Genomic DNA, 922,746 nt, shown 5'->3' on the forward strand with positions numbered 1-922,746 from the left:
TTCAGGCTTGATGACGACATGCTGAAGACAATCCAAGTGGCGAAGAAACCGGGTAAGAAATTGCCGGTTAAGACTTATCTGTTCTTTTTCGCATTGGCAGTCATATTGATTTTCTATTTGCGAAACAAATTCTTTAAAAAAGACAGGCGTCCTGATCCGGCTTTGCGTCCGAATGTTTCCGTCAGTAACGACAAAATGGTGATTGTTGCAGGAGTTGATGAAACACAAATGGCTTTAATGTTGCGTACGTTTACGGAAATATATAATGCCCGCAGTTACGAAGCTATTATCCGGATGCATACGATGAGTACCCAGGTATTTGCCCTCACTTTTCCGTATGACATAAGCTGGGATATTTTCTTGGAATTGCTTGACCATCTGATATATTTTGACGAAAGTGAACATAAAGCACAAACCAGGGCATGGCTGACTTTGCCGGAACAATGCAAACCGGTCGCAGGCGAACATGCTATGTTCTTCACCAAAGAGGATGATAAGGATTTTGACCCTGTCCGGCTCACTACCCAGCATAACCATGGCTGGAAAGTCGATTATGAAACCGAACAGTTAGTAGCAACGGAGGTCCTGGAAGAATATGTTAAACCTCCGTTTGCTTATTATGAGGTGATACAAAAGAATTTTGTCGAATTTGATTGAGTCTGGATCAAATATCTTTTAAATTTGTTGATTCTATCCTCAAATGACGTAAGTCTGAACCTGATACGCCCTGGAACACCTGTAAACCGAATTCCGGAATGACAGCCAGGATATGGTCGAACACATCGGCCTGGATGTCTTCATATGGAATCCAGTCTGTGGTGGATGCGAAGAAGTATAGCTCCATGGGAATACCCTGTTCTGTCGGTTGCAGTTGGCGAACCATGCAGGTCATGTTCTGGCTTACATTGGGATTGCTTTTCAGATAATTCACCAGATAAGCGCGGAAGACACCTATATTTGTCTGGCGTCGTCCGTTTACCCAAATAGAAGCGTCGATGCTGTGTTCTTTATTATAGGCCTCCAACTCTTCCTGCTTCGTATCGATATAATCGGTGAGTAATGATATTTTACGGAATTTAGCCAACATTTCCGGTGTACAGAAATGTACGCTGTTCATGTCGATATTGATGGAACGCTTCACACGGCGCCCTCCCGATTCTTTCATCCCCCGCCAGTTCTGGAAAGAATCGCTGACCAGTGCATAAGGCGGTATGGTGGTAATTGTGTTGTCGAAATTGCGAACTTTAATAGCATTCAGCGTCACTTCAATCACTGTTCCGTCAGCCCCGTATTTTGACATCGTTATCCAGTCGCCCGGACGTAGCATATCATTGGCTGATAGCTGAATACCGGCCACAAAGCCAAGTATCGTATCCTTGAACACCAGCATTAGGATGGCAGCCGAAGCACCCAGTCCGGCAAATAACGTAGCGGGCGATTTGCCGATCAGGATACTGATAATGATTATTCCACCGACAAAGAACATAATCACCTGAATGATTTGTACAAACCCTTTCAATGGTTTGTTCTTCATCGATTCTTTCCGGTTGTATATCTCTAATAATAAGTTCAGTGAAGCATTGATGAATCGTAGTACAACGGCCACAATGTAAACACTGCATACCATCTGAAGGATACCGAGCAAAGTAGGCATTTCCTCTTTGGGTAGTGCCAGCGGAAGCATGATATAAACCAGGATCGCGGGGATCAGGTGCATCAGCTTATTGATGATCTTCCGTTCTACGATCAGATCGTCCCACTGGTTTTTGGTTTTTTGAGCAAAACGCTTAAATAATTCGAGGAAGATATAGCGGCAAGTGTAATCGATACCGACAGTTATCACTATTAGAAGCAGCAATACGACCAGGTTGTCCCAAATATTTGCAGAGTCGTGTACTAATCCCCATTTAATCAGGTAACTGTTAATCCATTGTTGTAATTCACTCATATATTTGTATTTAAAGTTGTGAACACAAATGTAGGGAAAAAATCATTGCTGCCCAAGTTTACATTAATCAGAGTATTGATACACTTTTAGTTCAAACAGAGGAATCATCGCAAAGAAATGATCGAATATATCCGACTGGATGCGTTCGTATTCTTTCCATACTTTATTGCGGGAAAAGAAATAGATCTGGATAGGCACACCGTATTCTGTCGATTGCAACTGGCTGATGATCAGGTCGAGGTCGGTGTTTACAACCGGCAGACTGGTCAGGTAACGCTCTACATAGACACGAAACATCTGCGAGTTAGTCGGTGTCACACCTTCGTCCGGCTTATAGTCGGCCAGCAGGGGAATCTCTTTCCGCATGTTATCCAGCATTTCAGGTGTACAGAATTTGATTGTGTTCAGGTCGAGAAAGATGGATTTCATGACACGCCGCCCGCCCGATTCAACCATTCCCCGCCAGTTCTGGAAAGAGTTGTTGACCAGTGTATAGGGTGGGATAGTGGAGATTGTATTGTCGAAGTTCTGTATTTTAACGGTGTTCAAAGTGATTTCCTGTACAATCCCGTTTGCGTTGGACCCCGGGACTGTAATCCAGTCGCCCGGGCGTAACATATCATTGGCTGATAACTGTATGCCCGCAACGAATCCGAGTATCGTATCTTTGAATACCAACATCAGGATGGCGGCCGAAGCGCCCAGTCCGGCAAACAATGTGGCTGGTGATTTGTTGACAAGAATGGCAATAATCACAATCCCTCCAATGAAAAAAGCCAGCACCTGAAGTACCTGCACGAATCCTTTTATCGAACGGTTCTTACTGACCTCCCTGTGATTATATATATCCATTGCCACCAGGATAAATCCGTTGATGGCCAGCAACAGAACAAATACAATATAAACGGCGCAAACTTTTTGCGAAATCAACAACAATTCTTTTCCCCGGATAAAAGCCATCGGCAATAAAGCATAGACTAAAATTCCGGGAATGGCATGCACCAGATTATGTATAACTCTCCTCTTAATCAACAAAGTATCCCAGAAATAATGACTTTTCTCCGATAACTTCCGTACACTGCCGACAAAAATGTACTGACATAAGTAATCGACTCCTACAGCTACCGTGATCAGTAGTACGGCAATAATCATTTCATCGAATGTATTTGCGATTTTCGCATCCACGCCCCAGCCGACGAGGATTTTGTTCATCCAGCTACCTAAATTTACCATGTTGTTATCTCTCTTTTATAATGATAACATTTACAACTGCATTTGGTTTAAATAATAAAAAAGTCTAATCAACCCCTGATAACAAAAAGGAATCCGGTATCTTTGTAGACCATAATACAAAGATGTATGGTAATATATCCATGAAAACATTATTAATGATGATGTTATTTGCAAGTTGTTCGAATCTGTTTGCGGCTCAGAATACAAAAGCGCTGGAAGTAAAAGAACATAAACTAAAAAACGGATTGACAGTCTGGCTGAATGAAGACCATAGCCAGCCGAAAGTATTCGGTGCCGTTGTCGTAAAGGCAGGAGCGAAGGATTGTCCGGATACCGGAATTGCCCATTATTTTGAACATATGATGTTCAAAGGAACCGACAAAATCGGAACCGTCGATTACGATGCGGAGAAAACGTTGCTGGATTCTATCGCACTGAAATATGACGAACTGGCGGCTACGGAAGATGAAGCGGCCCGCTCCCAGATACAGAAAGAGATAAACGAATTAAGCATCCGTTCTTCCGACTATGTAATTCCCAATGAGTTCAACCGTTTGATTTCCAAATATGGCGGTTCGGGTTTGAATGCCGCAACGTCTTATGATGCAACTATCTATTTCAATACCTTTTCCCCGCAATATATGTCCCAGTGGGCGGAAATCAACAGCGAACGCCTGCTGAATCCGGTCTTCCGCCTGTTCCAGAGCGAACTGGAAACTGTTTATGAAGAGAAAAACATGTATGGTGATTTCATCGGCGGGCCTGTTATGGACCGGTTGCTTGCCCGTTATTTTGCCCCGCATCCGTATGCTTATCCGATAATCGGCAGTACGAAGAACCTGAAGAACCCACGCCTGACAGAGATGCGGAAGTTCTTTGAAGAATATTATGTGGCCTCCAACATGGGGCTGATATTAAGCGGTGATTTTGATACGGAGGCTGTATTGCCGGTTCTGGAAAAAACTTTTTCCCGTATCCGTCCGGGAGAAGCTCCCAAACACGATATTGTGGCCCTTCCGCCCTTTAAAGGAAAGGAGAAAATGAAAATAAAATTCCCCGTACCTCTAGTGAAAGCAATGGGAATGGGGTTCCGTGGCGTTCCGGCCAATCATGAAGACCAGGTGGCGTTGGCTGTGGCGGTTAATATGCTGAACAATGCGAACGGGACCGGTTTTCTGGATAAACTGATGGTAGACCGGAAGATTATGGCGTCGATGGCTATGAATGAAAGTATGAATGAAGCCGGGATACTGGCCGTTGCCGTTATCCCCAAGTTGATGTTCCAGACTTATGGCGGAGCCGAAAAACTGGTTTGGAAAGAAATCAACCGGGTGAAAGAAGGGGATTTCAGTGACGAGATATTCAATAGCCTGAAGCAGGAGCAACGCCGCCAATATGCCTCAAACCTGGAGAATATAGATTCGCGTGCCCGGATTATGATGTCTTTGTATTCGCAAGGTAAAAGCTGGGAAGATTATTTGCAGGAAGTTTCCGGTATCGATGCTTTGACAAAAGAAGACGTAGTCCGTGTGGCCCGTAAATATTTCAGTGAAAACTATTTATGCGTTACAAAGACGACAGGCAAATATCCGAAGGATAATTTGACGAAACCGGATTTCAGTCCGATTGTACCCAAAAACTCGGAAGCTTCTTCCGAATATGCTAAACAGTTGGAACAACTGCCGGTACAAGAGGTGAAGCCGCGTTTCATTGATTTTCAGAAAGATGTAGAAACAGTGAGTCTGACTCCCTTAGCCACTTTATATGCAACGGCAAATCCTGTTACGGATATATTTACCCTTAACCTGGTTTATCAGGTTGGAACGTTGGAGCAACCCAAACTGATGCATCTGGCTAATTACCTTCAGTTTTTGGGTACGGACTCTCTGTCGTTCCATGAATTCCGTACGCGGTTGCAGGTCCTGGGCAGTACGATTTCTTTCGATGCCACCGACAAGCAGTTTTTCATGCGGATTACCGGCTTCGACAAACATTTTAAGGAAACGGTTCAGCTGGCCGGCGATTTTATCAGGCACGTAAAAGCTGATGATAAACAAATCCGTCAGGTAATAAATGATGCGAAAGTCACCGAGAAGGCTTTCTTCGAATCGAGTGATAACATCGCAAATGCGTTGCTCGAGAAAGTGAAATATGGCGAACAATCCCGGTTTCTTACTAAGTTATCTCTCTCTGAAGTCAAGAAATTGAAAGGAAAGGAACTTTTGGATGCATTTGTCCAGGTCCGTCAGACGGAATGCGATTTGCTTTATTGCGGAACATTGCCCGTCGCCCAGGTCAGGGAAGAGATAGAAGCCTTCCTTCCGTTGAAGGAGATAACCGTAGCGGTTAATGCTCCCTATCATCGGGATGCAAAGAAATATGACAAGCCGACCGTTTACTTTATGGATATGCCGACAGCCTCGCAGAGTATTGTTTACGGCTATGCAAAAGGAGAGGTGACAGACGATGCCTGGTCGCGCCATGCCGCCCGGTTATTCTCCGTTTATTTCGGAGGCGATATGTCGTCGCTGATGTTTCAGGAAATAAGGGAATTCCGTTCGCTGGCTTACCGAGTGAGCGGCCGGTATATATTGCCGCCTCATAACCTGGAAGGAAAAGCCGGTGAGTTTGTCACTATGCTTTCCACACAGAGCGACAAGACGCTGGATGCTTTGGGGATAATGAATTCCCTGATTCACGAAATGCCGGAGAAAGAGGAAAGGATTTCTACCGTAAAGCAATCTATCGTTAACCAGGTCAATAATGATTTTCCTTCCTTCCGGGAAGTGCCGGAAAAGGTTGCCGGTTTTCGAAGGAATGGCTTTGACAACGACCCGAGCGAAGCCTTATTGTCTGGTATCTCGGATATGGATATGAAAGATATTATCCGTTTCTACCGGCATAATGTCCGCTTGAAACCGGTTGTTTATGTCATTGTAGGCAATTCCCGGCGTATCGATATGAAGCAACTGGAAACCTATGGCAATGTGATAAGATTGAGAAAGAAAGATATATATAAATAATGTATAGTAAAGACGAATTAAAGAACCTGAAACTGGAGTTTTGGGAGAGTTTCGCCGCTTATTGTGAAGTGCAGCCTTATTTGCGGGGACGTAAAAAGATATGGACTTTGTATGATACCAAAGTGAAAGGAGTAGAATTGAAGTTCGATATCAGCCGCAACGGTGCTTATGTGATTCTTGAAGTGAATCACCGGAGTGAAGAGCTCCGGCTTGAAATGTACGAACGCCTGACTTGGTATAAGGAAATGCTGGAACAGGACTTTCCCGGAGGTCTGACCTGGGATATTTGTTTTGTAAGGGATACGGGGAAAGAAGTAGCCCGTATTTATACCGCCAGGGAAGGACTAGACTTTCACCGTCGGCAAGATTGGGGAGAGTTCTTTACTTTTATGGCGTCGCAGATGTATCTGTTGGAACGTAATTTTATGTCGATAGCTGAATATTTGAGAGAGTAAAAAAGATGGCACATTCAAATCATATGATTTATCAGGTGGCTGGCATTGCGGCGGTAAGTCTGCTGACAGCCTGTTCGACGCAACAGCAAGATGTTAACTTGCAGGAAGTCGGAGTCAGCCATGAATTGGCCCGTTTCAGAAAAGAGCATTTCGGTCAAGTCAGATATAACTTGTTTTTCTCCATTCCTGAATCCAGGCAGGAGCCGGTCAGGGGCAAGGCTGTCATACAACTGTCGCTGAAAGAAAAACTGCCGCTTATTATTGATTTCAGGGGAGATGCTTCACAGGTCGCTTCTGTCTTGCTGAATGGTGGGGAAGTGCCTTATGAGGTAAAAAATGAACATATTATCATCCCGGCAGAACGGAGCGTCGTCGGAGAGAATAAAGTATCTGTAGAATTTACTCCTGCCGACCAGTCTTTGAACAGGAGGGACGAGTTTCTTTATACTTTGCTGGTTCCTGACCGGGCGCGGACTGCGTTTCCCTGTTTCGACCAGCCGGATATGAAGTCGTTATTTACGCTGACGCTGGAAGTTCCGGAAGCATGGCAAGCCGTTACGAACGGTGCCATAGAGAAAACAGATACCCTATCCGTTCCCGGACGCAAGTTGATTTCATTCAGGGAAACAGAACCGCTGAGTACTTATTTGTTCGCCTTTACTGCCGGAAAATTTATTCGCGAAACATACACCCGGGATGGAAGGGAAATCTCCTTGTACCACAGGGAAACAGACCCGAAGAAAGTCGCCCAATGTCCCGAGATCGCATCGGAAGTCTTTGACGCTTTAACATGGCTGGAAGATTATACCGCCATTCTGTATCCTTTTGCCAAGTATGATTTGATAATCCTTCCCGGTTTCCAGTTCGGGGGAATGGAGCACACTGGGGCAACGTTCTATACCGACCGCCGTATGTTCCTGAATGAGAACCCGACATTGAACGAGCAGTTGAGCCGCAGTGCCCTGATTGCTCACGAAACAGCCCATATGTGGTTTGGCGATTATGTGACCATGCAATGGTTTGACGATGTCTGGACAAAGGAAGTGTTTGCCAATTATTTTGCTTCGCAAATTGTCGAACCGCTATATCCGGGTGTAAACCATGCTCTGAATTTCATGCAGGATTATATTCCTCCCGCTTATGCGGAAGACCGTACTGCCGGAGCAAATCCAATCAAACAGGAACTGGATAATCTTCGTAATGCCGGCCTGGTCTACGGTAACATCATCTATGATAAATCTCCCGTCGTCCTGGAAATGCTGATTAAAAAGATGGGTAAGGAATCTTTCCGGAAAGGCATTCAGGAATATCTGAAAACATATGCCTACGGAAATGCCTCTTGGGAGGGCCTGATTGGTATTCTGGATAAATATACGGATGACGATTTGTCCGGCTGGAGTCATATTTGGGTAAATGAAAAAGGCATGCCTGAGATTGCCGCTTCCATTGTCGGCAATAGCCTGGTCGTTTCGCAGAAAGACCCTTTCGGCAGAGGGTTGAACTGGCCGCAGGACCTCACTTATCTGATTGTTCCCAAAACAGGGGAACCGGAAGAAATTTCAGTTTCTTTCGGGAGAAATTCAAATTCCATCCGGAAGAAATTGAAAACGGTCCCGGAAGAGGGGAGTTTCATTATTCCGAATACGGATGGAAAAGGGTATGGCTTTTTCCGGTTGAACGAAGCGGATGCCAAGGCTTGTGCCGCCTATCTTTCGGTTTGTGAAAATGAATTGCTGAGAGGTTCCCTGTTAATCACATTGTATGAAAATCTGTTGAACCGGACGATTTCGCCCGAATCATATATGGAGGCTATGTTGAATTATCTGCCGAAAGAAGATAATTCGTTGTTATTCTCGGCCGCTTTAGGGTATATCGGTAATTGTCAGCGTTTATTTCCGGCGGATGCTGCCCCTCTGGAAAAAACATTAGGACAGATTGTGGCGACCTCTTCCGTTCCTCAACATCGTTTGCAGGCGTTCCGCTCGTATCGTTCCATAGCAGAATCGCCGGAAGCAATCGCCGCATTATATGACTTGTGGAAGAAGCAGCAAGCTCCCGCCGGCTGTTCGTTAAGTGAAAACGATTATATCAGTTTATCTTATACGTTGGCCCTTCATTTGCCGAAGCAGGCGGATGAGATTATAAACAGCCAGCAATCGCGTATAACTAATCCTGACCGGAAACGGGAGTATGCCTTTATTTTTCCTTCCGTCTCACCGCATAAAGAAGTGCGCGACAGTGTTTTTGCCTCTTTGCTGGTAGCAGAAAACCGTCGGGTAGAACCCTGGGCATCTGCTGCTTTGGCGAATCTGAATCATCCGTCACGGCAGAAAGAAGCGGTAGCCTATATCCGTCCGGCACTGGAAGCGATGCAGGAAGTGCAGCGGACTGGAGATATATTTTTCCCGACAGCCTGGGTTCGTGCCTTGCTGTCAGGCCATACGTCGCCGGAGGCAAGGGCAGAGGTTGATGCTTTTTTTGCCTCTCACCCGGATTATCCGCCGATGCTGGCAAACAAAATACGGCAACAGGCGAATCATTTATATATAATTGAACACTAAGCATAAAAGTCGTGTAGAAAAAAAGTGTGCGTATCGGCTAATCTTTTGATAGTTTTATTTGCATTTTCAATTATTATTGTAACTTTGTGGCATCAATAAAATAACAAATGAGAAGAAAAGTATCACATCACCATCATCATCATTACAACGGGCAGTAGTTCGGTGGGCTGATTGGTGTGCAGATACGCATAATATAATTAGATAAGGCTTGCCGTTATACGGTAAGCCTTATTTTGTTTTCGGAAAGCATATAATTATTAAAACAAAAATAAACATGTTACGAATTGCAGTACAATCAAAAGGTCGTTTATACGATGAAACAATGCTATTATTAGAAGAAGCGGGTATCAAACTGAACAGAGGAAAGCGCATTTTGCTGTTATCGGCAAAAGGGTTTCCGGTAGAAGTTCTGTTCCTGCGTGATGATGATATTCCTCAGTCTGTCGCCAATGGCGTTGCCGATATAGGTATTGTCGGTGAGAATGAATACGTTGAAAAAGGGGGAGAAGCACGTTTGGTTAAACGATTGGGATTCAGTAAATGCCGTTTGTCACTGGCTATTCCTAAAGATGAAGACTACAAGGGAGTAGAATGGTTTGAAGGCAAAACAATCGCTACTTCTTATCCTGGCATCCTGAATACTTATCTGAAAGAAAAAGGTGTAAAAGCCGATATGCATGTCATCAGCGGTTCTGTTGAAATAGCTCCGGGTATTGGTCTGGCAGATGCAATTTTCGATATTGTTAGTTCCGGTAGTACGCTGGTCAGCAATCGCCTGAAAGAGGTGGAAGTGGTTATGCAAAGCGAAGCGCTTCTGATTGCGAACAACAATCTGTCGGAAGAAAAGCTGGCGATACTCGACGAACTGTTATTCCGCTTCGAAGCTATCCAGGTTGCTGAAGGCAAGAAATATGTATTGCTGAACGCACCGAAAGATAAGTTGGATGAAATCATAGAAGTATTACCCGGTATGAAGAGTCCGACGGTGACGCCTTTGGCTAACGGTGATTGGGTATCCGTCCAGTCTGTCATAGCCGAGAAACATTTCTGGGAAATTATAGGTAAACTGAAATCACTCGGGGCCGAAGGTATCCTCGTTATCCCGATTGAGAAAATGATACTTTAATGTCGAGTCAGTTTCCTGAGCACGGAATTACGAGGAAACTGTAATTAGCTGACAATTAATAAATAAGGTCTTTTTCGTTTGTTCCTGATAATTTGTATCTCACATGGTTATCCATGTCTCATTTCTGACAATAATATAAACAAAACAACAATATGGAAGTAATTAAATATCCCTCAAAAGCAGACTGGCCTTCTTTGGTGAAGCGTCCGGCTTTGGATGTTACTACTTTATTCGATACGGTCCGGACTGTATTGAATGAAGTGCGTAGTGAAGGGGATACCGCCGTTAAGCGTTACGAAGAGAAGTTTGACAAGGTCACGCTATCCGGTCTTCAGGTGTCGGAAGAAGAAATAAAAGAAGCTCGCGAACTTGTTTCCGAAGATTTAAAACAAGCTATTCGCACAGCAAAGGCAAATATTGAAAAGTTTCATGCCTCCCAGCGTTTTACCGGACAAAAGGTGGAAACGACCTCCGGAGTAACCTGCTGGCAGAAAGCAGTTGCCATAGAAAAGGTCGGCCTGTATATTCCGGGAGGAACGGCCCCTTTGTTCTCAACCGTATTAATGTTGGCGGTTCCTGCACATATCGCCGGATGTAAGGAGATTGTATTATGTACTCCTCCGAACCGGGAAGGAAAAGTGCATCCGGCCATCCTGTTTGCCGCAGAAACGGCAGGTGTCAGCAAGATATTCAAAGCCGGAGGAATACAGGCTATTGCGGCCATGGCATACGGCACGGAATCTGTCCCCAAAGTCTATAAGATATTCGGCCCCGGAAATCAGTACGTGACAGCAGCCAAACAGCTTGTCAGCTTGAAAGACGTTGCCATCGACATGCCCGCAGGCCCTTCCGAAGTGGAAGTCATTGCCGACGGAACAGCAAATCCGGACTTTATTGCCGCCGATTTCCTTTCACAGGCAGAGCATGGAGCAGATAGCCAGGCTATGCTGGTTACATCGGCAGAAAGTATCGTATCTCCTGTAGTTGATGCCATCCAACAGCAATTATCTGAACTGTCCCGTAAGGATATTACTGCAAAAGCATTGGAACATAGCCGTATAATCGTCCTGAAAGACGAACAGGAAGTAATCGCTTTCACGAATATGTATGCCCCGGAACATCTGATTATACAAACGGAGAACTGCGCTCATATCGCTGAACAGATAGAGAATGCGGGAAGTGTCTTTATGGGACCCTACACTCCTGAAAGTGCCGGTGATTATGCTTCGGGCACGAATCATACGCTTCCGACCAATGGCTATGCCAAGGCTTACAGCGGTGTAAACCTGGACAGCTTTATCAAAAAGATAACCTTCCAGGAAATCACTGCCGAAGGTATTAAGAATTTAGGCGGCACAATCCAGACGATGGCCGGTAACGAGCAACTGGATGCACACCGCAATGCAGTAACAATAAGATTGAAAACAATATGATGGATTTAAAAGACCTGGTAAGACCTAATATTTGGGCGTTGAAACCCTATTCCTCTGCAAGAGACGAGTTTCACGGAAGTGCATCTGTTTTCCTGGATGCAAATGAGAATCCTTATAACGAGCCTTATAACCGTTATCCCGACCCCTTACAGTGGGAGTTGAAAGAACGGATTGCCGAATTGAAAGATGTAGACCGCAATTCCATCTTTCTGGGCAATGGCAGCGATGAGCCGATAGACCTTGTTATCCGTGCATTCTGTGACCCGGGAATTGATACGATTGTCAGTATCGCTCCTTCTTACGGTATGTATGAAGTTGCTTCCAACGTTAACAACGTGGAGTTCAGGAAAGTGACTTTAACTCCTGATTTCGAACTGGATGCAGAAGCATTACTGGAGGAAGTGGACGAATGGGTGAAAGTAATCTTTCTTTGCTCGCCGAACAACCCGACGGGAAACAGCCTGAACCGGGATGAAATATATAAGATACTGAATAACTTTGAAGGAATAGTCGTACTGGACGAAGCCTATATCGACTTTTCGGCAGAACCTTCTTTCCTTCCCGAACTGAAGAAATTCCCGAATCTGATAATTTTGCAAACATTATCCAAAGCATGGGGAGCCGCAGGCCTCCGGTTGGGCATGGCTTTTGCTTCTCCGGAAATTATTGCAATATTGAACAAGATTAAATATCCTTACAACGTCAATGTGCTGACACAGAAACAGGCGTTGGACTTGTTGAATAATGAAGGCCAGATGTTGGAACAGTTGCGCCGTATCATGTCCGAACGTATCCGGTTGCAGGCAGCTTTGCCGGAACTGCCGATTGTCCATAAAATGTATCCGACCGATGCAAACTTTATCCTGGTAAATGTAGGCAAAGCTGACTCCGTATATAATAAACTGGTGAAGAAAGGCGTTATTGTACGTAACCGGAATAATGTGACATTGTGTAACGGCTGTTTGCGTATCACTGTTGGCACACCGGAAGAAAACGATGCCTTATTGAAGGCTTTAAAAAGTTTGTAAGCATGAAAAGAGCTCTCTTTATCGATAGAGACGGAACATTGGTGATAGAACCTCCTGTTGATTACCAGCTGGATAGCCTGGAGAAACTGGAGTTCTATCCTAAGGTATTCCGCAATTTATACTTCATACGTAAACAGCTTGATTTTGAGTTTGTCATGGTGACAAACCAGGACGGATTGGGTACCTCTTCTTTTCCGGAAGATACATTCTGGCCGGCTCACAACAAGATGCTGAAGACATTGGAAGGTGAGGGGATTGTCTTTGATGACATGCTGATCGACCGCTCTTTCCCGGAGGATAATTCTCCCAACCGCAAACCGCGTACCGGAATGCTGGGTAAATATCTAGCCGGCGAGTACGATTTGGCAAACAGTTACGTGATAGGAGACCGCCTGACGGATATGGAACTGGCTGCAAACCTGGGTGCAAAAGGTATATGGCTGCGTCCTTCGGATGAAGAGGCGGACAGGTTGCTGGCCGGGAATCCTTCTCTTTCCCCTGTACTTATTACGGATGATTGGGATAAAATTACCGAATATCTTTTTGCCGGCGAACGCCGTGCCGTTGTGCAGCGCACCACCAAGGAGACGGATATTTACGTAGAAGTAAATCTGGATGGAAACGGAAAGACAGCGGTTTCGACCGGATTAGGCTTTTTTGACCATATGCTGGACCAGATAGGAAAACATTCCGGTATGGATTTGGTTATACGTGTAAAGGGTGACCTCGACGTTGATGAGCATCATACAATTGAAGATACGGCGATTGCCCTGGGTGAAGCCTTGCTGAAAGCCTTAGGCGACAAGCGCGGCATCGAACGGTATGGCTATTCTTTGCCGATGGACGATTGCCTGTGCAGTGTGGCTCTCGACTTCGGCGGACGTCCCTGGCTGGTCTGGGATGCCGAGTTCCGTCGTGAAATGGTTGGAGACATGCCGACGGAGATGTTCCTTCATTTCTTTAAAAGCCTGAGTGATGCCGCCCGCATGAATCTGAATATTAAGGCAGAAGGGACGAATGAGCATCATAAGATAGAAGGTATTTTCAAGGCTTTGGCACGTTCTGTAAAAATGGCTATACGCCGTGATATTTATAAATATGAATTACCGAGTACAAAAGGTTTGTTATGATGAATAAAATGAAATACTGGATGATAGCCGCTGTCACAATTTTGATGGCTGCATGTAGTAATGATACGGAGCATAAGTTGGAAGGCAAATGGCAATTACAGCAAGTGGAAGCTAATGGCGATGTGATACAGGCTGATACGGTATTTTATAATTTCCAGAATATTTTATTTATGTATCAGGTGTACATCCCGGCTGAAGACAAATATGTTTTGCAATATGGTTTCAATACGATAAAGGATGAAGACCAGTTGGAATTGGAATTGGCAGACGACCCAGGTCCTGCGGCAAACTATTTGCACTACACCGACTGGAAGTCTAAAACACGTACATTCTCCATAGAGAAACTGAGCGGAAAGCAACTGATTTTAAACAGTGAAGGGAAAAGGTATATATTCCGGAAATTCTAAATTATAGAAATACGGTTTACCTAAATAAAAAGAGAATGCTGGCTTTTCCTGCATTCTCTTTTTATTTAGGTTTATTATCATCGTTCTTTCTCTGCAATCAAATCTGCAACTTCGGCCCTCACCTCACGAATTAAATCATCCGGAGCTATCTGAACCTGCAATCCTCGTTGTCCGGCACTGATATATATAGTATCATATTGCCCGGCAGATTGATGGATATAGGTCGGGAAATGTTTCTTCATTCCGATAGGGGAACATCCTCCCCGGATATACCCGGTTAAAGGCAATAATTCTTTCACCGGGATCATCTCACATTTTTTGTTGCCCGATACTTTGGCTGCCTTTTTCAAATCCACTTCATCAGCTCCGGGGATAACACAGACAAAATATCCGCTTTTATCTCCGTGAAGGATTAACGTTTTGAATACCTGTTCTACGTTTTCTCCCAATTGCTCTGCCACATGGGTGGCGCTTAAATCATTTTCATCGACTTCATAGGGAACCAGCTGATAGGCTATTTTAGCTTTATCCAACAGCCTGGCCACATTCGTTTTGTTTATTTTCATACTACAATCCTTTCATAGATAACTGAACCCGTTTACGGACCAGGTCTACACTCAAAACTTTCACTTTAACATGCTGATGGATAGAAACCACCTGTGTCGGGTCGCTGATAAAACGATCGGCAAGTTCCGAGATATGAACCAATCCGTTCTCTTTTATACCAACATCAACAAAGCAACCGAAGTTCGTAATATTGGTTACAATTCCCGGTAAGACTAGCCCTTCCTTCAGGTCTTCTATCGTTTTAACGGTAGGGTCGAAAGAAAAGACCTGGATAGCCTGGCGCGGGTCACGACCGGGTTTATCCAACTCTTCCATGATATCAAGCAGAGTCGGCATACCGACTTTCTCTGTAATATATTTCTTAAGGTCGAGCTTCTTCTTTAATTCTTTATTGGTAATCAACTCTTCCACGGTACATTTTAAGTCCTTGGCCATTTGTTCCACAATCGGATAACTTTCCGGGTGAACGGCGGAATTGTCCAAAGGTGTTTTGCCACCTTGTATGCGAAGGAATCCGGCACTTTGCTCAAACGCTTTTTCACCCATACGCGGCACCTTTAACAATTCACGTCTGGATTGGAAAGGACCATGTTCGGCCCGGTAGTCAATAATATTCTGTGCCAGTGTCGGTCCTAAACCGGAGATATAAGTCAGCAGGTGCTTACTGGCCGTATTCACATTGACTCCCACCATATTTACGCAACTTTCCACAGTCTGGTCCAGGCTTTTCTTTAAAGCACTCTGGTCGACATCATGTTGATACTGGCCGACTCCGATACTTTTGGGATCGATTTTTACCAGTTCTGCCAGTGGGTCCATCAACCGGCGTCCGATACTGACGGCACCCCGTACGGTCACATCATATTCAGGAAACTCATCCCGGGCAATCTTTGAGGCAGAATAGATGGAAGCTCCGTTCTCACTGACAACAAACACCTGTACTTTCCGGTCATAACGGAGATTAGTAATGAACTGTTCCGTTTCGCGGCTTGCAGTTCCGTTGCCGATAGCGATAGCATCGATGGCATAAGTCGATACCAATTGAGAGACTTTAGCTGCGGCTTTACTCTTTTCATTCTGCGGCGGATGCGGATAGACGGCTTCGTTATGAAGCAGGTTACCCTGGGCATCCAGGCAAACTAATTTGCATCCGGTACGATATCCGGGGTCGACACCTAACACTCGCTTTTGTCCTAACGGCGGTGCCAGTAAAAGCTGCCGCAAGTTCTCTGCAAAAACACGGATGGCCTCTTCGTCGGCTTTCGTTTTGCTCAGATTGGCATATTCCGTTTCTATGGAAGGCTTTAGCAGACGTTTGAAAGAGTCGTCTACCGCATTGGCTACCTGGTCGGAAACTTCGCTGTTCCCTTTCACGAACCGTCTTTTCAAATGGTCGAGTGTAGTATCGACATCGGGTGATATGCTGACTCTGAGGATACCTTCCGCTTCTCCGCGGCGGAGGGCCAGCAAGCGATGGGAACTGCATCGGTTCAGCGGTTCACTGAAATCGAAATAGTCCCGGTATTTGGCTCCTTCTTCCTCTTTTCCTTTAATAACTTTAGAAGAAATAATCCCTGTATGGGCAAAAGAATTACGCACGGCGTTACGTGCCCCTTCATTTTCGTTTACCCATTCAGCGATAATATCTCGTGCTCCTTGCAAGGCTTCTGCTGCATTCTTTACTTCTCCTTTGATAAAACTCTTCACCCGGGCCAGCAAATCCGGTTCGTTTTGTATCATGATAATTTTGGCAAGCGGTTCCAGCCCTTTTTTACGTGCAATCTCAGCCTTAGTCACCCGTTTGGGTTTGTAGGGCAGATAAAGGTCTTCTATCTCGGTGCTATCCCAGGAATCTTCGATTCGTTTCTTGAGTTCAGAGGTTAGTTTCCCTTGTTCTTCGATAGAACTTAATATGGTATCTTTCCGTTTTTTGAGTTCAGTCAGCTTATCCAGTTGGTCTTTGATATTCCCGATCTGGACTTCATCCAGTCCTCCGGTAACTTCTTTCCGGTAACGGCTGATAAAAGGAATGGTCGCCCCTTCATTAAGCAACCCGATCGTTCTTTCGACCTGTCCAGCCGGAATGTTTAAGGAGTGGGAGATAAGTGAATGGAATAATGTTGTCATAATTCTTTCATTTCTATTTATAGCCTACAAAGATAATCTTTTGCCGTTTATTTTACTTTTGTGGGAAGTTCTTTCTTTTAATATTTGTTACTCTCGTTTATTTTCAAGACTTTTGTGAGAATATAAACATTAAGTCCTCAAAGCTGTATGATACCAGTAGATTCAAATGCTGATGCATTGGAGCAAAAATATAAAGATTTATCCGGGTTACTTTCGAACATAGTAGACTCAGTACCAATGTACTTCTTTGTTAAGGATACTGGAGATGACTTCCGTTATGTTTATTCCAGCCCGATGATGAATCAGATATATGGTCGTTTTCACAATGATGTTGTCGGGAAAACGGACTTTGATTTGTTTGTTGACCCTGTTGCAGCGCAGTCTTTCAGGGATATGGATGAGAAGGTACTTCAAACGAAAGAGATGCAACGCTTTGTTGAACAGATGCTCGACCCCAAAGGTGTAGTGCGTTCTATGGATACCATGAAATTGCTGGTACCCCGCGAAGGAAAAGCGCCTTTTCTATTGGGTATGTCCTGGGACATCACCAAACAACGGCAGATAGAAGAAGAACTGCATGAAAATAATAAAAGACTGGCCTTATCCTGTATGGCAGGCCTTATCTATCCGTGGATATGGGATGTCGTGAATGAAACGGCGGAGCTTTCTCATGTAGAGAACGGTGAAATGATTCATGCTTATATTTCCCACGAAAGTTTTACTGAAAAAATCCATCCGGACGACCAGCAAATGTACCGGGATGTTGTGACGGCCTTTGCCCAGGGTGAGATAGAATCATTACGCCTGAGTTTCCGTTGCCGTTATTTTTCGGAAGAATATGTCTGGCTGGAGAAAATCGGTGAAGTATATGAATATGGTAAAGACGGTAAACCCCTGAAAGCTATTGGTATCCTGCGGGATATCACGGTGGATAAACGCCACGAAGCAGATGTACAGGCGAAACGTCTAGCAGAGGAGAGTAACCGGATGAAATCAGCCTTTATCGCCAATATGAGTCATGAAATACGTACGCCTTTAAATGCGATTGTCGGTTTCTCTACTTTGATGGCCCAGGCGGAAACGGATGAAGAAAAACAGGAATATCTGAAGATTATTGAATCGAGCAATGAATTTCTGTTGCAATTGATTGATGATATTCTCGATATTTCAAAGATAGAATCGGGTAAGCTGGAGTTCATTTATTCAGACTTCAGTTTAAATAGTATTTTCAAACCGCAGGAGCCGGCTTTCTTACGGCGGGTAAATGCCGGGGTAAAGGTGGTTTTTGAAAATGACGGAAGCGACTACAGTATCATTTCTGAAAAGACAAGACTTACACAGGTGTTGACTAACTTTTTGTCTAATGCGGTCAAATTTACATCGGCAGGAACGATACGGTATGGTTATCATTTGACTGATAATGGCATTTATGCTTATGTCAGCGATACCGGTACCGGCATAAAGAAAGAGGACCAGGTTACCATTTTTGACCGGTTTGTCAAACTGGATAGGTTTAAACAAGGGACAGGACTTGGATTGTCTATCTGTAAGACAATTATAACGATGTTGAACGGAGAGATAGGTGTCGATTCAGAGGAAGGCGTAGGTTCTACATTCTGGTTCTCAATCCCCTGTAATCCCGTAAAAGTTAATTGATTATCGGTAGCCGGATAATAACGGAAGCAAAGCGCTCTATCTCTTCCTGATTGTGTGATGTGAAGATGACAGTGCGTTTATATTCTGTTTGTCGTTCAATTATGCGGTCGATGATGCGGATTGCGAGTGGCTTGTCCAATCCTTTGAAAGGCTCGTCAAGAAGCATAACAGTAGATGGATATGCCAATGCCCGGGCAAGGACTACGCGCTGTTGCTGGCCGTAACTCAGTTCGTTAGGATAACGTTCCGTGAAAGTTTCCATCTCGACTATTCTCAATGCTGTTAATGCTACCTGTTCCGCATAAGTTTGTTTATAGAGCGATGCTAACGGTAGGCAAATGTTTTGCAGGACAGTTAAATGGGACAGTAGTTCCGGCTCCTGGAATACAACAGCAAACTTTTCTTCCCGATGAGATATAATCTTTCCCTCGATTGGTTTCAATGTTCCGTCCAGCAGATTCAGTAAAGTTGTTTTTCCGCTTCCTGACGGAGCCTTTATACCATAAATGATGCCGGGTTCAAAAGTATATGAGAAATTCGATAGTACTTTGGTATCATCATATTGAAATGTAACGTCTGCTGCTTCTATGGGACAAGGGTGGGGAAGTTCTTCCTTTTCCGGTTTTCCATTGCTATACTGTATGTTCCATGTAACCAGTGTCAACCGGCTGATTCCTTTGTCAAACAGGAAACTAATCAAGACGGCAATAACAGTCCATGCAATCAATTCGGGAACCGATATGAACAACTGTGCACGTTTCATTTCCCCGCCGATACCGAAGGCGCATTGTGAAAGTACCTCGCCCATAATAATAGCACGCCAGCCGAATCCGGTAGCAGACGCCAGCCCACTGAATAAAAAAGGTTTCAGTTGGGGATAATATATATGTATCAGTTTATTCTTGCGATTGATTTTGAACTGAGCCGCCATTAGGGAAAGTCCGGGCCGCAGACTGATGATTCCTTTCGTCAGGTTTTCCGTTAATAAAGGAAACATGGTCAGAAAAGCAATTATTAACGGTATTCCTTCCGGGTCAAGAAAGATTAAAGCCAATAAGATAAAAGAGATGACCGGAACGGAACGCATGATTGTCAGCAGGGGACGGAATAACTCATAAAGCAATTCGTAACGGGCAAATAAGAAAGCTGTCATCACCGCGGCTCCCAATGATAGAATGATACCGGAAATACCGCGCAGGATGGTAGCCGATATGCTTTTATAAAAAGTATCGGTACCGAATAGCTGAAATAAGGCTTTTATCAGTTCAGGAACGGACGGAATCAATTCCGGCTGGTCCATTGAAGAGGCTATTAACTGCCAGATAAGCAGCAGCAAGCAGACTGATACACATGAAATTAATCCTTTTTTCATCGTTCTCCTGAAATAAAGCCATTGTCCGGAAGTTTTCCTCCTATGGCTTTCGGTTCATATTGCTCTATCAGCCGAAGGAAATCAAGTATGCTTTCTTTAGCTTCTCCGGTTGATAAATAGTTAATACGGCATCTCTCTATGCTTTCCGGAGTGAGTGTTCCCAGGGCAAATATATTGCGGCTCTCCAGAATATCTATTGCTTTTTGAGGTTGACTGACGGCAAACTGACAGGACTCGTTCAACAAGCTATCCAGCAATGTTCTTTTATCGTTTAACGAAGGTGCATAGACAATCGCAGTCTGGGCAAATCCCGGAGAGGTACTGTCCGGATTGTTAAGACTCGTTTTTATAGATAAAGTACTGTCTTTCCGAAGTATCACGCTTAGAAACGGTTCTGCCAGGACAGCCGTCTGAATCTGTCCGGCTAGCAATCCCTGGCTTATTTCACCGGGAGTAGTAAACGAATAATTCAATGAATAAGATAATCCTTTTTGATGTAAATAGTAGCGGGTCAGGATATCGGGAGTTGTGCCTGCACCGAAGACATATAAAGTCTCCGTTTCCGGTGATTGATTCCGTATCCCTTGCTTTTCGACAAGATACAGATTTCCCCAGACAGGGCATCCGAGTAAAGAATATTTCAATCCTTTATTATAAAGATTGGCTGCATTAATCATAGGAAGGGCAGCCAGGTCCGCTTTCCCTTTTATTAATAATGCCTGCATCAGTTCCGGAGAGTCGACTATATCTACAGACAACCGTTTTCCTTCTATCTCCGGCGAATCCTCCATCATCTTTGCAAACGCAATAACGGAAGGTCCGCGAAAAACAGCCACATGAAGCACATCATTCTCCTTTTTCCCATTATTGCAGCTGCATAGAATCAGCAGAAGTAAACAAAAGTATTTGATCATCTTTTTTGTTGCAAAGGTAGGAAATTAGGATTAATAGTCATGTAAAATAAGAGGTCGATTAAAAAAAGTATGGAATAGGAGAGGTCTATAAAAAATTAAAGCCTGTCTCACGACAAGCCCTAACCAACTTTGTTAACCTTAAATCTAATACTATTATGAAAAAACCACAGTACAAAAGTACGGATCTTTTCATAAGTAGCAATAGTTAAAATGCTAATATATGTTTTCTAACATGCAATAAATACTAATGTATTCCATATTATATCTTATTAGTCTTTTCCTGCGTCATCAGGCTGACAACGACAATAGCAATAACAGACAACGGGAGAGCAAATAGAATAGGATCTATCGCAAACCAGGGATATACATCGATCAGTACATCTTTTCCCGTCAATGTTTTACACAGACCAACCGCACTGGCTTCTGCCTTATGGAGAAACAGCATGGCAAACATACTTGCCAATGCACCTGTCCAGAGACTGGCTAAAGCTCCTTGTTTTGTTGCCTTTTTCCAATACAATGAACAGAAATAGGCGGGGAGGAATGTCACTGCACAAACACCCATAAATAAGGCTGTCCCTCTGGCTATAATACCGGCACTCAACGTATAGCAGATAATATAACTCAACAGGATAGAACATAAAACTCCGATACGGACTCCCATCGTTGAGTTTGTATTTTTACGGCGTCCCAGGTTCGAAAATGCATCCGCCCCGAATGCAGCTCCCATCGTATGGAACTGTGCACTCAATGTGGACATACTGGCCGACAGGATACACAGCATAAATACGGCACTAAACCATTCCGGCATAGCACGGTCAATAAACAACGGGATAATTTTATCCATATCTTTGATGGCTTCCGAAGCGACAACTCCTTCTGTCTTCATAAAAAACAGATTCGACAATGCTCCTACATGGTAAATAGCTCCTACAGTTACAATCAGGAACACGCAACCGATAAGTACTCCGCGATTCAGCTGTTTGGTACTTTCCACCATCATGAAGCGTACAACTAACTGAGGCTGTGCCAGACAACCTATCCCGACACCTAAGATAAGCGATGTGACCAAGGTATACCATTGGGGAGAACCGGTGACCGGCATCGCCGTCCATCCCTGGTGTCCCAACTCTTTGAAACGGTCGGGGACAAGCGGTGCAATCTCCGTCAGTTTCTGGTTCGCTTCAATGAAGCCCATGTCCATGACTTTGTAAAACCAGAATAAAAGGAATAACATACAGCCGAACATAATCACAGCCTGTAAGGCATCTGTATATAAAACTCCTTTTATACCACCGGTAATTACATAAGCAGCCACAATCAAAGTAAATATCAATAAAGCCAGATGCAGGTCGATATGGAACATCTGTTCGATGAAAACAGCGCCTCCTTTCATGACAACGGCCGCATACAATGGCATTCCTATAAAAATGATAGTAGCTATAAATATCTGTATACTACGCGATTTATAGTGCATCCCCAATAATTGTGGAAATGTACGCGCATTATGCTGTTCTCCTAATTTACGGGTTCTTCTACCGAAGAAGATAAAGGCTACAACCACTCCCATAAACATATTCAGCAGACATAGCCACTGGATACCCATACCGAAAGTAGCTGCGACACCACCAAAACCTACGATAGCCGATGCAGAAATAAATGTAGCTCCATAGGAGAGGGCCATGATAATAGGATTGACCTTTCTTCCTCCTAGCAGATAATCACTGGCATTTTTAGTCTGTTTATATCCGATATAACCTAACCAGGCAATGACAAACATGTAAAGGATAACAACAATTCCAAGGGTAAGGGTACTCATTTATCAGGTTGTTTAGGGTTATCACTCTCTTTATCTCCTTTATTCCAATTGGTAATTCCGAACCATAAAGAAAAAATTAAACACGCGAAGGCTAACAGGTAGGCTAACCAGATACCGGGATCTTCTATTCCGAACATTTGTTATTTGTTTTATTATAATTTCATCAAGTCGCTTTCGCAAATGCATTCCAGATTCTGACGACGGATTACTTCACGGGCTGCTTCCCGGTTATTGGTACGAAGAATAAGGATCGATTTGTCATTCAGTGAAAAACAATACATATATTCTATGCTCAGACCGGCTTTTGTAAAATGTGTCAATGCCTGTGCAAAACTTCCGGCACAAGAGTTGGTCACGATAGCCAGTACGTCCGTCAGATTCGCACTTACATTGTTGCTTTTCAATATCTTGTATGCTTTCTGCGGATCGCTTACAATAATACGCAGAATGCCATATTCAGACGTATCCGCAACAGTAGCAGCAATGATCCGTATATTTTCTTCAGCAAGCAGAGCCAGGATTTCACTTAGCTTTCCATATTTATTCTCCAGGAAAATAGAAATTTGATTTACTGTCATAGCTGTATCTTTTATTTGTTGAACAATTGTTTTAACAGAACTTACGCAAGTCTTTTACCCTTACGGCTTTACCTTCCTGAACGGGCAATGAGCCTTTGGCTACCAGTTTCAGGCGCGGAGTCAGCAGCAACTCATCTTTCAGCTGTCGGGTAATGTCTTTTGCAAGACGTTGCAAGACGCTGTAATCGTCGGTAAACAGGTCGCTCAGTTCTACTTCGATCAGCATTTCGTCACTGTTGTTAACCGTTTCGAGTGTGATCAGATAGTTGCTTCCCAGTTCTTTGAACTGCATCAGAATCTTTTCGATCTGGATCGGGAAGAGATTCACACCTTTCAGGATGATCATATCGTCGCTACGTCCTTTGAAGCGGGCCAGACGTTTATGCGTTCTTCCGCAAGGACATTCGCCCGGGATAATGCAGGTCAGGTCATGGGTACGGTAACGTAACAGCGGCATGGCTTCACGATTGATTGTCGTTAATACCAGTTCGCCTACTTCCCCTTCCGGAACAGGCTGTAATGTCTGGGGATCTACAATCTCCACAATCGTATAGTCTTCCCAGATATGCAATCCGTTTTGCTCCGTACATTCGAAAGCAACACCGGGACCATTCATTTCAGACATACCGAAACAGTTATATGCTTTTACACCTAATAGTTGTTCGATGCGTTTGCGTTGTTCTTCCGAATGAGGCTCGGCACCGATACAGACCGTGTGCAGTTTGGTGTCTTTGCGCGGATCCAGTCCCATTTCATACATTACTTCAGCCAGGCGGGTGGCGTAGCTGGGAATGATATGCAGGCAAGTCGTTCCAAAATCGGTAATAAATTTGATCTGACGTTTGGAATTACCGGCGGCGGCAGGAACGGTTAATGCTCCGAGTTTTTCTGCGCCATATTGAAATCCCAAACCACCGGTGAACATACCATATCCGGAGGTATTCTGGAAAACATCTGTATCACGTAAACCGACCATATACATGCAGCGTGCCACCTGATTGGCCCATTGGTCCAGGTCCTTTGCCGAATGTAATACGACGGTAGGATTTCCGGTTGTACCGCTGGAAGAATGTACTCTTACGCAATCCTTGATAGGAATAGCTGCCATTCCGAACGGATAATTATTACGCAGGTCGTCTTTCGTTGTGAAAGGGATTTTTTGCAGATCATCCAATGACTGGATGCTGTCTGCCGTTATACCGTTGTCTTTAAGAACTTTACTGTAGAAAGGGGAGTGTCCGGCTAATTCTATTGTTTGTTTCAGTCGTTCCAACTGTAGTTTATTCAGTTCTTCACGACTCATCGTCTCAATATCTTTCTGCCAATACATCATAGCTTTTTCGTATTATATTGTGTTTAATTCATGAAATTAGACTGCAAATGTATCTTTTATTTTGATTAGATGCAGCATTTTTGCTCAAAATTATAAAAACAGGTAAATTAAATGTTGATTTTCTAAGGTTCCTGAAAAAATATCTTTACATTTGCCTCCAGCAGTAAGTTACAATTATAAACCTTGATTTCTAATATATGAACATGTACGAAAACCTTTCAAAAGAAGAACTGATCCAGCGCATTAAAGTGTTGGAAACGGATTTGGCAGCATCGGTCATGAAGAATGCTGAGATAGAGAAAATGAGCGAGAATCTTCTGAATCAGCGCAAAATTAATTTCCTGAATATCTTAATGAATACTATTCTGTCAAATATCTTTGTCGTTATAGCCGTAAAAGATGTTTTCGACAGTTTTAAATATATTTACTTCAATCAGGCGGCCGAAGACTTTATGGGGGCTAAATCTTCCGAGGTGTTAGGTAAGACAGACTTTGATCTGTTTTCTGATCCGCGAAGGGCGCATGAAATCCGTACGGAAGATTATTCAACGATCAACCACGGACGAATCCATAAATCGGTGGTTGAATATGAGAAACCGAACGGTGAAATCCGTATTGTGAACATCATCCGTTTATTGATAACCAACCCGGACCCGGGAGCTTCTCCTTTGTTATTGGCTATGCTTTGGGATATTACGGAACAGCGGCAAAATGAACTGGATCTGATCAAGGCTCAGGAGGCGGATAAAATGAAGAATGCCTTTATCGCTAATATGAGCCATGAGATCCGTACGCCATTGAACGCGATAGTCGGTTTCTCCCGGTTGATTACCGAAACGGATAATGCCAGTGAACAACAGGAGTATCTTACAATTATCAATAACAACAGCGACCTGTTGCTCCAATTGATCAACGATATTCTGGATTTTGCAAAGATAGAATCCGGAACGTTGAATTATAACCTGTCGTGGGTGGATCTGAAAGATGTCTGCCAGGAAGTTTATATTTCGCAATCATTGAAAATGACTTCGGATGTGGCATTGCTGTATAATGGAGATATGTTGCCTTCTGTCAGGTTAAGGACAGATACACAGCGTATTGAACAGGTATTGCTGAATCTTTTATCCAATGCTATAAAATGTACGAATCAGGGATTTGTCTCTTTGTCGTATGAGGTGGAGGGTGATTTTGTAAGGGTTTCTGTCACTGATACCGGTATTGGCATCGATAAGGAGAAGCAGGCATCTGTATTCGAGCGGTTTGTAAAATTGGATGATTTCAGGCAAGGGACCGGCTTGGGACTGTCTATCTGTAAGATGATCATAGAAAAGTTAGGCGGAGAAATAGGCCTTCGGTCGGAGTTGGGCAAAGGGTCGACATTCTGGTTTACGCTGCCATTAGCAGTTCCGGAAGAGTCTGAAAAGAAAGAAGCAGGCAATGAAATTCCTATGGAGATCATTCCGGATGCTTTGCCAGGGCAATATACAATCTTGATTGCAGAAGATGTGTTGGAAAATTATCTTTTGCTACAAGCAGTCTTAAAGCAACATTATCGTCTGATTTATGCGGAAAACGGACAGATTGCCGTACAGCAGTTTAAGGATTACAAGCCGGATATTGTTTTGATGGATATAAAAATGCCGGTGATGGACGGTTATGCCGCCACGTGTAAAATACGTGAATTATCTTCAGATGTTCCTATTCTGGCTCTTTCTGCATTTGCATTTGATGAAGAAAAAGAGAAAGCGAAGTGTTGCCGGTTTAATGATTATCTGGTCAAACCCGTAGATATTCCTTTGTTGAAATATAAGATCAAGTATTATCTCAATAAAAAATAATATAATATGAAGCAAGCGTTTATATTCCTGGCTACAGGATTTGAAGAAATAGAGGCGTTAGGCACAGCCGATATTTTACGTAGGGGAGGTGTCAGAGTCTCTACCATCTCGATTAACGGTGAAACCCGGGTAATGGGGGCGCATAATATCCCGGTGATAGCAGATTACCTGTTTGAAGAGGCCGATTTTAGTGCGGCAGATGCTTTAATTCTTCCGGGAGGTATTCCGGGAAGCAATCATCTGAATACTTGTACCCGCCTGAAAGAACTTATACTGGAAAAGAATAAAGAAAATATAATTCTGGGAGCGATCTGTGCAGGACCTATGGTTTTAGGCGGCTTAGGATTATTGAAAGGACGTAAGGCCACTTGTTTCCCGAACTTCGAACCGACTATGATAGGAGCCATCTCTACCGGTAATGGTGTTGAGCAAGATGGAAATATCATAACCTGCCAGGGGCCCGGTTTTGTATTCGAATTTGGATTATCCTTATTGAAGGTTTTACGGGATGATGAAATAGCGGGAGAAGTGGCGGATGCCTTGCTGGTAAGAAACTGAAAATAAAAGTAACGGGAGTTATTAATAACAATAGCTCCCGTTATACAACCACCATAATCAGAGTTACTTGACTATTACAGGTTTATTGACTAGCTTTAACAATCCCCCCGGCCTCCTCTCCAGATTGGAACTTCATAATAATGTTTCATCAAATGCACTGTCATACTATCATGTTTTTATATAATGCACATATAATCAATATGTTATATAAAAATATGATAGTATGATAGTTCTTTTATGTTTATGATAGTTATGAAAAACGCTCTCCATTTTTTTTATGGCTGTGTTCATAAGTATCTCCATATTACAGCAGCATAGATAACACGTATATCCGGTAAAGGGTTGCGGGGCCTTCTTTGTGCATTGAAGACTTGAGAAAATTTAGCCGATTTTCACTTAATCGCACAAATATCACACGCAACGCAAGGCTTCAAATCAAAAGCCTTTTCGGTTGCAAATATACATATTAATAATATTTCAACCAATGATAATCCATCTCTTATTTTAGTTTATCCTTATTAATTCTCATCAAGGGCAAAGAGTTGATTTATTATTTTTAATGTAGTTGTTTCTGCTTTTAGTCGGATTCTAACAATTTTCTTACCTTTGATGTTACATTGTTATATTATCTGTTGATTTGATAAAAGTAAAGAATGAAGATGGATGAAACGGTATATTTGTATAAAGGTGAAGTCTTTTATTTTAAGGATTCTCCCCTGAAGTTTGATGAATCTTATAGTTATTATCCCGACGGGGCATTGGTGGTCTGTCAAGGAAAAATCATAGAAGCCGGAGCTTATGAAAATATAAAAGAGCGTTATCCGGAGGCATTCGTTACTGATTATTCCGGGAAACTTCTGATGCCCGGCCTGATCGATTCACATATCCATTATCCTCAGTCGGAAATGATAGGTATGTATGGCAAACAGCTGCTCGATTGGCTGAACGAATATACGTATCCCACGGAAGAGGCTTTTGGAGATTCTGAATATGCCGGACGGGTAGCCCGTTTCTTTGTAAATGAACTTTTTCGCAACGGCACTACGACCTGTATGGCTTATGCTACGGTTCATAAAGACTCTGTTAATGCTCTCTTTTCGGTTGCTTCCGAATATAACATGCAAATGCTGACCGGTAAGGTCCTGATGAACCGTAACGCACCGCAGTCTTTGATGGATACTGAAGAAAGCGGGGAGGCTGATAGCCGGGAGTTGATCGAAGCCTGGCATAAAAAAGGACGTAATCTTTATGTGATTACTCCCCGTTTTTCTATTACTTCCACTCACGGTCAATTGATTAGTGCCGCCCGTTTGCATGAAGAATATCCCGATACTTACATTCAAACGCATTTGTCGGAAAACCGGAATGAAATAGATTCAGTCCTTGAATTGTCTCCGGAATGTTCTGACTATCTGGAAGTTTATGAACGGGCAGGATTAGTTACCGAACGTTCCGTATTCGGCCATTGCATTCATCTATCCGATTCGGAATGTCGCCGAATGGCCGAGGCTGGAGCGATAATAGCCCAATGCCCCACGTCAAACTTGTTTTTGGGAAGCGGCCTGTTCGATATGCAACAGGCAAACCGGATCAATATCCAAACGACATTGGCTACAGACGTTGGTGCCGGCACATCTTTCTCTTTATTCCGGACCATGGGAGAGTCCTATAAAGTACAACAACTGAACGGGTATCCTATGTCTGTATTCGAATCATTATATAAATGTACGCGCGGTACGGCTAAAGCCTTGAAACTGGATGATAAGATAGGCAGTTTTGACCAGGGCAGGGATGCTGATTTTATTGTAGTTGATTGTACGGCTACTCCTTCCCAGCAAATGCGGAAAGAATATCTTGAACGTAAGGGGAAATGGAATCTTGAAAACAAATTGTTCGGTATCCAGACGTTGGGGGATGACCGTAATATTGTTGCAACTTATGTGGCGGGGAATCCTGTTTACCAGTCAGATACGTGCAATCATCAGAAAACAGGTATGTAAAACGACTGTAATAATAATCCAAAGGCGTTCGGCAGTAGCCGGACGCAATTTGAAAAAACGATATTCCAGTCCTCCATGTTTACATGTGGAGAGGCAGTCGCCGCAATAAGTACAGGTGTAACCGATTTTTCCTTTTTCTATATTTTCTTTGTGCAACGCATCATATTTGCATGATTTCAGACAAGCCATGCAGTGTGTACAGTCTGTATTGAGTTTTACCCGGAAAGGAGAGAGGTACTTCATAAAAGACACCAGTGTTCCTATCGGACAATAACTACTGCAATGGATCATCTTTTTCTTCCGGCGTGATAGTATCAACATGATACCCAGTCCGATAATCCCGACAATCAGTCCGGCAACCGTTGCCGTCCATCCGCTTGCCCCGGATAACCGTAATGCAATAGCCCCTGCTATTACCAGAAAAAATACACTGTAACGTAATTGCTTATGATAGCGAAAAACATTCTTTTCTGTCTTCCCTTTTGCGCTCCATGCATCAAATGCCCCGAAATAACAAAGCTGGCTGCACCAGGCAGGTCCCGAAAGCAGCAACGTACTCAGGAAAAGTATCGGCATAAACAATCCCTCCAACCGGTAAATCGGGCCGGCCAGTATGATTGCCGGAACGGGTAAATGCAACTTTCCGGTCATCAGAAAGACAGAATCGACAGTTACGCCTAAAAGTAACTGCCCGAAGAAAACAATAGAAAAAAGCAACCACGCCCGGACTCGCCATTTGGGACGTTCTTTCCGATCCTGCATTTTATAACTGAGCAGTGCCCCGTAAATAATGGCGATACCAACCTGTATCCATCCTGCGGATGGCATAAGCCGTTCCGATAGCAGCAATGGTTTTTCAGGAACGACCTGCACGATCGTCAATAAAATAGCAATCAGTATCGCCGTTATAGCTGAAGTATAAAGAAACTGTTTATTCATCACCCACAAGTTCCGGAAATCCATTCTTCAAGACTTCTTTCGCTTTTTCATAATCACTCTCAAAAACATATATCTCGATCTGGAATCCCGGAATATTCCCGAATACCGTAGAAAGATGTTCGTTCTTGAGAAAAGATTCTATACCTTCATTTCTTAACGCGCTTTGTAACAGGCTAGCCTGAACATTATTATCCGCTGTTGATAAAAGAATCGTTTCCATACTATTGAGTTTTATGTATTACTACTTCTACAAAGATACTTTTTTTATCCCTAAAACATATTGTATGGATGAAATAATAAAGAACCGGATGATGTTATTTTTCCGTGATTCTCCGCGTGTTCTGTGTTGTCTGTGTACCATTAAAATGGCTATTCCGCAAAAAATATACATTGATGTATTATACATTGATGTATATTTTGTATATTTGTCTTATCTATTAATTGAATTACAGATTGTGAGTTCACCTTTTCAATATTGAATACAATAATAATATGAAACTCCTGAAAGTGTTGTTACTATGCCTTTTCTCTTTTGTAACGCTGCAAATCATTGCAGAGAAGAAGGCTTCGTATGTTCAAAACCCTCAGGAGGTTAATCTTTCAGATTTTCGGGGACAAGCAATTCAGCCTGCTGTTTTTCTGATTCGTGATATCCAACCGGTCCCCGTATTATTTAATAGTCTTGACTGGTTCATTCTGTTGTTGATCCCAGTAGTATTATTAATTGTCAGTCTTTCAAGCAGACTGTACCTGCACAAACTTTTTGATCAGGAAAAAGTCTTCTTACGATATAAAATATTCCTTTGGCAGAAGCGGTATTCCTGCTTCACCCTTTGCTGCATGCTTAATTAAATCTGTTTCAGGAAAAATTTGAATCCCTGCTGTCGTCTGGCAGGGGAAACGTTTGGTGTATCCGGTGGATACATCTAGTTGCTTTATTACCTGAAATACAAACTAAAACAAATTATTATGCATGTCATATACAGGAATTTTATTTCCGCACTACGATTCAATAAAACAGCAGCCATACTGAATATTATGGGATTGGCGATTGCCTATATCGTTTTTGCAACGATTTATGCACAGGTTGATTTTGCCAATAAATTTGACCGGTTCCATCCACAAGTGGATCATATTTACAGGGTAGACTGTAAAACCCCTGCATCTGTATGGTCCGTACATTCCAGATTGCTGATCGATGCTTTTGTGTCTACTTCTCCTTATATACAGAAAAGTACGTTGATCAATCCCTTTATCGGAGAATGTTATTTTACGACCGATGTCAACGGTAACCAGACTGGTTTCAAAGAAACGGTACAAACTTGTTCTCCGGATATCACCGGGATATTTGATTTTGTTTTCCGCGAGGGGACTCCCGATTGTTTGAAGCAGCCGGAGATGTGCCTGATACCCGAAAGTCTGGCCCGCAGGATATTCGGGAGTATTTCAGTTGTCGGAAAACAATTGACGGCAGAAGGAAATATCTGGACGAAAGACAGGAAATCATTGACCGTAGGAGGTGTCTATAAAGATTTTCCGGAAAATAGTCAGCTGGCAAATGCTGTTTATACGACAGTTAGTCCCTCTTACCAGTATGAATCATGGGATGATTATACCTATGTCTGTTATATCCTTGTCACTCCGGGAGCGGATAAGAAGGAGATATGTTCCGCTTTTGCCCGTTGTTTCAATGTGGAAGATGCACCGGACTATAAAGAAGCGGAAGTCAAGCTGACGAACCTGGCGGATATCTATTATGAGCCGGTCACTTCCCAGATGAAGTTTATCAAATCAGGAAAGAAAGAAAACATGAACCGGATGCTGATGGTGGCTTTTCTGGTGGCGTTGATTGCGATGATCAATTATATCAACTATTCGGTGGCCCTTATACCTTACCGGATTAAAAGCATCAATATCCGGAAGATTGCCGGGGCATCGGTTGCCAGGCTGCGTTGTGCCCAACTGTTTGAATCCGTTGTGATTTCGCTGGTGGCTTGCCTGCCAGCCGTATTGTTGAACTTGTCTCTTGATATACCGGTTCTCTTGCGGCTGGTTTCTTTGTCTTTGGCGGTAGGATTCATTGCGGGTATCTATCCGGCCGTTAGCGCCACTTCCATTTCCATGCAGATGGCATTGAAAGGTTCTTATGGATTGTCTCCCAAAGGTTTGGCATTAAGGAAAATGCTTATAGGTATCCAATATATAATTTCTTTTACTTTGGTTATTCTGGCATTTGTGATCTATCAGCAGAACAGATATATGGAATCCCGTTCATTCGGATATGGTAAAAACCGTATTGCAGTAGTTGTGCTGAATGGGAAAACGGTCGGGAAGATCGACCTGTTCACGAATGAATTGAAGAAATATTCCGGTATTGAAGATGTTGCTTTTTCTTCCGCAAAGGTCGGAGCAGAAGAGTTATACCGGGGCGGCGGAGCAGAAAAGAATAACGAAATGATGTATTTTCATTATTTGAATGTTTCGCCCAACTTCCTGTCAGTGATGGATATCCCGGTAATGGAAGGAAGGTATCCCCGTCAGGAAGATCGGCAATCCAAAGAGTTATTATTCGTCTTTAACCGGAAAGCGAAAGAAGAATACGGACTGGAGGTCGGGGACAGGCTCATTACCTACTGGAAGGATAAAGGAATGGTTATCGGGATCACGGATGAATTGAAAATAAATTCTTTGCGGACCGGTGCTTACCCGTTGGCTTTCGTCATTAATGAAAAGAATGCCGGCATGCCGGTTGCCTGTATAAAGATAAGGCAAGGGGCGGATATGGAAAAGGCGACAGAGCATATACGGCAAACATTTAAAGAGATCGATCCTGCTTATCCTGTTGAAATAGAGTATTATGAAACGATTATCAGGCAACTTTACCGGGATGAAATACGTACCGGACGGATTGTTTCCGCCTCATGTCTTGCCTCTGTCCTGATCTCTTTGTCGGGTATTTTGGGATTGGTATTATTTGAAACCCAATATCGGCGTAGGGAGATTGCGATACGGAAAGTACTCGGTGCGACCGTAAAAGATGTTTTATACCGGTTTAACAGGACGTATCTGATGGTATTGATCGTGAGTTTTGTTATCTCTGTACCTGTATCCATCTATTTTGCAGGTGAATGGTTGAAGAATTTTGCATATAAAGTTCCGCTAGACTGGATGGTTTATGTGGTATCGTTCTTCTCCATCCTGCTGCTAACTGTTTTTGTTGTTACCCTGCAAACCTGGAGGACGGCAAACGAAAATCCAGTGAAGTCCTTGTCTTTCAATTAAGTGTAGGCTTGTTTTTTATTTATTAACTCGCTGGTGTGTTGTTTATAAGAGCGTCATTACTGTTTTTTTGACGCTCTTATAAACAGATTATTCTCGGATCTACAATATCTTAGGTAAAGTATAAACAGCTATTTTACGGTAACCTTGTTTGACGATTTTCTTTCCGGCAATCAACTCCTTGATATCTTTCAATGCCAGGTAACGCGTACATTCATTTATTCCCATACAATCGGAACTCATGATCGTTTCATGTTTTTCAAGATATTGAATGATCCTGGCTTTCCGTTCTTCACCGTTGTATTTGACGGGTTTCGATGATCCCGGCTTTCTTTCCACGTTCATGCAACGAAGCCGTTCTGTGATCTCTTTTGAGCAACGGAAATTTACCGATTTAAAAGTGATATCTTCTGCGCGTACTTGCCGGGGATTCGTTATTTTAGGACATTTCAGTGAGACGGAAAAATGTCCCAGACCTTCCAGTTCAACTTCATCGCCATCTTCCAGATACGATACGAGTACATCGGCAAAAGCCTGCAATAGCCCTTTCACATCTCCCGGGCTGAAGGAAGTACATTCGGATATTTCCCGTGTGACCCGGTCGATCCGTATGGTTCTTCCCGGTATGATCCGGGCATGAAGAATATCACTCTCTTTTTCTCCCTTATGCGGAGGATTCCTGAAAAGTCCGTATTGTGCGGTCATAATACTAGTGTGTTTTAATTGTAAGGTTACTACTTTCAAATCCAAACATCCGTATCTTCTATATTTTTGACCCAGGTCGAAAACATTTACTACCTTGGTCAAAAACGTTTAGCACCTAGGTCGAAAACGTTTGTTATCCAGGTCAAAAATATAAAAGGTTGGGAACAAATATATTGAAAGATAAGAGGAAAAACAAGGAAAGAAGGAAGAAATATATCAGGAATTCACCGGATTATTTGCTTTCTGTAGGTAAAAGGAGTAAATTTATTGTACTTTCGCATTGATTTTACTGAAGTTTCACGGGTATAAAGAGAAGAGGATGGGCTCAAAAGCATCTATATGGAATCCCTGGCATGGCTGTCACAAATTAAGTGAAGGCTGCCGGCATTGCTATGTTTATCGTTCGGACGGTAAATATGGTAAAGACAGTTCTGTTGTCGCTAAAACGGAAAAGTTTAATCTGCCTTTGCAACAGAAAAAGAACAAAACCTATAAGATACCTTCGGGAAACCTTGTTTATACTTGCTTCACATCGGATTTTCTGGTAGAAGATGCAGATGAATGGCGTGAAGAAGCCTGGGAAATGATACGAAAACGACAAGACCTTCATTTCCTTTTTATTACCAAGAGGATCGACCGGTTGCATGAATGTCTTCCGGCTGACTGGGGAGATGGGTATGACCATGTAACTATTTGCTGCACCATGGAAAACCAGGACCGGATCGATTATCGCCTGCCTATCTATAAAGCCGCTCCGATAAAACATAAAATCATTATTTGCGAACCGCTTCTCGGTCCGATTGATTTCAGGGGTGAATTGGGCGATTGGGTGGAACAGGTGGTGGTCGGTGGGGAATCCGGAAAGGAGGCCCGTGTTTGCAATTATGATTGGGTATTGGATATCCGCCAGCAGTGCATAGAGAAAAATATCAACTTTTGGTTTAAACAAACAGGCGCTTATCTGTTGAAAGATGGGCGTGAATATAAAATAGCCCGCCAATTCCAACACTCACAGGCAAGAAAGGCGGCTATTAATTTTGAGGTAGATAAACCTTAGAAATAGTGATTTAATTTTTTGACATACCTTCCCCAAATCTTACCCGTAAGATCCTCAGACATCAAGAATAACGAATAAATAGGCGGTAAATATGATAAATTAATAGAGCGTTATTATTCTTTAAATAAGTGAAGTAAAAACACTATAAATATTAAGATGACTAGAAAAAACGATCGTTTATTTTTGTCTGTAAAAGTAGATTATTTATCCTAAACGAACAACTTTTATGAATATTATTTACGTCTTGTATTTCATAGTTTAATATAATATATCCACTAAAATGCTCAGTAATAATGGAATGACTAAAAAAAACGATCGTTTTTTTTAGTCATTCTGATTTTATACATAAAGTTCATTAATCATCACAGAGAGTTGCAATATGTAGTTAATAACGCTAGTAAACAAGACAAATCATGAAAAAGAAGCGAAAATTAAGAGTAAATGTAATCTTATTTTTACCAGAGAGAAATGTTTTTATCGATTGTTTAACCGAATAATTAAAAGTATGACAAACAGAATTAACCTATTTCGAGGCTTGATAAAACCTCACGAAATGAATTATCTGAAAATAGGAGGTATCGGTACCTTACTATTATGTATGTCACCGCATTTCGTTATGGCTGATACCGGTAATGATGCGGCAGTAACGATCACCCAACAGAAGGGAAATACCGTGACAGGTGTTATTACAGACGATACGGGTGAACCTCTTATCGGAGTGAATGTAAAAATTAAAGATTCAACGGTCGGTACTATTACTGATTTTGAAGGTAAATTTACATTGGAAGCTCCTGTTGGCAGCCAATTGGAAATTTCTTACATCGGGTATAAACCCCAGATTATTACTGTAGGAAATGCGCCTGTTAAACTAAAGATGAAAGAAGACTCACAGGCTTTGGATGAAGTCATTGTCGTCGGTTACGGAACGACTTCTACCCGTAAAATGGTAGGCGCAGTCACCTCCATGAAGACAGACAAAATCGATCAATTGCCTTTTAGTAACACGGCCTCTGCATTACAGGGACGTACGCCGGGTGTTATCGTTCAGCAAGGTGGCGCGGAACCGGGATCTACTCCAACTATTTCTATTCGTGGTGGTGGTACTCCTTTGTATGTTATCGATGGAGTAGTTCGCGAAGCACAGGATTTCAATAGCTTGAACTCTTCTGATATTGAAAAAATCAGTATTTTGAAGGATGCCAGTGCAACGGCGGTATATGGTGCCCGTGCCGGTAATGGTATCATTATGGTACAGACCAAGAGGGGAAAAGAAGGTCAGACTAAAATAGAATATACGGGAGGACTCGATTTCAGTTCGCCTACTGTTTTGCCGGACAGAGTGAATACGGCGGAATATACAGGCGCCGCCAACCAGGCCGCAGCCTATGATGGGATAGCCCCGGTATATCCTGCTGATGTTATTGCGACTCTGCCGGATACCGATTGGCAGAAACTTGCACTGAGGAATAATGCCATCCAGCAACGTCATGCCCTTTCTTTCTCCGGTATTAAAAACGGAGTTAATTACTATACGGCACTGGGCATTTTAGATCAGGGATCTTTATTCAAGGAAGGTCATAATGATAAATATACACGTTATAATCTCCGCAGTAATGTTTCAACAACATTCGATCCGATAGGATTGGAAGTCGGTTTGAATATTGACGGTGCATGGGAAAGAAAGCATCCGACTATTAAAGGCGCTTATGCCGTTTGGCGTGATATCAATGCTGCCAAACCAACTATCGACGCTTATAATCCGGATGGGACATTTAGTGCTTTATCATTGCATCCGCTGGCTTATCTTGATAAACGCTCAGGCTACAATAATAATGACGATAAATATGCAAATGTCCAGGTGTATGCCAATTGGGCTGTACCGTTTGTAAAAGGTTTGAAAGCCGGTTTCACAGGTAATTTCCGTATCGCAGATTCTAATTCGAAATCATTTAACGCCAATGCTCCTCAATATACCAGTGACGGCTCGATGGTTCCCAAAGATTTCCGTTCACTCAGGATGTCTAATTCATGGGGATGGCGTAACTCGTTCGATGTAAATGTACAATACGGGAAAACATTCGGCAAACATAATTTTGAAGTACAAGGTGTTTATACGTTCCAGCAGACATTCGATGAAAATTTCTGGGTATATCGTGAAGGTTTTATCTCTTCCGACTTCGACCAGTTATTTGCAGGAGATGCTTCTACACAGCAAAATTCAGGTTTTGCAGAGAAAAGTGCCCGTGTCGGTTATGTGGGGCGTGTAAAATATGATTATGCAGGCAGATATCTGTTTGAAGGAAACTTCCGCATAGACGGCTCCGATAACTTTGCCAAAGGGTCTCGTTTCGGATTTTTCCCTTCTGCCGCTTTGGCATGGGTGGTTTCGGAAGAAGGTTTTATGAAAGAACTGAATGAAAGAAACATTCTAAACTTCTTTAAGATCAGAGCTTCTTTCGGACAGGTCGGTCTGGAAGGTCTGGAGGATTTATCCGGTGATAATTACCGGAATATGCGCTTCAGATATGTCCCGGCTTACAGCTTTAACTCTAAGGGGTATGTTATCGATGGCAAATTCGTTTCCAGTTTCTCGGAAGGACCTTTGGTTTCGAATGATTTGAGTTGGTATACTAAAGATGTATGGGATATCGGGGTCGACCTGACAACCTTACAAAACCGTTTGTCGGCATCATTCGATTATTTTTACTATCGAACTAAAGGGTATTTGATTTCTCCGCAGAACAGATATACTACACCTCTGGGAAAGGATTTGCCGCAGGTGAAATCAGAGAGTGTGCATCGTCGTGCCGGATTTGAAATGAATTTCCGTTGGAAAGATGCTGTTCAAGAATTTCATTATGAAATAGGTTTCAATGTGACCGGTTACAATGAATTATGGGAGAAAAAGGAGGATGAATCGTTATCCAGTTTGATGAATCCTAAAAAGCGTGTTACCCACACAAAGAATTTTTACGGAACAGCTTATCGAAACGATGGTTTATACCAAAGCGGGCAACAGATATTGGATAGTCCGCGGCGAGAAGCCTCCAACGAGTTGAAACCGGGTGATATCGCTTATCAGGATATTAATGGTGACGGTAAAATTGACGGAGAAGACCAGGTTCGTATCGGTAAACCAACTTTCCCGTCTGTAAGTTATGGTATCGATTTCAGTTTGGATTACAAGGGGTTCTTTGTCAACGGGTTATTCCAGGGTACCGGAGAACGTTACCGGGCGCTTGATGAATTCATGAGAGGAACACATACTGAGGCATTAACATATAAATTTCAGTTGGATTACTGGCGTCCTGATAATACGGATGCAATGTTTCCGCGTATGTCTACTATGACTGGTCTGAACGGAGATAACAACTATGGGGTCGGTTCGGATTTCTGGTATCATAATGCATCCTATTTCCGTTTGAAGAGTCTGCAGGTAGGATATGATTTCAAAAAACTTCTATTGAAGGATAATAAGCTGTTTTCCTCTTTGCGTCTGTCTGTCTTGGGAACAAACATCTTTACGATTTCGGATGTGAAAGATTTCTATGACCCGGAACTAAATGCGAATAACGGGTATGCATACCCGACACAAAAGACGTATTCTATTGTATTAAATGTCGGATTCTAAAATAACAGAAAAATGAAACGAAATAAATTGGGCAAATTATTTATAAGTGTTATGGCGTTGATGAGTATGACATCTTGCCATGACTATTTGGACAACACCCCTTTGGATAAGTTTCCGGAGGATGCTGTTTGGAGCAAACCGGCATCGGCACAACTGTTTGTTAACGGTACGTATTATATTATCAAAGATTTTCTGGTCGGAAACGACGACTGGAATGACAATACCATCGTTAATGCGGAAAAAGCCGACGCTCTGATCCGTGAACAGATCACTGAAGATAATGATTATGGTTGGAATAAATACGGAGACATCCGCCGTTGTAACATTATTCTTGAAAAAGTAGCTGCTGCAACAGGCTTCACACAGCCGGAGCGGGATCTGTTGATGGGAGAAGGTCATTTTCTCCGTGCTTCGGTCTATTTTTCCCAAGCGCGCAAATTCGGAAGATTAATGATTGTGGACAAGGTGTTGACTCCTGATGACGATATGGAGTTGTCGAGAACTAAGACGATTAAAGAAACGTATGATTTCATCCTGAAAGATCTGGATGAAGCGATCGAACGCCTTCCTGTCGATGTGGCATCCGGACGTATCAGTAAGGGGGCTGCTTATGCGCTTAAAGCTGAAGTTTGCCTGCAAGGTGCAGCCTATCTGGATGATACTAATGAAAAGAGAGATTATTATACACAGGCTAAAACGGCCAGTGAAAGCTTGTTCGGTCTGAATAAATATTCGCTGGACCCGGACTTTAAGGGGTTGTTCAATGATTATTCGGTCGGAACGAATTCGAGCGAAATAATACTCGGCGTATATAATATTTCTGAAAATACAAGTTTCCAAAATACTTGGATGCAAGAACTTGTTCCCAATATGAACATGGACAAAGCGATTGACGGCGTATGGGAAAAATGGCCTCTGGATAAAAATTTCGAAGGATGGATGGACAGAGCTCCTTCACAGGAAGTGACTGATGCTTTTCTGGTAATAGATAAAGACGGAGTGGCCAAACCGTGGAATGAGGCTTCGTATTATACCGAAGATTTCAAACAGGGGAAATTATGGGTGAATGATGCTATTTACGGATATCGCGACAAACGTTTTGCAGCAACTATCGTGTACGATTCCTGTCGTTTTTTCACTTCGCTTGTGACTACCCGCCTGAAAGGCAATATTCATTACTTATCTAATAAGGAACAGGCACGTCATGTGACCAAGAGCGGATATGTTTATCGTAAGGGAGTTTATGAAGATAAATGGCTGTGGTACTCTGATCCGACCAACTATCATTATGTCGTTCTTCGTTTAGGCCGCTCATATTTGAATTATGCAGAAGCGATGCTTCGGTTGGGGGATAAAAGTTCTGCTATTGAGTATATCAATAAGACCAGGGATGTTCACGGAGGATTACCGGGACTGACTGCAACTACCAGTCTGGAAGATGTCTGGAAATACTACAAAATAGAACGCCGGGCTGAATTGGTACAGGAGAATGACCGTTATTGGTCGTTATTACGTTGGGGTAAGGAAGAGGGATTAAATGTTATTCCTGAACTGAATACGACTCCTACCGCTATAACGATATCAGAAGATGGTCGTACTTTTTCAATCGGAACGGTACAAGCTGTAGAAGCTGCTAATGCACGTGTGTTTACTAAACGCCGCTATCTGCTCCCGGTTCCAAGAAGCGAACGTAATGAGAATCCGAATCTGGCTGACGATCAGAACCCCGGATGGTAATGTTATAATAGAATGAACAACTAAAAAAGTATGAAAATGAAATATTTAAAATGTATATTGCTGTTTTTTGTCTGCATGTCATTCTTTTCATGCCTGGAATCGGGTTTGGAAGATTTGCCTAGTTATGAAGATGCTGACATCAAGGCGTTTACTTTCGAATATCGCTGGATGGTCAAAGAAGGTGACAGTGAAAAACTAAGGGTACAGAAAATGGATGCAGATATAGACATTAATGTTGAGAATACAACTGTTACCTGTAATATCACAGTACCTGCCGTGAATGGAACATTTACTCAGGAGATACGAAATCAGGTTACGTTGAGTAATTTAAATGCATATTGCACTATTTCTACAGCTGCTACTATTACTCCCATTGGAGATACTCCCATGTTGGGCAAGATAGGAGATTTTTCAAAAAGCGATATGCAATATGAAGTGATTGCTGCCGATGGGAATACAACTAAAACTTGGAAGCTTGTTATTGATGGTTTTAACAAGTAATGATTTGGCGGAATATTAATTACGAATGGCTGTCCCCATTTTTTGGGGTACGGCCATTTGTTTTATTTTAAATTTCTACATGCAATGCAGGTTTTAAAATACCTGCATTGCGTTTTTAACACTTGTGACTCCGATTAAACGGTCATATTGCGTTCCCATCGGACGGTAATAGACGTAAATGGTGTATTCGTTTTCCGCCTGGTAATAATTGCCTTCTATCGGGCCGGTTTCTCCGACTGTGCTGCCGTTGGGTACGAATAGGTATTGATAATTATAACTTCCTTGTTTCAGGAGTACTGCTTTTTCGTACTGGTGGGTTTCAAAGTTATATCCCATTTTACTCTTTTCATCGAGGACATTGTGGAACAGTTCGCCGTTCAGATAGACATTTCCGTCAAGGAACGGATCGCAAGCCAAAGCGAAATGCACGATACAGTAATCTGCTTCCGTATCCGGGTCGTCACAACTGCTGCAACGGATAAAGAAACGGCCGTCCTGGTCCTGATCGTACTGATAGGTCTGGTCGCTGCGCTTATGATCGGTCATCAGTTCTACATTATAATAAGGATTGTGGTACGAAATGCTTTCTATGTGCATCCCGTTATATTTCGTGCTCAAAAATTCCATGCGGCGGTATTCGTTTCCGGCAGAGAAGATCAGACTGCGATTGTTTGTGTAACCAATCTGATTTTCAAGAATAGTCGTCGGTTGAAGCCCTGATACGGCATTATCGCGTCGGTTATCCTGATAGACATGTATTTTCAGGTCTGTTTGCGGATAAGGTATCGGGAAGTTTTTGTTATTGACCGTGAAACTTACCTGTTGGTGAGTCTGGTTCGTATCGATATCCGTATTTCCGCTAACGGAGGCCGAAATGCCGACCATCGGTTCCACAACCGAAAAACAAGCGGTAAGGACTATCTGGTCGGGGATGTCTTCGTTGTAGATCTGCACGGCATAATTTCCCGAAACTTTGAACTGGATGTCTTCATTCGGAAGCAGCAGGTTGTAGTTTGTGTACTGCGTTGTGGTGTTAATGGAATTGGCGAAGTCATCTATCGTTAATCCTTGAAAACCACTCATATATTGAATGGGAGAGAGGATGGACCTCTGCCAGTTGGCATCACAATGAATGATAGAATAGGAATAGCGCACGCCTCCCTGTTCCAACGCATCGAAGTTGATCTGGATCTGTTGATCTCCGTTTAGTTCGATATAAGGCTCGGAAATAAACTCTCCGGCCACCTTCACCTGAAGGGTTTTTATCAGCTTGCTGTTAACGTCGGTAAAGTACGTTTGCTGAGCATTGGCCTGCATTGTAGCGGCACAAAACAACAAAAATAGTAAACAATACACTCTCATTTTCATATATCTTTCTTTGACGGTACAAAATTATGGAATTATTTCTCTAATTATTTCTTTAATCCTGCTTTAAAGCATAAAAATTTATGTACTTTTGCGGGAAAATTACATATAAACAATTTTAGTTGTATCATGGCAAATGTGATTAAGATTAAAAAGGGTTTAGACATTAATCTGAAGGGTAAAGCTTCGGAAGTACTGCTAAACGCCGGGAAAAGTGATAGCTATGCTATCGTTCCCGACTATTATAACGGTATTACCCCCAAAGTTGTTGCCAAAGTAGGAGAAAAAGTCAAAGCCGGTTCTGTATTGATGATCGATAAGAACCGCCCGGAGATCAAGTTTGTTTCGCCCGTGAGTGGCGAAGTAACTGCCGTAAACCGAGAAGAGAAGCGTAAAGTGCTTAGCATCGTTGTTAAGCCGGATACGCAGATCGAATATGAAGATTTCGGCAAGAAAAATGTGTCTTCACTGAAGAGTGAAGAGGTAAAAGAAGCCCTGCTCAATGGTGGTATGTGGCCTTTTATCAAACAGCGTCCGTACGATATCGTAGCTACGCCGTCAGATGAACCGCGCGACATTTTTGTGTCGGCTTTCTATTCTGCACCGTTGGCCCCGAATTTCGATTTCATCCTGAAAGGACAGGAAGCTGATTTCCAGACCGGGTTGGATGCATTGGCAAAACTTACCAAAGGTAAAGTGTATGTCGGTGTCAGAAATGGTTCTACCGTGAACGTGAAAGGAGTTGAAACAGTTGAGTTTGAAGGTCCGCATCCTGCTGGAAACGTAGGTGTGCAGATCAATCATATCAAGCCTGTCAACAAGTCGGAAGTTGTTTGGGTAGTAAACCCGGCAGATGTGATCGTTATCGGTCGCCTGTTCAATAAAGGCGTGGCTGATTTCAGCCGTTTAGTCGTATTAACCGGTTCTGAAACAACAGAAAGAGGTTATATCAAGACTATTTCCGGTTGTACGATCAACAGTCTTGTTTCAGGAAAGATCCTGGAAGGCAAGGAAGACCTCCGTATTATCAGCGGTAACGTGCTGACCGGTACTAAAGTTCGTAAGGACGATTATCTGGGTGCTTATGATAACCAGATCACTGTGATTCCGGAAGGAGACAAAACTTACGACTTCTTTGGTTGGGCAACTCCCGGGTTTGGAAAATACAGTGTAAGTCACTCTTTCTTTACATGGCTGGCTCCTAAAAGCAAAGAGTATGTAATTGATGCCCGTATCAAGGGTGGCAAACGTGCCATGATCATGTCGAATGAATATGAAAAAGTGTTCCCGATGAGCATTTATCCTGAATACCTGTTGAAAGCTATTATCGCTTTCGATATTGATAAAATGGAAAATCTGGGTATTTATGAAGTTGCTCCGGAAGATTTTGCACTTTGTGAATTTGTTGACACATCCAAGATTGAGATCCAGAAGATCGTACGTCAGGGATTGGATCTGTTATACAAGGAAATGAATTAATAACATAAAAAATTAGAATACATTGAAAGCGTTAAGGAATTACCTCGACAAGATTAAGCCTAACTTTGAGGAAGGCGGAAAGCTGGCGATGTTCCGTTCTGTATTCGAAGGTGTTGAAACATTCTTATTTGTTCCGAGCACCACTTCGAAATCAGGCGTGCATATTCACGACTATATCGATTCTAAGCGTACTATGACTGTGGTTATTATCGCTTTGTTGCCTGCTTTGCTTTTTGGTATGTACAACGTCGGTTATCAACACAATCTGGCTGTTGGTGCTGATCCGGGATTTTTGATGACCTTCATCTTCGGTTTTCTGGCCGTACTGCCTAAGATTATTGTTTCGTATGTAGTTGGTCTGGGTATCGAGTTTGCTGTTGCCCAGGTGAAAAAAGAAGAAATTCAGGAAGGTTTCCTGGTTTCCGGTATATTGATTCCGATGATTGTTCCCATCGATACTCCGCTGTGGATGATTGCTGTGGCTACGGCTTTTGCAGTTGTTTTTGCCAAGGAAGTATTTGGTGGTACAGGTTACAACGTGTTTAACGTTGCATTGGTTACCCGTGCCTTCCTGTTCTTTGCATATCCGGCTGCCATGTCTGGCGACCAGGTATTCGTTCGCACTGCCGATACATTCGGTATGGGTGCCGGACAGGTAGTTGACGGTTTCTCTGGTGCAACACCGCTGGGACAGGTTGCTATCGCCGGTAAAGAAATGATCGGTTCGTTCCAGGCAGTTGACGTATTAGGTCAGCCGATTTCAACCTGGGATATGTTCCTGGGATTGATTCCGGGTTCTATTGGTGAAACTTCCGTACTGGCTATCCTGATCGGTGCTGTGATATTGCTGTACACTGGTATTGCCAGCTGGAAGACAATGGTTTCCGTATTTGTAGGTGGTGCGTTTATGGCCGCTATCTTCAATATGATCGGAACAACGGTTGCTATGTGTGTATCTCCTCTGGATCATTTGTTCTTAGGTGGTTTTGCCTTCGGTGCCGTATTTATGGCTACAGACCCTGTAACATCTGCTCGTACTGAAACAGGTAAATATATCTATGGTTTCCTTGTAGGTGCTATGGCTATCATTATCCGTGCGTTGAACCCGGGTTATCCTGAAGGTATGATGCTTGCTATCCTGTTGATGAACGTATTTGCTCCGCTGATTGACTATTATGTAGTTGAAGCAAACATTAACAGAAGAATCAATCGTGTAAAACTGAATAAATAAGAAGGAGTATGGCAACTAAAAAATATAAATGTAAAGTTTGCGGTTATATCCACGAAGGAGACAAAGCTCCGGATGTATGCCCTTTATGTGCAGCCCCTTCTTCAGATTTTGAAGAGATCAAACCAGAAAAGAAAGGTGGTATGAACAGAGATAGTAATGCATATACTATAATATATGCATCTGTAATGGTTCTTCTGGTAGCGGTTGTGTTGGCTTTCACTTCACAGTCACTGAGAAGTTTCCAGAAAGAAAATGAAGATAATGATAAGAGACAGCAGATCTTGCGTTCTATCAATGTTTCGGTTCCGGCCAATGAGGCTAAAGCGAAATATGGAGAATTGATCAAGGAAGCTTTCCTTGTTAATGAAAACGGAGAGAAAGTTGAAGGGGATGCTTTTACTGCAACAGCCGATCAACACCCAGTATATGTGGCAAATGTTAATGGTGAAACAAAATATATCATGGCTTTGTCCGGAGCGGGTCTTTGGGGTCCGTTATGGGGGTATATTTCTGTAGATTCGGATAAGAATACTGTTTTTGGTGCAGACTTCAGCCATCAGGGGGAAACTCCAGGTTTGGGTGCTGAGATCGCAAAACCTGCATTTAGTAACGAGTTTAAAGGTAAGAAGCTGTTTATGGACGGATCTTTCAAATCCATAGCTGTAGTTAAGCCGGGTAAAAGCGTTGCCGGACAGGATTATGTGGACGGTATTTCAGGTGGTACGATCACTAGTCAGGGGGTTGACCATATGTTATTTAATAGCCTGAGTGGTTATGTTAAGTTTTTAACCTCGCAAAATCAGTAAAAGATGGGATTAATGTCAAGTAAAAATAAAGAAGTACTGTTAGGCCCGTTGAGCAAAAACAACCCTGTTATCGTTCAGATGTTGGGTATTTGTTCTGCACTGGCTGTAACATCTAAACTTGAGCCGTCTATTGTTATGGGTATTTCCGTGACGGCTGTTGTGGCTTTTGCCAACGTGATTATTTCGTTACTGCGTAATACAATTCCTAACCGTATCCGTATTATCGTACAGTTGGTTGTTGTTGCTGCGCTGGTAACTATCGTAAGTGAAGTCTTGAAAGCGTTTGCCTATGATGTGAACAAACAGCTTTCTGTGTTCGTTGGTCTGATTATTACTAACTGTATCCTGATGGGACGTCTGGAAGCATTCGCCCTGGGTAACGGTCCGTGGGAGTCTTTCCTGGACGGTATCGGTAATGGTCTTGGATATGGTTTGATTCTGGTGATCGTAGGTTTCTTCCGTGAATTGCTGGGTTCAGGTACATTACTTGGATTCCAGGTGATTCCGCAGGCATTCTACGACTTCGGCTATGTAAACAACGGTTTGATGATTCTGCCTCCGATGGCTTTGATCGTAATTGCCGTGATTATATGGGTTCACCGTTCAAAGAACAAAGAACTTCAAGAAAATTAATGCAAACTATTAAACGAATAATAGAATGGAAGAATATTTAAGCACGTTTGTCCGCTCGATCTTCGTAGACAACATGATTTTCGCATACTATCTGGGTATGTGTTCTTTCCTGGCTGTTTCCAAGAACGTAAAGACTGCTTTAGGATTGGGTATGGCTGTAACGTTCATCCTGGTATGTACGTTACCGATTAACTATATGCTCGAAAATTATATTTTGAAAGAAGGCGCCATGAGCTGGTTGGGCGCTGAATATGCAGGTGTGAACCTGAGTTTCCTTTCACTGATCATTTTCATTGCCATCATCGCTTCATTTACGCAGTTGGTTGAAATGGTTGTAGAAAAGTTTGCTCCGGCCCTGTATGCTTCTCTGGGTATCTTTTTGCCGCTGATCGCTGTAAACTGTGCTATCCTGGGTGGATCTCTGTTTATGCAACAAAGAGCATTTCCTAATGTGGGAGTTGCTACTGTATACGGTTTAGGTTCTGGTATCGGTTGGATGCTGGCTATCGTTGGTATGGCTGCAATCCGCGAAAAATTAGCTTATTCAGATATTCCAAAGCCTTTGAAAGGGCTGGGTATCACCTTTATCATTACCGGTCTGATGGGTATGGCATTTATGTGCTTTTCCGGACTTAAGATCTAAGTATTAACGCATTAAACAAAAATAAAGATGATTATATTAATGTCGGGCGGACTTACCATTGCAGTGGGAGCGGTTGTATTCCTGGTGATTACACTGATCCTTGTAGGTGCGCTTTTATTTGCGAAAGCAAAATTAATACCATCGGGCAATGTGAGGATGGTTGTTAACGGAGAGAAGGAATACGACGTTCCTATCGGGGGAACCGTATTGAATACACTTCAGAGCGAAGGTATTTTCCTGTCATCTGCTTGTGGTGGTAGCGGTAGCTGCGGGCAGTGTCGTTGCCAGGTGCCGGAAGGTGGCGGAAACATTCTTCCTACGGAAGTTGGTTTCTTTTCCCGTAAGCAGATCAAGGATCATTGGAGACTGGGATGTCAGACGAAAATAAAAGAAGATATCAAAATCAAAGTTCCTGATGAAGTATTCGGTGTAAAAGAATGGGAATGCGAAGTGATCAGCAACAAGAACGTGGCTACTTTTATCAAGGAGTTTATCGTGGCATTGCCTAAGGGTGAACACATGGATTTCGTTCCGGGTTCTTATGCCCAGATCAAGATCCCTGCATATACGATGGATTATGACAAGGATATCGATAAAGATCTGATCGGTGAAGGTTACCTGCCAGCATGGAAGAACTTCGGTTTGTTCGGCTTGAAGTGCCAGAACACTGAACCGACTATCCGTGCTTATTCAATGGCTAACTATCCTGCTGAAGGCGACCGTATCATGTTGACTGTACGTATCGCTACTCCTCCTTTCAAACCGAGAGAACAGGGTCCTGGATTCCAGGATGTAATGCCGGGTATCGCTTCTTCTTATATCTTTACCCTGAAACCGGGTGACAAGGTAACAATGAGCGGTCCTTACGGTGATTTCCATCCGATCTTCGACTCTAAGAGAGAAATGATGTGGGTCGGCGGTGGTGCCGGTATGGCTCCGTTGCGTGCTCAGATTATGCACATGACTAAGACACTGAAGACTACAGATCGCAAGATGTCTTATTTCTATGGTGCACGTGCTTTGAACGAAGTATTCTATCTGGAGGACTTCCTGGAAATAGAAAAGGAATTCCCGAATTTCACATTCCACCTGGCGCTTGACCGTCCTGATCCAGCTGCTGATGCAGCCGGAGTAAAATATACAGCCGGTTTCGTTCATCAGGTAATTTACGATACTTATCTGAAGGATCACGAAGCTCCGGAAGATATCGAATACTACATGTGTGGTCCGGGCCCGATGTCGAAAGCAGTAGAAAATATGCTTGACAATCTGGGTGTACCTCGTGAAATGTTACATTTCGATGACTTCGGTGCATAATTGAAAGGTCGATTATAGATCTACATAACGGAAAGGGAGGAAAATTAAAGTTTTCTTCCCTTTTTTCTTTTCTGTTCTATTTATTAAAAAGCCATATAAAATACATATACCCAATTTATTATATAGTTCTGAAACCTGAATTTCAACAAATTTTCTATAGAAAAACGAATAAAATGTACTTTCCTATGTAATATCATGCAGCATTTTTCGTTCTTATTACATCTTAGCTAATAGAGACATAAAAATTGAGCAAGATTATGAAGCCGTTGATTTTATCTTTTTTTGCAGTCATACTGGGTTACTCTCTTCTTTTCAATGAAAAAGAAGAAATCAGCCAGCCGATCCATGGGATTGATAATTCAGTGTATATCCATAAAGCGGATACGCCGAGAATCGATTCTATCGCTATCTATCATAACAGAACCGCTTCTGTTTTATAAAAAATACTCCTAATAGCAATATTTATTCTGTAAATGTTTGTTTATTAAATAAATATTGCTATGTTTGTTCCGTATAATTGTTAACATACGGAAATGCTATACCAGTTTATTACTATATATACTTCTGACTTTTGGATGACAATGCTCTTGGGAGTGTTGGCTTTTTTGTGTTTGCCTGTTGTCACAGGTGAAATAAGCCAGTTTTTTCAAACTGATAATGCGACCCGATTAATTCCGGTTGCTTCTGATTCTGTTTTTGCGGAGGAACAGGAAGGAACAACTGAATATAAGGTCTGCGTTACACCTCATATATTTCAAACTAAATTTTTGATAAGGAATTACAGTCACTGGTTGGGCTGACGAACCCTTGTCCGGCAACCATACGTTGAAGGATAAGGGGAGATGCTTTGTGTAAAAAATGTAATACTTGTTTATCTGTCTGTTTTCAGGTAAATAAGAATAAAGCTATTGTCTCTTCTTATCTGTTTTTCTCATTCCAGCTCTTTATATTCAGGGATACCTTCCAAAAAAGAATAAGTGAAATTTTCGTAGTCTATTTTACAGCAGAAATGGCTGATGCCGTTGCTGACTGCGAGGTAACGTACATGCAGCACCATGTTGTAACGTACTATCTGATCGAATACAGCACTCGTTATCTCAATGGAGGGGGCTTTGTACTCAACGATCATTAAAGGGGCTAAAAAGCGGTTGTATGCGACTGAATCGCATCGTTTGGATGTTCCATTTAATTTTAATGGAACTTCATTTGCTAATAGTTCTTTGGGATATCCTTTATGCGTAATCAGATAATTTACAAAGTGTTGGCGGACCCATTCTTCAGGAGTCAGTGCAACATATTTGCGGCGTACGGGATCGAATATAGTGTGCTTCCCGTCTTTTTCCTTTACTTTCGCAGCGAATGTTGGTAAGTTTAATGACAGCATTTATTATATTTGTCGTTTATATTATACACAATAATTATACCCTCAAAGGTAATGATTTATGAAAACAAAACAAGAAATCGTTGAAAATTGGCTACCTCGTTATACGGAACGTAAGCTGGAAGATTTTGATAAGTATATACTACTCACGAACTTTACCAAATACGTAGAACTATTTGCCGAGAATTTTAATGTTCCTATACTCGGACTGAAAAGCTCGATGCCGAATGCTTCGGCCGAAGGTATTACTATCATTAATTTCGGGATGGGAAGTGCAAATGCTGCAACGATCATGGATCTTTTATCGGCTGTAACCCCCAAGGCTGTGCTGTTTCTGGGAAAATGCGGAGGATTGAAAACAGCTAATAATCTGGGAGACTATGTTCTTCCGATTGCAGCGATCCGTGGAGAAGGAACTTCCAATGAATATCTGCCGCCGGAGGTACCTTCGCTTCCCGCTTTTTCCATGTTGCGTGCCATCTCTTCTGCTGTCCGCGACCAGGGAAAAGATTACTGGACCGGGACGATTTATACAACCAACCGGCGTGTCTGGGAATATGATACGGCATTCAAAGATTATTTGAAGCGGACACATGCGACCGGCATAGATATGGAGACCGCCACATTACTCACTGCCGGCTTTGCAAACAAGATTCCGACCGGTGCTTTACTGATGATCTCGGATAAGCCGATGGAGGAAGACGGTGTGAAAACAGAAGCCAGCGACCGTATCGTTACCCGTAGCTTTGCTCCGGAACATGTGAAATTGGGTATTGAAGCACTCCATCAGATCATAGATGAGAAGAAAACGGTACGCCACATCCGTTTTAGTTGGTAATAATTAAGTCTTTATTATGGCAAAAAAAGAAAATACGTTTGAAGAAATATGCCGGGATATCGTGGCCAAGAAGTTCCAGCCCGTTTATATATTAATGGGTGAAGAACCTTTCTTTATGGACCGGATAACAGACCTGCTTATTGAAAATGTGCTTGCCGAATCCGAGCGCGACTTTAATCAGATGATTATGTATGGGGCGGATACGGATGCGGCTATGATTATAAATGCAGCCCGCCGGTTTCCGATGATGTCGGAATATCAGTTGGTGGTTGTGCGGGAAGCCCAGTTGGTCCGTGATATAGAATTGCTGACCAACTATGTGAAAAATCCGCTTAAGTCGACTGTGCTGGTTGTTAACTATAAGTATAAGAATCTGGACAGGCGGAAAACATTGGCCGCTGCAACCGAAAAGAACGGGATTCTATTCGAATCGAAAAAGATTCCGGATTATAAAATGCCGGGGTTTATCGTCTCATTTATGCAGCAACGTTCCATAGGAATCGATCAGAAGGCCGCTCAAATGCTCTCAGACTTCCTTGGAAACGATTTAAGCCGTCTAAGTAAGGAATTGGACAAGCTGGTATTGATCTTGCCTGAAAAGGCTCCAAAACGCGTCACTCCGGAACTGATAGAACAGAATATAGGAATCAGTAAAGAATACAATAACTTTGAGTTAATAAAAGCACTTGCTGTAAAGGATGTTTTAAAAGCAAACCGGATTGCCCAGTACTTTGAAAAGAACCCCAAGAGTAATCCTATACAGATGACCCTTCCTGTAATTTTTAATTATTTCTCCAACCTGTTGATTTGTTATTATACGAAAGACAGATCGGAAACCGGATTGATGACAGCTTTAGGATTAAGAGGAACTTTTCAGGTAAAAGATTATATGACCGGATTGAGAAATTATCCGGCTATGAAAGTTTTTAATCTGATAAGTGATATCCGGACTACCGATGCCAGATCGAAAGGGGTAGATAATTCTTCCGCATCTGATGCTGATCTGCTCAAGGAATTATTATATAAAATTCTTCATTAGCATAAAATGTACTTAACAATAGAAAAACTGTATGTGTCACTAAAAATTTGAATTAGTGCACATGCAGTTTTTGTTTTTTATCGTTATTTCTCTGGAATGCTCGGATTTATGAACCTTCAAAATGACCTTCTTTATTTTGTTTTTCAATAGCTTAGTTTACATTTTACCCCTCTGAGAATTCAATATTTCTTTCTTCCCGTATAATTGTTCACAAATATCACGAAAAAATCAAGTTTTAGAGTGAAGGATACAAAAGTATCCACTTTCTTCCTGAATTATTCACATAGGATAGGACAAATTGTCAGAAACATTTTTCAACAGTGTATTGCTTATTTACAATAATAACAAATATGTCTGCTGTAACATTTGTGTCGGATCAGATATGTTTACGTAAATAAAACAAGTGCGTTACTTATGTATTTATAGTGGTGCAAATACAAATGTAACCAATATACATTACTAATATAAATCAATAAAAATAGGTTTAAATACTGTTATTGCAAATATGTATGATAAAATATCAAAACCCAGCCTGTTATCTAATTAAATTAATCGTTTACATTAATTTATGGCAATATTCTCGTATATAAATGTGAAATAGAAGTCATTTTAGCTAAAATAATAATCTTTAATCACCTATACAACAGGTTTTTATTTAATAAAATCATCAATGCTACTTTAATCTCTTTTAGAGGCTTGTTATAGGGGTTTACAAAAGTATGCGTTATATTATTATACTGTGCGTTACAAATATATCCGTATATGATTATAAAAATAAATTGCACAATTGGAAATAATGATTTATATTTGTATCAGTATATAATTCTATACTATATTCATGTAAACAGACAGATTGGCAGTGATTTTTGGTCAATAAATCGTATTTTGGTAATGAAAGAACGTATTTTAGCAGTAATGGAACACGAAGGATTGACTCCTTCTAAATTTGCCGAAGCAATCGGTATCCAACGTTCGGCTATGTCGCATATTATATCCGGCAGAAATAATCCGAGCCTGGATGTACTAATTAAAATATTGGAACGGTTTACATACGTAGACTCCGACTGGCTTTTATTTGGTAAAGGCACTATGATGCGTGAACATGTGTTAACTGAGCCCAATTTGTTTACAAATACGACGATAATTCCGTCCAACGTACAAGATTCTCCCGAATATCGCAAGGAAATTAGGGTTGAAACACCTGTAAACACTACTAAACAGCCTGTTATTGAACAGATTGTATGCCAGGATAAGCCTTCCAGAAATGTGAGCAAAATAATGATATTCTATTCAGATAATACGTTTGAGACTTTTACCCCCGAAAAAAACAAGAAAGACTAACCCAACATTGTTATATACATCTTATTCATGTATCTTTGTATAGAAATTGAGTAATCATATTATATGAAGAAGTACATGTTAGATATGAAGGTAACTGAAAACAACCGCCTTCATAAAAATTATTGCCTGCTAAAGTTAACCTGCGACGACACTTTGCCGGAAATGCTTCCCGGCCAGTTCGTTCAGGTGCTCGTGGATAACTCTCCTACAACATTTCTTCGCCGGCCTATTTCAATCAACTTTGTAGATAGAACAACCAACGAATTGTGGTTGCTTATCCAATTGGTTGGCGATGGTACACGTTGTATGGCGGAATACCGTCCCGGAGATATTGTAAATATCATGTTGCCATTGGGTAACAGTTTTACAATTCCTGCCAGTGAAGATAAAAATCAGAAATTACTGCTTATTGGCGGTGGTGTCGGTACTGCTCCGATGTTATGCCTGGGATCAGCCTTGAAGAACGCCGGTTTTGAACCGGTATTTCTGTTGGGAGCCCGTTCAAAGGATGATGTGTTGCAGTTGGATGAGTTTGCGAAGATAGGAACTGTTCACATAACTACCGAAGACGGCACTTTGGGTGAAAAAGGCTATGTAACAAATCATTCCGTATTGAAAAATGTTCATTTTGACCGGATTTACACATGTGGACCGAAGCCGATGATGGTAGCTGTTGCCAAATATGCCGCCGCTGAATCGATCACATGCGAAGTCTCATTGGAAAATACAATGGCTTGTGGTATAGGTGCTTGCCTATGCTGTGTGGAAAATACCCAAGAAGGTCATGTATGTGTTTGTACTGAAGGTCCCGTATTTAATATAGAGAAATTGAGATGGCTGAATTAAATGTAAACATAGGAAATTTGCAGTTAAAAAACCCGGTAATGACTGCTTCGGGTACATTTGGATACGGAGTCGAATATTCAGACTTTATGGATATTTCAAGACTGGGTGGTATTTTTGTAAAAGGAACAACCATCCAACCACGTGAAGGAAATCTGTATCCCCGCATGGCGGAAACTCCTTCCGGAATGTTAAATGCGGTAGGCCTGCAAAATAAAGGAGCACAATATTTCGTCGATCATATCTATCCTGCTATTAAGGATATCGATACGCATATGATCGTAAATGTGAGCGGTTCGTCGGTGGAAACATACGTGGAATGTGCAGAAAAAATAGCTGAACTGGATAAAATTCCGGCTATCGAACTTAATATTTCCTGCCCGAATGTGAAGCAAGGTGGTATGGCTTTCGGGGTTACAACCTGTGGTGCTGCCGAGGTTGTGAAGGCTGTCCGTAAGGTTTATCCCAAGACCCTTATTGTAAAACTTTCTCCTAATGTAACCGACATTACCGAGATAGCCAAAGCGGTCGAAGCCGAAGGTGCCGACTCTGTTTCACTTATCAATACCATGCTTGGCATGGCCATTGACGCAGAGAAACGTAAACCTATATTATCTACAATAACCGGTGGCCTTTCCGGTCCTTGTGTAAAGCCGGTTGCCCTGCGTATGGTATGGCAAACTTACAAAGCAGTTAAGATTCCTATCATCGGTTTGGGAGGTATTTCCAACTGGAAAGATGCCGTCGAGTTTATGTTGGCCGGAGCTACTGCCATACAGATTGGAACCTATAATTTTATAGATCCGACTGTCTCTGTAAAAGTGATCGATGGCATGAATGAATACCTGGACAGACATGGATTCAAATCTGCCAAAGAGCTTATAGGGGCTTTGGATGTATAAACCTATTGATTAAATAGAAAGACTTCCTTGTTTTATTTGACAAGAAAAGGGACTTATTATTTATCCAATCCGGGTGTTACCGATAGATACACCCGGGTGTAACCATAGTCGACATCCGGGTCTCAAAGTACCTGACACCCGGGTGTCAATTTGTTTTAATACTTACCTTTGTCAAAAAAGACAGTAGGTTTCATGAAAAATACAAGTATCATCGGATAACTGACTACACTATTGATCTCACTGGTTATATCCTGAAAAGCATGACAGTTGTATGATAGTATAATGATAGTTTTATGATAGTTGAAGGATGTTTTTTAGCTGTGTAAACCTTTAGTAAACAGTAAGATGCAGGAAAATTATGATAGTATGATAGTTGTTTTCAATTTTCAAGTAGAGTAAATACGTATTGTAAACCAAGTAAAATAATGAAATGAAAAACAAATTATTTCTTTTAATCTGCCTGATTGTTATATCTATATCGTTGAAAGCCAACGATAAAACAATTATTCCTATTACAACAGACAATATCAGTCTGATTTATAAAGTAGGTAATAACGGGCGTTTGTATCAATCATATGTAGGGCAAAAACTCCGTTTTGATAGTGATATCGACCAGTTGCCTATGCTTGGCGAGGCTTATATCACACATGGTATGGAAGATTATTTCGAACCGGCTATCCGGATATTGCACAATGACGGCAATCCTTCCCTGTTGCTGAAGTATGTATCTTATAAAACCAGCGATTTGCAACCGGGTGTTACGGAAACCGTTATTAAACTGAAAGACGACGTTTATCCCGTAACGGTTGATCTTCATTTTATTGCTTATGCCGAAGAAAATATAATCAAAACATATACCGAGATATCTCATCAGGAGAAGAAGCCGGTTGTGCTTTATAATTATGCTTCTTCTTTGCTTCATTTGAATGCTGGTAAATATTTTCTGACAGAATTTGCCGGAGACTGGGCACATGAAGTCAACATGACGGAACAACAGCTTTCATTTGGTAAAAAAGTATTGGATACCAAATTGGGAAGCCGTGCCAATATGTTCAATTCGCCTTTCTTTTTGCTTGCACTGAATGAGGAATCAAAGGAAAATGAAGGAGAAGTCCTTTTCGGAACCATTGGTTGGACGGGGAATTTCCGTTTTACTTTTGAGATGGATAATTTGAATAATTTGCGTATCCTTTCCGGCATAAACAACTATGCTTCAGAATATTCGTTGAAGCCACAGGATATATTCCGGACTCCTGAGTTTATCTTTACTTTCAGTGCGGAAGGGAAAGGAAAAGCAAGCCGCGACTTCCATAAATGGGCCCGTAAATATCAGGTAAAAGACGGCGATAAACCGCGTATGACTTTGCTGAATAACTGGGAAGCCACTTATTTCGATTTTGATGAAGACAAGCTGGTCGATATTATGGACGAAGCCAAATCGCTGGGAGTTGATATGTTCCTGTTGGACGACGGATGGTTTGCCAATAAATATCCCCGTAGCAGTGACCGTCAGGGCTTGGGTGACTGGGATGAAACAGTGACGAAGTTGCCGAACGGCATCGGTAAACTGGTGAAAGAGGCAACCGACAAAGGTATAAAGTTCGGATTATGGATTGAGCCGGAGATGGTGAATCCTAAAAGCGAACTCTATGAAAAACATAAGGATTGGGTAATTCATCTGCCGAACAGAGATGAATATTACTTCAGAAATCAAATGGTATTGGACCTTAGTAATCCGAAAGTTCAGGATTATGTATTTGGAATTGTAGACAATCTGATGACGAAATATCCGGGTATCGCTTATTTTAAATGGGATTGCAACAGTCCGATTACCAATATTTATTCTCCTTATCTGAAAGATCAGCAGTCTCATTTATATATTGAACATGTAAAAGGATTGTATAATGTTTTGGAACGTGTAAAAGCCAAATATCCGAACCTGCCGATGATGCTTTGCTCCGGTGGCGGCGGACGTTCTGATTATGAAGCGTTGAAATACTTCACCGAGTTTTGGCCAAGCGATAATACGGATCCGATAGAACGTATCTTCATCCAGTGGGGGTATTCTCATTTCTTCCCTTCCAAGACAATGGCTGCCCATGTGACAAGCTGGAATAAGAATGCAAGCGTGAAATTCCGTACGGATGTTGCGATGATGGGTAAATTGGGTTTTGATATCCGTATTCATGATATGACTCCGGCAGAACAGGAATATTGCAAAGGGGCGGTGAAGAATTTCAATCGTTTGGGTAGCGCTATTTTGGATGGCGACCTGTATCGTCTGGTGTCTCCTTACGAAGGAAATCATTCTGCTGTGATGTATGTGAATGAAGCGACGGATAAGGCTGTTCTTTTCGCTTTCGATATCCATCCCCGATATGCGGAAACGTTACAACCTGTACGTTTGCAAGGGTTGGATCCGGAAGCTCAGTATGAGATAAAAGAGATCAATTTGCTTCCGGATACCAAATCTATATTAAAATGTAACGGAAAGACGTATTCCGGTGAATATCTGATGAAAGTCGGTATTCCGGTATTTTCCGGTAGGCAATTAGCTAGCTGGGTGATTGAAATATCGAAAAAATAAAAGGATATATTCATTAATAGAAAACGGAGAGGCTTGATAAATAAGTCTCTCCGTTTTTTATTATTGGATATGGATAAGCGTATTTTTATATCTTCTTTGCGGATAATAAAGTAACCAATAGAGAAGCACAGCAAAGAAAGACTCCTACACCGGCAGTCCCGGCCCAGCCAAACAACTGCCAGGCGGTTCCGGAAAGAAAAGTACCCAACGAACCTCCGACAAAATAGGTTGTCATAAATATGGTATTGACCCGGTTGGAGGCGGCCGGGCATAATTCGAAAATACTGGATTGATTACTTAACTGGATGCATTGCATGCCAATATCTATAATAATTATGCCGGCTATGATAGAGGTATAAAAGTTTCCTCCGAAATAAAGTAATAACCAGGCTAGCAGTATCAAACCACATCCCCAGAAATTAAAAGCTCTGACTCCCACTTTCCTGACATATTTTCCAACCAACGAGGCCGACATGGCCCCGGCTACGCCGCAAAGTCCCAACATACCAACCACATCGCTGTTTGCAAAGAAAGGTGCTTGTCCCATTTTGAATGCCAGACACGACCACATAGCCAGAAAAGAGCCGAAAGCCAATCCTGACCGGACTGCATAAATCCGTAAAGCCGGATAATCCTTTACTAAGGATAGAAGAGATTTCATGAGGTCGGCGTATTTCCCTTTAAAAGTAGGGCGTATATCCGGCAAAACGGTAACCACTACGATGCTGCACACAACCATTAGTACGGCAGCAATGTAATACATTTCACGCCAGCCGAACAATTCTCCGACCACTCCGCTAATGACCCGTGAAACCAATATTCCGGATAGTAATCCTGAAACGACCAGCCCTACGTTACGTCCTTTGTTTTCCGGTTTTGAATAAATGGCGGCGATGGGTATGAATATCTGTGGTATTACCGAACAAATGCCTGTAAATAATGAAGCAGTCAGGATTATATGAATGTTGGGCGCTGTGGCAATGCATAAAAGTGAAAGTACCAAAAGAGCAAAATTGGTGACGATTATCTTTTTACGTTTATACATATCGGCCAGTGGCACAACGAATAACAATCCTAAAGCATAACCAATCTGTGTAACCATAGCAATCAGGTTGGTCGTAAATTCAGATACGTCGAGATCATGCCGTATCATATTTAAAAGAGGCTGGTTGTAATATAGATTGGCGACCGAAATACCGGCAACAATAGATAATGTCCAGAGGATCAAAGGTGGAAGTCCACCGTTTTCTTTCAATGTTTGTTTCATAAGCTGTCTTTTAAGCCGGCAAATTTACCCTAAATAATTGAAACGATAAAGCCTTTTTCTAAAGGGATACAGCTTTGGAAAAGTATATAGGGATATTCAAATAAATAGTTATATTTGCCAATAATAAAGAAGAAAAATATGATTGACCAAATTAATGATATATTACAGAATACAACTATAACTCCGACTACTGCGGCTGTGAAATTATTAGTCAGTTTCTTTTTAGGTGCGATTATCGGTGTGGAGCGCCAGTTTCGCCGTCGGGAAGCCGGAATGCGAACCTTTACACTGATCTGTATGGGGTCGGCAGCAGCTATGCTGATATCTATCTGGATACCGCAATGTTATCCTAACTTCCTGAATGGTGATCCCGGGCGTATTGCTGCCCAGGTACTTACCGGTATCGGTTTTTTGGGTGCCGGGGCTATTATGCAAAGCCATGGGAGTATTCATGGATTGACAACAGCGGCTTGTATCTGGGTTGTTGCCGTAATCGGTCTGGCCGTGGGAGCGGGGATGTATGTTCCGGCATTGATTGGGACAGGCCTTACATTAGTTATATTGGTTAGCCTTGAAAGACTTGAAAAAAGGATGTTCCTGAATGGGGTAAATAAGATCCTGACGATTATTTGTACGACCGCAACTCCTGATTTAAAGGCTGTCCGCAAAATACTTGAATCAAAGAACATTTATATTGTAAGTGTTTCCTTTGAATCTATTTATGAACAGAACAAGTCTATCATAACCTATAAAGTGAATGTGAAAGCCCAGTCGTCTTATATGAATTTATTCAGTGAGATCAGGACATTAGGATATGTTTCTCAAATAAGATTGATGGCCTGAGCCGTCAATCCAATTCGTTTTTCAGCATTCGTCCTGCTATACGGGCTGCATCTTCCACATATTTACTACAAGGACGTTTTGCATAATATTCAGCCGTTCTTGCAGAAGGTTGCGGAGCAGTCTGGCTGGCTTCTGCGGCAGGCAAAAGGCTGCGGCAAATGATCGTACCATGCTTTTCCTTGAACAGGTCGGACATTTTTTGAACCATTGCATAGTTCTTTGTTCGGGCTTCCTGATCCTGTTGGTCCAATACCGGATATTTGAATCCGGCCAGCATAGCCATGGCACTGACTGTTCCGCATACCTCCCGCATCCGGCCAACGCCACCACCAAAAGATACGGACATCTTCTTTGCCATTTCCAGGTTCAGTTCAAAAACATCCGAATAAGCCAGAAATACCGACTGCGCACAGTTGTATCCCGACTCAAAATTCTGAACGGCAATTTTTACACGTTCTTCAATATCAAACTCCTTCATAAAAGAGAAGTGTTATTTAGAATTCATAATCAACACATGCTCTGTCGGCTTTTACCGGGCCGATAATCCCTTTTGAAACAGCTACGTGTTCAGGGTGGTTGGCATATGTCTTTACATCTTCGAGCGAATCGAGTTCTGTAGTCAGGATAACGTCCCAGGTTTCTTCGGGGTTTATATTGAAATCGACACGGATCAAACGTAAAACATCGATCTTGTCGATCAACGCTTCCAGACCTGTTTTGATTTCCTGCATTTTTGCCAGTTTATCGGCAGGAGTTGCAAACTCCGTCAGCTTAAACATTACAATGTGTCTTACCATAAACGCTTTTATTAATTACATTTGTTCGTCCAAATAGGAATCTTTGTATCCCAGGAAATATAAAATACCATCCAGACCGATCGTGGAGATGGACTGCTTGGCTGTTTCTTTTACTTTTGGTTTGGCATGGAAAGCGATACCTAACCCGGCAATGCTGATCATCGGCAGGTCATTTGCCCCATCACCGACAGCTACGGTCTGACGGATATCGACATTCTCAACCTGAGCGATCAGGCGAAGTAGTTCTGCTTTCCGCTTGCCATCTACGATATCTCCGACATAACGTCCTGTCAGCTTTCCGTCTTCAACTTCAAGCTCATTGGCATATACATAATCAATATTGTATTTCTGTTTCAAGTAGTTACCGAAATAGGTGAATCCACCGGAGAGGATAGCGATCTTGAAACCAACCTTTTTGAGGATACGCATCAGACGGTCTACACCTTCCGTAATGGGCAGGTTTTCAGCAATCTCCTGCATAACGGAGACATCCAATCCTTTTAATAAGGCACAACGTTGGCGGAAACTTTCGCTGAAATCAATTTCTCCCCGCATGGCGGATTCGGTAATCGCTTTGACCTGGTCGCCGACACCGGCACGAACAGCCAACTCATCGATTACTTCAGTCTCAATAAGAGTTGAGTCCATATCGAAACAGATAAGGCGACGCATACGGCGATACATGCTGTCTTCTTGAAAAGAAATATCCATTACCTGTTCGGCCGAGAGCTTCATGAACTCTGCTTTCATCAACTCTTTGTCGCGAGGAGTTCCACGTACAGAGAATTCGACGCTGGCTTTGGGAGTACGGGCATCTTCATCCAAAGGAATACGGCCGGTCAGACGTTTGATGTCATCTATATTCATTCCCTGTTCGGCAACGATACGGGTTACGCCCGCTATCTGTCTTGCAGTTAACTTTCTTCCCAGAATAGTGATGATATAACGGTTCTTTCCCTGCATATCAACCCATTTCCTGTATTTTTGCTCCGTGATCGGATTAAAACGGATATTCACATCCAGCTCATAGCTTTTAAAAAGTAACTCTTTCAGGATATCTCCGGAATTACCTTCGCAACTCTGGAAAAGGATTCCCAGTGATAAGTTGTCATGGATATCAGCCTGGCCGATATCGAGAATCACTGCATTATTCTTTGCCAGTATCTCTGTCAGGGCGGCAGTAACCCCCGGACGGTCGGCTCCGTTTATATTTATCAGTATAATTTCGTCTTTTTGTCCCATGTTTTTTGTTTTATAAGGCAAAGGTAAATAAGTTATATGCAAATAATGGCATTTAGATAAACAAAAATTCAAATGGAATTGTTATTTTTACAGAGACGTTATATTTAATTTAGAACCTGGCAACCTTAATAAGTCCTGACTGGCAGGCAAATGAGATGAAGATTCAGTTTGAAATTAAGGAAAAGCTGCCTGAGATTATTGCCGAAGTACGGCATTCAGACAAATGGCAAACAACAGTAGTGGAAAAAACGCATGGACTGGAGAGGGTTACTATCAAAGACCCTAATTATGATTCAGAAGCTTGTATCGAGATCTGGGAACATGAGATTCACGTCCGTACGGCATGGTCAAATTACACCTACCGTGTTTTTAAACGGGGTGATTCTTGCTGGTGCGAGTATATCGGAGCCTACAGAGGACTGCTGGAGCAGACCTTACTCCCTACATTGACTCCTAAAATGAACATTCTTGATTCGGTAGTTATTGAAAGTTCGTTGACAGGTAATAAAAAAGAAACATTGCGAACCTACAGTTCGGAAAACCTCAAACTGAAGAACTTCCGTCGCGATAATTTCAAAGAAGAGTATAACAGAACATCATTACAGGACCATCCAACAATTGTTTACGATGAATATATCAAGGAAGGGATGCCGATGCCTTCGCCGTATGATGATTAGTAAAATAAAAAAGCCCGGTTTCAAGCCGGGTTTTTTATTTTCGGATTCTCTTTACCGGAAAGCGGCTGAATTAGGTTTAATTTGAAGAAAAGTGAAAGATTATTCGTATTTATCCCTGTGCCTAATCCTAAATTTATGTTATAAAGCAACCATTTTAGTGGATTTTCATGCGATAAAACATATAAAAAATCTTGCTTTTTAGTCGATTTATGTTATATCGTTTGGAGGTAAAGGTATTTTGCGCTTATCTTTGCCAGCGTTAAGAACAAGAATGTAGCTCTTTAGCGAAGGAGAAACGCTTGTTTACTTCCTGAAAATCAGGAGTCGGACATAAAGGATGGCAGACGAAAACCGCCCGCAGACCGGTAAGTAAGCTGTAGAAGAGTATCGTCCGATTAAGTTTAACGTAAATAATAAATTATGAAGGTAAGAGCTTATGTTCTCATTGTAACGGTTGCGTTGGCAACAATGTCATCCGGTACAAAAGAAGCAAGACCTACCGTGGGTACTAATCCTGGTGATCTGGCTCCGAGAATAGAGTCTTTGGGAGGCGAAAGTGATTTCAGTTTCCAAAATCATTCTGGACGTTACACGTTGCTGAATTTCTGGGCAGCTTACGATGCTGAATCGCGGGTCCGTAACGTTCAATTATGGAATGAAGTAAACAAACTAAGTTCAGACAAAATTGCCATGTATTCTGTTTCTCTCGACGAGAAAGAATCAATCTTTACCGAGACGGTAAAGGCAGATAGGCTTAGCGGCACAAAGCAATTTCATGAAGGACTTGGAAAAAAGTCAGCGTTGTATGGAAAGTTTAACCTACAGAAAGGTTTGAAGAACTTCCTGATTGACGACAAAGGAGTTATTATTGCAGCAAATGTTACTCCGGATAAACTGACTGACATTTTGAATAGAATTTAATCAGTAGATTATTATTTTAAAAAAGAGTTGTTCCGCCCAACGAGGAACAGCTCTTTTTTTGTATTTTTGTTTTCTAATTATTACCAAACAAATAAACACATTAAAATGTACAAACAGTTTATCGCAGCATGTTCCCTGACCGGAGCTTTAATGCTGAGTTCATGTTCACCCACGACCCCTGTGGCACATGATGTTTCTATTATTCCTATTCCCAAAGAGATTAAGAATGCCAATGGGCAGTTTACTTTGAAAGATGGCATGACAATTGGTGTGGCTGATAAGCAGTTATTGCCGGCTGCAAACTATCTTTCCGGCCTTTTATCCCGTTCAACCGGCTATATATATAATGTACGCGAGGGAGACGGTGATATATCTTTGGCTGTAAGTGATATTGCCGGTCAAAATGAAGGTGCCTATTCTTTGGACGTTACTTCCGGTAAAGTTCAGATCAAGGGAAATACCTATGGCGGTGTTATTTCCGGTATTGAATCTCTTCGCCAGCTTTTGCCGGCAGAGATAGAGTCGCCAGCGGTGGAAAAGGATATTAATTGGAGTGTTCCGGCTGTTCAGATCACTGATGCACCCCGTTTCGGTTGGAGAGGGTTGATGTTGGATGTTTCCCGTCATTTCTCTACTAAAGAAGAAGTGAAGGAACTGTTGGATATGATGGCTCTTTACAAACTGAACAAATTCCACTGGCATCTGACCGACGACCAGGGATGGCGTATCGAAATAAAGAAATACCCGTTGCTGACAGAGAAAGGGGCTTGGCGTACCTTTAACAATCATGACCGGGAGTGTATGAGATTAGCAAAAGAGCAGGATAATCCCGATTATGAAATTCCGGCTGAAAAGTTACGTATCACTCAGGGCGATACTTTGTATGGTGGTTTCTATACCCAGCAAGATATTAAAGAAATCGTTGAATATGCCGGTGTACGTGGTATCGATGTAGTTCCGGAAATAGACATGCCGGGACATATGCTGGCGGCGGTAAGTAATTATTCAGGTGTTTCTTGTTTTAATCAGACAGGGTGGGGAACGACTTTTTCTTCTCCGGTTTGTCCGGGTAAAGACTCGGCTCTTGAATTTTGTAAGAATGTTTATAGCGAAATCATTCCGCTTTTTCCTTATAAATATATCCATCTGGGAGCCGATGAAGTAGAAAAAACGAACTGGAAGAAATGTCCGGATTGCCAGAAGCGAATGAAAGATAACGGGCTGAAGACAGAAGAAGAGTTGCAGTCCTGGTTTGTTCATAACATGGAGAAGTTCTTTAATGATAACGGAAAAGAAATGATCGGCTGGGATGAAATCCTGGAAGGCGGTTTGTCTCCGACGGCAACAATTATGTGGTGGCGTACCTGGAGTCCGAATGCAGTTCCTGACGCAACGGCACAAGGCAACCATGCAATCATGACTCCGAATGCTAATTTCTATTTTGACTATCAGCAGGATAAAAATTCATTGTCCGGTGTATACAATTACAATCCGATGCTTGAATCGTTGAATGATGCACAGAAAGCATTGATTTTGGGTATACAGGCAAATCTCTGGTGCGAATATATCCCATCCCGCGAACGGATACAATATATGATTATGCCCCGTATGATGGCATTGGCAGAACTGGCCTGGAGCGATCCTTCCGTAAAAAGCTGGGATGGATTTAAAGAAAGACTGGTAAAGCAATTCCCGCGTTTGAATATCATGAATGTAAATTACCGTATGCCGGACCTGGAAGGATTCAACAACACAAATGCATTTATCGGTGAAGGTACAGTGGCAATTACTTGTCTTGATCCAAGTGTTGAAATCCATTATACAACGGATGGCAGCATCCCGACTTTGGAATCGCCTCAGTATAACGGTCCGATCAAGGTTACGGAAACGACAGACTTCACTTTCCGCTCTTTCCGTCCGAACGGTAAGAAAGGTGATATCGTGAAGACGCGTTACGTTAAGAGCGAATATGCTCCGGCTGCGGATGCTACACCTTCCAAGAAAGGTTTGCAGGCTGTATGGCATGAGTTTAAAGGTAACAAATGTGCCGATATTGATAATGCTCCGGTAAACGGTACGTATGAAATATCTGAAGTGACTATCCCGAAAGAAGTGAAAGGTAATATCGGTTTGGTCGTTACAGGATATTTCAATGCTCCGGAAGATGGTATTTATACTTTCAACCTGTTGTCTGACGATGGCAGTACATTGAAGATTAACGGAGAATTGGTTGTTGACAATGACGGGCCTCATTCACCCCGTGAAGTAACCGGACAGAAAGCATTGGCAAAGGGACTTCATCCGATTGAAGTTAAGTATTTCGACCATAATGGCGGTATGCTTCAGCTAAAGGTTTTGACGGCTGATGGCAAAGAACTGCCGGTTAATGCAGATATGTTTGCTTATTGATCAGGTAACGACTAGAAATATAAACGCCCCGTAAAGATTAGAGATGCTTTATGGGGCGTTTTGTTTTATATTCAACTATTTCTTATTTACCGCAGTGCTTCCACTTCTTCCGTGTGTAAAGGAATCTTTTTTCCTAACAGACGGGCACCGTCTTCTGTAATCAGATAATCTTCTTCGTTACGGATGCCGCTGAAGTCTTTGTAAGTTACCAGCTTTTCATAATTGATAAATTCGGTGAACTTATTCTGGCTTCTCCAAAGATCCATCAATTCAGGGATAAAGTAGACACCCGGCTCGATAGTAAGAACGAATCCCGGTTCCAGTTTACGTCCCAGGCGGAGAGACTTACGGCCGAACTCAGTACTCTTCGGTTGTCCGTCGTATCCCACATATACTTCACCCAGGTTTTCCATATCATGTACATCCAATCCCATCATGTGTCCCAGGCCACAAGGCATGAACATTGCATGAGCTCCGGCCTTTACAGCTTCCATCGGATCGCCTTTGACAAAACCAAGATCCTTCAAACCTTCCATAATGACTTTGCAGGATAGTTCGTACACATCGACGAAAGGAATACCTGGACGCAATGCTGCAACAGCCGCTTCGTGAGCCGCTACCTGAATATCATAAATATCTTTCTGGCGAGTCGTGAATTTGGAATCAGCCGGAATGGTAGAAGACATATCACCCGCATATCCCATTTCCGTTTCCGCACCGGCATCAAGCAGCAGCATATCACCACTCTTAATCATATTGCTATGGTCGTGGTTATGCAGCGTCTGCCCGTTGATCGTTGCGATAATGGGGAAGGAGAGTTGATAGTCATTCGCATAAGCCACTTCAGCCACGGCAGCAGCCACCTCACTCTCACGGATTCCCGGACGTACGGTGCGCATGGCAGTCAGATGCATGTCGGCAGTAACCACACAAGCCTTTTCGATTTCGACAATCTCTTCCGCAGTCTTATAATTACGCTGATTTACTACGCCGAAGATGAAAGGCACCGAAGGTTGTTCCGTTCCCGGCACGATACCCAGCCATTGGAACAGTTTGATCTGATGTTCCGCACGGTAAGTCGGCAGGTAATGGATACGCTGGCTTTTCTGTTGTGCTGCTTTCAGATACGATTCAATTTCCTTGAAGGGACGAACTTCGGTGATACCGGCTGCTTCGCTTTTCTCCTTCAGTGTCGGCTGAGTTCCCATCCATACGATTGCATCGATCGTCAGTTCGTCACCGAAAATGATTTCTTTATCATTGTCAATATCAATAATGGCGGACAGACCGGCATAAGGAAGCCCGAAGAAATACAGGAACGTGGAATCCTGGCGGAAGTGATAGGTGTTGTCTGCATAATTCATTCCCGACTCATCGTTTCCGAGGAAAAGCAACAGGCCTGAACCTATTGTCTGTTTTAGTTTGGCCCGGCGGCCCATATAGGTTTCTTTACTAAACATAAGAATAGAATTTTATTTATTGCTACCAAAGATAGTAATTAATATAGACTAACAGACATCTATTAAAAAATATTTCTTACATTGGCATCACGAAATTAAACCTTGCATGCGATTATGAAGATTCAGCAAATACAAGAACTTACCGATGCGACCGTGGCATGTGGAAACGATAAGCTGGGCCATGAAGTACAATGTGCTTTTGCCAGCGACCTGATGAGCGACGTTCTGACATTGTGCTGTGATGAAATGATTCTCATTACCGGACTTTGCAATTTGCAAACGATCCGTACAGCCGAAATGGCCGATGTCGATTGTATCCTTTTCGTCCGTGGCAAGAAAGCTACGCCGGAGATGTTGCAACTTGCGTCCGAGAACAATATGATCTTGCTTGAAACCTGTCATTCCATGTATCATGTGGCTGGCGAGTTGTATTGCAGCGGTCTTGTGCCGGTCTATTAAAGAAAGGAGAGGATATGCAGCTAACGTTTGAATTGGAAGGAGGAAACTTCTCGAAGGCCGGATATGCTTCCAGCCAGATAAAGAAGATACTGAAACAGTTATCGATCGATTCCCGTGTCATCAAGAGAGTGGTCGTGGCGCTCTATGAAGCGGAAGTGAACGTTGTTGCCCATGCCTGGCGCGGGAAAGTGGCGGCAGAACTGGATGCGGATAAGATTACGCTGACATTGAAAGATGAAGGTCCCGGCATTCCGGATATTCCGCAAGCCATGCAGGAAGGCTTTTCCACGGCTTCGCCGGCTGTGCGTGAAATGGGGTTTGGGGCAGGAATGGGATTGCCCAATATGAAAAAGAATGTAGACGAATTAACTATAGAGAGCGAGGTAGGCGTAGGAACAATCGTACGCATGGTTACCTGGTTCAGGAAAAAGGAGTAGAAGACCATGGAAGATACTAAATTTTATCATGCCCTGAAGATCGACAAGGAGCGGTGCATCGGTTGTACACATTGTATGACGAAATGCCCGACCCGTGCAGTCCGTATCCGGGATGGGAAAGCCGTAATCCGCAAAGACTGGTGTGTCGATTGCGGGGAATGTCTGAAAGCATGTCCGCCAGAAGCCATTTATGTGGAGCAGGACGACTTCCAGAAGATATTCGACTACGAATGCCGCGTGGCACTTGTTCCCACCGTTTTCATCGGACAGTTTTCCAAATATACGACGGAAGAAGAAATATTCAGCGCCTTGTATGAGTTGGGATTCACCCATGTCTACCAGGTTGAGTTTACGGCCGATATGATTCACCGTGAGATGCTCCGACAGATGGAACAGGCCGAAGAAAAGCCGGTGATCAGTTCTTTTTGTCCGGCGATTGTGCGACTGATACAAATTCGCTTCCCGGCTTTGGTCGATAATATCCTGCTGGTGAAAAGTCCGGTGAATGCAACTGCTACCTATTACCATCAGGTACTGACGGAGGAAGGTCATTCCCCGGATCAGATCGGCCTCTTTTATGTCACTCCCTGTGCCGCCAAGATTGCCGCCTTGAAAAGCGCTGACGGGTATTCGTCCACCATTAACGGCGTGATCAATATGGATACCCTATATAATAAGGTATACCATATCCTGCAAAACCGACCGAAAGGATATAAGCCGGATTGCGTGCTTCCGCCCGCCCTGACAAAGAAAGAAATGCGATGGAGTCAGACAGGAGGGGAGGCCAAACACTTCTCCGGCCGTTGCCTGGCCATCGACGAAATACATAATGTGATTGATTTCCTGGAACGTATGGAAACGACAACGGAGGTCCGTAATGTGGACTTCCTGGAACTCCGTGCCTGCGACCGCAGTTGTGCCGGAGGCGTATTGGCCGTTGCGAACCGCTTCCTTACGGCCGAACGGATCATGAAGCGTTCGATGAAACGTGATAAGGCACCGCTCATTTATGCCTCTGAACGATTGGGAGCATTGGCTTATTTGAAGCAGCACATCACAATCCGTCCGCTCCAACCCAACCCGAAGTTGCTTTATGACGGTTCCATCGAGGAAGTCCTGAAAAAGATGGAACAGGTGCGCCGTCTGATGTGTTATCTGCCGGGAATCGACTGTGGCGCTTGCGGAAACCCTAATTGCCAAAGTCTGGCAGAAGATATCGTCCGTCACGAGGCCCAGTTCAGTGACTGCATTTTCATGCAGCGCAATATGGAGAAGCATGGCAAACTGGATCAGGAGCATGCCTTCCGCCTCGTCGAAAAGATCTGGGGAAAAGATCGTTTAAATAAAGACTGTTATAAGAAAGGAGCTAAATATGAAGGTCAGTGATCTTGTAAAAGAATTGAATCTTACCGTTTTTTGCGGAGAAGAGAATCTGGATACGGTAATCAAAGGTGGCTATACCAGCGACCTGCTGAGTGATGTAATGGGACATATGGAAGAGGGTATGTTGTGGATCACCATGCAAACCCATCAGAATATTGTTGCCGTTTCCACGCTGAAGGATGCTGCCGCCGTCTTGATTGTCAATGGCGCTTCGCCGGATGAAGAAACATTGCAAAAGGGGAAGGACGAGGATATTCCTTTGTTGGGAACATCTCTTTCTGCTTTTGTTATCAGTGGAAAAGTGTATCAACTGTTACAGAACGGATGAATCTCTACCGGGCCGATCTACATATTCATACCTGCCTTTCGCCTTGTGGAAGCCTGGATATGAGTCCCACGGTCATTGTCGAAACGGCACTTGCCCGCGGATTGGATATCATTGCCATAACCGATCATAACACGACTTTGCAATGTCCTGAAATACAATCGTTGGGAGCTGAAGCCGGATTGACTGTCCTTGCCGGAGCCGAAGTCTGTACCCGTGAGGAAGCGCATTGCATTGCCCTTTTCGGAAGTGATGAAGCCCGTGCCGCTTTCCAGCAATATCTGGAGAAACATCTACCGCCTGTTCCCAATGATCCCGGCCGTTTCGGCGACCAGGTCTGGGTAAACCGGAAAGATGAGATAATGGGAGAGGCCCCGTACTTATTGCTTTCCGCACTCGACCAGAACGTCAATCAGGTGGCTGCATTTGTAAAGGAACTGGGCGGCCTTTTTGTTGCTGCGCATGTGGAGCGGCCTTCTTTCAGCCTGATCAGCCAGTTGGGATTTATTGATCCGTCATTATCGCTGGATGCAATAGAATATACGGATGCTTCCCGTTTCGCCCGGCTTTTGTCGGAGCAGAAGTATTTATCGAACTACACATCCTATCCGGCTTCCGATGCCCATTATCCGGAACAAATCGGGACTAAGCCCTGTTTGATACGGGCCGCTGCACCTTTATTCGAAAACATCAGGATGGCTTACGCCAAAAGTCAGGAACATTTAGTCTTTTCCTCCGCATAATTAAAATAGGAAGATATACTATACATAAATGTAAGGTATATTCTACATATAAGTAAGGCTATACTTGCCAATATGCAAGGCATGCCTTCCTTTTATAAAATAAAGGAGAAAAAAGTTTAATATTCAGCATATCAGGAAATAAATATCAGGATGAATACACTTACATTTCATATTACGGATATAGCATCAAACAGTGTTCGTGCCGGTGCGACTCGTATCTTATTGGATATTGCTATAAATGAGGAGAATACAACCATCCGTATTGCAGACAACGGTTGTGGAATGGATGCAGAGACGATTGCCCGGGTAACGGATCCGTTCTATACGACCCGTACGACCCGAAAGGTAGGTCTGGGAATCCCTTTCCTGATACAAAATGCGGAACAGACCGGAGGTTTTGTCAAGATAAGTTCCCAACCGGGGGTGGGGACGGAGGTTACAGCTTGTTTTATAACCGCTAACATTGATTGTCCTCCCTGGGGAGACCTTCCCGGAACATTCGCCATGTTGATAAGCGGCAATCCGGAAATTAATGTCCACTTTTCATATAAAAAGGGAGAACAGCTTTTTGAAGTGAGTACGGAAGAGTTGCGGACTGTCTTTGAAGATATACCGCTAAGTCATCCGAAAGTAATACTTGCCATAAAGGAGATGATTGCAGAGAATCTGGCGTGATTCAACTATGCTTAGTCTTACTCTTGTAGTAATTGTAACGTTCCATCACTTCACGCACATAATTGAATGTCTCCGAACCGCGGAGATATCCATGTTTGCAGACAGGGTCGTTATAGTATTCGGGATCGCTTTTCAGGCGGATATACTCGGCAACATTATCTTCCCAGACATTCGGGTTCTTTCCATACTTTTCGGCCAGGCGTTGAGCGTCATAGACATGTCCGATGCCGGCATTATAGGAGGCTAATGTAAACTTTATCTTTTCCTGCGGGTCGGTAATCTCGGAAAAGCCCTGGCGGAATTTACGCAGGCAATCTACACCTGTACGGATTCCGATATCCGGGTCTTTCAGTTCGTGGGGAGTAACACCAAGCGCTTTTGCCGTGTTCGGCATGATGCCCATCAGACCTTCGGCTCCTGCCCAGGATACGACGGAAGGGTTGAAATGGGATTCCTGATAGGAAATGGAGGCAAGCAGCTGCCAATCCCATCCGATGTTTTTGGCATGCCGACGGAACAAATCGTCATAAGGAGAAATATGCCCGTTCTTTACCGGGGGAAGATCTGCCGTTAACGGCTGCTTACCTAGCTCGAAATAACGTTTCACTACTGCCCGGTAGACGTGCGAGCCAGATTTATCCGATGCCCATGCATTGATCGCTTCGGCCAGTTGCGGACTGCTTTTACGAACCAGCCAGGAAGAACGCTGCATGAAGCTGACTTTCAGTGAGACATTGATATTCCAAAAGTAGGTCTTATTCAGACGAGCGATATTATCGTCACTGATGGTATAAGGAATTTCACCTTGCGAGACCATCGCTATCAGGTCTTCGGTTGTTACCGTGTCTTTCTTTATGTCTTTTATATGGATGCCGCCGCCTAATTCTTTATCCAGGTTTTTAAGGCGTTCGTAATACTTTGTATCGGGTTTCACATATACGTCTTTCCCGATTAGTTGGGTGACATCTTTAAGAATCGTATCGCCTTTGTTGGCACGCTGAACCAATACCTGGCTGGTGAGTTCTTCCCGTCCGCAGTAGAGATAATTTTCTTTCAGGTTATTGCTTACCTGGATGGGATAGGCAATAACGTCGGCTTCTCCGGCTTCGAGCATTTCGATCAGGCGGGTGGCATTTTCGGCCACTTTGATATTCAGCTTCAGTCCTTCGGAACGGGCAAAGTCTTTTATCAGGTCGTATTCGTAACCCATTGGCTCCATTTTATACTGGAAATAAGACGTGGAACTGTAGAGTGTGACAGCTGTGATTTCGCCCTGTGCCTTCAACTGGGGGAGGTCCATAGACACAAAATCGTCTTCCTTCTGCTCTTGCTTCTTGCCGGAACAGCTACTCAAAAGCAAAGTGATACACAAAAGGGAGACGATTTTCCTATACATTAATTATATATGTTACTTTTTCTTCTCTAATAAAACGACATTCTCCACATGATGTGTATGTGGGAACATATCGACCGGACGAACCTTCTTCACGTCGTACTTCACGCTAAGCAGGCTCAGATCGCGGGCCTGTGTTGCCGGGTTACAACTTACATAAACGATACGCCCCGGTTCGGCGAAAAGGATGGTGTCGATTACATCATCGTGCATCCCGGCACGTGGAGGATCAGTAATAATAACATCCGGACGGCCATGTTGGTTTATGAAATCTGCCGTCAGGATATCTTTCATGTCTCCGGCGTAGAACAGCGTATTGTCAATCTTATTCAAAGCCGAATTAACTTTGGCATCTTCGATTGCTTCCGGTACGTATTCGATGCCGATTACTTTCTTAGCCTGGCGGGAAACGAAGTTGGCAATCGTTCCGGTACCGGTATAAAGGTCGTAAACCATTTCATTACCAGTCAGTCCGGCAAACTCGCGGGCTACTTTATATAAGTTATAAGCCTGTTCACTGTTCGTCTGATAGAACGATTTCGGACCAACCTTGAACTGAAGGCCTTCCATCTCTTCAATGATATGGTCTTTACCACGGAATACCAGCACTTCCTGGTCGGTGATCGTGTCGTTGCACTTTTCGTTTATGACATATAATAAGGAAGTGATTTCCGGGAATTGTTCTGCCACATGAGACAGCAGGGCTTCGCGGTGTTCCTTATCTTCATGGTAGAATACGACAACCACCATCAGGTCGCCCGTCGATGCCGTACGTATCATTAATGTACGGATAAAACCTTCCTGGTTCCGCAGGTCGAAGAAAGGATATCCTTCGTGTGACAAGCAATATTCTTTGATGTAAAGGCGGATACGGTTGGAAATATCATTCTGCAACCAGCATTTGTGTATATCCAGCACTTTGTCGAACATGCCGGGAATATGGAAACCGACCCCGTTCATGCAATCGAAAGTGGCTCCGGATTTTACTTCTTCTTCTGTCAGCCATTTCTTGTTGGAGAATGTGAATTCGAGTTTATTCCGGTAGAAGGTGGTGCGTTCGGAACCCAATATAGGCAAAATCTCTTCCATTTCTATCTTTCCGATACGGGTGAGATTGTCTATAACCTGCTTATGTTTGTACTTCAACTGCGCTTCGTAGGGCAGATGTTGCCATTTGCAACCGCCGCAAACACCGAAATGTTCGCAAAAAGGAACGGCACGTTCCGGAGAATATTCGTGGAAGTACACTGCTTTACCTTCGGCATAACTGTTCTTTTTACGGGTGAGCTGGATGTCTACTACGTCGCCGGGAGCAACAAAAGGAACAAACACTACTTTCTCATTTACTCGTGCAATCGCCTTACCTTCAGCGGCTACGTCTGTAATTGTTACCTTTTCCAACAAGGGTAACTGCTTCTTATTTCTTGCCAATTTTATCTGAGTTTTAAATTTTTCCCACGCAAATGTACATATTTAGGTAATACGAATAATAAGGAATAGCTATAAAACACATAAAATTGTTTAACTTTCTATATCTTTCATACTCTGAAATAGCATATATTTGCAGCATTGCAATGTAGAGATAGCAAAACTGAAATCTAATAAACATAATACTGTCTGACACATGGAAAGAAAAAGAGTCTACACATTCGGAAATGGAAAAGCCGAAGGAAAAGCAGATATGAGAAATCTGCTGGGTGGTAAAGGTGCAAACCTTGCCGAAATGAATTTGATTGGGGTTCCGGTTCCTCCGGGATTCACTATCACAACAGAAGTTTGCTCGGAATATTATGAACTGGGCCAGGACAAAGTCGTAGAACTACTGAAGTCGGACGTTGAAAAAGCTATTGCTAATGTAGAAACGTTGATGAACTCCAAGTTCGGAGATGTAGAAAACCCGTTGTTGGTTTCTGTCCGTTCCGGAGCACGCGCTTCTATGCCGGGTATGATGGATACTATCCTGAACCTGGGATTGAACGACGAAGTAGTAGAAGGGTTGACACGTAAAACCGGTAACGCTCGTTTTGCATGGGACTCTTATCGCCGTTTTGTACAAATGTACGGTGATGTGGTTCTGGGTATGAAACCGACCAGCAAGGAAGACATCGATCCATTCGAAGCAATCATCGAAGAGGTGAAAGAAGCCAAAGGGGTGAAGCTGGACAACGAACTGACTGTCGACGACTTAAAGACATTGGTTACAAAGTTCAAAGCCGCAGTAAAGAAACAAACAGGAAGCGACTTCCCGACTTGTGCTTACGAACAGTTGTGGGGTGCTGTCTGTGCCGTATTTAACTCATGGATGAACGAACGTGCTATCCTGTACCGCCAGATGGAAGGTATTCCGGCAGAGTGGGGAACAGCCGTAACTGTTCAGGCTATGGTATTCGGTAATATGGGTGAAACTTCCGCTACCGGTGTATGTTTCTCTCGTGACGCCGGTAACGGTGAAGACTTGTTCAACGGTGAATACCTGATTAATGCACAGGGTGAAGACGTTGTGGCCGGTATCCGTACTCCGCAGCAGATCACTAAAATCGGTTCACAGCGTTGGGCTGAACGTGCCGGTATTCCTGAAGAAGAAAGAGCTGCCAACTATCCTTCAATGGAAGAGGCTATGCCTGAGATCTATAAGGAACTGGATGCTTTGCAGACGAAACTGGAAAATCATTACCGCGACATGCAGGATATGGAATTTACCGTACAGGAAGGTAAACTGTGGTTCCTTCAGACTCGTAACGGTAAACGTACCGGTGCTGCTATGGTAAAGATTGCTATGGATCTGTTGCATCAGGGAATGATTGACGAAAAGACAGCTCTGGCACGTATCGAACCGAATAAACTGGATGAATTGCTTCACCCGGTATTTAATAAGGCTGCGCTGAAGAAGGCTAAAGTATTGGTAAAAGGTTTACCTGCATCTCCGGGTGCTGCTACCGGCCAGATTGTATTTTTTGCCGACGACGCTGCTGAATGGCATGCTGCCGGAAAACAGGTTGTTCTTGTGCGTATCGAAACATCTCCGGAAGACTTGGCCGGTATGGCTGTTGCCGAAGGTATCCTGACAGCTCGTGGAGGTATGACTTCTCATGCAGCCGTTGTTGCCCGTGGTATGGGTAAATGCTGCGTATCGGGAGCCGGTGGTTTGAATATCGACTATAAGAAAAAAACAATCGAAGTAGGAGGTATCACGCTGAAAGAAGGTGACTTCCTGTCTATCAACGGTTCTACCGGAGAAATCTTTGAAGGACAAATCGAAACGCAGGCTGCTGAATTGTCGGATGATTTCGCTGAATTAATGAAGCTGGCCGATAAATATACCAAACTTCAGGTTCGCACAAATGCAGATACTCCTCATGATGCAGAGATTGCCCGTGCATTCGGAGCAAGCGGTATCGGATTATGCCGTACGGAACACATGTTCTTCGAAGGCGAAAAGATCAAAGCAATGCGTGAAATGATCCTGGCGGAAGATGCCGAAGGACGTAAGAATGCATTGAAGAAGATTCTGCCTTATCAGCAAGCAGACTTCAAGGGTATCTTCAAGGCTATGCATGATCTGCCTGTTACCGTTCGTCTGCTCGATCCTCCTTTGCACGAATTTGTTCCTCACGATCAGAAAGGTCAGGAAGAAATGGCTGAAGCAATGGGTATCTCCGTAAAAGAAATTCAGCAGCGTGTTGAATCGCTTTGCGAACATAACCCGATGTTGGGCCACCGTGGTTGCCGTCTGGGTAATACATATCCTGAAATCACTGAAATGCAGACACGCGCTATTTTAGGTGCTGCGTTGGAATTGAAGAAAGAAGGTATTGTGGCTAAACCGGAAATTATGGTTCCGCTGACCGGTATTCTGTATGAATTTAAAGAACAGGAAAAGGTAATCCGTGCTGCTGCTGAAAAGTTATTTGCCGAAGTAGGAGACCGTATCGACTTTAAAGTAGGTACAATGATCGAAATTCCTCGTGCAGCCTTGACTGCCGACCGTATCGCTTCTTCTGCCGAGTTCTTCTCATTCGGAACAAACGACTTGACTCAGATGACATTCGGTTATTCCCGTGACGACATCGCTTCCTTCCTGCCGATTTATCTGGAAAAGAAGATTCTGAAGGTAGACCCGTTCCAGGTATTAGACCAGAATGGAGTAGGTCAGCTGGTAAGAATGGCTACGGAAAAAGGACGTGCTATCCGTCCGGATCTGAAATGTGGTATTTGTGGTGAGCATGGTGGCGAACCGTCTTCAGTTAAGTTCTGCCACAAAGTTGGTTTGAATTATGTATCATGTTCTCCGTTCCGTGTGCCTATTGCTCGTGTTGCCGCAGCACAGGCCGCTATTGAGGATTGATCTGAAAAAATAATAAATAATGCGATTAAGAAGGGTATTTTTTTTGAATATCCTTCTTAATTCGTTTTAAAATGTACGTATTATTGGTTATTTATTTCTTTATTTTCAAATAATAATTACTTTTGTACTAATGATTTTATATTATCCATTAATGTATAAAGAATTATATGGCACGTACAGTAAATTATTCAAAGAAGATTGGGAAAATTAAAGCTCAGTTGGATGAGCTAGTTAAGGACATTGAAAATGGTTCTAAGAAAGGAGAAGAAGTTGTAGAACAGAAAACAAAGACTAAGATTTCTGATATCGATTTCGAAACTGAGGACCTGGCTACCTTAATGAAAATTCAGACGCGTTTAGTGCGCGCAATTAATGCAAAAATGAAGAATTAAATCGAATGCAGGTTTTATACCTTCGATAAAAGAGGGATATTCCATCCAATGGAGTATCTCTCTTTTTTTATTAAATAAGATCATATCCGCCACTCATTTGAACCAAAAGAGGTTTTAAAATGTATTATATAGACGAATAATTATAAAATGGCTGGTTATGGAAACTAAATTACTCAAAACAACACAATTGCTGGTATTTATCTATGTGATTTTCTTCTTTGCCGGATGTTCCAAAAACACAATAATCCTGGAGGTCGGTGATGAGAATAAACCTTCGGGAGGGAATAATACGGAAGGAACTAATCTGGTGACCTTCAATGCTTCAATTGAAGGTCGTAATTTGATGACACGTGCAATGTCACCCATGAATCAGGGAATAAAAAGCAAAGTATTAGTATTTGAACCCTCTACCCAAAACGGGACAAAAGGAACTCCTTCGGCACAGGGATTATACATCACTTCTGCTCCCGGAGTATTAACCGGAGTGGATGGATATAAAATGTATCTGGGAAACGGCATTTTTGACTTTTATGCAGTATCGGATAATTTTTCTACTATACCGCCTACATTCTCGGCCGGAAAATCGGAACCTTTATTCAATGGGATCGATTACCTTTGGTGGCATAATCCGAATCTGGATGTGGCAAGTTCACAGATCAATATACCGATTGTCTATTTGCATGCAGCGACACAAGTAGTTATTGAAATATCGGAAGGAGAAAGTATTCGATTAAACAAATTAATTTCAGCAACGATCACTCCGCCGGAACCGGGAGCAAGCATGGATTTGGCAACGGGAACCATACCTCCGGCAACTACATTCGACAGACCAGACAAAATGGGTATAAATGGTTTTCTGGCTCAGTATATCATGCTTCCGCTGGAAACATCCGAACCGATGTCTTTGACTTTGGAGATAATGGCAAACGGAGAAAGTGCATCACGAATTTATACCGTTGATGTTCCTGTTCCCGACGGTGCATTAAAAGCCGGTAATTCATATTTATTTAGTGCAATAATCGATGGAAACACCGTTACATTTTCAAGTGTGAATGTAAAAAACTGGACTGAAGTTGATGAAACAGGCAATCCTCTTTATCCTACTTTGGAGTGAGATTTGTTTCCTATTTTAAATTATACCTGCAAAAGCATTGAAATTTAACATAAACTTATTCCAGGCAAAATGCTTAGTATTTAGGAATGAAAGAGGAATATTTGTGAAAAATATTCCTCTTCCCATTTATATTTCTTTATAAAATATAGCCGGGGTAAAGATAAAATGCCGTATATTTGTTACTTGATGAAAATTAAAAAAACAATATCAACGTATGGAGCGGTATTTAATAATTAAGACGAGGGATGAGTTGTTACGGATAAAGATAGGGCAGATACTCTACTTTGAAGCTGATAGAAATTATACTAAATTACTATTATCCAATGGAATCCAGTTTACGTTTGCGATTAATATCGGTAAGATAGAAGAGATACTGGAGAAGCAGGTAGAGGGATGCAACAAGATATTAATGAGAGTAGGAAAAAGTCACATCATCAATAAAAATCATATCCTGCAAATCAATTTACCCAAGCAAAAACTGTTATTATTGACAGAAGAAGGCAAGCCCAGGGAACTTATAATATCCAAAGATCCTTTAAAAGTACTAAAAGAATCGCTGGAAAAGGAAATGGGTAAACCGGAAGAACCAAAGGAAGTGAAAGATGAAGATTAAAATCGGTAAAGCTGAAGATAATGATTTTATAGTGAATGATCCTCATGTTAGCAGACATCATGCTTGTCTGGTTCGTGAGGATCATGGCTGTTGGTTGTTGGAAGATCTCGGCTCTACTAACGGAACTTTCGTCAATGGTTCACAGATCGTCAAGAAACGTATTACACCAACGGACAAGATTATTCTTGGTACCGGGTATGTGCTGAACTTGACTGAAGCGCTTAAATATAATAATGATTATAGTGAAGAGTTTGCTGCACTGAAGAAAGTGTATGACGATTATGTTCAAGAAAAAGTTAAGATACAGTCGGCTAACCAGTTTAAAACCAGATTATTCCAGTCTCTTCCTTTTGCGCTGCCCGGTGTGATAGGCGTTGTGATCGGATTTCTGGGCAAAGGAAGTCCGGAGTTCTTGGCTATAAGTTTGTTTATAACTATCTGTGCCCCGACGATAGGCATTTACCTGGGTGCAAAGCAGGCATCCAAGACTCCTCAACAGCTTCAGGACATTGCAAACCGGTTTAAAATAGACTATGTATGTCCTAAATGCGGTACTTTTCTGGGGGAAATTCCCTGGGAATCTCTGAGGAACAGGAAACAATGTCCTGTTTCTTCCTGTAAAGCAAAGTGGGTCAGTGAATAAGTTGTTTCGTATCTCAAAAGCGGACAGTTTGTACATAAAACCCAAACCTTTGATTATAAGAGAATATTAGATGTTAATTTAATCCATTACTTTTCCTACTTTTGTTTCCAGAAAGAATAATTTTAATTCAAACCAGTATGCAAGAGGAGGAATACACATTTGTTACACTAGACAGTGACGACTCCGTATTTAGTGATGCGGTAGTTGTAGATGTGGATGGGGAAAACGATTTATCTGGTATCGTAATGATTGATGACGATAATATGGATGTTTCAGATTTTATTACATTATCTGACGACACAATATTCTTGTCGGATGCAGACGTGCATGATACTTTCTCAACTGATATCGACGGAGCAGATTTATCATTTATGCTATGATTTCAGTTAAATGTCCACATTGTCACGTAGGATTAAAGGTAGACGAGGGGAAACTTCCCCTCGATCTGACCTCCTTTAAATGTCCGAAGTGTAAACAACCGATTCCTGTCTCTTTGCTTCAACTGGGAAAACAAGGACTTGATGCGGATCAGGATACAATTCTTGTCAATCCGGTTTCGAATGGTACGGGACAGCTTACAGTTGTTGGAGATTCGGCTACACCGGAACAAATTTTCCCTCTCAATGAAGGTATTGCAATCATCGGTCGTAAATCTAACGCTTCGAACGCTACAATAGGAATTGCAACGGCTGATAAGTCGATGAGCAGGGAGCATATACGAATAGAAGTTAAAAAAGACCCGAAAGGAGGGTATAAACATTTTCTTTCTGACAATAATAGTAAAAACCATACGTTATATAATAGCAATTACCTTGAAAATGGAGAGGTCGTAGTGCTTAAGAACAATGACGAGATCATTATCGGCCATACGGTTCTCCGCTTTAATGAATAAAATCTGTTCGTGCTATGAATATAACGATTGGCAAGCCTTGGGCCGTTTGTGAAAAAGGCGGTAGACAAAACAACGAGGATTCTATTTACCCCTTACCGGAAAGGGTAAACTCCAATCAGAAATTATTTCTGGTCTGCGATGGTGTCGGTGGCTCAGAAAAAGGAGAGATTGCAAGCTCATTAGCGTGTGAATCTTTTCAGACATTCTTTTCCACCTTCTTAGAGGATGAACCTACCGAAGAGTTTGTTAATAAAGCTGTCGGTTACACGGAGGTACGCTTTGACGATTATGTGAAAAATCATCCGGAAGCAAAGGGTATGGCTACCACATTAACGATGGTTTCAGTCGGAGCTTCGGGAATAACACTGGCACATATTGGGGATAGCCGTATTTACCAGTTCCGCCAGGGAGAAATTATTTATCAGACAGAAGACCATTCGCTGGTTAATTCGCTTGTCAAACTGGGGAAAATAAGCAAAGAAGAAGCATTGACCCACCCGCAAAAAAACGTAATAATTCGTGCCATACAGGGATCGGAGCATCCGACAGAAGCCGATGTAGTCCTTTTAAAGGATATACAAGCGGGCGATTATTTCTTTATGTGTACCGACGGTGTGTTGGAAAGACTTAAAAACGAAGATCTTTCTTCTATTTTCTCTACTTATAACAATCCGGAAGACATCAAAGACGGTATTATGGCTGCCTGTTGCGGAAAGACCAGAGATAACTTTTCTTTTTACATTTTACCAGTTCAAAATGTAGGTGAATCTATCGGAATAAAACAAAATATTCTCTCTTTCCTTTATTCTTTTATATAAATAACGTAATTTTGGCAGATTAAAAAGAATAGCGCGAGAAAGTTATGAATTTGCCAAACGGATATCCTCTTCAAAACGGAAAGTATCGACTTACTCATGTAGTTGGTCAGGGCGGCTTTGGTATAACTTACAAAGGCGTTTGGTATACAGAAGTTAAGGGACCGCTAGGAACGATCAAAACGGAAGTTCCTATATGTGTAAAAGAATATTTTTTTAAAGATTACTGTTACAGAGATCCTGACTCTTTCGCTGTCAAGGTTCATTCTGAAACGGGCAGGGCTCTTTTTGAGAAGTTTAAAGAGAAACTGATCAAAGAAGCTAAAATCCTGTCTGATGTTCATCATCCCCATATTGTGAATGTATTGGAAGTGTTTGAAGAAAATGACACGGCCTATATTGCTATGGAGTATATTTCAGGTAATAGTCTGAAATATAAGATGGATAAGGAGGGCATAATGCCTGAAGCGAGAGTTCTCAGATATATGCATCAGATAGGAGAGGCCCTTCAGTTTGTCCATGAGAAGAATATTCTTCATCTGGATATCAAACCTAGCAATATATTGATTGATCAGGCTGGGAAAGCGCGTCTGATTGATTTTGGTGTGAGTAAACGGTATGATATCGAGCAGCAGGAAACGAGTACCACGATGTTAACTTTATCGAAAGGGTTTGCATCTATTGAACAGTATGATAATGAAGGTACACAAAGTTTTTCCCCTTGCCCGGATATTTATTCGTTGGGAGCAACCATGTATAATCTGCTGACGGGGAAGATTCCTACAGAATCCATTCTTCGTGCAGCACGTCCGTTGCCTTCCCCCCGGGATTTGAATCCCTCCATTTCTGCAAAAACGGAAGCGGCTATTATCAAAGCGATGGAGATTGTTCCGGCTGACCGTTTCCAGTCAATGTCGGAAATGCTGGCTGCATTGGATTTTCCGGAAGTTGAAGAAGAGGAGATAAAGAAAGATATTTCTTCCCCCGAATATTTCGAAGAAGATGAGACAACGATTCTGTTTACGACCCGTTTGCCACAATCCGGAAAGGATGAAGGGGATGAGACTGTACTGAATAACGTCGATATACCGGCAGTACCTAAAAAGAAAAAAAGAAAAGTAACGTTAATCTCTTTACTAATTATTATATTTGCAAGTATAGGTTCAGCGGTGGCTCTTTTGGTACAGCGCAGTAAAGCTGTTCCTCCTGTTGCTGAAGTTTTGAATTCTGTTCCGGAAGGGAATAATAATCCTGTATCAGATTCGACTGTTCCTGTTGTTATTGACGAAAACAATACATCGGGAGTTGTTGAAGCAGAACCTGAAACTGAATCTGAATCTGAATCGAAGAAAGAGAGCACCGGCGTTCGACCGGACTCACAGGAAAAGAAGATTGTTAAACCGGAAACGACTCCGAAACAGACCGATCCTGTAAAGCAGAAAGTCGAACCTGTCGTTAACGATATAAAGCAGCCGGTAACAGCACCATCAGTTCCTACTGAAGCAGAGATGAATGCAGAGTTTGAAGCATTGATCGCTTCCGGTAAAAATAAAATGGCAGCATCGGATGCATCCAGTAATGCGGCTGATTTTATAAAAGCAACAGAGGAGATTGCCGATGCCGGTACTGATTTCAGTAAGGCTGCCAAGATCAAGATGACAGATGAATTGATTAGTCTGATTGAAAAACGTAAAGTCAAAGAAGAAGAGATACTTTTGGCTGGCAGAAAAGCACTGTATGATGAAGTGAAGCCTTTTGGGGAACTCATGATCGTTCAGAAAAAGGAGACACAAAAGTTTGGAGCTATCGATGCCAATGCGAGAGAACGTATCAAATGTAAGTATTTGGCTGCCTATCAAACCCAGCAAGGGTATAGGGCGTTTCTTAGAGAGGATGATCTGTTCGATATTTATAATGCAGAAGGTATAATGATTAGTGAACGTTTACCGGATTATTATTAATTGTATTTATGAAAAGACTTTGGATATTTATCTTATTTGTTGCAGTGTTGCCGGGATATATGATGGCACAGCAACAAACTGAATATAACAGAAAAGGCGACGAGGCAATGAGGCGTCAGGATTACAGGATGGCGACAATGTGGTATGAAGAGGGTGTCATACAATGTGATTCGTATAGCATTGATCAATTGACAACTATATGGAAAAACAATAAAAAGATGCGTTCTTCCATGCGTAGTCTGATGAGTCGATGTTTTGATTGCCTGAGAGACAAAGCGACAATAGAGAGCGATACAACAGCAATATCGCAATTGATCCATTATTATACGGAAGGCATCGGGACGCAGGCTAATGAGGAACGTGCCAGAAGTTGGAGTAATCGTTTGGAAGAACTTCGCCGGCCGATGGAGCTGATCTCTTATATACCCCAAAAAGAAAAAAAGCCGAGAGAACCCATGAAGTTCTTTGTCGGTTATGCTTTTTCAATTGAAGCTCCTTATGGGTTAACCGTTGGAGGTGTCGGGGAAAGGTTCGGTTGGTACGCTCGTTTTAAAACCAATATGTCATTTGATAACTACACCTATGAATGCCGGGGAACGGATGAATTTGTAAGTTATCCGGATAATACATCCTTGAGATTTACAAACGAAAAGAAAGTGAACAGTTTAGCTGCCTCTGCCGGTCTTGTCGTTAAATGTACTCCCTGGCTATATACTTCTGTCGGTTTGGGATATGGTAAACGGGAATTGTTATGTGAATATCAAACGACCAGTTGGGATGATGTTAGTATACAGAAAAACGACTGGGCTAAAAATACAGATTACTCTCACGAAGGAGTTGTTGTAGACTTGGACTTTATGGTAAAATTCGGTTCTGTGTTTGTTAGTGCCGGATGTAATACTTTGAACTTTAAATATGTAGATTTGAATGCAGGTGTTGGTGTATTCTTTTAATTGATAGGCTTATGAAACAATTATACTTTATAATAACTATATTGTCTTTACTATTATTTGGTTGTTTGGAAGATCCGGAGATGAATACCGGATTGCAAAATGCATTGAAACCAGAGTTTGAAAAGTTTAGTGGAGATGACATTACAAAGACGGCGACAACGATTCTTGCTAAAGCTACCATAAAGAAGGAAAATGGCTCTCCGGTTACTGAACGCGGATTTCAGTATTGGGAAGAAAAAAGTTCCAGCACCCGAAAAGTTACTGATGAAGAAAAAGAGGGTAAAGGAACATATAGCTTAACGATAAGTCAACTGACGGATGGTGAAACTTACATGATATGTCCTTATGCGATTAATGGAGTTGGCACCAGCTATGGAGATACGATTAAAGTCAATACAAATCCCGGTACCGGTAGGGTTAAGACATCGGTTATTGATGATGAATCTGTTGATGCTACTTCGGTAGATGTAAAAGGTATTATTGCGGAGAAAGGAGAAGGCGATTATGAAGACTATGGTTTTCGTTTGTTTAATGCGGAAAAAGACACGACATTCAATAAGGAGAGAGGTGTAGAACTTCGGGATGATAGTGTTTTAGTATATACTATTAAAGGATTGGAACCCAATACGGAGTATTTTGTAGAAGCCTATGTGAAGAATAAATTTGGAACATTCAGTTCTGATGGTAAAGTAAAATTTACAACAAAAGACGGCCTTCCTAAATTAGGCAGTATTAGTATCAAGGGAGAAGCTGCATATGATTATGTAGATTTAAGAGCACAACTGATTAGTGAAGGTGATTCTGCTGTTAAAGAGTTCGGTTTCTGCTGGGGAACAGATATTAAAACGCCAGGAAGACCGAATATTGAGGAAGATAGTACAGTTCAAGCCCTTTCCTTGGGGGATGATAACTTCTTTGAAGCTCGGATAGAGAACTTGAAAGCGGCAACAAATTACTATGTTATTGCTTATGCAACAAATGCTTTCGGAACACGATACAGTAATGATACGATCAGAGTTGTAACGAAGAGAGATCTCCCGACTATATTTCTCAATGACCCTTCAACTTATGTTATAGATACAGGAGTTGTTACTATTGGTGGAGAATTGCAAAGTGAAGGGAAAACACCTGTGACTAAATTAGCTATTTATTATTCTTCTACCTCTGCCCCTGGTCCGAAAAATTATGAAGGGAAAAAAGAGTTTACCACTGCTGATCTTGATGAAGATAAGAAATTTAATATTTCTATTGAAGGAATAAAGGGAGGTAAGAATTATTATCTCAGGGCATATGCAACCAACGAATCAGGTGATACCCCAAGTAATGAGGTCAAGTTTACTACTCCTTCAATATTTGGAAATGATCTGGCTACTTTCCCAGGAACCGGACGTGTTGAGTTTGCTACATTCTGTGCGAATAATCAGATATATGTTTTGGGAGGATCTTCTGGTACCGGGTATGTTAAAGATCTTTACGGTTATAGTCCGAGTGAAAATAAATGGGCCGCTTTGGCTTCTTATAAAGAGAGTGCGTATGGTGTTTCAGTCTGTACACAGGATGATAATGTTTACGCTGTAGCTGGTATTACAAGTGCCAGGTGGTATACTGAATTGTATACTTATAGTAGTAATACTTGGACTCAGTTTGCTTCATTGGAAAGTGATAAGAAGATGGAATGTATCTTTCCGACAAGTTTTGTTTATAAAGATTCAATCATCTTAATCGGAGGAGAAAGTCTTGGTGAAAGCAATCTGGCTGTGCGGGATACCATATATCGGTATGATATGATCAATCAGGAATGGGCCGGTTGTGGAAATTTCCCGGTTCCTATAAAGGCTGGCGTTTCTATTACTTCTGGTGATAGTGTATTCGTCGGACTCGGCAATAAACCGGAAGATGGTCCGGATGAACGGGGATTGTGGATTAATACTTCTGGTAATTGGAGTAACTGGACTCGGTTAGCAGAGACTCCGCCTGAGATGAAAAATGTTTGTTCAGGTGTTTTGTTCAAAGATTGCTTATACTATATAGACAATGGTGGTGTTATTTGGCGTTTTAATTTGACAACGAAGGACTGGTCCAAAATGTCCAGCTTCCCTAAAAAGTTGACTAATACGCCTGTCGATTATAGGATATTCTTGTTGAATGATACCATATACATCTTCTTAATCAATTATTATTCTTCTTATTTGAAAACGTACGATCCTTTATGGGATGTACCGCAAAAATAGAATCGACATGAACAGGACTGACATCTTAAACCAGATACAAAAAAACGTAGAACGTTTGTCGGCTTCCGATCTGCCGGAGTATAAATATATTCCGCTGCATCAGAAGCCATCACCTTCAGTTCTTTCGCTTCGGGAAGTTATGTTGTTGCTTCGGAAAGTTATCTTTCCGGGGTTCTTCGGTTCCGAGCAGGAGGCACAGGTTGATTCTATTCAATATTATACAGGGGTATATCTGGAACAAATTTATGATTTGCTCCACGAACAGATATATAATGGTTTGTGCTTTGAAGTAGACCGTTGCTGCGATTCAAAGGACCGGGCATCCCGGATTGCGATAGACTTTATAAATAAGATACCTCATATTAAATATCTGCTTTCAACAGATGTCAAAGCTATTCTGGATGGTGACCCGGCAGCAAAGAGCCTTAGCGAAATAATCTTCTGTTATCCGGCTGTACATGCTATTCTTCATCAACGGGTTGCTCATGAATTATTAAAGTTGGGCGTCCCTGTGTTGCCCCGTATTATCACGGAGATGGCCCATTCCGAGACTGGTATCGATATTCATCCGGGGGCGCAGATTGGAGAATATTTCAGTATAGACCACGGTACCGGTATCGTGGTGGGACAAACAGCCATTATAGGTAATCACGTCCGTTTGTACCAGGGAGTTACTTTGGGAGCCAAAAACTTTACACTGGATGAAGAAGGATTACCTATCGACGTTCCCCGCCATCCGATCATTGAAGATTATGTGACTATTTACTCCAATGCATCTATCCTGGGACGTATTACGATTGGAAAAGGTTCAGTGATAGGCGGTAACATTTGGCTAACCCACAGTGTGCCGCCAAACTCCAAAGTCCTTCAAACCCGAGCGGTGGAAGACAAGTAAATCTTTTTTATTTTTAGGATAAAACACAGTCGTAATTTAAACAGAAATACGTATGTTTGCGTCATACCCATGTGGTAATAATGCCTTAAATGTGTACGATGATGAACAAAGTAAAAACGTTAGATGACCTTCGGAAGATGCGCGAATCTTTACGCGCTTCCCTCGACTTACGTGAGAAAAGTAACAATCCCGAGCAGATGGTTCAGATAAAGGTTGCCATGGCAACCTGCGGTATCGCAGCCGGAGCCAAAGAAGTTATGAGTTATTTTATTGAAGCTCTCGACCGGGAACGTGTAGATGCCCTGGTCACTCAAACCGGGTGTATGGGCTATTGCTATGCAGAACCGACAGTGGAGATTACTGTTCCCGGCAAAGAACCGATCGTATTTGGTCGTGTCAACAAAGCCAAAGTTGACGAGATTATAACCTGTTACATCAAACAGGGAATTTTGCTGGATGACATCATACCGGTCAACTATAACGCGGTCGGACCTGAATAACAAACCAATACAAATACTTACATAATGGCACAATATAGCAACTATATTCTGGTGTGTGGCGGTACAGGCTGCCGTGCATCACAAAGCGAACTCATACTTCAAAATCTGAAAGAGGCTGTCAGGGAGAACGGATTGCAGGAGAGTGTGCAGGTAATCCGTACCGGTTGTTTCGGCTTTTGCGAGAAAGGTCCGGTAGTGAAACTGATTCCGGATAATACATTTTATGTGGAGGTTACTCCCGAAGATGCAAACGATATTGTAAACGAACATCTGATAAAAGGACGTAAAGTAGAGCGGCTGCTTTATGTAAACCCCGAAACGAACGAACAGATACTCGACTCCAAACACATCAACTTCTATAAAAAACAATTGCGTATAGCCTTGCGTAACTGTGGTTTTATCAATCCCGAAAACATAGACGAATACATTGCCCGCGACGGTTATATAGCTTTAGGAAAAGCCCTGACCGAGATGACGCCCGATGAAGTGATTAAAGAGATTCTGGATAGCGGATTGCGGGGCCGAGGCGGCGGCGGTTTCCCTACCGGACTCAAATGGCAGATTACCCGCAAGGTGCAGGCTCCGCAGAAATATGTAGTCTGCAACGCCGATGAAGGCGACCCGGGAGCGTTCATGGACCGTTCTATCCTGGAAGGCGACCCGCATTCCATTGTGGAAGCGATGGCTATCAACGGATACTGTACCGGTGCCAGTAAAGGACTTGTCTATATCCGGGCCGAATATCCGCTGGCCGTAGAACGTTTAAAGATAGCGATACAACAAGCAAAGGAATATGGCTTCTTAGGAGAAAACATATTTGGTACAGACTTCTCTTTCGATATCCAGATACGTTATGGTGCCGGTGCTTTTGTTTGCGGAGAAGAAACAGCCCTGATACATAGTATGGAAGGGTTACGCGGTGAAGCTACAGTTAAACCGCCATTCCCCAGTGAACATGGATATAAAGGTTGTCCGACTAATGTAAATAATGTGGAGACCTACGCCAATATCCCCGTTATCCTGCTGAAAGGAGCCGGATGGTTCAGCAGTATAGGAACGGAGAAGAGTAAAGGAACCAAGGTCTTTGCCCTAGCGGGAAAAGTAAACAACGTCGGTCTGATTGAAGTCCCGATGGGAACGACGCTTCGTGAGGTGATATTCGGTATCGGCGGGGGAATAAAAGACGGAAAGAAATTTAAAGCCGTACAGACCGGAGGCCCTTCCGGCGGATGTCTTACAGAAAAGCATCTGGACTTGCCAATCGACTACGACAACCTGATAGCGGCCGGTTCCATGATGGGGTCGGGCGGTATGATTGTGATGGATGAAGACGATTGTATGGTGGCGATGGCTAAGTTCTATCTGGATTTCACCGTCGAAGAATCCTGCGGCAAATGCGCCCCTTGCCGGATTGGAAACAAACGGCTGCATGAGATACTCCAAAAGATTACATCGGGCAGAGGAACTATCGAAGACCTCGATAAGCTGCGTAACCTGGCCATGGTTATAAAGGATACCGCTCTCTGCGGACTGGGACAGACCTCTCCGAACCCTGTCCTTTCTACCATGGATAACTTCTATGACGAATACCTGGCACATGTCGATGAACAACGTTGTCCTTCCCACCAGTGCCGCGAACTTACCCAGTACTTTATCAATCCGGAGAAATGCAAAGGCTGTACGATGTGTGCCCGAATCTGTCCGGTACATGCCATTACCGGCAGCCGGAAGGTTCCCCATACTATCGACTCGGATGTTTGTATCCGTTGCGGATCATGTATAGAGAAATGTAAGTTCGACGCTATTTACGTACATTAAATAGTTGACAGTGAATAATTGACAGTTGACAGAAAAGATATGGAAAACATAAAACTAACAATAGATAACAGAGAAGTGGAAGTCCCGAAAGGTACTACCATCCTCGACGCAGCAAAGAGCATGGGAATCCGTATCCCGACACTTTGTCATATGAAACTCGAAGATTTGCATTACGAGAACAATCCCGGCGCCTGCCGTATCTGTGTAGTGGAAATTGAAGGCCGCCGTAACCTGGCCCCGTCCTGTAAGATGGAATGTACGGAAGGAATGGTTGTAAGGACCCATACTCCCCGGGTAATGAATGCCCGGAAGACAGTGATGGAACTGATTCTGTCCAACCATCCGGCCGGTTGCCTTACCTGTAGCAGCAACGGATATTGCGAACTGCAAACAATAGCCCACGACCTGGGTATCCGTGAAATACGGTATCAGGGAGAACAATCCACCTTTGAGATAGACCGTTCTCCTTCCATCGTCCGTAACATGAATAAATGTATCATGTGCCGCCGTTGCGAAACGATGTGTAACAATATTCAGACAGTAGGAGCCTTGACGGCCGTCAACCGTGGTTTCAACGCAGCCGTCTCTACAGCCTTTGAGCGTGATATCGCCGGAAGTACCTGTTCTTATTGCGGACAATGTGTTTCCGTCTGTCCGGTAAATGCCCTGAGTGGCCGTAATACTCAGCAGCCAGTATTGGATGCATTGGCTAATCCGGCTAAGATTGTGATAGCCCAGACTGCTCCGGCTGTACGCACCGCCCTCGGACGTGACTTCGGCTGTGAGCCGGGCACACTGGTTACCGGGAAGATGGTATCGGCTCTTCGCCAGCTAGGTTTTGACTATGTCTTTGATACTGACTTTGCAGCCGACCTGACCATAATGGAAGAGGGAACGGAACTTCTTCAGCGTCTCAGCAAATATCTTTCAGGGGATGAAGAAGTAAAAATACCGATGATGACCAGTTGCTGTCCCGGTTGGGTCAGCTTTGTCGAGCAGCACTTCCCGGAGTTGCGCGAACATCTGTCTACAGCCAAAAGTCCGCAACAGATGTTCGGAGCCATAGCCAAAAGTTATTTTGCAGAAAAGCTGGGAGTAGACCGTAAAGATATAGTTGTTGTCTCCATCATGCCTTGCCTGGCAAAGAAATATGAAGCCAGCCGTCCGGAGTTTGCCGTAGAAGGGAATCCGGATGTAGATATCTCCATCTATACCCGTGAACTGGCCCGTCTGATTCGTTATGCCAATATAAACTTCAACGAACTTCCCGACAGCGACTTCGACCATCCTCTCGGCGAATCGACCGGTGCCGGAGTTATCTTTGGAACTACCGGAGGAGTTATAGAAGCCGCCTGCCGTACGGCTTATGAACTATATACGAAGAAGCCGCTCGAACGAATCGAGTTTAAGGAATTGCGCGGACTGGAAGGTATCCGTAGCGGAACGATTAACTTTGACGGCGTTCCCGTGAAGATAGGTATCGCCCACGGTCTCGGTAATGCCCGTAAACTGGTTGAAGAAGTAAAAAGCGGAAAGTCTCCTTATCATGTTATCGAGATAATGGCCTGCCCCGGTGGTTGCATCGGAGGTGGCGGCCAACCGTTCCATCAGGGAAGGATGGATGTTTTGCGTAAACGTGCCGCCGCCCTTTACAGCGAAGACGAAAGCAAACCGCTCCGCAAAAGCCATGAGAATCCGTATATTCAGCAGTTATATAAAGAATATCTGGGCGAACCCTGCGGACCAAAGGCGCATGAATTACTGCATACTCATTACTTCGACCGCAAAGAAGTAGTCAATATGTTTTTGGAAACTGATAAAGACGAATAAGCCATGGAAAAGATACATTTGCCCCAACCGAAAGTAAACGAACTGCATGCCATCTGCAAAGAGCATGACAACGACCCCGGCGAGCTAATCAATATCCTGCACGCAGCACAGGAAATCTTCGGTTACCTTCCCCGTGAAGTGCAGGAAATGGTAGCGGCCGAATTGCATATTCCTGTATCCCGAGTGTATGGTGTAGTCACCTTTTATTCGTTCTTTACCATGACTCCAAAAGGGAAATACCCGATTTCCGTCTGTCTGGGAACCGCCTGTTATGTGCGGGGAGCCGAGAAAGTACTGGACGAATTTCAGCGTCAACTGGAAATCAAGATAGGAGAGACCACCTCCGACGGTTTGTTTTCTCTGGACTGCCTGCGTTGTGTCGGGGCCTGCGGACTGGCTCCCGTAGTGACGATAGGAGGTAAAGTCTACGGAAGAATTACACCGGAAAAGGTACGGGATATCCTGTCGGAATACTATATCCGCGAAGAATAAGAGTTTTTTCGTTCAAAAGTCTTTGCAGGTTCACTTGTATGCATGAGCGCTTTATTATCAACAGATGGCAAGGCAGAAGTAGTTGTAGGAATAAGCCTTTACCGGATGACAGATGACAGACGATATTGCAAATAGAACTTTTATTTGCAATGCTGTAAGTGATTTATAGACAGTTGTATACGAGTGAATATGACAGATGGCAGATAAAATCCGGAAACTTTTGTGTAGAGAGAAATATTTACTTATATAAAAGGGAAATGAGTAGTTAACAACTAGCTCGTTTCCCTTTATTTTTTATCTCAAAGAAGCATAGAAACTAATTGAAAAGTAGTAACAACGTAAGATTACCCTGTACACCTTACTCTAGTAGGCTGTACAGGATAGTTAAGCAAGGTGTACACCGTAATCGATTATCCTGTACACCCTGGTATTAGTGAGTCCTGACCTTTATATTAGTTTGTCCAGACCTATGCCTTAATAGTTAGGGACCTGGTGTTTAGAAACGGCTGATGGAACCGCCGCCTCCCGAGCGTCCTCCGCCCCAGGAACCGCCACCACCACCGCCAAAGCCACCGAAACCACCTCCGAAGCCTCCGCCTCGTCCGCCACCACCAATAATGATAGGGCCTGTACTACGTCTTAGCCGGCTGATGTTCCGATTTTTCTTTTCGGTATAACCGCAATTCTTGCAACGATACGTATCTTCTGCCAGTCCTTCCGACTGGTAAGTAGCCCGCTGTATAACTTGCTGGCCGACATATACCAACGTCTTTTGTCCGCAACGGGGGCAGATACGGGGACGGTATTTGAGGAAAGAGACAAGAATAAAGATTCCGGCAGGAAATACAATCATCATAATCATGAATAACCACAGGAAAAGATTATCGTCTTCCGACTGCCTGCTAGTGTTTCCTCCCGTCATGGCGGCACGCTCATAATCGCTTGCCATCAGGTATTGCTTTACGGCGGCTACGCCTTTCAGCATACCGGTACTATACTCACCCGCTTTCAGGTCCGGAATCATATATCTCTGTTGCAGACGATAGCAGATTGCATCCGGGAGCACTCCTTCTATGCCGTAACCTGTCTCGAAAACGACGGAGCGTTGTGTAGGTTCGGTAACAAGCTGTATCAGGAGTCCGTTGTCTTTGTCCTTTTTTCCCAATCCCCAGTGTTGGAACAGGTCGGTGGCAAACATGCGGGCATCGTTATCGCCGATACTTTCAACGGCAACGACGGCAACTTCTATTCCCAGGCTGTCTTCTACAATCTGCAACAGGCGGTTGATGCGGTCGACATCCTGAGGCTGTATGATTCTGTCGGGGTTGCTCACGTGATTATTCCGGTCGGAAAGGCGTACGTTAGGTATCGTTTCGACTGTATAATCTTTTGCCGCAGAAAGCTGTAACGGGAAAAGGGATACGAGCAGCAAGACTGCCAGCCATAGAGCCGGCAGACGTTTACCCGTTAGTATTCTATTCAGATTTCTCATCCTTTACCTGAACTTATCGGATTAGAATTCAACTTTCGGAGCTTTCTCCGCACCGCTCTCCGCACTGAAATAGGCTTTCGGCTGGAAACCGAACATACCGGCCAGGATATTGGTCGGGAAACTGCGGATATAGGTATTATAAGACTGCGCCGTTTCGTTGAAACGCTTGCGTTCTACCGAGATACGGTTTTCTGTGCCTTCCAGCTGTGCCTGCAATTCGGAGAAGTTCTGATTGGCTTTTAGGTCCGGATAACGTTCGATAACGAGCATCAGGCGGGAGAGGGCACTGCTCAGTTCCCCTTGCGCAGCCTGGAATTTCTTCATCGACTCTTCGTTCAGGTTGGATGGGTCGATGGTTGTTTTGGTCGCCTCGGCGCGGGCGCTTACCACACCTTCCAGGGTCTCCTTTTCATGCGTTGCATATCCCTTGACTGTATTTACCAGGTTAGGAATAAGGTCCATACGGCGCTGGTATTGGTTCTCCACCTGGCTCCAGGCAGTTTTTACTCCTTCATCTTGTGTAACCATTGTGTTGTAAGTACCTTTTACCCAGGAGTAACCGGCAAATAAAAGTACCACGATAATGGCAATTGTGATCCACAAAGCTTTGTTCTTAAACATTTTCTTTTTGCTTTAATTGTTATACATAGTGTTGCAAAGCTATATAAAAAACAGGAGAGGAGAAGAAACTGTTTTGCACAATTATCGTTTGGGACGAAATTTATCAGTATTGTACCAATGGGAGAATCATTGCAGACAAAGTAATATAGACACAGCCTATCTCGCCATAAATAAAACTTATCAATCTTGTGAAGATATCTTAATAAATATATCTACTTTTGCAGGAAACAAATCTCAAACAACCAATAATTATGCGTAACACTAGTTTTAGTAAGATGGCGGTACTTCCTGCCGGACTGCTTACGTTGGCTTTGACAATGCCTTCGTGCTCATCCAATGAGTACAAGAAACATGAGGGCGACAAGGCAAAACAGGTAGCTTCGATTATCCGTAACAACGGATGTATGGAATGTCACTCGGCTACCGCAAATGTTCCTTTTTATGGAAAGTTGCCGGTTATCGGTCCGGTTGTGCAGGCTGATATGAAAGAAGGTACACATTATCTGGACCTTACAGCGATGTTAACAGCACTGGATAACGGACAGCCTGTGTCGGAAGTCGATTTGGCGAAAGTGGAGAACACTGCCCTGAGCGGTTCGATGCCCCCAGCCAAATATTACACAGTGCACTGGGGAACCAGCCTGAATGACGACGAAAAAGCGGTCATTATCGCTTGGGCGAAAGATGTCCGTAAGAACAATTATGTATCGCCTACCGTAGCAGAAGAGTTTGCCAATGAACCGGTTCAACCGTTGATGGCTGCTATCCCGACCGATTCGGCTAAGGTTGCTTTAGGATTTGATTTGTATCACGACACACGCCTGTCGGGTGATAACACGGTTTCGTGTGCCACTTGTCACGGATTGAATACGGCCGGAGTAGACCGCAAGCAGTTCTCGGAAGGTATCCATAGCCAGTTCGGCGGAGTGAATGCACCGACCGTTTATAATGCGGCACTCAACTTCGTGCAGTTCTGGGACGGACGCGCTGCCGACCTGAAAGAGCAGGCTGCCGGACCTCCTTTGAACCCGGTGGAAATGGGTAGCGCTTCATTCGACGAAATCTGTGCCAAGCTGGCTGAAGACAAGGAGTTGAGCAAACGCTTCCTTGAAGTATTCCCTGAAGGATTTACGCAGTCGACGGTAACGGAGGCTATCGCTGAGTTTGAAAAGACGTTGCTTACACCGAGCCGTTTCGACAAATACCTGCAAGGAGACAAGAATGCCCTTACAGCCGAGGAACTGGAAGGTTACCAGTTGTTTAAAGACAATAAGTGCGCGACTTGCCATGTCGGTATGAACTTGGGCGGACAGTCGTATGAATATATGGGTATCAAGGATAATTATTTCGATTACCGCGGCACTGGCTTGACGGATGGTGACAACGGACGCTGGGCAGTAACCAAGAACGAGGCTGACCGTCATAAATTCAAGACACCTACGCTGCGTAATGTAATGCTAACAACACCTTATATGCACGACGGTTCGATAACCACAATAGAGGATGCTATCCAGGTGATGCATGAGTTCCAGATTGGAAAACGTATCTCGGATGCCGAAACGGCGAAGATTGTGGCGTTCCTCGGTACGTTGACCGGCGAGTATAACGGAGAGTTGCTTCAATAATACAAATTAGTTATATAATGCACATGCCCTTCCGCTTGTTCCATATCGTTCTTCTGCTGATTGCTTTGCAAAGCACAGGGGGCGTATGGGGACAGGAGGAGGGGCTTGCTTCTTATTACCACGAACGTTTTCACGGTCGGAAATCATCGAGCGGCCGTATCCATGACAAAGACGAGATGGTTGCCGCCCACCGCACTCATCCTTTCGGTACTTATCTGCGTGTCACCAACCTTGAGAATATGAAAAGCGTGATAGTCTGCGTCACCGACCGCGGTCCACACCGTAAGGGGCGGATTATCGACGTATCCTCGGGCGCAGCAAAACTGCTCGGGTTCAAGAAGAAAGGGCTTGCCCGTGTACGGGTGGAAGAAGTCCCCGGCCCTATAGATTTGCGCTGGCTGGAACTTATCTATCCTAAATTTCCTCCGACACTTACCACGGAGGATATGATGCCTAAACCTCCATACCGCATGATAATAAATGATTGAAGCGGTTCTAATCAAATTTTAATTTCAACTAAGAGGATTCTAATCGGATACGTAGGGACGTAAAACGCCCCGCCCTATACCTTTGCGCTCAAAAAAAAGAGATGCACATGGGTAAACGATTCATTCTTTTATTACTTGTCTTACCGGTATTCTGCTATGTCACCAGGGCAGAAGGCCAATCCGTCAAACTTACTTTACAGGAAGCTGGGCAGCGCTTTGCCACCTGCAATCTCGAACTGATTGCGGAGCGTTATAATATCGACATTGCCGAGGCTGGAGTTATCCAGGCCAGGTTGTTTGAAAACCCGGTCATTTCGCTGGAACAGAATGTCTACAACCGTCTGAACGGGAAGTATTTCGACGTCGGGAAGGAAGGCGAAGCTGTGATAGAGATTGAACAGCTAATCTATATTGCAGGACAACGCAACAAGCGGGTGCGGGTAGAGAAGCTAAATAAGGAGATGGCGGTCTACCAGTTTGAAGAGGTGTTGCGCACGTTGCGTAGCGAGTTGAACAGCAAATTCATTGAGATTTATTATACCCGGAAATCACTCTCGGTCTATGACAAGGAGATAGATTACCTGGAACGACTGCTGGAAGCGATGAAGGAGCAGAATGAGAAAGGAAATATCTCCCTGCTCGAAAAGTCGAGGATACAGGCACTTTTGCTTTCTCTGCAACAGGAGAGGAATGATGCGTTGAACCGGCTTATCGCCTTGCAAGGGGATATGCGGTTGCTGCTGGGGTTGGAGGCAGACGAGACGTTTGAGCCGGTCTTCGATGCGTCGGTACTGAAACAGATGGATACCGGGGCAGTCCCTTTTGCGGAACTGTCGGAGCGGCTTGCCGGGCGACCGGATATGAAGATGGCGCGGACGAATATACAGGTGTCACGTGCCAATGTGAGCTTACAAAAGTCGCTGGCCTTTCCCGAAGTAAGCCTGAAAGGGTCTTATGACAGGGCGGGTAACTTCTGTGATAATTACTTTGCCGTAGGACTGAGCATCTCGGTTCCTGTCTTCAACCGCAATCAGGGGAATATCAAATCTGCCCGCCTTGCCGTACTGCAAAACACGAATCGGGAAGAACTTGCCCGCCGGCAGGCGGAAACGGAGCTTTTCACCAGTTATGCACGACTGGAGAAGGCGGTCAAACTGTATCGTTCTTCCAACTTTGAACTGGAACGCGACTTCGGGACTATCATCGAGGGGGTAAACAGCAACTACCAAAAGCGTAATATCAGCCTGCTGGAGTTTATCGACTATTACCAGGCGTATAAAGAAACCTGCCTGCAACTTTACCAGACGGAGAAAGATGTGTTCCTCGCCATGGAGGAAGTCAATACTGTGACGGGCAGCGACGTGTTCAGCTATTAATGACTAATGAATATTGAATATAAGGATATGAGAAATAGAATGAAAAAGAATTGTATTGTATGGATGCTGTTGTTGCCGTTACTGATAGGGTGCGGTAGGAAAACAGGCGGGCAGGAGGAAGCGCCGGCACCTTTGATGTTGACCGACAGTTTGCAGAAAGTGGTTTCGGTCGAGACTGTGCATGAGATGCCCCTGAGCAATGAGTTGCTGTTGAATGGGCGTGTCGGTTTCAATCCGGAACAACTGGCGCGTGTCTATCCCATCTTCGGAGGAAATATCACGGAGGTGAATGTCGAGATGGGCGACTATGTAAAGAAAGGAGATATACTCGCCGTTATCCATAGCAGCGAAGTGGCTGATTACGAGAAGCAGCGCAAGGAGGCGGGGCAGCAGATTATACTTGCCGACCGCAATTTGGAAGCTACACGGGATATGTTCAACAGCGGAATGGCTTCCGAACGTGATGTCCTTCAGGCGGAACAGGAAGCGGTAAATGCCCGGGCCGAACAGAAGCGGATTGACGAAGTGTATGCCATCTACCATATTACGGGTAATTCTACTTACGAGATACAATCGCCTGTCTCCGGTTTCGTTATCGGGAAGAATGTAAGCCGCAATATGCAGATACGTTCAGACCAGACGGAGGAGTTGTTCACGATTTCGGGATTGGATAACGTCTGGGTGATGGCCGATGTTTACGAGAGCGATATCAGCAGGGTTGGCGAAGGAGCGGCAGTCCGCATAACGACACTGGCTTACCGGGACAGGGAGTTTACCGGAACGGTTGACAAGGTCTATAATATGCTGGATAGCGAGAGCAAAACAATGAGCATACGGGTTAAGTTGAAGAATGAAGATTACCTGCTGAAACCTGGCATGTTCACCAATGTCTATGTGCAGACTGATGCGAACGGGAAGGTGATGCCCCGTGTGGAGGCCCGTGCCGTCATATTTGAGAACGGTCGTCATTTTGTTGTGGGGATAGGCAGCGACAATGTGTTGCAGACTCGTGAAGTGACGGTATTCAAACAGACCGATAAGTACTGTTTCCTGGAAACCGGGCTGAAAGAGGGCGACCGGATTATCGACCGGAATGCTCTTTTGGTTTATAACGCTTTAAAGTAAACGAGGAACGATGCATACATTTATAGATAACATAATAGCTTTCTCGCTGAAGAATAAATTCTTTATCTTTTTCTGTACCGCCATAGCCGTGATAGCGGGAGCAGTGAGCTTTATCCATACGCCTGTCGATGCCTTTCCCGATGTGACGAATACGAAGGTGACAATCATTACCCAATGGCCGGGACGCAGTGCGGAAGAGATAGAGAAGTTTATCACTATCCCCATCGAAATAGCGATGAATCCGGTGCAGAAGAAGACAGATATCCGCAGCACGACGCTGTTTGGCCTCTCGGTCATCAATGTGATGTTCGACGATGACGCGGATGACTTCTATGCCCGCCAGCAAGTATATAACCTGTTGAACGATGCCGATCTGCCGGAGGGTGTCACGCCGGAGGTACAGCCTCAGTACGGACCGACGGGGGAGATTTTCCGTTATACGCTGCGGAGTGATAAACGGACAGTGCGCGAACTGAAGACGTTTCAGGACTGGGTAATCGAGCGTAAGCTGCGGGCAGTACCGGGAGTGGCGGATATCGTCAGCTTCGGTGGCGAGGTGAAGACGTTTGAAGTGAGTGTTAACCCGAATCAGCTAATCAATTATAACGTGACATCTCTGGAACTGTTCGACGCGATTGCAAAGAGTAATATTAATGTAGGGGGCGATGTGATAACCAAAAGTTCGCAGGCTTATGTGGTACGCGGCATCGGACTGATTAACGATACGAAGGAGATTGAGAATATCGTAGTCAAGAACATCAACGGCACACCTATCCTGGTGAAACATCTGGCAAACGTCCACGAATCGAGTTTGCCCCGGTTGGGACAGGTGGGACGCATGGAAGAAGACGATGTCGTGCAGGGGATTGTCGTCATGCGGAAAGGAGAGAATCCGGGCGAAGTGATTGCCGCCCTGAAAGAAAAGATAGCGGACATACAGGAAAATGCGTTGCCGGAAGATGTGCGGATTGTGTCGTTCTACGACCGTGAGGACCTGGTGGACCTGGCGGTACGGACAGTGACGCATAACCTGGCCGAAGGTATTTTGCTGGTAACTTTCATTGTGTTGATTTTTATGGCAGACTGGCGTACAACGGTGATTGTATCCATTATTATCCCGTTGGCGCTGCTCTTCGCCTTTATCTGTCTCCGGGCGATGGGAATGAGTGCAAACCTGCTTTCGATGGGGGCGATCGACTTCGGTATCATTATCGACGGGGCGGTCGTGATGGTGGAAGGGTTGTTTGTGGCTCTCGACCGGAAGGCGCGTGAGGTGGGAATGCCTGCCTTCAATGTGATGAGCAAGATGGGACTGATTCGCCAGACGGCCAAAGACAGGGCGAAGGCGGTGTTCTTCTCCAAGCTAATCATTATTACGGCACTGGTTCCGATATTCGCTTTTCAGAAGGTGGAAGGGAAGATGTTCAGTCCGCTGGCATATACGCTCGGGTTTGCCTTGCTGGGGGCTTTGATATTTACGTTGACATTAGTCCCGGTGCTTTCTTCGATGCTGTTGAAAAGGAATGTGCGTGAAAGGCATAATCCGTTTCTGGCGTGGATAAACCGGGTATCTGTTTCTATATTTGACCGTTGCCATGCACATAAGAAGACAACTATCGGTATCGCTTCGCTGGTGGCTGCCGTTGGTTTGTGGTGTTTTACTTTGCTGGGGACTGAGTTTCTTCCGCAGCTGAACGAAGGTTCTATTTATATCCGTGCCACCTTGCCGCAGAGTATTTCCCTGGATGAGTCCGTTAAGCTGGCAAACCGGATGCGCCGCGAACTGGCGTCGTATCCCGAAGTACGGCAGGTGCTTTCGCAAACGGGCCGTCCCAACGACGGAACGGATGCGACAGGCTTCTACAATATCGAGTTTCATGTAGACATTTATCCTGAAAAGGAGTGGGCCAGCAAATTGACTAAGGCGGGATTGATTGAGAAGATGGAGGACGACCTCGCTATCTATCCGGGCGTAGACTTCAACTTCTCCCAACCTATCACCGATAATGTGGAAGAAGCTGCCAGTGGCGTGAAAGGTTCGATTGCAGTGAAAGTGTTCGGTAAAGACTTGTACGAGTCGGAAAAGAAAGCCGTCGAAGTCTTTAAAGTCCTGGAAACCGTCGAAGGCATCGAAGACCTGGGAGTCATACGCAATATCGGGCAACCGGAACTGCGTATCGAACTCGACGAATCGCGTCTGGCCCGTTACGGAGTGGCAAAAGAAGATGTGCAGTCCATTATCGAGATGGCGATAGGGGGCAAGAGCGCCTCGTTGCTTTACGAAGACGAACGGAAATTTAATATCATGGTGCGCTACGAATCAGCCTTCCGCCGGAGCGAGGACGAGATAGGAAAAATATTGGTTCCGGCCCGCGACGGGACGATGGTGCCCATCAAAGAGTTAGCCGACATCCATACGATAACCGGCCCGCTGATTATCTATCGCGATAACCATGCCCGTTTCTGTGCCGTTAAATTCTCCGTCCGTGGCCGCGATATGGGTACGGCAGTAGCCGAAGCACAGCAAAAAGTCGACCGGCAGGTGAAGCTACCGGAAGGTTATACCCTGAAATGGACGGGGGATTTTGAGAACCAGCAGCGTGCTACGAAACGACTGGCACAGGTGGTTCCGGTGAGTATTGCCATCATCTTCGTCATCCTGTTCGTGCTGTTCGGCAATGCCCGCGATGCCGGATTAGTGCTGTTGAATGTACCCTATGCGGCTGTGGGAGGGATTGTCGCTCTCCTGCTTACCCGCTTCAACTTTTCGATTTCGGCAGGTATCGGTTTTATTGCGCTGTTTGGTATCTGTATCCAGAACGGGGTTATCATGATTTCCGATATAAAAGGTAACTTGAAAAATCGTACACCTTTGCCGTTGGCTGTAAAACAAAGTGTGAAAGACCGTGTCCGCTCCGTGCTCATGACGGCTTCGATGGCAGCTATCGGACTGATGCCCGCCGCCCTCAGCCACGGTATCGGCTCGGAAAGCCAACGCCCGTTAGCCATCGTCATCATCGGCGGACTGATAGGGGCTACTTTCTTCACGCTCTTTGTCTTCCCACTTATGGTGGAAGCCTTTTACTGCCGGATGCTGTATGATAAAGATGGAAAGTTATTACAGCGTAGATTGTAAATCGTATATTTGTAATCTGAACGACATAAATGGCAAATCAGATGGCTAAGATATTATTGGTAGAAGATGAAGTGAATATCGCCTCTTTCATAGAGAGGGGGTTGCAGGAGTTCGGTCATGAAGTAAGCGTGGCTTATGACGGTATGGCGGGTTGGGAGTTGTTGCAGAAAGAGAACTTCCAGTTTTTGATACTGGATATAATCATGCCCCGGATGAACGGGTTGCAATTGTGCCGCCAATACCGCCAGTTGTACGGATACCAGTCGCCTGTGATTATGTTGACGGCGTTGGGTACGACAGACGATATTGTTAACGGTCTCGATGCCGGTGCAGACGATTACCTGGTCAAACCTTTTAGTTTTCAGGAACTGGAAGCACGTATCAAAGCTCTTCTGCGGCGGATTGGAACGGAGACTGCCACGGCTTCCTTGCGCTGTGGCGACCTGAGTCTCGACCCGACCAGCCACCGGGCGTTTCGTAACGGTACGCCGATAGACCTCACGGTCAAGGAATACCGCTTGCTGGAATATTTCATACTGAATCAGGGTACGGCCTTGAATCGCCTCACCCTTTTGAAGCATGTATGGGATAAAGATTTCGATACTAATACAAATGTAGTCGATGTCTATGTGAATTACCTTCGCAGTAAGATAGACAAGGACTTCGACCATAAGCTGATTCGTACCGTTGTAGGTATCGGTTATATGATGGAAGCATGAAAACAGGGAATAAGATAGCCTTCTTCTATACGGCGATGACGGTGGGTATCATTGCGCTTGTCACGGTTGCCTTTTATTTTATTGCGACAAACTATATCAGCCGCCTCTATTATTCTTATCTGACGGAAAAGGCCTATGCAACAGCCGAAAAACATTGGGAGAAGGATGAAGTGGACGAGGAAAGTTATGCCCGGATACAAAAACGGTATGAAGAGACTTTACCCGTTGCCACCGAGATATTACTGAATGCGGACAGTGTGGCGGAGACGCATGTAACGTTGGTCCGTTATCTGACGGAAAAAGAGATTGAACGGTTATATAAGGGCGAGGTAATCACTTTCCATGAAAAGGAGAAGGTGGGAGCAGCACTTTATTATCCGGATAACGAGGGTAATTTTATTGTCCTTGTTATCTCCAACAACCAGTATGGCGGAGATATCCAGCAGCGTATCGGTTGGTTGCTGCTGGCTTTGATTGTTATAAGTGCGGTACTGATTTATTTTGTCGGAAAGCTCTATGCAATCCGCATGGTCGACCGTATCGATGCTGCTTATCAAAGTGAGAAGGCGTTTATCAGTAATGCCTCGCATGAACTGAACAATCCGCTTACTGCTATACAGGGAGAGTGTGAGATTAGTTTGCTAAAGGAACGTACTCCGGCAGAATACCAGTCCGCATTGAAACGTATCGCTTCGGAAAACAAGCGTATCATACAGTTGATGAAGCATTTACTCTTCCTCTCGCACGGGGATAAAGAGATACTTAAAAATGCGACCGAGACTATTATGCTGGCCGATTTCCTGATGCAGTTTGTCGGTAACCGTATCAAGTTCACGACAGATACTTTTGCCTTCTGCCTGACGGCAAACCCTCATTTATTAAAGATAGCCATCAGTAATATACTGAATAATGCCTGTAAATATTCAGGGGAAGAATCGGTCGAGATGCGTTTGATGGGGTCGGTCCTCGAAATAAAAGATACGGGAATTGGCATCCCGGTGGAAGAATTGGAGCGTGTCTACCAGCCTTTCTACCGTGCCTCCAATACCCGAGAGTTTTCCGGACATGGCATCGGGCTTAGTTTGTCATTGCGTATACTGACGACCTATGGGGCTAAAGTTACGATTGATTCGGAACTGAATAAAGGGACAAATGTTATCATAGACTTTGGATAATAAAGAAAAGGAGAATTAATTATGAATATATATGTATATATCACAGCGTTAGGGATGGTTCTCATTGGCCTGTATTTTGTTTGGCGGGAAAATAAAAGAGAGCGTAAAGCCGAACAAAAAAAGCAAGAGTGTAATAAGCAACAACCTGAAGAATAAGAAACGCGAAGAAAATAAAGACATTAAGAAGGCTATAGAGGCTTTTCATCCGGGCCGGCTAAGTAATATTTAGCCGGCCCTGTTATTTTCAGGTCTTCGGGACGTACTCCTTCCGCTTCTTCGGGAGTTATCAGTCCGCGGTCGATGAGACGATTTATAATTACGTTATAAAATTCAGTATAATATGGTTTTAACTGTAATCCGTCAAAGCAATACCGGACATGTTTCGGTTTGGGGATTATGCTGGCAAGGAAGATACATTCTCCCAAAATCAATGCCGAAGGTTCTTTAGCAAAGTAGAAATAATGCTTTTTCTCAACATTCGATATGTTTAATCTGTTTTAATAAAAAACAAATAATATGTCATACAAGATTGCATTTTTTGGAGCTAAACCATACGATATAGCTTCTTTCGATAAAGTAAATGAAAAGTATAATTACGATATCAAGTACTTTAAGGGGCACCTTAATCCGAATAACGTTGTCCTGACGCAGGGTGCCGATGCTGTCTGCATCTTTGTGAATGATACGGCCGATGTGGCTGTTATAGATGCGATGGCCGATAACGGGGTCAAACTGTTGGCTTTACGTTGTGCCGGTTTTAATAATGTAGACCTGGAAGCGGCTAAAGGTAAACTTCCGGTTGTCCGTGTGCCGGCTTATTCTCCTTACGCCGTAGCCGAATATTCGTTGGCTCTGATGCTTTCGTTAAACAGGAAAATCCATCGTGCTTATTGGCGGACACGTGATGGTAATTTCTCGTTGAACGGCTTGATGGGATTCGACATGCACGGCAAGACTGTCGGTATTATCGGTACCGGAAAGATTGCCAAGATATTGATACGGATATTGAAAGGACTGGGTATGCATATCCTTGCTTACGATGTTTATCCGGATTATAAATTCGCAGAAGAGGAAGGAATTACTTATACGACGCTGGATGAATTATATAAAAGTTCGGACATTATCTCGCTTCACTGCCCGCTGACGGAGCAGACCCGTTATATCATTAACGATGATTCAATCGCTAAGATGAAAGACGGCGTAATGATTATCAATACCGGCCGTGGGCAGTTAATTCATACGAATGCCCTGATTGAAGGATTGAAAGAAAAGAAGATTGCGGCAGCCGGACTGGATGTGTATGAAGAGGAAGGAGATTACTTCTATGAAGATAAATCCGACAAAATTATTGACGACGATGTGCTGGCGCGTCTATTGTCTTTCAATAATGTGATTGTCACCTCTCATCAAGCCTTCTTTACCAAGGAGGCAATGCATAATATTGCGGAAACGACCTTGCAGAACATCGAGGATTTCCGTCAAAACCGTCCTTTAGTGAACGAAGTTATTCTGTAAACAGACTATTTTTTTATCGCTGATTTATTATATTTTTGTGGCCATTGTCCGGTGTGAGCCAGGCAATGGCTTTTTAAATTTAATAATTATGATAATAGATAATCAGACAGGACTTGTATTGGAAGGCGGAGGGATGCGTGCCACGTTTACGGTCGGAGTATTGGACTGTTTTATGGACCACAATATCTGGTTCCCTTATACGATAGGGGTATCGGCTGGCGCCAGTAACGGCATATCTTATGCGTCCCGGCAGAGAGGACGTTCGCGTTTCGGCAATATAGATTTATTGAAAAAGTATAATTATATCGGTCTCCGCCATTTCCTGCGCGGCAAGGGATATATCGATATGGAATATTTATTCTATGTTTATCCTGATAAATACTATCCGCTGGATTACGATACTTATTTTAAATCGAAAGAACGTTTCGTGATGGTTACCAGTAACTGTCTGACCGGGAAGGCGGAATATTTCGAAGAGAAGAAAGATAAAAACAGGCTGGTAGATATTTGTTGTGCCTCCTGCACATTGCCGGTTCTTTGTCCGGTTGCCTATGTGGACGGCGTCCCGATGGTCGATGGCGGAGTTTGTGATGCCATTCCTATCCAGAGGGCTATTGATGACGGTTTCCGGAAGAATGTGATAATCCTCACAAGAAATAAAGGATACCGTAAAAAGGATAAAAACTTTTATCTGCCGGGATTCATCTATAAAAAATATCCGGCCATACGGGAACAGCTCAAACTGAGGTATAAACGTTATAATGAAGTACTCGATTATATCGACCAACTGGAAGCCGAAGGTAAAGCATTCGTGATTCGTCCTGAAAACAAAATAGAGGTGACGCGAACAGAAAATAATCTGGAAAAGCTGGAAGCGTTATATAATGAAGGATATGCTTTGGCTGAAAGGTTAATAGGGACGGCCCTGACAGCCGCCCTATAACAGTTTTATTCTTTACATTCCTTATGCAGGTCTTTGCTTAAACGCATGGCGCAGAAGTTCGGACCGCACATCGTACAATATTCCCCGTCGGTAACAGCGCTTTCCTTATAATATTGCAAAGCCCGTTCCGGGTCGAGTGACAGGTTGAACTGGTCTTTCCAACGGAAATCAAAACGTGCCTTACTTAATGCGTTGTCACGGACCTGTGCTCCGGGATGTCCTTTTGCCAGGTCGGCGGCATGGGCGGCTATCTTATAGGCAACCACTCCGTTGCGTACATCTTCTTTGTTTGGCAATCCCAGGTGTTCTTTCGGGGTTACATAGCAAATCATAGCTGTGCCATACCAGGCAATTTGTGCGGCACCGATAGCCGATGTGATATGGTCGTATCCCGGGGCGATATCCGTTGTCAACGGGCCTAATGTATAGAACGGGGCACCGTGGCAGGCATATTGCTGTTCTTTCATGTTCTCATGAATCTTGTTCATCGGGACATGACCCGGACCTTCGATAATAACCTGAACGAATTTCTCCCAGGCAATCTTTGTCAATACACCCATCGCATGCAGTTCGGCAAACTGCGCTGCATCGTTGGCATCATAGATGGAACCGGGACGAAGACCGTCGCCGATAGACACAGCAACGTCATATCTGCTCAGGATATCGCATATTTCTGCAAAATGGGTATACAGGAAGTTTTCTTCATTATGCAGCTGCATCCATTTAGCCATAATGGAACCACCACGCGAAACAATACCTGATAAGCGGGTCGCTGTCAAATCGATATGTTTTTTCAATAGTCCGGCATGAATGGTGAAATAGTCCACACCCTGTTCAGCCTGTTCAATCAATGTATCGCGATATACTTCCCAGTTCAAATCTTCCACATTTCCGTTCACTTTCTCCAAAGCCTGGTAAATAGGAACTGTTCCCATCGGAACCGGACAGTTACGGATAATCCATTCACGTGTCTCGTGAATATTGTCACCCGTCGAAAGGTCCATCAGGGTATCGCCACCCCATTTACAACTCCACACCGCTTTTTCAATCTCTTCACTGATACCGGAAGACAATGCTGAATTACCGATATTGGTATTTATTTTCACCAAAAACTTCTTACCGATAATCATCGGTTCCGCCTCCGGATGGTTGATGTTGGACGGTATGATGGCACGTCCGGCAGCAATTTCTTTACGGACAAAGTCGGGAGTGATATAAGATTTCAGTCCCAGGGCTTCGATTTGCTGGTTTTCACGTATGGCCACATATTCCATTTCCGGAGTAATGATACGCCGTTTGGCATAATACATCTGGGTGATATTCTTACCTTCTTTGGCACGGTAGGGAAGGTGACGCTTCGGGAAACGTATCTCGTCCAGACTTTTATCTTCCAGACGGGCACGGCCATATTCGGAAGACAACTCGCTCAGTTGTTCGATATCCTTACGTTTCGAACACCATTCTTCGCGGACACGGGGAATACCGGCATTTATATCGATATTTATTTTAGGGTCGGAAAAGGGACCGCTTGTGTCATAGACAATCACCGGATTGTTTTTCTTGAAAACTTGCTCTCCGTTTTCGTCGATAGTGACGGTATCCAGAAGTTTGATTTTACGCATACCCACTTTTATCTTGTTGATTTCGCCCGGGATATATATCTTTTCCGATGCGGGATAGGTAATACGCATGTTTTTCTTGCTTGCCATTACAGTATGTTTAATATTTATTTATCTCATTAATAAAACGACGGGTCTCTTCTACGGGGTCTTCTGCATGGATAATCGCTCCCGATACGGCTATTCCGGTAATTCCGGTCTCCATTAACGGGGTAACATCTTCCAGGCAGATTCCTCCGATTGCAAATATCGGAATTTTATAGCCAGCCTCCTTACATTGCTGCACTATTTTTCTGTATCCTTCCAGACCGAGAACGGGACTGAGTTTCTTTTTCGTTTCCGTATAACGGAAAGGCCCCAGGCCGATATAGGAAGCTCCTTGTCCGACAGCATGCTCGATATCCTCAAAGGTATTGGCAGTGGCGCCGATATAGAAGGTTTCGCCCGGAAATAACTGCTCTTTTGCCATTTCCCATGCGGCGGATACTGATATATCTTCTTTCCCCAGGTGAACAGCGTTCGCCCCGCATCTCAAAGCAATCCGTGCATTATCGTTTATACAATAGATGCATTTGTTTGTATGCTCATTGATTAGTTGCCCGATTTCCCTGGCTGTAAAAATATTCATGTTTCCTTTCATCCGTAGCTGTACCCATGAACAACCGCCGTCAAGAACCATTTTGACTTCTTCCCGTTCCGTGTATTTAGAAGTACCGTGGGTTATAAACATCAGGCGTTCACCACTGCCCTGTGGAATAAATTGTCCTTTATCTTCGTGCTTGCGCAAATGATATTCTATTGCCATATATCCAGTTGTTTGTATCGTTTTATTATAGATGTCTCGTTTATTACAGAAGGGGCCTTGCCCCACAAAGCTCCCAGAATGGCAGCTCCACCGAAATGTAAGGAGGCAATCAGCGGAATGTTCTTTTCTTCTATTCCACCCAGGGCAATTACCTTTTCGTTGATTATGCCCGAAGCAGCCGCCTCCCGTAATCTCTCCATCGGAAAGCCGTTTCCGTATCCCTCTTTGGATATACTTTGAAAGATGGGGCTCAGAAATACATAATCCAACTGTTTGTTATCCTGCACTTCCTGCAAGGAATGGCACGAACGGCTTATGCTTCCGGCAAAACCTTCCGGCAGGGTATTATTCCGGCTGTTCAAATGGATGCCGGCCAACCGGTATCCGGTTGTGAGTTCGAAATGCTCGTGCAACACAATCCGTGAATGATATTCGGCAGGGATAGCGTCCAGTAAGAGACGAAACCTGTCGATGTCGCTTTGGGGTTTCCGCAGATGTAAACGCTGCATTCCTTCCCTGAACAAATGGGTTATTATCCGGCTTTCCCCTTCAAAAAAGAAAGGAGTTGTGATTACGAACAGCTTCATACTATCCTTTTATCTCTGTTTTTACTAAAGGAACCGGAGCAAAGAAATGGTTCAGGGGACCATGCCCGTGTCCTGTCCGTACATCTTTGCCTTCAGTAATCGCTTTTGTTATATACTCTTTAGCCAGTCTGACGGCATCCGGCAGGCTCTTACCCAAAGCCTGATAAGCGGCAATAGCAGAAGACAACGTACAACCGGTGCCGTGGCCGTTGGTCGTAATTACAGTTTCCGCCGAAAGCCGGAGAGGGGAAGCCTCCGATACATATAATATATCAGTCATCTCTTTTCCTTTTAAATGCCCTCCCTTCATTAATACGGCACGGCAACCTAAAGACAGCAACTTCTCTGCCGCCTGGCACATCTCTTTTTCGGAAGTTATCTTCATTCCGGACAAGAATTCAGCTTCGTCGATGTTGGGAGTGACCAGCGATGTCCGTTTGAACAGTTCCCGGACAATTATGTCTATGGCATCATCCTGCAATAATTTATTACCGCTGGTCGAAATCATCACTGGGTCCAGGATAATACGCGACGGTGAATAAGTATCGATTGCATTTACGACGATTTCTGCCGCCGTTTTATTATGCAGCATTCCTATTTTGACTGCATCGATGGTAATATCTTCAAAAACCGCATCCAACTGGCCTTTCAAGACTTCCGGAGAGATGGCTTGTATGCCTCTGACACCTTGTGTGTTTTGGGCCGTAATGGAGGTGATTACGGAAGCTCCGTAAACTCCCAATGCTGAGAATGTTTTAATATCTGCCTGTATCCCGGCTCCTCCGCCGCTGTCGGAACCAGCAATGGTTAACGCAGTCGGATAACGATATAATGTATCTGTTTTCATATTTACACACGAAAGGAGGGAAAAGCCTTGTCTGTCTTTCCTACGGCGGCATTACCCGCATCAGGTTCACAGGGTATAATCTCAGCCCGTTTACAGTATGGCACCCCTTTTCGTGTACAAAGGTAGAAAGATTGATAAGAGAAAACAAAAGTGAAATGTTAAATTTAAGAGTGAATTGATAGGTTTAAAAAAATAATCCAGTATATTTGCATCTACAATTCCGGTTATAACAGCTTTTCTTCCGGGTTGTATTTCCTTTTGGCATAATAGTCATAAAAAGACAAATCATGTTGATAAAAACAGGCTTGTATGTTATTACCGGTGGACCAGGAACGGGTAAAACATCATTAATTGAAGAACTTAAAATAGTTGGATATCAAACAGTAAAAGAAGTAGCACGGGATATTATCAAAGAACAACAGCAACAGGGTGGAGACGCATTGCCCTGGAAAGATACCGTTTTATATACCAGTATGATGCTGGAACGTTCTGTTGAATCATATCTGGCTCATAAAGAAAATGAAGGCATATTATTTTTTGACAGAGGAATCCCTGATACACTGGCATATGCAAGGTTGATTGGGTTAACCGACCGGAAAGAAATAGAATTGGCTGTCGATAAATACAGGTATAACAGGCAGGTATTCATACTTCCTCCCTGGGAAAATATATATCATACGGATAAAGAACGTAAACAATCATTTAATGAAGCGATAGATACATATTATGTAATGAAAGATGTCTACAAAGATGCAGGATATACATTGATTGAAGTCCCGAAACTTCCCGTTACGGAAAGAAGGAATTTTGTTATTAGTAGTATAAATTCATTTTAAAACATCTATTTTGGGTCTTTTAAGTGAGATTTGTTGTCAATTGGAATATAATCGGTTCAATTTGGAACATTCATAAAAAAGAATCTGTTATAATTTTGCGGAGTTTAACGAGGGAGTTAATAAAATAATGGGGAAAAAGATTGTTTTTATTCTGGCACTTGTTTTGGTTGCATTTGCATCAAAAGCCCAGAACACTATAATAAGTGGAATAGTAACGGACTCTATTACAGGAGAAACGTTACCATATGTTTCAGTTATACTGAAAGGTACAACTATCGGGACAACGACTGATGATGACGGTAAGTTTACGTTGACTACCTCGTCCAATGCACGGACTCTGTCCGTTTCATATCTGGGATATACCGAAAAAGAACTGAAAGTGGCTATAGGTAAAAAGAATTATTTTAAAATACCTTTGGCCCCTTCCAGTATTGATTTGGGTGAAGTCATTGTAAAGCCGAAGAAAGAGAAGTACAGCAAGAAAGAAAATCCAGCCGTGGCTTTTGTCAAGAAGGTTATCGAATCTCGCGAAAGTAATGATCCCCGTAATCATGATTATTTCAGTTACAGCCAATATGAAAAGATGGTTTTCGCGATGAACGATTATCAGCCGAAACCTAAAAAAGAGAATGGTAAGGGCGGGAAATTCGATTTTCTGATCGATTATATCGATACGCTGGATGTCGGAAAGACCATTTTGCCAGTGTCGGAGAAAGAAAAGGTGGAAGGCATTTTCTATCGGAAAGATCCTAAAGTAGAAAAAAGAGTCGTGCTGGGAGCAAAGGCGGCCGGTGTAGATGAAATATTTTCACGGGATGGTATGCAGCAGTTTCTGGGAGAGGTGTTCCGTGAGGTGGATATCTTCAAGAATGATATTCCTCTTTTCCTGCAACGTTTTGTAAGCCCGTTGTCTAGCATGGGGCCGAACTTTTATAAGTATTATTTACTTGACACCCTGGATGTGAACGGACAGAAATGTGTAGACCTGGGATTCGTTCCTTTCGTTTCTGAAGGTTTCGGATTTACCGGACATCTTTTCGTTACGCTCGATTCGACTTATTTCGTTAAGAAAGCAATCCTGAATGTTCCTAAAAACATCAACCTGAACTTCGTCAGCGGAATGACTATTGAGCAGACATTCGAAAAGACGGAAGATGGTACACGTATTATTACCAAAGATGATATAAATGTCGATTTCAAGCTGACGGAAAAATCGAAGGGAATGTATGCCCGAAGGTTGAACATATACAGCAACCATTCTTTCCTTCCGCCCGAAAGCGATGAGATATTTAAGGAGAGCGCTCCGATTATCACATTGCAGAACGCCTATAAGCAGACAGAAGATTTCTGGGATTTGAACCGTCCGGAAGAAGCCGGTAAACGAAAACAGAATACGGTTGAAAAATTGATGGAAAAGTTACGTTCGGTTCCTATTTTCTATGTAACAGAAAAAATTGTTACAATCCTGACTTCCGGTTACATAGGAACCAGCACTGACCCCGCTAAAAATAAATTCGAATTCGGACCAGCCAATACCTTTATCAGTGGTAACGCGATCGAAGGAGCCCGTTTCCGTGTCGGAGGAACTACTACTACTGCTTTCAGTAAAAGATTATTCCTGGAAGGATATGCCGCTTATGGTACAACAGACCGGAAAATCAAGTATGATGCCTTGATAGAGTATTCATTCAATGACAAGAAGGAATACCGTAAAGAATTTCCGGTTAATTCTATCCGTCTGGAATATCTTTACGATATCAACCAGTTGGGACAGCAATATATGTACACCAACAAAGATAATATCTTCCTGGCCTGGAAACGTCAGAGAGATACCCGTGCAACTTATCTGAGAAATGCCGAACTGACTTATTACCGCGAACATTATAATGGTATCGCTTACGGTGCGGTTTTACGTAATAAAAAGGAATATTCGACAGACTATGCCGTTTTCGACCGGATAGAGGAAGATGGCCGCATTACTCCTATAAAGTCTTACTCGATGACGGAGCTGGAATTCAAATTCCGTTATGCCCCGAACGAGAAATTCTATCAGACCCGTAACTATCGTTATCCTATTACTTTCGATGCTCCGGTAATTACATTGAACCATATTACTGCCAGAAAAGGGGTGTTAGGTGCTGACTATACCTATAACCGTACAGACCTGGGTATTCAGAAACGTTTCTGGTTCTCGGCCTTCGGATATCTTGATATTATCGGTAAAGCAGGTAAGGTGTGGGACAAAGTTCCTTATCCGTTATTGATATTGCCGAACGCGAACTTATCCTATACAATCCAGCCTGAATCATACACCAATATGAATGCGATGGAGTTCATCAGCGACGAGTATGCATCCTGGGACGTTACTTATTTTATGAACGGACTTCTTTTGAACCGTCTTCCCCTGATAAAGAAACTGAAATGGAGAGAGGTTCTTTCATTCCGTGGAATGTATGGTCATCTGACCGATAAGAATAATCCTTACTATGGTGGCAAAGATTTGTATCTGTTCCCGGAAGGTTCTTATACATTGGGTAATACGCCTTATATGGAAGCCGGAGTAGGTATTGAGAATATCTTTAAGTTCCTTCGTCTCGATTATGTCTGGCGTTTGACCTACCGCGATAATCCGGGTATTCAGACAAAAGGTGTACGCTTCTCGATGAAGCTATCGTTTTAACGAACACACTTGCGAACCGAAATAAAAAACATCCGTCGTCATTTACTCTAACTAATGACGGCGGATGTTTTTTTATGCAGTTCCCTCAGAATTTCCTAAGCAGGAAACGCTGGTTTCCTAGTAAGGGAACTACAGTTTCCAAACGAGGGAATTACGAGGAAACTGTAATCGATTGACAAATAGCCTACTAAGACTAAAATGAAGATTCGGTTAAAAAGCCTCTGTCATGTTCATATAAACCTGAACTCCATCCAGTCCCGGCTCTTTACCGATGTCGAGTCTGAAGTTCTTGCCCGGTTGCATTTGCACACGTAATCCGGCACCGAAATTCAGCTTCCATTTATCCCAGTCGAACGGAGTGTCACCGATTGTTCCGGTTCCCATCCAGGCAACAAAACCGCATTTAGCCCAGAAGTTTCCGCTTTTGTATTTTTCCGGTGAGCCGAACATATGGCGGTATTCCAATATGCCATAGGCCATGGATTTATCCCGGTATTTACCCCAGTAATATCCGCGCAGGTCGAAGGGCGAACCGAAAGAAGGTAATTCGGAGTAGGGGACATCTCCCATGCCTATCTGGCTTTTAGCGATCCATGCCAGGGTACTTCTCGGGCGGAATACATTCACAAAATGCCGGTATTCAAGTTCCAGTATTTCGTAGTTATAGGCACCTCCAAGATATTTTCCGAATGCTTTCATATTCCCGCTTAACAAGACTCCTTTTGTGGGGGTGGCGACATCGTTTCTTGTGTCGTATTGAATCAAGCCTCCGATTCCCACGTTCAGGTATTTCCGTTTGAACTGATTGAAATAGTAGTCTTGCTCCATCACCAGATTTATATCCGATGCATTTGTAAAGTTGATATCGAACAGTCCTCCCAAGTAAAAATGCGGACGGACTTCCCAGACAAAACGGGGATATATCTGGAAATAACTTCTATGGTAGCGGGTTGTCGAGTCGCTTCTGTCTACATGTTCAATGGTTTCATAGCCTTTGCCGTAATAATGGGCCGGTTCGTTCCTGTATCCGTAGCTGGCATAAATACGGAACTTATTCTGGTTAAAGAAGAAAGTTCCGGCTCCTGCCACCACGATCGTACCGTTTATTGAGAGGTTGATTCCTGCCGGAAGGAAAGAACGCTGCGAAATCGTATCGTTTTTGTTCATCCTGAAACTGGCCAGTACGGCACCTCCGACACCTAGCGATGCTTCCGGAGTATAGGACGGACCACCCAGGACAGACCACCAGATCTTTTTATAGGCCCTGATGGAATCTTTGCGTAACTGACGGTAATAACGTTGCAATTGCTTTTCGTTAAGCTGTTGCCCATCAACAATAACAACCTCTTTTGAGACAGTGTCGTTCGGCGTTAAGTTCTGTGCCTTTCCCGGCAAAACAGAGACAAACAGGAGTACTCCTGTAAAAGCGATTAAATGTTTAAACATTGACTGTTCTTTATTTTAGGTTGCAAAAGTATGAAAAAGAAAACATACCAACACCTTTTTTGTTCACAGCCTTTGGAATACTTTAGGTTTCTTCAGATTCTTTCATTGGAATGCTTAACCAGAACAGAGAGCCTTTGCCTTCTTCTGATTCCACTCCGATGCTTCCTCCGAACTTTTCGGCAATCATGGCGCAGATAGGAAGCCCCAAACCTGTTCCCTGGGCGAATGTATTCAGTTTGACAAAGCGGTCGAAAATCTTATCTTTCTTATCCTGAGGTATACCTATTCCGGTATCTTTTACATAAAAACGAATGGCTTTGCCTGATTCTTCGATCGTATACCCAAAAGAGACAGCCCCTTCAGGTGTAAACTTCAGGGCATTTGTCAGGAAGTTGATCATGACTTGCATCAGCCGGTTACGGTCTGTGTAAATCAGGCATTGAGGCAATTTCTCGTCAAATGAAATGCTGACAGCTTCGGATTTGTTCTTTAAAATCATCTGGCTGCAAATTTCTTCCATTAATTCATTAATATCAATCTGAGAATAGGTAAAATCCAGGGAGCCGGATTCGATCTTCGCCATATCGATAATATCGTTGATCAATTGAAGCAAGAGTTCGTTGTTTGTCGATATGATATGAATAAACTCTTGTTTCTCTACAGGATCATCTGTCTCTGCCAGTAAGTTGGAAAAGCCGACGATTGCATTGAGGGGAGTCCGGATTTCATGGCTCATATTTGCCAGGAAAGCCGATTTCAAACGGTTGGCTTCATCTGCTCTTTTCACCTCAAACATCAAATGTTCTATCCTTTTTTTATCGGATATATCTTCGACCTTCATTAGTCCGCCAACAATGTTGGTATCTGTATGGTCAAAAAGAGGGATGGCACTGATCTCTACCGTTATGTCTCCTTCGGTAAATTCGTGGCGGACCGATTCTCCTTTTGTTATAGCTTCACTGAGAGCGCAACGGGGACAAGGTTCCGTTCTTCCCCTGACTGTTTCGTAGCAGACCTTTCCCGGGGTATAACGCCGGCCTTTGGCTATTTTATGCAAGTTTGTGGTAGATTCCCATTGAACCCGGTATTCTTTATCTATATAGATGAGTCCGAAGTTAATACTTTCGAGCACCATGTTCTGGGTTTTAGCTGCATCTTCCAATTTCTCTTTTGCTTTGATGAGTTCCCTTTCGTACTCTTTCATTTGGGTAATATCCCAACGGGCAACCAACAGCAAATGACTATGACCATGGGCTATGATGGATTTATTTACAATCGTATTATGCAAAACACCATCCGGGGTTACGTAATCTTCTTCGGCCCTGTAATTTTTCCCTTCTTTGACTAGTTGTTCATCTATTTTCCGGTATCGCATTCCTCGTTCAGGACCAAAAATGTCGAAGTCAGAAAGTCCAACTATCTCTTCCCGGGGAGTACCGGATTGTAACTCTGCTTCCTTATTCCAGAATACGTATTTATAATCATCGTCGATATTTTTTACAAAAAGGGGAAAAGGCAGATTCTCTAAGATATCGAGGCTGAACAACGCTTCTTTTTCTTTGTTGTTTTCCTGCATATCGTCCAATAGGTCTTTATACCGTTTCTTTTCACAAACGAGTTTCCTGTTTTTGATTGCTAGCAAAACAACCAGGATAAAGAGGGCCAAAATAAGCACCAAGTATCCTGCGGTTCCTGTTGGCAGCATCGATAGTATAGAATTCATCAATACAAGTATGTTCATAGAGTGATATTTATTTGTCTTACCCTTTCATTTTCGGCAAATTTATCATTTATATTTTAATTAATCTCTGAATGCTGCTGAATTTCATAATATTTTCGCTATTGTAGCACTAAATCTTAACACAATAAGCCTGCCACACACCTTGTAGTCTGAGAAAATAATTTTACATTTGAAGTTGTAAACTGAGAGAAAGTAAAGTATGAAGAAAGTAGCTGTTCTGGTAACCTTTTTGCTGATCGTCCTGCAAGCGGCCGATGCGCAAAAGGTGGGACTGGTATTAAGTGGTGGAGGAGCTAAAGGTGCTGCGCATATCGGAGTCATTAAAGCCTTAGAGGAGAATGATATACCTATTGACTATATAACCGGTACATCTATAGGTTCCATTATAGGTAGTTTATATGCCATGGGATATTCTCCTGATGAGATGCTGGAATTAATGTTATCAGAAGAATTTAGTTACTGGCAGACCGGTACCGTAGAAAATGAATATAAATATTACTTTAAAAGACCGGACCCGACTCCTGAGTTCGGCCATTTTTCTATTGATATGACCGATTCATTGCAAATCAAGGCCAACTTTTTACCGCAAAGCCTTATCAATCCGATCCAGATGAATCAGGCGTTTATGGCATTGTTCTCGCAGGCTACCGCTAAAGCCGGATGGAATTTTGACAATCTGTTTGTCCCGTTCCGTTGTGTCGGTTCTGACATCTATAATAAAAAGGCTATCATATTCAAGAACGGAGATCTGGGAGATGCTGTCCGTGCTTCCATGACTTTCCCTTTCTTTTTCCAACCGATCTGGAAAGACAGCATTCCTCTGTTTGATGGCGGTATTTACGATAATTTCCCTGTCGGACCGATGAAAGAGGCTTTTCATCCTGATTTTATTTTCGGATCGACTGTTGCCGGAGGAAATAACAAACCTTCCAATAATGCTTATAATCAATTGGAAACGATGATTATGCAGAAAACGGATTATGATGTTCCGGAAGAAGATGGCATGATGGTTAAATTCAGTTTCCCGACTGTTTCATTGCTGGACTTCCAAAAAGCAAAGGAATTGATGGATATCGGTTATAAACGTACGATGAGTATGATCGACTCGATCAAGCAAAGAGTGCCCCGCAGGGTTCCGCTTACGGAAGTTAATATGCGCAGGGTTGCTTATAAGGAAAGTTTGCCGCCGCTGATCTTTCAAAATATATATGTAACCGGCGTTTCCGAATCGCAGCGTAAGTATATCGAGGCACAACTGCATCGTGATATGAATCATGAATTTTCGATGGAAGAATTTAAGCGGGCTTATTTCAAGATGCTCACATCTTCGAAGATACGGGAAATTATGCCCCATGCTGTTTACAATCGCAGGGAGAAAAAGTTTGACCTCTATCTGGATGTAAAGATGAAAGAAGAAATAACGGTCGGTTTCGGAGGTAATATTTCATCGCATCAGGCAAACCAATTGTTTTTAGGATTGGGTTATCAATATTTAGGCCGTTTTGCCGCCGATGTTAATTCTAACTTTCAGGTAGGTAATTCTTTCAGTGGAGTTATGCTGAACGGACGAATCTATTTGCAGACCAGGATTCCAACCTATCTTAACTGGCAGGGGGTATATTCCGATAAAAGATATCAGGAAAGTCAGTCGCTGTTTTACGAAGATGTGTTACCGGCCTTCATTAAACAAAAAGAATTGTATATGAAGCTAAAGCTGGGATTCCCGTTCCTGAACAGGGCAAAATCAGAAATCGGTTTTGCATACGGGCAATTGAATGATTACTATTTTCAGAGTAATAATATGTTGTTCCCTAATTCTAAATTCGATCATAGCTGGTACAATCTGTTCAGCGGTTCGCTGAGTATAGAACGGAATTCACTGGATGCTAAACAATATCCTATAGCCGGGCGGAAACAGTTCCTGATCGCTCAATATGTTACAGGTACTGAGAATTATGATCCGTCTCCTACATCCCAAAGTCAGTCAATCAGAAAGAAAGTTTACAGTTGGCTTCAATTAAAAGGGGAGTGGCAGCACTATGAAACATTAAGTAACCGTTTCAATCTGGGATTCCAGGGAGAATTGGTCATATCCAGCAAAAACCTGATGAATAACTATACGGCATCGGTATTGCAGGCTCCGGCTTTTACGCCCACGCCGCATAGCCAGATTGTTTTCAATGAGGCTTTCCGGGCCAATCAGTATTTTGCAGCAGGCATTTCACCAATCTATAAGTTTAGCAAATTACTTCATTTCCGTCTGGACTTGTACGGCTTTGCTCCTTTATATGAAATAAAGAAAGAAACTAATGCGGACAATCCTTATATGGCAGTTCCTTATTATGGCAAGTTTCTTCATTCATTTAAGTACATGGGAGAGGCTGCCCTGGTGTTACAGTTACCTTTTGCCTCTATCAGCCTGTATGCCAATGGGTATAGTTATCCGGCAAAGAATTTCAACTTCGGACTGAACATCGGTTACTTGATCTTCAATCCAAAAATGTTAGATTAAATTGAAAAAAAGATGTACTAAAGTCTTGCAAGTTTAAAAGAAAACACTACCTTTGCACTCGCAATCACGAAACAATGGCCGCGTAGCTCAACTGAATAGAGTAGCTGACTACGGATCAGCCGGTTACAGGTTTGAATCCTGTCGCGGTCACCATTCGAGATTACAGTTTAAACAGAAATAAAGATTGGCCGCGTAGCTCAACTGAATAGAGTAGCTGACTACGGATCAGCCGGTTACAGGTTTGAATCCTGTCGCGGTCACTATCCGAATTAAAGTTTAAACAGAAATATAAAGATTGGCCGCGTAGCTCAACTGAATAGAGTAGCTGACTACGGATCAGCCGGTTACAGGTTTGAATCCTGTCGCGGTCACATAAAAATAAAAAGCGTTGAGATACTATCATCTCGACGCTTTTCTTTTTATACCTACTTCTTATCATTTCAGTTTTTCCTTTTGCAGTGCATTTTTTAATATAAGTTTATCCAGAGATTGATTTTTCTGATTTACTGTTGCTAATGCACACCGTCTGACTACGTTGGCTATCGAACCTCCCGAAAGTTCTGTTCTGGCAGCCATGGTAATCAGGTCTTCGTCTACATCCTTCGGCCAACCTTTCAGCATTTTTCGCCATATTTCAGCGCGTAGTTCTTCAGTCGGCATTGGAAAGTAAATCACTGATTGGAAACGGCGGGAGAATGCTTCGTCGATGTTCGAACGTAAGTTTGTTGCCAGAATGACCATGCCGGGAAAGTCTTCTATACGCTGTAAGAGATAAGCCACTTCCTGATTGGCATGACGGTCATTGGAGGTGTTGGTGGAAGTACGTTTGCCAAACAGGGCGTCTGCTTCATCAAAGAAGAGAATCCAGTTCCTGTTTTCAGCGAGATCGAACACTTTAGCCAGATTCTTTTCCGTTTCCCCGATATATTTGGAAACGATCATGGATAGGTCTATCCGGTATACATCCATATTATTCTTCTTACCCAGCAATGTCGCCGCGAGTGTTTTCCCTGTACCCGGAGGACCGTAAAACAGCGAACGATATCCGGCTTTCAGGATACGCGACAACCCCCAGTCTTCCATGATGGTCTTACCGGAAGAAATCCATGTATTGATCTCTTCCAGTTCAGTCGTCACCTGGTAGTCCAGCACCATATCTTCCCAGTCCAGTTCCGTGGTGATACGTTTGGCAGGGAAGCCGGTGGTATAATCGGGCTTATATTCTACATCGAGTTGTACGCGGCTCAGGAATTCCTCAGATACACGGAGTTGGCTGCTGAGCAGTGGCTCTCCTTCGCCTGCACCTTCCAGCCGCAGGATATTTTTTCCGTAGAACCAGTGGCTTTTTGAGAACATATGGATAACCTCCTTACGTTTCTCCACGTCCTCCCCGGCAAGGATGAATGAAGCGGTTTCACCCGTAGGAAGGAATCCTCCGTGCGACAAACCTTTCCAACCGCCGAACTCGGTGTACTGGCGGTCAAAGTTCTTGTTCTGCACAAAGAAGATGTCCAGTATTTGCGGACAGATATGGGGCATCAAGGCAAGCATGATAACGATTCGTTCTTCAAAATTGGTGTCCATTTGTCCTGTCACCGCCTCCATCCAGCCGTTTCGGGGCGGATACACATCCTTTAGCTGCTTGTACTCAGATTCCTGATGGAAGTAAAGCAGGATGGCGACAGTTAATACTTGGTTGAACCATTCAATATACTCACGCATAATTCTTCATTAAAGACTGTTCGCTTTTGCGCCCATCACGTCGGCTTCGTGTTCCAGTGCGACATTGTCATTCACCGGCATTCCGCCTACTTCGGTGGTAGGTTCCACACGGCCAGCCATCTGCTGGGCCACGTGCCATGCCTCATGGGGCAGGTGTTGTTCCTGTCCCGGAGCTACATGGATGTCCGTACCTTGTGTATAGGCGAGCGCCTGTACTGTAGCCGGCTTGTCCGAATTATAATGTATCTTTACATCATCCATCGCGAGGCCGGAAAGTTCTTCCACGCCGACTTTCAAGTGGTCGGGCATGCCGGTTTCATTCTTTTTCTGAACGGGAGCTTCAAACCAGCCTTGCAGGGCGGCTTCGTCTTCATCTACTTCGCGCTGGACTGGCTGTTCGAATTTACCTTGAAGCATGTCTTCTTCATCCTCTTCCCGCTGGAGAGCTTGATTGAACTTGCCTTGCAGGGTATCTTCTTCGTCTTCTTCCACCTGTTGCAAGACCGGGTTCATCGGACGGTTATCCACGAATTGCAATGTGCCGCCACCATCCAGTTTCTGCTGGATGGTGCGTGCCGTCTTCTCTTGATATACTTTTTCAGTTGCCATTTTATATATATTTTTTTCGTCAATTTATTAGAATTTTTGTTTCTCGCGCCACATGACCTGTACATATTTCTTTAGCCACGGGAAGTGTATCTGCCTGAAGCTCCACGGGATGGATTCAAGCAGGATGTCATGTGTCTTTTCTTCCATCGTAAGCAGCCACCGTTCCTCCTGCTGTTCTAATGTGCCACTGCGGGCAAGGAAACTCTGGCGGAAGCCCCTTACCGATGTGCCGTCCATACTTGGCCAGTTAGCCTTTATGCCTGCCACCATGGAGTCGATGGTCTGCTTTTCTTCACTGGTAAGAGGCAGCTGTTTCGGGATCGGTATATGTTGGAGCAATCCGACAAGTAGCCGATTGAAGACCAGTTCTGTTTCTCGGTATTCCCGTTCCTCTCCGTAGACGATATATTGAAGTAGGAATACGGCGCGAATTTTCAAAGCTGTATTCCTGAGCGATTTCCGTTCATCATCCAGATAGCCGAGCATGGCAAACAGTCGGCTGAACCAGGGAGCGAGCAAGCAAAGGCCTGCATTTTCCACCAGAAGGAACTCCAGAGTTTCTGTCGCTTCGTCCGTTCCGACTCTCCCGTCCTTTGACAGCTGCAACGTCTCACAGAGTTGCAGCAATAATTCCTCCTTTACGACTTCCTTCTTTTCCAGCAGTGACTGCACCCATGAACGGACCGTTTCTTCGGGACTTCCATATATCCATTCATCCGTACGGCTCTTTATGATGTAGGTAGCCAATGCCTGTCGCAATTCGCTCTTCTGAAATGTATTCCTTTTTGACAAGTGTTCCAGAATCTGCCGGAAAAGCTCTGCGTCGGAAAGAGAAAGGCTTGCCGCCAGACGCAGCCAGTCTTCGATATCCAGCCATGCTATCCATTTATCCGGCGGCAACATATTTTGCGATACCGTTTTTTGTATATATTTCAGCAATTCTTCCGGTTGGAAACGCATGTAATTGCGCAGCCATCTTTTTCGGGTATCTTCCGGTAGGCCGTTGTCCGCGATCTTCTCCAAAGGTAACGAGATATTGGATTTACCGAACAGACGGGAAAAGAAAAACGCTTCCATTTCATCCGGTGTCTGCCTTTTCCAGTCCGTTTCTTTAACCCATGACAGCAACGCCCGGATAAATCCGGTGACAGATATCCTATCGGAAGGACCATCAAGAAACCAGGAAGTCAATCGTTGGAACACACCGGCTTGTTCGAATCCGGCTGTAGCGGACAAACAGACTGTCCATCTCTTTGCCATTATCCGGTCCGAAACGAAAGCAATCCGTTCTATTTCAGACAGGTTGGCATCCTTCTCTAACCAAGTCAGCAACTTTTCCGGTTGTTGGTCTATCAAGAAGTTGACAGATTGCTGGAATGTCGCATCACTGTTGCTTGCATTCGACAATATTTTGTTTATATCGTCTGAAGCCATGTTGTTTTCACTACTACTCATATTTGAAATAATTTTATTGGTAAATGATATCCATAATATATTATTGTGATAATCTGTTTTGCCGGTTTGTATGAAATAAAAGAAGGCAAGGAACTTTCCTGCAATCTCGTTAGCCGTCAGTGTTCTGCCTGATGTATCGCGGTCCTGCAAGTAAAGCAGCAGAGCTTTCGAGAGTGCAAGTGGCAGGGAAAGACTGCTTCCGACAATCCGTGACAATTCCTCCTCCTGATGTTGCAGCTGCTCCATCAACTGCGATAATACGGAGGTCTGGTAGAAATCCGTCTTCGCCATGCCCTGTAGCATAAGCGGGGCAGGTACATATCCGGCGATTGCCGTTATGTATTGACTCTCATGCGGCAAATCGCGGAGCAGGTGTATCCACTTCGCCGGTTGTTCCGTTATAGTGTGTCGTAACAAACCGGATTTATTCTCATAGGGTATGGAAGTGCCATCCAGCCATTCAATAAAGTCATCCGCTGTATTCCAACGACTTTTAAACAGCATTTGAACGGCATTTGAATCGTTTTCCGCTTGTCGTAGCCATTCCTTGTAATCGGTTTTCATAAGCCGGATTTGCCGGGATTCATTATCCACCAGCAGATGCAGGATTTCTTCTGTGGCAGGAGAGTCCGTATGTCCCATCTCTCGCCAAAGAGCAAGAATGACCTCCGATATTTCTTCTCTGCCAACAAGGTCTGCGAATAAAGAACGGATATATTCCACTACCGGTTTCTTATGTGTCTCTTGTAACCGTATCGTTTCGACCAACCATACAAGTAGGCGAGCTTTCAAAGGTTTTGAACCTCCTTTCCAATAAGAAGACAAAGCACGTTCGTGTGCCATCAATCCATCGAAGAGGGACAATAACAGGGCGGTATTTTCGAGTCCTACCAGCCGGACGGTGGACTGTCGAAGTACTTCTTCCCATATCGGTTGGCTTATCAGGCGGCAGAGGGAGTTCGATAATCCACATGCATGGAGCAGTCGTACCGCTTCAGCGTAATCCTTTGACGATTGTTCCAGAAAACAGACAAGTAATTTGCGTTTTATATCATCTGTCACGACGGACACTGATAATATTTCTTGTAGTCTCTGAATACTCCATCTTCCGCTCTGTTCGAGACCTAGTCCTTCTTTTATTTCCTTCAAAGGCTGGGAGGCGGATAATCGGGTAACGATTGCTTCATCCTCCTTGCCTGTCAATTCCTGATAAAACAGATTCAACAATTGGTCGAATCTGTTTGGTAGCCGGTAGTATCCTTTCCGAATCCACATCAGTACCGATTGTCGGAGCAGAAGCTCCAACTGAGTTTCGGTTATGCCTTTTAACCAATCACTTTCTTCTGAATATTGTTGCCGCAGGTAATTCCTCATCACTTCTACCGCTTGCAGGGTGTTAAAAGAAAGAGCGGCAAGCATACAGTTCATTGTATCAACCTCGATCAGAGCAGCTACAATAGCTATTCCTGTCATATTTGGGGTTATTCCCAATCGGAGCCATTGGATGAGTATCTCCGGTTGTTCTTTGACGATTGTGCGGATGAACATTCGTTTGTCCGCATCGCTACATTTAGCATCTTGTAGTATATCCATAATGTCTGTTGGATCTTTCAAACCGGACGATGCTTTATCTTCAACGGACAAAGTGTTTTCCTTTGTTACGGCTGGTTGGTGTAGTAGGGACAACTGCAAGAAGATGCGGTACAGTTCCTGACTGAAATACCCATCATGCGTAGGCGAACCATCCGCACGGTAGGGTTGGAGATAGTAGATAGTATTCAGTACATCAATATAATAAGTCGGACCAAACACTTCCAGAAGAAAGCTAACGGTCAACTCCGCCTTTGAAAGGTAGAAAGAGTAGTTACGTTTCCGTATAAATATCAGCAGCCGATGATGCAGGTGGTTAGTAAACTCCGCCTTGCCACCGAACATAGCAATGCCGTTATAGGGATAATAGCGTATCAGCCACTCATACAGATAGTGCCAATAGGGAGGCAAGTCCACCTCGGCGTGCTCCTCTGCTTCCGTTACCATGATTTGTTTGACGGATACGCTGTCGAGCAGTTCCGCCATTTCCCCCAGGGAGGCATCATCTGTCGCTTCATGGATGAAACGTACGGGAATACCAGGTCTTGTCTCCAGCAACCGGGTTAGGAAGCGATGTTTTCCATGCAGACCGGCGGAGGGTTCGGATAGTGACGCGGCATAGATGCGGAGAAGCACGTCCGCATTGTCCGCCTGCCAGAGCAGTCGGTGAAAGACGTGTTCCTTCTCTAAGCAGAGACTAGCTATCCGGATGATATACTGCTCCGGTGCGGAGTGGGACAGTAGCCAGCCTAATTCTTCCGACAAGCTGAAATCTTCATCCGCCCATTCTGCTTTCGGGTAGCCGTATTCCAGGTAGAAGAGCAGATTGTCCAGCCGGGATCCTCCGTTTTCCTCCGTTTCGCTCTTCCTTTGGAGCCCCCCTGTCGGTAACGCCTTCAGCAATACCTCTTTCAGTCGCCTAGGAAATTCCCGGTAGAAATATTCCTCGGGGATGCTTCCCAGATCCAACTCCAGTTGTTCTATTTCGTATAATACCTTTTCCTTGTTGTAGGTTGAAAGGCATTCCTCCACTACCTGTTCGAAGCAGTGGCGGCAAAAAACATCCCAACCCGCATATAGTTCGTGTGCGAATTTTTCATCCGGAGTGGTAAACTCAAACGATATGTTGTCAATTCGTATCATCTAACAATTGTTTATATTCAGCTTTTTCCAATATTTCGTCTATATGGCTTTGGAGGATTTCCGCATCATCCTTGTATTGTCTCGCCAATGCTTTCTTCCATAATAAATAGCAGTCTTCAAACTCCTGCATAGAGGCAGTATCCAGCCAATAAACCGTGCCTGTCAGATGAGCCGGTAACAGGGAACGTAACAGTTCACGACACGATTCGCGGAATCGGGGGGCATGAAAACGTGCTGTCCATCCCGGTAATACCAGTTGTAATGTGAACGGACGTTTGATGTCCGACAATACAGGTTCTATAATATAAAGCGTTTCCGAGGCACGGTTCAACTCCAGCAGGTAACGGCGCAGGATATTGGCGAGCAGGTTCAATTGTTTTTTGTCATCTGTACGTCCCAGGTTCATCCAACTATCTTCTTCCCGGTCGTGGAATACAAGCATGTATTCATTCTCGGCAGCCTGAACAATGCGGTAATTGTCCAGGCAGATGCCACCACGGAATAAACCGCTACTGATGAAGTTATGGTTGAACACAGGCAACTCCTTCCGCAGCATGCTATATTGTTCCAGTTTTTCTTTTTTATCTTCCGGTAAAAGCACAGGATAGACTACCTGTACATTTTCTGTATAGGACATTTTCTCATAGATAAGTCTGGACGTCAGTTTGTCACGGAACCGTTTGTCTTTTTCGTCGGTTTTCATCAGAATGAGATTGTGTCCGGGTAAAACGTTGCCTACCGGCCGGTTTTCATTCCGGTTGATGCCCATCATACGGCAAAACCATTCCTTTACCACGATGATATTCTCTTTTCCGTCCGAATCGGTTATATTTCTTGCTCCGGCACGGTTCTTTGTGAGACGTGCTATGTTTTGCAGGAAATCCATACGCCGGTGCAGGGTTTCTTCTTTAGTTTCACCGTATCCACCGTATTCTTTCATCCAGTCCGGATAGCTTTCCACTCCATACAGCCGGTCAAGAAAATCCAGGTAGCGGCTTTTCCGTTCATAGATAACCTTTGCCGGAAGTTCTGTTCCGTTTATTATCGACAATAACCGGGGAAGTTTCTTTACTTCTTCCAGTCCGTCTTCAATCACCTTGTCGTACAATTCCAGATAGGTTTCAAAAGAGGATGAACCGTCCTGATTACACGAAAACCAATAGCAGGCGGGAAAGTCTTTTGCCAGGGGATAATGGGAGAATATATCCCGGTATGTACCTTGGGGGATTCCCCAGTCATATCTCTTTTGCACGTTTTTCATCTCTCGGTTACGTCCTTTCGTATGGTAGAAGCTTTCCAGTAATGCCCGGAATTTCTCCACATCCACCCGCATAACGGACCGGCCACAACGGATACATGCCGTGAGTTCTTCTTCTTTCTTCGGAATTTTGAGGCTGAACCCTTGTGTGAAATAGCTCAGCGGCTCACCATCCTTCATCAGGTAGCAGGTACTGAAGGACCGAATACCATCCGCCGCACGTAGTTGTTTATAAAGCTCGTATTCAGTATTTTGTAGTTCCGGTATTTCGACACGTATGGCATCTTTCGAACCTTCCAGCCAGTTCTCGGGAGATATACCGGCCGCTGTCTGATCATCCGGTGTCAAGATACGTACTGCACCGGACAGGTAACGCAGGATGGTCCAATATACCTCAGCCAACATGAGTGTAGCGTCTTTGCCCGGTTCTATCTCAAAATCAGCATGAAATTCCAACTCTTCCGGTTGTGAGATTTCAATCCGGTCAAGATGTTCACACAGGTTCCGATGGCTTTGATAGATCGTTTCTATCTGCTGCCTGATTGTTTCAGGATTACCCTCGAACGGAGAAAGGACGGCTCTGATGGTATAGCCTCCGGTGGCCCGATCAGCATCCAGCCAGATGTTTTCTAGATCAGGGATATGGGAAAAGAACAGTTTCCGGTAATCTTCAGTAGTGACAGGAGCGGTGGTATAAACCTCTACAGGACGGTAAAGTCCAAACCATTCCGGATTAAACTCTCCGTTCTCCCCAGTCAGATAATCTTGATGGGGGAAACTGAGTTTGTAGTCGGTTTCAGCTAATGCATAGGAGGCTATGTCCATCAACGTCACGCCAGGGTCATGGACGTTATAATCGGTCCACACCATTCCTGACATCCGTTGTACGTCATCCAGCATTTGCTGCCATAATCCGGAGTAGAGACTTTCGCCTTCTTCCAGCTGCTCGATATAGGGTCCTTTTTCATCCATAATTCCCGTGTTCCTGATGATTCGTTCGTCTTATCCTTTGTACATCTCCACAATCCGACAGTGCAGTTCTCCGGATGGGAGCCGCTTGTTGGTACGTATTTGCAGGTGGAGTTTCTTTTCCTGTTGCAACCAGCGCAAACGGATATTGCCGGACCATCCCCACCAGTGCTTCTCCGGCGATTCGATGCGCTGGTCCATATAATTCAGCCAGATGGCAGTAGCGCGTGTCAGCCTGCACAATCCGGTTCCTTGTTCCCGGAAAGAAGCATAGATGCTATACACACGGCAACCGAAGCCTTCGTGCGAAATGTCCACCGGCAAGTCGTACCACTGTTTGTTGGCTGGAAAAACCAAATAATCATCTCCTGAAGGTACCGGCGTTTCCCCACCTTCTATATGCAGACTACCGTACAGGGTAACGTTTTTGTCCTGCCTCAGGCAAAGTATCGTTTCATCTTTTCCGTTTTTAAAAAGCAAGTCTTTTTCCGGCGTGACACTCAACTCCCATGCTGCAGGTTCCCCTATAGCCGTATGAAGGTCGATGTCGAGCTTCCCGTCCTGCGGAGGATAAAAAGCCCAGCCATTCCCGGTGCGGATTACCTGCCCGTCGTCCACTATATTCGGTACGGAGTCTATCAGCTCGGCAAATTGCTCCTCGGTGGGAACATCGCCTTTCTCGAAATAGCTTTTCAGCGTCTTTCTGTTTTTCTGTTCCATATTCATTATCCTATTATGAAGTTTCCTCCGATTTCTGCTTCCTCGATACCGTCGTGAGGAGAAAGCGTTTCAATCTTTTTTATATCCGGTAGCAGAATGCTCCAGGGCATGTCCCCTTTAATGAGGATGTCATCTGTGTTATAGTCCACATGGGGCAGGCTCTTTCCGTCTATTTCCAAAAGCGACAGCCGCATCACATCCTCATGGTTCGCCAGCCTGGCATGTATCTCCTTGTAAGAATAGCTTTGCCGGAACGTGGGGAGATCACCTTTCCTTTGCCATGGCGCAAGGTAGTTCCATACGATTTGGGTCAGTTGGCGAAGTGTCCTGGCTTCATCCTTCACTTTGTCCCATAAAACGACTTTGCAACGGACCTCCACTCGCTGGTAGGAGGGATTGACTACTTTCAGCCGTACAAAGGGAGATACGTACCTCCGGATCAAACGTTGTATCTCTGCCAGTTTCCAGGGAGAAGAAAGGAAATAGCGGCTGTCTTCCATCCGGCTGAATACCATCAGGTTTACCGCCGCCGGATTTTGTCCCGGTGGGTAGCTGACACATTGGGCCTTGTCTATCTCCGGGAAATGTTCCAGCACGAGTTGTTCGTAGTCTTTCATTGTGACAGCACGGTGGCGGTTATGGAAGCGTGCGCTTTGATGTGCGGCGAACTGTGTTTCTGTTTCTTCCGGTGTACCACCAAAACCGGATAGAGGTTGGACGACGGAGGCTATCCGTTGATCCTCCTCTGCCATTTCCCGGATCGTTCCGGCTGGGAGTGGTGTGCCGTTACCGTTTTGTGCTTTTACCCGGATGCAGTTCGTCCGGATGCTGCGTATGGCAAGACAGGCGGAAATGTCGCCCGTCACGGAGGCACGGAGCCAGATTCTGCCTTGCTTGTCCATCCGGTCATCGGTTACTTTTTCCGGCAGTTCGATTTCAATGAAACCGCTTTGTGTCAGCCCTGCGGTTTCTTCCGCTACCACCATTTCCACAGGGAGGGTTCCCCATCTCGTACCGTTCCACTGTTCCCATGCCAGTTGGGTCGACTGATCGGGGTGCGGAATATCATACGGTATCCTTTCTTCGGGCAGTACCATATCTACATACATTCTGATGGTCCGTTCTTCCTTTGCGTTCAGAAAGGCAAAGTACAACAAATGGTCTGCGGGAGATGCGGGCAAGAACGGCTGCGTCATGTTTCCGTCCAAAAGGAATGCCTCCTGGTCCGACAATGCCGTAATGTGCTCCAACTGTATGGAAGATGTTCCGGTATCGGTCAGTGTGATTACTTCCGAAGCGATGTAAGATAACTCCACGTCCGCAAGCATCGGGACGGTAGGTTCTTTAGGCAGAGGCTTGCGTTTTTTCTCTTTGCAGCGGCTGTTTTCTATCATGATGGAGGTGAACCTATTGCGGTAAGCATCTGTACCAAAGCCTATAGAGGGCGCTTGCAGGGTAACCCGGAAGAAGCCGTCACGCTCACGGCTATATTCATAAGCGGCTTGTGCATCCGTTGAAAAGTCAAACAGGATATTCGCCTGGGCAAGTGAATGTTTTTCCTCGCTATCGGAGACGAACAGAGGCTGTTTGTTTCCTGTATAGGAATGCCACGAGCCACCTTTTTGGTATTCGGTTACCACAATAAATGAACTTGCATCTACGCCATATTCCTGATATAATTCGTTAAATTCCGCCTCCGTTCCGGCCATCTTCTTCCAGTGACCTTTCAAGCGGACTTCCTGCAAAGGTTTCAACTCTAGTTCTTCATGACCGAATAAGAACCATGCACCACAATCTCCCTGTATGCCGAATGGTGAAAATTGTTGTTCGGTATCCACTTCGCCTAATTCGTTGCAAAAAGTGAAGTTGCGGATGCCGATAACTTTCGTCTGTATCTCCACGGCTTCAAAATTCAGTTTTTTCGCCCACAGGTAAGGACTGTTTGTATTATTCGTCAGGATACGGAGAGCGGGATATTCTGTGGTCGCACCGTGTATTTCTTCGATGCAGGAAGCGGATGCTATGTCCTTGCTACCTATCGTGAAGGTGAAGCAAAGGCAGTGGCCGTCGATACGGCAGGTGGCGGACTGTTGTGTCCAGCCCTCTGCTGTGGATAGTTGCAGGAAGAAGCTGTTTTCGACAAGTATATTCGGTACAGGACTGTCGGCTGCCAGGCGGAAACGAATGTTGACCTCTCGTTCTCCTTCACTCAGCACCAACATGGGGGAGGTTATCTGCCAGCCAATACGTAGTTCTTCGCCATGAGCGAACAGCGATCGGGCTGTCGTTATATTCTGGAGCGGAATGGATTGCTTGTACAATCCGAAAGCCTCTTTTACGGAAGCATATACGGCATTTACCTCCGTGCATTGCATGGGGCAGATGTAGGCTTCTTTCTCCGTGCGGTAAATCAGGTCTTCTCCGGCGGCGTTTTGGCCGGCGGGGAACGACATGCCTTGGGGGAGATTGAAGGCTTCAGCTTCGGCTGTCGGAGTGATGACAACGTAGGTGCGGTCTTGCTCGATAGCTTTCGGCACGGCGTGCAGGATGTCGCGGCGATAGATGCCGGGCAGGTCGGCAAGCCGGCTGTTGAAGGCATCAGCAACGTTACCGTAGTTTTTGAGATAGGCTATCAACAGGGACAGGGCCGGTTCCGTGTCACCGCTTTCTTCCGCCTGTTTCAGGTAGCGGTCGGCATTCGACTGGAGGTCGGTCACGGTACGGAGCATCCGGTAGTAGCTACGTTTGTCCGCTTCGCTTCCGTTGGGTAACGATTGCTCCAGGAGTTCTTTTAACTGTCGGGCTATCTCGACGGCGGAGTTGCTGTTGCTATCGGTTTGCCATGTGTTGTTCAGGTAGTTTTCCAACCGTACCACCCATCCTTCGATGTCTTTTTGCAGCTTTGCGGCATAGTAGATCTGCTTTGCGGTGCCTTGTGCATCAGCAAAGGTGTCGCCATAGCCTGACAGTTTCTTGCGTCGGATGTCGGCCATCACGGTCAGCACGTTGTTTTCCAGCAGGGGCAGGAGGAGACTTACCCGGCTCGCCCGTATCAGCTGGTGCAGGAGCGTACGCCAGTCGGCGGTCAGTGCCGGGAAGTCGTCTAGTCTCGCCAGATCGGCTTCGTAGTCGGTGCGGAGCGTACCGCTGTGTTCGTTGTCCGTTGTCATATATATCGATCCTCTTTGAAAGACAACCGCCCCGCTATCGGGGCAGCTGTCTTTAGCATGTAGATTCACTCTGTTCCCGGTTGCTTTTTGTTAAACATCTTTTTCCAGAATGGCATATAACTCTGCATTTTTTATGGTTACACATTTGTTCCTTCGTTAATGTAGAACGGATAGACCATGTTGTTGCGGTTGTTGGTACGGATAACGGTATAAGTCAGCTGTATCAGCAACAATCCCTCGTCAGCCTGTTCCTCAAACGACACATCTTCCAGCGAGATGCGTGGCTCGAAGAGGATGATGGCCCGGGTGATGTCGTTGCGCATCTTCGTAATGGTTTCCGTAGTTATCGGCTCAAAGGCATACCGGCGAAGCGGACAGCCGTAGTCGTAACGGTTCACACGCTCGCCCGGCGATGTGCTGAACAGTATGCGCAGGCTTTCCTCGATGTCCTGTTCGTAGGCAGACATCTTTATACCACTGTCCGTCAGTTCGGGCGGAAAGCTCCATCCGCGCCCCAGGAACGCATCGGCATTCAACAGATTTTTCTGTTCGTCCATATTCTTTTATCCTCCTATCATTACCGTGGGGCATCCTATCACTATTGTACCTCCGTGTGCCGTGGAGTCACCCATACGTGCGGCAGGTTTACCACCTATCATAACCGTGGACGAGCCTTTCACAATCGTGTCCGGCGGACCGACGCAGACACACATATCGCCTACTGTTGCGGCGGGCATTTTCCCTATCAATACATTGGGCACACACGGACCTGTTACGGGGCCACCCACATGTGGTATCGGCGAGGGAAACGCCGGGGTCTGCATGGGGCAGGTGTGCATATCAGTTATTCTTGCTGCCGGTGGCATATTATTCTCCTTTCTTTTTTAGTTTATCATTACCATGGCTCCTTTCACGGTGGTCTGACCGCTGGCGGAGAGTTCCGCCGTAGCATTGCCTTTTACCGAGGCACCGATTTTTGCCTGCACTTTCACGTTCAATCCTTCCAGGCTGACGTCCTGCTTGGCAGTTCCGCTGAGCTTCATCGTGGCATCCATATTGATGTTGCCTTTAGCTTTCATCGTGATATCTTTGGAAGACGAGAGCGTAATGCCGCCCTTGTCCATCGTGATTTCGTTCTTATTTTCGTCGGTCAGCTTGATATGCTTCCCGTCATCACTCATCTGCACCGTGTTCTTGCTGGGGGTAGAGATCGTTATCACTTTCTTTTCCTCGTCAAACTCGATCCGCATCTTCTCGCGGGTGACAATGGCTTTGGTGTTGTTCTTCGCCTCGTATTCGTAGGGAGGCTTGTGCTTTTGGCCGTAGATCGAGCCGAGGATGACAGGATGGCCGGGGTCCTGATTCATGAAACCCACCAGTACCTCGTCGCCCGGTTCAGGCAGAAAGAAGGTGCCCATGCCTGCGGTGGCGTACATCGTGGAGAGGCGTGCCCAAAGCAGCTTGCTCTTGCCATCCATCCACGGCAGTTCTATCTGGATACGGTATTCTTTCAGAGGGTCGCCGTCCAACTTCCGGACTACCGCAGCATGCAGTCCCTGCAATCCGGGAAGAAAACCTGCTGCGGAGGGAGATACCACGTCCGGCTCGTCAGTAATGTTCACAGGCGATATGCCTGCACCTGCTTCGGTTGTCCATTCGTTGTCCTCGATGGTATGCGTCACCGAACCGACGAACAAATTACCGTTAAACCGATAGCCAAAGCCTTTCAACTCAATGAGGCAACCCGGTTTCGCCTTCGCAGAGCCGTAAAAGCTGACAGAACCCTGGTAGCGGGCCAGTCCGGCTTTCAATGCCATGCCGTCTGCCCATTGCTTGAGTGCCTTTTCGTCCGTCGGCGCGTCGGTCTGAAGCAGCAGGCTATCACCCGAAGCGATGTTCTTAGGCTGTAAATCTCCCTGCTTGTTGAGTGAGGGCGTGGAAGCGGACACTTTGACTGCCTTCTGCGTTTTGGGGCACCACGATACTGCCTCGTACTGTGTGAACTGATCGTCTGAGGAGAGTTCGAGATCGAAGGCGGTGATATCCGTGCCGTAAGTAACTGTTAGAACGGGAGATGCGTTTACTTCCGGTTTCTTCACTTTAATCTTACTGCCTTCGGTGTAAACGAACAGTCCGTTGGCGTCGGCACGGGAGAGGGCAAAGTCCCAGTCAGAGCAGTAATACTGCACCAGTGTAGGGTGCTGGTAACTCGTAGCATCTACATCTACACTGCCATAGGCGGCGAGCACTTCCTTGATGATGTCATTGTCGTTCTTCTTCTCGAAGATGCGGTTTTTGCGTCCCTGCGTTGCGGAATAGGTGTTGTTGCGGCACTCCACCACCATACAGGAGCGGAAGTCTTTGTCTGCGAGGATACGCAGTCCGATGATTATGCCTTCAAACAACGTTTCCTCCTTATTTACGCCACCTGCATCCAGTCGTATGGTGTTACCTGGTTTGAACAATGAGTCGTCACTTTCATCGAAAGTCTGCTTGTCCATGTTGCCTGCGTTAAACTTGAGTGTCGCTTTACCGATTCGGTTCAGTTCCAGCCGCACGGTAGCAGACACTAACGAATAGGTGTCTTTCAGTTTCGTTCCGTTGCAATAAACGGAACAAGATAGTACACGGTCTTTATTTACAGAGGGTGATTCTGCCATATTCTTATGCTTTTTTTAACATCGGCAACAGAATTTCCGTACCTGCCGGTATATTTCTGTAGCCGTTCAAATTATTAAATCTTGCAACTTGCCCCACCAGGAGCGGGTCGCCGTAAACTTCGTAACAAAGGGCAGACAATGTCTGTCCTTCTTTCAGTGTGACCAGCCGTGACACATCGGGCGAATGTTTGGAGAAATGCTTCTTCTCCTCCTTTTGGCTGCAATAGCCCGTCAGCGTCACTTTCAGTTCGGCACGGAGCGGGATGCTGTCCGGATCAAACAGGGAATATTCCGTTTCCAGCGTCTTGAGTTGGCCGAAAAAGGTGATGTCACCGTATTGTACCTTAACGAACGAAGGGCGGTGTCCTTCGGTGTTGTAATCGTAAAGCCGTTGTTCGAGTTCGTTTACCGCATCATGCACGGGTTTCTTCTCGTCATCGTCCTCCATGGCGTTGGTCATGTCGAATAGACAATCGAAACTGAAGGTTTCGGGCTGGTAGCGCACATAAACGTTCGATCCGTTCAGGCTCCCCAACTGCTTGTCCTCTGCATAGCGGATCCCTTTGGAGAGCTTTACCTTGGCCGGGTTGACAGGCAGTTCCAGCGCGGATTTACATTCACTGTTGAAATCGCCGTCCGTATAGGCTGTAATGATCATCTTCCCCATGTTACACCTTTTTTATTATTTCCGTCTCCTGTTGTTACCGCTCATTTCTTTTCCGTCGCTGTCCGACAGGCCAGCCAATTCTTTCTTCTTTGGATATCCTATCCAATATGCGGTCTTCTACCTTCCGGAGAATTTCTTCCGGAAGTTCAGCTTCCGGAACAACGCGTTTCTCTACCACGGTACGGATACGCATTTCCTTGATGATAACAGCCATAATATCAAATATTAAATTTTTATACGATCCATCCGGTTACAGCTTATTATGACCGATTCTGTGGCCAGACCACTTTTTTCGGCATTTAAAGCATCCAGGTTCCACTGTGTGGGATAGGCATGCGAACATTTCCATCCCACCAGGGGATTTCCGTCTTTCCCCAGCAACTTTACAATCATATCGTATGGAATCATTCTCTTGCCCTTGTCAGCCTGTAAGCATTCATCTACCCATTCAGTGAAAGTATCATCACTCTCTAGTGGAACAGGGCGTTTGAGTGTTATGGTTCCATATTTGACTCCACCAGGCATTTTAATCCACATTCCTGAATCACTGGTTTTTTCTTCGGTACTCAGCTGCATATTCAGACCGGACACTTCCGTAAATGAGGCCTGGAAGCGATCAAACTTACTCTGAAATTCCACCAGAAAGTAGAAGTTCACAGGAAGTGTCCAGTCTGCTGCAGCGTTGTCTGCCATACTACTTGACAGTTACTCCTTCGTGTGCCAGAATCAGGGTTTCTATTGCCGCCGTGTTGCCGTCGGCCTTGAAACCTTCCACCGTAATTTTCTTGGGCCATGCATTGGTCAGTTCCCAGGTCTTCACAGGTTTGCCCGATTCGTCCAGCAAGCTGATCGTTACCGTTGCACGTTTGATCGTATTCAACTTGATGCTGTTAATCCAGTCCCACATCGCCTTGTCATCTTTGAAGATGCCTTTCTTCAAGGTTACGTCGCTAGCCTTTCTCATTCCCGGCATTTTCTGTTTAGTGAAAACCGGACTGTCGCCTGCACGATATTCTATCATATCATATTCTGTTTCAAGACCTGATACTTCGCTACATGAAATATCTCCTACATCAGTAACTGATACCTTGAAGTAAAAACTCGGTAACGGCCACGCCTGTGTAGTCCCGCTTTGTGCTGCTCCATCTTCTGCCATAATATTCTATTTTTTTTATTGTTAATTATTTAAATCCCGATTAATCTCAGCTTTTTTGCATCTGTTGCTGGAAGGTGATTTCGATGAACTCTGCCGGATGCGAGATAGCAACCAGCACTGTGATGCGCATGATACCTTCCAATATATCTTCCGCTGTCATGGTGTCACCAAGTCCGACATGTACTTCATAAGCATCTTCGGGACTGGCACCAGCCAGTCCTCCGCGTTTCCACACGCTGCGCAGGAAATTCTCAATCATGCACTTCATGTTGATCCATGTATTGGCATCATTGGGTTCGAACACGTAAGCACGGGCAGCATTTTTAACTGATTCTTCCAGAAAAGTCATTGTACGGCGTACATTAATATAACGCCAGTCCAAAGAATTTCCATTCAATGTACGTGCACCCCATACTTTGATACCTTCGCCAACAAAAGACCGGATAGCATTGACTGCTTTCCCGTCCATCGGCACATTCATCTCTTCCTGGGTCTTATTATCGATCACTTCCGAAGGCTTATTCACATAGTTGACCGAAACGTTGGCCGGTGCTTTCCATACACCACGTGTATTGTCCACCATTGTATAAATGCCTGCCATAGCAGCAGAAGGAGGTAACAGGTTCAAATAGTCTTTCACCTTCTTCGCCAGTAGCTGGTATTCCGGCCAGTTCTGCATCAGGGCATTGTGGAGGTCATTCTCCATTTGAGACAGTTCATTCTTTGTGAGAGGAACTTCTTGCGGAGTTTTCCCATCTTTATCCAATACCGTTTTTGTCCCTTTTTTGATAGCAGATAAAGCGTCTTTTATAAATTTATAAACATCTGAATCTACATTATAAAAAGGTGCTAAACTGAATGTATCCGGATTAAAATTCTCAATATCCCATGTCAATATTTTTCCTGTAATATCATTGTCTGAGAGTACAGATGTTTCCAACCACGGATAATAGGCTGCCGCATACGAAATATTATTGGTACCAATTGCCTCACGAAATGTTTCTATCGGTTTATCTATAATCTTATTCCCTTTTTTCAAAGGAATATCCAGAAGAACAAAATACTTTTTACTGTCACACAGATTCAACAGGTCAGTATAGATGTTCATACAAGTATCTACATTCACCGCTTCAGGAACAACCAGCATAGTTATGTCCTGTACTTTCTTGATATTGGAAAATATGGTTTCTTTGCTTTTATCCGTATAAACGTCTGATAAATTCTTTTCGTAATTGCCAATAGATATTACATAACAAGTACCGCCACCATTAGCAAAAAACATTACCATATTGTAATATAAGGTGCATAATTTACTTTTCAGTGTTGCTTTCAGACCGCCATTTATTGTCGCATCATAAACTGATAAGGTTTTATCGGCCTCCTCTGTTTTTATGACCGACAGCGTAAACTGCGGAGTCGGGGCACCACCGAAATACTTTCTATATTCCGTTATCGATGAAATTTTCATCGGTTTGAAATCCAAAGAGTCCGTTCCGTTCAATGCCTTTTCTGTAAGGCCTATGAACACAGGAATAGCTGTTTCGGCTTCAACTATAGAATTAGGGAAAGCGTTCTTCTCTTTGATATAAACGCCAGGGGTTTTGTATTCTCCCATGATCTTCGATATTTTAGTTCAACAATCGGTTATTAACTCTTTTGTGCCTGCTGCTGGAAAGTAATCTCAATAAATTCCGCCGGATGTGTAACGGCGACCAATACTGTGATTCGCATGATGCCTTCCAGAATATCTTCAGCCGTCATAGTGTCACCAAGTCCGACATGTACTTCATAAGCATCTTCAGGTGTAGCTCCAGCTAATCCACCACGTTTCCATATACCACGCAGGAAATTTTCTATCATAGATTTCATATTGATCCAGGTACCGGCATCATTCAGTTCGAACACATAAGCACGTGCAGCATTCTTCACGGATTCTTCGAGGAAAAGCAATGTGCGGCGTACATTTATATAACGCCAATCCAAGGAATTACCGTCCAGCGTACGTGCTCCCCATACTTTGATACCTTCACCCTGAAAGGCACGGATCACATTAATGGCCTTGCCGTTCATCGGGGCATTTAAATCTTCCTGTTCCTTGTCGTCTATGTTTTCAGCCGTACTTTCCACGTAGCTTACAGATACATTTGCCGGAGCTTTCCATACACCACGTGTATTGTCTACCCTGGTATAGATACCAGCCATAGCTGCGGAAGGAGGGAGGAGGTTCAGATACTTTTTCAATCCCTTCATAGCATATTGGTAAAGAACAGAACCATTGAACAGTGCCTGGTGGAAACTGTTTTTGTCTACCACATATAATGTAATAACTTTCTTTTCTGGATTAGGATCTGCCGCAGGGATAGTTTCAACAGTTACTGTTATACCTTTCCCTAAATCTTTTTCCAAAAGCTCCTTTGTTATATCTACATATGCATATTCTTTTTCTTTGATTGTCAGCCCTTTACCCGCTTCTACTTCTACGGAAGATGGGTGCATGAACTTTTCTATTATTGCCTGGAGATTTCGATCTACATCGGAGAATTTGTCTCTATAGATATAAAATGTATCCAACCATGTAAACATTTCACCGTCAATATCCCTGTCGCCCAACACTGAAGTATTCAGCCATGGATAGTAAGCTGCCCCATAAGACATATACTCACTGCCGATACTTCCCTGGAAGGTTTCCATCCGGGTATTCAATTGATCGTTATTGGGATATTTAGGAGCTATATCCAGAATTGTAAAACGGTTAGCCATTTCCCCGCAATGTTTCAGCATATTCTGTTGTATGTTGGTACAAACACCTGTATTCTCTACTGCTTCCGGAACAATAATCATTGTAATTTCCTGTTCTTTCTCTAAATTTGTCAAGGCAGTGGTTACTTTTGTATCATCCAATGTATCTTTGCCATACGTTCCGACAGATATAATATAGCATGTTCCACCGCCATTGGCAAAGAACAATGACATATTATAGTACAAGGTATATTTGTTTTCGCCATTAATGTAGAAGGCATAGTTGACGGCATAATCTTTCTCAAAGGGTTCGGTTGCAGGTTTGGGGATGATTGGGAATTTATTTTTCTCTTCTGATTTCACATCATACTGAAACACTTTTGATTCCGGATTCAGTACTGCATTTTCCGGGACGACCTTGCCATTTTTTGTTGTTGCATCCGGATTATACCTTTTTATATCCACCGTGAAACTCAGCTCCGGTGCCCCACCAAAATACTTTATAAACTCCGTCATCGACGAAATTTTCCATGGCTTATTCTTCAAGTCATCGTTTCCATTCATCGCTTTTTCGGTAATACCGATAAATGCGGGGATGGCGGTCGGTGCTTCCACCACCGAGTTAGGGAAGGCGTTCTTCTCTACGATATAAACGCCGGGTGTTTTCATGCTTCCCATGATTATTCGTTTTTAAGATTAATAATTATTGTTCTCTAATAACACAGACCTCTCTTACGGTATAAGGAGATTCTGATTGGTGTTTACCTATTTGCGGCGGTGAAATGAACCGACTTTCCAACCGTGTACCAATGAAAAGTTGTATTGTAATGTCGTAATGCTCTTTCAGTCTTATCCGCTCTGCAGAAACAATTCTCCATACATTTTTTCCAAAAGTTGTTTTCTCATACTTTTCCGGTGGACAGAAAGCCATTATGTTTTCGCGACTTTTCAGGTTGAGCTCTTTTCCACGCATGTCATTCTCATCCCTGAATACACAGAGATATTCCCAATAATAAGCGGGTGAACTAAACCGGATGGTGAATTCCGGGTACCGGAGCATTCGCAATTTCTCCGGTGCAGTTTCCACCGGTTTCAGCGTTATACGGCAGAACTCATCTTTCAGTTTTTGCCCGTTCGTTTCCTTTTTCCAGACATAGTTGGCATTCACTTCCACAACTCTGTTTTCTATATTGAACTTGTACAAGCTCCCCAAATCATATCCCTTATTCTCTATCTGTTGCAGAAAACAGGGATCCTTCACAATCATTGACAACTCCAGTACATCTTCATCCATAAATCCCGGCAAATCATCGAGCATTATCCATTGCCACTCGTTCGCGGAGACTGCTCTAAACATTACTCCCCGCCGTTTCATCAACTCTTTGGTCTCAGGCGTCGGCTGCAAACTCACAAATCTGTTTACAGACGGATTGTAGTAATCGTGTTCGATACGTATCGTGGCTATAGCAATATATCGGCTCATCTATTTTCCTCTGTTCTATTTTGTTAAACGCACATTCGGTTCACGGGCAATACTGCTGCTGCCACTGGCTTCTTGCGCATCGATGGTCAGGCGACGCAGCTTACACATTACCGACGGGTAATATTGTCCGCCCAGTGTAGTCCAGAAGTTATTGATGTCCTGTGCGGACAGTGTTACGATTTCTACCGTATATTTCTGCCCGTCCAGTTCAAAAAAGGGATGCGACTGAATGAAAAGTAACGTTTCAGATAAGACGGATAATGACTCGGCATAGCGTTTTTCATCATATACAGCGGCTAGCATCAAATCCAGATTCAGCAACAGCGACGGATAATTTCGCATATACTCCGAACCGCTACGACTGAGACCAGCCGAGATCCCTCCGGCGGCTTCCCGCTCTATATTGACTAACGAGACAATCAGCTTGCAAGGTCTTTCTTCCGGACCGTTGCCTATAAAACCCGCTTCTGCCACACCTTCAGGCTGGGGAAACCTTTGCCGTAAATACTCATCCAAACGAGCAGCAAAATGTGTCAAAATCTTTTTTATCATGGCTTCTTTAGATTTATTGAAGCGGAAAGGTATAAAAAAGGCTGAAAGAAACGAAGAGAAATCCGCAGACGACAGAAAATCGGTGATGAAATGCATGAAAAAGGGCATGAACAGAAACCAGTAGTAAAACCGGAATTCATTCATGCCCGTACAGAGTTGGAATTTAAGACTATCGGTCAAAGGCCATTTTTTTACGTATTCAGTTTCTGCAGCAACATTTTGCCGGGTCTGAACTTTACACTTCGGCGTGGTAATATCGGAACCGTTTCTCCGGTGCGCGGATTCCGGCCTTCCCGTTCGGTTTGTTTCCAAAGGTTGAAGCACCCGAATCCCTGGAGTATGATGCCGTTACCTTCGTTCAACTCTTCAGCTATTACTGTTTGCAACGCTTCCAGATGCTCGCGACACTCCTTCTGCGGAACAGAAAGACGGGCGGCTATTTTATTTATCAGATCTGCTTTATTCATATATCCAATTCTCCCTGGTTTAAAGAAAGCCCGGTAAAACAAGTCCACCAGGCTTTCATAAGTTTATAAAAACGGACAGTTCATTCACTGTACGACAACTTCGGCCGGTTTGGTCGTTACAACCTCCACTACGTATTTATCAGTAGCGTCGAGCTTGTTTGTCACAGTGATCTTACCGCCTGTCTGAACATTGCCGATAGCCGTTTTGACTTTACCTGTGATGATTGTCTGCTTCCAGCCGTTGGCTTGTGTCGAACCGTTTCCGGCTTTGGTTTCAAACCAACTGCCATCTGTTGCAATATCGACTCCTTCCGGCGAAGAGACGGTCAGGGTGAAAGAGTTATCTTCCACATCTGCCAGACTTACTAACGGAATACTGCCTCCTGTACCTCCGGTCATGTTGACCGTGTTATCGCTGCGGGTTCCCATTTTGAAATCGTCCTGCGACAAATCTTTCAAAGCCGGGTCTTTCAATACGACTTTCACTACAGTCTCGCCCTTGGAGGCAGTCGAAGCGAAAGTAACGGTTGTAGTAGCAGGGAGCGGTGTTTTGACAGCCGGAAGAGTCAGGGTATAATCGCCTTCGGCAGTAGTAACAGGACCGTCTGCCTGTAGCCAGGTATCTCCTGACTTTACGGTTGCTGTACTGCCCGTTTTCTCTGCCTTGCTGTCCGGATCGATACGTGTTTCGGCTACGGCATGCAGTTTGATCGTCTGGGCTGCTACATTATATATAGTAGCGGTCAGTGTCGACGGGTCGAACTTATTATAGTTACCTTCGACGGTTGTCAGGCTTATGACAGGGCCCGGTGTGGCGATTACCTTGATCTCTTTGTTCATGCCACTGGCCGGATTGGTCAGGCGGATAATGATATCTTCCTGTTTGCCGTTTCCCAGCACTGTCTCATCCACCTTATAAACATATTTGGTTTCCTGTGAGGCGGCTTTTGTTACAGGGCCGCTGTTCTCTTCGTCTTTGACCAGCCATTTAACGGCAGTCGCCGAGTGGTAAACCAATTCGTCTTCCAATTCCGTATTCGAACCCATTGTGAACGCAAACTTGCTACCGTTTGCTGCCAGGACGGAGACACGTCCGTCGCCCATAACATAAGCATCCTGGCTTTCGGCTGCCAGAAGCGTTACCGGTGTTTTCTTATCGAACTCATTATCCGGTTTATACGGATCGAGGTCGCCCGGCTCATCCCATTCGGCTACCTTCAGGTTGAAGTCCAGATGGTATTTGTCCGCTTTCGTTATAGCGATCGTGTAGCGGTGGTTGTATGCTACTTCGATATAAGTACCCACGCCGTTAACCATCTGCTGGAAAGGAATCTTATAGGAAACATCCGTACTTTCAGTCTTGTTGACGGCATATTTACCTTTCAGCATCAGATAGCCGTTATCCTCTTTCGGGCTGGGGTAGGTATAGAAAGCACCCTGTGTGAGACTGGTGGTTCCGGCCGCTTCGTCGTCAGCCTGCTGGTTTTCGGCATCAATTTCCCTTTCCGGGTAAGTGATCAGCTTATCGGCATCCGTTACCAACGTCTTGATGGGGAAGAACTGGGCTGCGCTTTGGCCTCGTCCCATCGAAATCTTCTCGACCGTGAATTTTGATTTTTCCGCATCGTTGATAACATCGAAACGTGCCACCATACGCGACAGTTTCAATCCGATCTGGGTACGGGCGGAAGTCCCGAAATCAGTCAGGTCGAGCGGTGTCGTGTAAGCGCCCGACATCGGCAGGGGAGATTCCAGCACGTCGTCGACAGTCGGAGGATCGGTTGTTACATCGATCAGCTTCGTGTGCAATGTTTTAAACTCATCCTCGGTAGGGATTCCTGCCGTCACGACATTGTCCGGCATGCCGGGTTTACTCTGTTCGAGCGATTTGAAATTATCGAACAGGGTCACGGCATCGCCATCTGTTTTATATAACTTACTACAGTTTGCCACGCAATAGAGTTTTATGAATAATCCTTTATTGAGTTTCAAAAGTCCGGAGGTCGTACCTGCGTTCACGTCATCTGTCAGATTGAAGCTGTATGCCTTTCCGTTGGGTAAGGTCACAATGTCAGCCTCATCGCGGAAATAATGAAGTTCCTAGAACGTATAGGTACCATTCTCTTCTTTCGATCCGAAGACATATACATCCAACGAATAGATATAATTCTCTACAGCTGTCGCAATCTGTTCACCGGCTTTTGTACCGGGAGCTTTCAGGACCAGGTTATTTTTCAGTGTCAGAAGCACTTCCCTGCGTGTAGGATCATCCGTCCCTCCCTGATCGGGAGGGGTCGGATTTACTACCTCATTTTCCTCGGAACAACCGGCGAGGATGAACAGGCCGGTAGTGAGGATAGAAAATAGATATTTTATATTCATGTCCTGTCAATTATTATTGTTTTTTCAATGTGATCGTTCTGCTTCCGCCATTCGGAATTGCACTGGTGATCGTGATTGTTATATCTGCTGTTTCATCGCTATTTCCACAACCATTTTGTGTAAATTCGATCGCAGCAGTTCCGCCTTCAGCAATTTCGGTAGGCGATTCCGTATGATTCAGCCAGGTCGATGTATTTCCTGTGTAGGCAATCGTACTGCCCTTGTATCCTGTAACAGCGATTGCAATAGGTACATATTTATGAGTATTGTCAGATGCGCTCGTATAAATCACATTTATCTGATCCTTATTACTTCCGTCCAGCGTAGCGGCATCATTATCTGCACCCAGTGTAAACGCCGGTATCGGGTCTAACCAGGTAATCGTCAGCGTCGCATTACGGCTTTCAGCGCCTGCTGTTGTATTTTGGGCGATGACTTCCGTTGTTGCGGCTGTGAGTGCAGTGGCATTGTTTACTTCAATTTCATAAAGACCTTCACCTTTATTGGAAATCGTTAATCCGGAGGTTGTCTTTTCGAGGAAAGTCATTGCTTCTGGACAAGTTACTTTGATCGATATCTTACTGCCGTTTGCTTTGTACATGCTGGCTGTCGAAGCATAATCGGCGATAACCGGTGCTTCATTGAAATCACTTTTCGCCCCACCGGTGGCTTCTGCAAACTTCGGTTTGCTTGCTGCCTTGTGCATAGTAACCGTCAAGACTTCGCTTGTATTCAGCTTATTGATGAATGTGATGTCGAAGTCTGTAAAGTCAGTGACTCCGCTGGTTGCTTTGACAGTATAAGTCATAACGCCATCGGTAACCGTTTCACCATCTATTGTCAGCCATTTACCGCTGGGGATATTGGCTGTTGCGCCTTCCGGAGCAGCGATCTTCAGGTTGTATGTGTTGGCTGCCAGCAGGTCGATATCTGTTTCTACCTTATAGGTCGAAACATCCGAATGACTGATTGTTGCATACGTGGAATTATTTTCCAGTGTGGCGGATAATCCTGCAGCTACCGCTGTGACCGTCAGAGTTGTTTCGGCAGACGCTTCCTCGCTGTTCTGGAATTTGATTGCGTATTCATTACCGTCAGTCAATGCCTTTGCCACCTTGATCGTAAAGGTCGAGTAATAGCCTTCTTTTACAGCTTCGCCTTCCTGTACAAACTCTCCGTTTTCCGGCAATACCAGCTTGGTGCCTTCGATACACATCGCTTTTACTTTAATATAGCTGCCTACAACATTATACATATTGGCTGTAAACAGGTTATAATCGACCGTATTTCCGGTGCTGCCGTCTCCGCCTGTTGCCAGGGTCGGTTTAGCTTTCGGTCCGTAGAAAGTAAGTGTTGTCCAAAGAGCCGGATCGTAAGAGGCTGCTTCGTTGATGAAGACCACATTGACAGGCAGTTCGCCTGTCGCTTTATCTACAGTCATTTCGAAAGTAGTGTACCATACACCGTTCTCTTCTTTATATTCAGGCTTAGCAATTTCCAGCCAGTCGGGAGAGGCTGTTTTTGTCTCGGCGGCCGATTTTTCTACACGTATTTTACCGGTAGCGGCAATCGTTGTTTTAAATACGCTGCTTTCTTCTACGGTAAATGCTGTTTTTGAATCATTGATTGCTACCGGGATATTACCGGTTGTTGCTTCAAACACCGGAGCATCATTATCCGGTTTCACTACAATACCGCCGCCCGATGTCCAGTCCACAACTTCAAAAGTACCGAATATATTACTCTGGGTCACATCCGTGATACGGAGTTTATAGCGGTTGTTGGCAGCTATCGCGATATATTCACCCTTATCGGCTCCTTCGGGGGTGCGGACGATAGGCACATGGTAAGTGACGTCTACCTGTTTGGAAGTTGCCGGACTTTTATACGTACCGTCAATGATCAGGTAGGTCTGATCCGTACTCAGGTTAGGGTAGGTGTAGAGCGCACTCTCGGTCAGACCTTCGTTGGCCCCGGCCAACTTGTCGAACTCGACGGCGGCATAGGGGGTGAGGGTTGTTTTCAGATCGGCTTCTTCTACCTTTTCAGGTGCCGTTCCCCAAAAAGCACCGACTTTACGGCCCTGTGCCAGCGTCAGTTTCTGAATCGTGAGGTTCGACTTGGAGGCCGTGTTGTCGATATCGAAACGGGCTACGATACGTTTCAGGTCGATATCGACTTTAGAGACACTGCCGCTGATCTTGGTCTGTCCCTCACCGGTCATTAGAAGCGGTGTAGCGATGATACCGCCGGTAGCGGCATCCGTACCCAGCACTTTGGTGAATGAGGCGCGGAAAGCAGTTTCGGTAGTTGCTGCTGCCGCATTGCTAATTTCAAAAACACCATCTCCGTTATCGGCCGTAGTGGCAGGAACCATGCTACCGTTCCATGCGGTTTTTGCCGTACCGTCTTTCTGGTAAAATTCCCCGTCGGTCGTGGCATGACCTTGTGCGTCGATAGCTCCGTTGTTTGCGATGCAAAGGAGTTTGATGTAAGACAATCCTTTTAACTCGTTCGGATAGATGGAGGCTTTCCATCCCGTTCCGGCGTCCTGCTTTTTGAAGTTGGTCTTCGGGTTACCGGAGGCGTCTTTGTCTTCTGAATCGAAAGTGGTGCCTTCGTTCCAGGTTTCCATGTAGTAGTAGCTGCCGGCTTGTCCGGTAGCAGAAGCGAAGAGATAGACCTGGAGTTTGTCTATCTTGTTTTCACCTTCAGAAGCAGTCGCCTTGGTATACTCCTGGCTCTCTCCGGTTCCGCTGAAGACGATCTGCAACTCGGAACGTCCGGCAATACCACTGGTGTCGCCTCCGTTTGTTTCATCGTCTGAACAGCTTGCTCCCAGTCCCGCGAAGGCAAGGAGCAGCATTAAACTTTTTACGTTCATGTTCGTTTGTTTTTTTGTTAAACAATATATGATTAATAAAATTTCGGGTTTTGTACAGGGTGGTTGTACAGTACTGTACAAGGAGGTTGTATAGCGTTGTACAATCACTCTGTACAGGGTTATACTATTCGATCTCCGGACGGTCGCCGCCACCTCCACCGCTTTCGCCGACATGGACCTCTACCGACGCCGAACGGGGTTCTTTCAGCAGCGTGCGGCCGCTATATTGGGTGGTGACGGTCAGTTCGTATTTACCGTCTTTCAGGTCGGAGGGGAGCAGCAAGATCAGTTCCGACGGATTGTTGGTGGTTATCTGGTCGGCATCGAGTTTAATCACGGCTTTGTCTTCGCCGGTCAGGGTAACGCCTATCGCTTCATTGGTACCGACAACTTTGAGGTTGGCACCGCGCACGAAGAAGTTGCGTCCCGGTGTCATGGTACCGTCTTTCAGACCCGTCTTCCGGTCTTCCGTTCCGATGATGTACATCACGTCGGCCTTTTCGCCCAGGATAGCGATCGACGTTTTGGCACTTTCCTCACGAACCACCTTGTTCTGGGTAAAGGCCACGTAGATGCTGTTCTTTTCGGGATTCCACCGGCCATCTTCTGCCAGGCCAAGCAGACGAGGCACGGCGTAGAACAATCCTGTGTTGAGTTGCCAGCCGTTCATCAGCAAACGGGCACAGATGCGTTCGAAGAGAGTAACTACGTGTACGATCGTTTCAGGTCGCAGGCCGGTGTCTTCGGCACGCATTTCTTCGTAGATCTTGTTGATGTCGGCTTTACCGGTGGTTTCAAGGATAAAGATCTTGTCTTTGGGATCAGGGGTCACCGTATTGGGGGCCATCCATACTTTCAGTGTATTTGCCATATCGTTTAATATTGTGGTCCGGCACAGATAAAGTGCCGGACCGGTTTATACCAGTGTTTTATTTGTTTCAATTTCATATATAAATGCACACGAAATGCGGCACAACCCTTTGTCGGGGGCTGTGTAACGATCGGTGCATCTGTTATAGGTTACAGATGCGATTGCTAAAAAAACAATCCCATCATGTCAAAGAACACTTTTGTCAGAAATATAGCTGAAGCCTATTTCTGTTTACTTTCAATTAGTTGCTAGGTACTTATATTATTGTTTGATACAACGTACTTGACGCCTATCTGTTTTAGGATCGTATCCAACAGCGCCACTACTACTTCCAACAAACATATAGTATGCTAAACTCTCATTGTATTCATTTGATGACCAATGAGTGTGAGCTGTATTGAATACTTTGTTATTTTTTAACTCCTGATATCTACTTCCTGTATTCGTAGTAGGAAATGTACTATTTACCCCTACGATTTTAAACCATTCCGTATGAGTCGGTACACGCCATCCAGAGGGACATTTAGATGATAAGTTACTATTCCATTGACAACTTTCATCTGCATTTACTGGAGCAATATAATATCCTGAATATTTCCAAACATACTGACCTTTATAATCGCGTGATACATTTATGGAATAAGTTGCTGTTTTACTTTCATCCGACTTGTTTTTCACTCGGATGGTCGTAGAACCGGTATATTTAGCTGTAAATGTGAGTCTATTACCATTTTGAGAGATACTGGCAATATTGCTATTATCAATCGTATAAACGAATCCGCCGGCAGGAGGTGTAACCGTAACATCTACCGATGTTGAATTTTCATTCTTTATATTAGCCAGCGTTCCACTGGTAGAACTCAACTTGGGTGCTGTAAATCCGGTGGGGATTACTTTTATTTCTTTATTTTCTCCGTTCGGTATCTTATTCGTTAGCAGGATAGTGGCCGGTTTCATGACACTACTTATATTCGTACTTATTTGAGTAATCAAAATACTGCCATCTCCTTTTATTTCAGGGTTTGTAATATTGAACCATGGGTCGCCGCCTCCCCAGTCTTTCACAGAAGCCTTAACTCCTATAGCAGATGAATGCACACTAATCGCAGTGTTTCCACTGGTTGCTGCCTGTAGTGATACTTCATTATTTGCCGTAATCTCACTACTCAGTAAATTGATTGTAATCGCCGTTGTCAGATCGCTTATTCTGTTGTTTTGAAAAACAACACTACCTTCGCTATCACCAATGCCTGTATTTAATGATTCTTCTTTTATAGTAAGTTCGTAGGCGTTTTTTAATAGGGTTGTTTCAGTATTTTTTATCTCCAACCAGTCCGGTTTGCTTTTGATCGTTATTCCGTCCGGGCAGGTTATGCTTACATTAATTTTACTATCGACTACTTTATACATAGTTGCTTTTTGTTGCTTCACATCCAATGTATTGCAATTACCGGGAGCCTGCTGAATATCGTTTAATAGCGGTGAAGTGACTGCTTCAACAAACAAAACAGTTTCCGCCCCATTCATCGTATTGGTAAATCTTACAACGACGCGAGGAAAACGGGGTTTGTCATAATTCTCTTTTATAGTAAATTGGTAAGTGCAAACGGGTATGGTGGCTTTTGTTGTGTTTGTAATTGAAGGCTCAGAAATTTCCAGCCAATCGTATTGTTGCGACTCCGGACCGCCAGCATATGTTTTTTGTATATTCAATGCTGAATTGGTCTTGATGTTGATATCGATACTACTCCCATTCTTGACCGACATATTGATGGTACGGGTATCCGGATCGTATACGGTTTCATCGGTGAATGTGGGAGGGATGGCCACGTCAAGTTCTCCGCTACCGTCTTCCGGTTTGTATTCGTCGATGTTTCCGTCATCCGCCCAATCAGCGACTGTTAATGTGAAATCCAGATGATAATCGTCTGCTTCGGTGATGCCGATCGTGTACCGGTGGTTATTATTTATTTCGAGAAAAGAGGAACTGCCATCAGCCGCCTGCTGTGTAAAAGGTATCTGGTAAGAAACCTCTTTGCTTTCTGTTTTATTTATTCTGTACAATCCTTTCAATGTGAGGAAACCGTGATCGTTTTTAGGCGAGGGATAAGAATAGAAAGCACCAGTCTGCATACCCTTATTCGCTTTTTCTCCGCTGAAAGTACGTGAGGGACAGGTGATGAGTTCACCTGTGGCAGCTTCGGGAACCGTGCCGTAAATGCGTATAGGGAAGAAGGTCGCGCCGCGGCGGCCGTTGCCCATCGAGATCGATTGGATGGTGAAACGGGAAGTTTCCGCATTATTAACGATATCGAAACGTGCGGCGAGACGGGTGAGTTTGAATCCGGTCTGTACCCGGGCAGAAGAGCCGAGATCGGTCAGGTCGAGCGGTGTTGTCTGTGCGCCGCTCATAGCCAGCGGAGTGCACAGCGTATCGCCGGGTACCGTAGCCGACAGCAGTGCGGTATGATAGGTTTTGAAAATGCTTTCCGAAGGTTGTCCGGGTGCCACTATTTTCGCGGGATTATTGCCATCTGCTTCCGATAAGACCAGCGGTGTGAAGGCAGCATCGGTCAACGGTGTACCGTCGCCGCTGGCCGGGTCGACCAGCATCGTGTTGTTGGCGATGCAGTACAGTTTTACGAACAACCCCTTTTTCACTTTGAGCAGTCCTGTTGTCGTTTCGTCGTTATCGTCGTCTACCGCCAGTTGCAGTTCTTCAGCTCCCGCAGGCAGTGTAGCTTCTGCTTCTGCACGATAGGCGAAACGTTGGAGGAGGGTGTAGTTGTCACCGGCTTCGCTCTCGGAGGCAAACACATAGACATCGAGTGTTTCGATCGCATTCTCATCCGCCGTGGCAATGGTTTCCGCCTTGGTGGCGACCGGCTTCAGGGCCAACTTGTTTTTTAATGTGAGCAACACTTCACGGCGTCCGGCATCATCGGTTCCGCCCGGCTCCGGCTGATTGCCGCCGGCATGTTGCGTCTCTTCCGAACAGCCTGCTAAAAAGGCTGCCAGCATGAGGGTGGTGCATTTTGTCAATAGTTTCATATTCACCTTGTTTTTAAGTATGTTTTATTGTTTCTGTTTTAATATTCAATTATCCGATCGTTCCGCCTTCATCCCAGTCTGAAGCCGTAGCCTGCGTTACAATAATTTTGTCATCGTATACACTTACCAGAAGATCAAATTCCTGCTCCATATTGGTATCCATGTTGACGGATTGTTTATTGAAAAAGAGGTTCAGATCCAAATCCTTAACGATCTGTTCTCCATCTTTCCAAAGGCTCCATAACTGATGGGTGGAAGCGGTATAACGGAAGGTGACAAACTCTCCGATCACTTCTCCGTCGTAACTCAAAGCCGCCCTTGTCTCATGGTAGGTGATACCGCCTGTGATACGGGGAATGATATATTGCCCGTCCCCCGAAGGGATCGTAGCCTCATTTCCTCCGGTAAATCCGTAAACAGCCGGAATCCCTTTGAGCCGCATCCTGAAAATGCCGTCTGCGGGTGGTTCGCCTGTCATCCACCGCACCGTCACAGAGAGGACGGCATGGGCGTGGGACAGGTAAACGCGTCGACGCCGGGTCGCCCCGTTTTGCAGGGTGAATGCGGTTGTCCCGTAATACAGACGGCTTGTATTGCCCCGGTATCCGGGAGGGATGCCTGTCTGTTGGGCACTGAGTGTCATTTCGTTCATATTCATATCGTTTTCATTTTGAATTTGTATCGTTTCGTTGGCATTGCTTTCGTCCGAGAGGTTCCCCCAGAGAACCAATGTATAATCGCCGTCGGGCAGGTTGCCGTTCCAGCCTGCTACGCTGTCGCCTTTGAGGGTGATAGTGGCCAGCAGGTTCCCTTTTGCGTCGAAAAGGTATTGCCGGAGGTTGTCGACATAAGTCGGCAACGTATTTTCGGTGCTGCTACCCGCATACCAGTATTCCATCCTGACATTGTAAGGACAGACGAAAGGTTCGTCGCCAAAAGAACAGCCTGAGAGCATGGCTGCCAGTATGCTGCATATCATCCAAAACCTTCCTGTCTGTATCCTTCCCACTACTTCGTATTATTAATATTAATCCAGTATGAATTTCTATTTCTTTTATTCGTCTTCTATTCTGTTAATCCTTCGGCAAATTGCAGGTTTCTGCGTGCCTTGCGGGGTTCAACCCCTACGGCTTTCCGGAACCAGACTGTCGCCCCTTCCGGATTTCCTTCCATCAGCATAAGCACGCCCAGATTATTCCAGGCACGCGGGTCGGCCTCTACTTTGCGGAGATATCCCCATGCCGATTTCAAATCGCCTGTCAGCATTACGGCGGAGGCCGTGTTGACGTTCGTTATCACATCGTCCGGGAAATGGAATGCCGCCACTTCGTAGACTTCGCGGTATTGTTCCGTTCCGGGACGGTAATAGCGGGTGACACTATACATTTCTTCCAGGCTCAGCAAGTCGGGATGGGTATAGATCATCTCCGATGCTTCTCCGGCATTAAGGGCACGAATGCGGTATTCCACCACGAACTCGATACGCCTGAGCAGGGGAAAAAGCCTTTTCAGCATGTCTTTATAAGGAATGCCTCCCTGCAAATTCATCAACTGTTTTTCGCGGCCACTGAAAATGCCAAACCGGCGTATGATGTCGAGGGCTGCCGTATAATAAGAGGGTTTTGTGCTTAGCAGCAAATCTTCCAGGCCGTTCCAGTCTTCCGCCACGGATGAGACGTCGAACAGGCGGGCGGGGATGCCGTACGCTTTTTGCACATACCAGGCAAACAGCCTGGAACGGTTGGCTGCCAGCTTTTCATTATCTCCGTAGTCTCCGTCGGGCGAAGCATATCCTTTCACTTCTATACGTTCCAGTTCGGAGTAACCTTCGGCCAGGACCGGAAGCAAGCTGGCGTCGATCTTGCCGATCTCTTCCCGGTTGTTTTTAAAGTCGGGATATACTTCATCTTTGCCGAGCGGATAATCTATATAGAGAGTTGTGCTTTTGCTGCGGTGTTTGTTCTCCTGCTTCGGGTCGGGCGTGAGGAACGAGACCATCGACGCATAAGTATTGACATCTGCCGTGTTCAGGGAAATCTGTTCCCGCGCTTGACGCGGGACATGGTTGTCTCTTTGAACGGGTTTGTCCTTATGCGATTCCGCATCGAATGCAGGAATGGGGTTGTTTTTTGCGAGTTGTACAGTGGAAACCGACAGGTTGCGTTTCAACGTATCTACTCCCAGCAGTTGCAGGTCGCAACAGTCTTTTATTTCCTGGCGGAGCAGCAGGGAGGCCTGTTGCATCCAGGAGGTATAAGGAATGGATATCCGGTAACGGACATTTTTGGAACCGGTCCGGTTGTTGTCGAGTAATATAAGATAAGGAATTTCGCGGTTCTCCGCAGAGGTTGCCAATGCACGTTCGCGGCGTTCAAAACGGAAACGTTTACCACCGGTGATCACAACGGAAGGTAATGTAATCTTTTGGGAAGAACCTTTCTTTCCTGCCAGTTCGGGGGTAAAGATAACGGCTGCCAATGAGTTAACATGTACGCTGTTCAAATCCATCTCCAGCCAGAGATGCAAGCTGTCGTTCTTCACGGTGACCGATTGGGGAACGATACGTATGCCTTCGGCTGCTATTTTTCCGGTAAGTCCGGAAAGACAGGCAACGACGAAAGTAAACATTATTATATGTAGCAGATAATTTTTCATAAGGATAATCTTTAGCGCAGGAAGTAAATGATGGAGAATCCGAGACGGCTAGGACCTATGTAGCTGCGCGTGTAACTCCCTTCCCGTTCACCGCAATCGGCACAACGGAATTTGTCGTATCTCATATAAGCATATCCGGCACCGATCATCGCTTCCAGTCCCCAACGTTCGCCCAATGCCCAATGGTAGCCATATGTAACGCCACCACCATAGAGATCTCCCCGCAATATATGGTCTTTTAATCCGGATATAAAAGGTATTTGCCCGATGTTGAAATGTCCCCAATGTCCGTGTACACCGATAAAATGTCCTTCGAACTTACGACAAAACCAATAACGGACTTCGGGTTGAAAGAGATACATATTCAATTTCATGTCATTGCTAAATTTCCAAGCATTGTATGCTCCCCATAAATCGAGTGTGATCTGACGAGTGATTCCGAACTCAACGCCGACGTTCGGAGTTGTGGTTGCCCAGAATAATGTGTTTGTTTTCAGTGCGGTTTGCTGAGCGTGTATACCAGTAGGTAAACAATAAATAACAAACATTAGTATGTGTAGTTTTCTTAGCATATACCCTATTTATATTTTGATGGAAATACGTTCCGTCTATTCGTAAGAGTTGGAACAGTCTTTCGTGCCAAATTCGAAAGGCTTTGATATTAATGACAATCCAATAGGATACGGAAGGGGAGGAATCTCCTGCTGTGAAACAATTCATGAAACAAATGGTCTTATTTCAAGATGGAATGGCTGATTATTAAGATGATTTGTGTGAAAAGTACGAGATACATCTGGGGCTTGTATATAAAAGTTCAGAGATATGAATAAAATAACCGATTACAGAAAGGATGCAGATGAAAATCAAAGCAAGTTTGATGATCGGTATTGTGAAACAATCTGTAAACAGCTGATATGTAGTAATTAAGATATCTATTTTAGTTGTAAAAAGAAGCAATTAGCTTCCTGGGAGAGTACAGATGAACACTCTGCATTTCCTTAATAATTGTATAATATTCAGGTTAATATTGAATATTATAGGTTCTTATGTTCAAAATAATATAGAAAACATTTGCTATTAAAGAAAACGTTACTACTTTTGTGACGTGTTAACATCACAAAGGAATATCCATTCCAACTATTACGAATAGACGGAATGGTAATTTACCTATAACATCCTCTTTTCGAAATAAGATTCAGCATGTCCGTTTCCTACAATCACTTTTCTATTAGCTCTATCCAATTTTGAATTATCAAGTGATGCTATATAGATGCGTGTCGTGTTGACGGAAGTATGCCCCATGCAATCGGAAATGACTTCCTCAGTTACTCCTTTGAGTTTAGCGATGCTTGCCCAACTATGGCGTGCCACATAGGTAGACAGGTGAGTGCCTATTTGATTTCCTAATATGTTAAGCCTTTTATTTTGTAGACGGAGGGCACTGTCGTATTCCTTCCAGGAGGCATCGGCATTTTTTAGCACCGGGAAAAGATAAGGTTGTCCGGGTTGGTGATATTTGCGTATGATCTTCAACATGACGGGAAGAAGTTCCACTTTAAGTACTTGGCCGGTTTTTCTTCGCACATAGATTAACTTATTGCCATGGATATTAGCCAAAGTAAGGTGAGCCAAATCTACAAAAGCCATCCCCCTGACAAAAAAAGAGAAAAGGAAGAGATCGCGTGCCAGGCTGAGTCCCGGAGCATTCTCCAGGTTCAGGGCCTCCAACTTGTGGAGATACTTTTCCGTTATAGCCCGTTTCTCTGTCTTATCGATCTTTGTATTGATGTTCCTGAAAGGAGAAGGGCGCTGCTCAATGACCTGTTCCCTGACGGCGAAGTTCCATACGGCTTTCAGATTCCTGCAATGGAAAGCAATCGTGTTTTTAGAGAGCTTCCTGTCTGTGAGGTATTTTTCAAAGCTGATGATAAGATCTTCGTCCACGTCCTTAATGGGAATATCTTCTCCCTGGAGGAAGTTGCGGAATGTTTTGTGAGTGTTCTGATAGTTACGAATAGTGGTCCCTGACCGCTGGCCTCTTTTCTTCTCAATGACCAGTTGAATGTATTCCAGCCATAGGGTGTAACACTTGCGGTTCCGGAAATCGTGGACAATCCTTTCGGCAGAGCACTCTTTTGTGTCTTTCAGATGCTGAACGATTTCCTCCATCTCTGCCAGGTTCCGTTCGAGTGCTTCTTTGATAAGCATCAGTGCCTTGATACGTTCGTTCCCTGCATCCGGAGGGATAAGAATGGTTTGCGTTGTTTCTATCCATTCCTGTTCTGTTAGTTTAAGATCCAGCACGACCCTTTTCACAACGCGGTTATAAATGATTTGCAGGAACAAGGGCATTCTTTTGCCGGGAATGACAGAAGTTTTTCTTTTTACTTTTACTGATACATTTGTCATATAATTCTATTGTTGGTGGAATAATATAACAAATGTAGCTGTTAGATAGCCTGATGAGATATAAAAACAATTGCCGTCTGCTATTGCAAACGACAATTGAATAAGAAAGGATAAGTATGTAGTAAGGGATAGTTCTGCCATAAAAGTAGTTTATGGATATGGATTTATAACCATAATGCGGGTAGATGACAGATTTTGTTTGTAAACGGTACGTTATGGCGGTTAAGTTGCATTCAACAGAGGACAGTTTCCTCCGGATTTTGTTTCTTGGGATGCTGTTTCAGATACTCGTTAGGAGTAAGGCCGGTCTTTCGTTTGAAGTTACGATAAAAGGCATCGGTAGAGGCGAAGCCTGCTTCTTCGGCTAAATCGGATAATTTCTTTCCGGAATGGATCCGCCCAAGTAAATAATCAATACGGAAATCATTGATCCATTGGTTGTAGTTGTTTCCATAGCAGGTATTAATACATGATGACAGATATGTATGATTGGTTTTCAGCATTTCCGCCAGTGATTTAAGTCTTATGTCTTTATTAAGGTATAGTTTTTGGAGACGGACTTTCTCGTAGGCGGCATGGTAGAGTTTTTCTTCGGGGGTAAGAGATTTCTCTTTCTCCGGCGTAGCTGACGACTCGAGTTGTTCTGCTTCTTTTTCCTGTTTCATGATAACATCCAACCGTTTCTTCCGCTGATAACAAATGTAACCGACAGCACATATAAGGAAAAAGAATAAGATTGCACAAGTTGTTGAAACGACAACCATACGATGCGAGTTGGCCAATGAGGTTTCCTGTAGCTTATTTTGATGCTCTAAATCGCTAATTTGCAGTCGACTTATAAAGTTTTTACTTTCACGTTCTTTGTCGGCTTTATTAATGATTTGCAGGAGGGAGTCCCGAAACATCAATAAATCAACAGCTTTTTCATATTGCTTGGTAGCCCGACAAAAAGAACTGTAGCGAGCAAGGGCATCCACTTGTTTTTCCATGCGACTGGGATCCTTAGCTGCCTTTTTCATCAAAGGCTCTACTAATAAAAAAGATTTACCTGCTTTTTGATAGTCACCACTTTGTTGATATAATGTAGCTAAAGAAGAACAAGTAGGTAAAAAATAAAAGGGGAGGGATGCTTTAATGTTATTCTTTTGAAGACGTTTAGCTTGATTCTGAAATTCTCCCATTGCTTTATCTAAAAAAACAAGGGCTGAATCTATATTGTGTTCCGTAATATATGTATCCGCAATATTGCAATTAAGAATCATTCCACTCCCGTTTTTTTTAGTCTGATCAATCTTTGTCAAATAGAGACGAGCGCTGTCAGGTTTTTGAAGTTCTAAATAGCACATTGATAATAAGGAATAAACAGAAGGAACGAATGAGATCATGGAATCTATGCCTATTTCATTTATATAATCCACCATCTCGGCATATTGTTTAGAATCAGTGAAGAACTTTATTAATTGTCTTGAACATTTATTTCTCAAATCTATAAGATGGTTATCTATTGCTAACTGATAAGCTTCTTTACATAAAGAAATCCCTTTTTCCTGATCTCCTAATATTCTTAAATGATTAGCTATAGTGAAAAGATCCTCTATTACAAGTTCAAGTTTGTCTGCTGCACGATGCTCTGCAAGCAATTCAAACCAAATTGGTAAATATTGTTTGTGTAGTCCTCTTCTCCCTAACAAAATTGCTTTTATTTTCTTTATTTCCCATTTCTCTTTTTGTGAAAACGAATAAGTAGTCTCCAGATTTTCACTTAGTTGAATACCCTTTGTATCTGCATCAGGTTCTCTCTGCTCACTTAATTTTTTATACAAACTGAGTAATCGCAATAATATTTTCTTTTTCTCTTTTTTTGAAATAAAAGGAAGACCTTCTAATAAAATACGTTCTTGTTTTTGTATTCCACCTGTTTCTTTTTCATCCCGACAGGATATTCGGAGCAAGATTGCCGCTTGTTGTCTGGATGGTAGTTTTTGTACATCATGCCATAAAGAATCAAATGATGAAGATAAAATAGGCGTTATTGCCAACTCTTTATCCAGCATATCGGTTTTGTTCTGAATTTGATTTGTACAGCTAATGCACATGAAAATAAAAAGAAACAGATGAAATGCTTTCATAGATCTGATTAAGTCAGTACAATAGCATCGGAAGCACAGGCATCAGCGCAATCACCACACCAATCACATTCAAGCTGACTGCAAATTATTATTCTTTTATCTTTGATACTAAGTAGTCCGATTTTACATGCATCCACACACTCGCCACAGACATTACATTTTTTGTAGTCAATAGTCCACATTGTTTTTGGACCATCACCTTCACTAATTGTTTTCCCTTCGTTGTTTTTCATTGTTTTGTTATTTTAAAATTGTTTGCCAAAACTACACATTCTATTTAAAATAACAAACCAATATTAGCTGTTATTTTTTTTGAATCGGTATAAATCGTATTATCAGGCGTCTTTTCAAAATCAAAAGCCAACTGAATGAACCAACGAAAAGATGTTGATCGTGTATATGTAATAGAAGAATGTACCCCCCAACGTGACATTGTTTCATAATCGAACATCTGTTGTAATCTGCTGTGATTCTGCCATAGCGTAATTTCCGGAGCATTTTCACCAGGAGATAACTGTTTCTCATCCATGATCGTTCCTCCACCTTTTCCATACTGACCACCCAGAGATAAATCGAGGGATGCATCCGGCAATAAAATATTTTGAACAAACGTAGTATGGACTGTAAATCGATGAATCGGTTGCGTGTATTCCGCCGGATAAAACAGCAGAGCCGTTTTTGCCTGACGATACGTAATTCCTGAAAGGATAGAGAAACGGGAATGCCAGGCATCACGCAACTGATAATATCCGTAGGTCAGAGCATACCGGCTTGTGCGTCGGGTAGAACGAAGTAACCTACCGTCCGATTGCCAGGTATTGTATTCCACCTGATGTTGTAACGGGTCAAAGTTATCAGCATGATTAAATGTAGCTAACCATTCCCATTCATGCTTGTGGTCAGGGCATACTTTTTGCAATTTACCTTTGTACTCCACCTGCCAGCTATCCGTTTCGCCTTCTTTTTTATTTTTTATACGGTCACTCTCTACAGTCTGCCATGCAGCACTTCCGCTAATGTCTTGATATAATTGGAAAGAACCACGGTTGAAATGAAGCTGTAAAGCTCCGCCAACCTCCTGTCCTGAATAATACCAGTTTACATTTTCACCCCATGATAAGGTTTTAAAGAATCCAAGGGGATAAGCGACCAGGACAGGATAAGTGGTATGGCTTCCCATATTCTGGTAATTAACGGTTTCCTTTCGGCGAACATAAAGCAGAGAGGCGCCCAGGTGCAGGTTTCCGTACAAGTATCCTACTCCCGGAGTAAGTCGCCATTCCATCCACTGGTTTTTATTTCGCGGATCAGTGTCTTTTGCAGTCAGTTGTACCCGATAATCTGCTTTTGCTCCCAACAACCAGCGCGGATGGACCGGCAGGGAAAAGCCACCGGCTAACTGATACTCTTCCGAACGCTGTTTTCCACTAATGGAATCACACAAGTTCACGGCTTGCCAGTAATCGCCTGTCATCCCATTCCAGTTCTGTTGCCGATTCTGAAACTGTGTATAGCCTATCTTTCCATAAATCGAAACTTTGTCCACCGTTTGAAATGATTCGCTATACACAGAGTATATATCCGCTGAAGCCGGAATACTGACGTTGCCAAAATTCCCTTTATGATGGCTATAACTCGCTTCCGCTACTGAGAAAGAGCGGAAACGGTTGAACGACAATCCCACAGGATTAGTTCCGGTCAACCAGTAGTTTTGTCTGTACACTTCTTCTGTAGAAGGTATAGATAACGTATCGGTTTGAGCGGAAACCGTCATTGATAACGAAAGGAATAATCCGAACAGTATTTCCCGGCTTCTCATGCCTTTATTTTGTTTTTAGAGTAGCTAAAGTTACTTCCATATCTTCGGCTGAGTTATTCGTGTCCTGATAAACAGCACGTCCGTCTGTCGTTCCTGTTTTCTTCCGGATAATCGACCGGCCTGAATACCGGTCGCCTGGAATATAGCATTTCCCATTGTCGAGCCCATTAGGTACTCGTTTAGGAGAATTGACATCCTTCACGCATTCTATACAGTCTATTACCCATTCCTGAGGAACCATCAGATAACGTTTTTCCTGATTCGACGCTTTGGGCCGTGGTTTACGGTTATCCGGGTCCTGCACATATTCTTCCGGAGAATCCTGCAAACTGAACACCATAAACGTAGGACCAAAAACAGGGAGGGAATACATCACCAATGACGGATTCAGATTGGCAAGCAACGTCATCGGTTTTACACCGGCTGCAATTGTTTGCCGGTCAAGAGAAACATCCCAGAATCCCCAATCGACTCCGGACAGGTCTACGGAATTGGCATGCTGATATTCGCCACTCGTGTGATCCACCGCATTCGTGGCGATGGTTATTTCTTCTCCCGGTGCCAAAGGATATTCCTTGCCACTTCCCGGAAATTGCCAGGTCAGATCATTTACCGGAATCCGTTTCATATCCGTATAGTTCATCCAAGGGGATTCTAGATTATTACCCGGATCTACAATACCGAGACACAAACCATCCAGATAGATTGTCTGGTCCGAATTATTATATAAGGTTACATACTGGTCATCCTTATATTCTTCGTTATTCAATCCCTTGCAACCTCCAAAATAAATCTCTTTAATAACGAGGGCACTGGTTTTAGCCAACGACAGAGGAAGTTCTATAACCCCTTGCGCTTCATCCTGGTCAGAGAGCAGCGATAATGATTCTATTCTTCCGCTAAAAACAAGCCCGGAAGCAGCCTGATAATGTACCGAAGCAGCGTAGTAACCAGGTTCAACACTAAATAAAGCTTGTCCTGTCGATGAACAATGCAAAGAATACACCGTTCCCTGATCTTTGTTGGTCAGTGTTACTTCCATCTCTTCATAAGGCAACGTGGAATAACCTTCGGGAGGTAACAGCTGAATATGAACACTGGAAGAACGATTCCCATCTTCCGAACAGGAAGCAAGGAAGAATACTAAAACAAGTAATAAGTAAAAACCTTTTTTCATTTGATATTTGTTTTCGATATTAAAACTCTTTTAAAACCGGATCGTCATCTCGGCTCCATAATATAAACCGGGATTTTGAATCGTATACTGTTGTGTACTGCGGGTATATTTCTTTGGATTCGATTGTGTGAAATTATTGGCACAAAAAGCCACCGATACATAGCGGCCTATATTTTTCGTCACCCGGAGATTCAGCAGGAAATAAGGACCGAACGAATCCTCCTGATACCGGGTCTCTGTCCCTGCATCCAGCACCAGGTCTGCGAAACGTTTATCGTTTGCCATTTCCGGAGTGAACGGATGCTGTACGCCTTCGCTATCCATATAATATACCGGGTTAAGATGTTTATGGTGCTCGGTGTCGGTCATCGGATCTCCATCTATCCGGTTTCCGTTATCATCAACCAGATAAACGGGATTATTGTAATTACTCTCCATGCTACGGCGTTGTTTATCCATCCATACGGCTTGTAATGTCAACGTGGTGATCAGACCGATGCGGGGTAATTGGGTAATGAACTGGAAGCGGGTATTGAATTGTTTCCATATCCGCAGGTTGGAAGCAAAGTGGTCCGATTCGTAAATGCCAACGTACGGATATGATTTGCCATTAAAATCTGCCTGTGGATATATGGCCGAAAGGGCGGTATTCTTTTCATGCAGATTCAGATAGCTGCCGCTGATAAGCAGCGATGTATGCAAAGAGTTCCAATGTCCTACGTCGAGCGTATATTCGATACCTTGTTTCAATTGCTCGATACCATTCTCAGGAGAGGTGTAAGTGGCAAAAGTCGCATGAGTAGTGTAGGAGAGAGGTTTCCCGTTGTTCACTATGCCATCGGAGGTCAGTTCGGGATGTTCTCCCCTGCCGATCAACTGATCGTAACGGCGGTATGTAAACGGTTCAGCTTGCTCTGTCGTGCTGAACCCGTTGCGAAGATGCTCCCTGAACCATACGACATCGGCTGTCATTTGTCCGAGTCGTAAATTAAGTCCTAATTCAAATTTCCGGTTTACCGGCAGGCGCAGATCAGGATTAAAAGTCCGGCTGGTCACGAAAGTATGCATTACGGTCAGCCGTTCGCCGTTCTCTATGTCATTATAAGTGAAGCAGTTTTGATCGGTATAGGATTTGTCCGGATATAAATACGCCAATACGGGCATCTTATGCATCAATCCCCAACCGGCACGTATACTGAGATGTTTCAGCATAGCATCGTCTTTCCGTTCCACCAGGATTTGCCTCACATTGATACGCGGGTCTGCTGCCGGAGCATAGTGTAACGCCTTTGTTTGCAGTTTGGTAAGACGTACACCCAGCTGTAGCTCAGTCCGCATCTTTCCTGAATGGAAAGTGACTTTATCTTCAGTGAAGGCTGTATATTGATGTACGAAAGGAATGCTGCTAAAAGAGCGGGTACGCATCCGGAGCATTTCCAATGTCGGACGGAGCGGATCAAACCGAATGCCTTCTCCACGGTTACCTTCCGTTCCTATTTCCACACCTGCCATGAAATGATTATATACATTATTATATAGCGTATTCCTGAGATTTGCCGTAAGTGAAGCATCCGCAGATAAAGGTTTCCCTTCTACCGAAAGGTCACTGAAATAGTTGGGTGCCAAAAAGACGCCCGCCTGTTCACCCGGCAAGCGGGTATAAGTAGTAACTTGCTGCGTCCCCGAATAGTATGTGCTCGATTTGTTCTTTTGACAACTGTAAGTCAGCCCGGCATGATACTCGAGATTCGAAATCCAGGATTTGTTCAAATCCCACCGGCCGTTTGCCGAAAAGGAGAAACCTCGGTTGAAGGCTTTCTGATATTCTCCGTCAATCGTATTACGTCCTCCGCCTCCTTTATCCTGTATCCAGTATCCCCGCAAATTAGTACGGAGTGTTGCTGTTTCAAAATCTTTCGCATGAGCAATTTGAACACCTACCCGTTGAAATGTCTGTTCCGGTAACCGGGGATCTTGTGATGAAAGTGCATAATCTGCTCCCAGATGGAGAATGCCTCCATGAGTTCCAATTTCCATTCCTTTACTTATGGAAGCCAGTTTTTCAGTAGCCGTGAAGCGGAGTCCCACTGCATAGGGTTGCACCCCAGCCTTTGAGTTTACCAGTACTATGCCGCTGGTAGCATCCCCATAGCGGGCAGAAGGTACACCGCGTATTACCTCTACAGACTCGATGGAAGCCGGAGAAATCGAACGTACATCAAATCCGGAAAGGACCGAACTGTTAAAGAGACTGCCTTGCCCTTCAAGCCCGAGCTGCTGCATATTCATATTATTGTTCATTCGCATTCCATCCACCAGTATGGCTGTTCCCAATGCATTTGTCGTATTCTCGTATGTAGCACTGCGGATCGTAAAAACTGCCGGAGAATTCAAATCGGGATTGCGGGTAAGTACGCCAGGCAATAATTGGGACAGATCAGACAGGTCGGTAGCTTGTATATGGCGGATCGCATCCTGACCAATCAATGAACTGGTACCGGGGGCATCAGGCTGGGTTGCTGTGACAACCACCTCCCGAAGCCGGACGTTACGGAGAGTGTCGGATGGTGCCAATTGTTCTTGCCCGTTAATTATCAACGAACAAAAGATGAAAAATAGTACCCCTAAAGCTTTCGTACAACAAATCTTACTCATCTTCTCACCTTATAGATAACCTAGCATTAAAGCCTTACGGCAGCACAAAATAAGTTATTTTATTTTGTACAATTATTGTCTGAGGATAAAAAAATCAAAGAAAGCTGCATTTCTCAACTTTAGTCAGTACATTTGTGACCAACAAGTTTATTATGTCATTACTACTATTTAAGATATTAGTTATTTGTACCTCCTTACTCGCCTGGGCTGTTTTAATCATTGCCGGGATTTGTTTGCTACAATATAGCAGATATAACAAAAAGGTCATACTTTTAACTTCCATAGCATGGGTTCTTTGTTTAGTTTCTTTTTATAATAGCTGGTATGAAGGACTCTTTCTTTTCAAAAAGATCGCTCTTATTCCCTGCGTGAACAGTTGGGCTTTCACATTACTTACTCCTTTGTTTTACCTGTATTTTCGTTTCAGGATAACTAACCAGTTACCGGATGCACGGCAATGGAGACGGCATCTGCTTCTCCCTGGAGTCTTGATCGGCGTTTATATCGGGATGACTTTGTTCAATCCGGTTCCCGATAAGCTAATTTATAGCTGGTCTGAATTCGGACTCAATAATTCTGCCTGGTGGCCCTATTTCCGTATTGGTTGCTATTTATCTTTAGCTGTACAATTATTAGTTTATCTTCCACGTATTTTGAATGGAGTAAATGATGATAATACTCCACAAATGCAACTTATTAGAAAGGACTTATTCTATCTTTTATGTTTCTATCTTATTTCTATAATAAGTATGTTTACTTCCTGTTATGTATGTAATATTCTATATAATATATCAACTATTTTTATAGGTGGATATCTATTGAATCAATCTGTATTTTACCGGACTGTAAAACGTAAAATAGGTTTTTATCTATTACCCCATTTTTTCACCAAAACCAGACAGAAGAACGAGATCCCCATTCCACTTACTCCGGAAAAAGAAGAAGAGGAGGTGATCCGTTTATTAAAATCACCCAAATACTTGCATGATCCTAATTTGACACTTAAAATATTAGCAAGTGGACTGGGTATGAATGCGACTTCGTTAAGTTTATATTTCAGTCAGCAGTTGGGAATGCGTTTCCCTGAATATGTAACCGCTCTTCGTTTGGATGAAGCGGAGATATTACTTTTGAATTCAGATATAAAGGTGATCGATGTTTCTGAATTAGTCGGTTTTCAAACGTCATCATCATTCTATCTGGCTTTCAATACCCGACATCATATGCCTCCTTTGCAGTGGAGAAAGAAAATGAAGGCGAAGTCCTGACAAAGGTATTCTCAAATTATATATTTCTTTCTTAAATCGTAAACTTATACCATTTGATATATAATCATAGTCTCTTGTTAATCAATTAAATATATGTAAAATTAAATAAGAAATCCATTGGAACTATCCGACACCCTTTCCTAGTACCTTTGTATACATAACCGGGGCCCATAAAGCCTCTTTAATATGATACAAAATGAATACACTCAACTTTGACGAACGAACATTACAGGAGGCTACTGCCAATGCTGTAGGAGGTGTGGATAAAAACGTAGTGGATAGTATATTTATCAGAATACAGGATCACTTCCGAAAAATATTGTTCAGTGATATCCTCTATATAGAAGCATCAGGCAGTTATTGCACTTTCTATTTACAGGCAGGTGCTAAAGCGACAGTTGCATACACACTGACGGATACAATGCAACATCTGTCGAAAGATTTGTTTATCCGGGTACATCGTTCTTATATTGTCAACAAGAATCATGTCGTTGGTTATATCGGTAATATATTTTATATTGGCGATCAAACGGTCCCTATCGGCAGACAATATAAAAAAGATGCGTTATCTCGTTTCAATATGTTGGGAACAATTAGTTGAATAACAGATCTAAAAAACAATTGAATAAAACGAAGATTGTAACCTAAATTGTTAATATAAGAACGATAATTATGGTAGAACAAAAACAAGATACTACAGATGCTTATGCGATAAAACTTGATGCGCCTGCTTTTTTGGAAAACAACAAGGATGAAGTCGAACTTGAAACTATAGAATTCACATATGATAAGTTAGAACGTAAACAATAAAAAATTATTACAATGGAAAATTCAAATGCACAGATTTTTAAAGTGAAAAATGCCGGGATCGTTTTAACAACTCCCTTTTTACCAATGTTTTTTTATCGGTTAGGATATTTAGCGGATTCCCGTAGAGAGTTTATTGATAAAGAAAAGCAGATTCGGGGAATTTTTTTGTTACAGTATCTGGCTACATATTCATTAGAGGTAAAAGATTCTGAATTAATGTTATTTAAGATAATGTTAAATTATCCGCTATCCGATCCCTTGCCTTGCAATATTGAACTGACAAGTAAAGAAACTTCTTTAATTGATGAACTGTTGAACAGCCTAAAGATAAATTGGAGTAAAATGAAAAATGTTTCTAATAGAGGCTTTCAGGAAACATTCCTGAGACGGGAGGGAGTATTGGAGGATATGTCAGATTATTGGAACCTGAAAATGGAAGAAAAACCTTACGATGTTTTGTTGGATTCAGTTCCCTGGTCATATTCAATGGTGAAATATCCTTTTCAGGAAAAACTTATACGGGTTAATTGGAGAAATTGATATTCTTTCTAATATAGAAAAAAGACATTATTATATGTAAACAAAAATGCTATGTCTTAAGTGAGACATAGCATTTTTGTTTTAGCAGATTTAATCTGCTTCGTCTGTTACACTATTCATTTTAAATTCAGCACACTCTTATCGCCTGTAATTTCTACTTTTGCAGGAGTAGATTTACGAGTGCAGTAGTCAAACTCTGCCGATTTATCGCCGCTGAACGATTTCCATTTCAGTTTCAGCTTAACAGTCTTACCTTCTGTGTCCGGCAGTTCATCCAGTTTGAAAGCGACCAATCCGTCACCTTCTGTTCCGTAGACATCTCCGTAAGCATTGTGACGAAACTCTACTTCATAAGGATTAGCCGGATCTTTACTTACCAGTAAGTTTACGAAATGAGCCTTGCTACGATCTCCCCACAATGTTCTGAAACGGAGTGTCAGGTAGCCATCTTCTGCAATTGTTACCCAGTCCTTAATCATTTCTACCGGGTCTGTTCCATATACAGAATCGTTATCCACTCCCAGATCCGGAGCGATTTGTTTTGTCAGAATACTGTCTATCCAATTAACATGGACAGCTTTAGTATAGCCTTCACTAGGTTCGTTTACTACACTGAAATTGACCAGTGCTCTAACTTCTTTATCTCCGTAAGGCGAAGAGGTCAGATTTGCCGGTAATAATGTTGTTGAGTCATCCAATTGCAGGAAGAATGAGTTATCACTAACCGGTTTTACTGTCACAAGGGCGTTTGGCGTTAGATACCCATAATAATAGTTATCATCATCATCCAAACAAGATTGAAAGGTTAAAGAAGTAAATAAAACTCCCGTGGCCATTAAAAATAATTTCAACGTCTTCATAGCTTAATATCACTAAATTATTAAATGTTTATACCAATGAAGATGGATAAGAGCCTGAAAATGCTGCAAGAGAAGTTGATAAAATATATTAATAGAAATTTATACACCTATTGTATCTCCTGATCAAAGAGAAAAGGTATGCCTTGTAGTCCTGTGAAAGATTGTGCCACTTTTTCATGTGCCTGAACGTGATTGTTAATGTGCGTAAAAAAAGGAAAGAGAGTATATGAAAAATACGGTAAAAATAAAAAGCAGAGAGTTTGAACGACAGTTTGAATCTCAACGGGAAGCGAAAAAAGTGAAAATACCTTTCTTTTATAAGAAAGAGAGACTGTATCAAAATGATTGATAATCTAACGTTATCGGCGGCTAAAGTAGCAACTTTTAACGACCGGGGCAAGGTTTTCAGGTAGTATTTTGCTACAATTTGATAATATTGAAATAACGCCATCCTTTTGGGCGTAGAAGTTTTTTGATTTACTGCAGAGTGTAATGTGTTGAAAAACAACGATTACACGGATAGCGTCAGTCCCAACTCTCTTTCTTATAAAAGAAAGAGATTCTGACGAAATGTTAAAACGGCGCTTTTGATGTAGTAAATTAATGATAAAAGGATGGCAAGTATAGGACAAAAATTAGAAACGAAAGGAGTTATTATGACACTCTTATCACTGGTATTAATAAGCACAGGTTGCGAAGACAAAATCGACTCTCCGACGGTAAATCCGTCGGAAGGAAAGACGGTGGAAGTAACGCTCAATCTCGGTATTGCCGACGAAGAAGACGGGGCAGGAGCAACCGCTTCGCCGACCAGTAAGGCAGGTAGCAACAGCCGTTCGGCTTTGGAGGCCGTTCCTGTTTATGGTATGCAGACCAAATCAGGAACAGATATTCCTGACAAACTCTACAATCTGGAAATCTGGCAATATGATGGAAGTGGAAAGCAGATTGGCGGTAAAGCACTAGGTAACGTCACTGTCGGTTCAACTTTTACAGCTAGCCTGAAGCAGGCAACCGGATGCAAACTTTTGCTTGTCGCCCGGGGGGCTTCCGCCGATTTCGAATCACTATCCGGTAAAACATTATCTGAAGTGCAGAACATGACAGTGAAAGCGAAGGAAAGCAATATCAATGCCATTGCGCCCAATGCTATCGGTAACAGTCTGGCCAATATGACTTATTACCTCTATTTGGAAAACGTCAATATCACCTCCGCCGGTAAAATCGAAAGTCCGGCAGGCCAAGACGTCCGCCTGTTGCTCAAACGGCTGGCCACAAAAGTAGAATTAAACTGGACTTTTGCCTCGGACATGACTCAAAAAGGCTATACCCTGAAAGAAGTCAAACTCTGTCAGGTTCCTGCCCATTACCGCTTGACAGGAACAGAACTGGATAATGCCAACAGCGCGAAGACCGTTTGGATTCCCGCCAATGCCCGCGGCATATCTTCCTATTCCAATTCCCCTTATTACCGTAATAAGACGAACGCCAACCCAGCAGCCACTTATGCCGAGTTTGTGGTAGACAACAGCGAAAAGAAAGAACGCCTCTACTACCGTGTCTATTTAGGCGGCAACGAAACCGACGATTTCAACCTACTGGAAAATACCAACTATCATTGGACAGTCAATATCAATAAGGCCGACTATGTCAACGACCCACGCATCCAGTTGCTCGACCAGACACCGGTAAAAAGCACCAACGAACAACCGACTTCCAACTGCTTCATGATGCTTCCGGGTACGAACATCTGCTTTAACCCCTATAAACATGAAGCGGGAGTGAATGGGTGGAATACCGAACTGACAACCGATGGTTCGATCAAGGATGGAAAAGAAATTAAAAAGGTGAAAATACTCTGGCAAAACAAAGATGCCGGAACCAGTGGTGAACTGGTAATGGGTTATCCGATAAGTGAGAGTGACCACAGTAATCTGGTGAAACTCACGAATGGAGATATTGCGAAAGATGCACGTATCCATCTGAAAGTACCCGTTACCAACGGAGGAAACGCTTTGATAGCCGCATATGGTACGGATGACAAAATCGCTCTCTGGAGCTGGCATATATGGGTTTCAGATTACGTGCCGGCATTACTTGGGAGTTTTACTGCTGGTGATGCTACTAGCCGGACCAAGGCTATCGAAGCAGCTCAGAATACCACCCGGGGCGGAATAGTACATACTTATCAAGGTGCCAGCTGGACACAAGAGTCGGGTGCTTTCTATAAAAAAGTCATCATGGACCGTAACCTGGGTGCTTTCGAGAACTCGGATGCCCAGTTCGACCCGGCTATCCACAAACTGACATTCGACATCGTTCCGACGAAGAAACTTCGCGATGCCTTGAAAAACGTAAAAGTGATCAACATGGGCACAAAAGCCGACGTGGCCCGTATCAGGCTTGTTACCGATACCCTGACCGGCCTGTTCGACGGATCGATTACGGCAAGCGAAGATATTATGATTACGGGCAATAACATCAAAATAACAGGCGACGAGGCTGTGGTAGGCGTTTTCTTCGTTGCTGGCGACGGCACAACGACCAAAGTGACCCGCCGTCTCACCCAGAACGACCCCAGCAAGGTGATCGCCCGTGTTCCGGCGTTGGCCAACGGCAGCTATACATTGCGTATCGTCACACAGTTCAGCCAAAGCAGTACGACTTTGAAAGAAGCACGTACCCTGGAATATCCAACGAAACTGGTGGTAGGCGACTCCGGCAGCGGAGATCGTCCTGAAATCGAATGATTTGCTGGGTGGGTCGATGTAGCGTTGCATCGACATCAAGTGCAGCGTTGCATCGACATCGAGTGTAACGTTGCACTTACACCCAGTGCAACACGGCATCGACTGTCGATGCAAAAACAAGCGTTCTTTGACATGATGAGATTGATAAAGAAAAGAAATAATGTGCCAATGTGCCAATTTAGAAAGAAATGAACTATTTACTATATCCATTGGTATATGCAACATTAGCATATTATTCTTATCTTTGTGTTCGTGCTTAAAAACAACAGAGACATGGAAACAACACCGATCAGAAAACTCCCGGTAGGGATACAGGATTTTACCTCTTTGAGGGAAGACGGATATCTATATGTAGATAAGACTGCATTGGTTTACAAAATGGTAACGACCGGCAAACCTTATTTTCTGAGCCGCCCGCGCCGTTTCGGTAAAAGCCTGCTGCTTTCCACGCTCGAAGCTTATTTCCTCGGACGGAAAGACCTGTTCAAGGGACTGGCTATCGAACAACTGGAGAAAGAATGGAAAGTGTATCCGGTGCTTCATCTGAGTCTCAATGCGAAATTCTACGAAACGAAAGAGAGCCTGGAACAAATACTGGATGATCACCTGGTTGCTTGGGAAGATAAATATGAAATCACAAAAAAGAAGGAATCAACTAATTACGAAGGTCGTTTCATGCAAATCATCCAACAAGCCTGTGAGAAAACAGGGGAGAAGGTAGTCGTTCTGATCGACGAATACGACAAACCTCTGTTACGTACATTATTTAATGATGACCTGCACAACGTTTACCGCGAAATGCTGACCGGCTTTTACACCGTCCTGAAAGATGCTGACCGCTACCTGCGTTTTGTATTTATCACCGGAGTGACAAAGTTCTCGCAACTAGGTATTTTCAGTAACCTGAACCAACTGATAGATATCAGTATGGCTCCCGATTATGCAACGGTTTGCGGTATGACAAAGGTAGAAATCGAACGCGACTTCCAACCCGAACTGGCTGCCCTTGCCGCCATGAACAAGCTGACATACGAACAAACAGTAAATGAACTGACGAAACGTTACGACGGCTATCATTTCTCGGAGTTCCGGACAGAGGGTATCTTTAACCCTTTCAGTGTATTGAATGCATTACTACAGAAACGTTTCAGCAGCTATTGGTTTGCTACGGGAACCCCTACGATGCTGGTCGATATGCTGAAAAAGACAGACTACGATCTGCGCCAGCTGGACGGCATAGAAGTGCCGGCAGCCGCACTGACCGACTACCGGGCGGATTTTCAGAACCCGGTGCCGATCATTTATCAGAGTGGGTATCTGACGATCAAAGATTATGATTCAGAATTCAACTTTTTCCGTCTTGGCTATCCGAATGCCGAAGTGGAATATGGATGGTTAAACTTTATCACACCGTATTATACGTCTTTATCGGAAGCGAATGCTCCGTTTTATATCGGTAAGTTCAGCCAGGAGTTGCGTGCCGGTGATGTCGATGCATTTATGGAACGGCTGCGTGCTTTCTTTGCAGACATTCCCTATGAACTGAACGACCGGACCGAACAGCATTACCAGATAATCTTCTATCTGGTCTTCAAACTGTTGGGGCAATATATAGAAGCCGAAGTTCGCAGTGCCCGAGGGCGTGCGGATGCAGTGGTAAAAACAACCGACTACATCTACGTATTCGAATTCAAACTGGACGGTTCGGTAGACAAAGCCCTCCAACAGATCGACGACAAAGGCTATCTGATCCCATACACAGTCGATGGCCGCCAGTTAGTCAAAGTCGGCGCCGACTTCAACAAAGAAGACCGCAATATCGGTGAATGGAAAGCCGTTTTCTGTTGATAGGCGGGGTTCGCGGCAGGTGAAAATATAGAAATAAATGAGCTATCCCGTTCCCGTGCCCGACACGGGATCGCAAAGGCACAAACCGTATCCTATATGTATGGTTCACCGATAGGATCGGGTGACTATGTAGTCAATGAGGCCGGTACTGCTGTGGCTGCCGATGATATAGGCTTGACTCTTTACCGCGGAGAATATGATATTTACCTGGTATCCTATAATAGTCAGGATTTTTATCCAACAGCTAATGGGGCAAAGAATCTGATCGAAGTATCCAACGGCAAAGATTTTATGTATTCAAACCTCAAAGGCATCTCTGTCCAACCGACATCGGCTGGCGAAAACATGATGTCGGTTACCTTGCCTGAACCGTTTACACGGCTTTGCTCGAATGTGGTCATAAAGGTACAAGCGAATCGTACCCAACCGGTTTCCGTATCAACATTAGCTGTTTCATCAGTAAATATTACTAAGCTCTCCTGTAATTTATCCTATCAGATGGGGGAAACGGTCTGGAACAATGGTGAAACTGTTCCACAAACAGGTACTGCCGGATTGGGTGAGACAGACTTCTCTAATGGCAACAATGATAATGTACAAGCCGGTCGTGAAAATACAACACCTTTAGTGATACTGCCATTGATAGGAACCGATCCGTTGGAGTTCGAACTCAATCTGAATATAGGTTATATGAAAAATGGTAAACTGACACATAAAATATTCCCCTACAGGCCAAAGGTATATAAATCATTCCTTCCGGGAATGACATACGAGTTCGAATTCACGTTGACATTCTTCGGAGACCAGGAACCGACAGACCTTTCACTGGCTATTCTGGAATATACGACTGTAAAATTTTCGACAGACGAAGTCGGCAAATAATAAAAAGGAGGAAAAGAAATGAGGATGAAACAAGTGGCGATGCAACCGTTAAAATATATAACCTTCCTCAAAATATGGCAACCTATAGGGCAGCAGGGACAAATGAAAAAACTTATCCTACTGCCACCCAGCAGGGAAAGAATCAGAAAGAAAATGGTCCGGGAAGTGAGTCCGACAAGTTAGCCGGATGTACTTATATTGAACTGGCCGGTATTTACAAATATGATCCATCACATACCGACGGTGTAAAAGTGAAATATACTTTTTACCTGGGAGGAAACTTCACGAACGACTATAACATAGCCCGCGATTATTCTTATGACATTACATTCAGGATTGCCGGTCCCAACAGTGCCGACGTGCGTGTAGAGATCACCGATGGGAATGTGGCTATTTTTGATGAAGTAGATGTAATAAAAAATATCATTGTTGATTTTTAAGTTATGAATAAGATTGAATTTGCTAAAAGAATTGCTGCCCGTTTATCTATCTCACAGAGAGAAGCTCTAACGTTTATCGGTACTTACGAAAATATACTTGCGGATGCCCTTATTGATGAAGGGATGATGGTCAGTCAGGGGTTCGGAACCTTCACATTATGGTCGCAAAGCGAACGGCCGGGACGGAATCCCAAAACAGGCATACCGGTAACCATTCCATCGCGTAACAGTGTAAAATTCAAACCGGGCAAAGGCTTGCTCGAATATCTGAATAGTAAAGGAAAACGTAAAGATTGAAGTCTACATTAGAGAGGCTGCAAAAGTAGAGGAGGTATACCAAAGTTCACTGCCCTGTCATCCCGGATCAAGTCCGCCATGACAAAACAAGGTTATGGCATACCTCCTTTGACACTTTTATATTATCAACTTGTTGCAAACATCAGCAACCGCGTTGCCAGCGACGTCAGTACATTCTTCCATCTGCTACCAGAAGAAGGCTGGGGTTGCCGGACTACAACAGGAGGGGTTGATACTGGGGCAGGGGGCGCGGGTACGGGTTCGGAAGGTTCCTGAAGTTGTTTTTTCCGGCTACCACGAACCAGATGATCCAGCATATCTTCGGAGGCCTTATCCATCTTTGATTTGGATAACTGCCCCAGATATATTTGTGTCGTTTGCAGAGACATATGACCGAGCGACTGGCTGATAACCCCTATCTCCGAACCCGACTCCAGCATCAGCGACGCCCAACTATGGCGCATCACATAAGTGGTCAGGGGATAAGGAAGGTTCAGTCTGTCACCGATCTCTTTCAGATACTCGTTCACACGATGTAAAGACGATTGAGCCGTCAATACACCTTTCCCAACCAGCTTTTCGTGCAGGAACGGGAATACCCAGCGAGAATCTTTCCGTTTGTACAACTGCATGATATGGTGCATTTCCGAAGTGATCTTTACCTGTAGGACAGCCTGTGTCTTGCTACGGTTATATTGGATATATCCGTAATGCACATTGTCCTGTTCCAGTTTATAGGCATCTACGAAACACATGCCGCGGGCATAGAAAAGAAAAAGGGAAAGATGAAGAGCCTCCAGTTGCTCCGGTCTGTCAGACAGATCGAGACGGGCCAGCCTCTTGATGTCACGCTCGGGAAGAGCCCGTTTACGGGTGGAAGGGACTGTGATATGCAGTCCCGCAAAAGGATTTCCGGCAGGATCATGATAATGCAGATCTTTTTTTATATTATTATAGATCGCTTTCAGATTGCGCAGGTAAAAGTCCTGGCTGCCGGGACTAAGTTCATCATTTCTTGATTTCTTATCCTGCAACAGCCACATGACAAATTCCTGTACCAACCCTGCCGTCAGGTCTGCAATAGTCAGTTCCCTTACTTTACGACCTTTGTAGGCCACAAACTTATTCCATGCACTTCGGTAATTGGCAGCGGTCCTGTCCCTGCCTGCTTGTATCTTCCGCTCGATCAGGCGATTTACGCAATCGCGTAACGGAGGATAAATCTGCTTAAATTCTATATCCATCATAATTGTTGATTTAGTTCGGCAAAAATGCAAGTAAATTCAATAAAATATCCGGTATATAGAAACAAAAAGAAAACAAGATAGTTTGACTATCAAGCTGAATTGAATGAAAAAGGATCTGAAAATATCCTTATTATAGTAACTTTTTACTCGTGCAGCGCTTCAATCAACAGAGTGATATTGGCTGTAAACAACCTGACGGATATAGCCAACAGGATAATGCCGAAAAACTTACGGATGATATAGATACCGCCTTTTCCCAGCAGATGTTCCACCTGCTTAGTCATACGCACCACAAAATATACCCATAGCATATTCAGTATCAAAGCGACTACAATATTGATACTGGCATACTCGGCCCTCAATGAAAGCAGGGTTGTAAACGAACCGGCACCGGCCAGCAAGGGGAAGACCAGAGGCACCAGCGTGGCTTCCTTGATCGGTCCGTTATTCTTGAAGATCTCGATATCCAGTATCATTTCCAACGACAGCAGGAAAATAACGAATGCACCCGCCACAGCAAACGATTCGATATCCACATGGAATAGTTTCAAGAGAAAATCGCCAGCATAAAAGAAGCCGATCATCAGGATAAAAGATATAACCGTTGCTTTTAAAGCATTCACGTCTTTTCCTTTTTCCTTCAGATTGATGATAATGGGGATGGAACCAATGATGTCGATTACGGCAAACAGTACGATGAAAGCACTTATCATCTGTTGAAAATTAAAATCTGCGAACATATCCGGTCCTCCATTTAAAGTTATTATCTGTGAAGGTACTAATTTTCAGTAAGAACACGTATCTTTGAATCCGATATTAACAAAAAAATTATGGGCATAGTAATTGGTATAGACGTAGGAGGGAGCACTACCAAAATAGTGGGGATCGACGATAAGGAGATCCGGAATCCCATGTTTGTCAAGGCAACCGACCCGGTAACATCGCTGTTTGGTGCTTTCGGTAAGTATTTATATGAGAATGATATTCCCCTTTCCGACATAGAGAAAGTGATGCTCACCGGTGTGGGCAGTGCATACATCAATCAGCCGCTCTATGGTTTGCCTACAGCCAAAACAGATGAATTTCTGACTAACGGACTCGGGGCGCAGTATCTGACGCAGCTGGATAAGTTGATCGTTGTCAGTATGGGAACGGGGACTTCGTTTGTAAAAGTGGACGGTCCACTGATCGAACATATCGGCGGTATAGGGATCGGTGGGGGTACCATACTGGGGTTATCCCGCCTGCTACTTAAAACGCAGGATTTTCACCAGATTGTCAAGCTGGCCCTGAAAGGAGATATAACGACTATAAACCTGCAAATCCAGGATATCTGTAATATACCTTTGCCCGGACTGCCTCTGGATGCGACAGCCTCTACTTTCGGAAAGGCGGGAGCCAATTCATCGCAGGAAGACGTAGCGTTGGGTATTATTTACATGGTACTTCAATGCATCGGGCAATCAGTGATCCTTGCTGCACTGAACAGCGACATACATGATTACGTCCTGATCGGGAATCTGACGAAATTGCCGCAATGTGAAAGTATTTTTCCCCGGCTGGAAGAAATGTACGGGGGGCATTTCCTGATACCGGAATATGCAGAATACCGGACGGCGATCGGTGCGGCACTGACCTATATTAATAACCGGCAACATCAGGAGATAAAATAGCCGGATAATAAAAAAGCGTCAGCAGGCATATGAACCTTACTGACGCTTTTGATGATATATTATCCAAAGTATAGTCCTTGTTGTATTCCGTTGCTTACCAATATCTGCCCGTTTTTACGTTGTATGTAAATTTTGTTTTCTCTGGCCAGCCATCCGATTGCTAAGGTGGTATCTTCGTGGCTCAGGTCAATCCGTCTGCTCAGTTCTGGTATTGTCAACTCTCTTCCTTCATTCAGCACATGCCAGACTTTGCCGGCATTTTCTCCGATCTTCTCTAGTTCCATAATTATAATTTTATTAGATAATACATGTCCTCTTTCTAGAATAAAACAAAAGAGAACTCTTTCGGTTCATTTTTTCTTTCTTTGTTTAAACTTTTGCAAAGTACATAGATTTGAACGGAACGATCAATACCTATTATTGGGTTTCTATGTCCTGTTTTTGCGATTATTGGTGTAGAAAACTCAAATATGCTATCTTTGAAAATCATTTATCAGGACAATATGGAGGCAAACATACAAATATTTGACATTCCCACGGATTTTATTGCAGGCGACAATATCACCGGAGACATGCTGAATCGCTACGTGCGCTTTTCATGTAAAATGAAAGCAGTGCTTTTTGCATTTTGTGTAGAAGGTTCTGTCCATGCTACAATCAACCTGTCTGAATACACAATCAAAAAAGATGATTTTATCACATTAACGCCGGACAGTTTCGTCCAGCTCAATGACGTTTCTCCGGATGCTCATTTCTTCTACGCCTGCTTTTCGCAGGATTTCATGGAGAATAATAACCTGGTCTTAACAACCGTACGGTTACTTCCTATACTGGCTGAGAATCCGGTCATCTGTTTATCGGAAGATCTTTCACAGTTATATCAGGATATCTTCAAACCGTTGATCCATGCTTATTCATTGCCTTGTACGCTGGAGAATAAGGAGATCATTAAATCCGTTTTCACTATTTTTATGCAAGGTACGGCCGAATTGTATAAGAATCACGGCAAGTGGAAAAGCGCATTGCATTCACGCAGTAAAGTGATGTGCCGTGAGTTTATCAAACTGGTCATGTCGAATTATACGAAACAACGGAGCGTTGCTTTTTATGCGGAACATCTGGGTGTTACCGTTTCCCATTTTTGTTCGACCATAAAAAAGGAAACAGGAAAGACGGCGCTCGAAATAATAACCGCCATTGTTATGATGGACATTAAAGCACAGCTGAAATCAACGGAACTTCCGATCAAGGAGATTGCCTTTTCGCTGGGATTCAACAATATGTCGTTCTTCAACAGATATTTCAAAAGGCATACCGGCATGACACCACAGGAGTACCGCAACAGTTAAACTGTAACTTTTTTCACTGCGATTTCAGTAACCGGAGAAAATCATCTTTATAGCTGGAGGATATTTCTATCTCCGTATTATCTTCCAGGACGATGTAACCGCCGGAGTTTTTGTGGTATGACCTGACACAATGAAGATTGATTATATGTGATTTGTGTACACGGACAAACGGGAACGGCAATATCTCGCTGAAATATTTCAGAAAACGGCAGACCATCTTCTTGCTTTTATCTTTCAAATAGATGTCGGTGAAATTTCCGTTTCCCTGCAACCGGATGATATCTTCCATCTTTATCACTTCAAATCCTTCGAGAGTAGGGAGGATCACCTGGCGCTTCTCCGGTTTCGGCTCGCGCATGTTTTCAATCAGAATCTGATTGCGATTGAATATCTCCCGGTTGACGATGTGTTGCTGTACCTTATTTACGGCAAGGATCAGTTCTTCGATGCTGACCGGTTTCAGCAGATAGTAAGCTGCACTCTGGTTCAACGCCCGGAGTGAATATTCAGAAAAGGCGGTGACAAATATGGTTTCGAAATACAGGTCTTTACATCCTTCCAATACGTCGAATGCATTGCCGTAGGGCATTTCCACATCCAGAAACACCAATTGCGGTTCCAGTTCATGGAGTAAAGGGACGGCCGATTTACAGTCGTGGGCTTCTCCGACCACTTCGATGACCGGACAGTATTTTGCCAGATAATTCTTCAATGCCTCACGGGCAGCCGATTCATCTTCAACGATGACGCTTCTTATTTTCTGTAGCATTTCCATATTCAGAGTCTTCTGTTTTTATATATCGTTCAGACAAAGATACTATTTTAAGCCATAAAAAAAATCCCCTGTTCCGGACAATTATACCGAAACAGGGGATTCTGAATTTTATCTATGGCAAGTTCTTAGAACTTAGACATATTCAGGTCTTTATCAACCAGTATGCCATCGATGGCCTTCAGGTTGAACTTGACTTTGCGTTTTGCTTTCAGCTTCAGGATGAACAGGTCGGTTGTACCTTCCAAGACTTCCTTGTCACCGAGATTAACGAAAGTAGGATACAAGGCCTTCTGACCATTTGTATGCAGACGGTCGTAAGTAAGGTTCTCCATGACTTTCAGGTTCAACGGTTCTATGCCGACAAATTCGTAATCCTGCTGGTCGTACGGCAAAGCGAAACTCAATGCGTTAACCGCTTTGAGGTCTGTACCTGTAACCTTGACTTCCACGATCTCGTCTTTGTTGTAGGACTGTTTAGGTGCGCTGATCCCGATCGTTCCGGCTACTTTTGCAGTATCCTGTTCTTCGATGCCGCCATCCAGTTGAGTGGCAACGACGGATATATCGTAAGCATCGATCAGGTCGTTCTGATTGATATCGCCGGCACTTACATAATCGAAGTCGCTGTCACCTTTACGCAGACCTGTGTAGTTCATGTAAGAAGTCAGGTCATTGCTGTCGATCTTCTTGTCGTTGTTGATATCGCCCGGCAGGTAGCTTTCTGTTCCCGGTACCTTGAAGACGTACAATTCGCGGCCTGAACCGTAATTGCCGACACCTTCCGTTACATTCAGTTTGATGTAGCGGGCTTTCGGTTTATCCTTGAATTCGAATATCTTCACATCACCGTTGCGTTCGAACTTGAAGGAATCGACCGGTATCCAGTTTTCTTTATCCATACTGTAAGAGACGAAACCTCTCAGCATTGTTCCGTTACCGCCGTCCTGACGTGACAGATAATGGAATTTATCCAGCTGGTTAACCGTGCGCAAGTCGATGATCATATCGAACGGTATAGCATTCTTGCGGTATTTCGTATGGAACATGTCTCCCAGTTCAGCAAAGTCGAACAAACGGAAGATTTCGAAACCACCCTGTTCTTCGGCAGTCACTTCACCCCGGATTCCCTTGATAGCAAACTCGAGCGGGTTCGATTTCGTCTTCACATTGAAGGAAGACCAATCGGAATAACCGTTCTTATTTACAGAACGAATCTTGAAGGCATAATCAGTTTCGGCTTCCAGTCCGTCGAACAACAATTCTGTATTTCTGATAGTCGTGTACAACATATCGTTGAATTCAATTTCGTAGAAGTCGGCACCTGCCACTTTATTCCAGGTCGGTTTCAATGAATAGGCTTCCAGGTTTTCATCTGTAACCTGTGCAACAGGAGCGGCCAGTGTACCGGTCGAAACACGGTGGCTGTTACCCATATCGAATTTGTAACCCTCAAAGCTGATGCTTGTTTCGTTCGCTGTGATATCCGCAGAAGCGAGCTTTACCAATAACTGCGGGTTCTTAGTGATCGTTACCTTTTCAAACTCGCTTCCTTTCGTTGCAAACTTGTTCAGGTTGGGTGTTGCATCATAGAAATAAACGTTTTCACCTTTCAGGAATTCGTCCATCGAACGGGCTTCCGTCAGCTTTACCTTGTTTTTACCAACTTTGGCAGCCACTTTTTTCGGCATTTCGGAAACATTGATACGGAGTTCGGTTGCTTTATCTTTTACGAAACCGTCAAAGCTGCCTACTGCCGGCCGGATTGTAATCGTTACATTATTCTTACTGCCTACTTCCGATTCGATCCGGGTCGTTACACCTTCACCTTTCAAATAGGCTTGTGTCGTGCCATCGTCGTCATATTCAGTAAACGAACTGTTACCGTCCGGATAAATTTCATAAACGCGCAGGTTCTTATTGATCTCGGTAACATTATTATTAGGGTTAGTCATCGGAATGATGGCGCCGCTCTTTACAAATACCGGCAACTTCCATAACGGAGAAGCAAAATTGTTGACAACACAGTTGCCTTCATATTTTTCTCCGGTAAAATAGTCTACCCAGGTTCCTTCCGGTAGATAAATGCCGTCGCGTATATCGTTACCTTTTTCATCTGCCTGTGTTTCCTGATAGATAGGGGCAACCAGGAAATACGGTCCGTACATGAACTGATATTCGGTTGCTTTACCATAAGTATACTGATTCGGGTATTCCAGGAACATGGCACGGATCATCGGCTTACCATCTACTGCTTCCTTTGCAATGCTGTAGGCATAAGGCATCAACTCCGATTTCATTTTCAGATACCAGCGGTTGATAGATGTTGCCGGTTCGCCAAGGGCATGCGGATATTTCTCATTGGCACCCCAACCGTCCATATTCAACTGCATCGGCGTCCAGGTCTTCCACTGGAAATCGCGTGTGTTCATTGCCAGGTTCTTTCCGCCGAAGATACCATCCATGTCGGAAGTGATATTCGGTTGTCCGGATAATCCCGAACCGATATAAGTCGGGATATGGAAACGGATATATTCCCACTGGCCGCCTGTCTGGTCGCCCGACCAGATACCGGCATAACGTTGCGTACCGGCCCAACCGTCAAGGGAGATAATGAAAGGACGCGCATCGTTACCATAATAAGGCATGATATGACCTACGTCAGCCACACCGTTCAGTCCGAATGAATAACCGGCACCTACCCAAGCCACGTCGGTCTTCAAAACACGGACACCGGCATCGCGCACTTCTTTTACGATATCACGCTGTAACAAGGCACTGATTTCGGGTTTCGGATGCAAATCCGACTGTGTCCAAAGTCCGATTTCGACACCATTTTTATGAGCATAATCAGCCAGACTTTTCAGGTTCTGGATATTTCCGTCCAATGTTTCGGTCTGTCCGTATCCGGCACCGTAACCGTCGTTTGGCAATAACCAGCCGAACGGCATATCGTGGTTCTTGTAGCGGTCGATCACGGCACGGGCGGAGAACTGGTAATTGTTCTTTTCGCCGTTCAGGGATTCTTTTACACCACCGTTGTCTTTCTGGCTTTCCTTGTAACGTTTGCCGTCTTCAAAAAGGATACCTTTCTCGTCTTCCACCCAGTAGTCGCGGTTATAAGCATTCAGGTGTCCCTGATAGAAACCGAACTTCGGTAATAAAACCGGATTACCTGTCAGCTGATAGAAATCGTTCAACAGGGATACGGCACCGTCATTGACCATATAGAACGCATCCAGGTAATCGGTATCATGTGACAATATTACTGTCCCTTTTTCGGCTGCACCGAAATCATATTTACCTTGTTTGAAGGTGTACCACATAAAGCCGTAGCCATTGGTAGACCAATAATAGGGGGCAGGCGAGGCAACGCCGCCATCGGTCCAGCTGTTCTGGTTTTCGATAGCGATCGCTTTTCCTTTATGCGAGAAGCGCCCGTTCTGTACACCACCGCCATAGAAGTATTCGCCGGGATTTTCCTTTAAGGTAAGGATTGTTTTTCCCTTATCATAAAGAACAGGTTTTACCTCCTCCAGGACAACTTTGTCTGTTGCCAGATTGGTCACCTTCAACAGGGAAGTGCTTTTATCCAGTTCCAGTCTGATCTCTTTGGTGCTGATAGAAATAGTCTTATTATCTTCTTTCAGCGTTAACGGAGATACCGGTTTTCTCGGGTTATCGACCAGGATCTGTGCTTCCGGTTTGGCCTCCGGGTCACGGATGATCCCTCCGTTGACGTCCTGAAATACTCTGAAGATGTTCTCTCCATAAAAGTCAAAGGCCATTCTCTGATTATCGGAGAACAGGAGTTCAACAGTCGTAGGATTGATCTGTTTCACACCGACAATTTTCTTATCCTGCTGTATTTCCATACATACATTGTCGGCTCTTTGTATGGCTTGCATGGATAAGGGTGAAAACAAGGGGAAGGCCAAAGCGAGTATGAGCACTTTCCTTTGTTTCATTTTTCTAATAGTGTCATTCATGTTGATGTTGTTTTAACGAATAAATGATTTAAGCAACAAACTTACAGGATATAATTATCATTAGCAAAAAATAATAAATATATCCTATAACAAAATTTCATGCGCAATCAGACAATAAGGGGGAATCTGAGCAGGACGATCACGCCTGTATCTTCATCATCTCCTTCCTTCTCAGTAATTTCGATCGTGATATGCATACCGTACAAGCTGTTCAATAGGTTGATACGCTCACGGGTATTAGTCAGGCCGCGTGAATGATGCTCTTTCTGGTGCCGGGTTTTAAGCTCGTTGCTTTTTTTCAGTCCGATCCCATTGTCTTCGATTTTAACACAAAGACTATTGCCTTCCGGCTTTACGGACAGTTTCAGCAGGCCACCGGACTCTTTATACCGTAAGCCATGCCAGATCGCATTTTCCAACTGGGGTTGTATCAGCATGTTAGGCACAGATATATGGTCGGTGTCAAGCGATTCATCCACATCTGTCTCGTAAACAAACTTATCGCTGAAACGCATGTGTTCCAGATCGAGGTATTCTTTCAATTGTTCGAGCTCCGTCGAGAGCGGCGTAAAGTCTTTATTGGAGTTTTCCATTATATTTCGCATCAGGCGGGAATAGGAGGAAAGATACTTATTCGCCTCCAACTCATTATTCTGGGCAATAAACTGATTCACACTATTCAGGCTGTTGAAGATGAAATGAGGATTCATCTCACGGCGCAACGACTGGAGGGCTATCTTTTTATTCTTCCGTCTGATGGAATACCAGGCTTTGACGATAAACACGAGAAAAATAAGGATCAGGACAATCGAGCCGATCAGTACATAGTTGAAGGTGTTTTTCTTTCTGATCAGTTCGTCTTTCAGGATACGTTCTTTCTCCAACTGGGCGATACGGGCTTCATGTGCCTGAAAGAATTTCTGGTCTATCAGTGTGCTGTCCGATTTAACCAGCGGTTCCAGTTTTTCCATAAAGTCTGCATATAAGTCCAAGGCTTTCCGTTGCTGGTTCCCTTTCCTGTATTGCTCGACCAGCTGTTCCAGGCTTTTCTTAGCCTCTATCGTATGGCCCTCCTTCAACGCCATATCATAGGATTGCTGAAGGGAGGCGAGAGCTTTTACCTGTTGGCTATCGGCGGCATATACTTTGGCAATTTCTCTTTGTACCTTGATGGTTTCTACCGGTTTGTCCTTCACTTCAGACAATATGCTGTTCAGGTTACCTATGGCGGCTTCCTTATTATCCATGACCAGGTTGACATTTGCCATCTGATGGAAGGCGGCGACCCGATCCTCCTGTTGTTCCGGTTTGTAGGAGGTGTTCAGTAATTCAATATTTCGCTGTATATAAGGAGATTGTGCAACTGGGTTTGAGATATTCTTTAACCGGTTCACATCATTCGTATTCAGTTCAATAAAATTAGTGTCCTGTGACAGGTGGGCGGCATTGCCATAACTTAAAATAGCCTCTTGTATCTTCCCTTGTATCTCCTGTATCCTTGCCATTTCACGGTCAACCCGTGCTATCTTTTCATTGTTTTTGATTTTGTAAAACAACTGGCGGGCACTGATAAGATAATTCATTGCTTTCTCGTATTCCCCCTGTATCATGAGTGTTTTTGCCAGTGCTTCATAATCCGTCGCAACCGAATAATCCGACTTTCCGCTTTCCAGTGACGTGGAGAGTTTCATCACTGCTTTTCTGGCACTGTTTTGATAGACAGGAGGAACGGAATCCTGTGCTGTCATTGTTATGCAGGGACCTGTTAGCAGCCATATTGTCAAATATATAATCAGTCTGTTCATATCATGTTTTATTGAGATTGTAAAGTAAATATAAGTAAAACATTTATATCCTATATTTCACCAACTCAAAACGCCGGTTCACACATTCTTCCCGGAATCTTAATTATTAACATTCTATTTTTGAGCCATAAACCTATTAAAAAAATTCCGAATATGAAAAGAATTATTCTACTATGTGTCTTATTCACAGCATTAACAACATCAATAGGCTGCATACTGGAAGCCAGAAACGTAACGGCGAATGCAGAGCCTGCCAGTACACCGGTCACAAATGCCGTAACTGCCAAAAAGACGAAAATACAGGTTGCTATCCTGCTGGATACTTCCGGCAGCATGCAGGGACTGATCGAACAGGCTAAATCCCGTCTGTGGAATATAGTCAATACACTCACGACGCTGAAATATAAGGGAGAGACACCGGAAATAGAGATTGCCTTATACGAATATGGCAGTTATATGCTGTATAAAGGTGATTATATCCGGCAAATAACCCCTTTGACAGTCGATCTCGACCTGATCTCGAAAGAATTATTCGCCCTGACAACCAGCGGAAGCGAAGAGTATTGCGGTACAGTCATCCAGCGGGCAGTAAAAGAGTTGGAGTGGGGGCAAAACGAAGCGGATATGAAACTGGTCTATATTGCCGGCAATGAAGAGTTTACGCAGGGTTCTGTCTCTTACAAAACGGCTATTGCCGATGCCTTGAAGAAGAATATATTTGTCAATACAATCCATTGCGGTGATGAAGAAATCGGTGTCCGTGACTATTGGAAGGATGCCGCTTTGAGAGGAAACGGCAAATTCTTCAATATAAATGCCGATGCGACTGTCCGTGCCATCAAAACACCTTTTGACCCGCAGATCATCCTATGCAACAATAAGTTGAACGATACTTATATCAGTTATGGCTCTACCGGGAGAGAACGTAAAATGAATCAGATTGCCCAGGACAAAAATGCCGGTACAATATCGTCGGCCAATTATGCCGAACGTGCCGTAAGCAAATCCGGATCTGCTTACAAAAATACGTCATGGGACCTGGTAGATAAGATGAAAGAAGACCAAAACGTCTTGTTGAGCATCAAAAAGGATGAACTGCCCCAAGAACTGCAAAACAAGTCTACAGAAGAAATAAAGAGCATCATCACCCAAAAGGAAAAGGAGAGAACAGCTATCCAAAAAGAAATAGCCGAACTGGCAATCAAACGCCAGGCTTATATCGAAGAGCAACTTAAAAAGGAAGGAGATGACAGCGGAGACGATCTGGGTAAAGCAATCACCAGCTCCATCCTGACATTTGCCAACCTGAAAGGGTATACGGTGGAAGCAGAATGATGACTAGTCTCTACATGTTCCAATTACATAGTTTTTCTGTAAAAGACCGTTCACCCTTCACCTTTACAATAGTAACAAACTGTCATATAGATTACTATAAAGGTAAATAGTAGATGAATGAATAAAGAAAAAGGTGAACGGTTACTTTAAACCATTCACCTTTTGAAATATAAATGAATACATACCGAGGAAGTAAGTTCAGAGTTATTGGAAGATAAGGCGTGAAAAGGTAGTTGTTTGCTTATTGACGTAGGTCATTAAGCTTGCCGATATACGTCGCAATGCTTACCGAACCACGTCGACAAGCTTAACGACGTAGGTCGGTAAGTCAATAGCTTATTGTACCAGAGATAAAAGTAAAAGACTTTTGAGTTAATACATAATAGCCTGGCTATTACTGTGCAGTAATATAAAACAAAAAAGGTGAAGGGTTTAAAGCAACCCTTCACCTTTTCGATCAATCATTCACCTATCATTCACCTCTATAGCAATCTGTATAATAACATATTAATGCCAAGCAGGCGAAGGGTGAACGGTTTATATGATATTTTATACATAGTGAGTAACTCACTTATTTATCCGATCAGCTGAACACTGCGTTTAATAAATTTGCTCAATGCTTCACCCTTCAGCATACCGTTGGCAAGCAGTGCCAGGTCGATTAACTGGCTGACCAGCTTATTGCTACCTGCATATTCTGCCAGGATTGCATTACGTTGCGAAGTCAGTTCGTCGATCTTATGGTTCGTGTTTGTCATATCTTCTTTTTCAGCAGAAGTAATCTCTTCTTCCTTTTTCTTGTTCTGCGCTTCACGAAGGTCTTCCTGACGTGCTTTCCAACCTTTCAGGTCCGCTAGGATCGGTTTCAGTTTTTCTTCGCAGTTCTGTTCTTCCTCAGAAAGTACCTTCTTAACCAATTCGTGATCGGTATTCAACACAAGATTGTAGTTGTCAGGCATTTCTCCGTAGAATGACATTCCCGGCTGCATAGCAGACATTTCACGCATACGACGCATATATTCGCTCTGGGTCAGCATAACCGGATTAGAGTTTTCACCCAATGCTTCGAATGTAACGATGAAATCGGTCTTTTCGATCTTCGGCAGTTGGCTTTTGAACATTTCCTGCAAAGCATTCTTCTGGTCTTCATTCAGTGTAACCTGACCAACGTTATCCTTACGGATCAGATTGTCGATCGTATCGCTGTCCACACGAACAAAACGGGTTTTGTCGAATTTCTGTTCCATCTGGCTGATAGCATGGACATCCAGCTGACCGTCCATAATCAATACACTGTATGCTTTATCTTTAGCGGCCTGGATATAGCTGTACTGGTCGTTTACATTCGTAGTGTACAGATAGATCAGGTTTCCTTCCTTATCTGTCTGGTTGGCTTCCACCAATGCTTTATATTCTTCAAATGTATAATATTTACCGTCTACGTCTTTCAGAAGGGCGAACTTGGCACCACGATCATAGAACTTTTCGTCGCTCAGCATACCGTACTGGATAAACAGTTTCAGGCTATCCCATTTTTCTTCGAACTGAGGACGGTCGTTTTTAAACATTTCTTCCAGGCGGTCGGCCACTTTCTTTGTGATATGATTGGAAATTTTTTTCACATTCTGGTCGCTCTGCAAATAAGAACGGGAAACGTTCAATGGAATATCCGGAGAATCGAGTACGCCGTGCAACAATGTCAGGAATTCAGGAACGATACCTTCTACAGAATCGGTTACAAATACCTGGTTGCTGTATAACTGGATCTTATTGCGATGCAGGTCGAGGTTACTCTTGATGCGCGGGAAGTAGAGGATACCGGTCAGGTTGAACGGATAATCCACATTCAAGTGAATCCAGAACAATGGTTCTTCCGACATTGGATACAGGTCGCGATAGAATTTCTTATAGTCTTCATCAGTCATATCGGCCGGTTTGCGAACCCATGCCGGAGTGATATCGTTGATGATGTTATCTTCGTCGGTATCGACATATTTACCGTCTTTCCATTCCTGCTTTTTACCGAATGCGATAGGAACGGGGAGGAAACGGCAGTATTTTGTCAGCAGGCCGCTGATCTTGTCTTTATTCAGAAAGTCCTTGTTTTCGTCGTCGATATACAGGATAATATCTGTACCACGGTCGTCTTTCTGTGTTTCTTCCAACGTATATTCGGGAGTTCCGTCGCAACTCCATTTCATAGGAACAGCGCCTTCTTTATAAGATTTGGTTACAATTTCCACTTTCTTTGAAACCATGAAAGAAGAATAGAAACCAAGACCGAAATGTCCGATAATAGCAGCTGCATCGTTCTTATATTTTTCTACGAACTCTTCAGCACCGGAAAATGCGATCTGGTTAATGTATTTGTCAATTTCTTCGGCTGTCATACCGATACCACGGTCAGAAATCTTGATGATCTTGTCGTCGAAACTAACCTGAACGGTCAGGTCGCCCAGCTCTCCTTTAAATTCACCGACAGATGCCAGGGTTTTCAATTTCTGTGTAGCATCCACAGCATTCGATACTAATTCACGAAGGAAGATTTCGTGATCACTATACAAAAACTTCTTGATGATAGGGAAGATGTTCTCACTTGTAACACCTATGTTTCCTTGTTTAGCCATTTTGTTTATATTTTTAATGTTATAATAATTCGTTTGACGTTACGATATAAACAAAAAAAATGCCAGATAGGTTCTATCTGACATTTTGACTTTATTACCGGAAGAAACGACTTATTCCTGTCCTTTCTTTTGTACGGATGTTACTATTTTCTGTTCATCTTTATTGAAGTCTACAACGATCTTGTCGCCTTCGCCAACGGATGCACGGATTATCAACTCGGCCATTTCATCTTCCAGATATTTCTGGATGGCACGCTTCAGCGGACGGGCGCCAAACTGCACATCGTAGCCTTTCGTTGCAATGAAATCTTTTGCCTCGTCGGTAAGTACCAGTTCGTAGCCCAGACCACAAACACGTTTGTAAAGTCCTTGTAACTCAATATCAATGATCTTGTGGATCGCATCTTTATCAAGCTGGTCGAACATGATGATATCGTCGACACGGTTCAGAAATTCAGGAGCGAATGCTTTATTCAGTGCTTTCTGAATCACACCACGAGAGAAGTCCTTATCCATTTCACCGGCTGCCTGCGAACTGAATCCGACGCCACGGCCGAAGTCTTTCAACTGACGTGTTCCGATATTGGAAGTCATGATCAGAATCGTATTCTTGAAGTCGATCCGTCTGCCAAGACTGTCAGTCAGGCGACCTTCGTCCAATACCTGCAACAGCAAGTTGAATACATCCGGATGCGCTTTTTCGATCTCGTCGAGCAATACAACGGAGTAGGGTTTACGACGAACCTTTTCCGTCAGCTGGCCACCTTCCTCGTAACCTACATATCCCGGAGGTGCACCGATCAGGCGGGAAACCGCGAACTTTTCGAGATATTCACTCATATCGATACGAATCAATGAATCAGCCGAATCAAACAGATATTCAGCCAACTTTTTAGCCAAGTGAGTTTTACCTACACCAGTTGGGCCGAGGAACATAAAGGTTCCGATCGGTTTGTTCGGGTCTTTCAATCCTACACGGTTGCGCTGGATCGCTTTTACGATCTTCTGGACGGCATCGTCCTGGCCGACTACCTGCTTCTTCAAGTTGTCTGCCATTTCCAGCAGTCTCAGGTTTTCTGCTTTGGCAATACGCTGAACAGGTACGCCTGACATCATGGCTACCACTTCAGCTACTTTGTCTTCGTCTACTGTTTCACGATGTTCCTGCAATTCCTGTTCCCACTTAGCTTTCGCTGCTTCCAGCTGCAACAGATACTGACGTTCTTTATCACGGAAACTTGCAGCCAGTTCGAAGTTCTGTGACTTTACGGCAGCCAGTTTTTCGGTTTTCGTATCTTCTATTTTTGCTTCCAGTTCCTCGATACTCTTCGGTACTGTAATATTAGATATATGTACGCGAGAACCGGCCTCGTCCAAAGCATCGATTGCCTTATCCGGGAAGTTACGGTCGCTGATATATCGTTCCGTCAGCTTTACACAAGCATCCAGCGCCTCGTCCGTATAGATCACATTGTGATGTTCTTCATAACGGGGCTTGATATTTTTCAGAATCTGCAATGTCTCTTCTGCTGTTGTCGGGTCGACAATCACTTTCTGGAAACGACGTTCCAAAGCACCGTCTTTCTCGATGTTTTTACGATATTCATCCAGCGTCGTAGCACCGATACATTGTATTTCACCACGTGCCAGCGCCGGTTTCAGCATATTGGCAGCGTCCATAGAACCGGAAGCCGATCCTGCTCCGACAATGGTATGTATTTCATCGATAAACAGAATGATGTTCGGATTCTTTGAAAGTTCGTTCAAAATTGCTTTGATACGTTCTTCAAACTGTCCGCGGTATTTTGTTCCGGCCACGATAGAGGCCATATCCAGACTGATCACCCGCTTATCGAACAACACACGTGATACTTTACGCTGGATAATGCGCAGGGCAAGTCCTTCTACAATAGCAGACTTACCCACCCCCGGTTCACCGATCAGTACCGGATTGTTCTTTTTACGCCGGCTTAAAATCTGTGCCAGGCGTTCAATCTCTTTCTCACGACCAACAATCGGGTCCAAGCGGTTTTCGGCAGCGGCACGTGTCATATCCGTACCAAAATTGTCCAATACCGGAGTATCGTTCGGTGACTTGGACTGTGCGGCACCGGTACCTGAAGAGGAGCGGGGGGATTCCTTACGTGAAGAGAAATCTTCTTCTTCATCGTCCTCGTCATCCGTATAACCGTCACTGATTTCGTCTATCTCTTCCAGTTCTTCCATACGGTTCATGTTTGTTCCGTTTGCCAGATTGTTATATACGTTACGGTAGTTTATACCGGCTTCACCCAATACTTTGGCGGCAACATTGAACTCTTCTTTCAGAATAGCAAGAAGCAGATGTTCCGTACCCGTCTCGTCTGTTTTAAACAAACGTGACTCTAGCATACTCATGCGCAATACGCGTTCAGTTGTTTTACTGATGGCTATATCGTGTAATTCGGACTCTTCAGTTTCAAATGTATTTTTGATCTCCTGCTCAATCCTCTTCTTTATATCGAATACGTCGGCATGCAAATCATGCAGCAACTGCATGGCTTTGCCATCACCGTCGCGGATGATACCAAGCATTAAGTGTTCCGGCCCGATATAACTGTTCTGAAGCCTGGCGGCTTCTTCGCGGCTATACTCTATAACGTCGATCAGCCTTTTCGAATAATTATTTTTCATATTATATGAATCCTTATCTATTATAATAATGTACTGTGAATGCAAAATTAATAAACTCTCTATATATACCTAACAAATTTCATGCCATTATTCCTTAAGAAACCCCCAATATTTCTGAATAATAAAATTTCAGCGTAAAAACTTTCGTGATAATGGGAAAAGCGTTACCTTAGTGCACTTTTTAAAAGGTGAGATATTGAGTGTAATTAATATAAAACTAAATGGTTGATCAAGACAGAATTATTAAGATTAACATCGAGGAGGAAATGAAATCGGCATACATTGACTATTCAATGTCTGTTATTGTTTCGCGCGCCCTTCCGGATGTTAGGGATGGTTTTAAACCGGTTCATCGTCGTATTTTGTTTGGAATGAATGAATTGGGTAATACATCCGACAAACCTTATAAAAAATCTGCGAGAATTGTTGGTGAAGTTTTAGGTAAATATCATCCACATGGCGACTCGTCCGTCTATTTCGCAATGGTTCGTATGGCACAAACATGGTCTATGCGTTATACGTTGGTTGATGGACAGGGAAACTTCGGTTCAGTGGACGGTGACAGTCCTGCCGCTATGCGTTACACCGAGGCAAGATTAAGTAAACTTGCCGAGGAAATGCTCCGGGATATCGAGAAGGATACGGTAGATTTTCAGTTGAACTTCGATGACACACTGAAAGAACCGACTGTATTGCCGACCCGTATTCCTAACCTGCTGGTAAATGGTGGTTCTGGTATCGCAGTTGGTATGGCAACCAATATGCCGACACACAATTTGAGTGAAGTACTCGACGGATGTATTGCCTATATCGACGCTCGCGGAGATATTGATGTAGAAGGATTGATGCAATACATCAAAGCGCCCGACTTCCCGACTGGTGCTACAATTTACGGATATGCCGGTGTAAAAGAAGCATTCGAAACCGGTAGAGGACGTATCATTCTTCGTGGTAAAGCAGAAATTGAAGTAGAAAATAATCACGAAAAGATTATTATCACTGAAATCCCTTACCTTGTTAATAAGGCAGAACTGATCAAGTATATAGCCGACCTGGTTAATGACAAGCGTATCGAGGGTATTTCTAATGTAAACGATGAGTCAGACCGTAACGGTATGCGTATCGTCGTCGACGTGAAACGTGATGCCAATTCAGGCGTTGTACTGAATAAATTATATAAGCTGACTGCCCTGCAATCTTCTTTCAGTGTAAACAATATCGCTTTGGTTAACGGCCGTCCGAGACAGTTAAACCTGAAGGATATGATCAAGGCTTTTATTGAACATCGCCATGAAGTTGTTATCCGTCGTACCCGTTTCGAACTGAAGAAGGCTGAAGAAAGAGCGCATATCCTGGAAGGTTTGATCATTGCTTCTGATAATATCGACGAAGTAATTGCTATCATCAAATCATCCAAGAGCCCGAACGAAGCCATCGAACGTTTAATGGAACGTTTCTCTTTATCGGATGTTCAGGCACGTGCAATCGTTGAAATGAGACTTCGCCAGTTGACCGGACTGGAACAGGACAAACTGCGTGCAGAATACGAAGAAATTGAAAAGTTGATCGCCCGTTTGAAAGAGATTCTTGAAAATGAAGATGTTCGTATGGACGTTATCAAAGGAGAATTACAAGAAGTAAAAGATAAGTTTGGCGACGAACGTAAAACAGATATCGTATATGCTTCGGAAGAACTGAATCCTGAAGATTTCTATGCCGATGATGAGATGATCATCACTATTTCCCACATGGGATACATCAAACGTACGCCGCTGAGTGAATTCCGTGCACAAGGACGCGGCGGAGTAGGAGCGAAAGGCTCGGTAACACGCGACGAAGACTTCGTGGAATATATCTATCCGGCTTCTATGCATGCCACTTTGTTGATCTTTACAGCAAAAGGCAAGTGCTACTGGCTGAAAGTATATGAAATTCCGGAAGGAGCTAAGAATGCAAAGGGTAGAGCCATCCAGAACTTATTGAACATTGAAGCGGATGATAAAGTAAACGCCTTTATCCGCGTGAAGAAGCTGACTACCGACACCGAATTTATCAATTCACATTATCTGTTGTTCTGTACCAAGAAGGGTGTTATCAAGAAAACATTGCTTGAAGCATACTCACGTCCGCGTCAGAATGGCGTAAATGCGATCACATTGCGTGAAGACGACGGCCTGATCGAAGTATGTATGACCAACGGAGACAACGAAGTACTGATTGCTAACCGTAACGGACGGGCTATTCGTTTCCACGAAAGTGCGGTTCGCGTCATGGGACGTACTGCTTCCGGCGTTAGAGGTATGACATTGGATAATGATCCTTCCGACGAAGTGGTAGGTATGGTATGTATCAAGAATAAGGAAACCGATACTGTACTGGTTGTATCTGAACAGGGTTACGGAAAACGTTCGAATGTGGAAGATTACCGAATGACTAACCGTGGCGGTAAAGGTGTCAAGACGATCAACATTACTGATAAAACTGGAAAACTGGTTGCCATCAAGAATGTGACAGAGGAAAATGACATCATGATCATTAACAAGTCAGGTATCGCTATCCGTATGAAAGTAACAGATCTGAACGTCATCGGCCGTGCAACTCAAGGTGTTCGCCTGATCAACCTGGGTAAACGTAATGATGAAATAGCCTCGGTATGTAAGGTATTGTCCGAACCGGATGAGCAGGTAGATGAAGAAAGCGCTGAACTGGATGCTCAGAATGAAAATAATGAAGAATTAACCGGTTTTGATGGATCTGAAGATATCGCAAATGATACTGAAGAGACAACAAATGAATAATTTAAACAAATAGAAATATTAATCTCAAATTACTATCACAATGAAACGATTATTATTAACAGTTGCACTATGTGTTGCAGCATCATCTGCCTCTTTCGCTCAAAAGAAAGCCGTTAAGGAGGCGCAAGGAATAGCAAAAGGAGACAAGGCAGACTTCACTGAAGCAAGAGCCTTAATCAAAGGTGCTTTGGAAAATCCTGAAACAAAGGATGACGCCCAGGCATGGTATGTTGCAGGTTTTATCGAAGACCAGCAGTTCAGTGCTGAAAGAACAAAACAGATTTTAGGACAACAGCCGAATGAACCAGTTATGTACGAAGCATTAGGTGCTATCCTTCCTTATTTCAAGAAGGCTTACGAACTGGATCAGCTTCCTAACGAAAAAGGTAAAATCAAACCTAAATATTCTAAAGACATTAAGAGTATTTTAGGTGCTGACCATGTATATTTCTTTAACGGTGGTGCTTACTATTTCGATCAGAAGGATTATAAGAAGGCTTATGACTTCTTCAACCAGTATCTGGAAATCTCTGAACTGCCTATGTTCGAAGGAACTCAGACTGCTGAAAAAGATTCTACTTTCATGACTGTTCAGTTCTATGCAGCTGTTGCAGCTACTCAATTGCAGGATTCTCCTATAGCAATCAAAGCTCTGGAACGTGCAAAAAGTTCAGATTTCAGACTGAATGATGTTTACCAGTATTTGTCTTACGAATACAAACAGGCTGGTGACAGTGTAAACTATGTTAAGACTCTTGAAGAAGGTTATGCAAAATTCCCCAATGAAGAGTTCTTCCTGATGAGTTTAATTGACGCTTACATCCAGTCAAGTCAAAACGAAAAAGCAATAAGTTATCTGAACACTGCAATTGCACAGAAACCTTCTGATAGTCAGCTGTATCATGCATTAGGAATTGTTTACGAAACAGGTATTAAAGATTATGCAAAAGCAGAAGAAACATTTAAGAAAGCTTTAGAAGTCAATCCGGAAAGTGTTGAATCGATGTCTGCTTTGGGACGTATATATTACAACCAGGCTGTAAACAAACAGGGTGAAGCTAACATGATCAATGATAGCAAGAAATATCAGGAAGAATTAACTATTGCAAAAGATCTTTTCAAACAAGCTCTTCCTTATTTCCAGAAAGCTCACGAAATGAAACCTAGCGAATCAGAATATATGGTTGCTTTAAGAGGTATCTATTATAATCTGAACATGGGTCCGGAACTGGAAGCTATCGAAGCTGAAATGAACAAATAATAATCATTTCATTATATATAAAAATAGCCGTCTCTGTTGAGATGGCTATTTTTATATATATACTCGGGATCAGCTATTTTCTATCAGTAGTGATACAGCCCTTTACAGATAAGGGATAATCGTTATATAAATACCTGTAATAATTGCAGACGTAATAACACCTGAAATATTAGCACCTAACGCATCACCTAAAATGAAAGAGTCCGGGTTCTCTTTACTTACCAGCTTCTGTGCTACTTTAGCAGTAGTAGGAACACAACTGACAGCAGCAATACCGATTACCGGGTTATAATTTCCGCGTTTAATGAAATACATGATATATCCGCCAATGATACCTCCGATACCAGACAATAACAATGCAGTAATTCCTAATACCAATAATTTCAAGATCTTGGGATCAAGTAACAACTTAGCATCGCACAATACACCCAATAACAACCCCAACATGAAAGTCGAACCATACAATAACGGACCACTGACAAAATCATAAATATGCTTCATGCCTGATTCGCGAACGGCAACACCCAGGAACAATGAAAAGAAAAGGGGAGAGGCCACAGGGAATAAAAAGCATAAAACAGCACACAAAATAACAGAAAAAGCCAGTTTAACTTTAGCATCGTAGTTTTTGGGAGGTTTTGTAGTGGTCATTTTTATGGCACGCAAACGCTGCGGGATCAGGAGTTTGACCAGATAAGGATATCCTCCGTAGGTCAGTCCCAGATATAAATAAGCAACAACAGTAATAGGAACAAATAAATGTTTGGCCAGGATCAGGGATGTAAACAAAACCATCGGACCATCTGCACCGCCAACCATCGCAACAGAAGCGCTCTCACTTAAAGACAAACCAAAAGCGCTGGCAATAGGTAACGTCAGAAAAGTTCCCAGTTCCGCACAAAGAGCCAGGAAAAGACTGGCAAAAGGCTTCTGAAGCAGAAAGCCCACATCCAATAATGTTCCAATTCCCATAAACACAAAACAGGCAATCAAGCCATTACTGAAAGTCAGCGTATATACGGGTTGAAGAAAATCAATCTGCATTGTATTCATCAACTCGTCTGTATCTGAAAGCATAGGATCCAGGAATAAATTACCTAATACACCTTCCGGCATGATTAAAGTACCACAATTGATTGCAACCATTCCTAATCCCATCGGGATCATAACCATCGGCTCCAGGACTCCTTTCCAGCCTAAATAAACGAGTAGGCCGCCAAGTGTAATCAAAAAAACACGCGCAACAGCCAGTATCCATCCACCGGCAACCATTGTTCCAAAGCCTTGGAACAAACTAAAAAAATCAACATTTTCCATATCTGTTTTTATTTTTCGATAGAAGGATTCTCCTTTTTGTTTGTATTGTTCTTTCTCATTAGCTGTTCCTCTTTTTTGAGGTACATAATGCGAGTATCCTGTGGATAATAATAATCCATCAGATCCAAATGAGAAGCGCCATGACTTACGCCATGATAATATCCGGACGGTTTTATGTGGAGAAGATCGCTGTTTACACCACGACGGAATTCTTCGCGTTCGTCATCAGTCACATCTTCTTCATTATTTACCACATCCAGCCCTAATATTTCACCAATTTTGGCACGCAATTTATTTAGTTTGCCGAATTGCATCAGTTCATCACTGTGAGAATGGTGAAATTCCAGGGAGTCGGCCCAAACAGCAATAAGCTTGATTACACCGGCAACAACAAAACCGATAATGAAGGTCAGAGCCATCATTTCAAGGGTTGAAAGTAATAGACTTAACATAATTATTTAATTTAAAATCCAATATAATACCTTAATTAGGTACATGATTAGTCATTATTAGTCATTATTAGTCATTATCTGCCAATTCACGTGCAGACAATAAAAAAGAATAAAAAGAAAGATGTTAAACTAAATAATTATTTTCCGCAGTACGTAGACCCAATGGCCTGATCGTATACGAAGAGTGGAGAATTTTACTGATTGTGATATTAAAAATGTTTCAGATACTTTATTCAGAATATTTTGTTCCTTCTGAAGAAACAACTCCAAAAGACGGGTAGTCACTTTAAACGGACGTTCGCATCGGGTTGGCAACACCTGGCTACGAGTAGTAAGACAATAGACTGAATGATAGCTTTGACTTAAATCATAATTCTTTAACTCGTCTTGGAATGGATGTTTTTCCTTACTGCAGACAAAAGTCGTTTTCGCAGGAGACAAAATATTTTCATCTTCAGTCTTTATCTGCATATTCAAAAGAAGCAGAAACAGAAACGATACTATCAACAATACTTTTTTCATCGCGGTGCGAAGTTAGAATAGTTATTTAACATACAACATAATTTTGTCAATAAAAGTTGAAAATAATTTGCGTGGGATAGTCCCAGGATAACTTCTTATAATTCTATTAAACATAATGGGAATTATAAGAAATAGTAACAGAAAGATATCAGGAGCTATTCAGGCATAAAAAATCCGTATATAACTTCACAGTTACATACGGACCAAACAAATAACAAACTCTACTTATATGAAAAAACAAATACTACTAACATAATTATTACAGAATCTTTTTTCAAGCTCTGTTTATCATTATAACAATGATATGCTTTATTTGGTTCTGACTACAGAATAATTTTCTGCTATTTTTTTCTGGGGTTATTAAACGATCCCTGAAAATTATCTCTGTAGAGAACTTTATTTTATTCGATATTATAACAAAACGTCATTTATTTATGTTCCGGAATCATATACTAATAAATACTAAAAAGGCATGTATGTATCTTTTTTGATACTCTACATGCCTTAAACTCTCTCTGTATTATACTTTTCAAACGAAAGCAATATGCATCTCCATATATCTGTTATTCGGTCTGTTAACGAGATTTTCCTTTGCGATCTTTTCGCAATCCTCAATATCCATACCATTTTCAGGAATACTCCAGTACCACAACATAGGTGCTTTTTCTCTTTCAGCTGTTTCCATTTTTTTCCATTTTAAATTCAACTTCATCTATGAGACAGAAAAAAAGAAAATACCCCTATCAACTCACAGACTTTTTTTGAATGACAGATGCATTATTTTGTTTAATCGTTTTTTCCAGCATCCGGAGTTAGCTCCTGTGTTAAAGAATCGGCTAGTTCTTTATTGTATTCTTTGAGTAAATCAATATCATGTATATCACTGATATCGAGTATTTCACGAATTAATTCAACTTTACCATTTTCCAATTCAGTGCTAGGTATCATACTTTTGTCGTTTTAGATTGATTAATATTGTTTTAACTTTCATCTAACAATATTAATTTCACATTGTTCACATACACAATCTCTTTTAACGAAAAAAGGTGATCATCGTTAAATAAATGACCACCTTTCTCTTATAACTGAAATAAAATTTTATTTAGCTGCTTCGATAGATGCTTTTCTAAATTCTTTCAGTAACTTTTCAAGTTCCAAAGAAGCTTTGCGAGCACGTGTACCTGCTGCTTTGTTACCATTTTCAACCTGTGCATTAGCATTTGTGCTAAATTCCCCAATCGCTACATTAATTTTGTCTACTAACTCTTTCATTTTACTTTTGATATTTCTTATTATTAAATCGAAGCACAAAAATATAAATAATTATATCATGGGCAACAAAAAATTGACAAAACATATCTGTTCAAGTGCTGAATATTAATAAAAGACCTATTAAACAGCACTCTCCTACTTATTTAAAGCCTCCAGTAACTGTTTGCCAGGTTTAAATTTAACACTTTTCCGGGCTTTTATGGTTACAGGCACACCGGTTTTTGGGTTACGACCAGGACGTTCGGTCTGTTGCCAAAGGGTGAATGTGCCGAAATTCTGGAAAATAATGCTGTTGTCTGTCAGAAGCGCTTCTTCAAAAACTTCTTCCAATGTGTGGATAAACCGTAATGCCTCCACTTGCTTAATAGACATTTTGCTGGATATTTGTTTGGATAGTTCTACTTTATTCATATCTGTATTATTTTAATTCTCTTTTAAAAACTTACTTCATTCTCTATTGTATCTACATCATCGAATACGGCAACATTGCCATCCGTAATCTTCACACGGAGATCAGCACTGTTAGCTCCTTTTATATTGATGGTCAGATCATAATGGTGATCCCGTTGGATGTTATAATTATTTGTCAGGTTATCACCCAGGTAAAAACGATATTCGACTTTTATCCCATTTGCGTGGCTACTGCTGTACTTATAGGTGCCCTTTAAAGTAAGATACGTACAACCGGTCAGTTTACCATCCGGAGTTGAAGTGGTAACAGACGTACTGCCAGGACCATTGGATTCTTTGTTTTTTCCTTCGAACGATTCGGAAAGACCCAATCCCCGGAGGTTTTCCGGCATACAGAAATAAGCAGAAGAACCTGCTGTAGAAGTTAAACCGCTAAAATCCGTCTCAGTTGTCTTCATAGTTGTGCCGTCAATTGTTGCCGGATACTTGCTGTTGCTACTGCCTCCTCCAGCCGTATATAAAGCTATTTTCGTGGGAATATTGGTAATTGTTGCAGTCATATCAGATAATGATGCACTGGCATCATTAAATTGAACTCTAACCGTTACTTTAGCATAAGCCCTGAATAACCGGGATACAAAGACTACCTTTTTGTTTTCTTCCGTGTCCCCGGAAGAAGCTGTTGGTGAATACGCGGAGGGACCCGAAGTCAATAAAGTAGGCACCGAACCGGTAGATGGTGTAAAATCGACTGTTGTCTCTTTCAACTCTGCCTCAGTACCCTCAAAGTTTCTTAAGAGAGCTTCTCCCCCATTGACAATTATATAAAAACGACTTATAATATCAGAAAACTTTTCGGCTTCTGATGTAGCATCAGTATTAATCCTGACCATATAGTCGTTTTCCTTGACAAAATCTTTATCATCGCTTGTATTGTCGACTTTATAAAGCTTTTTAATAAAATTTCCGCTAGCGTCATATTGTAATATCCAGACATTTTTAACGCTTGTTGCTTCATTTTTATCACCGATCGTTGGTGTCGTTGCTTTCGTCTCTACGCTGATCGCTTCCGGCAGTTTCAAGCAAAATTGAAAACTACAGTTTCCTCCACTGCCTGCATTGCCAGATTCTTCCGTTGATTCACACCCTGTAATTACCAGGTTAAAAACTACTACCAACGGTAATAATAAATAGTATATATGTTTGTTTTTCATACCCAACAGTTTAAATTATTCACCGACCTCGTCTGTCGACTGGTCTACTTTCGTATAATCAAGTAATGATATAGTGATATCGCCCGGATTCAATATACCGAAGAAAGTCAGTGTGAACTCGAATTTATATTGCATTCCCTTCAATAATGTTTTTGAGGTCGTGGCAGTATATGTAAATATACCCTCCTGAATACCAGCAACGCCTTCTTCCGTATAAAATACTTTCAATGTAATTATAAACTCAAGAGGCTGACTGCCATCAACCGGCAGTAACACTATCGGATCATTATTCTTATGAGGTTTACTCCAGGCATTCACCGTATAAGAAAAATTCGATACTGTATATGAGTCTGTATAGCCAGCCCCCGGTCGCCAGTCTTTTTCCCCTAAATAATAAGTTAAGGGAACTGATAAGTTTTTTATCTCTATTTTCTGAACTATCAAATCACTTATTTTAACAGGTGATTCTTTCGCTTTTACCCACAGATCTACTTTTGAACCTAGACGGACAAACGGTCCTGTCATTGAAACCTCCATTTTATTATCTCCGTCATTTTGCGGTTGCACGACCAGACCTTTGATCTCGTTATACATGAAATCGTAACCATTACGTACTTCTATTTCACCCGCACTGGGATCGGGAGCCGTTTCACTGTTATACGAAATAAAGTAAAGGTCATATTCACCGCGATAAAGAGACATATTGCCGTCGGCTGTTTTATCATCTGCTATCGTACAGACACTTTTGCCAAGCGGTTCCGGTAATTTTTGTGTGGATGCATCCACAGCTGTTCCGGCTTTATAAGCCAGAACAGTGAATTTTGTACCGGGATCGAGGTCTACCAGAGTGGTAGCACCCAACGCCTTCGTTAAAGAAGCCTCATACAGTTTAAATGAGAGTTCAACCGGTTCTCCCTCTCCTTGCGGCTTCTGCCTGTTGTCATTATCCGGTAATCCCGACGTACATGCCAGCATCATCAGGGCCAGACAAACCGGTAAAAGAATGTTTATTCTTATCTTCATAATCTTTCTGCAATTCGTTAAATACCAATATTCGTATCCTGGCTGGCATCGCTTTTCCAGTCTTCCACCTTAAAGTTTTTCAATATCCCACCGATTTTGTTGACTGTGATGGAGTACATATAATGTTTGCCCGCTTGCCATTGGACAGGAGTAGCGGAGGCCGTTTTAAAGGTGCGCAATTCAGTACTGCCCTCGCTGCTGACTGCTACAGTCAGGCTGAAAGAAAGTACCGATTCGGTCGCACTCATCGGAGCCATCAGGCAGGATACGTTCGGGGAAGACAGTGAAGTAGACAGTTCTTTCGAACCGTTCAACGTAACGACAGACGTAGAGACCAGACCGTTCAATACCCCATCCGTCAACTGCATGCTGCCTTCGCCGACCTGCAACTTATTTGTATTACTCTGGATACTGATCTGCTTCAAATAAAGGCTTTCACTAACATCGGTCTCTTTGTCTATCCTGAAACTCACTTTTGCCAACGCATGATTCATCGTCAACGAAATAGCACGATTCGTCTGGGTAATCCCTGCCTGTTTTGTGGCATAGAGATAATCTGTTTGCTGGCTTCCGGTAAAGTCGAGCCGCTGGGTCTCATCCGAATCGCTTCCTTTTCTGACGGATACCGGAATGGTCAGGTTGCTGCCGGATGTTATATCCGCATCCGGATAACAGGCATAGACGTCAGCACTCCCATTTGCCGTTGTTATCTCCACTGAGGCTGTGCTCGACCAGCTTCCGTTACTTTGGGTAAACAGCAAAGTAGGCGTCGATGTATTATAGGCGGTCAGCGCATCGGCATTGGCCACATATAATTTTACCTGATTGATGGAAGTCACGATTCCACGGGTCTGTATTGTTTCCGCCAATCCGACCGAAACCAATTGGAGAGCGGAAGAAGACGGTTCGCCGTTATCCGGCAGGCTGTCCGTGCATCCGGCACAGGTTGCCAATAACGCTGTTAATGTATATAAATTCAATTTTCTCATATTCTTTTATGTATTAAGTTGCATTTAAGTCTCCCCCGGATTCCGCACTACCGTCAGAAGCAAACGGAGTCACATTTACACTGTTAAGTATCAACTTATTCGTAGATGTAAAATTGTATATGTAATTATTAGCGGCTTCCAGCTTGATGCTCGATTGAGCATAAGATTTATCTATCTCCCCAGCAGAGACGGTTATTTGGTAAACAGCCCCGGCGTTAGCACGGATAATACCGATATATGTATGATTTGTTCCGGAAGCCGTTACCGGCAAAAGCTGGATGGTCTCATTGGTTCCGCCGTCAGTACGCAGAGAATTTCCTTCCAACTTAATGCCGTTTCCGGTCGTAATGCTCGCATACTCCACATTAATCGTGATCTTGGCCGCCACCGGGGCAAAGACAAAGTCGACACGGTTGCCGACAGCTGCTTTTGAAGAGATAAGCTGGTTACTTTCCCAAAATGCAGTCGGGGTTGTCTGATCTTGTTTTATCCCACTGAATGTAGTCGGAAACGAAGCCGTATAGGTCTCGTTTTCGGTAGTAATGGTGATACCATCTCCAGTGCCGGGCAGCCATTTCGAAGTGCTTCCGGAGTCACTATACTTATAAACCGTAGCACTACCACTTGCGGATGCCCCCGAATAGATATTGATCTGGTCGTTTGCAACGAAGGTCCGTTTGTCGTAGTCTGACTCATGGGCATCGGTCGCCCGTGTTACCGGGGTGGCTATTTCTGCTGTTACTTCCAGCGGACGGCCTATTCCTGTCTCTTGTTCTCCGGACGTACAAGAGGACAACAGGAGCAGCAAGACGGCTATCTGTATGCCCGGTGATCGTTGTGTTGTGTTTATTCTTTTCATATCTGTTCTTTTTCTATGATAATGATCCGGTATGAGTTTGATTCGGTGTCCACGGTTTTATTTCGCTGCCGACAGGCACCAGGATATTGTTCTGGATAGTAAGCGTATACTCATACTGCGAACCGGCTGTCAGCGTGCAGCCGGACAAGGTCGTTTTATAAGTTACATTCTTGTAGGTAACGTTGACGGTAATATCCGTAGAGGTCCCTTTGGGATAAACGATGCCGTGCCAGGTATAGTTGTTGGTATCCGGACGATAAAGCGTTACGATCTCCTGTACGCTTCCCCCTGTCAGCAATCCCGGCGCCTGCACCTGAATACTAAAATCGCCCGAAAAGGCAGGGCCACCCTCTGCCGGTTTAAATATCAGCGTCAATTTCGTATTTACATGTTTGAATGTGAAATCAATGGTTTCGCTGCTTGCCGGTAATATCTCCGTTCGCAGCAAATTGCTTTTTAAATAATTGGTCGCAACGCTTTGTGAAGATTGAATGCTGGTGTAATTTGTCGGATATACAGCCTGATAAGTAGCTCCCGCCTGCAGGGTAAGCGCCTTGCCGGACGGCGGTGTCCAGATTCCGGACGACAACGTATATTCTATTACATTGTCCGCTACTCCTCCATATTTTTTTGTGATCCGAATCTTATCGCTATTAACGAAGGTACTCCGGTCATAACTATTATCTGCGGCAATCGTTTTACTGCCGCTTTCCGTCAGTATTCCGCTGAAGCGGTCTATCGATGCCAGTATTTTCACAGGATTACCCTCCCCGGCAGGCATAAGGATTGTTTCATCTGAACAGCCGGATCCGATAGCTGCCAGCCATACAGCGGCCACCAGTGCCATGTTTTTATGTATTGTTATTCTTTTTCTCATCATATTCTCCTTTCATCATTTAAAAACCATCCGGGCGAAGTGTACCGTTCCCGGTAACCTTTTGCCATCCGTCTATTGTTATGTCTTCAACGACAATGGCCCTATCGGATAAGATCAGACTATAGGTATAGCGATAGCCCCTCTCCCATTGCATCTGTTGAAAATTGGCAGCTTTGACAATCAGGTGGCGTTCATTTGCCGTATCTGTCGTTTTCCCGAGCACGATGGTCAATGAAACATCTGTTGGTTTGCTGGCCAGCGGAGCGACCAGGCCATAACCGACTATTGCCGGAGTTCCATTCTCACCACATTTAACGGCTGTGGTCGTTGGGGCAGGAGTGAAACTTAATACTCCTGTTCCAGCCGTTACGCCCAGGGTACCGTCTTTTAGTTTCATCGTGGTCGTTGCACTGTTTGCCGTAGCGGCAAATATGTTTGAAGCAGCGTTGAGCGTGATCTTCTTAACATAGTCGTAATCGTTATCGACCAGACGTCCCGAAGCACTTTGCAGCTTAAACACGATCTGCGCCAATGCATGTTGCAGATGAATAGTGGGCGAAAAAGCCCCCTCGGCATTGCTGGCTGTGATCGATGTCTTGCTACCGATATCGCTTGAACCTGAACCGTACAGATAATCAACAGTGTTGCATTGCCAGCTATTTTCGCCGTTGAAAGTCATATCGGTCGGTATCGTTACCTCAATCGTATGCTCATCGCTGGTCGTAGAAGGATTGAACGTTGCATCTGAGGGACTGAAAGCGAAAACACGCGCCTGAAGGTTGTAAAGGTTTACGGCAGGTGCACCTGCCCAGCTCAAGGTTCCTTCACCTTTGGCTTTGAAGAGGGAAAGTCCGTCTTTCAATTTGTTATCCGGATCTTTCACACCCTGGTAAAAAGGATAACCAGCACTTTCCGTTACATAAAGCATGACAGAGGATATTTTATCCTTACCAGTTACGGCTTCCGACGATTCCAGGCCGTTCACGACAGAACGGGTCGACGGTTGACCGGTATAGAAACGGGGTTGCAGCAAAACTGTTTCTCCCCGGTTACCGGAAGGGCCATTGTCTACCCCATCCTCTCCGACCGTGCAAGCGGGCAACAGGAGAAACAACAGGTACCCCAGGAAGACACACTGCCGTAAAGGTGGTGCAGCCAGACAAATGGATTGTTTGTTTTGTTTCATATTGATTCTATTTTTATTTATATCGTTTTTATTGATGTATCAAATGTTTGTATCGGGAATCTGGGCGGCATCCTGCCAGCCGACGACATTAATTCCCGACAGTTCAAGACCGGTCGGTTTAATCGTTACCGTGTAGGTGTAGATTTTGCCTCTCTCCCATTGATTGGTACAAGCCACCGACATCGGTTTTCCATCAACAGTCAATGAAATGGTGCCTGACAAAGATGTTTCTTTACAGGGTATAGCATAGTTCGTAATGGTCAGTGTAGCACTTGCATCGGTTGTAGCCGTTGCAGACGTCAATGTGTATTCATATGACTGATCGGTAGCGGAACTGCCGGTGTTATCCAGGTCGAACAGTTCACCGTTTGTTAGTTTCATGCGGGTCTTGCTGCCCAGCACAGGTATTTTGGAGGTGTATTTTACAGAGGTGACTGCGGCGGCTCCTTTGTAACTGTTTTCTTTCTTTATGACAAGACGGAGTTTGGCAAAAACATGTTTCAGGCCGATGCTGACTATTTGGCCAGGGCCTTTGTTTCCGTTCGGCATATTGTTTCCGTTGTTGGCGTAAGGTTGTTTTTCCTGATAAGTATCGTTTTTGTATTCGACACCATACATGTAGTCGTTTTCCGGCTGGGTAAGGTCTACTTGGTTGCTAGCGGCAGTCTTCGAACTGGTATATTCAATAGCTGCAACCGGCACGGGAACGGTCGGAACCGGATCGGTTAAAGTGATTGAACCTGTTAACGGATCGTTCTTAATATCGCTGTTCCCATTCGCCGGAGCGGGATGGCAGGAGAAAATGATTGCTTTCTCATTGTTCAGCCAGATGGTCTGGTCGGTCGGCACATTTTCCGGTTCGAGCGAAGTGATGCCATTTGCTGTAGCAGGCTTATATTTTCCGTAAATACCTGCCGGACGGATACCGTAGGTCTGTTGATCGGTTTCAGCATTGACGGCGTAGATACCGACGCTGGTCAGATCGGAAGCGTCGTCGATAGCGGCACGCGTCAGGGACACACCGGCTACACGCAGGGTAAGGCTTACCGGACTGTCGATATTTTCTTCCTTTGAACAGGAGGTCAAAAGGGAGATCGTCAGGATGGGTAATAACAGGTAATTATACGGTTTCATAATCTTTTATTCGTTTAATAAATTGTTTCGTTTCTTTCTTTATTTACGGTGAACTGAGGGTATCTATTTCCCCTCTCGAGAGGGGAAAAGTTACTCTCAGCTCCTAATTGACAGGGAGTTCTCCGGTTGTTGCACCATTCCCCCAGCCTTCTACTGTTATGCTGGATAGGGTTAATTCCTTACCACTTAGTTTGGCCGTGTAAAGGGTGTTTGTGCCTTTTGCCCAATTTACAGCATCAGAAGTAGCAGCCAGGTCGACAGCATAAACAGTATTGTCTATTGTAAATTCTACCTGTATCGTATTTTTTGCTCCGTTATGAGGTAAAACAAGAATACTGAATTTAGATGAAGCATCTTTAGCTGCATCCGCACCAGCTAATCCGGATCCGCCTTGCTTTTTCAATGTGTAACCATCACCAATAAAACGCGTGAATGTGACAGTTTTTTCTGCATTGGATGTTATTGTTCCATCTTTAATTGCCATAACAGGATTGGAACCCTGGCTTAAAGCCGTATTACTTTTATTCTTCAAAACAATTTTTGTCAGTTTACCTGTATTGGCATAAGTTCCATCATTATATATACGGAAACTGACCATTGCCATAGCATGTTTCATTTTTAGTGCTACGGAAGCATCCGGAGAACCTGCCGCCTTTCCATTGCTGGCTGTTGCCGGATTTCCGTTATTGTCTGCATCTTCCGCCCACATATAATCGACTTCTCCGGGAGCAGATAAGATCGTTGTCCCGGAAGCGTTGTCTGTTGTTGGGATCGTATTATTTGTATCCTTACTATCTGATGTTCCCGGAAAGACTGTAACTGGTATTGTTGAATTTTCAGCTACAGTGGTTAATTTTAATGCAGTGCCACTAGCAGCCATCTCCCCACCGGCTCCAGGTGTATATGCCGGATGATACCCATAGATCGTGGCTGTTTCGCTAGTCAGATAAATTTTATCGGTACTACTAGCCCAAGTTCCATTTTTCGTATATAACGCGTAATTATTAGTGTTTCCGTATGACGTTGTTGGTCCTACTGCATACACTGCAATACTTTTAAAATTGGTATCATCGGTACCTTTGTTTATCGCACTCTTTGTCAGTGCCACACCGGCAGTTATTCCCAGTTCGACGGCATCCGGATCGTCATTCGGATTGTAGGGTGCGTCTTCGTTGCTGCAACTACCGGCAGACAGGGTAGCCAGAAGCATCAGGTAAACAGGTAATTTCGTTTGTTTCATTTCGTTCGTTTTTTATACTTGTTGTTTTTATTTCTTAAGGTTATTCAACCAGATTCAGATCGTCGTTTTGTATCACCGGAACCCATCCGGATACAGTAACAGAAGAGATACCCAGTTCCTTGTCACCTATATTCAGGGTGATTTCGTGAGAAGTTCCACCGGCAAAAGACAGGCTTCCTCCGTCTGATTGGGCGGTGATCTCAAGATCTTTGAATGTCCCGATGGAGGTTTCGACTGTCAGCTTATAAGCATCGGAAGTGCCGGTAAGCGGCGGCAAAAGCAGGGAGTTGGAAAGAGAGGTTGCTGTCGTACCGCTGATCTCTGTTCCACCGTCCGGGAGTTCCAAAGATAACTCACCGCTACCAGAGAAAGAGGTTTCACCATTGGTTAGAGCCAGTGTGACACTGTTCGTCACCGTAACGGTTATCTTCTTGACTTTCACGCTTAAACCACCGGTTACTTTCTTCATTGCTTTAAATGTCAACTGCGTAAGCAAATGCTTATAAGTGAGTGGAGTACCGGTGCCGTCCGTATTACTGAAACGACTTCCGTCCCACCGATTACCGGAGATTTGAGAGGCATACATCAGGTCGGTCTGGCCGGCGAGGGTGTATGTAACCTTACCATCATTATCGCTATACGAAGATGCTTTGGGAGCCACGGCAATCAGGTAAAGCCAGTCTCCGTTTTCCGGGTAAGTAGGATTATTTGACAATGGAACCATACCGTTAGTCTGTACCTCCGTGTCTATCTTCCATTCTTTTGCATTAGCCGGAGAAGTGAGACCGGTGTAATCACCGCTGCGCATAGAGGCAAAGACGGTGGTGGCGAAAGCCTCGGTGATCGTCTGATCGGCTTTCGTTTCCACTGTCGCATTCCCCCGGGCATGCAGTTCGATCGGGACTTGTTCAGGCTCGGATTGCTCCGAGTCTGAACAGCCTGATACCAGCAATAATGCCGGGAATAAAAGCAGATATATACGTTGTCGCTTCATTCGCTTTTTGTTCGTGTTTGGCGGGATTATTGAATGTCAACTTTTCCGGCGTCACCTGGTTTCCAAGCTTCGATCTTGGCTGATGCTTCGATACCGACAGCTCCTTGTGCTGTTTTCGGCGGAGTGATATTGAAAGTTACCTGATGGGAGAATCCTTCTGCTGTAGACAGGTTGGAACCGTCTTCTTTCTTAATCTTCAAATTCGTATATGACTGAATGGCTCCCTCTACCGACAGGTCAATATTTACCAATATATCTGTTGCAGGTTTCACCATGACAGGAACACTAGGTGCACAAGCTGTTGTGGAAAGCGCCGTATTACAGCCTGCAACCATTAAGTTGGCTGCATCTTTCCAGTTAACTGTACCTGTATTAAATGCTAAAGAAGCCGGAACTTGCGCATTTTGGATCGTAATCTCTTTCACACTGACAGTTTTATTTTCCCATTCAGTGCCGGCTAATTCACCGGAAAGTTGAGCAACAAAAGTAAGCTGGGTTGTCTTGTGCTGGAAATTAAGAGCGGCTTTCGTTTTATCCGATTCGGTTCCATTACCGGCAGCTTGCTGACCGGCAAACATCACATCCTGAAAACCGTCTGCTTGAGTAAACGTAACAGTTGTTCCGCTTACAGTTCCTTGAGGAGCAACACCTAATATCCAGGTTTTATTTGGATTGGCACCACCATCTACCGGATAATACAACGTCGGTGTCAATACAATGCCATTTGCTGTCGTACTTGCCGTAAACTGCGTGTTGGCATAGTTTGCACGATCACCATCGCTGGCAAACTTGCTTTCATTGTTCAGCGTATTATCTTTCTTCGGAACGAAAGAGTCAAAATCAGGTGCAGATGCGCTACTACTGTTGCCGTCCACCATAATAATAACAGCATCCATTTTGTTACCCGGTATGATCGCTGCTTTCGTCTCTACCCCGGTCACTGTTTGACTGATCTGGACAGGCACCGCATTTGCCACCTCGCCGTTGTTAATCACATTCTCTTCGTCATTTGAGCAGCTTGCCATTATCAGGGCCAATGCTGCCATACTTACTAAACTCTTTTTCATTTGTTTTACTTGTATAAATTAATAATGTGTGAAATATAAATTCTATCGTTGTTTGTAAGGATCTACCGTTACGCCTCCCTGGTCACCCGGATTCCAGTCGGTCACTTTGACGGTGACTGTTACCTTGATGTTGTTTTCAGGTTCGGGTTCAGGCGTGTCCGGTTCATCCGGGATATCCGGATTATCAGGCTCGTCCGGGTCGTCGGGTATATCCGGCGTGTCGGGGACTTCCAGCGAGATCTCTACCTCGTAGGCGCTGCCACCTTCACTACCACCCGCTTCAAACTTAACGGGAAGGTTTTTGAATGTCTTGTCGTTCGACGGATTGCCGTCCACATTCAGCACCAGGTCGAGCGTTAGCGTCGCTTCCGGTTGTACCAGAACGTAGCCGGGCAATGTCACGGTTCCGTTGGTGATCGGGAAACCACCGGTGCCGGGATCGGTATATACTATTACCGGTCCGGCATTCCCTAGAGGTTCTATCGCTTCCGAACCGAGGTCGACAACCGCTGTCGAGGCAAGGCCATTGATATGGACCGAGCGGATACGGTAACTGTCGGTTGTTCCTTTCAGTTTCAGTGTAAAGTTCAGTTGCGAAAGCAGGTGGCGGTATGTGAGCGGTGTCTTTATGGCATCGAACTGTTCGGTTATCGAGCCGCTTTGTTCTACCGAAAGCATCAGATCCTCCTGTCCGGTAAGGGTATATTCTACTTTGCCGTTGTTGAGTGGGGCTGCCGGGTAATAGCCACGCAGATAAACAGGCGAACCGTCGGCCGGATAATAGCGTTCGGGAGACAGGACAATTTCGTTATCGGTAGCTTCGCCCTCCCAACTATCGGAATATTGACCGGCTGTGTTTCCGGCTGCAATATTGACGGGTGTACCGTCGAAAGCATCGACGGTGGCACGGGTACGGATACCTGTATATAAATGTATAGCGACTTTGGCAATTTCTTCCGGGATGGTAACGGCCAGGTCGAGGGTGTCGGCACCTGCTTCAGTTGCCCGGTAGAGCTGTGACGAGACATCTTCACTGTAGATTTGCTTTTTCCCGTCCGTACCTTGCCAGGATAATGTCAGAAGATGGGTGTCGCTCGATGTACTGGGATCGACGTCTTCCGGCCAGGCAATACCGAGGATACCGGCTGTTGTGCTACAAACCTTCTGTGCATCGGGAGTCGGGAGAAGCATGCCGAGAGTCGCGGAAGATGTTATTTCTTCTGTAGCCAGATTTACTCCCCTGACAATGCCCTGCAAGGTAGCATCCAGCGAACCGGCGATCTGTCTGCCGGGGGCCGTCACCGTGAGACGCAGTATCTTACGGATATCTTCGGGTTGAAGGGTCAGTTCATTCGTCTTTCCTTCGGTAAGGGATATGCCCGAACGGCCGGCTACATAGACAGGAGTGTTCAGCGCAGGCATTATTGTTGATCCTTCAGGGACACGAACTGTTGCGGTAGCCGTGGCAAAGCCGTCGGTACCGTCTATCGTGACCGCTTCCGGATCGTCGGTCGTGAGCAGGGCGTCATACTGTCCGGCAGGCAGCCATTTATCGAGTTTGCCTGTCGCATTTGCTGCGTCGAACCGGCTTTCGAGCGGTTCCGTCAGTCCGTCGCCAAAGATGCGGAGAGCCAGTGCCTGTGCGCCGGGGTTTTCGACCGTGACGATGAGTTGTCCCTCCCCTTCATGCTCAGGTTCAGGTTTGTCGTCATCATGACAGGCGGCCAATAAAACGAAGGCGGCAGCCAGCAGGAACGGTTTAGCAACTAAGTTATTCAGTCTCATATTTTTCGTTTATAAATTATTCGTAGACACACGAAAAGCGGCACGACATCCTCCGGGGATGCCGTGTAACGATCGGTGCATCTGTTTTATTTATCGTTTACAACAGATGCGATTGATAAAGAGGGAAGAAATAATGGGCCAATGTGGCAATATGCCAATGGAGATAGCAATAGGTTCAGAATTTGTCAAAATTGAGCTATCTTGTCCCCGTGCTTGACACGGGGCCGCAGAAGAACCAGCAGTATCAAAAGATACATATAGGATACGGTTTGTGCCTTTGCGATCCCGTGTCGGGCACGGGAACGGGATAGCTCATTTATTTCTATATTTTCACCTGCCGCGAACCCCGCCTATCAACAGAAAACGGCTTTCCATTCGCCGATATTGCGGTCTTCTTTGTTGAAGTCGGCGCCGACTTTGACTAACTGGCGGCCATCGACTGTGTATGGAATCAGATAGCCTTTGTCGTCGATCTGTTGGAGGGCTTTGTCTACCGAACCGTCCAGTTTGAATTCGAATACGTAGATGTAGCCGGTTGTTTTTACCACTGCATCCGCACGCCCTCGGGCACTGCGAACTTCGGCTTCTACATATTGCCCCAACAGTTTGAAGACCAGATAGAAGATTATCTGGTAATGCTGTTCGGTCCGGTCGTTCAGTTCATAGGGAATGTCTGCAAAGAAAGCACGCAGCCGTTCCATAAATGCATCGACATCACCGGCACGCAACTCATCCCAAAACTTACCGATATAAAACGGTGCAATGGATTCCGATAAGGGTGTATAATATGGAGTAATGAAATTCAACCATCCATATTCCACTTCGGCATTCGGATAATCGAGTATGAAGAAATTCTTTATAGGATCATATCCCTTAATCGTCAGGTATCCACTCTGATAAATGATCGGCACCGGGTTATGGAAGTCTGCCCGGTAGTCGGTCAGTGCGGCTGCCGGCACTTCTATGCCGTCCAGCTGGCGCAGATCGTAGTCTGTCTTTTTCAGCATATCGACCAGCATCGTAGGGGTTCCTGTTGCGAACCAGTAACTGCTGAAACGTTCTTGAACCAGTGCATTCAGTACGCTAAAAGGATTATAGATACCGTCCGCCAGGAATTCCGAGAAATGATATCCGTCATAACGTTTCGTCATTTCATTTACTGTTTGTTCGTATGTCAGCTTGTTCCTGGCGGCAAGGGCAGCCAGCTCGGGTTGAAAGTCGCGTTCGATTTCTACCTTTGTCATACCGCAAATCGTTGCGTAAGCAGGAGCCATACTGATATCCATCAGTTGGTTCAGATTACTGAAAATACCCAGTTGCGAGAACTTTGTCACTCCGGTGATAAATACAAAACGTAGGTAGCGGTCAGCATCTTTCAGGACGGTGTAAAAGCCGGTCAGCATTTCGCGGTAAACGTTGTGCAGGTCATCATTAAATAATGTACGTAACAGAGGTTTATCGTATTCGTCGATCAGAACGACTACCTTCTCCCCTGTTTTCTCACAGGCTTGTTGGATGATTTGCATGAAACGTTCTTCATAACCTAACTCTTCATCTGTTTTACCGAATAGTTTTTCCCATTGAATAAAATGACCTTCCAGTATTTGTTCCAAACTCTCTTTCGTTTCGTAGAATTTCGCATTGAGACTCAGATGAAGCACCGGATACACTTTCCATTCTTTCTCCAGTTGTTCGATAGCCAGTCCCTTGAACAGGTCTTTCCGTCCGAGGAAATAAGCTTCGAGCGTGGAAAGCAGCAGGCTTTTGCCGAAACGGCGCGGGCGGCTCAGAAAATAAGGTTTGCCGGTCGTTACCATTTTGTAAACCAATGCAGTCTTATCTACATATAGATATCCGTCTTCCCTCAAAGAGGTAAAATCCTGTATCCCTACCGGGAGTTTTCTGATCGGTGTTGTTTCCATGTCTCTGTTGTTTTTAAGCACGAACACAAAGATAAGAATAATATGCTAATGTTGCATATACCAATGGATATAGTAAATAGTTTGAGATTTGTCTAAATTGCCACATTGGCTCATTATTTCTTTTCTCTTTATCAATCTCATCATGTCAAAGAACGCTTGTTTTTGCATCGACAGTCGATGCCGTGTTGCACTGGGTGTAAGTGCAACGTTACACTCGATGTCGATGCAACGCTGCACTTGGTGTCGATGCAACGCTACATCGACCCTCCCTGCAAATCATTCGATTTCAGGACGATCTCCGCCGCCGGAGTCGCCTACCACCAGTTTCGTTGGATATTCCAGGGTACGTGCTTCTTTCAAAGTCGTACTGCTTTGGCTGAACTGTGTGACGATACGCAATGTATAGCTGCCGTTGGCCAACGCCGGAACACGGGCGATCACCTTGCTGGGGTCGTTCTGGGTGAGACGGCGGGTCACTTTGGTCGTTGTGCCGTCGCCAGCAACGAAGAAAACGCCTACCACAGCCTCGTCGCCTGTTATTTTGATGTTATTACCCGTAATCATAATATCTTCGCTTGCCGTAATCGATCCGTCGAACAGGCCGGTCAGGGTATCGGTAACAAGCCTGATACGGGCCACGTCGGCTTTTGTGCCCATGTTGATCACTTTTACGTTTTTCAAGGCATCGCGAAGTTTCTTCGTCGGAACGATGTCGAATGTCAGTTTGTGGATAGCCGGGTCGAACTGGGCATCCGAGTTCTCGAAAGCACCCAGGATACGCGGGGAGAACTGGCAAAGGTCCGTTGTCACGCTATCGCCGTTCAACAGGGCTTCGAGAATGATATCACTGTCCTGCGACGTTACCGAAAGAATGGTCGGCAACTTCAGCTCAGAGCCGGTGCGTTTGATTTCCCGGGCCGTATCTTCTTTGGTCAGGGTTTTCGGACCGGTTTTCACTTCGGCAATACAGTCTTTTGTATTGTCTTTTGTCAATGGGTTATCACGCAGATAAAATTCCCAGTAATACTCTTTGTTGTAATCTTCCATGATGTTTCATGTTTAATTGTTAATACTAATACTGTTTTATTTGTTCCGGCACGGGGTCGGACTTTTAATTTTTGTCACGCAGGGTGAATATTATTTATCTTGAATGCAACGAATGTTATTTGCATCATAATTGTCTTTATTTACAAAAGTGATTCCGTTTGTTGATTCTGCTCCACCGTTTCCTTGCGCATAGAATATTTGATGCGTCTGGTTTGTTTGGAGATATACAGCGTAACCAATATTAGCAATATGACTTACCGACACTGGATAACCAGAAAATCTCATATAAGTCCGATTGCTTGTCCCGTCATATTGGAAAAGAGCTCCTCCTTCTATTTTATAGTTAGATAGGATTGAATTTTGATTTGGCTGATTATAATCAACTAAAATTTGTAACTCATTTTTAGATGGAACCCGCCAGCCGGCAGGACACGGATCATGTATAGTTTTATCAGTGCTCCAGGTTGGTACGGGACTAAAACGTGCCCACTCATGATTCCAGCCACTACCAAGTGATTCAGGATGTTGATATGCATACAGTAAAGAAGTCATATCCAAACTTGACGGCATTATCCAAGTAATACCATCCGGCTCATACCGATTCAGACAATGTCTAGGCGGTTGTTTTCCGTCAATTGTAAAATGATATTGAGTTCCTAAATCTTCTGAAGGGTAGCTTCCGGGAAAAGGATCTTTACGACCTTTCTGATAATGGAATCCATTGGCACGCGACATATTAACAATCTGTTTAGGAACTGAAACATATCCGTCATAAGCACCCAAGCAACGGTCCATTATCGGATTATAACTAACACCATTTCTATCCAACTTAAGGATACGCTTATTCTCCGGTGTAAGAATTGTTTCGTTGGCTGTAGCCGAAGGAGAATAATTCGTTATCCAAACATGCCATGACCAAAGTATATTTCCATCAATATCACAGGCTGCTATTACACCACTACCTCCAGTAGTATTGGGAGCCACGCGACAATAGATTCGTGCATTTCCAAAATCACCACCATTTTTAAGATCAACAATATTTGTATGATCGTCAGAAGATGTTACGACCCCTAATGCCGGGTCACCAACATCACCGTTTTCTTTAGTCTGCCATAATACTTTTACCGATTGAATCTTTTTTGTAGAGCTCCACTCCTGCAGTAATGAATTGTCTACCGAAATACCCTTTACATAATAGGTATAAGGATTAAAACAGAAAGCACCACCGGGAGCTACCATAAAACAGTTTGCGGTCGGAACCAAATTGTTATTATTCTCGGATGCCGCTATCGGATCGATAATTGTTACACGGCGGTCATTGACAGGTAGGTCAATATGACTGATCTTTACCGTATAATTATAGTCCGTATTACCATACAAATTGAAGTCTGTCGATTTTGAACCACCCAGATAGACACGATAACTCAACTTCTTCTTGAGGTCAGAAGTATTGGCAGCAATAAAATCGACATATGAACTGCCTGTCGGGGCATTCGATTTGATACGGTACGTCTGGGAGGTGGCTGATGAATTTGTTCCACGCACATTGGCCGGTATCCAGCAAGAATACTTCCCGGTACCTATTTCGGTACTCGTTAATTGTACGGTTATATATTGGTCCAGTAAAGAAGGATATGTTTTATCATCTTTATCAGGGGCGGCCACCACTTTATAATTAAGAGGGATACTTTGCAAAAGGATTTGTTTTAACTGATAACCACTGTATGAATAAGACCAGTTCAGTATCAAACGGGTTGCCAAACGACGAAGTAACAAACGGACATCCTTACCTTCAATACTTTTAATCGTATTGTTTTCTACGCATACATGTTCCAAATGCAGAACATAAGGCATCTGGTTCATATGATCCTGATTGAACGGATTTAACTCGGATATAACGGAGGCGTCAATACTTTTAGTTTGGGCAGATGTAAGATTGCCAGTATCCAATGTGGTACTTGTATTACTTTTACCCCATGCTACGACCACCAGTTGGCAGTCGATATTTGCTGTCAGAGTCAATTTAAGGGCAGAACCGATCTCTTGTTCCGCAATTACATTCGACATACCTCCTATGCGATTGCCGGAACGATCGTATTGTTGTATTTCCAAATTATAGAGTTTGTCCGGTTTCAGAGAACTCTCCGCTCCTTTCGTTGCCATTGCAGGTTGGAGAGCATAATTGAAAGCGGTAACACTTGATTTAGTTTCCGATGGCGCGGACAGGGTATATCCGTCTGTTTCATCTGCCAAGCCAATATTAAGCGTTACTTCCACCGTCTTTCCTTCCGACGGATTCACCGCCGGACTGTCGATTCGTTCCTCGCAACCAGTGCTTATTAATACCAGTGATAAGAGTGTCATTATTACTCCTTTCGTTTCTAATTTTTGTCCTATACTTGCCATCCTTTTATCATTAATTTACTACATCAAAAGCGCCGTTTTAACAGTTTGTCAGAATCTCTTTCTTTTATAAGAAAGAGAGTTGGGACTGACGCTCTCCGTATAACCGCTGTTTTTCAACACATTACACTCTGCAGTAAATCAAAAAACTTCTACGCCCAAAAGGATGGCGTTATTTCAATATTATCAAATTGTAGTAAAATACTACTTGAAAACCTTGCTCCGGTCGTTAAAAGTTGCTACTTTAGCCGCCGATAACGCTAGATTATCAATCATTTTGATACAGACTCTCTTTCTTATAAAAGAAAGGTATTTTCGCTTTTTTCTCTTCCCGTTGAGATTCAAACTGTCGTTCAAACTCTACGTTTTTTATTTTTACTGTATTTTTCATATACTCTCTTTCCTTTTTTTACGCACATTAACAATTACATTCAGACACACGAAAAAGCAGCGCAACACCCGACAGGGTGCTGCGTAACTATTGGGTGCATCTGTTATTTTTTACAGATGCGATTGATAAGATTCAGGGGGAATGTTAGAGTTGCTCGATCTCTTCGGAAGTAAGACCGGTTGCCTTTGAAATATCTTCTAAAGACAGACCTAAGGATTTTAAGTTTTGAGCTATTTCTCGGCGTTCTTCTTCACGACCTTGCTTTATACCTTTTTTTATACCTTTCTCTTCGCCTTTGATTTCGCCATCTTCAAAACTGGCATCAATGGCAGAAAGCAAATCGCGTTCGACAGCCAGACTCAGTTCGTACTCCAAACGTTCGTTGGCAGACATACGTTCTATTTCCACGATGCTTTTGAGCTTCTGGAATAGTTGGTTGTTGAGTTCATCCGGTAAACGTTCCATTATTTCGATATTATTTAAGACATACAACCATTTTAAGTAAATGGTCTTGCATTCCGACAAAGGTAATACAAATTTCGGCATTTCTAAATACACTTCGTTCAGCGTTTCGCTGAAAGGTATTTTCAGTTCACGGTCCATCCGTACCACATCCCAGCGGTATTTATCCGGATACCCGGGAGACATCACATAATTAAGGATACAGACAATATATACCTTATTTATATTGTAATCCCAATGTTTCTTACGCTCTTCTTCCGTCAAATGTGACAGTTTTTCACGGCCTACAATAGACTGTTGCTGGATAGCAAACGAAGCATAATACAGGATACGGTCGGAAAAGTATTTCTGACGGGTCTTCTGCATCTCCACAATAAAGAACTCCCCCTTCTCATTCTCACAAAAAATATCAAATACTGCACGACGCTGATCCTGCTTCAGGCCCAGCATTTCGACATTGCGAAAAGTGATGTTGATGATTACTTCGTCATGGAGAACTCCATTTAGAAAACTGATGATTAAGTCTTTACTGACTTCACTCCCGAAAATGAGTTTAAACCCGTAATCCGAGAAAGGATTAATAAATTTGCTCATAGTTATATGTTTTTAGTTGCGCCCATAGTGAGCGTGCGACAAATATATGCATTTATTTTCATAAGATGCAAGATATATGCTCTAAAAACATACGAACTGCTATACATTATATATATATGATCCTTTTTCAGTCTACGAAAGGGCCTCACTCCCCTTTTTTATCTTATCAATCTCATCATGTCAAAGAACTCGTTTTTCCCCGGTTGCTGGCAGGTCCGGGGAAGTACCTCACACACTCTTTTCTAGCTATCAGTGAAAAAAGGCTTATTCCTGAACGCAACGGAACGGATTACTTTCTCCGGTACGACCTCCTTCCTGTAAATTGTTCGTCCATTCGTTATTTGAATATCTGGAGTAAAAAAAACGATAATATCCAGAGTATAAAGTCATATTACGAAACCCGAGATAACCTTGGTCTGGTTGTGTCAATACTCCATTACCTCTCCATGCTGTTACTGGAAACCAAACTGTATTATGTATCGTTTGAGGAGTAGGAATTCCGGGTGTACCAGATATATTATACAAACGCCCTCCTTTCGTATGACTACTACCATTTTGTACAAAATTTCCATTTGCATTAAACCAATATGCATTAGCCGTATTAATATCATTTACAACAGACTTGTCAGGTATCATCCAACCATCGGGACAAGGGTCATACAGCGTTTTTTTTCCTTGATTATCCCATAGAAAAACAGAAGCATCTGTTGTTTCAGAGTCATTATACCACGATAGAGTACCTATTATAATGTCTTTAGGATGCTCTATGACCCATGCTAGCGTATTCCCATCTGTTTTGGGTATTTCTGAATAGTTAACACATTCCAGACTAATAGCCTCTCCATCAGCATTATAAATAACATCTTTTTCATTTGCAGTACCATCTATTGATCCGAAAAACGGATCTTTTCTACCCCAATAATATATATAGCCGATTCGATTACCAAATTCCAAATTTGAAGCATTTTTGCCGGGAAAACCTCCTCCCAGAGCACAGAGGTTTCGGTCCATCATCACTTTATTGGCATACATACCTCCTGTTTTAAAGGCACTTCCCGCATACTGATGGACACTGCCGTTTCGTGTACGTTTTTGAGCTTCCACATAATTTATTGAAGAAGTTATACCTCGAGGTACATAGTCGGTTATCCAAAGATGCCAACTCCATACAATCGTTCCATTACTATTGTAAGCCGCTACCAAGGCATTTCCTCCTCGTGTCACAGGTGCTTTAACGGATATTCGGGCATCATTAAGTGAATTTCCACTTTCTATATTTGCCAAGTTCTTATGATTGGTAGTTTGGTCAATTGCATATCCTAAAACCAATTCACCTACAGTTCCGGCATCTTTTGTTTGCCAAATGACTTTTACGTCAGTAATTGTTTTATCGACATTCAATGTATTGCCATCCGTCAATTGGTAATTCCATTCATTAGTACCGGATGTGTGTTTATAAGGATTAAAACAAATGTTCGTACCCGGAACCATCATAAAACAATTAGCAGCCGGAACAATGTTCGTACTTTTAACAGGTGTCTGATCAAGTAAACGGATACGAGGATCATGTATAAAATCCGCTGTATTGATCTTTACTATCCAATGGTAATTCGTGTTTTCTACCAGATTCAAATCGGTTGTCGTATTTCCTCCCAGATAAGTTCGGTAATAAAGCCGCTGGTCATTTTGTCCGTTGACAGCGGTATGGTCAACCACAAACTCGATGTAGCTAGTAGCCGGATTGACATACTCTTTTGTTCTATAATTAGAAGAGGTAATGATAGAAGCACTCCCTTGTGCGTTGGCCGGAACCCATACTTCATAATGACCATTTGCGCTGGAAAGGCCTGAGCCGGTTAGCCGGAACCCGTCTATAAAATCAGTCAAGCCACCGGGATAAACTATTCCCCATTTTGTTTCTTCCCTTTTAGGGCGTATGGAGTATTGTTTCGGCTTTTGGAAAAGACGTACTTCACGAAGACTGTAATTTTGTTCTACGAGTGTCTTACTAAACTCCCAACTAATTGACAAACGGACTGCCAGTCGTTTCATAAGAATTCGAGCGTCTTTTCCATCTATACTTTGTAGTTTGCCATCCACGATCTTGACCTTTTCCAAATGGAGAAAATAAGGCATTTGATTTATATCTGTTATCTTTTCGATTGTTTCAGATGATGCAATAACATCATTCAAACCGTCAAGACTCTTTCCGTTTATCGACCCTGCCACATTTCCGGAACCTCTTGCTAAAAAGAAAAGTTGACAGTCTTCTAAATTATTTAATTCAAAACTGACGTTAGTTCCGGGATTTACAATTCCAAGATTTTTATACTGCAGTAGCACACCTTCAGTATTATATTGACAAACTTCTAGATTATAGAGTTGATCCGGATGATTGTTTGCTACTGTTTTAGTTTTTGGATAAGGGGCAAATTGTACATCAAATGTATTACTTTCATTTCCAGACTTTGTAGTTGGAAAGAATGATGCAGCATCTATTTCTTCTGCAAAACCAATATTTAATGTTACTTCTATCATTTTCTCCTCCGACGGATTCACCGCCGGAGAGTCGATTTGTTCTTCGCAACCTGTGCTTATTAATACCAGTGATAAGAGTGTCATTATAACTCCTTTCGTTTCTAATTTGTGTCCTATACTTGCCATCCTTTTATCATTAATTTACTACATCAAAAGCGCCGTTTTAACAGTTTGTCAGAATCTCTTTCTTTTATAAGAAAGAGAGTTGGGACTGACGCTCTCTGTATATCCGCTGTTTTTCAGCGTGTTATATGCAAATTAAATCAATGACCTTTTATGCCTTTCAGGATGGTGTTATTTCAATTTTATCAAATTGTAGCAAAATAGTACTCCGAAACCTTGCCCCGGTCGTTAAAAGTTGCTACTTTAGCCGCCAATAATGATTGATAATCTAGCATTTTGACACGGCTCTCTTTCTTATAAAAGAAAGAGATTTTTCTCTCCTCTCTCTTCCCGTTGAGTTTCATATTATCATTCGACTCTCCGATTTCTATTTTTACCACATTTTTCATACTCTCTCTTTCCTTTTTTTACGCACATTAACTATTACTTTCAGACAAACAAAAAACTGCGTTGCTGGAAGGTTCTGGGAAGGGATCTTTTTCAACTGTCGCTTATTCCCGTTCCTGACAGCAACGAAGAAGCAAGGATTCACGCGTATTACCACCAGAAAATCGCCACATTGCTGATGGCGAGGAATAGATGTATTTCCCTCTGTTGTTATTATTACTATCTACCGCATCTCCACCCCAAAAATGCATCCCTGTATTAATGTCTGTCATCCCACCTAACTCCCAATAGCCTGCCAGATAAAAGTAAGCCGTGTTTTTCCCTTCTTTACCGTAATAGACAACATATCCGCCATCTTTAACCCCGGTCCCGTTTTTTAGCCTCGGATAATACAATGCGCCACTGGTCTGACCTGTGAGTAATGGTTTATAATTATCTCCGTTTGCAACGCGCCATCCTGCCGGACAAGGGTCGTGAAAACCTTTAGTAGTTCCAGCTCCCCAGGCATTCTTATATTCCTCTGTTTGACTACTAATCCAGGAATAGTCACTCTCAATACCTGTTTTATACATATTTCCAGGATCTTTATAAGCATCCCGATAAGAAGCTCTGCTTTTTACAAGCCCAGTTGGATGAAACGTGATTCCATCCCCTTCGAACAAGCTCAATAGTCCTTTAGTAGGAGCATCTTTTTTTATACTTGTATAGGAAATTCCCGAGATTTTGGTGTTTGAATAACTACCTATAAAAGGGTCTTTCCTGCTCCATTGATAATAAAAACCATTCGTCTTTGATTTTTCAAGTTCATTGGGTGGAAAGTCTATATAACCTGCTATCGCCCCTAGGTTGCGATCCATCATAGGCAGGTAGGAAGATGAGTTATATTCAAACTTTAGTTTGCGTTTGTTAACTGGAGTCTGTACATCCACATCGCCCCTTGGATCGGGTTTATAATCAGTTACCCAGATGTGCCAGCTCCACAGAATTTGACCACTTGCATTATAAGCGGCAATCGCTCCGCTACCGCCCGTAGTATTCGGAGCTACACGACAGTAGATATATGCCTGATTGACATCGGTTACCGGAGATGCGGAAGACAAATCACCTCCACCTATCATCTTTAGATCGACAATATTCGTATGGTCATCGTTGGAGTTTACAATACCTAATACAGGGTCGCCCAAATCACCGTTTTCTTTGGTTTGCCAGATAACTTTGACAGATGCAATTCCGCCTTCATCGCCAGCCCATCCTTTTAAAGTAGTATTCACGTTATTATCGTTTCCGTTTATCTGATATTTAAACGGATCGAAACAGAACGCACCACCAGGTGCTATCATAAAACAATTAGCGGTAGGCACAAGATTGCTGTTGCTCTGGGATGCCAGTATCGGATCGATAATTGTTACACGACGGTCGTCAACCGGAAGTCCCTGATGTTTGAAAGAAATAGTATATGAATAGTTTGTATTGCCATACAGGTTGAAATCGGTATAGGCCGGTCCACCAAGATAGAGACGGTAGTTGAGTTTCTTTTTGGGATCAGTTTTATGAACTGCAATAAAGCTGGCATAGCTGCTACCCGTCGGGGCATTAGCTTTGATACGGTATAAGGCACTATTGGATTCATTATTTGTTCCACGTACGTTGGCTGGAATCCAACGAGTATATTTTTTAGAAGCAATCTGGTCTGCGGTTAATTGTATGACAGTGTACTGGTCGAGCAAAGAAGGATAAGTGTCGTTCTCCTTCTCGTCGGGTTTTGGGATTACATTATAATTAAGAGGAATGCTTTCCAGTAAGATTTGTTTCAGGCTATAGTCTGTATTATCCGGATATTCCCAATTTAGCGTAAGGCGGGTAGCCAGACGTTTGAGAAGAACACGTACGTCTTCCCCGTTGGCATTGCTGATAATACCGTTTGCTCCACTACCTGTTATGTTTACATGTTTCAGATGGAGAATATAAGGCATGGTGCTCATATCATTATCTTCTATTGATTGGATAACGGAGGCATCAACTGATATTTCCTGCGCTTTGGAAAGAGCTACTGTTCCTAAGGATTTACCGCTATTTTTCCCCCAGGCAACAAAAACAAGTTGGCAATCGGTTGCTGTTTTTAAATTGACTGTTAGCTTTTTGCCTATGGTTTGATCCTGGGGACCATTCCCGTTAAGATAGTTACCCCCCTGATCGTATTGCCTGATCTCCAGTTGATAAAGGGCATCCGGTTTTGAGCTTGTCGTGCTACGGGTTGTTTCCGTTGGAACCAATTCCATATTGAAGGCTCCTTTCTTTTGAGAGAATGCTTTGGTGGATGCAGACAGATTGTAGCCATCTACTTCATCAGCCAGACCGATTGTCATACTGACTTCAACGGTCTCTCCCTCCGACGGATTCACCGCCGGACTGTCGATCCGTTCCTCGCAACCAGTGCTTATTAATACCAGTGATAAGAGTGTCATAATTACTCCTTTCGTTTCTAATTTTTGTCCTATACTTGCCATCCTTTTATCATTAATTTACTACATCAAAAGCGCCGTTTTAACATTTTGTCAGAATCTCTTTCTTTTATAAGAAAGAGAGTTGGGACTGACGTTTTCTGTATAACCACTGTTTTTCAACGTGTTATATGTAAATTAAATCAATGACCTTTTACATCTTTCAGGATGACGTTATTTCAATTTTATCAAATTGTAGCAAAATAGTACTCCGAAACCTTGCCCCGGTCGTTAAAAGTTGCTACTTTAGCCGCCAATAATGATTGATAATCTAACATTTTGACACGGCTCTCTTTCTTATAAAAGAAAGAGATTTTTACTTTTTTCTCTTCACGTTGAGATTCAAACTGTCGTTCAAACTCTCCGCTTTCTTTTTTTACCATATTTTTCATACACTCTCTTTCCTTTTTTTACGCACATTAACAATTTCGTTCTGACACACAAAAAGTTGCGCAACACCCGGCAGGATGCTGCGTAACTATTAAGTGCATCTGTTATTTTTTACAGATGCGATTGATAAAATTCAGGGGAATGTTAGAGTCGCCCGATCTCTTCGGAAGTAAGACCGGTTGCCTTAGAAATATCTTCTAAAGACAGACCTAAGGATTTTAAATTTTGAGCTATTTCTCGGCTCTTTTCTTCACGACCTTCTTCACGACCTTTTTTTATACCTTTCATTTCGCCATCTTCAAAACTGGCATCAATGGCAGAAAGCAAATCACGTTCGACAGCCAGACTCAGTTCGTACTCCAAACGTTCATTGGCAGACATACGTTCTATTTCCACTATGCTTTTTAGCTTCTGAAATAGTTGGTTATTGAGTTCATCCGGTAAACGTTCCATTATTTCGATATTATTTAAAACATACAACCATTTTAAGTAAATGGTCTTGCACTCCGACAAAGGTAATACAAATTTCGGCATTTCTAAATACACTTCGTTCAGCGTTTCGCTAAAAGGTATCTTCAGTTCACGATCCATCCTCACTACATCCCAGCGGTATTTGTCCGGATACCCGGGAGCCATCACATAATTAAGGATACAAACAATGTATACCTTATTTATATTATAATCCCAATGCTGTTTACGCTCTTCTTCCGACAAATGTGCTAATTTCTCACGGGTTACAACAGACTGTTGCTGGATAGCAAACGAGGCATAATACAGGATACGGTCGGAAAAGTATTTCTGACGGGTTTTCTGCATCTCCACTATAAAGAATTCACCTTTCTCATTCTCACAAAAAATATCAAATACTGCACGACGCTGATCCTGTTTCATGCCCAGCATTTCGACATTGCGAAAAGTGATGTTGATGATTACTTCGTCATGGAGGACTCCATTTAGAAAACTGATGATTAAATCTTTACTGACTTCACTCCCGAAAATGAGTTTAAACCCGTAATCCGAGAAAGGATTAATAAATTTGCTCATAGCTATATGTTTTAGTTGCGCCCATAGTGAGCGTGCGACAAATATATGCATTTATTTTCATAAGATGCAAAATATCTGCACTAAAAACATACGAACTGCTATACATTATATATAATCCTTTTTCAGTCTATAAAAGAGCCTCACTCCCCTTTCTATCTTACCAATCTCATCATGTCAAAGAACTCGTTTTTCCCCGGTTACTGGCAGGTCCGGAGAAAGGACCTTTTTATAGGTTATTACCGTTCCTGAATGCAGCGGAGTGTATGTGCATCAGAAGTGTACCAATCAGATGATACAGAAAAGCACTTATAACCTTGTCCGTTTACATTCCATCCATAATTAAAACTGTAACGATAATCTGCTGTCCAGATATTAGCTTGCTGCCCCACAAACGAGAAGTTTTCAGCCGTTCGCAAATAACCGGCAAGCCTCAAATATGTAGTATGTCCTTTATCATCATAAGTAACTTGATACCCACCGTCACTTTGCCCTTTCAGTAGGTCTGCCTCACTCAATGTTGAACGATGGAAAGAACCACCACTACTATAAAGATAATCCCCCTTAAACAAGGCTCGGAAGTTTTCTTTCTTCGGAAGTCTCCAACCAGCCGGACAAGGATCATTTACCGTTTTGAGGTCGGGTTTCCAAAAGGAACTAAAATCACTGTCAGAACACCATGCGATCCCTTTATAATAATAGATAGTCGGATTTTGATAAGCCTTCCTTAATGTTGCAGATTCAGTTCTTGTATCACACGGAATATATTTCAATCCATCCGGTCCGTAACGATTCAGCATATTTTTCACCGGATCAGTAGAATTCACACCTAAAATCGTATTTAGGTCCAATGAACTGTAACTACTTGGAAACAAATCTTTTCTTCCCCATTGATAGTGGAAACCATTTGTCTTTGATTTTTCCAGAGGAGTTGGTGGAATTGTATCATACCCGGTAATAGCTCCCAGGTTTCTGTCCATCATCGGTAGCTGATCCGGTGCACTATTTCCTATATATTTTTGTTTTCGCTTGTTGGCAGGTTCCAATACATTGAAATTACCAGTCCGGTCAGGGTTATAGTCTGTTATCCAAATATGCCAACTCCAGAGGATATTATCTTTGGCATCACAAGCTGATATGACTCCGCTTCCTCCCGTTGTATTCGGAGCTACACGGCAAAAAATACGACCTTGATCTTTTCCAGTCAAAGGACTGGTCATTAAGTCCAGATTATCATTTCTTTTGATATCTACAATATTGGTATGATCATTTTCTGCATTGACAATTCCCATTACAGGATCGCCAACATCTCCATTTTCCTTTGTTTGCCACAATATTTTAACGGATACGATACCACCATCAGATTCATTAGCCCAGTTTTTCAATTTGGAATTTTCTTCATTATCATTACTGTTTACAGAAAAACTAAATGGATCAAAACAGAAAGCTCCACCAAGAACCACCATGAAACAGTTGGCGGTCGGAACCAAATTGTTATTATTCTTAGATGCCGCTATCGGATCAATAATCGTTACACGGCGGTCATTGACAGGTAGGTCAGTATGACTGATTTTTACCGTATAATTATAGTCCGTACTACCATACAAATTGAAGTCTGTCGATTCTGAACCACCCAGATAGACACGGTAACTCAACTTCTTCTTGGGGTCGATAGTATTGACTGCAATAAAATCGACATATGAACTGCCTGTCGGGGCATTCGATTTGATACGGTACGTCTGGGAGGTGGCTGATGAATTTGTTCCACGCACATTGGCCGGTATCCAGCAAGAATACTTCCCGGTACCTATTTCGGTACTCGTTAATTGTATGGTTGTGTATTGGTCCAGTAAAGAAGGGTATGTCTTATCATTTTTATCGGGCGTAGCCACTACTTTATAATCAAGAGGGATACTTTGCAAAAGGATTTGTTTTAATGCATAATCTGTATACGAATAAGTCCAGTCGAATGTCAGCCGAGTTGCAAGGCGACGCAGCAACAGGCGGACATCTTCACCTCTAATACTTTTAATCGTATTGCTCTCCACACAGACACGTTCCAGATGCAAAACATAAGGCATCTGATTCATATGATCCTGATTGGACGGATTAAATTTAGATATAACAGAAGCTTTAATACTTTTAGTTTGGGAGGATGCCAGACTACCAGTACCCAATGTTGTGCTGGTGTTACCTTTTCCCCATGCAACAATCACCAGTTGGCAGTCGGAGTTTGCTGCCAAAGTTTGACTAAAAGCGGAACCGATTTCGTGATCAGTAACATCACTTGCATTCATTCCTCCTATGTGATTGCCATTCTGATCGTACTGTTGTATTTCCAGGTTATAGAGCTTGTCGGGTTTCAGGGAACTCTCCGCTCCTTTCATGGTTACTGCCGGTTGAAGTGCGTAATTGAAAGCGGCTGCATTCGATTTTGTTGTTGATGGTGCCGGCAAAGTATATCCGTCTGCTTCGTCAGCAAAGCCGAGATCGAGCATTACTTCCGACGGATTTACCGCCGGAGGGTCGATCCGTTCCTCGCAACCAGTGCCTATTAATACCAGTGATAAGAGTGTCATAATTACCCCTTTCGTTTCTAATTTTTGTCCTATATTTGCCATCCTTTTATCATTAATTTACTACATCAAAAGCGCCGTTTTAACAGTTTGTCAGAATCTCTTTCTTTTATAAGAAAGAGAGTTGGGACTGACGCTCTCTGTATATCCGCTGTTTTTCAGCGTGTTATATGCAAATTAAATCAATGACCTTTTATGCCTTTCAGGATGGTGTTATTTCAATTTTATCAAATTGTAGTAAAATACTACTTGAAAACCTTGCTCCGGTCGTTAAAAGTTGCTACTTTAGCCGCCGATAACGCTAGATTATCAATCATTTTGATACAGACTCTCTTTCTTATAAAAGAAAGGTATTTTCGCTTTTTTCTCCTCCCGTTGAGATTCAAACTGTCGTTCAAACTCTTCGTTTTTTATTTTTACCGTATTTTTCATATACTCTCTTTCCTTTTTTTACGCACATTAACAATGAATTTATTTCTTTAGATCAGCCTGATAATCGGCTGGCTCCCGGTCAAAAATATTATCTTGAATACAGCGGACAGAAAAGCCGTATATACGATGATCATTCAATTGAAAGCAAAGATTTACTTTTCCTGCTACTGTGTTATCGGCTGATATTTGATTAAATTCCAAAAAAGGCATGTTACCAGGCTTATTATTTTGAGTGGATGACCATAAGTAAAGCGCATTATTACTATTGTTAGCTCTGTAGTTAGCACTTGCCTGTTCCCGGAGAGATACCCCTGGAAAGAATGCCGATTTCTTGGAATTATTCTCTTTGCTTTCTCCGCTTCCTCCAATATAGAGATAGCCCGAACCCGGGAAAGAGGACTTATTCTTTCCTTCTGACATTTCATGCAATGCTGTACCATCATAATATAAAATATTGCCAGGGGTTAAGAGATCATCACTATTAGTCTTTGCTGTGACATAAGAGCTATTTGAAAAGCCAAAACCAGCAAACAGCGCACTTTTTGCATCACCATCACGTTGATCATAACCACCTGCGGTCTGATTGGCATTATTCAGATATTCACTGGACGGTACTCGCCAACCTTGCGGACAAGGATCGTAGATTGTTTTTGCCTTATCTCCATTCCAGGCATTCGGTTTGTTCGCCATTGCATCATCATTTCTACAAAAGGCCAAGGGGTGTTCAATTGTTTGCTGATAGGTAGTGAATGAAAAGCTTCTGTCTATACTCACTTCTACACCATTCCCGTTATAAATAGTTTTTGCTTCGTTTGTTGTTCCATCGGCAGAACTAAAGAACGGATCTTTCCGGCCACCCTGATAGAGCAACCCAAAAGTTCTTACGCCATCCAATTGATTTGTCTGCATGCCGGCCCGGATAGCTCCCAAATGACGATCCATGATGACGCATCTGTAAAAAGCACCGTTCGGATCAGTCCATGAGATACCTCCATAAACTTGTACCATTCCTTCCTGAGTTGCATTTTGTGCGGCCTCAATAGCTTTATTGCGATTTATTGTTGTGATATCGCCAGACAGTCCAACCGGCACATAATCGGAAATCCAGATGTGCCAACTCCAAACGATTGTACCACTACTGTTTTTGGCTGCAATCACCGCGTTTCCTCCGTTGGTAACAGGTACTTTTACATGGATACGGGCGCTGTTTATATCATTGCCGTTAGTCAGGTTGACCAGATTCTCATGGTTATTGTCGTCTATGACATATCCCATAACCAGATCGCCACTGGTTCCCGCATCTTTCGTTTGCCAAAGAACTTCCACATGGTCTATTGTTTTTTGAGACTGGATAATAGCACCGGTTGTTAACTCCGTATTCCAGCCGTTTGTGCCGGCTTCATGCTTATAAGGGTTGAAGCAGATGTTCGTACCCGGACGCATCATGAAGCAATTAGAGGTCGGTTGCAGGTTACTACTTTCAACCGGGGTCTGATCAAGCAACTGGATGCGTGGATCGTTAGTATAGTTAGCATTATTGATATTCACCGTCCAATGATAGTTCTTATTTTCCAACAGATTGAAATCATCCGTTTCGTTACCACCCAGATAAACACGGTAGTAGAGACGTTCTTTCTTTTCGCTGTTGTCTACTACAAACTCGGCATAGGTAGCTGCTGGATTGGCATTTGTCTTATTCCGATAATAAGGGGAATTGGAATAGGGAGATATGCCTCGGGCGTTGGCGGGAATCCAGACGGTTTGCGTACCTTTGGCATCTGTCAATTCTGTTCCTGTCAGACGGTAAAGGTCGACAAACTCAGCAACGGAGCTCGGATAGACATCGCCCCATTTATCAGTTTTCTCTGTTTGAGGGACCAGGCGGTAATGCGCCGGTACCTGGCAGAGTTTGACTTCTTTCAGGGTGTAACCTTTATTGGTCATTTCCTGAGCAAAAGTCCAGTCTAACTGAACTTTTACCGCCAGCCGTTTGAGCAGCAGACGAACGTCTTTGCCCGTCGGACTTTCGATTTTACCGTCGGAGGTGATATTGACATTTTCCAGCAAAAGATAATAGGTCATATTGGCCAGACCGTTACCGGTGGCATTGGTAGCAATCTTATTGATATTACTTTTTTTAGCTTCCACTTTCAAATCCTGCACAGCGGATAAAGTTTTACCGGACAACGATTCGAAATCAGTAGAAGCTCCACGGGCGACCAGCAGTAGTTTGCATCCGGTGGCCAGAGTCAGGCTGGCAGTAAAAGTAGAACCGATAGTGACATTCCCTAATGCTTCACCGCCAATCTTGTTTCCACTTTCATTATACTGCCAGATTTCCAGATTGTAGAGTTGATCGGGAATATCCGTACCAGATTTAGTCTGTACATCGGCGACAGATACGACCTCAAAGGCCGAACCGCTGTAGCTGCTACTGCCTGCCTTACTGGTTGGCGAAGCGCTTGCACCTGTCCCATCCTCTTCGTCGGCAATACCGATATTGAGTGTTACCTCCACCGTCTTTCCTTCCGACGGATTCACCACCGAACTGTCGATTTTATCCTCGCAACCAGTGCCTATTAATACCAGTGATAAGAGCGTCATTATAACTCCTTTCGTTTCTAATTTGTGTCCTATACCTGCCATCCTTTTATCATTAATTTACTACATCAAAAGCGCCGTTTTAACATTTTGTCAGAATCTCTTTCTTTTATAAGAAAGAGATTTGGGACTGACGCTTTCTGTATAACCGCTGTTTTTCAGCGTGTTATATGCAAATTAAATCAATGACCTTTTACGTCTTTCAGGATGACGTTATTTCAATTTTATCAAATTGTAGCAAAATAGTACTCCGAAACCTTGCCCCAGTCGTTAAAAGTTACTACTTTAGCCGCCAATAATGCTTGATAATCTAGCATTTTGACACGACTCTCTTTCTTATAAAAGAAAGAGATTTTTCTCTCCTCTCTCTTCCCGTTGAGTTTCATATTATCATTCGACTCTCCGATTTCTATTTTTACCACATTTTTCATACTCTCTCTTTCCTTTTTTTACGCACATTAACTATTACTTTCAGACACACAAAAAGCGGCGCAACACCCGGATGGGGTGCTGCGTAACTATTGGGTGCATCTGATTATATTTTACAGATGCGATTGATAAGATTTTTGGGGAATGTTAGAGTTGCTCGATTTCTTCGGAAGAAAGACCAGTCAATTTGATTATTTCAGATAAAAGAATACCTGATTGTTTCATCGAAAGAGCGACTTTACTAATGCCTTCTTTTAAACCTTCTTCACGACCTTTCTCTTCACCATCTTCAAAACTGGCATCAAGGGCAGAAAGCAAATCACGTTCGACAGCCAGACTCAGTTCGTACTCCAAACGTTCATTGGCCGACATACGTTCTATCTCCACAATGCTTTTCAGCTTCTGGAATAGTTGGTTGTTGAGTTCATCCGGGAGCCATCACATAATTAAGGATACAGACAATATATACCTTATTTATATTGTAATCCCAATGCCGTTTACGCTCTTCTTCCGACAAATGTGCTAATTTCTCACGGGTTACAACAGACTGTTGCTGGATTGCAAACGAGGCATAATACAAAATACGGTCGGAAAAGTATTTCTGACGGGTCTTCTGCATACATTATATATAATCCTTTTTCAGTCTACAAAAGGGCTTCACTCCCCTTTCTATCTTATCAATCCCATCATGTCAAAGAACTCGTTTTTTCCCGGTTGCTGGCAGGTCCGGGGAAGGGACCTTTTTTATACATCAACGGTTACTCCCGTTCCTGGATGCAGCGGACAAGTAAAGATTCCCGTTCATTACCATTATTAAGAAATTTGCCGGTATTATCCCCTCCCATAATTAAATGGGATCCGCCATGGCCACTTGTTCCGCTTAACGCATCTCCACACCACATGTACATATTGCCATTAATACTAGTCAGACCATACTGAGACCAGTAACCTGCCCGATAGAAGTAAGTTGTGTTTACACCATCTCTATCATAATAGATTACGTATCCGCCGGATCCCATCTCTTTAATCCTCAGAGCTCCCATACCACCAGAAGTGAATAATTGTCGATAATTAGCTGTGTTTGCAATGCGCCATCCTACCGGACAAGGATCATGAAGACCTTTGCTGTTACCAGCTCCCCAGGCATTTCTATATTCTTCTGTAGCAGAATCAATCCATTGACTGGCACCTGTAGGTATTTTATACATATTCCCCGGATCTTTATACGCTTCCCGAAAAGAAACCCGCTGTTGTATAACCGACATCGGATAAAAAGTAAGTCCGTCCGCCCCAAATAGGCTCAAAAGTCCTTTTGTAGGAGCATTTGCTTTTATTTCTGTATTTAAAACTTGCGAGATATTAACATTGGAGTAACTCCCTCTGAAAGGATCTTTCCTGCCCCATTGATAATAAAAACCATTCGTCTTCGATTTCTCCAGTTCATCAGGAGGTAGTGTTATATATCCTGCCGCTGCACCCAAATTACGATCCATCATAGGCAAATTGCCGGTATAACTGCCATATTCAAATTTCAGTTTTCGTTTATTTACCGGAGTCTGTACATCTTGATTCCCTGTCGCATCCGGATTATAATCTGTTACCCAAATATGCCAACTCCATAGGATTTCATCACTTTCATTATAAGCTGCTATGGCTCCGCTACCGCCTAGCGTATTCGGTGCAATGCGGCAATAGATACGAGCATTCTCAACACTTTCTCCATTTGTTATATCAACAATATTGGTATGGTCGGTTGATGAGTTGACAACTCCGAGTATCGGATCACCAATATCGCCGTACTCTTTCGTTTGCCACAAGACTTTTACATATTTGATGGGGGTACCGATTGATGAGCCGTTAATATTACACCAATCAGAACCTGCCAATGTCGTATTGTTTTTTGTTGTCCCTCCTACATTATATTTATAAGGGTTGAAGCAAAATGCCCCACCGGGAGCTACCATGAAACAGTTGGCTGTCGGTACAAAGTTGCTGTTATTCTCAGAAGCCGGAATAGGGTCGATAATTGTTACACGACGGTCGTTGACAGGATAGTCGGTATGGTTGATCGTTACCTTATAATTATAATCCGTATTGCCATACAGATTGAAGTCCGAAGATTCAGAGCCACCCAGATAGACACGGTAACTCAGTTTCTTCTTTGGTTCAAATGTATTGGCTGCAATAAAATCGACATATGAACTACCCGTCGGGGCATTCGATTTGATACGGTATCTCTGAGAAGTGGCCGCAGAGTTTGAACCGCGCACGTTAGCCGGAACCCAGCAAGAGTATATCTGGGAATCTATTTCATCTGCTGTCAACTGTATAGTAGTGAACTGGTCCAATAAGGAAGGATAAGTTTTGTCGGTTTTATCGGGGGCTGCCACTATTTTATAATTAGTAGGGATACTTTGCAAAAGAATCTGTTTTAACTGATAACCGCTGTATGAATAAGTCCAATCTAGTGTTAGCCGGGTTGCCAGTCGACGCAGCAGCAAACGGACATCTTTATTCTCGCCCTCGATGCTTTTGATGGTGTTGCTTTCTACACAGACATGTTCCAGATGCAAGATATATGGCATCTTATTCATATCGGATTGAGTGGAAGGATTTAGTTTAGATATAACAGAAGCGTCAATGCTTTTTTCCTGGGCGGAAGCCAGTTTATCGGTTCCCAGCGTAGTTGTATTTCCGCTACCCCATGCCACGATCACCAGTTGGCAGTCGGAGTTTGCTGTCAAAGTTTGACTAAAAGCGGAACCGATTTCGTGATCAGTAACATCACTTGCATTCATTCCTCCTATGCGATTGCCGGAACGATCGTACTGTTGTATTTCTAATTTATAGAGTTTGTCCGGTTTCAGGGAACTCTCCGCTCTTTTCGTTGCCATTGCCGGTTGGAGAGCGTAACTGAAAGCTGCTTCATTCGATTTAGTTGTCAATGGTGCAGACAGGGTAGATCCGTCTGCTTCGTCGGCAAAACCGATATTGAGCGTTACTTCCACCATCTTTCCCTCCGACGGATTCACCGCCGGAGGGTCGATTTGTTCCTCGCAACCAGTGCTTATTAATACCAGTGATAAGAGTGTCATAATTACTCCTTTCGTTTCTAATTTGTGTCCTATATCTGCCATTCTTTTATCATTAATTTACTACATCAAAAGCACTATTTTAACATTTTATCAGAATCTCTTTCTTTTATAAGAAAGAGAGTTGGGACTGACGATTTCCGTACAACGTTGTTTTTCAACGCATTAAATACCGCAATGAATCAATAAACTTTTACACCTTTCAGGATGGCGTTATTTCAATTTTATCAAATTGTAATAAAATAGTCCCTCAAAACCTTGCTCCGGTCGTTAAAAGTTATTACTTTAGCTGCCGATAACGCTAGATTATCAATCATTTTGATACAGAATCTCTTTCTTATAAAAGAAAGGTATTTTCCTCTTTTTTCTCTTCCCTTTGAGATTCAAACTGTCGTTTAAACTCTCCGTTTTCTATTTTTATCGTTTTTTTCTGACTCTCCCTTTCCTTTTTTTACGCACATTAACAATACGGGGGTACTACTAAAAAATGCACACCAAAAGCTGTACAACTCCAGCTAGGAATTGTATAAAAAAAGCCCCGGCAAACAACTACCGGGGCTACGATTCTCTTATATATTTTAAGTATTAAGCATGCATCACCAATAACGGTGTATCGGTGTGAAATAGCATCTTACGTGCAATCGACGGGTTGAACATACGTGCCAGAATATTGCGACGATATGTGCTTAATGCAATCATGTCGATTTGTTCATCGCGGACAAACTTTTCGATAGCCAGCAACAAATCGCCGTCGGCCAGTACCGTATGGGTAATGTTTGCATCCGGATATTGTTTCAGGAAATATTCGCGGACACCAGTCAGACGTATTTCGTTCCATTCGTCTTTACTTGTCGATATATTGAACAGATGAATATGAATATCATATCCCTTCACCAGGTCCATAAATTCATCGAAAGCCACCAGGTCGCGCTGGTTGAAGGAAGTAGCGAATGCAATATTTTTGGCTTCGCCAAAATCATTGAAGCGTATGTTTTCCGGAATTGCCAAAACAGGTACTTTGTTCACTTCTATCACTTCTCCGGTGACACTGCCGATCAGATCCATATCTTTCTGGCTCTTTCCACGCGTACCCATGACAATAAGCGTAGGATGATATTCCTTACAATATGCGAGAATCTCTTCTTCAGGCAGACCTTCCCGTAATACATAATTATATTTTACCTTAGGCAATTCGCCAGCCTGCATCTTACGGTTGATCAATGTGCAAATGTTCTCCATATCAATTTGTACACGTTTCAACACGTTCTGTACAGACTCTTCTTCATTTACCTGGTAAGCCAACGTGTCTCCCATCGGAATTGCCGAAGGAAAATATGGGCTGAAATAAGCATGCATGATCATTACTTCTGCACCTGCATGATAGGCATAATTAATACCCAGTTCACAAGCCTTAATGGAATAATCAGAAAAATCAACCGGGATCAGGATCTTTTTCACCTGCGGGGCTGCAACTTCTTCCTGCGTATCCTCACTGAGCCACTTACTGTCCTCTATTATGCGCAAGGCATGAGGCAGATCACTTTCCTTAATTCTCACACGCACTCCTGCCGAAACGACCGGTTGAATCTGATTTACATTATGTATATAAACTTCAATTCCTTCCGTTTCAAGTATTGTTTTGAGAATCTGAGCTTTCTCGAACGTGTGAATAGCTAATGTTACTAATTTATCTTCCATACTCGTGTGTTTTTATAGATTAAACAATCGGAAAATGCTAATATCACTAATAAAAAAAATCCCACAGCGTTTTTGTTTAGTCAGCTATGGGATTTTTTATGTACTGTAAAATTCTTTACGCCTGCTGTGCTTCAGATACATCCTCTGTTTCCGCCAGTATCTGTAAAGCACGTTCAAATATTGTTGTATCATCCAGAACTACCAAACCACCATCTGGTCCGGGTTCGATATGTATCCCACAGCTTTTACCATCCTTATAATTATATCCACCAAAATAATTACGAACAGTTTCAACTGATAAACCTAACTCATCTGCAATACGATGAGTACTACCGTCAGGCAGACGGTCTTTAATTCTGCGCAATTCATTAAAAGTGATTGTCTTTGTCATGGTTTCCTTATTTTGAAGGTTAATACTTCGTTTATTAATTAATGGCACTAACTTAAGCAATATAAATCAGAGGGACAAATTATTTCGTTAAAATAAACCTTTTAGCAAACATGCTTTACGACATGTGTTATATTTAACTGTAACTGCTTATTTTATCTTAAACAGGCAACTAATTGAACATTAAATACTGCTATTATTAAAACAGCAATGAAAATCGCATATACGATCAGACGCTTCTGCCCGACCGAATATAGCTCACTGGCATTACTGTTTGTACCGGTAACTACCGGACGGACTTTGACATATAGCCAATATACCAACCAGCCAAAGAATACTCCTGCGATCGCTCCGGGAACAATATCCGAAATAAAATGGACCCCCAGATATACACGGGTATAAGCGGTAAGAGCAGCCCAAAGGAAGATCGTCCATGTAAACAGCCGGTAACGGAACAACAATGACATAAAGGTCGCAAAACCGAAAGCATTAGCAGCATGGCTGGAAATAAAACCGTATCGGCCGCCCCGGTAATCAAAGACAGTTTTTACCTGATCCATAAAATCCGGATGATGTGTCGGCCGGAAGCGGGTAAAAATGGGTTTGCACACATGTGAAGCAAACTGGTCACAAAGAGTTATTACCAGCACTATCGCCAGTAATATCAGGATAGATTCCCGCCATTTCTTCTTATACAGCAGTACGACCAATATAAAAAAGGCTAACGGCAGCCAGACTGCCTTACCCGAATACAACCACATAAAGCGGTCAAGGAAAGGAGAATCGCTGCCGTTAAGCATGAAGAACAAATCCCGTTCGTAAACTAATATTTTTTCTACCATCAGATTGTTTCTATATCTTTTGTCGGCATCCAGCCAACATTACCATCTTCCAGTGCTATTTCACTCCAGTCGCCTAATGTACTTCTGACAGACACTTTTGTTCCTTCATGCAGAACGAACAAATCCGTACCACTTGCATCCGGAGAACTTTTCACTGTTACTGTCGGAGCAAAAACAATAGCATGTGTACGGTTTACCAGTTCGCTCTTCTGATTTGCGGCAAAGATATTTGTCATAATCACGCAAAGCAAAAGTAACACACCGATATAGAAACCGACTTTCTTCAGGCGAATCTGCCTTGAAAAGAAAAACAGGATCAGGCATCCGATGAATAAGATGAAACAAACGATTCCCATTTTAGCCCAGGAGTCAGCTGCTCCCATATTCTGAATGGATTCGAACCATCTGCTCAGGAAAAATCCGTCTACCGGTTCAATCTTGTCAACAGTCTTCTGACGTGCCATCTGTAAGTTGAAACGGACATCGGCGTCACCCGGATCAAGAACCAGCGCCCGCTCATAATTCAATATTGCAGAGGCAATCTTTCCTGCTTTGTAATAAGCGTTCCCCAGATTATAATAAATCTCCGGTGAGTCGCCATTACTTTTCAGTATTCCTTCATATAACTCGATTGCTTTTCCATAATCTTCTTTGGTATACGCAGTCTCAGCTTCCTTTATCGCTGCATCCTGCGCATAAGCAGTCCATGCCAGACACTGAATCAATAGAAAAAACAATATATTTTTAATCTTTATATTCGTTTTCATCTTATTGCTTTTTAATTGTATTCTCCATCTTACCAATGGCATCTACGGTTAACTCATATAACTTATCCATAGCATCCGAAGCCTGAGCCGGCGCATAGCGGGCAAATTCGCAGGTGTTCAGAATATCCATAAACTCATTTGTTAAGGTATCATCCACACCAAATTTGGCCAATTCGGTTTCCACATTATCTTTGGTCAGACTTGCCTGAGGAATATTCAGTTTATCACTCAAATATCCCCACAAAGCCCGGAGAACTTCATCATAGAACTCTTCTTTCTTGTTTTCCTTCATCAGCTTGCCGGCATTCTTCAATCTCCTGACAGCGATTTTATTTGCCTTTTTAGTACGAACCAATGCTATGTTGGCATTTTCCTTTACTTGCTTGCGATAAATAAAGAAGAAGACAATAAACAGGATGGCCGGTACCAGATAGCACATGTAATACATGAACGATCCAAAGAAAATATCGTTGTTGGCAATGAAATTGAAATCTTTCACTTTCAGGAAACGGATATCTTTACCCAGATACTTCACACTCTCTTTATTGCTGAAATTAGACACGACCGGAGAATTACTGCTTCCCCCCTCGCCTTGTTCTACATGAAGCTTGTAAGGATCGGACTTCAATGTCTTATAAGTACCTGATTTAGGATCGAAATAAGAGAAAGAGATAGCCGGTATCTCAAAATCTCCGGCATAACGGGGAATAGCCATGTATTCGATCGTTTTGCTTCCACTTACTCCGGCAGTTGTCGTTCTGACATCTGTTTCCTGTTTTGGGTCGAAAGTATCGAAATCATTCGGGAAAACAACTTCCGGATTCTTGATCAGTTTGATATTTCCGTTACCGGAAATCTTCACTTTAATAGTGACAGCATCATTTGTCTTTACATTATTGGAATTAATATCCGATGTCATGGTGAAATTACCTACCGCACCGGAGAACGATGCCGGTTTACCGGAAGGCAATGGCTTCACATCTATTGTAGCAGGACTCGATACCAATGCTTTCCGTACTCTGTCGTACATGTCATCGAAACTATCAAAAATGCTGCTTATTTTCCGTTGGGTCGGAATACTGATAATAGCGTCGAACTTACCGCTTTCTATTGTCAGTTTTCCTGAACGTTGCGGATAAAGGACTGTTTGTTTCAAAACAACGGTGAAATAATTACGACCGTTATAATGTTCCTGCGACCATTGCTTTTCCTGCGGCAACTCTATCTCCTGAGCAAGAAATCCTTCAAACTCCGGAAATTTTACTCCTTCCAGTCCGCACATGCGTGCTGCATATAATTTGAAAGTGACCAGAAAACCTTCCTGTTCATACACATTCCGGTTTGAAACTTCCATTCTTACAAAATAATCATCCTTGCCTATACCTGTTCCGGCTTGTCCGCCATTTGCTTCGGCAGCCTTGTCCGGAGGAAGTACTTTTACACTTAACGAGTTGGATGTGTAATTCGCTCCTTTTACCTTGATAGAAGCTGCCCCGATATTAAACGTACCCTCTTTCTTCGGCATCAGGATATAAGTAAATGTGTAAGCGACTTCCGAAGAAACATTTCCATTAATAATCTGAGTACTCGAACTTGTGGCAAGAGACGGCCCCATCAGTACTTCGAAATCCGTAAGTTCGGGTATCCGCAAATCGCTTGCCTTCGCTTCAGCATTTACGGTATACGCCAATCTGAATTGTTGCCCCATCACAACAGCATTCGGAGCGACTGCCTTAAAGGTCACATCAGCGGCCTTTGCCATCACCCCGGCTGTTAGAAATAGAACGAATAAGAAAGCTAATCTTCTCATTATATTGTTGTTTTTTCTGTTTTCTGTATCAATTACCACTCTTTATCTGTTTTGCGACGTTGTTGCTGTTGTGCCTGTGCTTTCTTTACTTTCTCCTGCGTATCCTTTTCATCCTGCAGGAAGGCATCGAGCATCTGCTGCGCATTGTCCCGACTCATCTGTTCATTTTGCTGCTGTTCTTGCTGAGTCTTATTTTCTTTCTTGTCGTCTTGCTGCTGCTGCTGGTCTTGTTGCTGTTGATCGTCCTTATTTTCCTGATCTTCGTTCTTGTCCTGGTTCTGCTGATCCTGGTTTTGATCCTGATTCTCATTCTGTTGATTTTCCAGCAACTTCTGGGCTAATGCCAGATTGTAGCGGGTCTCGTCATCAGCCGGATTCAAACGCAAAGACTGTTTGAATGCTTCCACACTTTTGTCATACTCTTTATTCTGCATGCTAATGTCGCCCAGATTATGGAATATATTTGCAAGACGGGCTTTTCCTTCTTCAGTTTCAGCCATCTTTTCAGCAATACCGGTCAGCAACTGGTATTGCTCAGCTGCTTCAGGAAACTTTTTCTGTTTGTATAAGGCGTTCCCCAGATTGTAAGTTCCTTCAACCGAACGGGGATTTACTTCCAGACTTTTACGGTAAGCAATTTCCGATTCGGTAAACTTTTCGTTGCCATACAACTTGTTTCCTTCACGTACGTTCTTACGTTCAGCCTTTTGGGCAAACACCGCTCCCGAGCAAAACAGGAGCGCTCCCATCCATATCATTGATTTTCGTATACGTCTCATCTTATCCATTGAATTAAGAGAACAATTTTACTTTTCTGAAAATTCGGTTCTTCCTGTCTAAGGTAAGGAAGTCTACGATCAACAGGATCAATGCGATCCATGCCAGTGTCTGAAATTGTTCGTTGTATTCGGAATAGACTTTGCTGTCGAGTTCCGATTTATTCATCTTCTCTATCTCTTTCTGCAATGCTTTCAATGCAGAGTTGGTATTGTCGGCACGGACATACATGCCATGTCCTGCGGCTGCGATCTCCTGGCACATTTGTTCGCTCAACTTCGTGATAACGACATTGCCGTCTTTATCCTTCATATAATTGTTGGCTCCTGCAACAGGAATCGGGGAACCTTTCGGATCACCCATGCCGACAATATTCACATGAATGCCTTTTTCGGCAGCAGCGGCAGCGGCTTTTACAGCATCGCCTTCATGGTTCTCACCGTCCGTGATCAGGATAATTGTCTTATCGGATGTTTCACTGGGAGTGAATGAACGCATAGCCAGATTGATAGCCGAACCAATAGCCGTACCTTGTGTCGACACCATCGACGGGTTGATGGATGACAGGAACATCTTTGCCGAAATATAATCGGAAGTGATCGGCAGCTGGGTGAAAGCGTCACCGGCAAAAACGATCAACCCCATCTTGTCATCCTTAAAACCATCCGTCAGTTTCGACAACATCTGTTTAGCTTTATCCAGACGGTTGGGTGATACGTCTTCGGCCAACATGGAGTTGGAGACGTCCAGGCAAACCATTATTTCGACGCCCTGGCGTTTTACGGTTTCCAGTTTAGAACCAAACTGCGGTCCCGCAATAACAAAGATAACCATCGTGATGGCTCCGAACAATAGCCAAAACTTCAGATGCTGGCGTTTGGGAGATACCTCCGGCATCAACTCTGCCAACAATTCGGGATTACCATATTTCTTTATTGCTTTTTTCTTCAGGATGATTGCATATACATAAAATGCAATCAACACCGGAAGGATGAAAAGCAAGTACAAAAAGTCCGGATGTGCAAAACGAAACATAAGCCTTTATATTTACGGTATATTTCTTAACAATGTATTTCTCAATAAAATCTCAACCAAAAGCAAAGCGAATAACAACAAGGCCCAGTTCTTATATTCCTCCTGTTTCTTGCTATATTGCTGAACGCTGATCTTGGTCTTTTCCATCTTGTCGATCTCCGAATAGATTTCTTTCAGACTGGCATTATCCGTTGCACGGAAATACTGTCCGCCGGTCGTTGCCGCAACCTGTTTCAAGGTCGCTTCATCGATCTCGACTGGAATATCCTGATATTGTACCCCGAATGCCGTTTGGAACGGATAAGGAGCCATACCTTGTGTCCCTACCCCGATCGAATAAACCCGGATACCGAATGTCTTGGCAATCTCTGCAGCCGTTACCGGAGCAATCTCACCCGCATTATTCACACCATCGGTCAAGAGGATAATCACTTTTGATTTAGCCTGACTGTCTTTAATACGACTTACCGCATTAGCCAATCCCAGGCCGATGGCAGTTCCATCCTGGATGATTCCCGGTTGAATGTCCTTGAACAGGTTTAACAACACCGTATGATCAGTCGTCAGCGGGCATTGTGTGAAACTTTCAGCTGCAAAAACAACCAACCCGATATTATCGTTCGGACGACCGTTGATGAAGGAAGCCGCCACATCTTTGGAGGCCTCCAGGCGGTTCGGTTTCAGGTCCTGTGCCAGCATACTACTGGAAATATCCATTGCCAGCACAATATCGATACCTTCTGTCGAGGTGTTTTGCCAGCTATTCGTCGACTGCGGACGAGCCAGTATGATAATAAGTACCGCCACTGCCGCCATCCTTAATATAAAAGGAACATGTCTCAGGTATACTTTCCATGAAGTTGCTCCCGGTGCATCGAATGCTTCCGAAGATGATACCTGCAAACTAGCCTGACTTTTGCAGAGCTTCCAGATATACCATCCTATCATCGGGATAAGCAGCAATAACAAATACAGATATGTAGGATTTGCAAATACCATTTTATTCTTTTGTTATATTAGAATCGTTTGTTTCAGTTGCTTTCCCTTCCGTCTCTGCTTCGGGAACGGCAACTTCTTCAATCTTCGTCTGATTAATAAATAAGTATGCATTCACCATACTCAGATCATTCTCATCAGGCAGCGGATTCATTTTTGCGAATTTCACGAAATCAGACAAATTAAGTATCTGTTTCAGATTTTCGTAAACCGAATCAGCTTCGTGCTGCTTGCGGATAATGTCCAGGATCTCGCCGGAAGTCATTTCCATCGCATTGATATCGAAGCGGTCTACGATATAGCGACGCAATGTCTCGGTGATTAACGTATAATACTCCTTGCTACGCCCCTGCTGCCAGAGTTTCTGTTGCTTGATCTCATCCAGTTCCTTGATAGCCTGCTCGTGAGGCGGGAGCTTCGGTTCCGGTTTCTTGAATGGGATAAGAGATTGCTTGTTGCGTATACGTTTAATAATATAGGCAATCACGCAAATCAGGAACAGAGCCAGCAATATGCCATAGATAAGCGGATAGTAGTCTGCCAGCACGAAAGGCGGTTTCCATATATCCTTTATATCATAAAACTCTTCCGGTTTATCCACATTCACAGGAATGGTCGAAACTTTCAGGGCCACCTGGTTTGAATAAACAGTATCGACTCCGTCGATTACTTTGAGTGGCGGCAACAGATACAATGACGAATCGAAAGAAGTTATCAGAATATCCTGCTTGATCAGCAGGCGGTCGTTCTCGATAACCGACGAATCCGCTTTGGAAAGGCTCAGCACTTCTACCCCACGCATCAATGTGTCGTTGGGGATCACTATCTGAACCAGTTTGTCCTTGTCTGTCGTAACCGTCAAATGTAAAACAGTCTGTTCTCCGATCAGGATGGCAGCCGAGTCGATCTTTACATCGATCAATGTCTGCTGTGCCACCATCTTCCCTCCTGCCAGCAGGAACAGAAGAAGGAACAGAAAGCTTTTATTTATTATTTTCTTTTGCATGCTTAACTACGTTTATCAAAAAGAGCAATCAATGCCTTCACATAATCATCTTCCGTACGAATAGAAACCGAATCCACCCGGCATTTCTTGAACGAATCGCTCATGATAGTCTGCCGGCGGTTCCACCATTCCTTATAGGCTTCGCGAACACGGGCGGAAGAACTGTCGATCCAACGTTCTGCACCGGTTTCAGCATCTTTTATCTTCATCAATCCGACAGACGGAAGTTCGGTTTCGCGACGGTCGTACACCTGGATAGCCACCACGTCATGTTTACGGTTGGCAATCGTCAGGGCATCCTTAAAACCGTCCTTATCGATAAAGTCGGATATCAGGAAAGTCGTACAACGTTTCTTTATGGCGTTGGTCAGGAATTTCAAAACCTGAGCGATATCCGTCTTCGTATCCTGTGGCTTGAAGTCGATCAGTTCGCGAATGATATAAAGAATATGTTTTTTCCCCTTCTGAGGCGGAATAAATTTCTCGATCTTATCAGAGAAGAACACCACACCGATCTTATCGTTATTTTGTATAGCCGAAAAAGCCAGTGTCGCAGCGATCTCCGTAATAACCTCTTTCTTCATTACGTTCACGGAACCAAAGTCTCTACTACCCGATACGTCGATCAGCAACATCACGGTCAGTTCGCGCTCTTCTTCGAACACCTTTACATAAGGGCGCACATAGCGGGCGGTCACGTTCCAGTCGATATCGCGGATATCGTCGCCGTATTGATACTCGCGCACTTCGCTGAACGCCATACCACGGCCTTTAAAGGCAGAGTGGTATTGTCCTGCAAAAATATTGCGGGACAAGCCGCGGGTCTTTATTTCAATTCGCCGAACCTTCTTTAATAGTTCACTTGTTTCCATTTTTCTTCAATTTGTGCTTTCAAAACTGATGTAAAACCGTTTCCCAAGTTGGGAAAGCATTTTACAAGGGTGAAAAACCGTTTCCCAAGTCGGGAAAGCATTTTACAAGGGTGAAAAACTGTTTCCCAAACCAGGAAAGCATTTTGCAAGGGTGTAAAGTCGTTTCCCACGCCGGGAAAGCATTTTACAAGGGTGCAAAGTCGTTTCCCAAACCGAGAAGGCATTTTTCACCAGTAAAAAAGCATTGCCAGAACCGAAGGTTAAGGCACCTCTACCTTATTAAGGATTTCGCTGATCACCTCTTCGGATGTCAGGTTATTCGCTTCCGCTTCGTAGCTCAAACCGATACGGTGGCGCATCACGTCGTGGCATACGGCACGGATATCTTCCGGAATCACATAACCTCTGCGTTTGATAAATGCATAAGCACGGGCAGCCAGCGCCAAATTGATGGAAGCACGGGGAGACGCACCGAATGCAATCATATTGGAAAGGTTTGCCAGGCCATGTTCCTGCGGGAAACGGGTTGCAAACACGATGTCGACGATGTAGCGTTCGATCTTTTCATCCAGATATACTTCACGCACCACTTTACGTGCTTCCAGTATCTCGTTCTTTGTCAGGATCGGTTTGATATCCGGTTTGATGCCGGAGATATTCTGACGAATGATCAGTTTTTCTTCCTCTTTCTTCGGATAGTTGATGATCACTTTCAGCATGAAACGGTCTACCTGCGCTTCGGGCAGCGGATAAGTACCTTCCTGCTCGATCGGGTTCTGGGTTGCCATTACTAGGAAGGGTTCCGGCAACTTATACGTGTTTTCGCTGATTGTCACCTGACGTTCCTGCATGGCTTCCAACAGTGCACTCTGTACTTTGGCCGGTGCACGGTTAATTTCATCCGCCAACACAAAATTAGCGAAGACCGGGCCTTGTTTTACCTGAAATTCTTCGCTTTTCTGACTATAAATCATTGTACCGATCACGTCAGCCGGCAGCAAGTCCGGCGTAAACTGTATACGGCTGTATTTGGCATCGATCAGTGAGGCCAATGTTTTAATGGCAAGTGTTTTAGCCAAGCCGGGAACACCTTCCAGCAGGATATGCCCATCTGAAAGCAGACCGATCATTAACGATTCAACCAAATGCTTCTGTCCAACAATTACCTGGTCCATGCCCATCGTAATCATGTTTACAAACGAACTTTTACTCTCAATCCGTTCGTTCAACTCACGAATGTCTACTGTCTGACTCATAGATTTTTTTCTTATTTATATTGTTATTGTTTCTGCTTGTTTTTATAGTTGCACAAAATTAGAAATGTTAAATTCGTATCCTTCACTTTTGCAGTTAAATAATACTAACCGAAGCGAGAACTATTTTGTTTTATTTTACTTAAAATCGTGGATTTTAGTTACAATTTTCCGGACAATATTTCTGTCTGACGTGCAGCGGCTTTCTCTGCGGAAGCACGGCTATGTTTGTCTATCCCGTACAGTTCCGGTGCAGGCACCTGTATCTCAGTACCTACGGGGACATTGTTCGGATCCTTGATGACTGATTTATTATATTCATACAGGTAAACCCAGAATATTTTACTCCCATAATATTCAAGAGAGATCAAGGTCAGACGGCTTCCCGGTTCTATTTTTACTTTTGCCAGTATTTTAGGTGTTTGTGCCGCAGGCTCGACTACCGGCGCTACGGATTCGACGGAAACAGTATCCTTCTCCTCTACCGTTTCAGGTTCCGCTTCTGTTACTTCGGGTTCTTCCACACGGGTCGTATCCTCAGGAACAACAGCTGTTCCCGGCAACGACATACCTGTCAGGACAGTCGATCCCGACGTATCAGATCCCAGGAATAAACTCCGGTTAAGATACAGGAAGATACCTGCTATTGCAACAATGGCAACGACACCGACGGATACCAGTATTTTGATCCAGGAAGAAGCCGTCGGCTCCTCGTCTTCAATCTGAAACCCGTCCATGCCAGGATAATTGGCAACAGAAGGTTCTTGCTTCGTCTCTTCTTCTAACTGGTCTGAAGATGTATTTTCCGGTTCGGTTTGCTCAGGAATATCATTTTCTGCCGGAGAGGGCTCGTCCGGGACTATCGATTCTTCGATTACTTCTTCCGGTTCATTTTCTGCGGGTTCTTCGACCGGCTGCTCAACCTCCGGAAGTTCTTCAGAAACACAGACATCATCTGTCGGCTGCAATGGCTCCGGTGTTTCAACGATCACTTCTTCGCTTTCCTGAAGGATTTCTTCGACAGATTCATCTTCCGCTTCTTTGTCTTCCACCGTATTGGATACGTCCAGATCGGTAAAGTCAACATCTTCGTTCAATTCCGTAGTTTCAAAAAAAGAGAACGGTTTATTTACCAGTTCACGTAATTCTTTATCAGGGAGGAAGGAAAACTTATAATGTGCAGGTATCAGGAAACGCTCGCCGGTATTCACATGGATACTCTCCCGTTTTTCTACCAAAACGATTTTAAAACTACCAAGTCCTTTTATTTTAGCTACTTTATCGGTAAAAACTCCTTGTGATACGATGGCAATAAACTCTCTCAGGAACTGCTCGGCGCTATTCCTATCCTTTCCGGTACGCTCGGCCAGTAAACCGGCCAGATCTTGTATTGTCAGCCGACTATTCATTGTCGCTCAATTCTTTTAGTTTGGATTTCAGGGTCGCCCCCGGCTTAAAGACAGGAACCAGTTTGGGTGGGACCAGATAACGTTTTCCACTTGCAGGATTAACAGAGATACGTTCCGCTTTCTTCTTGACTTCAAACAGCCCGAATCCCTGTAAATAGACAGCATCATTATCCGCCAGTTTCGAACCGACCACAGCCCCAAAAGCGGCTAACATTTCTGTTACCTCTTTCGACGTCCATCCCAGTTTTACAGATAATTCTGTAATCAGTTCCTTGTTTTTCATACTTGCTTCATCTATAGATTCAGCCACGATATTAGTAATTTTTTTGTAAACAGACAAACTTCTTAATGCTTTTTATATCAAAGCAACACTTTTCCGTAAAGGTCGAAAGCCTGTGATTCTTCGATATTTACGTTGTAAAACTCTCCCGGTTTCAATGAGTGCTCTTTAAAAACAATCACTTCAGGGTCCACCTCCGGAGAATCGAATTCGGTACGACCGATATAGCCGTCTTCCTCTTCCCGGTCGATTATTACTTTAAAAGTTTGACCCACTTTCGACTCATTCACCCCGGCAGATATTCTTTCCTGTATCCGCATGAGATAATCCAGACGTTCCTGTTTGACTTCGTCGGGGACATCATCCGTATAATTTTTGAATGAATAGGTACCCTCTTCATGGCTATAGGCAAAAGCACCCATACGTTCGAAACGTGCCTTTTTGACAAACTCGACCAGTTCTTCAAAGTCCTGCTCCGTTTCACCCGGATGGCCCACCATCAAGGTTGTACGGATATGGATACCCGGAACTTCTTCACGGATGCGTTCCAGCAAAGCATACGTTTCTTCCTTCGTGATATTGCGGCGCATTTTTGTAAGCATCGGATCGCTGATATGTTGTAAAGCGATATCCAGATATTTGCAGACATTTGCACGTTCACGCATCACCCGCAACAAATCATAAGGGAAATGGGTTGGATAAGCATAATGCAAACGAATCCATTCCACTCCGGGGATATCAGAAATACGTTCGACCAATTCCGGCAACGCGTACCTTTTATATATATCTTTTCCGTAATAAGTCAAATCCTGGGCGATCACCTGAAATTCTTTTACACCCTGTGCCACAAGCAAACGGACCTCTTCTTCTATCTGCTCCATCGGAAGGGACTGGTAATGTCCGGTACTGATAGGAATGGCACAATAGGAACAAGTTCGGTTACACCCCTCCGCTATTTTCAGAAAGGCATAATGTTTCGGGGTGGTCAATACACGGTCGGAAGCCAGTTCACGATGATAAGACTTACCGATATCTGTAAGGAGTTGCTTCCAGTTGAATTTACCGTAAAAACGGTCTACCTCCGGCAATTCCTGTTTCATTTCCTCCAGAAAACGTTCGGTGAGACATCCCATTACATACAACTGGCCGATCTTTCCTTTTTTCTTGGCTTCACCCAGTTCCAGAATCATGTTGATCGATTCTTCCTGCGCATCACCGATAAAACCGCAGGTATTAACGACAACGATCTCCCCGTTTATTTTATGCGGATCATGCTCCACCGTATAACCGTTAGCTACAAACTGACGCATCAACTGTTCAGAATCGACCAGATTCTTCGAACATCCAAGCGTTATGATATCTACTTTATTTTTCCTCATATTATTTTATGAACTGATAGTAACTAGTTCCCCTCTTGAGAGGGGATAAGGGGTGTGTTATAATTCTGTCCAAAAACAGGCTTTAACACACCCCTGCCCCCTCTCAAGAGGGGAAAAGTTACTCTTATCTGGTATTATTATTCTCCAAATAGCGAATCGACAAATTCCTTTTTATTAAAGACCTGCAAATCCTCCATTCCTTCACCCAGGCCGATATACTTCACCGGGATACGGAAATGGTCTGAAATACCGATCACTACACCACCTTTAGCCGTTCCGTCCAGTTTCGTTACAGCCAGGGCATTCACTTCAGTTGCAGCAGTAAATTGTTTTGCCTGTTCAAAAGCATTCTGACCTGTCGAACCGTCCAGGACCAACAAAACTTCGTGAGGAGCATCAGGGATAACCTTCTTCATCACATTCTTGATCTTGGTCAACTCATTCATCAAGTTTATCTTGTTATGCAAACGGCCGGCCGTATCGATGATAACGACATCCGCTCCATTTGCCTTGGCTGAACTAAGCGTATCAAACGCTACGGAAGCCGGATCAGACCCCATCTTTTGTTTTACGATAGGCACGCCTACCCGTTCACTCCAAATGACAAGCTGTTCCACCGCTGCAGCACGGAATGTATCGGCTGCTCCCAAATAGACATTCTTTCCGGCTTTCTTAAACTGGTAAGCCAGCTTTCCGATCGTAGTAGTCTTACCGACACCGTTCACACCGACTACCATAATTACATAGGGCTTTTTATCTTCCGGCACAGTAAAGCTTTCGGCATCTTCCGTATTGTTTTCGGTAAGCAGAGTTGCGATTTCATCGCGCAACAATGTCGTCAGTTCCTGGGTAGTTACATATTTATCCCGGGCTACGCGCTTTTCGATACGCTCAATGATCTTCAACGTCGTATCTACACCGACGTCGGAAGTGATAAGCACCTCTTCCAGATTATCCAATACTTCATCATCGACCTTGCTCTTACCGGCAATAGCCCTGGTGAGTTTAGAAAAAACATTTTCTTTGGTCTTAGATAACCCTTTGTCTAAAGTTTCCTTTTTTTCTTTACTGAAAAAGCTAAAAATACCCATATATTAATTCGCTTAATTTATTTCTGCTTAGAATGAGGCTGCTAAGTTACAACTTTTTTAGTTGACAGATGACAGTTGACCGTGGAAAGTTATTTGTTTTCCGCAAAAACAGCCCTGCCACCTGCTTGTTGCAACTTAACCGTTTCTTCCTTTATAGTCTTCGTAACCGAATGTTCTGTAGACCACCAGTTCATCATCCTTACTCCAGAGAGCCAATGACGGATGCGGTATGCCGTTGAACATGGATGTTTTGACAATCGTATAGTGAATCATATCTTCAAAGACGATCTTGTCCCCTATCTTCAGCGGTTCATCGAATGACCAGTCTCCCATATAATCACCACTCAGACAGCTGTTTCCGCCGATTCGGTAAGTAGGTTTTCCCTCTACCGGATCTGTAGCATTACGGATAACCGGTTTATATGGCATCTCCAGGCAATCAGGCATGTGGCAGGTAAACGAAGCGTCAATTATAGCCGTCTTTATTCCGTGGTTTTCAACGATATCCACAACGGTTGTCAGGAGAAATCCCGTTTGCCATGCAAAGGCACTTCCTGGCTCCATAATGATCTCTAAATTAGGATACTTAGCCTTAAAACCATGAAGTAATGATATCAGATGCTCCGTATCATATCCTTTGCGAGTCATCAGATGTCCGCCCCCCATATTCAACCATTTTATATGCGGAAGAAAACGTCCGAAACGCTTCTCCACTTCTCCCAATGTTTTTTCCAGATCGAACGAAGTCGATTCGCATAATGTATGGAAATGCAATCCTTCCACTCCTTCCGGTAACTTTTCACCCAGCAGGTCGGCTATAATGCCCATCCGCGAACCGGGCGCACAAGGATTATACAATTCCGTTTCCACATCCGAATATTCCGGATTAATGCGTAAACCGCACGATACCCGATTCCCGTCTGCTTTCACCATCGGATAAAAACGCTCGAACTGAGACAAGGAATTAAAGGTTACATGACTACTGTATTTTAATATGGTAGGAAAATCCATTTCCGTATAAGCCGGCGAATAGGTATGTGCCGGACTTCCCATTTCTTCAAAAGCCAATTGTGCCTCAAACTTCGAACTGGCCGTCGAATACGGTATATACTCACGAACGATCGGAAAAGATTTCCATAAAGCAAATGCTTTAAATGCAAGAATTATATTCACTCCTGCCCGCTCCTTCACACTTTTGATCAGTGCCAGGTTATTACGAAGCAGCTTCTCTTCCATTACATAACAAGGAGAGGGTATTACGTTGAAATCGATCATTTAGTTTCTTTATTCTATTAAACAAGCTACAAAGATAATCTTATATTCATAATATCCCACCTTATAGACCTGAAGAAGATTTGTATGGTAACTAATTTGTTTTTGAGGACGTCGAAAACAAACTACATAGTAATAAATCCAATAAGCATATCCATTATCTGTCAACTATGACAATATAGCTTTTCTTCCCTTTTAACAATGAGAATAAAGGATGCTATTTAGTAACATTATAGTGTCACCCACTTTCACTCAGTAAATAGTTATACTCACAGCTCTCAACTTAGGCTTGGCTAATTTTTATCTAACTATTGTACTTACACAAGGTATAGATTTTTTATTCGATTCAAACTTTCTTATTTGATATAAAATAGTATATTTGTTACTTGTATAAGTATCCTGTAATTCTGAATATCATGAAACAACTATTATTACTTCTACTTCCTTTTTTATGTCTGTGTTGTAATTCATCCGACAAAGAATATGAAGATTACTCAAAAGAAGTTCTTATTACCGGGAAAATTTTGAACAGAGATTTTTACCCGCAGGAAAAAGACTTAACACTTATCGTTCCTTTTTTCCGGGATCAGGAAACGAAATATGTTGTTCCTATTGCAGAGGACGGTAGTTTTTCATTTCATTTTTCTCCTTACGCTAAACTCCGGAATGTACAGATCAATAAGTTTGCAGACCATATATTAGTCAGTCCAGGCGATAGTTTGCATGTGGAGATAGACTTTAAAAACATACTTAATCCGAAGATTTTTGGAGATGCAGAGAAAAGGAATCAGGAAACAAATACTTTCGTACAGAGCGGACGCTATTATATAGAACACTATTCGATCAGAGGAGATCTGGAACCGGAGGCTTTTGATGCAGAACTGCAACAAGAATATCAACTACGACAAGAACGCAGACAGGAGTTTCTCGAAAAATACAAACCGGATGAAGAAATACAGCAATACACAAACAAACTCCTGGAGATCGATTATTATTGCACACTAATAAGCTACCTGAATAACCGGAGCTGGCAAAATAAAGATATCTCCAGATACAATAAACAGGAAATATTTGTTAAGACCGATTCTCTTTTCGAAGGGGAAATCATTCCGTCAAATATATTCAAACTGACAGAGATCGTTAACTCTTTTATCTCTTACCCAATATATAAGATGAAGAAAGAGAAGACTAATCTCGATGATATCATAGCAGCCTACCCTACCGGAAAGAATATCAGGCAATATCTTTATGCTGCATCAATCTCACAATCGTTAATAAGTAACGATACAACACTCTTTTCCAGTCGGCAAAAACAGCTCGATTCAATTGTGCATATTCCTGTTTTAAACCGTGAACTTCATCTGGCTTATCAAAACAAAAAAGATTTTCTGAAAAATCCCCGTACCGTATCCAATTATATGCTTTATGGGAACTATTCTGATATGCCAAACTCAAAGATTGACACAGATTTTATGAAACCCATTTATGAAATACTGGACAAATATAAGGGAAAAGTAATCTACCTGGATTTTTGGACTACATCATGCCCCCCTTGCCTGAAAGAAATGGAACCACTCAAAAAACTTCGTAAAGAATATTCTCCGGGAGATGTCGTTATAGTAAGTATTTGTGCCGGCGGTCCCAAAAAGACATGGGAAGATTTAGTGAAACGGCTGGATCTGCAACAGCCAGGCATCGATTGCCTGTATCAAACAGACATTTCGGATGAGAACTCTTTTTATAAAATATTGAACCGACTGGAATTAAAAGGTTACCCTCATTATCTGTTACTCAATCGGGAAGGGATCATTGTGGATTATGGGACAGTGGTACGTCCCAGTGATCCGCGAACCAAACAGAAAATAAACAGTTTATTGTAAGCGTTTATCCGATAATCGTCAACCTGGCAAACTTCAATAGTAACTGTTTTTGTCCGAAATGGGTGAATGCTACCGTTGCTTTTGCATTTCCGCCATCGCCTTCGATAGCAATGACTTCTCCTTCTCCAAAACGGTCGTGACGTACTTTTGCTCCGACACGTAAACCGGAAAGGTCGGATGCAGGAGCAGAAGACGACGCCGGAGTGGATGTTGTTGTTTCTACTTTTGTCAAACGCTGGCGTTGCTGTGCCTGTGCCACAGGAGAGATAAAAGAAGGTTCTTCCTTCTCCACTGCACGTGGCTGCTGAAAAGGTGAAGTAAATGCCGGACGCTGGAACCGTTCGCGGGCAGCAGCAAAAGTATCTGCCGACGAATCCGCCGGAACATCCAAGAAGCGCACATCAATATCTTTCAGAAAACGGCTGGGAGAACACATGGCGCTTTGCCCGTTCCGGAAACGACTTTTGGCATAAGTCAGCACACAATTTTCTTCGGCACGGGTGATCGCTACATAGAACAAACGACGTTCCTCTTCTACCGCACGCGGATTATCCTTGGACATAGATGATGGGAACAACTCCTCTTCCAAACCGACAACAAACACATTTTTAAATTCCAGTCCCTTAGCGGCATGTACGGTCATCATCGTTACTTTATTAGCCTGCTCGTCTTTGTCATTATCCTGGTCGGTCAGCAGGGATACCTCCGAAAGGAAGTCTGCCAAAGAAACCTGTTCGACTCCTTCTTCACGTCTCAACTCACAGAACTCGGCAATACCTTTCAATAACTCCTGTAAGTTTTCCTGCTTACTAATCCCTTCCACCGAACGGTCCTGAAAAAGAGAACTGACAATCCCACTCTCCTTGACCACTATTGCTGCCATTTCTTCGGCGGACAAGCGAGTGTTCTGCTCTATGAAACGTTCAATCATCTCACGGAAATCAGTCAGTTTCTTCGCTGTCCCGCTATTGATAGGCAAGGCGTAGTCGATAGGAGCATTCAGTACCGTCCAAAGACTTACGTTATTTTCCGTAGCTGCTTTTATCACTTTATTGACAGTCGTATCTCCGATGCCGCGCGACGGATAATTGATAACACGCTTAAATGCTTCTTCATCATGAGGATTCACAATCAGGCGCAGATAAGAAATGATATCTTTTATTTCCTTCCGCTGATAAAATGACAAACCGCCATATATTTTATAAGGAATACCTCTTTTACGGAGTGCCTCTTCCAGGATACGCGACTGTGCATTCGTCCGGTACAGGATGGCAAAGTCTGCATAATCATAATCTTTGCGCAACCGCAACTCATTGATTGCAGAAGCAACAGCATATCCTTCCTCATAATCTGAATAAGAAGCAGAGATACGCACTTTGCTACCCTCCTCCTTTTCCGAATAGACATTTTTATGAATCTGTTCTTTGTTCTTATGAATCAGACTGTTTGCCGCATTTACAATATTTTGTGTAGAACGGTAATTACGCTCCAGTTTAAAGATACGGCATCCGGGATACTGATTTTTGAATTGCAGGATATTGTCGATATTGGCACCACGGAAAGAATAGATACTTTGTGCATCATCCCCTACCACACAGATGCGGCGATGCTGCTCACAAAGTCTTTGGACTATCAGGTGCTGCGCAAAGTTCGTGTCCTGATACTCATCAACCAACACGAACTGGAAGAAACTGCGGTATTTCTCCAACACCTGCGGATGGTCACGGAACAGGATATTTGTCTGAAGCAACAAATCATCGAAGTCCATGGCACCGGCCTGCTGGCAACGGTTCTGATACCGTTTATAGATTTCACGCAGTAAAGGAACTTTCGAATCTATGTCATGCTGCATCAGTTCCTTGCTTTGTTCGTAGGCTTTCCAGGTAACCAGCGCATTCTTGGCATTAGAGATACGGCTTTGCACCATGCCGAGGCGATATACCTTATCGTCCAGCTGCATCTCTTTAATGATAGCTTTCAGCAGGCTCTTCGAATCTGTCGTATCGTAAATGGTAAAGTTGGAAGGATACCCGATATGCTCCGCTTCATAACGCAAGATACGTGAGAAGATAGAGTGAAACGTCCCCATCCACAGACGGCGGGCCGTCTGGTCACCGGTAATGGCGGCGATACGTTCCTGCATTTCACGGGCTGCCTTATTAGTAAAAGTCAGTGCCAGGATACTTTGAGGTACCACCCCCAGATGTACCAGATAAGCAATCTTATAAGTAAGCACCCTGGTCTTACCCGAACCGGCACCGGCAATCACCAATGACGGACCTTCGTTATATTCCACAGCTTCGCGCTGACTTTCATTCAGTTTATTCAGATATTCTTCCACGTACCTTTTCTTTTAGGAACACAAAGGTACTAATTTTTATTTATTCGGATTTCATTAAATCATCATTCCTGTTATTTAAAGGGATTCGCGCAAATTGATACGATTGTGTTAGCAAGGATTACAATAAATTATTACCTTCGGACGTTAATAAAAGAAAAACGATGAACACACGGTTAGCAGCAAATCTATCGGTACTCTTTACAGCTTGTATGCTTGTACTATCATTCAGTTTCGGCTTTCACAACTACTCGGAGGCACAGAAAGCAATCGTTTCGGACCTGAACCAGGCATTGCAGCAGACCATTATGCAAAATTCCGAGCTATGGATGAATCAGGATACGCTCAAAACCTATTCGCGCCTGTCCGCCGTCTTCGGAAATCCCGTTTCCATCGAAAGTTATAACAAAGATTTTGCCGAAGCATTGAAGCTCGAGCAATTAAAAGATAAAAGCGGCATCATCGTACATGTAAAAAACAAGAAAGCCATAGATAAACCGGCAACAGACGCAACGCCGGGAAAAGACCAGACCAAGAATTACCTGGCAAGTGATACCATTATCTGGTTAAGTGCAAATCTGAACCTCCCCGAATCCTCCCTGGAAGATTTGGGAATCTCTTTTCAGGGGTATGTAAACTATTCAGCCTCCGACGTCTTGGCGCTGACAGACAAGAAAGTTCCCCTCCTGCTCCTGTTGTTTGCCCTCATGGCAGGTTGTCTTTCGTGGTTTTTAATGCGGCGCAAGCAAGCTGAAGCTCCTGTACAAAAAGAAAACCTTATCGCTTTCGGAAATCTTACTTTCTCATGCGACAAGGCTTGTTTCTATAAAGAAGATCAGGAAAAACTACGGTTAACCCCGCAGCAATATAAAGTAATGGAAATGTTCTACCTTACCTCTTCCCATATATTAGCACGCACTGATATTTGCGAAGCCTTATGGCCCGGCAAGGAGAATGCCGACGAAACGCTGAACACCCTGATACGCCGCCTCCGCCCGCTTATCGAGGAAAACAGCAATCTCAAAATAACGACAGACCGCGGACGGGCTTACCAGCTGGAAATCAAAGAACCGGTAACAGAGACCTATACCCAGACTGCCTGAACAGGGAGAAACTTTTACACGTAAAAGAATAATTATGAACAAAAATCAGCAACCGGAATGGCTTGAATGGGCCAAGGAACTACAATTTATCGCACAAGCGGGGTTAACATATTCAAAAGATGCTTTCGATATCGAACGGTTTGAACGCATCAGGGAAATATCGGCCGAAATAGTCAGCCGGCAAACCGGTTTGCCTTTGGAGAAAGTAAAGGACTTGTTTTGTAACGAAGAAGGTTTCCAAACACCTAAGCTGGACACAAGAGCTGCCATCTTTAAAGCCAACAGGATATTGCTGGTCAAAGAGAAAAACGGTACCTGGTCGTTACCCGGAGGTTGGGTGGACGTAAACCAGACCATAAAGTCGAACACGATAAAAGAAGTAAAAGAAGAAGCCGGCTTGGACGTCGAAGCAACCCGGATTATAGCGGTACAGGACCGGAACCTGCATAATCTGCCTCCCTATGCTTATAATGTCTGCAAAGTTTTTGTCCTCTGTGAAGCCAAAGGCGGAGATTTCCAGCCCAACATAGAAACGATAGAAAGCGGTTATTTCAGCCTCGATGAAATTCCCCCGCTAGCTGAAGAAAAGAATAATAAGGAACAGATAGAAATGTGCTTTGCCGCCTACCGGGATAAAGACTGGGAGGTACAGTTTGACTGAAAACCACGAATATCAATCATAAAACGTAAAACCATGAAGACAAAGTATCTATTAGGGATTTTGTTTGTAACAATGTTCACCGCATCATGCAACAGAACCATCGATAACAAGCACAGGTCATTGACTATACAAACAAAAGGTATAGAGTATGATTCTTTGTTCATCCGAAACACGGAGATTCCGCCTTTCTTTATAAAAGGGGAAAAGGCGGATAGCATCACATGGACATTTCAGATACCGGACAGCCTGTATAAAACGACAGCGTCTTTTGAGATACTCCCCAAGCCTTTTGACTGGAAGACTCTACACGATGTACGGTCATCATCTTTTCTGCTTCCTGGTGTCAGCCTTGCCATAAGCAACTTCCTGTCCAGAAAGAAATTTATCAGAAATTAAAAGATAAAGTAGATTTCGTAACCATATCCATAGATGAAAAGAAAACAATCAAACAATGGCAGGAATTTGTGAAGAAAGAGGAATTACCCTGGAGAAGCCTGCTAGCTTACCAGGATATAGCCGGAGTACGTGGCAAATATTATGTACCTCACATTCCGCATACCATATTAGTATATCCCGACGGCAATTTCGAACCATTCAATTTATGGGAAGAAAATGAGATAAACAAGTTATATGCATTAACAGGAAACTAAGCAACACTTGCCGTCAGAATGAAAGTTGTACCAATATTACGGATATTGTTACCCTAATTACATGTCCCTGTTTTTAGATGTAAATCTCTTTGTATCTTTGTTACTGTTCAAATACTTACGACTTTGAAAAGTAAAACGATAAAAATAGGAACGGTTCACCAATGTAACTGCTACATGGGCAGCAAGACATTGCATCCTCTGGTCAGCGTCATCGACTTATCCGACAGCAACCTGACGCAGCAAAACATCAAGTTAGGCTTTTATGCCGTCCTGTTAAGGGAATGCCGGTGCGGGGATTTCCTGTACGGACGGCAATATTATGACTATTCTGACGGTACGCTCCTGTTCCTCACACCGGGAGAGACCATTGCGATAGATAACTGCTTATTGCCGCAGAAAGGCAGGATGCTGGCATTTCATCCGGACCTTATCGGTTGCACTTCGTTGGGGCAGAATATACAGGATTACTCATTCTTTTCTTATCACAAAAATGAAGCCCTCCATATCTCGGCACGTGAGAAACAGAAAGTATCGGAATGTTTCGATAATATCCGTGAAGAGTTACAGCACGCCATAGATTGCCACAGCAAAACGCTGATAACAAAATACATCGAGTTGCTGCTGGATTATTGTACACGTTTCAACGAACGCCAGTTTATCACCCGTTGCGAAGCCAACAAGAAACTGCTCACCAAATTTGAGAAGATACTAAATGAATATTTCGAAGCAGACCGGGTGAAACGCAACGGTTTGCCTTCGGCTGAATATTGTGCGGATTTACTTCAGCTGTCACCCTCCTACTTCACGGATTTGCTGAAATATGAAACGGGGAAAAACATAAAGGAACACATACAGTTCAAACGTATCGAAATCGCCCGACAACGACTTCAGACAACCCACAAAACCGTCAACCAGATTGCTGACGAACTAGGCTATTCTTCAGTCCAGTATTTTACCCGGTTGTTTACCAAAATAGCCGGATGTTCACCCAACGAATACAGGCATCCCAACTGATACATTACATATCACTATCTTGCTTTTCGATGGAGAAAGGAGGAGGGATGAATAAAAGTTTCTTGCGGAGGAAACAAAAGTTTTGTGCGGTGGAAACTTTTGTTTTCTCAGCACAAAACAAAAGTTTAGACAGCAGAAAAACAAATAAACTATACCTGACAGCAATTATGGACATAGAGATAAATGTAATACCCCACAAGTGTAAGATGGTTGCATGTTGTATTTGAAAAGTAACAATAATGGTAGATATATCCCTGCTATTGTAGATACATTTATATCTACATTCATATCATAGTCCGCTAATAAACAATAAATTACAACAGAAGTTGTAGATATTGCAGATAAGAACCTTTGAACTAAATCAATTCCGTCAATAGTTTGTCGTTTATTGTTCCAACAAACCTTCCAGATAACGTTCGGGCGGTAATCCGATGCGCTGCATGAATCCGGCAAGGGCACTAAAATTCAATCCTTCTTTCTCACTGTTAAGCAAAGCAACCCGGCGAATCACACTTAACGGCAAAGAAATAGGAACGGAAGGCTGTAACTGTCCGTTATCGTACCGGTAACCGGCTTCGGACGGACTGCGGAGGACTGCCAGCCGCCATTCTTTTTCCGGAGCAGACAATGGTTTCTTTACTTCCAGGCAGGCATTGCATAAAAGAGAAAAGAAACGCGAATCGGCAGTAAAGCCGCTGTGTTCTTCATCGAAAAAGAATTTATCGTACTCGCGGTCCATCTGGGTAATGAAATTATCGAGTATCCGTTTTTCGTCGTATTTACAGCGTACCAGGAATATGTTTTCAAAAAGACAATGTTCGGCTAATTGCTCATAGTCAAACGATAACCTCAGATAAGGCTGTCCGGCTGACTGTACCTTTTCAGGCAGGACGGTTTCATTCTCATAGAAGGAGAACTTATAAAGTTCCATCTCCGGCCCGATCAGCATCCGGCGCTTTTCACGAAAAAAAGGAATAGCCTGTTTGCTGCTTTCCAAAGGAATACCTTTTTGTGCCTCATATGCTCCGATAGCCTTCCGGAGCAGCGATAATCCATATTGATATTCTTCTTCAGGAACCGTATATAATAAATTCTCAGCCTGTAAAATAAGTGCCGGTTCGCCGGCCGGTCCGGTGCATCCTTCAACGAACGATTGCAATGATATATAGCCTGATAATTCCATTAATTTAATATTTTTTGTAGGCAAAGATACACTATAATTCAGAGAATTACTACCTTTGTTTCAACTATAAACAATTCTAATAACCAATTACAAGAAGATGAAACGTCGTGATTTCTTAAAGACCAGTGTAGTAGCTGGCGCCGCTCTCTCAATAGACTTTACCGGGTTGCAAGCTGCGTTGTCCAGCAATACGATGGCAGTAGAACAAGCTCCCGAAATGGTCGCCGTAATGGGTGGAGAGCCCGAAGTCATGCTTGACAAAGCATTGGAGACCCTGGGGGGAATCGGTAAATACATCAAGAAAGGGCAAAAAGTCGTTATCAAACCGAACATCGGCTGGGACCGTACACCGGAACTGGCAGGAAACACTAATCCGGGACTAATCAAGGCATTGGTAAAGAAGTGCCTGGAAGCCGGAGCTGAAAAAGTGACTGTTTTCGACCATACCTGCGACAACTGGCAGAAATGTTACGAAAGCAGTGGCATCGCTGCCGCCGTCAAAGAAGCCGGAGGTATCATCATGCCCGCCAACGATGAGAAGTACTTTAAAGAAGTATCCATCCCCAACGGGGTAAAAGTAAAGTCTGCAAAGATACATGAAGCGTTGATTGAAGCGGATGCGTGGATTAATGTGCCTATCCTGAAGAACCACGGCGGAGCGAAACTGTCGTGTGCCATGAAGAACTATATGGGTATCGTCTGGGACCGCCGTTTCTTCCATCAGAACGACTTGCAACAATGTATCGCCGACATCTGCACCTGGCAGAAGAAACCGGTATTGAACATTGTGGATGCTTACCGTATGATGCATCAGAACGGACCGCAGGGTAAAAGCGCTGCCGACGTAGCTACATTGAAATCCATGATTGTTTCCCCGAATATCATTGCTATCGACACGGCTGCCCTGGCTTTGTTCAACCAGGTAAAGAAACTGGATATGGAAGCCGTAAGCCATATCAGCAAAGGCGAAGAATTGAAACTGGGAACAACGGATTTGAAGAAAGTCAATATCAAACGTATTAAGATTTAATGAAGCGATTAAATTATCAGAAAGGAGTGAGAGTACTTCTCGCACTCCTGTTTTTTATACCCATACTCTTGTTTTTTCTTGATTTCACCAACAAGATGCCGGTGGATGTACATAAGTTTCTGCATATCCAATTATTGCCCGCAGTATTAGGCGGCATGTTTGGTATTGTTGCAGTATTACTTATTATGACATACCTTTTTGGACGTATATACTGTTCAGCCATTTGTCCGGCCGGGATTCTGCAAGATATCATCAACCGTTTGTTTTGTATTAGTAAAAAGAAGAAAAAAGGTGTTCGCCGCTTCAGTTATCATAAGCCAATGAACTGGCTACGATATTCAATACTGGCCCTAACAGTGGTGACTACCGCATTGGGATTTTCCGGGTTATGTTTATTGCTCGACCCTTATAGCAATTTCGGTCGTATAGCAGCAAACCTGTTTCGTCCTGCTGTGATGTGGGGAAATAATGTATTAGCCGACTGGCTGATGAAGATGGATAACTATTCTTTATTCCATGTTACAATCAGTACGGTTAGTATTGCCGGATTAATATCTGCCATTGTTGCACTGGTCGTATTTATTGTAATGGTTATTTTCCGGGGGCGTTTGTTTTGCAATACATTATGTCCCGTTGGAGCCTTACTCAGTCTGGTATCACGTTATTCACAAATGCGTATCTCGTTTGACAAGGAAGCCTGCAACCATTGCGGCAACTGCGAACGAACCTGCAAGGCGGAAGCTATTAATGCAAAAGAGATGACGGTCGACTCATCGCGTTGCGTGGATTGCTTCAATTGCGTTTCTTCCTGCTCCAAAGGTGGATTACAATACCGTTTCAAACCGGCTTTCCATAAAGAAAATGACAATCTTGTCCCCGTGCCTGACACGGGGCCGCAGAAGGACAGACATTCTCAATCTGCTGCCGATACGGGCAGTTCCAATGCGATCCCGTGTCAAGCACAGGAACGGACAAGTGCTTCTAACAGCCGCCGTACCTTCTTGGCAACCGGAGTAACGGTTGCTGCAACATTGCCTGTTGTTTCGGCTATAGCAGATGGCGTCGGACAAGCCAAAGGACATGGTCAAGGCAACGGCCACGGAAAGAAAAAAGGCCGGAAGAAATGGCCGCCCATCACCCCTCCCGGTTCCCTGAACCTGGAACGGTTTAAAGACAAATGTACGGGATGCCATATCTGTGTCGTGAAATGTCCCAGCCAGGTATTACGTCCGGCAGGGCTTGAATATGGTTTCGACTATCTATTGAAACCACGCATGGCTTATATCAGCAGTTATTGTAACTATGAATGTACCATTTGCTCGGAAGTCTGTCCGGCCGAAGCTCTCAAACCGATTTCCGTAGAAGAAAAGAAATCGTTGCAAGTCGGCATTGCCACCTTCTTTATCAACCGTTGTATCGTGAAGACGGAAGGGACCGATTGCGGTGCCTGCTCCGAACACTGTCCGACACAAGCGGTGCATATGGTTCCTTATGAAGGGACGCTGACTATTCCCGAAGTAAATCCGGACCTGTGTGTCGGTTGCGGCGGCTGCGAATCCATCTGCCCGGTACGTCCGATGCGTGCCATTATCGTAAAAGCAAACACGGTGCATCAGACCATTGTTTTGCCGGAAGAGGAAGATGTTAAAAACGTAGAAGTCGATGACTTCGGATTCTAACGGAAAAATGCTACCTTTGCAAGCAAATTTTGCAGAATGAAATTCGAATTACAACACAACGATACTAAAACAAATGCAAGGGCGGGCTTGATTACAACCGACCACGGGGTAATCGAGACGCCCATTTTTATGCCTGTCGGAACACAAGGCACAGTGAAAGGAGTCCACATGACCGAGTTGAAAGAAGATATCGATGCCCAGATTATCCTGGGTAACACTTATCATCTTTATCTTCGTCCGGGTCTTGAAATACTGGAAAAGGCAGGCGGACTTCACAAGTTCAATACATGGGACCGTCCTATCCTGACCGACAGCGGTGGCTTCCAGGTGTTCTCGCTTTCCGACAACCGTAAACTGCATGAGGAAGGTGCCGAATTCCGCTCGCATATCGACGGTTCGAAGCATCTCTTCACACCAGAGAAAGTAATGGATATCCAACGTATCATCGGAGCCGATATCATTATGGCTTTCGACGAATGCTGTCCGGGTGATGCCGATTACGACTATGCCAAGAAATCACTGGGACTGACCGAACGCTGGCTGGACCGTTGTTTCGACCGTTTCAACGCTACGGAACCGAAATACGGATATCAGCAATGCCTCTTCCCGATTGTACAGGGTTGCGTATATCCGGATCTGCGCCGTCACGCCGCTGAAAACGTTGCCAGGAAGGGAGCTGACGGGAATGCCATCGGCGGACTGGCTGTCGGCGAACCGACCGAGAAGATGTACGAAATGATTGAGGTTGTAAATGAAATATTGCCGAAAGACAAGCCCCGTTACCTGATGGGTGTCGGTACGCCGATAAACCTGCTGGAAGCTATCGAACGCGGCGTGGATATGTTCGACTGCATCATGCCGACCCGCAACGGACGCAACGGGCAGCTTTTCACCCGTTTCGGCACCATCAATATCCGTAACAAGAAATGGGAAGACGACTTCTCTCCCATCGACTCCGACGGAAACTCATATGTGGATACGCTTTACAGCAAAGCCTACCTGCATCATCTGGTCAAAGTAAACGAACTGTTGGGCTTACAAATCGCCTCCATCCATAACCTCGCCTTTTACCTTTGGCTGGTGAAAGAAGCACGCAGGCACATCATTGCCGGCGATTTCGCTACCTGGAAAAGCGGCATGGTGCAACAACTTGACAACAGACTTTAAAAGTTGACAGTCAACTAAAAAAGACATTCGCATGAAATTCAAATTAAGACGGATAGACTGGTATATCATCAAGCAATTTCTCGGGACGTATGTTTTCGCGATTATACTGATTATCTCTATCTCGGTAGTTTTCGATATAAACGAGAAGATTGACAAGTTCCTGAAGCCGGACGTGCCCCTGCAGGCCATTATCCTGGATTATTACATGAACTTTATCCCGTACTTTGCCAACCTGTTCAGTCCGCTGTTCACGTTTATTGCGGTTATCTTCTTCACCTCCAAGCTGGCAGACAATTCGGAGATTATTGCGATGCTTGCCAGCGGCATGAGTTTCCGGCGGCTTATGTTGCCGTATGCTATTTCGGCGGGTATTATTGCGATAGCCAGTTTTATATTGAGCGCGTTCATTATTCCTCCGGCAAATATTACACGTATTGACTTCCAGAATAAGTATATCCGAAATAAAAAGGTAGAATATGCCCGCAATATCCAGATTGAAGTGGAGCCGGGCGTGATTGCCTATTTCGACCGCTACGATGCGCGTCCGAATATGGGTTACCGTTTCTCTCTGGAACATTTCGAAAACAAGAAGCTGGTATCCAAACTGACTGCCAACTCCATCAAATACGACTCTCTGTACAAATGGACTGTCATCGATTATATGATACGTGATTTCGACGGAATGCGCGAACATATTACCGAAGGTTCCCGCAAGGACACTACGCTGACGATTATTCCTTCCGACTTCCTGATTTCCGTCACCGACTGCGAAACGATGACTTCACCGGAGTTGGCAACCTATATCGAACGTCAGAAAACGCGTGGTATCGGTAATATCCAGACATTCCAGATAGAATATCATAAGCGCTTTGCCTCCATCATGGCGGCATTTATCCTGACCTCCATCGGGGCGTCTCTTTCTTCGCGCAAAATCAAAGGGGGAATGGGATTGAATATCGGTATCGGACTGGCACTGAGTTTCTCCTATATCCTGTTTACGACAGTGACATCGACCTTTGCAATCAACGGATATGTGAGTCCGATGGTGGCGGCCTGGATTCCGAATATCCTTTATACGTTTATCGCCATTTATCTGTATCAAAAGGCGCCGAGGTGATACCAAGGTCCCGAACTAAAAATTGATGTTACAACACTCAATAAGGGTATTTATTTTGTTGTAGCTAGTGATAGAGTAAATAAAGTAAGACTATAATTATAAACTAATTACATAGATGTATTAAAATAAATCACCCATTGATCAAGCAGCTTCATTGCTTTCTTAATCAATGGGTGAAAAATTATTTCTATATTAATTGTAAAGAAAAATCTTATTCAGAAATAACCTCAAATTCATCTATAATTAACGTACTACCTGCAGCTCCTTTGAATGCATCTCCTTCTGCACTAGAAGAGCAAACGATAGCTAATTTATATTTCTTTGAAGCATCGTAATCTTTTTTCCACTTAAATTCTAGGTCGAATGCTGTATATTCGGCTTTATCGCTACCATCAGCTAACCTAGCTTCTGCTACAATCTTTTCAGAACTATTAATATCATGACCAGTCAATACATCATTATCGTTTTCAATTTCAAACAGAATGGCAGCAATTGAACATTTATCTTTCTGATCCAACGTCTCTGTAGCTTTGCCATTATAGAATGGACCTTCACCTGCTGTATACTTATAATAACCTTTAAAACGCAACGGTTTAGAATCAAATGGTATACCAAATTTCGTACTACTTAATTGATCTGACGGATTCAAATCGAAGATTCCTGTAAACAAAGAACCTGAAGTAATAACAGGAGCCATATTAAAACCTGCACCTTCTGTATAAAGAGTAACTAATTTCGCAGCTGCTGCACCTTCTTTAGCATCATCAGTTTGTAAAACAGGGAAACCTCCTTTATAACCTAAAATAACCAACAACGTAGCTCCACCATTACTGGAAGCCAATTTATCAACCGGATTTGGGGTTAAATAGACTCCTTTACCTGTACCTGCTTCCACCCATTCATCAAAAGAATATTTTAATACTTTTCCTGCTACAGAAACGGTATAAGTAGTAGTAGTTATTCCATCTTCCGAAGTCACAGTATACGTCACCGGCTTAGAAAAATCCTGAGCTACTCCGCTTGCCGGACTAATAGTCGCTTTTTCAGAAATCTTAATTGTAGGAACCAAAGCAGCCAATCCTTCCGCTTTGATGGTATCTGTTACCATAAATGTAATACTAGTTCCATCAATAACAGGCTGTGATACCACTTCTTTGCTATCGAAAGTAAACTCCGTAATCTTAGCTTCCGAACTTTGATCGGAAGCTAATTTTGTACCTACAAAATCAACCTTTACTGTGATAGCAGCACCTTCCTGAGTTGCTTTTACATTGATAACCATTTCGAGTTTTTCACCAGTAATTGTTCCGTTCATAACAACGTCACAATCACCAACCATAGGTAAGGATAGCTTTTGTTCGCCATCAAACTGACAAGCGTTATCGCCCTGTTTTTCTACATTACATTTGTCTACGGAAATGTTTCCGAGCGCCATCGCACCGAAGCTGAAGTTCTTCAGTTCCATCTTGATCAGGTTATCTCCAACCTTTGTCACATACACTTTTTGGGGAAGATCAGCACCTACTTTCGTACCATCCAGGTCTACGTCCAGTGTTCCTTTGTATACACCGTCAAATTCTGTTCCGATAGGTTCTACCTTATCGTCATCACTACAAGCCGAAAACAGGCCTAGCATGCAAAGCAAGCCGAAGAAATACATTAATTTTGTTTTCATAAATCTGTTAGTAAACTAATACCTTTTAATTAATAATAATGTTCTAGTTTAATAGATTGCGAAGATAAGAACATTTTTTTTGTAAATATACCTCTCCTAAGAAATCCTTAAAAGTAGAACATTCTTTATTAATAAAATCCCCTATAAAATGGAGTAAAATAACCAAAATATTATCTATAGCTAAAAAAAGGGGGCAAAACACAGACACACCTTAGAGTGATTTGTAACCCTGTAGGCGGTTACGGTGGACCAACCACCATCGTATGCACAGCATTGTGTAAAGCACTTCAATTAACTCGGAGCTTCACGCATTCGTTGTGCCCATCTCAGAGAGATAAAAAAAAGATAGAGATGTATACATTTTGACACACCCCCATCTTTTTTATCATACGAATTTTACAAATCGTATATTACAAACAGGCTCTATTATTAGTTAGCTTTTAAATCCAAACCAAGGTCAAATGCATCTGTTTTATCCCAATTTTGAGGAATATTAATCAAAAGTAAAAGAGCGGCAGTTGCTTCTTCCGGAATTATTTTTGCTTCAGACAACAACATCCAGACCTTAATTAACTCAGCATTCATTCCTGCTGTTTCTTCTGCATTAGGATCATACACGAGTGGAGTAAACGCACTTTTATCAAGATACATCTGCGTATTTCCATTGTTATTGCTAACATTCATAGGAACTCCATTGTTAATCCAATCTTGCAGCATAATAATAAGTTCGTCACTAATAGAACTAAAATCAACGTCCAACATTCTCCCCAACAGAGTTTTTATCACAGCAGGCTCACCTTGGAGAACCTGAGAAATGATTTCAGACATACCATCCGCATTTTCCCCCATCGACTGTGAAATAATAGCAGTGATATTTAATTTCACATACAATTTGTTGTCTTTCACAAACCAATGAGCCAGATTTTTAGGAGATTCCAACCAACCGTTCGTGGGAATTAAAGCATTTACCTCTTCAGCTGTCGGTGCAGGACGATTAAACATCAGCATAGCCATGATCATCTTCTCGTCAAATTGAATAGCTCCTTTGTAATAATTGGCAGTAATATTACCATCTGTTTCAAGTGTCACGGTTTGTAATAGCTGAGGGAAAATAATACCTCCTATGGTTCTTATTAAACCAGAAAGAGAACCGGCTGCATTATATTCCGGTGCATTCCAATTCATATATAATCCACCGGTTAAAGCTCTTACTGCGCCATCTATTTGACCGGTTGTATAATCCGCCAATCTGTATGTTTTTGCCCATCCGTTCGGATCATTCATCACGACAGTCAGTTTCAATGTCATAATTTTATCTTTTACAGAACCGGCATATTCTACATTTGCATAAGTAGTTGTTGCTGTTCCTGAAAATTCACTATTCTTAACCTCTACATTAGAGATTGTTGTTTCATTTTCTCCCGGGATTATATTGTTCAATAAAAGTTTCCCATCGGTACTGCCTGTTGCTGAGAAAGTCACAGTCTTTCCCGTCAAAGCCATTTCTCCGTATGAGAGCACCAAATTTTCACCACTGTATTCGCCTACCAACTCTTGCCAACTCTTGTCAACTTGCTTTTCATCATCGTCACTACATGCCGTAAACAAACTAAAACAACAGATCAATGTAAAAAAATAGAATAATTTCTTACTCATAATAAATACGTTTAATATTAATATTAATGTTTAATAGCCCACGAAGATAAGAACATTTTTTTTTAAACATACCTTATATTAAGTAGTTCTTAAAAATAGAACATTTTTTATTAATAAAATCTCATATTAAGTAGAGTAGAATCACCCAAATGTGAGGTACCTGTTAGAATAGAACCATGCTCTGGGCGAACAAAGCGAAGGCTGCGACCCTTACGGATGGCAGCCTGCCAGGTTTCTAGTATAAAGACTAAATACCTATTTAGAAATTTGTGTATAATGGTAATATTGATTTATTTAATTCCACAAACTGGAAATATGATTATTCTTTTACCATGTTTATACCAAGTTCCACCTTTGTTGTCCCACCAACAACATCGGGTAGTTATTTGAGCATACCTTCCAACATCGAACCGAACATTTCCATGCCCGGAGTAGAACTGGCGGCATCAACAATTTGTTTGATGACATCTTCGTCTTGTAACAACGGCATGAGGGCGTTCAAAAGCTTCAAATTATTTGATAATAATTTTCTTCTTTGTTATGTCGTTACCGTCAATAATATTGACAAAATATATACCACTTTTTATTCCATCTAGATTAATTTCTAACCGATTTAACTGTGAAGGCATTTCTTTCTTTAAGATTAATAAACCTTGTTGATTGAATATTTGAATTAATGAACTATTATTAATTAGTGTATCTTTTATTTTATTCTTTGAAATGACTAAACTGTTTGAATAATTACTGATTGTGTATATATTACTTGATCTTTTGTTTATATTAAGTTTAACAAAATGCCCAAACGCTCCACCATGTATAGTATGAATGCCTGTAGATATAGTATCTGTGTTAATAATGTATCTATTTACAGTATATGCATCATATTTCTTATAATCAAGATTCCAAAAAAACACCTTACCATCAGATATATTAACGTATGGAGATTTAAGAGTGTATTCAACTATTCCATGACTTATATTGGTTGGTCCATCTATATAAAGCTTCATACGAACGGGAGTACTTATAATTTTAGAATCGGTAATGCCATTATATGTAAATTCTAATTTATAATTAAAAAACCATAAAGGATAATTAGGCTTTACTACAATTTTATTTGTATTTTGACCACTAATAATAGTACCGTTATTTATACTCCATTTATATGTTGCCCCTGCAATATTTTCTGCAGCAATTGTATACGTTTTCTGGTCGCTGTAGTCTACTGAATCTGGAAATTCAATAAATTTCAGATATGCAATGTCTAATTTTTTATATTTATAAGTTGTAGTTCTACTTAATAATGAATTTTTATCTGAAATAGCTTGAACCTTTATATCTCCTTCATAATATAGTTGTTTGGGACTAGATGTTATTTGCATCAAAACCATATTCTTTTGTTGTAGATATAGTTCTTTTTTTGCACGGAAAGTTCCACTTATCCCCCCTTCAGTCGTACATCCTGAAGGTATAGTCCATTGGTAATAAGAACAATCTTTTACATCAGAAAATATTAAACAATCATCGAATTGAATACCAAATAATGTCCCTTTTCCTCTAAATTCAGGCCTAGGAGGAGCTACTTGCACTGTTGTTTCAATAGATTTTCCATTGTTATTTCTTACTACAATTTTCCCTTCAGGTGTAATACCCCAAGTGATATTTACGGTAGAAGATCCAAAGGCGGGAAGTGCATTTCCATATGTAACATCCCAACTTAAATGACCATCAAGACCTGATACAGTGTATTGAGCACTTTCTCCTGAATAAGCTTGTACTTTTGATGGAGAAATTCCTGGTCCCTCTATTTTTTGTGCTTGCACTGTATTATTTATAAAAACTACAGCGAATACTATTATTAAACAAAAATAATTTTTTATTACAATCATCACTTATTTATTTTGAGTTTGCAAAAAACAGTTGTCTTTCTGACTAAATTTCCACATCAGTCGGATAGTTTCTTTCTTTGTGTTTACAAAACTCAAAAAAGATATATCCGACCGATTTAGTAGCTACACTAGAATTTTGTTGTGTAACTAGGGGTTATTTCTTTAATTCCAAACCGAAAGAGAGTTCGGAAGTTCCATTCACGATAGGTGCGATCTGTTCGATAATACTATCAACTATTGCCGGAGTAAGTATAGCTGCCATACCACCGGAAGTACCCATACCTGCCATTGCATCTTTAAGCATTCCCATTAAAAACTCGTTGTTCATAAGCACTTTCAAGATCGGCAAAAGGAAATCCTGATCAATAGAGATATTGACTGTCCCATTTTCAATCGTATAATTCAATGGGAAACCTTCGCTGAGTGCACTCATCAAAGGTGTTTGCATCAATTCCGTCATCAAACCTAGCAGTACTTCTGAATTGCCAGCTTTTGTAGCTGCCTGGATGATCATGTCGATATTAAGAGTCACATACAATTTGTCGTTCTTGATGTAATAATTGGCAAGGTTGATCGGTGATTCAACATCTACACCAGCCTTGTTTTTATATGTGGCAACGATATTACCATCGGCTTTGAAAGTAACATCCGACAATACCTTCTTTAATTCTGGAGAAATAAAGAACATATTGATCAGAAAAGACGCATCTTTCATCGGCCAAGGTTCATCAATCAAGCCAGGGATTGTAATACCTGTCGTTGAAACCCAATTGAAAGTAGAACCAGCCATTTCCCATAGACCACCTTCCTGCAACGGATTCGTTGGCATCGTCACATCCAGCGAAAGTGTCATTTTGTCTTTCTTTACTTCACCGGTATATTTCACTGTACGCCCGTTGGCTTCGTTTGTTCCTTCGAACATATAGGTTTCGCCTACCTGTGTCAAAACCACGTTGTTTAACGTAGTAGTCACTTCTCCAGAAATAACGCCCGGAGCGTAAGATATTGTAGGCAAATCTGATTTCGAACCGCCTCCGAGTAAACCACCCAACGCACTCATATCCAAAGTACCCCTCATGGTGATAGTAGCCGTTTGTCCGTCTTTCGTGTCGAAAACGACTTCCTTTCCCAAAAACGGACTGCCACTGTATTTCAAATCCAAAGTTTCCCCCTTGAAAGAGGTATTCACGCCTTCCAACACATTTACATCCTCATCATCACTACAAGCGGTGAAAAAACTTAGCATGCAAAGTACAGTAAATAAATACAATAAATTTTTCTTCATCCTTTTTATAAGTTTAATATTAACCGGGGGTAAATATAGGTATTATTCCTTTTCAAAGTTAAGATCTGTAAAAATAATTATGCCATTCATACTTAGCAAATCTCTATTGATTTTTAGCACTATGACCTTGCTAGGTAAAAATGTGCAAGTTGAACCAGACAACAAACCTGCTACCACACCTCCTAAAGAAGGTGGCAACGACATCAAGATCAAGTAATAAAGAAAAGGCAGCTGGAATAAACCAACTGCCTTTTTTCATTCAAAAAATCGTAATGCTATCATTGCTTTTGCAGGATCAAGGTTACATTTACATCATCCGTCTTTTCGAGGATACCCGGAATTTGTGCCATAACAGCCTTGAAATTATCAGGTAATTTTCCCAAAATCAAACCGGACAAATCTTCATCGGTCAGCAAAGCAAACAGTTTTCCCAATACGTCATATCCGAGAGTGACTTGCGCCGTTCCGTTAGAAACGCTGTAACTCAAAGGAACACCGTCCGAAAGGTAAGGTGCGATCAGCTTAATCGCTTCCAAGAATTTCAAGATTTCACTGCTACCTATATCCGCTTTAGACTTGTTAGCCTCTACAGTTGCCAGGATCTGAGCAATATTTAATTGCACATACAATTTATTATTTTTGATGTAATACTGTGCCAGGTTAAGCGGGGAAGACTGCCAGTCGAATGCTCCTTTTTTCATATAACGGGCAGTAATGTTTCCGTCTTCTCCGTATGAAATGCTTTTAAGTACTTGATGCAGCATAGGGCCTGCAAACTGCCCAATCATAGGTGCAGCCATCGATACAGGAATCGGGCCGGAGATTCCGGAGATGCCTAAACCACTCAGGTCGATCGTTGCGTCGCCTGCCGACCAGACAAGGTTCAACGGCTGCTGTACTGCCAGGTTCCAGTTACCAGTCAGGTCATTCTTCGGCATGGTTACGTTCAGAGAGAGGACCAGCTTGTCTTTTTCCACGCTGCCGGTGTATTTTACTTCACGTCCGTTGCCTGAATCTGTTCCTTCAAACGTATATTTCTCTCCGGATAGAGTCAGGGGGACATTCGATATCGTCGTAGTAATTTCTCCCGGAATTACGCCGGGAACCAGATTAGGAATTAATGCGGATTTCGATCCGCCATTGATAAGTCCGCTAATGACACTCATGTCAAAAGTACCTTTCATCGTGAGTGTAGCCGTCTTACCGTCTTTTGTCTCAAAAGAAATTTCCTTGCCCAACAAAGCGACATCGCTATACTTCAAATCAAGATTTTCACCGGAGTAAGTGGCATTTACTTCCAAGCCATTCGGATCTTTCGAATCATCATCGCTACAAGCGGTAAACATATTTAACGTACAAAGCACGGTAAACAAATACAAAAAACTTTTCTTCATAACTCTCTTTTCTTTATTATAAGTTGCACAAAGATAAATGATTTGCTTGTTAGAAGAGGTGTGTTTGATTTAAAATTATCAATCATCTATGCCAATAGAAATAGCTGAACTATAACATTCTCCCCATAAGAGTGGGTGTTTTTCCCCGTTGCAATGGGGATTATTCCCCCTAGTAGTGGGGAATAATCCCCACATAAACAAAAAAGGTGGGGAATTTCTAAAGGAGAACTCGCCTCGGCTAATAACAGTTTGCTTCCTTTCATTTGTTCTAAAAAAGAAATGCAGAAAACTCAAATATTGTCAAGTTCGAACTATCCGATTATTGACCGGTTGTACCTGGCTCCCCTCTTGAGAGGGGGAAGGGGGTGTGTTACAGTTTCGCTCTATAACTAGCTTTAACACACCCCTTATCCCCTCTCAAGAGGGGAATTGGTTACTCTCGTCACTATAAACAGATAGATCAATTTTTTTTAAATATAAACAATCTCATTTCTTAAAATAAACCATCTTTAAAACCCAAAAAGCGCCGGCAATAAATATTGCCAACGCTTTCCGAAAACTTAATCTATATACTAATTACTCTACCACCAACATCTTATCATTGACAGCCATCTTGTCGCCAGCCGTTATATAAACCTCTTTCACCACCCCGTCTATCGGGCTGCGTATCTCGTTTTCCATCTTCATGGCAACCAGGACACAGAGAGGGGTTCCGGCTTTTACTTCGTCGCCGGGTTTTACATTTACTTTCAGGATTACTCCCGGCATCTGGGCCGTGATGACCTGGCGGCCGACAGCTACCGACTGGATACGCGACAGGCGCATCTTCTTCAGTTCGTCGATCACCTGTACCTGGAAGTAGTCGCCTTTGTTCTTTACTTCGTACATGTCATCGCGGATATTGGTGATCTGTACGCCATGCGATTTATGATTCAGGATAATGGAGTGGATACTGTCGCCACCTACATTATAATCGACATCATATATCTTTCCGTTTACGGAAACTTTCTTTACCGGGCCGTCTTCCAGTATCTCCACTTTAAATTCGGTGTCCGGCATATCATTTACTGTTGCAAAATAAGTTGCTAATGCTTTCGGCATAATCTTGTCCTCCCCTTTTTAATAGTTATTGGCAGTCATCTGCAATTTACCGTAATATTTCCATAAGGATTCACCGACCAGCGGAACTGTTGTCATACGGGCGGCAGCCTCTTTCTCCTGTTCAAAATGTTTGATCGCGGCGGCGATAACGGCAACCAGCGGGTCATTATTCTGACGACGTTTCAAATCTTCCTTATCGAACTTGGTGTCGATAAAGGTCGTATCGTAATTCCCTTTCAGGAACGTTTCGTTGTGCAACACACGCTGGTGGAACGGGATAGTCGTTTTAATACCCAGTATCTTGTATTCACGAAGGGCACGGGCCATATTGGAGATGGCCGATTCGCGATTACGTCCCCAGGTGCACAGCTTGGCGATCATCGGGTCGTAATGCAGGGAGACTTCAAATCCGGCATAGGCAGCACTGTCCAGGCGGACATTACGTCCTTCGGGAGCTTCGCGCACTTTAATGATGCCGGGAGAAGGCATGAAATTGTTTTCCGGGTCTTCGGCATAGATACGGCATTCGATGGCGGCACCGCGAAACTCTACATCTTCCTGTTTGTAGGGCAACGGATTTCCGGCGGCAACCAGTATCATATCACGTACCAGGTCGACACCCGTAACCTCTTCCGTCACCGGATGCTCCACTTGTAGGCGGGTATTCATTTCCAGGAAATAGAAGTTCTGATCTTTATCCATCATAAACTCCAATGTTCCGGCACTGTAATAACCGATCTTTTTACAGGCTTCGACTGCCACGGCAAGCATCTTTCTGCGGGTTTCTTCCTTGACAAAAGGCGACGGAGATTCTTCGATCACTTTCTGGTTACGGCGTTGGATGGAACATTCGCGTTCATATAAATGGATCACATTTCCATACTTATCGCCTAAAACCTGTACTTCGATATGGTGCGGATTCTCAATATATTTCTCGATATAAATGGCATCGTTTCCAAACGAATTTCCGGCTTCGGAACGTGACAGGCGGAAGGCTTCTTCCAGCCCTTCTTCATCACGAACCAGACGCATTCCCTTACCGCCTCCTCCGGCTAACGCCTTCAGCATAATCGGGTAGCCGACTTCTTTGGCGACCTTACGCACTTCGTCGATATTGTTAACCGGTTCTTCCGTCCCGGGAACAACCGGCACACCGGCTGCTTTCATGATCTTACGGGCTTCCGTCTTGATTCCCATTTTGGCTATCACATCGGCACTCGGACCGATAAAGATGACACCTTCTTCTTCGCAGCGACGGGCAAAATCGGCATTCTCCGAAAGGAAACCGTAACCCGGATGGATAGCTGCACCCGTTTTCTTGGCAATCGCAAGAATCGCATCGGGTTTGAGGTAAGAAGTATCTGATTCATCTTCAGAGATACAATAGGCTTCTTCGGCATACCGAACATGCAAGGCTCCCCGGTCTACATGGGTGTAAATCGCAACGGTGGGTATATTCATTACGCGGCAGGTACGAAAGATTCGCATCGCAATTTCGCCGCGGTTGGCTACTAGTACTTTCTTAATCATAATCGTTCGCGTATTAAAGTGGTAAATTGGAATGTTTCTTCGGCGGGTTGGACTGCCGTTTGTTGGCTAGCAACTCGAAGCTGCGGATCAGGCGGGCACGGGTTCCCGACGGTTCGATGATTTCGTCGACATACCCCAGTTCGGCTGCCCGGTATGGGTTGGCGAACTTTTCACGGTAATCGTCCTGTAGTTCCTTACGTTTCTTTTCCACATCTTCCGCTTTTTTCAGTTCTTTACGGAAAAGGATATTTACAGCGCCATCCGGTCCCATAACAGCAATCTCGGCAGTCGGGTAAGCGAAATTGATATCGCCGCGGATATGTTTGGAACTCATCACATCATAGGCACCGCCATAGGCTTTACGGGTAATGACCGTTACTTTCGGCACTGTCGCTTCGCAATAAGCATAGAGCAATTTGGCCCCATGGCGGATAATGCCTTCATATTCCTGATTGACGCCCGGAAGGAATCCCGGAACATCCACAAAGGTCAGCAGCGGTATATTGAACGCATCACAGAAACGGACGAAACGGGCGGCTTTTACTGAAGCATTAATATCCAGCGTTCCTGCCAGAGCTGCCGGCTGGTTGGCTACCACACCGATCGTTTTTCCATTCAACCGGATATATCCGATCACAATATTTTTGGCATATTCTTCCTGTACTTCAAAGAAGTTATGATCGTCGGCCACCGATTCGATCAGTTCCTTCATATCATAGGGCTGATTCGGGTTGGTCGGGATCAGATTATTGAGTTGTTCGTCAATGCGGTTGGCACTATCCGTCGTAGGAATGAAAGGCGGTTCCTCCATATTATTGCTGGGGAGGAATGACATAAGTTCACGTATCTTCAGGATACAATCCATATCATTATCGCCGGTGAAATGAGCCACGCCTGAACGGGTGCTATGTACTTCCGACCCCCCCAGGTCCTGCATGGACACTTCTTCCTGGGTGACACTCTTTACCACTTCCGGCCCGGTAATAAACATATAACTGGAATCTTTCACCATAAAAATAAAATCGGTCAACGCCGGTGAATAGACTGCTCCTCCGGCACACGGTCCCATAATGGCACTGATCTGCGGGATTACCCCCGAAGCCATCGAATTGCGTAAAAAGATTTCAGCATATCCCGCCAACGAACGGACACCTTCCTGGATACGGGCTCCTCCGGAATCATTCAGTCCGATAACAGGCGCACCGAGTTGCATCGCCATATCCATGATTTTACAAATTTTCCGGGCATACGTCTCTGAAAGGGCGCCTCCGAAAACGGTAAAATCCTGGGCAAATACAAATACGGTACGTTTACCGATTAAACCATATCCCGTTACAACCCCATCTCCTAACGGGCGTTGTTTTTCGAGACCAAACTCTGTACACCGATGAGTTACAAACTTGTCGACTTCTACAAAGCTACCTTTCTCAAGGAGTAATTCGATTCGCTCGCGGGCTGTTAACTTGCCTGCTGCATGTTGTTTCGCGATACGGTCTTCGCCGCCTCCCAGCTCTGCCTGATGGTTCAGAGCCGCCAATTGTTCAATTTTCTCTTTCATGGCGATGTCGGTTTTTATTGATTGATGAACTTTAATTCACTTGCAAATCTGTCTTTTGCAAAAATAAGATGAACAGACGGCTTAAACTGTGTGATAAATTACACCGTGAAAACACTTCATGTCTTAATTCCCTTACAATGTAAACATTTGAAACCACGAAACAGTTACGGAATTTGATCGAATTTATCAATGAAAGTATTGATGAAATTTATCCAAGCCGCTTTTAATGCATAAAAAAACTCCCAACGGCACCCTGTATGCCATTGGGAGGTCTGAAATAAAGTAAAACAACAATCTTTCTAACAGGATTTACCTGTCATAATATCTAATACCAATTTATCTGTTTCTTCCATTCCGCGGGAACCTATCGCCGTCAGGTTCGAGATCGACTTGTCCACATCTTCGTCGATAATACCTTCAACCGGAGTCACCACCTTATTCTCCATGGCCATCAAAGCTGAGATCATGGCAGTAGAGACACCGCTCGACACCTTCAATGCACAACTTGGTTTTGCCCCGTCGCAGATCATTCCGGTAATATTTCCGATCATATTCTTGATTGCATACGATATTTGCATCTTGCTTCCTCCCATCAGGTAAGTGATGCCGCAACTGGAACCCGTGGCAGCCACAACGCATCCGCATAATGCAGAGAGACGTCCCAGGCTCTGCTTGATATAAATAACCATCAGATGGCTGAGCATCAGGGCACGTATCAACTGCTCTTCCGTACATTTGATATCTTCCGCAAACGAAAGGACCGGCAACGTCGCCGCAATTCCCTGGTTGCCGCTGCCGGAGTTACTCATAACCGGGATCATCGCCCCGTCCATACGGGCATCGCAGGCGGCAGCTGTCATCACCAACATGTGGGTATAAGCAGAGTCGCCCATATATTTCTTGCCGTATTCGCCGGAAACAGTTTTGCTGACGGTATGCCCATAGTGTCCCTGTATGGAAGCCTGGGCGGCTTTCTTATTCAGATCTGCCGTTTCAAGGATAAAACGGATATCATCCAGCGGCATTTCCATCGCAAACTCATATACGGTAGAGAAAGAGAGTTTCAATTCATCTCCGCCGCATGGCTTATCGTCCGTTGCATCCGACTGACGCAGATCGGTCAATACTTCCCCGTTTTTCTCTACATATATAATATGTGTATGTTCATGGCAAATAATAACCCGGGAAGTCTGGTCGCCTGCCGTGCAGATCACTTCGATATATAACTTGTCGACATTTTCCTTCAGGGCAATATGGATGATCTTTTCGTCTATCATGGCTTTTCCGGCCTGTAATGCTTCCGGTGTGATGTCACGCAGCACTTCCAGTTCGTACGAAGATTTACCGATCAGTGTTCCGAGAGCGATCGCGATAGGCAATCCCACCATTCCTGTTCCGGGTATCCCCACTCCCATTGCATTCTTCAGGATATTGGCACTGAGTAATACGTCTATCTTTTCCGGACGTTCGCCCAATACCTCGGCAGCTTTCGCGGCAGCCAAAGCCACAGCAACCGGTTCCGTACAGCCAATAGCGGGGATTACCTCCTGATGGATCAGTGATATGATTTGTGATTTTGTTATATTATCCATGACAGCGATGTTTTATGCGTTAGATTATTCATGTTTCCGGCAAAGGTAATGATTTCTAATTTATGTTATATGTTTTGCTAAATTAAGAATGAAAATAATATCTTCGCACCGCCTAACTCACAGGGTGATAAAGGCTACTAAAGGCTTCTTCAGCATAGAATATCCGGAATTATGGATTCCATTGGTTCTTTGCTTCACCTGCCTGCTTTGTCTGTTCACCGGACGAGTCTTGTACGTGGTCACCGGCAAGCTCCGGCAGAAATGGACAGGCCGGGATACCAACAAGCCGCAACCGCTCACGGTCCGGTGGGGAAACGGCAAATGGAAACAGGTGACGGATACGGCAGTCGGCCTATGTATGAGTTCGTTTATCATAACCGGATTGCTCTCCATGTCGCCTATCCCGAAATGGCTGGGCGATACTCATACGGCAGCAGAACAGGACCGGCTGCATCCGCCTCTCCTACTGGATAATTTTAGTATGGAACCTTACCTGCTTTTGCAACCGGATGCTTACGGGACATCTGCTAATGACGGGGAGAAGATCTGTATGCTAAAGTTGTGCTCCTATCTGAATAAACCGCTGGTAGAGATTATACGTCAAAAGGGGAATAATGCCGTGCAATCTGAATATATTTATGCTGCGAATAACGTTCCGCAACGTTTTATTGTCACACGCCCCGACATCGTGCATTCGCTGCAAAAATTATACGGGCCGAAAATACCGTTGTTACGCATATCGAAGCTGAAAGAGTATGATGAATATTATCGGCCTGAGTCCGAATCGAAAACATTACCCTTGCCGGTATACAAAGTGGAGGTCGACAACAAAACGCAGGACCTTTATTATTTCCCGTCCTCTGCCCCGACTTATTATCACTATAATTCGAACACGAAACTGAGGAAAAAGATATCAGATTTTGCCACGTATTGAATTATAAGTAATTTTGGCTTCGTTTTCTAATCATAACACAAAGAATGAATCAGATATACGAAGAACGGCTGGGAACAGACCGTATGCTACCTCTTATCTTCCGGATGGCACTGCCTGCGATAGTTGCCCAAATGGTAAACCTGCTCTACAATATTGTAGACCGTATTTATATCGGGCATATTCCGGGAATAGGCACACCGGCACTTGCCGGCATCGGGGTAGCCGGTTCGATTATTATCCTGATTTCCGCATTTTCATCCATTGTTGCAGGCGGAGGTGCTCCGCTTGCAGCAATTGCCCTCGGACAGGGAAACCGGCAGCAGGCCGGAAAGATACTTGGGAACGGCTTTATACTATTGCTGATCTTTACCGTGCTGACTTCCACCCTCGCCTATATTTTCATGAAGCCGATCCTGCTGTTCACCGGAGCCTCGGAACAAACACTCGGATACGCCACCGATTATCTTTCTATCTATCTGATCGGTACGTTATTCGTCGAAATATCGGTAGGCTTAAATACTTTCATCAATACGCAAGGACGTCCGGGTATTGCCATGTGGTCGGTAATGATCGGCGCCTTCCTCAATATCATGCTCGATCCGCTTTTCATTTTTGGTTTCAACATGGGAGTAAAAGGAGCGGCATTAGCCACGATTATTTCACAGGCCGGCAGCGCCATCTGGGTGTTGTCTTTTCTGACTTCTTCCCGCGCCTCCCTTCGGCTCGAAAAGCAGTATATGAAACCGGACAGGAAAGTGATCGGGGCGACTCTGGCTTTAGGCATATCGCCTTTTATCATGGCCAGTACGGAAAGCCTGGTAGGTTTTGTGCTGAACGGTATGTTAAAGACATTCGGCGATATTTACGTGAGCGCGTTGACCGTTATGCAAAGTTCGATGCTTTTTGTCAGTGTTCCGCTGACCGGCTTCGCCCTGGGGTTCGTGCCTATTGTCAGCTATAATTACGGGCATGGGAATAAAGAAAGGGTAAAAGAATGTTTCAGGATCGTAGTGACTTTCATGTTCCTGTTCAATTTTGTCCTGATGTTGCTGATGATTCTGTTTCCTTCCGTCATCGCTTCGGCTTTCACTTCGGATGAAGAACTAATACAGACTGTGAAGCAGGTTATGCCTGTATTCCTGGCTGGTATGACCATTTTCGGCTTGCAGCGTGCCTGCCAGAATATGTTCGTTGCCCTGGGCCAGGCTAAGATTTCCATCTTTATCGCATTACTCCGCAAAGTTATCCTGCTTGTTCCGTTAGCCTTGATCTTACCGCATTTTATGGGAATGATAGGCGTCTATGCGGCAGAGGGTATTTCCGATGCAGCGGCGGCTATCTGCTGTACGATCATTTTCTTTATACAATTTCCGAAGATACTGAACAGGATAACCGGTGTATGATAAATTTCACTCTTTACCCAACGTTTCAACGGTAAATGTTTCCGCCTCCGTGCCATTGCCGCGTCCCTCTTTCAGACGTACACTGAAAACAACTGTGCCTGTTTGTAATTCGGGAGAAGCATGTACTGTGACTTCGTAAGTGATGGGAGTATCATGGGCAACCCGGGCAATCCGGACAGGTTCGGATAGTTCCAGGTTTTCTCCTTCTTCCAGTTTGACTACCGGAAGTACATTCAATGCATCCTGAAAACTGTTATTCACGATTACAAAAGAGATACGACAGGTTTCTCCCGCATCGATCTTTTGATTATAGGTGATGCTATCTTCATCCAGAAGAATATCCTCTATCTGCAAGTCCGGAAGAAGGACGTGAGACGACGGTGTATATTTTGGACTTCTCCTTACAATATGCGTTTCCTCTTCCGTACTGGCTGCAATCGAAGCACCGGCAACGCCACCCACAGCCGTTCCTATAAACGCACCTATTTCAGCACCATTCTCATCATTCTCATCATTGATCGCCTCTCCGATCAATCCACCGAAAAGCCACCCGATAAAAGAGCCGACCTGTGCGCCAAAACCGACCCGGTCTTCACTACTCATATTCCTCATAGAGCCGCAACCCGGCAGAAGCAATAAAGAGAGCATTATGGATAGAATCACATTTCTCATATAAAAATCCTTCAGTTTGACTTTATGACATCGGAAAGAGCAAAAACCCCCATTCAATTCCATTTTTTTATGTAAGTTTGCGGCCAGTTAAACAAAGAATAATGATCAATCAATTCCAGACACCATCCGCAGATCTGCAACGCCAATATGACCTCCTTCAAATGGAGTATGAATATGAGAAAGAGACGTACAGGCAACAAGCCGAACGGGTGGGTATTCACAGGAAAATACAACAGGGACTTTGCTGGTATCCTGTGATTCCGGGAAAAAGTTATTATAATTCGCTCAATCAGCTCGTCATTGAAATAGAACGCAGGGACGATAAGGAGATCGAACATAATTTTGAATACGGACGTCCGGTTTGTTTCTTTACAACAAACGGAACCGGCAGTCCGCGTTATCTGAATTTCTCCGGCATCATCAGCTATGTACAGGACGACCGGATGGTCGTCGTCCTTCCGACACCTTCAGCTTTATTCGACCTGCAAAACGTGAACAGTGAACTGGGTGTTCAACTCTACTTCGACGAGACAAGCTATAAAACGATGTTCAATGCACTATCCGGTGTAATGAAAGCAAAAAATAACCAGCTTGCCCATCTGCGTGATGTGTTGCTGGGGAAGACACCGGCCAGCCGGAGAAACCTGTTCCCGATACGTTTCCCATGGTTAAACACAACCCAGGAGGAGGCGGTCAACCATGTGCTGTCGGCTAAAGAAGTATCTATCGTACATGGCCCTCCCGGAACCGGGAAAACAACGACACTGGTCGAAGCGATCTACGAAACGCTGCACAGGGAAAACCAGGTAATGGTCTGCGCCCAAAGCAATACGGCTGTCGACTGGATATCGGAAAAACTGGTAGACCGGGGCATCAACGTGCTCCGTATCGGCAACCCGACACGGGTGAATGACAAAATGCTTTCATTTACGTATGAACGGCGCTTCGAGTCGCATCCCGACTACTCCGAACTTTGGGGAATCCGCAAAGCAATCCGGGAGATACAATCCTCTTTCCATAAGAAAAGTCACAGCGAAAAGGACACGGCCCGTAACCGTCTTTCCCGCCTGCGCTTCCGTGCCACCGAATTGGAGGTGCAGATAGACGCCGACCTGTTCAGCGAAGCCCGCGTCATAGCATGTACGCTGGTGGGTTCTGCCAACCGGGTGCTGACCAACCATAATTTTACCACCCTCTTTATCGATGAGGCAGCACAGGCACTGGAAGCTGCCTGTTGGATTGCCATCAGCAAAGCGGACAGGGTGATTCTGGCAGGCGACCATCACCAACTTCCTCCTACTATTAAATGTATAGAAGCTACCCGCGGCGGACTGGACCGTACTTTGATGCAGAAAGTAGCAGCCGGCAAACCTGAGACTGTCTCCCTGCTTAAAGTACAATACCGGATGCATGAAGATATCATGCGTTTCTCGTCCCGCTGGTTTTACCAGGATGAGTTGCAGGCTGCGCCGGAAGTAAAGTACCGCGGTATCCTCGCCTACGACACACCTGTCGTGTGGTTCGATACGGCAGATTGTGATTTTGAGGAAGATCAATTATCCGAAAGCCAGAGCCGGATCAATAAAAAAGAGGCGGAACTGCTGGTGGAGCAACTGCAAGCCTATATCGAAAAGATCAGTAAAGAACGCGTACTGGACGAAAGCATCGACTTCGGACTGATCTCTCCCTACAAATCACAGGTGCAATATATCCGTGGCTTGATTAAACGGAACTCTTTTTTCAAACCCTTCCGCAAACTGATTACCGTCCATACCGTAGACGGTTTCCAGGGCCAGGAGCGCGATGTGATCATGATCAGCCTGGTACGTGCCAATGATCAGGGAAATATCGGTTTCCTGAACGACCTGCGCCGCATGAACGTTGCCATCACCCGTGCCCGAATGAAACTGATCATACTAGGCGATGCCTCCACGTTGACAAAACATTCTTTTTATCGGGAATTATACAAATACATCACAGCCAACGGCCATGTGATCCCATTAAAACCCGCAACAGAAACAGACGATTCTATTCACCGGAAATAAAATAAAGATGAACTATAAACTACTGGTCCTCGATCTGGACGGAACACTGACAAACAGTAAAAAAGAGATCACGCCTTTCACCCGGGAGGTATTAATAAAAGCCCAGCAACAAGGTCTCCATCTGGTTCTGGCCTCCGGACGCCCTACTTACGGTATCGTTCCACTGGCAGAAACGCTGGATATGAAAGAGTACGGAGGTTTCATCCTCTCTTTTAACGGAGGAAAAGTGATCGAAGTGAAAACCGGAAAGGTCTTTTACGAACAGGCCCTGCCACCAGACGTCATGCCCCTGATCTATCAACGTTCGTATGAAGCCGGACTGACAATCCTGTCTTACAACGGCAAATACATCCTGACCGAAAATGCAGCAGACAAATATGTTCAATACGAATCATTCCTGACCAAAATGAAGGTAAAGGAAACCGACGACTTCCTGCACAATCTACGGCTCCCAGCCGACAAATGCCTGATAGTCGGAGAACCGGAAGACCTGGTTCCGCTAGAAGAAAAACTGCGTCAGGAACTGGGCCTTCGCCTCAATGTCTATCGTTCGGAACCGTTTTACCTGGAAGTCGTGCCCAAAGGGATCGACAAAGCCGCTTCGCTGGAACGCCTATTGGAACGTGTGCAGATAAAAAGAGAGGAAGTTATCGCCATCGGTGACGGCTACAATGACCTTTCCATGATCAAATTTGCCGGACTCGGCGTTGCTATGGCAAATGCACAGCCTCCCGTAAAATCAAATGCAGATCGGATCACTGCATTTACGAATGATGAGGATGGCGTTGCACATTTCATTCATGACTTACTCAATAGTAATACCCACCAAAATATACATGAAATAGGTTAAAAAGATACTAACAAGATGGTCTTTATTTTTATTGGATGCGTTTATAAACCAGGATTTTTATGTAGATTTGTAATCTAAACAAAAAAACAGCAAGCCATGAAGTACAAATTATTGGTTTTAGACGTAGACGGGACATTGCTCAACAGTGAAAAAGCAATTACTGCCCGTACCCAGGCTGCTTTACTGAAAGTTCAGCAAATGGGAATACACATTGTATTGGCATCCGGCAGACCCACCAACGGGGTTATGCCGCTCGCAAAGGCTCTGGAACTGGATCATTACGGTGGTTTCATTCTCTCATATAACGGTGGCCAGATCATCAACGTACAAACGGGTGAACTGCTCTTCGAGAAACGTATCAACCCGGAGATGCTGCCTTACTTGGATAAGAAAGCGAAGAAAAACGATTTTGCCATTTTCACATATCATAAAGACTATATCCTGACAAATAAACCCGACAACAAACATGTGCAGGAAGAAGCCGCGCTAAACAATATGCGTGTGATCGGTGTTGATAATTTCCCGGAGGCAGTCGACTTCAGTCCTTGCAAGTGTGTGCTGGCAAGCGATAACGAAGAAGAACTGGTAGGATTGGAAAATCACTGGAAGAAACGGCTGGACGGTGTATTGGACGTATTCCGTTCGGAAGATTTTTATCTGGAGGTGGTTCCCCAATCCATCAACAAAGGAAACACTTTAGGCGTATTGATGGAAAAGCTGAAAATTACGACCGAAGAAGTCGTAGCGATCGGCGATGGAATTGCTGATGTCCCCATGTTACAGCTTGCCGGGACCAGCGTAGCGATGGGCAACGCCCGTGATTCGGTTAAGGTCTGTACGGATTTCACCACACTGACCAACGATCAGGATGGTGTGGCAATAGCCGTAGAAACCGCTATCCTTGCTGCCATCAAACCGACAGAAGTTCCTTTGGACCAATTGAATATACGGGCTAAACATGCACTGATGGGTAACTTGGGTATTCAATATACTTATGCATCCGAAGACCGTGTGGAAGCGACAATGCCGGTCGACGAACGTACACGACAGCCTTTCGGCATACTGCATGGCGGAGCGACTCTGGCATTGGCTGAAACAGTTGCGGGATTAGGCTCCATGATACTGGCTAAGCCGGACGAGATTGTAGTCGGAATGCAGGTGAGCGGCAGCCATATGTCGTCGGCCCACGAAGGCGATACGGTACGTGCCGTCGGGACAATTATTCACAAGGGACGTTCTTCACATGTATGGAATGTAGATGTGTTTACCTCTACTGATAAATTGGTATCATCCATACGTGTCGTAAATAGTATATTAAAAAAGAAATGATAGACTCACTGATCAGGCAGGGCCGGAGTTTTGCAATCTATCGTATCCCGGGGGAAGAAGAACCCCGGTTCGTGATGCAAGCCTCCGGTTCTGCCCGTCTTTTATATAACATCGAGGACCTGAATGAACAACAGGGCTTCGTCATCGCTCCGTTCCGGGTCAGCCGGGAATGTCCCATCGTGCTGATTCGGCGCGATTATAGCGAATTGCCGGATAACAGTCAACCGGATTACATCCGAATGGATTTGGAGTTTCATCCGAATGGAACAGAAAACCCATCCGAACGGAAGACAAAAGACAACTATACACATTGTTTCGATTCCTTTATCAAGCCTTTGCAGGAGAGACAGCTGGACAAACTGGTACTTTCGCGCAGTCTGACACTCGACAGGGAATCCGGCTTTTCGCCTGCAAAGGCTTTTTATAAGGCCTGCAAACAGTATATCCGTTCTTATGTTTACCTCTGCCATACACCGGAAACGGGCATCTGGCTGGGAGGAACCCCAGAAATTATCCTCTCGGGAGAAAAGGGCGAATGGCATACGGTTGCGCTGGCAGGAACACAGCCTTTACAGAACGGCGAACTGCCGACTTATTGGGATGAGAAAAACAAAAGGGAACAACAACTAGTCTCCAATTATATCCACGACCAGCTAAGTTCACTGGGTATCGAATCGACGATGGAAGGTCCCTATTCGGCACGTGCCGGGGCTTTATGTCATCTGAAAAGTGATTTCAGGTTCCGGCTGGACAGTAACGATAAGCTGGGTAGTTTGTTGAAACTGCTACACCCTACCCCTGCCGTTTGTGGATTGCCCAAAGATGACGCCTACCGTTTTATCCTGGAAAATGAAGGTTACGACCGCCGTTACTATTCCGGTTTTATAGGTTGGTTGAACCCGAAAGGCAGAACCGACCTGTATGTAAATCTGCGCTGCATGAATATCAATAAGAAGACACAGACACTCTATGCCGGAGGAGGATTGCTCTCCTCTTCAGAATTAAGCGACGAATGGCAGGAAACGGAAGACAAACTGCAAACGATGCGGGCCTTATTATGATAGACAGGCGTTTTGCGTTAGATATTATATGTACTTTTGTAAGCAGAATAAGATAAATATAATATATGTATACCGATAAGAAAAACATTCTTCAGTTAGTGGCCTTGCTCAAGGAGCATAGTATAAGTAAAATCGTATTATGTCCGGGAAGCCGTAATTCGCCTATCGTACATACATTGGCGAATCATCCGTTCTTCACCTGCTATTCCGTCACCGACGAACGAAGTGCCGGATTCTTTGCCATGGGTCTGGCATTGCACGGAGGAAAACCGGCAGCCGTTTGCTGTACTTCGGGTACGGCTTTGCTGAATATCCATCCGGCTGTGGCGGAAGCCTACTACCAGCATGTTCCTCTTATCGTCATATCGGCAGACCGTCCGGGAGCCTGGATAGGCCAAATGGACGGACAGACTTTACCGCAACCGGGCGTATTCGGTTCCCTGGTTAAGAAATCGGTCAATCTGCCGGAAATTCATACGGATGAAGATGAATGGTATTGCAACCGTCTTGTCAACGAAGCATTGTTGGAGTTGAATCATCATGGAAAAGGACCGGTTCATATCAATGTGCCGATCTCCGAACCTTTGTTCCAGTTCACTACTCCCGAATTGCCGGAAGTGCGCGTTATCACCCGCTATCAGGGACTGAATGTGTACGACAGGGAATACAATACCCTGATCGAACGGTTGAACAGCTATAATAAACGAATGATCATTGTCGGCCAGATGAGCCTGATTTATCTTTTTGAAAAGAAGATATCCAAGCTACTTTATAAACATTTCGCCTGGCTGACCGAACATACAAGCAACAAGACCATTCCGGGCATCCCGGTCAAAAACTTCGATGCAGCCATTTATGCCCTGCCTGAAGAAACGCAGGAAAAGATGGTTCCCGAACTGGTTATTACCTACGGCGGACACATCGTATCCAAACGTTTAAAGAAATTCCTACGTAATAATCCGCCGAAAGAACATTGGCACGTATCGGCCGATGGTGAAGTGGCTGACTTATACGGTGCAATGACTACCGTAATAGAAATGGACCCGTTCGAGTTTCTTGAAAAGATTGCTTATCTGCTGGAAAATAAGCCGACAGAATTTCCACGTGTCTGGGAAAACAATACGAAGAGTCTGCCGGAACCGGAGTTTGCTTATTCGGAAATGGCAGCAATCGGTCGTTTGCTCAAGTCATTGCCGACTCCGTCTGCCTTACATTTAGGCAATAGTTCGACGGTACGATACGCTCAATTGTTTACGTTGCCCGAAGAAGTTGAAGTTTGCTGCAACCGGGGAACAAGCGGTATAGAAGGTTCATTATCCACGGCTATCGGCTATGCGGTAGCATCCGACAAATTGAATTTTGTGGTGATAGGCGATCTGAGCTTCTTTTATGATATGAACGCGCTTTGGAACAGCAACTTCGGCTGTAACCTGCGCATCCTGTTACTGAATAACGGTGGCGGCGAAATCTTCCAGGCACTGCCCGGTTTGTCGATGTCAGGAAAGACACACCGCTTTGTAACGGCTACACATAAGACTTCGGCCCAGGGCTGGGCTACCGAACGGGGATTCCTCTACCAGGGCGTACACGACACGGCAGAATTGGAAGAAGCCATGAAAGTGTTCACCGATCCGAATCCGATCAATCAACCCGTATTGATGGAGGTATTCACCGACAAAGATGAAGACGTCCGCCTGCTGAAAGAATACTACCATAGTTTAAAGACGTTATAATAAACAATACTCTAAATAAAGATTTTATGTCAACACAAAGAGAATGGAAACAGATAAAAGAATATGAAGAAATCTTGTTTGATTTCTACAATGGTATTGCCCGTATCACTATCAACCGCGAACGTTACCGTAATGCCTTCACTCCCACCACGACAACCGAAATGAGCGATGCGCTTTACATTTGCCGGGAGCGTCCGGATATTTGTGTCATCGTCTTGACCGGAGCTGGCGACACCGCTTTCTGTGCCGGTGGAGATATGAATGTGAAAGGTCATGGCGGGTATATCGGTAAGGACGGCGTTGCCCGTTTGAATGTACTCGACGTACAGAAACAGATTCGTTCCATGCCTAAGCCTGTCATCGCAGCCGTCAATGGTTTTGCTATCGGCGGAGGTCACGTTTTGCATGTCGTTTGCGACCTTACCATCGCTTCTGAAAATGCCATCTTCGGGCAGACGGGTCCTCGTGTGGGTAGCTTCGACGCTGGTTTCGGTTCGTCGTATCTCGCCCGTATTGTCGGCCAGAAAAAAGCACGCGAAATATGGTTTCTTTGCCGGAAATACAATGCGCAGGAAGCACTCGACATGGGACTGGTAAACAAAGTCGTTCCCCTGAATAAGCTGGAAGATGAATATGTGGAATGGTCTGAAACCATGATGATGCACAGTCCGCTTGCCTTGCGTATGATCAAAGCGGGACTGAATGCCGAACTGGACGGCCAGGCCGGTATCCAGGAGCTGGCAGGCGATGCCACCATGCTTTACTACATGACCGACGAAGCCCAGGAAGGCGGCAAAGCATTCCTCGAAAAACGCCGCCCGCGTTTTGAAGATTATCCCAAATTTCCGTAATCAGAACTAAACTATATATTAAATAAAATGGAACAATACCTTAAACTACAACAAGACTATCGCCAATGGCTAACTGAATTAAAGGAGAATATCCGGAAAAGCCAGATAAAGGCGGCCATTGCTGTAAACAGCGAATTAATCCACCTTTACTGGAGCCTTGGCGAACAAATTGTGGAGAAACAACAAAATGCTCAATGGGGAAGCGGATTTATAGAACAATTGAGTAAGGATTTGCAGGCTGAATTTCCTGATATAAAAGGGTTGTCAGCTGTCAATCTTAGACGTTGCAAACGATTTTATCTTTTTTATAATCAAGAGAATACAATTTGGTCACAGCTTGTGACCAAATTGTCAGACTCCACTATCTTTGAAATACCTTGGGGACATCATATTCTTTTATTAAGCAAAATAGGCTCTCCCCAGGAAGCCCTCTTCTATATCCACAAAACCATCGAAAATGGTTGGAGCCGTTCCATTTTAGAATATCATATAGAAAAGGACCTGTTTCACCAACAAGGGAAATCAATCAATAACTTCACTCAAACATTACTTCCCCCTCAAAGTGAACTGGCAAACGAATTATTGAAAGATCCTTATCATTTCGATTTCCTTCAATTATCGGAGAAAGCATTAGAACGGGATATTGAATGCGGCCTGGTCCAACAAATATCTAAATTCCTACTTGAATTGGGCAAAGGATTCGCTTATATGGGACATCAATATCTTCTGAAAGTTTGGAAAAAGGAATATCGCTTGGATCTTTTATTTTATCATACCCGTCTAAAAGCATACATTGTCATTGAACTGAAAGCAAAGGAATTTGAACCTGAATTTATTGGGAAACTTAATTTTTACATTTCCGCAATAGATGAATTAGTACGTGATAAGTATGACCGCCCAACAATTGGGATATTACTTTGCAAAGGGAAAGATGATTATGAAGTTGAATTTTCCCTTCGCGATATAAACAAACCTATTGGAGTAAGTTCATATACATATAATGAATTACCTAAAGAATTACAGGATGCTTTACCAAACTTTAAAGATCTAAACAATCAACTGAACGATTATATTAAACAGAATAATGAGAACAACGCATTATAGAATCCGGATAATTCCTAAAGTTTTACACTTCAAGCAACCGGCAGGGACTTCACGGGGGACTTATACGATTCGAAAGAGCTGGTATTTGGTTCTTACCGCTGATGAAATGCCCGGACGATTCGGGATAGGTGAATGTGCTCCACTCCCTAAACTGAGTTGTGATGATCTGCCAGACTACGAAAAAAAACTGGCAACCATTTGTCACCAAACGGAACAGAACGGAATGCCCGATACCGAAGCTCTGCGTTCCTATCCCTCCATCTTATTCGGACTGGAAACGGCTTTCCGCCATTTCCAAACAGGTAATTTTGCACTTTGGGATACAGACTTTTCACGAGGTAAAGCCGGTATCCCAATCAATGGCCTGATCTGGATGGGTGACTATAAAAAGATGCTGGAACAAATCGAGGTCAAAATGCAATCAGGCTTTCGCTGTATTAAGTTGAAGATTGGGGCAATTAATTTTGAAGAGGAACTGGCTTTATTAAAACATATCCGTGCGCATTTTTCTGCTAAAGAAATAGAATTACGGGTAGATGCAAACGGAGCCTTCTCCCCTGACGATGCCCTGAACAAGTTACAACGGCTTGCCGAACTGGACCTGCATTCCATCGAACAGCCTATCCGCGCCGGGCAGTGGGAGGAAATGGCACGACTCACTTCTGAAACACCTTTACCTATTGCTTTGGATGAAGAACTAATCGGCATCAATACAATAGAAAGGAAAAAGGAACTCTTATCAGTTATCCGTCCGCAGTATATCATACTGAAACCGTCTTTACATGGCGGGATAAGTGGCGGACAGGAATGGATCGACGAGGCTGAACAACAAAAGATAGGCTGGTGGATTACTTCTGCATTAGAATCGAATATCGGACTGAATGCCATTGCACAATGGTGTGCAACATTCAATAATCCTTTACCGCAAGGACTGGGAACAGGGGCTTTATTTACGGACAATGTGGAGATGCCGCTCTCCATTCGCCAGGATTGTCTCTGGTACGATCCGAAGAGTAACTCATTCCCCTCGGGGGCAGGGGGTGTGTTAATGCCTGTTCCGGAACGAAATGATAACACACCCCTTATCCCCTCTCAAGAGGGGAAACAGTTACTTACAGATTGTAATAAACAACAGTTACAACTAGAGGACGGAACGGTTTGTACAGCAGAAAATATACAGCAATTAATAACTAATCTACCTGCCGATGCACCAGAGATACGTCGGGATTTATACAAGTTCCTGGCCGACTGGTTCAACGAATCTCCCTACATCACCGTTCATACTTCCGGCTCTACCGGAACTCCTAAAGAGTTCTCTGTCCGCAAAGAACAGATGATGCAAAGTGCTATCCTTACCTGCTCTTTCCTTCATCTGCAAAAAGGAGATAACGCACTGTTGTGTATGCCATTGCAATATATTGCCGGCAAGATGGTGGTCGTACGGGCCTTAGTTGCCGAATTGACTCTCATTCTGCGCACGCCTTCCAGTCATCCGTTGGCTGATGTAGAGATTCCGCTTCGCTTTGCAGCCATGATACCGTTACAGGTATATAACACGCTTCAAGTACCGGAAGAAAAAGAACGCCTATGCCGGACAGAGATACTAATCATAGGGGGAGGCGCCATAAATAAAGAACTGGAAGCAGAGGTCAGGACATTACCCAATATCGTCTACTCGACCTATGGCATGACGGAAACACTTACTCATATCGCATTGCGCAGGCTGAACGGCCCGAGGCTTCTTCAGCCTACACCCCTTTCCCTTCCGTACAATTGTCTTTATCGTCTGAGGATACACTCATTATCAACGCACCACTGGTTTGCGACGAGACATTAGTGACAAACGACATCGCACAGTTGCATCCGGACGGTACTTTCTCCATTCTGGGAAGGAAAGACAACATCATTAATACCGGAGGTATAAAAGTACAAATCGAATCAGTGGAAGAAACACTACGTTCAATAATTTCTGCTACCTTTGCGATAACGGCTATTCCACATCCCGGATTAGGAGAAGCCATTGTGCTACTGATGGAAAAGACGGCAGACATTGAAGGCCTTTCTGATAGAATAGCCTCTCTCCTGCCTAAATACCAACAGCCTAAATATATCCGGCAGGTCGATGCCATCCCACTCACCGGCAGTGGTAAAACAGACCGGACAGCCTGTCGTTTATTGGCGGCAAAGCTAATCTGATTATCATTTAAAACACTATACTTATGAGGTATTTTGCACTTACCGTATTATCATTCCTAACCCTTTCGCCCGCCTACGGACAGAGTGGGGAAAGTTGCCGGTTCGCACCGGACCCGACGCTTCAGAAGCCGGAAGTCTATGCCGGATATGATTGCGTCAATCTGTTGGACAGCACGTCCGTAACCGTACAACCGACCGGTTCCGGTTCATTTTCTGTCTGCAAGACTATCAAAATTCAGACTCCCCGGGGAGCAGTGAGTAACCGTATCATCAAATATGATTACGACCCGCTGACGGCTTTCGCACAATTCAAGAGAGCGACCGTCTACCGTGCCAACGGCGATGTAATCAACCTGGACGTTACACAAACCTGCGACTATGCGGCTCCGGCCCGCGCCATCTATTGGGGCGCCCGCCAGATCATGCTTGAAGTAGGCCAGCTGAATCCGGGAGATATCATCGAATATGAAATCGACAAGAAAGGTTTCACCTACGCCCTGCTGGCCGACGGCAGCGATGACGAATCCCGCTTCATCCCTCCCATGCGCGGACAATTCTATGACATCGTTCCTTTCTGGGTGACGGAACCGACCGTACGTAAAGTATATAAAGTATCCATTCCGATGGAGAAAGAAATGCAGTTCCAGTTCTATCAAGGCGACTGCGCCTCTTCCATGCGCTATGAAGATGGTCGGAAAGCCTATACCTTCTCCACCAACAATGTGATGCCGACCAAACGTGAACCTAACATGGTCGACCTGTTCGATGCCGCTCCGAAACTGATGATGTCGTCCACTCCTAAATGGCAGGATAAATCATTATGGTTCAATAAGGTTAACGAAGATTACGGAAGTTTTGCTCCACTGCCGGAAGCACAGAAAAAGGTAGACGAGCTTATCAAAGGGAAGAAAACAGAAATGGAAAAGATAGCCGTCCTCACCCACTGGGTTGCCGACAATATCCGTTACTCCGGCATCTCGATGGGCAAAGGCGAAGGTTATACCCTTCACAATACCAAGATGAATTATACCGACCGTTGCGGTGTCTGTAAAGATATTGCCGGAACGCTGATATCCTTCCTCCGTATGGCAGGTTTCGAAGCCTATCCCGCTATGACAATGGCAGGCAGCCGTGTGGAAAGTATTCCGGCCGACCACTTCAACCATTGTGTAGCCGTCGTTAAATTATCCAGTGGTACATATATGCCGCTCGACCCGACCTGGGTTCCTTTCTGCCGCGAACTATGGAGCAGCGCCGAACAACAACAGAACTACCTGCCGGGAGTTCCCGAAGGTTCCGACCTTTGCCTGACTCCCGTTTCCGCTCCGGAAAACCATTATGTACGTATCAAAGCAAACAATAAACTGGATGCCAAAGGCACACTGACCGGACAATTCACCATCACGGCCGAAGGACAATCGGACAGCAATATCCGCGGCATGTTTACCCGTGGCTGGCAGTCACAATGGAAGAACATGCTTGAAAGCCAGTTGCTGAACGTATCCTCGAAAGCCCGTCTGCTTAGCGTGGATTATGGAAAAGATCCGAAAGACTATCAAGCGGCTCCCATCAAAATCACTTTCCGCTATGAAATACCGGAATATGCTATCCCAGGTAAAGAGGAACTGGTCTTCAAACCGATGGTAATTAACAACCTGTACAATCAGGTAAAGAGTTATCTGCGCATCAATACCGACCTGCCCGAACGCCAGTATGGTTTCAAGGATGGCTGTTCACGTCTGGTGGAACTGGACGAAACCATCCAGCTACCGAAAGGATACACTTTGTTAAATGAGGCAAAGAACGAAAGCAAGCAAAGCGATGCCGCCGACTTCGAAGGCTCATTGAGCCAGAACGGCGATAAAATAACGCTTCACCAGAAGCTGGCTCTAAAGAAACGTGTATATGAAGCAGCCGACTGGGACGGTTTCCGTTCTGCCGTTAATGCACACAAAAGTTTCGGTGATTATTTAATTATTAAAAAATAAAAGACAATGACTAATATACTACATAAACTGGCACTGCTTCTCTGCCTGCTGGCTATTACAGCATCCGCATTTGCCGGCCCGGAAGCTGAATATAAGAAGCTGTCGAAAGCATATACATTGAATGCAGACGGAAGCCAGGAGTTCCGCTACAACATGGAACTTACGCTTTTCACACATACGGCCATGAACGGTACTTACGGGGAAAGTTTCATCGTTTACAATCCGCAATACCAGGAACTAAAAATTAATTCCTCTTATACCAAACAGAAAGACGGCAACATTGTCAAAACGCCCGACAATGCTTTTGTGGAAGTACTTCCCCGGACAGCAGCCGATGCTCCGGCTTACAACCATCTGAAAGAAATGGTCGTTGTCCATACCGGTCTGGAACTGGGAGCAACCATCTATCTGGATTATACGCTGACTTCCAAACCGGGGTATCTGCCGGAGCTGGATATTTATAACGAGCTATTACAAACCTCTCCGGTAAAAGAATATACCATCAGTCTGTCTGCACCGGAAAGCAAACCGTTATCCTACACTTTGCAGTATAACAATGCCAAGCCGGCCGTCACAACAGCCAACGGCATGAAAACCGTTACCTGGAAATTACAGAACCTGCCGGCTTCTTCCCGCGACCCGTTCGTTTCGGCTGCCAATGGCGACGTTCCTTTCCTGACTGCAACCACTTATGCTTCGAACGGAGACGCATTGAAAGCATTGTATGCACAGTTCACTCCCGCCAGCGACGTCCAGTTGACTGCCATTGCCGAAAACCTGACAGAAGGTAAAAAGAACGATACGGAAAAACTACAGGCTATCCTGAAACACGTAACGGAAAACCTGGGTTACAGTCGCCTTTCGTTGCCGGATGCAGGATATAAAATCCGTTCGGCAAGCGATGTAATCTATTCTGCCTACGGAACCGAAGCTGAAAAGACAAACCTGCTGAACGGCCTGTTAAATGCAGCAGGCATCAAAGCCGAAACGGCAGCATCCTACAGTGTGAATGCCGAACCGGCCAGTTGTGGGCTGAATGCAATAAAAGAACTGGTCGTTATTGCCAATGCAGACGGTAAACAGTATATCATGTCTCCATCATCCAATAAAATGGCAGCTGCGGGTTCAAATAACCTGACACCGGTCATCAGCCTGACCAAAGGTACGCCTGTAACAATCAGCACCCCGTCTACCGACCTCACTTATAAGGTTGCCCTTTCCGTCTCTCCGGAAAAAGCAGATGCAAAAGTAGATGCAACTATCGGCAACGCTTACCTCCCCTATTACGGAGCTTATCTGTCTACCTATGCCGGTGCTGATAAGGAAGCAAAAGAATCGAAGACCAGCAACGGAACGACAATCTCCTATACAGCTTCCCAACCTTTAAAAGCGAACAACGGATATGTTATGGTTTCACTGCCCGATGCCCCGGTCAGCCTGGCACATAGTTACTACTGCAATATGAACAATAGCCGTAAGGAAAACCTGCTGTTGCCCTGCAAAGCAAACGAACGGTATACCTATACTGTTCAAGTACCGGAAGGGATGAAACTAGCTACTCCGGAAGCAGTTAAAACAATTGAAAACGCTGCCGGTAAGGTAGTCATCTCCGTTAAGCAAAACGGAAACAACGCAGAGGTAGAACGCTCTTTGCTACTGAACAAACAGCTCTATACTCCCGCTGAATTCGGCAACTTGCGCACCCTGTTGACCGAATGGGGAAATCAGTCCGGCAAAACATTGTTATTGTCAATTAACTAAGCGAATACAATCAGTAATTTAAACAAGGATGGAATGAGATAATTCTACTGTTCCATCCTTGTTTTTTTGTTGAATATTAATAACTTTACAGTCAAATATTAATATCTTAAACCGTTGATCTATGCAAATACTATCAAATCTACTCCTGACACTATTATTATGTTGTATTCCGGGATTTACTTACGCGCAAAGCTTATCTCTCGAGTTATATCCCCAACCACAACAAATTGTTATATCCAACCAGCAATATGTGCCGTCTCATGGATATACATTACAGGGTATCAGCAATCCGGACGCTGACGCAGTGAAAATACTGAAAGAAGCATTGCCCTTCGTCCAATCAGGCAAGTCATTACCGCTGGAAGTCAAAAAGCTGAAAGCCAGAACACCCGAAATGGAACGTTCAGGTGCTTATATCCTGGATATTTCAAAAAAGAAAATCACTATCGAAATTGTGGACGACCGTTCATTATTCTATGCCGCCCAAACACTCAAACAACTGGTCGGCTACAATGAAGCAGGCAAACGCACACTTCCGTTATGTACGATTACCGACTATCCTGACGTACTCCATCGGGGAACTGTCGAAGGCTTCTACGGTACTCCCTGGAGCCATGACGACCGTATCAGCCAACTTCGTTTCTACGGCCAGTTTAAGATGAATACTTACATCTATGGTCCGAAAGACGATCCTTTCCACAGTGCCAGCTGGCGTGAACCCTATCCTGCCGACCAGGCAAAGCAGATTAAAGAACTGACAACCGAAGCTGCCCGCAACAAGGTAGACTTCGTCTGGGCAATCCATCCGGGACAGGATATCAAATGGAATGCAACCGACAGTAACAACGTGATCACCAAGTTCGAACAAATGTACGACCTCGGTGTACGTGCTTTCGCTGTCTTCTTTGACGACATTTCCGGTGAAGGAACAAACGCAGCCAAACAAGCTGGCCTGATGAACTTCATCCAGAAAGAATTTATTGAAAAGAAAAGCGACATACAGCCATTAATCATGTGTCCGACCGAATACAACCGTTCATGGGCACGGACCGATTATCTCGATATCCTGGGCGAACAACTTCACCCGGCTGTCCATATCATGTGGACCGGGAATCGTGTTGTAGACGATATTACCCTGGAAGGTCTTGAATGGGTCAACAAGCGTATCCGCCGTCCCGCCTATATCTGGTGGAACTTCCCGGTAAGCGATTACTGCCGTGACCACCTTTTGATGGGACCCGCTTATGGTCTGGACACTCAGGCTTCCAATGCGATGTCCGGTTTCGTTGCTAACCCGATGGAACGCGCTGAAGCCTCCAAAGTCGCCTTGTTCGGTGTTGCCATGTATAGCTGGAATATACACAGTTACGACCCGCAACTGGCTTGGGAAAAGGCTTGCGAATATTTAGTACCCAAAGCAGCCATCGCCTTCAAGACATTCTGTGAGAATAATAGCGATCCGGGACCTAACGGTCATTTATATCGCCGTGAGGAATCTACCCGCTACCAGGCACAGGCCGACAAATTCCTTACCGGTTACCGCAACGGACAGTTCGGCGAAAGAGATGCAAACCAACTGGGTGCCTTATTCGCACAGATACAGGCTGCTCCCGAGTTGATATACAATCAGGGAGACAATAAAGCACTGATTAAAGAAATCAATCCCTGGCTTATGCAGTTCGAGTTACTCGGAAGATGCGGTTCCAATGCTCTGCGTATGGCTCACGCCTGGTATGAAAAAGACCGCCAGAACACCTGGCAACGTTTCCTCGAAGTATCTGCCGTTATGGACAGTATGAAACTGGTTAACCGTACTTTTAACCAGAATCCGTATCAGAAAGGTGTAAAAGTAGGTTCAAGAGTCCTGATGCCGCTTATTGAAGGTTTATACAGACAGACCAGCCGCAACCTACTTTCGACAGCCGATACACCTTCCAACGAAATCAGAGTTAGCACAGCTTCTACCATTACTAATATAGATCAGCTGAAGAATCAACCCTGGTCGGAAGACGAGAATCTGATAGCCTATGTCCCCATGCTTGAAGTGGTAAAAGTCGAACCTAACCAGTATCTCGGCCTCGGATGGGAAATACAAAAGGACGCCGAATCTTTCACGTTCAACTTACCTCAAAGTAATGTGGACGGACGTGTATTCGAATGGTCGGAAGACGGTAAGACATGGACTATCCTTTCTGATATTCCTGCCGACCGGACAAAGTTCACCGTTACTACAATTCCTCTGAACGCTCATTTTGTCCGGATGCGCAACAATTCCGGCAAACAGATGGAACTGAAGGTTGCCGCTTTTTCCGTAAAGACAAAGGAAGCACCAGAAATCAACGAAGAATTGATGATGTACGATCTCAATCTGAGTACTTATAAAACGTTGAAACCGGGCGAAAAGGTTGAAGTGAAATGTAGCGGTGTAGACAAGTATATCGAATTCTTCTTGTCCGGCAGTAACGATAGTATGGTTTCCATCTCCGGTGTCAACAATGACAGCGAAAACAATATGCTATATTGTGGCTACGTCGGCTATGTGAAGCTGAACAAAATTTCATTTGATGATATGCAAACGCTGATAATCACCCCGGCAGGTAAAACTCCGGTACAAATTCACCAGATTGTCAGAGAGTAAATCATAAATTTCTTCCGGGAATAGCGTCGCTTCGTTATTCCTTCATTTAACCGACAACATATTAACACATTACAGGTGACGCAGATATAGCAATCGGCGTCACCTGTTTCATTTGAGAACATTTATATCTTGTCCTAAAGAATACAAACCGGACATTTTGGCTGGTAATAACGAGACCACAGACCTTAAATAGCATGAAAGAGAAAAAGGATAACGGGCTAATTTTCAGCCTATTGCAGTTTCATAATTTTTTTTAATAAGGAAACGCCAGTTCCCCTATAAGGAAACTGGCTCCAGACAATATGTCATAAATCTTTCGTATTCATTCCTCTTCGGTATTTCATGCAGGTGTTGTACATTCACATTTTACTCCATAATAATCACGACCGGATTATCTTCTTCGCCTACTTTTCTTAAAGCTGTGACTTCCTCCGGTAAATCATTTTTATCTCCATTCTCTTCAAACCATGAAACGACCTGATCTGCCGAAATGATCTGAGCAAACTCGCCATCGGGAGAAACTGATTCAGGTTGTAAAGAAAGGAAACCGTCCAGATCGTTTTCAAAAGCGGTGTCATATTTAGCGACTTTGACTATTCCACTTTTCTTATCGAACATAGCATTATAAATAAGCTTATCCTTATACAGATCCACAATGAAACGTAAAAGAAAAACATCTTTCCCTTCTAACATTTCTGTCGGATAAGCTACATGAGTCTTTTCCTTATTGAAACGTTCCTTTGGATTCCAATAATAAGATGCCATATCCAAACGACGGACAGGTAATAAAGCATCTGCCGTTACCTGATAAATTGTATCATTGAATTGTTCCATAAAGAACAAATCTTTCCCCTGGTGCCAGAAGAAACGGTCACTTACCGGATAAGCAGCCATTTGTCCATCCTTATAACTTATAATAATCATACCACCGCCAAAACCTTTACTATGAGTGACACTGAGTGATTCTATATCATCTGGATTCACCTTCAATGACATCGTATCTTTGCCGGATGGTAAAAACTGATTAATGATCATTGTATCACGGAATACAATCACCCGGTCGGGATCACCGTTACCTGCTATAGAATGAGCGACAAGTGTCTGATTATCTAAATAATTAAAGACTGTAAAGGCAGGAAATACAGAAGTATTAACCGGGGTTTTCTTTTCTCCGTAATAAGAACCATCAGCATTATAAATAATAAGTTTCTCATTCCAACCGCTAAAATAAATCCGGTTATTCGGATAGTCCAGCCAACACCCTCTCACATCGCTATATCCTTCAGGATCATTGCCAACATGCCCCACAGAGGTTAAGAAGCGACCGGTTGCCCTGTCAAACAGAAAACATTGTTTTTGAGCAGTTGTCACCAACAATTTGTCATGTAGGATCTTCACGGACGGATTCTGCCCTACCAGACAACTGTCATTCGTTTCCAACGCCACATAAGATACTTGTTTGAAACAGTCGGAAGCCTTCAATCCGGAAGGAGCGTCGAGAGCGGCTCCTACAGGGATTACGGTTATTTCTCCATCCGTTGTCTTACTTTCATTGCAGGCGGTAAGAAAAAGACAGGCGGCAAAAGCTGCCTGATATAAATAGGTCTTCATCATTTCACTTCTTCTTTGTGGATGCATTTTTCGTTGTTATCAGAATAACACCGTCTTTTCCTCTCTCTCCATATAATTTTACTGAAGATTCATCCTTCAACACAGATATAGATTCAATAATATTAGGATTCAACTTATCTATAGCATCATCCTTTATTTGTTCTACTCCGTCAATAATTATGAGAGGCTTTTCTTTTCCGATCTGTCCGTCCCTGATACGGATTTTTACGTCCCCAGGCAGACGATCAGACAAACGACCATAACCGACCACCTTTACATCGTCCTCTTTTATTTTGCCGGAAGCAATAGCACCCTTAGTAACGACCGAGATCACACCTTGCTTGTCCGAAGCATTATATTTAGTCAGGATTTCTTCACTCTTATCTTTTGGACTCATACTAAAACTATGAATGTTCTCCGGACTCACTTTATCCAGCTCCTCATAAGTAGCTACTTCATTATCAATCAGGATCAGGTTACGAGACATCTCTACTCTCTGTTTGATATTTCTCATCCGATCTTCGGCGTCTTTCGAGAAATTATCCAGTTGTTGTTGCATAACCTCCAGCGGATTTTCCGTTTTCTCTTTTTCCTGTGTAACAGAGTCCTTATTTGCCTTCGCTTCCGTCTTTATTACTTTTACTACTTGAGGGGCAGATGCCACAACCTCTTTTATGGCAGGTTTCTCTACAGGGGCAGGGACAACCTCGACTACCGGTTCAGCTTTTTTAGGCTCGATAACTTCCTTAACCGGAACAATTTCGCTAATTTTGGCACTTGAAATCTTTCCCAGTTCACGAGAGATTTCGGGACGGGCAAAAGCTACAACCGCTACAGCTGTCAGCGGAAGTACATAGAGATACTTTAATCTCGCCCACGGATTCGATTTTCGTTTTAACATCATAGTAATTCGTTTTTTTAGTTTACTGTGATTAAAGCTGTTGGCCATAGAAGTGAAGCGCTGTGAACCAACAGCTTTTTTTATTAATAATAATTGATAATGTTTCGCGTCGATGCCATGATTGATCACACTTTCATCAGCCTCGTATTCATGAATATTCTCCAATTCCTGTTTTAGTAACCAGACAGCAGGATTGAACCATTGAAGAATGACGCAAAAGCTACAGATCAGCATATCGACAGAGTGACGGGCACGGATATGCGCCATCTCATGCGTCAGTATCTCTTCACCGCTTTCTTCCATATCTTTTTGCGAAATGACAATGTATCCCATCCAACTGAACGGACATACAGTCTCATCCGTAACCACCAGTTTGCTACCATCGGGAAGCACCTGCTTCTCTCCCATCCCGATCATCCGGCATATGCGGATTGTCGAATAAAGGAAGCGGGCAAAAAAGAAAACACAGCCTACCAGATAAACTACAAACAGTAACGGAAGCCAGAATGACTGGGAGGTCTGTACCTGTATCTCTGTCTGCATTTGTGCCATCTGTAAGAGATATTCCAGATTCTGCAAGGGGCGCTGTATGGCAACCGGTTCATCGGTCATAATACGGATAAATGGAATGGCAACGGAAAGAATGATTACCCCTAACAAGGCAATCCGGTTAAAGCGGTGAAACGTTTCACGGCTTAACAACAGTCTGTAGAACAGATAAAAAGCTGCCAGACATACAGACGATTTAAGGATATAAACAAAGAAGTCTCCCATAATTGTCAGTTTTTATTTCCTTGTTCCACTTCGTCCAACAACTTCCGAAGTTCATCCACAGAGATATCTTCCTCCTTAATCAGGGAAGAAACAACGCCCAGATAAGAGTTATTGAAATATTTGGCAATAACATTCTTCAATGCACCTTTGCTGTACTCTGTCTCACTAACGGCGGCATAATACTGATAAGTATTGCCGAAAGTGTTATGTGAAAGGAATCCTTTATCCTCCAATCCCCGGACAATCGTCGATAATGTATTGAAATGAGGTTTAGGTTCCTCATAATATTCCAGCAGTTGTTTTACAAAAAGAGGACCTTTCTCCCAGAAATAGCCCATGATCTCTTCTTCTTTTGCAGTCAGTCGTTTCATAATTCCTGTTGTTTCGGGCAAAGTAACTAAATGTTTTAGTTTGAAAACTAAATCACTTAGTTAATAAACTAAAAGAAGTCGTTTTTCTTCCTCTTCTTCCTTTTTATTGGATTATTTTTCTCTATCTATGTTCCATTTTTGTGGTCGGAGACCTGTACCCCCTTCTGTTATTTCATCCGCGAGGAACCAAATAACAATGTCTATTTATGTAAAAAGAGGCTCCTGCATTCTATACAGGAGCCTCTTGGTTTTTTATCGTTTCGGAATGTCCACCGACTTATCCGATTTTCCCAGCAAATGTTCTGAGAAGTAATCGACCATACGCCAATAGAAGTATTCATCCATATCACCGAAACCATGACGCTGTTGCGGCAACAGCAACATATCGAAACGTTTATTGGCACGGATCAGTCCGTCTACCACACGCATCGTGTTACCCGGATGCACGTTGTTGTCGATATCTCCGTGAACCAGCAGCAGATGCCCTTTCAACTGCTTGGCCAGTTCGGGATTGCTCTTGATACTGTATGTAAATGTCGTATCGCCTTTTTCTGATACCACTTCTTTTACGCCATGATGCGTTTCACTCCACCAACGGTTATAAATCTTATTATCATGATTACCGGCACAAGATACGGCCACCTTGAAGAAATCAGGATATTGCAGGATAGCTGCGGTCGACATAAAACCACCACCCGAGTGTCCGTGAATACCGACACGGTGGATATCAATGTACTTATGTTTATCCGCCAACTGGATAATAGCAGCTTTCTGATCAGCCAGCCCATAATCACGCAGATTTCCGTATCCGAAGTTATGATACCATTTCGAACGGCTCGGATGACCGCCACGGTTACCGACTGATACGACAATAAAGCCAGCCTGTGCCAAACGGTCGGTACGGACGCTCATACGGGTAAACGGATAGCGTGTCGCTTCAACCTGCGGACCTGGATAAACGTAGTCGATAATAGGATATACTGCTGTCGAATCGAAATTGAAAGGCTTATACATGACACCGTAAAGATCCGTTACGCCATCGGCAGCTTTTACCTTAAATGGTTCCGGGAACTGGTAACCGGCAGCAAACAGTTGCGAGAAATCGCTTTCTTCCAGTTCCATCACTTTACGACCGGTATTATCCAACAGATCCGATTTCGGAACAGTGTTGATACGGGAATAATTATGGACGATGAATTGGGCGTTATCATCTACACGGACATCATGGAAATAATCGCCGGCAGAAACCATCTGCAAACCGCTTCCGTCGAGGTTAGCCCGGTAAAGATGTTCATAATAAGGATTCTCCCCTTTTTCTCTTCCGTTGGCAAGGAAATAGACAACGCGTTTGGCTTCGTCGACCTTCACGATCTGGTCTACATGCCAAGGGCCTGATGTGATGCGGTTCTTCAGATTACCTTTGTCGTCATAAAGATACAGATGCGCCCAACCGTCGCGTTCGCTCCAATGGATCAGTTCTTTTCCGTTATTAACAGCAGCCAGTGGACGGAGTTCGATATACGTATTCATACGTTCTTCGATAATCGGACGGATAGAGTCTTCACCGATCGTATAAGTACAGACGTCGATGCGATGCAGGTCACGACTGGAACGGGTAACGAAGAAACGGTTATTATCACCCAACCAAATACTGGGCAGTTCTTTCATATCACGCTGTTTATGCAGGCGGGGCCGATAAGCCATACGTATTGTCTGGTCTTTGAATGCTTGCGTATTGATCTCTTTGTAAGAGTCGTTACTCATGTCAAACAGATACAGATGACTGACAGGAGCTTCCTTTTCACCCGGCATCTGGTATTTATAAGTCTCTAATGTCGGTCGCGGAGTGGCCATAGCATTGATCACCCACAGGTCTTTCACCTTGCGGTTATCTGAAATAGAGATTACAAAATGACGGGAATCGGGCGACCATAACAGATAACCCGGGTTCTTCCTTTTACCGTTACATAAGGTATCTGTATTCAGAAGACTGTAAGGCTGACCGAAACCGAAGTCTTTTACACCGGTTGTCGTCAGTTGTATCTCTGTGACCGTACTGTCTTTATCATCTTTCTTCAGTTTCTCATAATCTTCACGCGACATACGATACAGATTCAGGTCTTTGGCATAGACTACCGTTTTACCGTCCGGTGAGATAGAGGCCCAGTTTGGATATTCCGTATCCTTCTTTTTGTCTGCCAGATAGGTCAATTTACGTGTCGGATAATCATAGGAGAAATAGAATACCTCCTTTTTCGTCTTTTTGTCTTTATCCGTGCTGTCCTTTTTGGCGTCTTGTGAAGAGGTAATTTGGAAAGTAAAAGTACGTCCGTCCTCTCCCGTCTCCAACTTCTGGATAGGCAACTGTTGAGCCGTATACGGATCCTTAACGATCTCAGTCAATTCGGCAGCCAGCTTATCCTGATCGAACAAAGGACGTTTCGTCTTTGCGGAAGGATCAACCACATACCAGACATTACCGTTTCCTGTTTTATATTCATACCAGAAGCAGTTACCAGCCTTAAACCAATGCGGGTCCACCGAAGTGGAAAACAACATAGTCGATAATTTATTACCCGCAAAACGTTCAGCCTGCGTATAACCCGGTAGCGGATCGTCTGCCGAAGTTGTTTGCGCACTTGCGCCAAAAGAAAGAAGAAGTCCTGACGCGACTAGAAGTAGATGTTTTTTCATATTTTACAAATTGTGTTATATTGTTATTACATATGGAAGATGCCATAAAGCAGCTAACTGTTCATTTCATGATAACGACAACCGGATTGTCTTCCTCCCCCACTTTACGAAGTTGTTCCACATCGTCCGGCAGGTTTCGAACTTCCGGATGCTCCTCAAACCAAGAAACGATTTCACCCGGCTGAATAAGTTGTGCGAACTCACCTTCGCTATTGGATGTCACAGGTTGAAGAGGCAAAAAACTACCCAGATCGTTTATCAGCCCACTATCATAAGGGGCCACCATCACCTTTCCGGATCTTTTATTGTAGACCGCATTATAAGCCACCCGTTCCTTTTCATGATAAAGATTCCTGCAAAAACGGAATAAGACGATCTGCCCGTTCTCGAAAAAGTCAAGCAGGTAGAAACCTTTGTCTTTATGCGCATAATACCGATCGGCTACATCCCAATGGTATGATCCCAAATCCAACAGGCGTTCCGGATGCAGACCGTCCGGCATCACCCGGTAAATCGTGTCGTTGAAATTTCCCTTAAAGAAAACATCTTTGCCGAAATGCCAAAAGGGACTCTTATTCTCACTCGCTACGAGACTACTTTTCCCGTCATCCAGGATAATATATAACTTATGCCCTCCTGTTCCCTCTGTTGCAATAGAGAACTTGTCGACATCAATACCCAAGCGAGGAGTATGTTCGTTTGCCGGTTCACTATTAGTCGGGAAAACAGATAAGACCGAAGTGTCTCGTATAAAAGTAATGCAGTCCGGCGTTGTTTCTGTGGCGTATGAATGAACCAACAACGTCTCCTTATCCCAATAATCATATTCCAATGGGCAAATGGAGCCTTCCGGAAGGGTCAAGACCTCAGGCTGTTTCCGGATAAAACGATTGTCCAGATCGTAAACCGTCATCTTCCTGTAGTCGATCGACGGGAAATAAAGTTGTTCCGCCGAACCGTTAAGCCATCCATACATTTCCCTGCAAGCTTCAGGATCATCACCTACATGACCGATCGAATGAAGAAATTTCCCCGTCTGTTTATCAAAGGCAAAACACTGTTGGTGCGAAGTCATCACTATAATCCGGTCGGAAGCAATTTGTATCAAAGGATCGTTACCGATCAGACAACTGTCCGAAGTTTCCAAAGTCACATAATGTACTTGGGAGAAACAATCTGAAGCCTTCAACTCCGTTTGGTTTTCAAAAGCTGTTGCCAGTCGGATCGTTTCGAGTTCTCCGGTTTCCGTCTGACGGCCACTGCAAGAGGCTAAAAGGCCCAAAAAGAGAAATACTCCTCCTAAAAGTTTTCGTTCCATATTCTATTTTCCATAATAACTTAAAAACTTCAATCAGCCAAGGTTAACGCATAATTGTGTTATACTGTTTGCTTGCTTTCATGCAAAAGTATATAAATATTTTGTTTCTCAAATGAAAGAATAAAAAAATCCCCTACTCTATCGACCGATAAAGCAGGGGATTAAGATATTGTTAACTACTCTATTATACCGGAAGAGTGCCGCCGATCAGGATAACAACCAGCAAAGCCAAGATTGCATACAACTCAGGGAATACGGCCATAACCATTGTTGCACCGAATACGTTGTGACCTGCACCTACACCGGCGATACCGTTTGCACAAACTTCTGCCTGACGGATAGAAGAGAACAAACCTGCAAAACCTAATACCAAGCCTGCGCCGAAGATAGCTGTTGCATTCAACATTGTAATGCTGTCAACCAGGAATTTCTGCATCATGAAATAACCCACGAATCCGTACAAACCCTGTGAAGAAGGCAACGCACTTAATGCGATGTAAGTACCCAGTGCATCCGGGTTCTTCTTCATTGCTCCTACTACTGCGTTACCGCAGATTGTTACACCATAACTACTGCCGATAAAGGTTAAACCTGTCATCAACGCAATACCCAGATAAGCTAATAAAATTGGTTCCATAATGAAATTTGTTTGTTTAATTATTCTTTTGTTATTATTTAAATCACGTTTTGTTTATGCTTTCTTAAAAGGTTCGTACGCCTTACCACCGCCTTCGAACTCTGCATTCTTATAATACTCCACGAAGATCAGACGAAGCGGGTGAACCAGCGAACTGATAGTACACAGACCGATGTTGATCGCATGACCGACCAAAAGGATCAGCAACATACAAATCACACGTAATACTACGTTCAGACCTTCTGTCATATCCACAGCCAACGAATTGAATACGCCTCCCAGGATCGCACCGGTCAGACCGATCGCGAACAGACGGATATAAGACAAAGTATCACCCAACAGCCCGGAAGCCATATTGTAAGTATTCCACAGACCTGTACCGAAGTTCAGGAAGATATTCTTGCCCGGCGTATTGTAAAGGAAAGCGACCAGCAATCCAAGCCCGGCTATTACCAGGAATACATTTTTCACCATTTCGGGCAACTGTACATTCAACATCGGCAAGCCGAATACCAGACACAATGCCAGGATAATGAATACCCATGCCAACGGTGCAATACCATATTTCTTCCCTTTCTGAGACATGATCTTCAGCGCAGCAATTGTCTTTCCGAACAGGATCTGCACCAATCCGATAATGATAGAGAATGTCATCAGGTTATCGCTTGATACAAAGTAGTCTTTTACCGAAGCAAAAGCAGGTATGTCGACTAAAGCGATACCGAAGAACGAACCTGTACACGTACCGACGATCAGCGCCGCCAATCCGAGATACTGGAACAGACTCAGGAACGGTTTGAAGTCCGGATTGACTTTCCGTTTCAGGATCGTACAGGCTATCATTACCAGTAACCCGTATCCGCCGTCACCGAAACAAAGTCCGAAGAACAGCATAAAGAACGGGGCAAAGAATGGTGTCGGGTCGAACTCGCCATAGTTAGGCAAAGAGAACATCCGGGTGATCGGTTCGTATAGCTTGGCAAACTTACCGTTCTTCAACAGGATAGGTACCTTGTCACCTTCTTCTATCTCCTGTGCCTGATAGAAGTAATTATCCTTTTCCAGCGCTTCTTCCATTGCCCGGGCTTTCTCGGTCGGAACCCAGCCTTCCAGCAACATCAGCTTTTCCCCTGCCTGACGGTCTGTCTGCACCAATACATTCGACAGATTGAACTCGTTTTGCAGGTTCTTATCGAACAGGTCGAGGGTATTATAATCGGATGCAGCCAGTTTTTTCATTTCGGCATCCAATGCTTTCATTTCCTGCTGTAACAGATCGAGACGTGCATTCAGTTTTTGCAAACCTCTGTCCGGCATCTTCGGACGCTCCGCATCTATATCGATATGTGTACCTTCCTTTGTTATTGTAACAAAATAAGTTACCGACTGGAAGTTATTGATCAACACAGCATTATACTCGTCTCCCCATTTCGGTTCATACTTAGCGGTCGGACAAGTCCAGAACGTAATATCATATCCAGCCTTCTTCAAACGATTGAAGTTAGCCCAACTGAAATCACCCCAGATCTCCATATAGGCAATATCCTTTTCAAGAGATGCCTTAACAGACTGGAGCTGCACTTTCTTATCCTGCAATCCTTCTATTTTCTGTACCAACTTCATTCCGGCTTTCTTGTCCAGTTCACGGGCAGGTGCCAACTGAACATCTTTCAACTGACTATTTAGGTTCTTGAAGAAACGCATTAACAGATTGACACGCTTCCGTATAGCCAGAATATCCTGAAGTTCCGCATTATCGAGAATAGACTTGTTTTCCTTCACGTGCACAACGCCCAGTTCGCGCAGTTGTGCCAGAAACGTATCATATTCCCTATGATATACCATAAAGGCATATTTGCTCATCTTTACTATCATACGCCAGCCTCCTCTTTATGTTCTTCTTTCGCTTTACGCTTCTCCTGGTTAGCCCGCATGATCTTCTGTGACGACTTGGAGAGGCTCTCTTCGTCCTCCATAAACCGTTTCACTTTCCGGATCGCATCTTTATAGCCGGGGATCTGTACCTTCTCAAAAAGGTTCACCTTTTGAGTAGTCTTCTTCCTGGCATGCTCCAACAACTCCAGCTTCATTCCCGAAAACTCTGCTTCTATCCCGGTACGCGCCAACTGCTTCAGCAGTTCGACACCATCGGTAAACCAAGCAGGGGAATTAAAGAGACTATAATGTCCGATCTCGAACTGTATCTCGTTGAGGACAGGAACGATCACCCCGGCGATTTTCTTCGTCGTGAGCGTCACATCCTTTACAGCGATCAGTTCGGGAGAGAACTCATTCCACAAAGCCACCATATTTTCGTAGCTCTGTATCTCCTGTTCCAGCTGAAGTTCCAATTTAGTCACTTCATCCTTGGTCCGCTTCACTTCGATACGCAACGCACTTTCCTTGCTCTTGATCGTAGGCAGGGAACGCTCGCGCATCTTCAGTTGCTTTTCCAGTTGCTGAAGAGAGGTTTTATTATATTGAAACTTTATTGCCATATTATATCGTTTTATATTCCATTCGGACGGAACTTTATTTTCTCTCGAAAGAAATTATATTTTCATCCGAATGGGACGGTCATAAGACCTCCTTATTTCTTCCAGTATTTGTCTACCAACTCTTGCTTGATATTCACTTCAGCCGGCTTGAAGTATTCGCCGAACAAACCCCATGCCACATCGAGCATTTCGGTTGTGTCGAGGTTAACGTCAATAGCCAATAGCTTTTCTGAATAATCCTTTGCAAAAGAAAGCGTACGGTTGTCGTAGTCTGTCAGGTCGAAACCGTTCTCCATCTTCGTCTTTGCGTTGGCAGCATCGGCATACAGACGAACGGCGGCGTTCATCACCTGCGGGTGGTCTTCGCGTGTCTTCTTTCCTGTTACCAGCTGTTTCAAACGTGACAAGCTTCGGAACGGATCGACGATAACCTTACCGACATCACTATCGCGGCGCAGGTATAACTGACCTTCGGTGATATAACCGGTATTATCAGGCACAGCGTGCGTAATATCGCCACCCGACAGGGTTGTTACCGCAATAATAGTGATAGAACCGCCGGCAGGGAACTGTACTGCTTTTTCGTAAATCTTTGCCAAATCGGAATACAACGAACCCGGCATAGAGTCCTTCGAAGGAATCTGATCCATACGGTTCGATACGATTGCCAGAGCATCCGCATAGTTGGTCATGTCAGTCAACAGTACCAATACCTTTTCGTTCTTCTGTACAGCGAAGTATTCAGCCGCACAAAGTGCCATATCCGGAATAAGGATACGTTCTACGGACGGGTCTTCGGTTGTATTGATAAAGCTCACGATACGGTCAAGTGCGCCGGCGTTGCTAAATGTATTTTTAAAGAACAGGTAGTCGTCGTTGGTCATACCCATACCACCGAGGATGATCTTATCCGATTGGGCACGCAGGGCTACCATTGCCATTACCTGGTTGAAAGGCTGATCAGGGTCAGCGAAGAACGGTATCTTCTGACCGGTTACCAACGTGTTGTTCAGGTCGATACCGGCAATACCTGTAGCGATCAGTTCAGACGGCTGTTTACGACGCACCGGGTTTACCGACGGACCGCCGATCTCCACTTCCGTTCCTTCAGGGATAGGGCCACCGTCGATCGGATCACCATACGCGTTAAAGAAACGTCCGGCCAACTGGTCACCTACTTTCAGCGTAGGCGCCTTGCCCATGAATACTACTTCGGCATTCGTACGGATACCTTCCGTACCGGAGAACACCTGCAACGTAACCTCGTCGCCGATGATCTTCACCACCTGTGCCAACTTGCCGTCTACGGAAGCCAGCTCGTCATACCCAACTCCCGTTGCTTTCAGCGAACAGGTAGCTTTCGTGATCTGGGTAATCTTCGTATATATTTTTTGAAATGCTTTTGTTGCCATACGTTCTGTTATTTTTCCATGCGCTCTGCGAGCAGGGCGTCAAGTTGATCGTTGAACTTCTTAAACTGGTCGCTTTCGTATTCGGAATAGTTCATCTGTTTGAAGACGTTGATCATCTGTTTGAAATATTCCATTACTTCAAGGAAGGTGTCGAAACGGAATTCCGCATGACAGATCTTCACCACCTTATCCAGCATAAATTCCTGACGAGCCAGCGGTGTCACGGCATCGATCGCATCGAAAGCATCCTGTTGCAGGATCACGAAGTCGATCAATTCTGACTTCCAGAAAGTAACATGGTATTCCACCGGTACACCGTCATCACCCAGGATGTTGATCTGCTCAGCGATTTCCTTACCACGCAACATACGGGTCTTGATCTCGTTCACCTTGTCGATCCATTCCGGAGAGATATGTTTGGCGATATATTCCTGGAATTCGGGATATTCCAGATATTTCGAATAACTGTCGATCGGGTTCACAGCCGGATAACGTTTGCGGTCGGCACGTTCCTGCTCCAAAGCGTAGAAACAGCGGGCAACCTTCTTCGTATTTTCCGTTACCGGTTCCTTCAGGTTACCACCGGCGGGCGATACCGTACCGATAAAGGTTACCGAACCTGTCTTTCCATTGTTCAATTCAACGAAACCTGCACGGGCATAGAAGTTAGCCACGATAGCAGACAAGTCCATCGGGAACGCATCCGGTCCGGGAAGTTCTTCCAAACGGTTGGACATCTCACGCAACGCCTGTGCCCAACGGGAAGTAGAGTCCGCCATCAACAATACCTTCAATCCCATGCTACGGTAATATTCTGCCAATGTCATGGCGGTATATACAGATGCTTCACGGGCAGCCACAGGCATGTTTGAAGTATTGGCGATAATGATGGTACGTTCCATCAGCTTACGTCCTGTATGCGGGTCGATCAGTTCGGGGAACTCGGTAAAGATTTCCACAACCTCATTCGCACGTTCACCGCAGGCAGCGATAATAACGATATCGGCTTCGGCCTGTTTGGAGATAGCGTGCTGAAGCACGGTCTTACCCGTACCGAACGGACCGGGGATAAATCCCGTACCGCCTTCTACGATCGGGTTTACCGTATCGATGGTACGAACACCTGTTTCCAACAGTTTGTATGGACGCGGTTTTTCTTTGTAACAAGTGATGGCTCTCTTTACCGGCCAACGCTGTATCATATTCACATCGATATCCTTACCATCTTCGTCAGTCAGAACGGCAATCGTCTGATTAATGGTATATTGTCCGGCTTCCACCAGGCTCTTTACAGTATAAGTTCCTTTAAACGTGAAAGGCACCATGATCTTGTGCGGCTGGAAGTTTTCATCCACTTCGCCCAACCAGTCACCTGCGGCCACCTGATCACCCACTTTCGCCAGCGGTTTGAAGTCCCACAGTTTATCGTTATCCAGTGCAAATGTATATTCACCACGTTTCAGGAACACGCCGTCCATTTTATCCAGGTCATTCTGCAAACCGTCGTAGTTACGCGACAGCATACCCGGCCCCAATGTTACTTCAAGCATGTGCCCTTCAAACTCGGCTTCGTCACCTACACGCATCCCACGTGTACTTTCAAATACCTGAACAAAGGCATCCTTCCCTATTACTTTAATAACCTCCGCCATCAGCTTCACGCCTCCTACGGAAATGTAACAGATTTCATTTTGAGAAACCGGCCCATCCACCTCTACGGTCACCAGGTTGGATACGATTCCTTTTACAATTCCTTTCGTAGCCATAATTATTTATTATTGTTTCTTTTAAATTCTTCCAACGCATTCTCACTACCATGCTTCATTGCTCCTACTATTTCGCGGAAGGTCTTCTCGCCCGTCACCTTATCCAAGGTAACCCAGCGTTCGATCATTTCCAGCTTCAGCAAGTAGGCGAACACACTTTCTATATCGAAAGTTTTGAAGAACGTATTATCGTCCAGCCATTTCCATTTCAGCAAATCCACTTTCTTTTCGCGGGCCATCAGGTCCGGTTCTTCGGCAATGCGTTGCAGGTCGGGCAGATAGTCCACCGTATCTCCCAGTCCGAAGTCACGGGCATTGGAAGTACGGATAGCTTCGGCTACCTCGTTGTGTCCCACTATATAGTCTGCTTTATCAAATCCATACTTACGGCAAGTAATAGCGGTCAGCATGTTATTGATATTGAGGTTCAGTTCAAACCAGCTACGGATAAAACCGTTGCTACATTTCATTGCATAGTCGTAATAAAGGGCTGCCAGGCGGTCTTCCCAGGAGATCGTCTGTTTTTCCTCTTTTTTCAGGCTATCCAGATACAGTTTGAAGAACTCGATGAAATAAGGAGGGATCCGTTTGTTCTTCGGCGGCTTTTCACCATCCTTCAAAGCATCAAACAGACTTTTGTACTCATCGTATGTAATACTTCCCTTCTCGTCCGGGTCGCTATCCGGCCGCTGTGAGAAAGCCAGCAGGTTCTTATTATCGAATTTGAGGAAAAACAAGTCTACCAACTTCTTATCACAAGACGTAAGAATACCGTCCAGTTCCTTTCTGAATTCAGAAACGGAATAGGTCAGTTTACTATCATCCAATGATATATTAGGGAGTCCGGCAATCAGACAGTAGTATTTACTCATATCAGAACAACATTTCTACCAGCCCGGGACGCAGGAATTCTTTGAAGAATGCAACAAATTCGTCTTCCCCGAAACTTACTTTATAAGAACCGTCGGCAGGAACAATCGTAAAGCCGGCATTCTTTCCGCTTACTTTCTCGATCTTTACGCCGCCGTCCAGCAAAGATTTGGCATTTGCCTCGAAATACTTGGTCAATGCGTCCGCATCGGCAGTCTGGATCGTGATCGCTTCTTTCTTAGCCCATTCTTTAGCCATTTCCAGAATAACTTTCTGCATGAAAGCGGTATCAGAAACGATCGCTTTTACATTCGAGGAAGTAATCTTTCCGGTTATAAGGTTCACAACTTCGCTCTTCAGCGCTTCTACGGCCTGGGTAGCGAACAGCTTCAATTCGGCTTCTGTATTTTTCTTCAGCTCGGCAGCCTGTTTTTGTGCCGCTGCAACAATACGTTTTGCTTCTGCTTCCGCTTCGCTGACAATCGCTTGTTTCTGAGCATTTGCATCGGCAATGATCCGTCCGGCTTCTTCGTTCCCCTTCTCTACTCCTTCTTTGTAGATCTTGTCGGTCAGTTCCTGAATCTTTGTATCCATTTTAAATATATTTATTAAGTTGTATTTCTCTCAGATATTAAACGCCCACAAAGTTATTATTTTTCGTGAATAAATGCTGAAATAAATGCAAAATCAATCTAAAAAATGAAACACTATAAATTAATTTCTAATTTTGTTGGTCTAAAAATCGCATTATATGTTCTCAATTAGAAAAGCTACTACAGACGACTGTCTGCTAATCAGAAACTTGGCATCCCAAATATGGGAGCCGACTTATGGTTCTATCCTCTCCCGTGAGCAACTCGACTATATGTTTGAGATGATGTATGCCCCGGAAAGTATTCTTAACCAGATGAATGAACTTCATCACGAGTTCTTTATCATTTACAAGGACGGAGAACCTTCCGGATACCTGTCTATCGAAACAGTTGAGAAAGACTTGTATGAGTTCCAAAAAATCTATTCGCTTCCTTCTTTGCATGGTTCTGGCATCGGACGTTTTATCATCGAACAGGGAGTTGCTTACCTGAAGACGATCCATCCGGGACCGTTTACCGTCGAACTGAATGTGAACCGCGAGAATCCGGCTGTCGGTTTCTATAAACATATGGGATTCCATGAACATGCGACACGCGATTTTCATATTGGGAACGGTTATTATATGAATGATTATATTATGCGGATGGAAGTGACAAACTAAAGAAAAACCTACTTAATAAGTACCCTTCAACCTACTCGATAAGTAAACCCTAGGGTTACTTACTAAGTAGACGGAAGCTTACTCGATAAGTAGATCGGAACTTACTTAGTAAGTAAACTTTCACATGCTTTACGAAGAATCATTTTATTGTTTTAAAGTCTGATGTAATTTTTCAACCCATTGGTACAGTTCCATACGGATACTCTCTATTTTATCAGGATATTTTTTACTGTCCGCTATCAATTGATATAATTTAAACAATGTCTGCACCGTCATCGCACAGTACGAATATTCCTGATAAGTATAGTTGAGTTCCAATTCCTTAAATTTATCTTGTAAAAATCTGATCAGCACCCGGGTATCTATTTCCTTTAACTCCATTACGGCTTCCACACCTTTCCGGCAAGCCAATATAGTATGAACGATACGCAGCTCATCTCCCAGATGTTTAATCCGTTCAGGTTCACCAATATGATCATCATATACCTTCTGACATAAAGCCAAAGTATTTTCAATATCCTTCGTCTCATTCGTTTTCAATGCTCTATGAAGTTCATCGATCAGTCTGTTAGCCCTGCTGATAACTAAATCATCGTCTTCAACATCAAATATTCCCAAATGAACATTCACCTTCATGTCGTATCTTACATACCGTTCTATAATATTGATCTGCCTATTGGTAGGTTTTCCTTTATTCTTGAATGTTTCAATCAGATTTTTCACACAACGAAGCAACCTGCCACACGCCTCATAATCACCTTCTTTCATCACTTTTTTTACTTCGTCAAGTATATCTTCCACATTTTGTTCCGTAGTGGGCAGAATTAGTTTCACAGCACTACAGTTCTTATAATTTTCAATGACTGTATCGATATCTTCTATTCTCGATTCGTCAAAGTTCTGGTGATGCGTCACATGCCACCCTGCACAAAACGGGCAATAATAACTCCGGCATGGGGCATAACGATTGTTTTCTTCAATTTCAGATTTGTTGAACTCAATAAAGTTGTCAGCCTTCTTCTGGCTCTCAAACAACATTTTGGGGCGTTTACATTGTGGGCAGAATATACGGTTCCTGGTAGGTTTCATGGAATTATCTTTTTGTATACTAGTGAATAGAATGCGACCGATGCGCATGCGTTAATGATTAACAGACAAAAGTAGGTAAAAAAAGATAAATTTTCATCCTTATCTGTTATGTTTTTACACTTCAAAAGCATTGGAAAATGAAAAAATAACTTCCTGAAAAAAAGCATAGGACTTTACAAATGTTAAGACAGGACCTTTAACTTTAAAATAAGGGACTTTTAAAATCAAAAGTCCTATCTTTTTTCAAGAAGAATAATTGTGTGTTAAATTCAAAATAGTTATCTTTGGAATATGCTAAATTATAATTAGTTACAAACCATATTTACATTACAATTTAATACTTGAATTCCATGAAACACTTCATCACGATCGCATGCCTTTTGATTTGTATAACAACTAACGGCATTTTTGCACAAACAAATGTAAACAGGCTGGACAGTATCCTTCCTGTCAGAGGATTGGCAATAGCAGCCCCGTCTGTGCAGAAAATGGATGTTTTCCTGAAGTTTATCGAAGAAGAACTTGCTCCCGGACATTTCAACCTGCTCATTCTCCGGGTTGACTGGAATTATGCTTACGAGTCTCATCCGGAACTGCGTGATCCCAATCCGCTTACCCTTCAGGATGTAAAACGAATCGTTGCCACCTGCCGGAAACATAACATACGGATAGCACCGCAGATAAACCTGCTCGGTCATCAGTCATGGGCAGAAACAACTTATGCCCTGCTCCGCGAATATCCGGAATTTGATGAAACACCGCATGTAGATACGAAACACTATACCGGATGGCCTAACCCGGACGGTTTATATTGCAAAAGTTACTGCCCTCTTCACCCCGATGTACATAAAGTTGTATTCGCTTTGGTCGACGAACTGACGGACGCATTTGAAACCGATCTGTTTCATGCCGGTATGGATGAAGTTTTCTATATCGGAGATGATAAATGTCCTCGTTGCAGCGGACGCGATAAAGCAGAATTATATGCCGGAGAGGTAACCAAAATACAAAATCACTTAACTCAACAGGGAAAACGGTTAATGATATGGGGCGATCGCCTGATAGATGGCAAAACAACCGGTATCGGTGCCTGGGAAGCTAGTATGAACAATACGTATCGTGCCATCGACCTTATCCCGAAAGAAGTTTTCATTTGCGACTGGCATTACGAACGTCCGGAACAAACGGCTGTCTATTTTGCCATGAAAGGATTTGACGTCGCCACTTGTCCCTGGCGAAAACCGGAAGTTGCCCTCAAACAATTGGATGATATGAAACGTTTCCGCCAGCAATCCGGTTCTCAAATGAGCAACCGTTTCCAGGGTATTATTGAGACAGTATGGTCAGGTGCCGACGGTTTTCTGGAAAACTATTACAAACCGGAAAGTGAGCATCAGGAGGTATCGGATGTGGTCACTATCAAAAAACTGATTAGCGCCTATAAGTCGATGAGCCAATAAAAGAAATTCTCTTAGAAAATAAATATCCGTGTACTGAGCATTCTCACATACACGGATATTTTTATTTTATAATACTCTTATAACAGATCCGAAGCCAACTCAGACAACTGGCTTCGTTCACCCTTGATCAGGTTGATATGGGCAAACAACTCCTGCCCTTTCATCTTGTCGACCATATAGGCCAAACCATTACTTTGGGCATCCAGATACGGCGAGTCGATCTGCTGGATATCACCTGTAAATACCATCTTTGTTCCTTCTCCGGCACGGGTGATGATCGTCTTGATCTCATGTGGAGTCAGATTCTGGGCTTCATCAATGATACAGAAAGTTTCCGACAAACTACGTCCGCGAATAAAGGCCAATGCCTCGATGACCAACTGATTATTCTTTTGTAAATCATCTATTTTACGGACATCCTGGCTTCCGGGAGCGAACTGGTTCTTTATCACGTTCAGATTATCGAACAGAGGCTGCATATAAGGAGCTACTTTCTGTTTTTCGTCTCCCGGCAGGAATCCGATATCCTTATTTGCCAACGCCACAATCGGACGAGCCAGCAGGATTTGCTTATAAAGTCCGGCTTGTTTAAGTGCGGCAGCCAGTGCCAGCAAGGTCTTACCTGTCCCGGCTTTACCCGTCAGTCCAACCAGTTTCACGTCCGGATCATTCAAAATTTCAAAAGCAAAACTTTGTTCCGCATTACGGGGTTGAATACCATAATTAGAACTCTTTTCCACCTTCTTTATCTTTCCCGTAAACGGATTATAACGAGCTAAAACAGAAGCCCGTATACTCTTCAATATAAAGCATTCGTTCGGTTCGAGTTTAGATTTGAATTCAAACAAATCCGCATCCAGTCCGTCAGGGGTTGAATAGATCTTATCGATCAGATCAGGATCTATATTTTCGTAGGTATCCTGAGCACGTTCAAAGATATCGACATTGATTACCTTATCCGTGATGTAGTCTTCCACCTGAATACCCAATGCACGGGCTTTCATACGCAGGTTGACATCCTTCGTAACCAGGATAGTCTGCATCTTAGGTGTCTTTTCTGCAACGGAAAGCGTGCAAGATAAGATACGGTGGTCAGGCGTCCTGTCCGGGAAAGACAAAGCTATCTTTTCCTGGTATTTGTCACCTGTTACGACATGTAATGTTCCCAACCCCGGTCCCAACGAGGCACCTTTCAAAAAGAGATCGTTACTGGTCATCAGATCCAGCTCGCGCACAAATTCACGGGCATTATAATTAATCTGGTCGCTCCCCTTTTTAAATTTATCCAATTCTTCCAACACGACGATAGGAAGATAGATATCATTCTCCTGAAAATTTTCGATACACTTGTAGTCATGCAAGATAACGTTGGTATCCAATACAAAATTCTTCTTTGCTCCCATGATCTTTCGATTTAAAGATTATCGCTTCTAAGTTAAAAACATTTTTGGAACTTGTTTGGTTTAAAACGGAAAATAAATGCGCCGGACCAATTTATTCTAGTTTTGTGCGAATTTCATAACCGGTTAAAAATCAGGAGTTAAACAAAATGCCTGAAGGCTGTCACGTCTTACACACTCATATTCAACACCTTACACCACATCCTGCCTGAAGGCTGTCAATTCCCTACATTATATATAAGAATAAATAAAAAGGATTTTATTTTTTTGCAACCTTCCGGCTCTGAAAAAACAATTGTATTCAAACACAAAAACAATTGTATTTGCATTCAAAAACAGTTGTATTTGTAACTGAAAACAATTGTTTTTTTGAATAAAAGAAAAAAGTTCCCGTATGTGCCCGTTGAGTCCCGTTGGGAGCCATTGAGTTCTTTTATAAAATAAGCTTGCCTATCTTTGTATCGTATTCATTGATAACGAAAAGTTCATAAGATACCGGGATAATTAATCTCGTTATGTATCTTTGTACCGAAGATCTGATTTTTTAATAACAAAATAACCTAAGATGTATGATTTTTAATACTAAGAAACTCAAAATTACGTCATTACTGCTATTAGCGGCGACACTTTCTTTCGGACAGAGCAATACTTCGGCTTTATTGCCTCTGCCTAATCGAATCGAACAGATGACAGGTAAAAAGAATTTCGTCCTTACTCCCCGGACAACCATTAAAACCAATCTGCCCAAACAAGCATTTTGTTTATTTGAACTACAGCGTATTCTGGGCGAACGAACCGGACAGGTTGCCGATATCGGTGCTCCTTCCACATCCGGCAATTCTGTTATCGAGATAGAGCTCGACCCTTCAATAAAAGGGAAAGAACACTACATGCTGGATATTTCAGAAAAGAAACTATCGATCAAAGGAAGCAGCCATGCCGCCCTCTTCTACGGACTGAAAACACTGGATCAGATATTGCTGGGAGATGTATGCAACACAGCGAACAATCAAATTGCTCCTATCCGTATCGACGACGAACCCCGCTATGGTTACCGGGCATTGATGCTTGACCCTGCCCGCCATTTTCTTCCTGTAGAAGATGTAAAATTCTATATCAATCAGATGGCAAAATACAAATACAATGTTTTGCAGTTACATCTGACTGACGATCAGGGATGGCGTGTTGAAATCAAAAAACACCCCAGACTAACAGAGATCGGGGCATTCCGCAATCCGAAAACCGGCTCCAACGGGCCCGACAACGGTTTCTATACACAGGAACAGCTGAAAGACCTTATCAAATATGCTGCCGACAGAAACGTAGAAATCATTCCCGAACTGGATATCCCCGGTCACACGGTGGCAGTTTTGGCTACTTATCCGGAACTGGGATGTACACACACCGATACGATTCAGAAAATAATGGGGCAAACAGTCGACCTGATGCTTTGTGCCAATAATGACAAAGTATATACCGTTTATGACGATATCATCAAAGAAATAGCCGATATATTCCCTTCCTCCAAAATCCATTTAGGAGGAGACGAAGCTGTTATCGAAAAGAACTGGACCAAATGCACTCACTGCCAGGATTTAATGAAACAACTGGGTTACACCAAAGAATCGCAGTTAATGAATTATTTCTTCGATAAAATACTGGCCTCTGTCCGCAAATACGGAAAAGAACCGATGTTATGGTGCGAGCTGGATAATGTCCGTATGCCGGCCAATGAATACCTGTTCGATTATCCCAAAGACGCCACACTGATCACCTGGCGTGCCGGATTAACTCCCAAATGTATCGAACTAACTGCAAAACATGGTAATCCGTTAATCATGGCCCCGGGTGAATATACTTATCTGGACTACCCGCAACTAAAAGGCGACCTTCCAGAGTTTAAGAACTGGGGAATGCCTGTCACCACGCTGGAAACCTGTTACCGCTTCGACCCCGGATACGGACTTCCTGCCGCACAACAGGCGCATATTTTAGGCATCACCGGCACATTATGGGGAGAAGCGATGCAGGATATTAACCGTGTGACTTATATGACCTATCCACGCGGCCTTGCTTTGGCCGAAGCCGGATGGACACAGATGGAACACCGGAGCTGGGATTCCTTTAAGGAACGAATGTATCCGAATCTGATGAATTTGATGAAACATGGCGTATTTGTCAGGGTTCCGTTCGAGATCGTTCCGAGATAAAACAAAAAGCGTAGGCCGGTTATTGATTTTGGCCTACGCTTTTTATTTTTTTAATCTGTATTTCCTTAAATATCATTTTCCAAACCTGGAAGTATCTACCTTATCATGCTCTTTACTCTTATACCCCCCGAATTTCCAGATGAAGGAAACAGTCAGGCAACGAGTATCGTCAATCTTAGTCAGGCGGCTGTATTGGTTTGCCTGATTAATTTCGATTTTATTAGGAAGATTGCTCCGGAAGATATTGTCACATTTCAGAAGAACCGTTGCCTTGTCATTGGCAAACTGCCATTTCAAACCGGCTGAAACATTATAGACAGAACCCAAATCGTAGATTCCCTGCACGGCTCCGGTGATATAATAACCGTTCAAATCCAGTTTCAGATTCGGACGTGATTTTGATAAAGTAAATGTATTATTCAGAAATAATTGCCCCAGGTATTTACTATTATCAAAAGAAATATCATTAAAATGATCCAGCTTCTGTTGCATCCGAATGCCCTGTGCCGTAAACTGGCTGTTCATAAATTCACCGATGCGAAACGGGATAACAGCTCCTACTCCTGCAACCAGATTATAATCCATATTCTCGTAACGGAACACATTCTTCAGTTCCGTTGAACTCTGATAAGGTAACTGGGCAAAATAATCCGGTTCATACTGGGCAAAAACCATGAAAGTATATTTTTGTTTCAGGATATAAAGCAACTGTCCCTGATAGGAACGGTAAGGCTTCAAAGCCGGATTACCCATTACTACGGAATAAGAGTTTATGGGTGTAGCCTGCGGTGTAATCTCCCAATAAGACGGATATGTTTTATTGCTGTTCACGTTCAGCTGCAAAATATGCTGCGGTGTAAACAGATAACTCAACGAGGCATTCGGGAAGAAGGTCCAATCATTCCAAAGTGTCGATTTCTTGCCGTTGGAAGTATAGTCCGATTTAAAATATTCTCCTTTCAAAGAAGCTGTTGCCGAGAAATGTTCTCCGAAATTTTTGGATACTTCGGCAAAGACATTGGCTGTATATTCTTTCTGCAAATTGTTCTCCAGTAAATCCGGGTCCGGTTCGTAACCATCCCCTTTATTATACAGATAATCGATATAGGTCTTTGAGGAAGTGTAACCACCGTGGACACCGTAATTCAGTGTCCACCCGGTGGCAAAAGTGTGTGTATGGTTGGCAAATAACGCCCATTGTGAAATATCCTGTTTGGAATTGTTCTGCATATCAGTCAGTGTTTCCTCACTACGATTCTCCAGGAAATTCTGGAAAGAAGGCGAATGGTAGTTGGTAAAATCCATTCCGGCTGTAACACCGCTATGACCGTCATACTGCAAGCGGATATTGTGCAGAGTAATCTTATCTTCTCCGGTAGTCCGACTGAAACGCTCTTCTTCCGAAACAGATTTTTCGGGTGTAGAAAAGGAGGTATTGGCTGTCCGGTTCTTTTTCACCCTATTGCCTCCTAAGGAATAGGCTGCCGACAACTTATCTTCATTTTTGAATTTATAGTCCAGTCCCAATCGGATATCTCCGCTGTTTATATAACCGTTTCCTCGTCCGAATTGATGGATTTCCGTCACTCCTGTTTCCAGGGTATGCCTTGCCATAATATCTTCCCCCTCGAAATAACGTCCTTTATTACCATTCACCAGAAAGTCTACGGTCAGGTCAGGAGTCGAATACAACAAATTGGCATGTGCCTTGCCCGAAGCATAATGCTTTTGGAGATAATCGACGCCTACTTCTCCCTGTAAGGCTGTGCTGCCAGTTGTCCCCTTGTCCAGAATCACATTGATTACCGCGCCTCTGATATTATATTTAGCGGGAGCGTTGTACATCACTTCTACATTTTTCACCCGTGAAGAAGGGATACTTTTCAGCATGGTTATCAACTGGTCTACCGACATAGTTGTCAACTGCCCGTTCAGAATGATTTGCGGGGAACCGGCTCCCAATAACTGTATCTCATCCGAGCCGCCGATAATACCCGGCAATTGTTTTACAACTTCAAAGGCATTACTGACCGATTTATCTTTCATCAATTGGGGAACATCATATTTCAAAGCCCCGTTCTCTACTTTCACCTGCGGACGCTCCGCCTTAACAACCACGCCATCCAGCTCATAGTTTTTAGAAGTCAGCCGGACAGTTCCGACATCTTCCCCGGATATCTCCAACTGGAATGGTTCATATAATAGATGTTGGAATAAAAGCCGGCATGTCTGTTCCGCCACATGGTCCAGATTAAAACTACCCAGACTGTCCGTTACCACCGCATCCACATAAACCGAATCCAATGTCTGGAGAACAACGGCTACGCCGTCAACCGGATTATTCTCCATATCCGTCACTCTCCCATGGATCAAACCATTCTGAGCCATCATCATCCCGTTACCACCAATCAGGATAAGTATCACATAGTAAAATATTCTTTTCATATCCGTTTGCTTTATCAGTTCCTATACTGCAAAGAAAAGAGGTTATGTCAAGAAACTATGTTATCGTTGGCTTATGAAGTGTTATTTAGTCTTATCGCCCGCTATCCTAACAAAGAAAAATCAGATAATAACACAGGCAACAGACTAATCTATAATTATTAAGGTATTCCCTGTTTTCTTTTAAAAGAAGGCTATTTATGGTAACCTTTAGTACAATCTATTGGTTAACTTTGTACCTGAATAATAAGATATTTATGAAAATCAATGCTAAAACAAAATATTGCCAGACATGTGGAATACCTTTAGATATAGATTATACAAATCTTGAGGCAAACCAAAATGTGGAATATTGCGACTATTGTTTGCATAACGGGGTTAAACTCTATGATTTCTCAATGGATTATCTCATTTATCTTTGGGGGCTTTTCCCCGAAGAATATTATAAAGAGACAGGAGTTAATCTCACGTCGGAAGAGTTAAGAGCGGAAATGTCCAAACGACTTCCGAATATCAAGAGATGGAAACAAAAAATCAATACGGCTCATGTGCAATATAATTTGATTATAAGAGTTCAGGAGTATATCAACCGTCATTTGTTTGACGACCTTGATTCCGACAAACTATCCCATGTTGCAGGTATCTCCAAATATTATTTTCGCAGGCTTTTCAAGGCTGTTTGTGGCGAAAATATTGGAATATACATTCAACGACTGAGATTAGAGTACATTGCATTTAAGCTAATAACAACTGACGTAAGTGTCCCGAAGCTTCTCGATCAAATCAATTATCAGAACAAGCACACATTTTCGAGGGCATTCAAGAGTTATTTTAATTGTTCCATTCCAGAATTTCGTAAAAAGCATTCAAACGTCAATCCCGAGAGGAAGAATCCGATACGAATTGAACCAAGTATTGAAAAAATACCAGGTATCCGAATCGCATACTTGAAATTGGAAAGAACAAATAATGTCATCCATAGTTTCTCTGTTTTGTGGAAGCAGTTGCTACAATTTTCCGAGAAATATGAATTATCTTCAAAAGGATGTAAATATGTGAGTTTGACTCTCGATTATCCGTATATCACGCCGGAAGAACAAAACCGTTTTATGATTGGGGTAACATTACCGCAATCATTTGAAGTGCCGAAAGGCTTTGGCGTTTATGAAATTCATACGGGAGAATATGCAATCTTTCGTTTCAAAGGGTTTTATCATGAATTAAATAAGGTGTACCGTCATATTTACCTTGATTGGTTGCCGACAAGCGATTATACCCTGCGGGAACAATTCACCTTTGAGACTTACATCAACACTCCCGAAAAAACTCCGACTTCGGAGCTTATAACAGATATTTATATCCCTATTACAAAAAAAGAGACATGCAATACTTAAACCAAGAGATAGAAAACGAATTAAAAAATCAAGGAGCAGAACTGATACGCTTTGTCAATATATCGCATTTAGACGAAAAGCAAAACAGGCAACTCCCGACCGCCATTGTTTTTGCGCTCCCGCTAACCGCAGAATATGTTAAAACGGTATTTAATATTCCCGACTACGTACAAGCACGGATAGCGGATAATTACAATTTCGACGATGATGAATATTCGCAAACCGAACATAAAGCCGGAGAAATAGCAGACGAATTGGCCAGGTTCATCACCGGGAAGGGCTATAAAGCCGTATCGCAATCCGATACGGGATTATTAGCCGACGGCGTATTCGATTATGAAACAAAAGAATCAGTATTGCCCCATAAAACCGTTGCACTACTTGGCGGATTAGGATGGATTGGGAAAAACAATCTGCTAATTACTCCTGAATATGGCGCAGCACAATGTCTCGGTACCGTTTTAGCTGATGCTCCACTGGAAACAGAATTGCATGAACCTCTATCTCCCAAATGCGGTAATTGCATTACCTGCGTCAATATCTGTGAGAGAAAAGTTCTCAAAGGTAAAGTTTGGAGTAGATCTGTTTCAAGAGATGAAATCGTTAACATACATGGATGTAGTACCTGTTTGAAATGCCTTGTGCATTGTCCCAGAACACAAACATATATAAAGAGGAAATTTAAACCCTGTCCTCTCCTACAACACAATTTTCACCGATTGTAACCTCCGAAAGTTGCTCCTTATTTCAATCTCTTACCATCCGAAAAGGCATTACCTACCTTTTTACCCACTTCCAGGTAATCGTTATTGAACGGGTCGAATATGATGGGAGACACTTTGGATACATCTACTTTTCCGCTTTCGTCGAGAACACGTTCATCCACGCTTACATTTATTATTTCACCTCGCAAAATACAGGTTTCAGGATTATAATCTTTCAATTTACATTCCAGCACAACGGATAATTCGTCGATCAACGGTGCATCCACAAACTCCGAACGAGTCGCATGGAAACCTGCACGAGCAAATTTATCCGATACTTTATTACCGGAAACAATACCCACGTAATCACAGGCAACCACCTGTCCGGCCTCTGCCATACTCACGGTAAAAGCCTTACGCTTCAGGATATTTGCAGTCGTTTTATGTCCCTCACTGATACAAATACTAATTTCATGCATTTCGCTGATACCACCCCAGGCGGCATTCATAGCATTAGGAGTACCATTTTCATCATAAGCAGCGATAATAAACACCGGCTGCGGATAAGTAAAGGGCTTTGCCCCAAAATTCTTTCTCATAATAATTTATTTTTTAGTCCATTTCTTAATATCTTCCTTCGTCGCACCGTTCAGAAGTCGGCCCTTCTGCCACTTCATATCAGGATAGGTTTCCTGTAGCTCTTTTTCTGCATTAGAAATACTGCTGCTCCCCGATGTTGCAAACGGAATAATCATTTTACCTGCAAAATCACCGCTTTCAATAAAAGTATTGATGATTCTCGGAGCTGAATTCCACCAAATAGGGAAACCTATATAAATGATATCGTAATCTGCAAGATTCTCCGGTTTAGATTTTAACGCAGGACGTGATTTAGCATTTGACATCTCCACACTGCTACGTGAAGACTTGTCATGCCAATCCAAATCAGCAGTGACGTATTCTTTTTCAGGTTGTATTTCGTAGAGCGTTCCACCTGTAACTTCTACAATCAACTTTGCTGCTTTCTCCGTTGTTCCTGTTGCCGAAAAATAAGCAACCAATGTCTTATCACTTTGCGTCTGTGCATTTATGGGGATACATAACATCATGATCACTACCATAATCATACCTTTAACTTTCATTGTTGTCATATGTAATTCTTATTTTTATTGTTATGACACAAAATTACAGAATAGTATCCAATATAAAAGTATATAAATCACTGATTATCTAACCCAAATTACTGATCGTAAACCGCCAGCATATACGATTGTATTATTATTTATTTTTCAATAGCTCCTCACCCTCCACAAAACTCCACCACCGTCATCTTCCCCGCCAACACCAGCACCTCTTCATAGGTAATCTCCCCTTTGCCGATATGCCCGGCCAGCGTACCGATCTTTCCGCAAATCTGAAAACAAATCAGAACAGACATTGCGATATGATTTATAGAGGTTTGCGCAGTCCGTTCAACAACTTCAGTCAAATGCAGCATACGGATAAACAAGACAGGAAAACGAAGGGGACAACGCAGACAGGCCATGACTGTCCTTTGTTGCATAAAGTCAACATATGACTGCCGATCATGGACAATAACTTCTTCAATAAACTTCTGATGTTTTTTAGGCAAGGTTGACCATACGGTAAATGCAATTTTATAAATCTTTTCACGTAAATGGTTACGGCCTTCTTTTGACATTTCGTCAAGGCTACGGTTAAAATCCTTCGCTTCCGGCACTTTTCCGTTGGGGAATAAGGCCTCTAATTTGTTTTGTTTCTTCATGATATATCTAATAGGCGTTAATAAATAATTGAGGGAAATCAAAAAAACAGAAGCAAGTGGAGACACATAATAGCTAAAAACATCTGTGTCTCCACCTGCTCTCTATTTGGATGGGTTTAAATCTCTAAGCAAAAACTTCCCGGGTTTAAACTTGACACTCGTACGTGCCGGTATTGCACAAGAGATACCGGTATGGGGATTACGGCCGATACGCTCTTTTTGCGACCACGGAGTAAAAGTACCGAAACCCTGAAGCATAACAGGACTATCCTGTTTCATTGCTTCTGTTAACACTACCTGAAAGGCTTTCATAAATTGACGTGATTGCTGTTGCGAAATATTCATCTCCACAGCTAGTTTACTGATAAAATCTGCTTTGTTCATAATCTGTTGTATTTATTTTGTAAAGGCATAAAAAAGCCCTCAATATCTTTTCGATCAAGATATTGAGGGTTTGAAGAAAAAAGTCTTACAAGGTATGTTACAGTTTTTCGATTTCTTCGGAAGTCAAACCGGTTATTTGTACAATCTGCTGAATGTCCCACCCCTGTTTTTTCATATTGGCGGCAATTTCCGCACGGCCTTCCATGCGGCCTTCAGCACGTCCTTCCAGCTTTGCCCCTTCCAGTGCATCGTTTTGGATCATGATGTCGCTCAGGTGTTCATCGTAAGCACGGCGTTCCTCGTCGCTCATGTTGTAGTAGAGTAACTTTTCGCGAGCTTCGCTCAGGCCGGGAGCTGTTGTATCCGCACGGATCGTGCCGTCTTTCAGATATTCGATCCACTCTTCTAGCGGGGTAACGGCTACCTGGTTGAACTCGTTTACACGAATCAGGTAGTATTCCGGAAATATCTCTGCCGGGAGCTTATGAACCAGGGCGTCTTTCTCCTTGACACTCACTTCCAGACGATCGCCCGTATGTACACCCGTGAAGATATTCTGACCGTGGTACAGGTAATCGCTACCCTTTCCGATATCGAAGTAAAGGATACTTACGGAGTAAATCTTTTTCACTTCGTAGTAGCTGCTACCCAAAGATATATGCTCCGTGATAGCCTTCGCTACACCGTAGAGGATACGCTCGAGGAATGTAAGTTCGCGCGTGTTCTGTACTTCCACGATGATGATCTCACCCTTGCTGTTTTTAGCCTTGATGTCTACACGGTTGAATTTATCGTCGATAGCCAGCTGGTTGCTTTCGCTCTCCAGCAATTCGATGATCTCCACCTTTTCGTCCAGCAACACAGACAAAAAACCTTCCAGCACGCCGAAATTGGCTTTCTGACGCAACAGGCGCTTGATCGCCCAGTCGAAACGGATATAATTATCTTTCATAAGGCTATACGATTAGTTTATTTACAATGTATATGCAAATGTAATCAATCCCGGGCAATTTCGCCGGACTGTAGCCTTACTATTTTTTCTTCAAACCCTCAATATGTCAAAGATCGCTTTTAAACTCTATATCTGACACGGTTCTCTCACCGCTGCCTTTTCGTTCTTCTGTTCAATACCTCCACCGTTGTGGAGAAGCGCCGGAGCGCGGTTGGGTAAATATGCCTGAACACTCTTTACCGATGAACCAATTTCTACGCTCCCTGTTATAGGGGTATTCTAATGCCCTCCAAACTTCGCAATATAGACCATCATCTTTTGTTAAGTTAACTGCGTACACTCAAATAGATCAGTCTTTATTCCGGACACACCGAACAGGGTAGATGACGTGATCGAATCCTGGAGATTCGGAATTGCCAAGAATGTTATAGACAAAATGAGCATTACTATATCGATTGTCAACCGTACTACTCCTGTAGTACCCGCCCACGAACGCAGTAAAATCACTCATGGACTGCAACGTATTCTTATTATTACTCATGATGATCAATTCATCTTTAGTAGGTAAACGCCAACCAGTCTTACCTTCTTTTGTTGATTTACTACAATTAGTACTAGCAGTACCGAAATTACTGCTATCTTCATCAGTCAAACAAACCTGAAGATTTCCAATATAAGCTCCTGTATCTTTTCCCGTTTGCGTTGCGGTTATCGTGATCGTACGCTCCTGATTAGCATCCAACGATACAATAAATGTTCCCATACGTTCACTACCGGCATTATCTGAAGCTGAAAACTCCAATGTAACATCACCACTACCACTAGTTGGGCTTACGGTGATATCATTATCGGTTTCAGGAGTTATAGTCCACGCCAAACCGCTAGTTGCCTTTACCGAGCCGGTAGTTGTCCCGCCGGTTGTAGCTATTTTCTCCTCGCCACCAGTAGCACTAAAAGTAGAACCGGCTTGTTCGACTGTTATGCTTTTCGAGATATTACCTGCTTTGACCTCAATATTGCCGTTACGGGCGGATTCATTCGGATTAATTAATACACTATATGTAATCGTTTGATCGGAACCGGTCGTATTATTTGTTCCGTCGGTTGTCCCCAACAAGGTCAGCCAATCCATCTCTTCGGAAACAGACCAGGACAAACCCTTAGTTGCCTTGAAAATAAAGGTATTATCCAATGAAGCTATTGCAGGAATAGTTTTATCTTCATCGACTGACAAGGCAGACTCTTTCTGAATAACCGTGATTTCTCCGTTCGGCCCTTTGGATTCATCTCCCACACGGACTATTATTGCACCCGTACGTTCCTCGGAATTGGGATTGACAGGAACATTAAAAACAACATTTTGAGGATTTGTCGTTGTTGTACCCGTCGTTTGACCGGTCAAAGTAAGCCAGCCGTTCGGTTCCGTCACGGCTGTTTTCCACGGCAAATCGGAAGTCGCGGTAAAAAATGAAGAGGCGTCGTTTGCTCCCTCCGCACTTATCTCTACCGGCTGGGTGGGGCAAGTGATCGTGGATTCCGCCTGTGACACAGAGATTGTCTTTTTCAGACCGGCATCCTTACCGATTTCACCTCCTTCTACCGTTATGCTACCCGTTCGTGCTGATGCATACGGGTTACTGGAAGCCGCTTTGACTTTTAGGATTTGTTCCCCTCCTGTGGCTTCATCACCGCTGGTGGCCAGATCGCCTGACGCCCAACTCAGCCAACCGTCGGATAAAAGAGCACGCCAGTTTAGTCCTTTTGTGAGGGTAAATGATGATTGACCTTCCGAACCGGAAGCGGCTTCCAACGAAATGGCGCTGCCTACATTCAAGGTCGATCCTTCCTGTACGATTTTAATATTTTGTTCCTCGCCGGTTACGTTCATCTGAAAAGAAAATGAGCGCTGCTGGGCGGTCGGATTGGCCGTTTCTGCCTTGAAAACAATCTTTGCAGGGCCCTGGTGAATTATATTAGCCCCATATCCTACCGGGATGTTGTCGTTAAGCAATGCCGAAAGCCAATTCGGTAACTTGATTGTCCACTCATCTCCCGGGCGGGCAGTGACCTGCAACCCGGTCGTGCCGCCTTTACCCGCAGGCATCGGTTGCAAGCCACCGGTATCGATCGGCGGGATTGTCCCCACCGTGATGCGTTGGTCGGTGACGTCTATTCCCTTCAACGTCACACTCATCGTATAATAATGGTTGCGTTTGATATTGTAATCATTCATATCGGTACTGCCCGGGAAGAAACGGAAGGTGACGTGTTCGTAAGTGACACCGCCCTGTACAGCCGTTCCCGTCAGTTCTATGCAAGTGGCATTGCTCACTCCCCGGCCTGTTTTCTCCTTTTCAGACGTGGCGGCGTTTTCACCGGTTACTACACCTGCCCGGTTTTCCGGTAGATACCAATGCATCGTCGCTCCGTCGGCACTGGATTCGCCGGTATATTCTCCATATGTTACATCGGTTAATTGAGTTGTCGTTTCTTCCATACGTATTTTATCCGGCACCGATTTCAGCTTTACTGAGGAAGGTTTGAAACTGAAACCATCTCCACCGATCAAATAGCTAAACGATATCTTTGCCACCGTCCGGGTCATATCGACACCTATACTCTCCACACCGTTATCCCGGATCACACCCGACCACATTCCCGTCATGCCGCACAAACGATTCTCAGGTAATCCCTCTGCGGTAGAGGTATACGTAAATATATGCTCTTTTAATACCGTTTCCGTAGCGATCTCACCCAAATCGTCGCAATTGGCAACAAACCAGACATGGTGCGTGGCTTCTCCGCTCTCTTTCAGCCTCAGGTTCACCGTCGTTCCGGTCACAGGCGAAATGTATTGGCTGAATACCCGGTTGCCTGATGCATCATACTGCCCGACCCATAGTTGGGAGATCAGGCTCTCATCCCCCTCTGTCAAGGCGACTGCCGATCTGGTTGCGACCGAATCCGTGATGCCCGGCGCAATCGAGTCGATTTCGAACGTTCCTTCCGGAGTAAAAGTGATGCTGCGTGTTTGCAGGGGGCGGTTAGCCAGCACGTTCAGGTTAAAAACGGCTTCCACCTCTTTCGCCGGATGGGGTGGTAAATCCTTTTCCTCCACCTCCGTCCGCGTACAACTCACCGCCAACAACAGCAACCACACCCACATTCCGGTTTTACCGATTCGTTCCATTGTATTTCGTTTTTAATTGTTTCAATTATTCTCCTCCTCCGACATCTGTGTCGCTCCACTCTATCTTTGTCCACCGGGCCACCGTGATCGTCGTTCCGATCCCCTCCTGGATATCCGGGTCGGGATAAGAACCGCCGGGGGGAGCACCTACCTCGCCGTCGGAAAAGGAAATGGCATTCCAGGCTATTATTTTCAGATTCAGACAGCTTTCGTCATTCTTTACTTCCAGCGTGAAGACGTACCGCTTGCCTGCATCGAAAGTGATCGGTTGGTCTATGGTCGCTTTCAGGGTCGCCGTTTCATGATTCCTTTGTACATCGATTTCCACTCCGAAAGGACGGTCGTTTTTGGGTAGGACGATGCCCGTCGTTTTATTCAGGCCCATACCATCCGGATCGGAACCCGCTTCCACCACGACAAATTCCCCACTTTCAAACACCACGGTCGCCTCCGCTTTATTCTCTCCGCCCGTCGGAAGGATTCCCGTATCCTCCCCCGCTATCAGAGTCGCACCGGAGACAGAGATATGACTCAGTTCCAGCCTGGTTCCATATAGCTCATCGAATGGAAGCGCATTCTCCGGTGAAGGGGCGACATTGAACACCAAAAGGGCGCATTGCCTGCGGAAAGTTTCCAGCGTGACCACACGCGAGGAACGCGAAACGGACACCCCACGGGCAAAAGAGGTCATCACATCCTCCTTATGCGGGATTGCCGTCATCACATACCTCCCTTGCGCATCTTTTTCCAGCCGACGTGCCGGTGAAACGGCATAGAAATCGTAAACGCCTCCCCTGACGACCAGTTCGCCGGCAGTGCCGGGAAGCTGCCCCCCTGTATCATCCGCCAGGCAAGGCGACAAAGAACCGTCCTTTTCCACCACATAGGTCGCTTCAAACGATGGTTGCGCAGTAGAGAAAGGAACCTCGGCTGTAGCCGTCCCCTCCTCACCGCGCAGGTAGCCGCAGATGCGCACCGTAGCCCCTTCGGGCAGCGGTGTTGCAGATGCCGCAGGAACGGCAGCCTCCTCCCCCGCACGGCTCAGAAGGACCGGGGTTCCCAGGTCCGGTTTACTGAAATGAAGTTCCACCGGGCGACTCGCTTCCGGCACGACATCTTCCACAGTCCCTGCCGTGCATCCGGCCAGCAAACCACCGACCAGCAGAACAATCAGATATAACTGTATTCGATCCCGTTTCATTTCGATTTCCTTTGTGTTCTAATTCTTTGTTTCAATAAGTGACAAGACTCACTCCATCGGTACGTCATACGCCCCGCCGTCGTTCCAGGCCGCCACTTTCACTTCTGCCAGCTCTATACCCTGCGGCTGCATGCGGAGGTTGTAGGTATAGTTGTATCCCTTTTTCCAGTCGGCTGTAAAGCTGCCGGGGCCTTCACCCGCTACGGACGGTTTCATCGTAAAGGTACGCCCGTCGTCGAACGTCAGTTCCAATGTCACATTCACGCCACTGACCGGAATCACCAACCCGAAGGCCTGCACCGGGACGTTCGTCGTCGTTTCTCCCGGCTCCCCGCCTACGGCACGCGTATCCCCGCCCGCGGTAAAAACCAGTTGATCCACCGCCGTCAGTGTCCCTTCCACCTCACCCGTTGCCAGGTTCAGCCTGGCGGACGTGCATTTTTTTAACTCCCCATTACTTTTGAGCACCACCTTTTCAACATAGCAACCGGCAAAAGCCGAGCCCTCTTCCAGGACCCGGAAGCTCACCTTCGAGAGCGCATGCTGCATCTCGAGCGATACTTCCGGATGCCAACGGTCTACCTCAGCCGCAGCCATGCAATACAGGTAATCCTCCTGATCGGTTTCCCACTGCACATCGGTAGCGGCATCCACTATATTGTTACCATCTGAAAAGTAGAATTTCTGTTTATCCAACACCTTTATTCCACTCATCAAAGGAACTTTCGGAGTACCCGTGAGCGAAACACTCTTTTCAGCAGGCACATAGCCGTATACCGTTCCTTTTTCGGTGTACAACAGAAGCGGTTCCTCCCCTTCCGCAGGTTTCCAGGAAGGAGGGGTACTGGCAGCACTATACACGAACTGCTGGCTTTTGATGCTGGTGTTGTACAAACTTACCACACCGCCGCTCTCTTTCGTGACACATACCCCCACCTGTGTCAGCGGGTTCGGGTTTCTATCCGTTTGTCCGGGGCCGCCTGTCACGACACTTCTCGATTCCACCTCCATCCACATGCCCAGGTTCTTCACTCGAAAAGGAACACCCTCTTCCGCTTCGCCACCATCAGGCACCGGCGAAACGATATCCGCCTCTGTGCAGGCTGCACACAGGAACAAAAATACAGGCACTAAACGCGATAAGAACTGTTTCATGGGATTTGTTTTTTAAGTGATGTATTACAATGGGATATCGTCCGGTTCGTCTTCCTCCCACTCTGTCACCGTTACATCCATTACTGTCAACTTGTTACGGCCGGCTGAGAAGGTATAGATGCAATTGGTTCCTGCCGGCCACTGATAAGCAGGCAGGGTAACGGTATAGTCTACCGGTGTATTTCCACCTTCCTGAAGAGTGATGACCACATCTATTTCGTTTTCTCCGAAACTGGTGACCGGATACACGATTGCGCTGACTTTTTTGGATACCAACTGTCCGTTGAGAGTCGATTTATTCTCGATAAAGGCCTTATCGCTTTGTACTCCGTCTTTGATCTGTTTCATCAGGATGTAGTTTGTGATGTTACGGGTCAGGGTACCGGTTGACGTGTTATCGCTTATTGTTCCGTCTGACAGCAACATCTTGCCATTTCCGGTCTTGATGTAACTATTGGAACTCCCATCATGATTCTTTATCACGAACTTTGTAAATTTCACATCATTACTACTCAGATTTCCGCCGTCGTACACGCGGAAGGAAACCATCGCCATCGCATGCTTCATATCCAGGTTGATCAGATAACCGGGATTGTCGGCATCGGTATTTTTCGGACCTTGCTCCGGATCGAAAGGTGTCTGATTTTTGGCACGACCGTTGTTCACATAACGGCCGCCTCCTTCAGCGGCAAAATACAGGTAATCTTTTTCGTCCGTATCAGACAGGTTTATCGCCCTGTTTGCCGCGTTATTATTACCCCATGAGCCATTACTACTATTCCAGATTTTATTCGCATTATTTGTCGCTGCATCTATATCGCCGCTAGCCAATACGCTTACCGGGATTTTAAGACTGCCTTCACCCGAAATATTTGACAGGCTACTCAGTGCATTTTCATCATACGGATAATAAGCATACACCTTTCCTACTGTTTCCGTCAGATAGTAAGGTTTTTCGTTTTTGGGGTCATAACTAAGACCTTTGCTTTCGATGGAAATCCAGTTCTCCCCTTTGACATCCCCTATATACCATACATGATGGCCTGTATAACCTGAACTCGATACATCGGGAGAATACCAGCCGATTGCATCCGAACTGGTTACCACAACACCCAGGCCGGGAGCCGTATCATAATCGGTATAGGTAATCGCACTACCGCTTACCACCGCTTTGGTTGTCGATTTCAGTCCGGCATCCACCTTCAGGTTCGGGTTGATACCCAGTGCCACCTGGCCGTCACCGCCACCCGGTTCCGGCTCTATTCCTGTCTCTGTTTCCGTACAGCTGAACGCTGTCACAAGGGCTATCAGCATGGCCCACTTTGTCGTGATCGTTTTCATTTTCATTTGTTTTAAAAGTTTTATTTCCTGTTATTCATTCATATTTTATCATATAGGCATCTCACCCTGTTCATCCTCCGTCCACGCCTCCACACTGACATATGTGGTTTGTATGTTGGCAGCTCTGGTAAAAAAGAGCGAAACGATATGGCTTTTGCCGATTTCAAAACCGCCCTCTATACGGACAAAGACGTTCGAGAGGGTTTCTTTCAGGTTGCCATTGCCGTCTTTCGTTGTCGTGATCCGAAGATGGAGCGGATGATCTGCCGTTCCATTCACCGGGGATGCCGGAAGAAGGAGATAGCCTTGTGCCTCGGGAGGCGATCCGTCGGACGCGACCTGCGGGATTAGCAGACCGGCAATATCCTGCACCGGGAGATTCTTTATATCTTCCGCCACAGATATATCCGCCAGACGGGGCGTTTCCGCTGACAAATCCAGTTCCTGACGGGTATGTACATCTGCCGCCTCGATCGTTTGTATCGTTCCCCATGCATCGACTCGGTCACTGTAACAGACCAAGCGGACCTGAGTCAGCAAGTGACGGAACGTACAGGTCGTCACCGGAACATAGCCGTTTCCCACGAGGATTCCCGTTGCCATGATATCCGTCGTTCCGTCTATGCGGAAGGTTACTTTGTCCGTTCCTGCATCGGTTGTCGGCTCCCCCTCCACCGGATAATAACCGTGCAGGCGGATATGACGGCCATCCGCCGGGTACGACTGCAACTCGGCAAATACAATCGGGCGGTTCCCCCTTCCACCCTGACGCACAGCCTTATGCACAGCCCACCTACCATATGTACCCGTTAAAACCGCCGACTCATCTTGACGGGCAAAGTTCACTTTCAGATCCTGTTCATAACCCGAGCCGATTATCCCGCGCGTCGACGCTCCGATCGCACCTTCCAGGCAAACCGCCGTTTCGGGAACCGGAAGCGGTGTAGGATCGCTGTCCGAACAGGCGGTAAGGCCCCAAAGGATAGCGACTGATGCTAATACTATGACTTTAAGGTTATTCATCTCTGAAAATTACTCTCCGGGGGTTACTATTGTACTGCCGCCATTACCCGGCTGCCACGGGGCGATACCGGATTCTACCGCTATTTTACCGTCCTCCGTAAAGGTGAGCGTGATCAGATGCGAATAGCCAGCTTTCACCCCTTCACCGATATTCGAGACTGTGACGTTCAGGGTTTTCGCATTCCCATCATATGTTCCTTTTACTTCCAGACTGATGGGGGCACTTACTGTTCCCATATTGGTCGTCGGGTAAAGCATCAGATAACCGGTCGGCGAAGTTTCGGCATCCAGGGCCGAGATCGTAGAGGGACAGTTCTTAACTGTCAGTGTCTGGTCTGTTGTACCCGTGATCGTCAGTTTGGCTCCGCTTGTTTTATCCAGCGATAGCTTCAATCCCGTGGCTACATTTTTTACTTTAATGGAAGCGACCGCCGTCCATTTGCTGATCGCACCGGCTGAACCCACGCACTTGAACTGTAACTGGGTTAGCAGATGGCTGAAAGTAAAAGTCTCGAACTTATCGACCAGCGAACCGGTCTGCACACCTGTCGCCATGATGTCCTCATCACCCGTTATGGTGTAAGTGACGCTGGCGGGGTTGGTGGTTCCACTCGGTTCCTTGCGGGGATAATAACCAATCAGGACAGACTCTCCCTCTTCTGCCAAATAGGTTTGTTCCGGTTCAAAAGTCAGCGCCGTATTACCCGCACCACCTGTACGGACTGCGTCGATAGAGGTCCACGCAGCGCCAGCTGTACCGGGATTATCCAAACGGGCAAACGACACTTCCAGGTCATTCGTATAGCCGCCACCGATCACCGCACGGGTAGCCTCCGCTATTCCGGCATTCACCTCTATTGCTTCAGCCGTTCCATCCGTCACCGGCTCTTCCGTGTTGGTGCAACTGCCGAAGAAGGCTGTCGCCAACAGACTCATGATCAATAATTTTCCTCTTTCCATATTATACCAGTGTTTTATCGTTATTATTGCTATTACTATCGTTTTCATTTCGGTTCAGGGAGTCACCACACCCGAACCGCCGCTGCCCGGTTTCCACTCCTTCAGCGTGATCGTCAAACCGGACATTTCATCATAGCGGACAACCAGATCCAGTATCACATGTGTCGTAACTCCGACGGTGAATGCCTCTTTCACCTCCTCAGTTATATCCGTAGATGAAGTGATTTCCTTTCCGTCTGCCAGTGTCATCGTTAGGGAAAGGTCGACGGTGCCTTTGCTCTCCTTCTCTTCCTCACCCGCGGACAATCCGAACAGGCTCAGGGTCGATGTATAAACTCCCGGACTGACTTCTTCCGGCTCGAACGTCATAAAGGCCGGCGTATCGAACAGCGGCTTGCCGGAAGGTATATGAACCCGTGACGAAACACCGGTCAACCTCCCGGACAAAACCGCCGCAGCGACATCTCCCTTTTCCCCTCCTGTGACTTTTATATTCATTTCCAATGTACGTACAAGATTCACCGCAGACAATTCCTTTGCCACGACTTCTCTGCCGCCCACCTCGATCAGGTCTAAACCCGCCCCGTACAGGTTACCCGGACAGGCTATCTGCACCGATGAAGATTTCAGGGAAGAAAGCCGCTGAGCCCTTCCGCAAGCCTCCTCATAACCCTTCTCCATTTCAAGCGTGACACCCGTACAGCCCCTGTTGCAGACAGCCACCCGGTAGCAGCCCGAAGGCAGCGTACCTTCGTACCCCTTTATGTCTCCCGTACGGACAATGGGGCTGGCAGAACCTTCTGCATAGAAATACCACATCATATCCTCCGGACAGCTGCTATTGTCCCGACGAAGCAGTAGCCGCACCCGGCCGTGCTTCTCCCAATCCTCGTCCGTCATACGGTATGCGCAGGACAAGACCGCCACAGTCCATACGCCATATATCATCCAACCCATCAGTTGTATTATACGATATTTCTTATTTCTTTTATTCCTTTCCATCTTCCTATCTGATTTGAAAACGGTACGACAAACTGATCCGAAGTCCCAACATAAATCCCGTCGAAGCAAAATGGGTTTCCAAATAATTTCGGTCATCCGGCGCGTCATAACGGTATTTCTTCCCGTCGAAGACCGAACGGTAACCGGCACGTACACTCAGCCCCATCCCCAAACCTCCGGCCAGGGAGAAACGATACCCCATCGACAGGCCCGCCGACCAGAAACAGCCCGTCCGGCCGTAAAGTATGTCCTCAGACTTATCGATCGCACCGCCACGTACATCGAAGTCACCGTACTCGGCAAACACCCCCGTATGCAGGCCGGTAAACCTTCCCGAAGGGGATAGCCAGATTCCTGGTTCGAGGGATATTTCAGAGACAGACCAGCTATCGCGTGTCTTGTCTTTATAGGCAAAGTCGGAATACATGCCCGACAAAGCCAGCGACCAACGACCGGCAAAACAGCATTCCACTTCCAGATTAGGCATAAAGGCGCCTGTTTCTATTTTCGTCTCACCCGTTCCCAAACGGATTGAAGGAACTACGCCAAACCAGGGAAGAAGGTTTGTTTTTACGGCCAGATATACAGGATTGTGTTCGATCGGTGTTGCATTCTTTTTGACAGCGGGAGCAACAGGAGTTATCCCCTCAGGGGGTACAGTTTCATCCGTTCTCTCTTTATGCTTTGTGACCACCCGTACCACTTCCTTTGTTGTAACGGTCGTTGCCAGATTGATAGCCGAGAGCTCTACTCTCTCGTTACGACGAATCGTATCCGTCACCGATGCCAGCCGGTAATCTTCCAGTTCCGTACGGTCGAAAAGAGGATCGTCGATACGATAGACTTCGCGGTCGTAACCACCAGCTTCTCCACGACGGTACAAATCAACATAAGGGATTGCACCGTACTCACCGATAGCTGCCTTTACGGCTATCGGATAACGGCTCTCACTGTAATGGATCGACATATTGGCAAACCACGGAAGCGGACGGTATACATTATATATATGTATCTGATCGCGATAGCTACCGCTACGGTCGATGTAAAAAGCGACACAGTCATGAGGGATATCGAAACGGGTTTTCAGATAGGCACGGATACGACTGGCACGCAGCGAGGCTTCGTTCACCACCGCATCCTCTTCATAGCCATAAGCATCCACATGTGAAACGATCAAGAGGTGGTTGTCTCCTTTCAGCAGACGGTTGCGGGAGGCATCCAGAAGTTGCCCCATACGCTCTAATTGGTAAGCATTATCGCCATAATCAGCCAGAAACAGGTCGCTGTTTCCTTTGAAAGAGAATAAAAAAGATTCCGCCTTATGATAGGTCGTTGTCTGCGCCGTTACACCCGTTTTCAGCAAACTGAAAACCAATAACAGAAAGATTCCTTTCAACGGGAAATGACAATATGGTATTTTTATCCTATACATTATTATATCAATACTAGCTTTTGATTATCTGATCAGCCTCCAAAAATCACCTTATTTATATAATAAGGGGAAAGGGCAAAGAACATCTCAGGATCGAGGGAGATTTCATGGATTTTTTCCCCGGATAATTTTGGATTGATGTCTTAATGGAGTATTTCGTGGAGTAAAAACTTGTAAAAACGATAACAGTTTTTTTCAAACGGATATCTATAAGACAACGGTCTCCACCCGCCTTATGTCTTATTCTTTGAATTTGATGATTTTAAGGTCACAAGCAGGAATATTTGTTAATTAATACAAATCACATATGTTTTTTTTAGGATTTTGGCCAAAAGCTTTGTTTTTCCGTTAGATTCTTCCTATGTTTGCAGGGTATTCAAATTCTTTTGCTAAATCCATTAGTCGTAAAGGATTGGATATGAGAGGAAAAAGAAGTATATGACCTTATTATATAAATAAGGGAAATTAAGCCGCCATCAGTTCCTTTATTCCTTCAGAAACCTTTTTATTGGCTTCTCCTACCTTACCGACATCAAAAGCAGACAAGTAAATGCGTGTCATTTTCTCAGAAGAATGCCCCAAGGCCTGGCTGATGATAGCGATCGGTATCCCAAGATGATAAGCCGCAGATGCCCAGCTATGGCGGAAAACATAGGTCGTCAACTTTGCAGATAAACCCAATAAAACCTGCACATCTGCCAGATATTGATTTTCCTGTGCCAGACAATGTTTATACTGTTCATGTGTGGCTCCCTCCTCCAGCACAGGGAAAAGATATTTGGAATCTTCCCGCCTGTAACGATCGATCAGCAGCTGCATTGACTCCGATACTTCCATCTCGATCAGCGCTCCGGTTTTCTGACGGCGATACGACAACACCTTTCCTTCTTCAACCAGGTTCTCCCCGCTCAGACGAACGATATCCGTAAAGGGCATGCCGCAGGCAAAAAAAGAAAACAGGGCCATATCCACCGCCAGCTTTTTCTCCGGTTCCTCTTCCAGATCGAGTGCAGCCATCTGTTTAATCACTTCCACCGGAACCGCCCGTTTAACAGTCTCCTCCCGTTGTAACTGCATCCCCTCGAACGGACGTTCCTCAGGCCGCCCTTTCCACCCTCGGCAGGCACGGTTGTACATCGCCCGTAGATTACTAATATAACTATTCACCGAATTCACACGCAGTTTCTTACCCTTCAAATACAAGACAAACTCCTGTACAACATCCTGCGTCACATCCCCCAGCAACCCGCTCTTTTCTCCCTCACGAATGAATGCTGCAAAATGATTTCGGGTAGCACGATACAGATCAGCCGTGCTTTCATCCCCGTTACTACGCTTCTGCTTTTCCTGCTCAAGCATCAGTATGCAAAAATCTTTATTTCTCATAACTTTTTCCTTCTTTATCGTTATTAATCAAAAAGATAAAGATAAACATTCACGGCTTGCAGATTGTTCGGTTTTCGCGGTTTTCGCTAACGGCACAGTCTCTCAAAAAGTCTGTTTTAGAAAGAAAACTCCTATTTTCACCCTCATTTTCGACCTTCATTCCGACCCTTATTCAAATTCATCACAATGATTCTTCCCTATCATTGTAATGCCCCGACCAAGTCATCACAATGACTTCATACACTCATCACAATGAACCGGATCAGTCATTACAATGATTTTTTTAACATTACAAAATATCAGGAAATTTACTTCGAAATTACCTGATAAAACGGGAGAATGCACCTTTTACAAGGCTGGAAGCTCTTTCCGGACAGGCCGTTTTCAGGTGACAGATTGTAACTGATTTTGTCTTATTTCTGCCACTAGCTCTAAAATCATTACGATGATTTTATTATTACCTACTTAAATGTACATTTTATCTTCTACAAATATCTCTACGTCAAACCTTAACTCTTGCAGAAACACAAAAAAATATCCCCTACATTCCTGTTTCCAAATAGAGCCGGGAATGTAAGGGATAATTATCAAAATGACAATTTTCTATTTTGCGAATAACGATAATCGAAACTCTCTAAAAAATTATCGTCATTTCGTTAATTATTGCTAGCAATCCGAATAAAATCCGAACCTATAAAGAATTAGTAATGTTTAATTTATACACCCAGTCAATTCTATTTGGCAATTGATATTTTTTTTATTCAACCTGTATTAATATTAAATGTATATATGTATGGAAACATTCACAAAACAGTCGTCCGTGAAACTATTGGATTCAGAAACCTGTATAGATAACAAGGTAGTTATATATAAATCCAGAAGTAAGGCCATTCTATTTATTTTAGTTAGTTTGCTACTGGCAATTGCCGGTAAACTTTTCCTTCACCATCCCGATTATTATGTGGTGGGCTGGAGTTTTATTATCTTGTCCGTTCTATGTCTGATTTTCGGTATCGGCACTTACTTCGACAGAAAACCTTACATTATTCTGACAGAAAACGGTATCACGGAAATGTCCGATATACGTGAAGAAATCGAATGGGACGCAATCCTCAGAGCAGATGAATTCTATTACAGGGGACAATATTTTATACGTCTTCTGATAGACAGGGATTATAAACCGGCCACCGTCCGTCCCACGTGGTTTTGGCGCTTTGACAAACTGTATGAGAAAAACGGAATCAAAGCTATATTTATACGCATAGGCTTTTATGAAGTCAGTGCTATGAAACTAACCGGATTTATAAAGAAGATGATCAGAGCCAATGCAGAAAAAAGAGAGGAATTGTTGAACGAAAAACATTTATAACAGTTAATATTCAGACCTTAAACAGAACTTTCCACTTATCAGTTCTGTTTTATAAAAACTAGTATTAATTAAATACCAATTAAACAAATGAGAAAGTTAGTTTTAGCAGCAATAGCAGGCACAGTCGTCCTGCTATTAGCATCCTGCGGTAACAAGACAACCCAGGATAAAGTAAATCACAAAGTAGAAAATGCCAAAGAATCTGTCGACCATGCGATGGACAAAGCTGCGGACAAGATCGACAAAGGGGCTGACAAAGTGAAAGATGCCTGGAACGACACCAAAGAAGATGTCAAAGAAAATGCACAAGAGGCGAAAAAGAATATCAAGGAGGGTTACGACAAAACCAAAAAGGATATAAAAGAAAAACTCGACTGATCTCGCCGGATTACCAAAGTAAAAGGGGGAAGAAAACTTAATTTCTTCTCCCTTTTTGTGTGATCCCCATAACAGATCAAATTCAAGTGAGTACCCCTAAAAAAGTGCTTAATTTGCAAGAGGTCTCTGATTAATCGAGGTACTCCTTTTTTCAGAAAAGGTTACGGTTTAGAGATATACGATTATTCAACATACAATATGACCGCACGGTTCCATTCAGGCTTATCGAAAGGAGGTTCACGGTCCCCTACCCATTCCACTATCACTCGATCACGGCTGATGTTATATTCATCGATCAATATTCTGGCCACGTTCTGAGCACGTTCGGCAGACAACTTTTCGTTGATCGTGGCAGTGCCGGTCTTCTTATCCGTATAACCAACGACTTTCACCTTCAACTGAGGGTTATCTTTCAGATATTGAGCTATATTATAAATGTTCACTCCCTGGTACGGATCGACTTTCGTCTGGTTGATCTTAAACAGGACAACATTGTTTATCAAAGGATTGGTTTCCACAATCTTTTCAGTAATAATCTCCGACGGCGGACATTCCGGACAACTTACCGGACGCTGCGCCAGTAACTGGTTCTGCTGATGCAACTCATTGATCGTATTATTTAACGCTTCGATCTCAAGCGGGTTTCTCAGTTCCGCTTCCGAGAATGTAGCAGTCTTTCCCAGGTTAAATATCAGACCAGCGGAAGCCGTACCCAATATATCGTAATTACCGCTGGTTTTTACCTGGTTGAATCCGCTTTTCAAAGCTGTCGCGGCAAATTCGATAGACAAGGTAACCCGGTTGGACAATTTGAAATTATTGATAATACCGGCATTCAGTGTCATACTGTTATCGCGGGTATGTCCCATCGCATATTCGGGCTGGTTCGCATAATCCCAACCGAAAGCCCAGCCGAATCCGACATAAGGGATCAAGCGGTAAACACGGTCGGAACTGTATTTCATGAAATAGTCCGTAATGCTCCACATCAGGTTCGCCTGAAAACTGGCATACCGGTTACGTGACATGATACTTGCGTTATCATTAAAAGTATGCAGATTGGTCAGTCCGGCAGCCTTGATACGGGTACCTAGATAAGGGCTGATCCATTTGCCGACCTGGAATTCTGGCGTTACCGTAAAACGGTTGAAAAAGTCGGCATCCTTATTATTGTCGCCGAAATAGATATTCGCACCGGCACCGGCTCCGATAAACCAATTATCCCAAAACCCGTTCTTAAGGAAGGTGGCACTATGTGCCGGTTCCGTACTATAGCCCTCTTTTTCCTGGGCATAAGAAATCTGCATGACGCCTAAAAGCGCCATAGATATAATTATTTTATTCATAACTTTTTCTATTTGTTTAAAACGATAGTTATCTTTTTACTAGAAACGGTATCCCCAACCAAATGCGATAACGGAGTTGTTATCTTTGCCGAATACATATTTATACTCGACATTCAGGAAGTTGCGTTTATCTAAATTATAGGTAAGGCCGGCACCCAGGTTAAACCCGAAATTGGTAGAACTATGTGAATCGAGCGTAGTTTCTTTACCATCATCCCCCTTGATGGTTTGTTTGCCCTGGAAATTATTCTGTAGATTAAAACCGGCTAACGGATAAAGCGACAGGTTATCTTCATGCAAGTTGAAGACATAATGAGCGTTCACATCGATATCGAACCCTGTCACCTTATTCTTCGGAAAGAAAAACATCAGGTCGGGGGCCAGACGTACATGGTTCGTCAGGTTATAACGTCCTTGGGCACCGATCATAACACGTTTGAAATCGGTTTGATAACCGAAATTTCCCAATAATGAGAAATCTCCCTTTTGCGCAAATGAACTTAATGAGATTGTCAATAAGACAACTAAACCTATAAACTTTTTCATGATCATTCAATTTAATTAAAAAACTTATTCCTATAAAAGATCACCCTGGTACATACCGCCAGCTACCTTATGACAACCGATAGATGAAATCCAGGGTAATCGGATTTTAAACATGTTAGACTTCCTAGTTGGAATGTTTATTCGTTTTAGAATTCTTCTTCATGTTTCCGTCAGGCTGATAATGGCTCCACTGCATATCCTTTGCCGGAGTTTTGGAAAGAATCATTTTCTTCCGTTCCTTGGCAAGTTTCTCATCCTTCTCTTTTACCATCTTCTCAGTCCGGTCGGTTCCTTTAGGAGTTACATTAGTCAACCCGTCGGTGGAAGTAACATATTCCTGGGGCTTATCGATATATTGCCACTCCTCTTTCAACTGGGTACTACTTCCTTCATTCCACGGTCCGCGTGCTTCTTCCTCCTTCGACATATCAAAATACAGATTGCTATATTTCGGATTAGTCTGGAAAATACCCGGCGGGAAATTGGGTTTAATAGAATCCAAAGCAGCTTCGAATTGCTGATAATGGGCAACTTCACGGGTCATCAGGAAATCGAGAGTTTCCTTCACATACGGATCATCCGTAAACGGAATAAGATATTCATACATGATCTTTGCACGAGACTCAGCTGCCAGATTCGACCGTAAATCGACCGTCGGTTCGGCATTAGCTGTGACGTAAGTGGCACTCCAGGGATTCCCGTTACTGTCGGTCAGCGCCGGGCTACCGGGGGCCAAAACCAGGAAATGAGGATTTGTATAAGCCTGGTGAATAAAATCTTCTTTTGCTGCTCTACCATTCATCATCTTATTAATTTCCATATTCTCGACCACATCTTTCATCTCACCGTTGACCGGTCCCAGCAACATCTGGATGGTTGCACCTACAATCTCCAAATGACCCAACTCTTCAGTCGCGATATCCATCAGCATATCGTACTTTTCCGGGAAAGGATTACGGCAACTGAATGCCTGTACAAAATACTGCATAGCGGCTTTCAACTCACCATTCGACCCGCCGAACTGCTCTAATAACAAACGTGCAAAACGTGGATCGGGGGCAGATACTCTGGCGTTATATTGCAAATCTTTTACATGATAAAACATAACTCAATATTTTAAATTACACATTATCATTTCTTCGCATTATCTGCAAAAGCATGTACTTTATTCTTCACCTCATCGGCTTTTTCCGCAAGATTAAAAGTACCGTCGGCTACCTTATCCGCTACTTTTGTTCCGGTTTGCAATGCTTTGTCTTTTGCTTCATCCACTAATTCTTCGGCGTTATCACCGGCCTTATGAAAGGCATGACGTACTTTTTCTTTCAGTTGTTTGCCTCTTGAAGAGCAAGAGAAATGATAGACAACTGCACCGATAATCGAGCCCAAACCCAGGCCCATCCAAAATTTTGAATGATTAGTTTCCATAAATCTGATAAGTTTAAAACGATTAATACTAGAACGATAAATTAAATATCTGCTTTGTGAGGTTTCCTGAAGAAAGAAACGATCCACAGCAGTAAGACAGCCCCTATAACAGAAGTAATAAGACTGCCCAGGATACCGGCAGTTGCAATACCTAACAGGCCGAATACCCAACCTCCTAATACGCCACCGATGATTCCCACCAACAAATTAATGAGGAGCCCGAAACCTCCACCATTCATGATCTTTCCGGCAAGAAATCCGGAAACGATCCCAATAATAATATACCAAATAAAATTCATAATATAAAATTTAGGATGTAAATAAAATAATTAAATAAATCACCGAGTAGAAGCGTCAGGCCTGACAAAAACTCTACTTATCACCATACACGAGAAAAAACAGGATCTGTAAAAATATAGTTCGGAAAGAGCTATGTTAATTAACGACTTTTTCGAAAGTAGAAACATATATACCTTTATTAGTCTAAAATTGTATATAGCTGTCAATACATCTGCAACAAACCCGATAATCAGATGCTTCAAGATTATCGTTATTTGACTGAACATAATATAGTACTAGTAAAAAGCAGACTGTAAGGTATAATTCGGGACTAAGTCCAACTAAAATTACCTTAATAAATCTTTTTATTTTCATAAATACTCCTTTTCGAACCGGACATTTTAATCTTTCAATTGTTTTTAAAAAGTCGAGGGAATAAGTAGATTCTATTCAGCTAAAACAGTATAGTTTAGGCAGTATTAATATTAAATTTATATATATGGAGACTTTAACAGATCATCCGTCTACGGAACGATTGGATTCGTATGACAAGTATCCGTCTTATTATGGGAGTGACCTGGAACTGGTTTATACACCCGAACAATCTGTTTTCACTTTATGGGCACCGTCTGCGGACCGTGTCCGGCTGAACCTGTATGCGTCCGGTGAGGGAGGCGACCCGGAAGAACAGGTAGAAATGGAAAAAGCCGGCTATGGAACCTGGCGAATCCATATCGACCGTGACCTGAAAGGTTCTTTCTACACCTTTCAGATAGAGAAAAACGGAAAATGGTTGAACGAAACACCCGGTATCTGGGCAAAAGCCGTCGGTATCAATGGGAACCGTGCCGCTGTGATCGATTGGAATGAAACGAATCCGGAAGGTTGGGAATCGGACCGGTCGCCGGAACTGAAAATGTATTCCGACATTATTCTTTACGAGTTGCATCACCGGGATTTCAGTATTGCGCCTGATTCAGGAATAGAGAATAAAGGAAAGTTTCTGGCTCTGACGGAGACAGGGACAAAAACTCCCGAAGGAGAAGCTACCGGTTTGGATCATTTGAAAGAGCTCGGTGTAACTCATATCCATATCCTACCTTCGTTCGATTTTGCCACTGTAGATGAAACAAAACTGGACGAGAATCATTACAACTGGGGATATGACCCTAAGAATTACAATGTTCCCGATGGAAGTTATTCTACAGATCCGGCCAATCCGGTCGTCCGTATCCGCGAATTTAAAGAGATGGTGAAAAGCCTACATCAAAACGGTTTCCGCATTGTACTCGATGTGGTCTATAACCACACGGCATCGACCGACCATTCGAATTTCGACCTGACTGTCCCTGGATATTTTTACCGGCAAAACGCCGACGGTTCTTATTCCAACGCTTCCGGTTGCGGAAACGAGACGGCCTCGGAACGCGAAATGGTGAGGCATTATATCATCGAATCGGTCAAATTCTGGGCCAGGGAATATCATATCGACGGCTTCCGTTTCGACCTGATGGGCATACATGATATCGAGACGATGAACCACTTGAGAAGTGGACTCCTGGAGATCGATCCGACCATCTTCGTATACGGCGAAGGCTGGGTAGCAGCCGACTCGCCCCTCCCCTTCGAACAACGGGCAGTAAAAGAAAATGTCGGGCAGATGGAAGGTATCGGCGTATTCAACGATGAATTTCGTGACGGGTTGAAAGGCAGTACCTTCGACGAACAGGAGCCCGGTTATGCTTCCGGAAATATCAACGGTCATTTCGAACCGGTCAAGTATGGTATCGTCGGCGGAACCGATCATCCGCAAGTCGACTATGGCGGATTGCTCTATTGCAATGCACCTTATGCAGGTGCTCCTTCGCAAATGATCAATTTCGTCTCCTGCCACGACGGTTATACGCTGGTCGACAAGCTGAAATTATCCGTTCAAGGCGACCATGCGGCGGATGAACTCATCCCGATCGACAAACTAGTGCATACCGTGTTACTGACAGCACAGGGAATCCCTTTCATCCGCAGCGGTGAAGAGATCATGCAGGATAAACAAGGGGAACCGAACAGTTACAAATCACCCGATTCCATCAACCGGATCGACTGGTCGTTAAAAGCTAAAAACCGGGAGGTATTCGACTTTATCAGAGGGTTGATCGCACTCCGTAAGGCGCACCCGGCTTTCCGCATTCCCACAGTCGAAGGTCTGCAACAATGGCTTCGTTTTATGGACACCGGTGATTCGGGAGTAATAGCCTATACGCTGGGAGAATATGCCAATAACGATGAATGGAAAGAAATCCTTGTCGCTTACAATGGCAATCGCCATGAAGTAGAGATCGGCATTCCCGAAGGCGAATGGAATGTTGTTTGCCGCAACGGACAGATCGACCCGGAGGGCAAAGATCGTTTACCGGGAGGAAGTGTAAAGATTGCAGCTTCATCGGCTCTTATACTCTATCGGCAATAAACGATTCATAGAATTTTATCAAATCAATTTAAATACAAAACAAATAAAAAAAGAAAGATTATGGAAAATGGTGTAATGATGCAGTATTTTGAATGGAATCTCCCCAATGACGGGAAACTGTGGAAGCAATTAAAGGAAGAGGCTGCGCACTTGCATGACATCGGTGTGACGGCTGTATGGATTCCACCGGCATACAAAGCAGACGAACAACAGGATGAAGGTTATGCTACCTATGACTTATACGACCTGGGGGAATTTGAACAGAAAGGGACCGTACGAACAAAATACGGCACAAAAGACGAACTGAAAGAAATGATCGACGAACTGCATAAAAATCATATTTCAGTCTACCTCGATGTGGTATTGAACCATAAAGCAGGCGGTGACTTCACCGAAAAGTTCATGGTTGTGGAAGTCGACCCAAACCAAAGAAACAAAGTATTGGGCGAACCGTTCGAGATACAGGGGTGGACCGGTTACAGTTTTCATGGTCGTAAAGATAAATATTCCGATTTCAAATGGCATTGGTATCATTTCTCCGGTACAGGCTTCGACGATGCACAGAAGCGTAGCGGCATCTTCCAGATTCAGGGTGAAGGGAAAGCATGGAGCGACGGAGTAGACGGCGAGAATGGTAATTACGATTTCCTGCTGTGCAACGACCTCGACCTCGACCATCCGGAAGTGATCGCCGAATTGAACCGATGGGGAAAATGGGTCTCCTCCGAACTGAACCTCGACGGCATGCGCCTGGACGCTATCAAACATATGAAAGATCAATTTATCGCCCAGTTCCTCGATGCCGTACGAAGCGAGAAAGGCGATGACTTCTACGCTGTCGGCGAATACTGGAACGGGGATATGGAAACGCTGGACAACTATGTGGAAGCTGTCGGCCATAAAGTCAACTTGTTCGATGTGCCCCTACATTATAATATGTTTCAGGCATCACAGGAAGGAAAAGATTACGACCTGCAGAATATTCTCAAAAATACTTTGGTCGAACATCATTGTGAATTAGCCGTCACTTTCGTAGATAACCATGATTCGCAACACGGAAGTTCTCTGGAATCACAGATCGAGGATTGGTTCAAACCGTTAGCTTACGGACTGATCTTCCTGATGAAAAACGGCTATCCATGCCTGTTCTATGGTGACTACTACGGTATTAAAGGAGAGAAATCTCCTCATACCCAAATCATCGATATCCTGTTGGATGCAAGACGTAAATACGCCTACGGCGACCAGATCGACTATTTTGACCATCCGTCGACCGTTGGGTTTGTGCGCACAGGTGATGAAGAACACCCTGGTTCCGGCCTGGTATTCCTAATGTCGAACGATGAAGCCGGCAGTAAAACGATGAGCCTGGGGAAAGAGTATCAGGGTGAAGTATGGCATGAAATAACCGGAAGCATCCCGGAAGAAGTTACGCTGGATGAAGAAGGTAACGGAGAGTTTTCTGTGCAAGGACGGAACCTGGCGGTTTGGATCAAGAAATAAGCCTGCTGCATTATGGATAACATATCGAAAAGTAAAAAGAAACTCACCCTGTCCTTACTGGTTAAAATCATCATGGATATGGTTCGGGGATTTATGGATGACAGCGTACTTCGGTTAAGTGCCTCGTTGGCATATGCCACTTTGTTCTCTATCATTCCCTTTCTTTCTCTTTTAATTACCATAGGAGTGTTTATCCACATGGATTTAACCCATCAACTATATGTGCAGTTGGAGCCGATCCTGGGAAAAGAGGTAGTCGAGACGCTTCGTGGCATTATTGAGAATGCAGCCCGGACCGACTCATCCGCATTTGCCAGCATCGTCAGCCTGGGAGTTTCCATTTTCGGTGCGACTACCATTTTTGCAGAAATACAAAGTTCGCTGAATACGATCTGGGGGATCAAGGCTGTTCCGAAGAAAAGCTGGTTGAAGTATCTGAAGAACAGGCTACTCTCCTTCTCGATCATTCTTATTTTTGCATTTATCCTACTCGTTACGTTCGCTATTTCCAATATTATTTCGGAACTCAGCGCACGTTTCATCAGCAATTATCCGGACGTGGCGAAGTCGCTGGTCAAGACAGTAGGCGTTTTATTGAATATAGGTGTGACCACTACTATATTTACACTAATATTCAAGATGTTGCCGGATGCAAAAATAAAAAGCAAGGATATCTTTATCGGCGCATTCGTAACGACCTTGCTCCTGTTGGCGGGACAGTGGGGAATATCGCTCTATATCGGATTTGCAAATGTCGGAACCGTTTACGGAGCGGCTGCATTCATGGCCGTGACCATCACCTGGATTTATTATTCCGCCATCATTATCTATACCGGCGCAGAGTTCACCAAAGCGTGGGCCAACGAAATGGGTGGAAAAATTTTTCCTGATGAATATGCAGTAGCGACCAAAACGATAGAGATACCTTCAGGAGAACCTGCAGGTGAATTAAAAAAGAATAGATTATAGATATCAATAGAAATGTTTCATTTTTAAATAGTATAAGAATATGTTAGAATATGAATTATGGGGGAATACGCTGGAAAGCTGGGGTATCTCCATCCTTATTATTGTAGGAGCTGTTGTAGTTGTCAAGCTGATCTCGTTGTTCAGCAGGAAAGTGCTTAAGCCTTTCATCACCCGTACGCCAAACCATCTGGATAATGTTATTTATTATTCCCTCGAATCACCCATAAAGTTTGCCGTTATGCTGTTGGGTATCTGGATCGCGATCCACCGGCTGGTATATCCGGACAATTTCGTGAAGACGATCGACAATGCTTACCGTATCCTGATCGTTCTGGATATCACCTGGGTCTTTGCCCGCCTGATTGGTGGCCTGCTTGAGATCTACCTGAGAAAAGATTCGACCGGGCAGACCCACAAAATGATGCCGATCATCAAACGAACAGCACTTGTTCTCGTCTGGATCATCGGTATTGTGATGGCGTTGAGTAATATCGGGGTGAATATCAGTGCCCTGTTAGGTACGTTGGGTATCGGTGGTATTGCATTCGCCCTGGCAGCACAGGATACGGTGAAAAATATTTTCGGTGCTTTCACTATTTTTACAGACAAGCCGTTCAATATCGGTGATACGATCCGTGTAGACAGCTTCGAAGGGACTGTGATCGATGTGGGTGCCCGAAGTACGAAGATTATGGACTATGACAAACGTATCATCACTTTTCCGAATTATAAGATCACTGATGCCAACATCATCAATATATCTTCCGAACCGAAGCGCCGCGTAGTTTTAAATCTCGGACTGACATACGACACGACACCTGAAAAAATGAAAGAGGCATTGGATATATTGAAAGCCATTCCCGAAAGAGTCGAAAACGTATCTTCCAACCCTTCGGATACTACTGCCGTTTTCACAAATTATGCGGATTCAGCATTGGTTATCATGTATATTTATTTCATTGAAAAGCAGGGAGACATATTAGGTGTAACTTCCAACATGAACATGGAGATACTGTCCTCCTTCAATAAAGCAGGTCTCGAATTTGCCTTCCCGACCCAAACGGTTTATATACAGAAAGATGAAATTGAATAAACTCAAAGTAGGTGCAAGATACTCTTAAATATCTTGCACCTAAAAATAAGTGATATCTAAATTCATCGTTTCAACAAGAATCAACCTATTCCGGTTGTTTTCCAAAAATCAACCCAAACAGGTTGTTATTTTCATAACACATTTCGCCATCGACTTATGGAAAATCACTCAGAAAGAGAAACTATATTCATTTATCATAGATCAGGTCTTACACATCCTGGTACTGGCTTTCTACTCATCCGGGAAGTGTTATTTAGTCTTATCATACCCCCGAAACTCCCAAACTTATCCATTACTTTTGTCTGAAAGAAGAGATTTTAGACATGAAAACAAAATTAAGCTTCAAGATTATAGCCACTTTGATCAGTATATCACTAGCGGCGCTGTTGTTCTCGCAGGGATACTGGCTGAAAGGATTGTATGACTCGACCTGGATGCAAATCAATGGCAACATAGAGGAAGCTATGCGTATGGCTGATTATAAGGAAATATTTATCCGCATCGACGAACTAACCCAAGGAGATACCCATGGAGAGATAAGTCAAAGTTTTACCTTTTCAAAAGAAGAGGATGAAGAAACTGAAAAAGTAGGGATGATGGATACTTTTGCCGTCCATACGGATAAGAATCCATTCAAAAATGAGGATATATCTAAATCGCTGAATGAATATCTTAGTTTGCTTACCGACCTGGAAGGGCAAATACAACAAGCCCTCCACATGAAAATAGATTCACTCATGCCAGTCAACTATAATAAATACGACAGCCTCCTTTCCATAGAACTCAAACAGCATGATATTTTTGTACCTCACAAGCTGGAAGTCGTACAATTGGTCGACAGCTTGCCGAAGGTAGTAATGAGCATCCAGTCCACCGACTCTGTTATTGCGACAGAGAACTGGGATAAAGCCTCCCAATTCAACTATCCGATCTCTACACAATCGGAGCAATATTACCGGTTAACATTAAAAACTCCTTTTCAACTGATATTCAAACAAATGGCAGGAATACTCATCTCCTCCCTCCTGCTCGTGATCCTGATCCTGATAGCTTTCATCTATCTGATACATACTATTCTCCGGCAAAAGACCGTAGAAGAATTGAAAACGGACTTCACCAACAATATGACACACGAACTGAAAACGCCGATCTCCGTTGCTTACGCGGCCAACGACGTATTACTCAATTACGACAACAACGCCAACGAGAAACAAAAGAAATACCTCGGAATTATCCGTGAACAACTGACCCAGCTAAGCGGCCTGGTCGAACAGATCCTTACGCTTTCGGTAGAGAATCGTAATACATTCCGTCTGAAGCAGGAATCGATTCCTATCACGGATATCATTCCCCCGCTCATTGAACAACACAAGTTGAAGGCCGGTAAGCCTGTCAACTTCACCGTAAATATCCCGGACAACATTGCAGTATTTGCAGACCGTACGCATTTCTATAATATGTTGGGAAACCTGATCGATAATGCAGTGAAATATTCGGGAGACAAACCTTGTGATATCTCCATACAGGCAGAGACACAGGCAAACGGGATCCGTATCTCCGTTACCGACAACGGAATCGGTATCAGTGAAGCCAGCCTGCCACATATATTCGATAAGTTCTACCGGGTACCCAGCGGTAACCTGCATAATGTAAAAGGATTCGGTCTGGGACTCTATTACGTAAAGGACATGATGAGCAAACACGGAGGATCGGTATCTGTAAAAAGCCAACCGGGCAAAGGAACCACATTTACCCTCCATTTTAAAAACTGAAAAAGAAAAGAAAGACTATGGCAAAGATAAAAGTATTACTGGTTGAAGACGAACCGACCCTTGCAATGATCATCAAAGATACATTGGATGGTGAAGAGTTCGACATCGTGTTGGCTGCCGACGGCGAAGAAGGCCTGGCTCTTTACAAAGAAGTAAAACCGGATATCATTGTAACAGATATCATGATGCCGAAGATAGACGGCTTCACCCTGATACGTCATATCCGCAAGACCGACAGCCAGATCCCTGTCCTTTTCCTTTCGGCCCGTTCAGCAGCGAATGATGTGGTCGAAGGTTTCGAACTGGGCGGTAACGATTATCTCAAAAAGCCCTTCGGCATGGCCGAGCTGATCATCCGTATCAAAGCCCTGCTGAATAAGATCACGGTCCGTAAAGAAGAAAAGTCGACCTTCAGCCTCGGACAATACACATTCGACTCCATCACGCAAACCCTGCAATATTGTGGAGAAAAGCAACTGTTAAGCAACCGCGAGTCGGAAATACTCAAACGTCTTTGCGAAAACAAGGATCATGTATTACCGATGAAAGATGTCCTGCTCGACCTTTGGGGCGACGACTCTTTCTTTAATGCCCGCAGCCTTCATGTTTTCATTACAAAGCTGCGTCATAAATTATCGGACGATCCCAGTATAAAGATACTGAATGTACGGGGAATCGGTTACAAACTTATTATTGACTAATGAATATGAAAATACTGATAAGCTTGTTACTTCTCTGCTGTACCTCATGGCTAACAGCAAACGACCGGTACGTAATACAAGCGCATATAACAGGCGTAAAAGACGGTACTGTCTTCTTTCTGAAACAATTCGATAACCAGCGGATCATCAACTCCATGCGAATCGAAAAAGATGCTTTCCAAATGAGAGGAACCTTATCGGATATTCCTCAGCATTTATGGTTATGTACAACTATTGAAGATGAATTTTATTACTGTGACCTCCTGATTGATAAAGATACTCTATACATCCAAGGTAACCTCTCCGACTTCCCGCACAATCTCAAATACAGGGGAGCTGAAACACATATGGGATATACAGATTATTTAAATAAAACCAGCCTGGTTAACCAAAGAATAGATAGCCTCAACATTATTTCCATGTATTTACATGATTTGAGGGCAAAAAAAGACAAACGTCTTGGTAATAAGAAAATGGCAAAAGCTGCCTTAGAATCTATCAAGAAAGAAATGGCTGCCAAAACTTTCGAACCCCAGACTGACTTGAAGTTACGTATAGCCCAGCAAGAACGGGATTCCATCCGTATTTCATTTATTGAGCATAATATGGACAAATATGCCGGCCAGTTCCTCCTTACCCGTATCATGAAAAAGTTATCGCCGGACTCATTACGTCAGTTCTATCGCCTGATCCCGGTAGAGATGAAAAAGACGAAATTCGCCCGCCTCATCAGTAACCAGATCAATCCCTATGCAGATGACTGTATCCGGCAGGCAGACAACCTGCTATCATTAAGCGGCAGTGCTATTCAAATCAATAAATATACGGAAGAAGCATATAAACTATATGAACAGGGAGTGCGCCTGGACCCGGAACGAACCGACGGATATATTGCCCTGTCAACGATGTACGAACGCCTGCTCCCGCTAAAAGGGGATGAAGCATACGACATATCCATCTCCTACCTCAACAAATTCATCGAAAGTGATGTCAGGGAGGAAGATCGCGAAGAAGCCCGGAAACGAATAAAAGATATAGAATTTCGCAAATGGCTGTCGACCAATATCAATCCGGAAATGATTGAAGTGAAAGGCAGTACATTTATAATGGGATCGACCTATAAAGAAGACAATAATCCACCCCATAAAGTAACGGTTAAAAGCTTCTCCATCAGCAAATACGAAATAACCAATTTCCAGTTTGCCGCTTTTTTGAAAGCCTACGGAAGTCAGGTGGTAAAAGAAGGGCCGGATGCAGGACAACCCTTATATTATGAATGTAACTGGGGCATCGGACAAGGGAAACCGATCCACGGTTATGAAGCACACCCGGCCATTTATATTACCTGGTACGGAGCACAGGCTTATTGTCAATGGGCGGGCGGACGTCTGCCCACAGAAGAAGAATGGGAATACGCTGCCCGCGGCGGATTATACGGTAAACGCGATCATCTATACAGCGGGGGAATGGAACTCGACAGTCTGGGATGGTATGCCGGAAACTCGGAAGGCAAACCGCATCCGGTCGGCATGAAGAAACCGAATGAACTGGGCATCCATGATATGAGTGGAAATGTATGGGAATGGTGTTCCGACAGTTTTGAAAAGGATGGCAAACTATATGCTGTCGTACGGGGAGGCACCTGGTTCAACGAACGGGCGAGCTGCCGTCCTACCTGTCATTATTATATTTACCCGGGAAGTAAACATTTCAACAACGGATTCAGGATCGTGAAAGATATCCCTTAATCCGTCGGAAATAAAACCTGGCAGCAGGGTTCAACTCAATTTCTTTAGAGCCTGTGCCAGTTGGTCCGGGCAAGAGGTACCCCGTTCACGGCAATCGATGCCCTCCAATCGTTGTATGGCGTCCTGTACTTCCATACCGACCAGTAATTTTGATAAACCTTGTGTGTTTCCTTGGCATCCGCCCACAATCTGAACTCCGGTAATCATATTGTCTTCAGCCTCAACAATCATCATTTTAGAACATACCCCACCTATAGGAGTGTAAGCTATACGTTGTTTACTCATCTCTTTGTACTTTTATATTCACGGGGTGCAAAGGTATAAATAAAATTAAGTACTTTTGCCAATTATAAAAAACTAACAGCATGACTTACGAAGAAACGCTTCACTATCTATATACAAGCATTCCGGTATTTCAGCACAGCGGAGCATCCGCTTACAAGCCGGGACTGGACACCAGTATTGCATTGGACAACTATCTGGAGAATCCCCATAAAGCCTATAAAACAATCCACGTAGCAGGGACAAACGGAAAAGGTTCCGTCAGTCATTTACTGGCAGCGATCCTTCATCAGGCGGGATATAAAGTCGGACTTTTCACATCTCCCCACCTGATCGATTTCCGTGAACGCATCCGTGTCAACGGTAAAATGATACCCAAAGAATATGTAATAGATTTTGTAGAGCGCCATCGCACCACTTTCGAACCACTTCACCCTTCCTTCTTCGAACTGACTTCTACCATGGCTTTCGATTATTTCCGTGCTGAAGAAGTTGATTTTGCCATTATTGAAGTAGGCATGGGCGGTCGGTTGGATAGTACCAACATTATCACTCCTATCCTGAGTATTATCACGAATATCAGTCTCGACCATACCCAGTTCCTGGGCGATACGGTAGAAAAGATCGCCTTTGAAAAAGCAGGGATCATCAAACCCAAAGTTCCGGCACTGGTAGGTGAAATATATACCCAAAGCGTTGCACAGGTATTTGCCGATGCAGCTCACAGGAATGAGACACTGGTTTATTTTGCTTCACAGGCAGACCTGCTAAACGAATCATATCTGATGGATACCGGCGAATGGTATTTCGATTCCGTCGAGTACGGACAACTATTCGGTGAACTGGGCGGAGTGGCACAAGTAAGAAATGCCAAAACCGTATTGGCTGCTCTCAATCTGCTTTACACTCAGGGAATCGATATACCTCAGGAAGCTGTACGCGAAGGATTCGAGCATGTCGTTGAATTCACCGGACTAATGGGACGCTGGCAGGTTTTGCAGGAAAAACCGAAAGTGATATGCGATACAGGCCACAACACCGGCGGATGGCAATATCTGAACATGCAGCTGAAAGAAGTAATGAAGCGTTCCCACCATACTTATATGATCATCGGCATGGTAAACGACAAAGATATTAACGGTGTGCTGGACCTGATGCCCCAGGATGCTTTCTACTTTTTTACACAGGCATCCGTTCCACGGGCAATGCCGGCAGCCGAAATTGCCGCCATGGGTATGATGCACGGCCTTAGCGGCGTCACATGCGACTCCGTCGCCATTGCTGTTGAACGGGCGTTAGCCAGAGCCGGCGAAGAAGATACGATCTTTATCGGAGGAAGCACATTCATCGTAGCCGATGCCCTCCCCCTTTTCATGAAAGAAGACAAATAATACAACTTAATAAAAACAAATATCATGGTAAAACAAATTCAAATGAAATTGAGCGAATCCAAAACGGCACGATGGTCGGTTTTGGCACTCGTTGCATTTACAATGCTTTGCGGTTACTTCATCACGGATATGATGGCTCCGCTTCAGGATTTATTACAAACCCCCGTTATGAGCGGCGGCCTTGGATGGAGTGGCGATGACTACGGTAAATTTACAAGTGCATACGGCTGGTTCAATGTATTCCTGTTAATGCTTATTTTCGGTGGTATGATCCTTGATAAGATGGGAGTACGTTTCACCGGTTTAATGGCCACTGGTATCATGCTGGTCGGTGTTTTCATTAAATGGTTCGGTATCTCTCATGATTTCGGTGGTGAAACAGTTTCAATCTTCGGAACCGAATGGGGATATCCTCTACTCATAGCCTCTTTAGGTTATGCACTCTTTGGCGTAGGCATCGAGATTGCCGGTATAACCGTATCGAAAATCATTGTCAAATGGTTTAAAGGTAAGGAAATGGCATTAGCAATGGGACTTGAAATGGCGTGTGCCCGTATCGGAACAGGTTTGGCAATCGGTATAACGCCTATTCTGAGCCGAGCTTTCAATAATTCTATCAGTATACCTATTTTTATCGGACTAATCTTATTATGCATCGGATTCCTGTCATTCATCGTATTCGTTGTAATGGATAAAAAACGGGATCAGGAAATTCTCGACGAAGGTGAAGAAGAGGAAGAAGCTCCTTTCCGTGCCAAAGATATCCTGGATATTATTACCCTTAAAGGCTTTTGGTATGTCGCCCTTTTATGCGTATTGTTCTATTCCGCCGTATTCCCGTTTCTTAAATACGCACCCAGCCTGATGATTAATAAATTCGGTATTGAACCTACTCTTTCCGGAATCATCCCTTCGATCCTGCCGTTTGGTACTATCCTGCTGACTCCATTCTTCGGCAACCTGTACGACCGGAAAGGAAAAGGTGCCACCATCATGATGATCGGTGCAATCATGCTTGTATGCATTCATTTCACATTCTCTTTACCATTCCTGGATAATTGGTTGATAGCACTTGTACTGGTTATCCTGTTAGGAATTGCTTTCTCGCTTGTACCTTCAGCTATGTGGCCTTCTGTTCCGAAAATTATTCCGGAAAATAAGTTAGGAACAGCATATGCCCTTATTTTTTGGGTACAAAACTGGGGATTAATGGGTGTGCCTTACCTCATAGGTAAAGTACTCGATAAATACTGCATAACCGGTTATGTCAATGAAAAACCGACTTACGATTATACCATTCCAATGATTATCTTTACCTGTTTTGGTATACTTGCACTTCTCATTTCATATCTCCTGAAAAGAGAAGACCGTATAAAAGGTTACGGTTTGGAATTACCCAATATCCAAAAAGATGCAGATAAATATCTGGCTGAAGAAATGATTGGTGAAGGTCAAAGATAAATTCATTATATAAAAAGACAATCATAAGGAGAACGGTGTCAGTAATTTATGTGATTTACTGACACCGTTCTCTTTATTTATAAAAAGCTGCATCCGGTCAACTCCTGTTTCTTTTAATGATAACTACTATTCTTATCCGACAATTTTCCATATTCGTATCGATTGCTCAAGGTTTATTTTATCTCTTGTTGAATAAATCAACACCGAACTTGTATATGTTAGACATATACAAGCTGAAAACTTGTAAATCCTACTCAGTATCAGACACTTTTAGCCTATAAATATTAAGATTGAGTGTTAAGTATTAATATTATGCAAAGAATTAGTTTCATTGATTTAAATTACATATTTTTGTATTGTGCTTCAGTATTGAAATACAGCACATAACCGACAATAAACATTCAAAAAGTAAGTAATATGAATGGGATACAATTTCAACAAAAATTATTGAGCTTGCAAGAAAACATGATGAATTTTGCACTTATGCTCACTGCAAACCGGGACGATGCTCAGGATTTGCTACAGGATACTACATTAAAGGTACTAGATAATCAGGATAAATTCGTTGACAACGTTAATTTCAAAGGATGGGTTTTAACTGTCATGCGTAATATTTTCATAAACAATTATCATAAGATTGTACGTGTACAGACAGTTGTTGACTCAAGTGCAGATTTATATAATCTGGATGTTGTCAATGATTCCGGATTTGATTCACCGGATAAAGCATATCAAATCAAAGAGATCACTAAAGCGATCAACGGCTTGAACGATGATCTGAAGGTTCCCTTCTCTATGTTTTTAAGTGGCTATAAGTATAACGAAATAGCAGAAAAACTAAATGTGCCCTTAGGAACTGTGAAGAGTCGTATCTTCTTTGCTCGTCAAGAATTACAGAAAAGGTTAAAGGACTTCCAAAATATGTAATCCCTCTTCCCTTTCCCAGTATAACATAAAAGCGACTACTATTCATTTGGTAGTCGCTTTTGCTATTTTCAAACAAATGTTAGTTACCGATAAATTACATGACAACTATTTATTTGAAAAATAAATAAGTTCTTTTCTTTAGATTTATGACAGCTTCGATTATACAAGCTATACGTTACGTTTGTTTATCCTAATTATTTTGCCTACGTTTGTCTAAAAAACATAATTTAAAGGATCTATTCTATGATTTGTTTTCCTAATGCCAAAATAAACCTGGGACTAAACGTTGTTAGTAAACGGACAGACGGTTATCATAACATCGAGACTGTGTTCTATCCTATCCCTGTGAAAGATGCACTTGAAATAGTGAATGCAGAAAAACTATCTTTCACCCAGACAGGAATACAGGTGGATGCTCCCATGGAAAAAAACCTTGTGATAAAAGCACTGAACCTGCTGAAAACACAATATGAAATACCGTCTCTGGAAATCCATCTCCTTAAAGCGATCCCTTTCGGAGCCGGACTGGGTGGAGGATCGGCTGATGCCGCTTTCATGCTGAAACTGCTGAATGATTTCTGCAAACTGGATATCCACGCAGACGAACTGGAAAAAATTGCAGCTTCCATCGGTGCTGACTGTCCGTTCTTTATCCGCAATACACCTGTATTCGCTACCGGAACAGGGAATATATTCGAACCAGTCGAATTATCATTAAAAGGCTATCATTTCTGCCTGATAAAACCGGATGTAGCCGTTTCCACTCCGGAGGCCTATTCATTAGTCACCCCGAAAGTTCCGGCAATCTCACTAAAAGAGATTATAAACAAACCGGTTTCCGAATGGAAAAACTTAATGATAAATGATTTCGAAAAAAGCGTCTTCAGCAAACATCCGGTTATCGGCCGGATCAAAGAAACACTCTATCAGGCAGGAGCTGTCTACGCTTCTATGTCGGGGTCAGGTTCCTCCGTATTCGGATTGTTCGAAGCACCGACTCAGTTCAAAGAGCAATTCACCGATTGTTTTGTATGGGAGGGACAATTACCATGAATGTTATAGCCGGTTTCTTTGATGCATTAGCAGATCGCTGGGACGAACTTTGCTATCATGCACCAGAAAAAATCAATCAGATACTGGAACAGACCACTCTGCACAAAGGACTTCGCATATTGGATGTCGGATGCGGAACTGGTGTACTCGAACAGTATCTGTTAACTTATTCACCAGCCCATATCACAGGAATAGACATTTCGCCACGGATGATTGAAGCAGCACAAAACAAATATGCTACCCCGATAGTCGATTTCCGTTGCATAGATGTTATGGAACTGAAAGACGAACAGTTCGATTTTATTATTGCCTATAGTGTTTTTCCTCATTTCGAACATCCGGATAAGGTAATCGGCCATCTGGCAGAATTACTTATCCCGGGAGGCGAACTTGTGATCTGTCACAGCGAAGGGAGGGAAAACATAAACGGACATCACAATAAACAAGCTAACAAAATATCGTTCGGCCTGCCTACAGCCAGGGAAGTTGCCGCCTTAATGGAACCTTATTTTCATATCGAGGCAATGGAAGATACCGACGAACTTTATATGGTCAGCGGAATTCGCTATTAATTAATACAAGATAACATGAATAAATGTACCTATTTACTTTCTGCATTACTTCTCTCCGCCTTTACTCTACAGGCAGCAGAAGATATAAAAGTGATGCAATTTCTGCATACCGGTCCTGTTCCGGTTAATAAACCGATCATGGCAGACAGCCTGAATGTAAACGGAAAACCTTTCGAGATCAAAAATCTGTTGAAATCGACAGTTCCTTTCGACAAAGCATTCGCCAACGCGACCATTCTGGATGCAGATACAGCTGGAATTATCAGTTTTCAGGCTCCGGAAAAAGGATATGCCCTGCATCTTTTCTCCTTTTATCTGAACAGTGACCGTTATACCAAAGGAACTTTAGAAGTTTCCGGACCCGGTTCTTTCGATGTGTATGTAAATAACAAACCGGTGAGTGCAACTTCTGAACTGACAATGGAACCGCACCGGTATGAAGTGGTTGTGAAATACCTGACAGCCGACAGCGATACCTGTCCGCCTACATTAAAGGCAATCTATAAAAGTAAGGAAGAAGCGAAAGTCGTTGCTTCACTTAATCCGGATAAAAGATATACCTCACGGGATATTCTGGAAGGAACAAACTTTCGTGGTGTCAGCCTGTCTCCCAACGGCAAATATGTATTAGTGAAATATTATACACGCCTGGAAGGTGGTAAAAGCGAATCATACGCTCAATTGCGTGAAGCCGCCAGCGGACGTATCCTTTTGCAGGATAAAGGATTTATCATGAGTGCCAGCTGGATGCCGACCAGTAATAAAATGTATTTCACCCGTACCGGCATGAATGGAAAGGAACTGGTGACAGTCGATCCGGCCAACATGCAGGAAGAGATACTGGCAGATAACCTGCCGGAAGGTAGCTTCAACTTTACCCCGGATGAAAAGACACTCCTCTTCACCATACAGGAGGAAGGTCCGAAGGATGGCCCTGACATGCTCCGTATCCTCGAACCAAACGACCGTCTGCCGGGATTCCGTAACCGTTATTTCATTTGGCGCTACGATCTGCAATCCGGACTATACGAACAACTGACATTCGGACATAACAGTACATATATTAATGATGTCAGCCCGGATAGTCGTTACCTGTTGTTCAGTACCAGTGAAACGGATTATACATCTCTACCTCATTCCAGCAACTCGTTATACAAACTCGACTTGCAAACGATGGCAGTCGATACCCTTTGGGAACATGCCAAATATGTGAACGGCGGAACTTTCTCTCCCGACGGAAAACAATTACTGGTTAGCGGATCGGGAAATGCTTTCGGTGGAATCGGTTTAAATATCAGGGAAGGACAAATCTCAAATACATACGACGGCCAGTTGTTCTTGTATGATCCGGCTACCCGGAAAGCAACGGCACTAACCAAGGATTTCAATCCGAATGTAACTGGTGCACTCTGGAACAAATACGACGGTCAGATTTATATGATGACGGAAGACCAGGACTATCTGCGTATCTATACCTGTAATCCGGCAAACGGGAAAATCAAACAGATCAATACTTCTGAAGATGTAGTTTATAATTACTCATTGGCAGAAACAGCTCCGGTAATGTATTATTACGGACAAAGTACTTCAAACGCAAACCGTTTGTATGCTTACGACCTGAAAAGTGGAAAGAACCGTCTGATTTACGACCTGTCTGCTGAAAAACTGAAAGATGTTAAACTTGGAGAAGTTCATGACTGGAACTTTACGGCAGAAGACGGAACAACCATACAGGGACGTTATTACCTGCCGCCCAATTTCGATCCGGATAAAAAATACCCGATGATCGTCTATTACTATGGAGGAACTTCGCCGACGAACCGTGCTTTGGAATTCAGCTACTCCATGCATATGTATGCCGCCCAGGGATATGTAGTCTATACGCTCAATCCCAGCGGGACAACCGGATTCGGACAAGAATTTGCTGCCCGCCACGTAAATGCCTGGGGAGAACCGACTGCCGATGAAATTATCCGCGGCACAGAATTGTTCTGTAAAGAACATTCCTTTGTAAATCCTAAAAAGATCGGTTGTGCAGGTGCCAGCTACGGAGGGTTTATGACACAATATCTGCAAACCCGCACCGATTTATTTGCTGCTGCTGTCAGCCATGCCGGTATCAGTGCATTGAGCAGTTATTGGGGAGAAGGATATTGGGGATATGGTTACTGTTCGGTAGCCAATACCGGAACTTATCCCTGGAATAACCCCGAGTTCTTCACTAAACACAGCCCGTTGTTCAACGCTGACAAGATCAAAACTCCGTTATTGCTATTACATGGCAATGCCGATACTAATGTTCCGGTTGGAGAAAGTATCCAGATGTTTCTGGCATTGAAACTACTCGGCAAGACAGTGGAATTTATCCAGGTTGACGGAGAAAACCACGGTGTAGCTGATTACAAAAAACGCCTGGAATGGCAGAACACGATCTTTGCCTGGTTTGCCAAATGGCTGAAAGATGAACCGGAATGGTGGGATGCCCTGTATCCGGAAAGAACATTATAAATAAAATTGCAAAGAAAGAAAGGGAGTGCCGATTAACGGTCGCTCCCTTCTTCGTATATAACATATAAGAAACGGCTTATTTCATGTGTGGATTCAATGTATGCCACAGATGGATTTCAGGAATAATACCCATGCTGATCACTTCATCACGCAGTTTGCTCAGATGAACATAACTTTCTGCCAGTTCTGCATTTTCTTTCGGTGTTCCTTCTACTTCTTTATAGAAAATACCATCTTTAGTGATTTCTGTTTCCATAGCCATCATGATATGGTCGAATTTACCGGAGTGAACATATGTTCCGGCAGGCCAGCGGAATGCTTCGCCCCCCATAGCGGCACGGATCATTTCGATTGACAGGTAAGACGGACTCTGGAAAGAAGAACGACCGCGAAGTTCGATAATACGTTTTCCACCCTGTATAACTTTCACTTTCAAGTCCTCCCATTGTTCGTCTGTCAGTTCCGGAGTACCGATCAAATCCAATAACGGTTTACCGTCGACAGTTGCAGTAGAAGCAAAAACAGCCATCTGTTCGCCATGGCCTCCATAAGTACGACAACCTTTTACCAGGTTCTGACGGATTCCGAAGTGCTGTGCCAAAGCTGTTTGCAGACGGGTGCTGTCAAGTGCAGCCAAAGTACTTACCTGGGAAGGTTTCAATCCGGAATACAGCAATGTGATCAATCCGGTAATATCGGCCGGATTAAAAATAACTACCACATGTTTTACATCCGGACAATAAGCACGGAGATCCTTTCCGAACTGAGCAGCAATCTCAGCATTACCTTTCAATAAGTCCTCACGGGTCATACCGGCTTTACGGGCTGCACCACCGGATGAAACAACATATTTGGCACCTCTCAGCGCTTCGCTGATATCAGATGTAAAAGTTATGTTTGCATATTCAAATCCGGACTGGAACATTTCTTCTGCAACACCTTCCAAAGCCGGAGCAAAAGGGTCGTAAAGACAAATATTAGAAGTTAACCCCATCATTAAAGCTGTCTGGGCCATGTTAGAACCGATCATACCTGCTGCACCTACGATAGTGAGCTTTTCGTCTGTTAATGCTTTCATACTGTATTGTTTTTTAATAATTGTGTTTGTTAAGAGAACACATATCTTATTGATAATGTTTGCCGTTTCGCCTATATTTTTCTTTTCGGTTACAAAGGTAAAACATCCTTTCCTTATATGCCAATCATTAAATTCTATCCCCTATAAGCTAAAGTTATAGCTCAAATTCCTACCTTTGCAACATGAAAACATTCAAACCGGAAGCATGGTTGCCCACCACCAAGAAAGAAGTTGAAGCGCGTGGATGGGATTATATAGATGTAATTCTTTTCAGTGGGGATGCCTATGTGGATCATCCTTCGTTTGGTGCTGCCGTTATCGGACGTACCTTGGAAGCCTTGGGACTGCGGGTGGCTATTGTTCCGCAGCCGGACTGGCGCGGTGATTATCGTGATTTTAAGAAACTGGGAACTCCCCGCTTCTTCTTCGGAGTCTCACCCGGAGCGATGGATTCGATGATCAATCATTATACGGCCAATAAACGGTTACGTAGCGATGATGCCTATACTCCGGATCGCCGGGCAGGAATGCGCCCGGATTATCCCAGCATTGTCTATACCAAAATACTGAAAGAACTTTATCCCGACGTACCGGTCGTACTTGGTGGAATCGAGGCTTCTTTACGCAGGCTGTCTCATTATGATTACTGGCAGGACAGACTCCGGCCGGGTATTCTGGCAGACAGTCCGGCCGATCTTCTGATCTACGGTATGGGGGAACTTCCCATGAAGGAATTGGTTACCCGCTTACAGGCCGGAGAATCTTTTAATTCATTAAAAGATATTCGCCAAACAGTTTATCTGACAGGAAAAGAAGAGATAAAGCCCGATGACATCGTACTTTTTTCACATGAAGAATGTCTTCGCGATAAATTAAAACAGGCTAAAAACTTCCGTCATATCGAAGAAGAATCGAACAAATATAATGCATCGCGTATTCTTCAGCAGGTTGGAAAGCAGACTATTGTAGTGAATCCTCCTTTCCCTCCTATGACGGAAGCCGAAGTCGATGCTTCGTTCGATCTGCCTTACACCCGCTTGCCGCATCCCAAATATAAGGGAAAAGTCATACCGGCATTCGAGATGATCAAGTTTTCAGTAAATATGCACCGGGGATGCTTTGGTGGCTGTGCATTCTGTACAATCTCCGCCCACCAGGGAAAGTTCATCGCTTCCCGGAGCAAAGAGTCTATCCTGAAAGAAGTAAAGGCTATCACGGAAATGCCAGATTTCAAAGGATACCTGAGTGATTTGGGAGGTCCTTCCGCCAATATGTACCGGATGAAAGGCAAAGATCAGAGTATTTGTGCCAAATGTAAAAAACCGTCCTGCATCTCTCCTGTCATCTGTAAAAATCTGAATGCGGACCATACTCCGTTGCTGGACATTTATAAAGCAGTGGACAGTATGCCACAGATCAAACGCTCATTTATCGGTAGCGGCGTACGTTATGATCTGCTGTTGCACCGTTACGACGATGAAATCGTGAATAAGTCAGCTCAGAGCTACACGGAAGAGTTGATCGCCCGGCATGTATCGGGCCGTCTGAAAGTGGCTCCCGAACATACGGAAGACAATGTTCTGAAAATGATGCGTAAACCTTCTTTCGATCAATTCGGACAATTCAAAAAAATATTCGACCGTATCAACAAGCAGCAGGGACTTAACCAACAATTAATTCCATACTTCATTTCCAGCCATCCCGGCTGTACGGAAGAAGATATGGCAAAACTGGCTATCGAGACCAAGAAACTGCATTTCCAACTGGAACAGGTACAGGACTTCACTCCTACACCCATGACACTGGCTACGGAGATATATTACACAGGTTATCATCCTTATACATTAGAAAAAGTATATACAGCCCGTACAAAAGAACAGAAACTGGCACAACGGCAATTCTTCTTCTGGTATAAACCGGAATTTCGCAGGCAGATAACCCAGGCGTTACAAAAAATAGGAAAAAAAGACCTGCTTACTAAATTATTCGGCCGGTAAACAATAATATTTCACCTATCCTGCTTGTTAATTACGAAAAAATCGTAATATTGCATTTACTTAATTCATATAAATATGGTAAAAGCACTTTTAGCAGGTATATCGCTTATATTCGCTATATCTGCACAAGCACAAAACGAATTCACGATAAAAGGTAAAATCTCCGGACTGGAGGACAGTACCCGGATTGTCCTTTATCGTAGTGACGGACAAGTCATGAGCCAGATCGCTCAGGATACGGTCATCAATGAATGTTTTACCTTCAAAGGTGAAACCGTCGACAATGCTCCCGAAGCATTAATGGTCTCCAGCCATGACAAAGGGTTTCCAAACACCTGGCTGGATGTATGGGTGGCTCCCGGCAAAGAAACAACCGTTACCGGTAATAATAAACTTATCAGAACATGGAATGTATCGGCCGATATCCAGGAACAGCATGATTTAAACCTGTATGCCGACGCTTGCCGGGAAGAATGTAGTAAAGAACAGGAAATCTATATACAGTTAATGGATTTGTTCTCCAAAGGAAGGACGGGCAATCCTTCCGAAGAAGAAAAGAATGCGATCAGGAATGAAATGAAAGAACTTCAGAAAAAAACGGATTCATTACGACTGATCTCCTCCCAAAAAGAAATCGAAATAATGCAGCAAACTCCTAAAGGAACAGTCTGGATGGATAAATTGCTAGGCCAATGCAAGCAAAGTAAATACATGGAGAACTATCCTTATAAGGAAGATTTGATTGCTTTATACAACAAGTTATCCGATAATGAGAAAAACTCTCAGGCAGGTAAGGAAATCACGGTATGTCTTTATCCTCCCGTTACAGTGAAAGAAGGCGATGAAATGGCGGATACCGACCTTTACGACCTGCAAGGCAATATTCATCATCTGGCCGACTATAAAGGTAAATATCTCCTGGTCGATTTTTGGAGCCGCGGTTGTGGTCCTTGTATGATGGCTTTGCCGGAAATGAAAGAAATATCCGAAACATGGAAAGACAAAGTAACTGTCATAAGTCTGAGCACAGACACAGAAAAAGGATGGAAAGAGATTTCTAAAACGAAAGATATGTCATGGGTAAACCTGAATGATTTTGGAGGAATGAGCGGACTGGCAGCTAAATATAATGTAAGAGGAATACCTCATTACGTCATTATCTCACCGGAAGGGATCATTCTGCATAGCTGGAGCGGATACGGAAAAGGATTACTTAAACGTAAGCTAAACAAATGGGTAAACAAATCAGACCGTGTTATGTCTGTGAAAAAGGAAGGGAACACGACCATTGTTGATTTTCCTATTGAAAAATCAAGCAATACGGAAACTGTAGAGATCAACAGAATAGAGTTGACCGGTTCTGAAACGATTTTCCATATGAAAGCCTTTAATTCTCCCGGATATTGGGTAAGTATCGGCAAGGACACTTTCCTGAAAACAGAAGACGGTACTCATTATCCGCTAACATCAGCAGACGGCATCACACCGGACGAACGCTTCACAATGCCGGAATCAGGTGAATATTCCTTTAAACTGCACTTCCCCGCTTTGCCGGCCGGAACAAAAACAGTCGATTTCATCGAAGGTGATTGCGATTCCTGTTTCAAAATAGTAGGTTTGTCACTGACTCAAGAATAAAGATACGGACTTGCCTGAAAAAAATAAGGGACTTTTGAAATGTTAAGACAGGACTTTTAAAAACGAAAGTCCTGACTTTTAACTTCAAAAGTCCCTTATTTTTTTGACAGTGATTATCAAGCCTTTACAGCGATCACTTCAATCTCTACCAAACCATTCTTCGGCAAAGTCTTTACAGCAACAGCCGAACGTGCAGGAAAAGCACCTTCAAACTGAGAGGCGTATACTTCGTTCATCGCTCCGAAATCACCCATATCAGCAAGAAATACAGTAGTTTTGACTACGTCGCTGATATCAAGACCGGCTTCTGTCAGGATAGCCTTCACATTCTTGAAAGCCTGAGCTGTCTGTTCCTTTACAGCTCCTTCTACGAAATTACCGGTTGCCGGATCGATACCCAGCTGTCCGGAAGCGAAAAGCATATTTCCTACTTGTATGGCCTGGCTGTAAGGACCGATGGCGGCCGGTGCATTTGTTGTTGCAATAACTTTTTTCATTGTGTTTATCTTTTTAGTTGTTTTGTTCTTCATTCATACGCTGGCGGACAACCTCATAAATCAGGATGGAGCTGGCTACCGAGACGTTCAGGGAACCGATCGTTCCGAACTGCGGTATTTTCACCATGCTGTCGCAGATTCGCAGGTTATCCATAGAAACTCCTTTATCCTCTGCTCCCATTACGATAGCAACCGGACCGTCATATTTGATAGAAGTATAGTTCTCGTAAGCTTTTTCGCTGGCTGCATAGACCTTGACACCGCTCGCCTGTAAAAAACGAATGGATTCTTCAATGCTTTTCTCTTTACAAACAGGCAATACATGCAACGCTCCGGCAGATGTTTTGATGGCATCCGCATTCACTGTCACGCTTCCTTTGGCCGGAATAACAATGGCATCCACACCGGCACATTCGCAGGTACGGGCAATTGCCCCGAAATTTCGGACATCGGTTATGCCGTCCAAAAGTACGATGAAAGGATTCTTTCCCTGTTCATAAACGAAAGGAATAATATCTTCCAGACGCTGATAAGTAACAGCCGGAATAAAGGCGATCACTCCCTGATGATTCTTCCGGGTCAGGCGGTCAAGACGTTCGGCCGGTACACGCTGTACAGGAATATCGCGTCCTTTCAGCACCTCGAACAATTCACGGGAAAGTTCTCCCTGCAACTCGCGCTTAACAAGTATTTTATCTATTTCCTTATCGGCCTGGATAGCCTCGATTACGGCACGTATGCCGAATACCATTTCGTTTTCTTTCATCAAATATATATTAACTGTATGTTCTCTTTTAAATACGAATGCAAATATACAAACATTATTTACTGTTTCGCCGTTCCTTCACGCCTTGAATAAGAAATAATACTCCTGTTATAATCAGTGCAGATGACAAACCTGTATAAAAAACGGAAATAAAAGAGTCCGGCAATAAACGGGAATGACGAATTCCCACTCCTAAAGTGATCATAAAAATCATCACAATCCAACCTTTGGCATCAAAGAAAGAGAAAGGACAATTCTTTTCTCCTTTTTGGGCAATACGACGGCTATGCTTTCTGAACAAACGTAAAAACACAAAATTAAGGAATAACAGAAACACAATAACTGCTTCTCCCACCTTTAACACCGAGTAATGGGCATCATGCATCCACGTAAGAATTCCGATCCGGAGAATATTGACTCCGGCTATAATCCATACGCAACCTGCTATAAATAATAATATCTGCTTATTAACTCTGAACATCCGTCTACTTTTACTAAAATGCAAAAGTACGATTTTTAACGACATATCCTAATCCTGACAGTTCATGAAGCCTCCTTTTCATTATCCAACTCTTTAATCTCCTTATTCAGAAAAACGGAAAGGATGGTCCTTAAAACAACAATACCGCCAAGGATAGCCAGTTCGTCCAAACTGGGTTCCAAGACGGTTTTAAGAATATCTGAAGCGATCAGCAACTCCAATCCCAATAATAAATAAGTACCTAATTCCGCTCGCAGCCGACGGATATTGACTGTTGAATATTGTCCGGTAAATCGCTTGAGTTCGTTTCCCAGAAAAGAGATAAAAGCGACCAGTGCCCCATAAGTAACGATCAGCAGGCTTACCACACTGATAACCGTAGCCAGAATATTTAGAAAATGCGTGAACATGAGTTTATTCTTTATACTAGGAACAAACTCATGTTCCGGAAAGTTCAATCAGTAATTTTCAGCTTCTGCGGTAAACTTCAGAGCGTTTACTTTCCTGCCGTTTATTATCTTTTTCCTTTTTATCCTTTTCTTTTCTGTCTTTGTCTTTCCTGTCTCTATCACGGTCGCGGTCTCTCCGGTTGTCCGGTCTTTTATCCTTATCGTACCGATCATTTCCCGGTCTGGACGGTTTATTGAAATGCTGGTTATTATTGGGACGATTATGATTGTCCGGACGCCACTGTCCGTTATCATGATGATTGGGACGATCGTATTTACCCCGATACCACTTGCCGTCATCAAAACGCCCATGCCATCGTCCGTTTGAATATTCCCATTGATTATGCCAGTAATGGTCTTCATAGCGCCAGCAAATATCAGAGGGACGATAATTCGGATAGTGGGGGTTATTATACCATCCCTGATAATCATGGATACGCTGCGGACGTTCGCGAACAAAACGAACATACAGACGGAATTGCGAAGGAGAAAGAACTCGTTGCAACTTACGGTCACGTTCCATACGCAGATTAAATATCTTCTTGGCAGACTGGTCCCAATAGCGGTAATGCTTACGGGCTTCCTTTTCTATTCTCTGACCGTACTTATGTACGATATTATGATAATCGGCGGCCTGTCTTCCGTTCAGGCGCATGGCCTGTTCCATCCAGAGACAACTCTGGCAATGTGGCTCATTCCAACCAAAACTGATCCAAAACTGAGCTTGTCCCGGCAAACTGCACAATAAAATCAACAAACATATAAAGCTAATCCGTTTCATGACTGTTCATTTTTAGTTAGTAATTACATCTATGACCGTTCTAAGAAGAAAAGGTTTAACAGACATAATCAACGTTTGGTTTTCAATAACTCTTTTGCATTGGCTATCGAAGCGCCGGTTAGTGACGCACCGCTCAACATGCGGGCAACCTCTTTAACACGTTCTTCTTTATTCAATTTTTTAATGCGGGTTATCGTACGTTCCGTTGTATCTTCCTTATAGACAAAGAAATGATCTTTACCTTTCGCAGCAATCTGTGGCAAATGGGTAATGGTTATCACTTGCATCTTTGTACCCAGATCCTGCATAATATCCCCCATTTTATCGGCGATATCACCGGAAACTCCTGTATCCACTTCATCAAAAATAATAGCGGGAAGAGCTGTGAAGCCGGCAATCATTGCCTTGATGCATAACATAAGACGGGATATTTCACCACCGGAAGCAGTTTGGGCAACCGGTTGCAGTTCGCCACTCTTATTGGCAGAGAAAAGGAAACGAATATCGTCCATTCCATCGCTTTCCGGCTCCGAACGAGTAACAAAGTCTACGGCAAACCTCACATTCGGCATCCCCAGCGGAATAACCATTTTTACCAGTTGAGAGGCAATAGCTTTGGAGGCGATCTTACGTTGTTCACTCAAAACAGCGGCCTGCTGAAGTAATTCCTGATATGATATTTCCAACTGGGCTTTTATCCCCTCGATCTGCTCGTCGAAAGAGTCTATATCATGTAACTGTTCCGTATATTTATCCTGAATGGCAATCAACTCTTCCACTGTCGGAACCCGGTGTTTCTGTTCCAATGTGTACAAAGTGTTCAGGCGTTCGTTCACCCATTCGAGACGTTCAGGATTGAACTCGACATCTTCTTTAAGAACATCGGTTTCTGAGGCCAGGTCGTTCAGATCAATATAGGCAGAACGCAGACGTTCGGCAATCTCCCTGGCTTTTGGATAAAACCTTTCCAACGAATCGGCGGTCGAAAGGGCCTCTTTGATAAGCTGTACGCTTCCCTGCTCTTCGCCATTCAACAATTCTGTTATTTTATATAAGGATCCTTTAATATCTTCGGCATGCGACAATGTCTCCAACTCCTGCTCCAGTTCTTCCTGTTCACCGGCAACCAGATGAGCATCCGTCAGTTGTTCCAGTTGGAAACGGATATAATCCTCTTCCTGGCGGTTCTGATCAGCCTTCTCCGTCAAATCTTTCAACTCCCGTTTCAAAGAGAGATAACGCTGGTATTCTTTACGATACAGGATCAGAAGGATTTCGTTTTCCGCCATTACATCGATTACCTTCATCTGGAAGCGATTATCTCCGAGCAACAGGTTCTGATGTTGCGAATGTATATCGATCAGTCGGCTTCCCAGTTCCTTCATGACGGTAAGCGGCACAGGTGAATCGTTAACGAAAGCACGCGACTTGCCGGATGCAAACAGTTCCCTGCGAAGAATACATATTTCCGGATCATACTCCAGATCATTCACATGAAAAAATTCTTCCAGTTGATATTTGGAAACATCAAATGTTGCTTCGATCACACATTTATCCGAACCACTCTTGATACTTTTCCCGTCGGCCCGTTGGCCCAATACCAGCGACAAAGCCCCTAAAATAATAGACTTCCCGGCTCCCGTTTCACCGGTTATCACCGAAAAGCCGTTATCAAACTGAATATCCAGACTATCTATTAAGACAAAATTCTGTATGAATAAAGATCTCAGCATAATTCTCTTTTACTTTTTAAGTGGCTCCAAACGAGTTGTCATTGCCGGATACAGGCTGGAAAGCATTTTGTATCCTTCCTGCTTTTCGGTCGTAGTTGCTTTGGAATATATGGCAACAACTTCATCCAATTTGGAATCGGCAAACATTTGTAACAAAACAGATGTCGGACGGGTTTTCTTCAATTCCTCCAATGTCGGCAATAAAGACAAGATCGTAGTACGTCCACGATCCACATTAGCAGCCATTTCATCGAGACCTTTCCGGTGATAATTATACCACATGTCACGATATCCTTCCGAAGCATTTTCATTCAATGCTGTTGCTATTGCGTGCCGGTTACGGTCACTGTCAAAGGCTTTCCAACCGTTCCACGACATTTGAGACTGCGCCAGGGTGACAACCTGTTGCGCTTGTTGGAAAAAAGCTGTTCCGCCTCTAGGTGAAAAGCTGTCGAAATCGAGCCCCAGAATCGTATATAAATAGAAAACAACAGTAGCGATCAGGTTACTGTTTAACGTATTCTCCGTATATTCCAACTGTTCGAACTCTGTGTAATCAAAGTCTAATTGTGTATCACGGAAATTCAGCAAAGTCGTTACATAACTTGAGTTGTACACCGGACGACTAGCCTGAATCTGCAATTCAGCCTTATAACTGTTATCAGTAGCCTCGTTGATAATGATATTAAAAGTACAGTCAATCCGTTCGTTGATACCAAAGGTTGCATCCGTCCATTTCCGGGTATTGATAAACTGAGTCAAAGCGTCCTGCAAAGTAGTATATACCTGCTTATTAGTCCCCTGGATCTTATCACTGTTGATTTTGACCTGGGCATTAAACTCGTTTGCTCTATCTTGCGCATAACCGATAAAGGATGTAGTTCCCAACAGGAACAGGAATAACAGTCTTTTAATCATTTTCATTTCAATAATGTTGCCAACTTATTTACGATATCAACAGCTACCCCTTGTTTTGATTTCAACGGATAACCGGTTGTTTCTCCCTGACGGTCGATAATGGATATCTTATTGGTATCACAACGGAAACCAGCACCTGCGTCACGAAGCGAGTTCAACACGATGAAATCGAGATTTTTCCGCTTCAATTTGCTTTCGGCATTCGTTGCTTCGTTATTTGTCTCCAAAGCAAAACCGACCAGAACCTGTCCTTCCTGTTTAATTGCCCCTAAGGAGGCAGCAATATCTTTGTTCGGAACCAGGTGAAGCATCATTTCCCCTTTACTTTCGCGTTTGATCTTTTCGTCTGCTTGTATCTCCGGACGATAATCGGCTACAGCCGCACATAATATACCGGCATCCGCTTCGGGAAAAGCCGTCATGGCCGCCTGATACATTTCTTCGGCAGATTCCACATCAATCCGTTGTATATTCGGATGCGTGGTCGTCAACGATACCGGGCCGGCTATCAATGTAACTTCGGCCCCTTGCTGTGCACAGGCCTCTGCCAGTGCAAATCCCATCTTCCCGGAAGAATAGTTACCTATAAAACGTACGGGATCAATCTTTTCGTACGTCGGACCGGCTGTTATTACAATCTTTTTTTTTTCAAGGACGGCGCGGGAAGCGAAAAACTCTTCCAGAACAGCTATAATCTTGTCCGGTTCCTCCATCCTGCCTTTACCTACCAGATGGCTTGCCAATTCACCTTCAGCTGGTTCGATGATATGGTTTCCGAATGAACGGAGACGGTCCAGATTCTGTTGTGTAGAAGGATGGGCAAACATATCCAGGTCCATTGCCGGAGCGATGAAAACGGGTGCTTTGCAAGACAGGTAAGTTGTCACCAGCATGTTATCGGCTATTCCATTAGCCATCTTGCCGATTGTCGACGCTGTTGCCGGAGCAATCAGCATGGCATCTGCCCACAGTCCCAAATCGACATGGCTGTGCCACGAGCCGTCGCGGTTAGAGAAAAACTCACTGATAACGGGATTACTACTTAAGGCAGAGAGTGTTATCGGTGTAATAAACTCTTTCCCAGCAGGTGTTATTACAACCTGTACCTCGGCACCTTTCTTTACCAATGCACGGATAATATAAGCAGCTTTATAAGCAGCTATACTTCCTGTAATTCCTAATATGATATGTTTACCTTTCAGCATCATTCTTATTCATTCAAATAAATATTCATCCGAAAGGGATTTTAGTTTCATCCGGGAGAAATTTGACTTTCTCCCGGATGGAATTAATTTTCCTCCCGGATGTATCTTTTTCCTTATAAACGCAACAATAAGATATCGCGCGTTACCTTACTGTCAATATTGTGATGTTCACCCAGATGCCAGCCTTGTTTATCCACAGGAGCAGCCAATGCATCCAAGTCGTTTTCTGTAATGCCACATTCACTCAAACGGGTATTCAACCCCATCCGGCGGAAAAAATCTTCGCAGGCCGTGATTGTTTGACGGGCACGTTCTTCTTCCGTTCCGCCGGTTATACCGAAAACTACTTCACCCATACGGGCCAGTTTTACTTGTTTCTCCTTAAACATATATGTCATAACGCCCGGCAAAAGTATTGCCAACGTCTGTGCATGGTCCAGGCCGAATTGGGCAGTCAGTGCATATCCCATACGGTGAGACGACCAATCCTGAGGAACCCCTTGTCCGATCCATACGTTCAAAGCATTGGTAGCGGCCCACATCAGATTGGCACGGATATCATAATCATGCGGATTATCCAACACCTTGAGACCTTCCTCATAGATCACTTTCATCAGTCCTTCGGAAAAAGCATCCTGTACCTTGGCATTAACCGGATAAGTAAGATATTGCTCTACGACATGAATAAATGAATCGACAACACCATTGGCTACCTGTCTCGCCGGTAATGAATAAGTTACTTCCGGATCAAGTATTGCAAACTGCGGAAATACCAACGGAGATGCAAAATTCAGTTTCTCACGGGTTTCGGCACGTGAAATAACAGAACGCTCATTCATTTCGGAACCGGTAGCCGATAATGTCAATACGACACCCAGTGGCAATGCTTTCTTAATCACACCGCCTTTGGATAAAATATCCCAGGGTTCGCCTTCATAATAATAAGCTGCGGCAATGAACTTGGTGGCATCTATAACCGAACCGCCTCCTACTGCCAGCAGGAAATCAATATTTTTCTCTTTAACGACATCAACGGCTTTCATGCAGGTTTCATAATGCGGATTGGCTTCGATTCCTGAAAATTCAGTCACTTCAAAACCGTTCAATGCATTTGTCACCTGGTCATAGATTCCGTTTTTCTTAATACTTCCGCCTCCATAGACCATTAACACTCTACTTCCGGCAGGAATCAAGGCTGATAAACGTGCAATTGTACCTTTCCCGAATACAACTTTTACAGGATTAGCAAACTCAAAGTTATTCATTGCGTTATTTCGAATTAAAACCTCTCAATTTGATTTCGGTAAGAATCTTCTTCGTATTCAGCGGGAAGTCTCCATTCATAATCCAGGAATAATATCCGGGGTCTGTTTTCAGAACTTCTTCCACCAACTTTCCCTTGTATTTACCAAAGTTAATGACCTCTTTACCTTCTTCATTGTAGATCATACGACCGGCAAAATCGACATTGTTAGTAAAACTGGAATATTTGGATAAGAAGTCGATATCATTCTGCAAATCGTCCGGATAACGGTCTAACTGAGCTTTCAGAATCTCATAAGTCGCCATTGTATCGGCCTCTGCCGTGTGAGCATTTTCGAGGCTTTTGTCACAATAAAACTTATAGGCAGCCGATAATGTACGTTGCTCCATCTTATGAAAAATGGTCTGCACATCGACAAATTTACGTTTGTTCAAATCAATATCTACCCCGGCACGAAGGAATTCTTCTGCCAGCAGAGGGATATCAAAACGGTTGGAATTATATCCGGCCAGATCACAGCCTTCAATCTGTGCCGCCAGCGATTTGGCTATTTCTTTAAAGGTCGGGCAATCTTTTACATCTTCGTCCGTAATACCGTGAATCGCTGTCGACTCCGGTGGAATGGGCATTTCCGGATTGATCCGTCTCGTCTTTGATTCTTCCTTGCCGTTAGGGTGAACTTTCACAAAAGAGATTTCAACGATACGGTCTTTTACTATATTTATACCCGTAGTCTCCAGGTCGAAGAAGACTATCGGGTTTTTCAGGTTTAATTGCATTTCTTATTTATTAGTCATTCAACATCATTGGCATAAGCAGCATCAGCTGGTCCTCGTTCTCTTCGTTTTCAGCAGGAACAATTAAGCCGGCACGTGAGGGGTCTGCCAATTCGAGAATTACTTCTTCCGAATTGATGTTACTTAATATTTCAATCAGATAAGTTGCCTTGAAACCGATATTCAATTCTGTTCCGTCAAACTGGCAAACAATCTTTTCTTCAGCAGAAGTGGAGAAGTCGATATCCTGTGCGGAAACCACCATTTCACTTTCCTTCAACTGCAATTTAACCAGGCTGCTTGCCGGATTAGAGAAAACAGATACACGTTTCAATGCATTCAGGAAAGAGATGCGGTCAATAGTAACCTTAAACGGATTTTCCTGTGGAATAACGCTGTTATAATTCGGATAACGGCCTTCAATCAGACGGCAAACCATTTCAAAGTTCGCACAGTTCACATAAGCATTGTTATCATCAAACTTGATATTAACCATTTCTGTTTCCTTACCCAGCAGGTTCTTCAGTAGGTTAGCCGGCTTTTTAGGCAAAATGAAAGAAGCTCTTTCCGGTGATTTCACTGAAAGATTACGCAAACGAACCAGCTTATGTCCGTCTGATGCGACAAACGTCAAATCGTCTGTATGAATATCAAAATAGATACCGTTCATCACCGGACGAAGTTCGTCGTCAGCAGTTGCGAAAAGCGAGCGGCTGATGCCGTTCAGCAACATTTGTGAATCCACAATGATTGCAATTGCATTATCATTCAACGGCTTTTGGAGCGGATAAGTATCCCCTTTCTGTCCGATAAAATTATATTTACCGTTCTGGAAATGGATAAAGATCTCCAGGTTTTCGTCATTGATATCAAAAGTAAGCGGTTGTTCCGGCAGTTCCTTCAACGGATCGAGCAGGATCTTGGCAGAAACAGCGAAAAGTCCGGTACCTTTTGAATTCATCACCTCAACAGAAGTAACCAGACGTGTTTCAGCATCCGAAGCTGTTATAGTCAGTTTATTACCATCAAGGTCGAACAGGAAGCTGTCGAGGATCGGTAAAGAGTTCTTAGACGCAATAACTTTGCTGATAGACTGCAAACGGGATAACAGCGCAGTGCTGGATACATCAAATCTCATGGTTCTTAATTGTTTATATTATTAATTTTATTATTTGACAATATAGTCAGAGCATATCACAAACGCCCATACAAAAGTAAAAAAATATTTGATTAGTGAGGCTATCTTTTATGTTCTTTTCAGCAGAAAGGAAAGAACAAAAAAAGAGGCCCTTCATATCGAAGAACCTCTTTTCTATATCTTTATTAGGAAAGATTATTTCGCGAAATAATCTTTTACAGCTTCATTAGGAATCATTTCTTCCTGGAAGATGTAAGCACCAGTCTTCGGAGACTTAACCATCTTAATTACTTTTGAGTAAGTACGACCGTCACCTTTCTTAAATGTTGCAACTGCTTTTTTTGCCATCGTTTAAAATCTCCTATTACTTAATTTCTTTGTGTAAAGTCATCTTCTTCAGGATCGGGTTGTATTTCATCAACTCCAATCTCTGAGTAGTATTTTTTCTATTCTTAGTAGTGATGTATCTGGATGTACCCGGCATACCACTTTCTTTGTGTTCAGTACATTCCATGATTACCTGAACTCTGTTACCTTTTGCTTTCTTTGCCATTTCTTATTTTCCTCCAAATTAAGCGTTTAAATAACCTTTTTCAGCTGCTTTTTTAATTGCTGCATCTAAGCCCAGCTTATTGATAGTACGCAAGCCTGCGGCTGAAATATTCAGGCTAACCCAACAATTCTGTTCTACCCAGTAGAACTTTTTAGTAAACAGGTTAACATCAAACTTACGTTTCGTTCTTCTCTTAGAGTGAGAAACGTTGTTGCCAACCATTGCTTTCTTTCCGGTAATTTGACAAATTTTAGACATTGCTATCTTCTTTTTTTATTAACGCAATAAATTAATTACAACTCCTGCTATCTGTCTTCCCTTTCCGAACTAGCATCATGATCAGAACGAAGATTCTAATAGAGTTTCTCTCTTTACAGGGCGCAAAGGTAAAAATTATTTTTGATTATTCCACACAAAACGCCAATAAATTTCACTTATAAATACATACAAGCTTCCGTACAACAAAAATACAACTTTATTGGTTCTAGTAATAATAATAAACATAAATACTTACGTAAAAATTATGACTAGAAACTTTAAAGAAGCAGTAGAACACAGGAGAACCTACTATAACATCACCAACAGCTCTCCTATTTCGGACCATGAGATTAAAGAACTCATCGCATTCGCAGTGAAAAACGTACCTTCTGCCTTCAACTCGCAGTCGACACGAATCGTTCTTCTTTTGGGCAAAAATCATAAGAAGTTCTGGGACATCACCAAAGAAGCATTGAAAGCTATCGTTCCGGCAGAAGCTTTTGAAAAGACACTTGCCAAAATAAATACCAGCTTCGATTGCGGATATGGCACCGTCTTGTTCTTTGAAGATATGGAAGTGGTTGAAAATTTGCAGAAAGCATTTCCCAGCTACAAGGATAATTTCCCTGTCTGGTCGCAACAGACTTCTGCCATGCACCAGTTCGCTATCTGGACGATGCTGGAGGATGCCGGTTTAGGCGCTTCTCTTCAACATTACAATCCTTTAATCGATGAAAAGGTACAAAATGAATGGAAACTCAATCCGAACTGGAAGCTTATCGCACAAATGCCGTTCGGAACACCGACCCAAAAGCCGGGAGAAAAAGAATTCAATCCCATCCAGGAACGTTTCTTTACTTTTGAATAATTTAATTTGCAGGTTATGAAATATGACATAGCCATTATCGGAGGAGGACCGGCCGGCTATAGAGCCGGTGAACGGGCCGCCGAAAATGGATTAAAAACAATCCTCTTTGAGAAGAATGCCATTGGCGGGGTTTGCCTGAACGAAGGCTGTATTCCGACTAAGACATTATTATATTCAGCCAAAATACTGGATAGCATAAAGAGCGCCGCCAAATACGGAATTCAGGCAGACAATGCCCCGGGCTTCGACCTAAGCAAAATTATCGCACGTAAAAACAAGACCGTCAAAAAACTGACACTGGGTGTCAAAGCCAAGCTGAACGGCAACGGCGTGACAATCATACAGGGAGAAGCTGTAATCCGGGGAGAGGAAGACGGATATATATTGATTCAGTGCGGCGAGGAAGTTTTTGCGGTAAAGAATATCTTGCTTTGTACCGGTTCGGAAACCGTCATTCCACCGATAAAAGGATTGTCGGAGATTGCTTACTGGACTTCGAAAGAAGCACTGGATGTGAAAGAACTTCCCCGGTCGATTGCTATTATCGGTGGCGGAGTAATCGGAATCGAATTCGCCTCTTTCTTCAACAGCATGGGGGTTAATGTGAAGGTTATCGAGATGATGCCCGAGATACTCGGTACGATGGATAAAGAGATATCAGCAATGCTGCGGTCCGAATATACCAAAAAGGGCGTCGAATTCTTTCTTGAGACAAAAGTCATCGAAGTCACACCCGACAGCGTGATTGTGGAAAAGGACGGAAAGACTGAGACAATTGAGGCCGACAAGATACTGGTCAGTGTCGGACGAAAAGCCAACACGAAAAACCTGGGCATCGAAACACTGGGCATCGAACTTCTCCGAAACGGCATAAAGGTAAACGAATACATGCAAACCTCTCACCCTAACGTCTATGCCTGTGGGGACATCACCGGCTTTTCCATGCTGGCCCATACTGCATACCGGGAAGCGGAAGTTGCCATCAACCACTTACTGGGACACGATGACCGGATGAGCTATAAGGCTGTCCCGGCCGTGGTCTACACCAATCCGGAAGTTGCCGGCGTAGGAAAGACGGAAGAGGAGTTACAGGCTGCCGGTATTATATATAATGTAGTAAAGATACCGATGACCTACTCCGGACGCTTTATGGCCGAGAACGAATCGTTCGCCGGACTGTGCAAACTAATAACGGATACCGACGACCGTATCATCGGTTGCCACCTTCTGGGAAATCCCGCTTCCGAAATCATCATCGCAGCCGGCATCGCCATCGGGAACGGCTTTACCACCGAAGAATTCAAAAAGAACATCTTCCCCCACCCGACAGTCGGGGAAGTCATCCACGAAAGCTTATATTTATAATGCTTTGCATTCATAACACCCATACAGACGCCTGGTTCAATCTTGCCGCAGAAGAATACCTCCTAAAGAATTTCTCAGAAGATATCTTCATGCTGTGGCAGAATGAACCGGCTGTCGTTATCGGCAAATACCAGAATATCCGGGCAGAAACGGATATCGAATATGCCCGGCAAAAACGAATCAGGCTGGCACGCCGTTATTCCGGTGGCGGTGCCGTTTATCACGATATGGGAAACCTGAACCTCACTTTCATCGAAAACAGCAATCAGATACGCTCTTCCGTATTTACCGAAAGTATTATCCGCTTTCTGGAACATTACGGACTACATGCCCGTTCCGACGAAAGGCAGGGGCTGACAATCGACGGCCTGAAAATTTCGGGCAGCGCGCAAGCTATCCACAAACGGAGAATGCTACATCATGCCACGCTCCTTTTCTCCACAGATTTGGAGATACTCGACCGGGCCCTCCAGCCTTCTCCCGAATATACCGGCGGGGAAGTTACGGCACATCCTTATTACGTTCCATCAGTAAAAAGCCCGGTAACCAACCTGGCGGACAAGCTGCCTGTTTCCGTTTCCATCGACGAATTCAAACAGTCTTTATCCGATTATTTCTCCAACGAAAACACCTCCAGCGAACCATACGAATTCACCTGCCACGACCTGGAAGAAATCCGGTTGTTAAGGAATAAAAAATATGCAGACGTAAACTGGATTTTCAATACTTACACCCTGTAATATAGAACTTTCACCCTCCTTTCCTTGTTCCATTATAACAATAGAATAAGCCCGGACACGTCCGTTTGATTTATTCATCCGGCGGTAAACAAAAAGATAAAAGTTAATTATATTATGGCTACATTTGAAATAAAAATGCCCAAGCTGGGCGAAAGCATTACAGAAGGAACGATTATCTCCTGGTCTGTAAACACCGGCGACTCAATCAATGAGGACGACGTACTCTTTGAAGTAAGCACAGCCAAAGTCAGCGCGGAAATCCCCTCTCCCGTTGCCGGGAAAGTCCTTGAAATATTATTCCAGGAAAGCGACACCGTTGCGGTTGGCACAACCGTTGCCATTATCGGACTCGAAGGCTCGGAAGATGATACGGATAATGATACAGCCGCCCATACGACCATTCCCGAAAAAGAATTTGCTGAAACACCGGCAAATGACAAGAACGTTCCCTCCGCCGCTCCCGTCCCTAAAGCACAGGCCGCCAAAGAAGACGAAAGATGGTATTCACCCGTCGTACTTCAGATGGCCCGCGACGCTAATCTGTCGCAGGATGAACTGGACCGGATTCCAGGAACCGGCTATATGGGGCGCCTGAGTAAAAAAGATATGAAAGATTATCTCTCGGGAAAGAAAGATACAACAACGAAAACGCAATCCCAACCAGCCTCACAGACTGTAACTGAAAGTAAACCGGCTCCGGCTTCACAGACCAAACCGGCACAGACAAGTCCGGCACCTTCCGCTCCCGCTTCACAAGTAATATCTTCCGCCCCGGTATCAGCCGGCAGCGAAGACAAGGTGATGGAAATGGACCGTGTAGGCAAGATTATCGCCGACCATATGGTTATGTCGAAGAACGTATCGCCCCATGTGACAACTGTCGTGGAAGTGGATGTCACCAAACTGGTTCAATGGCGCTCACGCAACAAGGAGACATTCCGGAAACGGGAAGGCATCAGCTTGACTTATATGCCGGCCATTACGGAGGCAACAGCAAAAGCCTTGTCCGAATTTCCCCAGGTAAACGCCTCCGTCAACGGCTACCAAATCATTCTGAAGAAACATATCAATGTAGGAATCGCAGTCTCGCTGGATGACGGAAATCTGATTGTCCCAGTTGTTCGCGACGCCGACAAGCTGAACCTGAATGGCCTGGCTGTCGCCATAGACACCCTGGCAAACAAGGCACGCGACAACAAACTCGCACCGGACGATATTCAGGGAGGCACCTTCACAATCACGAACTTCGGTACATTCAAGAACCTGTTCGCTACACCAATCATCAACCAACCACAGGTTGCCATCCTGGGAGTCGGTTATATAGAGAAAAAGCCGGCGGTCATCGAAACACCGGAAGGCGACACCATCGGAATCCGGCATAAAATGTATCTGTCCCTGTCATACGACCACCGTCTTATCAACGGTGCCCTGGGAGGTGCTTTCCTCCGCCGCATTGCCGATTATCTGGAAAACTGGAGTCTTTAATAAGTAAATCAATTAAACATGAAACATCCATGAAATAAATTTCGTCCAAGAGAATGTAAATAGGGGGGTATTGTTTACTTTAGTGTCATTCACTCGAAAAAACGAATGCAATGAAAACAGTACCTTTTGAACAAGTCATCCTCCGGGGTTGTGGAATAGATGTCCACAAGGACATGGTAGTTGCTACGATAAGTGGCGAAGGTCTCAAAACTGAAACCCGCAGTTACAAGACCTTCAGTAGTTCTTTGACAGAATTAAAAGAATGGTTATTATCCAGTGGCATTACGCATGTAGCCATGGAAAGTACCGGTGTTTACTGGAAGCCGGTTTATAAGATTCTTGAATGTCCAGATATGAAAGTCTGGATCGTGAACGCACGGCACATCAAGTATGTTCCCGGGCACAAAACGGATAAAAAGGATAGTGCCTGGATTTGCAAACTGCTTTTAGCAGGTTTGTTGAAACCGAGTTATATCCCGGAGCGTGAACAACGTGAGCTTCGTGATTTAACCCGTTACCGTAACAAGTTGATCCAGCATGTATCTTCTGAGAAAAACCGTATTGTTCGTATCCTGGAAGATTGTAACATCAAACTTTCCAGCGTGGTGTGCAGCCTGGACGGAGTCGTGGCGAACAAGCTGATAGATATGTTGATCGATAAGGGTCATGTAACAATGGATGAGATAACTTGCATCTATCATAAAAAACTTGAAGCCAGTCCGGAACTTCTTTATCAGGCTTGTGAAGGCTTTATAGAACCGCATCACATCTATATGTTGCAGACCATCCGTAAAGATATGGAACAGACGAAAGCCATCATAGCTGACCTTACCTGCCGTATAAAAGAGGTTTTATCTCCTTATGAGAATGTGATGGAACTCTTGCAGAAGATCCCCGGACTTAGCCGGAAAACGGTTGAAGACCTGATAGCAGAGATAGGTGTGGATATGGAAGCCTTTCCAACCGAAAAGCACCTGGCTTCGTGGGCCGGTGTCTGTCCAGGCAATAACGAGAGCGCAGGTAAAAAAAAAGTGGTAGAACCACCCATGGCAACAAACAGTTGAAAGCCGTAATCACGGAGGCTGCGTGGGCAGCCACCCGTACCAAGAACACCTTTTACAGTGCACGTTATCACCGTTTAGCCGCCCGTCGAGGGAAAAAGAGGGCTTTAGTAGCAGTAGGACACTCGATCCTGAAATCGGTATGGCATGTACTGAAAGAGGCTTGTGAGTATAAGGAACTCGGTGCGGAATATCTCAACCAAAGGATGGAGCAGAAACGGAAAAATTACTTGAAGAAAGAGCTGGAAGCACTTGGCTATAAAGTTAAAATCAGCCGTGATGATGGTCCAATCCCAGAAGTAGGTTAAAAACATAGAGAAGGTCGATTTTTACTGGCTTGTTGTCGTAAGAAACAGCAAGAGGTCGCTCATGAAACTGATCTCAACTGCTAAGCGGTCAAGACTGCGAGTCCTTTAACGCGTGTATGAAATTTTTTTTCTTAGCTGTTGTAAAATTATAAAATGCCCAAAGATAATAGCCAACCGCATTTGTATCTATACAAGTGCTCTCTTTTGTTTTGTCTGAACTCTAAAAAAATCAATTTATTAATGGTTTAAACGGCTCTCTTGAGATAGGGAGCGCAATTTATTTACATATGAAAAAGTACGATATAAAAAATACGGATAAAGAAACCCTGCAAAAGTGGTTCTATCTGATGACACTCGGCCGGGCTCTCGACGAAAAGGCCCCTGCCTACCTGCTGCAATCGCTGGGCTGGTCGTATCATGCTCCCTACGCCGGACATGATGGGATTCAGCTTGCGGTCGGGCAGGTTTTCAAAAAGGGAGAAGATTTCCTGTTCCCTTATTACCGGGACATGCTCACCGTTCTATCGGCAGGAATGACTCCCGAAGAAATTATACTCAACGGCATCTCCAAGGCGACCGACCTGACTGGCGGAGGCCGCCACATGTCCAACCATTTTGCAAAAACAGAATGGAACATCGAAAATATATCCTCCGCAACCGGCACACATGATTTGCATGCTGCCGGCGTCGGGCGTGCCATGGTTTACTACGGGCACAAGGGAGTTGCCATCACTTCCCACGGTGAATCGGCCACTTCCGAAGGCTTCGTCTACGAAGCAATCAACGGTGCCAGCACTGAACGCTTGCCTGTCATTTTCGTTATCCAGGATAACGGATATGGCATTTCCGTCCCAAAAGAAGACCAGACCGCCAACCGCAAGGTTGCCGACAACTTCTCGGGGTTCAAGAACCTGAAGATTATCCATTGCAACGGCAAAGACGTCTTCGACTCCATGAACGCCATGACAGAGGCCAAAGAGTATGCCCTCAACCGTACGCCGGTCATCGTACAGGCTAACTGCGTACGCATCGGCTCTCATTCAAACTCGGACAAACATACGTTATACCGCGATGAAAACGAGCTGAATTATGTAAAGGCGGCAGACCCTTTGTATAAGTTCCGCCGCATGCTTCTCCGCTATAAACGTTTCACCGAAGAAGAGTTAAAGGAGATAGAAGACAAAGCAAAGAAAGACCTGTCCGCAGCCAACCGGAAAGCGCTTGCCGCTCCCGACCCTGACCCATCCACGGTTACTGATTTTGTCTTGCCCGAACCTTATATTCCCCGGAAGTATACAGATGGCATACCACACGATGAAAAGGGAGAAAAAGAAACATTGGTCACCGCCATCAACAAGACGCTGAAAGCGGAGTTCCGGTACAATCCGGACACCTTCATCTGGGGACAGGATATTGCCAATAAAGAAAAAGGCGGCGTCTTCAACATCTCGAAAGGGATGCAGCAGGAGTTTGGCGACGCCCGTGTCTTCAACGCTCCGATTGCCGAAGACTATATCGTCGGCACGGCCAACGGCATGTGTCGTTTCGACCCCAAAATACATGTCGTGATAGAAGGCGCCGAGTTTGCCGATTATTTCTGGCCGGCAGTCGAACAATATGTGGAATGTACCCATGAATACTGGAGAAGCTACGGACAGTTCACGCCCAACATCACGCTCCGATTGGCTTCGGGCGGATACATCGGCGGCGGCCTGTATCATTCTCAAACGATAGAAGGGGCACTGACGACCTTGCCAGGTGCACGAATCGTTTACCCTTCATTTGCCGATGATGCCGCCGGATTGCTCCGGACAAGCATGCGTTCGAAAGGGTTCACCCTCTTCCTCGAACCGAAGGCTTTGTATAATGCGGTGGAAGCCTCGGCCGTGGTTCCCGATGACTTCGAGGTTCCTTTCGGCAAGGCACGCATCCGCCGCCCGGGAGACGACATGAGCATTATCACTTACGGCAATACCACGCATCTCTGCCTCAATGTTGCCGAACGGTTACAACGGGAACATAACCGGAATGTCGAAGTTATCGACCTCCGCTCCCTAATACCGTTGGACAAAGAGACTATTTTCGAATCTGTCAAGAAGACAAGCAAAGTCCTGATTGTGCATGAAGACAAGGTCTTCTCCGGTTTCGGGGCGGAAATTGCCAGTATGATCGGCGCCGAGCTGTTCCAATACCTGGACGCTCCGATACAGCGCGTCGGCTCCCTCTTCACCCCCGTCGGATTCAACCCGATACTCGAAAAGGCAATCCTGCCGAATGAAGAGAAGATTTATAAGGCGGCAAAAGAATTGTTGGATTACTAAAAAAGCAAACGAATAATGAAAAAAATAGGATTATTTTATGGAACCGCGACAGCTAAGACTGCTGCTGTCGCCAAAAAGATAAAGGAAGCGTTCGGAGAAGATATCGTCGATATCATTCCTGTCGAACAATCTGAAGAAAAGGAGTTTAATGCATATGAATATATCATCGCTGGCTCTTCCACCTGGTTCGACGGCGAATTGCCGACCTACTGGGACGAGACGCTCCCCGAACTTACCGGTCTCGACCTGACCGGCAAGAAAGTCGCCCTCTTCGGATTGGGAGACCAGAAGAAGTATCCGGATAATTTCGCCGATGGAATCGGCATTCTGGCAAAGGCCTTCACCGACCGGGGAGCCACCCTGGTTGGAAGGACGTCGCCGGAAGGATACCATTTCAACCGATCCGGTGCACTGCAAAACGGGCAATTCCTCGGATTGATACTGGACATAGAGAACCAGTCCGATAAAACCGATGAAAGAGTCCGGAAATGGGTCGGACAGCTAAAAAATGAGTTTGAGAAGGGTGCCCCTTCTTCCGACGAAGAATTTAACTGCTGATCGTTCCTCGTCAAGAAATACGATAGTTCCACCGCCAATCTTCCGGCGACATCTTAAAGCGTCGCCGGAAAACCCGGAACAGGCCGCTGGGACTATAACCACAACGTTGTGCTACCGCCCGTATTTCAGATTTACTATGCGCTAGCATGTATTTGGCCATCTCCAGCGAATAGTCTTCGATAAACTTCGCGACCGACGTACCGGCCAGCACCTTTATTGCACCGTTTAAATCGGAGACGCTCACTTCAAGTTCCTTGGCATAATACTCCACCGGAAGCGCCCCTCCGGCATGAAGCAACGGCATAAAATGATCGATAAACGTATTGCCGCTCGGACGATAACCGGGAACGATGGCAGGAAGGCCCATCCAGCGCTCTTCTTCGGTTGCCGGACGAGGATCGATGCTTACAAACAGTTTGGTGACTGATATGGTAGGAAATTTATGGCTCATGCGTTGTTCTTTTAAAGTTACGCAGGTAAAGATAAGGGATAAAAAGCGGAGAAACAAGTCCGGACAAATAAAAATATTGCCAGGCTGATTAGCGCGGCAATTTCGGAGTCCAACAATAGTGCCGGCTTATTTAAAAAGGCATTTCCTCCAACTGCAAAAATGCCAGACTATTTAGCGAGGCACTGCCGTAGACCTTCAATATTGCCGCGCTAATCAGCCTGGCATTATATACATTATATTTCTTCTTCTGAAGCCTTATAAAAGCCTATCTCCGATAGTTGCGGAACATCCCTTGCCCCGTTTATAATAATCCGGGCCTTGTTGCAACGTACGGGAGCAAAGCGGAGAATCAGGGAAGAAATATCGTTTTCGTGGATCAAACCGCGTTTATCGGGAGGTAGATTCAGGAGCAACAGTGAGTTCTTCCCGACCGAACGGACAAGGTCTCCTTTCCCCTCTTTCCAGGGAGTGGAGGCCACCGAAAAATCGGTATAGGCCGAGGGCCACAGGCAGAGACTATTATTGTATAATCTTATCACTGAAAGGCATAAAAACGGGCTGCCCTAAAATCACTTTCCAGGCAACCCCTCCTTTGTTGTACGAAAAATAAAAAACAGTGGGCTATTCTCTTCCGCCCCCCAAAGCCCTGTAGAGATTAATCACGCTTTGTATCTCAGTAAAACGGTTGGCGGTACGGGTTAGTTGTGCGCTGAGCAGACTCTGCCTGGCGGTCAACACTTCCAGATAAGTGGTCGTGCCGTGCTCCATCAACAGAGAAGTGCTTTTTAATGCTGCTTCCAGGGACGTGATTTGCTTGTCCAGCAAGAAACTCTTTTCACGGCTGGTTTGACAAGCAGTCAGGGCATCATTCACCTCGCTTCCGGCATTCAGCAATGATTGCAGGAAAGCAAGGGCCGCCTCTTCCTGTTGCAGCTTGGTAATCTTGTACTGGGCGATAATCTCCCCACGGGCAAACAATGGCTGTGTCAGTGAACCTACTGCCGAAGCCAGGAACTTGCCCGGGTTTACAATCATCGAACCGGCGTTGTTCGTCCATCCCGCGCTACCGCTCAATGTTATCGAGGGATAGAAAGCGGAACGCGCCTGGTTGGTTCCGTAGAAAGCGGCTTCCAGCGTCCTTTCGGCCGAACGGACATCGGGACGGTTTGCCAGCATCTGCATGGGAACACCGAGGGAGAAATTGTCGGGGAACTGTTGTACTCCCAACTCTCCCCGTTCGTAATATCGCGGAGTCTCAGCCAACAAAAGGGCGAGACTGTTTTCCACCTGGTTTATCTGCTCCTTCAGGTCCAGCACGGAGGACTGTACCTGGTAATATGCCGCTTCCATCTGCGATACAGCTGATTCGTTGGACAAGCCTGCTTTCATCAGGGCACGGGTGGAAGCAACGGTTTCGCTCCATGCTTCCTCCGTCTGGCGCGTGATGTAAAGCTGCTCGTCCAACATCAGCAAAGTATAGTAGGTGTTGGCTATACCGGCTATCAGCTGGGTGCGGACCGCCTGCTGATAGTCACGGCTTTGGGCAAATAGTGCTTTAGCTTGTTCTTTCGCATTACGCATACGTCCGAAGATATCCAGTTCCCAGCTGGCGGTGATAGGCAACGAGTAAGTCTGCGTTGCCTTACGACCGTCGAAACTACTCACAGATCCCTGCGGCGTAAAGGCGAAAGAAGGAAGAAATGCCAGTTTTGCCGACATCAAAGTCGCTTCGGCCTGCTCCACACGGAGTTGGGCTGACTGGTAATCGGTGTTGTTCTGCAAACCATGTTCGATAAGTTGTTGCAGCTGCGGGTCGGTGAAGAGTTCACGCCATTCCATGTTACCGAAGCTGGCGGTATCTTCTGCCACCACTTCCTCGCCATAGAGATGGTCGGGGACGGTGGTAGCGGGTTTATATTTGCTGTATATGCCGCAACTGCTTAACAAGGCAGATACAGTCGTTAACAGAATTATCTTTTTCATATTCCTTTTATTTATTGATTATTCAACGCCGCCACGTTCGGCTGCACTTCTCTCCTGTTCCAGCAACACCTGCACGTCGGCTTCTTCTTCCATCGGTTTACGTATCTTTTCCTGCAGATATTCAAAGATGATATAGAATACCGGAACTACAAACAGCAACGCCAGTGTTCCGACAGCCATACCGCCAACGACACCCGTACCCAACGAACTGTTTCCGTTGGCACCTGCACCGCTGGAGAACATCAACGGCAGCATACCGAAAATCATCGTCAACACCGTCATCAGGATAGGACGCAGACGAACCTGTGCGGCTGAATAAGCCGATTCGACGATCCCCATTCCTTTGCGGCGGCGTTCGATGGCGTACTCCGTAATCAAGATAGCCGTCTTTGCCAGCAAACCAATCAACATAATCACACCTGTCTGCAAGTAAATGTTATTTTCCAATCCGAATATCTTGGCGAACAGGAAGCTACCCATCAACCCGAACGGTACGGAGAAGATAACGGCAAACGGAACCAGGAAGCTCTCATAAAGACAAGCCAGAATCAGATAAATAAGGAATATACAAATAGCATAAATGAAAACCGTCTGTGCACCGCTACTGCTGGCCTCTTCGCGGGCCATACCGCCGTATTCATATCCATATCCTGCCGGCAGACTCTGTGCTGCCACCTCTTCGATAGCCTTCTGCACCTCACCGGATGAATATCCTTCGGCCGGGTTCACATTCGCTGTAATGGTGCTATACAGATTGAAACGGTTGGACGTTTCCGGTCCGAGCACTTCCGTCAATGTCACGAACTGGCTGATAGGAGCCATTTCCGCTCCGTTACGCACGAACATATTATCCAAAGACTGCTGGTCCAGGCGATACTCGGGCGAAGCCTGCATCATTACGCGGTATACTTTACCGAACTGGTTGAAGTTCGAGATATAAGCGCCACCGCAATAACTGCCCAAGGCATCGAGTACGGTGCTTGGTGAGATACCTGCACGTTTACATTTTGCCGCATCGACATCTACCGATATCTGCGGGAAGTTCATCGCATAAGAAGTATAGGCCATCGTTATTTCCGGACGCTGATTGAGCGCACCGAGGAACTGCATCGACGAATTATAGAATGTAGCCATATCGCCACCAGTTCTATCCTGAAGGTTCAGTTCAAGGGAATTACCCATACCGTACCCCGGAATCATGGCGGGCTGGAAACTGAATATCTGTGCTTCCTTTATACCGTAGAACTGTGCATTGAGGCGTGCAGCCACGGCATCGGAGTTGTGCTCCTTCCCTTTTCGCTCGCTCCAGTCTTTCAAACGGACGATAATTGTTCCGTAAGAAGTACCCTGCCCGGACATAAGTCCATATCCGGCAACACGGGCATAGTGTTCTATTTCAGGAGTATTATTCAAAATATCTTCCAGCTTGTTCATTACCTTGTTTGTTTCTTCCAGCGTGCTTCCCGGCGAAGTACTTACGTTCACCATGATAACGCCCTGGTCTTCCTGCGGCACAAGCCCCGTCTTAGTGGTATTCATCAGATAAACCAGCAGAACGATGGCAGCCACCAGCGAAGTCCACACCATCCAACGATGATGGATAAAGAACATTACACCTTTCTTATATTTACCCAGCACAGCATTGAACGAAGCATTATAAGCTGCACGTACCCGTCCGTTGATACTCGTTGCACTCTTCGTTCCATCCGACGGACGCATCATAATGGCACACAGAGCCGGGCAAAGGGTCAACGCCGAAATCATGGAGATACCTACCGCAGTAGCCATCGTGATACCGAACTGTGTATAGAACACACCCGACGTTCCGCCCATAAATGTTACAGGGATAAACACTGCCATAAATACACAGGTACAGGAAACGATAGCCATCGTCACATCGCCCATCGCATCTTTCGTAGCGAGATAAGACGACTTATATCCGGCATCGAACTTCGACTGCACCGCCTCGACCACCACAATGGCATCATCCACCACCGTTCCGATGGCAAGTACCAAGGCAAACAAGGTCAAAATATTCAAACTGAATCCGGCAGCCACAAGGCAGGCAAATGTTCCGACCAGCGACACTATAATAGAAATAGACGGGATAAGCGTACTCTTCAAGTCCTGCAGGAAGAAGTACACCACCAGGATAACCAGGATGATGGCAATAACAAGCGTCTCCACCACATTATGTATGGAAGCGAATAGGAAGTCGTTCGAACTCATCATCGTGACGAACTCCGTCCCTTCCGGTAAGCTCTTCTCCATCTGCTCCATCTGGGCAGTTATTTGTTTGTTGACAGCGGTTGCATTGGAACCTGCTGTCTGGAACATCATGAAAAGAACAGCCGGTTTACCGTCCATCTCGCTACGGAAACTGTACGTCAACGTACCCAGTTCCACATTAGCCACATCTTTCAGGCGAAGTACGGAACCGTCGCTCTGCGAACGGATAACGGTGTTCTGAAACTCTTCCACGCTTTTCAAACGTCCGCGATACTTCATCGTGAACTGGAAAACATTCTCCGAATTTTCTCCCAGCGAACCGGTAGGCGCTTCGATATTCTGTTCGCCCAGCACTGCCGTCACATCCGAAGGGACAAGGCCGTACTGTGCCATCCGTTCCGGACGCAACCAGATACGCATACTGTATGTATCACCCAATTCCATTACATCACCCACACCTTCAATACGTTTGATTTGGGGAACAACATTGATGTCCAGATAATTGGCGAGGAAAGTCTGGTCGTAACGACCGTCGGTGCAGACCATTGCACCGATTTGCAGGAAGCTGGTCTGGCGTTTCTGTGTAGTCACACCAATCCTTGTTACCTCCGCCGGCAAAAGTCCCTGTGCCTTGGATACACGGTTCTGTACATTGACAGCTGCCATATCCGGGTCTGTCCCCTGCTTGAAATATACCTGTATAGTTGCCGAACCGGCATTAGTAGCAGTGGAAGTAATATACATCATGTTCTCCACCCCGTTTATACTTTCTTCCAGCGGCATGACAACACTGTTCATCACAGCATCGGCATCGGCTCCCGTGTAAGAAGCGGTTACATAAACCGTAGGCGGCGCAATGTCGGGATACTGTTCCACCGGCAGCGTAAAGAGCGAAATAAGCCCTATCACCAAAATCAGCACGGAGATACAGATAGCCATCACCGGCCGTTTTATAAATATGTTTCCTTTCATATTTTTTTTCTCCTTGTTTTATTTTACGACAGTACCTTCGCGTACCAACCCGGCACCTTCCGATACAATTTCATCACCGGCTTTCAACCCGTCGAGCACGACATACTCGCGCCCGTCGTTAATACCGGCTACGGTTATCAGGGTGGAGACAGCCTTGCCGTCCACGACCTTATAGACAACAGTCTTATCCTGCAACCGGACAGTCGCCCCCTGCGGGACAACGATACAGTCTTTATAAACGCTCGGTATCACTACCGTGCCCGATGCTCCGCTATGAAGCAATCGCGATTCGTTGGGGAATACCACACGTGCCACCACCGTACCTGTCTGCCGGTCGATGACTCCGCTGATGGATTCTATGATTCCTTTTTTGTCGTAAACCGAATTATCGTTCAGCTTCAGTTCCACTTCCGGCATGTTCTTCAATGCGTCGTCCATGCTTCCGTGCTCGCGGGTCAGGGCCAGCAACTGGTTTTCAGTCATGGAGAAATAAACATACATATCGGAATTGTCGCTTACTGTCGTCAACGGCTGCGGTATACTCGCGCTCACCAATGCACCCGCACGGTAAGGCAATGCGCCCACAACACCATCGCACGGACTTTTCACTTCCGTATAAGAGAGGTTATTGCGTGCATTCAGTTCCTGCGCTTCGGCCTGTGCCAATTGTGCTTTGGCAGAGAGGAAAGTGTTCTCAGCTGTTTGCAGACTAAAGTCCGAAACGACTTTCTGAGCATTCAGTTCCTTATTACTGTTATAGGTCAATTCTGCTGTTGCCAGTGCGGCACGTGCCGCTTCCACGTTAGCAGTAGCCGTTTTGAGAGCTGCCCTGTAAGGCACCTGGTCAATAACGAACAGCACTTGCCCACGACGTACTTTTTGCCCTTCAGTTACGTAAAGTTTCTCGATAGTTCCTGATACCTGAGGATAAATGTCGATATCCTGCCGCCCACGTATCGTCGCCGAATAAGAAGAAGTAAGCTCTTTGTCCGCCGGAGCCACTTTCATAATTGAATAAGAAGATTTCATCTGTGCATCCGGAGCTTGTTTACAGGATGCCATCCACATCGTACAACCGACAATCCCTATCAGCCGTATCCATTTTTTACTTGTTTTATTCATACTATTGCTATTAAAAACTGGGACAAATGTAGACGAAAGGAACATAGCCATAGTGCCCCATTTCTCTCCAAGGATGTCTTATTTTCCCCCACCATCGCTTTTTTACGCTAATTTTATACACCCATGCGGAATACAGAACATCAAAGTAGTGAAATAGAACATCTTAGTTGTCCGGTTATTCGCCAAATTTGCAAAAACAAAAATAGAGTATATGGAAAATGAAGAAATCAAAACTGTCAGTATAGAAGACTTTAAGACCAACGAGCACATCATCGATTATGTAGATGACGATTTTGCAATAGTGAACAGCCTGGAAGGAGCTCCAACCGGTAATGATACGGTACGATTAGATTGTTTTCTTCTGGCTATTTGTGTGGAAGGTTGCATTCAGCTGGATATAAACCGCAAAACTTATCAATTGGAAGATGGCGACCTACTACTTGGCCTTCCCAACACCATCATCAGCCATATTATGTTAAGTCCCAGGAATAAAATCAGGCTTGCCGGTTTCTCCACCCGCTTCCTGCAACGTGTCCTCAAAATGGAGAAAGTGACATGGAATACGGCCATTTATATACATAATAATCCGATAAAGCGCGTTGGTGAAAACAAAAATGAAATCTTTTTTTATTACAGGGATTTAATCGTTGCAAAGATAAACGACGATCCTCATCATTATCATAAAGAAGTAATACAACATCTGTTTTCCGCACTTTTCTGTGAGATGCTGGGGGCTCTCCACAAAGAAGCCATCGAACTGGGAGAGGTCGGACATGCGAAAGAAGGGATTAAACAGGCTGATTATATTTTCCGGAAATTCGCTGAAAAGTTATCGGCAGACAATGGCATGCACCGTTCGGTATCTTATTTTGCCGATGCGCTCTTTTACAGCCCCAAATATCTGTCGAAAGTCGTCAAGAAAACATGTGGAAGGACACCTTTGGAACTAATCAACGAAACAGCCATTGAGCATATCAAACACCGCCTGAAACACTCCGACAAATCCATCAAAGAAATTGCAGAAGAGTTCAACTTCCCCAACCAATCCTTCTTCGGCAAGTTTGTAAAAGCTCACACCGGCATGTCCCCCGCACGTTATCGTGATGCGAGGGTGGAATAGTTTGTTGTTTTTTGCTATATTTGCTGAGTAATAACCTTTGAACACTATTAAATAGAAGATCATGAAAGAATTTGAAGAAGCACTAGTTTGCAAATGTAAGAATGAGAGAATACCTGAAGAATTCAATTACTTCGGAAAAGTCATTGGCGAATGGGACCTCGACTGGAACGACCGACTCAATACCTCCACCCCACGTCGTGTGAAAGGCGAATGGATATTCTCATGGGTACTCGACGGTATGGCCGTACAAGACGTTTTCATTGTCCCTTCAAGAGCAGAGCGGCTCACTGATATTCAGCCCGATGCCGCCTACGGAACCACCATCCGCCTGTTCAACATCGAAAGACAAGTTTGGGAAATATTCTATGGATGCCCCGAAGAATGTGCACGTCTCGAAGCACGCAAGGAAGGTGACGAAATCATCCTCACTGAAATAACCTCAAAAGCTATGAAATGGATTTTCTCCGATATCACCGATAATTCATTCACCTGGCGAAGCATTGCCAAAAGCCCCGCCGGAGATTGGATTACACTCGCAAGAGTCTACGCTACCCGCAAAAAGAAATAAAAACAGCAATCTTTCATAATAACAAATGGCATGCAAATTAAAATTATTTATTCAATCTGCATGCCATTCATTATTTCTCATACTTTAGTTCTGCGCCCGGTACTCGTTCGGAGAAGTTCCTACGCACTTCTTGAAAAGACGGGTGAAATGCTGCGGATACTTAAATCCCATTTCATAAGCTATTTCGCTGATAGAACGGCTGGTGTCGAGCACCTTTTCCTTCGCCATGTCAATCAACATCAACTGTATATGTTCCTGAGCCGATTTGCCTGTTTCCTTTTTAATCAAGTCGCCCAGGTAATTTGCGGAAAGATGTAACTGGTCTGCACAATATTGCACAGACGGCAACCCAATCTCTTGTGGCTTATCCGACAGGAAATAGTCGTTCAATATCTTCTCGAACTTCGACAATGTATCTTTATTTACATTCTCGCGGGTAATAAACTGACGGTCATAGAAGCGCAAGCAGTAGTTGAGCAACAGTTCGATATTGGAAACAATCAGCATCCGGCTGTGTTTATCGATCCCCCTGGACAGTTCCAGTTCTATATTCTTCAGGCAATCGATTACAATTTGCCGCTCCTGTTCCGACAAGTGGAGAGCCTCATATACTTCATAGGAGAAGAAATTATAATTCTTTATATTGCGTCCGAGTGTCGTCCCCCGAATCAAATCCGGATGAAACAGCAACGCCCACCCTTTCGGCTTTATCACCTCTCCGTCATTCGACACACCAACCACCTGGCCCGGCCCCGTGAAAACCATCGTACCTTCCTGGTAATCATAATAATTACGCCCGTATTGCAAGTCGCCGCATTTTACCTCTTTCAGGAAGACTGCATAAAAGCCGTAACTCATCCGGGCACGTTTTATGCCCGTTACTTTCGAGAAGTCGATCACGCTAACCAGCGGGTGCAACGTTTCCTGCCCTATCAGGTCATTATACTGGCAGATATGATCCATTTTTTCTATTTCAGCCATAGTCTTTCCTTTTAAATGTTTCAGTACAAAGTTAATAGATTTTTGTTATATCAGTCAAACTTCAACTATTTTACAGCCTCCGTATATTCCTCATCAGTCACTTCCCCAAGCCATTCCGCGCTGTTTTCGCTTACCTTCGGAGTGATTCCGATATGTGTAAAACGGCTGTCGGGTGCAGCACCATGCCAGTGGACAGTATTGGCCGGAATATTTACCACATCGCCCGGTTGCAGGCGTTGGGCCGGTTTGCCTCTTTCCTGGTAATAGCCGACTCCTTCAGTACAAAGCAGGATTTGTCCTACTGCGTGGGAATGCCAGTTGTTGCGGGTGCCGGGGGCGAAAGTTACATTATAAATGTTACAATCATATTCCGGTTGTGTGGAAAGCATCTTCAGCCAGGCATCGCCGCTGAAGTTAGCAGTAATAAGATTGCCCAGTCCCAATACCGGTTCTTTTACCTGAGTTTTATCTTCCATTATTTCTACTGTTTGATTATTTCCGTTATTGTTCTTACTGTTGCACACATTCACTGCAAAGAGTGCCATGCAAATCAGGATGATTACTGAATTATTTTTCATACGCTTCCTTATTTAATGGTATTTTATCATCTTCCTTTCGATGTTGCAAAAATAAGGAAACAGTGACAACCAAACTGTAGACGGATTACAGATATTTATACCCAAATTACGGATTACCATTGGGATAGTAACACACGTCGACAGATTATTCTACCATCCCCTTGTCGATACCAAACTTCTCATCCGTCTGACATTTCCCGGCAGGTTCCACATGGACTAGAATATCATATACATTATCTATCGAGTTTTCGATACTTTTCTCTACGGCATCGGCTATTTCATGAGCTTGCATAAGAGTCATCTGTGGATCCACTTCTATGTCAAGGGTAATATTATACAGGTTTCCTATCATCCTCGACCTGACCCGGTGAGGATTGCCTGCACCGGGCACTTTCTCCACGGCTTCGAATATCTTATTATATATATTGACATCTTTCACGCCGTCCATCAGTTCGACATTGGAATCCATAAAGATACTGATGGAAGATTTTATGATGAAAAGACTTATTATCAACCCGGTAATTGAATCGAGTATCGGCAGTTTAAATATAAAAGTAAATATCAACCCCAATAAAACCCCGGATGAAATAATAACATCATTACGCATATTGATAGCATTTGCTGTCAGCATGGAACTATTGATTTTCTTCCCTTGCTTATACTGATACAACGCCAGCAGGAGCTTGCCGGCAATAGAAAAGACAGTAACATATATAGCAATAGCAGACGGTATCTCTTTTACCTCGTCCGAAAAAATACTTTCAACAGACGACAACAGCATCTGCACACCGGCATAAAATATCACGAGCGACAGAATCTTCGTTGCAATACTCTCCGCTTTCTCATAGCCGAACACATACTTTTTAGAAGGTGGCCGGCTCATAATCCGCGCCGTAAAAATCATCACAACAGAAATAATTACATCTGTCGCCGAATCGATACCGTCCCCCAATACGGCTAAACTGCCAGCCAATAAACCTACAATAATTTTCGATACGGAAAGTACAGCGTTACCAATCGTGCTTATCCATGATGTTCTTATCAATATTTTCTCCCGTGACATATCTTTGCCTTATTAAGTAAATAGATTTTACAAACAGGGGATAAATATAAGCATAATATATCTGCCCGCACAGCCAAACGAAACAACTATTTTCCCTTATTGGTTTTAATTTACCTCAATTTTTCAACACATCCTGTTTCCCAGTTACTTATCAGATATAAAACCTTATGAAAGCCCATTCCTGCATTCTTTACTTTTACATAGTTATTGTATTTTTTATATCATTATATAAGATAAAAGATTTAAACAAAATCAGCCATAAAATAAATCAAAATATAGAATATAAACAAATAGCTATCAATATATTACAATAAAAATGAATGACTAAAATAATCGATCGTTTATTTTAGTCTGTGCAAAGGTATGAATTATTTTTATATCCACAAGACATATATTTTTTTATAAAAATTGATTTTCAAAGTATTAAATATTTTTTAACACGAAGTTAAAAAACACATAATGATGACTAGAAAAAACGATCGTTTTTTCTAGTCATTTTTCGTTAGTACACACATGTGACTGACGAACTTTGTCGTGTTCAATAACTAGTATTAATGTAATGGCTTACCTACTTATTACTTTATCGTTATTCATATCAATAATCCTTTCAAGGCTTATTATTCTGCGTATTCTGGTAGTTGCACACCGAAAAAAACTGTTCGATATACCTGATGAACGAAAAGTCCATAGTGGAATAATTCCCCGATTGGGTGGTGTTTCATTTGTTCCCACCATCCTGTTTTCGTTAGCCTTTGTCACCGGATTAAGGTATCTTGTTGGGCTTGAAATAGCCATTGACAAGCTTAATTTCATAATTCCCGAATTTTACTTCATGGTCTGTGGTCTGATGTTATTGTATTTATCCTATATAAACAAAAGTAGTATTGTAGTAGAAAATAATAAATATGGAACAAACTATAAACAATAACCAATTTATAGGAGATGGAATGAATGCTTTTGAACGCAATGTAAAACGCAGTGTTGACTGTTTCCTTGCATTGTTGGCTTTGATTATTTTTTCTCCCCTATTTTTAATTTGTTATATTGCTGTACGCTGGGAGGATGGGACACCTGTAATTTTCAAGCAAGAGCGCATCGGTCGTTTCGGTCGTCCTTTTAACATTTACAAGTTCCGAAGTATGCGGCTGGATGCAGAGAAATTCGGTCCAGCTCTCTACAAAGGAGATTCGGATCCCCGTATGACCCGTGTGGGGAAGTTCTTGCGCGAATATCATTTAGATGAGTTACCCCAACTATGGAATGTTTTCATCGGTGACATGGCTTTCATCGGTCCACGTCCGGAGCGTAAATTCTACATCGACCAAATTATGGAGCATGATCCACGCTATCATTTTCTTTATCAAATACGTCCGGGGGTTACTTCATATGCTACGCTTTACAATGGCTATACAGATACGCTGGAAAAAATGCTCCGTCGTTTACGTTACGACTTATTCTATTTGGAACATCGTTCATGGTGGTTCGATTTTAAGATATTGGTAAAGACGTTCTTGAATATTGCGTTTGGGAAAAAATTCTAAGTACCGTTCTGGTTATACGATTCATAAATACCTGCAAGTACTGAATTTTAAATTTATATTCCGAATATTTATCTTTACCGTTTAATATCATACATAAATTTCTGGTTTGATCGGAGTAGGGATAAAAAGACAAGCAAGAAGATAATCTACTCCTTCTCCGTCAACGCCCAACCAGTTGTCGTTTGATGGCTGCATCAATAAGTCTGTGGAGAGAATAGAGTTGTGGCCCCCCAGGCTGATAAAGAAAACAATCTGTTGGTTTCATTCTTTTACATCGCAGACAAACTGAAATGCGGTTACACAACACAATATAAAGAACACTCATACGGGTATATCATTGATTTGAAAACCAAGTAAGTTCTGTAATATTGATCTTGTTGGACAAACCGAAAATCGAGGCGGAGGATTATGACAATGTATCTTATCCTTTGGTGGGGCTAGGCTGGTCGTTAAACGAGTGCGTCAGCCCGCTGCTTTACACCTTGAAAGATTGGATGAAATACCATTTCTCCCCCTTTATACACAACGTAAAAGACGAGGAGATACGATTGCTATAAGTTTAAGTACGGAAGATATAACAGCGGTTGTCACTATCGTAAAGAGAAGACGGATTCAAGGCGCAAACCCTAACGGGGTAGTCGGTCAATTAGATTTGCCAAACTTGAAAGCCTGATTGCTCACCCATAATAATTATGTAGAAATACGACAATTTCAGCTTATAGGAGTCATGGCATAAGGAGTTCCTATGGGAAATGTTTGTCTTAGCAGTCTCATGCCTTAGGAGAAATAGAGAATGTCGGATCTTGTGTTAAATGAATTAAAGGAAAGAATGAATGAAATCAATTTACCACCATACATCATTCAAAGTTTTGAAGAGTATCGTAACCGATACCGGATTAAACTTTAGAGCCAGTAAATATAGTAATTACACAAACGGCGAATATGAATGGATCAAGGATAAGGCGAATGCTGTGATTCAGGAAATGTGCAAGGAGCAAAGTAAACCATTTGATACTGATCCAATGAAGTTTAACCCCTATATCATTTGTTTTTGCGGAGAAAACTTGTCGAGGGAAATGTGGTTAAACTATGTGGATAGTGGTAATGGCATACAAATAGGCGTAAATACGGATATTATCTCAAGTTTTTCTTTGAAGGAGCGTGATCCGGATGTTTTGTTCGGTGCGTTTACATAACAAAAGAGGAAAGTGAAGATAAAAAATATGTAAAAGCTGCAATAAAACGTGTTTATGATAAATGCAAATTTGAGTCTGATAGCTATCAAGATGATTTGTCGGTTTGTGCCTCTTGCCTCAAGCAGGAAGAATATAAATATGAAAAGGAATATCGGTATATGGTACCTAATTATAACATCATTGTTTTTGAAATGGATGCAAAAGGAGATGTTTCAGAACAAGAGATGGAAAATTTAGAAAATATAGAAACAGACGGAACTAGGAAATATATTTATCGGACATTTCCCAAAGCAGCGTTTGCTAGTGTTACTTTAGGGCATTTGACGACAAATGAACAGATGGAGGTAGTGCGTCAGTATCTTGATTATTGCGGTTATGGTATGGAAAAGATCATGGTTAAAAGGATAGAGAGTAAGGATCTTGTTTAAGGGGCTATGTTCTAAATTGAGTACTTCCCACTAATTTACTAGTGGGGCGGAAATTATTGTGATCTATATTATGTCTGCTACATCAGAAAACAATAAACGGATAGCGAAGAACACGCTGTTTCTCTACGTGCGTATGCTCCTGATCATGGGGGTGACACTGTACACCAGCCGGGTCGTGCTACAGGTGTTGGGGGTAGAGGATTTCGGAATTTATAATGTAGTGGGGGGAATTGTGGCGCTATTTTCCATGTTTACGGGTTCTTTAACCTCGGCCATTAATCGTTTTCTAACGGTAGAATTAGGAAATGGAAATCAACAGCGTTTAGCGATTATATTCTCTACCTCTGTCAATATACAACTGCTTCTATCCGTGATTATTTGTGTTTTTGTAGAGTTGGCAGGTGTTTGGTTCTTGAATAACCGGATGAATATACCTGCTGAACGTTTATATGCAGCTAATTGGGTTCTGCACACTTCTATTCTGACATTCATGACCAATCTGATTTCAGTTCCTTACAATGCGGCTATCATTGCCCATGAACGTATGAAAGCGTTTGCGTATGTAAGTGTTTTGGATGTTTTTTTGAAGTTGGGTGTCGTTTATTTCTTGTTTTTGGATTTATATGACGGATTGGTTGTCTATTCGGTTTTGTTGTTTATAGAGGCCATGGTTATACGTTTCATCTACGGGGCTTACTGTAAAAGGCATTTTGAGGAATGTTCTTATCGTTTTGTTTACGATAAGGTACTCTTGAAGGAGATGGCAGGAATGGCAGGTTGGAACTTTATAGGAGTAACATCTGGAGTCTTGCGGGATCAAGGGGTGAATATCCTACTTAATTTATTTTTTAATCCGGTTGTCAACGCTGCCCGTGCGATTTCCGTTCAAGTAGGTATAGCTGTTAATAGCTTCGCTAACAATTTTTTTACGGCACTTAATCCTCAGATCATGAAGTCTTATGTGATAGGTGATAAATCTTATATGATACGCTTAGTTTTCCTAGGGACACGGTTTGCATATTATTTGTTGCTGTTGTTATCATTGCCTATTTTGTTAGAAGCAGAGACAATCCTTTCGCTATGGTTACAGTCAGTCCCGGAGTATACGACTTGTTTTGTTCGTTTAACGCTTATTTTCGTATTGTCGGAATCTATATCTCAGCCTTTAGTTACCTCCATGTTCGCTACAGGAAAAATTCGAAATTACCAGATCATTGTCGGAGGAATACATATGCTGATCTTCCCGCTGTCCTATTTAGCCCTTTATTGTGGGGCGTTCCCAGAGATACCTCTCTATATAACAATTGTTATCTCACAGTTATGTCTGTTCTCAAGGCTTCTTCTGTTACGAAAGATGATAGGTTTACCAATGATGGAGTATCTAAGGAAAGTCTATAATAATATATTGTCTGTCAGCATTGTGGCGAGCCTCCTCCCCTCCGCTGTATGTTACTTTTTCCCGGTTTCTTTCTTGCGTCTTTTTTTGGTGTCGGGAATCAGTCTGGTTAGCACCATCTTTGCGGTCTATCGCATAGGATGTTCTGGAGAGGAGAGGGTTTTAATCCGACAGAAAATTGCCTGTCTCAAATATAAAATAATAAGAAAATAATGATACAAATACGATCCCCAAAAGAATGTTGTGGATGTACTGCTTGTGCCGAAATTTGTAGACACGGAGCTATATCGATGATTCCGGATACATATGGTTTTCCATATCCCATATTGGATCAATCCAAATGTGTAGATTGCGGTATGTGCGATAAAGTATGTCCTATCTTGAACAAATTAAGACCACGGTATCCATTGGCCTCCTATGCGTTTATGCATAAGGATCAAAGCATTCGGAAGAAATCTTCGACTGCTGGTGCATTTGTTGCGCTATCCGAAAATATATTATCTAAGGGTGGCGTGGTGTTTGGATGTGCCTTTGATACGGATTGGAGTGTTAAACATATTTATATAGAAAACAAGGATGAACTGGCACAGCTGGTCGGTTCTAAATATTTGCAGAGCCGGATAGAAGGTAGTTTCAAGGATTGTAGGAGTTTCTTGAAAGAAGGTAGATATGTTTTGTTTAGTGGAACTCCTTGTCAAATAGCTGGTCTGAAGAACTATTTGGGAAAGGACTATGACACACTTTTATGTGTGGATTTGATTTGTCATGGCGTTCCAGCTCCTAGAATATGGCAGAAATACCTTCGATATAGAGAACAAAAAAAGTCGCATGAAGTGGGAAGAGAATTGTTTGTAAATAGTGTTAATTTTCGGGATAAATCTAAAGGATGGGCTGCTTATTCCTTATCCTTATCCTTTGCTGATAAGAGTGGCCATACCTATAAGGTACCTTCATTATGCTGGAATGAAGATCCATACATGTTGTCTTTCATTAGGCACCTTAACATGCGTCCATCTTGTTTCCATTGCCGTTTTAGGAACCAACGGAGCAGAAGTGATATCACGATTGGGGATTATTGGGGATATGCAGAGGCTTATCCAGAAGTCATAGATGATAAAATCGGTGTAAATGCTCTTATTGTCAATACCGAAAAGGGACGTTTATGTTTAAATGAAATTGATTTTGATGGCTTTGAGTCATCTTATGAAAACATTGTTAAAGGTAATCCTCAATTGATGCGGTCTCATTGGACACATGTCAATCAGGGGAAATTTTTACAACAAGTCTATACGAGAGATTTCAAAGAACTAGTAATGGATTGCTTAAAGCTATCTCTCTTCCAAAAAATAATCTCTAAAACATGTACATTATACATGTTATATATAAGATAAAATTTATGTTCAATGAAAACAGTAGGAATAATAACAGTACATCATTACGGAAATCATGGTTCTTCATTGCAAGCATATGCTTCACAAAAAATATTTGAAAAATTGGGTTATGATACATATATCATAGATTATAGATCTCCCAATGCTTATTATGCGACAGATAAGTATATGAATTATGATTCCAGAGATGATTCTTATTGGAAAAAGCTTGAAAAACGGAAAAGTGGATTTCTGAAACGGGCAGTAAAAGCGGTTTTGTCAAGACCTCATATCGCTCAATTACTATATCACAAACTAGGGGTAACTAAAGGTGTTGATTTGAACCAATTTTGGCTAAAGAACTTGAAGATGACCTGTCGTTATGATAGTTTACAAAAACTGTTTGCTGATCCTCCCCATTTCGATATTTATGTAGTAGGTGGTGACCAATTATGGAACACGCACATCACGTTTAATAACCCGGCATTCTTTTTGGCGTTTGCGGATGAAGATGCTAAGAAGATCTCTTTTTCGACAAGTATAGGTATTCCTGCCATCCCGGAGAATGCGCTACCCTCGTTTAAAAGAGGAATTAAAAATCTCTCGTCGATCTTGTTACGAGAGGAGGAAGGCGTGGCGTATTTGCGTTCAATGGGATATAAAGCAGACAGGGTACTTGATCCCACATTGATGTTGACTAAGGAAGAATGGGAGCAAATGCAGAATAAGCATTATAAACCACCTTATGAAAGATATATTTTAGCTTACTTCCTTGATCCTACTAGCTGGACAATGGATTTGGTAGAAACTGTTCGAAAACAGACTGGGTTATCCGTCATTGTCATAGGTGAAAGGAAGGGATATGACAACATTGATAGTTATTCTTTTGTAGGTACTATTGAGACAGCTACATTCTTGTCTCTTTTTGCAAATGCCGAGATAGTGGTTACCAATTCTTTTCATGGAATGGCTTTTACGCTGATTTTTGAAAAGCTTCTAGTTGCCACTTATCGTGGTGAAGAATCAGATACATCCATGAATTCTCGACATCGTAATATCGTAAATATGTTTGGTCTCTCTTCCTGCTTGTATGAGCGAACTCATTTTTCTCCAGAAAAATTGACCTATAAGATGGATTATAATAGGATTCATTTATTGTTGAATGAGTATAGAGGGCAAAGTCTTGACTTACTGAAGAAGGCTCTTTCTTGAATGATATGAGTTACTATATAACTATCTTATTTTTGCTGTTGACCCTTTTCTTGACACGACGAATAGATAAATGCTTGATACATCCTATTACACTCACTTCCTCTTTATGGCTTTTTTTATTGATTGGGTATAATGTTATTGATCACGGTCTTTATCCATTGAGCGATAAGTTTTATTATGCGCTTATGGCTTGGATTATACCATTTCAAATAGCTTGTCTGAGTATGAGTAATAAGTATGTAAGGGTAAGGAGATTGCATTTGGCTCATTCCGCAACTCCGTTGATAACGAACCGATATGTTATACTATTTATCTCTATATGCCTCATAATATCATTGGTAATGAGCTACCAGCGAGCAATTGTGTTTGATCCGTCAAATTTTTACAGTGCATGGAGGGAACTATCTGTTGCGGTAAAACGAAATGAAGAGGCTCCGTTATCCGGTTTGCACTTAAATACCTTCAGAGTCGCTCAAATGGGGTACATGTTTTGTTTGATTTATTTATTAAGAGATGAGCGGTTTAAATATAAGCGATTGTTTTTTTTGTTAGTTTTTGCATTTATTGTTATGGGGGCTGATAAAGGTAGTATATTACGTTTCTTTATTGGATATATTGGAGTTCTTTGTTTTAGAAATAAATTGAATGTACGCATATTGCTGTATTCTTTATCACTCATATGTTTAGTGGTATACGCTATACAGTTTTTTCGAGGAGACTCTGAGGGCATAGATATTTTCGATTTAATATATATATATATATATATTCTCTCCTCTTCCAGCCTTTGATAACTATATATTACATAGTCAAGTGGATTTAACAACATATTTTCATGGAGATTTAGTTTTTAAGAATTTTCCTTTGGTCGGCAGGATTTTTGCAAATAATTATAATACAGTTGATGTGAATTATTTTAATTATGAAATGGTGCATGTTCCTTTACCTACAAATGTTTATACAATGATGGCTGGATATTGGGTTGGATGGAAATGGCTTGGATTGATTGTTGGAGGATTATTTCATGGATGTTTTTGGGGATATGTTTATAACAGATCGAGGAAATCAGAAGCATATAAAGTTTTATATGTTTCCATTTTAAATGTGCTTGTTTTTTATTTTTTTCATGATTTTTTATTAGAGCATATAGGGTTTCATTTGTTATTAATTTTTATTTTATTTTTCATACTCTATAATCCGATGTTTAAATATTTAATATTGAGAATAAAATGAGATACTATTCATTTGATCTGTTTGATACCTGTTTTGTTAGAGCTTGTGGGGATCCTAAGAATATTTTTGATTTATTGGCTTATCGAATTTTAGGAGATGATAGTAGTGATAGTGTTCGGTATGATTTTTCTCAGATACGGATAGAAGGAGAAAAAAAAGCCCGTAAACTATCTAATAAAAAAGAGATATCATTGGATGATATCTATATGAATTGTGACTTCTCTGGTTTGACCAGTTTGTCTAATAAAAAGATATTAATGGCTGAAATGGAAATAGAGAAAGAACAATTAGTGCCTGTATATTCTATATGGAAAAAGATACGAGAGCTTCATCAAGAAGGACATGGTATTTATTATATTTCTGATATGTATCTTCCATATGAGTTTTTATTAAATTTATTGAAAGAATATGATTTCTGGAAAGATAAAGATAGCCTTTATGTCTCTTCTGCCTGTTATTTAACTAAATTTGCAGGGACTCTTTATGAGAAGGTTGCTAGTGAGAATAATTTATCATATCAAAAGTGGATACATTGGGGTGATAATAAGTATAGTGATTATTTTATTCCTAAAAAGAAAGGTATTCATGCTTCGCTTGTTCAGCATAAATATTCCTTTTATGAACACTATCTGCTGAAACAAGATTATTTTTTTGGATTCTTTGTGAATCAACATCTAGCTGGCATATCGAAGGCAGTAAGACTATCGTTCCCCAATACACCACAATATGCTTTTGCCGCAGATTTAATAGCTCCTTTATATGTCCCTTTCGTGTATAAGGTTTTGCTAGATGCTACTCTCTCAGGTATCAAAAAAATCTTTTTTTTGGCTCGTGATGGCTATATCTTGTACCAAATTGCACAATCATTACAATCTGAATTTCCTAATATAGAATTGCGATATCTCTATGTTTCACGTTCGTCTTTATATCTTCCCGGCTTACAGGAAATAAATTCAAATAGCCTGCAATCTCTAACAAAGACGGAATTTGGTTTTACAAATGAAAATAAACTGGAGATATTGGCAAATTTTATAGTTCCAGAAGTTCTTGAACAAATAAAGAAAGTCACATTTGAAAATTTAAATGAAGATATTTTTTCTAACAATAGTGTACTTTCTATATTATCTCAATATAATAAAAAGCAGCAAGATCTTATCTATGAATATTTTATTCAGGAGGGATTAGCAGATATGAGCCATAAAGTCGCTGTGGTTGATGTTAGAGGTACCCGATCATGTCTTCAAGCAATAAATACCATTTTGTCTAACAAAGGATATACTCCTGTGAAAGGATACTACTTGGAGGTATTCAAGAATCGAAAAACAATCAAAGAAACAGGAGATTATAGTTCGATTTATTACCATGAACGTTTTAGAAATAATTCTCTTATATATATATATGAATTAGGTAATATTTTTGAGCAATACTTTTCTTTATCTCCTCACCTTAGGACAATAGCTTATAAGAAAAATAGAGACCTTATACAGCCAGTATTTGAGGAAAGTGAAATAGACAACGTTGTTGTTAATACTGTAAAATGCCATGAAGATGTTATGGCGTTGTTCTCAAAGTTATTTATTTCAAATAAACTTCATTTACATGTTAATTCAACATTATTTCTTACTACAAAAGTACTTATATATTTTAGTCAGAAGCCTATTTATCGTTATCTTTCAGCTCTGAATCCTGTTAGAATCAATAATAAAAAAGGTAAATATATTTATATTGTAAAACGAATATCGTTAAATAGTATAAGAAAGCATAACATTTCTTGGTGGAGAGGATCTGTTTATTTCTTATTAAGAACGGTAGCTTTTTCTAAGGTTATTAATCCTATTTCGTTTTGTTTAAAAAAGATATACCATCGTACTACTAATTGATTATTATAATAAAAAATATTATGATTAGATTTTCCGTTATTGTTCCTGCCTATAGGGTCGAACAGTATCTTTCTAAATGTATTGAAAGTATTATTAGGCAGACTTATTTAAATTTGGAAATCATATTGGTCAACGATGGTTCTCCAGATGGTTGCCTGCAAATTATGGAGTATTATGCTGCAAAAGACAAACGTATTCGAGTCATTTCTCAAACTAATATGGGGTTGTCTGAAGCAAGAAATGCGGGGCTGAAAATTGCTACAGGTGATTATGTAGCTTTCGTAGATAGCGATGATTGGATAGAAAAGGAGATGTTTGAGGTATTGGCTGCACATCTTGATTCAAAGCCTTCAGACTATACTTGTTTCAGATTGCAGTTTGACAATGAAAAAACGGGGACTTGTTTTGTTTATGGCAAACCTTATTCTATAATGAAATTAGAGGAATCGGAGAATATTTTGAAAGATACTTTGAATTTAACCCATATTCCTACTTCAGCTTGCTCAAAAGTGTATAACCGTACATTTTTGGAGAAACACGTGTTGAGATTTGAAAAAGGTATTGTAAATGAGGATACACTTTTTTCAATACAAGCAGCTTGTTATGCAAGAAAAGTAACCTTTGTGAATAAAGTGTTGTATCATACAACAGAGCGAGAGGGAAGCATTTCTCGTTCATCACAAGAACGTTTATTTTTAGATATGCATAAGGCTTTCTTGAAAGCCAAGGAGTGTCTGGTTGAAACTGGATACTTCGATAGTTTTCAAAATAGATATGAAGCTCGTTATTTAAGATCGATTCTTTATAATCAATTACAAGCAGCTCAAAGGCTAAGTTATAGAGAGTTTGTTAAGATTATGGCTAGTTGCTTTCAGCATACGTTTTATAGACAATATAATGTAGGTAGTGTACGAAGATATTTATCCCTGAATTATCGGATTATGCTGATATTTAGTCAATCTCTTCTGTTGTTTTTTATAGTGGTAAGGATAATGAATAGAGTTGGAGTAAGAATGCATTAATTTAAATAATTATTTATGACACAAAATCTTGTTTCTATTATTACCCCGATGTATAAAGGTGCAGCTTTTGTAGGGGAGACGGTTCGTTCAGTACAAGCACAGACGTATCCAAATTGGGAAATGATAATTATTGACGATTGTTCTCCAGATGACGGTGCAGGTATCGCAGAAGTGAGGAAATACACAGAAAAAGATAAGCGTATTAAATTAATAGCTTCTCCTGTGAACAAAGGCTCGTCGGGTGCTAGAAATATCGCTTTGCGTGAGGCACAGGGTAGATACATCACTTTCTTGGATTCGGATGATATTTGGTCTTCTGATTTTTTAGAATCCCAATTGAATTTCATGAAAGAAAAAAGTGCAGCATTAGTCACTGCTTCTTATCACCGAATTAACGAACAAGGGATACAAGTATTGCAACCTTTTATTGTTCCAGAGAAAGTAAATTATTGGGATATACTGAAATCTAATCCTATTTCTTGCCTCACTACAATATATGATCGTGAGGTAGTAGGTGAACACTATTTTAGGGAAGAACTGAAAAGTCTACGTGATGATTATGCCTTTTGGTTAGAGATATTAAAGGACAAGGTAGAATATGCTTATGGCAATCCGAAAATCTTGGCATCTTATCGTTTGGTTTCCACTAGCGTTACACGTAATAGAAAAAAACTGATCAAGCCTCAATTTTTGATTTATTATCAAGTGGAGAAGCTGGGACTATTAAGAAGTATTTATTATTTTATGAATTGGGCTATAAGGAGCGTTTTTAAATATAGTTGATGATGGATTTGATTGTAGGTGCAGGTATATCAGGTATCAGTTATGCCAATTTTACAAAGAATGATTTTTTATTGATAGAAAAAGAAAACGAATCGGGAGGATATTGCCGTACAATTAAACGAAATGGATATGTGTGGGATTATTCGGGACATTTCTTTCATTTCCAACATCCGGATATCGAAGAATATGTTTGCCGAAATCTATCTCCTTCTTCTTTGTTGAAAGTGGAAAAACACACACAGATTTATTATAAAGGTGATTATATAGATTTTCCTTTCCAGAAAAACATTCATCAATTGGATAAAGAAGATTTAATAGATTGTCTTTATGATTTATTTTCTGCAAATCATGAAAATATACGGTCTTTCAAAGAAATGGTTTATGCTAATTTGGGTAAATCAATTGCTGAAAAGTTCTTGATCCCTTATAATGAGAAATTGTATGCTTGTGATTTGGATAGATTAGATATGAATGCAATGGGACGCTTTTTCCCAAAAGCGAATAAAGAAGATATTATCTTGAACTTTCGTTCGCAAGATAATTCCTCTTATAATAGTTCTTTTACTTATCCTAAAGGCGGTGCGGTGGAATATGTTCGGTCTCTGCTGAAAAATGTAGATAGTACAAAAGTTTGCTTGAATGAAGAGCTATTAGAAATAAATATAGAGGAAAAAGTAGCGACAACTAATAAACGGAAGATAAAGTATGATCGACTGATATCTACTCAACCATTACCCTCTTTGTTAGACCAATGCCACTTGGGGTATGAATCCAATATTTTTTCATGTAACAAGGTTTTGGTATTTAACTTAGGTTTTGATTCTAAAGGCGATGATCAGAAGAATAGTTGGGTGTATGTTCCCGAAAAGGATTATATTTTTTATCGTTTGGGTTATTACGACAATATATTGGGAACAGATAAAATGTCTTTATATGTTGAAATAGGCTTTCCGGAAAACGAGATTTTATACAAAGAAGGCTTATATTTAGATCGTGTGATGAATGATTTAAAGAGGATTGGGGTGGTGACAACACAAAAGTTGGTTGATTATGAAACCGTCTTAATGAAGCCAGCTTATGTACATATTAGCAAGGAAAGCCAAGAGGCCATCTCACATTATAAGAGTATATTGAAAGAAAAAGATGTCTATTCCATAGGACGATATGGCAGTTGGACTTATTGTTCTATAGAAGATAATATACTGGAAGCAAAAGAGATGGCGTCAAAATTATGAATTTCATGTATTTAAGAAGTATAAATCGGATTGAGCCTTTGTAAAGAAAGTGATGTAGTAGTCATAAATAATTTATGACTAAAGATTACTTTAAAATAACTGGAAAAGCCTGTTATCACCCTTCCATACCAAAGAAGATAACAGACTTTTTACATAAGTGATGACGCTTTAGCAGCGCTCATGCAGTAAATAATTTGTACAGCCCCCCGATCAGTCCTGCAGCCATCAGGCTGTAACCGGCAATGTCTATGGGTTCGACACGTTGTTTGGTTCCCCAGTCGCCCTGGTGGAGAGCGAGAGTATCGCTCCGATAGCTGTCAGCGTCACTTCCGTCTGCTCCATCAGGAGAGACAGCAGGGTGATCGCCATCAGGAACAGGACAAGGATAGGGATGGGGACAAGGACAGTCACCGGCTGCCGTTTTTTGTCTGCGGGGAAAGATGATCCGGACAAGGCTGGTGAGAAAGTTGAGAATGATTTCAAGAGTTTTCATTTTGCATATATTAATATTTAGAAATAATTGAGCTATCCCGTTCCCGTGCTTGACACGGGATCGCAAAGGCACAGACCGTATCCTATAATATCTTTTGATACCGCCAGTTCTCTTGCGGCCCGTGTCAAGCACGGGGACAGGATAGTTCAAATCTGATAAAAGGTGAACTCAGCAAACAGTATATCTTTCGATCGTCCGGCAGATCGACACCAGCATCCTTTGATAAGCAGCACGGTTGTCACCGTTCACTTCGCTGATGTATTTACTGTAAGCGATCTCTTTGGCATAGGCCGAAGGATGGGCACTGAGCGAGGCAGCCACCGGATAACCAGTGTGGATCAGACGGGCGAAGTCCATAAAACTGTCTTCCGCCGATTCGTAGGTGCGGAACCAGAGGGAAACATGGCCACCGTTTTCAGAAAGATCAGTCTTTTTGCCTTTCCAGAAAGCATTGGGACGTCCGTAAGCGGTGATACCGAAGAAGTTGTTATGCTCCTTTGCCAGGGTGCTTTCCCCCCACCCTGTTTCGATGGCCGATTGGGCTAGGATAACAACCGGATTGATTCCGAAACATTCCCCCGCCTTTTGAGCGGGGAAAAGATATTGTTTGATAAATTCCTGTTTTAACATAACGGATAATTGATACGTTACTACTCGATTTCCGGACGGTCCGAACCACCTCCTGTAGGCGGAGTGACCGTTTCGATATCCATCTTTTCATATTTGGCATTCTTGCGGATCTCATTGAGCATGGTGCCCGGTGAGAAGACGATACGAGCCTTGTTGAAGAGGGAGACATTGAAGTCCTTTTCGTTCTCAATACCCTTGCTGCCGGCAACCATACGGAAGTTACCCAGGCGGCCCATCTGGATCACATCGCCTTCTTCCAGGCGTTCTTCCATGACGGAAAGGAGACCTTCGATGACAAGCATCACATCACCGATAAAAGCGGTGCTTCGAACAGCGATCAGATCACAGAGTTTGTTGAAATCGAGTTTCTTCAATGAACGGACCTGTGCATAAAATAATTTGGAACCTTCGGCAGCGTCTTTGCGCATGTCGGGACGTTTTACTAAGTGAAAACTTAAAGCCATGGGAATAATTTTTTAATTTGACAATGTGCCAATATGCCAATGGAAATACTCCGAAAGCTATTGACGGTTAACTGGTTGGTTATCGATAACATGACAAAGATAAGGTGCAGGAAAAACGGCTGTGACATGAAATGTCATCATCGGCGGCGAAGGGTTTAATAAGTCCGTATAAATATATAAATAATGCGCATAAACTTTGAATTTCATTTCTTTATGTGGATTTAATTTCTTATCTTAGTAAGACTAAATCATAAGAATATGGACGAAGAAAAATTCAAAATCCGCAGTTACGGATGGACAGAACTGGCACTCTGTTACAACCCGGATTTGCATCCGAACTCAGCATCGCGTTTGTTGCATCGCTGGGTGGTAAGAAACGAAAAACTGGTCAAAACATTAAAAACTGTCGGCTTCTGCGAACGGCAACGGAAACTGACCCCGAAACAAGTCGGGGTGATTGTCGATTTCCTGGGAGAACCTTGATAATTGAAAATTTGAAAGTCCCTTATTTCGAAGATAAAAGATATATCTTTTGAAGATGAAATAAGGGACTTTTGAATGCAAAAGATATAATGTTGTTTTGAGGAAAAAGGAGATCGGTTTAGATAGCATAAAAATGTTGTTTTGCAGCATAACACTAAATAATTATGCGCAAACCGATTAATAAGAATAAAAAAAAAGGACGATAAACATGTTCCTGAAGAATATGTGGTTTTTATGATTGCACTCTTTGCCGGACTGAAACAGAACGGTCTATTGGGTGGTTATTCATACAAGAAAATAGCTGAATTTATAAATCCGTTTTTCAAATTCAAATATGCATCGAGTACCGTTTGCAAAAACATGAAACTATTTGACAAATATTCGGATTATTACACTGAAATACAAGATCTTATAAAAACAATAAAAAACAAGAACAAATCAACCGACAATAAATACTAATTTATTAATTCGCTGTAAAACAACATTTTAAAAGACACAAAACGAATTAAATTGGTTCCACAATTCGGGAATGTTCATGATTACCTTTGTATTAGCAAAATGAAATACGCTCTTTGATTCCTTAAAAGCTGAAAAAAATGCCGGAGGCCTTATATTTCTTTATAAAGAATATTCTTTCTATATTTAAAGAGAAAAATAAAGCCGTCACCGAAGTCTAATATAGTAACCTATTAAACCATTTGTTATCAACCAATTAAAGGAAGCAATCCGTAATAATGCGCTAATAAAAAGTATTAACTAAAAAATTAGTATCATGAAAGCTGTCAAAATCATTGAAAATGAAAGCGTTGCATTAGATTACTTGGGGAATGCCTTCATAAAGATTCCCAGAAGTATCATAGACCGCTTGAACAGCGTCCGGTTGGTTGAACGCCAGATGGCTCGTTTGCATTTATGTCTGTTCGGACTGTGTTATCACACTGACGGATATGTAATGCTGGACAATCGCAAAGTCTATTGTCGACGGGGTGAATATGTCGGAACACAACGTCGGTTGGCTGAAGTTGCAGGAATCAATCCCGGGTCATTGAGTCGGTTGATTGACAAAATGGTGAAATTACAATTGATCTCTGTTACTCACATTCCGGGAGGAAGCCGTATATGGGTAAAAGGATACGCTGCTTTTACCTGGATACAAGAAAGCAAAGAGACTCAAAAAAATGCATCGAACACAAACGCTTCCGCCCAAATGGCGGAAGCCGAAAGAAACATGGGCGGACGAAGCATGCAGAATCCTACAAATCAACCTAATTAATGACGCTTATGGAAACTATAGAATCTGTACGCCAGGTGGAAGAGGCTGTGATCTGTGTACTTTTGTCTTCCGAATCTGCCATATGGCAAGTTGCTCCGGTTCTGAAACCGGAAATGTTCAGCGACCCGTTATTCGCATTTGTCTACAAAGCCATCTGTTCCCTGAACAGCCGGGGTGAAAAAGCGGATCTGGTAACCACCGATATCGAGATGCGTTGTCTGGATGAAAAACGCTGGAAAGAAATGAACGGGATTGCCATCGTCAACGCTGCCATGACGCAGATACGCCATACCGGCAACCTGATGCAATATACCGAAGAGGTGAAACGGCAGTATATGCTTCGCCTGCTGGGTGCTTTGTTCACTACCTTGCAAGCAAAGGCAAACCGTTTCGATTCCTCCTACACGGCTCTGATCGAAAAGGCGGAATCGTCATTGATGGAACTGCGGGAAACCTGTATTGTCGGCAAACAAGTCAGCCGGATCGGAAAAACAGCCAACGAGGTATTGAACATGCACCGTGAACGCATGGAAAACGGAGTGGATACGATGCGCATCAAGACGGGACTGGAAGAGTTCGACTATGTGACCGGAGGACTTTACAACGGCGAACTCACCGTTGGGGCCGGACGTCCCGGCGACGGCAAGACAGCCATAGCCATGCAGATTGCCATGAATGTGGCCCTGTCGGGAAAACATGTCTGTTTCTTCAGCATGGAAATGACCGGTTTGCAAACGATGAACCGTCTGTTTGCCGGATTCGGAGGGGTAGATGCCAACCGTTTGCGTATCACAGGTGCTAACCCGGAGGATTTGTTGAAGATGGAAAAAATGGCGGGTGAGTTCCAGGACCTTCCGTTATATTTTGACTATACTCCGACAAACACGCTGGAAAATATCCGTGCCCAGGTGATGTTACAGAAGCGCAAAAAGCAATGCGACCTGGCGATTGTGGATTATCTACAGGTGATGAAAATGGAAAAGCAGGGGTGGGAAAATGCGAACCAGACGGTCGGATACAATATACAGGGATTCAAGCAAATGGCACAGGATGCCAATATCCCGGTTCTTGTCCTTTCGCAAATGAACCGTAACAGTATGAACTCCAACGATAAGGCGCATATCCCGAATTTGCACGATTTACGTGATTCGGGCGTGATCGAACAGGTGGCGGACTGTGTTTATTTCGTTTATATCCCCGAACGTTACGGGATTACCCAGGATGAAGTCACCGGGGAGAGCCTGAAACAGGTCGGAAAACTATACATAAGAAAAACACGTAACGGATCGACCGGGATTGCCCGTTACCGCTATAATGAGAGTTATACCCGCATCACGAACTATAATATCCGGAGAAGATCATGACAAAGATAGAAATAGAACAACTGAAAGCTTCATACCCTATCGAAAATGTGATCGGAGAGACGGTAAAACTGGAACGAAAAGGGACCAACTATGTAGGACTTTGCCCGTTCCACGAGGATCATCATCCATCGCTGGTGGTGAATCCTCAAAAACAGACTTTTAAATGTTTTGCCTGCGGAGAACATGGAGATGTGATCGAATTTATAGAGAAGACGGAACATTGTAATTTCATGGAGGCGGTGGGGAAATTGAAAATTGAAAATCGAGAATTGAAAATTAATAAGAAAAACGCGAACCCTGTCGACAGAGATAACGACGCGAAGCAATTTTCAATTAAAAAGAACTTACAGTTCTTTTCTACCCTTCTCCCCTACGCTTGCGGTTATACGGAGTTAACGCCTGCTTATCTTGATTTTGAGGTCGGACAATCTCCTGTGAATGTTCCGAAAGAATGGTATGCGATGCGCAACCGGGTAATCTTTCCGATCCGCAACGAAGCCGGTGAGTTGATAGCTTTTGCCGCTCGCAGGCTAACGGACAATAATTCGGAAGAGCCGAAATATATCAATACATCCACTGCCAACGGATATAAAAAGAGCGAAAACCTCTATGCCCTTCACCGGGCGAAAGAGGCAATTGCGGGGAAAGGCTTTGTGTTTGTAGTGGAAGGATATAAAGATGCGATCGCGATGCATGCGGCCGGATTTTCCAATACAGTAGCATTATGCGGAACGGCCCTGACAACCGGACAGATTGCATTGCTGAAAAAGTACACGAGCCGGATTTGTCTGTTACTGGATGGCGACAAGCCGGGCCGGGAGGCTGCCCGCAAAATATCTTTATCGCTCAATCCGTATTCGATGGAGGTACAGACGATCTTTTTACCGGAAGGGGAAGATCCGGATTCTTTATTCCGGCGGTCGGGCAAAGAGGCTTTTGTTTCCCTGATCGATAAGTTTCTGTCGAAACCCCATTTATCGGAAGAAATGCTGCTGACGGCTTGCCTGTTGTTTCCGGAGACTCTTTATATGTTCAAAGGTTCTTCTTGTCTTTTTACGGAATTAGTGAAAAGTATCCTGCAAACGGATGATTTGCTTTTTGAAAATAAGGAGAACCGGATGATACTGGAGCATTTGGGAACAGGGAATCCGGAACCGGGATTAACGCCTGCGTTAAAAAGCATAGTAAATGAATTGCATGTCGAATACGACCAGTTGGTTTACAATGAAAAGGAATTATTCGGGGCGCTTTATCCGGAGGCATCCAATATCCTGAATATCTATCTGACCCGGTTATTATTTCTGTATCTGGAAAACCGTATCCTACAGGAAATACAAAAAAGCGTACACCGGTTATTGGAAACCGATCCTAAAAAGAAAAAGATACGTCTCGATATCCTTGTCAATATAGCCAAACGGCGGGAACAGTTGCGGCACGTTTCGGAAAATCTGGACAGACCGGGGGCAGTTTGGGGATGATGGGGACTGATTCAAATCATTCTAATCAATAACAAATGAAATTAATATCAAACTTACTTCTTTGGGGAGGCATTCTACTGCTTCCCCTAACCTCTTATGCTCAGTTTACGAAAGGGCTGAGTTATCGGGCGGAGACCGGTGTCAGCTTTAGCGGAGGCGAACATACCCCTTTCTGGCTGACTGCAAACAAGCAGGGACTGTCATCTATCGAAAAGAATAACGGTTATCTGCGTGTAGGTGTTTTTCGGGAGTTGGAAAACGATAAACGCTTCTCATATGCTTTGGGAGCGGATCTGGCTGTGGCTTACAATTTTACATCGACTTTCGTGGTGCAACAATTGTATGCGGATCTGAAATATCGTTGCCTGGGGGTGAGTATCGGAAGTAAGGAGCGGTATAGCGAGTTTAATAATCCGTTACTGAGTAGCGGTGGACTGACATTTTCGGGAAATGCCCGTCCGATTCCGCAAGTGCGTATCGGTATTCCGGAATATACGCTCGTTCCGGGAACAAAAGGTTGGTTGGCTTTTAAAGGGCATATCGCTTATGGTATGTTTACGGATGATGGTTGGCAGAAAGATTTCGTAGCTCCGGAAGGTAAACATACGGAACATGTGCTTTATCATTCCAAGGATTTATATGTGAAGATCGGTAATCAGGAAAAGTTTCCTTTGATCTTTGAAGGAGGGCTGGAGATGGCTGCTCAATTCGGGGGAAATGCGTTTAAGGGAAATGGAAAGATTGATATGCCGAATGGGATAAAAGATTTCTTTAAAGTGTTTATTCCGAGTGGGGGTAGCAGTGATACACCGATGGGAGAACAAACGAATATTTATGGAAATCATTTGGGGAGTTGGAATTTTTCACTGACGTGGTATGCTTCAAAAGATTGGACAATTCGTCCCTATTACGAACATTATTTCGAAGATCATTCGCAGATGTTCGGAGAATATGGTTGGAAGGATTGCCTGGCTGGAGTGGAAATAACGCTTCCTAAGAATCCGGTGATCGGTAGTTTCGTTTATGAATATATTTCTACAAAGGATCAGACCGGTGCTGTCTATTGGGATCATACACCGGAAATACCGGAGCAGGTAAGTGGTGCGGATAATTATTATAATCATGGTATTTATACCGGTTGGCAGCATTGGGGACTGGGGATCGGAAACCCACTCGTCATGTCTCCGATTTATAATACAGATGGTGATATTAGTTTTAAAAGTTCACGTATGCAAGGACATCATTTCGGGATCATGGGAACCCCTTGTGCCGATTTGCAATATCGTGTCCTTTTATCAGTAACCCGTAATTGGGGTACTTATGGCGTACCATTCTATGAGATCAAAAAGAATGGCAATGCGTTAGTAGAATTAACCTATACCCCCCATCAGTTAAAAGGCTGGGACTTTACAGCATCGCTGGGTGTTGACAGAGGCGGGATGTTGGGTAAAAGTGTTGGTGGCATGTTAACAATCAGAAAAACGGGATGGATATGATGACTTTAATAAATACGAAGAAAAGATATATAGTGGCGGTGTTGCTGGCCCTGATAGTCAGTGCCTGTGGGAAAATGCCGATCAATGGAGACCTGGATGGTCGCTGGCAGATCATGAAAATAGAATATGCGTCCGGCGTGGAAGAGGCTCCGGAACGGGCTTATTACAGCGTGGCTTTGCATACAATCAACTTGATGAAGGTTGATGTAACCAGTCAGACCGGCAATATGGAATATACCGGAGATTCACTTTTTGTGGTTATGCCGGTCAGCAAAGTTGAAGATTTGTTACCATTTGGCATGAACGGGACGGAGCAACGCTTCGGCGTCAAAGAATTAACATCAAAGTATCTAGTATTACAATCGGATTATGCCCGATTGGAGTTCAGGAAGTTTTGATTCAGAAATTATCAGAATTGAACTATCCTGTCCCCGTGCTTGACACGGGGCCGCAGAAGAACCGGCAGTATCAAAATATACATATAGGATATGGTCTGTGCCTTTGCGATCCCGTGTCAAGCACGGGAACGGGATAGTTTAATTATTTTCTAAAACCGAAATAACAACAAAACAAATAACAATATGAATATCGTAATCAGAAATGTATTATTGGGGGGATTACTGTGGTTGGCGGTTCCATTGTCGGCGCAGGTATCCCAGGATTTGATCGACAAGGCAAAAGCTGCCGGTATGACGGATGAACAGATCCGTCGGGAGATGAATAAACGGATGGGGCAATCCGGTACGGAACAGGCTACACGTACAGCCTCGGATGCGGTGGTTACAGATCGTACGGTTGTCGTTCCGGATGGAAAGGTGATACCTCCTTTGGATGCCCAGCGAGAAGCCAATCGTCCGGCGGGAGATTTAAGCGGAACCGTGTTCGGCCGTGAAATATTTTCAAACAAGAATCTGTCCTTTGAACCTAATCTGAATGTACCGACTCCTAAAGGATATGTTTTATCCGCAGGAGACGAATTGCTGATCAATGTATGGGGAGATTCAGAACTGAATCTGAAACTGAAGGTTTCTCCCGAAGGAACAATTCTTATCCCTAATCTAGGGCCGGTATCTGTCAGCGGACTGACTATCGAAACTGCTGAAAACCGTATCCGACAGGAATTAGGACGGATCATGTCTACCTTGTCAGGAGATACGGATGGGGCTAATACGTTCGTATCCGTTAGTCTAAGCCAGATACGTAGTATCAAAGTGAACATAGTAGGTGAAGTCGTTGCTCCGGGAACCTATACGCTTCCATCGTTTGCTACTTTGTTTAATGCGTTGTATGCAGCAGGAGGTGTAAATGAAATCGGTTCACTTCGCGGAATAAAAGTCTATCGGAATAGTAAGGAAGTGGCTAAACTGGATGTGTATGATTATCTCCTGAACGGCAAATACAATACGAATATCCGTCTGGAAGAGAATGATATGGTGATCGTTTCTCCTTATGACCAATTGGCTGTAGTACAGGGAAAAGTAAAACGTAATCGTATTTTTGAGTTGAAAAAGGGCGAAACACTCTCACAGTTATTGAATATGGCCGGAGGCTTTACCGGGGATGCTTACAGGAAAGATGTCCGTATCAAACGAAAAGCCGGTAGCCGCTACCAGATAGCAACTGTTACGGAAGATAAATATCCTACTTTTGCGATGATGGATGGCGATTCTTTGTTGGTAGACTCTGTAATTCCTTTTTATGAAAACCGTCTGACAGTGACGGGGGCAGTCTGGCGTCCGGGAGAATATGAATTGAATGGTGCAGTTCATACGGTCCGTCAACTGGTTGATCAGGCAGCCGGTTTGAAAGGGGATGAGTTTGCTGGTCGTGCCCAGATCACCCGTTTGAATCCGGACTTTACAACGACTGTCATAGCCGTAGATATCCGTGGTATCCTGAACGGTACTGCTCCCGATATGGAACTAAAGCCGGAAGACCAATTGAGCATTCCATCCCTGTTTGACCTTCGCGAGCCTTATACGATCAAAGTAAGCGGAGCGGTAAATTACATAGATACAGTTCTTCCTTACCGGAATAACCTGACCGTTGAAGATGCCATTATGATGGCTGGCGGTTTAAAGGAATCCGCAGCAACAGTCAATGTGGAAGTTGCCCGTCGTATTAAGGATACAAAGACGTACGAAAATACTAACCGTACAGCAGAAGTATTCAACTTTGAATTGAACGATAATTTGGGATTAATCTCTACGGATGGAAAGAAAAGCGATACGGTCTTTACATTAGAACCGTTTGATGAAGTGTATGTGCGTTTCTCACCGGGTTATCAGGAACAACAGGTGGTGAAGATAGGGGGTGAAATCACTTTTGCCGGCGATTATGTTCTGGCCGAAAAGAACTCCCGTCTGAGTGATATTATCACCAAAGCCGGAGGAATAACTCCCGATGCCTATGTAAAAGGAGCAAGTCTGAAACGCCAGCTGACAGAGGATGAGATGCGTCGCCTGGAAACTCTGCTGCAACTGAGTGCAAATAAGCAAAGCCGTGACTCGGTAGCTTTGTCACTGGAAAACATCAAAGACTATTCAGTGGGTATCGATTTGGAAAAAGCCCTGGCGAATCCGGGAAGTGCCCATGATGTGGTGCTACGTGACGGGGATGAACTTTATATTCCGCAATTCCAGAGTACAGTGAAGATAAGTGGAGCTGTAACTTATCCGAACAGTGTGACGTATACAAATGGAATGTCTGTAAAAAGTTGTTTGTCGCAAGCCGGAGGATACAACGATATTGCCCGTAAATATCCGATCGTAATCTATATGAATGGTAAAGTGGCAACGACTAAGAGGCGTTTTATCTTCTTCAAGCACTATCCAAAAGTGGAGCCCGGCAGTGAAATCGTTGTTCCCGCCAAAACGCAGCAAGATCGCAAAACAAGTTTGGCAGAAATCTTGAGCATCACCAGTTCGACCACATCGATGGCTGCAATGATAACCTCTATCATCAACACACTGAAATAATTATCAATTTTCAATCTTTAATTATCAATTAACAAGGTGGATATGATTCAAATGAACGCTCCTGATATGGATACAAACGAGCAGGAGATAGATTTAATAGAGTTGGCTAAACGGCTATGGGGGGAACGCAAGTTCTTGTTCAAATGCTGTGGAGTCGCGATAGTTGTGGGATTGGTGGTTGCTTTTAGTATACCGAAAGAATACAGTACGACAGTAAAGCTGGCACCTGAAACGTCTGATCCGTCTAAAAAGATGGGAAATCTGGGAGGATTAGCAGCCATGGCAGGGATAAACCTAAACAGTACTTCGGGAGCGGATGCCATCTCTCCGGACCTGTATCCGGATGTAGTCAGCAGTATTCCTTTTTTACTGGAGTTATTCCCCGTACAAGTGACAAATGAGAAAGGTGATTATTCTGCATCTTTATATGATTATATGAATGAGGATCAGAAAAGTGCATGGTGGAGTTATGTGGTACAGGCTCCGTTCAAGCTGTTGGGTGTTGTGAAAGATTTGTTCTCAAAAGAAGAACCGGTAAGTAGTGGAGAATTGACTTCTTTCAGGTTAACAAAGGAACAGGCAGATGTCATAAATGCGTTACAGGAACGCATCTCCGCTTCTGTGGATAAAAAGACATCAGTAATCACAGTCTCCGTTCAGATGCAAGACCCGTTGATCTCTGCGAATATCACTCAAATTGTTTTGGAAAAACTTCAGGGATACATCACAAATTACCGTACCCAGAAGGTAAAGCAAGACCTTGAATTCACAGAGAAAGTGTTCAGTGAAGCCAGGGAGTCCTACTACAAAGCACAACGTGCCTATGCGGCTTTTGAGGATGCCAACAAGAATATCATCTCTGCCAGCTACCGCACGGAACAGGAACGTTTAAAGAATGAAATGACATTAACCTTCAATGTTTACAATACATTGGCCCAGAAGCTGGAACAGGATAAACTCCGGGTACAGGAACAGACACCGGTGTATACAATAATACAACCTGCCACAGTTCCTTTAAAAGCAGCTTCTCCCAAGAAGCCGCTGATCCTGATCGGATTTGTATTCCTTGCCATATTCGGCGGAATCGGTTATTTGTTTATCAAAGACCTTTTCAAACCCCAAGAGGAAACTGAGGTTTTAGAGGTTGAATGATTTCTGAAATTGACATATTTTCTCAATGTCACTCTGCGATCTTTATCATTCTTATCATTATTTTGTCACTGAAAAATCCGGCTGTCTGCTGGTAGGCTTCAGGGAAGATTCCGTTACTTTCATTGTGAAAGAGGTATGGAATAAGGAGCCTGTCGGCTTGCCGGAAGTGGATGGGCTGTATTCTGAAATGCAGCGGATCGGGGAAATGTGCAGCTGTAACCAGTTCCGTATCCTGGCTCACGGCGGTTATCTGCCGGAGGCACTTTCCTTTGAACTGCACGGACTGACAGTTTCGGATGAAAGCTATCTGAAAAGCTTGGAAACAGGAAAGCATATTGAACTGTTTTCACATAATGAAGCGGCTTACCGGGCCATTGAGGAAGGATTCAAAACAAACAGGATCGGAGCGGTTGTACAGGCGACCGGAACAGGAAAATCCTACCTGATTGCCCGCTATATCGTCAATCATTCGGAAGATGATATAGTGGTTATCGCTCCTAACGTTACGATCATTGCCGAGATCAAAAAAGCAATCGGCAGGACAATGCCGCATGTCGCCTACCGGACTTTCCAGGCATTAGTCCTGAATCGTGGAACAGTGGGTGAACTCAAAGCGGATCATATCATTATCGACGAGTTCCATCATTTCGGAGCGGAGGTATGGGGAAAAGCCGTACAGGAAGTCATTGATAACAATCCGGAGGCCCGTGTACTGGGAATGTCGGCAACCCCGATACGTCCTGAAGAGATGCTCGATACGGTAGAAGTCTATTTCAAGGGGAACCTGTTCCATGAACTGTCTTTGTCTATGGCCTGGTATTATAAGATACTGCCTGTTCCGGTTTTGGTGCAGAGCGTATTCGATCTGAACAATCAGTTGGACAAAGTACAGCGTATGCTGAACAGGAGCGACTGTACATCTGAAAGGCGTAAGCGTATTCAAGACAAAATAGATTTTGCCCGACTGGATTTTCGCGGTTCGTTGAGTGCATCGGAACTGATCCGGCATTATTTGCCGAAAGAAGTAAAGAAAATGCTTGTCTTCTGTAAAGACAAGGAAGATCTTCAGCATATGATTCCCGAAGTCTCGAACTGGCTCGGACAGGCAGGCTTTGAGACGGAAACATTCGAGATCCATAACGGGCTGAGTAACCGGGAGAATGAAAAGACGTTGCGTCGTTTCCGTAGGGAAACGGGAAAACTGCATGTACTTTTCTCCATAAACATGCTGATCGAAGGGTTGCATGTGGAAGGAGTAGATGCCGCCATGTTCCTGCGACGGACGGAATCGTATGTGGTTGCCTTGCAACAGTTGGGCCGTTGCCTGAAAGCAGGTTCGGACCGTCATCCGGTGGTGCTGGACTTCGTCAATAACCTTTCGGGTCGTTCTGTTTATGAGGCGATGTCAAGGGAGTTGGCTTATCATCCGGCAATCCGTGCCCCGAAAAGCTTTAAAGGTTTTATGGAATTTGAGGTAACGGGATTCCTGTCTGATATCCGTGCCCGTGTGGATGATATGCTGGCGGAGTTGGATGCGTGGCCGGTGATGTATGAACGACTGATCGAATATAAGGAGCGTGAAGAACGCTGGCCACAGGCAGCCGAAGGGAAGCTGGGAAACTGGTGCAATACCCAACGGATTGCCCGGAAGAAAGGGACACTGTCGGAAGATTATATCTTGCAGTTGGACCGGATCGGTTTCGAATGGGAAGTACAGGATAGTCGTTGGATGAACTGCTTTGAAGAACTGAAAGCATTTATGGCTATAGAACACCGTTGTCCCAAACGCGGTGAAAACAAACTGAATACCTGGTGCAACACCCAACGGCAGGCACGAAAGAAAGGTATCCTTTCCAATGAAAGAATCCGGTTGCTCGATTCGATCGGGTTCTGGTGGGAACAGGATCTGGATTCGCTTTGGACGGAGAACTGGCAGCAAGTACTTGCCTACTACAAAAAACATAAACGCTGGCCCAAAAGCAATGAAGGTAAAGCCGGCAGCTGGTGTAACACCCAGCGCAAGAACCGGAAACAAGGTTTACTTTCAGCTGAACGCATCGCCCGGATGGAAGCCGAAGGTTTTATCTGGACTATCGATGATATCTGGATGGAAAACTATGAAAAACTACAGCAATTCTTCTCAGAAAACAACCGCTGGCCAACCGCCCGTGAGAACAAACTCGGCAGTTGGTGTTTCGTACAACGCAGAGCCTTGAAAAAAGGTGAACTCCCTCCTACCCGTAAAGATCTTCTGGATAAGATTGCATTCCCCTGGAGTCTGAAATAATTTATCTTTAATCATATAATAACATATGGTTTAAGCGTAATTTCATATATTTGCCGCATGACAAAGATTTATCGCTGCAAAGATTTGGAAAAGATGGTTTTAAAGATGGGATTTCTCCCCTTCTTTGCTAATGATATTACGGACTTTTCCATTGAAGAATTTACCCCGCAGGAATTATGGTTTTCCGATGAAGAAGAGGGTCCGTGGGAATGGAAAGGGCCTGTTATCCGAAATTTCAATTGTGCTTATGGGAAACTCTTTCAGAAGAAAGCAGGGTTTGTCAGCATGGAATGGTTTCCGGAACTTATAAACTACAGGCGTGCTATGTACAATCTGAAAGCGGAACCTTTACAAAGTATGGGTAACGTTATTTATAAGACAGTCACAGAGCATGAGTCCCTCCTATCCAAAGAGATAAAAGCGTTGTGCGGTTACAAGAAGCAGCCGGTCAAAAGAAGTGTCAATCCGTTCGATTCATGGGAGACAAGCGAAACACAGGCTTTACTTAAAAAGACAAAACCGAAAGGAGATGGATTTGAAACAGTCATAACCCGGCTGCAAATGGGAACATGGCTCGTTGTGGCTGATTTCGAATACCGATATGACAAGAAGGGAGAGCCTTACGGATGGGGTATCGCCAGATATACAACACCGGAAGTACTGTTCGGCAAAGAAAAAGTACAGGCTGCCGGCAACCGGTCACCGGAAGAGTCAAAACAACGCTTAATAGATTACCTCACACAATTATTGCCGCAAGCAACACCGGAGCAAATTCTGAATATACTAGGATAAAGTGCAGTACATAGCGCACAACTGTGCCAAGCCTATGGCACAGTTGCCTCTTTTTATATCAAAATAGGCGAACTACCTACCAGGCGTAAATCTGTCTATGGATTCTCTTTTGTATGGGTATGAGTTTTGTACCTTCCTGATATTTACTAACTTTGAAGAGATAACAAATATAAAAACAGGAGCTTACAGAGTAAATCGCTTCAAAAGCAATAAGTCAATGATAATAAATAACAACGAAATTGTAATAAAATCTATCCAGGAAGAAGATATTCCATTATTTGATAAATGGCTAGATAAAGAATATATAAAAAAATGGTTTGGAGAAAAAGAGGATTGGCTAAACGAAATAAATGAGAGGAATGGGCAATACAGTTTTTTAAAACACTTTATTGTTTACTATAACGACCGGAAAATAGGATATTGTCTTTATGCTGATTGCTTTTTTCTAAAAAGCCTGGAAGAAGAAGGACACGATTTTCAGGAGATGTATGGAGATGTGGCAGAACAAAATCACACTTATGAAATCGGTTATCTGATTGGTGAAGAAGAGTTTTTGAATCGGGGTATCGGAAAAAGAATCATTCAGATACTGGAAGATAAAATTATTGAAATCGGCGGAAAAGAAATAGCCGCAGACCCGGCGGAAGAAAATATTATTTCAATAAAGACCTTACTAAGTAATGGTTTTAAGAAAAAAAGCGACGGAGACTACAGGAAGATCTGCAAAATGCGATAAAGATGATTTCCACAGTAAACTACCGTGGAAATCGTTCTGTCCTTACTCTATATTACAGATATTCATGAAAGAACTGTTCGAGTTTGTCGAACGGAATGATATTCATTTGGTCGTACAAATCCGTATGGTTCGCATCGGGAATAATCAATAGTTCCTTGTTATCACCTTTCAACTTCTTGAACGCATCCTCGCTGAAATAACGTGAATGTGCCTTCTCTCCGTGAATCATCAATACCGCACTACGGATTTCATCGCTGTATGATAGTATCGGCATATTGATGAATGAGAGTGATGAAGTCTTGTTCCAGCCGCCATTCGAGTTAAGCGAACGCTTATGGTAACCACGCTGAGTTTTATAATAACTGTGATAATCCTTCAGAAATTGGGGAGCATCGGAAGGTAATGGGTCCACGACTCCTCCGGCAAGGGCATATGTCCCGTTTCTGTAATCTTCCGTGCGTTGTGCATTAAGCTGTTTGCGAAGTTCATAACGTGCGTCGGCATCCATCGCATCGAAATAGCCATTGGCATTTACACGGCTCATGTCGTACATCGTTGAAGTGACGGTCGCTTTAATACGTGTGTCGATAGCAGCCGCATTGAGTGCCATACCGCCCCATCCGCAAATACCGAGAAACCGATACGTTCCGCATCCACATCGTCGCGGGTGGAAAGATAGTCAACCGCCGCACTAAAATCCTCCGTATTGATATCCGGGGAAGCGACGTAACGGGGTTCACCACTACTCTCACCGGTATAAGACGGATCGAAAGCGATGGTAAGGAAACCACGTTCCGCCAAAGTCTGCGCATATAAACCCGATGACTGTTCTTTCACCGCCCCAAACGGGCCGCTCACAGTGATAGCCGGTAACTTACCTCCGGCATTTTTCGGAATATACAGATCGGCAGCAAGAGTAATGCCGTACCGGTTGTGGAAAATCACTTTCGTGTGATTCACTTTATCACTCTGCGGGAACACCTTGTCCCACTCTTCTGTTAAATTCAAATTCTTTTCCATACTATCGTTATTTAAATGATTGTCTGCCGCAAATAGATTTGCCGTGATGCAAAGACATACAGCCATTGCCATACACTTGTTTTTCAATATTTCCTTCATCTGGTTTATTATTTATGTTCATAAGGCAAAGGTAAAGGCTTATATCGCATTGTCTTGTAGACAAATTACAGATATTATAACCTTAATTACTGAATGTGGGTGTATAAATTAATAAACGATAATATAACTTGATCCGAAACACCTAAAGACAGGAAGCATAACCACATAAAAAATCCCACAAAACAAATGTTTTGCAGGATTTATCTATGCTTATATTATTAAGCGGTCCGGACGGGACTCGAACCCGCGACCCCATGCGTGACAGGCATGTATTCTAACCAACTGAACTACCGAACCAATGTTTTTGTATTGCATCTCTCTCGATTGCGGTGCAAAGGTAGATAATATTTTTAATTATACAACAGTTTCACACAAATATTTCACATTGGATTGATTATTTTTTTACTTTTGTCCTCCATATAAATATAACAGACATGAAGAATACTCCAGTAGATTATCAGACTGCCAGACGAATAATAGATGGCTACGGATTACCGGATTTCGGGAAAGCAACGATTCGTGAAGTTGTTGCCATATCCACACAATTGGAACAGGAAACAAATACCGAGTTCATACACATGGAAATGGGTGTTCCCGGATTAAAAGCGGCACAAGTGGGTGTAGACGCAGAAGTCAAAGCATTACAGAACGGCATCGCTTCCATTTACCCGAACATCAACGGTACGCCGGAAGTAAAAGCAGAAGCCTCCAGATTCATCAAGGCATTCATTAATATAGATATTGCTCCGGAATGTTGTGTTCCGGTAACCGGCTCCATGCAGGGAACATTTGCCTCTTTCCTCACTAGCGGACAATGCACGGAAGGAAAAGACACCATCCTGTTCATCGACCCGGGATTTCCTGTCCAGAAACAACAAATCGTTGTGATGGGCTATAAATACGAATCATTCGACGTATACGAATACCGTGGAGAAAAACTGCGCGCCATCCTGGAAGAACATCTTTCCAAAGGCAATATCGCAGCTATGATCTACTCCAACCCCAACAACCCAGCCTGGTTCTGCCTGACAGACGATGAATTGAAGATTATCGGCGAAATGGCAAACAAATACGATACGATCGTGATCGAAGACCTCGCCTATTTCGCTATGGACTTCCGCAAAGAACTTGGCAAACCGTTTGAAGCACCTTACCAGGCAAGCGTTGCCCATTATACAGATAATTACATTTTACAGATATCCGGTTCCAAAGCATTCAGCTATGCCGGACAGCGTATCGGCGTGACGGCTATCTCCAATAAACTTTACCATCGTGCCTATCCGGGACTGACCAAGCGTTATGGCGGTGGCACTTTCGGTACAGTATATATTCACCGTGTTTTATACGCCCTGTCATCAGGAACCAGCCACTCGGCACAGATTGCATTGGCTGCCATGTTCAAAGCTGCATCCGACGGACAGTTTGATTTTATCTCGGAAGTTAAAGAATATGGACGCCGTGCAGAAAGATTAAAGAAAATCTTTACAGATTATGGTTTTACAATCGTTTACGACCATGACCTCAACGAGCCTATTGCCGACGGTTTCTATTTCACGATCGCCTATCCCGGAATGACCGGCGGACAGTTAATGGAAGAACTGATCTATTACGGCGTAAGTGCTATCTCATTAAGCACGACAGGAAGTAATCAGGAAGGACTTCGCGCCTGCACTTCGTTTATCAAACCGCATCAATATGATCTGCTTGAAGAGCGTTTAAAGCTATTCAAAGAAAATCATACCTTATAATTAACACAAACCCGGCATTTATTTTACACTTATTAACCCAAATGCCGGGTTTTTCGTTTGCTTCTTAACATCAAAAGCCATATATTGTCCCTGTCTAACAACAGTAAGCAATCTTCACTATGGCTACATATAATAACATATTCAAAATTACGCATAATAATCTCCTTCCTGCACAAGGAAGCATACTCATATCAGAACCTTTCCTGCAAGATGCTTATTTCCAGCGTTCTGTTGTTCTACTGGTAGAACATAATACGCAGGGATCGATGGGGTTTGTATTAAATAAGAAAACGGATCTGATTGTAAATACTTTTTTTCCGGAACTGGAAGAGTATCCGGAAATACCAATCTATCTGGGTGGCCCGGTAAGTGCCAACCGGTTGTTCTTTATCCATTCATTGGGAGATCTAATCGTACCCGACTCTGTAAAGATCAAAGACCGCCTGTATTTCGACGGTGATTTCGAAGCATTGAAACGTTATATACAGAATGGCCATTCGATTGAAGGAAAAGTAAAGTTTTTCCTCGGTTATTCGGGATGGACGGAAGGACAGTTGGGAAACGAGATCAATAAAAACTCGTGGGTAGTCAGTCACGCAGCTAAAGAAAATGTATTACTTGCCGATGGAGAAAGTTTCTGGAAGAACTCACTCGAACAGTTAGGCAGTAACTACGAGGCATGGACTAAATATCCGAAAGATCCTTATCTGAATTAAATTATCACACAATTTGTTTATTTACTTTTTGCATCATCAGTACATCAGAATACCCGTTTTCTGTGATGATCCAATCTGTCATGATACCTGTAACGGTAAATCCGCAGCGGGTAAAAAGAGCTTTGCTGGCCTCGTTATCGACGGGTATATGCACATATAACTGATGCAGTTTCAGAAAAGAGAACGCATAATCCATCAGTACATTCATTGCTTCGGTAGCCAATCCGTTTCTCTGATAAACAGGTTCCAGTAAAATACCGATACCGGCACGCCGATGATGCGGTTCGAAATCGTACAGGTCGACAGTACCGACAGCCGCCCCCGTTGAACGGAGCTCGATCATCAGGCGTAACTGCTTCAGGTCGAAGATATCACGATGCGACTCACGAATATACTCTTTCAGTATATAACGCGAATAAGGAGACATTGTATTTCCAAGACTCCAAAGCTCCGGATTATTTTCCCAGCGATACAAAAGTTCCAGATCTTCCGGCTCTAGTGCACGGAGACGGATCGTTTCATTTTCCAGTTGTGCCATATTATTTTCCCGGTGATATTAGTTGTCCGCTTTTTTTACAATAAATATGATAAGTAACTTTCTTGTCGACCAGCGTATCCATAAACAGAAGCATCTGTTCAAAACGGGCATCCGGATAACAAAAAGCATAATCCGTAAACTCCTTCATCTGATTGCGGCGGCAGATAGCATCCATTACACGTTCCTCATCCAGGTCCCAAAGATTTACATGTTCCAGTTCCGGCATCTGTTTTACGCAGGCAGCCTTAATCGCTTCAAAATTTTCCTCACGGCAAACAACCAGTAAGCGTTTATGCTTGCTTTTGGACTTTGGCTTTACTCCCAACAAACGCGATAAAGCAGCCATTGAAGCACGCAACCCGATAGCCAGCCGGATAAAAAATCCCATCAGCCAGCCGGAATGAGGATAATATTTCTTGAAGAAAATCAACATGGCACCGTAAAATGCCTTTACATATTTCATATCGCCATGCTTGGTACTTTCTCCTTTATAATGAAGAATACGCTCGGGGATATAATAGTTTTTATAGCCACCCAACACCATCCGGTACGACAGGTCGATGTCCTCGCCATACATAAAGAAATCTTCATCCAGGAGTCCGGTCTTATCCAGCGCTTCATGGCGCAGCAACATAAATGCACCGGCCAGCACATCCACTTTATGTTGTTTCTCCTTATCCAGATACGCCAGGCTATATCTTGAAAAAACACGGGATTTCGGAAACAACTTCGACAAACCGAAGATCTTACAGAACGAAACCCAGGGAGAAGGAAAACTCCGCTTACTTTCAGGCAGGAATACCCCATGCCCATCCAGCATCTTTACACCTATCCCACCTGCATTCGGATGTTCATCCATGAAGAAACACAGAGTTCGAAGACTCTCCTCGCCTATCACTGTATCCGGATTAAGCAACAAAACATACTCTCCGTTGCATTGACGGATCGCCTGATTATTGGCCTTGGCAAATCCCGGATTATCCTTATTTTCTATAAATATCACTTCCGGAAACCGGGGACGGAGATAATCGACAGAACCATCCGTCGAATTATTGTCCACAACAAAAACCTCAGCATCGAGTCCGGCAACAGCAGCCTGAACCGAATAAAGACATTGTTCCAGGAAATGCTTTACATTATAGTTTACGATGATAACGGAAATCTTGGTTTCGTACATAAGAATCAGATTATATTTTTATTGAGTCATTAAAACTGGTACGGTTCACAATAGAACGTCCCAATGTTATTTCGTCCGCATACTCAATCTCATCACCAATAGAAACACCACGGGCAATGACGGTTATCTTCACATTATAAGGGGATAGCTTGCGATAGATAAAAAAATTGGTCGTGTCCCCTTCCATCGTAGTACTAAGTGCAAGGACAATTTCCTTTACTTCTTCGTTAGCTACCCGCTGCACCAGACTGTCTATCTGCAAATCGCCCGGGCCAATACCGTCCATCGGCGAAATAATCCCTCCAAGAACATGGTAAACACCACGAAACTGCCCGGTATTTTCGATCGCCATTACTTCCTTGATATTTTCAACCACACAAACGGTCGACTGATCCCGTTTAGGATCAGCACAGATAGAACACATCTCATCGTCACAGATATTATGACAGACTTTGCAATACTTCACTTCTTTCCGCAAGGCCAGCAAAGCGGATGCAAAATTTTCCGTATAACCTTCATCCCGGCGTAACATATATAAAGCCAGTCGCAAAGCCGTCTTCCTCCCCACTCCGGGAAGAGAAGCCAACTCATTTACTGCATTTTCCAATAAAGCGGATGGATATTTTTGAGTCATTGATTACCTTTCTTTGACCACAAAGATAGATAATTTCAATCATATCAAATCCGATCGGCCGTTTTTTGCTGAAAATCGACTTCCCGGATAGTAAAGATCCATTCTATCTTATAATGTTTATAAAGTAGACAAACAGGGAATAAAGTCCACTATACGATTTTGTATAAAAATGCGAAGGAGAAAAAAAACTTCACAATAAATCGGTTTTGAAACTGCTGTTGATAGACTTTTTCGTGAAAGTTTGTTACGCCTATATATATTTTCCAGTAGAAACTTGTTTTATTAGAAAATACAATATACGTTTGTATTATAATCCTTGCAAGGGAAAAGATATTAATAACTCAACAACACTAGGAGATTTTACAATGGCAAGAGAATACATCAAAAGACACTGGCTCACATTGCTGGGGATAGCAATAGGCGCACTTGGAGGATTTCTTTATTGGAAATTTATCGGTTGTACAACAGGGACATGCCCTATAACTTCTTCACCAATCAACAGTTCGATTTGGGGAAGCATCATCGGGGGATTACTTTTCAGCTCTTTCCAAAAAGAAAATAAAGTTTCAACAAATAAAGATAAATAACTTATAGATATGGAAATAGAAGAAAAACAGAATATGCAGCAATCATATTCTTTATTCGGAATGTTTACATTTGCACTGCGCCTGGTTGTTGGCTGGACTTATTTTTCCGCTTTCTGGCGAAGGTTGATACTGGAAAATAAATTGATTCCCGACACAGCCGGTTACATTGGAGAAAAATTCAATCATTTTCTTCCCAACTCATTCGGTATAAAGCCTCTCATCGAATATCTCGTATCCAATCCGGAACAGCTCTGGTGGTCGATGGTTATATTTACAATCATTGAAGGAATTGTCGGATTGCTTTTCATGCTCGGCTTCTTTACCCGATTGATGAGTATCGGAGTGTTAAGCCTTGCTACCGGAATATTATTAGGTTCAGGTTGGCTGGGAACAACCTGTCTGGATGAATGGCAAATAGGCGTTCTGGGCATCGCCGCCGGTTTCACGATCTTCCTGTCAGGTGGAGGAAAGTTTTCACTCGATAATAAGCTTATTTCCAGAATATCGCAGTTCAACGAATATGGATGGACACGATGGCTGACCTCCGGTCCACTGCCTGTCAGCCATAATGTATTAGGAAAAATGTCGATCACAGGTGCTACGGCCATATTATTCCTGACACTCCTGACTAATCAGGTATTTCATAACGGAGTATGGGGAAAATTACATAATAAATCTGTCAAACCGAAAATCGAGATATCAGCAGCCGGTCTGGATCAGGATAAACTTTCATTCACCGTTTACCGTGTGGAAGGTGCCGATGTATATGGATCTTTTCTGATCGGTATCACTCTAAAAGATACCAATGGAAATATTATTCTTAACAGGAACGGAGAAGAATTATCCGAATTTCCGGCAAAAGACATCAAAAACAATTATGTGGCAAAAGTTGTTCCAGGTAAACATAGCCTTGTCATACCATTAGGTAGTAAAGCAGAGCTAACGTTAAAGGATAAAGCACTGGCTGATTTGCCAAAAGGAAATTACGAACTTATATTGACAGATATAAGTGGTATCACCTGGAAACAGGATTTGACATATTAATTATCAATATCAAAAATTGTATCTAATGAAAAGTAGAAAATTCTTTACGCTACTAGCTTTAATGGTTGGTTTTATGACGCTGGCCTCATGCAAAGGACAGGCTAAAAACAACGAAGCAGCAAGCGACACCGAAACTACAGGAAAAGAGACAGCAGCTCCTGTACACCTCAATAAGGCTGACTTTCTGAAGAAAGTATATAATTACGAAGCCAGTCCGAATGAATGGAAATATCTGGGCAATAGACCTGCCATCATCGACTTTTACGCCGACTGGTGCGGTCCCTGTAAGATGATCGCTCCTTCACTGGAACAACTTGCCAAAGAATATGCCGGACAGATCAACATTTACAAAGTCGATGTAGATAAAGAAACAGAGTTGGCCCAGGCATTCGGCATTCAGGGAATACCGGCCCTTCTATACATCCCTATGGAAGGAAAGCCCCAGATGCTTCAGGGAGCAATGCCTAAAGACCAGTTAAAGGAAAAGATAGAATCAATTTTACTGAAAAAGTAATTTGTTTTTCACTTCAGTTTTCACTTACTCTACAAACAAAAATTTTCAGGTAGACTTGATAATCTTCTCAAAAAAGATACTTTTTTCAAGTCTACCTGAAAATTTCCCCATCCAAAGGTTTATTCCCCATAATCATCATAACATCTAAATATTTACTAACTTTGTCATCGTTTGTAAATCATAAAACGAAACGTCATGAGTAAATACCTATTTATGCTGAGTATGTGTATGTTTATTGCACAGTCAGTTTTTGCACAATCATATTCCAAATACTTCCGCTTGGCTAATCAGGATACCGTCAATTTCACCTTTACAGTGAAGAAGCCCGATATTAAAGCAATAGACTGTTATCCCCAGCGGATTACCCAAATTTCGAAAAACGCAGATAATTACGAAATATCACTCACAACTATCAATCCCTGGCCCGAATGCTACATAGAAGGAACCGGTTGGTGTTCTGTCGACCCGACTATGCCTTCGTATATCTGCCCGCATTTTGCTGAAATCAGGATGCGTTACGGGATAGATTACGAAGACTGCGACATCAAAACCCTAAATTATGACATCGAACCGATTGAGTTTACCAAAAGATGACCATTATGGCAACAGAGAATAAAATAAAGTACTTTGAAAATCGGGAAGATTGGAGAAAGTGGCTGACAGACAATTTTGAAACCAAAGACGAAATTTGGTTTGTCTTTCCCCAGAAATCATCAGGTAAAAAAAGCATTATATACAATGATGCCGTTGAAGAAGCCCTTTGTTTCGAATGGATTGACAGTACGATAAAATCACTTGACAAAGAACATAAAATTCAGCGTTTCACGCCTAGAAACCCTAAAAGTACATACTCGCAAGCCAACAAAGAAAGACTTAAATGGTTATTGGAAAATAAAATGATACACCCTAAATTTGAGGATAAAATACGAACTATTTTGTCTGACCCTTTTATTTTTCCAGATGATATAATTGACAGATTGAAAGCAGATAAAACAGCATGGAAAAATTATCAACACTTCTCCGCCCCATATAAACGTATCCGAATTGCATACATTGAAGCAGCCAGGAAACGGCCTGAAGAATTTGAAAAACGACTAAACAACTTTATCAATAAAACGAAAGAGAATAAAATTATAACTGGATTTGGGGGAATCGGAAAATACTATTAATATCTCATAAAATACCGATGCCTAACTTGCGTCCTGCCTGCAAGCAAGCAGTCGTAACTGCATTGGCTAACAACCCATTCTCCACCCATCCCGCAAAAATATACAGCGGTATAAATTACGGCCATATATTTTCTACTCATAGATAAATACACTATATTTGCAAAATATACAGCCGTAAAGTTTACTGTCGTATATTTTCAAAATAGTATGAACTAAATTTACTATCATGAAATTTTATAATCGTGAAATAGAACTGAAACTGTTGGATAAAACAAGGAAAATCGCTTTTAACAACCATTCACAAATGACGGTCTTAACCGGACGCAGACGCATTGGAAAAACAAAGCTTATCCTCAAAAGTTGTGAAGAAACACCAACTGTTTATTTCTTTGTAGGCCGAAGCAATGAAGCTCAGCTTTGCAGCCAATTTGCACAAATAGCCAGCAAAGCACTAAATACCTATATTCCGAATGAAATATCCTCTTTCGCAGGACTCTTTGAAATGCTTATGAATATAGGCAAGAACACTTCCTACAACCTGATAATAGATGAATTTCAGGAGTTTTTCTATATCAACCCGACGGTATATAGCCAAATGCAAGACATCTGGGATAGATATAAAGACACGACACATGTCAACTTGATTGCCAGCGGTTCTGTATACACTCTTATGATACAGATATTCCAAAATGCAAAGGAGCCACTATATGGTCGGTGTGACAGTATTATAAAGCTAAAGCCTTTTTCTACCTCCGTATTGAAAGAAATTCTTTCTGATTATAAACCGAACTATACTCATGAGGATCTACTGGCCCTATATACATTTTCCGGAGGAGTTCCCAAATACATAGACCTGTTTATGCAAAACGGATGTACAGATATGGAAAGCATGGTTAATTACATAGTACGATCTGATTCTCCATTCCTTAGCGAGGGCAAAGCTTTGTTAATACAAGAATTTGGTAAAAAGTATGGTAATTATTTTGCTATTTTATCAGACATCGCTAATGGCCGAAATACATTATCTGAACTTGAAAAAAATATGGGAGAGACCAGTATAGCCGGTCATATAAGAAGACTAGAGGAAGATTACGAATTGATAGCAAAGAAACGGCCTATTTTTGCAAAAGAAGGTACACAAACCGTTCGTTTTGAAATTTCCGACTTATTCCTACGATTTTGGTTCCGATATTTCATCAAATATCATTATCTCATTGAAACAGAAAACCTGGACCAACTTGGAGAAATTATAAAAAAAGACTATCCGACCTATTCAGGGTTAACACTTGAAATGTATTTTAGGCAAATGATGATCGAAAGTAAAGAGTTCAGAAATATTGGTTCATGGTGGCAAAGCAAAAAAGAAAAAGATCCCTGTGAAATAGATATAATAGGCATTTATGCAGATGATAAACGTGCATTAGTCGCCGAAGTAAAACGGCAGCGCAAAAACTTCAACCCAAACGATTTCAATGAAAAAGTTGAAATAGTCCGAAATAAAGTACTTTCGAAATACAAAATTGAAGTGAGAAATTTCTGTATGGAAGATATGTAAACTGTATGCGAACAAATCCGGTTTCTCTTCCGCATACAATCCGATAATATCTATTTCATCCTGATCTTTATGGTTCTTGCCTTGCCACCAAGAACCCATATCTGCAAATTCCTTGTTATCAACAAAATAAAAGAATAACTGGATTTGGGAGTTTACTTCTGCTTTCTAAATGCTATACCTATATATAACGAACAAAACAACAACACCGCCCCAATCACCAACATCCGCTTTGGATAAGAAAACTCCACAGTACTTCCTTTCTGAAAAGAATCAGAACCAGTAAAACAGTTCTCATCTACAGAACCAGAACTAACAACCGACTCAACCACCTCCTCCCCCTGTTCCTTAATAGCGACATGAGTAACAGACTGCACCCCATTCAACCGACAGCTATCAAACACAATATGCTCTATATCGATCACCTTATTGCGAGAAGCCTGATACAGATTTTTCAACAACATACTATCACTATGAAAGCTATGCACCTCCTCCCTTATCTCCTGGTGTTGCACACTACGCCGCCCGGCACTAGAACCGGGCAGCAAAACAACCAACAAACCAACCGAAACAAATAAACTTCTACCCCACATATCCATACCTACCCCCCTTCATTTATTAATGATCACCTGATAACGATTCTCTCCATTTACCCGAAACGACAAATGCAGAAACTTCTTTCGTTTATAAAGAATCGCCTGATCGAAAGGCAACTTACAGCAAAGTAACACATCCAACAACTCCTTCGGATCAGGCACATAACAATCCGCAGCCTCCCCCTTCACATGCTGGCTCGAAGGCACGCCGCCCACCAACCTGTTCACCTCCGGACTCCGGTAACCGCTTGTGATCGCAATCGGCTTCCCATAAGCCACCCGCAAAGGCTGTAACAACCGTTTCACCAACTCCATCATAGCCTGCTTCACCTCAAACGGCGGCTCATTCAGCAACCCATTCTCCACCGCCACCCGGCTATACGTCATTTCTTCCCAAGTAAAATTCCTACTTATCCTCTCTTTCATTTTGTACCGATTTAATTTTATACGAATAATCCACCCCAAACAAAGCTCCGGCAAATGTGCAGGTTTCCCCGAAAGCCACCAGCACACTATTATGAATCTCCCCTTTCGGAGCAATCCAGAAACCGGAGAAAAGAAGAACAATCCCGCTCATTACGAGCAGGATTGCCATTACCAATTGAATAGTCAGTCTTTTTTTCATACGTTCCCCTTTCCTCTTTCAATCAAGTAATCCTCAATTTCCCATTTTCAGTTATTCAATTTCCGGTCTGTCATCTCCACCGGAACCTTCTTCTTTTTTAGGTTTCGTATCTTCATCTTCTTCAAACTTCACGATCTCACTCATCCAGCGCAGACTGGTTCCCGGCGAGAATATCACCCGTGCCTTTTTTATCAGGGAAGCATTGAAAGCATCCGCCGTCTCCGCACCTTTCGAACGAATCGAAAGACGAAAACTACCGAACTCACCCACCTGTACAATACTACCCGAACGAAGCTCCAGGCTCATCGCCCAGTTTAACGAATCGAGTATTGCCTTCACATCAGCACTCGACATCGCCGAGCGACTGGAGATCAATTCACACAACTTATCCATATCGCAATAGTTCGACGACCGTGCCATCGCATAAGTCTTCACCTTGTCCTTATCGTCACCGCTAAGAACCTTGCGCTGCACCTTTCTAAATTTCAGTGTCATAGCTTTTCTATTTTAATGATTAATACTACTGTTTCCAGGGGAACGATACAAAGGTACAGGTAGGAATATATGTAAAGATCGGCGTGAGATCATCGTGTAAAACAGTATATAATAAGACTTTAGGAACAACCAAAATCTTAAAATACCATTTTTCACGAACCATCACACCGATCGTTTTAGGTTCTTATTTAACGTTTATCAGGAAAATAATGATTATTACGTGAGATTCTTAGGGATAGATTTAGGTTATTTAATGACTTCTCGTATCAAACAAGAAATATTCATTATATTTGTACCCGAAGAGGTATCAAAAATGAATAACTTATCATTAAATGAATATGTAAAATCAAAGCGCAAGTCGCTTGGATTATCACGTGAAGAGTTCGCGCTGAAAGCAGGTGTCGGACTCCGTTTTCTTCGCGAACTAGAACAAGGAAAAGAAACCTTGAAAATGGATAAAGTAAATCAGGTATTAAAACTGTTCGGAATGCAACTTGGTGCCGTGCCTATGGACAGGAATAATTTAATAGAACCATGAAACAAGCTAAAATTTATATGTATAGTAAGCCAAGAAGATTGTAGAGTTTTCAGCGTACCCAGTCCTGGACTTGATCAATTACGTTGAGATTTTATTGTTCTGTTATCTTACAGGTAATGCAGACATGCACCTAAAAAACTTTTCCCTCTATAAAAAGATAAAAGAAACCACACTAACGCCTGCTTATGATCTCTTATCGACTAAGCTGGTCATACCTGAAGACACAGAAGAACTTGCTCTGACTCTGAACGGAAAAAAACGAAAATTAAAGAGATCTGACTTTGACAATCTACTAAAAACAATGAAAGTTGAAGATAAGATTATTGAAAATACATACAACAAATTTAGAAAAGTATTACCGCTATGGTATGATTTTATTGAAATTTCATTTTTGCCAAATCAAATGAAAATAGATTATAAGGCTTTAATAGAACACAGATCTTCCATATTAAACAAGTGATAATAGGCAAATGGCAATTCCACATCCCGTTCTATCACATCAAACAGGATTTCACTTTGCTTAATAGCAATCAGCGATTTGAGAACCTCTTTCCTCATAAGTTTTCCTTTATTTTAGGAAAGAAAAAGCTTTTTCTTTCCTAAAATAAAGGAAACTTTTTTCATACGTCCCCCCTTTCTCTTTCAATCAGGTAATCCCCTATTTACCATTTTTAATTATTCAATCACCGGTCTGTCATCATCCGGATTTTCTTCTTTTTTAGATTTCGTGTCTTCATCCTCTTCAAACTTCACGATCTCACTCATCCAGCGCAGACTGGTACCCGGCGAGAATATCACCCGTGCCTTTTTTATCAGGGAAGCATTGAAAGCATCCGCCGTCTCCGCACCTTTCGAACGAATCGAAAGACGAAAACTACCGAACTCACCCACCTGTACAATACTACCCGAACGAAGCTCCAGGCTCATCGCCCAGTTCAACGAATCAAGTATCGCCTTCACATCAGCACTCGACATCGCCGAGCGGCTGGAGATCAATTCACACAACTTATCCATATCGCAATAGTTCGACGACCGTGCCATCGCATAAGTCTTCACCTTGTCCTTATCGTCACCGCTAAGAACCTTGCGCTGCACCTTTCTAAATTTCAGTGTCATAGCTTTTTTATTTTAATGATTAATACTACTGTTTCCAGGGGAACGATACAAAGGTACAGGTAGGAATATATGCAAAGATCGGCGCGAGAGTATCGTGTAAAACAGTATATAATAAGACTTTAGGAACAACCAAAATCTTAAAACACCATTTTTCACGAACTATCACACCGATGGATTCAGGTTCTTATTTAACGTTTACTAGGGAAATAATGATTATTCAACGGAATTCTTAAGGATAGATTTAAATTATTTAATGACTTCTCATAACAAATTTGATATCCTTTCGGGTACTCTTTTTAATATAATCACGTAATAAATACCCGAGAGGGTATCGAATAACAGAATATAAGTCATTTATAGAAAACAAGTGATGCCAGTATACTGTATGCGGAGATTAGCACTCATATTCTCCGCATATCATACGGCAAATACAGACATTAATCTCCGCAAACAATCACATTACAAGTTCATAATTGGTACTTCTTCCACCTTCATCCGTTTTACGCAACACACCTTTGGTCATCAAATCCTGTATATCACGTAAAGCCGTATCAGCAGAACATTTTGTAATCTTAGCCCATTTAGAAGAGGTTAATTTTCCATCAAAACCATCCCAAAGCAAATTCACCATTTTTATTTGCCGTTCATTCATGGAGACTAACCGATACCTATCCCAGAAAGCTGCTTTCTGTAAAACCGTACTGATTGATTTTTCAGTTTTGACTAATGCCGCTTCCAAACAATCAAGAAACCATTCAAACCACCCCGTTACATCTACACCACCTTTTTGTGTTTTCTCCAATATCTCATAATAGCCTTTACGCTGCTTACGTATCTCTGCCGACATACTATAAAAACGATGTGGCATTTCATCGGCACGGGTTAAGAATAAATTCATTATAGTATGGACAATTCAACATTATTGTCCTCATAAAATATGTTACTGCACGACCAGCATGTTGAAGGACTTCTTGTAGCTTCTCACGAACATAGCCAATGAACTGCTTTCAGTCTTGATCATTTTTCATAACCTTTTATTTTTACATTTTGCTTACAATATGGTACACAGCACATCCAAGTTGCTGTAATAAATCTTTTTTTGTCACGATGAAAGGGTTACATGCCGTCATTACAACCCCTCAAAAGTATCCTGCCGGAGATTTTGGTAAGTAAACGGACTCCTTCTAATCTAAAAATATCGTTCTCCAGCAGGTTCTAGATTATTCGGTAAAAGTAACTTCTCTATTCTGTTCACTTTTAAGATAATTCCAGCGCAAGTCCGGCTTTTTGTTATTCATATTGACCTTATTATATCGTTTATGATACAATATTACAGAGTTATTATGAGGCTGTTGATTACTCAACCGTTGAGCAATCGACAAAAAAGATAGAAGCCAACAAAAGGATATAAAAATAACCGGAGAATATATGCATGTAATAAAATACTTTCACCATATTTGTTTTGGATAAGAAACTTTCTTGTATTTATCTGACTGATAGATTATAATTGAGAAGTAATAAGTTGTTAGTAACAATTTAGCGAAAATCTGGCAGCATTGATTATATGTACTTCACATACCTTAAAATAACTTCGACATAAAGTTAATATTTTTTTGAAAACCACCAATACTCTATAAACATTTTGATGAAAAATCAGAAAAGATTTTTTTGAATGCTAATTAAATTCTAACTTTGTACATAGTAATTTGGCAATTAAAAAAATGGATATTTGGGACAAAAATAAACGGTCGGAATGTATGTCAAAAATCAGGTCTAAAAATACTAAACCTGAATTGGTATTGCGCAAAGCCCTTTTTGCAAAGGGCTTTCGGTATCGTGTGAATGTTCCAAACCTGCCCGGAAAGCCCGATATTGTTTTGCCGAAATACAAAACGGTTATTTTCCTGCACGGTTGTTTCTGGCATCGGCACGAAGGCTGCAAATATGCTTACACGCCAAAGACAAATACAAAATTCTGGATTGATAAAATCACTTCCAATGTTAAAAGGGATAAAACTAATTTACAGAAACTTATAGCTTTGGATTGGAATATCATAACAGTCTGGGAATGTGAAATAAGACACACGCACAAACATAACCTCACTCCCTTGATTGACAGAGTAGAAGCAGAAATACTCGAAAATCAGCCAAAGAAAATTTCTTTGAAATTTTATGAACAGCGCGAAAATGAAGTTTTAATGGTTGCCGAAGAGATTGTTAAGTATCATCGAACTGCGAAAAAATAATCTATTCTTCTGTAAAACCGTGCCTTTTTAGTTTTTCCAAATTCAAATAAAAAGTATATTTTTTGCGGTTGTCTAATGGCTTTCTTCCTTGCAAAACATCGTCCATCACTTTCCATTTCCAATCTTCCAGAACTCGCTTGCGGCGATCCCAATCAACCATTTTTTGAATGAGTTCCAAGGTGATTTCATTTGAATTTGAATTGCTGTCTATTTTCGGCGTTTCTGTTGCAGCTTTTTCTTGTGCTGACAAATCGTCAGCCTCTTCCAATAATTCTATATTGTACTGACAAACGATTTCGAAAATTGATATTGCTTTGTTGCGGTCTGTATCAGACATTTTTCTGTTATTCTTGACTTTATACGCAGTATCGCTTGCTGCTGACTGATAATGAATAGAGAGAAACCCCGAATCGCGTCCCCATGCTTCAATCTTTTTCCAAAGAGAAAAAGGAATTGAACGGATTATGTTTTCTTCATGCTTCTGTGTTTCTTCCGAGTTTTCGATATCAGCTACAAGACTTCGTTTCGGCGGGTTCTTTTCGTCAATCAAATCATCTTTTATCTCATTAACATTAAAACTCCAAGTGTGTGCTTTTACCTGTTCCCAACAGTCTTCTTTCTTTGCCCATTCAATATAATGAGTAACAGGCGATTTTTCCAAAATAAACTTATTAATCTGCTTCATCAAATCATATATACAATCGGAAAGTGGTTGCGAAATTTGCTGATTTTTCCATATCTTATATAGGTTTAATTTGTTTTCTGTTAAAATATTAATCAGTGATAAAGTATAAGGTACAACTACCTGCCGCAATTCACCAATATTGTAATCGTTCTGTTTTGTTCCGTAACGTTTCTCAGCAGTTTTGAAAAGAATACACTTTGCAATCGTATCTTCAAAATATACATTATTGATTTTCTTAATGTTATCAGGCAAATTATCATTAATAAACTTTGCATAATTCTTCTCATTACCTCGCACAACGATATTCGGACTTATCACTAACTTTTTACCGTCCCAAACTTCCTGATAGGCATTGATAAACTTTGCCAACTCAACTTTTGTAAACATCTGACTTTTCGGATATTTACGATCAAATGCACTTTGGCGGGACTTGGTAAAGCCCTCGCGACTACGCAAAGTTTTGTACTGCCCCCGTGCCCGCTCGAAAAACCAGCAGGTTTGCAGGTTGTTTTGAGCCGTTACTGGCGCAAGAATGTAGCGCGATAACTTTTCAAATGCAATCAAAACCGGATTGTTAGCTGAAAAATCAGCATCATTAACCTTATTTTGAGTGTTGGCACAGCGCGAAATATCAGAAACAATATCACTGTACTGTTCAGGATTTTCAATTATTGAAAATTTTACCTGAACGAATATATTTGAAATATCTGCCTTATCTTTCCGGGCTGTGTTATAAATAGAAGCGGTTGTTTGCCCACCGTTCACAATTTGTAAATTACGGATTTTTTTAATATAGCGGTTTGTTTTGTCAAGTTCAATGTAATCGGCAGTGGCTGCAATGCCATTATTAAAGGCAAGAAACATATGCGGTCTGGTTTTTATCGTGTTGCGAATGCCTTTGTTTATTTTACCTGTAAATTGCAGAAACGACCTTACATTTTGTTCTAACAGTCGTGCTCCATATCGTTCATACAGCTTTGACAGACAAGTACCCGAAATAATCGCAATATATGCCTTGTAATCTTTATTACCTGTATTTGCTGACAAACAGGGGATTACAAAATTTTCGCCCTCGAAATTATCAAAATCTAATTCAATTGGGACGCGTGACTGCTCGGAAATTTTATACAGATAATTTATGTCTATTACCCTGTAAAACACATTGTAACCACAAATCTGTACACTCGGCGGGAACTCGCCCTTGTATTCGCCATTAGTTAAAATCATGGCATTGACGCGCACAAGATTTTCTTTGAGTTCAGGAAAATTTGCCAAAGTATTGGCAAACTCAAAGATTGGCGACGATTCCGCAACTTCATTAACATAGTCGTTGTAAATAGCTTTACGAAAAAAGTTTATAATTCGTTTTGTTGCTGTGTCAATATCTGCTTTAGCTACTGTTTTTATTTCTCCAGAACTATCAAAAATGGAAATAAACAAATCAACTGTTTCGTAATTATCGGATATGGCATAAGCATTGATTTTATGCTGATTGCGTGTTCCTAATGCCTTTTCATCGTAGGCAATAGCAGCATTTTCAGTTTCGCCTGCCTCTGCAAGCATATCAACGGCAATGCGGGTAAAAGTCTGTTCTTGTGTGTCGCCTTCTTCGTTACTAGCCTGCAATGCTACAATATCCTGAATTAGAGATTGATAGTATTTGTTTATTTCGTTCATAAGAATTTAACCGTATTAAAAAGTTGATTTTCAGAAACTAAATACTCATCATACATTGCGAGAATGATTGAGTATTTTACATCACTCACACCACGGCGCAGTTCGTTCTCCTTAATTCTTGGAAAATCGTTTTCGATTTTGTAAAAATTTTCGTTGCGGACTTGATAAAATCTGTCCTGATAAAACGACTCGTGCTTGTCTAAATAGCCAGCTTCAAATAGTTTAGTATTAAAAAGCGACAATGCAGGTGTGTCATTTTCAAGTTTTTTACGAATTGCTGCGATTTTCTGGCAAAGTGTCTGACCGTTGCCGTTTGATACTTCAACCGAAAAATGATATAAAAACAGGTTTTCAAGCAATGTTTCGTCTAACTGTCTTTCGCCGTTAATAGTGACTTTCTGTGGATTGTTGGTTGAGGTAGTTTTTACCTCGACCGCCCAAGTACTACCTTGAAAATCGCGCATTGCCTTATCAACGCCTACCCAAGTATGCAGTACATCGCAGGGAGGAGTGCAGTTTTTTGCGAGAAACTTTTGTAAAAAGTGCAACTCGCCGTAAAGCCCTTGTTGTTCGGCGGATGTTAGCCCCGTCGAATTGTTTTTCTCAAAAAGTATTTTCCACTTTTCTAACTGATTGACAACAGTACGACAGATTTTCTGTTCGGTGTTGAGTTTGATAATCGACTGTATCAGATTTTCGCACAGCGTTGCAAAAATGTCGCGGCTGTTAGGGTGCAAAAGTTGAATTATCATCAGGTGAGAATTTAAGAAAGTAGTGTCAGTCAACAATATTACTTTCAATTCTCGCAAGTTGTCAAAAGATGAAATATCAATGCGTATGTCGTTACTGAATGTGAATGCTATGCCATAATATCTTTCTGGGTATTGAAATGTACCGTAAATATAAAACGGTACATTGCTTGAATACAAGCGCTTTACAAGCCCTATATTTTTTTCTTCTTCTAATGCTTTCCAAAGTTCCAGAATATGATTATTGTTCATCATATACATTATCGTTTTCATTGTCAAACAAAGCTTCTGTTTCCGCAAATTCCGCAACCTGATTCACTGCATATGAAACAGCAATATTGGTGTTGCTGCTCGGAAACGAAATCACAAAACCAATAAATGGCTCGTCCGTTTTACTATATGAAATTGTATCGCTTTGTATTTCACCTAGTTTATTGAGTACATTTGCACAAACAGGATTAAGCGGATAAATAATCAAAAGCAGATTTGTACGCGGGCGGAACTCCTGTCGGACAATTTCGGGAGCGGGATAATCCTTGTCCCACGATTTGTCCAATTCTGCTTTTCGCTGTTGTGTCCTTTTCAATGCAGCATCTAACAAATCATCATCCAAATCGATAAATTCATCGGTTTGATTGCCAACAATATGATTTTTACGAATGTAGTAAGTATTCCAATTCGTATCTTCGGCACGACTACGATTAAAACAGCCAGTCCGTATACCGTTTGAAAAAATGTGCGGCACTTCGGACTGATTTTTATTCATAACAACCACACTCCATGAAGTTAGTTCACCCGCCCGTACAAGGTCGTGAATATAACTGCCAATCATATCCAAATCGACCTTTTTCAAACTGTCAGCAACCTTGAATTTTGAAAAATAATCACAAATATCATCGGACGAAACATTACGCCACAGATAATTATTACCTTTCTGTTCGGGTGTTCCCAATGCAGAAATAAAATTATCGGTTACAATCAAATTTCTTTTCTTAATCCCCTTATCCATTGGTAATTGATAAGTTTCTATCAAACGCCCTGCCCACGAAACAGAAATTTGTTTTGTATATCGCATTTTTGAAATTGAGGTAATTTGCAGGCAGCCGGGATGTGTCCGTACTTTCAAAGCATAATTTTCGGGTGTTCCTCCTGATTCTGCCAAGTAGTTAAATTCGCCTCTTAATTCTTCACTAGCAATAGTAATGTGCCTAAACCACTCGTTTAATTCCTCACTTGTGAAAAGTCGACACAGATCTACATAGCCAGGGCGATAGCCAAACCAACGTCCCATTTGCATAAGTGTATCGTACATTTTTGAAGCCCGCAAGAAGTAACTAACAGACAGCCCTTCCAAAGTCAAACCTCGCGAAAGTTTGTCGCCGCCAATTGCAATTACCGATATGCCTGTTTTCTCATTTTCGTAATAAGTTAAGCAGTCACCCGAAGTACCGTTAATTGATTTTACCTCAACTTTTTGCACAGCTTTGAAAAGCAATGGTTTTATTTCTTCCCAAGAATGAATCGTTAAATTTTTATCAATATTGCCGAATTTTGATTGCTGAATTTCAGTCGTAACGGTTTTGTATGATTTGTAATTTGCAGTGTCATTTTCCAAAATTTTCCTAAACTCTTCCAAAATTGCGGGGTCACTTGCTTCAATCTCATGTTTGTAATAGTTGAAAAGTTGTTCAATTAATTCTTTAATGTGGTTTTGCCACATCTGATAGCGTGAAATGTGGATGAGCATTGAATTATGCTTTGTTCCCTGCCCTCTGGCTATTCGGATTGCACAAGTAACAATGAAACACTTTATAGCAGTTTTCAACGATTCTGGAATATCACTAAAAGTTGGTTTATCATCATCTTTTTTATGTCTCTGTGGCACAAAATAATCATAATCTTTTATAGGACAAACGATTGGCAGTAAGTCGTTGTTTGTATCATCTGGAATTATGGAAGTTCCAAATACCTTCTCCGGACCAATATAATTTGTCGGTGCAGGAATGTTAATGATAAAATCACGAGGAAACAAATCGTCTTCGTTTTGAGGAATAAAGATATTGGCAAACGGCGTAGCCGTATAGCCAATATAGGCGGAACGATTGAACAATGAAATGATTTTGCAAATGTTTTTGTTTATCGCTGTTGGATCTAATTCTTTAACATTGGTGTTGATTGAGGCGTTATCAGCCTCATCATCAATAACCAACAAAGACTTGTTTGTTATTTTGTCGTTAGTAGCTTGTGTTTGCAACCAAGTACACAAGCGTTTCAAAACAGAGGCATTTTTCTTCACTACCAACAAAATGGGCTGCGGCGCATTAAAATTAAAACCAGCTGTATTGGTTGCCCTGCTTGTAAAATCGCCTTTTTCCAAACTCGTTGTATATGAATTTGCAATAGCATTTTCAAACCCCGGAATAAGCCCCACACCTATTTTTGTTGTCTTGTTCATTGTGTAGGCTCTTTCATACTGCGTATCAAAGCCCAAAAAACCTTCGTCTATGCGGTTTTGGGTTTGGCTACGCAGGTTGTTGTGAATACCTGCCAAAACAACAATAAGATTAAAGCCTGCATCGGCAGCTTTGCAAATCAGCCCTGTGTAATTGGCTGTTTTTCCTGACTGTACTTGTCCGACAACAAGCCCTTTTTTAGAAATTTGAATTTCAGAACGTTGCGGGTTAAAAAGTTTATCAAGCACTTTATCTGTCAGTTCGTCCAACTGCAAAATAACACTTGGAGAAAACTTTTTTTGCTTTTCCAAATATTCAGCGTAACGGGTCCAAAACTCCCACTTTGATTTTTGGTCTGCCCGAAAATCTTTCAGCCAAGGCTCGCGGCGTTGCCTGCCTTCCAAAATTTGAAAAGTGTCAATCTTAACGCTGTACATTGAAAGTAAATCGTTCTTCAATTTTACAGTATCAACATCTGAATAAAGCATTTTCGCTTTACTGACTGCTTCGTTTATTTCACTGTCGGTAACACTTACTTTTCTGCCGATTATGCTTTGACAGATTTCTATGACTACTTGATAGTTATCATTCATTGTAATTCGTCTATTAAATCTTCGTAATTGTTAAACGGCTCTATTGTTTTCAAATATGCTTTTGCTTGTTTAAGTGATTTGCCTTGTTTTATTTGATTTTCAAACATCAGAGCAAGCATTGATTTTACAATATCGCCGTACTCGTCTGAAAAATGCGTTTTCTCTTTCTCCTCATTTTCGGCAATTTTGATGTAAATGGCTTTTGTTGGCAGATTTTCTTCTACAATATGCAAAAGATTGTTGATTGCTTGTTCTGGCTGCTTTTTTGCCAACTCTTTCAGATTTTCAATAACAGTGTTCTTTCTATTGATTACGAAAAGCCATTTGCCATCTTTTACCTTTTCTTCCCAGAGCGGTTGAAAATTCTGTCCGGCTCGCTGTTTCAAAATTTTGCCTCTGTGCCGGTAAACTTCACTACCAATGGTACGGACTGATTTTGCATAAGATTTTAATTGCTCACGACAAACCAGGGGCGGGTATGCTTTTGACTTCTTAATATCAATCTGCCATTCGGTATCAAGTTTATTCGGCAAATCAATCTGTATTCGGACTAACTTATAATGTTCTTCCTTGCGAAACAAGCCCAACCAGTCGCCCGCCAAAAGTAAGCGTTTGCCACGATAAACATAAAATCCTTGTTGTGCGAGGTAGCCGTGTATTCCCTCGGCTTTTTTGTATACTTGTTCTGACGAAAAATTATTTTTGTGAGGCAAAACATATCCTTTCATTTTCACACCGCCATTAATATTTTCGGTTGGCTGTTCCTGCCTTTTGTTTTCGTTTGGGCAAAATGGATTCCACGCGGGTATCTCGTTTTCGCCCCAAAAGATTTTGATTGTTTTGTCTTCAATAAATCTATGAAAAGTCATTGCAATATGATTTTTCACCTTATCCAAAGAATCTGAAAATTTACACTTTGCATTATCATCTGTTTCAGCCGTTTGCAGTGGCAAAACTCTGTCTAAATCACTCCAAATAATAAGCGTACCCGATTGCAAATCGTCTAGCTGATTTGTAAATTCTTCGGGGATCCATTGTAACAATTCCCATTTGTCGCTTTGAGCAACATAATCCAAATCCCACGACCAAAACGCAGCGGGAGCGTTTTGGCGCTTGCTTAATACGGAAAGTTTACGACACTGTGAAAATGAAGCGGTTTTTAATCCCAACCCAAAACGCCCTAAATCTGTTTCAGAACGGTCGGACAAAGGATTTTGCGCACCCGGTCGCATTGCTTGGATTATTTCATTGCTACTCATACCATCTCCGTCATCTTTTATGGTAATAACGGACTTACTACCTCGCCACAAGCGATTAATGTATATGCTTTTAGCATTAGCAGAAATAGAATTGTCAATAATATCAGCAACGGCGGTTTCTAAACTGTAACCGATTGCTCGAAATGTTTCTATCATTGAGGCGGCTTCGGGTATAGCTTCTGCCTTTTGTAATTTACTATAGTCCATAAGCAAACTGCTCTTTGATTTTATTAGCTATTTTTTCTGCTAAGACTACAGGCACTGCATTTCCAATTTGTTTGAAAGCAGCAGTGCGGCTGCCCTCGAAATAATAATCATCAGGGAAAGCTTGTATTCGTGCTGCTTCGCGAATGGTAATTGAGCGAATTTGTTTTAATGATGGATAAATATAATAATGCCCATCCATGGCTATGTGTGCAACGACAGTATGACAGCAACCGTCATGATTGACTACTTGAAAACGATTAAGAAATGATTGCTTATTATTGTGCTTTTGCAATTCAGCCGGTAAATTTGCGTAATTAAGTCTCTCTCTCTTTTCAAGCCACAATTTTATTGCTCGTTTATAAATTTCCAAATCAACCGGATTATGAGGTCTGGCAATATGTTGTGTAGTAAAGTCTAATTCTGTCCGAATTTTTGACCATTCTAAATATTTTGTTGCCGAAGTCTCATATTGAACAAATCCAGTTAAACTACCTTCTCCCTGCTGCCTTTCAGGTAGGTCTGAAAATAAATCGGGCAAAATTTTATATGGATTTTCTTCTTTTTTCAATTCAGGATATTTTAAGTTTAAATCCTTTTTCCAACCAACAATGATAACTCTTTCACGATTTTGAAGAACTCCATAATCAGACGCTTTCAGTTTTCTTAACTCAATTTCATAGCCTGCTTTATCTATTCCTTTTTTTATATTTTCTAAATGGATTCCGTTTTGTGCAGACAAAATTCCCGGCACATTTTCAAAGACGAACATTTTAGGTTCATACCGTTTCAAAAACTGCAAATAATATTTGTACAAAAAGTTACGCGGATCTTTTTTCATGTTTTCGGGATCGCGAGCTCGTCCAACAAGGGAATAAGCTTGACAAGGCGGTCCACCAATAATAAGATCCACTTGTTTGTCTCCTTTAAGTTTATCAACCTTCAAAAATATTTCAGGTAACGTTTTATCTGATATTTCCTTGTTAATTACCGAATCTATTATTTCTTTAGGTACTGTAAGCCAAAGCTTCTCTCCGCTTTCTCCTTCCTGCTTCTCTCTTAGATATTTAACATATTCATCAGATCTATTGTGCTGTATCAGGTAATGGTAAGCCATTCTTGAACGCAATGTATCACAAGCATATTTATTCATTTCAATATGAGCAATAGGGGTAAACCCTGCCCGAATAAACCCCTCGGACAAACCACCTGCACCGGCAAACAAATCTATAAAATTTAAAGCATATGCCATATTTAAATTCTTATATTAAGTATTTCATCCTATATTTTAGTTCATGTTGTACTTGCTTCACAAATTCTTCATTTGCAAAGCTTTTTAGAACCTGCAAACATAAACTAATTAGTGTTATCACTTAATGTTGCAAAGTTATAAGATTATCTTCAAACAAGCGAATAAACTTCATGCAAAGTTTATTATCAATTTATTTCTGATTAAATTTCTTAATCACCCTCCGTTCCAGATGATGCAGCGCCAGATTCTCAATCAATCCCGATACACTCATCTTTCTACCTCCCTGCCTGTATACAACCTCATCGAATCTGGCCCATATATGGCAACTCACAAACATAGGTTTACAGTCATCAATCTTGGAAACCTGTAAGAAGGTCTAGCGGTATTGTTCCAATGCTTCCATCTTTGTCTTTTCGCCGGTGCATTTTTGAATAGGTGTTTTAGCCGAATTAGTGAGTTCAGCTTACTTACTTCACTCTGTATAATCAGTTCACTTGCCGTATTTTACGCTTCGTTTATATTTGTTGCGGTTCTGAAATTATTGCTTTCACTTGTTCCGTCGTGTTTTCCACTCTCAGAATACCCTTTAACGGTTCGCTCATAGACCAGTTGAAGTTCAAAACACTTATTGCATCAACACCTTCAATTTTCAATCTCTTAGCCATACTATCTCTATTTTTATTCGTTACTGTTATTTTTTCTTTTTCGAGGTGGAATATCGAAGTGATCGTTGCCATTTCAGTAGCTATTCCTGTAAAGGGGTTAGCGGGTACAAGCTTTATCGGAAGAAATGTATGAAAAGCTAATAAGTGAATATCAAAAAAGATTGAATTTATCGGATAAAGAACAATAAAATGAAGTACTTGTTATGGAATACTATTAAGTCCACTTTCAATACAAGCAAAGTCAATAGTACTACTCAATCAAACATTTCAAAAAAATTATGTTTACTTTTATATTCCTTAGAACAAATGAAATTAGGTTTGTATTTCCTCTGAAATCGATAATGAAAATTTTCTCATTCATTACCCCTCGCAATAATCCCCCACCCTCACCTTCCCCGCCAACACCAGCACCTCCCCACTAGTAATCCCCCCTTTACTGATATGTCCAGCAAGCGTACCGATCTTGCCGCAAATTAGGAAACAGATAAGAACAGACATTGATAAATGATTTATTGAAGTTTGTGCGGTACGCTCTACTACTTCCGTAAAATGGAGCATCCGGATAAACAAGACGGGAAACTGGAGGGGGCAACGGAGACAGGTCATCACTGTTTTTTCAATGATGAAATCAACATATGACTGCCGATCATGGACGATAACTTCTTCGATAAACTTCTGGTGTTTTTTAGGCAAGGTTACCCATACAGTAAATGCTAACTTGTAAATTTTTTCAAGCAAATGGTTACGCCCTTCCTTCGACATTTTATCAAGATTGCGGTTAAACTCGTTCACGTCTGGGACTTTTCCGTTGGGAAATAAGGCTTCTAATTTGTTTTGTTTCTTCATGATGTATCTAATAGGCGTTAATAAATAATTGAGGGGAATAAAAATAGAAGCAGGGAGACACAGAGTTGATTTCTATAAGGTTAATTCGTCCGTGTCTCCTACTTGTTATCTATTTGGATGAGTTCAAATCCCTTAGAAAAAACTTTCCAGGTTTGAACTTGACACTTGTACGTGGCGGTATCACACAGGAAATACCTGTTTTCGGGTTTCGTCCTTCACGTTCTCTTTGTATCCAGGGAGTAAAACACCCGAAGCCCTGAAGCATAACAGAAGTATCCTGTTTAATCGCTTCAGTCACCATTTCCTGAAAGGTATTTAGAAATTCTCGCGACTGGCTCTGAGTTATATGCATTTTCATCGCTAGCTTATTTACTAAATCTGCTTTATTCATAATATGTTGTATTTAATTATTACATCTTATTTTTAAATTTCAATAATCTTACTGTGTTTGGGATTATTTAGGCCGGACACAACGAATATAGTCGCTGTTGGTATCTAAATCGCTGCCAATATCACCATTACCTAAGTGCTTGACATAACGACCGTAGACACCACCAGTAGTACTACACCAGTAGTAATTGCTTACGAACGCAGTGAATCCTATTACGGATTGTAACGAACCTTTATTTGAATACATAATATTCAGTTCATTCAGCGTAGGCACACGCCAGTCCTCCTTCCCTTCTGCAATCAAATTAAGACAATAACTGTTAGCAGCACTAAAAGTCATCCTACCGCCATCAGTCTTACAGACCTGGAGATTACCAACATAAGCCGGAATTTCTGCCACTTGCGTAGCCGTGACCGTAGCTGTACGCGCTGGACTTGCTCCCGTAACTGCCACTGTAAATGAACCCGTACGTTCAGCACCGGTATTGACAGAAGCCGTAAATGTTAACATACCGCTACCAATACCACCTGTAGGACTCACGGTTATTCCATTATCAGTTTCAGGAGATATAGTCCATGCCAGACCGGTAGTAGCAGTAACCGAACCAGTAGTGGTGGTGGCTGCAGCATCTATTGTTGTTGTTGCATTGGTAGTACTAAATTCTGAAGCACTCTGATTTATGGTGATCGTTCCTGTCGGGCCTGCAGTCTCATCGCCCGCACGAACAGTGATTTCACCGCTTCGCTGGGTTGACGACAGATTTAAAGACACTTCAAAAGTGATGTTCTGGGCATTTCCGGTCGTCGGATTACCCGACGTTGTTCCGGTGAGTGTGAACCAATTACCATTCGTTATACTAGCTGCCCAGTCCAAACCGGCTGTAGCAGTAAACGCCGATGTCTGACCGACTGCCGCTTCTGCGCTCATATTGACTGTTGAGCCGGTTACTGTAGCCCCTGCCTGTTCGACGGTTATTTCCTGCTTCAGACTTGTATAGCTGGCATCCCCTACCGAAGCACCGGCTTTCACTGTTATTTTACCGCTACGTACCTGTGCCCGCGGATTAATGGCAATAGCCTTTACTTTTAACGGTTGTGCTCCGTCTGTTGCTTCAGCTCCTGAAGAACCCGGATTGGTTTCCGACCAATCCAGCCAGCCGTCGCCACTTAAGGAAGCCAACCATTGCAAACCTTCGGTAGCCGTAAAAGAAGAAAACCCTTCAGAGCCGGCTTCTGCATCCAGTGATATATCACTTTCTTTTGTCAGGGTAGAACCTGCCTGAACGATCGTTATCTCCTGATCGACACCATTGACTTCAATATTAAAAGAGACAGATCTGTTTTCTGCTTTCGGATTCGCTTCCACAGCCTTGAATACCACATTAGCTGGTCCCTGATGTGTAATGGTTGCACCGGAAGGAATATTTTGGCCGTCCAACATGGCTGACAGCCAGGCAGGCATATCGAACACCCACGGCTGCCCCGGACGAGCTGTGATCTGTATCTCTTTTTCACCACCTTTTTTAGCCGGCATTTTAGTAGGGTCGACTACGATAGGAGGTATCTCACCGACGGTAATACGCTCGTCGGAAACATCTATGCCTATCAAAGTAACATCCATCGTGTAACGGGAGTTACGCACAATATCGTAATTGTTCCTATCGCTACCCGGATAAAACCGGAAAGTAACATCCCCATATGTTACACCGCCTTGTTCGGCAGTTCCGGTCAACTCGATACAGGTAGCATTCGTTACACCCTGACCGGTCTTCTTTTTCTCCGAGTCGACAGCATTTTCACCACTCACAGTACCCGCCATATTCTCCGGCAGATACCAATAGACAGTAGCGCCTGTCTGGTTAACCGTACCCGTATATGTATTATAACTGATCCCTCCTGTTGTCAACTGTTCCGTTGGCGCTTCCACCTGCGATACGGTCGGGGCATTTTTCAAAACTAAGGAAGTAGGCCTAAATGTAAAATCAGCACTTGTTGAATAAGTAAACGTAATCGCAGCGATAAGGCGGGTCAATGCCACCATTATATTTCTTACACCACCGGCCGCCACTTCACCTTCCCAATATCCCATCATTTTACATAAATTATTGTCAGGTAATCCCTCGGCCGTAGAAACATAAGTCAACGTATGTTTCTTCAAGATCGCTTCAGTGGCTATCGCCCCCAGGTCACCCGCATTCGATACGAAATAGACACGGCTCCTGCTACCATTATGGCTCTGTTTCAGTTTTAGATTGACTGTAGTACCGGTCATAGAAGGGATATACTGGTTGAACAAACGCGTGCCTGTTGCTACATCATACTGCCCGACCCACAGACTGGCGATCCGGCTTTCCTGTATTTCAGACAACGGAGCAGCAGCTTTTGTCCGTACCGTATCCTTTGCACCTACTGCCAGCGTATCCGACTCGATCGTACCTTCAGAAGTAAAAATGATGCTACGGGTAACAGGAGTACGGTTAGCCAACACATTCAGGATAAACCCGGCATCCACTTCTTTAAGGGCATGAAGCGGAATATCATCTTCTTCCACATCCGTCTGTGTACAACTACCTGCGACCAGTAAGATCAGATACACAAACAACCATGTTTTACTTACTCGTTTCATTGTATTTCGTTTTTATTGTTTCAAAATAGCTCACTCAGTTATTCCTAAATTGGCATACTACCCCTTCCTCCGATCTCCCCATTTCCGCTCCAGACTATTTCTGCCCATTGGGCAACGGTTACAGTAGTACCTATTCCTTCGTTGATGTCAGGGTCGGGATAAGGAGTGTCGGGACCTCCCACATTGTCGTCTCTGAAAGCTATTGCATTCCAATCGAGTACCTTCATAATCAGGCTGCTTTCATTATTCTTCACTTCGAGGGTAAAAATGTACCGCTTACCTTCGTCGAAAGAGATATTTTGGTCGATAGTAGCCTTGAGGGTAGCTGCCTCATTGTCTCTTACCACGGTTATCTCTACCTCGAAAGGCTGGTTGTCTTTGGGAAGGACGACACCTTTTGTTTTGTTCAGGCCGCAGTTCTCGGGATCAGAACCAGGATCGACCGGTTCAAATTCTTCTGTAGCAAATGTAACTTCCGCATCCACCCCGATACCGCCTCCCGTAGGAAGAATACCCGTATCCGTACCTGCCAGCAGGACAGCCCCCGAAGACGATATATTTCTTATTACAAGAGAAGTTCCGTATAACCGATCGAAAGAAAGAGCATTATCGGGTGAAGGGACCACATTGAATACCAACATCGCACATTTCCGGCTAAAAGTTCGGAGTGCCACTTGTCTGGCGGTCTTCGTCACAGCCACACCACGAACAAAAGAGGTCATTACATCCTCTTTATGGGGAATACCGGTTACCCTATAGAAACCGTCATTCCCTTGCAATAGCGGCCGTGCCGGGGAGACTGCATAGAAATCGTACATACCATTCCTGACAGTCAAACCCTTGGCTGTACCCACCGTTTGCTCTCCGTTCCCATTCACGCAGCAAGGGGATAAACTGCCGTCATCCCCTACCACGTAGGTTGCTTCAAACGAGGGGGCTACCGTAGAGAAGGAAGCTTCTGCCGACACATCTCCTACATTACCGGTGAAATAAGCCCCGATACGTACGGTTGCCCCGGCTGGTAAAGGCGTTGGAGGTGGGGTGGTAACCTCTCCGGCACGGGTCAGGAGTTCCGGCACGCCCAAATTGGGCTTGCCGAAACTAAGGGCTACCGGCCGGCTCTCTTCCGGTACGATCTCCTCTACCGGTTCCGCCGTACACCCAACCAGCAATATACCAGCCAGTAGCCACAACAAGTATAACAGATATAACTGTACTCGATTCCGTTCCATTTTATTTCGTCTTTCGCATTATTTTGTTTCACTATTCCACAGGAACATCCGTTGCACCGCCCTCTGCCCAACCAGCTACTTCAACATTAGTAATACTGATACCTTGCGGAGATAGCTGGATGTTGTAGATATAATTGTTCCCCTTCAACCAGTTGGCAATAAATGTGCTTACACCGCCGCCTGTCACCGGAGCCATCGTAAAAACAGAACCATTGTCAAGCGTCAGCTCCAACGTCACAGGGACGTCCGCCACCGGTATAACCATCCCGAAAGCCTGTATGGCAACCTTACGGATATCATCCTCACCAGCACCAACCCCCGTTCCAACTCTTCGCAGGTCGCCGTCTGCTGTAAACCACAACTCACCCACTGTCGCCATCGTTCCTCCCAATTCCCCCGTTGCCAGGTTCAGCTTCGCGGAAGTCGACTTTTTAAAACCGCTGTTACTTTTCAACACGACCTTCTTCACCCGGCTACCGGCAAACTCCGAACCGCCATCCGTTTCCAGCACACGGAAACTCACTTTTGCCAATGCATGATTCATCGTCAAAGAAACCTCCGGATGCCAACGGTCTACCTCTACGGACACTTTACAATACAGATAATCATCCTGATCGGTTTCCCACTGTATATCGGTCGATGCATCTACCGGATCACTGGTGTCGCTAAAGTAAAACTTCTGTTTATCCAGTACCTTTACACCACTCATGACAGGTACTTTCGGTGTTCCTGACAAAGACACGCTTTTCTCTGCCGGAGCATATCCGTATACGGTTCCTTTCTCCGAAAACAACAAAAGCCTCTCCTCACCCTCCGCCAACTCCCAGCCAGGCAAAACGGCCGCTGTATTGTAAACAAACACCTGTGTATGAGTACCGCTGGCATAGGCGGAACCATTCGCTTTCGTAACCGAAACTCCTACCTGCATAAGCGGATTGGGGTTCACCGGACTAGCTACCGCCCCTCCCGTTGCGATACTTCTCGATTCTATCTCGACCGATAAGCCCAGATTCTTTACGCTCAAAGGAACACCCTCCTCCACATCGCCTTTGCCTTCATTTCCCCCGTCGCCCATAAAGATCGTGGCCTCCGTACAAGCGTTAGCCAGCAGGAAGAAAACAACTGTCGAAAGTGTATATATGAATTGTTTCATGGGCTTTGTTTTTATATATGATTACAGAGGTATTTCGTCCTGTTCGTTGTCCGCCCAGGCTTCAACACTGACATCCATCACCGTGAGTTTGTTACGCCCTGCAGAAAGTGTATAGATGTAATTGTTGTTGGGTTCCCATTGATTACCGGCCAGCGTTACGGGATACACGACGGGAGTATTATCACCTTCTTTAAGCGTGATCTCCAGATCGATTTCATTTTTACCGAAATTGACAGGATACACAATAGCGCTGACCGACTTGGATACAGTCTTACCATTTATCCCACCGGTCGTAGTCCCGGTCTGTATAAAGGCATACTGCCCTTCTCCTGCTTCCACTTGCCGCATCAGGACATAATTAGTGATCGTACGACTCAATTCCGCCGTTGCAACTGTCTCTGTTATCGCACCGTCCGTCAAAGACATTTTTCCACTACCGGTCTTGAACAGATTTGTACCACCGATATGATTCTTAATCGTAAATTTCGTAAAATTCACATTATTACCGCTTAAACGTCCGCCATCGTACACCCGGAAAGAGACCATCGCCATCGCATGTTTCATATCCAGGTTGATCTTGTAACCGGGATTATCCGTATCCAGATTATTAGGTTCATCCTCCGGTGTCACAGGCGAAAATCCGTCGGCACGTCCGTTATTTACATAGCGTCCGCCATCCGCACCAAAATACAGGTAGTCTTTTTCTGTCGGCAAACTGAGATTGACCAGGTCAGTCCTCGCTGTAGATGCCCATGCACCCGCGTTCCAATACTTCTTCGCATTATTTCTTTGAGCGTTTATCTCACCGCTACTCAAAACCGTTACGGGTATTTTAAGGTCGGCTTCCGCATTTACATTTGTAAGAGTATTGGTTATAGTTACATCATACGGATAATAAGCATATACTCTACCTATATCCTTCGTCAGATAATAAGGAGACTCGTTCGTATCCGCAAAAGTGGCTCCTTTTGTTTGTATGGAGATCCAATTCGCTCCCCTTTCATCACCCATATACCATACATGGTGGCCGGTATAGTCCGTTCCATCAGGTGTATACCAGCCATTTGCAGCCTTATTCGTTATCAATACGCCTAATCCCGGAGCTTCAGTCGTATAATTGGCATAGGTAATAAGGTCACCGCTCACGACCGATTTAGTTGCCGATCTGGTTCCGGCTTCCACCTTTAGATTAGGTGAAATACCTAAAGCTACCTGATCGTCGCCGCCGGAATCGATCACTTCCGTTTCTGTTTCCGAGCAACCTGTTGCTGCCACCAGGGCTATAGCTATAACCCACATTGTTGTTGTTTTCATTTTCGTTTGTTTTTTAATTATACATTAAAGAAAATCATACTTAATTATGTCAGCCATCCTTTCAGATGGGTAATTCATCAGCATCGTGATCCGTCCAGGGTTCTACGCCGACAAAAGATGTTTGTATACGGGTACCCGTTGTGAAAAAAAGCGAAACGACATGTCGTTTGCCAATCTGAAAACCATCTTCTACGGTAATGGATACAGACGTTATCGTTTCTATCTCATTCCCTTTTCCGTCTTTCGTCGTGGTTATCTCCAACCGGAGCGGATTCCCGTCCGTCCCTACAGGCAGCGATGCGGGAAGCAGGATATATCCTTGCGCATCAAGCAGTCCTTCCCCTTCATCCACCTGCGGGAGAAATAATCCGGTTATCCCTTGCACGATCACATTTTTTATTACTTCAGCGGAAGATACATCCGTCAACCGGGGAGACTCATCCGTACAATCGAGTTCCTGACGGGTATGGACTCCCACTGCTTCTATCTTTACGATCTCTCCCCACAGCACCGCCCGGTCGCTATAGCAAACCAACCCGACCTGTGTCAGCAAATGACGGAACAGGCAGGTCCTCACAGGAGCATAAGCGGTTGCAGAAAGGCATCCCGTTGCCATGATATCCGTCATCCCGTCTAAAGTAAAAATCACCTTACCTGTTACCGGATCGACCTCATTCTCCACCGGATAATAACCGTGCAGACGGATATGGCTTCCATCAGCCGGATATAACTGGGGTATCTCAAACCGGATCGGACGGTTCCCTGCCCCTCCGCTACGGACAGCTTTGTACAGACTCCACGCACCGTAGGTATTACCTGTTTCATCCTGACGCACAAAACAGATATCCAGATCCGTTTCATAACCGGAATCGATTACAACGCGGGTAGACAAGCCGATCGCCCCTTCCAGGTTAACCGCCGTTTCAGGAACTAACTGCGGTGTAGGATTGCTGTCCGAACAGGCGGTGATACCTGAAAGGATAACGACGGTTGCTATGACTATCGGTTTATTCATTCTATTACTATTCGATTTTTTATTATTCTCCGGGGGTTATAATGGAACTTCCGCCATTACCCGGCTGCCAGACGGCAATACCGGCCTCTGCTATGATCGTGCCGTCCTCCGCAAAGGTGAGCGTGATCAGGTGAGATTGTCCCGCCTGTACCCCACCATCAATATTCGTTATAGAAACAGGCAGTGTTTTTACCTCTCCGCCGTAAGTAGCTTTCACTTCCAGGTCGATCGCAGCCGCAACCGTTCCCATATCCGCTACCGGATAAAGCATCAGGTAGCCGGTCCGGGGAGTAGCCTGACCGACAACCGAGACAGCCGCCGGACAGTTCTTTACCAATAAACTCTTATTGGCAACACCGATAGCCGTTAAGCTGGCGCCCGTCGTTTTATCGAGCGAAAGTGTCAATTCTGTGGTTATATTTTTTATCGTTATGGAAGTGACTGCCGTCCATTTGGCAACAGCTTCAGCAGAACCCACGCAAATAAATTGCAACTGGGTAAGCAGGTGATTAAAGGTGAATACTTCGAACGGGGCTGCCAACCATCCTGTCTGTATCTCCGTTGCCATAATATCTTCATCTCCGGTAATCGTGTAAACGACACGTAACGGATTGGCCGTCCCTGCTTCCGGAGTCTTGCGGGGATAGTAGCCGATCAGGACCGACACTCCGTTTGCCGCCAGATAGTTTTGTTCCTGCTCGAAAGTGATCGCCGTATTACCTGCACCACCGGTACGGATAGCATCGATCGACGGCATATTCCAGTTTGTCCCTGCGGGCAGGTTATCGATCCGGGCAAACGACACATTCAGATCCGTGCCATAACCGGCATCGATCACCGCACGGGTAGTTTCTCCGATACCCGCCGTTATGCGGATCGCTTCTTCACTATTTGCCGTCACCGGCTCTTCTGTGTTGGTACAACCTACCAGAAAAACGGCGACCAACATACTTGCTGCTAAAAATTCACTTGTTCTCATATTATACCAGTGTTTAATTGTTATTCCATTTCAGGGATCGACGATACCCGAACCTTCATTTCCTTTTTTCCATTCCGCCAGCAGAATAGTCAAGCCGCCTATTTCATCGTACCTGACCGTCAGGTCGAGTATCACCGAAAACGTATTCTCTATGAATGCGTTACCGATCTCTTCTGTAATATCGATCGACGTGGAAACTTCTATTCCGTCCGCCAGTTCCATGTCCAACAGGAGACTGACCGGACTGCTACCGGCATCCTTTTCCGGCAGGCTGAACAGATTCTGTATCGTGGTATATACTCCGGAAGAGGTTAACTCAGACTCGAATACCATAAAGGCAGATGTACCGGAAAAAGGTTTGCCACTTGAAAGATATACGCCCGGAGATAGACCGGTGAGCCGCCCGGTCAGTTTTTCACATTGAACCACCTCACCCGTCTCTCCGCTTGTGATCTTTATATTCAGCTCCAGCCTGCGAACCACACTGGCGGGACTTAATTCCCGTACTGCAATTTCTTCGCCCCCGATATCGATTTGTTCACAACCGGTACTGTACAAATTACCCGGTTGTGCGATCAAGACCGGTGACGATTTCAGGGAAGATACCTGCCGGGCCCTCCCACAAGCCCCGTCATATCCGTTTTCCGTCTCCAGCAAAACATTCTCACAGTCGGTATTACAAACAACCACTTTATAATATCCCGCCGGAAGTGTTCCTTCATATCCCCAAGCATCCCCACGTCGCACAACGGGACTGCCTGTTCCATCTTTATAGAAATGGTAAGTCATGACCGAAGGCTGTGCTCGGGTTTGCCAATCGAGAAGCAAGCGTACCCGTCCGTTTTCCTCCCAGTCTTCATCCGGCGTATGATAGGTACATGCCGCCAAGGCCAGGGCGCCGACCAGGCATATTACCCATTTCTTTATTCTATCGTTTTTATGTTTACCCATATTCCCCCCTTTCCTTATCTGATTTGAAAACGATATACCAAGCTGACATTCAACCCAATCATAAAACCTGTCGACGAAAAACGGGTTTCCAGATAATTCTTATCGTCCATTTTATCGTAACGGTATTTCTTTCCCTCCGACACCGAACGATAACCTGCCCGTACCCCAGCCTCCATACAGAAACCTTTCCCGAAAGGAATCAGGCAACCAACACTGGCACCTGCCGTCCGGAAACGGCCGGTCCGGCCATAGAGAATATCCTTATCCGGATCGATCGCACTGCCCCGTATGTCAAAATCGCCGTACTCGCCGAACAATCCGGTATTAAGCCACACAAACTCACCCGGACGCAATGGCCACACACGGGGTTCGATGGAAAAAGAAGAGACAGACCAGTGGTCGCGTACCTTATTCTTATAAGAGAAATCGGAATACATGCCTGATACGGCAATCGACCAACGGTCGGCAAAAAAGTATTCCAGTGCCAGATTCGGCATGAAAGACCCGGTTTCTATCTTTGTTTCACCGGTTCCCAGACGCACCGAAGGGACTACTGTACACCACGGAAACAAATTGGTTTTAATGGCAAGATATGCAGCTTTGCGTTCCGCTTTCCCCACAACGACTGGCTGTTCCACCGGTGTCGCTCTTGTTTCTTCCGGTACAATTATCTTATGCTCTGTTTTTACCCGCAGGGTATCCGCTACCGATGCCAGCCGGTAATCTTCCAGTTCCGTCCGGTCAAAAAGAGGATCGTCTATACGATACACTTCACGGTCATAACCTCCCTTCTCTCCACGGCGGTACAGGTCGACATAAGGAACGACACCATATCGGTCGATCGCCGCTTTTATCGCAACCGGGTAACGGCTCTCACTGTAATGGATCGAGGTATTGGCAAACCACGGAAGTGGTTTATATACCTCATACACATGCACCCGATCACGGTAACTGCCGCTACGGTCGATATAAAAAGCAACACATTCGTGAGGAATATCGAAACGGACCTTCAGATAAGCACGGATACGGTTCGCGCGCAGGAAAGCTTCATTGATCACCGACTCTTCTTCACCACCGTAGGCATCCACATGCGAAACGATTAAAAGGTGGGAGTTGCCTTTCAGCAAACGATTGCGGGAAGCATCGAGTAATCGCCCCATCCGTTCCAGTTGGTAAGCATTGTCGCCATAATCTGCCAGGAACATATCGCTGTTCTCCCTGAAAGAGAATAAAAAGGACTCCGCCTTATGATAAGTCGTTGTCTGCGCAGTCATACCTGTTTTTAGCAAACAGTAAACCAGCAACAGAAAAATCCGTTTCAACGGGATTTGACAATATGGTATTTTTATCCTATACATATATTATATCAATACTAGCCTTTGATTATCCGTTTAACCTCTAAATAGCTTCCTTATTTATATAATAAGGAAAAGGATAAAAAGCACCTCGGTTTTAAGGGGGATTTAATGAGTTTTACCCCTGGGATATTTTGGATTGATGTCTTATTTCAATATTTTGTGGAGTAAAAACATGTAAAAATGATAACAGTTTTTTTCAAACGGATATTAATAAGACAGCAGTCTTCACCCGCCTTATGTCTTATTCTTTGAAAATTATGATTTAAAGGTCACAAGCAGGAAACTAGGTTAATTAATACAAATTCTATATGTTTTTTTTAGGATTTTACCCAAAAGCTTTGTTTTTCCACAAGATTCTTCCTATGTTTGCAGAGCATTCAAACTCTTTTGCGAAATCCACAAGTTGTAAAGGCTTGGATATGAAATAAAAAGAGAGGGAATTACCTTATTATATAAATAAGGATAATTTATGCAGCCATCAGTTCCTTCACACCTTCAGAAACCCTTTTATTTGCTTCTCCTACCTTACCTGCATCAAAAGCAGACAAGTAAATGCGTGTCATTTTTTCGGAAGAATGCCCCAGGGCTTGGCTGATAATAGCGATCGGTATCCCCAGATGATAAGCCGCAGATGCCCAGCTATGGCGAAAAACATACGTCGTCAATTTTGCAGATAAACCCAATAAGACCTGTACATCTGCCAGATATTGATTTTCCTGTGCCAGACATTGTTTATACTGTTCATGCGTAGCTCCCTCCTGTAACACAGGAAAAAGATATTTGGAATCCGCCCGTCTGTAACGATCGATCAGTAACTGCATAGGCTCCGAAACTTCCATCTCGATCAGTGCACCTGTTTTTTGCCGGCGATACGACAACACTTTTCCTTCTTCAACCAGGTTCTCCCCTCCTAGACGAACGATATCCGCAAAAGGCATACCGCAAGCCAAAAAAGAAAACAGGGCCATATCCACCGCCAGCTTTTTCTCCGGTTCTTCTTCCAGATCAAGCGCAGCCATCTGCTTGATCACTTCCACCGGAACAGCCCGTTTAACGGTCTCCTCCCGTTGCAACTGCATCCCCTCGAACGGACGTTCCTCAGGCCGCCCTTTCCAACCCCGACAGGCACGGTTGTACATTGCCCGCAAGTTACTAATATAACTATTCATCGAATTTACACGCAGTTTCTTTCCTTTCAAGTACAAGACAAATTCCTGTACAACATCCTGCGTCACATCTCCCAGCAACCCGCTCTTTCCTCCCTCACGAATGAATGCTGCAAAATGATTTCGGGTAGCACGATACAGATCAGCCGTGCTTTCATCCCCATTACTACGCTTCTGCTTTTCCTGCTCAAGCATCAGCCTACAAAAATCTTTATTTCTCATAACTTATTCCTTCTTTGTCGTTATTAATCAAAAAGATAAAGATAAACATTCAGGGCTTGCAGATTGTTCGGTTTTCGCAGTTTCTGCTAACGGCACTATCTCTAAAAAAGCATGTTTTAGAAAGAAAATCACATCTTTCACCATCATTTCCTACCCTCATTTCCACCTTTACACAAATTCATTGCAATGATTCTTCCCGATCATCATAATGCCTTGGGGAAGTCATCACAATGACTCCAGGCACTTATCACAATGAACCGGACTGATCATTACAATGAAGTTTTTAACATTGCAGAATATAAGGGAATTTTCTTCGGGGGTATACTCTAAAAGTAGGCTAATATACCTTTTACAAAGCTGGAAACTCTTTCTGGATAGGCCGTTTTTATGTGACAGATTGTAGTTGTTTTTGTCTCATCTCTGTCATTTGGCCTGAAATCATCATAATGATTGCATTTTTAACTATCTGAATGTCACCGCTAAAAAGGAAAGCCCCTCAATCCGTCATTATTAAACTCCGGATTGAGGGGATAAATGTTTTTGAACTGTCCTTTACCTTTATATATAGCAAAGAAAGAGTATATGAATTAACAGAATGTCAATTTGTTATATTCCTATAGTTGAAGCCTAGTGAGTGAATCTAAAATACAAATACCTCCAGACTCTGCTCGTCCAACAAAAACTGTTTGAACCCCAATCAGCTTTGACAAATATTTATTTCTTGAAAAGTTCATATTTGCCAATTTAAGATTTTTGCCCCAAATGACAATTTTCTAAAGTTTCGCAAACTTATTCTTTTCTTCTGATAAGTACCAAACTCTTGTATTGATATTCACAAATCAATATACCCCTTTACCATCGCTACCAAATCATTCGTTTCCTCCTCTACCCATCTATCCGTACTTATCAATTCATTAATCAAATGAATATCTTTGGAAGTAAAACAGGATTGCTCCAAACCAGAAAAGGGAAGCGTTGTTTTCCATTTGCTATTATGTTTTTTCATATTGACCGGATACTTTTTAATTGGTTCTGAAGGATAAAGAAGCTTTATATCACATCCTTTCTCCTGAAATATCTTTTTTAACCGAACATAGATTTCCAAGCCATTATAATCCCAATCACAAGAATAGAATAAGAGTTTATCCAATTTCTTTTCATCAATAAAATGAGTTCCTTTTGTATTATTTCCACCTACGTACCATAACTCAATTTTGTATTCACGAGCAATGCGGGGCATTTTCAGAAAATTGAGGTTTTCACAAAGTACTATACAACGCGGTTCACCAACATCTACAACGAATCTCCACTGATGCATTTTTGGATCTTCCAGAGGATAATCTTCTACTCCCAAGATAGAAAGCACCAAATCGTTCAGACTTTGATAAGTATCCAAATGCTTGCTTCCACCATGTTCAAAGAAGTCTTCACTAAATGTATGTCGGGTCGTAAGGGAACTCCGAATTTGCTCTCTGTTATCTGCAATAAACTGTAAAGAACGGATATCATTAACTGTATATGTTTGTCGACCAGTCACATCCGGTTGTACAGACTTCAGAAAACGGTCATATTCCAAATAATCTTCCAAGTAGCGTTTAGCAAAATAAGCATCGTACTTTTCACTTTTAATCAAATAATTATGATTACCTGGCTGATATTGCACCAACTTTCTACTTATCAAGTTCCGGAACTTGTTATCACCTTTTTTTGTCGCTGATATTTTGTTCCCCTCGTAAAGAGAATACATTGCAGTGAGTGTTCGCCAAGTCAATTCAGCTTCCATAGTCATTTACATTTATAAAATTTGCCAATTCCGGATCAATATCATTTCGGCTACGTATCTCTATCGGAGCATAATTTACTTCTTCTTCTACATCTGGATTACGGTTAAGGATATATACATGCTGTTCGTTATATTTCCCCAATGGATTAATTGAAAAAGTAAGTATTTGATAATCATACTCTTTGGCAATATCACTCAACAGGTCAAAATTACTACCTAATCCTTCTGCCTCATCAATGGGCATAAATCGTAATCCATCTTCTTGTGCATTATTTTTGTTACCGACAATAGAGAGACGGGCTATACACAACAGAGCAATGGCAGCATACGTCTGCCCAGTACTTCCTTTATTATTTCGTCCGGCACGATTTTTCATATCAAGGCTCAGTTCTATATATGAATTAGGATTCAGTAAGTCTTCTAACGTTATGTCATTGGAATTATTATTGGTTATTTCACAAAAAGCTTTCATAATTTTCTCACGAATAGATACTTGCGTATTTAATTCGTTCAAAATGGAGACATCGAACATATCTGTCATATTATCTAAAGTTGTCTTATGTTTAAATTGGCTTAACCAGCTAACAGGAAACTGTAAAGAATCCGTTTTTTCGAGTTTCATATTATATGCACCAGATATCTTCTTTTTACTACTCGTAAAGAAACGATTTATACGACGAATCTCATCCCATTGTGCTTCAACTTGTCGTTTCACTTCGGTTAATAAATCCTGGATTTTACCTATTTTTTTACTATTCAGTTCCCTGTTTTTTTCATTAATATCTTCGAGCCTTTTCTTAATTCTACCGACGACTTCCTCTTCAATAATCATATCTTCGGGGAATAAGTCAGGCAACAAATTAGCTATTAATTCCTTAAAATCATGGTTAGTTTCAAATTTATATTGCTCATTTGGTATGAAACCTTTTACCATATTGGTATACTGATCAATGTAGGTGGTGTTCCTTTGGTAATAAAACACTTTTGCTTCTTCTACCGACTCTCTGCTTACTGCTGGAAAACTATCAATAGTAGGTAATTCCGTATAAAGTGATATATATTCAGTTTCAATCATATTCAGGTGGTTCTCTTGATTTTCTATATTCGTCATCAACTGTATTAATTCATCGCATTTATTCAAAGTGTTACTTAAAATGGTCAATTCATCCTTAAAAAACTCAGTTTTATTATCAGCATTTATATAATCATCTTCTTTATAAGCTTGAATAGTTTGTTCCTGCAAAATAGTGTTCCACTCTACTTCATACGGTTTTATTTTCTTTGATATCGAAATTAATAAACTGGTAGCTTTTTGTATAAGATCAGGGAATATTTCAACTATATTTTTAAACTGCATAAATTGGTTGTACAGTAATGTTTGTTCTTCTTTCGCATTTTTTACGGACTGTTCTATTAAGTCTTTTGTTGCTAAGCTCTTAACAGACTGCTCCATTTGTTCGGGAGAGATATTTAAAACCTCTATTTCCTGAAATTTCTTTATTTCGGGCTTATGGAAAAATATATCTACTGAACGAGCAGGTGCATCAAGGGTATTTACTATATCATATAGCTTTTTCCACAGTTCTAATTCTTCTTCAATTGTTTTTTTCTCCTGTTCTATATTAGCCACCTGCGATTGAAAATATTGCAAAATCGTCTCTCGATCATTATTGAGACTTTGCTGTTTTTCTGTTACGTAATTTACAAACTCGTTTATTCCACCGAGGCTTATCCAGAATCCTTCTGCATCAGGTTCTATATTTGTATTTTTTAGTAATTCTTCCGGGGAGCAAACATAACGGTCAAGCGGTTTAGGATGATTAGGTTTATTCATCCCATACTTCTGAAAATGATAAATTAGGCTTTCTTCTTCTTTTGTAAAATTACGTTGCAACGATAAAGCCCAACGTATAAGTGAATTAGGATTATTTATATCGTGGAACTGCTCTACCATGTGCAATTGTAATAAACGGTTACGTAATTCATCTGTTTTTTGGAGGTAAAAACTATTTCCTGCAGCTAATCCGCCTTTCCAGCCTGAATTTATAAAAAGATCAATCACACGTGAGCCAACTAATTTGTCCTTCAATTCTTTATAGTAAATGTATTCCTTTTTTTGAGTTCTGTATTGTTCATAACAGACAGCTAAGTCTCCAGGAAGAATGTTTAACTGTTCAATCATTTTGTTAGCATTATCCAGCAAACTTTTCTTTTGTCGCCATTCATTATAAATATCACTTATTTCTTCATAAGCTGACTCTTTCTTATCGCGACTTCTTTGGGCCTCTTCTAACTCGGACCGGACCAATACTTGTAATCCTGATAGATCTTCCTGGGCTTGTAAAAATGTATAGACTTCTTTTTTGAGATTTTCTTTATTTGAATTATAGTCTCTTAGCAAAAACACATATTGGGAAGTAAGATATTTTTTTTCTGCTTCCTTTTTTTCTATCAACACCTTATATAGATCACTAACTTGAAAGCATTTCTGTGTCAACAAAACAATTTCATCGTTATTTTTTCCATAGTCCACCGCATTTTTTTCTATTTCTTCTACAATTGACTTGTATTTATTCATGAAGTCTTTTCCTTTTTCCTGCCCGAATAAAAAATCCAACAAGCTGGAACTTCTTGTAGTATCAAGTTCTTTCCCCCTCGAAAATGACTGAATTATCTTCGCATAATCTTTTAGTACTTTATCTTTATCGGTAAGGTCAAGTGGTAGTATTTTATTTTTATAGAGTACTTTATGAAAAAAAGAAATCCGTTGCCAATCCTTAAAAATTAAGTTTTTTTCCTCCATGTATTCAATAATATCCTCTAATGGAATAATACATTCGTCATCCTGAAAATCGGCAGCATAAAGGGGTTTCGTCATAGGGGAAAACTCACCTTGTTCAATAGCAAGCCCAGCCTGTACAACAAAAGGGCGTGTGGCTTTGGAAGTACTTTCAAGATAAGCTCCTGCTGTAATAAATTTTCCATCGGCAACTTCTATATTTACAAATGCATATCCATAATCCAATGATTTACCAGGTGATCGCAAAACGAGGCCATCAGGTTCCCGTTTACCCTGAACCGGAATGGTTGCAGAACGGAAAGCAGAAGCCCCTACAAATATAAGTTGCAGTAAATCGGTTATGATACTTTTACCAGAACCGCTGTCACCAATAAAATCGGTTCGAGCGGGATGAAAAATGTAATCATTTTCCTGATGGTGTATGATACCTACAGTAGACAAACTGTAAATACGAGGATATTTTTTCATATTTATTCTTCTTTAAGCCATTTGTCAATATAATTAATATAATCAGCAAATTCCCGTGTTATACGCTGAAATGCAGGGAGAATGGTAAAATCGTCTTCTTTCAAATCAATCCATCTTAGCTTATAGAAATTCCTGAATGCACGTTGTACTTCTTGATCAATACGAGCATCATTTGATTCAGTAAAACGTTCTTTGGAGCCTTTTGTCTTGACAAGTAGACGTTGCACATGCTTCTTGAGATCAGGCATATCTACGCGAATTAGAGCAACAAACTTTTTTACGGAAGTTAATTCTATATTGTGATCGATATAATAAGCTTTGTACAGCAGCAAGGCTATAAGAATATGTTCTTTGGGTAAAGACGACCGCTCAACGGAATAATTACTTCTTGATACAGGGTGATAGAGCGGGAAATAATAAAATTCGTTTCCACTACCGGCTGGAACAATAGTTATGTTCTCGTGTCGTTTGAAATAGACTGTCAGATTATCTACATATTTATTTAGATAAAGAAAAAGTGCCTTATCTCCTTCAAATTGTATATGAGCACCTCTTTTCAGAGCATCTACCAACTGTGAAAACAGTACTGCACCGTCTTCACATTCGAGGAAGTCATATTTTTGAGTTATTTGCGTTTCATCCATATATCAGATATTGTATGTTTTGAACTGGGATTATCTATTTTTTTACTTGTATCAATCTGTATTTCCCAATATGGATCTCCCTTATATTTTTTAATACTTTGGTCAATCACCTGTATAGCGAGCTGCAAATCGTTATCATGTTTTTCCAGAATGTAGAAAAATATTTCAGAAAGATGTATGATATCGGTTTCCAAAGATTTCCGACGAATAAACTCTAGCCACCATTGGATATGAATCTGGCGCATCATTTGCACATGACCTTTCCGATATGCTTCTTGTTCTTTTTGCGGGTCTTTTTTGTATTCGGAACGCTGTTTACGTTCTGGCGGGAAAAGATTTTCTGGCCTATCTACAGAGGTAAAAACGGGAAATGAATCTGCCAATTGAATTTTTCCGTCATAGGGAAAAGGAAACTGTATCTGTTTATCTGTTACATGGCTTTTTTCCAGCAAGAAATACAAAAATTTCTCGACTTTGGTATTAAATATATCTCGGTTGAGAGAGGCAAAAAACTGTTTTATTTTAGGCTGTATTTTATCAATACGTGAATCTACCATTGCTAAACGGAGATGAATACCTTCAAAATAAGAAACGGCCTCGCTAATGAGATCATCTACTTCTTCACTCCCATCACGTACCGGATGTGAAATAAGAATATCATTCATCCGGTCAGTTTCCCGGAAAGCAGCTCTTAATTCCCTGTTTTGCTGACGTATGGTATCAATTTGCTTTTCTATTTCCTGTAAAGCTACGAGCAAAGTTTCTTTACGCCTTTTAGCTTTTTCACTTAAAGCTGTTACGGAACGGTCAATCTGTTGATTAAGATAGTCAACTTGTTCCAATAAAAGAGTTCGAGATTTAAACAGATCTATTGTAAGCCAGTTTCTTATTTGTTCTTCTGTGACAGCAATTTCAAGCTTTTTATATAGTTCCGCACAGGTTATTTCAATAAAAGTAGGATTAAAACGCTGAGATATCAGACGGTGTATCTTATCGCATATCTGAAAACCAAAATCAGTAAACATATAGGTTTGGTTTTCATCATTGTATATAAGATAAAATTCCTGTAGCTCTAGGATATATGCTGTATAAGTTACCCATTGTAACCGTATAGGTTCACGTTCGATATAACTTACTGCTTCAAAAGCACGATGTATATCTTTCTCCTTAAAAACTCCATGCTCAAATTCTCCATTCTTCACCCGTTCATACAACCATATTACAGCTAATCCCTTCTTTTTCTCTGGAAAAAGATGTTCATAGGTCTTTTCTATTTTTAATTGCTCAAATAGAGATTGCATTGTAGTAAAGATTTAAAAATTAATACCAGTATCACAAATCTACTAAAAAAATATTGAAAGAATGAGATAGAAAGAGGAAAATAACAGTTTTCGTTTCAACTAAGTCATTCTGTACAGTTTTTATATCTGAAAACCTACAGAAAGAATGGATGGATACAACATACTCTAAGGAATTGCATTTTCTTGGCAGAAGAACATGGATAGCCTAATAGTACCTTTCTAAATACATGAAGCATTAGTGTCGCTTGTTGATTTGATAGTAAGAACCTCGTTTAGCTTAAAACAGTACACCCTGTTTCGGCCGACTGGGATAAATATTAAATGAATGAATCAATCGAAAATCTATACCACACCGTTTTAGAGCATTTACATGATTTTCAGCATCAACTTCATTGTAATAGGAAACTTTCCATAAGCACTTCTTACTTACATAAGTAGCAATGGTTTCGAAATAAGGAATATCGACAAAAGATAACGAATGTCCGATTATGATAACCTCAGTTACAGAAGCTAGTTTCTCCCAAAAACTTTGATTGTCTTTTACAATTTTTTCAACAGGTTTCCTGCTATACTTTAGAAATGATCGTACTACAAGCCTTCCCTGTCCCTCTTGATTATCGTCCACATCGTAATCCATATTTGAATTATCCATATCATGCCCCACAATAAGATCACAAGCTTCCTTCTGAGCGTTTCCATGTATATAATTGATATGATTAGGATCGATATGAAAGTGTCTTTCAAGCGTATTGGTGTAATTGAAAGAAATGAATAGTGAATCGGGATAGATACCTGGATATTTTCTTGAAAGTGGAAGAAGATTCAAATTCCTTACCCAATCAATCATATAGTTTTTTAACTGGCAAAATACACCAATTGTATAATACTCAAAGATTGGATCATAGCTTTCAAGCGCATCTTCGTCCCATCCATCACCACCTAAAGAACGCAATATATCACGAATTAATTGAAATTCATCCAGCTCGCTCAGATTTTCTTCAAAAGCATGCCAGAATGCTCCGGTATAATCAAAATATTTTTCAATTATCCCAAATACAAATGGGTCTTTTTCTTTTACAAAATCTCGAAAATCGTAATACGTAGAAGGTAGATGATGATAAAGATCGAAGCCATTTCCTATAATGTATAATTTCATATTAGAATTTAATTACTAAGCAGGTTTTATTCTAGCATCTAATTATTATTCTGTTAATGAATCAACAAACTCTCCAAACCTCAAAATTTTTTCACTATTTGCTTTATTGAAAAGCAGGTGTTCAAAATCTTTTTGCTTCTTCTTCAAATCAACTGTTTTCAGTAATTCGGCTGTCACCAGCTTGAATTCCTGCAAATTATGTACTCCGCAACGCTTTGATAAAAAAACGTAATCCGGTTTGGATTGAGCCAATAGAAACATCAGGTCATAAAAATCACGCCCCTTGGCGCGAGCTAACATAGCTGCAATTTTCATGCTACACAATACACCGTCGGAAGGAACGGGAAACGGGAAAAAGAATCCGCAACCTTTGATATTAGTTATAACCGGAGAGTAAACGATTCCTTGATCTTGACTTTCAATCTTTATCAAAAAACGCTCTTCCTTATGTCCGCTCAACCCCAAGTCAAATAACAATTCAGGAAAATGGATATTCCGTCTGAATGCTGTCAATTTTGGATTTTCCTTATCCTTCGCTTCTACTTGCAATCCTGAACGCTTCAAAAACTGGATAACTCCGTTTGTCATTTCTATAAATTCGTCTTTCGATAGGTCTTTACAGTCGAAATCCAAATCTTCGGAGAAACGGTCTATCCCTTTTACCAAACGCAGATTTGTTCCACCGATAAAAGCCATCTTTTGGATGTTTGGAGTAGAAGAAAGGTAATCCAGAATCATCAACTGTAAATACTCTTTCAGTATGTGTTTATCGAAGCTCGAATAGTCACGAATTTGAGTTGGAAAATAATTCCTTATCTGTTCAATCTGTATCATAAATCGTAAGTTTTAAAAAGTAACTTTACCCGATAGTCTAATGCCTTGCTTTGAAATTTAGCACAGTAATCCATCAGTAAATCCTTATTCAAATCATCCTCCAAATAATTTTCATCCAAGCGTAATTCTTCCAATTCCTGCCCACTATCGTAGAATGGATAAAGATATAGTAAATCGAGCAATGCTTTTTCGGGTGTGGCAAACTGTATGATACGGTTGTTTGCCATAGGCTTTAAGTCGTACCCAAATAGCAAATTTTCCTTAACATTCTTATAAGAGTATTCACCGAAGTCATTGGCGAAAGATGCCGTTTTGAGCGATGTAACACTGGTAATCTGTACCACTGCTTCCGGTATCATCCCGTAAAACGATAATGCAGTATGCAGGCTGATATAGGACGGACGGTAAATCCGATTGGCAAAATAAAGAGAATAATCCGGCTTGCCCTTATATTCTGAAAAAGCAAAATACCCTTGTCGCAATCGGACAAGATACCCTTTCTTAACCCAGCGGGTAAGATTATTCCGGTCGAAATCCGGTTGCCATGCATATACCTGATAGATATTGAAGCACACCAAATCAAATAGCTGATTCTTAAATTCCAGAAAGGTCATTTTCTGTTTTTATTTCTATTATGCTGCAAATATAGTGCATTTCAGAAACAAAACAAAAAAAGCATATACTTATTGTTTGGCTAACAGAATAAAATTTACCCTATTTTAATATTGGTATGTCTTAAAGAAATAATATAATACAGTGCAGGAATCCGAAGACCCCTGCACCATAAATATAAAATCAGGAATCAGCCTTGCGCCTCTTCACTTCTTCCACGAGCTTTGTAAAAGATTTTTCCTTTTTACGTTTTTCATGCTCGGAAGCGGAGAAATGCCAAGCTTCACGCTTTAGTTTCAGATAGCTTTCATACACTTTAATGTCCAGCGAACCTTCTGCGACAGCTTCCAGAACAGCACAACCGGGTTCGTTGGTATGTGTGCAATCCTTGAAACGGCACGATTCTGCATAGTTGGAGATTTCCAGCATTTCGGCTAATGAATCGGGATTATCTACAGTCAATCCAAACTCACGGATACCCGGAGTGTCGATTAAAACACCTGAACCGTCCATCAAGACCATTTCCCGCCGGGTGGAAGTATGCCGCCCTTTTCCGGTGGACTGGCTTATATCCGACGTCAGCAGCACCGACCTTTCACAAAGTGCATTAACAAGAGAACTCTTCCCTACCCCCGAAGAACCGACAAAAACAACCGTTTCGCCTTCCGATATGGAATCCCGTAACCGGGAGACCGTTTCAGGGTGATGGATACTTGTGAAGAACACCGGCATCCTACGGGTAAGGTGCCTGATTGCTTCCTCTGTATCCTGTTTATCAAAAGGCAAATCTGCCTTATTGAGTATCAATACGGGATGGATATTTTCTTCCAATATCTGAACCATGAAACGTTCTACCCTGCGCATATTGAAATTATCATCGAGGCTCTGCACGATAAACGCCTTGTCAACATATGAAGCAATTGCCTGTTTTCCGGCTACCGTTCCATTTTTCTTGCGGTATAAAGTCCGTTCACGGGGCAACATACCGACGATAATACCTTTGCTATCGTCGAATGATTGAAACAGTACCCAGTCGCCTGTACAGGGCAGTTCAAAGTCAGATTTCCCATACATCATATTTCCCGTCAACTCGCATTGGTACAGTCCGCTATCGGATACAACCTCATAACAGGTGCGATGCACGATGGCTATCCGTCCGTGAGATAATGTATTATATGCCGATTCTTGTTTTAGTTGGTTCAACCGGTCGTTCCAACCATACATATTTAAACGAATCATAGCGTTACCTTTTTAGCGATATAAAATACATAGCCGTAGAACTCTTTATACTTGCGGTATAACTCCTCTTCGTGATGTGACATCGCGACAAGTTCTTCGGCGGTTTTATTTCCCGGATATTTGGCCAGAAACTTTTCCCGGGCTTTAACCAACGGTGCAAAATAATGCTCTGTCCAGCAAGTTTCAGGTAAAATAAAAGAAGCGACAGGAAGATACCCCGCCTTTTGTATCAGGGCAACCTGATTGGGTATCGTATCTATTTGCGGATAAGCTTCCATCCAGAAATCATGAATCTCTGCCGGACGTTCTTCAGTAAACCAGGCGCTTTCAGAAACGGCGATATATCCTCCTGTTTTCAGATATTTGCGCCATTCGTTCAGTCCGCGTTCAAAGCCTATATTATAAATGGCTCCTTCCGACCAGATCAGGTCTAACTCTCCCTCTCCGAAAGGAAGGTTGTCCATCGAACCGACGATTCCCTTCACTCTATCCTGAAGATTCAACCCACAGGCATTGCTGTTGAACCTGTCGATGAATCCCGGAAAAAAGTCAAGACCGGTAATATGTCCCGGTGCATGCTGGGCCAATACCATTGTCTGACCGCCTGTACCACAACCCAAATCAGCGATAAGAGATTGACCGGTAAGGTTATCTATAAAGCCCAATGCTTTAAGAGTCACTTCTGGACTTCCGGGCCCCTGGCGTTCTGTGTTTAAAAAGTATTCGCAGATTAAATTAAAATCGAATTCGTGAATTGTTTTATTTTCGTTACTCATTTCTTTATGTATATAGTATACCCATGAAAGCATAACAATGCCGTCATCATTGTACACTGATTAAAATTGAATTAATACAATAGGAATTATGCCCGGATAGAATTACCCGAGAATAAACAAAAGGACAACCTGTACAAGGAATACAGATTGTTTACTACACCAAATCCGATTTAAATAGTTTGTTTAACATGCGACAAAGATACATAGTAATTATCAAATATGCAAAAACTCTACTATAAACACCATTCCATCATCCTAAAAGCCTTAAACCCATACAACTATTACTCTTCCGACAAGCTAAACTCCTTATTAGAGAATAATTCCGCCAAACCTGATATTTGTTTCAAACGCAATATTTCATCTCTGTCCATACCGATATTACGTTGTATCCAGGCATCCGACATGCCGCTTTTGGAGAGCTCGGAGACGATATGACTCATTAGTTCAATATTGTGGGTACCACGTGCCCTGTTATGACGGATGGTCGAAGCCATTCTGTTGGAGAGATCTTTTTCGATGACAGTGACGGGAAGCAAGCCGCGTTCACGCTCATAGATGCGTTTTGACGTCTTCATCACCATATAGCGGTGGTAGCCGTCGACCAGTTCATAGATGTCTTCCTCCGGAACATAGTAGCATACACACGGGGAAGTAAATCCGTCTTCCCAGATAGAAACTTCCAGCAATTTCATTTCCGGGGGCGCTACGACATTAGGGTTATAGCTGTTGGCTACCACCTTTTCCACAGGGACAGCCCTTACCTTGTACACAGGACTAGTATATTCCTCCATATAATTCAGAGTTATAAAGTTTTAATATGTCTTCCTTTTGTTTCCTCTCGTGAATATTCAGTGAGAAGCCCATATATTTACAATAGTAGTCATTCTTCAATATGCAGATACAGACACGCTTATAGGTTGGGAGTTCGCGGAATTCCGGAATATCGATATCATCCAGATATTCCATCCGAACCGGTTTCTTTACCGTCTTGTAATTTGTACGGCCTTCAACCCGTATCGGAATTCCTGCCTGCTTTAGTTTTTCGATAGTACCTTCCGCCAGGCAACCACCTTTCTCACGCCAGAATTTTATGCTGACGGAGAGTTTCTGCAAATACCCTTCCCGTGTCTTCTCCGGCAAAGTTCCCAATAGAAATTCCATATAAGACTTCCAGGTCATTCCCTGCGGCAATTTGACCGACTGCCATCCCAGCGCGGAAGTGCCGCCATACAACCCGGCAAAACCGACTCCGTTGACACGCCCGATCATCTTCCCCCACATATCCGGGTCTATCGCTCGATATAGTTTCAGGCTGGCTATGGCCTGGGAGATAAAAGGGCTTGCCACTCTCTGCATTTCCAACGGGACTCCTGCCTGATAAAACAAATCATACAGGTGATTGTAATCCCAACCGAACCTGCCGTTGGCAATCCATATATCTTTTGTTTTCCAATCGAATATAGGATAAGCATTATATATACGTGGTGCCAGCTGGTGAACCCATTTCAGCCGGCGGTAAGTCTGCACTTTATTCTTTATATGGATAGCCCGCCATCTGTTGAAACTTTCCTGTGTCCGTATCCCTATCAGGCAACAGGTGCGTCCGGCATCCTTTTTTTCATGCAACCATTCCGCAAACTTTAACTGAAACTGGTAATCCCACATATTCTCATCATAAAATGGGAAGTCCTCTATACAAAGCGAGTTTTCGGGCATCTTATTCACCCATAAATCCTGCAACTCCCTGTCCCACGGACGCCAGTAATTCTGGAACATCGAAGTACATGTAGGAACCTTAAAAGGGACGCACACCCGGTAGACCTCCAAGATATCGGAATTGGAAGACAATACGCGGTCTACATAGGAAGTAGTTTCCCGGTACTGCACCTCATAGTCCATGTGAAAGACTCCCAGTTTCCGTTTCAAGCGGTGTTCGCGTATATAGTCAATACATAAATTCAGCAAAACACCACTGTCCTTACCTCCGGAAAAAGAGACGTATACGTTATCGAAGTCAGAAAATATCTTATCCAACCGAACTTGTACTGCTTCGTACACATTGAGCTTCTCTCTCATCATCACATCTATACTCCATTTTATTATATAGTTTCCATTCTTGAGTTACGAAAAAATGAGCTGAAGCAAAGAGCTCTTTATGCCGGGTATGGGCAACGGCCCGGACAACCGAAATATTTTTGAAATGTACCAAAACAGCATTGATCAGGGATGCCAATACCGTGTTGTCCTCCCCTTTCACATAATAGTTATTAATAACGACACAGGTACTTTTGATTTCAACGGGTATAAACCCTATCACCATGTCTCTTTCCATAGCGACAAACCATAAATAATGTTTTGATGTTTTGAAAGGATAATTATTATTCTGCCGCAAAACACTGCAACTCATAACTAGTGGAGCAACTAATTCATATAGCCTCGGGCGATTCCGGATAACACTTCTATATTCATATTCCAAAGAGACTAAGATTATACAAATCCTTCGAAACACAAAAATAAACAAAATACTACACCAAAGAGTATTAACAGCGAATATTTTAACTTAAAATAAAGAGTTCACCCTTTAATTTTCAGGAGCAGCAGAAAACACAATACAATATCCCGCCCATATCACACATCACAAAAACTTTCTACTTTCAGACAACAAGAGCGAAGTTCCTATTGTTATTCAATAAGAAAAACGAAAAATCATGAGAAAAGCATTGAATATTATTATCCCTATCTTGGTTTGTTTCCTTGTAGGGCTTTCCGCCAGCTACTTTCAAGCTGACGCAATAAAGAACTGGTATCCAACCCTTATCAAACCGGCGGTTACTCCGCCCAATATTGTTTTCCCGATTGCGTGGAGTATTATTTATGTATGCATGGGGTTATCCATCGGACTACTTATCAACTCGACCATAGAACGAAGAAGGTTCTTCATCAAAGCATTTATCTTTCAGCTATTTTTCAATTTCACCTGGAGCATCAGTTTCTTTTATATCCAGAACCCGCTTATCGGATTTATCAACATCCTGTTGCTCGACATCTTCGTTATCAACTATACATTGAAGAGTTATCAAGTAAACAAAGCTAGTTCAATACTTTTCATACCATACGTAATATGGTTGTTGTTTGCAACCTATTTGAATGGGTATATATTAATGTATAACTAATCCAAATTATAAAGCTTCAGTTTATTATAAAGCGTTTTCCGGTCGATTCCCAATAGTTGGGCGGCACGCGTCTTGTTGTTATTGGATTCCTGGAGAGCACGTTTGATGAGTTCGCATTCATGGGTTTCGTCTTTCAAGAGGATGCGAGTCTCTTTTTCCGGGGCTTCCGTCAGTTCTTCGGGGAGTTCACGACGGGTGATATACCGGCCGGTGGCCAGAAGGGTGGCATATTTGATGACATTCTTCATCTGACGCAGGTTACCCGGCCATGAATAAGACTGGAAAAGACGGATCGTCTCGTTATCAAAACCGATAATATCTTTCTGGAGCTCGGCATTCGCCTGATCGAGGAAATTATTGGCGAAAAGCAACAAGTCTTCCTTCCGCTCTTTCAAATCCGGGATACGAACCGTAAATTCATTGATACGGTGATAAAGATCTTCACGGAAATCACCTTTATCGATGGCAGTCCGCAGATTCTCGTTTGTGGCAGAGATCAACCGGACATTGATAGCGATCTCTTCATTTGTACCGATCGGCTTCACTTTACGTTCCTGCAAAGCACGAAGAAGTTGTACCTGTACTTCGTAGGTCAGGTTACCGATCTCATCCAGAAAAATCGTTCCTCCGTGAGCAGCCACAAAAGCACCGGTCTTATTGTCTATCGCCCCAGTAAACGAACCTTTCACATGGCCGAAAAACTCGGATGCCGCCAGATCTTTGGGGATCGCCCCGCAGTCGACTGCAATAAACGGAGCCTTACTGCGGTTACTCTGCTCATGGATACGGCGGGCTATATATTCCTTCCCCGTCCCGCTCGCCCCGGTGATCAGTACCGACATATCCGTCGGGGCAACCAAGCGGACGTGGTCGAACAACTGACGGGCGGCAGGACTCTGTCCTTCAATATAAGTATTCCCTTCCGGCGATTTCTTTGCCGACGTATGTCCTACCGCAGGCGTTTTCACCACCTCACGGATCTTACTCAGCAACTCTTCCGGATTCAGGGGTTTGGCAATATAATCGGATGCTCCCAGCTTGATGGCCTGCACGGCGGTCTGTATCTCCGCATAACTAGTCATCATGATCAAAGGCAAAGAGGCATATTTTTCCTTCACCCACTTCAACAAGTCGATCCCGTCACCGTCCGGTAAACGTAAATCCGACAAGATCAGGTCGTAGCTGACACTCTCAATCTGGCGTTTTGCATCCGAAACCGAGCTAAGTGCTTTTACCTCAAAACCTTTCTTTCCTAACCAGGTTGTGAGCATTAAAGAAAAAGTTATATCATCTTCAACAATAAGAACTGATAGCATACTTAATTATATTAAATCCTTACGCAAAGATATATATTTTAGGAATAAATCAGGAACAAATCCAGGTTGCTTTGCGCCAGGCCCCTTCGAACGGTCCCTGTTTATGATTCTTTAACCACCAATGGCAGAAGCCCAGCTGAAGGATAAACAGCACGATACCCACCCCGAAACTGGCGGCAACTCCTAATTCGCTATACAGCGACAAACCATAACCGAAATAGATAAATGAACCTATAATAGACTGGCTCAGATAGTTAGTCAGACTCATTTTTCCATAGGGTACCAGTCCATGCAACACTTTGTGTCCCGAAACCTGTTGCCAAAGAAAAACAAAGACAGCCACCAGTACACACATGAATGCGAAATTACGGAAAGAGGAGAAAATCGTATTGAGCGGAGATAACATACTCTTATTTGTAAACAGATCGGGCAAAGCCTCCGTAAAATAATACAGAGGAATAAAGCAAACAGCACTGATCAGGAGCGTACGAAGCCAGAACTTCCGGTGACCAGACAGATCGACAAAGAATTGCCGGCGTCCTATCAACATACCGATCAGGAATAGGGAAGCGGTCTGGAAGAAACGGCCATGTCCCCAACCCCATAACAGGCTGAAAAGCTGTCCGTCCCACAGGTTCGACTTCACCATCGCCCAGAAGTCCGTCTGTCCCAGGAAGGGATACATATTTCTATGATGCACCAGCCATTGTCCCGGAGCAGCCACATAGTCGGGATTGTTCATCGCATAAAGGAACTTTGCCCATTCTATAGGCTGAAGCATCAGGACAATAGCCGTTATCAACACAGCTTTATCGCTCCATTTGCAAACCAGGGGCAGGATGACACCTACTATCGCATACAACACCAGGATATCACCAGGGAAGAATGCACCATTAAAACATCCGATCAGGAACAGCAGGAATAACCGCCACAGGAAACGCAGACGGAAGTCTTTCCCTTTCTTAGCCTGGTTATTATATTGTATGAAGAAACTAAATCCGAACAGCAGGGAAAAGATAGCATACGCTTTCCCACCAAAGAGAAAAAACAACGTATCCCAAACACCTTCGTTCAACGACTTCATAAACTCGGTAGTCGCTTCGGGAAACTCATAGAAATTAAAATGTTCGATATTATGCAAAAACATAATCGCCATAACGGCAAAACCTCTTAGGGCGTCGACAACTTCAATGCGTGCCGACTTGAGTGGCATTTCGTGCTTCATGGTATAACTATTGGTCTTTTTTAATAATGGACGCAAAGTTAACAAACAAACTTACACCAAACAAAAAAAGCATCCCCAACAGATGCCTTTTTTGTTTCGCAGACTTAAATAGAATACTCAGAAATAATCTTTCTTTGTTTTAAACGGTTTAAATGTAGAAACGTCCACTTACGATTCTGTAAATATGAAAGCGAATACCGTGCCAGAATCTGCAAAAGGTCTTCGTATGTATCATAAACTCTTACTACTTAACAGAAAAGAAAGATAAAATGTTTTAGACAACGGAGAGATAAAGACAAAAAACGGGGAAAACAGATACCCAACTGGGGAAAAATTCCACAAAGATATTCCACAGAATTATCCCACAACCGTTTACTTAGAAACGGTCATTGCCTGTTCAATGATTTTTTTCACTTCTGCGATTACTTCCGAAAGCAGCGATTTCCATTCCTCCACAGGTAAAGTGGTGGCATTCTTTTCGATAACTCTCAGTTTCTCCACCAATGAGGTAGCGCCGAGCATGGTAAACAACGGCACCATTTTATGAGATATCTTTGCAGATTGTTCCCGGTCGTCATCCTGCAATGTACCTTCGAGTAAGGCATTGCTTTTGGTTGTCTCTTCCACAAATGTTTTCAGGATGGATACGGAGGCTTCCTTGTCCTCACCGGCAAAGGCTGTCAACGAATCAAAGTTGAAATCAGAGGTAACAAGCAGTTCTGTTGATAAAAGTTTATTTAACAGAGTAATCAACTGCCGGGCCGTAAAAGGCTTATTCAAAAATCCTGTGAAGCCGGATTCCAGATAATGGTCATGCTCGTTCTCCACGCTAGCAGAAAGGGCTATAACCGGAAGATTCTCTGTTCCCGGAATACCGGAATTACGTATGCTTTCCAGTAATTGATAACCATCCATTCCCGGCATCTGTATATCCGTAATGACAGCATCGAAAGAGGTCTTCTGCAACAAAGCAACAACAGAGAAGGGATCAGTACAGCTACTCACCTCCACATGGTTCTGTCGCAAATATTCTTCCGTAAGAGCGAGTTGCAGCGGATCGTCATCGACCAAGAGACAGTATACATCGCGACCAACAAAAGATGGTAACTCCGGTTCAGACACGGCTTCCTCTTCCGCCGCGGGAAGCACCTGCACATCGGCTACTGTAAGCGGCAGTTCTATTGTGAAATCACAACCTTGCCCCACGACACTCTTTAAAGAGAGGTTTCCTCCCATCAAAACCGTCATCTTCCGGGTTATGGATAGGCCCAGCCCAAACCCTTCCGCCTTTTCAGTTGCGGAAAGACGGGTAAATTCACCGAATATACGTTCCTGTTCTTCCGGCGGAATACCCGGACCGGAATCGCTCACCAACACATTCAGCAGTGCACTGTTGTCTGCCAGAGCATTGATAGACACCACCATGACAACCCGTCCTTCACGGGTAAATTTAAGGGCATTCGACAATAAATTCCCCACTATCTGACGAATACGAATCGGATCACCGATATATAACTTTTCCGTTCCTTCTTCTTTCAGATTCAAGACAAAAGTCAGATCTTTCGATTCGGCTATCGGTCTGAAACTGGTAAATATCTCATTGAATAGAGCCGATACACTGAAAGCCACCCGCTGTATCTCCATTTTTCCGGATTCAAGACGGTGAAAATCCAACAAGTCATTGACCAAAGACAAGATATGGCTGGCCGAACCAGACATATTATCCAGGTAATATTGTTGCCTTTCATCCGGATGCCTCCGTAGCAAAAGGTCTATATACCCGATGATCGACGAAAGCGGAGCCCTGATGTCATGACTGATTGTCAGCATCATCTTCTCACGGCTATGCAACAGGTCTTCGGCATATTGTTTCGCCTTTTCCAACTGCATTCTGTAATATTTACTTTTCGAAATATCACGGGTGATCATGAAGATAAAAATAATCACGATAACAACAGAAACAATAGCAATGCCGGCAATCAGCAAGGAAGTCTCACGCAGAATCTTCTGTTTGTTCTGCATACGTTCCAGCGAAGCATTCACTTCCTCCTCCTCGATATCACGCAAAATCTGGTTAATCTTACGGGTAACTATACTATTATTATAACGCAGATTGGCAGCACGTTCCAGCAACTGGTCAGCCAGCAATTTACGCTGCCCTGCAACACTGTCCTGCAAGTTTTTCAACACACTGGCGATGGTATCCGCCGGATTGAATACATTCACCAAAGTGTCTGTCACTATCTGGCGGGTCGTATTGACAATGATGCTCGTGTCTTCACGGCTGGGTGAGAAAGCATCTGCCAAACGACGGAAAAAGCCGCGGGGTTTCTTTTGAGAAAGAATCGTATCCTGCTTGACTACAACATGTTCTTTTATTTCCTTCTGTTCGATAAACGTATCTTGTTCGGCAATCACCTTTTCGATATTAATCGTATAAAGATGCTCCGTATTCGTTTCTTTCCAGGTTTCAAGCAGACGGCGGGTATTCAGTCGTTTCTGCCTCAAAAGCATATCGATCGTATCGATCTTTAGCAACTGAACGGAGTCGGTTATCAGGACACGCAGGGAGTCCATATTGCTGTGAGCCTTATTCAGCGTCCGGTTAAAATGATTCACATTATTCTGTGGCATACCGACCAATTGCCCCAACGCCTCGCTTTCATAAAGCAAAGACAATGTATTGGTTACGAGATAAACTTTCTGACGGGCTTTACTGTCCGGTTCTTCCTCACCGGCAACCTGTTCGATGATTTGATAAATATATACGACAGAACATACTGCTATTGCAACCAACAACAGATAACCTAAAATAACCTTAAGAGTGATGTGTCCACTTTGTTCTGCCATAAAACAAAGGTAGAAGTTTCTATCAAAATATCAATCTTTGTCGTAAACAATTCCCCATTTGTCCAACATCTCGAAGTCGGCATTCTTCAATCCGACTTTCCAGAAAGGAACCGGTTCGTCATGATCTCCGAGGTACATGCGGTCGCGCACCGTAAAAGCCGGATTGGAAACAGCCAGGGTAGAATCGGAAACTGCCGTATGTATTCCTGCCAGGTCCAATACGGTATGGAACACACTATTCGTGCTGACCGGGAGAGCCTGATGAGCCATTGTCGTCTGGTATTTCCCCGGATAAGTAGCCCGGTAAGCATCCGAGAACCAAATAATATAAGGTATATGTAACTGATAATAGGTCGGAATTGGAGACGCATGCAAATAACGGGCACGGGCATCGTCAAAAATATCTTCCCCGTGATCGCTCAGATAAAGCATCGACACGCAAGCGTCCGTTTTTTTCATCATATCCGCAATCTCACCTAGCACATAATCGGTATAATGTATCGAATTATCATAAGAATTACGCAGTTGCTTCTTATAAGAGGCACGGATTCCTTCCGCTTTATCCGGGGTATAAAATGCAAAATCTTTCGGATAACGTTCATGATAGTTAAAATGCGAACCATAAGTATGAATCACAAAAAACAAATTACCATCCGTCTTATCCACTTCTTTCTGCAAATAAGGGAGCAATTCACCGTCATGCAAAGATGTCAGATAAGCAGACTTCGGTTTAAACTGGCTCATATCTATAAATGTATCCGCTTCCCGGTAAAACGAACCGATCATCGACGTGCTCAGATTCTGGTTCGCAATTACAACCGTATGAAAACCGGCTTCCTTAAAAGCAGTCACAATACTTTTCTCATCATAAATCACCCCATAATCTTCGGCACTGGCGGCAGACAGAATGATAGGCACACTCTTATGAGTATTATTGGATTGGGTAACCACATCGGTAAAATGAACCAACCCATCCAGTTTCTCCATCCGGGGAGTCGTTTTACGTTCATAGCCATACAAACTCCATTCCATCGCACGAGACGTCTCTCCCACCACCAATACATAAATTTCACGTTTTCCTTCCGTCTGCACGTTCTTTGTCGCATGGAAGGTAAAATCGGATGATGTAATATGATAATTACTGTTTTTTTCCGCTTTATTGATTGCAAAATAAAGGTTGTAAAGCGCATTTCCCGGATAAAAATCATTTTTCAGTGAAACCATATGGCCTTGTATCGGAGCCAGCATGCAAAGAATGATCCCCAGTATAAACACACCCAGACTTCTTACCGCCCATCTTTTTCGGAAAGAGTTTGTCAGCTTCTTTTTCATCCGGACAGACCAGACAGCCAGCAGCAGAGTTGGCAATGTATAAAAGAAGAAGACACCTATAATGACAAGAAATATATTACCAAGTAATTCGCTGGCTTCAGATGCGGTCGAACTGGTCAGGTTCAGAAACATATCTACCGCAATCACCGATTCGCCAAAAAGATAAAGCAACACAAGCTGTCCCCCGTCCAATATAACTTTCGGTAGCAGGCACCAGACGACAATACCCGGTTTGCGTGCCAACAAAAGCAGACCGACCCAAAAGGCATAAGGCAATATCAAAGATGCAACTCCCACTGTGACAGGTAAGGGCTCCGTAAAGAACAACACACAATTAGGAACGATAAACAACAACGCAAACAAGAACAACAAATGTTCCTGGGAAGTGAACCAATTCCTCAACTTTATAAAATAACTCATCGATATACCGTATATTCCTGAAAAACAACTACTCTTTTATCTTCTTCCGGCTTTCATTTCCGGGCGAACTGCAAAAGTAGTTGTTATTCAGCATATACTTATACAAACCACATACAAAAAAAGTTATTTCACACAATTCCGACCGTCTTTTCCTATTGAACAGTTACTTCATCCAAGAAAAACCAAGCCGGATAACCTACCCCATAATGCCAGGAAGGACAGGTCTTGATTCCTTCAATCTCGACCTTTATATAACGGGTTGTCACGGGAGAAGGGGCTTCACACTTGACTCCCACAAACTTCACCTGTACGGAACGGTCTTCCGCCAAACTCTTTTCACCAAACGGTTGATAGGTTTTATTATCCGACGACGTGGAATAGGTCACTTTCTTCGGAAGCAATATCCAGGCACCCAACTGGTGAAGGAAATCACTTTCTATCGAGCTGACCGGTGTCTCTTTACCCAGATCGAGAATAAACGAACCGTCAATGCCCTCCCATCCGATCCAACTTTCCACAAAAGTAGTTCCACCGAACAGTTCATCGGTCAGGGCGGTTTCTCCCAACGTTTTATATTTACCGGACGGCTCTTGAAGCCAGATCACTTTCGCACCTTTTGCCAAGTTCTTTGCTTTACCAGGCAGATAACGTTCGGTATATAATTTGCAATATTCAGCCGGAGGATTACTTCGTTCGTTCAGGGTCGGTATATTAAATTCGCGCGTACGTTCTTCAAATAGAGCCAGGTCGGCTTTGACTTCTTTCAAATCGTGATTTCCTTCGGCGCGTGCTATTTCAAGTCCGGCATATTGTAACGGCAAACGGGATAGCCGTACACGTTTCAACAGGATGGGATCACCGGCTACTGCCTGTTCCGCCTGATCGAACAACTCATTATAGCGCTTGCGGCAATTCGCATTCAGCATACCGTCTTTATGTGTAACCGGTGAGTCGTATATCCAAAGACGCTGTTTACTAGCAAGCAAACCACCCTCCAACAGCTTCTCATACTGATAAATATAAGGAGAGGCGGCCCCATAATAGCCATCCATGAAAGCACGCATCAGCGAATCGACATTCTGGTAAGGATTCCACATCAACTTACTAACCATATAAGCACGCATCTCCGGGAAATCACCTCCTTTGGAACCTCCTATCTGGGAGAAATGCATGGTTGCATGATGTTCTTTAAACAATTGGATATTCTTTTGCAGGATCGGAAAATTGGGAAATGGGGATACATAATTATCAAAATTGATCCCGTAATCCCACACGAATATATTATTACTGATAGCAGCCCAGCCTTTCATTGCTTTCATGAAATCCTGCCCGGAAGCATTGTCGGTCAAAGGAACTTCACGGTCGCAATCGATATCGCACAGCATGATATTCACATTCGGCAATGGCTTCACATGCTTAGGCGGATGCATCGTATACAGATAAGCCAGCGTGGAAAACTCTTTGTCCGGGAAGCGGGCAGCCAACTTATTCAGAAAATGAATCAGACTGCCGGAAGGGCCTCCCTCCTGTTCATCCAATGCTTTACAGTCCGGACAACCGCAGTTAGTAAAATTACCGTCGTTCTGGCTGACGGAAATCATATTCTTCCCTGGGTTCGCCTTAAATATGGAATCAATCTTCTGCGAGGCCAGTTCAAATACTTCCGGATTAGTCAGACACCATTGGCTGGCTTTTCCGGGACGGCGTTCACCATTGATAAAGGAATAATATTCCGGATGAGACTTTCCATATATATCGGAGGGCATGATACGGTCGAATGTATGTACCCACATGCCACCGGCAAATACTTCCGAAGGCTCTTCGAAGCGGAACCATAATTTATAAACCGGGTCTTCACGCAAAGCGTAACACTGGCTTTGGCGGTAACGGAAAGCCGGATTCTCCGCCCTGTCCAATTCCGGAATAACGACAGTAGAACGTTCTGTTAACGTATAGGCGTTTGCTCCATAATAAGCAACTCCCAGATAATCTTCCAACAAAGTTACTACACCATAGATATTCCCTTTATCACCACCACTGCTGATAAAAACAATGCCATTCTCTGTCTTCAGACGAAAACCATCTTCGGTCAGTCCGGATACATCGTTCCCACCTATGACGATATCTCCTTTCCGGGGCGATTTATCATTCACTACGGGCAGGGAGGCACCGCTTATCCGTTTCACAAAATCCTGTAATAAAAGGGCCGCCTGATTATCCACCGCTTCTCCCTTTTCCACCAGGATACGGGAAACAGGCTTGCTGTCCTTCACCACAGTAATCTGTGCATTCAAACAATTCATTCCCAATAACAGGAATAAGGCACATAGATTTAGGTTTCTCATATATTTCAAGTTTAGAATTATCGTGTAAGTATAAGTATCGACAAACGAACTATTCCCGTTTATTATAAATTCCGGATAATCGCAATAAATTCCTCATTCGTTATATCCAGTTCCGGTTCTTTATAATTGACAAAATCTTCAAAATAATCACTGGCGATATCCGCCACAATCTCTTTTCCGTCCAAACCATAAGAAGAAACCAGTTCTTCCACTTTATTTTTCACTTGCCGAATCACCTGCAAACGGTCTTCGTAGCGTTCCGGCTTTTCCTGGTCCGTCACATGCTCATTGCGAATTATCAGATATACCACCGTGTAAAATTTATCTACACTTCCGAACACGGGGATAAACAATGCTTTCTTATCTTCCGGCAGAGCAGCCAGATATTCCTGTATTTTTGTCATAAGATTTCGTTTTAATTGATAGAATCTATGACAAAGATAAAAAATATTATCACAAGCCGACCCCATTGTATCATGGAAACTGTTAACTTTACAGCATTAGAATAAAGATGTCTTATAAAACAAGATTTAAAACTCAACGATTATGATTAAAAGAGAAAAAAGTATTGAACTGCTAAATAAAGCAGTAGCCGATGAAATGACAGCTGTTAACCAGTACATGTATTTCCATTTCCGTTTGGACGATATGGGATACGACCTTCTGTCCAGCCTTTTCAAACGTACGGCTATAACAGAAATGATGCATGTAGAACGCCTCGCCGAACGTATCCTGTTCCTGAAAGGTGAAGTGGAAATGAAATGTTCCGGTCCGGTAGAAAAGATCCACGATGTTAAAGCTATGCTTGAAAAAGCCGCAGAAATGGAAACCGGTAGCGTAGACGACTACAACGCATGGGCCAACGAATGTGCACAACACGCAGACTCAGCCACAAAGAAAGTATTCGAAGGTTTGGTGGTAGAAGAAGAAGGTCATCTGGACCAGTTCGAAACAGAAATCGAGAATCTGGAAAAGTTCGGAGACAATTATCTGGCATTGCAATCTATCGAACGCAGTAAAGTGATCTCTTCGGGCGGCACTCCTGCTGAATAAAAAGAAAACAAAGAAAGAATTAACGAGGGCGTTGCAAAAGTATCACTGTGGCAACGTCCTCTTTTTATATCAAAGCACTGATAAAACAATAAACAAAATACCCGCAAAGAGCCATCTTTACGACAACACTTAGCAAGAATCCGACAAAAGCTCCTATCCCGGCTTTAAAAGCTTCCATTGATTTCTTTCCTCCTAACAATTCGCCGATCACCGCTCCGGCAAACGGACCGAATAAAATTCCCCAGGGCGGGAACAGGAATATTCCGGCTACGGTTCCGATGACACATCCCCAATTTCCCCATTTACTGCCTCCACCGTATTTAGTACCCAACACCGGTGTCAGATAATCCAGCAACTGTACGACAATAACCAACACACCCCATATCACCAGTTGGGTTACAGTAAACTGTACCCTATCTGTAAAATGAAGCAGTATCAACCCCAGATACGACAACGGCGGACCGGGAAGGACCGGCAGAAAACAACCGGCAAACCCCACCAATAGACAAATCGCTCCTAGTATGATCAATAATATATCCATCTGTTTCCATTAAAATTGTTCCAGAATCTGAATACGCTTTCCAATCGGCGGATGTGTCGCAAACAAACCGCTCATTCCGCTCAAAGATATAAAAAGAATTTTGTCGGGATAATTATTCCTCTGATATTTATGATACGATCGAAAATAAAAACACCGATGGCAGGCTCCCCCGTTTAAACTCAATCCTGCTTATATTTGTTGTTTACCAACATCAATAAACAGATCGAGTTACGAATAACGTATCAGTAAAAGTGAAACGCCGGAAATCGAAGGTTACGGGCAAACAAACCCCGCTATACATCCAGCTGATCTGCCGGCGAAAAATGAAACGTATACCGTTGGATATAAAGGTATACGAAGAAGAGTGGGACCCGCTCACGGAAATAGTACAGATACCACCCGGAACAGACAGGCAACGAACCGAATACCTGTTGCAAGTATCGGAAACAGCCTGCGAAACCTGTCGCATGATCCGGCAAATAATCGAAGAACAGCCGGTAAACAAAGACTTTTCCGTCGATGACATCGTGAAACTGTATGAAGAAAGGTCCGCAAGCATGTACCTGTCCGCCTATATACAAAAACTGGCGGACATTCTCCTGGCGCAGGGAAAAGAGGCCACTTCCCGCCATTACCAAAGCCTGGGGAACAGTTTCCTCTCGTTTTTCGGAAAGAACATCCGGATAGACGAAATCAACGAAAAGCTGATCCGGCTATATGAAGAATATTTAATGGCCAAAAAGCTGATGGATAACACCATTTCGTTTTATATGCGCAATTTCCGGGCAATCATGAACAAAGCAGCGGCCAGCGGATTGATAAAAGAGTGCACACACTTCTTCAAAAACGTAAATACCCGGATTGAAAAAACACCCAAGCGGGCCATAGAAGAAAAAGTGATCAGAAAGATAAAGAATTTAAGCGATGCGACATTGAAAAAACCGGGCCTGATCTTCTCCCGCGACCTGCTGATGTTCGCCTATTATACCAGCGGCATGGCTTTCGTCGATATTGCCCATCTCACATGCGACAATATAAAAGGGAACTACCTGGTTTATAAACGACGTAAGACAGGACAAGAACTACAGATCAGGATACTCCCGGAAATACAGGAACTGATCGACCACTATCACTCCAATTCCCCTTTTCTATTTCCCGTACTACGAACGCCTGATCCTTCATATAAGGATTATGAAAGTGCACTCCGGCTACAAAACCTGCGGTTGAAAAATATAGGCAATCTGGTAGATACTGAACTATCGACCTATGTGCCCCGCCATACCTGGGCTACTACAGCAAAAAGCAAAGGTGTATCCGAAGAGATGATTTCGGAAAGCATGGGACACACTTCTGTAAAAACAACCCGCATTTACATAGCGACATTTGATAATCCCCAACTCGATCAAATCAATAAATATGTAATTTCGGGAAAGAAAAACAAGGGAAGTCTTAGAACCATAAATTCCGTCTCTTACTAAGAGACAGAAAAAGCACTTTATTGTCTGTTAAAACGTTGCAAACGTAATAACATTTATTTGATAAAACAAATATTTTGAGATAAAAATAAAATATAAAGAGTTTAATATTCAGGCCTTTTCTGAATATTGATACATATTTTAAGGAAAGAGCTATCTAGCAAATACCCCTTCCTACTGGTCTATTATGTCAATTATTTATTAATATTTCCGCCTTTTATATCCTGTTTATCAGATGTTTAACAATTGTTTGACAATGCAATCCAATTCAGACAGTTTTGCAAATGCTTCTACTTTCAGCACGTATTCATTAGTAATCCTGTTGAAAAATAATATTTTCAATGTACTTCAGCACAAATCTCATTTCTGAGTATTTATCCGCCTATTTCTTACAACTACGGAAAATTTGTTTGACAATTTGTTTTACATTTCTCTTTACAGAGGTATTTGTCATATTCATCTTCCTTTAAAAATCAGACCAACTCAATTACCCTGTATTCCACATTCTGTCTCTTAGTAAGAGACGGAATAGATACAAAACACTAAATGTATTAATATGTATAAGGGTAAGATCAGAGAGCGCCACCTCCTACTTCTTCTATTTATTTGCCTATCTGTTAACCTCCGTGGGCAACAAACGGCATTAAAGATGAACGTATTGTTCTGGGGAACTACTACGCCGAATGCTGGTGTGGAAGTAGGTATAGCCAGACAGTTCACGGTAGAAGTATAGGGTGCCTACAACGCATGGAAGTTTTCCAACGACATGAAACTGAATCTATACCTTATCCAACCTGAAGCACGCTACTGGTTCTGCCGCAAATTTGAAGGACATTTCGTAGGAGTACACGGACACTACGGACATTTCAATATCGGGCAAATCCCTTTTATATCCGGTCTGAAAGAGTATGTATTGCGGGGCGACCTCTACGGAGGCGGCCTCACCTACGGGTATCACTGGGCGATAAGCGACCGCTGGGGCCTGGAAGCGATGATAGGAGGCGGATACGCCTATATGAAATACGACAAGTACCGGTGTGCCGACTGCGGCGAGAAAGTCGGCTCCTTCACAAGGAGCTATATCGGACCGACACGAATCGGATTTTCTATCATCTATTTTCTGAAATAAGTCTTTTGAAGCCTATTATATATGAAACACATCCTGTTATCACATAATTTAATATTAATACTGTTAGTGGTTCTGTTTTGTTTCCATTTTAATGGAAAGGTTACGGCGCAAGGCATACGCATCGTTCCCGGCAAACTGTACGTAAAAAAGGACAGCCTGCATGTGAACCTGACAATGTATCTGGACGGAATTTCCGTCGGCAGCGGAACAGCCTTTTTCTTTACCCCTGTCATGTCGGGGAAAAAGAAACAAAGCCTTTCCCTGCCCGCCGTTATTATCAGTGGCAAACGCCGGGCTCGCAATGACCGTCGCGAAGCATTCCTTTCTCCTCTTTCGCCGGACAGAAATGAGCCACAACCTTTCCGGCAGATAATAGCAGGAAGAAATTATCCGAACGCTCCAATCAATTACCAGATAGCAGTGCCCTATGCCTCCTGGATGCAACAAGCTGCCCTCCTGCTCCAGCAGGAATATAAGGAATGTTGCGGAAAGGAGTTGCTGGCACTCGATACGCTGAAACGAAGTCTGTCAATATCTTCGGTTCCCCCGGCTGCCCGGGAAAACGAATTCCAAGCCAAGCCTCAATCCCGGCCGGTTCAGGAGGAATCTATTCAAAACACATCGGGCGGAAATACGACCGTCTATACATATAAGAACATACCTGCGACAGGAAAAACCGCTGCCCCCGTCGTTTTAAGCATCGCCGATGTAGACCAGTACGCAGTGATGGTTTCTTTCCTGCCGTCGGAAGGCGGCATGGGCAACAAGCACCGCACCGAAGGCGCCGTCCTCTATTTCGATTACCCGCTGGGAAAAGACGATATATACCCCGATTACAAAAACAACCGGGAAGAGATCAACAAAGTGGAGAAAATACTGGGGCCGCTCACCGACAACCGCTTCTCAACGCTTGCCCGGCTGCGCATCCGCGGATACTCCTCACCCGACGGGCCTTACGGCGACAACGAGCGGCTGGCCAAAGCCCGTTCGGGGCTTTTTGCCCGCTACCTGCGCAATGCCTACAACATTCCGCGCAGCAGCATCGAAGTTTCTTCGGAGGCAGAAGACTGGGAAGGATTTATCGACCTGCTTCGCGAATACCGTCCACCCTACACCGATGCCGCCCTCGATATTATCCGCCGCTACGGTATCTTCAACGGACGCGAAAAGCATTTGATGGATTTTGGCGGATGCGCCTGAAAGGCATCCCCGCCCTCTACGACTTTACCGGAGGAACAGAACAGACCGTCCCCTCGGGCAATGGCAGTTATACGATTCCCCGGAGCGGAAAAACAATAACCTATCACGAAACCCGGGCCGCCATGAACTACGACTACGAAGTGACCGGCGAATTCGTCACCTATCGTTATACGGCCGGCACCCACGAGCTGTGGAGCCTTTGGTGCGACGGCGAACAAGTCATCGGCGATCTCGACCTCCACCTCTTTTTCTCCAAGCTACCGATGAACATGGACCTGAATATGGAACAGGAGTTCGACCTCCTGATCACCGTATATGAAAATGAAATTATAGTGACACAATCGACTGCCTCCGACTGGGCGGAAGGCGGTTCTGTCGGATAAAGAATAAAAAACATAGAGAGATGAAAACTTTTTACAAACTCTGTTCCATGCTGCTCTGCAGCTCTTTCCTTTTGGGAGGCTGCACCAAAGAGACACAGACTGACGGCGGTGATCCCCGACCCGGAGATGATTCCATTGCCGAAGTTCGCGAAGTGATGATGACGCTCAAAAGCCAACTGGTTTTGCAAAAAGGCGCCACCAAAGCAAACGCCACAGACGCCACGACGACCAAAGCAGAGACATCTATCGCCACAGCCGCCGAAAACGCCATCTCCACACTCGACGTATACGTCTTCGGAGCGGAGTCCGAGAACGGTGACTACACCTTCCTTGAACGCTTTGCCTATCGAGCAGACAGCAATGACAAACAGCCTAAAGATGCCAAAGAACTGCAACCGAATACCACCGGAGCCGACGGCAAAGAAACGACCGCTCTTATGAAACTCAAGAAAGGCCTCTTCGTCAAGCTCTACTGTATCGCCAACGACACGACCCTGGTCGACCCCGCTACCGATAAAGTGGTGAAGGCCGCCGACTTCACCCCGATCACCTTTACGGAAAGCGAAGACGGCACACCCCGGTTCGCTGCCGAAGGCAAGCCGCAGGAAAGCACCTTCGTCGGCTGGCACACCCGCCTGCTGACGGCTGCTGTCAAAGCCGACACCCTGGCTCCCCCCCTCGCTATGGCAGGCGCCTGCACCACGCCCATCGACCTCACCTCGTTCGACAATTCGGCACGCGTACAGGTCGGATTCCGCCTGACACGCCTCGTCGCACGCTTCAATATCAACAACAAAGCGGGAGATTCCCGCTTCACCATCGAGACTGTCTCGATGGGCAACGGACGCCGCGGATCGGGCCTTTTCCCCATCCGCGTATACGGCAACCTGCCTGAGGCAGAACCGGATCAGCTCATCACCTACCCGGTGCATGCCTTCTACGGCGACAATGCCAACAACGGACTTTGCACAGGCGCTTTCTACGCCTATCCCAGCCCCAGGCAAGACAAGGCATTCCTCATTCTTAACGGTAAATACAAAGTAAACGAAACGGAAATGAAGAACGTATCCTATCAAATACCCTTCACGCAACCGACGGCCGACGGCAACACCGCCTGGCTCGACATTGCAAACAACCACCGCTACACCATCGCCGTCACCAAGTGGAAAATTCACTCACCATTGCCCCCTCCGTTCACTTTAAAGTGATCCCCCAAATTCACTCGAAAGTGCCCCCTTAAATTCACTTTAAAATGATCCCCTAAAAAGTGAGTTTCATTCTTGTTTACTCGATCTATAATTCTATTTTGTTTGTTAAAAACGAATAAAAGTCAGTTATGCCCAATAGACAATTAGGAATGGAAAAGATTCGTCAAGTGTTACGCTGTTACTCTCAGGGTTATGGGACCAAAAGTATCAGCAGTATGTTAACCGTTTCGCGCAATACGGTCAAGAAATACTTACAGGTATTTCAGCGCAGCGGTTTGGATTATGAAGGAGTACTGTCTCTATCGGACCAGGAACTCTCGGAGTTATTCCACGAAAAGACCAGAGTAAAGACAGAAAGCGAACGGATGGAAGAACTAAAGTCGTTGTTGCCCGAATATTGCAAGCGGCTTCAGAAGAAAGGTGTTACCCGTGAGGCTTTACATCGTGAGTACCTCTCTTCCCATCCGGATGGTTACGGACGCACCCGCTTCTATATTCTGATTCAGCAGCATATAGCCTGCAGCCGTCCCATCATGCATCTTGAACACAAGGCCGGTGATAAAGTGTTCATAGACTTCGCCGGTGACAAACTCTCCATCATCGACCTTGAGACGGGCGAAATCATCCCGGTGGAGGTTTTTGTCGCGATCCTTCCCTGCAGCCAGTTAACCTATGTGGAAGCGGTCATGAGCCAGAAAAAGGAGGACTTGATCCGTGCTTCGGAAAACGCCTTGTTATACTACCAGGGGGCTCCCTCCGCCATCATCCCGGACAATCTCAAGTCCGCCGTTACTAAGAGCAGTAAATACGAGGCCATCCTGAATGAGGACTTTGCAGCCTTTGCCGAACATTACGGCTGTACCGTAATTCCCGCCAGGGCTTACAAGCCACGTGACAAGGCACTGGTCGAGGGTGCCGTTAAACTGATCTATCGCAGTATCTATCCAAAGATACAGGAACGCGAGTTTTATGACCTTGATTCACTGAACGCGGCTATCCGTGTCGCCTTGGAACTCCACAACAACACTCCGCTGACAGACCGTAAATACAGTCGACGGGAACAGTTCGAGGAGATAGAACGTGATTCTTTACGCAAGCTCAATCCCATCCGTTTTGAACTCAAACAGCGTTACAGGGCTACCGTGATGAAAAACGGTCATGTCCGCCTGGGGGAAGACGCCCATTACTACAGTGTGCCTTGCGGCTATATAGGCAAGAAGGTCATCTTGTTATATACCTCACGCGAGGTATGCATCTATTACGGCTACGAGCTGATTGCTTCCCATACCCGCAACAGGGCCCGTTGCCGGTACACGACCCTGGAAGAGCACCTGGCTTCACACCATCGCTATATCACGGAATGGAACCCGGATAAATTTATACGTGAAGCGGCGGCTATTCATCCGGATGTGGAGGCATATATCCGTCAGGTTATGGAAGAGAAAAAGCATCCGGAGCAAGCCTATAAATCGTGTCAGGGCATTCTTAGCTTCGCACGCAGGGTCGGCAACACCCGATTGACCAATGCCTGCCGTTGGGCTACAAGTTACGGTCTGTACAATTATCCCATCATCGAGCGCATCCTTAACAACCGGCAGGATGAGTTCCCGTTGGAAGACAGTGCCGGGCAAGAAACGGAGATGCCTTCCCATGAGAATATCAGAGGAAAAGAATATTATCAATAAACCAACCAGATACAATATGGAAATGAATCAGGACACATTGGAAAAGATGTTAGGAATGAATCTTAAAGGTATGTATTATGCCTTTAAAACAAGTTTGGAAACACATCGGACAGAGAGCATGACTACCGACCAGTTCGTCTCATGGCTGGTCTCAAGTGAATGGGATGACCGCAGAAACCGCGCGGTAGAGAGAGCTATCCGTCAGGCCTCCTTCAGATACAAGGCCACCATTGAAGAAATAGACTTCTCAGTGGAAAGGGGGCTGGACAAGAATCTTACCCAGCGTTTGGCTGACCTTACGTTTGTCAGGGAACGCAAAGACATGTTTATTACCGGAAGTGCCGGAACAGGAAAAAGTTATCTGGCAACCGCTTTTGGCTTCCAGGCTTGCCAGAAAGGATATAAAGTACTATACGCCAACACATCCAGACTTATGGGGATGCTTAAGGTTGCCAAGGCAAAAGGTACAATCCTGCAAGAACTCAAGAAAATCGAGAGGTTGGATATGCTTATACTGGATGATTTTGGCATACAACCCTTCGATTCCCAAGGGCGGATGAACCTGATGGATATCATAGAGGACAGGCATGGTAAAAAATCCACCGTCATAACATCACAGGTCCCGGTAAGGGATTGGTATGACGTTATTGGAGAAAAGACGATTGCCGATGCCGTTCTGGACAGAATTGTACATCAGGCTATACGTATAGAGCTCTTCGGAGAGTCGCTACGCAAATGTAAAAGTAAAAAAGAATCGTTATATTTATAAACGAAATTTAATGTAGAACCCGGCATAACTGACAGGAAGAATACGAAGAAAACAAGAATGAACAGGATGGAAGAATGGAAAAATTTAACAGGGGTCAAATTGCTCTGAATTAAGGGGGCTACTTTGAGTGGATTTTCCACTCACCAACAAAATACGCGGAGGAGCCAACATCACATTCACCGTGCAGCCCACCATGGGAACACCTACCCTCAAAAAGACGGCGGCAAGCATCAGCGGAAGCCTGCCCACGGGAAGCAATATAGCACTGGCTAACAACACACGCCTGACTCTCTACAAAACCGACGCAGCCAACTCCACCATGACCCTTTCGGCCACCTGCTACGGAGGATCGAAGGCTGTCATCAGCGGAACAGGCCTGTCGGTCAGCCCCAACAATACGCTGACTACAAACACGACACAGAACTATACCGTTACCTCCACAGCCAACTCCGGTACCGGGACGCTCACCATCTACAACTCCGACAACACCAAGACGGTTGCCCTGCCTATCACCATGGCAGACGGAGAGATCAGGATCAACGGAGCGGCAAACAACAATGCAAGCATCTCTTTATATCCTAAAGGAGGACAAACCAGCACCGTCAAAGTAAAATCTGCTACAGGTATTTCATCATGGAGCGTGTCGAGCTGGGGCAGTGGCGGTAGAAGCGGATGGTTCTCACTGCCGGGTACTCCCGCAGCCGGCGAACCGACCGTGACACTGACTGCTGTAAACCAAGCCGCTACACAGAAAGCGTCCATCGTAACATTGAAGAACAAAATCAGCGGATGTCCCGACAGGACATTTACCGTGACACCTAATTTTAAGGCACCGGAAGCGGCTTCAACCTCCATGACACTGACAGCAGGACAAAACAATAGTGTTCCTTATATAGACATTACCGGTGTTTGCCCGGGAGGGTCTACAATAACAGGGCCGGCCTGGATAACTTTCGGGAATACTACGTCGACAACCGGCTCCACTTATTCATACAGGATACAACTGAATCCCGCTAAATCAGGATTTCCTACATACGTACCCGGCAATCAAACGTTCACTATCACCAACGCTCAGAACAACAACCTGCAAACAACAGTGACCGTAAATATCACCGAAGCCAATGCATGGATTGCAAAAGATCTTAGCGGATACGACAATGCCGGCGAAAAGCGCATAGGAACAGGCGGTAAAACAGGAATGACTGTCGAGGTATACAGCATGTTTGTTACACCGACCTTCAACAACAACTACAATGGCACGTATTGCAACAGCACAAACGAAGGAAACAGCTGGCTAACTGCCTCTATAAGTACCACCGTCGTTAATAATCGGCGCAAGTACACATTCACCGTTAGAGCGCACGCCACAAGCGGAACCGATGCCGCTTACCAATGGCATGAGGCAAACCCGCAGATCAAATATGGCAATACCGTTGTCAAACAGTATAAAATAATACGCGGAGCCTCTATCTATCCGTACCCGGCAGGGGCGGCAGTCCTTATTATTCCAGTGTATTGCAGGGAGGAAGATGGTGGGCACCGGTTAATATAGGTGCAACTTATATAGGTACACAAAACGATTACACATCCACTACCTCCACCGGATACTTCTTCCAGTGGGGACGCAAAAATGGAATAGATATTAACAATTATAACTATATAAGTTCAGGTGCACCTGTGTCGAGGAGTGTCGGAGATAAGTTCAACGACTTTTATAAATGCAACTGGGGTACGTACGATTGGCAAACTCCTCAGAATGATTATTCATGGCTACTCGGAAGTTCTTCCAATCCATGTCCAGCCGGATATTATGTACCGACCGAGAGTGAATGGAAAGCGCTATCAGACAGGAGTCGCTCAAGCGCTAATGGTAGAGTAACGCTACCGGGTGATAACGGGCTGAACCTGATAATTCCACAAGCTGGTTATCGGAATTGTGATAATCAATTTGGTGGTAGAAATTCAATCGCTAACTATTTTACATCTACGGCCGATCCCAACGGAAATGGCTGTTATAAGTTTACTTCTTATTCCAATAAATGGGTAGTGGACATCACCTCTCGTGGTAATGCATATCCGCTTCGTTGTATTAAAGAACAATAACCTCAAAGAATATGCCCCCAAACTCAAACTCCGGCTTCTTAAAGCCACCGGTTTTCTGGAATAGCCCATATCGCTATTCTGTATCTGCCGCCAGCGGGCGACAAACAATAAGCAGGCTTCGGCCTGAACGATCTTTGACATGATGGGATTGGAGAAAAGAATATATTTCCTCTATAAATAAACAAACGTGAGTTCGAAATAAGTACCATAACCTTCCTCAGAATAACAGTCAAGCCATGTTTAATAACATGTATGTGTAAAAATATAACAAAAAGTTTGTATTAAAGAAAAATAAACCTGTCCTTTGACGAAAAGATTTTAACTATGAAAAACACAAAGAGATAACATTGCCACAGTCTTGACTATGAAATGTATGATCTTTGGGAGGGAGTCTGTATAAGGGTCCCTTTTTTCTTATTATTTTCTGTGTAATAAAAGTTACACTAACCTTATTTCGAACTCCCGTTAAAATAAGATCACTTTGTAGCTGTCCCTACATTTTGTCTATGCAGAGAGTGATAAATAATTTCCTCTTCGAGCTTGTTTGTCTCAGACGCAATTCCTTGCCAGAGCGTGCCTGTATACCAGTTTGCAAAAACGGGGTTTACTCCACCACAAATATAAGGGTCTTGGAACGCTCATTAAGAAGCAACCATTAATTCACAAATGGCATATAAGGTTGCTTTTTAGCTAATAAATTCCAAATAACAACGAGTAGCTTTCGAGCATTTGCCATTAAAGCCTTGTTGTGATTCATTCTCTTTTTCAAGGTATGATATCTGCTATAAAATTTAGATGTTTGAGTCCTGCAGGCTCCCCATGCACATTGTGTAAGCATAACACGTAAATACTTGTTTCCATGTAAAGTCTTTCTTCCTTTGATCTTTCCTGCACTTTGATCATTTCGCGGTCTTAATCCAGCCCAGCCAACTAAAGCTGATGCTGTTAGAAAGGCTTTCATGTCAACACCGATTTCTGCTATGATTCTCATAGCGCTTTCCTCTTTTATCCCAGGAGCTGTTTGAAGGATTTCCAGTTCCTCGGCATAATGTCCCTCGCAAATTATTCGCATTTTCTCTTTACACTCAAGAAGCTGACGATCATAAAGTTCCACTTCTTCCAAACTCATTTTAAGCATGTCTCTGTCTGATGAAGATACAATACCAGTCAAAGACGACTTAATAACCTCATGACAATGTTTATTACGAATACGCTTGTGAACCAACAGAGCTAATACTTCAGAATCAGTTTCACCACAGATTAATGCATTGACCACCTTACGCATGGATTTACAACCAATATCAGAAACATAATTACTCAAACGAATATTGCAACGTTGCAACGTTAGATCGATAGCAGATTCAGCTTGCTGTTTGCGACGAGTCAAATGGAAGATACGACGACTGTACTGACGTAATTCCTGTATTTTTGAATCAGGAATATAACTTCCCTTAATTAGCTCTTTCTGAAGAACAGTCGCAATCCATTGGGCATCTTTAATATCAGTTTTACGACCAGGGAGTTGACGGATGAAATAAGGGTTAACCAATTTAACATCAAAATCGCATTCCAAAATGCGCCAAATAGGAACCCAATAAATACTGGTGCTTTCCATTGCAACTTTACCAACACCATGAGAGACTAAAGTGTCACGAAGGCGATCCAGTTCCGGTGTTAAAGTTCCAAACACATCTTCAATTTTCTCACCGTTTGCTGTGAGAATACACATAAAGACACTATCTTTATGCACATCAAGACCACAAACTCTGTCCATAAGATATAGTTTTTTTGTATTACAACTTTAAAATAACGAAAGTCGGTGGAATAACAGCAGGGAGTGGTCTTTATTTTTATTAGACGCGCTTATAAATCTCAATTTTTATGTAAGTTTGCGAGTGAAAAATAGTAACAATAAATCACTTCTTTATGGAACAGTCAGATGATATGGTAAGCAACTTCATTGAGAAGTTTTCCCCCCATTTATTTTAGGATACTGATCGGAGTAAACTGGATTGGACAAAACACCGTTCTTATATTGTAGAACGTGTTCTGGAATACGGTTTATTTTCGGACTGGCAACTTCTCCGTAGCAGGTTATCTGTCACCGAAATAGCAAAACTGGCCAAACAGTTCCGCCAACTCGATACAAAAACCCTTGCCTTTATTTCTGCGATATCAAATACCCCTAAAGAAGAATTCAGATGTTACAATACCAAACAATCGAACCAGCCACCCCGGGACAGTTTCCCGGCTCGGTTCCGCTTCGTGGGCGGAGGTGGCGCTAATAAAAAGCGTTCTTTGACATGATGGAATAAAATTGAAACAAATAGGTATTACTATATTCATTATTATTTTCCTTTCAAGAGAAAAGTAATAATCTTATCTTTGTGTTCGTGCTTAAAACAACGGAAACATGGAAACAATGCCGATCAGAAAACTCCCGGTAGGGATACAGGATTTTACCTCTTTAATAGAAGATGGTTTTTTGTATGTGGATAAAACAGATTTGGTTTACCGGATGGTAACTACCGGTAAACCTTATTTCCTAAGCCGCCCGCGCCGTTTCGGTAAAAGCCTGCTCCTTTCGACACTCGAAGCCTATTTCCTCGGACGGAAAGACCTGTTCAAGGGACTGGCTATCGAACAACTCGAAAAGGATTGGAAAGTTTATCCGGTACTTCATTTGAGTCTGAATGCTCAATTCTATGAAAATAAACGAAGCCTGGAGCAAGTGCTTGATGCTCATTTTATTCAATGGGAAAAGAAGTATGGTGAAACGGATAAAGAAGTTGGGTATTCCGCACGTTTCATGCAAATCATCCAACAAGCCTGCGAGAAAACAGGAGAGAAAGTAGTCGTCCTGATCGACGAATACGATAAGCCCCTGCTGCGCACCTTGTTTAACGACGATCTGCACGACGTTTACCGCGAAATGCTGACAGGTTTTTACACCGTCCTGAAAGATGCCGACCGTTACCTGCGTTTTGTATTCATCACCGGAGTAACCAAGTTTTCGCAGTTAGGGATTTTCAGTAACCTGAACCAATTGATGGATATCAGTATGGCTCCCGATTATGCAACGATTTGCGGTATGACAAAGGTGGAGATCGAACGCGATTTCCAACCCGAACTGGCCGCTCTTGCTACCATGAACAAACTGACGTACGAACAAACGGTAAACGAAATGACGAAACGTTACGACGGATATCATTTCTCGGAATTCCTTTCGGATGGAATCTATAACCCGTTCAGCGTACTGAATGCATTGGTTCAAAAACGGTTCAGCAGCTACTGGTTCGCTACCGGAACACCGACGATGCTGGTAGATACGCTGAAAAAGACCGACTACGACCTGCGCCAACTCGACGGTATAGAAGTGCCGGCAGCTGCACTGATCGATTACCGGGCCGATTTTCATAATCCGGTGCCGATCATCTACCAGAGCGGGTATCTGACGATCAAAGGCTATGACCCTGCAAAGGATTTCTATACACTCGACTTCCCAAATGCTGAAGTAAAATACGGATGGCTGAATTTCATCACTCCATATTATACTCCTTTGTCGGAATCGACCGCTCCGTTTTACATCGGGAAGTTCTGGGATGAGTTGCGTGCCGGCGACGTCGATGCGTTTATGGAACGGTTGCACGCCTTCTTCGAAGGTATTCCCTATGAACTGAACAGCAAGACCGAACGGCATTATCAGGTAATCTTCTACATTGTCTTCAAACTGTTGGGACAATATGTAGATGCCGAAGTACGTAGTGCCCGCGGCCGTGCGGATGCAGTGGTAAAGACAACCGATTATATCTATGTATTCGAATTCAAACTGGACGGTTCGGTAGACGAGGTTCTCCGGCAGATCGACGAAAAAGGCTATCTGATTCCTTACACCGTCGACAGTCGCCAACTGGTCAAAGTCGGTGCCTCCTTCGACAAAGAAAAACGCAATATCGGAGAATGGAAAGCCATTTTCTGCTGACAATACCCCATTATCCTTTTCGATTTTATCCCATCATGTCAAAGAACAAACGGTCTTTAACATGATGGGATTGTTTTTTAAGCAATCGCATCTGTAACCTATAACAGATACAACGTGCAGCCGAGCTAACAGGTCATCCCGTCGTCGTACTCGTCGATGAATATGACAAGCCGCTGCTCCAATCTTTGCAAGATAAGGAGTTGCACCAAGCCTACAAGGAGACCCTGAAAGCCTTCTACGGTGTGCTGAAAAGTGTCGACCAGTATCTGAAGTTCTATCTCCTGACAAGTGTTACCAAGTTTGGACAAGTCAGTGTGTTCAAGGCTACCTGATCCCCTACACTACCGACGGTAGACAATTGGTCAAGGTCGGTGCCAATTTCAGCGCAAAAGAACGCAATCTGGAGAAGTGGATTTCTATTTCTTAATCAACATTTAATATCCCATCCTGCTTTTTCCCGGCAATAATTTAATATCTTTGATGCCACATAAAAATAAAAGTTGGAGATGATACAAAAAGAATTGACCGGCGACCTGCAATTGAAATGGGGTCGTATGCAACAGGCAATGCGAAAGATAAATGCGGATGCATGCCTGCTAAGTGTAGATGTAAACCTGTATTATACAACCGGACGTGTGTATAGCGGATATTTTTATCTGCCCGTAGAAGGCACACCCTGGTTCTTCGTCAAACGCCCTAACGGATTAAGCAACGACCAAATCGAATATATCCGCAAACCGGAGCAAATAGCCGAGATATTCGCTGCCCGCGGAATAAAAATGCCGGAGAAGCTGCTTCTTGAAGCCGATGAGCTGACATACAACGATTATATCCGTCTGCAATCGATTTTCAATCCCAAAGAAACCGGCAATGCAACTACATTGATGCGGACCTTGCGTGAAATCAAAACACCATGGGAAATTGCCCAGTTTCGTATCTCGGCGGCAAAACATGCCAAGACATATTCCGAGGTTCCGGAATGTTTCCGTCCGGGAATGACCGACCTCGAATTCCAGTACGAAATAGAAAGACGTATGCGCCAGAACGGTTCCATCGGACTATTCCGTGCTTTCGGTGCCAATATGGATATCTTTATGGGAAGCATCCTGGCCGGAGAAAATGCCGAAGCTCCCTCTCCTTTCGACTTCGCCCTGGGTGGCGGTGGCATGGATGCCTCCTGTCCGCTCGGAGCCAACGGCACGGTCCTGAAAGAAGGTACGGCTATCATGGTCGATATGGCCGGGAACTATACATCTTATATGACAGACATGACCCGCGTATTCTCTGTCGGCAAACTGACCGAAGAAGCCTACCGCGCCCACCAGGTAGCCCTGACAATACAAAATGAAATCGAAAACACAGCCCGTCCGGGTGTCGTTTGTTCGGAACTATATAATACCGCTGCCGGCATTGCCGAAAAAGAGGGTCTGGCCACCAACTTCATGGGAACCAAGCAGCAAGCCAAATTCGTAGGACACGGCATCGGCATCCAGATAAACGAGCTGCCCGTCCTGACCCCGCGCTCGAAAGAGGAGTTGCAACCGAATATGGTATTTGCCCTCGAACCCAAATTCGTTATTCCGGGCGTGGGAGCCGTCGGCATTGAAAACAGTTTCCTGGTGACAGAAACAGGATTGGAAAAACTGACACTTTTCGAAGAAGAGATCATTCAATTACATTAATTTATAAACATACAAGCACATGAAAAAGACGATTACTTTTCTGCTTCTACTGGCAATCATCATCATGCCGGCAAAAGCTGCGGATGTAGAAAACGTAAAACCGGTCAAGAATGTTATTCTTCTGATACCGGACGGAACTTCACTGGCTACCGTTTCTATGGCACGCTGGTTGCAATGGTACACAAACCCCGACAAACCCAACCTGAATCTGGACCCGTATCTGTGCGGAACCGTGCGTACGCACTCTTCAAATGCCCCTATCGGAGATTCCGCTCCGACAACTTCCTGTTATATGACCGGCTATCCGAGCCGTACCGGTTATGTTTCCACTTATCCGGAACACGACGGAGACAATGATATCTACCCGACCGACCCCGAACGCGCTTTCCAGCCGCTTACCACCGTTTTGGAAGCTGCTAAGATGACACAGGGCAAATCGACCGGTCTTGTTTTCACCTGCGAATTTCCGCATGCAACACCGGCAGACTGCTCTGCCCACAGCTACAACCGCGGTAAATATGAATGGATTGCTCCGCAGATGGCTCACAACGACCTGAATGTTGTAATCGGTGGTGGCGCATCTCTTCTTCCGGAAGAAAGCGAAGCTTATCTGAAAGGTAACGGATATGGTGTGTTTAAAAACGACATCAGCGGTATGCGTAACTACAGCGGTAACAATATGTGGGCTTTATTCGGTGACCGCGAAATGGCTTACGACATCGACCGCGACCCGGCCCAGCAACCGGACCTCGAAGAAATGACACGTATCGCAATCGAGAAACTGTCTAAAAACCCGGAAGGTTTCTTCCTGATGGTAGAAGGCAGTAAAGTAGACTGGGCCGCCCATGCAAACGACCCTGTCGGTATGGCAACAGATATGCTGGCTTACGACCGTGCCTGTGGTGCTGCACTTGAATTTGCCCGTCAGAACGGAGAAACAGCCGTTATCATGGTTCCCGACCACGGAAACAGCGGTATCAGCATCGGCCGTTATTCTTGCGGAGGTTATGATAAACTTACAAAAGATCAACTGTTCCACCAATTCTCTCTTTATAAACTGACGGCAGAAGGTTTCGCCAAGAAAGTAAACAGTGAACCCAACTCCGAAGTACAGAACATCTTCCGCGAATATGCCGGTTTCGAACTGAGCCCGGAAGAACTGGACGCATTGAACCATTGCAAAGACTACAAGAACAGCCCGATTCCTGAAAGCGAACGTACCACCGAAGGGAAAGGCTCCCTCTACAGCGGTTCGCTGACCTCTTTCATGTCTAAGCTGCTTACATCAAAAACCTGTTTCGGATTTACAACCGGCGGACACACCGGTGAAGACGTTTTCCTGGCAGCTTACCACCCGGACAAAGCCAGCCTTCCCATCGGTATGCACACCAACATCGAACTGAACGCATATCTGTGCGCCTTGTTCGGCATGGACCGTAACAAACTGGACGAACTGACAGAAGAGAACTTCGCTCCTCACACAGAGGTCTTTGAAGACTATAAATGTGAGATTATTCCGGCAAAAGACGAGAAAGGCTCTCCCTCTCTGGTCGTGAAAAATAAAAAGAAACAAATCAACATCACCCCGTTCAGCAATATCGTCACAATCGGTAAAAAAGGACAGGAAGAAGTCCGGCTCAACTCGGTTGTAGTTTATGTAGATAAGAACAATACATTCTACCTTCCGACGAAGCTGGCAGAATATCTGAAATAAATACAAGCGGAGGCTATTCAGTCTCCGCTTTTTTTATACTTTTGCAAGAAAGACAGATTATACACAAAATGAAAAGTAAAAGTTTAGTTTCTATCGATCAATGTTCCAAAGAGGACATTCTTCGTATTCTGGATAACGCCAGGAAGTTTGAGGAAAATCCGAACCGAAAGCTACTGGAAGGCAAAGTGGCTGCCACCCTGTTTTTTGAACCCTCTACACGCACGCGATTAAGCTTCGAAACAGCTGTCAACCGCCTGGGCGGACGAGTGATCGGATTCCAGGATGCTTCTACCACCAGTTCTTCCAAAGGGGAAACGCTGAAAGATACCATCCTGATGGTCAGCAATTATGTCGACCTGATCATTATGAGACATCATCTGGAAGGCGCTGCCCGTTATGCATCCGAAGTAACGGACATACCTATCATCAATGCGGGCGACGGTGCCAATCAGCATCCCTCGCAGACTATGCTCGATTTATACTCCATTCAGAAGACACAGGGAAAACTGACCGACCTGAACATTACCATGGTGGGCGACCTGAAATACGGACGGACAGTGCATTCGCTGATTGTCGGCATGTCACATTTTAATCCAACTTTTCATTTCGTGGCTCCGGACGAACTTCGCATGCCGGACGAATACAAGAATTTCTGCGACGAGCACGGCATCAAATATTACGAACATACGACATTCGATGAAGATGTTATCAACCAGTCCGATATTCTTTATATGACCCGCGTACAGCGCGAACGCTTTACCGACCTGGAAGAATATGAACGGGTAAAGAATGTGTATATCCTGCGTAATAAGATGCTCGAAGGAAGCCGTGAAAACCTTCGTATCCTTCATCCCCTGCCCCGCGTAAACGAAATTGCTTACGATGTGGATGATAATCCGAAAGCCTACTACATCCAGCAGGCACGCAACGGATTGTTCGCCCGTCAGGCAATTATTTGTGAAGTTCTTAATTTATCAATTGAAGATTAATCAGTCATGTCAGTAGAAAAGAAAAGAGAATTGCAGGTTGCCGCTCTGGAGAACGGAACTGCTATCGACCATATCCCCCCCAGCCAATTATTTAAAGTGGCCAAATTGTTGGGACTTGAAAATATGGATAACACAATCACGATCGGAAACAATTTCCAAAGTAAAAAAATGGGATGCAAAGGCGTGATTAAAATATCCAACAAGTTTTTTGAAGAAGACGAAATCAACCGTATCGCCCTGATTGCTCCCAAAGTAATCCTGAACATTATCCGTGATTATGAAGTTGTGGAAAAGAAAACAGTTACATTGCCGGACGAACTGGTTGGATTGGTTAAATGCAACAATCCGAAATGTATCACCAATAACGAACCGATGCCGAGCCGTTTCGAAGTAATAGACAAAGAAAAGGGAACAATCAAATGTCGTTATTGTGAACGTAAAATCAATAAGGAAGATATTATTATTAAATAAGTTTTTATGAAGCAAGACTGGAAGCCCGGTACCATGATTTATCCTTTACCCGCCGTAATGGTTAGTTGTGGCAGCGAACCTTCAGAATACAATATTATAACGGTGGCGTGGGTCGGTACAATCTGTACCAATCCACCCATGTGTTATATATCCGTACGTCCCGAACGTCACTCCTATCCCATACTGAAAAAGAATATGGAGTTCGTCATCAACCTGACAACACGCGAACTGGCCTATGCAACCGACTGGTGCGGTGTCAATTCAGGTAAAGGGCACCATAAGTTTGAAGAAATGGGACTGACACCGGGTAAAGCCACGTTAGTAAACTGTCCCACTATCGAAGAAGCACCTCTTTGCATTGAATGCCGGGTCAAGGAAGTGATTGCTTTAGGCAGCCACGATATGTTCATAGCCGATGTCCTGAATGTTCAGGCAGATGATAAATACCTGGACCCGCAAACGGGAGCATTCGATATGCAACGGGCCGACCTGCTGGCTTATTCACATGGGAAATATTATGGATTAGGTGAATTTGTAGGTAAATTCGGCTGGTCGGTAAAAAAGAAAAAATAAACGTATGAAAAAGATACTTCTTCTATTGCCTGTGTTTTTTCTCTGTATATCAGCCAACGCGCAGAAATTTATACAGATTGAGGACAAAGCGTTTAACTTCGGAGCAAAGGTAGGTGTCAACTCTACGTTTCCAATCGTTAATTCGCTTACAATAGATGATGTCAAAGCGGAAAATATCCGCCTGCAATATAAGGTAGGCTATCAGGCTTCTGTCTTTTGCAGAATCAATATCGACCGTTTCTTTATCCAGCCGGACCTGTCGTGGTATCACACGAAAGGAGACATTCTTTTCTCCATGCCACAAAATACCGAGTCCAACTTAGCCGATAGCAATACACCGGAAACAGACCTGCTTCAATTAAAAACCACCTCACTCGAAATGCCTGTTATGATTGGCTATTACCTTGTCAAGGAAGGACCTTATGCCCTCAGTATGATGGTAGGTCCTAAAGTGAAGTATAATTATAAGGTACGCTATACGACACATTTCTCTGAGGTCACGAATGAATACATCAACGACAGCACCCCGTTTGAGTTGGGTATTGCCACCGGGTTGGGTGTCAGCATCTGGAGGCTCTTTTTCGAATTCACCTATGAATTCGGACTCAACAAAGTCGAATCCGATTTCAAAGACAAATCCTCACAAAACCCGATTGAAAGAAACATCTCGATCGACAAACGGACTAATATGATGAGTTTCTCACTCGGTTTTCTGTTCTGACCTGTACTATTTTCCACAGATATCTTTGAAAGGACACCAGGCACAGGCTTTTTCCGTTGTTGTCTGTGTAAACGGTGTTTCACGTCCGAATATCTCATCCAGACAACGGCGCAATTCTCCTTCAAACGCTTCGGAATATGCCGAGAAATCTGTTACCGGTTCCGTTTTCGTCCGTTCAATGCGTCTGCTGACTGAGGCGTCGAACGAGTCGGAGAAAAGCGTACGCATATAATAGATTCCCGGCTGAATCGTCTTTCCTGCGGGAGCGGCTCCAAGCATCCACGAATACATGAAAACCTGCATTACGGCTTTGGCACGGTCTTTATCCTCCTTATCGAACAAACTTTCGACCGAAGTGAAAACAGATGTTCCGCTCCCACTCTTATAGTCGATAATACGAACCGCATCACGCACCTCGTCAATACGGTCGATAAAACCTTTCAACTGAATCTCTGTCCGGTTGTCACCCAACGTAAACAGACGGTTAATCTTCCGTTCCGATTCAATATATCGGAAAGGCGTCAGTTTACTGTCACGTTCCAATATCTTCTCCACATATTTCCGAATCATCTCACCTATCAGAAAATTCTGCCCTGTCAGAGGACGTACGACGTCCGACATAAAGAAAATTTCTGCAAATGCCCGGGCAATGGCACCCGTCAGGACAGGCGTATCTTTCTTAATTGCTTTCAGCAGGTCGGCTGTCACTATTTTTCCACAGAGAGGCATATAGAGTTCTTCCATTACCTTATGCAGGATGCTACCGAACACGTTACTTTCAATCGTTTCGCTAACCTCTTCTTCTTCCTGTATACCTTCGACTACCGAAAAATAGAATTTCAACGGACAGTCCAGATACGTATTGACGGCACTGGCGGAAATAGCCCGGTTTCCCCCTTTGTGGAAGGCATTCAAGCGCTGCATCACTTCGTCCGTCTTCTTTACCTGCAAAGCCGGAGTCTTGGCAGACGATACATTATATACGACCAGTTTGTTTTGCAACGGCACTTCGTAGTGATAATGCAATTGATGGACAAAACGGCTGACTTCTCCAGTCTGTAAACCGTTACTGCGGGTATCATAGAGTAAACTAACATGGTTCGCCCTATATATTAAACGGTAAAAATGGTAGGCCCAGACGCTGTCCTGATGTTCATAGGTCGGTAAACCGAATCCTCTTCGCAGATTATACGGGATAAATGAGTTTGCCGCCTTACGCAACGGGAAAATTCCTTCATTCATGGAAAGGATAATCAGCCGATCGAAATCCAGTGCACGGGTTTCAAGTACTCCCATAATTTGCAAACCGGACAGCGGTTCTCCCCGGAAAGGAATGGTAATCGTATCGGTTACCCGCTTGAGCAGACGGAAATAGGTATCTATCTTCATTTCTATTCCGGCATCCTGCATAATTTCTTTCATCCGGTTGACAGTCGTAAAATAATGGAAGATAAATTCCTGCTCGAGGTCATTGGTCCGTTGCGTGGCATCCTCTTCTTCTTCGCCGGACGACAAGGCGTGCATCACCTTGTTCAGCTCCTGCAAGACATTAATAAGATAATCGGAAAATGTATTCACATCGGTCACCGGAAGAAAGAGGACCGACAACAAATCGGTCTTTCCCAAATCGGCGGCAGAAATATATATCCGGTTATTTTCCGCAATATCTTTCACCAGGGCATTCACTATTTCCGGGCAGGTCGAACTGATATACCGGTGATTCAATATAGGTAATACATCCCGGAAATAAAAGACCGGTTGCCGGTCTACATAGCGTACGTTTTTCTGCAACGCAAGAATATATTCCATCAACGAAGCGACAGGCGTACCCGCCAACGGGTATCCCATCGTCACATTAATCCGGCGAATCTGTTCAGGAATTGCGTTCAGCACCGGAATAAGCAAATGTTCATCGGGCAGAATGATAGCTGTACGCAATGCTTCCTCGGGTGACATCTCATCCTCCTTGCATAGTTCATTTAATAAAGTATAAACCTGTTTCGCCTGGCCGATACCGGACGGAATACCGATGACTTCAATTTCCGTATCTACTTTCTCTTCGGCAGGAAGCGGATATTGAGAAGGGAAGTTTTTGAGATTGCGCTCAACAAAATAAGAGGCTTTGTTGTTCGGGTCGGTCACCTTGTCAGAAGCATAATCCCAATAGAAATCGGCAATGCCCCGTTTCTGCAACTGAATCAGAAAACGTTCCTCAGCCACAGACAAAGCATTTAGTCCGACAAAGACAACCTTCGTATAAGGCAGGTCACAACAGTTGTTCTGCTCCATCTGTTCGACTACTTCGCGGAATATCATTCCTTCATAGCCTCTTCCTTCTGCGGCTAATGCGTCACGCAAGTCATTATATAATGTATACAGGATTTTCCACACGGCAAGAAACTCTTCCTGATTCGGAGAATCTCCTTTCGGATAAAACGATGACCAGAAAGTACGGATAGCGGCAATCTGCTCTGCATCCAGAAAGCTGAAATCATTTTCTATCTCCCGCAAGTCCGTTACATTGGTAAACAGCATGCGGGCATCGGCCATGTATTTATCGACATCATCGAAATCGTTCAATAACATTTCTCCCCAGTACAGAAACTCGTCGAAAGTTTCTGTCGAACCGCTATGCCGGACATAAATATCATACAGCATAAACAGCATATTGATTCTGTCGGCCGTCTGCTTACCGCTCAACTGCACAAACAAGTCGTTGATGGTCAAGATTGTCGGGGAGAAAAGCGGTTTGTCAGCTACTTCCGAAAGATATTTCTGAAAGAACAATCCCGTTCGGCGGTTAGGGAAAACAAAGGCCAGCCTGCTGACCTCCGCTCCGTATTGCTGATAAAATAAAGAGGCTATCTGTTGTAAAAATGGTGTCATATAAATAATAATGTATCAATAAATCCGGAGCTTCATTTCAAAATAAACTCTATCCGCTCTAACTCTTCATCGGTGAAAACGGTATTACGCAATGCTTTCAGATTATCCAGCAGCTGTTCAACGGAACTGGCTCCGACAAGGACACTGGTTACACGGTCGTCTTTCAACAACCATGCCAAAGCCATTTCAGCCAATGTCTGTCCACGTTCTATTGCCAATTCATGCAACTGGCGAATCTTATTTATCTTATCATCCGTCACCTGTTCCCGTTTCAAATGGCCGGTTGACTTAGCGGCTCTTGAATTTTCAGGTATTCCATGCAGATATTTATTAGTAAGCATTCCCTGTGCCAAAGGAGAAAAAGCAATCATGCCGACACCTTTTTCTTGTAGCAAAGGCAGCAAATCCGGCTCCGTCCACCGATCGAACATAGAATAACGCGCCTGATGGATCAAGCAAGGAACGCGATGTTCTTTCAATACAGCCAACGCCTTCTCCGTCTGTTCCGCGTTATAATTTGAGATACCTACATACAGCGCTTTCCCCTGGCGAACAATATCTGCCAAAGCCCCCATCGTCTCTTCTATCGGTGTTTCCGGATCAGGACGATGGGAATAGAAGATGTCCACATACTCCAATCCCATCCGTTTCAGACTTTGGTCAAGACTTGCCATCAGATACTTACGGCTTCCCCAGTTTCCGTACGGCCCCGGCCACATATCATAACCGGCCTTTGTCGAAATAAGAAGTTCGTCGCGGTAAGCCCCAAACCTTTTTTCAGAATCCGGCCGAAATTCTCTTCTGCCGAACCATAGACCGGGCCGTAATTATTTGCCAAATCGAAATGGGTAATGCCGTTATCGAAAGCCGTATAAGCTATCTTTATAAAATTATTGAAGACATCCACACTTCCGAAGTTATGCCATAACCCTAAAGAAATGGCCGGTAACAAAATACCGCTACGTCCGCAACGGCGATACGTCATGCCGGCATATCTGTTTTCATCTGCTGTATATATACTTTCCATGGTTTATTTTTATTTCCTACAAATGTAAGTAAAATCACCATAAAATAATCATCTTCTTTGCTTCCGTTGCCTCCTTTGAATTATTAGTGCTTATCGCAGCCCTGTAAATATAAACTCCGGGACGGACATGGCTTCCCGAATTATTTCTCAAATCCCAATCTATCACATAATCTTTGAATAATTCGGACGAACCAGTCTCCTCATGTTTCCAATGCAGCCGGCCTGCAATGTCGTAGACCATGATACCGACTTTCATCTGGGATTCGGGGCGGTTGTGTGTAAGATGGAATTCAACATTACCTTTTGCCGGTGTCGGAGTTGCGACAATATTGGTGATGAAAGGTTTCAAGCTCTCATCTACTTCGAACCGGAACGTGTAAGTTGTTGGATTTCCCATGACATCCCAAACTTTAAAGACAGCCTCATGCATTCCCGCACTTAATTGCGGAATACCGAATCTCACTTCACCTTCTCCTTTCCGGCCAAATATATTGTCATAGTAAGAATTCAGATTATAGCTGGTAAAAGGTTTATTGTCTATCATAAGCATCACATCATGCCCGACACCGCCTTCTGTTATATCCACTCCCGTCTGATCCCACAACCGGGCATAGAAAAACGGAGTTGTATTTACTTTGTCACCACTCACAAATGTCGAATCGTTCAAATAAAGTTTTACTATTTCAGGACCTTCGTGATCGTCCAAAGGATCATCAGAAGTACCTTGTACCTTATAATTCGTAAAGTTACCTTTTGCTTCTATTTTCTGCTCGCTATCCGAAGCATACAGAATCATCTTTCCGGTCTTACCCGAATAAGAAATATTGCCCGGGACATAAAAAGAGAAACTGAATTTACCGTTCTGAACCTGAGTTGAGCCCTTATAAACAAGGTTTTTATAGTCTTCATATTTAAAAGCCGACTCATTCCTAAAGTTATTCCGTGTCGTTATTGAGATTTTACTATCCATCACTTTAACATCCAACTTTCCATTAAAATTGTCGACTGACAAATTATCCTGCGACAGGATTTCACCTTCAACAACCACTTCATCATAAGCTCTGAAATTAGGAGTATCCAATGCAACATCCTTACCATTAATCGTACTAATACGTATTTTATAAGTTGGCAAATTTAGTTTTATAGCCGGATCACCAATAAATGTAAAATTCAGATTTCTAGGACCTGTATGTTTTCTTTTGGTCTCTTTCACAACATCTCCCAATACAGGGTATTGTCCGTTAGCATCTTGTGTGAATAGTGATTCCAGAAAATGCCTGTTAATAATTTCATTTGTATCGGCATAAGCTACACGAACAGTTGTATATAAAGCAATTCCTCCGCTCTTCTCATTCAGAAAAATACTTTCACCGGCAGATGTCGCCAATGCATCAAAACGACAAAAATCACAAGTCGCAGTAATCCATAAAGGTAACTTTGAATAAGAAAACTTATCTATTATCTGCTGAGTAAGAACTTTCTCATCAGACCAAGATGTTGTATTTCCATGTCCTGTATAATTAATCAGAGACAAACCCTCTCTCAATTTTTTATTCATTTGAGAAGTGACCGCCTCATATGGATTCGAACTGGAAAAATCCTTAACGTAATTATCAAAGAATAATCTGCCGGCAAGAATATCCGAAGCCTGTCTCTCAACTGTTTTTGCAGCGGCATCGGCCTGTTCCATATGCATATTTTTATCTTTATCCGCATTACCTCCATCATCTGCCACAAAACAAGTTTCACTTTTCCAAATACCCAGTTCTTCATTATTCATATAACGAATAACCTTATTGACCATCTTCCGGGCATCCGAAACCGAACGGATAGGGAAACGCCCTATACCTATATCCACCGGACACGATTCTACACTTTTCTCATTAGAAGCATCATCCAGAAAACCAAAATAATCATCTGTCACATAAGATTTTTCATCCAATGAATTTTCTGACTGAAAGGTAAGCAGGAAATTCTCTCTCTCCTTATCACTCATCTTACTCCATGATTCCGTAACAAAACGGTTATCGTAAGCACCATCTCCGAAAAGCAACAAGTATTTCGGACGATCCTCTTTTGATGCCGCTTTATCATACAACATCTTCATAAACCTTCTATAGGCTGTTGCGTCGGGAGTTCCACTTGAAAATTCATTATATATTTCTTCCGGTGTTACCACTTCCACGCGTAAACCATCTTGTGTTTCATGTGCTTCTTTCAATCTCTCCGCTTCTTTTCGTAAAGTAGACGGAGAGATAATAATCATATCTTTATTCGACCAGCCATGAAGGTTCCTGCACTCAACCGCTCCTTTACTGACAGGGACAGGAAAATCCGTACGATCAGTCCTTATCAAAACAAATTCTCTTAATGAATTACTTTCCGGAATAGTAAAAGACATGGTAGAGCCAGTCAGTTCTGTTTCTATAATTTTACAGTTTGCAGGGTCTGTTATATCCATAACCATACAGGCTGAATTAGCGCCTTCTATTACAAACCGGGATATATGATTCCGGGATTTAAATGAACGGAAAAATGTATATGGTTCATTGTAAGTCTTCAATTGACGTTTGACATTCAAACGGATATAATCGACATAGCCATCGGTACTGGGTTGCTGTGATTTCTTATACTCCAGCTTAACACTTAAATGATCCCCTGCCTTATATTCATATTTTTGGGCTAATTCCATATCCTTGCCTTTTGTGTATGTTCCACTTTGAAGGGAAGTGTTTCCATTATACAGCTTATTTCCTGCAAAAGATAACGTAATTTCACCTTGTGCCTCTGATGTTGTAGTGAGTGGTACAAATTTGCAATCTACATAAATTTCACCTTCGACTATCCCCAATGTCTCCGGATTTCCAAAGTCATTGAAAGTCTGGGTAGACTGCGATAACTTCTCAAACAATCTCCTTCCCGATAAATTAATAGAAACCAACTCTTTTTCATGCAGCAAATAGTCATCAAAAGTCTCTATCCTCTCACTGGTAGTTTTATCATATTTAATCTGCTCCGGGACTTTAACCTCCGCCCCGTCTGTCAGAAAATAATATCCATACACAGAGTAAGGATTATTGGTATGCGTAAAATTTTCATTTCTTATCTGAGCTTCCCATTTCGTCGTTCCCCGCCCATAAAAAAGGATATAATCATCCTTTCTCAGCACCGGGACAGCAGGCAGATCATCCACATAAGGTTTTGTGAAATCTTCTTCCAAAGGCCAGCCACCATATCCATAGACAGAAACTTTCGAAGGATCGTCAAATCCCATCTTCTTCAATTCAGAATAAGTAAGTTTGTAGATTCCATCCTGCTCTATCTGTATTTTCACCCAGTTTCCTTTGCTCAATACAGAGTTGTCCGTATACCGTTCACCGGCCTTTACCGAGAGCGAAAAACAGAGGCAAAGCAAAACTGCGATACCACTTATCAGAAATGATCTTGTTTCGTGTAGTTCCATATTTTCAACTATTCAATGATCTTTTAACGCTTTCTGTTTTGTTTTATTATAAAAGAGCGGGAGAATCAAATAATAAGTTCATTAACTTTGCTGAAACGGAAAATAACATAAACAAATAAATCTGATGAAGAAAACAGTATCGAATAATTCGCTCACCATTCAGGTGTCGCCACATGGAGCCGAACTAAGCAGCATTGTTGCCAACGCAACCGGTAAAGAATATTTATGGCAGGCCGATCCTACCTTCTGGAAACGCCATTCGCCGGTACTTTTCCCTATCGTAGGTAGTTTATGGAACAACGAGTACCGCCATAACGGAAAGACTTACAAGTTATCACAACACGGTTTTGCACGGGATCAGGAATTTAAACTGATAAAAGAGACTGATACGGAATTGCGGTTTCAACTACAGGATAATGAGAATACATTACAATTATATCCTTTTCCCTTTTGTCTGGAGATAGGATACAAACTGGCCGGAAACCAGATAGAAGTCTTATGGACAGTGAAAAATACCGGAAACGAGGAACTGCATTTCCAGATTGGAGCGCATCCGGCTTTTTATTATCCTGATTATGATAAAGACAGCAGTTCAAGAGGCTTCTTTGCCTTCGACCGGCATGAGGGACTTTCCTACAAACTCATTCAGGAAAAAGGTTGTATCGGAGACAAGGAATATCCGCTTTCACTTGACAAAGAAGGATTATTACCATTGGATATACATACTTTCGATAAGGATGCATTAGTACTTGAAAACAGCCAGGTAAAGCGGGTGGATTTACTGAAACAGGATGGCGGCTCTTATCTGACGGTATATTTCACAGCGCCTGTTGCCGGCCTTTGGTCGCCTCCCTCAAAGGACGCACCCTTCGTATGTATCGAACCCTGGTATGGCCGTTGCGACCGTGTTAACTACACCGGGGAATATAAAGACAGAGACTGGATACAACATTTACAGCCGGGAGAGACGTTTGATACGTCCTATATTATAGAGATACATGGATAGAAAATATTGAACCGGCCTGTTTCATTATGATGGTGCCTGTGGGGGCGGTTCGCGAACCGCCCCTACCAACGACACTACATTTACCTTTATTTCAATCCCCTGTTCTTCAACAACGGTTCCGTGTTCGGTTCTTTACCACGGAAATTTTTATACATATCCATTGCGTCGTCGATGCCGCCAGGGGTAAGAACGTATTCACGGAATTTGGCAGCTACTTCCTGATTGAAGATATCTCCGGTTTCCTTATAAGCCTGGTAAGCATCGGCATCCAGGACTTCGGCCCAGATGTAACTATAATAACCGGCTGTATATCCGCCACCCATCGTGTGATTGAAATAAGTAGTGCGATAACGGGAAGGTATCTGTTTCAATAGTCCGCGTTCACCCAAAACAGTTTCTTCAAACTTCATGACGTCTGCACCTTCATGTACTTCCTTCAATACATGGAAATCCATATCGAGTAAAGAAGCGGCCAGATATTCAGTCGTAGCAAAACCCTGTCCGTACTTTCCGCTCTTATCCAACTTTTCAATCAGTTCGGCCGGAATCACTTCGTTTGTCTCATAATGTTTCGCATATTCTTTCAGTAACTCAGGTTCGAACACCCAATGCTCCATCACCTGTGAAGGCAGTTCGACGAAATCGCGGGGAACACCCGATACACCATAATAATGTACGTCCTTAAACAAGTTATGCAAACCGTGTCCGAACTCATGGAATAATGTTTCCGCTTCATCCGCACTCAACAAAGCTGGTTGCCCCGGAGCCGGCTGGGAGAAATTACATACAATCGTTACGACCGGTCCCTGACGTTTGCCGTCTTTATAAGTCTGCGAACGATAGGTTCCGCACCATGCACCGCCGCGTTTGCTGGCTCTCGGGAAGAAGTCCATATAAAGAACACCCAGATGCGTACCATCTTTATCCTTACATTCGAAAGCCTGTGCATCCGGATGAGGCAACGGTATTTCCTTGATGGGTGTAAAGGTAATACCATATAATTTATTGGCTAACAAGAAAGCACCGTCACGCACATTCTCCAGTTTCAGATACGGGCGAACCTGGTTTTCATCCAAATCGAACTTAGCCTTCTTCGCTTTCTCGAAACAATAACGCCAGTCCCAACCTTCCGCTTCGAAGTTGCCGCCTTCCTTTTTTATTTCGGCATTGATATCAGCCAGTTCTTCTTTCGCTTTCCCCAGGGCAGGTTTCCATATTTCGTCCAACAGAGCATATACTTTATCCGACGTTTTTGCCATACGGTCTTCCAGGACGAAAGAGGCATAATCGTCATATCCCATCAACTTCGCTTTTTCCAGGCGAAGCGTAACCAGTTTAAGCACGACATCTTTGTTATCGGCATCATTGCCATTATTTCCACGGTTGATATAACCTTTGAAAATCTTTTCACGCAACGCACGGTTATCGGCATATTGCAAGAAAGGCATCACGCTCGGATTATGCAAAGTGAAAAGCCATTTGCCTTCCAACCCTGCCGCACGGGCAGCAACCTCCGCGTTCAGTATCAGGCTTTCGGGCAGGCCGGCAAGGTCGTCTTTATTCTCAATAACCAATTGGAAAGCGTTTGTTTCCTTCAACATATTCTGTCCGAATGTCAACTGAAGCATGGATATCTCACTGTTCAGTTCACGTAAACGGGCTTGTTGCTCTGCATCCAGGTTCGCACCGCCGCGGACAAAACTCTTATAGGTTTCTTCCAGCAACTTCTTCTGTTCCTTATTCAGGTTCAGAGATTCCCGATTATCATACACGGTCTTTACACGGGCAAACAAATCTTTGTTCAAGCGGATATCATCACTGTTCTTTGATAATAACGGAGACAACTCACGGCTTAACGCCTGCATCTCATCATTTGTGTTGGCACTGTTCAGTCCGCTGAAAACGGCATTGACCTTACGCAGCAGGCTACCGCTCTGGTCAAGAGCAACAATCGTATTCTCAAAATCGGGAGCAGCCGTCTGACCGACAATATCATCTACTTCCTTTTGTTGTTGCGCAATCGCCTCCTTAAAAGCAGGCATATAATCCTCCAGTTCGATTTTATCGAAAGGAGGAACACCGAACGGAGTCGTGAACTCCGTTAGTAAAATATCTCCTGGAGCTAAGATTTCAGACTTTTTCTCCGACGAACTGCAAGCACTAAGTGCAACAGCTATGCCGGCTGTCATAATCATTTTCTTCATATTGTTCTGTTTAAGCATGTTACATGCGCAAAGATAATAAAAAAATCTTATTTTAACCCTCTGTTCTTTAGCAACGGTTCAATGCCTGGCTCCTTGCCACGGAAGTTTTTATACATATCCATTGCATCATCGATACCACCCGGGGTAAGGACATATTTACGGAATTTGGAAGCAACCTCGGGGTTGAAGATATCGCCGGTTTCTTTGTAAGCCTCGAAAGCATCGGCATCCAGCACTTCTGCCCAGATGTAGCTGTAATATCCGGCTGTATAACCACCTTCCATCGTATGGCCGAAATAAGTAGTACGGTAGCGCGGAGGTATCTGGCGGATTAATCCGCGTTTGTTCATCGCTTCAGCTTCAAAGGCTTCGATATCCATACCGGGCAGCTGTTCTTTCAAGGTATGATAATCCATATCCAACAAGGAAGCGGCCAAATATTCGACCGTAGCAAAGCCCTGTCCGTATTTGCTGCTTTTCACAATCTTGTCAACCAGCTCCTGCGGAATCACTTCTCCTGTCTGATAATGTTTGGCATATACTTTCAACACTTCCGGTTCGAACACCCAATGTTCCATTACCTGCGAAGGCAATTCCACAAAGTCGCGGGGAACACCGGCTACTCCGGTATAATGAACATCAGCAAACAACCCATGCAACGCATGGCCGAACTCATGGAAGACGGTTTCCGCCTCATCCGCACTCAGCAATGCAGGTTGCCCGGCAGCCGGTTTACTGAAATTAAATACGGTGGTAACGACCGGCAGCACTTTCTTTCCATCTTTATAACTCTGATCACGGTATCCGCCACACCAGGCACCGCCACCTTTACCCGGACGAGTATAGAAATCCATATAAAGGACACCCAGTGAAGAACCATCCTTATCCTTACATTCGAAAGCAAAAGCATCCGGGTCCGGCTTCGGTATGTCCTTGATTTCCGTAAAAGTTATTCCATACAACTTATTCGCTACATAAAAAGCACCTTCACGCACATGGTTCAGTTCCAGATAAGGGCGGACTTCGTTTTCATCCATATTGAATTTTGCCTGACGGGCTTTATCCGCATAATAACGCCAGTCCCAACCTTCGGCTTCGAAGTCGCCGCCTTCCTTCTTTATTTCGGCATTGATATCGGCCAGTTCTTCCTTCGCTTTTTTCAGCGCCGGAGTCCAAATCTGGTCAAGCAAGTTATACACATTCTTCTCGTTCTTTGCCATGTTCTCATCCAGCACAAAAGCGGCAAAGTCTTCATAACCCAGCAGTTTGGCCTTATCCAGGCGGGCAGCTACTAGTTCTTTGACAACGTTCTTATTGTCATTCCCGTTGCCATTGTTTCCACGGTTGATATACGCCTTGAATATCTTTTCCCGTAACGCACGGTTATCGGCATATTGCAGGAAAGGCATCACACTCGGATTGTGGAGTGTGAAAATCCATTTGCCTTCCATTGAGTCGGCAGCGGCAGTTTCGGCAGCAGCGGCAATCAACGATTCGGGAAGTCCGGCCAAATCCTCTTTGTTATCTACAACCAGTTTGAAGGCATTCGTTTCTTTCAGTACGTTCTGCCCAAAAGTCAGCTCCAGGACAGATATCTTTTCATTCAGTTCACGCAACCGGGCTTGCTTGTCAGCGTCGAGATTGGCTCCGCCACGTACGAAACCTTTGTAGGTTTCCTCCAGCAATTTCTTCTGTTCCTTATTCAGATTCATTGAAGCCTGCTTGTCATACACAACTTTTACACGGGTAAAGAGAGCCGGATTCAGGCTGATATCATCCGAATGGGCGGAAAGAACCGGATACAGTTCCTGCTCCAGAGCTTGTATTTCGTCGGTCGTATTCACACTCGACTGACCGCTGAAAGCATACATCACTTTCGTCAACAATTCACCTGAGCGATCTAAAGCGACAATCGTATTCTCGAACGTCGGTTCTTCCGGATTATTGACAATAGCATCGATTTCCTTTTTCTGTTCTTCCATCCCTTTCTCAAATGCCGGCTTGTAATGAGCCACTTCTATCTTGTCGAAAGGAGGAACACCGAACGGAGTCGTATATTCCGTAAAGAACGGATTGGGTGCGGCATCGGCCACATCGCTTTTCTTCGAGGAGTTGCAAGCTCCTAAAACTACTGCCAAACCGGCAGCCATAAGCGCTTTATTCATAACTGTTATATTGTAAGAATTAATTTATATCCACATTATTTATAGAATCAGACACGCAAAGATAGGTAAGTTTTATTTTACTTTGTTCCCCTAACATTATAAATAGATTAGCCATGAACAGAATATGTAAATTGTTTGGTATTAAATATCCTATTATACAAGGTGGAATGGTTTGGTGCAGCGGCTGGCGGCTGGCTTCGGCAGTGAGCAATGCCGGAGGACTCGGATTGTTGGGAGCCGGCTCCATGCACCCCGAAGTATTACGCGAACATATCCGGAAATGCCGGGCTGCCACCGACAAACCTTTCGGGGTTAATGTACCTTTGATGTATCCGGAAATCGAAAGTCTGATGAACCTGATGGTCGAAGAGGGAGTAAAAATCGTTTTCACCTCTGCGGGAAGTCCAAAAAAATGGACTCCGTTCCTGAAAGAACACGGCATAACGGTCGTCCATGTAGTGAGCAGTTCCCTGTTTGCCGTCAAATGTGAGGAAGCCGGTGTGGATGCGATTGTTGCCGAAGGTTTCGAAGCCGGAGGACATAACGGACGGGAAGAAACAACCACACTTTGCCTGATTCCCGCCGTACGCCGTGCCACTTCCCTCCCGCTCATGGCGGCCGGAGGAATAGGAACCGGTGATGCCATGCTGGCCACTTTTGCGCTTGGGGCCGAAGGTGTACAGATTGGAACACGTTTCGCATTGACTGCAGAAAGTTCCGCCCATGAAAACTTCAAGCAGCTCTGCCTCAGCCTCAACGAAGGCGACACGAAGCTGTTGCTGAAAAAGCTCGCTCCCACCCGCCTGGTGAAAGGCGGTTTCACAACTGCCGTAGAAGAAGCCGAAGCGCAGGGCGCATCGGTCGAAGAAATGCGTGCTTTATTAGGTAAAGGCAGAGCCAAGAAGGGTATGTTCGAAGGCAATCTGGAAGAAGGAGAACTGGAAATCGGACAAGTCGCCGCCCTGTTCAGAAAAGAAGAAACGGTTGCCGAAGTGATGGAAGAAATCATTACCGGTTACCGGCAGTCTCTCGGCCGGTTAAAGGACGAGTCCGGGACTTTCTGATTCCCGCCTATAGAGTCGTTCCTGTTTCCTTAGGAGGAAACACGCGTTTCCTGCCTGGGAAACTGTAGTTCCCTCCGCAGGAAATTGTAGTTTCCTAGGCAGGGAACTGGAGTTTCCTAAACACGGAACTACGAGGAAACTGTAATCAATTCACAATCAACCAATAGAGTTTTTTCTACGGGAAGCAGATTTTTATAGCGTTTTGCTTTTAGAATAAAATCTCTCCCCTCCTTTTCTTATAATCGCCGGGAATGATTCCGTAGTGCTTTTTGAATACCCGGCAAAAGTAGGCGTCGTCTGTAAATCCCAGCTCATAAACTATTTCCTTTATGGTATATTTATCATTGATTAATAGTTGTAGAGAGGCATTCATCTGTAATAAAGCGATATGATAGACAACACAAATCGGCAAGCATTTTAAGGTTCATCGACTCCGTAAAATGCTTATTGATAAACAAGCAAATCTTTTGGAATAAGAAACTAATAAATGAGGGCAGTAATATATTGCTTTATAAAAAAGAGGTATGTGAAAAGTCACCGCCCTGTCCTTCCGGGACAAGACCGATAATAAAAAAGAGTAAAGCCAACTTCCTGTTAGTCGACTTTACTCTTTTCTTATTTATCTGAGAATAGTTGAATACTTCTAATCAAACATATGTCTGAATTTGCTGAAGATCTTCTCTTTCATTGTACGATTCGGCTGGAAGTTCGGTGAATTATCCAAACCGGTCAGCGTTTCTTTTTCTGACGCTGATAATGTTTCAGGAATATATACGCTGACATTTACCAGCAAATCACCTGTTCCATAACTGTTCACGGAAGGAAGTCCCTTATTTCTCAGGCGAAGGACTTTACCCGGTTGCGTACCCGGCTCGATCTTCACCTTCGCTTTGCCGTCGATAGTCGGAACTTCTACGGTTCCTCCCAAAGCAGCCTGGGGAACACTCAACAACAAATTATACAGCAAGTCATTCTCGTCACGGATCAGTTCTGCATGCGGTTCTTCTTCAACCAAAATCAGCAGGTCACCGTTTATACCTCCGTGGCGGGCTGCATTTCCCTTTCCGCTCATGGATAACTGCATTCCTTCAGCTACGCCGGCAGGTATGTTGATCGTAATGATCTCTTCATCACGCATAACACCTTCACCGTCACATTGAGCACATTTTTTAGTGATGATCTTTCCTTCACCGCCACAAGTCGGACAGGTAGACTGTGTCTGCATCTGCCCCAGGATTGTATTGGCAATACGGGTAACGACACCACTGCCATGGCAAGTCTCACAAGTCTTGGAGCTGTGATCGTCTTCTGCTCCGCTACCGTGACATTTGCTACAAGGTACATATTTCTTAACTTTTATCTTCTTCTCTACTCCGTTAGCGATCTCTTTCAGATTCAGTTTTACCTTCACACGCAAATCTGATCCGCGATTCACACGACGGCCGCCACGTGAGCCTCCGCCAAAACCACCGAAACCGCCAAAGCCACCAAAGTGTCCTCCAAAGATGTCTCCGAACTGAGAGAAGATATCTTCCATTGACATTCCGGCTCCACCAAAGCCACCTCCCTGGGATGCACCTCCTACTCCAGCATGCCCGAACTGGTCATAGCGCTGGCGTTTCTGAGGATCACTCAATACGTCGTACGCTTCGGCAGCTTCCTTGAAGTTTTCTTCTGCCTGTTTGTCACCGGGGTTCTTGTCCGGGTGGAATTGGATTGCTTTCTTTCGATATGCTTTCTTAATTTCTTCTACTGTGGCGGTTTTTGACACCTCCAGCACTTCGTAATAATCTCTTTTAGCCATCTTTGTATTGTTGTTATTTGCCCTCTAGCATGTTGCTTATTCTCCTACTACTACTTTAGCGTGACGAAGCACTCTGTCATTTAAAGTATATCCGGTCTGTACACAATCCAGGATTTTACCCTTCATGCCAAGTTCCGGAGCAGGAATAGTAGCTACAGCTTCAAACATTTCGGTGTCGAAAGGTTGGCCTACCGCTTCAATAGCTTTCACTCCCTGCTGGGCCAGATAAGCCATAAATTTGGAATAGATAAGTTCTACCCCTTCTTTCACGGCTTCTACATCATCCGAGTTACGGATATTCTGTAATGCACGTTCGAAATCATCGACTACAGGAAGTAAGTTTTTCAGGGCTGCCTCACCGCCGTTCTTAATCAAGTCTGCTTTTTCACGCAGGGTACGTTTGCGGTAATTATCAAATTCTGCCATCAGGCGAAGATGAGAGTCGTTCAATTCGTTATACTTCTTTTTCAACTCATCCAACTCTTCGGTCACATTGTCAGTTTGCGCACATTCTTCTGCCGCATTTTCCTGTTCCTGCTGCAAATTTGTCGCTTCTTCGTTGTTCTGACATTCATTCTTTTCAGCCGTTTCCTTCTTTCCGTTAAAATTCATCTTGCTCATAACTATCTTAATATTTTTATTATTACCTAATTGTCAGCATAATACGACAACTTTCATCTACTAACACTTTGGATGCAGAAAAAGTTATCCTTACGATCATACACCAGAATAACATCAAATATGCTGCCAACTATTCATACTCAACAAAAATATCTTTACCTTTGCCTATAGATTTAGGTATAAACAGGTATTATTAATACTATAATAGAATTACTGGCATTATGAAAAGAGTTGTTTTATCCATATTATTGTTATTTGCATTCTTAACCGGTTATGCACAGAACCGTAGCGCGTCAATCTGTAGATTAGGATTCACATATGATATCAGCCAAAGTAACAACTGGGGAAAGTTCAAACCTGTCATTACAGGAGTTATCCCTTATTCTTCGGCAGAACTTGCAGGAATTAAGCAAGGTGATATTGTAGAAGCGATAGACGGGGTGCAGTCGGCAGAAGTTTCTCCTCAGGAGATAGCCCAGTTACTGAATCCTGCCGGTAAAAATGAAGTGATACTAACCATCTCCAATCTATCCATTCCTACCAAACAAGTAATGGTTAAGAAGGATTGCAAGAAGGTCAACTCAATCACTGAAGACCAGTTGGCTTCGGCTTTCTCCATGTACAGTCTGGAAACTACCAGCGAACGCACTTTTACCTGTCCGTTCAAGACTGTGGTGACACCCGATTCTATAAGCTTCGGCAAATTCAAGACATTTGCTTTCGCTGCGATAGATGAGAACAACCGTAAACTGGAAAGTGCCATTAACGATTGCATCGAGAAAGAAATGACAAAAAAAGGACTGGTGCTGGATATCGCACAACCGGATATTCTGATACAGACATTCTACTTCTTCGATAAGAATCCGAATTTCAAAGGAGCCAATAAGATACAGATAGAGAAAGAGCCGACTTTCCGTTATAATTTTACTCAGAGTAAGATGGATTCTTTCCCGTTCCTGGGTAATTCGGCGGCAGAGGCTGAAGCAGAATACCTGTTACAATTCGGTTTCCGAATGATCGACCAGGCATTTGTTCCGGGTCGCATCCTTTGGGAATGCGAGGCGAACGAATTGCTGGAAGACTCCTACAAGCTGGAAGAATATGCCCGTATCCATGTGCCGTTGATGCTGATGCAGTATCCGTATGTAAAATATGGTCGCAATGTACAATATAAGGTAAACCAGAAGACTTATAATTACACCGGGATCAGTTATGACATCGACCGCCTGGAACTCATCACGGATGTAGACCGCAATTCGCCGGCTTATGCATCAGGACTTCGTCCGCGTGATGTGATCGAAAAGATCAATGACAACAAAATGAATTATTCCGCCGAAGAATTTACAGCAGGCTATAAGAACTTCATTTCCAAAACGATGAAATTCCGCGATCCTAAAACACAATTCACGGACGCAAACGGCTTCAAACGCTGTATGTTCTGGGATACATTCCAATACCCTCAGGTTGCCGACGCTTTACAAAAGTCAGGCAATGTAGGAGGTTTCTCCTACCTATATTATTATGCTCCTTATGTCAATCCGACCGGCAACAATGCCTGTACGTTTGAAATTAAACGGGGCAAAAACAAAATGGAAATGATCGTCCGCCCGACTATCCGCAGAGAGATTACGGTGGAGATAAAATAAAGCATATAAATTAACGTGATATACCCACAAAACTTTGAACAGAAAACGGGGTTCGATAAAGTACGCCGTTTAATTTCCGATAAATGTTTAAGCCCGCTGGGACAAGAGCGGGTTGCAGAGATGGAATTCTCTGCCGACTATACAACCGTTATTGAACGTCTGGAACAGACAGATGAGTTTGTCCGTATCCTGCATGGAGAGGTAGAGTTTCCTGCCAGTTTCTTTTTCGATGTCCGTTATTCGTTGAAACGGATACGCCCGGAAGGAACCTGGCTGGACGAAAAGGAATTGTTCGACCTGAAACGTTCGCTACAGACAATCAACGATATTGTCCGTTTCTTCCGGACGGAAGAGGATGAAGAAATAGCTTATCCGGCTTTGACAGCGCTGGCTGGTGACATTCTTGTATTTCCCCAGTTGATCGGGAAAATCGATTCTATCCTCGACAAGTTCGGGAAAGTAAAGGACAATGCGTCTCCTACCCTGGCACAGATCAGGAAAGAAATTTCTTCCACGATGAGCGGTATTTCCCGCAGCCTGCAATCCATCCTGCGGAATGCACAGTCGGAAGGCGTAGTAGACAAAGATGTCACCCCGACCATGCGCGACGGTCGTCTGATGATTCCTGTCGCTCCGGCTTTCAAGAGAAAGATAAAAGGTATCGTACACGACGAATCGGCCAGTGGAAAGACAGTTTTCATTGAACCGGAAGTTGTTGTGGAAGCCAACAACCGCGTACGTGAACTGGAAGGTGACGAACGCCGCGAGATCATGAAGATCCTGACGGAGTTTACCAATATTGTACGTCCGATGGTGCCGGATATCCTGCAATCATATGAGTTTATGGCAGATATTGATTTTATCCGTGCCAAAGCGCTCTTTGCCGAACAGGTAAAAGGGATCAAGCCAGTTGTGGAGAATGTACAACAGGTGGATTGGGCGCGTGCCGTTCATCCGCTGCTTTACCTGTCGTTACAGAAACAAAACAAGCAAGTCATACCACTCGATATCACACTCGATGAAAAGAAGCGTATCCTGATTATTTCAGGACCGAACGCCGGAGGTAAATCAGTCTGTCTGAAAACGGTCGGACTGCTGCAATATATGATGCAATGCGGATTATTGATTCCATTGCACGAAAGTTCACGCACCGGTATATTCTCCAGTATTTTTATTGATATCGGTGACGAGCAAAGTATTGAGAACGACCTGAGTACTTATAGTTCCCATCTGACCAACATGAAGTATTTCGTCAGAAACTGTAATGAAAAGACAATCATACTGATCGATGAGTTCGGTAGCGGTACGGAACCCCAGATAGGTGGTGCTATTGCCGAGGCTTTGCTGGACCGTTTCAACCGGAACCGCAGTTTCGGTGTAATTACGACGCACTATCAGAACCTGAAGCATTTTGCCGAAGATACGGAAGGCATCGTAAACGGCGCCATGTTGTATGACCGCCATCTGATGCAGCCGTTATTCAAATTGTCTATCGGGAATCCGGGTAGTTCGTTTGCCGTCGAGATCGCAAGGAAGATCGGTTTGCCGGAAGATGTGATAGCAGACGCCTCTGCCAAAGTCGGCTCCGATTATATCGATATGGACAAATACCTGCAAGATATCGTCCGCGATAAACGTTACTGGGAAAGCAAACGGCAGAAGATCCGCCAGCAGGAAAAGAAACTGGAAGATATCACCTCCCGTTACGAAAAAGATCTGGAAGAGGTAAACAGGCAACGAAAGGAGATCATGCGCGAAGCGAAAGCCGAAGCGCAACGAATACTGGCCGAAGCTAATGCAAGAATCGAGAATACGGTTCGTGAAATCAAAGAAGCACAAGCAGAAAAGGAACAGACCAAACTTGCCCGCAAAGCATTGGAAGAGTTTAAGGCCTCTGTCGAATCGGCCGGAGAAGAAGATGACAAGATCGCCCGCAAGATGGCGAAGCTGCAGGAACGGAAAGAGCGTAAAAAACAAAAGCAGAATACACCTGCCGCCAAACAGACATTCAACCGCGATGTAATCGAAGTGGGCGACAATGTCCGCCTGAAGGGACAGGTTTCTGCCGGAACGGTTATGGAACTTCAGGGCAAACAGGCGGTCGTAGCATTCGGTATGATTAAAAGTACGCTTAAACTGGAACAATTGGAGAAAGTCAGCAAAGGACAGATCAAGAAGGAAATCCAGAAAAGTACATTTGTCAGCTCGGATACGACCGACCATATGCACGAAAAGAAATTGAACTTTAAGCAGGAAATAGATGTTAGAGGTATGAGGGGCGATGAAGCACTGCAAACTGTCACCTATTTCATTGACGATGCCATCCAGGTCGGAGCATCGAGGGTACGTATCCTGCATGGTACAGGTACAGGCATCCTGCGGCAACTGATACGCGACTATCTGCATTCAGTTCCCGGTGTCCGTCATTACCACGATGAGCATGTTCAACTGGGAGGTGCCGGCATCACTGTTGTGGAATTGGATTAAACAAAGGTATCTATGAGACGAAAAGAAGCTACACATGTACACAGAAGAAGACATATTTCTAACCGGCATCTGTCGGATAAGTATTATTATGCCGGTGAACATGAGACTGTAACCGACATTCGTCTCACCCAATACAATGCCGAAACACTCCACACGACCGAAATAAAAAAGAATACTTCTTCTTTCGGCAAGCTGGTCGATCCGAACAAAATAAACTGGTTTCAGGTGAGTGGGCTGACCGACTCCGATACCATTACGCGTATCGTAAAAGAGTTCGGCCTGCACAATCTGGATGCCAAGGATATACTGACACCTCAGCATGTCGTAAAGATCGAGGAATATGCGAACCATGTGCTCATCATCCTGAACTCCAGCTATTATGATGCCAATATGGAGATACATTCCGAGCATATCAGCCTGTTGGTCACCGGAAATGTAGTCATCACTTTCACAGAAAGCAATAATCCGGTATTCGCCAACACAATGAAAGCGCTGGAATCCGATATGCTGAACCTGCGAAAAAAAGGAAGCGGACTGCTGCTTGCTTTCCTGCTGAATACGATCATTGCCAATCTGGTGGAAACAGCCTCCAAAGTAGAAGAAATGCTGGAAGATATCGAAGAGACACTGCTCGACATCAAAAGCGACCAGGGAAACATGGGTTCGATGATCCAGCAACGCCGGCATGAATATATGCTTATCCGCAAAAACAGCCAGCCATTGAAGGAACAGTTCCCCAAACTGCTGCGTACGGAGAACGGAATAATCAGTCCCGATATGCTCCCAATCTACAACGACCTTGCCGACCAGTTACAATTCGTTATCCAGACAACAGAAAGTTGCCGGGAAATCATTTCTTCATTGGTGGACCTTTATATTTCCAACAATGACCTGCGAATGAATGCGATCATGAAACGGCTGACGGTCGTATCGACCCTGTTCATCCCGCTGACATTCCTGGTCGGCGTATGGGGTATGAACTTCAAGCTGATGCCCGAACTGGACTGGAGATATGGCTATGGTATTGCCTGGGGAATCATGTTCCTCACAGGCATACTAACCTGGATTTATATGCGGAAAAAAGACTGGTTCTAAATCCCGTAATTCCTTTTGAACTGGTAATAAGTATTTCTGGACACGTTGAAATGCTTGCAGATCATGACAACAGTGTCCCCTCTTTCAAGCATGTTCATCACTTCATCTTTGTTGGCATCCAGCAAAGATTGTTTGGCATCCGTTCCTTTCGGACGTCCCAACTGCAAGCCCTCCTTCTCTTTCTTATGGTTCAACGCCTCTTTCGTACGGACAGACATCAGGTGGTGTTCTATCTCCGAAACCAGATTACAGGTGGTCGATACTACCTCCGTATTCAGGCTGTCATCCAGAAGATAACGGTCATTTATACTATATACATGAACCCCCAGGGTCATACATTTACTCAAAAGGGTCATTACTTCGGACAAGGTACGACCAAACCGGGCAATATCTGTTATAATAACTTTATCACCTTTTTTCATTCTGTCCAACACACGGAACAGAGTCGGCTCACTCTCCTTTCTTTTTCCGTCTACTATATCAGTGATCCATTTACTGATTTCCAAACCATTTGCTGACGCATAACGAGTAATTTCATCTTTCTGTCTTTCAAGATGTTGCTTGTCAATAGTTACTCTCAAATAAGCTATTACCATAAAACTTCTGCTACTTACTATTTTGAATGTGCAAAATATATTTTCGTTTACGCGGTGAAGATACAATAAAGTAATGACAGGTCATACATTATTTCCCGTTTCCTCGCATAAAAAAACGCTAAAAAGAGAAGTATAGCAATTTAAAAAACAAGGCGTTACACATAATGCTAAACTTTCCCTTTTATTTAAAGAAAATGTTATCGGAAACAAGATGAAACATTCTTTAATAAGCGCTGCATACATTTTATGTTTATGTCCGGTAAAACAATCGTATCTTTGCGCCCATGAAGAAATATCTTTTAGTCATACTAACGTTCCTGTATCTCGGGGTTTCCAGCGGAATAATCCTAAATATCCATCATTGCATGGGTAAGATAGTGGAAGTCGACGTGTGGCAAAATGAGATGTGCCCTTCATGCAAGGAGAAGAAACAAACACATCATTGCTGTTCTACAGATACGCAGTTGGTGAAGATGACAGTCGACCAGAATATCGACCAGATACCGGTGATAGATTATACTCCGGTTGCTTTGTCCTTGCTGTTCGATATAAATGACCTGTTGGTCCTCTCCGAAACGGACGGCTCAACTCTATTCAATCCTTTTTATAATACCCCACCCGATGAATGTAGTGGTGCAGAACTATGCATTCGAAACTGTTCTTTTCTGATTTAGTGAATACCGGCTACCTGGCGGTAGTCTCTTTTGTTCACATTCCATAAACAATAAAAGATTATAATCTGTTCCTTTTGTGTAACACGAGAGGAAACTTCATATGCATAGGCATTCTTTGGAAAACAAAGTTTACCTGTTGTAAGAAGTTGTATACAGCAAATAAATCCATCAGAATAAAAAAACAGTACTCTATGCTAAATAAAATAATCCGTTATTTCCTTGAGAACAGGGTGATAACCATGCTATTATTACTATTGGTCGTTGTCTGGGGAATATCCACCTCTCCTTTCAACTGGCACGGTGGTATCATACCCCGTAATCCAATCCCGGTGGATGCCATTCCCGATATAGGCGACAACCAACAGATTGTCGCTACCGAATGGATGGGACGGTCTCCCAAAGACATACAAGACCAAATCACTTATCCACTGACAACTTCCCTACTGGGAATACCTGGGGTTAAAAGTATCCGGAGCAGTTCCATGTTCGGAATGTCTTTCATTTATATCATTTTTGATGACAATATAGAATTTTACTGGAGCCGTTCACGTATCCTGGAAAAGTTGAATTCGCTGCCTCCCGGCACATTGCCGGAAGGTGTACAGCCAGCCCTCGGGCCTGATGCAACGGCTTTAGGGCAGATATACTGGTATACGCTGGAAGGTAGAAATCCGGAAACGGGTAAACCCACCGGAGGCTGGAATGCCGAAGAGTTACGCACGATACAGGACTTCTATGTTAAATATAGCCTCTCGGCAGCCGAAGGAGTCTCGGAAGTGGCTTCTGCCGGAGGTTTTGTAAAGGAATATCAAATCGAATTGAATCCGGATGCCATGCGGGCTTTCAATATATCGGTTATGGATATTATGAACGCCGTCAAGAAAAGTAATCTCGATATCGGTGCGGAAACGATGGAGATAAACAAAGTAGAATATCTGATCCGGGGGTTGGGATATATTAAAGATGTATCCGACCTGGAAAAGGCTGTCGTCACTGTGCGCGACGGTGTTCCGGTCCGTATTTCAGATGTCGCTTTCGTTAATATAGGTCCGGGAACACGTCGGGGCGGACTGGATAAGGAAGGTATCGAAGCTGTCGGCGGGGTGGTTGTCGCCCGCTACGGAGCGAATCCGCTGGAGGTGATTGATAATGTTAAGACGAAGATAAAAGAAATTGAAGCCGGACTTCCCCAAAAGACATTAGAGGACGGGACAGTTTCGAAAGTAACCGTTGTTCCGTTTTACGACCGTACCAACCTGATAAAAGAGACAATCGGGACACTGGAGACTTCACTTTCGCATGAAATATTGATTTGTATCATTGTGATTATCGTACTGGTACTGAACCTGCGTGCCTCGGTCATCATTGCCAGCATGTTGCCGATAGCCGTACTGGCGACTTTCATCCTCATGAAATATACCGGGATAGAGGCAAATATTGTCGCATTATCGGGTATTGCGATAGCAATCGGAGTCATGGTCGATGTGGGGGTTGTTTTTGTGGAAAGTATTATCCGGTATATGGAGATGCCGGAGAACAAAGACATTAAAAGAGGTAAAGCCTTCGTAAGCCTTATTTACAAAGCAGTAAGCGAAGTGTCCGGTGCCATCGCGACGGCGATGATAACAACCATTGTCAGTTTCCTGCCGGTCTTTGCGATGGAGGCACAGGAAGGGAAGATGTTTTCTCCCCTCGCCTATACAAAAACTTATGCGCTGGCTTCCGCTTTTATCCTGGGGTTAATAATATTGCCTACGCTCTCTTATCTGCTGTTCTCCGTCAGGATAAATTCAAAAATGATACGGAAGGTGGCTAATTATTTGTTAGTTGTAGCAGGTATCGTATTACTGGTTATCTATGGAAGCATACCGGCACTGGGACTTACGGCTGTCGGTGTGAATAACCTGTTCGCTTCTTATTGGAAGAATCCCAAAATGAGTACCTATATCAATATAGGCATTACGCTGCTGGTTGCTATTTATTACCTGTCGGAAGAGTGGTTGCCGATGGGACCGCAAGCCGGATTATCGGCCAATATATTATTTGTTGCTGCCTGTATCCTTATTATCTTATCTCTTCTGTGGATATTGGTTATTTACTATGAAAAGATACTGAGATGGTGCCTCAGCCACCGCTGGCTATTTATGATTATTCCGGCAGCCACCATCGTATTCGGTTTCATGATCTGGAGAAAAATCGGCGAAGAGTTTATGCCCAGCCTGAACGAAGGCTCCTTCCTGCTGATGCCGACCAGTATGCCCCATACCGGGATTGCACAGAACTTGGATTATATCGAAGCACTGGATAAACGCTTGGCGGCTATTCCCGAAGTAGAGACAGCCATCGGGAAATGGGGACGTGTCAACTCGGCTCTCGACCCGGCTCCGGCACAGATGTTTGAAAACACCATCAATTATCGTCCGGAATATATATTAAATGAAGACGGACAGCGTGAACGGTTCAAGGTAAACGGGAAAGGAGAATATTTTTTAAAAGACGGCGGTACTTATAATCCAGCCGACGGTTTCCGGCTTATCCCCCGCGATAGCCTGATACCTGACCGGAAAGGAGATTATTTCCGTCAATGGCGTCCGGAAATTAAAAACACAAACGATATATGGCAGCAGATTGTGAATGTCACTCATTTGCCGGGTTTGACTTCCGCTCCTAAATTACAGCCGATAGAGGCACGCCTGGTCATGCTTTCCACCGGGATGCGTGCCCCGATGGGACTAAAGATATATGGTCCGGACCTGGAGACAATCGAGCAAAGCGGAAAAGCGATAGAACAGGCATTGAAAGAAGTTCCTTCGGTTATCCCCTCTTCCGTCTTCTACGACAGGGCAGTCGGTGCCCCTTATCTGGAAATAAAGTTGAACAGGGATAATATGGCCCGCTACGGAGTAAATGTAGAAGACTTACAGGAGATATTGAGTGCTGCTGTCGGTGGAATGGTATTGACCACTACGGTCGAAGGTAGGGAACGTTTCCCGGTCCGTCTCCGTTATGCACGCGAACTGCGGGATAATCCGGAGGCTTTATCCATGTTACTGGTTCCTACCGCTACCGGCGCACAGATTCCATTGAAAGAACTGGCGGATATCGACTATACCCGGGGAGCACAGATGATTCAAAGTGAGAATACGTTTCTGGTCGGTTATGTCATATTCGACAAAACATCCGGCAAAGCCGAAGTAGATGTAGTAAAAGAAGCGACACGCGTACTGGACCAAAAGATAAAAGACGGGGAGTTGAGGTTGGCAAAAGGTGTCTCCTATAAATTCGCCGGCAATTACGAACAACAGGAACGAGCCACCCAGCGGTTGGCGATTGTTGTGCCGTTGGCATTGCTAATCGTTTTACTGGTACTCTATTTCCAGTTTAAAACGGTGACCGCTTCCCTCATCCACTTCTCCGGCGTATTTGTCGCTTTTGCAGGAGGTTTTATCCTGCTTTGGTTGTACGGGCAGGATTGGTTCATGAACTTTTCCGTAGGGGGAGAAAACATGAGGGACCTTTTCCAGATGCACACAATCAACCTGAGCGTCGCTGTCTGGGTCGGCTTTATCGCCCTGTTCGGAGTCGCAACCGATGATGGCGTGCTGATGGGGACATACATCCACCAGACTTTCCTGCAACAGAATCCGACTACTAAAGAAGCGATACGGGAAGCAGTCGTTACAGCCGGACTCAAACGTGTACGTCCTGCCGCCATGACGACAGCAACGACATTAATTGCCTTACTGCCGGTACTGACTTCTACCGGAAAGGGAGCCGATATCATGGTACCGATGGCAATACCCACTTTCGGAGGTATGCTGATACAATCCATGACTATGTTCGTAGTCCCCGTATTGCAATGCTGGTGGCGCGAAAGTGTGATCAAAAAAGAGCAAAAGAAACAGAACATTCAAATGAATACAAGCGATGAGAAATAAGATAAAAATGCAAGCATATATAACAGGAATAGCCCTGCTGCTCGGTTTCCTTCCGGCATTTTCACAACAGGCGGACAGCCTGGCGTGGTATCTGGAGATAGCCGCACGCAACAACCCGTTGGTAAACTCCAACTTTGCCCTCTATAAGGCTTCACTGGAAAAGATTCCACAGGCAGGAGCTTACGAAGACCCGGAACTGGATATCGGTGTTTTTGTCAAACCGATGGAGACACTGAGCGGTAAACAGATTGCCGACTTTACCCTGATGCAGATGTTCCCCTGGTTCGGAACGCGTAAAGCGGCCCGTAATGAGGCGACCGAAATGTCACGCATGGCCTACGAGCAATTCCGTGAAGCCAGGAACAATCTGTTTTATGAAGTAAAGAGCCAGTGGTACCAGTTATGTAACCTCAACGAACAATATAAAAACACGCAAGCTAATCTTGCTTTATTGGAACAATTGGAAAAATTGGCACTCAACCGTTATTCCGCACCGTCAGCCAATGCACCCGCCTCCACAGTTACCCCCATTACAGGCAATGCAGTTACTCCCCCCGCTTCCAATGGAAGCAGTATGGATAACATGGGAGGAATGGGAAGCGGCTCCCAGGCAGCTCCACAAGAAAATCCGGCCGGCAATGCCTCTGTGCAGGGAATGGCTTCCGGTCCTATGGGTAGTTCCATGGGTACCGGCAGTTCTTCAGGCACCATGTCGGACGTACTGCGCATACAGATAGAAAAAGCGGAACTTCAGAACAATCTGGAACTCATTGTCTCCAACAGAACGGCAGCCGAAGCACGTTTCAATGCCCTGTTAAACCGCAGGCAGGATATGAGGGTTGCTGTTCCCGATTCTTTGCAACAACTGCATTTCCTGATTGACGACCAGGCTATGACCGACAGTATCATGATAGCCAACCCAATGTTATCGATGCTCGAAGCCGAAGCGAATGCCTACCGGGCAAAAGCAGAGATGGATAAAAAGATGAGTTATCCGATGTTTGGAATCGGCCTGCAATATTCACTGGTCAGGAAATCGAATAACAATATGGTTATGGATAACATGAACGGTATGGATATGGTCATGCCTATGTTTAAAATCAGTATTCCTATCTTCCGTAAAAAGTATCAGGCACAACAAAAGGAAAGCCGGCACTACCGCCAGGCAAGCGAACTGAAATACGAAAATACGCTGAATCAGCTGCAATCCGAATACCAAACGGTTAAACAACAGTTGGCGGATGCATCCCGGAAAATAGCTCTTTATCAAAAGCAGCAGGAACTGTCATTATCCACCTGGCAATTGATTGTCCGGGAATTTTCCGCCGGAACAACCAGTCTGACAGATGTCATACAGGTAGAACGCCAGCTTTTGGATTACCGCCTCAAGAAAAGCGAAGCCATTGCTGAATACAATACAAGGATAGCCGGCATAGAAAAATTAGTAGCAACCTCGATAAACGAATAAAGACATGAAAAAGATAAAAGAATGGTTTAAAACCAAACAAGTACAATATATCCTGTTTGCAATGGCCGGTTTATTTCTAGGCTGGTTATTCTTCAGTCCGTCCTCCACAACACCCCAGGTAAACGACGAACATCATAGCCATGACAGCATTGCGGCCCCCCCCACGGTCATGATCTGCAACAAGATGAAAACGGCGTATGGACCTGCTCCATGCATCCTCAAATCAAACAGGATAAACCGGGAAAATGCCCGATATGCGGTATGGACCTGATTCCTTTACGCAAAAGCGGTAATACCCACGAGAATGTAGACCCTTCCGCTATCCAGTTATCGGAAGAGGCAATAGCACTGGCTAATGTGCAAACTTCACGTGTCAGCAAAGAAAACCCGGTTAAAGAAGTGCGCCTGTACGGTAAAATAGCACCGGACGAACGGAGCCTGCAATCGCAAACCGCCCATGTGGGAGGCCGCATAGAAAGTCTGGCCGTCGATTTTACCGGCGAAACGGTCCGTGCCGGACAAACGTTAGCCACCCTATACTCGCCGGATTTATTCACAGCACAACAGGAATTACTGGAAGCGATCAAAATGCAGCAACCCGCCTTAATAAAAGCTGCCCGCGAGAAACTGCAACTCTGGAAGATGACGGATGCTCAGATAACGGCTATCCAACAATCCGGCACCACCTCTCCTACCGTAGAGATTAAATCGAATACAAGCGGTATCGTTATGTCGAAACGGGTCAGCCAGGGGGATTATGTTTCGCAGGGAGCCGTACTATTCGATGTTGCCAACCTTTCAAAGGTATGGGCCATGTTCGATGCCTATGAAACAGACCTGCCTTTCCTGAGTAAGGGAGATCCGGTCTCATTCACCATGCAGGCTTTCCCCGGCAAAGTATTTAAAGGGCGTATTGCCTTTATCGATCCGATTGTCAACCCGACCAGCCGTACTTCCCGTGTTCGTGTCGAAGTAGCAAATCCGGGTATGGAACTGAAACCGGAGATGTATGCGACAGCCATCGTCGACGCTCCCCTGAAAGGATATAAAGATCAGATTGTCGTTCCCCAGACAGCCGTACTCTGGACAGGCAAGCGGTCTATCGTTTACGTCAAACAACCGGACATGTCTACCCCGACATTCCAAATGCGTGAAGTGGAACTAGGTCCGTCGTTAGGCAATGCCTATGTGATACTGAAAGGGCTTTCGGATGGAGAAGAAATTGTAACCAATGGCGTTTTCTCTATCGACGCCAGTGCACAGTTGGAAGGAAAAACATCCATGATGAATAATGACGGAAACACGGCCCACCCAACTCAAAGCGAACATGCCATGTTCGGAGTAAAAGGAGCCTGCGACATGTGCAAGCAACGAATTGAAGATGCCGCCAAAAGCGTAAAAGGAGTCACTTCCGCCTCATGGGATAAAGAAGCGCAAATGATCCATCTGCAATTCAACCCGGAACAGACCTCTGCTGATGCCATTGCCAAAGCGATAGCCAAAGCCGGGCACGACAACGATAAGTATAAAACAGACGACAGTGTTTACAACAAGCTCCCGGCTTGCTGCAAGTACCGTCAATAGAAGAGTAAAGCGCAAACAAAAAGGGCTACAATTCATTTTGTATCCCTTTCCCGTTTGCGCTTCAAAAATTATCCTCTTCCTATCAATAATACGTCTCTGTTAGCGGAATATTTACTTCGACAGATAGTGCCCCACTGCCATCACTACAAAAACGTACTTTGTTTTCCCGGGCCAACCAACCCAATGCGAGAAAAATAACAGACTCCTTACAATGAGTCATCTCTCCAATCTTTCTGATAGACATGTTACCTCTCTCTGCGAGCAAGCGCCAGATCTGACCAGCACTTGAACCAACGTCATTCTTATTCATAACACTCCATTTTTTGATATGTGACCTAAAACTAATAATAATGGATCAAACGGACATGTTCCATTTGACTCCTATATTAGTTATTTATACCATTATTACTCAACTTTCGCACAAAACAAATGACTTTGCTTTATAAATGAAACAACCTTGACACTAAAAATGTTTCATAAAAACCATACTTATTCAATATAAATTGAAAGATAAACAAACTTTAGGCTTACAATCAGCAACTTCCGTCATTCATTTTTCTGATAAAAAGAATTGTAAGAACCATAAACAAAGCCTTTCCCTAAACTGTTTGAATTATATAGAATCAAATAAAACAATTAGGCGATATGGACGATTATGAATTAATTGATAACGAAGAGAGACACCAATACGAATTTCACATTGGCAAATACGTTCCGAAAATTGAGTATATAAAAACCAAGAACGGCGAGATATACCTTACACACACCGAAGTGCCCGTAGCCCTCGAAGGGAAAGGTGTCGGCAGCCAACTGGCTGAAAAAGTGCTGAAGGATATAGAAAAACAAGAATTGCGCCTGGTTCCGTTGTGTCCCTTCATTGCCGGATACATCCAAAAGCATCCGGACTGGCGACGCATAGTAATGAGAGGTATTAACATAGGATAAAGCGATTATAGATATGGGAAAGAAAATTGAATATTCAAACGGCGAACTGACAATTATATGGCAGCCTGACCTTTGTCAGCATTCGGGTATTTGTGTAAAAACATTGCCACAGGTATATAACCCCAAGGAAAGACCCTGGGTTAAAATAGAAAATGCAACCACCGATGAATTGATCGCACAGATCAACAAATGCCCGTCGGGAGCACTTAGTTACAGGCTTAATAAAAAAGAAGAAGAATAGGTAAATAAATAAATGCTATAACTTAATTACTGACTTCCGTCGGGCTCGTTCACAGGCCGGCGGAAGTTTTTTATTTGAGGCGGCCTTCTATCCCTAACTGGTAAAGGAATAATCCCCAGTTTTCTTCACGTATTTCTGTGTTCAACCGGACTTGCTCCACATCGATATTTGCCGGATAACTGTCATTCAGATAGTATTTATCCTCAGCAGTATCATAATACAACACCAGGTCGTTATAAACCGTACTCACACTCGCCATCACATCGGAGACATTGGTCGCCGTAAACAACTCCGTATCGGCCAATATAACAAGTATCTTTTCATACTGCTCCAGCTTTTCCTTAAATACCGAATGGTCGTAGAACCTGATTTCTCTGGTATCTCTGTTAAACCATTTTATATCGTTTCCTGTAAAAAGGATTTCATTTCCTAAAGGCAGGTTATAAACCTTATGACCTAAACCGACCACAACTATTTCAGAGTTTTCATTCAGCGTGCCGTCATTCTCACAGCCGGCAAACGTCAGCAATAAGAACAAAAATGATATGAAGTAACATAACTTTTTCATCAGACTATCATTTAGACTACTGTATCTGCACGGAATAAATTCAGGAACAGAGAAATAGCAGTCTCAAAATTAGCATTTTAAATTGGATGCACAAATCATTCCGGAAGAAAAAGTAAACCTGTCAGGGCATGGCATTATAGTAACGCCAGGTATCATCACGTTTACGGTTCCTCCGCTTATTCCTTTCCTCTTTCGAAAATATCCATTTCAAGATATCGTCCAGAGAAAAATAGAGTTTGACGGACCCGCCCACGGTTCCCCGCTTCTGTCCGTCTTTTACCACATCTGAAGAATACAGGTTCCTCCCTCCTGCCGCAGCCGTCACCGGCAGCTTGCCTATCTGTATCTCTTTTTTGTCGATAAGCCGTGTGGGAGGAGGCGTATAGGCCTCTTTGTTTATTTTCGGAATTGTATCCAGTTCCATCTTATAGAGACGGTAAACACTTGGGGGCATCGACTTATAATCCACGTTATTATGTATGCTATCCGTATCTGCATGCAAATATTCGGAGAAATCTTTCAGGAGAGGCAATTCAGAGGGGGCCTCCAGTATCTGCTGTCCGGGTTCATCTTCCATATGGATCAATTTACCTTCGCGGATAGCTTTCTGAAACTCCGGATTAACGCGTATCGTATCCTTTCCGGATAAAACACGCGACAACCACACCGAATCTTCTTCACTCCAATGCTGTGCATAGAGCTGAACCGGCAAAATACCTGTCAACATCAGAATAAGTAAACACTGCTTCAACTTCATACTATAGAAACGATAAAAAGACAATTTTACTGCATGACAAGAACAACCATTAAGTAGAAAAATAGTTGTTTACCGGCGATGAACTTTGTAAACTTCGCGAATATTCATACTTTTACTGCCGGTTTTAGAACTGTTTATCACAAGGGCGAAATATTTATAAACTACAATATATTATTTATGAAAAAGATTATCAGCTTATTTTTAGCAGCTACCGCATTTGCCTGTACACAGGAGCAAAGCGTAGATGTAACGGTTACGAACCCGTCTGCCATCGACCGTTCAAAGGAGGTCACAGAAATTTCAATGGATGCCATTGCCAAACTGAATGGCGAATCTTTCATCATTTCCGACAATAACGGGACGCAGGTTCCTTATCAGATCACATACGACAAGAAAATTATTTTCCCTGTTGATGTGAACGCAAACAGCAGTGTTACTTATAAGATTAAACCGGGCACTCCCGAGGCTTTTGCCACAGTTGCCTGCGGTAAGTTCTATCCGGAACGTGTGGACGATATTGCCTGGGAAAACGACCGTATCGCTTTCCGTACCTATGGTCCGGCTTTGCAAGCTACCGGCGAACAGGCCTTCGGATATGATATCTGGACTAAATGTGTTTCCGAACCGGTTGTAGACATGCGTTATAAGACTGAACTGAACCCGGAATCGAGAGCCCAAATAGCCGAACTGCGCAAAACAGACAAGAAAGCAGCACAGGAACTCGCCAATTCGATTTCCTACCATATCGACCATGGTAACGGACTGGATTATTATAAAGTAGGCCCGACACTGGGTGCCGGTACTTCCGCCCTTCTTTCTAACGATTCCATCGTTTATCCGTATTGCTACAAAGACTATGAGATTCTGGATAACGGTCCGTTGCGTTTCACTGTTAAATTGGTTTACAATCCGCTGAAAGTAAAAGAGAATGACAATATCATCGAAACACGTATACTTTCACTGGATGCCGGTTCGCAGTTGAACAAAATTACGCTTACGTTTGCCAATCTGAATGAAGCGACACCACTTGTAACCGGTATCGTACTGCACGAGCCGAGCACAGACTATCAGGCTGATGCCGCAAACGGCTACATTGCATACGCCGACCCGGAAGACCCGACAAACGGACAAATCTATATCGGAGCCGTCTTCCCTGAAAAACTGAGTGATGCGAAAGCTGTAAACTTCTCCGACGCTGAGAAAAAACAACGCGGAGCAGACGGTCATGTACTGGCTTATGCTACTTATGCACCGGGCAACGAATATACGTATTATACCGGAGCCGGATGGAGCAAATGGGGTTTCAAGAACTCTGCCGAATGGTTCAAATATATCCAGGACTTTGCTCAGAAGGTAAAACAACCGTTACAGGTTACTGTAAAGTAAAAAAAGATATATCATGAAACATCCATGAAATAAATTTCGTCCAAGAGAATGTAAATAGGGGGTATTGTTTACTTTAGTGTCATTCACTCGAAAAAACGAATGCAATGAAAACAGTACCTTTTGAACAAGTCATCCTCCGGGGTTGTGGAATAGATGTCCACAAGGACATGGTAGTTGCTACGATAAGTGGCGAAGGTCTCAAAACTGAAACCCGCAGTTACAAGACCTTCAGTAGTTCTTTGACAGAATTAAAAGAATGGTTATTATCCAGTGGCATTACGCATGTAGCCATGGAAAGTACCGGTGTTTACTGGAAGCCGGTTTATAAGATTCTTGAATGTCCAGATATGAAAGTCTGGATCGTGAACGCACGGCACATCAAGTATGTTCCCGGGCACAAAACGGATAAAAAGGATAGTGCCTGGATTTGCAAACTGCTTTTAGCAGGTTTGTTGAAACCGAGTTATATCCCGGAGCGTGAACAACGTGAGCTTCGTGATTTAACCCGTTACCGTAACAAGTTGATCCAGCATGTATCTTCTGAGAAAAACCGTATTGTTCGTATCCTGGAAGATTGTAACATCAAACTTTCCAGCGTGGTGTGCAGCCTGGACGGAGTCGTGGCGAACAAGCTGATAGATATGTTGATCGATAAGGGTCATGTAACAATGGATGACATAACTTGCATCTATCATAAAAAACTTGAAGCCAGTCCGGAACTTCTTTATCAGGCTTGTGAAGGCTTTATAGAACCGCATCACATCTATATGTTGCAGACCATCCGTAAAGATATGGAACAGACGAAAGCCATCATAGCTGACCTTACCTGCCGTATAAAAGAGGTTTTATCTCCTTATGAGAATGTGATGGAACTCTTGCAGAAGATCCCCGGACTTAGCCGGAAAACGGTTGAAGACCTGATAGCAGAGATAGGTGTGGATATGGAAGCCTTTCCAACCGAAAAGCACCTGGCTTCGTGGGCCGGTGTCTGTCCAGGCAATAACGAGAGCGCAGGTAAAAAAAAAGTGGTAGAACCACCCATGGCAACAAACAGTTGAAAGCCGTAATCACGGAGGCTGCGTGGGCAGCCACCCGTACCAAGAACACCTTTTACAGTGCACGTTATCACCGTTTAGCCGCCCGTCGAGGGAAAAAGAGGGCTTTAGTAGCAGTAGGACACTCGATCCTGAAATCGGTATGGCATGTACTGAAAGAGGCTTGTGAGTATAAGGAACTCGGTGCGGAATATCTCAACCAAAGGATGGAGCAGAAACGGAAAAATTACTTGAAGAAAGAGCTGGAAGCACTTGGCTATAAAGTTAAAATCAGCCGTGATGATGGTCCAATCCCAGAAGTAGGTTAAAAACATAGAGAAGGTCGATTTTTACTGGCTTGTTGTCGTAAGAAACAGCAAGAGGTCGCTCATGAAACTGATCTCAACTGCTAAGCGGTCAAGACTGCGAGTCCTTTAACGCGTGTATGAAATTTTTTTTCTTAGCTGTTGTAAAATTATAAAATGCCCAAAGATAATAGCCAACCGCATTTGTATCTATACAAGTGCTCTCTTTTGTTTTGTCTGAACTCTAAAAAAATCAATTTATTAATGGTTTAAACGGCTCTCTTGAGATAGGGAGCGCAATTTATTTACATATGAAAATTCTCATATATTATGATACTGCATTCTCATATATTATGCGACTCCAGTATCACAATATATGAGAATGTAGTGTTATAATATATGATATAAGCATCATAATAGATAGAGTCTCTGCGTTCACTCCCGAAAATTCACCCGTTGCCTGTCACGGGACAAATGATATCTCATCCAAAGGATTCCAAAAGACCTTTTTCCAATCTTTTATACGGTTATTTTCAACCCGGATACCTTCCTCTTCCAGTTTTTCCTGCATTTCGGTCGGCGTGCCGAAAGCATCTTTGCCGGATAATATTCCTTGACTGTTCACTATCCGGTAAGCAGGAACTCCCACTTCCGAACAACCTCCCAACACTCTGCCGACCATCCGCGACATATTCGGATAACCGATAGCACGGGCTATCGCACCATAACTGGTGGCACGTCCGTACGGAACCGTTTTCACCATCTGGTAGACAGCCCCCACAAAATCCTCTTTATCAAAATCAGACATATAATATTATAATTTTCCTGCCAGTTCCTTCAATAAATCATCGCCACAGGCAACCGTATCTCCATTCTCATTATAAACGCCAATCAGGTAACGTCCTTTCCAAAGTACCGGAATGTCCCCGTTATAACGGTCTTTGACCAACAACGCGCCCTCTTTTAATTCATCCGCCTGTTTGGTGAAAGCCATATACCGGGTCAATATATTTTTAACCCCGGCAGAAGAACCGCCGTCCAATACAAACAACTGGAAAGTCTGCCCTTCTTTTTCATACTTCACCGTATATACGGCACGCAGAAACTCATGGCCGATAAAATTTGAAGTAATATAAGCAGCCGAATAAGGAACTTGCCCCTCCGCAGGGAATAAACGGATAACAGAAGGATAGCCGGCATCGGCATCCAACCTTCCGGCAAGCGCCTTGCCTATCGCCTGCAATTCTTCGGACACATCGCCGGATGCATTACTCCACATCTTCAAATACATATTTCCGGCAAAGAAATACAGATTCGTCTTATCTCCCTGCGCCTCTCCCCCGACAGGTAAATATGCCAGGTCGGATGAACGCTCGGCAGCATACATTCCGAAAGCATCTTCCGGTGTTGCATGCCGGTAAGCCTGTATCGTAATGTACTCGCTTCCTTTTTTATACTCCATGGAAGTCATTTCCCTGAAGTTATTCTCAATGAAAAGCGGAGCCGCCCCGTTGATGCGGTCAAAGAGATTATCCGGATTGAAGACCTCCACCTCGCCGGATATCTCCCAGCCGTCTACTGCCGGCAGCCACGATTTCAACTCGTCCGGTGTCTGCGCCTTTAAAGGACAGAGGGACAACAGGAAAAAGAGTAACAAATAATTGCTCTGTTTCATACGTTCGTTTTATTAAGTCAGAAATTCGTCAGGCACCTGCATCACCGGCGTTATCGCAGCAATCTTTGTCGAAACATCGAAGCCGGAAGGACATTTTACCTGGCAGGTTTCGCAATTGGAACAAATATCCGCCGAAAGATTCAGTTCTCCAAGTGTTTCTTTCGACATTCGCGAATATTTATAACCGTAAGCATACATGTAGGCCCGCATAATATCAGGAATAGGAAGATGTTCAGGACATTGCGCCCGGCATTTTCCGCATTGCTGGCAATACAACATTTCCTGTCCGCAAAGGGTAGCCAGATATTCCTGGTCGCCGGCGGTCAGTTCCGGGGAGCGGGCAGCAACCAGGCATTCATCCAGTTCATCATAATTGGAGAAACCGGGGATGGCAGTCGTGATATGTTCGTTCTTCCAGGCCCATTTCAGGCAGGCCTGTGCGTTAATCTTTTTCTTTCCCCCAGCGTCTTCGGTACCACCGGTCATCGTCTTCATGGCAACCAGACCGACACCGGCTTTAGCGGCACGGGCTATGGCCTCTTCCGTCTCTTTCAGATTTGACAGTTTGAAATTATAACTCAGCAGGACAACATCGTAAATACCGGCTTCAACGGCAGCATCCAGCAATTCAGGTTTGCCGGCATGAATGGAAATGCCCAGGAAACGGGTTTTGCCATCCTCCTTAAACTTCTTCATGACGGCAACCACGCGCTCATCTTTTATCTCTTCCACTTTATCCAGAGCATGAGCGTAGAAGAGATCGACCTGTTCCATATTCAGGCGTTGCAGACTCTGGTCGATCAATCTTTCATACGAATCTTCGAAATCATCCCTCAAAGGATAATCGAACTTTCCTTTGGTAGCAATAAAGAAGCTCTCACGCGGCTTCCCGGCAAAGAACTTACCCAGCATTTCTTCATTCTTCCCGCCCTGATAGCCGTGGGCCGTATCAAAATGGAATATACCGGAATTATAGGCAGCTCTTACCACGTTCGGATTGTCGGCACGCATCACACCCATACTCAGTATCGGCAGTTTTACACCTGTCCTGCCAAGCGTACGGACAGGAATCTCATTTTCATTAGCAGTCACCTGGGGAAGACCGGCAGCCCTGGCTCCCGGAATTAACATCGCGCTTACGCCGGCAGTGGCTGAAAGCCGAAAAAAATCTCTTCGATTTACATGTTTGGTTTTCATAAGATAATATATTAGTATATGTAATTGTCCGACTGAGCCTTACAAATATAGAAAGATTTATCAAAATAATTCACTTTTTCCATAGGGTATTCATTTCCTGAACGATCTTATAAGTACAAACACGATTATTCACCATTAAAACAATACAAAGATGAAAACACTGTGTAGACAATCCATCGGTTTTTTGCTGATCTTATTATTGGTGGCAGGTAGTAGTCCGTTGCTGGCGCAGGACCAACCGGTACGTGACGATGCCGATCCGGAATTTATCACCATCAGCGGAGTTGTCAAAGACAAAAATAATAAGAAACGGCTGGAGTATGTGAACATTTCCATCCCCGGCAGTACTTCAGGTACTATCACCAACGAAGACGGGGAATTCTCTTTCAAGATAAAAGACGCTTCCCATGTGAAGGCTGTCGAAATATCCCATATCGGATACTATAATAATAAGGTAGAAGTAAGCGGCAAGAACCTCTCCGACCTGACCGTCTGGATGACGCCTTACGAGAATATGCTCGACGAGATCATCATCCATGCCAAAGAACCGCGTTACCTCGTGGAAGAGGCTATCAAGAAAATCCCGGAGAATTACAGCAAGAAAACGAATATGCTGACCGGCTTCTATCGTGAGACGGCACAGAAAGGCCGACGCTACATCAATATATCGGAAGCCGTGATCGACGTTTACAAAACGCCTTATCACGAAGCCATAGACCGCGACCGTGTACAGATTTACAAAGGCCGTAAACTATTGAGCCAGCGAAGTACCGATACGCTTGCCGTTAAACTGCTCGGCGGTCCCAACCTGTCAATCCTTTGCGACATCGTGAAGAACCCCGATGTATTGCTCGACAGGGAATGTCTGCCCTACTATCTGTTCAAAATGGAAGAATCAACGAATATCGACAACCGTCCGCAATATGTAATCAGTTTCAAGCCGCAGGTCATCATGCCGTATGCCCTGTATTACGGAAAACTTTACATAGACAAGGAACGACTCTCATTCACCCGTGCCGAATTCAACCTGAGTATGGACGACCGCAACAAAGCGACCCAGGCCATCCTCAAGAAGAAACCGTTCGGATTACGTTTCCGCCCGCTTGAAGTTGCCTATCTGGTAAACTACAAGGACCGCAACGGCGTAACTTATCTGAATTACATTCGCAACGGGGTACGTTTTAAATGTGACTGGAAACGCAAATTATTCTCTACCAACTACACGATTATCTCGGAAATGGTCGTAACAGACGGAAAGGAAGAAAACGTAACCAACATTCCGTACAAGATGGCATTTAAGGAAACACAATCGTTGTCCGACAAGGTAGAAAACTTTATGGATGAAGATTTCTGGGGAGCCTACAATATCATCGAACCTACGGAATCACTGGAAAGTGCTGTCAACAAATTAAAAAAGCAACAGAAATAAATTTCAATATCTTTTCGTACATTTGAAGGACTCTAATCATTAAGATCCACGGCATGCTGAACGATTTATTCGTACTAACAAAGATTAAAGAGGGGGACGTCAAAGCTTTCGAAGGTATCTTCCGGCTCTACTACTCCCCTCTTTGCCTCTACGCCGCCGGTATCACCGGCAGCATGGACGTCGCCGAAGAGATCGTGCAAGAGTTGTTCTACGTATTCTGGAAAGAAAAGGAGAAACTGCAAGTGTTCCGTTCCCTGAAAAGTTATTTGTACGGGGCCGTACGCAACCAGTCTCTCCAATACTGCGAACATCAGGAGGTGCGCAACCGTTACCGGGAAAACGTATTGTCAGGTAATCAGGAAAGCAAGCCGGCCGACCCGCAGGACCAACTCGAATACAAAGAACTGGAAGCTCTGATAAACAGGACTCTCAATAAGCTGCCCGAACGCCGTTTACGCATCTTCCGGATGCAGCGTTTCGAAGGTAAGAAATACGCGGAGATAGCCTCCGCCCTCTCTCTGTCCGTCAAAACAGTGGAAGCTGAAATGACCAAGGCACTTCAAACACTCAGGAAAGAAATTGAGAATTATACACAAACAGTATGACTCGTAAAGAAAGGGACAACAGAAAAACGGACCGGGCATGGGAGAATGTCTACCAACGCCTGGAAAAGGATGGTTTATTGGACCATAAGGAGAAAAACAGTATCATTCCTTATGGAGACATGCGCCGTCCTCCACTCTGGAAAATTATTTCGGCAACAGCAGCAATGCTAGTATTCTGCATTTATCTGTCTACAATTTATTTTAATCAAACAAATAAGGAAACCGACCGCAACCTGCTTACCCGGCAGAACATGGAAACAACGACCCTTGCCACCACGCTTGAAGACGGCTCTATCGTCTATCTGGCAGGCAACGCCGCCATCCATTACCCGGAACATTTTCAGGCGGACAAGAGAGAGATCACCTTACAGGGAAATGCTCTTTTCGACATTGCAGGCAACCGCCAGCGTCCTTTCCTTATCGAAACCGAAGATACACGTATCGAGGTGTTGGGTACGGCGTTCAATGTAAAGAGCGACAATACCCAGCCGTTTGAACTGTCCGTACAAAGGGGAATGGTGAAGGTGACGCTGAAGCAGAGCGGACAAGATGTTTACGTAAAGGCAGGTGAAACCGTCACCCTCTCTTCACGAAAGCTGGAAGTAAGCGAAACAAAAGACCACGGACAATTTGCAACCTATGTCCGGCAAATACGTTTCAAGGATGAAAGGCTGGCCGATATCCTCCGCATTATCAACCTCAATACGGAAGATATCCGTTTTCAGACAACACCGGAACTCGAGGACAGGCAACTCACCGTTACCTTCTCCGACAATTCGCCGGAATCAATGGCAGAGTTAATCTGCTTTGCCCTGAACCTGAAATGTACACGTGACAAAAATGTGATTACTTTGCATGAGAACTAACGGGATAAAAAGGATACAAGGTGAAACTGAGCGCTACATATCGTCTATTATTGATCCTCATCGGGATGCTGCTGATGACAGCTTCCCCTTTGCAGGCAGATGATAAGGGCGATAAAGATGTGCTCGAACGCCTTATTCAAATTCCGCGAAGCAAGGAGACTGTTTACCAGTTACTGGGAAAGGTTTCCGAACGTTCCGGCTACCTGTTCATTTACGACAGTAAAATCATCGACAACGAACAGGTCGTAAAAATACCGGGAGGCAAATACACTATAAAAGAGGCCATCTACCATATTATCGGTAACCGTGACCTGGATCTCCGCGTGATCGGCAATCATATCCTGATCTCCCGCCCGGTAGAACCGCAACCCGTAAAGGAGGCACTGCAACCAGCCCTTCCGGATACAGTTTCGTATTTTACCCTCGAAGGCATTCTGCGGGACAAATATACCAACGAACCGATACCGTTTGCCACAGTCAGCGTCAGCGACGACGGCTCCATCGGCAATGTCACCAACCAGGGTGGCGAGTTCAGGCTGCGTTTACCCGACAGCCTGCGCCAGTCGCAGATCAACTTCTCGCATGTCGGCTACCTGCCTTATGCAATAGAAAGTTCATTGTTGGCAGAACGTTACAGTATGCTGACACTGGAACCGAAAGTGATTCCCATACAGGAAGTGGTTATCCGTATCGTGAATCCTTTGCGCCTGTTACGGGAAATGCAGGAACACAAAAGCCTGAACTATTCCCAGGAACCCGTCTACCAGACTACTTTCTACCGGGAAGGCATCGAACGGAAAAACAAATTCGTCAGCCTGACGGAAGCAGTTTTTAAAATATACAAAAGTGCGTACACCAACCGTCCGGTCACCGACCAGGTCAAGCTGTTGAAGATGCGCCGTATCACCAACAAACAGGAAAAAGATACGATCATCGCAAAAATGAAGTCCGGAATCAATGCCAGCATACAGCTGGATATCATGAAGGATGCACCCGACTTCCTGCTGCCGGAAAGCGATGTGAATTATCCCTATGTCTATGCCCATTCCGACATCACGGTAATAGACGGCCGGATGGCAAACGTGATCTCTTTCGAGCAGCGTGATTTCATCAACAGCCCTCTCTTGAAAGGAAACCTGTATATCGATTCGGAAAACAGTGCGCTGCTGCGGGCCGAATTCGAAATACACCCTAAATATGTAAAAAATGCAGCCGGCATGCTGGTTGAAAAGAAAAGCCGTAACCTGAAAATAATCCCGCAAAAGGTTATCTACACCGTTTCTTATAAACCCTGGAACGGTACTTATCACATCAGTCATGTAAGAGGAGACCTTCATTTCAAAGTAAAAAAGAAAAAACAACTGTTCGGCAGTTCTCCCCTTCATGTATGGTTCGAGATGGTGACATGCAAAACAGATACTTTCAATGTCAGCCGTTTTGGCCGGAAAGAAACATTATCGACCCGGACAGTGTTCTCTGAAACAAAATTTAATTATGATGAAGGCTTCTGGGGTAACTTCAATGTGATTCCTCCGGAAGAAAAACTGAATGAAGCGATTGGTAAAATATCGTCAAAAATAGAAGAAACAGGTTACTAAGTGGTTAAAAATCATAAAGAGGGCCTTTTCTCAAAGGCCCTCTTTATAGGTTTTTAATAGGTATTAGTCTTTAAGGCAAAAAGATTGTTTAGGTTATCTGCATGCAAAGATGCGGGATTTTATGTTACTGAACAAATAAAAAAAGATATTATAAAACACATTTTTAAAATTATCGAAACTTATTTGCAGCTTCTTCTATTTTTTAACAATTGGACTTCACCGTTTAATTATCGGTTTGTCACGAAGACAGACACGGTTCTTCTTGATTCATAAGCAGTAATAAAATCCACCAGCTGCTTATTCTCCCTGTATATCGTTTTTAGCATTCCTAAACGAAAAAATTCAACTTTCTAACACATGCAAAAATATAAATCTTTTTTTAATAAATCCTATAATAAGGTATAGTTAACGGCATGGGGATTTTATGTATTTTTGCACCCGTATCGAGGTGACATTAGATACGATATATAAACGTCTTAAATTGCATAATTAAGCATGTACACTGTAATTAAAAGGATGGAGATCTCCGCAGCACATAGCCTGCGTCTCTCCTATTCCAGCAAATGTGAGAACTTGCACGGTCACAACTGGATCATCACTGTTTACTGTCGCTCGAAAGAATTGAATGCCGATGGCATGGTCATCGACTTCAGTCACATCAAAGAATCAATAAAAAACAAGTTGGACCATCAGAATCTGAACGAGGTCCTGCCTTTCAATCCGACGGCCGAGAATATGGCCCGCTGGATATGCGACCAGTTACCTAATTGTTATAAAGTTGAAGTTAAAGAATCAGAATCAAACACTGCGATCTATGAGAAAGATTAATCAAATTTTCTACAGCCTACAAGGGGAAGGCTTTTATACCGGCAGAGCCGCTGTTTTCATCCGCTTTTCCGGATGCAACCTGAAATGTTCGTTTTGCGATACCGAACACGAAGAAGGTACATTGATGTCGGACGAAGAGATATTGGAGGCAATCTCCGCTTATCCGTCAGACATGGTCATACTGACCGGTGGGGAACCTGCTTTATGGATCGACGAAGCATTTATCGACATGCTTCACAAAGCGGGTAAATATATATGTATAGAAACAAACGGTACACGCCCGTTACCCAAAGGCATCGACTGGGTGACTTGTTCGCCCAAAGAAGGGGCACCGCTCAAAATTGACCATATGGATGAAGTCAAGGTTGTTTATCTGGGACAGGATCTGTCATCCTACATCAAACTGCCAGCCAAATACCACTTCCTCCAACCCTGCTCCTGCCGGAACACGATGGAGATAGTCAACTATATCCTCCAACACCCGGAATGGCAACTCAGTTTACAGACACATAAGCTGATTGATATAGCGTAAAAAGTCACTATCCAATGATCCCGGGCTTGACCTGGGATCACTACATGCCCAGCCAAATTTGCGGACAATTTCGGAAAGCAGGTTACGATCTTTGATGGGAATGCTTACCTTTTATTCCAATATATCAATTAATGATTCGTTCCTTCGAACAAGTCGTGATCCTCCTTTCGCTGAGTTGTTTTTGTCTTGAAATTATTAAATGTATAGCTTAACGTCAACGTGATAAGCGGATAGTTCGGACGGATCCGGGTGATGGATTGCAGGTCGGATGTGGTGATCTTGCTGACATAACGGGCCGAATTGAAGACATCGCGGAAAGCCAGCGTAGCAGACAATTTGCGGTTCATCAATTGCTGCCGGAGAGCCAGGTTCACATACCAGAAAGCATCGGTCCGCCCCTGCGTAGTCACGGAAGGGCCGACAAAATTACCGTCCAACTGGATACGGGTCGATTTGCCCAGGTCGAAGGCATTATTCCAGATAATATCGTAATTCGTGCTCTTCTCGTTCGTTCCGTTCAGTTTGTACTGGTTCTTTACTTTGTAATGATACAGGCTACCATTCAGGTTCACATTCCACCAACGGGTAAGCTGAACCTGGCCACTCAACTCCAGTCCGGTCGAATAATCGTGACCGACATTCGCCATCGAGTCCAACGTCACACCCGCTTCATAAGGAACGCGCAAACGCTCGATCTTATCTTTCCGGCTACGATGGAAAACCGTAGCGGAAACCGTATGCTCACCGATATTCTTCTTATAATTAAGTTCGAAAGAGTTGATATATTCCGAACGGATATCCGGATTACCGATTTCTGCCGAATAATAATCGCGATAGGTAATATAAGGTTCCATAAAAAAAAGTTCCGGCCGTGTGATACGTCGTGAATAGGAAGCCATCAGCTTATGATCTTTCGGGAACGTATATCCCAGATGTACCGAAGGGAAAAACTCAAACTTATTATATTCACAGTCTTTACCGGGAATGGAACTGCGAAGCACACGATGCGTATGCTCCCCTCTTACACCAGCCTGGAAATCGAACGATTTATAGCTGTCGCCGACAATCGCATAGATCGAATTGATCCCGTGCTGGAAATAGAAAGTATTGTAGATATCATCCCGCCAATAAAACTCCTGCTTTTCAGGACTCCAGAACTGCATGCTGTAATCGCCATCCTCCAGGTAAGAGAAATACTGGTAACCCGCTTCAATATGGCCGGTCTTGCTATACGGATAGATATAATCCATATTACCACGAACCGTCCAGCGATGTTCGTCCTCCCAGGCACGGTGCCCTTGTTCGCGCTCATTCTTTTTATTAAACAAGTCGCTCTGGAAATACTCCATGGCATTCCCCCCATATTTCAGATAAAAACTACCGGTCAGCTGATGCCCCTCATCATTAAACTTATGGTCGAAACCGACACTCCCCTGAAAATATGTTTCATGCAAGTCATAATCGTCGCGACTATAATAATCGCCATTGGCAAAAGGCTGGCTGCCGACCACCCGTTCCTCCGTATAATCCAGGTCGCCGGTACGGGTACGACCGCCATAACCACCTTCCAGATCAACATTGAACGTCGTATGAGGTAATGTATACATCCAGCCGGCTTTCAGGGAATAGTTGAAATTATTACTTTCACGAGGACCGTTCGAATGGGATGTCGTTGCGGTATCGGCAACGATCGTAGTCTTTTCCTGGTCAAAATCACTTTTCCGCAAACGGTCGGTCCAGCCTCCGCCAAAATACCAGCGGGATGATTTGTTCTGTTGCGTCAGCAGGAAATCCACCCCTCTCGACAAAAATGTGCTACCAGTCAGGTTGACCATTCCGCTGAATCCATGCTGTGCGTGCTTCTTTGTAATGATATTGATGATTCCGACATCGCCCCCTGTATCATGGCGAGCGGAAGGAGTCGTTATGATCTCGATATTTTCAATATGGCCGGAAGGGATCTGTTCCAGAGCCTGTGTCCCACTGAACACGCTCGGCTTACCGTCTACATATACCATAAACCCCGTACTTCCACGGAAAGATACTTCGCCCTCGGCATCCACGCGGATAGACGGCGTATTCTCCAGAATGTCGACAGCCGTTCCTCCGCTTGCCAGCATATTCGAAGAGGCCTCGATCACCTTCTTGTCCAGTTTATAGATGACCTGTTTCTTTTGCGCCACGACTTCCACCTCGGCAAGCCCGACTTCAAGCGGTTTCATAGGAATCGTACCCAAGTCGACTATTTCCGACGATGATGCGAGCACAATATTCTGCCGGGTAAACAAATCGTAGCCGACCAACCGGATCATCAGGCTGTATTCCCCGTTCTTCACATCTGCAATTCCAAAACTTCCGTCCATATCGGGCAAAGCATGAAACACAGGATTATCATCTCCCTTTTTAAAAAGGAGAACGTCTGCAAAATCCAAAGGCTTATTTGTTCCGGCATCCACAATTTTCCCTTTGATACGGGTTAACGGAGCGGCAGTTACAGACAGACTAAAACACAATAAGGCCACAATGAGACAAAAACACTTCTTCATTTCTTTACATCAGTCGTTGTTAACAATTTCGCGAAGATAGTATATTCATTACTGCCATGCAATTATTTATGTAGGTTGTATTCCGTTTTCTACTATTTTTGCATAAAAATTGAAGTATCGGGTAAACATATGGGTGTCTTTTTCAGTTAACTATACTGGAGGAATTCGTTTCAGTAAAAACCATTTTAAGTACATTTTATGATAACAACTCTTATTATTCTGGCCCTGTCGGCAGTCTTTTTTGTCAATGGGAAAATACGTTCAGACCTTGTTGCACTTTGTGCACTGGTCTTGTTAATGGTGTTTAATATCCTCACACCGGAGGAAGCGCTTTCCGGTTTCTCCAATTCCGTTGTCATCATGATGGTCGGTTTGTTTGTCGTAGGCGGAGCTATCTTCAAAACCGGACTGGCAAAAATGATCGGCAGTAAAATACTTCATCTGGCAGGTACGAGCGAAATCAAGCTATTCATATTAATCATGCTGGTGACAGCTTTTATCGGCGCATTCGTCAGCAACACCGGGACAGTCGCGCTGATGCTCCCTATTGTTGTCAGTATGGCAGTCAATGCCAACATCAGTCCGAGCCGTTTCCTTATGCCGCTTGCATTTGCAAGTAGTATGGGAGGCATGGCCACCCTGATCGGTACGCCTCCTAACCTTGTGGTGCAGGAAGCTCTTTCCAATGCCGGATACAATGCTCTCTCTTTTTTCTCGTTCACCCCGATCGGTATAGTCTGTATAACGGTAGGCCTCATTGTTCTGATCCCACTCAGCAAATGGTTTCTGTCAAAGAAAGAAGATACCAAAAAGAATGATACATCTACCGGACGTTCACCCCAGGAACTGTCAAAAAAATACAGCCTTTCCGATAACCTGTACCGTGTACGTGTTCACAAAGACTCATTGGTAAAGAATAAGAAACTGCATGAATTAAATATCACCAGCCTCTACAACCTCACCATTCTGGAAATACGGCGCAAGTCTTCCTCACAAAGCCGCTTCATGAAGACAGTCGACCAGAAACTGGCAGGCCCCGAAACGGATATTCAGGAAGAAGATATATTATATGTATTCGGAGACTACCATAATATTGACAAATTCGTAAAAGAAAACCGGCTGGACCTGACGGAATCGAAAGTTTCGGAATTTACCAGAGATAACGAGAAACTGAGCGTTCGCGAAATCGGTATTGCCGAAGTCCTCTTGATGCCCGACTCCAAACTGATCAACAGAGCCGTTAAAGACTCCGGCTTCCGTGATAAATACTCCGTAAACATTCTGGGAATAGAACGCGGAAACGAATATATCCTTTCCGATGTGAAAGATATAAAGATGCATGCCGGCGATATCCTGCTGATACAAGGAACCTGGGACGATATTGCCCGTATGAGCAAGAAGCAGTCACAATGGGTAGTACTCGGCCAGCCTGTCGAAGAGGCCTCCAAAGTGACACTCGATTATAAAGCCCCCGTTGCAGCCGGTATCATGGTCCTGATGATCGCCGCCATGGTATTCGACTTTATCCCTATCCCTCCGGTCGCTGCCGTATTGATAGCCGCCATACTGATGGTACTGACCGGATGCTTCCGGAATGTGGAAGATGCCTACAAGACAATCAATTGGGAAAGTATCGTCCTGATAGCCGCCATGCTGCCGATGTCGCTGGCATTGGAGAAAACAGGAGCATCATCGCTTATTTCCGAAAGACTTGTCGGAGGACTGGGCAATTACGGTCCGTTGGTCCTGATGGCAGGGATCTATTTCACGACTTCGTTGCTGACGATGTTTATCAGTAATACGGCAACAGCCGTACTCGTAGCCCCCATCGCATTACAGTCTGCCATATCCATCGGTGTAAGCCCCTACCCGTTCCTGCTTGCCGTTACGGTAGGTGCCAGCATGTGTTTTGCCTCGCCGTTCTCTACACCGCCCAATGCGCTTGTGATGTCGGCCGGTAAATATACTTTCATGGATTACGTAAAAGTCGGGCTCCCGCTGCAAATTATTATGGGAATTATTATGATATTTGTGCTGCCTTTATTATTTCCGTTTTAAACATTAACGGACATTTATTAGTTTTATATTTGTACGACAAAAAGAAAAGTATGAAGATTCCTTTTAAACCAATTACAATAGAGGATAAAGAACTTATTACGTCATTTATCTATCCTCACAATTATCGCAATTGCGATTACTCGTTTGCCAATATCTGTAGCTGGCGTTTCCTGTACGACACGGAGTTTGCCGTTGTCGACGGTTTCCTGCTGATCCGTTTCTGGATAGAAGATAAAAGCCGGTTGGTCTATATGACACCTGCCGGAAAAGGAGACCTGAAACACGCGTTGGAGTTACTCGAAGCCGATTCACTGGAACACGGACACCCGCTCTGTATGCTAGGCGTCACACCGGATGCCAAAGACATCCTGGAGGAAGCGCTGCCCGGAGGATTTTTCTATATCCCCGAACGCGATTATTTCGATTATATCTATCTGCGTGAAGACCTGGCATTGTTGAAAGGCAAGAAGTTCCAATCCAAGCGTAACCATATCAATAATTTCAAGAAAAGATATGAATACGAATACGCCCCCATCACTCCGGAACTGATTCCGCAATGCTTAAAGCTGGAATGTAAATGGTACAAAGCCAATGAGACGGAAGATGATGCGGAAGACCTGAACTTCGAACGTATTTCGATGACTTACGCGCTCAACCATTACAACGAACTGGGCCTGCTCGGAGGAGCATTGCTGGTGGACGGCAAAGTAATAGCTTTCACCTTCGGTGCACAGATCAATCACGACACCTTCGGCGTGCATGTGGAAAAGGCAGATGTGAACTATGAAGGCGCTTACACTGTTATCAATCAGGAATTCGCTTCACGCCTACCGGAAGAGTTCGTCTACGTCAACCGCGAAGAAGACCTCGGCATCCCGGGATTGCGTCAAGCAAAACTTTCTTATAACCCGGTCATACTATTGGAAAAGAATGCCGCGATTAAGAAAACGCAAAACAACAAACAAGATGAACAAGCAGCAAATAATCGATCTGTGGCGTCTCTCCTTCAATGATACGGAAGAGTTCATACGCCTTTATTTCGACCGGGTATACAAAGAAGAAAATACACTGGTCATCGAAAAGGACGGACAGGTAGTATCTGCCTTGCAGATGCTGCCTTATACCATGACTTATTATGGTACGGAAATATCCGTAGCCTATATTTCCGGAGCTTGTACCCTGCCTTCCATGCGTGGAAAAGGCCTGATGAAACAACTGATGCAAAAGGCTTTCGATGAAATGAAATACCGTTCGGTTGCCGTAGCGGCACTGATTCCTGCCGATCCCTGGTTATTCGATTACTACCGGGAACTGGGATACACGGAAACGTTCGACTACTCCGAGGATACGTATATACGTCCGGAAATACCGGTCTACGCTCCTCAGATAACCGTTGTACCACCGGAAGTTCCTTCCCTGGATCAACTGTACGACTATTTCAACCGTAAAATCCGCGAAAGACAATGTTGTGTCCTCCACACCAAAGATGACTTTGTCACCATTCTTCGCGACCTGCAACTGGATGGCGGACAAATGCTGACAGCATTAAACGAAAAAGACCAACCGATAGGGATGGCCTTCACTCTTCCGCCGGATCATACACCCGGACTTTCCGAAGATAAGAAACAGGTCTACGTAAAAGAGTTTGTTTATGATGACGACCGGGTAGCCAACCTCTTACTGCAAGAGGCCACTTTGCAAAACAACGTGAATAAAGCTATCTATAAAACACCTCCGGTCGTACCGGCAACCCGTCCGGTCGGAATGGCCCGCGTAATCGACACCGAGCGCCTGATACATCATTGGCTGTCCACCCATAAAGACAGTCCGTTTACAGAACAGAATCTGAAGGATATGGACATCCAGACACTCACCCGGATCGTTATGGGATACCCGAACCGGGAATCATATATGAGTCTGATGCTGGATTAATCCGGCATCAGACTTTAGCTTATACTATAATAACGATGCACAAATTGTCCGTATTTCTTTCAACCGTTCAGAAAGATTGCTCTTTTCACGGGCTAAAGCCATATTATAACGTGTTTGCATATTAATAAGTAATTCAGGATTAATACCTAAAGCAGCTTCTACCATTAATGCAAAATCACTGGTAACAGAACGTTTACCATTCAATATTTCATTCAACATTGTATAAGGTACTCCTAACAAGTCCGAGAACTTCTTTTGAGAAATCTTACGGAATTCCAATTCTTCTTTTAACACATCCCCCGGATGAGTCGGTAATCTTTTTATTGTATCCATACCTATTATTGATAATGATTAGTTATATCTGTTACTATACAAACAGTTAATATGACTTCTGCTGCATCTGTACGAATTTTAAATTCTAACCGATAATGGTAATCTATTCGTATAGAAAAATGATCCTTTAATCCTTGAAGAGCTTCAATATTTAAAGAGTTCAAAACAAACAAATCCTCAATTCGTGTAGCAGCCATTAATGTATCAATACGTTTTTGATATTTTTTAATGACAGCAGCATCAAAACGATATTTCTTGTTTTTACATTTACCACTTTCATATAGTTCTTTCAAATAATCTTTTTCGTATTCTATAGTCATAGTTCTGTTTGTTTCTACAAAGATAATACAACAAAAGTATTATTCACTAATTTAGTGAATGTTTTTTTCTAATCAATAACTATTTCAAAGATATCCCCTTTCTGCAAGTCGATCCTGACGAACCGCATCAACACGATTCGTTCTTTTTCTTTTCCAACGCCTGTTTATAAAGTATGTCCTGAAGTACGGTATACTGGGCAACATAGCTTTCCTCCATCATGCCATTAGCCTCACTCGCCCCGTCTGTCTCCACAAACAGGCTGATTCTTTTACTCATTTCTATATATTCGTCGAATCCTTCATTAGAAGAGTTCAATACGCTGATAATCGTTTTGTATCTCGGGGTATCCATAATTATCTATTAAATTTTAATTCAACAATAAGACACAACCCATCTATAAATAAAACAGGTTGTACAAAGATAGAATAATCAAATTGGATATCCTAGTTGCACAACCTGCGTTTATTTTATGAAAAATGTTCAGATCGTCATCGACATTATTTTATTTCCTAATGCAAAGAAGAAATAGCTGGTATACACATTTGTACTTCATCAAAAAAAGCAAAGTTTCTCCAGGTTTCACCGGTACGTTATAGTACAAACTTAACTTTTCACAAATATCCATCGGATTTATAGATGATTAAAAGTACAAATGCACTAAATCCAAGGTTATACAAATAAGTATTCATTTATTAAAGTATCCGACTAAAGACCAAAACCACGCAATACCCCTATAACCTTTCTGGCAAACCTCACCAAACTGCGCTTCAAATAACTCGTGTAATCATGGAAATTCCTTTTACCTCCGCGTAAATATTTATGACCGCCACAGATAAAGCTTTTATCCAATAAAAGTATAATCTGCGGGAAAGGCATGTTCCAGCCCTCCGGATAACAGTAAGCCGGAGTTAATGAATAAGGCGGATGATCTAAAAAATAACGGTTGATATGCGATTCATCATGCCAAAGAGCCATCACTCCGTTTCTTTTGTCTTCTTCCGTATTATCCCTGAGAGTCTCCGCCATCTTCAAAAAGGCAGGAGTCCTACCGCCGTTTAACCCACCGGCATAATAATAACGGCCTTCTCCGTAAGGAATATAAGCTGTCGATTTTTCATTCCGGTCATAGGTGAATTCGTTCACCTCACGATCATAACCCCCAGAATGTATTAGCCCGACCAATCCGTTGGAACTTTCCTCCGGTAAAAACTCTTTACCGATCTTCTCCCGTATAACCATATTGGCATTGAAAAAATAAAGATAATCCGTTTCCTTTTCCAGCCGTTCCTTTATTTTTAAAAACATACTGAAACGCATCAACGTATTATCGGGCCATCCTAGATTTTCCTGATAAATACGATGGATACGCTTATTCTTTTTTTCTCCATATAAGCATGGATTGTCCGTGAACACGTAGTATTCACGGATGCAGGGGAGCCCCTGCATAAAAGACTTTTCAGTACTCTGATAAAATTTCTTCCAAAAGATAGAGTAACGTCCCGTACAGATATATAATATCCCGATTCTCATATGAATAACTTGGCTATAAGTTTTTTTATTTTTTTATAATACACATAACGATAATGACTTATAGCATACATATATAAATCTATCCATTCGAAAATAGTCTTGCGAATCCGCAATTTGCTCCATTCCTCCGGATATAAATCTTTTATATCATTAGCCCTATAAAGTATTTCAAACCATGATTCAGGACAGATAACCCGTTTATCCGGAGACGAATCCAACCAGGCTCCCCACCAGGCAAACGTGGAATTACTGATGATATGATGCCTGCAAAAACTTTGCAGATACAAATCGACTGATGGTGATTCATTTTCAGAAAAATAAAAATGCTTCCCCTTAAAATGTTTTTTACACCAGTCTATGTCATCGCTAAAAATCAAATAATCAGTCGTTGGTGAAAATAATCGCATTGCTTTTTTATAATATCTGACCGGACAAACAGCATAATACAATTTCGATTGCATATAATCTCCTCTCCGGACATGCACAGAAACCGGTTTTTTATTCAGTATATCCTGATATTTATGTCTTATATACAATTTCGTTTCCTCATCTATAGCAAATAATTCCCGGATAAAATCTTTATCAATATATTTCTCTGACTGAAAATATCCATAAACTGTCAAATCCTTCTCATCCGGTAATGCCCGATAATGAAAAAACGGTTCATTATATACTTTTTGATTTTGCGGAAGACTTTCCGCAAAATCAATCTTACGTAAGATTGATTTTTTGTACTGAAGAACATACTCAACATACCGATAGTCCTCCTGCCCGACAAAAGCTTTAAAAGGGACATTCAACCGCCTTGCCAACGAAATACCCGCTGCAATCTCAAATAAAATATTACCCAATCTATCCGATAAAACAGAATAAATCATATATTCTTTCCATTAATATTATAAAAACTCAGACTCTATCGAGCCTATCATTTTCTCCAATAAAATATCCGGACGCAAATAAGTTTCCGCATATCTCCGGTTCCGTATTCCAACCCGGCTACGTTCGGATTCATCCATTTCGGCAAAAGCCACTATTTTCTGCACCAACAAATCCGACTCACCATGGGAGACGGAAATATTTCCGGGACAACGACACAAAATATCCGTTATATGGGATTGCTCAGGGCCGATATACAATACAGGCTTACTAATGAACATCGCTCCATAGATCTTATTCGGATGCGTAAAACCGACACAACCTTCCCCTAAAGAAACCACCTGGATATCTGCCGAACCTAATGACAAATGAATCTTTTCACGCGGTTGATAAGGTAAAATCAGGATATTATCCAACCGGTATTTTTCTTTGTATTCACGTACTTCCTGCAGACGGACTCCGCCTCCAATATGAACAAACAAAAAACGCCCATCCTCTTTCAGCCTGACCGCAGCATCCAGTAACGTAGTCAACGGATGCATGACAGAATGATTACCGGAATACATAATCACGATCCTGTCCCCAAAACCGTTTTCTATCCGGAACGGATTCTCCATTCGTCCACCTTCAAAAACAGCCGTCATAACCGGCCACACGGGAATCACATCTATTCCGGACTTTTCTGTGTGTAAACGCCGGTTGATATGCTGCTTCATATAATCATCCAATACAATAATTTTATCAGACTGATGAAAGACATAATCCCCGCATTTCTGCATGCTTTTCGCAGGAATAGAACCGGCTTTCATATAACCGGCTACCAACGATAACTCCGGCTGCAGATCCATTGTCCAATATACAAAACGTATATTTTTCATTTTCGCTGCTCTTATCCCAAGATACGATAACAAAGGCGGACTCGTTAACCCTATCATCGCATCGCATTCAGACCGTTTTAATAATAATAATTTACAACTTATCAGAACATTGAAACTCAGGAAATCCGCCAAACGTCCCAGCTTCGTCTTTTTACCGAACCCGGTATTAGACAGACGGTGAATGCGGACTCCGTTATGATGTTCCATAGCCGGATACATTATTTCCGGATGCTCATAATTATGACGGCTGGTGATGACAGTCACATCATGTCCGTGGTCGGACAGAGCTTGCAGCAAATCAACCAAATGTTGTGCCACGGAAGCAGTGTCCGGCCAGTAGACCTGTGAGATACAGACTATTTTCATTTATTCTTTTTCTGTACTTGTTCATTTATCCATCGGTAGGTCAATGCCATCCCTTTAGACAACGGCCAGTTAGGTGCCCACCCCAGTTTCTCCTTAATCAGACGGTTATCCGAGTTACGTCCCATAACTCCCAGCGGACCGGGAATATGTTTTATACTCAAATTCTTCCCCGCAATATCCATCACCATTTCCGCCAGGCCATTAATGCTGATCATCTCGTCCGAGCCGATATTTACCGGTCCCATAAACGCATCCTGACTCATCAGGCGGCGCACACCTTCCAGGCATTCATCGATATAAAGAAACGAACGGGTCTGATTGCCGTCCCCCCACATCTCGATCGTTCCGCCATCAGGCGTTTCAGCCACCTTACGGCAAAAAGCGGCCGGCGACTTCTCACGTCCGCCCTCCCAGGTTCCTTCCGGACCGAAAATATTATGGAAACGGGCAATACGTACATCCAACCCCTTATTACGATGGTAAGCCATATACATACGTTCACTGAATAGTTTCTCCCAACCGTAGTCGCTGTCCGGTCCTGCCGGATAAGCCGAATCCTCTGAAGTAGTCGGATGCAAAGCATCCATCTGGTTACGTTCCGGATAGATACAGGCAGAAGACGAATAGAAAATTCTTCCCGCATTCCGTTTATAAGCCACATCCATCATATGGATGTTACACATCACCGAATTATGCATAATATCGGCATCATTCTCACCGGTAAAAACAAAACCGGCGCCCCCCATATCGGCAGCAAACTGATAGATTTCATCGAACTTGCGGTCGACGGCACGGTTACATACATCCGTGTCGCGTAAGTCACCGATCATAAAATCATCGGCTTCCGTCGGTGAAAATTCCGGATACTTCAAATCGACACCTTTTACCCAATACCCCTCATTTTTGAGGCGTTTAACCATATGGCTACCGATGAAACCACCGGCGCCACAAACTAACGCTGTTTTCATGTTAATTGTGAATTAAATTAATAATGAACCTATATTCTATTTACTCTGAGAATTAACAAAAGATTGGAATAGCATATCCCATTTCTTATAAACTGCTTCAGAATTATAGTTTTGAAGTACGAACGATCTTCCATTCTCCCCATACTCATTTCTCCTATCGAGACTATCCATCAACTTTATAAAAGCCGTCTTTAATCCGGATATATCCTCCGGTGGAACCAGGATTCCTCTATCCTCTCCTATTATATCGGCAGGCCCTTCCGGACAATCGAAAGAAACAACCGGTAGTCCGCAGGAAGTCGCCTCTAAAAGACTCATTGGAAAACCTTCAAAACGGGAAGACATGACATAAATGGAAGAAGACAAATATTCAGAAATTACATCTTGCGTATACCCTTTCAGGAATACATATTGTTCCATATTATACCTCTTTATCTTTTCCGCTAAAAAAGCATGCATCTCTCCTTCCCCGAAAATATCCAGATGCCAGTCAGGATAATCTTTCCAGATATATTTGACAGCTTCCAGTAATAAGTCATATCCTTTCTGGTTAGAAAGACGGCCTATCGAGAGGATTCTTTTTGATGTCAGATCAGCTTTCCCTTTTGGTGTAAAAGTCAACATATTAGGTATGACTTCGACATTTTTCAGCCTCCGTCTGAATTTATCGGCATCCTTCTCGGTGAGAGACACCATTTTATAAAACGACTGATAGACATATTCCCGAAAAAAAAGAATGGGCGAAGGATAGATATCATACAAGTTATGTTCGCAGGCAATCGACTTTTTCGAAAAACCTGAAAAATACAAATACAGATTGGCTAAGAAATTCTGCCCTATAAACAGGCCGGAATCATTTTTACGCATCATTTCGCGAAAAGAAAAGAAAGACCGGATTATCCGTAATAAACGCTTAATTAAAGGACTGTGAATAGAATACGATTCACAGGTTACATAAACGATATCCACCTCTTTTTCAAGAAAGAAAGCCGGTGATATATTCTGCCGGAATAGAGAAATGATCCGCACCTCATGGCCCTTTTTCAGCAATGTATTTGCTAATAAGGTTGTCGTTCTTTCCGTTCCGGCTTTGGCGGTGATATCTACCACTATAAATGAAATTTTCATCTGATTATTCTTTACTGTCAATACTCCTATACTTTATTATCCTGGCTGGATTTCCGGCAATCACAACGTTTTCCGGAAATTTGCCACACACCACACTACCGGCTCCTATAATCGAGTTTTTTCCGATAACGGTTCCTTTCAGAATGATCGAATTCATCCCGACAAAGCAGTTCTCGCCGATCGAAACCGGTTTCATTTTCAGATGAAGAGGATCGGTCGTAAAATTCAATCCCGGCTCAAATGCATGGAAATCATTATCTACGATCTTACAGTTGGCCCCTATGAACGTATTATCCCCAATCCGTATCTCTTTCATAGCGTAAATCGTGGAGCCGGATATACCGACATTTTCCCCGATATGTATAGTTCCTCCGTGCCTTGCCACCAGTATCGTCCTTTGATACATACCTAACAAATTATATACCGGCGTACTACAGAGTCCGGACCCTTTACCGATCGAAATAGACGAGTTCCTGAATGCAAGGATTATGCTGAACCCGACCAGATTAACCCGGCCCAGATATCTGATTTTCTGAAATAAATAAAGTAGATATAATGCAAACAAACGTATCATCCGATCATTTTCAATTAATGTGATAGCCCATTTACACTCTGAATTTCACGATTTTCAACCGCCATAATAAACCATATAATTTGTAATCAAAAAATCTGGTCATTCTATACTTAAAGGAAGTCTTTCGTATTCCTGATGATTTGCGATCCTGGATTATTTCCGACTCAACCAGCTGTTCGGAAGAAGCTCCAAATGCCAGATACGGATATATCCCTAACAGATAAATCCCATGCCTGAACATATATTCAAAATCATCGGCAACAATAAATGGTTTGTTGACCGCTAATAACTTTTCAGCAGCATGCCGGTTCACCAAATAGGCACAAGTTCCCACGGCTTTTATGAACCGGTAAAAAGAATAACTTCCTAACTTAGAAATATCTTTCGTGAAATAAAGCTGATGGGAAGCCAGTGTGATAATACAACTTTTATTAGAAATCATTACTTTATCCATATTTCCAAATATCCAATTAACATCATCGGGATGCTGAAAAAAAACATCATCTTCCAAGATCAACGCATATTTGCAATCCGACCAAAGTAATCTGCGATAGCACTCCCTATGGCTTAGCGTACAGCCAATTTCTCCAGGTAGCGGTTCGCGGTCATATCTTGAATAAAATCTTTTTCGGTCAAATAACTGTCCTATCTGTACCTCCATGAGTTGCTTCCCGTTCACAGCCTCCACCCATTCGATATCCAGGAAAGAATAGCGGGAGACCTCCTTCAGAACCCGTTCTCTTCGTTCGACAGATTCTTTCATATTTATTATATAAGTCTTTATTTTCATCACTATTCCTTTTTATTTCCGTATCCATAGCCATAATAACCATAATAACCGTAATACCCAGCCTGTTCATAACTGACTTCATTCAGAACAACAGCCATATGTGACAATCTACCATCCGTATAAAGTTTCTCGACATCCGGCAATAACCGCCGGTCGAAACGTCCTTCACGAATCACATAAATACATAAATCGGCAACCTGGTTAATTACCTGTGCATCCGCCACTACTCCGTAAGGGACAGTATCTATCAGAATAAAGTCATATTCCCTTCTTAATTCCGCCATCAGCATGTCCAGACGATTGCTGAGCAATAATTCTGCCGGATTGGGGGGGACAGGCCCGGAGGTAATAACATCCAATGTTTCATGCCATTCACTTTTCCGGATAATATCCCTCACATCCGACACCTTGCCGGATAAATAATTAGTTATCCCTGCCGGCACAGTTCCATCTCCACTCTTTGCCGAACCTTTACGAATATCCATTTCCAACAAAATAACCCGCTTACCGGCCAATGCTAATGCCACAGACAAATTGGCTGAAATAAAAGTTTTCCCCGAACCCGGATTAAATGAAGTAAACATGATCGTCTGTACTTCTCCTTTCTTGCTCAGCATAAAGTCCAGATTGGAACGAATGACACGGAACGCCTCCGAAACAGCGTCGCGCCCTTGTTCGTGTACCACTACCAAACCTGATTTTTTCGATTTACGAGGTATTTCCCCCAGAAAAGGAATGGTCAGATTCTCCTCAATATCTCTACGTCCACGTACTTTTACATCGAGTAACTGACGGATATAGAAGCATAAACCGGGAACCAATAAACCAACCAGAAAGGCAGCCAACAAAACGATCAGGGCATTAGCTCCCGCCATTCCGGCCGCATAGGCCCCGTCCACAATACGCAGATTACTGTCGGCCGTAGCCAACGACAAGGCGTTTTCTTCCCGTTTATTCAACAGATAGAGAAACAGTTCCTCTTTAATTTTCTGTTGACGCTCCACCGACAAAACATATTTCTGCTGAGTCGGAATACTACTGATCTTCCCGATTTCAAGCATCTGCATTCTACGGGTATAATCCAGCTTCATATCGATCGCCTCTTTTGTATTTCTCAGGCTTTGGGCGATAGCATTCCGTAAGGAGGCCAATTGGCTGCTTCGTTCTTTCACGGCAGGACTATTGTCACCTGCATTTACCGTCAACTTATTCCGTTCCAGTAATGTCGCGTTATATTTATCGATCATTCCCTCTACACCGACACTCGTTATACCGGTATTAGCCGGAAGCAAATGTTCGTTTTTCAACGGGTCATGCAGATACATCTGCACCAATTCAACCAATTCTCTCTGGTTGGTCAATTCGGTGACCTCCATATCATGCCTGTTCCGGTTTCCCAGATAGATTTTAGCTTCTTCAGCCAAATCCGCCGATTGATTCTGTTTCCGGTAGTTTTCGATATTATTCTCCACATCACCCAATTCTTCATTGATCAACTGCAAACGTTCGTCAATAAAAAGTGCCGTACTACGAATAATCATGTTTTTATCCTGCATCGACTCATCCACATACGCTTGTATCAACGTATTCAGGATATCCTCTCCCCGCTTTGCATCCGTATCCTGGTAAGTGAGCGTCAATAGATTGACATCTTTAGCCGACCGCTCGACTTCGAGCCCGTCCAGATATAAACTGATAAGCGATTTACGATCGCTACATGTTACCTGTATCGGAACATCCAGCCATTCGTCATTGAAAAAAGAAGTACGCCTGACAATCATCCTGCCCAGCGGGCTATTCTGCGGCGTGCCAAAAGTATATTTCATCACACCATCCGGATCATCCTCCAGTCCTTTTATCCGGAAGCCGCCTTCCGGCAAAGGGATAACGGAGAAAACAGCCGGTTGGGAAAAAGAAGAATCCGGAAAACTGATTTCCACCGGAGAGTCGGTATATAAATCCCTGCTTTTCAACCCGTCATCCACAGAATAGTTGATATCCAATCCTAACCGCCGTATAACTTCGCCCATCAACAAACGGGATTTAAAAATCAGAATCTCCCCGTCGATATTATTGCCATCCTCGAACAACTGTTTTTCATTGAAGGCTTCCTCCGATTTCGCTGTGTTTTTTAACTGGACGACAGCTTCCCGCTTATAAACAACCGGGACAGTACGTATGTAAACAAAAGCCAGCATCAGACAGATGAACACCGACAACGCAAACCAATGCCATTTGGCCAACAATACATCCCAAACTTTACGAATATTCAACTCGCTTTTCAAATGCCATTCTTCTATATAAGGCTTATCATCATTCATAAGTATTTTATTTAAAGATAAGTACGCAGGTTGACATCAGGAACGAAATCAAAGACAACCAGGTGCCGACGTTGGTGAACTGATTCTGGGTACTTGCTTCCGCCCGTACCCGGTTAGGTTCCACATAGACCAGGTCGTTCTGCTGCAAATAAAAATCAGGAGAATTGAAAACATCCCTCGAACGCAGGTCATGATACAGAATCGTCCGTACGCCATCCGTTTCCCTGACCACGGCAACCCGGTTACGACGTCCATGGATTGTCAAATCACCGGCAAGCGCCAAAGCCTCGAACAGAGTGACCTGATCAGAAGTGATGTTATATGAACCGGGACGATTCACTTCGCCCAACACTTGTATCCTAAAATTCTGAAAACGAACTGTTACTACCGGATCTTTTATATAATCCCCTTTCTTCAGCTTGTCCTGAATCAACTCTATCAGTTGGCGCCGGGTCAATCCCTGTATTTTGAGCCTTCCCAACAGAGGGAAATTAATGGTCCCGTCCTGTTCTACCAGATAACCACGGTTATTATATCCTGCTCCGTAATTTCCGGAATAATTATTTCCCCATGACAGGTTGTTAAACGGCTGTAATAATTCAGGTTCGGCACAACTGACGGAAATATCCAAAATATCATTTTTCCTGATTTTTATTTCAACGGAATCGGAGACATCCATCCGCTTAAACAGGTCATCTCCTTGCAAGTAAGCGATATCTTTTACTTTTCCGCAAGAAGAGAATAAAAGAGAACAAAACAATACAGCAAATAAATAATTGATTATTTTCATATATCTAATTTTATTAATCGGTTATCTCACAGACAGTATATGTAATAATAGCAATAATCGCCGGCAACCGCCTCTGAAGAAATTCTGCAATCTATAGCGCACGGGGATATCCGTCACGTATTCTATATCTTGCTTGCCCTGTTGAATATCCGTCCCCATACTGTCACCTGTAGAAAAAAGCGGGAATAATCCATACACCTTTATTCCTTTCAAATTCATATACTGATAATCGTCAGCCAATACCGACGGGAAATCCGTCAGCAGTTTTTTCGCCACATTCCGGTGTATCAGATAGACATAAGTTCCCAGTCCGAACCATACCCGGTACATACTATATCCGTTTCCCATATCCCTCCCTCTGGTAGAACTCACCGACAAAAGAGAATAGATAAATACACCGCCTTTCTCTTTTTTCAGCATCTCGCAACATTCAGTCATGACAGCATCCACAAGCTCGGGTTTAAGAAAAACAATATCATCTTCCAATATCAATGCGACCTCTTCGTCCGAATTTAATAACCGGCGATAACATTCCTGATGGCTCAGGGTACATCCGACCTCGCCCGGATACGGATGCCGCTTATAACGATAAGTAAAGCGTTTGACATCAAACAGTCGCTCCGTTTCTTCCGGTAAAAGCCGGTATCCGTCTACCGCTTCCACCAGCTCGACATCCATACAGGCATACCGGGCGGTCTCTTTCAAGATATACTCCCGGCGATCTGCGGATCGCTTCAAATTAATCACATATGTCTGTATCTTCATGTTTCTCATTCAATAGTTCCAGTAACCCTTTTCCCGGTTTAAATTTCACGCTCACTCGCTTACGAATCGGACATTCCACACCCGTACGCGGATTGCGTCCGAAACGTTCTTTTTGTTGCCAGGGTTGAAAGTGCCCGAAATTTTGTAACAACACAGACTCATCCTTCCGGATCGATTCTCCAACTACGGCACACAGGGTATCCACTAATTGAGAAGCCATAGTAACCGTTACCGACATGCGGCTCGCTATTTCTCTAGCCAAATCATTCTTATTCATATCCTTCAATATTTATTAATAGATTATTTGATTTTCAAAAAGAGATATTTGATTTCATAAAACAAGAAGAGGAGAACCGGTAGTCTGAAATACACAGCAACAGACTTATAGGCCAATGATCCCGGCCGAATGATATACTTCTTGAATTTACTCCGGTCGGCACTCATGACTAACCCTCTCATCCGTTTATAACGTTCTATCCATGACAATCGGTCGTGTACAAAAATCGAACCGGCGGTCGATTCACAAAAGAGGTAGATATAATAATTATCCGCAACCAGCATCAGCCTGGGATGATTAAGACCTTTCTTTTGTAGAAAATCAGAGAAACCATCCCATCTTTTTTGTCTCGAATCAGAAAGGAAATAATCATATTTCGCCTCTGTCGTCAATGAAACCTTTTGTTTCATAACATGATATAAAGTAAAAGGCACACCTTTCAGCTTACTGACATGACTATAATATGTATAATTAAAAATCGTATCCTCTCCCCAATCGATACCGACAGGGAAACGAATGTGATAGTCTTCGATGATCTTTCGTGCATACAATTTATTCACAGGTCCAAACAAGAGCTTCGAATCAAAAAAATAATAAGCAATCAAGTCCGCTCCACTATTATCCAACAAAAACGATTCGTCACTTTTTACCGGCATCTCCTTGCTTCGTACTCCCTGGCTGTCAAATTCATCCTGTCCGCAAAACGACATTGTATCTTCGCCGACTGCATCATATAATAGTTGCAAATAAGTCCTTTCCACCCAATCATCGCTGTCGATAAATGCAATGTATTGTCCCCGGGCCAATTCCACCCCCCGGTTGCGGGCAACGGAAGCGCCACTGTTCGATTGACTATATACCCTGAAACGGGAGTCTGTCTCTGCATAATGGCGGCACACCGATAAGCTCCCGTCGGTAGAACCATCATCTATCAAAATACATTCCCAATCTGTAAATGTCTGGAACAAAACAGAGTCCAGGCAACGGGCCAAACAATAAGTCCTGTTGTATATGGGAATTATTACTGAAATTTTTATATCCATTTTATATCTACTTTTTACCAATCCATTCTTCGCCCGATCAACTCAAAAAACTTTTCATTCCACGGTTCAAAATATTTTTTTAGGAATAGTTTACACTCGTCAGGTACCTGACGAGTGTAAACTCCAATATTGGAGTTTACCAAGTCTTTTTCAGACCATTCATGATGGGGTAGTTCCAAAAAATCTTCTATAGCCGACAACGTATTTCTCTTATCCGTTTTCAAACTTTTACTTTCCAGAATCAATATTTGCTCCGGACTGAAATACTGAAGATACCTTTCCAGCTGCTCGCTATACAGGCCATGACGAATAAAATCAGGATAATGGAATGCCGAAGGCAGGCGGGAACCGGTTTCTTCCATTCTTCGAAATTCTTCCTTGACGAACCATTCGAAAGGATACTTATCCGGTTGCCTCAGGTAATCAAAATATTCGCGTTCAGGGTCTTCACGGACACACAAGTTTTTAACTATTGCGTATTTACATGCCATATTATATTCGGAAATAGCGCGGCTCACCGGTTCGCGAACCAGAAATATCAATTTTGCTTTCGGGTTATATTTATAAATACGACCGGGAGCAGCCTCTTCATACACATTGTCGGGAGTAGACTCGAAAAACAGGCATTTACCTCTGTTCCTCATCAGTTTCTTAAAAGAGAAATGGCCAACTAACCTTTCAAGAGTCACCGTCCCCCGATATTTCTTCGTAAAAAACAATGTTTCTTTTCTCAAAGCGCCCGTACAAAAAGGATGCTGATTCATATAATCATGCAGGGAAGTCGTTCCGCATTTCTGTGCTCCGATAATAAAAAAATCTATTTTTTTGTTTTTTTGCCTGCTCACCAAAGCATACACATACTTTGAAAAAGGGATTAAAGTGTATTGCATTTTCATCATCAATAATATATAAAATCCGGTTTATCTATTTTCCCGGTTACCCAGTCGTACATTACTTCCAGTTGTCCGGATACTTTTTCTACAGTATATTTCTTTAACACCAGTTGCCGTCCCCGCTCGCCCATTTCATCCAGCAAGGCTTTATCACACGCCAACACTTTACGCATTGTATCAGTCAAAGTCTCCGAATCATTCTTCACCCACCAGCCACACCGGCAAGTTTCAAGTTCCCGCCACGGGGTACCTGTCGATGCAATAACCGGAATTCCCTGCATCAAAGCCTCAGGTATAATACGTCCGAAATTTTCAAAGTCGCTGGGAACGACCAGGCAGGAAAGAGAAGCAAGCAGCCGTTTTTTTTCATCCCCCGTCACTAACCCGGTAAAACGGACCTGTTTCAACAGTGCTTTTTCAACTTTCTCCTTTAAATAAGCCACATAGCCAGGTTCTCCGTTTCCCATTATCACTAATTCGCCCGGTTCGTCCAACCGTTGCCAGCAATCGATCAAACGCTCTATATGTTTTCGCGGATGAATACGACCGAGGTATCCGAAACGTTTGATGTCATCCGGTTTCGAAACAGCGTCTGCTACCGGTTCTAATTCGACCGGGTTTGGAATAATAGCGACCGGATTTGTAAACCCCATCTCACGGTAATAGTACATCTCTTCCTCACAAGTGGCCTGCACACATGCAGCCTCCTGTAACTGCCGGCGCTGGAAAAAAGATAATGCCAGTTTTTTTGTAACGGCTGATTGTTTCAGTGCTTCAGGATAAAGCATCCCCCGCAAAGTGATTATATAGGGTTTCCGCTTTTCAGAGGCCATGTGTGCAGTCAAATAAACCGGATACAACCAAAGTCCCTGTATATGATAAACATCTGTACCGGCATTTTTCTCCAACACCTCCTTTAAACGGGAAGAATAGCCTGCACGTCCCCGCCAGCCTTTCAACTCCGGCAGATAACGGATAAATGATTCATCAGATATCACAGTCTCCCTCGAAGACGGGCGGAATGTCAGAATTTCAATATCCTTCCCCATTCCATTCAAATACCTGACCGGTAACAGCGTACTGACAGCCGGTCCTCCGCTTTCAGCACTCAGGAAAGGAATTACATGTAGTATTTTCATTTATATAAAGTATTTCTATTATTATTTATCACCATACATCGAAAACAACTCCCGGTCTTCCGGATAAAGCTTTTCAATCATCCCGCAAATAGCGTCCGGTATCGCATAGTCTTTTGCTATTTTCAAACGCTCTTTATACGCAGACAATCCGAAAATGTCCAGCAATTTTTCCCAATCGTCTTCCGACTCATACCATAATAGTTCTATTTTCTCTGCCATATAATAACTTTGGGGAGTTATCCAGGGAATTCTTTTGTTTCGCAAAAGAACATCCTGTTTACTACGCTTCAATGAAGAAATATATTTACAAGTGTCTTCTGGTGAAGCGAGATTCAGCTTCACCAGAAGACGGGTATCTGTCCCGGGACAGATACTTCGCAAAAATTCATATGTTTTTTGGAATTTGTTCAAACTCAACCATTCTTCATCTATCAAATGCCCGGAGCATTTGATGCTAAAAAGCTCAAATGGAACCAGTTGGCTTTTCAGTTCCTTTATTCCGGAATAAAAACGATTATAAGGATTTCGTATCATCGTAATAATCCTGTAATCCTTCCATTCCGGTATAAAACGAGGTAAATCATCATACGTTATATGCCCCAAATCAACTCCGTATTGATGGGAAAATAACTTCCACCATTTCGTAGCATCTGTTTTTCCATACTTCTCGATATAAATATCCCTCAAAAATGTTCCGCCGCACTTCGGGTTATGCAAGTATATTACTTTGCGTTCCTGGTCAACAATCATATATCCTATTTCATTAATTTTCAATAACTAGTCCAATAGCCATTCCGCTTTCATTACCGGAGAATGTGCCAGTAGCCGTGTAACTTTTTCCAAACGTTTATGCAAAGGGAGCATGCGGGCAAATAAGTCTGTCCGTTCCGCTACTGTCAAAGCCAGGTGTAAGTCTGCCAACAATTGTTTTATCTGCCGGAGCAGGTCGGTTTCGTAAACTTCCAACCGGCTGATACGGGTCCATCTTTTTATATATCCGGTAAAATCTTCGCGTCCCATCATACAAAGCAGGGAATCCGGATCATGTCCCGACTCAAGAACGATCCGGCCGACCGAAAAGCCTTTTTCAACCAATAAGCGTGCCGATCGTATCCCGTTCGTTTGCCCGGCTTCATCGCCATCGAGCATAATAATCGCGTAACGGGTGTACCGGCTGAGTAAGGTAATCTGTTGGTCCGTCAATGCCGTTCCGCACAAGGCTACCGTATTCCGGAAGCCCGCGGCATGCATGGCCAGCACATCTTTATACCCTTCGGTGACAAAAACAAAATGATGTTCGCGGATCGCTTCCCGGGCCTGATATAAGCCATACAAAATCTCACTTTTGTGATAAACCGGACTGTCCGGCGAATTAACGTATTTATGAATATCCGTCCCTTTCGTTTCTCCCCGGTACCGTCCGGCAAAAGCCACCAGCTCTCCCCGTTCATTCCGTATCGGGAAAATAAGACGGTCGCACATATCAACGTAGGAAGCCGGCAAAGCAGCCGGAGCCACTCCTATTTCAAACGCTTTATATGTTTCGCGGAGAATATCCGCTTCCGGAATATAGGTTTCCAACAGGTCGGATATCATTCGGTGGCTACGCAATAAATGGTCGATATGCAACTGACTGACAATCGTATGTGCCTCCGGCTTTATGGGAGACATTTTTTTTGCCGGAGTATATGCCAAAGGTATGTCGTCCGTATCCGGTAATCCGTACCATCCGGCAAGAATATCCAATGCTTTTCTGAAATCGCATCCTTCCATTTCCTGAACAAACCGGAAAACGTCTCCACTCGCTCCGCAGGCAAAACATTTATAATACTGCTCACGGATATTTACACAGAGCGACGGATGACGGTCGGCATGGAAGGGGCAAAGCCCGGTTAATGTCTTCCCCGAACTGCTACCCCGCTTCAGAGGCAGGTAGCGTTCAACGACCTCCTCCAAACGAGCCACTTGTTTTATTCGATCTTTCCGGTTCATAATTTATCAGATGTGAGCTATCCGATTATTTTCTATAACTTTATTTCTTTCCTTTCAAATATTCCTTTAGCTTCCTGTATTCATCTTCATATCCGAAAGCGATGAAGTCTTTCTTGTATTTCCGGTAGACGAGCCATGCCGTAAACGGAGTGTAATAATCCATCCAGCATCTTCCGGTCAGCGAAGCAGCCCGGTTCATGTGAGGCAACGGAAGAAGATTAAAACGTTCACGGATCGGCTCATATTCTTCTTTTATATGTTCAACCTTACCGATATAATCAACCTGACACTTGCCGCGCCTGTCGTATACCAACAAGTACTGTCCGGCAAAATGAGGCTCGGCCAAACAACCGGGAAGTAAAAATATCCTGTATACAAATTGGTTGAAATCACGTATACGCAACAAACCGCTAAACAAATAACTGTCCCAGCAAATATCATCCGGATGCTGTATGCATTTATCTTCAAAACAAGAAATCAGACGTTTGTAAGGATTTCGTACAAAGGTGAATTTATAATACCGACCGGTTTCCCGGTTCAACTCCCATTCTGTGTACAGGTTCACAAAATCATGGATATCCGGTTGGTCTCCGAACATTGATTTTTTTATCGAAGAGCAAGCCACTTTCGGATTATTCAAATACACCAGCTTCCGGTCTGTATCGATAATAAACTTTCTGGGCGCTCTTCCCCATTTTCTGATCCATAAGAAATAGACAAAAGCCTGTCTATAAATTCTTTGGATTTTTTTTGATAACTTCTTTTGGTTTAGAGAGTTACCCCCACGTTTACTTTTATTAACATTTATCATTGCTTTAAAGATTTATTTAGTTCTTTCTTCTATGATATCATATCACTCTCGGATCATAATCCGTCAGGCAGGTCATTGCCGGATTGTAGCGGAATTTGGCTATTCCTGTTGCCCCGTTACGGTTTTTAGCAACCAGCAACATGCCCACTCCCCGCAAATCTTCCTTTGTCTTCGGATCATAAAAAATATTGTACTTCTCGGCACGATAAACGAATATGACCCCATCCGCCACCTGTTCTATCGCACCGGAATTGCGCAAATCGCTCAGCATCGGGAAATGACTCCCCTGGCGGCGATCGACATCACGGTTTAACTGGGCCAGCAAAACCACCGGGATTTTCATCTCTTCCGCCATCAGTTTCGCCTTACGGGCGATGTTGCCCAAGGCCAAATCAGTTGTCTCCTGCAAATCATTTTTTGATAGAATAATATTGATCAGATTCAGATAATCGATATATAAAACTCCCAACCAGCCTTTCTTATGCAAAGACTGGGCTTTGGCACGCATATCTTCGATCGTGTCCGATCCGCAATACTCCAAGGTGAGCGGCAACCGCTCGAGTTCCTTCTTTGCTTCTTCCAACCGGGCACGGTCAGAGGCTGTAGTACCTTTAAAACGCAGGCTATCCGCATTGACTCCGCTGATCATCGAAAGCAGTCGCATCACATTTTGCTCTTTGCTCATCTCCACACTAAAATAGGCGACTGCCGTACCTTGCCGCGCCTGATGGAGTGCCATCCATAGAGCTACCGCCGATTTCCCCATGGAGGGACGTCCGGCAACAACCGTCAATTCCTCTTTGTAAAGTCCTCCCGTCATCGTATCCAGGTCGTGCAAACCGAAAAAGAGACGGCTGATTTCCCCGGATTCAAGCAAAGCCTGTTCACGATACGATTTATCCAACACACGGGCTGCTACCGCACCGGCATTCTCCATCGACGAGACATGTGCCATGCCATCACGTAAAGAGCCTGCCAGATCCTCTATCCCCGTCAACAACGCTGTAACATCGGCGGAGGGCAATTGCGCCTCCGTCTCTTTTTTCTTCAACTCATTCACCAGCTGACGCAAGGTATAACAACGGACCAGCTCGTCGGCATGAATGCGGATATGGGCATCGCTACGTACGTCCAGCAACATATCCGACAGAAACGATAATCCGTTCAACTGTATATACAAGCCGTTATCCAGCCGTCGCATCTCATTCTCTACGGTCAGCATATCGACAGCTGTTCCGGAGGCCATCAGCGAAAGTACCGCCCGGTAGACAAAACCGGTCCGGTTGTCGCTGAACATATCCGGCTGTAACCGGTCCGCCACATCGAATATCGCTTCCGGACTCACCAACAAGCCGGCTATCACGGCTTGTTCCAGTCGAAGGTTCGTGTTCGGCTGAGACTGCATGTTCTTTTGTGTGTTCATCAGTTCACCGCTCCTTTCTGATCATTACCCGGATTATAAAAATTCATCGCTTCATCCCAGATGCTACCGCCGGAATCATTCCGGTCGGTTCCGTTCGGATTATGTGCCACCGGTTCCCCATGTTGCACCTGTACGGATTGTTCATAATTGACCAACGCAATCCGCTTGTAAAAACCGACATTCGACACAAACACGAAATGTTGTTTTTCGAGCTTCACCAGATACTTCTTGACCTGGCGGCGATCGATACCCGTCAGTTCCTCGATCTCCGTGTACGAAGTGATCCACTCTCCCGGATGACAGAAATAAACCTGATCGTTCAGCCAAACCTGTCCTTCGCTGAAATAGGCAAAGGTTTCGACACAGAGTAAAACACTAGCCAACTCACGGAGATCGCGTTCTCCCATAAAAAATGCGCGCAACACACTTCTACCCACTTTCAGGTAGCCCGACTTCCGGTAATCCGGTGTCATGTTTTCCTTACGTTTTTTCATTTTTACAACCTTTTTAGTTACTAATTCAAACGTGACAGGTAAAAGCGCGCTTTTGTGACAGATTACGAATTTTGATTATCAAACGGTAGAAGATGGTTATAAGACATTACTTTGACAACGGTTCGTACGGCCTCTTTAATATAGAATGAATATTATTATAACTAATACAAAGAGACATGCGATCAAAAAATCATTCAGGACACTCCTGCCCGCTTACCCTACGGCGCAAATATACATCCGGTATGCCGCTGGGCGGAGTACACTAAAAACCGGGAAAACAAGAACAAAGCAAACTCATTCCCAGCTAATTAATAATTTATTTCTTGATTTCTAGTGTGCGAAACAAATCCTTAAACGTTGTTAAAATATCTTCGTATTCGGGAGGCATATCGTAAAACCATCTGCGGATGGTGGAAAGCTCCTGGTCAAAACCAAACATACCGAAAAGCGTTTTAGCCAATTTCCCCCTTTTACATCTGATAACACCCAGTTCCAGTAAAACCGACATGACTGCAATAAAGAAGCGCGGGTAAACCAGTTCCCTGGGTAGCGTATAATACACCTGGCTTTCATAACCGTAATATTGCATGATCGTATCACGATATTCCGCAAAAAAACGTCGTGAGAATTTATGCCATTGTTCATTATCTATATCACCCGATTCACGTAAAAAAACAGCTATCTCCATAACCGTCCGTACCGGATCCGGTTGTTGTTGAATATTCACTTTAAAAGTCGGAAAAGATAACGGATCTCCTCCCGCAAGCCTGCATAATTTTTTTTATCCATTGTTTTATGTGTTAGGCCGGGAATGAGTTGCTTATTTCCTAAAAAAAGGTCATGACCTTTGATTGTAAAAGTCCCTTATTTTGAAGTTAAAAGACTGGTCTTAACATTTCAAAACACCCTTATTTCTTTTTCAATAGCTTTTTGGTCATAGATTTTGACAATTCAAGGAATGTCGGAGCATAATATCTCCTTTGTTTCTGAATAGTAATTCTATTACGGCCATAACATACCCGACGACCGGCTTTATCCAATGGTTGCTCAAAAATATAACTGAAAAAATCTTTTATTTTTTTTATCTCACTATCACGAAATTCTTGAAAATTAGCACCATAAAGCCAAAAGGGTGTCATCATTTTATCCAGATAAGCGGCATCGTCTTTGTCCAGGCGGATAACCTCCTCAACAGCTTCTTCCATGGAAGAATAATTCATCAGATTAACAAACGAGTTCGGATTATAATCCGAACTGACAGTGGGGCTGCCCCAATATAGCGGTAACGACTGTGCCATGAACGGTTCCAGGATTTTTTCAGTCACATACCCCGGCATGCTTGAGTTTTCAATCGCTAAAGTGAATTTATATTCGTGTAGAAACTGTCGCTTATCACCTACCTTTTTACCCATATTATTCAAAAAAGCACCACCGGAATCAATCCGTTTATAACCGGATAAAGCTTTAAAGAACAACTCCCGATAAGGGACGGCACAAGTGTTGTTGGAATAAACAAAATTGCAGAACTTACGGTTTAGCAACGCTTCCTCTTTTAAAACCGGTAAAACCAGGTGAGAATCCTTTCTGTACAGAAATCCACTATATTTCCGAAAAGTTCTGTCATCACATTGAAGATTACTCAAACTTAAGGCATAATCACATATATTAAGATCGGGCATAATGTTTTCGTCACTCCAAAAAATCCGGATACAGTCTTCATAAAACAAATGTTCATTTCCAAAACAGGAATAGAATAAATAATCCGGATGCTCTTTATCTATCTGCAAATCGTATTCATCCGACAAATACCAGAAATAAGTTTTATAATTAAAACCAAGCCAAAAATCAACAAAGTTGCAGTATATTTTCTTTTTCATCTTTCAAATTATTTAGTATGTCCGGAGGCTATTCACTTATCATTCTCAGATTCTCACGGGCTACTCTCGGATTCAGGGGAAGATACTTACGAAAATAAGAGGCAGCTCCTTCTTTATCTCCTTCCATCAGCAATAAAACTCCCTGGTTATTGTAAGCGCGCGGATCATCGCCTACCTGTTGGAAAAAATGGCGGGCCGCTTCTTTATCACCTAATGCCAACGATGCGGCAGCGGCATTCAGCAGGGCGACAGCACAGGAGGGATAGGTATAGGCGGCTACCTCATATACTTCACGGTATTGTTCGGTACCCGGACGATAGAAAGAGGCCAAACGGATAAAATCAGGTAATGAGATTTTTTCCGGGTGGGTATATATCGTTTCGATCAATTGAGGATCAGTCAGGGTGGGTTGTTGCGCTTCTGTCTCGACAGTCAGTTCCATCCGGCGTAAACGGCTGAAAAAACTCTTTTCGATATCTTTATAAACGGCACCGTTATCTATGGCTTTTATCTGTTTACGACGGCTATCCGGATCGTCGGTCAGTTGGAAGATAGTCTGTACACGGCTGCCGTATTTTTTATCCGACGCGGAGATCAAACCTTGCAAACCGTCCCAGTCTTCTCCTACCCAATCGACAGAGACCTGGCAGGTTACAGGCAGTTTGAATTGTTTCTGCAGATAGTTTTTAAACTGGACGGCACGGTTGCCTGCCAGGCGTTCATTATCCTTCGTGTTCCCGTCGGGAGAGGCGTAACCGATGATACGGATGTTTTTTACAAAGCCGTCAGCAGATTGCAGCAAGGTTTTCAAATGTCCTTCCAGCTTTGCCAGTTCGGCAGAATTATTTCCGTATTTAGGGTTCACCTGAACACCACCGGCCGGAAAATCAATGTAAACAGCCAATTGCTCCTTCAATAACACCGGAGCCAACTCTTCTTCCGGAACGATATAATTAATCATCCGGTTATAAACAGACTGGGCATCGACCTGCAACTGGGGGATTTCCACATTCCGGGATATTTGCCCCTGTTGTTTATCGCTCCCTGCTTCCTGCTCCGTTCCGGTTTGTACGGTACGTGCCACAGCATACACATCTTCCGGCATTATTGCTTGTTTTTGAGTACTACAAGCCGGAAGAACAGCCAGTAAACCAATACCGGCAATCCCTTCTAAAATTCTTTTTCGCATGATTTATGTAAAATTTTAATACTAATTATCTCTTTTCGATATATTACGAACCGTTTCTTTCAACAGCTCGATACAGGATTCAATACAATCCGACAAGAACCCGGCATCATTTTTTACACGCAACAAGCCGGATACGTTAACCTATTCTCTTTGCCGGGAGGGCAAAGAGAATAGGTACATTTAAATATTTCTTCCATTGATTATTAATTCTATTATTAGATTCAAAGATTACATCCAGGCACTAAAAGCCGATAGAATACCAGCCATAAAACAGCGGTAGTCCTTATACGGTTTTTTGAACGATTTCATATTGATTGTTCCGTTAATATAATCAGAGGTAAGGTTTGGTTCAAGATTTATCAGATATGAGTGTTTGTTTATAGCAACTGGTTGTAATTTTCGACAAAAACATCATGCATTCTAAATACGATTGTAATTCTCTGACCTTTGGACTAGAATAAGGAATGTATCAACATCACTCAAATTCCTGCATTGCTACCGGTTCATAAACGCATCTACATTTCCTGCACGCAGTTCGCGAACGAACTTACCGATGTAAAAACCGTTTTCATCTTCAGTGACTGCAGTATAAAAAGGGGTAATAAAATCGACGAAGCCATATTTTACTTCTTCGTTCGGGAAAGCCAATGTATATAAAGCAAACTCTTTATCATATCCTTTGATTGTCAGATAACCGCTTTGATAGAGTAACGGTATTGGATTATTCGCCTCCATACGATATTCCGAAAAAGCAGAAGCACGCATTTCCACACCTTCCAAAAGCAACCGCAAATCATAATCACTCTTTTTCAATAATTCAACCAGAAAAGTAGGAGTTCCTGTTTGAAACCAGTAATTATCAAAACGACGCGTATGTAAACAATTTAAGACACTGAACGGATTAAATATGCCTGGAGTTTCTTCCCGGAAATGATAACCGTCATATTTAAGCTTCATCTGATGGATAGTCTCATCCAATGCAAAATTCATTTCAAGACTAAGGACCTCTAGTTCCGGTATAAAATTCGAACGCAATTCCTCGGATGTTATTCCGCAGATAGCCGCATAATCCGAATTCATACTGATATCTACCAATTGATTCAAATCACTGAATACGCTTACATGCGCAAACTTGGTTACTCCTGTAAGAAAGACAAATTTCAGGTGGCCATCCAGACTTTTAAGAACGCCATAAAAAGCTTTCAATGTATTACGATATTCTATCGTCAAAGTCTCATTACCTAATGCTTGTAATAATGGTTTATCGTATTCATCTACCAATATGACAACCTGCATACCTGTTTTTTCTTCTGCACGGCGAATAATACCGGCAAAGCGGGTGGAAAGGGTTTGTTCATCTTTTCCTTTCCCGTATAAATCTTCCCACCGTGTAAGATGAGAACTCAGAATAGCTTCAAGAGCTTTAGGAGAATCATATTTTTCAGCATTCAGATCCAGATGCAATACCGGATATATTTTCCAGTCCTGTTCCAGTTTTTCAACCGCTAAACCTTTAAACAGATGCTTTTTACCTTGAAAATAGGCTTCTAATGTCGAAAGAAACAAACTTTTACCAAAACGCCGCGGACGGCTTAAAAAATAGGGATTACCGGACTGAACCAATCGATATAACAAATCGGTTTTGTCTACATATACAAAATCTCCTTCACGAACCTTTTCGAAGCTCTGTATCCCGACCGGAAGTTTTCTGGTTTTCGTATTCATATCGAAACTATTTCCTAATTATTACTTGTCATTATCGGCAACTATCACACAAAGATAAATAATTATACCGTACGTACTGTCTAATTTTCAATTTTCAATTCCTAATTTTCAATTCTCAAGGCTCTCCCAGAAACCTGAATATCTGTTGCGTCTGCAAAGGTGTAAACTTGCGCTGGCCTTTGCGCCAGCCGGATTGCTGCAAGGCGGTTGTCAGGTCCTTGTTGAAGGCAATCCAACGCTTGATGGCTTTCGCTGCCGAATCGGGCTGCAAGGACGGGTTATATAACAAACCCAACTCTGTTAGTCCGTAACTACGTACTTTTACATGTACTTCCGGTTGTTCCGTTTCCTTATTCATATCCTGCTGTTTCTAATTGGTTTATGCTTTAAATTTACAAAATAAATAACAGAAAAACAAACATTTACCTCTATATATTCCAACTGAAATCATTTTATAGCCAGACATATCAGCCTTTATCCATACATAACCGTACACAACCGGAGTTAACCGGAAACGACACTCTCCCACCGTCGTACCTTTGAACTGTTATCGATAACCAACCAGTTAACCGTCAATAGCTTTCGGAGTAATTCCATTGGCATATTGGCACATTGTCAAATTAAAAAATTATTTCCCATGGCTTTAAATTATCACCTCGTAAAACGTCCCGACATGCGTAAAGACGCTGCCGCAGGTTCCGAACTGTATTATGCACAGGTCCGGGCATTGAAGAAAGTCAGTTTCGAAAAGTTATGCAGCATGATCGCCATGCGAAGCACCGCATTTATCGGGGATGTCATGCTGGTGATCGAAGGCTTGCTTTCGGTCATGCAGGAACGCCTCGAAGAAGGCGATATCATCAGTATGGGCCGCCTCGGAAACTTCCGCATGGTTGCAGGAAGCAAAGGGGCTGCCACAAAAGATGATTTCAATACCTCTCTCTTTAACGATGCACGCATCGTATACGTATCGGGCACTATGCTTGCCGATATCAAGAAAAATGCCAAATTTGAAGAGCTGAAACCGATCATCGATCCCGATGCCAACAACAATGGCGGCAGCGGTTCCGAAGATCGTCCTGAAATCGAATAGGCATGGATAAGCAAGCATTCTTCAAACAGTTCCTTCCGGCTGCACAGGCGGCCGGGGAACATTTCAAGCTGAATCCGGATATCATACTGGCACAAGCGGCCATCGAAAGCGGTTGGGGTGAAAGTGTTCTTTGCCGGACATACCACAACTATTTCGGACTTACCGGATACGGACAATCTACCCTCTACTGGAAAGGAGCGAAAACGCTCAAAATAGAGGACGGAGGAATCTCTCATCTGCAATTTCGTATATACGAATCGGATCAACAAAGTTTCTTTGATTTTGCCCGGTTGATCTGTACAGTCTATCCGACGGCTGCTGCCATCAGCATTTATCCCGAGGCTTATGCCAAGGAAATCGCCTACAGCCGCTACATCAGCGAACAAAACGGCGACAACCGCGAAGCCTACCGGAAACTGCTGATTACGATTTGCAACTATATGAAATAAATAACCGCTCAATTGGCACATTTGCATATTGGCATATTGACACATTAAAATTATTCCTATGAAATATCTTGAAGCTATCCTCGGTTTCCTGACTACGATCGCCCGTTTGATTTTTCGGGCCAAAGGGAAACACAAACCCGGTCAACCTGTGGTTGACGATACTGGCCATCCTGGCTGTCCGCCATCAGAATACGGAAGTGGCGCTGGCAGCGGTCGGGGCGATACTCTCAATATCAGGGAAACCTTCCCTGCACCCGAAAAAATAATGGGTACGGCACTAATTCTCTGTGCAACGGGAGGGTATTTGCTGAAATTGCTGGCATAATCCTTTTCCTTTAGCGGGAAGGTGTCAGAAGTCACTATCCTGTCATCCCGGGCTTGTCCCGGGATCACATACCAAGTTAATATACATTGTTATTGTATATTACATATATCCACGATCCGGCGACAAACAGATAACGATTCCGGACGATGGGAAATAACCAGTAACGTCAATCCCGGACATTCCTCAGAAAGCCGGATAATAGAGTCGTTGATCGCATGCTCCGTTGTCTCGTCCAGAGAAGAAGTCGCTTCGTCGAACATCAGAATCTCTGCTTTCTTGTATAAAGCCCGGGCAATCCCCAACCGTTGGCGCTGACCTCCCGACAACAGGCTTCCGCCTTCCCCCACCGGTGTATAAACACCTTTGGGCAGAGAACCGACAAAATGATTCAGCGAAGCCAGACGGAGAACCCGGTCGATCCGGTCCATATCCGGATGTTCACTATTATACCCCATTACGATATTATCGAGTAACGTACCTTCCACCATAAACAATTGTTGCGACACATAGCCGATGCGGCTCCGCCAGGAGGTCAGTTTATCGGCAGACAAAAGAGCATCATCTACATAAACTCCTCCCGAATCCGGTTGCAAAAACCCCAGTATCAAATGAAACAAGGTCGATTTACCCGAACCGGACTCTCCCCGGAAACCAATAAAATCGCCTTTATGTATCTCCAGATTATAATGATCGAATATGGGAGCTTTTCCATCATAAGAAAAACAAATATCCCGGATTGTTATCGAATGCCCGAACTCGATCGGAACTTGTTCCGTTATGACCTGTGTAACCTGCCCGGACTCAAGATCGGATAACAGGTTCAACGCAAACGAATTACCCCGCATCTGAAAAATATATCCCGTACCTTTTATAATACCCGGTAACACCCGGTAAACGGCGATGGCAAATATACCGACTATCAGCCCTATGGATGGAAGTTTAAATAACTGTGTTGCAATAATCAACACCACCACCGAAGACACAATAGCCACCTCCAATACTTTTTGTAAAGAATTAGTCAAAATAAAATTACGGACAGTCAAACTGTTTTGTTTTTTCAACAGGGCCGTGAATCGCGAAAAGCTGTTGGAAAAAGTATTATTCATTTCCATATCCGTAAACCCGATAAATGTCTGTTGCAATAATTTGCCCCTCTGGGGATTCAACAGATTCAACTGTTTCCCGTATTCTTTTATCCGGGAACGGGAAAAACGATAATAGGTCCATGTAATAGGGACAAATGTGAAAACGACCAGTAAAAATACATAGATATTGAATGTAATCAATCCGACCAGAATAGAGGTTGTAACAAAAAACTCACATAGTAATTGGGTATAAGGTACAAAATAACCTTGTATTAAATTACTGGCTACACTGTTGACCTGATTAATCAACTTATGGCTGTTGTTTTGCTTGATGAATAAATACCCCCGTGAATAATAACTCTGATAAAGCTGAAGGGACAAATAACTGGATATATAAAATAACCGTTTGTTCTGTTTATACTGCAACCAGGCAGACAGACAAACACGTATAATTGAAAAAAGCAATACTACTATACAGATAAAAAATACAAACGACCGGATACTGTCAAATCCCATCCAACTGTAAAATAAGGCCATATGGCGATTTTCCAGGATGATATTCTCATTAAGCACCAGCAATAAAACAGGTAATAAAACGCCGGTCCCCACCAAATCCAAAACCGCCATAATAAAAACAGAAATACCGACCTTCAACAACCGTAACCTGTATAAACGAGGCAATACTTTATACAAACGTTTCAACTCCGAAGGTATGATTTGTATCATATCAAACAATTATTTTACATTAATTACTTTATTACACTCCGACAACAACAGCCACAGAAAAAAACATAAGTAGGCCCCGAAGACACTACATACCCTTCAAAAAACAGGTGAAAAAAGAACAAAAACAACAGAGAACCCAAAAAATAGCCATTTATACCGACCGATTCCCTTTGGAACATCCGGTACATAAAAGACAGATACGGAATAAAAAAAGCCAGGAAACCCGTTATCCCCATTGAAGACAGCAGAAATAACCAACTGCTCCCCGGTTCAATAGTCCCGGTCTCCAGATTTACTTTGTTTGTCTTTGCGTAGTCAGGCTTTACGGTAGCAAATCCGACTCCAAAGATGGGAAATCCCTTAAATTCGGTCATACGGGCATCCCATAAATCATCTCGTGAACGGGTCAAACTACCTGCTATTTTACCACCTTCCATTTTAGAACGTATTCTTTCCGTATAAGGCCACCAAATACCGGCTGTCAATACAGCTAATATAGCCAGCATAAATACGAGCCGTGCCAACCGTTCCACACGATGACGATAAATCCGGCTATAAAAAAAAGCAACAGCCATAACAGAACTTGCCAATGCGGCACGGGAACCGGCCAGTAATAGTACGGCGAATGAAATAACCGTAATTCCAATTTGTTTATATCGTTCACAAATTCCGGAAGACAAATAAAAACGGTACAAACTATATACCATTGAAATACCTGCTAACGGACCGAGCAGCATGGATTGATTTGTCAATCCACGGAAACCGCTGTACCCATGTACAAAAGGTAACCTGAATGCCCATGCAAAGAATGAGATTATCACAATCCACCGGATAACCGCTAACACATATACAAAAAGCAAACGCCTCCACGTAACCATATACGGATTTATAAAGAAAGGGCCGACAGCAAAGACTACAGATAAAAAAGCCAGAACCCGGAACCATACTTTAAAATAAGCAGGAATCTCATTCACCCAGATAGAGATAAACAAGGCAACCAGAAAAGGTATATAAGTGTATGATATTTTCAAACCTCCCCGTAAAACAAACCAGATAAAAAGGACTAAAAATACAGCATAGTATACATTATCCGGAATAGGATAAAAATAAGGTATGACCTTTGTCAGTGTCAACAAAAGGACACCCGGCAATGCAATGCGGGAAAGAATATCCGTCGTGGCAACCATCATTTCAATACGGCTAAAATACAATCGGCAACTTTCGACGGTGTAATCCTCTCTGACAGTTTCCTGCTTCTCCGCCCCATTTGTACCCACTGCCACTCCGGCAAACGGATAAAACGTTCGATAGCTTTACGAATAGAACGTTTATTCGCCGGCTTAAACAAAAATCCGTTTTCCCCGTCTTTCACAAAACAACTCACGGCACCGCAACAAGCGGATGCCAGTATCGGTAAACCGGCACAAGCGGCTTCATGTATCACCAGTGCCCAGGGTTCGGTAACAGAAGGTAAAATAAATGCACCCGCCTTTTCCAGCTCTTCCGCCAATTCTTCCTGCGGCATAAAATCTTTTATTTCTACATCCGGATATCCTTTCAGTTTAGGATAATCCGGTCCGTTCCCTATCAATACCAATTTCCAGTTTTTACGATCCGGTATCGTATTCCAGGCCTCCAAAAGATACGCCAAGCCTTTTTCTTTCGAAAATCTACCTATAAATACTAAACGACGCGGATATTCTTTTTCCCGCATTTTCAAATCGACGTTATGGAATAACTCCACATCGGCCGATAAATTATGCATCAGAATCTGTTCCTGCCGAAATCCCAATTTACGTGCATAAGCAACCTGCGGCTCGCCCGATACAAACAAATGGCTGAACCACCTGCGATGACGAAAACGGGATACCAGGACATTGAACCATTGCATTCCCCCTCTCCATTGGGTATCGCTACTGGCTATTACGGGTATATGCAGTTGCTTACGAACTTTGCCTGCCACTTCGTTATATAAGGGATCTATCCAACCGGCAGTCCAAATCAAATCAGGTTCCAACCTTTTTACCAAGCGGAATAAATGGTCGGGATCCCAAAACGAAGAACGGTTGTAATACGTGACGCCTTCCAACTGGGGAGGCAAATAAGGTGTCTTCTTGTTTGAATCCGACAATACGACATGTACATGGCATTCCCTATCGACCAACGCCTTTATAACTATTACATTATAAGGCATTAGCTCTGTATACAAAATTACAATGGTAATCATATGTTATTTAGATATAAGTCGTCTGAAAATACGGTAAACACCATCAAAATGATACCGCATATAGAATAAAATCCGATAATAACTATCTGTCATTCCGGAAGTTGTTTTAAACAGAAAGAAATAAAACATTCTTTGCTGGAAACCGGCAGGACGTGACAATATGAGATCCCGTCTTAATAAGCCGTTTTGCTTAAATTCCTTTTCCAGACATTCGATACGTTCCCTGCGCGTAAGAGGACAATTCTTTTTATAAAAACTTGCCGCATACGCAGAATAATCGGTAATTCTTCCAGACCTCAGATAGGATTCCATATCATTGCTATTCCAGTCATGTATTCTGAAAAAGTGACGAAACGCATCTTCCGTCAGTTGACAGGCCTGCAAATGGTCTGATGAAAAAGAACCGGCAGCACTCATCTCATCCCGGCATAAATAATGATAAGGACTGCTATCCGGAATAAAACCGATTCTTTCGGCAAACGAAAATGCACGCAGGTTGAATACCAAATCTTCATGGGGTAACATTTCCATAAACCGGACTTTTTGTTTTTTCAGTAACTCGGAGCGGTATAATTTATTATAGGCTACTGCAAACATTTTTTTCTCTTTCAACAATAGAAAAGCATCCAGCGATGTTATCGCCGGCCATTCTGTAATCGATTCTACAAATCGGTTTTCCTTTTTCCGGTTATCACGCAGCCATTCTGTTGTTACCCCTGTAACGACAATATCCAGGTTATCCGTTTCCGCTTTCGCATAAAGAGAAGCAAACATCTCCGGTTCGATCCAATCATCCGAATCGACAAATCCGATATATTCTCCTGTCGCCAATTCTAACCCGACATTACGTGTCGCTCCCGGATTTCCGTTTCTTTGATGTACCACCCTGATACGTTTGTCCTGCAAGGCATACTGTTCTGCAATACGCCCGCTGTTATCGGTCGAGCCGTCATCTACCAGTATAATTTCCAGTTCTTTCAATGTTTGATGGCAAATACTGTCCAGGCAAGCCGGCAGATATTTCTCCACATTATAAACCGGTACAATGACCGAAATCATTTTCTTTTCCATATTTTCAATGATTTACTCAACAAGATACCGAGCAGCAAATCGACTATCAATATAATAGTTATATTACAGAAGCCTGTCAACCAATTATTCAGGACCAATAATACGATTGTAAATACCAGAATAAGTTCCGTTGCCTGTAAATGAGTCATGCCCGCAGCCAAACATTTATGATGCAAATGATTCTTATCGGCAATAAATAAGGGACGGTGGTGCATAGCACGTACCAACATGACACGAAGGACGTCGAACATCGGAATGAATAATAAGGTAAACGGAATTACCAGATTCTTTACATCCGGTTCCGTTTCCGATACATACACAGCATATTTAATGACCAGAAAAGACAACAGATATCCCAACGACAACGCTCCGGCATCTCCCATAAACATCTTGGTTCCTTTGGCAGTACGGCCCCATACATTAAAATATAGAAAGGGAATCAGGCAACCCAACGCCGAAAAAGCCAACATCGAATATAGCCATAACCCTTTGAGAGAAAACATCAGCCCAATCACCAGGAAAGAGAAAGCACTCCCTCCCGCTGCCAATCCGTCGATGCCATCGATCAGATTGACAGCATTTGTTATGAAAACAATCAACAAGACTGTAAACGGAATCGCGATATATTCCGGCAATATGTACACCCCAAACAATCCGTATAAATTATCCAGATAGAAACCGGATACCGGAAGTAAAGAAGCCACGGCAAATTGTATAAAAAATTTCTTACGATAACGAACCCCTATTAAATCATCCTCTACTCCAGTCATATACAGGAACAAACATCCTGCCGACAAAAACAAAAACTCCAACAATATATTGCCATTTAATTGGTGATTCATCGGGAAACCAATCAAATAACGATAACCGACTACTAATGACATAGACAAAACAATGGAAGGAAAAAATGCCAAGCCACCTAAACGGGGAATTCTTTCATGATGACACTTCCGCCTATTCGGCGTATCATATAATTGTTTACGTCGCGATATATTCAAAATTTGAGGAAGAAACATCAGAGAAAAGAAAAATGACAAAATCAAACAAAGAAATAAAGATATCTTACTTTTCAATGGCTCTCCGGCAACAACATCCAAAACAACTAAAAATGAATTAGTTAACATGCATTTATTATTTGAGGGTTGATATAACAAAGGTCGTCAGTCCCATTTCTGAGGGTGACATACTAGTGCTTTTTATTTTGACCCTTATTTACGGAATAAGGGTCATTGAGTTTAAACCACTATATATCAACCATATACTAGCATGTTTTATATATAGAGTAAGTAAAAAATCAATAACGATGTCTATTTACAATCTATATATAACCTGGAAATAATCAGTTGTCTGAAAAAGGAAAGGACAAGAAACTGGAAATGGAAAATGATAGTGTTTATTTAGTAAAATAATATTACTAAACTCAGGATTCCTTAAATAAATGTCAATCTATTTATTTCTGATAGTTGGAGTGTCCTGCTAAGATCAGTTAATGATTTTATCGCAGTTAATCTTGAATTTCATAATGGTTTCATTTTTAGGTCTTTCCGCATCTTTTTTTCACGAATTTCAATGAGATTATCTTAATATTAATCTTTTTTAAGACACAAATTTTCTTCTTACTACAATTTTATCAATAGTAATTTTTTACTTTTGCACTGTCAAAGATTTTCAAGCAATCTGGTAGTATGGGGTATAGATTTCGTAATTATAATTCTACCAGTTTATAAACAATGACCCTTATTCCGTAAATAAGCGTCAATTCTTGCAATTACTCTTGCTTACCCATTTTTCCACAAAGTCAATGATTTTCAAATTAACCCTGTCAATGATATTTTGATCCAATTCTTTTAAATAAAAGAGTGTTGTTTTTTCGGAAGTATGCCCCAAGGCCTGACTGATGACTGCAACCGAAACAGAATTTTCTTTTGCCTGCATAGCCCAGGAATGACGGGCCACATAGGAGGTCAGTTTTACCGGACAATCTATCATATCCCCTATCGTAGCCAACCGTCGGTTGTATGTTCTTAAAGCGACTTTATATCTCTCATAAGAAACCTCTTCCGATTGTAATACAGGAAATAGCAGATTGGAATTCTCCCTGGCATATTTTTCCAATAAACGACGCATACCCGAAGTAATCGTCACGCGAATTTCTGTTTTTGTCTTCACACGGTAATAGACAAGTACATTGCCACGTACATTATTTTGTGTCAGATGCGCCAAGTCAACAAACGCCATTCCGCATGCCATAAAACTGAACAAGAACAGATCGCGGGCAAAATCAAGACGCTTCTTCCCTTTTAAATCCAATTCCGTCATATCTTTAATGACCTGTATCCCCACTGAACGTTTATAAGTGGATACGGGGCGAAGATGTATTTTTTGAAAAGGATTTGTTTCAGGTGTAACCAGATTTTCAGATACAGCACTGTTGAATACGGTACGGAATATACTGGTGTAGTTGGTTACCGAATTAGGACTCAAATTGAGGGATTGCAGATAAGATACAAAATCTTTCACCAACAGGGGGGTCACTTGCTTCATTTTTAAAATATCCGTACCTACGAACCGCTCCAGATGTCCCAGGGTTACCTTATAGAGGGAAGCTGTACTTTGGGCTGATCCACTTTTCTCTTTTTCAAGAAAACTGATATAATTCAATAAATTTCCCCGAAAATTTCTTTTTACTTCTTTTACATACGATGTTTCCATAAAGTTGTTTTTTTAATTAGATTATATAGAACAAATGTAAAAGATAATTTGATAATGAACTTCTGCTAAAACCAAACCTGATTCAGTCTTGTTTTTATCGAGCTTATGAAGGTAAACTGGAGGATATTAAAACTGAAACTAGTGGATGCCAGGCTCTATTTCGTGAGCCTCATTGTAGGGTTGCTGACCGGGTTGGTGGCAGTTCCCTATCACTATTTATTACAGTTATTCTACAATTACCGAAAGAATTTCTTTGAATCGTCGCCACCCTGGTATCTTCATATGATTGCTTTCCTTACCTTCTGGGGGGTCCTCCTGTTTGTTGCCTGGATGGTGAGGCGATGGCCTTATATATCGGGTGGCGGTATTTCACAAACACGCGGGGCGATCAACGGAAGAATTGTCTATAAGCATTCTTTACGGCAACTGCTGGCTAAATTTGCCGGCGGAGTACTGACATTAAGCAGCGGCCTTTCCATGGGGCGCGAAGGGCCGTCCGTCCAGATGGGATCGTATATCGGTGACCTGGTCGGTAAATGGGGACATATCCTGAGCGGTGAACGGAAACAGTTGCTGGCAGCCGGTGCCGGAGCCGGACTGGCGGCTGCCTTTGCTGCTCCTTTGGCAGCTGCTACGCTGGTTATCGAATCGATCGAACGGTTTGATGCGCCCAAAACGGCTATCACAACCATACTGGCCGGAGTGGTTGCCGGAACCATTGCCAATATGATCTTTCCCATAAATCCCTATCATGAGATAAATGCCGTGGCACCGGATTTGTCATTCTCGTTACAGATCAAACTATTCCTCTTGTTCGCCGTCATCGTCTCCGTTTTCGGAAAGTTCTATTCGCTGTTGATGCTTTACGTGAAAAGGTTATATCCGGCCATAAAACAACCGGAATACATCAAGTTGCTTGGATTACTGATCATGGCCTATACCATTTCACTGACGTTAACGGACCTGACCGGAGGCGGCGAACAGTTCCTGATGGAACAGGCTTTAGGCGGAAAAGAGAGCATCCTGTGGATAACCGGGATGATGTTGCTGCATATGGTGTTCACCGTCTATTCCTTTTCATCCGGACTGCCGGGTGGCAGTTTTATTCCGACACTGGTAACAGGGGGATTATTAGGAAAGATCTGTGCCTTATTGCTGGTGCAGCAGGGTATCATCGCACCGGAAAATATAAGTTACGTCATGTTGATCGGGATGGCTGCATTCCTGGTTGCCGTGGTACGTACTCCCATCACCGCCATTCTCCTGATAACAGAGATCACCGGCCATTTCGAAGTGTTCTATCCTTCGATCGTTGTCGGAGGACTGACGTATTATTTTACCGAGTTACTGGAAATAAAGCCTTTCAACGTCATGTTTTATGAAGAGATGATCAAGAAACCGATCTTTCAGGAAGAAAAACGGCTGATACTAGATGTCGAAGTCATGGCAGGTTCTTATTTTGACGGGAAGCTGGTCGATACGCTCCACCTGCCCAATAACTGCATCATCATCAATATCCACCGCGACCGCAAAGACTTCCCTCCTGCCGGACAAACGATCCTGCCCGGCGACCAGCTGACTCTTGAAATCGATGCCCAGGACATCGAGAAGCTGTACGAGCCGCTGGTTAGTATGGCAAATATCTATTAGCCCCAATAAAAAAGGTGTCTGATAAAAACTCAAACACCTTTCCTATCTATGAATTGTTTGTTTACGCAAAGAACAATATCAACAATTGTGCTGTCAACACTCGCAGGAACATCGTCAACGGATAAACTGTTGCGTATCCCACAGACGGTGCATCGTTACCTGCCGTTGCGTTTGAATAGGCCAGTGCAGGCGGGTCGGTCGTACTACCGGCAATCAGACCCATCAGCGTGAAATAATTCACTTTGCAGAAATAGCGGCCGATACAACCGATAATCAGCAAAGGTACGGTAGTGATGATAAAGCCGTAACCGATCCAGGCAAAACCTCCATTGTTCACGATCGTGTCGACAAAACCGTCACCCGCACTGATACCGACACAGGCCAGAAACAACGTTATACCGATCTCACGCAACATCAGGTTGGCACTCTGAGTCGTATAAGTCACCAACTTATATTTATAACCGAAACGGCTGATCAGGATAGCCACGATAAGCGGACCACCAGCCAATCCCAATTTTACCGGCTGGGGAATACCCGGGAAAGTAATAGGAATACTTCCCAATACAATACCTAAAGCAATACCGATAAAGATAGTGATAAGGTTCGGCTCGTTCAAACGTTTCATCGAGTTACCCAATACCTTCTCTACGTTCGTTACGGCAGTTTCAGTACCTACTACATTTACACGGTCACCCACCTGAAGGGTCAGATGCGGCGTTGCAACCAGGTCGACACCGGCACGGTTGATACGGGTTATATTGATACCATACAGTTTACGCAGTTTCAACTGACCCAGACGCTTACCGTTCAGTTCCGGTTTTGTAATCAGGATACGGCGGTTGATAAACTGGCTTTCCATACGAATCCATTGTTTACGCTCCATATCGATCTCTTCACCAATGAAAGTTTTAATCGTTTGGGCATCCTGCTCCGTAGTAATGACAAAAACCTTGTCATTCTCCATCAATACGGTATTGGCAGATACGATTTCAATCTGCTTGTCGCTATCGTGCCAGATACGTGAAATAACGAAATCACGATGTTCCAGAAGGTTTGATAACTCACCGACACTCTTACCGAAAACAGCTGGGTTCTTCACGATTAATGAAACAGGTTTTGCCTCATTCGTATGGGAAGCATCTTCATTGTTCAACTGTTCGTTTTCCTTGTCAAAGTTAACCCGGAACACGTAACGGATAAATATAATCGACAGGATAATACCGATAACACCCAACGGATAAGCAACTGCATATCCTAACGCTATCGTATTGTCCGTTGATCCGTACATATCGGAGAATGCCTGTTGTGCTGCACCCAGACCCGGGGTATTCGTTACAGCTCCTGACAGGATACCGACCATCGTCGGCATCGGAATGCCGGTTGCATAATGCAGGATAATAGCTGTTACCACCCCCAGGAATACAATCCCGCAAGCCAGCATATTCAACGTAATACCACCTTTCTTAAAAGAGGAGAAAAATCCAGGTCCCACCTGCATACCTACCGAGTAGACGAACAATATAAGACCAAATTCTTTAAAAAAGTGGATAACATTGTGATTGATCGTAAAGCCGAAATGCCCTAAAATGATCCCCACAAACAGTACCAGTGTGATCCCTAACGAGACACCAAATACTTTAATTTTTCCCAATTGAATACCTGCCGCAATAACGAAAGAGAGCAACAGGATGGAGTGGCCAATGCCTTCGCCCCATAATAAATCATTGATCCAATTCATACTATTATATTAAAAAATCTTTTTGCCATTAAATAAAGTTCGCAAAGGTATACATTTAGTTTGTGTTTAACAACATAAACAGTATCTTTACCCGGGAAAAATAAAAAGATCATGAAGAAAATATATCGTATAGCACTTGCTTTGTTATTTGCCGCGACAGGGCTTAATGCTCAAAGCTCTGAAAAGACAGTAATTATCAACACGAACGTAGGGACCATGAAAGCCCGGCTGTATGACGATGTCCCGAATCATGTCCGTACATTTATCGCCCGGGCCAGACAAGGCGAGTTCAACGGGACACTTTTTACCCGTGTGATCAAAGAGTTTATGATCCAGGGAGGAGCGCCCGACTCAAAGAATGCACCGGCCGGAGCCCGTTGCGGTTTTGGTGATTCGTCGGCGGAGATCATGCCGGAGTTGAACGATAAATATTTCCACAAGAGAGGTGCGCTGGCCGCCCCGCGTCAAAACGATGATGTCAATCCGGAAAAGAAATCGGATATGTCGCAGTTCTTTATCGTACAAGGGAAAGTCTATCGCAACGGGGAACTGGATACGTTGGAATTGATTGCCAACCAGGACATACGAAAAAAAGCGCTGGATAAGTTCTACCGTCCTATTGCCGTCGACTTAAAAATGCTGAAACAAAGCAACAAACGGGAATACAACAAACGGGTAACAGCCGTCAACGCCCGGATAGATTCCATGATTCTGGCAACGCCGGGACACCTGATCTTTACAGACGAGCAACGGAAGGCATACACCACAGACGGCGGATGCCACCACCTGGACGGTATTTATACCATCTTCGGCGAACTGACCGAAGGATTCGATGTGCTGGATATCATTGCCAACCAGCCGAAAGATCAATATGACCGTCCTAAAAAAGATATCAGAATCATTAGTGTTATTATTGAATAAAACATCATTTATATGTTAAAAAGAGACTTTATCATGGTCCAGATAGAAGAACTGGGCAAAGTGATCGCCCAGATCATCTTCAACCGGAATGCTAACGCTGCCCGTAAAAATCCGGAGTTAATACAAACGGTCTACAGTTCACTCAAACTGGATCAGGATTTCCTGATGACCACATCTCCCGAAGAGATTCTCCGTTCTCTGGACAATGAAGATAACGGCGGTGTGTTACGCCTTGAAATAGCAATCAAGACCCTGATCGAGGACAGTTACCTCCAACCGGAAAACCAACCGCAAATACTCCTGCGGGCTAAAGAATTGCTGGAATACCTGCAAGCACATGACAGTACGTTCTCGCTGGAAAGGGTCAATTTGCTGAACGAGATCGAGGAACGGCTGAAAGAATAATTCTATTTACTGGAATTTCTTATTTTCTTCTATTAATTCTTCGCTATATTGTTCCGGAGCTAAGGGTGAAAAAAGTTCTATTAAATTATCTTCGGGATCACGCAGATGTACTGTGCGCGCTCCCCAATCAGCCATATCGGTTGGTTCATTAACGAATATCACACCCTTATCTTTCAGAGTCATATAAGTGTTATCGACATTATCCACACTGAATGATACAAGTGATTTCTCTCGAAATCCCACAGGTAATTCTTTATCTGCATTGCCCACTGACGGAGCCATCCAGTCGGATACAAAAAGAGCAAATCCTTCTATTCCATCTGCTACTTTAAAACTTGCATAACCACTGTTTTCATCTCCCCAAGCAGGCTCTAAACCAAGCTGCCCGGCATAAAAATTAAAACATTTTTTGTAGTCTTTGACTAATAATCTTACATTACTAAACCTCATAATTGTTCTTTCTAAAATTTATCAAATAGTATTTCTTTATTCAGTTGGCAACTGTTACTTTTCCAATGCCGCCACTCCTTCCGCGCAACGTTCCCCATCGATCGCAGCCGACACAATACCACCTGCATAACCGGCTCCTTCCCCGCAAGGGAAAAGTCCTTTTATCGTAACATGCTGATAGGTGTCACGGTCCCGAAGAATACGGACGGGAGAAGAAGTTCGTGTTTCGACACCGATCATCAGTGCTTCATTGGTAAGAAAGCCTTTCGATACCTTTCCGAAATAACGAAAACCTTCACGCAAACGGCGGGTTACAAATTCCGGCATCCAGAAATGAAGCGGAGAAGCCAGCAAACCGGGAGTATAAGAGGAAACAGGCAGATCGAAGGAGTTTTTCTTGTTTACAAAATCGTTCATACGCTGTGCCGGTGCCGTCTGTTTCATGCCTCCGTTCAACCAGCAGACTTCTTCCAGCCGTTCCTGAAAGGCCATCAAAGCCAGTGGCGAATCAGCCGGGACCGTCACTTCTTCATGTTTCATCAGTTCGGTATAATCTTCCGGACGAATTTCGACCACCATTCCGGAGTTAGACCAACGGGAACCACGATTAGAGGGAGACATCCCATTCACGACGACCTGCTTCGGACCGCTCGCCGCCGGAACAACAAACCCGCCGGGACACATACAGAAAGAATAAACACCCCTCCCGTTCGACTGGGTAACGAAACTGTACTCGGCAGCCGGAAGATACTTACCCCTTCCCTCCCTGCGATGATACTGTATCTGGTCGATCAGTTCCTGCGGATGCTCCAGGCGGACGCCTACCGCAATACCTTTCGCCTCTATCGGAATCTGCTGCTGATAAAGGTATCTGTAAACGTCACGTGCCGAATGTCCGGTTGCCAGGATTACCGGACCGTAAAAAGTCTTTCCGGTATTCGTCTCCACACCGATCACTTCGTCCTCTTTCAGGATCAAGGCATCCATACGGGTTTCAAAATGCACTTCACCGCCACAACGGATAATCTGCTCACGGATATTTTCTATCACCCGGGGGAGCTTGTCCGTACCGATATGCGGATGGGCATCGGCCAGAATAGAGGTACTCGCTCCGTGCTGGCAAAAAACATTTAATATCTTGTCTACCGAACCGCGTTTCTTGCTGCGGGTATATAATTTACCATCGGAATAGGCTCCGGCACCACCTTCACCGAAACTGTAATTCGATTCACTGTTTACCGTATGTTCGCGACTGATCAGGGCAATATCTTTCTTCCGTTCACGAACGTTTTTCCCCCGCTCGATAATCACCGGACGCAGTCCCAATTCAATCAGGCGAAGGGCAGCAAACAAACCACCCGGCCCGGCACCGACAACAACGACCTGTTTCCCTCCGGATACATCTTTATATTCTACCGACTGATATTCCGGCTCTTCCGGTTGTTCATTAATAAATACACGTAGCTTGACATTCACATAAATCGTACGCTGACGGGCATCGATAGAACGTTTCAATACACGCACGGCCTGAATATCTTTTGGCTGAGCACCGGTTTCATGCGCCACCACCTGTTTCAATGATTGCTCATTCACAGCCTCCTCCGGCAGGATGCGGAGTTGTAATTCTTGTATCATATCTGTTTATTTGCTTGTTAATGGGATATAATAGATAATACCTCCCTGAAGGCGCAAACCACTCCAATCAGGAGCTATCGTAAGCGACTGGCCTTTGTTCCTGAATCGTTTTGTCAGATCAAATTCATAACCGACATTTATATTCAATGCGAGTTTCTTATGTATCCGTATCTTTGCACCAACAGCAGGTTCAATAAAAAAGTTTGTTCCGTCAAGAGATTCGGAGTCTATTATTTCTTTTGGTCTTTCCGCTAAAGTAACTTCCTCCTCGACAGTACCGTTATTAAAAACAACGCCGGTTGAAAACTGCAAATAAGGCCTCACGATACATTCCGAAAAATCCGGTAAAGCAAAACGATAAAATCCTCCTAAACGAACTCCTTTCGTACGAATAGTAAAGTTGTAAGACGCTGAATAGTCAGAGACTCCTTTATTGCCTACAGTATTCATAAAATCAAGTAATAATCCGGCCTGATGCAATTTCCTCCATTCAAGCCCCAATTTAGCCTGATGAGTTATATAACCAGGAAAGTTATCGGTTGTTTTAACATGGTTCAAAGAAGGTTTTGCTTCGTCGAGCAACGACTTCATATCTCCCATTTTATAAGTTGCAAAACCGACATTATATTCCAGGGTCAACTCCTGAGCCTGCAATGACAATGTTGTCAACAGACATATTATAGTTATTATATAAATCCGTATCATTTCTGCAAGTATTTTTCAATGTTCAATATATATCCGTCGAACGACAATAAAGTATTACCTAACAAAAGGGGATAAATCCACGACGCTGTTTTTAATGTGAACAACACTTCTCCTTCGGGAGAAAGGACTTTGAGATTATTACTATTGTAAATCAACAAATTGCCGGTTAACGGATCGACATTAACCAGTTGCGCGTACATGTCTTTCCGTATAATCTTGATTCTCTTGAAATCCGGCAAATGAATCACCTCCACATAATCGTCGTAGGCGATCAGCAATTGATCGGGATGTACCGGATGAAGCATGCTTTTCCAATAAGTTCCATAAGAATACGGCATTTTGGTGTCTGCAACAATCTGATGATTATTCAATATGATCAGTTTCTGATCGAACCCATCCTCATACATCAGATATTTACCGTCGACCGACATTTGAGGAGTCAAAGCATTCGAAGGTATAGCAGCCAAATGTTCGCCCTCCAATGTTGAGAAATGCAGAATAGCCCCGCTTCCATCACCCTTGTAGGCACAATAAATCAATTCATCTGCTGCATTTATACCTAAAAGAGAAGAATAGCCTTCACAATCTACACTATTCAACAATGCCAATGTCCGACCATCAAAAACATTCGCCGGATTACCATCGGTAACAACCCTGCCGGATACCGGAGAGCTGAACACTCCCCACCCGGAACTTCGGTTATCGGACGATAACAGTTCGCCATCGGTAGAATAACATCGCAAAGAACCCGGCTCTTGGGCATACAGACAACCCGTCATCCGGTTATATACCCATCTCGCACCCCGTGATTCATACTGAAAAATTCCGGGCGATCCGACCTGCAATTCCCTGAATGTAGTCTTACCCGGATCTTCTGTAGAAACAAGAACCAAGCGGGCGTTATAAGTCGTTGTCATCGAACCGAACTCGCCGGGCGGCAATGACACTGTCGCCTTCCCGTCATCCGGCCTGAAAACAGTTCCGTCATCCAACCGAACAGAAATATCGGCCGGATAAGGGGTTTCCCAAGCCACCACTGTCTCTTCTATATCAGCTTTAACAATATAATACCGAATGGCATCCGGCATTTTAACCTCCCCCATTGGCCAGACCAATGTCGTATTTCCGTCACGCAGGTTCATCCGGATATTATAAACCGATTCCGCCCCCAGATTATTCTTATCCGTCCACGAAGTATTTCCGGCAGGAACAGTCACATCGACCGTGTATCCTTCAGAACCGCCGGTAATGGTGTACGACTGTAACTCAAGATGGGAAAGAACCGGTTCCGCCCAGTTCAAGGTCAAATACCCGTCAACACTAACTCCCTGTGATATAATAGAGGGCAATTCCATACTATAGTCGATAATTACCGGCCAACTCATCTTGAAAGAATATCCTTCTATTTCCATTTGGTCGGCAATACTACCGCTACCTGTCGGGGAATAACACTCACAGGTTAACGTATAATTCCCGGAAGGGAAAGTCGATGAGGAAATCATCAGAGAACCATTAGGTTGCAAATCCGAATCACTCCAAACGATATCGCCCATTTTAAACTTTAGTCCTTTGATATCTTTACCGAATGCTGTCAACGAATAATTTAATTCCGTCTCTTTATTGATTAAAATTGTCTGCCCGTCGGTAACAGCATTCAAATCAATACTGGCATTTGCCGAATCCTGAGGTTTCTCGATATCAACAAAATTTTCATGTATCTTATATTCACAACTCCAAAGCAAACAGATACAACACAAATAACAAATTAATTTACTATCCATAATAAAAAGGATTTAACCGAACAAATGCCGGAAAGCTTCTTCCACCTTTCTGACCTGTACGATTTGTATCTTACATTTATTCGTATCAAACCCTTTCAGGTTATTGTGAGGGATGATGATGCGTGAAAAGCCCAGCTTCTCTGCTTCCAGAATCCGTTGTTCGATGCGGTTGACCGGACGGATTTCGCCCGACAAGCCGACCTCGCCACACATACAAACGCCTTGTTCGATACTGATATCGAGACTCGACGAAAGGATAGCGCTGATAACAGCCAGGTCGATAGCCGGGTCGTTGACCTTCAGTCCCCCGGCAATGTTCAGGAACACGTCTTTCTGTATCAGCTTGAATCCGGCGCGTTTCTCCAACACAGCCAGCAGCATATTCATTCTTCTCAGATCAAAACCCGTCGCACTGCGTTGCGGAGTTCCATAGACAGCCGAACTTACCAGCGCCTGTGTTTCTATCAGGAAAGGACGTATGCCTTCGATGGCGGCAGCAATTGCCACACCGCTCAATCCTTCATGGTTCTGTGTCAGCAACAACTCGGACGGGTTGCTGACTTCACGCAAGCCATCCTGACGCATCTCATAAATACCCAATTCAGCCGTGCTGCCGAAACGGTTTTTGATACTCCGGAGAATACGGTACATATAATGTTGATCGCCTTCAAACTGAAGAACGGTATCGACAATATGTTCCAGTACTTTCGGCCCGGCAATACTTCCTTCTTTATTAATATGGCCTATCAGCAGAACAGGGACACCGCTCTCTTTGGCATATTTAAGGATTGCTGCACTACACTCACGAACCTGTGAGACGCTGCCGGGAGAAGATTCAACGAGTTCTGTATAGATTGTCTGGATAGAGTCTATAATCAGTAAATCAGGCTGTACGTTACGGGCCTGGACAAATATCTGTTCCAGATTCGTTTCACTCAGAATGAAGCATTCCGGATTTTCGTGGGCGATACGGTCGGCACGCAGTTTCAGCTGGCGACTGCTTTCCTCACCCGATACATATAATGTCTTGAGATTGTTCAATCCCAGAACTGTTTGCAGGACTAAAGTCGACTTACCGATACCCGGTTCACCGCCAATCAGCACCAACGAGCCTTTCACCAAACCGCCTCCCAGGACACGGTTCAGTTCTCCATCTTTCAAATCAATCCGGGATTCTTCTTCGGAGGTAATATCACGTAACAGGACGGGACGTACTTTACCCGTTTCTGTTATACCGGGAATAATACGTTTTGCAGAAGGTTCTTTGGTTGCAACGATTTCTTCCACATAGGTGTTCCATTCGCCGCAATTCGGACATTTACCGACCCACTTAGGAGAGTCTGCTCCGCAATTGGAGCAGACATATACTGTTTTTGTCTTAGCCATACATCTTTAAGATTTGGCGTAAAGATAGGAAAAGTTAGCCAAATAAGTCGAGTGTAAGTTGTTTCTTCTCCGCCTCCAGCTTACGCAGATGGCGCTTGCCTTGCGGAGTAACAATTTCCAGTTTGTCGAAACGGGTACGGATTACAGTCGTTACCGTATAGCTGATGTTAATTGTCTCGCCCAATTCACTTAGCTTACGAGCGATTTCCAGCACACAGTCGATACACATGCCGCTGGTGAAAGAAATCTTCTCGTCGAACATCTGCTTCTTGAAATCTTCATCGCACATGTAGAAGTCGATTGTCTCCCCGCCTTTATTATAGATACCTTTCCAACGGTAACGGCTATCTTTCAATACCGGCGAGATAATTTCGATGGTCGCTTTATTGTCTTTGATAGTCGGCAGGTCGTCCGAACGAAGGATGAAATAATCGAACTGTTCACGTTTCACCTCCAGAGAACCGGAACGGCTACGGTTATTTTCATTCAGTTCGCGTACATTAATCTTTGTCACTTTCGGATACCCACGCAACGCTTCATAGAAATTGGATTTATATTTACAGAACTTCGGCCAGGATGCCAGCAGTTCCACCAACTCACGGGGTATCAGGGCACCGGCCTGTTTCAGTTTAAGCGAACGCTTCAAAAGCGAGATTTCCTTCTGCATATTCTCTTCATCCGAATTGGTCCGGTCAACCAAAGGCTGCCCTCCGACAGACAAAGTAGGCCGGGTCAGTACCTGCATCAGAATATTTAATACGACAGAGATAGAACGCGAACTTTCGCCTGCTATCGGCCATACGACGCGGTATCCACCTTCTTGTGAAAAGGGTTCGCAATGAGCAGTCATCTTCACATCCAGCAAATCGGCCAGGACACGCAGCATGGAGAGTATCTCTTTTTCACACCGGTGCTTAATCCAGGCATCCATATAAGCGGATTTATCGTTAAATGAATAACGTATCTCAAGTTTGTTGTCAAACTTTATCATAGAGTCATCGAATTATTTGTCCAAATTCCAGCTAATTATTTCACAGGTTGTTCTTTGGGTTTGCGGTCAAAGAACGGGTTCTTCGAAGAGGCACTGACAGGGATAGCCATTACGCTCTTGCTCTCGCCCAGCCATCCCAGACGTTGGGCAGCCATCCCGGCACTAAACATCACACGGGTATCCAGTCGCAAATCGGAAGCCGTCGCACAAGCAGAACCGATGGCGATTCCCAAATCGACCGAGTTGATCGCACAAGGTACTTCTGCCGGCTTCTCCACACACGTTTCAAAACCGCAATGAGCACAGTTCAGTCCCTGCACCTGCTGGCGTGTACCCAATATCACGATAGCCTCCGCACTCAAAATATTATCCGCATCACGCAAAATAAACTTAAATCCGGTTTCTGCTGCCAGTTTCAGCATCTCGTCAGACAAACGTTGTATATCTTCACCGGTAACCATTGCAATCTCTATAATGTCAATCCCCTTACCTTTGGGAGCCGTACGAGCAGCCGTCATCATCTGACGGACAGCCTCTAACACATGTTCGTGCCGTATTTCTCTTTCGTTTTGTATCATTTCTTTATTGGTTTAGCAGGAACAAAGATACACTTTTACTCGTTTTCGAGTTCAAGATTAGTCATCTTTTCTGTGATGGCGAACGGATAATCCGGATATTCGTACAGACTGAAACGCGGTTCGGTCACTCCTTCGCAATAATTCCAGATGCTGCGATATTCTTTAACGTCCTCTCCCATTTCTTCCAATTGACGCAAATAAGCGGCTACCGACTTGTTCTCTACGATATATACTTCCCCCATCTTATTGATGATAGGGCTATGCCGGCGTCCGGTATCATGGTCAAACTTCAGGATTCGTTTTCCTTCAGCGGTGAGACCTACTGTTTTAAAAGTCATACTTTTACCAATAGCCGGCAGATTCAAGACACTACGGTCTGTTGCAGCAAACAACAAATGATTCTCTCTCAAGAAATTATACAATTTTCTTCCTAACGGGCGTTTATTGGTGACAATATCATCCAATTCGGCGAGTTTATCTTCGGGAACCAGGCCAAAAATCTTTTCTTCATATTGTTCCTGAAGCGAACGGCTGTTCGGGGTAAACACGGCATAGTTTTCATTAAACCCTTTTACCGAGAACGTATAATAACAAATCACACCGACGGAATTAAGCGTCTGCCGCAGTTTGGCAGTATGTCCGCGCCGGGAAGCTGCAACCGTATAAACCAATTGGTTCGTTATCACCCATCCGGCATCCAATATCGCTTTTATAGCACGTTTGGCTTCGGGAGTTACTTCCAAAGGAGATTGGAAGTGGGTTTGAATAATAAACTGGGAGACTCCGATAGCAGAAGCCTTCTCTTTAAATTCTTTCAAAATTCCCACAAGTTCATCTGTAATGCGCAACGGCAGATAAGCCAGCAAACGCGAACCTAAGCGAACCCGCTGCAACTCGGCATATTTTTTACCCTCGGGCCGTTCTTCATTCGCTTTACGTTTACGGACAGCCATTTTATAGACAGCTTCCAATATCTTACGCAAAGTAGCATTCTGGCTCATCAGGGCGTCACCTCCGGTAATCAGAATATCCCGCAACTGGGCATCTTCTTCAAAGTAATGCATCAAACGACGGAGTTTCTTATCCCAGGTTTCTTTGGGTTTCAATGCTTCAAAATCGAAATTAAGACGTTCGCTCTGGAAATCATACATGCGCTGACAAGAAGCACATAAGCCTCCGCAGGCTCTTCCCATCGAATCAGGAATAAGAATGGCCACTTCCGGATAACGGCGGTGGATATTATGACCTTCAGGCAAAAGCCATCCGGCGGCATTCGGCTTACCGGCTTCCACGATATCCTCTTTTTCCCAGGCTTTTATATGACCGTATGTGTCAACCAATTCATCTGAATAAAGGACGTACGAACGAATCGTGTTGTCGTCATAGCCTTCCGTTCCCGGATTCAGCAAGGATAAATAATAAGGCGTAACAAAAAACGGCATACCTTTCTTTCTGGCACGGGCCAACAGCTGCATCATCTCTTCCGAGAGGGATTCACCCAGAAAATAATTCAGTTCCGTCGGACTCTTGATAGCCAATGCCAGATGGAAACGGGCAGTGTTCCACCATTCCTGTACCTGATTATATTTTTCTTCGTAAGTCATCTCCGGTAAAAACTGATAACGGGACGACGGTGCACTCCTGCGCTCTATCTTCCGTATAAGCCGTTTTATAATACGGTCTTTATTTGCTTCACGGATTGCCACCACTTCTTCATCCAAACCGGTCGGCCAACGATGCATCTGACGCTTAACCAGGGAACGGTCCGGTTCGATGCTCTCGGGATGCTCCAGTAACTTGAACTGATGATAAAGGTCAATAAACAGGTCGGGAGAAACTTCGTCTGCCAGCTTTCCCGTCAGTAATTGCCAGAAATAAGTGATTGTTTGCACAGACAACTCCTCACCTGTTGAAAGTTCATCAATAGGAGACCCGTCATATTCGATTAAAAGTAAAATACGCTTCGCCACGGCATTTCCCATATTACTGCCACCTCCGTTGATTTCAATCCGGGAAGAAACGAATGAGCGCAGAGCCTCCCTGAACAATTTTATGTTCTGGCTCTCTTCCGCCATTGTCACCAAATGAGGAAAGTCCCTGTTAAACACTTTTAGTAAATAAGAATTGTCGTACGTTAGTTCTTTTCTTTTAATCATAAACATCGCTGCTTTTTATATTGATTAGAGTAATATTACAATCATGCCACTCACATAGGGAGAGATTATATCCGGGGATATACACTTACACTTGTCCACAAATATAATATTTTTAATCGGAAAACGATGAATATCCACTTTTAAAACATTCTAATAAGAGAAATATTTAAAGCAAAATGATATTTATGTGGCTATTTTACTACATTTTGATTTCATTTTTAGCATTCCACAAGAAACCAGGTATTTTACACTTCATAGAAAGCTTGAAAAATATATGTTTTCACTTGCAATCTTCAAAAACTATTTATATCTTTGTGAAAAGTAATTTTAGAGGCTCAAGCCTCACATTTTAGGTAAAGGTATTGGTCATTATAAGTATTAAAAAAGTCTACTTGTGAAAGTAGACTTTTTTATTTTTAACATTCTTTCATAAATGTATATTACAAACTGGTTTATTATATCCTTCTAAAAAGTCTTATTACAAACTCATTAAATAAAACATGACTATTATATTTACAACAACTTATCGTCATCTTGTCTTAACCAACCTCTCACTTTGAAACATAAAGTAAGCAGAATTTGCAAAAAACTTTTCTATAGTAATTTTTTTCACTAATTTTGCAACAGTATTAATCATTAAAACAATAATACCTATGAACAAAGCAGAACTTATTGTAGAGTTGGCTGAAAAAGCCGGTTTAAAAAAACAAAAGGCTAAAAAGGTCTTGGAAGCTTACATGGAGATCGTAACAGAAAAAATGTCCCAGAACGAAGAAATATCTATCGTTGGTTTTGGCACATTATTACCTAGACCGCAAAACAGCCGTTTGGCTCGTAATCCCAAAACAGGTACTCCGGTACAGATCCCGGCAAGAACAACAGTAAAGTTCAAACCAGGTAAATTCCTGCTGGAGGCTATGAACGGTAGCAAATAAAACCAAACCACTCCATATGTAAAATGAACGTCCGGACTATACCAATAGCACGGACGTTGTTCTTTTCTCCCCCTAGACAAAAACGGCTGATGTAACAGAATCGTAACATATATTTCATTCAACCGAAATACCAAATGCCTTCCTTTGCAGAAAATAATTAATTTTGTAAACAAAGGAATGAATTATTCATTTCAAATTAAATAAAAAAGACTATGGATATGCCCCGAATTCTTGTTGTGGATGACGAAGAGGACTTGTGCGAAATCCTCAAATTCAATCTTGAAATAGAAGGTTATGAAGTGGATACGGCTTTTAGTGCGGAAGAAGCATTAAAAAAGGACCTGTCTGTCTATCAATTGCTTTTGCTCGATGTTATGATGGGAGAAATCTCCGGATTCAAGATGGCGAGTATATTAAGGAAAGAAGAAAGCACGGCTGATATACCGATCATATTTCTGACAGCCAAAGATACTGAAAACGATATGCTGACAGGCTTTAACCTGGGAGCGGACGATTATATTTCAAAACCTTTTTCGATCCGCCAGGTTGTCGCACGTGTTAAGGCTGTATTACGGAGAACAACCGATAAAGAGAAAAACGAGACGAACGAACTTCTCGAATATGAAACATTAGCACTCGATCCCAAACGCATTAAAGCATCGGTAGACGGCAAGGAAGTCCCGCTGACCAAAAAAGAATTCGAGATTTTGAAATTACTGCTGGAGAATAAAGGAAATGTTTTCTCACGTGAAGAGATCCTGTCCCGTATCTGGAAAGATGAAGTATATGTGCTGGATCGAACAATCGACGTAAACATTACCCGTCTGCGTAAAAAGATAGGCCCTTACGGAAAAAACATCGTTACCCGACTCGGCTTCGGTTATTGTTTTGAGTACTAATCCTGTTATTTAATCATGGTAAGAGTAGAAAAGATGAAAAACCGGATACCTTTCAGCCAGCGGTTATTCTGGTCGATTTTTGTGATGTTCCTTGGATTTACAGTTTGCTTCCTGTTGTTTCAATACCAACGGGAACGGGAATTTTCGCAGGAGAAGTTGAATAATGTATTGAGTAACTACAATTACCAATTATTTAGCCGTACCCAACAGGATACCGACATTAATAAGACGGTAAGGCAATTTATCGAAGATATTCCGCAAAAAGAATTGCGTGTCACCATTATCGATCCCAACGGAAAAGTCTTGTTCGATAATAGCGGGACAGAAGAATTCAACAACCATAACGATCGTAGCGAAGTGCGCAAAGCCCGTTTGTATAATGAAGGCTTTGCCATCCGCACCTCGGGATCGACGGGCAGACGGTATTTTTATTCGGCCAGCAATATAGGCAGTTATATCTACCGTTCGGCGCTCCCTTATGATCCTTATGTGCAAAGTGCCTTATCCACGGATAAGGACTTCATCTATTTTATGATACTGATGACATTGATCTTTTTCTTTGTCCTCTCCCGCTTTACATTCAGTATCGGACGGACCATATCCAAACTACGGGACTTTGCCTTGAATATAGAAAAAGACCGGATACCGGAAAACGATTATATCTTCCCCAACGATGAACTGGGAGATATCTCAAAGAACATTGTCACACTGTATCACCGGCAACAGAAGGCCAAAGACGAGCTTTCCATGGAACGTGAAAAGCTGATAAAGCATTTCCAGTACGCCAAAGAAGGATTCGCCATGTTTACGGCCGAAGGGAAAGAGATATTGTCGAATATCCTGTTCATCCAGTTCTTAAATGTTATTTCCGACAATCAGATCCGTCAGGCTGAAGATGCCCAGGATATCCGGGAACTTGAACCCATTAAGGCTTTCCTGAATAAAAATATCCCTAACATGAACCGGAAACGGAAAGTGTTACGCGAATCTGTAACGATCGATAAAAACGGGAAAATATTTCTGATCGAATGTATCCTGTTCCTGGATAACAGCTACGAAATATCCATCAATGATATTTCACGCCAGGAAGAAGAGAGCCGGATGAAACGCCAGCTTACCCAGAATGTCGCCCACGAACTGAAAACACCCGTCAGCAGCATTCAGGGATATCTGGAAACGATTATCAGCAATCCGGAACTTACTCCCGACAAACGCCAGTTCTTCCTGGAACGTTGCTACTCACAGAGTACGCGCCTGACCGGATTATTACGTGACATCTCTGTACTGAACCGTTTGGACGAGGCGTCCGAAATGTTCGACTTGTCCGACATAAATATCCCGAAACTGATCGTCGAGATCCAGAAGGAATGTTCGAAAGAGATGGAAGAAAAACAGATCACATCTGAAGTTATTCTGCCGGGCGATCCTACGATACATGGCAACTACTCCCTATTGTATTCCATTTTCCGTAACCTCTACGACAATGCGATCGCATATGCCGGAGAAGGAAGCCAAATAACCGTGAACTGTTATAAAGAAGATCCGAAATTTTATTATTTCAGTTTCGCTGATAACGGTGTGGGTATTTCGGAAGAACATATCAACCGCATCTTCGAACGGTTCTATCGGGTGGATAAAGGACGTAGCCGCAAAGTCGGCGGAACAGGACTGGGATTGTCTATCGTCAAGAATGGGGTTAATTTCCATAAAGGACAGATTTCGGCAAAGAGTAGTCCGGGCAAAGGAGTGACCTTCTTCTTTACCCTGAAGAAAAAATTATAAACATAAATTACAAGTATATATAGTATAAAAATGTGTCGTATTTTATATCTTCGCGCCCTATTTTCCTATAAAAAACAAGGCAAAGATGAATATAAACGAGTTGACATGCGGTCTGGACTTCGGAACATCAAATTCTATTATATCGCTGACAGACAAAGCAACACGGAAAGAAGTATTTTCGTATAGCGAAAGTTCCATTCTGTATTTTCCGGACACAAACGAGATGAAATACTATGTGGGTAAAGAGGCCCAGGATAAATATATTGAAGAAGAGATGACCGGGCGTTTGCTGAAATCCGTTAAGACGCTGCTCCGCCAGGACAAGTTTCTTTCTACCTGGATATTCGGTAAAAGAATGACGCCCGATCAACTCGTTACCTGCATCATCCGCCATTTGAAAGAGAAAGCGGAAGCCTTCGCCGGAGCGGAAATCACGGATGTGATACTTGGAAGACCTGCCGTTTTTTCGGAAGACCCCAAGCAAGAGACTTTGGCAGTCAACCGCCTGACGCTTGCCGCCCGTAACGCCGGTTTCAGAAACATCAAATTACAATTGGAACCGATTGCCGCCGCCCTCTCCTATGAGCAACGGCTCGATCATAGCGAAAACGTACTGGTTGCCGACCTCGGTGGCGGTACTTCCGACTTTACCATCATGAACCTTTCTCCCGATAAAATCCGTAAGGAAGACCGCAAAGACGATATCATCGCTCACGGTGGTGTCTATATCGGCGGTGACTTGTTCGATTCGGAAATCATGTGGTACAAAGTGACTCCCCATCTGGGCCGGGGCGTAAAATACCAATCGTACGATAAAGAGATTGAAATACCTTCCATTCTCTACCGCGAACTGAAAAACTGGGAAAGGACATTTATGTTGAAGGAGAGCAAACTGCGCCGTTCGATGGATAACTACTACCATCTCTCAGGCAACAATCCTAAGATAGATAATGTAAGAGTTTTGATCGATAATAACTATGTCTTCTCCCTGTTCAAAGGAATCGAGCAATCCAAAATAAACCTCTCGACCGGAGAAGATACAACAATCGACTTTGAAAAAGAGACAATCCATATACATGAGCCTTTCACGCCCGGTGAGTTTGCTACGATCATCGAACGGCATACTACCGAGATCGAACGATATATCCTGAAAATACTGGACACAGCGCAATATAACGCAGCAGATATCGACTCCGTCTTTATCACAGGAGGTAGCAGCCTTGTCATTCCGGTAAGGGAGATACTTTACCGCATCTTCGGAAAAGATAAGATACGTACAGGGAATACTTTTAATAGTGTAGCTTACGGGTTATCCTTGAGCTACTAACTTCCGCTGCCGGAGACCGTCTGGTTTCCTAAGCAGGAAACGCGAGTTTCACCCTAATGAAACAGTAGTTCCCTGCCTAGGAAATTGTTGTTTCCAGGGCAGGGAACTACGAAGATCAACGTTCCTTGATCGGAACATATACCTGTTCATCCAACACATTCTTATAAGCCGGACGGATAATACGTTTTCCATCGAAATGTAATTCTTCAATGCGATGGGCAGTCCAACCTACGATACGGGCCATAGCAAACAGCGGTGTATAGATTTCCTGCGGCAAACCGATCATTTCATACACAAAGCCTGAATAGAAGTCCACGTTTGAAGAAACACGTTTCTTCGTTCCTTTATGTTTGGCGAAACATTCGATGGCACGTTCTTCCAGCAGTTCGAGGAAGGCAAATTCTTCTTCACGTCCTTTTTCTTTAGCCAGGTCACGAGCCAGTTCTTTCAAAACAACGGCACGCGGATCGGAAATTGTATAGACGGCATGACCGATACCGTAAATCAGGCCGGTCTTGTTATAAGCCTCTTTGTTCAGCATACGCATGAAATAAGTATCGATTTCATCCACATTCTTCCAGTCGCCAATGTTCTCTTTCAGATGATGGAACATATCGACAACCTGGATATTGGCACCACCGTGCAACGGACCTTTCAACGAACCGATACCGGCTGCAATAGAAGAATAGGTATCCGTTCCGGTCGAACTGGTTACACGGACTGTAAAGGTCGAGTTATTACCGCCACCGTGCTCGGCTTGCAAAACAAGCAACAGGTCAAGTGTACGGGCATCCAGTTCCGTAAAGTCTTTTTTCAGCATATGCAGGAAGTTTTCTGCAAGCGAAAGGTTTTCGTGCGGATGGCGGATATGCAGGGAACGGCCGTGTGTACTATGACGATAAATATTATAAGCATACGCTATAATGGTCGGGAAACGCGAGATCAGTTCGATGGACTGGCGCATCAGGTTGTCACGGGAAGTATCGTCAGGATTCGGATCGAACGTATACATTTCCAAAACACTACGGGCAAGGATATTCATGATATTCTGTCCTTCCAGGTCAAGGATATTCATCTTGGTTTTCTGTTCCAACGGCATATTATCGCAGATCAAGCCTTTGAAAGAGGCTAACTCTTCTTTATCGGGCAACTTTCCGGAAAGCAACAGATAAGCTACCTCCTCAAAACCGAAACGTTTTTCTTTGATCAGGGCATGAGCCAGGTCCTCCACATCATAACCTCTGTAAAACAGTTTACCGGGAATAGCTTTCAGGCCACCGTTATCCGGCAGGCGTTCGTAACCAACTACATTACCGATCTTGGTCAGGCCGACCAACACCCCGCTGCCGTCTTCGTTACGCAGACCACGTTTCACGTTGTACATCGGAAACAGTTCGTTATCAATCTTGCAAGCATCTTTTGACGCATCCGACAGTTTGTAAATAAGATATTCTTTTTTCATCACGAGTTATTTTTACGAGGTTACAATAAAGATATGATACAATCACCAAATTCTTTGGTGCCAAGAGATTTTCCTTCCGGCATAAAACGTGCCAGGTCATTCGTTGCTTCTCCCTTCGAGAAAGCCTTTTCCATGGCAGCCGTGATCAGGTTGGCAGCTTCGTTCCAACCCATATATTCAAGCATCATCACGGAGGAGAGTAAGAGGGAAGACGGGTTCACGATATTCTTTCCGGCAATATTAGGTGCCGTGCCATGCGTCGCTTCGAAAATAGCATAACCGCTGTTGTAGTTGATATTGGCACCCGGTGCGATTCCGATGCCACCTACCATGGCGGCCAATTGGTCGGAGATATAATCGCCGTTCAGGTTGAGCGTCGCAATAACGGAGTATTCTTCCGGGATCAATAAGGTATTTTGCAGGAAAGCATCGGCAATCACATCTTTGATAATGACCTTTCCGGCAGCCGATGCTTCTGCCAGCGCTTTGGCGGCTTCGGCTTCACCCTTTTCCTTTTTGATCTTTTCGTATTGCGGCCAGGTGAATGTCTTGTCGCCAAACTCGCGTTCCGCCAGAGCATATCCCCAGAGTTTGAAACCGCCCTCAGTGAACTTCATGATATTTCCTTTGTGCACCAGTGTTACACTCGGCAACTGATTGGTCAGGGCAAATTCGATGGCGGCACGCACCAGCCGTTCGGTTCCTTCTACCGATACAGGTTTCACACCGAATGAAGAAGTTTCCGGGAAACGTACTTTCGTCACTCCCATTTCGTCCGTCAGGAACTGAAGGAATTTTGCTGCTTCAGGTGTTCCTTGCTGCCATTCGATACCGGCATAGATATCTTCCGTATTCTCACGGAAGATATACATATCGACCTTCTGCGGTTCACGTACCGGAGAGACGACACCTTTAAACCAGCGGACGGGACGTAGGCAAACGTACAGGTCGAGTGTCTGCCGTAAAGCCACGTTCAGGGAACGGATACCGCCGCCGATGGGAGTAGTCAGCGGACCTTTGATACCGACCATATATTCGCGGAAAGCATCCATTGTTTCGTCGGGCAGCCAACTGCCTGTTTGATTGAACGCCTTTTCGCCAGCCAATACTTCTTTCCATTCGATAGAGCGCCGGCCGCCATATGCTTTTTCGATGGCGGCGTTTACAATCTTCTGGCTGACCGGAGTGATCTCCGCTCCCACTCCGTCACCTTCGATAAAAGGAATGGTTACTTTGTCCGGGACGATCAGATGGTCGTTTTGTTTTGTTATTTTATTCATCATGATAGTTTATTAATTTTGTTCAGTCTTTATCAGTTTTGAGCTATCTTGTCCCCGTGCTTGACACGGGGCCGCAGAAGAACCAGCAGTATCAAAAGATACATATAGGATACGGTCTGTGCCTTTGCGATCCCGTGTCAAGCACGGGAACGGGATAGTCCAATTATTTCTATACATGTGCCATATTCAATGCTGATCCGGACTTGAACCATCGGATTTGCAAATTATTGTACGTGTGATTTACAGGGAATGATTCCTGTGTGCCATCTGCATGCAATACGATAGCAGTTAATGGCTTGCCCGGTGTGAACTCTTTCAAACCGATGATGGAGATGTGATCGTTTTCACGAATCTTATCGTAATCGTCTTTGTCGGCAAAGGTCAGGGCAAGCATTCCCTGCTTTTTCAGGTTCGTTTCATGGATGCGGGCAAAACTTTTGGCAAGGATCACTTTCACATTCAGGAAACGGGGTTCCATAGCGGCGTGTTCACGGGAGGAGCCTTCACCGTAGTTCTCTTCGGCAACCACGATGGATGAAATGCCTTTCGCCTTATACTGTTTGGCAACGGCGGAGACAGCTTCATACGTATTATTCAACTGGTTCAATACGGCATTCGTCTGACCGTTGAAAGCGTTCACCGCCCCCATCAGCATATTGTCGGATATATTTTCTAGATGACCACGGAAACGGAGCCACGGACCGGCCATCGAAATATGGTCTGTCGTACATTTACCCGAAGCCTTGATCAAAAGAGGCATTTCCAGCAAATCGTTTCCATCCCACGGAGCAAAAGGATGCAACACCTGCAAACGGTTTGAATCGGGACTGATCTTTACTTCCACATCTTTTCCGGTCGGAGCCAGATAACCGTTATCTTTTACATCAAAACCTTTGGGCGGGAAATCAGTTCCCTGCGGCTCACGGAGTTTTACTTCGCGACCGTCTTCGGTCTTCAATGTATCCGTCAACGGATTGAAACAAAGGTCACCGGCAATGGTCAATGCTAGCGTCAGTTCCGGGGAAGCGACAAAAGCATGTGTATTCGGATTGCCGTCTGCACGTTTGGCGAAATTACGGTTAAAGGAGGTTACGATTGAGTTCTTGCGGGTGTTATCGTCGGTATGACGTTTCCACTGGCCGATACACGGACCGCAGGCGTTTGCCATGATGGTGGCACCGAGCTTTTCAAAGTCACCGATGATACCGTCACGTTCGGCTGTATAACGGATCTGTTCCGATCCCGGATTGATGATCAACGGGGAAGCGACAGGTATTTTATCTTCAAAAGCCTGCCGGGCGATAGAGGCGGCACGGCTTAAATCCTGATAAGAGGAGTTCGTACATGAACCGATCAGGCCGACTTCCATCTGGCGGGGATAGCCGTTTGCTTTTACCTTCGCGGCAAACTCAGAGATAGGCGTTGCTGCATCTGGAGTGAACGGGCCATTGATATGCGGTTCCAGTTCGGACAGGTTGATAACGATTACGCGGTCATAATATTCATCCGGCTGTGCCCTTACTTCCATATCGGCTTCCAGATAATCCTGGATAGCATCGGCCCAGGCTGCAACGGTATCGCGGCCAGTGGCACGCAGATAAGTTGCCATATTCAGATCGTATGGGAACAATGAAGTAGTAGCACCTACCTCGGCACCCATGTTACAGATTGTCGCTTTTCCCGTAGCGGAAATAGAGGAAGCACCTTCTCCGAAATATTCGATAATGGCATTCGTCCCGCCCTTTACGGTCAGGATACCGGCCAGTTTCAGGATGACATCTTTCGGTGAAGCCCAGCCGCTCAGACGTCCGGTCAGCTTGACACCGATCAGTTTCGGCATCTTCAGTTCCCATTCCATCCCGGTCATTACATCGACGGCATCGGCACCACCGACACCGATGGCTACCATTCCCAGTCCGCCGGCATTCGGCGTGTGCGAGTCTGTTCCGACCATCATTCCGCCGGGGAAGGCATAGTTTTCCAACACCACCTGGTGGATAATTCCTGCACCGGGTTTCCAGAAACCGATACCGAACTTATCGGATACGGATTTCAGAAAATCATACACTTCGCTGTTCCCTTTTGTTGCTGTTTCAATATCTGCTTTCGCACCGATATTCGCCTGGATCAGGTGATCGCAATGAACAGTTGCCGGGACAGCGGATTTCTTTTTTCCAGCATTCATGAACTGCAACAATGCCATCTGGGCCGTTGCATCCTGCATCGCCACACGATCGGGACGGAAGTTCACATAATCGTCTCCACGCCTGAACAGGCGTAATGCCTTTTCGTCATATAAATGAGCATATAAGATTTTCTCGGCCAGAGTCATCGGACGACCGATCTTTTCGCGGGCCACATCTACCCTTTTCGGGAAATTGGAATAAAAGCTTCTCAGCATTTCAATGTCGTACACCATATTATAATCTTATTAGTTGTTTGTTTATCAGAAAGCTTGTATATGCAAATAAAAAAGAGTTCCATTTGTCATTAACAAATGTATATATAAATAAAACACCTTTTATTCAATAATGTCTATGACCCGATAGAGGTTGTCTATACAAATAAGAAAGTTCGCCTCACGTTCATTTATAAAACGCGCGGCGAACTTATTTTGTTCAACGATATATAAACTATTCTTAACTTATTTATCTTTTGTCGATTCTTGCCATTTCGCGGCATAACTATGAAGGATGGAAGCGATCCCCTCGCCGATCCGGACATAGTCTTCCGTTTTCAGATTAGCCAGCGAAGCACGGATAGACCATTCGGGAGCATCGAAGCCTCCGCCGTTCAACAGGACAAGCGATGTTTCCTGTGCCAGGCGGAACACGACATCGACCGGTTCGTAGTTGGCTTTCAGATATTCGAAGAAATCGTCTCCATAGAATTTCTTTGCCCACACTTCCATATCTATTTCACTGTAATAACCGGCACGAAGAGGATCATCGAGGAGGGTAAATCCTGAACTTTTCCAAAGGGTGTGCAGGCGTTCGTGAATGATGTCGATCATGCGGGACTGATACAGGTTCTCGGAATCCAGTAAGGAAAAAGAGGCAAACAAAGACATCTGTGTCTGCTGTGGCAGGGAAAGTCCGGATGTATGATTAAGTGCGACCTGGCGACTGTCGGCTACCATGCGGTCGATAAACTTCATCTTCGAGGGGTCGAGCATGATACTGCTGTAACGTTTTGCCAATGCTTCTTTCTTATCATCAGGCAATGCGGCAATCATACGGTCATAGATGTTATCTTCATGCAAAGAGATGACTGCCAGACGCCAGCCTGTCGCACCGAAATACTTGGAGAAAGAATAAACGCACAATGTATTATCAGGAAGCTCAGCCATCAGGGAACGGAAACCATGCACATAAGTGGCATATACATCGTCGGTAATAATCATCAGGTTGGGATTATAATTGGTAACGATATCGACAATACGCTCCGTCAATCCGGGTGTCAAAGCATAAGAAGGCGGATTACTCGGATTGACAATAAAGGCAGCCTTAACAGACGGATCCTTCAATACATCCAGATCTTTTTCCTGATATTGCCAGGTATGATATCCGTCACCCGTCATTTTCAGCGCATGTATTTCCGTTACATCAAACAGATAACGGGCCTGTTCGGGTATTTCTATATAAGGAGTAAAGACCGGAGCAAACAGGACGATCTTGTCTCCTTTATTCAACAGGAAGTTCTGTTGAAGGGAGTCGAAGATGTAACACATGGCAGCCGTACCGCCCTCGGTGGCAAACAAATCGAATTTACCTTTGGGCGGCTGGTTGTTACACAATGCCTGATCCAGATAATCACGCACCAATACTTCCGTATATTTCAAAATACGGTCGGGAACAGGATACTGGTCACCAATCACACCTTCTGCCCACTCATGTACCAGGTCGTTTTCATCAACATTCTTTACACGTACCATATAATTATAGGTATCACGTAAAAGTTCGGAACCAGGTGTTCCCTCTTGTTTATCAAGAAACTCCCTGAACCGATAGGCGATACTTGGTTTCTGGGGAACGCCGGCAAGACCGACCATACCGTCTTCCAGTTTAACCCCGCGACGGCATTCTTCCAGAGCAAACTGGCCGAGTAGAAAAAAGGCTTCGCGTGGCGTGGTAGCAATCCAGTTCGGGTTGCCACGACCGGCATTCAACATGATGTGGGTACTCTTACGGGCACTCTCATCGGCTAACCGGATCAGTATGTCCTTTAATTCGAACGGACTGATCTCCGACATTTTCTTTTCGTATTCACGGGTGACTACGATTTTATTGTTTTCTTCCATATTATATATTATATGTATGATTATTAATTTCTATTTTTATCAGAATTGAACTATCTTTTTCTATGATTTACATTAACAAGACAATCACCACTCCCCAGATAATCAGTAAGGTGTTACCGACAGCATAAGTAACTGTATATCCTAACGCCGGCGTCTGGCTTTCCACCGCATCTTCTATCGCACCGAGGGCGGCTGTTGTCGTTCGTGCTCCTGAAGTACAACCCAGTGTAATGGCCGGATGGAATTTAAAGAGATAGCGTCCCATCAGGACACCGGCTATCAGCGGAATGGTCGTGGCCAGTGCTCCGATAATGAACAGACTTACGCCTACTTCTTTGAAGCCGGTCACAAAACTCGGTCCGGCCGTAATGCCGACCACGGCAATGAACATATTCAGCCCTACATTATTTAATACCCACAAGGATGGTTCCGGAATACGTCCGAATGTCGGGTGTTTGGAGCGAAGCCATCCGAATACCAGTCCGGCAATCAATGCCCCGCCACTCGTACTCAGGCTGATCGGTATATTTCCAAAATGTACCACCAATGAGCCGATCACGCCACCGATAAAGATCCCCAGACCAACAAAGATCATATCCGTCTGGTTGGTCGGCCGGTCAGCATACCCCAAAGTCGCAGCCGCAGCATTTACCTCCATCTTGGTACCTACCAGTTCGAGCATATCGCCCGGATTAATCTTTGTCGCAGCCAGCACAGGTATATTGACACCCGCACGTTTGATACTTTTAATGCTGACGCCGTGCATCACCTTTTCACTGCGGAGACCGGCTACAGTTATTCCCGAAAACTTCTTACAGGAGATCAGTACAGGCAATGTCTCTGCCGGGAAGTCCAGCAATTCAAGGTCGTTCACTTCGTCTCCGATCCAATCTTCTTCTCCGATCACAAATTCACGGCGACCACTCAACACGACTTCGTTCCCTTTCTGAAGCATCAGGTCCGGTTTCACGTCATATACCACATTATTGATTCGTACGCGTTCTACAAACAGACGACGGCCCTGCCCTTCCAGATAATCTTCCAGCTCCTGTACGGTCTTGCCTGCCCCGAACCAGTCATTACTGATCTTATAAGCGCGGAAAGTGATGGGACGTGCTGCCGGCATAAAACCGGGTTGCTCGCTCTCATCGTCGGTACCCATCTTTGCTTCCAGCTCTTTACAAGCCTTCTTTACCGAAGGCAGTCCGCCTAGCAAACGGGGAGCCACATCGCTCATCAGCCAGGCAGAACCGGCCGTACCGAAAATATAACAGACAGCATAAGCTACAGGCATCACATTAATCATGGATGTTTTGTCTGCCGCACTCAACCCGCTCTGGTTGATCGTATCTTCCGCTACTCCCAGCACCGCAGAGATCGTCTGCGAACCAGCCAGCAATCCAGCCGCTTCTCCGGCATTGTATCCCATCAGCTTGGCAAGCAAAAAGGGAACAAACAGAGAGAACAAACACATCAGTACGGCAAAAAACATCTGCGGAAGTCCCTCCTTTTTTAGCCCGCGAAAGAACTGCGGACCAACACTATATCCCACGGCAAAAAGGAACAGAAGAAAGAATACGGATTTAATGGGTGCCCCGATATCGATATGCAATTGTCCGATTAATACACCGACCAGCAATACGCTGGTAACTGTTCCCAAAGAAAATTTACCTATCTTAAATTTACCTATCCAGAAACCGAAAGCCAGTGTCAGAAAGATAGCCAGTTCCGGATAGTGTTTGAGCAAATCAGCAAACCACTCCATATATACAATTATTTGACGTTAATAGTAAGACATATTCCATGTCCGATTTTATTGTGGTAAATGGAACACAATCCATGAGAAAGTTGTTGCGGGAGATTCAATTAAGAGATTATAAAAGCTCCCTTATTTTAAATAAATTTCTATCTTTGTCCCGCTTTGGTGATACGCCAGCCTCCGGTTGCCGTATAAAAGGGAATCCGGTGAGAATCCGGAATAGTGCCTGCTACTGTGAAGCCCGCTATAAAAGGAAAACATGCTTACACCACTGTCCGTGACAAGGATGGGAAGGTCGTTTTCCGGGCAAGTCAGGAAACCTGCCAGACAGACAAATCCGTTCTCCCGGGGCCAGGAGGGCTATTATGAACATAAAACAAATCTCTTTCAATGAAAAAGAAATGTCTGCTGACAGCCTTTCTTGTAGGTTGTTCAATGAGTATGTCTTTTGCACACACGGTATGTTGCAGAAGACAGTGACTGATTATATGCTGAAAGCAAAAGGCTATGAAAACTTCCATGTCGGAACGATCGAAGGTTATCCCACTTTCGATACGATGCTTGCCAAGCTCAAAGCCAGCGGTGTAAAGAAAGTCATGCTCATGCCTTTCATGTTCGTTGCCGGCGACCATGCCAACAATGATATAGCAGGCGACTGGAAAAAGGAGCTGGAAGACAACGGTTACGAAGTATCCGTCCTGATGGAAGGTCTGGGACAGAATCCCGACATACAGGACATCTTCATCGAACATGCCCGTTTTGCGGCCAAACACAAAATAGTCGATATCATGGATAAAAAGAAGCAATACGCTGCTGAAAAAGACTGACGGACCAAACGCCCATTATCCGTCACAGAGTCACAAATGAAAACCGGCCTCTTTCCTCATACGGGGAAAGGCCGGTTTTTTATATCAATACATTCTTGAAATTCTAATTTACACAACCAGAACTTTTACATTATTAAAGGAGCAATAACAATAGACATTTTATCTATTATCAACTAATTATTTACCATCTTTACTTGCATTTTTATTTATATCAAAATATATACATAAAATGATATTTTGTATACATAACAAACTGGAACATTGTATTTTTTTTGCATATACATTCACATGGAGTGTAAAACAACAACTAAATCCAAACAAAAACATGAAAAGTACGATTAATAACGCGCCTTCTGAAATACCTAACAGTCAGTCATTACATGCAGGCTTTGATCTTCTCATAAAGCCCGAAGGAATAGATTTAACTGAATCTTACCTATATAATAATATGATTTTCTTCATACTGGACGGATCAGTAAAAATATATTCTCCACATACTCAAACGAAGTCCATTGGCGAACCGCATATGCTCTTTCTTAAAGGGCATGAAAAATACACCTATGAAATTACTCCATGTTCGCAAATTCTTGCGTTCACCTTCGATAGTCTGACTATCGATGAGTTATTTCGTTTCCGGGCTCAATATGACCTATTACCCGAATCCTCGTTTGAATGGATAGAACTAAAGATAATCGAACCTCTCTACAGCTTTTTAAAACTTCTCATTCAGTATCTGGAGAATAATTATTTGAATTACAACTTATATCTTGCCAAAAGAGAGGAACTGTTCTATCTTCTCAAAACAGTCTACCCCAGTAAAGATTTAGGTCATTTTTTCTATCTGCTGGCCAATCACCCGTCTGAGTTCGAAAAACAGGTAGCGGAAAATTATATGAAAGTAAAGAATGTCAAAGAACTGGCCAATCTGATGGGATATGGGATAAACTCCTTCCGGGTCAAATTCAAAGAAAACTTCGGTATTCCTGCCTACCAGTGGTTACTGAATGAAAAGGCGAAACGGATTTTAAAATGCCTGACAACAGAAGGTGAAGATTTCAAAAGTATAATCGACGATTTCGATTTCAGTTCACATTCTCATTTCTATAAGTTCTGTAAAACACAATTCGGACTTACCCCCGAAGAATTAAAGAAGAAACTAAACAGCTGAAAGAATATCAGATTATATATTTTATATGTGATTTTATATATATTCCCCTTCTGCAGCATAGGCTACCTTTGTATTGTTAAAATACAGATTCTTATTAAATTATGATGACCAAATTGTATGTGTTATTATCCCTTGGTAAGGGTGGGGATAATACTTTTGTTGAGGGGAGAATGTCAACTCCCTTAGTCTGTTATATTCTGTCAGGTGTTATTTTACTTGTTGTGTTACTACGAGTATTTTCCTGGCTGCAATACCTGCAACTCAAACGCAAAGCCCGGAAACGTATTTTTAAGAACAAAACCGTCAAAAGTCTACCGGTACGAAATAAATAGATTATCTTTGTGTCTGCATGATTACAACCGAATGTATCAGAATCAATAACTCAAAGCTATAAATGAGCACAGGTAAAATAATCGTAGCCGGTATCGGACCCGGCAGTGAATCAGACATTACTCCCGCAGTGTTATCTGCCATCCGGCAATCAGACGTTATCGTGGGATACAAATATTACTTCCGGTTCATTGAAAAGATAATCCGTCCCGGAGCCATATGTATCGACTCAGGGATGAAACGGGAGAAGGCACGTGCCGAAGAAGCATATAATTATGCGACCGAAGGCAAAGTAGTAACTGTTATCAGCTCCGGCGATGCCGGCATCTATGGGATGGCCCCGCTTATCTACGAGATGAAACGCGAAAAAGGAAGTGACATCAGCATCGAAGCTTTACCCGGAATCAGTGCCTTCCAGAAGGCAGCCTCCCTGTTGGGTGCCCCGGTAGGACACGACTTCTGCGTGATCTCCCTCTCCGACCTGATGACACCGTGGGAACTGATAGAAAAACGCATCAAAGCCGCCGCTTCGGCAGACTTTATCACCGCCATCTATAATCCCAAAAGTGAAGGCCGCTACTGGCAGCTCTACCGCCTGATCGAAATTTTCCTACAGGAACGCGATCCGCAGACACCGGTCGGCTTTGTCCGCCAGGCAGGACGCGAAGAACAGGAAGTGACGATCACCACACTGGCAGACTTCGACCCGGAACAGGTGGATATGTTCACTGTCATCCTTATCGGCAACTCACAGACCTATCAGTTCGAAAATAAAATGATTACCCCGCGCGGTTATTACGGCGAGATCAAAATGGCCGCTAAGGAAATCGGAATCGGCCAGGACATCATGATCCGTAGTTTCCGCACCATCGAGAAAGAACTGAAAAACCAGGATATTCCGTTAGACAAGAAATGGGCCTTGCTGCATGCCATCCATACAACAGCCGATTTCGATATGGAAAACGTACTGCGGGTAGACGACAATGCCGTTTCCACGCTCTACGAAAAACTAAGCAGCAGCGCAGTCCGTACCATCATCACCGATGTCACCATGGCGGCATCCGGTATCCGCAAAGGAGCTTTGCAACGCATGGGACTCGAAGTGAAATGTTACCTGCAAGACGAGAAAACCGTTGCCCTCGCTACCGAAAAAGGGATCACCCGCACACAAGCCGGCATACGGATCGCCGTCAGCGAGCATCCGGATGCTCTGTTCGTATTTGGTAATGCCCCGACGGCACTGATAGAACTATGCGACCTGATCCGCAAGGGAAAAGCGACCCCTGCCGGAATCATTGCCGCCCCCGTCGGCTTCGTGCACGTACAAGAATCGAAACATATGGTCAAACCGTTCACCTCCATCCCTAAACTCATCGTTGAAGGACGGAAAGGCGGAAGTAACCTTGCGGCTACACTGACCAACGCTATACTTTGTTACAACGACGCTATTAATTTAAAACCAGGAAGAGACGTATGAGAACACAATTCACCGTCATCGGCATTCCCGATGACCCCAACTACATCAGCAACAACAAGACAATAGTAGATATAATCAACAGCAACACATACTTTTCAGGAGGCAAGCGCCATCATGAGATCGTCATGCCTTTCCTGCCGCCGGATGCTGTATGGATCGATATAAAAGTACCGCTCGACAATGTTTTCGACGAATATGAATACCATCAGAAGATCGTTGTATTCGCTTCGGGCGACCCTTTGTTCTACGGATTCGCTTCAACGATACTTAAACGGATGCCGGAAGCGGAAATAACGCTCCTGCCCTCATTCAATTCATTACAGATGCTTTCGCACGAACTGAAAGTATCGTATGAAGACATGACCATGGTATCCCTCACCGGACGTCCGTGGCATGAACTCGACTGCGCACTGATAGAAAACCGGGGGAAAATCGGAGTATTGACCGACCATGTGCGTACCCCGGCCTCCATTGCTATGCGCCTGCTGAAATATGGTTTCACACAATATAAAATGTATATAGGAGAACATCTGGGCAACCCGGAAAAGCAGCGCATCTCACGCTCGCTTGCCCTGTCGGAAGTGGAAGAATATCCCATCGACAGTCCGAATTGTGTGATACTGCAACGGATGTATAACGATATCACCTACCGTCCGCTGGGCATCCCCGACAAGCTGTTCGAACTGCTCGACGGCAGGGAACGCATGATTACGAAAGCGCCTGTCCGGATACTGGATATGAGCATGCTGATGCTCCCGATGTGCAACCACTTCTGGGATATCGGTTTCTGTACGGGATCAGTTTCTATCGAAGCGAAAAGGCAATACCCCCATCTTCACATCCACGCATTCGAGATCCGCAAGGAATGCTGGAAACTGATGGAAGAAAACAGTTCGAAACTGGGAGCACCGGGTATCGACGTACATATATGTGACTTCATGGAGGAAGATGTTTCCGACCTGCCCGCACCCGATGCCGTATTTATCGGCGGGCATGGAGGCAAGCTGAAAGAGATCGTAGGCAAAGTAGCTCGTTACCTCGCTCCCGACGGCCTGCTGGTATTCAACTCCGTATCCGAAGAGAGTGAAAAGTTATTTATAGAATCGGTTCACGAAGCCGGATTGAAATTAGACGAACCTTTGCATGTAAGTGTCGGCGATTATAACCCGATCACCATACTGAAAGCATTTAAAGAAGCAAAATAGAAGAACGATGAATAAACGATCAGTAGCAATCGTCGTGGTATCGGTCAGCAGTCTGCCGCTGGCACGGCAAATAAAGAAACAATATCCTGATGCTGTGATCTACAGTAAGGAATCGCAGGAAGAGACGGTAGTAATGGAGTCGATCGACACCATTGTCGGAGACCTGTTCCTCAAATCGGACGCGATTATCTTTATCGGGGCAATGGGTATCTGCGTACGCTGCATCGCTCCTTATATAATGGACAAGCATACCGACCCGGCGGTTGTCTGCATCGACAGTACCGGTAAATATATCATCCCGGTCCTCTCCGGCCATATCGGAGGGGCAAACGAGTTAAGCGTCGAACTGGCACAGGTACTCGGAGGTAACGCCATTGTCACCACCCAAAGCGATAATACCGGATTGTGGGCGCTCGATACACTGGGAGAAAAATTCGGCTGGTCTGTCGTAGCTGACGACCTGACGGACAATGAAAATGCGATGAATGCCTGCATTGCCGCCTTCGTCAATAAAAAACCGACAGCCCTTATATTAAATGTACGCGAGAAGGGTACGGAATACCTCGAACACACCTGTCCGGACCATGTCCGTATATTCAATAAATTCTCTGACATTCCCCTCGACCAGTTCGAGTTGGTGATCACCGTCGGGCCGTTTATCTACGAAGCGGATATCAAGATGGTCTCCTATTTCCCGAAAGTGCTGCACCTGGGTATCGGCTGCCGGAAAGACCTCAAAGGCGATCCTGTCGAGATGCACCAGCATATCATCGCCACTCTGATCGACAACAACCTCTGTCCCGAATCCATTGCCGACATATCCTCCATCGACCTGAAAAAGGACGAAGCGCTCCTGGCCCTGCTGGCCTACGATATTATGGACTGTCCGTTCAAGACCTACCCGGCAGACGTTCTGAACAAACTCGCTGTCCCCAACCCTTCCGCCAAGGTAAAGGAAGTCACCCAGTCATCGAGCGTGGCGGAAGCCGCGGCGATACAAAGTGCCGGAGGCGGATTCCTGTTGTTGGAGAAACAAAAGGGGCAGCTGGGAGAAAGCAACGATTATACATTTGCCGTGGCAATGGATAAATCCGTACAACGGCAAGGCCATATCGAAATAGTCGGTGCCGGTCCGGGCGATCCGGAGCTGATCTCGATACGTGGCAGGAGGATGCTCGAAAAGGCAGACCTGATCCTGTACGCCGGCAGCCTCGTCCCAAAAGAACTGACCTATTGTGCGAAACCGGGAGCCACCGTACGCAGTTCGGCAGATATGAACCTGGAAGAGCAGTTCATCCTGATGAAAGAGTTCTACGACAGGGGCAAGTTCGTTGTGCGCCTGCATACCGGCGACCCCTGCATCTACGGGGCGATACAGGAGCAGATGGCTTTCTTTGACCAGTTCCATATGAGTTATCATATCACCCCGGGGATATCCTCTTTTCAGGCTGCCGCTGCCGCTTTGCACTCACAGTTCACCATCCCGGAAAAGGTACAGACCATCATTCTCACCCGTGGTGAAGGCCGTACGCCGATGCCCGAAAAAGAACAGCTGCACAAATTGGCCGCCAGCCAAAGCACGATGTGCATCTACCTCAGTGCAGGCATAGCGGACAAGGTGCAGGAAGAACTTCTTGAACATTACGCCCCTACCACACCGGTAGCCGCCTGCTATAAACTGACCTGGAAGGACGAACGCATCTACCGCGGAGAGTTGAAAGACCTGGCGAAGATCGTCAAAGAGAACCATCTGACGTTGACCACCCTGCTGGTGGTAGGCGACGCGATTGACAACCGCGAAGGCCTCTCACGTCTTTATGCCGACGAATTCAAACACCTGTTCCGTAAATAACCTGTTTCAGAAAAGGCTATGATACTGATATTGGGAGGAACAACGGAGGGACGGGCCAGCGTCCGCATCGCAGACGAAGGAAGTGCGCCTTATTATTATTCGACCAAAGGCGCGCTCCAGGAAATAGAGTGTGCGCATGGCATCCGCCTGACCGGCGGCATGGATACGGCAGCGATGGAAACATGCTGCCGGGAGAAAAACATCCGGTTGCTGGTCGATGCCGCCCATCCCTTCGCCTCGGCCCTGCACCGCACGGTTGCAGAAGTATCCTCCTCCCTCGGGTTGCCGGTGATCCGTTACGAACGGCGTTATCCGCCCCGCGACCCCGATCTGGTCTGGTGCGATAATTACGATGACGCCATTCGTAAACTGGAAGAACACGGTATCCGGCACCTGCTTGCCCTCACCGGGGTAAACACCATCGCCCCGCTACGCCCTTGGTGGAAAAAGCATCCGGCATGGTTCCGCATTCTTGAACGCGAAGAGTCGCTCACAACCGCCACCCGTCAGGGATTTCCTGCGGACTATCTGTGCTTCTATCAGGATGAAGACGATGCCGGAGCACTGATGGACCGGTTGCAACCGGATGCCGTTATCACCAAGGAAAGTGGCCGGTCTGGCTATTTCAACGAGAAAGTGGCGGCTGCCCGCAAACGCTCCATCCCTATATTCGTTGTCAAACGGCCGGCATTGCCCGAAACATTCTACATTGTTTACGGAGAGGACGGATTGCGCAAACAGATCGAACGCCTGCTGCCGGAGTTCTTCCCCCTGCATCACGGCTATACGACCGGAGCCTGTGCCACGGCAGCGGCCAAAGCGGCCCTGACCGCCCTGTTAAGTAAAGAGGAACAAACAGCCGCATCCATCACCCTGCCTTCGGGTGAAATAATCACCTTGCCGGTTACCGCAACCGAATGGGACAGTGACAGTGCAACCTGTTCGGTCATCAAAGATGCCGGCGATGACCCGGATGTCACCAACGGTTCTATGATCGTTGCCAACGTGGCTTTTTCGACAGCCTCCAACGATGCACTTGTCCGTTTCGTCGCTGGTCCGGGAGTAGGCACAGTCACTCTGCCCGGATTAGGGCTGGAAGTCGGAGGTCCCGCCATCAACACGACCCCCCGCAAAATGATCACGGATGAATTGGCTGCTGTTTTACAAGCGTTCCGTCAGAACAACCCGGCAGCTAAAAACCTGCCGCCGAGTCCCGGACTAATAGTCACAATCTCCGTTCCCGGCGGAAAAGAACTCGCCACCAGGACATTCAACCCGAAGCTGGGCATCATTGGCGGCATCTCCATCATCGGGACATCCGGCATCGTACGCCCTTTCTCCGCCGACGCCTTCATCGCCTCTATCCGCAAAGAAGCCGAAGTAGCCAAAGCCATCGGCTGCCAGACACTGGTCATCAATTCAGGAGCCAAAAGCGAACGGTATCTGAAAGCCCGTTACGCGGAATTACCGCCACAGGCTTTCGTACATTACGGAAACTTTATCGGCGAGACATTGAAAATAGCCTCGGCACTCTCCTTCGAGCAAGTTGTCATGGGGATCATGATCGGAAAAGCAGTCAAACTGGCGGAGGGATTTCTGGATACCCACAGCAAGAAAGTAGTCATGAACAAAGACTTCCTGAAGGAAACCGCCCGCGAAGCCGGCTGCCCCGAAGCAGCAGTCCGGCAGATCGAGACGATTACCCTCGCCCGCGAACTCTGGCAGTTATTCCCTTCCGGAGAACAATCACCCTTCTTTTCTCTCCTTTTAAAAAAATGCTATGCACATTGTATCCCGCTCCTTCCCGCGGATAAATTACAGATCGTATTGATTACGGAAGAAGGTCGGATTCGGGAATAAATAAGATTTACCGGATCAGAACAGGAAATAACACGGCTTACTCGAGCCTGATCTCCTTACTCTGTACATAGGAAACATCCAACTGCCCGCCGGCACTCCCGTTGCTTTCCTGCAAAGGACTCACTTTTGCACGGCTCAGCGACAGGGTTGCCTTACCGGACAGTGATGAATTACTGAACGTGATATTGATGGAACGGCTGCCCTCGTCGCGGTTAAAAATGCTGTTCACTCCGCCATCATAACTGATAGTAACTTCCACCACTTCGTTCGGACCAACCGGATCACCTTCCCAGGTCAACGTAGTCGTACCTTTCACTTTGGCCGATGTAAACGATTCGGGAATAGCGATCGGTTTTACGTCTTTTATGGAAGCGACATTGGTATAGACCTCATCTTTTGCACGGGTAAAGGTGAAAGTCATATCTTCCAGTCCTTTAAAAGAATACGTATAGAAATAAATACCCACATTGGCAAAATTGGGGGCCTTGCCGTTGAACAGGATGGAAGCCGGGCCATTCAGTTTGATGTTAATCCCCGCACTATCCTGCTTATTGAAATTCGCCCCGACATTTGTCTTATTATTAGTCACATCGTAGGAAACACCGAGATTCTGATAGAAAGGGACATCCGGTTCAATATCGGAAGAATCATCACTGTCGCAGGAGGTGAGTGTCCATGCGAATAAAAGGGAGGCAAACAAGAAATACTTTTTCATGACGTTTAATATTTTGAATTACCTTTATATAACAAACGAAATGAAAAAAGTTTATCCCGTTAACATTCTCTGTCAACTCTCAAGACACATCAGCAGTTCTTCAACAGAAGCGACCTGCCGCGGCGGATTACCCGAAAGATAAAGGGTGATCGGAGATTCCACCGTCTCTCCCGCATCAATCCGGCTTTCCGATTCTATTTCGCAGCCGGCATGAATCCCGTTCCGCAGAAGCGCCTTACGCACCATCGCATATTTCTGGCCACTGCCGGTAAGATGGATTTCCCTGTCATAACGGTTGTCGATGCGGAACAGGCCGGTTTCCATATCGAAGACAATCCCTTTGCGGGCAAAGAAACCGCTCAGGTAACCGCTTAAAGCGAGGTCCTCGGGCGTACCGGTACTGATCCCTTTCACCTTGTCCATCAACCATATCTTATCGGCGATCTGAAGAGCCAGTTCAAGGTCGTGAGTAGAGAGGAAGATCGTTTTATTGGTCGTACGGGTAAGATGATGCAAAAGCTGCATGATCTCCACCTTGCTGGGGAAATCGAGAAAGGCGGTCGGCTCATCCAGGAAGATTACAGGCGTTTCCTGTGCCAGCGCTTTGGCGATCATGACCTTTTGCCGCTCACCGTCGGAAAGGGTGTGTACCATGCGCGAGGCGAGGTTCTCGATCCGGACCATGGCGATCGCCTCTTCTACGATCTGCTTGTCTTCTTTACCCAGGCGGCCCCAAAAACCGGTGTACGGACTGCGTCCCATGCCGATCAGTTCACGGACAGACATGTTGCGGATGTCACACTTATCTGTCAGCACCACTCCCACTATAGTGCTAAGCTCCTTATCACTATAGTCCTGTATATCGCGGGACAGTAGTGCTATTTCACCCGACAGGCGAGGCTGGAAAGCGGATAATGTACGTAATAAAGTAGACTTTCCGACACCGTTGGCACCCAGCAGGCAGGTTAATTCGCCACTATAGATCGTTGTCGTTATATGGCTTGCTACCAGCTTAGTATCACTTTTAGAATGATAACCGATAGAGAGATCGTTTATCTGAATAGTTGCCTCTTTCATGCTCATTCGTTTAGTTCGTTTTTACGCCGGCGGAATAATACGGAAGCGACGACCGGAGCACCGACCAATGCGGTTACCGAGTTGACCGGCAAAGCTCCCTCGAATCCCGGCATACGTGCAATCAGGTTACAGGCCAATGCCAGGGCTGCACCGACAAACAGTACACCGGGCATCAGTATGCGATGGTCGGATGTCTGGAAAATGGCACGGCAAAGATGAGGAACAGCCAGTCCCAAGAAGACGATCGGACCACAGTAAGCGGTCACGATAGCTGTCAATACACCGGCAGAGGTGATAACGAGCAGGCGTGCCCGTTTGATATTCAGTCCCAGATTACGAGCATACCCATCGCCGAGAAGCATCAGATTCAATGTCTTTATCAATAGGAACGAAAGAGGGATCAGGATAGCCATAATCGCTACGAAAAGCATCATCTGATTACCGGAGACACGCGAGAAACTTCCCAGCCCCCAGATCACATAAGCACGGATATCTTCTTCCACACTAAAAAACTTCAGGACTCCGATTACCGCATTCGCCACATAGCCGATCATCACACCGATAATCAATAGCGTCACATTCCCTTTTACCTTCTGCGAAACATAAACGATCAGTGCCATGACAGACAAGGAACCGACTATGGCCGCAATGGATAAGGCAATCTCCCCCATAAAGCCCAGCTTACTCAACGCCACGCCTCCCAGACTTCCGCTCAGTAAAACAACGAAGGCAACTCCCATACTTGCACCAGAACTGATACCCAATACAGAGGGGCCGGCCAACGGATTACGGAATACGGTTTGCATCTGAAGCCCGCTGATCGCTAATCCGGCTCCGGCGACTAATGCCGTTAAGGCTTGCGGAAAGCGTGATTTCCAGATAATATTCTGCCAGGTGACCGGTTCGTCGCCATTGCCGCAGATGATATTCCAAACCGAATGGAAGGGTATAGAAACAGAGCCCAACACCAGATTCAGAAACAACAACACGACGATCGAGACAAAGATCACAAACATCAGGAAAGTGTTAGAATACTTCATCGTACCCATTTATTTAAGTAAATCATAATAGACAGGCGTATGATCCGGCAGTAGATTCGGATGGAAGATATGCAATAAATCGCCCAGCACCACTTCCGGCTCGGTCGGCATGCTTTCGTAAAAAGGTTTTTCCCTCATGTTGCAATAGATCACTCCTTTTTCCTTGAAGGCACGGAAGTCTGCATAACGGGGATCCTGATCTTTCAGTGATTTATAAGTATATATTCCCGGATAGCTGTTTACGATACGCCAGTAGTCGGCTTCGTCGGCCTGGTTATAGACGGTCTCGAAGTCGAGCGTCACACCGCCGGAGCGATCGTCATCTTTCAAAAAGTAATCAGCGCCGGCATCTTTGAAAAGTTGTGCAAGGAAGCTCTTTCCTCCTACTGCATACCAGTTACCACCATGTATTTCGCCACTGAACACGACAGGACGTTTCTGCACTTTACCTTCGGCTGTCAGCTCTTTCAGCTCGTTGTAGCGGTTCTCTATAGCCAAGAATTTTTCATTGGCTTCCTGCTCTATCCCGAGTAACAAACCGACGAACTTGATCCATTCAGCCTGCCCCAACGGTGTCATTTCTTTATATCCCAGATGAGGAATCAGAGGGATACCGATATCTTTCATTGTTTCATAGCCGCCACGCTTAAAAGGTGAGATCAGGATCAGGTCGGGATTGATACTCATGATCACCTCATTATCGAAGTTGCCTTCGATCCCGATCTTTGCCGTCTTTCTTTCCTTCAGCTGATTATTGATAGTCTTATTAAACAGATGGCGCGTACTCGTAATGCCGACAACCTTATCCTCCGCTCCCAACTTAATGAAATTGGATAATTGCAGGGAAGTCATACAGATAGCACTACGTACAGGTGTTTCGATAACCGTATAATCCGCATGAATCCCTTCCGGCTTCGTCCCCCGGGGAACCAAAGCATACAGGAAATGCGTACTTTCTTCATTCTGCGGATCATGTATATCCACCAGCGTATAATCATCTTTATAGGTCAGTTGAAAACCTTCGGCATGCTTTGGTGTCACCTGAACCCGGCTATCCGTTATAGTCGTTTGTTGTGAAGAAACATTCTTTTTCTCCTGTTGATTTCCTTTCGATGCACACGACGTAGCCAATAGTGCAACCAGGCAACAACCTGCTAAATACTTGTTCATATTCATATTCTTTTTATCCGACACAAACCGTCCGAACCCACGAGGACAATCGCTATGTGAAAAATGGCAGGTCTTCTGACTTACTTCCATCCCGAAAGCCTTCCCGGCGAGGCTGTCTCTCCGCCAGTGGCAAAAGGTGTTATCGGGATGTTACTGAAGTTTTACAGCAGCGTGGACTGTCCGGGATTTCCACCCGGTTCCCTTTTAATCTGTCTCCATGAACAGGAGTTTTACAGAACCTATTTCGATCGCAAAAGTAATAAGAAGTTTGCAACTTTGCACTATTTTCAGCACATTTGCACCCCAAATAAAAACAAGAATAAAATGACTTACCCGATCAGTTTCGTATCATTAGGTCCCGGCGAACCGGAACTTATCACAGTGAAAGGTCTCCGACAACTTCAGAAAGCAGATATTATCTACTGCCCCGCCACCCGTAACAGGCAAGGTGAAATCCTCTCACGTGCCGCCGATATCATACGTGCACTGGAAATAAACGAAACTGCCATCCGCTGCTTCATGCTCCCCATGAGCAAAGACCGCACGGAAGCCTGGAAAGCCTACGACGCCCTTTACAACGAAGCCGCTGCAAACTATGCGGAAGGCAGACAGATCGTTATCGTAGCCGAAGGCGATGCCGGCTTCTATTCTTCCATCCAGTATATATATGACAAGTTTATAGAGACGGGAATCGACGTTCAGCGTATTGCCGGAATCCCCGCCTTCATCGCTGCCGGAGCACTGGCCGGCTTGCACATTGTCAAACAGGAAGAACAGATCATTGTTATCCCCGGCACTCCTTCCGCAGAAGAATTGTCAGAAAAGATAAATGCCGGATACGTGATCGTCATTATGAAACTGTCGCAATGTGTGGAAGCCGTACATGCATGTATTCGCAAGCATCCGCAGACACAATTCCATTATTTTGAAAATGTAGGGACGGATAAAGAATACTACACCTCCGACCGGCAAATCATCGCAGAGAAATCTTTCCCCTATTTCTCACTGATGATCATACAATAAAAAAAATTACTATCCCAATTATTGTATCGCAAAAACTATACGGATTCTATGATACCGTTCAGACGGTTCATATGGTAGCGGAGCGACTGGACAGATTCCCAGTTCTGATGCCCCGACTTGCACAACTCACGTGCACTCACTAATACTCCTGAAATGTGACTGCTGATCTCTTCAATCTTTTTATTCGTTTCATTATAAAGAGTTTCAGTCTCTTCCGGTGAATAGATAGAAGCAGATTGTGCCAACGATTCAAGTAACTTCATCTGATAGACTCCGGCCCTGGGGATCAAGTTGCTGATGGCATAATGATGAAGATCCTGGATTTCCTTCTGCTTGGTGGTATCCCAACCGACATTATTCATACTCTCCGAAGAACCCATCTTCGAAAACATTCGAATACCCAAACAATCTGCAATTGTTTTAACCCATGATCCTGTCTCTGTTTCTCTTGAAACGACGCCTGTCAAACTAAATCTCATTGTTGCCATAATCAAATCTCCTTAATTACATAAACCGAAGTTTTTAAAATTGTTATTTACTTTCTTTTTATCACTATAAACTTGCTGTTAGTTTCATTTTGTTATTGTGATATCACAAAATTAGGCAAATTATCATACACCACAACCCTTTATCTATATTTTAAAGTTCTTTAATACAAGAACTGTCGAAATGCACTGTTTTTGTCAACTGAAGATTACAAATATGTTGAAAAACGCGCACTTCACTTAACAAAGAATCATTGCCGGCCTCCTTTTGGTAACTTTTATCAATATAACACTAATTTTACACAGTTATCAGGTATTACAACCTTTCATTCTATCATTTTGTTATTTAATTAAAAATAATATACTTTTGTTGCCTCTTTAAACTTACATAAGCACATGAAATCGGATATAGAAATTGCAAGAGAAGTCTCCCTTCGCAAAATAAAGGAAGTTGCCACGGGTTTGGGTATTCCGCGCGAAGAAGTACAAAACTATGGTCGGTATATCGCCAAAGTGCCCCTTCACCTGATCGATGAAGAGAAAATCAAAGAACATAACCTGATCCTGGTAACGGCCATCACGCCTACCAAAGCAGGTATCGGTAAAACAACCGTATCTATCGGTCTGGCCCTGGGCCTGAACAAGATAGGTAAAAAAGCAGTCGCCGCCCTGCGTGAACCCTCGCTGGGTCCGTGTTTCGGTATGAAGGGCGGAGCAGCCGGAGGCGGATACGCACAGGTACTGCCGATGGAAAACATCAACTTGCATTTCACCGGCGATTTCCACGCGGTTACATCTGCCCACAACATGATCACGGCGTTGCTGGATAATTATATCTATCAGACACGCAATACTTGCGAAGGGCTGAAAGAGATCAAATGGAAACGTGTGCTCGACGTAAACGACCGTAGCCTGCGCAATATCGTATCCGGCCTGGGAGGCTCGGCAAACGGTGTTCCGACAGAAACAGGATTCGACATCACGCCGGCTTCCGAAATGATGGCTATCCTTTGTCTGGCAACCGATCTGGAAGACTTGAAACGCCGCATCGGTAATATCCTGCTGGGATATACAAACGACGACCAGCCGTTCACAGTCAACGACCTGGGTGTTGCCGGAGCGATCACCGTACTACTGAAAGATGCCCTTCTGCCTAACCTGGTGCAGACAACAGAAAATACCCCTGCTTTTGTGCATGGCGGCCCGTTCGCCAACATCGCCCACGGCTGTAACTCGATCATTGCGACAAAGATGGCGCTTACCTACGGCGATTATGTGATCACGGAGGCTGGTTTCGGTGCCGACCTGGGTGCTGAAAAGTTCTTCGACATCAAATGCCGCAAAGCCGGCCTGAAACCGAAACTGACGGTTATCGTTGCTACCGCACAGAGCTTGAAGCTGCATGGCGGCGTTCCCGAATCACAGATCAAGGAACAGAACATCGAAGGTCTGCGCAACGGCTTTGCCAACCTCGACAAGCATGTGGCCAATATGAAACGTTTCGGTCAGGAAGTGATCGTTACCTTCAACCGGTATGCTACCGATACGGACGAAGAAATCGCCCTAGTTGCCGAACATTGCAAAGAGCTGGGTGTAGGCTTCGCCATGAACAACGTATTTGCCGAAGGCGGTGAAGGTGGCGTGGAACTGGCCAAGCTGGTAGTAGATACGATCGAAAACAAGCCGTCGGGTGAATTGAAGCTGATCTACGAAGATACAGACAATGTACGCGACAAGATCAAAAAGGTATCCGAAGAAATCTACGGTGCCGCCTCAGTCACTTATACGACATTGGCGGACAAAAAGATCAAACAGATCGAAAGCCTGGGCATCTCCCACTACCCGATCTGTATTGCCAAGACACAATATTCATTCTCTTCCGACCCGAAGGCTTACGGTGTTGCCAAAGACTTCGAACTGAAAGTGCGCGATATCATCATCAACAACGGCGCCGAAATGATCGTTGTCATCATGGGTGAGATCATGCGTATGCCGGGACTCCCGAAAGACCCGCAGGCAAAACGGATCGACATCGTGAACGGGCTGATCGAAGGGTTGAGTTAATTAAAAATTAAGAGCTATTTGTTTATAGTGACAGGAGTTACTAATTCCATCACTATAAACAAATATTCATATCTGATCAATTATGATTCAACGCGTCGATCATTTATTCCTGTTGAAAAATTTATTAAAGAATACTATCTGATAATCAATGGAATTGCGCCAATAGTCGCCATTATGCGCACCCGGGCGGACAATGAAGTCGTGGTCGATCTTGTATTTCAGCAGCTTTTCATGGAAATTGTTATTTACTTCAAAGAAGAAATCACTGTAACCACAATCAAAGATCAAAGCTAATTCGTCGTTCTTTAGATGTTCGACCAGGTTGATGACCGTATATTTCTCCCATACTTCTTGATTTTCACTTTCTTTGCCCAGCCATTCACTCATATTCCAGTTATTGGGGAAAGGACGGATATCGACACCGCCGCTTGTGCTTCCGGCTGCACCGAAAATATCCTTATGACGGAACGAGAGCCACATGGCACCGTGGCCTCCCATGCTCAGACCGGTGATGGCGCGTGCCGTGCGGTCTTTTATTGTCGGATAGTTGGCGTCGATATAGTTGACCAGCTCCTTAGCGACAAAAGTCTCATAGCGGTAAGAAGGATTGACCGGACTGTCCCAATACCAACTGTTCTTGCCATCCGGACACACAAATATGATTCCATACCGGTCAGCGATCTCGGGTAAGTTTGGTTTCAGACCGATCCAGGTTTTGGCATTTCCTCCATGCCCGTGCAGTAAATAAATGACAGGAGCCGTTATCTTTCCGCTTCCGGGCAGGACGATAACGGTCTGAATCTCTTTATTCATCGCATCACTGCGTACATTGATCGTATCAACAACTGCCGCCTGAACAGACAAGGCGAAAAAAGCGACCAGAGACAAAAAAAATATCTTTGCTTTCATAATCTTGTATAGAATTTATTAGTTGAAAGCAAAGATATTTATTTTTTGGTTAGAAGACTTCTTTCCAGTGCTTCAGATTTGTATCGATCGTATCCATTACTTCTTTTGAGCGACCTTCCATCAGCAGTTTATACATGGTCTGCGCAAATCCGAGCATCTGGGTGAACTCGATCTTCGGAGGCATCGCCAGGGCATTCGGATCGGTCATGATATTGACCAGGACGGGACCGTCGGAGGCAAAGGCTTTTGTCAGCGTCGGCAGCACATCATCCGGATTGCTGACATTGTATCCCGCCATTCCCATCGAGAGGGCAACGCGGGCAAAGTCGGGATTGAGCATCGTTGTCTGCCAGTCCGGCAGTCCGGCGACTTCCATTTCCAGTTTGACCATTCCCAGTGAACGGTTGTTGAAGACGATCAGCTTGACCGGCAGTTTATATTGCACGATCGTCGCCAGGTCGCCCAGCATCATCGAAAGGCCGCCATCGCCACAGAGGGCAACCGCCTGACGGCCGGGATAAGCCAGTGCCGCCCCTATGGCCTGCGGCATGGCATTCGCCATCGAACCGTGGTTGAACGATCCCAGCATCTTCCGTTTTCCGGTTGCTTGCAGGTAACGGGCGCCCCATACGCAGGTCATGCCCGTATCGACCGTAAAGACGGCATCTTTTGAGGCCAGTTCGTCGATCAGGGAAATGACATATTCCGGATGGATCTTTTCATCTTTGCCTTTTACTTCAGCGGCCGAGCGCAGGTTTCGCTTCACCTTGTCGTAATGGGCCAGTTGTTCACGCAGGAAGCTGTCATTCGTTTTCTGACGGACCAAAGGGAGTAGTTCCTGTAAGGTATCTTTCACATCGCCGCAGAGTCCCATCTTTATTTTGGCACGACGCCCCAGACGGTTTGCTTTGATATCGACCTGCACGATTGTATTGTTTTGCGGCATAAAGGCTTCGTAAGGGAAATCCGTACCCAACAACAATAAGACTTCCGCTTCGTGCATGCTGTAATAGCCGGAGGGCATTCCCAGCAGGCCGGTCATACCCACTTCGTTCGGGTTATCGTACTGGATTTCCATTTTACTTTTGAAAGAATATGCCACCGGGGCATTCAGGCGTAGGGATAATTCGACCAGTTCCTTATGGGCGTCTTTCGCTCCTATTCCACAGAAAATGGTTACTTTTTCCGCTTTGTTCAGCAGGTCGGCCAATGCGTCGATCTCTTCTGCCGAGGGGCAGACGCGCTGTTTGGTTGGGAAAGGCTGCTGGGATGATTCGCCCGACGTTGCAGTCTTCGAAGTCAGGTCGCCGGGCAGACCGATCACTCCTACTCCGAGAAAAGAAAGGGCGGCCTGTATAGCTCCCTGCAACATGCGGGGGAACTGTTCGGGCGTTGTTGCGACCTGGTTGTAATAACTGCAATCTTCAAATAATTTGATTGTATTGGTTTCTTGAAAATATTCCGTTCCGAACTCGTGGGTCGGCAATGTGGATGCGATGGCCAGCACCGGAGCTCCCGAACGTTGGGCGTCATATAACCCGTTGATCAGGTGGACATGCCCAGGGCCGCTGCTTCCCGCACAGCAGGCCAGTTCGCCGTTCAATTGCGCTTCGGCGGCGGCGGCAAAAGCGCCTGTTTCTTCGTGGCGGACGTGGATCCATTTGATCTTTCCGCTTTTACGCACTGCTTCGTTTACCTCATTCAAGCTGTCTCCCGTGACAGCATAGATACGTTTTACGCCTGCCTTTTCAAGCGTGTCGACTAATTGTTCCGCTACATTCTTTGCCATAATTATATGTACTTTTTCTTTTATGTTTTGTTTATAAAAGAACTATGGTAGAATGCAAAATGTTTTGAAAACAGGGCATAATAAACATCGACAGATTTTATAAGTGTATCCCAGTCCTTTTTGATATAAAATCGTTACCTTTGCGGCGATTGTTTAGGGAAATAGTTATGGGAACTTCAAAAGAAATGACCTCCGGCGCTGCATTACCGTTGATCTTCAACTTTGCGATGCCGGTACTTTTAGCCAATTTACTCCAACAGACCTACTCTTTGATCGATGCGGCTATTGTTGGCAAGTTTTTAGGGATCGATGCTTTCTCGGCTGTCGGTGCCAGTACTTCCGTCATTTTTCTTATCATCGGGTTTTGCAACGGGTGTTGTGCGGGATTCGGCATACCGGTAGCGCAGAAGTTCGGAGCCAGGGATTACAGCACGATGAGGCGGTATGTTTCTATCAGCCTGCAACTGGCGGCTGTCATGTCGGTTATTATTGCGGTCGTTACAAGTCTCTATTGCCGGGATATTTTAAGGATCATGCAGACGCCGGAGAATATATTCAGGGATGCTTATTTCTATTTGCTGGTTACTTTTATCGGCGTTCCGTGTACATTTTTCTATAATCTGCTTTCCAGCGTCATCCGTGCACTGGGCGATAGCAAGACTCCATTCTGGTTCCTGCTTTTTTCAACGATACTCAATGTGATTCTCGACTTGGTTTGCATCCTGGTATTTAAATGGGGAGTTGCCGGGGCAGCCATTGCAACGCTTCTTTCACAAGGTATATCGGCCGTTCTCTGCTACATTTATATGTATCGCCGCTTTGAAATATTAAGGAGCACGCGGGAAGAACGGAAGTTTCGGTCCAACCTGGCAGGGAATCTGATGTGGATTGGTGTGCCGATGGGACTTCAGTTTTCCATCACGGCAATCGGCAGCATTATGTTGCAGAGTGCTAATAACGCACTGGGATCGGCCTGCATTGCTGCGTTTGCTTCGGCTGTGCGCATCAAATCGTTCTTTATCTGCCCGTTCGAAAGCCTGGGGATTGCCATGGCCACTTATACCGGACAGAATTACGGAGCAGGAAAGCCGGAACGTATCTGGCTGGGTATTAAGGCAAGCGGATTGATGATGATTGTCTATGCCGCATTTTCTTTCCTTATACTGATGCTGGCATCACGCGAACTGACGCTGATCTTTGTCGATCCTTCCGAGACGGAAATCATAAATGATGCCGTTCAGTTCCTGCATATCTCCTGCTCATTCTTTCCGATTCTGGGGATTCTGTGTATCCTGCGTTATACAATCCAGGGAGCCGGATTTACGAATCTGGCCATGCTGTCTGGCGTATCCGAGATGATTGCCCGTACGCTGGTCAGTATTTATGCGGTACCTGCTTTTGGATTTATGGCCGTTTGCTTCGGCGATGCGACTGCCTGGATGGCTGCGGATTTATTTCTGATTCCAGCCTTCATCTATGTATATAAGAAAATAAAAAAGGTAAAAAGATAAAACTCGCAGTACGGACTGCGGAGAGAGCGGGATTCGAACCCGCGAAACCCTTTAGGGGTTTACACGCTTTCCAGGCGTGCCTCTTCAACCACTCGAGCATCTCTCCTTTTGTGAAGAACGGAGAACATATAGCCCTCCATATATAATAAAAAAGCAGCTTTTATGCTGCTTCTGCGGAGAGATAGGGTTTTGAACCTATAACTCTAACCGCTTATATTTCAGCTACTTTGCTTTCAAAATTTCAAATAGGTAACGAAACAGTAACGATTTTCAACCGTTAAGCCTGTCCAACTTTGACCGCTGTTTGTCTGCCTAACTTTCGGGTTCAAAGATACGGCTTTCTTTTGAAACTCGCAAATATCTGATAATAAATATTTTTGGATTAGTGCAAGGTGCAAGCTATATATATAAATATATACTTGCACCTTGCACTAAAAAAAAGCACTGGGGTACAAATGGTTAAAACAAAATCCGTATCTTCGTAACCGATTAAAAACAAACGTGTATGATAATAACTAATCGTGAAGAAGTAATAGATAAAGCATTTGGGGTATTTGTCAGGATGAACTACGAGAAAGCAAGCATCATCACGCTTGCCAAAGCCTGCGGGGTGACAAAAACGGGTATCGTTTATTATTTTCCGCACAAGCTGGATTTATTCATGGCTGTGGCAGACAAATACGTGCTAAAAATGCACGAACCGGAAAACAAGTTTGAAACTCCTGCCGATACGTTGGAGAAGTTCATCGGGCAATACGTGGTGGGGGTAGCCGCTTCCATGAAAAGGATTGTTGAACTGATTGACGACAATTGCAGCCCTCATGATTGTAGCCCTAACTTCTACTACTTTCATTTCCTGTCACAAGTGCGTATGTACTATCCGGGCATCAGGCAGAAAATTGAGAAAATCTACCGACAAGACTATGACCTATGGGAGAAAGTCATACAAAAAGCAAAAAACAGCGGGGAAATCAGAAACGACACGGACGTGAAGAAAACGGCTACCATGTTCCGGCAAATGTTTTTAGGACTGTCATACGAACAAGCATTTCTGAACGGTTTGAACGTGGACGAACTGGCAGAAAACTTTCGCTATATCTATTCGCTGCTTAAAGCCTGATACAGTTTTGTTTTTTTAACCTCTATTATTTTTGAACGTATGTTCAAAATATGGCGTTTTTGTTTTATCTTTGGAGCATGAAGCAAAATTCAGCGACATGGATAAGGTTCAGAAACAAAGAGGAAGCATCGTGCTACACAAAGAAACAAGGGACGGTGCGGACTACATACGGATAGAATACGCAAACAGTCAGGCTGTCGCCCGACTGCTCGCACAAGACACAGGAATAGAAATGGCTGGCAACGGCTCTGCATACATAGCATCAGCCGCTTTCAGCCTGCCGGATTTCTACGACCGCTATTCACCACACGCCTATATTGATTACAGCCGGGTTTACGTGCGGCATCCCAAACCTAAAAGGGAATACACACTGCCGAAAGGCTACCTCGAACTACTGGAACAGAAGCGTTACAGCTCCTCGACCGTCAAAACATACCGTGCCTATTTCAGCGACTTCATGGAATATCACAAGGGACGGAACATCGACCGCCTGAAAGTGCCGGACATCAACAAGTACATACTCTATCTTGTGAACGAGAAGAAAATCTCGGTGTCGCAACAGAATATGCGCATCAATGCTATCAAGTTCTATTACGAGCAGGTGAAAGGCGGCAAACGGCAATACTACGGCGGTATCACCCGTGCCAAAGAGTACAAGAGCCTGCCCGAAGTGTTGAGCAAGAATGAAATTAAGCGCATCCTTGCACAAATTTCCAACATCAAGCATCACTGCATGATTTCGTTGGTTTACTCTGCCGGACTTAGAAGAAGCGAATTGCTTAACCTGACCCCGCAGGACATCAACAGTGAAACAATGTCGGTTCGCATTATGGGCAAGGGGAAGAAATGCCGTTATTCGCTCCTTTCACCCAAATTGCTGGAAGAACTACGGCACTACTTTCGGGAATATCGTCCACAAAAATGGCTGTTTGAGGGCGAAACACCCGGAGAGCAATATTCGGCAAGTGCATTGGTGAAAGTGCTGAAAGAAGCCGCACATCGTGCTGGCATCAAACACCGTGTACACGTACATATGCTGCGCCACTCCTTTGCCACACACTTGCTGGAACAGGGAACAGACCTGCACACGATACAGGAATTGCTGGGACACAACGACATCAAGACCACAACCATTTATCTTCATGTGTCAAGTGCCCATAAAGCAAAAATCCCTAATCCTCTTGATACACTGGATAATTCGTGAGGTGCAGTTATAGGAATGTAGGAACGACACCATAAGGTGCGGTTATAAATAAATTACCAACAATTAAAATATGAAGAACATTATTCAAACAGCAGAACAGTTATTAGGCAGAAAATTAACTGCAAATGACGGTTACACAACGGATGAAATCAAACAGGCTGAAAATATGCTTGGACTAACAATGCCGGAAGCTCTAAAGCATTTTTATTTATCTGTTGGAAAAGTAGAGGTATTGGCTTCTTCGTTCCAACGGTTCTTGCCATTAGACGAATTACAATCTGATGGTGAAAAGATTATCTTTCTTGCAGAAAATCAAGAAGTGTGTTTATGGGCTACTACAATACATGATACCACAATCTGGGTTAAGTATAGTGATGATGAAGGTTGGATAACAGAACCGATTGGATTAATGGATTTTATTCTATTAACGATGTATTATAATTGCGCACAAGGAGGCTTTGAGTTTGGCGGAATAGCTGAAAACGAAGAAGCCTATCCTGCTATATTGGAATATGTACAAAAGGAATGGAATAAAGTTGTGCAATATAATACTCTAATCATATATGCATATCAAGATAATCTGATTTGGTATTTCTATAAAGCCGACAATACACCAACAAATGACGGAATATTTTTGTCATGTAGAACAGAAGAGAAGTTTGATAAGTTCTTCAATCTTTTTGATTTCTCTGAATTATAATTGAGGTTGGTAACAAGGTCGAGCCAACAGCTAAACGCTGTTCCTCACCAAACCATTAATAACAATAGTGCGAAACATGAAAATTATAAAAATAATATTGTATTACTTACTATTGGCAAGTACACTTTATACAGGTGTCGGTATTATAAGTCCCTTATACGGAACAGGGTGGCATTTTTCGTTTGCATCTATGTATTGGGCTGTCTTTTCAGTGCTATTTATCGGAAGCGATTTGTGGCTACATCATAAAATATCACGCCTAATCGCCTTATCTATATTGGCACTTGCCTACCTAATGAGTTTTGAATATTATTTGTTTTGTGATGAATATAGATTTGTGGTTCATCAAGGTTCAAGCGAAAAGATTTTTTTAGCAGACATAGGCAAATTTCATGAGTATTGGTTTTATCAAGGTTTGCTGGTTGCCTATCTGCTCTTGGCAATTGGAGTTTCGCATCTATTGAGAAGAAAAAAGTTATTAACAAATCGGGATAACGCTTAACAGCGTTCCCCGCTTAGCCATTACTAACAATACGAATAACTCTTTATGACAAAATTCATTTTAGATGCGATGTATTATCAGATATTCATATTTAATAGGGATAAATTTATATTGGAAAATCCACATGAGCGGACGATACAGATAATATGTGGAATATTATTTCTTCCTGTTATAGTATTGACGTATCTACTGATAAAGGAGAATTTCAATTATAAAACCCCTTTTGTGTTTTTTATCATAATCTATGTTTTACTATACAAGACATTCTGTTCGTATTATATCAAAAGGAAAAAAGGTATGGAAATTATAAGGAGTAAACCTCTAATATTTAATAGCCAAAAGATTTCTTCCTTCATATCATGGATGATTTATCCCATTTTGGTTGTATTACTTTATTTTATAATAACACATCGTCATTGGCTAAAAATTATACAATAAAGATTTAATAAGTTAGTAACAACGAAAGATAGCATCTGACGATGCTCCTTTCTAACCAATAGCGTACATATATGAATAATGTAACAAGAGTAAGAATTGTATATGAATGTAGCATAATAGGTGTTGTTTTGCTGACATTCTTAAAAGGTATGTTCCCATACATGGGAGCATGGTGGCGAGTAGCCCTTATTACTTCACTTGTAGGATTGTGGTTTTCACTATCTTATCTGAAACGGTATAATTATAAATGGGGGTTCAATTACATAGGAAATCATTTATACATTAACCTCTTATTGAAAGTACAGAAGTGGTTTCAGAACGCTACAATCATAGCCTTATTGATACCTGTATTCTTAAAAGACCTCTTGTATAATCAATATTGCTTAGTAGCATATATATTGCTTGTAGGTATGTTCTTGGGCGTGAAGCTGGCTACTTACACAGTAGAGTACGCTATATATAAAAGTAAATTCATTGGTAACAAGGAAAGATAACCCCTGAACGCTTTCCCTCACCAAACCATTATGAATAAAGGAATAAAAAAGACAGATAACTATTTTGAACGAGTGAAGCAGCGTGCAAACCGGACGAATTACAGATACTATTTTTTTGACTACCTATATTTCAAGGGAGAGGTTTGGGGCAAGAAGATAGGACGGATGTCAGGTTTTATACTGCTGTTTTGGTATTGGTGGTGGATAGTAGTTCTGCCCGGCAACTTTCTCCTGATTAACAGTGTACCGCAATGGTCGTCCTTACATCTTGCCTGTTTAGGTGCAATGTTTTTGTTTATTTGTGTATTTATTCTTGCACGATACAGGAAAGCCCGTGTACAGGCATTGTTGAACCGCTACCGCCGCTCTAAGCATATCAGCGCAGTACAGGCATATTTTCTGTTCCTGCTGCCATTTGTACTTTTCTTCTTAGAAACATGGCTGTTCGATGAATGGGGTTGGACGGATTGCGTGAGGTGGAACAAATGATATGTCATTCATATATAAAACATCAGATATGGAACAACGGATTACATCATTATTGCTTCCCGCTCCCGAAGCGGAGTTGGAAGCGTCCTGCAAGGAACTGGACGAAAAGGTAACATGGCTGCTGCACAACAGCCGGAAAATGGACAACTACTTGGAACTTGAACCGTTCAGCAAGGACGGGCGGCTGTGCGCCCACGTGTGCGACACGCTCAAAAGCCTGCCGGAAACGCCGACACTGGCGGCATACAAGGACTACAAGGCAATCATCATCCTGCTGGGTATATCCACCACCCGTTACGCCATACTGGACGAACTGGCGGAACAGCACCGCAAGCGGGACGACATACCCGAACTGACCGCCTACTGCGATGCGCTTCACTGGATGCGACCGGGACGGCAGTACCTCTGCAACGTGTACAACACGGTATGCCACGCTTTCCACCTGCTGCGGAGAAACCCGGTGAGGGACAACCGCCTGCTGGTGACGGAAAAGGAGCTGCGCCACGCCGAACGGATGCTGCCGGAACTGGGCAGGCAGACGTTCACCGAAATGGTACGTCTGAAAGGCTACATGGTCTATGATGCCGAGCAACTGGCGGACAAATGCGGCATGGAATACGGCTCGTTCCGGCGAAAGGTAAAGAAAATGACCGGGTACACGGCTAAGGAATGGGTGATAAAGGAACGGGTAAAGGACGTGGAACACTACCTGATGAACACAAACCTCACGCTTACCGAAGTGGCGTTCACCACCGGGTTCGCATCGACATCGAACCTGAACGACTTCTGCAAGGCGTATCTTTTAGATACCCCCGGAGAAATACGCAGAAAAGCGCAGGAAACAAGAAAATGCACAGTTACAAGAACGTAATGTGAAAAATCAAGAATAAAACAGATTTTTTATGCCCGTAACTTTGTGCTTCATAAAAGATAAGCACAAGGTTATGGAACATAAGATACTGTTGGAAACATACTTCGCCGGACTGCTTCAAAAAGTGGAATGGCAGATACAGGAATACGAGGACACTGCAGCGGACACGCTGACGCTCTGCCGCCTGTGCGTGGACTACCTGCAAGAGATACTGGGCGAACTCAAAACCTTTATAATCTCCTACCCGTTCGCCAGCACGGAGGAAGAAATACACTTCTTCAAGGAACTGAAACCGCTTTTAGCAAGCAAAATCATCTATTACAACACCGTTTACAAGATAGAGGTGCGCTTCCCCAGCGGTAGCGAGGACGTGCAGCGGGACTACCTGCTGTCGGAAACCGACCGGATTTCAAAGTCGTTCCAGCGGAACTTGGCGTTCTACCAGTACCACCGCACGAAAGCCACCTACTTGGACAGGCAGTATTTCATGCGTGGGAAGCCTGACATACAAATCATTGTGGACAGTTTCTATTACGAAACAGACCCACAGTTCAGCACCAGTCACGACTTCAAGGTAGCAAAGATTTTAGCCAACGAACTGCTGGAAATATACCTCACCAACCGACTGCACGAACTGGAACGCCGGGAACAGCGCAAGCGGATGAAGAACGGCTTCACGGGAAAGGTGCTGCGCTGGACGGGGACGAAAAGGGCGTTGGTGGAGCTTGTCTACGCACTGGACGCCTGCGGCTGTCTGAACAAGGGAACGGTTGATATAAAGGAGATTGTAGCCTATTTTGAATATGTTTTCGACATCGACCTCGGCGACTTCTACCATACCTACATGGAACTAAAAGCCAAGACCAAAGACCGCACGGGCTTCCTCTCCACCCTGAAAGACAGGTTGCTGCTGCGCATGAGGGAGCAGGATTAGGCAACCGTGCTTTAACAAAATTTATTTCGCCACAGGTGGGTTCGCCTGTGGCGTTTTATTTTTCAGGACACCCGAACTTTGCGGCAAATCAATTAGTTACCATTATGGAAATAATAACATTTGAGTCCAAAGCCTACAAGGAGCTGGACAACAAGATTACCGCCATTGCCGACTACATCTTCAACCACGTGGAAACGGCAAGACAAAATGAGGAAGATATGTGGGTGGACAGCTACGAGGTCTGCACGTTCCTGAAAATAAGCGAAAAGACCCTGCAACGCCTGCGGGTATCGGGGACTATCGCCTATTCCAACATCAGGGGACGTTATTTCTACAAGGTCAGCGAGATACGCCGGATGCTGGAAGAACGCCTGATAAGGAGCAACAAGGAGAACATCGACAACCTGATAACCAACCACCAACTGTATGCTAAGGAAAGAGGAAATCTTAGAAAGGACAAGTAACGGGCTGGCGGTGTTCAAACACTACCTGCCCGGTAACTGGCGCATAGGTCGCAACTTCCTTAACCCGCTGTACGAGGACAGCAAGGCTTCCTGCAATATCTATTTCGACCGCCGGGGCGGTATCTACAAGATGAAAGACTTCGGCAACGACAGTTACAGCGGCGACTGCTTCTTCCTCGTGGGGCAGTTAAAGGGGCTGGACTGCAACCGGGCGGCTGACTTCGTGGAGATACTGGAAATCATTGACCGGGATTTGGGCTTGGGGCTGGCTTCCGGCACTCCGGTTTCTGTTCCCCCGGCAACCGTCCGCCGGGCAGTGCCGGACAAACCCGAAGAAACACCCGAAAAGCCCGTCAAGCCCTACCAGTTCCGGGAACAGAAGTTTCCGCTTGCCGAACTGGTGTACTGGCAACAGTACGGCATCACGCCCGAACTGCTGGAATATTACAAGGTCTGTTCGCTCCGGGAATACAATAGTGAAACGGCAGAGGGGAAGCCGTACACCTACACTTCATCGGTGGCAGAACCCATGTACGGCTACAAGGGCAAACAGCACATCAAACTGTACCGCCCGTTCTCCACACCCCGCTTCCTCTACGGCGGCAGCTTCGGCGAAAACTACTGTTTCGGGCTGGAGCAACTGCCCGCCAAAGGTGACACGCTATTCATCACAGGCGGCGAGAAAGACGTACTTTCACTGGCGGCGCATGGTTTTCACGCTATCTGCTTCAACAGCGAAACGGTGACGATACCGCCCACGCTGGTTTATCGGCTGACGTTCCGCTTCAAACACATTGTCCTGCTCTTTGACATGGACAAGACGGGCAGGGAAAGTTCACGCAAGCAGGAAAAACTACTGGAAGAATTTGGCGTGAAACGGCTGCTGCTCCCGCTTCCGGGAACGAAAGAGGAAAAGGACATTTCCGACTACTTCAAAGCCGGGAACACCCGTGAAGATTTCCTGAAACTGTTTATCGAATTTTTAGACAACCTGTATAGCGACACATTGATTATGCTAAAATCGTGCGAGATAGATTTCAACAACCCGCCCGCCAAAGCGCAAGAGATTATTTCGGCGGGTGACGTTCCGTTAGGAACACAAGGCAACCTGTTCGGCATCACCGGGGGCGAGGGAACGGGAAAGAGCAATTATGTAGCCGCAATCGTGGCGGGCTGCATCTGCCCCGCTGGTGCGGAAGTAGATACGCTGGGCATACAGATAACCGCCAACGGCAGGCATAAGGCGGTCTTGCTCTATGACACCGAACAGTCGGAAGTGCAATTGTTCAAGAATGTAGGCAACCTGCTGGCACGTGCCAAACAGCCGGACAAACCCGATGAACTGAAAGCATTTTGTCTTACAGGTATGTCACGCAAGGAACGCCTGAACGCCATTGTGCAGAGTATGGATAAGTTCTACTACCAGTACGGCGGCATCCAGTTGGTCGTCATTGACGGCATCGCAGACCTTGTGAAAAGTGCCAACGATGAAGCGGAAAGCGTGGCGGTGATAGATGAACTTTATCGGCTGGCGGGTATCTATAACACCTGTATTCTTTGTGTGCTGCACTTCGTTCCGAATGGCTTGAAGTTACGGGGACATTTGGGTAGTGAGTTGCAGCGTAAGGCGGCTACAATCCTTTCGATAGAGAAAGACGAAGAACCCGCCCAGTCGGTCGTGAAAGCCTTGAAAGTAAGGGACGGAAGCCCGTTGGACGTTCCTTTGATGCTCTTTGCATGGGACAAGGAAGCGGGGATGCACGTGTACAAGGGCGAGAAGCCCCGTGAGGAAAAGGAGAAGCGCAAGGAAAGGGAACTGGTGAATGTCGCACGTGACATCTTCGGGCGGCAGACACGCATCACCTACATAGACCTTTGCGAGCAGTTGCAGCAGGTCTTGGACATCAAGGAGCGCACCGCAAAGAGCTATATCCGCTTCATGCGGGAAAGGGACATCATCACCAAAGAAACGGCGAACCAAAGCTGTTTTGTCATAGGTTCATATAATCTTCAAAGGAACGCAAGCTGCCCGTAGGCGTATGGGCTGAACTTGTGTATTTTTAGGTGCTTGTGTCCTGCCCTGTTGTGAAACACGGCAGGATTTTTTCTGTTTGCACGTGAAAATTCAGGGTATTTGCTTAACTTTGCAGAAGTTACACGAAAAAAGTAACGGCAGTTGGACGGCGGTTGCCGGAATATTGCCTTTATATATAACATATACGTTCGCCGAACGTCCCAAAGTAGAAAACTGGCACTTTTCAAAATGTGGGGATATTCAGCGCAGGATATGCTATGCGTTTGTCATAGCGTGGCTGCACTGTTTCCACATTTGGGTATGCCAGTACCTCTACTTTGAAACAGCGTCATGCCACGCTTTCTTTTTAGGTGGCGGCTAACGTGCAAAGACAGTAGGGATTTATATCACTTTAATACCTGACAATATGGAACAAATCAAAGCGCACATCGCCGTATCGCTGGACGGGCATACCGCCACGCCGGACTATGAACTGGACTGGATGCCCCGTGAGGTCAAGGAACTGGCGGCAAGGGAACACGCCGCCGCAAGCTGCCTGCTTATGGGGGCGAACACCTACAACTACATCTTTGAACACTGGGGCGGGTGGCCGCACAAAAGCAAGCGGTCTTTTGTGGTGTCACACTACGACACCAACGTGACGCCGGACTGCGGCGTGGAGTTCCTGACCGAAGAACCGCTGCAAAGAATTTATGAATTGAAACAGGAAACCGCCATGCTGGTGGTGGGCGGCGGCAAGCTGCTTACTTCATTGATTAAAGCCGGGTTGCTGGACAGCCTGACAATATACACCGTCCCGGTCATGGCGGGCAAAGGCATAGGCTTTATCGGGGAAACATTCGGCTCACATTGGAAACTCTCGGGAAGCAGGATGCTGGATAACGGGGTGGTCTGTTCGACCTACCTGTTTGGCGGGAGCGTATAAAAAATGCGCCCGGTTCCCGCCGGGCGCAACCACTAAAATTTCAATTATCATAAGTGGCAAAACCTATCACAATGAAATTTCAGCGGCAAAGATAGGCTATTTCTTCGGTTTCGCTTTCTTTTCGGGGAATGAAAAACCGACATTGAACTGTTCGTCCAGTACCAGCGAAGCATCGAAAGCCTTGCCGTTCTTGCCCTTGAACCCCTTGATTAGCCCGGTCTTGCGTTTCGTCACCAGCTCGACAATCTGCTTGTCGGAAAGCTGCTTGTCGCACTTGTTGCGGAATATGGTTAGCGTGCAGTCCACGTTGGAACACTTCGCCACTTTCGGGTAGAACAGGATGCGCCCGTTATTGCATTTGGGGCAGGGGCAGGTTTCACCAGTAGCAACAGATAGCTGCTCCGATAGCAGTTCTGTGGTGATTTGCGTTGCGTACACCTCGATACCCTTTCGGAATGTGTCGGCATCCATGTTTCCCGCTTCTATCTTGGAAAGGGCGGTTTCCCACATACCCGTCATTTCGACATCGGCAATCTTCTTGTCCTTGACAATCCCATAAACGGCAAGCCCCTTGTCGGTAGGCACAAGGTTCTTCTTCTCACGCACGATGTACTGGCGGGCGAACAGCGTTTCGATAATCGCCGCACGGGTGGCGGGCGTGCCTATCCCGGCATCTTTCAGGCTGGCTTTCAGCTCGGCATCTTCCAGTTCCTTTCCGGCGTTCTCCATTGCCGCAAGCAGGCTGCTTTCCGTGTGCAGCGGTTTCGGCTTGGTCTGCTTCTCCAACAGTTCCACGTTGGAAATCGGCAGGCTTTCGCCCTCTTGGAGCGGCGGCAGGCTGGCGGCTTCTTCGTCCCCGCCCGTTTCCTGCTCGCCGAACACGGCACGCCACCCGGCTTTTTTCATCACAGACCCTTTCACCGTGAAGTCGGTATCTCCCCCTGACAGCAAGGCGGTGGTAACGTCTTTCACGCACTTGCCCGAAAAGGCTTCCAGCATACGCCCGGCTACCAGCTCGTAAACCGCCCGCTCGTCTTTGGAGAGTTCGCCGGGCAGGTTCTCGGTAATGATTAAGGCGTGGTGGTCGGTCACTTTGCCGTCATTCACGCTGTGGCGGTTCAGGGGTGTGCCGTCCAGCCCGGCGGCATACCCGGCAAAGCGGGGGTATTGCCCTAACAGGGCGACACGCTCCGGCATTTCATCGAAAACGTCCTCCGATATATAGCGGCTTCCGGTTCTCGGATAGGACATCACTTTCTTTTCATACAGGCTTTGCGCTATGGAAAGCGTCTTGTCAGCCGAAAAGTTCAGCTTCGTGTTCGCTTCCTTTTGCAGCGTGGTAAGGTCGTACAGAAGCGGCGGTTCTTGGTTGGCTTCTTTCCTCTCAACGGATTTCACGGTAAGTTGTCCGGCATCCTTAACCCGTTGCAGGGCGGCTATGGCTTCGGGCTGCTGTTCCCACTTGGCAGTAGATTGGACGGTGAAACTTATTCCCCCGCTGGCGGTATGGGCTTTGAGTTGCCAAAACTTGGCGGGTACGAAATTCCTGTTCTCCAAATAGCGGCTGCATATCATCACAAGTGTGGGTGTCTGCACCCTACCCAGCGAGAACACCCCCTGCCCGGCGGCTACGCTCAACGCTTGGGTGGCGTTTATCCCAATCAGCCAGTCCGCTTCGCTGCGGGATTTGGCAGAGAGGTAGAGGTTATCGTAACATTCGCCCGGCTGCAAGTTATCCAGCCCCTCACGGATTGCCTTGTCGGTAAGGCTGCTTATCCACAGGCGCACGAAAGGCTTGCGGCAGTTCAGGTAATGGAAGATATAGCGGAAGATTAACTCACCCTCACGCCCGGCATCGGTGGCGACAATAATCCGGTCGCACTGGTCGAACACTTCCTTTATCACTTTCAACTGTTTCAGCACACCGGGGTCTGCCTTGTAACCTTTCTCCGCTTTCACCTGACGGGGGATTAGCTGGAAATCGGGCGGCAGTATGGGCAGGCTCTCCCTGCGGAAGTTCGCCACGCCGTAGGCTTCCGGCATGGCAAGCTGGATTAAGTGGCCGAACGCCCATGTCACCATATACCCGTTGCCGGAAAGATAACCGTCATTACGCTGGGTCGCCCCGATGATGCGGGCGATATCCTTTGCCACGCTGGGCTTCTCTGCTATCAATGCAATCATAATTCTTTACTTTTTAAGGTGGGTACTACATTTTCATTCCTTTGGACTTCTTGGGCTTGTCCGCTTTCAGGCTCTTGTCCTGCGCTTTCTCATGCTTCTCTTTCTGCTTGGCGGTGGGCTTGTCCTGACCCTGTTTCAGCGGCTCTTTGCCCCGTTTGGTGGCTTCGTTGGTCTTGCCCTCCGAATTGACCGCTACCTGTATCCGGCTCTCGGCGGCGGGGGTAACGTCTTTCGGCTTCACCTTGTCGGGGGATTTGCCCTGTGTGCCGGGCTGCACATGACCGTTGAACTCAACGCCCTTGCCGTCCTTTATCCCGGCTACCTGCTGCTCTGCGGGCTGTTGTCCCTGCTGCAAGAATTGGACGGCAGACCTCGGCAGGAACTCCAAGCCACGCTCCACCGCACTGACCTGCAAATAGGCACTGCGCTTCGTGCCGTCCCTAAATTGCAGGTTTTCCATTTTCACCGCTTGCCCGGCTTCAAAGGCGGCTTTCTGTTCTGGGCTGACTTTCACGCCGCAAATGGTATCGGGGCATTTCCACTTGTCAGCCCGCATATACTCCAGTTCGTGCGTGTACCTGTCCCGGCTGACGAACACGGGGATTTGCCCGCCGCTTTTCGGGTCTTTGATTTCAGCGATGCCGCCCAAGTTGCCAGTGCCTTGCAAGTTGCCCTGTTCCTGCTTGGTGAACCTGTGTTCATGGAACGGGCGTTGCAACAGTTTCTCGTCCTGCTGCACGCCGTGCAGCTTGGGTACTACCGTGCCGTCCTTTGCCTGATAGAAAGAGAGCTTGACATCGGTAGGTTTGAGGTAGAAGCCGCCCACCGTCCCCGAAACTGTGTAGGTGTTGCGGGACTTGTAGCCACGCATCACCCGGTCGAAGTCCCTCGTGTTTTTCAGGGTGTCGGCGGTGATACCGACTTTTTTCAGGTTCTCCCAGTCGATTTTTGCCGGGTCGAAGCGGTAGCCCTGCTTGAACTCGTGGAAGTCGGGCTTCGGAACTCGAAGCATTTCAGCCCGCTTGCCGCCCTCCGGTGTCGGGTTGCGGTGGTTGTCCTCGATTGCCTTTGCGTTCTGCTCCGCTTGGGAAGCCTTGACGCTGAACAGTTCCAGCCCGGAAGTGTCCTGAAACTTGCGGAAGAAATTGGAAATGAAGTTGCTGAACACATCGCTGTTCTTGTCCACCTGCATGAACTCGCCGCTATGTGTCGGCGGCACGGTCTGCAAATTGCCCTCCTTGTCGATACCCTTAACGGCACTCACCTTGCCCTGCTGTTTATCCAAGACCAGCAGCACGTCTTTTTCCTGCCCCTCTGCGGGCGGGGTCATTCTGTTTGCCATAAATAATTGGAATTTTAGTGGTTACGGGAATAGTCCCGTCCAAAGGTAGCGACTAAATATGCTATATTTGGATAGGCAGAAAGAGGTGTCCGAATTTGTCCTGCACTGTCTGAATTTGTCCGGGGGGTAATTACTGCGAGCAATATTCGCAGAATTGAAAAGGGCATAAAAAAAGAGAGTGATTGATTTCACTCTCTTTCGATGAACCCTTTGTGAACCCTTTTAATGGTTTTCAAATGCTTGTTAAACAGTAAGTTTTGCATTTTATAAAAGCAAAAACATTCAATTATGAACCCTTTGTGAACCCTTTAAGTGTATAATGAGTGCCTTTTCCTGTTGTTCCTTGTATTTCCAGCCAGTTATCCAGTTGCGACAAAATTCGATAAGCAGTAGTTTTACTGGTATTTAACAATTTCTGCACATCTGAATTATTTATACTTCCATTTTGGGCGGCATACTCAATAATGGGTATATACCTTTCATCCACCCGCTGCGCCAATAGCTGCGAACGTATATCGGTATAATAGGTAATCATCAGACCGCTTAACATTTCAAGTTTGGGCGGCAACAACTTGTATGCGCTGACAGCTTCCAAGATACGCTTGTAGCCACGTCCCCAGCTTTCAATATCCCCGCTTCTGAAAAAGGCGTTGGCGATTAACGGATTATAGGGAGAGGACGGGTGGCTTTCAAAAAGTTTTTCAGTCGTCCAGCTTTCCGGCAACTGCCCGGCGTTCCAAAAGGTGATATGGTCGGGGAACACGCTAATCTGAATGGGTACGGCACTGGCATAGTCTTTATGTGCCACACAATTCATCAGTGACTCCCTGACAGCTTCCACCGGGAACTGCGGTGTTTCACGCCGGGAAATGCCCTCGTATGAAATGTGATAAATCAGGTACTTGGTCTTTATCAAATCCATTGCCTTATCCACCTGCTCCATTAAAGAGCCGTGAACCTCGTCCTGAAACTCCAAGTTACCCTTATCATCCCGGAAGAAACCTATCTTGATATAAGCCCCGGTTACAAAGCGTTCGGGGTCGGGGTGGAACAACAGCAAGGCGGCACGGGTCGGGCGGTTGGTTTGGGTGTCAATCAGCCGCAAATCGTGCAGCAAATTTTCGGTAGTATCTTTCAACACATCTTCGTCCACACGCCCGCTTCTCGCCGCTTCCTTGCGGAAACGGTCTAATGCGCCGGGGGAAAGTTCCTCTATGCCTGCCCACTCTATGGGAAACTCGTCCCAATGCCTGCCAGTACGTTGCAGGATAAAACGGTTCAACGCCGCACCTTTCAACTCCTGTTTCGTGCTGCCGCTACGATAGTGGTACTGACCTTTATAATTGATAGGATTGGAATAAGGCGGTACGTCAATCTCAATATATTTCAGCCCGTTTTCTTCCAGCAGGTTCACGTCCACGATGATACCCAGCACGTCACGTACTTTGTTCGGTATATCCTCCAGCAGTTTGTCGGCATCGGCAACGCCGACTACCTTACCGTTGTCATTCATACCTATATATATCTTGCCGCCTGTGGCGTTGGCAAAGCCGCATATCCATTTCAGATACTCGTCACGCCAGCTTTCTTTCCATTCCGTATTTTGGTTTTCATTCATAATCATTTCTTTGTCTGCAAAATTAGTAAAAATACTGTCTGTCAGGAAAGAATATCGGTTATTCTTCCTCTTTTATAAGGTGGCATAGCTCCGGGTCGTTCTTAATCCGTGTTATCTCGTCCTCGACTATCTGCCGAACTTCCTGACGGATGCGGTCATAATTGGCTTGTATCTCCTCCTGCATCCGGTCGTTGCCGTCCTTGTCGGTGAAGTCGATTATCTGCGGCAACTTCACGTAACGGGCGGTTTCCCGCTTCACCTTTTCATTGTCCACCACGATTTCACAGTGGAAAATCTTCTGCTCTATCCGTTCATCGAAATTGTCTGCCACTGCCCCCACGAACATACCTTGCGTGAGGTTGGATATTTTGCTGGCGGGTATCAGGCTGTCCATTTGGGTGCTTATCGAGGTGGATTTCTCCCGCTGGTTGATTGTCATGCTCTGCCGTTTCTGCAACACCTTTCCGAAACGTTCAGAAAGGATTTTTGCCGTTTCACCGACTACCTGACCGCTGAACACGTTGCCCACGGTATTTTGTATCACCCGGCTTTCCTTGTCCCCGTAATCACGGGTAAGCTGGCTGTAATCCTGAAAGCCCAGCAGAACCGCTACCTTGTTGCTTCGTGCGGTTGCAATCAGATTGTCAAGCCCTCGAAAATAAATCGTTGGCAGCTCGTCTATTATCACCGAACTTTTAAGCTGACCTTTCTTGTTTATCAGCTTCACGATACGGGAATTATATAATCCCAGTGCTGCCGAGTAGATATTTTGGCGGTCAGGATTGTTGCCGACAACCAAGATTTTAGGCTCTTTCGGGTTGTTGATGTCGAGTGAAAAATCATCGCCCGTCATTACCCAGTAAAGGGCGGGTGAAATCATCCTTGAAAGCGGGATTTTCGCACTGGCTATCTGCCCCTGCAACTGTTCAACTGCCGAACTTTCCCATGCGTCCACGAACGGAGAAAGATAATTTTCCAGTTCGGGGTAGCTGCGCAAAATGGTGAATACATCGGCGTATTTTTTGTTCAACAGTTCAATGGCATGGGGGAATGTGCAATACTTACCGTCCTGATAGATACGGAGATACCAAATTATAGCCGCCAAAAGAATAATCGGGCTTTCCACAAAGAAGTCGCCCTGCTTGCTTATCCAGCTTCGATTGAGGTTAAGCATTATCGTGTAGCTGGCTTCATAGGCATCCGCAATGTCCGACATGAAGCTGGCGTTTATCGGGTTGCATCGGTGGCTCTTGCGTGGGTCGTCAAAGTTGATAACGTAAAACTTAGGCTTTACCTTGTAGCCGTCTAAGTGGTTAAGCAAATGATTGTAAGCGATTTCCGAAAGGTCAGGAAACTTGTAATCATAACAATAGAGTGCAAAACCTTTCTCGATTTGCTGTTTGATGTAACTGTTTACCACCGCATACGACTTCCCGCTACCCGGTGTTCCCAGTACAAGGCTGGCACGGAACGGGTTCACGACATTTATCCAGCCATTATTCCATTTCTTCTTATAGTAGAACCGGGTAGGCAGATTTACGGAATACTCGTTCTCGATAAGCCTTGTTTCCTGCTGGAAACTTTCGTTCTCGGTATTAAAGACATCATCCATGAGGTTGTTTTTCAACAACCGGGACATCCACGTACCCGCCATGAGCATACAGATATAGCCCGCCGATAGCGTAACGATATAAAACACGGCATCCGCCGTATGTGGCAACGGCAGTTCCAGCATCCACCAGTTCAGGAAAAACAACACGACACCAGCCGCAAGGCTGCAATGTATCTTCGTCCACGTTATCTTTTCCTCTTTCACGCCCTTAGTGCCGATGCACGACAGGGCGAGGAACACCACCGAAAAAAGTTTCGTCCAAAGGGCGGACGAGAACAGCCCGGTGGTACGCTGGAAGTTCCACAGTATCTTGTCTATCACCTCAAATGTCACTCCCCATTCTTTCAGGGTGGAGTAACAGAACCAGTACACGTTTATTCCCACGAATAGAATACTGATAGCCCGCATAAAGTCCATGACCCGTGCAAGCCCTCTCAAATCATCTTCCTGTTGCATGATTGTAATGTTTTTTAAGTTAGTCGATGCGCCTTGTGCGCTTCTTTTTCTTCTTTCTCTTTTGGCGGGCGGTGTCCTGCGGCTCGTCACCGCCTGATGCACCGCCGCCCAGCAAACCGCCGAAAGCTCCCAGCACGGAAGCCACCTCCGGAACGATATCGGATTTCGGCGTAAAACCCGGCTGTTCCTGATGCGTGGATTGGTCTTGCTGCGGTGCTGACACTTCGGGCTGGTGCATCTTTCCGGTTTCGCCCGAAAAGCGTTCGTTGAACACGTTCGCCGAATACTCCTTGCCCAAGCGGGAGCCGTTCAGCACCACCCGGCTGTCATGGTCGATGAACGTAACGCCATATATGCGCCCGCTGTCGTTCTGACGGAACACCACGTCAATGCCCTGCTTCTTTAGCTGCTGTTCCAGTTCCTTGCGGATGCGGGCGGTCTGCATGGCAGTGGCGACAATCTTCCGGGTTCGCTCTTTCAGTTTCCTGTCCTTGATTGCTTCGCCCGATTTCTCCATTCTGCGCTGCACCGCTTCATAGCCTACCGACTTTCCGATGCGGGAAGCCTTTACCGGGTTGCCTGTCTTTTCGCCCTTGTCGTTCGTGGCAGAATAGACAATGCCCTGATAGGGCTTGCCGTTCACTTCACCCTTGACTTCCTCGGCGCAGACGTTGTAAACGGCAAGCAAAGCCTTGTATTCCCCGAACGACTGGAAGCGGTAGCCATAGCAAGCCGCTTTCACGGTATTGCCGATTTGGTGCTTCACGTCCCCGGCTGCATAATCCACCTTTTTAAGTTCCGGGCGTTCGGCACGCTCCTTTCGCTCTGCCGGGTGCAGCCCGTATTTCTTTTCCAGTTCACGGGTGATTTGCTTGCTGCGCCGATGCTCGAACCTGTCATTCAGCGGTCTGCCGTTCTCGTCCACCCGCAACCCCACGATGTGGATATGGTGGCGGTCGATGTCGGTATGCTTGTACACCAAATAAGGCTGGTCGCCATAGCCCAACTTCCGCATATACTCTTTGGCTATGTCGGAAAGCTGCTGGTCGGTCAGCACGTCTTCCGGGTGCGGGTTTATGGAAATATGAAGTATCGGCTTCTTGGTGAATAGCTGGACAGGCATCTGCATTTCAAAGCTGCGCATACACTCGCCGATAGAGAAATTCCCGTCCTCGCCCAACAGCATCCGGTTGGAGAAAAGCACCTTTGCTTCCTCGCTGTCCACCTTGTTTTGGTTGTAAGCCAGTGCGCCGAACATATTGCCGCCAGTGCTTATTTTGGCAACCATAGTTCCTTGCACTCGTTTGTCAGGTCGATAACCTGACGGTTTAACATAGATAATTCAGTGGTCGCCTTCTCCAGTTTATAGAGAAAAGCCAGTGCTTTTTTCTCGGAAAAGTTACTATTCAGAGCCTTTACCACTTGGTTGTAATTGACCGCTACGGCTCTGAATTGTGCATAAAATTCGGTCAGCCGGGCGCAATACTCGACCGCCGACTTGTCCACTTTCACCACCCGGAACGGCTCGCCGAACAGCCGGGCGGCGATGAAACGGGACTTGCTCGTAACGCCCGACTGCTCCCACTGCGAGAGGAAGCGGGCGTTCTCCCGGTCGTTCAGGTAAAGGACATGGCGGTGCTTCGCCGGGTCTGCGAGGGCGGGGCGACCGCCCTTGTTAGGTTTTCTTGTTTCCATACTTCTTTGGATTAAAAAATTACGACTTCGGAGTGATTTTTACCCCCGCAAGGGGCAAGGCGTTTTCAGGCACGGAAAACGGTTTTGTATGCTACAAAACACACCTTGCTATTTTCTGACGAAAATCGAAATCCGTCACGGACGGATTGGGGTTAGCGTGAAGCGGTAAGCCCTGCCGTTCACCAGCCCGTTTTTACACCTGCGCCCCCAGCGGTTCGTTACTCCGCTGCAAAGTAACAGTGATTTATAATGCTGTAAAATAGGCAGTTGGTGGACAAATCGGGACAGCACAGGACAAATCGGGACAAGGTTTTCAGGGGACGTTTTTTCTCCCTTTTTTTGCATCGGATTTCAAGATTGAAAGCAAGATTGAAAGAAATATTCCAATCAGGAAAGAATGATTGAAAGCATGATTTCAAGAAAGCATGATTGCATTATTTCAATATTCCAAGAAAGAATGAAAGCAGGAAAACAAGATTGAAATAAAACAGTCTTTCAATATTTCAAGATTGCAACATGGAAAGAATGAATGATTGAAAGCAATAAATAAATCAACCAATAATGAACGAAAGCAATATGGAAAACGAGAAAACACCCCTTTATGTCGCCTTTTCCACACAAAAGGGCGGGGTCGGCAAAACAACCTTTACCGTGCTGGCGGCGAGTTACCTCTACTATCTCAAAGGCTACGATGTGGCGGTGGTCGATTGCGACTACCCCCAACACTCCATTGCCGGGATGCGAAAGCGGGATGCCGAGCAGGTCGGGGCGGATGAAGATTACAAGCGCATGGCGTATGAACAGTTCACCCGGCTGGGGAAGAAAGCCTACCCGGTGCTGTGTAGTTCGCCCGAAAAGGCGATTTCAACGGCTGACGAATATATAGCCGCCGGACACGTGCCGGATATTGTCTTTTTCGACCTACCCGGCACGGTGAACAGCGAGGGCGTGATAAACTCCCTTGCGGGCATGGACTACATCTTCACCCCCATTTCAGCCGACAAGGTGGTGCTGGAAAGCAGCCTGTCGTTCGCAATGGCTATCCAAAAACTATTGGTGAAGAATGAAGCCTGCCGACTTGCCGGGCTGTACCTCTTTTGGAACATGGTGGACGGGCGGGAGAAAACAGACCTTTACACCGCCTACGACAAGACGATTAAGGAACTGGAACTGCCGCTGATGAAAACCTTTATCCCCGATACCAAACGCTACAAAAAGGAACTGGTAGCGGATAAAAAGGCGGTGTTCCGCTCCACGCTCTTTCCCGCCAGCCGCCCGCTGGTGAGGGGAAGCAACTTGGAAGAACTGATAACCGAAATAACGTACTACATCAAATTACAATGATATGGCAAAGCAAAGCGGCGGGATGCCGAAGATAGACGAGGATTTCATGAAAGAACTTATCTCGCAAGGTGTCCCCAGTAAACAAGATAATAATAAGACGAATGATGTACCGCAAGAAACACAAACAGAAACGGTGCAAGTAGAGAAACCGACACCCCGCAAGCGCAAGGGCGGTTCGGGCGACTACCGGGAAACCTACTTTCAGAAAGTGGAACTGGCAGACCGACAGCCCTTGTACGTGAGCCGTTCCACGCACGAGAAGCTGATGCGTATCGTGACGGTAATAGGCGGGCGAAAGGTAACGGTAAGCAGCTACGTGGAAAACATTCTGCTGCGCCACTTCGAGCAGTACCAAGATGAGATAAACACCCTGTACGAAAGCAACTTCCAAAAGCCTGTCTGACTATGGTAATCCATTGCATACTTACCGGGCTTTTGGTGTACTATATCGCCCTGTGGCTGTGGTATCGCTACACGGACAGCCGGACATCACCGGGCAGAACGGATGATACGCCGCTTCCACGAAACGAAGTTTCAGGCTACACGCTGATAGGTGAAAGCCGATACAAGGGTGGACTAATCGGGACAGCGCAGGACAAATCGGGACACCTCCCGAAAGCGGCTGAAAATGATACTATTTTTGCGCCGCAAGCTGACGGACAGCCGGAAGAAACACCCGGTTACGAGAATGACGAACCCGACTACGAGGACGAGGAAATAGCCGGGTACATGGACGGTGACGATGATACCGGGCGGGCTACGGGCGTGAGCTTTGACGAACTGGGCGAAGCGGTACGCACGGCGAACGCCGACAACCCCACCGAAGCGGAACAGCGGCAAGCCGCCGGGACGCTGGCAAGCATTGAGGGGACGAACCTCTACGATGCGGTGGTGGAGAACATCAACGGCGGGCTGGCAAAGGTGGTTGAACTGCTGGGACGCAACGAAGCGGAACTGGCTACGGTTGCTCCTGCCGGAACTGGCAACATAAGCAAGGAACACGAAGCGTTCGACATGAACGATTTCCTATAATATAATAATGTGTAACAATATGAAGCAACGTGACTACGGTTGATTGGCAACCTGAAAACCAAACAGACAAACGGGACTGCTCCCGACCACTAAAATTTCAAATTATTCACCAGCCGGGAAAGGCGGACTTCCCACCCGCCGCCCGGCATTAAAAACAAATCACAATGAGAAAGAAAATCTTTTTGTCGGCGGCTATCCTTGCCGCTGCGGTAAGTGCCTACGCACAGGGCAACGGGCAGGCGGGCATCACCGAAGCCACGAACCTAATCACAGGGTATTTCGACCCCGGAACAAAACTGGTGTACGCAATCGGGGCGGTCTGCGGCTTGATTGGCGGGGTAAAAGTCTATAACAAATTTGTGCGACGTGAAGTTGCGTAAGTGATTGTGTAACATTAAGATTACACCTCCAGTTCCGTCTGGAGTAGCCTACGGACACATGCATTAGGAGTAATTCTTTTGTATGAAGCTGTCCCGACAAGGTAGCCTTTCCGAAAGGAGAAGATTGAACCGTGAGGGGAAATCAACGGCTGATAACACCATTCAGCACGAGGAGCTTGGCTTAGCGGTATGGTCAACGAAAGTGAACTGTCCGATAAACATCGTAAAGTACAACGAGCCAAAGGTTGTTGACAGGCTCGAACCAAAAGGTAAGCAGTCGGCTGTCCTCTTGAATTTTGGGGACACACGGACATTAGCACTGCCGGTGGAATAGACAGGACCTAACCCGCTTATTTGTCACTTATGTAAAACACGGTAAGCCCGTACCTCTCCAGTTCATTAAAGCTGGTAAGCAAGCCGCAAGGCAAGCCTACATGGGGTGCGGGTATAGGATAGCGGAAAAAGCGAATGCCTCCCTGTAATGGGGAGGATACGGATTGAGCCAATATCACGGGTTGGTAAAGGTAACATCATCCGACACGAAAGTGGGCAGACTTCCGCCTATGGTGACACTTTACAAGATAGTTTACAGAACTTTTAAAGAAAGGAAAGCAAATGAACGCAAAGAAATTGGCGTGTGCGCCCGAAGACATAGACATTCACGAACTCTGGTCGAAAATCGACTGGGACAAATGCGAGCGTTTTGTCCAAAAGCTGCAAGCACGTATTGTAAAGGCTCAAAGGGAAGGCAGACATAACAAGGTGAAAGCCCTGCAATGGATGCTTACCCACTCGTTCTACGCCAAAGCATTGGCGGTAAAACGAGTTACGACTAACAAAGGAAAATCTACTTCCGGCGTTGACAAGATTACATGGTCTTCTCCATTGGCGAAAGCCAAAGCCATATTCACTCTGAAAAGACGTGGCTACAAGCCACAACCTCTAAAACGTGTGAATATCAAAAAGAAGAACGGGAAATTACGCCCACTCGGAATACCAACGATGAAAGACCGTGCGATGCAGGCATTATACTTAATGGCACTTGACCCGATAGCGGAAACCACTGGCGACAGCCATTCCTACGGATTCCGCAAACATCGCTGTACGCATGATGCCATTGAGCAATGTTACATTGTACTTTCTCGCTCGGTAGCTCCCGAATGGATTCTTGAAGGGGACATCAAAGGATGTTTCGACCATATCAGTCATGAGTGGTTAATCAACAATATCCCTATGGATAAGGAGATACTACGCAAATGGCTCGAATGTGGTTATGTGTTCAACGGTGAACTCTTTCCTACGGAAGAGGGAACCCCACAAGGCGGCATAATATCCCCAACTCTCGCAAACATGGCACTTGACGGGTTACAAGGATTACTGGAAACATGTATCAAAAAGTATAAAAAGAATTATAAACAGATATACTCTAAGATACATCTTATACGGTATGCAGACGATTTTATTGTAACAACAAAGGATAAGGAAACGATAGAACTGGTTATACTTCCATTAGTACGCAAGTTTCTTGCGGAAAGAGGTCTGACACTATCAGAAGAAAAGACAAAAATCACACATATAAGTGAGGGATTTGACTTTCTCGGCTTCAATATCCGAAAGTTCCGCAATAACACATTGCTGACAAGACCGTCAAAGGATGCGCAAAAGAGATTTTGCGATAAAATCCGTAAAACAATAGAATCCAACAAGTGCGTAAAGCAGAAGTCGCTGATTATGATGTTGAATCCAATCATAAAAGGTTGGGGAAACTATTACAAATACGGTGCTTCTGGTGAGATATTTCACCGAATGGATTGGGAAATCTTTAAGAAAATATGGCAATGGGCAAGACGCAGACATCCGCAGAAATGCAAAGGATGGGTAAAGGATAAGTATTTCAGAACACTAAATGGACACTCGTGGAGATTTGCGGCAGATATGGGCAAGAAAGATAAGATTGATTATCTCGAACTGACCTATCTACCAACCATCCACCATGAGAAATTCGTCAAGGTTCGGCATTATGCCAATCCGTATGACCCAGCCGATAAGTCGTACTACGAATGGAGAGAAACCTACCGAATGAAGCAAACGCTGAAAGGCAGGCAATCTCTGATAAACATTTGGAAACGACAAAATAAGGTATGTCCTGTATGTGAAGAGCGTATTGACAGGGAAAGACCTTGGAGTATCACTGAACAAATAGTCAGCGGACAAAAGATAAGAACTCTTGTACATACCAGTTGTAAACGTAAAATGCATAGTAGATTATGAATATGAAAGTCGAAAATGAGATGGCTCTACCGATAACAAAGTCGGTAACGGTCATGTTGCTTGAGCCGTATGCGGGGAAACTCGCACGTACGGTTCTTAGAGGGGAAAGCTCCCGTAAGGGGGCTGACCTACTCGACTCAAGCGGCGACCCCGACACCTCAAAGACCGCCGCCAGTTGGTTCGGGGCGTGTATCTTCCTGATTGTCGCCGCCACTATCCTGCGTTCGTTCTTCCTCTAAACCAGCGGCTATGTCTGAATATCCGGTAAACAGGGGTATCGGGAAGCCGGTGGAGTTCAAGGGGCTGAAAAGCCAGTACCTCTTTATCTTTTGCGGCGGCTTGCTTGCCGTCTTCGTGGTGTTCATCGTCCTGTTCATGGCAGGCGTGAACCAGTGGATATGTATCGGTTTCATCGTGTCGGCTTCGCTGCTGCTCGTGTGGCAGACGTTCCGGCTCAACGCACGGTACGGCACGCACGGGCTGATGAAAGCAGCCGCACGCAAAAGACACCCACGCTTCATTATCAGCCGAAAGGCGATACCCCGGCTGTTCAACTACAAAAGAAGAAAGGAAGAAAGAACATGAGGAATACATTAAAGGCTACCACGCTGGAACGAAAATTTCCACTTTTGGCGGTGGAGAACGGCTGCATCATTTCAAAGGATGCGGACATAACGGTGGCTTTCCGGGTGGAACTGCCCGAACTGTTCACCGTCACCAGTGCCGAATACGAAGCCATACATTCGGCGTGGTACAAGGCAATCAAGGTGCTGCCCGACTACTCCATAGTACACAAGCAGGACTTCTTCATCAAGGAGAACTACCAGCCCGACACCGAAAGGGACGAACTTAGTTTTTTAAGCCGCTCCTTTGAACGGCACTTCAATGAACGCCCGTTCCTGAACCATTACTGCTACCTGTTCCTGACGAAAACGACAAGGGAGAGAAGCCGCCGACAGAACGACTTCTCCACCCTCTGCCGGGGCAGGATTGTTCCGCAGGAGATAGCCGACAAGGAAGCGGCGGCAAAGTTCATCGAAGCGGTCGGGCAGTTTGAAAGGATTATGAACGACAGCGGTTTTGTCACGCTTACCCGGCTGGCGGCATCGGAAATCACCGGGCAGGACGGAAAGGCGGGCATCATCGAGAAATACTTCTCGCTCTCGCAGACAGATACCACCTGCCTGAAAGACATCGGGCTGTACCCGGAAGAAATGCGTGTCGGGGACGATATACTGTGCCTGCACACGCTCTCGGACGTGGAAGATTTGCCCGGAAAGGTCGGGACGGACTGCCGATTTGAGAAGCTGTCCACTGACCGGAGCGACTGCCGACTGTCATTCGCTGCCCCGGTGGGCGTGCTGTTGTCGTGTAACCACGTCTATAACCAGTTCATTTTCATAGACGACCACGCCGAAAACCTGAAGAACTTCGAGCAGACCGCCCGGAATATGCAATCGCTCTCCCGCTACTCCCGTGCCAACCAAGTGAACAAGGAGTGGATAGACGAGTACCTGAACGAAGCCCACAGCAAGGGGCTTATCTCGGTGCGCTGCCACTGCAACGTCATGGCATGGAGTGACGACAGGGACGAACTCAAACGCATACGCAACGATGTGGGAAGCCAGCTTGCGCTAATGGAGTGCAAACCCCGGCACAACACCACCGACACGCCCACGCTCTTTTGGGCGGGCATACCCGGCAACGAAGCCGACTTCCCGGCAGAGGAAAGTTTCTACACGTTCTTGGGGCAGGCTCTCTGCCTGTTCGTGGAAGAAACGAACTACAAGAGTTCGCTTTCCCCGTTCGGTATCAAAATGGTGGACAGGGTAAGCGGGCGACCGCTGCACATCGACATATCGGATTTGCCCATGAAGAAAGGCATCACCACAAACCGCAACAAGTTCATACTTGGGCCGAGCGGTAGCGGGAAGTCTTTCTTCACCAACCACATGGTGCGCCAGTATTACGAGCAGGGTGCGCACGTGCTGCTGGTAGATACGGGTAACAGTTACTTGGGGCTGTCCCAGCTAATCCACAACCGCACGCACGGCGAGGACGGGATTTATTTCACCTACACCAACGAGAACCCGATAGCGTTCAACCCGTTCTATGTCGAGGACGGGGTATTTGACATAGAAAAGAAAGAGAGTATAAAAACCCTTATACTCACCCTGTGGAAGCGGGACGATGAAGCCCCCAAGCGGTCGGAAGAAGTGGCGTTGTCCAATGCGGTAAGTGCCTATATCGAACGTATCACGGGCGACAGGTCGGTAACGCCCTGCTTCAACACGTTCTACGAGTTTGTCCGGGATGATTACCGCCGACAGCTTGAACAGAAGAACGTCAGGGAAAAGGATTTTGACATAGACAACTTCCTGAACGTGCTTGAACCGTACTATCGTGGCGGTGAGTATGACTACCTGCTGAACTCCGACAAGGAGCTGGATTTGCTGCATAAACGCTTCATTGTCTTTGAATTGGACAACATCAAAGACCACAAGATTTTATTCCCGATAACGACTATCATCATCATGGAAGCCTTTATAAACAAGATGCGCAAGTTAAAGGGAATAAGGAAGTTAATACTAATCGAGGAAGCGTGGAAAGCGATTGCGTCAGCGAACATGGCGGACTACATAAAATATTTGTACAAAACCGTCCGAAAGTATTTCGGGGAAGCGATTGTGGTAACGCAGGAAGTGGAAGATATTATTTCCTCGCCCATAGTGAAAGAGAGTATCATCAACAACTCGGACTGCAAGATTTTGTTAGACCAGCGAAAATACCTGAACAAGTTCAACAGCATACAGAACCTCTTGGGACTGACCGACAAGGAGCGTTCGCAGATATTGTCTATCAACATGGCGAACCACCCCGGACGGAAGTACAAGGAAGTTTTCTTCTCGCTGGGCGGCACGCAGTCGGCGGTGTACGCCACAGAAGTTTCGTTGGAAGAATATTACACGTTCACGACAGAGGAAAGCGAAAAAATGGAACTGTTCGCCCTCGCCGAGAAGCTGGGCGGCAACCTTGAACTGGCTATCAAGCGGCTTGCGGAAAGCAAACGCAATCCCCAATCATCAACAACTTAAAAATTAGGAACATGAAGAAAACAATTCTCCTTATGGCGGTATGCCTTTGCTTCATCGGCAAGGCATCCGCCCAATGGGTGGTGTCAGACCCCGGCAACTTGGCACAGGGTATCATCAACACCACCAAGCAGATAGTGCAGACTTCCACCACAGCCAAGAACACGCTGGACGGCTTCATGGAAGCGCAGAAGATTTTCCAGCAGGGTAAAAAATATTACGATGCGCTCAAAGCGGTGCATGACGTGGTTAAGGGCGGTGTCAAGGTGAAGAAGTCCATTGAACTGGTGGCGGAAATATCCGAAATCTACGTGCGCAACTTCCAAAGTATGCTGGCAGACCCGAATTTCACGCCTGACGAACTGTCGGCAATCTCGTTCGGCTATGCCAAACTGATGTCGGAAAGCTCGGACGTGTTGCAGGACTTGAAAAATGTAGTGAACATCACGGGTATGTCGCTGACGGATGCCGAACGGTTGGCTATTATTGATAATGCCTACCGAAGTCTATTGAATTACCGCAACCTCGTGAACTACTACACCCGCAAGAACATATCCGTGTCCTACCTGCGGGCAAAAAAGAAGAACGACACCGACCGGGTGCTGGCTCTCTACGGCTCGGCGGATGAACGCTACTGGTAACATATAAATCGGTATGCCTATGTTATTAGCAGCAGTAGATTTTGATAACCTGCACCAAGTGTTGCGGGTGCTGTACGATGAAATGATGCCCTTGTGCAGCAACATGACGGGGGTAGCGAAAGGGATAGCCGGGCTGGGAGCTTTGTTCTACGTGGCGGCAAAAGTGTGGCAGTCGCTCGCACGTGCCGAACCCATAGACGTGTACCCGCTCCTGCGCCCCTTTGCGCTGGGGCTGTGCATCATGTTCTTTCCCACGTTCGTGCTGGGGACAATCAACACGGTGCTGTCGCCAGTGGTGAAAGGGTGCAATCAGCTTATGGAAACGCAGACTTTCGACATGAACGAGTACCGGGCGCAGAAAGACCGACTGGAATATGAAGCCCTGATGCGAAGCCCCGAAACGGCTTACCTCGCATCGGACGAGGAATTTGACAGGCAACTGGAAGAACTGGGCTGGTCGCCCTCCGACATGGTGACTATGACGGGTATGTACATGGATAGGGCGGCGTACAATATCAAAAAGTCCGTCCGGGACTGGTTCAGGGAGTTGCTGGAAATGCTCTTTCAGGCGGCGGGGCTGATTATAGACACGCTGCGCACGTTCTTCCTGATTGTGCTTTCGATACTGGGTCCGCTGGCGTTTGCGATTTCCGTCTATGACGGTTTCCAAAGCACGCTGACCCAGTGGATTTCACGCTATATCTCCATTTACCTGTGGTTGCCCGTGTCTGACTTGTTCAGCAGCGTGCTGGCACGCATACAAACGCTGATGCTCCAAAAGGACATTCAGGAACTTTCAGACCCGAATTTCATTCCTGACGGGAGCAGCACCGTGTATGTAATCTTTATGATAATCGGTATCGTGGGCTACTTCACCATTCCAACGGTGGCAAGCTGGATTGTGTCGGCTGGCGGCACGTCTGCCTATAACCGCAACGTGGCACGGGCGGGGTCAATCGCCGGGGCTGCGGTCGGTGCGGCAAGCGGGAAAGTAACCGGGAAACTACTCAAATAAGACGGTTTCCACTCGGTAGCTACCTTGACCGTCACTCGGTAGCTACTTTGACAACCTCTTGGTAGCTGCCTTGACAAAGGGGCTGCAATAGAAAGATTTTAGAAACATTATTAGAACATACAGAAAAATGGAATTTAAATCATTAACGAACATCGAAACGAGTTTCCGGCAAATCCGGCTCTTTGCACTGGTATTCATCTGCCTGTGCGCACTGGTGACGGGCTTTGCCGTGTGGAACTCGTACAGCTTCGCCGAAAAGCAGCGGCAGAAGATATACGTCCTCGACAACGGCAAAAGCCTGATGCTGGCACTCTCGCAGGACATGGCGCAGAACAGACCCGTGGAAGCCAAGTCGCACGTGCGGCGTTTCCACGAGCTTTTCTTCACGCTCTCGCCCGACAAGGGGGCTATCGAAAGCAACATCAAACGTTCGCTGTTCCTCGCCGACAAGACCGCTTTCAACTATTACAAGGACTTGGCGGAAAAGGGCTACTACAACCGGGTGATTTCCGGAAACGTCACGCAGACGGTGGAGATTGACAGCGTGAAGTGCGACTTCGACCAGTACCCCTACAAGGTGAACACGTATGCCCGCCAGTTGATTGTCCGGGAAAGCAGCCTGACGGTGCGCAGCCTTGTGACCTCGTGCCGCCTGCTCAACGCCACACGGAGCGACAACAACCCGCACGGCTTCATCATCGAAGCGTTCACCATTACCGAGAACAAGGATTTGCAAACCGTCAAGAGATAGCCTTATGGAGAGAAAACGAAATTACATCGAAAAGGTGCAGGACTGGGCGGACGACCGCCTGCGCCGAATGTGCGGACGGATTACGCCGGGCAAAAGGCTGGCGGTTATCCTCGTGATGTTCCTATTTTTCGGCGGCTTGTCTATCTACATCACCGTTTCATCAATCTACAATATCGGGAAACGGGACGGCAGGCGGCTGCAAATAGAACATATCAAACAACTGCCATTGCAAGGCAATGACACAATCAACAGTATCAACCCTTAAACAGACCGGAATATGGAAGAAGTACAGAAGAATGAGAGCGGCACGACCGTACCGCAGGCGGACGGGAAACCTGAAAAGGAAAAGAAGCCCAAACGGGAACTTACCCCACAGCAGGTGCAGCAGCGTAGGAAGATGATAGTCTTCCCGCTGATGTTCCTCGCCTTTGCCGGGTGCATGTACCTGATATTCGCTCCCTCCGGCAAAGAGGACGTGAACGTGGAAAGCGTGGGCGGCTTCAATGCCGACATACCCCTGCCCGCAGAGGACGGGATTATAGCCGACAAGCAAAAGGCTTACGAACAGGCGATGCTGAACCGCAAACAGCAGGACAAGATACAATCCTTGCAGGACTTCGGTTTCACGGGGGACGATGAAACGGAAGAACCGCAAGCGGAAATCGACCTGATGCCGGAAGAAGATCCGAAGCCACAAAGGGGCGGCGGTGCTTCCTATTCGGCAAACGCTTACCGGGACATCAACCGCCAGTTAAGCACGTTCTACGAAACGCCCCCTGTGGACGAGGAAAAAGAGGACTTGAAGCGACAGGTGGCGGAACTGACCGACAGACTGCAACAACAGCAGAACGCCACACCCACCGCTGACGACCAAATGGCACTCTTGGAAAAATCCTACGAGCTGGCGGCAAAGTACATGAACGGCGGGCAGGGACAAGTCGCACAAGTCCCGGTAACGGGCGGCATTGACCGCAAGCCGGATGCAGTGGCGGTGCAGGCAATCCGGGAAACGACCGTTTCGGGATTGCGGCAGCCCATGAGCGATGCCGACTTCATCCGGGCTTACAGCCAGCCACGAAACTACGGCTTCAACACGGCGGTAGGCACGGGCTACGCTATGGGCAGGAACACGGTAGCCGCCTGCATCCACCAAGACCAAACGCTGACGGACGGGCAGGCGGTGAAACTACGGCTGCTTGAACCCATGCAGGCGGGAAACATAGTCGTGCCGAAGAATACCCTTGTGGCGGGGACGGCAAAGGTGCAGGGCGAACGGCTCGACATACTGGTGTCCTCGATTGAGTATGCGGGCAACATCATCCCGGTGGAACTCGCAGTGTTCGACACGGACGGACAAAAGGGATTATCTGTGCCGTCCTCTATGGAGCAGGAAGCGTTCAATGAAGCAATGGCGAATATCGGCAGCGGGCTGGGTACAAGCATTTCCTTTGCACGGAGTGCCGGGCAGCAGGTGGCTATGGACGTGACAAGGGGCTTGCTGCAAGGAACGTCCGGCTACCTCGCCAAGAAGTTCCGAACCGTGAAAGTGAAACTGAAAGCAGGCTATAAAGTCATGCTTTACGCCAAACAACAATAATTTTTAACCACTAAAATTTCAATTAACGATGAAACAGATTTTTGTAATGTTCGCCCTCTTGCTGGGCGTTTGTGCGGCAAACGCACAAACCACTGACACCGTAAAGTATGCGGCTGGCAACAACTTGTACCGGGGTATTACCCGGAAACTCCCGTACCGCCAAATGGTTACACCCTATGGCGTGGAAGTGACCTTTGCCAAGACGGTGCATATCATCTTCCCCGCCGCCGTCCGCTATGTCGATTTGGGAAGCAACCACATCATAGCAGGCAAGGCGGACGGTGCGGAGAACGTAATACGTGTGAAAGCCACGACAGAGGGTTTTCCGGGCGAAACGAACTTCTCCGTTATCTGCGAGGACGGGAGTTTCTTTTCATTCAACGCCAAGTACGCCCGTGAACCGGAAATGCTCAACATCGAAATGAAAGACTTCTTGGAGAACGAGGACACCAGCGACTTTTCGCATACCCGCATGAACATCTATTTCCGGGAACTGGGTAATGAAAGCCCGCTGCTGGTGAAACTGATAATGCGGAGCATCTACAAGAACAACGACCGGAAAGTGCGCCACTTGGGTAGCAAGCGTTTCGGCATACAGTTCTTAATCAAGGGGATTTACACTTATAACGGGATGCTCTACGTGCATACGCAGACAAAGAACAGTTCCAACGTGCCTTTCGATACCGACTTCATCAAGTTTAAGATAGTCGATAAGAAAGTACCCAAGCGCACGGCTATTCAGGAAACGGTGCTGGATGCGGTACGCAGCTACAACGAGGTGATAGAGATTGCCGGGAAATCGACCGTGCGCACGGTGTACGCCCTGCCGAAGTTCACCATTCCTGACGACAAGCTGCTGTTGGTGGAATTCTACGAGAAGAACGGCGGGCGGCATCAGGTTATCCGGGTGGAGAACGCCGACATCGTGAACGCAGAAGTGATTAACGAACTAAAAATCAAGTAGGGAATGAAGAAACACATCTTTATAATGATGCTCTTTGCGCTGTGCCTGACCTCGTTTCAGGCACACGCACAAAGATACCTGCCGGGCATGAAAGGCTTGCAGGTCACGGCTGGCATGGCGGACGGGGTGCATTGGAACGACAACACGGATTTTGCCTACCATATCGGGGCGGCGTACAGCGTTTACACCAAGAACGCCAACCGCTGGGTGATTGGCGGGGAATACCTGCACAAGAAGTATGACTACAAGGATATGAGAATACCAGTCGAACAGTTCACCGCAGAGGGCGGCTATTACCTGAAATTCCTTTCGGACAGGCGAAAGACCTTTTTTCTCTCGCTGGGACTGTCGGCACTCGCCGGGTATGAAACCAGCAACCAAAGCGAAAAGCTGCTGCCGGACGGCTCTACCTTGCTGGATAAGGACTGCTTCATTTACGGGGGTGCGCTGACGCTGGAACTGGAAGCCTACCTGACAGACCGGATAGCCTTGCTCGCCAACGCAAGGGAACGGGCGTTGTTCAGCTCGGACATAGGCAAGTTCCACACGCAGGTATCTTTGGGACTGAAATTCATTATCAACTGACCGCTATATAATAATGTATATGAAGAATGTAATGTATAAAATCATCATGGGTTGCTACATCGTGGCCGCCCTTGTGCTTGTCACCGCCTGTAATGACAATTTGGATATTCAGCAGGCGTACCCGTTCAGCATCGAAACGCTGCCAGTACCCAAAAGGCTGAAAGTCGGGGAAACCGCCGAAATACGCTGCCGACTGGTGCGTGGCGGCTATTACCAGCCGACTACCTATCAAATCAGGTACTTCCAGCCGGACGGCAAAGGGAAATTAGAAATGGATAACGGCACGGTGTTCCTGCCCAATGACCTATACCCGCTGGAGAAAGAAACGTTCAGGCTCTACTACACCTCGGCATCGACAGACCAGCAGACGATAGACATTTATGTAATTGACAGCTTTGGACAGGTGCAGCAACTTTCGCTATCGTTCAATAATGACAACGGCAAGGAAGAAACGGAAACAATAACGACCCTAAACAATAAAATGACATGGTAAAAATAGAATTGGATATAAAAGGTATCTCGTGGTACATAGAAACCACGTTGGAAACAGATACAGTTCCGGCAGTAGGTGACATCATTATCGTGGATAAGGACTGCATTTCCGCACGTGACAGGGCTGAATTGTGGAAAACGCCGTCCAATCAGGTTTTCAAATGGGCGGACGAAGAAGATGATGCGCCTGTAATGGAATGGTTCGACTGCGACACGGAAATGCTTGTCTATAAACGAACATGGAAATACGACATCGAGGAAGAAGAAACCGTGTGCATACTTGGTGTAAAATTCTTCCAACATGAAGATTTATAAGCTTTATTTCCTTATCGGTTGCATATATACGTGAAAAGCAACGATAGACAGGGAACACCAAATAGGGAATGATACGCAAGGCGTATGTTATGGCAGTCCACCCGCTGACAGTTCGGCGGGTGGACTTTTCATGTTAGGGAACAGGGCGGGTTTCTTTGCCACTTTATTTCCCGGCACTCACGAAAGAAAGTGGCGGCGGCAAACAGCCGCCGTTCTCTATCAACTGGTTTTAAGGCTCTTTATGGACGTGTATTTCTCTAACCACACCTTTACCTGTTCCATGTTGTATTCGCCCGTAATGATTGCCGTATGGTCGTTTATGGCTACAAACCGGACACTCTCGTAGCTATTTACCCAGCCTTGCAGGGAACAGACACCCCACGTTGCAACATCTTCAAAAACACTGCGGTCTATTTGGCTGATTGGCTCGCCGAAAACTACCGTCATTATCTGAAAGTCCGGTTTATCCTCTAACAGTTGCAAATGGTGCAGCGTGCCGAACTCGTCAGTTTTGCGCCCCCACGCCCACACATCATTATACAAATCATCGCCCCACTGGTGCGGGTGGTCGAAACGGACTTTGACCGCTGTGGAATGCGGGTCGTCTTGGATGCCCTCAATAACCCCCGTTACCATTAAGCCCGTAAAAATGCACTCGCAACGCCTGCCGATAAGCTCCTTGTTTACTTCTGTCGTTTTCATGTCCCTAAAATTTACTTATTTATTACTCCATTCTTCTTCGCTATCCACCCGTCACGCCTGCGGCGGCACTCGTCCAGCGTTTTGGCTACCGTGCTGAAAAGTTCGCCGTCCGTGTGGCGGTAGTCATATTGAAAATAAATCTGTCCCCTGAAAGCCCCTAAACAGCATTTCACGAACTTTTCTTCTCCCGGTGTTTGGGTAATGCTTACCCCGTTTTTGTTAAGTGACTGCATGATGTTCTATTTTTTTTATGGTTATAATATCAGTAAGAAAAGCAACGACAGGAAAAGCAGAGCCACGCCCAGCGCATAAAGGGCTGAAAGGCAGACACGGAGCAGGAAACAGGCGGCACAAAATACGATATACGCCGTTATCGCCGTGTCTGCTCCGGCTACGCTGGTGAACCGCCATGCAAGGCAGCACAGGAACGCCCGCCAAAGGATTTTATAAATGCTTTTCCGTTTCATCGCTTGGTTGTTTTTAGCGGGCAGGGCTTTGACACCCCGCCCGGATTGGTATTTGGTTATGCCGCACGGAACACAAAACCGTCATCAAACCAGTAATCGCACATAAACAGGTCACGGGCGAACTTTTCATAATCGAAATAGGTCTTTGCGAACTCCGGCAGGTTGTAGCATTCTTCTATGATTTCATAGGCGAAATCTTCTTCATCGTCATATTCCCCCTGATACTCGTCCCGGAAATCACGTACAAGGTCGTCCGCATCTTCCTCGCTCAAATCATGGCTTTTGTAGTTGCACCACACGAAAAAGGCTTCCTGCTCGGTGTCGCTCAAATCCTCCACCGCATCACGCAGGGAAAAGAAGTTTTCAGAAATCCAGCTTTCGGAAATCAAGGCTTCCGGGATATTCTCGTAATCCTGAAACATATATTCCGCATCTTCCTCGTCCTTGTGAAGTTCCCGGCAGGCTTCGTAAAATTCCTCCTTGTCCGAATAGTCCGAAAGGTCGAGCCATGCGCCGGACAATGAACCGTTGTTATACTTGGCGTAAGTGCCTACATAAACTTTTGCTTCCGATAATACCTTTGCTTCCATATTGCTGTAATTTTTTAAGTTTTTAATTTTATGCGGATTTGAGAGGTGAGGGAGTTGAAGTTTCACTGAACTTTTTTCCTGCTTCCCGTAAATCCGACTTTTTTTTTATGCGTCTTCCGGTCGGGTCGGTCGTTTTCGTTTCACATAGGCTGGTTTGTGAAGGGGTCTTGCTATGCAAATTTTTCCGACAAAAATTTTTTCCGACCAACGGGAAGCTGGAACAATTTTTTTCGATGAAACCCAATTTGCAGAGCCAAAAGCCCCCGTAGCTACCTTTGCCTATTGAAATGATAAAAACGGCTGTTCCGGCTGGGGGACTGCATAATGAGGAAGATTTACAGATAGGGAAACAGGGGAAAAGTGCTTGTTCCCTTTCATCCTTTAGGGAACACTCCATGCGGGCGGGAAAGGCAAGGGTACGGCAAGTTCATCTTGCGGTACGCTTGTGCGGATTTCCAACGGCTCTTTTCACGAAATACAGTCAGCCATGCCACGCACGGCTGGCGTTTCGTGGAATGTGCCAGTGGAAAAGGGAATAAAAAATGCGGGTAGTCGGTGGACTGCCCGCAAGGTGAAAGAATGTAAAATACTAGGATATAGCTTATTAGGTGGTATTTCGTTACCAAAATCGTTACCTGTTTTGTTACCAACGGTATATAGGTAACTGAAAATTTACATGGCGACTTCCTTGTAAATCTTCTCGATGCCGACAAACTTCTTGTCAAGCCCTTGCATATCGCTGCCTATTTTGCTGTTGGTGATGCGGGCGTAAATTTGGGTCGTTTCGATATTGGTGTGTCCCAGCATCTTGGACACCGTTTCAATAGGTACGCCCTTTGACAACGTGGTAGTCGTTGCGAACGTGTGACGTGCAAGGTGAAATGTCAGGTTCTTTTTAATACCGCATACATCGGCAATCTCTTTCAGGTACGCGTTTAGTTTCTGATTGCTGATTACGGGAAGTATCTTGCCGTTCGGTAACTTGCCCTTGTACTTCTTCAAAATCATCTTGGGAATATCCAGCAGGGGAACATTAACGTCCGTATTCGTCTTTTGCCGCTTTGTCATTATCCAAAGGTTGCCGTCAAAGGATTTGCATATATTATCTTGCGTAAGCCCGGCTACATCTATATAGGCAAGCCCGGTGAAGCAGGCAAAGATGAACAAGTCCCTGACGTGTTCCAGCCGCTCGGAAACCATTTTCTTTTTAAGGATGATTTTTATCTCGTCCTCTGTCAGATACCCCCTGTCCACTTTCTCCAGCCGGATTTTGTAGCTGGCGAACGGGTCGCCCACCAGTATGCCGTTGTTGCGGGCAATGATGATGATGCGCTTGAAGAACTGCATGAACTTGGCGGTGGTGTTGTAGCCACACTTGCAGGCTGTACGCAAATACAACTCAAAATCGGTAATGAACATCGGGGTAATCTCCTTTATGGATATGTCCGATACGTTGTACTTGCTGCGGATGAACTCGGCAAGGTGACGGCGGGTCACTTCATACTTGCGGTAGGTCGCTATCGTCTTGGATATGCCTACAAGCTGCTTCACATCGTCATTGTGCTTTTGGAACAGGGTAAGGATTGTTTCGTGGCTCTCGCTATGACCTAAAAACTCGTTTTTCACTTTCTCGGCGGTCACGTAGTTGTCACGCCGCTGCATTTCGTGGTAAATGGTATTCAAGGAAGAACGTATGTCGTCCAAAAGGGCGTTTATTCTTCCGGCATCCCTGCCTTTGGCTTTGCCCGCAACCGTGTTCCAATTGTCGGGCTGGATGCTTTGTTTCGTACTGAACTGGCAAAGTTTGCCGTCTATGGTGATGCGTGCCATAATCATAACCTCGCCGTTTTTCTTTTCAGAACCTTTCTTCAAATAAAAAAGAACCTTGAATGTCGATTTCATAACTCACTTTTTTTAGTTGCAAAATTAATTTTTACCTCTCGTTTTCGAGTTATGCAGACTATGGACTAATCAAGTCATTTTCAGGTCATTTGAGGACAAATCGTTACCGTTTTTGTCCGGCAGGGAATAGGTAACGATTTAGTAACGAAACTTTGTCTTTTACCGTACTTTTGAAGTCTTGGAAGCTGAACTTTCGGGTAATAAAAAAAGCCACAAATCGTTGATTTGTAGCTTTTTGTCCGTTTACTGACCATTTCTGTCCAGTAAGTTCAGCGGAGAGATAGGGATTCGAACCCCAGGAACCTTTCAGTTCAACGGTTTTCAAGACCGCCGCAATCGACCACTCTGCCATCTCTCCAATAAATCAAAATTATCAACACCTCTTTAGAGGTTGCTTTTCAAAGCAGTTGACGTTTTTTGTTTACGGGTGCAAAAGTAGGTAAAAGATTTATACGCTCCAAATTTTGGATGCTTATTTTTATATCTTTTTTTACGATATCCAACATAAAACCACCTTTTTTACAGGTAAGTTTCTGATACTCTTTATAGATAGAAAAGATCACAAATTTTGAATCAGTTCACGCTGTGCTTTAAAAAATGCGATCCTCTGCCTCTCACCACTGACTGAAATCATGATAGAAGAACGGATCAGGGCTCTTAACCATTTCCGCAACTTCTCGTAAGTCCCCTCATCCAGGGAGGCGACCGAACTGAGGATGAATGTTTTTATCAGGCTGATATGGTAGTTTTTTATCTGGACGCACCAATAACTCGTATCAAAATTCACACTCGATATATAGATAAAGACTTTATTACCGGTCTCTTCAAAATAGCCGCGTGTTGCAAGTTTCTCCATTTCATCCAACAAATCCATCAGTTCATTCTTCAGATATTTTACATCCTCTTTCCCGATCAGATGAATACTCATAAAATAATTAATATCATTTACCAGATAATGAAATATCAACGGATCGAGTATGTAATATGAATGATGGATATGCCGTGCTTCTTCTACCCCGGCCAACTGTATTCCCAGAAAGCGGTCGGTGACCTCTATCTCTTCAAAACGCTTTGTTTTTCCCGGAGTTCCGCATTGGTATAACCACTTGAAAAGATAAAAACGTGAAATATATTTATATTTCATATAAAGCTGCTGAGGCAAGATATTCGTACAATCGATCAGTTCGGACCTATCGTCTTCGCGTGCCAGACCTAATATATCGATATACTGATCCAGCATATCATAATCAGTCTCCATCGGATTCACAAAATCCACCAATTTCAATTGGAACGGCCTGCTTTTTGCAGTAACTGTACCGACCAGGTTATCCAATGATATTCCAAATGCATTCGCGATAGTGACGATCTCTGCAAATGTAAAAGCGACCTCTCCCCGTAAACGTCGGTAAACAGCTTCCTTCTCAATACATAACAAATCAACAAGCGCATTTACTAAATTCGTTTTTTGAGGAAATTCCTCTTTGATAGCATTTAGCAAATTATCATACAAAAGTTCTTTTTTCATGTTACAGAATTATAAGTCTTGATATTAGTGGATCTATAGTTTTCATGCAAAGATAAATAAGGAACCCATAAATTAACTGTCGGACAATCCGGTAAAGCATCTTTTAAAACCCAAAAAAGGCTAACAAAACAAACAAACATTGAATCTTGGTTGCTGATAAAAGTCGTATTCTCAGTTAATAATCTATAATATCCTTTTTCACAAAACCTATAAGGCTTTAATAATGGAACGTTGTTTCTCAAAAAAGCGAATACGCTGCCTGGCACCACTCACGGAGATCATTGTCGACGATCGGATCACAGCCTGGAGCCATCCCGATATCCGTTCATACGTCTGACGGTCCAAAGAAACGACAGCATTCAGAGTGAAGGCTCTTATCAGGCTGACACGTAAATGTTTCACCTCCACACACCGGTAGCTGGTATCGAAATTCGTACTCGATATATAAAAATAGACACTGTTTCCGGTATCATCAAACTTTCCTTTTATTGCCAACAGTTCCATATCATCCAAAAATTGCAACAGCTCTTTTTTCAGCAACTGCAAATCCTCTTTTCCCAGCAAATTGACACTCATAAAATAATTGATATCATTGGCCAGATAACAAAAGATCAACGGATCCCATATATAAAACGTCTGGCTGATAAGTTTTGCGGCCGCAACGCTCCTCTCCTGTATCTTTTCCAGACTTTGAGTCGGATAAACGTCTTTAAAACAAAGTTTCCTGTCAAGGTCCTTATTCTGATAGATCCATTTAAAAAGGAAAAAGCGCGATATATTTTTATATGCCAGATAAAGAGACTGGGGCAAAACGCCGGAGCAATCCATGACTTTCGATTTTTTATCCTCTTTTCCCTGGTTATGGATATAAATATAATGTTCCAGCATCTCATAATCGATCTCACCGGAGTCAACATATTCAATCAGCCTCAACTGGAAAGGCCTGCTATGAACATACCGGGCTCCCACCTGGTTATCAAGAGAGATTCCAAGCGTACTCGCAATAACAGCTATCTCAGAGAAAGAAAATGCCACTTCACCGCGCAGCCGTCGATATACTGCTTCTTTCTCCAGATTTAACAGATCCGCAAGCGTATTCGTCAGCATTCCCCGGTTGGGTATTTTTCCCCTGATAGCATCCAGTATATTATCATACAATAAATCTCTTTTCATAGTTTTATCCTTTCCATGCCAGCCTGGTTATTACCTGCTTTCATGCTTATTATCACAAATATAAAGATCTATTCTCCCTAAAACCAGACGATATGAAATAAAGCCGGCATTTTTTATGATGTTTTCAGGCATTACATATTCACCCAATTCACATATAATCAAATAATAAAATAAACAAGTACCGATTTACGGCAATTGCCATTCAGAAAAGCATAAACCGGCAAAAAAAGAGAAATAAGCGATCCGGCAAGACAAAAACAGTCGGTTCCTTTCCGTCGTACACCAATAACACCATTTATAAACAAAGAGAAATACCCAGTTCTCCATTTTACATCAGGCTTACAACATAATACTTGTTATCAAGCAAATACAAGTAAATTAAAAAACATACATTTACTTTTGTAAATATGGCAAAACTCGTACTTTAAACCGTCCCAAGATGTGAACTCAGACAGGATTACAGCATCCTCATATAATGTACATAGGAATGTGAATCCGAATCAGTTACAAATAACCAAAACATTCTCGGTAATAAAATGAAAATTGCAGTGGTAAAAGGGGATGCTGCTAAAAGGGGTTGTCCGTTCTGACGACAGGTTGTGAAATCTACAAAACGGCAGCTCCTTTTCTTTCAGGGATTCAAATACATTCATTATCTTCGTAAACTAAAACAATTAAATATATGCATATCACAAAAATTCTTTCATTTATAGTCACTATGACCTTCCTTCTCTTTTCCTGTATAAAGGATGACGAGAGCGAAACTATTAATTATATCAATGTCAACAGCCAGATCCCTACATTTGCAGTCGAAGATACAGCCGGAAACACATTCAGCTCCAAACAGTTCATCGGAAAACAATCCTTACTGGTATTCTTCGGAACTTACTGTCCGGATTGCAAACAGGTTCTGCCGGTTATAGAAGAGGTTTGGAAAGAACTGAAAGACGACCCCAGATTCCTGCTGGTAACGATTTCCCGGAAAGAAACAGCCGAAGTTGTTTCCAATTACTGGAAAGAGAATCAATTCACAATGCCATTCTACCTGGATACCCGCGGTGAGGTTTTCTCCCTCTTCGCCAACAATACGATTCCCCGGATATATATTATCAATCCGGATAACGAAGTCGTCTGGATGGCTGTTGAGTCTTTGGATATTTCAGCAAAAGAACTAATTCAAAAGATCAAGGGTTTGAAATAAAGCAAGGCACACCATCATTCTTTCATAACAATCCGTACAGGACCTAACAAACCGGATTCCAATAAAGGAGAATCTTTGGTATAATGGGTAAATGTAGCGAAGGTATATCTGTCGCCCGGTCTTTTTTCATTTTCGATCAAATTTAAAAGGTTGTTATCCATATTTCATGATATGCAAATATATCGAATCCGAATCAGCCTTATTTTTACAAATTTGACTTTATATCTCTAAAAAATGACAGTTCTTATATAAATCATTACGGATTCATCTACAGAAGACGTATTATGCAGTAAATGTGGTTTATACTAAATAAAAATTGTCCATATAAAAGCTTCAAGCAATATGCTCTTAACTAATTACATGGACAATTATTATTTCTATTCTTTACGAAATGTGCGCAGAATGAGACTCGAACTCACACACCGGAACCGGCACTACCCCCTCAAAGTAGCGTGTCTACCAATTTCACCATCTGCGCGAATGGTGCCCAGAACAGGACTCGAACCTGCACGCCTTGCGACACACGCACCTGAAACGTGCGCGTCTACCAATTCCGCCACCTGGGCATTTTCCATTACATAAAAAAGGCGGCCTCTTACCGCGCTTATTATTTATGAGCGGAAGACGGGACTCGAACCCGCGACCCTAACCTTGGCAAGGTTATGCTCTACCAACTGAGCTACTTCCGCGATAACGGGTGCAAAGATAGAGGTATTTTTTTATTTTCCAAAACCGGAAGATACTTTTTTTATACTATTTTTTCCTTACTCACCCGTTCAAATTTCTATCTTATTTTAACACAGCAACTTTCATCCCGAAAAAAATCAGATACGGGAAACGAGTTCACTGAATAAAGTTGTCATTACTACCGCAGCTTTGTTGGCAGCTACGATTACATCCGCTCCGTCATTCACAAAATCGTCGGCAAAATGATAACCTTCATTCGTAATCACCGACATTCCGAACACTCTTAATCCTGCATGGCGAGCTACGATTACTTCCGGAACCGTACTCATTCCAATCGCATCACCTCCTACCCGGCCATAAAAAGCATATTCGGAGGGTGTTTCAAAAGAAGGACCGGTCAGACCAACATATACACCTTTTTTCAAAGGAATATTATGAGAAGCTGCAATCTCTTCCACCAAACGGACAAACTCACGGTCATAAGCACGGGTCATATCCGGGAAACGAGTACCGAACAATTCATTATTCGGACCTATCAACGGATTAGGCATCATATTTATATGATCACGGATAATCATCAGGTCACCAACTTTGAAAGTGTTATTTATTCCACCGGCAGCATTCGACACCAAAAGATTCTTTATACCCAACAGTTTCATCACACGAACGGGAAATGTCACCTGTTGCATGGAATACCCTTCATAATAATGAAAACGACCCTGCATAGCCAGAACTTGCTTACCTCCCAGTTTGCCGCAAATAAAATTACCTTTATGACCGGCAGCTGTAGAATGCATAAAATGAGGAATCTCTGCATACGGAATTACAATGGCATCCTGTATCCGGTCTGCCAGTGAACCTAATCCGCTGCCGAGAATAATAGCCGTTTCCGGATTTCCGGTGATGCGTGCAGCTATAAATGCCGCTGCCTCCTGATATTGTTCGTTTGTATAACTTGTATTCATAGCATCATAAATTTATTTCAATATAATAATCTCCCCGAAATGCCATTACGACAGAAACGTATCTTTATAAAGACTTTTCTGTCATACCTACCTCTAAATTCATTTAGACCTAGGTGTAAATAGATTTAGAGGTAGGTGTAAATTATTTTAGACGTACGTCTTTTACAAAAGACATTATGAACTTTTCCTGAAAAGCTACTGATGATATAAAACAATCACCAGCAACTTAAAAGTTATCTTTTCATTAAATTGTAGGCTATTTGTGCCGCGCGTTCCATTATCTCCTCTTCACCCGGTACTTTCTTATCCTGCATCAGGATTTTTCCGTCACAAATAACAGTATCGATGCAGCTGCCGTTTGCAGCATAGACAAGGTTGGATATGAAATTGAAATTCGGAGTAAATGCCGGCATATTCAAATCTACCAAAGAAAGGTCTGCCAGGTAACCTTCTGCTATCCGTCCGGCTTTTAAACCCACAAAAGAGGCTCCGGCTTCCGTGGCGGAATGGAATATTTCATCGGCTGTAACGGCTTCCGGGTCTTTTCGCCAGACTTTTCCCAACAAGGAGGCCAGCTTCATCGCTTCCACCATATCGAGATTATTGGACGACGAACACCCGTCAGTACCCAGACCGACAGTGATGCCGGCTTCACGCATTTCCTTAAATTTGAAGTGCATGCCGGACGCCAGTTTCATATTGGAAGCCGGATTATGAGCGACCTTCACTCCATGGTCTGCCAGCATACGGATTTCATCCGCATCTACATAGATACCGTGGGAAATCAACAGCCGAGGAGACAATACACCCAACTTATATAAATACCGGACAGGAGTCGCCCCGAACTGCTTTACAGAGTTCTCCACTTCCCCTTCCGTTTCTGCCAGATGCAGTTGGATTGGCACGTTATGTTCTTTTGCAAAAGTATCCGCCCATTGCAGCAACTCACCGGAAACCGTATAGATGGCGTGCGGACCTACGGAGAAATGTATCCGTTTATCGTATCTGTCCATCTCTTTATACAACTTCTGAATGGTCTGTTTGCTTTTCTCCGCCAACTCTGGTTGGAAATGGTCGAAACAGGCACTGGAAATGACTGCCCGGATTCCCATCTCTTCAACAGCCTCTGCCGTAGCATGAAACTTATGATACATGTCGAAGAAAGTAGTCGTTCCGCTTTTTATCATTTCCAGACAAGCCAGTTTAGCTCCCCAGAAAACATCTTCTTTCGTCAGTTTCGCTTCATTGGGCCATATCTTTTCTTCCAGCCAGGGCATTAAAGGCATATCGTCTCCAAAGCCGCGGAACAAAGTCATAGCCGCATGTGTATGCGTATTGACAAATCCTGGAATAGCAGCCTTACGACTACCGTCAATTACTTTATCGGCGGCAACAGACAGGCCGGGACCTATCTGTTTGATGTATTTGTTTTCTATATAAATATCGGTAGCAACGCCATTCAGTTCTACCCCTTTAATCAGCAGCTTCATATAAACTTAGCTTTCATATTTTTTATTTTCTCATCACGGATACGCGCCAGCAAACCCTCTTTCTTATCACGTTTTACTGCGGCGTAGGCGCAACTTTCCTTGATTTCTACAACGCCTAAATCATCTTTGTCTAATCCGCCTTTCTGGAACAGGAAACCGACTACGTCCTTCTTACTCAACTTATCCCGTTTACCGCGGTTAATGGTCAATGTAACCCATTCCGAACGGAGCGGCTTTTTGGCCTTCTCCGGCAGGAAGAATTCATCCGGTTCACGGGTAATATATTCGGGAACAGTCTCTATCTCATTCAGTATCATAAAGGCATTTCCTTCCGCATTCATACGGGCCGTACGTCCGTTTCTGTGAATAAAGGCTTCTTCATTGATGGGAAGATGGTAATGAATCACATTCTTTACTTCCGGAATGTCCAGTCCACGGGATGCCAGGTCGGTAGAGATAAAAACGGATGCACTGCCATTACGGAAAAGCGACAACGCCCGTTCGCGTTCCGGCTGTTCCATACCTCCGTGAAAGTATTCATTATCCACTCCCATTTCTGTCAGATAATTGCTGACACGTTCCACTGATTCACGCTGGTTACAAAACACCAGGGCAGACTCGCCTTTCAACTCTCCAAGCAATTTATACAATGTCTCCAGCTTATCCTTAACCGGCGATTTCACGATACGCAGAGTCAGACCTTTCGCCTCTTTCACTCCGGTCAGGAACGACAGGCGGACAGGCGATGTAATACCGGTAAAGAGAGGAATTTCCACCGCTTCGGTTGCTGAAGTCAACACTCTGCGACGCACTCCGGGAAGATGCGAAAGAATCTCTTTCATCTCATCCTGAAAGCCCAGTTCCAGAGACTTGTCGAATTCGTCCAGAATCAATGTACGGACGGTATCCAGATTAATATTCCCCCGTTCCAGATGGTCGAGGATTCGTCCGGGCGTACCGATAAGTACCGTTGGCGGATGCTCCAGACTTTTCTTTTCTGTCCGGATAGGATGGCCGCCGTAACAGCAGTTCACTTTATATCCGGCTCCGAGCGAACGGAATACCGTCTCTATCTGTAAAGCCAATTCACGAGACGGGGCGATGATAAGCGCTTGTATCTTCTTATCCTCATTCGTCAGTGTAGTAAGTAAGGGCAGCAGGAAAGCCAGGGTTTTACCCGACCCCGTGGGACTGAGCAACACCATATCCTTTGTCGTTCCGGCATCAAGCACGGCCTGCTGCATTTCATTCAATGCCTCGATACCTGTATTCGACAGGGCACGGGCTATCACTTCGTTTTGTATCATTTATATTCTTTATAAAATTCGGCAACCGATTCAATCCCTTTATAGAAGAAGTCGAGCGTGCAACTTTCATTAGGAGAATGAATAGCATTCTGTTCAAGTCCGAAACCCATCAAGACGGTTTTTATACCTAATACCTGCTCAAAGGTGGAGATGATAGGAATACTTCCTCCGCGACGTACTGCCAGCGGTTTCTTGCCAAAAGCAACCGTGCAAGCCTTTTCCGCTGCCTGATAAGCCGGAAGGTCAATCGGACAAACATACCCCTGTCCACCGTGTTTCGGCGTGACTTTTACCTTAACAGACGCAGGAGTCACCTGGTTTATGTAATCTTCAAACATTTTTGATATTTTGGAATGTTCCTGATGCGGAACCAGGCGGCAGGATACTTTTGCATAGGCTTTGGACGGAAGCACTGTTTTACTGCCCTCTTCCGTATAACCGCCCCAGATACCACAAATATCGAACGACGGACGGCAACTGTTTCTTTCCAGCGTCGAATAACCTTTTTCACCGGACAAGGCATCCACTCCGATAGCAGCCTTATATTTCGCTTCATCAAACGGGATTTGTGCAATCATTTCGCGTTCGGCCGGAGACACTTCTTCTACATCGTCATAGAAACCGGGAATTGTGATACGTCCGTCGGCATCGATAATATCGGCCATCAGTTTACATAATACATTAATAGGATTAGCCACTGCCCCACCGAAATGGCCGGAATGCAAATCGCGGTTCGGGCCAGTCACTTCGATTTCCCAATAAGCCAAACCCCGCAGGCCGGTCGTCAACGACGGTGTTTCGGCATTTACCATGCTGGTGTCGGATACCAGAATCACATCAGCCTTCAATAAGTCTTTATGTTCACGGCAGAAGGTTTCAAGGCTGGGAGAACCGATCTCCTCCTCTCCTTCGAAGATAAACTTCACATTGCACTTCAGCAGGTCGAGTTTCAAGGCTGTTTCAAAGCCTTTTACCTGCATCATAGACTGTCCTTTATCATCGTCCGCACCACGAGCCCAGATACGGCCGTCGCGTATTTCGGGTTCAAACGGCTGGCTTTTCCATAAGTTCAACGGCTCAGCCGGCATTACATCATAATGGGCATAAACAAGCACGGTCCTGGCATCGGGCGAAATCATCTTTTCGCCATATACGACCGGATTACCTTCCGTCGGCATCACCACGGCTTTATCCGCTCCGGACGATAGTAACAGTTCCGTCCAGCGCTGGGCACAAGCCTGCATATCAGGTTTATGCTCTTGTTTGGCACTGATGGAGGGAATACGGATTAAGCTGAACAACTCTTCCAGAAAGCGTTCTTTATTGGATTCAATATACGATTTTACTGACATAAAACAGAAGATTTAATTTTAAATTTAACGTTTTTATTTAAGGTTACAAGTTTACGAATAAATTACTTAAATCCCCATTTTATTGTCATATAAAATATAGTAAGATATTAATGTAACGTCAGTTTTGTATAGCGATAAAAGCCTATTTTATTTTCAGCCCGGGAAGCAAGGGAGTTGTATCCGTCAGTTCCAGTTCCTCAACCATAGATAAAGTTCCCTGTTTGTATTTCTGGAAATGAGGCGTTTGGATATGCTTTTCATAAGCCTCCCGGTCTGCATAGATTTCAAGGATTGTTATTTTATTCGGTTGCTTTTTATCGGCCGTGGCATATAAAGTAAGTACGCCCGGTTCCAGGCGCATGGAGGCTTCAATCTCTTCTTTCAGGTAAGCATTATATGCATCCAATTGTGCCGGGTCTACAGTAATTTTGGAGAGGCGGACCAGGTTATTTGCCGGACTTACGGCAGATGCTTCCTTTATTATTTTCAAGGCCTTTATTGCCGGCGGGAAACCGATATACGGAAGACATTGTATGACTGCCGCCACAACCGTCTCCTTACTGTTACCTGCATTCAGATTTCCCTGAAAATGAGAACGAAGCTGGCTGTCGGCTCCCAATGTCGTCAGGACACAATATCCCAGTAACTCACGTGTCTTGAGGTCAAGTCCGCCACGGGTATACATATCACCGAAACAATATTCTGTCAGGAAACGTTCCACATCGTCACCCATCTCCCCCGGAATATCTTCCATCACCTGGCTGATACCGCCGGGATAAAGCCGGTCTTGCACAGCCGCCCCTTTTTCATGACGGTTTTCTTCCGTAACCGTACCTTGTTTTTCCAATGGCAAGGAAATGTCCCGTTCTTTAAATACTTCGTTAATGACGGTCAGCGCGTTCAAGGTTTTGGGAAAACCGATAAACGGAGCGCATGAATAAATAGCTTCACGAAGTTCAACAGGAGTAACTCCCACATTCAATGCCGCCCCTGCGTGTGCCTTCAGCTGGGGCAAAGTCTGCATAGTTGCTAATGTAACACAGGTTATCATTTCACGGGTCTTTATATCCAGCTCTCCCATGCGGAATACTTCTCCGAAAATAAACTTCTGAAGAATATCCATCATTTCCGGGTCAGTTCCCTGCCCGGTCAGGGCTTCGCCACCGAATAAAGTGGTATAATTCTTTTTACATAATTCAATCCTATCCATATCTTTTTCTGTTTTAAGGTCCGAAACATTCTGGGCAATAGCAGGCATTAAGCCTGATACGATGAATACCAATGTTAACAATTTACGTTTCATATCTTTCTGTTTTACTGATGTTGCAAAGCTAAAGAAACCGGACCGTTTCGATTGTAGACGGATTACAGATAAATATACCTAAATTACAGATGAGAGATTGGTAAATATCAGAAGAGTCTGCCAGAGGTTTCCAAATCGAGCAACCACTGTTTGGCAGGCAGGCCACCGGCATATCCAACCAGCTTTTGGTTACTCCCGATAACACGATGGCAAGGAACAAGTATCGAAATGGAATTTGCACCATTAGCAGCAGCCACGGCACGAATAGCTTTCAGTTTATCCAAATCCTGCGACAAAGTAGCATAAGAGACCGTTTTCCCATAAGGGATATTCAATAACGCATTCCAGACTGTTTTCTGAAAATCAGTACCGGCAAATAGCAACGGGACGTCGAACTCCGTTCTTTTTCCGGCAAAATATTCATCCAGCTGGGTAACTGCCCGGACAATCACTTCGGATTCACCTGTTTCATAGCGGGCATGCAATACCTTTTGCAGCCGCCGATCAATCAGTGCCCTACGGTTCTCATCCATCCAGTCGCACAAACAAAGTTTGCCGTCCAGCGAACCCAGTATCAATTCTCCGCAAGGAGACTGATAGTTTTGTATCCAAATAATATTTTCCATACTTTAGTTCTTTATTTTGCAAATATAAGGAGTTTATAAATAGATAATAACCCAAATCTAAATTACCTTTATCACTTTCCGAACAAAAAAAGGTCGTTACTCTCGCCAAAGAGTTGGGAGTGGTTCTGGACGAATACTTCGACGGATATATCGAGCCATACAACCGTAATCAATTCACAATCAGAGTTATCACTTAAAATGAATACCCTGTATCTTTTACCAGCCATGGCAGGTTGAAACGGTAATGGTTACGACTGCTTACCAGATGTATCATTCCATCCGGCGATTGCGTACCGGCCAGATAACCGCGGGGTTCCGCATGGTTCCCGTCCATTTCAAAGAAACCGGTCCAGGCGCCTCCATCCATAAAACGTTCTTTGCCATCGGTCAGCAATTTCTTAACAGGCCATGTCTTTCCATCGTCGAAGGAAAGGGCGGCATACATTCCGTAACCGGTATATTCCTTGCCGTCCTTATCTTTAAAGGTCATACCATTCAATCCATTTTTCAGACGGAAAGGATGGTTCGTGAAAGAGACTAGCAAAACAGGTCCTTCCTGTAAACGCATCAATACCAGACGCTGACCACCATCAATCGGGGGAAATTCAGAAGCGCTGTATGTCCAGGTGCGTCCGTTATCTTCCGACAGGCTCATGGGCATCCGTTCCAGACCGTCTTTATCGACAATGCCGTCACCACGTCCGAATGCCATAAAACGGCCGTCGGACAGTTGCACTACTCCGGCATGGATTCCGGCAATAGTACCGCCCGAAGCACCTGCTTCAAACTTACCCGGATTGGTTTTGCCCATATCTTCCCAGGTCAGACCGTTATCCTTGCTGATATGCAATGCCGTGCCGCCATTGCTCCTGGGAGTTGCGTCGGCGGCTTGTACCAGCCAACCTTCCTTAGTGCGGAAAGAACCGGCTATCACCTGATGCCGCCTGGCATGCTCAGGGGCGATGATACGCGGACGACTCCAGGTTGCACCGTTATCCGTGCTTGTCCGCATGACCATAGCGAGGGTTTCCCAGGTACCGGCAGCTTCCACCCCATTTATATGGACGAGTGTACCCTTATTATTCAGCAGGGAAGAACCGGTCATATTCCGGTCAGGCACCTTGAAGAACTCGTGCGGCTCGCTCCATTCGGTACTGCCTTTCTTCAGGCGGCTTTCCAGAATCACCATCTCCCTACCCGATTCTTCGTCGCATGTAAACCAGATAGCCAACAAATCCCCGTTATCACACCAGGTTATGGCAGGGCAATGGTTATGCTTGTAGAACGGGACGCCGGAAGAACATTCGGGCGTTTTCACATAGACGAGAGGTTCACCGAAGAAAGGTGTTTTCAAAGGAGCGTCCCAGCTATGTTTCTGCTGTGATATATGCTCTTGCAGGGTCGGTCCGGCCACAGGAAGCGGCTGGGTTTTAGGCATATCGGCCTGCACTACCCGGAAGCCGGTGAGCCAGTGTTTATCTTCAGGTATCATCGCCATACGGTTGGCGGAACGCAGGAATCTTTCCGGAGTGCTATGGCTTCCGCCACGTGTCACTTTATATAATCCGTCAGCACGGCCCACCGGGTCTGTCTGCGGTAATGCTTCGTAAGGTCCATACCAGTCGCTGCACCATTCTTCTACATTTCCGTGCATATCGTGCAGTCCGAAAGGATTGGCAGGAGTTTTGCCAACCTGAAGGCTGATCGTAGAATCCGTTCCCCAGACATTTTGCTGGTTCTTATGATACACGCCATGAAGTCCGTCGTCCATCCAGAAATTCCAGTAGGACCCGGCACGGCAAGCATATTCCCATTCGGCTTCGGTTGGCAGACGATACGTCTTCCCTTCCTTTTCCGAAAGCCAGTCACAGAATGCTTTCGCCTCGTGATAGTTCACATAAATAACAGCTTCGTCATCTTCTTTCGAAAGGCCGTACTTTCCCCGTAAGTTTTTATGGGAAGGGTCAAAACGCTCGTATTGGGCATTTGTCACTTCGGTCGTTCCCATCAAAAAAGGGTTTGTGATCGTTACCGGATGAATCGGTGCTTCATCATAATCTTCTCCCCATCCGTGGCTTCCCATGTGGAAAGAGCCGGCCGGAATCCGGGCAAATTGCATTCCCAGGCTATTCGTTTCCTGGGCATTCGTAGTAAAGGCGCCTAATACAAAAAGGCAATAACATAAGATAGCAGCGTTTCTCATTTTGATTCGTTTTTCCATATTCCGGAATAAAGATACATATATTATCCGGAAAACTATTCAATATTACCGAACGCAGATGACGCAGAAAACACAGATACTCGCAGATTTATAATTTCTTTTCTTATAAAACATCTGCGTTACTCTGTGTATTCTGCGTCATCCGCATTCAGTAATAGCTTAATTAACCCTGCGTCTCCAGATAAACGACATGAGTCTGAAGGTATTCTTCCAGGCCATGCTTACCGTCAGCACCACCAATACCCGATTTACGCCAGCCGGCATGGAAACCCTGCATGGCTTCAAAGTTTTCACGATTGATATAAGTTTCACCGAACTTCAAGGAACGCATCAGCTTAAACGCCATATCCAGATTCTGTGTATAGACGGAAGAGGTCAACCCGTATTCGCAGTCATTTGCCCAGGTAATAGCATCTTCCACTTCTGCAAACTCTACAACCGGGAGAACGGGACCGAATGTTTCTTCCTGGATAATATCCATCTTCTGTGTACAATTAGTCAAAAGGGTCGGTTCAAAGAAGTAGCCTTTAGCTCCGATACGTTTGCCCCCATAAGCCAGGGTCGCCCCCTGCTTAACGGCTTTTCCGACTTTTTCTTCCACTGATTTCAAGGCACCGGCATCAATCAGCGGTCCCATATCCAAATCTGCGACCTCGTTGGGGTTGCCTACTTTAACCTTACCAAAGCCATCCAGCAACTTTTCAATAAAAACATCTTTAATACTGGAATGCACATAAACACGTTCACAACAGTTGCACACTTGTCCGGTATTGATCACGCGGGAAGCAATGATCGACTTCACGGTCAGATCCAGATCCGCATCCGGCATAACGATAGCCGGAGCCTTTCCTCCTAACTCCAGCGATACCTTCGTCACATTAGCTGAAGCGGCTTCCATCGTCTGCACACCGGCAGAAACACTTCCTGTCAGGCTGACCATTCCGACTTTCGGATTAGCGGCCATCTCATGCCCGACAACCGATCCGCGACCATTTACGATATTGAATACACCTTTAGGCACTCCCGCTTCATCCACGATCTGGGCAAAGACATACGCATTCTCCGGTGTCAACTGACTTGGTTTCAACACAATCGTATTTCCTGTCAACATAGCCGGGGCTGCCTTACGGGCAACCAGGAAGAACGGGAAGTTCCACGGCAATATACCGGTTGTCACTCCGATAGGTTTCTTAAATACAAAGATAGTCTCATGAGGACGGTCGCTGGGTATGATCTCTCCTTCATAACGGCGTGCCCAACCGGCCATATAATCGATATAATCGGCTGTAAAGTTAACTTCCACATTGGCCAGTCCCTGCGTCTTGCCTCCTTCACGTACAATAATATCCGTCAGTTCTTTTTCCCTTTTTCGAATTCCCTGCGCTATTTTGGTCAGATACTGTGCACGTTCAATGGAAGTCAGTCGTTCCCATGCTCCTTGCGCCTTCTCCGCCGCATCGATGGCAGCCCGAACATCATCCACTGTTCCGTCAGGCATACGGGATATAACTTCTTCCGTAGAAGGATTCAACACATTGATCCACTTTCCGGATCGATTCTCGATGAACTGTCCATCGATGTACATTTCTAAATCTTTCATGGTCTCTTTAAATTGATAATTAATACTAATATGTATTCTTTATACGAATTAAGGCATTCTGATACCTGTTATCCACAGATATGTCTGATTATCGGTCTCCTAAACAATGCTACATTGTATAATCTCCTGGTAAAAAGTACTTTGTAAAAGTAAAAACTTATTTGCATAATAAAAAATACAATGATGAAAAAAAACAGTACGATAACTTTTTATAAGTTTAGTAACCAATATACGGCTCAATGGGAAGCTATAATAAAAAAAGGTCCATGCCCGAAAAAGACATGAACCTTCCTTATTTTATAAGAAAGTTTATAACTTATATTTATACAATTGCGCCATCACCTTCTGATACTCGTTCTGCAACTGCATATAATTCTGCATGCTCTGATAGAAAGTCGTTACATCAACGAAATATTCAATCATACTGATTTGGCCGGTCTGGATAGCCTTATTCAACAATGCCAGGCTATTTTGGCTTTTCAGAACCGTATTGTATTCGTCCATAGAAGTCTTCAGAGCGACCGACTGGTTATACAATTGGTGCAATTCACTTTCCACGGTCGTTGTCGTACTTTCCAGTTGAAGGTCGGTATAAAGAGCCTGCGCTTTAGCCTGCTTTACATTATTCCTGTTTGAGAACAAAGGAATGCTGATACCAACCAGGAAACCGTTAAAACGTTCTCCGCCGGTAGCCGTATTCATACGATACCCCAACTCAAAACTGGGTAAACTCTTCGATTTATTGACGCTCAACTGGCGGCGGGCAGCCACCTGCTCGCTTTTCAACGTAAGCAACTGAGGATTGGAAGTCACAGCCTCCGCACATAATTCTTCGAATGACAGGATATCACCGTCCGACATATAGGTCGTGTCCGTGAAGTCGATAGCAATACCACCATTCAATGTTGCCAGTTCCTGAAGTTTGGCAATACGGGCAGACTCGTTCATACGGGCTTCCGTTTTCGCATTCAGCAGCTCCAGGTCAATCTTATTTGTTTCCAGAATATTCGCATCGCCGGTTTCCAAACGCATGGCATACAGTTCCGCCAGTTGTTCCGCATTCTGCCTGCGTTGGTCGAGTAATGCCCGTTGCTGGTTCAGCAGGACCAGGTCAAGGCAAATCTCTTTTGCCTGCAAAAGTATTTGCTGACGAAACTCTGCCCCCTGGCGGTCGAAACTGGCGGCTTTCGATTTCGCCAGTTTATTCTTCTGCACATATACCGAAGGGAAGTCGAACGACTGGGATGCAACCAACTCTCCCTGTATCCCCATCCCTTCCCGGTTGCCGTACTGATGTACATAGGAAACTGAAGGGTCTGGCAGGTTATTATCCAGCTTCGCTTCCAATTTCTTAGAAACGGTAAGCTGGTTGTTTGCCTGCAATTCTTTATTATTGGCTTCGATACTGCGCAGGACGGCATCGATAGAATTCTGCCCGTTCACTGAAAGCGCAGCGGAAGCCAACAAGGTAATTACTATGAATTGTTTCATTTTTCCTTATTCATTAAAAGATAAACAATAGGGATAATAAATCCGTTCAAGAAAGTAGATGTCAGCAACCCTCCCAGGATGACAGTCGCCATCGGACTCTGTATCTCATTACCCGGCAAATCTCCGTTCAATGCCAACGGTATCAATGCCAAAGCCGAACTTAAAGCAGTCATAAGAATCGGGTTCAGACGGTCCAGCGAACCGTGTATCACCGTATCGTAAACAGAGAACCCTTCACTGCGCAGCTGTGCATAATGACTAATCAGCAACATACCGTTTCGGGTAGCGATACCAAACAGCGAAATGAAACCGATAATAGCCGGTATACTGATTTCGCCGGAAGTCAGCCACAAAATAAACACGCCACCAATCAAAGCCAACGGCAGGTTCAGCAGAATAACACCACTCTCCTTTGCATTCTTGAACTCATTATAAAGCAACAGGAAGATTACCAGCAGAGACATCAAAGAAGTGAGCAACAGCGTGCGGCTGGCAGCCTGTTCACTTTCAAACTGTCCGCCATATTCGATATGATACCCTTCGGGCAACTTGATTGATGTTCCAATCTTATTCTGAATATCATTTACAACACTGCGCAAATCCCGTTCGGATACGTTCGCACTGATTACTAACTTACGCTGAACGTTTTCACGGTTAATCGTATTCGGACCGGTTACCGAACGAACCTCGGCAATATAACTCAGCGGGATTTTCTTCCCTCCGGCATCTATCATCAGATTACGGATATCTTCCATCGTTGCACGGCTTTCGTCGGAAGTCTTTACTGTCAGGTCAAATGTTTTACCGTCATCATACACCTGGCTGACAACTTCGCCACCCAGCATGACATTAATATATTCTTCAAACTCAGGAAGAGATACGCCATATTTAGCCATCAGTTCACGTTTCGGCGTGATGGTCAGCTGCGGACGTTCAATCTGCTGTTCTACTTTCAGGTCAACCAGGCCCGGAATACTCTGGATAGAGTTTTTAATATCGTTGCCAATCGTAAAGAGACGGTTCAAATCGGTACCGAACAGTTTGATGGCGATATTGGCTTCCGTTCCCGAAAGCATCGCATCGATACGGTGAGAGATAGGCTGGCCGATTTCGATATTCGCACCACTGATAGTCGACAGCTTCTTACGGACATCATTCATCACAGTTTCCCGGCTACGGTCTTTCAATACGAACGGGGCCTCTATCTCCGAAACGTTCACACCCAATGCATGTTCATCCAGTTCGGCACGTCCGGTCTTACGGGCCACCGTCTGGATTTCGGGCACCTGCATCAGTAACTCTTCCGCCCGATGTCCCATCCTGTCTGATTCATCCAACGAAATACCTGGCAGCGAACTTACATTAATAGTAAAAGAACCTTCGTTGAAAGGAGGAAGGAAACTGCGTCCCAGCGTAAAGAAAATACCCAACGCCACAAGGAACAGACCTACCGTAGAACCCAGTACAATCTTCTTATGCGCCAAGGCAACTTTCAATGCGGAAGCATATACCTCCTTCAATTTACGGGCTACCCATGCCTCTTTTTCTATCTTCTTATCGGTCGACTTATTACCCAGCAAATAACTACACAATACCGGCGTCAAAGTAAGTGCAACAACGGTAGATGCAAACAAAGCAACGATAAACGCAATACCCAGCGGCACCAACATGCGTCCTTCCATGCCATGAAGGAAAAACAGGGGAACGAAACTTACCACAATAATCAACGTGGAATTCAGAATAGGCATACGCACTTCACGGGAAGCGTCATAAACCACCTCCAATACCGAGCGTCGCTCTTCCGGAGGAAGCATCCGGTTCTCCCGTATTCGTTTATACACATTCTCCACATCGACAATCGCATCATCCACCAGCGAACCGATAGCAATCGCCATACCGCCCAGAGACATTGTATTAATGGTCATCCCCATATAATGCAAAACCAGTATAGAAACGAGCAATGACAAAGGCAATGCCACCAGCGAAATCACCGTCGTACGGATATTCATCAGGAAGAGGAACAAAACGATGACAACGAAGAAACTTCCTTCAAACAAACTGTTCTTTACATTATTAATAGAACTGTCGATGAAACGGCTCTGACGGAAAATATCGGTAGAGACATTCACATCCGACGGAAGGTTCTTTTGCAGGTCGGCAACGATACCGTCCAGCTTGTTTGTCAAGTCGATTGTACTGGTATTCGGTTGCTTGGTCACCGTTATCAGAACAGCGTGCTTGCCGCGTTCAGAAGCTGTACCCAGTTTAGGACTTTTGCTTCCTATCTTCACCGTCGCCACATTTTCCAGCATGACCGGAAAACCGTCTACAGTCTTGATAACCCCTTTTGCCAGTTCCTCCACTTTCGGAGTGGAAAGAACACCACGGATGATATATTCATTGTCATATTCATACAAGACGCCGCCATTTGCATTGCGGTTCATATTACGGCAGATCGTCAGGACTTCATCCAACCCTACTCCATAATGTTTCATACGGGCGGGGTCAAGCAATATCTGATATTCTTTGATATCGCCACCAATCACAGCGACCTGTGCCACACCGCCTGTCGACAACAAACGCGGACGGATTGTCCAGTCGGCAATCGTACGCAAATCGAGCAAAGAAGTAGAATCGGCAGTCAGACCGATAATCATCATTTCTCCCAAGATAGAAGATTGCGGTCCCAGCGTCGGCTTGCCTACATTCTCGGGAAGGCTTTCACTAACGACTGCCAGCTTTTCCGAAACAATCTGGCGGGCACGGTAGATATCCGTTCCCCAGTCAAATTCAACCCATACAACAGAGAAACCGGTGGTAGAGGAAGAACGTACACGGCGCACATCCATAGCCCCGTTCACTGCTGTTTCTACCGGGAAAGTCACCAGGCGTTCCACTTCTTCAGGAGCCATACCATTTGCTTCCGTCATGATAACCACGGTCGGAGCATTCAGGTCGGGAAACACATCTACATCTGTATGAAAAGCTGTATAGGTTCCCGCTATCATCAGCAGCAATGCACAGATCAGGACAACCAATCTGTTATGCAGCGAGTAATATATTATTTTATTCAACATAAGAATAATTATTTAATTAGCCGATATGCCAATGTGCCAATCAAGATAGTACCATGAGATTTCCATTGGCACATTGGCATATTTGCATATTTGCTCATTATTAATGATTATGAGTATGAGCCGGAATAGCATTGGAGGCAGAAGCCAGTTTGACCTGGTAAGCACCTTGTGTAACAACCGTATCTCCCGGTTTTAGACCAGACAGAATCTGGACTTCAGCACCATTGTTGGCACCCAGTTTCACTTCCTGCTTTTTGTAACCTTCCTCATCCAGACGGATAAATACGGAATAAACACCTTGCTCTTCTATCAACGCAGAAACCGGAACACTCAACACATCCTGCATCGGAGAGGTAAGCAAATAGATTTCAACAAACGAACCGGGAATTACAGCCCCTTTATTATCAAATTCAAAAGTCACAGGAATATAAAAAGAATTGGCATCCGAAGCCTTTCCGTAAGAAAGTAAACGTCCGTGAAGTTCGGAAAGCTCATACACCTGGTCATCATAAGGAGTTCGGAAATTAGCAGACTGTACAGCCGGAAGATATTGATAATACTTTTCCGACACTTCAGCACGAAGCACTAGGCGGCTATTCTGAGAAATCGTAGCCAACGGTTGTCCCACAGCGACATAATCGCCTTCTTTCACCTGAAGGTTCTTCAAGTATCCGTTCATCGGAGAAACAACCGAGACACCGTTCTCTGTTTGTTTACCGGCAATGGCATCGTAAGCGGCCTTTGCATTTTCATAGTTCAGACGTGCCTGTTCAAAATCCTTGGCAGAAACGATCTTATCTCCCACCAACTGTTGCATACGTTCATATTCCTTCTTGGCATTTTCGTATGCATATTTGGCACGGGCTGCCACATTCCCCTCAGACAAATTACTGGAAGCCAGGCTCAGGATAGCCTGTCCTTTCCGGACCGGAGTACCGTCCACAAAAGATAAACTGCCGAATGTAACGATACCGGGGACAGTAGCAACCACAGTCGTTTCATCGCCTTGTGCAGCCATCACGCTTCCGCTGGTCTTTATCACATCGGTAAAAGGAGCCGGTTCCATCACTTTCGTCTGTAAACCGACTGCTTTCGCTAATTCTTCTTTGAAAATGATTTCATTGGAATGTACGCCGGCGGCAGCTTCATTCCCATGTTCGTGTCCTTCATGCTCGTCTCCTTCGTGTTCATGGTCATGTCCTTCATGCTCATGATCGTGCCCCTCTTCATGTTCATGTGCTTCATGATCATGATTATGCTCTTCAGATTTAGTAGCTCCGCCACCACAACCTGCAAATATGTAGGCACATAAAACCCACAATAAATATATCTTTTTCATTGTATTATAATGTGTTATTAATGCGTAATAAATAGCTCGGCGTTTAGATAAAAACACCGAAAAGCGAATAAGGTTCGCCACCATCAGTAACAATTATAACACAGGAGGGGCTCGCAGTCCACTTGCACACGTTATCCAGCTATCGTGCAGAGACTCAATATAAAAGGCTCGACTGCGTTCAAAAGGTTGTCCGCAAAAAGCCGGTTCGGGAGGGTTAATATAATCAAATAAAACTTGCAAAGGGAAAAGCAGATGACTAGCATCCACATCCGTCGCATGTGACAGCAGAGAGGTGAAAAGAGCAACATTATGCCCGTTACAACCGCAATCGTGAGAAGAAGCACTCTTGTGACTGTGTTCAGTCAGCGGTTTAAAACAAGGCAGACCGTTACTGTGATGATGATGCGGTATAATGACCGAAAGCAGCATGATGATGCCGGCTATCAACATTACGTAACGGATTATGTTTTTCTTTGCTTTCATATTTATTCTGCAAAAATAGAAAGTTTATTTTGCAACACAATGGCAAATATCAGATATATAGCAAAAAAAAATTCCGGCCGAGAGTCACCTCCCAGCCGGACAGTTGTTCATGGTATTAGCATTAGTGGTCTACTCATTCTGATTATACAAGCAAATGTTTGGTTAGGTCAATAATTTATAAACAAAAAATCTAAGACTAAAATAAAATAAAGTTCATCCATTCTAATGCTATTTCAATTAACATCACTTAGTATTAATAGTAAACTGCAATAACTATCCGTTCAAACCATCATTGCCGTCTCTCTTTTGAGATATGCGAATTTACTAAGCAAATACGGGAGTTTTATTTCGCATATAAGGTATTTTCAGTCATATCTATTTCTCATTCGTCTATTTACCCCCTCCGCATTTTCGAAAATACGCAACCCGTGAGTGTGCTTATTACATTTGTTGCGTTTTTCGAAACAATACGCTTTGTTTATTGTTTAATAATTGAACATATATATTATTTAAAAGGGAGAATTGGAAATGAATACAGATGTATTAAATACAAATCTGATCGAGGTAATGAAAGAGAAGATACCGGATGGGGGTAATTTAGCGAATACCCTGATGGATATTCTCTACATAGGAAAAGAGGCCGTATACAGAAGATTACGCGGCGAGGTTCCCTTCACCCTCAATGAGGCTTCCATCATTTCAAAGAAACTGGGAGTTTCACTTGACCAGATCGTGGGTATAAGCTATACTAATAACGCAATGTTCGACCTGAATCTTTTACATTATTCAGATCCTATCAAAACGTATTACAAAATCCTTGACCACTATCTTGAATTGTTTGAGTCTCTGCGCGACGATCCGACTTCGGAGTTAAGTACAGCCTCAAATATGATACCACAGACTTATTATCTGAAATACGATAGCTTGTCTAAGTTTCGGTTATTTAAATGGATGTACCAGAATGAAAAAGTAAATTGTGTAAAATATTTTTCAGAATTAAATTTATCCGAAGAACTCAAACATGCCCAAAAGGCATTCGTAGAAGCCAGTACATATATACAAACAACAAACTATATATGGGACAGCATGATGTTTAACTACCTGGTGAACGATATTAAATATTTCGCCAGCATTCATTTAATCACGGAAGAGGAAGTAACCAAACTACAGGAAGAACTCCTCCGGCTATTGGACGACCTGGAGACAATCGCTTCCAGAGGTAAATTTGACTCAGGCAAGGATATACATATATATATATCCAACATAAACTTCGAAGCCACATACAGTTTTGTGGAAACATCCAGTTTGCAATTAAGCCTGATCCGGATCTTTTCGATCAACTCGATCACATCGAGAGACAAAGAGATGTGTAAGAACCTGAAAGAATGGATTCAATCCTTACGTAAGTTTTCTACTATGATCTCCGAAAGCGGAGAAATGCAGCGTATACAGTTTTTCAAAAAACAACGGGAACTTGTAGAGAAGATGTAATAGGAAGCATGAGTTTTTATGTTACTATATGAAGAAAGGACGGAAATCTGTAAAAAGATAACCGTCCTTTCTTTTCATGTATATCAGATAATCTTATTTATCCAGTTTTGCACAGATCAGTTCTGCCGCTTTCTTACCGCTCATCAGCATACCACCGAAAATCGGTCCCATACGGAAGCTACCACTTACACCATTGGCTGCCATACCTGAAACAAACAGTCCCGGATAGATTTCTTTTGTATTTTCTACCGTTGTCTGTTCACCCAACTCAACGTTTAATGAACGTTCGCCGATTACACCGCCGGTCGGGGTATTCAGTTTGATATCGTTTTTGCGGGCAACAGTACGTGCCACTTCGCAGTCGTGTCCTGTTCCTTCCAATACGGCTTTTGCCATAATAGTCAGCGGGTCTACATGCATACCTTCGCGGATTACCGGAGCCCAGTTAACTACCACACCGGCTACTGCATCGTTGTGGAATACCACATCTTCCACAGAATAGCAGTTAAAAATAGTAGCACCGGCTTTTGTTGCCTGATAGATCAATGCAGAAGTAGTATGAACCGAATCCATAATATAAGTACCATTGCCGGCATCATGATAAGAAACGCCCAGTTCCTTCACGATCGGCATGGCTTCTTCCTGTACGACAATATCATTAAACATCATGGCACCGCCCCACATGCCTCCTCCCGGAGCCAGTTTACGGTCGAAAAGAGCCACTTTCTTTCCGGCTTTAGCCAGATAATAAGCTGCTACGATACCGGAAGGGCCACCACCAACAATAGCCACATCAATTGATAAGTTGCTCTTCAGTTTTGCAAAATAAGAGTCAATAATCCCCGTTGAAACGATCTGTTCCATTACAATAATAATTAGAGTTTAAACATCGGAGAGCACATAGAGGTTAAAGCTCTCCTTTATTTAGCAATTCTACCGATTCTCCCTTCACGGCATTACCCGGGCAGGTTCTATGGGTATAATCTCAGCCTGTGTATTAAGGCACCCCTATGATAAGTCGACGACAAAGATAGTAAATTATCCGAAATGTGGCGGACGCTTATTCATTTTCCGTTCAACAAATGCTTTCATGAACTCGACAGTCTCGTCTACACCCAATACGGATACGTCGATAGAAAAATTATAGGAAGAGGCTACACCCCATTCTTTATTCGTATAATAATTATAGTAGGCTGCACGCGATTTATCGGTCTTCCCCATCAGTTCCTTTGCTTGTTCGACAGTGATATTCTGGCTTTCGAGGATGCGCTGGATACGGTTTTCCATATTATTATGGATAAAAAAACTAAGACAATCCGGATCATCGCGCAGGATATAATCGGCACAACGTCCCACCAGCACGCACGACTGCTCCGATGCCAACTTGCGGATTGCGTCACTCTGGAATTTAAACAGTCCGTCGTTGGAAAGAATGTCATTATAAGGAGTGAACATTCCCATATAGGAATATCCCATAGTAAAAACATACGCCAGTCCGCTCGAAGCACGTTCGTCCGCCTTTTCAAAAAACTCTTCGCTCAATCCGCTTTCCTTGGCGGCCACCGCCATCAACTCCTTATCATAATAACCGATGCCCAATGCCTGAGCCAGTTTTTTCCCTATTTCACGACCACCACTGCCAAACTGCCGACCGATGGTCAATATGATTTTGTTATCCATATACTAACCGATTTTATTATCCTGCGATAAATATACAATATTTTTTTTAGTTAGGTGATTCATGTTTAAACTTCTTGAATTGATTCACCAGTACGATTGCCGTAACGACTGTTGCGATCGTATCGGCAACCGGCATACTGATCCAGACTCCCAGCGTACCGAAGAAGCGGGGAAGGACAATCAGACAAGGAATCAGAAACAACATTTGCCGGGTAAGTGACAGGAATATAGCCTTCTTCGACATACCAATCGAAAGGAAGAAGTTCGTTGCCACCATCTGAAAGCCGACTATCGGGAAAACGGCAAATACAATATGAAGACCGAACACGGCCGCTTTCACCAGTTCGTCATCCGTTGTAAACATATTCACGATCAGGGTCGGGAATAACTGGCAGAGCAAGAAACCGGTCGTTGCCACTCCGATTGCCCACTTCATCGTCAACTTGGTTACTTCCGTTACACGGGGATATAAGCGGGCACCGAAATTATATCCGGCAATAGGTTGCATTCCCTGGTTGAAGCCCATAATAATCATTACAAACAAGAAAATAATGCGGTTTACGATACCATAAGCACCAATCGCCATGTCTCCCCCATGTTCTTTCAAACCGCGGTTGATCAGGATAACAATCAGACAGGAACAAAGATTCATCAAAAAAGGTGACATCCCGATATACAGAATCCCCTTCACCACCTCTTTCCTCAGTTTATAAATCCCTTTCTTAAAATGGAGCAACTGTTTCGGACTTGAAAAATGAATCATTTGTCCCGTCAAGGAGATTACCTGCGAAATAACTGTCGCCCATGCAGACCCCTTGATTCCCCACTCAAAGCCGAAGATAAAAATCGGATTCAAGATACAGTTTATCACCACAGAAGCCAGGGTGGCATACATAGCCTGTTTGGGAAATCCGGACGAGCGCAACACCGCATTCAATCCCAGATACATGTGGGTTATCACATTCCCATATAAAATAATCTGCATGTAATCACGGGCATACCCTATCGTATTTTCACTGGCCCCGAAGAAATAAAGAATAGGGTTGAGTAACAGCAAAAAGACAAAGGTAAAAGCCACCCCGAGCAGTACATTCAGGACAAGCACATTCCCCAACACCTGGTTGGCCCCTTCATAATCCTTCTGTCCCAGCTTTACCGAGACTAAGGTAGAAGCACCGACACCAACCAGCGAGCCGAAAGCTGCCGCCAGGTTCATCAACGGAAATGTCAGAGCCAGACCGGAAATTGCCAGCGGTCCTACCCCATGTCCTATAAAAATACTATCAGCCATGTTATAAAGCGAAGAAGCGGTCATGGCTATAATTGCCGGAATAGCATACTGCGTAAGTAGTTTTCCGATACGTTCGGTACCCAGTACCAAAGGTGAGTTTTGTTTTGTCATAAAAATCAATTGATGCGCAAAGGTACGGATATTTACGATTAATTTTTACCTTTGTTTTCCTATAATAATTTAAATATGGCAGAGAATTTAATCATAACGGAGGGAGACAAAGAACAACAATACCAAACGTTGTTCCCCCAGATAGAAGCGTTGCTGGCCGGTGAAACAGATATGACAGCCAATATGGCGAATGTTGCCGCAGCATTGAAACAGACATTCGATTTCTTTTGGGTAGGTTTTTACGTGGTAAAAGAAGATATGTTGGTGCTCGCCCCTTTTCAGGGACCGATTGCCTGTACCCGCATCCGGCACGGCAAAGGTGTTTGCGGTACGGCATGGAAAGAAGCAAAGACCCTGATTGTTCCGGATGTAGAGCAGTTTCCCGGGCATATAGCCTGCAATGCAGCTTCCAGGTCAGAGATTGTGGTTCCGGTGATCCGCGAGGGGAAAGTCATAGCGGTTCTCGATATAGACAGCGATAAGCCGGATAGTTTCGATGAAGTCGATGCAAACTATCTGGAAAGGATATGCGGGTTGCTTTGATATAAAAAATAAGAGGTGGTTAAAACCACCTCTTACAAACGAGTTTAAAAGATGATCTCTATTTTACCAAAACAAGGGTTAGCTTCGAGTGTCTTACAATAGTTTCCCCAAGCAATTTCCGGGTAATCCCAACGGTTATTGACATACAGGATCAGTTGTCCGTCGGCTCGCTTATTGGAGCGGCAAGCAACGGAGGCATCCGGTGAAATAACCGACAGGCCGGTGGACGGATTACCGGCGTTCAACGTATAATAATAGATGTTCTCCTTCATACCCTTTGCCATTTGGGTAAGCGGACGATCGCAATTCGCTCCGGCATCGGCCCAGTAATAATAATTATGCGTATCCATTTGCCAGGGTTGCTGCGGACGTTCGCCGTACGCCACCTGATTCGGGTTATAAAGAGAAGTTTCTCCCTCATTACCGGCAAACTCTCCGGCCGGATAATAACTCCAATGTCCGCGACGTTTCCATTTGAGTTGCTCCATCGTTTCGGGAAGATAGAACGAAAGTCCCGTTTCACGCAGGAAACCATTAGGCTGCCCGTTTGTCAGGTAATTGATTTCCATACGACCTTCCGGGGAAATCAACAGGCGGATATCGGTATCGACATCGTTATAACGACCCTTCAATATGACCTGTACATTTTTACCCTGCTTCATATACGTAATACTCTGTTTTCTCCAATCCGCATCGGCTGTCAGGAACTTGGTGGCGCTTTTACGGACTTCAGCTCCGGTCAGATGATTCAGGTTGATATCCAGATTCAGGAAAGGGCCCTTTTCAATAAATACTCGTCCGTCAACCGTTGCGTTACAGATTAATCCCGTTTCTTTGCAGAAAGGTATTTCGAAGCCATCGCCTTTCACGACAATACGGTCAGTATTTTCTTCAACCAGAAGCGGACCATTACGGTGCGACTGTGGCAAGGTAATCGCCGGCTGTCCCAGCGTCACAAGTGAAGCATCTATTAAATCCCCACCGGCAGTAAAGAAACGGATAAGAAGTTCGCTTCCCTCTTCCCAGTTTTCAGCCGGGATAATCAGGACTCCTTTCTGATGCGGCGCGATGGATGCTGTCTGCGTCTCTTTCTCTATTCCTTTATATATATAGCGCACTTTTATTTCATTCAGGTCAGTATGGTCGAAGCGGTTGTAAACGGGAAGCAACAGGCGCTCACCCGTCGTATAGTCACCCACTTGTTCCGTCAGCAGGCGGACAGGCGAATAGGCTTTCTTGGTTGCCCAGAACTCCGGTTTCTCACGGCGCCAGACATCGACTATTCCCCATTCACCGTAACCGACACAGTTGCCCTGGAAATCTTCCGGCTTGGCTGTACGGGCAAATTCTTTCCAGAAAGAAGTACCCATCTTCGGTTCGGGCAGCATGAACGTCTCGTCGATATATCCCCAAATCGCACCGCCCAAACCTCCGGGGGCATCAAACAGGCCGCTCCACATCTTATCGATAGAGATTCCCCAGAACTCACGGATGTTCGGATCATCCTGCAAAGTTTTATAGGTATAGCAAGCCGGGTGCGCCCATTCATCGAACAAAGCCGGGATGCCATGCCCCTGGTAATTACGCGTCGCACGTCCCCATTGATTCAGGTTGCCATCCACATCCTGATAATGCATGCTGAGAATATCATATATCGGCTTCTTCTCGCCCACCGAACCGGGATAACTGAAAATGACCGGACGTGTCGTATCCGTTGCTTTCACCCAATCCCAGCAATCCTGGAAATTCTTTCCGTACACACTCTCGTTTCCAATCGACCAGAACAGGACGGACGGATGCGAACGGAATGCCTTCACCATCTCACGGCATTGTGACAAATAACGGGGAGCAAACTCCGCACTGTCCTGCGTCCTGCCGGGAGCATAGTTCTTCTGGCGGTATGTATCGACAAAGCAGACGGCCGTTTCGCTCTCCACATAAATACCAAAACGATCACAGAAATGAAGGAAACGTTCGGAGGGCGGATAATGCGAAGTACGCACGAAGTTCATATTCGATTGCTTGAAACGAAGGGCGTCCAGGCTATCCAGTTCGGCTGTCGTGGTACGCCCCAGCGTCGGATGGATATCGTGGCGGCAGGCTCCGCGCAGCTTAACGGGAAGGCCGTTCACCAGCATACGGTCTTTTACAATCTTCACGTCACGGAAACCGATCTGCTGGCTGAAGCGGCTGATTTCCTCGCCTTCCTCACGAAGCGCAACCGTTAATGTATAGAGGTTCGGATGTTCGGCATCCCATTTCAACGGATTGCGGACGGGGAGTTCATTACTGTTTCCGTCTTCTTTCAATACAAAAATACTTTGTGACAAAGGGACCTGGCGACCTGCGGGGTCGGTCAGGCTGTAGACCACTTCGGCATTTCCCGCCGTCCTGCCGGTATAGGATACTTTCAACACGGCATCCCGGTATAACGAATCGAGATGAGTCTCCGCCGCAAAATCGTAGAAACAGGTTTCCGGCAAGGCGAAAACCGTTACATCCCGAAGAATACCGCCAATCGGATGATGGGCATACCCGGAAGCATAAGAGATATCATCGATGCGATCGGTTATTTCAAGCTGTATCTCATTCTTTTTTCCCGGCCGTACAAATTCCGTCACATCCGTCTCCCAACGGGTAAAACCGCCATGATGTTCACGCACCTGTTTTCCGTTCACCGAAAGGACCGCATGGCTATATACCCCGTCGAAACGAAGAATGACCCGTTTCCCTTTATAATCGGCCGGAAGGGTAAATGATTTACGATAAAGATAAGGCGTATCATGTTCGATAGCATATCCCTGCATAGCCAGTTCTCCCGGAACCTGAACGGTATTCCATTTACCCTGCGGGGCGAAACGGAATTGCCAGTCACCATTTAACAGCAGGGAGGACGAACTCATTCCCTCTACTTCAGCAGGTATGATATAGGATGCTTCTATCGGCAAAGCCTGCAAACCGGCTGCCATACTCCCATGCCCGATAAAGCAACAGGAAGCCATAAGTAATAAGATCTTTTTCATACTTATATGTTATTACAATTATTTCTATATTCACCACCAAAGGCAATAAAACGTCACCAATATGGCAATGACAATCAATGACATCACGTTGAACAGCCGGCTGGTACGGAACAAACCGGGACGATGGGTGGTATATTCCTCATTCATCTGTTTACTGCTGCCCAACAGGATGATCAAACCGCAACAAAGCAGAAAGACAATCCCCATACGGTCCAGCCAGGGTAATTCGGGACAAAGGAATTTCATCAGCGTAGAAAACACAAACGAACCGAGAGCCGCAGCCAATGCTCCGTTTGCCGTCGCCCGCTTATAGAAGAACCCCGCCAGGAAAATAGCCAATGCCCCCGGACTGATAAAGCCGGTGAACTCCTGGATATATTGAAACGCCTGGTCCAGCCCCGACAACATCGGAGCAATCGATACCGCAATCAGCAACGACCCGAAGCTGGCCCATCTCCCGGTCAACACCAACTCCTTCTGTCCGGCATCCTTCCTGAAATAAGAGCGATAAATATCCATCGTGAAAATAGTTGAAATACTATTCATCATCGAGGCCAGCGAACTGACAATGGCCGCTGTCAGCGCTGCAAAAGCGATCCCTTTCACTCCCACAGGCAGCAGATTGCTGAGTAACCACGGATAAGCCTCGTCCGACTTTTCCAACGGGGCATTCAGGGCAAAGGCTGCAATCCCCGGAATCACCACCAACAGAGGAACCAGCAGTTTAATAAACCCGGCAAACAACATACCGTTCTGCGCCTCTCCTACCGATTTGGCCGCCAAAGCACGCTGGATGATATACTGGTTGCATCCCCAGTAATAGAGGTTGGCAACCCACAGTCCGCCGACAATAACAGAGATACCCGGCAAATCCTTATAACTCGGATGCGACTTGTCGAGAATCAGATGAAATTTATCTTCCGCCTGTGTATAAAGGTTCGTGACTCCCTGCCATACACCTTCTCCGCCGCCCAGCATATTCAATGCGATATAAGTGGTTATCAATCCTCCGCCTATAAGGAATACCACCTGGATAACATCGGTCAGCGCCACCGCCTTCAGTCCGCCATAAATGGAATAGATTCCGGCAAAAGCCGCCAGTCCGACAATGCCCCAAATCATAGGGACACCCATCACCTTTTCGATCGTCAGTGCACCGAGGTAAAGGATGGAAGTCAGGTTGATAAAGATGAAAACAGCCAGCCAGAAAACAGCCATGACAGTCTTGACCCGTTTATCGAAGCGTTCCTCCAGAAACTGGGGCATGGTAAATATCTTCTTTTCGAGGAATATCGGAATAAAGTACTTGGCGACGATAATCAATCCCAGCGCCGCAATCCATTCGTAAGTAGCCATTGCCAACCCGATTGCATAACCGGAACCGGACATGCCGACAAACTGCTCCGCCGAAATATTAGAAGCAATAATCGAAGCACCGATTGCCCACCAGGCCAGTCCGCGCCCCGCCAGGAAATAATCGCCGGCATCCCGTTCTTCCCCTTTTTTCTTCCGGGAGACAAACAGGCCGACGAACAGGATCAGGGCACAGTAGGCGATAAAAATGACCAGGTCTATAGTATTCATGGTATCAATATTTAATGTTCTATATCTTTTTCTGAAAATATGGTCAAAATCCTCTGCGAAATTGCCTCGCTAATTAGAAAGGCATTATAGATTACCTACTAAAAAGCCTAGTTAATCAGAAAGGCACTATAATCATACTACAAAAATGCCTTGCTAATTAGCTAGGAATTATAGAAGATATACAAAGTTGCCTTTCTGATTAGCAAGGCAATTTCGCAGAAGATTATTATATGCTTCATTTCAATATCAGTCAAAATTCATCCTGCATCAAGGCCGAACGTCCTCCATCCATCAGAATCGTCGTTCCACTGATAAACCGGGCTTTGGGAGATGCCAGATAGACACAAAGTGCGCCCACCTCGTCCACCGTGCCGATCCGTTTAACCGGATGCAGGTTGATCGTTCTCCGGCGTTCCTGCTCCGCATCCGGAAAGGAGTCAAACCAGGTATCGTTGCCCGCCGTATCAATAAAACCGGGTGCTACACCGACCGTACGGATGGCTGGTCCCCATTCAATTGCCAGGTTACGCACCAGTCCTGTTATCGCCGTCTTGGTAACGCTATACGGAAAACATCCGGGTATCGTACCGAACGCATGGTTGGAAGTCATCAACAGGATGACACCTTCCCCACTCTTTTCGAGATAAGGCTTACACAACTTTGACAACCGCCAATGGGAAGCCAGATTCAAATCCAGGTTATACTGCCAACGTTCTTCGGTACATCCTTCGGCTCCCTCAAACACATTCACTCCGGCACTGGAGACCAGGATATCTATCCGCCCGAACGTGCCGACCGTTTCCCGAACCAGCGCTTCCAGGTCTTCCGGACAGGTCACATCTGCCTGCCTGTATAAGGCCCGTACCCCCTCTGCCTCTACGGCTTTCCGGAAGGCAACCGCACATGTATCGCCTGCCGCTTTCCGGGAACACCCGGCAACATGGGCTCCGGCCTTTGCAAACTCGATAGCCGTACCCAATCCTATGCCGGATGATACACCGGTAACAAGCACCACTTTATCTTTATAGTCTATCGTAAAACTCATACGCTTAAATATAGAAGTTATCGGGAGCGTTCGTAGTAATACCCGGATGTTTCTCCATCTCCTTTTCCACCAGGTCGACGCCTAAGCCGGGACGATTGGACAAATGCAGATGACCGTCGTAAACCATTTCGGCAATCGGATGGTCGATCACCGTATCTCTCCAGGGAACATCGTTGAACATAAATTCCTGACGGAAGAAATTCGGTATCGCGGCACACACATGCGAAGAAGCCAGTGTCGATAACGGCCCGTTCGGATTGTGAGGTGCAATCAGCACATTATAGGCTTCCGCCATCGTAGCCATCCGTTTCATTTCCGAAGGGCCTCCGCAACGGGTAATATCCGGCATAATCACGTCACAGACATGTTTTTCCAACAAAGAACGAATACCGAAACGGGTATAATGGCGTTCTCCCACACAGATGGCCACATCCGAAGGGATACGTTCACGCATAGCCCGCAAAGTCTGGGAACTTTCAGGGCCGGCAGGTTCCTCATACCAGGTGATATCCAGCTTTGCCAACCGTTCGGCCATCTTCACTGCTACGCGGTAGTTCAGCATGGCATGCGTCTCGATCATAATATCGAACTCCGGTCCAACCGCGTCGCGGACAGCTTTCGATACATCGAAAGCCAGGTCCTGTTGCTCGGCTGTCAAAGTCAGATTCGAGGCCAGGTCTTCTCCATAAAAATAATTGGTATGTGCAAACGGGTCGAATTTCAATCCGGTGAATCCTGCCTCTTTTACTTTCAGGGCCTGCTCCGTATAATCTTTTGCATTATGGCCACCGCCGGTAAACCAATAGTTTGCATACAACAGAATATCTTTGCGATAAGCACCTCCCAGTAATTCATAACAGGGAACACCCAACACTTTCGCCTTCAGGTCCAGTAAGGCCATGTCGATACCGCTGATAGCGCACAGGCTGGCTCCATACGGGCCGATCCAGTTCAGGTCACGATAAAGTTTTGTCCAGATAAAATCCGTTTTCATCGGGTCGAGGCCGATAATACGCTGTCCCACATGTTTGGCAGCTTCGAAAACGATCGGGCTCCCGGGCCAGTTGGTTGCTTCGCCGACACCGGTGTAGCCTTCGTCTGTATATATTTTAAGTAGCGTCCAGTTATATTTGATACCTTGTACCAACCATACTTTAACATCTGTGATTTTCATTATCTATTCCGATTTAATTACATTATACCAAACTGATCGAAAGCATCACGTGCTTTCATTCCTTCCTGAATTTTCTTTAATACCATACGCTCGCCGCGGGCTTTTTCAAGGGCGCGGGTAAAGACTTCTTCTTCAATACTGCGGGGTACGACACATACACCGTCGATATCTCCTATCAGTATATCGCCATCATTAATTCGCACGCCATCCATTTCGATAGGTACCCGATAATCAATTACTTTTCCTCTCGGCGCCTGGTCTTGTGCATAAGGTCCGTAAGAAAAACAGGGAAAGTCGAGTGCCAAAATACCTTTTGTATCCCGAGAATACCCATTGACCACTGCGCCGGCCGCTTTACACTGGATAGCACGGGCACTCATCAACTCTCCCCACAAAGCATAACAAGGAGACGAACCGGAGCAAACATACACTTCATCTTCCTTCAAGTCATCCAACGCTTCGAGCATCAACCCGAAAGAGCGTTTCAGCAACGGATTTTCTCCGCACTCTTTGCCATGTTCCAGCACATCAGCCTCCAGCACGGTCATAGCACGTCCCACCACCAGCATATCATCCCGAAGCGGACGAATCTGCGGTGGAAGGAACTGACGGGTATATCCCATCTTATCCATTATGTCACCGATTACTGCGGTATAAAGCTCCTCCTTTATCAAAGAGAACAGAGCTTTATCATCATTCCATTCTTTCATATCCATATAGTTTATCAGTATAAATTATTCAATGATTACTGATCACAAAGTTAGCCGGAGCATACAAAAAGTCAGCCTGAAATTCATATCTCAACGTATGCAGGAAGGACCTTTTACGAAAAAAATGTGTACAAAACGGAAACTACTTGGTAACTTCCCGCGGAGTGATCCCCATCTGCTGTTTAAAGACCCTTGAAAAGTATTGCGGTGATTTGAACCCGCAGATAAAACAGATTTCCTTGATCGACATCTCCGTATTGCGCAACAATTCAATCGCTTTGTTAATACGGATCTGATTCAGATAATCCAGCGGGGAAAGATTCAGGTGTTGTGCAAACAGTTTGCGGAGGTACCGTTCGCCTACTCCGGTCTGCCCGGCCACATCACTGATGGATATATCGGTCTGATAATTCATACGAATATAGGAAATTGCCTTTTTCAGCGACTCATTTGTACAAATCGGCAGGTAAGATTCATCCATGTAACGATAGATAAGAATCAGCAGTTCCGCATAGTACATCACCACCAGGTATTGATAGTATTTATTTTTTAGGTTCATCTCGTTTACAATGCGTTGGACAGCCCGCATGATACGGACATTATTCACGATTTTAATCAGGCGGTTCTCTTCCGAAAAGATCGTTACGGGAGTCAGCTCGCCTGTCTCATCCTGTGCATGCGGATTGAAACGGGAAAATATTTCCGGTAGAAATTCCAGCTGCATCAGTGTCGTTCCTTCCGAGCCTGCTTCAAAGGTATGTTCCACATTCGAACAGATAATCATCATCTCGTTCTCATTGAAACTGATACTTTCGTTTTCCAGATGAAGGATGCAGTTGCCTTTCTTTACATAGTTGATCTCGATACGTAGATGCTGGTGAGGACCGAATGTTTCAAACGGCTGGAAAGAGACGAAACGAAAGACATCTGCCAGACGTTTATATTTTAGATTCTCCGTTATCCCCTCTAAAAGTCCCCAAAGAGACTGTTCTGTTGTCTTGTTATCCATGATATTCCTTTCCCTTGTTCTGAAGCAAAGATAGAGAAAAGACAGTACCGGATTTTACACTTCGAAGAAAAAAGAAGGACCGAAATGGTATCTTTCGGTCCTTTAACTTATACAAATCGGAACTAACCTATATATTCCTTTATTTTTCCAGTAAAATAATCATTCCGCCTCTCCCCATAATCTCACATTGCTTCAAGGAAGACAGTTTTCCTTCCCATTGTGTATTTCTAATCTCAGGTAAGATATAAGAAGATGGTTTGAATCCGAGCAATTCCTCATCCAGTGTGATTTCAGCCGTCTGAGGCATATCCGTCCAGTTTGCCAGTACCACCAGCGCTTTATCACCATTCACATAAACGGTAGCCGGGATGTCCTTATTATCCGTTTTCACCGGACAACGTTCGTCCCAATAACCTCTCATCTGTGCATTCTTCATGCCAAAATCATCCCAAAGTTTCCAAAGCGGAACAGGATTTCCGCTCCACGGCAAACGGGGAAGCATTCCGTAAACCATCCCTCTGAATAGGTTCCGGGCATCCAGCGTTTCACTCATCAAGCCGAAAGGAATACCGGACATTTCCACCAGCCAGAAATCCAGCGTATTATTTGCTCTGAAACCTTCACCGATCCAGGTGCGGTCCACATAAGGTAACAGTTCCAGATACAAATGCAGTGAATTGGCATAACCGGCCCACTGGTTCATATGGTTCCAGGAATGGATATCTATCAACCGGCGCTTTCCGTCGGCATCCATAATACGACGGGCACGTTGCAATGTTTGATGGTCCAGAGCACTGTCATCAATATAAACACCATCCAGCCCCAGATTCTTTATCATCCAATCCAAACCTTCCAGATAGTAATTGTTCCAGCGGGAATCAGGGGTAGTAATAACCGAGATATCCATATCGCCGGCATATTTACCTTCATTAAAAGCATTATACCAGGCCGGAATGAAATGAGTCGTCAGGTTCTTGTTCAACCATTCGTGAGGACCGTTCCGATGGATCAGCGTACGGGCATCCTTTCCGGGACCGTCATGGATCACTTCACCACCCAGGCTACGTAACGCCCATAATTCCGGAATCTTCACCGTCAACTCACGGGTCGTATAATAAAGCCGGACATCCAGATCCTTGCTGTGTGCATCTGAGATAAAACGTTTCAGGTCCGGAACTGCTTCATCATAATAAGGATAGTTAATGAACGGATATACATCTTTCTTATGATGGATATTAATCATATTGGCACCTGCTTCCAATGCAGCAGGGATATAACCGGCACTCACATCGCTGTTGGAATGGTAGAAACGTTTTTCCGCCAGTTCTTTCAGGTTAAGCGGTTTCACCGGAGTAACCAGCATATTAAAATTATAATGAAGAACATCACCTTTCTGCATAGTACGTTCACCACTATAGGCCGTCATCAGGACTGTACCGTCTTTATCGGGCAGAATATCGATACCGCCCTTATTGGCATTTCCCCACGAAGCAGGCAGGTTCAGTTTACCTAAACCATAATAGATATTCACCAGCGGGCGGACATAGTTTTCATCTTTGAAGCAGAAGTTCAGACCGGCATTTATATTTCCCATCCAGATCTTATCCTGATGTTTGTCGACATTCCATTGCCAGTTAATTACAGAATCCGGACGGAAACCGCCTTTATGTCCCAATCCCATCATATATTTGGCAGCATACGAAGTATAAGGTATTTCCAGGCGGATATCCTTTACTTTCACGTCTCCCAGGGATTTCACCTGTATCTGATAATCGACCAGGCCGTCGAAACCGAATTTACCGAAACACTGTACTTCAAAATTACGGTTTTTCCGGGTAGCTATCCAGTTTACCGACGCATTATTCCGTCCGGTGATCCGCAGGGAACCGGGTTTCAGCACATCTTCGCCATTCTCCGTTTCTATCACGAACCGCATTTCTCCTGCCAGAACAGGATTATTGCTCTGATCGTTCAACTGGTTACTCTGATCATAACGGGTAGAAAGGGATTGAGGAAGACCTTCTTTCGACAGCTCCATCGTTCCTCCCAACCAGGAAATCGTTTGTTTCTGTAATTGAACCGGGACATACGGAGCCGTCGGTTCATCGGCATTACCGATGGAAGAATCCAGCCAGCGCAGGCGGGTTTTCCTCCATCCATCGTTATCCCCGTGGTTGGCAATGGGAGAACCTTGTACGGTCAATTCACATGCGATCTCTACCGGTTTGGCATCAGCAGCTTTGATCGTAACTTTTCCTTTATAAACGCCGCTTGCCGTTACAGGTACATCGGAACCGATCCATAATGCCTGCACATTTCCTTTGGAGACATTCACCGTCTTTTTAAAAGATTGGCCATTCGTATCAGTCCCTCCCAGGTTAAAACAACGGAAAGCAGAAGCCGGAATCTTATTTCCCTTTTCATTCTTCCAGTCGGAGAAGATAACAGATACGTCCGACAAGGTTTCATACGGAGCGAAGATTCCTACCTGCCAGGTATAGAACTCACCCGGAAGACAATCGCCCCGGAACTTTGTACGTGAATCGGCCGACCGTTCCACCCAACGCACAGGGATTGCATCCGTCATACGGATATCGTGTTCCCGGTCTTCTGTAAAACAGAAGTAACCGGCTTCCGGGTTTTCCTGTATCAACCTCTTCACCGCATCCGATGAAGCCACACGGCGCATTTCCGAGTCCTGCTCATTCACCGTACCCTGTCTTTTCAAGTCATCGAAGGCATTCGTTACATCATCCTGCGCCTGCATAACACAAGGCAGAGCCAGAAACGAACATACCATCAGGTACTTAATTTGTTTTCTCAACATTGTAGTATTCTTTTGATAATTGTTTGTATTTGTCCAACATTCGGCGGGCAACAGCCACTTCGTCTCCTTCCGTTACCGGAGTACGGGCCTTACCCGGACGATCAACGAAAGCCAACTCCCAGTCAGCCAACGAATCATAAAACTCATTCGCACGGAAAGCCTGACGGCCTAAATCCATCTTTGCATCTTCCTCCCTATAAATCGTTCCGTTATCGAGATGTCCCTGCAACATATCATAGAACTGTTTCCAACGTTGCAGATAATATCCCTCGATCAAACCGGTCCATTCACGCCATGAGTAATCAAATTGACGTACATCGACCTGTCCGCCCCAGATAGTCACCAGTGAAGAGGCATTCTTTTCAAACAAATTGCGTTCTTCATCGGTCGTTCCCCAGGCACGGGCATCAGTCAACCACTGGTCAAAGTTAAACTCTGTACAGGTACGAAGCAAGATATCTACATCTTTTAATAACTCGAGGAAACGTCCGGAGTGCAGAGCAAATGCCTCTTTATCCTTTTTCTTAAATGCCTCGGCGGCTTTTTTATGTATTTCCTGTCCCAGGTTTGACATAATCTGACGTTGTACATCTACAATATCGAAACGATAAGGTCCGGATCCTTTCAATTGTTCCGCATCCTTTAATAAACACACTTCAGCTTCTATCAATGATTGCGGATCATAAGGAATATTAAAACCGGCATTCGGCCCCGACTTCTTCACATCCACAGCAGGACGGGCACAGATGATCGAACTGGACTCGACCCCATTCGTCCCGGCCCGATAAGGACCCGCCAGCAATAACTCCCAGGCCTTATTGGCGGCATCCGAAAATGCGCCATAACGACGTTCCGCATATTTATTCAACCATTCTTCCAGCTTTACCGAATCCTGATGAACCGGCATTTCAAATGCCAACTCATAAAATACAGGATTTTGTCCGATCGACTCCATGAATAAACCGGAACCTACCACATTCGGCGTTTTCTGTTTCGCTTTCATAAACTGATTGGATGATACCAGCGGCAAATCTCCGTGAAGATTGACACGTCCGCCGAAGTTATGCAGATTACCAACCACAAAATCATGATTACAGAAATGATCTTCTCCCCCTAACGCCCCGTTCAGGCTCAATACGAGCAGGTCATGTTTCGGTACGACGGATGCAATATCTTTCCGGAAGCTCCAGGCTTGCATCACCCACAACGCATCCGGATCGAACGTCTTCATCAATTTATGGATGGAAGAACCTACAGCATTCAGATATTCAGGGGTATCCACAGGCGGCTTGCTTTCATGGAAAGGATCGGCTGCATAGAGTCCGTAAGTTCCATATAATTTCTGTTCCTCTTCCAGAAAAGTTTTCCCCAGTTCCGTAAACAACGGATCCAGCGGATCTAACTGGCAGATACCTTCAAATCCATACCAATCCGGTTGTTTCTGTATCTTTGCTTCCGGAAACTTTTCCATCATCTTACGAGGTACAGCACCGGAAAAACCTTGCTGTATCGGTGTCATGCCTAATTCCAACTGACGGTTTACCACTTGTTTACCCAAAGCAATATGCGAATCGATCCACGATTTCGGCAGCGGTCCGCCAAAACTTTCGATATTAGGCATCCACTGCCAGGCAAAATGGGCAGGATCGACCAGATAAGAACGCGCTTCCTCATCCGTAAAACCGAAACGAAGCAGTGTATTATACCAAACACCTTCCAAACCGACAACCGACAAAGGTGTATTGATCGAATTCATAGCCATATAGTCGATCTCACGCTGCCAACGTTCCCAATCCCACCAGGCACCGGTATAGCTCAAGGTACAATAATTAAAATAGACACGATACTTACCGTTAATTATCCGGTGTGTCGTCTCAGCTGGAACAGGCAATGTCGCCGGTAAGTTCAACTGGTCGCCGAACCAGGAAACATGGGCATTACAATGATATTTCAAATACTGGTTATAAGCTGTTGCCAACGATACCGTATTGTTCCCCCGCAACACAACCTTGCCGTTCTCCCCAGCCACTTCATAGACATCGTTCCCGTTCTCCGGCTCTATCAGTTCCAGACTAAACTGCTGACTATAACCCGGAGTAATACGTTCGATCAAGTCATAAGCAGCCTGTATCTGCGGGTCTTTCTGACAAGACATCAGAGATAAAATACAAAAAAGCAAAAATACTTTACTTACAATTCTCATGGTATAAATCTTTATAATTATTTATATTACTAGACGTAGAAAAGCCCGTTTACCCTATAAGGATACGCAAATAAACTTACTTTACACGTTCTACATATCTATGCCCGGGATGATTGTCAGTTATTCTTTTCCCTTACGGCAGACAACCGGATCTCTTCCCCTACCGTTTTAAACTCAACAGAAGCATACTTGTCCATATTCTCCGGATGAGCAAAGGAACAAGAAAACACAAAAGAGACTTTTCCTTTCGGAATATTCATCTGATCCGTCTTTACGGAGAGGCGTTTGATTTCATTCCAGTTCTTATCGTAAACCAGAAATGAATCTCCCCCAGTATATTTCAGGTATTGCCCTTCTTCCAATACACAATCCGGCCGGATCGTGGAATAATTGGCAATCTCCAGCGAGATATCCGATATACGGTCATTCGCCTTTAAGATGAACTGAACCGGCTGGCGATCATTCTTATTCTCGAACTCCCATTTGGAAACGACCGGCTCACCGGGTTGAAGGATTTTGTTTGTATGTCTGAAACGTTGAACCTGAAGCGGAGATAACAGCCAGGATGTCGCAGAAGTTTCCGTTAAAGTGTATTCATTGGAAACATGTTCCATTTCCTTTTTCAGTTCCTTCGGGAAAGCTCCACACAAACGGGCATTCTCCCATTCGCGGATCGCTTTGATGATCGCATCCGACTCTCCGTTATTCGCTACATTTTCCTTATTGGTAACCAGTGTATAACCGGCATCAAAGGCAGCCGAACGCGCCAACAGCCATTCAATATCCTCGATACTGGTATTCGCGTCGAATTTAAACCACCCCAACATGCAAGGGATCAGATTACGACGATAAAAATCCTGGTTCATCAGACGATAGTTCATCTGGCTCTCACGAAATCCGGCATACCAGGGCTCGCCCCAGTTCATCCGGGTAAAAGTATGCCAGTTATAATGGGTCGTCATGCTGGCATCGTTAATGCAATTACGGTATTCGGGCAACAGATTATCATACCATTCTTTCATCATCAACGACAATCCATACTGTCCCAGACCGGTAGACCAGGCCCCTTCCAGGCCGTCAAAGGAAATCTGTTGCACACCTGTATAGTTGAAGATACCCGCAATATTACGAGCAATCTCTTTAGTCAGTTCCGTATCCGACAAAAATACCTTGTAACCATGATCCATCAACTTGCCGATCGTATCTCCTTTGGAATGGGCTACAGCTTTCGTACCCCACGCCCCACGCTGGCAATTAAGTAATTTCCACGGAGCCGTTTCGCTTACCCGTTCATAACGGATCAGTTCATCACCGATCATCACACCATGCAGGCTGTTATTTTCCATCTGGTTGAAAAACAAAGGATCAGCTATTTCAATAGTTTGCTGATCCGGATTGAGACCGGATGCCAGTATTGAACTTCCGACCTTCGCCAGACGCTTATCCGGGACAGGCGTTACATAGGCATCGTTGGTCGTAATAAAATTGGAAAGGGTATGAAATCCCAATTTAATTCCGGATTGTGCAGCTTTATTCACGCAGTCTTTCAATCCGTCCAGACCTGTAGGGAACTCCGACGGGTTGAGTTTAAAATTACCCCATGTCAGGAAAGGACCTCCGTGATACAGGTACTTCAAGCCGGTCCGTTTAGTAAAGGCAATTGCTTCTTCTATATTATTTTCATTGAACGGATAAATGATATAGGCCTGCGCCGCTTCGGGCGCCCGTTTCATCCAGACACCGTTCAGTTCCGGATGCGGCAGACTTTCCGTTAATTCTATCTCTTCGATATGATCAAGCACCTTATCAGCCGGACAACCGAACAAAGCAATGCTGCTGCCGATCACACCGCCATCTTCATAAGCAGGAGCCGTATAATGCGTATGTCCCCACATCGGAACAACCCGTTCATGATCCCGGTTACGGCAATAAGCCTGTAAAACACTACCAAACTCCGTATGTTTGGCAGTCTGTCCGCGATATAAGACCTTCATCGAATCGGCTACATCGACCAAAGATGTCGTTGCAAAAATATCGAATGCCAGATCTATATCATCTTCTGTCGAAGGATAACCGCCGATTGTTTTAGGGTTCAGCGCTTGTATCCCTATTGCAAAGAGACTATCACGGACAACACCTACACACTCCCCTATCGTTTGGCTAATGGAAGTGGCATAAGGTCCCCATACAACCAGGTCGATCTCTTTATCCGATCGAACCTCCTGCACCTCGAAAGTAACAAACTCTTTCTTCTGCTCCGTTGCTATTGATAAAATGATCTGATTTTTCGGGTAAGTCAGTAAAAGAATGCCTTCCCCTTCATCCCAGGATGCACCTGCCGGATTTTCATACTCCCCACCGACACGAATTGCCAACAATGGAGAAAGTTGCCCGGAAGATAAATATTCTTTATGATGCGTCTTATCCAGTAAAGAAGATATATTCCCATTCGCATCGATAACCAATCTGAACGTATCCGTTTCAAAACTCATCACCTGTCTCTGACAGGCAGACAGTACGCATAATAATATGCCGATTATAAATATAAAGTATGTTTTCATTTGATAAGCCAGTATTAAAAAAACGGATTCCGGTATCTTACTCATTAAGGTAAACCAGAATCCGTCTTACGTATTTTAGAATCTAATTATAACACAGGATCAAAACTGCCTCCCCAGTCCTTATTCTGATCGAGATTCGGATTCTTTTCTATTTCATCCTTACTGATTGGAAAGAAATAGTAAGATTCAGGCATGTACATGGCATCTTCACTCGTAGGATTCTGGAAGATCAGGTCGATCACTTGATAATCGAATTCCTCCGGCATCAAAGTGTAGCTAGCTGCCCGGTTCATCGCATCAGTCATATCGATACCGGCTTTCAGGTTAGCCAGGATACCGTACTTATGCTGTCCGTTCAAATAAGTATGCAGCATACGGTGACGACGTAAATCCCAGAAACGCTGGCCTTCAAAGCAGAACTCAATACGTTTCTCATCCAATAAAGCCAAACGCATTTCCTCCCGTGACATTCCGGCTTTCAACCCATACAGATTGTTTGCTCCTGGTTCGATACCTGCCCGTTTACGGATAGCGACCAGCGTTTCATAGCCTTCAGCCGTACTTCCGTTCTCATTGGCAGTTTCCGCTAAGTTAAACATAATTTCCGGATAACGTATCTCGAGCCAGTCTACATCATTCAGAGTAACCTGTGCTACCGGAAGCTCTTCCATGATTCCTTTCTTACAATATAAACCGGTACGGTTATGATGTTCGCCTTGTATATTATATCCGAAAGCATCCAGCGAATTAGCAATGTTCGGTGTCGTATATTGACGACGTCCGGCTTTACCGCTCAATTCATAAATACCTCCGTTATAAACAATGACGGCATCGAAACGCGGGTCTCTGTTTTTCCAGAATTCCTGTACGTTATAAGAATATTTATCGGATTCACCGGCTTTCTTACCGTCTTTCATCGGGAACGATTCAACTAATCCCCAGGTCGGTTGGTCACCGCCGGTTGCATTCTTCGATTCCGACAACGGGCGAACTGCATCTTCCGCACGTCCGTTCACTTTGGTAGGATTAGAATATATGATCGGCAGGATCGCTTCCGAATGTTTTTTCGTTTCAAAGACATCCGTATAATTATCGACCAGCCCGTAACCATTCTGATCCAGCAACTCTTTTGCCGATTTCGCTGCATTATAAGCATCTTTCCAATAACTGTTGTTGTAAGGGTTAGACGGGTTGAATTGAGGGCTTGCCTTGTATAACAGGACACGACTTTTAAAGGCAGCTACGATACACTGATCAATGCGCCCGTAACTATCTCCGGAATTTTTGACCGGTAAAAGTTTAGCTGCTTCATCCAAATCGGAAAGGATAAATTCGAAACATTCGGCAGTCGAATTTCGCTTCACATTCAAATCATCTTCCAACGACTGAGGTTCTTTGATAATGGGAACGCCTCCATGCAGACGGACCATCTTAAAATACTGGAACGCACGCATAAAATAGGCCTGTCCCTTCATCAAATTCTTTTCACTCTCAGGCAACGTCCCTTCATCTACATTCTTCAACAACGTATTAATATTACGGATGCTGGTATAAGGCCAGAACTTAAACGACGAATTATTCGGTTGTACGGCATCTTTTCCCATAATACCCAAGCATTCATCTGAATTTCCGCCATCCCGGGGCCAGGTTAAATTCAATACATTCCCATATATATCGGTCAGGAACGCCGATGTCAGCTTCGAATCATTCCACACATCCGGGCCATAATTACTCAAATCTTTTGTATCCAGCACATTACAACCAGAAAAAGCTAAAAGGCTTGCGGCTATTACTGCATATATCTTTTTCATACTACTAAATAATCTATTAGAAATTAATACTTAAACCACCTGTATATGTTCTCATCAGAGGATAAGAATCCAACGTATCCTGTTCCGGATCCATTTCGTCCATGCCTGAGATACAGAATAAGTTAGTTGCATTAACGAACAACTGCACATTGCTCACACCCAGTTTCGAAAACCACGTACGAGGTAATGTATAACCGATATTCAGATTCTTCAAACGCAGATAAGCTCCGTTCCTCATCCAGTAAGTAGAACCGGCAGCACCGTATTCTTCCTGCCATTCTCCACTTACACGCGGATATTTCGCATCTACATTATCCGGTCTCCAGACATCGCCGGTCCATAATTCGAAGTAAGGTTTATCACCTGTCTGGAACACGCCGTCACCATTCTTGGTCTTCAGCATACGGTCGTAAGCTCCTACTCCCTGGAAGTGAGCATCCAATGTGATACCTTTCCATGACAGATTGAAACCGAAACCATAGTTGATACGGGGAGTTCCCTTGTCGGAGAGATAAGTCTTATCATTGCTGTCGATCTTTCCGTCGGCACCTTCCGAATAGTTGGAACCGCGGATATCCTTGAACAGGAATGTACCCAGAATCGGTTTACGGCCGAATTGTGTAAAGCCTTCAGGAAGCGCATCCAGTTGTTCCTGTGTACGAATAATGCCTTCGCAGAGATATCCCTGTAGACGGGTATTCGGATGACCGATCGCACTTCTCCATGCTTCCAGCCCTTCAGCCTCATCCAATACTTTCCAGGTATCTTTCACATAACCCAGGTTAGCATATACACTGTAATCCAGAGAACGATATGTATCCGACCATTTCAAAGAAACTTCAGTACCTTTCCAATCCTGTTCTGCATAATTCTCATTACTCAGGCTGGCACCATAAGTACCCGGAATGACACGGTTACGGGCTCTAAGGATATGATTCTTATTTTTATAGAAGTAGTCGAACTCACCACTCAGACGGTTATCGAAAAAACCGAAATCAAGGCCGATATCATAGACTTCCAGTTTTGCCCATGAAATATACGGATTAGCCGTACTACCTACCGTCAGGCCATTCTGGTAGTTATCACCGAAAATGAAACCGGTTCCGTTCTTATACGATTCACGCCACAAGAAGGCTGCGATATTGTCTTCGCCGTCCCAGTTATTATCATCACCGGTCGTACCGTAAGAACCACGGATCTTCAGGTTGCTTAACCATGAAATATTCTTCATGAAACCTTCTTCCGACATACGCCATGCAACAGAACCCGAAGGGAAGAATCCCCAACGTTCACCCGGAGCAAATTTATAGTTACCATCTTCACGGAAAGAAAATTCCGCAATATATTTATCTGCATATGAGTAGTTGAAACGTCCTACAACGGACTGGCGTGCCTTTTCCCATTCACTACCGTTGAAGTAACGGCGCTGTGTATCGCTGGAGGTGACAAATATCTGGTCAATCGATGTAGTAAGCATATCGTCGGCTGTACCGTTCAGCGTCTTACCACCTGATTCAGACTGTTCATACACCAATAAAGCAGATACGGCATGTTTTTTATTGAATACCTTGTCATATTGCAAGAACCAGTTGATCTGATAAGAATGATCCAGTTTGACCATCTCACGGATACCTTCATAATTGGAACTCAGGTTGTGAACAACCATATCATTCGGATCGACCTTCGCCGGAATAAATTTATTTTCCGCACTCGCGCTCTTGAAACGATATCCTTTATTATGAGTCAGGAAGCCTTTCAAATTCTCGTCATAAGCCGTGTATTGTGCCAGGAAGCTGGTTTTCAATCCATCGGCAAACTGTCCCAGGTCGAGATTAAAACGAACCTGTCCGTCGATCGTCCGTCTAGTTGTTTTCTGATAACGATTACCAAGTACCATATCGACCGGATTCCATGAACCGGCTGTCACCGGATTGGCATTCGTATCGGTCGTCAGGTTACCGTTATCGTCCACATAAAATGGGTATAAACGAGTCCAGTTGAAAGTTGTACGATAAAAATCAGGCACATTAAAGTCGTCCACATTATCATACGGCCAATAAAAACGATTATATTCCTTCTGGTTACCGCTCAGGTTAAAGTTCACATTGAAACGTTTGGAAACATGCGCCGTAATATCGGAACGGAAATTGTATTTCTTGAAATCCAGTTTCTTATAAGAACCGTTCTCGTCATGGAAGCCCAGCATCATATAATAAGTAATACGATCGCTACCTCCGTTGACACTGATATTATGTTGCTGGGAAGACGGATTTCTCCATACGTAATCATTAACATTATAACTCTTATCAGCGAAATAATCGAATATTTCCTGTCCGTAAGGTGCTGGAAGCCCTTTGGTTTCCGCTACGCGGTTTGCCCAGATCAGTTCGTCGGTTGCCGAATAATCCTGCAAAGGACGGGTCGTATTGGAGACACTGAAAACACCCTTGTACTGGAATTCCGGTTTCTGGTTCTTACCTCCCTTCGTTGTCACCAGTACAACACCGTTACCGGCCTTCGAACCATAAATAGAAGCACTGGCCGCATCTTTCAGGAAGCTGATATTATCTACCTCATTCGGGTCCAGGGCATCAAAGGCCGCTTTATCTTTGATTACATTATTAATAACGAACAAAGGTTCACCAAAGCTACCACGCATACGGATTTTGGAAGAAGCACCTGCCATACCGGAAGTAGTTGTTACCGTTACACCCGGAGCACGTCCCGCCAGCGTATTAGACAAGTTAGAGGTCGGGATCTTGTTCAGATCATCCGTTTTCACGGAAGTGATGGCACCGGTCAGATTCACTTTTTTCTGCGTACCGTAACCTACTACCACAACCTCATCGATCAACTGCGTATCTTCTTTCAGTGTGATCATTAAATTCGTCTGATTCCCTACTTTTTCATGGAAACTCTGGTATCCGATATAAGAAACCTGCAAGGTTGCATTATCCGGAACCTGTAATGCAAAATTACCATCGATATCCGTTACCGTACCGATCGTTGTTCCGGTGACGGCTACAGCAGCACCTATGATCGGTTCATTGTTATGATCCACCACTTTACCGGTCAGTTTCTTTCCCTGCTGTTGTGCGGCAGCAACATCTTCCAACGTTTTCGGAACAATGATGATCTTTTTGTTTTCTACCTTATAAGAACACTCGGGCAAGATCACGGTAAGGATTTCATCGATCCGTTTCTTTGCCACATGGATACTTACCCTACGGTTGGTATCAATTGCTTTGTCATTATAAAAAAAAGTGAATTCACTTTTACTCTCGATATCCTTCAAAACATCTTTGACGGTAGAGTTTTTCATGTTCAAATCAATTCTGGTGCTTTGAGCATAAGTTTCTACAGCAGAAACCTTAAACAGCACGACGGTTAACAAAATCAGGACTATTTTCATTCCCCGAAAGTTTATTTCTGTTAAGAAAGGACATAATAAGCCCTTCCCATAAAATTTATTCATATTTTTACATGGATTTTTCTAGTTAGACATGTATCCCATTCCCTGCCAGAGGTGATGTGATTGTTTAATTAAAATCTTCGGAATAGGTGAATGTTACCGCATTCGCCTATTTTCTTTTTCTCTACGTGTCTGGTCTCATAAGCATTCTTTTTTAAGGTTAATACTATATTACTTTGGCATAATAAATGCCTTCCCGTTTTTTATCTGATAGCTGATCGGAATGATAAAACTCATAGCCCTCAATATCTCGTCGATATCTTCCTGACGGATCGTAAAAGACATATAAGTCGATTCAGCAAATTTTTCCGGACACACAATATCCATATTATACCATCCCTCCATACTGATCAGGATATCGGACAAAGGACGATTATCGAAAACAAGCCGGTCTTTGATCCAATCGGCATATAAACTTGCATTGGCCGGTTTTACCGATACGGCATGGAGGTCCTTCTTATATTCAAATACTTCATTCGGTTTCAAATAGATTTCCCTACAAACGGAAGGACCGGATATTTTTACGCTTCCACTCAATAAAGCCGTCTCTATATTATCTTTAAAAGGATAACTCGATATATTAAAACTCGTACCCAACACTTCCACGTCCACATCACCCGCTTTTACGATAAACGGCTTTTTTTCGTCCTTTACTACTTCAAAATAAGCGCCACCGACCAGGTTGACCGTTCTCTTGCCATCAGCGAACTGATCGGGATAAACCAGACGGCTCTCCGAATTCAGCCAGACAACCGTCCCGTCCGGTAAAGTAAATTTACCTTTACTGCCTTTAGCCGTTATCAGTTGGTTCTGTACCATCAGTTTCGGTTCCGTCTGTTCAATGCTCAACCAAAAATACAATCCAAACAAAACAAGCAAAACGGCAGCAGCCTGGTACCAACGGATAAATGATCGCCGGGTTTTCTTCCCGATCCGTTCATGTTCGTTCATAATACGCATCTTCAACCCGTCGAGAGCAATATCCACTTCCAGTTCATTGTCGGCAGAAGCATTACAGGAAAGCCACAGATCTCTCGTATCCGTAAAATCACTTCTGTTCTTTTCCGATTCCTTCAGCCACTGAAGCAATTGTCTTTTCTCTTCCAGGCTAGCCGAACCGTCCAGGTAACGGATTATTATAAAATTTATATCAGTTGTAAAATTCTCCATATTTTCCATTCTATTAGTAGTACAAAATTTCAGGGTTTTACCCTACCCCCTATTTGAAATATTTTTTATTCGTCTTTACGTTAAGATATTCCCGACAATAAAATAAGCAATGAAATCAGCCCCTCTTCAGTCAAATGTTCTTTCAGTCCTGACAATGCTTTACTTATCTGTTTCTCAACAGCTTTTATACTGATTTCCAATTGTTCGGCTATTTCACGATTCTTCAAACCGGATGAACGGCTAAGTAAAAATATTTTCTTGCATTGCGGTGATAATGTATCTATAAATAAATTTATTTCGGCTTCCAGTTCTTTTAAAAGTAAACTTTGCTCCGAGTTCAGAATATTAGCGGACATATATTGTTCAAGAATATCGCTTTCATTACTCTCATCCAATGAATATTCTTTATTCTGATATTTTTTATGCATCACATTGATGGATCTGTTATATACCGATTTAAACAAATAGGATTTTACCGCACCTTCAAATTCAATCGAATCGCGTCTTTGCCAAAGTTCGAAAAAAGTGTCCTGCACAATATCTTCCGCCAGGTCCGTATCATTTACAAAACGGAATGCATACGTCCTTAAAGGCTTATAAAAGCGTTTGAAGAGTGTCCCCAAAGCTGCTATTTCATATATATCTTTCTCTGAACTCATGCTTTTGAAAGGTTTAAGTGTTGTGGAGAAAAGATTAAAACACGCCTAAAACCGTTATAAGTCAGAGGACGTATAAACCATAGTTCATCTAGAACTATGTACTATATTAATATTCATTGGCTATATGAAATACAAGTATATTGTCAAAAAGGAGAATTTCCTCCAGAATTACAGGAAATTACTGTCTGAAAATTATAAAGCATGGTATAAATTTATAGAACCAGATACAACTTTATCCGGATTTGCGGACAGAGCACCCTATTATATTCATCATAAAACCGGATTAATGAGGAAGTTGACAGAATTTTTATACCCAATTACCAAAGTTCTAGATGAACTGTGTTTTGAATAAAAAACTCAGACAAAAAATAAAAAGAGGCTACACAACAACAATATATCGCAACCAGAGGACGAAAGAATACTCCCAAAACTAAAGAATAAGCATTAAAATGGTTAAAATTATCTATTTCATACTGTTGCAATTCTACCTTTGGATACTGCCTGAGAAATTCCGGCAATTTATATATATTAAAGCATAGGATAATATTTCTCTTTAAAAACTCCGGGATATGAAGTCTTAATCCGGTCTGATCTATCACCCCGAATTCTACCCATTCATTTTTATCACCAAAATGCTCAGATAAATAGCTATATAAACAGGTGATAATTTTCTTCATACCTCAAAAGTGTGATTACATTTTATTTCGTAAAGATATGTATTTTTTCATATCCACTAAAGACGAAATGAAATTATTCTAATTTATCCGGTCTGTCCGGTTGCCATAAAGTCTTTCAGCTTCGGTAAAGATATTCCCGATAGATTGTTTTTCATTTTCTTTCTGAGAAGCATCTTTTGTTTCCGGAGGTGCGATCAAACTTGTATAACCATGTACTTTTATTAAACTCCCTCCTTGTATTTTAGAAACGGAAATCAGATGGAGAGCTTCCAACTTGCGGATCAGGCGATTGATCGAACCGATGTTGATACCTGACAAGTCGGCTAATTCCTGTTGCGTACCGACATACTCTCCTCTTTTGCATGGAACCTTCCGTCCGTTCAATTTGGCATAGCCATCGGCAAAAAAACAAATGTCGAATAACAATATATGAAGCTGCCCCAATTGACGAGTAGCCGGACACTTTAGCAAATTCAGGGTATAACGCGGAATTTTCACATAAGGCAATCCCATTAAATCAATTGCCAGCTTCTCATTAACAGATCGGAACTCATCCATAGCATCAAATTTTATTAACAAATATTACGATGTAACTCCCGATGTAAACGGTGCAATTCCCTATTCACATTTAACAATCTATCAATAAGCCATTTAGAGCACCTACTGAAATTAGTTATATTTTTGCCCGATGTAACGATCGCGATTCCTTATATTATATATAATAAATAATTTAAAAATAAAATATAAAGATACAGGCATTTTTTTTGAAAAAAATAGAATATGCATCCTTTAAATCAATCGTAAAGATATAAAACACATTACAATTACGACACTGTTTCGTTGATTATTTTTTACATCATTCCTTATTATGCCTGTAAAAGCATCTATTTATAGTATTATTCTCTGAAAAAAAATAAGGGACTTTTGCATTCAAAAGTCCCTTATTTTGTAATCAAAAGTCCTGTCTTAACATTTCAAAACACCGGACCTTTTTTTCTACTATTTTAGATCTGTCTTTACGGATGAAAAGAAACCGTTACTTTCCCCTGTACTTTATCGCCTTTTCGCAACGGCTTGTATCCTTTCTCGGCATGAGGGATCAGGAAGTTTTCCTTTCCCGGATTGTTATAATCGGCAACTAATAAGCGAATTGCATCGCCTTCTATCCAGGCACGGACATACTGCGTTCCGTCGGATTTCACTGTGACAGATTGTCCTGATCCGTCTTTCAGCCGGGCTGAGTAAATATTCTCCTTCGTAGAACGGAACATGTTTGAACCGGCTGCCGTCTGGTCATACGACCAGGATTTTACAGGTTGTTTGGAAGGACCTGCCAGTCCGGATACAGGCAAAGAGGCATCGAATGCTTCAGCTTGTCCCGTCAATGCTCCTATATGGTCTTCCGGATATACACTCCAATAGCCTTTCCGCTTCCAGTCCAGATGGGTAAAAGAAGAAGGTAAAGTAAATACCAACCCTGTTTGTCTCGGGGAAATATCCTGAAGCATAGTGAAGTCGTAGACAAAAGTGACTTCTCCGTTCTTATGAAAACGATATTCAAATATGCCTTCGGCTTCTTTATAAATTCCTTTTACTTTTATACTAATAAGTTCATCACCCGGCAGGCAGGTAACAGACTGGGCTAACCAATTTTCGCAGACAGGGTTATATGGCTTGAACTTCTGGTCTTTTCCGACCATCTGGACACCTTCGCCATCTCCATTCAACGGCAGTACCATCAAAGCAGGTGATTGCAGCAATACGGCATTACCTCCCTGACCGGCGGACAACAATCCGTTGCGTTTATCCACAGTAAACACTCCTCCTACCGACTGAATCTCGATAACATCGGCTTTTTCCTGACAAGAGAGTTGTCCTGACTGCCCTTGTCCCTGTGGCTTGATCTGTTCCGGTAAAATACGGAAACTGTATTCATCGATCACAAAACCACGGACACCGGTAACCGTCAGTTCCAGCTTTTCCGCATTCCGTAAAGATTCCGGCAACTGAATTTCGAACTCTCCTTCCGAACGGGGAGCCATATCGGTTGTTACCCTGCCGCTCTTTCCCCCAGCTTTCCACACGATGGTACATTCCGACAGATCACTGAAATTATGACGGTTCTCCACATGGAAACGGACAATACCGTCGGCCGACATATTTCCTTTCTGTACGATCTTAACCGGACTGAATGCTTTCTTCATTCCCCAATATTCCGGCTTCTCACGCCGCCATCCGTCTATCGGTCCCCAGGTTCCGTAACCGACTGCCTTTTCTCCCGGCAAGAAGAAAGTATCGTCGATACCAGCCCATATCGCACCGCCCAAAACACCCTGGCTATGATACATATCATTCCACATCTGGTCCAGCAGAGGTCCCCACATCGAACGAAGTCCCGGATCGGCCGCCAGTTCCAAGCGGTTGTAAGCATTCAGGTGGCAGAACTCGTCGAATGTGACGGGGCGTTTGCTATTGCGGTATTTATTCGGTCCGGTAGGCCCGGGATAATGATGATTGGTTACTTCCAGTTCGCCGTTATCGGCATCCGGTCCCCACTGGCTGAAGATGCGCGGACGTGTCGGGTCCATCTGCTTCACGACTTCTCCCGCCTTTTTGAAATATTCGGCATACTTCAACGATTCATTTCCCAGCGACCACATGATAACGGAAGGATGGCTGCGGTTCAGGTTTACCATCTCGACATGCTGGTTCACCAGTACGGCATCATGCATCTCTTCCGGTACATTCGTGTTATGTGCCCAGCAGAAAGGAGCTTCCACTTCTACCAGCATTCCCAGTTCATCGCAGGCTTCCAGTAAGGCTTCATCGGGCGGATAGTGGGACGTACGGATATAATTCACATTACCACGACGGAACAACTCGACATCTTTCCGCCACATGCCGTCATTCACAGAACGTCCGCGCAACGGCATGACCTCATGACGGCAAACACCCCGCAGCTTTACCGGCATATTATTTATATACATCTGGTTGCCGCGAACTTCCACCTGGCGGAAACCTACCCGGCGTACCGTTTCATGCAACACCTTTTTCCCCTCTTTCAACTGACAGGTGAGCGTATATAAATAAGGATGCTCGGAATCCCATTTTTCCGGCTTCGCTATATCAAAAGATATTTCAACCTTTTCCGTCGCTCCCATCGCCATGTTTTGAACCGGAAGAGTATTCCCTTTCAGTTGTATTTCTTTTCCATTTGCATCTTTCAACGTAAAATGAAGGGACAAACCGGATTTTACGGCAGACGATTCATTCGTTATTTCAATATTAGTCTTCAATACGGCATCGACATAAGAAGTATCGAAAGATGTACTGGCATGGAACATCGAAAGATTCACCTCGGACAAGGCAAAAAGATAAAGATCTCTTGTTATACCACCCAACGGATGAACGGCATATTGAGAAGCACTGGATGTCGAATCGGCAAGACTTTCTGAAATGACAGAGACTGCAATACGGTTTTCCTTTCCTACCTGCACCAAATCCGTCACATCCAGTTCAAAAGCCGTAAAACCACCTAAATGAGAACCGGCCTCTTTTCCGTTTATATAAATCCGGCTATCACTGTATATGCCGTTACAACGCAGTTTGATCTGTTGCCCACTCCAAGCAGAAGGAATAGTAAACGTACGGAAATAACCGGCGGCCTTCCCCTTCTCGACTTCAAACCCCTGCATCACCCATTCGCCGGGAACCTCTATGTTCTTCCAGTCACTAACACTTCCTTTCTTCCAAAATTCTTTTTCGGGAGAAGGGTTAAACTGCCAATACCCTGCTAAAGGTACTTTCTGCTTTTCCACCTTTATGGGTAAAGGGGAAAGACGCGGAACAGTGAAATCCGCAGCACAAACCGGAAGAGCCAATAATATCCAAACTAATAAATGAAAAAATCGCTTCAAATTCATATGTATTTTATTCTTAAATCACCCCTACAAAACTAACCATACAAAAGCAATTCACAAAGACTACTTCGAATGGAAGATGCTCTATTTCGGAACTAATAAATCCGAAATAAAACAAATTTAGGAACTGGATAAAACAAAAAGATGTGATCTTCTCTTATCAGTTAAAAGAAGCCACATCTTTTTATTCTTTAAATAAAGCCGGATAATCAGAAAGCCTTAACCGTTTTCAATATATAATCCTGTGTGGAACCATCTGCTGCAGTCACCCGGTAATAACGATCTTTTGTAAAATCACCGGGGGCTCCTAACGTAGGCGCTCCCTCCAACGGTGAAATGATAGCGGCATCCGAAATGGAGACATATACCCAGAGCTTCGATAAACCATCCTGTGCGATCTGTTCTTCGAACATCTTATACAGCATTTCCTTCGTAACGGAACCGGATGGTCCCGCTTTCTGAATACTATTCAGAGTATGAGTCAGAGTCGTTTTAAAACCAGTTATTCCGTTTTCTTCCACATTCTCTATCGATTTACTAAAAATCACTTCACAAACGCGTCCTTCAAGAATTTCCTGATTGGCAGTTCCTTTCTGAATCGTATCGTTATATAAAAAACGATATGAATAATCGACATTCGTCATTTTTTTATCCGATGAGTTCTCTAAATCCTCCAGATTGTGATATAAACAACTATTCATAGAGAATATCAATAAGCATCCGACCAATATATTAAAATATCTTTTCATTGTATTTGTCTTTTTATTTACTATTAATAAGATCATTCCCATCCCGCATTCTGTACAACACCGGATTTCAAGCAGAAGCTACGGTTCAACGGTACTAAATAGCGTTTCGGGGAGAACCGGGCTTCTCCTATCGCATTATTTACTTCAAAAAATTCATACTTCTGTCCGTCACGAGAGATACGTATACCACGTAATGGTCCAACCAATTCAGGGATAACGAAACCACTCGTTGCATAGGCCCCGTTACCGACACCGCCACTCTGACGCATTCCCCATCGCAAAAGAGACCAATAGCGGTCATTGCATTCATACACCATTTCAACATTACGTTCACGTTTATAGGCTTCGAATAAAGGATCGTTCCAGCCGTTTCCGCTTTTCGTATTGAGATATGCCGCAGCTTTTTCCGGACTGAACCCTCCATGTTTTACCATCGTTGGGATCATATATTTACGGGCATTCGCAAAATCGCCTTTCATCAGATAAGCCTCTGCCATATTTAAATAAGCCTCGCCATAACGTAATACGGAATAACAATAATCCAGTTTTTGTGAACCTGGGTCAGGTAAAGAAACAACAGGGTCATAATGATATTTCAACATGGCATAACCGGTTGAAGAATTATAGTTATCCAAATCTCCTGCCCTACGTCCGTATTCATCTTCCGCTCCTGCATTGATCGGACTGTTAGAGTTGGAACAGTTTCCGTCACGACGGAAGAAAATACGTTCCTGACCATTGAAATACAGACAACTATCATATAAAATCGTTGTATAGAAACGTAAATCTCTTTTCTTATCCTTACTAAAATACATCTTTTCATCGACGTTTGTCCCCGTCTGTACATACGATGCATCTTCCCAATACTTGATCGATCCGTCTGTCTCTTCTACCAGATAATCGTCTACTAAATCCTGCGTAGGCCATGAACCACCATCCATTCCCCAATAATTCATCGTTGCATGGATCGGAAAATTCTTTTTAGCATATTCCGATATATTACCGGCATGCCATAAACCTTGATATTGCATAGGAGTATCATGTAGGGATGAATTTAATTTAAGACGTTCCACTACCAGAATTTGTTCCTGTGCTGTAACTGCCGTTTCGTACGAACGGAACATATCATAATAAGGACTCAGTTGGCTGCCATCGGCATCTAATCCTAAGGCCGTACCTGCTGCAATCACTTTATCATAATATTGGCTTTGGGCAGAACCACCATCGGCATAAGCCGCCGCTTGATTTGCTACACGCATCAATAAAGCATGGGCAGCCATACTGCTGACACGTCCTCTGGCTACTTTTCCGGTTGCCGGTAATGCCTGGGCCGCTTCTTCCAAATCCTTTATGATAAAATCATATGTCTCCTTAACTGAAGAACGTGGTATTTGCAAATCATCCTCTACAGACAACACACGGTCAATAATCTGTAGTCCTCCATATTGACGGGCAAACAAGAAATAATGAGCTGCACGTAAAAATTTCAATTCCCCGACAGTACGGGTTTTAAATTCTTCTGAGAATATTTCACTTGCGGTAATCTCTTCCATTGCTGTGTGAATACGCCAAAGAACACTGTAATCCAACCATTCATAATTATCATCTGCGGTCACCCCTTCTGCACGGTCCCTCGACCAGTAAGAACTGTTCAGCGTACCTGTCATAGCATTCTTTGTTGAACTTTCAGCATGGCAGGAATAACGATGTCCGTATGCTCCTAGCCACAAACTTTTTTGTAGTACACTCGAGTAGATGGAATACACAAATGATTCTGCCAACGTTTCACTCGTCCATGTATCATTCCCAATGATCTTATCATACGGTCTCGTATCAAGAAAGTCCGAACATGAAGTATTTGTCAATGCAAGGCCTAAAACAACAAGGCCTATATATATTCTTTTCATAATTTACTCTTTTATCTGTTATTAAAATCCTAATTGAAATCCAAGGGAATAAGTACGCATCATCGGATAAGCATATCCGTCGAAGTTCGAAGCTTCAGGGTCAGCATATTTCACAGAGGGACCGATAGCGAATAAGTTCACACCAGAAGCAAAGACCGTCAGATTCTGTAACCACGACAAGCTTCTCAAAGCTGCATATTTCAAATCATATGAGACTGTCAACGATTTCAAACGCACATAATTTGAATTGCGAGCCCAAAAATCAGAATCGACATAGTTATTATTTTCATTCAACGACGTATTACCCGGACGAGGGAATGTAGCATCGGTGTTAGTCGGTGACCAGGTATCGAGCTGATAAGTAAAATCCAGCCTTCGTTCACCTTCTTTTCCCATAGCTACAGCACTCATATAAGTCTGTCTACGACCGGTTCCCTGGATATTTGCCAAAACATTTAAACCTTTCCAGTTTGCCGACAAGTCGATACCAAATACAAAACGCGGACTTGCATTGTTTCCGTATTTACGCTGATCCTGCCCTGTAATCTGACCATCACCATTCACATCGGCATACCATAAATCACCGGGGCGCAGGTCTTTCGAATTAATACGTTTCGGATTATTCAATACATCTTCCGGAGTCATATAAAACTGTGTCCCGACGAAGCCTGTTCCCAGATAACCTTGCTTATATCCTTGTTCACGAGTATAAGGATTTGACAAAGTCACTTTATCTTCATTGGTTATTGCCTTAATCGAGCGATACCAGGTAAAGTTGAAACCGGCAGAGAAATTAACTTGCCCAATCTTATCCGTATATTTTACAAAACCATCCAATCCTTCAGAACGGTCTTCTGCCTTGGAAACAATCAAAGGCAGGTCATAACCGATCGGATCCGTATATTCATATTTCGGTGCCACCAGATATCCCTTTGTCCGTTCATAAAACCAGTCGAACGAACCTTCCAGTTTGTTTCCCAACGTAGAAAAATCAATACCAACGTCTGTTTTATCACGGGTGTACCAGGTCATATTTATACTGGGAGTAGCCCCCGGCGTAATCGAATTGACCATACTTCCACCGATTACATATGCATTAGAATTATAATTGAAAGTTGTCAAATAAGCATAGTCGTCATGTTTCGCTCCGTTCAAACCGATTTCACCGTATGAGCCGCGCACTTTGAAGTAATCGAATATGCCTAAATCCTTTACCGGCGAAAAGAACTCTTCTTCCGAAATAGCCCATCCCAAAGAACCGGAAGGGAAGAAACCGAACCGGTTCCCTTTCGGAAAACAGTCCGAGCCATCGTAACGTCCGGAGAACTCTGCCATATACCGGTTGTCATAGTCATAACGAAGACGGCCTACATATCCCATCGAGGTCTGTTTACTTTCTTTGTTGCTTGCCGTAATACTGGCAGCATCTCCGTTTTGTATCTGATGTATCGTCGACAGATAGAAGGTATTCGAACTGGCAGAAAGAGATGTCCCATGATAATACTGACGGTTGTGCACTAAAGTTACCAGTACATTATGTTTTTCATTAAAGGTGTTCTTATAATCGGCACGCACATTGAAATCATATCGGTTGTGCTGATAAGAAGAACGAGTCATACTGATATTGGAAGGATCTTCAAAGGTGGCATTCCCATCCGCATCATAATAGGTGGCATTTTCATACCAGTCAGCCCTGTCCTGACTCTCGATATTATAATTTCCGTCAAAACCGAACTTCAAGCCTTTTACCCAAGGTACTGCCCACTCCAGATTGACAGCTAATTGATTATAAACAGTACGATATTTGATTTCACCCGGACCATCCAGTTGTAACGCTGGGTTATCAAATTGATTGGAAACTGTGCCGTCTTCATTATATGGTTTCTCAAAAGGTGTCCTGTCCTTCAGGCGGGAATAGAGAGTATATGCACTGGCGCTGGGATATAGTTCGTCTTTTACCGTTCCATTGACATTCAAACCGACTGTTAAACCTATTTCATCGAAATTACTGCTTACATTGGTCCGGTAATTATAACGGTCATAATTTAACTTATCCGATTTATAAATACCTTTTTGTCCCAGATAATTCAGACTACCAAAATATTTCAGCCTATCATTACCTCCACTAATAGATACCGTATGTTCATTCTGAGGTGTATAATTACGTAATAACGCATTTTCCCAGTTTGTGTATGAACCCAGATTCGCTTCAATCTCTGCCATCTCTTCCTGCGTTCTGAACGAATTGAGACCATTACCCAAAGATTGATTTAATTTATTAATGGCCGTTGCATATTCATATGCATTCAAACGCTCCGCCGGATAAGACGGTGTATTGAATGCGAAATTAGCCTGATAATTTACATTCAACTTTCCGGCTTTCCCCTGTTTAGTAGTGACTACAACTACACCATTACCGGCATTCATACCATAAACAGCAGTAGAGGCTGCATCTTTCAATACGGTCATCGATTCGATATCCGATTTATTCAGTGCCATAAAACGGCCGCTCGAAGAAACAAATCCGTCAATCACATATAATGGATCTCCATTACCACGTATAGAAACACTGGCTCCATTCTGCCCCGGCTCAGCCGATCCCTGCTGTACAATTACACCTGGTACACGTCCTTGCAAACTCGATCCCATGTCCGAAAAAGGAACTTCGAGCACCTTCGTGTTATCTACTGTAGCCAAGGCGGCCGTATTTTTCCGGACACTAGTAGAACCATATCCAACAACAATCACCTCATCCAATTTTTGAGTATCTTCCCGGAGAGTGATTTGTAAAGAAGATTTATTCTTCACCGGAATAGACTGGGTCAGATAGCCGATATAAGATATTTCCAGAATAGCATCTTCCGGAATTTCCAAAGAGAATCGCCCGTCTATATCTGTTATACTTCCATTAGTAGTACCTTTTTGTACTACATTAGCTCCAATAACAGGTTCGCCGGTTTCATCGATAATCGTTCCTGTAACTTTTTTTCCTTTTTTCTGATTTAAACCATAGTTCAACTCGGTAGTGACCGAGTTGAACTGATCATGATCAGTTCCGGCATAAACATGACCTGAGAAAGGACCCGCTCCTAATAAAGTCGCAATAAAAAAGTATCCCCCTCGTTTCCAAACACACATTTTCTTGTTTTCCATAATAATAATGTTTAGTGAAAACTACTTTACATAATACTTTAATTCATAAAAGATTTACGATTACAAAGTAAGTTATGATCTCATTCTCAGTAAGTATAATGCTTGTGGTAAGAACTTTTAAATACGGAACGGATTCTTCAAAAATGTTCCAATTTAGGAACTAAAGGGAAAAATGTAATCAAAGATATTGAATATATACTTAGTATATAACACAAAAAAGGCTGGACTCACATCGAACCCAGCCTCTTCTTTTAGATATAGAAACTTCTATTACAATGTAAACTCTCCTTCCAACCGGATATCATCCGAAGCAGCTCCAACCATGACTTTGAAGTCTCCCGGTTCTACCACCTGTTTCATTTCCATATTATAAAGAGACAGTTCTTCTTCACCCAATGTGAAAGTAACTTTCTTGCTTTCGCCTTTCTTCAGGGAGATACGTTCGAAAGCCTTTAACAGGATTGGGGACTGGGAAACAGAGGCTACTTTATCACAGATGTAAAGCTGGACAACTTCCTCCCCGTCACAGTCTCCGGTATTGGTAACCGTACAACTGACTGTTTGCAAGACATCTTTTCCATTACCTTTCTGCAACTCCAATTGACTGTAATCAAACTTAGTGTAGCTTAATCCATAGCCAAATGCATAAAGAGGCGTTCCTTCTTCTTCGACATAGGCACGCTGTTTTCCCTGTGAATAGAATAAGGGTAACTGACCTTCGCTACGGGGTACGGATACAGGCAAACGCCCGGCAGGATTATAATCGCCAAACAAAACATCTGCTATAGCTGCCCCACCCTGTTCACCCGGATACCAGGCAGTAAGCAACGCCTGTGCCTTTTCCGAAGCCAGGTTCATATTTAATGTACGTCCCTGGATATAAATAACAACCAATGGTTTACCTGTGGCAGCTACCGCCTCCAGGAGTTTTTCCTGATCGCCCAGCAAACGCAATGTGCTACGGTCATATCCTTCGCCACAATCCATATCCGACAGGAGTTGGTTTCCGTCGTTAGAAACATCCGCAGCACCTGTACCTATATATTTTGTCTTGAAATCGCGGGCACTCGAACCACCGACAACCAAAACAACTGCATCTGCAGCACGGGCAGCTTCTACCGCTGCCGGGATATTACTGGTAGTTATATCACGGATTGCACAGCCTTTTACGTAATTCACTTTCGTTGAAGGAGAAACGGCTTTTCGTATGCCATCCAGTACCGTAACAATCTCTTCACGTTCCTGAGGAGCCGTATAGTCACCCAACTGGTTATACATCATATCTGCATTCGGACCGATCACGGCAATGCTTCCGATATTTTTCTTCAGAGGCAATACACCTTCATTTTTTAATAAAACAATCCCTTCACGGGCAACTTCGCGAGCCAGTTCCTTGTGAGCTTTTGAACGTACCACCTGTTTGGCCTGTTCCGGTGAAACATACGGATTCTCAAACAACCCCATGCGGAATTTCAGACGGAGGACATTAGCGACCGCTCTGTTGAGGTCATCCATGGTGATGGCACCTTCTTCCAAGGCTTTCTGAAGATTCTTTCCATAAGCATTTCCTCCCAGGTCCATATCAAGACCAGCTTTTAAAGCTAGAACGGCAGCTTCCTTATTATCTTTCGCCACTCTTGCCCCTACAATACCTTCGATACTTGTTAAATCCGAATAAACGAACCCTTTAAAACCCCATTGATCACGGAGAACATCCGTCAATAAATATTTATTAGAAGTACAGGGAACGCCATCGATAGTATTATAGGAAGTCATAATTGTTGCGACTCCTTCTTCCACTGCTTTCTTGAAAGGAGGCAGATAATCGGAAAATAACTGACGCATACCGACATTGGCACGTGCACCGTTATGTCCGGCTTCAGGAATGCCATAAGCGGCAAAATGTTTCAAGGTAGAATACAAATGCTTTCCGTCATTCTGCGATTTACCCTGCATACCTTTCATAAAGGCAACTCCCAGATGAGTTGTCAGCACAGGATCTTCACCGAAAGTCTCTTCCATACGTGACCAACGGGGTTCACGGGCAATATCCAGCACCGGACCATAACCGATATTGGCCCCCTGTGAACGTGCTTCCAGGGCAATAGCCTCTCCCATCCGATGCATTAACTCTGCATTCCAGGTACTTGCCTGCGACAAAGATGTCGGGAAGACAGTGGTACCAATTGCCATATGTCCGTGCGGACATTCTTCTGCGAATAGGACAGGGATTCCCAGGCGGGTTTCTTCTACGGCATATTTTTGTAAGGCATTTAATGCTTTAGCTGACAGTTCCGGATTCAATCCTGTCTCCAACGTTTTTTGTGTCCAGGGATCGGCTCGAAGGACTGCCCAGAATGAACCGATAGGCATCGTCTTCATCCGTTCTTTATAAAGGTCGGAAGCAACAACGCCGTTTGTCGTTTTGGTATACATTTCCCAACCCAGCGGACAACATAACTGGCCGACTTTTTCTTCAACTGTCATACGCCCTATAAGATCTTTTACTCTGTCTTCAACAGGAGCCGTAGCCTGTTTGTATAACGGTTGTTGTGCCATTGCATGTCCTGCAAAGGCGATAAGCCCGATAATTAAAGAAGTTGTTTTACTCATATAACATGTGTTATTTTATTTCATTTATTATCTCTTCAAAGTGAACTGCAAAGCAACCGGTTCGTTTTTCAACCCTTTCGGAAGAATAACTTTTACCTTACCGTCCTTGCTGGTATATTTCACTGTTTTGTTACCTTTCAGCATTTTCATTTTTCCTGTCGGAATGTTCCCTGTCCATTCAATTGTTTCAGGCAAATTCTCTCCTTCCGGCAAAGCATAAACAGCATATAATGTTTTACCGTCCTTGTCTGCTGTAAACCAAACATTTCCATCATTATAAACCGGAGTGATACGAGTGTTGTAAATAGCCTTTCCATTGGCTCTCAGCCAGTCACCGATCACATGCAAACGTTCTGCAACAGCATCTTCAATAGTACCCTGTGGCGTAGGACCGACACCCAGCAGCAGACATCCGCCTTTAGCCGTGATTTCAGCCAGCAGACCGATAACTTTCGTCGGTGATTTATAAGGAGCATTAGGAACCCATCCCCAGTCGTTGCTCAAAGTAATACAACTTTCCCAGGGATTATTCAACTGAGTCTCAGGAATACTACGTTCCGGAGTTTGATAATTTTCATTTCTTCCACGGATAGTACGATCCACAGAAATCAACCCCGGTTGAGTAGAAGTACGTACCTTGTTCAATAATTTATCCAGATGGACATCTCCACCGGTCACCCAGCCGCCATCCAGCCAAAGGATATCGAAGTTGCCATAATTAGTCATCAGTTCATCCATCTGGTTATAGGTAAATTCCTGGTAATTTTTCCACCAGTCCGGATGACGGTCTATCTTATAATTCTGGCGGCGGTTGGGAGTTGCAAAATAAGGATTCCAAAACCATTCGCAATGCCAGTCCGGTTTGGAGAAATAACACCCGATCATGAAATCCTTCTGACGGAATGCGTCAAAGACATAACGGGCTACATCTTTTTTGGGGTTATTGGCAAAAGGACCGTTTGCAATAGAAAAATCTGTATATTTTGAATCAAACATACAGAAACCATCATGATGTTTGGTTGTAAAAATCATATATTTCATTCCGGCATCCTTCATAATATCAGCCCATTTGTCCGGATTGAACTGTGTCGGGTTCAGTGATTCCTTCAATCCCCAATACCACTTCTTGTATTCATCGTACGTCATATCCTTTTTACGGGAAATCCAGTCTACATCCTCTGAACAAATAGACCATGACTCTACAATACCCGGAACCGAATAAAGTCCCCAATGGAATAATACACCGAATTTCTGGTCCTGCCATTTATCAAGTTTATCCAAGACCTGTTGATCTGTAGGCCATTCATAATCAGTAGAACGTTCATGAACGAATCCTTGTACTTCTTGGGCGTTTACATTCATAGACAAAGCTACGCCAACTAAACATCCGAATAGTGTTTTCTGGAATTTCATAAAATGATTGTTTTAATTATTGTACATTCTTAATTTTTCGTTTAAGTCAAATCAGATTTAGTATTAAAAATCACGGCAAGTTATAGAAAATATCCCAAATGTAAAAATGTAATCCAGACAATATGTAACAAAAAAATGTATGGACCGGGGCGAGTGATTGATTTGTCAGACGACATTCAATCTCAGCCCGGTCCATACACTTTCTGTTCTATTTATTCCAAAGAACTATTCAATACGATGATCTGCCGGCTTTATATCCACCCATTCACCTTTACGGGTTTCAAACGATAATATGCCATCCTCGTTCGTTACATCTCCGGCATTACCCGTTACTACTGCTTCGTCTGTTCCGAACGGAGAAGCGAGACGTAATGTTCCGCCCTGTTCAGGATAGATGCGAAGTTTGGTGATCTTTCCGTTTTGTTTTTCGGCAGAGATAAGGAAAGCACCCATGGCACGAAGGTTATCAAAAGAGACATTCGACCAGTCGGAAGGGATCGCCGGGAACACACGGATGATTCCGGTATGACTTTGCAAAAGCATTTCCTGGATACCGGCAGCGAAGGCAAAGTTACCTTCCAGGGTAAACGGACGGTATGTGAATTTGGACTTCCCTGTTTTTGTCTGGTCGCCGTTGGCATGGAATGTATTACGCAAGCAAAAACATTCAGCAAATGTACGCAATTCCCGGGCGGCACCATCACCATCAAATGCACGGGCTTTCATATTACCAAACCAACTGTATGAATAACCGGTCCAGTAATCGGGACCATAATCCTGTAACTTCTTTATTGTAGCTTTAATGATCTGTTGTGACTTTTCACCCTGGCTCCAATCCAGCAAACCCAACGGATGGATAGCCATCGCATGAGAGAAATGACGGTGGGACTGATCGTATGAGAAACCTTTGGCAAACGTCAAGGCACCATCCTTATCCACATCCAGTTCCGGTAGTTGTTCATTCAGTTTTTTCCAATGAGCGGCCTCTTCCGGAATCTCTAATTCCCCGGCAAGTTCAGATGCGGCACTGAAAGCGAACTTCATCAAAGCCAGATCATAGTTTGTCATATCCTTAAACCAGGCGTTGATCGAGTTATCGTATATCTCAGGACTGGAACTCATGGTCAGTTTACGAACACCCTGAGCATCCACCACGGATATTTGTTCCAGGTATGTAGCCACGTCTTTCAGGAAAGGATAAGCACGGTCTTTCAGGAAATCACGGTCCATCGAATATTTCCAGTGAAGATAAAAATGCTGTGCCAGCCAGGCTCCGGCCGTCTGCGACATGGAATATTGAATCCATCCACCCATCGGAACACCTAACAACGTACATACACCGGGGACATTCATACCATCCGTTTCAAAATACTGGCGGGTATATTCCTTATAGACATCCCGCTGATTCCAAAGCGTATTCAGATAACCCAAACCTTCCGTCAGGTGGTTGCCGGTATAAGTCGGCCAGTAACTGAGTTGAGTATTCAGGTCATGATGATAATCGCCTTTCCAGGGCGGGAGTTTACCGTTATCGGCAGTCCATACAGCCTGCAAAGAGATAGGATAAGAGTTTTCGCGGGTGGCAGAACCATATTTATACATTTCATTATCATATTGTTTCTGCAAAACAGGATCCGGAAGTGTGACGGATGACTGTGCCCAATAGTTCTTCCAGAAATTCAGGTGAGACTGATAATCCTGATTCACTCCGCGTGTCATGGCTTCCTGTGTCTTTTCAGTTGCCTTATCGGATTCCAATGAAGAAGTCACACTCCAGACACCATACAGCGTCTTTCCTTTCTGCTCCCAACGAACATTCACATCATACGAAAAACCATTCCAGCCTTCCTGATGATAGGCTATCTGATTCGCATCTTCATCAATAGTACCTTGTTTATAACCTAGACGACGCAAATCCTGCCCTTCTACAGAATTACCGGCTTTATCTCCTCCTGTACTGTATTTGGGAGAAATTAAGGTAGGAGTTATTGACGAGGGTAAATTCTCGAAAACAAACCAACCGACCGGTTCGGTGGCATGAACAAAAGTTTTCAACGTGGTTCCGTTATCCCACGTCGCTTCACAAAGCGCGTCATTCAGATAAAGACGGACATCAGAAGGAGAGCCCAGTTCTTCCAAAGAAAATTCCAGCGCCGCCCCCGGTATTTTGGACGGAGCCGGTTGACGGTCATACGGATGGTCGTATTTCTGCTGAACCGGAAGATAATCCTTTTTCTTCACTTGTTCACGAACCCAGGCAAACCGGTTATTCGGACCGGAGATACTATCCATCGGACGCAAATCCCAAAGGTCTGTCCTGTCCAGGGATAAGCGTAAAGCCGAATCCCGCTGCCAAACCAGGGCACCAACAGTCGCATTTCCTAATGGCATTCCCTCATCCCAAGTCTTTGCCAGATCGGAGAATTGTAAATCGCTATCCGACGGTCTAACCGGAAGATCAATTCCGGCATTGCAGGATGTCAGTAACCACACACTTAATGCTAATAATAAGTTTTTCTTCATAATATCTGTTTTTTTCACTTATATACAAAGATAAAAAGAGGAAATATATAAAAGCAACATACTTCCTCTTTTCTTTATATCCATATCGGATTCTGCAAAAAGATTCCCTAATTTTACAAAAAACCGACAGTCTTTATTGAACGATCATTCCTCCACGATAGCCACTTTCGAAATAACCAGATCAGGACCATTCTTCAGCTTTGCTTTCAAACGAAGTATTCCGTCATTTGAATCTTCACGCATAATATGGAGTTTAACCCATGACTCTTCATTCTCTTGTTTTACCAATTCGTAGTCACGACCTTCGAAGACTAGATGCCCCGTGCGTCCTTTCTTATCCTTGTCGGCAAAACAAACATATAAGGAACCGATGATTCCCGGAGGACATTGGATCGTCAACTCCATCTCCTTTGCCTGCCAGTCGGGAGTTATCTCGTATGTAGTCTTCTTATTGGCAAAGGTTTTATCCGGAGCTGCACAGTCTATATACAGCAAAGCATTGCTGAACTCGCCGGTAACAGTACTCTTCAATGGTTCCACATAAGTCAGCATTTTCTGCAAGGAGGCAATATCTTTTTCATACGAAGGATCAAAATCGTCCGAACTCATATAATGCAGGATGCTGTTCTTCAACTGGCGTGCAGCCGGATTCTTTTCATCTTTCAGGTCAAAGCCGCAGACAAGCAATTTTCCTTTTCCCACTTTCAACTCAAAGATAGAGGCCAGCTTATTATTCCGGTGGAAATCATCGACCGGCTGCGCAATCGGCTTATAACTTTCCGGATAGTCGTTTATATAGAAGGCACGAGCATCTTTATAAACGGATTGCCACTGCCAGTCGCTATGTGAATCGGTCGGGAACTGTGCAAACAACGGATGTTTATCGCGAACAATCATACCGATCGTATTCTTACCCTGCCCGGGGAAGAAAGTCAGCGACCAATATAAAGGATAAAAACTAATCTTATCGCAGGTTTCTTCCGTCCCTAAAGCAGACGCCTGCAAAAGAACCTTCTCTCCTTTTTCCAAACGTTTCAGGCATTCCGCATCCATCCGGTCGGTGACATACACATCTTCGGCCACAAAAGGTTTGCCCGAAGATTTTGCAGACGGATAAACCCAGATATTCCAACGGTTAACGATGGACCGTCCCTGCAAACCGACTTCAACCGTCAGTTTTTGAGCGGCAGAGATAGAAGAAAGATCACAATTTATTTTACCTCCCAGTTCGGAAGTACCTACGGGCCAACGGCGGGATGCAGTCTTTCCGGAAGCGACCAGATTACTGTCTTCATCTTTAATCTTCCAGTAAAGCCCCTCCTGCAAATCTTCGGTTCCGTAATGTGCCAACTGCATTTCAGCCGTAAAAGGTTCGTTGTTTTCCCATACATATTTAGGCATACGTAACAAAGGAACTGTCGTATCATGGTGCGCACGGAACTGTTCAGGCGTTGTAATGCCTTTGCTGTCATAAAAAACATCCAGCCAACCGATCAACGCTTCGCCCTGCCCCTGATAATCCTGCATGCTAAGCAACTGGATGCCGGCACAGGAAGGCGTACGAAGGAAGGATTCTATTTCATATTTGTACATGATCTGGTTCAGGGCACCGGAAGCTGCGACAAATTCCTCATTCTGTTCCTCTATCCTGTTTTTGCGTGCCTGTTCGCGGAACTCTTCGAAGTTACGGGCTTTCAGTACACCTGTATATTTCTTTATCTCCTCCCATTTCGGATAAACCGGCCATTGCCCGATCTCATGCGAAAGAATAGGGATGTCCGAACGTGAATACACATCTTCAAAGTCCCAGGCGGTAGAAGCACCGCCCCGAAGACCGCGGGTTCCGCCCAGTCCGTCCATATAATGGGTGACCATATATTGATCGAGCGGCATGATCTTACGAGCCGTTGAAGTTGCATACAGGCGGCGCGAGTCTTTTTCTTTCAAGGGTTTCATCCACGACTCCATCACTTCGAAATCAGAGTTACCCAACTCGTTACCGATACATTGCATAATGAAAGACGGATGGTTGCCGTAAGCATCGATCATACGGGTTAATTCCTGCTGCACATACCGGTCGGCCGAAGGATTCTTACCCAATCCCTGCGGATGGCCTTTGGTATCCATCTCTTTCCGTTCTTTCTGCTCGACAGACATCCACCAGTCGATCCAAATCGTTTCTGCCTGGATATAAATACCGATCCGGTCAGCCGCGATAAAAGCAGCTTCCGGAGGACACCTGGAATGAAAACGGACATGGTTCAGACCATAGTCTTTATAAATACGGAAAATCTTTTCCCAATCTTCTACCTTACAAGACGGATAACCCGTCAGCGGAAAATGCACGCAATCGAGATTACCACGCAGAAAAACAGGTTTTCCGTTGATAAGAATTTTTGATTTGGATGTTGTCACTTCCCGGAAACCGAACTCAATTTCACGGGTATCGTATATTTTCTTTTTATCCCGTATGGTAACTTTCAACTGATACAAATGGGGAGTGACATCATTCCATAGCTTGATACCCTGCGGCATAGATGCTTTAAAATTCAGTACGTTCGCTCCCTTCCGTAACGGCTGTTCGGTTGTTTCCGTAAAAACAACCGTTCCACTCCCACGCTCGGTCAGTTGCCAGGTTATATGTGCATCGACCTCTTTGGATGAAGTATTCATCAAGATATCCATCAGCTGCAGAGAACAGGGAGAAACCTTGGTAAACACCTGCGGATTAGAGAAATGAACCGGCTCGATCGCCTTCAGTTGCAGGCGTCCGACAGCTCCATTCCAGATACTTTGCGTATATTCCGTATAGACATGACCTTTATCGCCAATATTATAGATCAGATCATTATTGATACGAATAGTCAAACGATGCTTACCAGGGGATAGATAACCGAGATCATGGTAATGGGGAGTAGACAAAGCATCCTGCACGGACACCTCCTTTCCATCCACAAAAACACGTGACTCCCATAAGACGCGTTCCAGTTCCATCCGAATGCGTTTTCCGTTCCATTCGGATGGAATTTCAATTTCTCTCGAATACCAGGCCGGACCGTAGTATTTATAAGCACGGGTCAAGATACCGAAATCGGAACCGGACGTCTTCTCGCCATATTGCGCTTCATCGGTTGTTCCCGGCAAGGCAATCGTTTTATCAAACGAACGGTCTTGCCAGTTTTCTTTCATCCCCTGATCGGCAGGGTCGAGACTGAACTGCCAGGTTCCTGCCAACGATTGAATATCCTGCGCATGCAGATAACATCCCAGAGTTAAAGAAAGTAGTGTTAGTGAAATAGTTTTGCTTAGCTTCATATAAAATTAGTTTCTGATACAGTCAATTAGCCCGGTCACAGTATGATTTACCCGCCAGCATGTGTGGATAAACTCCAATTCTTTATTCATATCACAGCTGTGAAACAAAAGAAACTCAACTGTGATACAAACGGAATCCAACTGTGAAACAAAAGAAATACATCTGTGATATGGAAAGAGTATTTGCTTATTCCGTCATAAACTTGAAATTATATTCACTGAATGACCAAATCTTTTTTCCTTTCGGTTGAACGGCTTTCCCTTTTTTCTTTCCTTTCTTATCAACCGTAACGGTCAGGTCGATGCGGGTAAACTCTCCCTTTTCGTAGTTATAGGAACTTCCGTCATCATCATATAAAGAATATGTGCCCGGTTTGTTTCCATAATGCCGTACTTCCAGCGGATATTTCTGATCACCGAATTTCGACATGGCAGGCCAGAGTGGGATAATACCGCCGTCTTTTACATATACAGGAATATGGCGGTCAGCCGGGATAACAGTTATGACTTCTCCCTCACCGGCAAACTTTCCGGTGTAAAAATCATACCATTTACCTTGCGGGAGAACTACTTTACGTTCTTTCTCTCCGGCAAACAAAGGAGCGACCAGGATATTCTCGCCGACCATAAACTGGTCTTTCACTTCCCGGCGTACAGCCATCGCATACGGATTCTCAGTTGCATCCAGCTTACCTTCTTCCGTCTGTGCTTCGACAGAATAACCTTCTTCCAGATTCATGGCACGCACCGGAGGTGTTCCGTAGAATGCGTAATCGGCAAAAGCGGTATATAAATAAGGTATCAACTGAATACGCAACAAAGCGATCTCACGAATATCATCTTCTACATCTGCAAAAGTCCATGGTTTCGTTCCGTCCGCCCAGGCATTCAACTGTGCAATAGGCGAAAAACAAACAGTCTGCATCCGTCGAAGCCATTCTTCCGATGTTTTGGAGGAACGAACTTCCGGTGTCCATAACACGCCGATAAAAGAACTGTTTATCAAAGCGGTGATAAAACCGCGATGGTCGTAATAGTCATTATACAGGACATAAGGATAAGCATTCGTTCCCGCATTACCGGCACGCACCTGCCCATAAGTACGCAGATTCTTTTCACGATACATCTTTACCGTTGCCTGTTGCATCAGCGAACCATACAGGTTACGCAACTGTTCCGCCGGGATACCGGAAGGAAACGTCGCTACGTCAGGCCACAACCAGGAATCATATCCGTCATTCTCATCCATCTTATATCCGCTTATTCCCAGGTCGACCTGATGTTTACGGAAGTGATCGGTCATGATTTTACAGGCTTCAGGCATGGAGTAGTCGGGAACCTCACCCAGCCAGACCGTATGAGAACCGGTATAGGGTTTTATTTTATCGTATACTTCACTATGTTTGGATACATACGGATTCATCCAGAGGTTCAACCGTATATTCCGGTCGAGCATCTCTTTGGCAAAGCCGGGAGCATCCGGGAAACGGGTTTTATCCCATTCGTAGGTACAAGGATAAGCTTTACTATGCCATCCCGGTTCAAGGCCGATCACGGAAAGAGGAAATCCACGTTTCTCAAATTCATCCACCTCTTTCTTTACATCGTTATCGGTAAACAAAGTCGGTGTACGGTGCCAGAAACCCAGTCCCCAACGCGGAGGCAAAGCGCCACCACCATTATACAGATTGTAACGGCGAACAACATCCTGCATGGTTGGTCCGGCAAAGAAAACCAATTCCACACCTTGTGCAGGAACCAGGACTTCAATATTGTCGGAATAAGGTTGTGCAGGCCAGGTCGGATCTGTATTACGGTCTTGTTCCTCCGGGGCATTCGGTCCCTTGCGAACGGCCGTTCCTACCCATAAATCTATATAGCGGGCGGAATTGATTAATACACCATATCCGCGGGAAGAGACGAAGAAAGGAACCGGTGCATGGGTACGGCCGTTATCGCTTCCGGTGTAATGATCCATGTGCAGCCGCATGATACGGCCCCGTTGTTCGACGGTTTTGAAGTTAAGCCCCAGACCGAATATCTTCTCCCCTCTTTCCAACGGGAAACTGATATACGTTTTGCCATCCCTTAATTCTGTTTTTACATCAGCCGGTGAAATAGGTAACCGACCTTCCGCCATCTGCTGCAAGGCTTCTTTCTTCGGAGTTATATCGAGTTCGCTCAGCAGGTTGATCTTTTCGGGTGTGCCTACTGACAGTTTCCATATTCCGGCATATTCATTATTGCCCCATTCTTTTGGGGTTACGTTCGGTTGACTATAGGCTGTCATGACTAAGCCGATAGACGCTAGTAATAAGGTAAGTCTTCTCATGGTATTGTTATATACGTATTTACTCCGCAAAATAAGAGTTTTTCTTTAAAAGAACAAATAGACTATACAAGATAAAAGATGGACAATCATTCGATAAATGCTATACTATTCACGTAAACACATAAAAAACCCCAATATCTTTATATGCATGGATATTGGGGTAAAAAATAATCTTACAAGATTATTACAGTTTCTCTATTTCTTCAAGCGTTAGACCAGTAGCCTCCAAAATAAGTTGAATATCTAGACCTAACTTTTTCATATTTGCAGCAATCTCATTTTGCTTTCGGACTTCACCTTCTACGCGACCTTCGGCTAACCCTTCCATACGTCCTTCTACACGCCCTTCTACACGCCCTTCCATACGACCTTCCATGAGACCTTCCAGCTTTGCACCATCCAGAACATCATTTTGTATCATAATGGCATTCAGGTGTTCATCGTAAGCATGACGTTCTTCGGGAGTCATATTATAATAACGTAGTTTCTCACGCGCCTCTTCCAGACCGGGAGCCGTTGTATCAGAGCGGATACACCCTGTTTTCAGATACTCTATCCATTCTTCCAACGGGGTCACAGCTACTTGATTAAACTCGTTCACACGAATCAGGTAGTATTCCGGAAAAATTTCAGCCGGAAGCTTATGCACAATTGCATTTTTCTCTTTGGTAGTCACTTCCAAACGATCACCCGTATGTACCCCCGTGAAAATATTCTGCCCATGATACAGGTAATCGTCCCCTTTTCCTATATCAAAATATAGAATACTTATGGAGTATATTTTTTTCACTTCGCAATAACGTTCTCCCAAAGAGATATGTTCTGTAATCGCCTTAGCCACACCATAAAGGATGCGTTCAAGATAATAGAGTTCACGTGTATTCTGTACTTCCACAATGATGATATCACCCTTGCTGTTTTTAGCCTTGATATCTACTCTGTTGAATTTATCGTCAATGGTTTGCTGGTTACTTTCACTTTCCAACAACTCGATGATTTCAACCTTTTCGTCCAACAACACGGAAAGGAAGCCTTCCAGCACTCCGAAATTAGCTTTCTGACGCAAAAGACGTTTGATGGCCCAGTCAAAGCGGATATAACTATCTTTCATAAGGCAATACGATTAAACATTTCTATGCAAATATAAGCAATCCAAGTCAATATAGTTTACGGAAGTCTTACTATTTTACCTCCTCTCCCTGAATATTTCAAATCAGTTCGTATGCAATACAATCGCACCACTAATATTATCCCCTGCCTTTAACGGTTTTCTGAACGGAGCATAATAGCTACTCAAGAACATTTCGTTGCCGGCAGTGACGAAATCTGCCACCAGGAAACGGATACGGTCTTTTTCCAGCCATGAACGCCAGTGCTGTTTGCCATCTGAAACGGCGGTTACCTTATTGCCTGCGGCATTGGTTAGGCCGGCGTACCAGATATTACGACGGGTAGAGCGGAAATCGTTGCTTCCCAATTCATTGTAATCGAGGCTCCACGACCAGGTAGGTTCCACCCGCGGATTGAGATGCGAGGGTAAACCGGAATAAAACAGGTCTGCCTCTCCTACCGGACGACTGATATGGTCTTCCGGATAAACACTCCACAGACCATCACGACGCCAAAATGTTTTATTGAAGGTTGCCGGAGCCTCAAAAACCAATCCCCATTGGCGGGGATTTACGTCAGCCAGCGCATTAAATGAATAGCTGACAGAAAGTTTTCCGGCCGCGTTGACAGTCAGTTTATAGCTTCCTTCAAATTCTTTATAGCTTCCTTTTACCGTGACAATGACATCGTCACCGACTTTTGCCGCATCGATTTCCGTCGGTTTCCATTCCGTGCAAATATCATTAAATAAAGGAGTATTTGCATTATGGTTCGGATAACAACCGCCGCCATTCAGAGGAAGCGCCATCAGCCACGGACCGCCGTTCAGTATCTCCTGCTTTCCCTGTTTCAACGACAGGATTTGTCCGGTCGTGCGGCTCACTTCACAAATAAAGTTTTTGCCGGTAATGCGATAACGGTCACTTGCTTTCTTCAGTTGTGTCGTAAGCGGCTGCAATTCCGGCAATTCATTCTGAACCTGTTTACCTACCGGGATGATATACTCGTCGGCAATGAAACCGCGCGGATCGGTAAAAGAAAGATACAGCTCGTTTGCCTGATCCGGATTCATAATCGGAATACGTATCTGACCGCTCTCTCCCGGCTTAATCGAGGCAAAGGAAACTCCCTGTTCATCCCCATATTTCCAGTTGAGCTGCAATTCATTGAAATCAGTATAGGTATATCTGTTTTCCAAATGAATAACCAACTCTTTAGCAGGCGATAACCGGTCTGTTTGCACACGAATCGGACTATATATTTTTTTCATATCCCAATATTCCGGTTTCGGACGACGCCATCCGTCTATCGGTCCCCACGGACCGTAACCCACAGCATCCCCATTCGGCAATTGGAAAATATCGTCGATACCCGACCAGATAGAACCACCCAGCACACCATCCGTCTTATACATATTCTCCCAAGTCGGAGACAGTGCCAGCGCCCAGTCGCTACGTACACCCGGATCGGTCACCAACTCGCAGCGGTTGTAAACATTCAGGTGGCAATATTCCCCATACACCATCGGGCGGTCACTCTTGGCGGCAACCTTATATCCATCCGGTCCGGGATAGTGAATATTGGAGATTGGAGCCGTACTTCCCTGGTTATTGAAACCGCCGTATGCCTGATCATGGAAAGTATGCGGACGAGTCGGATCGGCTTTCTTCACATATACCTCAACCTGGGCAAACTCTTTGTTCCAATACGATTCGTTGGCAATCGACCAGAAGATAACGGACGGATGATTCCGGTAGAAATGAATCGTCTCCATATTTGCCTGCAAGACATACGGATAATATGTACTATCCTGGTAATCGAGTACTTTCCAGTTCTCATTCGCATGATGACCAATCCAGCAAACAGGTGCTTCCACTTCGACGAACATTCCCAGTTCATCACAGATTTCAAGTAATTCTTCGCAAGGAGGATAATGTGACGTACGGATAAAATTACAGTTAGCGGCACGATATAATTCCACATCTTTCCGTTCCAACTCCGGAGTCATGACACGACCGGTAAGCGGGTGCGCTTCATGACGGCAGACGCCTCTCAACTTTACCGGCTTGCCGTTTACCAACAGACGGTTGCCCTGCACTTCTACTTCACGGAAACCGAAACGTTTCTCTATCTGTTCAGTGGTTACGTCCGCATTTCCCAATTCTATTTTCATCGTATATAAATAAGGATGCTCATTATCCCATTTCCGGGGATCGGCCACTTTTCCGGTTAACCATCCGGTCCAGTTTTGGCCCGGAGACAGTTCCGGAATTACCTGATCGAGAACAACGGGAAGGCCGCCGATAGAAAGACGCGCTGCTATATTCTTCTCCGTCTCCTTTCCGGCATTTGTCACAGCCAGATACACTTTGAGTTCAGCATCCTTATATTGTTCATCCAACTCCGTCACGATACGGAGATCGGAAATATGCACATCGGGTACGGCAAAAAGCGTGACTTTGCGCGTAATACCTCCCAGTTGATGAGCGGCATACTGCGTCAGGCTTCCCAGCATATCTGCCAGCGATTCGCTACGGACCTTCAGTGCTAATCTGTTTTCTCCCGGTTGCAAAGCTGTAGTAGCATCCAACTCAAACGCAGTCATACCTCCCATATGGGTCCCTATCTCTTTTCCGTTCAGCCAGACAATACATTCGCTGGATACACCGTCGAAACGCAACTTCACCTGCTTGCCTTTCCAGTCCGCCGGCAACGTAAAAAGAGTCTGATAACCTCCAAAACCGGCAGAATCGACTTTGAATCCCTGCATCGACCATTGTCCGGGCACGACAATCGGACTCCATCCGTCCGTATCGGCCTTACGGGTATAAAAATCAGCTTTCGGAGACGGATTAAACTGCCAGGTTCCGTTCAATGACAGAACCGGATTATACACGCCCGGCACACTGTACGGAACAATTGTATAAACCGGAAGATGTTCTTCCACATTCACGGTCGTATCCACCCGATAACTTTGCGTCTGCGCCAGCGCCAGCTTTTTATCCCCTTCAAAAGGAATCGGTTTCTTTGGATTGGATGAATAAAGATTCAATTCCGAAACAATGGCATTCGGTCCTTTCAATACTTCGAAAACCAGTACCAACTGCCCATACGCAAATGCCTTTTTCGGCAGGTCGATACGATAACGCTGTTCCTTCCCTTTTTCAAGAACGACAGGAGCCTGCACCTCGTTTCCATCGGCTACGATCCGTTGCCGCCGCTCGCTGTCCACCAGATAGACTACCTCCAACTGGTAATCCGCCTGTATATCCAAACGGTCGAAAGCATAGATAACAGACCCTCCGAAATTGCAGGTTCTTGCCGTCATACTTCCTCCCGTTTCATCGGGCATGGTATAATTATCGCCTTTTACCAGAAACGGCTGTTTGCCGTCCACACCACAGTCGTTGGAAGCAACCGGATGCAAGGTCGTTGTTTGTGCGCTCATTGTTACAATCGAAAGTAACAAGATCAAGGTACTTAGAACAGGCCTCCTGTGCCTGGATCGTTCAAGGTTATTCATGCTATATCATATTTAATATTTCTACTGCAATATTACGAATATATGCCCGCTTTACCCGTATATTTTTCCGATAGAAAAAACGAGAGGATGGAACTAATGCCGGATAAACTTATACAAAACGGAATAACGGCATATTACTAATTAATGACCTTATTTCATAATAATAATATATTATTGAATAATAAACAAGATATATAGTTCATTATCCAAATTGTTTCCGTTACTTTGCATCAGAAACAATAAGAGATTTATTTCGATCTTACTTTCACATGTATCTCCTCAGTTATAAACATTGAGTATTTCCATCTCTGATAAAGACCTTCCTAAAGTTTTATTGTTATATTATTAATTTTTTATTTTTATATTTATGAACATGTATATTGGTAACCTTAGCTACAATGTTAAGGAATCAGATTTGAGAGATGTAATGGAAGAGTTCGGAACAGTTGATTCTGTAAAACTTATTGTAGACCGCGACACCAGAAGATCAAAAGGTTTTGCTTTTGTTGAAATGCCGGAAAATGCAGAAGCCTTCAAAGCTATCAACGAATTGAACGGTGCAGAATACGAAGGCCGGGCAATGGTAGTGAAAGAAGCACTTCCCAGAAACTAATTGACTGACATTATATTTATTATATATCAGTAGAAGAAAGGATATTCCATATGGGATATCCTTTTTTTGCGTTTACAGTGTCAGGTTTTCTACGAATCAACTATCATACTATCATTCACTCGTGTAAATCTCTATATACATGCACATTAACCTATGACAGTTACCGCTTTTAACTATCACTAATCTAACATACAACCATCATTTTAACGAGATTTTAACCAAAGAACAGTCATTTCAATTCATAAAAAGTACCTGTAACCGTTCGATACCACCTCTTATAATTCGTCGCCCTACTACCTTTTTATCTCAAACCTATGACTTATTTTCATCCGAATACCTATTTTTTGTTGCCGGCATGCCCATTTCGACCTGTTTCACACCCCCATCTCAACGATGCTTACACCCGGGTGTCGAGCATATCAAGACCCGGGTGTCAAGCAACTTATATTACTATCCATCTGATTTTAAACAGTATACTTACTGAAAAGAAGTACTTATCTATCCGTCTTTTCAAGTAGGCTATGATAGTTGCATGATAGATAAGTGACAGTTAAAAACGGTAACTATCAGAAGACAACACGCATATATACAACATATTACACAAATAAATGATAGTATGACAGTTCATTTCAAAAAACATGATAGTAAATCTGTTTAGTTGAAATACTTATTGTGCCTTCAAACTATCTACCGGATTGGCATTTGCCGCCCGCCAACTCTGGAATGTGACTGTACCTATGGTAATGACCAGTACAATTGTCAATGCGGCCAGATATACCCACCAGTACATCGGTGTCTTATAGGCAAAACTTTCCAGCCATTTCTTAATGCCATAGTAACCGATCGGCGTAGCCAGGGCAAAACATACCAGTACAATATAAATATATGAACGGTTAAGCATTTTCAGAATTTCACTGTTAGTCGCCCCATGTACCTTACGCACACCGATTTCTTTCCGGCGATACTGTGTATCGAATACGACTAATCCGAATACTCCCACAAGCGATATGATTATTGCCAATATGCTGAAAACAGTAATCAGGCTACGCAAATTCTCTTCCTTATGATACAAATGATTAAAGATCGTATCATAAAACTGCACATCAAACGGATAGGCCGGATCAAGATCCGCCAATGTCTTACGGATATGATTAACAGCAGCATGCACATCGGATCCCGCTTTCAGACGAATATAAGATACAGACATCGGATAAGGCATCTTTGACACCACAAAAGCAATATTGTTCTCACCGTTGCGAAGAGAGGTAAACTTCACATTTCCGGTAAATCCGATAATACGGCCGGGAATCCATGACTGAAGAATATCTCCCTGTTCCATATTTACCGCCAGTTTAGCTGTCTCATTAAATATATAAACAGGTTCTTCCGATAACTCATCGGACAAAGAGAAATCGCGCCCCTCTTCAACAGGAATACCCATCACCCGAAGGAAATTGGGAGAAGTCATGATCATGAAAAAATGAAACTCCTTTTGCTTCAAAACGGCTCCATTGGTACTGTAACCATCCTTTGAAGCCACTTTTTCCATGGCAAAAGCAACATCCTCGATATCCGGAAATTCCTTCAACCGGTTTACATATGTCTCATGATGTTTGTTATAAAGTTCTCCGCTTAATTCCACAATAGCAATCTGATCCTTATCGAAACCAAGCGAGAAACTACGCATATAATCATTTTGTAACTGTACAAAGCTAGCCCCGATAATCAACAGGATGGAAACTATAAATTGTACACAGACCAGAATGGTACGCAGTTTACGACCGGACGGAGAAAGTCCGAAACTGCCTTTCAGCACCAGTGCCGGTGGAAAAGAGGTCACATACCAGGAAGGATATAATCCGGCGACCACTCCGGTTATCAATGCCACTCCACCCGTGATCAAAACAATCGGTAAATTCTTCAGGATACTCAAATCAGCTTCCACAAAAGGTAAAGCGGTTGCCCTGCCGAGCATCCAGACCAAAACCAGACTGATCAACCAGGCTATAAGACTGACAATAGCAGCCTCCGCCAGCAAAGCGTTTCGTAATAATCTATCAGAACTGCCCAATACCTTTTGGGTATTGATACTCTTAATACGAAGAGGTGTCAGGACCGTACTGAAGTTGGTAAAATTGATAGCAGCTACGATAATGATCAATAAGGCAATAAAAAATAACAACAAGGTCACTTCGTTATTTCCACTGCGGAAAATCATTCCGTCCTGGCTTTCATTCAGATAATAAATAGCAGTGAGAGGGGTAAGTTTAAGCTGTTGATCTTTCTTTCCTATTTTAGTAAAATCAAAATTTGCATTGAAGTTATCAACCACATCCTGTGCAGATTCCGCTTTATCCAGCAACACATAACAGGCAAAATTACTCGCCCCAAAATTATCCCGCTGAAAAGTCGGTCCGATAGCCGTATAGATCAGATTCCTCATCTGGGTGTTCCCGGGGAAATCTTTATAAACGGCACCAACGGTATATTCACGATTATCTTTGGTCTCAACATTCTCTTCGGCATGCAACATTTTACCTACAGCCGGTTGGTCTCCAAAAATTTTCCGAGCTATGCTTTCAGGTAAAATAAGTTTATCGGGATCTTTCAAACAATCGATATCCCCTTCCAATATCGGGAAATCAAAGACACGGGTAATCTCAGGGTTACAAGTATATACCGGTTCGCGGTAACCAATCTTCTCTCCATTCTCCATAACGGAAAAATAAATAGCCGAATTATAAGGATAGATCAACGATCCGGCCTCAATATGCGGAGATGACTGAATAACAGTTTCTACAAATCCACGGGGTAAAATAAGACCGAATGTACCGGGAGTTTCCAACTCCACTCTGAAAACTCTTTCCGCCGTCGGATGACAACGATCAAAACTACGTTCATAATTTACCTGTATCAGAATAACGATAAAGGCTGCAAATGCAACTGCCAATCCCGCCACATTCAAAAAGGTTGCCATCTTGAACCTACGCAGTACGCTTAAAAAGTTTCTTAGTATTGTCTTCATTACTATTTATGTTTACTTTGGTAATTCAAATTGCATGCCAAAGCAACAACGCACAGAATAACAGAATATTAGCCCAACCGTCAGAAAAGAACAATGTCTAATAATTAGACAATGCTGTCAAATTATTAGACATTGAAACAGATTCTATGTAAAACGCTGTTATTCCGACTTCAAACTATCCACCGGATTAGCATTAGCAGCCTGCCAGCTTTGGTAAGTCACCGTACCGACAGTAATAGTCAGTACAATAAGCAAAGCCAGCGGATAGACCCACCAAAACATCGGAGTCTTATAGGCAAAACTCTCCAGCCACTTGTTGATCCCATAATAACCAACCGGTACTGCCAGCACAAAGCAAATCAGGACAATATAAATATAGGAACTGTTCAGCATCTTCTTCACCGATAGTCGCACCATGCACTTTTCGGAGACCGATCTCTTTCCGGCGATATTGTGTATCGAATACCACCAGATTAAAGACACCCACAAGCGAAATAATGATCGCCAAAAGGCTGAATACCGTGATCAGGCTACGCAAATTCTCTTCCTTATGATATAATTCGTTGAACACAGCATCATAAAACTCGATCTCGACCGGATAAGCCGGATCTATATCAGCCAGTGTTTTATAAATATGTGAAACGGTTGCATCGACATCTGCCCCGGCTTTCAGGCGTATATAAGAAGTAGTTAGCGGATAAGGCAGTTTCCCTGTCACAAAACCGATATTACTTTCTCCCTCTCGAAGCGAAGTAAACTTGACATTGCCTGTCAACCCGACAATATCACCCGAAGCCCACGAATCCATTTTATCCCCCACTTCCATACCTACTTCCTGTTTTGCCGTACAATTAAAAATGTAAGAAGGAGTTTCAGCCATTTCATCGGCCGGATAAAAGTCACGCCCCTCTTCTACCGGGATTCCCATCACACGCAGGAAATTTGCGGAAACAAAGATCATAAAGAAGTGGAAATCATTTTCCTTGACAGAACCGCTGTTCGTACTGTAACCATCCTGCGAACCGACCTTCTCCAGAGAAAAAGCCACATCTTCGATACCGGAAAATTCCTTCAGGCGATTAACATAGGTCTCATGAGATTTAATATACAGGTCACTGCTCAAAGGAACGATCGCGATCTGATCTTTGTCAAATCCCAGCGAATAACCACGCATATATTTATTCTGCAAATGAACAAAACAAGCACTGATAATTAATAAAATAGATACCACATATTGGATACCGATCAACACCGTACGTAATTTGCGTCCCGACGGTGAAAGCCCAAAACTTCCTTTCAGCACCAGGGCCGGAGGAAAGGAGGTCACGTACCAGGAAGGATATAACCCGGCCAGTATGCCGGTAACCAATGCAATAACACCGGTCAACAAGACAATCGGCAGGTTATCTATTATACTCAAATCAGCCTCTATAAACGGCATGGTACCGGTCGAAGCCAGCACATGCACAATGAACAGGCTCGCCAGCCAGGCCACCAGACTGGTAATAGCAGCTTCGGCCAATAAAGCCCGACGTAATACGCAATCCGGACTGCCTAACACTTTCTGGGTATTGATACTCCTGATACGCATCGGTGTCAACGAAGTATTGAAATTCGTAAAATTGATGGCAGCCACTATAATGATCAGTAAGGCAATAAAAAAAAGCAACCAGGTCACTTCTTTATTACCGCTGCGGAAAATCGTACCATCCTGGCTTTCATTCATATAATAAATGTCCGTAAGAAGCGTCAACTTTATCTGTACCTTCCCACTCCCCAACTTGGAAAAGTCGAAGTTCGCATTGAAGTTGTCCGTAACAAGCCGGGCCGATTCCGGATTATCCAGTAAAAGGAAACATATAAAACTACTGGATCCGAAATTCTCACGCATAGTATTATCGATACCCGTATAAATAAGGTTACGAATCTGCGTATTTTCCGGGAAGTCTTTATAAACGGCTCCGACAGTAAAATCCCTTACATTCTTGCTCATTATTTGCTCTTCGGCATGTAATGCTTTACCTACAGCCGACTGTTTTCCAAATATCTTACGAGCCATGCTTTCCGGTAAAATCAGTTTTTCAGGATCGTTCAGGCAATCGATATCTCCTTCGATGATCGGAAAATCGAATACATGGGTCAGCGCCGGATGGCAAGTCTGAATCAATTCATGATAGCCTTCCCGTTCGCCGTTCTCCGTCACCGTAAAATAGATGGCCGGACTATAAGGGAAAATCAGGCTACCAGCCTCGATATGGGGAGATGATCCTATAACAGCCTCGATCAATCCTCGCGGAAGGATACGGGAAAATGTCCCGGCCTCTGCCTCTACCACCTCGCCACTTAATTCCACCCGGTAAATACGGTCGGCCGTCGGATGACAACGATCGAAATTACGTTCGAAGCTGATCTGTATCATAATAATGATAAAGGTTGCAAAAGCAACAGCCAACCCCGCAACATTCAGGAAAGCGGCCAGACTGAAACGGCGCAGCACGCTGAAAAAGTTTCGTAATATTGTCTTCATATCAGTTTGTTTTTATGGCATCCATTCTAAAGCCGGATTACTCCGACTTTATACTTTCCACCGGATTCGAATTTGCTACCTGCCAGTTCTGGTAAGTAACGGTTATAAAAGTAATGGCCGAAACAATAACAAAGGCTACCGGAAATACCCACCAATAGATCGGAGTACGGTAAGCAAAGTTCTCCAACCAGCGATATACGCCATAGAATGTAACCGGAGCCGACAGCACAAAACAGATCAACAGGATCAACAGATAACTTTTGTTGAACATAAACAGTATCTCCGAAGTAGAAGAACCCAATACTTTCCGTACCGCCACTTCCTTGCGCTTATGCTCACTTTCGAAAACGACCAAGCCAAAAACACCGACAACAGAGATAAATATGGCTATCAGACTGAACAAGGTTATCAAGTTACTTATCTTCAACTCCTTGTCGTACGTATGTTGCAACACTTCATTGTAAAAAGAGACTTTAAACGGATAGACCGGATCGATCTTGCTCAACGATGCTTTTACATGTTCCATGGCAGTCCACAGGTCGCTACCTGCCTTTACTTTGATATAAGCTGCACTGTAATACCGGATTCCGTCATTTCCTTTCCAATACTTTCCGCCGATATAAAATGCCATTGGCGACACTTCGTTACGGAAAGAAGCGAACTTGATATTAGGAATAATTCCGGCAATCTCTTCCCCTTCGACCGATTCACCCACCACAAGATCATACATATCGCGTGCCTTTTCATTAAATATATACGTTCCTTTATCTTTCAGATCATCTTCCGGCCGGAAATCACGGCCATCGATCACATTTATTCCCATGACATGCAGAAAACTCGGAGAAACAGGGATACATTGGAAATCGATAGGTTTATCGTTATAATTCCGTCCCCAGCCCATATAATAGTCCCGGCTCGACAATATCTGGTCGGCACACGTGATAGCTTCTATTCCTGAAAATGTTTTTATCTCACTTTCCAGCACACTCAGGTTTTTATTAATCTTACTGTTCAGCTCGACAACAATCAGTTCGTCCTTATCATATCCAAGCGGCGCACTTTGCATATAATGGTTTTGCAGGAACATGAACAGAGAACCGATGATCAGGATAAAGGATGCAATAAACTGAATACTGACCAGCGTACTCCGCAGCACACGTCCTTTAGGCGACAATCCAAAACTCCCTTTTAGCACCAGGGCCGGTGGAAAAGAGGTGATGTAACAAGCCGGATCCCCCCCTGCCAGCGCACCGACCAACAAGGCAATGATCCCTGTGACACCGATAATTTTCCATTGTATCCCCAAAGACATATCGGCATCCACCAGAGAAGCAATAAACGAGTTTTCAGCCAGATGCAATACGACCAGCGAAATCAGGAATGCCACGAAACTGATAATGACAGCCTCTCCCAATAAACTCAGCCGTAGCAGGCTATCCGGACTACCGAGCACCTTCTGCGTATTGATGCTCTTAATGCGCATCGGCGTCAATGCCGTGCTGAAGTTCGTAAAATTGATACCGGCAATCAGCAGGATTATGAAAGCGATGGCAAACAGTACCTGTACTGTCTGACGACTGGCTTTCGGCATCGAATCGTAAGAAGCGTTGGTCAGGAAATGTAATTGGGTAAGCGGAGTGATATGCAGGTCGATCTTATCCCTTTCCCAATCCAGATCGGAACCGGCCATTTTTGTCTTATCGAAATTCTTTTTGAAGTTTTCCTTCACATCTTCCGCATTTGCCGGATCATCCATACGGAAAAAGAAATAATAATTACTGTTACCCCACTCATCATAATTTTCCTTCGGATCCATCTGGAGGTAAATGATATTGCGGACAGATGAATTACGGGGAAAATCTTTAAAAACACCGTTGACGATCGCAACTACTTTTCCCGATGTCCCGCCCATCAACTGTTTACCGATAGCCGATTCATTACCGAACAGGCGATTAGCGATGCTTTCGGGAATCATGGCCGACTTCGGTTGCTCCAGCGCCGTTTCATCGCCTTCCACCATATCGAAATGGAAAACACGGGTAAAGTCGGGGTAACTGTCGCTATCGGATCCTGAAAGTTTTGTATCTCACCGCTCCGTTCGACACTGTAAAACCCGTCGGAAGTCCACGATGTCATAAGGGTTCCTGCTTTGATATGCGGCGACGATTCTGTAAAAGCCCTCGCCAAAGGACGGCTCATAATGGCTACCTGTTCTCCCTGATATTGCATATCCATCCGATAGATCGCTTCTGATTCCGGCTGGCAGGAATCGAACGTATAATCATAACTTACCTGCATCATGATCACCATAAATGCAGCGAAAGCAATACTTAATCCCAGAATATTCAACAAAGTCGCCATCCTGAAACGGCGGAGTACACTGATAAAGTTTCGTAATATCGTTTTCATATTGACCTCTTTTTATCCAATTCGTTCAAATAACATGCCAAAACGATAACTCTTTGTCAATCAAAAACATTTGGCTCACGCCTTAAAAATGAATGTCTAATAATTAGACAGTCGTGTCAAATTATTAGACATTCATAAAGGAAAATAATTTCCCGGTCACTCCGACTTTATACTCTCCACCGGATTTGAATTAGCGACATGCCAGTTCTGGAAAGTTACGGTTATAAAGGTGATAACCGAAACAATAATAAAGGCTGCCAGAAATACCCACCAGTACATCGGAGTACGGTAAGCAAAGTTCTCCAACCAGCGATATACGCCATAGAAAGCCACAGGAGCCGACAAGATAAAACAAATAACCAGAATAATCAGATAACTCCTGTTGAACAGTACCAATATTTGCGGAGTGGACGATCCTAATACTTTGCGGACAGCCACCTCTTTACGTCTGTATTCACTCTCAAACACCACCAGTCCGAAGACTCCCACTATGGAGATTAAGATCGCAATGACACTGAACAGGGTGATCAGGTTACTGATCTTCAGTTCCTTTACATAGGTACGTTGTAATATCTCGTCATAAAAAGAGACTTTAAAAGGATAAACCGGATCGATCTTCTTTAATGAAGCCTGAATATGTTTCATTGCCGCACGCAAATCACTGCCGGCCTTTACCCTGACATAGGCTGCTGCATAATATTTACTGTCGACTTCCCCTCCCCAATAGTATTTTCCCCAGACATAGAAAGTCATTGGTGAAACTTCGTTGCGGAAAGAAGCAAACTTGATATTAGGCATAAAACCAATAATCTCGCCACCGTCAATCTTATCCCCCAGTTCCAGATCGTACATCTCACGGGCTTTCTCATTAAATATATAGCATCCCGTATCTTTCAAGTCATCTTCCGGGCGAAAATCGCGTCCGTCGGTCACTTTAATCCCCATTACACGAAGGAAAGAAGGAGACACCGGAATACATTGAAAGTTAATATCCTTATCTTTATACTCGCGTCCCCATCCCATATAGAAGTCCCGGCTCGATAAAACCTGTTCGGCAAAAGTGATATCTTCAATCCCGGAGAATGTTTTTACCTCACTCGCCAATACATCCTGGCTCTTATTCACCTTACCGTTCAGCTCCATCACGATCAATTCGTCCTTGTCATATCCAAGCGGTGTATTCTGCATAAACCGGTTCTGCAAAAACATAAACAGGGAACTGATAATCAGAATAAATGAAGCAATAAACTGGATACTGACCAATGTACTTCTGAGCAACCTCCCTTTTGGAGACAGTCCGAAACTGCCTTTCAGTACCAGTGCCGGCGGGAAAGAGGTAATATAACAGGCCGGATAAAGGCCAGCCAACACACCGACAGCCACAGCAATAACCGCCGTAGTAGTAATAACTCCCGACTGTGCCGAAAAAGCCATGTCGGCATCCACCAAAGAGGCTATAAAAGTCTTACTGGCTATAAACAACATCCCCAACGAAATCAGATAAGCCACTGCACTGACGAGAATCGCTTCCGCCAGTAAACTCAAGCGAAGCACACTATCCGGACTTCCCAGCACCTTTTGCGTATTGATACTTTTAATACGCATCGGTGTCAGTGCCGTACTGAAATTGGTAAAGTTGATACCCGCAATCAGTAAGATAACAAAAGCTATGGCAAACAAGACACGCACCGTCTGACGGCTGGCCTTCGGCATTGAGTCGAAAGAGACATTTTCCAGGAAATGTAGCTCGGGAAGCGGTGTGATACGCAGGTCAATACCATCTTTCTCCCAGTCAAAATCCTTACCGAACTGTTGGGATGCATCGAAATTCTTCATAAAGTTTTCTTTCACATCCTTCGTATTGGCTGGATCATCCATTCGGAAAAAGAAGAAATAATTCTGATTACTCCAAGTATCGTAGTTTTCTTTCGGGTGCATCTGCCGGTAGATAATATTCCGGATGGAAGAATTAAGGGGGAAATCTTTAAAGACGCCGCTTATTGTTGCTACCGTACTTCCCGTCTCTACATTCATCAGCCGTTTTCCTATAGCCGACTCATCTCCGAACAAGCGACGCGCCATACTTTCGGGAATGATGGCAGTTTCCGGCTGATCCAGCGCCGTTTCATCTCCTTCCACCATATCGAAATGAAAGACACGGGTAATCCCGGGCGAAGCATTCACGACCGGGTCCTGGAAATTCAGCCTCTCCCCTTGCCGTTCGACACTATAAAAAAGTTCGGAATTCCACGACGCCATAATCATGCCGGCCTTAATATGGGGCGATGACTCTGTAAAGCCTCTTGCAAAAGGACGGCTGAAGACGGCACTCGCTTTTCCCTGAAAGTCCATGTCCATGCGGTAGATTGCATCAGCTTCCGGCTGGCAGGAATCGAACGTGTAGTCGTAATTCACCTGCATCATAATCACCATAAAAGCTGCAAAAGCGATACTTAATCCAAATACATTCAGCAACATCGCCATTTTGAAACGGCGAAGCACGCTGACAAAGTTTCTTAAAATAGTTTTCATATCAATTGAATTATTACTTCGATTTAAGGTTGTTCACCAAACAACTTTTTTAATAAATACGTAATAAATTCAGAAATGTTGCATGATTGCTATTCTGTTTTTATACTTTCTACCGGATTTTCATTGGCAGTCTTCCAGTTCTGGAAAGTAACCGTTAGGAATGTAATAACGGAAACGACCACAAAAGCGACCGCATATACCCACCAATACATCGGAATCTTATAGGCAAAATAAACCATCCAACGGTTCACCCCGTAATAGGCAACCGGTATTGCCAGGACGAAACAGACAATCAGGATACGGACATAGACTTTATTGAACATAAGCAATATCTGCGAAGTGGTAGCACCATGAACTTTCCGTAGACCTATCTCTTTCTTTCTGTATTCGCTCTCAAAAATAACCAGCCCCAACACACCGACAACCGATATAAACACGGCTATCAGGCTGAATAAAGAGATCAGCCAACCGATGCTCAGCTCCCGCTTATAGAGATTATTCAATATCGTATCATAAAACCTGATCTCGGCCGGGAAATTCTTATCTATCGAAGTCAAGGCTTTCCTGATCGAAGCCACTGCATCCCGGATATCCGCCCCCGCTTTTATTTTGATATAGGCATATCTCGGCCGATACCCTGCCGCAGGCGAAACATAAAAAGCCATCGGAGCCACTTCCGTGCGGAACGAAGCATACTTAATATCATCTATAAACCCGGCAATCAAAGCGGGAGGAGCCTCATACCATTCATTTCCCGTGATATATTCACCGGCAACCAGATCATATTGCAATCTGGCCGCTTCGTTAAACAGGTAAACGCCCCCTACCGATTTACTGTCTTCCTGAAGGAAATCCCGTCCCGAAATAACAGGAATGTTCATCAGCCTAAGAAAATCCGGTGAAACGACAAACACTTTGAACTGTACGTTATTCTCCCTGTAACCACGGCCAAAGTCGGTATATTCATCACTTGCCGAAAGTAAATCTTCCGCAAAAGAAACTTCCTGCACAGAGACTTCCTGCTCTAATCGATTTTCCACGGCCTCTATATTCTTTATCAACTGGCCGTTCAATTCCACAATAGCCACATGCTCCTTATCGAAACCTAAAGAAGAGGCCAGCATGTAATGATTCTGCAAATAAATAAACAAAGCGGCAATAATCAGAGCAAAAGAGATGACATACTGGAAAGAGACCAGCAAACTTCTCATCCTTTTACCGGAAGGAGACAATCCAAACGATCCTTTTAGAACCAAGGCAGGAGAAAACGATGTTATATGCCAGGCAGGATATGCTCCGGCCAGCAGGCCGGTAAGAGCAGCCAGTACTCCCGCCCCTATCAATAAAGGAATGTTGGCTTTCAATGAAAGTTCTCCACTGACCATATCGGCCAGCCAGGTATTAGCCATCCCTTTCACAATAAACAAGGAAAGGATGAAAGAAAACAGACAGATCGCTACCGCTTCAACCAACATGGCACAGCGCAACGTATTATCCGATCCTCCCAGCACCTTCTGCGTATTGATACTCCGGATACGCATGGGAACAAGTGCATTGCTGAAATTCGTAAAATTAATCCCGGCAATGACAACAATCAATACAGCGATGGTAAATAACACGAACACCATCGTTTTATTACCTTTGTCTTTCTGTGAATCAAAACGGGCATCTGCCTCATAATAAATATCGGTCAGTTGGGTCAGTCTCACATCTTTCGTTTTCCAATCATAATATTCATGGTTGAAATGATTCTTGAAGTCAGCAATTATCTGGTCTTTTTTACCGGGATCATCCAGTAACACATATAACTGGTAGCCGTTGGCATTCCAATTATCCTGATTCTCCTTTTCACCGATTCTCCTGTATACGGCATTTTGTATCACTGAATTTTGAGGAAAATCTTTATATACGCCACCCACAACAAAAGATAACTTATCGGCTGTCAACTGTTTGCCGACAGCCGGTTCATCTCCGAAAAACTTTTCTGCCTGGCTCTGTGCTATCAAAACATACCCCGGATTATCCAGGCTTTCTATCTTCCCCTCCAACATCTGAAAGTCAAATACAGAAGCATATTCAGGAGTTATTGCATTTACCGGACACCAAAAACTCGTTTCATTCGTATCATTTCCCCTTTTTAATGCAAGCTGACTACCCCAGGAAGAAAGTAATGCACCCGTCTCTATATGGGGAGACGATTGAACGAAAGCCTCTGCAAAAGGGGGAGAAACAACCACCTGGTTCCCCCAATCCGGAGTATAAAGTCCTACCCGGTAAATCCGTTCTGCATTCTTTTGGAACCTGTCGAACCCCCAGTCATATTGTAACTGGATCATTAAAATTATAAAGGCAGCAAAAGCTATACTTAAACCCATCACATTCAATAGAGTCGCCATTTTAAAACGACGGACAACTCCTAATAAATTCCTGATAATTGTTTTCATGATAGTATCTGTACTAAATTTATAAATCTAATGATCCATCCGCTATTCTGTTTTTATGCTTATCACCGGATTTTCGCTTGCCGCCCGCCAGTTCTGGAAGGTAACAGTGACGATCGTCACAGCCGACACCAGCAGGAAAGCCAGTATGAATACCCACCAATAGATCGGAGTACGGTAAGCAAAGTTCTCCAACCAGGCATGAATGGCATACCAGGTCAACGGAGCGGCCAACACAAAGCATATCAACAGGATACGGACATACGTTTTGTTAAACATAATCAGAATCTGCGACACGGAAGACCCCATCACCTTGCGGACACCTATTTCCTTTCTGCGATACTGGCTGTCGAATACTACCAGACCAAAGACACCCACCATCGAGATAAAGACGGCTATCAGACTGAATAATGTGATCAATGCTCCCAGACTCGTTTCTTTTTCATATAAATTATTCAGCACTTTATCAAAGAAAGTAATGTCGAAAGGATAATCCGGATGAATCTCACTCATTACATTCTTGACATGCGCCATGGCTGCTCCCATATCCGAACCGGCTTTTACCTTGATATATGCAAACGCCGCACCTCCCGAATAACTTTTACCACGCACTAAGAATGCCATCGGAACCACCTCCGTACGGAAAGAAGCGAACTTGATATCCGGAACAAAACCAATCACCTCCATATCACCGATCTTATCCCCCAGCTGAATGTCGTAAGTCTTTCGCGCACGTTCATTAAATATATAGGCACCATGCTCCGTCAAAGTATCTTCTTCCCGGAAATCCCGCCCGTCACTTACTGCAATATTCAGTACCTTCAGGAAAGAAGGATCGACCGGCATCACCTGATACTGAATATTTTTACCATTCAGTTCACGTCCCCAGGTCATATACTGATCCTGGCTGGCCAGCAGAAACTCTGCACAGGTCACATCCTCAATACCGGAGAACGATTTCATACGATTCGTGAAAGCGTCTTTACTGTTTAAGACTGTAGCCGTCAGGTCTGTCACGATGATTTGATCTTTGTCGTATCCCAACGAACTGGTTCGCATAAAGTTATTTTGCAAATACATGAACATAGCGCCCATAATCAAAACAAATGAAGAAATGAACTGCACACTGATCAGTACGTTCCTCAATACCCTTCCTTTGGGAGAAAGTCCGAAATTACCTTTCAGCACCAGCGCCGGCGAGAAGGATGTCATATAATAAGACGGATAAATCCCGGCCAGCACTCCGACCAGCACAGATAGCAGAGCCGTCAACGAAATCAACACCGGATGAGCGGAAAAAGAGATATCCGCATTGATCAGGCCTGCTATGGGACTGCTTGCCGTCATACGGACGATCCATAATGCCAACAAGAAAGCCACGACACTGATACAGACCGCTTCCATCAATAAAGAGAACTGTAATGTTGCATTAGAACTACCCAGCACCTTTTGCGTATTGATACTTTTCATACGCATCGGAGTCAAAGCCGTACTGAAATTGGTAAAATTGATACCGGCAATAAGCATAATAACAAATGCGATGGCAATCAGAACCAATATCGTCTGACGGCTAGTCTTAGGAACCATGTCATAAAGAACATCCGTTACATAATGAAGCTCCGTCAAAGGAGTCAGCCGCAAATTCAGGTCATCGGTAGACCACGGCATATTTTTCCCTATCTCGTGCTTTTTATAATAATCCAGAAAGTCGTTTGTCAAATCCTTTGCGGCTTCGGGGCTATCCAGACGGATATAAGCATAATAATTAGAACTTCCCCAATCATTCAAACCCTCCTTATCATCCAGTTTCACATAGACTGCATTCTGGAGGATACCGTTTACCGGAAAATCCTTATAGACACCTCCCACCGTATAATCCATCTCAGGTATGGTAAAAAGACCGGCCAACCGCCCTCTGGTATCTTTCGCTTTCATTCTCCGGCCGACAGCCGATTCCGTACCGAATATCTTTTTAGCCTGACTTTCCGAAATCAAGATCTTTTCCGGGTCCTTCAGGGCATCCTTCGTTCCTTCCAACATATCAAAAGTAAACACATCGGTAAAGGAAGGATAAATAGTCATATTCGGTTCCATATAACTATCCTGTTTCCCGTCCTTATCTACAATAAAAACCGTCTCACTATAGATAGGATAGCTAATGGCTCCGGCAACGATATGCGGTGAGAAGTTGAAAAACACATCCATCAGGGGCCGGCTTACAATAGCCTGAGGCGTTTCCTTACCCCACTGTAGCTCCACCCGGTAGATATTATCGGCTTCATTATGAAAAGTGTCAAAATTCTGATCATAATCAACCTGCATCATAATAATCATAAATGCAGAAAAAGCCACTGAAAGCCCTAAAATATTAAGAAGCGTCGCCATCTTAAAACGACGTAATACACTGATGAAATTTCGAAGAATTGTTTTCATTATATATTTATTTTTACCCGAATAGGTTCAAAACGCATGCCAAACATGTAATCATCTAATAAATAACACCTTGACGAATCAAGGTGTTATCAGATGTGTCTAAATTTTAGACACTGGTGTAAAATAATTAGACAAATTAGATTAATTATTCACTTTTTACACTGTTCACCGGATTCTCATTTGCCGCTTTCCAGTTCTGGAATGTAACCGTCAGCATGGTTATACCGGCCACAATGCCGAAAGCCAACACAAACACCCACCAATAGATCGGGGTCCTATCGGAAAAGTTTTCCAGCCATTTATATACGCCGTAATAAGCAAACGGGACAGCGATCACAAAACAGATCGAGACAATACGCAGATAAGACCTGTTGAACATATTCAAAACCTCCCCTACCGTAGCACCGAACACTTTACGCACTCCGATCTCTTTACGCCGGTATTGCGTTTCAAAAACAACCAGTCCAAAGACACCCACGATCGACAGCACGATAGCCAGCAGGCTGAACAGAGTGACCATCTTTTTCAGATACTGTTCCTTATGATACAGATTATTGAATACCGTATCGTAAAATTCTATTTCGAACGGATATATCGGATCGATATCGGTTATTACCCGATGGATATGGGCTACTGCTTCTTCCACGTTTGTTCCGGATTTCATACGTATATAAGAAACCGGTAATATGTTATTTGCTTTTACTTTAAGAAGTAGCGGCTTATCCTCCGAACGCAGGGAAGACACTTTTATGTTGTCGATGAAGCCGACTATATTACCTGTACCCATCCAATTCTTTGCTAACGAACACCCCGGTTCCATATCGGGAACGAAATCCAGTACCCGCTTGGTAAAAACACAAGCATAGGTAGAATCACTTTGTGCATCCGAACGGTTGAAGTTGCGTCCACTGATGACAGGAATGCCCATCACATCCAGGAAGTTCCATGACACATCGATAATTTCACTGCCAAAACCGTTATTATTATAACTGAAATAATTAGAAGAATAGACATCCGATGCCCCGACCAGGGTACTGGCAAAACCAACATCTTCAATACCGGCATATTCCTTGAGACGATTTACCAACAAGTCGCCGGACTTCTTGACCGTTTCCATTCCCAACGTCACCATCGCTATCTGGTCTTTATCGAATCCCAACTTATAAGAACGCATATAGTTATTCTGGATCTGTATAAAAGAAGAGCCGATGATCAAACCGATGGAAACGACATACTGGAAACCGATCAAAGCCGTACGCAACTTCCGTCCTGAAGCAGACAAGCCGAAACTACCTTTCAATACCAGTGCCGGTTGGAAAGAGGTCATATACCATGCCGGATACAGACCGGCTACCAATCCCAATAAAACAGAAATACCTAACATCATAAACAACAACGGTATATAATGCAACAGATTCGTATCCGCTTCAACGAACGATAAAACTTCCGCCCTGTTCAATATCCAGGTCAATAAAAAGGCCAACAGGCAGGCAAATACACAAATAGATACCGCTTCGGCTACCAAACTCGCCCGCAGACTTGTTGTCGAACTACCCAATACCTTTTGGGTATTGATACTTTTTATCCGCATCGGAGCCAGCGAAGTACTGAAATTCGTAAAATTGATCCCCGCAATAACAATAACCAGTAAGGCAATCAATACCAACAACCGTATCGTATCTACATTTCCGGTCTTAATAAAATCATCTAACTGACCTGGCATATAATAAATATCAATGATAGGTATCAGTTGCAAGCGGGTTTCTTTATTAACGTTATATTTAGCAAAATCGAATGTACTATTGAAGTTATCCTCCACCACCTGACGAGATTCAGGTGAATCGAGCAATAAATATCCCATAAACTGCTGAGAAAACCAATCGTCTTCGTAACGTTTATTCATCCGGGCATAAATTCCGTTTTCCAACTGCGAGTTTTCCGGAAAATCTTCATAGACAGCTCCGACGATAAAGTTCGTCTCGTCCCAATAGGGTATTTTGTCTTTTACACGTACACTCTTTCCAATGGCGGATTCGTTACCGAACATCCGCCGAGCCATGCTTTGAGGAATCATCATCTTTTCCGGATCTTCCAGGCAAGCGGCAACACCTTCCACGATAGTCAGCTCGAACACCTTGGCTAAATCCGGATAACAGGGGATTAACTGTTCTTTAAATCCCTTCTCTTCCTCCCCTTTACCTACTATGACATAACGCTTGCCAGTAAATGAATTCAGCAAAGTATAACTTTCGATATGCGGAGACGAAGTAAATGCGGCATTCGCCAATGCCTGGGGAATCACTGACGCATAAATATCCCCTTCCCCCCGATTCATATCCACCCGGCAAATACGTGAAGCGGTCGGATAACACCGGTCGAAAGTCCGCTCATATTGAACCTGCATCATAATCACCAGAAAAGCGGTAAAGGCTACCGACAGTCCCACTATATTCAGGAAAGACGCCATCTTGAAACGGCGCAGTACATTCAGAAAGTTTCGCAATATCGTTCTCATTGATATACTATTTTTTGTTATTTCAGTTATTTACACATTCCAACAACCAAAATACGTGCCAAAACAATAAAACATTAGATATCAACAAAATACAAAACAACAAAACTTCAAGATATGTCTAATAATTAGACAGTCCTGTCCAGTTTTTTTACATCCTATCCGCTCCCCAAAAAGTATTCACATTAGACGTTTCAGACACCAGCCGCAAGAATCTCCTACCTTTCAATAACATAAACTGAAAGGTAGTATCTTTTGAAAACAAAACTAAGGAGTTTTGATTGCAAAACATATATGCTTTGTCAACGAAACATATATGTTTTGAAAATAGATAAGCACCCGTTTAACTACCGCACAAAGGTAGCATATAAACCTGTATAATTAAGAGATCCATGCTATTCTTAAACAACTAAAGACGGAGAGTCATTCTTATGAATAACTTCCGCCTTTAAATTTATAATACTCGTATCGTTATTTATTAGCAATACTATTCACCGGATTGGCATTGGCTGCCCTGAAGCTCTGGACAAATACGGCTGCAAATGAAATAACCAGGCAGAACAGGCCGGAAACAATAAAGATAAGCGGATTCAGGTCGATCCTGTATGAATAGTCAGACAACCACTGGTTCATCGCATACCAAATGATGGGCGTTGCGATCACAAAAGCTACGACAACATAGATCAGGAAGGCACTGACCAGGCGTAACAGGATGCTTTTATTGTCCGAACCGAATACTTTACGGACTGCCACTTCCTGCGAACGCTGCTGGATAAAGTAGGTCGACATAGCCAATAACCCGAGCAAAGAGATCAGGATGGCGATACCGGCAAAGATAGAGACAATCTTTGCCATGCGCTGCTGCGCTTCAAACGATTCCTGAATCTGTTGGTCGATGAATTTGCCTTCGAAATTCAGGCCGGATGTCTGTTCGTAGGCCTTACGGATCTGTTCATAAGCCGTGTACGGGTTTCCATCTATTTCGATGATAATAGACCAGGGATACATTTCTTCCGGTTTATTGATGCGAAGCATAGACGGCTGGTTCTCACGGGTTATATTGCCGCGGGGCTGAAAGTTGCGGATCACACCGGCAATCGGGGTACTGTTTTCTCCCCATTTAAAAGCCGGTGCATCCATAGGCAACTCCATATCCATCATTGCTTTTTCGGTCAGGTACCAACTATTTTCAGCCAGGTGGTTATCACGGATAATCTCCAGTCCCAGGATATTAAATGTGACGCTATCCATAATAAATTGCTGGAAACTGAGTGTTTTGTCTTCATACGTACCGGTCATATTGTTACTACCGCTGAAAGGCATCCCGCTCGCCAGCCCTATCCGTTTGACAAACGGCATCTGACGCACCCGGTCTAAAGCAGCTGTACGATCCGTTACATTCTCAAAATTATTGGAGGTTTCCAATATATTCGTTGTGTTATATCCCAAAGGAGCATTGATCAGATGGTTGATCTGGAGAATCATCACAATAGAAGCTGCGATCATGGCAATCGTAATGGTATTCTGGAACGTAATGAAAACTTTACTGAACACCATCTTCGTCTGTCGGCGGAAAGTTCCGCGCACCACATCGATCGGCTTGGCCGAAGAAATCATAATGGCCGGCAACAGTCCCGACAAACCACCTATCAATAAAACGACCACAATCGCCGTACCGATCCAGAGAGGCGTACAGGCATCGGCCAGACTTATATCGGATTGCAGCAGGTTGTTGGCATAAGAGGTAACAGCCATGGCAAACAGCAAGCCGAGTATGAATGAAATAACCGTCAGCGACGTCGATTCCACCATCAGTCGCATAAACAATTCACCGCGCGACGAACCCAACAGACGGCGGGTGGCCATCTCTTTCGCCCGTTGGCCCGCCTGTGCCACCGTCAGGTTGATATAATTGAACACGGCAAATATCAGGATCAGTATGCCCACCGACATCAGAACAATGACAAAACGTTTATCCCCCGAATTTCCGTTTCCCTTTATCGGTGAAAAATACAATTCATTCATGGGGATGAGTATTACCTTTTTCCACAGTTCCATCTTATACGGCCAGAAGAACTCCTTCATATAGGTAGCAATATCATCTGTCTTAGGACGCAGGTCGGCCCCGGTTTCATCATCAGAAAAGCGGTCGTAGCACCGGCATTATTATAGCGGTCCATGCCCAACGAGCCGTTAAATTCGGTGACGCCTTCGATCCGCAGCAGCAGGTCGGTATAAGGGATTGCCGAATTTTTGATATCTTCCATCACACCTGTCACCATCACTGATGTTGAGTCACTGATACGGATGCTTTGCCCTACCGGGTCGTCCGTGCCAAACAATTTGTTGGCAAATGTCCGGGAAATGACAGCATTGTTACGGGCCTGCAACACCCGATTCTTGTCGCCACTCAAAAGTTTAAACGAAAAGAAATTAAAGAAGGAAGAATCGGCAAAACATAAATTGGCATTCATCTTTTTATCATTTGCCCAAACGATCATCGAATTGAAATTGTTGCTGATGACCGGACAAACCCTTTCTATCTCCGGGTAACGTTCCTGCAACCGGTAAGCCACCGGAACGCCTGTCACTACTCCTTCTTCATAAGCTACCGCATAAATGCGGTCTCCATGTTCCTGAAATTTATCGACCGACAACTCCTGTACCGTATAAATAGAGATCAGAATGACGAACATCAGTGAAACAGACAGTCCGAACACATCGATCACCGTATATGCTTTATTCTTACCCAGGAATTTCAGGAAAGACTTTATATTTAATAGGTTGTTCATCTTTTTAATGGTTTAATTGTTCTACAGTTGGCGAGAATAAAAACATATCCCGCCTTCACAGGTAGGATATGTTCGTGTTTGCTTACATTCTTAATTTAGCTATATGTCCATGTGTAAAATCTAATTCATCAAATAAATTCGCTCACTGATGACACGATGCTACCGTCGAACAGGTTGATGATGCGGTGTGCAAAACTTGCGTCATGCTTGGAGTGGGTTACCATGACGATGGTTGTCCCTTCTTTGTTCAGTTCGGTAAGCAGCTGCATTACTTCGGCACCGTTCTTTGAATCCAGGTTACCGGTCGGCTCATCGGCAAGGATGATCTTCGGGTTGGAGACAACGGCACGGGCAATGGCAACACGCTGTTGCTGACCTCCGGATAACTGCTGTGGGAAGTGAGCGGCACGATGGCTGATGTTCATACGTTTCAGAATATCGTTTACCATCTGTTTACGTTCGGAAGCCTTTACCTTCAGGTAAGTTAGCGGCAGTTCCACATTTTCGTATACATTGAGTTCGTCGATCAGGTTGAAGCTCTGGAATACGAAACCGATATTCCCTTTACGAACCTGTGTACGTTCTTTTTCTTTCAGATGGCCCACTTCTTTATCAACCAGATAGTAATTACCGCCAGTCGGATTATCAAGCAAACCCAGGATATTCAACAAGGTTGATTTACCGCAACCGGAAGGTCCCATGATAGCTACAAATTCACCATCCTTCACTTCCATCGAAATATTGTTCAATGCGATTGTTTCTACTTCTTCTGTACGGAAGTGCTTACTTAATCCTTCAATCTTAATCATAATGTTATTTATTTAATTCTACATTTATACTTTATATTCCTCTTTAAAATCCACTCTCTTTTCTCTATATAATTCAAATTACGTGCCAAACTTAATAAAAAGCTAGTTTTCAACATTATACTGTTTTGTCTTTTTTACGGCAGTGTCTAATATTTAGACAGTCATGTCCAGTTTTTTTACACTCAGGCTATAAATCGCTATTTATTCCTCACACTTTCCACCAGATTAAGATTGGAGGCTGCAAAAGCATTCCGCCTTCACAGGTAGAATGCCTTCTAAATATAGTACATTTAGTTATATGCTTTGAATGACTTCGTATTGGTTTCATAGTCAAACTCAAAGGATCCGGTTCCTAAATCAATAAAAGCACCTCCAGCTTTTTTAGGATCATAATCAAAGCGTTCGATCTTGCTGACCGTCACTTTGCCGGATTTGGAAACTGACAGTGAATAAGAAATATCCGTCTTCCCGCTTCCGAAACGGTAGAATGAAGGCAGCAGTTTTCCGCTCTTTTTATCGTCAATGATTTTGTAGGCGGCATCTTTGTCCTTCTCAAAGGCTGTCACAAATTCATCCAGCAACTTCTGGTTGTTCGAGAATGTAACCGTCTTGATGATCTTCTCCGTCTTCTTCGTCTCCCGGTTCTTGTTGTAGATCACGTTCATGTCGATTGTATCCATATTCTCGCACTTTTTCATCAGAGCATTCAGGTTTTCCTGCGCCTTCAATCCTTCTGTCAAACCTCCCAATAAAAGGATCACACACAATAAAATAGTTTTCTTTGCTTTCATAATGTTCTATCTGTTGATGATTAATAATCGTTGTACAAAATCTGTTTCATCTCCTGCCGGAAATACTTGTTCGGATTTTCTTTCAGGAGTTTCCGGTAAGGGTTGGCCACTTTGACTTCGGTCTCCCTGAGCAGTTTTTCTTTACGGTTCACCCGGTAGGCGATTTGTTCGGCCTGCTCCTGATGGTATTCTACCTCCTGGATGGCGTATTCCAGTTCCGGTAATATCCGTTCCATATCGGTGATACGGACGCCGTTGCGAACGATATAGCTTCCTTCATAAGGGTTGAACGGATCCGGTCGTTCAGTCCGGAAAGAATATATAAGGAATAACAATAAAGAAGCGGCGGCACAAGTTCCGATCCACAGCCATTTCTTCAAAGTTGATTTCCGGGAAGGATCCCCGTCTTTCGCCTCCTTTTCATTCAGTTCCTCTCTGATCCCTGTCTCAAAATAGCCGAACACAGGCTGATAGGATTTCAATGCTTCCGGCACATCGGAACTGTTGAAGAAGGAATACAATTCCTGCTCTTCGGCATTAGAGGTCTGCCCGTCAAAGAAGCGTTCCAATAATTGTTCTATATGTTTCTGTTTTTCTGTCTGCATAGTTGTTACATCTTAAAAAATAATTCTTTGACACGTCTTCTGGCACGTGAGAGATTCATTCGTACTGCTTCGGGGGTGCTTCCGGTCAGGGAGGCTATCTCTTCCACTTCGCATCCGTCGACATGTTTCATGCGGAGAATAAGCTGTTGCAGTCCGGGCAGCCGATCGATGATGCGCATGACCTGGTCGATGCTGTCTTTCTGTTCCAATTCGGTGTAAGGAGTAGCATGTTCACAGACAATCACCTCTTCGGAGAGTTGTTCTTTCCGGCTGAACTGAAAAGACTTCAGGCGATTCAGGCACAAGTGTCGGGTGGTCTGCATAGCCAGCGCTTCCACACTGTCGTACGCTTCGAGTTTATCGTGGATACACCAGAGTTTAAGAAATACCTCCTGTATGACGTCCTCGACATCTTCCGGATCATCCAGCAAACGTCGAGCGCAGCCGGCAAGTTTATCCCGTAACGGTACTACTTCTATTTTAAACTGTTCTTGTTCCATCCTACTATAAAGACAACCGGGTGAGGGAAACGTAACATGATTTATCAGAAAAATGCAATTTAAATAAAAAAAGCATCCGGACCTCACAGGAGGGGGATGCTTTCTGTTTTACAATCGATATAAATAGACAGTTAATCCGCTTTCAGGCTTTCCACCGGATTCTCGTCGGCCGTTCTCCAGGCGCGGAATAAAACGCAACCGATGATGATCACATAGACGAACAAGGCGGCACCGATAAAGATAAAGGCACTGAGGTGGATGCGTTCCGCGAATTTTTCCAGCCAGCCAGATGCGCTGACATAGGCAATGGCGGCTCCTATCGCCAGGGCAGGAATCGCAATATAGGAAATATCCTTTGAGATCATCCGGAGAATATCGATGGCTGTCGCGCCATTTACCTTACGGATGGCGATCTCGCGGCCGCGGCGGTTGGTCTCGTCGGCTGTATATCCCAGCAATCCGATCAGGGCGATGATCAGGGTGACAAGGCCGCTGATCATGATGGAGTCGCGGAAGTCGCGGTCGTCCTGGTATTGGTTGAGAATATCCATCTTATAGACGGAGGCTTCGACCACTTTGTCGGGCATGGCACCGGCCAGTATTTCATTTATCTGAGCCAGGTTTTCAGACGACATGGTATGCATCTTTATCAGGATGATCTTAGCCGGATTATAACTGTCGGGCGTGTTGTAGAAGAGAACGGATGCACGGGTATCCGGGCCTTTCAGCGAACCGATACGGAAATCTTCGTAGACACCGCTGATGGTGAATACCTTCGTGCCGTTGCTATGTTCGGTAATCATGACACCTTTGTCGAGAGGACTTCCCGTCCAGCCGGCCGTTTTCTCCATCAGGTCGACAAACTTACGGCTGACCATTACCTTATCGTCATTCGCTTCGCCCGGCTGGAAGGCTTTGCCCTCAACGACGGGTATTTCCATGATCTTGAAATAATTGTCGGAGACGAAATACATATCGGCAATATTGAACAACTCACGGTCTTCACCCGGCAGGGAAACATTATTTCCGGAGGCATAATAGAAAGGCAGTTCGGTACTGCATCCGACCTGATCGACCTGTGGCAGGCGGCGCAGTTCGTCGATAGCACGCTCACGTTCCTGTGCTCCCACTCCAGTGGTATTGCAATAGATCAGGTTTTCGTAGGCATACCCCGGATCGCTCGTGATCATCTTGTCATATTGGCGGCTGATCGTGATCAGAAGCGCTACCAGATAAGCCGTGGCGACAAACTGCACGAAAAGCAGGCACAGTTTCCAATACCGCTTCGACTCCTTCACGCTGCGGAAAGCCGATGCAACCGGTATGCGCAGGAAAAGCCAGGTCGGGACAAGGCATGTCACCCCGAATACAACCAGGCAGATACCCGCCAGAAGCGTCACGGTGGGCAGCGTAAACAAAGCCGACAAGGATGCCGACAGCAAATCTTCCACCTTACCTCTGAAAACAAGGATCAGGAAAGCACCCAACAACAAGGCAAGCAAGAGATGCAGGAGCGATTCGGAAAGTATCATTCCGAGAATATCTTTTCCGGAGGCTCCGTAGCATTTATGTACCGCCACCTCTTTTGTCCGTCCGATCAGGGTGGAGATAACTACGAGAATATAGTTCAGCACGGCGATGACGATCAGGATCGTAGCCAGAAAAAGCAACATCGCATTCATATCTTTTACATCTTCGTTGTTGTTATGGATATCCTGCAAGGGGGATATAGTATAAAACAGATCGACACCGGCTTTCTTGAGACCTTCCAAATCCTGGTTGCGTTCCTGCATGCGGCGGATAGAGGGGGCGAGCGACTCGGGAGTTGTTCCCGGAAGTAGTTTCACATAGGCAACGTAACGGTCGTTACCCACCCAGTTGGTGGTACTTTGCACGGAATAACCCGCCAACGAACCCAGCATGTCGTATTGCAGATGGCTGTTTTCAGGTATATCTTCAAACACGCCGCCGATCGTTTGCACGGAATTACGGTTCACATCGCGCACAAAGGTTTTGCCGACTGCGCTTTCAACGCCGCCCATCTTTTCGGCCAGCGAACGGGAGATCATGACATAATTCGGACGCGCCAGCACATCTTTCGGGTCACCGATAAGTATCGGACGCGGGAAAACATCGAAAAAGCTGGTATCGGTCAGCAAAAGGGTTGCCGTGTAGAACTGTTTTTCGGGCGTCATTATCAGTTCGTCCGGCGAACCGATACGGGTGTAGCGGGTGGCTGCCTCCACTTCGGGTATCTCCGCTTTCATGCCGGGGGCGATTGCGCCGCTCACCTGTCCCCAGGTATCTTTTTTTCCTTCGCGGTTGATGCCTGACTTGACCAGGTAAATGCGGTCGTTGTCCGGATAAAAGTTATCGTACGACCGTTCGAAACAGACTTTCGCAATCAATACTAGTCCCATGGCCAATCCGACAGCCAGAGCAATGATCTTAATTCCATTATTCCTCCCTTTCTTGAACAGGGAACGGAATGCCATACTAAAATTCTTTATCATATTATATATGTATTACTATTCAGACTTTAAACTTTCCACCGGGTTCGATACAGCAACCATCCACGAACGGTAGACAACCGTAGCCAGGATGACCGTCAGTATACAGACAGAGCAGAGAATGAACAGGCCGACATGCATCGGTATCTTTTCAGAGAACTGTTGTAACCATTTTTCGCCCGCATAATAAGACCCGGCGGCTCCGATCAGAATGGCGGGGAGAGCCATCCAGGCCACATCGCGTGTCATCAACGAGAGGATATTCACCTCGGTAGCACCGTTGATCTTACGTACGGCGATTTCTTTACCGCGACGATTCGTCTCGTCATTGATATAGCCGATCAGTCCGATCAGGGTAATGATAAGGGTCACGATGCCACCCCACATAACCGAGTTGCGGAAGAGGCGTGAAGCATTATATAGATTCGTCACGCTGACACTGTAGGAAGCGAGTGTAAATTCATTGTCCGGCAGGAATTTCTGGATGACATCATGTACGTTCGCCATATTCTCGGCTGTCAGCTTATGGAATTTGATGACGATATTCCGATGTGCCCTGTTTCCATAGAATAATGCGGAAGGATACATCAGATCCTGACCGATCTGACCGATACGGATATCATCGTAAACACCTACGATCCTAAAATCTTGTGAATTTCCACCATGGCCGCTTACCGGCACAAGCTTTCCTATTACCCCGTCTTTCCAGTCCAGCGCTTTCGCCAACTGGTCCGCCATCATGCGGCTGACCATCATCACTTGCGCAGAATCGGAATAAGAACGATCGAAAGCCTTTCCTTCGATTACCGACATTTCCATCAGGGGCACATAATCGGCATCCGCCTCGTAAAGGTCGTTGAAGTGGACGATCGTTTCATTCGTTCCCGGACGGTAAGCCATATCGCCGGAGCCACTGTAGATTGGCAGGTTGGCGCACGACGCCACTCCTTCCACTTCGGGCAGCTTGGCCAGTTCATCCATCAGGGCACGACGTTGCGAGCTTTTCACACCGCTCGGAGAACAATAGGCCAGGCGGTCGAACGAGTAGCCGGGATCATCCGTCACCAGCCGTTGGTATTGCAGCCCGATCACAACCAACAGGCAGATCAGAAAACCGACAGCGATAAACTGGATGAACAGCAGCACTTTCTTCCACGACCGTCTCGACTCGTTATACGACCTGAACACGGATGCCACCGGTACACCGGCAAACAGGCGCGACGGCAGTAATCCCGCCAGCAGGAAGATGACAAGGCAAATAGCCACCAGCATCGGAATCGTATCCAAAGAGATGAGCGACAGCAGGGAAGCGTTGAGCAGCTCCTCCACCATCTCGCGGAAAGCCAGTATCAACAGGGCGGAAATGCCCAGAGATATGAGCAGGTTAAGGAATGTCTCGGAAAATATCATGTCGGAGATATTCCAGCCGGATGCTCCGTAACATTTATGTATAGCTATATCTTTCGAGCGAACTACCAGCGAAGAGATCACCAGCAGTATGTAATTCATCAGGGCCGCAAAAAGGATGGCGGAAGCGATGGCGACCAGTATGACAGCCATCTTCTTCGTTTCAGGCGACTTGCCGTAGACCTCTTCCAGCGGGCAGAGTTTCAGTTTATAGTTAATGCCCTGTTCTTTCAGTTCATTGGGGTCGACATGGCGGTCGAGCATATCGTCCATCGGCTTGACCATATCTTCCATGCTGACACCCGGTCGCAGAAGGGCATAGGCGTTGTAGCTGTCGCCACCGAACCATTCGTCTTCGTTCGTCCATCCGGCAATCTCTTTATAAGAGGCCATCGAAACCAGCATATCATAGAAAAGATGGGTATTCTTCGGAACGTCTTTGAAAACGCCGCCGATCGTCAGGCTGACACCGGGATAGGCTTCGATCTCGAAAGTCTGACCGACAATATCCGTTTCACCGGCACCGATATTTTTCGCCACACTTTCCGAAACAAGTGCATACAGGGGACGGCCAAGCGTTTCTTTTGCTTTGCCGGCTATCATATCACGCGGAAGAACATCAAAAAAGCAATCATCGGCCAGCATCAGGGTAGCATCGTATTTCCGTTTGTCGGGCGTATGGATCACAACGTCGCCAAATTTAAGGGCACGGGTGGCGGCTTCTACTCCGGGAATCTCGGCTTTCATACCGGGAGCTATGCCTCCGCTGACATGGGGATAGGTATCGAGCGGATTATCTTTGAACGATACGTTCTCCTGGATGGCATATATCCTGTCCGAAGCCGGATAGAAGCCATCATAGGACAGTTCGAAGCATACTTTCGCGATAAGAACCAACCCCATTGCCAGGCCTACACCTAACGACAATATCTTGATGCCACTGTGCCGTCCTTTCTTAGAAAGGGACCGGATAGCTATGTAAAAGTTCTTCATCATAGTGGTATGTTTTATATTCAGTTATTATTAGGATATAACTATTTCAATTATTGTCAAATGTGAACTATCCGATTATTGACCGGTTGTACCTGGCTCCCCTCTTGAGGGGGGGAAGGGGGTGTGTTATAGTTTCGTCCTATAACTGGCTTTAACACACCCCTTATCCCCTCTCAAGAGGGGAATTAGTTACTCCCGTCACTATAAACAGATAGCTCAATTTTTTCTAAATTGGCACATTAGCATATTGCCACATTGGCACATTATTTTCTATACACGATTCATTTATTCTATATATCATTCCAAAACCAGCACCTCGTTATCCTTGTAGCTTTCATAGCTGGAAACGATTACCTTTTCTCCTGCTTCCAGGCCTTCTGTTACTTCATAATACTGCGGGTTCTGACGGCCGATCTTGATCTTACGGCGATAGGCTTTCTTGCCATCTTTGTCGAGTACGAAGATCCAGCTGCCGCCGGTGCTCTGGAAGAATGTTCCGCGTGGGATGATGATACTCTCTGTCGGCTGTCCCAGTTCCAGATTGATATAATAAGTCTGACCGCTACGGATATTGTCAGGACGTTCGCCTGTAAACACCAGGTCCGTACGGAATTTACCGTCGCGAACTTCCGGATACACCTTACGTACGGCCAGTGCGAAACTTGTTCCCTGACGGTCGAAGTCGGCATCCAGTCCCGGCTTAACACGGTCGATATAATGTTCGTCGATCATCGCTTCCACCTTATAGTCGGAAAGGTCGTTGATCTGGCCGATCTTTAAACCGGCAGAAACATTCTGTCCCAGCACGACATCCAGCAAACCCAGTTCGCCGTCAATCTGTGAACGGACATTCAGATGCTCCTTACGTTCATGAACCAATTGGATGTTACGGCGCATGTTGGCCAGACTGGTTTCCATTTCGTCCATCTGGATCGTACGGGATATAGAATCCTGACGCAGACGCTCAACAACAAGGTCATATTTCTTTGTTGCCAGTTCATAATCTTCCTTAGCTTTCAGATAATCTTCCTTGGCAATCAGGTTTTCATCATACAATTTCTTCTGTTGTGAATAAGCACGACGTGAACGGGCAATATCGACATCGAGCTGTGCCTTTTCCAACTGATTGTTCAGTTTGTCCTGTTCCATGGCCACCTGTGTGTTACGCAGGAAGTTTTGTTTTTCCGCCAGTTGAGCTTCGGCATCCAATATCTGCAAATCGAGGCTTGAATTGGAAAGGCGGATAATAACGTCGCCCTTCTTTACCTGGGCACCTTCTTCCACTACTTTCTCCTGAACGATACCGCCTTCTTCCGGGCTCAACTGTACCACAGTTATCGGCTGCACCTGTCCGTTTACACGAACGAAATCATTGAACTGCTCCTTCGTAACCTCACCGATACTGATACCACGAGCGTCCACTTTCAATGTCGATGCATGATCGCCGAAAATGATCCATCCGACCAATGCCAGGAATAAAACACCGCCACCTACATAAGGTAAATGTTTCTTCTGAATGCCTCTTTTCTTTTCTAATTGTATATCCATTGTTGTATGTTTTTATTTCTTTATTATCAGTTTCTGTTTATTCTCAGTTTATACCTTCAATCAACGGTTTACCTTTATAGTAATCAACCAACTTGCATTTCAGCAGATACATCAGCTTCCGTTGCAGCAAATCAGCTTTCGACAGCAGTAAAGTGTTGGCGCTGGTCTGTAAGTCGATCGGGCTCATCAGGCCTTCTTCGAATTTGCGAAGAGTCACCTGGTAAGCTATTTCGTCCGCCTGGGCTTTCTTTTCCATCTGGATCGTTTCCTTGGCGTACCCTTCACGATCGAGGATAGCCTGTTCGATAGCCGTCTGCAACTGGCGGAGCACCTCGGTCTGCTGTTCCTGGGCGATACGCATATTATTGCGGGCCTTGCGCAGATTTGTCAGACGGTCCAGGCCGTTAAAAAGCGGGAAACTCAGGTTAAAGGAAATGTATTCCCCCCGGTTGTTCTTAAACTGGCTTCCGAATGCAGCAGGAGCCTGTTCTCCTTTCAGGTTCTCATAATAATTGGTAGAAACACCGGCTGAGAAAGAGATGGAGGGTAACATGCGTCCTTTAGCCATCAGATATTTCATTTTAGATGACTTCAGTTGAAGTTGTGCCTGCAAAGCTGTCGGGTTATTATCGGATGCATAATCGTAAATTTCCTCCACCGATTCCAACATGGTTGCATACGATTTATCCAGGAGCATGGTATCTACGTCCAACTCCATTTCCGACGGGAAGTTCATATTTTGTTTCAAAGTCAATATGGCTGTATTCAGCAGATTCTGCTGATGCGTCAGGTTATAGTCGTTGGCAGCGACCTGCGCTTCGATCTGGGCGACATCGGCTTTACCTTTCAGTCCCAGTTCTTCTTGGCGACGGGTCTTATACAGGATGCGGCTGTTCTCTTCCAGTTGCTCGGCAGCCAGTTTTACTGTTCCCTGATAATATACGACATCCATAAAAGCCTGCATCGTATTGATTGCCAGATCATCCTTTTCCTTCTGGATATCATTCATACCCAGTTGACGGTTCGCTTTTGCCATACGCCATTGGTTGATCAGTTGTCCCCCATTAAATATAGGTATGGAAACACTCAGGCCATATCCGTTATTAAATGTAGATGTATTGTTATAGACGTTGGTTTCCGGGTCAATGGAACGTCCGAAACTATACTGTGCTCCCACACTTGCACTCATGGAAGGGAAGAAAGAAGCTACTGCTGAATTCAACTCTGCTTTATAAGAATCGCTCGTATGGGTTTGTTTCTTGACTTTCGGACTGTTTTCAACGGCATAATGCATGCACTCGTCCATTGTCCAGCGTTTTTCCTGGGCCATGGTAACTGTTGCCAGGCTAAGCGAAAGAATCGATGTAACTATTATCTGTTTCATTTTTGTGTTATTTTCTGCCAACAAAAGGGCAAAGAGCGTGCCAAACCTGATAAAACACTATTTATCAATAAATTGTAAAAACCGTTCTTTTTCAGAAGTGTAAAGAAATTAGACAGTGGTGTATAATTATTAGACAACCTGCATTTATCCGTTTTGTACGCATATTTTATCTGTCTAAATTTTAGACACAGGTTAGGTAGTATAAAACCGAAGCCCTATCTTTGCATTATAAATACATTAAATATCACAATGGCTAAACAAGGCACCATACTGGTCGTAGACGATAACAAGGGGATTCTCACCGCAGTACAGATGCTGTTAGGCACCTGCTTCGAGAAAGTGATAACCATCTCTACTCCAAACAAAATAAAGACGACACTACATAACGAGAATGTGGACGTAGTCCTGCTGGATATGAATTTCAGTGCCGGAATCAACACCGGTAACGAGGGGCTTTTCTGGCTGTCCGAAATAAAGAAGGAAGACCCGGCCGTACAGGTCGTACTCTTCACCGCCTATGCAGATATAGACCTGGCAGTAAGGGGCATCAAGGAAGGCGCCACCGACTTCGTTGTCAAACCGTGGAACAATGCGAAACTGCTGGAAACGCTGAAAACGGCTTACGATATCCGGATGGCAAACCGGAAAGGAGTTCCGCATGAAAGCAGCAAGCAGGTTATCTCCAAGGAAAGCGGCATGTTCTGGGGCGAAAGCAACGCCATGCAGCAACTCCGCAACCTGATCGAAAAGGTTGCCAAAACAGACGCCAATATCCTGATCACCGGAGAGAACGGAACTGGTAAGGAAATGCTGGCAAGGGAAATACATATGTTGTCGAACCGCAAAAAAGAGGCTATGGTCCCTGTAGATATGGGCGCCATCACCGAGACATTGTTTGAAAGCGAACTGTTCGGCCATATGAAAGGTGCCTTTACCGATGCACGCGCCGACCGCCCCGGTAAGTTCGAGGCAGCCAACAACGGAACCCTGTTCCTGGACGAAATCGGGAACCTCTCCTATCATTTACAGGCAAAGCTACTGACGGCTATCCAGCGCCGCAGCATCGTCCGGGTAGGAAGCAACACCCCTATCCCGGTAAATATCCGCCTGGTCTGTGCCACCAACCGCGATTTGCAGGAGATGGTACAGAAAGAGCAGTTCCGTGAGGACCTTTTATACCGTATCAACACGATACACGTGGAAATACCGTCCCTCCGCGAACGTCCGGAAGACATTGTTCCGCTGACTGAAATATTCCTGGCAAAATATTGCAATATCTACGGTAAATCCTCCATGCGCCTCAGCGCGGATGCAAAGGATAAATTGAAGCAGCAACCCTGGTTCGGTAATATCCGCGAACTGGAACATACCATCGAAAAGGCCGTGATTATTTCTGAAGGCGAAACCCTCGACAGCTCCGACTTCGACTTCCCCCGCAAAAAAGAATCGCCGCTGAAAGAGGCAACCACGCTGGAAGAGATGGAGTACAACATGATTAAGAATGCCATGGACAAGTACAACGGCAATCTCTCGCTCGTCGCCAGCCAATTGGGTATTTCACGTCAGACGCTGTACAATAAAATCAAACGTTATGAATTATAATGTGCCAATATGCCAATGTGCTGATATGCCAATGAAAGGCACAACACAACACAGCGTAGGTTGTATCCGTAATTGGCACATTGGCATATTAGCACATTGACACATTATTCTTATGTTAAAAGGTATCTATCATAGTCTGACTTTCCGGCTGGGGTTATTCGGAGTATTAACCGTTGCAGGAACCTATTTCGCCATGACGCGGCAATGGGAATGGTTTATCCTCGTTTTCATAGGCTGGCTGTATTCCATACGGATGATGAGCCAGTTATACAAACGCAACGCCCAGAAGGTAGCCTTCATGTTCGATGCCATCGACAACAGCGACTATGCATTCCAATATGCCACCCGAGGACGTTCATCCAACGACAAACTGGTGAGCGAATCATTGAATCGCATCACCCAGATACTTTTCCAGGCGAAAGCGGAAGCTGTGCAGAAAGAAAAATATTACGAGCTGATCATGAACTCGGTCAATACCGGCATAATCGTATTGGACGATATAGGCAACATCTACCAGACCAACAACGAAGCTCTTCGTCTGTTGGGCCTTTCCGTTTTCACCCATGTCAAACAGCTGGCACGCATCGATGAAAAACTACAGACAACGATTGCCAATATCCTCCCGGGCGACAAACATCAGATATCATTCGTAAACGAACGCGGAACGGTAAACCTTTCCATCCGCGTATCCGAAATGACCTTGCAGGAAAAACATGTGCGTATCCTGGCTATCAACGATATCAACAGCGAACTGGACGATAAGGAAATCGACTCCTGGATACGTCTGACCCGTGTGCTGACACATGAGATTATGAATTCCGTCACCCCGATCACCTCACTGAGCGACACGCTGCTCTCTATCCACGAAGACGCCGACAGCGAAATACGTAACGGACTGGAAGTGATCAGTACAACGGGAAAGAGCCTGATCTCATTTGTCGAGTCATACCGCAAGTTTACCCATATCCCGACACCGGAACCTTCGTTATTCTATGTGCAAAAGTTTGCGGAGCGGATGACAAACCTGGCCCGTCACCACAACAATTTCCCCAATATAACGATTAATATAAATATAGAACCGGCCGACCTGATCGTTTATGCGGATGAAAAACTAATCACCCAGGTTGTACTGAACCTGCTGAAAAACGCCATGCAGGCCATCGGCAGCGGACAACCGGACGGGCTAATCGAGCTGAAAGCCTATTGTAATCCGGACGAGTCCGTGATTATCGAGGTGAGCAACAATGGTCCTACCATTCCACCGGAAGAAGCGGAACATATTTTTGTGCCGTTCTTCACGACCAAAGAAGGCGGAAGCGGCATCGGGTTGTCCATCTCGCGGCAGATCATGCGGCTCTCGGGGGGTAGCATTGCCTTAAAGAGCAATCCGGCGATAAACAAAACGTCGTTTATTCTGACATTCCCGTAGAAAACAATAAAACGTTCCCTTTGTTATTTCTATTAGAGGTACGTCTAATTTTATTTACACCTAGGTCTAAATCGATTTACACGTACGTCTAAATGAATTTAGAGGTAGGTCTGTTTCAAAAGACTACAGGAAAGAATAAAAAGAAAGTAACTAACATTTTGATATAACAAGTAATAAAAACATGAAACTGCTAGACAAACTCAAGATCAATCACAAACCTCGTTCCGGAGGATTAGACCTTTTAAAATATATAGGCCCTGGATTATTAGTCACCGTAGGATTCATCGACCCCGGAAACTGGGCAACCAACCTGGCAGCCGGTTCCGAATTCGGATATGCACTGCTATGGGTGGTCACTTTCTCTTCCATCATGTTGATCATTATCCAGCACAACGTTGCCCACCTCGGAATCGTAACCGGTTTGTGCTTATCGGAAGCGACCAATAAATATATGCCCCGGATGCTTAGCCGTCCTATTCTGGGTTCGGCCATGCTTGCCAGCATTTCGACTTCGCTTGCCGAGATATTAGGTGGTGCCATTGCACTGCGGATGTTGTTCAGCATACCGATAAAGATTGGTGCCGTAATCGTTACGATTGCCTGCCTGATCATGCTTCTCAGCAATACCTACAGCAAGATAGAACGCTGGATCATCATGTTCGTTTCCATTATCGGCCTCTCTTTCCTGTATGAACTGGCTTTGGTCGATGTCAATTGGGGACAGGCCGTCACCGGATGGGTAAAACCGTCGTTTCCTCCCAACTCTATGCTGATCATCATGAGTGTGCTCGGTGCCGTAGTGATGCCCCACAACCTCTTTCTCCACTCGGAAGTGATACAGAGCCGCGAATGGAACCTGGAAGATGAATCGGTCATTAAGAAGCAACTGAAATATGAATTTTATGATACGCTCCTGTCGATGGTTATCGGCTGGGCAATCAACTCGGCTATGATCATCCTGGCAGCAGCAACATTCTTCAAAGAAAAGATTACCGTCGACGAACTGGACCAGGCGCAACAATTACTGGTTCCCCTGGTTGGAAACAACGCCGGCGTGATCTTTGCCGCCGCACTGCTGCTGGCCGGTATTTCTTCAACGATCACATCGGGTATTGCGGGAGCCTCCATCTTTGCCGGCTTCTACGGCGAAGCCTACAATCATAAAGACTTACACTCCAAGCTGGGAGTCATTCTTTCATTCGTTCCGGCCTTGCTCATCATCTTCCTGATAGGCGACCCGTTCAAAGGACTGATCCTCTCGCAGATGTTGCTGAGCGTGCAGCTTCCTATCACAGTCTTTACCCAGGTATATCTAACCTCCAGCAAGAAAGTAATGGGACAATATGTCAACTCCCGTTCAACCACCATCCTTCTCGTATTATTGGGAACCATGGTTACGGTATTGAACATAGCTCTGCTAATCAGCTTGTTCTGACGCATTACATTCAACGTTTCACCATAGCACACAGGTGACACAGATTGAATGGATGAGCACAGATTCTTATTTAATAAAATAAACATCTTCTCTGTGTAAATCCGCCTGATCTGCGTCACCTGTGTGCTATAGTAAGACGATAATAACCCAATTAAGAAAAGCCGGTAAAACAACTTTTTCCTTATCCATGTATTATACTCTGTTCGATAAAATTAAGCCACAAATACAGGAAAAAACTTGTATTGCTATGCAGCAAATAAAGAAATCGCTACCTTTGTTCCGTTAATAAAGAAATAACATATTTATAACAGATATGAGCGATATCAGAACGAACGAAGAAGAAGGCAAAAAAAGCCTGAATTTTATTGAAGCAAATGTTGAAAAAGACCTGGCAGAAGGTAAAAATGGCGGACGTATACAAACCCGTTTCCCACCCGAACCAAACGGCTATCTGCATATAGGACACGCCAAAGCAATCTGTCTGGATTTCGGTATTGCAGAACGTTACAACGGAGTTTGTAACCTTCGTTTCGACGACACGAACCCTGTAAAAGAAGATGTAGAGTACGTCGATGCAATCAAGGAAGATATAGAATGGCTCGGATTCCATTGGGGTAACATCTATTACGCATCCGACTATTTCCAGCAATTGTGGGATTTTGCCATCCGTCTGATCAAGGAAGGAAAAGCCTATATCGACGAACAAAGTTCGGAAGTTATCGCCCAGCAGAAAGGAACCCCTACCCAACCGGGTATCAATAGTCCGTATCGCGACCGTCCCATCGAAGAAAACCTGGCGTTGTTCCAAAAGATGAGCGACGGCGAAGTGGAAGAAGGTGCTATGGTATTGCGTGCCAAAATAGATATGGCAAACTCGAACATGCACTTCCGCGACCCGATCATCTACCGCGTAGTGACGTCGGCACACCATCACCGCACCGGCGACACATGGAAAGTGTATCCGATGTACGACTTTGCCCACGGACAGAGCGACTTCTTTGAAGGCGTTACACACTCGCTTTGTACACTCGAGTTTGTGGTACACCGTCCGTTATACGACCTGTTCATCGACTGGCTGAAAGAGGGTAAAGATCTCGACGACAACCGTCCGCGTCAGACTGAGTTCAACAAACTGAACCTGAGTTATACGCTGATGAGCAAACGTAACCTGCTTACACTGGTAAAAGAAAAGCTGGTCGACGGTTGGGACGATCCCCGTATGCCGACTATCTGTGCATTCCGCCGCCGTGGTTATTCTCCCGAGTCTATCCGTAAATTCGTCGATAAGATCGGATATACCACTTACGACGCCCTGAACGAATTCGCCTTGTTGGAAAGTGCCGTTCGTGAAGACCTGAATGCCCGTGCCACCCGTGTATCGGCCGTTCTCGATCCGGTCAAACTGATCATCACCAATTATCCGGAAGGACAGGTGGAAGAGATGGAAGCTATCAACAACCCGGAAGACCCGGAAGCAGGCAGCCACCTGATCGAATTCAGCCGCGAACTGTGGATGGAAAGAGACGACTTTATGGAAGATGCACCGAAGAAGTTCTTCCGTATGACTCCCGGACAGGAAGTACGTCTGAAGAATGCTTACATCGTGAAGTGTACCGGTTGCAAGAAAAACGATGCAGGCGAAGTGGTGGAAGTCTATTGCGAATACGATCCGAATACCAAGAGCGGCATGCCGGACAGCAACCGCAAAGTAAAAGGAACGCTACATTGGCTGAGTTGTGCGCATAGCCTGCCGGCAGAAGTCCGCTTGTACGACCGACTCTGGAAAGTAGAAAATCCGCGTGATGAACTGGCCGCTATCCGCGAAGCCAAGAATTGCTCCGTGCTGGATGCGATGAAAGAGATCATCAATCCGGATTCTCTGAAAATATTAACGAACTGTTACGTGGAAAAATATCTGGCAAACGCCAAACCGTTAGATTATTTACAATTCCAGCGTATCGGTTATTTCAACGTAGACAAAGACTCTACGCCCGAAAAGCTCGTCTTCAACCGCACCGTATCCCTGAAAGATACGTGGAGCAAGGTGAAGGACAAGGCTTGATAATTTGCCAATTAAACAATATGCCAATGCGCCGATTTTAATAATGTACCAGACAGGATATACTAATCATTCCGGTTATTGGCATATTAACAAATTGGCATATTGGCACATTAAAATTATTCCCTATGAAAAAAGATGATATTTCACGCCTGCTACAACGTTATCTGTCTGCCCGCGAAATGGGAAAAGAACCCTATTTCGATGCAGATGAAGTAGATGAACTGTTGGGCAGCTTTGAAGAATCGGATAATTATGACTACTTTGATGAAGTTTTAGCTTTAGGACTAAAACTTCATCCGGGTAATACAGACTTACAGATCAGACAATGCAAACTCTTCGTTTATAATGAAGATTATAACAGTGCACTGGCTCTGATCGATTCAATCGCTGAAACAGACAACCAGGACCTTGACTTATTACGGTTAGAATGTTATTGCATGCTCGACCGGTATGATAAACTGATCGAGTACACAGAAAAATTGATCGAAGAGGATTGCGATTATCTGGAAACGGTATTCGAATGTACCGCTCCCCTTTTAAGTGATATGGAAATGAACAATGAAGCCCGCGATTTCATAAACCGCGGCATTGATTTATTCCCTCAGAATCTGGTATTGAAAGATGAGTTATGCTACAACCGGGAAATAGAAGGAGACATCGACGGGGCGATCAGCATCTGCAACGAACTGATCGACAAAAACCCTTACTCCCACGAATACTGGTTCACACTCGGACGGTTATATTCGATTAAACTGGAGTTCGAAAAGGCAATCGAAGCATTCGACTTTGCACTGACCTGCGATGATTCGGACCCGGAGTTGAAGATACTGAAAGCCTACTGCCTCTACATGAACGAAAATTATGAAAAGGCACTGGAAGTATATCAGGATATCAATGGCGACTTTGAGATGGCGGAGCGCATCAAACCGCTCATGGCTGAGTGTTATATCAAACTTGAGAATTTTGAAGGAGCCTATAATCTGCTGAAAGATATTATCGGCAAAAAGGTGACTGACAACGAACCGGCTGCATACATCAACTTCATCCGTTGCTGTGCAGAAACGGAACGTCACCGGGAGGCTTCCAAGACATTGACAAAGGCGGTCGAACTATTCCCCAACAATGTCAGGATACTCTCTCTGCTGGCTTTGACCTACGTAGAAAACGGAGAAGACAAGCAGGCAGTCGAGACCACCGAACGTCTGTTCGAAGTATTGGATAAAGGAGACTACTATCAACCGGAGGATTTTGAAAGCCTTTTCCATGCCGGACAGTATCTCTACATGAAAGGCGATATCGACAAGGCGATCAAATATTATAATAAGGTATATGCCGTTAATCCGAATCTGCCTTTTATCCATCTCCATATGGCTATGGCTTATCTGGCTAAAGGAGATATGAAGCATTTCGGCGAACATTTCAGCAAGACTACCCCGAAAGAACTGATCGAGTACCTGGAAAACTCAGGTATCGACTTCAGCGATGTGGAGCAGCAGTTGCTGGGCAAACATATCCCGCCGGAAGATCTGACAAAGGAATTCCTCAATAATAAGGACAATAATAACTAATAATGGACAGAAATCTAAAAGACTACGGTCTCCTACTTTTGAAAGGCATGGGTATGGGCGCAGCCGATGTTGTTCCCGGCGTATCGGGCGGCACAATTGCCTTTATTGTTGGTATTTATGAAGAACTGATCGATTCGATCAAGAGTATTAACGGAGCAAGCCTGAAGCTACTCTTCACCGGTAAGATCGCCGCTTTCTGGAAAGCGATAAATGCCAACTTCCTGCTGGCTATCGTTGCCGGCATCGGGATCAGCATTTTCTCGCTGGCAAAGCTCATTACCTGGCTGTTGGTTACCCATCCGATCCTGGTGTGGGCCTTCTTTTTCGGGTTGGTACTGGCTTCCACCTGGTTCGTATCGAAAGATATCAAACAATGGAACTGGAAATCGATACTGAGTTTTATCATCGGGGCTATCATTGCTTATTACATTACCGTTGCCACACCGGCGGAGACACCGACAAATCTGTTCTTTATCTTCCTTTGCGGAGCCATTGCGATCTGCGCGATGATCTTGCCGGGTATTTCGGGTAGTTTCATTCTGGTATTGCTCGGAAAATATTTCTATATCATGGAAGCGGTAAAGACACTCAATATCCCGGTCATGCTCGTATTTATCTGTGGCGCGGCAATAGGTATCACTTCATTTTCACGAGTACTCTCTTATGCCCTGCGCCGGTTCCATGATACGACAATCGCAGTATTGGCCGGTTTTATGCTGGGTTCGCTCAACAAAGTATGGCCCTGGAAAGAAACAATCGAGACATATACCGACAGCCATGGAGTGATCAAGCCGTTGGTTGAAGCAAATATTTTGCCGGACCAGTTGTTGTGGGAAGCCGTAGGATTAATGATATTTGGCTTCGCTATCGTATATTTCCTTGAAAAGTTATCCATGAAAGGAGCTAAAGCATAAAAAAATCTCTCCCCTATGCTCACGCACAAGGAAGAGCTTGTTCTCTCGCCAAAGAGAACCTCATCAATTATGTTAACCTTTTTAGGTTATAAAAGGGAGCAGTTCGCCAGAGTTGCTCCCTTCATGTTGAAAACACACATCTTATTAGTATTGTTTATCTTTTTACCTAATTCATGGCAAATAGCATGCCATAAGTGTATCTATCTGATAACTACCTATTTTATAAATAATAACCTATCCAATAACGGACAGCTGCCCGGTTTTACTTTACAGTATGTCCGGCAACGCCGTTTATAATGCAAACAGCGTGCCAAAACACACAAACATCTATTTATCAAACATATATATTTATCACTAAATTCCCATTCTGTCCAATAATTAGACAGTGATGTACAAAATTTAGACAGTTATTACCGTACATCGTATCTTGTAAAGAAATAAAAGCAAGCCATAAACAAAACAGCAATCATAACTATCATAGCAATCATATAACCGCCGATGAATTCGATGCGTTGCTCGAAAGAGGCGATCTGTTCCTGGTATTGAGGAATCTGATCGACGGCTACAGGTTTCTTACTGGTGGAATAATCTTCATAAGGATTATACCAGTGAGGGCTGCCGTCATCCTTGGCATCGACGTCTTTGAACCACTGTAAGAATTGTTCCTGGAAAGCATGCAGGTCATTCCAGTTCTTCTGGAAACGCAGGTAACCACCTCCCAGAAACGCTTCATTCATATAATCGAACTGCGCGATCGGTGACAGCAGTGTGAAATTACGGGTTTGCTCAAACTGACGGAACTGTTGCAGGTAATAGGCATCATTATACTTCTTATCGCTATTCATCAGATTACTCTGGTTTCGTGCACGCAACTCATGCCGGGGATAAAACGCATCCCCACCATTGGACGACCAGCTTCCTTCCGGTGCATTCCGGTTAATATCATCGGATGCCTCCTGACGCTTCTGAGCCACTTCGTCCGATGTCGGTATGCTGAACAGCGTCTTTGCCCAGAATACAGACGTATTAGGAATGACTACCGCAGCAAACAACCAGAAACAAAGCGAGATAAGCAAACTGATATTGGAGTAGCGCGTCACCACCGACGACAGCAAACCGAATACGGCAAACGTAGTGATAAACAAAAGGCTGATCAGTATAAACCCGGCAGTCTCTATCAGAAAGCTACTGTTCAACTGCACCTGACCGGAAACAGCCAGGATAATCAGACTGATTATGATACCGACCAGTTCCATGACTCCTATCACTGTTATAATACTCAAAAGCTTACTGCACAAGAAGGTGCGCCGGGGTACGGCATTTGAAAAGACCAAAGCCAGCGTCCTCTCCTCCTTTTCCCCTGAAATGGCATCAAAAGCAAAAAGCAGCGTAATAAAACTCAGGAACATGGAAACGATAAACGACCAACTCAAACTATCCGTACGGATCAGAAGAGGATTATTGCTATCATGGCGTACCGAATAATCAAACACATTATAAGCACTGTAGGTAATACGGTTAGGTAAATAGCTTTCCTTGCAATCCGCAATCACACTGTTTTCGCGCGGAGAGATGATAAAGCTGTTCCTTGCTGTCGCTACTTTTGAGATATTTTCGGCTTGTTTGCCTATTGCTTCCTGCTGTGCTACGCTATATTTGGTATAATTATCATGCATATCCTTAAAAGAAGAAGCGAATGAAACACTACCCAACGTAAACACCAGCACAACAATTACAAAAGAAACCTGAAAGCGCAGACTATACAGATAGTTCTGCAATTCACGTATATATAAAGTTGTAAACATAACTGTAATTATTTATTATCTGACATCATATTTCATAAACGACACGATTGTCCCGACCAACAATACGATCACCAATCCCAACAGGGCACATAAACGTCCCAGCGCAGCACCCAACGTAGCCGAAAGTGTGATCGGTTGAGGAACATAGAGGGGAACACCGCTGGTATCCAGATACGGAAATTCAGAATTACTTCTGTCATATTTCCTCCACACCTCTTCGCCTCCCAAGTCAATTTCTGCCTGTGTAGGGAATTCATCCAAAGATTGGGCAGTAAAGTAAGCAGTAGACTCAAACAGCTTATGATCCTTGAAATAGGTAATGACGTTCTCCCGGTATTTACGCAAACTTTCCATATATTTAAGGAAGCTGCCCGCATCGGTACGGCATAAAGCATCCGTTGTCTGGTCGAACAATTCGGAGGGCGACAACCAGGCGATGGCTTGTTGCAACCGTTGCTGACGCACCAGTCCGTCCAGATAGTTCCGCTGCAAGGCCCATTTCTTATCCGCATTATTCAGCATGACAGGAGTTGCCCAAATCTGCATCTGCTGATGGAACAAAGGTGTCTCTTTCGGGCCTCCGGCCAATTCCAGATATTCCTGTCCGTCACCGGTACAATTATTATAACTCAAATATTTCATATTGACCCTTTGGGACGCACGCGGCCATTCCTCCATATATTCTTTATGAAAAGCCTCGTCATAATTTCTCATGGTTGCCTGTACATTATCGTATAAAGGCGCTTTCGAAATACTTTGTGCCAGATAAGTCGCAATATTAGGCATCAGGAAAAGGAACCATATCCAGCACAGCAAGCTGATAATAATGGACGAAGACGAATGCGTCACCCGGCTGGAAATAAACATTCCCAACAACAGGAATACCATCATATAAATGACGGAAGTCAGGAAAAGCAGCGACAAGCCGCCCCAGTCGGATACAGAAAGGGAAATCGCCGGATTAACCACAATGATCAGGCAGGCCAGCAGATAACAGAACAGCAAAATAGGCAGTAACGTCAGCAACAATCCCAATAACTTACCCATCAGGAAAGAGATACGGCTCACCTGCCCGGTAAAGGTCAGCTTCATCGTCCCGTCTTCCCGTTCACGGGTAATGGCATCATACGAAAAAACGAGTGCCAGCAACGAGATAAGAATAGCGACCACTTTCGAAAAGTCTATCGAGAAGAAGGCATTCAACGAAGGGTTGTCGCGGGTAAGAGTATGCCCTTCGGGAAACAGCGGATATTCCCAGAAAGAAACCTTCACCTTATTGCCGACATCACCGATAATACCCGTACTAAAGATACTCAGCGGCTCCGGCACCTGTATAACAGTAGGACGAACATGTGACCATACGCGGCTCTCTTTCATTTCCTTATCCGCCTTTGCCTGTTCGATCTTAAAGACACGCACCTGGTTCTGATAATTCTCCACACTGACGATCACCGTGAACGGTATCACCAGCAGACACAGTACAAACCCTATAATAAACCTGACCGACAACAAGTTCAGCAGGAAATCTTTCTTTGCTATTAACCAAATCATATTACTTATTATTAATGGTTTACACTCTTATTCCAAAATAGCTTCCTGCATATAATCCAGATAGATACGCTCGAGGTCGTCCTGGAGGAACTCTTCACGGCTACGGAGCATCACCAGGCGGCCTTCCTTCATGATACCGACACGGTCGGCCACTGCCTTGGCACGGAACAGATCATGGGTACACATCAGGATACTCTTGCCGGCGTTACGGAGGTTAATCAATATCTGCATCAGTTCGGCTGCACTCTTAGGGTCGAGTCCGGTGGTCGGCTCGTCCATAACGATGTTGTCGGCATCTTTGATGATGGCGATGGCCAGTCCGACCTTCTGGCGCATACCTTTGGAGAAGGTTTTCAGCTTGCGTTCGAAGGCTTCTTCCTGCAGGCCGACACGGCGCATGACGTTATAGTAATCGTCTTTCGTCAGGTTCGTCTTACCGCCCAGGCGGGCAAAGAAGTCGAGGTTCTGACGGGCGGTGAAGTTACCGTAAAGCATTACATTCTCGGAAACGAAAGCGACATGCTTCTTTGTTTCCAGCGGTTTTTCCATAACGTCGATACCGTCGATCAAGGCATGGCCCGAAGTGGGTTCGATGAAGTTGAGGAAGATATTGATAGAAGTGGTCTTCCCTGCCCCGTTTGCTCCCAGCAGGAAAAAGATTTCGCCCGGCTTGATCTCTAGGTTCAAGGCATCAAGGGCCAAATTGCCGTCTTCGTATCTCTTTGTCAAATCGATTGCTTGTAACATGGTGTTTATGTTTTAATTTCAATTGTTATTATTCTTATTTTCGTTATTACTTTTCTCTTGAAAGAAAAGTAATCAAAAGTTCAAGGCTACATCTGCCTCGCTACTCCGCATCCTACGTTCGCTGTCGCCTCCGAACTCGCTTCGCTCAAACAGCGGATGCTCCGAACGCTCACTCCGGCTGCTGCGCTTTACGCTCGCCAGCTGATGCCTTTTTAGGAAGTTTCACTTCCTCCGGGGATGGCCGACACTGCCTGTTATATAGGTGTCGGTGTCGGCAATCCCCAAAGAACGCAACGCGTTCTATGAAAGGCATCAGCGGATGAACGTCCGCGAAGGAAGAAGACGAAGCTTTAGGAGCATCTGCTGTTTGAGCGAAGCGAGTTCAGATGCGACAGCGTAGTCTTCTTCCGTAGCAGTGAAGCCGGTGCAGCCTTGATCTTTTGGTTACTTTTCCATCAAGGGAAAAGTAACTATCTTTTGCTAAGCTTCATTCCGAACCAAACGATTCCCCCGATAAAGCCGACCAGCAACAGGATCAGGAAGATGGTGCCGAAAACAGAAGTCGAAGCATTTACCTGGATGCGGACTGTCTTGTCTTCCGTATCTACCTTGCGGTTGTCGGCCATTGCTTCCGTTTTGATCTTCACTTCCTGGGCACCTACTCCACCGTCTGATGGCGGGATGATGGTTACTTTTACCGTTAATTCCTTTTCCGGTTCCAGGCTGCTGATTACATCCGGTTCGATACGAGTATCCCATCCGAGAGGCTTCTCTGTTGTCAGCTTGATGTTATCCAGGCGGCGGGTTCCACCGTTGCGGACTGTTACGTCCATAACCACTTCTTTGCCGACGGTCGTTTCGTGGTAGAGATTGTTTGCACGCACTTCGATCTTTCCTTTTCCGCGAGGGATAATCTCCAGGTTCTCGCTTCCGGCCTTCTCGCCGTTCGACGCCGTTACGGTCTGCACCTGGAACTTTATCGGCTTATCGATCACTACCTGCTGGTCGTCGCGATCCGGCAAATAGACCTGCAAAGATAACTTCTTTATGTTTACACCCTGCGCAAATTTGATCTGCGTCACCTTACTTTCTCCGTCGGTAAAGTCGTAACTGATCTGGCGTGGCAGGTCAAGCACTTCCAGGCGGTAGACATCATCCGAAGTGGAGAAGCGCTCAAGTGTCAGATCGTAAGTCGCTTTGCTGCTCAGGTCAGCTTCCTGGCTGAACTGCATGGAGGATATGTCGATCACGTTCACACTGGCATCTTTTTTCAGATAGATATTCTTTTCATCCTTCCGGTTGTTGTAGTTCAGCGAAACGGTCAGGTTCTCCGCATCTTTCAGCAATTCGAAATCGGCCGTCGCCACCTTCCCCAACTCGATGGAAGGGACACGAAACTCATACGGCGAACCGATGATCGTTTTCGACTCATTATCCACCAAAGATACATATATATTATATATCTTACCGGAACGCATCTCAGGCGTGAACACATCGAAGTGTTCCTTGAACTGGCTCAGATACTCTTCGTTCCCTTCGAGGGCACTTTTCAGGGTGATCTTCACCTTGCGTTCGCCCCGCTGGTCCTGATACTTCACCGCACGTTCCACCGTTATGTAACTCTGCTGGGAGATCAGCTTCAGGATCAGTTTCTGATAATCGACTTCCTTACTCAGCAGCTCATTCTTCGAACGGTTGAAATCGTTGGCTGAGATGGCTTTTTCATTATACAGCTTCGTGTCGTTCTCATACTTCTGTTTGGCCACTTCATAATCGGCACGGGTCTTTTTCAGATCGAGCAACAAGGCTGCTTCGCTGTCTTCCTGTGCCCGGACGGTAAAGGGCATCAGAAGGATGGCCAGCAATACCGCAATAAAACTTTTCATGTGTTTGTTCATCTGTTCTTATTTATTATGTTATCATTCTAATTTGCTCCCGAAGGCGTTTCAGTTTCCCGCTATGAAAACTTTAGTTTTATCAGGAGGAAACTAAAGTTTCATGCAGGAGAAACTTTTGTTTCACAAGCAGGAACAGCAATGAAACTGCAATCTGCTATGAACCAGAATACTAAGCGAATCTGGTTTCTATCCTTTCTCCGGCAGAAAACTGCGGTTATGTTCGAAGTCATACATGGTCTTCCGGTTCAGGTCGGCCACCGAGAGACGATAGGTGATATAACTGTCGATATAGGCAAGCTGCACCTGCGAAAGGCGCTCCTGTTCGATAGAAAGTTCCTGGCTCGTCATATCGCCGTTCTCAAAACGCATCTGGCTGATACGGTAACTCTGTATCGCCACTTCCTGATTCCGGCGGTTGATGCGGTAACGCTTCTCCGCTTCATACACACTACGGACGATCTCGCGAATCTCCTGTTCGATAGTCCGCTTGGTATTGTCGAGATTTAATTCGCGCTGTTTCAGGCGGACTTGCTCGCGGCGTACCTGGTTTTTGGCACGTCCCCAGTCCAGAAGCGGATAAGAGACGGTCAGGGCGATACCCCGGTTAGCCGGACGGTCGCGCATGTTATCAAAGGATGAGCCGACCAGTTGACCGACTGTTCCATCTCCGCGTGTACTCAATCCGGTGAAATCATAATAAGCGGAAATGTTTCCTTTAAATTCCCGTTCCCGTTTGGCACGCTTCACTTCGATGGCCTGAAGCTCGATATCGAGGTTGTCTTCCTTTATTTCCATACGGTTACGCAAAGCCTCGTCGATAGCCAGTTGCATGTCGACGATGAAGGCCTCGAACTCCATATCCGCTTTCAGGTCGATCTCTTCTTTGAGGTCAAGGCCGATAAGTAGCTTGAACTGGTCTTTGGCGGCGGCGAGCTTGCCTTCGCTTTCCATCACACGGGCTTCGTCTTGTGCGACGGTAATCTCGGCAATCAGCATTTCACCTTCGGGAAGGTTGCCCGTCTCCTGCTTCAATTTGGTGATACGGTAGGCTTCACGGGAGTTGACCAGGCGGTCCTGATTGATTTTATGTTCGTAGGCCAGTTTATATACAGTATAGAAACTCTCCGTTACATTATAGACAATATCCATCTGGATACGGGTGAAATAGCAGGTACTCTTCTTATAATCGAGTTCGGCCACTTTCATGTTTTCCTTCAGTTTATTGGCGGTAAAGATGGGTTGGTTGAAAGAGAGGGCGAAACGGCTGTACACCTGGTCGCGTTCCAGCTCTTCATAATCCCGCTGCGAAAGTGTAGTCCGGTAATTCTCCCAGTACATCTTGGAGCTCAGGGCGAAATTACCGCCGGTAGGCAAGACATATGTAAAGTTCAGGTTACCGCCCACTTGCAACGAACCGGTAGAGTTGTAGACCGGCAGACCGTCGGCCTGCGAAATCTCCGTCAGGCTTTCCGTCCATGAAGGAGTAAAGAAGTCAAAGTTCAGCAACGGCTTGAATTGTGCTTTTGTGTAAAGGTAAGAGTAACGGGTTGCGTCCATATCTTCCTTGTAATATTTCACCGTATAGCTTTCCCCCAAAGCAATGTGAATCGCTTCATCATAGGTGATCTGCCGGAGATTCTCCGTCTCCGCATGCCCTGCCAAAGCGAATCCCATCAACAGTGATACCAGTAAATTTCTTTTCATACTATATCGAATTAAGTTCTTTCGGGTAACAGGTTACCCAATTGTCATTATTTATTGTTTTACCTGCCTATAATAAGGCAAATGGCGTGCCAAAACTGCAACCGGTTGTATTTCCACCGGTTACCCGGATGGGTAATTATTTCCCTCTTGGGTAAAAGGGAAAGCCGTTACCCAAAGTGGGTAATATTTTACCCAATTGCACGCCATCATAAGATAATGCAACCGAATCAGCAGAAAGTTATATACCTGTACACAAGAAAACACATACCTTTGCCTTACAATAATTAATAGATCAACACCATGAATAGCAGACAAATAAGCAGTTACATCTTAATTCTCCTGACTCTCCCTTTCACCCTCATTTCGGCAAAGCCGAAAGAACCCGTCGATTATGTGGATATGTTTATCGGTACTTCCAACTCCCGGTGGATGCTGGGGCCTTATGCACAAGAACCGTTCGGCATGGTGCAACTCGGACCGGATAACCAGGGGAATGTCTGGATGGGAGGATACGAATACGCCATCAACAGCGTTTCCGGTTTCAGCCATCTGCATGCCTGGACGATGGGTGGCCTGATGATCATGCCGACCACAGCCGACCTGGCCCTGACAAACCCTTCGGCTGATTCTCCCTATAAAGGAGCAAACGCCGGCTATCATTCACGCATACTGAAAGAAACGGAAAAGGCCTCACCCGGTTACTATTCCGTCTATTTATACGATCATGAGGTAAAAGCGGAACTATCGGCCACCACCCGTTGCGGCATTCACCGGTACACTTTTCCCGAAAGAAAAGAATCCAGGATACTGATAGACCTCCTATTCCCGACCGAATGGGACTATGGCTTCAATGTGAAAGATGCCTGCATCACCAAAGTCAGCAATACCGAACTCGAAGGATATGCCGACTGCCAGTCCGGTCCGTGGAGTAACTGGAACAACTACAAACTGCATTTCATCATCCGCTTCAGCAAACCTTTCGCGCAACTGAACGGATGGAACGAAGGAGTAGAAAAAGACGACATACAATCCATTGCCGGCAAGAACGATATCGGAGCCTACGCAATCTATTCCACAACCGAAGGAGAAAGCATAACCGTCTCAACCGGTTTATCGCTGGTAAGTATCGAACAGGCACGGCTGAATATGGACACCGAACTCGCCCCCTTGCAATATGACTTCGACCGGGTAGTCGCCCAGACCCGCAACAAATGGAACGAACTGCTCGGCAGAATAGAAATAGAAGGAACGAACGAGGTGGACAAAACGAAATTCTACACCAACCTGTACCGTGCCTATGCCGGCAAACAAACATGGAACGATGTGAACGGCCAATATAGAGACGCTTGTGAAAACATACAACAACTGGATCACGGAAATATGTATGGCGGCGATGCCTTCTGGAACAGTTTCTGGAATCTAAACGGCCTCTGGTCGATCATCTCCCCCCGCATCGTGGACGATTGGGTAACCACCCAGCTGGAGATGTTCAAACATACCGGATGGACAAGCAAAGGGCCGGCCGGACTGGAATACTCCGGCATCATGGAAGGTTCGCACGAAACAGCCCTGATGGTTGCCGCCTATCAAAAAGGCATACGCAAAGACGGTGAAGCAATCTATGAAGCCGTGCTGAAAAACGTCACGGAAACAGGTATCGACCATCCCTGCGGAGGCAGCTGCGGTAACCCTCTGCTGGACGTTTATATCAAACAAGGGTATATGCCGATGGAAAAGGGAGTGGTTTCCAAAACGCTCGATTATGCGTACGACGACTGGTGCGTCTCCCAACTGGCCCTGGCACTCGGAAAGAAAAAAGAAGGAAAAGCGCTGCTGGCACGTTCGATGAATTATAAGAACGTATTCCACCCGGAGAAAAAGTTCGTCATGCGGCGTGACAGCCTGGGTAACTGGGACCCGGATTTCGATGTGTTCTCCAATAAGGGATTCATTGAAGGCAACAGCTGGCAATACTCCTGGTACGTGCCGCACGATATTCCCGGACTGGTAGACTTCCTGGGGAAAGACCTCTTCAACAGCCGGCTGGAAGAGGGATTTATCAAATCGGAAAAGCATAAGTTTGCCGCCCATGTATTCGACCGTACCACAGGACAGTCGGCTGAGTTTTACATCAATCAGGGAAACGAAGTAAATATGTGTACCCCGTTCCTGTTCAACTATTCCGGTAAACCCTGGCTGGCCCAGAAATGGTCGCGTGCCATCCTGGACAGTTTCTACGGCTCAACCCCTTATCATGGTTGGGAAGGCGACGAGGATGAAGGTCAGATGGGCGGTTGGTACGTGATGAGCGCACTGGGTCTGTTCGAAATGAACGGAGGAGTTTCCCTGAAGCCGGAACTGGAACTGAGCAGCCCGCTATTCAACAAAATAACGATCCGTCTGGACCCCGGTTATTATAAAGGGAAGACTTTCACGATCGAAGCCCGCAACAACTCAAAAGAAAACATCTATATCCAAAAGGCTTATCTGAACGGAAAAGAACTGAAACAACCCCGAATACCATTCGCTGCCATCGTATCCGGAGGGACGTTGTTGCTCGAGATGGGAGATAAACCGAAGTTCGATTGTTTCAATTAATACGATTTTGCGTACTTTTGCACAAAGATCAAGAAAAAGTATGCCACTATTCAAGAAGGACGAACAACCCAGACAACCGAACCTGGAGCAGCTACTCTCGGAGTTTAACCGGTCGCTCACTCTGATCGTCGACAAGTCACTGCTTATCGGCAATATCGTTGCCAAGGTAAAGCAAATATGCCCGGTAGAAAGTGTTTATATCTTCCTGCTGGATGAAAACACAGGCAAATTCAAACTGCAGAACGAAGCGAAGAACAAGCCTGTGACGCTGACCAACCGCAGCCGGCTGATCAGCTGGCTGTCTGTCAACGAAAAGCACCTGATCATCTCCAGGCATCCGGATATCGTCTCCTATTTTCCTCCCGAAGAACAGGAAATAATCAGGCAACTGGGTGCCGAACTGATCTTCCCCCTCAAGATCATGAACCAGATCAACGGTACGATCTTTTTAGGGAAGAAAACCGATGGCGCCCCATTCACCGAACAGGAACTGAACCTGCTTTCCATCCTGATCAACCAGGCTACATTCGCCATCGAACATGCTTCGCTTTACGAGCAGCAGACCGAACGTCTGAAAAAGATGTACCGTACCGACCGCCTGGCAACACTCGGCGAACTGGCAGCCGGGGCGGCCCATGAGATACGTAACCCGCTGACAGCCATCCGGAGCACGATACAATATCTGAGCAAAGACTTCAGCGCCGACCCAGTAAAAAGCGAAATGGTGACGGAGCTGATCTCGGAAGTGGAACGTATCAACAAGATCGTACAAGGTCTGTTGTCTTTCGCCCGTCCGTCTGACCTGAACACGTCCGATATAAATATCGAACAGCTGATCAACCAGACGCTTCTGCTGGTGACCAATACATTACGTAAACAAAACGTAGAGGTGGAATTCGAATATTTCACCGACAACACGACCATCCAGGGGGATGCGGAACAGCTGAAACAGGTTTTCCTGAATATCATCCTGAATGCCGTCGAAGCGATGGGGAAGAATCCGCCGGAACGCTCGCGTACATTAATAATAAGTATAGAAAAGGGAACTCCCATCAATACCCATTCCCGTTACCTGATCATCTCGTTCGAGGATAGCGGCAAGGGGATCGAACAGAAGAACATCGAGAATGTATTCAACCCCTTCTTCACGACCAAGGAAGAAGGGACCGGACTCGGGCTCGCCATCTGCTACGGTATCATCAACCGCCATGAAGGCGAGATCGAAGTAAAAAGCGTGCCGGACAAAGGCACTTGTATAAATATAAAATTACCGCAACGCATATGAAAGCAAAAATAGTAGTTGCCGACGACGAGCCGCGCATCCGCAAGATGATCGCCCGTTTGCTGACCGATGAAGGATATGATGTAATGCCCGTCGAAAACGGACGGGAGGCGGTAGAGGCTCTCCTCTCCTTCCAGCCCGACGTTATTCTGCTGGACCAGCAGATGCCGGTACTGACCGGTGTGGAAGCATTGGAGGAGATCAGGCGTATCTCCCCGACCCAGGTTGTCCTTTTTGTGACAGCCTTCGGTTCCATCTCCCTCGCCGTCGACGCTGTGAAGAAAGGGGCTTACGACTTTATAGAAAAGCCTTTCGACAACGATAAATTATTACTCACCGTCAAACGTGCCGTCGAACACAGCCGCATGAAAGGTGAAATCTCCACCCTGAAAAAGACACTGGGGGAAAAACGAAGCAACGTGATCGGCGAGAACACAGGACTGAAACAAGTGATGGCACAGGTCCTGCGGGTAGCGGAAACCAATGCGACCGTCCTGATCCACGGCGAGAGCGGTACAGGAAAAGAACTGATCGCCCGTGCCGTCCACCACAACAGCCTGCGGGCAAACGGTCCTTTCGTTGCGATCAACTGCGGCGCCATTCCCCTGACATTGATGGAAAGCGAACTATTCGGCCATGAACGCGGTGCCTTTACCGATGCTAAAGAAGCAAAGGCGGGTACTTTCGAGCGGGCAAACGGCGGGACATTGTTTCTCGACGAAGTGGGAGAACTTCCCCTGGATGCACAGGTTAAATTGCTCCGTGTGCTGGAAGAGCGGAAGATCACCCGAATCGGCGGAAAGAAAGCGATACCGGTAGATGTGCGTATCGTAGCCGCCACCAACCGTAATCTGGACGATGAAGTAAAAGGCGGACATTTCCGTCTCGACCTGTTGTATCGTCTGAATGTATTTACCCTGATCCTTCCCCCGCTCAGGGAAAGGAAAGAAGATATTCCCCTGCTGGCTAATTTCTTTATCCGTAAATACAACCAGGCGTTGAGCCTCGATGTGCAGTCTATCACTCCCGAAGCGGTAAAGCTACTCTCCTCTTACGACTGGCCCGGCAATGTGCGTGACCTGGAGAACGCCCTGCAAAGTGCCATGATCTTATGCACGGACGGCACGATCCGCCCCGAACATTTGCCCGACCGGGTAAAAGGATATGATTCGACGGAAGAAGCAACCATCGCCGGAAGCGGAGGAAGCATCCGCGAAATCAATGCGCAAATGGAAAAGGAACTGATTCTGGAAGCCCTAAAGAAGCACAACTTCAACCGGACACTGACAGCCGAGGCTCTTGCTATCAGCCGGAAAACGTTGTTTAACAAAATGAAGCGTTACGGACTGTCTACAGATGAAATTTGACAGACAGCCATTACTATTCATTGGCTATCTGTTATCATTAGAGGCTAACGACTATTAAAAAACTAAACAATCCTTGTTTTTACAACATTAGTTCTTAACTTTGCCGACCTACACGACATAAAACATAATTAGTTATACTATGGCAAAGATAAAAGGAGCGGTCGTTGTAAACCAGGAACGCTGCAAAGGGTGCAACTTATGTGTAGTTGCCTGCCCCAGCGATGTTCTGGAATTACACCCGCGTGAAGTGAACAACAAAGGGTACCATTATGTGTACATGAAAAACCCGGATGCTTGCATCGGTTGCGCCAGTTGCGGATTGGTTTGTCCCGACGGCTGTTTAACCATCTACAAAGTAAAAATATAAAACAGATATGGCAGAAGAGATAAAATTAATGAAGGGGAACGAAGCCATCGCCCACGCAGCTATCCGCTACGGTGCCGACGGATACTTCGGATACCCTATCACTCCGCAATCGGAGATCCTGGAAACCCTGATGGCTGAAATGCCCTGGGAAACTACCGGTATGGTAGTACTGCAAGCTGAAAGCGAAGTGGCAGCGATCAATATGGTGTATGGCGGTGCCGGAACAGGTAAACGTGTATTGACTTCATCTTCCAGCCCCGGCGTCAGCCTGAAACAGGAAGGTGTTTCCTATATTGCAGGGGCGGAACTTCCTTGTCTGATTGTAAACGTCATGCGTGGCGGTCCCGGCCTGGGAACAATCCAGCCAAGCCAGGCAGACTACTTCCAGACTGTGAAAGGTGGCGGACACGGTGACTATCGCCTGATTACCCTGGCCCCTTCTTCCGTACAGGAGATGGCAGACTTTGTCGGACTGGGTTTCGACCTTGCCTTCAAATATTGCAATCCGGCTATTATCCTTGCCGACGGTATCATCGGCCAGATGATGGAAAAAGTGGTGATGCCTCCTTTCCGTCCGCGTAAGACAGAAACTGAAATCATCGCCGAATGTCCGTGGGCCGCACAGGGCAAACTGAAAAGCCGCAAAGCGAACGTGATCACTTCACTGGAGCTCGACCCGGCCAAAATGGAAGAGAACAACCTCCGCTTCCAGGCTAAATACCGTAAGATTGAAGAAAACGAAGTACGCTACGAAGAGTTCCATTGCGACGATGCGGAATATCTGCTGGTTGCCTTCGGTTCTTCCGCACGTATTTGTCAGAAAGTTGTGGAGATCGCACGTGCCGAAGGTATCAAACTCGGCCTGTTGCGCCCGATCACGCTGTGGCCGTTCCCGAAAAAAGCCATTGCCGATTATGCCGAAAAGGTAAAAGGCATGCTTTCCGTCGAACTGAATGCCGGCCAGATGGTGGAAGATATCCGCCTGGCTGTAAACGGAAAAGTAAAGGTTGAACACTTCGGCCGCCTGGGTGGTATCGTGTTCACTCCGGATGAAGTACTGAACGCGCTTAAGGAATTGATAATTGAGAATTGAAAATTAAGAATTATCGATGACACGCGGAAGTAAAACAGACAGCATATTGACAATCCTGTTCATGGTATTGGCGGCAGCAGCGATTATCTGCTACTTTGCCGTCGACGACCGTCACGTATTTCTCTATTGCGGCGGAGCAGCCATATGCTTCAGACTTGTTCAATATCTACTGAGATTTATTAGTTAATTTAGTAACAATTATGGAACTCAACGAAATAATTAAACCGGAGAATCTGGTCTATACAAAACCGGAATTGATGAACGACAATCCCATGCACTACTGTCCCGGTTGCAGCCACGGTGTGATACATAAGCTGATCGCCGAAGTGATCGCCGAAATGGGAATGGAAGAAAAAACAATAGGTGTCTCCCCGGTGGGTTGCGCCGTTTTCGCATATAACTATCTGGATATAGACTGGGAAGAAGCAGCTCACGGACGTGCTCCGGCGATTGCTACTGCCATCAAACGTCTGAATCCGGAAAAGATGGTCTTCACCTATCAGGGTGACGGCGACCTGGCCGCTATCGGTACAGCCGAAACCATCCATGCTGCCAACCGCGGTGAGAACATTGTGATCGTATTCGTGAACAATGCCATCTATGGTATGACCGGCGGACAGATGGCTCCTACCACACTGGAAGGTATGCCGACAGCCACTTGCCCATACGGCCGTAACATCGCCCTGAACGGTTACCCATTGAAGATCGGTGATCTGCTGGCTCAGCTGGAAGGAACCTGTCTGGTTACCCGCCAAAGCGTACAGACAGCCGCCGCCGTTCGTAAAGCCAAGAAGATGCTTCGCAAAGCCTTCGAAAACTCTATGGCAGGCAAAGGCACGTCAGTTGTCGAATTCGTTTCCACCTGTTCATCCGGTTGGAAGATGACACCTGAAAAAGCAAACAAATGGATGGAGGAAAACATGTTCCCGTTCTATCCGCTGGGTGATCTAAAAAATAAAGAATAAGTAAATACAAAAACGACATGAAACAAGAAATAATTATAGCAGGCTTTGGTGGACAAGGTGTTCTGTCGATGGGTAAGATACTTGCTTATTCCGGACTGATGGAAGGCAAAGAGGTTAGCTGGATGCCTTCATACGGGCCTGAACAGCGTGGCGGTACGGCTAACGTGACCGTTATCCTGAGCGACGACCCGATCAGTTCTCCGATCCTGAACGAATACGATATCGCGATCATCCTGAACCAGCCTTCCATGGACAAGTTCGAAAGCAAAGTAAAACCGGGTGGTATCCTGATCTATGACGGATATGGAATCCATACTCCGGTGAAACGTACGGATATCAGCGTTTATCGTGTGGATGCTATGGACGCAGCTACCGAAATGAAGAATGAAAAAGCATTCAATATGCTTATCCTGGGTGGTCTGCTGAAGATCGTTCCGATGGTGAAACTTGAAAACGTATTGCTGGGTCTGAAGAAGTCCCTGCCCGAACGTCACCACAAGTTAATCCCGATGAACGAAGCCGCCATCAAGAAGGGGATGGAAATTATACAGAAAATGTAATCTTGCAAAAAGAATATAAAGAAGGGCGTTTCTTTCGTAGAAATGCCCTTTTGTTTTATCTTTGCAACCCATGAAGCATTGCTTATACATATTATTATTGCTGATAGTATCTGCCACAACCGTTCAGGCCCAACGTGGAGCCAGCAGGGCAGATCAGAAAGGTGGAGGAAAACGTGGCGGCTTCTCCTTGTCAAACCTGACTTCTTCTCAGAAAGATATACCGGACAGTCTGCTGGTAGCGGATAGTGCCGCCTTAAATTCAAAGCGTATAACCGCCTATCGGCTTACCCCTTCCCTGGGTGAGGCATATGTGGCGCCACTGGATACGAACAAGCTGAATTTCAGCAACTCGACACTGGTGGAAAGTAAATCGCTCGCCATCGGTTACCTGGCTAACCTGGGAGCACCGGCACAGACGAAAATATTCTCCGAACGGCAGGAAGCACGCGATTTTATCTTCGCCGATGCCTACGATTACTATATCACAACGCCGGAAAACGCTTATTTCTACAACACAAAGATTCCTTATACCAACGTTCTGTACACCACCGCCGGCGGTAGTACAAACAAAGAAGAACAGTTGAAAGGAACCATGACCATGAATTTCGGTAAAAAGATCAATGTGGGTGCCGATATCGACTATATTTATGGCCGCGGACATTATAAAAACAACGGTAATAAACTGTTAAGCTACCGTTTCTTCGGCAGCTACCAGACCGACCGGTACGAAATGCATGCCTACCTGAGCAACTTCAACTTCGTAAACTACGAAAACGGAGGAATGGCAAACGACTCAACCATCAGTCATCCCGACGAGTATTTCCCGGAAGGACGTCCCTCCGATACAAAATCGTACGACATACGTTATCTGACCAATGCCTGGAACCGTGTTCGCGGGAAACGGTATTTCCTGACCCAGCGTTATAACCTCGGTTTCACACGTGAGTTGGAGGAAGAGGATGAAGAAGGGAATCCCAAAGAAATGTTCGTCCCGGTATCCAGCATTATCCATACGATCGATTATGAAGATAACCGTCGCCGGTTCATCGCCGACAATACGGCGCTGATGGATTCGTCCTATATAGTCGACGACAACGGCCTGCGTTTCCCACGTATTTATGGACTAGGAGCTACACTCAACGACCAGACATCTTCATGGAATCTGAAAAATACGATCGGACTTTCCCTGCGTGAAGGTTTCCAGGACTGGGTTAAGTTTGGTTTGACAGCTTTCGTCAGACTCGAAAAACGCCGGTTCAAACTGGAACCCAGAATAGAAGGGCTCGATTATGGCGAATATGGCCGGGGTCCATACTTCTCTGTTGATAATATCGACCTGAAGAACCTGCCTACGGCAAAGCTTTACGACGAGTTTTCTACTTACGTTGGAGCCGAACTTTCCAAACGCCAGGGTAGCATCCTGACCTATAATGCACGCGGAGAACTTTGTATGGTAGGTAGCGACGTCGGTGAGTTCCGTGTTACCGGGGATTTGCAAACCCGTTTCAAGTTGTTCAATAAAGATGCTGTGATCAAAGCAGACGCCTATATAAAGAATGTAACGCCGGCCTTTTACATGCGCCATAACCATTCCCGTTATTACTGGTGGGATAACCCCAACTTTAACATGACGCAGCAAATCTATGCGGGCGGTGAAGTGTATCTGGAATCTTCAAAGACTACTTTGAAAGCCGGAGTGGAAAGTATTCAGAATTATATCTATTTCAATAAACAGGGATTCCCGGTACAGCATGGCAGCAACTTACAGGTAGTCAGTGCACGCATCAAACAAGACTTCCGCTTCCGTGCTTTCGGCTGGGAAAATGAAGCATGCTGGCAGTTAAGCAGCGATGAAAGCGTACTCCCGCTTCCGTCATTAAGTGCCTATTCAAATATGTATCTGGCCATCAAGGTGGCGAAAGTACTGACCGTACAGCTAGGTGCCAATGTATATTATAATACAGCTTATTATGCACCTTACTACGAACCGGCAACACAGCAGTTCCAGGTTCAGGATGAAGTAAAAGTCGGTAATTATCCACTGGTTAACGCCTACGTAAACTTCCACCTGAAACAGGCCCGGTTCTTTGTGATGGCTTACAACCTGAGCAGTAAGTTTGCTGATCCGAACTATTTCTCCCTGGCACACTATCCGTTGAATCCGATGGTGTTGAAAATGGGTATTGCCGTTACATTCAATAACTAAGCCGTATGAAATCCCGGAAGTTACTGGTAGTCTATATTGTCCTCCTGGCATGCGTACTGATAGCCATGTTCCGTTTATGGCCGTACAAGCAGGAACCTGTCCCACCCAGGGATTATCCGGAAATTAAGTCAGAAGGTATTCTGCGACTGGTTACCGAATATAACCAGTCCGGCTATTATGTAGCCGGCGATACGATCGAAGGTTTCCAATACGAACTGAGCCAGGCCATCTCCGCTTTATCCGGACTGGAAGTACAGACTCAGCTGGAGATGAGCCTGGCCGAAAGTTTCAAACAATTATCCAATAACCAATGCGACGTAATCGCCCGCAATATTCCTATCACCAGCGACATCAAAGAGGACTATCTGTTCACCGATCCGATCGTCTTCAATAAACAAGTACTGGTGCAACGCACGGAAGAAGCCAATAACGGCATCAAACCGATCCGTAATCAACTCGACCTGGCACAAAAGACCTTGTATATTCCGAAAAACTCCCCCGCCTTACTGCGCCTGCAAAATCTGGCACACGAAATAGGAGATACAATCTATGTGATAGAAGATGAACTTTATTCCAGCGAACAGCTGGCTATTATGGTTGCCAAAGGCGACATCGACTATGCCGTATGCGACCAGCAAATAGCCCGCGTATCTAAAGGAAATTTACCGGAAATAGATATCGACACGGATATCAGTTTCACCCAACTCCAGTCGTGGGCAGTACGCAAAGACTCCCCTATCCTGCTCGACAGCCTGAACAGCTGGCTGTCACAAATCAAAGAAAGCGGGTTATACGATCAGATTTACAAACGCTACTATAAATAAAAGTATATCCTCATTCTTCTCGTGAAGGCAGGATAAACGAAAAAGTGGAACCTTCCCCTAGTTGCGATTCTACACGGATCGAGCCTCCCATTTTAGTAACGAGTCCTTTGCATATAGCAAGTCCCAGGCCGATACCTTCCACATAGTCATTGACTTTAACAAAGCGGTTAAAGAGGTTTTGTAGCTGCTCCTCGGCTATCCCCTGTCCGGTATCCTTCACATAGAAATTCAGCCGGCCATCTTCCAGCGCCTTATACCCCATCGTAATACTACCCTTTTTAGTATTCTTGATCGCATTATTGACCAGGTTATTCACTAATTGGAGTAAGCGGATATAATCGGTTCCAAAGGTACAGCTGTCCAATCCTTTTTCCAGAATCAACTTCACATCTTTCGGCATACGGGGCTTTACGGAAGCATAGGTCGTATCCATCATCTCGTTCAGGTCGATCGGAGCATAACTAATCTTTATCGCATCCGCCTCAATCTTCGACAAGTCCAGAATATCGTTGATAAGCTGCATAAGCAATTGATTATTCGCCTTGATGATCTCGTAATAAGACATACGCTCCTCGTCCGTATCCGCAAACGCCATCATTTCTGAAAAACCGGTTATTGCATTCAACGGCGTACGGATCTCATGACTCATGTCTGCCAGATATTTTGATTTCAACTTATCAGCCATTTCCGCCTTATCACGCTCATCTTCGAGACGTTTTTCTATTGCCCGCTTAACAGTGGCATCACGCCACAAAGCCAACAACAAAGGTTTTCCATTGCTTAAAGAAATCGGATACTTTTCTACTTCAAGATATTTCATCGCGCCGGAAGCATCCTTGAGCCAGCCGTGAAATTCGGCCACCTTTCCCGAACTGATGACCTTCTTATCTACCTCCAGTCGTTCCTCTACCGACATCAAGGCATTATAATACACTTCAGAGTCATCATGTCCCTCGATCTGGGAAGTATCGATCCCCGTTATCTCTTCCATAAATTTATTCCAGTAAAGATAATTGAAATGATCTTCCGGATCTTTTACAAATACACCCAGTGGCAAATGATCTAATATCGTATTCAGTAACTCATGAACAGTATCCGGCTCATTTAAGGTTACTTTCTTTTGAGAGCTGTTACAGCTATCATCTGTTCCCATAATATAACTCGCTATTTTTCCAATGTGGGCAAAGATATTAATTTTTTATGTTACCCCACTATATAGATATATCAATTTTCAACGCTTACAGAAATTTACAGGACAATTGTTACAAGAGCCGGTGTTACTATTGTAGAATTTGACAAATATTATTTACCTTTACGGAGAATTTAATGATAGAAGATGAGATTTGACGAATTGGATTTAGAAGAGGCCGTATTGGACGGACTCGATGCTATGAATTTTCAGGATACAACTCCTGTACAGGAATTAACGATTCCTGTTATTTTAGAAGGGAAGGATATTATTGCCTGCGCACAAACCGGTACAGGGAAAACAGCAGCCTACGTGCTGCCATTAATTAATCAATTAAGTAAAGGCAATCATCCTGACAATGCGGTCAATGCAGTTATCATGGCTCCAACCCGCGAGTTGGCCCAGCAGATAGACCAGCAGATCGAAGGTTTTACATATTTTGTTCCGGTATCGGCTGTGGCCGTATACGGTGGTACCGACGGAGTTGCCTGGGAGCAACAGAAGCGTGGTATGGAAATGGGGCCGATATTGTTATCGCCACTCCGGGACGTTTGTTGTCCCACCTGAAACTGGGAACGGTAGACCTTTCACAGGTTTCCTATTTTGTACTGGATGAAGCAGACCGTATGCTGGATATGGGATTTTACGACGACATCATGCAGGTATACAAACAACTGCCTCCTACTTGTCAGACTATCATGTTCTCGGCTACCATGCCTCCCAAAATCCGGACGTTAGCAAAAACAATCCTGAAGAATCCCGAAGAAGTCAAAATAGCCATCTCACGTCCTCCCGAAACAATTATGCAGACGGCCTATATCTGCTATGATCCTCAGAAGCTAAAGATACTCGAAGACCTGTTCCTGCAAAGCCGCCCGCAGCGTGTCATTATTTTCTCTTCCTCCAAAATGAAAGTGAAAGAACTTGCCTCCACCCTGAAACGGATGAAGTTCAATGTAGCTGCCATGCACTCCGACCTGGAGCAGTCGCAGCGCGAGGAAGTAATGAAAGAATTCAAGAACGGACATATCGATATACTGGTGGCAACCGATGTTGTTTCGCGCGGTATCGACATCAACGACATCAAACTGGTGATTAACTACGATATCCCCCACGACCCGGAAGATTACGTACACCGCATCGGCCGTACCGCCCGTGGTACCGGAGGCGAAGGATTAGCCATCACATTCATCAGCATTGAAGAGCAGGCACAATTCAAACGTATTGAAGACTTCCTGGAAAAAGAAGTTTATAAGATTCCTATCGACCCGAAGTTCGGCGAAACCCCGCTATACGAACCTGAAAAGTACGGAAACATGCGCCGCGGACGCGGACGTCCCCGGAAAGATGGTAATAACGGAGGAAGAAACCCCGGAAACAAACGTCCGGGAGGCAACCCCAAAAGCGGCAACCGCCGCGGAAGGCCCCGGAAAGAATCTTAATAATCTATCGAAATACAATACAGACAAATAGAATAGCCTCATAGAGACTTCTGAAAATAGCCCCGAGCCATGCTTGGGGTTTTTATTTATCCGCATATTCCCCTTCAGCATAAAAAACCCGGAGTCAAGAAAACTCCGGGCTAATTAAAAAATCCTATGGGACTTTCGATATATTTTCTTTGATTCCGAATGAATTATCCGTTCATGGAAGCCAGGAACTCCATATTGTCATAAGTCTGTTCCATACGTTTCTTTACAAACTCCATCGCTTCGATCGAGTTCATATCCGACAGATATTTACGAAGGATCCACATACGGTTCAATGTACTTTCATCCTGCAACAGGTCGTCGCGACGAGTACTTGAAGCAGTAATGTCGACAGCCGGATAAATACGTTTGTTGGACAGCTTGCGATCCAACTGCAATTCCATATTACCTGTACCCTTGAACTCTTCAAAGATCACATCGTCCATCTTAGAACCAGTCTCGGTCAATGCTGTTGCCAGAATCGTCAGGCTACCGCCGTTTTCGATATTACGGGCTGCACCAAAGAAACGTTTCGGCTTCTGTAATGCGTTCGCATCCACACCACCGGAAAGAACCTTACCGGAAGCCGGCTGAACTGTGTTATAAGCACGTGCCAGACGAGTAATGGAATCTAACAGGATCACTACATCGTGACCGCATTCAACCATACGTTTTGCCTTGTTCAAAACGATTTCGGCAATCTTTACGTGGCGTTCTGCCGGTTCGTCGAAAGTAGAAGCGATCACTTCCGCATCGACGCTACGAGCCATATCGGTTACTTCCTCCGGACGTTCGTCAATCAACAGGATGATCATATATACTTCCGGATGGTTTGCTGCAATCGCATTGGCGATATCTTTCAGCAACATGGTTTTACCGGTCTTAGGCTGTGCTACGATCAGACCACGCTGTCCTTTACCGATCGGCGAGAACAGGTCGACTACGCGAACGGCGATATTGTCGTATACTTTCGGAGCCTTGCGTGCTGTAAGCATGAATTTTTCATCCGGGAAAAGCGGTGTCAGATGATCGAAAGGAACGCGGTCGCGCACTTCTTCCGGCGAACGGCCGTTGATCTTGTCCACTTTTACCAGCGGGAAATATTTTTCACCTTCCTTCGGCGGACGGATAGCACCTTCCACCACGTCACCAGTCTTCAGTCCGAACAGTTTGATCTGCGACTGCGATACATAAATATCGTCCGGTGAAGTCAGATAGTTATAATCGGAAGAACGCAGAAAACCATAACCATCCTGCATCATTTCCAATACGCCTGTACCGATCAGGATACCGTCAAACTCGTATTGCTTTTCCTGCGATGCATTATTATTGTTATTGTTGCGCTGATTATTGTGGTTGTTATTCTGGTTGTTCTGTCTGTTGTTGTTATTCTGACGGGGCGTGTTCTGTTGCTGCGGTTGCGGAGCGGCCTGCGGTTCAGGCTGCTGCGGTGCAGCTTTTTCCTGTTTGGCAGGTGAAGGAGAGAACGGGAAGAGTTGGTCGAGAACCGACTTGGTGTCCGGGTGTCTGAATACAACCCTTTTAGGTTCGTTCGCTGCCGGAGCCTCTGCTGCCGGTACTTCCGAAGCCTTTTCAACGACCGGTTCTGCGGGGGACGCCGGAGCTACGGGAGCCGTTTCGACTACCGGCAACTCTTCGGGAGCGCCTTCAACTACAACCGGAGGTAATAAAGGCTTTTCTACAACCACTTCCGTTGTGACAGTCTGAGGAGTTTTCGAAACTTTCACTTCGTCCGTCTGATTAGCCGGAGCAACTGCACCAGCTACTTTTTCCTTCTTTTCAATACGTACTCTTTTCTTACGTTCGGGTTGTTCCTTTTTTTCTGCAACTACAGCTGCCTGCTTTTCTTCAACGGGTTGCGTGGCTTTAGGGGCGGCAACCTCAGCAGCTTCAGCTTTTACAGCTTTCGGTTTGCTTTCAGCCTTCGGCGCTTTTGCAGCAGCCGTTTTAGAAGGTTTCTTTGCTTTTGTCTGCTTTTCAGCCTTCTTAGCTTCTTTTTCTTTCTCCTTTTCTGCCTGTTGACCTGCGTATGAGATAGCCTGTTCATCAAGAATGCGATAAACAAGTTCTTCTTTTTTCAAAGAACTTATTTTCTTAATTCCCAACTCTTCCGCTATACTCTGCAATTCAGGAAGGAGTTTTTCATTTAGTTCTAGAATGTTATATTTCTGCATATTGAGAAGTGAGTAAATAAAACGGTACACGATAAAAGATTATACAATACGTGCATTACCGCTATCATTGTATCTTAATAGTTTTTGATAATAAAAATTTCAATGTAAAAAACCGGATTGTTTAGCTAATTTGAATCATTAGTAACACATCTGCGGAGCAAATCTTTGCAAATGTAAGAACATTTTTAATTATTCTATTATTTTTGTCGAAAAAAAATTCACAACCAGCACACTCTTAGTCGTTTTGTCGATACAAAAACGATTGTCAGAGCGCTCTCCCACAATCCAGAGGATGTTTTCACCGCTACAAAGGAGCCATGTCTGCTCTTTGTCCATGCGGCTGAATTTATGATCTGAGAAATAATCGCTCAGTTTCTTACGGCCTTTCATTCCAAAGGGAATAAACCAATCACCTTCATTCCATTTACGAAGTGTCAGGGGAAACGAGAGTTTGTCGTAATCAAAATAGGCGATACGTTTATCCTTTCGGAAACAGAAGTCAGTAGTAATAACAGATTTAAAGAAAGAAAGTTCAACCGGACCCCGCCAGACCTCTTCTACGATATCATCTGCGGTAAAAGTATATTCCTGCTCTTCTTCTTTCTTTACAGGCGAAAGCAGCAAATATTCACGGTCTTTCAGCAAGCGATAGTCGGTCGAGTAGAACATTTTGCCCGATTCTCCCGTCAGCGAACGGAACACATCGTCGGCCACCTGCCGGATAAAACCGTAAGGTTTCAGCAATTCATACAGGATCGTTGCCGGAGAAGGATACTCCATCAGGCGGGCAATCGGGATACGGAGATCTTCTTTCACCAATTCCCGGCGCGCCTTTTCCACCACATGCAGATAGATAGCCTCTGTTTCGGCCAGATGATCGGCTGTACGCGCAATAGCCGCTTTTACAGAAGGATTCAACTCTTCCAGCAAAGGAAGTACACGCAGACGGATAAAGTTACGTGTATAGGCATCCGACAAGTTCGTGCTGTCGGTTACATAAGATAGCTGCTGTTCAGCAAGCCAATCCAGTATCTCGCTACGGCTGACAGCCAGCAAAGGGCGCACCACATAACCGTTTTTAGGCCGGATCCCTCCCACCCCACGGATTCCTGTGCCACGGACCAGGTTCATCAATACGGTTTCCACACTGTCGTCGCGATGATGGGCCACGGCAATCGCTTGTGCACCCAAACGCAGCCTCATCTCTTCAAACCAGTTATAACGCAGTTCGCGGGCCGCCATCTCGATAGAAAGATGATGTTCAACTCCATAAGCCGTAGTATCAAAGTCTATTTTATAGAAAGGAACATCCAGTGTACGTGCCATCTCCCGGGCAAACTGTTCATCGCGGACAGACTCGTCGCCACGCAGATGAAAATTACAATGCAGGGCGACACAAGGATAATCGAGCTGCACAAGCAAAGCAAGCAAGGCAACCGAATCGGCTCCCCCACTCAAACCAACCAGCACAGGCCCGTCACTGGACAACAACTGTTGTTTCTCTATGTATGTACGGACAATATTCCTCATTGGTACAAAAAAATCAGGCACGGATTACGCAGATTCCACAGTCTAATCAAATAAGAACCGTGTTAATCCGTGTAATCCGTGCCTTAAAAATTATAGATGTAATTTTAATCTTCTATACCTGCCAGTTCCGGGTCGATCATGATACGTCCGCAATATTCGCAAACGATCACTTTCTTACGCAACTTGATATCCATCTGTTTCTGAGGCGGAATCTTGTTGAAGCAACCGCCGCAGGCATCACGCTGGATATAAACGACAGCCAAACCGTTGCGGGCACCTTTACGGATACGCTTGAATGCAGTCAGCAAACGGGGTTCGATTGTTGTTTCCAGTTTTTTAGCCTTTTCGCGCAGTCTTTCTTCTTCCTGCTTTGTTTCAGAAATGATTTCTTCCAGTTCACTTTTTTTCTGAACCAGGTCAGCCTTACGGCCGTCCAGTCTTTCGGTAAGCTGGGCAATCTCTTCTTTCTTATGGTTAATCGCTTCGCCGAATTCGCGGATCTTCTTTTCAGAAAATTCGATTTCAAGTCCCTGGAATTCGATTTCCTTTGACAGGTTATCAAATTCGCGGTTGTTGCGCACGTTATCCAGTTGCGATTTATATCTCTCGATCAGTCCGGTAGATTCTGTAATTCTGTGTTTCTGTTCAACAACAGCACTCTCATAATCCTGGATCTCCGACTGATAGTTCTGAAGACGGGTTTCCAATCCTGCAATCTCATCTTCCAGGTCCTGAACTTCCAGGGGAAGCTCTCCACGAAGCGTTTTGATCTTATCAATTTCAGTCATCATCGTCTGAAGTTGATAAAGCGTAGAAAGCTTTTCTTCAACTGTATACTCTTTTTCAGCTGATTGTTTATCTGTAGCCATTCTATAAATATTTTACCGGGTTTGAATTAACATTCGAAAAATGTACGGCAAAGGTAGGGAATTTTTTCGATATTATGTTATAAAAGATGTCTTTTGTACATACTTCGGATTCATAATGGCCTATTACAGCCAGCAGAATACGATCCTCTACATCATAAAAGTCATTGTATTTGGCCTCACCTGTAATGAACACGTCCGCACCGTAGGCTATCGCATCTTTTATCAGGAATGCACCACTGCCGCCACACAAGGCCACTTCACGTATCGGCTTGCCTGTAAAGGCCGAATGCTTCACGCAACCGACCTGAAAGAGGTCTTTTATCCGTTGCAGAAAAACCAACTCGTCCTCTTCTTCGGGCAACTCTCCCACTATCCCCGAACCGACCTGGTCCCAGGTATTATTCAAAGGATAGAAATCGAACACAGGTTCTTCGTACGGATGGACCGAAAGCAGGGCGCGTGTAATCGTCGATTTACGAAAAGCAGGTAATATCGTTTCGATGCGGATTTCGCGCTCCACATGCAACTCTCCCACTTCACCACAAAACGGATTTGTACCCTCTCCGGCACGGAAAGTTCCCTTACCTGCCAGATTGAAGCTGCATGAATCATAAGCACCGACAGTGCCGGCACCGGCATTGAACAAGGTAGTCCGTACCAACTCCGCATACACCTCGGGCACGAAAGTAACCAGTTTCAGCAAGGCTCCTTTCTGAGGACTCAGCACACGTACATTTTCCAGTCCGATCAGTTCCGCCAAACGGAAGTTAACACCTCCGGCAGCATTATCGAGGTTGGTATGGGCGGCATAGATCACCAGGTCATACTTGCATGCCTTTATCATACATCGCTCGATATAAGTGGAACCGGTCAACGACTTGAATGCTTTAAAGGCTAAAGGATGATGTGAAATAATCAGGTTACACCCCATTTCTATCGCCTCGTCGACCACCTCTTCGGTAACGTCCAGGCAAAAAAGCGCACCGGTGGCAAGCTGGTTCACATCACCTACCTGCACACCTGCATTGTCAAAGCTTTCCTGCAATGGCAACGGAGCGTATTGCTCCAATTCTTTCAGAACATCCTTTATCCGTATCATAATTTATTCTTTTACGTCTACTTTCAGACACAATTCATCCAGCTGCACGTCGTCGATAACAGACGGAGCATCGAGCATGACATCGCGACCGGAATTGTTTTTTGGGAAAGCGATACAGTCGCGGATTGAATCGAGACCGGCAAATAAAGACACCCAACGGTCCAGACCATAAGCCAGACCTCCATGAGGCGGCGCACCATACTTGAAAGCATTCATCAGGAAGCCGAACTGAGACTGTGCTCTTTCTTCGGTGAATCCCAACAACTGAAACATCTTATCCTGCAATTTGCTGTCATGGATACGGATAGAACCTCCACCCACTTCAACACCATTGATAACCATATCGTAAGCATTAGCACGTACGGCACCCGTATCGCTATCCAGCAACGGAATATCTTCCGGCTTCGGAGAGGTGAACGGATGGTGCATAGCATAGAAACGCTGATCTTCTTCGCTCCACTCGAACAGAGGGAAGTCAACCACCCACAGACAAGCAAACTTGTTCTTATCGCGCAATCCCAACTGGCTCGCCACTTCAAGACGCAATTCGCAAAGCTGTTTGCGGGTCTTCATCGCATTATCGCCTGAAAGGATCAGGATCAGGTCGCCCGGTTTTGCCCCGAAGGCTTCCTTCATCTGTTGCAATGTTTCCTGTGTATAGAATTTGTCTACGCTCGACTTCACGCTGCCATCGGCTTCTACGCGGGCATATACCATACCCTTCGCTCCTACCTGCGGACGTTTAACGAATTCAGTCAACGCATCCAGTTGTTTACGTGTATAAGTTGCTGCCCCTTCTGCACAGATACCGCCAACATAAGCAGCATCATCGAATACAGAGAAACCATGACCTTTCATGATATCCATCAATTCGACAAACTTCATGCCGAAACGCAGGTCGGGTTTGTCGCTACCATAATATTTCATAGCATCGTGCCAAGTCATGCGCTGGAACGGCTCTTTAATTTCGATGCCACGGATTACCTTGAACAGATGTTTTGCCATACCTTCAAAGATATTCAACACATCTTCCTGCTCAACGAAACTCATTTCGCAGTCAATCTGTGTAAATTCCGGTTGACGGTCGGCACGCAGGTCTTCGTCGCGGAAACATTTCACGATCTGGAAATAACGGTCGAAACCGGAAACCATCAGCAACTGCTTCAAGGTCTGCGGTGACTGCGGTAATGCATAGAACTGTCCCGGATTCATACGTGAAGGAACAACGAAGTCGCGTGCACCTTCGGGAGTTGAATTTACCAACACCGGAGTTTCCACTTCCAGGAATCCCTGTTTATCCAGATAGTTACGAACTTCGAAAGCCATGCGGTGGCGCAGTTCCAGATTCTTACGAACGGCATTACGACGCAAGTCCAGATAACGGTATTTCATACGCAGGTCGTCGCCGCCATCCGTTTCATCTTCGATCGTGAAAGGAGGAGTTACTGCGGCATTCAGAACATTCAGTTCCGAAACAATCAGTTCGATATCCCCTGTCGGAATATTTTTGTTCTTGCTGGAACGTTCTCTGACAGTTCCCGTTACCTGAATCACATACTCACGGCCCAGTTTGTTTGCTTTTTCACAAAGATCAGCATCTACTTCCTGATTGAATACCAGCTGGGTTATACCATAACGGTCACGAAGATCGACAAACGTCATACCGCCCATCTTACGAGTTCTCTGCACCCATCCGGCTAAAGTAACCACCAGACCTTCGTCTGCCAGGCGCAAGTTTCCACATGTTCTTGTTCTATACATCTTTTTAAAGATTTATTTGTTTTAATTCCATGAATCAAAAGTATACATACAATGTATCTGTAAAATACTATTGTACTCTACGCGCAGCCGGTCTGCAAAGATAATACTATATTCATTAACTGTAATATTTTCATTGAAATTAAAAGAAAAACAGGATAACCAAACTAAAGATACTTGTAATTACTCAACACAAAACAACTGTCATACTATCACAACACGAACCTCATCAATTGATATTCAAAGCCATGCATCGTATGATAGTTTAGATGATACGGATCAACACAACCATCATACTATCATAAACACACCTACATTTTATCACGCAGTATATTGTTTATTTTCAACAACATAACGACCCATTTACGCTGAGACCCGGGTCTGTTTACCCTTTACACCCGGGTCTCAGCACAGTTCAAACCCGGGTGTAAAAGGTACTCAAATAGGGGTCTCAGAGAAATAATCCGCTTATTCTCCGCAAAAAAAGCCATAATATCACTAAAAAAAGAAGCATATATAATGTAAAATAGCTCACCGACAATACATTCAGGCACCTTATATTTTCGATAAACAGGAAGATATGATAGTTAAATGAGGATTATGACAGTTGCCATGATAGTTATTTCAAACAACTATCATAGACATACACATTGATATTCAATCAATACAAAAGAAAAAAATGAGAGTATGACAGTTTATTTGTAAAAAACTAACCAGGAAAGAAAAGTTTGGATAATATATCATATAGATTAAAAAACAAAAAGAGAACCAACTAATTAGTTGGTTCTCTTTCTTGTCGGGGTACCAGGATTCGAACCTGGGACCCCCTGCTCCCAAAGCAAGGGGACACAGCTTGTATTTTACTAATTTCTAGCTTCTTAACGAAATCATGTACAATATCTAACAGATATTTAAAAGTTACATCGTTTTTATTCTACTTTTTGATTGTATTTTTTCCAACAAAATACAACTTCAAAAGCGGAATAACAGATTTCGTATCTGAAGTATTCAATAAATTATCAAAGATCTTGAGTTTGCATTCCGGCTGCGCAACACACTGTATAACCATTTATCTAAAAATGGTGCGCAAATATAGTTTTTTTATCTAATTCCTCAAAATATTCTTTGACTTTTTTTAAATACCTTATAATACGATCACTTTCTTCTTTTTCTGCTTAAATGCAGATCGATCATCCAGTCTGCCCAGGCGTCTGTTCCGTAATCCGGAATATTAAACCACTCCCCTTCCTGAAGAGTTGAAAACAGACTAATGATGTCGTGAACCTGATCCGGATACCGGCATAACTCTTCTTCGGATATAGTAACAGAGTAATGCTTTTTATACTCTGTTACCTTCTCGAATACCTGAGACAGCCGGATTATCTCGTGAAAGGTAGGTGATTGCCCTTTATCTATCTTTAGCGTGATGCAGGACATTTCTCCCCCTTCTTTTCAAGTTGGTATACCAAAAGAGCATTTTCTTGCTCTAAAGCATTGCACCGGCTAGCAGCATCCTTCAACTGCTTCCGGAGAGTAGCGATAATTTTGTCTTTATCTGTCATAGTTTATATTTTAGAATAGTTACTAAGAATAAAGTAGACTATTTACTTCAAGATCTTATTGAAAATTAAATTCTATTTTTGCACTAAACACTGTCTTTATGGTTAATACAATATTTGATTTTTGGATTGTTTTTACAGTCACCTGCTCAATTATTGCGGGTATTTTACTGATTATCTTAATCGGTGCCATTATCCACTGGCTACATGATAATAGTACTTATTGATTATTTTCTATATTCTCTGTTAGTTTTTTAGTCCGGCTTTCGATTAATGGAAGACAACTAAAATCAGGGAATAAATTTTTCACATCTTCAGGAGCAGCAATTGCTGGTTGAATTTCTGTACCTTTAAGAATTAGTTCTGATATGTTCAATATAGAGTTTTTGATTCTTTCTAACTGTTCGTGATCCTCTTTGTTAAAATGTTCTTGCTGAATAAGTTTAGCTTCTTGTGTTACTACTATATCTATTTGAGCTTTATTTAATCGTTTTAATTCCTCTAACATTTCATTTCTTGCAGAAGCATTTCTATAAACTTCATAAGCGCTTCTACACTCTATTGTCTTTTTTGCCACAACTGCTCCTGCCCAAGCTAAACCTGTAAAAAGTAATAATGCCGTACCAACTTTTATTACACACCAAAATGAACCATGATCAAACTGTACAATTTCAATTTTACCTCCTTCATATTCAGAGATGACAGAAGAAAAAGCAAGTCGCAATTCATTCGCCACTTTATTAAGCACGTCAAAGTTGTTTATTTTAGGAAGTTTGATATTTACAGTTTCATCATCTTGCTCAACAGGTAAAAATTCATTTATCCAATAATGAAGCAGTTTTACCAAATAACTAATCTTTACTATATAATCACCTATGTAATTAGAAGAAGGATAAGTCAAACTATCTGTATTAACTGCATTAACGATATCATCATAAAATTTGAAATCTTCTCTCCGAACAAATCCAGCCTTCGATAATTGCAGTAAAACAATCCTAAATTTTTGAACACCATATATCTTAGAATTTCCTCCTCCAATTTCAGATACTTTGAAATCCAAATTATCAAATGCGATATTAATACATTGTTTTATATCTATTAGTCTCATACTTTCAATATTATTATTTAAACAACCCCAACGCCGTAGCAATATTACCTGCGATCGCAGTTATTGTACTTACTGTTTCCAATCTTGATGGCTCAATATCTTTCGACAACTTCAAAAGCTCTAAATTCAACTTTTCAAGATTAGCTCGGAGAAGTTCTTCCTGAGCAGTGAAACCTCCATGATTAAAGAAGTCATATATTTCTGCATTTAAAGAAACACAACTATAACCCTTAGAACTTTGGTATGAAATAAGACTGAACCTTTCAAAATATTCTAATATCATATTAGCAATATCAAACCGTATACCTGTTTGTTCATACAGATCATGAAAGTCAATATCAAAGTCTATTTGTTCTTGAGCTATCAAATAGCCTAGAAGCTTATCCTTTATTGCTGGAGTTATCATTATTTTTTTTCAATTTTTCAAACAATTCTATTCTTTGCTTCTCTATTGGACTTATACGATATTCAAAATCTTTATATAAAGGATTTTTCTTCAGTTCATCAATCGCATTTTCAATTTGAGTATTTTTTTGTTCTACATTTTCATTCAATCCTTTTCCTGCTTGTATCTTCTGAATAATTGCATTAAGATTATTATAGCAATCTTCTATTGCATTATGATTATTAGAATCATATGCAGAATCTAAAGCACTAATAAAATCCCGATAAGCAGACAAAGGGCGTTCTGTGACATTGGCTAAACCTTGGATATAGTTAATAGCACAATCTATAACAATCATTTTTCTATGCATATTTTCTTCCACATTTTGCATATCATCCTTCATCTTTCTAGTTTCTATAGAATTGTAAATCTGAGCACCTACTACAAGAGTTGTAGAAGCGCCAATAAATGAAGCTATAATACCAATAAAAGTATCATTAGATATTGTGACATCTATGCGCAGAAATGTTATTATTAATGCTATAACAGAAATCAATAACGCTAATAATGAAACCCAATTATTTTTCATCTTTAGTTAATCGATTACGATTATAAAAATTAGAATACTTTTGATCATCAAGCTTTACTTCCAAATCGCCGTAACTACCTATTCCTTCTACTACTCCATGATATGGAACTCCATATATACTTTCAATATAGACTTTATCGCCTTTATCAATTTCTTTGTTATCTTTCATAATCTACAATTTATATTAGTTATCATTTTCTTTACTTACAGGTAAAGACATTACATACTTCAAAAGTTCTGTTTTCTTTTCTGACGTACAATCTGATATTATTTGGAGATATACATCGATGTCTTCCTTACTTATTGGAGATACATATAACTTTTCTGATTTTATGCCCAAAATATAACTCACAAGCCCATCTATAGGAGTTTTATCAGATGCCGTATTCTACAATTTTAAGGATTCACATAAAAGCTTTGAACTATCAAGTAAAATCTATTGTCCAGAATCAGCATTAAAACTCCCAGAGCTACTTGTCTCTCTTCAAGTATCTTCAAGTATCTTCAAAATCTTCATACGTATGAAATATAGAATCTGCTAATCTTGTTCCTGTAGACACTAATTTCGCTAAAACCCGTAATTGTTCATTACATGATTTACTTTTTGTTGGATGAGGATAATTAATGTAATGGCTAATTTCTCCCCATGCTTCCTCAAAAAGTGTTCTTACTTGTATTTCGCAACAAATAGGATTTTTATTCTGATTATTAGGTTTAACTACATAATGAACACTAGTATAATATGTTGGTTTAATTTCAGGTATAATATTCAAATCCTCATATATTTTTTGACTTTCTGGATCCCAAGAATAAGCCTTAGGAGGTTCTACAAAAGCCCAATTCCCTTGTGCTACATTTTCTTCAATAGACTGATGTATTGGAAGAAATTGATCTTGATATATATGTAAAACTCGAATACCTGCAAAATCAGTTATTTCATGAAATAAATTATCTTTTGTAATATGAATACCTTCCTTCTCTTTACGTTTTATTTTATCTTCTAAATGAGATGGATCTTTCATTCTTGTTTTTAACGAATGAATAATTGGAAATGTTGAATTATTTAACTTGGGATTCTTCTGAAAAAAAGTAAGCACACTTGCCAAAAATTGTTCGTATTCAAACTTCCTATTTAAATACGATTCTTTCAGTTCGAAAAAATTATCCATAATTTATTGATCCAATGTTCGAATTCTTTCAAGAAATGACTTAGCAAACTCTTCATACTTTTCTTTAGTTGAAGTATACATTTTTATATTGCCTCTAATTGTTCCACGATCAATCGATTCTAGATTATCCAAATCTGGAATCTCCCATATTGGATGTTTATATTTTTGAGCCATATTAGGTTGTGTATTATGGGAGTGCATCACTGCCATTCCTCCAATTGGGTTGTGTACCATATCAGAAGATAAATGTTCTCTTACATCTTCACTTATAAAGGTTTCAATAGTCTCTGGTATTTGCTGAGCATAATTGTAATGAGCTCGTGCTAAATCCCAATCTGTTTGCCCTGTATATTTTTTTGCGTTATATATTGTATAACCTAAAAAACGAACAAACTTAGGAGGAAACTTTTTTCTTTTATCATCTGATATCAATGTGTATATCGTACTAAATTCTTTTTTCCATTGCTTTAATGAATTTCCTATATTTCTAATTCCATATAATGAAAACATATCAGGTAAAGCAGGTATTAAAAATCCATCAACTGTAGATATTATCAACTTATTTAATGCACCTAAACTTGGCGAAGTATCAATTATTACAAAATCATAATGAAAGCGAACACCATATTCTTCTGCTATCGTTCTTATATTTGTAAGTGTCCTTATAGCAAGAGGATCTCCCATGTATGCGCCACTCCACCTTTCTGCTATTTTAGCTTCATACTGATGAACTGTTAATCTTCCAGGAATTAGATCTAAATTATTCTTTATATGTATAGGGCTAGGAATTTCTATAGTTTCACTAATTCCATCCTCTGTGGGTTTTAATAAAAAATGAATTGTTTTAGGTTTATGAATAAATTTTTCAAACTTTCCTGCACTATATTTCCTTTTTGTAGAGTCGAAATCATCTATAAATGGATCTTCTTCACGCCAAATTTCATGTAAATACTCTTCCTCCATTCCACAAATTGTCAAATTACATTGAGGATCTAAGTCAATCATCAATATATTATATCCCATTTCAGCCAAAATGTGTGATAAATGAAATGCGAGTGTTGATTTACCAACACCTCCTTTATTGTTAAAAAGTGATATTATTTTCATCGTATACAATTTAATCTTTATCAAAATTCCCATATATAGCTGAAAGAAAATCTTGTTCATTTTCCAAATTAGCTATTTTACGCAATTTATCATTCTCACATTGAACTGCAGCCAATTCCATCTCAAGACGTTGTACATCTCTAAGTACTTTAACATTTCTATTCTTTAAGATTGCTATAGTCTTATCCTTATCTTCTAAACTTTCCATGATATCTCTGTTTTATATTATTTATTTGTTATTTCTAAGACTCTATCACCAAAAGTCAACTTGATAACATCGGCCTTGAATAGTTTTATTTTATTCGATATCGTTAATACTGAGCAATAAATTCATCTTGTATTTTTTTTATAACCTCGGCAGATGACTGAACTACAGGTATACGTTTCCCTCCTATAATGATTATAGTATGAGGCAATTCGAGATTATCATAGTGATTAACACGACCTTTAAATTCAAACTCATTTCCATGTGCAGCGATAATATCATCAATATCCATGAAATTGATGATAATAGATTCTTTATCACCTGTGACAGGTGTTAGCTCTACGTATATTGGTCCCATATATTTACTTATTTAATATCTGCACAATACGTTCTTTTAAGTTCAATTTGATAACATCCTCGGTATTAAGTTCAACTTCTACCAGTACCTTTGCCTTTTTAGGAACAAAATCAAAATTTGACTTATCAGAATTTATCTGATCCTGTTTTAACAAATACAATTTGGCAAAGTCATAATCCAAGGCCACTGAAACATTATACAAAGTATTTGTATCAATGCTTGACCGACCTAAAAGATAGTCTACACTTTGAGGCTTAACATCCAGTCTCCTAGCAAGTTCAGCCTTTGTCACATTTTGAGTTTTCATCACATCTGTAATGATCTCACCTATATGTATATCTAAATTCTTCATATATACTAAGTTACATACTCAAATTTTGTAATCAGAGGTTTTAATATCAAAATTTATCTGTTTACAATTGGATATTTTATCATATTTTCTTTGCTGTATCAAAATTTATCTGTTTATTTGCATCTGTAATTATTAATAGTAGTTGCGAAAATATAAAGTACAGAATATATATAAATAATGTAAGGAGGTAAAAATGGAAAAATTGACCCCACAGTATCATGAAGCAGGTGCACTATCTTTTAAAGATAGATATGAGGCGCTCGATGAAGTCCCCACTCCTAAGCAGGAGTTTGTCAGACGAATTGCAAACGCAACAGAGCGCTCAGAGCAAACAGTCTACAACTGGCTTAGAGGAGTTTTCAAACCCGACAAGCTATGTAAAAAGGCTATATCTCATGAACTTGGAGCACCTGTAGAAATTCTTTTTCCGGAGGGACAGCCATGCGAGCAATAGAATTTTATACCACTCCCGAAGGAGAAGTAACGATCCGTGAACAGGGAATGCCGGAACGCCAGTTGAAGGAATCTGATACAGATTTCATTCAACGGTTCCTTGAAGTTCTCGAAGAGTTCTACCCGGATGCCTATGCAGCATTAAGGGAGATATACTCTAGGTACGAAGGCAATCGCATGTACCGGGATTTCTTAGCAGTTAGAAGGTTTGTGAAATGTAATTTCGGTTTGTACGACAACGAAATTGATGTTGATGAGAACTGGAATTTTCACTTTGAATTCGTCGGATGCCCTTTAAGAGGAGAGTGTAAATACTTCAATGTTATTTGCAATCCAAAATTCAACAGTACTCTATCTGAAAGTCAATTAAGGGTGATGAAGCTCTGTTACCGAGGAAAAAGTGATGAAGAAATTGCTGATGAGCTATTCCTTTCTACCCATACAGTAAAGAACCATCGGAAGAACGTGTTCCGGAAACTCTCTATTCACTCCATGGCTGAGTTCATGAGATATGCAAACGATAAGAAACTATTCAAAAACGAATAACTAGAATTAATAAGCAAGGCGTCCCAGGTAAAGCGTTACAGGGAGTTTACAACATAAAATCCGACTCAAAATCTCTACAACCCTAAGTATTAATCGTAAACAGCATTGCTTAAAATGGAAGAAATAAACTTACAAAAAATCGTAGCCGCCAGTATTAAAATAGGCACAATTGCGACACTGAAAGGTTTAGGCCTCCTTTCTGAAATAGTAATTGCCGCTGATGCTGAACGGGAATACTCAAAGAAACTGGTCGATGAATGGAGGGCAAAAGGCAGAATAACCGGCTACCCAACAGGAAACTCTCAACGCGGAAAGTATTACTTCAAACGCTCCGAACTGGAAACCGCAAGCGCAATGGACGCATTGGGCAACGCACTTCCGGCAAACAAAATTTTCAAAAACATATTTTGATGAAAATCGACTTATTGAAACTCGGGAATTTCCTGAGGGTGGGAACGTCTGTCCTTTTTGCAGTCTTTGCTGTGATCTGTTTTATTGGCGTTTTGAAAGGTAACTACCTGCATATTATATCAATAGCAGGATTCTTAAGTATGGCATACTGCCTTTTGAATAAATGGTAACAAAAATACAAACAAATGAAAATTATTAATCAACTAAAATCATAATCATTATGTCAAATCAAATTCAAATCAAAGTGTCTGAACTCAATCAGCTTAATCCGCTCATGATAGCGGATGATAACCGAGTAGAACAAAAGTTTATCCTTATGTACAATGCGATCTGGGGAACCGATCAAGGAACGCAGATCTACGAAAAGGAAAAGTTCAATTTTCGGAAGATATTACAGGATAAACCGGAACTACAAAGATGTTCTCCGTTGTCCTTATACGGTTGTTTCCTGGATATCGCCGTAAACGGTCTGTCTCTTGATCCCACAGGACGACCCCATTGCTATATTCTTCCCCGTAGTACGAAGACCGGCTATAAGGACAACAATGGTAACGATATCTACGAACTGCGTGCTTATCTTTCCATCACTGGCTATGGGGAACTGGTTATGCGCCAGCGTGCCGGCCAAATCAGGTATGTGGATAATCCAGTTGTCTGCTATGAAGGTGACACTTTCTCCCCTGGTTTAGTTGAAGGTGCAAAGACTGTTACCTATAAGGCTGCATGTCCTCGCAAATCCAACAAGGTAATCGGTGGTTTTATCCGTATCGTCCGGGCTGATGGAACTGTAGACTGGCATTGGATGATGGAAGGCGACATTAAACGCTTAGAAGCATATAGCCTGAAGAACAACCTACACTGGAATCCGCAAACCAAACGCAAAGAAGGGAATGCAAATGCACTCTATACATCCAATGATGGCGGTATTGATCCGGGATTTTTGGAAAGCAAACTGATTAAACACGCATTTGACGGATATCCCAAAGTTCGAACCGGAAAGTTTACAATATTCGAAACACAGGAAGATCCGCAAGATATCGACTACGGGGTGGAGGAAACAACCGCTATCCAGACCAATCAAACCGGACAGCAACCGCAAGCTCTCCAGCCCAAATCGGAAAATTCTTTGCTAGGATTCGGAGAACAACCGCAAGAGGAACCGGTTCCCGTATCAGGTATAACAGCCCAAATGTCACAAGAAGATGAAGATGCCGGATTTTAATAAACTCAATCAATCATTTAAAAATTTATCACAATGGATACACAAGCTAACAATTCTCTTATCAAAGTGGAAGAATTCAATCAGATCATGCAATCGGCTCCTGCCACCTTGCAACGCAATCAGGCTTCCGTATCAGCATGCAATCAAACCGGCCAAGCACTTCTGGACACCATTGAAGCAGAAGAAGGTATTAGCTCAGATGAACTGGATGCGACGGTCTCAGAGTATTTGGAGAAGACGAAAATAACAGTCGAAAACATGAACAAGCGTCGCAAACCATTAACACAACTTCTGGCCACAGTCAGCAAGTCATTTACATCTTTGGAATCAGCTATCGATATCAAATCGGTAACAACTATTCCCTATAAGCTCCAGCAGGCTCGCAATAAATATGCAGCTAAAAAACTGGAAGAACAGAAAAAACGTGAAGCAGAAGCTCGTAGAATCCAGTTAACTGAAAATGAGAAGGCTCAATATAAAGCGGATATCACTTTATTGCTAGACACTACTTATGCCAATTATGTAAGCAGGCATATCAAAGCCCTGAGTGGAATGTATGATCATGCAACGTTAGCATCTTACAATGACGTTTGCAGACAAATCAAAGAAGCTAATGTGACTTTCAATTGGACCGATTTCGCCAATAACGTAAAAGATACTTTCCAAACCTTTTACATGGACGCGGCCACCCGAACAGGCATAAAAAACGAATTAGCATCCATTAAAAAAGTTGAATACACAAAGCGTTATTCTTTCGAATTGGAGGATTTGAAACAGTCCCTGATCGATCGCCTTCCCTCTCTTCGAAAACAGTTGGAAGAACAGGAAGAATTACGCCGAACAAATGCGGTAGAAGCTGCTCGTCAGGAAGAGCAACGCAGGAAAGAACAACAGGAACAACTCCGTAAACAGGAAGAAGAACGCAAGCGCCGAGAGGCAGAAGCCAAAGCAAAGGCTGAAGCTGAAAAAGCGGCAGCCGAAGTACAGGCTGCATTTGATTTCTCTGCTGCCAGCATGCCTTCTACTCCGACAAAGGCAAAAGTTAAAAAGAAAATACAGATTACCAACCCGCAGGGTTTCCTTCAGGTATACCAGATGTGGTTCACTCGCGAAGGTATTAACATGTCGATGGAGGACCTAGAGAAGGTACATAAGAAGATGATCACCTACTGCGAGAAAGTTGTGAACAAAGATGGTGAAGAGATCAAATCTGCCTTTGTGAAATACATTGATGACGTAACAGCTAAATAAAATGGGAAAGAAATTTTATCTCACAAGCTGGATCAACTTCGGTAAGTACCGGAGTAATCCAGCCCGGCTGAAGTCGATCATTGAAACCTCAGAGGGTCGGAAATGGCTACGCTGGATGATTGCTAACACAGCCACATTCGAGTTCGACAAACTAGTATTAGACTACCTAGAACAACAGGAAGAAGATGCAAGACACGTATTACAGCCGGTCTGAAGTCAGCAACTCAGACCTGACAGAACTAAAAAACCTCCTCTATCCCCGTACACAATACGGGGATAAGGAAAAGGCTTTCAAATTTGGCAGTCTGGTTGATGCAATGCTGACGGAGCAGGAACGGGTACGGTATGACAAGCGGATGGTGGACGATGTATTGTATTCCGGCGAAGATTGGGAGCTGGCTCTGGCTATGATCAAATCGCTCCGGATGGAAGCACGCCGGGATCCGTTCCTGGCACAAGTACTGACAAAGGCAGAGACGCAGCGATTCATGGTAAACAAAAAACAGGTCTTTCAATATGGGAATTTCGAGTATACACTCGATACTCGCTGTAAATGGGACTGGTGGTTACCAACATTCGGTTTTGGTGGAGACTTGAAAACTACTTTCGCCCAATCTCAAAAACAGTTCGACGAAGCTGTGGACTTCTTCGATTGGGACCGTTCTCGTGCCTGGTACATGGATATCGCCGGAAGCCGGCAAGATTTCATTTACGGGATCTCTAAAAAGAACCAAAAGATATTTAAGGTCTTCATCAAGCGCGATGATCCTATCTATCTGAAAGGTAAAGAAAAATATGATGAACTGGCTTTCCGCTGGTGGATGCTAATTGAATAAGATATGAAAAAGTTTTTTAAACAGATCACCTCCTGGTTCTTCCGGATATTATCGACTAAGTGCCCGGAATGCGGAGCACCAATGGTAATAAAGAAATACCAGACAACTATTAAAGGAGAATGCTTTCCTGTCCTCCATTGTACCGGTTGCAACCATGAGTATATCTTAAAATAAACAGAATGAATCTGAATATTACACCAATTGAGAGTATTGCCAAAGAATTAGCAGCAATCGACTCTTATCTGAATATCACTATGAGCGAAGATGTACAGGAAGCTGTTCTCCGCGGAAATGATCTAGCCGTTTATATTGCCCGGAGCGGGAAGCTGCTTGCCGATGCTAAATATTACCTGAATGGGAAAAAGAAGTCCGAAGTGTTCGATACGCTCCGAGAAACAGCTAGCCGGGCAGGTGCTACATCCAAAGCCGTAAATGCGATCATTGATAGCTTATGCAAAGAAGAGCAATATCTCGTCGATTGGTGTGAGCGTTTGAACCGTACCGCGACACATCAATTAGATTGGTGTCGTACCCTTATCAGTAAAGCAAAAGCAGAAATGGCCTTAGCGCCTCAGAGTTATAACAATCCTAAATTTTAAATGAACATGGAAGAATTAGTAAAAGAACAACCTGTGTATGAGATTCAAAAAGTCAAGCTTAAAAACAACCAGATAACAGCTGACTACACAGAACGATTTGTAGAAGCAAATTACAAGAACGAAGTAACCAAATCATCCCAACAATTCGTCCATCCGGACCTATTGTATGCCATGAGCCTGTTAAAGCCCCATGCCGTCAAAATTTGCGAAATGAAGGAAGCTGGGGTCGTGAATATCGAAAACCCTTCGGATGATGACCTGAACGAGAAGCTGAAGAACATCGTTATCACGGGGTACAGCAAAGGTGGATCAGACGAATCAGCCGGTGTTTCCATCCAGGCACAAAAACTGTTGAAGAGCGGACAAGTTCTTAACCTTTCCGTCCCGTTTACAAAATTCGAAGACGAATCCGGCGAAGGATATCCGTATGGGGACGCTTTAAGACAGACGATCAACCGACTTGACTACGAAGTGGATGCTTATCTGTTCGGCGGAAAATATGGAATCAAACAAGAATCGTTCGATTTCGATGTTCCCGAAGAATCTGACATTACCGGAGAAGCTGAACCGAAGCCGAAGAAACGCGGCCGCAAGAAAAAAGCAGAAATGGAAGATGTCGCCGAAGAAATAAAAGCATTTGACGAATTTGCATAACACCTACCACTATGACAATTACACTGCAAAATACAGAAAAAGGACAATGTTATGCGGTGACGTTTGATAGATACCGCCAGCAGGTTGTAGACAAGCTGAAAAGCTCTGTTTCCATCCGCTGGTGGGACAAACAAACAGGCGCATGGATGATTCCGGCAACCAACAGATGCAAAGCGGAATTGGACCAATTTACTTATTACGTCCGCCATTTTGAACCGGTACAATGGGGTACTGCTTCTACTGTTCAAGCAGAGGAAGATGTTGCTTTTCAAATACCGGAAATGCCGGAACTGGACGGAGATCATGGACTGAAAATACAGCCTTATCCCTACCAGTTACAAGGAATCGCACGAGGGTTGCAACTGAAACGGTTTATCAATGGGGACGATATGGGACTTGGTAAACAACAACCAGTCAGTAGTTACGTGGCTACTCCAAACAGCTTTAGGAGGATTGGAGAGTTACAAATTGGGGACGAGATATTTGGTAGGGACGGAAATGTATATGCCGTAAGCGGTGTGTACCCGCAAAAAGAACGCCGCGTGTTCAAAGTCACGTTCTCAGACGGCGTATCCTGTGAATGCGGGCCGGAACATCTATGGTGTGTCCGGGATGTCAACCGTAGAAGAAAGGGAAAAGGATGGATCACCAAGACGACACAGGAGATCATGGACTCCGGCGTAACCTACAACCTGAAAGGTCTTGGTCATAACCATACAAGACGGAAATGGGAAATCCCAATGTGTGAACCTGTGAAGTATAAGGAGAGATTATACATCATCCATCCTTACATCATGGGGGTACTCTTGGGAGACGGCCATCTTTGCGGTGGCAACGGAAAACTGTCTTTCTCTACGCCTGATATGGATGCGGCTATTGCCGACAGGGTAAGAAAACTTTTACCCAACGACATGCTGTTGGTACGGGACGATTACGCCACATGCCCGCGATACAACATCACAAAAAATCCGACAGTCCACGAAAATAGGTTTTACCAAGAGATTAAACGACTCAAAGCCGACAAACCAAGTGTCAAGAAATTCATACCATACGAATATATGCACGGATCGGTGGAGCAACGCATCGACCTCTTGCACGGTTTGATGGATACGGATGGGTCAGGGAAGAAAAACAGAATCACCTACAGCACCCTTTCCTACGGCATGGCACGTGACATTGCCCTTTTGGTACGCTCACTTGGAGGACAGGCGATCATACGCAGGTACGACAGGCGAAATGAAGGCAAAAGCGTGGAGTTTCAAGTAAACGTAAGAATCAAGGTTTGTCCGTTCTATCTCGAACGGAAAGCTGCCGAGTGGGATATAAAAAAAACAAACTATTGTTCACGGTATATCTCATCCATCGAATATGTCAGGGAGGAAGATTCCGTATGTATAAGCGTGACCGCTCCGGATCATTTGTACCTGACAAACAATTATATCGTAACGCACAATACGCTGGAGAGTATCGCTACCATCAACAAAGCTGATGCCTTCCCCTGTTTGGTTATCTGTCCGAATGTTGTCAAAATCAATTGGCAAAGGGAATGGCATAAGTTTACAGACAAAAAAGCAATGGTATTGACCGATTCCGTCCGCGATAGCTGGCCTTTCTACTGGCAGACCAGCATGAACCAAGTTTTTATCGTAAACTACGAAAGCCTACGAAAATACTTTGTTCGGCGAATCACGAAAACGGAAAAATGGACGTTGAAAGATGTCGAATTTCACAATACGATCAAACTGTTCAAGTCCGTGATAATCGACGAATCGCATAAAGTCAAATCAACGGCCACCCAACAGACCAAGTTTTGCAAAGGCATTGCATCCGGAAAAGAATATATCATCTTGCTGACCGGAACACCTGTTGTCAACAAGCCAAAGGATCTGGTTGCGCAATTGGGTATCATGGACCGCATGATCGATATGGGCGGATGGAAAGGCTTCATGCTTCGGTACTGTTCCGGTCCCAACCAGGCGAGCAATCTGAAAGAGCTAAACTACAAGCTTTGGAAACACTGTTTCTTCCGCAGGGAAAAATCGAAAGTACTCACCCAGCTACCGGATAAAGTCCGTCAGATCGTTTCCTGTGAAATCACGAACCGAAAAGAATACATGGATGCCGAACGCGACTTGATTGACTACCTGAAACGCTACAAGGAAGCGGATGATGAAAAAATCCAAAAGTCACTGAAAGGGGAAGTGATGGTCCGTATTGGTATTCTGAAAGATATTACGGCACGTGGCAAACTGAAAGAGGTGATCGACTTCGTGAAGGACTTTCAGGAGAATGGCAAAAAGATCATTCTGTTTTGTAACCTGCATGAAATTGTAGACCGCTTGATGGTAGCTTTTCCTTCTGCTGTCTGCGTAACCGGAAGACAGAACATGCAAGAGAAGCAGGCTTCTGTTGATGCCTTCCAGAAGAACCCGAAGACGGACGTTATCATCTGTTCCATCAAAGCGGCTAGTGCCGGTATTACACTCACGGCTGCCAGTGACGTCGCATTCATCGAACTTCCCTGGACGTATGCCGAATGCGACCAGGCTGAAAGCCGGGCACATCGTATCGGACAGAAAGACTCGGTGAACTGCTATTACCTACTCGGCCGCCGGACGATCGATCAGAAGCTCTACCGGATCATTGAAGAAAAGAAACATATCAGTAATGCCGTATTGGGGGCTGAAGATAATATCCAGACGAACATTGTCGATATGATGGCGAATCTTTTTGAAACTAATGAAGAGGAAGAATAAACATGAAAGCAAATATAAAAATCATAGCAATATTACTCACTGTTCCCTTTCTTATTTCAATATGTATAGGTGGATTGTTTCTTATCGCAGGAATTATCCTAAAATCACTAGGATATCTATTCTCATTCACCCCTCGATTGGCTAAAAAAGAATGGAACAACTATTTCCAACATCTTAGATAAAGAAAGGCAGCGCCTCACAGCGCCACCCTCTCATAAGCAAAAACAAATATATTAAATAACGACAACATGGCAAGTGAGGCATTGAATAAATATATTGAGAAACGTTACGACAGGTGGCTGGATTACGCTAAGTATCATTGTTCGCTTGCCGGAATGACAGACGAAGCTATTGACGTATTGAACGAGGTAATGTGCATGTTGCTCCAAAAGCCACCGGAGCACCTCTCCCGGCTTATGGGAGCCAAGCAAGGCAAATATACCGAACTGGACTTCTATATCCTGCAAATGATAAAGCTGAACGTTACCTCGGACACGTCTCCCTACCGGCATAAATACAAGCCTATCCCGGTAGATGAGAATGTGGATTGGCGACGGCTGAACATCATCGACGAACCCGACGACAGCCCGGACCGTTCCGAGTATATCCGGGAACGTATGCAAGATATCCGGAACCTGATCGACCAGTTGGGATTGTCCGAAAAAGCCAAACGGATCTTCGCTTGGAAGTTCTTCGCCGGAGAATCTTTCGCGGATTGGCCGGGACCGGAAAACCGGAAGGAGTTGTATGAGACCTACAAAAGTGTTTTCAAGGCGGTGGTGGAGAAGAAGGAGGGGAAGCTGTTGTTTTGACGATGATGTTAAATTTGTGCTATGCCAGATTAAGTCCGGCATAGCACTTTAAAGACTGAAAAACAAAATCACAAATCAACCCTACAGTAGAATTGGTAATTTTTATATTGCCTATATTTCCACTAATATCGACTGATTACAAAAGGGAATTGTTCTACTCCAACAAATACTGGATGCTGTTTAATATCAGGCTTAAATATACTTAACGAAATAGATATATACTTCATCACATCAACAATAGACAATACTGGATTATAATTTTCTCTATTTGAATACCAATTCATTGCGTGTTCTAACAATTCGGTCGTAAATATATAATCTAAAGCCTCTTCGTCTTCTGAACATGCAAAACAAACAACTAAACCTATATGACATTTTTTTATTTGTCCTATATATCTATGCCTTGACTCTTCTCTTGAAATTTTACGTCTTACAATTCCACCATCTCTAAAGTTAGGAATTTTATCAGTAAGATCAATAGCATTTATACCATTGATCTTACATCGACAACTTTCTAATATTACCAATACCTTTTCTGAAATAGAAACAAATTGCCCCGGTTTTATAATCTCATTTTCTGATAATTGAAATAATTGATAGTTATCTTGCGTTGCACCATGACCAACATACACAATTACAGCAAAATCTACTCTTATTTCAACCATCATTTTTTTTAGCATATCAACAGAACATTTCTTTATTTCCAATATCTCATTGTCTTCAAAAGCACCGCCCGCAATACTTTTAAAATATTCGATATATTTTGACAAATAGGAACAGTCTAATTGATATTCATATGCTGTTTTTGAAAAACCTTTTATCAAAACAACTATTCTTCTAAAAGGAACTTGACTCATTTACGAATAAAAATGTAAATTTATAATAAACCATATTATATAAAATCTATCAACCTCAACATTCGGCGACAAACCAAATTAATCGAAAAATTTCTATTTCTTAGATTTTTTCCATTGTAACAAAGCTTGTGTCTTTTGGGATTCAGGTAAAGCCGCAACCATTTCCTGCAAATAAGGAAGAGCATTACTATCCCGTTCTTTAAAATATTTATATGAGTTCTTTATCAACCACTCATTATGAAAATGATCCCGAAAGTCTCCAAGCAAGAAATTAGGATACAATTTCACATTCGGGATACTCCTTCCATCGGGATATGTATGGGTATAGGTTGGAAAATCGTTAGGCTCCAATTTCTTAACATTTCTTACCCAGCTTGCAAACATACGACCTTCCGATATATCAGGAACCATACTATCTGGAAGCTGGTAGCCTCGATCCTCCAATGGAGCTATCAGATTATATACAATCTCATTGAATATGGAAAAATGTGTAGGTGGAATCTGAGTCCTATTCATCATATACCGTTGCAAATGATATGGTAAGCTTTTAGCTTTCGGAATATTTCCATTCATCCATTCAAATACCCATTTGGAAACCAATACCGCAAATTTGGGAGAAGCCCATTGAGCTAAATTTATTGCTACTTGTGGATGTACCCAAGTACCTTGTGCTTGAGGTATTCCACCTGTAATTGTCTGTATTAGTTCCGTTATGGGAATTCCCACATCGGAACTAAGCTCTTTCAAAAAATCATCTGTACCTTTTAATCTTTTGTAATCAGCAAAATTTTTGCCCGCCGCCTTACAAAGTGCAGTAGCATTCACATAACCATCCAATAATCTTTGTTGCACCGGGCTATTATCTACTTTTCTCTCTATAAGAGCCAGTTCAAATTGAGTATCGTTCATTTTTGTTTTCTATTTTATGAATTAAGTTTTGCAAGGTAATGAATTTTATTTGGATTATCATCAAAAAACAGCCATCCAAATAACAATGAACCATTAATGTTACCAAATCCTATAATATCCCCCAATGCCTATATAAGGAGATAAGCCAGATTGACCGATACCATATCCACCAATGAGTCCCAACCCCCACTTACGAACCGGAACCTTTTTCGTTATGTAAGCAGTCTTTGGGAACACATCTATGCTATCCAAGGCAGCGTTATAACCGCTAACCCATGCACGATAGTTGTCCGTAGCATATTCTTTTTGGGAAATAGGAACAGGAATATATATCGTATCGTGGACCGTATCGCCTTGCCGGGTTATGTAAACCGGGAAAGGCTCCGGAACTTCCCTTATAAGGGTTTCGTATATCGGATAGGGAACCGAATCGCGTAACGTGTCTCGAATGGTTATCGTATCTGCCCGGATTACGCCACAAGCAACAGGTTGCCTTGTACGCCTGCCGACAAAGAAACAGGCAGTACAAAGCAACAGCACACAAATGATACGCCAAGATTTCATAGCAGATTCCACCCGGCAATAACATCCGACATCTCAGCATCTTTCCCATTCTCCATACGGCTCATACCTGCCACTATCCGAATCATCTGTTCCCGATTATTTACATTAATCGGATCATCGGCAGGGATACCGGCGTAACCAGATACAAACCGGATGTACTTTTCCGTATGGTTCTCTTTCTGTGGTGCCCAACGGGTAATCATCTTGCGAATGGTGTCAAGGTGATAGTTATTATAGTAGCTTCGCAATATCTTGAATATAGCCCGATAGCCGTGCGCCATTGATTCGAACTGCTTAAAAGACTTGTCTTTGCTCGGCCTAATCTCCCCCTGAAACAGATCATTATTGATACGGATGTTTCCGGGGTTATTGTTTCTTAATCCTCTGGGTAATTCTTTCTTCATTTTTATCCTCCTTCATTAATAACCGTTCTGCGGTTCACGATCGCCACACTTCTTACGTTCACATCGTTTCAAAGCAAGTTCCAGCTTGACATCCGAATAGCTCTCTTTCAAAGTAAAAAGCTCATCCTGTACCTGTCGAAGCCTTCCGGTTTGTTCTACAAAGCGTTCTTCTTTTTCTGACAGCTGTTTTTGCAGGAACTCGTTATACTCACGTAAAGCCTTGAATTCCTCCACATCTGCATGGGCATCCTCGATACGTGCATTTGTCTTTCGGTTCGTATAGAAACCGATAATCCATTTCACTGCTTCGAATCCACCCATCGTTCCGACGATTGTTATTATGTCCGTTAATTCTATGTTCACTTCACACCTCCTTCTTGATTTAATAATTCTTCTAACTCATTTATCTTATCCCGTAACTCTTGTCGGGAAACATGTATTTCGCCCATGTTGTACTCTACCGGTTGTCCGATCATTGTTGCCTCGTAGGATTTAATCACAATGTAGTCGGAGTCAGAGAGTTCTTTTTTCAGCCGATCGATCTCTTTCTCAACCTCATAAGTTTCAAGAGTATATTTAAGCTCAAGAACTCCATCTTTATAATAGTAGTTCTTAAAATAATACTTCTGATCCGGATCATTGGGGATATCTGAGATGTCATATATCGTACAATCTTCTCCGGCATACATCGTCTCATTATTAATTCCACCGGGAAAAGAGCTATTGAATTGGTAACTATTCAATACGAATCCATCACTATTCCTTACATATATTTTCATATCATACTAATTTGAAAGGCTTTGTATATACCAAGCTTTGTTGTAAAAAACTAAAACCATAAAATCTCCTCTACTCATCCATCGTGCACCATAGGATACACCAGAGGCATCGTTTTGTATGTCTCCATTATGATTCAATAACGGGGTCGTCGATGTTCCTGCAACGAGTACCCTGTACGAACAGTATCTATCAATAAAAATTCTGATTGTGTAAATTCCGTATTGTGAAGCAGACACTCCACTTTGAAAATTACCAAACATATCTTGTATCGTTGAAAATTGAGGTAATTCAAAGGTTAGATCGGCCTTTAAATCTCGAAACAGATATATACTACCATTCAACTGTGGACTATATGTCCCTCCCCCTGTTATAGGAGACACCTCTTCTATTTCCCACAACTTTCCTCTGTGCATACGACCGCCTATAGTTTCTAAGGCTAGATTGACATCTGCGTAATTTGCTTCCAGCTGTAAGGCTGTGTTTCGGTAAAAATCCCCCCAACCAGCATAAATACTCGTATTTTTGTTTGATATACCATTGTATATTCTAGCTGTTACACGTTGGTTTGAAAACAAACTATTATTGACATTCGACCCTAAAGTTATTTGTGAAAATGACCCATCAGAGCTTTTGGTATGGCGTAATTTTATCACATTATATAAAGCATCCGCTAAACCACTCGTATAGCCTGTTAACCATCCATCTTCTATTGTAAATTTACCGATTTTAGCTCCATTTAGTACTTTTAGCCTACTTGTTTCAATATCAAGGGCTTCTATCATTTCTGCCGTAATTCCTTTCGCTACAATTGCTGCTGCTTCGAGCAGTACAGTATTAATTTTGCCGTTTTTGACAACTGTATTACCGGCATCAGCAGCTGCTTCCAATGCGGCATAATTAGTATACCCCAAACGTTGAGCCAAAGAATCTTTAAAAGAATCAGGGACATTTGAAGCCGCATTATCCGAATAGCTTTTAAGCGTATCCTGGATAGCTTTATTGGCCGTTTCCACGGCTGTGTTAAATGAGGACATAGCTGAATTGAATAATGAAAACTTGCTGTCGACGTTATTCTTCTCAGCAACTGTCGTTTTACCATCAGAAATAGCACTATTGATTGCCGACAGTAGATTGTCAATCGCTCCAAACAGAGTCACCTTTGCATTGAGTAATCCCGATTTTGCGGTACCGGTCAAGTAGCTATTGACATATAACTTATTGTAAGTAGCTTCTACAGCTGCCTTATCGGTTTTTACTGTATTGATGTACTTTTCGATAGCCTTGGCCTCTGACTCCTGTATTATGCCATCAGAAAAAGCGCCATCTATGTAATTTCCCAGGCCTGATACAGATTGTTGAGCTTGGTTTGCTGAAGCCTGGGCATTGCTGGCGGCCGTAAAGGCCTCTTTTCCTTTTGCCAGAGCTTCGTCCGAATAGCTTTTAAGCGTATCCTGGATAGCCTTATTGGCAGCCTCCACCTTTGATTTATAATCGGCAATAGCATTTTTGTAGGCAGTAAACTTACTATCGACATTGTTTTTCTCAGCCACGGTTGTACGACCGTCGGCAATAGCGTCATTTACCGCTTTAATAAGATTGGTATGGGCACCATTGTAGGTAATCTTCGAGTTTAACAGGTCAGTCTTCGGAGAACCTAAAAGATATATATTGGAGTACAACTTCGTATAAACAGCGTCCGCGTCAGCTTTCTCCGTATTGAGAGTATTGATATATTTCTCTATCGCTTTAGCTTCAGCCTGTTCTATAACTCCGTCTTTAAAGGCTCCATTCACGGTTCCTTCAAAATCGGTCAAGGCTTTACTCGTTTCGTCTATTTCTCTAACGGCATCGTCAATTATCTTTTTTGCGGCCGGCCATTCCTTTATATTTTCTAAACCAGACGTTCCTTCACCAAACAAAATCTTTCCCGAAATCGTGGCCCCATTTTTTGCGATAATATGGGCATTCACCAAATCAACTACCAATCGAGCCAACTTGTCCTTAATAACACCGGTCGTGATCGTCTGCCCGGCTATCTCTGTAAAACCATAGTTAGGGTTCCAGGAGCGAATACTATCCTCCGGAGTATTCAGTACGCCAATCCAAAAATGGTAATAACCGGCTTCTGCCTCTAGCTTAATCTGCCGTTCAGAGACAAATATAGATCCAGCACTACCCTCCTTCGGACACTTGGCATAAACATAATAGGCCAATGAATTACTAAGTCGGAAAGATGCCGCCGGGATAGACCATTCCCTGACTGTTTCGCTTACTGTGAAATGAACCAATTCTCCAGCTGTATTTTTGAAGTAGTTAGGATCGTTATCGGCATTAGGAATAAACTTCACTCCAATCAAATCCATCTGCTGAGAATTGGTTCCTACAATCAGTTGAGCAGTATGCACGGCTAATGGCTTGATGAGCTCCGTAAAATAATCCCCCTCCGGATCGAACATCATACCTAACGTCTCCATCACATCACGCCATGACCGCTTAGTCCACTCGCGGACCGGCTTAACTTTATCCTCGATCTCATCCGGGAATTTATCGACATCATTTACCAAGTCCTTGAAGCCATTACCCTGCAGGAAGTCAGATAAAGTCAACTCGTATCGATACGCCGGCTTGTCGTCATTTTCGATATAACGCTTAACTTTCGTGACCCGAATCTCTCGATCAATCTTTAGCTGATCGGAATAAACCCCAACCATCTGCCCACAGGCAATGAATAGATTCATTTGTCGAAACAGCACTTCATCGCATTTCCCTCTCAGCTGGATACGCTTTTCGCAATGTTCGTCGAGCCAGGTCTGAGCTTCTTCCGCTAGTTGGCTAGAGGCATTATCAATATAGACCTGTGGCATCTTTATGCCGGTAAGGATAAACTTGTCACCGACAGCGAAGTTGATATCGCCAGGGACCGTCAAAGCATTTTCCTCTTTGTTTTCTTTGAGCTTAAATTGCTTTATCTTGTCATCCACACTCTCTTTGACGATAGCCAGATCATATCCGGCTAGACCACCGTCCTGGAATGTGACGATTGCCTCCACTTCATCCAATAAACAGTCTTTCAAATTAAAGTCAATACCGGATGCTTGTAATGTCAAATCATCGATCTTCGTAGTCACTAAAAATTCGCCTTTCGGAAAGATATGATCAAACTGTATCTTTTTCTGCCCTAGTCGTCCATACTTGTCGGTATTCTTCGACATCTCTTTCAGGCCGCCTGGTAACATCAAATAGTCTGCACCGTAATCCGGCCCAAGTTTTTATCTGAGCCGTAAGGGTAAATAACCGTGGTCGGTCGTTCTTCATCGACAGACGATACTTCCAGTTCGGTAAATCCAAGACCTTCGCCCTGCCCCAGCACAAGGCCGTTACTGTCGTATTTTCTTTTCCCTATGCTAACCGTTTTCTGGGATATCCAATACTCGGTATCAATCTGTTTAACTGTATCATCTAAGACATTCCCAACGCTCTTGTCCTTAAATGATATGGTTATGGGACGAGACTCTATACACGATCCAACTTTCCAGCCCGAATCTTCGCGGTTCATGTTTTTAACGATCAGTTCAAGGATTTGTCTTGCCGTACCGGTATAAGAGTCAAAATTCTTTTTGTACTCAGGCTTTCCATTTAGAAAGAACACGACATCTTCCAGGTCATATTTACTTGAGTAAAACGGTATATTATACTCCCAGCCAAGCGACTTCTCCCGCTTAGTAACCTTCTCCTTATACCGGATCTTGTACCTTTCACCCTCACATTCCACGTAATCACCGACCTCAAAATCAATAACATCACGGGACAAGAAGTTTAGGGTAAGCGTTTGCTCACCCATGATCTCATCAACCGTGAAGCTATTATTTTTCAGATAAGCATCACATAATACCGTACTTCCCCGCTTAATTTTCATACTTTAAAATATAATCTTACTTTTGTGTGAGTTTGTATTATTAATTGTAATACAAATATTAGATTTAAGGTATCCGCCTTCCTGCTGTGAAGTTCGAAGGCGGAGTTTTTTTACTACTTATTATAATGTATCACCTCGTCCTGCTTACCGAACAACGATCCGATCGCTTTGATGATATCGTAAAAACCGCATCCGGACAATCCGGTAGCCAAACCATATAAAAGCGATTGCCACCACACGAGATCATTGAGTAACGGAGTTGCTTTCAATAGCCAACAGGCCATACAAACCGCAATACCGGTAACGACTGAGATCAGGATCTTAATCAGCTTACTGTCCGAGATAGCCGGAACAACCTTTGTGATCTGTGTAACTAAGGTTGACACTACCGCTACGATGCCGGTAAACGTTCCGAGGTCAATTACAATACTAACAACAGGGTCCGTGACTACTTCCTGAGCGTAAATGTTTCCTGAAATCAAAGAAATCAAAGCTACAATTAAAAATAAAATCTTTTTCATACTACATTTTTTTAAATTAAACATTACTTTTGCTGCATACACCTCCTTCTTTGAAGGAGTTTAATATTTTGAACCGCTCTGGGTCGCGAGATTCGGGGCGGTTTTACGTTATTCCTGTTCATCATTCCACAAATCAACATCAGATTTGATATTCCGGGTAACGATATAGTACAGTACCCAGAATACAATTTCGAATATGATAAAGCCCGGAATCATTCCTTTACCAGATATTCGCGTAGATACATAAAATTACCGGCAGTCAATTCTTTCGTCGACTTAGAAGTAGCATCTACCAGGTCATCGAAGTCTACATCAGAGATATAGTGCATCTCGATCTCAACATCTTCGGCCAGGAGCTCAGACGTGTAATCTTTAATGTCCGAATCAAACTTCTTTGTCAGGCCATCAAGTTCTTTCTGTTCCTCTTCGGACCGATCTTTCTTCTTCATAAGATCATCCAAGCCGGCCGGTTTGAACTTATCGAAAGCGATCTTCATAGCTTCCTCGATTTCCTTCGAGTGTTTTCCCAGCCGGACAAGGTTACGCATCATGGCCGATTTTCCAGCCTTACTCATATTTCCGAACGACACATACAATAGTGTACGATTCAAATTCACAATTTCCTCTTTCTTCATTTTACGCTGATATTTTTATGCGGCAGGGAGTTCCCAGCCGTGTTCTGTTATTACTTGCTTTAATTTTTCAATTTCTTTATGGAGAGACTTGTATCCTAGGACCGCAACACAGGCTCCTAAACCGGCATAATCTACACTGTAGAAATCTTCTGTACTATCATAAGCAACAAATTCCGGAAAAATTTTTAATAGGTCTTGTGCCGATACTCCTATACATTCCTTATTGGTTGAATCGTCTTTTCTTGTATATCTAATAATGTCCAACCTTAATACTCTTGTTATATCAGTTACTGGTCCTAGTACATTTTTTGAACGGATATCAGACCCAACAGTCCAAGCAATCTTTGTATAATTTTGATTACTACCTAAATTTATTTTATTATCACCTCCAACATTAAATTTTATATTTGAGGAAGATGAATATGTTGTTAATTCAAACGAACTCTGGCCTTGAACAATTGCGGCTCCTCCGGATGTTCGCTTAAATTGTATTGCTTCAGCTATAACACCTGATGTAATTACAATTGCGCTTGTAACATTCCCTCCACTGAATACACCAGAATCCCCTTTAGGGCCTTGCGGTCCGGTTGCTCCTGTTGCCCCAGTATCTCCTTTGTCGCCTTTCGGACCCTGCGGTCCAGTTGCACCAGTCGCACCACGAAGACTCTGGGAATAAGTATACGTAGTCTGTCCTTCTTGACGAACGCCTAACGTATATCCGTTCCAGGTAAATTCCAGATTCTTACCAGCTGGTCCTGTCGCACCAGTGGCTCCTTTTGCTCCGGCAGGGCCCGTTGCTCCAGTAGCGCCTTTCAAATTTTTGAATGCAAATGCAAATGTCCTGGCTGAAGCCGTCCCTCCCAGGCTGACTGTAACAGATGGCGTACCGACATTGGCATCAACAGTCGCAGATGCACCGGTGATCGTTGCATTTGTTCCCGCTGCACCCGTTGCTCCGGCAGCTCCTTTAGCCCGGTATCACCTTTCGGCCCTTGAGGACCTTGTAGATTTACATAGCTACTCCACCCGGATGCACCGTAGATACGCAAACTGGTGCCGGACCATTGCCAATCACAGGATACACCATTTTCGCCACGCAATCCCTGCGGGCCTTGTGCACCGGTATCACCCTTTGCCCCTGTTGCCCCTTTAGCACCAGTCGCCCCGATTTCACCTTTGGGACCGATTGGACCCTGAATACCTTGTATCCCCTGATCTCCCTTGTCACCTTTATCACCTTTGTCGCCCTTTTCGCCCTTCGGACCAATTGGACCGACAGGACCTACCAATAAGGCTAGCTGATCTGGAGTAAACATGTCATAGGTAAATGCTGCGCCAGTATCACCTTTCGGACCTATTGGGCCTTGTTTTCCCTCAGGGCCAATAGGACCAACATCTCCCTTATCGCCTTTATCGCCCTTCGGTAATACGACATTCAATAAATATTTAGGGTTTCCATTAGTATCTGTTCCATCAGGAGATAAAGAGGCAAACGGATTTTCACCTTTAGTTACCAATCCGATACTAATTTGCGGTGTTTTACCTGTAAATCCTCGTGCACCGGACATATCTACGATAAAATTGAAACTGATTACACCATCGTGTTCATTCTTTATGTAGAGTTTAGCCGTATCTGGCTCTTCTGTATCACTTCCTTCAGGAACATCAGGTATTGGTATACTAACAGCAACAAAAGATCCTAATGGGATTTTTTCATTATCGGCATCCGCTTTCATAGCTTCTACCGAAGGATATGTTTCTGCTATACTAAATGGTTTTCCCATTAGGTTTATGTCGCTCTTGACATAATCCTTTAATGTACGGTTCCAAAAGTATACATAACCAAAAGTATCGAAAATGGGCTGTTTGTCTGCAGCTTCCTGGGCAGCAGCAGCCGCCAAGTCCGCTAATCCGGCAGAGGATTCGGCTTTATCTATAGCCTCCCGGCTTTCCTGAGCACGGAGCCTTTCGGCTTCAACGCGAGCAGCTTCGGCATCCTCACGAGCTCGCTCTGCTGCATCGCGTTTACCTTCTTCCGTCTTTCGGTCCGCCTCAGAAGATACACGCAGTTTTTCAGCTTCATCTCGTCCTGTTTCGGCAGAGATACGTAATTTTTCAGCATCCCCACGATCAACTTCCGACGCTACACGATTCTGTTCAGCAATATCACGTTTTCCTTCCTCCGTAACACGGGTCTGTTCAGACTGATTACGTAAAGCTTCGGCAGCATCGCGCTTACCTTCTTCAGTAACGCGGTTTTTCTCAGCCAAAACACGGGCGTCTTCGGCATCCTCACGAGCCTGTTCCTGCGTATTCCGAGTTCCTTCTTCCCTGATGCGGGCCTGCTCTGCGTTGTCACGGATTTCTTCTGCGGACACACGCTTACCCTCTTCAGCTATACGATTCGACTCACCCTGTTCACGCAGTTCCTCGGCAGAGACCCGGGCTGCTTCGTCGGTTTTCCGTATTCCTTCCTCGGCTTTTCGTTTCTTTTCGGCATCTACACGATCTGCCTCCTGTTCTTTGGCTGTGCCTTCAAAGGTTATCAAGTCAGCAATCTTCCGATCAGCGGTTTGCTCGATCTGAGCCATCTTATCGGTGATGATTTTGGCGGCATCGGTGGCGGGTTTCTGAAGTTCGGCCTTTTCCACCCCGGTCAGATCAGAATAATGCAGTCTTAGCAAGTCGCGTTCTTCCGCAGTAAGATCTGAAAACTTCATTTTCAATTCTTCCCGATCAAAAATGCTCTTATAGGCAGAGTCTGGTTCATTTTCATACTTCAGTTGAAGAGTACCTTCGACTTTCCGGAACAAAGGTTTCTCTCCCTTCGGACCACGGATTTTTTCTAAGGAAATAAGATTTTGCCAAGTACCGGATGGCCCCTGCTTCCAAAGAATAGATGTAGCATCCACACCCAAGTAAACACTTAACCCAGGATCACCTGGTCGCCCCTTCATTGTGGAAGGCAAAGCACGTTTCGGTCTTCCAGCTTGAATGATAAGGATCATATCATTGTCGGTCACGTTCGTCGCAGCCGGTAACGCATTCGCATAAATTATATCAAATTCACCTGTCGCCATATCAATTAAATACTATAATTCTACCTTGTTCATCAGCCAATAGACCGAGTTCTTTATCCTGTAATACTCTGTACCTTGTCACGCCACCGGTGTCAACCCAGGTTACTACCGGGATCACGAGAGAGATTGTAAACCGGACCATGATGTCCGTTTCCTGCCATATCTCAACCGTATAAGACGGACAGTCTGAGTAATAGACCTGTGTTGTAGCACCTAGTGTATTAATATATAAGCTCTGTGTTCCGGTACCCGAAAGTTGGGTAAAAAAGGCATGATAGTTGTTCAGGAACTCTCCTACGCTTTTTGCCATCATCCAAAGCGATAACTTGATCGTCTTGTGTTGGGTCCGGATCGTTGTAAGGTCGATGTTACGGCCATCGGTAAAAGGATCTTTCAAGGCCGGAGTCTTCAGTATGTCTTCCAGGCCGTCATCGCACCCGATGCCGAACTCACCGAAGTCATAGCCGTTTATCGCAAACTGTCCGCGCAAGCTTATCCCACCGGAAGGATACGCTGAGACTCTAGTAAAATTATCCTCTATAAAATTTAGGTCAAGAACTGAGCAATTCCTATTCGCATTCAGAAATACCGGTAACTCGTATTTAACCCCTGCGTTCAGTCGAAGCCGGTTTGTCATACCTTCAATCAGGTTCATCTCCCGGTATCCGGTAGCAGACAAGTCAGACGTCAGCTTGTTATACCGGCGCCAGAACTCCAACTCTCCATAGGCCTCCATGAAAAAAGACAACTTGATTGTCCTGGCTTCGAACTCCACCTCCGACAGGTCCGGGACAATGCCATTCGATTCAGCCCAGTCCCGAGTAGTCACAGCTTTACGCTTCGGATATTTCAACAGGTCGTCGAAAGAGCCTTCCAACAATGTACAACCCCATTCATTTATGTTTTTTCTGTCGATTGTCATCACATTTTCACTTTTACGTTCAACGTTCCTTCCACGGCATTAACCGTCCTCTCAGAGTATTCAGACAGTTCACCTGTATGCCCTTTTATCTCATCTACCGCATCATATATCTTATCGGATACTTCTTTTAGCTTGCCAACTAATTCCTTAATGGCTGTCACATCTTTCCAGCCTTGTACCTGTAGGTCACGGATAAATTGCATCTGCTCACGGATAGATTCTATTGCAACACGTTGGGCACCCGTTTGTCCGGCCAAAAGATCTATCGATTCCTGGTTTGCTTTTGCGTAAGCCCCTTTCAGGGAGTTATCCGATACATCTTCCGTCGCCTCCTGATCTTTAGGCATCAGATCAATGCCGCTGGAACTAAAAGCCTCTTCCAACTCCTTCCATGCATCCTGAAATTGTTTACCCAATCCCAATACATTATCCTTGAAACTCTTAGCCGATTCAGCTGTCAATTTGTAATAAGTATTGCCATCCTTATCCTTCTTCTCCATCGACTTATATAGGTCATTGGTCATCTTCTCTAATGGGCCGAGTAACATATTACGACGAAGCATGTTCTGGGCTATACTGGCAATCGTTTTATCGATATTGACTTCAAGCTCTTCCAGAGCATTATCTATTGATGGATCGGTAACGGAATTTACAATCATATCTGTTATGCTTGTGAAATCCAGACCAAGAACAGTATCCTGAATCTGATCTTTAAATTCTTCCGTTTTATCAATACCTTCAGCGATAGCATCAATATACTTACGCAGTCCTTCCGGAAGACGGGCATAAACCTCCGGCAATTTCTTCAACGAGGCCAGCTGTTCATTAGTCATCCGGCTTAAATCGGTCGTATAGATGCCTACTTCGCGAAGTTCGTTGACATACCCTTTCAGCATCTTGTTGGCCTTGTAACCGTCGCTGTGGGAGAACATACCGGAGCCGGCTCTCATCGCTTCATTGAACAATGTACGGCTGGCCGCAATGGATTTAGCTATGTCCTTTGTTGTGTCAATGATATTTTGACCAAACGCCATGCCTCCCAATTTATCAAGGAGGGCAACCTGGGTATCGATAAGGTCATTGATAGCATCCATATAGGTTTCATACCCTTCCACCATGGATTTATCAATTTCCTTCTTCGCAGTAAACAGATTGCTGACAACACTGACTAGTTGGCCGGCTGCCGCAGAGATACCTCCGATTAGTCCTCCCTCGGCAAATCCCTGAGCGATATTGCTAACAGCATCCAAGGCCATATCCAATTCATCGGAGATGCCTCCAAAAGCCGTTTTCAGGCTATCGGCTACATCGGCCACCATCTGCATCTTGCCCTTAAAGCCTTCTGCATACTCGATCGCCTTTTCTTTCGCTTCTTCCTCGGACATACCCAGATCCATAAAGCGCTTCTGCAATGCCTTTATGGCTTTTTCATCAATCAGGTTATTGATGGATTTCTTACTTGGTTTTGACAGGGCCTTATCATATCCTTCGACAGCGATCCTTAAAAGTTCAGCGTCTTTCTTGGACTGCTCATCCCCCATACTGTCGAGGATGGTTATACGTTCCAGGGCGTATTTACGTACAATTTCTGTTTTCTGTCGTTCGGTCTCTTCGACAAAGTAAGTGTCATTGGACTTGTTTTCAAGATGGCCGAGGTCTACCTGCTCCTTGAAATCGACAGTAGACAAAGCTGATTCTTTCCGGGTGTATTCCCTTTCCGCCTGTTGCTTTCTAACGAGCATCCGGATAAAGTCCCCTTCCTCTTCTTCGCCGGCTTCCTTGGCTATTTTGATCTGCTCTTTGTAGTAACTATCGATCTCAATCAAACGATTATCCAGTTGGCTCCGGAAATGAGAGTCAACATCGTTCTGTATTGATTTCAACTGATCGGAATACTCCTTTGCGATATTGGCAACATCGTTGTTTCGCTTATCCTTAGCAGAGTTTTCACGATCGGTAAAAGTAGAAAGGACAGCAGGATTTTCTTTGCCTCTTGATTCTTTAACTTTTTTCTGATACTCCTCCTTCTCTTTCTGGATAGCGGCAATGGTTTCTTTATATTCCTGATCGGCTAACAGCACTCGTTTGTCCTTACCGTCTTTCATTATGGTAATACGATCGGCCTGTAGTTTTAACTCATTGTCGAGGATAGAGCGAGCAAGGTCCACTTGAGCTTGTTTCAATTTGCCTCCTTCCTTTTCTGTGATTCCCGTCAAGGCCTTTAGCTTTCCCTTAATTGTTTCAATGTTGGTCTGTGCCGCATTTATCTCGTTTTGCGTGGCCTTAGAGTCCGGAGCACGGAGCTTCTTTAGTTCTGCTTCTGCTTTAGCTAGTTCATTTGTTAAATCAATTTTTCGCTGGAGAACAGTTTCGCCTTCATCCTCTGTCTTTTTAGACGCCTCTTTATTTAATGAAATAAGATGATCATTTGTTTTTTTCAACTCATCATTTACTACATTTAGTTGAGTAATATCAAAAGCATTTACCCAAAGTCCCTTATCTTGATTGCCCTTTATCTTCGCTTCAATTTCTTCCTTTTTATCCATTAAAGCGGATAAATTCGCCTGCTCTGCTTCCAGTTGAACATTAACGGGTATCGATACCGGCTTCTTCTCCGCTTGGTCTTGAGCGAACGATAGAATTTGGTCAATATCCCCTTGCAAAGTCTTTTTCTCATCAATCAATCTAAACAACTTATCTCCATGAATTCGCTTTGTATCGGTTCCGGACTTAGATTTATCATACCAACGTTGCTCTGCGGCTATCTCCATATTGAGTTCATTAATTCTCTTTTGCTTATCAACGACCATATCTTGAGCAGCCTTCATCTTTGCATTTTTCTCAATAGATTTTGTATATGCATCTATCGAATTCATAGCCTCTTGAGTCTTCAAATTTTCTAACGATAAATTACCTAGATATTCAGGAGATATATCATTCAGCTTTTTGATCGCTTTCTCACGATCTTCTTTACTAATCAATTCATTTTTTGCAACAGAAAGGAGTAATCTCAATTCGGCTTGCTCATTAGCCATATTATCAGCTGTAGCCTTTTGTAATTTATTCAATCGGCTTTGAGCTGTCTCAGCTGCATTAATTTTATCAGCAAACAACATATAAGCTGTTGTGGCTAAACTGATCATAGTCAAAATAGCTCCTAATGGGTTAGCTTTCATTGCTCTCCACAACGCAACGGTAGCAACTTTTAATCTATTTTTAGCACCTGTAGCAACGTTGGTTGCGGCTGTATTAGCCACGGTTGTAGCCGTATTTATTCGTGTTGCAGCATTCTCTGCATTAATTGAAGCTGTGAGCAATTTTGATTCTGCCGATTTCAATTTCTTTGCAGACACACTCACATTTGTTGCTGCAGCTTCCTCACGCTTAGCAGCTGCATTTAATTTGGTTTGAGCAACTTCCAATGCAGCCAAATCGTTAGCTTCAAACGCTGCATCAAACTCAGCCTTCGCGGCTTCGACTGATTTTTTGGATATATCCAACTTCTCTTTAGCAGAGGCTAGTTTTACTTTATTCGCTTCTACCTGTTTTGTAAGAGATTCAACAAGGTTATCAGCGTTTTTCTTCTCCTGCATTGCTTGATCAGCCAAAGCCTTTATATACTCTTCAGAACCGGCCTTCAAATTCATTTTAGATAATTTTGCCCGCTGTTCTTCAGTGATAGTCTTTTCCAAAGAAGCATTATAGGCCTCCTGATATAACCGTTCCTTTTCTTTGGCAATGATAGATTCTCCCGTTATAGTGTTTTGAATCGTCTTCAAATTATTAGATATAGAAACCTTTGCCGAATGGAATGCCTCGGCTGCAGAAGCTCCAATGACAGAAGACTTATATGTCACGTATGCACCGGCTACTCCTATAAGCAATTTCTTAAGATTTTCCATACTATTTTGAACGTCACCAGTCTCAAATCCGTGGTTAATGGTCTTAGCTGCTTCCGATACATTTTTCAAAATAGTTTCCCCCATCGGGCGCAATGTAGTCTGAATATTATTCGATAAAAGCGTCATTTGCTTATCAACATCATTCATCATAAGCTTAAATGCAGCTTCTGTTGATCCTGCCGATTCATTCATAGCCTTAAGATGTTCCGCTGCGTCCTGAGCCTTGATCCCAGTTAAACCAAGAACCCCGTTTACCGCTTCAACCTCCGGAATAAGTTCACGCAGTTTAGACTCTGAACCGCCAGCTCTAGCCGCAATCTCCGCTAGTCCTTCTTGGAATGTACGAGTATTAAAAGCACCATCTCCTAATACTTTAGAAGCTCCTATTATCGAAGCCCGTATCTGTGTCATAGCCTGTGCTGTCGGAGTTCCGGATTTGGTCAAGGTAGCAACTGCCGCCAGCACCTGGTCCATTTCAACCCCATAGGCTGCCGCGATTGGTGCAACCTGAGCAATAGATTGTCCAAGTTCTCCGAATGTAGTCTTACCAAGTTTAGCAGTAGTGAAAAGTTGGTCTGAAACTTTTTCGGCTTCATCAGCGCCCATTTTGTAGGCATTCAAAAGCGTAGTAATAGCATCGGCCGCAGTCGCCGTATCTGTCATACCCCCAATAGCAGACTTGGCTGATACTTCAAGAACCTTCATTCCATCCGCTCCATCGTGGCCAGCAGAAACAATACCATACAAGGCCTTAGCTACATCCGGAGCCTTGATCGGGATCTCTTGGGTTATAGACATGATCTGATTCATAAAACCGGTCATATCATCCGTCACCTGCGTGGAAATGGTCGCCACTTCCAGCATGTTCTTCCGGAACTCTTTTTCGAAGTCATAAGAGCTCTTAGCGGCACTAGCGAACGCCGTTGCCGCACTGATCCCTATGCCAGAAAAGACATCGAACGATGTTATCTGTCCGGCCATCGCCTTAATTATCCCTATAACCTCCCGGCTATCGGAGTACAACCCGGTAGTATCGACACCCGTAGCCATATAAAGGGCTCCCTCCCTGTTTACTATACCCATAAAACTTATTTATGATAAAATATACAAACAGAGATTTTATTCATATTTTTACGTCATAATCCAAAAATCAAATAATATGGAAAATCAAGCTGAAGAAGGAAAAAGGAAAGTAGATTTTACAAAAGAAGAAAAAACACTAGACACCATAGCAGATGTTGTTCTTGTTATTGGTATCGGAGTTGCTTTGTTATTGCTATTATTCAAATGCACTTATGAATCCTCATTTGGGAATAGTCATGGAGGTGACTACAACTGGCCCATTATTATTCAAGCCATCACAATTGGATTGTCTTCTTTGACAGCATGGGCTGTATTAAAAGTTATAGTTGGCATATCCGTTAATATTGGTAAGATAGCAAACAAACAAGATAAAAATTAATCTAGTTCTAAAAAGGGGATGTGTCAAAACACCAAAAATATGAAAATCACCCCTGTCACAGATATCTGTAGCAAGGGTAATTTTGTTAAAAAGAGGGTTTTGACACACCCTCTAAAAAACTTTTCAGTTTTTATCTATCTCCAAAATAATTATCTATCATCTTGTTGATGCAATGGGCAGTCACTTCTGCAGCGACTGTTACTAAAAATAAAATAATTAATTCCATTACTTTTAATAGGATTAGTTTATAACTAGCCTATCTTGATGACGGAGAGTAAATCTCCCTCTCGGAGATTTCTAACCTCTCTTTCTTTTTATCTTGATGATAGCAACCTCCGGCAAGAAAGTCGAATCCATCCACGGCTGCATTTGCAAAATAATGAATAAAAATTTGCATAATCAAAAATAAGTACCCAAATTTGCATCGCTTATCATATTTAACTAACGGATGCGGGAAAGATTCGCTCGCATGACAATGCCGAGCATTTTTTATGCCCGTACATTATTGTATAACGATACTAGGTATTCGTGTACCCCTGTGTGGAACTGTAATGGAACCACAGCATCCGTTGGAATGTGATAAGCAGCAGGAAAGGCACGAATACCTTTTTTATTGAATTTGATTATGCTTATCAATTCCAACGATTCCAATGCCGCAAATAATAGTAACGGCAAAAGAACGGCTCAACCCTCCGAAATGGGTAAGTACTCCACTCCAGAACTGCAAGCCGCATTCAATACCGGCCGAGAGATAGGTAGAACCGAAGGTATGCTATCCTATCAAAGGCATCTCATGAACCAACTCTTCAATGAAAATCAGAAATTGAATGAAAAACTTAGAGAACAGAAAGGAGGCCAACAATGAAAGCCTCCACTCCTACCCAACAGCAAAATCTACAATTTTCAGAATTGGTACAAGTTCGAGAAGGGCAACCGGTGACAACTTCACTCATGGTTGCAGAGTATTTTGGTAAACATCATAAAGATGTTCTTCGGGCAATTAACTTACTAGATTGCAGTGATATTTTCAGAGAGCGCAATTTTGCGCCCTCTGAGTATTCTCGTAAAAATGGGAACGTTACAGCAAATTACCCATGTACTACATCACCCGCGACGGCTTCACCTTCCTCGTTATGGGTTTCACTGGTAAAGTAGCAGCCAAGTTCAAGGAGTACTATATCAATGCGTTCAATGCTATGGAGGAAACATTGCGAAAAAATGAAACAAACTCAGTTGTAGAATTGAAACGTCAGTTTACATATATCAGTGACCAGCTTATCTCATATATGAGCAAGCTTGAGAAAAAGATGCAGGATGAACAATCACAAAAGAATCCGGTCAACGAACTTTTCAATAATACTCATAATCCGAACCATTATCCGAAAGAGTATTTCCTGGCCATATTGGACTGTTTTTCTTCTTTCCTTAAAGAAGAATTCGACAAAGGGCAATGGAGAGGTGGAACTTCAGGAAGACTGGTATCAAGGATCGAAGCTACAAGAACATTATATTTGGAATAAAATATCCACACAAAAACTTCCACATTTGGGAATTATATTATATCTTTGCATCAAAGAGAAACAAACAACAGAAATATGAAAATCATTGATTCAGAAAAGCTAGAAAAGTTCATCCGCAAGCATGCTGATGCAGACAAGGCAATCCAGAAATGGATACAAATATGTGAGGCTGCTGATTGGAAAAGTCACTCTGACTTGAAAAATGATTTTCTTTCTGCCGATTATGTAGGTAACAGCCGATATGTATTTAACATCAAAGGTAATAATTATCGGATTGTAGCTGTTGTTACGTTTTTCGCAGGCCGCATGGTTATCCGCTTTATCGGAACTCATCCGGAATATGATAAAATTGATGTAAAAACTATTTAATAAGGAGGGCGTATGATTATCAAAAACGATGCTCAGTATAGAGAACATAAAGAAGCGATGGAGGTGATTATCACGAAAGGGACTAAGCTTGGCGATATGGAACTTTTATCACAGTCGGACAAAGACGAATTTATCCGTCTCACCGATGCGATCCATGAATGGGAGGCCGCTTATCATCCACTGCCCGGTAAAGTCTCCTCACTGATAACAGACGAGATAAAAAAGCAGATGGTAGATAAAAAGATCAAACAAAAAGAAGCCGCAAAAATGCTCGGTATATCAGAGTCCAGGGTAAGCGAATTATTGAACGGTAAACGTGCGCTTAACCTGAACATCGCAAAACGCTTACGTGATTGTTTCGGAATCCCAGCAGATTTCATCCTAGACAATATCTAATACAAAAGCCCGGCCAACTTCACAGTCTGCCGGGCTTTTTTGCCAAAATTCATCACTATGACAAAACATATCACTACTCTATCCTAATATATACTAAATTGATTTCATTTTCCGGACCCTTTTCTTCTGACCGGTATCAAAGTCTGTTACTTCAACCCATTCTCCGGAATCATCATCTTCACTCTCATCGTCTTTGTATAAAGTTTTATTTCGTTCATTGACTATGTATCCATGTTCGCGAAGCATTGCCAAGATAAGAACCATACTACTATCGAGTGTTTGATCATGTGTATAGCCAAATGCCTCATTGCAGGAAACTAGGAGCATGAAGCTACTTTGCGGCTCCGGTTCTTCCAGGTCTCGTTGTTCTTTTGAAGGGCTATTAACTCCTCTTCGTCTAGCGGGCTTACAGCTTCCAGCGCTGTGATAGTACGAGAAAAAGGGTTGCAACCGATCCGGAACAGGATCGCATTGAGAAGGATATAGATGTCCTCCCAAGTACAATTATCCTTTAAAACCTCCCGGAACCAAGCCGGCATATTTCCTTTTTTGTTGTGAATGCCGAGACAGACGATCTCAAAGATTATCTCATCGTACTTTGCCATCAAGTCGGCGATCTCATTGTTAAAGCCTGTATCCTTATTGGCCGTCAGTATTTCCCGATCTTGCTTATCAATATGCAGTAAAAGCGGTTTTATCCGGAACCAGGTACGAACCGTAAGCGGAGTAATAACTATGCTATCCCCTAGCTTTTTCCCTTCCGGTAGCAGATCTAACCGGGTGAACTCAAAGGGAATCTTAACCGGCTGATCCGTTACCACATTACTTTCAATCTGAAGTACTTGTTTTACACTCATGTTTTCCTTTAAAATATAAAAGCCCGAGGTTATCCCCGAGCTTTTCTTGATTTACGTTTGACTACTGCTTTAGCCATTCAGCTCTCTGATGGAGGAACCGGAGCCGTAACTGGTTTTACTTCACGGCAGTAAGGCGCAGATCGAACACCAGCAGCAGAAACAGGGGTCATAATGGTAGCTTTCACCAGCAGTAAATCAGTCTCTTCTTTTCCTGGAGCCTGACTCAAACGACCAGCAATAGAAGCCTTGACGAATACATACTCTGTATACTTACCATTATACGGAGAACTCTGTAATTTAATCGTCTTTATAATTGTAGGTGTTGAAACAGGTGCTTCCCATTTATCTCCAGTTACCGTTCCCCCACAATGAGCCTTAAGCTCTTCTGCAGTAGGAGAAGGAATGGTATATTCGATACTTGAAGGATCCCCCTTCTTTGACACGACCGCCCACGGGTCTTCTCTCCCCATAGCCGTAAAGCTAATTTCTTTAGGTTCTGAGAAGTTGAAAGTCACAGTATCAATTTCGGGATACTGAGTATACTCTGTTCCTGCTACACCATCACCTGGTTCTGCAACTCCTAGATAGTCAATATCTAATGCTAAACTTCTTTCCATATTATTAATCAATTTCCGTAATTACTTCAAATCTTATATTCGTACAATCGAAGCCTTCTTTTGCTTCGCCAAGAGATTCAGACCAGACGATCCGGGATTTCCAATACATGCCGAAAGGATGTTTGATGTTTCGTAGCGCAGACTTTATGTTTCGTACCGTTCCTTTCATTAGTTGTCGATCAGGCATGCCATTCGATTGATTCTTCACAAATACGTTGATATTGACCGTGCCTTTATTTACGACCTCTGTTTCATTCAGCGGAAGCATCCGAACTGTGATATGATTCTTTGTCTCACCATCAGCAGATCGATCCTTATACAGGATAAAGCCGGTACTGGCCGGTTCAACCGCATCAAAAACAATATCAACTATATCAAACTGATCCGCCATATCAATATCCTTTTTCCGCTAATTTATCAAACAGGGTTTTACTTTGTTTTCTGATCCAGTCTTCCGCATGATCGGCAGCCGAAGAGATCACGTCCTTATTTTCCATCGCTTCAACGATAACAGCATATTTCATACCTGCAACACCGATCAGGACAAAGCCTTTGTTATAAAGCGTGGCCAATTCGCCTGTTAGGCGCTTAGCTCTCTGTTTACCGGTTACTTTGTCTGTCCCTTTATCTGACAATTCGAAGTTTTCAGATAAAACTTTACCATTCGCTACAATCACATAGCCTACGGAAGAGCGAAGATTACCTGTATGATCATTATACTTACCCTTTTCGCGGGCAATCTTGACAAACTCCTCACCGGCTCGTTGCATCAATATATACATCTTCTCTTCTGCCCGATCAATATGATAATTGAACCAACGTTCGACTTCTTTATCAGACCATAGAGGTGTTAATCCGCCTTTCTTTGCCATAGCTACACGTAGATTACAGAATGAGACTGGAACGGTTCCCAACAGATGATGTCGACATCTAACCCGATACTATCGATCCGGATATGATTTGCATTCGGTACCGGGCGCTCCTTTGTCGAAAACTCACCATGCACAGGACGTTCTTCTCCGTCGATATTCTTCTTGACGCCACCACCGCTATCTCTCGAAGGGTAATACTGTCCTTTAAGCTCTATTTCCATAGGCTCGCCAGCCATCCATTCCCCTTTTACTAGGGAACCGGTAGGAATCGTTACAATCGCTATATGTGAATATCGCTTCATGATGTATACTTCGCTCTTCCGGTTAAACGAATCGGCCTTTTCTTCGGCTGCAATTCTTCGGCTTTCTCCGGCTCCCCATTCTGCCGGTACAACCTGGCTGCCGTCTTTAGAAAGTCAACGCTGCTCCAGGTAACAGACAGTTTGTTTTCGGTAAAGTCTGGATTATTGCCAATCATAGCATACATGTCTGCAGCGGCTAAATTAACAGATTTCATATCTTTAGAAGGTGTGTACTCCACCGCCCCATCCAAGGAGCGGTTAGGAAGTACAACCTTTTCAAGATATTCCTCGCATTCATCCAATGCAGGAAAAGCTAATATGGTATCCCGGACAGTTGCCATCTTAAATAAATTTGCTTGTGCTGTTTGTGTTCAAGATGTAGAACGTACCAGGGTTATCAATTACCGTAAAACAGTGGGCTTCACCTTTTGTCTTTTCACAGACCGGATCAACATCTGACCATTTTGTAACAAGCACATGACCTTTCTTGGCCTGAATTGCGTATTTCTTTACAGATTCTGCATCTTCCTCGGCAATTGGACCGTGCTGCATACGGCCGAACTTCTTGTCAATAGCAAATGTGATGTAACCGGGTTTCCAACCTTCCAATTCTGTGCGAACATGATCCTCGTCCTCAAATGACAGGTCGGAATCTTCAATCAGGATAATAGTCGGTAACCTTTTCTTTGTAAGCAGCTTGTTCAAGTCTTCCAGGAATAGATCGCCTTCATAGGTTCCGTGAGTGCTGGTCAACAAATAGCCGTAAGCCTCCTTCACTTTCTTTGTTTCAGCAATCGCGTCGAATGTGGCTTCGTCCATGAACATATATTTCACCTTACCTGTCTTTTTTGATGCAGCCTTAACCCTTTTGGCTTCAGCGAAAATATCAAAGTCTTCATTCGTCAACAATTTGCTTACGCACAATTTATTTTCTTTTGGAATACCCAGGTCTACATCCGTCTCGGTTACAATACCGTTGTTGTTCTCCGCATTCAACGAAATACGTCCAGTAGAGGCTGCCTGCAAAGCTAGATGTTCACATCGGCCATCGATGGCATCCACAACAAAATCAACATCACCAAACACAAGATGAAGGATCTTCTGCTTCTCTGCATCCCCTTGAACTCCCTTGCTCAGACGTTTGTAGGTCAGAAAATCTTTTTCACGCATAGTGCGTTTAACAGCCATCTTCGCAATTTCTCCACTAGCCTTTCCAATCACCTTACGACCTTTTTCCGGAGCAGCAGAATCATAAGAGATAACATCTGCTACAATCGTGTTCCCTGATTCAGCAGCCAAGGCTTCCCATGTAAGCTCATCGCTGTAATCCAACGGAAACAAGGTCGGCCAATAACGAGGAACACCTTCTTTTTTCTTCAGATAAGCCTTCAGGCGCTTATCCGTAAGTTCTTTCAATAAACTTCTTTCCATATACTTTTCGTATTAAATATTAATCTTCAAATCGCATCATCGGCAACGCATCACGGAATACCTTCGGTGCACCGTAAGCCATATTTGCCACATTATAAGAACCACGGAGCGAAATGCCTGTTTCAGCATGGCTCTTAGTCAGATCGATCTCATTTTTAGCTACCCCGTAAGGAGCATACAGCAATTCACTTTTACCACCGGCAGCATCTTCCGCTTTTACCTGGTGCAGTGTCTTTCCTTCCGATAAGGCTTTACCTAAAGATGTTCCAACAGTGATCACATCGTACTGAGGATTACTTCTGTCAATCGCAGTAATTGCATAAGCCTTTACCCCTACGACATCGCCACTGGTTACAAATTGACCAACCTTAAATTGAGAATTCTTTTTCACTTGGTAAGATGTAGCATCGGCTGCGGCATTGGCAAACAGAACAGCTGCAACTAACAAATGATACAGACCTTTCGTGTCCCGACCAACAAAGAATCCCGGAGCAACGCTGTCTGAAACCGATTTATCCAAATCAGCCATTGCGATTGAACCACCACCGGCTTTATCTTCCAGCTCCCTTATGATAAAGGGCATGTACTGATACTCTTTCTTCGTGCTGTAATTATTCATACTTAAAAATATTAAAGATTTATAATTCTCTACCCTTGAACGCCGGAGCATCTTCATTGCCGGAACTCAAAAAGCTATCAAATTCACTGTCAGATACACCACCAGCGGCTGGAATATAGTTACCTTCAGCTACAGCTTTAGTGATGAATTTCTTCGCCATATCGCCATACGATTTAACCTGCGCTTCCACTTCTGCATCTAAATTCTCTGCATCGAGATTCACACGACCGATATAGTCATCAATAAAATCATCATCAATCTTCCCCTTCATCTTTGCCCTTACCAGCTCCGTTTTTTGATTTTTCTGCTGACTGATCGCTAACCCTTTGACTAGATCGGTCAAATCTCCAATCTGTTTTTGCTGAGTGCTAAAATATGCCTGCAATTCAGGGGAAAGCTTAGACAGATCAGGAATAGCGGGGTTAGGAGGTGTAGGATTCTGGATAGGTTTACCGTCCTTCAAACCATGATTTTTCTCATATTCAACAATTGCCGCAGCCTTAGCATCCGCTTGCGCTGCTTGCTCTGCTTCCGAAATGGCAGGCAGAATATTTTCCTTGAATAATGCCACACATCCTTCGATACTTTCCTCTTTCTCGATCTTGAATGTTTTCTGAATACGCTCCGCAAATTTTTCTGGAACACCAGCTGCTACACATGCAGCAATGATTAATTGTAAAATTGTCATACCATTAATGTTTTCTGTTTAAAATATAAGTGTGGAAACATTTTTTTCTTTTATTTCCGCATAATCAAAAAAAACTATTTATATTTGTAGTAATAAAAGGGATTTAAAGAAGACTGTATTGGATTGCACATCCTTTGTCAAGTTCTTTACTTCCCTTTTATCTTTTCCACTATCGAATAGAACATGGATCTTCCATCTCTCATTTCCCTGATAACAGCATAAGATTTGCCACCAGCTATGTCAATCTCTATATAATGGTAACCCACAACCATAGCATTGTCTTTTTCATCCGGAGCGAACTTTACATACTGCCCGTCGCTAATTAGCTTGTCAATACGCCTCAAGGCTTCATTCTTCGCCGTTTGATCCTTATGAGGTTGATTAAGCGCCTCCTTTATTCCGGTCATAGTGAACTCTATAGGGCCGCTCAAGTTGCTCGCGAAAGATGATTTGCCTACCAGATTACTTTTCGCCCATTCTTTTATCTCAGTACGCTGCTTTTTAACCTGCTCTTTTGATGCCTGAGTCAATCCACTGCTCACTGGTATTGGTTTATCCTCAAAGTATTTTCTATTGTTTTTGACAGTATAAGAATTTTTTACAGCCTCATAATTATTATTGATAAAATTCTTTGCGCCTGCCGGTATATGAGTGATAGCCTTACCCTGTGGAATGGTATCGTCTAATAAATAATCTGCAAAGTCATCGTGGTCCATCAGGATGGGGACACAGAAACAAATACAAAAAGGATGATTTCCAACAAATACATAATCCTTCGGATATTTTCCAACCATCGCATCACAAATCTTACACGGACCGTGATTATTTGCAGATCGCTTAACCTCTATGCCAAGAACAAAGTCCATTTTCTGCCACCGGTCATGGTCTGCCTTACGATAATTCATATTTGTATTGGTAGCCGACAAACGAAGAGCATTCATGTAACTACTTCGATACACACCTTGTCCAGGATGATAATCTTTCATGGGTGTAGATAGTTGCAGCTTGCCATTCTTATCGCGCACACGCCGAAAGCGTTTTTCCGGATTCTTTAGAAGCTGCCTTACATCACTACTGATCTCTCCAGCTGCCCTGCCAACAGATAAACCACTTCCAAGAAACAACTCTATCTGATCCTTTGTAATATCTACTATATTCCATACTCGATCCGAAAGGGTGATTCCATTGTCTACGCGGTTCTGGAAAGCCTTCAATGCTTCCCTGTTTCGGTAAAACATGCCATCTTTTACAACAGAGCTGATCGACATTCCTTTGATATAACGCTCTACAAGATCGTCATTCTTCACCTGTCCCCGCTGCCAGGCGTCAACACCAAAAGACTGAATATTATCAAGAAGACTTTTCTGCAGATTCAATAAAGAGCGATCAATACCTTTTTCAACTGAAGAATTACGCACCCACACATTCAGCTTGCCAGTTTCAGTCCACTTTCGTAGATACCCAGATATCTCACGAGAGAACTGATTGAATATATTTCCTATCGCTCCCTGCTGGATCAGTATTTTTTGGATATGTTGTCGCTCATAAAATGATAGCTCAGGCATGATAGTTTACATAAAAGTGCTACCCAGCGGATTATTATTCGATGCCTCTTCTCTATCTTCTGCTTGCATCTGTTGTATCTCTTCGTCTACATCCTTGGTGAAACGAGAACGTGCAGTGACCGTCTTACGGCTATTGATCGGTTTGTTTCCATTAGCAATAGATAAGACTTCCATCTCTTCGCGCAAATCATCCGGGAGAACAGAACCAAAAGTAATCTCGACATCATTGTCCTCAAAATGACGTACCATAGTCGGATCGCATATCTTTGTAATACCTGCGATGATAATATGAGCTGCACGCTGAACTGCAGGTTCGAATATTTCCATCTTTTCCATAGCCTTGATAAAGGCATCCATAAACATAAACTTCATGCCTATGCCGGTAATGTTGCCTACATCCTTTAGATTTTCGAAGGATAAGTTAGGAGTGGATGTTCCGGAGAATACTTCATTTATATTTGTTTCTAATTCCAGTTTTACAGATTCAACGGACTGCTGCCATACCAAATAGTCTGCATCACCATGATACTCTTTGCCGGAGTCTTGATCAACCTTAACTTCAAACTCGATCTGTTTACCAACCGTATTTTTGCTTGGAAGCATTGTGGCTCCATAGCTTTTCAATATAGGTTCAGAGAAATAATCATTCGTGTCAAACAAACGGGAAATACGCAGTTCAATAGCATCCATTGCAGAAACAATATCTTCCCATTCCGGCAGATCTTGCTCTGCATACACAATGGATATTTTGCCAAATAGGTTCGGTTCTGTGGTTGTAACCCATGTCCCATCCATATCAATAGAAGTTATATTCTGATCGGCTGTCTGGATCCACACGTAGTCGTGCTCTTTGCTATCTTCCGGATTGATCGCTTTATATCGACGCGTAAAAGCGTCCATGTCGCCAAAGTCATCAAAATGGGGATAAAATTCTCCGTTCTTTTGACTCAATACACGAACCCGGAGCTCAATAGCTGATTTTCCATCACTCGCTATCACAGCTTTCGGATAGAACAGTAATGCAGACTTGGTTTCAATCATTACCGTCCGGGCAAACTCTTTGAAGATGGCTTTCATCTTCAATTTTTTCTCAACGACTGCCCGAAAATACTCAGTTCCATCATTATCTTCAGTAAATGAGATATTCATATCCCCCCCGAATAAAAATGCAACTGCTGTACGAACAATCTTCTTTGGTATATTTGTATTGATTTTGGCTACCGGAACAGTGTCAGTGCCTATCTTTTTAGGGATTTGATTACCTTCGTCGTCCTCTTCAAACTCAGTATCTGAATAAAGATCAATTTCTTTATCCTTCCGATTCCCGACCGATGTTTCACGGCGGGTGCGGTCACCTTTATACTCTTTGAGGTAAGCTTCTTGTTCCCGGCCTTCAATCGTATCCTGACACAATATTTCAACGACTTTTTTAAAGTCAGGTTCTTGTAAGATGGTTGCTATATCTGGCATATACTTTTCTCTTAAAATATAAAAGGAGAAAAGTCGTAACATCAAAAAGCCCCGGAGTACATACCCCAGGGCAAAACAACCAAATTATTCAATGCAGTTAAAAGTGCTGCTCACTTTATATCCTCGGGCGATGCTATCATATTTGCAACTATGAAACAGATACATTCCATTCGCGACTAAAACAACACCTGCTTTCACATCGCCCTTTCTCTCAAGTTTTTGCGGATAGTGAAGGATTCGAACCTCCGTAGCCATAAAGCTAACTTGTTTAGCAAACAAGCACATTCAACCACTCTGACAACTATCCAGATGCATAATAATATATAAGCAACAAAATAAATTACCTGACAATTACCCCTCGGGAAGTCTTCTTCTTTTCTTTCTTAAACTTCATACCTAAGGATTCGGCAAATTCAGCAAGTATTGTCACCCCATCCGGTGCATCGTCATGTTTATTGCCACCTTCTTTTTTGTATGAAGTGAGACCTTTCATAAATTGATCATAATCGGAGCCTTTCTTGTATTCTCCTTCAGCAAGAAAATACAGATGCTTTTTTATCCATCCGGATTTCATCAGGATGCGAGTTTCTTTGTGTTGCGTTGTTGGCCGTGCTTGAATTAAGCATTTCCCTCTCTTTGCTACAACTTCCTTTCGTACAGCAATAGAGAAAATACGACCACCATTGTTTGATTCAATACGCATCTGATCACAACCAGTATCAAGTATTGTTTGTGCCAAGCGTGGCTGAGTAATCTCAACAGCATCCTTCGTAAATACAACATCTGTAATGAATATCTTTTCACCAAATACTTTACCGAATGGAGCAGAGAAATTATCGTCTCCTTCATCAGCCACGTCACAGGCACCGATAACGCCATCCGGTTGCTTACCTTCGATATCCGCCAACTTGAACCGATTGAGCTCTGATTTGGGGAATAACAAACCTATCGCTTCGATCGGATCCTGCATATACTCAGCACACCAGATCATATCTTCTGTCTCTTCCCGCAGTTCCAGGTAGTATTCCGTCGTATGAACATCCTCGCAGAACGATTCGTCGTTTTCATCCAGGGCAGAGATACGAATAATTTCGTCATACTTCCCCATTTCCTCCATACGGCCAAGAACGTCTGTGGCCGACCAGCGTGTACCGATATCGATCGAGCAGCAGTTCCCTTCGATACGGGAATCATGTGTTCCCTGCTTCCAAGACCAAACCTTTTCGTTATTGGTGTCAGATAGTGCATCTTCCAAACTCTTATACAAGTCGTCGGTCATGGCCAGCATAGAAGCACCAAAGCCGATCACCGTACCACCTACACCGGCACCGAAGTAACTAACCTGCCGGGCAGCGTCCAAGCTCCAGCCATGCACATTCTGTTTATCGCCACGCAGCTTTACATCCGGGAATATCTCTTTGAACCGGGAAGAGCGGACAATATCACGGGTATCGTAGGACAGTTTGTTATACAACGTATCGGAACAACAGTTACGCATAACCGATTCTTCCGGGAAGTGGCCAAGCATCCACGAAATGAACAAGGATGATATATAGGACTTCCCGGCACGTGGCGGCATAGAGACGGCCAGCCGACGAATCACACCCGACAAATACGATTCGTACACCCGCGTAAAAGCGTCCGCCACCTTCTTCAAAAACAAACGCTTAGCGAAGAACTTAGGGTCATGATATAAACAATAGGCCCAGAAATCATTCCGAGCCCCGTTTGCGCAATATAGTCGCCGCCTTTGCCTGCCTGATCAATATTTCTCTCTTACTCTTTTTCGCCACGGATAATTGCTGCTAGTTCTTCATCTGACATTGATTCCAATTCATCACTTAGCTTAACCTGGTTCTCCACCTCTTTCTTATCCCGCCACTTGCCAGGTTGCCGGTTCTTCAGCCAGAAAATGGCGGCAGTTGTGTCCGGAGGGTAATGTTCGATATATTCCACCTTGTCCGTAATCTTCCCCTCGTTGGTAGCGAACTTCGTCGCTCTGGCATCGTAACCAATCGCACGGCTATAAAGTCTCGAAGCAACATTTGCATCTGCTACAGCTTTTCCCTTTTTTAAGGACTCAAGAAATTGAGGGAACTTCTTCTTCCAACTATTCAACGTTTGTTCCGAAACAGAGAAGAATTCAGCAATCTCCTTATCTGTTGCACCTAACAGACAAAGTTTTAGAGCCTGCTCTGCATATTCTTCTCTATATTCAGACTTACGCCCCCTACTTTTCTTTTTTACTTCATTCTTCTCTGACATACTTAACCAAAACTAACGAATCGGGACAATTCTACCTTCAACTCAGGTAAACTTCCATTATCTAAATAGAAAGAAGAACGCATTTTGCCTTCTTTCTTTACACCACGCATCGATTTACACAAGTGTTCTCCCTCTAACACTATACCCATTGCCAAAGGTGGATATTCCGAACCTAACGCTTCTTGGATCATCACAATGATATCTTTCGCCAATCGCTCTTGTACCTGTAATCGTGCCGCACAATAATCAACAACACGACCAACTTTCGATATCCCCAATATCTTACCTTTGGGATTAGGAATATAAGCAAACCAATACTTCCCAAAGAAAGGCATCATGTGATGTTCACACATTGAATAGAATCCACCTGAATCTGCGATAACACTATTACAAGAAAGGCCATCCATTCCATTGGGGAAGACTGTTATTTTAGGCACCTGTGCCAGATCATATCCACGAAAGATCTCTTTCCACATCCTTATAATACGATCCGGTGTTTCTTTCAAGCCCTCCCGAAAAGGATTTTCACCTATAAAAGAAAGAATCGTTCTTATCGCACATTCAATATCTTGTGTATTTGTAGACTTAATTTCCATTTCGGATGCTCTTTAATATAATTAATAACTTCCTTCGTATTCTGACCGGAACAAGGCTGCAAATAATATATTCCTGCTGAATATTTATCATATTGCGACATATCCTGTCCGATATAAACTACCTTCAATTCATTAGGATTGATCACGACTGTTTTACCGCCCTCTTTCGGAGAACACGTAATCCAGTCTATATTTACAGGTGGAACCAAAGTTCCATTTGTTTCAATTTGAACGAATCGACCGGTAGCTTTAATCTTGTCAACCAAATCATACGTAACCTGCATACAAGGTTCACCACCCGTCAATACAACATGTAAAGCCGGATAACGCCTTATTTCTGCAATAATATCATCATCACTTAACATCTTGCCTTCTTTGTGTTCTGTATCACAGAACGGGCATCTCAAGTTACATCCAGAGAAGCGAACAAAAACAGTCGATGTACCGGTAAAATACCCCTCTCCCTGGATACTGTAAAAAATCTCATTTATCTTTTTCATACCACGCTATATTATTCTCCGATTCCTGGACCATCACTTTAAAACATTGGGGTATCTGATTACAGATCCATTTCGCAATATTTTCCGCTGTCGGATTAAACGATAATACCTCATTCAAGTTCTTATGATCCAATTTTTCCTGAATCATTTGCTTAATATGGGCAAAGTCGACAACCATACCATCTGGATTCAACTGCTTAGATCTACACCAAACAATTACAATCCAGTTATGTCCATGCAAGTTCTCACACTTACTCGTATAAGAGAGATTCAGATGATGAGACGCTGAAATTTCAAGACGTTTCCTTACTATATACATAAATTTATCGATAAAGAGTTAATACTTGTCTTATCTCTTCCTCCTCACGTTTCCGACCATACTCGCCTGATTCAATCAAAGGAAGTATTTCACGTTTTATATAAGATATATTCCTTTCTATTACTTCTTCCGAAAACGGATATCCGTTCAATGCAAAAGCAATAAATTTACGGAAACACGGTTTACAGCTCCAACATTCGTGCCCATCAACGGGAGCATAACAGCTGAACGACGAACTAAACGCTTCACTAATACTGCCTCCTTGAATTATATATTGCTTCAACAACTCTGTCTTAGTATATGCTTTATAATCCAAATTTATCCTGATCGTTCGTTTCTCAGTCCAATGTTGTTTCTGATAGAGATATCCGAGTAACTCCTCGTACAATTCGGCAAATACAGGTGATTTATCAAGAACCCGGTCACCGGCTGTCGCTCCCAAACAGATTTCGTCGCCATAATTCGTTGCGATACCAATCAAATACATATTCCTAAGAGGAATAATCTTATCTTCACGTTCCCATTTTGATAAATCCAACTTTTCAATAATGGTATCATCCGGAAGACGCTTCATTTCCTCTTTTGAATAACGGGTATTCATATCAATATAAAGCCTTATATCCGGTTTCCAGAGTTTGTCAATCAACCAACTATCCATACCTCCTGAATACAAAAGGACCTTTTTGTTATAAGTATTGTTCTGCATACCTTTGAAATTTTATCCATTCATTAAAATTGTGTCTATTCGATAAATCATGATTCTTAGCCCGCATTCCTTTTGGCGGATTGCGATATACCATTTGCTTGCCATTGAAGAAATAAATTTGCCCAAATCTGGAACCTGACAACCAAGTCGTACTATCAACACTATCAAACTTCAAAAAAGGAAGAAGTGTCGTATTTGTAAATCCAAGCCCATGAATACGAGTACCGGCAGAATGAGCTTGATCGATAAACCACTTTAATATCATAGGATTCTCTCTTATCCGCCGACCTTCTTCCATTGTCGAAGTCGTACCAATCGCAACATAAGGATAATCCTCACACATCCGAATAAAATAATCCTTTCCTCGACTTGCATGCCAAACAGGAATAGGCTGCCGTCCTATGCGATCTTCCAAATATCTACGATAATACTCAACCCTCTCCAATCCGACAACAACATCTATATCCAGTTCAAAGAAACGTTGAATATTATTTTTCAGAACAAAGTCTGCATATTTCTTAACATAGCCATCCCAACCAAAACTATCATTTTTTCCCGAAAAGGCAGAAAACGCACCGCTATCAAGAATATGTTTCTCTTGACAAACATAACTACCATAACGTCCCGATTTATGCTCCCAAAAAGAACTTAAAAGATAGATATCTTTCGTGTCGATATTCCACCGTTTGGCACAAGACTTATAACCGGCAAGGTATAAGATCATAACTCTATCTCCCTTCCACAATGGGGACAAATCATAGTCTTTCTCTTATTCTCCACCTTATCTGCTCCCTCAAAGAAACGGTCTACATCTGTCGGTATATCATCAAATGGAAGCTCCAACTCCCAATCACCAAGTTCGTCAATACCAAAATCTTCAACTACAGCTACGAAATCGAACATAGAAGTATCTGATGTATGGTTATCAGCCAGAGCCAAAAGCTTTCTTTTTTCATCCTCTGTAGACAAATCCGTTCTTCTGATAGCAATCAGTTCATTTCCGTCAGACTCTACAACACGAACCTTTAACCCCAGCTCCAAAGCCTGCTCATAAACACCATTCCCTGCAATGATAACATCATTCTTATCCAAAAGAATAGAACGGCCGGCACCACAATCCTCTAGACTCTTCTTTATAAGCCGTTTATTTTTATCGGTATGAATACGATAATTCCGAGGGTCATACTTCAATTCTGCCATAACTTTTATTCTAAAATATAACAGGGGAAATCTATTAACCCAGATACTGCTGCAGTTCCCGAATAGCCTGTTCCACGCTTCGAACAATCACATATTTACTACCTGCCATTTCAACCTGGCGTTGGTATTCCTTTTGCTCTGCAGACTGTTTACCTGTAGATGTCTTGAACTCTAGACAAAGAGAAGCATATCCCTTTTTCGGTATCTGAAGGATCACATCAGCTACACCTCGTTTAACGCCTTGGCGCTTCATATTAGCCGCTTCTATTTTATGCCGGCTGCCACCGTTCGGGACTGCAAAAAGAAGTCGATCCGGCAAGTTCGGAAAAAATAAAGGAACCTTACTGAAAAACTCCGACTGAATCCGAGCTTCTTCGTTATCATGGTGTTGCTTTTGTTTTGGAAGGTTCTTTTTATCAGAGTAGCAGTTATAACAGATATGCCCTTCTTCAGTTTTGATCACAGAAACCGTTTCCCGGCCACAGACTATACATTTTTGCGCTTTCATATCTCAGTTTCACATAAGATATAAAGGACAGAAAAAAGTCCCCAGGATCACTGAGGATTTTCTTAACTCACTTATTGCGTGATTTGAGTAGTATTCTCACAATAAAATAAAACTTTTATATGAGTTTAGATATTTCACGAAAACATTTTCTGATGTACACTCATGAGTTCGTAAGATGAAATAACTACATGTTTTTGATTTTATTTTCTAAAACCATTATATTTGCCCATCAAAAATAGATTCGAAGCTATGACACAAGGGAAAAAAAGATGTTTTGTAATTATGCCTATTAGTGACACCGGAGGATACGAAAAAGGACATTTCAATAGAGTATATGAACACTTAATAAAACCAGCATGTGAACAAGCGGATTTTGAACCTATCCGCGCAGATGATACGTCAAAAGCTAATATGATAATGGTCGATATCTTACAAAAGATACTCGAATGTGATATGGCTATATGTGACTTAAGTTCAAGAAATCCAAATGTTTTTTATGAGTTAGGTTTTAGACAAGCTTTTAACAAAAAAACCGTTCTTATTAAAGATAGAAAAACTGATATGCCATTTGATATATCTGGTATAAGAACTTTATCATACAACGAAAATTTAAGAATTGATGAAGTGAAGAAAACTGTTTTTGAGATAGCAAAATGTATAACAGAAACATTTGAAGCTAATAATAATGAAATAAATCCATTATTGCAACTATTATCTATTGAAAGGCCAGCGATTCTACCAGAAAAAGTTATTCTATCACAGGATTCTAGTTTAATACTAAATGCTATCGGAGAACTAAATAAAAGATTAGACTTAGTAAATAGCAGTACTAGTCGAAATACTTATTCAAGCACAACTTCTAATGGTGAAGTTCTTACTGTAGGCCAAGAAATATTTATTGAAGATCCAAATACTAATACGAAAAAGTTACTAGGAAATTTTATTGGAGAAAATGAAAACTTCTTATTTATAAAAGACGATAATGAACATATAATAACAATTGATAAGAATGAAAAATGACAATTATTTACCCATTCCTTTCATAATGTGTTCGATTATTTCTAAGTTGCGATTCAGAACAAGCGGTGGGAATGCACCGCTTGAGTTTTTTGAAATGGAAGTATTGAACCCTTTTGTAGATTTCCGAATACTGTATTCGAGGTTGAATAATCAATCTTGATCATAACTGTCTATTTAATTATATTAAATTCACTTTCCATGATAATACCACCGCATTTACAGCATGTATGTACATACGTCGAAAATGGTTCTGTAAGATGGTTCTCCAAAGCAGTTTCAATACTTCCACACTCCGGGCACTTAATTTTTACCTCTTTGAGGCCTTCGAACTCCCAAAGAGACAGTTTCCCCTTTGCGGGTATCGGTGTCTGATATAGGACTGGATTAGCCAGCACCCAGTTCCAGACTCCTTTCTCCACCCAGATAGAAGAATGAGCCTGAACACAATCTACAATTTCCACACTTCCAATAATGGAGCCAAAAGGCAATTTATCAAAATCAGTATTGTAGAGAGCGTTGCCTGATCGCCACAAATGGGTTCTTTGTAAATCATTCAAACGCCAACCTTCTTTTTTGCTGGCACCAGCATGGATCAGGACACGCCCCCTGTAATTTGTTCTCCAGGATCTGTTCTCGATATCTTTTATACCGTGAGCTATTAGGCTAGCCCACGGTTGCTTTATGCTTATCGCTTTCATTATTCAACTTTGTATTTACGCCGTCATTTTCTGACGGATCAGGTTCATATTTTTTTAGTTATGAATCAGATAAATATTTTATCAAACTCTCTTTGTCTTTAAAAAGTCTTTTATCCCATTTGGGATAATTGTTTCTGGGCACGCTAAGTCCATCAGACAGCCTATAAACCATAAGAAAACTATCATCAATATAGGATACTTCGATAATTATTTTGCTTATAGTTGTATGGATAATATTATCCCCACTCAGATAGCATACGCTATCTCCTATGTTAAATTCAGTATCTATATTCATATTTTTTAGTCATCGTCTTTTCTATGCTTATAAGCATAATAAATAGCACAGCACATATTTATAAGAGCATTGATAAGCAATAGATTTTGTACCCAAATATCGAAACTGGCTATGTGGCTAATCAGGTAGGCTATGAATGATAGCCAAAAGACAATTTCTTCATATTGATAACTTTTCATATTTACTTCTTTTTAATTGTTGATGTTTTTTTTAATATTTACACCTTATATTTCCGTTCAAAATTATACTTCCTAAACTCATGGTACGCTTGTTCCAATGTTTTAGAAGTCCTATCGCCTTCCGGTATATCCCAGCTTTTGGAATTATTGATACTATCATCCATGGCCATAGAACCCCTTTCTTTCTCATACCGGCCAAGCCATTCTAAAATAACAGCCCCGTCTATCCGATCATAAACCTTCCCATACAATCCCTTTTTCGCCCGATTAAAACATAGCTTGAAATCATCCGGCTTCAGGAAATAGTACTCCTCGATGATCAGATCTGCAGTTTGTGCAGCCTGATTATCATTCATTATCTTGCCAACATTGAAAAACATAACTACATCTATGATTATCTTAGCCATAAATGCTCTAAGTTTTGTTTCTCCAAAGTTTTTGTTCATCACGGCAATAGAGCAGCTGGGAGATTGAAATACGTCATTAACCGTTTTCGGGTGTAGGGCTTTGTAATATAGCATCGGCCAATTCTCCAAGACGCTCAAGGCTTGTTCTGTTGTTTTCGGCATTAGTTCTGCCGGAAGAATACCGGTTGTTTTGTCTAGGGTTGACAGAAGTTGTATTGCTTGTTGTTTGTCCATTCTGATATTTTTCTAAGTCACGTTTCGCCCATTTGCGAAACGTTAAATTCGCACTAACATATTTTTTCAAAAGCTCTCGAAAGTTATGCATCGAGACAAGAGTATCCTGGATCAGCGGAAGCGGAAATTCTTTTTTTATCCGTTCGAATTGTTCCTCGGTAAATGGCTCCTTAAGCTTTGCCACATTCGGAGCATTATCCGCAATCCATAGTTTGAACTTTTCAAAATTCTCATTTTTCGGTTTCTCCGACTTTGGGGTGGGGTCGTGCGTGCCTGCACGCGTATCTCCCTCCTCTCCTTTACAATCCTCTCCTATCCTTTCCTCTACAGCAGGAATATGATCGAACATTTTCGATTGTTCGAGATCATTCGCGAATGTTCCCGAATTACTTTGATTATTGCCGGCAAGAACATTTTCTATCACTTCTGCAGGAATTTTTGACTTTTGCGGTTTGTCGATGCGCTCACTGGAAAAGTCCATCACGTAGTAGCTCTTATTTTCGTATTTAAGAGGTACAAGGATAGAGTTCTCAATCAGTTCTTGCAGCCACCCAGAAACCTGCTGTTTACGAATATCTTCGCGGGCAGGAAAGACTTTCGACTTGATGATAGTTTCATTAGCTAAAATGACACCACTATCATCAGCAAAGTTTTTCATGCCTATATAAAGCAGACAAGCCGGAAGAGATACGTTCGAAAACCTTTCATCTTCCCAGAAATCCGGCACTATGGTTCTTATTCTTGGCATATCAATTTTTTACGCCGTCATTTTCTGACGGATCAGGTTCATATTCTTTTTTACCAGTTTAATTATCTGATTATGATACTCGCTTACACCATTGCAAACGGCTCGGGATTGAACGATATCCAATGTCTTCAAGTTCACCTCTATCGTTTCAGCTCTTTTCCCATCAATGGTAGCCGATAAGATGAGCGTATTTTCCCTGGCATAATATCCTTGAGCATACACACAATGATGCATGGCTTTACCTTCTTGGTAGAACTGGGTGATACTTTCCAATGGACAAATGACTATATTTCCATCTGTAATTTTCATACCGAAGAACTTTTTCATTCGTTCGTAGAAGCCGGCTATATCCTTCATGAGCTTTTCACGCTTACGGATAGCCTCAATGCGTCCCCTCTCTTTTCTCAATTTGGCTTCACAAATCTTTTTCTTTTCCAATAGACTATCATGTTCAGCTTTCAGATTCTTGGGACATACATAATGGGCATTACGCAGATCCTTTCCGAAATAAGATAGTAAAGACATGTAGTCTTCCCACATTGACGCATCTTTGATAACGTAGTGGTTACGGTTGCAGATATTGAACGATGGCTTATAACGAAGTTGGGAGAACCCGGTTTTGTACATATGTTTTAGCATAGATATTTGTCCGGTCTTAAGACACAGTTCTGCATCATTATTACCTTTCAAAAGATCACGTATAAGCTTCGACGGATTGACATCAGGAAATCGTCTATTCAATCCCCGTTTTTTCAATCCAGGTAACAGTTCTTTCCTTGGGTATAATTCTCCCCATATCGCATATAGATCGCCACGATAATTCCAACAGCTACTACCATATTCGCTTTTAATACTGAGAGGGTCACTATATATCCATCCATTACCTCCCATGTTCATCGGTCGAGCTACAATCGTACGCTTACCGTCTTCGCTGATCCACTCCTGCACCATTTCAGTGAAATCGTAATTCACCGGATAACAGGCCGGCTGTCCAATCAGAGAAGTTGCTTTTCTGGCATTTTTCCAACAAAGTATATGCCGGATCACCTGAAAACCGCCTTTCACTTGCAGGATGGACATGTATGCTTCTTCATGGCTTTTTTGTCTTCGGCTAACCTTCACGTCCAACCGATGATGGCAATAAGGACATTCGGTTTTATCACCCAAAACGATTGTACCCAATTCACTGTTGCTTGTATCTACCCACGTCCTGCCACATTCGGAACACCATAGCTCATCCTTACATTTATAGGCAAGATGGTCAAACAGATGTTCTTTGGCCCAGTCTTCCTGTCCTTTCGTGATAGCAGGTAGCTTTCCGCTTAATTCTACCACCCGTCTCTGTAATTTGGATTTAGGCTTCATGATTCAATCAAATAAAGATAACTGTAATTTATTTTCTTCTCTCTTTGCCTTCCCTCGTTTTAAGGGTAACACGGTCGGCTGTTGACTCAAGGGCTTTGCAGGTGTGGCTTGAGGCCTACTTGACACTTTACAATTGCTAGCTCCACTAACCTTAATATCGTCTTCATCGTAATAGTGTACCGCCAACCCATAGACTTCACTGTCATCCATTACAACCTCATTGCCACGCTTACGTGCTTTGCCTAAAATATAGCGGCAACATTCATCAATGTTCTTCTTTGGATTGGAAAATTTAGGGGCGAACAGTACATCTTCTGCAGCTCGCTGTTCCAAGTATTTCTGGATTATATCTTTGAACTCTTTCATAACTTACTGAATTGTCATGGGCATTAATAAATAGGTAAGTTCTTGGCCTTCCTGCTGTTTTTCTGGCATTATCAGAATAGCAGAATTTGGCAGACTAAAAGTTAGTTTGGTTCGTTCATCGTCAATGCAGGAGAGCATTTCTAAAATAAGTGAACCTTTTACTCCTATCTTAAATTCATCGTCTTTGAATTCTGCGGATAGCATTTCTTCTGCTGAAGTAGAAAAATCAAGATCATTTGCCGATACAACAAGTCGGTCATAATCAGCTTTGAATAATATAAGGCATGTTGATTTATTTGAAAAAACAGTTGTACGTTTAATTGCTCCTATCAACTGCTTGGTATCTACCACAAGCTCCAGAGGATTATTATGAGGAATAACAGCTTTCCAGTTAGGATATCGGCCTTCAACGTTTCGGAACGAAATTTCAAAGTCATTTACTGTGACAACAGACCAGTCAGCACCCACCTTTATTTGCAGATCATCCGGGGAAGCAGGTACAATGCCTTTCAGTATTGATGCCATAGGCCGACTTATAATAACCGAAACTTTATTGATACAAGACTCTTTTTTACAGGAGAAAGAACCTAAACCATGTCCGTCTGTGCCAACAAAGGTTAGAGCTTTAGGAGAAGCCTCAATAAGCACAGTACTCATTACAGGACGGAGTTCGTCTTCTGCTGCCAGATTGACGACCTTAGCTATTCCGTTATAAAATTCCTCGGCGGTCGTATTGATACAATCTGACGAATCAAACTCTTTTTTGCTGGGATAGGATACTGTCTCATAGCCCATAAATTCAAATTTACCTCCGCTATATTTTATCAGGATTTCTTTATTATTCGGATTTATGTAAATATTTAGCGGTTGCTCCGGAAGAGTTTTTAATCCATCTAAAATTGCAGTCGGAACACATACAGACATGTCTTCGTCAGAAATACATTTCAGGCTTGTCATTATTCGCCCTTCACTATTTGATGCAGTAAGAAACAGCCGACCTTCTTTTGTTTCAAAAAGATAATTGCCCAGGATTGGCAGGGATGGTTTCGAAGAAATAATCTTCGATAAAAGCTGCAATTTGTTAAGCAGCGCTGTTTTAGAAATGGATATTGTCATAGTGCCAAATTTTATGCAGGCACCAGGTAAGTCATTATTTATTGGGTGTTTACGGGAAAGAAAGAAAGAAGCAAAGTGTATAAACACAAAAAGCTGGACCTCAAACTTTCGTCTAAAATCCAACTCGAATTCTCTGTTGCAAATATAGGGAGCTTTTTTTATACCTGCAAACATTTTGCCTGTTTTTTTTGAGATATTTTTTCGAGGTAGTCCAAAACCGCCCGGTTTGATTTGTCAAATATGGAGTAATCGATCTCTATATAAATATCAGCCATCTTATAATCATTGTTCACATGGCCGAGACAGAAGTCCACATCTGCTTTGGGTACGTCGGCTTTATTCCTGGCAATGCTTGCCCAGCTGTGACGAATCCAGTTCGTTGTTAACTTACAATGCAGGTTTAATTCATCTGCAATTTGTGCCAAGCCTTTGTTTACCGCCTTCATGAAGTTTTTGTGATTGCAGTACTGCCTACGGAAATACGACAGGAAAGCAATATCACTATACTGCTTAATAAGAGGCTCCAGTTCCGGTTCTATCCTGACCGACAACGGGAACCGGTATACATTATCTTCCGTTTCGGTTTTACTCCGTTCATATTCAAGCCGGCCTCTTTTAGTTCCTCGCATCTGGTACAAATCTTTTACGTTTATCCCCATCATGTAAAACATGATCATAAAGACATCACGAGCCATATTCGCCCGCTCGGTGGAAAAATGCCCGTCCCGAATCCGGATAATATCTTCAGCGGAAATCGTTTTGCGTTCCCGGCGATACTTGGGTACTTTCACTTTTGAAAACGGATCGTTAGGTATCCGTATGATATCATAGTCCTCATTATTATAATATGCCTTAGCTTTATTCAATAGTGACCGGATCGCCCGGAGATAGTTACTGATACCGCCGGGAGAAAGCGGCTTTCCTCCCTGTCCGGAGATCGATAACTGCTGCTTAAACTCATTCAACCGTTGAGCTGTTACATCCCGGACATCGATCTTTTTCCGGTTGTAGAACCAGCATAAAGAGTTTAAGGCTGTTTGATACCATTCCCGGGTTGCCGACTTATCCGTTTTATCAATTACACTTCCACAGAATGCGATGAAGTCTATAAACTCATACTCCGGTTCCATAGCTGCCGCTATTTGCTCCTTGACCTCTATACAGCTCATGCGCGACACTCGCTCGATACCTAGCTTAATACAGACACCTCGGTACTTTTGAATCAGATTACCGAGCTCGTAGTTGAGTAGATCTGCATCCCGGTACCCGGAAGTGATCACTCCGTCTTTACCCAGGTAGTCCTCCTGTATATAATAGGGAGTAGATATATACTGCGATGCCTTGTTATGATATATACGGATCTTAATATTTTTTGTTCCGTCTGATTTTATGTGCGAATTGCCGGCCAGAACGACCGCTTTAAAAGTTGCCATAGTACTTCATGTTTTTAAATGATTGAAACCAAAAACATATTGTACAGAATCGTTTAAAAGATATTTAAAAGAAATACCCTGCCTTATCGACGCTTAATAAAGAAAAATAAGACGTTTTGGCATAAAAAAAACGAGTCAATACAATTACGTACCGACTCGTTATCTCTTTAATTAGCTGAAATACAGCTTTTTGTTTTGTGTCGGGGTACCAGGATTCGAACCTGGGACCCCCTGCTCCCAAAGCAGGTGCGCTAACCGGACTGCGCTACACCCCGTTTTGCAATCCCTTTATTGTCGATTGCGGTGCAAAGGTAAGCATTTATTTTTATCCACCAAATATTTCGTGTTCTTTTTTAATTGTTTATTTTCGCATCTGTTTAATTACAAGATTTAAAGGAAAGGAGGTGAAACAGCAGAAAGAAGGACAAGCAGACATGAACATATTGCTAGCCAATATGTTATAATATAAACGTATCAACATTAAAAATAGTATGATAATTGCCTATACACGAACATATTCAAACAAGCAACAAAGTGACAATCAAAAAAACGCGATTGAGCAGTTTGCCGCGAACAATAACATGACTATAGACAAATGGCATAAAGATACACGAACAACATCCTCACGACATAAGAACAGGCTTGAAGATATTATAAAAAATATGGAGGCCGGCGATACATTAATTGTAGCCGATGTCACACGCCTGAGCCGGAGGTTGATGGAAATTATGCATTTGATATTATTATGTATTGAAAAAAAGATCACTCTTTACTGTCTCAAAGAAGGGTATACTTTTGAAAACAATGTCGACAGCAAAACGTTAGCATTTACTTTTGGGCTCGTCTCGGAAATTGAAAGCAAACTAATCTCGACACGGACAAAAGAATCGCTGGAAATTACCAGAAGTCGGGGCACAACCCTCGGACGCCCGAAAGGTACTCCCAAAATGGACCACCTACTTGCGCAGAAAGAACAGATAGAAAAGGAACTCAACGAAGAAAATGCTACGTACGCCGAACTGGCCGAGTATTACCAGGTATCGCTCAGTAGCTTTAAAAAATTTGTCAGAGATAATATTCCGCCGTCACTTCCCGGACGAAAAAGAAGAGGAAGAAAACAGGCTGAGTAGTACAAATATACGAAGGGGAATTGAAACAAATCGACAGGCTTACGTTTCAATTCCCCTTTTTATTAATATCTGTCAGAGATATTATTTTTCTATCCGGATACGGGCGTCTACCGCAAATAATCCCCGGTCGGTTGCAACCAGCGGGTTAATATCCATTTCTTTTATTTCAGAAGCAAAACGGAGCAAAGTAGAAAGACGGACTATAATATCTGCATATTGTTGCTCGTCGATACCTTTCTGCCCGCGTGTACCTTTAATAATCGGATAACCGCGTAAAGAACGAATCATTGAAAAGGTCTCGTCATAGGATAACGGAGCCAGACCGTAAGAAACATCTTTCAGTACTTCGACAAAAATACCTCCCAGACCGCAAAGGATTACATGCCCGAAACCTTCCTCATACTTCGCCCCGAGGAACAACTCCTGCCCTTTCAGCATAGGCTGTACCATAATTGCCGTCACATCCGGCAGGCGCATCATACGTTCAAACTCAAACAACAAGTGCTCCTCACTGCGGATATTCAGGGCTACACCGCCAATATCACTTTTATGTACAGGACCGACCACCTTTGCCACAACAGGGAATTTTACACGTTTGGCAAAAGCAATCAACTCGTCTTTGTCGGTCGATGTAAACTCTTCCACCAATGGGATATTGGCAGCACCCAACAGTGTGCGAACCTGTTCGGGAGCCAGATAACCGTTGGATGGCAACTGGTCGATGATACGACGCACTTCGGGCACATTGACACCATATAATTGTATATCGGTACTCATCGGCTTCGGCGTATTGATCACACGGGAAAGAGCCGTACCCAAAGTCACCTCGTCCGAGAAATTCACATGTCCCTTTTTCACAAAGCTGCGCACTTCCGGGCCGGCAGTTACGATAGAAGGCAATACCGGGAAGATTGGTTTCTTACACTCTTCCATCTTTTTATGAAGCACTTCGTATGTATCATATAGTTTCACCAGACCGGGACTTCCGAAAATAACCATCATCAAATCGACTTCCTCAAACTTATTCTCACAGAAGTCTATTGCCGTAGCCAGATGCTCCGGTGTTCCCGTTCCGATAATATCAATCGGATTGCTAACGGCTGCTCCGGGATATAACTTGGATTTCAACTCGGTCGCTATCGGACCTTCCAGGTTGGGAACGTTCAGACGGCCTTTGGAAAGAGCATCCGCCAACATGACGGCAGGACCTCCGGCGTGTGTAATGATTGCACAGTTTTTTCCTTTTACCTCTTTCAAGGTGAAAATACAAGCAACCGTCGTTAGCTCTTCACGGCTGAAACAACGTACGATACCGGCTTTACGGAACAGAGCCTCCACAGCCGAATCCGAACTGGCAATTGCACCGGTATGCGAGGAAGCAGCACGCTTGCCCGATTCGGTGCTTCCTGCTTTGATGGCTGCGATATGACAGCCTTTGCGAATCAGCGAAGCGGCATGATACAATAATTTATCGGGATTCTTAATTTGTTCGATATAAAGCATCTTGATTTTGGAATCGAGCACAGGGTCAAAGTTACGGTCCATATACTCAATCACCTCTTCTACCCCAATCTGCTTGGAGTTGCCAACCGACCATACAGAGGAGAAACGCAAGCCTTTTGTCAATGCCGATTCAATGATGAAAAGCGCCGTACCGCCGGAACTGGAGACAAAGTCGACTCCGTCGGGATGAAATTCGGGGATAGGCTGTGTAAACACTCCATGAAAATTCATATTCATCAGTCCGATACAGTTTGGACCAATCATGGAGGCACCTGCTTCGTTCACACTATCCAGCATCTGATTTTCGAGGATAGCCCCCTCGTGAGTCTCTTCGCCAAAACCGGCGGAAACCACAATAAATGCTTTTACATTCTTCTGTTTAGCCAGGATATCAACAGCTTCGGGACATGAAGGACCGGGAATCGATATGATAGCCATTTCCGTATCCGGAATATCCTGCACGGAATGATACGATTTCAGACCTTGCACGTCGTCTTCCCTGGCATTCACGACATACAGTTCTCCTTTATATTTGCCATCAAGGAGATTTCGTACCAAACGCCCACCCGGCTTGTGTACATTATTCGAGCCGCCTACTACGACTATGCTCTTCGGGTCGATTAATTCTCGGTTAATCATAACACTTTGATTATTTTGATTCAATGAACAGGAACAAATATAGCTTTTTTATCCATTTATCCATCAAAACAGGGGTTATTTATTTACATTTTGCACATTCTGAGCACAACCAGTCGCACCAGGCATCCATGCCGTCCCCTTTCGTTGCCGACACTTCAAACACCTGCAAATGATGGTTCACCTTTAAAGCATTACTCTTCAAGGTCTCTATATCGGTATTCAGATAAGGTGCCAGGTCTGTCTTATTGATTACGCAAACATCAGCTTCTGCAAAGATGTGCGGGTATTTCAACGGCTTATCGTCACCTTCGGTCGTGCTAACGATAACGACTTTCTTTGCTTCGCCCAGGTCGAACATGGCAGGACAAACAAGGTTGCCGACGTTCTCTATAAAAAGTATCGAGTGATCGGCCGGTGCCAGATGTTTGACTGCGTGGTTCACCATATCGGCTTCCAGATGGCAGCCGGTACCGGTGTTGACCTGGAAAACGGGGATATCCAGTGCGGCAATGCGGTCGGCATCATTAGAAGTCTGTTGGTCTCCCTCGACGACATACAAAGGGAGTTTGCCTTTCAGGCGGCGCACGGTTTCCTCCAGCAACGTAGTCTTTCCGGAACCGGGCGAACTCATCAGGTTCAGGCAGAAGATTTCCTTTGCCTCAAAATAACCGCGGTTACGCTCCGCCAGCAGATTGTTCCGCCGGAGTATATCCTGTTCAAGAGTTATTACCTTATCCTCATCGTGATGGTGATGATGATGTTCATGGCCATGTTCATGATGATGGTCGTGTTCGTGATGATGATGGTGTTCTCCACACCCGCAAGTTCCACACATAAGCGTTTTGTATTTATTATTTAATAACAATAGATTTTACACGAAGTTCTTTTCCTTTAATGATTTTAACACAATAGGAACCGCATGCCGGGCAAGGCGTGAACAGAGTCTCCATCGGGAAAGTCTGCCCGCAACCGGTACACATGCCCTCACCGTCAATGATATGGCGGACAATCGAAGCATGTTCGAGCAGGGAACCTTTCACTGCGCTTTCCAGTGCGAAATCAAGCGTATGCAATTCTACACCCGCCAGGCGGCCGATTTCCAGTTCCAGCTCCTCGACGGCTTCCGAATGACGGCTGCGCGCCTGTTCTTCGGCCAGTTCTACGATACTCTGTGCAATAGACATTTCGTGCATAATCAGTCTTTTTTATTCCGGGAAGCGGCAATGGCCAGCTGGCCGACGGCAACTCCCCCGTCATTACATGGTATACGGCCCGGGACATACAACGGGATACCTTTTGCGGCAAATAAACGTTGCAACTGTTCCGTCAACCTTTTATTTTGAAAACAGCCGCCGGAGATAACCACGCGGGTCGCTCCGGTCTGTTGCAGATGGCGTGCGGCCTCGTCGAGCAGCAGGAAAGCCATCGTATTATGGAACCGGGCAGCCAGGTCACCGACGGAGACTCCGGAAGCCCAATCGTTCAACAGTGCCTCAAACAAGGGGCGGAAGGATATAACACCTTCCTTTATTATAACCGGATAACGCGCCGACTGTTCACTGCCGGCTGCCTGCTCCAGTTTTACAGGAGCCTCGGCCTGATGGGTCGACACGTCGCACAACCCCAAGAGGGAGGCGACGGCATCAAACAGCCGGCCGGCACCCGAGGTATAGGGCGTATTGACTCCTCTCTCCATCATCGTCATCAGCAGGCGGATTTTATCCGCACCTACCCGTTCGGAAAAGCCCTCCGGGAAACGGGCGGAATCTCCCCAATAATGCCACAGATAAGCGACGGCCATCCGCCAGGGTTCCACTGCCGCCTTATCGCCACCGGGCAGCGGGACATATTCAAAATGCGAGAGACGGCGGCACTCTTTGCGGTCGCAGAGGAAGAACTCGCCTCCCCAGACCTTTCCGTCGTCACCCAGCCCCGTCCCGTCCAGGACGATGGCAATAACTTTCTCATGCAAGCCATATTCCAGCATGCAGGCTGCCGCATGGGCGTGATGATGTTGTATTTTCAGCAGAGGCAATCCGGTACGTGCGGCGACGCGCTCCGCTTCCTGCGATGAGAGATAATCAGGATGCATGTCGCAAACCAGCACAGAAGGGGTAAAACGGAAAAGATGCCGGAAGCGGTCCAGCGATTCCGTGTAGAAGCTAAATGTCTCCCAGTTTTTCAGGTCACCGATATACTGGCTTTGCAGAATGGTATCCCCTTTTCCCAGGGCAAACGTATTTACTTTCTCCGCACCGAAAGCCAGAATACCTTCCACGGGAATGTCGGCAAAGAATGGCTCCGGTACATAGCCGCGCGAACGGCGCACCAGGCAAGGTTGCCCGCCGCAAACCTGAAGGACTGAATCGTCCACCCGGTTATAAATATCCCTGTTATGATGAAACAGGAGAGCGACCTTTCCGGACAACTGCTCCGCGGCTTCGTCCGGAGTTATGGCGATAGGGTAATCGCTCAGGTTGCCACTTGTCATCACCAGGGCCGGTGTGTCGAGGGCGGCAAACCAGTCCTCATGCAACGGCATATAAGGCAACATACAACCCAAGGTCCGCATGCCGCGGTTTATATCGTCCGCCAGTGCTTTCTTTTGTTTCAGCAAGACAATCGGGCGGCGCCAGGAAGACAGACAGTCTTCTTCGACCGGACCCGCCTCCGCATAATGCCGCAAATGTTCCATATCGCGGAACATAACGGCAAAAGGCTTGCTGTCACGCTGCTTTATCGCCCGCAAACGTGCCACCGCCTCCCCGTTCAGGGCATCGCATATCAGATGATAGCCACCAATGCCTTTCGCCGCTATCACTTCGCCTTCACGAAGCAGGCGGACGGACAGGTCCAGCAACTTATCGTACTCCTTTATCTTTACATTATTATATATTGCATAATAGAAAGGCCCGCAATGATTGCAGGCCACAGGCTGTGCATGGAAACGGCGATCGCTTACCGTCGTGTATTCCCTCCGGCAGTCGGGACACATGGCAAAGGCGGCCATCGTGGTCTGCTTCCGGTCGTAAGGCAAATCGCGGATGATGGAGAAACGGGGACCGCAATGCGTACAGTTGATAAAAGGATAACGCAGGCGATGCGGCTGCCTCATCCGGTCGGAAAGGCATTCGGGACAAACAGCGATATCGGGCGCCACCTGCGTCACCTCCTCCGAATCGGAACGGCTGGGTGTAATCATAAAATCCGGATAATCCGTATCTGCAACATCGGCTTCTTCCCATTGAACACTATGGATCGAAGCAACTGCCGGATGCTCATTTCTGATCCGGGAAATAAAAAGTTCCCGCTGCTCCGGAGTCAGGATCGCACGGATCGACACTCCGTTATTCCGGTTACCGACCTCTCCTTTTATCTTCATCTCATTTGCTATACGATAGATAAAAGGACGAAAGCCAACGCCTTGCACTAACCCACGGATTGTCAATATCGATATTCTCACACTGTTTGTTTTACTATGCTCACAAATATAGAGGGTTTAAGTTTAACAAACAACCGAACCCGGCAACAATAGAGATAACTTTTATCTATAAATTAATAGATAATATGTATCATTTAACACACCTTTTCCCAAACATATTGCCTACTTTTGGAGTTGTTAATAAAAAACAAATCAGCTTATGTGTCTGGCAATACCTGGTAAAATTATAAGCATAGACCGTTCCGAGCCTGAGCTGGCCATGGCCAGAGTTGACTTTAGCGGCATCACCAAAAACATTTGCATCCAATGGGTCGATGTGACGGAAGGCGATTATATCCTGGCGCATGCCGGAATGGCGATCTCCGTAGTGAATGCACGAGAGGCAGAAGAAACACTGGAAGATTTAAAGAAACTCCAACGCTTATGAAGTACGTCGATGAATATAGAAATAACGAACAGGTACAGGCACTCCTGCGGGCTATCCGAAAGGTAACGACCCGGCCGTGGCACATCATGGAGATATGCGGCGGGCAAACCCATGCCATTGCCCGTTACCGCCTGGAAGAGATGCTGCCACAGGAAATCCGGCTACTTCACGGGCCGGGATGCCCGGTTTGTGTGACTCCGGTTAGTCTGATTGACCAGGCACTTGAACTGGCGGGACAATCCGATATTATTCTGGCTTCGTTTGGTGACATGATGCGTGTGCCGGGCACAAAAGAAGATTTATTACAGGCAAAAGCACACGGTGCAGATGTTCGAATGCTTTATTCCCCGCTCGATGCGATCGAACTGGCGGAAACAAATCCGAAGAAAGAAGTTGTCTTTTTCGCCATTGGCTTTGAAACAACCGCCCCTGTTCATATGATGGCGTTAAAAGAGGCACAACGGCGAAAGTTAAGCAATTTCTCGTTGCTCACGTCGCTGTTCACAGTTCCTCCGGCCATAGACGCGATTCTTTCGGACCCGGGAAGTAAGGTAGACGGATTTTTGACCGCCGGACACGTCTGTGCCATCACCGGAAACTCTGCTTACCACAAGCTGGCCGAACAATATAAAACACCGATGGTCGTCACAGGCTTCGAGCCGGTCGACCTGCTATACGGCATTTATCGTTGCCTGCTCCAGTTGGAAGGCGGAAGCCACATTGTCGAGAATGCCTACCGGCGTGCCGTCCCCGAAACGGGTAACCCGGCCGCCCGCGCGTTGATGGACGAAACGCTCGAGGCATGCGACCAGGAATGGCGGGGCATCGGCGTCATTCCCCACAGCGGTTTACGATTAAAGAAAACATATGCAGCCTATTCCTCCCGGGAGAAATTCCCATTCCATCCGAATGGAACAGAAATCCCATCCGAATGTATTGCCGGAGACATCATGCGGGGCGTGAAGCAACCCGCCGACTGTCCTTTCTTCGGAAAGGGTTGTTCGCCGGAACGCCCGAAAGGTGCACCGATGGTTTCGTCGGAAGGAGTTTGTGCGGCTTATTACAAATATAGAAAAATATGAACTATTGCGGCCCCGTGTCAAGCACGGGGACAAGATAGTTCAAATATGATAATAATGATTATGAAGAACGAAGATTTTAACTGCCCGATACCGTTGAACGATGCCGACTGTGTGCTGATGGCGCATGGCGGTGGCGGGAGGATGACGCATCAACTGATAAGCAACATCTTCTACCCCGCCTTCCGCAACCCGTTGCTAGAACAGGACCACGATGGCTGCGTATTTCCCGTTCAGAAAGGGCGTATGGCATGTTCGACCGACTCTTTCGTGGTCGACCCGATTTTCTTTCCCGGAGGCGATATCGGCGACCTGGCGGTGAACGGGACGGTGAACGACCTTGCCTGCTGCGGTGCCCGTCCGCTTTACCTCACTGCCGGGTTCATACTCGAAGAGGGCCTGCCGCTTGCCGACCTGCAACGCATCGTGCAGTCCATGAGGAAGGCGGCCGACAAAGCCGGCGTGCAGATTGTCGCCGGTGATACCAAGGTGGTGGAACGTGGCAAATGCGACAAACTCTTTATCAATACCAGCGGCATCGGAGTCGTCGCCGAAAGCATCCGCATCGCCCCCGACCGCGTACAACCCGGAGACGCAGTGATTTGCAGCGGTCCTATCGGAGCGCATGGCATCACCATCCTTTCCGCCCGCGAAAGCCTCGGATTCGAAACAAATCTGAAAAGTGATACCGTTTCGTTAAACAATATGCTCTCCCGGTTGTTAAAAAATATAGAGGAAGTCCATGTGCTCCGCGACCCGACACGTGGCGGGGTGAGCGGAACACTGAACGAAATTGCGAAAGCGGCCAACGTTGAAATCATACTGGACGAAGCGGCCCTCCCCATCCCCGATGCTGTAAGAGGCGCTTCGGAGATACTGGGACTCGACCCGCTGTATGTCGCCAACGAAGGGCTGGTGCTGGTCATCCTCCCCGAAGCACTGGCGGAAGAAGCACTGGTCGTCATGCGCAGTTTCCCGGAGGGAGAAAAGGCTACCGTCATCGGACGGGTGGAAAAGAAAGGCAACGCAGTGGTGAAGATGAGGACACTTTACGGCAACTACCGGATAGTCGATATGCTGAGCGGCGAACAGCTGCCGCGTATCTGCTGAAATTTCCGCCAATCGGAAGAGCGTTATTCCGACTATCGGAAAAGCACTGTTCCTACCATCGGAAGAGTGTTGTTCCGACTATCGGAAGAGTACTGTTCCAGTCATCGGAAGAAAACAAAGAAACCAATAAATTACGAAAATATGGATAACAAAAGACCAACCGTCTACGAGGAATGCCGGCAGAAAGGCATCTCCCGAAGGGATTTCCTGAAATTCTGTACCACCATGGCCGCCTTTATGGGATTGGAAGCCTCCGGTGTTGCCCAGGTTGTCAACGCGCTCGAAACCAAGCCGCGCCTGCCGGTCATCTGGCTTCACCTGCAAGAATGCACCTGCTGTACAGAATCGTTCATCCGTGCCGCCCACCCTATCGTGGCGACCCTGCTTCTCGACAAAATCTCACTCGATTATACGGAAACCCTGATGGCTGCCGCCGGCGAACAGGCCGAAGCTGCCAAGGAAGAGACCATGAAGAAATATAAAGGTGAATACCTGCTTATGATTGAAGGTTCGATTCCGACGAAAGACGAAGGTTATTGCTGTGTCGGCGGCAAAAGCGCCCTGCAAATCACCCGCGAGGCTGCCGAAGGCGCCAAAGCCATCATCGCCTGGGGAAACTGCGCATGTGCCGGTTGCGTGCAGGCGGCCAACCCGAACCCGACCGGCGCAAAAGCGATCCATAAGGTTATCAAGGGGAAACCAATCATCAACGTACAAGGCTGCCCGCCAATCGCCGACGTCATGGCAGGTGTAATCATCTATATGTTGACATTCGAGCGTATGCCGCAACTCGACGGGTTGGGACGTCCGCAGATGTTCTATTCACGCCGCGTGCACGACACCTGCTACCGCCGTGCCAACTTCGACGCCGGCCTCTTCGTGGAGAGCTTCGACGACGAAAACGCCAAGCATGGGTATTGCCTCTACAAAGTGGGATGCAAAGGGCCGAGCACCTACAACTCCTGCGGTATCATCAAATGGAACGAAGGGACAAGCTACCCTATCCAGAGCGGGCACCCCTGCCTCGGTTGCAGCGAAGAAAACTTCTGGGACAACAGCCCGTTCTATAAACGGATGCCCGACGTACACGGGTTCGGCATCGAAGCGACAGCCGACCAGATTGGCCTTGCCCTGGGAGCCGCGACAGCAGCCGGCATCGCCGTCCATGCCGTAGCCACTAATATCCGGAAGAAGAAACTGATCGACAACGAAGAACCGGAAAACAAATCTACCATCTAACTAAATTAGCAACACCATGTCTGAAAGAATCGTTATAGACCCTATTACCCGTATCGAAGGTCATCTCCGGGTAGAGGCAGCCATCGAAAATGGCAAAATAAAAGATGCATACAGTTCCGGTACGATGGTACGTGGAATCGAAAACATAGTACGCGACCGCGACCCGCGCGATGCCTGGGTGTTCGTAGGCCGTGTTTGCGGCGTGTGTACCTCCATCCACTCGCTTTGCTCGGTTCGCGCCGTTGAGAATGCGCTCGGCATCAGTGTTCCGCCCAATGCCGAAATGGTGCGCAACATCATGGAAGCGGTGCTCTACATGCACGACCATACGGTGCATTTCTACCAGTTGCATGCCCTCGACTGGGTCGACATTGTTTCCGGCCTCAAGGCAGACCCGAAAGCGGCCGCCCTCCTCGCCCAGCAGCTGTCGCCGTGGCCCAAAAACACGGAAGGCTATTTCACAGAAATGCAAAACAAGCTCAAGAAGTTCGTCGCCAGCGGTCAACTGGGCATCTTCGCCAACGGGTATTGGGGGCACCCGGCCTACAAACTGACGCCGGAGCAAAACCTGATTGCCACCATCCATTACCTCGAAGCATTGGAATGGCAAAAAGAGATTGTCAAAGTACATGCCGTCTTCGGCGGAAAGAACCCGCATCCCAACTTCCTGGTCGGCGGCATGCCGTGCAGCATCGACCTGAACGAGGCGAACGCCATCAATGCCGAACGTCTCGCACTGGTGAAACAGAAGTTGCAGGAAGGCAAGGATTTCATCGACCAGGTGTATATTCCCGACCTCCTGATGATTGCCGGCGTATATAAAGACGAATGGAGCAAGATAGGCGGCGGCGTAAGCAATTACCTTTCCTACGGTGATTTTCCCCTGCATGGATACGCCGGTGTAGAAGATTACATGAGTCCGCGCGGCATCGTCCTCGACCGCGACCTGAGCAAGGTTCATCCGGTAGACGCCAACTCGCCGGAGGAAATCAAAGAATATATCTACCACTCCTGGTACAAATACACCGAAGGCGATAAAGCCGGTCTCCATCCGTACGAAGGAGAAACGAACCTCGAATATACCGGTCCGAAACCGCCCTACAAGCATCTGAACGTAGACGATAAATATAGCTGGATTAAAACGCCCCGCTGGAAAGGGCATGCTATGGAAGTCGGCCCGCTGGCCCGTCTCGTCGTAGCCTATGCCGCCGGAAAGGAACCGCAGAAGACAGCTGTCGACAATGTGCTGAAGGCACTCGACCTCCCCGCCTCCGCCCTCTTCTCCACCCTGGGCCGCACCGCTGCCCGCGGCATCGAAACCCAGTTGGTCGCTCAATGGTCGCTCGAGTTTTTCGACCAGTTGATGAAGAACCTGGAAAATGGCGACTCGCGCATGGCCAACCCGGTCATGTGGGAAAACGAGAACTGGCCGAAACAGGCGCAAGGGGTCGGCCTCTGCGAAGCTCCGCGCGGCGCACTGGCTCATTTCGCCGTCATCGAGAACAACCGGATGAAGAACTATCAGATGGTAGTCCCGACCACCTGGAACGCTTCGCCGAGAGACGAGAACGGCAACCTGTCACCCTACGAATCAGCCTTGATAGGCACACCGATACACGATGCCAATCAACCACTTGAAATCCTCCGGACCATCCATTCCTTCGACCCGTGCCTGGCTTGTGCCGTGCACCTGTATGACGAGGAAGGGAAGTATGTGCACCAAATGGATACGTTTTAAAAAGTATTGCTATGAAAAGTCGTAAGAAACGTCTGAGAGAAGTATACGTATGGGAGTTGCCCGTACGTATTTACCACTGGGTGAATGCATTGTGCATCGTCATACTTTGCATTACCGGGTTTATCATTGCCGACCCTCCGGCCATGCTGAATGCTTCGGAAGCCTATTTCAGCTATTGGTTCGGCGTGGTCCGTTTCATCCACTTTGTAACGGCATTCGTGTTTTTCTTCAACTTCGTGTTCCGCCTGTATTGGGGATTCGTGGGAAACCGCTTTGCCCGCTGGAACAACTTCATCCCGTTGAAGAAATCGCAATGGCAGGAAGTATTGGAGGTAATCAAAGTCGATATACTGATGATAAAGAACAAGCCGGTCGACAGTATCGGGCATAATGCGCTGGCGAGCTTAATCTATTTCGGCACGTTCTGGGCCTTCCTGCTGCAAAGCATTACGGGTTTCGGGCTGTATGCCAAAATGAGCCAGTCAGCCTTCCCCCAGCTGTTTGCCTGGACCGTCCCGTTGATGGGCGGCGACCTGATGGCGCGGCAGATACATCATTTCCTGATGTGGTTCTTCATCCTGTTCGCCATCGTCCATGTATATCTGGTATTCTACCACGACTACATCGAACAGCGCGGTGAAACCTCCTCCATCATCGGTGGCTGGAAGTTCATCGAAGAAGAGATAGCCGACAAGGAAGAAATAACAGAGACAGCCGAAACAATCACAAAGGCGGCAAAGAAAAGCAAATAATGGAAAAGAAAACTCTTATATTAGGTGTCGGCAACTTGTTGCTGAAAGATGAAGGGGTCGGTATACACGTCATCCGCGCCCTGGAGAAAGAAACGCTTCCCGCCCACGTCACCCTGATGGATGGCGGGACGGGAGGTTTGCATCTTATCAGCTGGCTCACTGGTTACGACCATATCATCATGGTAGACGCCACCCTCGACAGCAATCCTCCGGGCACCGTCCGTCTCATCTGTCCGAAATACGCCAGCGATTATCCTCCGTTGATGAGTGCCCATGAAATAGGTCTCCGCGACATGATTGAAACAATGATTCTGACCGGCGACCTGCCGGAAGTACACCTGATTGTCGTCTCCGCCGCCAACCTGAACGAGGTCAATATGGAACTGACTCCGGAAGTAGAGGCTTCTATTCCGGAGGTGATAAAGGTTATATGGGGATTGATTTGATTAAAGAAACAGATGCTCCAGGAAATAAGGGTCACGCCGACAATCCTAGGCTGCAACAATTTCTATACAATCACTCTTCACACAGTAGATTAGTTTATAGTGATGTTCTACAACTAAATAACGATACTCTTCCTCTTCTTTTTCTAAAACAGGTTCCGGCTGACCTGCCTCGGGAAAAGTAAGAAGAGGTGTAACGGCCTCATAAAAAGCGGTGTCCAATCTATCAGCAGCAGAAGGACTCTTCTCTGCCAGAAAGAGGCAAATTCTGTCTATGCAATCTATTGCAAAGGGCATCCATTTTATCCCCTTCTCCATGGCCGTTTTCTATTACGCATTTCTTCGTTTGTAAGTCCCAGTCCTTGACGGGACTGCTCCATAGCGATTCTTATACCGGCTTTTAATTCCTGAGAGGTAAACTGACAGGGCGGAACAGACTCCTTAACCTCTTCCCTTCCCAGCGACCGCAAATAATCAACCGCCTGCGAAAGGCGCTCCGGGTCGAAGATATTCATCAATTCATTGATTGCTGCCAGCTTCAGGCTGGCGGTATCCTGTGGCAGACCATAAGAAACAGCAGGTTCGGAGACGGGCTGAGACTGTGGAATTTCGTCTGTGCTATAAGGCTTTGTCGTCATATCGATTGTCTTTTTATTGATGATGGGCAAATATAAGGATTTATAGAGAAACCCTGTTACTCAAGCGCAGAATTAACAGAAAGAATCTGCTAATCCTGCGCCCGAACCGGAAACCTAAGCAACTCAATAAGGAGAGTTGCTATCCTGATATTCCCGGACATTATCCTTGTTTACGACTGTCGCCGGCATTACAATCTGTTTTTCCTCAATCGTTTTGCCTTTCAGCACATCATCAGCCAAGTCTATGCATTTGGTAATCATGGACGGCGAATAAAGCGTAGTCGCAACATCCGTGACCGTTGTCGAAAGTATCAATGAGAAGAAAGCCTGCGACCCGCCACAACCGACAACGACCTTGATATCATTGCGGCCGGATTCATTGATGGCCTCGATTACACCCGATGCCACCTCGTCATCCTGGGCATAAAAAGCATCCACCGACGGATCATCGGCCAGGATACGGGCTGCGGCTTCCTTGCCGTCAGCGCTGGTATATAATGAAAGAGTCTGTGTAGTCACCTGCGTTGAAGGTGATTTGGATTTCAGTTCCTCTGTAAAAGCATCTACACGGGCATCACTCGACGCTGGGTCTTGTGTAATCTTAAAAGCCACTGCATGACCGGCTCCTTTCGAGGCGACATACTCTGCGGCATTTTTACCGGCAGCCGCATTGTCCCCCTGTACCAACGCGGTATAGCCATCAGTCACTCCGTCTTCAAACATAATGACCGGAATCCCTGCCGAGAAAGCGACATCAAGTGCATCCTTGGCAATACCTTCGGGAGCGACCACCAGTATCTGACAGCCTGATTCCACTGCCATACGAATCTGGTTCGCCTGCTGTGCTTTGTCTTTGGCTACATAAGTCGTATAACTCAGTCCTTTCGATTCTAACTGATTTGTGGCATAATAACCCAGGGCTGTACGCCAACTGTTTGTCTGGCTTTTCAAACAAACTGCCACCTGCGGATGCTGTGCCGGACACGGCTCGTCATCATCGCTGCAAGCCGCAAACAGGATTAGTACAGAAAGGATAGTACAGGTAATAGTTAATAATCGCCTTAATAAAAATGGTCTGTTCAATCTTGATAATGTAATCGTTTTCATGTTAGCTAATTTTAATTCATATTATATGATAACTTCAATCAAAAGCCTTACAACGAAAGCGAAACTATGCAATACCGGTGCCATTTCCTAAAAACGGCAATAGACAATTCAATAGACAATTACTATAACAGACTTCTATCTATTGATTTACAAACCATTTAAAATCGACTCATGTAATCTTCCAACGATACGTCTTTGTCCAGCTCCAACTTTTTCCGCAAACGGAAGCGGGAGGTATTCACACTTGCCCGGTTATTTCCGAGGGCAAAAGCTATTTCTTCCGACGAAAGATTCAGACGAATCAGCATAGCCAGCAACTCATCATTACGAGTCACAGCCGAACAAGCCTTCCGCAACCCCGACAGGAACGACGGATAGAGAAGGCAGAACTGGCGACGGAACTCCTGCTCCTCTTCCGCAGTCAGCAAACGGGGAGAAAGACTGTTTATCACCTCCTGCATTGTATGCAGGGCATCTGCCGTTTCAATCTGCATACGTAGTTCTTCGTTTTTACGGTTCAGGTTCTGCCGCTCGGTCAGCATCTGCCGGAGCTGACCTTCCTTTTCCTCAATCAGCCGGAGAGATTTCTTATGACGCATACTCAGCCAAAGCAAAAAAGCAACGCCCAATAAAAAGGATAAGATGCCAATCAGGATATAATATTGCAGGGTACGTTTCTGCAACTGCAACTCGGAACGCAACAACCGGTTATCCTGCTCCTTTTCCCTTGTTTCATATTTAACCCGGAATTGCGAAATTAATCCGGCATTCCGGCGTTCGGTAAACTGTTGGTTAGCCTGATGAGCCATCAGCAGATAGCGGGACGATTCGGCTGGGCGCATTGTTTCTGCATACAGTTTTCCCAACGCATAATAGACCAGACGCTGCTGATTCACCAATTGGTTCTTCTCTATATAGTCGCAACAGGCCTGATACGCTTCTATGGATAAGGCCGTCTCCCCTACCTCTGCCAACACATCCCCCAACAGGCGGTATGTCAGGACCGACAAGTTATTCAACGGCCTATCTTTCAACTGCCCGATTAATTGGCGAGCCGAAGCAATAGCCATTCCGCCCTGCCCTTTCGTCTCGCTTACAGCCAGGATACAGGTGTAATTATCATAAAATTCATGATAGAACGAATTTTGTGAACGGTCCGGCATACGAACCTGCATACTGTCCAGCAAAACGGCAGCCTTTTCATATTCTTTACATTGAAGAGCATAATAAACGGATAAATTATCTACCCGGAGAAAGGCATCAGGAACACCGCTCCGGTCGGCAGCTTCACGGGCTTTATTAAGATGGAGCATTACTTCCTCTTCCAAACCCCATTCATCGTAGAGCTGGACAACATTTGTCTCGGCAGCACACAATCCATACGGGTTCTTTTCCCCTTCACCGGAAGCCAGCAGAGCATCATAAGCTGCAAGGGCCTGTTCAAATTCTCCCACCTGCTGATACTGAAAAATCAAGTTACCCAGCACAAACACGATCTTCGACTGGTCTTCCAGTGTTTTTATAATCTCAAGGCTCCGTTCGCCACAAGCAATCGCCTTGCGTATTTCGCCAGCCTGGTTATAAATGACGGATGCAATGCCATTGTCCACGTAAAGTTGCTCATTCTCCCTGCCTTCCTCTTGCCGCGACAAGGCACGGTCTATCAGAGCAACGGCTTCTTCCAGGCGCGTAGCTTCATAGAGGGAATAAGCTGTACTGATTTCCACACTACGGGGATAATTCCGTACAAACCATAGTTTGTTTTCTTTATATATATGGCTGAAATAGTCTGCCCCGTCTTTCCGTTGCCCGCCAAAGATATAGCAATAGACCAATTGCAGGAATCCTTCATCCATTAGGGTGGCGACAGATTTTATGTCATCATCCGTTGGTTCCAGGGATATTAATTGCTGATAAACCGATATGGCAGCGGGATAATCCTCCCCTTTTTGCAGTTCACGGGCTTTGTCAAACAACTCTTGCGCATGGCTGTAAGGTCCGGATAATGAATCCGGTTCCAATGTAACCTGATTATTTCGAGATTTATGTTTTCCGCATCCGGACAATATCAAACAAAATACTAAAAGTAAAGTGGTTATTCTACTCATTTCAATAGGCTTAAATTGATTCTGGCTATTCTTTCTCTCCAGAATAATACCACGAATATACCACTTTTTAGATTAGATAAAAAACGTTTAAATGCTCTATTTCAGAATATAATAAAGCATCGTTGCCAGCGCAAAGCCTGCAAGCGGTGCAATTCCGGGTATCCAGGCATACTCTTTATATTTCGCTATCCATCGCCCAGTTCATTGTCCGTCCGACCGCCTTATGCCAATCGGAAAGTAAAGCCAAAGCTGTTTCCGGTTTCATCTTGGCAGTGAAGATGGTATCCAGCGACCACTGCTCTTTCAACTCATCCATATCTTTCCAGTAGTTCACTGCCAACCCGGCCAGATAAGCAGCTCCTAAAGCAGTTGTCTCAATTATACTGGGACGGACTACCGGACAGCGGCTGATATCCGCCTGAAACTGCATCAGGAAATTATTAGCAATCGCACCGCCATCCACCCGAATCTCCTTCGGCTTGGCGTGAATATCATTCTCCATCGCGATCAGTACATCATATACCTGGTAACAAATACCTTCCAACGCAGCACGTGTCAGATGCGCAGCTGTCGTACCGCGGGTAATGCCAATAATAGCTCCCCGTGCATACTGGTCCCAATAAGGAGCTCCCAAACCGGTCAACGCAGGTACGAAATAGACACCGCCATTGTCCGGAACCGACTTCGCCATCTGTTCCGTGACCGGAGCATTCGGTATCAACCCGATACCGTCACGGAGCCACTGGATAGCCGCACCACCGACAAACACACTGCCTTCCAATGCATAAGTTACTTTATCACCCAGCTTCCAGGCAATGGTCGTCAGCAGGTTGTTTTGTGAAAGCACCGGTTTGTCCCCGGTATTTACGATCATAAAACAGCCCGTACCATAGGTCGTCTTCATCATACCTTCTTCCAGACACAGCTGTCCGAACAGAGCCGCCTGCTGGTCACCCGCCATTCCCGAAACAGGAATACCGGCTTTAAATATCGGGGTAGAAGTCTCACAATAAACCTCGCTGCTGCTCTTCACCTCCGGCAACATGGAGGCCGGGATTGTAAACAGATCGAGCAACTCCTGATCCCATTGCATGGTATTTATATTGAACAACATGGTCCGGGAGGCATTTGTAATATCCGTAATGAATTGTGTACCCCGTGTCAGCTTCCAGATCAGCCAGGAATCGACTGTTCCAAAGCAAAGTTCACCCCGTTCCGCCCGTTCACGGATACCTTTTACATGATCCAGTATCCATTTTACTTTAGTTGCCGAGAAGTAGGCATCGATGACCAGTCCGGTCTTTTGCTGAATAAAATCGGAATAACCTTCCGCTTTCAACTCCTCACAATAATCAGCTGTGCGGCGATCCTGCCACACAATCGCATTGTAAACAGGAAAACCCGTCTCACGGTCCCACACAATCGTCGTCTCACGCTGATTGGCTATACCGATACAGGCAATATGGTCATCCGTCACATCGGCTTTCGCCATCGCTTCCTTGATCGCAAGCGACTGTGTATACCATATCTCGTTCGGGTCATGCTCTACCCAACCCGGCTTAGGAAAATATTGCTGGAACGTTTTCTGAGAGAGTGTGATGACCTGTCCCTGACGATTAAACAGGATGGCCCGGGAAGTAGTTGTTCCCTGATCGATAGCCAATACATATTTATGTCTGAAATTCATGTTATATCACTTTATAATCTGTAAACCACTTTCCATTGAAATAAGTTCAGATCTTCTAAAAAAATGAACTCCCGCAAATCTAATAAATTATTCAGATTTGCGGGAGTCTCATATAATCAATCTTGTTTACTATTCAAACATTTTATCAATGCCACCGGTATCTGCCGGAATATGCTTGCGTTCTTCCTCCGTGATGGTTTTACAAGGATTTGCATATTGCTCCGGAATATCGAAATCTTCCTCTTCCGAATAGCCAAGCGTCTTATCAGCATATACTTTCTGCATGAATAAACCATAGATCGGCAACGCCATACTGGCCCCCTGACCTTCAGACAAACGGTCGAAATGGATGGAACGTTCTTCGCCTCCAACCCAGCAACCCGACACCAGACTAGGTGTAAAGGCCATGAACCAACCGTCGGAGTTATTTTGCGTCGTACCGGTCTTACCGCCCATCGGAGCCTTGATTCCATAACGGAAACGGACACGGCTACCTGTTCCGCCATCGATCACATTCTTCAACATATGAAGCATCTTATAAGAAGCATCTTCCGTCAGCACTTCACTCATCTGTGAATTAAAGGAGGCAATCGTATTTCCATACGGATCCTCGATATGGGTTACATAGATCGGTTCAGCACGGATACCTTTATTTGCAAAAACAGTATAACCGCTTACCATCTCGCCTACTGAAACGTCAGGAGTACCGAGACATATCGAAATTACAGGATCCATCTGATTCTTCAAACCAAAAGAATGAAGCAGACGCACGAAAGTATACGGAGACATCTGGCTCATCAGCCATGCCGTCACCCAGTTATCCGAATTTTGCAATCCCCATTGAATAGAAACACGTTCACCAACCCGCTTGGCGCTGGCATTACGCGGAGTCCAGGGGATACCATTCTCGTCAAAATATGTATTTTGTACATGCATCATTTCGTCGCATGGACTGAAACCTTCAATCATCGCCAGAGAATAGAGGAACGGCTTGATAGTAGAACCGATCTGACGGCGTCCGCCATTCACCATATCATACTGGAAGTCATTATAATCGATACCACCCACATAAGCCTTCACATAACCATTACGCGGATCCATCGACATAAAGCCGGTACGCAGGAAGCTTTTATGGTAACGGATAGAGTCCATCGGCGACATGATCGTATCGACAGGTCCGTTCCAGGAGAATACACGCATATCGACAGGTGTATTGAACACTTTGCGTATCTCATCTTCCTTCTCCCCTGCCTTTTTCATAGCCCGGTAACGGTCGGTCTGATGCATGGCACGCATCATAATTGTATCCACTTCACCCGGACGAAGATCAATTGAGAAAGGAGCCTGTTTCTTCTTTCTGTTAGCCTGAACAAAAGCAGGCTGCAAATCTTTACTGAAATGCTCACGGACAGATTCTTCCGCATACTGCTGCATACGGGAGTCGATCGTCGTATATATTTTCAGACCGTCGGTATAAAGATTATAATACTCGCCGTCAGCTTTCTTATTCTTGTTGCACCAACCATAGAGAGGATTGGTTTCCCAAGCCAGAGAATCTTCATAAAACTGCTGTTTCTGCCAACCTCTGTACGTACTGCGATCCGGTTTAGGACGGGTCATCAGGATACGCAGATATTCACGGAAGTAAGGAGCCGGACCTTCCTTATGGTCCATACGGGTGAAATGAAGAACCAGCGGCAAAGCCTTCAACGAATCACATTCAGCACGAGTGATATAACCAGCTTTCTGCATTTGTTCCAGTACCGTATTACGGCGTCCGCGTGTACGTTCATTCTGACGCTTCGGATTAAAATAAGAAGGGTTCTTACACATACCGACCAAAGTAGCAGCTTCCTCTATCTTCAGATTCTTCGGAGTAGTCCCGAAATAAACCCGAGCAGCCGACTGGATTCCTACCGCATTATACAGGAAGTCAAACTTATTCAGATACATATTAATGATCTCTTCCTTTGTATAATAACGTTCCAACTGAACAGCAATCACCCATTCAATCGGCTTCTGGAAAAGACGTTCCATCAAATTATCTGCATTCGGTGAGAAAAGCTGTTTTGCCAACTGTTGAGTGATAGTACTACCGCCACCACCACTTTTCTGCATCAGGATACCGCGTTTTACAACAGCACGGAAAAGTCCCTGAGCATCAATACCACTATGTTCGGTGAAACGAACATCTTCAGTTGCAATCAAAGCCTTCACCAAATCGGGCGAAAGGTCCCGATAATTCACAAAAATACGGTTATCTTTACTATGCGCATAACTACCCAGCGTCTTTCCATCTGCCGAAATAACCTGGGATGCATATTTATCGATTGGATTTTCTAGCTGTTCTACGGGGGGGACATACCCGATTGAACCATTTGCAATAGCTGTAAATATCAGAAACACAGTTCCCACTGCTGCAACGAACAGTACCCAAAATGAAATTATAATGCCTTTTGTAATCTTAGATGCCATCTTTATTATTCACTTAGAAACCGCAAAGATAGGAAATTAATTCAATAAGAGGGAAGTAAGAGATATGGGTTTCATATTTTTCAGGATTGATTACATTCCATAAAAAGGAGAAGTACAGTTATTCTTGTTTAAAACGGGCAAAATCTCGTTTTAAACGAACTTTACCCCCGTTTTAAACAAGATTTTGCTCATTTTAAACCAACATTATTACTCCTAAACTGATCAACCCGATAAATATCCAAAGGACAACACCTTGCACCATCGGGCGTACGCCTACCTGTTTGATTACTTTCCGGGATAATCCGGCACCGATCAAAAACAGGGTAACCGTTAAACCTTTCTTTGCCAGCCAAACCAGTGAACCTGTTATCGTTTCAGGAATTGTCAGGAAAGTATTTGCAACCATAGCCAGAATAAAGAAGAAAATAAACCAGGGTATGCTGATCTTTGCACCTTTCTGTTTGAAAATAAACATGGTAGCAATCGTTACCGGGATAATCCATAAAGCACGTGTCAACTTGACCATTGTAGCTATTTCAAGCGCTTGCTCACCGTAAGCGGCACCGGCTCCCACGACAGAACTCGTATCATGTATGGCAATAGCCGCCCACATACCGAATTGCTCCTGGCTCATTCCCAGCAAATGTCCGATAGGCGGAAAAATAAACAATGCGATCGCATTCAGAATAAAGATTGTTCCAAGCGACATCGACATCTCATTGTCGTTGGCTTTTACCACCGGAGCAACGGCAGCTATAGCACTTCCTCCGCAAATCGCAGTTCCGGCGGAGATCAGATAAGCCGTTTTCCGGTCCATCATCAATCTCTTCCCCAGATACATACCTAAAGCCAACACGGCAACAACCGATACGACCGTAAAGAGCATCCCTTCTTTTCCGGTTCTCAGCGATTCATGCAGATTCATACCGAATCCCAAGCCCACTACAGAGAACTGCAATAAATATTTAGACGTTTTCTTACTGAATTTCGGGAAAGGTTGTCCGGCTGTCATTCCCAGCGCAAGACCTAGAAACAGAGCTATAGCCGGAGAAATAAAAGGCATCAGACAAAGAACGAATAGGAGAATGAAAAGGGGTTTGTTGTACTTCGTCAGCACTTGTTCAATTGTGTTCATTTCTTATAATATCATTTAGTTATCCTTTGTTTTTGACGGCGCAAAGATAGGCTTTAAAAAGATATCGAACCAATCACATTATGGAATAGCTGATAACTTGAAGTTATAACACCCTTTTCATTCCGATTGTTCAGATTTTAGCCAGTGCCTGCTCCAGATCTACAAGCAAATCTTCTATGTGCTCCGTTCCTATCGAAAGGCGCACTGTTCCCGGATAAATCTCCTGTTCCGCCAGTTCTTCTGCATTCAACTGCGAATGTGTAGTACTGGCCGGATGAATAACCAAAGATTTTACATCGGCTACATTTGCCAGCAGGGAAAAGATCTCCAGGCTGTCGATAAAACGATGTGCTTCTTCCTGCCCTCCTTGTATCTCGAAAGTAAAGATTGAACCGGCACCTTTCGGGAAGTAACGTTCATACAGCGCATGATCGGGATGCTCCGACAAAGATGGATGGTTCACCTTTTTCACCTTCGGATGATTTTGCAGGAAGTCAACCACTTTCAGAGCATTTTCAACATGACGTTCCACACGCAATGAGAGAGTTTCCAATCCCTGTAACAAGATAAATGCATTGAACGGACTGATACAAGCCCCCGTATCGCGTAACAAGACAGCACGAACACGGGTCACATAAGCTGCAGGTCCGGCAGCATCCACAAAACGTACCCCATGATAACTCGGATCAGGTTCTGTCAGTTGCGAGAACTTACCGGAAGCCCCCCAGTCGAATTTGCCGGAATCGACAATGACACCTCCTAACGACGAGCCATGTCCACCGATGAATTTTGTTGCCGAATGCACTACAATATCCGCACCATATTCGATCGGACGTATCAAATAAGGTGTTCCGAAAGTATTATCCACAATCAGGGGAATCTTATGACGATGGGCAATGGCTGCCACCTCTTCTATAGATATAATATTTGAATTCGGATTACCCAGAGTTTCGATAAAGATCGCTTTCGTATTTTCCCGGATAGCCTTTTCAAAATTAGACAAGTCAGCCGGATCAACAAAAGTGGCAGTTACCCCATAAACCGGCAAGGTATGTGCCAGCAGATTATAGCTACCTCCATAAATTGTCTTTGCCGCTACAATATGGTCGCCGGCACGTGTAATATTCTCGAATGCATAGGTAATGGCAGCTGCGCCCGAAGCGACAGCCAACCCGGCAACGCCTCCTTCAAGAGCCGCCACACGCTGTTCAAAAACACCTTGCGTTGAATTAGTCAAACGACCGTAAATATTTCCCGGATCCTGCAAACCGAAACGGGCTGCCGCATGCGCCGAGTTATGAAACACATAGGAAGTCGTCTGATAAATGGGTACTGCACGAGCATCTGTTGCCGGATCCGCCTGTTCCTGTCCTACATGAAGCTGTAAAGTCTCGAAATGTAATTCTCTTTTTGCCATGATCTTATTCTTTTTTTATTTGACTTATTACTGTATTATTTTCCAGCAAAAGTATCATACAAAGAAACATCAAACAAAGAATTATACAAATACAGAAAATAATACTATTTTTACGCCGTCATACAGACAGAATCAACTATACAACAATTAAAAAGAATCAGATAAAAGAATTTTATTCTATGGAGACTTTAGACAAAAAGGATTTGCAGATCCTCCGCACGCTACAGGAAAATGCCCGGCTGACAACAAAAGAACTTGCCGCCCGAGTGAATCTTTCATCAACCCCGGTCTTCGAACGCCTCAGACGTTTGGAAAACGGAGGATATATAAAGAAATATATAGCCGTATTGGATGCAGAAAAACTGAATCTGGGTTTTGTCGTCTTCTGCCGCGTCAAGCTCAGCAAACTGAACAGGGAGATTGCGACCGAGTTCACACGGATCATACAAGATATCCCCGAAGTAACTGAATGTTATAACATATCAGGCAGTTACGACTATCTGTTAAAGATCCATGCCCCAAACATGAAATACTACCAGGAGTTTATCCTCAATGTTCTGGGAACAATAGACAGCCTCGGTTCACTGGAAAGTACTTTTGTGATGGATGAAGTGAAACACGATTACGGCATCCACATCTGATTTACTTATAGGCTTGCATATACCGGATGAAACTCTCTTCCAGTCCCCCGCTCTGTCCCTGTAGCTGTACAAAGGAAAACATACGTTCGGCAGAAAAATCTGTGATATCGATCACTTTCAGCACTCCCGACATCAGTTCACGGGTAACGGCACGTACCGACACGATTGCCAGTGCATCCGAATTTTCCAGAAACAATTTAATACTTTCAGTACTTCCCAACTGCATCAGTACTTTCAGTTGGGATAGCTTGACCTGATGTTCGGCCAATGTGGACTCCAAAACAGCCAACGTCCCTGAACCATTTTCACGCAGCACCAGCGGAAGTGTGCAAAGTTGGTCCAACGTCAGTTCTTCATACCGGGCCAGTTTACTCCCGGTATGTGTAATAACGACCAGTTCATCTTTCATAAAAGGCGTATAATGAAGAGAACTCTGCCGGGCATTCCCCTCCACCAGTCCCAAAGTGATCTTACCTTCACACAAGGCTTTTTCAATATCATGACTATTTCCGTTCAGCAGGGAAGCCCGGATATCGGGAAATTTCCGGATAAAGGAAGACAAGATGGGAGGCAATACATACTGGGCAATCGTCGTACTGGCCCCCAGGCGCAGGTCGCCACAGATATTATCGGTCAGCAGATTCATCTCGAAGTCCAGTTGCCGGTAAGCAGCCAGCAGCGTATTGGTATGCGACAACAACAATTCGCCGGCCCGGGTCAGCACAATACGGCTACCGGTACGGTCGAACAGCGGCGTCTTATACTGCATCTCCAGCTCATGAATATGCTTACTTATAGCCGGTTGACTGATATACAACTCCTTCGAAGCTTTTGTAAAACTCAGGTTAGTCGCTACGCTATAAAATACCTTCAGACGAAAATCCATATGCCTATAATCTTTTAAATAAACTTATCAGGTACAAAGATATGGGTTTATTTACATACTTTTGTATAACCAATACATGAAGGCAATATGAAGATCAATAAAAAATTAATTACGACAATCGTCGTTATCACTGTTACCCTGTTCTTTATCCTTCCGGGCATAGGGTTCAGTATTCTGAACTGGGGCGTTCTTCCTCCGGAGAAACTGACCCCGCTCGTCATCGAACAAACGAATAAGTTTCTTGACGCCCATCTGGATTGCGAGCGGATCGAACTGACTTATTTTGAAACATACCCGCATCTGGGCATCCGGCTCACGAACGGCCATCTAATCTCACATACAGCCGAAGATTCAACGGCACACAAGGAAGAACTGGCCATTCCGTCCGATTCCCTGATCGCTTTCAAATCCGCCGTTATCTCTTTCCGGCCAACCGATTATCTTTTTAACGGCAAAATAACAATAGGCGAAATCAGTATCGAAGAACCTCGTTTCTATGGCTATGTGAATAAGAAAGGTGCTGCCAACTGGGATATCTATTCCACAGAGACCGACTCTGCCGACACCGGCAAAAAGCCGTTGCCTCCCATCGACCTGCAAAAAGTACGCATCACAAACGGCCGTTTCACTTATGATGACCGCGAAGCCGATCTGTTTGCTGAAATAAACGGCTTCTTCCTCAACCTGGACGGTTCACTGACCGACGGAAAGAATAAACTGGATATTGAAACAGGCTCAACTTCCATCCTGTTCAGCAGTCCGACTTATACACTGGAAAACAAACTGGCCCTGAAACTGAAAAGCCAGCTTTTACTTTCTGACAACTTCAACACGATCACGTTGAATGATGCCGAACTACTCGTTAACAATCTTCCTTTTACAGCCAACGGCTCTGTCAGCAGTTTACCGCCGCTGAAACAAACTAAAATAGACATGGAAGTCGGACTCAAAATATCCGACATGAACGATTTATTGAAATTCATTCCCGATGCCTATTTCCAAAACAGAGATAAAACACTGGCAAAAGGAGCTATCATCATGAAAGGAAACATACACGGTTACCTGGGAGACAGTATTGTTCCGTCTGTCAACCTGTGTTGTAAAATAGAGAACGGCTCCTACCACGTCAAAGGCCTCAAGCAGGGAATCGACACCATACAGATAGATATGGACCTCCATCTGAACGGCATGTATCCGGATTCTTCTTTTGTCTCACTGGAACAACTGAGATTAAAAGGACTGACAACCTCTTTGGATATGCGTGGAAAAGTAACCAACCTGCTGACTTCACCGAATGTCGACGCCAATATAAAAGGTAAGATCGACTTCACACGGCTTGCACAGGAATTTCTGAACCCGGACACCCTGTTCCTTCAGGGAGTAATGGATGCCGATCTTTCCGCTTCATTTAATGTGGATGACTTACTGGACAGCCAATACGGCAAAGTTCACGCTTCAGGCCGGTTAAAAATAGATACGCTGAAGGCTTATAGCAAACCGTTGGGTATGGACGTCTTTATAACAAATGCCGGTTTCTCGGTCGACTCCACCCAACAGGGTAGTTCTTATCTGGAAAATAAAGACCTGTTAAGCATGTCTTTGTCGGTAGACAGCCTGAACATCAAATACCAGGATGACATCAATACAAATATCAGCCGACTGGCCATACAGGCAAAAACATCGCCTGTCATAGATACGACAGCCGTTATCCCCATGACTGCACAACTGAAGTTTGACTATCTGCGTACCCGCCTGCCCGATTCCGTATGGCTGGTAGCCGGACAAACCGTCATGAAAGGTGGCATCAAATCGTCAGCCTCCAATAAACGGATACCCACCGCAGGTACCACCATTTCTGTCGATACCCTGCGATACTTCATCCTGCCGATGCATACCGGAATGATACTTGCCGGAAACACATTCAATCTAGAAGCACTCCCCTATCGGGATGCCGTGCGCCAGCGAAGACTTGCCCGGACCGATACAACATCACAGGCCAATACAACCAGGCAGGCACGTACACGCCGCCCAAGGACACCCGGTCAAATCCAAACGGATACCACCGACGTGACAACACAATTATTACGTCGCTGGGAAGTCCGAGGCAGCCTCTCCTTTAACAAAATGAGGGGGTTCAGCCGCCTGTTACCCATCCCTATGCGAATAGACCAGACCACCATGAAATTCAATACTAACGATATCACATTGACCAATGCCCACCTGCATCTGGGAAAAAGTGATTTTATGCTGAACGGAGAAATAAACCGTATCCGCCAGGCCATGCTTCGGGGAGGGAAACTACGGGGTAACTTCTCACTGACATCCGATTATATCGATTGTAACCAGCTAATGAAAGCGATGAACTCCGGCATGCAATATTCGGAACAACACCTCGCTACAGCCGGTCAATCAGTAATGGACGAGGAAAGTTTTGTTACCATGGATACCCATACTCTACAGGATTCCATTGCAACAGCAACACTGGATACAACAGACCGGGTATTTGTCATCCCGGCTAATCTGGACATAACGCTTCACACAAACGCCCAAAAGATCGACTTCAAGGATGCCGAACTTACCAATGTACTCGGTGAAGTGATTATCCGCGATCAAAGCATCAATCTTAGTAACCTCAAGATGGATTCAAATATCGGCCGCGGAAACATGACCATGTTCTACACGGCTAAAGACTATAGTGGGGCATCCGCCGGTTTCGATCTCGATATGGAAGATGTAATGGTTGAGAAACTGATCGGATTGTATCCGGCCATCGACACACTCGTCCCGATGTTACGTTCTTTTGAAGGAGTAGTCGACTGCCAGGTGACAGCAACCTGCAAGATGGATTCCACCATGTCGCTGAAACTTCCTTCCCTGCACTCAGCCTGCTATCTGCATGGGGAAAACATGGTGCTGCTGGACGGTGAAACTTTTACTGAAATATCCAAGACGCTTATGTTCAAAAACAAGAAGCGGAATGTAATAGACAGTATATCGGTCGATCTGGCCATCAAAGACAATAAAATAGAAGTATTCCCCTTCCTGGTGGAAATGGACAGATATAAAGTAGCCGTCGGAGGAACTCATAACCTGGATATGACTTTCAACTATCATCTGTCTGTACTCAAATCGCCGGTTCCGTTTAAACTCGGAATCGACATCACCGGTAATTTGGATGATTTCAAATATAAAATTGTAAAGTGCCGCTACAAAGACCTTTTTAAACCGGCTAAAGAAGCGGAGCTGGACAGTACTCGGACAAATGTCCGGAAAGAAATACGGGAATCGATACGTAACCAAATAAAAGAGACTGCTCCCGAACTGGTGAGCAGCCTCTCTCCTAATCATACGGTAACTCCTCCGGAAGGAGAAACCAATGCTTTATAATTCACGGCCGGAGTACATCCGGTCGTAATATTTCATATAATCGCCACCCGTGATGTCTTCTACCCACTGTTGGTTTTCCAGATACCAGCGGATTGTTTTTACGATGCCGACTTCAAATGTCGTTTCAGGAGTCCAGCCAAGCTCTTCAGAGATTTTCGTCGGGTCAATAGCATAACGCATGTCATGTCCGAGGCGGTCCTTCACAAAAGTAATCAGGCTTTCATTAATCCAGTCGACAGCAATTTCCCCGTCCGGACCAATCTCTTTCTTTTTCAGCACCTGGCGATATTCAGGCTGTTCGGTCATTAAGCGATGGATTGTACTGATCGTCAGTTTTACAATCTCAATGTTTTGCTTTTCGTTATGGCCACCTACATTATAGACTTCTCCTACCCGTCCACGATGAATAACAGCATCGATAGCCTTGCAATGATCTTCCACATACAACCAGTCTCTTACATTCTTTCCGTCACCATACACCGGCAGGGATTTTCCTTCCAGGATATTCTTTATAATAAGAGGAATCAGTTTTTCCGGAAAATGATAAGGACCATAATTATTGGAACAACGGGTAATGCTTACCGGCATTTTATAAGTATCGAAATACGCTTTTACAAATAAATCGGCACTTGTTTTGGAGGCGCTGTACGGACTTCTCGGATCCAGCGGAGTCGTTTCATGGAAATAACCTTCCGCACCCAGGCTACCGTAAACTTCATCTGTAGAAACCTGATGGAAACGTACGCCTTCACGCCACAGAGGATAACCGGCCTCGTCTTTCCCTGTCACCCAGGCTCTGCGGGCTGCATCCAGTAAATTTTGTGTTCCCAGAATATTAGTTACAAGGAATAACTGCGGATTCTCAATACTACGATCCACATGACTTTCTGCAGCAAAATTAACTACATAATCAAAATTATACTTAGCAAAAAGTTCATCAGCCAACGTACGGTCGCAGATATCGCCTTTCACAAACTCACAACGTTCGCCATCGATATCTCCTGCTATCGTACCCAGATTTCCTGCATAAGTCAGCAAGTCGAGAACTACAATCTTTATATCCTGATGCTCTGCCAGCATATATTTGATAAAGTTAGCACCAATAAAACCGGCAGCACCGGTAACCAGATAAGTCTTCATCGTCCGTATTATTTAAATGTAAAATTATATTCCGCCTCACTGAACAGAGGCGCTTTTGTATCTTTCTCTGATAAATTTACAGCATCGATATCTGTAATTCCCCAATCCACACCTATCGCCGGATCATCAAAACGAAGTCCTTTTTCATGGCTGGGCATATAAGGGTTATCCACTTTATAAGTAAAAATCGCTTCGTCGCTCAACACGTGGAATCCATGGGCAAATCCCTGCGGAATAAAGAACTGTCGTTTATTCTCTGCCGAAAGTTCAACCGATACATATTTTCCGAATGTCGGAGATCCGGCACGCAAATCGACGGCAACATCCAGAACACGTCCTGTGATCACCCGCACCAACTTCGACTGCGAATAAGGAGCCAATTGATAATGTAATCCTCTAAGTACTCCCTTGGAAGAACAGGACTCATTATCCTGAATAAAATTCACTTTACCGATGTGTTGTTCAAACTCAGATTGTTTAAATGCTTCCATAAAATATCCCCGCGCGTCATTAAACACCTTAGGTTCAATGATCCAGACACCGGATATTTCCGTTTCTATATAATTCATTCCTTTATATTTATACTAACAGGGGACAAAGTAACTTCTTTTTCCTTAGTTCTGCAACAATCAAAGCCTGCAAAAAGAATGAAAAAGATTTGCATATATCAAACATAATGCCTTTCTTTGCACTCGCAAAACGATAAGACGTTATTTGAAATAGATGGTTCCTTGGATGAGTGGCTTAGTCAGCGGTCTGCAAAACCGTGTACGGCGGTTCGAATCCGCCAGGAACCTCAATGTTATTATTGTGTTTATTACAGTAACAAAACCACGAAACATTCGTATGGTGCCTTGGATGAGTGGCTTAGTCAGTGGTCTGCAAAACCATGTACGGCAGTTCGAATCTGCCAGGCACCTCACTAAAAACAAAAATGGTACTACATTGGTACTACATTAAAAAGGTTCTACTACTTCTAAGGTAATAGAACCTTTTTTATTACCTTATTAATGCCAATAATTAAACGAGCTCAAAATTGCGCCTGTTGCATTTCCTTGCTACACCGTAGTCTTTAGGCCAGTTTCTCCTACTAATTTCTTCTTAACGTTTTTTAGAGGTCACTACTACTATAGATAACTACAGTTGGTTGCTATGGGGAAGAAGGCAGGAAGATGCTACGGTTTTTCGTGTTTGGTTTTTCTGGGCT

General features: G+C 43.9%; 761 protein-coding genes, 13 tRNA genes, 20 pseudogenes and 3 riboswitches (1 of these 797 only partly in view). Of the genes and pseudogenes, 322 read left to right on the forward strand and 472 right to left on the reverse strand.

From position 1 onward, the window contains the following. Nucleotides 1–657, forward strand: partial view of an energy transducer TonB gene (locus C825_RS14935; protein WP_010803057.1) — the final stretch only. 960 nt of this gene lie to the left of the window's left edge; the window shows 657 of its 1,617 coding nt (coding positions 961–1,617); its start codon lies beyond the left edge, outside the window; it ends in the stop codon at nt 655–657. A 7-nt stretch (nt 658–664) separates the two neighbouring features. Here the strand turns inward: C825_RS14935 and C825_RS14940 are convergent, their stop codons facing one another. Both C825_RS14940 and C825_RS14945 read right to left on the reverse strand, forming a co-directional pair. After that, a complete protein-coding gene (locus tag C825_RS14940; RefSeq protein ID WP_010803058.1) occupies nt 665–1,948 on the reverse strand; it encodes a mechanosensitive ion channel family protein in 1,284 nt (427 codons plus the stop codon). Between the two features lie 63 nt (nt 1,949–2,011). Further along, a complete protein-coding gene (locus tag C825_RS14945; protein WP_010803059.1) occupies nt 2,012–3,181 on the reverse strand; it encodes a mechanosensitive ion channel family protein in 1,170 nt (389 codons plus the stop codon). Nucleotides 3,182–3,339: 158 nt separating this feature from the next. Between C825_RS14945 and C825_RS14950 the strand changes: the two genes are divergently transcribed. The 8 genes from C825_RS14950 (at nt 3,340) to C825_RS14985 (ending at nt 14,344) form a co-directional block, all read left to right on the forward strand. Beyond that, nucleotides 3,340–6,204, forward strand: coding sequence for a M16 family metallopeptidase (locus C825_RS14950; RefSeq protein ID WP_010803060.1), 2,865 nt, complete (start codon nt 3,340–3,342; stop codon nt 6,202–6,204). Further along, entirely contained in the window at nt 6,204–6,659 is a 456-nt protein-coding gene (locus C825_RS14955; RefSeq protein WP_010803061.1) for a DUF4268 domain-containing protein, read from the forward strand. The genes C825_RS14950 and C825_RS14955 overlap by 1 nt, the downstream gene beginning before the upstream one ends. A 5-nt stretch (nt 6,660–6,664) precedes the next feature. Beyond that, nucleotides 6,665–9,220, forward strand: coding sequence for a M1 family metallopeptidase (locus C825_RS14960; protein WP_010803062.1), 2,556 nt, complete (start codon nt 6,665–6,667; stop codon nt 9,218–9,220). A 274-nt stretch (nt 9,221–9,494) separates the two neighbouring features. Next, nucleotides 9,495–10,346 carry an ATP phosphoribosyltransferase gene (gene hisG / locus C825_RS14965; protein WP_007656904.1) on the forward strand — a complete coding sequence of 284 codons (852 nt, stop codon included), beginning with the start codon at nt 9,495–9,497 and terminating at the stop codon, nt 10,344–10,346. 152 nt (nt 10,347–10,498) lie between these two features. Beyond that, nucleotides 10,499–11,779, forward strand: a complete 1,281-nt coding sequence (gene hisD / locus C825_RS14970) for a histidinol dehydrogenase (RefSeq protein ID WP_007656903.1) — start codon at nt 10,499–10,501, stop codon at nt 11,777–11,779. Continuing rightward, complete coding sequence (gene hisC / locus C825_RS14975; RefSeq protein ID WP_007656902.1) at nt 11,776–12,807, forward strand: histidinol-phosphate transaminase; 1,032 nt, start codon at nt 11,776–11,778, stop codon at nt 12,805–12,807. Before hisD ends, hisC begins: the two co-directional genes overlap by 4 nt. Nucleotides 12,808–12,809: 2 nt before the next feature. Further along, the gene (gene hisB / locus C825_RS14980) at nt 12,810–13,937 is read left to right on the forward strand and encodes a bifunctional histidinol-phosphatase/imidazoleglycerol-phosphate dehydratase HisB (protein WP_007656901.1); all 1,128 of its coding nucleotides are present in this window, start codon (nt 12,810–12,812) and stop codon (nt 13,935–13,937) included. Then, nucleotides 13,934–14,344, forward strand: a complete 411-nt coding sequence (locus tag C825_RS14985) for a lipocalin-like domain-containing protein (protein ID WP_224265259.1) — start codon at nt 13,934–13,936, stop codon at nt 14,342–14,344. The genes hisB and C825_RS14985 overlap by 4 nt, the downstream gene beginning before the upstream one ends. Nucleotides 14,345–14,421: 77 nt before the next feature. Here the strand turns inward: C825_RS14985 and ybaK are convergent, their stop codons facing one another. Beyond that, the gene (ybaK, locus tag C825_RS14990) at nt 14,422–14,910 is read right to left on the reverse strand and encodes a Cys-tRNA(Pro) deacylase (protein ID WP_010803064.1); all 489 of its coding nucleotides are present in this window, start codon (nt 14,908–14,910) and stop codon (nt 14,422–14,424) included. Between the two features lies 1 nt (nt 14,911). Beyond that, a complete protein-coding gene (locus tag C825_RS14995) occupies nt 14,912–17,038 on the reverse strand; it encodes a Tex family protein (protein ID WP_010803065.1) in 2,127 nt (708 codons plus the stop codon). A 147-nt stretch (nt 17,039–17,185) separates the two neighbouring features. On the opposite strand from C825_RS14995, the gene C825_RS15000 reads away from it, so the two are divergent. Continuing rightward, nucleotides 17,186–18,694 carry a PAS domain-containing sensor histidine kinase gene (locus C825_RS15000; RefSeq protein WP_010803066.1) on the forward strand — a complete coding sequence of 503 codons (1,509 nt, stop codon included), beginning with the start codon at nt 17,186–17,188 and terminating at the stop codon, nt 18,692–18,694. On the opposite strand, the gene C825_RS15005 is transcribed toward C825_RS15000, so the two are convergent. The 6 genes from C825_RS15005 to C825_RS15025 form a co-directional block, all read right to left on the reverse strand. Beyond that, a complete protein-coding gene (locus C825_RS15005) occupies nt 18,687–20,066 on the reverse strand; it encodes an ATP-binding cassette domain-containing protein (protein ID WP_044214402.1) in 1,380 nt (459 codons plus the stop codon). The two genes, C825_RS15000 and C825_RS15005, sit on opposite strands and share 8 nt — an antisense overlap. Continuing rightward, nucleotides 20,063–20,980: a substrate-binding domain-containing protein gene (locus C825_RS15010; RefSeq protein WP_010803068.1), complete on the reverse strand. Its 918-nt coding sequence runs from the start codon at nt 20,978–20,980 to the stop codon at nt 20,063–20,065. Before C825_RS15010 ends, C825_RS15005 begins: the two co-directional genes overlap by 4 nt. Nucleotides 20,981–21,239: 259 nt before the next feature. Continuing rightward, nucleotides 21,240–22,799, reverse strand: a complete 1,560-nt coding sequence (locus C825_RS15015; protein ID WP_010803069.1) for a sodium:solute symporter family protein — start codon at nt 22,797–22,799, stop codon at nt 21,240–21,242. Beyond that, nucleotides 22,796–22,936, reverse strand: a complete 141-nt coding sequence (locus tag C825_RS27730) for a symporter small accessory protein (protein ID WP_007656880.1) — start codon at nt 22,934–22,936, stop codon at nt 22,796–22,798. The genes C825_RS15015 and C825_RS27730 overlap by 4 nt, the downstream gene beginning before the upstream one ends. 15 nt (nt 22,937–22,951) lie before the next feature. Continuing rightward, nucleotides 22,952–23,377: an ACT domain-containing protein gene (locus tag C825_RS15020; protein ID WP_007656879.1), complete on the reverse strand. Its 426-nt coding sequence runs from the start codon at nt 23,375–23,377 to the stop codon at nt 22,952–22,954. 31 nt (nt 23,378–23,408) lie between these two features. Continuing rightward, on the reverse strand, nt 23,409–24,710 hold the full coding sequence (locus C825_RS15025; RefSeq protein WP_010803070.1) for a phenylacetate--CoA ligase family protein: 1,302 nt from the start codon (nt 24,708–24,710) through the stop codon (nt 23,409–23,411). A 197-nt stretch (nt 24,711–24,907) separates the two neighbouring features. On the opposite strand from C825_RS15025, the gene C825_RS15030 reads away from it, so the two are divergent. The 3 genes from C825_RS15030 (at nt 24,908) to guaD (ending at nt 29,106) form a co-directional block, all read left to right on the forward strand. Further along, complete coding sequence (locus C825_RS15030) at nt 24,908–26,548, forward strand: ATP-binding protein (protein WP_007656877.1); 1,641 nt, start codon at nt 24,908–24,910, stop codon at nt 26,546–26,548. A 6-nt stretch (nt 26,549–26,554) separates the two neighbouring features. Then, entirely contained in the window at nt 26,555–27,106 is a 552-nt protein-coding gene (locus C825_RS15035) for a DJ-1 family glyoxalase III (protein WP_010803071.1), read from the forward strand. Between the two features lie 659 nt (nt 27,107–27,765). Continuing rightward, entirely contained in the window at nt 27,766–29,106 is a 1,341-nt protein-coding gene (gene guaD / locus C825_RS15040; protein WP_010803072.1) for a guanine deaminase, read from the forward strand. Here the strand turns inward: guaD and C825_RS15045 are convergent. Then, on the reverse strand, nt 29,071–30,069 hold the full coding sequence (locus tag C825_RS15045; protein WP_010803073.1) for a 4Fe-4S binding protein: 999 nt from the start codon (nt 30,067–30,069) through the stop codon (nt 29,071–29,073). The genes guaD and C825_RS15045 overlap by 36 nt on opposite strands. Beyond that, nucleotides 30,038–30,265 (reverse strand): putative signal transducing protein, encoded by a 228-nt coding sequence (locus C825_RS15050; protein ID WP_007656861.1) that lies wholly within the window; start codon nt 30,263–30,265, stop codon nt 30,038–30,040. The genes C825_RS15045 and C825_RS15050 overlap by 32 nt, the downstream gene beginning before the upstream one ends. A gap of 272 nt (nt 30,266–30,537) precedes the next feature. On the opposite strand from C825_RS15050, the gene C825_RS15055 reads away from it, so the two are divergent. Both C825_RS15055 and C825_RS15060 read left to right on the forward strand, forming a co-directional pair. After that, nucleotides 30,538–30,897 carry a hypothetical protein gene (locus tag C825_RS15055; RefSeq protein ID WP_007656857.1) on the forward strand — a complete coding sequence of 120 codons (360 nt, stop codon included), beginning with the start codon at nt 30,538–30,540 and terminating at the stop codon, nt 30,895–30,897. Between the two features lie 117 nt (nt 30,898–31,014). Continuing rightward, nucleotides 31,015–33,327 carry an ABC transporter permease gene (locus C825_RS15060; RefSeq protein WP_010803075.1) on the forward strand — a complete coding sequence of 771 codons (2,313 nt, stop codon included), beginning with the start codon at nt 31,015–31,017 and terminating at the stop codon, nt 33,325–33,327. 99 nt (nt 33,328–33,426) lie between these two features. Here C825_RS15060 and C825_RS15065 read toward each other — a convergent pair whose 3' ends face one another. Next, the gene (locus tag C825_RS15065; protein WP_010803076.1) at nt 33,427–34,029 is read right to left on the reverse strand and encodes an HU family DNA-binding protein; all 603 of its coding nucleotides are present in this window, start codon (nt 34,027–34,029) and stop codon (nt 33,427–33,429) included. Nucleotides 34,030–34,348: 319 nt separating this feature from the next. Between C825_RS15065 and C825_RS15070 the strand changes: the two genes are divergently transcribed. The 4 genes from C825_RS15070 (at nt 34,349) to C825_RS15085 (ending at nt 40,955) form a co-directional block, all read left to right on the forward strand. After that, complete coding sequence (locus C825_RS15070; RefSeq protein ID WP_007656853.1) at nt 34,349–35,086, forward strand: DUF5131 family protein; 738 nt, start codon at nt 34,349–34,351, stop codon at nt 35,084–35,086. 553 nt (nt 35,087–35,639) lie between these two features. Next, complete coding sequence (locus tag C825_RS15075; RefSeq protein ID WP_228100028.1) at nt 35,640–38,717, forward strand: SusC/RagA family TonB-linked outer membrane protein; 3,078 nt, start codon at nt 35,640–35,642, stop codon at nt 38,715–38,717. 12 nt (nt 38,718–38,729) lie between these two features. Further along, nucleotides 38,730–40,454, forward strand: coding sequence for a RagB/SusD family nutrient uptake outer membrane protein (locus C825_RS15080; protein WP_010803078.1), 1,725 nt, complete (start codon nt 38,730–38,732; stop codon nt 40,452–40,454). Between the two features lie 30 nt (nt 40,455–40,484). Then, nucleotides 40,485–40,955, forward strand: a complete 471-nt coding sequence (locus C825_RS15085) for a DUF5018-related domain-containing protein (RefSeq protein ID WP_044214427.1) — start codon at nt 40,485–40,487, stop codon at nt 40,953–40,955. Between the two features lie 93 nt (nt 40,956–41,048). Here C825_RS15085 and C825_RS15090 read toward each other — a convergent pair whose 3' ends face one another. Then, a complete protein-coding gene (locus tag C825_RS15090) occupies nt 41,049–42,317 on the reverse strand; it encodes a type IX secretion system plug protein (protein ID WP_010803080.1) in 1,269 nt (422 codons plus the stop codon). Nucleotides 42,318–42,449: 132 nt separating this feature from the next. On the opposite strand from C825_RS15090, the gene C825_RS15095 reads away from it, so the two are divergent. The 7 genes from C825_RS15095 to C825_RS15125 all read left to right on the forward strand — a co-directional run bounded on the left by C825_RS15095 (nt 42,450) and on the right by C825_RS15125 (nt 48,869). Beyond that, the gene (locus tag C825_RS15095; RefSeq protein ID WP_010803081.1) at nt 42,450–43,799 is read left to right on the forward strand and encodes a Na(+)-translocating NADH-quinone reductase subunit A; all 1,350 of its coding nucleotides are present in this window, start codon (nt 42,450–42,452) and stop codon (nt 43,797–43,799) included. 22 nt (nt 43,800–43,821) lie between these two features. After that, the gene (locus tag C825_RS15100) at nt 43,822–45,030 is read left to right on the forward strand and encodes an NADH:ubiquinone reductase (Na(+)-transporting) subunit B (RefSeq protein ID WP_007656844.1); all 1,209 of its coding nucleotides are present in this window, start codon (nt 43,822–43,824) and stop codon (nt 45,028–45,030) included. Nucleotides 45,031–45,038: 8 nt separating this feature from the next. Next, nucleotides 45,039–45,836 carry an NADH:ubiquinone reductase (Na(+)-transporting) subunit C gene (gene nqrC / locus C825_RS15105; protein WP_010803082.1) on the forward strand — a complete coding sequence of 266 codons (798 nt, stop codon included), beginning with the start codon at nt 45,039–45,041 and terminating at the stop codon, nt 45,834–45,836. Nucleotides 45,837–45,839: 3 nt separating this feature from the next. After that, the gene (locus C825_RS15110; RefSeq protein ID WP_044214429.1) at nt 45,840–46,469 is read left to right on the forward strand and encodes an NADH:ubiquinone reductase (Na(+)-transporting) subunit D; all 630 of its coding nucleotides are present in this window, start codon (nt 45,840–45,842) and stop codon (nt 46,467–46,469) included. Nucleotides 46,470–46,494: 25 nt separating this feature from the next. After that, complete coding sequence (nqrE, locus tag C825_RS15115) at nt 46,495–47,112, forward strand: NADH:ubiquinone reductase (Na(+)-transporting) subunit E (protein ID WP_007656841.1); 618 nt, start codon at nt 46,495–46,497, stop codon at nt 47,110–47,112. A gap of 27 nt (nt 47,113–47,139) precedes the next feature. After that, a complete protein-coding gene (gene nqrF, locus C825_RS15120) occupies nt 47,140–48,429 on the forward strand; it encodes an NADH:ubiquinone reductase (Na(+)-transporting) subunit F (RefSeq protein ID WP_007656840.1) in 1,290 nt (429 codons plus the stop codon). 257 nt (nt 48,430–48,686) lie between these two features. Beyond that, nucleotides 48,687–48,869, forward strand: a complete 183-nt coding sequence (locus tag C825_RS15125) for a hypothetical protein (protein ID WP_007656839.1) — start codon at nt 48,687–48,689, stop codon at nt 48,867–48,869. 491 nt (nt 48,870–49,360) lie between these two features. Here the strand turns inward: C825_RS15125 and C825_RS15130 are convergent, their stop codons facing one another. Beyond that, nucleotides 49,361–49,813: a type I restriction enzyme HsdR N-terminal domain-containing protein gene (locus C825_RS15130; protein ID WP_010803084.1), complete on the reverse strand. Its 453-nt coding sequence runs from the start codon at nt 49,811–49,813 to the stop codon at nt 49,361–49,363. A 58-nt stretch (nt 49,814–49,871) separates the two neighbouring features. Here C825_RS15130 and C825_RS15135 point away from each other — a divergent pair, with 58 nt between their 5' ends. The 6 genes from C825_RS15135 (at nt 49,872) to C825_RS15160 (ending at nt 57,360) form a co-directional block, all read left to right on the forward strand. After that, the gene (locus tag C825_RS15135; protein ID WP_007656836.1) at nt 49,872–50,648 is read left to right on the forward strand and encodes an AMP nucleosidase; all 777 of its coding nucleotides are present in this window, start codon (nt 49,872–49,874) and stop codon (nt 50,646–50,648) included. 16 nt (nt 50,649–50,664) lie between these two features. Continuing rightward, entirely contained in the window at nt 50,665–51,687 is a 1,023-nt protein-coding gene (gene holA, locus C825_RS15140) for a DNA polymerase III subunit delta (protein ID WP_007656834.1), read from the forward strand. Nucleotides 51,688–52,578: 891 nt separating this feature from the next. Continuing rightward, a complete protein-coding gene (locus C825_RS15145; RefSeq protein WP_007656833.1) occupies nt 52,579–53,028 on the forward strand; it encodes a helix-turn-helix domain-containing protein in 450 nt (149 codons plus the stop codon). A gap of 63 nt (nt 53,029–53,091) precedes the next feature. Beyond that, nucleotides 53,092–53,874 carry a dihydroorotate dehydrogenase electron transfer subunit gene (locus tag C825_RS15150; RefSeq protein WP_010803086.1) on the forward strand — a complete coding sequence of 261 codons (783 nt, stop codon included), beginning with the start codon at nt 53,092–53,094 and terminating at the stop codon, nt 53,872–53,874. Beyond that, nucleotides 53,862–54,773, forward strand: coding sequence for a dihydroorotate dehydrogenase (locus C825_RS15155; protein ID WP_007656831.1), 912 nt, complete (start codon nt 53,862–53,864; stop codon nt 54,771–54,773). Before C825_RS15150 ends, C825_RS15155 begins: the two co-directional genes overlap by 13 nt. Nucleotides 54,774–55,203: 430 nt before the next feature. Further along, nucleotides 55,204–57,360, forward strand: a complete 2,157-nt coding sequence (locus C825_RS15160; RefSeq protein WP_010803087.1) for an alpha-galactosidase — start codon at nt 55,204–55,206, stop codon at nt 57,358–57,360. An 85-nt stretch (nt 57,361–57,445) separates the two neighbouring features. Here C825_RS15160 and C825_RS15165 read toward each other — a convergent pair whose 3' ends face one another. After that, nucleotides 57,446–58,627 carry an MFS transporter gene (locus tag C825_RS15165; protein ID WP_010803088.1) on the reverse strand — a complete coding sequence of 394 codons (1,182 nt, stop codon included), beginning with the start codon at nt 58,625–58,627 and terminating at the stop codon, nt 57,446–57,448. A 138-nt stretch (nt 58,628–58,765) separates the two neighbouring features. On the opposite strand from C825_RS15165, the gene C825_RS15170 reads away from it, so the two are divergent. Beyond that, nucleotides 58,766–59,470: an MgtC/SapB family protein gene (locus tag C825_RS15170; protein ID WP_007656826.1), complete on the forward strand. Its 705-nt coding sequence runs from the start codon at nt 58,766–58,768 to the stop codon at nt 59,468–59,470. 4 nt (nt 59,471–59,474) lie between these two features. Here C825_RS15170 and C825_RS15175 read toward each other — a convergent pair whose 3' ends face one another. The 3 genes from C825_RS15175 to serB are packed head-to-tail and all read right to left on the reverse strand — an operon-like array spanning nt 59,475 to nt 61,509. After that, entirely contained in the window at nt 59,475–59,948 is a 474-nt protein-coding gene (locus C825_RS15175; protein ID WP_010803089.1) for a C-GCAxxG-C-C family protein, read from the reverse strand. Nucleotides 59,949–59,964: 16 nt separating this feature from the next. Further along, nucleotides 59,965–60,267: a Dabb family protein gene (locus C825_RS15180; RefSeq protein ID WP_007656822.1), complete on the reverse strand. Its 303-nt coding sequence runs from the start codon at nt 60,265–60,267 to the stop codon at nt 59,965–59,967. 15 nt (nt 60,268–60,282) lie between these two features. Further along, nucleotides 60,283–61,509: a phosphoserine phosphatase SerB gene (serB, locus tag C825_RS15185; RefSeq protein WP_044214432.1), complete on the reverse strand. Its 1,227-nt coding sequence runs from the start codon at nt 61,507–61,509 to the stop codon at nt 60,283–60,285. Nucleotides 61,510–61,664: 155 nt separating this feature from the next. Between serB and C825_RS15190 the strand changes: the two genes are divergently transcribed. The 3 genes from C825_RS15190 to C825_RS15200 all read left to right on the forward strand — a co-directional run bounded on the left by C825_RS15190 (nt 61,665) and on the right by C825_RS15200 (nt 65,516). After that, on the forward strand, nt 61,665–62,186 hold the full coding sequence (locus C825_RS15190) for a hypothetical protein (RefSeq protein ID WP_007656815.1): 522 nt from the start codon (nt 61,665–61,667) through the stop codon (nt 62,184–62,186). Between the two features lie 420 nt (nt 62,187–62,606). Then, nucleotides 62,607–63,107, forward strand: coding sequence for a thioredoxin domain-containing protein (locus C825_RS15195; protein ID WP_007656814.1), 501 nt, complete (start codon nt 62,607–62,609; stop codon nt 63,105–63,107). Nucleotides 63,108–63,212: 105 nt separating this feature from the next. Next, a complete protein-coding gene (locus tag C825_RS15200; protein ID WP_010803091.1) occupies nt 63,213–65,516 on the forward strand; it encodes a family 20 glycosylhydrolase in 2,304 nt (767 codons plus the stop codon). Nucleotides 65,517–65,602: 86 nt separating this feature from the next. Here C825_RS15200 and C825_RS15205 read toward each other — a convergent pair whose 3' ends face one another. Next, nucleotides 65,603–66,976 carry an aminopeptidase P family protein gene (locus C825_RS15205; RefSeq protein ID WP_007656811.1) on the reverse strand — a complete coding sequence of 458 codons (1,374 nt, stop codon included), beginning with the start codon at nt 66,974–66,976 and terminating at the stop codon, nt 65,603–65,605. A 114-nt stretch (nt 66,977–67,090) separates the two neighbouring features. Between C825_RS15205 and C825_RS15210 the strand changes: the two genes are divergently transcribed. The 6 genes from C825_RS15210 (at nt 67,091) to C825_RS15235 (ending at nt 70,998) form a co-directional block, all read left to right on the forward strand. Beyond that, nucleotides 67,091–67,435 (forward strand): hypothetical protein, encoded by a 345-nt coding sequence (locus C825_RS15210; RefSeq protein WP_007656807.1) that lies wholly within the window; start codon nt 67,091–67,093, stop codon nt 67,433–67,435. 14 nt (nt 67,436–67,449) lie between these two features. Continuing rightward, nucleotides 67,450–67,872, forward strand: a complete 423-nt coding sequence (locus C825_RS15215) for an ATP-binding protein (protein ID WP_007656804.1) — start codon at nt 67,450–67,452, stop codon at nt 67,870–67,872. Nucleotides 67,873–67,878: 6 nt separating this feature from the next. Continuing rightward, a complete protein-coding gene (locus C825_RS15220) occupies nt 67,879–69,258 on the forward strand; it encodes a [Fe-Fe] hydrogenase large subunit C-terminal domain-containing protein (protein ID WP_010803092.1) in 1,380 nt (459 codons plus the stop codon). Next, complete coding sequence (locus C825_RS15225) at nt 69,245–69,583, forward strand: DRTGG domain-containing protein (RefSeq protein ID WP_007656800.1); 339 nt, start codon at nt 69,245–69,247, stop codon at nt 69,581–69,583. Before C825_RS15220 ends, C825_RS15225 begins: the two co-directional genes overlap by 14 nt. After that, nucleotides 69,580–70,323: a PHP domain-containing protein gene (locus C825_RS15230; protein WP_010803093.1), complete on the forward strand. Its 744-nt coding sequence runs from the start codon at nt 69,580–69,582 to the stop codon at nt 70,321–70,323. The genes C825_RS15225 and C825_RS15230 overlap by 4 nt, the downstream gene beginning before the upstream one ends. Before the next feature lie 150 nt (nt 70,324–70,473). Then, a complete protein-coding gene (locus tag C825_RS15235; protein WP_010803094.1) occupies nt 70,474–70,998 on the forward strand; it encodes a sensor histidine kinase in 525 nt (174 codons plus the stop codon). A gap of 1 nt (nt 70,999) precedes the next feature. Here C825_RS15235 and C825_RS15240 read toward each other — a convergent pair whose 3' ends face one another. Both C825_RS15240 and rlmD read right to left on the reverse strand, forming a co-directional pair. Continuing rightward, a complete protein-coding gene (locus C825_RS15240; RefSeq protein ID WP_007656796.1) occupies nt 71,000–72,394 on the reverse strand; it encodes an MltF family protein in 1,395 nt (464 codons plus the stop codon). A gap of 12 nt (nt 72,395–72,406) precedes the next feature. Beyond that, complete coding sequence (rlmD, locus tag C825_RS15245) at nt 72,407–73,822, reverse strand: 23S rRNA (uracil(1939)-C(5))-methyltransferase RlmD (protein WP_010803095.1); 1,416 nt, start codon at nt 73,820–73,822, stop codon at nt 72,407–72,409. Nucleotides 73,823–74,015: 193 nt separating this feature from the next. Here rlmD and ppdK point away from each other — a divergent pair, with 193 nt between their 5' ends. The 16 genes from ppdK (at nt 74,016) to C825_RS15325 (ending at nt 91,885) form a co-directional block, all read left to right on the forward strand. Continuing rightward, nucleotides 74,016–76,736 carry a pyruvate, phosphate dikinase gene (gene ppdK, locus C825_RS15250; RefSeq protein WP_007656792.1) on the forward strand — a complete coding sequence of 907 codons (2,721 nt, stop codon included), beginning with the start codon at nt 74,016–74,018 and terminating at the stop codon, nt 76,734–76,736. A 167-nt stretch (nt 76,737–76,903) separates the two neighbouring features. Then, nucleotides 76,904–77,128 (forward strand): hypothetical protein, encoded by a 225-nt coding sequence (locus tag C825_RS15255; protein WP_007656790.1) that lies wholly within the window; start codon nt 76,904–76,906, stop codon nt 77,126–77,128. 157 nt (nt 77,129–77,285) lie between these two features. Further along, complete coding sequence (locus C825_RS15260; RefSeq protein WP_010803096.1) at nt 77,286–78,242, forward strand: fimbrillin family protein; 957 nt, start codon at nt 77,286–77,288, stop codon at nt 78,240–78,242. A gap of 214 nt (nt 78,243–78,456) precedes the next feature. Continuing rightward, nucleotides 78,457–78,855 carry a LytTR family DNA-binding domain-containing protein gene (locus tag C825_RS15265; protein ID WP_007656787.1) on the forward strand — a complete coding sequence of 133 codons (399 nt, stop codon included), beginning with the start codon at nt 78,457–78,459 and terminating at the stop codon, nt 78,853–78,855. After that, nucleotides 78,845–79,498 (forward strand): FHA domain-containing protein, encoded by a 654-nt coding sequence (locus C825_RS15270; RefSeq protein ID WP_007656786.1) that lies wholly within the window; start codon nt 78,845–78,847, stop codon nt 79,496–79,498. Before C825_RS15265 ends, C825_RS15270 begins: the two co-directional genes overlap by 11 nt. Before the next feature lie 137 nt (nt 79,499–79,635). Continuing rightward, nucleotides 79,636–79,878: a hypothetical protein gene (locus C825_RS15275; protein WP_007656785.1), complete on the forward strand. Its 243-nt coding sequence runs from the start codon at nt 79,636–79,638 to the stop codon at nt 79,876–79,878. After that, the gene (locus C825_RS15280; protein ID WP_010803097.1) at nt 79,875–80,390 is read left to right on the forward strand and encodes an FHA domain-containing protein; all 516 of its coding nucleotides are present in this window, start codon (nt 79,875–79,877) and stop codon (nt 80,388–80,390) included. Before C825_RS15275 ends, C825_RS15280 begins: the two co-directional genes overlap by 4 nt. A 14-nt stretch (nt 80,391–80,404) precedes the next feature. Further along, nucleotides 80,405–81,208: a PP2C family protein-serine/threonine phosphatase gene (locus C825_RS15285; protein WP_007656780.1), complete on the forward strand. Its 804-nt coding sequence runs from the start codon at nt 80,405–80,407 to the stop codon at nt 81,206–81,208. 44 nt (nt 81,209–81,252) lie between these two features. After that, nucleotides 81,253–83,166: a serine/threonine protein kinase gene (locus tag C825_RS15290; RefSeq protein ID WP_010803098.1), complete on the forward strand. Its 1,914-nt coding sequence runs from the start codon at nt 81,253–81,255 to the stop codon at nt 83,164–83,166. 8 nt (nt 83,167–83,174) lie between these two features. Next, entirely contained in the window at nt 83,175–84,119 is a 945-nt protein-coding gene (locus C825_RS15295; RefSeq protein WP_010803099.1) for a hypothetical protein, read from the forward strand. Between the two features lie 11 nt (nt 84,120–84,130). Next, on the forward strand, nt 84,131–86,350 hold the full coding sequence (locus C825_RS15300) for a Kelch repeat-containing protein (RefSeq protein ID WP_010803100.1): 2,220 nt from the start codon (nt 84,131–84,133) through the stop codon (nt 86,348–86,350). A gap of 7 nt (nt 86,351–86,357) precedes the next feature. After that, nucleotides 86,358–87,245, forward strand: a complete 888-nt coding sequence (locus C825_RS15305; RefSeq protein WP_010803101.1) for a serine O-acetyltransferase — start codon at nt 86,358–86,360, stop codon at nt 87,243–87,245. A gap of 101 nt (nt 87,246–87,346) precedes the next feature. Continuing rightward, nucleotides 87,347–87,745, forward strand: coding sequence for a (2Fe-2S) ferredoxin domain-containing protein (locus tag C825_RS15310; protein ID WP_007656771.1), 399 nt, complete (start codon nt 87,347–87,349; stop codon nt 87,743–87,745). Nucleotides 87,746–87,769: 24 nt separating this feature from the next. After that, nucleotides 87,770–89,563: an NADH-ubiquinone oxidoreductase-F iron-sulfur binding region domain-containing protein gene (locus C825_RS15315; protein WP_010803102.1), complete on the forward strand. Its 1,794-nt coding sequence runs from the start codon at nt 87,770–87,772 to the stop codon at nt 89,561–89,563. A 39-nt stretch (nt 89,564–89,602) separates the two neighbouring features. Then, nucleotides 89,603–91,393 carry an NADH-dependent [FeFe] hydrogenase, group A6 gene (locus C825_RS15320; RefSeq protein WP_010803103.1) on the forward strand — a complete coding sequence of 597 codons (1,791 nt, stop codon included), beginning with the start codon at nt 89,603–89,605 and terminating at the stop codon, nt 91,391–91,393. A gap of 3 nt (nt 91,394–91,396) precedes the next feature. Beyond that, a complete protein-coding gene (locus tag C825_RS15325; RefSeq protein ID WP_010803104.1) occupies nt 91,397–91,885 on the forward strand; it encodes an NADH-quinone oxidoreductase subunit NuoE family protein in 489 nt (162 codons plus the stop codon). Nucleotides 91,886–92,381: 496 nt separating this feature from the next. Here the strand turns inward: C825_RS15325 and C825_RS15330 are convergent, their stop codons facing one another. Next, nucleotides 92,382–93,377, reverse strand: a complete 996-nt coding sequence (locus tag C825_RS15330) for a TPM domain-containing protein (RefSeq protein ID WP_010803105.1) — start codon at nt 93,375–93,377, stop codon at nt 92,382–92,384. Between the two features lie 21 nt (nt 93,378–93,398). Continuing rightward, complete coding sequence (locus C825_RS15335; protein ID WP_010803106.1) at nt 93,399–93,998, reverse strand: LemA family protein; 600 nt, start codon at nt 93,996–93,998, stop codon at nt 93,399–93,401. A 251-nt stretch (nt 93,999–94,249) separates the two neighbouring features. Between C825_RS15335 and C825_RS15340 the strand changes: the two genes are divergently transcribed. From C825_RS15340 to C825_RS27640, 8 genes are all read left to right on the forward strand, one after another. Continuing rightward, entirely contained in the window at nt 94,250–95,623 is a 1,374-nt protein-coding gene (locus C825_RS15340; RefSeq protein WP_044214440.1) for a cytochrome c peroxidase, read from the forward strand. Between the two features lie 23 nt (nt 95,624–95,646). Continuing rightward, nucleotides 95,647–96,111 (forward strand): septal ring lytic transglycosylase RlpA family protein, encoded by a 465-nt coding sequence (locus tag C825_RS15345; RefSeq protein ID WP_010803108.1) that lies wholly within the window; start codon nt 95,647–95,649, stop codon nt 96,109–96,111. 107 nt (nt 96,112–96,218) lie between these two features. Then, the gene (locus tag C825_RS15350; RefSeq protein ID WP_010803109.1) at nt 96,219–97,487 is read left to right on the forward strand and encodes a TolC family protein; all 1,269 of its coding nucleotides are present in this window, start codon (nt 96,219–96,221) and stop codon (nt 97,485–97,487) included. A gap of 39 nt (nt 97,488–97,526) precedes the next feature. Continuing rightward, nucleotides 97,527–98,612 (forward strand): efflux RND transporter periplasmic adaptor subunit, encoded by a 1,086-nt coding sequence (locus C825_RS15355; RefSeq protein ID WP_044214442.1) that lies wholly within the window; start codon nt 97,527–97,529, stop codon nt 98,610–98,612. Nucleotides 98,613–98,622: 10 nt separating this feature from the next. After that, complete coding sequence (locus tag C825_RS15360; protein WP_010803111.1) at nt 98,623–101,748, forward strand: efflux RND transporter permease subunit; 3,126 nt, start codon at nt 98,623–98,625, stop codon at nt 101,746–101,748. Nucleotides 101,749–101,789: 41 nt separating this feature from the next. Further along, the gene (locus C825_RS15365) at nt 101,790–102,467 is read left to right on the forward strand and encodes a response regulator transcription factor (RefSeq protein WP_007656744.1); all 678 of its coding nucleotides are present in this window, start codon (nt 101,790–101,792) and stop codon (nt 102,465–102,467) included. Beyond that, entirely contained in the window at nt 102,464–103,642 is a 1,179-nt protein-coding gene (locus C825_RS15370; protein WP_010803112.1) for a sensor histidine kinase, read from the forward strand. Before C825_RS15365 ends, C825_RS15370 begins: the two co-directional genes overlap by 4 nt. A gap of 21 nt (nt 103,643–103,663) precedes the next feature. Further along, nucleotides 103,664–103,798, forward strand: a complete 135-nt coding sequence (locus tag C825_RS27640) for a hypothetical protein (RefSeq protein ID WP_010803113.1) — start codon at nt 103,664–103,666, stop codon at nt 103,796–103,798. 32 nt (nt 103,799–103,830) lie between these two features. Here the strand turns inward: C825_RS27640 and C825_RS15375 are convergent, their stop codons facing one another. Further along, entirely contained in the window at nt 103,831–104,073 is a 243-nt protein-coding gene (locus C825_RS15375; RefSeq protein ID WP_010803114.1) for a hypothetical protein, read from the reverse strand. Between the two features lie 85 nt (nt 104,074–104,158). On the opposite strand from C825_RS15375, the gene C825_RS15380 reads away from it, so the two are divergent. Both C825_RS15380 and C825_RS15385 read left to right on the forward strand, forming a co-directional pair. Then, nucleotides 104,159–105,157 (forward strand): 2-hydroxyacid dehydrogenase, encoded by a 999-nt coding sequence (locus tag C825_RS15380; protein WP_010803115.1) that lies wholly within the window; start codon nt 104,159–104,161, stop codon nt 105,155–105,157. Nucleotides 105,158–105,245: 88 nt separating this feature from the next. Beyond that, nucleotides 105,246–106,100 (forward strand): patatin-like phospholipase family protein, encoded by an 855-nt coding sequence (locus C825_RS15385; protein ID WP_007656737.1) that lies wholly within the window; start codon nt 105,246–105,248, stop codon nt 106,098–106,100. 5 nt (nt 106,101–106,105) lie between these two features. Here the strand turns inward: C825_RS15385 and thiC are convergent, their stop codons facing one another. The 4 genes from thiC to thiD are packed head-to-tail and all read right to left on the reverse strand — an operon-like array spanning nt 106,106 to nt 109,958. Beyond that, the gene (gene thiC / locus C825_RS15390; protein WP_010803116.1) at nt 106,106–107,809 is read right to left on the reverse strand and encodes a phosphomethylpyrimidine synthase ThiC; all 1,704 of its coding nucleotides are present in this window, start codon (nt 107,807–107,809) and stop codon (nt 106,106–106,108) included. 10 nt (nt 107,810–107,819) lie between these two features. After that, nucleotides 107,820–108,524, reverse strand: a complete 705-nt coding sequence (locus C825_RS15395) for a thiamine phosphate synthase (RefSeq protein WP_010803117.1) — start codon at nt 108,522–108,524, stop codon at nt 107,820–107,822. Further along, nucleotides 108,515–109,111 carry a thiamine phosphate synthase gene (locus C825_RS15400; protein WP_007656733.1) on the reverse strand — a complete coding sequence of 199 codons (597 nt, stop codon included), beginning with the start codon at nt 109,109–109,111 and terminating at the stop codon, nt 108,515–108,517. Before C825_RS15400 ends, C825_RS15395 begins: the two co-directional genes overlap by 10 nt. A gap of 1 nt (nt 109,112) precedes the next feature. Next, complete coding sequence (gene thiD / locus C825_RS15405) at nt 109,113–109,958, reverse strand: bifunctional hydroxymethylpyrimidine kinase/phosphomethylpyrimidine kinase (protein WP_007656731.1); 846 nt, start codon at nt 109,956–109,958, stop codon at nt 109,113–109,115. Between the two features lie 20 nt (nt 109,959–109,978). Next, a riboswitch (TPP riboswitch) is annotated at nt 109,979–110,076 on the reverse strand. A gap of 169 nt (nt 110,077–110,245) precedes the next feature. On the opposite strand from thiD, the gene C825_RS15410 reads away from it, so the two are divergent. Next, on the forward strand, nt 110,246–110,794 hold the full coding sequence (locus tag C825_RS15410) for an AAA family ATPase (RefSeq protein ID WP_007656730.1): 549 nt from the start codon (nt 110,246–110,248) through the stop codon (nt 110,792–110,794). Between the two features lie 127 nt (nt 110,795–110,921). Then, nucleotides 110,922–113,474, forward strand: a complete 2,553-nt coding sequence (locus C825_RS15415) for a DUF5686 family protein (RefSeq protein ID WP_007656729.1) — start codon at nt 110,922–110,924, stop codon at nt 113,472–113,474. A 210-nt stretch (nt 113,475–113,684) separates the two neighbouring features. Here C825_RS15415 and C825_RS15420 read toward each other — a convergent pair whose 3' ends face one another. Both C825_RS15420 and C825_RS15425 read right to left on the reverse strand, forming a co-directional pair. Continuing rightward, complete coding sequence (locus C825_RS15420; protein WP_010803118.1) at nt 113,685–114,920, reverse strand: BamA/TamA family outer membrane protein; 1,236 nt, start codon at nt 114,918–114,920, stop codon at nt 113,685–113,687. A gap of 82 nt (nt 114,921–115,002) precedes the next feature. After that, nucleotides 115,003–116,661 carry a PAS domain-containing sensor histidine kinase gene (locus tag C825_RS15425; RefSeq protein WP_010803119.1) on the reverse strand — a complete coding sequence of 553 codons (1,659 nt, stop codon included), beginning with the start codon at nt 116,659–116,661 and terminating at the stop codon, nt 115,003–115,005. A 199-nt stretch (nt 116,662–116,860) separates the two neighbouring features. Between C825_RS15425 and C825_RS15430 the strand changes: the two genes are divergently transcribed. The 4 genes from C825_RS15430 to C825_RS15445 all read left to right on the forward strand — a co-directional run bounded on the left by C825_RS15430 (nt 116,861) and on the right by C825_RS15445 (nt 119,544). Then, entirely contained in the window at nt 116,861–119,173 is a 2,313-nt protein-coding gene (locus C825_RS15430) for a patatin-like phospholipase family protein (protein ID WP_007656726.1), read from the forward strand. Between the two features lie 76 nt (nt 119,174–119,249). After that, nucleotides 119,250–119,326 (forward strand) — tRNA-Arg (locus C825_RS15435). 33 nt (nt 119,327–119,359) lie between these two features. After that, nucleotides 119,360–119,433, forward strand: a tRNA-Arg gene (locus tag C825_RS15440). 37 nt (nt 119,434–119,470) lie between these two features. After that, nucleotides 119,471–119,544 (forward strand) — tRNA-Arg (locus C825_RS15445). Between the two features lie 64 nt (nt 119,545–119,608). Here C825_RS15445 and C825_RS15450 read toward each other — a convergent pair. From C825_RS15450 to C825_RS15605, 32 genes are all read right to left on the reverse strand, one after another. Then, entirely contained in the window at nt 119,609–120,895 is a 1,287-nt protein-coding gene (locus tag C825_RS15450; RefSeq protein ID WP_010803120.1) for an ATP-binding protein, read from the reverse strand. A gap of 9 nt (nt 120,896–120,904) precedes the next feature. Further along, complete coding sequence (locus C825_RS15455; RefSeq protein WP_010803121.1) at nt 120,905–121,504, reverse strand: eCIS core domain-containing protein; 600 nt, start codon at nt 121,502–121,504, stop codon at nt 120,905–120,907. 27 nt (nt 121,505–121,531) lie between these two features. Then, nucleotides 121,532–125,692, reverse strand: a complete 4,161-nt coding sequence (locus C825_RS15460; protein ID WP_010803122.1) for a contractile injection system tape measure protein — start codon at nt 125,690–125,692, stop codon at nt 121,532–121,534. Next, a complete protein-coding gene (locus C825_RS15465; RefSeq protein ID WP_010803123.1) occupies nt 125,679–127,922 on the reverse strand; it encodes a hypothetical protein in 2,244 nt (747 codons plus the stop codon). Before C825_RS15465 ends, C825_RS15460 begins: the two co-directional genes overlap by 14 nt. A gap of 30 nt (nt 127,923–127,952) precedes the next feature. After that, nucleotides 127,953–128,639, reverse strand: a complete 687-nt coding sequence (locus C825_RS15470) for a hypothetical protein (protein WP_010803124.1) — start codon at nt 128,637–128,639, stop codon at nt 127,953–127,955. Between the two features lie 5 nt (nt 128,640–128,644). After that, nucleotides 128,645–131,809: a baseplate J/gp47 family protein gene (locus tag C825_RS15475; RefSeq protein WP_154278143.1), complete on the reverse strand. Its 3,165-nt coding sequence runs from the start codon at nt 131,807–131,809 to the stop codon at nt 128,645–128,647. Nucleotides 131,810–131,946: 137 nt separating this feature from the next. Next, a complete protein-coding gene (locus tag C825_RS15480; RefSeq protein WP_007656712.1) occupies nt 131,947–132,366 on the reverse strand; it encodes a GPW/gp25 family protein in 420 nt (139 codons plus the stop codon). 6 nt (nt 132,367–132,372) lie between these two features. After that, nucleotides 132,373–132,675 carry a PAAR domain-containing protein gene (locus C825_RS15485; protein WP_010803126.1) on the reverse strand — a complete coding sequence of 101 codons (303 nt, stop codon included), beginning with the start codon at nt 132,673–132,675 and terminating at the stop codon, nt 132,373–132,375. Nucleotides 132,676–132,693: 18 nt separating this feature from the next. After that, entirely contained in the window at nt 132,694–134,469 is a 1,776-nt protein-coding gene (vgrG, locus tag C825_RS15490) for a type VI secretion system tip protein VgrG (RefSeq protein WP_010803127.1), read from the reverse strand. Between the two features lie 4 nt (nt 134,470–134,473). Further along, the gene (locus C825_RS15495; protein ID WP_007656705.1) at nt 134,474–135,136 is read right to left on the reverse strand and encodes a LysM peptidoglycan-binding domain-containing protein; all 663 of its coding nucleotides are present in this window, start codon (nt 135,134–135,136) and stop codon (nt 134,474–134,476) included. 34 nt (nt 135,137–135,170) lie between these two features. Continuing rightward, nucleotides 135,171–135,350, reverse strand: a complete 180-nt coding sequence (locus C825_RS15500) for a hypothetical protein (RefSeq protein WP_010803128.1) — start codon at nt 135,348–135,350, stop codon at nt 135,171–135,173. Nucleotides 135,351–135,361: 11 nt separating this feature from the next. After that, nucleotides 135,362–135,829 (reverse strand): phage tail protein, encoded by a 468-nt coding sequence (locus C825_RS15505; RefSeq protein ID WP_010803129.1) that lies wholly within the window; start codon nt 135,827–135,829, stop codon nt 135,362–135,364. A 1-nt stretch (nt 135,830) separates the two neighbouring features. Beyond that, complete coding sequence (locus tag C825_RS15510; RefSeq protein WP_010803130.1) at nt 135,831–136,292, reverse strand: phage tail protein; 462 nt, start codon at nt 136,290–136,292, stop codon at nt 135,831–135,833. 46 nt (nt 136,293–136,338) lie between these two features. Further along, nucleotides 136,339–137,907: a phage tail sheath family protein gene (locus C825_RS15515; RefSeq protein WP_010803131.1), complete on the reverse strand. Its 1,569-nt coding sequence runs from the start codon at nt 137,905–137,907 to the stop codon at nt 136,339–136,341. Nucleotides 137,908–137,939: 32 nt separating this feature from the next. Next, nucleotides 137,940–139,709, reverse strand: coding sequence for a phage tail sheath family protein (locus C825_RS15520; protein WP_010803132.1), 1,770 nt, complete (start codon nt 139,707–139,709; stop codon nt 137,940–137,942). A 25-nt stretch (nt 139,710–139,734) separates the two neighbouring features. Beyond that, on the reverse strand, nt 139,735–140,514 hold the full coding sequence (locus tag C825_RS15525) for a hypothetical protein (protein ID WP_010803133.1): 780 nt from the start codon (nt 140,512–140,514) through the stop codon (nt 139,735–139,737). 15 nt (nt 140,515–140,529) lie between these two features. Further along, a complete protein-coding gene (locus C825_RS15530; protein WP_010803134.1) occupies nt 140,530–141,066 on the reverse strand; it encodes a Pvc16 family protein in 537 nt (178 codons plus the stop codon). A 191-nt stretch (nt 141,067–141,257) separates the two neighbouring features. Further along, entirely contained in the window at nt 141,258–141,533 is a 276-nt protein-coding gene (locus C825_RS15535) for an HU family DNA-binding protein (protein WP_044214445.1), read from the reverse strand. An 84-nt stretch (nt 141,534–141,617) separates the two neighbouring features. Next, nucleotides 141,618–143,600, reverse strand: a complete 1,983-nt coding sequence (locus tag C825_RS15540; protein ID WP_121719440.1) for a hypothetical protein — start codon at nt 143,598–143,600, stop codon at nt 141,618–141,620. Nucleotides 143,601–143,633: 33 nt separating this feature from the next. Continuing rightward, nucleotides 143,634–143,915, reverse strand: a complete 282-nt coding sequence (locus tag C825_RS15545) for a hypothetical protein (RefSeq protein WP_010803136.1) — start codon at nt 143,913–143,915, stop codon at nt 143,634–143,636. A gap of 13 nt (nt 143,916–143,928) precedes the next feature. Beyond that, on the reverse strand, nt 143,929–146,799 hold the full coding sequence (locus tag C825_RS15550; protein WP_010803137.1) for a hypothetical protein: 2,871 nt from the start codon (nt 146,797–146,799) through the stop codon (nt 143,929–143,931). Between the two features lie 124 nt (nt 146,800–146,923). Next, nucleotides 146,924–147,670: a DUF4469 domain-containing protein gene (locus tag C825_RS15555; RefSeq protein WP_007656683.1), complete on the reverse strand. Its 747-nt coding sequence runs from the start codon at nt 147,668–147,670 to the stop codon at nt 146,924–146,926. 261 nt (nt 147,671–147,931) lie between these two features. Next, nucleotides 147,932–150,721 carry a fibrobacter succinogenes major paralogous domain-containing protein gene (locus C825_RS15560; protein ID WP_010803138.1) on the reverse strand — a complete coding sequence of 930 codons (2,790 nt, stop codon included), beginning with the start codon at nt 150,719–150,721 and terminating at the stop codon, nt 147,932–147,934. Nucleotides 150,722–150,770: 49 nt separating this feature from the next. Continuing rightward, the gene (locus tag C825_RS15565; protein ID WP_010803139.1) at nt 150,771–151,730 is read right to left on the reverse strand and encodes a FimB/Mfa2 family fimbrial subunit; all 960 of its coding nucleotides are present in this window, start codon (nt 151,728–151,730) and stop codon (nt 150,771–150,773) included. 56 nt (nt 151,731–151,786) lie between these two features. Continuing rightward, complete coding sequence (locus C825_RS15570; protein WP_010803140.1) at nt 151,787–153,376, reverse strand: DUF3868 domain-containing protein; 1,590 nt, start codon at nt 153,374–153,376, stop codon at nt 151,787–151,789. Between the two features lie 11 nt (nt 153,377–153,387). Then, complete coding sequence (locus tag C825_RS15575) at nt 153,388–153,924, reverse strand: DUF3575 domain-containing protein (protein WP_007656679.1); 537 nt, start codon at nt 153,922–153,924, stop codon at nt 153,388–153,390. Between the two features lie 619 nt (nt 153,925–154,543). Further along, nucleotides 154,544–155,785 carry a site-specific integrase gene (locus C825_RS15580; protein ID WP_007656673.1) on the reverse strand — a complete coding sequence of 414 codons (1,242 nt, stop codon included), beginning with the start codon at nt 155,783–155,785 and terminating at the stop codon, nt 154,544–154,546. Nucleotides 155,786–156,018: 233 nt separating this feature from the next. Continuing rightward, on the reverse strand, nt 156,019–157,839 hold the full coding sequence (locus C825_RS15585; RefSeq protein ID WP_010803142.1) for a helix-turn-helix domain-containing protein: 1,821 nt from the start codon (nt 157,837–157,839) through the stop codon (nt 156,019–156,021). Nucleotides 157,840–157,922: 83 nt separating this feature from the next. Beyond that, on the reverse strand, nt 157,923–158,147 hold the full coding sequence (locus C825_RS15590) for a 4Fe-4S dicluster domain-containing protein (RefSeq protein ID WP_010803143.1): 225 nt from the start codon (nt 158,145–158,147) through the stop codon (nt 157,923–157,925). 44 nt (nt 158,148–158,191) lie between these two features. After that, nucleotides 158,192–159,733 carry a DUF6850 family outer membrane beta-barrel protein gene (locus C825_RS15595; RefSeq protein ID WP_010803144.1) on the reverse strand — a complete coding sequence of 514 codons (1,542 nt, stop codon included), beginning with the start codon at nt 159,731–159,733 and terminating at the stop codon, nt 158,192–158,194. Between the two features lie 4 nt (nt 159,734–159,737). Continuing rightward, nucleotides 159,738–160,910, reverse strand: a complete 1,173-nt coding sequence (locus C825_RS15600) for a DUF4876 domain-containing protein (protein WP_010803145.1) — start codon at nt 160,908–160,910, stop codon at nt 159,738–159,740. Between the two features lie 30 nt (nt 160,911–160,940). Then, entirely contained in the window at nt 160,941–163,565 is a 2,625-nt protein-coding gene (locus C825_RS15605) for a TonB-dependent receptor plug domain-containing protein (protein ID WP_010803146.1), read from the reverse strand. A gap of 152 nt (nt 163,566–163,717) precedes the next feature. Between C825_RS15605 and C825_RS15610 the strand changes: the two genes are divergently transcribed. From C825_RS15610 to C825_RS15625, 4 genes are all read left to right on the forward strand, one after another. Further along, nucleotides 163,718–164,833 carry a helix-turn-helix transcriptional regulator gene (locus tag C825_RS15610; RefSeq protein WP_010803147.1) on the forward strand — a complete coding sequence of 372 codons (1,116 nt, stop codon included), beginning with the start codon at nt 163,718–163,720 and terminating at the stop codon, nt 164,831–164,833. Between the two features lie 196 nt (nt 164,834–165,029). After that, nucleotides 165,030–165,434: a LytR/AlgR family response regulator transcription factor gene (locus C825_RS15615; protein WP_010803148.1), complete on the forward strand. Its 405-nt coding sequence runs from the start codon at nt 165,030–165,032 to the stop codon at nt 165,432–165,434. A 71-nt stretch (nt 165,435–165,505) separates the two neighbouring features. Then, nucleotides 165,506–165,643 (forward strand): hypothetical protein, encoded by a 138-nt coding sequence (locus C825_RS15620; RefSeq protein WP_010803149.1) that lies wholly within the window; start codon nt 165,506–165,508, stop codon nt 165,641–165,643. 12 nt (nt 165,644–165,655) lie between these two features. After that, nucleotides 165,656–166,183, forward strand: coding sequence for a contractile injection system tape measure protein (locus C825_RS15625; RefSeq protein ID WP_007656660.1), 528 nt, complete (start codon nt 165,656–165,658; stop codon nt 166,181–166,183). 116 nt (nt 166,184–166,299) lie between these two features. On the opposite strand, the gene C825_RS15630 is transcribed toward C825_RS15625, so the two are convergent. After that, nucleotides 166,300–167,043 carry a NigD1/NigD2 family lipoprotein gene (locus C825_RS15630; RefSeq protein WP_010803150.1) on the reverse strand — a complete coding sequence of 248 codons (744 nt, stop codon included), beginning with the start codon at nt 167,041–167,043 and terminating at the stop codon, nt 166,300–166,302. A gap of 614 nt (nt 167,044–167,657) precedes the next feature. On the opposite strand from C825_RS15630, the gene C825_RS15635 reads away from it, so the two are divergent. The 5 genes from C825_RS15635 (at nt 167,658) to C825_RS15655 (ending at nt 173,260) form a co-directional block, all read left to right on the forward strand. Continuing rightward, nucleotides 167,658–169,793, forward strand: a complete 2,136-nt coding sequence (locus tag C825_RS15635) for a DUF4469 domain-containing protein (protein ID WP_162201416.1) — start codon at nt 167,658–167,660, stop codon at nt 169,791–169,793. Nucleotides 169,794–170,066: 273 nt separating this feature from the next. Beyond that, nucleotides 170,067–171,641, forward strand: coding sequence for a PD-(D/E)XK nuclease domain-containing ATP-binding protein (locus tag C825_RS15640; protein ID WP_010803153.1), 1,575 nt, complete (start codon nt 170,067–170,069; stop codon nt 171,639–171,641). Nucleotides 171,642–171,737: 96 nt separating this feature from the next. After that, nucleotides 171,738–172,523 carry a fimbrillin family protein gene (locus C825_RS15645; RefSeq protein ID WP_010803154.1) on the forward strand — a complete coding sequence of 262 codons (786 nt, stop codon included), beginning with the start codon at nt 171,738–171,740 and terminating at the stop codon, nt 172,521–172,523. A gap of 74 nt (nt 172,524–172,597) precedes the next feature. After that, nucleotides 172,598–172,963, forward strand: coding sequence for a DUF4906 domain-containing protein (locus tag C825_RS15650; RefSeq protein ID WP_010803155.1), 366 nt, complete (start codon nt 172,598–172,600; stop codon nt 172,961–172,963). Nucleotides 172,964–172,966: 3 nt separating this feature from the next. Then, nucleotides 172,967–173,260, forward strand: coding sequence for an HU family DNA-binding protein (locus C825_RS15655; protein ID WP_007656638.1), 294 nt, complete (start codon nt 172,967–172,969; stop codon nt 173,258–173,260). A gap of 125 nt (nt 173,261–173,385) precedes the next feature. Here C825_RS15655 and C825_RS15660 read toward each other — a convergent pair whose 3' ends face one another. After that, complete coding sequence (locus tag C825_RS15660; RefSeq protein WP_224265145.1) at nt 173,386–174,507, reverse strand: tyrosine-type recombinase/integrase; 1,122 nt, start codon at nt 174,505–174,507, stop codon at nt 173,386–173,388. Between the two features lie 143 nt (nt 174,508–174,650). Continuing rightward, nucleotides 174,651–175,247 (reverse strand): MarC family protein, encoded by a 597-nt coding sequence (locus tag C825_RS15665; protein WP_007656636.1) that lies wholly within the window; start codon nt 175,245–175,247, stop codon nt 174,651–174,653. Nucleotides 175,248–175,337: 90 nt separating this feature from the next. Here C825_RS15665 and coaW point away from each other — a divergent pair, with 90 nt between their 5' ends. Beyond that, the gene (coaW, locus tag C825_RS15670) at nt 175,338–176,180 is read left to right on the forward strand and encodes a type II pantothenate kinase (protein ID WP_010803157.1); all 843 of its coding nucleotides are present in this window, start codon (nt 175,338–175,340) and stop codon (nt 176,178–176,180) included. Nucleotides 176,181–176,239: 59 nt separating this feature from the next. Here coaW and C825_RS15675 read toward each other — a convergent pair whose 3' ends face one another. Then, nucleotides 176,240–176,464, reverse strand: a complete 225-nt coding sequence (locus tag C825_RS15675) for a winged helix-turn-helix domain-containing protein (protein WP_007656634.1) — start codon at nt 176,462–176,464, stop codon at nt 176,240–176,242. Between the two features lie 186 nt (nt 176,465–176,650). Here C825_RS15675 and C825_RS15680 point away from each other — a divergent pair, with 186 nt between their 5' ends. After that, complete coding sequence (locus tag C825_RS15680; protein WP_007656633.1) at nt 176,651–177,529, forward strand: helix-turn-helix domain-containing protein; 879 nt, start codon at nt 176,651–176,653, stop codon at nt 177,527–177,529. 13 nt (nt 177,530–177,542) lie between these two features. Here C825_RS15680 and C825_RS15685 read toward each other — a convergent pair whose 3' ends face one another. From C825_RS15685 to C825_RS15695, 3 genes are all read right to left on the reverse strand, one after another. Further along, nucleotides 177,543–178,304, reverse strand: coding sequence for a LytR/AlgR family response regulator transcription factor (locus C825_RS15685; protein WP_007656631.1), 762 nt, complete (start codon nt 178,302–178,304; stop codon nt 177,543–177,545). A gap of 125 nt (nt 178,305–178,429) precedes the next feature. Beyond that, nucleotides 178,430–182,290 carry a TIM-barrel domain-containing protein gene (locus C825_RS15690; protein WP_010803158.1) on the reverse strand — a complete coding sequence of 1,287 codons (3,861 nt, stop codon included), beginning with the start codon at nt 182,288–182,290 and terminating at the stop codon, nt 178,430–178,432. A gap of 107 nt (nt 182,291–182,397) precedes the next feature. Further along, nucleotides 182,398–184,095 (reverse strand): tetratricopeptide repeat-containing sensor histidine kinase, encoded by a 1,698-nt coding sequence (locus C825_RS15695; protein ID WP_010803159.1) that lies wholly within the window; start codon nt 184,093–184,095, stop codon nt 182,398–182,400. A gap of 153 nt (nt 184,096–184,248) precedes the next feature. Between C825_RS15695 and C825_RS15700 the strand changes: the two genes are divergently transcribed. Continuing rightward, complete coding sequence (locus C825_RS15700; protein ID WP_010803160.1) at nt 184,249–185,430, forward strand: vWA domain-containing protein; 1,182 nt, start codon at nt 184,249–184,251, stop codon at nt 185,428–185,430. A gap of 575 nt (nt 185,431–186,005) precedes the next feature. On the opposite strand, the gene htpG is transcribed toward C825_RS15700, so the two are convergent. Then, the gene (gene htpG, locus C825_RS15705; protein ID WP_010803161.1) at nt 186,006–188,057 is read right to left on the reverse strand and encodes a molecular chaperone HtpG; all 2,052 of its coding nucleotides are present in this window, start codon (nt 188,055–188,057) and stop codon (nt 186,006–186,008) included. A 111-nt stretch (nt 188,058–188,168) separates the two neighbouring features. Continuing rightward, complete coding sequence (locus C825_RS15710; protein ID WP_010803162.1) at nt 188,169–190,730, reverse strand: ATP-dependent Clp protease ATP-binding subunit; 2,562 nt, start codon at nt 190,728–190,730, stop codon at nt 188,169–188,171. A gap of 221 nt (nt 190,731–190,951) precedes the next feature. Between C825_RS15710 and gyrA the strand changes: the two genes are divergently transcribed. Together gyrA and C825_RS15720 are read left to right on the forward strand one after the other, a co-directional pair. Next, complete coding sequence (gene gyrA, locus C825_RS15715; protein WP_007656618.1) at nt 190,952–193,528, forward strand: DNA gyrase subunit A; 2,577 nt, start codon at nt 190,952–190,954, stop codon at nt 193,526–193,528. A 40-nt stretch (nt 193,529–193,568) separates the two neighbouring features. After that, nucleotides 193,569–194,789: a tetratricopeptide repeat protein gene (locus C825_RS15720; protein WP_007656617.1), complete on the forward strand. Its 1,221-nt coding sequence runs from the start codon at nt 193,569–193,571 to the stop codon at nt 194,787–194,789. A gap of 102 nt (nt 194,790–194,891) precedes the next feature. Here C825_RS15720 and C825_RS15725 read toward each other — a convergent pair whose 3' ends face one another. From C825_RS15725 to nspC, 50 genes are all read right to left on the reverse strand, one after another. Next, complete coding sequence (locus C825_RS15725) at nt 194,892–196,106, reverse strand: sodium ion-translocating decarboxylase subunit beta (RefSeq protein WP_007656615.1); 1,215 nt, start codon at nt 196,104–196,106, stop codon at nt 194,892–194,894. An 8-nt stretch (nt 196,107–196,114) separates the two neighbouring features. Beyond that, nucleotides 196,115–196,558, reverse strand: coding sequence for a hypothetical protein (locus tag C825_RS15730; protein WP_007656613.1), 444 nt, complete (start codon nt 196,556–196,558; stop codon nt 196,115–196,117). A gap of 1,051 nt (nt 196,559–197,609) precedes the next feature. Beyond that, nucleotides 197,610–197,765, reverse strand: coding sequence for a hypothetical protein (locus tag C825_RS15735; RefSeq protein ID WP_007656609.1), 156 nt, complete (start codon nt 197,763–197,765; stop codon nt 197,610–197,612). 101 nt (nt 197,766–197,866) lie between these two features. Further along, complete coding sequence (locus C825_RS15740; protein ID WP_007656601.1) at nt 197,867–198,028, reverse strand: hypothetical protein; 162 nt, start codon at nt 198,026–198,028, stop codon at nt 197,867–197,869. A gap of 150 nt (nt 198,029–198,178) precedes the next feature. Then, a complete protein-coding gene (locus tag C825_RS15745; RefSeq protein ID WP_007656600.1) occupies nt 198,179–198,352 on the reverse strand; it encodes a BF3379 family histone-like protein in 174 nt (57 codons plus the stop codon). A 135-nt stretch (nt 198,353–198,487) separates the two neighbouring features. Beyond that, nucleotides 198,488–198,763, reverse strand: coding sequence for an HU family DNA-binding protein (locus tag C825_RS15750; RefSeq protein ID WP_007656599.1), 276 nt, complete (start codon nt 198,761–198,763; stop codon nt 198,488–198,490). Between the two features lie 23 nt (nt 198,764–198,786). After that, a complete protein-coding gene (locus C825_RS15755) occupies nt 198,787–199,977 on the reverse strand; it encodes a DUF4906 domain-containing protein (protein WP_010803163.1) in 1,191 nt (396 codons plus the stop codon). A 15-nt stretch (nt 199,978–199,992) separates the two neighbouring features. Further along, on the reverse strand, nt 199,993–201,000 hold the full coding sequence (locus tag C825_RS15760) for a fimbrillin family protein (RefSeq protein WP_010803164.1): 1,008 nt from the start codon (nt 200,998–201,000) through the stop codon (nt 199,993–199,995). Between the two features lie 17 nt (nt 201,001–201,017). Then, a complete protein-coding gene (locus C825_RS15765; RefSeq protein WP_010803165.1) occupies nt 201,018–201,989 on the reverse strand; it encodes a fimbrillin family protein in 972 nt (323 codons plus the stop codon). A 13-nt stretch (nt 201,990–202,002) separates the two neighbouring features. After that, the gene (locus tag C825_RS15770) at nt 202,003–202,848 is read right to left on the reverse strand and encodes a hypothetical protein (RefSeq protein ID WP_010803166.1); all 846 of its coding nucleotides are present in this window, start codon (nt 202,846–202,848) and stop codon (nt 202,003–202,005) included. Between the two features lie 13 nt (nt 202,849–202,861). After that, the gene (locus tag C825_RS15775; protein WP_010803167.1) at nt 202,862–203,695 is read right to left on the reverse strand and encodes a fimbrillin family protein; all 834 of its coding nucleotides are present in this window, start codon (nt 203,693–203,695) and stop codon (nt 202,862–202,864) included. 49 nt (nt 203,696–203,744) lie between these two features. Then, nucleotides 203,745–204,911, reverse strand: a complete 1,167-nt coding sequence (locus C825_RS15780) for a fimbrillin family protein (RefSeq protein WP_010803168.1) — start codon at nt 204,909–204,911, stop codon at nt 203,745–203,747. Nucleotides 204,912–204,950: 39 nt separating this feature from the next. After that, nucleotides 204,951–206,045, reverse strand: a complete 1,095-nt coding sequence (locus tag C825_RS15785; protein WP_010803169.1) for a fimbrillin family protein — start codon at nt 206,043–206,045, stop codon at nt 204,951–204,953. A gap of 103 nt (nt 206,046–206,148) precedes the next feature. Continuing rightward, the gene (locus tag C825_RS15790) at nt 206,149–207,285 is read right to left on the reverse strand and encodes a fimbrillin family protein (protein ID WP_010803170.1); all 1,137 of its coding nucleotides are present in this window, start codon (nt 207,283–207,285) and stop codon (nt 206,149–206,151) included. A 40-nt stretch (nt 207,286–207,325) separates the two neighbouring features. Next, the gene (locus tag C825_RS15795; protein WP_010803171.1) at nt 207,326–208,279 is read right to left on the reverse strand and encodes a fimbrillin family protein; all 954 of its coding nucleotides are present in this window, start codon (nt 208,277–208,279) and stop codon (nt 207,326–207,328) included. Between the two features lie 26 nt (nt 208,280–208,305). After that, nucleotides 208,306–209,346: a fimbrillin family protein gene (locus C825_RS15800; protein ID WP_010803172.1), complete on the reverse strand. Its 1,041-nt coding sequence runs from the start codon at nt 209,344–209,346 to the stop codon at nt 208,306–208,308. A 42-nt stretch (nt 209,347–209,388) separates the two neighbouring features. Next, nucleotides 209,389–211,131 (reverse strand): fimbrillin family protein, encoded by a 1,743-nt coding sequence (locus tag C825_RS15805; protein WP_010803173.1) that lies wholly within the window; start codon nt 211,129–211,131, stop codon nt 209,389–209,391. A 353-nt stretch (nt 211,132–211,484) separates the two neighbouring features. After that, nucleotides 211,485–213,053, reverse strand: a complete 1,569-nt coding sequence (locus C825_RS15810; protein WP_010803174.1) for a PD-(D/E)XK nuclease domain-containing ATP-binding protein — start codon at nt 213,051–213,053, stop codon at nt 211,485–211,487. Between the two features lie 276 nt (nt 213,054–213,329). Then, nucleotides 213,330–214,100 carry a DNA-binding domain-containing protein gene (locus C825_RS15815; protein WP_010803175.1) on the reverse strand — a complete coding sequence of 257 codons (771 nt, stop codon included), beginning with the start codon at nt 214,098–214,100 and terminating at the stop codon, nt 213,330–213,332. Nucleotides 214,101–214,190: 90 nt separating this feature from the next. Then, nucleotides 214,191–216,506, reverse strand: coding sequence for a DUF4906 domain-containing protein (locus C825_RS15820; protein WP_016212984.1), 2,316 nt, complete (start codon nt 216,504–216,506; stop codon nt 214,191–214,193). Between the two features lie 265 nt (nt 216,507–216,771). Then, the gene (locus C825_RS27645) at nt 216,772–216,894 is read right to left on the reverse strand and encodes a hypothetical protein (RefSeq protein ID WP_016212987.1); all 123 of its coding nucleotides are present in this window, start codon (nt 216,892–216,894) and stop codon (nt 216,772–216,774) included. A gap of 144 nt (nt 216,895–217,038) precedes the next feature. After that, nucleotides 217,039–217,950 (reverse strand): Rpn family recombination-promoting nuclease/putative transposase, encoded by a 912-nt coding sequence (locus tag C825_RS15825; RefSeq protein ID WP_010803178.1) that lies wholly within the window; start codon nt 217,948–217,950, stop codon nt 217,039–217,041. A gap of 264 nt (nt 217,951–218,214) precedes the next feature. Next, nucleotides 218,215–220,614: a DUF4906 domain-containing protein gene (locus C825_RS15830; RefSeq protein WP_010803179.1), complete on the reverse strand. Its 2,400-nt coding sequence runs from the start codon at nt 220,612–220,614 to the stop codon at nt 218,215–218,217. Between the two features lie 182 nt (nt 220,615–220,796). Then, nucleotides 220,797–221,000, reverse strand: coding sequence for a hypothetical protein (locus C825_RS15835; RefSeq protein ID WP_007656570.1), 204 nt, complete (start codon nt 220,998–221,000; stop codon nt 220,797–220,799). A gap of 102 nt (nt 221,001–221,102) precedes the next feature. After that, on the reverse strand, nt 221,103–223,463 hold the full coding sequence (locus tag C825_RS15840; protein ID WP_010803180.1) for a DUF4906 domain-containing protein: 2,361 nt from the start codon (nt 223,461–223,463) through the stop codon (nt 221,103–221,105). A gap of 224 nt (nt 223,464–223,687) precedes the next feature. After that, a complete protein-coding gene (locus C825_RS15845) occupies nt 223,688–223,891 on the reverse strand; it encodes a hypothetical protein (RefSeq protein ID WP_010803181.1) in 204 nt (67 codons plus the stop codon). Between the two features lie 142 nt (nt 223,892–224,033). Beyond that, complete coding sequence (locus C825_RS15850) at nt 224,034–224,933, reverse strand: Rpn family recombination-promoting nuclease/putative transposase (RefSeq protein ID WP_010803182.1); 900 nt, start codon at nt 224,931–224,933, stop codon at nt 224,034–224,036. A 236-nt stretch (nt 224,934–225,169) separates the two neighbouring features. Next, nucleotides 225,170–227,509: a DUF4906 domain-containing protein gene (locus C825_RS15855; protein ID WP_052334414.1), complete on the reverse strand. Its 2,340-nt coding sequence runs from the start codon at nt 227,507–227,509 to the stop codon at nt 225,170–225,172. Nucleotides 227,510–227,815: 306 nt separating this feature from the next. Further along, complete coding sequence (locus C825_RS27650; RefSeq protein ID WP_010803186.1) at nt 227,816–227,938, reverse strand: hypothetical protein; 123 nt, start codon at nt 227,936–227,938, stop codon at nt 227,816–227,818. 39 nt (nt 227,939–227,977) lie between these two features. Next, nucleotides 227,978–230,584, reverse strand: coding sequence for a DUF4906 domain-containing protein (locus C825_RS15860; RefSeq protein WP_010803187.1), 2,607 nt, complete (start codon nt 230,582–230,584; stop codon nt 227,978–227,980). A gap of 182 nt (nt 230,585–230,766) precedes the next feature. Further along, nucleotides 230,767–230,970 (reverse strand): hypothetical protein, encoded by a 204-nt coding sequence (locus C825_RS15865; protein WP_010803188.1) that lies wholly within the window; start codon nt 230,968–230,970, stop codon nt 230,767–230,769. A gap of 145 nt (nt 230,971–231,115) precedes the next feature. Continuing rightward, on the reverse strand, nt 231,116–231,355 hold the full coding sequence (locus C825_RS15870) for a hypothetical protein (RefSeq protein WP_232312534.1): 240 nt from the start codon (nt 231,353–231,355) through the stop codon (nt 231,116–231,118). Nucleotides 231,356–231,392: 37 nt separating this feature from the next. Continuing rightward, complete coding sequence (locus tag C825_RS15875) at nt 231,393–231,587, reverse strand: hypothetical protein (protein ID WP_010803189.1); 195 nt, start codon at nt 231,585–231,587, stop codon at nt 231,393–231,395. A gap of 139 nt (nt 231,588–231,726) precedes the next feature. Beyond that, nucleotides 231,727–234,105, reverse strand: coding sequence for a DUF4906 domain-containing protein (locus C825_RS15880; protein WP_010803190.1), 2,379 nt, complete (start codon nt 234,103–234,105; stop codon nt 231,727–231,729). A 540-nt stretch (nt 234,106–234,645) separates the two neighbouring features. Further along, nucleotides 234,646–235,758: a universal stress protein gene (locus tag C825_RS15885; RefSeq protein WP_007656559.1), complete on the reverse strand. Its 1,113-nt coding sequence runs from the start codon at nt 235,756–235,758 to the stop codon at nt 234,646–234,648. Nucleotides 235,759–235,873: 115 nt separating this feature from the next. Then, nucleotides 235,874–236,149, reverse strand: coding sequence for a hypothetical protein (locus C825_RS15890; RefSeq protein ID WP_007656557.1), 276 nt, complete (start codon nt 236,147–236,149; stop codon nt 235,874–235,876). Nucleotides 236,150–236,301: 152 nt separating this feature from the next. Next, complete coding sequence (locus tag C825_RS15895; RefSeq protein WP_010803191.1) at nt 236,302–236,988, reverse strand: phosphatase PAP2 family protein; 687 nt, start codon at nt 236,986–236,988, stop codon at nt 236,302–236,304. After that, complete coding sequence (locus C825_RS15900; RefSeq protein ID WP_010803192.1) at nt 236,988–237,755, reverse strand: tetratricopeptide repeat protein; 768 nt, start codon at nt 237,753–237,755, stop codon at nt 236,988–236,990. Before C825_RS15900 ends, C825_RS15895 begins: the two co-directional genes overlap by 1 nt. 1 nt (nt 237,756) lies before the next feature. Beyond that, the gene (locus tag C825_RS15905) at nt 237,757–239,565 is read right to left on the reverse strand and encodes a BatD family protein (RefSeq protein WP_010803193.1); all 1,809 of its coding nucleotides are present in this window, start codon (nt 239,563–239,565) and stop codon (nt 237,757–237,759) included. Between the two features lie 32 nt (nt 239,566–239,597). Beyond that, nucleotides 239,598–240,344: a tetratricopeptide repeat protein gene (locus C825_RS15910; protein ID WP_010803194.1), complete on the reverse strand. Its 747-nt coding sequence runs from the start codon at nt 240,342–240,344 to the stop codon at nt 239,598–239,600. A 13-nt stretch (nt 240,345–240,357) separates the two neighbouring features. Further along, the gene (locus C825_RS15915; RefSeq protein WP_007656552.1) at nt 240,358–241,377 is read right to left on the reverse strand and encodes a vWA domain-containing protein; all 1,020 of its coding nucleotides are present in this window, start codon (nt 241,375–241,377) and stop codon (nt 240,358–240,360) included. A gap of 12 nt (nt 241,378–241,389) precedes the next feature. Beyond that, the gene (locus C825_RS15920) at nt 241,390–242,376 is read right to left on the reverse strand and encodes a vWA domain-containing protein (RefSeq protein ID WP_010803195.1); all 987 of its coding nucleotides are present in this window, start codon (nt 242,374–242,376) and stop codon (nt 241,390–241,392) included. A gap of 1 nt (nt 242,377) precedes the next feature. Further along, nucleotides 242,378–243,379 (reverse strand): hypothetical protein, encoded by a 1,002-nt coding sequence (locus C825_RS15925; protein WP_010803196.1) that lies wholly within the window; start codon nt 243,377–243,379, stop codon nt 242,378–242,380. A gap of 2 nt (nt 243,380–243,381) precedes the next feature. Continuing rightward, nucleotides 243,382–244,251, reverse strand: coding sequence for a DUF58 domain-containing protein (locus C825_RS15930; RefSeq protein ID WP_010803197.1), 870 nt, complete (start codon nt 244,249–244,251; stop codon nt 243,382–243,384). A 260-nt stretch (nt 244,252–244,511) separates the two neighbouring features. Further along, complete coding sequence (locus C825_RS15935) at nt 244,512–245,507, reverse strand: AAA family ATPase (RefSeq protein WP_007656548.1); 996 nt, start codon at nt 245,505–245,507, stop codon at nt 244,512–244,514. 158 nt (nt 245,508–245,665) lie between these two features. After that, entirely contained in the window at nt 245,666–246,913 is a 1,248-nt protein-coding gene (locus C825_RS15940) for an HU family DNA-binding protein (RefSeq protein ID WP_010803198.1), read from the reverse strand. Beyond that, entirely contained in the window at nt 246,906–247,253 is a 348-nt protein-coding gene (locus C825_RS15945; RefSeq protein WP_007656546.1) for an HU family DNA-binding protein, read from the reverse strand. Before C825_RS15945 ends, C825_RS15940 begins: the two co-directional genes overlap by 8 nt. Before the next feature lie 20 nt (nt 247,254–247,273). Next, nucleotides 247,274–248,572 carry a 30S ribosomal protein S12 methylthiotransferase RimO gene (rimO, locus tag C825_RS15950; protein ID WP_010803199.1) on the reverse strand — a complete coding sequence of 433 codons (1,299 nt, stop codon included), beginning with the start codon at nt 248,570–248,572 and terminating at the stop codon, nt 247,274–247,276. A gap of 137 nt (nt 248,573–248,709) precedes the next feature. Continuing rightward, entirely contained in the window at nt 248,710–249,663 is a 954-nt protein-coding gene (gene ftsY / locus C825_RS15955; protein ID WP_010803200.1) for a signal recognition particle-docking protein FtsY, read from the reverse strand. Nucleotides 249,664–249,798: 135 nt separating this feature from the next. Continuing rightward, nucleotides 249,799–250,938 carry a carboxynorspermidine decarboxylase gene (nspC, locus tag C825_RS15960; protein ID WP_010803201.1) on the reverse strand — a complete coding sequence of 380 codons (1,140 nt, stop codon included), beginning with the start codon at nt 250,936–250,938 and terminating at the stop codon, nt 249,799–249,801. 521 nt (nt 250,939–251,459) lie between these two features. On the opposite strand from nspC, the gene C825_RS15965 reads away from it, so the two are divergent. Beyond that, nucleotides 251,460–252,815, forward strand: a complete 1,356-nt coding sequence (locus C825_RS15965; RefSeq protein ID WP_194235699.1) for a TlpA family protein disulfide reductase — start codon at nt 251,460–251,462, stop codon at nt 252,813–252,815. A gap of 4 nt (nt 252,816–252,819) precedes the next feature. On the opposite strand, the gene C825_RS15970 is transcribed toward C825_RS15965, so the two are convergent. Continuing rightward, nucleotides 252,820–255,156: an ATP-dependent helicase gene (locus C825_RS15970; protein ID WP_010803203.1), complete on the reverse strand. Its 2,337-nt coding sequence runs from the start codon at nt 255,154–255,156 to the stop codon at nt 252,820–252,822. Between the two features lie 161 nt (nt 255,157–255,317). Here C825_RS15970 and C825_RS15975 point away from each other — a divergent pair, with 161 nt between their 5' ends. From C825_RS15975 to C825_RS15995, 5 genes are all read left to right on the forward strand, one after another. Continuing rightward, nucleotides 255,318–256,256 carry a helix-turn-helix domain-containing protein gene (locus tag C825_RS15975; RefSeq protein ID WP_010803204.1) on the forward strand — a complete coding sequence of 313 codons (939 nt, stop codon included), beginning with the start codon at nt 255,318–255,320 and terminating at the stop codon, nt 256,254–256,256. A 34-nt stretch (nt 256,257–256,290) separates the two neighbouring features. Next, nucleotides 256,291–256,917: an NUDIX hydrolase N-terminal domain-containing protein gene (locus tag C825_RS15980; protein ID WP_010803205.1), complete on the forward strand. Its 627-nt coding sequence runs from the start codon at nt 256,291–256,293 to the stop codon at nt 256,915–256,917. A 33-nt stretch (nt 256,918–256,950) separates the two neighbouring features. Next, nucleotides 256,951–257,313 carry a hypothetical protein gene (locus tag C825_RS15985; RefSeq protein WP_010803206.1) on the forward strand — a complete coding sequence of 121 codons (363 nt, stop codon included), beginning with the start codon at nt 256,951–256,953 and terminating at the stop codon, nt 257,311–257,313. Beyond that, a complete protein-coding gene (locus C825_RS15990; protein WP_232434125.1) occupies nt 257,241–257,567 on the forward strand; it encodes a TlpA family protein disulfide reductase in 327 nt (108 codons plus the stop codon). Before C825_RS15985 ends, C825_RS15990 begins: the two co-directional genes overlap by 73 nt. A gap of 123 nt (nt 257,568–257,690) precedes the next feature. Beyond that, complete coding sequence (locus C825_RS15995) at nt 257,691–258,581, forward strand: helix-turn-helix domain-containing protein (protein WP_044214452.1); 891 nt, start codon at nt 257,691–257,693, stop codon at nt 258,579–258,581. A gap of 385 nt (nt 258,582–258,966) precedes the next feature. On the opposite strand, the gene C825_RS16000 is transcribed toward C825_RS15995, so the two are convergent. Beyond that, nucleotides 258,967–259,764, reverse strand: coding sequence for a hypothetical protein (locus C825_RS16000; RefSeq protein ID WP_010803208.1), 798 nt, complete (start codon nt 259,762–259,764; stop codon nt 258,967–258,969). Between the two features lie 97 nt (nt 259,765–259,861). Between C825_RS16000 and C825_RS16005 the strand changes: the two genes are divergently transcribed. The 4 genes from C825_RS16005 to C825_RS16020 are packed head-to-tail and all read left to right on the forward strand — an operon-like array spanning nt 259,862 to nt 264,757. Further along, nucleotides 259,862–260,794, forward strand: coding sequence for a DUF362 domain-containing protein (locus C825_RS16005; RefSeq protein ID WP_010803209.1), 933 nt, complete (start codon nt 259,862–259,864; stop codon nt 260,792–260,794). Then, a complete protein-coding gene (locus tag C825_RS16010; protein WP_010803210.1) occupies nt 260,794–262,473 on the forward strand; it encodes a 4Fe-4S binding protein in 1,680 nt (559 codons plus the stop codon). Before C825_RS16005 ends, C825_RS16010 begins: the two co-directional genes overlap by 1 nt. 36 nt (nt 262,474–262,509) lie before the next feature. Further along, nucleotides 262,510–263,640 (forward strand): tRNA guanosine(34) transglycosylase Tgt, encoded by a 1,131-nt coding sequence (gene tgt / locus C825_RS16015; RefSeq protein ID WP_007656528.1) that lies wholly within the window; start codon nt 262,510–262,512, stop codon nt 263,638–263,640. Nucleotides 263,641–263,671: 31 nt separating this feature from the next. Continuing rightward, complete coding sequence (locus tag C825_RS16020) at nt 263,672–264,757, forward strand: LptF/LptG family permease (RefSeq protein WP_007656526.1); 1,086 nt, start codon at nt 263,672–263,674, stop codon at nt 264,755–264,757. A 211-nt stretch (nt 264,758–264,968) separates the two neighbouring features. Here the strand turns inward: C825_RS16020 and C825_RS16025 are convergent, their stop codons facing one another. From C825_RS16025 to C825_RS16065, 9 genes are all read right to left on the reverse strand, one after another. Continuing rightward, nucleotides 264,969–266,432: a PCMD domain-containing protein gene (locus C825_RS16025; RefSeq protein WP_016212992.1), complete on the reverse strand. Its 1,464-nt coding sequence runs from the start codon at nt 266,430–266,432 to the stop codon at nt 264,969–264,971. Nucleotides 266,433–266,861: 429 nt separating this feature from the next. Beyond that, nucleotides 266,862–268,088: a DUF4925 domain-containing protein gene (locus C825_RS16030; protein WP_010803212.1), complete on the reverse strand. Its 1,227-nt coding sequence runs from the start codon at nt 268,086–268,088 to the stop codon at nt 266,862–266,864. Between the two features lie 512 nt (nt 268,089–268,600). Next, nucleotides 268,601–269,974: a T9SS type A sorting domain-containing protein gene (locus tag C825_RS16035; RefSeq protein WP_010803213.1), complete on the reverse strand. Its 1,374-nt coding sequence runs from the start codon at nt 269,972–269,974 to the stop codon at nt 268,601–268,603. Nucleotides 269,975–270,128: 154 nt separating this feature from the next. Continuing rightward, nucleotides 270,129–271,259 (reverse strand): DUF4925 domain-containing protein, encoded by a 1,131-nt coding sequence (locus tag C825_RS16040; protein WP_010803214.1) that lies wholly within the window; start codon nt 271,257–271,259, stop codon nt 270,129–270,131. A 278-nt stretch (nt 271,260–271,537) separates the two neighbouring features. Beyond that, nucleotides 271,538–272,653, reverse strand: a complete 1,116-nt coding sequence (locus C825_RS16045) for a DUF4925 domain-containing protein (RefSeq protein ID WP_010803216.1) — start codon at nt 272,651–272,653, stop codon at nt 271,538–271,540. A gap of 576 nt (nt 272,654–273,229) precedes the next feature. Next, nucleotides 273,230–273,754 (reverse strand): acyl-CoA carboxylase biotin carboxyl carrier protein subunit, encoded by a 525-nt coding sequence (locus C825_RS16050; RefSeq protein WP_007656521.1) that lies wholly within the window; start codon nt 273,752–273,754, stop codon nt 273,230–273,232. 18 nt (nt 273,755–273,772) lie between these two features. Next, nucleotides 273,773–275,284, reverse strand: coding sequence for an acetyl-CoA carboxylase biotin carboxylase subunit (gene accC, locus C825_RS16055; protein WP_007656520.1), 1,512 nt, complete (start codon nt 275,282–275,284; stop codon nt 273,773–273,775). A gap of 13 nt (nt 275,285–275,297) precedes the next feature. After that, on the reverse strand, nt 275,298–276,842 hold the full coding sequence (locus tag C825_RS16060) for an acyl-CoA carboxylase subunit beta (protein WP_007656513.1): 1,545 nt from the start codon (nt 276,840–276,842) through the stop codon (nt 275,298–275,300). Between the two features lie 299 nt (nt 276,843–277,141). Next, nucleotides 277,142–278,434 carry an L-cysteine desulfidase family protein gene (locus C825_RS16065; RefSeq protein WP_007656511.1) on the reverse strand — a complete coding sequence of 431 codons (1,293 nt, stop codon included), beginning with the start codon at nt 278,432–278,434 and terminating at the stop codon, nt 277,142–277,144. Between the two features lie 88 nt (nt 278,435–278,522). On the opposite strand from C825_RS16065, the gene C825_RS16070 reads away from it, so the two are divergent. Then, complete coding sequence (locus C825_RS16070) at nt 278,523–279,368, forward strand: hypothetical protein (RefSeq protein WP_010803217.1); 846 nt, start codon at nt 278,523–278,525, stop codon at nt 279,366–279,368. 44 nt (nt 279,369–279,412) lie between these two features. After that, a complete protein-coding gene (locus tag C825_RS16075) occupies nt 279,413–280,771 on the forward strand; it encodes an MATE family efflux transporter (RefSeq protein WP_010803218.1) in 1,359 nt (452 codons plus the stop codon). Nucleotides 280,772–280,777: 6 nt separating this feature from the next. Here C825_RS16075 and C825_RS16080 read toward each other — a convergent pair whose 3' ends face one another. After that, nucleotides 280,778–281,443, reverse strand: coding sequence for a YMGG-like glycine zipper-containing protein (locus C825_RS16080; protein WP_044214633.1), 666 nt, complete (start codon nt 281,441–281,443; stop codon nt 280,778–280,780). A 101-nt stretch (nt 281,444–281,544) separates the two neighbouring features. Between C825_RS16080 and C825_RS16085 the strand changes: the two genes are divergently transcribed. From C825_RS16085 to C825_RS16140, 12 genes and pseudogenes are all read left to right on the forward strand, one after another. Next, nucleotides 281,545–283,488: an AAA domain-containing protein gene (locus C825_RS16085; protein WP_010803220.1), complete on the forward strand. Its 1,944-nt coding sequence runs from the start codon at nt 281,545–281,547 to the stop codon at nt 283,486–283,488. A 7-nt stretch (nt 283,489–283,495) separates the two neighbouring features. After that, complete coding sequence (locus C825_RS16090; protein WP_010803221.1) at nt 283,496–284,338, forward strand: Cof-type HAD-IIB family hydrolase; 843 nt, start codon at nt 283,496–283,498, stop codon at nt 284,336–284,338. Nucleotides 284,339–284,434: 96 nt separating this feature from the next. Further along, nucleotides 284,435–285,667 (forward strand): Cof-type HAD-IIB family hydrolase, encoded by a 1,233-nt coding sequence (locus C825_RS16095; protein ID WP_007656348.1) that lies wholly within the window; start codon nt 284,435–284,437, stop codon nt 285,665–285,667. Further along, nucleotides 285,664–286,728 carry an isochorismate synthase gene (locus tag C825_RS16100; protein ID WP_007656347.1) on the forward strand — a complete coding sequence of 355 codons (1,065 nt, stop codon included), beginning with the start codon at nt 285,664–285,666 and terminating at the stop codon, nt 286,726–286,728. The genes C825_RS16095 and C825_RS16100 overlap by 4 nt, the downstream gene beginning before the upstream one ends. Nucleotides 286,729–286,793: 65 nt before the next feature. Then, nucleotides 286,794–288,461: a 2-succinyl-5-enolpyruvyl-6-hydroxy-3-cyclohexene-1-carboxylic-acid synthase gene (gene menD, locus C825_RS16105; protein WP_010803222.1), complete on the forward strand. Its 1,668-nt coding sequence runs from the start codon at nt 286,794–286,796 to the stop codon at nt 288,459–288,461. Between the two features lie 26 nt (nt 288,462–288,487). Beyond that, the gene (gene menB / locus C825_RS16110) at nt 288,488–289,312 is read left to right on the forward strand and encodes a 1,4-dihydroxy-2-naphthoyl-CoA synthase (protein WP_010803223.1); all 825 of its coding nucleotides are present in this window, start codon (nt 288,488–288,490) and stop codon (nt 289,310–289,312) included. 27 nt (nt 289,313–289,339) lie between these two features. Continuing rightward, entirely contained in the window at nt 289,340–290,416 is a 1,077-nt protein-coding gene (locus C825_RS16115) for a PDDEXK nuclease domain-containing protein (protein ID WP_010803224.1), read from the forward strand. Further along, nucleotides 290,397–291,419, forward strand: a pseudogene (locus C825_RS16120) (o-succinylbenzoate synthase); the annotation flags it as partial. The gene C825_RS16115 and the pseudogene C825_RS16120, both read left to right, overlap by 20 nt. A 45-nt stretch (nt 291,420–291,464) precedes the next feature. After that, nucleotides 291,465–292,612: pseudogene (locus C825_RS16125) on the forward strand (AMP-binding protein). A 23-nt stretch (nt 292,613–292,635) separates the two neighbouring features. After that, nucleotides 292,636–294,600 (forward strand): DUF3857 domain-containing protein, encoded by a 1,965-nt coding sequence (locus C825_RS16130; RefSeq protein ID WP_010803226.1) that lies wholly within the window; start codon nt 292,636–292,638, stop codon nt 294,598–294,600. 6 nt (nt 294,601–294,606) lie between these two features. Continuing rightward, nucleotides 294,607–296,361: a DUF3857 domain-containing protein gene (locus C825_RS16135; protein ID WP_010803227.1), complete on the forward strand. Its 1,755-nt coding sequence runs from the start codon at nt 294,607–294,609 to the stop codon at nt 296,359–296,361. A 121-nt stretch (nt 296,362–296,482) separates the two neighbouring features. Next, nucleotides 296,483–298,999, forward strand: a complete 2,517-nt coding sequence (locus tag C825_RS16140; protein ID WP_010803228.1) for a beta-N-acetylglucosaminidase domain-containing protein — start codon at nt 296,483–296,485, stop codon at nt 298,997–298,999. Between the two features lie 366 nt (nt 299,000–299,365). On the opposite strand, the gene C825_RS16145 is transcribed toward C825_RS16140, so the two are convergent. The 12 genes from C825_RS16145 to C825_RS16200 form a co-directional block, all read right to left on the reverse strand. Continuing rightward, nucleotides 299,366–300,613 (reverse strand): DUF4934 domain-containing protein, encoded by a 1,248-nt coding sequence (locus C825_RS16145; protein WP_010803229.1) that lies wholly within the window; start codon nt 300,611–300,613, stop codon nt 299,366–299,368. Between the two features lies 1 nt (nt 300,614). Further along, nucleotides 300,615–302,285, reverse strand: coding sequence for a M56 family metallopeptidase (locus C825_RS16150; RefSeq protein ID WP_010803230.1), 1,671 nt, complete (start codon nt 302,283–302,285; stop codon nt 300,615–300,617). Nucleotides 302,286–302,290: 5 nt separating this feature from the next. Then, nucleotides 302,291–302,656: a BlaI/MecI/CopY family transcriptional regulator gene (locus C825_RS16155; protein WP_044214457.1), complete on the reverse strand. Its 366-nt coding sequence runs from the start codon at nt 302,654–302,656 to the stop codon at nt 302,291–302,293. A 252-nt stretch (nt 302,657–302,908) separates the two neighbouring features. Then, a complete protein-coding gene (locus C825_RS16160) occupies nt 302,909–305,350 on the reverse strand; it encodes a S9 family peptidase (protein ID WP_010803232.1) in 2,442 nt (813 codons plus the stop codon). Between the two features lie 61 nt (nt 305,351–305,411). Next, nucleotides 305,412–306,668 (reverse strand): DUF4934 domain-containing protein, encoded by a 1,257-nt coding sequence (locus C825_RS16165; protein WP_010803233.1) that lies wholly within the window; start codon nt 306,666–306,668, stop codon nt 305,412–305,414. 184 nt (nt 306,669–306,852) lie between these two features. After that, nucleotides 306,853–307,305 (reverse strand): ATP synthase subunit C-like protein, encoded by a 453-nt coding sequence (locus tag C825_RS16170; RefSeq protein ID WP_005644070.1) that lies wholly within the window; start codon nt 307,303–307,305, stop codon nt 306,853–306,855. A gap of 54 nt (nt 307,306–307,359) precedes the next feature. Next, entirely contained in the window at nt 307,360–309,180 is a 1,821-nt protein-coding gene (locus tag C825_RS16175) for a V-type ATP synthase subunit I (RefSeq protein ID WP_007656320.1), read from the reverse strand. Next, nucleotides 309,177–309,803, reverse strand: a complete 627-nt coding sequence (locus tag C825_RS16180) for a V-type ATP synthase subunit D (RefSeq protein ID WP_007656319.1) — start codon at nt 309,801–309,803, stop codon at nt 309,177–309,179. Before C825_RS16180 ends, C825_RS16175 begins: the two co-directional genes overlap by 4 nt. 92 nt (nt 309,804–309,895) lie before the next feature. Further along, entirely contained in the window at nt 309,896–311,215 is a 1,320-nt protein-coding gene (locus tag C825_RS16185) for a V-type ATP synthase subunit B (protein WP_007656318.1), read from the reverse strand. A gap of 8 nt (nt 311,216–311,223) precedes the next feature. Beyond that, entirely contained in the window at nt 311,224–312,981 is a 1,758-nt protein-coding gene (locus C825_RS16190; RefSeq protein WP_007656317.1) for a V-type ATP synthase subunit A, read from the reverse strand. Between the two features lie 2 nt (nt 312,982–312,983). Beyond that, nucleotides 312,984–313,853 (reverse strand): DUF2764 domain-containing protein, encoded by an 870-nt coding sequence (locus tag C825_RS16195; RefSeq protein WP_010803234.1) that lies wholly within the window; start codon nt 313,851–313,853, stop codon nt 312,984–312,986. A gap of 1 nt (nt 313,854) precedes the next feature. Next, complete coding sequence (locus tag C825_RS16200; protein ID WP_007656315.1) at nt 313,855–314,445, reverse strand: hypothetical protein; 591 nt, start codon at nt 314,443–314,445, stop codon at nt 313,855–313,857. A gap of 157 nt (nt 314,446–314,602) precedes the next feature. Here C825_RS16200 and C825_RS16205 point away from each other — a divergent pair, with 157 nt between their 5' ends. Then, the gene (locus C825_RS16205) at nt 314,603–315,106 is read left to right on the forward strand and encodes a GNAT family N-acetyltransferase (protein ID WP_010803235.1); all 504 of its coding nucleotides are present in this window, start codon (nt 314,603–314,605) and stop codon (nt 315,104–315,106) included. Between the two features lie 144 nt (nt 315,107–315,250). Here C825_RS16205 and C825_RS16210 read toward each other — a convergent pair whose 3' ends face one another. After that, on the reverse strand, nt 315,251–316,195 hold the full coding sequence (locus C825_RS16210) for a hypothetical protein (RefSeq protein WP_228100097.1): 945 nt from the start codon (nt 316,193–316,195) through the stop codon (nt 315,251–315,253). A 350-nt stretch (nt 316,196–316,545) separates the two neighbouring features. Between C825_RS16210 and C825_RS16215 the strand changes: the two genes are divergently transcribed. Then, complete coding sequence (locus C825_RS16215; protein ID WP_010803236.1) at nt 316,546–317,655, forward strand: family 20 glycosylhydrolase; 1,110 nt, start codon at nt 316,546–316,548, stop codon at nt 317,653–317,655. 77 nt (nt 317,656–317,732) lie between these two features. Here C825_RS16215 and C825_RS16220 read toward each other — a convergent pair whose 3' ends face one another. Then, nucleotides 317,733–319,058 carry a PhoH family protein gene (locus C825_RS16220; protein ID WP_007656311.1) on the reverse strand — a complete coding sequence of 442 codons (1,326 nt, stop codon included), beginning with the start codon at nt 319,056–319,058 and terminating at the stop codon, nt 317,733–317,735. A 566-nt stretch (nt 319,059–319,624) separates the two neighbouring features. Between C825_RS16220 and C825_RS16225 the strand changes: the two genes are divergently transcribed. Beyond that, nucleotides 319,625–321,265: a beta-N-acetylhexosaminidase gene (locus tag C825_RS16225; RefSeq protein ID WP_010803237.1), complete on the forward strand. Its 1,641-nt coding sequence runs from the start codon at nt 319,625–319,627 to the stop codon at nt 321,263–321,265. A gap of 72 nt (nt 321,266–321,337) precedes the next feature. On the opposite strand, the gene C825_RS16230 is transcribed toward C825_RS16225, so the two are convergent. After that, complete coding sequence (locus C825_RS16230; RefSeq protein ID WP_010803238.1) at nt 321,338–323,710, reverse strand: outer membrane beta-barrel family protein; 2,373 nt, start codon at nt 323,708–323,710, stop codon at nt 321,338–321,340. A 254-nt stretch (nt 323,711–323,964) separates the two neighbouring features. Here C825_RS16230 and C825_RS16235 point away from each other — a divergent pair, with 254 nt between their 5' ends. After that, nucleotides 323,965–325,101 carry a GyrI-like domain-containing protein gene (locus C825_RS16235; RefSeq protein ID WP_044214636.1) on the forward strand — a complete coding sequence of 379 codons (1,137 nt, stop codon included), beginning with the start codon at nt 323,965–323,967 and terminating at the stop codon, nt 325,099–325,101. Next, nucleotides 325,089–325,826 (forward strand): epoxyqueuosine reductase, encoded by a 738-nt coding sequence (locus tag C825_RS16240; RefSeq protein ID WP_010803240.1) that lies wholly within the window; start codon nt 325,089–325,091, stop codon nt 325,824–325,826. Before C825_RS16235 ends, C825_RS16240 begins: the two co-directional genes overlap by 13 nt. Before the next feature lie 17 nt (nt 325,827–325,843). On the opposite strand, the gene C825_RS16245 is transcribed toward C825_RS16240, so the two are convergent. The 14 genes from C825_RS16245 to C825_RS16310 form a co-directional block, all read right to left on the reverse strand. Next, nucleotides 325,844–326,404 (reverse strand): flavin reductase family protein, encoded by a 561-nt coding sequence (locus C825_RS16245; RefSeq protein ID WP_010803241.1) that lies wholly within the window; start codon nt 326,402–326,404, stop codon nt 325,844–325,846. A gap of 6 nt (nt 326,405–326,410) precedes the next feature. Beyond that, nucleotides 326,411–326,947, reverse strand: coding sequence for a flavodoxin (locus C825_RS16250; protein ID WP_044214637.1), 537 nt, complete (start codon nt 326,945–326,947; stop codon nt 326,411–326,413). Nucleotides 326,948–327,105: 158 nt separating this feature from the next. Further along, nucleotides 327,106–327,591 carry a hypothetical protein gene (locus C825_RS16255; protein ID WP_010803242.1) on the reverse strand — a complete coding sequence of 162 codons (486 nt, stop codon included), beginning with the start codon at nt 327,589–327,591 and terminating at the stop codon, nt 327,106–327,108. Nucleotides 327,592–327,693: 102 nt separating this feature from the next. Further along, nucleotides 327,694–327,975 (reverse strand): HU family DNA-binding protein, encoded by a 282-nt coding sequence (locus tag C825_RS16260; protein ID WP_010803243.1) that lies wholly within the window; start codon nt 327,973–327,975, stop codon nt 327,694–327,696. Nucleotides 327,976–328,072: 97 nt separating this feature from the next. Next, entirely contained in the window at nt 328,073–328,927 is an 855-nt protein-coding gene (locus tag C825_RS16265) for an Rpn family recombination-promoting nuclease/putative transposase (protein WP_010803244.1), read from the reverse strand. Nucleotides 328,928–329,276: 349 nt separating this feature from the next. Beyond that, nucleotides 329,277–332,117 carry a BACON domain-containing protein gene (locus C825_RS16270; RefSeq protein WP_010803245.1) on the reverse strand — a complete coding sequence of 947 codons (2,841 nt, stop codon included), beginning with the start codon at nt 332,115–332,117 and terminating at the stop codon, nt 329,277–329,279. Nucleotides 332,118–332,142: 25 nt separating this feature from the next. Next, nucleotides 332,143–333,318, reverse strand: a complete 1,176-nt coding sequence (locus C825_RS16275; protein WP_010803246.1) for a fimbrillin family protein — start codon at nt 333,316–333,318, stop codon at nt 332,143–332,145. 48 nt (nt 333,319–333,366) lie between these two features. Beyond that, nucleotides 333,367–334,473: a fimbrillin family protein gene (locus C825_RS16280; RefSeq protein ID WP_010803247.1), complete on the reverse strand. Its 1,107-nt coding sequence runs from the start codon at nt 334,471–334,473 to the stop codon at nt 333,367–333,369. A gap of 24 nt (nt 334,474–334,497) precedes the next feature. Further along, nucleotides 334,498–335,814 (reverse strand): fimbrillin family protein, encoded by a 1,317-nt coding sequence (locus C825_RS16285; protein WP_044214639.1) that lies wholly within the window; start codon nt 335,812–335,814, stop codon nt 334,498–334,500. A 48-nt stretch (nt 335,815–335,862) separates the two neighbouring features. Further along, nucleotides 335,863–336,837, reverse strand: a complete 975-nt coding sequence (locus C825_RS16290) for a fimbrillin family protein (protein WP_010803249.1) — start codon at nt 336,835–336,837, stop codon at nt 335,863–335,865. 9 nt (nt 336,838–336,846) lie between these two features. Then, nucleotides 336,847–337,797, reverse strand: coding sequence for a fimbrillin family protein (locus tag C825_RS16295; protein WP_010803250.1), 951 nt, complete (start codon nt 337,795–337,797; stop codon nt 336,847–336,849). Between the two features lie 54 nt (nt 337,798–337,851). Then, nucleotides 337,852–338,799 (reverse strand): DUF5119 domain-containing protein, encoded by a 948-nt coding sequence (locus C825_RS16300; RefSeq protein WP_121719529.1) that lies wholly within the window; start codon nt 338,797–338,799, stop codon nt 337,852–337,854. Between the two features lie 4 nt (nt 338,800–338,803). Then, nucleotides 338,804–340,231 (reverse strand): DUF3575 domain-containing protein, encoded by a 1,428-nt coding sequence (locus C825_RS16305; RefSeq protein WP_010803252.1) that lies wholly within the window; start codon nt 340,229–340,231, stop codon nt 338,804–338,806. Nucleotides 340,232–340,696: 465 nt separating this feature from the next. Next, nucleotides 340,697–341,617, reverse strand: coding sequence for a tyrosine-type recombinase/integrase (locus C825_RS16310; RefSeq protein WP_010803253.1), 921 nt, complete (start codon nt 341,615–341,617; stop codon nt 340,697–340,699). 793 nt (nt 341,618–342,410) lie between these two features. Between C825_RS16310 and C825_RS16315 the strand changes: the two genes are divergently transcribed. Next, nucleotides 342,411–342,986: an STM3941 family protein gene (locus C825_RS16315; protein WP_010803255.1), complete on the forward strand. Its 576-nt coding sequence runs from the start codon at nt 342,411–342,413 to the stop codon at nt 342,984–342,986. Nucleotides 342,987–343,073: 87 nt separating this feature from the next. Then, a complete protein-coding gene (locus C825_RS16320) occupies nt 343,074–343,364 on the forward strand; it encodes a YtxH domain-containing protein (protein ID WP_007656279.1) in 291 nt (96 codons plus the stop codon). 182 nt (nt 343,365–343,546) lie between these two features. Here the strand turns inward: C825_RS16320 and C825_RS16325 are convergent, their stop codons facing one another. The 5 genes from C825_RS16325 to C825_RS16345 all read right to left on the reverse strand — a co-directional run bounded on the left by C825_RS16325 (nt 343,547) and on the right by C825_RS16345 (nt 346,983). Further along, nucleotides 343,547–344,710: an OmpA family protein gene (locus C825_RS16325; RefSeq protein WP_044214459.1), complete on the reverse strand. Its 1,164-nt coding sequence runs from the start codon at nt 344,708–344,710 to the stop codon at nt 343,547–343,549. Nucleotides 344,711–344,749: 39 nt separating this feature from the next. Then, nucleotides 344,750–345,256 (reverse strand): outer membrane protein, encoded by a 507-nt coding sequence (locus tag C825_RS16330; RefSeq protein WP_010803256.1) that lies wholly within the window; start codon nt 345,254–345,256, stop codon nt 344,750–344,752. A 124-nt stretch (nt 345,257–345,380) separates the two neighbouring features. Next, on the reverse strand, nt 345,381–346,361 hold the full coding sequence (locus C825_RS16335; protein WP_010803257.1) for a manganese catalase family protein: 981 nt from the start codon (nt 346,359–346,361) through the stop codon (nt 345,381–345,383). 26 nt (nt 346,362–346,387) lie between these two features. Beyond that, a complete protein-coding gene (locus C825_RS16340; protein ID WP_007656271.1) occupies nt 346,388–346,684 on the reverse strand; it encodes a YtxH domain-containing protein in 297 nt (98 codons plus the stop codon). A gap of 41 nt (nt 346,685–346,725) precedes the next feature. Beyond that, nucleotides 346,726–346,983 (reverse strand): GlsB/YeaQ/YmgE family stress response membrane protein, encoded by a 258-nt coding sequence (locus C825_RS16345; RefSeq protein ID WP_007656269.1) that lies wholly within the window; start codon nt 346,981–346,983, stop codon nt 346,726–346,728. Nucleotides 346,984–347,462: 479 nt separating this feature from the next. Between C825_RS16345 and pulA the strand changes: the two genes are divergently transcribed. From pulA to C825_RS16380, 8 genes are read left to right on the forward strand one after another with little or no spacing between them, the layout of a single operon-like run. After that, nucleotides 347,463–349,430 carry a type I pullulanase gene (pulA, locus tag C825_RS16350; protein ID WP_010803258.1) on the forward strand — a complete coding sequence of 656 codons (1,968 nt, stop codon included), beginning with the start codon at nt 347,463–347,465 and terminating at the stop codon, nt 349,428–349,430. Between the two features lie 60 nt (nt 349,431–349,490). Then, nucleotides 349,491–350,933 carry an alpha-amylase gene (locus C825_RS16355; protein WP_010803259.1) on the forward strand — a complete coding sequence of 481 codons (1,443 nt, stop codon included), beginning with the start codon at nt 349,491–349,493 and terminating at the stop codon, nt 350,931–350,933. Nucleotides 350,934–350,945: 12 nt separating this feature from the next. Then, nucleotides 350,946–351,902, forward strand: a complete 957-nt coding sequence (locus C825_RS16360) for a YihY/virulence factor BrkB family protein (RefSeq protein WP_010803260.1) — start codon at nt 350,946–350,948, stop codon at nt 351,900–351,902. 40 nt (nt 351,903–351,942) lie between these two features. After that, entirely contained in the window at nt 351,943–352,995 is a 1,053-nt protein-coding gene (locus C825_RS16365) for a mechanosensitive ion channel family protein (protein ID WP_007656263.1), read from the forward strand. Nucleotides 352,996–353,044: 49 nt separating this feature from the next. Continuing rightward, nucleotides 353,045–353,419, forward strand: a complete 375-nt coding sequence (locus C825_RS27735) for a DUF3307 domain-containing protein (RefSeq protein ID WP_081615947.1) — start codon at nt 353,045–353,047, stop codon at nt 353,417–353,419. Then, entirely contained in the window at nt 353,319–354,767 is a 1,449-nt protein-coding gene (locus C825_RS16370) for a sensor histidine kinase (protein WP_010803261.1), read from the forward strand. Before C825_RS27735 ends, C825_RS16370 begins: the two co-directional genes overlap by 101 nt. A gap of 17 nt (nt 354,768–354,784) precedes the next feature. Beyond that, complete coding sequence (locus C825_RS16375; protein ID WP_010803262.1) at nt 354,785–355,468, forward strand: response regulator transcription factor; 684 nt, start codon at nt 354,785–354,787, stop codon at nt 355,466–355,468. Nucleotides 355,469–355,473: 5 nt separating this feature from the next. Continuing rightward, a complete protein-coding gene (locus C825_RS16380; RefSeq protein WP_010803263.1) occupies nt 355,474–357,216 on the forward strand; it encodes an SUMF1/EgtB/PvdO family nonheme iron enzyme in 1,743 nt (580 codons plus the stop codon). 30 nt (nt 357,217–357,246) lie between these two features. Here C825_RS16380 and C825_RS16385 read toward each other — a convergent pair whose 3' ends face one another. Further along, nucleotides 357,247–357,501, reverse strand: a complete 255-nt coding sequence (locus C825_RS16385; RefSeq protein ID WP_007656258.1) for a TIGR03905 family TSCPD domain-containing protein — start codon at nt 357,499–357,501, stop codon at nt 357,247–357,249. Nucleotides 357,502–357,581: 80 nt separating this feature from the next. Here C825_RS16385 and C825_RS16390 point away from each other — a divergent pair, with 80 nt between their 5' ends. The 6 genes from C825_RS16390 to C825_RS16415 all read left to right on the forward strand — a co-directional run bounded on the left by C825_RS16390 (nt 357,582) and on the right by C825_RS16415 (nt 365,410). Next, nucleotides 357,582–358,889: a bifunctional folylpolyglutamate synthase/dihydrofolate synthase gene (locus C825_RS16390; protein ID WP_010803264.1), complete on the forward strand. Its 1,308-nt coding sequence runs from the start codon at nt 357,582–357,584 to the stop codon at nt 358,887–358,889. A gap of 24 nt (nt 358,890–358,913) precedes the next feature. Continuing rightward, nucleotides 358,914–360,350: an MFS transporter gene (locus C825_RS16395; RefSeq protein ID WP_010803265.1), complete on the forward strand. Its 1,437-nt coding sequence runs from the start codon at nt 358,914–358,916 to the stop codon at nt 360,348–360,350. A 417-nt stretch (nt 360,351–360,767) separates the two neighbouring features. Then, nucleotides 360,768–361,277: an RNA polymerase sigma factor gene (locus C825_RS16400; protein ID WP_007656255.1), complete on the forward strand. Its 510-nt coding sequence runs from the start codon at nt 360,768–360,770 to the stop codon at nt 361,275–361,277. Between the two features lie 243 nt (nt 361,278–361,520). Next, nucleotides 361,521–362,330: a 4-(cytidine 5'-diphospho)-2-C-methyl-D-erythritol kinase gene (gene ispE / locus C825_RS16405; RefSeq protein ID WP_010803266.1), complete on the forward strand. Its 810-nt coding sequence runs from the start codon at nt 361,521–361,523 to the stop codon at nt 362,328–362,330. Then, nucleotides 362,309–362,902 (forward strand): class I SAM-dependent methyltransferase, encoded by a 594-nt coding sequence (locus tag C825_RS16410; RefSeq protein WP_228100095.1) that lies wholly within the window; start codon nt 362,309–362,311, stop codon nt 362,900–362,902. Before ispE ends, C825_RS16410 begins: the two co-directional genes overlap by 22 nt. Before the next feature lie 15 nt (nt 362,903–362,917). Beyond that, the gene (locus C825_RS16415; RefSeq protein ID WP_010803267.1) at nt 362,918–365,410 is read left to right on the forward strand and encodes a S9 family peptidase; all 2,493 of its coding nucleotides are present in this window, start codon (nt 362,918–362,920) and stop codon (nt 365,408–365,410) included. 76 nt (nt 365,411–365,486) lie between these two features. Here C825_RS16415 and C825_RS16420 read toward each other — a convergent pair whose 3' ends face one another. Then, the gene (locus tag C825_RS16420; RefSeq protein WP_010803268.1) at nt 365,487–366,488 is read right to left on the reverse strand and encodes a malate dehydrogenase; all 1,002 of its coding nucleotides are present in this window, start codon (nt 366,486–366,488) and stop codon (nt 365,487–365,489) included. 182 nt (nt 366,489–366,670) lie between these two features. Here C825_RS16420 and C825_RS16425 point away from each other — a divergent pair, with 182 nt between their 5' ends. After that, nucleotides 366,671–368,485, forward strand: a complete 1,815-nt coding sequence (locus C825_RS16425; protein ID WP_010803269.1) for a YgiQ family radical SAM protein — start codon at nt 366,671–366,673, stop codon at nt 368,483–368,485. A gap of 75 nt (nt 368,486–368,560) precedes the next feature. Next, nucleotides 368,561–370,123: a TlpA disulfide reductase family protein gene (locus tag C825_RS16430; protein WP_010803270.1), complete on the forward strand. Its 1,563-nt coding sequence runs from the start codon at nt 368,561–368,563 to the stop codon at nt 370,121–370,123. 116 nt (nt 370,124–370,239) lie between these two features. Here C825_RS16430 and C825_RS16435 read toward each other — a convergent pair whose 3' ends face one another. The 14 genes from C825_RS16435 to rpmB form a co-directional block, all read right to left on the reverse strand. Continuing rightward, nucleotides 370,240–370,620 (reverse strand): RidA family protein, encoded by a 381-nt coding sequence (locus C825_RS16435; protein ID WP_007656239.1) that lies wholly within the window; start codon nt 370,618–370,620, stop codon nt 370,240–370,242. A 13-nt stretch (nt 370,621–370,633) separates the two neighbouring features. Then, nucleotides 370,634–371,386 (reverse strand): 23S rRNA (guanosine(2251)-2'-O)-methyltransferase RlmB, encoded by a 753-nt coding sequence (gene rlmB, locus C825_RS16440; protein WP_007656237.1) that lies wholly within the window; start codon nt 371,384–371,386, stop codon nt 370,634–370,636. Between the two features lie 55 nt (nt 371,387–371,441). Next, complete coding sequence (locus C825_RS16445) at nt 371,442–371,867, reverse strand: hypothetical protein (RefSeq protein ID WP_010803271.1); 426 nt, start codon at nt 371,865–371,867, stop codon at nt 371,442–371,444. A gap of 62 nt (nt 371,868–371,929) precedes the next feature. Continuing rightward, nucleotides 371,930–372,277: a DUF1622 domain-containing protein gene (locus C825_RS16450; protein WP_010803272.1), complete on the reverse strand. Its 348-nt coding sequence runs from the start codon at nt 372,275–372,277 to the stop codon at nt 371,930–371,932. A gap of 58 nt (nt 372,278–372,335) precedes the next feature. Next, nucleotides 372,336–373,097 (reverse strand): hypothetical protein, encoded by a 762-nt coding sequence (locus C825_RS16455; protein WP_010803273.1) that lies wholly within the window; start codon nt 373,095–373,097, stop codon nt 372,336–372,338. Nucleotides 373,098–373,165: 68 nt separating this feature from the next. Beyond that, on the reverse strand, nt 373,166–374,830 hold the full coding sequence (gene recN / locus C825_RS16460; RefSeq protein WP_010803274.1) for a DNA repair protein RecN: 1,665 nt from the start codon (nt 374,828–374,830) through the stop codon (nt 373,166–373,168). A 9-nt stretch (nt 374,831–374,839) separates the two neighbouring features. Then, a complete protein-coding gene (gene porD / locus C825_RS16465) occupies nt 374,840–375,754 on the reverse strand; it encodes a type IX secretion system protein PorD (protein WP_010803275.1) in 915 nt (304 codons plus the stop codon). Beyond that, entirely contained in the window at nt 375,751–376,953 is a 1,203-nt protein-coding gene (gene coaBC / locus C825_RS16470; RefSeq protein WP_010803276.1) for a bifunctional phosphopantothenoylcysteine decarboxylase/phosphopantothenate--cysteine ligase CoaBC, read from the reverse strand. The genes porD and coaBC overlap by 4 nt, the downstream gene beginning before the upstream one ends. 113 nt (nt 376,954–377,066) lie before the next feature. Then, complete coding sequence (locus C825_RS16475; RefSeq protein WP_007657181.1) at nt 377,067–378,218, reverse strand: iron-containing alcohol dehydrogenase; 1,152 nt, start codon at nt 378,216–378,218, stop codon at nt 377,067–377,069. Nucleotides 378,219–378,222: 4 nt separating this feature from the next. Continuing rightward, nucleotides 378,223–378,996: a 3'-5' exonuclease gene (locus C825_RS16480; RefSeq protein WP_010803277.1), complete on the reverse strand. Its 774-nt coding sequence runs from the start codon at nt 378,994–378,996 to the stop codon at nt 378,223–378,225. A gap of 10 nt (nt 378,997–379,006) precedes the next feature. Further along, nucleotides 379,007–380,131, reverse strand: coding sequence for a DNA polymerase III subunit beta (gene dnaN, locus C825_RS16485; RefSeq protein ID WP_007657184.1), 1,125 nt, complete (start codon nt 380,129–380,131; stop codon nt 379,007–379,009). Between the two features lie 195 nt (nt 380,132–380,326). Then, nucleotides 380,327–380,479, reverse strand: a complete 153-nt coding sequence (locus C825_RS16490; RefSeq protein WP_005638125.1) for a DUF4295 domain-containing protein — start codon at nt 380,477–380,479, stop codon at nt 380,327–380,329. Between the two features lie 16 nt (nt 380,480–380,495). Next, on the reverse strand, nt 380,496–380,684 hold the full coding sequence (gene rpmG / locus C825_RS16495; RefSeq protein WP_007657199.1) for a 50S ribosomal protein L33: 189 nt from the start codon (nt 380,682–380,684) through the stop codon (nt 380,496–380,498). Between the two features lie 18 nt (nt 380,685–380,702). Then, nucleotides 380,703–380,942: a 50S ribosomal protein L28 gene (gene rpmB, locus C825_RS16500; protein WP_010803278.1), complete on the reverse strand. Its 240-nt coding sequence runs from the start codon at nt 380,940–380,942 to the stop codon at nt 380,703–380,705. Between the two features lie 265 nt (nt 380,943–381,207). Here rpmB and C825_RS16505 point away from each other — a divergent pair, with 265 nt between their 5' ends. From C825_RS16505 to C825_RS16540, 8 genes are all read left to right on the forward strand, one after another. Next, nucleotides 381,208–381,810: a nitroreductase family protein gene (locus tag C825_RS16505; protein WP_010803279.1), complete on the forward strand. Its 603-nt coding sequence runs from the start codon at nt 381,208–381,210 to the stop codon at nt 381,808–381,810. 15 nt (nt 381,811–381,825) lie between these two features. Then, nucleotides 381,826–383,175, forward strand: coding sequence for a dihydrolipoyl dehydrogenase (gene lpdA / locus C825_RS16510; protein WP_010803280.1), 1,350 nt, complete (start codon nt 381,826–381,828; stop codon nt 383,173–383,175). Further along, a complete protein-coding gene (locus C825_RS16515; RefSeq protein ID WP_010803281.1) occupies nt 383,175–383,915 on the forward strand; it encodes a lipoate--protein ligase family protein in 741 nt (246 codons plus the stop codon). The genes lpdA and C825_RS16515 overlap by 1 nt, the downstream gene beginning before the upstream one ends. 114 nt (nt 383,916–384,029) lie before the next feature. Continuing rightward, nucleotides 384,030–385,400: a dihydrolipoamide acetyltransferase family protein gene (locus C825_RS16520; protein WP_010803282.1), complete on the forward strand. Its 1,371-nt coding sequence runs from the start codon at nt 384,030–384,032 to the stop codon at nt 385,398–385,400. Nucleotides 385,401–385,510: 110 nt separating this feature from the next. Beyond that, nucleotides 385,511–386,464, forward strand: a complete 954-nt coding sequence (locus C825_RS16525; protein WP_010800331.1) for an IS110 family RNA-guided transposase — start codon at nt 385,511–385,513, stop codon at nt 386,462–386,464. Further along, nucleotides 386,461–386,769, forward strand: coding sequence for a hypothetical protein (locus C825_RS16530; protein WP_007657317.1), 309 nt, complete (start codon nt 386,461–386,463; stop codon nt 386,767–386,769). Before C825_RS16525 ends, C825_RS16530 begins: the two co-directional genes overlap by 4 nt. A gap of 287 nt (nt 386,770–387,056) precedes the next feature. Beyond that, nucleotides 387,057–389,090: an alpha-ketoacid dehydrogenase subunit alpha/beta gene (locus tag C825_RS16535; RefSeq protein ID WP_010803283.1), complete on the forward strand. Its 2,034-nt coding sequence runs from the start codon at nt 387,057–387,059 to the stop codon at nt 389,088–389,090. Between the two features lie 15 nt (nt 389,091–389,105). Beyond that, nucleotides 389,106–389,648: a flavodoxin gene (locus C825_RS16540; protein ID WP_010803284.1), complete on the forward strand. Its 543-nt coding sequence runs from the start codon at nt 389,106–389,108 to the stop codon at nt 389,646–389,648. A 10-nt stretch (nt 389,649–389,658) separates the two neighbouring features. Here the strand turns inward: C825_RS16540 and C825_RS16545 are convergent, their stop codons facing one another. The 5 genes from C825_RS16545 to C825_RS16565 all read right to left on the reverse strand — a co-directional run bounded on the left by C825_RS16545 (nt 389,659) and on the right by C825_RS16565 (nt 396,405). Further along, nucleotides 389,659–390,099: a helix-turn-helix domain-containing protein gene (locus C825_RS16545; RefSeq protein ID WP_010803285.1), complete on the reverse strand. Its 441-nt coding sequence runs from the start codon at nt 390,097–390,099 to the stop codon at nt 389,659–389,661. A 233-nt stretch (nt 390,100–390,332) separates the two neighbouring features. Then, nucleotides 390,333–390,638: a hypothetical protein gene (locus C825_RS16550; protein WP_044214462.1), complete on the reverse strand. Its 306-nt coding sequence runs from the start codon at nt 390,636–390,638 to the stop codon at nt 390,333–390,335. A gap of 82 nt (nt 390,639–390,720) precedes the next feature. Beyond that, nucleotides 390,721–392,082 (reverse strand): TolC family protein, encoded by a 1,362-nt coding sequence (locus C825_RS16555; protein WP_010803286.1) that lies wholly within the window; start codon nt 392,080–392,082, stop codon nt 390,721–390,723. An 18-nt stretch (nt 392,083–392,100) separates the two neighbouring features. Further along, nucleotides 392,101–395,283: an efflux RND transporter permease subunit gene (locus tag C825_RS16560; protein ID WP_044214463.1), complete on the reverse strand. Its 3,183-nt coding sequence runs from the start codon at nt 395,281–395,283 to the stop codon at nt 392,101–392,103. Nucleotides 395,284–395,301: 18 nt separating this feature from the next. After that, complete coding sequence (locus tag C825_RS16565; protein ID WP_010803288.1) at nt 395,302–396,405, reverse strand: efflux RND transporter periplasmic adaptor subunit; 1,104 nt, start codon at nt 396,403–396,405, stop codon at nt 395,302–395,304. A gap of 211 nt (nt 396,406–396,616) precedes the next feature. Here C825_RS16565 and C825_RS16570 point away from each other — a divergent pair, with 211 nt between their 5' ends. Together C825_RS16570 and C825_RS16575 are read left to right on the forward strand one after the other, a co-directional pair. Next, nucleotides 396,617–397,525: an AraC family transcriptional regulator gene (locus C825_RS16570; RefSeq protein WP_010803289.1), complete on the forward strand. Its 909-nt coding sequence runs from the start codon at nt 396,617–396,619 to the stop codon at nt 397,523–397,525. A gap of 61 nt (nt 397,526–397,586) precedes the next feature. Further along, nucleotides 397,587–398,093, forward strand: a complete 507-nt coding sequence (locus C825_RS16575) for a hypothetical protein (RefSeq protein WP_010803290.1) — start codon at nt 397,587–397,589, stop codon at nt 398,091–398,093. 84 nt (nt 398,094–398,177) lie between these two features. Here the strand turns inward: C825_RS16575 and C825_RS16580 are convergent, their stop codons facing one another. From C825_RS16580 to C825_RS16590, 3 genes are all read right to left on the reverse strand, one after another. Beyond that, nucleotides 398,178–399,074, reverse strand: coding sequence for a helix-turn-helix domain-containing protein (locus tag C825_RS16580; RefSeq protein ID WP_010803291.1), 897 nt, complete (start codon nt 399,072–399,074; stop codon nt 398,178–398,180). A gap of 65 nt (nt 399,075–399,139) precedes the next feature. Continuing rightward, on the reverse strand, nt 399,140–399,652 hold the full coding sequence (locus tag C825_RS16585) for a cupin domain-containing protein (RefSeq protein WP_010803292.1): 513 nt from the start codon (nt 399,650–399,652) through the stop codon (nt 399,140–399,142). 145 nt (nt 399,653–399,797) lie between these two features. Continuing rightward, entirely contained in the window at nt 399,798–400,715 is a 918-nt protein-coding gene (locus C825_RS16590; protein ID WP_010803293.1) for a cation diffusion facilitator family transporter, read from the reverse strand. A 559-nt stretch (nt 400,716–401,274) separates the two neighbouring features. Between C825_RS16590 and C825_RS16595 the strand changes: the two are divergent. The 15 genes and pseudogenes from C825_RS16595 to C825_RS16655 form a co-directional block, all read left to right on the forward strand. Then, nucleotides 401,275–401,586: pseudogene (locus C825_RS16595) on the forward strand (undecaprenyl/decaprenyl-phosphate alpha-N-acetylglucosaminyl 1-phosphate transferase); the annotation flags it as partial. Nucleotides 401,587–401,620: 34 nt separating this feature from the next. Beyond that, nucleotides 401,621–402,256 (forward strand): sugar transferase, encoded by a 636-nt coding sequence (locus tag C825_RS16600; RefSeq protein WP_010803295.1) that lies wholly within the window; start codon nt 401,621–401,623, stop codon nt 402,254–402,256. A gap of 377 nt (nt 402,257–402,633) precedes the next feature. After that, complete coding sequence (locus C825_RS16605) at nt 402,634–402,813, forward strand: nucleotidyltransferase domain-containing protein (RefSeq protein ID WP_228110489.1); 180 nt, start codon at nt 402,634–402,636, stop codon at nt 402,811–402,813. A gap of 276 nt (nt 402,814–403,089) precedes the next feature. Then, complete coding sequence (locus C825_RS16610; protein WP_010803296.1) at nt 403,090–403,452, forward strand: hypothetical protein; 363 nt, start codon at nt 403,090–403,092, stop codon at nt 403,450–403,452. A 158-nt stretch (nt 403,453–403,610) separates the two neighbouring features. Continuing rightward, nucleotides 403,611–403,880 carry a hypothetical protein gene (locus C825_RS16615; protein ID WP_010803297.1) on the forward strand — a complete coding sequence of 90 codons (270 nt, stop codon included), beginning with the start codon at nt 403,611–403,613 and terminating at the stop codon, nt 403,878–403,880. A 70-nt stretch (nt 403,881–403,950) separates the two neighbouring features. Further along, entirely contained in the window at nt 403,951–405,489 is a 1,539-nt protein-coding gene (locus C825_RS16620) for a lipopolysaccharide biosynthesis protein (protein ID WP_010803298.1), read from the forward strand. Continuing rightward, nucleotides 405,489–405,641 (forward strand): annotated as a pseudogene (locus C825_RS27740) (4Fe-4S dicluster domain-containing protein); the annotation flags it as partial. The gene C825_RS16620 and the pseudogene C825_RS27740, both read left to right, overlap by 1 nt. Before the next feature lie 15 nt (nt 405,642–405,656). After that, nucleotides 405,657–406,667 (forward strand): Coenzyme F420 hydrogenase/dehydrogenase, beta subunit C-terminal domain, encoded by a 1,011-nt coding sequence (locus tag C825_RS16625; RefSeq protein WP_160257463.1) that lies wholly within the window; start codon nt 405,657–405,659, stop codon nt 406,665–406,667. 12 nt (nt 406,668–406,679) lie between these two features. Continuing rightward, complete coding sequence (locus C825_RS16630; protein WP_010803300.1) at nt 406,680–407,858, forward strand: polysaccharide pyruvyl transferase family protein; 1,179 nt, start codon at nt 406,680–406,682, stop codon at nt 407,856–407,858. 5 nt (nt 407,859–407,863) lie between these two features. Continuing rightward, nucleotides 407,864–408,646, forward strand: a complete 783-nt coding sequence (locus tag C825_RS27745) for an oligosaccharide repeat unit polymerase (RefSeq protein WP_157310094.1) — start codon at nt 407,864–407,866, stop codon at nt 408,644–408,646. A gap of 22 nt (nt 408,647–408,668) precedes the next feature. After that, entirely contained in the window at nt 408,669–409,088 is a 420-nt protein-coding gene (locus C825_RS16635) for a hypothetical protein (protein ID WP_157310095.1), read from the forward strand. Further along, nucleotides 409,085–410,968, forward strand: coding sequence for a hypothetical protein (locus C825_RS16640; RefSeq protein WP_010803302.1), 1,884 nt, complete (start codon nt 409,085–409,087; stop codon nt 410,966–410,968). The genes C825_RS16635 and C825_RS16640 overlap by 4 nt, the downstream gene beginning before the upstream one ends. Before the next feature lie 20 nt (nt 410,969–410,988). Then, the gene (locus C825_RS16645) at nt 410,989–411,990 is read left to right on the forward strand and encodes a glycosyltransferase family 2 protein (RefSeq protein WP_010803303.1); all 1,002 of its coding nucleotides are present in this window, start codon (nt 410,989–410,991) and stop codon (nt 411,988–411,990) included. 15 nt (nt 411,991–412,005) lie between these two features. Continuing rightward, nucleotides 412,006–412,773 (forward strand): glycosyltransferase family 2 protein, encoded by a 768-nt coding sequence (locus C825_RS16650; RefSeq protein ID WP_010803304.1) that lies wholly within the window; start codon nt 412,006–412,008, stop codon nt 412,771–412,773. Nucleotides 412,774–412,775: 2 nt separating this feature from the next. Beyond that, nucleotides 412,776–414,008: a protoporphyrinogen/coproporphyrinogen oxidase gene (locus C825_RS16655; RefSeq protein WP_010803305.1), complete on the forward strand. Its 1,233-nt coding sequence runs from the start codon at nt 412,776–412,778 to the stop codon at nt 414,006–414,008. A 178-nt stretch (nt 414,009–414,186) separates the two neighbouring features. Here C825_RS16655 and C825_RS16660 read toward each other — a convergent pair whose 3' ends face one another. From C825_RS16660 to C825_RS16670, 3 genes are all read right to left on the reverse strand, one after another. Next, nucleotides 414,187–414,501, reverse strand: a complete 315-nt coding sequence (locus C825_RS16660) for a hypothetical protein (protein ID WP_010803306.1) — start codon at nt 414,499–414,501, stop codon at nt 414,187–414,189. A 168-nt stretch (nt 414,502–414,669) separates the two neighbouring features. Next, the gene (locus tag C825_RS16665) at nt 414,670–415,131 is read right to left on the reverse strand and encodes a glucosaminidase domain-containing protein (protein WP_010803307.1); all 462 of its coding nucleotides are present in this window, start codon (nt 415,129–415,131) and stop codon (nt 414,670–414,672) included. Between the two features lie 20 nt (nt 415,132–415,151). Continuing rightward, nucleotides 415,152–415,595 carry an HU family DNA-binding protein gene (locus C825_RS16670; RefSeq protein WP_010803308.1) on the reverse strand — a complete coding sequence of 148 codons (444 nt, stop codon included), beginning with the start codon at nt 415,593–415,595 and terminating at the stop codon, nt 415,152–415,154. Nucleotides 415,596–415,853: 258 nt separating this feature from the next. Here C825_RS16670 and C825_RS16675 point away from each other — a divergent pair, with 258 nt between their 5' ends. The 11 genes from C825_RS16675 to C825_RS16725 all read left to right on the forward strand — a co-directional run bounded on the left by C825_RS16675 (nt 415,854) and on the right by C825_RS16725 (nt 429,634). Then, on the forward strand, nt 415,854–416,078 hold the full coding sequence (locus tag C825_RS16675) for a DUF4248 domain-containing protein (protein WP_010803310.1): 225 nt from the start codon (nt 415,854–415,856) through the stop codon (nt 416,076–416,078). Nucleotides 416,079–416,850: 772 nt separating this feature from the next. Continuing rightward, entirely contained in the window at nt 416,851–417,351 is a 501-nt protein-coding gene (locus tag C825_RS16680) for a winged helix DNA-binding protein (protein ID WP_010803313.1), read from the forward strand. 8 nt (nt 417,352–417,359) lie between these two features. Next, on the forward strand, nt 417,360–418,715 hold the full coding sequence (locus tag C825_RS16685; protein WP_010803314.1) for a replicative DNA helicase: 1,356 nt from the start codon (nt 417,360–417,362) through the stop codon (nt 418,713–418,715). After that, on the forward strand, nt 418,712–420,193 hold the full coding sequence (locus C825_RS16690; RefSeq protein WP_010803315.1) for a DNA primase: 1,482 nt from the start codon (nt 418,712–418,714) through the stop codon (nt 420,191–420,193). Before C825_RS16685 ends, C825_RS16690 begins: the two co-directional genes overlap by 4 nt. Nucleotides 420,194–420,228: 35 nt before the next feature. Continuing rightward, nucleotides 420,229–421,689 carry a capsule assembly Wzi family protein gene (locus C825_RS16695; RefSeq protein WP_010803316.1) on the forward strand — a complete coding sequence of 487 codons (1,461 nt, stop codon included), beginning with the start codon at nt 420,229–420,231 and terminating at the stop codon, nt 421,687–421,689. Further along, nucleotides 421,686–422,087, forward strand: coding sequence for a lipocalin-like domain-containing protein (locus C825_RS16700; RefSeq protein ID WP_010803317.1), 402 nt, complete (start codon nt 421,686–421,688; stop codon nt 422,085–422,087). The genes C825_RS16695 and C825_RS16700 overlap by 4 nt, the downstream gene beginning before the upstream one ends. A 183-nt stretch (nt 422,088–422,270) precedes the next feature. Further along, the gene (locus C825_RS16705; protein ID WP_010803318.1) at nt 422,271–424,667 is read left to right on the forward strand and encodes an SLBB domain-containing protein; all 2,397 of its coding nucleotides are present in this window, start codon (nt 422,271–422,273) and stop codon (nt 424,665–424,667) included. Nucleotides 424,668–424,709: 42 nt separating this feature from the next. Further along, a complete protein-coding gene (locus tag C825_RS16710; protein WP_010803319.1) occupies nt 424,710–425,819 on the forward strand; it encodes a Wzz/FepE/Etk N-terminal domain-containing protein in 1,110 nt (369 codons plus the stop codon). A 25-nt stretch (nt 425,820–425,844) separates the two neighbouring features. Next, on the forward strand, nt 425,845–428,106 hold the full coding sequence (locus C825_RS16715) for a Helicase associated domain protein (protein WP_010803320.1): 2,262 nt from the start codon (nt 425,845–425,847) through the stop codon (nt 428,104–428,106). Nucleotides 428,107–428,163: 57 nt separating this feature from the next. Beyond that, the gene (locus tag C825_RS16720; protein ID WP_010803321.1) at nt 428,164–428,898 is read left to right on the forward strand and encodes an AlkZ-related protein; all 735 of its coding nucleotides are present in this window, start codon (nt 428,164–428,166) and stop codon (nt 428,896–428,898) included. A gap of 217 nt (nt 428,899–429,115) precedes the next feature. Next, nucleotides 429,116–429,634, forward strand: coding sequence for a GNAT family N-acetyltransferase (locus C825_RS16725; protein ID WP_044214644.1), 519 nt, complete (start codon nt 429,116–429,118; stop codon nt 429,632–429,634). 52 nt (nt 429,635–429,686) lie between these two features. On the opposite strand, the pseudogene C825_RS16730 reads toward C825_RS16725, so the two are convergent. Beyond that, nucleotides 429,687–430,753 (reverse strand): annotated as a pseudogene (locus tag C825_RS16730) (alpha/beta hydrolase). A 223-nt stretch (nt 430,754–430,976) separates the two neighbouring features. Beyond that, nucleotides 430,977–431,050: transfer RNA gene (locus C825_RS16735), tRNA-Asp, on the reverse strand. Nucleotides 431,051–431,187: 137 nt separating this feature from the next. On the opposite strand from C825_RS16735, the gene C825_RS16740 reads away from it, so the two are divergent. Further along, nucleotides 431,188–432,501, forward strand: a complete 1,314-nt coding sequence (locus C825_RS16740; RefSeq protein ID WP_010803325.1) for an aminotransferase class I/II-fold pyridoxal phosphate-dependent enzyme — start codon at nt 431,188–431,190, stop codon at nt 432,499–432,501. 119 nt (nt 432,502–432,620) lie between these two features. After that, complete coding sequence (locus C825_RS16745; RefSeq protein WP_010803326.1) at nt 432,621–433,217, forward strand: YqgE/AlgH family protein; 597 nt, start codon at nt 432,621–432,623, stop codon at nt 433,215–433,217. A 4-nt stretch (nt 433,218–433,221) separates the two neighbouring features. On the opposite strand, the gene C825_RS16750 is transcribed toward C825_RS16745, so the two are convergent. The 3 genes from C825_RS16750 to recR are packed head-to-tail and all read right to left on the reverse strand — an operon-like array spanning nt 433,222 to nt 435,566. After that, complete coding sequence (locus C825_RS16750; protein WP_010803327.1) at nt 433,222–433,755, reverse strand: GNAT family N-acetyltransferase; 534 nt, start codon at nt 433,753–433,755, stop codon at nt 433,222–433,224. Nucleotide 433,756: 1 nt separating this feature from the next. Further along, a complete protein-coding gene (locus tag C825_RS16755; RefSeq protein ID WP_010803328.1) occupies nt 433,757–434,932 on the reverse strand; it encodes a glycosyltransferase family 2 protein in 1,176 nt (391 codons plus the stop codon). Nucleotides 434,933–434,942: 10 nt separating this feature from the next. Further along, nucleotides 434,943–435,566, reverse strand: coding sequence for a recombination mediator RecR (gene recR, locus C825_RS16760; RefSeq protein ID WP_007659371.1), 624 nt, complete (start codon nt 435,564–435,566; stop codon nt 434,943–434,945). Between the two features lie 365 nt (nt 435,567–435,931). On the opposite strand from recR, the gene C825_RS16765 reads away from it, so the two are divergent. The 6 genes from C825_RS16765 to C825_RS16790 all read left to right on the forward strand — a co-directional run bounded on the left by C825_RS16765 (nt 435,932) and on the right by C825_RS16790 (nt 440,435). Continuing rightward, on the forward strand, nt 435,932–436,153 hold the full coding sequence (locus tag C825_RS16765) for a DUF6132 family protein (RefSeq protein WP_044214645.1): 222 nt from the start codon (nt 435,932–435,934) through the stop codon (nt 436,151–436,153). Nucleotides 436,154–436,162: 9 nt separating this feature from the next. Further along, complete coding sequence (locus C825_RS16770; protein WP_010803329.1) at nt 436,163–437,197, forward strand: TQO small subunit DoxD; 1,035 nt, start codon at nt 436,163–436,165, stop codon at nt 437,195–437,197. A gap of 25 nt (nt 437,198–437,222) precedes the next feature. Further along, nucleotides 437,223–437,711 (forward strand): thioredoxin, encoded by a 489-nt coding sequence (gene trxA / locus C825_RS16775; protein WP_010803330.1) that lies wholly within the window; start codon nt 437,223–437,225, stop codon nt 437,709–437,711. A gap of 195 nt (nt 437,712–437,906) precedes the next feature. After that, a complete protein-coding gene (locus tag C825_RS16780) occupies nt 437,907–438,305 on the forward strand; it encodes a hypothetical protein (RefSeq protein ID WP_010803331.1) in 399 nt (132 codons plus the stop codon). Between the two features lie 5 nt (nt 438,306–438,310). Further along, a complete protein-coding gene (locus C825_RS16785) occupies nt 438,311–438,880 on the forward strand; it encodes a YdeI/OmpD-associated family protein (RefSeq protein WP_044214647.1) in 570 nt (189 codons plus the stop codon). A 226-nt stretch (nt 438,881–439,106) separates the two neighbouring features. After that, nucleotides 439,107–440,435: an ATP-binding protein gene (locus C825_RS16790; protein ID WP_010803334.1), complete on the forward strand. Its 1,329-nt coding sequence runs from the start codon at nt 439,107–439,109 to the stop codon at nt 440,433–440,435. Nucleotides 440,436–440,587: 152 nt separating this feature from the next. On the opposite strand, the gene C825_RS16795 is transcribed toward C825_RS16790, so the two are convergent. Genes C825_RS16795 through C825_RS16810 form a run of 4 tightly spaced genes read right to left on the reverse strand, consistent with a single transcriptional unit; the run spans nt 440,588 to nt 442,148 of the window. Then, nucleotides 440,588–441,031 carry a hypothetical protein gene (locus C825_RS16795; RefSeq protein ID WP_010803335.1) on the reverse strand — a complete coding sequence of 148 codons (444 nt, stop codon included), beginning with the start codon at nt 441,029–441,031 and terminating at the stop codon, nt 440,588–440,590. 12 nt (nt 441,032–441,043) lie between these two features. After that, complete coding sequence (locus C825_RS16800; protein WP_010803336.1) at nt 441,044–441,454, reverse strand: D-Ala-D-Ala carboxypeptidase family metallohydrolase; 411 nt, start codon at nt 441,452–441,454, stop codon at nt 441,044–441,046. Next, on the reverse strand, nt 441,435–441,653 hold the full coding sequence (locus tag C825_RS16805) for a hypothetical protein (protein WP_007659354.1): 219 nt from the start codon (nt 441,651–441,653) through the stop codon (nt 441,435–441,437). The genes C825_RS16800 and C825_RS16805 overlap by 20 nt, the downstream gene beginning before the upstream one ends. Before the next feature lie 51 nt (nt 441,654–441,704). Beyond that, entirely contained in the window at nt 441,705–442,148 is a 444-nt protein-coding gene (locus C825_RS16810; RefSeq protein ID WP_007659352.1) for an HU family DNA-binding protein, read from the reverse strand. A 313-nt stretch (nt 442,149–442,461) separates the two neighbouring features. Between C825_RS16810 and C825_RS16815 the strand changes: the two genes are divergently transcribed. Together C825_RS16815 and C825_RS27750 are read left to right on the forward strand one after the other, a co-directional pair. After that, the gene (locus C825_RS16815; protein ID WP_044214648.1) at nt 442,462–442,686 is read left to right on the forward strand and encodes a helix-turn-helix domain-containing protein; all 225 of its coding nucleotides are present in this window, start codon (nt 442,462–442,464) and stop codon (nt 442,684–442,686) included. 70 nt (nt 442,687–442,756) lie between these two features. Then, on the forward strand, nt 442,757–443,146 hold the full coding sequence (locus C825_RS27750) for a HipA domain-containing protein (protein ID WP_157310096.1): 390 nt from the start codon (nt 442,757–442,759) through the stop codon (nt 443,144–443,146). Here C825_RS27750 and C825_RS16820 read toward each other — a convergent pair. From C825_RS16820 to C825_RS16830, 3 genes are all read right to left on the reverse strand, one after another. Further along, complete coding sequence (locus tag C825_RS16820; RefSeq protein ID WP_010803340.1) at nt 443,101–443,244, reverse strand: hypothetical protein; 144 nt, start codon at nt 443,242–443,244, stop codon at nt 443,101–443,103. The genes C825_RS27750 and C825_RS16820 overlap by 46 nt on opposite strands. A gap of 117 nt (nt 443,245–443,361) precedes the next feature. Further along, nucleotides 443,362–443,802 (reverse strand): HU family DNA-binding protein, encoded by a 441-nt coding sequence (locus C825_RS16825; RefSeq protein ID WP_016212994.1) that lies wholly within the window; start codon nt 443,800–443,802, stop codon nt 443,362–443,364. A gap of 454 nt (nt 443,803–444,256) precedes the next feature. Then, nucleotides 444,257–444,700, reverse strand: coding sequence for a Fic family protein (locus C825_RS16830; protein ID WP_081615951.1), 444 nt, complete (start codon nt 444,698–444,700; stop codon nt 444,257–444,259). A gap of 823 nt (nt 444,701–445,523) precedes the next feature. Here C825_RS16830 and C825_RS16835 point away from each other — a divergent pair. Then, a complete protein-coding gene (locus C825_RS16835; protein ID WP_044214468.1) occupies nt 445,524–446,048 on the forward strand; it encodes a very short patch repair endonuclease in 525 nt (174 codons plus the stop codon). A gap of 1 nt (nt 446,049) precedes the next feature. Here the strand turns inward: C825_RS16835 and C825_RS16840 are convergent, their stop codons facing one another. From C825_RS16840 to C825_RS16985, 30 genes are all read right to left on the reverse strand, one after another. Beyond that, nucleotides 446,050–448,410 carry an AIPR family protein gene (locus C825_RS16840; protein ID WP_010803344.1) on the reverse strand — a complete coding sequence of 787 codons (2,361 nt, stop codon included), beginning with the start codon at nt 448,408–448,410 and terminating at the stop codon, nt 446,050–446,052. Beyond that, on the reverse strand, nt 448,407–449,414 hold the full coding sequence (locus tag C825_RS16845) for a PD-(D/E)XK motif protein (RefSeq protein ID WP_010803345.1): 1,008 nt from the start codon (nt 449,412–449,414) through the stop codon (nt 448,407–448,409). The genes C825_RS16840 and C825_RS16845 overlap by 4 nt, the downstream gene beginning before the upstream one ends. Then, nucleotides 449,401–452,205 carry a Z1 domain-containing protein gene (locus C825_RS16850; protein WP_010803346.1) on the reverse strand — a complete coding sequence of 935 codons (2,805 nt, stop codon included), beginning with the start codon at nt 452,203–452,205 and terminating at the stop codon, nt 449,401–449,403. The genes C825_RS16845 and C825_RS16850 overlap by 14 nt, the downstream gene beginning before the upstream one ends. After that, nucleotides 452,202–453,671 (reverse strand): ATP-binding protein, encoded by a 1,470-nt coding sequence (locus tag C825_RS16855; protein ID WP_010803347.1) that lies wholly within the window; start codon nt 453,669–453,671, stop codon nt 452,202–452,204. The genes C825_RS16850 and C825_RS16855 overlap by 4 nt, the downstream gene beginning before the upstream one ends. After that, entirely contained in the window at nt 453,661–454,920 is a 1,260-nt protein-coding gene (locus C825_RS16860) for a DNA cytosine methyltransferase (RefSeq protein ID WP_010803348.1), read from the reverse strand. Before C825_RS16860 ends, C825_RS16855 begins: the two co-directional genes overlap by 11 nt. Nucleotides 454,921–455,110: 190 nt before the next feature. Further along, nucleotides 455,111–455,257, reverse strand: coding sequence for a DUF3408 domain-containing protein (locus C825_RS16865; protein WP_228100164.1), 147 nt, complete (start codon nt 455,255–455,257; stop codon nt 455,111–455,113). A 178-nt stretch (nt 455,258–455,435) separates the two neighbouring features. Next, on the reverse strand, nt 455,436–455,657 hold the full coding sequence (locus tag C825_RS16870) for a hypothetical protein (protein WP_044214473.1): 222 nt from the start codon (nt 455,655–455,657) through the stop codon (nt 455,436–455,438). A gap of 288 nt (nt 455,658–455,945) precedes the next feature. Beyond that, nucleotides 455,946–456,431 carry a hypothetical protein gene (locus C825_RS16875; protein ID WP_010803351.1) on the reverse strand — a complete coding sequence of 162 codons (486 nt, stop codon included), beginning with the start codon at nt 456,429–456,431 and terminating at the stop codon, nt 455,946–455,948. A 109-nt stretch (nt 456,432–456,540) separates the two neighbouring features. Beyond that, on the reverse strand, nt 456,541–456,822 hold the full coding sequence (locus C825_RS16880; protein WP_010803352.1) for an HU family DNA-binding protein: 282 nt from the start codon (nt 456,820–456,822) through the stop codon (nt 456,541–456,543). 63 nt (nt 456,823–456,885) lie between these two features. Then, the gene (locus C825_RS16885) at nt 456,886–459,447 is read right to left on the reverse strand and encodes a DUF4906 domain-containing protein (RefSeq protein ID WP_010803353.1); all 2,562 of its coding nucleotides are present in this window, start codon (nt 459,445–459,447) and stop codon (nt 456,886–456,888) included. A 44-nt stretch (nt 459,448–459,491) separates the two neighbouring features. Next, on the reverse strand, nt 459,492–460,679 hold the full coding sequence (locus C825_RS16890; protein WP_010803354.1) for a BF2992 family fimbrillin-A clan protein: 1,188 nt from the start codon (nt 460,677–460,679) through the stop codon (nt 459,492–459,494). 31 nt (nt 460,680–460,710) lie between these two features. Then, entirely contained in the window at nt 460,711–461,832 is a 1,122-nt protein-coding gene (locus C825_RS16895) for a fimbrillin family protein (protein WP_010803355.1), read from the reverse strand. Nucleotides 461,833–461,853: 21 nt separating this feature from the next. Further along, nucleotides 461,854–463,146, reverse strand: coding sequence for a fimbrillin family protein (locus C825_RS16900; protein ID WP_010803356.1), 1,293 nt, complete (start codon nt 463,144–463,146; stop codon nt 461,854–461,856). Nucleotides 463,147–463,207: 61 nt separating this feature from the next. Further along, nucleotides 463,208–464,161, reverse strand: coding sequence for a fimbrillin family protein (locus C825_RS16905; RefSeq protein WP_010803357.1), 954 nt, complete (start codon nt 464,159–464,161; stop codon nt 463,208–463,210). Between the two features lie 22 nt (nt 464,162–464,183). Next, a complete protein-coding gene (locus C825_RS16910; protein ID WP_010803358.1) occupies nt 464,184–465,140 on the reverse strand; it encodes a fimbrillin family protein in 957 nt (318 codons plus the stop codon). Nucleotides 465,141–465,170: 30 nt separating this feature from the next. Then, nucleotides 465,171–466,091, reverse strand: coding sequence for a DUF5119 domain-containing protein (locus C825_RS16915; protein ID WP_010803359.1), 921 nt, complete (start codon nt 466,089–466,091; stop codon nt 465,171–465,173). Nucleotides 466,092–466,105: 14 nt separating this feature from the next. Further along, nucleotides 466,106–467,365 carry a DUF3575 domain-containing protein gene (locus C825_RS16920; protein WP_010803360.1) on the reverse strand — a complete coding sequence of 420 codons (1,260 nt, stop codon included), beginning with the start codon at nt 467,363–467,365 and terminating at the stop codon, nt 466,106–466,108. Nucleotides 467,366–467,916: 551 nt separating this feature from the next. Continuing rightward, entirely contained in the window at nt 467,917–468,837 is a 921-nt protein-coding gene (locus C825_RS16925; RefSeq protein ID WP_010803361.1) for a tyrosine-type recombinase/integrase, read from the reverse strand. 832 nt (nt 468,838–469,669) lie between these two features. After that, on the reverse strand, nt 469,670–470,620 hold the full coding sequence (locus tag C825_RS16930; RefSeq protein ID WP_010803362.1) for a hypothetical protein: 951 nt from the start codon (nt 470,618–470,620) through the stop codon (nt 469,670–469,672). Next, entirely contained in the window at nt 470,610–473,888 is a 3,279-nt protein-coding gene (locus C825_RS16935; RefSeq protein ID WP_010803363.1) for a hypothetical protein, read from the reverse strand. The genes C825_RS16930 and C825_RS16935 overlap by 11 nt, the downstream gene beginning before the upstream one ends. 2 nt (nt 473,889–473,890) lie before the next feature. Further along, complete coding sequence (locus C825_RS16940; protein WP_010803364.1) at nt 473,891–474,532, reverse strand: condensin complex protein MksE; 642 nt, start codon at nt 474,530–474,532, stop codon at nt 473,891–473,893. After that, nucleotides 474,514–475,833 carry a hypothetical protein gene (locus C825_RS16945; protein ID WP_010803365.1) on the reverse strand — a complete coding sequence of 440 codons (1,320 nt, stop codon included), beginning with the start codon at nt 475,831–475,833 and terminating at the stop codon, nt 474,514–474,516. The genes C825_RS16940 and C825_RS16945 overlap by 19 nt, the downstream gene beginning before the upstream one ends. Before the next feature lie 277 nt (nt 475,834–476,110). Next, nucleotides 476,111–476,989, reverse strand: a complete 879-nt coding sequence (locus C825_RS16950; protein ID WP_010803366.1) for a bacteriophage abortive infection AbiH family protein — start codon at nt 476,987–476,989, stop codon at nt 476,111–476,113. Nucleotides 476,990–477,034: 45 nt separating this feature from the next. Then, nucleotides 477,035–477,823, reverse strand: coding sequence for a nucleotidyl transferase AbiEii/AbiGii toxin family protein (locus C825_RS16955; protein WP_010803367.1), 789 nt, complete (start codon nt 477,821–477,823; stop codon nt 477,035–477,037). Continuing rightward, entirely contained in the window at nt 477,820–478,437 is a 618-nt protein-coding gene (locus C825_RS16960; RefSeq protein ID WP_010803368.1) for a type IV toxin-antitoxin system AbiEi family antitoxin domain-containing protein, read from the reverse strand. Before C825_RS16960 ends, C825_RS16955 begins: the two co-directional genes overlap by 4 nt. A gap of 181 nt (nt 478,438–478,618) precedes the next feature. After that, nucleotides 478,619–479,674: a ribosome small subunit-dependent GTPase A gene (gene rsgA, locus C825_RS16965; protein WP_010803369.1), complete on the reverse strand. Its 1,056-nt coding sequence runs from the start codon at nt 479,672–479,674 to the stop codon at nt 478,619–478,621. Next, nucleotides 479,671–480,450 carry a class I SAM-dependent methyltransferase gene (locus tag C825_RS16970; RefSeq protein WP_044214478.1) on the reverse strand — a complete coding sequence of 260 codons (780 nt, stop codon included), beginning with the start codon at nt 480,448–480,450 and terminating at the stop codon, nt 479,671–479,673. The genes rsgA and C825_RS16970 overlap by 4 nt, the downstream gene beginning before the upstream one ends. Nucleotides 480,451–480,731: 281 nt before the next feature. Then, nucleotides 480,732–481,241, reverse strand: a complete 510-nt coding sequence (locus tag C825_RS16975) for an IbrB-like domain-containing protein (RefSeq protein WP_010803371.1) — start codon at nt 481,239–481,241, stop codon at nt 480,732–480,734. After that, on the reverse strand, nt 481,225–482,529 hold the full coding sequence (locus tag C825_RS16980; RefSeq protein WP_010803372.1) for a DUF3440 domain-containing protein: 1,305 nt from the start codon (nt 482,527–482,529) through the stop codon (nt 481,225–481,227). The genes C825_RS16975 and C825_RS16980 overlap by 17 nt, the downstream gene beginning before the upstream one ends. Continuing rightward, nucleotides 482,477–482,782, reverse strand: coding sequence for a hypothetical protein (locus tag C825_RS16985; protein ID WP_228100163.1), 306 nt, complete (start codon nt 482,780–482,782; stop codon nt 482,477–482,479). The genes C825_RS16980 and C825_RS16985 overlap by 53 nt, the downstream gene beginning before the upstream one ends. Nucleotides 482,783–483,158: 376 nt before the next feature. On the opposite strand from C825_RS16985, the gene C825_RS16990 reads away from it, so the two are divergent. Then, complete coding sequence (locus tag C825_RS16990) at nt 483,159–483,623, forward strand: TspO/MBR family protein (protein WP_010803374.1); 465 nt, start codon at nt 483,159–483,161, stop codon at nt 483,621–483,623. Here the strand turns inward: C825_RS16990 and C825_RS16995 are convergent. The 6 genes from C825_RS16995 to C825_RS17020 all read right to left on the reverse strand — a co-directional run bounded on the left by C825_RS16995 (nt 483,620) and on the right by C825_RS17020 (nt 493,515). After that, nucleotides 483,620–484,939, reverse strand: coding sequence for a sigma-54-dependent transcriptional regulator (locus C825_RS16995; protein ID WP_010803375.1), 1,320 nt, complete (start codon nt 484,937–484,939; stop codon nt 483,620–483,622). The genes C825_RS16990 and C825_RS16995 overlap by 4 nt on opposite strands. Before the next feature lie 49 nt (nt 484,940–484,988). Next, the gene (locus tag C825_RS17000) at nt 484,989–486,164 is read right to left on the reverse strand and encodes a DUF418 domain-containing protein (protein ID WP_010803376.1); all 1,176 of its coding nucleotides are present in this window, start codon (nt 486,162–486,164) and stop codon (nt 484,989–484,991) included. 372 nt (nt 486,165–486,536) lie between these two features. Then, a complete protein-coding gene (locus tag C825_RS17005; RefSeq protein WP_010803377.1) occupies nt 486,537–489,014 on the reverse strand; it encodes an ATP-binding response regulator in 2,478 nt (825 codons plus the stop codon). A 30-nt stretch (nt 489,015–489,044) separates the two neighbouring features. Continuing rightward, nucleotides 489,045–490,766 carry a phosphoethanolamine transferase family protein gene (locus C825_RS17010; RefSeq protein ID WP_010803378.1) on the reverse strand — a complete coding sequence of 574 codons (1,722 nt, stop codon included), beginning with the start codon at nt 490,764–490,766 and terminating at the stop codon, nt 489,045–489,047. A gap of 152 nt (nt 490,767–490,918) precedes the next feature. Beyond that, a complete protein-coding gene (locus C825_RS17015) occupies nt 490,919–493,111 on the reverse strand; it encodes a glycoside hydrolase family 20 protein (protein ID WP_010803379.1) in 2,193 nt (730 codons plus the stop codon). A gap of 62 nt (nt 493,112–493,173) precedes the next feature. Beyond that, a complete protein-coding gene (locus tag C825_RS17020) occupies nt 493,174–493,515 on the reverse strand; it encodes a hypothetical protein (RefSeq protein ID WP_007659304.1) in 342 nt (113 codons plus the stop codon). A 142-nt stretch (nt 493,516–493,657) separates the two neighbouring features. Between C825_RS17020 and C825_RS17025 the strand changes: the two genes are divergently transcribed. Beyond that, nucleotides 493,658–494,164 (forward strand): bacterioferritin, encoded by a 507-nt coding sequence (locus C825_RS17025; protein WP_007659302.1) that lies wholly within the window; start codon nt 493,658–493,660, stop codon nt 494,162–494,164. A gap of 64 nt (nt 494,165–494,228) precedes the next feature. Here C825_RS17025 and C825_RS17030 read toward each other — a convergent pair whose 3' ends face one another. Continuing rightward, nucleotides 494,229–494,705, reverse strand: a complete 477-nt coding sequence (locus tag C825_RS17030; RefSeq protein WP_007659300.1) for a DUF456 domain-containing protein — start codon at nt 494,703–494,705, stop codon at nt 494,229–494,231. A gap of 323 nt (nt 494,706–495,028) precedes the next feature. Here C825_RS17030 and C825_RS17035 point away from each other — a divergent pair, with 323 nt between their 5' ends. The 9 genes and pseudogenes from C825_RS17035 to C825_RS17075 all read left to right on the forward strand — a co-directional run bounded on the left by C825_RS17035 (nt 495,029) and on the right by C825_RS17075 (nt 504,657). Beyond that, entirely contained in the window at nt 495,029–496,183 is a 1,155-nt protein-coding gene (locus C825_RS17035) for a phage integrase SAM-like domain-containing protein (protein ID WP_493821074.1), read from the forward strand. Nucleotides 496,184–496,736: 553 nt separating this feature from the next. Then, nucleotides 496,737–497,309 (forward strand): annotated as a pseudogene (locus tag C825_RS17040) (DUF3575 domain-containing protein). Between the two features lie 21 nt (nt 497,310–497,330). Further along, nucleotides 497,331–498,509: a DUF3868 domain-containing protein gene (locus C825_RS17045; protein ID WP_010803383.1), complete on the forward strand. Its 1,179-nt coding sequence runs from the start codon at nt 497,331–497,333 to the stop codon at nt 498,507–498,509. Continuing rightward, nucleotides 498,500–498,892: a hypothetical protein gene (locus C825_RS17050; RefSeq protein WP_010803384.1), complete on the forward strand. Its 393-nt coding sequence runs from the start codon at nt 498,500–498,502 to the stop codon at nt 498,890–498,892. Before C825_RS17045 ends, C825_RS17050 begins: the two co-directional genes overlap by 10 nt. A gap of 20 nt (nt 498,893–498,912) precedes the next feature. Continuing rightward, nucleotides 498,913–500,100, forward strand: a complete 1,188-nt coding sequence (locus C825_RS17055) for a hypothetical protein (RefSeq protein ID WP_250690592.1) — start codon at nt 498,913–498,915, stop codon at nt 500,098–500,100. Nucleotides 500,101–500,249: 149 nt separating this feature from the next. Then, on the forward strand, nt 500,250–501,785 hold the full coding sequence (gene istA, locus C825_RS17060) for an IS21 family transposase (RefSeq protein ID WP_044214480.1): 1,536 nt from the start codon (nt 500,250–500,252) through the stop codon (nt 501,783–501,785). Nucleotides 501,786–501,801: 16 nt separating this feature from the next. Beyond that, the gene (istB, locus tag C825_RS17065; protein ID WP_009038478.1) at nt 501,802–502,554 is read left to right on the forward strand and encodes an IS21-like element helper ATPase IstB; all 753 of its coding nucleotides are present in this window, start codon (nt 501,802–501,804) and stop codon (nt 502,552–502,554) included. A gap of 127 nt (nt 502,555–502,681) precedes the next feature. Beyond that, the gene (locus C825_RS17070; RefSeq protein ID WP_250690593.1) at nt 502,682–504,106 is read left to right on the forward strand and encodes a hypothetical protein; all 1,425 of its coding nucleotides are present in this window, start codon (nt 502,682–502,684) and stop codon (nt 504,104–504,106) included. Beyond that, nucleotides 504,070–504,657, forward strand: coding sequence for a fibrobacter succinogenes major paralogous domain-containing protein (locus tag C825_RS17075; RefSeq protein WP_250690594.1), 588 nt, complete (start codon nt 504,070–504,072; stop codon nt 504,655–504,657). The genes C825_RS17070 and C825_RS17075 overlap by 37 nt, the downstream gene beginning before the upstream one ends. A 655-nt stretch (nt 504,658–505,312) precedes the next feature. Here C825_RS17075 and C825_RS17080 read toward each other — a convergent pair. Next, the gene (locus tag C825_RS17080) at nt 505,313–506,431 is read right to left on the reverse strand and encodes an IS110 family RNA-guided transposase (RefSeq protein WP_010800321.1); all 1,119 of its coding nucleotides are present in this window, start codon (nt 506,429–506,431) and stop codon (nt 505,313–505,315) included. A gap of 227 nt (nt 506,432–506,658) precedes the next feature. Here C825_RS17080 and C825_RS27875 point away from each other — a divergent pair. The 9 genes and pseudogenes from C825_RS27875 to C825_RS17120 all read left to right on the forward strand — a co-directional run. Next, a pseudogene (locus tag C825_RS27875) lies at nt 506,659–506,964 on the forward strand (DUF6922 domain-containing protein); the annotation flags it as partial. 106 nt (nt 506,965–507,070) lie between these two features. Then, a complete protein-coding gene (locus tag C825_RS17085) occupies nt 507,071–508,639 on the forward strand; it encodes a PD-(D/E)XK nuclease domain-containing ATP-binding protein (protein WP_010803387.1) in 1,569 nt (522 codons plus the stop codon). A 107-nt stretch (nt 508,640–508,746) separates the two neighbouring features. Continuing rightward, nucleotides 508,747–508,959 (forward strand): annotated as a pseudogene (locus C825_RS17090) (AAA family ATPase); the annotation flags it as partial. Between the two features lie 186 nt (nt 508,960–509,145). Next, complete coding sequence (locus tag C825_RS17095) at nt 509,146–510,321, forward strand: M24 family metallopeptidase (protein WP_010803388.1); 1,176 nt, start codon at nt 509,146–509,148, stop codon at nt 510,319–510,321. 19 nt (nt 510,322–510,340) lie between these two features. After that, nucleotides 510,341–512,035, forward strand: a complete 1,695-nt coding sequence (locus C825_RS17100) for an alkaline phosphatase (protein WP_010803389.1) — start codon at nt 510,341–510,343, stop codon at nt 512,033–512,035. A 68-nt stretch (nt 512,036–512,103) separates the two neighbouring features. After that, nucleotides 512,104–513,024, forward strand: coding sequence for an aspartate carbamoyltransferase (gene pyrB / locus C825_RS17105; RefSeq protein ID WP_007659291.1), 921 nt, complete (start codon nt 512,104–512,106; stop codon nt 513,022–513,024). Nucleotides 513,025–513,030: 6 nt separating this feature from the next. Further along, complete coding sequence (gene pyrI / locus C825_RS17110; protein ID WP_007659289.1) at nt 513,031–513,495, forward strand: aspartate carbamoyltransferase regulatory subunit; 465 nt, start codon at nt 513,031–513,033, stop codon at nt 513,493–513,495. A 6-nt stretch (nt 513,496–513,501) separates the two neighbouring features. Beyond that, nucleotides 513,502–514,068 (forward strand): flavin reductase family protein, encoded by a 567-nt coding sequence (locus C825_RS17115; RefSeq protein ID WP_007659287.1) that lies wholly within the window; start codon nt 513,502–513,504, stop codon nt 514,066–514,068. Nucleotides 514,069–514,072: 4 nt separating this feature from the next. Further along, on the forward strand, nt 514,073–514,789 hold the full coding sequence (locus tag C825_RS17120) for a porin family protein (RefSeq protein WP_007659285.1): 717 nt from the start codon (nt 514,073–514,075) through the stop codon (nt 514,787–514,789). A gap of 6 nt (nt 514,790–514,795) precedes the next feature. On the opposite strand, the gene C825_RS17125 is transcribed toward C825_RS17120, so the two are convergent. From C825_RS17125 to porU, 3 genes and pseudogenes are all read right to left on the reverse strand, one after another. Next, nucleotides 514,796–517,675 (reverse strand): PD-(D/E)XK nuclease family protein, encoded by a 2,880-nt coding sequence (locus C825_RS17125; RefSeq protein WP_010803390.1) that lies wholly within the window; start codon nt 517,673–517,675, stop codon nt 514,796–514,798. Between the two features lie 32 nt (nt 517,676–517,707). Continuing rightward, nucleotides 517,708–518,702 (reverse strand): annotated as a pseudogene (locus tag C825_RS17130) (aldo/keto reductase). Between the two features lie 34 nt (nt 518,703–518,736). Next, entirely contained in the window at nt 518,737–522,165 is a 3,429-nt protein-coding gene (porU, locus tag C825_RS17135) for a type IX secretion system sortase PorU (RefSeq protein ID WP_010803391.1), read from the reverse strand. 124 nt (nt 522,166–522,289) lie between these two features. Between porU and C825_RS17140 the strand changes: the two genes are divergently transcribed. After that, nucleotides 522,290–523,171 carry an aldose 1-epimerase family protein gene (locus C825_RS17140; RefSeq protein WP_010803392.1) on the forward strand — a complete coding sequence of 294 codons (882 nt, stop codon included), beginning with the start codon at nt 522,290–522,292 and terminating at the stop codon, nt 523,169–523,171. Nucleotides 523,172–523,257: 86 nt separating this feature from the next. Here C825_RS17140 and C825_RS17145 read toward each other — a convergent pair whose 3' ends face one another. Together C825_RS17145 and C825_RS17150 are read right to left on the reverse strand one after the other, a co-directional pair. Next, nucleotides 523,258–525,375, reverse strand: a complete 2,118-nt coding sequence (locus C825_RS17145; protein ID WP_010803393.1) for a M3 family metallopeptidase — start codon at nt 525,373–525,375, stop codon at nt 523,258–523,260. A gap of 47 nt (nt 525,376–525,422) precedes the next feature. Beyond that, entirely contained in the window at nt 525,423–527,540 is a 2,118-nt protein-coding gene (locus C825_RS17150) for a M3 family metallopeptidase (protein ID WP_044214484.1), read from the reverse strand. Between the two features lie 113 nt (nt 527,541–527,653). On the opposite strand from C825_RS17150, the gene C825_RS17155 reads away from it, so the two are divergent. Further along, a complete protein-coding gene (locus C825_RS17155; RefSeq protein ID WP_010803394.1) occupies nt 527,654–528,604 on the forward strand; it encodes an NAD(P)H-dependent flavin oxidoreductase in 951 nt (316 codons plus the stop codon). Between the two features lie 208 nt (nt 528,605–528,812). Here the strand turns inward: C825_RS17155 and C825_RS27755 are convergent, their stop codons facing one another. The 3 genes from C825_RS27755 to C825_RS17165 form a co-directional block, all read right to left on the reverse strand. Next, nucleotides 528,813–529,016 carry a helix-turn-helix domain-containing protein gene (locus C825_RS27755; RefSeq protein WP_081662987.1) on the reverse strand — a complete coding sequence of 68 codons (204 nt, stop codon included), beginning with the start codon at nt 529,014–529,016 and terminating at the stop codon, nt 528,813–528,815. A 231-nt stretch (nt 529,017–529,247) separates the two neighbouring features. After that, nucleotides 529,248–530,408, reverse strand: coding sequence for a molecular chaperone DnaJ (gene dnaJ, locus C825_RS17160; protein ID WP_010803395.1), 1,161 nt, complete (start codon nt 530,406–530,408; stop codon nt 529,248–529,250). A 36-nt stretch (nt 530,409–530,444) separates the two neighbouring features. Then, the gene (locus C825_RS17165) at nt 530,445–531,029 is read right to left on the reverse strand and encodes a nucleotide exchange factor GrpE (protein WP_010803396.1); all 585 of its coding nucleotides are present in this window, start codon (nt 531,027–531,029) and stop codon (nt 530,445–530,447) included. A 221-nt stretch (nt 531,030–531,250) separates the two neighbouring features. Here C825_RS17165 and C825_RS17170 point away from each other — a divergent pair, with 221 nt between their 5' ends. The 3 genes from C825_RS17170 to corA are packed head-to-tail and all read left to right on the forward strand — an operon-like array spanning nt 531,251 to nt 536,257. After that, on the forward strand, nt 531,251–532,675 hold the full coding sequence (locus C825_RS17170; RefSeq protein WP_010803397.1) for a PDZ domain-containing protein: 1,425 nt from the start codon (nt 531,251–531,253) through the stop codon (nt 532,673–532,675). A gap of 15 nt (nt 532,676–532,690) precedes the next feature. Next, nucleotides 532,691–535,162 carry an endonuclease MutS2 gene (locus C825_RS17175; protein ID WP_010803398.1) on the forward strand — a complete coding sequence of 824 codons (2,472 nt, stop codon included), beginning with the start codon at nt 532,691–532,693 and terminating at the stop codon, nt 535,160–535,162. Between the two features lie 12 nt (nt 535,163–535,174). After that, nucleotides 535,175–536,257, forward strand: coding sequence for a magnesium/cobalt transporter CorA (gene corA / locus C825_RS17180; RefSeq protein WP_010803399.1), 1,083 nt, complete (start codon nt 535,175–535,177; stop codon nt 536,255–536,257). On the opposite strand, the gene C825_RS17185 is transcribed toward corA, so the two are convergent. Further along, nucleotides 536,254–536,853, reverse strand: a complete 600-nt coding sequence (locus C825_RS17185) for a recombinase family protein (protein WP_010803400.1) — start codon at nt 536,851–536,853, stop codon at nt 536,254–536,256. The genes corA and C825_RS17185 overlap by 4 nt on opposite strands. 284 nt (nt 536,854–537,137) lie before the next feature. Here C825_RS17185 and C825_RS17190 point away from each other — a divergent pair, with 284 nt between their 5' ends. From C825_RS17190 to C825_RS17205, 4 genes and pseudogenes are all read left to right on the forward strand, one after another. After that, entirely contained in the window at nt 537,138–537,527 is a 390-nt protein-coding gene (locus C825_RS17190) for an HYC_CC_PP family protein (protein ID WP_044214486.1), read from the forward strand. A gap of 191 nt (nt 537,528–537,718) precedes the next feature. Further along, entirely contained in the window at nt 537,719–541,465 is a 3,747-nt protein-coding gene (locus tag C825_RS17195) for an efflux RND transporter permease subunit (RefSeq protein WP_010803402.1), read from the forward strand. Nucleotides 541,466–541,472: 7 nt separating this feature from the next. After that, on the forward strand, nt 541,473–542,933 hold the full coding sequence (locus C825_RS17200) for a TolC family protein (protein WP_010803403.1): 1,461 nt from the start codon (nt 541,473–541,475) through the stop codon (nt 542,931–542,933). Between the two features lie 4 nt (nt 542,934–542,937). Beyond that, nucleotides 542,938–544,517: pseudogene (locus C825_RS17205) on the forward strand (efflux RND transporter periplasmic adaptor subunit). An 82-nt stretch (nt 544,518–544,599) separates the two neighbouring features. Here the strand turns inward: C825_RS17205 and C825_RS17210 are convergent. Further along, a complete protein-coding gene (locus C825_RS17210; protein ID WP_007659257.1) occupies nt 544,600–544,827 on the reverse strand; it encodes a winged helix-turn-helix domain-containing protein in 228 nt (75 codons plus the stop codon). A gap of 335 nt (nt 544,828–545,162) precedes the next feature. Here C825_RS17210 and C825_RS17215 point away from each other — a divergent pair, with 335 nt between their 5' ends. Next, nucleotides 545,163–545,462, forward strand: a complete 300-nt coding sequence (locus C825_RS17215) for a GNAT family N-acetyltransferase (RefSeq protein WP_007659256.1) — start codon at nt 545,163–545,165, stop codon at nt 545,460–545,462. 13 nt (nt 545,463–545,475) lie between these two features. Then, a complete protein-coding gene (locus C825_RS17220; protein ID WP_007659254.1) occupies nt 545,476–545,703 on the forward strand; it encodes a (4Fe-4S)-binding protein in 228 nt (75 codons plus the stop codon). Between the two features lie 70 nt (nt 545,704–545,773). Here the strand turns inward: C825_RS17220 and C825_RS17225 are convergent, their stop codons facing one another. Both C825_RS17225 and C825_RS17230 read right to left on the reverse strand, forming a co-directional pair. Further along, entirely contained in the window at nt 545,774–546,271 is a 498-nt protein-coding gene (locus C825_RS17225; protein ID WP_007659252.1) for a hypothetical protein, read from the reverse strand. Nucleotides 546,272–546,392: 121 nt separating this feature from the next. Next, on the reverse strand, nt 546,393–547,028 hold the full coding sequence (locus C825_RS17230) for a hypothetical protein (RefSeq protein WP_010803405.1): 636 nt from the start codon (nt 547,026–547,028) through the stop codon (nt 546,393–546,395). Between the two features lie 177 nt (nt 547,029–547,205). Between C825_RS17230 and C825_RS17235 the strand changes: the two genes are divergently transcribed. From C825_RS17235 to C825_RS17245, 3 genes are all read left to right on the forward strand, one after another. Next, nucleotides 547,206–548,414 carry a BT3233 family polysaccharide utilization protein gene (locus tag C825_RS17235; protein WP_044214660.1) on the forward strand — a complete coding sequence of 403 codons (1,209 nt, stop codon included), beginning with the start codon at nt 547,206–547,208 and terminating at the stop codon, nt 548,412–548,414. Nucleotides 548,415–548,518: 104 nt separating this feature from the next. Next, nucleotides 548,519–549,472 (forward strand): IS110 family RNA-guided transposase, encoded by a 954-nt coding sequence (locus tag C825_RS17240; RefSeq protein WP_010800681.1) that lies wholly within the window; start codon nt 548,519–548,521, stop codon nt 549,470–549,472. Beyond that, complete coding sequence (locus tag C825_RS17245) at nt 549,469–549,777, forward strand: hypothetical protein (protein WP_007657317.1); 309 nt, start codon at nt 549,469–549,471, stop codon at nt 549,775–549,777. The genes C825_RS17240 and C825_RS17245 overlap by 4 nt, the downstream gene beginning before the upstream one ends. Nucleotides 549,778–550,216: 439 nt before the next feature. Here the strand turns inward: C825_RS17245 and C825_RS17250 are convergent, their stop codons facing one another. The 3 genes from C825_RS17250 to C825_RS17260 are packed head-to-tail and all read right to left on the reverse strand — an operon-like array spanning nt 550,217 to nt 552,625. Beyond that, nucleotides 550,217–550,561 carry an MGMT family protein gene (locus C825_RS17250; RefSeq protein ID WP_010803407.1) on the reverse strand — a complete coding sequence of 115 codons (345 nt, stop codon included), beginning with the start codon at nt 550,559–550,561 and terminating at the stop codon, nt 550,217–550,219. A gap of 6 nt (nt 550,562–550,567) precedes the next feature. Continuing rightward, nucleotides 550,568–551,428 carry a DUF6599 family protein gene (locus C825_RS17255; protein ID WP_010803408.1) on the reverse strand — a complete coding sequence of 287 codons (861 nt, stop codon included), beginning with the start codon at nt 551,426–551,428 and terminating at the stop codon, nt 550,568–550,570. Nucleotides 551,429–551,440: 12 nt separating this feature from the next. Continuing rightward, nucleotides 551,441–552,625, reverse strand: coding sequence for an aldo/keto reductase (locus tag C825_RS17260; RefSeq protein ID WP_010803409.1), 1,185 nt, complete (start codon nt 552,623–552,625; stop codon nt 551,441–551,443). Nucleotides 552,626–552,776: 151 nt separating this feature from the next. On the opposite strand from C825_RS17260, the gene C825_RS17265 reads away from it, so the two are divergent. From C825_RS17265 to C825_RS17290, 6 genes are all read left to right on the forward strand, one after another. Then, complete coding sequence (locus C825_RS17265; protein ID WP_010803410.1) at nt 552,777–554,054, forward strand: carboxypeptidase-like regulatory domain-containing protein; 1,278 nt, start codon at nt 552,777–552,779, stop codon at nt 554,052–554,054. A 53-nt stretch (nt 554,055–554,107) separates the two neighbouring features. After that, nucleotides 554,108–554,659, forward strand: a complete 552-nt coding sequence (locus C825_RS17270; RefSeq protein WP_010803411.1) for an RNA polymerase sigma-70 factor — start codon at nt 554,108–554,110, stop codon at nt 554,657–554,659. Beyond that, nucleotides 554,656–555,525, forward strand: a complete 870-nt coding sequence (locus C825_RS17275) for a FecR family protein (protein ID WP_010803412.1) — start codon at nt 554,656–554,658, stop codon at nt 555,523–555,525. Before C825_RS17270 ends, C825_RS17275 begins: the two co-directional genes overlap by 4 nt. Before the next feature lie 65 nt (nt 555,526–555,590). After that, nucleotides 555,591–557,123 (forward strand): STN and carboxypeptidase regulatory-like domain-containing protein, encoded by a 1,533-nt coding sequence (locus C825_RS17280; protein ID WP_154278322.1) that lies wholly within the window; start codon nt 555,591–555,593, stop codon nt 557,121–557,123. Between the two features lie 495 nt (nt 557,124–557,618). Next, nucleotides 557,619–557,951, forward strand: coding sequence for a 6-carboxytetrahydropterin synthase QueD (queD, locus tag C825_RS17285; RefSeq protein ID WP_010803414.1), 333 nt, complete (start codon nt 557,619–557,621; stop codon nt 557,949–557,951). Continuing rightward, the gene (locus tag C825_RS17290) at nt 557,938–558,483 is read left to right on the forward strand and encodes a 7-carboxy-7-deazaguanine synthase QueE (protein ID WP_010803415.1); all 546 of its coding nucleotides are present in this window, start codon (nt 557,938–557,940) and stop codon (nt 558,481–558,483) included. The genes queD (C825_RS17285) and C825_RS17290 overlap by 14 nt, the downstream gene beginning before the upstream one ends. A 128-nt stretch (nt 558,484–558,611) precedes the next feature. On the opposite strand, the gene C825_RS17295 is transcribed toward C825_RS17290, so the two are convergent. Continuing rightward, a complete protein-coding gene (locus C825_RS17295; RefSeq protein ID WP_010803416.1) occupies nt 558,612–561,029 on the reverse strand; it encodes a TonB-dependent receptor in 2,418 nt (805 codons plus the stop codon). A gap of 198 nt (nt 561,030–561,227) precedes the next feature. On the opposite strand from C825_RS17295, the gene C825_RS17300 reads away from it, so the two are divergent. The 3 genes from C825_RS17300 to C825_RS17310 are packed head-to-tail and all read left to right on the forward strand — an operon-like array spanning nt 561,228 to nt 565,019. Beyond that, nucleotides 561,228–563,087, forward strand: a complete 1,860-nt coding sequence (locus C825_RS17300) for an SLC13 family permease (protein WP_010803417.1) — start codon at nt 561,228–561,230, stop codon at nt 563,085–563,087. Between the two features lie 50 nt (nt 563,088–563,137). After that, complete coding sequence (locus C825_RS17305; RefSeq protein WP_010803418.1) at nt 563,138–564,100, forward strand: DUF2156 domain-containing protein; 963 nt, start codon at nt 563,138–563,140, stop codon at nt 564,098–564,100. Continuing rightward, nucleotides 564,054–565,019: a GNAT family N-acetyltransferase gene (locus C825_RS17310; protein WP_010803419.1), complete on the forward strand. Its 966-nt coding sequence runs from the start codon at nt 564,054–564,056 to the stop codon at nt 565,017–565,019. Before C825_RS17305 ends, C825_RS17310 begins: the two co-directional genes overlap by 47 nt. 24 nt (nt 565,020–565,043) lie before the next feature. Here the strand turns inward: C825_RS17310 and C825_RS17315 are convergent, their stop codons facing one another. From C825_RS17315 to C825_RS17445, 27 genes and pseudogenes are all read right to left on the reverse strand, one after another. After that, complete coding sequence (locus C825_RS17315; RefSeq protein WP_007659226.1) at nt 565,044–565,352, reverse strand: HigA family addiction module antitoxin; 309 nt, start codon at nt 565,350–565,352, stop codon at nt 565,044–565,046. 5 nt (nt 565,353–565,357) lie between these two features. After that, entirely contained in the window at nt 565,358–565,672 is a 315-nt protein-coding gene (locus C825_RS17320; RefSeq protein WP_010803420.1) for a type II toxin-antitoxin system RelE/ParE family toxin, read from the reverse strand. 127 nt (nt 565,673–565,799) lie between these two features. After that, nucleotides 565,800–566,024: a hypothetical protein gene (locus tag C825_RS17325; protein WP_007659224.1), complete on the reverse strand. Its 225-nt coding sequence runs from the start codon at nt 566,022–566,024 to the stop codon at nt 565,800–565,802. Nucleotides 566,025–566,378: 354 nt separating this feature from the next. Further along, a complete protein-coding gene (locus tag C825_RS17330) occupies nt 566,379–567,203 on the reverse strand; it encodes a family 6 glucosyltransferase (RefSeq protein WP_010803421.1) in 825 nt (274 codons plus the stop codon). Next, nucleotides 567,200–568,081 (reverse strand): alpha-1,2-fucosyltransferase, encoded by an 882-nt coding sequence (locus C825_RS17335; RefSeq protein WP_007659222.1) that lies wholly within the window; start codon nt 568,079–568,081, stop codon nt 567,200–567,202. Before C825_RS17335 ends, C825_RS17330 begins: the two co-directional genes overlap by 4 nt. A gap of 18 nt (nt 568,082–568,099) precedes the next feature. Beyond that, entirely contained in the window at nt 568,100–569,323 is a 1,224-nt protein-coding gene (locus C825_RS17340; protein WP_007659220.1) for a glycosyltransferase family 4 protein, read from the reverse strand. Further along, complete coding sequence (locus C825_RS17345) at nt 569,320–570,291, reverse strand: NAD-dependent epimerase/dehydratase family protein (RefSeq protein ID WP_010803422.1); 972 nt, start codon at nt 570,289–570,291, stop codon at nt 569,320–569,322. The genes C825_RS17340 and C825_RS17345 overlap by 4 nt, the downstream gene beginning before the upstream one ends. A 36-nt stretch (nt 570,292–570,327) precedes the next feature. Beyond that, nucleotides 570,328–571,419, reverse strand: coding sequence for a glycosyltransferase family 4 protein (locus C825_RS17350; RefSeq protein ID WP_010803423.1), 1,092 nt, complete (start codon nt 571,417–571,419; stop codon nt 570,328–570,330). 4 nt (nt 571,420–571,423) lie between these two features. Beyond that, the gene (locus tag C825_RS17355; RefSeq protein ID WP_010803424.1) at nt 571,424–571,993 is read right to left on the reverse strand and encodes an acyltransferase; all 570 of its coding nucleotides are present in this window, start codon (nt 571,991–571,993) and stop codon (nt 571,424–571,426) included. 31 nt (nt 571,994–572,024) lie between these two features. Beyond that, nucleotides 572,025–572,783: a glycosyltransferase family 25 protein gene (locus tag C825_RS17360; RefSeq protein WP_010803425.1), complete on the reverse strand. Its 759-nt coding sequence runs from the start codon at nt 572,781–572,783 to the stop codon at nt 572,025–572,027. Nucleotides 572,784–572,785: 2 nt separating this feature from the next. Continuing rightward, nucleotides 572,786–575,104 (reverse strand): GumC family protein, encoded by a 2,319-nt coding sequence (locus tag C825_RS17365; RefSeq protein ID WP_010803426.1) that lies wholly within the window; start codon nt 575,102–575,104, stop codon nt 572,786–572,788. A 7-nt stretch (nt 575,105–575,111) separates the two neighbouring features. Further along, entirely contained in the window at nt 575,112–575,894 is a 783-nt protein-coding gene (locus C825_RS17370) for a polysaccharide biosynthesis/export family protein (protein ID WP_010803427.1), read from the reverse strand. Between the two features lie 21 nt (nt 575,895–575,915). After that, nucleotides 575,916–576,659, reverse strand: a complete 744-nt coding sequence (locus tag C825_RS17375) for a glycosyltransferase family 25 protein (RefSeq protein ID WP_010803428.1) — start codon at nt 576,657–576,659, stop codon at nt 575,916–575,918. Then, entirely contained in the window at nt 576,634–576,936 is a 303-nt protein-coding gene (locus tag C825_RS17380; RefSeq protein ID WP_010803429.1) for an HU family DNA-binding protein, read from the reverse strand. The genes C825_RS17375 and C825_RS17380 overlap by 26 nt, the downstream gene beginning before the upstream one ends. 23 nt (nt 576,937–576,959) lie before the next feature. After that, the gene (locus C825_RS17385; protein WP_010803430.1) at nt 576,960–577,979 is read right to left on the reverse strand and encodes a glycosyltransferase; all 1,020 of its coding nucleotides are present in this window, start codon (nt 577,977–577,979) and stop codon (nt 576,960–576,962) included. Nucleotides 577,980–577,993: 14 nt separating this feature from the next. Next, the gene (locus C825_RS17390) at nt 577,994–578,869 is read right to left on the reverse strand and encodes a sulfotransferase domain-containing protein (protein WP_121719548.1); all 876 of its coding nucleotides are present in this window, start codon (nt 578,867–578,869) and stop codon (nt 577,994–577,996) included. Nucleotides 578,870–578,877: 8 nt separating this feature from the next. Next, nucleotides 578,878–580,011 carry a glycosyltransferase gene (locus C825_RS17395; RefSeq protein WP_010803432.1) on the reverse strand — a complete coding sequence of 378 codons (1,134 nt, stop codon included), beginning with the start codon at nt 580,009–580,011 and terminating at the stop codon, nt 578,878–578,880. A 21-nt stretch (nt 580,012–580,032) separates the two neighbouring features. Next, entirely contained in the window at nt 580,033–580,761 is a 729-nt protein-coding gene (locus C825_RS17400) for a sulfotransferase family 2 domain-containing protein (protein WP_007659202.1), read from the reverse strand. A gap of 27 nt (nt 580,762–580,788) precedes the next feature. Beyond that, entirely contained in the window at nt 580,789–582,003 is a 1,215-nt protein-coding gene (locus C825_RS17405) for a DNA primase (RefSeq protein ID WP_010803433.1), read from the reverse strand. Nucleotides 582,004–582,043: 40 nt separating this feature from the next. Beyond that, nucleotides 582,044–582,814, reverse strand: a complete 771-nt coding sequence (locus C825_RS17410; protein WP_010803434.1) for a sulfotransferase family 2 domain-containing protein — start codon at nt 582,812–582,814, stop codon at nt 582,044–582,046. A 37-nt stretch (nt 582,815–582,851) separates the two neighbouring features. Then, entirely contained in the window at nt 582,852–584,237 is a 1,386-nt protein-coding gene (locus tag C825_RS17415) for a replicative DNA helicase (protein WP_010803435.1), read from the reverse strand. Continuing rightward, entirely contained in the window at nt 584,237–584,731 is a 495-nt protein-coding gene (locus tag C825_RS17420) for a hypothetical protein (protein WP_007659198.1), read from the reverse strand. Before C825_RS17420 ends, C825_RS17415 begins: the two co-directional genes overlap by 1 nt. Before the next feature lie 316 nt (nt 584,732–585,047). Next, entirely contained in the window at nt 585,048–585,458 is a 411-nt protein-coding gene (locus C825_RS17425) for a hypothetical protein (protein ID WP_232312624.1), read from the reverse strand. Between the two features lie 181 nt (nt 585,459–585,639). Next, complete coding sequence (locus C825_RS17430) at nt 585,640–586,608, reverse strand: glycosyltransferase family 10 domain-containing protein (RefSeq protein ID WP_010803436.1); 969 nt, start codon at nt 586,606–586,608, stop codon at nt 585,640–585,642. Nucleotides 586,609–586,636: 28 nt separating this feature from the next. Beyond that, nucleotides 586,637–587,797 carry an OmpA family protein gene (locus C825_RS17435; RefSeq protein WP_010803437.1) on the reverse strand — a complete coding sequence of 387 codons (1,161 nt, stop codon included), beginning with the start codon at nt 587,795–587,797 and terminating at the stop codon, nt 586,637–586,639. Nucleotides 587,798–588,295: 498 nt separating this feature from the next. After that, nucleotides 588,296–589,522, reverse strand: a pseudogene (locus tag C825_RS17440) (ATP-binding protein); the annotation flags it as partial. Between the two features lie 115 nt (nt 589,523–589,637). Continuing rightward, nucleotides 589,638–589,880: a DUF4248 domain-containing protein gene (locus tag C825_RS17445; RefSeq protein WP_010803438.1), complete on the reverse strand. Its 243-nt coding sequence runs from the start codon at nt 589,878–589,880 to the stop codon at nt 589,638–589,640. A gap of 279 nt (nt 589,881–590,159) precedes the next feature. On the opposite strand from C825_RS17445, the gene C825_RS17450 reads away from it, so the two are divergent. The 3 genes from C825_RS17450 to C825_RS17460 are packed head-to-tail and all read left to right on the forward strand — an operon-like array spanning nt 590,160 to nt 591,389. After that, nucleotides 590,160–590,615 carry an HU family DNA-binding protein gene (locus C825_RS17450; RefSeq protein ID WP_010803439.1) on the forward strand — a complete coding sequence of 152 codons (456 nt, stop codon included), beginning with the start codon at nt 590,160–590,162 and terminating at the stop codon, nt 590,613–590,615. Between the two features lie 2 nt (nt 590,616–590,617). Next, nucleotides 590,618–591,064 (forward strand): glucosaminidase domain-containing protein, encoded by a 447-nt coding sequence (locus C825_RS17455; RefSeq protein ID WP_010803440.1) that lies wholly within the window; start codon nt 590,618–590,620, stop codon nt 591,062–591,064. Nucleotides 591,065–591,122: 58 nt separating this feature from the next. Then, entirely contained in the window at nt 591,123–591,389 is a 267-nt protein-coding gene (locus C825_RS17460; RefSeq protein ID WP_010803441.1) for a hypothetical protein, read from the forward strand. A gap of 89 nt (nt 591,390–591,478) precedes the next feature. On the opposite strand, the gene C825_RS17465 is transcribed toward C825_RS17460, so the two are convergent. The 6 genes from C825_RS17465 to C825_RS17490 form a co-directional block, all read right to left on the reverse strand. After that, on the reverse strand, nt 591,479–593,200 hold the full coding sequence (locus tag C825_RS17465; RefSeq protein ID WP_010803442.1) for an ATP-binding cassette domain-containing protein: 1,722 nt from the start codon (nt 593,198–593,200) through the stop codon (nt 591,479–591,481). A 23-nt stretch (nt 593,201–593,223) separates the two neighbouring features. Then, complete coding sequence (locus tag C825_RS17470) at nt 593,224–594,483, reverse strand: O-antigen ligase family protein (RefSeq protein ID WP_250690595.1); 1,260 nt, start codon at nt 594,481–594,483, stop codon at nt 593,224–593,226. Then, nucleotides 594,387–595,409 carry a glycosyltransferase family 4 protein gene (locus C825_RS17475; protein WP_224264954.1) on the reverse strand — a complete coding sequence of 341 codons (1,023 nt, stop codon included), beginning with the start codon at nt 595,407–595,409 and terminating at the stop codon, nt 594,387–594,389. The genes C825_RS17470 and C825_RS17475 overlap by 97 nt, the downstream gene beginning before the upstream one ends. A 21-nt stretch (nt 595,410–595,430) precedes the next feature. Next, on the reverse strand, nt 595,431–596,498 hold the full coding sequence (locus tag C825_RS17480; protein ID WP_010803443.1) for a glycosyltransferase: 1,068 nt from the start codon (nt 596,496–596,498) through the stop codon (nt 595,431–595,433). Continuing rightward, nucleotides 596,483–597,382: an MraY family glycosyltransferase gene (locus tag C825_RS17485; RefSeq protein ID WP_228100145.1), complete on the reverse strand. Its 900-nt coding sequence runs from the start codon at nt 597,380–597,382 to the stop codon at nt 596,483–596,485. The genes C825_RS17480 and C825_RS17485 overlap by 16 nt, the downstream gene beginning before the upstream one ends. Nucleotides 597,383–598,253: 871 nt before the next feature. Further along, entirely contained in the window at nt 598,254–599,210 is a 957-nt protein-coding gene (locus tag C825_RS17490) for a tyrosine-type recombinase/integrase (RefSeq protein WP_007659167.1), read from the reverse strand. 105 nt (nt 599,211–599,315) lie between these two features. On the opposite strand from C825_RS17490, the gene C825_RS17495 reads away from it, so the two are divergent. Then, entirely contained in the window at nt 599,316–600,860 is a 1,545-nt protein-coding gene (locus C825_RS17495; RefSeq protein ID WP_010803444.1) for a ClC family H(+)/Cl(-) exchange transporter, read from the forward strand. A gap of 61 nt (nt 600,861–600,921) precedes the next feature. Here C825_RS17495 and C825_RS17500 read toward each other — a convergent pair whose 3' ends face one another. Beyond that, nucleotides 600,922–602,598, reverse strand: coding sequence for a putative transporter (locus tag C825_RS17500; RefSeq protein ID WP_007659165.1), 1,677 nt, complete (start codon nt 602,596–602,598; stop codon nt 600,922–600,924). 111 nt (nt 602,599–602,709) lie between these two features. Between C825_RS17500 and C825_RS17505 the strand changes: the two genes are divergently transcribed. Both C825_RS17505 and C825_RS17510 read left to right on the forward strand, forming a co-directional pair. After that, nucleotides 602,710–603,519, forward strand: coding sequence for a peptidylprolyl isomerase (locus C825_RS17505; protein WP_010803445.1), 810 nt, complete (start codon nt 602,710–602,712; stop codon nt 603,517–603,519). A gap of 12 nt (nt 603,520–603,531) precedes the next feature. Further along, nucleotides 603,532–603,924 carry a hypothetical protein gene (locus C825_RS17510; protein WP_007659163.1) on the forward strand — a complete coding sequence of 131 codons (393 nt, stop codon included), beginning with the start codon at nt 603,532–603,534 and terminating at the stop codon, nt 603,922–603,924. 6 nt (nt 603,925–603,930) lie between these two features. On the opposite strand, the gene C825_RS17515 is transcribed toward C825_RS17510, so the two are convergent. The 8 genes from C825_RS17515 to C825_RS17550 are packed head-to-tail and all read right to left on the reverse strand — an operon-like array spanning nt 603,931 to nt 613,606. Continuing rightward, on the reverse strand, nt 603,931–604,374 hold the full coding sequence (locus C825_RS17515; protein WP_007659162.1) for a VOC family protein: 444 nt from the start codon (nt 604,372–604,374) through the stop codon (nt 603,931–603,933). 54 nt (nt 604,375–604,428) lie between these two features. Next, the gene (locus C825_RS17520) at nt 604,429–606,009 is read right to left on the reverse strand and encodes an NAD(P)/FAD-dependent oxidoreductase (protein ID WP_007659155.1); all 1,581 of its coding nucleotides are present in this window, start codon (nt 606,007–606,009) and stop codon (nt 604,429–604,431) included. 6 nt (nt 606,010–606,015) lie between these two features. Then, nucleotides 606,016–606,714 carry a hypothetical protein gene (locus tag C825_RS17525; protein WP_010803446.1) on the reverse strand — a complete coding sequence of 233 codons (699 nt, stop codon included), beginning with the start codon at nt 606,712–606,714 and terminating at the stop codon, nt 606,016–606,018. After that, nucleotides 606,711–608,495, reverse strand: coding sequence for a hypothetical protein (locus C825_RS17530; RefSeq protein WP_010803447.1), 1,785 nt, complete (start codon nt 608,493–608,495; stop codon nt 606,711–606,713). The genes C825_RS17525 and C825_RS17530 overlap by 4 nt, the downstream gene beginning before the upstream one ends. A gap of 12 nt (nt 608,496–608,507) precedes the next feature. Further along, entirely contained in the window at nt 608,508–609,881 is a 1,374-nt protein-coding gene (gene radA, locus C825_RS17535; RefSeq protein ID WP_007659148.1) for a DNA repair protein RadA, read from the reverse strand. A 34-nt stretch (nt 609,882–609,915) separates the two neighbouring features. Further along, on the reverse strand, nt 609,916–610,872 hold the full coding sequence (locus C825_RS17540; protein WP_007659146.1) for a hypothetical protein: 957 nt from the start codon (nt 610,870–610,872) through the stop codon (nt 609,916–609,918). 35 nt (nt 610,873–610,907) lie between these two features. Then, a complete protein-coding gene (locus C825_RS17545) occupies nt 610,908–611,450 on the reverse strand; it encodes a ferredoxin domain-containing protein (RefSeq protein WP_007659143.1) in 543 nt (180 codons plus the stop codon). Nucleotides 611,451–611,485: 35 nt separating this feature from the next. Continuing rightward, nucleotides 611,486–613,606, reverse strand: a complete 2,121-nt coding sequence (locus tag C825_RS17550) for a KamA family radical SAM protein (RefSeq protein ID WP_007659141.1) — start codon at nt 613,604–613,606, stop codon at nt 611,486–611,488. A gap of 653 nt (nt 613,607–614,259) precedes the next feature. Here C825_RS17550 and C825_RS17555 point away from each other — a divergent pair. From C825_RS17555 to C825_RS17570, 4 genes are all read left to right on the forward strand, one after another. After that, nucleotides 614,260–614,541, forward strand: coding sequence for an HU family DNA-binding protein (locus C825_RS17555; RefSeq protein ID WP_007653559.1), 282 nt, complete (start codon nt 614,260–614,262; stop codon nt 614,539–614,541). Nucleotides 614,542–614,753: 212 nt separating this feature from the next. After that, a complete protein-coding gene (phoB, locus tag C825_RS17560; RefSeq protein WP_007653558.1) occupies nt 614,754–615,440 on the forward strand; it encodes a two-component system response regulator PhoB in 687 nt (228 codons plus the stop codon). A 15-nt stretch (nt 615,441–615,455) separates the two neighbouring features. Then, a complete protein-coding gene (gene phoR / locus C825_RS17565; RefSeq protein ID WP_010803448.1) occupies nt 615,456–617,222 on the forward strand; it encodes a two-component system sensor histidine kinase PhoR in 1,767 nt (588 codons plus the stop codon). Nucleotides 617,223–617,307: 85 nt separating this feature from the next. Continuing rightward, nucleotides 617,308–618,549: an Hsp70 family protein gene (locus tag C825_RS17570; protein WP_010803449.1), complete on the forward strand. Its 1,242-nt coding sequence runs from the start codon at nt 617,308–617,310 to the stop codon at nt 618,547–618,549. 115 nt (nt 618,550–618,664) lie between these two features. On the opposite strand, the gene C825_RS17575 is transcribed toward C825_RS17570, so the two are convergent. The 5 genes from C825_RS17575 to aspT form a co-directional block, all read right to left on the reverse strand. Beyond that, entirely contained in the window at nt 618,665–620,011 is a 1,347-nt protein-coding gene (locus tag C825_RS17575) for a citrate/2-methylcitrate synthase (protein ID WP_007653552.1), read from the reverse strand. 20 nt (nt 620,012–620,031) lie between these two features. Beyond that, a complete protein-coding gene (gene icd, locus C825_RS17580; RefSeq protein ID WP_010803450.1) occupies nt 620,032–621,291 on the reverse strand; it encodes an NADP-dependent isocitrate dehydrogenase in 1,260 nt (419 codons plus the stop codon). Between the two features lie 169 nt (nt 621,292–621,460). Next, nucleotides 621,461–623,710, reverse strand: a complete 2,250-nt coding sequence (locus C825_RS17585; RefSeq protein WP_007653546.1) for an aconitate hydratase — start codon at nt 623,708–623,710, stop codon at nt 621,461–621,463. 225 nt (nt 623,711–623,935) lie between these two features. Continuing rightward, nucleotides 623,936–625,591, reverse strand: a complete 1,656-nt coding sequence (locus tag C825_RS17590) for a bifunctional aspartate transaminase/aspartate 4-decarboxylase (protein WP_007653544.1) — start codon at nt 625,589–625,591, stop codon at nt 623,936–623,938. Nucleotides 625,592–625,658: 67 nt separating this feature from the next. After that, nucleotides 625,659–627,356 carry an aspartate-alanine antiporter gene (aspT, locus tag C825_RS17595; protein WP_010803451.1) on the reverse strand — a complete coding sequence of 566 codons (1,698 nt, stop codon included), beginning with the start codon at nt 627,354–627,356 and terminating at the stop codon, nt 625,659–625,661. A 140-nt stretch (nt 627,357–627,496) separates the two neighbouring features. Then, nucleotides 627,497–627,692: riboswitch (cobalamin riboswitch) on the forward strand. A gap of 134 nt (nt 627,693–627,826) precedes the next feature. Between aspT and C825_RS17600 the strand changes: the two are divergent. The 6 genes and pseudogenes from C825_RS17600 to cbiD all read left to right on the forward strand — a co-directional run. Next, nucleotides 627,827–628,177, forward strand: a pseudogene (locus C825_RS17600) (sirohydrochlorin cobaltochelatase); the annotation flags it as partial. Nucleotides 628,178–628,502: 325 nt separating this feature from the next. Further along, complete coding sequence (locus C825_RS17605; protein WP_044214490.1) at nt 628,503–629,345, forward strand: AraC family transcriptional regulator; 843 nt, start codon at nt 628,503–628,505, stop codon at nt 629,343–629,345. Nucleotides 629,346–629,739: 394 nt separating this feature from the next. Continuing rightward, nucleotides 629,740–631,152, forward strand: coding sequence for a precorrin-3B C(17)-methyltransferase (gene cobJ, locus C825_RS17610; RefSeq protein ID WP_010803454.1), 1,413 nt, complete (start codon nt 629,740–629,742; stop codon nt 631,150–631,152). Next, the gene (locus tag C825_RS17615) at nt 631,149–632,357 is read left to right on the forward strand and encodes a bifunctional cobalt-precorrin-7 (C(5))-methyltransferase/cobalt-precorrin-6B (C(15))-methyltransferase (protein ID WP_010803455.1); all 1,209 of its coding nucleotides are present in this window, start codon (nt 631,149–631,151) and stop codon (nt 632,355–632,357) included. Before cobJ ends, C825_RS17615 begins: the two co-directional genes overlap by 4 nt. A gap of 7 nt (nt 632,358–632,364) precedes the next feature. After that, nucleotides 632,365–634,209 carry a precorrin-4 C(11)-methyltransferase gene (cobM, locus tag C825_RS17620; protein ID WP_010803456.1) on the forward strand — a complete coding sequence of 615 codons (1,845 nt, stop codon included), beginning with the start codon at nt 632,365–632,367 and terminating at the stop codon, nt 634,207–634,209. An 18-nt stretch (nt 634,210–634,227) separates the two neighbouring features. Beyond that, a complete protein-coding gene (gene cbiD, locus C825_RS17625; RefSeq protein ID WP_010803457.1) occupies nt 634,228–636,069 on the forward strand; it encodes a cobalt-precorrin-5B (C(1))-methyltransferase CbiD in 1,842 nt (613 codons plus the stop codon). A 37-nt stretch (nt 636,070–636,106) separates the two neighbouring features. Here the strand turns inward: cbiD and C825_RS17630 are convergent, their stop codons facing one another. The 4 genes from C825_RS17630 to C825_RS17645 form a co-directional block, all read right to left on the reverse strand. Further along, on the reverse strand, nt 636,107–636,784 hold the full coding sequence (locus tag C825_RS17630) for a hypothetical protein (RefSeq protein WP_010803458.1): 678 nt from the start codon (nt 636,782–636,784) through the stop codon (nt 636,107–636,109). Nucleotides 636,785–636,856: 72 nt separating this feature from the next. Beyond that, on the reverse strand, nt 636,857–637,861 hold the full coding sequence (locus C825_RS17635; RefSeq protein WP_044214665.1) for an ABC transporter ATP-binding protein: 1,005 nt from the start codon (nt 637,859–637,861) through the stop codon (nt 636,857–636,859). Nucleotides 637,862–637,863: 2 nt separating this feature from the next. Next, the gene (locus C825_RS17640; RefSeq protein WP_007653531.1) at nt 637,864–638,901 is read right to left on the reverse strand and encodes an iron chelate uptake ABC transporter family permease subunit; all 1,038 of its coding nucleotides are present in this window, start codon (nt 638,899–638,901) and stop codon (nt 637,864–637,866) included. A 9-nt stretch (nt 638,902–638,910) separates the two neighbouring features. After that, a complete protein-coding gene (locus tag C825_RS17645) occupies nt 638,911–640,071 on the reverse strand; it encodes an ABC transporter substrate-binding protein (RefSeq protein ID WP_010803460.1) in 1,161 nt (386 codons plus the stop codon). A 48-nt stretch (nt 640,072–640,119) separates the two neighbouring features. Further along, nucleotides 640,120–640,329: riboswitch (cobalamin riboswitch) on the reverse strand. A gap of 66 nt (nt 640,330–640,395) precedes the next feature. Between C825_RS17645 and cobI the strand changes: the two genes are divergently transcribed. Next, nucleotides 640,396–641,094 carry a precorrin-2 C(20)-methyltransferase gene (gene cobI, locus C825_RS17650; RefSeq protein WP_010803461.1) on the forward strand — a complete coding sequence of 233 codons (699 nt, stop codon included), beginning with the start codon at nt 640,396–640,398 and terminating at the stop codon, nt 641,092–641,094. Nucleotides 641,095–641,129: 35 nt separating this feature from the next. Here the strand turns inward: cobI and C825_RS17655 are convergent, their stop codons facing one another. Continuing rightward, a complete protein-coding gene (locus C825_RS17655; RefSeq protein WP_010803462.1) occupies nt 641,130–641,582 on the reverse strand; it encodes a hypothetical protein in 453 nt (150 codons plus the stop codon). Nucleotides 641,583–641,975: 393 nt separating this feature from the next. On the opposite strand from C825_RS17655, the gene C825_RS17660 reads away from it, so the two are divergent. Continuing rightward, entirely contained in the window at nt 641,976–643,643 is a 1,668-nt protein-coding gene (locus C825_RS17660; RefSeq protein WP_010803463.1) for a formate--tetrahydrofolate ligase, read from the forward strand. A gap of 99 nt (nt 643,644–643,742) precedes the next feature. Here C825_RS17660 and C825_RS17665 read toward each other — a convergent pair whose 3' ends face one another. Next, complete coding sequence (locus C825_RS17665; RefSeq protein ID WP_010803464.1) at nt 643,743–644,552, reverse strand: alpha/beta hydrolase; 810 nt, start codon at nt 644,550–644,552, stop codon at nt 643,743–643,745. A gap of 49 nt (nt 644,553–644,601) precedes the next feature. Further along, nucleotides 644,602–646,341 carry a thiamine pyrophosphate-dependent enzyme gene (locus C825_RS17670; protein ID WP_010803465.1) on the reverse strand — a complete coding sequence of 580 codons (1,740 nt, stop codon included), beginning with the start codon at nt 646,339–646,341 and terminating at the stop codon, nt 644,602–644,604. Nucleotides 646,342–646,508: 167 nt separating this feature from the next. On the opposite strand from C825_RS17670, the gene C825_RS17675 reads away from it, so the two are divergent. Next, nucleotides 646,509–647,852, forward strand: coding sequence for an MATE family efflux transporter (locus C825_RS17675; protein ID WP_010803466.1), 1,344 nt, complete (start codon nt 646,509–646,511; stop codon nt 647,850–647,852). Between the two features lie 18 nt (nt 647,853–647,870). Here the strand turns inward: C825_RS17675 and C825_RS17680 are convergent. After that, nucleotides 647,871–647,958: transfer RNA gene (locus C825_RS17680), tRNA-Ser, on the reverse strand. A 399-nt stretch (nt 647,959–648,357) separates the two neighbouring features. Here C825_RS17680 and C825_RS17685 point away from each other — a divergent pair. The 11 genes from C825_RS17685 (at nt 648,358) to C825_RS17730 (ending at nt 658,028) form a co-directional block, all read left to right on the forward strand. Continuing rightward, nucleotides 648,358–648,972, forward strand: coding sequence for a TetR/AcrR family transcriptional regulator (locus tag C825_RS17685; RefSeq protein WP_010803467.1), 615 nt, complete (start codon nt 648,358–648,360; stop codon nt 648,970–648,972). Nucleotides 648,973–649,069: 97 nt separating this feature from the next. Further along, nucleotides 649,070–650,176 (forward strand): tyrosine-type recombinase/integrase, encoded by a 1,107-nt coding sequence (locus tag C825_RS17690; protein WP_032581328.1) that lies wholly within the window; start codon nt 649,070–649,072, stop codon nt 650,174–650,176. A 70-nt stretch (nt 650,177–650,246) separates the two neighbouring features. Beyond that, nucleotides 650,247–650,876 (forward strand): SMI1/KNR4 family protein, encoded by a 630-nt coding sequence (locus tag C825_RS17695; protein ID WP_010803469.1) that lies wholly within the window; start codon nt 650,247–650,249, stop codon nt 650,874–650,876. A 76-nt stretch (nt 650,877–650,952) separates the two neighbouring features. Next, a complete protein-coding gene (locus C825_RS17700; protein WP_010803470.1) occupies nt 650,953–651,378 on the forward strand; it encodes a hypothetical protein in 426 nt (141 codons plus the stop codon). Between the two features lie 45 nt (nt 651,379–651,423). Further along, nucleotides 651,424–651,816: a hypothetical protein gene (locus C825_RS27880; RefSeq protein WP_010803471.1), complete on the forward strand. Its 393-nt coding sequence runs from the start codon at nt 651,424–651,426 to the stop codon at nt 651,814–651,816. A gap of 524 nt (nt 651,817–652,340) precedes the next feature. After that, a complete protein-coding gene (locus C825_RS17705) occupies nt 652,341–652,799 on the forward strand; it encodes a hypothetical protein (RefSeq protein WP_010803473.1) in 459 nt (152 codons plus the stop codon). Nucleotides 652,800–652,827: 28 nt separating this feature from the next. Beyond that, nucleotides 652,828–653,670, forward strand: coding sequence for a helix-turn-helix domain-containing protein (locus C825_RS17710; protein WP_010803474.1), 843 nt, complete (start codon nt 652,828–652,830; stop codon nt 653,668–653,670). 31 nt (nt 653,671–653,701) lie between these two features. Beyond that, nucleotides 653,702–654,604: an RteC domain-containing protein gene (locus tag C825_RS17715; protein WP_010803475.1), complete on the forward strand. Its 903-nt coding sequence runs from the start codon at nt 653,702–653,704 to the stop codon at nt 654,602–654,604. Nucleotides 654,605–654,639: 35 nt separating this feature from the next. Beyond that, nucleotides 654,640–655,068 (forward strand): helix-turn-helix domain-containing protein, encoded by a 429-nt coding sequence (locus C825_RS17720; protein WP_010803476.1) that lies wholly within the window; start codon nt 654,640–654,642, stop codon nt 655,066–655,068. Continuing rightward, nucleotides 655,031–657,103, forward strand: a complete 2,073-nt coding sequence (locus tag C825_RS17725; protein WP_010803477.1) for a bifunctional DNA primase/helicase — start codon at nt 655,031–655,033, stop codon at nt 657,101–657,103. The genes C825_RS17720 and C825_RS17725 overlap by 38 nt, the downstream gene beginning before the upstream one ends. Nucleotides 657,104–657,509: 406 nt before the next feature. After that, complete coding sequence (locus C825_RS17730; protein ID WP_010803478.1) at nt 657,510–658,028, forward strand: dihydrofolate reductase family protein; 519 nt, start codon at nt 657,510–657,512, stop codon at nt 658,026–658,028. Between the two features lie 96 nt (nt 658,029–658,124). Here C825_RS17730 and C825_RS17735 read toward each other — a convergent pair whose 3' ends face one another. The 6 genes from C825_RS17735 to mobA form a co-directional block, all read right to left on the reverse strand. Beyond that, nucleotides 658,125–660,212 carry a type IA DNA topoisomerase gene (locus tag C825_RS17735; RefSeq protein ID WP_010803479.1) on the reverse strand — a complete coding sequence of 696 codons (2,088 nt, stop codon included), beginning with the start codon at nt 660,210–660,212 and terminating at the stop codon, nt 658,125–658,127. Between the two features lie 25 nt (nt 660,213–660,237). Continuing rightward, nucleotides 660,238–661,554 carry a DUF3945 domain-containing protein gene (locus C825_RS17740; RefSeq protein ID WP_010803480.1) on the reverse strand — a complete coding sequence of 439 codons (1,317 nt, stop codon included), beginning with the start codon at nt 661,552–661,554 and terminating at the stop codon, nt 660,238–660,240. Between the two features lie 286 nt (nt 661,555–661,840). Further along, nucleotides 661,841–663,172 (reverse strand): RNA-binding domain-containing protein, encoded by a 1,332-nt coding sequence (locus C825_RS17745; RefSeq protein WP_016212997.1) that lies wholly within the window; start codon nt 663,170–663,172, stop codon nt 661,841–661,843. Between the two features lie 58 nt (nt 663,173–663,230). After that, nucleotides 663,231–665,240, reverse strand: coding sequence for a conjugal transfer protein MobC (gene mobC, locus C825_RS17750; protein ID WP_010803482.1), 2,010 nt, complete (start codon nt 665,238–665,240; stop codon nt 663,231–663,233). A 19-nt stretch (nt 665,241–665,259) separates the two neighbouring features. Beyond that, nucleotides 665,260–666,528, reverse strand: a complete 1,269-nt coding sequence (gene mobB / locus C825_RS17755) for a conjugal transfer protein MobB (RefSeq protein ID WP_086004286.1) — start codon at nt 666,526–666,528, stop codon at nt 665,260–665,262. Further along, entirely contained in the window at nt 666,513–666,935 is a 423-nt protein-coding gene (gene mobA, locus C825_RS17760) for a conjugal transfer protein MobA (RefSeq protein ID WP_010803484.1), read from the reverse strand. The genes mobB and mobA overlap by 16 nt, the downstream gene beginning before the upstream one ends. A 561-nt stretch (nt 666,936–667,496) precedes the next feature. Here mobA and C825_RS17765 point away from each other — a divergent pair. The 17 genes and pseudogenes from C825_RS17765 (at nt 667,497) to C825_RS17845 (ending at nt 681,414) form a co-directional block, all read left to right on the forward strand. Then, nucleotides 667,497–668,279, forward strand: a complete 783-nt coding sequence (locus C825_RS17765) for a ParA family protein (RefSeq protein WP_010803485.1) — start codon at nt 667,497–667,499, stop codon at nt 668,277–668,279. Nucleotide 668,280: 1 nt separating this feature from the next. Beyond that, nucleotides 668,281–668,682 (forward strand): DUF3408 domain-containing protein, encoded by a 402-nt coding sequence (locus tag C825_RS17770; protein ID WP_008772010.1) that lies wholly within the window; start codon nt 668,281–668,283, stop codon nt 668,680–668,682. Nucleotides 668,683–668,684: 2 nt separating this feature from the next. Continuing rightward, the gene (locus C825_RS17775; protein ID WP_008772009.1) at nt 668,685–669,311 is read left to right on the forward strand and encodes a hypothetical protein; all 627 of its coding nucleotides are present in this window, start codon (nt 668,685–668,687) and stop codon (nt 669,309–669,311) included. Nucleotides 669,312–669,475: 164 nt separating this feature from the next. Continuing rightward, a pseudogene (locus C825_RS17780) lies at nt 669,476–669,670 on the forward strand (DUF4134 family protein); the annotation flags it as partial. 636 nt (nt 669,671–670,306) lie between these two features. Further along, nucleotides 670,307–671,962, forward strand: coding sequence for a group II intron reverse transcriptase/maturase (gene ltrA, locus C825_RS17785; protein WP_010801788.1), 1,656 nt, complete (start codon nt 670,307–670,309; stop codon nt 671,960–671,962). Then, nucleotides 671,959–672,201: a DUF4134 family protein gene (locus C825_RS17790; protein ID WP_007845737.1), complete on the forward strand. Its 243-nt coding sequence runs from the start codon at nt 671,959–671,961 to the stop codon at nt 672,199–672,201. Before ltrA ends, C825_RS17790 begins: the two co-directional genes overlap by 4 nt. A gap of 10 nt (nt 672,202–672,211) precedes the next feature. Next, nucleotides 672,212–672,547: a DUF4133 domain-containing protein gene (locus tag C825_RS17795; protein WP_034531223.1), complete on the forward strand. Its 336-nt coding sequence runs from the start codon at nt 672,212–672,214 to the stop codon at nt 672,545–672,547. Beyond that, on the forward strand, nt 672,544–675,057 hold the full coding sequence (locus C825_RS17800; RefSeq protein ID WP_044214496.1) for a TraG family conjugative transposon ATPase: 2,514 nt from the start codon (nt 672,544–672,546) through the stop codon (nt 675,055–675,057). The genes C825_RS17795 and C825_RS17800 overlap by 4 nt, the downstream gene beginning before the upstream one ends. A gap of 11 nt (nt 675,058–675,068) precedes the next feature. Then, entirely contained in the window at nt 675,069–675,695 is a 627-nt protein-coding gene (locus C825_RS17805; RefSeq protein ID WP_004325453.1) for a DUF4141 domain-containing protein, read from the forward strand. Between the two features lie 19 nt (nt 675,696–675,714). Further along, the gene (traJ, locus tag C825_RS17810) at nt 675,715–676,710 is read left to right on the forward strand and encodes a conjugative transposon protein TraJ (RefSeq protein WP_004326113.1); all 996 of its coding nucleotides are present in this window, start codon (nt 675,715–675,717) and stop codon (nt 676,708–676,710) included. A 127-nt stretch (nt 676,711–676,837) separates the two neighbouring features. Continuing rightward, on the forward strand, nt 676,838–677,461 hold the full coding sequence (traK, locus tag C825_RS17815) for a conjugative transposon protein TraK (protein WP_004309966.1): 624 nt from the start codon (nt 676,838–676,840) through the stop codon (nt 677,459–677,461). A gap of 4 nt (nt 677,462–677,465) precedes the next feature. Beyond that, nucleotides 677,466–677,761 (forward strand): annotated as a pseudogene (locus C825_RS17820) (TraL conjugative transposon family protein). Then, a complete protein-coding gene (traM, locus tag C825_RS17825; RefSeq protein WP_010803488.1) occupies nt 677,739–679,058 on the forward strand; it encodes a conjugative transposon protein TraM in 1,320 nt (439 codons plus the stop codon). The pseudogene C825_RS17820 and the gene traM overlap by 23 nt, the downstream one beginning before the upstream one ends. 28 nt (nt 679,059–679,086) lie before the next feature. Continuing rightward, nucleotides 679,087–680,022 (forward strand): conjugative transposon protein TraN, encoded by a 936-nt coding sequence (gene traN / locus C825_RS17830; RefSeq protein ID WP_010803489.1) that lies wholly within the window; start codon nt 679,087–679,089, stop codon nt 680,020–680,022. Between the two features lie 3 nt (nt 680,023–680,025). Beyond that, the gene (locus C825_RS17835) at nt 680,026–680,607 is read left to right on the forward strand and encodes a conjugal transfer protein TraO (RefSeq protein WP_010803490.1); all 582 of its coding nucleotides are present in this window, start codon (nt 680,026–680,028) and stop codon (nt 680,605–680,607) included. 13 nt (nt 680,608–680,620) lie between these two features. After that, the gene (locus tag C825_RS17840) at nt 680,621–681,100 is read left to right on the forward strand and encodes a DUF3872 domain-containing protein (protein WP_250690596.1); all 480 of its coding nucleotides are present in this window, start codon (nt 680,621–680,623) and stop codon (nt 681,098–681,100) included. Next, nucleotides 681,094–681,414, forward strand: a complete 321-nt coding sequence (locus tag C825_RS17845; RefSeq protein WP_010799827.1) for a hypothetical protein — start codon at nt 681,094–681,096, stop codon at nt 681,412–681,414. The genes C825_RS17840 and C825_RS17845 overlap by 7 nt, the downstream gene beginning before the upstream one ends. Before the next feature lie 219 nt (nt 681,415–681,633). On the opposite strand, the gene C825_RS17850 is transcribed toward C825_RS17845, so the two are convergent. The 8 genes from C825_RS17850 to C825_RS17885 form a co-directional block, all read right to left on the reverse strand. Continuing rightward, on the reverse strand, nt 681,634–682,116 hold the full coding sequence (locus tag C825_RS17850) for a DUF7258 domain-containing protein (protein WP_010803492.1): 483 nt from the start codon (nt 682,114–682,116) through the stop codon (nt 681,634–681,636). Nucleotides 682,117–682,127: 11 nt separating this feature from the next. After that, nucleotides 682,128–682,349: a DUF3873 domain-containing protein gene (locus C825_RS17855; protein WP_010803493.1), complete on the reverse strand. Its 222-nt coding sequence runs from the start codon at nt 682,347–682,349 to the stop codon at nt 682,128–682,130. Nucleotides 682,350–682,370: 21 nt separating this feature from the next. Continuing rightward, the gene (locus tag C825_RS17860; protein WP_044234868.1) at nt 682,371–682,583 is read right to left on the reverse strand and encodes a hypothetical protein; all 213 of its coding nucleotides are present in this window, start codon (nt 682,581–682,583) and stop codon (nt 682,371–682,373) included. Nucleotides 682,584–682,639: 56 nt separating this feature from the next. Further along, on the reverse strand, nt 682,640–683,173 hold the full coding sequence (locus C825_RS17865; RefSeq protein WP_010803494.1) for an antirestriction protein ArdA: 534 nt from the start codon (nt 683,171–683,173) through the stop codon (nt 682,640–682,642). A gap of 672 nt (nt 683,174–683,845) precedes the next feature. Continuing rightward, nucleotides 683,846–685,075: a site-specific integrase gene (locus C825_RS17870; protein WP_010803495.1), complete on the reverse strand. Its 1,230-nt coding sequence runs from the start codon at nt 685,073–685,075 to the stop codon at nt 683,846–683,848. Nucleotides 685,076–685,348: 273 nt separating this feature from the next. After that, nucleotides 685,349–685,433: transfer RNA gene (locus C825_RS17875), tRNA-Ser, on the reverse strand. Nucleotides 685,434–685,634: 201 nt separating this feature from the next. Beyond that, nucleotides 685,635–686,600 (reverse strand): helix-turn-helix domain-containing protein, encoded by a 966-nt coding sequence (locus C825_RS17880; protein WP_010803497.1) that lies wholly within the window; start codon nt 686,598–686,600, stop codon nt 685,635–685,637. A 207-nt stretch (nt 686,601–686,807) separates the two neighbouring features. Beyond that, nucleotides 686,808–687,773, reverse strand: a complete 966-nt coding sequence (locus C825_RS17885) for a helix-turn-helix domain-containing protein (RefSeq protein ID WP_010803498.1) — start codon at nt 687,771–687,773, stop codon at nt 686,808–686,810. Between the two features lie 682 nt (nt 687,774–688,455). On the opposite strand from C825_RS17885, the gene C825_RS17890 reads away from it, so the two are divergent. After that, complete coding sequence (locus tag C825_RS17890; RefSeq protein WP_010803499.1) at nt 688,456–688,974, forward strand: TlpA family protein disulfide reductase; 519 nt, start codon at nt 688,456–688,458, stop codon at nt 688,972–688,974. Between the two features lie 394 nt (nt 688,975–689,368). Here C825_RS17890 and C825_RS17895 read toward each other — a convergent pair. From C825_RS17895 to C825_RS17965, 15 genes are all read right to left on the reverse strand, one after another. After that, nucleotides 689,369–689,452: transfer RNA gene (locus C825_RS17895), tRNA-Leu, on the reverse strand. A 3-nt stretch (nt 689,453–689,455) separates the two neighbouring features. Continuing rightward, nucleotides 689,456–689,540, reverse strand: a tRNA-Leu gene (locus C825_RS17900). 50 nt (nt 689,541–689,590) lie between these two features. Continuing rightward, a tRNA-Gly gene (locus C825_RS17905) sits at nt 689,591–689,663 on the reverse strand. A 135-nt stretch (nt 689,664–689,798) separates the two neighbouring features. Continuing rightward, entirely contained in the window at nt 689,799–690,626 is an 828-nt protein-coding gene (locus tag C825_RS17910) for a purine nucleoside phosphorylase I, inosine and guanosine-specific (protein ID WP_007653414.1), read from the reverse strand. Nucleotides 690,627–690,859: 233 nt separating this feature from the next. Further along, complete coding sequence (locus C825_RS17915; RefSeq protein ID WP_010803500.1) at nt 690,860–692,116, reverse strand: amidohydrolase; 1,257 nt, start codon at nt 692,114–692,116, stop codon at nt 690,860–690,862. Next, nucleotides 692,113–693,423: a DEAD/DEAH box helicase gene (locus C825_RS17920; RefSeq protein WP_010803501.1), complete on the reverse strand. Its 1,311-nt coding sequence runs from the start codon at nt 693,421–693,423 to the stop codon at nt 692,113–692,115. Before C825_RS17920 ends, C825_RS17915 begins: the two co-directional genes overlap by 4 nt. Further along, nucleotides 693,420–694,775, reverse strand: a complete 1,356-nt coding sequence (locus tag C825_RS17925) for a dipeptidase (protein ID WP_010803502.1) — start codon at nt 694,773–694,775, stop codon at nt 693,420–693,422. Before C825_RS17925 ends, C825_RS17920 begins: the two co-directional genes overlap by 4 nt. A gap of 142 nt (nt 694,776–694,917) precedes the next feature. Further along, nucleotides 694,918–696,078 (reverse strand): carboxymuconolactone decarboxylase family protein, encoded by a 1,161-nt coding sequence (locus C825_RS17930; RefSeq protein ID WP_010803503.1) that lies wholly within the window; start codon nt 696,076–696,078, stop codon nt 694,918–694,920. Between the two features lie 107 nt (nt 696,079–696,185). After that, the gene (locus C825_RS17935) at nt 696,186–696,704 is read right to left on the reverse strand and encodes a methylated-DNA--[protein]-cysteine S-methyltransferase (RefSeq protein ID WP_010803504.1); all 519 of its coding nucleotides are present in this window, start codon (nt 696,702–696,704) and stop codon (nt 696,186–696,188) included. A gap of 193 nt (nt 696,705–696,897) precedes the next feature. Next, complete coding sequence (locus tag C825_RS17940; RefSeq protein WP_010803505.1) at nt 696,898–698,907, reverse strand: SUMF1/EgtB/PvdO family nonheme iron enzyme; 2,010 nt, start codon at nt 698,905–698,907, stop codon at nt 696,898–696,900. 181 nt (nt 698,908–699,088) lie between these two features. Further along, the gene (gene aldA, locus C825_RS17945; RefSeq protein WP_010803506.1) at nt 699,089–700,525 is read right to left on the reverse strand and encodes an aldehyde dehydrogenase; all 1,437 of its coding nucleotides are present in this window, start codon (nt 700,523–700,525) and stop codon (nt 699,089–699,091) included. Nucleotides 700,526–700,834: 309 nt separating this feature from the next. Beyond that, the gene (locus C825_RS17950) at nt 700,835–702,016 is read right to left on the reverse strand and encodes a TolC family protein (RefSeq protein WP_010803507.1); all 1,182 of its coding nucleotides are present in this window, start codon (nt 702,014–702,016) and stop codon (nt 700,835–700,837) included. Then, nucleotides 702,013–705,093: an efflux RND transporter permease subunit gene (locus tag C825_RS17955; protein WP_010803508.1), complete on the reverse strand. Its 3,081-nt coding sequence runs from the start codon at nt 705,091–705,093 to the stop codon at nt 702,013–702,015. The genes C825_RS17950 and C825_RS17955 overlap by 4 nt, the downstream gene beginning before the upstream one ends. Nucleotides 705,094–705,193: 100 nt before the next feature. Further along, nucleotides 705,194–706,432, reverse strand: a complete 1,239-nt coding sequence (locus C825_RS17960; RefSeq protein ID WP_010803509.1) for an efflux RND transporter periplasmic adaptor subunit — start codon at nt 706,430–706,432, stop codon at nt 705,194–705,196. Nucleotides 706,433–706,525: 93 nt separating this feature from the next. Then, nucleotides 706,526–706,915, reverse strand: coding sequence for a DUF6769 family protein (locus tag C825_RS17965; protein ID WP_228100026.1), 390 nt, complete (start codon nt 706,913–706,915; stop codon nt 706,526–706,528). Nucleotides 706,916–707,443: 528 nt separating this feature from the next. Between C825_RS17965 and C825_RS17970 the strand changes: the two genes are divergently transcribed. Then, a complete protein-coding gene (locus C825_RS17970; RefSeq protein WP_010803510.1) occupies nt 707,444–708,406 on the forward strand; it encodes a hypothetical protein in 963 nt (320 codons plus the stop codon). Nucleotides 708,407–708,499: 93 nt separating this feature from the next. On the opposite strand, the gene C825_RS17975 is transcribed toward C825_RS17970, so the two are convergent. The 3 genes from C825_RS17975 to C825_RS17985 all read right to left on the reverse strand — a co-directional run bounded on the left by C825_RS17975 (nt 708,500) and on the right by C825_RS17985 (nt 711,488). Next, nucleotides 708,500–709,270: a sulfide-dependent adenosine diphosphate thiazole synthase gene (locus tag C825_RS17975; RefSeq protein WP_010803511.1), complete on the reverse strand. Its 771-nt coding sequence runs from the start codon at nt 709,268–709,270 to the stop codon at nt 708,500–708,502. A 174-nt stretch (nt 709,271–709,444) separates the two neighbouring features. Further along, entirely contained in the window at nt 709,445–710,086 is a 642-nt protein-coding gene (locus C825_RS17980) for a cytidylate kinase-like family protein (protein ID WP_010803512.1), read from the reverse strand. Nucleotides 710,087–710,132: 46 nt separating this feature from the next. Then, complete coding sequence (locus tag C825_RS17985; protein ID WP_044214501.1) at nt 710,133–711,488, reverse strand: MATE family efflux transporter; 1,356 nt, start codon at nt 711,486–711,488, stop codon at nt 710,133–710,135. A 75-nt stretch (nt 711,489–711,563) separates the two neighbouring features. Between C825_RS17985 and msrC the strand changes: the two genes are divergently transcribed. Next, entirely contained in the window at nt 711,564–712,031 is a 468-nt protein-coding gene (gene msrC / locus C825_RS17990) for a free L-methionine (R)-S-oxide reductase MsrC (protein WP_010803514.1), read from the forward strand. A 44-nt stretch (nt 712,032–712,075) separates the two neighbouring features. On the opposite strand, the gene C825_RS17995 is transcribed toward msrC, so the two are convergent. The 26 genes from C825_RS17995 to C825_RS18120 all read right to left on the reverse strand — a co-directional run bounded on the left by C825_RS17995 (nt 712,076) and on the right by C825_RS18120 (nt 762,514). Beyond that, on the reverse strand, nt 712,076–715,054 hold the full coding sequence (locus tag C825_RS17995) for a glycoside hydrolase family 2 protein (RefSeq protein ID WP_010803515.1): 2,979 nt from the start codon (nt 715,052–715,054) through the stop codon (nt 712,076–712,078). 30 nt (nt 715,055–715,084) lie between these two features. Beyond that, nucleotides 715,085–716,638, reverse strand: a complete 1,554-nt coding sequence (locus C825_RS18000) for a sodium/sugar symporter (protein ID WP_010803516.1) — start codon at nt 716,636–716,638, stop codon at nt 715,085–715,087. Nucleotides 716,639–716,888: 250 nt separating this feature from the next. Then, complete coding sequence (locus C825_RS18005) at nt 716,889–717,683, reverse strand: SDR family NAD(P)-dependent oxidoreductase (RefSeq protein ID WP_010803517.1); 795 nt, start codon at nt 717,681–717,683, stop codon at nt 716,889–716,891. A 4-nt stretch (nt 717,684–717,687) separates the two neighbouring features. Further along, nucleotides 717,688–718,857 carry a mandelate racemase/muconate lactonizing enzyme family protein gene (locus tag C825_RS18010; RefSeq protein WP_010803518.1) on the reverse strand — a complete coding sequence of 390 codons (1,170 nt, stop codon included), beginning with the start codon at nt 718,855–718,857 and terminating at the stop codon, nt 717,688–717,690. 17 nt (nt 718,858–718,874) lie between these two features. Beyond that, complete coding sequence (locus tag C825_RS18015; RefSeq protein ID WP_010803519.1) at nt 718,875–719,567, reverse strand: RraA family protein; 693 nt, start codon at nt 719,565–719,567, stop codon at nt 718,875–718,877. 142 nt (nt 719,568–719,709) lie between these two features. Continuing rightward, a complete protein-coding gene (locus tag C825_RS18020; protein ID WP_007653369.1) occupies nt 719,710–720,576 on the reverse strand; it encodes an AraC family transcriptional regulator in 867 nt (288 codons plus the stop codon). A gap of 139 nt (nt 720,577–720,715) precedes the next feature. After that, nucleotides 720,716–723,403 (reverse strand): glycoside hydrolase domain-containing protein, encoded by a 2,688-nt coding sequence (locus C825_RS18025; protein WP_010803521.1) that lies wholly within the window; start codon nt 723,401–723,403, stop codon nt 720,716–720,718. Next, nucleotides 723,384–725,606 carry an alpha-N-acetylglucosaminidase gene (locus tag C825_RS18030; protein WP_010803522.1) on the reverse strand — a complete coding sequence of 741 codons (2,223 nt, stop codon included), beginning with the start codon at nt 725,604–725,606 and terminating at the stop codon, nt 723,384–723,386. Before C825_RS18030 ends, C825_RS18025 begins: the two co-directional genes overlap by 20 nt. A 116-nt stretch (nt 725,607–725,722) precedes the next feature. Then, nucleotides 725,723–728,167, reverse strand: a complete 2,445-nt coding sequence (locus C825_RS18035) for a hypothetical protein (protein ID WP_010803523.1) — start codon at nt 728,165–728,167, stop codon at nt 725,723–725,725. Nucleotides 728,168–728,253: 86 nt separating this feature from the next. Beyond that, complete coding sequence (locus tag C825_RS18040; RefSeq protein ID WP_010803524.1) at nt 728,254–729,978, reverse strand: RagB/SusD family nutrient uptake outer membrane protein; 1,725 nt, start codon at nt 729,976–729,978, stop codon at nt 728,254–728,256. A gap of 16 nt (nt 729,979–729,994) precedes the next feature. After that, entirely contained in the window at nt 729,995–733,390 is a 3,396-nt protein-coding gene (locus tag C825_RS18045) for a TonB-dependent receptor (RefSeq protein ID WP_010803525.1), read from the reverse strand. A gap of 231 nt (nt 733,391–733,621) precedes the next feature. After that, nucleotides 733,622–734,620, reverse strand: coding sequence for a FecR family protein (locus tag C825_RS18050; protein ID WP_010803526.1), 999 nt, complete (start codon nt 734,618–734,620; stop codon nt 733,622–733,624). Nucleotides 734,621–734,700: 80 nt separating this feature from the next. Further along, nucleotides 734,701–735,279, reverse strand: a complete 579-nt coding sequence (locus tag C825_RS18055) for an RNA polymerase sigma-70 factor (protein ID WP_010803527.1) — start codon at nt 735,277–735,279, stop codon at nt 734,701–734,703. 317 nt (nt 735,280–735,596) lie between these two features. After that, complete coding sequence (locus C825_RS18060) at nt 735,597–735,956, reverse strand: hypothetical protein (RefSeq protein WP_010803529.1); 360 nt, start codon at nt 735,954–735,956, stop codon at nt 735,597–735,599. Nucleotides 735,957–736,034: 78 nt separating this feature from the next. After that, the gene (locus C825_RS18065) at nt 736,035–736,514 is read right to left on the reverse strand and encodes a helix-turn-helix domain-containing protein (RefSeq protein ID WP_010803530.1); all 480 of its coding nucleotides are present in this window, start codon (nt 736,512–736,514) and stop codon (nt 736,035–736,037) included. Between the two features lie 458 nt (nt 736,515–736,972). Next, nucleotides 736,973–739,879: a glycoside hydrolase family 2 gene (locus tag C825_RS18070; RefSeq protein ID WP_010803531.1), complete on the reverse strand. Its 2,907-nt coding sequence runs from the start codon at nt 739,877–739,879 to the stop codon at nt 736,973–736,975. A 206-nt stretch (nt 739,880–740,085) separates the two neighbouring features. Further along, the gene (locus tag C825_RS18075; RefSeq protein WP_007653362.1) at nt 740,086–740,625 is read right to left on the reverse strand and encodes a DUF5018-related domain-containing protein; all 540 of its coding nucleotides are present in this window, start codon (nt 740,623–740,625) and stop codon (nt 740,086–740,088) included. 32 nt (nt 740,626–740,657) lie between these two features. Beyond that, nucleotides 740,658–742,532 (reverse strand): RagB/SusD family nutrient uptake outer membrane protein, encoded by a 1,875-nt coding sequence (locus tag C825_RS18080; protein ID WP_010803532.1) that lies wholly within the window; start codon nt 742,530–742,532, stop codon nt 740,658–740,660. Nucleotides 742,533–742,553: 21 nt separating this feature from the next. Then, a complete protein-coding gene (locus tag C825_RS18085) occupies nt 742,554–745,685 on the reverse strand; it encodes a SusC/RagA family TonB-linked outer membrane protein (RefSeq protein ID WP_121719493.1) in 3,132 nt (1,043 codons plus the stop codon). A gap of 270 nt (nt 745,686–745,955) precedes the next feature. After that, nucleotides 745,956–748,298: a glycoside hydrolase family 3 N-terminal domain-containing protein gene (locus tag C825_RS18090; protein WP_010803535.1), complete on the reverse strand. Its 2,343-nt coding sequence runs from the start codon at nt 748,296–748,298 to the stop codon at nt 745,956–745,958. A 27-nt stretch (nt 748,299–748,325) separates the two neighbouring features. Then, nucleotides 748,326–749,711: an alpha-L-fucosidase gene (locus tag C825_RS18095; protein WP_007653355.1), complete on the reverse strand. Its 1,386-nt coding sequence runs from the start codon at nt 749,709–749,711 to the stop codon at nt 748,326–748,328. Between the two features lie 225 nt (nt 749,712–749,936). Continuing rightward, entirely contained in the window at nt 749,937–752,234 is a 2,298-nt protein-coding gene (locus C825_RS18100) for a glycosyl hydrolase family 95 catalytic domain-containing protein (protein WP_010803536.1), read from the reverse strand. A gap of 144 nt (nt 752,235–752,378) precedes the next feature. Then, nucleotides 752,379–755,549: a glycoside hydrolase family 2 protein gene (locus tag C825_RS18105; RefSeq protein ID WP_010803537.1), complete on the reverse strand. Its 3,171-nt coding sequence runs from the start codon at nt 755,547–755,549 to the stop codon at nt 752,379–752,381. Between the two features lie 187 nt (nt 755,550–755,736). Beyond that, entirely contained in the window at nt 755,737–757,881 is a 2,145-nt protein-coding gene (locus tag C825_RS18110; RefSeq protein ID WP_228100025.1) for a TIM-barrel domain-containing protein, read from the reverse strand. A 184-nt stretch (nt 757,882–758,065) separates the two neighbouring features. Continuing rightward, nucleotides 758,066–758,992, reverse strand: coding sequence for an Rpn family recombination-promoting nuclease/putative transposase (locus tag C825_RS18115; protein ID WP_010803539.1), 927 nt, complete (start codon nt 758,990–758,992; stop codon nt 758,066–758,068). A gap of 102 nt (nt 758,993–759,094) precedes the next feature. After that, nucleotides 759,095–762,514: a glycoside hydrolase family 2 protein gene (locus tag C825_RS18120; RefSeq protein ID WP_010803540.1), complete on the reverse strand. Its 3,420-nt coding sequence runs from the start codon at nt 762,512–762,514 to the stop codon at nt 759,095–759,097. 367 nt (nt 762,515–762,881) lie between these two features. Between C825_RS18120 and rbp the strand changes: the two genes are divergently transcribed. Continuing rightward, a complete protein-coding gene (gene rbp, locus C825_RS18125) occupies nt 762,882–763,127 on the forward strand; it encodes an RNA-binding regulator (protein ID WP_007653338.1) in 246 nt (81 codons plus the stop codon). A gap of 667 nt (nt 763,128–763,794) precedes the next feature. Here the strand turns inward: rbp and C825_RS18130 are convergent. The 18 genes and pseudogenes from C825_RS18130 to C825_RS18210 form a co-directional block, all read right to left on the reverse strand. Then, a complete protein-coding gene (locus C825_RS18130) occupies nt 763,795–766,152 on the reverse strand; it encodes an ABC transporter permease (RefSeq protein WP_010803541.1) in 2,358 nt (785 codons plus the stop codon). Nucleotides 766,153–766,311: 159 nt separating this feature from the next. Further along, nucleotides 766,312–768,679 (reverse strand): annotated as a pseudogene (locus tag C825_RS18135) (ABC transporter permease). Between the two features lie 37 nt (nt 768,680–768,716). Further along, nucleotides 768,717–771,088 (reverse strand): annotated as a pseudogene (locus C825_RS18140) (ABC transporter permease). Between the two features lie 156 nt (nt 771,089–771,244). Next, nucleotides 771,245–773,620: an ABC transporter permease gene (locus tag C825_RS18145; RefSeq protein ID WP_010803544.1), complete on the reverse strand. Its 2,376-nt coding sequence runs from the start codon at nt 773,618–773,620 to the stop codon at nt 771,245–771,247. Between the two features lie 89 nt (nt 773,621–773,709). Beyond that, nucleotides 773,710–776,064, reverse strand: coding sequence for an ABC transporter permease (locus tag C825_RS18150; protein ID WP_007653333.1), 2,355 nt, complete (start codon nt 776,062–776,064; stop codon nt 773,710–773,712). A gap of 42 nt (nt 776,065–776,106) precedes the next feature. After that, a complete protein-coding gene (locus C825_RS18155) occupies nt 776,107–778,494 on the reverse strand; it encodes an ABC transporter permease (protein ID WP_007653329.1) in 2,388 nt (795 codons plus the stop codon). A 145-nt stretch (nt 778,495–778,639) separates the two neighbouring features. After that, nucleotides 778,640–781,009 carry an ABC transporter permease gene (locus C825_RS18160; protein ID WP_010803545.1) on the reverse strand — a complete coding sequence of 790 codons (2,370 nt, stop codon included), beginning with the start codon at nt 781,007–781,009 and terminating at the stop codon, nt 778,640–778,642. Nucleotides 781,010–781,477: 468 nt separating this feature from the next. Then, a pseudogene (locus tag C825_RS18165) lies at nt 781,478–783,798 on the reverse strand (ABC transporter permease). A gap of 128 nt (nt 783,799–783,926) precedes the next feature. Beyond that, a complete protein-coding gene (locus tag C825_RS18175) occupies nt 783,927–784,607 on the reverse strand; it encodes an ABC transporter ATP-binding protein (protein ID WP_007653323.1) in 681 nt (226 codons plus the stop codon). A gap of 290 nt (nt 784,608–784,897) precedes the next feature. Then, on the reverse strand, nt 784,898–785,398 hold the full coding sequence (locus C825_RS18180) for a DUF5024 domain-containing protein (RefSeq protein ID WP_010803546.1): 501 nt from the start codon (nt 785,396–785,398) through the stop codon (nt 784,898–784,900). Nucleotides 785,399–785,418: 20 nt separating this feature from the next. Further along, nucleotides 785,419–786,003, reverse strand: coding sequence for a PG0215 family putative anti-sigma factor (locus C825_RS18185; protein ID WP_010803547.1), 585 nt, complete (start codon nt 786,001–786,003; stop codon nt 785,419–785,421). 5 nt (nt 786,004–786,008) lie between these two features. Then, nucleotides 786,009–786,503 (reverse strand): GFO_1088 family ECF-type sigma factor, encoded by a 495-nt coding sequence (locus tag C825_RS18190; RefSeq protein ID WP_010803548.1) that lies wholly within the window; start codon nt 786,501–786,503, stop codon nt 786,009–786,011. 131 nt (nt 786,504–786,634) lie between these two features. Next, the gene (locus C825_RS27885) at nt 786,635–787,693 is read right to left on the reverse strand and encodes an ABC transporter permease (RefSeq protein WP_370686663.1); all 1,059 of its coding nucleotides are present in this window, start codon (nt 787,691–787,693) and stop codon (nt 786,635–786,637) included. 141 nt (nt 787,694–787,834) lie between these two features. Beyond that, a pseudogene (locus C825_RS27890) lies at nt 787,835–788,296 on the reverse strand (FtsX-like permease family protein); the annotation flags it as partial. A 12-nt stretch (nt 788,297–788,308) separates the two neighbouring features. Then, nucleotides 788,309–789,016 (reverse strand): annotated as a pseudogene (locus C825_RS27895) (ABC transporter permease); the annotation flags it as partial. Nucleotides 789,017–789,031: 15 nt separating this feature from the next. Continuing rightward, a complete protein-coding gene (locus tag C825_RS18200) occupies nt 789,032–791,416 on the reverse strand; it encodes an ABC transporter permease (RefSeq protein ID WP_010803550.1) in 2,385 nt (794 codons plus the stop codon). A gap of 294 nt (nt 791,417–791,710) precedes the next feature. After that, nucleotides 791,711–792,961 (reverse strand): efflux RND transporter periplasmic adaptor subunit, encoded by a 1,251-nt coding sequence (locus C825_RS18205; RefSeq protein ID WP_007653317.1) that lies wholly within the window; start codon nt 792,959–792,961, stop codon nt 791,711–791,713. A 43-nt stretch (nt 792,962–793,004) separates the two neighbouring features. Next, the gene (locus C825_RS18210; protein ID WP_010803551.1) at nt 793,005–794,345 is read right to left on the reverse strand and encodes a TolC family protein; all 1,341 of its coding nucleotides are present in this window, start codon (nt 794,343–794,345) and stop codon (nt 793,005–793,007) included. 249 nt (nt 794,346–794,594) lie between these two features. Between C825_RS18210 and C825_RS18215 the strand changes: the two genes are divergently transcribed. The 6 genes from C825_RS18215 to C825_RS18240 all read left to right on the forward strand — a co-directional run bounded on the left by C825_RS18215 (nt 794,595) and on the right by C825_RS18240 (nt 803,355). Then, on the forward strand, nt 794,595–795,947 hold the full coding sequence (locus C825_RS18215; RefSeq protein ID WP_010803552.1) for a sigma-54-dependent transcriptional regulator: 1,353 nt from the start codon (nt 794,595–794,597) through the stop codon (nt 795,945–795,947). A gap of 112 nt (nt 795,948–796,059) precedes the next feature. After that, nucleotides 796,060–797,376 (forward strand): sensor histidine kinase, encoded by a 1,317-nt coding sequence (locus tag C825_RS18220; protein WP_010803553.1) that lies wholly within the window; start codon nt 796,060–796,062, stop codon nt 797,374–797,376. Between the two features lie 181 nt (nt 797,377–797,557). Continuing rightward, complete coding sequence (locus tag C825_RS18225) at nt 797,558–798,811, forward strand: Nramp family divalent metal transporter (RefSeq protein WP_007653312.1); 1,254 nt, start codon at nt 797,558–797,560, stop codon at nt 798,809–798,811. Nucleotides 798,812–799,124: 313 nt separating this feature from the next. Further along, complete coding sequence (locus C825_RS18230) at nt 799,125–800,873, forward strand: glutamine--tRNA ligase/YqeY domain fusion protein (protein WP_010803554.1); 1,749 nt, start codon at nt 799,125–799,127, stop codon at nt 800,871–800,873. A 125-nt stretch (nt 800,874–800,998) separates the two neighbouring features. Further along, nucleotides 800,999–802,441, forward strand: coding sequence for a tetratricopeptide repeat protein (locus C825_RS18235; protein WP_010803555.1), 1,443 nt, complete (start codon nt 800,999–801,001; stop codon nt 802,439–802,441). 2 nt (nt 802,442–802,443) lie between these two features. Continuing rightward, nucleotides 802,444–803,355 carry a DUF368 domain-containing protein gene (locus C825_RS18240; protein ID WP_010803556.1) on the forward strand — a complete coding sequence of 304 codons (912 nt, stop codon included), beginning with the start codon at nt 802,444–802,446 and terminating at the stop codon, nt 803,353–803,355. Between the two features lie 410 nt (nt 803,356–803,765). Here the strand turns inward: C825_RS18240 and C825_RS18245 are convergent, their stop codons facing one another. The 5 genes from C825_RS18245 to C825_RS18265 form a co-directional block, all read right to left on the reverse strand. Further along, complete coding sequence (locus C825_RS18245) at nt 803,766–805,160, reverse strand: ABC transporter permease (RefSeq protein ID WP_010803558.1); 1,395 nt, start codon at nt 805,158–805,160, stop codon at nt 803,766–803,768. Nucleotides 805,161–805,175: 15 nt separating this feature from the next. Further along, nucleotides 805,176–806,711 (reverse strand): DUF2705 family protein, encoded by a 1,536-nt coding sequence (locus C825_RS18250; protein WP_010803559.1) that lies wholly within the window; start codon nt 806,709–806,711, stop codon nt 805,176–805,178. Nucleotides 806,712–806,738: 27 nt separating this feature from the next. After that, nucleotides 806,739–807,458 carry an ABC transporter ATP-binding protein gene (locus tag C825_RS18255; protein WP_007653298.1) on the reverse strand — a complete coding sequence of 240 codons (720 nt, stop codon included), beginning with the start codon at nt 807,456–807,458 and terminating at the stop codon, nt 806,739–806,741. 470 nt (nt 807,459–807,928) lie between these two features. After that, a complete protein-coding gene (locus C825_RS18260; RefSeq protein WP_224264898.1) occupies nt 807,929–809,344 on the reverse strand; it encodes an NEW3 domain-containing protein in 1,416 nt (471 codons plus the stop codon). Between the two features lie 198 nt (nt 809,345–809,542). Further along, nucleotides 809,543–811,060, reverse strand: coding sequence for a TolC family protein (locus tag C825_RS18265; RefSeq protein WP_007653296.1), 1,518 nt, complete (start codon nt 811,058–811,060; stop codon nt 809,543–809,545). A gap of 300 nt (nt 811,061–811,360) precedes the next feature. Between C825_RS18265 and C825_RS18270 the strand changes: the two genes are divergently transcribed. The 10 genes from C825_RS18270 to C825_RS18315 all read left to right on the forward strand — a co-directional run bounded on the left by C825_RS18270 (nt 811,361) and on the right by C825_RS18315 (nt 822,322). Then, nucleotides 811,361–813,658, forward strand: coding sequence for a GH92 family glycosyl hydrolase (locus C825_RS18270; protein ID WP_010803560.1), 2,298 nt, complete (start codon nt 811,361–811,363; stop codon nt 813,656–813,658). Between the two features lie 40 nt (nt 813,659–813,698). Then, nucleotides 813,699–814,943, forward strand: coding sequence for a GAF domain-containing sensor histidine kinase (locus C825_RS18275; RefSeq protein ID WP_010803561.1), 1,245 nt, complete (start codon nt 813,699–813,701; stop codon nt 814,941–814,943). Beyond that, on the forward strand, nt 814,940–816,307 hold the full coding sequence (locus C825_RS18280; protein WP_010803562.1) for a sigma-54-dependent transcriptional regulator: 1,368 nt from the start codon (nt 814,940–814,942) through the stop codon (nt 816,305–816,307). Before C825_RS18275 ends, C825_RS18280 begins: the two co-directional genes overlap by 4 nt. A gap of 139 nt (nt 816,308–816,446) precedes the next feature. Next, nucleotides 816,447–816,674: a 4Fe-4S dicluster domain-containing protein gene (locus tag C825_RS18285; protein ID WP_007653280.1), complete on the forward strand. Its 228-nt coding sequence runs from the start codon at nt 816,447–816,449 to the stop codon at nt 816,672–816,674. A 7-nt stretch (nt 816,675–816,681) separates the two neighbouring features. Next, nucleotides 816,682–817,767 carry a 3-methyl-2-oxobutanoate dehydrogenase subunit VorB gene (locus C825_RS18290; protein ID WP_010803563.1) on the forward strand — a complete coding sequence of 362 codons (1,086 nt, stop codon included), beginning with the start codon at nt 816,682–816,684 and terminating at the stop codon, nt 817,765–817,767. Nucleotides 817,768–817,783: 16 nt separating this feature from the next. After that, nucleotides 817,784–817,954, forward strand: a complete 171-nt coding sequence (locus tag C825_RS18295) for a hypothetical protein (protein ID WP_016213001.1) — start codon at nt 817,784–817,786, stop codon at nt 817,952–817,954. Between the two features lie 13 nt (nt 817,955–817,967). After that, nucleotides 817,968–818,732: a thiamine pyrophosphate-dependent enzyme gene (locus C825_RS18300; protein WP_007653276.1), complete on the forward strand. Its 765-nt coding sequence runs from the start codon at nt 817,968–817,970 to the stop codon at nt 818,730–818,732. Nucleotides 818,733–818,749: 17 nt separating this feature from the next. Beyond that, nucleotides 818,750–819,292 carry a 2-oxoacid:ferredoxin oxidoreductase subunit gamma family protein gene (locus C825_RS18305; protein ID WP_007653275.1) on the forward strand — a complete coding sequence of 181 codons (543 nt, stop codon included), beginning with the start codon at nt 818,750–818,752 and terminating at the stop codon, nt 819,290–819,292. A gap of 70 nt (nt 819,293–819,362) precedes the next feature. Continuing rightward, nucleotides 819,363–821,498 carry a putative porin gene (locus C825_RS18310; RefSeq protein WP_010803564.1) on the forward strand — a complete coding sequence of 712 codons (2,136 nt, stop codon included), beginning with the start codon at nt 819,363–819,365 and terminating at the stop codon, nt 821,496–821,498. Nucleotides 821,499–821,503: 5 nt separating this feature from the next. Next, the gene (locus tag C825_RS18315; RefSeq protein ID WP_010803565.1) at nt 821,504–822,322 is read left to right on the forward strand and encodes a transporter substrate-binding domain-containing protein; all 819 of its coding nucleotides are present in this window, start codon (nt 821,504–821,506) and stop codon (nt 822,320–822,322) included. Nucleotides 822,323–822,332: 10 nt separating this feature from the next. Here the strand turns inward: C825_RS18315 and C825_RS18320 are convergent, their stop codons facing one another. After that, nucleotides 822,333–823,475 carry a PAS domain-containing sensor histidine kinase gene (locus tag C825_RS18320; protein ID WP_007653272.1) on the reverse strand — a complete coding sequence of 381 codons (1,143 nt, stop codon included), beginning with the start codon at nt 823,473–823,475 and terminating at the stop codon, nt 822,333–822,335. Between the two features lie 183 nt (nt 823,476–823,658). Between C825_RS18320 and C825_RS18325 the strand changes: the two are divergent. Then, a pseudogene (locus tag C825_RS18325) lies at nt 823,659–824,953 on the forward strand (DEAD/DEAH box helicase). Between the two features lie 194 nt (nt 824,954–825,147). Here the strand turns inward: C825_RS18325 and rho are convergent. The 15 genes from rho to C825_RS18400 form a co-directional block, all read right to left on the reverse strand. Beyond that, the gene (gene rho / locus C825_RS18330; RefSeq protein WP_010803566.1) at nt 825,148–827,175 is read right to left on the reverse strand and encodes a transcription termination factor Rho; all 2,028 of its coding nucleotides are present in this window, start codon (nt 827,173–827,175) and stop codon (nt 825,148–825,150) included. Between the two features lie 189 nt (nt 827,176–827,364). Beyond that, the gene (gene tilS, locus C825_RS18335) at nt 827,365–828,705 is read right to left on the reverse strand and encodes a tRNA lysidine(34) synthetase TilS (protein ID WP_010803567.1); all 1,341 of its coding nucleotides are present in this window, start codon (nt 828,703–828,705) and stop codon (nt 827,365–827,367) included. A gap of 104 nt (nt 828,706–828,809) precedes the next feature. Continuing rightward, nucleotides 828,810–829,574 (reverse strand): zinc ribbon domain-containing protein, encoded by a 765-nt coding sequence (locus C825_RS18340; RefSeq protein ID WP_007653268.1) that lies wholly within the window; start codon nt 829,572–829,574, stop codon nt 828,810–828,812. A 1-nt stretch (nt 829,575) separates the two neighbouring features. Then, nucleotides 829,576–830,673, reverse strand: a complete 1,098-nt coding sequence (locus tag C825_RS18345; RefSeq protein ID WP_010803568.1) for a Nif3-like dinuclear metal center hexameric protein — start codon at nt 830,671–830,673, stop codon at nt 829,576–829,578. Nucleotides 830,674–830,676: 3 nt separating this feature from the next. Next, nucleotides 830,677–832,434, reverse strand: coding sequence for an aspartate--tRNA ligase (gene aspS, locus C825_RS18350; protein ID WP_010803569.1), 1,758 nt, complete (start codon nt 832,432–832,434; stop codon nt 830,677–830,679). 1,152 nt (nt 832,435–833,586) lie between these two features. Next, complete coding sequence (locus C825_RS18355; protein WP_010803570.1) at nt 833,587–833,868, reverse strand: hypothetical protein; 282 nt, start codon at nt 833,866–833,868, stop codon at nt 833,587–833,589. Between the two features lie 342 nt (nt 833,869–834,210). Continuing rightward, complete coding sequence (locus tag C825_RS18360; protein ID WP_010803573.1) at nt 834,211–835,098, reverse strand: hypothetical protein; 888 nt, start codon at nt 835,096–835,098, stop codon at nt 834,211–834,213. A 13-nt stretch (nt 835,099–835,111) separates the two neighbouring features. Further along, entirely contained in the window at nt 835,112–835,504 is a 393-nt protein-coding gene (locus C825_RS18365) for a hypothetical protein (RefSeq protein ID WP_010803574.1), read from the reverse strand. Then, entirely contained in the window at nt 835,479–836,072 is a 594-nt protein-coding gene (locus C825_RS18370; RefSeq protein ID WP_010803575.1) for a hypothetical protein, read from the reverse strand. The genes C825_RS18365 and C825_RS18370 overlap by 26 nt, the downstream gene beginning before the upstream one ends. Beyond that, a complete protein-coding gene (locus C825_RS18375; RefSeq protein WP_010803576.1) occupies nt 836,062–836,241 on the reverse strand; it encodes a hypothetical protein in 180 nt (59 codons plus the stop codon). The genes C825_RS18370 and C825_RS18375 overlap by 11 nt, the downstream gene beginning before the upstream one ends. 325 nt (nt 836,242–836,566) lie before the next feature. Continuing rightward, entirely contained in the window at nt 836,567–837,241 is a 675-nt protein-coding gene (locus C825_RS18380) for a RelA/SpoT domain-containing protein (protein WP_010803577.1), read from the reverse strand. 3 nt (nt 837,242–837,244) lie between these two features. Continuing rightward, nucleotides 837,245–838,348, reverse strand: coding sequence for a ParA family protein (locus C825_RS18385; protein WP_044214677.1), 1,104 nt, complete (start codon nt 838,346–838,348; stop codon nt 837,245–837,247). 10 nt (nt 838,349–838,358) lie between these two features. Next, complete coding sequence (locus C825_RS18390) at nt 838,359–838,556, reverse strand: hypothetical protein (RefSeq protein WP_010803579.1); 198 nt, start codon at nt 838,554–838,556, stop codon at nt 838,359–838,361. 103 nt (nt 838,557–838,659) lie between these two features. Continuing rightward, complete coding sequence (locus C825_RS18395) at nt 838,660–838,911, reverse strand: hypothetical protein (protein ID WP_010803580.1); 252 nt, start codon at nt 838,909–838,911, stop codon at nt 838,660–838,662. A gap of 4 nt (nt 838,912–838,915) precedes the next feature. Then, nucleotides 838,916–839,263 carry a helix-turn-helix domain-containing protein gene (locus tag C825_RS18400; RefSeq protein ID WP_010803581.1) on the reverse strand — a complete coding sequence of 116 codons (348 nt, stop codon included), beginning with the start codon at nt 839,261–839,263 and terminating at the stop codon, nt 838,916–838,918. A 193-nt stretch (nt 839,264–839,456) separates the two neighbouring features. Between C825_RS18400 and C825_RS18405 the strand changes: the two genes are divergently transcribed. The 11 genes from C825_RS18405 to C825_RS18460 all read left to right on the forward strand — a co-directional run bounded on the left by C825_RS18405 (nt 839,457) and on the right by C825_RS18460 (nt 848,803). Next, entirely contained in the window at nt 839,457–839,717 is a 261-nt protein-coding gene (locus C825_RS18405) for a hypothetical protein (RefSeq protein ID WP_010803582.1), read from the forward strand. Then, nucleotides 839,705–840,262: a helix-turn-helix domain-containing protein gene (locus tag C825_RS18410; RefSeq protein ID WP_010803583.1), complete on the forward strand. Its 558-nt coding sequence runs from the start codon at nt 839,705–839,707 to the stop codon at nt 840,260–840,262. Before C825_RS18405 ends, C825_RS18410 begins: the two co-directional genes overlap by 13 nt. A 114-nt stretch (nt 840,263–840,376) precedes the next feature. Continuing rightward, the gene (locus C825_RS18415) at nt 840,377–840,673 is read left to right on the forward strand and encodes a hypothetical protein (RefSeq protein ID WP_010803584.1); all 297 of its coding nucleotides are present in this window, start codon (nt 840,377–840,379) and stop codon (nt 840,671–840,673) included. 220 nt (nt 840,674–840,893) lie between these two features. Further along, complete coding sequence (locus tag C825_RS18420) at nt 840,894–841,895, forward strand: recombinase RecT (protein ID WP_010803586.1); 1,002 nt, start codon at nt 840,894–840,896, stop codon at nt 841,893–841,895. 33 nt (nt 841,896–841,928) lie between these two features. Then, complete coding sequence (locus C825_RS18425) at nt 841,929–843,146, forward strand: hypothetical protein (protein ID WP_010803587.1); 1,218 nt, start codon at nt 841,929–841,931, stop codon at nt 843,144–843,146. 185 nt (nt 843,147–843,331) lie between these two features. Beyond that, the gene (locus C825_RS18430; protein ID WP_010803589.1) at nt 843,332–843,982 is read left to right on the forward strand and encodes a PD-(D/E)XK nuclease-like domain-containing protein; all 651 of its coding nucleotides are present in this window, start codon (nt 843,332–843,334) and stop codon (nt 843,980–843,982) included. Between the two features lie 3 nt (nt 843,983–843,985). After that, nucleotides 843,986–844,156 carry a hypothetical protein gene (locus tag C825_RS18435; RefSeq protein ID WP_154278257.1) on the forward strand — a complete coding sequence of 57 codons (171 nt, stop codon included), beginning with the start codon at nt 843,986–843,988 and terminating at the stop codon, nt 844,154–844,156. Between the two features lie 5 nt (nt 844,157–844,161). Beyond that, nucleotides 844,162–844,581: a hypothetical protein gene (locus C825_RS18440; protein WP_010803590.1), complete on the forward strand. Its 420-nt coding sequence runs from the start codon at nt 844,162–844,164 to the stop codon at nt 844,579–844,581. A gap of 6 nt (nt 844,582–844,587) precedes the next feature. After that, nucleotides 844,588–845,235 (forward strand): hypothetical protein, encoded by a 648-nt coding sequence (locus C825_RS18445; protein ID WP_010803591.1) that lies wholly within the window; start codon nt 844,588–844,590, stop codon nt 845,233–845,235. A gap of 11 nt (nt 845,236–845,246) precedes the next feature. After that, nucleotides 845,247–847,991 carry an SNF2-related protein gene (locus C825_RS27900; RefSeq protein WP_010803592.1) on the forward strand — a complete coding sequence of 915 codons (2,745 nt, stop codon included), beginning with the start codon at nt 845,247–845,249 and terminating at the stop codon, nt 847,989–847,991. Between the two features lie 248 nt (nt 847,992–848,239). Beyond that, a complete protein-coding gene (locus C825_RS18460) occupies nt 848,240–848,803 on the forward strand; it encodes a hypothetical protein (RefSeq protein ID WP_010803593.1) in 564 nt (187 codons plus the stop codon). Nucleotides 848,804–848,925: 122 nt separating this feature from the next. On the opposite strand, the gene C825_RS18465 is transcribed toward C825_RS18460, so the two are convergent. From C825_RS18465 to C825_RS18530, 14 genes are all read right to left on the reverse strand, one after another. Beyond that, nucleotides 848,926–849,660, reverse strand: a complete 735-nt coding sequence (locus tag C825_RS18465) for a hypothetical protein (protein ID WP_010803594.1) — start codon at nt 849,658–849,660, stop codon at nt 848,926–848,928. A gap of 93 nt (nt 849,661–849,753) precedes the next feature. Beyond that, complete coding sequence (locus C825_RS18470; protein WP_010803595.1) at nt 849,754–850,569, reverse strand: KilA-N domain-containing protein; 816 nt, start codon at nt 850,567–850,569, stop codon at nt 849,754–849,756. 99 nt (nt 850,570–850,668) lie between these two features. Continuing rightward, entirely contained in the window at nt 850,669–851,133 is a 465-nt protein-coding gene (locus C825_RS18475; protein ID WP_010803596.1) for a DUF6808 domain-containing protein, read from the reverse strand. Beyond that, complete coding sequence (locus C825_RS18480; RefSeq protein ID WP_010803597.1) at nt 851,130–851,537, reverse strand: hypothetical protein; 408 nt, start codon at nt 851,535–851,537, stop codon at nt 851,130–851,132. The genes C825_RS18475 and C825_RS18480 overlap by 4 nt, the downstream gene beginning before the upstream one ends. A 15-nt stretch (nt 851,538–851,552) precedes the next feature. After that, nucleotides 851,553–851,900: a hypothetical protein gene (locus tag C825_RS18485; protein WP_044214509.1), complete on the reverse strand. Its 348-nt coding sequence runs from the start codon at nt 851,898–851,900 to the stop codon at nt 851,553–851,555. Then, nucleotides 851,897–852,316 (reverse strand): hypothetical protein, encoded by a 420-nt coding sequence (locus C825_RS18490; RefSeq protein ID WP_010803599.1) that lies wholly within the window; start codon nt 852,314–852,316, stop codon nt 851,897–851,899. The genes C825_RS18485 and C825_RS18490 overlap by 4 nt, the downstream gene beginning before the upstream one ends. Before the next feature lie 6 nt (nt 852,317–852,322). Next, a complete protein-coding gene (locus tag C825_RS18495; protein WP_250690599.1) occupies nt 852,323–855,553 on the reverse strand; it encodes a hypothetical protein in 3,231 nt (1,076 codons plus the stop codon). Beyond that, nucleotides 855,553–856,233: a hypothetical protein gene (locus C825_RS18500; protein WP_250690600.1), complete on the reverse strand. Its 681-nt coding sequence runs from the start codon at nt 856,231–856,233 to the stop codon at nt 855,553–855,555. The genes C825_RS18495 and C825_RS18500 overlap by 1 nt, the downstream gene beginning before the upstream one ends. A gap of 113 nt (nt 856,234–856,346) precedes the next feature. Further along, nucleotides 856,347–856,754: a hypothetical protein gene (locus tag C825_RS18505; protein ID WP_010803601.1), complete on the reverse strand. Its 408-nt coding sequence runs from the start codon at nt 856,752–856,754 to the stop codon at nt 856,347–856,349. A 212-nt stretch (nt 856,755–856,966) separates the two neighbouring features. Further along, a complete protein-coding gene (locus tag C825_RS18510; RefSeq protein WP_010803603.1) occupies nt 856,967–857,389 on the reverse strand; it encodes a hypothetical protein in 423 nt (140 codons plus the stop codon). 15 nt (nt 857,390–857,404) lie between these two features. Then, nucleotides 857,405–858,205 carry a tail fiber domain-containing protein gene (locus C825_RS18515; RefSeq protein WP_250690601.1) on the reverse strand — a complete coding sequence of 267 codons (801 nt, stop codon included), beginning with the start codon at nt 858,203–858,205 and terminating at the stop codon, nt 857,405–857,407. Next, nucleotides 858,202–860,469, reverse strand: coding sequence for a collagen-like domain-containing protein (locus C825_RS18520; RefSeq protein ID WP_250690602.1), 2,268 nt, complete (start codon nt 860,467–860,469; stop codon nt 858,202–858,204). The genes C825_RS18515 and C825_RS18520 overlap by 4 nt, the downstream gene beginning before the upstream one ends. Nucleotide 860,470: 1 nt before the next feature. Further along, complete coding sequence (locus tag C825_RS18525) at nt 860,471–861,391, reverse strand: hypothetical protein (RefSeq protein ID WP_010803605.1); 921 nt, start codon at nt 861,389–861,391, stop codon at nt 860,471–860,473. Next, nucleotides 861,391–866,376 carry a phage tail tape measure protein gene (locus C825_RS18530; protein WP_010803606.1) on the reverse strand — a complete coding sequence of 1,662 codons (4,986 nt, stop codon included), beginning with the start codon at nt 866,374–866,376 and terminating at the stop codon, nt 861,391–861,393. The genes C825_RS18525 and C825_RS18530 overlap by 1 nt, the downstream gene beginning before the upstream one ends. A gap of 76 nt (nt 866,377–866,452) precedes the next feature. Between C825_RS18530 and C825_RS18535 the strand changes: the two genes are divergently transcribed. From C825_RS18535 to C825_RS18555, 5 genes are all read left to right on the forward strand, one after another. Beyond that, nucleotides 866,453–866,755 carry a hypothetical protein gene (locus tag C825_RS18535; protein ID WP_010803607.1) on the forward strand — a complete coding sequence of 101 codons (303 nt, stop codon included), beginning with the start codon at nt 866,453–866,455 and terminating at the stop codon, nt 866,753–866,755. A 951-nt stretch (nt 866,756–867,706) separates the two neighbouring features. After that, nucleotides 867,707–867,910 (forward strand): Rha family transcriptional regulator, encoded by a 204-nt coding sequence (locus C825_RS27760; RefSeq protein ID WP_233467314.1) that lies wholly within the window; start codon nt 867,707–867,709, stop codon nt 867,908–867,910. After that, nucleotides 867,850–868,275, forward strand: coding sequence for a Rha family transcriptional regulator (locus C825_RS18545; RefSeq protein ID WP_010803609.1), 426 nt, complete (start codon nt 867,850–867,852; stop codon nt 868,273–868,275). Before C825_RS27760 ends, C825_RS18545 begins: the two co-directional genes overlap by 61 nt. A gap of 75 nt (nt 868,276–868,350) precedes the next feature. Then, a complete protein-coding gene (locus tag C825_RS18550; RefSeq protein WP_010803610.1) occupies nt 868,351–868,644 on the forward strand; it encodes a type II toxin-antitoxin system HigB family toxin in 294 nt (97 codons plus the stop codon). Nucleotides 868,645–868,656: 12 nt separating this feature from the next. Continuing rightward, nucleotides 868,657–869,040, forward strand: a complete 384-nt coding sequence (locus C825_RS18555; protein ID WP_010803611.1) for a helix-turn-helix domain-containing protein — start codon at nt 868,657–868,659, stop codon at nt 869,038–869,040. Nucleotides 869,041–869,357: 317 nt separating this feature from the next. On the opposite strand, the gene C825_RS18560 is transcribed toward C825_RS18555, so the two are convergent. From C825_RS18560 to C825_RS18660, 21 genes are all read right to left on the reverse strand, one after another. After that, nucleotides 869,358–869,897: a hypothetical protein gene (locus tag C825_RS18560; protein WP_010803613.1), complete on the reverse strand. Its 540-nt coding sequence runs from the start codon at nt 869,895–869,897 to the stop codon at nt 869,358–869,360. Nucleotides 869,898–869,974: 77 nt separating this feature from the next. After that, nucleotides 869,975–870,514 (reverse strand): hypothetical protein, encoded by a 540-nt coding sequence (locus C825_RS18565; protein WP_010803614.1) that lies wholly within the window; start codon nt 870,512–870,514, stop codon nt 869,975–869,977. Nucleotides 870,515–870,518: 4 nt separating this feature from the next. Next, entirely contained in the window at nt 870,519–870,905 is a 387-nt protein-coding gene (locus C825_RS18570) for a hypothetical protein (RefSeq protein WP_010803615.1), read from the reverse strand. A 1-nt stretch (nt 870,906) separates the two neighbouring features. After that, on the reverse strand, nt 870,907–871,386 hold the full coding sequence (locus tag C825_RS18575) for a hypothetical protein (protein WP_010803616.1): 480 nt from the start codon (nt 871,384–871,386) through the stop codon (nt 870,907–870,909). Between the two features lie 2 nt (nt 871,387–871,388). Then, nucleotides 871,389–871,688, reverse strand: coding sequence for a hypothetical protein (locus C825_RS18580; protein ID WP_010803617.1), 300 nt, complete (start codon nt 871,686–871,688; stop codon nt 871,389–871,391). After that, on the reverse strand, nt 871,685–872,029 hold the full coding sequence (locus C825_RS18585; RefSeq protein ID WP_010803618.1) for a DUF6706 family protein: 345 nt from the start codon (nt 872,027–872,029) through the stop codon (nt 871,685–871,687). The genes C825_RS18580 and C825_RS18585 overlap by 4 nt, the downstream gene beginning before the upstream one ends. Before the next feature lies 1 nt (nt 872,030). After that, complete coding sequence (locus tag C825_RS18590) at nt 872,031–873,119, reverse strand: major capsid protein (protein WP_010803619.1); 1,089 nt, start codon at nt 873,117–873,119, stop codon at nt 872,031–872,033. 19 nt (nt 873,120–873,138) lie between these two features. Beyond that, a complete protein-coding gene (locus tag C825_RS18595; protein ID WP_010803620.1) occupies nt 873,139–873,738 on the reverse strand; it encodes a hypothetical protein in 600 nt (199 codons plus the stop codon). Nucleotides 873,739–873,757: 19 nt separating this feature from the next. Next, complete coding sequence (locus tag C825_RS18600; protein WP_010803621.1) at nt 873,758–874,426, reverse strand: hypothetical protein; 669 nt, start codon at nt 874,424–874,426, stop codon at nt 873,758–873,760. A gap of 146 nt (nt 874,427–874,572) precedes the next feature. After that, nucleotides 874,573–875,991 carry an LPD3 domain-containing protein gene (locus tag C825_RS18605; protein WP_010803622.1) on the reverse strand — a complete coding sequence of 473 codons (1,419 nt, stop codon included), beginning with the start codon at nt 875,989–875,991 and terminating at the stop codon, nt 874,573–874,575. 6 nt (nt 875,992–875,997) lie between these two features. Further along, nucleotides 875,998–877,461: a phage portal protein gene (locus C825_RS18610; RefSeq protein WP_010803623.1), complete on the reverse strand. Its 1,464-nt coding sequence runs from the start codon at nt 877,459–877,461 to the stop codon at nt 875,998–876,000. A 222-nt stretch (nt 877,462–877,683) separates the two neighbouring features. After that, nucleotides 877,684–877,768: transfer RNA gene (locus tag C825_RS18615), tRNA-Ser, on the reverse strand. 33 nt (nt 877,769–877,801) lie between these two features. Next, complete coding sequence (gene terL, locus C825_RS18620; RefSeq protein ID WP_232434127.1) at nt 877,802–879,109, reverse strand: phage terminase large subunit; 1,308 nt, start codon at nt 879,107–879,109, stop codon at nt 877,802–877,804. A 128-nt stretch (nt 879,110–879,237) separates the two neighbouring features. Next, nucleotides 879,238–879,726, reverse strand: coding sequence for a helix-turn-helix domain-containing protein (locus C825_RS18625; protein WP_010803626.1), 489 nt, complete (start codon nt 879,724–879,726; stop codon nt 879,238–879,240). A gap of 2 nt (nt 879,727–879,728) precedes the next feature. Further along, nucleotides 879,729–880,322 (reverse strand): GTP cyclohydrolase I, encoded by a 594-nt coding sequence (gene folE / locus C825_RS18630; protein WP_010803627.1) that lies wholly within the window; start codon nt 880,320–880,322, stop codon nt 879,729–879,731. Beyond that, nucleotides 880,277–880,822 carry a 7-carboxy-7-deazaguanine synthase QueE gene (locus C825_RS18635; RefSeq protein ID WP_010803628.1) on the reverse strand — a complete coding sequence of 182 codons (546 nt, stop codon included), beginning with the start codon at nt 880,820–880,822 and terminating at the stop codon, nt 880,277–880,279. Before C825_RS18635 ends, folE begins: the two co-directional genes overlap by 46 nt. Further along, nucleotides 880,806–881,141, reverse strand: coding sequence for a 6-carboxytetrahydropterin synthase QueD (queD, locus tag C825_RS18640; protein WP_010803629.1), 336 nt, complete (start codon nt 881,139–881,141; stop codon nt 880,806–880,808). The genes C825_RS18635 and queD (C825_RS18640) overlap by 17 nt, the downstream gene beginning before the upstream one ends. A gap of 4 nt (nt 881,142–881,145) precedes the next feature. Continuing rightward, nucleotides 881,146–881,847, reverse strand: coding sequence for a 7-cyano-7-deazaguanine synthase (locus tag C825_RS18645; protein WP_010803630.1), 702 nt, complete (start codon nt 881,845–881,847; stop codon nt 881,146–881,148). Then, nucleotides 881,828–882,571, reverse strand: coding sequence for a hypothetical protein (locus tag C825_RS18650; RefSeq protein ID WP_010803631.1), 744 nt, complete (start codon nt 882,569–882,571; stop codon nt 881,828–881,830). The genes C825_RS18645 and C825_RS18650 overlap by 20 nt, the downstream gene beginning before the upstream one ends. Then, nucleotides 882,568–883,047, reverse strand: a complete 480-nt coding sequence (locus C825_RS18655; protein WP_010803632.1) for a ParB N-terminal domain-containing protein — start codon at nt 883,045–883,047, stop codon at nt 882,568–882,570. The genes C825_RS18650 and C825_RS18655 overlap by 4 nt, the downstream gene beginning before the upstream one ends. A 34-nt stretch (nt 883,048–883,081) precedes the next feature. Continuing rightward, entirely contained in the window at nt 883,082–883,555 is a 474-nt protein-coding gene (locus tag C825_RS18660; protein WP_010803633.1) for a VRR-NUC domain-containing protein, read from the reverse strand. A gap of 249 nt (nt 883,556–883,804) precedes the next feature. On the opposite strand from C825_RS18660, the gene C825_RS18665 reads away from it, so the two are divergent. After that, the gene (locus C825_RS18665) at nt 883,805–884,575 is read left to right on the forward strand and encodes a hypothetical protein (protein ID WP_044214513.1); all 771 of its coding nucleotides are present in this window, start codon (nt 883,805–883,807) and stop codon (nt 884,573–884,575) included. 170 nt (nt 884,576–884,745) lie between these two features. Here the strand turns inward: C825_RS18665 and C825_RS18670 are convergent, their stop codons facing one another. From C825_RS18670 to C825_RS18705, 9 genes are all read right to left on the reverse strand, one after another. Then, a complete protein-coding gene (locus C825_RS18670) occupies nt 884,746–885,273 on the reverse strand; it encodes an ASCH domain-containing protein (protein ID WP_010803636.1) in 528 nt (175 codons plus the stop codon). A 58-nt stretch (nt 885,274–885,331) separates the two neighbouring features. Then, nucleotides 885,332–885,568: a hypothetical protein gene (locus tag C825_RS27765; RefSeq protein ID WP_010803637.1), complete on the reverse strand. Its 237-nt coding sequence runs from the start codon at nt 885,566–885,568 to the stop codon at nt 885,332–885,334. 217 nt (nt 885,569–885,785) lie between these two features. Further along, the gene (locus C825_RS18675) at nt 885,786–886,154 is read right to left on the reverse strand and encodes a DUF6633 family protein (protein WP_010803638.1); all 369 of its coding nucleotides are present in this window, start codon (nt 886,152–886,154) and stop codon (nt 885,786–885,788) included. Between the two features lie 76 nt (nt 886,155–886,230). Continuing rightward, nucleotides 886,231–887,136, reverse strand: coding sequence for a hypothetical protein (locus tag C825_RS18680; protein WP_044214516.1), 906 nt, complete (start codon nt 887,134–887,136; stop codon nt 886,231–886,233). A gap of 9 nt (nt 887,137–887,145) precedes the next feature. Then, the gene (locus C825_RS18685; protein ID WP_010803640.1) at nt 887,146–888,501 is read right to left on the reverse strand and encodes a PcfJ domain-containing protein; all 1,356 of its coding nucleotides are present in this window, start codon (nt 888,499–888,501) and stop codon (nt 887,146–887,148) included. A gap of 3 nt (nt 888,502–888,504) precedes the next feature. Then, entirely contained in the window at nt 888,505–888,867 is a 363-nt protein-coding gene (locus C825_RS18690; protein WP_010803641.1) for a PcfK-like family protein, read from the reverse strand. A 3-nt stretch (nt 888,868–888,870) separates the two neighbouring features. Further along, entirely contained in the window at nt 888,871–890,157 is a 1,287-nt protein-coding gene (gene dnaN / locus C825_RS18695) for a DNA polymerase III subunit beta (RefSeq protein ID WP_010803642.1), read from the reverse strand. Then, the gene (locus C825_RS18700; RefSeq protein WP_010803643.1) at nt 890,142–891,416 is read right to left on the reverse strand and encodes a phage integrase SAM-like domain-containing protein; all 1,275 of its coding nucleotides are present in this window, start codon (nt 891,414–891,416) and stop codon (nt 890,142–890,144) included. The genes dnaN (C825_RS18695) and C825_RS18700 overlap by 16 nt, the downstream gene beginning before the upstream one ends. A 200-nt stretch (nt 891,417–891,616) precedes the next feature. Further along, nucleotides 891,617–891,691: transfer RNA gene (locus C825_RS18705), tRNA-Pro, on the reverse strand. Nucleotides 891,692–891,907: 216 nt separating this feature from the next. Here C825_RS18705 and C825_RS18710 point away from each other — a divergent pair. Beyond that, nucleotides 891,908–892,546 (forward strand): recombinase family protein, encoded by a 639-nt coding sequence (locus C825_RS18710; RefSeq protein ID WP_007653257.1) that lies wholly within the window; start codon nt 891,908–891,910, stop codon nt 892,544–892,546. A gap of 81 nt (nt 892,547–892,627) precedes the next feature. Here the strand turns inward: C825_RS18710 and C825_RS18715 are convergent, their stop codons facing one another. The 4 genes from C825_RS18715 to hypF all read right to left on the reverse strand — a co-directional run bounded on the left by C825_RS18715 (nt 892,628) and on the right by hypF (nt 898,151). Continuing rightward, nucleotides 892,628–894,688, reverse strand: a complete 2,061-nt coding sequence (locus tag C825_RS18715) for an acetate--CoA ligase family protein (RefSeq protein WP_007653254.1) — start codon at nt 894,686–894,688, stop codon at nt 892,628–892,630. Between the two features lie 79 nt (nt 894,689–894,767). Beyond that, nucleotides 894,768–895,523 (reverse strand): hydrogenase nickel incorporation protein HypB, encoded by a 756-nt coding sequence (hypB, locus tag C825_RS18720; protein ID WP_010803644.1) that lies wholly within the window; start codon nt 895,521–895,523, stop codon nt 894,768–894,770. A 16-nt stretch (nt 895,524–895,539) separates the two neighbouring features. After that, nucleotides 895,540–895,881: a hydrogenase maturation nickel metallochaperone HypA/HybF gene (locus C825_RS18725; protein ID WP_007653250.1), complete on the reverse strand. Its 342-nt coding sequence runs from the start codon at nt 895,879–895,881 to the stop codon at nt 895,540–895,542. A 2-nt stretch (nt 895,882–895,883) separates the two neighbouring features. After that, nucleotides 895,884–898,151: a carbamoyltransferase HypF gene (hypF, locus tag C825_RS18730; RefSeq protein WP_010803645.1), complete on the reverse strand. Its 2,268-nt coding sequence runs from the start codon at nt 898,149–898,151 to the stop codon at nt 895,884–895,886. Nucleotides 898,152–898,329: 178 nt separating this feature from the next. Between hypF and C825_RS18735 the strand changes: the two genes are divergently transcribed. The 7 genes from C825_RS18735 (at nt 898,330) to C825_RS18765 (ending at nt 904,921) form a co-directional block, all read left to right on the forward strand. Beyond that, nucleotides 898,330–898,557 (forward strand): HypC/HybG/HupF family hydrogenase formation chaperone, encoded by a 228-nt coding sequence (locus tag C825_RS18735; RefSeq protein ID WP_007653246.1) that lies wholly within the window; start codon nt 898,330–898,332, stop codon nt 898,555–898,557. Then, nucleotides 898,554–899,639, forward strand: a complete 1,086-nt coding sequence (hypD, locus tag C825_RS18740) for a hydrogenase formation protein HypD (RefSeq protein ID WP_010803646.1) — start codon at nt 898,554–898,556, stop codon at nt 899,637–899,639. Before C825_RS18735 ends, hypD begins: the two co-directional genes overlap by 4 nt. A gap of 60 nt (nt 899,640–899,699) precedes the next feature. Beyond that, entirely contained in the window at nt 899,700–900,746 is a 1,047-nt protein-coding gene (gene hypE, locus C825_RS18745; protein ID WP_010803647.1) for a hydrogenase expression/formation protein HypE, read from the forward strand. Nucleotides 900,747–900,887: 141 nt separating this feature from the next. Continuing rightward, nucleotides 900,888–901,985, forward strand: a complete 1,098-nt coding sequence (locus C825_RS18750) for a hydrogenase small subunit (protein ID WP_010803648.1) — start codon at nt 900,888–900,890, stop codon at nt 901,983–901,985. Nucleotides 901,986–902,001: 16 nt separating this feature from the next. Beyond that, on the forward strand, nt 902,002–903,723 hold the full coding sequence (locus tag C825_RS18755; RefSeq protein ID WP_010803649.1) for a nickel-dependent hydrogenase large subunit: 1,722 nt from the start codon (nt 902,002–902,004) through the stop codon (nt 903,721–903,723). A gap of 11 nt (nt 903,724–903,734) precedes the next feature. After that, nucleotides 903,735–904,475 carry a Ni/Fe-hydrogenase, b-type cytochrome subunit gene (cybH, locus tag C825_RS18760; RefSeq protein ID WP_010803650.1) on the forward strand — a complete coding sequence of 247 codons (741 nt, stop codon included), beginning with the start codon at nt 903,735–903,737 and terminating at the stop codon, nt 904,473–904,475. Continuing rightward, a complete protein-coding gene (locus C825_RS18765; RefSeq protein ID WP_007653237.1) occupies nt 904,475–904,921 on the forward strand; it encodes a HyaD/HybD family hydrogenase maturation endopeptidase in 447 nt (148 codons plus the stop codon). Before cybH ends, C825_RS18765 begins: the two co-directional genes overlap by 1 nt. 45 nt (nt 904,922–904,966) lie before the next feature. Here the strand turns inward: C825_RS18765 and C825_RS18770 are convergent, their stop codons facing one another. The 8 genes from C825_RS18770 to C825_RS18805 form a co-directional block, all read right to left on the reverse strand. Beyond that, nucleotides 904,967–905,236: a type II toxin-antitoxin system RelE/ParE family toxin gene (locus C825_RS18770; RefSeq protein ID WP_010803651.1), complete on the reverse strand. Its 270-nt coding sequence runs from the start codon at nt 905,234–905,236 to the stop codon at nt 904,967–904,969. Further along, on the reverse strand, nt 905,221–905,556 hold the full coding sequence (locus tag C825_RS18775) for a hypothetical protein (protein WP_007653233.1): 336 nt from the start codon (nt 905,554–905,556) through the stop codon (nt 905,221–905,223). The genes C825_RS18770 and C825_RS18775 overlap by 16 nt, the downstream gene beginning before the upstream one ends. Before the next feature lie 123 nt (nt 905,557–905,679). Next, a complete protein-coding gene (locus C825_RS18780) occupies nt 905,680–906,663 on the reverse strand; it encodes a substrate-binding domain-containing protein (RefSeq protein WP_010803652.1) in 984 nt (327 codons plus the stop codon). A 158-nt stretch (nt 906,664–906,821) separates the two neighbouring features. Then, complete coding sequence (locus tag C825_RS18785; RefSeq protein WP_228100022.1) at nt 906,822–908,684, reverse strand: tetratricopeptide repeat protein; 1,863 nt, start codon at nt 908,682–908,684, stop codon at nt 906,822–906,824. Nucleotides 908,685–908,946: 262 nt separating this feature from the next. Continuing rightward, entirely contained in the window at nt 908,947–910,458 is a 1,512-nt protein-coding gene (glpK, locus tag C825_RS18790; RefSeq protein WP_010803654.1) for a glycerol kinase GlpK, read from the reverse strand. A 129-nt stretch (nt 910,459–910,587) separates the two neighbouring features. Beyond that, a complete protein-coding gene (locus C825_RS18795; protein WP_010803655.1) occupies nt 910,588–912,933 on the reverse strand; it encodes a transglycosylase domain-containing protein in 2,346 nt (781 codons plus the stop codon). 193 nt (nt 912,934–913,126) lie between these two features. Beyond that, on the reverse strand, nt 913,127–914,068 hold the full coding sequence (locus C825_RS18800) for a YeiH family protein (protein WP_007653224.1): 942 nt from the start codon (nt 914,066–914,068) through the stop codon (nt 913,127–913,129). A 130-nt stretch (nt 914,069–914,198) separates the two neighbouring features. Then, complete coding sequence (locus tag C825_RS18805; protein ID WP_010803656.1) at nt 914,199–915,485, reverse strand: O-acetylhomoserine aminocarboxypropyltransferase/cysteine synthase family protein; 1,287 nt, start codon at nt 915,483–915,485, stop codon at nt 914,199–914,201. Between the two features lie 179 nt (nt 915,486–915,664). Between C825_RS18805 and C825_RS18810 the strand changes: the two genes are divergently transcribed. After that, nucleotides 915,665–916,126 (forward strand): Lrp/AsnC family transcriptional regulator, encoded by a 462-nt coding sequence (locus C825_RS18810; RefSeq protein WP_010803657.1) that lies wholly within the window; start codon nt 915,665–915,667, stop codon nt 916,124–916,126. Between the two features lies 1 nt (nt 916,127). On the opposite strand, the gene C825_RS18815 is transcribed toward C825_RS18810, so the two are convergent. Beyond that, nucleotides 916,128–917,012: a LysR family transcriptional regulator gene (locus C825_RS18815; protein ID WP_010803658.1), complete on the reverse strand. Its 885-nt coding sequence runs from the start codon at nt 917,010–917,012 to the stop codon at nt 916,128–916,130. 87 nt (nt 917,013–917,099) lie between these two features. Between C825_RS18815 and C825_RS18820 the strand changes: the two genes are divergently transcribed. Further along, nucleotides 917,100–920,399 carry an AsmA family protein gene (locus tag C825_RS18820; RefSeq protein ID WP_010803659.1) on the forward strand — a complete coding sequence of 1,100 codons (3,300 nt, stop codon included), beginning with the start codon at nt 917,100–917,102 and terminating at the stop codon, nt 920,397–920,399. Here C825_RS18820 and rfbB read toward each other — a convergent pair. Then, the gene (gene rfbB / locus C825_RS18825; RefSeq protein ID WP_010803660.1) at nt 920,394–921,539 is read right to left on the reverse strand and encodes a dTDP-glucose 4,6-dehydratase; all 1,146 of its coding nucleotides are present in this window, start codon (nt 921,537–921,539) and stop codon (nt 920,394–920,396) included. The genes C825_RS18820 and rfbB overlap by 6 nt on opposite strands. A gap of 8 nt (nt 921,540–921,547) precedes the next feature. Beyond that, entirely contained in the window at nt 921,548–922,108 is a 561-nt protein-coding gene (gene rfbC / locus C825_RS18830; protein WP_007653212.1) for a dTDP-4-dehydrorhamnose 3,5-epimerase, read from the reverse strand. Nucleotides 922,109–922,264: 156 nt separating this feature from the next. On the opposite strand from rfbC, the gene C825_RS18835 reads away from it, so the two are divergent. Both C825_RS18835 and C825_RS18840 read left to right on the forward strand, forming a co-directional pair. Further along, nucleotides 922,265–922,336 (forward strand) — tRNA-Cys (locus C825_RS18835). A gap of 51 nt (nt 922,337–922,387) precedes the next feature. Next, nucleotides 922,388–922,459, forward strand: a tRNA-Cys gene (locus C825_RS18840). Nucleotides 922,460–922,746: the final 287 nt, after the last annotated feature.

Origin of the sequence: Parabacteroides sp. ASF519 (assembly GCF_000364265.2) — a bacterium.
Taxonomy (GTDB): Bacteria; Bacteroidota; Bacteroidia; order Bacteroidales; family Tannerellaceae; genus Parabacteroides; species Parabacteroides goldsteinii.

What these genes read in the sequence shown, in the direction of transcription:
- C825_RS18535 (WP_010803607.1), top strand. Translation starts at nt 866,453, where the DNA reads ATGGAAAATCAAGCTGAAGAAGGAAAAAGGAAAGTAGATTTTACAAAA.
- C825_RS15885 (WP_007656559.1), bottom strand. Translation starts at nt 235,758, where the DNA reads ATGGAAGATAAATTAGTAACATTAGCTATTCACACGTTCGAGAAAGCT.
- C825_RS15880 (WP_010803190.1), bottom strand. Translation starts at nt 234,105, where the DNA reads ATGGCAGATATAGGACACAAATTAGAAACGAAAGGAGTAATTATGACA.
- menD (WP_010803222.1), top strand. Translation starts at nt 286,794, where the DNA reads ATGTATACCGATAAGAAAAACATTCTTCAGTTAGTGGCCTTGCTCAAG.
- C825_RS17795 (WP_034531223.1), top strand. Translation starts at nt 672,212, where the DNA reads ATGTCTGAATATCCGGTAAACAGGGGTATCGGGAAGCCGGTGGAGTTC.
- C825_RS15640 (WP_010803153.1), top strand. Translation starts at nt 170,067, where the DNA reads ATGGAAACAACACCGATCAGAAAACTCCCGGTAGGGATACAGGATTTT.
- C825_RS15985 (WP_010803206.1), top strand. Translation starts at nt 256,951, where the DNA reads ATGAAGACAAAGTATCTATTAGGGATTTTGTTTGTAACAATGTTCACC.
- C825_RS16000 (WP_010803208.1), bottom strand. Translation starts at nt 259,764, where the DNA reads ATGGAATTATCAGGCTATATATCATTGCAATCGTTCGTTGAAGGATGC.
- C825_RS18300 (WP_007653276.1), top strand. Translation starts at nt 817,968, where the DNA reads ATGGAACTCAACGAAATAATTAAACCGGAGAATCTGGTCTATACAAAA.
- C825_RS16175 (WP_007656320.1), bottom strand. Translation starts at nt 309,180, where the DNA reads ATGATAGTAAAGATGAGCAAATATGCCTTTATGGTATATCATAGGGAA.
- C825_RS17865 (WP_010803494.1), bottom strand. Translation starts at nt 683,173, where the DNA reads ATGGAAGCAAAGGTATTATCGGAAGCAAAAGTTTATGTAGGCACTTAC.
- C825_RS18390 (WP_010803579.1), bottom strand. Translation starts at nt 838,556, where the DNA reads ATGGAAAGTTTAGAAGATAAGGATAAGACTATAGCAATCTTAAAGAAT.
- C825_RS18035 (WP_010803523.1), bottom strand. Translation starts at nt 728,167, where the DNA reads ATGAAAACATACTTTATATTTATAATCGGCATATTATTATGCGTACTG.
- C825_RS17525 (WP_010803446.1), bottom strand. Translation starts at nt 606,714, where the DNA reads ATGATACGGATTTATATAATAACTATAATATGTCTGTTGACAACATTG.
- C825_RS18480 (WP_010803597.1), bottom strand. Translation starts at nt 851,537, where the DNA reads ATGAAGAAAGAATTACCCAGAGGATTAAGAAACAATAACCCCGGAAAC.
- C825_RS16375 (WP_010803262.1), top strand. Translation starts at nt 354,785, where the DNA reads ATGGCAAAGATAAAAGTATTACTGGTTGAAGACGAACCGACCCTTGCA.
- C825_RS17045 (WP_010803383.1), top strand. Translation starts at nt 497,331, where the DNA reads ATGAAACACATCCTGTTATCACATAATTTAATATTAATACTGTTAGTG.
- C825_RS15620 (WP_010803149.1), top strand. Translation starts at nt 165,506, where the DNA reads ATGGTAGAACAAAAACAAGATACTACAGATGCTTATGCGATAAAACTT.
- C825_RS18405 (WP_010803582.1), top strand. Translation starts at nt 839,457, where the DNA reads ATGGAAAAATTGACCCCACAGTATCATGAAGCAGGTGCACTATCTTTT.
- C825_RS17240 (WP_010800681.1), top strand. Translation starts at nt 548,519, where the DNA reads ATGAAAACAGTACCTTTTGAACAAGTCATCCTCCGGGGTTGTGGAATA.
- C825_RS17010 (WP_010803378.1), bottom strand. Translation starts at nt 490,766, where the DNA reads ATGAGTTATTTTATAAAGTTGAGGAATTGGTTCACTTCCCAGGAACAT.
- C825_RS15465 (WP_010803123.1), bottom strand. Translation starts at nt 127,922, where the DNA reads ATGGATGAAAAAGGACCCTATATCGAGCAGCTGGAAGAAGGCGAAAGT.
- C825_RS17365 (WP_010803426.1), bottom strand. Translation starts at nt 575,104, where the DNA reads ATGAATGATGATAAGCCTTATATAGAAGAATGGCATTTGAAAAGCGAG.
- C825_RS14955 (WP_010803061.1), top strand. Translation starts at nt 6,204, where the DNA reads ATGTATAGTAAAGACGAATTAAAGAACCTGAAACTGGAGTTTTGGGAG.
- C825_RS16355 (WP_010803259.1), top strand. Translation starts at nt 349,491, where the DNA reads ATGGAAAATGGTGTAATGATGCAGTATTTTGAATGGAATCTCCCCAAT.
- C825_RS16800 (WP_010803336.1), bottom strand. Translation starts at nt 441,454, where the DNA reads ATGAAAGAGAGGATAAGTAGGAATTTTACTTGGGAAGAAATGACGTAT.
- C825_RS17775 (WP_008772009.1), top strand. Translation starts at nt 668,685, where the DNA reads ATGGTAATCCATTGCATACTTACCGGGCTTTTGGTGTACTATATCGCC.
- C825_RS18765 (WP_007653237.1), top strand. Translation starts at nt 904,475, where the DNA reads ATGGAAAAGAAAACTCTTATATTAGGTGTCGGCAACTTGTTGCTGAAA.
- C825_RS16515 (WP_010803281.1), top strand. Translation starts at nt 383,175, where the DNA reads ATGCTTTGCATTCATAACACCCATACAGACGCCTGGTTCAATCTTGCC.
- C825_RS15340 (WP_044214440.1), top strand. Translation starts at nt 94,250, where the DNA reads ATGCGTAACACTAGTTTTAGTAAGATGGCGGTACTTCCTGCCGGACTG.
- C825_RS15615 (WP_010803148.1), top strand. Translation starts at nt 165,030, where the DNA reads ATGAATACACTCAACTTTGACGAACGAACATTACAGGAGGCTACTGCC.
- C825_RS15925 (WP_010803196.1), bottom strand. Translation starts at nt 243,379, where the DNA reads ATGCAAAAGAAAATAATAAATAAAAGCTTTCTGTTCCTTCTTCTGTTC.
- C825_RS18520 (WP_250690602.1), bottom strand. Translation starts at nt 860,469, where the DNA reads ATGGCGACAGGTGAATTTGATATAATTTATGCGAATGCGTTACCGGCT.
- C825_RS16890 (WP_010803354.1), bottom strand. Translation starts at nt 460,679, where the DNA reads ATGGAACGGAATCGAGTACAGTTATATCTGTTATACTTGTTGTGGCTA.
- C825_RS16860 (WP_010803348.1), bottom strand. Translation starts at nt 454,920, where the DNA reads ATGGCATATGCTTTAAATTTTATAGATTTGTTTGCCGGTGCAGGTGGT.
- C825_RS16215 (WP_010803236.1), top strand. Translation starts at nt 316,546, where the DNA reads ATGAAACACTTCATCACGATCGCATGCCTTTTGATTTGTATAACAACT.
- C825_RS15135 (WP_007656836.1), top strand. Translation starts at nt 49,872, where the DNA reads ATGAAAACAAAACAAGAAATCGTTGAAAATTGGCTACCTCGTTATACG.
- C825_RS17745 (WP_016212997.1), bottom strand. Translation starts at nt 663,172, where the DNA reads ATGAATGAAAACCAAAATACGGAATGGAAAGAAAGCTGGCGTGACGAG.
- C825_RS15595 (WP_010803144.1), bottom strand. Translation starts at nt 159,733, where the DNA reads ATGAGAAGCCGGGAAATACTGTTCGGATTATTCCTTTCGTTATCAATG.
- C825_RS18800 (WP_007653224.1), bottom strand. Translation starts at nt 914,068, where the DNA reads ATGAACACAATTGAACAAGTGCTGACGAAGTACAACAAACCCCTTTTC.
- C825_RS17150 (WP_044214484.1), bottom strand. Translation starts at nt 527,540, where the DNA reads ATGAATAAAGCGCTTATGGCTGCCGGTTTGGCAGTAGTTTTAGGAGCT.
- C825_RS15170 (WP_007656826.1), top strand. Translation starts at nt 58,766, where the DNA reads ATGATTGACCAAATTAATGATATATTACAGAATACAACTATAACTCCG.
- C825_RS16005 (WP_010803209.1), top strand. Translation starts at nt 259,862, where the DNA reads ATGAAACGTCGTGATTTCTTAAAGACCAGTGTAGTAGCTGGCGCCGCT.
- C825_RS15085 (WP_044214427.1), top strand. Translation starts at nt 40,485, where the DNA reads ATGAAAATGAAATATTTAAAATGTATATTGCTGTTTTTTGTCTGCATG.
- C825_RS15660 (WP_224265145.1), bottom strand. Translation starts at nt 174,507, where the DNA reads ATGATGGATATAGAATTTAAGCAGATTTATCCTCCGTTACGCGATTGC.
- C825_RS15195 (WP_007656814.1), top strand. Translation starts at nt 62,607, where the DNA reads ATGAAGGTAAGAGCTTATGTTCTCATTGTAACGGTTGCGTTGGCAACA.
- C825_RS15935 (WP_007656548.1), bottom strand. Translation starts at nt 245,507, where the DNA reads ATGAGTCAGACAGTAGACATTCGTGAGTTGAACGAACGGATTGAGAGT.
- C825_RS15070 (WP_007656853.1), top strand. Translation starts at nt 34,349, where the DNA reads ATGGGCTCAAAAGCATCTATATGGAATCCCTGGCATGGCTGTCACAAA.
- C825_RS17940 (WP_010803505.1), bottom strand. Translation starts at nt 698,907, where the DNA reads ATGAGAAACGCTGCTATCTTATGTTATTGCCTTTTTGTATTAGGCGCC.
- C825_RS18560 (WP_010803613.1), bottom strand. Translation starts at nt 869,897, where the DNA reads ATGAGTGTAAAACAAGTACTTCAGATTGAAAGTAATGTGGTAACGGAT.
- C825_RS16345 (WP_007656269.1), bottom strand. Translation starts at nt 346,983, where the DNA reads ATGAATTTTATTTGGTATATTATTATTGGGATCGTTTCCGGATTTCTT.
- C825_RS17170 (WP_010803397.1), top strand. Translation starts at nt 531,251, where the DNA reads ATGAAAAGAGTTGTTTTATCCATATTATTGTTATTTGCATTCTTAACC.
- C825_RS18815 (WP_010803658.1), bottom strand. Translation starts at nt 917,012, where the DNA reads ATGGATTTTCGTCTGAAGGTATTTTATAGCGTAGCGACTAACCTGAGT.
- C825_RS18465 (WP_010803594.1), bottom strand. Translation starts at nt 849,660, where the DNA reads ATGAGTCAAGTTCCTTTTAGAAGAATAGTTGTTTTGATAAAAGGTTTT.
- C825_RS17735 (WP_010803479.1), bottom strand. Translation starts at nt 660,212, where the DNA reads ATGATTGCATTGATAGCAGAGAAGCCCAGCGTGGCAAAGGATATCGCC.
- recR (WP_007659371.1), bottom strand. Translation starts at nt 435,566, where the DNA reads ATGACTCAAAAATATCCATCCGCTTTATTGGAAAATGCAGTAAATGAG.
- C825_RS16340 (WP_007656271.1), bottom strand. Translation starts at nt 346,684, where the DNA reads ATGGAAACTAATCATTCAAAATTTTGGATGGGCCTGGGTTTGGGCTCG.
- C825_RS18215 (WP_010803552.1), top strand. Translation starts at nt 794,595, where the DNA reads ATGGCTAAACAAGGCACCATACTGGTCGTAGACGATAACAAGGGGATT.
- C825_RS16660 (WP_010803306.1), bottom strand. Translation starts at nt 414,501, where the DNA reads ATGAAAACTCTTGAAATCATTCTCAACTTTCTCACCAGCCTTGTCCGG.
- C825_RS18040 (WP_010803524.1), bottom strand. Translation starts at nt 729,978, where the DNA reads ATGAAAAAGATATATGCAGTAATAGCCGCAAGCCTTTTAGCTTTTTCT.
- nspC (WP_010803201.1), bottom strand. Translation starts at nt 250,938, where the DNA reads ATGATCGATTTCAACGTAATACCCTCTCCTTGTTATGTAATGGAAGAG.
- C825_RS16225 (WP_010803237.1), top strand. Translation starts at nt 319,625, where the DNA reads ATGATTTTTAATACTAAGAAACTCAAAATTACGTCATTACTGCTATTA.
- C825_RS17465 (WP_010803442.1), bottom strand. Translation starts at nt 593,200, where the DNA reads ATGATACAAATCATACCTTCGGAGTTGAAACGTTTGTATAAAGTATTG.
- C825_RS16280 (WP_010803247.1), bottom strand. Translation starts at nt 334,473, where the DNA reads ATGAAACAGTTCTTATCGCGTTTAGTGCCTGTATTTTTGTTCCTGTGT.
- C825_RS17645 (WP_010803460.1), bottom strand. Translation starts at nt 640,071, where the DNA reads ATGAACAAGTATTTAGCAGGTTGTTGCCTGGTTGCACTATTGGCTACG.
- C825_RS16330 (WP_010803256.1), bottom strand. Translation starts at nt 345,256, where the DNA reads ATGAAAAAGTTTATAGGTTTAGTTGTCTTATTGACAATCTCATTAAGT.
- C825_RS18355 (WP_010803570.1), bottom strand. Translation starts at nt 833,868, where the DNA reads ATGTCCTGCATCACGCTAAAGATAGATAAAGGGCAATCACCTACCTTT.
- C825_RS27645 (WP_016212987.1), bottom strand. Translation starts at nt 216,894, where the DNA reads ATGAAAAATACAGTAAAAATAAAAAACGTAGAGTTTGAACGACAGTTT.
- C825_RS16875 (WP_010803351.1), bottom strand. Translation starts at nt 456,431, where the DNA reads ATGAAGAAACAAAACAAATTAGAAGCCTTATTTCCCAACGGAAAAGTC.
- C825_RS15385 (WP_007656737.1), top strand. Translation starts at nt 105,246, where the DNA reads ATGATAATAGATAATCAGACAGGACTTGTATTGGAAGGCGGAGGGATG.
- C825_RS17350 (WP_010803423.1), bottom strand. Translation starts at nt 571,419, where the DNA reads ATGAAAATTTCATTTATAGTGGTAGATATCACCGCCAAAGCCGGAACG.
- C825_RS15335 (WP_010803106.1), bottom strand. Translation starts at nt 93,998, where the DNA reads ATGTTTAAGAACAAAGCTTTGTGGATCACAATTGCCATTATCGTGGTA.
- C825_RS15545 (WP_010803136.1), bottom strand. Translation starts at nt 143,915, where the DNA reads ATGAATATAAAATATCTATTTTCTATCCTCACTACCGGCCTGTTCATC.
- C825_RS18770 (WP_010803651.1), bottom strand. Translation starts at nt 905,236, where the DNA reads ATGGAGAAGGGGATAAAATGGATGCCCTTTGCAATAGATTGCATAGAC.
- C825_RS16185 (WP_007656318.1), bottom strand. Translation starts at nt 311,215, where the DNA reads ATGGCAACAAAAGCATTTCAAAAAATATATACGAAGATTACCCAGATC.
- C825_RS18365 (WP_010803574.1), bottom strand. Translation starts at nt 835,504, where the DNA reads ATGATAACTCCAGCAATAAAGGATAAGCTTCTAGGCTATTTGATAGCT.
- C825_RS16260 (WP_010803243.1), bottom strand. Translation starts at nt 327,975, where the DNA reads ATGAACAAAGCAGATTTTATCAGTAAACTAGCTGTGGAGATGAATATT.
- C825_RS16335 (WP_010803257.1), bottom strand. Translation starts at nt 346,361, where the DNA reads ATGTTTTATCATGTAAAAGATTTGCAATATAACGCCAGAGTATCTGCC.
- C825_RS15045 (WP_010803073.1), bottom strand. Translation starts at nt 30,069, where the DNA reads ATGGATTTCCGGAACTTGTGGGTGATGAATAAACAGTTTCTTTATACT.
- C825_RS27900 (WP_010803592.1), top strand. Translation starts at nt 845,247, where the DNA reads ATGACAATTACACTGCAAAATACAGAAAAAGGACAATGTTATGCGGTG.
- C825_RS16275 (WP_010803246.1), bottom strand. Translation starts at nt 333,318, where the DNA reads ATGAAACGGGATCGAATACAGTTATATCTGATTGTTCTGCTGGTCGGT.
- rpmG (WP_007657199.1), bottom strand. Translation starts at nt 380,684, where the DNA reads ATGGCAAAGAAAGCAAAAGGTAACAGAGTTCAGGTAATCATGGAATGT.
- C825_RS15550 (WP_010803137.1), bottom strand. Translation starts at nt 146,799, where the DNA reads ATGAACGTAAAAAGTTTAATGCTGCTCCTTGCCTTCGCGGGACTGGGA.
- C825_RS17670 (WP_010803465.1), bottom strand. Translation starts at nt 646,341, where the DNA reads ATGGCAAAGAATGTAGCGGAACAATTAGTCGACACGCTTGAAAAGGCA.
- C825_RS16390 (WP_010803264.1), top strand. Translation starts at nt 357,582, where the DNA reads ATGACTTACGAAGAAACGCTTCACTATCTATATACAAGCATTCCGGTA.
- C825_RS16915 (WP_010803359.1), bottom strand. Translation starts at nt 466,091, where the DNA reads ATGGGTAAACATAAAAACGATAGAATAAAGAAATGGGTAATATGCCTG.
- C825_RS15380 (WP_010803115.1), top strand. Translation starts at nt 104,159, where the DNA reads ATGTCATACAAGATTGCATTTTTTGGAGCTAAACCATACGATATAGCT.
- C825_RS17710 (WP_010803474.1), top strand. Translation starts at nt 652,828, where the DNA reads ATGGAACAACGGATTACATCATTATTGCTTCCCGCTCCCGAAGCGGAG.
- C825_RS16830 (WP_081615951.1), bottom strand. Translation starts at nt 444,700, where the DNA reads ATGAATTTATTCTTAACCCGTGCCGATGAAATGCCACATCGTTTTTAT.
- folE (WP_010803627.1), bottom strand. Translation starts at nt 880,322, where the DNA reads ATGGAAATTAAGTCTACAAATACACAAGATATTGAATGTGCGATAAGA.
- C825_RS15075 (WP_228100028.1), top strand. Translation starts at nt 35,640, where the DNA reads ATGAATTATCTGAAAATAGGAGGTATCGGTACCTTACTATTATGTATG.
- C825_RS16695 (WP_010803316.1), top strand. Translation starts at nt 420,229, where the DNA reads ATGAAATTAATATCAAACTTACTTCTTTGGGGAGGCATTCTACTGCTT.
- C825_RS18080 (WP_010803532.1), bottom strand. Translation starts at nt 742,532, where the DNA reads ATGAAAAGAATATATATAGGCCTTGTTGTTTTAGGCCTTGCATTGACA.
- C825_RS15515 (WP_010803131.1), bottom strand. Translation starts at nt 137,907, where the DNA reads ATGGGAGAATACAAAACCCCTGGCGTTTATATCAAAGAGAAGAACGCT.
- C825_RS16975 (WP_010803371.1), bottom strand. Translation starts at nt 481,241, where the DNA reads ATGGAGGAATATACTAGTCCTGTGTACAAGGTAAGGGCTGTCCCTGTG.
- C825_RS17320 (WP_010803420.1), bottom strand. Translation starts at nt 565,672, where the DNA reads ATGACTATAGAATACGAAAAAGATTATTTGAAAGAACTATATGAAAGT.
- C825_RS15650 (WP_010803155.1), top strand. Translation starts at nt 172,598, where the DNA reads ATGGCAACCTATAGGGCAGCAGGGACAAATGAAAAAACTTATCCTACT.
- C825_RS18015 (WP_010803519.1), bottom strand. Translation starts at nt 719,567, where the DNA reads ATGAAAGAATGGAATGATGATAAAGCTCTGTTCTCTTTGATAAAGGAG.
- C825_RS17165 (WP_010803396.1), bottom strand. Translation starts at nt 531,029, where the DNA reads ATGAGCAAGATGAATTTTAACGGAAAGAAGGAAACGGCTGAAAAGAAT.
- C825_RS18295 (WP_016213001.1), top strand. Translation starts at nt 817,784, where the DNA reads ATGACACGCGGAAGTAAAACAGACAGCATATTGACAATCCTGTTCATG.
- C825_RS15485 (WP_010803126.1), bottom strand. Translation starts at nt 132,675, where the DNA reads ATGCCACCGGCAGCAAGAATAACTGATATGCACACCTGCCCCATGCAG.
- C825_RS15065 (WP_010803076.1), bottom strand. Translation starts at nt 34,029, where the DNA reads ATGACCGCACAATACGGACTTTTCAGGAATCCTCCGCATAAGGGAGAA.
- C825_RS16620 (WP_010803298.1), top strand. Translation starts at nt 403,951, where the DNA reads ATGTCTGCTACATCAGAAAACAATAAACGGATAGCGAAGAACACGCTG.
- C825_RS15145 (WP_007656833.1), top strand. Translation starts at nt 52,579, where the DNA reads ATGAAAGAACGTATTTTAGCAGTAATGGAACACGAAGGATTGACTCCT.
- C825_RS27765 (WP_010803637.1), bottom strand. Translation starts at nt 885,568, where the DNA reads ATGAATATAGATACTGAATTTAACATAGGAGATAGCGTATGCTATCTG.
- C825_RS17225 (WP_007659252.1), bottom strand. Translation starts at nt 546,271, where the DNA reads ATGAAAAAGTTATGTTACTTCATATCATTTTTGTTCTTATTGCTGACG.
- C825_RS16750 (WP_010803327.1), bottom strand. Translation starts at nt 433,755, where the DNA reads ATGGCACAACTGGAAAATGAAACGATCCGTCTCCGTGCACTAGAGCCG.
- trxA (WP_010803330.1), top strand. Translation starts at nt 437,223, where the DNA reads ATGAAAAGTAGAAAATTCTTTACGCTACTAGCTTTAATGGTTGGTTTT.
- C825_RS16945 (WP_010803365.1), bottom strand. Translation starts at nt 475,833, where the DNA reads ATGCAATCTCTATTTGAGCAATTAAAAATAGAAAAGACCTATGAACAT.
- C825_RS15625 (WP_007656660.1), top strand. Translation starts at nt 165,656, where the DNA reads ATGGAAAATTCAAATGCACAGATTTTTAAAGTGAAAAATGCCGGGATC.
- C825_RS16970 (WP_044214478.1), bottom strand. Translation starts at nt 480,450, where the DNA reads ATGAGTAACGAAAATAAAACAATTCACGAATTCGATTTTAATTTAATC.
- C825_RS18225 (WP_007653312.1), top strand. Translation starts at nt 797,558, where the DNA reads ATGAAACTGCTAGACAAACTCAAGATCAATCACAAACCTCGTTCCGGA.
- C825_RS15260 (WP_010803096.1), top strand. Translation starts at nt 77,286, where the DNA reads ATGGAAACTAAATTACTCAAAACAACACAATTGCTGGTATTTATCTAT.
- C825_RS15370 (WP_010803112.1), top strand. Translation starts at nt 102,464, where the DNA reads ATGAAAACAGGGAATAAGATAGCCTTCTTCTATACGGCGATGACGGTG.
- C825_RS18460 (WP_010803593.1), top strand. Translation starts at nt 848,240, where the DNA reads ATGGCAAGTGAGGCATTGAATAAATATATTGAGAAACGTTACGACAGG.
- C825_RS17765 (WP_010803485.1), top strand. Translation starts at nt 667,497, where the DNA reads ATGAACGAAAGCAATATGGAAAACGAGAAAACACCCCTTTATGTCGCC.
- C825_RS15090 (WP_010803080.1), bottom strand. Translation starts at nt 42,317, where the DNA reads ATGAGAGTGTATTGTTTACTATTTTTGTTGTTTTGTGCCGCTACAATG.
- C825_RS18070 (WP_010803531.1), bottom strand. Translation starts at nt 739,879, where the DNA reads ATGAATTTGAAGCGATTTTTTCATTTATTAGTTTGGATATTATTGGCT.
- cobI (WP_010803461.1), top strand. Translation starts at nt 640,396, where the DNA reads ATGACTTACCCGATCAGTTTCGTATCATTAGGTCCCGGCGAACCGGAA.
- C825_RS15285 (WP_007656780.1), top strand. Translation starts at nt 80,405, where the DNA reads ATGAATATAACGATTGGCAAGCCTTGGGCCGTTTGTGAAAAAGGCGGT.
- C825_RS27760 (WP_233467314.1), top strand. Translation starts at nt 867,707, where the DNA reads ATGGTTGCAGAGTATTTTGGTAAACATCATAAAGATGTTCTTCGGGCA.
- C825_RS18000 (WP_010803516.1), bottom strand. Translation starts at nt 716,638, where the DNA reads ATGAATACTATAGACCTGGTCATTTTTATCGCCTACTGTGCCCTGATC.
- C825_RS15470 (WP_010803124.1), bottom strand. Translation starts at nt 128,639, where the DNA reads ATGGAACAGAAAAACAGAAAGACGCTGAAAAGCTATTTCGAGAAAGGC.
- C825_RS18370 (WP_010803575.1), bottom strand. Translation starts at nt 836,072, where the DNA reads ATGAAAAATAATTGGGTTTCATTATTAGCGTTATTGATTTCTGTTATA.
- C825_RS17095 (WP_010803388.1), top strand. Translation starts at nt 509,146, where the DNA reads ATGATACAAAAAGAATTGACCGGCGACCTGCAATTGAAATGGGGTCGT.
- C825_RS16565 (WP_010803288.1), bottom strand. Translation starts at nt 396,405, where the DNA reads ATGAATAAAACAAGTAAAAAATGGATACGGCTGATAGGGATTGTCGGT.
- C825_RS16765 (WP_044214645.1), top strand. Translation starts at nt 435,932, where the DNA reads ATGGCAAGAGAATACATCAAAAGACACTGGCTCACATTGCTGGGGATA.
- C825_RS16050 (WP_007656521.1), bottom strand. Translation starts at nt 273,754, where the DNA reads ATGCCGAAAGCATTAGCAACTTATTTTGCAACAGTAAATGATATGCCG.
- C825_RS15520 (WP_010803132.1), bottom strand. Translation starts at nt 139,709, where the DNA reads ATGGGAAGCATGAAAACACCCGGCGTTTATATCGTAGAGAAGAACGCC.
- C825_RS16065 (WP_007656511.1), bottom strand. Translation starts at nt 278,434, where the DNA reads ATGGATAATATAACAAAATCACAAATCATATCACTGATCCATCAGGAG.
- C825_RS15610 (WP_010803147.1), top strand. Translation starts at nt 163,718, where the DNA reads ATGTCATTACTACTATTTAAGATATTAGTTATTTGTACCTCCTTACTC.
- C825_RS15360 (WP_010803111.1), top strand. Translation starts at nt 98,623, where the DNA reads ATGCATACATTTATAGATAACATAATAGCTTTCTCGCTGAAGAATAAA.
- C825_RS15765 (WP_010803165.1), bottom strand. Translation starts at nt 201,989, where the DNA reads ATGAGAAAATTGAATTTATATACATTAACAGCGTTATTGGCAACCTGT.
- C825_RS15095 (WP_010803081.1), top strand. Translation starts at nt 42,450, where the DNA reads ATGGCAAATGTGATTAAGATTAAAAAGGGTTTAGACATTAATCTGAAG.
- C825_RS15725 (WP_007656615.1), bottom strand. Translation starts at nt 196,106, where the DNA reads ATGGAAAATGTTGATTTTTTTAGTTTGTTCCAAGGCTTTGGAACAATG.
- C825_RS17700 (WP_010803470.1), top strand. Translation starts at nt 650,953, where the DNA reads ATGAAAATTATAAAAATAATATTGTATTACTTACTATTGGCAAGTACA.
- coaW (WP_010803157.1), top strand. Translation starts at nt 175,338, where the DNA reads ATGGGCATAGTAATTGGTATAGACGTAGGAGGGAGCACTACCAAAATA.
- C825_RS16155 (WP_044214457.1), bottom strand. Translation starts at nt 302,656, where the DNA reads ATGAAACGACTGACTGCAAAAGAAGAAGAGATCATGGGCTATTTCTGG.
- C825_RS15800 (WP_010803172.1), bottom strand. Translation starts at nt 209,346, where the DNA reads ATGAAAAAGAGTTTAGTAAGTATGGCAGCATTGGCCCTGATAATGGCA.
- C825_RS16230 (WP_010803238.1), bottom strand. Translation starts at nt 323,710, where the DNA reads ATGAAAAGAATATTTTACTATGTGATACTTATCCTGATTGGTGGTAAC.
- C825_RS15230 (WP_010803093.1), top strand. Translation starts at nt 69,580, where the DNA reads ATGAATCTCTACCGGGCCGATCTACATATTCATACCTGCCTTTCGCCT.
- C825_RS15355 (WP_044214442.1), top strand. Translation starts at nt 97,527, where the DNA reads ATGAAAAAGAATTGTATTGTATGGATGCTGTTGTTGCCGTTACTGATA.
- C825_RS18595 (WP_010803620.1), bottom strand. Translation starts at nt 873,738, where the DNA reads ATGAATAATTACAGCACGAAGAAAGAGTATCAGTACATGCCCTTTATC.
- C825_RS16300 (WP_121719529.1), bottom strand. Translation starts at nt 338,799, where the DNA reads ATGGAAAGGAATAAAAGAAATAAGAAATATCGTATAATACAACTGATG.
- istB (WP_009038478.1), top strand. Translation starts at nt 501,802, where the DNA reads ATGGAAATGAATCAGGACACATTGGAAAAGATGTTAGGAATGAATCTT.
- C825_RS15150 (WP_010803086.1), top strand. Translation starts at nt 53,092, where the DNA reads ATGAAGAAGTACATGTTAGATATGAAGGTAACTGAAAACAACCGCCTT.
- C825_RS14940 (WP_010803058.1), bottom strand. Translation starts at nt 1,948, where the DNA reads ATGAGTGAATTACAACAATGGATTAACAGTTACCTGATTAAATGGGGA.
- C825_RS14985 (WP_224265259.1), top strand. Translation starts at nt 13,934, where the DNA reads ATGATGAATAAAATGAAATACTGGATGATAGCCGCTGTCACAATTTTG.
- coaBC (WP_010803276.1), bottom strand. Translation starts at nt 376,953, where the DNA reads ATGCTGAAAGGTAAACATATCATATTAGGAATTACAGGAAGTATAGCT.
- C825_RS16690 (WP_010803315.1), top strand. Translation starts at nt 418,712, where the DNA reads ATGACAAAGATAGAAATAGAACAACTGAAAGCTTCATACCCTATCGAA.
- C825_RS17885 (WP_010803498.1), bottom strand. Translation starts at nt 687,773, where the DNA reads ATGAAAAGAGATTTATTGTATGATAATATACTGGATGCTATCAGGGGA.
- C825_RS17840 (WP_250690596.1), top strand. Translation starts at nt 680,621, where the DNA reads ATGTATATGAAGAATGTAATGTATAAAATCATCATGGGTTGCTACATC.
- C825_RS15205 (WP_007656811.1), bottom strand. Translation starts at nt 66,976, where the DNA reads ATGTTTAGTAAAGAAACCTATATGGGCCGCCGGGCCAAACTAAAACAG.
- C825_RS16850 (WP_010803346.1), bottom strand. Translation starts at nt 452,205, where the DNA reads ATGAATGATAACTATCAAGTAGTCATAGAAATCTGTCAAAGCATAATC.
- C825_RS18090 (WP_010803535.1), bottom strand. Translation starts at nt 748,298, where the DNA reads ATGAGTAAAACAACTTCTTTAATTATCGGGCTTATCGCCTTTGCAGGA.
- C825_RS18060 (WP_010803529.1), bottom strand. Translation starts at nt 735,956, where the DNA reads ATGAAGAAAATTATCACCTGTTTATATAGCTATTTATCTGAGCATTTT.
- C825_RS18375 (WP_010803576.1), bottom strand. Translation starts at nt 836,241, where the DNA reads ATGAAAGATAACAAAGAAATTGATAAAGGCGATAAAGTCTATATTGAA.
- C825_RS27650 (WP_010803186.1), bottom strand. Translation starts at nt 227,938, where the DNA reads ATGAAAAATACGGTAAAAATAAAAAACGAAGAGTTTGAACGACAGTTT.
- C825_RS16420 (WP_010803268.1), bottom strand. Translation starts at nt 366,488, where the DNA reads ATGAAAGCATTAACAGACGAAAAGCTCACTATCGTAGGTGCAGCAGGT.
- C825_RS17490 (WP_007659167.1), bottom strand. Translation starts at nt 599,210, where the DNA reads ATGGAAACATCGTATGTAAAAGAAGTAAAAAGAAATTTTCGGGGAAAT.
- C825_RS16825 (WP_016212994.1), bottom strand. Translation starts at nt 443,802, where the DNA reads ATGACACTGAAATTTAGAAAGGTGCAGCGCAAGGTTCTTAGCGGTGAC.
- C825_RS15400 (WP_007656733.1), bottom strand. Translation starts at nt 109,111, where the DNA reads ATGAAGCTGTTCGTAATCACAACTCCTTTCTTTTTTGAAGGGGAAAGC.
- C825_RS15940 (WP_010803198.1), bottom strand. Translation starts at nt 246,913, where the DNA reads ATGAATAGTCGGCTGACAATACAAGATCTGGCCGGTTTACTGGCCGAG.
- C825_RS16740 (WP_010803325.1), top strand. Translation starts at nt 431,188, where the DNA reads ATGAAGAATACTCCAGTAGATTATCAGACTGCCAGACGAATAATAGAT.
- C825_RS16360 (WP_010803260.1), top strand. Translation starts at nt 350,946, where the DNA reads ATGGATAACATATCGAAAAGTAAAAAGAAACTCACCCTGTCCTTACTG.
- C825_RS17955 (WP_010803508.1), bottom strand. Translation starts at nt 705,093, where the DNA reads ATGTTGAATAAAATAATATATTACTCGCTGCATAACAGATTGGTTGTC.
- C825_RS15820 (WP_016212984.1), bottom strand. Translation starts at nt 216,506, where the DNA reads ATGGCAAGTATAGGACAAAAATTAGAAACGAAAGGAGTAATAATGACA.
- C825_RS17330 (WP_010803421.1), bottom strand. Translation starts at nt 567,203, where the DNA reads ATGAGAATCGGGATATTATATATCTGTACGGGACGTTACTCTATCTTT.
- C825_RS17390 (WP_121719548.1), bottom strand. Translation starts at nt 578,869, where the DNA reads ATGCAATACACTTTAATCCCTTTTTCAAAGTATGTGTATGCTTTGGTG.
- C825_RS15555 (WP_007656683.1), bottom strand. Translation starts at nt 147,670, where the DNA reads ATGGCAAATACACTGAAAGTATGGATGGCCCCCAATACGGTGACCCCT.
- C825_RS15165 (WP_010803088.1), bottom strand. Translation starts at nt 58,627, where the DNA reads ATGAAACAAACATTGAAAGAAAACGGTGGACTTCCACCTTTGATCCTC.
- C825_RS18210 (WP_010803551.1), bottom strand. Translation starts at nt 794,345, where the DNA reads ATGAAACAGATAATAGTTACATCGATTCTTTCGCTTAGCCTGGCAACA.
- hisB (WP_007656901.1), top strand. Translation starts at nt 12,810, where the DNA reads ATGAAAAGAGCTCTCTTTATCGATAGAGACGGAACATTGGTGATAGAA.
- C825_RS14945 (WP_010803059.1), bottom strand. Translation starts at nt 3,181, where the DNA reads ATGGTAAATTTAGGTAGCTGGATGAACAAAATCCTCGTCGGCTGGGGC.
- C825_RS16935 (WP_010803363.1), bottom strand. Translation starts at nt 473,888, where the DNA reads ATGAAAAAATATCCTCGTATTTACAGTTTGTCTACTGTAGGTATCATA.
- C825_RS15320 (WP_010803103.1), top strand. Translation starts at nt 89,603, where the DNA reads ATGGAAAACATAAAACTAACAATAGATAACAGAGAAGTGGAAGTCCCG.
- C825_RS15930 (WP_010803197.1), bottom strand. Translation starts at nt 244,251, where the DNA reads ATGGAAACAAGTGAACTATTAAAGAAGGTTCGGCGAATTGAAATAAAG.
- C825_RS17920 (WP_010803501.1), bottom strand. Translation starts at nt 693,423, where the DNA reads ATGATACAAAACGAAGTGATAGCCCGTGCCCTGTCGAATACAGGTATC.
- C825_RS17235 (WP_044214660.1), top strand. Translation starts at nt 547,206, where the DNA reads ATGAAAAAGATTATCAGCTTATTTTTAGCAGCTACCGCATTTGCCTGT.
- C825_RS17375 (WP_010803428.1), bottom strand. Translation starts at nt 576,659, where the DNA reads ATGAAGATACAGACATATGTGATTAATTTGAAGCGATCCGCAGATCGC.
- C825_RS16170 (WP_005644070.1), bottom strand. Translation starts at nt 307,305, where the DNA reads ATGGAACCAATTTTATTAGCTTATCTGGGTATTGCGTTGATGACAGGT.
- C825_RS17200 (WP_010803403.1), top strand. Translation starts at nt 541,473, where the DNA reads ATGCAAGCATATATAACAGGAATAGCCCTGCTGCTCGGTTTCCTTCCG.
- C825_RS15920 (WP_010803195.1), bottom strand. Translation starts at nt 242,376, where the DNA reads ATGGTATTTGCAAATCCTACATATCTGTATTTGTTATTGCTGCTTATC.
- C825_RS18590 (WP_010803619.1), bottom strand. Translation starts at nt 873,119, where the DNA reads ATGGAAAGAAGTTTATTGAAAGAACTTACGGATAAGCGCCTGAAGGCT.
- C825_RS15160 (WP_010803087.1), top strand. Translation starts at nt 55,204, where the DNA reads ATGAAAAACAAATTATTTCTTTTAATCTGCCTGATTGTTATATCTATA.
- C825_RS17230 (WP_010803405.1), bottom strand. Translation starts at nt 547,028, where the DNA reads ATGAAGTTGAAGCAGTGTTTACTTATTCTGATGTTGACAGGTATTTTG.
- queD (WP_010803414.1), top strand. Translation starts at nt 557,619, where the DNA reads ATGTACACTGTAATTAAAAGGATGGAGATCTCCGCAGCACATAGCCTG.
- C825_RS17570 (WP_010803449.1), top strand. Translation starts at nt 617,308, where the DNA reads ATGAATATAAACGAGTTGACATGCGGTCTGGACTTCGGAACATCAAAT.
- C825_RS15780 (WP_010803168.1), bottom strand. Translation starts at nt 204,911, where the DNA reads ATGAAACAAAACAAACAATCCATTTGTCTGGCTGCACCACCTTTACGG.
- C825_RS15020 (WP_007656879.1), bottom strand. Translation starts at nt 23,377, where the DNA reads ATGACAGTAAATCAAATTTCTATTTTCCTGGAGAATAAATATGGAAAG.
- C825_RS18750 (WP_010803648.1), top strand. Translation starts at nt 900,888, where the DNA reads ATGGATAACAAAAGACCAACCGTCTACGAGGAATGCCGGCAGAAAGGC.
- C825_RS15835 (WP_007656570.1), bottom strand. Translation starts at nt 221,000, where the DNA reads ATGAAAAATGTGGTAAAAATAGAAATCGGAGAGTCGAATGATAATATG.
- C825_RS16580 (WP_010803291.1), bottom strand. Translation starts at nt 399,074, where the DNA reads ATGGCTGAAATAGAAAAAATGGATCATATCTGCCAGTATAATGACCTG.
- rbp (WP_007653338.1), top strand. Translation starts at nt 762,882, where the DNA reads ATGAACATGTATATTGGTAACCTTAGCTACAATGTTAAGGAATCAGAT.
- C825_RS17715 (WP_010803475.1), top strand. Translation starts at nt 653,702, where the DNA reads ATGCCCGTAACTTTGTGCTTCATAAAAGATAAGCACAAGGTTATGGAA.
- C825_RS17910 (WP_007653414.1), bottom strand. Translation starts at nt 690,626, where the DNA reads ATGAATACAAGTTATACAAACGAACAATATCAGGAGGCAGCGGCATTT.
- C825_RS16710 (WP_010803319.1), top strand. Translation starts at nt 424,710, where the DNA reads ATGATTCAAATGAACGCTCCTGATATGGATACAAACGAGCAGGAGATA.
- C825_RS17695 (WP_010803469.1), top strand. Translation starts at nt 650,247, where the DNA reads ATGAAGAACATTATTCAAACAGCAGAACAGTTATTAGGCAGAAAATTA.
- C825_RS15425 (WP_010803119.1), bottom strand. Translation starts at nt 116,661, where the DNA reads ATGAACATACTTGTATTGATGAATTCTATACTATCGATGCTGCCAACA.
- C825_RS17430 (WP_010803436.1), bottom strand. Translation starts at nt 586,608, where the DNA reads ATGAAAAAGAAAATATACTGCAACTTTGTTGATTTTTGGCTTGGTTTT.
- C825_RS15220 (WP_010803092.1), top strand. Translation starts at nt 67,879, where the DNA reads ATGGAAGATACTAAATTTTATCATGCCCTGAAGATCGACAAGGAGCGG.
- C825_RS15585 (WP_010803142.1), bottom strand. Translation starts at nt 157,839, where the DNA reads ATGCTGGATAAAGAGTTGGCAATAACGCCTATTTTATCTTCATCATTT.
- C825_RS16790 (WP_010803334.1), top strand. Translation starts at nt 439,107, where the DNA reads ATGAAATTTTATAATCGTGAAATAGAACTGAAACTGTTGGATAAAACA.
- ppdK (WP_007656792.1), top strand. Translation starts at nt 74,016, where the DNA reads ATGGAAAGAAAAAGAGTCTACACATTCGGAAATGGAAAAGCCGAAGGA.
- C825_RS16770 (WP_010803329.1), top strand. Translation starts at nt 436,163, where the DNA reads ATGGAAATAGAAGAAAAACAGAATATGCAGCAATCATATTCTTTATTC.
- C825_RS15510 (WP_010803130.1), bottom strand. Translation starts at nt 136,292, where the DNA reads ATGGCAGAAGATGGAGCAGCACAAAGCGGGACTACACAGGCGTGGCCG.
- C825_RS18395 (WP_010803580.1), bottom strand. Translation starts at nt 838,911, where the DNA reads ATGGGACCAATATACGTAGAGCTAACACCTGTCACAGGTGATAAAGAA.
- C825_RS15630 (WP_010803150.1), bottom strand. Translation starts at nt 167,043, where the DNA reads ATGAAGACGTTGAAATTATTTTTAATGGCCACGGGAGTTTTATTTACT.
- C825_RS17015 (WP_010803379.1), bottom strand. Translation starts at nt 493,111, where the DNA reads ATGAGAAACCTAAATCTATGTGCCTTATTCCTGTTATTGGGAATGAAT.
- C825_RS17790 (WP_007845737.1), top strand. Translation starts at nt 671,959, where the DNA reads ATGAATATGAAAGTCGAAAATGAGATGGCTCTACCGATAACAAAGTCG.
- C825_RS15035 (WP_010803071.1), top strand. Translation starts at nt 26,555, where the DNA reads ATGAAGCAAGCGTTTATATTCCTGGCTACAGGATTTGAAGAAATAGAG.
- holA (WP_007656834.1), top strand. Translation starts at nt 50,665, where the DNA reads ATGGCAAAAAAAGAAAATACGTTTGAAGAAATATGCCGGGATATCGTG.
- C825_RS16190 (WP_007656317.1), bottom strand. Translation starts at nt 312,981, where the DNA reads ATGGCTACGAAAGGAATTGTAAAAGGAATCGTATCCAACCTGGTGACC.
- C825_RS17480 (WP_010803443.1), bottom strand. Translation starts at nt 596,498, where the DNA reads ATGGAAAAGAAAATGATTTCGGTCATTGTACCGGTTTATAATGTGGAG.
- C825_RS15605 (WP_010803146.1), bottom strand. Translation starts at nt 163,565, where the DNA reads ATGAGTAAGATTTGTTGTACGAAAGCTTTAGGGGTACTATTTTTCATC.
- C825_RS16270 (WP_010803245.1), bottom strand. Translation starts at nt 332,117, where the DNA reads ATGGAACGAATCGGTAAAACCGGAATGTGGGTGTGGTTGCTGTTGTTG.
- C825_RS16305 (WP_010803252.1), bottom strand. Translation starts at nt 340,231, where the DNA reads ATGTATAGGATAAAAATACCATATTGTCATTTCCCGTTGAAAGGAATC.
- C825_RS17510 (WP_007659163.1), top strand. Translation starts at nt 603,532, where the DNA reads ATGTTAAAAAGAGACTTTATCATGGTCCAGATAGAAGAACTGGGCAAA.
- C825_RS17850 (WP_010803492.1), bottom strand. Translation starts at nt 682,116, where the DNA reads ATGAAAACGACAGAAGTAAACAAGGAGCTTATCGGCAGGCGTTGCGAG.
- C825_RS16445 (WP_010803271.1), bottom strand. Translation starts at nt 371,867, where the DNA reads ATGTTCAGAGTTAATAAGCAGATATTATTATTTATAGCAGGTTGCGTA.
- mobB (WP_086004286.1), bottom strand. Translation starts at nt 666,528, where the DNA reads ATGGTTGCCAAAATAAGCACTGGCGGCAATATGTTCGGCGCACTGGCT.
- C825_RS17325 (WP_007659224.1), bottom strand. Translation starts at nt 566,024, where the DNA reads ATGGATACCCCGAGATACAAAACGATTATCAGCGTATTGAACTCTTCT.
- C825_RS17195 (WP_010803402.1), top strand. Translation starts at nt 537,719, where the DNA reads ATGCTAAATAAAATAATCCGTTATTTCCTTGAGAACAGGGTGATAACC.
- C825_RS15680 (WP_007656633.1), top strand. Translation starts at nt 176,651, where the DNA reads ATGCTATCTTTGAAAATCATTTATCAGGACAATATGGAGGCAAACATA.
- traK (WP_004309966.1), top strand. Translation starts at nt 676,838, where the DNA reads ATGGAATTTAAATCATTAACGAACATCGAAACGAGTTTCCGGCAAATC.
- C825_RS16680 (WP_010803313.1), top strand. Translation starts at nt 416,851, where the DNA reads ATGAAAGCTGTCAAAATCATTGAAAATGAAAGCGTTGCATTAGATTAC.
- C825_RS15005 (WP_044214402.1), bottom strand. Translation starts at nt 20,066, where the DNA reads ATGAAAAAAGGATTAATTTCATGTGTATCAGTCTGCTTGCTGCTGCTT.
- C825_RS18410 (WP_010803583.1), top strand. Translation starts at nt 839,705, where the DNA reads ATGCGAGCAATAGAATTTTATACCACTCCCGAAGGAGAAGTAACGATC.
- rlmB (WP_007656237.1), bottom strand. Translation starts at nt 371,386, where the DNA reads ATGAAAGAAAACGAAATGGTATTCGGCATACGTGCCGTAATCGAGGCT.
- C825_RS17855 (WP_010803493.1), bottom strand. Translation starts at nt 682,349, where the DNA reads ATGCAGTCACTTAACAAAAACGGGGTAAGCATTACCCAAACACCGGGA.
- C825_RS18030 (WP_010803522.1), bottom strand. Translation starts at nt 725,606, where the DNA reads ATGAGAATTGTAAGTAAAGTATTTTTGCTTTTTTGTATTTTATCTCTG.
- C825_RS18420 (WP_010803586.1), top strand. Translation starts at nt 840,894, where the DNA reads ATGTCAAATCAAATTCAAATCAAAGTGTCTGAACTCAATCAGCTTAAT.
- dnaN (WP_007657184.1), bottom strand. Translation starts at nt 380,131, where the DNA reads ATGAGATTTGATGTATCCAGCACTGCGCTGTTATCCCGTTTGCAGTCT.
- C825_RS15275 (WP_007656785.1), top strand. Translation starts at nt 79,636, where the DNA reads ATGCAAGAGGAGGAATACACATTTGTTACACTAGACAGTGACGACTCC.
- C825_RS17030 (WP_007659300.1), bottom strand. Translation starts at nt 494,705, where the DNA reads ATGGATATATTATTGATCATACTAGGAGCGATTTGTCTATTGGTGGGG.
- C825_RS16200 (WP_007656315.1), bottom strand. Translation starts at nt 314,445, where the DNA reads ATGGATACAAAGATTCAGGAACTGACCGACAAGATCTACAAAGAAGGA.
- recN (WP_010803274.1), bottom strand. Translation starts at nt 374,830, where the DNA reads ATGCTGAGATCTTTATTCATACAGAATTTTGTCTTAATAGATAGTCTG.
- C825_RS15290 (WP_010803098.1), top strand. Translation starts at nt 81,253, where the DNA reads ATGAATTTGCCAAACGGATATCCTCTTCAAAACGGAAAGTATCGACTT.
- C825_RS17340 (WP_007659220.1), bottom strand. Translation starts at nt 569,323, where the DNA reads ATGAAAATAGTCTGTATCTCACAGGTCTACTGGCCGGACACTGCTTCC.
- C825_RS15745 (WP_007656600.1), bottom strand. Translation starts at nt 198,352, where the DNA reads ATGAAAGAGTTAGTAGACAAAATTAATGTAGCGATTGGGGAATTTAGC.
- corA (WP_010803399.1), top strand. Translation starts at nt 535,175, where the DNA reads ATGAGACGAAAAGAAGCTACACATGTACACAGAAGAAGACATATTTCT.
- thiD (WP_007656731.1), bottom strand. Translation starts at nt 109,958, where the DNA reads ATGAAAACAGATACATTATATCGTTATCCGACTGCGTTAACCATTGCT.
- C825_RS18100 (WP_010803536.1), bottom strand. Translation starts at nt 752,234, where the DNA reads ATGAAGAAAAACTTATTATTAGCATTAAGTGTGTGGTTACTGACATCC.
- C825_RS15460 (WP_010803122.1), bottom strand. Translation starts at nt 125,692, where the DNA reads ATGATACGAATTGACAACATATCGTTTGAGTTTACCACTCCGGATGAA.
- C825_RS18345 (WP_010803568.1), bottom strand. Translation starts at nt 830,673, where the DNA reads ATGATACGGATAAAGGATGTTCTGAAAGAATTGGAGCAATACGCTCCG.
- C825_RS16325 (WP_044214459.1), bottom strand. Translation starts at nt 344,710, where the DNA reads ATGAATAAAATAATTATATCTATGGCGCTTTTAGGCGTCATGCAGATT.
- C825_RS17000 (WP_010803376.1), bottom strand. Translation starts at nt 486,164, where the DNA reads ATGAAGCACGAAATGCCACTCAAGTCGGCACGCATTGAAGTTGTCGAC.
- C825_RS18505 (WP_010803601.1), bottom strand. Translation starts at nt 856,754, where the DNA reads ATGAAAAAGATTTTATTTTTAATTGTAGCTTTGATTTCTTTGATTTCA.
- C825_RS15300 (WP_010803100.1), top strand. Translation starts at nt 84,131, where the DNA reads ATGAAACAATTATACTTTATAATAACTATATTGTCTTTACTATTATTT.
- C825_RS17520 (WP_007659155.1), bottom strand. Translation starts at nt 606,009, where the DNA reads ATGATACAAGAATTACAACTCCGCATCCTGCCGGAGGAGGCTGTGAAT.
- C825_RS16670 (WP_010803308.1), bottom strand. Translation starts at nt 415,595, where the DNA reads ATGGCTTTAAGTTTTCACTTAGTAAAACGTCCCGACATGCGCAAAGAC.
- C825_RS17210 (WP_007659257.1), bottom strand. Translation starts at nt 544,827, where the DNA reads ATGAATAAGAATGACGTTGGTTCAAGTGCTGGTCAGATCTGGCGCTTG.
- hisG (WP_007656904.1), top strand. Translation starts at nt 9,495, where the DNA reads ATGTTACGAATTGCAGTACAATCAAAAGGTCGTTTATACGATGAAACA.
- C825_RS15805 (WP_010803173.1), bottom strand. Translation starts at nt 211,131, where the DNA reads ATGAGACTGAATAACTTAGTTGCTAAACCGTTCCTGCTGGCTGCCGCC.
- C825_RS18095 (WP_007653355.1), bottom strand. Translation starts at nt 749,711, where the DNA reads ATGAAATTCCAGAAAACACTATTCGGATGTTTAGTTGGCGTAGCTTTG.
- cbiD (WP_010803457.1), top strand. Translation starts at nt 634,228, where the DNA reads ATGATACTGATATTGGGAGGAACAACGGAGGGACGGGCCAGCGTCCGC.
- C825_RS16600 (WP_010803295.1), top strand. Translation starts at nt 401,621, where the DNA reads ATGGAACAAACTATAAACAATAACCAATTTATAGGAGATGGAATGAAT.
- C825_RS15905 (WP_010803193.1), bottom strand. Translation starts at nt 239,565, where the DNA reads ATGAGAAGATTAGCTTTCTTATTCGTTCTATTTCTAACAGCCGGGGTG.
- C825_RS18025 (WP_010803521.1), bottom strand. Translation starts at nt 723,403, where the DNA reads ATGTTGAGAAAACAAATTAAGTACCTGATGGTATGTTCGTTTCTGGCT.
- tilS (WP_010803567.1), bottom strand. Translation starts at nt 828,705, where the DNA reads ATGAGGAATATTGTCCGTACATACATAGAGAAACAACAGTTGTTGTCC.
- C825_RS16575 (WP_010803290.1), top strand. Translation starts at nt 397,587, where the DNA reads ATGAAAGAATTTGAAGAAGCACTAGTTTGCAAATGTAAGAATGAGAGA.
- C825_RS18200 (WP_010803550.1), bottom strand. Translation starts at nt 791,416, where the DNA reads ATGATGAAGAACTTTTACATAGCTATCCGGTCCCTTTCTAAGAAAGGA.
- C825_RS17410 (WP_010803434.1), bottom strand. Translation starts at nt 582,814, where the DNA reads ATGATAAATGTTAATAAAAGTAAACGTGGGGGTAACTCTCTAAACCAA.
- cobJ (WP_010803454.1), top strand. Translation starts at nt 629,740, where the DNA reads ATGAGCACAGGTAAAATAATCGTAGCCGGTATCGGACCCGGCAGTGAA.
- C825_RS18670 (WP_010803636.1), bottom strand. Translation starts at nt 885,273, where the DNA reads ATGAAAGCGATAAGCATAAAGCAACCGTGGGCTAGCCTAATAGCTCAC.
- C825_RS18180 (WP_010803546.1), bottom strand. Translation starts at nt 785,398, where the DNA reads ATGAAAGCAAAGAAAACTATTTTATTGTGTGTGATCCTTTTATTGGGA.
- porU (WP_010803391.1), bottom strand. Translation starts at nt 522,165, where the DNA reads ATGGAACTACACGAAACAAGATCATTTCTGATAAGTGGTATCGCAGTT.
- C825_RS15910 (WP_010803194.1), bottom strand. Translation starts at nt 240,344, where the DNA reads ATGAGACGTATACGAAAATCAATGATATGGATGGGAGCGCTCCTGTTT.
- C825_RS15430 (WP_007656726.1), top strand. Translation starts at nt 116,861, where the DNA reads ATGAAGAAAGTAGCTGTTCTGGTAACCTTTTTGCTGATCGTCCTGCAA.
- C825_RS18065 (WP_010803530.1), bottom strand. Translation starts at nt 736,514, where the DNA reads ATGGATGAGTTCCGATCTGTTAATGAGAAGCTGGCAATTGATTTAATG.
- C825_RS16910 (WP_010803358.1), bottom strand. Translation starts at nt 465,140, where the DNA reads ATGAGAACAAGTGAATTTTTAGCAGCAAGTATGTTGGTCGCCGTTTTT.
- C825_RS16840 (WP_010803344.1), bottom strand. Translation starts at nt 448,410, where the DNA reads ATGAACGAAATAAACAAATACTATCAATCTCTAATTCAGGATATTGTA.
- C825_RS15190 (WP_007656815.1), top strand. Translation starts at nt 61,665, where the DNA reads ATGAAGATTCAGTTTGAAATTAAGGAAAAGCTGCCTGAGATTATTGCC.
- C825_RS17635 (WP_044214665.1), bottom strand. Translation starts at nt 637,861, where the DNA reads ATGAAAGAGGCAACTATTCAGATAAACGATCTCTCTATCGGTTATCAT.
- ispE (WP_010803266.1), top strand. Translation starts at nt 361,521, where the DNA reads ATGATTTGTTTTCCTAATGCCAAAATAAACCTGGGACTAAACGTTGTT.
- C825_RS15760 (WP_010803164.1), bottom strand. Translation starts at nt 201,000, where the DNA reads ATGAAGATAAGAATAAACATTCTTTTACCGGTTTGTCTGGCCCTGATG.
- C825_RS16540 (WP_010803284.1), top strand. Translation starts at nt 389,106, where the DNA reads ATGAAAAAAATAGGATTATTTTATGGAACCGCGACAGCTAAGACTGCT.
- C825_RS15525 (WP_010803133.1), bottom strand. Translation starts at nt 140,514, where the DNA reads ATGAGCCGATATATTGCTATAGCCACGATACGTATCGAACACGATTAC.
- phoR (WP_010803448.1), top strand. Translation starts at nt 615,456, where the DNA reads ATGGTAAGAGTAGAAAAGATGAAAAACCGGATACCTTTCAGCCAGCGG.
- C825_RS17310 (WP_010803419.1), top strand. Translation starts at nt 564,054, where the DNA reads ATGAACAAGCAGCAAATAATCGATCTGTGGCGTCTCTCCTTCAATGAT.
- C825_RS17025 (WP_007659302.1), top strand. Translation starts at nt 493,658, where the DNA reads ATGATTAAAAGAGAAAAAAGTATTGAACTGCTAAATAAAGCAGTAGCC.
- C825_RS16475 (WP_007657181.1), bottom strand. Translation starts at nt 378,218, where the DNA reads ATGAATAACTTTGAGTTTGCTAATCCTGTAAAAGTTGTATTCGGGAAA.
- C825_RS16480 (WP_010803277.1), bottom strand. Translation starts at nt 378,996, where the DNA reads ATGCAATTAAACCTGAAAAACCCGATAGTCTTCTTCGACCTGGAGACT.
- C825_RS16930 (WP_010803362.1), bottom strand. Translation starts at nt 470,620, where the DNA reads ATGGAAGCTGAATTGACTTGGCGAACACTCACTGCAATGTATTCTCTT.
- C825_RS18495 (WP_250690599.1), bottom strand. Translation starts at nt 855,553, where the DNA reads ATGTTACCAGGCGGCCTGAAAGAGATGTCGAAGAATACCGACAAGTAT.
- C825_RS17575 (WP_007653552.1), bottom strand. Translation starts at nt 620,011, where the DNA reads ATGAAAAAAGAATATCTTATTTACAAACTGTCGGATGCGTCAAAAGAT.
- C825_RS17500 (WP_007659165.1), bottom strand. Translation starts at nt 602,598, where the DNA reads ATGAATTGGATCAATGATTTATTATGGGGCGAAGGCATTGGCCACTCC.
- C825_RS17630 (WP_010803458.1), bottom strand. Translation starts at nt 636,784, where the DNA reads ATGAAAAAGTATTTCTTGTTTGCCTCCCTTTTATTCGCATGGACACTC.
- C825_RS15875 (WP_010803189.1), bottom strand. Translation starts at nt 231,587, where the DNA reads ATGCAGAAGACCCGTCAGAAATACTTTTCCGACCGTATTTTGTATTAT.
- C825_RS15240 (WP_007656796.1), bottom strand. Translation starts at nt 72,394, where the DNA reads ATGTATAGGAAAATCGTCTCCCTTTTGTGTATCACTTTGCTTTTGAGT.
- C825_RS17800 (WP_044214496.1), top strand. Translation starts at nt 672,544, where the DNA reads ATGAGGAATACATTAAAGGCTACCACGCTGGAACGAAAATTTCCACTT.
- C825_RS18605 (WP_010803622.1), bottom strand. Translation starts at nt 875,991, where the DNA reads ATGCCTGAGCTATCATTTTATGAGCGACAACATATCCAAAAAATACTG.
- C825_RS16430 (WP_010803270.1), top strand. Translation starts at nt 368,561, where the DNA reads ATGGTAAAAGCACTTTTAGCAGGTATATCGCTTATATTCGCTATATCT.
- C825_RS17400 (WP_007659202.1), bottom strand. Translation starts at nt 580,761, where the DNA reads ATGATTGTTGACCAGGAACGCAAAGTAATATACTTGCATAACCCGAAG.
- C825_RS16195 (WP_010803234.1), bottom strand. Translation starts at nt 313,853, where the DNA reads ATGAGTAAATACTACTGTCTGATTGCCGGACTCCCTAATATATCATTG.
- C825_RS15830 (WP_010803179.1), bottom strand. Translation starts at nt 220,614, where the DNA reads ATGGCAAGTATAGGACACAAATTAGAAACGAAAGGAGTTATAATGACA.
- C825_RS15915 (WP_007656552.1), bottom strand. Translation starts at nt 241,377, where the DNA reads ATGTTTCGTTTTGCACATCCGGACTTTTTGTACTTGCTTTTCATCCTT.
- C825_RS15825 (WP_010803178.1), bottom strand. Translation starts at nt 217,950, where the DNA reads ATGAGCAAATTTATTAATCCTTTCTCGGATTACGGGTTTAAACTCATT.
- C825_RS18680 (WP_044214516.1), bottom strand. Translation starts at nt 887,136, where the DNA reads ATGCCAAGAATAAGAACCATAGTGCCGGATTTCTGGGAAGATGAAAGG.
- htpG (WP_010803161.1), bottom strand. Translation starts at nt 188,057, where the DNA reads ATGGCTAAACAAGGAAACATAGGTGTTACAAGTGAGAACATCTTCCCT.
- C825_RS18240 (WP_010803556.1), top strand. Translation starts at nt 802,444, where the DNA reads ATGGACAGAAATCTAAAAGACTACGGTCTCCTACTTTTGAAAGGCATG.
- C825_RS16720 (WP_010803321.1), top strand. Translation starts at nt 428,164, where the DNA reads ATGACAAAGATTTATCGCTGCAAAGATTTGGAAAAGATGGTTTTAAAG.
- C825_RS17495 (WP_010803444.1), top strand. Translation starts at nt 599,316, where the DNA reads ATGAAGGTAAACTGGAGGATATTAAAACTGAAACTAGTGGATGCCAGG.
- C825_RS15325 (WP_010803104.1), top strand. Translation starts at nt 91,397, where the DNA reads ATGGAAAAGATACATTTGCCCCAACCGAAAGTAAACGAACTGCATGCC.
- C825_RS18055 (WP_010803527.1), bottom strand. Translation starts at nt 735,279, where the DNA reads ATGAGTTCAGAGAAAGATATATATGAAATAGCAGCTTTGGGGACACTC.
- C825_RS17605 (WP_044214490.1), top strand. Translation starts at nt 628,503, where the DNA reads ATGAAAAGTACGATTAATAACGCGCCTTCTGAAATACCTAACAGTCAG.
- C825_RS18430 (WP_010803589.1), top strand. Translation starts at nt 843,332, where the DNA reads ATGCAAGACACGTATTACAGCCGGTCTGAAGTCAGCAACTCAGACCTG.
- C825_RS15155 (WP_007656831.1), top strand. Translation starts at nt 53,862, where the DNA reads ATGGCTGAATTAAATGTAAACATAGGAAATTTGCAGTTAAAAAACCCG.
- C825_RS18220 (WP_010803553.1), top strand. Translation starts at nt 796,060, where the DNA reads ATGTTAAAAGGTATCTATCATAGTCTGACTTTCCGGCTGGGGTTATTC.
- C825_RS17370 (WP_010803427.1), bottom strand. Translation starts at nt 575,894, where the DNA reads ATGAAAATAATCAATTATTTATTTGCTGTATTGTTTTGTTCTCTTTTA.
- C825_RS18665 (WP_044214513.1), top strand. Translation starts at nt 883,805, where the DNA reads ATGACACAAGGGAAAAAAAGATGTTTTGTAATTATGCCTATTAGTGAC.
- C825_RS18530 (WP_010803606.1), bottom strand. Translation starts at nt 866,376, where the DNA reads ATGGGTATAGTAAACAGGGAGGGAGCCCTTTATATGGCTACGGGTGTC.
- C825_RS16725 (WP_044214644.1), top strand. Translation starts at nt 429,116, where the DNA reads ATGATAATAAATAACAACGAAATTGTAATAAAATCTATCCAGGAAGAA.
- traN (WP_010803489.1), top strand. Translation starts at nt 679,087, where the DNA reads ATGAAACAGATTTTTGTAATGTTCGCCCTCTTGCTGGGCGTTTGTGCG.
- C825_RS15730 (WP_007656613.1), bottom strand. Translation starts at nt 196,558, where the DNA reads ATGTTAAGTCTATTACTTTCAACCCTTGAAATGATGGCTCTGACCTTC.
- C825_RS18685 (WP_010803640.1), bottom strand. Translation starts at nt 888,501, where the DNA reads ATGAAGCCTAAATCCAAATTACAGAGACGGGTGGTAGAATTAAGCGGA.
- ltrA (WP_010801788.1), top strand. Translation starts at nt 670,307, where the DNA reads ATGAACGCAAAGAAATTGGCGTGTGCGCCCGAAGACATAGACATTCAC.
- C825_RS18820 (WP_010803659.1), top strand. Translation starts at nt 917,100, where the DNA reads ATGAAGATCAATAAAAAATTAATTACGACAATCGTCGTTATCACTGTT.
- C825_RS16160 (WP_010803232.1), bottom strand. Translation starts at nt 305,350, where the DNA reads ATGAAAAAACATCTACTTCTAGTCGCGTCAGGACTTCTTCTTTCTTTT.
- C825_RS17190 (WP_044214486.1), top strand. Translation starts at nt 537,138, where the DNA reads ATGAAGAAATATCTTTTAGTCATACTAACGTTCCTGTATCTCGGGGTT.
- guaD (WP_010803072.1), top strand. Translation starts at nt 27,766, where the DNA reads ATGGATGAAACGGTATATTTGTATAAAGGTGAAGTCTTTTATTTTAAG.
- C825_RS17035 (WP_493821074.1), top strand. Translation starts at nt 495,029, where the DNA reads ATGAAACGTATACCGTTGGATATAAAGGTATACGAAGAAGAGTGGGAC.
- C825_RS16990 (WP_010803374.1), top strand. Translation starts at nt 483,159, where the DNA reads ATGAGAAAAGCATTGAATATTATTATCCCTATCTTGGTTTGTTTCCTT.
- C825_RS15750 (WP_007656599.1), bottom strand. Translation starts at nt 198,763, where the DNA reads ATGAATAAAGTAGAACTATCCAAACAAATATCCAGCAAAATGTCTATT.
- C825_RS17155 (WP_010803394.1), top strand. Translation starts at nt 527,654, where the DNA reads ATGAACAGAATATGTAAATTGTTTGGTATTAAATATCCTATTATACAA.
- C825_RS15865 (WP_010803188.1), bottom strand. Translation starts at nt 230,970, where the DNA reads ATGAAAAATGTGGTAAAAATAGAAATCGGAGAGTCGAATGATAATATG.
- C825_RS16585 (WP_010803292.1), bottom strand. Translation starts at nt 399,652, where the DNA reads ATGAAAAATAATTCAGTAATCATCCTGATTTGCATGGCACTCTTTGCA.
- C825_RS18085 (WP_121719493.1), bottom strand. Translation starts at nt 745,685, where the DNA reads ATGGAAAACAAGAAAATGTGTGTTTGGAAACGAGGGGGATACTTTTTT.
- C825_RS14960 (WP_010803062.1), top strand. Translation starts at nt 6,665, where the DNA reads ATGGCACATTCAAATCATATGATTTATCAGGTGGCTGGCATTGCGGCG.
- C825_RS18735 (WP_007653246.1), top strand. Translation starts at nt 898,330, where the DNA reads ATGTGTCTGGCAATACCTGGTAAAATTATAAGCATAGACCGTTCCGAG.
- C825_RS27745 (WP_157310094.1), top strand. Translation starts at nt 407,864, where the DNA reads ATGAGTTACTATATAACTATCTTATTTTTGCTGTTGACCCTTTTCTTG.
- C825_RS15305 (WP_010803101.1), top strand. Translation starts at nt 86,358, where the DNA reads ATGAACAGGACTGACATCTTAAACCAGATACAAAAAAACGTAGAACGT.
- C825_RS16020 (WP_007656526.1), top strand. Translation starts at nt 263,672, where the DNA reads ATGAAATTCAAATTAAGACGGATAGACTGGTATATCATCAAGCAATTT.
- C825_RS16950 (WP_010803366.1), bottom strand. Translation starts at nt 476,989, where the DNA reads ATGAAATTATACATTATAGGAAATGGCTTCGATCTTTATCATCATCTA.
- C825_RS18340 (WP_007653268.1), bottom strand. Translation starts at nt 829,574, where the DNA reads ATGGCTACAGATAAACAATCAGCTGAAAAAGAGTATACAGTTGAAGAA.
- C825_RS16290 (WP_010803249.1), bottom strand. Translation starts at nt 336,837, where the DNA reads ATGAATAACCTTAAAGTCATAGTATTAGCATCAGTCGCTATCCTTTGG.
- C825_RS16100 (WP_007656347.1), top strand. Translation starts at nt 285,664, where the DNA reads ATGATAGACTCACTGATCAGGCAGGGCCGGAGTTTTGCAATCTATCGT.
- C825_RS27640 (WP_010803113.1), top strand. Translation starts at nt 103,664, where the DNA reads ATGAATATATATGTATATATCACAGCGTTAGGGATGGTTCTCATTGGC.
- C825_RS17950 (WP_010803507.1), bottom strand. Translation starts at nt 702,016, where the DNA reads ATGAAACAATTCATAGTAATTACCTTGTTGGCTTCCGCTGCGCTTTCA.
- serB (WP_044214432.1), bottom strand. Translation starts at nt 61,509, where the DNA reads ATGGGACAAAAAGACGAAATTATACTGATAAATATAAACGGAGCCGAC.
- C825_RS17020 (WP_007659304.1), bottom strand. Translation starts at nt 493,515, where the DNA reads ATGACAAAAATACAGGAATATCTGGCTGCTCTGCCGGAAGATAAGAAA.
- C825_RS16295 (WP_010803250.1), bottom strand. Translation starts at nt 337,797, where the DNA reads ATGGAAAGAGGAAAATTATTGATCATGAGTCTGTTGGCGACAGCCTTC.
- C825_RS18075 (WP_007653362.1), bottom strand. Translation starts at nt 740,625, where the DNA reads ATGAAAAGATATTTTAATATATTGGTCGGATGCTTATTGATATTCTCT.
- C825_RS16795 (WP_010803335.1), bottom strand. Translation starts at nt 441,031, where the DNA reads ATGGATATGTGGGGTAGAAGTTTATTTGTTTCGGTTGGTTTGTTGGTT.
- C825_RS15890 (WP_007656557.1), bottom strand. Translation starts at nt 236,149, where the DNA reads ATGACAAAGACAATCACTTTTAATGAATTGCGCAGAATTAAAGACCGT.
- C825_RS17345 (WP_010803422.1), bottom strand. Translation starts at nt 570,291, where the DNA reads ATGAAAACAGCGTTAGTTTGTGGCGCCGGTGGTTTCATCGGTAGCCAT.
- porD (WP_010803275.1), bottom strand. Translation starts at nt 375,754, where the DNA reads ATGAAAATGATTAAAAGACTGTTATTCCTGTTCCTGTTGGGAACTACA.
- C825_RS15665 (WP_007656636.1), bottom strand. Translation starts at nt 175,247, where the DNA reads ATGTTCGCAGATTTTAATTTTCAACAGATGATAAGTGCTTTCATCGTA.
- C825_RS17120 (WP_007659285.1), top strand. Translation starts at nt 514,073, where the DNA reads ATGAAAAAGATACTTCTTCTATTGCCTGTGTTTTTTCTCTGTATATCA.
- C825_RS17420 (WP_007659198.1), bottom strand. Translation starts at nt 584,731, where the DNA reads ATGAAAAAACGTAAGGAAAACATGACACCGGATTACCGGAAGTCGGGC.
- C825_RS15840 (WP_010803180.1), bottom strand. Translation starts at nt 223,463, where the DNA reads ATGACACTCTTATCACTGGTATTAATAAGCACTGGTTGCGAGGAACGG.
- C825_RS16995 (WP_010803375.1), bottom strand. Translation starts at nt 484,939, where the DNA reads ATGCTATCAGTTCTTATTGTTGAAGATGATATAACTTTTTCTTTAATG.
- C825_RS18265 (WP_007653296.1), bottom strand. Translation starts at nt 811,060, where the DNA reads ATGAAAAGAAATTTACTGGTATCACTGTTGATGGGATTCGCTTTGGCA.
- C825_RS16845 (WP_010803345.1), bottom strand. Translation starts at nt 449,414, where the DNA reads ATGATGAACAATAATCATATTCTGGAACTTTGGAAAGCATTAGAAGAA.
- C825_RS17460 (WP_010803441.1), top strand. Translation starts at nt 591,123, where the DNA reads ATGAAATATCTTGAAGCTATCCTCGGTTTCCTGACTACGATCGCCCGT.
- C825_RS17455 (WP_010803440.1), top strand. Translation starts at nt 590,618, where the DNA reads ATGGATAAGCAAGCATTCTTCAAACAGTTCCTTCCGGCTGCACAGGCG.
- C825_RS15570 (WP_010803140.1), bottom strand. Translation starts at nt 153,376, where the DNA reads ATGAAAAATTATCTGCTACATATAATAATGTTTACTTTCGTCGTTGCC.
- C825_RS18675 (WP_010803638.1), bottom strand. Translation starts at nt 886,154, where the DNA reads ATGGCTAAGATAATCATAGATGTAGTTATGTTTTTCAATGTTGGCAAG.
- C825_RS18285 (WP_007653280.1), top strand. Translation starts at nt 816,447, where the DNA reads ATGGCAAAGATAAAAGGAGCGGTCGTTGTAAACCAGGAACGCTGCAAA.
- C825_RS15180 (WP_007656822.1), bottom strand. Translation starts at nt 60,267, where the DNA reads ATGGTAAGACACATTGTAATGTTTAAGCTGACGGAGTTTGCAACTCCT.
- C825_RS17300 (WP_010803417.1), top strand. Translation starts at nt 561,228, where the DNA reads ATGATAACAACTCTTATTATTCTGGCCCTGTCGGCAGTCTTTTTTGTC.
- C825_RS16645 (WP_010803303.1), top strand. Translation starts at nt 410,989, where the DNA reads ATGATTAGATTTTCCGTTATTGTTCCTGCCTATAGGGTCGAACAGTAT.
- C825_RS17080 (WP_010800321.1), bottom strand. Translation starts at nt 506,431, where the DNA reads ATGGACAGAGTTTGTGGTCTTGATGTGCATAAAGATAGTGTCTTTATG.
- C825_RS16640 (WP_010803302.1), top strand. Translation starts at nt 409,085, where the DNA reads ATGAGATACTATTCATTTGATCTGTTTGATACCTGTTTTGTTAGAGCT.
- menB (WP_010803223.1), top strand. Translation starts at nt 288,488, where the DNA reads ATGTCAACACAAAGAGAATGGAAACAGATAAAAGAATATGAAGAAATC.
- rho (WP_010803566.1), bottom strand. Translation starts at nt 827,175, where the DNA reads ATGCAGAAATATAACATTCTAGAACTAAATGAAAAACTCCTTCCTGAA.
- C825_RS18360 (WP_010803573.1), bottom strand. Translation starts at nt 835,098, where the DNA reads ATGAGACTAATAGATATAAAACAATGTATTAATATCGCATTTGATAAT.
- C825_RS15635 (WP_162201416.1), top strand. Translation starts at nt 167,658, where the DNA reads ATGGCAAGTATAGGACAAAAATTAGAAACGAAAGGAGTTATTATGACA.
- C825_RS16415 (WP_010803267.1), top strand. Translation starts at nt 362,918, where the DNA reads ATGAATAAATGTACCTATTTACTTTCTGCATTACTTCTCTCCGCCTTT.
- C825_RS18155 (WP_007653329.1), bottom strand. Translation starts at nt 778,494, where the DNA reads ATGAAAACAATTCTTCGAAATTTCATCAGTGTATTACGTCGTTTTAAG.
- C825_RS15060 (WP_010803075.1), top strand. Translation starts at nt 31,015, where the DNA reads ATGCATGTCATATACAGGAATTTTATTTCCGCACTACGATTCAATAAA.
- C825_RS16535 (WP_010803283.1), top strand. Translation starts at nt 387,057, where the DNA reads ATGAAAAAGTACGATATAAAAAATACGGATAAAGAAACCCTGCAAAAG.
- C825_RS18120 (WP_010803540.1), bottom strand. Translation starts at nt 762,514, where the DNA reads ATGAATAACCTTGAACGATCCAGGCACAGGAGGCCTGTTCTAAGTACC.
- hisC (WP_007656902.1), top strand. Translation starts at nt 11,776, where the DNA reads ATGATGGATTTAAAAGACCTGGTAAGACCTAATATTTGGGCGTTGAAA.
- accC (WP_007656520.1), bottom strand. Translation starts at nt 275,284, where the DNA reads ATGATTAAGAAAGTACTAGTAGCCAACCGCGGCGAAATTGCGATGCGA.
- C825_RS18780 (WP_010803652.1), bottom strand. Translation starts at nt 906,663, where the DNA reads ATGAAAACGATTACATTATCAAGATTGAACAGACCATTTTTATTAAGG.
- C825_RS18510 (WP_010803603.1), bottom strand. Translation starts at nt 857,389, where the DNA reads ATGAAGAAAGAGGAAATTGTGAATTTGAATCGTACACTATTGTATGTG.
- C825_RS15560 (WP_010803138.1), bottom strand. Translation starts at nt 150,721, where the DNA reads ATGAAACTATTGACAAAATGCACCACCCTCATGCTGGCAGCCTTTTTA.
- C825_RS16630 (WP_010803300.1), top strand. Translation starts at nt 406,680, where the DNA reads ATGAAAACAGTAGGAATAATAACAGTACATCATTACGGAAATCATGGT.
- C825_RS15265 (WP_007656787.1), top strand. Translation starts at nt 78,457, where the DNA reads ATGGAGCGGTATTTAATAATTAAGACGAGGGATGAGTTGTTACGGATA.
- C825_RS15900 (WP_010803192.1), bottom strand. Translation starts at nt 237,755, where the DNA reads ATGAAAACGAATATAAAGATTAAAAATATATTGTTTTTTCTATTGATT.
- C825_RS16035 (WP_010803213.1), bottom strand. Translation starts at nt 269,974, where the DNA reads ATGATTGTAATAAAAAATTATTTTTGTTTAATAATAGTATTCGCTGTA.
- C825_RS16525 (WP_010800331.1), top strand. Translation starts at nt 385,511, where the DNA reads ATGAAAACAGTACCTTTTGAACAAGTCATCCTCCGGGGTTGTGGAATA.
- C825_RS16140 (WP_010803228.1), top strand. Translation starts at nt 296,483, where the DNA reads ATGCAAATACTATCAAATCTACTCCTGACACTATTATTATGTTGTATT.
- nqrE (WP_007656841.1), top strand. Translation starts at nt 46,495, where the DNA reads ATGGAAGAATATTTAAGCACGTTTGTCCGCTCGATCTTCGTAGACAAC.
- C825_RS17515 (WP_007659162.1), bottom strand. Translation starts at nt 604,374, where the DNA reads ATGAGGTTTAGTAATGTAAGATTATTAGTCAAAGACTACAAAAAATGT.
- C825_RS16450 (WP_010803272.1), bottom strand. Translation starts at nt 372,277, where the DNA reads ATGTTCACGCATTTTCTAAATATTCTGGCTACGGTTATCAGTGTGGTA.
- nqrC (WP_010803082.1), top strand. Translation starts at nt 45,039, where the DNA reads ATGGCAACTAAAAAATATAAATGTAAAGTTTGCGGTTATATCCACGAA.
- C825_RS18150 (WP_007653333.1), bottom strand. Translation starts at nt 776,064, where the DNA reads ATGAAAACAATTATCAGGAATTTATTAGGAGTTGTCCGTCGTTTTAAA.
- C825_RS17530 (WP_010803447.1), bottom strand. Translation starts at nt 608,495, where the DNA reads ATGGATAGTAAATTAATTTGTTATTTGTGTTGTATCTGTTTGCTTTGG.
- C825_RS18280 (WP_010803562.1), top strand. Translation starts at nt 814,940, where the DNA reads ATGAAAGCAAAAATAGTAGTTGCCGACGACGAGCCGCGCATCCGCAAG.
- C825_RS18635 (WP_010803628.1), bottom strand. Translation starts at nt 880,822, where the DNA reads ATGAAAAAGATAAATGAGATTTTTTACAGTATCCAGGGAGAGGGGTAT.
- C825_RS16610 (WP_010803296.1), top strand. Translation starts at nt 403,090, where the DNA reads ATGAAATCAATTTACCACCATACATCATTCAAAGTTTTGAAGAGTATC.
- C825_RS15280 (WP_010803097.1), top strand. Translation starts at nt 79,875, where the DNA reads ATGATTTCAGTTAAATGTCCACATTGTCACGTAGGATTAAAGGTAGAC.
- C825_RS15455 (WP_010803121.1), bottom strand. Translation starts at nt 121,504, where the DNA reads ATGGCAACTGAAAAAGTATATCAAGAGAAGACGGCACGCACCATCCAG.
- C825_RS16455 (WP_010803273.1), bottom strand. Translation starts at nt 373,097, where the DNA reads ATGAAACGGATTAGCTTTATATGTTTGTTGATTTTATTGTGCAGTTTG.
- C825_RS16675 (WP_010803310.1), top strand. Translation starts at nt 415,854, where the DNA reads ATGGACGAAGAAAAATTCAAAATCCGCAGTTACGGATGGACAGAACTG.
- C825_RS18805 (WP_010803656.1), bottom strand. Translation starts at nt 915,485, where the DNA reads ATGGCAAAAAGAGAATTACATTTCGAGACTTTACAGCTTCATGTAGGA.
- C825_RS17935 (WP_010803504.1), bottom strand. Translation starts at nt 696,704, where the DNA reads ATGGAAAATATTATTTGGATACAAAACTATCAGTCTCCTTGCGGAGAA.
- C825_RS17985 (WP_044214501.1), bottom strand. Translation starts at nt 711,488, where the DNA reads ATGACAAAACAAAACTCACCTTTGGTACTGGGTACCGAACGTATCGGA.
- C825_RS15395 (WP_010803117.1), bottom strand. Translation starts at nt 108,524, where the DNA reads ATGGCAATAGAATATCATTTGCGCAAGCACGAAGATAAAGGACAATTT.
- C825_RS15215 (WP_007656804.1), top strand. Translation starts at nt 67,450, where the DNA reads ATGCAGCTAACGTTTGAATTGGAAGGAGGAAACTTCTCGAAGGCCGGA.
- C825_RS15720 (WP_007656617.1), top strand. Translation starts at nt 193,569, where the DNA reads ATGAAACGATTATTATTAACAGTTGCACTATGTGTTGCAGCATCATCT.
- C825_RS15130 (WP_010803084.1), bottom strand. Translation starts at nt 49,813, where the DNA reads ATGCTGTCATTAAACTTACCAACATTCGCTGCGAAAGTAAAGGAAAAA.
- C825_RS18645 (WP_010803630.1), bottom strand. Translation starts at nt 881,847, where the DNA reads ATGCAGAACAATACTTATAACAAAAAGGTCCTTTTGTATTCAGGAGGT.
- C825_RS18160 (WP_010803545.1), bottom strand. Translation starts at nt 781,009, where the DNA reads ATGAGAACGATATTGCGAAACTTTCTGAATGTACTGCGCCGTTTCAAG.
- C825_RS18470 (WP_010803595.1), bottom strand. Translation starts at nt 850,569, where the DNA reads ATGAACGATACTCAATTTGAACTGGCTCTTATAGAGAGAAAAGTAGAT.
- C825_RS18245 (WP_010803558.1), bottom strand. Translation starts at nt 805,160, where the DNA reads ATGTTTACAACTTTATATATACGTGAATTGCAGAACTATCTGTATAGT.
- C825_RS15685 (WP_007656631.1), bottom strand. Translation starts at nt 178,304, where the DNA reads ATGGAAATGCTACAGAAAATAAGAAGCGTCATCGTTGAAGATGAATCG.
- C825_RS18550 (WP_010803610.1), top strand. Translation starts at nt 868,351, where the DNA reads ATGAAAATCATTGATTCAGAAAAGCTAGAAAAGTTCATCCGCAAGCAT.
- C825_RS16560 (WP_044214463.1), bottom strand. Translation starts at nt 395,283, where the DNA reads ATGAAAGGAAACATATTTATAAAACGGCCGGTGATGGCTATCTGTATC.
- C825_RS16715 (WP_010803320.1), top strand. Translation starts at nt 425,845, where the DNA reads ATGTCACTCTGCGATCTTTATCATTCTTATCATTATTTTGTCACTGAA.
- C825_RS27730 (WP_007656880.1), bottom strand. Translation starts at nt 22,936, where the DNA reads ATGTTCGGAATAGAAGATCCCGGTATCTGGTTAGCCTACCTGTTAGCC.
- thiC (WP_010803116.1), bottom strand. Translation starts at nt 107,809, where the DNA reads ATGGCAAGCAAGAAAAACATGCGTATTACCTATCCCGCATCGGAAAAG.
- C825_RS16075 (WP_010803218.1), top strand. Translation starts at nt 279,413, where the DNA reads ATGAATCAGATATACGAAGAACGGCTGGGAACAGACCGTATGCTACCT.
- C825_RS17685 (WP_010803467.1), top strand. Translation starts at nt 648,358, where the DNA reads ATGATAATAACTAATCGTGAAGAAGTAATAGATAAAGCATTTGGGGTA.
- C825_RS15855 (WP_052334414.1), bottom strand. Translation starts at nt 227,509, where the DNA reads ATGACACTCTTATCACTGGTATTAATAGGCACTGGTTGCGAGGAACGG.
- C825_RS16880 (WP_010803352.1), bottom strand. Translation starts at nt 456,822, where the DNA reads ATGAATAAAGCAGATTTAGTAAATAAGCTAGCGATGAAAATGCATATA.
- C825_RS16655 (WP_010803305.1), top strand. Translation starts at nt 412,776, where the DNA reads ATGGATTTGATTGTAGGTGCAGGTATATCAGGTATCAGTTATGCCAAT.
- C825_RS17660 (WP_010803463.1), top strand. Translation starts at nt 641,976, where the DNA reads ATGAAATCGGATATAGAAATTGCAAGAGAAGTCTCCCTTCGCAAAATA.
- dnaJ (WP_010803395.1), bottom strand. Translation starts at nt 530,408, where the DNA reads ATGGCTAAAAGAGATTATTACGAAGTGCTGGAGGTGTCAAAAACCGCC.
- tgt (WP_007656528.1), top strand. Translation starts at nt 262,510, where the DNA reads ATGAAATTCGAATTACAACACAACGATACTAAAACAAATGCAAGGGCG.
- C825_RS15175 (WP_010803089.1), bottom strand. Translation starts at nt 59,948, where the DNA reads ATGAAGGAGTTTGATATTGAAGAACGTGTAAAAATTGCCGTTCAGAAT.
- C825_RS16095 (WP_007656348.1), top strand. Translation starts at nt 284,435, where the DNA reads ATGAAGTACAAATTATTGGTTTTAGACGTAGACGGGACATTGCTCAAC.
- C825_RS16320 (WP_007656279.1), top strand. Translation starts at nt 343,074, where the DNA reads ATGAGAAAGTTAGTTTTAGCAGCAATAGCAGGCACAGTCGTCCTGCTA.
- C825_RS17185 (WP_010803400.1), bottom strand. Translation starts at nt 536,853, where the DNA reads ATGGTAATAGCTTATTTGAGAGTAACTATTGACAAGCAACATCTTGAA.
- C825_RS15210 (WP_007656807.1), top strand. Translation starts at nt 67,091, where the DNA reads ATGAAGATTCAGCAAATACAAGAACTTACCGATGCGACCGTGGCATGT.
- mobA (WP_010803484.1), bottom strand. Translation starts at nt 666,935, where the DNA reads ATGGAAACAAGAAAACCTAACAAGGGCGGTCGCCCCGCCCTCGCAGAC.
- C825_RS18565 (WP_010803614.1), bottom strand. Translation starts at nt 870,514, where the DNA reads ATGGAAAGAAGTTTAGCATTAGATATTGACTATCTAGGAGTTGCAGAA.
- C825_RS18660 (WP_010803633.1), bottom strand. Translation starts at nt 883,555, where the DNA reads ATGAAAGCGCAAAAATGTATAGTCTGTGGCCGGGAAACGGTTTCTGTG.
- pulA (WP_010803258.1), top strand. Translation starts at nt 347,463, where the DNA reads ATGGAGACTTTAACAGATCATCCGTCTACGGAACGATTGGATTCGTAT.
- C825_RS16920 (WP_010803360.1), bottom strand. Translation starts at nt 467,365, where the DNA reads ATGACTGCGCAGACAACGACTTATCATAAGGCGGAGTCCTTTTTATTC.
- radA (WP_007659148.1), bottom strand. Translation starts at nt 609,881, where the DNA reads ATGGCTAAGACAAAAACAGTATATGTCTGCTCCAATTGCGGAGCAGAC.
- C825_RS15700 (WP_010803160.1), top strand. Translation starts at nt 184,249, where the DNA reads ATGAAAAGAATTATTCTACTATGTGTCTTATTCACAGCATTAACAACA.
- C825_RS16385 (WP_007656258.1), bottom strand. Translation starts at nt 357,501, where the DNA reads ATGAGTAAACAACGTATAGCTTACACTCCTATAGGTGGGGTATGTTCT.
- C825_RS15710 (WP_010803162.1), bottom strand. Translation starts at nt 190,730, where the DNA reads ATGAAAAATAATTATTCGAAAAGGCTGATCGACGTTATAGAGTATAGC.
- C825_RS15200 (WP_010803091.1), top strand. Translation starts at nt 63,213, where the DNA reads ATGTACAAACAGTTTATCGCAGCATGTTCCCTGACCGGAGCTTTAATG.
- C825_RS17725 (WP_010803477.1), top strand. Translation starts at nt 655,031, where the DNA reads ATGCTAAGGAAAGAGGAAATCTTAGAAAGGACAAGTAACGGGCTGGCG.
- rpmB (WP_010803278.1), bottom strand. Translation starts at nt 380,942, where the DNA reads ATGTCTAAAATTTGTCAAATTACCGGAAAGAAAGCAATGGTTGGCAAC.
- C825_RS17640 (WP_007653531.1), bottom strand. Translation starts at nt 638,901, where the DNA reads ATGAAGTATTCTAACACTTTCCTGATGTTTGTGATCTTTGTCTCGATC.
- C825_RS17925 (WP_010803502.1), bottom strand. Translation starts at nt 694,775, where the DNA reads ATGTCAGTAAAATCGTATATTGAATCCAATAAAGAACGCTTTCTGGAA.
- C825_RS16025 (WP_016212992.1), bottom strand. Translation starts at nt 266,432, where the DNA reads ATGAAAACAAAATTAATGTATTTCTTCGGCTTGCTTTGCATGCTAGGC.
- C825_RS18255 (WP_007653298.1), bottom strand. Translation starts at nt 807,458, where the DNA reads ATGTTACAAGCAATCGATTTGACAAAGAGATACGAAGACGGCAATTTG.
- C825_RS18500 (WP_250690600.1), bottom strand. Translation starts at nt 856,233, where the DNA reads ATGAAAATTAAGCGGGGAAGTACGGTATTATGTGATGCTTATCTGAAA.
- C825_RS17665 (WP_010803464.1), bottom strand. Translation starts at nt 644,552, where the DNA reads ATGAAAGCAAAGATATTTTTTTTGTCTCTGGTCGCTTTTTTCGCCTTG.
- C825_RS18625 (WP_010803626.1), bottom strand. Translation starts at nt 879,726, where the DNA reads ATGTCAGAGAAGAATGAAGTAAAAAAGAAAAGTAGGGGGCGTAAGTCT.
- C825_RS27880 (WP_010803471.1), top strand. Translation starts at nt 651,424, where the DNA reads ATGACAAAATTCATTTTAGATGCGATGTATTATCAGATATTCATATTT.
- C825_RS18655 (WP_010803632.1), bottom strand. Translation starts at nt 883,047, where the DNA reads ATGGCAGAATTGAAGTATGACCCTCGGAATTATCGTATTCATACCGAT.
- C825_RS18580 (WP_010803617.1), bottom strand. Translation starts at nt 871,688, where the DNA reads ATGAAGCGATATTCACATATAGCGATTGTAACGATTCCTACCGGTTCC.
- rsgA (WP_010803369.1), bottom strand. Translation starts at nt 479,674, where the DNA reads ATGATTCGTTTAAATATGTATGGTTGGAACGACCGGTTGAACCAACTA.
- cobM (WP_010803456.1), top strand. Translation starts at nt 632,365, where the DNA reads ATGAATAAACGATCAGTAGCAATCGTCGTGGTATCGGTCAGCAGTCTG.
- C825_RS17965 (WP_228100026.1), bottom strand. Translation starts at nt 706,915, where the DNA reads ATGAAAGCAAAGAAAAACATAATCCGTTACGTAATGTTGATAGCCGGC.
- C825_RS15410 (WP_007656730.1), top strand. Translation starts at nt 110,246, where the DNA reads ATGTTGATAAAAACAGGCTTGTATGTTATTACCGGTGGACCAGGAACG.
- C825_RS18570 (WP_010803615.1), bottom strand. Translation starts at nt 870,905, where the DNA reads ATGGCGGATCAGTTTGATATAGTTGATATTGTTTTTGATGCGGTTGAA.
- C825_RS15775 (WP_010803167.1), bottom strand. Translation starts at nt 203,695, where the DNA reads ATGGCACTGGTGGCCGCTGTATGGCTGGCAGCTATCGGATCCGGCTGT.
- C825_RS15050 (WP_007656861.1), bottom strand. Translation starts at nt 30,265, where the DNA reads ATGGAAACGATTCTTTTATCAACAGCGGATAATAATGTTCAGGCTAGC.
- C825_RS16115 (WP_010803224.1), top strand. Translation starts at nt 289,340, where the DNA reads ATGGAACAATACCTTAAACTACAACAAGACTATCGCCAATGGCTAACT.
- C825_RS18775 (WP_007653233.1), bottom strand. Translation starts at nt 905,556, where the DNA reads ATGACGACAAAGCCTTATAGCACAGACGAAATTCCACAGTCTCAGCCC.
- C825_RS18445 (WP_010803591.1), top strand. Translation starts at nt 844,588, where the DNA reads ATGGAAGAATTAGTAAAAGAACAACCTGTGTATGAGATTCAAAAAGTC.
- C825_RS15770 (WP_010803166.1), bottom strand. Translation starts at nt 202,848, where the DNA reads ATGAAAAGAATAAACACAACACAACGATCACCGGGCATACAGATAGCC.
- C825_RS18585 (WP_010803618.1), bottom strand. Translation starts at nt 872,029, where the DNA reads ATGGCAACTGTCCGGGATACCATATTAGCTTTTCCTGCATTGGATGAA.
- C825_RS18305 (WP_007653275.1), top strand. Translation starts at nt 818,750, where the DNA reads ATGAAACAAGAAATAATTATAGCAGGCTTTGGTGGACAAGGTGTTCTG.
- C825_RS17145 (WP_010803393.1), bottom strand. Translation starts at nt 525,375, where the DNA reads ATGAAGAAAATGATTATGACAGCCGGCATAGCTGTTGCACTTAGTGCT.
- C825_RS15845 (WP_010803181.1), bottom strand. Translation starts at nt 223,891, where the DNA reads ATGAAAAATATGGTAAAAAAAGAAAGCGGAGAGTTTGAACGACAGTTT.
- C825_RS16520 (WP_010803282.1), top strand. Translation starts at nt 384,030, where the DNA reads ATGGCTACATTTGAAATAAAAATGCCCAAGCTGGGCGAAAGCATTACA.
- rfbB (WP_010803660.1), bottom strand. Translation starts at nt 921,539, where the DNA reads ATGAAGACTTATCTGGTTACCGGTGCTGCCGGTTTTATTGGTGCTAAC.
- C825_RS17295 (WP_010803416.1), bottom strand. Translation starts at nt 561,029, where the DNA reads ATGAAGAAGTGTTTTTGTCTCATTGTGGCCTTATTGTGTTTTAGTCTG.
- C825_RS16220 (WP_007656311.1), bottom strand. Translation starts at nt 319,058, where the DNA reads ATGGGAGCAAAGAAGAATTTTGTATTGGATACCAACGTTATCTTGCAT.
- C825_RS15480 (WP_007656712.1), bottom strand. Translation starts at nt 132,366, where the DNA reads ATGGACGAACAGAAAAATCTGTTGAATGCCGATGCGTTCCTGGGGCGC.
- C825_RS15600 (WP_010803145.1), bottom strand. Translation starts at nt 160,910, where the DNA reads ATGAAAAAAGGTTTTTACTTATTACTTGTTTTAGTATTCTTCCTTGCT.
- C825_RS15500 (WP_010803128.1), bottom strand. Translation starts at nt 135,350, where the DNA reads ATGGCTGTTATCATCAAGGAAATGCGTATCCGTACCGTGGTAGAGAAA.
- C825_RS17335 (WP_007659222.1), bottom strand. Translation starts at nt 568,081, where the DNA reads ATGATTTATTCTGTTTTATCGGATAGATTGGGTAATATTTTATTTGAG.
- C825_RS15695 (WP_010803159.1), bottom strand. Translation starts at nt 184,095, where the DNA reads ATGAACAGACTGATTATATATTTGACAATATGGCTGCTAACAGGTCCC.
- C825_RS16835 (WP_044214468.1), top strand. Translation starts at nt 445,524, where the DNA reads ATGGATATTTGGGACAAAAATAAACGGTCGGAATGTATGTCAAAAATC.
- C825_RS18490 (WP_010803599.1), bottom strand. Translation starts at nt 852,316, where the DNA reads ATGAAAATATATGTAAGGAATAGTGATGGATTCGTATTGAATAGTTAC.
- C825_RS16315 (WP_010803255.1), top strand. Translation starts at nt 342,411, where the DNA reads ATGGAAACATTCACAAAACAGTCGTCCGTGAAACTATTGGATTCAGAA.
- C825_RS15315 (WP_010803102.1), top strand. Translation starts at nt 87,770, where the DNA reads ATGGCACAATATAGCAACTATATTCTGGTGTGTGGCGGTACAGGCTGC.
- C825_RS17675 (WP_010803466.1), top strand. Translation starts at nt 646,509, where the DNA reads ATGGGAACTTCAAAAGAAATGACCTCCGGCGCTGCATTACCGTTGATC.
- traJ (WP_004326113.1), top strand. Translation starts at nt 675,715, where the DNA reads ATGTTATTAGCAGCAGTAGATTTTGATAACCTGCACCAAGTGTTGCGG.
- C825_RS18575 (WP_010803616.1), bottom strand. Translation starts at nt 871,386, where the DNA reads ATGGCAAAGAAAGGCGGATTAACACCTCTATGGTCTGATAAAGAAGTC.
- C825_RS16210 (WP_228100097.1), bottom strand. Translation starts at nt 316,195, where the DNA reads ATGAAACCTACCAGGAACCGTATATTCTGCCCACAATGTAAACGCCCC.
- C825_RS17115 (WP_007659287.1), top strand. Translation starts at nt 513,502, where the DNA reads ATGAAGCAAGACTGGAAGCCCGGTACCATGATTTATCCTTTACCCGCC.
- C825_RS17380 (WP_010803429.1), bottom strand. Translation starts at nt 576,936, where the DNA reads ATGAATAAGAATGATTTGGCTAGAGAAATAGCGAGCCGCATGTCGGTA.
- C825_RS18275 (WP_010803561.1), top strand. Translation starts at nt 813,699, where the DNA reads ATGCCACTATTCAAGAAGGACGAACAACCCAGACAACCGAACCTGGAG.
- vgrG (WP_010803127.1), bottom strand. Translation starts at nt 134,469, where the DNA reads ATGGCAGAATCACCCTCTGTAAATAAAGACCGTGTACTATCTTGTTCC.
- C825_RS18475 (WP_010803596.1), bottom strand. Translation starts at nt 851,133, where the DNA reads ATGAAATCTTGGCGTATCATTTGTGTGCTGTTGCTTTGTACTGCCTGT.
- C825_RS18315 (WP_010803565.1), top strand. Translation starts at nt 821,504, where the DNA reads ATGAAATCCCGGAAGTTACTGGTAGTCTATATTGTCCTCCTGGCATGC.
- C825_RS16145 (WP_010803229.1), bottom strand. Translation starts at nt 300,613, where the DNA reads ATGATGAAGACCTATTTATATCAGGCAGCTTTTGCCGCCTGTCTTTTT.
- msrC (WP_010803514.1), top strand. Translation starts at nt 711,564, where the DNA reads ATGGCAGAGAATTTAATCATAACGGAGGGAGACAAAGAACAACAATAC.
- C825_RS17705 (WP_010803473.1), top strand. Translation starts at nt 652,341, where the DNA reads ATGAATAAAGGAATAAAAAAGACAGATAACTATTTTGAACGAGTGAAG.
- C825_RS18650 (WP_010803631.1), bottom strand. Translation starts at nt 882,571, where the DNA reads ATGATCTTATACCTTGCCGGTTATAAGTCTTGTGCCAAACGGTGGAAT.
- C825_RS15505 (WP_010803129.1), bottom strand. Translation starts at nt 135,829, where the DNA reads ATGGCAGACAACGCTGCAGCAGACTGGACACTTCCTGTGAACTTCTAC.
- C825_RS17590 (WP_007653544.1), bottom strand. Translation starts at nt 625,591, where the DNA reads ATGGAAGAAAACAATAAAATCGTAGTCACCCGTGAATACGAAAAGAAA.
- C825_RS16865 (WP_228100164.1), bottom strand. Translation starts at nt 455,257, where the DNA reads ATGTTTGTGAGTTGCCATATATGGGCCAGATTCGATGAGGTTGTATAC.
- C825_RS18690 (WP_010803641.1), bottom strand. Translation starts at nt 888,867, where the DNA reads ATGAAAGAGTTCAAAGATATAATCCAGAAATACTTGGAACAGCGAGCT.
- aspT (WP_010803451.1), bottom strand. Translation starts at nt 627,356, where the DNA reads ATGGAGTGGTTTGCTGATTTGCTCAAACACTATCCGGAACTGGCTATC.
- ybaK (WP_010803064.1), bottom strand. Translation starts at nt 14,910, where the DNA reads ATGAAAATAAACAAAACGAATGTGGCCAGGCTGTTGGATAAAGCTAAA.
- C825_RS16370 (WP_010803261.1), top strand. Translation starts at nt 353,319, where the DNA reads ATGAAAACAAAATTAAGCTTCAAGATTATAGCCACTTTGATCAGTATA.
- C825_RS18050 (WP_010803526.1), bottom strand. Translation starts at nt 734,620, where the DNA reads ATGGAGAATTTTACAACTGATATAAATTTTATAATAATCCGTTACCTG.
- C825_RS17250 (WP_010803407.1), bottom strand. Translation starts at nt 550,561, where the DNA reads ATGTCTGATTTTGATAAAGAGGATTTTGTGGGGGCTGTCTACCAGATG.
- C825_RS16615 (WP_010803297.1), top strand. Translation starts at nt 403,611, where the DNA reads ATGGTACCTAATTATAACATCATTGTTTTTGAAATGGATGCAAAAGGA.
- C825_RS18145 (WP_010803544.1), bottom strand. Translation starts at nt 773,620, where the DNA reads ATGAAAACTATTTTAAGAAACTTTGTCAGCGTGCTTCGCCGTTTCAAA.
- C825_RS17690 (WP_032581328.1), top strand. Translation starts at nt 649,070, where the DNA reads ATGGATAAGGTTCAGAAACAAAGAGGAAGCATCGTGCTACACAAAGAA.
- C825_RS17125 (WP_010803390.1), bottom strand. Translation starts at nt 517,675, where the DNA reads ATGACACCATTTTTACAACAGATAGCCTCTTTATTTTATCAGCAATAC.
- C825_RS15755 (WP_010803163.1), bottom strand. Translation starts at nt 199,977, where the DNA reads ATGAAAAACAAACATATATACTATTTATTATTACCGTTGGTAGTAGTT.
- C825_RS16780 (WP_010803331.1), top strand. Translation starts at nt 437,907, where the DNA reads ATGAGTAAATACCTATTTATGCTGAGTATGTGTATGTTTATTGCACAG.
- C825_RS16985 (WP_228100163.1), bottom strand. Translation starts at nt 482,782, where the DNA reads ATGGAAAGAGACATGGTGATAGGGTTTATACCCGTTGAAATCAAAAGT.
- C825_RS17870 (WP_010803495.1), bottom strand. Translation starts at nt 685,075, where the DNA reads ATGAAATCGACATTCAAGGTTCTTTTTTATTTGAAGAAAGGTTCTGAA.
- C825_RS15010 (WP_010803068.1), bottom strand. Translation starts at nt 20,980, where the DNA reads ATGATCAAATACTTTTGTTTACTTCTGCTGATTCTATGCAGCTGCAAT.
- C825_RS18270 (WP_010803560.1), top strand. Translation starts at nt 811,361, where the DNA reads ATGAATAGCAGACAAATAAGCAGTTACATCTTAATTCTCCTGACTCTC.
- C825_RS15415 (WP_007656729.1), top strand. Translation starts at nt 110,922, where the DNA reads ATGGGGAAAAAGATTGTTTTTATTCTGGCACTTGTTTTGGTTGCATTT.
- C825_RS16425 (WP_010803269.1), top strand. Translation starts at nt 366,671, where the DNA reads ATGAAAACATTCAAACCGGAAGCATGGTTGCCCACCACCAAGAAAGAA.
- C825_RS18545 (WP_010803609.1), top strand. Translation starts at nt 867,850, where the DNA reads ATGTACTACATCACCCGCGACGGCTTCACCTTCCTCGTTATGGGTTTC.
- C825_RS16380 (WP_010803263.1), top strand. Translation starts at nt 355,474, where the DNA reads ATGAAAATACTGATAAGCTTGTTACTTCTCTGCTGTACCTCATGGCTA.
- C825_RS16255 (WP_010803242.1), bottom strand. Translation starts at nt 327,591, where the DNA reads ATGAAGAAACAAAACAAATTAGAGGCCTTATTCCCCAACGGAAAAGTG.
- C825_RS15365 (WP_007656744.1), top strand. Translation starts at nt 101,790, where the DNA reads ATGGCTAAGATATTATTGGTAGAAGATGAAGTGAATATCGCCTCTTTC.
- C825_RS15655 (WP_007656638.1), top strand. Translation starts at nt 172,967, where the DNA reads ATGAATAAGATTGAATTTGCTAAAAGAATTGCTGCCCGTTTATCTATC.
- C825_RS18755 (WP_010803649.1), top strand. Translation starts at nt 902,002, where the DNA reads ATGTCTGAAAGAATCGTTATAGACCCTATTACCCGTATCGAAGGTCAT.
- cybH (WP_010803650.1), top strand. Translation starts at nt 903,735, where the DNA reads ATGAAAAGTCGTAAGAAACGTCTGAGAGAAGTATACGTATGGGAGTTG.
- C825_RS18440 (WP_010803590.1), top strand. Translation starts at nt 844,162, where the DNA reads ATGAATCTGAATATTACACCAATTGAGAGTATTGCCAAAGAATTAGCA.
- C825_RS18260 (WP_224264898.1), bottom strand. Translation starts at nt 809,344, where the DNA reads ATGAAAAGTTTTATTGCGGTATTGCTGGCCATCCTTCTGATGCCCTTT.
- C825_RS17435 (WP_010803437.1), bottom strand. Translation starts at nt 587,797, where the DNA reads ATGCGAAAAAGAATTTTAGAAGGGATTGCCGGTATTGGTTTACTGGCT.
- C825_RS16685 (WP_010803314.1), top strand. Translation starts at nt 417,360, where the DNA reads ATGGAAACTATAGAATCTGTACGCCAGGTGGAAGAGGCTGTGATCTGT.
- C825_RS16940 (WP_010803364.1), bottom strand. Translation starts at nt 474,532, where the DNA reads ATGGATGAAACGCAAATAACTCAAAAATATGACTTCCTCGAATGTGAA.
- C825_RS18105 (WP_010803537.1), bottom strand. Translation starts at nt 755,549, where the DNA reads ATGAAGCTAAGCAAAACTATTTCACTAACACTACTTTCTTTAACTCTG.
- C825_RS18130 (WP_010803541.1), bottom strand. Translation starts at nt 766,152, where the DNA reads ATGAAGACAATACTAAGAAACTTTTTAAGCGTACTGCGTAGGTTCAAG.
- C825_RS16180 (WP_007656319.1), bottom strand. Translation starts at nt 309,803, where the DNA reads ATGGCAATAAAGTTTCAATATAATAAAACCTCTCTTCAGCAACTGGAA.
- C825_RS17655 (WP_010803462.1), bottom strand. Translation starts at nt 641,582, where the DNA reads ATGGCAACAATGAGATTTAGTTTGACAGGCGTCGTTTCAAGAGAAACA.
- C825_RS17485 (WP_228100145.1), bottom strand. Translation starts at nt 597,382, where the DNA reads ATGTCATTAGTAGTCGGTTATCGTTATTTGATTGGTTTCCCGATGAAT.
- C825_RS18725 (WP_007653250.1), bottom strand. Translation starts at nt 895,881, where the DNA reads ATGCACGAAATGTCTATTGCACAGAGTATCGTAGAACTGGCCGAAGAA.
- C825_RS18020 (WP_007653369.1), bottom strand. Translation starts at nt 720,576, where the DNA reads ATGGATAACAAGACAACAGAACAGTCTCTTTGGGGACTTTTAGAGGGG.
- C825_RS27885 (WP_370686663.1), bottom strand. Translation starts at nt 787,693, where the DNA reads ATGATCACGAGCGATCCGGGGTATGCCTACGAAAACCTGATCTATTGC.
- C825_RS16400 (WP_007656255.1), top strand. Translation starts at nt 360,768, where the DNA reads ATGAATGGGATACAATTTCAACAAAAATTATTGAGCTTGCAAGAAAAC.
- C825_RS15495 (WP_007656705.1), bottom strand. Translation starts at nt 135,136, where the DNA reads ATGGGGAAGATGATCATTACAGCCTATACGGACGGCGATTTCAACAGT.
- C825_RS15055 (WP_007656857.1), top strand. Translation starts at nt 30,538, where the DNA reads ATGAAACTCCTGAAAGTGTTGTTACTATGCCTTTTCTCTTTTGTAACG.
- C825_RS16705 (WP_010803318.1), top strand. Translation starts at nt 422,271, where the DNA reads ATGAATATCGTAATCAGAAATGTATTATTGGGGGGATTACTGTGGTTG.
- pyrB (WP_007659291.1), top strand. Translation starts at nt 512,104, where the DNA reads ATGAAAAGTAAAAGTTTAGTTTCTATCGATCAATGTTCCAAAGAGGAC.
- C825_RS18600 (WP_010803621.1), bottom strand. Translation starts at nt 874,426, where the DNA reads ATGACAATTTTACAATTAATCATTGCTGCATGTGTAGCAGCTGGTGTT.
- C825_RS17740 (WP_010803480.1), bottom strand. Translation starts at nt 661,554, where the DNA reads ATGGCAAACAGAATGACCCCGCCCGCAGAGGGGCAGGAAAAAGACGTG.
- pyrI (WP_007659289.1), top strand. Translation starts at nt 513,031, where the DNA reads ATGTCAGTAGAAAAGAAAAGAGAATTGCAGGTTGCCGCTCTGGAGAAC.
- C825_RS18610 (WP_010803623.1), bottom strand. Translation starts at nt 877,461, where the DNA reads ATGCCAGATATAGCAACCATCTTACAAGAACCTGACTTTAAAAAAGTC.
- C825_RS15645 (WP_010803154.1), top strand. Translation starts at nt 171,738, where the DNA reads ATGTATGGTTCACCGATAGGATCGGGTGACTATGTAGTCAATGAGGCC.
- C825_RS15690 (WP_010803158.1), bottom strand. Translation starts at nt 182,290, where the DNA reads ATGAATGACACTATTAGAAAAATGAAACAAAGGAAAGTGCTCATACTC.
- C825_RS15000 (WP_010803066.1), top strand. Translation starts at nt 17,186, where the DNA reads ATGATACCAGTAGATTCAAATGCTGATGCATTGGAGCAAAAATATAAA.
- C825_RS17585 (WP_007653546.1), bottom strand. Translation starts at nt 623,710, where the DNA reads ATGGTGTACGACATTGAAATGCTGAGAAGCTTTTATTCCAATTTCCCG.
- C825_RS16285 (WP_044214639.1), bottom strand. Translation starts at nt 335,814, where the DNA reads ATGAAAACGATCACGACAAAGTGGGCCATGCTGATAGCCCTTGTGACA.
- C825_RS18555 (WP_010803611.1), top strand. Translation starts at nt 868,657, where the DNA reads ATGATTATCAAAAACGATGCTCAGTATAGAGAACATAAAGAAGCGATG.
- C825_RS15740 (WP_007656601.1), bottom strand. Translation starts at nt 198,028, where the DNA reads ATGATACCTAGCACTGAATTGGAAAATGGTAAAGTTGAATTAATTCGT.
- C825_RS16745 (WP_010803326.1), top strand. Translation starts at nt 432,621, where the DNA reads ATGGCTACATATAATAACATATTCAAAATTACGCATAATAATCTCCTT.
- C825_RS16085 (WP_010803220.1), top strand. Translation starts at nt 281,545, where the DNA reads ATGATCAATCAATTCCAGACACCATCCGCAGATCTGCAACGCCAATAT.
- C825_RS15310 (WP_007656771.1), top strand. Translation starts at nt 87,347, where the DNA reads ATGAACAAAGTAAAAACGTTAGATGACCTTCGGAAGATGCGCGAATCT.
- C825_RS18290 (WP_010803563.1), top strand. Translation starts at nt 816,682, where the DNA reads ATGGCAGAAGAGATAAAATTAATGAAGGGGAACGAAGCCATCGCCCAC.
- C825_RS16045 (WP_010803216.1), bottom strand. Translation starts at nt 272,653, where the DNA reads ATGAAGAAAAGTTTTTTGTATTTGTTTACCGTGCTTTGTACGTTAAAT.
- C825_RS18230 (WP_010803554.1), top strand. Translation starts at nt 799,125, where the DNA reads ATGAGCGATATCAGAACGAACGAAGAAGAAGGCAAAAAAAGCCTGAAT.
- C825_RS17385 (WP_010803430.1), bottom strand. Translation starts at nt 577,979, where the DNA reads ATGGATATAAAAATTTCAGTAATAATTCCCATATACAACAGGACTTAT.
- C825_RS18700 (WP_010803643.1), bottom strand. Translation starts at nt 891,416, where the DNA reads ATGGCAACTTTTAAAGCGGTCGTTCTGGCCGGCAATTCGCACATAAAA.
- C825_RS18205 (WP_007653317.1), bottom strand. Translation starts at nt 792,961, where the DNA reads ATGGATATACAATTAGAAAAGAAAAGAGGCATTCAGAAGAAACATTTA.
- nqrF (WP_007656840.1), top strand. Translation starts at nt 47,140, where the DNA reads ATGATTATATTAATGTCGGGCGGACTTACCATTGCAGTGGGAGCGGTT.
- C825_RS16240 (WP_010803240.1), top strand. Translation starts at nt 325,089, where the DNA reads ATGCAATACTTAAACCAAGAGATAGAAAACGAATTAAAAAATCAAGGA.
- C825_RS16650 (WP_010803304.1), top strand. Translation starts at nt 412,006, where the DNA reads ATGACACAAAATCTTGTTTCTATTATTACCCCGATGTATAAAGGTGCA.
- C825_RS17315 (WP_007659226.1), bottom strand. Translation starts at nt 565,352, where the DNA reads ATGGATACAATAAAAAGATTACCGACTCATCCGGGGGATGTGTTAAAA.
- C825_RS17275 (WP_010803412.1), top strand. Translation starts at nt 554,656, where the DNA reads ATGACTCGTAAAGAAAGGGACAACAGAAAAACGGACCGGGCATGGGAG.
- C825_RS16235 (WP_044214636.1), top strand. Translation starts at nt 323,965, where the DNA reads ATGAAAATCAATGCTAAAACAAAATATTGCCAGACATGTGGAATACCT.
- C825_RS16205 (WP_010803235.1), top strand. Translation starts at nt 314,603, where the DNA reads ATGTTCTCAATTAGAAAAGCTACTACAGACGACTGTCTGCTAATCAGA.
- C825_RS18010 (WP_010803518.1), bottom strand. Translation starts at nt 718,857, where the DNA reads ATGAAAATCACAGATGTTAAAGTATGGTTGGTACAAGGTATCAAATAT.
- C825_RS17835 (WP_010803490.1), top strand. Translation starts at nt 680,026, where the DNA reads ATGAAGAAACACATCTTTATAATGATGCTCTTTGCGCTGTGCCTGACC.
- C825_RS15795 (WP_010803171.1), bottom strand. Translation starts at nt 208,279, where the DNA reads ATGAAGCGACAACGTATATATCTGCTTTTATTCCCGGCATTATTGCTG.
- hypB (WP_010803644.1), bottom strand. Translation starts at nt 895,523, where the DNA reads ATGTGTGGAACTTGCGGGTGTGGAGAACACCATCATCATCACGAACAC.
- C825_RS15330 (WP_010803105.1), bottom strand. Translation starts at nt 93,377, where the DNA reads ATGAGAAATCTGAATAGAATACTAACGGGTAAACGTCTGCCGGCTCTA.
- C825_RS15255 (WP_007656790.1), top strand. Translation starts at nt 76,904, where the DNA reads ATGGCACGTACAGTAAATTATTCAAAGAAGATTGGGAAAATTAAAGCT.
- C825_RS15270 (WP_007656786.1), top strand. Translation starts at nt 78,845, where the DNA reads ATGAAGATTAAAATCGGTAAAGCTGAAGATAATGATTTTATAGTGAAT.
- C825_RS18435 (WP_154278257.1), top strand. Translation starts at nt 843,986, where the DNA reads ATGAAAAAGTTTTTTAAACAGATCACCTCCTGGTTCTTCCGGATATTA.
- C825_RS16545 (WP_010803285.1), bottom strand. Translation starts at nt 390,099, where the DNA reads ATGAGCCATAAATTTCCTACCATATCAGTCACCAAACTGTTTGTAAGC.
- C825_RS15790 (WP_010803170.1), bottom strand. Translation starts at nt 207,285, where the DNA reads ATGAAACAAACGAAATTACCTGTTTACCTGATGCTTCTGGCTACCCTG.
- C825_RS17220 (WP_007659254.1), top strand. Translation starts at nt 545,476, where the DNA reads ATGGGAAAGAAAATTGAATATTCAAACGGCGAACTGACAATTATATGG.
- C825_RS18005 (WP_010803517.1), bottom strand. Translation starts at nt 717,683, where the DNA reads ATGAGTTTTACGATAGACTATAAAGATAAAGTGGTGCTTGTTACCGGT.
- C825_RS17550 (WP_007659141.1), bottom strand. Translation starts at nt 613,606, where the DNA reads ATGATTAAAAGAAAAGAACTAACGTACGACAATTCTTATTTACTAAAA.
- C825_RS15535 (WP_044214445.1), bottom strand. Translation starts at nt 141,533, where the DNA reads ATGAATAAAGCAGATCTGATAAATAAAATAGCCGCCCGTCTTTCTGTT.
- C825_RS17055 (WP_250690592.1), top strand. Translation starts at nt 498,913, where the DNA reads ATGAAAACTTTTTACAAACTCTGTTCCATGCTGCTCTGCAGCTCTTTC.
- C825_RS18795 (WP_010803655.1), bottom strand. Translation starts at nt 912,933, where the DNA reads ATGGCATCTAAGATTACAAAAGGCATTATAATTTCATTTTGGGTACTG.
- C825_RS16150 (WP_010803230.1), bottom strand. Translation starts at nt 302,285, where the DNA reads ATGGGAGACTTCTTTGTTTATATCCTTAAATCGTCTGTATGTCTGGCA.
- C825_RS17980 (WP_010803512.1), bottom strand. Translation starts at nt 710,086, where the DNA reads ATGGATAACAAAATCATATTGACCATCGGTCGGCAGTTTGGCAGTGGT.
- C825_RS16900 (WP_010803356.1), bottom strand. Translation starts at nt 463,146, where the DNA reads ATGAAAACAACAACAATGTGGGTTATAGCTATAGCCCTGGTGGCAGCA.
- C825_RS15015 (WP_010803069.1), bottom strand. Translation starts at nt 22,799, where the DNA reads ATGAGTACCCTTACCCTTGGAATTGTTGTTATCCTTTACATGTTTGTC.
- C825_RS18320 (WP_007653272.1), bottom strand. Translation starts at nt 823,475, where the DNA reads ATGGGAACAGATGATAGCTGTAACAGCTCTCAAAAGAAAGTAACCTTA.
- C825_RS17880 (WP_010803497.1), bottom strand. Translation starts at nt 686,600, where the DNA reads ATGAAAAAAGAACTTTTGTATGATAATTTGCTAAATGCTATCAAAGAG.
- C825_RS17290 (WP_010803415.1), top strand. Translation starts at nt 557,938, where the DNA reads ATGAGAAAGATTAATCAAATTTTCTACAGCCTACAAGGGGAAGGCTTT.
- C825_RS17770 (WP_008772010.1), top strand. Translation starts at nt 668,281, where the DNA reads ATGGCAAAGCAAAGCGGCGGGATGCCGAAGATAGACGAGGATTTCATG.
- C825_RS18715 (WP_007653254.1), bottom strand. Translation starts at nt 894,688, where the DNA reads ATGATTAACCGAGAATTAATCGACCCGAAGAGCATAGTCGTAGTAGGC.
- C825_RS17405 (WP_010803433.1), bottom strand. Translation starts at nt 582,003, where the DNA reads ATGAACCGGAAAGATCGAATAAAACAAGTGGCTCGTTTGGAGGAGGTC.
- C825_RS17140 (WP_010803392.1), top strand. Translation starts at nt 522,290, where the DNA reads ATGAAGAAAACAGTATCGAATAATTCGCTCACCATTCAGGTGTCGCCA.
- C825_RS17215 (WP_007659256.1), top strand. Translation starts at nt 545,163, where the DNA reads ATGGACGATTATGAATTAATTGATAACGAAGAGAGACACCAATACGAA.
- C825_RS17100 (WP_010803389.1), top strand. Translation starts at nt 510,341, where the DNA reads ATGAAAAAGACGATTACTTTTCTGCTTCTACTGGCAATCATCATCATG.
- C825_RS17540 (WP_007659146.1), bottom strand. Translation starts at nt 610,872, where the DNA reads ATGATAAAGTTTGACAACAAACTTGAGATACGTTATTCATTTAACGAT.
- C825_RS16040 (WP_010803214.1), bottom strand. Translation starts at nt 271,259, where the DNA reads ATGAAGAAAAATTTATTGTATTTATTTACTGTACTTTGCATGCTAAGT.
- C825_RS16885 (WP_010803353.1), bottom strand. Translation starts at nt 459,447, where the DNA reads ATGAAACGAGTAAGTAAAACATGGTTGTTTGTGTATCTGATCTTACTG.
- ftsY (WP_010803200.1), bottom strand. Translation starts at nt 249,663, where the DNA reads ATGGGTATTTTTAGCTTTTTCAGTAAAGAAAAAAAGGAAACTTTAGAC.
- C825_RS15980 (WP_010803205.1), top strand. Translation starts at nt 256,291, where the DNA reads ATGAACAAAAATCAGCAACCGGAATGGCTTGAATGGGCCAAGGAACTA.
- C825_RS15225 (WP_007656800.1), top strand. Translation starts at nt 69,245, where the DNA reads ATGAAGGTCAGTGATCTTGTAAAAGAATTGAATCTTACCGTTTTTTGC.
- C825_RS15785 (WP_010803169.1), bottom strand. Translation starts at nt 206,045, where the DNA reads ATGAAACCGTATAATTACCTGTTATTACCCATCCTGACGATCTCCCTT.
- C825_RS15475 (WP_154278143.1), bottom strand. Translation starts at nt 131,809, where the DNA reads ATGACAACGGACAACGAACACAGCGGTACGCTCCGCACCGACTACGAA.
- C825_RS16030 (WP_010803212.1), bottom strand. Translation starts at nt 268,088, where the DNA reads ATGAGTAAGAAATTATTCTATTTTTTTACATTGATCTGTTGTTTTAGT.
- rfbC (WP_007653212.1), bottom strand. Translation starts at nt 922,108, where the DNA reads ATGAATTATATAGAAACGGAAATATCCGGTGTCTGGATCATTGAACCT.
- gyrA (WP_007656618.1), top strand. Translation starts at nt 190,952, where the DNA reads ATGGTTGATCAAGACAGAATTATTAAGATTAACATCGAGGAGGAAATG.
- C825_RS16755 (WP_010803328.1), bottom strand. Translation starts at nt 434,932, where the DNA reads ATGTACGAAACCAAGATTTCCGTTATCATCGTAAACTATAATGTAAAG.
- C825_RS15810 (WP_010803174.1), bottom strand. Translation starts at nt 213,053, where the DNA reads ATGGAAACAACACCGATCAGAAAACTCCCGGTAGGGATACAGGATTTT.
- C825_RS18810 (WP_010803657.1), top strand. Translation starts at nt 915,665, where the DNA reads ATGGAGACTTTAGACAAAAAGGATTTGCAGATCCTCCGCACGCTACAG.
- icd (WP_010803450.1), bottom strand. Translation starts at nt 621,291, where the DNA reads ATGAATAAAATAACAAAACAAAACGACCATCTGATCGTCCCGGACAAA.
- C825_RS18115 (WP_010803539.1), bottom strand. Translation starts at nt 758,992, where the DNA reads ATGAAAGATAGTTATATCCGCTTTGACTGGGCCATCAAACGTCTTTTG.
- C825_RS16855 (WP_010803347.1), bottom strand. Translation starts at nt 453,671, where the DNA reads ATGGACTATAGTAAATTACAAAAGGCAGAAGCTATACCCGAAGCCGCC.
- hisD (WP_007656903.1), top strand. Translation starts at nt 10,499, where the DNA reads ATGGAAGTAATTAAATATCCCTCAAAAGCAGACTGGCCTTCTTTGGTG.
- C825_RS15580 (WP_007656673.1), bottom strand. Translation starts at nt 155,785, where the DNA reads ATGACAAATGTATCAGTAAAAGTAAAAAGAAAAACTTCTGTCATTCCC.
- glpK (WP_010803654.1), bottom strand. Translation starts at nt 910,458, where the DNA reads ATGAATTTCAGACATAAATATGTATTGGCTATCGATCAGGGAACAACT.
- C825_RS17445 (WP_010803438.1), bottom strand. Translation starts at nt 589,880, where the DNA reads ATGAATAAGGAAACGGAACAACCGGAAGTACATGTAAAAGTACGTAGT.
- C825_RS15860 (WP_010803187.1), bottom strand. Translation starts at nt 230,584, where the DNA reads ATGGCAGGTATAGGACACAAATTAGAAACGAAAGGAGTTATAATGACG.
- C825_RS17890 (WP_010803499.1), top strand. Translation starts at nt 688,456, where the DNA reads ATGCATATCACAAAAATTCTTTCATTTATAGTCACTATGACCTTCCTT.
- C825_RS17960 (WP_010803509.1), bottom strand. Translation starts at nt 706,432, where the DNA reads ATGAAAAAGATATATTTATTGTGGGTTTTATGTGCCTACATATTTGCA.
- C825_RS16905 (WP_010803357.1), bottom strand. Translation starts at nt 464,161, where the DNA reads ATGAATAAACCGATAGTCATAGCAACCGTCGTTATCCTTTCAGGTATC.
- C825_RS16505 (WP_010803279.1), top strand. Translation starts at nt 381,208, where the DNA reads ATGACTAGAAACTTTAAAGAAGCAGTAGAACACAGGAGAACCTACTAT.
- C825_RS17415 (WP_010803435.1), bottom strand. Translation starts at nt 584,237, where the DNA reads ATGAACACACAAAAGAACATGCAGTCTCAGCCGAACACGAACCTTCGA.
- C825_RS17555 (WP_007653559.1), top strand. Translation starts at nt 614,260, where the DNA reads ATGAACAAAGCAGAACTTATTGTAGAGTTGGCTGAAAAAGCCGGTTTA.
- C825_RS17545 (WP_007659143.1), bottom strand. Translation starts at nt 611,450, where the DNA reads ATGATACAAAACGAAAGAGAAATACGGCACGAACATGTGTTAGAGGCT.
- C825_RS15125 (WP_007656839.1), top strand. Translation starts at nt 48,687, where the DNA reads ATGAAGCCGTTGATTTTATCTTTTTTTGCAGTCATACTGGGTTACTCT.
- C825_RS17395 (WP_010803432.1), bottom strand. Translation starts at nt 580,011, where the DNA reads ATGAAAATACTACATGTAATTCCTTTCCTGAGTGCTGAAAGCGGAGGA.
- C825_RS18045 (WP_010803525.1), bottom strand. Translation starts at nt 733,390, where the DNA reads ATGAAAATAGTCCTGATTTTGTTAACCGTCGTGCTGTTTAAGGTTTCT.
- C825_RS16785 (WP_044214647.1), top strand. Translation starts at nt 438,311, where the DNA reads ATGGCAACAGAGAATAAAATAAAGTACTTTGAAAATCGGGAAGATTGG.
- C825_RS17975 (WP_010803511.1), bottom strand. Translation starts at nt 709,270, where the DNA reads ATGGAACAGATCGTTTCAACGGGGATTATTGACTCTTATTTTGCAAAA.
- C825_RS15850 (WP_010803182.1), bottom strand. Translation starts at nt 224,933, where the DNA reads ATGAGCAAATTTATTAATCCTTTCTCGGATTACGGGTTTAAACTCATT.
- traM (WP_010803488.1), top strand. Translation starts at nt 677,739, where the DNA reads ATGGAAGAAGTACAGAAGAATGAGAGCGGCACGACCGTACCGCAGGCG.
- C825_RS15530 (WP_010803134.1), bottom strand. Translation starts at nt 141,066, where the DNA reads ATGATAAAAAAGATTTTGACACATTTTGCTGCTCGTTTGGATGAGTAT.
- C825_RS15450 (WP_010803120.1), bottom strand. Translation starts at nt 120,895, where the DNA reads ATGCGTGAGTATATTGAATGGTTCAACCAAGTATTAACTGTCGCCATC.
- C825_RS16895 (WP_010803355.1), bottom strand. Translation starts at nt 461,832, where the DNA reads ATGAAACAATTCATATATACACTTTCGACAGTTGTTTTCTTCCTGCTG.
- hypD (WP_010803646.1), top strand. Translation starts at nt 898,554, where the DNA reads ATGAAGTACGTCGATGAATATAGAAATAACGAACAGGTACAGGCACTC.
- C825_RS17005 (WP_010803377.1), bottom strand. Translation starts at nt 489,014, where the DNA reads ATGGCAGAACAAAGTGGACACATCACTCTTAAGGTTATTTTAGGTTAT.
- C825_RS18525 (WP_010803605.1), bottom strand. Translation starts at nt 861,391, where the DNA reads ATGACAATCGACAGAAAAAACATAAATGAATGGGGTTGTACATTGTTG.
- C825_RS16245 (WP_010803241.1), bottom strand. Translation starts at nt 326,404, where the DNA reads ATGAGAAAGAATTTTGGGGCAAAGCCCTTTACTTATCCGCAGCCGGTG.
- C825_RS16165 (WP_010803233.1), bottom strand. Translation starts at nt 306,668, where the DNA reads ATGGAACGAAAACTTTTAGGAGGAGTATTTCTCTTTTTGGGCCTTTTA.
- C825_RS15975 (WP_010803204.1), top strand. Translation starts at nt 255,318, where the DNA reads ATGAACACACGGTTAGCAGCAAATCTATCGGTACTCTTTACAGCTTGT.
- mobC (WP_010803482.1), bottom strand. Translation starts at nt 665,240, where the DNA reads ATGCAACAGGAAGATGATTTGAGAGGGCTTGCACGGGTCATGGACTTT.
- C825_RS17050 (WP_010803384.1), top strand. Translation starts at nt 498,500, where the DNA reads ATGCGCCTGAAAGGCATCCCCGCCCTCTACGACTTTACCGGAGGAACA.
- C825_RS18250 (WP_010803559.1), bottom strand. Translation starts at nt 806,711, where the DNA reads ATGATTTGGTTAATAGCAAAGAAAGATTTCCTGCTGAACTTGTTGTCG.
- C825_RS16060 (WP_007656513.1), bottom strand. Translation starts at nt 276,842, where the DNA reads ATGAAAGAGAAAATTGAACAATTGGCGGCTCTGAACCATCAGGCAGAG.
- rimO (WP_010803199.1), bottom strand. Translation starts at nt 248,572, where the DNA reads ATGAGGAAAAATAAAGTAGATATCATAACGCTTGGATGTTCGAAGAAT.
- C825_RS17860 (WP_044234868.1), bottom strand. Translation starts at nt 682,583, where the DNA reads ATGAAACGGAAAAGCATTTATAAAATCCTTTGGCGGGCGTTCCTGTGC.
- C825_RS16815 (WP_044214648.1), top strand. Translation starts at nt 442,462, where the DNA reads ATGAATAACTTATCATTAAATGAATATGTAAAATCAAAGCGCAAGTCG.
- C825_RS16130 (WP_010803226.1), top strand. Translation starts at nt 292,636, where the DNA reads ATGAGGTATTTTGCACTTACCGTATTATCATTCCTAACCCTTTCGCCC.
- C825_RS16960 (WP_010803368.1), bottom strand. Translation starts at nt 478,437, where the DNA reads ATGACCTTTCTGGAATTTAAGAATCAGCTATTTGATTTGGTGTGCTTC.
- C825_RS16010 (WP_010803210.1), top strand. Translation starts at nt 260,794, where the DNA reads ATGAAGCGATTAAATTATCAGAAAGGAGTGAGAGTACTTCTCGCACTC.
- C825_RS15735 (WP_007656609.1), bottom strand. Translation starts at nt 197,765, where the DNA reads ATGGAAACAGCTGAAAGAGAAAAAGCACCTATGTTGTGGTACTGGAGT.
- C825_RS15295 (WP_010803099.1), top strand. Translation starts at nt 83,175, where the DNA reads ATGAAAAGACTTTGGATATTTATCTTATTTGTTGCAGTGTTGCCGGGA.
- C825_RS15235 (WP_010803094.1), top strand. Translation starts at nt 70,474, where the DNA reads ATGAATACACTTACATTTCATATTACGGATATAGCATCAAACAGTGTT.
- C825_RS17265 (WP_010803410.1), top strand. Translation starts at nt 552,777, where the DNA reads ATGAAAACACTGTGTAGACAATCCATCGGTTTTTTGCTGATCTTATTA.
- C825_RS18185 (WP_010803547.1), bottom strand. Translation starts at nt 786,003, where the DNA reads ATGCAGACAGAAAAACAGAAACATATAGAACAATTATTGGAACGCTTC.
- C825_RS15420 (WP_010803118.1), bottom strand. Translation starts at nt 114,920, where the DNA reads ATGTTTAAACATTTAATCGCTTTTACAGGAGTACTCCTGTTTGTCTCT.
- C825_RS18190 (WP_010803548.1), bottom strand. Translation starts at nt 786,503, where the DNA reads ATGGAACAAGAACAGTTTAAAATAGAAGTAGTACCGTTACGGGATAAA.
- C825_RS16090 (WP_010803221.1), top strand. Translation starts at nt 283,496, where the DNA reads ATGAACTATAAACTACTGGTCCTCGATCTGGACGGAACACTGACAAAC.
- C825_RS18175 (WP_007653323.1), bottom strand. Translation starts at nt 784,607, where the DNA reads ATGATTAAGATTGAAGGATTAAGTAAGCACTTCCGTACAGAAGAAGTA.
- C825_RS16870 (WP_044214473.1), bottom strand. Translation starts at nt 455,657, where the DNA reads ATGGCAACGATCACTTCGATATTCCACCTCGAAAAAGAAAAAATAACA.
- C825_RS15025 (WP_010803070.1), bottom strand. Translation starts at nt 24,710, where the DNA reads ATGATGTATTGGCAGAAAGATATTGAGACGATGAGTCGTGAAGAACTG.
- C825_RS16955 (WP_010803367.1), bottom strand. Translation starts at nt 477,823, where the DNA reads ATGATACAGATTGAACAGATAAGGAATTATTTTCCAACTCAAATTCGT.
- lpdA (WP_010803280.1), top strand. Translation starts at nt 381,826, where the DNA reads ATGAAATATGACATAGCCATTATCGGAGGAGGACCGGCCGGCTATAGA.
- C825_RS16820 (WP_010803340.1), bottom strand. Translation starts at nt 443,244, where the DNA reads ATGAGGAAAGAGGTTCTCAAATCGCTGATTGCTATTAAGCAAAGTGAA.
- C825_RS17930 (WP_010803503.1), bottom strand. Translation starts at nt 696,078, where the DNA reads ATGAAACGTAAATTGTTAACATTGGTATTCATCGTATCAGGCTTAATG.
- C825_RS17805 (WP_004325453.1), top strand. Translation starts at nt 675,069, where the DNA reads ATGAAGAAAACAATTCTCCTTATGGCGGTATGCCTTTGCTTCATCGGC.
- C825_RS17995 (WP_010803515.1), bottom strand. Translation starts at nt 715,054, where the DNA reads ATGAAAAAGATCTTATTACTTATGGCTTCCTGTTGCTTTATCGGGCAT.
- C825_RS18310 (WP_010803564.1), top strand. Translation starts at nt 819,363, where the DNA reads ATGAAGCATTGCTTATACATATTATTATTGCTGATAGTATCTGCCACA.
- C825_RS14995 (WP_010803065.1), bottom strand. Translation starts at nt 17,038, where the DNA reads ATGACAACATTATTCCATTCACTTATCTCCCACTCCTTAAACATTCCG.
- C825_RS18235 (WP_010803555.1), top strand. Translation starts at nt 800,999, where the DNA reads ATGAAAAAAGATGATATTTCACGCCTGCTACAACGTTATCTGTCTGCC.
- C825_RS15350 (WP_010803109.1), top strand. Translation starts at nt 96,219, where the DNA reads ATGGGTAAACGATTCATTCTTTTATTACTTGTCTTACCGGTATTCTGC.
- C825_RS18385 (WP_044214677.1), bottom strand. Translation starts at nt 838,348, where the DNA reads ATGAAAATAATATCACTTTTTAACAATAAAGGAGGTGTTGGTAAATCA.
- C825_RS18710 (WP_007653257.1), top strand. Translation starts at nt 891,908, where the DNA reads ATGATAATTGCCTATACACGAACATATTCAAACAAGCAACAAAGTGAC.
- queD (WP_010803629.1), bottom strand. Translation starts at nt 881,141, where the DNA reads ATGTATATAGTAAGGAAACGTCTTGAAATTTCAGCGTCTCATCATCTG.
- C825_RS16700 (WP_010803317.1), top strand. Translation starts at nt 421,686, where the DNA reads ATGATGACTTTAATAAATACGAAGAAAAGATATATAGTGGCGGTGTTG.
- C825_RS14950 (WP_010803060.1), top strand. Translation starts at nt 3,340, where the DNA reads ATGATGTTATTTGCAAGTTGTTCGAATCTGTTTGCGGCTCAGAATACA.
- C825_RS17260 (WP_010803409.1), bottom strand. Translation starts at nt 552,625, where the DNA reads ATGAAAACCAAACATGTAAATCGAAGAGATTTTTTTCGGCTTTCAGCC.
- C825_RS16395 (WP_010803265.1), top strand. Translation starts at nt 358,914, where the DNA reads ATGGTAAAACAAATTCAAATGAAATTGAGCGAATCCAAAACGGCACGA.
- C825_RS15110 (WP_044214429.1), top strand. Translation starts at nt 45,840, where the DNA reads ATGGGATTAATGTCAAGTAAAAATAAAGAAGTACTGTTAGGCCCGTTG.
- C825_RS16410 (WP_228100095.1), top strand. Translation starts at nt 362,309, where the DNA reads ATGGGAGGGACAATTACCATGAATGTTATAGCCGGTTTCTTTGATGCA.
- C825_RS17085 (WP_010803387.1), top strand. Translation starts at nt 507,071, where the DNA reads ATGGAAACAATGCCGATCAGAAAACTCCCGGTAGGGATACAGGATTTT.
- C825_RS15345 (WP_010803108.1), top strand. Translation starts at nt 95,647, where the DNA reads ATGCCCTTCCGCTTGTTCCATATCGTTCTTCTGCTGATTGCTTTGCAA.
- C825_RS17970 (WP_010803510.1), top strand. Translation starts at nt 707,444, where the DNA reads ATGAATACAGATGTATTAAATACAAATCTGATCGAGGTAATGAAAGAG.
- C825_RS16435 (WP_007656239.1), bottom strand. Translation starts at nt 370,620, where the DNA reads ATGAAAAAAGTTATTGCAACAACAAATGCACCGGCCGCCATCGGTCCT.
- C825_RS17615 (WP_010803455.1), top strand. Translation starts at nt 631,149, where the DNA reads ATGAGAACACAATTCACCGTCATCGGCATTCCCGATGACCCCAACTAC.
- C825_RS17730 (WP_010803478.1), top strand. Translation starts at nt 657,510, where the DNA reads ATGGAACAAATCAAAGCGCACATCGCCGTATCGCTGGACGGGCATACC.
- C825_RS15895 (WP_010803191.1), bottom strand. Translation starts at nt 236,988, where the DNA reads ATGGTAGAAAAAATATTAGTTTACGAACGGGATTTGTTCTTCATGCTT.
- C825_RS16265 (WP_010803244.1), bottom strand. Translation starts at nt 328,927, where the DNA reads ATGAAAGATAATTATATCCGTTTCGACTGGGCGATCAAGCGCCTGTTG.
- C825_RS17845 (WP_010799827.1), top strand. Translation starts at nt 681,094, where the DNA reads ATGGTAAAAATAGAATTGGATATAAAAGGTATCTCGTGGTACATAGAA.
- C825_RS15080 (WP_010803078.1), top strand. Translation starts at nt 38,730, where the DNA reads ATGAAACGAAATAAATTGGGCAAATTATTTATAAGTGTTATGGCGTTG.
- C825_RS15675 (WP_007656634.1), bottom strand. Translation starts at nt 176,464, where the DNA reads ATGGAACTAGAGAAGATCGGAGAAAATGCCGGCAAAGTCTGGCATGTG.
- C825_RS18380 (WP_010803577.1), bottom strand. Translation starts at nt 837,241, where the DNA reads ATGGATAATTTTTTCGAACTGAAAGAATCGTATTTAAATAGGAAGTTT.
- C825_RS17270 (WP_010803411.1), top strand. Translation starts at nt 554,108, where the DNA reads ATGCTGAACGATTTATTCGTACTAACAAAGATTAAAGAGGGGGACGTC.
- C825_RS17360 (WP_010803425.1), bottom strand. Translation starts at nt 572,783, where the DNA reads ATGAAAATAAAGACTTATATAATAAATATGAAAGAATCTGTCGAACGA.
- C825_RS17915 (WP_010803500.1), bottom strand. Translation starts at nt 692,116, where the DNA reads ATGAAGCTGCTGATTAAAGGGGTAGAACTGAATGGCGTTGCTACCGAT.
- C825_RS16810 (WP_007659352.1), bottom strand. Translation starts at nt 442,148, where the DNA reads ATGACACTGAAATTTAGAAAGGTGCAGCGCAAGGTTCTTAGCGGTGAC.
- istA (WP_044214480.1), top strand. Translation starts at nt 500,250, where the DNA reads ATGGAAAAGATTCGTCAAGTGTTACGCTGTTACTCTCAGGGTTATGGG.
- C825_RS16135 (WP_010803227.1), top strand. Translation starts at nt 294,607, where the DNA reads ATGACTAATATACTACATAAACTGGCACTGCTTCTCTGCCTGCTGGCT.
- C825_RS16665 (WP_010803307.1), bottom strand. Translation starts at nt 415,131, where the DNA reads ATGTTAAAACAGGAATTTATCAAACAATATCTTTTCCCCGCTCAAAAG.
- C825_RS16490 (WP_005638125.1), bottom strand. Translation starts at nt 380,479, where the DNA reads ATGGCAAAAAAAGCAGTTGCAACATTTAAGAAAGGTGACGGTCGTACT.
- C825_RS16250 (WP_044214637.1), bottom strand. Translation starts at nt 326,947, where the DNA reads ATGAAAGTTAAAGGTATGATTATGGTAGTGATCATGATGTTATGTATC.
- C825_RS17450 (WP_010803439.1), top strand. Translation starts at nt 590,160, where the DNA reads ATGGCTTTAAATTATCACCTCGTAAAACGTCCCGACATGCGTAAAGAC.
- C825_RS18400 (WP_010803581.1), bottom strand. Translation starts at nt 839,263, where the DNA reads ATGAAGAATTTAGATATACATATAGGTGAGATCATTACAGATGTGATG.
- C825_RS16555 (WP_010803286.1), bottom strand. Translation starts at nt 392,082, where the DNA reads ATGAAAAAGATAATTCTGTTAACGACTGTATCTGCCTTGTTAAGCAGT.
- C825_RS15815 (WP_010803175.1), bottom strand. Translation starts at nt 214,100, where the DNA reads ATGGAAGATTACAACAAAGAGTATTACTGGGAATTTTATCTGCGTGAT.
- C825_RS15575 (WP_007656679.1), bottom strand. Translation starts at nt 153,924, where the DNA reads ATGTTTGTTATTTATTGTTTACCTACTGGTATACACGCTCAGCAAACC.
- C825_RS18415 (WP_010803584.1), top strand. Translation starts at nt 840,377, where the DNA reads ATGGAAGAAATAAACTTACAAAAAATCGTAGCCGCCAGTATTAAAATA.
- hypE (WP_010803647.1), top strand. Translation starts at nt 899,700, where the DNA reads ATGAAGAACGAAGATTTTAACTGCCCGATACCGTTGAACGATGCCGAC.
- C825_RS17255 (WP_010803408.1), bottom strand. Translation starts at nt 551,428, where the DNA reads ATGAAACAGAGCAATTATTTGTTACTCTTTTTCCTGTTGTCCCTCTGT.
- C825_RS15590 (WP_010803143.1), bottom strand. Translation starts at nt 158,147, where the DNA reads ATGAAAAACAACGAAGGGAAAACAATTAGTGAAGGTGATGGTCCAAAA.
- C825_RS16925 (WP_010803361.1), bottom strand. Translation starts at nt 468,837, where the DNA reads ATGAGAAATAAAGATTTTTGTAGGCTGATGCTTGAGCAGGAAAAGCAG.
- C825_RS16310 (WP_010803253.1), bottom strand. Translation starts at nt 341,617, where the DNA reads ATGAGAAATAAAGATTTTTGCATACTGATGCTTGAGCAGGAAAAGCAG.
- aldA (WP_010803506.1), bottom strand. Translation starts at nt 700,525, where the DNA reads ATGAAAGATTTAGAAATGTACATCGATGGACAGTTCATCGAGAATCGA.
- C825_RS16365 (WP_007656263.1), top strand. Translation starts at nt 351,943, where the DNA reads ATGTTAGAATATGAATTATGGGGGAATACGCTGGAAAGCTGGGGTATC.
- phoB (WP_007653558.1), top strand. Translation starts at nt 614,754, where the DNA reads ATGGATATGCCCCGAATTCTTGTTGTGGATGACGAAGAGGACTTGTGC.
- C825_RS16070 (WP_010803217.1), top strand. Translation starts at nt 278,523, where the DNA reads ATGAAAATAATATCTTCGCACCGCCTAACTCACAGGGTGATAAAGGCT.
- dnaN (WP_010803642.1), bottom strand. Translation starts at nt 890,157, where the DNA reads ATGTTTGCAGGTATAAAAAAAGCTCCCTATATTTGCAACAGAGAATTC.
- C825_RS17355 (WP_010803424.1), bottom strand. Translation starts at nt 571,993, where the DNA reads ATGATACGTTTGTTTGCATTATATCTACTTTATTTATTTCAGAAAATC.
- C825_RS18110 (WP_228100025.1), bottom strand. Translation starts at nt 757,881, where the DNA reads ATGAGAAGACTTACCTTATTACTAGCGTCTATCGGCTTAGTCATGACA.
- C825_RS16980 (WP_010803372.1), bottom strand. Translation starts at nt 482,529, where the DNA reads ATGATGAGAGAGAAGCTCAATGTGTACGAAGCAGTACAAGTTCGGTTG.
- C825_RS16805 (WP_007659354.1), bottom strand. Translation starts at nt 441,653, where the DNA reads ATGAAAAAAAGACTGACTATTCAATTGGTAATGGCAATCCTGCTCGTA.
- C825_RS16080 (WP_044214633.1), bottom strand. Translation starts at nt 281,443, where the DNA reads ATGAGAAATGTGATTCTATCCATAATGCTCTCTTTATTGCTTCTGCCG.
- C825_RS18425 (WP_010803587.1), top strand. Translation starts at nt 841,929, where the DNA reads ATGGATACACAAGCTAACAATTCTCTTATCAAAGTGGAAGAATTCAAT.
- C825_RS17280 (WP_154278322.1), top strand. Translation starts at nt 555,591, where the DNA reads ATGCTGCTGATGACAGCTTCCCCTTTGCAGGCAGATGATAAGGGCGAT.
- C825_RS17305 (WP_010803418.1), top strand. Translation starts at nt 563,138, where the DNA reads ATGAAGATTCCTTTTAAACCAATTACAATAGAGGATAAAGAACTTATT.
- C825_RS17505 (WP_010803445.1), top strand. Translation starts at nt 602,710, where the DNA reads ATGAAGAAAATATATCGTATAGCACTTGCTTTGTTATTTGCCGCGACA.
- C825_RS15030 (WP_007656877.1), top strand. Translation starts at nt 24,908, where the DNA reads ATGAACATGTACGAAAACCTTTCAAAAGAAGAACTGATCCAGCGCATT.
- aspS (WP_010803569.1), bottom strand. Translation starts at nt 832,434, where the DNA reads ATGTATAGAACAAGAACATGTGGAAACTTGCGCCTGGCAGACGAAGGT.
- C825_RS16570 (WP_010803289.1), top strand. Translation starts at nt 396,617, where the DNA reads ATGGAAAATGAAGAAATCAAAACTGTCAGTATAGAAGACTTTAAGACC.
- C825_RS16590 (WP_010803293.1), bottom strand. Translation starts at nt 400,715, where the DNA reads ATGTCACGGGAGAAAATATTGATAAGAACATCATGGATAAGCACGATT.